This is a genomic window from Streptomyces nojiriensis, from assembly GCF_017639205.1.
GTDB lineage: Bacteria > Actinomycetota > Actinomycetes > Streptomycetales > Streptomycetaceae > Streptomyces > Streptomyces nojiriensis.
Genome location: NZ_CP071139.1, coordinates 1,456,872 through 2,371,283 on the forward strand (window position 1 = coordinate 1,456,872; position 914,412 = coordinate 2,371,283).

The 914,412-nt window shown below is 72.3% G+C and carries 803 protein-coding genes, 7 tRNA genes, 3 rRNA genes, 10 pseudogenes and 3 riboswitches (2 of these 826 running past the window's edge); of the genes and pseudogenes, 350 read left to right on the forward strand and 473 right to left on the reverse strand.

Annotated features, from left to right (window positions below):
- Together JYK04_RS07045 and JYK04_RS07050 are read left to right on the forward strand one after the other, a co-directional pair.
- On the forward strand, window positions 1-431 hold the 3' portion of the coding sequence (locus tag JYK04_RS07045; RefSeq protein WP_189734025.1) for a response regulator. Its footprint begins 259 nt before the window's first position; only the last 431 of its 690 coding nucleotides appear in the window; its start codon lies off the left edge, out of view; the stop codon is at window positions 429-431.
- Window positions 432-468: 37 nt separating this feature from the next.
- On the forward strand, window positions 469-3,015 hold the full coding sequence (locus JYK04_RS07050) for a sensor histidine kinase (RefSeq protein ID WP_189734027.1): 2,547 nt from the start codon (window positions 469-471) through the stop codon (window positions 3,013-3,015).
- Between the two features lie 546 nt (window positions 3,016-3,561).
- On the opposite strand, the gene JYK04_RS41060 is transcribed toward JYK04_RS07050, so the two are convergent.
- A complete protein-coding gene (locus JYK04_RS41060; RefSeq protein WP_229875063.1) occupies window positions 3,562-3,726 on the reverse strand; it encodes a hypothetical protein in 165 nt (54 codons plus the stop codon).
- Here JYK04_RS41060 and JYK04_RS41065 point away from each other — a divergent pair.
- Window positions 3,722-3,967: pseudogene (locus tag JYK04_RS41065) on the forward strand (SDR family NAD(P)-dependent oxidoreductase); the annotation flags it as partial. The gene JYK04_RS41060 and the pseudogene JYK04_RS41065 overlap by 5 nt on opposite strands.
- Window positions 3,968-4,257: 290 nt before the next feature.
- On the opposite strand, the gene JYK04_RS07060 reads toward JYK04_RS41065, so the two are convergent.
- Entirely contained in the window at window positions 4,258-4,566 is a 309-nt protein-coding gene (locus JYK04_RS07060; protein WP_189734029.1) for a hypothetical protein, read from the reverse strand.
- A gap of 54 nt (window positions 4,567-4,620) precedes the next feature.
- On the opposite strand from JYK04_RS07060, the gene JYK04_RS07065 reads away from it, so the two are divergent.
- Window positions 4,621-5,352, forward strand: a complete 732-nt coding sequence (locus tag JYK04_RS07065) for a MerR family transcriptional regulator (RefSeq protein WP_189734031.1) — start codon at window positions 4,621-4,623, stop codon at window positions 5,350-5,352.
- Between the two features lie 621 nt (window positions 5,353-5,973).
- On the opposite strand, the gene JYK04_RS07070 is transcribed toward JYK04_RS07065, so the two are convergent.
- On the reverse strand, window positions 5,974-6,660 hold the full coding sequence (locus JYK04_RS07070; RefSeq protein WP_189734032.1) for a response regulator: 687 nt from the start codon (window positions 6,658-6,660) through the stop codon (window positions 5,974-5,976).
- 558 nt (window positions 6,661-7,218) lie between these two features.
- On the opposite strand from JYK04_RS07070, the gene JYK04_RS07075 reads away from it, so the two are divergent.
- A complete protein-coding gene (locus tag JYK04_RS07075; protein ID WP_308430986.1) occupies window positions 7,219-7,632 on the forward strand; it encodes a GNAT family N-acetyltransferase in 414 nt (137 codons plus the stop codon).
- An 18-nt stretch (window positions 7,633-7,650) separates the two neighbouring features.
- Here the strand turns inward: JYK04_RS07075 and JYK04_RS07080 are convergent.
- Together JYK04_RS07080 and JYK04_RS41070 are read right to left on the reverse strand one after the other, a co-directional pair.
- Window positions 7,651-7,939: pseudogene (locus tag JYK04_RS07080) on the reverse strand (DUF1648 domain-containing protein); the annotation flags it as partial.
- A 197-nt stretch (window positions 7,940-8,136) separates the two neighbouring features.
- Window positions 8,137-8,292 (reverse strand): annotated as a pseudogene (locus tag JYK04_RS41070) (GntR family transcriptional regulator); the annotation flags it as partial.
- A gap of 22 nt (window positions 8,293-8,314) precedes the next feature.
- Here JYK04_RS41070 and JYK04_RS07085 point away from each other — a divergent pair.
- The gene (locus JYK04_RS07085) at window positions 8,315-8,848 is read left to right on the forward strand and encodes a hypothetical protein (RefSeq protein WP_189734033.1); all 534 of its coding nucleotides are present in this window, start codon (window positions 8,315-8,317) and stop codon (window positions 8,846-8,848) included.
- A gap of 190 nt (window positions 8,849-9,038) precedes the next feature.
- Here the strand turns inward: JYK04_RS07085 and JYK04_RS07090 are convergent, their stop codons facing one another.
- Window positions 9,039-9,221, reverse strand: coding sequence for a hypothetical protein (locus JYK04_RS07090; RefSeq protein WP_189734034.1), 183 nt, complete (start codon window positions 9,219-9,221; stop codon window positions 9,039-9,041).
- A gap of 215 nt (window positions 9,222-9,436) precedes the next feature.
- Between JYK04_RS07090 and JYK04_RS07095 the strand changes: the two genes are divergently transcribed.
- From JYK04_RS07095 to JYK04_RS07110, 4 genes are all read left to right on the forward strand, one after another.
- Window positions 9,437-11,986, forward strand: a complete 2,550-nt coding sequence (locus JYK04_RS07095) for a tetratricopeptide repeat protein (RefSeq protein WP_189734035.1) — start codon at window positions 9,437-9,439, stop codon at window positions 11,984-11,986.
- A 302-nt stretch (window positions 11,987-12,288) separates the two neighbouring features.
- On the forward strand, window positions 12,289-13,293 hold the full coding sequence (gene dhaK, locus JYK04_RS07100) for a dihydroxyacetone kinase subunit DhaK (RefSeq protein WP_229875032.1): 1,005 nt from the start codon (window positions 12,289-12,291) through the stop codon (window positions 13,291-13,293).
- A 52-nt stretch (window positions 13,294-13,345) separates the two neighbouring features.
- A complete protein-coding gene (gene dhaL / locus JYK04_RS07105) occupies window positions 13,346-13,960 on the forward strand; it encodes a dihydroxyacetone kinase subunit DhaL (protein WP_189734038.1) in 615 nt (204 codons plus the stop codon).
- Window positions 13,957-14,403 carry a PTS-dependent dihydroxyacetone kinase phosphotransferase subunit DhaM gene (locus JYK04_RS07110; protein ID WP_229875033.1) on the forward strand — a complete coding sequence of 149 codons (447 nt, stop codon included), beginning with the start codon at window positions 13,957-13,959 and terminating at the stop codon, window positions 14,401-14,403. Before dhaL ends, JYK04_RS07110 begins: the two co-directional genes overlap by 4 nt.
- A 58-nt stretch (window positions 14,404-14,461) precedes the next feature.
- Here the strand turns inward: JYK04_RS07110 and JYK04_RS07115 are convergent, their stop codons facing one another.
- Window positions 14,462-14,842 carry an RNA-binding S4 domain-containing protein gene (locus JYK04_RS07115; protein WP_189734040.1) on the reverse strand — a complete coding sequence of 127 codons (381 nt, stop codon included), beginning with the start codon at window positions 14,840-14,842 and terminating at the stop codon, window positions 14,462-14,464.
- Between the two features lie 197 nt (window positions 14,843-15,039).
- Here JYK04_RS07115 and JYK04_RS07120 point away from each other — a divergent pair, with 197 nt between their 5' ends.
- The 3 genes from JYK04_RS07120 to JYK04_RS07130 all read left to right on the forward strand — a co-directional run bounded on the left by JYK04_RS07120 (window position 15,040) and on the right by JYK04_RS07130 (window position 18,515).
- Window positions 15,040-15,435 carry a TOBE domain-containing protein gene (locus JYK04_RS07120; RefSeq protein WP_030730138.1) on the forward strand — a complete coding sequence of 132 codons (396 nt, stop codon included), beginning with the start codon at window positions 15,040-15,042 and terminating at the stop codon, window positions 15,433-15,435.
- 157 nt (window positions 15,436-15,592) lie between these two features.
- Window positions 15,593-16,387 carry a molybdate ABC transporter substrate-binding protein gene (gene modA / locus JYK04_RS07125; protein ID WP_189734042.1) on the forward strand — a complete coding sequence of 265 codons (795 nt, stop codon included), beginning with the start codon at window positions 15,593-15,595 and terminating at the stop codon, window positions 16,385-16,387.
- Between the two features lie 151 nt (window positions 16,388-16,538).
- Window positions 16,539-18,515 carry an ABC transporter permease gene (locus JYK04_RS07130; protein WP_189734047.1) on the forward strand — a complete coding sequence of 659 codons (1,977 nt, stop codon included), beginning with the start codon at window positions 16,539-16,541 and terminating at the stop codon, window positions 18,513-18,515.
- A 72-nt stretch (window positions 18,516-18,587) separates the two neighbouring features.
- Here JYK04_RS07130 and JYK04_RS07135 read toward each other — a convergent pair whose 3' ends face one another.
- From JYK04_RS07135 to JYK04_RS07145, 3 genes are all read right to left on the reverse strand, one after another.
- Window positions 18,588-20,657, reverse strand: coding sequence for a SpoIIE family protein phosphatase (locus tag JYK04_RS07135; RefSeq protein WP_189734049.1), 2,070 nt, complete (start codon window positions 20,655-20,657; stop codon window positions 18,588-18,590).
- Between the two features lie 151 nt (window positions 20,658-20,808).
- On the reverse strand, window positions 20,809-21,495 hold the full coding sequence (locus tag JYK04_RS07140; protein ID WP_189734051.1) for a response regulator transcription factor: 687 nt from the start codon (window positions 21,493-21,495) through the stop codon (window positions 20,809-20,811).
- 76 nt (window positions 21,496-21,571) lie between these two features.
- Window positions 21,572-22,759 (reverse strand): sensor histidine kinase, encoded by a 1,188-nt coding sequence (locus tag JYK04_RS07145; RefSeq protein ID WP_189734053.1) that lies wholly within the window; start codon window positions 22,757-22,759, stop codon window positions 21,572-21,574.
- Window positions 22,760-22,884: 125 nt separating this feature from the next.
- Here JYK04_RS07145 and JYK04_RS07150 point away from each other — a divergent pair, with 125 nt between their 5' ends.
- Window positions 22,885-23,133, forward strand: coding sequence for a hypothetical protein (locus JYK04_RS07150; RefSeq protein WP_189734055.1), 249 nt, complete (start codon window positions 22,885-22,887; stop codon window positions 23,131-23,133).
- A 514-nt stretch (window positions 23,134-23,647) separates the two neighbouring features.
- Here the strand turns inward: JYK04_RS07150 and JYK04_RS07155 are convergent.
- Window positions 23,648-24,913: pseudogene (locus tag JYK04_RS07155) on the reverse strand (DUF6777 domain-containing protein); the annotation flags it as partial.
- 93 nt (window positions 24,914-25,006) lie between these two features.
- Between JYK04_RS07155 and JYK04_RS07160 the strand changes: the two are divergent.
- The gene (locus tag JYK04_RS07160) at window positions 25,007-26,302 is read left to right on the forward strand and encodes a streptophobe family protein (protein ID WP_189734059.1); all 1,296 of its coding nucleotides are present in this window, start codon (window positions 25,007-25,009) and stop codon (window positions 26,300-26,302) included.
- Window positions 26,303-26,323: 21 nt separating this feature from the next.
- Here JYK04_RS07160 and JYK04_RS07165 read toward each other — a convergent pair whose 3' ends face one another.
- From JYK04_RS07165 to JYK04_RS07175, 3 genes are read right to left on the reverse strand one after another with little or no spacing between them, the layout of a single operon-like run.
- The gene (locus JYK04_RS07165) at window positions 26,324-27,337 is read right to left on the reverse strand and encodes a serine/threonine-protein kinase (RefSeq protein ID WP_189734732.1); all 1,014 of its coding nucleotides are present in this window, start codon (window positions 27,335-27,337) and stop codon (window positions 26,324-26,326) included.
- Complete coding sequence (locus JYK04_RS07170; RefSeq protein ID WP_189734061.1) at window positions 27,334-28,098, reverse strand: hypothetical protein; 765 nt, start codon at window positions 28,096-28,098, stop codon at window positions 27,334-27,336. Before JYK04_RS07170 ends, JYK04_RS07165 begins: the two co-directional genes overlap by 4 nt.
- A gap of 5 nt (window positions 28,099-28,103) precedes the next feature.
- Window positions 28,104-30,491, reverse strand: a complete 2,388-nt coding sequence (locus tag JYK04_RS07175; protein WP_189734063.1) for an ABC transporter ATP-binding protein/permease — start codon at window positions 30,489-30,491, stop codon at window positions 28,104-28,106.
- 179 nt (window positions 30,492-30,670) lie between these two features.
- Here JYK04_RS07175 and JYK04_RS07180 point away from each other — a divergent pair, with 179 nt between their 5' ends.
- From JYK04_RS07180 to JYK04_RS07200, 5 genes are all read left to right on the forward strand, one after another.
- A complete protein-coding gene (locus tag JYK04_RS07180) occupies window positions 30,671-31,684 on the forward strand; it encodes a cation diffusion facilitator family transporter (protein WP_189734065.1) in 1,014 nt (337 codons plus the stop codon).
- Window positions 31,685-31,741: 57 nt separating this feature from the next.
- Window positions 31,742-32,221, forward strand: coding sequence for an NUDIX hydrolase (locus JYK04_RS07185; protein WP_189734067.1), 480 nt, complete (start codon window positions 31,742-31,744; stop codon window positions 32,219-32,221).
- A gap of 48 nt (window positions 32,222-32,269) precedes the next feature.
- On the forward strand, window positions 32,270-33,523 hold the full coding sequence (locus tag JYK04_RS07190; protein ID WP_189734734.1) for a Tm-1-like ATP-binding domain-containing protein: 1,254 nt from the start codon (window positions 32,270-32,272) through the stop codon (window positions 33,521-33,523).
- Window positions 33,524-33,672: 149 nt separating this feature from the next.
- Window positions 33,673-35,295 carry a serine/threonine-protein kinase gene (locus JYK04_RS07195; protein ID WP_189734069.1) on the forward strand — a complete coding sequence of 541 codons (1,623 nt, stop codon included), beginning with the start codon at window positions 33,673-33,675 and terminating at the stop codon, window positions 35,293-35,295.
- On the forward strand, window positions 35,292-35,915 hold the full coding sequence (locus JYK04_RS07200) for a hypothetical protein (RefSeq protein WP_189734070.1): 624 nt from the start codon (window positions 35,292-35,294) through the stop codon (window positions 35,913-35,915). Before JYK04_RS07195 ends, JYK04_RS07200 begins: the two co-directional genes overlap by 4 nt.
- On the opposite strand, the gene JYK04_RS07205 is transcribed toward JYK04_RS07200, so the two are convergent.
- Window positions 35,893-36,237, reverse strand: coding sequence for a DUF6191 domain-containing protein (locus JYK04_RS07205; protein ID WP_189734072.1), 345 nt, complete (start codon window positions 36,235-36,237; stop codon window positions 35,893-35,895). The genes JYK04_RS07200 and JYK04_RS07205 overlap by 23 nt on opposite strands.
- 199 nt (window positions 36,238-36,436) lie before the next feature.
- Entirely contained in the window at window positions 36,437-37,726 is a 1,290-nt protein-coding gene (locus JYK04_RS07210) for an ATP-binding protein (RefSeq protein WP_189734074.1), read from the reverse strand.
- A 159-nt stretch (window positions 37,727-37,885) separates the two neighbouring features.
- Here JYK04_RS07210 and JYK04_RS07215 point away from each other — a divergent pair, with 159 nt between their 5' ends.
- Together JYK04_RS07215 and JYK04_RS07220 are read left to right on the forward strand one after the other, a co-directional pair.
- Window positions 37,886-39,370 (forward strand): glycosyltransferase family 39 protein, encoded by a 1,485-nt coding sequence (locus tag JYK04_RS07215; RefSeq protein WP_189734076.1) that lies wholly within the window; start codon window positions 37,886-37,888, stop codon window positions 39,368-39,370.
- 139 nt (window positions 39,371-39,509) lie between these two features.
- Complete coding sequence (locus tag JYK04_RS07220) at window positions 39,510-40,280, forward strand: trypsin-like serine peptidase (RefSeq protein ID WP_189734078.1); 771 nt, start codon at window positions 39,510-39,512, stop codon at window positions 40,278-40,280.
- Window positions 40,281-40,477: 197 nt separating this feature from the next.
- Here the strand turns inward: JYK04_RS07220 and JYK04_RS07225 are convergent, their stop codons facing one another.
- The 5 genes from JYK04_RS07225 to JYK04_RS07245 all read right to left on the reverse strand — a co-directional run bounded on the left by JYK04_RS07225 (window position 40,478) and on the right by JYK04_RS07245 (window position 45,640).
- Window positions 40,478-41,677, reverse strand: a complete 1,200-nt coding sequence (locus JYK04_RS07225) for an acyltransferase family protein (protein WP_189734080.1) — start codon at window positions 41,675-41,677, stop codon at window positions 40,478-40,480.
- 101 nt (window positions 41,678-41,778) lie between these two features.
- Window positions 41,779-42,261: an NUDIX hydrolase gene (locus JYK04_RS07230; protein WP_189734082.1), complete on the reverse strand. Its 483-nt coding sequence runs from the start codon at window positions 42,259-42,261 to the stop codon at window positions 41,779-41,781.
- Window positions 42,262-42,298: 37 nt separating this feature from the next.
- Entirely contained in the window at window positions 42,299-43,924 is a 1,626-nt protein-coding gene (gene lnt, locus JYK04_RS07235; RefSeq protein WP_189734084.1) for an apolipoprotein N-acyltransferase, read from the reverse strand.
- Window positions 43,925-43,991: 67 nt separating this feature from the next.
- The gene (locus tag JYK04_RS07240) at window positions 43,992-44,507 is read right to left on the reverse strand and encodes a hypothetical protein (RefSeq protein WP_189734086.1); all 516 of its coding nucleotides are present in this window, start codon (window positions 44,505-44,507) and stop codon (window positions 43,992-43,994) included.
- Between the two features lie 14 nt (window positions 44,508-44,521).
- Window positions 44,522-45,640 (reverse strand): FAD-dependent oxidoreductase, encoded by a 1,119-nt coding sequence (locus tag JYK04_RS07245; RefSeq protein WP_189734088.1) that lies wholly within the window; start codon window positions 45,638-45,640, stop codon window positions 44,522-44,524.
- Window positions 45,641-45,728: 88 nt separating this feature from the next.
- Here JYK04_RS07245 and JYK04_RS07250 point away from each other — a divergent pair, with 88 nt between their 5' ends.
- Window positions 45,729-46,319, forward strand: a complete 591-nt coding sequence (locus JYK04_RS07250; protein WP_189734090.1) for a TetR/AcrR family transcriptional regulator — start codon at window positions 45,729-45,731, stop codon at window positions 46,317-46,319.
- The gene (locus JYK04_RS07255; protein WP_189734736.1) at window positions 46,319-47,242 is read left to right on the forward strand and encodes an ADP-ribosylglycohydrolase family protein; all 924 of its coding nucleotides are present in this window, start codon (window positions 46,319-46,321) and stop codon (window positions 47,240-47,242) included. The genes JYK04_RS07250 and JYK04_RS07255 overlap by 1 nt, the downstream gene beginning before the upstream one ends.
- On the opposite strand, the gene JYK04_RS07260 is transcribed toward JYK04_RS07255, so the two are convergent.
- On the reverse strand, window positions 47,212-48,822 hold the full coding sequence (locus tag JYK04_RS07260) for an ATP-binding cassette domain-containing protein (protein WP_189734092.1): 1,611 nt from the start codon (window positions 48,820-48,822) through the stop codon (window positions 47,212-47,214). The genes JYK04_RS07255 and JYK04_RS07260 overlap by 31 nt on opposite strands.
- Window positions 48,823-49,117: 295 nt before the next feature.
- Complete coding sequence (locus JYK04_RS07265; protein ID WP_189734095.1) at window positions 49,118-49,909, reverse strand: glutamate racemase; 792 nt, start codon at window positions 49,907-49,909, stop codon at window positions 49,118-49,120.
- A gap of 794 nt (window positions 49,910-50,703) precedes the next feature.
- On the opposite strand from JYK04_RS07265, the gene JYK04_RS07270 reads away from it, so the two are divergent.
- The 5 genes from JYK04_RS07270 (at window position 50,704) to JYK04_RS07290 (ending at window position 56,965) form a co-directional block, all read left to right on the forward strand.
- Window positions 50,704-51,882, forward strand: coding sequence for a glycosyltransferase (locus tag JYK04_RS07270; protein WP_189734097.1), 1,179 nt, complete (start codon window positions 50,704-50,706; stop codon window positions 51,880-51,882).
- Window positions 51,883-52,129: 247 nt separating this feature from the next.
- Window positions 52,130-52,639 carry a DUF6643 family protein gene (locus JYK04_RS07275; protein WP_030713698.1) on the forward strand — a complete coding sequence of 170 codons (510 nt, stop codon included), beginning with the start codon at window positions 52,130-52,132 and terminating at the stop codon, window positions 52,637-52,639.
- A gap of 46 nt (window positions 52,640-52,685) precedes the next feature.
- On the forward strand, window positions 52,686-53,510 hold the full coding sequence (locus tag JYK04_RS07280; protein WP_189734099.1) for an MOSC domain-containing protein: 825 nt from the start codon (window positions 52,686-52,688) through the stop codon (window positions 53,508-53,510).
- Window positions 53,511-53,717: 207 nt separating this feature from the next.
- Window positions 53,718-54,347 (forward strand): Rv1733c family protein, encoded by a 630-nt coding sequence (locus JYK04_RS07285; RefSeq protein WP_189734100.1) that lies wholly within the window; start codon window positions 53,718-53,720, stop codon window positions 54,345-54,347.
- A gap of 146 nt (window positions 54,348-54,493) precedes the next feature.
- The gene (locus JYK04_RS07290; RefSeq protein ID WP_189734102.1) at window positions 54,494-56,965 is read left to right on the forward strand and encodes a right-handed parallel beta-helix repeat-containing protein; all 2,472 of its coding nucleotides are present in this window, start codon (window positions 54,494-54,496) and stop codon (window positions 56,963-56,965) included.
- Here the strand turns inward: JYK04_RS07290 and JYK04_RS07295 are convergent.
- The gene (locus JYK04_RS07295) at window positions 56,907-59,330 is read right to left on the reverse strand and encodes a hypothetical protein (protein WP_229875036.1); all 2,424 of its coding nucleotides are present in this window, start codon (window positions 59,328-59,330) and stop codon (window positions 56,907-56,909) included. The genes JYK04_RS07290 and JYK04_RS07295 overlap by 59 nt on opposite strands.
- Window positions 59,331-59,561: 231 nt before the next feature.
- On the opposite strand from JYK04_RS07295, the gene JYK04_RS07300 reads away from it, so the two are divergent.
- A complete protein-coding gene (locus tag JYK04_RS07300; protein ID WP_189734104.1) occupies window positions 59,562-60,050 on the forward strand; it encodes an SRPBCC family protein in 489 nt (162 codons plus the stop codon).
- A 103-nt stretch (window positions 60,051-60,153) separates the two neighbouring features.
- Here JYK04_RS07300 and JYK04_RS07305 read toward each other — a convergent pair whose 3' ends face one another.
- Window positions 60,154-61,299, reverse strand: a complete 1,146-nt coding sequence (locus JYK04_RS07305) for a PLP-dependent cysteine synthase family protein (protein WP_189734106.1) — start codon at window positions 61,297-61,299, stop codon at window positions 60,154-60,156.
- Window positions 61,300-61,497: 198 nt separating this feature from the next.
- On the opposite strand from JYK04_RS07305, the gene JYK04_RS07310 reads away from it, so the two are divergent.
- A complete protein-coding gene (locus JYK04_RS07310; RefSeq protein ID WP_189734108.1) occupies window positions 61,498-62,046 on the forward strand; it encodes an ATP-binding protein in 549 nt (182 codons plus the stop codon).
- A gap of 186 nt (window positions 62,047-62,232) precedes the next feature.
- On the opposite strand, the gene JYK04_RS07315 is transcribed toward JYK04_RS07310, so the two are convergent.
- Window positions 62,233-63,501, reverse strand: a complete 1,269-nt coding sequence (locus JYK04_RS07315) for an ROK family protein (protein ID WP_229875037.1) — start codon at window positions 63,499-63,501, stop codon at window positions 62,233-62,235.
- Window positions 63,502-63,544: 43 nt separating this feature from the next.
- Window positions 63,545-64,204, reverse strand: a complete 660-nt coding sequence (locus JYK04_RS07320; protein ID WP_189734110.1) for an alpha-ketoglutarate-dependent dioxygenase AlkB family protein — start codon at window positions 64,202-64,204, stop codon at window positions 63,545-63,547.
- Between the two features lie 39 nt (window positions 64,205-64,243).
- Between JYK04_RS07320 and JYK04_RS07325 the strand changes: the two genes are divergently transcribed.
- Together JYK04_RS07325 and JYK04_RS07330 are read left to right on the forward strand one after the other, a co-directional pair.
- Window positions 64,244-64,987, forward strand: a complete 744-nt coding sequence (locus JYK04_RS07325; protein WP_189734112.1) for a maleylpyruvate isomerase family mycothiol-dependent enzyme — start codon at window positions 64,244-64,246, stop codon at window positions 64,985-64,987.
- Between the two features lie 67 nt (window positions 64,988-65,054).
- Window positions 65,055-65,309: a DUF6332 family protein gene (locus JYK04_RS07330; RefSeq protein ID WP_189734114.1), complete on the forward strand. Its 255-nt coding sequence runs from the start codon at window positions 65,055-65,057 to the stop codon at window positions 65,307-65,309.
- Window positions 65,310-65,612: 303 nt separating this feature from the next.
- Here the strand turns inward: JYK04_RS07330 and JYK04_RS07335 are convergent, their stop codons facing one another.
- From JYK04_RS07335 to JYK04_RS07345, 3 genes are all read right to left on the reverse strand, one after another.
- The gene (locus tag JYK04_RS07335) at window positions 65,613-66,014 is read right to left on the reverse strand and encodes a hypothetical protein (RefSeq protein WP_189734740.1); all 402 of its coding nucleotides are present in this window, start codon (window positions 66,012-66,014) and stop codon (window positions 65,613-65,615) included.
- 121 nt (window positions 66,015-66,135) lie between these two features.
- Entirely contained in the window at window positions 66,136-67,080 is a 945-nt protein-coding gene (locus tag JYK04_RS07340) for a spherulation-specific family 4 protein (protein ID WP_189734116.1), read from the reverse strand.
- A gap of 169 nt (window positions 67,081-67,249) precedes the next feature.
- Entirely contained in the window at window positions 67,250-67,948 is a 699-nt protein-coding gene (locus tag JYK04_RS07345) for a TetR/AcrR family transcriptional regulator (protein WP_189734118.1), read from the reverse strand.
- Between the two features lie 156 nt (window positions 67,949-68,104).
- Between JYK04_RS07345 and JYK04_RS07350 the strand changes: the two genes are divergently transcribed.
- Window positions 68,105-68,563, forward strand: coding sequence for a nitroreductase/quinone reductase family protein (locus tag JYK04_RS07350; protein WP_189734119.1), 459 nt, complete (start codon window positions 68,105-68,107; stop codon window positions 68,561-68,563).
- Between the two features lie 73 nt (window positions 68,564-68,636).
- Here JYK04_RS07350 and JYK04_RS07355 read toward each other — a convergent pair whose 3' ends face one another.
- Both JYK04_RS07355 and JYK04_RS07360 read right to left on the reverse strand, forming a co-directional pair.
- Window positions 68,637-69,044, reverse strand: a complete 408-nt coding sequence (locus JYK04_RS07355) for a hypothetical protein (RefSeq protein ID WP_189734121.1) — start codon at window positions 69,042-69,044, stop codon at window positions 68,637-68,639.
- An 8-nt stretch (window positions 69,045-69,052) separates the two neighbouring features.
- Window positions 69,053-70,258, reverse strand: coding sequence for a geranylgeranyl reductase family protein (locus JYK04_RS07360; protein ID WP_189734742.1), 1,206 nt, complete (start codon window positions 70,256-70,258; stop codon window positions 69,053-69,055).
- Window positions 70,259-70,603: 345 nt separating this feature from the next.
- Here JYK04_RS07360 and JYK04_RS07365 point away from each other — a divergent pair, with 345 nt between their 5' ends.
- Window positions 70,604-71,968 (forward strand): dipeptidase, encoded by a 1,365-nt coding sequence (locus JYK04_RS07365; protein WP_189734123.1) that lies wholly within the window; start codon window positions 70,604-70,606, stop codon window positions 71,966-71,968.
- A 222-nt stretch (window positions 71,969-72,190) separates the two neighbouring features.
- Here JYK04_RS07365 and JYK04_RS07370 read toward each other — a convergent pair whose 3' ends face one another.
- Window positions 72,191-73,381: a cytochrome P450 family protein gene (locus tag JYK04_RS07370; protein ID WP_189734125.1), complete on the reverse strand. Its 1,191-nt coding sequence runs from the start codon at window positions 73,379-73,381 to the stop codon at window positions 72,191-72,193.
- A gap of 55 nt (window positions 73,382-73,436) precedes the next feature.
- On the opposite strand from JYK04_RS07370, the gene JYK04_RS41850 reads away from it, so the two are divergent.
- The 3 genes from JYK04_RS41850 (at window position 73,437) to JYK04_RS07380 (ending at window position 75,005) form a co-directional block, all read left to right on the forward strand.
- On the forward strand, window positions 73,437-73,565 hold the full coding sequence (locus JYK04_RS41850) for a hypothetical protein (protein WP_268254136.1): 129 nt from the start codon (window positions 73,437-73,439) through the stop codon (window positions 73,563-73,565).
- Window positions 73,566-73,769: 204 nt separating this feature from the next.
- Entirely contained in the window at window positions 73,770-74,189 is a 420-nt protein-coding gene (locus tag JYK04_RS07375) for a hypothetical protein (RefSeq protein ID WP_189734128.1), read from the forward strand.
- 114 nt (window positions 74,190-74,303) lie between these two features.
- Window positions 74,304-75,005, forward strand: a complete 702-nt coding sequence (locus JYK04_RS07380) for an MBL fold metallo-hydrolase (protein WP_189734130.1) — start codon at window positions 74,304-74,306, stop codon at window positions 75,003-75,005.
- A 48-nt stretch (window positions 75,006-75,053) separates the two neighbouring features.
- Here JYK04_RS07380 and JYK04_RS07385 read toward each other — a convergent pair whose 3' ends face one another.
- Together JYK04_RS07385 and JYK04_RS07390 are read right to left on the reverse strand one after the other, a co-directional pair.
- A complete protein-coding gene (locus tag JYK04_RS07385) occupies window positions 75,054-75,182 on the reverse strand; it encodes a hypothetical protein (protein WP_373297370.1) in 129 nt (42 codons plus the stop codon).
- Window positions 75,183-75,518: 336 nt separating this feature from the next.
- Window positions 75,519-76,556 (reverse strand): NUDIX hydrolase, encoded by a 1,038-nt coding sequence (locus tag JYK04_RS07390; RefSeq protein WP_189734132.1) that lies wholly within the window; start codon window positions 76,554-76,556, stop codon window positions 75,519-75,521.
- A 189-nt stretch (window positions 76,557-76,745) separates the two neighbouring features.
- On the opposite strand from JYK04_RS07390, the gene JYK04_RS07395 reads away from it, so the two are divergent.
- Both JYK04_RS07395 and JYK04_RS07400 read left to right on the forward strand, forming a co-directional pair.
- Window positions 76,746-77,732, forward strand: a complete 987-nt coding sequence (locus JYK04_RS07395; RefSeq protein WP_189734744.1) for a LacI family DNA-binding transcriptional regulator — start codon at window positions 76,746-76,748, stop codon at window positions 77,730-77,732.
- A gap of 215 nt (window positions 77,733-77,947) precedes the next feature.
- Window positions 77,948-80,224: a P-loop NTPase family protein gene (locus JYK04_RS07400; RefSeq protein WP_189734134.1), complete on the forward strand. Its 2,277-nt coding sequence runs from the start codon at window positions 77,948-77,950 to the stop codon at window positions 80,222-80,224.
- Between the two features lie 59 nt (window positions 80,225-80,283).
- Here the strand turns inward: JYK04_RS07400 and JYK04_RS07405 are convergent, their stop codons facing one another.
- The 6 genes from JYK04_RS07405 to JYK04_RS07430 all read right to left on the reverse strand — a co-directional run bounded on the left by JYK04_RS07405 (window position 80,284) and on the right by JYK04_RS07430 (window position 86,730).
- The gene (locus JYK04_RS07405) at window positions 80,284-81,579 is read right to left on the reverse strand and encodes a DUF6986 family protein (protein WP_189734136.1); all 1,296 of its coding nucleotides are present in this window, start codon (window positions 81,577-81,579) and stop codon (window positions 80,284-80,286) included.
- A gap of 183 nt (window positions 81,580-81,762) precedes the next feature.
- Window positions 81,763-83,286: a serine/threonine-protein kinase gene (locus JYK04_RS07410; RefSeq protein ID WP_189734138.1), complete on the reverse strand. Its 1,524-nt coding sequence runs from the start codon at window positions 83,284-83,286 to the stop codon at window positions 81,763-81,765.
- A gap of 239 nt (window positions 83,287-83,525) precedes the next feature.
- On the reverse strand, window positions 83,526-84,488 hold the full coding sequence (locus tag JYK04_RS07415) for an electron transfer flavoprotein subunit alpha/FixB family protein (protein WP_189734140.1): 963 nt from the start codon (window positions 84,486-84,488) through the stop codon (window positions 83,526-83,528).
- A 58-nt stretch (window positions 84,489-84,546) separates the two neighbouring features.
- On the reverse strand, window positions 84,547-85,332 hold the full coding sequence (locus JYK04_RS07420) for an electron transfer flavoprotein subunit beta/FixA family protein (protein WP_030012969.1): 786 nt from the start codon (window positions 85,330-85,332) through the stop codon (window positions 84,547-84,549).
- Window positions 85,333-85,532: 200 nt separating this feature from the next.
- On the reverse strand, window positions 85,533-86,120 hold the full coding sequence (locus JYK04_RS07425; protein ID WP_189734142.1) for a flavin reductase family protein: 588 nt from the start codon (window positions 86,118-86,120) through the stop codon (window positions 85,533-85,535).
- Window positions 86,121-86,400: 280 nt separating this feature from the next.
- Entirely contained in the window at window positions 86,401-86,730 is a 330-nt protein-coding gene (locus JYK04_RS07430; protein ID WP_189734144.1) for a TlpA family protein disulfide reductase, read from the reverse strand.
- Between the two features lie 235 nt (window positions 86,731-86,965).
- On the opposite strand from JYK04_RS07430, the gene JYK04_RS07435 reads away from it, so the two are divergent.
- A complete protein-coding gene (locus tag JYK04_RS07435) occupies window positions 86,966-87,688 on the forward strand; it encodes a lysophospholipid acyltransferase family protein (protein WP_189734146.1) in 723 nt (240 codons plus the stop codon).
- Between the two features lie 180 nt (window positions 87,689-87,868).
- Here the strand turns inward: JYK04_RS07435 and JYK04_RS07440 are convergent, their stop codons facing one another.
- Window positions 87,869-88,462 (reverse strand): CGNR zinc finger domain-containing protein, encoded by a 594-nt coding sequence (locus tag JYK04_RS07440; RefSeq protein WP_189734149.1) that lies wholly within the window; start codon window positions 88,460-88,462, stop codon window positions 87,869-87,871.
- Between the two features lie 81 nt (window positions 88,463-88,543).
- Between JYK04_RS07440 and JYK04_RS07445 the strand changes: the two genes are divergently transcribed.
- Complete coding sequence (locus JYK04_RS07445) at window positions 88,544-89,797, forward strand: MFS transporter (protein ID WP_189734151.1); 1,254 nt, start codon at window positions 88,544-88,546, stop codon at window positions 89,795-89,797.
- On the opposite strand, the gene JYK04_RS07450 is transcribed toward JYK04_RS07445, so the two are convergent.
- The 5 genes from JYK04_RS07450 to JYK04_RS07470 form a co-directional block, all read right to left on the reverse strand.
- Window positions 89,733-90,332 carry a transglutaminase-like domain-containing protein gene (locus JYK04_RS07450; protein WP_189734153.1) on the reverse strand — a complete coding sequence of 200 codons (600 nt, stop codon included), beginning with the start codon at window positions 90,330-90,332 and terminating at the stop codon, window positions 89,733-89,735. The two genes, JYK04_RS07445 and JYK04_RS07450, sit on opposite strands and share 65 nt — an antisense overlap.
- An 85-nt stretch (window positions 90,333-90,417) precedes the next feature.
- Window positions 90,418-91,512 carry a threonine aldolase family protein gene (locus JYK04_RS07455; RefSeq protein ID WP_373297371.1) on the reverse strand — a complete coding sequence of 365 codons (1,095 nt, stop codon included), beginning with the start codon at window positions 91,510-91,512 and terminating at the stop codon, window positions 90,418-90,420.
- A complete protein-coding gene (locus JYK04_RS07460) occupies window positions 91,491-92,252 on the reverse strand; it encodes an SDR family NAD(P)-dependent oxidoreductase (protein ID WP_189734157.1) in 762 nt (253 codons plus the stop codon). The genes JYK04_RS07455 and JYK04_RS07460 overlap by 22 nt, the downstream gene beginning before the upstream one ends.
- 26 nt (window positions 92,253-92,278) lie before the next feature.
- Window positions 92,279-93,685 carry a DUF6421 family protein gene (locus JYK04_RS07465; protein ID WP_189734159.1) on the reverse strand — a complete coding sequence of 469 codons (1,407 nt, stop codon included), beginning with the start codon at window positions 93,683-93,685 and terminating at the stop codon, window positions 92,279-92,281.
- Between the two features lie 235 nt (window positions 93,686-93,920).
- The gene (locus tag JYK04_RS07470; RefSeq protein WP_189734161.1) at window positions 93,921-95,042 is read right to left on the reverse strand and encodes an LLM class flavin-dependent oxidoreductase; all 1,122 of its coding nucleotides are present in this window, start codon (window positions 95,040-95,042) and stop codon (window positions 93,921-93,923) included.
- Between the two features lie 49 nt (window positions 95,043-95,091).
- Here JYK04_RS07470 and JYK04_RS07475 point away from each other — a divergent pair, with 49 nt between their 5' ends.
- The 3 genes from JYK04_RS07475 (at window position 95,092) to JYK04_RS07485 (ending at window position 97,192) form a co-directional block, all read left to right on the forward strand.
- A complete protein-coding gene (locus JYK04_RS07475; protein WP_189734163.1) occupies window positions 95,092-95,718 on the forward strand; it encodes a PadR family transcriptional regulator in 627 nt (208 codons plus the stop codon).
- A gap of 190 nt (window positions 95,719-95,908) precedes the next feature.
- The gene (locus JYK04_RS07480) at window positions 95,909-96,601 is read left to right on the forward strand and encodes a glycerophosphodiester phosphodiesterase (RefSeq protein WP_189734165.1); all 693 of its coding nucleotides are present in this window, start codon (window positions 95,909-95,911) and stop codon (window positions 96,599-96,601) included.
- Window positions 96,602-97,009: 408 nt separating this feature from the next.
- Window positions 97,010-97,192 carry a hypothetical protein gene (locus tag JYK04_RS07485; RefSeq protein ID WP_189734167.1) on the forward strand — a complete coding sequence of 61 codons (183 nt, stop codon included), beginning with the start codon at window positions 97,010-97,012 and terminating at the stop codon, window positions 97,190-97,192.
- Between the two features lie 133 nt (window positions 97,193-97,325).
- Here JYK04_RS07485 and JYK04_RS07490 read toward each other — a convergent pair whose 3' ends face one another.
- On the reverse strand, window positions 97,326-97,865 hold the full coding sequence (locus tag JYK04_RS07490) for a GNAT family N-acetyltransferase (protein ID WP_189734169.1): 540 nt from the start codon (window positions 97,863-97,865) through the stop codon (window positions 97,326-97,328).
- Window positions 97,866-97,995: 130 nt separating this feature from the next.
- Between JYK04_RS07490 and JYK04_RS07495 the strand changes: the two genes are divergently transcribed.
- From JYK04_RS07495 to JYK04_RS07510, 4 genes are all read left to right on the forward strand, one after another.
- Window positions 97,996-98,547 (forward strand): DUF5134 domain-containing protein, encoded by a 552-nt coding sequence (locus JYK04_RS07495; RefSeq protein WP_189734171.1) that lies wholly within the window; start codon window positions 97,996-97,998, stop codon window positions 98,545-98,547.
- An 81-nt stretch (window positions 98,548-98,628) separates the two neighbouring features.
- Entirely contained in the window at window positions 98,629-99,567 is a 939-nt protein-coding gene (locus JYK04_RS07500) for a M56 family metallopeptidase (RefSeq protein WP_189734173.1), read from the forward strand.
- A 58-nt stretch (window positions 99,568-99,625) separates the two neighbouring features.
- On the forward strand, window positions 99,626-100,279 hold the full coding sequence (locus JYK04_RS07505) for a phosphatase PAP2 family protein (RefSeq protein WP_189734174.1): 654 nt from the start codon (window positions 99,626-99,628) through the stop codon (window positions 100,277-100,279).
- 102 nt (window positions 100,280-100,381) lie between these two features.
- On the forward strand, window positions 100,382-101,020 hold the full coding sequence (locus JYK04_RS07510) for a TetR/AcrR family transcriptional regulator (RefSeq protein WP_189734176.1): 639 nt from the start codon (window positions 100,382-100,384) through the stop codon (window positions 101,018-101,020).
- A 20-nt stretch (window positions 101,021-101,040) separates the two neighbouring features.
- On the opposite strand, the gene JYK04_RS07515 is transcribed toward JYK04_RS07510, so the two are convergent.
- Window positions 101,041-102,525, reverse strand: a complete 1,485-nt coding sequence (locus tag JYK04_RS07515) for an LVIVD repeat-containing protein (protein ID WP_189734178.1) — start codon at window positions 102,523-102,525, stop codon at window positions 101,041-101,043.
- A gap of 76 nt (window positions 102,526-102,601) precedes the next feature.
- Between JYK04_RS07515 and JYK04_RS07520 the strand changes: the two genes are divergently transcribed.
- The 3 genes from JYK04_RS07520 (at window position 102,602) to JYK04_RS07530 (ending at window position 105,444) form a co-directional block, all read left to right on the forward strand.
- A complete protein-coding gene (locus JYK04_RS07520) occupies window positions 102,602-103,318 on the forward strand; it encodes a DUF305 domain-containing protein (RefSeq protein ID WP_373297372.1) in 717 nt (238 codons plus the stop codon).
- 52 nt (window positions 103,319-103,370) lie between these two features.
- Window positions 103,371-104,735, forward strand: coding sequence for an FAD-dependent oxidoreductase (locus JYK04_RS07525; protein ID WP_189734181.1), 1,365 nt, complete (start codon window positions 103,371-103,373; stop codon window positions 104,733-104,735).
- A gap of 139 nt (window positions 104,736-104,874) precedes the next feature.
- Window positions 104,875-105,444 (forward strand): prealbumin-like fold domain-containing protein, encoded by a 570-nt coding sequence (locus JYK04_RS07530; protein ID WP_208809267.1) that lies wholly within the window; start codon window positions 104,875-104,877, stop codon window positions 105,442-105,444.
- Here the strand turns inward: JYK04_RS07530 and JYK04_RS07535 are convergent.
- The 3 genes from JYK04_RS07535 to JYK04_RS07545 all read right to left on the reverse strand — a co-directional run bounded on the left by JYK04_RS07535 (window position 105,434) and on the right by JYK04_RS07545 (window position 108,395).
- Window positions 105,434-105,781: an ArsR/SmtB family transcription factor gene (locus JYK04_RS07535; protein WP_189734185.1), complete on the reverse strand. Its 348-nt coding sequence runs from the start codon at window positions 105,779-105,781 to the stop codon at window positions 105,434-105,436. The genes JYK04_RS07530 and JYK04_RS07535 overlap by 11 nt on opposite strands.
- Window positions 105,782-105,895: 114 nt before the next feature.
- On the reverse strand, window positions 105,896-106,996 hold the full coding sequence (locus JYK04_RS07540) for an NADH:flavin oxidoreductase/NADH oxidase (protein WP_189734187.1): 1,101 nt from the start codon (window positions 106,994-106,996) through the stop codon (window positions 105,896-105,898).
- A 76-nt stretch (window positions 106,997-107,072) separates the two neighbouring features.
- Window positions 107,073-108,395, reverse strand: a complete 1,323-nt coding sequence (locus tag JYK04_RS07545) for a wax ester/triacylglycerol synthase family O-acyltransferase (RefSeq protein WP_189734189.1) — start codon at window positions 108,393-108,395, stop codon at window positions 107,073-107,075.
- A gap of 224 nt (window positions 108,396-108,619) precedes the next feature.
- Between JYK04_RS07545 and JYK04_RS07550 the strand changes: the two genes are divergently transcribed.
- The 3 genes from JYK04_RS07550 (at window position 108,620) to JYK04_RS07560 (ending at window position 111,420) form a co-directional block, all read left to right on the forward strand.
- The gene (locus JYK04_RS07550; RefSeq protein ID WP_189734191.1) at window positions 108,620-109,711 is read left to right on the forward strand and encodes a WD40/YVTN/BNR-like repeat-containing protein; all 1,092 of its coding nucleotides are present in this window, start codon (window positions 108,620-108,622) and stop codon (window positions 109,709-109,711) included.
- Between the two features lie 11 nt (window positions 109,712-109,722).
- Complete coding sequence (locus JYK04_RS07555) at window positions 109,723-110,409, forward strand: uracil-DNA glycosylase (protein ID WP_030012774.1); 687 nt, start codon at window positions 109,723-109,725, stop codon at window positions 110,407-110,409.
- Between the two features lie 96 nt (window positions 110,410-110,505).
- A complete protein-coding gene (locus tag JYK04_RS07560) occupies window positions 110,506-111,420 on the forward strand; it encodes a sirohydrochlorin chelatase (protein ID WP_189734194.1) in 915 nt (304 codons plus the stop codon).
- A gap of 86 nt (window positions 111,421-111,506) precedes the next feature.
- On the opposite strand, the gene JYK04_RS07565 is transcribed toward JYK04_RS07560, so the two are convergent.
- From JYK04_RS07565 to JYK04_RS07575, 3 genes are all read right to left on the reverse strand, one after another.
- Window positions 111,507-112,571 (reverse strand): lactonase family protein, encoded by a 1,065-nt coding sequence (locus JYK04_RS07565; protein WP_189734196.1) that lies wholly within the window; start codon window positions 112,569-112,571, stop codon window positions 111,507-111,509.
- A 54-nt stretch (window positions 112,572-112,625) separates the two neighbouring features.
- Window positions 112,626-113,762 (reverse strand): nitric oxide synthase oxygenase, encoded by a 1,137-nt coding sequence (locus JYK04_RS07570; RefSeq protein ID WP_189734199.1) that lies wholly within the window; start codon window positions 113,760-113,762, stop codon window positions 112,626-112,628.
- Window positions 113,763-113,974: 212 nt separating this feature from the next.
- Window positions 113,975-114,568 carry a GNAT family N-acetyltransferase gene (locus JYK04_RS07575; RefSeq protein ID WP_202186045.1) on the reverse strand — a complete coding sequence of 198 codons (594 nt, stop codon included), beginning with the start codon at window positions 114,566-114,568 and terminating at the stop codon, window positions 113,975-113,977.
- A gap of 141 nt (window positions 114,569-114,709) precedes the next feature.
- Here JYK04_RS07575 and JYK04_RS07580 point away from each other — a divergent pair, with 141 nt between their 5' ends.
- The gene (locus JYK04_RS07580; RefSeq protein ID WP_189734201.1) at window positions 114,710-117,007 is read left to right on the forward strand and encodes a HelD family protein; all 2,298 of its coding nucleotides are present in this window, start codon (window positions 114,710-114,712) and stop codon (window positions 117,005-117,007) included.
- Here the strand turns inward: JYK04_RS07580 and JYK04_RS07585 are convergent.
- On the reverse strand, window positions 116,997-118,493 hold the full coding sequence (locus tag JYK04_RS07585) for an FUSC family protein (protein WP_189734748.1): 1,497 nt from the start codon (window positions 118,491-118,493) through the stop codon (window positions 116,997-116,999). The genes JYK04_RS07580 and JYK04_RS07585 overlap by 11 nt on opposite strands.
- Before the next feature lie 416 nt (window positions 118,494-118,909).
- Between JYK04_RS07585 and JYK04_RS07590 the strand changes: the two genes are divergently transcribed.
- Together JYK04_RS07590 and JYK04_RS07595 are read left to right on the forward strand one after the other, a co-directional pair.
- Window positions 118,910-119,380, forward strand: a complete 471-nt coding sequence (locus JYK04_RS07590) for a MarR family winged helix-turn-helix transcriptional regulator (RefSeq protein ID WP_189734203.1) — start codon at window positions 118,910-118,912, stop codon at window positions 119,378-119,380.
- Between the two features lie 161 nt (window positions 119,381-119,541).
- Complete coding sequence (locus tag JYK04_RS07595; protein WP_229875038.1) at window positions 119,542-122,565, forward strand: AfsR/SARP family transcriptional regulator; 3,024 nt, start codon at window positions 119,542-119,544, stop codon at window positions 122,563-122,565.
- A gap of 78 nt (window positions 122,566-122,643) precedes the next feature.
- On the opposite strand, the gene JYK04_RS07600 is transcribed toward JYK04_RS07595, so the two are convergent.
- The gene (locus JYK04_RS07600; RefSeq protein ID WP_189734207.1) at window positions 122,644-122,865 is read right to left on the reverse strand and encodes a hypothetical protein; all 222 of its coding nucleotides are present in this window, start codon (window positions 122,863-122,865) and stop codon (window positions 122,644-122,646) included.
- 212 nt (window positions 122,866-123,077) lie between these two features.
- On the opposite strand from JYK04_RS07600, the gene JYK04_RS07605 reads away from it, so the two are divergent.
- The 6 genes from JYK04_RS07605 to JYK04_RS07630 all read left to right on the forward strand — a co-directional run bounded on the left by JYK04_RS07605 (window position 123,078) and on the right by JYK04_RS07630 (window position 132,135).
- Window positions 123,078-124,937 carry an AfsR/SARP family transcriptional regulator gene (locus JYK04_RS07605; RefSeq protein ID WP_229875039.1) on the forward strand — a complete coding sequence of 620 codons (1,860 nt, stop codon included), beginning with the start codon at window positions 123,078-123,080 and terminating at the stop codon, window positions 124,935-124,937.
- Between the two features lie 91 nt (window positions 124,938-125,028).
- Window positions 125,029-128,304 (forward strand): non-ribosomal peptide synthetase, encoded by a 3,276-nt coding sequence (locus JYK04_RS07610; protein WP_189734211.1) that lies wholly within the window; start codon window positions 125,029-125,031, stop codon window positions 128,302-128,304.
- 54 nt (window positions 128,305-128,358) lie between these two features.
- On the forward strand, window positions 128,359-129,759 hold the full coding sequence (locus JYK04_RS07615; RefSeq protein WP_189734214.1) for a serine hydroxymethyltransferase: 1,401 nt from the start codon (window positions 128,359-128,361) through the stop codon (window positions 129,757-129,759).
- Complete coding sequence (locus JYK04_RS07620; RefSeq protein ID WP_189734216.1) at window positions 129,756-130,460, forward strand: DUF2461 domain-containing protein; 705 nt, start codon at window positions 129,756-129,758, stop codon at window positions 130,458-130,460. The genes JYK04_RS07615 and JYK04_RS07620 overlap by 4 nt, the downstream gene beginning before the upstream one ends.
- A complete protein-coding gene (locus JYK04_RS07625) occupies window positions 130,457-131,527 on the forward strand; it encodes a threonine aldolase family protein (protein ID WP_189734218.1) in 1,071 nt (356 codons plus the stop codon). The genes JYK04_RS07620 and JYK04_RS07625 overlap by 4 nt, the downstream gene beginning before the upstream one ends.
- 26 nt (window positions 131,528-131,553) lie before the next feature.
- Window positions 131,554-132,135 carry a GNAT family N-acetyltransferase gene (locus JYK04_RS07630; protein ID WP_189734220.1) on the forward strand — a complete coding sequence of 194 codons (582 nt, stop codon included), beginning with the start codon at window positions 131,554-131,556 and terminating at the stop codon, window positions 132,133-132,135.
- Window positions 132,136-132,198: 63 nt separating this feature from the next.
- Here the strand turns inward: JYK04_RS07630 and JYK04_RS07635 are convergent, their stop codons facing one another.
- From JYK04_RS07635 to JYK04_RS07700, 14 genes and pseudogenes are all read right to left on the reverse strand, one after another.
- On the reverse strand, window positions 132,199-133,347 hold the full coding sequence (locus JYK04_RS07635; RefSeq protein ID WP_189734222.1) for an acyl-CoA dehydrogenase family protein: 1,149 nt from the start codon (window positions 133,345-133,347) through the stop codon (window positions 132,199-132,201).
- The gene (locus JYK04_RS07640) at window positions 133,344-134,534 is read right to left on the reverse strand and encodes an acyl-CoA dehydrogenase family protein (RefSeq protein ID WP_189734224.1); all 1,191 of its coding nucleotides are present in this window, start codon (window positions 134,532-134,534) and stop codon (window positions 133,344-133,346) included. The genes JYK04_RS07635 and JYK04_RS07640 overlap by 4 nt, the downstream gene beginning before the upstream one ends.
- 10 nt (window positions 134,535-134,544) lie before the next feature.
- Window positions 134,545-135,948 carry a condensation domain-containing protein gene (locus tag JYK04_RS07645; protein WP_189734226.1) on the reverse strand — a complete coding sequence of 468 codons (1,404 nt, stop codon included), beginning with the start codon at window positions 135,946-135,948 and terminating at the stop codon, window positions 134,545-134,547.
- Entirely contained in the window at window positions 135,948-139,304 is a 3,357-nt protein-coding gene (locus JYK04_RS07650; protein WP_189734228.1) for a non-ribosomal peptide synthetase, read from the reverse strand. The genes JYK04_RS07645 and JYK04_RS07650 overlap by 1 nt, the downstream gene beginning before the upstream one ends.
- The gene (locus JYK04_RS07655) at window positions 139,297-143,391 is read right to left on the reverse strand and encodes a non-ribosomal peptide synthetase (RefSeq protein WP_189734230.1); all 4,095 of its coding nucleotides are present in this window, start codon (window positions 143,389-143,391) and stop codon (window positions 139,297-139,299) included. Before JYK04_RS07655 ends, JYK04_RS07650 begins: the two co-directional genes overlap by 8 nt.
- A gap of 195 nt (window positions 143,392-143,586) precedes the next feature.
- Window positions 143,587-144,864 carry an MFS transporter gene (locus tag JYK04_RS07660; RefSeq protein WP_189734232.1) on the reverse strand — a complete coding sequence of 426 codons (1,278 nt, stop codon included), beginning with the start codon at window positions 144,862-144,864 and terminating at the stop codon, window positions 143,587-143,589.
- 119 nt (window positions 144,865-144,983) lie between these two features.
- On the reverse strand, window positions 144,984-146,015 hold the full coding sequence (locus tag JYK04_RS07665) for a winged helix DNA-binding domain-containing protein (RefSeq protein WP_189734234.1): 1,032 nt from the start codon (window positions 146,013-146,015) through the stop codon (window positions 144,984-144,986).
- Window positions 146,016-146,157: 142 nt separating this feature from the next.
- A complete protein-coding gene (locus tag JYK04_RS07670; RefSeq protein ID WP_189734236.1) occupies window positions 146,158-150,096 on the reverse strand; it encodes a non-ribosomal peptide synthetase in 3,939 nt (1,312 codons plus the stop codon).
- A 15-nt stretch (window positions 150,097-150,111) separates the two neighbouring features.
- Window positions 150,112-151,326, reverse strand: a complete 1,215-nt coding sequence (locus JYK04_RS07675; protein WP_189734239.1) for a cytochrome P450 — start codon at window positions 151,324-151,326, stop codon at window positions 150,112-150,114.
- A 1-nt stretch (window position 151,327) separates the two neighbouring features.
- Window positions 151,328-151,510: pseudogene (locus JYK04_RS07680) on the reverse strand (MbtH family protein); the annotation flags it as partial.
- 37 nt (window positions 151,511-151,547) lie between these two features.
- Window positions 151,548-152,315, reverse strand: coding sequence for a thioesterase II family protein (locus tag JYK04_RS07685; RefSeq protein WP_189734241.1), 768 nt, complete (start codon window positions 152,313-152,315; stop codon window positions 151,548-151,550).
- Between the two features lie 3 nt (window positions 152,316-152,318).
- The gene (locus JYK04_RS07690; protein ID WP_189734243.1) at window positions 152,319-154,223 is read right to left on the reverse strand and encodes a non-ribosomal peptide synthetase; all 1,905 of its coding nucleotides are present in this window, start codon (window positions 154,221-154,223) and stop codon (window positions 152,319-152,321) included.
- The gene (locus tag JYK04_RS07695; protein ID WP_189734750.1) at window positions 154,220-155,731 is read right to left on the reverse strand and encodes an aldehyde dehydrogenase family protein; all 1,512 of its coding nucleotides are present in this window, start codon (window positions 155,729-155,731) and stop codon (window positions 154,220-154,222) included. The genes JYK04_RS07690 and JYK04_RS07695 overlap by 4 nt, the downstream gene beginning before the upstream one ends.
- 128 nt (window positions 155,732-155,859) lie before the next feature.
- Entirely contained in the window at window positions 155,860-156,861 is a 1,002-nt protein-coding gene (locus JYK04_RS07700) for an AfsR/SARP family transcriptional regulator (RefSeq protein WP_189734245.1), read from the reverse strand.
- A gap of 174 nt (window positions 156,862-157,035) precedes the next feature.
- Here JYK04_RS07700 and JYK04_RS07705 point away from each other — a divergent pair, with 174 nt between their 5' ends.
- The 3 genes from JYK04_RS07705 to JYK04_RS07715 all read left to right on the forward strand — a co-directional run bounded on the left by JYK04_RS07705 (window position 157,036) and on the right by JYK04_RS07715 (window position 160,621).
- Entirely contained in the window at window positions 157,036-158,637 is a 1,602-nt protein-coding gene (locus tag JYK04_RS07705) for a tryptophan halogenase family protein (RefSeq protein ID WP_189734247.1), read from the forward strand.
- Between the two features lie 84 nt (window positions 158,638-158,721).
- Window positions 158,722-159,354 carry a flavin reductase family protein gene (locus JYK04_RS07710; protein ID WP_189734249.1) on the forward strand — a complete coding sequence of 211 codons (633 nt, stop codon included), beginning with the start codon at window positions 158,722-158,724 and terminating at the stop codon, window positions 159,352-159,354.
- Window positions 159,341-160,621 (forward strand): cation:proton antiporter domain-containing protein, encoded by a 1,281-nt coding sequence (locus JYK04_RS07715; protein WP_189734251.1) that lies wholly within the window; start codon window positions 159,341-159,343, stop codon window positions 160,619-160,621. The genes JYK04_RS07710 and JYK04_RS07715 overlap by 14 nt, the downstream gene beginning before the upstream one ends.
- 50 nt (window positions 160,622-160,671) lie before the next feature.
- Here the strand turns inward: JYK04_RS07715 and JYK04_RS07720 are convergent, their stop codons facing one another.
- The 3 genes from JYK04_RS07720 to JYK04_RS07730 all read right to left on the reverse strand — a co-directional run bounded on the left by JYK04_RS07720 (window position 160,672) and on the right by JYK04_RS07730 (window position 163,302).
- Window positions 160,672-161,097 carry a universal stress protein gene (locus tag JYK04_RS07720; RefSeq protein ID WP_189734253.1) on the reverse strand — a complete coding sequence of 142 codons (426 nt, stop codon included), beginning with the start codon at window positions 161,095-161,097 and terminating at the stop codon, window positions 160,672-160,674.
- 27 nt (window positions 161,098-161,124) lie between these two features.
- Window positions 161,125-162,645: an APC family permease gene (locus JYK04_RS07725; RefSeq protein ID WP_189734255.1), complete on the reverse strand. Its 1,521-nt coding sequence runs from the start codon at window positions 162,643-162,645 to the stop codon at window positions 161,125-161,127.
- A 63-nt stretch (window positions 162,646-162,708) separates the two neighbouring features.
- Window positions 162,709-163,302: a histidine phosphatase family protein gene (locus tag JYK04_RS07730; RefSeq protein ID WP_189734257.1), complete on the reverse strand. Its 594-nt coding sequence runs from the start codon at window positions 163,300-163,302 to the stop codon at window positions 162,709-162,711.
- A gap of 24 nt (window positions 163,303-163,326) precedes the next feature.
- Here JYK04_RS07730 and JYK04_RS07735 point away from each other — a divergent pair, with 24 nt between their 5' ends.
- The 3 genes from JYK04_RS07735 to JYK04_RS07745 are packed head-to-tail and all read left to right on the forward strand — an operon-like array spanning window position 163,327 to window position 165,373.
- Window positions 163,327-164,133, forward strand: coding sequence for a YoaK family protein (locus JYK04_RS07735; RefSeq protein ID WP_189734259.1), 807 nt, complete (start codon window positions 163,327-163,329; stop codon window positions 164,131-164,133).
- 25 nt (window positions 164,134-164,158) lie between these two features.
- A complete protein-coding gene (locus tag JYK04_RS07740; RefSeq protein WP_189734261.1) occupies window positions 164,159-164,638 on the forward strand; it encodes an Lrp/AsnC family transcriptional regulator in 480 nt (159 codons plus the stop codon).
- A 57-nt stretch (window positions 164,639-164,695) separates the two neighbouring features.
- Complete coding sequence (locus tag JYK04_RS07745; protein WP_189734263.1) at window positions 164,696-165,373, forward strand: HAD family hydrolase; 678 nt, start codon at window positions 164,696-164,698, stop codon at window positions 165,371-165,373.
- 27 nt (window positions 165,374-165,400) lie between these two features.
- On the opposite strand, the gene JYK04_RS07750 is transcribed toward JYK04_RS07745, so the two are convergent.
- Window positions 165,401-165,853 carry a MarR family winged helix-turn-helix transcriptional regulator gene (locus tag JYK04_RS07750; protein ID WP_189734265.1) on the reverse strand — a complete coding sequence of 151 codons (453 nt, stop codon included), beginning with the start codon at window positions 165,851-165,853 and terminating at the stop codon, window positions 165,401-165,403.
- Complete coding sequence (locus JYK04_RS07755; RefSeq protein ID WP_189734267.1) at window positions 165,853-166,269, reverse strand: SRPBCC family protein; 417 nt, start codon at window positions 166,267-166,269, stop codon at window positions 165,853-165,855. Before JYK04_RS07755 ends, JYK04_RS07750 begins: the two co-directional genes overlap by 1 nt.
- Window positions 166,270-166,409: 140 nt before the next feature.
- On the opposite strand from JYK04_RS07755, the gene JYK04_RS07760 reads away from it, so the two are divergent.
- A complete protein-coding gene (locus JYK04_RS07760) occupies window positions 166,410-167,789 on the forward strand; it encodes a cytochrome P450 (protein WP_189734268.1) in 1,380 nt (459 codons plus the stop codon).
- Window positions 167,790-167,932: 143 nt separating this feature from the next.
- Window positions 167,933-169,048 (forward strand): FAD-dependent oxidoreductase, encoded by a 1,116-nt coding sequence (locus JYK04_RS07765; RefSeq protein ID WP_189734752.1) that lies wholly within the window; start codon window positions 167,933-167,935, stop codon window positions 169,046-169,048.
- 15 nt (window positions 169,049-169,063) lie between these two features.
- Here JYK04_RS07765 and JYK04_RS07770 read toward each other — a convergent pair whose 3' ends face one another.
- The 3 genes from JYK04_RS07770 to JYK04_RS07780 all read right to left on the reverse strand — a co-directional run bounded on the left by JYK04_RS07770 (window position 169,064) and on the right by JYK04_RS07780 (window position 172,872).
- Entirely contained in the window at window positions 169,064-170,008 is a 945-nt protein-coding gene (locus tag JYK04_RS07770) for a hypothetical protein (RefSeq protein WP_189734270.1), read from the reverse strand.
- Between the two features lie 74 nt (window positions 170,009-170,082).
- Window positions 170,083-170,946, reverse strand: a complete 864-nt coding sequence (gene mltG / locus JYK04_RS07775; protein WP_189734272.1) for an endolytic transglycosylase MltG — start codon at window positions 170,944-170,946, stop codon at window positions 170,083-170,085.
- 63 nt (window positions 170,947-171,009) lie between these two features.
- On the reverse strand, window positions 171,010-172,872 hold the full coding sequence (locus JYK04_RS07780; RefSeq protein ID WP_189734274.1) for an ABC transporter ATP-binding protein: 1,863 nt from the start codon (window positions 172,870-172,872) through the stop codon (window positions 171,010-171,012).
- A 132-nt stretch (window positions 172,873-173,004) separates the two neighbouring features.
- On the opposite strand from JYK04_RS07780, the gene JYK04_RS07785 reads away from it, so the two are divergent.
- From JYK04_RS07785 to JYK04_RS07800, 4 genes are all read left to right on the forward strand, one after another.
- Entirely contained in the window at window positions 173,005-173,457 is a 453-nt protein-coding gene (locus tag JYK04_RS07785) for a MarR family winged helix-turn-helix transcriptional regulator (RefSeq protein ID WP_030009485.1), read from the forward strand.
- A 40-nt stretch (window positions 173,458-173,497) separates the two neighbouring features.
- Window positions 173,498-176,434 carry an FAD-binding and (Fe-S)-binding domain-containing protein gene (locus JYK04_RS07790; RefSeq protein WP_189734276.1) on the forward strand — a complete coding sequence of 979 codons (2,937 nt, stop codon included), beginning with the start codon at window positions 173,498-173,500 and terminating at the stop codon, window positions 176,432-176,434.
- Between the two features lie 160 nt (window positions 176,435-176,594).
- Window positions 176,595-178,505, forward strand: coding sequence for an ABC transporter ATP-binding protein (locus JYK04_RS07795; RefSeq protein WP_189734278.1), 1,911 nt, complete (start codon window positions 176,595-176,597; stop codon window positions 178,503-178,505).
- Window positions 178,502-180,283 carry an ABC transporter ATP-binding protein gene (locus JYK04_RS07800; protein ID WP_189734280.1) on the forward strand — a complete coding sequence of 594 codons (1,782 nt, stop codon included), beginning with the start codon at window positions 178,502-178,504 and terminating at the stop codon, window positions 180,281-180,283. The genes JYK04_RS07795 and JYK04_RS07800 overlap by 4 nt, the downstream gene beginning before the upstream one ends.
- Before the next feature lie 100 nt (window positions 180,284-180,383).
- Here JYK04_RS07800 and JYK04_RS07805 read toward each other — a convergent pair whose 3' ends face one another.
- Window positions 180,384-181,175 (reverse strand): metal-dependent hydrolase, encoded by a 792-nt coding sequence (locus JYK04_RS07805; RefSeq protein ID WP_189734282.1) that lies wholly within the window; start codon window positions 181,173-181,175, stop codon window positions 180,384-180,386.
- A gap of 144 nt (window positions 181,176-181,319) precedes the next feature.
- Here JYK04_RS07805 and JYK04_RS07810 point away from each other — a divergent pair, with 144 nt between their 5' ends.
- From JYK04_RS07810 to JYK04_RS07820, 3 genes are all read left to right on the forward strand, one after another.
- Entirely contained in the window at window positions 181,320-183,842 is a 2,523-nt protein-coding gene (locus JYK04_RS07810; RefSeq protein ID WP_189734284.1) for a DEAD/DEAH box helicase, read from the forward strand.
- 70 nt (window positions 183,843-183,912) lie between these two features.
- Window positions 183,913-184,809, forward strand: coding sequence for an acyl-CoA thioesterase (locus JYK04_RS07815; protein WP_150256098.1), 897 nt, complete (start codon window positions 183,913-183,915; stop codon window positions 184,807-184,809).
- An 8-nt stretch (window positions 184,810-184,817) separates the two neighbouring features.
- Window positions 184,818-185,219, forward strand: coding sequence for a YchJ family protein (locus JYK04_RS07820; RefSeq protein WP_189734286.1), 402 nt, complete (start codon window positions 184,818-184,820; stop codon window positions 185,217-185,219).
- On the opposite strand, the gene JYK04_RS07825 is transcribed toward JYK04_RS07820, so the two are convergent.
- Together JYK04_RS07825 and JYK04_RS07830 are read right to left on the reverse strand one after the other, a co-directional pair.
- On the reverse strand, window positions 185,183-186,046 hold the full coding sequence (locus tag JYK04_RS07825; protein ID WP_189734288.1) for a DUF6397 family protein: 864 nt from the start codon (window positions 186,044-186,046) through the stop codon (window positions 185,183-185,185). The genes JYK04_RS07820 and JYK04_RS07825 overlap by 37 nt on opposite strands.
- Window positions 186,047-186,159: 113 nt before the next feature.
- Complete coding sequence (locus JYK04_RS07830) at window positions 186,160-186,558, reverse strand: roadblock/LC7 domain-containing protein (protein WP_189734290.1); 399 nt, start codon at window positions 186,556-186,558, stop codon at window positions 186,160-186,162.
- A gap of 106 nt (window positions 186,559-186,664) precedes the next feature.
- On the opposite strand from JYK04_RS07830, the gene JYK04_RS07835 reads away from it, so the two are divergent.
- Complete coding sequence (locus tag JYK04_RS07835; protein ID WP_189734292.1) at window positions 186,665-187,102, forward strand: PPOX class F420-dependent oxidoreductase; 438 nt, start codon at window positions 186,665-186,667, stop codon at window positions 187,100-187,102.
- Between the two features lie 65 nt (window positions 187,103-187,167).
- Here JYK04_RS07835 and JYK04_RS07840 read toward each other — a convergent pair whose 3' ends face one another.
- The 5 genes from JYK04_RS07840 to JYK04_RS07860 form a co-directional block, all read right to left on the reverse strand.
- The gene (locus tag JYK04_RS07840) at window positions 187,168-187,857 is read right to left on the reverse strand and encodes a GTP-binding protein (RefSeq protein WP_229875040.1); all 690 of its coding nucleotides are present in this window, start codon (window positions 187,855-187,857) and stop codon (window positions 187,168-187,170) included.
- On the reverse strand, window positions 187,857-188,237 hold the full coding sequence (locus JYK04_RS07845; RefSeq protein WP_189734294.1) for a DUF742 domain-containing protein: 381 nt from the start codon (window positions 188,235-188,237) through the stop codon (window positions 187,857-187,859). Before JYK04_RS07845 ends, JYK04_RS07840 begins: the two co-directional genes overlap by 1 nt.
- A gap of 17 nt (window positions 188,238-188,254) precedes the next feature.
- Window positions 188,255-188,698, reverse strand: a complete 444-nt coding sequence (locus JYK04_RS07850; protein WP_189734296.1) for a roadblock/LC7 domain-containing protein — start codon at window positions 188,696-188,698, stop codon at window positions 188,255-188,257.
- Window positions 188,698-191,310, reverse strand: coding sequence for a sensor histidine kinase (locus JYK04_RS07855; protein ID WP_189734298.1), 2,613 nt, complete (start codon window positions 191,308-191,310; stop codon window positions 188,698-188,700). The genes JYK04_RS07850 and JYK04_RS07855 overlap by 1 nt, the downstream gene beginning before the upstream one ends.
- Before the next feature lie 179 nt (window positions 191,311-191,489).
- Window positions 191,490-192,269, reverse strand: coding sequence for an MHYT domain-containing protein (locus JYK04_RS07860; protein WP_189734756.1), 780 nt, complete (start codon window positions 192,267-192,269; stop codon window positions 191,490-191,492).
- A 173-nt stretch (window positions 192,270-192,442) separates the two neighbouring features.
- On the opposite strand from JYK04_RS07860, the gene JYK04_RS07865 reads away from it, so the two are divergent.
- Complete coding sequence (locus JYK04_RS07865) at window positions 192,443-193,042, forward strand: class I SAM-dependent methyltransferase (RefSeq protein ID WP_189734300.1); 600 nt, start codon at window positions 192,443-192,445, stop codon at window positions 193,040-193,042.
- Between the two features lie 50 nt (window positions 193,043-193,092).
- On the opposite strand, the gene JYK04_RS07870 is transcribed toward JYK04_RS07865, so the two are convergent.
- Window positions 193,093-194,010: an oxygenase MpaB family protein gene (locus JYK04_RS07870; RefSeq protein ID WP_189734758.1), complete on the reverse strand. Its 918-nt coding sequence runs from the start codon at window positions 194,008-194,010 to the stop codon at window positions 193,093-193,095.
- 132 nt (window positions 194,011-194,142) lie between these two features.
- Here JYK04_RS07870 and JYK04_RS07875 point away from each other — a divergent pair, with 132 nt between their 5' ends.
- Together JYK04_RS07875 and JYK04_RS07880 are read left to right on the forward strand one after the other, a co-directional pair.
- The gene (locus tag JYK04_RS07875; RefSeq protein WP_189734301.1) at window positions 194,143-194,931 is read left to right on the forward strand and encodes a hypothetical protein; all 789 of its coding nucleotides are present in this window, start codon (window positions 194,143-194,145) and stop codon (window positions 194,929-194,931) included.
- A 257-nt stretch (window positions 194,932-195,188) separates the two neighbouring features.
- The gene (locus JYK04_RS07880) at window positions 195,189-196,187 is read left to right on the forward strand and encodes a polyprenyl synthetase family protein (RefSeq protein ID WP_189734760.1); all 999 of its coding nucleotides are present in this window, start codon (window positions 195,189-195,191) and stop codon (window positions 196,185-196,187) included.
- A gap of 175 nt (window positions 196,188-196,362) precedes the next feature.
- Here the strand turns inward: JYK04_RS07880 and JYK04_RS07885 are convergent, their stop codons facing one another.
- Entirely contained in the window at window positions 196,363-196,545 is a 183-nt protein-coding gene (locus JYK04_RS07885; RefSeq protein ID WP_030014871.1) for a hypothetical protein, read from the reverse strand.
- A 184-nt stretch (window positions 196,546-196,729) separates the two neighbouring features.
- Between JYK04_RS07885 and JYK04_RS07890 the strand changes: the two genes are divergently transcribed.
- The 4 genes from JYK04_RS07890 to exaC all read left to right on the forward strand — a co-directional run bounded on the left by JYK04_RS07890 (window position 196,730) and on the right by exaC (window position 204,056).
- Window positions 196,730-199,729 carry a DEAD/DEAH box helicase gene (locus tag JYK04_RS07890; protein WP_229875041.1) on the forward strand — a complete coding sequence of 1,000 codons (3,000 nt, stop codon included), beginning with the start codon at window positions 196,730-196,732 and terminating at the stop codon, window positions 199,727-199,729.
- A gap of 3 nt (window positions 199,730-199,732) precedes the next feature.
- Complete coding sequence (locus JYK04_RS07895) at window positions 199,733-201,019, forward strand: SWIM zinc finger family protein (protein WP_189734305.1); 1,287 nt, start codon at window positions 199,733-199,735, stop codon at window positions 201,017-201,019.
- A 151-nt stretch (window positions 201,020-201,170) separates the two neighbouring features.
- Window positions 201,171-202,478 (forward strand): GAF domain-containing protein, encoded by a 1,308-nt coding sequence (locus JYK04_RS07900; RefSeq protein WP_189734312.1) that lies wholly within the window; start codon window positions 201,171-201,173, stop codon window positions 202,476-202,478.
- Between the two features lie 54 nt (window positions 202,479-202,532).
- Entirely contained in the window at window positions 202,533-204,056 is a 1,524-nt protein-coding gene (gene exaC, locus JYK04_RS07905; RefSeq protein ID WP_189734314.1) for an acetaldehyde dehydrogenase ExaC, read from the forward strand.
- A 131-nt stretch (window positions 204,057-204,187) separates the two neighbouring features.
- Here exaC and JYK04_RS07910 read toward each other — a convergent pair whose 3' ends face one another.
- Complete coding sequence (locus tag JYK04_RS07910; RefSeq protein WP_189734316.1) at window positions 204,188-205,327, reverse strand: PucR-like N-terminal domain-containing protein; 1,140 nt, start codon at window positions 205,325-205,327, stop codon at window positions 204,188-204,190.
- A gap of 86 nt (window positions 205,328-205,413) precedes the next feature.
- Here JYK04_RS07910 and JYK04_RS07915 point away from each other — a divergent pair, with 86 nt between their 5' ends.
- Complete coding sequence (locus tag JYK04_RS07915) at window positions 205,414-206,469, forward strand: ferredoxin reductase (protein WP_189734318.1); 1,056 nt, start codon at window positions 205,414-205,416, stop codon at window positions 206,467-206,469.
- A 7-nt stretch (window positions 206,470-206,476) separates the two neighbouring features.
- Window positions 206,477-207,595 carry a fatty acid desaturase family protein gene (locus tag JYK04_RS07920; protein ID WP_189734320.1) on the forward strand — a complete coding sequence of 373 codons (1,119 nt, stop codon included), beginning with the start codon at window positions 206,477-206,479 and terminating at the stop codon, window positions 207,593-207,595.
- A gap of 725 nt (window positions 207,596-208,320) precedes the next feature.
- Here the strand turns inward: JYK04_RS07920 and JYK04_RS07925 are convergent.
- Window positions 208,321-208,791 (reverse strand): GPI anchored serine-threonine rich family protein, encoded by a 471-nt coding sequence (locus JYK04_RS07925; RefSeq protein ID WP_189734322.1) that lies wholly within the window; start codon window positions 208,789-208,791, stop codon window positions 208,321-208,323.
- A 435-nt stretch (window positions 208,792-209,226) separates the two neighbouring features.
- Here JYK04_RS07925 and JYK04_RS07930 point away from each other — a divergent pair, with 435 nt between their 5' ends.
- Entirely contained in the window at window positions 209,227-210,480 is a 1,254-nt protein-coding gene (locus tag JYK04_RS07930) for a molybdopterin-dependent oxidoreductase (protein ID WP_189734763.1), read from the forward strand.
- On the forward strand, window positions 210,477-210,974 hold the full coding sequence (locus tag JYK04_RS07935; RefSeq protein ID WP_229875042.1) for a hypothetical protein: 498 nt from the start codon (window positions 210,477-210,479) through the stop codon (window positions 210,972-210,974). Before JYK04_RS07930 ends, JYK04_RS07935 begins: the two co-directional genes overlap by 4 nt.
- Here JYK04_RS07935 and JYK04_RS07940 read toward each other — a convergent pair.
- Window positions 210,944-211,606, reverse strand: coding sequence for a class I SAM-dependent methyltransferase (locus JYK04_RS07940; protein WP_229875043.1), 663 nt, complete (start codon window positions 211,604-211,606; stop codon window positions 210,944-210,946). The genes JYK04_RS07935 and JYK04_RS07940 overlap by 31 nt on opposite strands.
- A gap of 184 nt (window positions 211,607-211,790) precedes the next feature.
- Here JYK04_RS07940 and JYK04_RS07945 point away from each other — a divergent pair, with 184 nt between their 5' ends.
- The 4 genes from JYK04_RS07945 to JYK04_RS07960 all read left to right on the forward strand — a co-directional run bounded on the left by JYK04_RS07945 (window position 211,791) and on the right by JYK04_RS07960 (window position 213,884).
- Window positions 211,791-212,153, forward strand: coding sequence for a hypothetical protein (locus JYK04_RS07945; RefSeq protein ID WP_189734329.1), 363 nt, complete (start codon window positions 211,791-211,793; stop codon window positions 212,151-212,153).
- 11 nt (window positions 212,154-212,164) lie between these two features.
- Window positions 212,165-212,317, forward strand: a complete 153-nt coding sequence (locus JYK04_RS07950; RefSeq protein WP_189734804.1) for a hypothetical protein — start codon at window positions 212,165-212,167, stop codon at window positions 212,315-212,317.
- Window positions 212,318-212,406: 89 nt separating this feature from the next.
- Entirely contained in the window at window positions 212,407-212,583 is a 177-nt protein-coding gene (locus tag JYK04_RS07955) for a hypothetical protein (RefSeq protein WP_189734331.1), read from the forward strand.
- A gap of 242 nt (window positions 212,584-212,825) precedes the next feature.
- A complete protein-coding gene (locus JYK04_RS07960; RefSeq protein WP_189734333.1) occupies window positions 212,826-213,884 on the forward strand; it encodes a PucR family transcriptional regulator in 1,059 nt (352 codons plus the stop codon).
- Between the two features lie 208 nt (window positions 213,885-214,092).
- Here the strand turns inward: JYK04_RS07960 and JYK04_RS42115 are convergent.
- From JYK04_RS42115 to JYK04_RS07970, 3 genes and pseudogenes are all read right to left on the reverse strand, one after another.
- A pseudogene (locus JYK04_RS42115) lies at window positions 214,093-214,140 on the reverse strand (hypothetical protein); the annotation flags it as partial.
- Window positions 214,140-214,481: a CBS domain-containing protein gene (locus tag JYK04_RS07965; protein WP_229875044.1), complete on the reverse strand. Its 342-nt coding sequence runs from the start codon at window positions 214,479-214,481 to the stop codon at window positions 214,140-214,142. The pseudogene JYK04_RS42115 and the gene JYK04_RS07965, both read right to left, overlap by 1 nt.
- Window positions 214,468-215,733: a cation:proton antiporter gene (locus tag JYK04_RS07970; protein WP_189734335.1), complete on the reverse strand. Its 1,266-nt coding sequence runs from the start codon at window positions 215,731-215,733 to the stop codon at window positions 214,468-214,470. Before JYK04_RS07970 ends, JYK04_RS07965 begins: the two co-directional genes overlap by 14 nt.
- Before the next feature lie 558 nt (window positions 215,734-216,291).
- On the opposite strand from JYK04_RS07970, the gene JYK04_RS07975 reads away from it, so the two are divergent.
- The 3 genes from JYK04_RS07975 to JYK04_RS07985 all read left to right on the forward strand — a co-directional run bounded on the left by JYK04_RS07975 (window position 216,292) and on the right by JYK04_RS07985 (window position 224,047).
- Window positions 216,292-216,900: a hypothetical protein gene (locus JYK04_RS07975; protein ID WP_189734337.1), complete on the forward strand. Its 609-nt coding sequence runs from the start codon at window positions 216,292-216,294 to the stop codon at window positions 216,898-216,900.
- A 73-nt stretch (window positions 216,901-216,973) separates the two neighbouring features.
- On the forward strand, window positions 216,974-219,037 hold the full coding sequence (locus JYK04_RS07980) for a flotillin family protein (RefSeq protein ID WP_189734339.1): 2,064 nt from the start codon (window positions 216,974-216,976) through the stop codon (window positions 219,035-219,037).
- 123 nt (window positions 219,038-219,160) lie between these two features.
- On the forward strand, window positions 219,161-224,047 hold the full coding sequence (locus JYK04_RS07985) for a DNA repair ATPase (protein WP_189734340.1): 4,887 nt from the start codon (window positions 219,161-219,163) through the stop codon (window positions 224,045-224,047).
- Here JYK04_RS07985 and JYK04_RS42365 read toward each other — a convergent pair.
- Window positions 224,048-224,526 (reverse strand): annotated as a pseudogene (locus JYK04_RS42365) (molybdopterin-dependent oxidoreductase); the annotation flags it as partial. It lies immediately after the preceding gene.
- 86 nt (window positions 224,527-224,612) lie between these two features.
- On the opposite strand from JYK04_RS42365, the gene JYK04_RS07995 reads away from it, so the two are divergent.
- Complete coding sequence (locus tag JYK04_RS07995; protein ID WP_189734343.1) at window positions 224,613-224,942, forward strand: TfoX/Sxy family protein; 330 nt, start codon at window positions 224,613-224,615, stop codon at window positions 224,940-224,942.
- 9 nt (window positions 224,943-224,951) lie between these two features.
- On the opposite strand, the gene JYK04_RS08000 is transcribed toward JYK04_RS07995, so the two are convergent.
- Both JYK04_RS08000 and JYK04_RS08005 read right to left on the reverse strand, forming a co-directional pair.
- The gene (locus JYK04_RS08000) at window positions 224,952-225,395 is read right to left on the reverse strand and encodes an SRPBCC family protein (protein ID WP_189734345.1); all 444 of its coding nucleotides are present in this window, start codon (window positions 225,393-225,395) and stop codon (window positions 224,952-224,954) included.
- Between the two features lie 14 nt (window positions 225,396-225,409).
- Window positions 225,410-226,066 (reverse strand): CGNR zinc finger domain-containing protein, encoded by a 657-nt coding sequence (locus JYK04_RS08005; RefSeq protein ID WP_229875045.1) that lies wholly within the window; start codon window positions 226,064-226,066, stop codon window positions 225,410-225,412.
- Window positions 226,067-226,221: 155 nt separating this feature from the next.
- Here JYK04_RS08005 and JYK04_RS08010 point away from each other — a divergent pair, with 155 nt between their 5' ends.
- From JYK04_RS08010 to JYK04_RS08025, 4 genes are all read left to right on the forward strand, one after another.
- Window positions 226,222-226,773 carry a carboxymuconolactone decarboxylase family protein gene (locus JYK04_RS08010; RefSeq protein ID WP_189734767.1) on the forward strand — a complete coding sequence of 184 codons (552 nt, stop codon included), beginning with the start codon at window positions 226,222-226,224 and terminating at the stop codon, window positions 226,771-226,773.
- 665 nt (window positions 226,774-227,438) lie between these two features.
- A complete protein-coding gene (locus JYK04_RS08015; RefSeq protein WP_229875060.1) occupies window positions 227,439-227,801 on the forward strand; it encodes a pyridoxamine 5'-phosphate oxidase family protein in 363 nt (120 codons plus the stop codon).
- Window positions 227,802-227,806: 5 nt separating this feature from the next.
- On the forward strand, window positions 227,807-228,217 hold the full coding sequence (locus tag JYK04_RS08020) for a nuclear transport factor 2 family protein (protein ID WP_189734347.1): 411 nt from the start codon (window positions 227,807-227,809) through the stop codon (window positions 228,215-228,217).
- Between the two features lie 84 nt (window positions 228,218-228,301).
- Window positions 228,302-229,366, forward strand: a complete 1,065-nt coding sequence (locus JYK04_RS08025; protein ID WP_189734349.1) for an NAD-dependent epimerase/dehydratase family protein — start codon at window positions 228,302-228,304, stop codon at window positions 229,364-229,366.
- A 61-nt stretch (window positions 229,367-229,427) separates the two neighbouring features.
- Here the strand turns inward: JYK04_RS08025 and JYK04_RS08030 are convergent, their stop codons facing one another.
- Window positions 229,428-230,000, reverse strand: a complete 573-nt coding sequence (locus JYK04_RS08030) for a dihydrofolate reductase family protein (RefSeq protein ID WP_189734351.1) — start codon at window positions 229,998-230,000, stop codon at window positions 229,428-229,430.
- 301 nt (window positions 230,001-230,301) lie between these two features.
- Here JYK04_RS08030 and JYK04_RS08035 point away from each other — a divergent pair, with 301 nt between their 5' ends.
- From JYK04_RS08035 to JYK04_RS08045, 3 genes are read left to right on the forward strand one after another with little or no spacing between them, the layout of a single operon-like run.
- Entirely contained in the window at window positions 230,302-231,018 is a 717-nt protein-coding gene (locus JYK04_RS08035) for a glycosyltransferase family 2 protein (RefSeq protein ID WP_189734353.1), read from the forward strand.
- Window positions 231,015-231,635 (forward strand): TIGR04282 family arsenosugar biosynthesis glycosyltransferase, encoded by a 621-nt coding sequence (locus JYK04_RS08040; protein ID WP_189734355.1) that lies wholly within the window; start codon window positions 231,015-231,017, stop codon window positions 231,633-231,635. The genes JYK04_RS08035 and JYK04_RS08040 overlap by 4 nt, the downstream gene beginning before the upstream one ends.
- A complete protein-coding gene (locus JYK04_RS08045) occupies window positions 231,632-232,291 on the forward strand; it encodes a class I SAM-dependent methyltransferase (RefSeq protein ID WP_189734357.1) in 660 nt (219 codons plus the stop codon). Before JYK04_RS08040 ends, JYK04_RS08045 begins: the two co-directional genes overlap by 4 nt.
- 99 nt (window positions 232,292-232,390) lie before the next feature.
- Here JYK04_RS08045 and JYK04_RS08050 read toward each other — a convergent pair whose 3' ends face one another.
- From JYK04_RS08050 to JYK04_RS08065, 4 genes are all read right to left on the reverse strand, one after another.
- Window positions 232,391-233,371 (reverse strand): zinc-binding dehydrogenase, encoded by a 981-nt coding sequence (locus tag JYK04_RS08050; protein ID WP_189734359.1) that lies wholly within the window; start codon window positions 233,369-233,371, stop codon window positions 232,391-232,393.
- Window positions 233,372-233,455: 84 nt separating this feature from the next.
- Window positions 233,456-234,040, reverse strand: a complete 585-nt coding sequence (locus JYK04_RS08055; protein WP_189734361.1) for a TetR/AcrR family transcriptional regulator — start codon at window positions 234,038-234,040, stop codon at window positions 233,456-233,458.
- A 73-nt stretch (window positions 234,041-234,113) separates the two neighbouring features.
- On the reverse strand, window positions 234,114-234,536 hold the full coding sequence (locus JYK04_RS08060; RefSeq protein WP_189734363.1) for a hypothetical protein: 423 nt from the start codon (window positions 234,534-234,536) through the stop codon (window positions 234,114-234,116).
- Complete coding sequence (locus tag JYK04_RS08065) at window positions 234,536-235,678, reverse strand: molybdopterin-dependent oxidoreductase (RefSeq protein ID WP_189734365.1); 1,143 nt, start codon at window positions 235,676-235,678, stop codon at window positions 234,536-234,538. The genes JYK04_RS08060 and JYK04_RS08065 overlap by 1 nt, the downstream gene beginning before the upstream one ends.
- Before the next feature lie 93 nt (window positions 235,679-235,771).
- On the opposite strand from JYK04_RS08065, the gene JYK04_RS08070 reads away from it, so the two are divergent.
- Window positions 235,772-237,232 (forward strand): glycosyltransferase family 87 protein, encoded by a 1,461-nt coding sequence (locus JYK04_RS08070; protein WP_189734366.1) that lies wholly within the window; start codon window positions 235,772-235,774, stop codon window positions 237,230-237,232.
- An 11-nt stretch (window positions 237,233-237,243) separates the two neighbouring features.
- Here the strand turns inward: JYK04_RS08070 and JYK04_RS08075 are convergent, their stop codons facing one another.
- Both JYK04_RS08075 and JYK04_RS08080 read right to left on the reverse strand, forming a co-directional pair.
- Window positions 237,244-238,197: a sigma-70 family RNA polymerase sigma factor gene (locus JYK04_RS08075; RefSeq protein WP_189734367.1), complete on the reverse strand. Its 954-nt coding sequence runs from the start codon at window positions 238,195-238,197 to the stop codon at window positions 237,244-237,246.
- 19 nt (window positions 238,198-238,216) lie between these two features.
- A complete protein-coding gene (locus JYK04_RS08080; RefSeq protein ID WP_189734368.1) occupies window positions 238,217-239,416 on the reverse strand; it encodes an NAD(P)/FAD-dependent oxidoreductase in 1,200 nt (399 codons plus the stop codon).
- Between the two features lie 321 nt (window positions 239,417-239,737).
- Between JYK04_RS08080 and JYK04_RS08085 the strand changes: the two genes are divergently transcribed.
- Complete coding sequence (locus JYK04_RS08085; RefSeq protein WP_189734369.1) at window positions 239,738-240,034, forward strand: hypothetical protein; 297 nt, start codon at window positions 239,738-239,740, stop codon at window positions 240,032-240,034.
- 812 nt (window positions 240,035-240,846) lie between these two features.
- Here JYK04_RS08085 and JYK04_RS08090 read toward each other — a convergent pair.
- From JYK04_RS08090 to JYK04_RS08145, 12 genes are all read right to left on the reverse strand, one after another.
- Window positions 240,847-241,821 (reverse strand): NADase-type glycan-binding domain-containing protein, encoded by a 975-nt coding sequence (locus tag JYK04_RS08090; protein ID WP_308430992.1) that lies wholly within the window; start codon window positions 241,819-241,821, stop codon window positions 240,847-240,849.
- A gap of 386 nt (window positions 241,822-242,207) precedes the next feature.
- Complete coding sequence (locus tag JYK04_RS08095; protein WP_189734769.1) at window positions 242,208-242,852, reverse strand: phage tail protein; 645 nt, start codon at window positions 242,850-242,852, stop codon at window positions 242,208-242,210.
- A gap of 14 nt (window positions 242,853-242,866) precedes the next feature.
- Complete coding sequence (locus JYK04_RS08100; protein ID WP_189734373.1) at window positions 242,867-244,825, reverse strand: putative baseplate assembly protein; 1,959 nt, start codon at window positions 244,823-244,825, stop codon at window positions 242,867-242,869.
- Window positions 244,825-245,268 carry a GPW/gp25 family protein gene (locus JYK04_RS08105; protein ID WP_189734375.1) on the reverse strand — a complete coding sequence of 148 codons (444 nt, stop codon included), beginning with the start codon at window positions 245,266-245,268 and terminating at the stop codon, window positions 244,825-244,827. Before JYK04_RS08105 ends, JYK04_RS08100 begins: the two co-directional genes overlap by 1 nt.
- Window positions 245,268-247,166, reverse strand: a complete 1,899-nt coding sequence (locus JYK04_RS08110; protein WP_189734377.1) for a VgrG-related protein — start codon at window positions 247,164-247,166, stop codon at window positions 245,268-245,270. Before JYK04_RS08110 ends, JYK04_RS08105 begins: the two co-directional genes overlap by 1 nt.
- Entirely contained in the window at window positions 247,166-247,888 is a 723-nt protein-coding gene (locus JYK04_RS08115; protein WP_189734380.1) for a LysM peptidoglycan-binding domain-containing protein, read from the reverse strand. Before JYK04_RS08115 ends, JYK04_RS08110 begins: the two co-directional genes overlap by 1 nt.
- 3 nt (window positions 247,889-247,891) lie before the next feature.
- Window positions 247,892-248,329: a phage tail protein gene (locus JYK04_RS08120; RefSeq protein WP_189734381.1), complete on the reverse strand. Its 438-nt coding sequence runs from the start codon at window positions 248,327-248,329 to the stop codon at window positions 247,892-247,894.
- Window positions 248,330-248,467: 138 nt separating this feature from the next.
- Window positions 248,468-248,845 carry a hypothetical protein gene (locus JYK04_RS08125; protein WP_189734383.1) on the reverse strand — a complete coding sequence of 126 codons (378 nt, stop codon included), beginning with the start codon at window positions 248,843-248,845 and terminating at the stop codon, window positions 248,468-248,470.
- 3,077 nt (window positions 248,846-251,922) lie between these two features.
- Window positions 251,923-252,081 carry a DUF6760 family protein gene (locus JYK04_RS08130; protein WP_189734385.1) on the reverse strand — a complete coding sequence of 53 codons (159 nt, stop codon included), beginning with the start codon at window positions 252,079-252,081 and terminating at the stop codon, window positions 251,923-251,925.
- The gene (locus JYK04_RS08135; protein ID WP_189734387.1) at window positions 252,078-252,560 is read right to left on the reverse strand and encodes a hypothetical protein; all 483 of its coding nucleotides are present in this window, start codon (window positions 252,558-252,560) and stop codon (window positions 252,078-252,080) included. Before JYK04_RS08135 ends, JYK04_RS08130 begins: the two co-directional genes overlap by 4 nt.
- Entirely contained in the window at window positions 252,560-253,000 is a 441-nt protein-coding gene (locus tag JYK04_RS08140) for a phage tail protein (protein ID WP_030012666.1), read from the reverse strand. Before JYK04_RS08140 ends, JYK04_RS08135 begins: the two co-directional genes overlap by 1 nt.
- A gap of 78 nt (window positions 253,001-253,078) precedes the next feature.
- Window positions 253,079-254,707, reverse strand: a complete 1,629-nt coding sequence (locus tag JYK04_RS08145) for a phage tail sheath family protein (RefSeq protein ID WP_189734388.1) — start codon at window positions 254,705-254,707, stop codon at window positions 253,079-253,081.
- Between the two features lie 345 nt (window positions 254,708-255,052).
- Here JYK04_RS08145 and JYK04_RS08150 point away from each other — a divergent pair, with 345 nt between their 5' ends.
- Entirely contained in the window at window positions 255,053-256,576 is a 1,524-nt protein-coding gene (locus JYK04_RS08150) for a COG1470 family protein (RefSeq protein WP_189734390.1), read from the forward strand.
- Between the two features lie 121 nt (window positions 256,577-256,697).
- Here the strand turns inward: JYK04_RS08150 and JYK04_RS08155 are convergent, their stop codons facing one another.
- The 3 genes from JYK04_RS08155 to JYK04_RS08165 all read right to left on the reverse strand — a co-directional run bounded on the left by JYK04_RS08155 (window position 256,698) and on the right by JYK04_RS08165 (window position 260,338).
- Entirely contained in the window at window positions 256,698-258,857 is a 2,160-nt protein-coding gene (locus JYK04_RS08155; RefSeq protein ID WP_189734771.1) for an ATP-binding protein, read from the reverse strand.
- Window positions 258,833-259,522, reverse strand: coding sequence for a Pvc16 family protein (locus tag JYK04_RS08160; RefSeq protein WP_189734392.1), 690 nt, complete (start codon window positions 259,520-259,522; stop codon window positions 258,833-258,835). Before JYK04_RS08160 ends, JYK04_RS08155 begins: the two co-directional genes overlap by 25 nt.
- Before the next feature lie 177 nt (window positions 259,523-259,699).
- Window positions 259,700-260,338: a helix-turn-helix transcriptional regulator gene (locus tag JYK04_RS08165; RefSeq protein ID WP_189734394.1), complete on the reverse strand. Its 639-nt coding sequence runs from the start codon at window positions 260,336-260,338 to the stop codon at window positions 259,700-259,702.
- A gap of 80 nt (window positions 260,339-260,418) precedes the next feature.
- Between JYK04_RS08165 and JYK04_RS08170 the strand changes: the two genes are divergently transcribed.
- Complete coding sequence (locus JYK04_RS08170) at window positions 260,419-263,475, forward strand: LuxR C-terminal-related transcriptional regulator (RefSeq protein ID WP_229875047.1); 3,057 nt, start codon at window positions 260,419-260,421, stop codon at window positions 263,473-263,475.
- 176 nt (window positions 263,476-263,651) lie between these two features.
- Window positions 263,652-265,835: an eCIS core domain-containing protein gene (locus JYK04_RS08175; protein ID WP_189734395.1), complete on the forward strand. Its 2,184-nt coding sequence runs from the start codon at window positions 263,652-263,654 to the stop codon at window positions 265,833-265,835.
- On the opposite strand, the gene JYK04_RS08180 is transcribed toward JYK04_RS08175, so the two are convergent.
- The 10 genes and pseudogenes from JYK04_RS08180 to JYK04_RS08220 all read right to left on the reverse strand — a co-directional run bounded on the left by JYK04_RS08180 (window position 265,784) and on the right by JYK04_RS08220 (window position 275,693).
- Window positions 265,784-266,209, reverse strand: a complete 426-nt coding sequence (locus JYK04_RS08180; protein ID WP_189734397.1) for an NAD(P)-dependent oxidoreductase — start codon at window positions 266,207-266,209, stop codon at window positions 265,784-265,786. The two genes, JYK04_RS08175 and JYK04_RS08180, sit on opposite strands and share 52 nt — an antisense overlap.
- Window positions 266,210-266,430: 221 nt before the next feature.
- A complete protein-coding gene (locus JYK04_RS41085) occupies window positions 266,431-267,465 on the reverse strand; it encodes a helix-turn-helix domain-containing protein (protein ID WP_189734399.1) in 1,035 nt (344 codons plus the stop codon).
- A 235-nt stretch (window positions 267,466-267,700) separates the two neighbouring features.
- Window positions 267,701-267,862: a hypothetical protein gene (locus JYK04_RS08190; protein ID WP_189734806.1), complete on the reverse strand. Its 162-nt coding sequence runs from the start codon at window positions 267,860-267,862 to the stop codon at window positions 267,701-267,703.
- Window positions 267,863-267,951: 89 nt separating this feature from the next.
- Window positions 267,952-268,548, reverse strand: coding sequence for an NADPH-dependent F420 reductase (locus tag JYK04_RS08195; RefSeq protein WP_189734400.1), 597 nt, complete (start codon window positions 268,546-268,548; stop codon window positions 267,952-267,954).
- A gap of 42 nt (window positions 268,549-268,590) precedes the next feature.
- Complete coding sequence (locus JYK04_RS08200; RefSeq protein ID WP_189734402.1) at window positions 268,591-269,409, reverse strand: inositol monophosphatase family protein; 819 nt, start codon at window positions 269,407-269,409, stop codon at window positions 268,591-268,593.
- 213 nt (window positions 269,410-269,622) lie between these two features.
- The gene (locus tag JYK04_RS08205) at window positions 269,623-271,128 is read right to left on the reverse strand and encodes a GMC family oxidoreductase (protein ID WP_189734775.1); all 1,506 of its coding nucleotides are present in this window, start codon (window positions 271,126-271,128) and stop codon (window positions 269,623-269,625) included.
- 614 nt (window positions 271,129-271,742) lie between these two features.
- On the reverse strand, window positions 271,743-273,554 hold the full coding sequence (locus JYK04_RS08210) for a WD40 repeat domain-containing protein (protein ID WP_202186046.1): 1,812 nt from the start codon (window positions 273,552-273,554) through the stop codon (window positions 271,743-271,745).
- Between the two features lie 138 nt (window positions 273,555-273,692).
- A pseudogene (locus JYK04_RS42370) lies at window positions 273,693-273,782 on the reverse strand (hypothetical protein); the annotation flags it as partial.
- A gap of 17 nt (window positions 273,783-273,799) precedes the next feature.
- Window positions 273,800-274,099, reverse strand: a complete 300-nt coding sequence (locus JYK04_RS08215) for a hypothetical protein (RefSeq protein ID WP_189734406.1) — start codon at window positions 274,097-274,099, stop codon at window positions 273,800-273,802.
- Window positions 274,100-274,214: 115 nt separating this feature from the next.
- On the reverse strand, window positions 274,215-275,693 hold the full coding sequence (locus JYK04_RS08220) for a CehA/McbA family metallohydrolase (protein ID WP_189734408.1): 1,479 nt from the start codon (window positions 275,691-275,693) through the stop codon (window positions 274,215-274,217).
- Window positions 275,694-276,118: 425 nt separating this feature from the next.
- On the opposite strand from JYK04_RS08220, the gene JYK04_RS08225 reads away from it, so the two are divergent.
- A complete protein-coding gene (locus JYK04_RS08225) occupies window positions 276,119-278,152 on the forward strand; it encodes a S8 family serine peptidase (protein WP_189734410.1) in 2,034 nt (677 codons plus the stop codon).
- A gap of 88 nt (window positions 278,153-278,240) precedes the next feature.
- On the opposite strand, the gene JYK04_RS08230 is transcribed toward JYK04_RS08225, so the two are convergent.
- The 22 genes from JYK04_RS08230 to JYK04_RS08335 form a co-directional block, all read right to left on the reverse strand.
- On the reverse strand, window positions 278,241-279,659 hold the full coding sequence (locus JYK04_RS08230; protein ID WP_189734412.1) for an amidase: 1,419 nt from the start codon (window positions 279,657-279,659) through the stop codon (window positions 278,241-278,243).
- Window positions 279,660-279,762: 103 nt separating this feature from the next.
- Window positions 279,763-280,419, reverse strand: coding sequence for an AfsR/SARP family transcriptional regulator (locus tag JYK04_RS08235; RefSeq protein WP_189734414.1), 657 nt, complete (start codon window positions 280,417-280,419; stop codon window positions 279,763-279,765).
- Between the two features lie 249 nt (window positions 280,420-280,668).
- Entirely contained in the window at window positions 280,669-282,159 is a 1,491-nt protein-coding gene (locus JYK04_RS08240; RefSeq protein ID WP_189734416.1) for a hypothetical protein, read from the reverse strand.
- A gap of 2 nt (window positions 282,160-282,161) precedes the next feature.
- Window positions 282,162-283,616, reverse strand: a complete 1,455-nt coding sequence (locus JYK04_RS08245) for a hypothetical protein (RefSeq protein ID WP_189734418.1) — start codon at window positions 283,614-283,616, stop codon at window positions 282,162-282,164.
- Window positions 283,613-285,733, reverse strand: coding sequence for an ATP-binding protein (locus tag JYK04_RS08250; RefSeq protein ID WP_189734420.1), 2,121 nt, complete (start codon window positions 285,731-285,733; stop codon window positions 283,613-283,615). Before JYK04_RS08250 ends, JYK04_RS08245 begins: the two co-directional genes overlap by 4 nt.
- On the reverse strand, window positions 285,726-287,429 hold the full coding sequence (locus JYK04_RS08255; RefSeq protein ID WP_189734437.1) for a hypothetical protein: 1,704 nt from the start codon (window positions 287,427-287,429) through the stop codon (window positions 285,726-285,728). Before JYK04_RS08255 ends, JYK04_RS08250 begins: the two co-directional genes overlap by 8 nt.
- Window positions 287,426-289,573, reverse strand: a complete 2,148-nt coding sequence (locus JYK04_RS08260; RefSeq protein ID WP_189734439.1) for a phage tail protein — start codon at window positions 289,571-289,573, stop codon at window positions 287,426-287,428. Before JYK04_RS08260 ends, JYK04_RS08255 begins: the two co-directional genes overlap by 4 nt.
- The gene (locus JYK04_RS08265) at window positions 289,573-291,789 is read right to left on the reverse strand and encodes a putative baseplate assembly protein (protein WP_189734441.1); all 2,217 of its coding nucleotides are present in this window, start codon (window positions 291,787-291,789) and stop codon (window positions 289,573-289,575) included. Before JYK04_RS08265 ends, JYK04_RS08260 begins: the two co-directional genes overlap by 1 nt.
- Window positions 291,790-291,807: 18 nt before the next feature.
- Window positions 291,808-292,266, reverse strand: a complete 459-nt coding sequence (locus JYK04_RS08270; protein WP_202186047.1) for a GPW/gp25 family protein — start codon at window positions 292,264-292,266, stop codon at window positions 291,808-291,810.
- Window positions 292,267-292,330: 64 nt separating this feature from the next.
- Window positions 292,331-293,452: a tetratricopeptide repeat protein gene (locus JYK04_RS08275; protein WP_189734443.1), complete on the reverse strand. Its 1,122-nt coding sequence runs from the start codon at window positions 293,450-293,452 to the stop codon at window positions 292,331-292,333.
- Entirely contained in the window at window positions 293,452-296,376 is a 2,925-nt protein-coding gene (locus JYK04_RS08280) for a hypothetical protein (protein ID WP_189734445.1), read from the reverse strand. Before JYK04_RS08280 ends, JYK04_RS08275 begins: the two co-directional genes overlap by 1 nt.
- Before the next feature lie 221 nt (window positions 296,377-296,597).
- Window positions 296,598-298,148 carry a hypothetical protein gene (locus JYK04_RS08285; RefSeq protein WP_189734447.1) on the reverse strand — a complete coding sequence of 517 codons (1,551 nt, stop codon included), beginning with the start codon at window positions 298,146-298,148 and terminating at the stop codon, window positions 296,598-296,600.
- The gene (locus JYK04_RS08290) at window positions 298,145-298,810 is read right to left on the reverse strand and encodes a phage baseplate assembly protein V (protein WP_189734449.1); all 666 of its coding nucleotides are present in this window, start codon (window positions 298,808-298,810) and stop codon (window positions 298,145-298,147) included. Before JYK04_RS08290 ends, JYK04_RS08285 begins: the two co-directional genes overlap by 4 nt.
- The gene (locus JYK04_RS08295; protein WP_189734451.1) at window positions 298,810-299,895 is read right to left on the reverse strand and encodes a phage late control D family protein; all 1,086 of its coding nucleotides are present in this window, start codon (window positions 299,893-299,895) and stop codon (window positions 298,810-298,812) included. The genes JYK04_RS08290 and JYK04_RS08295 overlap by 1 nt, the downstream gene beginning before the upstream one ends.
- Window positions 299,888-300,067, reverse strand: a complete 180-nt coding sequence (locus JYK04_RS08300; protein WP_189734453.1) for a hypothetical protein — start codon at window positions 300,065-300,067, stop codon at window positions 299,888-299,890. Before JYK04_RS08300 ends, JYK04_RS08295 begins: the two co-directional genes overlap by 8 nt.
- The gene (locus JYK04_RS08305; protein ID WP_189734455.1) at window positions 300,064-301,569 is read right to left on the reverse strand and encodes a CIS tube protein; all 1,506 of its coding nucleotides are present in this window, start codon (window positions 301,567-301,569) and stop codon (window positions 300,064-300,066) included. Before JYK04_RS08305 ends, JYK04_RS08300 begins: the two co-directional genes overlap by 4 nt.
- The gene (locus JYK04_RS08310; protein WP_189734457.1) at window positions 301,566-302,156 is read right to left on the reverse strand and encodes a phage tail protein; all 591 of its coding nucleotides are present in this window, start codon (window positions 302,154-302,156) and stop codon (window positions 301,566-301,568) included. Before JYK04_RS08310 ends, JYK04_RS08305 begins: the two co-directional genes overlap by 4 nt.
- A 3-nt stretch (window positions 302,157-302,159) precedes the next feature.
- Window positions 302,160-304,157 (reverse strand): phage tail sheath family protein, encoded by a 1,998-nt coding sequence (locus tag JYK04_RS08315; protein WP_189734459.1) that lies wholly within the window; start codon window positions 304,155-304,157, stop codon window positions 302,160-302,162.
- Window positions 304,154-304,609: a phage tail protein gene (locus JYK04_RS08320; RefSeq protein ID WP_030010531.1), complete on the reverse strand. Its 456-nt coding sequence runs from the start codon at window positions 304,607-304,609 to the stop codon at window positions 304,154-304,156. Before JYK04_RS08320 ends, JYK04_RS08315 begins: the two co-directional genes overlap by 4 nt.
- 44 nt (window positions 304,610-304,653) lie before the next feature.
- Window positions 304,654-306,540 carry a phage tail sheath family protein gene (locus JYK04_RS41090; RefSeq protein WP_189734461.1) on the reverse strand — a complete coding sequence of 629 codons (1,887 nt, stop codon included), beginning with the start codon at window positions 306,538-306,540 and terminating at the stop codon, window positions 304,654-304,656.
- Between the two features lie 23 nt (window positions 306,541-306,563).
- Window positions 306,564-307,427 (reverse strand): hypothetical protein, encoded by an 864-nt coding sequence (locus tag JYK04_RS08330; RefSeq protein ID WP_189734463.1) that lies wholly within the window; start codon window positions 307,425-307,427, stop codon window positions 306,564-306,566.
- Window positions 307,424-308,017: a Pvc16 family protein gene (locus JYK04_RS08335; protein ID WP_189734465.1), complete on the reverse strand. Its 594-nt coding sequence runs from the start codon at window positions 308,015-308,017 to the stop codon at window positions 307,424-307,426. Before JYK04_RS08335 ends, JYK04_RS08330 begins: the two co-directional genes overlap by 4 nt.
- Window positions 308,018-308,164: 147 nt before the next feature.
- On the opposite strand from JYK04_RS08335, the gene JYK04_RS08340 reads away from it, so the two are divergent.
- The 3 genes from JYK04_RS08340 (at window position 308,165) to JYK04_RS08350 (ending at window position 313,570) form a co-directional block, all read left to right on the forward strand.
- Entirely contained in the window at window positions 308,165-309,088 is a 924-nt protein-coding gene (locus JYK04_RS08340) for a hypothetical protein (RefSeq protein ID WP_189734467.1), read from the forward strand.
- Between the two features lie 230 nt (window positions 309,089-309,318).
- Window positions 309,319-312,180, forward strand: a complete 2,862-nt coding sequence (locus JYK04_RS08345) for a peroxidase family protein (protein WP_189734469.1) — start codon at window positions 309,319-309,321, stop codon at window positions 312,178-312,180.
- Window positions 312,181-312,193: 13 nt separating this feature from the next.
- Window positions 312,194-313,570: a hypothetical protein gene (locus JYK04_RS08350; RefSeq protein WP_189734471.1), complete on the forward strand. Its 1,377-nt coding sequence runs from the start codon at window positions 312,194-312,196 to the stop codon at window positions 313,568-313,570.
- A gap of 52 nt (window positions 313,571-313,622) precedes the next feature.
- Here JYK04_RS08350 and JYK04_RS08355 read toward each other — a convergent pair whose 3' ends face one another.
- Window positions 313,623-316,556, reverse strand: a complete 2,934-nt coding sequence (locus JYK04_RS08355; protein ID WP_189734473.1) for an AfsR/SARP family transcriptional regulator — start codon at window positions 316,554-316,556, stop codon at window positions 313,623-313,625.
- Window positions 316,557-316,636: 80 nt separating this feature from the next.
- Here JYK04_RS08355 and JYK04_RS08360 point away from each other — a divergent pair, with 80 nt between their 5' ends.
- The 6 genes from JYK04_RS08360 (at window position 316,637) to JYK04_RS08385 (ending at window position 319,506) form a co-directional block, all read left to right on the forward strand.
- Entirely contained in the window at window positions 316,637-317,182 is a 546-nt protein-coding gene (locus JYK04_RS08360) for a carboxymuconolactone decarboxylase family protein (protein WP_189734475.1), read from the forward strand.
- Between the two features lie 76 nt (window positions 317,183-317,258).
- Window positions 317,259-317,525 carry a hypothetical protein gene (locus JYK04_RS08365; RefSeq protein ID WP_189734477.1) on the forward strand — a complete coding sequence of 89 codons (267 nt, stop codon included), beginning with the start codon at window positions 317,259-317,261 and terminating at the stop codon, window positions 317,523-317,525.
- Window positions 317,522-317,947: a VOC family protein gene (locus JYK04_RS08370; protein ID WP_189734479.1), complete on the forward strand. Its 426-nt coding sequence runs from the start codon at window positions 317,522-317,524 to the stop codon at window positions 317,945-317,947. Before JYK04_RS08365 ends, JYK04_RS08370 begins: the two co-directional genes overlap by 4 nt.
- Window positions 317,938-318,147: a hypothetical protein gene (locus tag JYK04_RS08375; protein ID WP_189734481.1), complete on the forward strand. Its 210-nt coding sequence runs from the start codon at window positions 317,938-317,940 to the stop codon at window positions 318,145-318,147. The genes JYK04_RS08370 and JYK04_RS08375 overlap by 10 nt, the downstream gene beginning before the upstream one ends.
- 84 nt (window positions 318,148-318,231) lie before the next feature.
- Window positions 318,232-318,609 (forward strand): FKBP-type peptidyl-prolyl cis-trans isomerase, encoded by a 378-nt coding sequence (locus tag JYK04_RS08380; protein WP_189734483.1) that lies wholly within the window; start codon window positions 318,232-318,234, stop codon window positions 318,607-318,609.
- Between the two features lie 303 nt (window positions 318,610-318,912).
- Entirely contained in the window at window positions 318,913-319,506 is a 594-nt protein-coding gene (locus JYK04_RS08385) for a hypothetical protein (protein ID WP_202186048.1), read from the forward strand.
- Window positions 319,507-319,532: 26 nt separating this feature from the next.
- On the opposite strand, the gene JYK04_RS08390 is transcribed toward JYK04_RS08385, so the two are convergent.
- On the reverse strand, window positions 319,533-320,267 hold the full coding sequence (locus JYK04_RS08390; protein ID WP_189734485.1) for a DUF899 domain-containing protein: 735 nt from the start codon (window positions 320,265-320,267) through the stop codon (window positions 319,533-319,535).
- A gap of 280 nt (window positions 320,268-320,547) precedes the next feature.
- Between JYK04_RS08390 and JYK04_RS08395 the strand changes: the two genes are divergently transcribed.
- The 7 genes from JYK04_RS08395 to JYK04_RS08425 all read left to right on the forward strand — a co-directional run bounded on the left by JYK04_RS08395 (window position 320,548) and on the right by JYK04_RS08425 (window position 328,319).
- Window positions 320,548-321,372 (forward strand): DUF2182 domain-containing protein, encoded by an 825-nt coding sequence (locus JYK04_RS08395; RefSeq protein WP_189734487.1) that lies wholly within the window; start codon window positions 320,548-320,550, stop codon window positions 321,370-321,372.
- A 213-nt stretch (window positions 321,373-321,585) separates the two neighbouring features.
- The gene (locus JYK04_RS08400) at window positions 321,586-322,254 is read left to right on the forward strand and encodes a DUF1326 domain-containing protein (protein WP_189734489.1); all 669 of its coding nucleotides are present in this window, start codon (window positions 321,586-321,588) and stop codon (window positions 322,252-322,254) included.
- A gap of 110 nt (window positions 322,255-322,364) precedes the next feature.
- Window positions 322,365-323,369 carry a COX15/CtaA family protein gene (locus tag JYK04_RS08405; protein WP_189734491.1) on the forward strand — a complete coding sequence of 335 codons (1,005 nt, stop codon included), beginning with the start codon at window positions 322,365-322,367 and terminating at the stop codon, window positions 323,367-323,369.
- Between the two features lie 1,208 nt (window positions 323,370-324,577).
- Window positions 324,578-325,693: a PLP-dependent cysteine synthase family protein gene (locus tag JYK04_RS08410; protein WP_189734493.1), complete on the forward strand. Its 1,116-nt coding sequence runs from the start codon at window positions 324,578-324,580 to the stop codon at window positions 325,691-325,693.
- Window positions 325,690-327,003 (forward strand): MFS transporter, encoded by a 1,314-nt coding sequence (locus JYK04_RS08415; protein WP_189734495.1) that lies wholly within the window; start codon window positions 325,690-325,692, stop codon window positions 327,001-327,003. Before JYK04_RS08410 ends, JYK04_RS08415 begins: the two co-directional genes overlap by 4 nt.
- A gap of 144 nt (window positions 327,004-327,147) precedes the next feature.
- Complete coding sequence (locus tag JYK04_RS08420) at window positions 327,148-327,594, forward strand: DUF6153 family protein (protein ID WP_229875048.1); 447 nt, start codon at window positions 327,148-327,150, stop codon at window positions 327,592-327,594.
- Window positions 327,595-327,671: 77 nt separating this feature from the next.
- Window positions 327,672-328,319: a DUF305 domain-containing protein gene (locus JYK04_RS08425; RefSeq protein WP_189734497.1), complete on the forward strand. Its 648-nt coding sequence runs from the start codon at window positions 327,672-327,674 to the stop codon at window positions 328,317-328,319.
- 74 nt (window positions 328,320-328,393) lie between these two features.
- On the opposite strand, the gene JYK04_RS08430 is transcribed toward JYK04_RS08425, so the two are convergent.
- The 10 genes from JYK04_RS08430 to JYK04_RS08475 form a co-directional block, all read right to left on the reverse strand.
- Window positions 328,394-329,272, reverse strand: a complete 879-nt coding sequence (locus tag JYK04_RS08430) for an MASE1 domain-containing protein (protein ID WP_373297376.1) — start codon at window positions 329,270-329,272, stop codon at window positions 328,394-328,396.
- A 176-nt stretch (window positions 329,273-329,448) separates the two neighbouring features.
- Window positions 329,449-330,279: a PP2C family protein-serine/threonine phosphatase gene (locus JYK04_RS08435; RefSeq protein ID WP_189734499.1), complete on the reverse strand. Its 831-nt coding sequence runs from the start codon at window positions 330,277-330,279 to the stop codon at window positions 329,449-329,451.
- Between the two features lie 71 nt (window positions 330,280-330,350).
- Window positions 330,351-331,967, reverse strand: coding sequence for an alpha/beta fold hydrolase (locus tag JYK04_RS08440; protein ID WP_189734501.1), 1,617 nt, complete (start codon window positions 331,965-331,967; stop codon window positions 330,351-330,353).
- A gap of 12 nt (window positions 331,968-331,979) precedes the next feature.
- The gene (locus tag JYK04_RS08445; RefSeq protein WP_189734503.1) at window positions 331,980-333,548 is read right to left on the reverse strand and encodes an alpha/beta fold hydrolase; all 1,569 of its coding nucleotides are present in this window, start codon (window positions 333,546-333,548) and stop codon (window positions 331,980-331,982) included.
- A gap of 125 nt (window positions 333,549-333,673) precedes the next feature.
- On the reverse strand, window positions 333,674-335,773 hold the full coding sequence (locus JYK04_RS08450) for an ATP-binding SpoIIE family protein phosphatase (protein WP_189734505.1): 2,100 nt from the start codon (window positions 335,771-335,773) through the stop codon (window positions 333,674-333,676).
- Window positions 335,774-335,833: 60 nt separating this feature from the next.
- Window positions 335,834-336,820 (reverse strand): ABC transporter substrate-binding protein, encoded by a 987-nt coding sequence (locus JYK04_RS08455; protein ID WP_189734507.1) that lies wholly within the window; start codon window positions 336,818-336,820, stop codon window positions 335,834-335,836.
- A gap of 1 nt (window position 336,821) precedes the next feature.
- Window positions 336,822-338,819 carry an ABC transporter permease subunit gene (locus JYK04_RS08460; protein WP_189734509.1) on the reverse strand — a complete coding sequence of 666 codons (1,998 nt, stop codon included), beginning with the start codon at window positions 338,817-338,819 and terminating at the stop codon, window positions 336,822-336,824.
- Window positions 338,820-338,880: 61 nt separating this feature from the next.
- Window positions 338,881-340,005, reverse strand: coding sequence for a quaternary amine ABC transporter ATP-binding protein (locus tag JYK04_RS08465; RefSeq protein WP_229875049.1), 1,125 nt, complete (start codon window positions 340,003-340,005; stop codon window positions 338,881-338,883).
- On the reverse strand, window positions 340,002-341,528 hold the full coding sequence (locus JYK04_RS08470) for a GMC family oxidoreductase (RefSeq protein WP_189734511.1): 1,527 nt from the start codon (window positions 341,526-341,528) through the stop codon (window positions 340,002-340,004). The genes JYK04_RS08465 and JYK04_RS08470 overlap by 4 nt, the downstream gene beginning before the upstream one ends.
- 2 nt (window positions 341,529-341,530) lie before the next feature.
- Window positions 341,531-343,036: an aldehyde dehydrogenase family protein gene (locus tag JYK04_RS08475; RefSeq protein WP_189734513.1), complete on the reverse strand. Its 1,506-nt coding sequence runs from the start codon at window positions 343,034-343,036 to the stop codon at window positions 341,531-341,533.
- A 492-nt stretch (window positions 343,037-343,528) separates the two neighbouring features.
- Between JYK04_RS08475 and JYK04_RS08480 the strand changes: the two genes are divergently transcribed.
- Window positions 343,529-345,007, forward strand: coding sequence for a class III lanthionine synthetase LanKC N-terminal domain-containing protein (locus JYK04_RS08480; RefSeq protein ID WP_444545757.1), 1,479 nt, complete (start codon window positions 343,529-343,531; stop codon window positions 345,005-345,007).
- A 4-nt stretch (window positions 345,008-345,011) separates the two neighbouring features.
- Window positions 345,012-346,193 carry a lanthionine synthetase C family protein gene (locus JYK04_RS08485; RefSeq protein WP_189734517.1) on the forward strand — a complete coding sequence of 394 codons (1,182 nt, stop codon included), beginning with the start codon at window positions 345,012-345,014 and terminating at the stop codon, window positions 346,191-346,193.
- Window positions 346,194-346,245: 52 nt separating this feature from the next.
- On the opposite strand, the gene JYK04_RS08490 is transcribed toward JYK04_RS08485, so the two are convergent.
- The 5 genes from JYK04_RS08490 to JYK04_RS08510 all read right to left on the reverse strand — a co-directional run bounded on the left by JYK04_RS08490 (window position 346,246) and on the right by JYK04_RS08510 (window position 349,979).
- A complete protein-coding gene (locus JYK04_RS08490; protein ID WP_229875050.1) occupies window positions 346,246-346,710 on the reverse strand; it encodes a hypothetical protein in 465 nt (154 codons plus the stop codon).
- Window positions 346,711-346,714: 4 nt separating this feature from the next.
- A complete protein-coding gene (locus tag JYK04_RS08495; protein ID WP_189734519.1) occupies window positions 346,715-348,076 on the reverse strand; it encodes a hypothetical protein in 1,362 nt (453 codons plus the stop codon).
- Entirely contained in the window at window positions 348,076-348,507 is a 432-nt protein-coding gene (locus JYK04_RS08500) for a hypothetical protein (protein ID WP_189734521.1), read from the reverse strand. Before JYK04_RS08500 ends, JYK04_RS08495 begins: the two co-directional genes overlap by 1 nt.
- Before the next feature lie 76 nt (window positions 348,508-348,583).
- Window positions 348,584-349,618: a DUF6745 domain-containing protein gene (locus JYK04_RS08505; RefSeq protein ID WP_189734786.1), complete on the reverse strand. Its 1,035-nt coding sequence runs from the start codon at window positions 349,616-349,618 to the stop codon at window positions 348,584-348,586.
- Between the two features lie 34 nt (window positions 349,619-349,652).
- Complete coding sequence (locus JYK04_RS08510; RefSeq protein WP_189734523.1) at window positions 349,653-349,979, reverse strand: hypothetical protein; 327 nt, start codon at window positions 349,977-349,979, stop codon at window positions 349,653-349,655.
- Between the two features lie 189 nt (window positions 349,980-350,168).
- Between JYK04_RS08510 and JYK04_RS08515 the strand changes: the two genes are divergently transcribed.
- Genes JYK04_RS08515 through JYK04_RS08535 form a run of 5 tightly spaced genes read left to right on the forward strand, consistent with a single transcriptional unit; the run spans window position 350,169 to window position 355,364 of the window.
- Complete coding sequence (locus JYK04_RS08515; protein WP_189734525.1) at window positions 350,169-351,128, forward strand: STM4015 family protein; 960 nt, start codon at window positions 350,169-350,171, stop codon at window positions 351,126-351,128.
- A 10-nt stretch (window positions 351,129-351,138) separates the two neighbouring features.
- The gene (locus tag JYK04_RS08520; RefSeq protein ID WP_189734527.1) at window positions 351,139-352,263 is read left to right on the forward strand and encodes an STM4014 family protein; all 1,125 of its coding nucleotides are present in this window, start codon (window positions 351,139-351,141) and stop codon (window positions 352,261-352,263) included.
- Between the two features lie 31 nt (window positions 352,264-352,294).
- Entirely contained in the window at window positions 352,295-353,101 is an 807-nt protein-coding gene (locus tag JYK04_RS08525; protein WP_189734788.1) for an STM4013/SEN3800 family hydrolase, read from the forward strand.
- Window positions 353,098-354,459, forward strand: coding sequence for an STM4012 family radical SAM protein (locus JYK04_RS08530; protein ID WP_189734529.1), 1,362 nt, complete (start codon window positions 353,098-353,100; stop codon window positions 354,457-354,459). The genes JYK04_RS08525 and JYK04_RS08530 overlap by 4 nt, the downstream gene beginning before the upstream one ends.
- Before the next feature lie 5 nt (window positions 354,460-354,464).
- A complete protein-coding gene (locus tag JYK04_RS08535; RefSeq protein WP_189734531.1) occupies window positions 354,465-355,364 on the forward strand; it encodes an STM4011 family radical SAM protein in 900 nt (299 codons plus the stop codon).
- Here the strand turns inward: JYK04_RS08535 and JYK04_RS42125 are convergent.
- A complete protein-coding gene (locus JYK04_RS42125; RefSeq protein ID WP_308430997.1) occupies window positions 355,339-355,890 on the reverse strand; it encodes an amidohydrolase family protein in 552 nt (183 codons plus the stop codon). The two genes, JYK04_RS08535 and JYK04_RS42125, sit on opposite strands and share 26 nt — an antisense overlap.
- Window positions 355,891-355,922: 32 nt before the next feature.
- On the reverse strand, window positions 355,923-356,261 hold the full coding sequence (locus JYK04_RS42130; RefSeq protein ID WP_308444766.1) for an imidazolonepropionase-like domain-containing protein: 339 nt from the start codon (window positions 356,259-356,261) through the stop codon (window positions 355,923-355,925).
- A 70-nt stretch (window positions 356,262-356,331) separates the two neighbouring features.
- Between JYK04_RS42130 and JYK04_RS08545 the strand changes: the two genes are divergently transcribed.
- Entirely contained in the window at window positions 356,332-357,423 is a 1,092-nt protein-coding gene (locus JYK04_RS08545; RefSeq protein WP_189734533.1) for an alpha/beta hydrolase-fold protein, read from the forward strand.
- A gap of 214 nt (window positions 357,424-357,637) precedes the next feature.
- On the opposite strand, the gene JYK04_RS08550 is transcribed toward JYK04_RS08545, so the two are convergent.
- The 8 genes from JYK04_RS08550 to JYK04_RS08585 all read right to left on the reverse strand — a co-directional run bounded on the left by JYK04_RS08550 (window position 357,638) and on the right by JYK04_RS08585 (window position 376,948).
- Window positions 357,638-359,338, reverse strand: coding sequence for an ABC transporter transmembrane domain-containing protein (locus JYK04_RS08550; protein WP_189734535.1), 1,701 nt, complete (start codon window positions 359,336-359,338; stop codon window positions 357,638-357,640).
- Window positions 359,325-370,334, reverse strand: coding sequence for a non-ribosomal peptide synthetase (locus JYK04_RS08555; RefSeq protein WP_189734537.1), 11,010 nt, complete (start codon window positions 370,332-370,334; stop codon window positions 359,325-359,327). Before JYK04_RS08555 ends, JYK04_RS08550 begins: the two co-directional genes overlap by 14 nt.
- 60 nt (window positions 370,335-370,394) lie before the next feature.
- The gene (locus JYK04_RS08560; protein WP_189734539.1) at window positions 370,395-372,188 is read right to left on the reverse strand and encodes an ABC transporter ATP-binding protein; all 1,794 of its coding nucleotides are present in this window, start codon (window positions 372,186-372,188) and stop codon (window positions 370,395-370,397) included.
- A complete protein-coding gene (locus tag JYK04_RS08565) occupies window positions 372,185-373,246 on the reverse strand; it encodes an iron-siderophore ABC transporter substrate-binding protein (protein WP_189734541.1) in 1,062 nt (353 codons plus the stop codon). Before JYK04_RS08565 ends, JYK04_RS08560 begins: the two co-directional genes overlap by 4 nt.
- A gap of 113 nt (window positions 373,247-373,359) precedes the next feature.
- Entirely contained in the window at window positions 373,360-374,199 is an 840-nt protein-coding gene (locus JYK04_RS08570; protein ID WP_189734543.1) for an ABC transporter ATP-binding protein, read from the reverse strand.
- Between the two features lie 79 nt (window positions 374,200-374,278).
- The gene (locus JYK04_RS08575; RefSeq protein ID WP_189734545.1) at window positions 374,279-375,346 is read right to left on the reverse strand and encodes a FecCD family ABC transporter permease; all 1,068 of its coding nucleotides are present in this window, start codon (window positions 375,344-375,346) and stop codon (window positions 374,279-374,281) included.
- Window positions 375,343-376,401: a FecCD family ABC transporter permease gene (locus JYK04_RS08580; protein ID WP_189734547.1), complete on the reverse strand. Its 1,059-nt coding sequence runs from the start codon at window positions 376,399-376,401 to the stop codon at window positions 375,343-375,345. The genes JYK04_RS08575 and JYK04_RS08580 overlap by 4 nt, the downstream gene beginning before the upstream one ends.
- A gap of 271 nt (window positions 376,402-376,672) precedes the next feature.
- Complete coding sequence (locus tag JYK04_RS08585; protein WP_030009921.1) at window positions 376,673-376,948, reverse strand: isoamylase early set domain-containing protein; 276 nt, start codon at window positions 376,946-376,948, stop codon at window positions 376,673-376,675.
- 311 nt (window positions 376,949-377,259) lie between these two features.
- Here JYK04_RS08585 and JYK04_RS08590 point away from each other — a divergent pair, with 311 nt between their 5' ends.
- The 5 genes from JYK04_RS08590 (at window position 377,260) to JYK04_RS08610 (ending at window position 387,930) form a co-directional block, all read left to right on the forward strand.
- Window positions 377,260-379,485 (forward strand): MMPL family transporter, encoded by a 2,226-nt coding sequence (locus JYK04_RS08590; RefSeq protein WP_202186049.1) that lies wholly within the window; start codon window positions 377,260-377,262, stop codon window positions 379,483-379,485.
- A gap of 55 nt (window positions 379,486-379,540) precedes the next feature.
- On the forward strand, window positions 379,541-384,280 hold the full coding sequence (locus tag JYK04_RS08595) for a type I polyketide synthase (protein ID WP_189734551.1): 4,740 nt from the start codon (window positions 379,541-379,543) through the stop codon (window positions 384,278-384,280).
- Window positions 384,277-384,942, forward strand: coding sequence for a 4'-phosphopantetheinyl transferase family protein (locus JYK04_RS08600; RefSeq protein ID WP_189734553.1), 666 nt, complete (start codon window positions 384,277-384,279; stop codon window positions 384,940-384,942). The genes JYK04_RS08595 and JYK04_RS08600 overlap by 4 nt, the downstream gene beginning before the upstream one ends.
- 129 nt (window positions 384,943-385,071) lie before the next feature.
- The gene (locus tag JYK04_RS08605; protein WP_189734555.1) at window positions 385,072-387,510 is read left to right on the forward strand and encodes a SpoIIE family protein phosphatase; all 2,439 of its coding nucleotides are present in this window, start codon (window positions 385,072-385,074) and stop codon (window positions 387,508-387,510) included.
- 189 nt (window positions 387,511-387,699) lie between these two features.
- Complete coding sequence (locus JYK04_RS08610) at window positions 387,700-387,930, forward strand: response regulator transcription factor (RefSeq protein ID WP_189734557.1); 231 nt, start codon at window positions 387,700-387,702, stop codon at window positions 387,928-387,930.
- 83 nt (window positions 387,931-388,013) lie between these two features.
- Here the strand turns inward: JYK04_RS08610 and JYK04_RS08615 are convergent, their stop codons facing one another.
- The 7 genes from JYK04_RS08615 to JYK04_RS08645 form a co-directional block, all read right to left on the reverse strand.
- Complete coding sequence (locus JYK04_RS08615; protein WP_189734559.1) at window positions 388,014-389,030, reverse strand: serine/threonine-protein kinase; 1,017 nt, start codon at window positions 389,028-389,030, stop codon at window positions 388,014-388,016.
- A gap of 202 nt (window positions 389,031-389,232) precedes the next feature.
- Window positions 389,233-389,796, reverse strand: a complete 564-nt coding sequence (locus tag JYK04_RS08620) for a hypothetical protein (RefSeq protein WP_189734561.1) — start codon at window positions 389,794-389,796, stop codon at window positions 389,233-389,235.
- Between the two features lie 175 nt (window positions 389,797-389,971).
- A complete protein-coding gene (locus tag JYK04_RS08625; protein ID WP_189734563.1) occupies window positions 389,972-390,445 on the reverse strand; it encodes a hypothetical protein in 474 nt (157 codons plus the stop codon).
- 122 nt (window positions 390,446-390,567) lie between these two features.
- Entirely contained in the window at window positions 390,568-391,170 is a 603-nt protein-coding gene (locus JYK04_RS08630; protein WP_189734565.1) for a hypothetical protein, read from the reverse strand.
- A 262-nt stretch (window positions 391,171-391,432) separates the two neighbouring features.
- Entirely contained in the window at window positions 391,433-392,644 is a 1,212-nt protein-coding gene (locus JYK04_RS08635; RefSeq protein WP_189734567.1) for a tetratricopeptide repeat protein, read from the reverse strand.
- A gap of 189 nt (window positions 392,645-392,833) precedes the next feature.
- Window positions 392,834-393,508: a hypothetical protein gene (locus JYK04_RS08640; protein WP_189734569.1), complete on the reverse strand. Its 675-nt coding sequence runs from the start codon at window positions 393,506-393,508 to the stop codon at window positions 392,834-392,836.
- A gap of 143 nt (window positions 393,509-393,651) precedes the next feature.
- Entirely contained in the window at window positions 393,652-395,931 is a 2,280-nt protein-coding gene (locus JYK04_RS08645; protein ID WP_189734571.1) for a WD40 repeat domain-containing protein, read from the reverse strand.
- 256 nt (window positions 395,932-396,187) lie between these two features.
- Here JYK04_RS08645 and JYK04_RS08650 point away from each other — a divergent pair, with 256 nt between their 5' ends.
- The 4 genes from JYK04_RS08650 (at window position 396,188) to JYK04_RS08660 (ending at window position 400,669) form a co-directional block, all read left to right on the forward strand.
- Window positions 396,188-396,313, forward strand: a complete 126-nt coding sequence (locus JYK04_RS08650; RefSeq protein WP_189734573.1) for a class III lanthipeptide — start codon at window positions 396,188-396,190, stop codon at window positions 396,311-396,313.
- Between the two features lie 113 nt (window positions 396,314-396,426).
- The gene (lanKC, locus tag JYK04_RS08655) at window positions 396,427-399,114 is read left to right on the forward strand and encodes a class III lanthionine synthetase LanKC (protein ID WP_189734575.1); all 2,688 of its coding nucleotides are present in this window, start codon (window positions 396,427-396,429) and stop codon (window positions 399,112-399,114) included.
- Window positions 399,111-400,286, forward strand: coding sequence for an ABC transporter transmembrane domain-containing protein (locus JYK04_RS41095; protein ID WP_244372108.1), 1,176 nt, complete (start codon window positions 399,111-399,113; stop codon window positions 400,284-400,286). The genes lanKC and JYK04_RS41095 overlap by 4 nt, the downstream gene beginning before the upstream one ends.
- Window positions 400,199-400,669, forward strand: a complete 471-nt coding sequence (locus JYK04_RS08660; protein ID WP_244372136.1) for an ATP-binding cassette domain-containing protein — start codon at window positions 400,199-400,201, stop codon at window positions 400,667-400,669. Before JYK04_RS41095 ends, JYK04_RS08660 begins: the two co-directional genes overlap by 88 nt.
- A gap of 174 nt (window positions 400,670-400,843) precedes the next feature.
- On the opposite strand, the gene JYK04_RS08665 is transcribed toward JYK04_RS08660, so the two are convergent.
- The 3 genes from JYK04_RS08665 to JYK04_RS08675 all read right to left on the reverse strand — a co-directional run bounded on the left by JYK04_RS08665 (window position 400,844) and on the right by JYK04_RS08675 (window position 405,701).
- Window positions 400,844-403,804, reverse strand: a complete 2,961-nt coding sequence (locus tag JYK04_RS08665) for a helix-turn-helix transcriptional regulator (RefSeq protein ID WP_189734577.1) — start codon at window positions 403,802-403,804, stop codon at window positions 400,844-400,846.
- A gap of 107 nt (window positions 403,805-403,911) precedes the next feature.
- Window positions 403,912-404,586 (reverse strand): response regulator, encoded by a 675-nt coding sequence (locus JYK04_RS08670; protein ID WP_189734579.1) that lies wholly within the window; start codon window positions 404,584-404,586, stop codon window positions 403,912-403,914.
- A complete protein-coding gene (locus JYK04_RS08675) occupies window positions 404,574-405,701 on the reverse strand; it encodes a sensor histidine kinase (protein ID WP_189734581.1) in 1,128 nt (375 codons plus the stop codon). The genes JYK04_RS08670 and JYK04_RS08675 overlap by 13 nt, the downstream gene beginning before the upstream one ends.
- A gap of 303 nt (window positions 405,702-406,004) precedes the next feature.
- Between JYK04_RS08675 and JYK04_RS08680 the strand changes: the two genes are divergently transcribed.
- Window positions 406,005-406,856, forward strand: a complete 852-nt coding sequence (locus JYK04_RS08680; RefSeq protein ID WP_189734583.1) for a GNAT family N-acetyltransferase — start codon at window positions 406,005-406,007, stop codon at window positions 406,854-406,856.
- Between the two features lie 170 nt (window positions 406,857-407,026).
- On the opposite strand, the gene JYK04_RS08685 is transcribed toward JYK04_RS08680, so the two are convergent.
- The 6 genes and pseudogenes from JYK04_RS08685 to JYK04_RS08710 form a co-directional block, all read right to left on the reverse strand.
- On the reverse strand, window positions 407,027-407,686 hold the full coding sequence (locus JYK04_RS08685; RefSeq protein ID WP_189734585.1) for an alpha/beta fold hydrolase: 660 nt from the start codon (window positions 407,684-407,686) through the stop codon (window positions 407,027-407,029).
- A complete protein-coding gene (locus JYK04_RS08690) occupies window positions 407,683-408,537 on the reverse strand; it encodes a DUF1295 domain-containing protein (protein WP_189734587.1) in 855 nt (284 codons plus the stop codon). The genes JYK04_RS08685 and JYK04_RS08690 overlap by 4 nt, the downstream gene beginning before the upstream one ends.
- Window positions 408,534-409,832 (reverse strand): SAM-dependent methyltransferase, encoded by a 1,299-nt coding sequence (locus tag JYK04_RS08695; RefSeq protein ID WP_189734589.1) that lies wholly within the window; start codon window positions 409,830-409,832, stop codon window positions 408,534-408,536. Before JYK04_RS08695 ends, JYK04_RS08690 begins: the two co-directional genes overlap by 4 nt.
- Window positions 409,829-410,593, reverse strand: coding sequence for a DUF1365 domain-containing protein (locus JYK04_RS08700; protein WP_202186051.1), 765 nt, complete (start codon window positions 410,591-410,593; stop codon window positions 409,829-409,831). The genes JYK04_RS08695 and JYK04_RS08700 overlap by 4 nt, the downstream gene beginning before the upstream one ends.
- On the reverse strand, window positions 410,590-411,846 hold the full coding sequence (locus tag JYK04_RS08705) for an NAD(P)/FAD-dependent oxidoreductase (RefSeq protein WP_189734591.1): 1,257 nt from the start codon (window positions 411,844-411,846) through the stop codon (window positions 410,590-410,592). The genes JYK04_RS08700 and JYK04_RS08705 overlap by 4 nt, the downstream gene beginning before the upstream one ends.
- Window positions 411,847-412,010: 164 nt before the next feature.
- Window positions 412,011-412,592 (reverse strand): annotated as a pseudogene (locus JYK04_RS08710) (sigma-70 family RNA polymerase sigma factor); the annotation flags it as partial.
- Window positions 412,593-412,852: 260 nt separating this feature from the next.
- On the opposite strand from JYK04_RS08710, the gene JYK04_RS08715 reads away from it, so the two are divergent.
- On the forward strand, window positions 412,853-413,914 hold the full coding sequence (locus tag JYK04_RS08715) for a MerR family transcriptional regulator (RefSeq protein ID WP_189734595.1): 1,062 nt from the start codon (window positions 412,853-412,855) through the stop codon (window positions 413,912-413,914).
- Here the strand turns inward: JYK04_RS08715 and JYK04_RS08720 are convergent.
- From JYK04_RS08720 to JYK04_RS08735, 4 genes are all read right to left on the reverse strand, one after another.
- A complete protein-coding gene (locus JYK04_RS08720) occupies window positions 413,902-414,834 on the reverse strand; it encodes an alpha/beta fold hydrolase (protein ID WP_189734597.1) in 933 nt (310 codons plus the stop codon). The genes JYK04_RS08715 and JYK04_RS08720 overlap by 13 nt on opposite strands.
- Before the next feature lie 45 nt (window positions 414,835-414,879).
- Window positions 414,880-416,259, reverse strand: coding sequence for a cryptochrome/photolyase family protein (locus JYK04_RS08725; protein ID WP_189734599.1), 1,380 nt, complete (start codon window positions 416,257-416,259; stop codon window positions 414,880-414,882).
- Between the two features lie 76 nt (window positions 416,260-416,335).
- Entirely contained in the window at window positions 416,336-417,916 is a 1,581-nt protein-coding gene (locus JYK04_RS08730) for an SDR family oxidoreductase (RefSeq protein ID WP_189734601.1), read from the reverse strand.
- Window positions 417,917-418,024: 108 nt separating this feature from the next.
- A complete protein-coding gene (locus JYK04_RS08735; RefSeq protein WP_189734603.1) occupies window positions 418,025-418,663 on the reverse strand; it encodes a fasciclin domain-containing protein in 639 nt (212 codons plus the stop codon).
- A gap of 221 nt (window positions 418,664-418,884) precedes the next feature.
- On the opposite strand from JYK04_RS08735, the gene JYK04_RS08740 reads away from it, so the two are divergent.
- Together JYK04_RS08740 and JYK04_RS08745 are read left to right on the forward strand one after the other, a co-directional pair.
- A complete protein-coding gene (locus JYK04_RS08740; protein ID WP_268254137.1) occupies window positions 418,885-419,469 on the forward strand; it encodes a sigma-70 family RNA polymerase sigma factor in 585 nt (194 codons plus the stop codon).
- The gene (locus JYK04_RS08745) at window positions 419,466-420,224 is read left to right on the forward strand and encodes an anti-sigma factor (protein ID WP_189734607.1); all 759 of its coding nucleotides are present in this window, start codon (window positions 419,466-419,468) and stop codon (window positions 420,222-420,224) included. The genes JYK04_RS08740 and JYK04_RS08745 overlap by 4 nt, the downstream gene beginning before the upstream one ends.
- Before the next feature lie 12 nt (window positions 420,225-420,236).
- On the opposite strand, the gene JYK04_RS08750 is transcribed toward JYK04_RS08745, so the two are convergent.
- On the reverse strand, window positions 420,237-421,232 hold the full coding sequence (locus JYK04_RS08750) for a GlxA family transcriptional regulator (RefSeq protein ID WP_189734609.1): 996 nt from the start codon (window positions 421,230-421,232) through the stop codon (window positions 420,237-420,239).
- 163 nt (window positions 421,233-421,395) lie between these two features.
- Between JYK04_RS08750 and JYK04_RS08755 the strand changes: the two genes are divergently transcribed.
- Window positions 421,396-421,986: an isochorismatase family protein gene (locus JYK04_RS08755; RefSeq protein WP_189734611.1), complete on the forward strand. Its 591-nt coding sequence runs from the start codon at window positions 421,396-421,398 to the stop codon at window positions 421,984-421,986.
- Between the two features lie 20 nt (window positions 421,987-422,006).
- Here JYK04_RS08755 and JYK04_RS08760 read toward each other — a convergent pair whose 3' ends face one another.
- Together JYK04_RS08760 and JYK04_RS08765 are read right to left on the reverse strand one after the other, a co-directional pair.
- Window positions 422,007-422,924 (reverse strand): aminoglycoside phosphotransferase family protein, encoded by a 918-nt coding sequence (locus tag JYK04_RS08760; protein ID WP_189734613.1) that lies wholly within the window; start codon window positions 422,922-422,924, stop codon window positions 422,007-422,009.
- Window positions 422,925-422,991: 67 nt separating this feature from the next.
- Window positions 422,992-428,853 (reverse strand): WD40 domain-containing protein, encoded by a 5,862-nt coding sequence (locus JYK04_RS08765; RefSeq protein ID WP_189734615.1) that lies wholly within the window; start codon window positions 428,851-428,853, stop codon window positions 422,992-422,994.
- A 156-nt stretch (window positions 428,854-429,009) separates the two neighbouring features.
- On the opposite strand from JYK04_RS08765, the gene JYK04_RS08770 reads away from it, so the two are divergent.
- A complete protein-coding gene (locus tag JYK04_RS08770) occupies window positions 429,010-430,200 on the forward strand; it encodes an SLC13 family permease (RefSeq protein ID WP_229875051.1) in 1,191 nt (396 codons plus the stop codon).
- On the opposite strand, the gene JYK04_RS08775 is transcribed toward JYK04_RS08770, so the two are convergent.
- The 11 genes from JYK04_RS08775 to JYK04_RS08825 all read right to left on the reverse strand — a co-directional run bounded on the left by JYK04_RS08775 (window position 430,197) and on the right by JYK04_RS08825 (window position 439,653).
- Complete coding sequence (locus JYK04_RS08775) at window positions 430,197-431,024, reverse strand: inositol monophosphatase family protein (RefSeq protein ID WP_189734617.1); 828 nt, start codon at window positions 431,022-431,024, stop codon at window positions 430,197-430,199. The two genes, JYK04_RS08770 and JYK04_RS08775, sit on opposite strands and share 4 nt — an antisense overlap.
- Entirely contained in the window at window positions 431,005-431,493 is a 489-nt protein-coding gene (locus JYK04_RS08780) for a hypothetical protein (RefSeq protein WP_189734619.1), read from the reverse strand. The genes JYK04_RS08775 and JYK04_RS08780 overlap by 20 nt, the downstream gene beginning before the upstream one ends.
- Window positions 431,494-431,645: 152 nt before the next feature.
- Window positions 431,646-432,590 carry a hypothetical protein gene (locus JYK04_RS08785; protein ID WP_189734621.1) on the reverse strand — a complete coding sequence of 315 codons (945 nt, stop codon included), beginning with the start codon at window positions 432,588-432,590 and terminating at the stop codon, window positions 431,646-431,648.
- A gap of 69 nt (window positions 432,591-432,659) precedes the next feature.
- A complete protein-coding gene (locus tag JYK04_RS08790) occupies window positions 432,660-433,406 on the reverse strand; it encodes a tyrosine-protein phosphatase (protein WP_189734623.1) in 747 nt (248 codons plus the stop codon).
- 102 nt (window positions 433,407-433,508) lie between these two features.
- The gene (locus JYK04_RS08795) at window positions 433,509-435,002 is read right to left on the reverse strand and encodes an IMP dehydrogenase (protein WP_189734625.1); all 1,494 of its coding nucleotides are present in this window, start codon (window positions 435,000-435,002) and stop codon (window positions 433,509-433,511) included.
- A gap of 518 nt (window positions 435,003-435,520) precedes the next feature.
- The gene (locus JYK04_RS08800; RefSeq protein ID WP_189734627.1) at window positions 435,521-435,925 is read right to left on the reverse strand and encodes a peptidoglycan-binding domain-containing protein; all 405 of its coding nucleotides are present in this window, start codon (window positions 435,923-435,925) and stop codon (window positions 435,521-435,523) included.
- 47 nt (window positions 435,926-435,972) lie between these two features.
- Window positions 435,973-436,380 (reverse strand): peptidoglycan-binding domain-containing protein, encoded by a 408-nt coding sequence (locus JYK04_RS41100; protein WP_229875052.1) that lies wholly within the window; start codon window positions 436,378-436,380, stop codon window positions 435,973-435,975.
- Between the two features lie 90 nt (window positions 436,381-436,470).
- Entirely contained in the window at window positions 436,471-436,866 is a 396-nt protein-coding gene (locus JYK04_RS08810; protein WP_229875053.1) for a peptidoglycan-binding domain-containing protein, read from the reverse strand.
- Between the two features lie 229 nt (window positions 436,867-437,095).
- Entirely contained in the window at window positions 437,096-438,481 is a 1,386-nt protein-coding gene (locus JYK04_RS08815) for a sensor histidine kinase (RefSeq protein ID WP_189734631.1), read from the reverse strand.
- A complete protein-coding gene (locus JYK04_RS08820) occupies window positions 438,478-439,233 on the reverse strand; it encodes a response regulator transcription factor (RefSeq protein ID WP_229875054.1) in 756 nt (251 codons plus the stop codon). Before JYK04_RS08820 ends, JYK04_RS08815 begins: the two co-directional genes overlap by 4 nt.
- A 192-nt stretch (window positions 439,234-439,425) precedes the next feature.
- Entirely contained in the window at window positions 439,426-439,653 is a 228-nt protein-coding gene (locus JYK04_RS08825) for a hypothetical protein (RefSeq protein ID WP_189734633.1), read from the reverse strand.
- Between the two features lie 419 nt (window positions 439,654-440,072).
- On the opposite strand from JYK04_RS08825, the gene JYK04_RS08830 reads away from it, so the two are divergent.
- The 3 genes from JYK04_RS08830 to JYK04_RS08840 all read left to right on the forward strand — a co-directional run bounded on the left by JYK04_RS08830 (window position 440,073) and on the right by JYK04_RS08840 (window position 444,006).
- Window positions 440,073-440,906, forward strand: a complete 834-nt coding sequence (locus tag JYK04_RS08830; RefSeq protein WP_189734635.1) for a DUF3800 domain-containing protein — start codon at window positions 440,073-440,075, stop codon at window positions 440,904-440,906.
- Between the two features lie 737 nt (window positions 440,907-441,643).
- Window positions 441,644-443,050 (forward strand): helix-turn-helix transcriptional regulator, encoded by a 1,407-nt coding sequence (locus tag JYK04_RS08835; protein WP_202186052.1) that lies wholly within the window; start codon window positions 441,644-441,646, stop codon window positions 443,048-443,050.
- An 11-nt stretch (window positions 443,051-443,061) separates the two neighbouring features.
- On the forward strand, window positions 443,062-444,006 hold the full coding sequence (locus tag JYK04_RS08840; RefSeq protein WP_189734639.1) for an NAD-dependent epimerase/dehydratase family protein: 945 nt from the start codon (window positions 443,062-443,064) through the stop codon (window positions 444,004-444,006).
- On the opposite strand, the gene JYK04_RS08845 is transcribed toward JYK04_RS08840, so the two are convergent.
- The gene (locus tag JYK04_RS08845) at window positions 444,003-444,431 is read right to left on the reverse strand and encodes a GntR family transcriptional regulator (protein WP_189734641.1); all 429 of its coding nucleotides are present in this window, start codon (window positions 444,429-444,431) and stop codon (window positions 444,003-444,005) included. The two genes, JYK04_RS08840 and JYK04_RS08845, sit on opposite strands and share 4 nt — an antisense overlap.
- A gap of 687 nt (window positions 444,432-445,118) precedes the next feature.
- Here JYK04_RS08845 and JYK04_RS08850 point away from each other — a divergent pair.
- The 7 genes from JYK04_RS08850 (at window position 445,119) to JYK04_RS08880 (ending at window position 448,623) form a co-directional block, all read left to right on the forward strand.
- Complete coding sequence (locus JYK04_RS08850; protein WP_189734642.1) at window positions 445,119-445,388, forward strand: DUF6284 family protein; 270 nt, start codon at window positions 445,119-445,121, stop codon at window positions 445,386-445,388.
- On the forward strand, window positions 445,385-445,663 hold the full coding sequence (locus tag JYK04_RS08855; protein WP_189734644.1) for a hypothetical protein: 279 nt from the start codon (window positions 445,385-445,387) through the stop codon (window positions 445,661-445,663). The genes JYK04_RS08850 and JYK04_RS08855 overlap by 4 nt, the downstream gene beginning before the upstream one ends.
- Window positions 445,660-446,724: a hypothetical protein gene (locus tag JYK04_RS08860; RefSeq protein ID WP_189734646.1), complete on the forward strand. Its 1,065-nt coding sequence runs from the start codon at window positions 445,660-445,662 to the stop codon at window positions 446,722-446,724. Before JYK04_RS08855 ends, JYK04_RS08860 begins: the two co-directional genes overlap by 4 nt.
- On the forward strand, window positions 446,721-447,059 hold the full coding sequence (locus JYK04_RS08865) for an RRQRL motif-containing zinc-binding protein (protein WP_189734648.1): 339 nt from the start codon (window positions 446,721-446,723) through the stop codon (window positions 447,057-447,059). Before JYK04_RS08860 ends, JYK04_RS08865 begins: the two co-directional genes overlap by 4 nt.
- 20 nt (window positions 447,060-447,079) lie before the next feature.
- On the forward strand, window positions 447,080-447,682 hold the full coding sequence (locus JYK04_RS42375) for a DUF6197 family protein (protein WP_208809269.1): 603 nt from the start codon (window positions 447,080-447,082) through the stop codon (window positions 447,680-447,682).
- Between the two features lie 17 nt (window positions 447,683-447,699).
- The gene (locus tag JYK04_RS08875) at window positions 447,700-447,861 is read left to right on the forward strand and encodes a hypothetical protein (protein WP_189734663.1); all 162 of its coding nucleotides are present in this window, start codon (window positions 447,700-447,702) and stop codon (window positions 447,859-447,861) included.
- A gap of 114 nt (window positions 447,862-447,975) precedes the next feature.
- The gene (locus tag JYK04_RS08880) at window positions 447,976-448,623 is read left to right on the forward strand and encodes a hypothetical protein (protein ID WP_189734665.1); all 648 of its coding nucleotides are present in this window, start codon (window positions 447,976-447,978) and stop codon (window positions 448,621-448,623) included.
- Between the two features lie 10 nt (window positions 448,624-448,633).
- Here JYK04_RS08880 and JYK04_RS08885 read toward each other — a convergent pair whose 3' ends face one another.
- Window positions 448,634-449,587 carry an HNH endonuclease signature motif containing protein gene (locus tag JYK04_RS08885; RefSeq protein ID WP_189734667.1) on the reverse strand — a complete coding sequence of 318 codons (954 nt, stop codon included), beginning with the start codon at window positions 449,585-449,587 and terminating at the stop codon, window positions 448,634-448,636.
- A gap of 103 nt (window positions 449,588-449,690) precedes the next feature.
- Between JYK04_RS08885 and JYK04_RS08890 the strand changes: the two genes are divergently transcribed.
- The 6 genes from JYK04_RS08890 to JYK04_RS08915 all read left to right on the forward strand — a co-directional run bounded on the left by JYK04_RS08890 (window position 449,691) and on the right by JYK04_RS08915 (window position 455,623).
- Window positions 449,691-450,380 (forward strand): class I SAM-dependent methyltransferase, encoded by a 690-nt coding sequence (locus JYK04_RS08890; protein ID WP_189734669.1) that lies wholly within the window; start codon window positions 449,691-449,693, stop codon window positions 450,378-450,380.
- Window positions 450,377-451,009: a DNA cytosine methyltransferase gene (locus JYK04_RS08895; protein ID WP_189734671.1), complete on the forward strand. Its 633-nt coding sequence runs from the start codon at window positions 450,377-450,379 to the stop codon at window positions 451,007-451,009. The genes JYK04_RS08890 and JYK04_RS08895 overlap by 4 nt, the downstream gene beginning before the upstream one ends.
- Entirely contained in the window at window positions 451,006-451,932 is a 927-nt protein-coding gene (locus tag JYK04_RS08900) for a bifunctional DNA primase/polymerase (RefSeq protein ID WP_189734672.1), read from the forward strand. The genes JYK04_RS08895 and JYK04_RS08900 overlap by 4 nt, the downstream gene beginning before the upstream one ends.
- 346 nt (window positions 451,933-452,278) lie before the next feature.
- Window positions 452,279-453,820 (forward strand): YfjI family protein, encoded by a 1,542-nt coding sequence (locus JYK04_RS08905; protein ID WP_189734674.1) that lies wholly within the window; start codon window positions 452,279-452,281, stop codon window positions 453,818-453,820.
- Window positions 453,821-454,165: 345 nt separating this feature from the next.
- Window positions 454,166-454,363 (forward strand): excisionase family DNA-binding protein, encoded by a 198-nt coding sequence (locus JYK04_RS08910; RefSeq protein ID WP_189734800.1) that lies wholly within the window; start codon window positions 454,166-454,168, stop codon window positions 454,361-454,363.
- Between the two features lie 69 nt (window positions 454,364-454,432).
- Window positions 454,433-455,623: a tyrosine-type recombinase/integrase gene (locus JYK04_RS08915; RefSeq protein ID WP_189734676.1), complete on the forward strand. Its 1,191-nt coding sequence runs from the start codon at window positions 454,433-454,435 to the stop codon at window positions 455,621-455,623.
- Window positions 455,624-455,890: 267 nt separating this feature from the next.
- Here the strand turns inward: JYK04_RS08915 and JYK04_RS08920 are convergent, their stop codons facing one another.
- Window positions 455,891-456,118, reverse strand: a complete 228-nt coding sequence (locus tag JYK04_RS08920; RefSeq protein ID WP_189734633.1) for a hypothetical protein — start codon at window positions 456,116-456,118, stop codon at window positions 455,891-455,893.
- 419 nt (window positions 456,119-456,537) lie between these two features.
- Between JYK04_RS08920 and JYK04_RS08925 the strand changes: the two genes are divergently transcribed.
- The 3 genes from JYK04_RS08925 (at window position 456,538) to JYK04_RS08935 (ending at window position 460,471) form a co-directional block, all read left to right on the forward strand.
- Window positions 456,538-457,371: a DUF3800 domain-containing protein gene (locus tag JYK04_RS08925; RefSeq protein WP_189734635.1), complete on the forward strand. Its 834-nt coding sequence runs from the start codon at window positions 456,538-456,540 to the stop codon at window positions 457,369-457,371.
- A gap of 737 nt (window positions 457,372-458,108) precedes the next feature.
- Entirely contained in the window at window positions 458,109-459,515 is a 1,407-nt protein-coding gene (locus tag JYK04_RS08930) for a helix-turn-helix transcriptional regulator (RefSeq protein ID WP_202186052.1), read from the forward strand.
- An 11-nt stretch (window positions 459,516-459,526) separates the two neighbouring features.
- A complete protein-coding gene (locus JYK04_RS08935) occupies window positions 459,527-460,471 on the forward strand; it encodes an NAD-dependent epimerase/dehydratase family protein (RefSeq protein WP_189734639.1) in 945 nt (314 codons plus the stop codon).
- On the opposite strand, the gene JYK04_RS08940 is transcribed toward JYK04_RS08935, so the two are convergent.
- Window positions 460,468-460,896: a GntR family transcriptional regulator gene (locus JYK04_RS08940; RefSeq protein WP_189734641.1), complete on the reverse strand. Its 429-nt coding sequence runs from the start codon at window positions 460,894-460,896 to the stop codon at window positions 460,468-460,470. The genes JYK04_RS08935 and JYK04_RS08940 overlap by 4 nt on opposite strands.
- 687 nt (window positions 460,897-461,583) lie before the next feature.
- On the opposite strand from JYK04_RS08940, the gene JYK04_RS08945 reads away from it, so the two are divergent.
- The 13 genes from JYK04_RS08945 to JYK04_RS09005 all read left to right on the forward strand — a co-directional run bounded on the left by JYK04_RS08945 (window position 461,584) and on the right by JYK04_RS09005 (window position 469,981).
- The gene (locus JYK04_RS08945; RefSeq protein WP_189734642.1) at window positions 461,584-461,853 is read left to right on the forward strand and encodes a DUF6284 family protein; all 270 of its coding nucleotides are present in this window, start codon (window positions 461,584-461,586) and stop codon (window positions 461,851-461,853) included.
- Entirely contained in the window at window positions 461,850-462,128 is a 279-nt protein-coding gene (locus JYK04_RS08950) for a hypothetical protein (protein ID WP_189734644.1), read from the forward strand. Before JYK04_RS08945 ends, JYK04_RS08950 begins: the two co-directional genes overlap by 4 nt.
- Entirely contained in the window at window positions 462,125-463,189 is a 1,065-nt protein-coding gene (locus tag JYK04_RS08955; RefSeq protein ID WP_189734646.1) for a hypothetical protein, read from the forward strand. Before JYK04_RS08950 ends, JYK04_RS08955 begins: the two co-directional genes overlap by 4 nt.
- The gene (locus JYK04_RS08960) at window positions 463,186-463,524 is read left to right on the forward strand and encodes an RRQRL motif-containing zinc-binding protein (protein WP_189734648.1); all 339 of its coding nucleotides are present in this window, start codon (window positions 463,186-463,188) and stop codon (window positions 463,522-463,524) included. The genes JYK04_RS08955 and JYK04_RS08960 overlap by 4 nt, the downstream gene beginning before the upstream one ends.
- Window positions 463,525-463,544: 20 nt before the next feature.
- Entirely contained in the window at window positions 463,545-463,985 is a 441-nt protein-coding gene (locus JYK04_RS08965) for an NUDIX domain-containing protein (protein ID WP_189734650.1), read from the forward strand.
- Window positions 463,986-464,002: 17 nt separating this feature from the next.
- Window positions 464,003-464,638 (forward strand): hypothetical protein, encoded by a 636-nt coding sequence (locus tag JYK04_RS08970; RefSeq protein ID WP_189734652.1) that lies wholly within the window; start codon window positions 464,003-464,005, stop codon window positions 464,636-464,638.
- The gene (locus JYK04_RS08975; RefSeq protein WP_189734654.1) at window positions 464,635-464,856 is read left to right on the forward strand and encodes a hypothetical protein; all 222 of its coding nucleotides are present in this window, start codon (window positions 464,635-464,637) and stop codon (window positions 464,854-464,856) included. The genes JYK04_RS08970 and JYK04_RS08975 overlap by 4 nt, the downstream gene beginning before the upstream one ends.
- A 685-nt stretch (window positions 464,857-465,541) precedes the next feature.
- Window positions 465,542-466,012 (forward strand): hypothetical protein, encoded by a 471-nt coding sequence (locus JYK04_RS08980; protein ID WP_189734655.1) that lies wholly within the window; start codon window positions 465,542-465,544, stop codon window positions 466,010-466,012.
- A 12-nt stretch (window positions 466,013-466,024) separates the two neighbouring features.
- Entirely contained in the window at window positions 466,025-466,417 is a 393-nt protein-coding gene (locus JYK04_RS08985) for a hypothetical protein (RefSeq protein WP_189734657.1), read from the forward strand.
- 14 nt (window positions 466,418-466,431) lie between these two features.
- Window positions 466,432-468,591 (forward strand): ATP-binding protein, encoded by a 2,160-nt coding sequence (locus JYK04_RS08990; RefSeq protein ID WP_189734659.1) that lies wholly within the window; start codon window positions 466,432-466,434, stop codon window positions 468,589-468,591.
- Window positions 468,588-469,040, forward strand: a complete 453-nt coding sequence (locus JYK04_RS08995; RefSeq protein ID WP_229875055.1) for a DUF6197 family protein — start codon at window positions 468,588-468,590, stop codon at window positions 469,038-469,040. Before JYK04_RS08990 ends, JYK04_RS08995 begins: the two co-directional genes overlap by 4 nt.
- A gap of 17 nt (window positions 469,041-469,057) precedes the next feature.
- Entirely contained in the window at window positions 469,058-469,219 is a 162-nt protein-coding gene (locus JYK04_RS09000; protein ID WP_189734663.1) for a hypothetical protein, read from the forward strand.
- A 114-nt stretch (window positions 469,220-469,333) separates the two neighbouring features.
- Complete coding sequence (locus JYK04_RS09005) at window positions 469,334-469,981, forward strand: hypothetical protein (protein ID WP_189734665.1); 648 nt, start codon at window positions 469,334-469,336, stop codon at window positions 469,979-469,981.
- 10 nt (window positions 469,982-469,991) lie between these two features.
- Here the strand turns inward: JYK04_RS09005 and JYK04_RS09010 are convergent, their stop codons facing one another.
- Window positions 469,992-470,945, reverse strand: a complete 954-nt coding sequence (locus tag JYK04_RS09010; RefSeq protein ID WP_189734667.1) for an HNH endonuclease signature motif containing protein — start codon at window positions 470,943-470,945, stop codon at window positions 469,992-469,994.
- 103 nt (window positions 470,946-471,048) lie between these two features.
- Between JYK04_RS09010 and JYK04_RS41110 the strand changes: the two are divergent.
- From JYK04_RS41110 to JYK04_RS09055, 9 genes and pseudogenes are all read left to right on the forward strand, one after another.
- Window positions 471,049-471,291, forward strand: a pseudogene (locus JYK04_RS41110) (class I SAM-dependent methyltransferase); the annotation flags it as partial.
- A gap of 13 nt (window positions 471,292-471,304) precedes the next feature.
- Window positions 471,305-471,502 (forward strand): hypothetical protein, encoded by a 198-nt coding sequence (locus JYK04_RS09020; protein WP_208809271.1) that lies wholly within the window; start codon window positions 471,305-471,307, stop codon window positions 471,500-471,502.
- On the forward strand, window positions 471,499-471,720 hold the full coding sequence (locus JYK04_RS09025) for a hypothetical protein (RefSeq protein ID WP_189734654.1): 222 nt from the start codon (window positions 471,499-471,501) through the stop codon (window positions 471,718-471,720). The genes JYK04_RS09020 and JYK04_RS09025 overlap by 4 nt, the downstream gene beginning before the upstream one ends.
- Window positions 471,721-472,405: 685 nt before the next feature.
- The gene (locus JYK04_RS09030; RefSeq protein ID WP_189734655.1) at window positions 472,406-472,876 is read left to right on the forward strand and encodes a hypothetical protein; all 471 of its coding nucleotides are present in this window, start codon (window positions 472,406-472,408) and stop codon (window positions 472,874-472,876) included.
- A gap of 12 nt (window positions 472,877-472,888) precedes the next feature.
- Window positions 472,889-473,281: a hypothetical protein gene (locus JYK04_RS09035; protein WP_189734657.1), complete on the forward strand. Its 393-nt coding sequence runs from the start codon at window positions 472,889-472,891 to the stop codon at window positions 473,279-473,281.
- 14 nt (window positions 473,282-473,295) lie between these two features.
- Window positions 473,296-475,455, forward strand: coding sequence for an ATP-binding protein (locus JYK04_RS09040; protein ID WP_189734659.1), 2,160 nt, complete (start codon window positions 473,296-473,298; stop codon window positions 475,453-475,455).
- On the forward strand, window positions 475,452-475,904 hold the full coding sequence (locus JYK04_RS09045) for a DUF6197 family protein (RefSeq protein ID WP_229875055.1): 453 nt from the start codon (window positions 475,452-475,454) through the stop codon (window positions 475,902-475,904). Before JYK04_RS09040 ends, JYK04_RS09045 begins: the two co-directional genes overlap by 4 nt.
- Window positions 475,905-475,921: 17 nt before the next feature.
- Entirely contained in the window at window positions 475,922-476,083 is a 162-nt protein-coding gene (locus JYK04_RS09050) for a hypothetical protein (protein WP_189734663.1), read from the forward strand.
- Window positions 476,084-476,197: 114 nt separating this feature from the next.
- A complete protein-coding gene (locus tag JYK04_RS09055; protein ID WP_189734665.1) occupies window positions 476,198-476,845 on the forward strand; it encodes a hypothetical protein in 648 nt (215 codons plus the stop codon).
- Window positions 476,846-476,855: 10 nt separating this feature from the next.
- Here the strand turns inward: JYK04_RS09055 and JYK04_RS09060 are convergent, their stop codons facing one another.
- Complete coding sequence (locus tag JYK04_RS09060) at window positions 476,856-477,809, reverse strand: HNH endonuclease signature motif containing protein (RefSeq protein ID WP_189734667.1); 954 nt, start codon at window positions 477,807-477,809, stop codon at window positions 476,856-476,858.
- A gap of 103 nt (window positions 477,810-477,912) precedes the next feature.
- Here JYK04_RS09060 and JYK04_RS09065 point away from each other — a divergent pair, with 103 nt between their 5' ends.
- The 9 genes from JYK04_RS09065 to JYK04_RS09105 all read left to right on the forward strand — a co-directional run bounded on the left by JYK04_RS09065 (window position 477,913) and on the right by JYK04_RS09105 (window position 486,841).
- The gene (locus JYK04_RS09065) at window positions 477,913-478,602 is read left to right on the forward strand and encodes a class I SAM-dependent methyltransferase (RefSeq protein ID WP_189734669.1); all 690 of its coding nucleotides are present in this window, start codon (window positions 477,913-477,915) and stop codon (window positions 478,600-478,602) included.
- A complete protein-coding gene (locus JYK04_RS09070; protein ID WP_189734671.1) occupies window positions 478,599-479,231 on the forward strand; it encodes a DNA cytosine methyltransferase in 633 nt (210 codons plus the stop codon). The genes JYK04_RS09065 and JYK04_RS09070 overlap by 4 nt, the downstream gene beginning before the upstream one ends.
- Complete coding sequence (locus JYK04_RS09075) at window positions 479,228-480,154, forward strand: bifunctional DNA primase/polymerase (RefSeq protein ID WP_189734672.1); 927 nt, start codon at window positions 479,228-479,230, stop codon at window positions 480,152-480,154. Before JYK04_RS09070 ends, JYK04_RS09075 begins: the two co-directional genes overlap by 4 nt.
- Before the next feature lie 346 nt (window positions 480,155-480,500).
- The gene (locus JYK04_RS09080) at window positions 480,501-482,042 is read left to right on the forward strand and encodes a YfjI family protein (RefSeq protein ID WP_189734674.1); all 1,542 of its coding nucleotides are present in this window, start codon (window positions 480,501-480,503) and stop codon (window positions 482,040-482,042) included.
- Window positions 482,043-482,387: 345 nt separating this feature from the next.
- On the forward strand, window positions 482,388-482,585 hold the full coding sequence (locus JYK04_RS09085) for an excisionase family DNA-binding protein (protein WP_189734800.1): 198 nt from the start codon (window positions 482,388-482,390) through the stop codon (window positions 482,583-482,585).
- Window positions 482,586-482,654: 69 nt separating this feature from the next.
- The gene (locus JYK04_RS09090; protein WP_189734676.1) at window positions 482,655-483,845 is read left to right on the forward strand and encodes a tyrosine-type recombinase/integrase; all 1,191 of its coding nucleotides are present in this window, start codon (window positions 482,655-482,657) and stop codon (window positions 483,843-483,845) included.
- 148 nt (window positions 483,846-483,993) lie between these two features.
- Window positions 483,994-485,184 (forward strand): UDP-N-acetylglucosamine--N-acetylmuramyl-(pentapeptide) pyrophosphoryl-undecaprenol N-acetylglucosamine transferase, encoded by a 1,191-nt coding sequence (locus tag JYK04_RS09095; protein WP_189734678.1) that lies wholly within the window; start codon window positions 483,994-483,996, stop codon window positions 485,182-485,184.
- A complete protein-coding gene (locus JYK04_RS09100; RefSeq protein ID WP_189734680.1) occupies window positions 485,181-486,176 on the forward strand; it encodes an SDR family NAD(P)-dependent oxidoreductase in 996 nt (331 codons plus the stop codon). The genes JYK04_RS09095 and JYK04_RS09100 overlap by 4 nt, the downstream gene beginning before the upstream one ends.
- A gap of 122 nt (window positions 486,177-486,298) precedes the next feature.
- Window positions 486,299-486,841, forward strand: coding sequence for a GNAT family N-acetyltransferase (locus tag JYK04_RS09105; protein WP_189734682.1), 543 nt, complete (start codon window positions 486,299-486,301; stop codon window positions 486,839-486,841).
- Here JYK04_RS09105 and JYK04_RS09110 read toward each other — a convergent pair.
- The 4 genes from JYK04_RS09110 to JYK04_RS09125 all read right to left on the reverse strand — a co-directional run bounded on the left by JYK04_RS09110 (window position 486,805) and on the right by JYK04_RS09125 (window position 490,779).
- The gene (locus JYK04_RS09110) at window positions 486,805-487,824 is read right to left on the reverse strand and encodes an LLM class flavin-dependent oxidoreductase (protein WP_189734684.1); all 1,020 of its coding nucleotides are present in this window, start codon (window positions 487,822-487,824) and stop codon (window positions 486,805-486,807) included. The two genes, JYK04_RS09105 and JYK04_RS09110, sit on opposite strands and share 37 nt — an antisense overlap.
- Window positions 487,825-487,837: 13 nt before the next feature.
- Entirely contained in the window at window positions 487,838-488,359 is a 522-nt protein-coding gene (locus JYK04_RS09115) for a hypothetical protein (RefSeq protein ID WP_037714926.1), read from the reverse strand.
- Window position 488,360: 1 nt separating this feature from the next.
- Entirely contained in the window at window positions 488,361-489,242 is an 882-nt protein-coding gene (locus JYK04_RS09120) for an alpha/beta hydrolase (RefSeq protein ID WP_189734686.1), read from the reverse strand.
- A 112-nt stretch (window positions 489,243-489,354) separates the two neighbouring features.
- Window positions 489,355-490,779 carry an MFS transporter gene (locus JYK04_RS09125; RefSeq protein ID WP_189734802.1) on the reverse strand — a complete coding sequence of 475 codons (1,425 nt, stop codon included), beginning with the start codon at window positions 490,777-490,779 and terminating at the stop codon, window positions 489,355-489,357.
- 156 nt (window positions 490,780-490,935) lie between these two features.
- Between JYK04_RS09125 and JYK04_RS09130 the strand changes: the two genes are divergently transcribed.
- Entirely contained in the window at window positions 490,936-491,850 is a 915-nt protein-coding gene (locus tag JYK04_RS09130; protein ID WP_189734688.1) for a helix-turn-helix domain-containing protein, read from the forward strand.
- A 9-nt stretch (window positions 491,851-491,859) separates the two neighbouring features.
- Here the strand turns inward: JYK04_RS09130 and JYK04_RS09135 are convergent, their stop codons facing one another.
- The 11 genes from JYK04_RS09135 to JYK04_RS09185 all read right to left on the reverse strand — a co-directional run bounded on the left by JYK04_RS09135 (window position 491,860) and on the right by JYK04_RS09185 (window position 504,902).
- Window positions 491,860-493,083 carry an acyltransferase family protein gene (locus JYK04_RS09135; RefSeq protein WP_189734690.1) on the reverse strand — a complete coding sequence of 408 codons (1,224 nt, stop codon included), beginning with the start codon at window positions 493,081-493,083 and terminating at the stop codon, window positions 491,860-491,862.
- A 125-nt stretch (window positions 493,084-493,208) separates the two neighbouring features.
- Window positions 493,209-494,462 carry an FG-GAP repeat domain-containing protein gene (locus JYK04_RS09140; protein WP_189734692.1) on the reverse strand — a complete coding sequence of 418 codons (1,254 nt, stop codon included), beginning with the start codon at window positions 494,460-494,462 and terminating at the stop codon, window positions 493,209-493,211.
- Complete coding sequence (locus JYK04_RS09145) at window positions 494,459-495,241, reverse strand: hypothetical protein (protein WP_189734694.1); 783 nt, start codon at window positions 495,239-495,241, stop codon at window positions 494,459-494,461. The genes JYK04_RS09140 and JYK04_RS09145 overlap by 4 nt, the downstream gene beginning before the upstream one ends.
- Window positions 495,242-495,262: 21 nt before the next feature.
- On the reverse strand, window positions 495,263-496,459 hold the full coding sequence (gene wecB / locus JYK04_RS09150; protein ID WP_189734696.1) for a non-hydrolyzing UDP-N-acetylglucosamine 2-epimerase: 1,197 nt from the start codon (window positions 496,457-496,459) through the stop codon (window positions 495,263-495,265).
- 290 nt (window positions 496,460-496,749) lie between these two features.
- Entirely contained in the window at window positions 496,750-498,438 is a 1,689-nt protein-coding gene (locus JYK04_RS09155; RefSeq protein WP_189734698.1) for an FAD-binding oxidoreductase, read from the reverse strand.
- A 6-nt stretch (window positions 498,439-498,444) separates the two neighbouring features.
- Window positions 498,445-499,731 (reverse strand): MFS transporter, encoded by a 1,287-nt coding sequence (locus JYK04_RS09160; protein WP_189734700.1) that lies wholly within the window; start codon window positions 499,729-499,731, stop codon window positions 498,445-498,447.
- Window positions 499,732-499,739: 8 nt separating this feature from the next.
- Window positions 499,740-500,525 (reverse strand): SDR family NAD(P)-dependent oxidoreductase, encoded by a 786-nt coding sequence (locus tag JYK04_RS09165; protein ID WP_189734702.1) that lies wholly within the window; start codon window positions 500,523-500,525, stop codon window positions 499,740-499,742.
- 121 nt (window positions 500,526-500,646) lie between these two features.
- Complete coding sequence (locus JYK04_RS09170; protein ID WP_189734705.1) at window positions 500,647-502,092, reverse strand: MFS transporter; 1,446 nt, start codon at window positions 502,090-502,092, stop codon at window positions 500,647-500,649.
- Between the two features lie 69 nt (window positions 502,093-502,161).
- Complete coding sequence (locus tag JYK04_RS09175; RefSeq protein ID WP_189734707.1) at window positions 502,162-503,133, reverse strand: ParB/RepB/Spo0J family partition protein; 972 nt, start codon at window positions 503,131-503,133, stop codon at window positions 502,162-502,164.
- A gap of 200 nt (window positions 503,134-503,333) precedes the next feature.
- Entirely contained in the window at window positions 503,334-504,239 is a 906-nt protein-coding gene (galU, locus tag JYK04_RS09180; RefSeq protein ID WP_189734709.1) for a UTP--glucose-1-phosphate uridylyltransferase GalU, read from the reverse strand.
- Between the two features lie 57 nt (window positions 504,240-504,296).
- On the reverse strand, window positions 504,297-504,902 hold the full coding sequence (locus tag JYK04_RS09185) for a TetR/AcrR family transcriptional regulator (protein ID WP_189734711.1): 606 nt from the start codon (window positions 504,900-504,902) through the stop codon (window positions 504,297-504,299).
- Between the two features lie 304 nt (window positions 504,903-505,206).
- Here JYK04_RS09185 and JYK04_RS09190 point away from each other — a divergent pair, with 304 nt between their 5' ends.
- Entirely contained in the window at window positions 505,207-506,415 is a 1,209-nt protein-coding gene (locus JYK04_RS09190; RefSeq protein WP_189734713.1) for an IS701 family transposase, read from the forward strand.
- 116 nt (window positions 506,416-506,531) lie between these two features.
- Here the strand turns inward: JYK04_RS09190 and JYK04_RS09195 are convergent, their stop codons facing one another.
- The 3 genes from JYK04_RS09195 to JYK04_RS09205 all read right to left on the reverse strand — a co-directional run bounded on the left by JYK04_RS09195 (window position 506,532) and on the right by JYK04_RS09205 (window position 509,647).
- Window positions 506,532-507,899: a phosphomannomutase/phosphoglucomutase gene (locus JYK04_RS09195; RefSeq protein WP_202186053.1), complete on the reverse strand. Its 1,368-nt coding sequence runs from the start codon at window positions 507,897-507,899 to the stop codon at window positions 506,532-506,534.
- 105 nt (window positions 507,900-508,004) lie between these two features.
- Window positions 508,005-508,955, reverse strand: a complete 951-nt coding sequence (locus JYK04_RS09200; protein WP_189748501.1) for an NAD-dependent epimerase/dehydratase family protein — start codon at window positions 508,953-508,955, stop codon at window positions 508,005-508,007.
- Window positions 508,952-509,647 carry a ScbR family autoregulator-binding transcription factor gene (locus tag JYK04_RS09205; RefSeq protein ID WP_189748503.1) on the reverse strand — a complete coding sequence of 232 codons (696 nt, stop codon included), beginning with the start codon at window positions 509,645-509,647 and terminating at the stop codon, window positions 508,952-508,954. Before JYK04_RS09205 ends, JYK04_RS09200 begins: the two co-directional genes overlap by 4 nt.
- 102 nt (window positions 509,648-509,749) lie before the next feature.
- Here JYK04_RS09205 and JYK04_RS09210 point away from each other — a divergent pair, with 102 nt between their 5' ends.
- On the forward strand, window positions 509,750-510,721 hold the full coding sequence (locus JYK04_RS09210; RefSeq protein WP_189748506.1) for a ScbA/BarX family gamma-butyrolactone biosynthesis protein: 972 nt from the start codon (window positions 509,750-509,752) through the stop codon (window positions 510,719-510,721).
- 208 nt (window positions 510,722-510,929) lie between these two features.
- Here JYK04_RS09210 and JYK04_RS09215 read toward each other — a convergent pair whose 3' ends face one another.
- Complete coding sequence (locus tag JYK04_RS09215) at window positions 510,930-511,286, reverse strand: zinc ribbon domain-containing protein YjdM (protein ID WP_229876976.1); 357 nt, start codon at window positions 511,284-511,286, stop codon at window positions 510,930-510,932.
- Window positions 511,287-511,507: 221 nt separating this feature from the next.
- Between JYK04_RS09215 and JYK04_RS09220 the strand changes: the two genes are divergently transcribed.
- Window positions 511,508-512,920 carry an amidohydrolase family protein gene (locus JYK04_RS09220; protein ID WP_189748521.1) on the forward strand — a complete coding sequence of 471 codons (1,413 nt, stop codon included), beginning with the start codon at window positions 511,508-511,510 and terminating at the stop codon, window positions 512,918-512,920.
- A gap of 10 nt (window positions 512,921-512,930) precedes the next feature.
- Here the strand turns inward: JYK04_RS09220 and JYK04_RS09225 are convergent, their stop codons facing one another.
- Window positions 512,931-513,758, reverse strand: a complete 828-nt coding sequence (locus JYK04_RS09225; protein ID WP_189748524.1) for a helix-turn-helix transcriptional regulator — start codon at window positions 513,756-513,758, stop codon at window positions 512,931-512,933.
- 244 nt (window positions 513,759-514,002) lie between these two features.
- On the opposite strand from JYK04_RS09225, the gene JYK04_RS09230 reads away from it, so the two are divergent.
- From JYK04_RS09230 to JYK04_RS09240, 3 genes are all read left to right on the forward strand, one after another.
- Entirely contained in the window at window positions 514,003-515,199 is a 1,197-nt protein-coding gene (locus JYK04_RS09230) for a serine hydrolase domain-containing protein (RefSeq protein WP_189748527.1), read from the forward strand.
- A 298-nt stretch (window positions 515,200-515,497) separates the two neighbouring features.
- The gene (locus JYK04_RS09235) at window positions 515,498-517,567 is read left to right on the forward strand and encodes a galactose-binding domain-containing protein (protein ID WP_189748530.1); all 2,070 of its coding nucleotides are present in this window, start codon (window positions 515,498-515,500) and stop codon (window positions 517,565-517,567) included.
- A 121-nt stretch (window positions 517,568-517,688) separates the two neighbouring features.
- Window positions 517,689-518,303: a TetR/AcrR family transcriptional regulator gene (locus JYK04_RS09240; RefSeq protein WP_189748533.1), complete on the forward strand. Its 615-nt coding sequence runs from the start codon at window positions 517,689-517,691 to the stop codon at window positions 518,301-518,303.
- Between the two features lie 213 nt (window positions 518,304-518,516).
- On the opposite strand, the gene metE is transcribed toward JYK04_RS09240, so the two are convergent.
- Complete coding sequence (gene metE, locus JYK04_RS09245; RefSeq protein WP_229876789.1) at window positions 518,517-520,832, reverse strand: 5-methyltetrahydropteroyltriglutamate--homocysteine S-methyltransferase; 2,316 nt, start codon at window positions 520,830-520,832, stop codon at window positions 518,517-518,519.
- Between the two features lie 180 nt (window positions 520,833-521,012).
- Window positions 521,013-521,241, reverse strand: a riboswitch (cobalamin riboswitch).
- A 215-nt stretch (window positions 521,242-521,456) separates the two neighbouring features.
- Between metE and JYK04_RS09250 the strand changes: the two genes are divergently transcribed.
- Complete coding sequence (locus tag JYK04_RS09250) at window positions 521,457-522,002, forward strand: hypothetical protein (protein WP_189746016.1); 546 nt, start codon at window positions 521,457-521,459, stop codon at window positions 522,000-522,002.
- A 101-nt stretch (window positions 522,003-522,103) separates the two neighbouring features.
- Here the strand turns inward: JYK04_RS09250 and JYK04_RS09255 are convergent, their stop codons facing one another.
- Window positions 522,104-523,861, reverse strand: coding sequence for an FAD-dependent oxidoreductase (locus JYK04_RS09255; protein WP_373297514.1), 1,758 nt, complete (start codon window positions 523,859-523,861; stop codon window positions 522,104-522,106).
- Window positions 523,862-523,962: 101 nt separating this feature from the next.
- Between JYK04_RS09255 and JYK04_RS09260 the strand changes: the two genes are divergently transcribed.
- Together JYK04_RS09260 and JYK04_RS09265 are read left to right on the forward strand one after the other, a co-directional pair.
- Window positions 523,963-525,135, forward strand: a complete 1,173-nt coding sequence (locus tag JYK04_RS09260; protein ID WP_189746020.1) for a SchA/CurD-like domain-containing protein — start codon at window positions 523,963-523,965, stop codon at window positions 525,133-525,135.
- Between the two features lie 13 nt (window positions 525,136-525,148).
- Entirely contained in the window at window positions 525,149-525,400 is a 252-nt protein-coding gene (locus JYK04_RS09265; protein WP_030011473.1) for an acyl carrier protein, read from the forward strand.
- Window positions 525,401-525,483: 83 nt separating this feature from the next.
- Here the strand turns inward: JYK04_RS09265 and JYK04_RS09270 are convergent, their stop codons facing one another.
- The 3 genes from JYK04_RS09270 to JYK04_RS09280 form a co-directional block, all read right to left on the reverse strand.
- Window positions 525,484-526,542: a methyltransferase gene (locus tag JYK04_RS09270; RefSeq protein WP_189746022.1), complete on the reverse strand. Its 1,059-nt coding sequence runs from the start codon at window positions 526,540-526,542 to the stop codon at window positions 525,484-525,486.
- Between the two features lie 35 nt (window positions 526,543-526,577).
- Window positions 526,578-527,705, reverse strand: coding sequence for a right-handed parallel beta-helix repeat-containing protein (locus tag JYK04_RS09275; protein WP_189746242.1), 1,128 nt, complete (start codon window positions 527,703-527,705; stop codon window positions 526,578-526,580).
- Window positions 527,706-527,943: 238 nt separating this feature from the next.
- Window positions 527,944-528,492 (reverse strand): DM13 domain-containing protein, encoded by a 549-nt coding sequence (locus JYK04_RS09280; protein ID WP_373297515.1) that lies wholly within the window; start codon window positions 528,490-528,492, stop codon window positions 527,944-527,946.
- Window positions 528,493-528,774: 282 nt separating this feature from the next.
- Here JYK04_RS09280 and JYK04_RS09285 point away from each other — a divergent pair, with 282 nt between their 5' ends.
- Window positions 528,775-529,137 (forward strand): hypothetical protein, encoded by a 363-nt coding sequence (locus tag JYK04_RS09285; protein WP_189746026.1) that lies wholly within the window; start codon window positions 528,775-528,777, stop codon window positions 529,135-529,137.
- 150 nt (window positions 529,138-529,287) lie between these two features.
- On the forward strand, window positions 529,288-533,190 hold the full coding sequence (locus tag JYK04_RS09290; protein ID WP_189746028.1) for an nSTAND1 domain-containing NTPase: 3,903 nt from the start codon (window positions 529,288-529,290) through the stop codon (window positions 533,188-533,190).
- Here JYK04_RS09290 and JYK04_RS09295 read toward each other — a convergent pair.
- The gene (locus JYK04_RS09295; RefSeq protein WP_189746030.1) at window positions 533,174-533,743 is read right to left on the reverse strand and encodes a helix-turn-helix domain-containing protein; all 570 of its coding nucleotides are present in this window, start codon (window positions 533,741-533,743) and stop codon (window positions 533,174-533,176) included. The two genes, JYK04_RS09290 and JYK04_RS09295, sit on opposite strands and share 17 nt — an antisense overlap.
- 166 nt (window positions 533,744-533,909) lie before the next feature.
- Between JYK04_RS09295 and JYK04_RS09300 the strand changes: the two genes are divergently transcribed.
- The 9 genes from JYK04_RS09300 to JYK04_RS09340 all read left to right on the forward strand — a co-directional run bounded on the left by JYK04_RS09300 (window position 533,910) and on the right by JYK04_RS09340 (window position 544,192).
- On the forward strand, window positions 533,910-534,689 hold the full coding sequence (locus JYK04_RS09300; RefSeq protein ID WP_189746032.1) for an ABC transporter permease: 780 nt from the start codon (window positions 533,910-533,912) through the stop codon (window positions 534,687-534,689).
- Window positions 534,686-535,405, forward strand: coding sequence for an ABC transporter ATP-binding protein (locus tag JYK04_RS09305; protein ID WP_189746034.1), 720 nt, complete (start codon window positions 534,686-534,688; stop codon window positions 535,403-535,405). The genes JYK04_RS09300 and JYK04_RS09305 overlap by 4 nt, the downstream gene beginning before the upstream one ends.
- 32 nt (window positions 535,406-535,437) lie before the next feature.
- A complete protein-coding gene (locus JYK04_RS09310; RefSeq protein ID WP_189746036.1) occupies window positions 535,438-536,436 on the forward strand; it encodes an ABC transporter substrate-binding protein in 999 nt (332 codons plus the stop codon).
- 49 nt (window positions 536,437-536,485) lie between these two features.
- Complete coding sequence (locus JYK04_RS09315) at window positions 536,486-537,595, forward strand: aryl-sulfate sulfotransferase (protein ID WP_189746038.1); 1,110 nt, start codon at window positions 536,486-536,488, stop codon at window positions 537,593-537,595.
- Between the two features lie 327 nt (window positions 537,596-537,922).
- Window positions 537,923-539,104: an LLM class flavin-dependent oxidoreductase gene (locus JYK04_RS09320; RefSeq protein ID WP_189746040.1), complete on the forward strand. Its 1,182-nt coding sequence runs from the start codon at window positions 537,923-537,925 to the stop codon at window positions 539,102-539,104.
- A gap of 48 nt (window positions 539,105-539,152) precedes the next feature.
- Window positions 539,153-540,541: an NtaA/DmoA family FMN-dependent monooxygenase gene (locus JYK04_RS09325; protein ID WP_189746042.1), complete on the forward strand. Its 1,389-nt coding sequence runs from the start codon at window positions 539,153-539,155 to the stop codon at window positions 540,539-540,541.
- On the forward strand, window positions 540,538-541,599 hold the full coding sequence (locus tag JYK04_RS09330) for an LLM class flavin-dependent oxidoreductase (protein ID WP_189746044.1): 1,062 nt from the start codon (window positions 540,538-540,540) through the stop codon (window positions 541,597-541,599). The genes JYK04_RS09325 and JYK04_RS09330 overlap by 4 nt, the downstream gene beginning before the upstream one ends.
- An 11-nt stretch (window positions 541,600-541,610) precedes the next feature.
- Complete coding sequence (locus JYK04_RS09335; RefSeq protein ID WP_189746046.1) at window positions 541,611-542,747, forward strand: LLM class flavin-dependent oxidoreductase; 1,137 nt, start codon at window positions 541,611-541,613, stop codon at window positions 542,745-542,747.
- Window positions 542,748-542,869: 122 nt separating this feature from the next.
- On the forward strand, window positions 542,870-544,192 hold the full coding sequence (locus JYK04_RS09340; protein WP_202186054.1) for a TolB-like translocation protein: 1,323 nt from the start codon (window positions 542,870-542,872) through the stop codon (window positions 544,190-544,192).
- Between the two features lie 22 nt (window positions 544,193-544,214).
- On the opposite strand, the gene JYK04_RS09345 is transcribed toward JYK04_RS09340, so the two are convergent.
- The 3 genes from JYK04_RS09345 to JYK04_RS09355 form a co-directional block, all read right to left on the reverse strand.
- Window positions 544,215-547,085 (reverse strand): helix-turn-helix transcriptional regulator, encoded by a 2,871-nt coding sequence (locus JYK04_RS09345; protein WP_189746048.1) that lies wholly within the window; start codon window positions 547,083-547,085, stop codon window positions 544,215-544,217.
- Window positions 547,086-547,182: 97 nt separating this feature from the next.
- Window positions 547,183-548,748, reverse strand: coding sequence for a hypothetical protein (locus JYK04_RS09350; RefSeq protein WP_189746050.1), 1,566 nt, complete (start codon window positions 548,746-548,748; stop codon window positions 547,183-547,185).
- A 129-nt stretch (window positions 548,749-548,877) separates the two neighbouring features.
- On the reverse strand, window positions 548,878-549,072 hold the full coding sequence (locus tag JYK04_RS09355) for a hypothetical protein (protein WP_189746052.1): 195 nt from the start codon (window positions 549,070-549,072) through the stop codon (window positions 548,878-548,880).
- Between the two features lie 229 nt (window positions 549,073-549,301).
- Here JYK04_RS09355 and JYK04_RS09360 point away from each other — a divergent pair, with 229 nt between their 5' ends.
- Both JYK04_RS09360 and JYK04_RS09365 read left to right on the forward strand, forming a co-directional pair.
- Window positions 549,302-550,276, forward strand: coding sequence for a fibronectin type III domain-containing protein (locus tag JYK04_RS09360; RefSeq protein WP_229876791.1), 975 nt, complete (start codon window positions 549,302-549,304; stop codon window positions 550,274-550,276).
- 62 nt (window positions 550,277-550,338) lie between these two features.
- On the forward strand, window positions 550,339-552,435 hold the full coding sequence (locus JYK04_RS09365; RefSeq protein WP_189746053.1) for an ATP-binding protein: 2,097 nt from the start codon (window positions 550,339-550,341) through the stop codon (window positions 552,433-552,435).
- Between the two features lie 152 nt (window positions 552,436-552,587).
- Here JYK04_RS09365 and JYK04_RS09370 read toward each other — a convergent pair whose 3' ends face one another.
- The gene (locus JYK04_RS09370) at window positions 552,588-552,773 is read right to left on the reverse strand and encodes a DUF5999 family protein (RefSeq protein ID WP_030011808.1); all 186 of its coding nucleotides are present in this window, start codon (window positions 552,771-552,773) and stop codon (window positions 552,588-552,590) included.
- Between the two features lie 155 nt (window positions 552,774-552,928).
- Here JYK04_RS09370 and JYK04_RS09375 point away from each other — a divergent pair, with 155 nt between their 5' ends.
- A complete protein-coding gene (locus JYK04_RS09375) occupies window positions 552,929-553,366 on the forward strand; it encodes an SRPBCC family protein (protein WP_189746055.1) in 438 nt (145 codons plus the stop codon).
- Window positions 553,367-553,416: 50 nt separating this feature from the next.
- Window positions 553,417-554,190: an LppU/SCO3897 family protein gene (locus tag JYK04_RS09380; protein WP_189746057.1), complete on the forward strand. Its 774-nt coding sequence runs from the start codon at window positions 553,417-553,419 to the stop codon at window positions 554,188-554,190.
- Window positions 554,191-554,246: 56 nt separating this feature from the next.
- Here JYK04_RS09380 and JYK04_RS09385 read toward each other — a convergent pair whose 3' ends face one another.
- A complete protein-coding gene (locus JYK04_RS09385; protein WP_150256329.1) occupies window positions 554,247-555,476 on the reverse strand; it encodes an acyl-CoA dehydrogenase family protein in 1,230 nt (409 codons plus the stop codon).
- Between the two features lie 216 nt (window positions 555,477-555,692).
- Here JYK04_RS09385 and JYK04_RS09390 point away from each other — a divergent pair, with 216 nt between their 5' ends.
- Complete coding sequence (locus tag JYK04_RS09390) at window positions 555,693-556,337, forward strand: TetR/AcrR family transcriptional regulator (protein ID WP_030011804.1); 645 nt, start codon at window positions 555,693-555,695, stop codon at window positions 556,335-556,337.
- A 199-nt stretch (window positions 556,338-556,536) separates the two neighbouring features.
- Here the strand turns inward: JYK04_RS09390 and def are convergent, their stop codons facing one another.
- Entirely contained in the window at window positions 556,537-557,091 is a 555-nt protein-coding gene (gene def, locus JYK04_RS09395; protein ID WP_189746064.1) for a peptide deformylase, read from the reverse strand.
- A 124-nt stretch (window positions 557,092-557,215) separates the two neighbouring features.
- Here def and JYK04_RS09400 point away from each other — a divergent pair, with 124 nt between their 5' ends.
- The 6 genes from JYK04_RS09400 to JYK04_RS09425 all read left to right on the forward strand — a co-directional run bounded on the left by JYK04_RS09400 (window position 557,216) and on the right by JYK04_RS09425 (window position 562,503).
- A complete protein-coding gene (locus tag JYK04_RS09400; RefSeq protein WP_030010289.1) occupies window positions 557,216-558,454 on the forward strand; it encodes a MurT ligase domain-containing protein in 1,239 nt (412 codons plus the stop codon).
- Window positions 558,455-558,481: 27 nt separating this feature from the next.
- Complete coding sequence (locus tag JYK04_RS09405; protein ID WP_189746066.1) at window positions 558,482-559,210, forward strand: type 1 glutamine amidotransferase; 729 nt, start codon at window positions 558,482-558,484, stop codon at window positions 559,208-559,210.
- Between the two features lie 215 nt (window positions 559,211-559,425).
- A complete protein-coding gene (locus JYK04_RS09410; RefSeq protein ID WP_189746068.1) occupies window positions 559,426-560,451 on the forward strand; it encodes a 6-phosphofructokinase in 1,026 nt (341 codons plus the stop codon).
- A gap of 103 nt (window positions 560,452-560,554) precedes the next feature.
- On the forward strand, window positions 560,555-561,517 hold the full coding sequence (locus JYK04_RS09415; protein ID WP_189746070.1) for a cytochrome c oxidase assembly protein: 963 nt from the start codon (window positions 560,555-560,557) through the stop codon (window positions 561,515-561,517).
- Window positions 561,518-561,549: 32 nt separating this feature from the next.
- Complete coding sequence (locus tag JYK04_RS09420; RefSeq protein WP_030010293.1) at window positions 561,550-561,708, forward strand: hypothetical protein; 159 nt, start codon at window positions 561,550-561,552, stop codon at window positions 561,706-561,708.
- Window positions 561,709-561,792: 84 nt separating this feature from the next.
- A complete protein-coding gene (locus JYK04_RS09425) occupies window positions 561,793-562,503 on the forward strand; it encodes a lysophospholipid acyltransferase family protein (RefSeq protein ID WP_189746072.1) in 711 nt (236 codons plus the stop codon).
- A 28-nt stretch (window positions 562,504-562,531) separates the two neighbouring features.
- Here the strand turns inward: JYK04_RS09425 and JYK04_RS09430 are convergent, their stop codons facing one another.
- From JYK04_RS09430 to JYK04_RS09460, 7 genes are all read right to left on the reverse strand, one after another.
- On the reverse strand, window positions 562,532-564,205 hold the full coding sequence (locus tag JYK04_RS09430; RefSeq protein ID WP_189746074.1) for an alpha/beta hydrolase: 1,674 nt from the start codon (window positions 564,203-564,205) through the stop codon (window positions 562,532-562,534).
- 182 nt (window positions 564,206-564,387) lie between these two features.
- The gene (locus JYK04_RS09435; protein ID WP_189746247.1) at window positions 564,388-565,152 is read right to left on the reverse strand and encodes an urease accessory protein UreD; all 765 of its coding nucleotides are present in this window, start codon (window positions 565,150-565,152) and stop codon (window positions 564,388-564,390) included.
- Window positions 565,153-565,226: 74 nt separating this feature from the next.
- On the reverse strand, window positions 565,227-565,922 hold the full coding sequence (ureG, locus tag JYK04_RS09440) for an urease accessory protein UreG (RefSeq protein ID WP_189746076.1): 696 nt from the start codon (window positions 565,920-565,922) through the stop codon (window positions 565,227-565,229).
- Window positions 565,923-565,943: 21 nt separating this feature from the next.
- Window positions 565,944-566,618 (reverse strand): urease accessory protein UreF, encoded by a 675-nt coding sequence (locus tag JYK04_RS09445; RefSeq protein ID WP_189746078.1) that lies wholly within the window; start codon window positions 566,616-566,618, stop codon window positions 565,944-565,946.
- Window positions 566,619-566,634: 16 nt separating this feature from the next.
- Window positions 566,635-568,356, reverse strand: coding sequence for an urease subunit alpha (locus JYK04_RS09450; protein ID WP_189746081.1), 1,722 nt, complete (start codon window positions 568,354-568,356; stop codon window positions 566,635-566,637).
- Window positions 568,349-568,660 carry an urease subunit beta gene (locus tag JYK04_RS09455; RefSeq protein ID WP_189746087.1) on the reverse strand — a complete coding sequence of 104 codons (312 nt, stop codon included), beginning with the start codon at window positions 568,658-568,660 and terminating at the stop codon, window positions 568,349-568,351. Before JYK04_RS09455 ends, JYK04_RS09450 begins: the two co-directional genes overlap by 8 nt.
- Before the next feature lie 16 nt (window positions 568,661-568,676).
- Complete coding sequence (locus JYK04_RS09460) at window positions 568,677-568,979, reverse strand: urease subunit gamma (protein WP_030011137.1); 303 nt, start codon at window positions 568,977-568,979, stop codon at window positions 568,677-568,679.
- 313 nt (window positions 568,980-569,292) lie between these two features.
- Between JYK04_RS09460 and JYK04_RS09465 the strand changes: the two genes are divergently transcribed.
- Complete coding sequence (locus JYK04_RS09465) at window positions 569,293-569,685, forward strand: VOC family protein (protein ID WP_189746089.1); 393 nt, start codon at window positions 569,293-569,295, stop codon at window positions 569,683-569,685.
- 105 nt (window positions 569,686-569,790) lie between these two features.
- Here the strand turns inward: JYK04_RS09465 and JYK04_RS09470 are convergent, their stop codons facing one another.
- Window positions 569,791-570,240 carry an ATP-binding protein gene (locus JYK04_RS09470; RefSeq protein ID WP_189746091.1) on the reverse strand — a complete coding sequence of 150 codons (450 nt, stop codon included), beginning with the start codon at window positions 570,238-570,240 and terminating at the stop codon, window positions 569,791-569,793.
- A 196-nt stretch (window positions 570,241-570,436) separates the two neighbouring features.
- Here JYK04_RS09470 and JYK04_RS09475 point away from each other — a divergent pair, with 196 nt between their 5' ends.
- Both JYK04_RS09475 and JYK04_RS09480 read left to right on the forward strand, forming a co-directional pair.
- Complete coding sequence (locus JYK04_RS09475) at window positions 570,437-571,321, forward strand: helix-turn-helix domain-containing protein (RefSeq protein WP_189746093.1); 885 nt, start codon at window positions 570,437-570,439, stop codon at window positions 571,319-571,321.
- A 12-nt stretch (window positions 571,322-571,333) separates the two neighbouring features.
- Complete coding sequence (locus JYK04_RS09480) at window positions 571,334-571,555, forward strand: DUF397 domain-containing protein (RefSeq protein WP_189746094.1); 222 nt, start codon at window positions 571,334-571,336, stop codon at window positions 571,553-571,555.
- Window positions 571,556-571,593: 38 nt separating this feature from the next.
- Here JYK04_RS09480 and JYK04_RS09485 read toward each other — a convergent pair whose 3' ends face one another.
- Window positions 571,594-572,775, reverse strand: a complete 1,182-nt coding sequence (locus tag JYK04_RS09485) for an 8-amino-7-oxononanoate synthase (RefSeq protein ID WP_189746096.1) — start codon at window positions 572,773-572,775, stop codon at window positions 571,594-571,596.
- A gap of 157 nt (window positions 572,776-572,932) precedes the next feature.
- Here JYK04_RS09485 and bioB point away from each other — a divergent pair, with 157 nt between their 5' ends.
- From bioB to bioD, 3 genes are read left to right on the forward strand one after another with little or no spacing between them, the layout of a single operon-like run.
- Window positions 572,933-574,183: a biotin synthase BioB gene (bioB, locus tag JYK04_RS09490; protein WP_189746098.1), complete on the forward strand. Its 1,251-nt coding sequence runs from the start codon at window positions 572,933-572,935 to the stop codon at window positions 574,181-574,183.
- Window positions 574,176-575,498, forward strand: a complete 1,323-nt coding sequence (locus tag JYK04_RS09495) for an adenosylmethionine--8-amino-7-oxononanoate transaminase (protein WP_189746100.1) — start codon at window positions 574,176-574,178, stop codon at window positions 575,496-575,498. The genes bioB and JYK04_RS09495 overlap by 8 nt, the downstream gene beginning before the upstream one ends.
- A gap of 1 nt (window position 575,499) precedes the next feature.
- On the forward strand, window positions 575,500-576,279 hold the full coding sequence (bioD, locus tag JYK04_RS09500; RefSeq protein ID WP_189746102.1) for a dethiobiotin synthase: 780 nt from the start codon (window positions 575,500-575,502) through the stop codon (window positions 576,277-576,279).
- A gap of 238 nt (window positions 576,280-576,517) precedes the next feature.
- On the opposite strand, the gene JYK04_RS09505 is transcribed toward bioD, so the two are convergent.
- Complete coding sequence (locus JYK04_RS09505) at window positions 576,518-576,940, reverse strand: GNAT family N-acetyltransferase (RefSeq protein ID WP_189746104.1); 423 nt, start codon at window positions 576,938-576,940, stop codon at window positions 576,518-576,520.
- A gap of 206 nt (window positions 576,941-577,146) precedes the next feature.
- Between JYK04_RS09505 and JYK04_RS09510 the strand changes: the two genes are divergently transcribed.
- The 5 genes from JYK04_RS09510 to mug all read left to right on the forward strand — a co-directional run bounded on the left by JYK04_RS09510 (window position 577,147) and on the right by mug (window position 582,461).
- Window positions 577,147-578,481, forward strand: a complete 1,335-nt coding sequence (locus tag JYK04_RS09510) for a hemolysin family protein (protein ID WP_189746106.1) — start codon at window positions 577,147-577,149, stop codon at window positions 578,479-578,481.
- Window positions 578,478-579,503 (forward strand): hemolysin family protein, encoded by a 1,026-nt coding sequence (locus tag JYK04_RS09515; protein WP_189746108.1) that lies wholly within the window; start codon window positions 578,478-578,480, stop codon window positions 579,501-579,503. Before JYK04_RS09510 ends, JYK04_RS09515 begins: the two co-directional genes overlap by 4 nt.
- 65 nt (window positions 579,504-579,568) lie before the next feature.
- Entirely contained in the window at window positions 579,569-580,351 is a 783-nt protein-coding gene (locus tag JYK04_RS09520; protein ID WP_189746109.1) for an SGNH/GDSL hydrolase family protein, read from the forward strand.
- Between the two features lie 71 nt (window positions 580,352-580,422).
- The gene (purB, locus tag JYK04_RS09525) at window positions 580,423-581,856 is read left to right on the forward strand and encodes an adenylosuccinate lyase (RefSeq protein ID WP_030008636.1); all 1,434 of its coding nucleotides are present in this window, start codon (window positions 580,423-580,425) and stop codon (window positions 581,854-581,856) included.
- Window positions 581,853-582,461: a G/U mismatch-specific DNA glycosylase gene (mug, locus tag JYK04_RS09530; RefSeq protein WP_229876797.1), complete on the forward strand. Its 609-nt coding sequence runs from the start codon at window positions 581,853-581,855 to the stop codon at window positions 582,459-582,461. The genes purB and mug overlap by 4 nt, the downstream gene beginning before the upstream one ends.
- A gap of 25 nt (window positions 582,462-582,486) precedes the next feature.
- On the opposite strand, the gene JYK04_RS09535 is transcribed toward mug, so the two are convergent.
- Window positions 582,487-582,741, reverse strand: coding sequence for a hypothetical protein (locus tag JYK04_RS09535; RefSeq protein WP_189746111.1), 255 nt, complete (start codon window positions 582,739-582,741; stop codon window positions 582,487-582,489).
- 98 nt (window positions 582,742-582,839) lie between these two features.
- Between JYK04_RS09535 and JYK04_RS09540 the strand changes: the two genes are divergently transcribed.
- Entirely contained in the window at window positions 582,840-585,854 is a 3,015-nt protein-coding gene (locus JYK04_RS09540; RefSeq protein WP_189746113.1) for an NACHT domain-containing protein, read from the forward strand.
- A gap of 218 nt (window positions 585,855-586,072) precedes the next feature.
- Here JYK04_RS09540 and JYK04_RS09545 read toward each other — a convergent pair whose 3' ends face one another.
- The 4 genes from JYK04_RS09545 to JYK04_RS09560 form a co-directional block, all read right to left on the reverse strand.
- Window positions 586,073-586,492 (reverse strand): hypothetical protein, encoded by a 420-nt coding sequence (locus JYK04_RS09545; protein ID WP_189746115.1) that lies wholly within the window; start codon window positions 586,490-586,492, stop codon window positions 586,073-586,075.
- 68 nt (window positions 586,493-586,560) lie between these two features.
- On the reverse strand, window positions 586,561-586,998 hold the full coding sequence (locus JYK04_RS09550; RefSeq protein WP_189746117.1) for a hypothetical protein: 438 nt from the start codon (window positions 586,996-586,998) through the stop codon (window positions 586,561-586,563).
- Window positions 586,999-587,038: 40 nt separating this feature from the next.
- Window positions 587,039-587,788: an ABC transporter permease gene (locus tag JYK04_RS09555; RefSeq protein ID WP_189746119.1), complete on the reverse strand. Its 750-nt coding sequence runs from the start codon at window positions 587,786-587,788 to the stop codon at window positions 587,039-587,041.
- Between the two features lie 37 nt (window positions 587,789-587,825).
- The gene (locus tag JYK04_RS09560) at window positions 587,826-588,737 is read right to left on the reverse strand and encodes an ABC transporter ATP-binding protein (protein WP_189746122.1); all 912 of its coding nucleotides are present in this window, start codon (window positions 588,735-588,737) and stop codon (window positions 587,826-587,828) included.
- Between the two features lie 108 nt (window positions 588,738-588,845).
- On the opposite strand from JYK04_RS09560, the gene JYK04_RS09565 reads away from it, so the two are divergent.
- From JYK04_RS09565 to JYK04_RS09575, 3 genes are all read left to right on the forward strand, one after another.
- Window positions 588,846-590,021: a sensor histidine kinase gene (locus JYK04_RS09565; RefSeq protein WP_189746124.1), complete on the forward strand. Its 1,176-nt coding sequence runs from the start codon at window positions 588,846-588,848 to the stop codon at window positions 590,019-590,021.
- A 4-nt stretch (window positions 590,022-590,025) separates the two neighbouring features.
- Window positions 590,026-590,676 carry a response regulator transcription factor gene (locus JYK04_RS09570; RefSeq protein WP_189746126.1) on the forward strand — a complete coding sequence of 217 codons (651 nt, stop codon included), beginning with the start codon at window positions 590,026-590,028 and terminating at the stop codon, window positions 590,674-590,676.
- Between the two features lie 100 nt (window positions 590,677-590,776).
- Window positions 590,777-591,931, forward strand: a complete 1,155-nt coding sequence (locus JYK04_RS09575) for an ROK family transcriptional regulator (RefSeq protein ID WP_189746128.1) — start codon at window positions 590,777-590,779, stop codon at window positions 591,929-591,931.
- 124 nt (window positions 591,932-592,055) lie between these two features.
- On the opposite strand, the gene JYK04_RS09580 is transcribed toward JYK04_RS09575, so the two are convergent.
- On the reverse strand, window positions 592,056-592,826 hold the full coding sequence (locus JYK04_RS09580) for a GntR family transcriptional regulator (protein WP_189746130.1): 771 nt from the start codon (window positions 592,824-592,826) through the stop codon (window positions 592,056-592,058).
- 288 nt (window positions 592,827-593,114) lie between these two features.
- On the opposite strand from JYK04_RS09580, the gene JYK04_RS09585 reads away from it, so the two are divergent.
- The 4 genes from JYK04_RS09585 to JYK04_RS09600 all read left to right on the forward strand — a co-directional run bounded on the left by JYK04_RS09585 (window position 593,115) and on the right by JYK04_RS09600 (window position 599,292).
- Window positions 593,115-593,966 carry an alpha/beta fold hydrolase gene (locus tag JYK04_RS09585; protein ID WP_189746132.1) on the forward strand — a complete coding sequence of 284 codons (852 nt, stop codon included), beginning with the start codon at window positions 593,115-593,117 and terminating at the stop codon, window positions 593,964-593,966.
- 186 nt (window positions 593,967-594,152) lie between these two features.
- Complete coding sequence (locus JYK04_RS09590; protein WP_189746134.1) at window positions 594,153-595,721, forward strand: alkaline phosphatase D family protein; 1,569 nt, start codon at window positions 594,153-594,155, stop codon at window positions 595,719-595,721.
- 145 nt (window positions 595,722-595,866) lie between these two features.
- Window positions 595,867-597,351 (forward strand): GNAT family N-acetyltransferase, encoded by a 1,485-nt coding sequence (locus JYK04_RS09595; protein WP_189746136.1) that lies wholly within the window; start codon window positions 595,867-595,869, stop codon window positions 597,349-597,351.
- A gap of 237 nt (window positions 597,352-597,588) precedes the next feature.
- A complete protein-coding gene (locus JYK04_RS09600) occupies window positions 597,589-599,292 on the forward strand; it encodes a DUF885 domain-containing protein (protein ID WP_189746138.1) in 1,704 nt (567 codons plus the stop codon).
- 153 nt (window positions 599,293-599,445) lie between these two features.
- Here the strand turns inward: JYK04_RS09600 and JYK04_RS09605 are convergent, their stop codons facing one another.
- Window positions 599,446-599,976, reverse strand: a complete 531-nt coding sequence (locus JYK04_RS09605) for a rhodanese-like domain-containing protein (protein WP_189746140.1) — start codon at window positions 599,974-599,976, stop codon at window positions 599,446-599,448.
- A 94-nt stretch (window positions 599,977-600,070) separates the two neighbouring features.
- Here JYK04_RS09605 and JYK04_RS09610 point away from each other — a divergent pair, with 94 nt between their 5' ends.
- Complete coding sequence (locus tag JYK04_RS09610; RefSeq protein WP_030008650.1) at window positions 600,071-600,517, forward strand: Lrp/AsnC family transcriptional regulator; 447 nt, start codon at window positions 600,071-600,073, stop codon at window positions 600,515-600,517.
- Here the strand turns inward: JYK04_RS09610 and JYK04_RS09615 are convergent.
- The 3 genes from JYK04_RS09615 to JYK04_RS09625 form a co-directional block, all read right to left on the reverse strand.
- On the reverse strand, window positions 600,507-603,518 hold the full coding sequence (locus tag JYK04_RS09615) for an AAA family ATPase (RefSeq protein WP_189746142.1): 3,012 nt from the start codon (window positions 603,516-603,518) through the stop codon (window positions 600,507-600,509). The two genes, JYK04_RS09610 and JYK04_RS09615, sit on opposite strands and share 11 nt — an antisense overlap.
- On the reverse strand, window positions 603,515-604,684 hold the full coding sequence (locus tag JYK04_RS09620; RefSeq protein WP_189746144.1) for an exonuclease SbcCD subunit D: 1,170 nt from the start codon (window positions 604,682-604,684) through the stop codon (window positions 603,515-603,517). The genes JYK04_RS09615 and JYK04_RS09620 overlap by 4 nt, the downstream gene beginning before the upstream one ends.
- A gap of 85 nt (window positions 604,685-604,769) precedes the next feature.
- The gene (locus JYK04_RS09625; protein ID WP_189746145.1) at window positions 604,770-605,396 is read right to left on the reverse strand and encodes a YigZ family protein; all 627 of its coding nucleotides are present in this window, start codon (window positions 605,394-605,396) and stop codon (window positions 604,770-604,772) included.
- 79 nt (window positions 605,397-605,475) lie between these two features.
- Between JYK04_RS09625 and JYK04_RS09630 the strand changes: the two genes are divergently transcribed.
- A complete protein-coding gene (locus JYK04_RS09630; protein ID WP_189746147.1) occupies window positions 605,476-606,000 on the forward strand; it encodes a hypothetical protein in 525 nt (174 codons plus the stop codon).
- Window positions 606,001-606,360: 360 nt separating this feature from the next.
- Window positions 606,361-606,765 carry a CoA-binding protein gene (locus JYK04_RS09635; RefSeq protein ID WP_189746148.1) on the forward strand — a complete coding sequence of 135 codons (405 nt, stop codon included), beginning with the start codon at window positions 606,361-606,363 and terminating at the stop codon, window positions 606,763-606,765.
- On the opposite strand, the gene JYK04_RS09640 is transcribed toward JYK04_RS09635, so the two are convergent.
- Window positions 606,762-607,412: a helix-turn-helix domain-containing protein gene (locus JYK04_RS09640; protein ID WP_189746150.1), complete on the reverse strand. Its 651-nt coding sequence runs from the start codon at window positions 607,410-607,412 to the stop codon at window positions 606,762-606,764. The genes JYK04_RS09635 and JYK04_RS09640 overlap by 4 nt on opposite strands.
- 105 nt (window positions 607,413-607,517) lie before the next feature.
- On the opposite strand from JYK04_RS09640, the gene JYK04_RS09645 reads away from it, so the two are divergent.
- Window positions 607,518-608,384: a DMT family transporter gene (locus tag JYK04_RS09645; protein ID WP_189746152.1), complete on the forward strand. Its 867-nt coding sequence runs from the start codon at window positions 607,518-607,520 to the stop codon at window positions 608,382-608,384.
- A gap of 13 nt (window positions 608,385-608,397) precedes the next feature.
- Here JYK04_RS09645 and JYK04_RS09650 read toward each other — a convergent pair whose 3' ends face one another.
- On the reverse strand, window positions 608,398-609,144 hold the full coding sequence (locus JYK04_RS09650; RefSeq protein WP_189746154.1) for an acyltransferase: 747 nt from the start codon (window positions 609,142-609,144) through the stop codon (window positions 608,398-608,400).
- A gap of 139 nt (window positions 609,145-609,283) precedes the next feature.
- Between JYK04_RS09650 and JYK04_RS09655 the strand changes: the two genes are divergently transcribed.
- Window positions 609,284-609,829, forward strand: a complete 546-nt coding sequence (locus JYK04_RS09655) for a gamma carbonic anhydrase family protein (protein ID WP_189746156.1) — start codon at window positions 609,284-609,286, stop codon at window positions 609,827-609,829.
- Between the two features lie 115 nt (window positions 609,830-609,944).
- Here JYK04_RS09655 and JYK04_RS09660 read toward each other — a convergent pair whose 3' ends face one another.
- The 3 genes from JYK04_RS09660 to JYK04_RS09670 form a co-directional block, all read right to left on the reverse strand.
- Window positions 609,945-610,616 (reverse strand): DedA family protein, encoded by a 672-nt coding sequence (locus tag JYK04_RS09660; protein ID WP_189746158.1) that lies wholly within the window; start codon window positions 610,614-610,616, stop codon window positions 609,945-609,947.
- A 58-nt stretch (window positions 610,617-610,674) separates the two neighbouring features.
- The gene (locus tag JYK04_RS09665) at window positions 610,675-613,185 is read right to left on the reverse strand and encodes a glycoside hydrolase family 3 protein (RefSeq protein ID WP_189746160.1); all 2,511 of its coding nucleotides are present in this window, start codon (window positions 613,183-613,185) and stop codon (window positions 610,675-610,677) included.
- A gap of 222 nt (window positions 613,186-613,407) precedes the next feature.
- Entirely contained in the window at window positions 613,408-613,860 is a 453-nt protein-coding gene (locus JYK04_RS09670; RefSeq protein ID WP_181382609.1) for a DUF4442 domain-containing protein, read from the reverse strand.
- Between the two features lie 96 nt (window positions 613,861-613,956).
- Between JYK04_RS09670 and JYK04_RS09675 the strand changes: the two genes are divergently transcribed.
- Both JYK04_RS09675 and JYK04_RS09680 read left to right on the forward strand, forming a co-directional pair.
- Window positions 613,957-614,985, forward strand: coding sequence for a DUF8017 domain-containing protein (locus JYK04_RS09675; protein ID WP_189746161.1), 1,029 nt, complete (start codon window positions 613,957-613,959; stop codon window positions 614,983-614,985).
- A gap of 69 nt (window positions 614,986-615,054) precedes the next feature.
- Complete coding sequence (locus JYK04_RS09680) at window positions 615,055-616,380, forward strand: MFS transporter (RefSeq protein ID WP_189746163.1); 1,326 nt, start codon at window positions 615,055-615,057, stop codon at window positions 616,378-616,380.
- A gap of 57 nt (window positions 616,381-616,437) precedes the next feature.
- Here the strand turns inward: JYK04_RS09680 and JYK04_RS09685 are convergent, their stop codons facing one another.
- The 4 genes from JYK04_RS09685 to JYK04_RS09700 all read right to left on the reverse strand — a co-directional run bounded on the left by JYK04_RS09685 (window position 616,438) and on the right by JYK04_RS09700 (window position 620,442).
- On the reverse strand, window positions 616,438-617,229 hold the full coding sequence (locus tag JYK04_RS09685; RefSeq protein ID WP_189746249.1) for a spermidine synthase: 792 nt from the start codon (window positions 617,227-617,229) through the stop codon (window positions 616,438-616,440).
- 101 nt (window positions 617,230-617,330) lie between these two features.
- Window positions 617,331-618,188 carry a patatin-like phospholipase family protein gene (locus JYK04_RS09690; RefSeq protein WP_189746165.1) on the reverse strand — a complete coding sequence of 286 codons (858 nt, stop codon included), beginning with the start codon at window positions 618,186-618,188 and terminating at the stop codon, window positions 617,331-617,333.
- A 91-nt stretch (window positions 618,189-618,279) separates the two neighbouring features.
- Window positions 618,280-619,461, reverse strand: a complete 1,182-nt coding sequence (tuf, locus tag JYK04_RS09695; RefSeq protein WP_189746167.1) for an elongation factor Tu — start codon at window positions 619,459-619,461, stop codon at window positions 618,280-618,282.
- A 264-nt stretch (window positions 619,462-619,725) separates the two neighbouring features.
- Window positions 619,726-620,442 (reverse strand): DNA alkylation repair protein, encoded by a 717-nt coding sequence (locus tag JYK04_RS09700; RefSeq protein ID WP_189746169.1) that lies wholly within the window; start codon window positions 620,440-620,442, stop codon window positions 619,726-619,728.
- Window positions 620,443-620,491: 49 nt separating this feature from the next.
- On the opposite strand from JYK04_RS09700, the gene JYK04_RS09705 reads away from it, so the two are divergent.
- From JYK04_RS09705 to lnt (JYK04_RS09725), 5 genes are all read left to right on the forward strand, one after another.
- The gene (locus JYK04_RS09705) at window positions 620,492-621,220 is read left to right on the forward strand and encodes a TVP38/TMEM64 family protein (protein WP_189746171.1); all 729 of its coding nucleotides are present in this window, start codon (window positions 620,492-620,494) and stop codon (window positions 621,218-621,220) included.
- A gap of 48 nt (window positions 621,221-621,268) precedes the next feature.
- A complete protein-coding gene (locus JYK04_RS09710) occupies window positions 621,269-622,147 on the forward strand; it encodes an undecaprenyl-diphosphate phosphatase (RefSeq protein WP_189746172.1) in 879 nt (292 codons plus the stop codon).
- Between the two features lie 114 nt (window positions 622,148-622,261).
- The gene (locus JYK04_RS09715) at window positions 622,262-622,438 is read left to right on the forward strand and encodes a hypothetical protein (protein ID WP_181382610.1); all 177 of its coding nucleotides are present in this window, start codon (window positions 622,262-622,264) and stop codon (window positions 622,436-622,438) included.
- Window positions 622,439-622,507: 69 nt separating this feature from the next.
- A complete protein-coding gene (locus JYK04_RS09720; RefSeq protein ID WP_189746174.1) occupies window positions 622,508-622,975 on the forward strand; it encodes a nuclear transport factor 2 family protein in 468 nt (155 codons plus the stop codon).
- Window positions 622,976-623,041: 66 nt separating this feature from the next.
- Window positions 623,042-624,631 (forward strand): apolipoprotein N-acyltransferase, encoded by a 1,590-nt coding sequence (lnt, locus tag JYK04_RS09725; protein WP_229876792.1) that lies wholly within the window; start codon window positions 623,042-623,044, stop codon window positions 624,629-624,631.
- Here the strand turns inward: lnt (JYK04_RS09725) and JYK04_RS09730 are convergent.
- Entirely contained in the window at window positions 624,555-625,460 is a 906-nt protein-coding gene (locus tag JYK04_RS09730) for a Gfo/Idh/MocA family protein (RefSeq protein ID WP_189746253.1), read from the reverse strand. The two genes, lnt (JYK04_RS09725) and JYK04_RS09730, sit on opposite strands and share 77 nt — an antisense overlap.
- An 83-nt stretch (window positions 625,461-625,543) precedes the next feature.
- On the opposite strand from JYK04_RS09730, the gene JYK04_RS09735 reads away from it, so the two are divergent.
- Both JYK04_RS09735 and JYK04_RS09740 read left to right on the forward strand, forming a co-directional pair.
- A complete protein-coding gene (locus JYK04_RS09735; RefSeq protein ID WP_189746176.1) occupies window positions 625,544-626,068 on the forward strand; it encodes a DinB family protein in 525 nt (174 codons plus the stop codon).
- 126 nt (window positions 626,069-626,194) lie between these two features.
- Window positions 626,195-626,734 carry a hypothetical protein gene (locus tag JYK04_RS09740; RefSeq protein WP_229876793.1) on the forward strand — a complete coding sequence of 180 codons (540 nt, stop codon included), beginning with the start codon at window positions 626,195-626,197 and terminating at the stop codon, window positions 626,732-626,734.
- A 16-nt stretch (window positions 626,735-626,750) separates the two neighbouring features.
- Here JYK04_RS09740 and JYK04_RS09745 read toward each other — a convergent pair whose 3' ends face one another.
- The 8 genes from JYK04_RS09745 to JYK04_RS09780 all read right to left on the reverse strand — a co-directional run bounded on the left by JYK04_RS09745 (window position 626,751) and on the right by JYK04_RS09780 (window position 633,484).
- The gene (locus JYK04_RS09745; protein ID WP_189746256.1) at window positions 626,751-627,323 is read right to left on the reverse strand and encodes a hypothetical protein; all 573 of its coding nucleotides are present in this window, start codon (window positions 627,321-627,323) and stop codon (window positions 626,751-626,753) included.
- Window positions 627,324-627,418: 95 nt separating this feature from the next.
- A complete protein-coding gene (locus JYK04_RS09750) occupies window positions 627,419-628,087 on the reverse strand; it encodes a uracil-DNA glycosylase (RefSeq protein ID WP_189746257.1) in 669 nt (222 codons plus the stop codon).
- Window positions 628,088-628,211: 124 nt separating this feature from the next.
- The gene (locus JYK04_RS09755; RefSeq protein ID WP_189746178.1) at window positions 628,212-629,795 is read right to left on the reverse strand and encodes an ABC transporter substrate-binding protein; all 1,584 of its coding nucleotides are present in this window, start codon (window positions 629,793-629,795) and stop codon (window positions 628,212-628,214) included.
- Window positions 629,796-629,947: 152 nt separating this feature from the next.
- On the reverse strand, window positions 629,948-630,709 hold the full coding sequence (locus JYK04_RS09760) for an SDR family oxidoreductase (RefSeq protein ID WP_189746180.1): 762 nt from the start codon (window positions 630,707-630,709) through the stop codon (window positions 629,948-629,950).
- Between the two features lie 28 nt (window positions 630,710-630,737).
- Window positions 630,738-631,499 (reverse strand): 3-oxoacyl-ACP reductase FabG, encoded by a 762-nt coding sequence (gene fabG / locus JYK04_RS09765; protein ID WP_189746182.1) that lies wholly within the window; start codon window positions 631,497-631,499, stop codon window positions 630,738-630,740.
- A gap of 123 nt (window positions 631,500-631,622) precedes the next feature.
- On the reverse strand, window positions 631,623-632,006 hold the full coding sequence (locus JYK04_RS09770; protein ID WP_030009794.1) for a DUF3037 domain-containing protein: 384 nt from the start codon (window positions 632,004-632,006) through the stop codon (window positions 631,623-631,625).
- On the reverse strand, window positions 632,003-632,851 hold the full coding sequence (locus JYK04_RS09775) for a HipA family kinase (protein ID WP_189746183.1): 849 nt from the start codon (window positions 632,849-632,851) through the stop codon (window positions 632,003-632,005). The genes JYK04_RS09770 and JYK04_RS09775 overlap by 4 nt, the downstream gene beginning before the upstream one ends.
- 9 nt (window positions 632,852-632,860) lie before the next feature.
- Window positions 632,861-633,484, reverse strand: a complete 624-nt coding sequence (locus JYK04_RS09780; RefSeq protein ID WP_189746184.1) for a cysteine hydrolase family protein — start codon at window positions 633,482-633,484, stop codon at window positions 632,861-632,863.
- A 76-nt stretch (window positions 633,485-633,560) separates the two neighbouring features.
- Between JYK04_RS09780 and JYK04_RS09785 the strand changes: the two genes are divergently transcribed.
- Entirely contained in the window at window positions 633,561-634,040 is a 480-nt protein-coding gene (locus tag JYK04_RS09785; RefSeq protein ID WP_189746185.1) for a pyridoxamine 5'-phosphate oxidase family protein, read from the forward strand.
- Window positions 634,041-634,069: 29 nt separating this feature from the next.
- Here JYK04_RS09785 and JYK04_RS09790 read toward each other — a convergent pair whose 3' ends face one another.
- On the reverse strand, window positions 634,070-634,999 hold the full coding sequence (locus tag JYK04_RS09790; protein WP_189746186.1) for a LysR family transcriptional regulator: 930 nt from the start codon (window positions 634,997-634,999) through the stop codon (window positions 634,070-634,072).
- A 38-nt stretch (window positions 635,000-635,037) separates the two neighbouring features.
- Between JYK04_RS09790 and JYK04_RS09795 the strand changes: the two genes are divergently transcribed.
- Complete coding sequence (locus tag JYK04_RS09795; protein ID WP_229876794.1) at window positions 635,038-636,054, forward strand: DMT family transporter; 1,017 nt, start codon at window positions 635,038-635,040, stop codon at window positions 636,052-636,054.
- Window positions 636,055-636,132: 78 nt separating this feature from the next.
- Here JYK04_RS09795 and JYK04_RS09800 read toward each other — a convergent pair whose 3' ends face one another.
- A complete protein-coding gene (locus JYK04_RS09800) occupies window positions 636,133-637,467 on the reverse strand; it encodes an aminotransferase class I/II-fold pyridoxal phosphate-dependent enzyme (protein ID WP_189746190.1) in 1,335 nt (444 codons plus the stop codon).
- A 37-nt stretch (window positions 637,468-637,504) separates the two neighbouring features.
- Between JYK04_RS09800 and JYK04_RS09805 the strand changes: the two genes are divergently transcribed.
- A complete protein-coding gene (locus JYK04_RS09805; protein ID WP_189746192.1) occupies window positions 637,505-638,239 on the forward strand; it encodes a pyridoxamine 5'-phosphate oxidase family protein in 735 nt (244 codons plus the stop codon).
- On the opposite strand, the gene JYK04_RS09810 is transcribed toward JYK04_RS09805, so the two are convergent.
- Both JYK04_RS09810 and JYK04_RS09815 read right to left on the reverse strand, forming a co-directional pair.
- Entirely contained in the window at window positions 638,221-639,180 is a 960-nt protein-coding gene (locus tag JYK04_RS09810) for a DMT family transporter (protein ID WP_229876795.1), read from the reverse strand. The genes JYK04_RS09805 and JYK04_RS09810 overlap by 19 nt on opposite strands.
- Window positions 639,181-639,342: 162 nt before the next feature.
- On the reverse strand, window positions 639,343-640,314 hold the full coding sequence (locus tag JYK04_RS09815; protein ID WP_189746194.1) for an EamA family transporter: 972 nt from the start codon (window positions 640,312-640,314) through the stop codon (window positions 639,343-639,345).
- A 171-nt stretch (window positions 640,315-640,485) separates the two neighbouring features.
- Here JYK04_RS09815 and JYK04_RS09820 point away from each other — a divergent pair, with 171 nt between their 5' ends.
- Window positions 640,486-640,914: a type II toxin-antitoxin system Rv0910 family toxin gene (locus tag JYK04_RS09820; RefSeq protein ID WP_189746196.1), complete on the forward strand. Its 429-nt coding sequence runs from the start codon at window positions 640,486-640,488 to the stop codon at window positions 640,912-640,914.
- Window positions 640,915-641,001: 87 nt separating this feature from the next.
- Here JYK04_RS09820 and JYK04_RS09825 read toward each other — a convergent pair whose 3' ends face one another.
- Entirely contained in the window at window positions 641,002-641,622 is a 621-nt protein-coding gene (locus JYK04_RS09825; protein ID WP_189746199.1) for a PadR family transcriptional regulator, read from the reverse strand.
- A gap of 347 nt (window positions 641,623-641,969) precedes the next feature.
- Here JYK04_RS09825 and JYK04_RS09830 point away from each other — a divergent pair, with 347 nt between their 5' ends.
- Window positions 641,970-642,473 carry an SgcJ/EcaC family oxidoreductase gene (locus JYK04_RS09830; protein ID WP_189746204.1) on the forward strand — a complete coding sequence of 168 codons (504 nt, stop codon included), beginning with the start codon at window positions 641,970-641,972 and terminating at the stop codon, window positions 642,471-642,473.
- Here the strand turns inward: JYK04_RS09830 and JYK04_RS09835 are convergent.
- Together JYK04_RS09835 and JYK04_RS09840 are read right to left on the reverse strand one after the other, a co-directional pair.
- A complete protein-coding gene (locus JYK04_RS09835; protein ID WP_189746207.1) occupies window positions 642,439-643,803 on the reverse strand; it encodes an ATP-binding protein in 1,365 nt (454 codons plus the stop codon). The genes JYK04_RS09830 and JYK04_RS09835 overlap by 35 nt on opposite strands.
- Window positions 643,800-644,495 (reverse strand): response regulator transcription factor, encoded by a 696-nt coding sequence (locus JYK04_RS09840; RefSeq protein ID WP_189746209.1) that lies wholly within the window; start codon window positions 644,493-644,495, stop codon window positions 643,800-643,802. The genes JYK04_RS09835 and JYK04_RS09840 overlap by 4 nt, the downstream gene beginning before the upstream one ends.
- 513 nt (window positions 644,496-645,008) lie before the next feature.
- On the opposite strand from JYK04_RS09840, the gene JYK04_RS09845 reads away from it, so the two are divergent.
- Window positions 645,009-645,851 (forward strand): PhzF family phenazine biosynthesis protein, encoded by an 843-nt coding sequence (locus JYK04_RS09845; protein ID WP_189746211.1) that lies wholly within the window; start codon window positions 645,009-645,011, stop codon window positions 645,849-645,851.
- 52 nt (window positions 645,852-645,903) lie between these two features.
- Here JYK04_RS09845 and JYK04_RS09850 read toward each other — a convergent pair whose 3' ends face one another.
- From JYK04_RS09850 to JYK04_RS09860, 3 genes are all read right to left on the reverse strand, one after another.
- Entirely contained in the window at window positions 645,904-646,650 is a 747-nt protein-coding gene (locus JYK04_RS09850; RefSeq protein WP_189746213.1) for a hypothetical protein, read from the reverse strand.
- A gap of 93 nt (window positions 646,651-646,743) precedes the next feature.
- Window positions 646,744-647,583 carry a CPBP family intramembrane glutamic endopeptidase gene (locus tag JYK04_RS09855; RefSeq protein ID WP_373297516.1) on the reverse strand — a complete coding sequence of 280 codons (840 nt, stop codon included), beginning with the start codon at window positions 647,581-647,583 and terminating at the stop codon, window positions 646,744-646,746.
- A gap of 97 nt (window positions 647,584-647,680) precedes the next feature.
- Window positions 647,681-649,213: a glutamate-cysteine ligase family protein gene (locus JYK04_RS09860; protein WP_189746217.1), complete on the reverse strand. Its 1,533-nt coding sequence runs from the start codon at window positions 649,211-649,213 to the stop codon at window positions 647,681-647,683.
- 487 nt (window positions 649,214-649,700) lie between these two features.
- Between JYK04_RS09860 and JYK04_RS09865 the strand changes: the two genes are divergently transcribed.
- Complete coding sequence (locus tag JYK04_RS09865) at window positions 649,701-650,321, forward strand: hypothetical protein (protein ID WP_189746219.1); 621 nt, start codon at window positions 649,701-649,703, stop codon at window positions 650,319-650,321.
- Between the two features lie 261 nt (window positions 650,322-650,582).
- Window positions 650,583-650,771, forward strand: coding sequence for a DUF5999 family protein (locus tag JYK04_RS09870; RefSeq protein ID WP_030009772.1), 189 nt, complete (start codon window positions 650,583-650,585; stop codon window positions 650,769-650,771).
- A 136-nt stretch (window positions 650,772-650,907) separates the two neighbouring features.
- Here the strand turns inward: JYK04_RS09870 and gcvP are convergent, their stop codons facing one another.
- A complete protein-coding gene (gene gcvP / locus JYK04_RS09875; RefSeq protein ID WP_189746221.1) occupies window positions 650,908-653,793 on the reverse strand; it encodes an aminomethyl-transferring glycine dehydrogenase in 2,886 nt (961 codons plus the stop codon).
- Between the two features lie 195 nt (window positions 653,794-653,988).
- A riboswitch (glycine riboswitch) is annotated at window positions 653,989-654,087 on the reverse strand.
- A 112-nt stretch (window positions 654,088-654,199) separates the two neighbouring features.
- Between gcvP and JYK04_RS09880 the strand changes: the two genes are divergently transcribed.
- Complete coding sequence (locus JYK04_RS09880; protein WP_189746224.1) at window positions 654,200-654,565, forward strand: PRC-barrel domain-containing protein; 366 nt, start codon at window positions 654,200-654,202, stop codon at window positions 654,563-654,565.
- Between the two features lie 4 nt (window positions 654,566-654,569).
- Here JYK04_RS09880 and JYK04_RS09885 read toward each other — a convergent pair whose 3' ends face one another.
- The 13 genes from JYK04_RS09885 to JYK04_RS09945 all read right to left on the reverse strand — a co-directional run bounded on the left by JYK04_RS09885 (window position 654,570) and on the right by JYK04_RS09945 (window position 670,032).
- On the reverse strand, window positions 654,570-656,021 hold the full coding sequence (locus JYK04_RS09885) for a DNA polymerase IV (RefSeq protein WP_189746226.1): 1,452 nt from the start codon (window positions 656,019-656,021) through the stop codon (window positions 654,570-654,572).
- 43 nt (window positions 656,022-656,064) lie between these two features.
- Window positions 656,065-656,703, reverse strand: a complete 639-nt coding sequence (locus JYK04_RS09890) for a MerR family transcriptional regulator (RefSeq protein ID WP_189746228.1) — start codon at window positions 656,701-656,703, stop codon at window positions 656,065-656,067.
- Between the two features lie 180 nt (window positions 656,704-656,883).
- A complete protein-coding gene (locus tag JYK04_RS09895) occupies window positions 656,884-657,357 on the reverse strand; it encodes a bifunctional nuclease family protein (protein WP_030009777.1) in 474 nt (157 codons plus the stop codon).
- A 51-nt stretch (window positions 657,358-657,408) separates the two neighbouring features.
- A complete protein-coding gene (ftsR, locus tag JYK04_RS09900; protein ID WP_189746230.1) occupies window positions 657,409-658,182 on the reverse strand; it encodes a transcriptional regulator FtsR in 774 nt (257 codons plus the stop codon).
- Between the two features lie 19 nt (window positions 658,183-658,201).
- Window positions 658,202-659,149 (reverse strand): FHA domain-containing protein, encoded by a 948-nt coding sequence (locus JYK04_RS41115; protein ID WP_229876799.1) that lies wholly within the window; start codon window positions 659,147-659,149, stop codon window positions 658,202-658,204.
- Window positions 659,150-659,234: 85 nt separating this feature from the next.
- Window positions 659,235-660,224, reverse strand: coding sequence for a DUF881 domain-containing protein (locus JYK04_RS09910; protein ID WP_189746232.1), 990 nt, complete (start codon window positions 660,222-660,224; stop codon window positions 659,235-659,237).
- A 5-nt stretch (window positions 660,225-660,229) separates the two neighbouring features.
- Complete coding sequence (locus JYK04_RS09915) at window positions 660,230-660,562, reverse strand: small basic family protein (RefSeq protein WP_030010496.1); 333 nt, start codon at window positions 660,560-660,562, stop codon at window positions 660,230-660,232.
- Entirely contained in the window at window positions 660,559-661,467 is a 909-nt protein-coding gene (locus tag JYK04_RS09920) for a DUF881 domain-containing protein (RefSeq protein ID WP_189746234.1), read from the reverse strand. Before JYK04_RS09920 ends, JYK04_RS09915 begins: the two co-directional genes overlap by 4 nt.
- 110 nt (window positions 661,468-661,577) lie before the next feature.
- On the reverse strand, window positions 661,578-664,073 hold the full coding sequence (locus tag JYK04_RS09925; protein WP_189746236.1) for a mannose-1-phosphate guanyltransferase: 2,496 nt from the start codon (window positions 664,071-664,073) through the stop codon (window positions 661,578-661,580).
- Window positions 664,074-664,173: 100 nt separating this feature from the next.
- Window positions 664,174-664,764 carry a cardiolipin synthase ClsA gene (clsA, locus tag JYK04_RS09930; RefSeq protein ID WP_189746238.1) on the reverse strand — a complete coding sequence of 197 codons (591 nt, stop codon included), beginning with the start codon at window positions 664,762-664,764 and terminating at the stop codon, window positions 664,174-664,176.
- A gap of 142 nt (window positions 664,765-664,906) precedes the next feature.
- Window positions 664,907-665,023, reverse strand: a 5S ribosomal RNA gene (gene rrf / locus JYK04_RS09935).
- 78 nt (window positions 665,024-665,101) lie between these two features.
- Window positions 665,102-668,224, reverse strand: a 23S ribosomal RNA gene (locus JYK04_RS09940).
- Window positions 668,225-668,507: 283 nt separating this feature from the next.
- A 16S ribosomal RNA gene (locus JYK04_RS09945) occupies window positions 668,508-670,032 on the reverse strand.
- The 16S, 23S and 5S rRNA genes sit together here, the layout of an rRNA operon.
- A 741-nt stretch (window positions 670,033-670,773) precedes the next feature.
- On the opposite strand from JYK04_RS09945, the gene JYK04_RS09950 reads away from it, so the two are divergent.
- Together JYK04_RS09950 and ptsP are read left to right on the forward strand one after the other, a co-directional pair.
- A complete protein-coding gene (locus tag JYK04_RS09950; RefSeq protein WP_033226218.1) occupies window positions 670,774-671,223 on the forward strand; it encodes a PTS sugar transporter subunit IIA in 450 nt (149 codons plus the stop codon).
- 74 nt (window positions 671,224-671,297) lie between these two features.
- Window positions 671,298-672,968, forward strand: coding sequence for a phosphoenolpyruvate--protein phosphotransferase (gene ptsP, locus JYK04_RS09955; RefSeq protein WP_189748016.1), 1,671 nt, complete (start codon window positions 671,298-671,300; stop codon window positions 672,966-672,968).
- A 75-nt stretch (window positions 672,969-673,043) separates the two neighbouring features.
- Here ptsP and JYK04_RS09960 read toward each other — a convergent pair whose 3' ends face one another.
- Window positions 673,044-673,967: a hypothetical protein gene (locus JYK04_RS09960; RefSeq protein ID WP_229876940.1), complete on the reverse strand. Its 924-nt coding sequence runs from the start codon at window positions 673,965-673,967 to the stop codon at window positions 673,044-673,046.
- A gap of 63 nt (window positions 673,968-674,030) precedes the next feature.
- Window positions 674,031-676,007 (reverse strand): acetoacetate--CoA ligase, encoded by a 1,977-nt coding sequence (locus JYK04_RS09965; protein WP_189748014.1) that lies wholly within the window; start codon window positions 676,005-676,007, stop codon window positions 674,031-674,033.
- Between the two features lie 221 nt (window positions 676,008-676,228).
- On the opposite strand from JYK04_RS09965, the gene JYK04_RS09970 reads away from it, so the two are divergent.
- The 4 genes from JYK04_RS09970 to JYK04_RS09985 all read left to right on the forward strand — a co-directional run bounded on the left by JYK04_RS09970 (window position 676,229) and on the right by JYK04_RS09985 (window position 680,011).
- Window positions 676,229-678,577 (forward strand): glycoside hydrolase family 31 protein, encoded by a 2,349-nt coding sequence (locus JYK04_RS09970; protein WP_189748013.1) that lies wholly within the window; start codon window positions 676,229-676,231, stop codon window positions 678,575-678,577.
- A gap of 132 nt (window positions 678,578-678,709) precedes the next feature.
- Entirely contained in the window at window positions 678,710-679,195 is a 486-nt protein-coding gene (locus JYK04_RS09975; RefSeq protein WP_229876939.1) for an SRPBCC domain-containing protein, read from the forward strand.
- Window positions 679,192-679,563 (forward strand): ArsR/SmtB family transcription factor, encoded by a 372-nt coding sequence (locus JYK04_RS09980; RefSeq protein ID WP_189748011.1) that lies wholly within the window; start codon window positions 679,192-679,194, stop codon window positions 679,561-679,563. The genes JYK04_RS09975 and JYK04_RS09980 overlap by 4 nt, the downstream gene beginning before the upstream one ends.
- 10 nt (window positions 679,564-679,573) lie before the next feature.
- Window positions 679,574-680,011: an SRPBCC family protein gene (locus JYK04_RS09985; RefSeq protein ID WP_189748009.1), complete on the forward strand. Its 438-nt coding sequence runs from the start codon at window positions 679,574-679,576 to the stop codon at window positions 680,009-680,011.
- A gap of 169 nt (window positions 680,012-680,180) precedes the next feature.
- On the opposite strand, the gene JYK04_RS09990 is transcribed toward JYK04_RS09985, so the two are convergent.
- The gene (locus JYK04_RS09990; RefSeq protein WP_189748007.1) at window positions 680,181-680,690 is read right to left on the reverse strand and encodes an NUDIX domain-containing protein; all 510 of its coding nucleotides are present in this window, start codon (window positions 680,688-680,690) and stop codon (window positions 680,181-680,183) included.
- Window positions 680,691-680,887: 197 nt separating this feature from the next.
- Between JYK04_RS09990 and JYK04_RS09995 the strand changes: the two genes are divergently transcribed.
- From JYK04_RS09995 to JYK04_RS10005, 3 genes are read left to right on the forward strand one after another with little or no spacing between them, the layout of a single operon-like run.
- Window positions 680,888-681,256, forward strand: coding sequence for an Mpo1-like protein (locus tag JYK04_RS09995; protein ID WP_189748005.1), 369 nt, complete (start codon window positions 680,888-680,890; stop codon window positions 681,254-681,256).
- Window positions 681,257-681,290: 34 nt separating this feature from the next.
- Complete coding sequence (locus JYK04_RS10000; protein ID WP_189748004.1) at window positions 681,291-681,767, forward strand: Zn-ribbon domain-containing OB-fold protein; 477 nt, start codon at window positions 681,291-681,293, stop codon at window positions 681,765-681,767.
- Window positions 681,764-682,954 carry a lipid-transfer protein gene (locus JYK04_RS10005; protein WP_189748001.1) on the forward strand — a complete coding sequence of 397 codons (1,191 nt, stop codon included), beginning with the start codon at window positions 681,764-681,766 and terminating at the stop codon, window positions 682,952-682,954. Before JYK04_RS10000 ends, JYK04_RS10005 begins: the two co-directional genes overlap by 4 nt.
- A gap of 145 nt (window positions 682,955-683,099) precedes the next feature.
- On the opposite strand, the gene JYK04_RS10010 is transcribed toward JYK04_RS10005, so the two are convergent.
- Genes JYK04_RS10010 through JYK04_RS10025 form a run of 4 tightly spaced genes read right to left on the reverse strand, consistent with a single transcriptional unit; the run spans window position 683,100 to window position 687,447 of the window.
- Complete coding sequence (locus JYK04_RS10010; RefSeq protein ID WP_030016310.1) at window positions 683,100-683,726, reverse strand: GTP-binding protein; 627 nt, start codon at window positions 683,724-683,726, stop codon at window positions 683,100-683,102.
- Entirely contained in the window at window positions 683,707-684,174 is a 468-nt protein-coding gene (locus tag JYK04_RS10015) for a DUF742 domain-containing protein (protein WP_189748000.1), read from the reverse strand. Before JYK04_RS10015 ends, JYK04_RS10010 begins: the two co-directional genes overlap by 20 nt.
- A 10-nt stretch (window positions 684,175-684,184) precedes the next feature.
- The gene (locus JYK04_RS10020) at window positions 684,185-684,622 is read right to left on the reverse strand and encodes a roadblock/LC7 domain-containing protein (RefSeq protein WP_030016314.1); all 438 of its coding nucleotides are present in this window, start codon (window positions 684,620-684,622) and stop codon (window positions 684,185-684,187) included.
- On the reverse strand, window positions 684,619-687,447 hold the full coding sequence (locus JYK04_RS10025) for a nitrate- and nitrite sensing domain-containing protein (RefSeq protein WP_189747997.1): 2,829 nt from the start codon (window positions 687,445-687,447) through the stop codon (window positions 684,619-684,621). The genes JYK04_RS10020 and JYK04_RS10025 overlap by 4 nt, the downstream gene beginning before the upstream one ends.
- 424 nt (window positions 687,448-687,871) lie before the next feature.
- On the opposite strand from JYK04_RS10025, the gene JYK04_RS10030 reads away from it, so the two are divergent.
- Complete coding sequence (locus JYK04_RS10030) at window positions 687,872-688,330, forward strand: hypothetical protein (RefSeq protein ID WP_189747995.1); 459 nt, start codon at window positions 687,872-687,874, stop codon at window positions 688,328-688,330.
- Window positions 688,331-688,378: 48 nt separating this feature from the next.
- On the opposite strand, the gene JYK04_RS10035 is transcribed toward JYK04_RS10030, so the two are convergent.
- From JYK04_RS10035 to JYK04_RS10045, 3 genes are all read right to left on the reverse strand, one after another.
- On the reverse strand, window positions 688,379-693,061 hold the full coding sequence (locus JYK04_RS10035) for a hypothetical protein (protein ID WP_189747994.1): 4,683 nt from the start codon (window positions 693,059-693,061) through the stop codon (window positions 688,379-688,381).
- Between the two features lie 75 nt (window positions 693,062-693,136).
- Complete coding sequence (locus JYK04_RS10040; RefSeq protein WP_189747992.1) at window positions 693,137-694,039, reverse strand: hypothetical protein; 903 nt, start codon at window positions 694,037-694,039, stop codon at window positions 693,137-693,139.
- A gap of 283 nt (window positions 694,040-694,322) precedes the next feature.
- Window positions 694,323-695,828, reverse strand: coding sequence for a hypothetical protein (locus JYK04_RS10045; RefSeq protein WP_229876938.1), 1,506 nt, complete (start codon window positions 695,826-695,828; stop codon window positions 694,323-694,325).
- Between the two features lie 99 nt (window positions 695,829-695,927).
- Between JYK04_RS10045 and JYK04_RS10050 the strand changes: the two genes are divergently transcribed.
- The 5 genes from JYK04_RS10050 (at window position 695,928) to JYK04_RS10070 (ending at window position 699,518) form a co-directional block, all read left to right on the forward strand.
- Window positions 695,928-696,722, forward strand: coding sequence for a LamB/YcsF family protein (locus JYK04_RS10050; RefSeq protein WP_189747988.1), 795 nt, complete (start codon window positions 695,928-695,930; stop codon window positions 696,720-696,722).
- Entirely contained in the window at window positions 696,719-697,342 is a 624-nt protein-coding gene (locus tag JYK04_RS10055) for a 5-oxoprolinase subunit B family protein (RefSeq protein WP_189747986.1), read from the forward strand. The genes JYK04_RS10050 and JYK04_RS10055 overlap by 4 nt, the downstream gene beginning before the upstream one ends.
- Entirely contained in the window at window positions 697,335-698,204 is an 870-nt protein-coding gene (locus JYK04_RS10060) for a 5-oxoprolinase subunit C family protein (protein ID WP_189747984.1), read from the forward strand. Before JYK04_RS10055 ends, JYK04_RS10060 begins: the two co-directional genes overlap by 8 nt.
- Before the next feature lie 73 nt (window positions 698,205-698,277).
- Entirely contained in the window at window positions 698,278-698,850 is a 573-nt protein-coding gene (locus JYK04_RS10065; protein ID WP_189747982.1) for an RNA polymerase sigma factor, read from the forward strand.
- Entirely contained in the window at window positions 698,847-699,518 is a 672-nt protein-coding gene (locus tag JYK04_RS10070) for a hypothetical protein (RefSeq protein WP_189747981.1), read from the forward strand. Before JYK04_RS10065 ends, JYK04_RS10070 begins: the two co-directional genes overlap by 4 nt.
- Before the next feature lie 95 nt (window positions 699,519-699,613).
- Here JYK04_RS10070 and JYK04_RS10075 read toward each other — a convergent pair whose 3' ends face one another.
- Together JYK04_RS10075 and JYK04_RS10080 are read right to left on the reverse strand one after the other, a co-directional pair.
- A complete protein-coding gene (locus JYK04_RS10075) occupies window positions 699,614-701,011 on the reverse strand; it encodes a HEAT repeat domain-containing protein (protein ID WP_189747979.1) in 1,398 nt (465 codons plus the stop codon).
- Window positions 701,012-701,347: 336 nt separating this feature from the next.
- Window positions 701,348-701,770, reverse strand: coding sequence for an ankyrin repeat domain-containing protein (locus JYK04_RS10080; RefSeq protein WP_189747977.1), 423 nt, complete (start codon window positions 701,768-701,770; stop codon window positions 701,348-701,350).
- A 329-nt stretch (window positions 701,771-702,099) separates the two neighbouring features.
- On the opposite strand from JYK04_RS10080, the gene JYK04_RS10085 reads away from it, so the two are divergent.
- Both JYK04_RS10085 and JYK04_RS10090 read left to right on the forward strand, forming a co-directional pair.
- The gene (locus JYK04_RS10085) at window positions 702,100-702,294 is read left to right on the forward strand and encodes a hypothetical protein (protein ID WP_007262923.1); all 195 of its coding nucleotides are present in this window, start codon (window positions 702,100-702,102) and stop codon (window positions 702,292-702,294) included.
- 69 nt (window positions 702,295-702,363) lie between these two features.
- The gene (locus JYK04_RS10090; protein WP_189747975.1) at window positions 702,364-703,995 is read left to right on the forward strand and encodes a hypothetical protein; all 1,632 of its coding nucleotides are present in this window, start codon (window positions 702,364-702,366) and stop codon (window positions 703,993-703,995) included.
- A gap of 29 nt (window positions 703,996-704,024) precedes the next feature.
- Here JYK04_RS10090 and JYK04_RS10095 read toward each other — a convergent pair whose 3' ends face one another.
- A complete protein-coding gene (locus tag JYK04_RS10095; protein ID WP_189747973.1) occupies window positions 704,025-705,527 on the reverse strand; it encodes an SCO1417 family PLP biosynthesis transcription factor in 1,503 nt (500 codons plus the stop codon).
- Window positions 705,528-705,755: 228 nt separating this feature from the next.
- On the opposite strand from JYK04_RS10095, the gene JYK04_RS10100 reads away from it, so the two are divergent.
- The 3 genes from JYK04_RS10100 to JYK04_RS10110 all read left to right on the forward strand — a co-directional run bounded on the left by JYK04_RS10100 (window position 705,756) and on the right by JYK04_RS10110 (window position 708,690).
- Entirely contained in the window at window positions 705,756-706,526 is a 771-nt protein-coding gene (locus JYK04_RS10100; RefSeq protein ID WP_189747971.1) for a glycerophosphodiester phosphodiesterase family protein, read from the forward strand.
- A 67-nt stretch (window positions 706,527-706,593) separates the two neighbouring features.
- Window positions 706,594-708,003 (forward strand): MFS transporter, encoded by a 1,410-nt coding sequence (locus JYK04_RS10105; protein WP_189747969.1) that lies wholly within the window; start codon window positions 706,594-706,596, stop codon window positions 708,001-708,003.
- A 312-nt stretch (window positions 708,004-708,315) separates the two neighbouring features.
- Window positions 708,316-708,690 (forward strand): RNA polymerase-binding protein RbpA, encoded by a 375-nt coding sequence (locus JYK04_RS10110; protein ID WP_007262928.1) that lies wholly within the window; start codon window positions 708,316-708,318, stop codon window positions 708,688-708,690.
- 103 nt (window positions 708,691-708,793) lie between these two features.
- On the opposite strand, the gene fxsA is transcribed toward JYK04_RS10110, so the two are convergent.
- The 4 genes from fxsA to JYK04_RS10130 all read right to left on the reverse strand — a co-directional run bounded on the left by fxsA (window position 708,794) and on the right by JYK04_RS10130 (window position 712,701).
- Window positions 708,794-709,366, reverse strand: a complete 573-nt coding sequence (gene fxsA / locus JYK04_RS10115) for an FxsA family membrane protein (protein WP_189747967.1) — start codon at window positions 709,364-709,366, stop codon at window positions 708,794-708,796.
- Between the two features lie 106 nt (window positions 709,367-709,472).
- Window positions 709,473-710,264 carry a polyprenol monophosphomannose synthase gene (locus JYK04_RS10120; protein ID WP_189747965.1) on the reverse strand — a complete coding sequence of 264 codons (792 nt, stop codon included), beginning with the start codon at window positions 710,262-710,264 and terminating at the stop codon, window positions 709,473-709,475.
- Window positions 710,265-710,569: 305 nt separating this feature from the next.
- Window positions 710,570-712,198: an amidohydrolase gene (locus tag JYK04_RS10125; RefSeq protein WP_189747963.1), complete on the reverse strand. Its 1,629-nt coding sequence runs from the start codon at window positions 712,196-712,198 to the stop codon at window positions 710,570-710,572.
- Between the two features lie 62 nt (window positions 712,199-712,260).
- Entirely contained in the window at window positions 712,261-712,701 is a 441-nt protein-coding gene (locus tag JYK04_RS10130; RefSeq protein WP_030011705.1) for an Lrp/AsnC family transcriptional regulator, read from the reverse strand.
- 217 nt (window positions 712,702-712,918) lie between these two features.
- Between JYK04_RS10130 and JYK04_RS10135 the strand changes: the two genes are divergently transcribed.
- On the forward strand, window positions 712,919-713,398 hold the full coding sequence (locus tag JYK04_RS10135) for a hypothetical protein (protein WP_189747961.1): 480 nt from the start codon (window positions 712,919-712,921) through the stop codon (window positions 713,396-713,398).
- A 15-nt stretch (window positions 713,399-713,413) separates the two neighbouring features.
- Here the strand turns inward: JYK04_RS10135 and JYK04_RS10140 are convergent, their stop codons facing one another.
- Both JYK04_RS10140 and JYK04_RS10145 read right to left on the reverse strand, forming a co-directional pair.
- A complete protein-coding gene (locus JYK04_RS10140; protein ID WP_189747959.1) occupies window positions 713,414-714,505 on the reverse strand; it encodes a phosphotransferase family protein in 1,092 nt (363 codons plus the stop codon).
- 46 nt (window positions 714,506-714,551) lie between these two features.
- The gene (locus JYK04_RS10145) at window positions 714,552-715,685 is read right to left on the reverse strand and encodes an Rv3169 family protein (RefSeq protein WP_189747957.1); all 1,134 of its coding nucleotides are present in this window, start codon (window positions 715,683-715,685) and stop codon (window positions 714,552-714,554) included.
- 1,597 nt (window positions 715,686-717,282) lie between these two features.
- Between JYK04_RS10145 and JYK04_RS10150 the strand changes: the two genes are divergently transcribed.
- Entirely contained in the window at window positions 717,283-717,477 is a 195-nt protein-coding gene (locus tag JYK04_RS10150) for a hypothetical protein (RefSeq protein WP_229876961.1), read from the forward strand.
- A 6-nt stretch (window positions 717,478-717,483) separates the two neighbouring features.
- Here the strand turns inward: JYK04_RS10150 and JYK04_RS10155 are convergent, their stop codons facing one another.
- The 5 genes from JYK04_RS10155 to JYK04_RS10175 all read right to left on the reverse strand — a co-directional run bounded on the left by JYK04_RS10155 (window position 717,484) and on the right by JYK04_RS10175 (window position 721,896).
- Window positions 717,484-718,656, reverse strand: a complete 1,173-nt coding sequence (locus JYK04_RS10155; protein ID WP_189748331.1) for an acyl-CoA dehydrogenase — start codon at window positions 718,654-718,656, stop codon at window positions 717,484-717,486.
- A gap of 147 nt (window positions 718,657-718,803) precedes the next feature.
- Window positions 718,804-719,493 carry a TetR/AcrR family transcriptional regulator gene (locus JYK04_RS10160; protein WP_229876960.1) on the reverse strand — a complete coding sequence of 230 codons (690 nt, stop codon included), beginning with the start codon at window positions 719,491-719,493 and terminating at the stop codon, window positions 718,804-718,806.
- 132 nt (window positions 719,494-719,625) lie between these two features.
- Window positions 719,626-719,778, reverse strand: coding sequence for an SCO1431 family membrane protein (locus tag JYK04_RS10165; RefSeq protein ID WP_189748327.1), 153 nt, complete (start codon window positions 719,776-719,778; stop codon window positions 719,626-719,628).
- Window positions 719,779-719,983: 205 nt separating this feature from the next.
- Window positions 719,984-720,415 carry an SPW repeat protein gene (locus JYK04_RS10170; protein ID WP_189748324.1) on the reverse strand — a complete coding sequence of 144 codons (432 nt, stop codon included), beginning with the start codon at window positions 720,413-720,415 and terminating at the stop codon, window positions 719,984-719,986.
- Between the two features lie 98 nt (window positions 720,416-720,513).
- Window positions 720,514-721,896, reverse strand: coding sequence for a peptidase C39 family protein (locus JYK04_RS10175; RefSeq protein WP_189748322.1), 1,383 nt, complete (start codon window positions 721,894-721,896; stop codon window positions 720,514-720,516).
- Window positions 721,897-722,022: 126 nt separating this feature from the next.
- Here JYK04_RS10175 and JYK04_RS10180 point away from each other — a divergent pair, with 126 nt between their 5' ends.
- Together JYK04_RS10180 and JYK04_RS10185 are read left to right on the forward strand one after the other, a co-directional pair.
- Window positions 722,023-722,655 carry a uridine kinase family protein gene (locus JYK04_RS10180; RefSeq protein WP_189748320.1) on the forward strand — a complete coding sequence of 211 codons (633 nt, stop codon included), beginning with the start codon at window positions 722,023-722,025 and terminating at the stop codon, window positions 722,653-722,655.
- Window positions 722,656-723,034: 379 nt separating this feature from the next.
- Window positions 723,035-724,954 carry an AAA family ATPase gene (locus JYK04_RS10185; RefSeq protein WP_189748318.1) on the forward strand — a complete coding sequence of 640 codons (1,920 nt, stop codon included), beginning with the start codon at window positions 723,035-723,037 and terminating at the stop codon, window positions 724,952-724,954.
- A 67-nt stretch (window positions 724,955-725,021) separates the two neighbouring features.
- Here the strand turns inward: JYK04_RS10185 and JYK04_RS10190 are convergent, their stop codons facing one another.
- From JYK04_RS10190 to ribD, 11 genes are all read right to left on the reverse strand, one after another.
- The gene (locus JYK04_RS10190) at window positions 725,022-726,836 is read right to left on the reverse strand and encodes a hypothetical protein (RefSeq protein WP_189748316.1); all 1,815 of its coding nucleotides are present in this window, start codon (window positions 726,834-726,836) and stop codon (window positions 725,022-725,024) included.
- A 469-nt stretch (window positions 726,837-727,305) separates the two neighbouring features.
- A complete protein-coding gene (locus JYK04_RS10195; RefSeq protein ID WP_189748314.1) occupies window positions 727,306-728,349 on the reverse strand; it encodes a hemolysin family protein in 1,044 nt (347 codons plus the stop codon).
- Window positions 728,346-729,752, reverse strand: a complete 1,407-nt coding sequence (locus JYK04_RS10200; protein ID WP_189748312.1) for a hemolysin family protein — start codon at window positions 729,750-729,752, stop codon at window positions 728,346-728,348. Before JYK04_RS10200 ends, JYK04_RS10195 begins: the two co-directional genes overlap by 4 nt.
- 199 nt (window positions 729,753-729,951) lie before the next feature.
- Complete coding sequence (locus JYK04_RS10205; RefSeq protein WP_189748310.1) at window positions 729,952-730,416, reverse strand: PH domain-containing protein; 465 nt, start codon at window positions 730,414-730,416, stop codon at window positions 729,952-729,954.
- Between the two features lie 77 nt (window positions 730,417-730,493).
- Window positions 730,494-731,342: an ATP phosphoribosyltransferase gene (gene hisG / locus JYK04_RS10210; RefSeq protein ID WP_189748308.1), complete on the reverse strand. Its 849-nt coding sequence runs from the start codon at window positions 731,340-731,342 to the stop codon at window positions 730,494-730,496.
- A gap of 56 nt (window positions 731,343-731,398) precedes the next feature.
- Entirely contained in the window at window positions 731,399-731,680 is a 282-nt protein-coding gene (locus tag JYK04_RS10215) for a phosphoribosyl-ATP diphosphatase (protein ID WP_030774590.1), read from the reverse strand.
- A 35-nt stretch (window positions 731,681-731,715) separates the two neighbouring features.
- Window positions 731,716-732,201, reverse strand: coding sequence for a 6,7-dimethyl-8-ribityllumazine synthase (ribH, locus tag JYK04_RS10220; RefSeq protein ID WP_007262951.1), 486 nt, complete (start codon window positions 732,199-732,201; stop codon window positions 731,716-731,718).
- A 67-nt stretch (window positions 732,202-732,268) separates the two neighbouring features.
- Window positions 732,269-733,558 carry a bifunctional 3,4-dihydroxy-2-butanone-4-phosphate synthase/GTP cyclohydrolase II gene (locus JYK04_RS10225; protein ID WP_189748305.1) on the reverse strand — a complete coding sequence of 430 codons (1,290 nt, stop codon included), beginning with the start codon at window positions 733,556-733,558 and terminating at the stop codon, window positions 732,269-732,271.
- Entirely contained in the window at window positions 733,555-734,208 is a 654-nt protein-coding gene (locus tag JYK04_RS10230) for a nicotinamide mononucleotide transporter family protein (RefSeq protein WP_189748303.1), read from the reverse strand. The genes JYK04_RS10225 and JYK04_RS10230 overlap by 4 nt, the downstream gene beginning before the upstream one ends.
- Complete coding sequence (locus tag JYK04_RS10235; RefSeq protein WP_189748301.1) at window positions 734,205-734,828, reverse strand: riboflavin synthase; 624 nt, start codon at window positions 734,826-734,828, stop codon at window positions 734,205-734,207. The genes JYK04_RS10230 and JYK04_RS10235 overlap by 4 nt, the downstream gene beginning before the upstream one ends.
- Window positions 734,829-735,974 carry a bifunctional diaminohydroxyphosphoribosylaminopyrimidine deaminase/5-amino-6-(5-phosphoribosylamino)uracil reductase RibD gene (gene ribD / locus JYK04_RS10240; protein ID WP_189748299.1) on the reverse strand — a complete coding sequence of 382 codons (1,146 nt, stop codon included), beginning with the start codon at window positions 735,972-735,974 and terminating at the stop codon, window positions 734,829-734,831.
- A 149-nt stretch (window positions 735,975-736,123) separates the two neighbouring features.
- Window positions 736,124-736,254, reverse strand: a riboswitch (FMN riboswitch).
- Between the two features lie 286 nt (window positions 736,255-736,540).
- Between ribD and JYK04_RS10245 the strand changes: the two genes are divergently transcribed.
- The 3 genes from JYK04_RS10245 (at window position 736,541) to JYK04_RS10255 (ending at window position 740,735) form a co-directional block, all read left to right on the forward strand.
- Complete coding sequence (locus tag JYK04_RS10245) at window positions 736,541-738,916, forward strand: chitinase C-terminal domain-containing protein (RefSeq protein WP_189748297.1); 2,376 nt, start codon at window positions 736,541-736,543, stop codon at window positions 738,914-738,916.
- A 101-nt stretch (window positions 738,917-739,017) separates the two neighbouring features.
- Window positions 739,018-739,917: an RNA polymerase sigma-70 factor gene (locus JYK04_RS10250; RefSeq protein WP_229876959.1), complete on the forward strand. Its 900-nt coding sequence runs from the start codon at window positions 739,018-739,020 to the stop codon at window positions 739,915-739,917.
- Window positions 739,918-739,970: 53 nt separating this feature from the next.
- Window positions 739,971-740,735, forward strand: a complete 765-nt coding sequence (locus JYK04_RS10255; RefSeq protein ID WP_189748293.1) for an SDR family oxidoreductase — start codon at window positions 739,971-739,973, stop codon at window positions 740,733-740,735.
- Window positions 740,736-742,096: 1,361 nt separating this feature from the next.
- Here JYK04_RS10255 and JYK04_RS10260 read toward each other — a convergent pair.
- The gene (locus JYK04_RS10260) at window positions 742,097-743,254 is read right to left on the reverse strand and encodes an ROK family transcriptional regulator (protein WP_189740445.1); all 1,158 of its coding nucleotides are present in this window, start codon (window positions 743,252-743,254) and stop codon (window positions 742,097-742,099) included.
- A gap of 55 nt (window positions 743,255-743,309) precedes the next feature.
- On the opposite strand from JYK04_RS10260, the gene JYK04_RS10265 reads away from it, so the two are divergent.
- From JYK04_RS10265 to JYK04_RS10280, 4 genes are all read left to right on the forward strand, one after another.
- Window positions 743,310-744,557: an MFS transporter gene (locus tag JYK04_RS10265; protein ID WP_189740442.1), complete on the forward strand. Its 1,248-nt coding sequence runs from the start codon at window positions 743,310-743,312 to the stop codon at window positions 744,555-744,557.
- Between the two features lie 89 nt (window positions 744,558-744,646).
- On the forward strand, window positions 744,647-746,044 hold the full coding sequence (locus JYK04_RS10270) for a uracil-xanthine permease family protein (RefSeq protein ID WP_189740439.1): 1,398 nt from the start codon (window positions 744,647-744,649) through the stop codon (window positions 746,042-746,044).
- 75 nt (window positions 746,045-746,119) lie between these two features.
- Window positions 746,120-746,761 (forward strand): DUF5995 family protein, encoded by a 642-nt coding sequence (locus JYK04_RS10275; protein ID WP_189740437.1) that lies wholly within the window; start codon window positions 746,120-746,122, stop codon window positions 746,759-746,761.
- Between the two features lie 49 nt (window positions 746,762-746,810).
- Window positions 746,811-747,404: a DUF1963 domain-containing protein gene (locus JYK04_RS10280; RefSeq protein ID WP_229875763.1), complete on the forward strand. Its 594-nt coding sequence runs from the start codon at window positions 746,811-746,813 to the stop codon at window positions 747,402-747,404.
- 241 nt (window positions 747,405-747,645) lie between these two features.
- On the opposite strand, the gene JYK04_RS10285 is transcribed toward JYK04_RS10280, so the two are convergent.
- The 4 genes from JYK04_RS10285 to JYK04_RS41855 all read right to left on the reverse strand — a co-directional run bounded on the left by JYK04_RS10285 (window position 747,646) and on the right by JYK04_RS41855 (window position 751,004).
- The gene (locus JYK04_RS10285; RefSeq protein WP_189740434.1) at window positions 747,646-749,343 is read right to left on the reverse strand and encodes a flavin monoamine oxidase family protein; all 1,698 of its coding nucleotides are present in this window, start codon (window positions 749,341-749,343) and stop codon (window positions 747,646-747,648) included.
- A gap of 51 nt (window positions 749,344-749,394) precedes the next feature.
- Window positions 749,395-750,195: a carbon-nitrogen hydrolase family protein gene (locus JYK04_RS10290; RefSeq protein ID WP_189740431.1), complete on the reverse strand. Its 801-nt coding sequence runs from the start codon at window positions 750,193-750,195 to the stop codon at window positions 749,395-749,397.
- A gap of 200 nt (window positions 750,196-750,395) precedes the next feature.
- Window positions 750,396-750,794, reverse strand: a complete 399-nt coding sequence (locus JYK04_RS10295) for a hypothetical protein (protein ID WP_189740428.1) — start codon at window positions 750,792-750,794, stop codon at window positions 750,396-750,398.
- An 87-nt stretch (window positions 750,795-750,881) separates the two neighbouring features.
- Window positions 750,882-751,004, reverse strand: a complete 123-nt coding sequence (locus JYK04_RS41855) for a hypothetical protein (RefSeq protein ID WP_268254151.1) — start codon at window positions 751,002-751,004, stop codon at window positions 750,882-750,884.
- 173 nt (window positions 751,005-751,177) lie between these two features.
- Here JYK04_RS41855 and JYK04_RS10300 point away from each other — a divergent pair, with 173 nt between their 5' ends.
- A complete protein-coding gene (locus JYK04_RS10300) occupies window positions 751,178-751,900 on the forward strand; it encodes a GNAT family N-acetyltransferase (RefSeq protein ID WP_189740425.1) in 723 nt (240 codons plus the stop codon).
- Here the strand turns inward: JYK04_RS10300 and JYK04_RS10305 are convergent.
- Together JYK04_RS10305 and JYK04_RS10310 are read right to left on the reverse strand one after the other, a co-directional pair.
- A complete protein-coding gene (locus JYK04_RS10305) occupies window positions 751,897-752,352 on the reverse strand; it encodes an Lrp/AsnC family transcriptional regulator (protein ID WP_007262967.1) in 456 nt (151 codons plus the stop codon). The two genes, JYK04_RS10300 and JYK04_RS10305, sit on opposite strands and share 4 nt — an antisense overlap.
- A gap of 10 nt (window positions 752,353-752,362) precedes the next feature.
- The gene (locus JYK04_RS10310; RefSeq protein WP_189740423.1) at window positions 752,363-753,853 is read right to left on the reverse strand and encodes an amino acid permease; all 1,491 of its coding nucleotides are present in this window, start codon (window positions 753,851-753,853) and stop codon (window positions 752,363-752,365) included.
- Between the two features lie 251 nt (window positions 753,854-754,104).
- Here JYK04_RS10310 and JYK04_RS41120 point away from each other — a divergent pair, with 251 nt between their 5' ends.
- The 8 genes from JYK04_RS41120 to JYK04_RS41860 all read left to right on the forward strand — a co-directional run bounded on the left by JYK04_RS41120 (window position 754,105) and on the right by JYK04_RS41860 (window position 764,047).
- Complete coding sequence (locus JYK04_RS41120) at window positions 754,105-754,395, forward strand: SDR family oxidoreductase (protein WP_268254150.1); 291 nt, start codon at window positions 754,105-754,107, stop codon at window positions 754,393-754,395.
- Window positions 754,396-754,504: 109 nt separating this feature from the next.
- A complete protein-coding gene (locus tag JYK04_RS10320; protein WP_189740551.1) occupies window positions 754,505-755,521 on the forward strand; it encodes a GDSL-type esterase/lipase family protein in 1,017 nt (338 codons plus the stop codon).
- A gap of 118 nt (window positions 755,522-755,639) precedes the next feature.
- On the forward strand, window positions 755,640-756,629 hold the full coding sequence (locus JYK04_RS10325) for an SCO0930 family lipoprotein (RefSeq protein ID WP_189740548.1): 990 nt from the start codon (window positions 755,640-755,642) through the stop codon (window positions 756,627-756,629).
- 130 nt (window positions 756,630-756,759) lie between these two features.
- Window positions 756,760-757,605 carry a LytR/AlgR family response regulator transcription factor gene (locus tag JYK04_RS10330; RefSeq protein ID WP_189740418.1) on the forward strand — a complete coding sequence of 282 codons (846 nt, stop codon included), beginning with the start codon at window positions 756,760-756,762 and terminating at the stop codon, window positions 757,603-757,605.
- A gap of 221 nt (window positions 757,606-757,826) precedes the next feature.
- Window positions 757,827-758,102 carry a hypothetical protein gene (locus JYK04_RS10335; protein ID WP_189740415.1) on the forward strand — a complete coding sequence of 92 codons (276 nt, stop codon included), beginning with the start codon at window positions 757,827-757,829 and terminating at the stop codon, window positions 758,100-758,102.
- A gap of 116 nt (window positions 758,103-758,218) precedes the next feature.
- Window positions 758,219-759,949, forward strand: a complete 1,731-nt coding sequence (locus JYK04_RS10340) for a sodium/solute symporter (protein ID WP_189740412.1) — start codon at window positions 758,219-758,221, stop codon at window positions 759,947-759,949.
- Entirely contained in the window at window positions 759,946-761,187 is a 1,242-nt protein-coding gene (locus JYK04_RS10345; protein ID WP_189740409.1) for a sensor histidine kinase, read from the forward strand. The genes JYK04_RS10340 and JYK04_RS10345 overlap by 4 nt, the downstream gene beginning before the upstream one ends.
- Before the next feature lie 58 nt (window positions 761,188-761,245).
- Window positions 761,246-764,047 carry a helix-turn-helix transcriptional regulator gene (locus JYK04_RS41860; RefSeq protein ID WP_189740406.1) on the forward strand — a complete coding sequence of 934 codons (2,802 nt, stop codon included), beginning with the start codon at window positions 761,246-761,248 and terminating at the stop codon, window positions 764,045-764,047.
- Here the strand turns inward: JYK04_RS41860 and JYK04_RS10355 are convergent.
- The 29 genes from JYK04_RS10355 to JYK04_RS10495 form a co-directional block, all read right to left on the reverse strand.
- A complete protein-coding gene (locus tag JYK04_RS10355; protein WP_189740403.1) occupies window positions 764,008-764,544 on the reverse strand; it encodes a sigma-70 family RNA polymerase sigma factor in 537 nt (178 codons plus the stop codon). The genes JYK04_RS41860 and JYK04_RS10355 overlap by 40 nt on opposite strands.
- Before the next feature lie 266 nt (window positions 764,545-764,810).
- Window positions 764,811-766,274: a GuaB1 family IMP dehydrogenase-related protein gene (locus JYK04_RS10360; protein WP_189740545.1), complete on the reverse strand. Its 1,464-nt coding sequence runs from the start codon at window positions 766,272-766,274 to the stop codon at window positions 764,811-764,813.
- A 124-nt stretch (window positions 766,275-766,398) separates the two neighbouring features.
- A complete protein-coding gene (locus tag JYK04_RS10365; protein ID WP_189740400.1) occupies window positions 766,399-767,550 on the reverse strand; it encodes an XdhC family protein in 1,152 nt (383 codons plus the stop codon).
- Window positions 767,550-768,866 (reverse strand): IS701 family transposase, encoded by a 1,317-nt coding sequence (locus JYK04_RS10370; RefSeq protein WP_189740397.1) that lies wholly within the window; start codon window positions 768,864-768,866, stop codon window positions 767,550-767,552. The genes JYK04_RS10365 and JYK04_RS10370 overlap by 1 nt, the downstream gene beginning before the upstream one ends.
- A 72-nt stretch (window positions 768,867-768,938) precedes the next feature.
- On the reverse strand, window positions 768,939-769,586 hold the full coding sequence (locus tag JYK04_RS10375) for a TMEM175 family protein (protein ID WP_229875760.1): 648 nt from the start codon (window positions 769,584-769,586) through the stop codon (window positions 768,939-768,941).
- A 110-nt stretch (window positions 769,587-769,696) separates the two neighbouring features.
- Window positions 769,697-770,038 carry a nuclear transport factor 2 family protein gene (locus tag JYK04_RS10380; RefSeq protein WP_189740394.1) on the reverse strand — a complete coding sequence of 114 codons (342 nt, stop codon included), beginning with the start codon at window positions 770,036-770,038 and terminating at the stop codon, window positions 769,697-769,699.
- Window positions 770,039-770,050: 12 nt separating this feature from the next.
- The gene (locus JYK04_RS41865; protein ID WP_189740391.1) at window positions 770,051-771,577 is read right to left on the reverse strand and encodes an ATP-binding protein; all 1,527 of its coding nucleotides are present in this window, start codon (window positions 771,575-771,577) and stop codon (window positions 770,051-770,053) included.
- Window positions 771,574-772,794 carry an MFS transporter gene (locus JYK04_RS10390; RefSeq protein ID WP_189740387.1) on the reverse strand — a complete coding sequence of 407 codons (1,221 nt, stop codon included), beginning with the start codon at window positions 772,792-772,794 and terminating at the stop codon, window positions 771,574-771,576. The genes JYK04_RS41865 and JYK04_RS10390 overlap by 4 nt, the downstream gene beginning before the upstream one ends.
- 97 nt (window positions 772,795-772,891) lie before the next feature.
- Window positions 772,892-773,725 carry an FAD binding domain-containing protein gene (locus tag JYK04_RS10395; protein WP_189740384.1) on the reverse strand — a complete coding sequence of 278 codons (834 nt, stop codon included), beginning with the start codon at window positions 773,723-773,725 and terminating at the stop codon, window positions 772,892-772,894.
- Window positions 773,722-776,127 carry a xanthine dehydrogenase family protein molybdopterin-binding subunit gene (locus JYK04_RS10400; protein ID WP_189740381.1) on the reverse strand — a complete coding sequence of 802 codons (2,406 nt, stop codon included), beginning with the start codon at window positions 776,125-776,127 and terminating at the stop codon, window positions 773,722-773,724. Before JYK04_RS10400 ends, JYK04_RS10395 begins: the two co-directional genes overlap by 4 nt.
- A 5-nt stretch (window positions 776,128-776,132) precedes the next feature.
- Window positions 776,133-776,657, reverse strand: coding sequence for a (2Fe-2S)-binding protein (locus tag JYK04_RS10405; protein WP_229875758.1), 525 nt, complete (start codon window positions 776,655-776,657; stop codon window positions 776,133-776,135).
- Window positions 776,658-776,659: 2 nt separating this feature from the next.
- Window positions 776,660-777,274, reverse strand: coding sequence for an NADPH-dependent F420 reductase (locus JYK04_RS10410; protein ID WP_229875747.1), 615 nt, complete (start codon window positions 777,272-777,274; stop codon window positions 776,660-776,662).
- A gap of 35 nt (window positions 777,275-777,309) precedes the next feature.
- The gene (locus JYK04_RS10415) at window positions 777,310-778,794 is read right to left on the reverse strand and encodes an aldehyde dehydrogenase family protein (RefSeq protein WP_189740373.1); all 1,485 of its coding nucleotides are present in this window, start codon (window positions 778,792-778,794) and stop codon (window positions 777,310-777,312) included.
- 34 nt (window positions 778,795-778,828) lie between these two features.
- Window positions 778,829-779,569 (reverse strand): type 1 glutamine amidotransferase domain-containing protein, encoded by a 741-nt coding sequence (locus tag JYK04_RS10420; RefSeq protein ID WP_189740370.1) that lies wholly within the window; start codon window positions 779,567-779,569, stop codon window positions 778,829-778,831.
- A 70-nt stretch (window positions 779,570-779,639) separates the two neighbouring features.
- Window positions 779,640-780,395, reverse strand: a complete 756-nt coding sequence (locus tag JYK04_RS10425) for a MinD/ParA family ATP-binding protein (protein WP_189740367.1) — start codon at window positions 780,393-780,395, stop codon at window positions 779,640-779,642.
- Window positions 780,396-781,652 (reverse strand): PP2C family protein-serine/threonine phosphatase, encoded by a 1,257-nt coding sequence (locus tag JYK04_RS10430; RefSeq protein WP_189740364.1) that lies wholly within the window; start codon window positions 781,650-781,652, stop codon window positions 780,396-780,398.
- On the reverse strand, window positions 781,634-782,107 hold the full coding sequence (locus JYK04_RS10435; protein ID WP_229875736.1) for an ATP-binding protein: 474 nt from the start codon (window positions 782,105-782,107) through the stop codon (window positions 781,634-781,636). Before JYK04_RS10435 ends, JYK04_RS10430 begins: the two co-directional genes overlap by 19 nt.
- Entirely contained in the window at window positions 782,104-782,415 is a 312-nt protein-coding gene (locus JYK04_RS10440; protein WP_030008825.1) for an STAS domain-containing protein, read from the reverse strand. The genes JYK04_RS10435 and JYK04_RS10440 overlap by 4 nt, the downstream gene beginning before the upstream one ends.
- A 16-nt stretch (window positions 782,416-782,431) precedes the next feature.
- Entirely contained in the window at window positions 782,432-784,579 is a 2,148-nt protein-coding gene (glgX, locus tag JYK04_RS10445) for a glycogen debranching protein GlgX (RefSeq protein ID WP_229875734.1), read from the reverse strand.
- Window positions 784,576-784,926, reverse strand: a complete 351-nt coding sequence (locus JYK04_RS10450; RefSeq protein ID WP_189740362.1) for an STAS domain-containing protein — start codon at window positions 784,924-784,926, stop codon at window positions 784,576-784,578. Before JYK04_RS10450 ends, glgX begins: the two co-directional genes overlap by 4 nt.
- 37 nt (window positions 784,927-784,963) lie before the next feature.
- On the reverse strand, window positions 784,964-786,787 hold the full coding sequence (locus JYK04_RS10455) for an AGE family epimerase/isomerase (RefSeq protein WP_189740359.1): 1,824 nt from the start codon (window positions 786,785-786,787) through the stop codon (window positions 784,964-784,966).
- A 3-nt stretch (window positions 786,788-786,790) separates the two neighbouring features.
- Window positions 786,791-787,228 carry a VOC family protein gene (locus JYK04_RS10460; RefSeq protein WP_189740357.1) on the reverse strand — a complete coding sequence of 146 codons (438 nt, stop codon included), beginning with the start codon at window positions 787,226-787,228 and terminating at the stop codon, window positions 786,791-786,793.
- Window positions 787,228-787,839: a DJ-1/PfpI family protein gene (locus tag JYK04_RS10465; protein ID WP_189740353.1), complete on the reverse strand. Its 612-nt coding sequence runs from the start codon at window positions 787,837-787,839 to the stop codon at window positions 787,228-787,230. The genes JYK04_RS10460 and JYK04_RS10465 overlap by 1 nt, the downstream gene beginning before the upstream one ends.
- A complete protein-coding gene (locus tag JYK04_RS10470) occupies window positions 787,832-789,451 on the reverse strand; it encodes a GMC family oxidoreductase (RefSeq protein WP_189740350.1) in 1,620 nt (539 codons plus the stop codon). Before JYK04_RS10470 ends, JYK04_RS10465 begins: the two co-directional genes overlap by 8 nt.
- Before the next feature lie 9 nt (window positions 789,452-789,460).
- Complete coding sequence (locus tag JYK04_RS10475; RefSeq protein WP_189740347.1) at window positions 789,461-789,844, reverse strand: nuclear transport factor 2 family protein; 384 nt, start codon at window positions 789,842-789,844, stop codon at window positions 789,461-789,463.
- Window positions 789,845-789,857: 13 nt separating this feature from the next.
- Window positions 789,858-790,313, reverse strand: a complete 456-nt coding sequence (locus JYK04_RS10480; RefSeq protein WP_030008817.1) for a nuclear transport factor 2 family protein — start codon at window positions 790,311-790,313, stop codon at window positions 789,858-789,860.
- A 23-nt stretch (window positions 790,314-790,336) separates the two neighbouring features.
- Window positions 790,337-790,771, reverse strand: a complete 435-nt coding sequence (locus JYK04_RS10485; RefSeq protein ID WP_030008816.1) for a nuclear transport factor 2 family protein — start codon at window positions 790,769-790,771, stop codon at window positions 790,337-790,339.
- A 37-nt stretch (window positions 790,772-790,808) separates the two neighbouring features.
- Window positions 790,809-792,455, reverse strand: coding sequence for a thiamine pyrophosphate-binding protein (locus tag JYK04_RS10490; RefSeq protein WP_189740344.1), 1,647 nt, complete (start codon window positions 792,453-792,455; stop codon window positions 790,809-790,811).
- Window positions 792,456-792,497: 42 nt separating this feature from the next.
- The gene (locus JYK04_RS10495) at window positions 792,498-793,322 is read right to left on the reverse strand and encodes a type 1 glutamine amidotransferase domain-containing protein (RefSeq protein WP_189740342.1); all 825 of its coding nucleotides are present in this window, start codon (window positions 793,320-793,322) and stop codon (window positions 792,498-792,500) included.
- 318 nt (window positions 793,323-793,640) lie between these two features.
- Between JYK04_RS10495 and JYK04_RS10500 the strand changes: the two genes are divergently transcribed.
- The 5 genes from JYK04_RS10500 to JYK04_RS42140 all read left to right on the forward strand — a co-directional run bounded on the left by JYK04_RS10500 (window position 793,641) and on the right by JYK04_RS42140 (window position 797,069).
- Complete coding sequence (locus JYK04_RS10500) at window positions 793,641-793,907, forward strand: UBP-type zinc finger domain-containing protein (protein ID WP_033226151.1); 267 nt, start codon at window positions 793,641-793,643, stop codon at window positions 793,905-793,907.
- The gene (locus JYK04_RS10505; protein ID WP_189740339.1) at window positions 793,904-795,628 is read left to right on the forward strand and encodes an FAD-dependent oxidoreductase; all 1,725 of its coding nucleotides are present in this window, start codon (window positions 793,904-793,906) and stop codon (window positions 795,626-795,628) included. Before JYK04_RS10500 ends, JYK04_RS10505 begins: the two co-directional genes overlap by 4 nt.
- Before the next feature lie 55 nt (window positions 795,629-795,683).
- On the forward strand, window positions 795,684-796,193 hold the full coding sequence (locus JYK04_RS10510; protein WP_030011037.1) for a hypothetical protein: 510 nt from the start codon (window positions 795,684-795,686) through the stop codon (window positions 796,191-796,193).
- 73 nt (window positions 796,194-796,266) lie between these two features.
- Window positions 796,267-796,590 carry a putative quinol monooxygenase gene (locus JYK04_RS42135; RefSeq protein WP_189740336.1) on the forward strand — a complete coding sequence of 108 codons (324 nt, stop codon included), beginning with the start codon at window positions 796,267-796,269 and terminating at the stop codon, window positions 796,588-796,590.
- A gap of 2 nt (window positions 796,591-796,592) precedes the next feature.
- Entirely contained in the window at window positions 796,593-797,069 is a 477-nt protein-coding gene (locus JYK04_RS42140) for a group II truncated hemoglobin (protein WP_189740333.1), read from the forward strand.
- A 173-nt stretch (window positions 797,070-797,242) separates the two neighbouring features.
- Here the strand turns inward: JYK04_RS42140 and JYK04_RS10525 are convergent, their stop codons facing one another.
- The 7 genes from JYK04_RS10525 to fmt form a co-directional block, all read right to left on the reverse strand.
- On the reverse strand, window positions 797,243-797,701 hold the full coding sequence (locus tag JYK04_RS10525) for a barstar family protein (protein ID WP_189740330.1): 459 nt from the start codon (window positions 797,699-797,701) through the stop codon (window positions 797,243-797,245).
- Entirely contained in the window at window positions 797,698-798,132 is a 435-nt protein-coding gene (locus JYK04_RS10530) for a guanyl-specific ribonuclease (RefSeq protein WP_189740327.1), read from the reverse strand. Before JYK04_RS10530 ends, JYK04_RS10525 begins: the two co-directional genes overlap by 4 nt.
- Before the next feature lie 49 nt (window positions 798,133-798,181).
- Window positions 798,182-798,403 carry a CarD family transcriptional regulator gene (locus tag JYK04_RS10535; RefSeq protein WP_189740325.1) on the reverse strand — a complete coding sequence of 74 codons (222 nt, stop codon included), beginning with the start codon at window positions 798,401-798,403 and terminating at the stop codon, window positions 798,182-798,184.
- A gap of 123 nt (window positions 798,404-798,526) precedes the next feature.
- A complete protein-coding gene (locus JYK04_RS10540; protein WP_189740535.1) occupies window positions 798,527-799,540 on the reverse strand; it encodes a sugar-binding transcriptional regulator in 1,014 nt (337 codons plus the stop codon).
- Between the two features lie 124 nt (window positions 799,541-799,664).
- A complete protein-coding gene (gene rpe / locus JYK04_RS10545; RefSeq protein WP_189740322.1) occupies window positions 799,665-800,351 on the reverse strand; it encodes a ribulose-phosphate 3-epimerase in 687 nt (228 codons plus the stop codon).
- Between the two features lie 280 nt (window positions 800,352-800,631).
- Complete coding sequence (locus tag JYK04_RS10550; RefSeq protein WP_189740319.1) at window positions 800,632-802,107, reverse strand: RsmB/NOP family class I SAM-dependent RNA methyltransferase; 1,476 nt, start codon at window positions 802,105-802,107, stop codon at window positions 800,632-800,634.
- Between the two features lie 120 nt (window positions 802,108-802,227).
- The gene (gene fmt, locus JYK04_RS10555) at window positions 802,228-803,172 is read right to left on the reverse strand and encodes a methionyl-tRNA formyltransferase (RefSeq protein WP_189740316.1); all 945 of its coding nucleotides are present in this window, start codon (window positions 803,170-803,172) and stop codon (window positions 802,228-802,230) included.
- Window positions 803,173-803,420: 248 nt separating this feature from the next.
- Between fmt and JYK04_RS10560 the strand changes: the two genes are divergently transcribed.
- Window positions 803,421-803,972 carry a hypothetical protein gene (locus JYK04_RS10560; RefSeq protein ID WP_189740313.1) on the forward strand — a complete coding sequence of 184 codons (552 nt, stop codon included), beginning with the start codon at window positions 803,421-803,423 and terminating at the stop codon, window positions 803,970-803,972.
- A 123-nt stretch (window positions 803,973-804,095) separates the two neighbouring features.
- On the opposite strand, the gene JYK04_RS10565 is transcribed toward JYK04_RS10560, so the two are convergent.
- The 14 genes from JYK04_RS10565 to pyrR form a co-directional block, all read right to left on the reverse strand.
- Window positions 804,096-806,234: a primosomal protein N' gene (locus JYK04_RS10565; RefSeq protein ID WP_189740310.1), complete on the reverse strand. Its 2,139-nt coding sequence runs from the start codon at window positions 806,232-806,234 to the stop codon at window positions 804,096-804,098.
- Window positions 806,235-806,295: 61 nt separating this feature from the next.
- A complete protein-coding gene (metK, locus tag JYK04_RS10570) occupies window positions 806,296-807,504 on the reverse strand; it encodes a methionine adenosyltransferase (protein ID WP_189740308.1) in 1,209 nt (402 codons plus the stop codon).
- 212 nt (window positions 807,505-807,716) lie between these two features.
- Complete coding sequence (coaBC, locus tag JYK04_RS10575; RefSeq protein WP_189740532.1) at window positions 807,717-808,931, reverse strand: bifunctional phosphopantothenoylcysteine decarboxylase/phosphopantothenate--cysteine ligase CoaBC; 1,215 nt, start codon at window positions 808,929-808,931, stop codon at window positions 807,717-807,719.
- A 121-nt stretch (window positions 808,932-809,052) separates the two neighbouring features.
- On the reverse strand, window positions 809,053-809,325 hold the full coding sequence (gene rpoZ / locus JYK04_RS10580) for a DNA-directed RNA polymerase subunit omega (RefSeq protein WP_004948662.1): 273 nt from the start codon (window positions 809,323-809,325) through the stop codon (window positions 809,053-809,055).
- 73 nt (window positions 809,326-809,398) lie between these two features.
- On the reverse strand, window positions 809,399-809,962 hold the full coding sequence (gene gmk, locus JYK04_RS10585) for a guanylate kinase (RefSeq protein ID WP_030008745.1): 564 nt from the start codon (window positions 809,960-809,962) through the stop codon (window positions 809,399-809,401).
- 61 nt (window positions 809,963-810,023) lie between these two features.
- Window positions 810,024-810,347, reverse strand: coding sequence for an integration host factor (locus JYK04_RS10590; protein WP_030008746.1), 324 nt, complete (start codon window positions 810,345-810,347; stop codon window positions 810,024-810,026).
- Window positions 810,348-810,649: 302 nt separating this feature from the next.
- Complete coding sequence (gene pyrF / locus JYK04_RS10595) at window positions 810,650-811,483, reverse strand: orotidine-5'-phosphate decarboxylase (RefSeq protein WP_189740529.1); 834 nt, start codon at window positions 811,481-811,483, stop codon at window positions 810,650-810,652.
- Window positions 811,484-811,485: 2 nt separating this feature from the next.
- Window positions 811,486-812,595 (reverse strand): quinone-dependent dihydroorotate dehydrogenase, encoded by a 1,110-nt coding sequence (locus JYK04_RS10600; protein WP_189740305.1) that lies wholly within the window; start codon window positions 812,593-812,595, stop codon window positions 811,486-811,488.
- Window positions 812,596-812,686: 91 nt separating this feature from the next.
- On the reverse strand, window positions 812,687-815,995 hold the full coding sequence (carB, locus tag JYK04_RS10605; protein WP_189740302.1) for a carbamoyl-phosphate synthase large subunit: 3,309 nt from the start codon (window positions 815,993-815,995) through the stop codon (window positions 812,687-812,689).
- Window positions 815,988-817,136 carry a glutamine-hydrolyzing carbamoyl-phosphate synthase small subunit gene (gene carA / locus JYK04_RS10610; protein ID WP_189740299.1) on the reverse strand — a complete coding sequence of 383 codons (1,149 nt, stop codon included), beginning with the start codon at window positions 817,134-817,136 and terminating at the stop codon, window positions 815,988-815,990. Before carA ends, carB begins: the two co-directional genes overlap by 8 nt.
- Window positions 817,133-817,714 carry a PH-like domain-containing protein gene (locus JYK04_RS10615; protein WP_189740296.1) on the reverse strand — a complete coding sequence of 194 codons (582 nt, stop codon included), beginning with the start codon at window positions 817,712-817,714 and terminating at the stop codon, window positions 817,133-817,135. The genes carA and JYK04_RS10615 overlap by 4 nt, the downstream gene beginning before the upstream one ends.
- Complete coding sequence (locus JYK04_RS10620; RefSeq protein WP_079404393.1) at window positions 817,711-818,997, reverse strand: dihydroorotase; 1,287 nt, start codon at window positions 818,995-818,997, stop codon at window positions 817,711-817,713. Before JYK04_RS10620 ends, JYK04_RS10615 begins: the two co-directional genes overlap by 4 nt.
- Window positions 818,998-818,999: 2 nt before the next feature.
- A complete protein-coding gene (locus JYK04_RS10625; protein ID WP_189740293.1) occupies window positions 819,000-819,992 on the reverse strand; it encodes an aspartate carbamoyltransferase catalytic subunit in 993 nt (330 codons plus the stop codon).
- Between the two features lie 117 nt (window positions 819,993-820,109).
- On the reverse strand, window positions 820,110-820,685 hold the full coding sequence (gene pyrR / locus JYK04_RS10630) for a bifunctional pyr operon transcriptional regulator/uracil phosphoribosyltransferase PyrR (protein WP_030732111.1): 576 nt from the start codon (window positions 820,683-820,685) through the stop codon (window positions 820,110-820,112).
- A gap of 295 nt (window positions 820,686-820,980) precedes the next feature.
- Between pyrR and bldD the strand changes: the two genes are divergently transcribed.
- Entirely contained in the window at window positions 820,981-821,481 is a 501-nt protein-coding gene (bldD, locus tag JYK04_RS10635) for a transcriptional regulator BldD (protein ID WP_030008755.1), read from the forward strand.
- Window positions 821,482-821,650: 169 nt separating this feature from the next.
- On the opposite strand, the gene nusB is transcribed toward bldD, so the two are convergent.
- From nusB to JYK04_RS10710, 15 genes are all read right to left on the reverse strand, one after another.
- On the reverse strand, window positions 821,651-822,085 hold the full coding sequence (gene nusB, locus JYK04_RS10640; protein WP_189740290.1) for a transcription antitermination factor NusB: 435 nt from the start codon (window positions 822,083-822,085) through the stop codon (window positions 821,651-821,653).
- Between the two features lie 3 nt (window positions 822,086-822,088).
- Window positions 822,089-822,655: an elongation factor P gene (gene efp, locus JYK04_RS10645; RefSeq protein WP_030008757.1), complete on the reverse strand. Its 567-nt coding sequence runs from the start codon at window positions 822,653-822,655 to the stop codon at window positions 822,089-822,091.
- Between the two features lie 59 nt (window positions 822,656-822,714).
- Complete coding sequence (locus JYK04_RS10650) at window positions 822,715-823,821, reverse strand: aminopeptidase P family protein (protein WP_189740287.1); 1,107 nt, start codon at window positions 823,819-823,821, stop codon at window positions 822,715-822,717.
- Between the two features lie 67 nt (window positions 823,822-823,888).
- Window positions 823,889-824,668, reverse strand: coding sequence for an AAA family ATPase (locus JYK04_RS10655; protein ID WP_189740285.1), 780 nt, complete (start codon window positions 824,666-824,668; stop codon window positions 823,889-823,891).
- 92 nt (window positions 824,669-824,760) lie between these two features.
- Window positions 824,761-825,201: a type II 3-dehydroquinate dehydratase gene (gene aroQ / locus JYK04_RS10660; RefSeq protein WP_189740282.1), complete on the reverse strand. Its 441-nt coding sequence runs from the start codon at window positions 825,199-825,201 to the stop codon at window positions 824,761-824,763.
- Entirely contained in the window at window positions 825,198-826,289 is a 1,092-nt protein-coding gene (gene aroB, locus JYK04_RS10665; protein WP_189740279.1) for a 3-dehydroquinate synthase, read from the reverse strand. Before aroB ends, aroQ begins: the two co-directional genes overlap by 4 nt.
- Complete coding sequence (locus JYK04_RS10670; RefSeq protein WP_189740275.1) at window positions 826,286-826,804, reverse strand: shikimate kinase; 519 nt, start codon at window positions 826,802-826,804, stop codon at window positions 826,286-826,288. The genes aroB and JYK04_RS10670 overlap by 4 nt, the downstream gene beginning before the upstream one ends.
- On the reverse strand, window positions 826,801-827,985 hold the full coding sequence (gene aroC, locus JYK04_RS10675; RefSeq protein WP_189740272.1) for a chorismate synthase: 1,185 nt from the start codon (window positions 827,983-827,985) through the stop codon (window positions 826,801-826,803). Before aroC ends, JYK04_RS10670 begins: the two co-directional genes overlap by 4 nt.
- 132 nt (window positions 827,986-828,117) lie before the next feature.
- On the reverse strand, window positions 828,118-828,309 hold the full coding sequence (locus JYK04_RS10680) for a hypothetical protein (protein WP_189740269.1): 192 nt from the start codon (window positions 828,307-828,309) through the stop codon (window positions 828,118-828,120).
- A gap of 31 nt (window positions 828,310-828,340) precedes the next feature.
- Window positions 828,341-829,165 carry a shikimate dehydrogenase gene (locus JYK04_RS10685; RefSeq protein ID WP_189740266.1) on the reverse strand — a complete coding sequence of 275 codons (825 nt, stop codon included), beginning with the start codon at window positions 829,163-829,165 and terminating at the stop codon, window positions 828,341-828,343.
- A 6-nt stretch (window positions 829,166-829,171) separates the two neighbouring features.
- Window positions 829,172-830,986: an endolytic transglycosylase MltG gene (gene mltG, locus JYK04_RS10690; RefSeq protein WP_189740264.1), complete on the reverse strand. Its 1,815-nt coding sequence runs from the start codon at window positions 830,984-830,986 to the stop codon at window positions 829,172-829,174.
- 128 nt (window positions 830,987-831,114) lie between these two features.
- Window positions 831,115-831,585 carry a Holliday junction resolvase RuvX gene (ruvX, locus tag JYK04_RS10695; RefSeq protein ID WP_189740261.1) on the reverse strand — a complete coding sequence of 157 codons (471 nt, stop codon included), beginning with the start codon at window positions 831,583-831,585 and terminating at the stop codon, window positions 831,115-831,117.
- A 2-nt stretch (window positions 831,586-831,587) separates the two neighbouring features.
- Window positions 831,588-834,257, reverse strand: a complete 2,670-nt coding sequence (gene alaS, locus JYK04_RS10700; RefSeq protein WP_189740258.1) for an alanine--tRNA ligase — start codon at window positions 834,255-834,257, stop codon at window positions 831,588-831,590.
- The gene (locus tag JYK04_RS10705) at window positions 834,257-834,601 is read right to left on the reverse strand and encodes a DUF6167 family protein (RefSeq protein WP_030009550.1); all 345 of its coding nucleotides are present in this window, start codon (window positions 834,599-834,601) and stop codon (window positions 834,257-834,259) included. Before JYK04_RS10705 ends, alaS begins: the two co-directional genes overlap by 1 nt.
- An 8-nt stretch (window positions 834,602-834,609) precedes the next feature.
- Entirely contained in the window at window positions 834,610-835,053 is a 444-nt protein-coding gene (locus JYK04_RS10710; protein ID WP_189740255.1) for a DUF948 domain-containing protein, read from the reverse strand.
- Between the two features lie 147 nt (window positions 835,054-835,200).
- Here JYK04_RS10710 and JYK04_RS10715 point away from each other — a divergent pair, with 147 nt between their 5' ends.
- Entirely contained in the window at window positions 835,201-837,375 is a 2,175-nt protein-coding gene (locus JYK04_RS10715; RefSeq protein ID WP_189740252.1) for an ATP-binding protein, read from the forward strand.
- Window positions 837,376-837,453: 78 nt separating this feature from the next.
- Here JYK04_RS10715 and rpsD read toward each other — a convergent pair whose 3' ends face one another.
- Window positions 837,454-838,065 (reverse strand): 30S ribosomal protein S4, encoded by a 612-nt coding sequence (gene rpsD, locus JYK04_RS10720; protein ID WP_008740451.1) that lies wholly within the window; start codon window positions 838,063-838,065, stop codon window positions 837,454-837,456.
- 322 nt (window positions 838,066-838,387) lie between these two features.
- On the opposite strand from rpsD, the gene JYK04_RS10725 reads away from it, so the two are divergent.
- Window positions 838,388-839,029 (forward strand): DUF2470 domain-containing protein, encoded by a 642-nt coding sequence (locus tag JYK04_RS10725; RefSeq protein ID WP_425282268.1) that lies wholly within the window; start codon window positions 838,388-838,390, stop codon window positions 839,027-839,029.
- A gap of 46 nt (window positions 839,030-839,075) precedes the next feature.
- On the opposite strand, the gene JYK04_RS10730 is transcribed toward JYK04_RS10725, so the two are convergent.
- The 4 genes from JYK04_RS10730 to JYK04_RS10745 form a co-directional block, all read right to left on the reverse strand.
- The gene (locus JYK04_RS10730) at window positions 839,076-840,431 is read right to left on the reverse strand and encodes a replication-associated recombination protein A (protein WP_189740249.1); all 1,356 of its coding nucleotides are present in this window, start codon (window positions 840,429-840,431) and stop codon (window positions 839,076-839,078) included.
- 40 nt (window positions 840,432-840,471) lie between these two features.
- On the reverse strand, window positions 840,472-841,089 hold the full coding sequence (locus JYK04_RS10735) for a vitamin K epoxide reductase family protein (RefSeq protein ID WP_189740246.1): 618 nt from the start codon (window positions 841,087-841,089) through the stop codon (window positions 840,472-840,474).
- 123 nt (window positions 841,090-841,212) lie between these two features.
- Window positions 841,213-842,472 carry a histidine--tRNA ligase gene (gene hisS / locus JYK04_RS10740; RefSeq protein ID WP_189740243.1) on the reverse strand — a complete coding sequence of 420 codons (1,260 nt, stop codon included), beginning with the start codon at window positions 842,470-842,472 and terminating at the stop codon, window positions 841,213-841,215.
- Between the two features lie 10 nt (window positions 842,473-842,482).
- Window positions 842,483-843,193 carry an MBL fold metallo-hydrolase gene (locus JYK04_RS10745; RefSeq protein WP_189740240.1) on the reverse strand — a complete coding sequence of 237 codons (711 nt, stop codon included), beginning with the start codon at window positions 843,191-843,193 and terminating at the stop codon, window positions 842,483-842,485.
- 153 nt (window positions 843,194-843,346) lie between these two features.
- Between JYK04_RS10745 and JYK04_RS10750 the strand changes: the two genes are divergently transcribed.
- Complete coding sequence (locus tag JYK04_RS10750; protein WP_189740237.1) at window positions 843,347-844,138, forward strand: peptidylprolyl isomerase; 792 nt, start codon at window positions 843,347-843,349, stop codon at window positions 844,136-844,138.
- A gap of 192 nt (window positions 844,139-844,330) precedes the next feature.
- Window positions 844,331-845,560, forward strand: a complete 1,230-nt coding sequence (locus JYK04_RS10755) for a DUF349 domain-containing protein (protein ID WP_189740234.1) — start codon at window positions 844,331-844,333, stop codon at window positions 845,558-845,560.
- Between the two features lie 95 nt (window positions 845,561-845,655).
- On the opposite strand, the gene JYK04_RS10760 is transcribed toward JYK04_RS10755, so the two are convergent.
- From JYK04_RS10760 to JYK04_RS10815, 12 genes are all read right to left on the reverse strand, one after another.
- Window positions 845,656-848,085 carry a RelA/SpoT family protein gene (locus JYK04_RS10760; protein ID WP_189740231.1) on the reverse strand — a complete coding sequence of 810 codons (2,430 nt, stop codon included), beginning with the start codon at window positions 848,083-848,085 and terminating at the stop codon, window positions 845,656-845,658.
- Window positions 848,086-848,277: 192 nt separating this feature from the next.
- Window positions 848,278-848,832 carry an adenine phosphoribosyltransferase gene (locus JYK04_RS10765; RefSeq protein ID WP_189740228.1) on the reverse strand — a complete coding sequence of 185 codons (555 nt, stop codon included), beginning with the start codon at window positions 848,830-848,832 and terminating at the stop codon, window positions 848,278-848,280.
- Window positions 848,829-849,884, reverse strand: coding sequence for a protein translocase subunit SecF (gene secF / locus JYK04_RS10770; protein WP_189740225.1), 1,056 nt, complete (start codon window positions 849,882-849,884; stop codon window positions 848,829-848,831). The genes JYK04_RS10765 and secF overlap by 4 nt, the downstream gene beginning before the upstream one ends.
- 3 nt (window positions 849,885-849,887) lie before the next feature.
- Window positions 849,888-851,678: a protein translocase subunit SecD gene (secD, locus tag JYK04_RS10775; protein WP_189740222.1), complete on the reverse strand. Its 1,791-nt coding sequence runs from the start codon at window positions 851,676-851,678 to the stop codon at window positions 849,888-849,890.
- Between the two features lie 153 nt (window positions 851,679-851,831).
- Complete coding sequence (yajC, locus tag JYK04_RS10780; RefSeq protein ID WP_189740219.1) at window positions 851,832-852,308, reverse strand: preprotein translocase subunit YajC; 477 nt, start codon at window positions 852,306-852,308, stop codon at window positions 851,832-851,834.
- A 165-nt stretch (window positions 852,309-852,473) separates the two neighbouring features.
- Window positions 852,474-853,535 (reverse strand): Holliday junction branch migration DNA helicase RuvB, encoded by a 1,062-nt coding sequence (gene ruvB / locus JYK04_RS10785; protein WP_030723602.1) that lies wholly within the window; start codon window positions 853,533-853,535, stop codon window positions 852,474-852,476.
- 62 nt (window positions 853,536-853,597) lie between these two features.
- On the reverse strand, window positions 853,598-854,230 hold the full coding sequence (ruvA, locus tag JYK04_RS10790) for a Holliday junction branch migration protein RuvA (RefSeq protein WP_189740215.1): 633 nt from the start codon (window positions 854,228-854,230) through the stop codon (window positions 853,598-853,600).
- Window positions 854,227-854,757 (reverse strand): crossover junction endodeoxyribonuclease RuvC, encoded by a 531-nt coding sequence (ruvC, locus tag JYK04_RS10795; RefSeq protein ID WP_189740524.1) that lies wholly within the window; start codon window positions 854,755-854,757, stop codon window positions 854,227-854,229. Before ruvC ends, ruvA begins: the two co-directional genes overlap by 4 nt.
- A 165-nt stretch (window positions 854,758-854,922) precedes the next feature.
- A complete protein-coding gene (locus JYK04_RS10800; protein WP_189740212.1) occupies window positions 854,923-855,675 on the reverse strand; it encodes a YebC/PmpR family DNA-binding transcriptional regulator in 753 nt (250 codons plus the stop codon).
- A 57-nt stretch (window positions 855,676-855,732) separates the two neighbouring features.
- Window positions 855,733-856,326, reverse strand: a complete 594-nt coding sequence (gene pdxT, locus JYK04_RS10805) for a pyridoxal 5'-phosphate synthase glutaminase subunit PdxT (protein WP_189740209.1) — start codon at window positions 856,324-856,326, stop codon at window positions 855,733-855,735.
- 6 nt (window positions 856,327-856,332) lie between these two features.
- Window positions 856,333-857,250, reverse strand: a complete 918-nt coding sequence (gene pdxS, locus JYK04_RS10810) for a pyridoxal 5'-phosphate synthase lyase subunit PdxS (RefSeq protein ID WP_030010552.1) — start codon at window positions 857,248-857,250, stop codon at window positions 856,333-856,335.
- A 148-nt stretch (window positions 857,251-857,398) separates the two neighbouring features.
- Complete coding sequence (locus JYK04_RS10815) at window positions 857,399-857,941, reverse strand: LemA family protein (RefSeq protein WP_189740206.1); 543 nt, start codon at window positions 857,939-857,941, stop codon at window positions 857,399-857,401.
- A gap of 151 nt (window positions 857,942-858,092) precedes the next feature.
- On the opposite strand from JYK04_RS10815, the gene JYK04_RS10820 reads away from it, so the two are divergent.
- Complete coding sequence (locus tag JYK04_RS10820) at window positions 858,093-858,656, forward strand: hypothetical protein (RefSeq protein ID WP_189740203.1); 564 nt, start codon at window positions 858,093-858,095, stop codon at window positions 858,654-858,656.
- A gap of 4 nt (window positions 858,657-858,660) precedes the next feature.
- On the opposite strand, the gene JYK04_RS10825 is transcribed toward JYK04_RS10820, so the two are convergent.
- The 3 genes from JYK04_RS10825 to pgsA are packed head-to-tail and all read right to left on the reverse strand — an operon-like array spanning window position 858,661 to window position 861,400.
- Window positions 858,661-859,833: a glycosyltransferase family 4 protein gene (locus tag JYK04_RS10825; RefSeq protein WP_189740200.1), complete on the reverse strand. Its 1,173-nt coding sequence runs from the start codon at window positions 859,831-859,833 to the stop codon at window positions 858,661-858,663.
- The gene (locus JYK04_RS10830) at window positions 859,833-860,735 is read right to left on the reverse strand and encodes a phosphatidylinositol mannoside acyltransferase (protein ID WP_189740197.1); all 903 of its coding nucleotides are present in this window, start codon (window positions 860,733-860,735) and stop codon (window positions 859,833-859,835) included. Before JYK04_RS10830 ends, JYK04_RS10825 begins: the two co-directional genes overlap by 1 nt.
- Window positions 860,735-861,400 (reverse strand): phosphatidylinositol phosphate synthase, encoded by a 666-nt coding sequence (gene pgsA / locus JYK04_RS10835; protein WP_150256610.1) that lies wholly within the window; start codon window positions 861,398-861,400, stop codon window positions 860,735-860,737. The genes JYK04_RS10830 and pgsA overlap by 1 nt, the downstream gene beginning before the upstream one ends.
- A gap of 324 nt (window positions 861,401-861,724) precedes the next feature.
- On the opposite strand from pgsA, the gene JYK04_RS10840 reads away from it, so the two are divergent.
- From JYK04_RS10840 to JYK04_RS10850, 3 genes are all read left to right on the forward strand, one after another.
- Window positions 861,725-863,920: an elongation factor G-like protein EF-G2 gene (locus JYK04_RS10840; protein ID WP_189740194.1), complete on the forward strand. Its 2,196-nt coding sequence runs from the start codon at window positions 861,725-861,727 to the stop codon at window positions 863,918-863,920.
- A 141-nt stretch (window positions 863,921-864,061) separates the two neighbouring features.
- On the forward strand, window positions 864,062-865,729 hold the full coding sequence (locus tag JYK04_RS10845; protein WP_189740522.1) for a hypothetical protein: 1,668 nt from the start codon (window positions 864,062-864,064) through the stop codon (window positions 865,727-865,729).
- A gap of 29 nt (window positions 865,730-865,758) precedes the next feature.
- Complete coding sequence (locus tag JYK04_RS10850) at window positions 865,759-866,166, forward strand: DnaJ family domain-containing protein (protein WP_189740191.1); 408 nt, start codon at window positions 865,759-865,761, stop codon at window positions 866,164-866,166.
- Window positions 866,167-866,346: 180 nt separating this feature from the next.
- Here JYK04_RS10850 and JYK04_RS10855 read toward each other — a convergent pair whose 3' ends face one another.
- Window positions 866,347-866,907 (reverse strand): HIT family protein, encoded by a 561-nt coding sequence (locus JYK04_RS10855; RefSeq protein WP_030010101.1) that lies wholly within the window; start codon window positions 866,905-866,907, stop codon window positions 866,347-866,349.
- Window positions 866,908-867,027: 120 nt separating this feature from the next.
- Window positions 867,028-869,004 (reverse strand): threonine--tRNA ligase, encoded by a 1,977-nt coding sequence (gene thrS / locus JYK04_RS10860; protein ID WP_189740188.1) that lies wholly within the window; start codon window positions 869,002-869,004, stop codon window positions 867,028-867,030.
- Window positions 869,005-869,203: 199 nt separating this feature from the next.
- Between thrS and JYK04_RS10865 the strand changes: the two genes are divergently transcribed.
- Window positions 869,204-869,713: a GNAT family N-acetyltransferase gene (locus JYK04_RS10865; RefSeq protein ID WP_189740185.1), complete on the forward strand. Its 510-nt coding sequence runs from the start codon at window positions 869,204-869,206 to the stop codon at window positions 869,711-869,713.
- A 10-nt stretch (window positions 869,714-869,723) separates the two neighbouring features.
- Window positions 869,724-870,230, forward strand: coding sequence for a DUF4232 domain-containing protein (locus JYK04_RS10870; RefSeq protein WP_189740182.1), 507 nt, complete (start codon window positions 869,724-869,726; stop codon window positions 870,228-870,230).
- A gap of 49 nt (window positions 870,231-870,279) precedes the next feature.
- Here the strand turns inward: JYK04_RS10870 and JYK04_RS10875 are convergent, their stop codons facing one another.
- Together JYK04_RS10875 and JYK04_RS10880 are read right to left on the reverse strand one after the other, a co-directional pair.
- On the reverse strand, window positions 870,280-871,485 hold the full coding sequence (locus JYK04_RS10875) for a hypothetical protein (protein WP_229875729.1): 1,206 nt from the start codon (window positions 871,483-871,485) through the stop codon (window positions 870,280-870,282).
- The gene (locus JYK04_RS10880) at window positions 871,485-872,063 is read right to left on the reverse strand and encodes a DUF4365 domain-containing protein (protein WP_189740180.1); all 579 of its coding nucleotides are present in this window, start codon (window positions 872,061-872,063) and stop codon (window positions 871,485-871,487) included. Before JYK04_RS10880 ends, JYK04_RS10875 begins: the two co-directional genes overlap by 1 nt.
- Window positions 872,064-872,267: 204 nt before the next feature.
- On the opposite strand from JYK04_RS10880, the gene JYK04_RS10885 reads away from it, so the two are divergent.
- Window positions 872,268-872,993 carry a 3'-5' exonuclease gene (locus tag JYK04_RS10885; protein WP_189740520.1) on the forward strand — a complete coding sequence of 242 codons (726 nt, stop codon included), beginning with the start codon at window positions 872,268-872,270 and terminating at the stop codon, window positions 872,991-872,993.
- A 55-nt stretch (window positions 872,994-873,048) separates the two neighbouring features.
- Here the strand turns inward: JYK04_RS10885 and JYK04_RS10890 are convergent.
- Window positions 873,049-873,120: transfer RNA gene (locus tag JYK04_RS10890), tRNA-Val, on the reverse strand.
- A gap of 151 nt (window positions 873,121-873,271) precedes the next feature.
- On the opposite strand from JYK04_RS10890, the gene JYK04_RS10895 reads away from it, so the two are divergent.
- Window positions 873,272-875,611, forward strand: coding sequence for an SCO7613 C-terminal domain-containing membrane protein (locus JYK04_RS10895; protein ID WP_189740177.1), 2,340 nt, complete (start codon window positions 873,272-873,274; stop codon window positions 875,609-875,611).
- Window positions 875,612-875,661: 50 nt separating this feature from the next.
- Here JYK04_RS10895 and JYK04_RS10900 read toward each other — a convergent pair.
- Window positions 875,662-875,733 (reverse strand) — tRNA-Val (locus tag JYK04_RS10900).
- Between the two features lie 46 nt (window positions 875,734-875,779).
- Complete coding sequence (locus JYK04_RS10905) at window positions 875,780-876,262, reverse strand: TIGR02611 family protein (protein ID WP_189740174.1); 483 nt, start codon at window positions 876,260-876,262, stop codon at window positions 875,780-875,782.
- Window positions 876,263-876,439: 177 nt separating this feature from the next.
- Between JYK04_RS10905 and JYK04_RS10910 the strand changes: the two genes are divergently transcribed.
- Both JYK04_RS10910 and JYK04_RS10915 read left to right on the forward strand, forming a co-directional pair.
- Window positions 876,440-876,853: an SsgA family sporulation/cell division regulator gene (locus tag JYK04_RS10910; protein ID WP_030011909.1), complete on the forward strand. Its 414-nt coding sequence runs from the start codon at window positions 876,440-876,442 to the stop codon at window positions 876,851-876,853.
- Between the two features lie 201 nt (window positions 876,854-877,054).
- Window positions 877,055-877,675, forward strand: a complete 621-nt coding sequence (locus tag JYK04_RS10915; protein ID WP_189740171.1) for a CGNR zinc finger domain-containing protein — start codon at window positions 877,055-877,057, stop codon at window positions 877,673-877,675.
- 214 nt (window positions 877,676-877,889) lie between these two features.
- On the opposite strand, the gene JYK04_RS10920 is transcribed toward JYK04_RS10915, so the two are convergent.
- A complete protein-coding gene (locus tag JYK04_RS10920) occupies window positions 877,890-878,342 on the reverse strand; it encodes a hypothetical protein (protein WP_189740168.1) in 453 nt (150 codons plus the stop codon).
- 182 nt (window positions 878,343-878,524) lie between these two features.
- Between JYK04_RS10920 and JYK04_RS10925 the strand changes: the two genes are divergently transcribed.
- A complete protein-coding gene (locus JYK04_RS10925; protein WP_189740165.1) occupies window positions 878,525-879,019 on the forward strand; it encodes a DsbA family protein in 495 nt (164 codons plus the stop codon).
- Here the strand turns inward: JYK04_RS10925 and JYK04_RS10930 are convergent.
- The 3 genes from JYK04_RS10930 to JYK04_RS10940 are packed head-to-tail and all read right to left on the reverse strand — an operon-like array spanning window position 879,016 to window position 881,804.
- Window positions 879,016-879,840, reverse strand: a complete 825-nt coding sequence (locus tag JYK04_RS10930) for a GNAT family N-acetyltransferase (protein WP_189740161.1) — start codon at window positions 879,838-879,840, stop codon at window positions 879,016-879,018. The genes JYK04_RS10925 and JYK04_RS10930 overlap by 4 nt on opposite strands.
- Window positions 879,841-879,900: 60 nt before the next feature.
- A complete protein-coding gene (locus JYK04_RS10935; RefSeq protein WP_189740158.1) occupies window positions 879,901-880,722 on the reverse strand; it encodes an aminotransferase class IV in 822 nt (273 codons plus the stop codon).
- On the reverse strand, window positions 880,719-881,804 hold the full coding sequence (locus tag JYK04_RS10940) for a chorismate-binding protein (protein WP_189740155.1): 1,086 nt from the start codon (window positions 881,802-881,804) through the stop codon (window positions 880,719-880,721). Before JYK04_RS10940 ends, JYK04_RS10935 begins: the two co-directional genes overlap by 4 nt.
- Before the next feature lie 180 nt (window positions 881,805-881,984).
- On the opposite strand from JYK04_RS10940, the gene JYK04_RS10945 reads away from it, so the two are divergent.
- The 5 genes from JYK04_RS10945 (at window position 881,985) to JYK04_RS10965 (ending at window position 882,461) form a co-directional block, all read left to right on the forward strand.
- Window positions 881,985-882,057, forward strand: a tRNA-Gly gene (locus JYK04_RS10945).
- A 39-nt stretch (window positions 882,058-882,096) separates the two neighbouring features.
- Window positions 882,097-882,170: transfer RNA gene (locus tag JYK04_RS10950), tRNA-Cys, on the forward strand.
- 1 nt (window position 882,171) lies between these two features.
- Window positions 882,172-882,243 (forward strand) — tRNA-Val (locus JYK04_RS10955).
- 19 nt (window positions 882,244-882,262) lie between these two features.
- A tRNA-Val gene (locus tag JYK04_RS10960) sits at window positions 882,263-882,334 on the forward strand.
- Between the two features lie 52 nt (window positions 882,335-882,386).
- Window positions 882,387-882,461, forward strand: a tRNA-Val gene (locus JYK04_RS10965).
- Between the two features lie 241 nt (window positions 882,462-882,702).
- Here JYK04_RS10965 and JYK04_RS10970 read toward each other — a convergent pair.
- A complete protein-coding gene (locus JYK04_RS10970) occupies window positions 882,703-882,912 on the reverse strand; it encodes a hypothetical protein (protein ID WP_373297460.1) in 210 nt (69 codons plus the stop codon).
- 527 nt (window positions 882,913-883,439) lie between these two features.
- Between JYK04_RS10970 and JYK04_RS10975 the strand changes: the two genes are divergently transcribed.
- Window positions 883,440-884,654, forward strand: a complete 1,215-nt coding sequence (locus JYK04_RS10975; protein ID WP_189740149.1) for a serine/threonine-protein kinase — start codon at window positions 883,440-883,442, stop codon at window positions 884,652-884,654.
- Window positions 884,655-884,740: 86 nt separating this feature from the next.
- On the opposite strand, the gene JYK04_RS10980 is transcribed toward JYK04_RS10975, so the two are convergent.
- From JYK04_RS10980 to JYK04_RS11015, 8 genes are all read right to left on the reverse strand, one after another.
- On the reverse strand, window positions 884,741-885,541 hold the full coding sequence (locus JYK04_RS10980) for a TrmH family RNA methyltransferase (protein WP_189740146.1): 801 nt from the start codon (window positions 885,539-885,541) through the stop codon (window positions 884,741-884,743).
- A gap of 42 nt (window positions 885,542-885,583) precedes the next feature.
- Complete coding sequence (gene cobA / locus JYK04_RS10985; RefSeq protein ID WP_189740142.1) at window positions 885,584-886,828, reverse strand: uroporphyrinogen-III C-methyltransferase; 1,245 nt, start codon at window positions 886,826-886,828, stop codon at window positions 885,584-885,586.
- 400 nt (window positions 886,829-887,228) lie between these two features.
- Complete coding sequence (gene cobT / locus JYK04_RS10990; protein WP_189740139.1) at window positions 887,229-890,411, reverse strand: nicotinate-nucleotide--dimethylbenzimidazole phosphoribosyltransferase; 3,183 nt, start codon at window positions 890,409-890,411, stop codon at window positions 887,229-887,231.
- A 274-nt stretch (window positions 890,412-890,685) separates the two neighbouring features.
- On the reverse strand, window positions 890,686-891,885 hold the full coding sequence (gene cbiE, locus JYK04_RS10995; RefSeq protein WP_189740136.1) for a precorrin-6y C5,15-methyltransferase (decarboxylating) subunit CbiE: 1,200 nt from the start codon (window positions 891,883-891,885) through the stop codon (window positions 890,686-890,688).
- A 103-nt stretch (window positions 891,886-891,988) separates the two neighbouring features.
- Window positions 891,989-892,687: a GNAT family N-acetyltransferase gene (locus tag JYK04_RS11000; RefSeq protein WP_189740133.1), complete on the reverse strand. Its 699-nt coding sequence runs from the start codon at window positions 892,685-892,687 to the stop codon at window positions 891,989-891,991.
- Window positions 892,688-892,923: 236 nt separating this feature from the next.
- Window positions 892,924-893,790 carry a MetQ/NlpA family ABC transporter substrate-binding protein gene (locus tag JYK04_RS11005; protein WP_189740130.1) on the reverse strand — a complete coding sequence of 289 codons (867 nt, stop codon included), beginning with the start codon at window positions 893,788-893,790 and terminating at the stop codon, window positions 892,924-892,926.
- Window positions 893,791-893,882: 92 nt separating this feature from the next.
- Window positions 893,883-894,551 carry a methionine ABC transporter permease gene (locus JYK04_RS11010; RefSeq protein ID WP_189740128.1) on the reverse strand — a complete coding sequence of 223 codons (669 nt, stop codon included), beginning with the start codon at window positions 894,549-894,551 and terminating at the stop codon, window positions 893,883-893,885.
- Window positions 894,548-895,594, reverse strand: a complete 1,047-nt coding sequence (locus tag JYK04_RS11015) for a methionine ABC transporter ATP-binding protein (protein ID WP_189740125.1) — start codon at window positions 895,592-895,594, stop codon at window positions 894,548-894,550. The genes JYK04_RS11010 and JYK04_RS11015 overlap by 4 nt, the downstream gene beginning before the upstream one ends.
- A 594-nt stretch (window positions 895,595-896,188) precedes the next feature.
- On the opposite strand from JYK04_RS11015, the gene JYK04_RS11020 reads away from it, so the two are divergent.
- Entirely contained in the window at window positions 896,189-896,557 is a 369-nt protein-coding gene (locus tag JYK04_RS11020; protein WP_189740120.1) for a hypothetical protein, read from the forward strand.
- Window positions 896,550-897,002, forward strand: coding sequence for a hypothetical protein (locus tag JYK04_RS11025; RefSeq protein WP_189740117.1), 453 nt, complete (start codon window positions 896,550-896,552; stop codon window positions 897,000-897,002). The genes JYK04_RS11020 and JYK04_RS11025 overlap by 8 nt, the downstream gene beginning before the upstream one ends.
- Here JYK04_RS11025 and JYK04_RS11030 read toward each other — a convergent pair.
- The 3 genes from JYK04_RS11030 to JYK04_RS11040 form a co-directional block, all read right to left on the reverse strand.
- A complete protein-coding gene (locus JYK04_RS11030; RefSeq protein WP_189740114.1) occupies window positions 896,992-897,498 on the reverse strand; it encodes a GNAT family N-acetyltransferase in 507 nt (168 codons plus the stop codon). The genes JYK04_RS11025 and JYK04_RS11030 overlap by 11 nt on opposite strands.
- A 37-nt stretch (window positions 897,499-897,535) precedes the next feature.
- Entirely contained in the window at window positions 897,536-898,096 is a 561-nt protein-coding gene (locus JYK04_RS11035; RefSeq protein ID WP_189740110.1) for a sigma-70 family RNA polymerase sigma factor, read from the reverse strand.
- Window positions 898,097-898,169: 73 nt separating this feature from the next.
- Window positions 898,170-899,372 carry a glycerophosphodiester phosphodiesterase gene (locus tag JYK04_RS11040; protein ID WP_189740108.1) on the reverse strand — a complete coding sequence of 401 codons (1,203 nt, stop codon included), beginning with the start codon at window positions 899,370-899,372 and terminating at the stop codon, window positions 898,170-898,172.
- A gap of 156 nt (window positions 899,373-899,528) precedes the next feature.
- Between JYK04_RS11040 and JYK04_RS11045 the strand changes: the two genes are divergently transcribed.
- A complete protein-coding gene (locus tag JYK04_RS11045; RefSeq protein ID WP_189740105.1) occupies window positions 899,529-900,296 on the forward strand; it encodes a lysophospholipid acyltransferase family protein in 768 nt (255 codons plus the stop codon).
- A 9-nt stretch (window positions 900,297-900,305) separates the two neighbouring features.
- Here the strand turns inward: JYK04_RS11045 and JYK04_RS11050 are convergent, their stop codons facing one another.
- The 3 genes from JYK04_RS11050 to JYK04_RS11060 all read right to left on the reverse strand — a co-directional run bounded on the left by JYK04_RS11050 (window position 900,306) and on the right by JYK04_RS11060 (window position 903,944).
- Window positions 900,306-901,781: a membrane-associated oxidoreductase gene (locus JYK04_RS11050; protein WP_189740518.1), complete on the reverse strand. Its 1,476-nt coding sequence runs from the start codon at window positions 901,779-901,781 to the stop codon at window positions 900,306-900,308.
- A gap of 70 nt (window positions 901,782-901,851) precedes the next feature.
- Complete coding sequence (locus JYK04_RS11055; RefSeq protein ID WP_189740102.1) at window positions 901,852-903,396, reverse strand: MFS transporter; 1,545 nt, start codon at window positions 903,394-903,396, stop codon at window positions 901,852-901,854.
- On the reverse strand, window positions 903,393-903,944 hold the full coding sequence (locus JYK04_RS11060; protein ID WP_189740099.1) for a TetR/AcrR family transcriptional regulator: 552 nt from the start codon (window positions 903,942-903,944) through the stop codon (window positions 903,393-903,395). Before JYK04_RS11060 ends, JYK04_RS11055 begins: the two co-directional genes overlap by 4 nt.
- 90 nt (window positions 903,945-904,034) lie before the next feature.
- On the opposite strand from JYK04_RS11060, the gene JYK04_RS11065 reads away from it, so the two are divergent.
- Window positions 904,035-904,547: an HAD domain-containing protein gene (locus JYK04_RS11065; protein WP_189740096.1), complete on the forward strand. Its 513-nt coding sequence runs from the start codon at window positions 904,035-904,037 to the stop codon at window positions 904,545-904,547.
- Window positions 904,548-904,640: 93 nt separating this feature from the next.
- Here JYK04_RS11065 and argH read toward each other — a convergent pair whose 3' ends face one another.
- Together argH and JYK04_RS11075 are read right to left on the reverse strand one after the other, a co-directional pair.
- Window positions 904,641-906,068 carry an argininosuccinate lyase gene (gene argH, locus JYK04_RS11070; RefSeq protein WP_189740093.1) on the reverse strand — a complete coding sequence of 476 codons (1,428 nt, stop codon included), beginning with the start codon at window positions 906,066-906,068 and terminating at the stop codon, window positions 904,641-904,643.
- A 127-nt stretch (window positions 906,069-906,195) separates the two neighbouring features.
- Complete coding sequence (locus JYK04_RS11075) at window positions 906,196-907,389, reverse strand: argininosuccinate synthase (protein WP_030009472.1); 1,194 nt, start codon at window positions 907,387-907,389, stop codon at window positions 906,196-906,198.
- Between the two features lie 164 nt (window positions 907,390-907,553).
- On the opposite strand from JYK04_RS11075, the gene JYK04_RS11080 reads away from it, so the two are divergent.
- From JYK04_RS11080 to JYK04_RS11090, 3 genes are read left to right on the forward strand one after another with little or no spacing between them, the layout of a single operon-like run.
- Window positions 907,554-908,981, forward strand: coding sequence for a HEAT repeat domain-containing protein (locus JYK04_RS11080; RefSeq protein WP_189740091.1), 1,428 nt, complete (start codon window positions 907,554-907,556; stop codon window positions 908,979-908,981).
- A gap of 7 nt (window positions 908,982-908,988) precedes the next feature.
- The gene (locus JYK04_RS11085; RefSeq protein ID WP_189740088.1) at window positions 908,989-909,570 is read left to right on the forward strand and encodes a pyridoxamine 5'-phosphate oxidase family protein; all 582 of its coding nucleotides are present in this window, start codon (window positions 908,989-908,991) and stop codon (window positions 909,568-909,570) included.
- Between the two features lie 6 nt (window positions 909,571-909,576).
- Window positions 909,577-910,263, forward strand: coding sequence for a L,D-transpeptidase family protein (locus JYK04_RS11090; RefSeq protein WP_189740516.1), 687 nt, complete (start codon window positions 909,577-909,579; stop codon window positions 910,261-910,263).
- A gap of 119 nt (window positions 910,264-910,382) precedes the next feature.
- Here the strand turns inward: JYK04_RS11090 and JYK04_RS11095 are convergent, their stop codons facing one another.
- The 5 genes in view from JYK04_RS11095 to argC are tightly spaced (at most 7 nt apart) and all read right to left on the reverse strand, a layout consistent with a single transcriptional unit that may run on beyond the window.
- Window positions 910,383-910,919 (reverse strand): arginine repressor, encoded by a 537-nt coding sequence (locus JYK04_RS11095; protein WP_030765547.1) that lies wholly within the window; start codon window positions 910,917-910,919, stop codon window positions 910,383-910,385.
- Between the two features lie 7 nt (window positions 910,920-910,926).
- On the reverse strand, window positions 910,927-912,132 hold the full coding sequence (locus JYK04_RS11100) for an acetylornithine transaminase (RefSeq protein WP_189740085.1): 1,206 nt from the start codon (window positions 912,130-912,132) through the stop codon (window positions 910,927-910,929).
- The gene (gene argB, locus JYK04_RS11105; RefSeq protein ID WP_037712717.1) at window positions 912,129-913,073 is read right to left on the reverse strand and encodes an acetylglutamate kinase; all 945 of its coding nucleotides are present in this window, start codon (window positions 913,071-913,073) and stop codon (window positions 912,129-912,131) included. Before argB ends, JYK04_RS11100 begins: the two co-directional genes overlap by 4 nt.
- Window positions 913,070-914,227 carry a bifunctional glutamate N-acetyltransferase/amino-acid acetyltransferase ArgJ gene (gene argJ, locus JYK04_RS11110; RefSeq protein ID WP_189740082.1) on the reverse strand — a complete coding sequence of 386 codons (1,158 nt, stop codon included), beginning with the start codon at window positions 914,225-914,227 and terminating at the stop codon, window positions 913,070-913,072. Before argJ ends, argB begins: the two co-directional genes overlap by 4 nt.
- On the reverse strand, window positions 914,224-914,412 hold the 3' end of the coding sequence (gene argC, locus JYK04_RS11115; RefSeq protein ID WP_189740080.1) for an N-acetyl-gamma-glutamyl-phosphate reductase. It continues 840 nt past the right edge of the window; 189 of the gene's 1,029 nt are visible here — the last part of the coding sequence; its start codon lies off the right edge, out of view — the gene reads right to left on this strand; the stop codon is at window positions 914,224-914,226. Before argC ends, argJ begins: the two co-directional genes overlap by 4 nt.

Here is a 914,412-nt window from a genome sequence, read left to right on the forward strand (position 1 = left end):
AGATCCGAGCGCTGGATGCCGGCGCGGACGACTACGTGACGAAACCGTTCAGCATGGACGAGCTCCTGGCCCGGCTGCGGGCGGCCGCCCGCAGGCAGGAACCGACTGCCGACTCCCAGGCCGACAAGGTCACCCTGGTCACGACCGACGAGTTCACCGTCGACCTCGTCGCGAAGAAGGTCCACCGGGGCGGACGCACGGTACGGCTGACCCCGACCGAGTGGCACCTGCTGGAAATCCTCATCACCCACCCGGGCCGGCTGATCACCCAAAGCCGGCTGCTGCTGGAGGTCTGGGGGCCGACCTACGGGGAGAACACCAACTACCTGCGCGTCTACATGGCCCAGCTACGGCGCAAACTGGAAGCGGACCCCTCCCACCCCCGGTACCTGATCACCGAACCAGGCATGGGTTACCGCTTCGAACCCTGATCACCCGCCCGATCGTCAACAGAAGAAGAGTCTGAACATGGGACGCGGCAAGCTCCGCATCTACCTCGGTGCGGCACCGGGCGTCGGCAAGACGTACGCGATGCTGTCCGAGGCGCACCGCCGGGTCGAGCGGGGCACCGACTGCGTCGTCGGCTTCGTCGAGCACCACAGCCGTCCGCGCACCGAGGTGATGCTGCACGGCCTCGAACTCATCGAGCGACGCGAGCTGGACTACCGCGGCTCCACGTTCACCGAGATGGACGTGGACGCGATCCTCGCGCGGCGCCCCGCCGTCGCGCTGGTGGACGAGCTCGCGCACACCAACGTCCCCGGCTCGCGCAACGCCAAGCGCTGGCAGGACGTCGAGGAGCTCCTCCAGGCCGGCATCGACGTCGTCTCCACCGTGAACATCCAGCATCTCGAATCACTGGGTGACGTGGTCGAGACGATCACCGGCGTCCGCCAGCGGGAGACGGTCCCCGACGAGGTCGCGCGCCGCGCCGACCAGATCGAGCTCGTCGACATGTCCCCGCAGGCCCTGCGCCGCCGCATGGCGCACGGCAACGTCTACAAGCCCGACAAGGTCGACGCGGCCCTGTCGAACTACTTCCGGCCCGGGAACCTGACCGCGCTGCGCGAGCTGGCCCTGCTGTGGGTCGCCGACCGGGTGGACGAGTACCTCCAGGAATACCGCGGCGAGCACAACATCCGGTCCACCTGGCAGGCGCGCGAGCGGATCGTCGTCGGGCTGACCGGCGGACCGGAGGGACGTACGCTCATCCGCCGCGCGGCCCGGCTCGCCGAGAAGGGCGCGGGCGGCGAAGTCCTCGCCGTCTACATCGCCGCCAGCGACGGGCTCACCTCCGCCTCGCCCAAGGAGCTCGCGGTCCAGCGGACCCTGGTCGAGGACCTCGGCGGCACCTTCCACCACGTCATAGGCGACGACATCCCCGACGCCCTGCTGGAGTTCGCCCGCGGGTGCAACGCCACGCAGATCGTGCTGGGCGTCAGCCGCCGGCGCTCCTGGCAGTCCGTCTTCAGCCCCGGCGTCAGCGCCACCGTCGCCCGCGAGTCCGGACCCGACCTCGACGTCCACATCGTCACCCACGACGAGGCCGCCAAGGGCCGCCGCAGCCTGCCCGTCGCCCGCGGCGCGCGCCTCGGCAGACCCCGCATCATCTGGGGCTGGCTCACCGGCCTCGCCGGCCCCGCCCTGCTCACCGTGCTGCTGAGCCAGCTCGTGCCCGAGCTCGGTCTCGCCAACGACATGCTGCTCTTCCTCACCTTCACGGTGGCGGCGGCACTCCTCGGCGGGCTGCTCCCCGCGCTCGCCTCGGCGGCGTTCGGGTCCCTGCTCCTGAACTACTACTTCACCCCGCCGGTCCACAAGCTCACCATCTCCGACCCCAAGAACATCGTCGCCATCGCGATCTTCGTCGGCGTGGCCGTGTCGGTGGCCTCCGTGGTCGACCTGGCCGCCCGGCGCACCCACCAAGCCGCCCGGCTGCGCGCCGAGTCCGAGATCCTCTCCTTCCTCGCCGGCAGTGTCCTGCGCGGCGAGAACTCCCTCGACGCGCTCCTCGAGCGGCTTCGCGAGACCTTCGCCATGCAGTCGGTCGTGCTCCTGGAGCGCACGAGCGAAGTCGATCCCTGGACGACGGCGGCATCCGTCGGCACCGGCACGGTCGTCCGCCCCGAGGACGCGGACGTGGACCTGCCCATCGGCGACACCATGGCCCTCGCCCTGACCGGCCGGGTCCTGCCCGCCGAGGACCGGCGCGTGCTCGGCGCCTTCGCCGCCCAGGCAGCCGTCGTACTCGACCGCCAGCGGCTCGTCGACGAGGCAGAGAAGTCCCGTGAACTCGCCGAGGCCAATCGCATCCGTACGGCGCTGCTCGCCGCGGTCAGCCACGACCTGCGGACCCCGCTCGCCGGCATCAAGGCCTCCGTCACCTCGCTGCGCTCCGACGACGTCGAGTGGTCCGAGGCGGACAAGGCCGACCTCCTCGAGGGCATCGAGGACGGCGCCGACCGCCTCGCCGCACTGATCGGGAACCTCCTGGACATGTCCCGCCTCAACACCGGCACCGTCGTCCCCCTGATCCGGGTGACCGACCTCGACGAGGTCGTCCCGATGGCCCTGGGTGGCGTACCGGAGGACAGCGTGGACCTCGACATCCCCGAGACCCTGCCCATGGTCGCCGTCGACCGCGGTCTGCTGGAGCGGGCCGTGGCCAACATCGTCGAGAACGCCGTCAAGTACAGCCCCGCCGGCCAGCCCGTCCACGTCTCCGCCAGCGCCTTGGCCAGCCGCGTCGAGCTGCGCGTCGTCGACCGCGGGCCCGGGGTCCCGGACGAAGCCAAGAACCGCATCTTCGAACCCTTCCAGCGCCACGGCGACGCTCCACGCGGGGCCGGCGTCGGCCTCGGCCTCGCCGTCGCCCGCGGCTTCACCGAGGCCATCGGAGGCACCCTCACCGCCGAGGACACCCCCGGCGGCGGCCTCACCATGGTCATCACCCTCCCCATAGCGGGGGACGGCCCTGCGGTATCGCCGGAGCTCCCGGCGTCCGCGGTCACCTGACGCCGAAGCGACCGGCGCGGCCACGCCGCAGCGCTCCCTGAGTGCGGGATGACGACAGGAACACGCGAGCCGTCCGGCCCCGGTGTCCCCACACCGGCGAGCCGGACGGCTCATGTGTTGTGCGACGGGTGACCGACACGCGGTCGCACAGGCCCGTACCCCCACGGTGGGACCTTGTGCCGCTCCGGACGGTGTTCAGGTCACCGCCCATCAGCCGCGTGCCGCCGGTCCGTCGTCCGGCTCCGTCGCCCCACCAGTCTGTGCCTGGCGGACGGTCCTGGCAGCACCCCTTGACGGGTTCCTTCCGCACAGAAGTCGATCTTTGACGCGGTCCTGATGGGCGGGCATCAGAAGGCCGTCAAGGAGCCGGTCGGCGCTTGCCTCCGCGTCCCCGATGCGATGGGATTGCGCCATGAACAGCGGTCCGCGCTACGCCGATCGGCCACCGAATCAGGTGGAGCCGACGGCGCCTGCTGTCCGCCCGGCCCTCTGACCTCGGCCGCGCGTCTTCCGCGTACCTGCCACCAGTCCCCTGACGGCCGCTGATCAAGGCTTCGCACGCTTCCTCACCGCCGACTCGCCGAGCGCGGCGCCACCGTCCTCCTCCACGGCCGCACGCCCGAGGAGGCCCAGGCCGCCGCCGGGCTCGTTGCCACCGCCGGTGTGGACGACGCCCGTCTCCGGCCGCCCGCCGCCGACTTCGTGCGTCACCGCCGTCTCCGTCAACCCCGGCGTGTGCGAGACCGGTCTCCTGCCGATGTACGGCCACGAGGGCGCCCCCGCCGCCGAGGGTGCCCAGCACGTCGCACGGCTCTGCGACCCGGGCACGGAGATCGTCAACCGCGCCTACTACGACCGCTCCGAGCGCGTCGCCCCGGCCCCCGCCGCCACCGAGGACCGCACCGTCAAGCGCCTCAACAAGCTCGCAGGCCTCCTCGTCGGCAACACCGCCCGAAGGGGATCCGCGGACGTGTCCAAGCACGCCCGCAAGAAGAGGGCCCGCCGCAAGAAGGGCTCCAGCCACGGCAGCAAACCCTGCTGCTGATCACCAACCCACCCCGTGGGGCGGCCCTCCGACAGGTTCGCCCCACTTCCATGCCGCAGCAGGGAAGGCCCGTGATCAACCTGCCGTCCCACCGACTGCCGGCCCGCGATGAGCCGGATCCACCGCACCTGGGACGGCCCCGCGGCAACCGGAAGAGCAGCCACGGGATGACCCGGTGGCCACTGTCCGAAGCGCGACTACAGCGGCCGGTCGGATCCTCCGTCCCCGTGCCCCTCGGCCGGCGCCCTCAGCAGCCGATCCAGCTCGTTCCCCGCCTCGTCGTACCCGGCATCGGAGATCCGTTGCAGCTCCCGCAGGTCGCCGGTCGCCACTGCGCGCCGAGTGAGCAGGAGTCCTGCGTGCACGCATCCCTCATCCAACAGCTCGCCGAGCTCCACGAAGTCGCCGACTGCGTCGGCCAGGTCGGCCAGCCGGTCCAGAGCGGTCTCGCTCCCCTCATCGGCCAGCTCGCGCAGGGTCTCCCGATCGATGTTCATGTTCGTCATGACGCCATGCTGCAACCCTGCCCCTGGGGAAAGGTCAAGTGGGACGATGACCAGGTGATCACCATCGGGCAGCTGGCCAAGTACGTCGGAGTGTCGACCAAGACCATCCGCGTCTATCACGACAAGGGCCTGCTCCCCGAACCCGACCGCGACGCGTCCGGCTACCGCCGGTACGGCGCGAACGACGCCATCGAACTGATCAAGATCCGGACGCTCGCCGAAGCCGGCGTCCCGCTGGCCCGTATCCGGGACCTGAGATCAGCGACCCACGAGGGCTTCCAGCAGGCGCTGCGCGAGATCGACGACGACGTCACCGCCCGCATCCATGGTCTGCGGGCCACGCAAGAGCGCCTGCGCCGGCTCGCCGCCGGACAGTTGGCACCGCTGCCCGCCGAGGTCGGCGCCCATCTGGAGCACCTGGCCCGCTGGGGATTCACGCCTCGATGGGTGGATCTGCAACGCGATCTGTGGATCCTCGTGTTCGCCACCCAACCGGACCGCGCGATCGCCCTGTTCCACGACCAGGCCGAGACCACGGCCGACCCGGTACTACGGCAGCTCTACCTCGACTACGACCACGCGTACGACCTCGAAGCCGACGACCCCCGGATCGACGACCTCGCCCGCCGGATCGCCGCGGCGACACGGGAACGCTACGGCCCCGACGCCCTACCCGGGCTGGACGCGGCCTCCGAGATCCCCGCCCTCATCCAGGGCACGGTCAACGCCGCGTCCCCGGCTTGGCAGCGGCTCGACGCGCTCATCCGCGCGCAACTGGGCGTATGACCGGCGCGCGCCGCGGGCTGCGGGGCACATGTGGGCGGAGCCCTCTTACCGGAACTCGGCCGGTCGGAGCCCGGGTGGTCAGTGCCCTGCGGCCCTCGCGGACGGCGAGGTCGAAGTGGCTCTGGTTGATGGCGGTGACATGGTCCAGCGCCTTCGTCCACTCCCCGAAGCGGGCGTTGGGGGTGTCCGATGCCCAGCCGATACAGAAGACCGTCGCCTCCTGCTGCTTACCTTCGGCCACCGGCTGTCGGAAGGTCCGGTCGTCGCGCTGGTGGACGGCATACGCCTCGACCGTCTTCTCGGCGGCTTCCCGCTCCCGCGCGAAGGTGATGTCGTCCAGTTCGCCGCGGTACTCGCCGGTGAACCGCTTGTCCTCGTGGTTGCTTCGGTAGGTGGCCCACGTGTCGGCGGGCTTGCGGGCCTCCGGGAGCCGGTACTCGGATCAGCAGCCCGGTAGCGAGCAGCACGCACACGGCACGGGCGACGGCGTGGTGAGTGGGCCGAGGCTGCCGTCGTGGCGGTTCCTCTCCACCCGGGCCGTACGCAGGCCCTGCGTGCACGCCGGCATCCGGCTCAACCGTGCGCCTCACCAGGTACGTTGACGGCATCCACAGGCCTCGGTCACGCCTCGAAGCGGTACCCCATGCCCGGGGCGGTGATCAGATGACGCGGGCGCGACGGGTCCGCTTCCAGCTTCCGCCGCAGGTGGGCCATGTACACGCGCAGGTAGTTGGTCTGCGTTCCGCAAGAGGAACCCCACACCTCCTGGAGCAGACGCCGCTGGCTGACGAGCCGGCCCCGGTTGCGGATCAGGACCTCCAGCAGACGCCATTCCGTCGGGGTGAGCCTGATGCTCTCCCCTCCGCGCCTGGCCTTCTTCGCGAGCAGGTCGACGGTGAACTCCTCGGTCTCGACGACCGCGGCGTCCGCGGCAGCCGAGCCCTGTGTGAGAGTGCGGCGGGCGACGGCTTTCAGTCTGGCCAGCAGTTCGTCCATGCTGAAGGGCTTGGTGATGTAGTCGTCGGCACCCGCGTCCAAGGCCTGGATCTTCTCCTCGGAGCCGTGGCGGGCGGAGACCACCAGCACGGGCACCTGCGACCACACGCGCAGCCGCTTGATCACCTCGATCCCGTCCATGTCGGGGAGCCCGAGGTCGAGCAGGACCGCGTCCGGGCATCGAGCCGCAACGGCATCCAGCGCCGTGCCCCCGTCGTGCGCGCAGTCCACGTCGTACTTCCGCGCCTTCAGATTGATGACCAGCAACCGCGCAAGCTGCGGTTCGTCATCCACCACCAGCACCCGGGTCATCGGCGCCCCGCCTTCCTGTCATGCGTACGGTGGAGATCCGGGCCGGCCCATCGGCCCTGCGCCGGAGGTGACGGCCGGACCGTGATGCGTCCCCGCTCCAGTCCGACCCCCCACGATCCGGACTGGGCGTGATCTCGGCGACGATCACTCGCCGCCCTCCAACCTCAGTCTGCGATCACCACCGGGAGCCGATACGCCACGTTGACAACCCTCTTACGGCGATCCCGTGCTTCTTGACGCGCCGCTGATGCCAGTCCCGGGAGGCCTCGGGTCATGCCGGTATCAGAGCTGTGTCAAGGACTGGCCGACCGTCTTGAGCCCTGCCTCGCACGGCAGTTGGATGAGTGATGTGAACAGCGTTCTGCGCCACGACGACCGGCCACCGCATACGGTGCGCCCGGCCCCGCGCGCTGCTCACCTGCCGGTGCGCTGACGCACCGTTCCCGATCCGCGGCCGCCCGCCCCCACCCGCATAGCGGGCGGCCGCTCCCGCCCGGCGCCGGCACGGGAGCGCACCGCTCCCCGGCACAACAACCCACGCACCACCGGGGAGAGTTGATGACCGAGGACGTTCCGGCGCTGGCCGATCTGCACTCCGAGAACGCCTGGATTCACGCCAGTTGGGGTGGACCCGCCGGGCTCGCCGCCTCAGGCCATGCCTGGGCCGCCTTCGCCAAGGGCCGGATCCGCTCCGTCGCCTGCGCCTACTTCCTCGGCAGCGCCTACGAGGACATCGCGGTCGTCACCGCGCCCGATCGCCGCCCCGAACGTCTCGCACTGGCCTGCGTCGCCGGACTGACGGCCGACATCCGGGCACGGGGACACACGGCAAGCTGGTGCTGCTCGCGCGACAACCGGCCCAGCAGGCTTCTCGCCTGGACGGCCGGCTTCCGGCTGACCCGCGAATACCTCCACCACGCCACCGGCCGCGCCCTGGTGCGCAGGACCCGGCCGGCCCCGGTCCACGTGTGAGCCGGGGCCGCAGGCGGCTCAGCGGGTGCGCTGCGCACTCAGGGCGCTCAGCAGGGCGGCCCCGCGTTCGGCGTCGTCCATGCTCACCGCGAACTCGCGCCCCCGCCGGGGGTGGATCACCAGGCACTCGCCGCTGCGGAGCATGACCGTCGTGCCCAGCCCACTCAGCCGGTACCACCTGGCCGGGGGTACGGCTTTCGGCACGCGCCGATTCGATGTCCTGGGCGGACCAGCGCCGCACCGGCCAGCCGACCCGATCGAAGGCCACGCGCAGGCCCTTCTCGGTGACACGCGCCTGCAGGGTGGCGCACGAACCTCTCGCCGGCCGGAGTCTCCATGCTCGGACCGCTCACGACCACGCGCGACGCCGCAGACCGACCCCGCCGGACAACAGCCCGGCGGTCGCTCCCCCACCCCACCGACCGAGCACGACGACCAACGGCCCTGATCGCCGCGGCCCAGACTCCAACTCCCCACCGCACCCCGGCGCTTCCGCTCCGTCCCCTCGGTCACGCCGTACCCCAGATGCGCTGCATCACCGACCAGTTCGCGCAGGCGGTCGAGCAGCACCGACCGCTGGTCCGCCCCCTCGGCCACGGTCACACCGCGCCCGCGCCGGAACTCCAGCAGCCCCTCGTCACGCAGCGCGCGAAGACCACGGCATCTGTGTCAGGCTGCGGGCGTGAATTGGACATTCAAATGCCATGGCGGTGTCGCGGCTGCGCTGGGCGCCGCGCTGTTGGTGCTGGCCGCGCTCACCTGGCTGCCCGGGACCTTGCCGCTGCCGGTGTCCGGGTGGCCGATGGCGGCGATTGCCGTGCTGCTCTTCCCGATCTTCGTATCCGCCCTGGTGCGTATGTTCCTGACGCGCGCGGACCGGCACACGGTATGGCTGGCGTTCAGGTGCCTTCCCCGCAAGGCGCAGATGGGGCTTGCGGCGTTGGCCATGTCGGGTGTGGGGATCACGGTCATCAGCGCGGCCGGGGAGGGGAACCTGCAGGCTGCCGAGGTGAAGGACGGCCGGTACCTCGCCTTCGACGCCACGCCGCTCGCACGCGGCACGGTCGAGATCTCCCAGGGTCAATACCAGGCTGTCCTGGAGAGCGATCAGCGCAGCATGCTCGCCATCCCCGGCGTGCTCTTGATCAGTGCTGCATATGTCGTCCTGGCAGCAGGAGAGTTGCGCCGGGCAGACCGATACTCCACGCCCTCGTGACTCGCACGGAACGGTCCCGGATCCCTGTCGTCGCCGGACGGCGGTGGGTGGTGTCGCTGATGCGGTGTTCGTCGTAGAACCGCTGGAGTCGGGCCGCCTCGACCCGGATGAGGTCGCGGCGAAGCAGCCGGTCCTCCGGCCGGCCCGTGGCGCGGACGTGGTGGGCGCCGAGGCGTACGCCATCGGTCCGTCAGCGGTAGGCGCTCACCGCGGCGATGTAGAGGGCACAGGCACTGCCGGTGGCTCCACCGCCGAGGAGGAGGGCGAGCGCGGGAGGAGTGCCGGCACGCCAGGCGGTGAAGGCCGCAGCGCTGCCGACGTGGAGCGCCGCGGACAGGGCCAGGAGAAGCGACAGGAGCTGAGTGGCAGCCATCAGGTGTCCCATTCGGTCGGTACCCCCTGCTTGGTGAGGGCTCGGTCGGGAGGCACGTTGCCCGTCGGGAGGGGTGTCCGGCTGCCTCCCGCAGGGAATCGGACGGCTCGGGTGCGTTCTCGCCGACAGGGGTCCTAGGCTTCGGATGTCCGGTGGCGGCTGTTCGCGACGGTCCGTCCGGTCGGCGATGGCAACGGGAGACGGGGGCGGGCCGGATGGAGGATCTGTCCTCGCAGTTGCGGCGGGTCGGCGCGCTCAAGCGCCATCGGCTGGGCGGCGAGCCCTCGGACCGCCGTCTCGCGCGGACCGCAGGGGTGTCCCACGGGACGCCGGGTGCGTGGCTGGACGGCCGGCAGCTTCCGCAGCGCATCGATACGCTGCTGGCCGTCCTCGGTGGGATCCGGGCCGAAGCGGCCCGCAGGGGACTCCTGGCAACCCGGGTCGACGCCTCGGGTGAGGACACCGTCGCCGAGCTGCTCGACGAGAGGCGTTGGCGTGCGGCCTTCGAAACGGAGCGTGCGCACCGGAGTGAGCGTTCCCGACGGGACGCGGAAGGCCGGCAAGCCCAGGCCGCGTCAGAGCGCGACGCGCTTCGGGCCCGCCAGGCAGCGCTGACGGATCGGCCCCGCCCGGTCAGGTCCTGGTCTGCGGGCCGGTTGGGTGTCCATCCGGCGATCCCCGGTCGCGGGCACGCAGGGGCGCACGGCGCCGCGTTCGTCCTGCCCCGCTACGTGCCGCGGCGTCACGACGTGCGATTGCACCGCCTCCTTGCCGCGGCCGTCACCGACGGGGCGGACCCGGTCCTGGTGGTCGTGCAGGGATCGTCCTGCACGGGAAAGTCCCGCACCGCCTACGAGGCCCTCCAGGAGGCCGTCCCGGACAGCTTCGACCTGGCTTTTCCGGGCGACGCCGACAGCCTGCTCGCGGTACTGGCGGCCGATGCCCTTCCCCCGCGGAGCGTGCTCTGGCTCAACGAGGCCCAGCACCACCTCGCCGGTCCCCAAGGTGAGGCGGTGGCGGCCGCATTACAGCGGCGGCTGGACGGCGACGGACCGCTCCTCGTGATCGCCACGCTGTGGCCCGAGTACGCGGAAGCGCTCACCCGCCCGGCGCCGCACTTCGAAGACGTCCACCGCCATGCTCGGGCCCTGCTCGCCCAAGCCCAATGGGTCGACCTGCCACGGACGTTCGCCGAGGATCTCGACGCGGCGCGGGCCGGCGCCGCCTGGGACCCTTCGCTGGCCGAGGCCGTGGCGGCCGGTTCCTGCGAGCTCACCCAGGTGCTCGCTGCCGCACCGGACCTCGTACGACACTTCGAGCAGCCCGCCGGACCTCACGGCCCCTACGGCAATGCGCTGATCAGCGCCGCGATGGATGCCCATCGACTCGGTGTGCTCGGCCCTCTCCCCCTGGCCTTCCTCGAAGCGGCCGCCGCCGGCTACCTGACCGACGGCGAACGTGCCGCTGCGGGTCCCGACTGGTGCGGCCACGCCCTGGCCCGCGCCCGAACCCTGATCAAGCACACCACCAGCCCCCTGCAGGACGTCCCCCACCCCACCGGCATGGGAAAGCTGCCCGGCACGGCACGCCTCGCGGACTACCTCCAGCACTACGGACGCCGCGCCCGCCGGTTCCTCTGCCCGCCCGATTCGTTCTGGAACGCGGCACGCGAGCACCTCACCGCCCCCGAAGGGCTGCTCCGTCTCGGTGATGCGGCGCAAAAGCGGGCCAGGTACTTCCACGCCGCGCAGCTGTACGGCGCCGCCGCCGACGCCGGAGAGCCCTACGCCCTGATCCGCCTGGGCCACATGCGGGAGGAGGCCTTGGACATCGAGGAGGCCGAAAGGCTCTACCGGCTGGCTGCCGGCGCAGGGAACACCGACGCACTCCTCCACTTGGCATCGATGTGGGAGGACGCATGGATGTGGGAAGAGACCGAACAGCTCTACCTGCAGGTTGCCGCGGCAGGCGATCCGGACGCACTCGCCTACGCGGGACTCATGTGGGAAAGCGCCGGGGAGCCCGACAGGGCCTGGGCAGCGTACGAGCGTGCCCTCCGGTCGGGAGACACCGACGTGCTGATCCCCATGGCCCGCATGCGGTGGAACGAGGGCCGTGTGCAGGAGGCCGCCGACCTCTATCGGCAGGCATACGACGCCGGCAACGCGGACGCGCTCAACCAGCTGGTCTGCCTGTGGGAGGAAACCGGGCAGCAGGAAGAGGCGGACCGGCAGCTCCGCCTGTTCGCCGATGCCGGAAACACCGGGGCTTTGCTCGGCGTGGCCTTCATGCTGGGCCGAGCAGGCAATCGCGAGCGGGCGGAACAGCTCTACGCGCAAGCTGCCTCGGCCGGCGACGACCGTGCCTGGTTCCTGCTCGCGGCCATGTGGAAGAGGGCCGGCGATCTGAAGAAGGCCGAGTCCTGCTTCCGCAGGGCCGCGGCTGCGGGGGACGTCACCGCGCTCCGCCTGCTGGCCGGCCTGCGGGAGGCGGCTCTGGACCCTACGGAAGCGGAGCGCCTCTACTGGCAGGCTGCCAATGCCGGAGACGAGAAGGCCCTCGCATGCATGGCCCGGCTACAGGAGGCGGCCGGCAACCGCGAACGCGCCGAACAGCTGTACCGGATGGCCGCCGACACCGGAGCGGAGGCAGCAGTGATGTCGCTGGCGCGTCTGCGGAACGGATCCGAGGAGGCGTACATGCAATATGGCCTGACCTCGGACGGGACGGTGAGCGAACCGTGGGAATGGCCCCTTGTGCCATGAGCGTGTCCGAGCAGGACGGCCACGACGAACTCGCCTGGAGGGCGGCCTGGGCCCGGTGCCACGCCCGAGACCCCCGTCTGCCTGTCGCTGCGGGGCGGGCTCCCCTACCGTCGACGTGAGCGGTGTGCAGTCGGCATGTCGCCTGACGGGTCGCCGCAGAAGTCGGCAAGAGGTCGCACCAGTACCGCCGGAACCCGCTTCCAGACGCCGGGGACCACCGAGACCAACATCCGGGTCTACCCACTCTGAGCTGCGAAGACACTGCTCAGAGAGTCACCTGTCAACCTCGCCGGGAGATATCCGTGAGAATGCTGATCAACAGCCCGCAGACCGTGGTCGCCGACGCCCTGCGCGGGATGGCGGCCGCCCATCCCGAGCTGGACGTCGACGTGGAGCGGCGGGTGGTCGTACGGCGGGACGCGCGGTCGGGCGGGCGGGTCGGAGTGGTGTCCGGGGGCGGGTCCGGGCACGAGCCGCTGCACGCCGGGTTCGTGGGGTACGGGATGCTGTCGGCCGCATGTCCCGGGGAGGTGTTCACCTCGCCGGTGCCCGACCAGATGGTGCGGGCGGCCGCGGCGGTGGACTCCGGCCAGGGGGTGCTGTTCGTCGTCAAGAACTACACCGGGGACGTGCTGAACTTCGAGATGGCGGCCGAGCTCGCCGAGGAGGACGGCCTGCGGATCGAGCGCGTCCTGGTCGACGACGACGTCGCGGTGACCGACAGCCTGTTCACCGCGGGTCGACGCGGTACCGGGGCCACCCTGTTCGTCGAGAAGATCGCCGGGGCGGCCGCCGAGGAGGGGGCGCCGCTGGAGCGGGTCGCCGCGCTCGCCCGGCGGGTCGACGCGTGCTCGCGGAGTTTCGGGGTGGCGCTGAGCGCGTGCACCACTCCCGCGAAGGGCAGCCCGACCTTCGACCTGCCGGACGGGGAGCTGGAGTTGGGCATCGGCATCCACGGCGAACCGGGCCGGGAGCGGCGCCCGATGATGTCGGCGCGGGAGATCGCGGAGGTCGCGGTGGGCGCCGTACTGGAGGAGCTGGCGCAGATCGGTCCGGCCGACGGGCCGGTGCTGGCCCTGGTCAACGGGATGGGGGCGACACCGCTGCTGGAGCTGTACGGGTTCCACGCGGAGGTGGCGCGGGTGCTGGCCGAGCGCGGGGTGCCGGTGGCGCGGGCGCTCGTCGGGAACTACGTCACGTCGCTGGACATGGCCGGGTGTTCGGTGACGCTGTGCCGGGCCGACGAGGAGCTGCTGCGGCTGTGGGACGCGCCCGTCCGGACCGCGGCGCTGCGCTGGGGTCTGTGAAACGTATGGTGTCGGTGGGACTGGCCAGACGGGTGCGAGGCGAGGAGATCCGGTGCGTGACGCAGAGTTCTTCCGGCGCTGGATGGCGGCCGCCGCGGCCGCGGTGGAGCGGGAGGCGGACCGGCTGACGGAGCTCGACTCCCCCATCGGCGACGCCGACCACGGGAGCAATCTGCTGCGGGGGTTCACGGCCGTGCTCGCCGCCCTGGAGGCGGAGCCGTCGGCGGCGGCGCCGGGCGCGGTGCTCCAGCTGGCCGGGAGGACGCTGATCTCGACGGTCGGCGGGGCGTCGGGACCGCTGTACGGGACGCTGCTGCGGCGCACGGGCAAGGCGCTCGGGGAGTCGGCCGAGGTGTCGGACGCGGAGTTGCGCGAGGCCCTGTCGGAGGGGGTCGGGGCGGTGGCGCAGCTGGGCGGGGCGGCGCCGGGGGACAAGACGATGCTGGACGCCCTGGTGCCGGGGGTGGCCGCGCTGGGTACGTCGTACCGGGCGGCCGGGAGCGCGGCGGAGAACGGGGCGCTGGCGACGGTGCCGATGCAGGCGCGCAAGGGGCGGGCCAGCTATCTGGGCGAGCGGAGCATCGGGTACCAGGATCCGGGGGCGACCTCGTCGGCGCTGCTGCTGGGGGCGCTGGCGGACGTGGCGGAATCGGCGGGTGCGCGGTGACGGGCGAGCAGGTGGTGGCGCCCGGCCCCGGATCCGCCGCCGGCCCGGCCCTGGTCGGCATCGTGCTGGTGTCGCACAGCGCTCGGGTCGCGGAGGCGGTGGCGGATCTGGCGCGCGAGCTGGCGGCCGGCGGGACCGTGGCCCCGGTGGCCGCGGCGGGCGGCACCGCCGTCGGCGGGCTCGGCACGAGCGCGGAGCGGATCGTCGCGGCCGCCCGGGCGGTGGACCGGGGCGCCGGAGTGGCCCTGCTGGCCGACCTGGGGAGCTCGGTGCTGACGGTGAAGGCCCTGTTGATGGAGGACGAACTCCCTCCGGGGTCCTGGCTGTTGGACGCGCCGTTCGTCGAGGGCGCGGTGGCTGCGGTGGTGACCGCGTCCACCGGGGCACCCCCGGCGGAGGTCGCGGCATCCGCCGCCGACGCGTACACGTACCGCAAGACCTGACCGCGGACGGCATGACCGGACGGCCCGGCCGACAGGACACCCCCTGGCCGGGACGGCTCTACGGACGTCCGCGGAGGGTTTCGATCTCGCGGCGCTCGCGCTTCGTCGGGCGGCCCGCTCCCCGGTCGCGGATGCCGACCACGGCGGCCTCCACGGGCGTCGGCGGCGGCGGGCTGTTGTCGATCAGGCATTCGGCGGCGACCGGGGCGCCGACCCGCTTGGACACGGGCCGCTTGACGACGACGATCCGCTCGCGCCCCGCGTGGAAGAGCCGCACCTCGTCCCCCGCGCGCACGGGCTGCGCCGGCTTGGCGCGCTCCCCGTTGACCTTCACGTGGCCCGCCCGGCAGGCGGTCGCCGCGATCGAGCGGGTCTTGGTCAGGCGCACGGACCAGATCCACGCGTCGACCCGTACCGTGCCCGTTACCTCATCAGCCATGCCCCGACTCTAGTGCCGGCGCCCGAAAGGTTCACCGGATTGCGAAGCCCGGCACGGCACCTCGCCGCGGCACTGGCGATCCCGCTGCGGCGGAACGGAACGAGTTTTGGCGGATGCGCCAAGAAGTATGGCATCTGCCATGGAGATCAGGCCAAGAGAATTGCAAATGCGCCACACGTACGCCTACGTTGTCGCCCATGCAGTCCTACACCATCGGACAGGCGGCGCGTCTGCTGGGCGTCAGCCCGGACACCGCCCGCCGCTGGGCCGACGCCGGCCGGGTCGTGACCCATCGCGACGAAGGCGGCCGACGCCTGATCGACGGACGCGACCTGGCCGCCTTCTCCGTCGAGGTGGGCCAGGGCGCCCACCTCGAGGACGGGGAACCGTACACCTCGGCGCGCAATGCCTTTCCCGGCATCGTCACGGCCGTCAAACTCGGCGACGTGGCCGCCCAGGTGGAGATCCAAGCAGGTCCCCACCGCCTGGTCTCGCTGCTCACCCGTGAGGCCGTCGAGGAGCTCGGGCTGGAGGTCGGAATGCAGGCCACCGCCCGCGTGAAGTCCACCAGCGTGCACATCGACCGCACCTGATCCGGACGGCGCCGCCCACCGCCCGCCCGCGGTCCCCCGCACCACCCGCTCGGCATCACCGAACGTCCCCACCCGCTCCGCCCGTCACCGGCGCGGGTCACCACCGCGCGGCTCCGGCAGAAAGCCGGCCGCCGACCCGACCGAGGAGCATCTGCTCATGTCCCCGATCACGATCCGCCGTCGTACCGCCGCCGCCGCGCTGACCGCCGCCCTGCTCGTGCCGCTGGCCGCCTGCGGCGGCAAGAGCGACGACAAGGCCGCCCCCGAGACCACCCCCGAGCCGAAGGCCGTGAACCTGACGGTGCTGGCGGCCTCCTCCCTCACCGACGTCTTCAAGACCGCGGGTGAGGAGTACCAGAAGACCCACCCCGGCACGAAGATCACTTTCTCCTTCGCCGGCTCGCAGGAGCTCGCGGCCCAGGTCAAGCAGGGTGCCCCGGCCGACGCGCTGGTCACCGCCGACACCAAGACCATGGACGGGCTGAAGGCCGAGACCGGTGACGCCACCGTCATCGCCAAGAACCGTCTGGTCATCGCGGCCGCCAAGGCCAACCCGTTCAAGATCGACGAGCTCAAGGACCTCGCCGACACCAAGATCAAGGTCGTGCTCGCCGCGCCCGAGGTCCCGGTCGGCCGCTACAGCAAGCAGATCCTCGACGCCCAGAAGATCGAGGTGAAGCCGGTCTCCCAGGAGCCCAACGTCCGTGCCGTGCTGAGCAAGGTCGAGCTCGGTGAGGCCGACGCCGGTCTCGTCTACAAGACCGACTCCGCCAAGTCCGGCGACAAGGTCGTCACCGTCGAAATCCCGGACGACCAGAACGCCGTGGCCTCCTACCCGGCCGCCACGCTGAAGCAGTCCAAGAACGCCACGGACGCGGCCGCCTTCGTGGCCTGGCTGAGCTCCCCCGAGGCGCAGAAGATCCTCCAGGACGCCGGCTTCCAGAAGGCGTAACCGCCGGACGACCCACACCCCCTGAGGGGCTGCCTGAACCGGGGGGACAGGCAGCCCCTCCCGGCGTTCTCGCGGACGGGCCCCCGGACCCGCCGCCGACCGCCGGCCGCCTACGCCTCCCCCGCAGCCGACACCCCAGCCAGGAACCCTCATGAGCAGACTCAGCAGCCGAGCCGACCGGCGCGGCGGCATACGCGTCCGTACCCGTGCCCGCACGCGGCCCCCGCTGGCCCTGGCGCTCCCCGCACTGCTCGCCGTCGCGTTCCTGCTGCTGCCGCTCATCGGCATCCTCGTCCGCACGCAGTGGGGCGAGCTCGGCGCCCACCTCACCAGCCCCGGCGTGGTCGAGGCCCTGAAGCTCTCGCTCCTGGTGTCCCTGTGGGCCCTGGCCTTCTCGCTGCTCCTCGGTGTACCGCTCGCCTGGCTGCTGGCCCGCGTGGAGTTCAAGGGCAAGGCCCTGGTCCGTTCCCTCGTCCTGCTCCCGATGGTGCTGCCGCCGACCGTCGGCGGTGTCGCCCTGCTCCTCGGTTTCGGCCGGCGCGGGCTGCTCGGGCCCTGGCTGGAGGGCACCTTCGGCATCACCCTGCCGTTCCACACGTCGGGCGCCGTCGTCGCGGCCACCTTCGTCGCCATGCCGTTCCTGGTGATCAGCCTCGAAGGCGCCCTCGGCGGTCTCAAGCAGAGCTACGAGGAGACCGCCGCCTCGCTCGGCGCCTCGCCGGTCCGGGTGTTCTTCACCGTGACCCTGCCCATGGTCACCCCCGGCCTGATCGCCGGGGCGGCGCTGACCTGGGCCCGCGCGCTGGGCGAGTTCGGGGCGACCATCACCTTCGCCGGCAACCTGCCCGGCACCACCCAGACCCTGCCGCTCCAGGTGTACCTGCTGCTGCAGGACAAGCCCGAGGCCGCCACCTCCGTCTCGCTGCTGCTCCTCGCGATCGCGATGGGCGTACTGATCGCCCTGCGCGGACGCTGGACGGGCACCCCGGTGGCCCGCGAGGCCGCCTCGGCTCCGGTCCCCGAGGAACCGCCCGCCTCCGACGGCGACACCATCACCGACGGCGGCGACACCACGCTGCCCCACGACAGCGGCCGCTGGTCCCTGCACGCCGAGGTCACGGGCTTCAACGAGCTCACCCTCGACGCTGAACCCGGCACCACCATCGCCGTGGTCGGCGAGAACGGCGCCGGCAAGACCACCCTGCTGCGCGCCCTGCTCGGCCTCACCCCGCGCGCCCACGCCGCACTGCGGCTCGGCGACGACGACGTGACCACCCTGCCCCCGCACAAGCGCCAGGTGGCCTGGGTGCCGCAGGACGGGGCGCTGTTCCCGCACCTGACCGCCGTGGCCAACACCGCGTACGGGCTGCGCGCCCGCGGGGTGCCGCGCGCGCAGGCCCGCCGCGAGGCCCAGGCCTGGCTGGACCGGCTGGGCGTCCTGCACCTCGCCGACCGCAGGCCCGCGCAGCTGTCCGGCGGCCAGGCCCAACGGGTGGCGCTGGCCCGGGCGCTGGCCGCCCGCCCCCGCCTGCTGCTCCTGGACGAACCGCTGGCCGCACTCGACCAGACCACCCGGGCCCGGGTACGGCACACCCTGCGCACCCACCTCGCCGGCTTCGGCGGGGTCTGCCTCATCGTCACCCACGACCCCGTCGAAGCCGTCTCCCTGGCCGACCGGGTCCTCGTACTGGCCCACGGCCGGGCCCTCCAGGACGCACCGCCCGCCGAGGTGACCCGGCACCCGCGTTCCCCGTGGGTGGCCCGGATGCTGGGGCGCAACGCCTGGCCTGGCACCGCGTCGGCCGACGGGCTCGCTCTCGCGGCGGGCGGTCGGCTGGTGGTCGCCGAGACGCTGCCCGAGGGGGCGAAGGCGCTGGCGATCATCGCTCCGGAGGCGGTCTCGGTGCACCGGGACCGCCCGGGCGGCAGCCCCCGCAACGTCTGGCCGGGCACCGTACGGGAGATCACCGCGGTCGGCAGCCGGCTGCGCGTGCTGATCGCCTCGGCGCAGGCGCCCGACCTGGTCGCCGAGATCACCCCCGACGCGGCGGCCGAACTGGGCATCGTGGACGGCGCCGCGGTGTGGACGAGCGTGAAGGCCACCGAGGTCACACTGGTACGCCTCTGACGGCGCGGGCCGGCAGCGGGCTCCGGGCGCCCGGCCCGCGACCCGCGACCCGCGACCCGCGACCGACGGTCCTCAGCCGGCATCCTCCGGGGCGGCCAGGGCGAACTCGCACCACACGCACTTCCCGCCGCCCCGGGGCTCCACGCCCCACTCGTCGGCGAGCCTGTCCACCAGCATCAGCCCGCGCCCCGAGACCGCCCAGTCGCCCGCCTCGCGGCGCCTCGGCAGGGCGCTGCTGCCGTCCTCGACCTCGATCCGGATCCGGCCCTGCGCCGTGAGCCGCATGCTGACGTGGCCGCCGCCGTCCGTGTGGACCAGGGCATTGGTCATCAGCTCGTCCGCCGCCAGTTCGATCTCGTCGGCCCGGTGCCGCGCTCCCCAGGCGGCCACCGCCGCCCGGATCAGGTGCCGGGCCAGCGCCGGGGCCTTCGTGTCACCCGGTTCCAGGCGCTGCTGCAGCGGACCGCCGCCGCGCGCGGTGGGGGTGCCGCGGCGGCGCAGCACGAGCATGGCCATGTCGTCCCCGCCGCCCGAGTCGCCGACCAGGTCGCACAGCACGTCGGCGAGTTCCTCCACGTCGATCGGGCCGCTGTGGACCGCCGCCATGAGCTCCCGCATGCCGGCGTCCTGCTCGGCGCCGGGCCGTTCGATCAGGCCGTCGGTGCACAGCAGCAGGGTGTCCCCCGGGTGCAGTTCGAGGCTGGTGACGGGGTAGCCGGAGCCGGTGCCCGGCTCCTCGCGCGGCGGCAGGCCGAGCGGCAGCCCGCCGGCCACCTGGACCCGGTGGACGCTGCCGTCGCCGCGCCGCACGACGGGGTCGATGTGCCCGGCGCGGACCATCCGGGCCATCCCGGTGGTGAGGTCCACCTCGGCGTAGGTGCAGGTCGCGAACCGTTCCGTCTCCAGTTCGCGCAGGAAGGCCGAGGCACGGGCCATCGCCGCGCCCGGCGTGTGCCCCTCGACGACGTAGGCGCGCAGCACGATGCGCAGCTGCCCCATGACGGCGGCCGCGTCCGTGTCGTGCCCCTCGACGTCGCCGATCATCACTCCGACGCGGCCTTCGCCGAGCGGGACCACGTCGTACCAGTCGCCGCCGATGTCCCGGCCCATCCGCGCGGACCGGTACCGTACGGCGATCCGCGCGCCCGGCACGTCCGGGATCCGGCGGGGCAGCATGGCCCGCTGGAGCCCCTCGGCCAGGTCGTGCTCCTGTTCGAAGAGGATGGCCCGCTGGAGGCTCTGCGCGACCCCGCTGCCGAGCGCCATCAGCAGGTTCCGCTCCTCGGCGGTGAAATCGCCGTCCCGTGTGTAGAGCAGCCCGAGCGCCCCGACGGGCCGTCCCTGGGCGATCAGCGGGAGGTAGACGCCGCTGCGGACGGACAGCGGCTCGATGTACGGCCACAGGTCCGGGTAGCGCTGCTGGAACTCCTCCCGGGAGACGAGGAAGACCGACTGCATGGTGCGTACGGCCTCGCTCATCGGGAGCCGCGCATCGATCCGCGTGTACTCGATCTCGGGCACGTACGAGCCGAGCTCCCCCTCCGCGACCAGGTGGATGCGGCCGCCGTCGACGACGCCCAGCATCACGCTGACGGCGCCGAGGTGGCCCAGGGCCTGCGGGTCCTTGAGGATGTCGGTCACGTCGTTGACGGTGCGGGCGTGGGCGAGGATGGCGGTGGTCCGCTCCACGACGCCGGTCATCCGGCGCCGCCCCTCGATCTCCTCGCCGGCGGCACCGGGCTCGCCGGGGTCGTGGGCGGCGTCGCGCAGGATCCCGATCACGCGGTACGGGCGACCGGACGGGTCCCGCAGGATGTGCCCCTGGATGTGGGTCCAGGACGGCTCGCCGTCGCGCCGGCGGCTGCGCACGTAGGCCCCGTAGTGGCTTCGGCGGTCCTTGATCGCCTGCGCGACCCGGGTGTCGAGCCGGGCCTCCTCACCGGGCGCCAAGCGGCTCCGGAGCCCGCCGGGGGTCCCGTCGTACTCGTCCGGGCGCAGGTCCATCACCTCGAGGGCGGTGGGATCGAGGTACATCCGGCCGCTGTCGAGGTCCCAGTCGAAGGTGCCCATGCGATTGAGCGCCAGGCTCGTGTCCGGCCGTGCGGGCCAGCCGACGTCGGAGTTCTCTGCCCTACGGGCCATGCAGCCAGGGTCTCACTCCGGCCCGCCGGTGTCCCTGCGGGCGGCCCGGACACCTTCCGTGCCCGGCCCGACACGCCGGCGCGGGCGCCCGTCGGCAGTGCGGCCGGCGGCGGACCGGCCGCGGCCCCGGAGGCACCGACGGCCGGGCGGTTCAGCGCCGTCCGCTGTCGGGCAGGGCCGCGTCATGGACCAACAGGGCGATCTGGACCCGGTTGTTGAGGTCGAGCCGGGTCAGGACCCGGGACACGTGGGTCTTCACCGTGGGCAGTGCCAGGTGGAGCTCCCGTCCGATCTCGGCGTTGGACAGGCCCCGCCCGACCGCCAGGGCCACGTCCCGCTCGCGCTCGGCCAGCAGCGCCAGCCGGGCGCGGGCGGCGGTCGCCCGGGTGTCCCGGCCGGAGTCGCCCGCCACCTGGTCGATGAGCCGGCGGGTGACGGCCGGGGAGAGCACCGGGTCCCCGGCGGCCACCGTCCGGATGGCCGTCACGATCTCCTGCGGCGGGGTGTCCTTGAGGAGGAACCCGGCCGCTCCGGCCCGCAGAGCCCGCAGGACGTGCGCATCGGTGTGGAAGGTGGTCAGTACCAGCACGTCCGGGGCTCCCGGCCGCGCCCGGAGCGTCTCGGTGGCGGCCAGCCCGTCGACGCCCGGCATCCGGATGTCCATGAGCACCAGGTGGGGTTCGTGCGCGGCGACCAGGGCGGGCACCTCCGCGCCGTCCGCGGCCTCCGCGACGAGCTCGATGTCCGGGGCTCCGCCCAGCATCAGGCGCAGTCCGGCCCGGACGATCGCGTCGTCGTCGACCAGCAGTACGCGAATCACCGGCGCCTCGTCTTCCATGTCCCGTGGCCTCGTGGCCCTGTGCCTTCGTGGCCTGATGGCCTGGTGTCTCGTGGTCTCGTGCCGGTCCCCGGGATCAGCCCTGCCAGGGTAGCCAGGCCCGCACCCGGAACCCGCCGCCGGCCGGGAGGGCCGTCAGTTCCCCACCGGCCAGCCGGGCGCGTTCGGCCAGCCCGATCAGCCCCTGCCCGCCGCCTTCGGTCGGTCCGGGGACCGTGCCCCGGACCGGATCCGGTCCGGGCGGCGGGGTGTTGTCGACCTCCACCGTCAGCCCGTCGCCCGGGCCCCCCGTGACCCGCACGTCGGCGGTCGCGCCGGGCGCGTGCTTGCGCACGTTGGTCAGAGCCTCCTGCACGATCCGGTACGCCGTACGCCCCACCAGGGGCGGCGGCACGGCCCCGTCGGGCGGTCCGGCCAGCTCGATCCGTCCGCCCGCGGCCCTCGCCTCCGCCACCAGCCGGGGAAGGTCCGCCAGCTCCGGCTGCGGGCGCTCGCCGCCCTCGGCGGGCCCCGCGCCCGTACGCGTACCCGGCCCCGCACGGAGTACGCCGATCACCTCGCGCAGGTCGTGCAGCGCCAGGTGGGCGCTCTCGCGCATCACCCCGGCGGCCCGCTCGATCTCCGCCCGCGGAGCGCCGGGATTGAACTCCAGGGCGCCCGCGTGCAGGCTGAGCAGCGACAGCCGGTGGCCGAGTACGTCGTGCATCTCGCGGGCGATCTCCTCCCTGGCCTCCATCCGGGCCCGCTCGGCCCGCGACTCCGCGTCCGCCTCGGCCAGTTCGGCGCGCTCGCGGAGCGAGGCGATGAGCTGCTGCCGGGACCGCCGGAACAGCCCCCAGCCGATGGCTCCGGCGATCAGCGCGAAGTACGTCACGGCCGAACCGGCCCGCTCCTCGGACATGTCCGGCAGCTGCCACAGGAAGAGGGGCAGCGGGCCGAAGACCAGGGCCGCCACCCATGCCGTGGCCTTCCACGGCCGGGTCGCGGCCACCGTGAACACCGCCACCATCGCCGGGCCGGTCAGGTAGTGCGCCACGCTGCCGGCCAGGAGCAGCACCACGGCCAGCCGGACCGGCGCGCGCCGCCGCAGCAGGACCGCCGCGCACCCGAGCCCGCCGGCCACCTGGTCGGCGGCCCGCCAGCCCGGGCCGAGGCTCTCCGCGACCGGGATGGACTGCGAGCTGACGGCGGCGAAACAGGCCGCGAAGAGGAACAGGGCCAGGTCGGCGGCCCAGTCCCGGCGAGTGCGGTGGATACGGCGCATGCCCCGGAAATCTACGCGGGCGGGCGCGGGAACGGGCCTGCGCGGCCCGTTCCGGATACTTAAGTACGAGCGGGGGAGCCCCAAGGCCGATGTCCGACCCGGCGCCCGGCTCCTAACGTCGCAGCATGACCTCCACCTCACCGAAGTCCCCGAAGTCCCCGCTGGCCACCGTCACGGGTGCGCTGTGCTTCATCCTCACTGTCGGTGGCGCGAGCGGCCTGCTGTACGAGTGGCTCGGCTGGATCCGCTTCATGGGCTTCCTCCGTTTCCTCGCCCCCGACGGCTATGAGATCTACAGCTACATCGTCATGATCGCCCTCGGCCTCGCGGTGGGCGTCGCGGGTGACACCCTCACCCGCCGCGACCGGGCCTGATCCCCGGTCCGCCGCGGCGACGCCCCGTGACAGCGCCTCCTCCCCCGTTCGGGGAGGAGGCGCTGTCACGGACGGGGAGCGGTCAGCTTTCCTGAGCCGGGCCCTCGGGCTCGGGCTGGGGTGCCGTCCGGGCCGGTTCCGGCTGCGGAGCGGGCGGCTGCGCCGCGGACGGCGGCGGGGGCGCGGACGGCTTCTGCGCGGAAGGCGGCGGCGGAGCGGACGGACGCTCGGGTGCGGACGGCTTCTGCGCGGAAGGCTTCGGTGCGGACGGCGGCGGCGGAGCGGACGGACGCTCGGGTGCGGCCGAGGTCGGCGGACGCGGCGCGGGAGAGCCCGGAGTCGCCGGAGACGCGGGAGTCGCCGGAGCCGGGGGCGACGCGGGAGTCGCAGGCGCCGAGTTCGGCGTCGGTGACTGCGCGGGCGGCTTCGAAGGCGGCTCGGAGGCGGGCTTCGAAGGCGGCTCCGAGGCCGGCTTCGAAGGCGGCTCCGAGGTCGGCTTCTCGGGCGGCTTCGACTCGTCGGACGACTTCGAGGGTGCTGTCGAAGGTGGCTCGGACTTGGCCGGGGTCTTCTTCGGTGACTCCGAGGGCGGCTTCGACGGCGGCTTCGAGGGCGGCTTCGACGGGGACTCCGAAGGAGACTTCGACGGCGACTCGGACGTGGACTTCGACGGTGTCGGCTTCGTCACGGACGTGCTCGGGGTCGGGGACGTCCCGGACCGGGTCGGCCTCGGCGAGGTCACGGACGGGTTCGGGGTCGTCACCGACGGGGGCGGCGTGAGCGGCGGCGTCGGGACCGGCGGCGGCGGGATCGGCCTGTCGGGCTTGGGCTTGCCGCCCTGGTGGTCGCCCTTGGGGCGCTCGTACCACCGGTGGTCACGGTGGTCGTAGATCACGATCTTGTTGATGACGGTCGGCGCCGGTGCGATGGCCACCACCTTCGCCGGCTGGTACGAGGGCCACGTCTGCCCGAAGCGCTTCGGGGCGGCCTTGAGCGGCACCGGCGGACCGAGCGGGTTCCCGCATGCGCAGCGCACCCGCGGCACGCCGCGGTCGTCCACCAGCACGGCCGTCCCGGCCTGGAGCACGGCCTGGTAGGGGACGAGCTTGCCGTCCCGGTAGCTGTGGTTCGTCACCCGGGTGTCCATGCGCAGCTGCACCGAGGTGAGGGAGCGGAGGTAACCGGGAACCGCGGCCGGCTGGATGCCCTGTGCCTGGGCGAAGGCCGCGTTCTTGGCGGGATCGGCGCCCAGCGATCCGATCAGCTGCTCGACGTCACAGCTGGCGACGTTCCTGGTGCCGCCGTACACACCCGGCGCGGAGCCGCTGACGCTCCTGGTGCCCACCGGCCCGGTCGGGCTCGCGCTCGGACCGACCGTGCCCTGGGGAGAGGGCGGCGGGCTCTCAGGCGGGGGCGGGGCGCCCTTCACCACCGTGGACTCCGTGAAGGGGTCGGGGCCGGAGGAGGCGACGGGCTGGAGGAACACCTCGCCACCGGCGTTGTCGGCCTTCCCGCCCGGCCGGGTGAGGACCACGGCCAGGGCCACGACCGCCGCCACCGCGACCAGCGCGGTGACGAGGCGTGGCACGGAGCGCCACCAGGGCCCTCCGGCCGGTCCCTGACCCGGGCCTCCGGACCCGCCCGGCCCGCCCGGCCCGCCCGGCGGCGCCGACGGCGGTGGTGGCGGCGGAGTCCCCTGCTGCCCGCCCGAGAGCGGGCCGGAGGGGGGCCCGGTGGGGCGTCCTGAAGACGGCCGTCGGCCGGAGGGTTGTGTGGTCACGGGCTCTTCTTCCCAGGAGGAGTGAGTTCCCCGGGGACCATTGTGTGCGCCGTCCGGGTGGTGCCCGCAAGCCGGGGATGTCACGGTGGCAGGGTGACTCGGACGCCGGAATCGTCATCCTCGGGGGGCTCCGCGAGGGCATGGCGGGACGCCCTCGTCGCGGTCGTCGCGGGATTCGCGGTGATGACCGCGGTCGCCGTCGCCGGGCTGATGTGCGCGGGCGCGGGCGACCTCCCGGGTGGCGCGTTCCCGCATGTGGCCGCCGCGGTCGTGGTGATGGCGGCGGGCGGTTCGCTGGAGGTGTCGGGCGGTGCCGGTTCGCTGGCGGGGGCGGACGTGACCCTGTCGGTGGTCCCCCTCTCGGTGAGCCTGGCGGGCGCCCTCGTGACGGGCTGCCTCTTCCTGCGCCCCCTGCACAACCGGGCCGTCGCCCGGCCGCGCGAACTCATCGGCCGCGCGGTTCCGTTGGTCGTGCTGTGGCTGCTCGCCCTGACCGGCGCCGCCTTCCTCGCCCGCGAGACCTTCGGCATCTCCACCGGCGACTCCCCCATCGGGACCATCACCGAACTCCTGGACTCCGCACCCACGGTGGGCTTCCAGGCCGACCTGCCGGCCACCCTCCTGTACGGACTGCTGTGGATCCTCGGTCTGTTGGTGATCGCCCTGTTGGTCTCACGGCGCGCCCCGCTCCCGGCCCGGCTGGTCCGCTTCCACTCGGCGCTGCGCCCGGCCGCCTTCGCCACGATGCTGCTGCTCCTCGCCTACGTCGTCCTCGGCATCGGGGTCGGCGTGGTCGTGGCCGCCACGCAGGGCCATGCCGACCGGACCCTGGCCGTGATCCTGCTCGGGCTGCCGAACCTCGTCTGGCTCGCGCTCACCCTGGGCTTCGGCGGCGCCTGGCAGGGCAACGTCGAGGGGCCCTTCGGGCTGCCGATGCCGCAGCTGCTGGACCAGGTCCTGCGCGGCTCCGACCCGTCCCGGATCGACGTGGCCTCGCTCGCGGAGCAGGACTCCCGGGCCTGGTGGCTGGTGGTCGTGGCCGCCGTCCTGCTGCTCGGCACGGGCGTCCTGGCGGCCGTACGCTCCCCCGCCCACGTCCGCCCCTGGCAGCACGCTCTCCACCTGGGCGTGGCCCTGGCCCTGGCGACCTTGACGGTCTGCCTGCTGGGCCGGATCCAGGCGCAGTTCGGGCTCTCCCTGCTGGGCATCGGCGAGGTCGACGGCCTCAGCGGCCAGGTCCAACTGCAGCCCGTGCTGTGGCGCAACGTCGGTCTCGGGCTCCTGTGGGGAGCCGTGGCGGGATTCCTGGGCGCGCTGCTGGCCCGTCCGCTGCACCGCGGCGGCCGTGTCGACGAACCGGCCGCCGCGACCCGCGCGACACCCGAGTAGGCCGAGCGTGCCGGGAGCGGCTCAGGCCGTCCCCCCGGAGGCCGGCCGGCCGAACACCGGGAGCGCCCAGGCCGGCACCGGTGGCGGGGCGGGCAGGTCGGGGCGGGCGCCCGCCTCATCGCCCGCCACCCCTGTCGTCGTCGGCCCGCCGGCCTCCCCCGCCCGCCGCAGGGCCCCGGTGAACTCCAGACAGCTGCTCCACCGGTCGTCCGGCGACTTGGCCAGCGCCTTCGCCAGGACCGCGTCCACCTCTTCCGGCAGCCCGGGCCGCCGCGAGCTCAGCGGGGGCGGGGCGTCGTACTGGTGGGCCCACAGCAGGGCGATGTCGTCGTCGCGCTGGAAGGGCGGTTCCCCGGCGAGGGCCTCGTAGACGACGCATCCCAGGCTGTAGACGTCGCAGCGGCCGTCCACCGGCTTGCCCGAGATCTGTTCCGGCGCCACGTAGGTCATGGTGCCGACGAACTGACCGTCGGTCGTGAACCCGGTCAGGGACAGCGATTTCTTCGTCAGCCCGAAGTCCGTGAGGTAGGCGTGTTCCGGGTGGTCCCGGTCCGTGCCCGGGGCGATCAGGATGTTGCCCGGTTTCACGTCCCGGTGGACCAGGTCGTGGGCATGGGCGGCGTCCAGCGCGGAGGCCACCTGGCCGGCGATGCGCGCGGCCGTCTCCACCGGCAGCGGGCCCGTCCGGTCCAGCATCACCCGCAGGTCCGGTCCCTCGACGAGGCGCATGGCGATGTAGAGCAGTCCGTCCGCCTCCCCCGCCTCGAACACGGGCACGATGTTGGGGTGCTCGATGGCCGCCGCCACCTTCGACTCGTGGGCGAACCGCTGCCTGAAGGTGTCGTTCCGGGCCAGCTCGGGGGCCAGCAGTTTCAGTGCCACCCGCCGGTCGAGGCGCAGGTCGAGCGCCTCGTAGACGACGGCCATGCCGCCGCGCCCGATCTCGCTCTCCACCAGGTACCCGGCGATCTGCTTCCCGCGCAGGTCGGCCGGGGACCCGTCCGCGGGCTCCGCCCGTTCCTCGGCCACCGTCAGCCGTCCCCGGGATCGCGGGTGTCCACGATCCGCGTCGGGTCATGGGCCTCCGCCCGTTCGGACCGGTCCCCGGGCCCTTCGCGCGGGATGGCGACCGCGTCGGTCGGTGGCGGTTCCTTCCGTACGCCGGCCCCGCCGCCCGGACGCGTCTGCGCGGGCGGCGGCTGCGGCCCGGGTTCGGGTGCGGGTGCGGGCGCGGGTGCGGGTTCGGGTTCGGGTGCGGGTTCGGGTTCGGGTGCGGACGCGCCGCCCGGGCCGGCGACGACCGCGTAGGTCGTCATGCGGTCGCCGTCGTCGTACAGCCACCGGCCGGACCTCTCGTCGTAGAGCCACACCGATTCCCCGTCGATGACCACCCCGGCCCGCAGTCCGCGCACCGAGCGGCGGAAGGCGTCGGCGTCGATGCGTCCCGAGGCGAGCTCGTCCACGGCCCGCCGGTAGCGTTCCAGGGCCTCGGAGCCTCGGGTCAGCAGCGGCCGCGGGTCCTCGGAGCGGACCGGGGGCCGTCCCCCGGCCGTCGGCGGCGGGTGCGGCACGGCGACCAGCAGCCGCCCGTCCACCCAGGCGGACCACCCGTTGGCGCACAGGACCTCCCCCCACTCTCCGCGCCGGGACAGCAGTTGCACGGGCAGGAACGGGTCCAGGGGCACGGTCGGCCGGGTGACGTCCGGGCCCTCCCAGGCGGCCAGTCCCTCCTGCGGCACCACATGCGTGGGCCGGAAGTCCGCCACCTCGCCTCCGGGTCCCAGCGGGCTGCTCATGGGGCCTACTTCCGCATGATGGTCGGCTCGTGGCGGCGCAGCAGCCGAGAGACCAGCACGCCGAACAGCACGGACAGGACGACGAGCATGCCCATTTCGAGGAGCCAGAGGTGGGCCTCGTGGTCGAACAGCGGGTCCTGGGTGATCTTGCCGGGCACGATCGCCCCGAGGTCGATGGTGCCGGCCATCGCCCCCATGGCCCAGCGTGCCGGTACGAACCAGGCCAGCTGTTCGATGACGGGGACGCCGGTGAGTTTCAGCAGGGAGCCGCAGAAGACGACCTGCACGATCGTGAGGAGGACCAGCAGCGGCATGGTGACCTCCTCCTTGGTCACCAGGGCGGAGATCAGCAGGCCGAGCAGCATCGCGGTGAGGGACAGCAGGGCGACGGCAAGGGTGATCTCGAGAAGTGGTGGCATGAAGTTGCCGCGGCCACCGGGGGCGTTGATGGTGACGCCCGCGAGGCCTACGAGGGTCAGGACCACGGCTTGGGCGACGGTGATCGCGCCGAGGACGACGACCTTGGACATCAGGTAGGCGGAGCGGGACAGGCCGACGGAGCGCTCGCGCTGGTAGATGACGCGTTCCTTGACGAGTTCGCGCACCGCGTTGGCGGCGCCGATCAGGACTCCGCCCACACAGAGGATGAACAGGGCGTTCAGCGCGGTTTCGGCGTTGAGGGTGTTGCCGGCCAGTGCGCGGGTCATGGCGCCCATGACGAAGGGCAGCGCGACCATGATGATCAGGAAGGTGCGGTCGGACCTGAGCACGGAAGCGTACCGGCGGATCAGGGTGGAGAGCTGGGAGCCCCAGCTCTGGGCCTTGGGCGGCGGCTTCGGCGGCGGGCCGGCGGCGGACCGTTCGGCCTGCTCCGTGAGCGGGAGCCGGCCGGCGGTGAAGTCGACGTTGCGCCGGTGCATCGGCGAGGCCCGGTACTCCCCGGCCCAGTCGCGGTCGCGCTGGTTCTCGAAGGCTTCGAAGGCCTCGGGCCACTGGTCGAAGCCGAAGAAGTCGAGGGCCTCCCCGGGAGGACCGTAGTAGGCGATGCGCCCGCCGGGTGCCAGGACCAGGAGGCGGTCGCAGCCTTCGAGGTTGAGCACGCTGTGGGTGACGACGATGACCGTGCGGCCGTCGTCCGCGAGCTCGCGCAGCATGTTCATCACCGAGCGGTCCATGCCGGGGTCGAGTCCGGAGGTGGGCTCGTCCAGGAAGAGCAGGGAGGGCTTGGTGAGCAGTTCCAGGGCGACGGAGACGCGTTTGCGCTGGCCGCCGGAGAGGCTGTGGATGGGCTGGTCGGCACGCTGTTCGAGGCCGAGTTCGCCGATCACCTCGTCGACCCGGGCCTGGCGTTCGGCCTTGGCCGTGTCCTGCGGGAAGCGCAGTTCGGCGGCGTAGGTGAGGGCGCGCCGGACGGTGAGCTGGAGGTGCAGGATGTCGTCCTGCGGGACGAGGCCGATGCGGCTGCGCAGCTCGGCGTAGTCGCGGTAGAGGTCGCGCCCGTCGTACAGGACGGTGCCCTGGTCGGCGGGGCGCAGGCCGGTCAGCGCGCCGAGCAGGGTGGACTTGCCGGCTCCGCTGGGGCCCACGACGGCCAGCAGGCATTTGGCGCCGACGGGGAAGGAGACCTGGTCGAGGAGGGTCTTGCGGCCCCGGTCGACGGCGACGGTGAGGCCCTGGACGTCGAGGGAGACCTCGCCGGTGTCCACGAACTCCTGGAGCTGGTCGCCGACGAGGCAGAAGACCGAGTGGCCGATGCCGACGATGTCGCCCTCGGTGACGGGGGTGGGCCGGGTCACGGCGGCGCCGTTGAGGTAGGTGCCGTTGTGGCTGCCGAGGTCGACGATCTCGTAGCTGCCGTCGGCGAGGGCGTGCAGCTCGGCGTGGCGGCGGGACACGGTGAGGTCGTCGACGACGAGGTCGCTCTCGGGGGCGCGGCCGATGCGGACGGTGGTGCGGACGGGCAGCGGACGTACCGTCGTCGGCTGCCGGAAGGTGCCGGTCATGGCCGGGTTCGTGACGTGGGAGGGGCGGCCGGTGCCGGGCCCGGGGGGTGGTGCGGGCGGGGGCGGCGGCGCGGGGCCGATGACGGCGGCGCGGGGCCCGTCCTCGACGCTGCCGAAGCGCAGTTCCGTGCCGACGCCGACGCTCCACTCACGGACGCGGTGACCATCGGCGAAGGTGCCGTTGGTGCTGCCCTCGTCCTCGAGCGTCCAGTGGTCGCCGTCCGGGCGCAGGATCGCGTGGTGCCAGGAGACGCGGGCGTCGTCGAGGCAGATCTCGCAAAGGGGGTCCCGACCGACGTGGTAGATCCGGTCGGGATCCATCTCGGTGGCGCCCCAGTCGGTCACCAGGACGAGCTGGGGCGCGGTCGGCACACTTGGGCGCTGGACCATGACCAGATTTTCCCACGATCGGGAAGGTCCGGCACCGGTCGGACATCACCGCAGGTCAGAGGCCTCTTATGGGTAATGACAACGGTCCCCGTTGCAGCCTTTGCCGATCCCGCCGGGGTGCGCTTCACTTCACGCGACGGGACCGGACGCACCGGTGCCGCGACGAGACGGGGGACGCCATGAGTGGGCACGACCACGCGCACGACGGCCACGACCACGGCCACGACCACGGAGGGCACAGCCACGGCGTGGCGGCCGATGCCGACCGGCGCTGGCTGGCGATCGCGCTCGCCCTGATCGGCGGGTTCATGGCCGTCGAGGTGGTCATCGGCCTCATGGCCAACTCGCTGGCCCTGATCTCCGACGCGGCCCACATGCTGACCGACGCGGTCTCGATCGTCCTGGCGCTGATCGCCATGCGGCTGGCCGCCCGCCCCGCCCGCGGCGGCTTCACGTACGGCCTCAAGCGGGCCGAGATACTCTCCGCCCAGGCGAACGGACTGACGCTGATCCTGCTGGCGGCCTGGCTGGCGTACGAGGCGGTGCGGCGGCTGATGGACCCGCCGCCGGTGGAGGGCGGGCTGGTCGTGGTGACCGCGCTCGCGGGCATCGTCGTCAACGTGGCCGCGGCCTGGTGCATCTCCCGGGCGAACCGTTCCGCGCTCGTCGTCGAGGGCGCCTACCAGCACATCCTGAACGACCTCTTCGCCTTCATCGGCACCGCGGTCGCCGGTCTGATCGTGCTGACCACCGGCTTCCGGCAGGCGGACGCGATCGCCACGCTGGTCGTGGTGGTGCTGATGGTCAAGGCGGGCTACGGGCTGGTCCGCGAGTCCGGCCGGATCCTCCTGGAGGCCGCCCCGGCCCATGTGGACCCGGACGCGGTCGGCGACCGCCTCGTCGGGCACCCGCCCGTCACCGAGGTGCACGACCTGCACATCTGGACGATCACCTCGGGCCAGGCGGCCCTGTCCGCGCACGTGCTGGTGGAGCCGGCGGGCGACTGCCACGCCGTACGCCGCGACCTGGAGCGGCTGCTCGACAAGGAGTACGGGATCACGCACACCACCCTCCAGGTGGACCACGCCCAGGACTCCCTGCTCACGGTCGGCCGCGCGGGCGGGGGCGCCTCCGACGCGCACTGCGCGGACGCGCACGGTCCGGTGCACCGGCAGGGCCCGCACGACCACTGACGGCGGAACGCGCAACCGCGTCACTGACCGGGGTCCGTACGGGGCATGGATGTACCCATGACACACAAACGCAGTGCCGGACTGCTCCTCTTCCGGCGGACCGGTCCGGAGCCGGAGCCCGGTGTCGAGGTACTCCTCGGACATATGGGCGGTCCGCTCTGGGCCGGGCGGAAGGCCGGTGACTGGGCCATCCCCAAGGGTGAATACGGGCCCGAGGAGACTCCGCGGGACGCGGCCCGCCGCGAGTTCACCGAGGAGATCGGGCTGCCTCCGCCGGAGGGCGACTACCTGCCGCTGGGCGAGGTCCTCCTGACCAGCGGAAAGCTGGTGACGATCTGGGCGGTGGAGGCGGATCTCGACCCCGCGCTGATGGTGCCCGGGACGTTCACGATGGAGTGGCCTCCGCACTCCGGGAACGTCCAGGAGTTCCCGGAGCTGGACCGGGTGGCCTGGTTTGCTCCGTCCCTGGCGCAAAACATGCTGATTCCTTCCCAACTCCCGTTTCTGGAACGCCTGTTGGAGCTGCTGAAGGTTTGACCCACACTTGCACTTGCCAACACCCTTACCTGCATGGACATTGCACACATGACCAACGTCGTGCTGGTGGGGACCTTGGACACCAAGGGTGTGGAGTACGGCTGGCTGCGCGAGAGGCTGCTGCGCGCCGGCGTCGAAGTGGTACTGGTCGACACGGGAATCATGGGCGAACCCAGGGTGCCCGCCGACGTACCGCGTGAGGCGGTGGCCCGGGCGGCCGGAGCGGAACTGCCGGAACTGCGCACGGCCGCCGACCGGGGTGCGGCCGTGGCCACCATGGCGAGGGGTGCGGAGGCGACCCTCTTACGCCTGCACGCCGAGGGCAGGCTGCACGGGGTACTCGCCATCGGCGGGAGCGGCGGCACTTCCATCGCCACCCGGGCGATGCGCGCCCTGCCACTGGGCGTACCGAAACTGATGGTCTCGTCCATGGCGTCCGGGGACGTCCGCCCCTACGTGGGCTCCTCGGACATCACGATGATGTACAGCGTGGTGGACATCGCGGGGATCAACAGCATCTCCGCACCGGTCCTGGCGAACGCGGTCGCGGCTATCACCGGGATGGCCCGGGCCTACGCCCGTACCTCCGCGGAGGGCCGCCCGCCCCGGCTGGGCGCGGGCGGCCGCCCCCTGGTCGCGGCGAGCATGGCGGGCGTGACCACGGCCGGAGTGGACGCGGCGCGCGAGCGGCTGACGGAACTCGGCTACGAGGTGCTGGTCTTCCACGTCAGCGGCACCGGCGGCCGCACCCTGGAGACCCTGGCCGGCCAGGGGATCTTCGCGGGCGTCCTCGACCTCACCCTCAGCGAGCTCGCCGACGACCTGTGCGGGGGTCTCCTCACCGCGGGCCCGGACCGGCTCAGCGCGGCCGGGCGGGCGGGAATCCCGCAGGTGGTGAGCCTGGGGGCGCTGGACATGGTGAAGTTCGGCCCGCTGGAGAGCCTGCCCCGGCAGGTCCGCGACCGGGGCGTCCACGTCCACAATCCGTCCATCACGGTGACCCGTACGACCGCGGCCGAATGCGCGGAGCTCGGCCGCCGGGTCGCGGCGAAACTGTGCGCGGCGAGCGGCCCCACGGCGGTCTGCGTCCCGCTCCGTGGACTGTCCACGCTCGGCGCGCCGGGCGGGCCTTACCATGACCCCGGCGCGGACCGGGCCCTGTTCTCCGCGCTGCGCGAGGGCCTGCGGGGCAGTGCCACGAGGCTCTACGACTACGACACACACATCAACGATCCGGCCTTCGGGCGGGCGGCGGCCGACCGGCTGCACACCATGATCGGCGCCATGTCGGCCGCGGCCTGAGCCGTCCGCCGTGGTTGGGAACCGGCCACGGCGGAAACCACGTCCCTTGGGGCGTCCGGTCCGGGGAGGGCCGGTGGACGCCGGTCCGGGACCGGTCGGAGCGTCCGAGCGATGCGGCGGCGCCACACGGCAGGCAGGGGGCAGGAACGATGGACGACACGCGGGCGGCATGGTCGGTCCCCGGTTACACCGAGGTCCGTGAGCTGGGTTCGGGCGGCAGCGGCCGCGTGGTGCTCGCCGTCCACGACGGCACGGGCACCCCGGTCGCGGTGAAGTACCTCAGCGACCGGCTGCGCCGGGATCCGGCGTTCGTCGGGGAGTTCCGGGCCGAGGCCCGCCTCTTGGGCGGGCTGCAGACCCCGTACGTGGTCAGGCTGTACGAGTACGTGGAGGCGTCCGGCGGCGCGGCCATCGTCATGGAGCTGGTGGACGGCATCTCCCTGCGCGCGCTGCTGAAGCAGTCCGGGCGGGCCGACGCCGAGGCCGCGCTGGTGGTGCTCAAGGGGTCCCTGCTGGGGCTGGCCGCGGCGCACCGGGCGGGCGTCGTCCACCGGGACTACAAGCCGGAGAACGTGCTGGTCGCGCCGGACGGCTCGTCGAAGCTGGTGGACTTCGGGATCGCGGCGAACCGGGGCAGCACGCCCGGCGTGGCCGGAACCCCCGCCTACATGGCTCCCGAGCAGTGGCAGGGCCGGCCGGCCTCGCCCGCGGCCGACGTGTACGCGGCGACGGCGACCTTCTTCGAGTGCCTCACCGGCCGCAAGCCCTACGACGGGGAGAACTTCGCCGAACTCGCCGTCCAGCACATCGAGGCGCCGGTGCCGGAGACGGAAGCGCCCGAGCCCGTACGTCCGCTGATCCGGCGCGGCCTCGCGAAGGCGCCCGAGCAGCGGCCGGAGAACGCCGAGGCGTTCGTGGCCGAGCTGGAGGGCGTGGCGCTGGCGGCGTACGGGCCCGAGTGGGAGGAGCGCGGGCAGCGCAAGCTGGCGGCGCTGGCCGCCCTGCTGCCGCTGCTGTTCCCCTCGGCGGGCGGCGCCGCGGCCGGTACCACGGCGTTCGCCACGACCACGGTGCCCAGCGGTTCCGGCTGGGCTCCGGGGCGCCGCGGCTGGCTCGCGGCGGGCCTGGCGCTGGTACTGGGAACCGTACTGGTCCTGACGACGGACGCGATCGGCGCGGCCCCGGACGCGGCTTCGGCGGTGAGCGCCTTCGCCACGACGAGCGCGGCCCCGCCCGGGTCGGCCTCGCCGAGCGCGAGCGCGAGCCCGAGCGCGACGGACTCCGCCTCCCCTTCGCCCAGTCCGAGCCCCACGGCGTCCCCGAGCCCCTCGCCGTCGGCGTCCGGGTCGCCGTCGCCTTCTCCCTCGTGGTCGGCGAGCCCCACCCCGAAGCCGACGGTGAGCTGGTCGCCCACGCCGACCCCGACCCCGACGCCCACTCCGACGCTGAAGGTCACGGACGTCTCCGTCACGCTCAAGACCGGCGTCTACCGCGGAGACGCGGCCGTCTCGGTCACCTCCCAGGGCACCGGCTCGGTCACCGTGACGGTGGAGTGGTTCCTGGGCGGCGCGCAGGGCTCCTACTCCGTCGCCGACGGATCGGAACAGTTCGTGGTCCCGGCCGGCTCGACGGTCACCCAGGTCAGGTCCCACGCCTTCGCACGCGACCGCGGCTGCTACGGCGGGGTACGGGTCACCACCAAGCCCACCGCCGGGAACAAGTCCGCGTCGGCCTCGCAGTACCTGCTGCGCTGCCAGGAGGTGCCCCGATGAGCGGTTCCGGCGCCCCCGAGGGCGACGACTACAGCGCCACCGTCCTCGGCAGCCACTGGTTCAGCGGCCCCCCGGACACCACCAAGAGGATGGCTCCCGAGGAGGTGGCCCCCGACCGGGTCGAGGGCTCCGTGCTCCGGTTCGGGCCCGGGGTGACCGCGGCCATGCCCGCGCCGTTCCCCGTCGACGTCGGGGCGGCCGTCGCGCCGCCGCCCCGGCGGCGCCCGGCCGGGCTGCGGCGGTACGCCCTCGCGGCGCTCGTCCTGGCCGCGGTCCTCGCGTACCTGGGGTGGCAGCGGCTGGGGCCCGGCATCGAGGTCCGGGGCGTGGCCGTGAGCACCGATCCCAAGGGCCCGGCCTGTGACGCTGCGGCCGATGTGGTGGCCGTCGTGGCGACCAACGGGCGCCCGGGCACCCTCACCTACCGGTGGGTGCGCAGCGACGGCACCCGGTCCGAGCAGCTGACCGAGCGGGTACCGCGCGGGCAGCGGGAGGCCCGGCTGCACCTGCTGTGGACCTTCCGGGGCACGGGTAGCTACCCGGCGAGGGCGGAACTGCAGCTGGTGTCGCCCGGTCGGGGCACGGCCGCGGTGGACTTCACGTACCGCTGTTCCCCGTAGCGGACGCGGCCGCGGTGCAGGGCAGCCGGATGACGGCGAGCCCGCCGTCGAGGTCGACCCTGGTGCGCGGCGGGGCGCCGTCCTCCTCGTCGTCACGCATGACGAGGGCGCTCTGCCGCTCCTTGAGCTCGTTCTGCTTGCCCGGCGAGAAGCTGGCGTGCAGCTGCTCGAAGCCGGTGGCGGACACCTGCCCCTGACGGCCGTTCCACCGCCAGGGCAGCAGCCCGGCGCGGCCCGCGCGGAGCAGTGCCAGGTCGAGGAAGGCCACGGCGGTGAGCACCAGCGCCAGACCGGGAAGGGTCATGAAGATGACGAAGCCCATGCGGCGACGGTAGCCCAAGCCGGGCCGCGGCCGTTCGGCCGTTCGACCGAGGGGCCGGCCGAGGCAGGTCCGGCCGTTCGGGTCCGGCGGTCCGGCCGAAGCGCGGGAGGCCCGCGGCCACTTCGGGAGTGGCCGCGGGCCGTTTCGCATTCCGCCCCCGCCGCAACCGGGGGACGGACGTCAGGGGCTCCGACCGGGGTCAGAACCGGGCGTGCGCGGTGATGTCCGCCTCGAACTCGCCCGTCATCGCCGGGGTCACCGTCGGCCGGCACTGCCGGACCGCCGCCAGGTAGTCCCGCGTGGTCGCGCCCAGCTGCGCGGCCGCCGCGCCCCGTGCGCCCACCGCCTCCAGGTCCCGTTCGAAGGACACCTGCGCCGCGATCCGCGCCGCGTGCTCGATGTCGGCGGGCGTGAACAGCTCGGTGGCCGCCACCAGGGCGTCCACGTCGACGTCCGCGCGGCCCGCCGTGTAGCGGGACCAGATGGCGGCGCGCGCCCCGGCGTCCGGGGTGCCGATCGGGATCAGGTAGTCGAAGCGCCCGGGCCGCAGGAAGGCCGGGTCGAGGGACCGGATGGAGTTGGTGGCGCACACCAGCAGCCGCTCGTCGCCCTCCCGGAAGCCCGGTATCAGCTTCAGCAGCTCGTTCGTCACCCCGTGGATCCCGCCGGGCTGCGCGGGCTCGGTGCGCACCGGTGCGATCTCCTCGACCTCGTCGATGAAGACGAGTACGCGCTCGAGCTCGGCGATCCGGGCGAACGCGTCGCGCAGCGCGGCCGCCAGGTTGCCCTCGTCGGCGAGGCGGGAGGGCAGCAGTTCCACGAAGGGCCAGCCGAGCCGGGAGGCGATGGCCCGGGCGAAGGTGGTCTTGCCGGTGCCGGGCGGGCCGAAGAGGGTGATGGCGCGCGGCGGCCGCACCCCGTGCGAGGCGGCCCGCTCGGGCTCGGCGAGCGGCAGCACCACGCGCCGCTCGATGAGGTCCTTCTCCTTCTCCATGCCGGCGACCTTGGCCCACAGGTCGTTCGGCAGGAAGCGGCCGCCGAGGTCGTCGAGGAGGCCCGCGGCCGGTCCGTGCAGCGGCTCCGTCTTCTCGAAGTAGGCGACGGCCGGCTGCCGGGTGTACCCGGCGTTGAGGAGGCCCTCGCCGAGCATGTCCTCCTCGGGCAGGACGTAGGCGATGCGGCCGACGCGCGCGGCGATGAGCCGTCGCTCCAGTTCGACGAGCAGGGCGCTGGCCAGGCCCCGGCCCCGCCAGCCGGCGGCGATCGCGATGCGCATGACCCAGGCCCGTTCGCCGGTGACGCAGGCGAGCGCCGCGCCGATGGGGACGCCCTGGTGGACGGCGACCACACAGGGCTGGCGGTCGGTCAGCGCGCCGATGCACTCGGCGAGCGAGAAGACGGACTCCTGGCCGAGTTCGGCCGTGGTGTCGATCAGATGGACCACCGCTGCGAGATCGCTCTCGCGGTAGTCGTGGATGAGCCAGTTCACCGGGTACCGCCCCTCGTTCGTGCTCCTGCGGCGAGGCTAGGGCGGGCGGGCCGGACGATCACGCTCCGTGGTGCACAACACCCGGTCCGGAAACCGTCCGTGGCGTCCATAGACTGGTGCTTTCCGCCGACGCCCCGCACCGAGGATCAGCGCACCTTCATGCCTTCCGACATATCCGCCATATCTGAGTCCCGGAGTCGGCGCCTTCTGGTGTGGCTGGTCCCCCTGCTGTGGACCCTGGGGCTCGGTCTGTGGGGGCTCTCCCGGCAGGACAGCGTGTGGCGGGACGAGGCCGCGACCTGGCAGGTGGCCGGGCGGTCGCCGGGCGAGATATGGGCGATGCTCGGACACGTGGACGCCGTGCACGGTCTCTACTACCTGCTGATGCACTGCCTCTTCGAGGTGTTCGGGGCGAGTACGGCGACGCTGCGGCTGCCGTCGGTGCTGGCCGTCTCGGCCGCCGCGGCGTGCGTGGCGCTGATCGGGCGGCGCCTGGCCGGGTTCTGGGCGGGGCTCGGCGGCGGGCTGGCCCTCGGGCTGTTGCCGGCGGTCCAGTTCTACCTCCAGGAGGGCCGTCCGTACGCGCTGGTCGCGGCGGGGGCCGGGCTCGCGACGCTGCTGCTGGTCTCGCTCCTGGAGCGCCGGCCCGGGCGGCGGACCTGGCCGCGCTGGGCGGCGTACGGGATCACGGTGCTGGTGTGCGCCCTGCTGAACTGGCTGTCCCTGCTGGTCCTGCCCGCGCACGCGGCGACCCTGGGGTGGGTGCGGGCCGGGCGGGGGGCGTGGCTGCGCTGGGCGGTGTACGCCTCGGGCGCGGTGGCGGGGGCGCTGCCGCTGATCCTGTTCAGCCGCGACCAGTCCGACCAGGTGTCCTGGATACCGCCGCTGACCTGGCACATGCTGATCGGGCCGGGGATCCTCCTGGCGATCGGCGGGCTGGGCGCGTGGGCGGACCGGTCGGGCCGGTCGGGCCGTCCGGACTGCAAGGCGCTCTCGGTGGCGGCGGTCGGCCTGCCGCTGCTGGCGGTGCCGCAGCTCGGGCTGATCGGGCTGTCCCTGGTGCAGCCGCTGTTCCAGGACCGGTACGTGCTGTTCAGCATGGTGGGGCTGGCGCTGCTGATCGGCGCCGCCCTGGGCACCGCCGTAGGGGCTTGCGCGCCCCGCTTCCCGAGGGCGGCGGATCTGCTGGTGCCGGGCGTGGCCGGGCTGTCGGTGCTGGCCCTGCTGCCGGTGGAACTGGACAAGCGGGCCCCGGCCAGCCGGATCGACGACGTGCTCGCCGTGGCCGCCGAGGTGGCCGGGCTGAAGCGGGACGGGGACGCGGTGCTGTTCGTCCCGGCCGCGCGACGGGACACGGCGCTGGTCTCCCCCGGCGCCTTCGGGGGCCTGGCCGATGTGGCGCTGGCCGCGTCGCCGGCCGCGTCGGCCACCCTGAAGGGCGAGGAGGCGGACCCCGCGCGGATCCGGGCGGCGCTGCTCGGGCAGCGGCGGGTGCTGCTGGTGACGGACGCGGAGAAGGTGGCGAAGCCGCCGTCGGCGGAGCGGGACCAGGCCAAGGCGGCGGTCCTGCGGGAGCACTTCGCGGTGGTGGCGGACCGGCAGGTGCGGGGGCGCCGGGTGACGGTGTACGAGCGGCGCGGATAGCCGCCGATCGCCTGCCGAGATCCGACATAGCGGGTCCTGTCAGGCATGCCCCGAGCTTCACACGGCCTTCACGGAATTCACAGGAGATTCATACGGAACACCGTCCTCCGGACATAGGTTCGGCGGGCAGGGTGGAAAAATGATCCACTCCACGCTCCCTCGACCGGCCCGGCGCACCCGTGCGCGGCGGGCGTCCCGGATCCTGCTCGCGCTGTCCGCGATGGCCGCGCTGATCGGTGTGGACCTGCCCGACGCCGCCGCCGGACCGCCGCTCGGCGTGACCGCGTGGGCGCTGCCCGGCGCCACCGCCGACCGGGTGGGCGCGCTCTTCGGGGGCGGCCAGGACCGCGGGCACCACTGCACCGCCGCCGTGGTGCACAGCGAGGAGGGCGACGTGATCGCCACCGCCGCGCACTGCCTGGAGACCCCCTCCACCACCGTCTTCGCGCCGGGCTACCGCGACGGCAAGGCCCCGTACGGATTCTGGAAGATCACCGCCGCGTACATCGCACCGGGCTGGACGGACGGCCAGGACCCGGACGACGACGTGGCCTTCGCGACGGTGGCGCCGGTGGACGGCGGTCGGACCGGAGCGGTGGAGGACCTCGTGGGCGGTTTCCCGGTGGCCGCCGAGCAGCCGGACGACGCCAGGGTGACGATCATCGGCTACCCGCGGACCCTGGAGGCGCCGGTGCGCTGCGCGAACACCACCGACCTGCTGTCCGCGACCCAGCGCCGGATCGGCTGCCCGGACCTCACCGGCGGCACCAGCGGCAGCCCCTGGCTGGTGAAGGGGGCACTGGCCGGGGTGCTCGGCGGCTACGAGGGCGGCGGGAGCGTCCCGGAGATCTCGTACAGCGCGGTCCTGGGCGACCATGCGCTGGCGCTGTACCGGGAGGCCCGGGCCTGAGGCCCCTCAGGCCCTGAGGCCGACCCGGACACGGTCTAGGGGGTGTCTTGCCGATCAGGCCGGGCTCGCGGCGCCCGGCACCGCGCCTCGCCGCGTTGTCCTCGGTCGGCGACGCTCCGCGTCGCCTCCCTCGTCCGCCTTGCGATCCACGGCACCGACCACCGCTCCCTGATCCGCCCTGATCGACAAGACACCCCCTAGCGGCCGGCCGGGATGCGTTCGGCGTCGGGTGCCGAGGGCTGGGCGGGCAGCCGGCCGACCGACGGGCCGCGCGGGGTGGCCGACCGGATGTCCTGCACCCCGCGGCGCAGGCGGTCGCGCAGCAGCCGGCCGAGCGGGCGTTCCACGAGCCGGTGGATGAGCCAGGCGAGCAGCAGCATCGCGGAGGTCACGCCGATGACCAGGGGGACGGGTGCCACGTCGCGGCGGAAGTGATGGATGAAGGTCAGCCCGGCCATCATGTGGATCAGGTAGAGCGGGTACGTGAGCGCTCCGGCGTGCGGGAGCCAGCGCCACCGGACGCCGTCGAGGGCGCCGAGCGCTATGGCCGCCATGAGGGCGAAGCCCAGCACGATGACCAGATGGGCGGGCCAGGCGGGCGTCCGCTCGGTGGCGGCCCGGCCCAGATTGGTGATCATGCGGGTGTGCACGTAGTGCTGCGCGAGCAGGAACTGGACGCCGACGATCGCCCACACGATGGCGTTCGGCCCGAACCGGCGCATCAGGTAGAAGCCGATGCCGGCGATGAAGTACGGGGACGAGGACGAGACCGCGAAGAAGGAGAGCACACCGTTGTCGGCGGTGGGTGCCACGACGCCGGCCAGGGTCCAGGCCGCACAGAACAGGACGCAGTTGCGGTAGGTCAGGCCGCGCATGACCACGATCGCGAACAGGACGTAGAACTTGAGCTCGACGAAGAGGGTCCAGTAGGCGTCGTCGATGTTCGGGACGCCGAGGCCGGTCTGGAGCATCGACAGGTTCACCAGGACGTCGCTGAACGCCTTGACCTGCCTGACCTCGGACCAGGAGTACAGCACGAGGGCGGTGAAGGCGACGGCCGCCCAGTAGGCGGGGAAGAGCCGGGAGACCCGGGACACCGCGAAGTCGCCCACCGTGCGGCCCCAGGCGCTCATGCAGATGACGAACCCGCTGACGAGGAAGAAGATCTCGACGCCGAGCCAGCCGTAGACCGCGAACGGGTGGGCGGTCGGGAAGATGTCCGCGGGTGCTTTCCCCCAGGCGCTCTCGAGGGCGAAGTAGTGGTAGAAGAGCACACCGAGCGCGGCGAGGACCCGCACCCCGTCGAGGACCGCCAGGCGCCCGCCGGGGACCGCTCCGGCCGACGCGCGGCCATGGCCGCCCGCCTCCGATTCTCCGGCTGAACCGCGCGAGATCATCCCTCGACCGCCTCCTCGAATGTACGACTGTCCGATAACCGCCTTGGATCAGCGGAACCCTACAGCGCACGTCCGCGCAGCTCACATCGCCGGTCCGGGAGCTACGTGAGAGCCGCCGGGGCCTCGAACCAGGTCGGCTCGTCGCGCAGGGCCCGGTGGATCCGGTCCAGGCCGAAGGGGTCCAGCGGCGGCAGCGCGTCCACCGCGAACCAGGCCACTTCGAGGGACTCGTGGTCGTTGGCCCGCGCCTCGCCGCCCGTCGCGCGGCAGCGGAAGGTGATGTCCTGGAACTGGCAGATGTCGCCGTTGGGGTAGGTCATCGGCTCCGTCATCTGGACGAGGACCACGCGCTCGACGACGCAGCGCACCGCCGTCTCCTCGTACACCTCGCGCACGGCGGTCTCGGCGGGCTGCTCCCCCGGCTCGGCGATCCCGCCGACCACCGCCCACTGCCCGGTGTCGGAGCGCCGGCCGAGCAGCACCCGGCCCAGGTCGTCGAAGACGATGGCCGTGACTCCGGGCAGCAGGAGCAGCTGGTGCCCGGCGGCGGCGCGGATCCGGCGGATGAAATCGGGTGTGGTCATGCCCCGACCCTACGAGGCCGCCGGACCGGATCCGGCCTCAGGCGGCGCGGCGCGAGCGGATCCGGCGGTTCAGGAGCCACCCGAAGCCGCCCGCGGCCAGCAGGAGCAGGGCGTACTCCGGCAGCGGACCGACGACCGTGGCCGGGGTGCGGCCGGAGCGCAGCGGGACCTCGGCGACCAGCGCGTCCGCGGTGAACATCTCGGTCTGCGAGACGATCTTCCCGTCGGGGCGGATGACGGCGCTGACCCCGCTGGTGACGGGGACGAGGACCGTGCGGCTGTGCTCGACGGCGCGGATCCGGTCCATGGCCAGCTGCTGGTAGGTCATCTGGGTCCGGCCGAAGGTGGCGTTGTTGCTCGGTACGGCGATCACCTGGGCGCCGGCCCGGACGGTGGAGCGCACGGCGTCGTCGAAGGCGGCCTCGAAGCAGGTGACCATGCCGACGCGGCTGCCGGCCATGTCGAAGACGCCGGGGTCCTTGCCGGGACCGAAGTCGCGGCGCACCCGGTCCACGTCGGAGCTGAAGAGGCGGACGACGGAGCGCATCGGGATGCGCTCGCCGAAGGGCTGGATCTTGCGCTTGTCGTAGGTCGCGGTGGGGCCCTTGACCGGGTCCCAAAGGATCATCGTGTTGCGCAGCGGGCCCGTCTCCGGGGCCACCACGGCGCCGATGGCGACGGGTACGCCGATGGCCTTGACGGCCTGGTCGATGACGGCGTGGGCGTCGGGCTCGGCGTACGGGTCGAGGTCGGAGGAGTTCTCCGGCCAGACGACGAGGTCGGGCTTCGGTGCGCGGCCGGCCCTGACGTCCTCGGCGAGCTGCACGGTGCGCTTGACGTGGTTGTCGAGGACGGCCCGGCGCTGGGAGTTGAAGTCGAGGCCGAGGCGGGGCACGTTGCCCTGGACGACGGCGACCACGGCGGTGCCGTCCTCGGCCGCGTCGGAGACCAGCGGGCGGGCGGCGAGGCCCGCGCCGATCGGGGCGGCGACGGTCAGCGCGGTCAGCGCGGCGGCGGTGCGGCCGGGGTGGCGGCGGGCGGTCCGCAGGACCTCGTAGAGGCCGAATCCGCAGAGGGCGACGCCGAAGGAGAGCAGTGGCGTGCCGCCGAGGGCGGCGAGCGGGGTGAAGACGCCGTCGGCCTGTCCGAAGGCGAGCTTGCCCCAGGGGAAGCCGCCGAAGGGGGCCCGGGCCCGCAGGGCCTCGCCCGCGACCCAGACGGCGGCGGCGAACAGCGGCCAGGCCGGGAGCCGGCTGACCAGGGCGATGCCGAGGCCGGTGAGGCCGATGAAGAGGGCTTCGAGGGTGGTCAGTGCCAGCCAGGGCACCGGGCCGACCTCCTCACCGGTCCAGACGAGGAGCGGCAGCAGGTAGCCGAGCCCGGCGAGGAGTCCGAGGCCGAAGCCGGCCCGGGCGCGGCGGCCGTGGAGGCAGCCGGCGAGCAGGGCGAGGGCGAAGGGGGCCAGCCACCACAGCGGGCGGGGCGGGAAGCTGAGGTAGAGCAGCACGCCCGAGAGGGCTGCGAGCAGGGCACGCAGCAGCCAAAGCCCCTTCCGGTTCGCGGCGGACCGGTCGGTCGCGGGGGACGCGGCCACGTCGGCCCGCGGCCCGTCGGCGGACTGCGAGGGCTCGTTCCCGGTCGTGCGGGTGACACTGCTGCTCATCTGGCGGAGTGTACGTCCCCGCACCTCGCGGACGGGTGAGCGCCCGTCCGCGCTCCGCAGGACACCCCTACCGGGCGAGGGCGCGCAGGTGGGTGCGGATGACGCGGACGGCGTTCTCGGCGTCGTCGACGGTGACGGTGAACCGCTTGCCGTCGCCGAGGACGAGCGCCAGGCCCTCGCCGCGCCGGACGATGATCGCGGTGCCCTTCTCCGGGCGCCAGCGGTGACCCCAGCCTCCCCATTGCTGCGGGGTGATGCTGGGGACGAACTCGGCGGAGGCGATCTCCGCGAGCCGGATCCTGCGGCGGGGCACCCCTATGTGGCCGCAGCGCACCTCCAGGGCCTCGGCGTCGACGGTGACGGCGACGTGTACGAAGGCCAGGGTGCCGTAGAGGATGAGCAGCCCGACGGCGAGGCAGCCGATCACGGACATGAGCAGCGGGATGATGCCGGCGGTCCAGGCGTAGTCGACGGCGAGCTCGACACCGAGCGCCAGACAGGCCGCACCGACGGCGGCGAGCAGCCACTGCACACGGTTGGAGGCGCGGCCCGCCCAGAGCGGACCCGGAGGGTGACCCGTCATGAGTAGCAGCGTACTCACGTTCCGCTTGCCCGCCACCGTCTCTCGCCCACTCGGTGCAGCGCGGCTCCCGCACGGCGGACGAGCGCGTCGCGCAGGGCGCGGTGGGGGCCGGTGATGAAGCGGTGCAGGTTCCGGGAGGCGAAGGCGACGCGCTGGGCGCTGCGGCGGCGCTCGGCGTCGTACGCGCGCAGGGCGCGGGTCAGCCCGGCCGGTCCGGCCGGTCCGGCCGCGGCGACGGCGCGGGTCAGGGCCTCTGCGTCGAGGAGGGCGGTGCAGGCGCCCTGGCCGAGGTTGGGCGTCATGGCGTGGGCGGCGTCGCCGACGAGGGCGATCCGGCCGTCGGCGACGAAGCTGGGGAGCGCGGGATACAGGTGCCGCATCTCGTACCGGATCCAGGTCGCGGGATCGGTCTCGGCCAGTACGCGCGGGACGGGGTCGTGCCAGCCGGCGAACGCCTCCCGTACCTCCTGGGCGGTGGTGGCCCCGGGGACGGCGGCGTACCAGTTGGTGCGGCCGGCCTCGACGGGGGTCATGCCGAAGAAGCGGCCCGCGCCCCAGGTCTCGCCGTACACGCCGGTCTCGAATCCGGCGATGCCGATCCAGGCGGCCGTGCCGGCCGGGCGCGGACCGGCGGTCCGGCCGAAGTGCGCCGTACGCACCGCGCTGTTGATGCCGTCGGCGCCGACGACCAGGTCGGCGGCGAGTGCGGCCGGATCGGTGAGGTGCCGGCCGTACGCGATCGGCTCGCCGCCGAGCCGGTCGAGCGCGGCGAGCAGCGCGTCGATGAGGTGGGGCCGGGATACGAGCAGTTCGGGGCGGCCCGCACGGCGCTCGATCCGTTCGAGCGGGAGGGCGGCCAGCACCTGCCCGTCAGGGCGCCGGATCCGGGCTCCCTGGTACGGGACCGCCCGGGCCCGCACCGCGTCGCCGAGGCCGAGCCGGTCGAGCGCGGCCTGGGCGGTGGGGTGGATGCCGAAGGCGGTTCCGTAGCGTTCGAGCGCGGTGCGCCGTTCCAGGACGGTCACCTCCCAGCCCGCACGGTGCAGGCCGACGGCGGTGGCGAGTCCGCCGACCCCCGCGCCGACGACCACGGCCGTGCCCGCTCCCTGCCCCTGCCCGCTGGTTTCACCCATGGCCTGCCCCTTCGCCGCACGGTCGACAGCAACCACCACAGCCGTGGTACTACATCTGTGGTACCACGGCTGTGGTTAAGGTGGCAACGTGAATCAGGACCGGAGGGACCGGCTGCGGGACGCGGCCATCGCCGTACTGGCGCAGGAGGGCGGGCGCGGGCTGACGCACCGGGCCGTCGACGCGGCCGCCGCCGTGCCGACGGGCACCGCCAAGAACTACTTCCCGACCCGGGACGCGCTGCTGCGGGCCGCGGCCGAACGCTGCGCGGAGCGGTACCGGGTGCTGGCGCAGGCCTTGGCGGGGGCCGGACCGGGGCCCGCCGACGCGGCGCAGCTCGCGGCCCTGCTCGCGGGGCTGCTGCGCGACGTGGCCGGGCCCGGCCGTACCCGCGTGCTGGCGTACCTGGAGCTCCAGGCCGAGGCGGCGCGCCGGCCCTGGCTGGCGGCCCTGCTGGACCCGGTCGCGGCGGCGGACTTCACGACGCACGCGTACCTGCTGCGCGCGGCCGGGCTGCCGGCCGAGCCGGCGCGGGCCCGCGCGCTGACCCTCGCCCTGCACGGCGCGATCCCCCACCTGCTGACCGGCGCCCCGGCCACCCTGGCGGCGGCCGGCCTGGACGACCTGGACCGCTTCACGCGCGAACTGCTGGCATCCGTATGCGAGGAGGAGGACCGGTGATCACCCGACTGGACCGGGCCGTGGGAGCCGTCATCGGCTCGGCGGCGGGAGATGCCCTGGGCGCGCCGTACGAGTTCGGGGCGGCGGGGGAATTGACGGCGCGCGGCGCGGAGATGGCCGGGGGCGGCGGCTGGGACCCCGGCGAGGCCACGGACGACACGCAGATGGCCGTCCTGGTCGCGGAATCGCTGATGGAGTGCGGAGGTCTCGAACTCCCGGACATCTTCAGACGGTTCCAGCGCTGGGCGGCCGGGGAGCCCAAGGACATCGGGCTGCAGACCGAGGACGTGCTGACCAACGGCGAGTCCTGGGAGCTCGCCGCGGCCCTGCACTTCCAGATCAACGCACGGGCGGCGGGCAACGGTTCCCTGATGCGGGCCGCCACCTCTGCTGTCTACTTCGCCCCCGCCGGGCGGGAGGGGACCATGGAGGCGGCCCGGCGGATCGCGGCCCTGACGCACGGCGACCGGGCCGCCTGGGAGGGGACCGCGATCCTGCACGAGCTCGTCCGCGTCGCCCTCGAAGGGGCCGATCCGCTGGCCGCCCTCCCCGCGACGCTCGCCGCGGTGCATCCGGCCCACCGCGACCGGTACGGTCGCGTGCTCGCCCCCGACTGGCATCCGGCGCTGGCCACCGAGTTCAACGGGGCGGTGTGGCCCTGTCTGGGTTCGGCCGTGTGGGCGCTGCGGACCACCACCGGCTTCGCCGAGGCGGTACGGGCCGCCGTGGACCTGGGCGGGGACACCGACACGGTGGCCGCGGTGACGGGGGCCCTGGCCGGGGCCCGGTACGGCCAGGGGGCGGTACCGGAGCACTGGACGGCGGCGCTGCACGTGCCGCTGCCCGGGTTCGGGGACCGGGTCCTGGACGCGGACGACCTGCGCACGCTGGCTCAGCGGCTCGCGGCGGCCGGCTCCCGCTGAAGCTCCAGGCGCCGCCCCCGGAAGGCCGCGCGCAGCCGCCGGTCGTGTGTGACCAGGACCAGGGTGCCGCCGAAGTGGGCGAGGGCCGCCTCCAGTTCCTCCACCACGGCCGGGGCCAGGTGGTTCGTGGGCTCGTCCAGCAGCAGCAGGTCCAGGGGGCGCTCCACCAGCCGGGCCAGCTCCAGCTTGCGGCGCTGACCGGCCGAGAGGGCGCGCACGGGCCGTGTGAGGTCGTCCGGGGCGAGCAGTCCGTGAACCGCCACGCGGTCGGCGCACTCCTGGCCGAACACCTCGACTACGGAACGCGGTTCACGCTGCCAGGGGTCGTCCTGCCGGAGCAGTCCGACCCGCGGAGGCCTCCGCACGGTGCCCCGCGCGGGCTCCAGTCGACCCGCGAGCAGGTGCAACAGGGTCGATTTCCCGGCACCGTTGGGCCCGGTCACCAGGAGCCGCTCCCCCGGCGGCAGTGTGAGCGAGACGGGCGCGAGCCGACCCGGCAGGGTCGCTCCGGAGATCTCCACCACTCCCGCCGAGCCCTCGGTGAACCGGCCGGTGAAGACCAGCGGGCGCGGGGGCGGCGCGACCGGGCGCTCGGTCAGCCGGTGCAGCCGTTCGCGGGCGGCCCGGATGCGGCTCGCGGCGCCGTGGGTCCGGGACCGGGCACGGAAGGCACCGGCTCCGCTGAAGCCGCGCGGCAGCTTCCGCGGGATCGCGGCGAACCGCCCGATGTTGGTGTCGGCGAGCCGCTCGGCGTCCCGCACCTCCTCGCGCCACTGCTCGTACTCCCGCTCCCGGCGGGCCCGTTCGGCGGCGCGGGACGTGAGGTAGCCCGCGTAGCCGTTGCCGTAGCGGCGTACCGTCCGGCCGTCCTGGTCCACTTCGAGGACGGTGGTCGTGACGCGGTCGAGGAAGAGCCGGTCGTGGGTGACGGCGACGACGGTGCCGCGGTGGGCGAGCAGATGGTCCTCCAGCCAGGCGACCGCCTCGTCGTCGAGGTCGTTGGTGGGTTCGTCGAGCAGCAGCAGTTCCGGCTCGGCGGCGAGGGTCGCCGCGAGCGCGAGCCGGGAGCGCTGGCCGCCGGACAGGGTGCCGAGCGGGCGGTCCGGGTCCAGCTCGGCGCGTTCGCCGAGGCGGTGCAGGGTGGCGGCGACGCGCCGTTCGGCATCGCGGCCGCCGCGCGCCTCGTAGGCGGCCAGGAGGTCTCCGTACGCGACGAGTTCCTCGGGGCCGGCCCGGTGGAGCAGGGATTCCGCGGCGCGGATCCGGCGCTCCAGGGCACGCAGGTCCGCGAGGGCGAGGTCGACGGCATCGCCGACGCGGGCGGTCGGCGGGAGGTCGAGGGTCTGCGCGAGGTGCCCGAGTCCGCCGGGGGCGGTGACGGCGACCTCTCCGTGGTCGGGGCGCTCCCGTCCGGCGAGGAGTCGGAGCAGGGTGGACTTGCCGGAGCCGTTGCCGCCGACGACGCCGACCCGCTCGCCGGGCCGGACCGTACAGCTGACGCGGTCCAGGACGACGCGGGTGTCGTAGCTCTTGGTGACCTCGGACAGGACGATCTGGGTGGTGGCGAGTGGAGCACGCAAGGGCGATCCCCCTTCGGAGCGATGAGAGACGAACCGTTCCGTCTCGTTACGCGGGCAACCGTAGAGCAGGTCCGGATCACATGCAAGACGATTCGTCTCGCGGGGGGGGGATCGGGCGCTAGGGGATGTCTTGCCGATCAGGCCGGATCAGGGAGCGGCGGCCGGTGCGGTGCCGGGATCGCAAGGCGGTCGGGGGAGGCGACGCGGAGCGTCCGCCGACCGAGGACAACGCGGCGAGGCGCGACGCCAGGGCCCGCGAGCCCGACCTGATCGGCAAGGCACCCTTAGGGCTCCGTCAGCCGACGGGTGCGCCCTGGCCCGCGAGCAGCCTGCCTTCGGCGTACGTGAGCGCGGCGGCGGGCAGGCTCCCCTCGCGCCCGCTGCGCAGCACGACCAGTCCGCCCGTGCGCGGCAGGTCGGGCGCGGGCCGCAGGCCCAGGCGGCGCAGCGCCTGGATCGCGACGGGCTCGGCGGAACCGTGGTAGACCAGCTCCGCCCCCTGGGTCCGCGCGGCGAGCGCGGCCCGGATGGGGCTCTCGACCAGCTCGTAGTGCGTGCAGCCGAGCACCACGTCGGTGACGTCGGCCGGGGTCAGCGCGGCGGCCGCGGCGACGGCGGCGGTCACGGCGGCGTCGTCGGCCGCCTCCACCGCGTCGGCGAGCCCGGGGCAGGGCACCTCGGTGACCCGGGCCCCGGTGGCGAAGTCACGGATCAGCCCACGCTGATAGGCGCTGCCGGTGGTGGCGGGAGTGGCCCAGATCGCCACCCGGCCGCCGGCGGCCGCGGCGGGCTTGATCGCCGGCACGGTCCCGATGACCGGGATGGCCGGCTCCAGCTCCGCCCGCACGGCGTCCAGGGCGTGCACGGTCGCGGTGTTGCAGGCGACGATCAGCGCGTCCGGGCGGTGCGCGGCGGCGGCCCGGGCGACGGCGAGTGCCCGCTCGGCGAGGTCGGCGGGGGTCCGCGGACCCCAGGGCATCCCGTCGGGGTCGGAGGACACGACCAGGTCCGCGTCCGGCCGCAGCCGGCACACCGCCGCGGCCGCCGCGAGGAGGCCGATTCCGGAGTCCATGAGCGCGATCTTCACCCGGCCACCTTAGTCGACCCCCGCCCCGGCGCAGCCCCCAACCCGGACACGACCGACCCCCACCCGGACGGCTGCCGCCCCGGGCCGGGACACCGTCGGCCGGGAGCCGCAAGGCCACCGCACCCGGGACGGGGAAGCCGCCGCACCCGAGGCATCGCGACGCACGCCACCCCGGCCGGGGCCCGACGCGCGAGCACGGCCCGGCCCTCACACCCCGGCGGCGGGCCGGCCCGCCGAGGCCCGACAGGCCGCCGCACCCGGGGTGCGGGGATGCACACCACCCCGGCCGGGACCCCGCCGCACACAATGCCGCGAGGCGACCGCCCGGCCTGGGCCGTCTCTTCCGGATCTTGCCGGGCCCGCGACGCCCGGCACCGCACCTGGCCGCGTTGTCGGGGCGCCCGAGTACGTCCAGTACACGGCGGGCCCCTCCGCCTTGCCAGGCTTCCCCTCGGCCCTGACGGGCCTGGGGAGGCCCCATGGCACCGGACGCCGCGGGCTCGGCCGACAAGATCCGAAAGAGACGGCCCAGCGGACGAGGGGCGCGGCGCGGAGCGTCGCCCACCGAGGACAACCCGGGGTCCCCGGACGGAGCCTGGGGGATGAGGCGCGGTGCCAGGGCCCGCGAGACCGGCATGATCGGCAAGACGCCCCCTCAGGGGGCGCCACCCCGGGACGGCGGGTGCGTGACGCGGCGGCCGGGGGCGAGCGACCGCCACCCCCCGGCGGGAGGCCGCCGCACCCGGGGGCGCGGGGTGCGGGACACGGTCGCCGGGGCCCGGCACACTGCCGACATGGGCCTCCTCACCGCCGCCTGCGCGGCCTACGCCTCCCTCGCCGCCTGGCTCTGGCTCACCCTCGCCCAGGGCATGTTCTGGCGGACCGACGTCCGCCTCCCGCCGCGCACGGCCCCCTCCCACTGGCCGTCCGTCGCGATCGTCGTCCCGGCCCGGGACGAGGCCGAGGTGCTGCCGCGGAGCCTGCCCTCGCTGATCGCCCAGGACTATCCCGGCGAAGCCGAGGTGATCCTCGTCGACGACGGCAGCACCGACGGCACCGGCGAGCTCGCGCACCGGCTCGCCCGCGAGCACCCCGGGCTCCCCCTCACCGTCACCTCCCCCGGCGACCCCGCACCCGGCTGGACCGGCAAGCTCTGGGCCCTGCGGCACGGCATCGGGACCGCCCGCACCGCGCACGCCACCGAGCCCGATTTCCTCCTCCTCACCGACGCCGACATCGCACACGAACCCGACAGTCTGCGCGAATTGGTCGCCGCCGCCACCTCCGCGGACCTCGACCTCGTCTCCCAGATGGCCCGCCTGCGGGTGGTCGGCCTGTGGGAACGTCTCGTCGTACCGGCCTTCGTGTACTTCTTCGCCCAGCTCTATCCCTTCCGGCGGATCAACCGGCCCTCCGCCCGGACTGCGGCGGCCGCCGGCGGCTGCGTACTGCTGCGCACCACGGCCGCCGTGCGGGCCGGGATCCCCGACTCCATCCGCCAGGCGGTCATCGACGACGTGTCCCTCGCCCGCGCGGTGCACCGCTCCGGCGGCCGGATCTGGCTGGGACTCGCGGAGCGGGTGGACAGCGTGCGCCCGTACCCCGCGCTCGCGGACCTGTGGCGGATGGTCTCGCGCAGCGCCTACGCCCAACTGCGCCACCAGCCCCTCCTGCTGGCCGGGACGGTGGCCGGGCTGGTGCTCGTCTACCTCGTGCCCCCGGCCGCCCTGCTGACGGGCCTCGCAGCCGGGCGGCCGGCCATCGCCTGGGCGGGCGGTCTGGCGTGGCTGCTGATGGCGGGCACCTACCTGCCGATGCTCCGGTACTACCGCCAGCCGGCCGCGCTCGCCGCGCTGCTTCCGTTCACCGCGCTGCTGTACCTCCTGATGACCGTCGACTCGGCCGTGCAGCACTACCGGGGCCGCGGGGCAGCCTGGAAGGGCCGTACCTATCCCCGTCCCAGTGACGCCTGAAACGGCGAACTGCCCCCCGAAAGCTGCGTCATCCGAGGTCACTGCGTTGTGACGCTGCGTCAGCACGAAGTCGGTGCAACACCCGACCGGTGAGTACGAGTACCAACAAGATGGGACGCAAGTGGCGAATCGTGCACGTGAACGTCAAGTGAAAGGTGAGGCCCTGACCTGCGAATATGCAGGTCAGCGCGGGGTTGACGCCACCTCGCTATGGACCCGGTGAAGTCGTGGGCTTAACTTAGGTCCCATGACCTCCCCCCGCTCCACTTATGGCGGCGGTTACTACTCCGCGCCCTCCTTCCCGGACACCCCCATCTACGACTCCCTCGTCGCCGAACGCGGCACTCCGCAGATCGCCCCGATCCGCGTCCCGGCCGCTTACGAGTCCCCGAGCGCCGGATACTCGAGCGGCGGGTACCTGCCGGCCCTCGCGTCGTCGATGCCCGCACTGCCGCCGGCCCAGCCCCAGCAGCAACAGACCTCGGGGTACGGATACCCGTACCAGCAGCAGTCGGCCCCGCAGCCGATGCCGCTGCAGCAGGCGCCGGCCCCGTACATCCCGCAGCAGCAGCCGATGGCGGCCCGCGGCGGATACATGCCGCAGCCCCAGCCGCAGCAGCCCCGCCCGGTCGCCATGGCCACCGGGTACGAGGCGATGCGCCCGGCCGCGCCGCGTCCGATGCAGGTGCCCGCACCGGTGCCGGCCGCCTCGTACGAGGATCCGTACGGCCGCCCCTACCAGGGGCGCGGCTACTGACGGGGCGCTGAGACGCGGGCGGCGCAGGGGCTGGCAGGATGCCCCCATGTCGAACATGCACGTACAGGCGCTCCACATCCATCCCGTCAAATCGGTAGCGGGGACCGCTCCCGACGAGGTGGCCGTGGAGCCCTGGGGTCTGTCCGGGGACCGACGCTGGGCGCTGATCGATCCCGAGGGCGCGGTCATCACCCAGCGCCGCCATCCACGCCTCGCCCTCGCCGCGGCCCGTCCCGCGGGCGGCGGCCGGATCGCCGTGACGGCGCCGGGCATGGCGGAGCTGTTCGTGGAGGTGCCCGAGCCGGGTCCGCTGGAGCCCGCGGTGCTGTTCGGGAAGAAGGTCGAGACCGTGGTCGCGGCGACCACCGCGGCCGACTGGTTCAGCGCGTACCTCGGGGAGTCGGTACGGCTGGTGCACATGGATGATCCGGCGGTACGCCGCCCCGTGGATCCGGACTACGCCCTGCCGGGCGAGATGGTCAGCCTCGCCGACGGCTATCCGCTGCTGATCACCACGCTCGCCTCGCTGGACGCGCTCAACTCGCTGATCGCCCAGGGGGACCATCCTGAGGAGGGCCCCCTGCCGATGAACCGTTTCCGCCCCAATGTGGTGGTTTCCGGGGCCGAGGCGTGGGCGGAGGACGGCTGGCTCCGCATCGCGATCGGTGATGCCGTCTTCCGCGGTGTGCGCGAATGCGGCCGGTGCGTCGTCACCACCACCGACCAGCGGACGGCGGAGCGGGGCAAGGAGCCGCTGAAGACCCTGGGCAGGCACCGGCGGATCGGCCGGTCGCTCGCGTTCGGACGGCAATTGGTGCCGGTGCGGCTCGGTACGGTGCGCGTGGGCGACGAGGTCCGAGTCCTCGCATGACGCGCCCGATGCCCTGCCGGGACAGGTGGGGCAGGTGGGACAGAAGGGGCGGGTGGGTGGTCGCGGACCGGCGACCGGCCGTCCGGATTGACACCTTCGAGGGGCATGGCGCCCGGGCTGGAACCAACTGGCACGACCAAGCCGTTGGAGCAGTCAGGACAGAGGCGCAGGCAGGCGGAGACTGGCACAGGTTGGGGGAGCCGGACCGTGCGGACAGCATTGGGTGTGTGGCGCTGGCGGCGCAATCCGCTGCGGCGGCCGACGGACCTCTTCGAGGCGTGGGTGGCCTTCGCCGCGCTGGTGTGCGTCCTGGTGGTGGCTCCGGCCGTCGGCTGGGTCGCGGGCCTGCGGGTGGACGGTACCCTTCAGCAGGCCGCGCACCAGCAGCGGCAGGAGCGTCATCTCGTCCCGGCGGTGGTCCTGCGGCCCGCCCCGGAGTCGGCGGCGGCCGCGGGCGCCTCCGCGAGCGCCTCCGCCGACGCGTCGGCGCAGCGCACGGCCCCGCACCGTACGCAGATCGTGGCCACGTGGACCGCGCCGGACGGCAGCAGCCATCAGGGCACGGTGCCGGCCGCGGAGGAACCGCCGCATCCCGGCGAGCGGTTCCGGATCTGGACGGACGCGCGCGGCCGGCTGGTCGGGCAGCCGCTCGACCCGTCCGCGGCCGTGTTCCACGCGGGGATGGCGGGCCTGGCGGCCGCGATCTGCGTGGCCACGCTGGTGGAGACGGTCCGGCGGCTGGTCGTACGGCGGCTCATGCATCGGCGGTACATACGTCTGGACCGGGCCTGGGCGGCGGCAGGACCGGACTGGGGTCGGGCGGGCGCGGGCAGTTGACCTGGCCGCTCATCGGCTCCGCGCGCGCTACGGTGGAGCGGCCGGATCGGTCGCTCCAGTGACTTCGGTGGCTGCGGTGACTTCAGACTTCCGTGGCATCGGCGGTATCGGCAGCGCGAGTACGAGGGTGGGGGCACGACAGCACCATGGTTCAGGGCACGGTCCAGGTGACACACGGCGGGACTTCGCGGTGGCGGCGCCGCTCCGGTGACTATCCGACGCTGACCGCCGCGCTCGCCGCCGCGGGCGACGGGGACGTGCTGACGATCGCCCCCGGCACCTACCGCGAGAACCTGGTGCTGGACCATGCCGTCACCCTGCGCGGGCCCGAGGGCGCCGCGGGGTCGGTGCGGATCGCCCCGCTCGACGGGGTCGCGCTGACCGTGCGCGCCTCGGCCGTGGTCCAGGACCTGTATCTGGAGGGCCAGGACCGGGCGGCGCCCGCCCTGCTGGTGGAGGACGGCTGCCCCGAGCTCACCGATCTGCGGGTGAGCACCCACTCCGCCGCCGGCATCGAGGTACGCGGCTCGGGAGCCCGGCCCCTGGTGCGGCGGTGCACCGTGGAGAATCCGGCCGGCGTCGGCATCGCCGTACTGGACGGCGGCGGCGGGGTGTTCGAGGAGTGCGAGGTCGTGGCCGCCGGGCAGAACGGCGTCTCGGTGCGCGGCGGCGGACGGCCCCGGCTGGAGCGCTGCCGGATCCACCACGCCACGGGCGCGGGCATCGGGATCACCGGCGAGGGCTCGGGGCTGGAGGCGCTGGGCTGCGAGGTGTACGAGGTCAAGGGCGCCGGGGTGCAGATCGCCGCACGCGCCACGGCCCGGCTCACCGACTGCTCGGTGCACCGCACCTCGGCCGACGGGGTCACGCTGGACACCGACGCGGTGCTCACCCTGGCCGACTGCGACATCCACGACATCCCGGAGAACGCGGTCGACCTGCGGTCCCGTTCGGTGCTCACCCTCAGCCGCACCACCGTGCGCCGGTTCGGCCGCAACGGCCTGTCCGTGTGGGATCCGGGCACCCGGGTGGACGCCGAGTCCTGCGAGATCCACGACAGTACGGGTGACTATCCGGCGGTGTGGATCAGTGACGGGGCCACCGTCTCCCTCGACTCCTGCCGGGTGCACGACGTACCGGACGCACTGTTCGTGCTGGACCGCGGATCGCGCGTCGACGTGGTCGACAGCGATCTGTCCCAGGTGCGCAACACCGCCGTCTCCGTGAGCGACGGGGCCACCGCGCAGCTCGACGACTGCCGGATCCGCGAGGCGGCGACCGGGGCCTGGTTCCGCGACCACGGCAGCGGCGGCACGCTCGCCGGCTGCACCATCGACGCCGTGCAGACCGGTGTGATCGTCACCAAGGGCGCCGACCCCACACTGGAGCGGTGCACGGTCACCTCCCCCGCCGAGGCCGGTTTCTACGTGTCGGCGGGCGGCCGGGGCACCTTCACGGCCTGCCGGGTGACGGGCAGTTCCGGCTTCGGCTTCCACGTCATGGACGGCTGCCGCACCACGCTGACGCGCTGCCACACCGAGCGCTGTGCCCGCGGGGGCTACGAGTTCGCCGAGGACGGGCCGACCGCCGAGGGATGCACCGGCGACGAGTCCGGCGCCCGTCTCGCGGACCGGTCCGCCCCCGGCGGCGCGCCCCCCGGAGCACGGGCGGGCATCCGTACGGCCACCGGGACGCAGAGCCCCGCGGCGCTGCCCGCGCAGACGCCCGCACCCCCGGCTTCGGTACCGCGGCCCGCGGACGGGGCGCAGGGCGGTCCGGCCGCCGCCGCGCAGGATTCCGGCGAGATGCTGGGCAGGCTCGACGCGCTGGTGGGCCTGGACAGCGTCAAGCGCGAGGTGCGGGCGCTCACCGACATGATCGAGGTGGGCCGGCGGCGGCAGCAGGCGGGGCTGAAGGCCGCCTCGGTGCGCCGGCACCTGGTCTTCACCGGCTCCCCCGGTACCGGCAAGACCACGGTCGCCCGGCTGTACGGGGAGATCCTGGCCTCGCTCGGGGTGCTCGAGCGCGGACACCTGGTCGAGGTGTCCCGGGTGGACCTGGTCGGCGAGCACATCGGCTCCACCGCGATCCGTACGCAGGAGGCCTTCGAGCGGGCGCGCGGCGGGGTGCTGTTCATCGACGAGGCGTACGCGCTGGCGCCGGAGGACTCGGGCCGGGACTTCGGGCGCGAGGCGATCGACACGCTGGTGAAGCTGATGGAGGACCACCGGGACGCGGTGGTCGTGATCGTCGCCGGGTACACGGCGGAGATGGAGCGCTTCCTGACGGTGAATCCGGGGGTCGCCTCGCGGTTCTCCCGGACCATCACCTTCGGCGACTACGGGCCCGGGGAGCTGCTGCGGATCGTGGAGCAGCAGGCGGAGGAGCACGAGTACCGGCTCGGGGAGGGTACGTCGCAGGCGTTGCTGACGTACTTCACGGAGCTGCCCAAGGGCCCGGCCTTCGGCAACGGCCGCACGGCCCGGCAGACCTTCGAGTCGATGGTGGAGCGGCACGCGGGCCGGGTCGCCCAGCTCGCGGAGCCCAGTACGGACGACCTCACCCTGCTGTTCCCGGCGGATCTTCCGGCGCTGCCGGTGCAGCCCGCTCCTTGCTGACCGCGTCCCGCGGACCCGGTACGCCCCCCGCCACCGCCGGGCAGGGCTCCGAGGCCCGTGCGGCCGTGTCCAACCGGGCGAGCAGGGCGTCGCGTTCGGCGGCGAAGGCCGGGTCGGCCTGGTAGTCGGAGTGGCCCAGGATCGGGGCGGGCAGCGGATGGCGGGCGCTGCGCCCGTAGGCGAGCGGGTCGGCGAGCGGGCCGCGGTCCACGTCCGGCCGCGCGCCGGGCAGCGCCGGCCCGCCGATGGGGTCGGTGGCCCGCCACAGGTTGCGCCAGCAGTCGACCTCGCCGTGCAGGGCGGTGAGCGGCCCCGGGCCGAAGTAGGCGGGGAACCAGCGGCCGTAGAGGCGGCCGAGCGGGGACCCGTAGGTGAGCAGGGCGACTCGGCGGCGGGCGGGCGGCGGCAGCTGCCAGACGGCCGCGGCGGCGAGCACGCTGCCCTGGGAGTGGCCCGAGATGACCAGGCGGCCGCCGGTGCGGCCGGTCCAGCCGGCCATCCGCCAGGTCAGGTCGGGTACGGCCCGCTCGGCGTAGCAGGGCGGTGCGAAGGGGTGGGCGGCGCGCGGCCAGAAGGTGCCGACGTCCCACAGGATCCCTATGGTCCGGCGGGCGGCGGGGTCCCGGTAGGCGCGGCGGCCCCAGGCGATGAAGGCGGCGATGCCCAGGCCGATGAGCCAGGACCCGGCGTCCTGGGCGGCGCGGGCCGCGGTTTCCAGCAGCGGCACGGTCCCCCGGGCCGCCTCGCCCGGGACCTTTCCGCTGAACCAGGCCCCGGCCAGCGCGCCCGCGCCGAGCACGAGGGTGATCCCGGAGACGGCCGCCACGAACCAGGGCGCGGAGTCGGTGAGCGCGGCCGCGGTCCGCGCCCCGGCAATCCTGCGGCTGCGGGCGAGGTCCGGTGTCTCCCCCGGGTACTCGGCGGCCACGGCGGCGGCGAGCCGGCCCCGCGCCCGCGCTCCGGTCACCGCGAACCAGCCCGCGATCAGCGCCAGTACGAGGAGCAGCGGGGGCAGTACGGCGGCCTGCCAGGACAGCAGCACGGGCGGCCCGGGCAGCGGGGCGCCGGGCGTCCCGGGCGTGGCTCCCCCGTCCATCCAGTCGGCGACGCGCTGGGCCACCCCGCCGGACATCACCCCGCCGAGCGCGCAGCCGAGCATGGCGACGGCGGGCCCGCCGAGGCCGTACAGGGCCGTCGCCGGGTCGGGGGCCCTGCGGTACAGGTGGCGGGCGACGGCGGCGAGGGCGAGCACGCAGAGCCCCTGGCCCAGCATGAGCCCGCCGAAGGCCAGGTCCCCGGGGAGCCGTCCGGTGGCGGTCCAGCCGGGGCGCGACCAGCAGGCGTGCACGAGGACGGCGGCGAGCAGGGCGAGGGCGGCGCCGGGCAGCAGGGTGACGGCGGCCCGGTCGAGCCGGTGGTCGGGCCGGGCCTCGGTACGGCCGCGCCGGCACACGACCGAGGCCACGGCGACGGCCCCGGCGGCGAGCAGGACCTGCGTGAGCGTGCCGAGGGCCGCGAGGACGGGGGCGCCGCCCCGGCGGTCGTGGCGGGCGGTCGGCACGGAGACGGCCACCGCCACGGTGAGCAGCCCGGCGGCGGTGTGCGCGGCGCGCAGCCGGGCCACGAGGCGGCGGCCGTACCAGAATCCGGGGCGCCCGAGCGCGGGCACGGGGTCCGACGCGGTGTCCGGGTCGGCGGAGCCGGCGGGCGGGGGCTGGGACTCGTAGGCGCTCCAGGTGCGGTTCGACAGGTACCAGAGGAGCCCGGTCAGCGCGGTGGGGACCAGCGCCCCGAGGGCGAGGCGCCGCCCGGGCTGCGCCCACCAGCCGCCTCCGGGGGCGAGGAAGCCCAGCGAGGAGCGGAATCGGGCGCCGGCGCAGGTCCCGGAGCCGGCGCACTGCCAGGCGAGGAGGTCGAGCGCGACCTCGCAGGCGGCGGCGATGAGCAGCACGGTCAGGCTGAGGGCGAGGATCCGTACGAGGACCCCGTACGTGCGCACGGCGCGCGGCGCGGGGTCGGCGGCGGGCGTGGCCGGCCGGGCCCAGTGGGCGAGGTTGGCCACCATGAAGGGCAGGAGCAGCAGCCACAGGGCGCGGGCGCCGTTGCCGGAGGTGAGCCGGGACCAGCAGTAGGCCTCGGGGACGGGCCGCCCGGCGTACCGCTCGGGGTGGGCCTCGGCGTCGGCGTCCTCGGTGCGGCGGAAGACGGCGGCGGTGGAGTCGCCGGTGACCCGGACGGTGCGCGGGTCGCCGAGCAGCTCGCCGGGGGCGGCGCCGGCGACTCCGTGGACCAGGAGTTCGAGGGCGAGGGGGGTGTCGGGCGGGGTGTGGGGCGGGGAGGTGTCGGGCTGGGGGCGGTCGGGCACAGCGGCCTCCGCTCGCGGGGCGGGATCGGCGCGGCTCCAGCATCCCGCGCGACGGAGCCGCTGCCCAGGTCCCGCGCCGGGATCGGCAGAGATCGGACAGGGTCGGACGGGGGCGGACGAGGTCGGACGCGATCGCTCAGGATCGGTCGGGATCGCTACGGACTTCTCACGGGCCGGGGGCTATGGTGGCGCGCACGCCCGTCCAGAACCTCACCCCAGGGGGTACCGCCCATGGCTCGCCGACTCCGACCGGTGGGGCTCGACTTCATCGACGACGCGCCGGTCCGGCTGGTCTTCGCCGCCGACACCGTGGCACCGCCCGAGGCCGTGTACCAGGCGCTCGCCGAGGAAGTGGAGGGCTGGGCCGACTGGTTCGGGGCGGTCACCCTGGCCCGCCCCACGCACGGGGGCGCGGGCCGCGAGATCAAGCTGATGGGCGGGGTGCGCTTCCAGGAGACCATCATGGCCGCGGATCCCGAGCGACGTTACGCGTACCGGGTCGACACCACCAACGCCCCCGGGGTGCGGGCCCTGTTGGAGGAGTGGCGGCTGACCCCGGCCGGTGCCGGCACGCACGTCCGCTGGACCTTCGCGGCGGACGGGCCGGCCCCGTTCCGCCTCGGCCTGGCCGCCGCCCGCCCGGGCCTGGGGCACTCCTTCCGCACGGCGGTCCGCGCCCTGGACGGACGGCTGGGCGCCCGGCGCGGGGCGGGGCAGTAGCCGGGTCCGCCGACGTGGTCCGGCCGCGCGGGACACCCCGGCCGCTTCTCCGCGGCCGCTCGCGCCGCCCCGGGCCCCGCGCTGCGGACGGCCCGACGGGGCGTCAGGCGGCCGGTTCGCGCCAGACCCCGGTCGTCAGCAGCGTGTCGATGGTCTCCGCGTACGGGGCGATGTCGAGCCCCTGCGCCGCCAGCCACTCGTCGGAGTAGTACTTGTCCAGGTAGCGGTCGCCCGGGTCGCACAGCAGGGTGACGACGCTGCCCGTGCGGCCCTCCGCCACCATCTCCGAGATGATCTTCAGGGCGCTCCACACGCCGGTGCCGGTCGAGCCGCCCGCCTTGCGGCCTATGGCCGTCTCCAGCGCGCGGCAGGCGGCGACGCTCGCCGCGTCCGGGACCTTCATCATCCGGTCGATGGCCCCGGGAACGAAGCTCGGCTCCATCCGCGGCCGGCCGATGCCCTCGATGCGCGAACCGCAATCGCTGCTCGCTTCCGGGTCGTTGTTGGTCCAGCCGTCGAAGAAACAGGAGTTCTCGGGGTCCGGCACGCAGACGCGGGTGTCGTGCTGCATGTAGTGCACGTAGCGCGCGATGGTCGCCGAGGTGCCGCCGGTGCCGGCGGTCGCCACGATCCAGGCGGGCTCGGGGTACCGCTCCAAACGCAGCTGCTGGTACATCGATTCGGCGATGTTGTTGTTGCCGCGCCAGTCGGTGGCCCGCTCCGCGTACGTGAACTGGTCCATGTAGTGCCCGCCCGTTCGGGCGGCGAGCTCGGCCGACTCCTCGTACATCTTCATCGGGTCGTCCACGAAGTGGCACACGCCGCCGTGGAATTCGATGAGGCGGCACTTCTCCGGGCTGGTCGTGCGCGGCATGACGGCGATGAAGGGGACACCGATCAGCTTGGCGAAGTACGCCTCGGAGACGGCGGTGGAGCCGGAGGAGGCCTCGATGACCGGGCGGCCGGGGCGGATCCAGCCGTTGCAGAGGGCGTAGAGGAACAGCGAGCGCGCGAGGCGGTGCTTGAGGGAGCCCGTCGGGTGGGTGGACTCGTCCTTGAGGTAGAGGTCGATGCCCCACGCCTCGGGGAGCGGGAAGCGCAGCAGGTGGGTGTCGGCGGAGCGGTTGGCGTCGGCCTGGACCTTGCGGACGGCTTCCTTCAGCCAGGCCCGGTAGTCGGCGTCGCTGCGATCGACGTCGACGGTCGTGGCAGTCGTACCGGTGGTTCTGGTGGTGCCGGTGGTGCTCATGTGCCGCGCTCCTTCGTGGGTGAACTTCGCCCCCTTCTTCGCAATGTACCCCTCCCACCTGCACAAACGTTCGCTTTGGGGATCCATGCGAATCCCTTTCGATCGCGTTCGGTTGCACTGCGCGGCACGGTGGGTGACCCTGGTGGAGCATCACCGAGGGTGCAGCACCCGTAACACTCATGTCGGGGAGTCGCAGCCGTGATCACTCATTCCCGCAGGCACTGCGTCGTCGAACTGCAGGCCTTGCCGTCGCGGATCGGCCAAATCCGCAGAATCGTTTCTGCACAACTGCGCCACTGGGAGCTCGACCCGCTCATAGACCGGGCTGCGCTCGGCGTGACGGAACTGCTCAGCAACGTCCACCGCCACGCGCAGCCGGACAAGACCTGCATCGTGGAGATCGAACTCCGGCTCGGACGGCTCACGGTCTCGGTCATCGACAGCGATCCGCGGCTGCCGGTCGTCCAGACGACGCGGGCGGAGGCGCTGGAGACCTGCGGCCGCGGGCTCGCCCTGGTGGAGGCGCTCAGCGAGGCCTGGGGGGCGCGCGAGCGGCCCGACGGCCCCGGAAAGGCGGTGTGGTTCTCGCTCACGGCGGCCCCGGCCCGGGCGGCGCCGGTACGGCCGGTCACGATCAGGACCACGCCCGTACGGGAACCGGCGCGTGCGGTGCTCCTGGCCGTCGATCCGGGGGCCGTCGCGACGGCCCTGCCGGTGGCATCGCCGGTCGGCGCCCGGCCCGGGTGACCGCCCGCCGGCCCCGGGCCCGGCCCGACCTGCGGGGACGGCCCTGTGCGCGGGTGCGACGCGATGCGCGGGGCCGGCCCGGAGATGACGGTGGCCGGAGATGCCGGCGGCCGGAGATGCCGGCGGCCGGAGATGCGGACGGCCCGGACATCCCGGACGGGCCGGCCGGGACCTCTCGGTCAGCCCTCAGGCCAGGGCTCCCAGCGGGTCGTCGAGGACCGGCTGCCACGCCAGCTCCGCCGCGCCGACCAGGCTGTTGTGGTCCAGGGTGCACGGCAGGATCGGCACCCCGCCGCTGCGTCCCCACAGGCTGCGGTCCGCGACCACCGCGCGCAGCCGCTCCGGGTCGGCGTACAGCAGCTCCCGGTGCAGCCCGCCCAGGATGATCCGGTCCGGGTTGAGGATGTTCACCAGGCCCGCGAGGCCGAGCCCGAGCCGGTCGATCAGCTCCTCCGTGGCCGCCCGTACCGCCGGTTCCGCGGGCTCGTCGCGCAGCAGGTCGCGGGCCTGCTGGAGCAGCGACACCTCGGGGCCGGGGCTGCGGCCCGCCGCGGTGAGGAAGGCCAGCGGGTCCGCCTCCACGTCCAGGCAGCCGCGGCTGCCGCAGTGGCAGGCCCGTCCCTCGGGGTTCACGGTGAGGTGGCCGACCTCCAGGGCCAGGCCCGAACTCCCGCTGTGCAGACGGCCGTCCAGCACCAGCGCCCCGCCGACCCCGCGGTGCCCGGTGGCCACGCACAGCAGGTGCTGGGCGCTGCGCCCCGCGCCGTGCCGGTGCTCGGCCAGGGCCGCGAGGTTGACGTCGTTGCCCGTCAGGGCCGGACCGTCGATCCCGGCCGCCTTCACGCACTCCGCGAAGATGGCCCGTACGGGAGAGCCGGCCGGCCAGGCCAGGTGCAGCGGGTTCAGCGCCGTACCGTCCGGCTCCGCGACCGCCGAGGGGACCGCGAGACCCGCGCCGACGCAGCGGCGGCCGCTCTCTTCGAGCAGCTCCGCGCCCGCCTCCACGACCGCGCCGAGCACCTGCGCCGGATCGGCGGAGACGGTGACCTTGCCCGGCGCGGTGGCCACGATGCGGCCGCCGAGACCGACCAGGGCGGCGCGGAAGCCGTCCGAGTGCACCTGGGCGGCCAACGCCACCGGGCCGTCCTCGGCCACCGAGAGCCGGTGCGAGGGGCGGCCCTGGGCTCCGCCGGTCCCGCCGGCTCCGCCCGGGCGGGAATCGACGCGGATCAGCCCGAGGGCCTCCAACTCGGCGGCGACCGCTCCGGCGGTGGCACGGGTGACCCCGAGCTCGGCCGTCAGCACGGCGCGGGTCGGTGCACGGCCGGTATGGACGAGCTCCAGCGCCGGCCCGAGCGCGCCGCGACCCCGCTCCAGCCTGGTCCGCGCAGCCGCCCCGGACGCGGATGGCGCGGTCACATCCCCCACCCGCGGCGGGGCCCCGTTGCCGTTCATGGCATCGATCCTCGCATGATCGGAGGGTGCCGGGTGCCGCCGCTCAGCCCAGCCCGCCGACCCGGAGTGTGATGTTCAGCCGACCGGTCAGCCCGAGCTCCCGCGGGCCCGTGCCCGGCAGGACCTTCGGCACCCCGTGGTAGGCCAGCCGGCTCTCCTCGCCGAAGACGAAGAGATCCCCGCTGCGCAGCTCGACGTCCCGGTACGGGCGCCCGCGCGAGGCGGTGTTCCCGAAGCGGAAGACGCAGGTGTCGCCGAGGCTGAGCGAGACCACCGGCGCGGTGGACCGCTCCTCGGCGTCGCGGTGCATGCCCATGCGGGAGTCGCCGGCGTAGAAGTTGATCAGCGCGATGTCGTAGGCCGCCCCGGGCCCGGACTCCGGTGGGTCCCCGTAGGCGGCGGTCACCGCCTCCCGCCCCAGCTCGGCGAGCCACGGCGGCATCGGTTTGACCGGTGCCCCGTCACCGTCGACGGCGGTGGGCGCGTACCCGTACGGGTACCAGTGCAGGCCGAGGCACACCTGGCGGGCGGTCATCACCCCACCGCCCGGGGTGCGTACGGTGCGCAGGCCGGCGGGTGGCCGGGCCCACGCCCGGCAGGCCGCCAGCAACTCGCCCTGGCGCCGCGCCCCGAGCCAGTCCGGCACGTGCACGGCGCCGGGGGCGATCGCGGTCCGCTCGCGCGGAAAGAGTTCCCCGTCCATGCTCTCCATTGTCGCGGGCGGGCTGATAAGACTCGCGGTATGGAGATCACCGAACATGTGAAGACCCTCGCGCGCGAAGGCGAGCTGCTCGCCGAAGTGGCCGAACGCGCCGGTACGGACTCCGCGGTCCCCACCTGCCCGGGGTGGCGCGTCACCGACCTGCTGCGGCACACCGGCTCGGTGCACCGCTGGGCCACCGCGTACGTCGCCGAGCGGCGGCTGGAGCCGCTGGGCTTCCCGGACGCGCCGGAGCTGGTCGGCGGCGAGCTGCTGGCCTGGTTCCGGGAGGGCCACGCGGACCTGGTGCGGACCTTGAACGAGGCGCCGGCCGATGTGCAGTGCTGGACCTTCCTGCCGACGGCCCCGCCCTCGCCGGTGGCGTTCTGGGCCCGGCGGCAGGCGCACGAGACCACCGTGCACCGGATGGACGCGGAAGCCGCGCTCGGCGTGCTGTTCTCCGCGGTGGAGCCGGAGTTCGCGGAGGACGGGGTGGACGAGCTGCTGACCGGCTTCCACGCCCGGCCGCGCAGCCGGGTGCGGACCTCCGAGCCCAAGGTGGTGCGGGTGCGGGCCGCCGACACGAGCGGGGTGTGGACCGTACACCTGTCGGCGGCGCCGGCCCGTACCGTGAGGGGCGACACGGGCGAGGCTGCCGACTGCGAACTGACCGGCGAGGCGGCCTGGCTGTACGCGGCCCTGTGGAACCGCCTCCCGCTGGCGGGTCCGGGGGTGACGGGCGACGTGGCACTGGCCCGGCTGTGGACGGACACGGCCGGAATCTGATCCGGCCGACGGCCGGGCGCGGCGCGGGGGGCTTGTGACGGGCAGTGCGCGCTGTGACACTCCACGCATGGGGCGACGACGTACGCAGGCGGACCGGGACGCGATCACCATCGAGATCGGCTACGCCTTCGTCAGCGCCTGCTTCGCGGCCGCCCTCGCCTTCGGCGCGGTGTACGGGCCCGCGCTCGCGTTCTCCCTCCCCCCGTCGACGCGCGGCACCCTGGCCGTGGCGGGCGGGATCCTGGCGGCGGCGGTGTTCCTGCTCCGGATCACCCACGTGCTGCTCGGGTTCGCCCGCCGTCCGGAGAACGACGGGCGCTGACCACGGGCACCGCGAGGCGGCCTCGGTAGGGTCAGGGCCTAGACGATCACGGGGGTATGCGATGCGGTTCGGTTCGACGGCGGTCGGTGCGGCGCTTCTCGCGGTGGCGCTGGCGGGGTTCACGGTCTCCTGCGACCTGGAGCCGGCCGCGCCGCCCATCGTGTCCGCACCCCCGGACGGGGGCGCGCTGGGCCCGTCGGATCCGAGCCCGTCGGCGCCCTCGCCGACCGGGGAGCCGATACCCCCCGTCAACCAGCCCGAGATCGTGGATCTCGATGGACCGCTCCTCCGAGCCCCGGCCGCTTACGCCGGATCGGCCGCGCCCCGCCGGTCCTCGACGTGGACGACGTGGAGTTCGGTGCCGTCCCGGTGACGCTTGGAACGTCCGAAGAGCCCGACGGTGATCTCCGACTGATCCACGGCCTCATCAGGGCCGACATAGGTGAGGACGTCGTTGTGGTGGCCGGTGACGACCCACCCTTCGGCGTCCTCGAGGTCGATCACCCCGAAGTCTCCTGCTGAAGATCCGGCATGCACCGGGCCGAACTCCCGCAGGATCGCGGTGGCTTGTTCAGCGAGCTCGCCGTCCGGAGCCATCAGCACGACACACGTCCCGTGCTCGAACAGCACCCAGGACTTGTGGGGGTCGGCGAGAAGCCGCTGCCAGACGTCCATCAGTATCTCGGTGTTCACGGCGGACATCATGCCGCAGAGCACTGACACAGGATGCCGATCGACCGACGTCATGGCGGACGAAGGACTCGTGGACGTGTGGACGTGCCGGTACGACCCCCACGGAGCCGGCGGGTTCGCCGCCCTTCCGCCCTCAGCCGAGGGTGGCCGCGTACGTGGTCTGGGTGCGGTACTTCCATGTCGGGCCCGCGTTCCAGGGGTTGGGCATGACCGTGCTGGTCGCGTACGCGTAGCCCGCGCCGCGGTCGAAGGCCGTGCGCAGGGTGGCGCGCATCGCCCCGGGGTCGGGGACGTCGTGGACCAGGTGCCAGAACGCCGTTCCGCTCGGGTCGAGTTCGGCGCCGGAGCGGTAGCCGGAGGGGTGGTCGAAGACGTTGCCGCCGAGCCAGCCGGCGCCGGTGTACGCGGCGTAGGTGTCCTCGAACGTGACGAAGATGTCCGCGGTGCGGTGGCCCGGCTCCAGGTAGCAGTCGGCTATGGCGGTGCCGGGGTTGTTGACGACGAGGTCGGGGGCGGCCGGGTCGGCGGCGTCCATCGTGTCCTGGACGTAGCGGCGCAGCTCGGCGTAGTAGTCGCGGGTGGCGTTGGCGGGGCCGCAGTCGCGGCTGACGACGTCGAAGAAGATGCCGTCGACGTGGAGGCGGCCGTCGGGGGTCTTGAGGTAGTTGTCGACGGAGGCCTTGGCCGCGGCGATGTCGCGGTTGCCGTGGTCGGTGTGGACGTAGCCGAGCACCCGGGTCTTCTCGCCGGTGGAGGTGGTGCGGGCGCGCAGCGCGTCGGCGCGGGCCCGCCAGGGGCCGTCGAACGGGGAGTCGCCGTTCCCCGGGTTCAGTACGACCACCGAGGGGGCCGGGGCGGTGGCGGTGAGGTCGGTCAGCATGGGGTCGTTCGCCCAGACGTACGCGGGGACGGCGATCTCCAGACCCCGCACGCCCGGCGTCCGGGGGGTGGGGGGCGGGGCGGGCGCCGGGGCGGCCGACCGGGGCGCGTCCCGTGCCGCGGCGATGATGGCGGGCGCCGACGCGGCCAGTAAGGCTGTGACCAGGGCGGCGTACAAGGCCTTCACGGCGCGAGGCATGAACGTTTCCTCCGGCGGCGGCAGGGGGGCGACCCGAGGAACACTAGACGGGCGGCCCATCGTCCAAGGCTGAACCGCCCGCATTCGCATGAGGAACAGAAGAGCGAGCCATCCCCTCATCACGTGAATCTCCGGGATCTCCACAGCGGTCCGCGTCACCGCCCTCCCGTCATACGGCCGGCAGTCCGACCCCGTGCGCCAGCTGGTCGGCGGCGTGCGCGAAGAAGGCGGTGCGGTCCTCGACGACCCGGTTGAACTGGCCGAACAGTTCGAAGGACACCAGCCCGACCAGCTGGGCCCAGGCAGCGACCAGAGCGGCGGTGACCGCCGGGGGCAGGCCCTCGGCGAAGTCGGCGGTCATCCGGTCGGCCTCGGGGCGCAGTGCGGGCGGCAGCGGCGGGAGGGCGAGGCCGGGGCCCTCGTAGGCGGCACGGAGGATGCCGATGAAGGCATTGCCGACGCGGGAGGCCGGGCCGACGGTGTCGATGGGGGCGCTGTATCCGGGGACCGGAGAGCCGTAGATGAGGGCGTACTCGTGCGGGTGCTCCAGCGCCCAGGAGCGGACGGCCTCGCAGACCGCGATCCAGCGGGCGCGGGGCGTGGCCCCGGCGGCGCGGGCGCGGGCGTCGGCCACCTCGGCGGCCGCGCCGACGCTGTCGTACGCGTCGATGATGAGGGCGGTGAGCAGTTCGTCCCGGCTGGGGAAGTATCGGTAGAGGGCGGAGGAGACCATGCCCAGCTCGCGGGCGACGGCGCGCAGGGAGAGTTTGGCGGCGCCATCGGCCGCGAGCATGCGGCGCGCCTCGTCCTTGATGGCGGCGGTGACCTCGATACGGGCCCGCTCCCTGGCCCCTCGCACGGTGTTCATGCGGGTCAGTGTGCCATGCGAACGGAGCACTGCCCAGGAAACGGATTGCCGCTCTATTTCGAGAGCACTGCTCTTGTTTCGGCGCATCGATCCGTGCACACTGTTCTCAAGCGAGAGCAGCGCTCTCTCATTGAAGAAGCGGCCCCGGAGGTCACGATGAACGCGCCCACTCCGTACTACGCCCAGGCCACCCCGTTCGAGACCCGCTTCAACTCGCTCTTCGGCAAGCTGGCCCGCTTCGGCCTCAGCCTGGCGGGCAGCGCCGAGCTGTCGGTACGCGGCCGCAAGTCCGGCGAGATGCAGCGGATCCCGGTCAACCCGCACACCTACGAGGGCGCCCAGTACCTGGTCTCGGCCCGCGGCCACTCCCAGTGGGTCCGCAACATGCGGGTGGCGGGCGGCGGCGAGCTGCGCGTGGGGCGCAAGGTGCGCGCGTTCACCGTCGCCGAGATCACCGACCCGGTGCTGAAGGCCGACATCCTGCGCGCCTACCTGGAGAAGTGGGGCTGGGAGGTCAACCGGTTCTTCCAGGGGGTCACCGCCAAGTCCTCCGATGCCGAACTGCGGGCGGCCGCGGGCGACCACCCGGTTTTCCGGATCACCGTCTCCGGCTGACCTCGTGGACGGCCGGTCCTGTCGGCGGCGGACCCCGTGGACGGCGGCCGCGCCCGCCCGTAGCCGGTCGCGCTCAGCCGAACGGCCGGCGCAGCCGCTCCCCCAGCCGCTCCCCCAGGTGGTGACGCCACAGCCAGAGCGGCAGCTCCCGGTGCGGCACGAAGGACCACAGGTCGTCGTCGGCCTCGTTGCCGCGGGGGCAGCCCCGCAGCAGTTCCAGACAGCGGCGGTCCACCGTGCGGTGGAGCCGCGCGACGTGCGCCAGGGCGATGACCCCCTGCCGGCGGACCTCCCGGTCCGCCGACTCCAACGCCCTCGCGACCACGGGGAGCACGGCCTCGGGGTCGGCGTGGTCGAGGGCGAGCCCGATCACCGCCACCCCGGCCTCCGGCTCGCCGCGCCGGAGGGCCGCGAGGACGAGCTCCGGCCGGTCCGTACCCGTACCCGTACCGTCGTCCGTGCCTTCGCCGCCCCCGTGCACGACGCCCTCTAACCCTTGCTGCCGCTGCCGCTGCGGGCCGCCGCCTGCCGGGCGTCCATCATGTGCAGCGCCTTGCGGGCCAGCGGGTACGTACGCACCAGCTCGGCCAGCGTCGTCGAGCCCCGCGTGATCCGGGCGAACGCCCGCCACGCCGGACCGAAGCCGGTGATCGCCGCGTGCAGCATCCGCGGCCGGACCTCGAAGAGGTTCAGCATCCGCTTGCCGACCCCCATCTCCACGCCCAGTCCGGCCTTCACCGCGAAGGCGTAGTTGAGGGCCTGGCGGCGCGCGTCCACGGCGTCCTGCGCCTCGGAGATCTTCACCGCCCACTCCCCCGCCAGCCGCCCGGAGCGCAGCGCGAAGGAGATGCCCTCCCTGGTCCACGGCTCCAGCAGTCCGGCCGCGTCGCCCGCCACCAGCACCCGGCCGCGCGAGAGCGGCGAATCGGGCTTGCGGCAGCGGGTCAGGTGCCCGGAGGAGACGGCCGGTTCGAAGCCGGCGAGTCCGAGCCGGGCGATGAAATCGTCCAGGTAGCGCTTGGTCGCGGCGCCCTCGCCCTTGGCCGAGATGACCCCGACGGTCAGGGTGTCGCCCTTGGGGAAGACCCAGCCGTAACTGCCGGGCAGCGGGCCCCAGTCGATCAGCACCCGCCCCTTCCAGTCCTCGGCCACCGTCTCGGGGACGGGGATCTCCGCCTCCAGGCCCAGGTCCACCTGGTCCATCTCCACCCCGACGTGCGCGCCGATCCGGCTCGCGCTGCCGTCCGCGCCGACCACCGCGCGGGCCAGCACGGTCTCCCCGTCGGCGAGCACCACGGCGACGGTGCGCCGGTCGGGAACGGCCGCCCCGTGCTGTTCGACGCGGGCCACGGCCGTACCCGTACGGACGGTGGCGCCGGCCTTCTCCGCCTCGGCGACCAGGCCGGCGTCGAACTCCGGGCGGTTGATGAGCCCGAACAGCATGTGCTTCGAGCGCCGGGTGCGGGTCAGCTTCCCGTCCATCGAGAAGGTGACCGCGTGGATGCGGTCCTTGAGGGGCAGCACGAAGCCCGGGGGCAGGGCGTCGCGCGAGGGGCCGATGATGCCGCCGCCGCAGGTCTTGTAGCGGGGCAGCTCGGCCTTCTCCAGCAGCAGGACGCGCCGCCCGGCCGTCGCCGCCGCGTACGCGGCGGAGGACCCGGCAGGTCCCGCCCCGACCACGACCACGTCCCACACCTCACCGGTCTCCCCGGCCGCCCCGTCGCCCGCCCGCTGGGCGTCCTGCCCCGTGCCCGTGCCCACGCCTGCGTCTGCACCCGCGTCCGCGTCCATGCCCGCTCCTGCGTCCGTGCCCGCGCCTGCGCCTGCGTCTGCGTCGCGTACGTCGTCGTCGCTGCTCACGATGTGTTGCTGCTCCTGATCACCCGGTTGCTCCGATGCCGGGGAAATCCTACGGCGAGACACCGCCCGGTCCCGCTGTGCGAGGATCAAGACTGTCTTTCGCCGTACCCGGCATACGCACACCCGCGGATGCGGGTGGCGTACACGGAGAACAACGTCGCACCCAAAAGGAGCGTGCCCATGTCCCAGAATCCGATCGCCGAGACCATCGCCTCGCTGATGCCCCGCGCCAAGCAGGAGCTGACCGAGCTGGTGGCCTTCCAGTCGGTGGCGGACTGGGCGCAGTTCCCCAAGAGCGAGAGCGAGGCCGCCGCGAACTGGGTGGCCGACGCCCTGCGCGTCGAGGGCTTCCAGGACGTGGCGCTGCTCGACACCCCCGACGGCACCCAGTCGGTCTACGGCTTCCTGCCCGGCCCCGAGGGCGCGCCGACCGTGCTGCTCTACGCGCACTACGACGTCCAGCCGCCGCTCGACGACGCGGCCTGGACCTCCCCGGCCTTCGAGCTGACCGAGCGCGACGGCCGCTGGTACGGGCGCGGCTCGGCCGACTGCAAGGGCGGGTTCATCATGCACCTGCTGGCGCTGCGCGCGCTGAAGGCCAACGGCGGTGTGCCCGTGAGCGTGAAGGTGATCGTCGAGGGCTCGGAGGAGCAGGGCACCGGCGGCCTCCAGCAGTACGCCGAGGCGCACCCGGAGCTGCTGGCCGCCGACACCATCGTCATCGGCGACGCGGGCAACTTCCGCCTCGGCCTGCCGACGGTGACGGCCACCCTGCGCGGCATGTGCCTGGTCAAGGTGAAGATCGACACGCTGGGCGGCAACCTGCACTCGGGCATGTTCGGCGGCGCCGCCCCCGACGCGCTTGCCGCGCTGATCCGCGTACTCGACTCGCTGCGCGCGGCGGACGGTTCGACGACCGTGGACGGGCTGGCCTCGGACGAGGTGTGGGACGGTCTGCAGTACCCGGAGGCGGACTTCCGCGCCGACGCGAAGGTCCTGGACGGGGTCGAGCTCATCGGCGAGGGCACGATCGCGGACCGGCTGTGGGCCCGCCCGGCCGTCACGGTCCTCGGCATCGACTGCCCGCCGGTGGTCGGCGCGACGCCGTCCGTGCACGCGAGCGCCGGCGCTCTTATCAGCCTGCGGGTGCCGCCGGGCGTGGACACCGCGGCGGCCGTCAAGCTGCTGCAGGCCCACCTGGAGGCGCACACCCCGTGGAAGGCGCGCCTCGAGCTCGAGGTCGTCGGCCAGGGCCAGCCGTTCCAGGCGGACACCGACAGTCCGGCGTACGCGTCGATGCGCACGGCCCTGGAGGCCGCCTACCCCGGCCAGGAGATGCAGATCAGCGGCATGGGCGGGTCGATCCCGCTGTGCAACACGCTGACGTCCCTGTACCCGGAGGCGGAGATGCTGCTGATCGGGCTGAGCGAGCCGGAGGCGCAGATCCACGCGGTCAACGAGAGCGTGTCGCCGCAGGAGCTGGAGCGCCTGTCGGTGGCGGAGGCCCTCTTCCTCGTCAACTACGCGGAGTCCAAGCGCGCCTGACCTCCGGGGTGCGTCCTTCCGATCTTCGGATCGTCGGTCGGGACGTGCGGGAAGCCGAGTTCGGGGACGAGCCGGCCTCCGGCCCGGGCCCTGTGTGCCGCGGCCTGCTCCGGGCGCCGGTGCTGAAGGTGGCGCGCCAGGTGCGCAGGCCGGTCGGCATCGTGTCGCTCCGGGTGATGGACGGCCGCCGCTCACTTCGGGAGTGGCGGCGGCCTGCCGTGCCTACGCGCGCGGCCGCGCGGTCTTGTACTCCACCGGCAGCTCGAGCAGGCCTCGGGCACGCAGGGATGGTCGCCACCGGGGTTCGGGCTCGGCCAGGGTCAGGCTGCTGAACCGCTCGAGGAGTGCGGCCAGCGCGATCTCGACCTCGGCCCGGGCCAGTGGTGCGCCCAGGCAGTAGTGGATGCCGTGGCCCAGTGCCAGGTGCCCGGAGGCGTCGCGGTCGACGTCGAGCTGCTCGGGGTGGGAGAAGCGGGCGGGATCGCGGTTGGCCGCGGACAGCGACAGCAGGACGGTTTCCCCGGCAGGGACGGACACGTCCCCGATCGTCACGTCCTCGGTGGGGAAGCGGCGGATCGCCAGAAGCGCCGGCCCCTCGTAGCGCGCCAGTTCCTCGACTGCCTCGGGGAGCTTCGACGGGTCCGTACGGAGGCGTGCCAGCTGTTCGGGATGGCTCAGGAGCGCGTGTACGGCGTTTCCGATGAGCTGGACGGTGTTCTCGTATCCGGCGCCGAGGATGAGGAAGGCGAGCGACGTCAGTTCGTCCTCGCTGAGCCGGTCGCCATCGCTGTCCCGGACCGTGATCAGGTCGGAGAGCAGGTCGTCGGCGGGGTGCCGGCGCTTGTGCGCGATGAGCTCGGTGAAGAAGGCGAGCATGGCGCCGACGGCCTGCTTGGCGGCCTGCGGCCGGCTGGGGTCCGGTGCTATCAGCTCGTCGGTCCAGGCGCGGAAGTCCTTGCGGTGGTCGTCCGGGATCCCGAGGAGGTCGCAGATGACGGTGATCGGCAGCGGGGCGGCGTATGCGGCGATGAGGTCGGTTCGGCCCTCCGCGCCGAGCACGTCCAGCAGTCCGTCCGCGGTCCGCCGGATCGGGGCGCGCAGCGCGTCCACGCGGCGGGGTGTGAAGGCGCGGCTGACGAGCTTGCGAATGCGGGTGTGGTCGGGGGGATCCATGTTCAGGAGGTTGGCGTCAAGGGCCGGCGGCAGGGACAAGCCGCGGTACGAGCCTTCTGCGGCGTTGGTCTTGTCGAGGGAGAGCCGTGGATCCGCAAGGGCTGAGCGTACGTCGTCGTACCGGGTGACAAGCCATGCCGGTTCGCCTGTGGGCCCTGCGATGCGCTGTACCGGCGCAGTGTCACGCAGGTGCCGGTACGCATCGTGCGGGTGCTTCATGAGGTCGCCCTGTAGATCCATGGGATCACCCTAGTTTGTCGCCTCGGCCGGGCAACGCCCCTGCCGGAGCCAGAACATGAGCCCGGAAGGGGTGGCCTCGACGACGCATCGCGTTGATCGACGATGGGTCCCGCAGCCGGCGTTCTTCCTCGCCCGGCAGCTGGCTGAGCGGCTCGACACGCGGCTGACCGCGGCCGACCCGTGACAGAGCACGGCGGGCCGTGCCGAAGCAGACGGAGGCCGCGCGATCTCGGGCCGACTTGGTGCTCCGGTCGCCGTGTACGCCAGTCTCGACCCCGCCCCGCCGCCGCGTCTGGGCGGGGTGTACCGTGGCGAATGCTTGAACGTGTTCAATTTCAAGATCGCCCGGCACCCGAGCGAGCAGGGAGAATGCGCAGTGGTTCGGAAGATGACGGGCAGGCGGACCCTGCGCGTCGCGGGGTACGCGACAACAGCCCAGTACGCGGCCATCGGCATCGTCCTGATCGCACTGTCCCTGGTCACCGAGGGGCTGCCCATCGAGCGCAGCGACTGGCTGTACTCGCTGGTGTGGCTCGCCTTCCTCAGCGCCCTCCTGGGGCTGGTCCAGGCCGTACTGTTCGCCGCTCCGACGGCCTTGATCGGCGAAGCCCTGGCCCGGCGGCTGCCGGGCGGCCGGATTCTGTGGCACCTGGCACCCGTCCCCGTCCTGCCGCTCATCCCGGCGGCCGTCGCCCACTCCTTCGACGGCGCGGCCTGGCAGTGGTGGGCCTACCTGACCCTGCTGGGTTGCGTCCCCGCTCTGGCAGCGGGGCGGGTTCGGGTCCCGGCCGCCCTGTTCGCCTCCTAGGAGGCGAACAGGGCGGCCGCATCGTGTACGCCCAGGGCGCAGTACGCCCAGGGCGCAGTACGCTCCGGGTGAATTCGTCTGCCCGCGGCGGGCGGGCGGCCGTACGTTCGCCGTATGGATCTTGTCGAAGTACTGCCGAACCGGCTCCACATGCTCCGCTTCCCCATCGGCCAGGCCTATCTCTGGCAGGACGGCGAAGCCCTCACCCTGATCGACGCGGGCCATGCCGGATCCGCCGACCGCATCGAGCAGGCGATCCGTTCCCTCGGGCTGGCGCCCGAGCGGCTGGAGCGGATCGTCCTCACGCACTGCCACCGCGACCACGTCGGGGCGGCGGGTGAGCTCGCCGCCCGCTGGGGTGCGCGGGTGCTGGCGCACCGCCTGGACGCGCCGGTGATCCGGGGCGAGCGGCCGATGCCCGAACCGGTGCTGCTGGACTGGGAGATCCCGCTGTACGCGCACGGCCTGACCGTCCCCGAGGCCCCGCCCACCCGGGTCGACCACGAGGTGGGGGACGGGGAGGCGCTGGGCTTCGGGGACGGGGCGTACGTCGTCCACGCCCCCGGCCACACGGACGGCAGCATAGGGATCCACCTTCCGCGCCACGGCGTGCTGTTCACGGGTGACTGCGTCGCCGCCGTCGGCCCGCTGATGCTGGGCGTCTTCAACGTGGACCGCGCCCGGGCGATCGCCACCTTCCGGCGCCTGGCCGCGCTCGAGCCGTCGATCGCCTGCTTCGGCCACGGCGATCCGCTGACGGAGGACACGGCGCAGGCCCTCGCGAAGGCGGCGCACGAGGCGGCCGCTTCCGGCTGAGGCCCGCTTCCTCGGGCCCGCCCGCACGCTCCCGGCGGGCCTGACGGGTCAGCCCAGCCCCGGTGGTTCCCAGGCGTGGTGGCGGAGGATCATGCGCACGGCGGTGCGGGAGGGAGTCAGCCGCACCGCCGCGTTGCGCAGGGTGACGCCCAGTGGATGGGCGAGCTGATGGCCCATCCGTCCGGCCCGTCGTGCCGCCTTGGCAACCGCCCGGCTGCGCGGCCGGCGGGCCGGCGCCGCTCGCTCGCCCGGTGCGCCTACACCGTGGAGAGCGTGCGCGACCCTGAGCTGCGCGAGATCCTCGCCGGCCACGGCGTGCGCGTGACGGACGTCGAGAACCGAGCCGGTCGAAGACCAGCCCGTCGATGCAGGTCGGCAGGGTATGGGTGTGGTCAACGGTGGCGACGTGCCGCGCGAAGCCCTCGAAGGCCTCGTCGCCGCCGCCCTGCGTCCGGCGGAACAGTCGGAGCAGTCAGAGCAGGCAGGGCAGGCAGGGCAGGCGGCTCGGCCGGATCAGCCGGTGGGGACGCCCGCCTCCAGGTAGAGGGGGCGGCCGCGTTCGCGGGCGCGCAGGGCCCAGCGCAGGCGTTCGTAGCGGTGCTGCGGGAGCAGACCGGCGGCCTCGGCCTCCGTGACGAAGCGCCAGGCCCGCAGTTCCGGGCCGGGCAGCCGGAGCCGGGCCGTCGCCTCGTCCGAGAGCCGGCCGCCGTCGAAGAGCAGGCGCAGCCCGCCGTAGCCGGGCGGCTGGGGCGGCTCCCAGTCGACCACCAGCAGCCCGGGCGTCCGGTCCAGTACGACGCCCAGTTCCTCCGCGACCTCCCGTACGCCCGCGGCCGCGGGTGCCTCGCCCGCTTCGACGACTCCGCCCGGGAACTCCCAGCCCGCCTTGTACGTCGGATCCACCAGCAGCACCCGGTCCTGCTCGTCGAAGAGCAGCACCCCGGCCGCCACCGTCTCCCGGGTGGGCTCGGGGGTCTGCACGATGTCGCAGACCTTCGCCGTCTCCGAGCGGACGGCCTCGGCGATGCGCTCCGCCGTCTCCCGCGGGGTCAGCACGCCGTTGTCGATGACGTGCGCGTCGCCGGTCAGCCAGCCGAGGGCCTGCTGGTAGACCGGGATGTGGTCGTACGCCCACCGGCGGACCCGGAGGTCGACCTCCGCGGGCTCCCCGGGTTCCTCCCGTGTCGCGATCCGCTCCCGAAGGATCGTTTCCTCAGGGGCCAGCAACACATGGCGCACCGAGATCCGCCGAGCCGCCAACCCGCCGAAGATCTCGTCCCGATAGTCCTGGCGCAGCAGCGTCATCGGCACGACGAGCACCCCGCCCAGTTCGGCGAGCATCGCCGCGGCCGTGTCCACCACCAACCGCCGCCAGCTCGGGAGGTCCTGGTAGTCGGTGACCTCCGCCAGCCGTTTGGGCGGCAGCAGCACGCGCAGCGCGTCGCCGATGAACTCCGGGTCGAACAGGGTGCTGTCCGGCAGGATTCCGGTCAGTTCGCGGGCCGTGCTGGTCTTTCCGGCGCTGAAGGTGCCGTTGATCCAGACAATCACGTCTACCCCTCTCCCCATGGCTCGTCCGGAGCCCCCAGTGGCTTGCCCGCCCCAGCCTGCCACGAAAACCTCACGATCGGCCCAGTGCTTATCCTCAAGGTCACAGCCCTGCACGTGAGCCCCGGAGGATTCGCCACCGTGCCCCACAACCGCCGCCCGTCCGAGCCCCGCTACGGCAACCGGCCGACCATGAAGGACGTGGCGTCCCAGGCGGGCGTCGGCCTGAAGACGGTGTCGCGCGTGGTCAACGGTGAGCCGGGGGTGACCCCCGAGACCGAACGCCGGGTCCAGCAGGCCATCGAGGCCCTCGGCTTCCGCCGCAACGACAGTGCCCGTGTGCTGCGCAAGGGCCGTACCGCCACCGTGGGCCTGGTCCTGGAGGATCTCGCCGATCCCTTCTACGGCCCGCTGAACCGGGCGGTGGAGGAGGTGGCCCGCGCGCACGGGGCGCTGCTCATCAACGGCTCCAGCGCCGAGGATCCGGACCGGGAGCGGGAGTTGGCGCTCGCGCTGTGCGCCCGGCGGGTGGACGGGCTGATCGTGATCCCGGCCGGGGACGACCACAGGTACCTGGAGCCGGAGATGCGGGCCGGTGTGTCCACGGTGTTCGTGGACCGCCCGGCCGGGCGGATCGACGCGGACGTGGTGCTGTCGGACAGCTTCGGCGGCGCCCGGGGCGGGGTGGCCCACCTGATCGCGGGCGGCCACCGCCGGATCGGTTTCATCGGCGACCAGCCCCGCATCCACACGGTGGCGGAGCGCCTGCGCGGCTACCGCGCGGCGATGACGGACGCGGGCCTGCCGGTGGCACCGTCCTGGATCTCGCTCGGGTCCACGGCCCCGGAGCGGGTCGCCGCGGCGGCCGGGGCGATGCTCACGGGCCCGGACCCGGTGACCGCCGTCTTCGCCGGAAACAACCGGGTGACGGTGACCCTGGTACGGGTCCTCGCGGCGCACGGCCGGCCCGTGGCGCTGGTCGGCTTCGACGACTTCGAGCTGGCCGATCTGCTGCGCCCGGGCGTGACGGTGGTCGCCCAGGACCCGGCGGCCCTGGGCCGGGTGGCCACGGACCGCCTCTTCCAGCGCCTCGCGGGCGCGGACCTGACCCCGTGCCGCATCGAACTGTCGACCCGGCTGATCGCCCGGGGCTCGGGCGAGATCGCCCCTGCGAACTGACATTCGACCACGGCGCGGGCGTCGCCCGGCGCGCGAAGGCGCCCCTCACCCCACGCACGCAGCGCGTTCGTCCGCGCAGGCACCCATCGAGCCGGGGACGGCCGGAAGACCCGAATCGCCCACCCGTTCGCCTTGCCGTGCAAGGAATTTGACGCTCCGCCAGGGCTCTGCCAGCGTCACGACCCCCGGAACAACGGGGAACAACCGGAGGCGCCATGAGCCCGCAGTACACCGCGCAGAAGAGCCGAAACCAGGGGCGCGAGGGGTGGTCCGTCATCTTCCGCCACCCGGTGCGCCTGGACCCTTCCACGGGCCGCCCGGGCAGAAGGGTGCGCCGCGGACTGGGCACGTCGGTGGACACCGAGGCGGACGCACTGGTCGACCAGCTCAACGAGATCCTGCGCACGCAGTCCCTCTGGGACCCACACTGCCGTCAGCAGGCCGCGGGGCTCTTCGACAGCCGTGTCGTGGAGGTGTTCTACGAGGACCTGGAGACCACCAGGACCGACTTCCGGAAGATCCGGGACGACCTCCTTGCGCTGCCCACCACCTCCGACGGCTACAAGCACGTTCTGCTCGTCGGCACGACCGGGGCGGGCAAGACCACCGTCGTACGCCAGCTCCTCGGGACGGACCCGGAGACCGAGCGGTTCCCCTCCACGTCGACCGCCAAGACCACCGTGGCCGACACCGAGATCGTGCTGACCGAGGCCGGGCCGTACCGGGCTGCCATCACCTTCGCCGGCCGTGACGAAGTCATCGACCACCTCACGGAGAACGTCTCGGCCGCTGCACTCGCCCTCTTCCAGGGCAAGTCCGAAGAAGACGCCCTCCGGCGTCTCGTGGACCACGTGAACCAGCGTTTCCGCTTCAGCTACGTCCTGGGGCGGCCCGAGGTCCCGGGCGATGACGATCACCTCGACGATGACGACGAGGACGAGATCGACGACGAAGAGGGCGAGGCCGAGGACGTCCTCGGCCTCGCCGACCTGGAGGTCATCGACCCGGCCGCCACGGTGGCCTTGCTCGTCCAGACCGTGCCCCGACTGCGCTCCATGGTCGAGAAGTGCGCCGCCAACGCCCACGAGGAGCTGCGGGCCACCGACGAAGATGCCAGGGTCGTCGAGGAGATCGTGGAGGAGACGCTCGACACCGACCTTCGCGCGCTGGAGGAGTTCCACGCCGTCGTCGACGGCCTGCTGCACGAGATCGAGCTCAGGTTCTCCCTGCTGACGGAGGGCGAGCTGCGCCGCACCCGTCAGGGATGGCCGCTCAGCTGGACGCTGGAGACCGACGACCGCGCCGCCTTCCTGAAGACCGTGATGCGGTTCTCCAGCAACTACGCACCTCTCTTCGGCCGGTTGCTGACACCGCTGGTGAACGGGATCCGGGTGGCCGGACCGTTCGTCCCGACCTGGGCGGAGGCAAGCGATCGCCTCGTCCTGATCGACGTCGAAGGGCTGGGTCACACTCCGAAGTCGGCGGCCTCCGTCTCCACGGACCTGGCGAAGCGCATCGACGAGGTGGACGCGATCCTCGTCGTCGACAACGCGGCCGCGCCCATGCAGGCGGCTCCGGTCGCCGCCCTCAAGGCCGTTGCGGTGTCGGGCAATTCCGGGAAGCTGCACTTCCTCTTCACGCACTTCGACCACATGCGGGCCGACAACCTTCCCCGCTTCGCGGACCGCAAGCGCCATGTCCTCGCCTCGGTCGAGAACGTCCTGAACGCCATGGGGAAGGAACTCGGCCCCGTCGGCGAGCGTGCTGTCCGTACCCAGCTCGAGCGGCACTGCTACTTCGTCGGCGGCATGCACAGGCCGCTGGACTCCGGCGGGAAGGAAGGCAAACGGACGGCCGGTCAGATGCGCTCCCTCAGTGCGGACCTCTCTGCCGACGAGGCGGCACCGGACACCGGGCCGGCCCGGCCGGCCTTCGACCGCATGAACCTGTCCATCGCGGTCAGTGAGGCCTCCCGCAACTTCCACACCAGGTGGCGCGGGCTGCTCGGCCTGACGCACAACCCGGACGCCCCCAAGCAGCACTGGACGAGGGTGAAGGCCCTCTCACGGAGGCTGGGCGAGGGCTGGGGCGACGAGTACGACTCCCTGCGGCCGGTCGCCGACCTGCGCACGGAACTCCAGGTGCAGATCTTCCTCCTGCTTCAGCGTCCGGCCCGCTGGGAGGGCGGCGAGCCGACCGAGCAGGAACGGGAGGCGGTGATCAACGAGATTTCCAGCGCCGTGACCGGGAAGCTGTACGCGCTGACGGAGCAGCGCCTCAAGGCCGACGTCCAGAACGCATGGCTCGAGGCCTACCGGCAGCACGGGGCCAGATCGACCTTCGCCCGGGCGCGCATCATCGACGCCGATGTCTTCGGCCGCGGGGCGCCCATCCCGACCGCCGCGGCCTCCCCCGACCGGAACGGCTTCCTGAAGGCCGTGGCGGACATCGTGACCGAGGTCGCGGACGAGAACAAGTTCGTCCTCGACTGAGGACGACACGCTGCGAGGCTCGCCCGGGGCGTTCCCGGACGGGCCTCGGTGCGCCAGGATCAGTTGGCCGTCAGGGTGGCCGAGCGGCGCGGGATGGCGAAGGCGTCCAGTTCCGCGCGGGTCAGGCCGGTGAGGGCGGTGACCTCGTCGGTGCCCACCGCGCCGCAGTCGAGCCCGCGGACCAGGTAGCCGGCCAGGGCCTTGGCGGTGGCCGGCTCGTCCATCACGTCGCCCTCGATCTTGGCGACGTACGCCTTCAGGCGCGCGGCGGCGGCCTCCAGGCCCTCGCGGTAGAAGGTGAAGACGGCCGCGTAGCGGGTCGGCAGGTGTGCCGGGTGCATGTCCCAGCCCTGGTAGTAGGCGCGGGCCAGGGCGCGGCGGGTCAGGCCGTAGTGCAGCTTCCAGGCCTCGTGGACGTGCTCGGTGGTGCCGATCGGCAGGACGTTGGTCGAGCCGTCGGAGACGCGTACGCCGGTGCCGGCGGCCGCGACCTGCATGATCGCCTTCGCGTGGTCGGCGGCGGGGTGGTCGCTCGACTGGTACGCGGCGGAGACGCCGACGCAGGCGCTGTAGTCGAAGGTGCCGTAGTGCAGGCCGGTGGCGCGGCCCCTGGAGGCCTCGATCATCCGGGCGACCGTGGCGGTGCCGTCGGAGGCGACGATGGACTGGCTGGTCTCGATCTGGATCTCGAAGCCGATCCGGCCCGGGCGCAGGCCGCGGGTGGTCTCGAAGGCCTCCAGCAGCTTGACGAAGGCGCTGACCTGCTCGGCGTAGGTGACCTTCGGCAGGGTCAGGACGAGGCCCTCGGGCAGGCCGCCGTGCTCCAGCAGGCCGGAGAGGAAGATGTCCGTGGTGCGGATGCCGCGGTCCCGGACGTTGGACTCCATGCACTTCATGCGGATGCCCATGTACGGGGCGTTGGTGCCGTTGGAGAAGGCCTCCGAGACGAGGCGGGCGGCGCGGGCCGCGGCCTGGTCCTCCTCCTCGCCGGAGCGGACGCCGAAGCCGTCCTCGAAGTCGACGCGGAGGTCCTCGATGGGCTCGCTGAGCAGCTTGGCGCGGACGCGGTCGTACACGGGTGCGGCCAGTTCGTCGGAGATGCCGAGCACCTTGGCGAAGGTGGCGGCGTCCGGGGCGTGCTCGTCGAGGGCGGCGAGGGCCTGGTCGCCCCAGGAGCGGATGGTGTCCGCGGCGAAGACGTCGCCGGGGACGTAGACCGTGTGGATGGGCTGCCGGGTGCCGGGGTCGCCCGGGTAGTGGCGCGCGAGTTCCGCGTCCACCGGCGCGAGGGAGGCACTGATGCCCTCGCTGACCGCGCCTGCGAGGCTCGTCGCCACCTTCTCCTGCTGACCCATCGTGCACTCTCCTCTTTTCCGCTTCACGGAAGCTTAGATCCGCATAGCAGAATTTAGCCACGGGGTTCCGCTCAGTCAATGGTCCCCCTGCCGTCCTGGACAAACGACTCGGGGCCACGCGGTGACAAACACCACACAGCCCCGGAGTCGGAGAGTACGCAGGTCAGCAGCTACGGAGCCGGATCAGGCCGGGGCCTGTGCCTCCCGCAGGCGGGGAACGAAGACGGCCGTGACGAGGGCGGCGGCCGGCCACGCCGCCAGCCCCCAGCCCACCGCCGCGTAGACGGCTCGGCCGTCGGCCGCCAGGATGCCGGCGAACACCACCGCGTTGAACAGCCCGGACTCCGTGCCGAGCCAGGCCACCCAGGGGTCCCGCCGGGCCAGCGCGCCGACCAGCCCCCGGACGAAGTGGGACAGGAACAGCAGCACGAACCCCGACAGGAGCAGGACCAGCACCCCCACCCACCACGGGGCCGGCGGCCAGAACAGCAGCAGCACACCGATGAGGACACCGGCCGTCAGCGCCGCCGCGACTCCCCGGCTCTCCTCGTCGGGCACATCGGCGGAACTCCTGGAGACGAGGAAGGCCAGCAGGCAGGCGAGCAGTGCGGCACCGAGCGTCCGGAGGGTCAGCGAGCCCCATTCGCCGAGGAAGACGAGCTGGGTGTACACCCCGGCGGCGGCGAGCAGGGAGCCCCACAGGAGCCGCGGCCGGGTTCCGGGTACCGACGAGGCCGGAATCGGGTGGCGGGTCCCGGCGCGCGCGGCGGACACCGGCGGAGGCGGATCGGTTCCCAGGGCGGTCTCGGTGTCGCGCCCGGGCGCCGGATCGGCCACCGTCCGGGAGCGGGACCTGGAGCGGGCACCGGTCGCCGCCTTGCGCAACCGGTCGATCACCTGCTGCGCGTCGTCCGGTCGTGCCGCGGGCTCCTTGGCCAGCAGCTCCAGCACCAGCCGTTCCAGCTCCTCGGGCACCGCGGGCCGGAGGTCCCTGATCGGGGCGGGCTCACCGGTGAGGTGCTGCGAGAGCACCGACAGCCCGGAGCCGGTGAACGGCGGCCGGCCGGCGAGCAGTTCGTACAGCATGCAGCCGAGGGAGTACAGGTCGCTGCGGCCGTCGATGCGACGGTCGCCGCGCGCCTGTTCCGGGGACATGTAGGCCGGCGTGCCGATGGCCGCGCCGGTGGCCGTCAGACCGGTCCCGGTCTCCTCCGCGAGGCGGGCGATGCCGAAGTCGCAGATGGTGACGTCGGCCTCGGCGGGCCCGTGGACCATGATGTTGGCCGGTTTGATGTCCCGGTGGACCACGCCGGCCCGGTGTGCCGCGGCCAGGCCCTCGCAGATCTGGACCGCCCACCGGATCACGGCGGCGGGGTCCATGCCCGAGCGGTGGTCGCGCAGCACGGCGGTCAGGGGCCGCCCCCGCACCAGCTCCATCACGAGGTAGAGCACCGGGCTGCCGTCGACCTCGACCTCGCCGTGGTCGTGGACGGTCACGATCCGGGGATGGGCCAGACCCGCGGCCGTGCGGGCCTCTTTGCGGAACCGCTCCTCCAGGAGGTGGTCACCGGCCACGCCGCGGGAGATCACCTTGACCGCGACCTCCCGGTCGAGCCGCAGGTCCCGGGCCTGCCACACCTCGCCCATCCCACCGGCCCCGAGCCTGCGCTCCAGCCGGTAACGCCCCTCCAGTAACGCGCCCCGCATCGGAAGAACTCCCTCCCCGCTCCCGAGCCCTCCCCGGGCTGATCGCAGCCTACGCCCCTCCCACGACCGCACGAGAGGGGTTGGCGGAGCGGTCCCCCGCTCAGGGGAAAGGCAGTTCCGAGGACGACGAGGGCCTCCCCGGTCCGGTGGGGACGTCACCGTCCGCACCGGCCCTGGAAGGCCCTCACTCGTTCGTGCACCCGGTACGGCGTCGCGTCGTCGTCCCGGGGCCGGGGCGACTAGCCCTTGCGCGCCTTGATCTCGTCGGTCAGCTGCGGGACGACGGCGAAGAGGTCGCCGACGACGCCGTAGTCGACGAGGTCGAAGATCGGGGCCTCGGCGTCCTTGTTGATGGCCACGATGGTCTTCGAGGTCTGCATGCCGGCCCGGTGCTGGATCGCGCCCGAGATACCGGAGGCGATGTACAGCTGCGGGGAGACCGACTTGCCGGTCTGGCCGACCTGGTTGGAGTGCGGGTACCAGCCGGCGTCCACGGCGGCGCGCGAGGCACCGACGGCCGCACCGAGGGAGTCCGCGAGGTCCTCGATGACGTGGAAGTTCTCGGCACCGTTGACGCCACGGCCGCCGGAGACGACGATCGCGGCCTCGGTCAGCTCGGGGCGGCCGGTCGACTCGCGCGGGGTGCGACCGGTGACCTTGGTGCCGGTGGCCAGGGCGCCGAAGGTGACGGCGAGCGCCTCGACGGCGCCGGCGGCCGGGGCGGCCTCGACCGGAGCCGAGTTCGGCTTCACGGTGATGACCGGAGTGCCCTTGGAGACGCGGGACTTGGTGGTGAACGACGCGGCGAAGGCGGACTGCGTCGCGACCGGACCCTCGTCACCCGCCTCCAGGTCGATGGCGTCGGTGATGATGCCGGAGCCGATGCGGACGGCCAGGCGCGCGGCGATCTCCTTGCCCTCGGCGGAGGACGGGACGAGCACCGCGGCCGGGGACACCGCGTCGTACGCGGCCTGGAGCGCGTCCACCTTCGGTACCACGAGGTACTCGGTGAACTCGGGGGCGTCGGCGGTGAGGACCTTGACCGCGCCGTGCTCGGCGAGCACGGCGGCGGTGGCGTCGGCACCGGCGCCCAGGGCGACGGCGACGGGCTCGCCGATGCGGCGGGCCAGCGTCAGCAGCTCGAGGGTGGGCTTGCGGACGGCGCCGTCCACGTGGTCGACGTAGACGAGAACTTCAGCCATGGGACTGCTCTCCTGCGATTGCGAAGTGTCTGGGGGCTAAGAGGGGTGGCCGAGGTTCTTAGATGAACTTCTGGCCGGCCAGGAACTCGGCCAGCTGCTTGCCGCCCTCGCCCTCGTCCTTGACGATCGTGCCGGCGGTACGGGCCGGGCGCTGCGCCGCGGAGTCGACCGCGGTCCAGGAGCCCTCGAGGCCGACCTCGTCGGACTCCAGGTCCAGGTCGGACAGGTCCCAGGACTCGACCGGCTTCTTCTTGGCGGCCATGATGCCCTTGAAGGACGGGTAGCGGGCCTCGCCCGACTGGTCCGTCACCGAGACGAGCGCGGGGAGGGAGGCCTCCAGCTGCTCGCTGGCGGTGTCGCCGTCACGGCGGCCGGTCACGGTGCCGTCCTCGACCTTGACCTCGGAGAGCAGGGTGACCTGCGGGACGCCCAGGCGCTCGGCCAGGATCGCCGGCAGCACACCCATGGTGCCGTCGGTCGACGCCATGCCGGTGATGACCAGGTCGTAGCCGGCCTTCTCGATCGCCTTGGCGAGCACCAGCGAGGTGCCCATGACGTCACTGCCGTGCAGGTCGTCGTCCTCGACGTGGATGGCCTTGTCGGCGCCCATCGAGAGCGCCTTGCGCAGCGCGTCCTTGGCGTCCTCGGGGCCCACCGTCAGAACGGTGATCTCGGCATCGTCGGCCTCGTCGGCGATCTGCAGCGCCTGCTCGACGGCGTACTCGTCGAGCTCCGACAGCAGGCCGTCGACGTCGTCACGGTTGACGGTCAAGTCCTCGGTGAACTGCCGGTCGCCCGTGGCGTCGGGCACGTACTTCACACAGACAACGATCCTCAGGCTCACGCCGGCTCTCCTACCGCATCGTCTTTTCTGGTACCGCCTTATGCAGGCAGCATAGGCGCCTTGTCGGGCGGATCCCGGTCGGGGCGGCCCGCGCTCCGAAGGGAATGTTACTCGCCAGTACACCGTGGGTCCCGCCAAGTCGCAAGGCTGGTGAGCTGTGATCTGCCCAACGCCGCCCGACCCTCCCAAGCAGGGACGATTCAGTCGCGCAACGCGTTGAAGCGCCCCTGGTGGTACAGCAGGGGGCGGCCTTCCCCGGCCGGGTCCCCGACGACCGCCTCAGCGATGATCACACGATGTTCGCCGGCGGGCACACGTGCGACCACCCGGCAGACCAGCCACGCCAGTACGCCGTCCAGCACCGGCACCCCGTGCGGGCCGGCGGCCCAGCCGGTCGGCGGCCCGAAACGGTCGGCTCCGCTGCGGGCGAACAGGCCTGCCAGCTCCCGTTGGTGCTCGCCGAGTATGTGGACGCCGAGGTACTCGCTGTCGCGCACCGCGGGCCAGCTGGAGGCCCCGGTGGAGATCGTGAAGGACAGCAGCGGCGGATCGGCCGAGACGGAGTTGAGCGAGGTGGCGGTGAACCCGACCGGGCGGCCGCCGTCCTGGGCGGTGATCACCGCGACCCCCGCGGCGTGCTGCCGGAACACCGAACGCAGCAGGTCGGGCGAGCCGGTGCGGGCCGTGGCGGTGACCGCGTCGGTGGCCGTACCGGCGCCGGAACGGGGGGAGAGAGGGGAGCGGGGGGACGGAGCCGTGGACACCGTCGGGACTGTCGGAGCAGTCATCAGGGTTCTGCCTTCTGCCGCGGGACGCGCGGGCACTGTCGTGGGATCGGGGGCCGGGCTGTTCAGTGGCCCCGACAGCGCGCGCTCGCGTGGCGGACGAGGTCCACATGGACCCGTCCGTAGAGCAGGAGTTCATACCGCATGCCGCCAGCCTGGCGATCTCCCGTGGACACAGTCAAGCGGGATCGGGCAGATGTCAGGCGCGTCACGCTGTGTGCGGGCGCGCGCACCGGCGCCCCCGGCCCCGCCGCGTCGGGCCGCCCGGCCGCCGGGCCGCGCGTCACACGGCGGCCCCGAGGGCGGCGATCACGTCCACCTTGCGCGGCATTCCGGCCGCCCGCCGCACGATCCGGCCCGTCCGGTCCAGTACCAGCACGGTCGGGGTCTTCTCGATCCCGAGGGCCCGTACCAGTTCGAGCCGCTCCTCCGCGTCGATCTCGATGTGCGCCACCCCGTCCACCATCGCCGCGACCTCGGCGAGGATCCGCCGCGTGGCCCGGCAGGGCTGGCAGAAGGCGCTGGAGAACTGCACCAGGCTGGCCCGCTCCCCCGGTTCCGCACCCAGTTCGGCCGCGCCCAGCCGGGTCGGCGCGTCTTCCTGCCCGAGCACCCGCGCTCCCCTCGCCGTATTTCGTCCGCGTACATCATCCTCGTACGCTCGTCCGTGGATCGGAGCACCCCACGGGCCCGCGACATTCCCGGCGTGATGAGAATCTCCCCTGGCAGGGGCTTCTGGACTGGCCAGCGGGCCGCGTATGGGGCACGATCCCCATGGTCGCGTACCTACGCTTCCGTAACTTCCGGCCGGGAGCACCTCCCCAGGCAGAAAGCGGGGTCTCCCCACCATGGCTGAGCTCGTCTACCCTCCCGTGATCGGCGCCGCGCACGGACTCTTCCGCGCGCTGGACATCCGCATCGACATGAAGGGCACCGAGAACATCCCCCGCAAGGGCGGTGCGGTCCTGGTGTCGAACCACATCGGATACCTCGACTTCATCTTCGCCGGCCTGACGGCGCGGCCGCAGAAGCGCCTGGTCCGTTTCATGGCCAAGGAGTCGGTGTTCCGGCACAAGGTGTCCGGTCCGCTGATGCGCGCGATGAAGCACATCCCCGTCGACCGCACGCAGGGTGAGGCCGCCTACCAGCACGCCCTGGACTCGCTGCGGGCCGGCGAGATCATCGGCGTCTTCCCCGAGGCGACGATCTCCCAGTCCTTCACTCTCAAGAGCTTCAAGTCGGGCGCCGCGCGCATGGCGCAGGAGGCCGGGGTCCCGCTGATCCCGGTGGCGCTGTGGGGCACCCAGCGGCTGTGGACCAAGGGCCGCCCGAAGAACCTCAAGCGCAGCCACATCCCGGTGACGATGCGCGTGGGCGAGCCCGTGGAGGCCCCGGCCGACCAGTACGCCGGCGCCATCACCCGCCGGCTGCGCGAGCGCGTGCAGGAGCTGCTGGACGCCGCGCAGCGCGCCTACCCGGAGAAGCCGAAGGGCGCCGACGACTCGTGGTGGCTCCCGGCCCACCTGGGCGGAACCGCGCCGACGGCGGCCGAGGTCCGCGACGCCGGCTGATCCCTCCCGCCCATGAGGCAGGCCTCCCGGACCACCGGCACTCAGTGCCGGACGCCGCTGGGGGGGGCTCGCACGGGGCGGCGAAGCACTGCCACTGCGGCTGCCCCTCCAGTACGTCTCACCCGGCGCGTCCCGTCATGCCGCTGGATCTCGTGGCTTGACGGGTCGAAGCGCGCCCGGTCAGGTCGCCGCCGGGAGCTCGCGGGGGCCTCGGCCCTCCCTCTCCCCCTCCCGCCTCCGCCGGCGGTGGGCCGCGACCCGCTCCCGCGTGGCGCAGCTGCCGGAGCAGTAGCGGCGCGTGCTCCCCGGCCCGGTGGCGAGGAAGAACCGCCCGCAGCCCGCCGCCGCGCAGGCGCCCCAGGCGATCCGCCCGTACTCCGTGAGCAGCTGGGCCAGCGCGAGGGCGCCCGAGGCCAGGAACCAGTCGCCCCAGCCGCCTTCGTCGCCCCGGTCGACGTGCAGGTGCCAGGGGTGGCCGTCGTGCCGGGTCAGGCGGGGGCGGGTGCCGTACTCCGCGAACAGTGCGTTGAGGGCCTCGGCGGCGCGGTCCTCGTCGCTCTCCCCGAGCACCGCCCCCATCCGCCGGGCCGCGGCGCGCAGTGCGTCCGCGGCCGCCTCGGTGAACGCCTCCGGCGTGAGGTCGGCGGGCCGCTCCCCGTGCCCGGCCAGCAGCTCCGCGAGCGCGGCGCGCGGCAGTTCGGGGTCCGCCCGGACCGCTTCGGCGAGGTCGATCAGCCTCCGGGCCGCCGAGAACCCGTCCCGCGAGTCGCTCATCCGCGCATCCTTTCGCCCTCCACGCGCATGACGTAACGTCTTGTGCGGCTATCGCGTTACAGCATACCGGGGAGGGGTCCCATGAGCGGGTTCGGGCGGTACCTGGCGGCGGCGCTGGCCGCGCGCATCGCCTCGGAGGGCATGGGCATGGCCGTGGTGCTGCTGGCCCTGGAGCGCACCGGGAGCGCGGCGCACGGGGCGTTCGTCCTGACGGCCTGGCTGGCCCCGCACGTCCTGGCGGCCCCGCTCGCGGGCGCCGCGGCGGCCCGGACCCGTCGGCCGCGCCTGTTCCACGCGGGCGCCCTGGCCGGTTTCGCGACGGCCGTCGCAGCACTGACCGTCCTGCTCGGCCGGGCCCCCGTACCGCTGGTGCTGGCCGTGGCGGTGCTCGGCGGCTCCTGCGGGCCGATGGTCACGGGCGGGCTGTCCAGCCTGATCACCGGCCTGGTTCCGGCAGGACCCGGGCGGGACCGGGCGTACGGCTGGGACGCGGCGACCTACAACGCCGCGGCCGTCACCGCGCCGGCGGCGGTCGGCCTGCTCGCTGCGCTGGGCTCGGCCGGGCCGGCCATGGCCGTCCTGGCGGCGTCCGGAGCCCTGGCAGCCGTACTGGCGGCCACCCTCCCGTACGAGGGCCAGGGAGCGGGCCCGGTCCCGGGCGCGCCCCGGGCCGGGCTGGGCGCGGGGCTGGCGGCCCTGTGGCGGGTCCGCGAGCTGCGCGCGGTCACCTCGGCCACGACCCTGGGCTTCGTGGGCATCGGCTCGCTCACCACCGTCTCGGTGCTGCTGGCCGCCGAGCTCGGCAGCCCGGGCGGCGGGGGCGTGCTGATGACGGCCTTCGCGATGGGCGCGCTGGGCGGCTCGCTCACGGTGGGCCGGATGACGTCCGTGGAGCCCGGCCGGCTGGTGCGGTGGGCGCTGGCCGGGACCGGTACGGCCCTCGCGGCGGCCGCGTTCGCCCCGTCGGTGGCCGTGACGGCGGCGCTGTTCGCGCTCGCCGGGGTGTGCGACGGGCCGCTGCTCACGGCCACGCTGCGGATCCGCGCGCGGTACGCCCCGGACGGGGTGCGGACCCAGGTGTTCACCCTGGGTGCGGGGCTGAAGGTGACGGCGGCGTCGACCGGGGCGGCCCTGGTGGGGATCGTGGCCGACGCGCCCGCGGCGGCACTGCTGACCGGGATCGCCGGACTGCTGCTCGCGTCGGCGCTGCTGCACGCCCTGACGGTGGTGCGGGAGCCGGGACGGCCCGGACGGCCCGCCCGCACCGCTGCTACAGGGCCGTCGGCAGGTTCCGCCACAGCTGCGCCCGGTCCGCGGACTCCTGAAGGGCCTTGAGCGCGGCCGGGTGCGGGGCGGCGTAGAGCTCGGGGTAGTCGGTCTCGCCGAGTTCCGGGCGTACGGGGAACGCCAGTCGTTCCCGGTCGAGGTCGAACCGGGCGTCCACGCCGGGCTTGTTCCCGCGCGGGTCGAGACGGGACCAGCGCACGGCGCCGGGCGGCCGCAGGGCGACCAGGCCGTGCACGACGGGGTTCGTGCCGTCGTCGTCGGCGAGGCGTTGGTAGCACAGGGCCCCCGGGATGCCCTGGGCGCGCAGCAGGGCGACGAGGGCGTGGGATTTGGCGTAGCAGATGCCGTTGCGCGTGGTGAGGACGTCGGAGGCGCGCCAGGCGACGCGCGGGTCGCCGGAATCACCCGAGTGCGGGATGGTGTCGCGGACGAACTCGAAGGCGGCTTTGGCGTATGAATATACGTCGCCGCTGGCGGCCCAGAGGGTGTCGGCGGTTTCCTGTACGACCGGATTCCAGTGGTCGATCGCCTCGTCGGACGCCAAGTAGGCGTGAATATCGGGGCTCTGTTGGATCAGCTGCATGGCCGGAGCATAGGCAAACCCCCGACCGCAGATCAATAGATTTACGGTCGAGGGTATAGCTATGCAGATTTCCGGAATGCGTCGACTAGCGCGCCAGCTCTTCCTTCAGTGCCTGGAGGAAGGCGTCCACGTCCTCTTCCTGGGTGTCGAAACCGCACATCCAGCGGACGTCGCCCGCGACCTCGTCCCAGAAGTAGAAGCGGAAACGCTTCTGCAGTCGCCGCGAGACCTCGTGGGGCAGCCGCGCGAACACCGCGTTCGCCTGCACCGGGTAGAGGATCTCCACGCCGTCCGTCTCGCGCACGCCGGCGGCGAGCCGCTGCGCCATCGCGTTGGCCTGCCGGGCGTTGCGCAGCCACAGGTCCTTGGCGAGCAGGGCCTCCAGCTGCACCGACACGAAGCGCATCTTGGACGCGAGCTGCATCGACATCTTGCGGATGTGCTTCATCTGCCGGACCGCGTCCGGGTTCAGCACCACCACGGCCTCGCCGAACATCATGCCGTTCTTGGTACCGCCGTACGACAGCACGTCCACGCCGACCGCGTTGGTGAAGGCGCGCATCGGCACGTCGAGGGAGGCTGCGGCGTTGGCTATCCGGGCACCGTCGAGGTGGACCTTCATACCGAGCCCGTGGGCGTGCTCGCAGATCGCCCGGATCTCGTCCGGGGTGTAGACCGTGCCCAGCTCGGTGTTCTGGGTGATCGACACGACCTGCGGCATCGCCCGGTGCTCGTCCTCGAAGCCCCAGGCCTCCTGGTCGATCAGCTCGGGGGTGAGCTTGCCGTCCGGGGTCGGTACGGCGAGCAGCTTGAGGCCCGCCATCCGCTCCGGCGCGCCGCCCTCGTCCACGTTGATGTGGGCGCTCTTGGCGCAGATCACGGCACCCCAGCGGTCCGTCATCGCCTGGAGGGCGGTGACGTTCGCGCCGGTGCCGTTGAAGACCGGGAAGGCCTCCGCGTACGGCCCGAAGTGGCTGCGTATGACCTTCTGCAGGTGCTCGGTGTAGTCGTCCTCGCCGTAGGCGACCTGGTGGCCGCCGTTGGCGAGCGCGACGGCGGCCAGGACCTCCGGATGCACTCCCGCGTAGTTGTCGCTCGCGAACCCGCGCACCGCCGGGTCGTGGTGGCGCCGGGCGTCGGTCTTCCCTGCCTCGGTTCTCACGGTTGCGGAGTGAGCCACAGACGCTGTCCGTTCACATCGATGGCGGGCCGCTCCCAGACGCCGGCGATGGCCTCGGCCAGCTCCGTCACGTCGGTGAAGCCCGCGAACTTCGCATTGGGACGCTCGGCGCGCATCGCCTCGTGCACCAGTGCCTTGATGACCAGGATCGCAGCTGCCGCGCCGGGGCCCTCGTCACCCCCCGCCTTGCGGAAGGAGTCCGCCATGGCCAGGGTCCATGCCTCGGCCGCCGCCTTGCCCGCGTTGTACGCGGCGTTGTTGGCGACCGGCTTGTGCGCCCCGGACTGGCTGATCAGCACGTAGCGCCCGCGGTCGCTGCGCAGCAGCCCGTCGTGGAAGGCCAGCGAGGTGTGCTGGACCGTGCGGACGAGGAGCTTCTCCAGGAAGGTCCAGTCCGCGAGGTCCGTATCGGTGAAGGTCTTGCTGCCGCGCCAGCCGCCGACGAGGTGCACCAGGCCGTCGACCCTGCCGAACTCCTTCTCGGTCTGCTCGGCCCAGGCCTTGGTGGCGTCCAGGTCGAGCAGGTCCACGGTGTCACCGGTGATGGTGGCGCCGCCGTGGGCGTAGCGCGCCGCGTCCACGGCCTCCGCGAGCCGCGCCGGATCGGCGTCGGACGCGATGACCACCGCACCCGCCTCGGCGAGGCGGAGCAGGGTGGCGCGGCCGGCGGGCCCGCCGGCCCCGGCCACCGCCACCACCGCTCCGTGCAGCTTTCCGTTGCCGTTCCCGGAGCCGTTCATCTCTGCAGCCTCCTGTGGGCGAGTGCTCACGCGGCGACTCGCTCGGCCTGCTCCGCGTTCAGGGCGGTGATGCCCTTCGTCGCTGCGATGGTGCCCTTGAGCTTCTTGGCGAGCGCCTCAAAGAACATGCTGAGCGGAAACTCGTCCGGAAGCACGTCGTCCACGAGCTTGCGCGGCGGCTGCGTCAGGTCCAGGGCGTCGGCGCCCTTGGCCCACTTGGAACCCGGGTGCGGGGCGAGGTAGGTGGAGACCAGCTCGTACGCCTTGAACCAGTGCACCAGCTTCGGGCGGTCGATGCCGGCCCGGTACAGGTCCTCGATCTCGGCGCACAGCTGGTTGGTGACCTGCGGGGCGCGCATCCAGTCGATCTTCAGCTTGTTGTCCGTCCAGCGCACGACGTCGTGCTTGTGGAGGTAGGCGAAGAGCAGCTGACCACCGAGGCCGTCGTAGTTGCGGTTGCGGTCGCCGGAGACCGGGAAGCGGAACATCCGGTCGAAGAGGACGGCGTACTGCACGTCACGGCCGTGCTCGTTGCCCTCGGACTCCAGCTTCACGGCCTCCTTGAAGGCGGTGAGGTCGCAGCGCAGCTCCTCCAGGCCGTACATCCAGAACGGCTGGCGCTGCTTGATCATGAAGGGGTCGAACGGCAGGTCGCCGTGGCTGTGGGTGCGGTCGTGGACCATGTCCCACAGGACGAAGGCCTTCTCGCAGCGCTCCTGGTCCTCGACCATGCGGGCGATGTCCTCGGGCAGGTCGATGCCCAGGATGTCGACGGCGGCCTCGGTCACCTTGCGGTAGCGGGCGGCCTCGCGGTCGCAGAAGATGCCGCCCCAGGTGAAGCGCTCGGGGGCCTCGCGCACGGCGATGGTCTCCGGGAAGAGCACCGCGGAGTGGGTGTCGTAGCCCGGGGTGAAGTCCTCGAAGGTGATGCCGAGGAAGAGCGGGTTGTCGTACCGGGTGCGCTCCAGCTCGGCGAGCCACTCGGGCCACACCATCTTGAGCACGACGGCTTCCAGGTTGCGGTCCAGGTTGCCGTTCTGGGTGTACATGGGGAAGACGACGAGGTGCTGGAGCCCGTCGGCGCGCTCGGCGGCCGGGTGGAAGGCCAGCAGGGAGTCGAGGAAGTCCGGCACCTTGAAGTCGTCCGCGGCCCACTTGCGCAGGTCGGCGACGAGGGCCCGGTGGTACGCGGCCCCGTGCGGGAGCAGCGGCGACAGCGTCTCCACCGCCGCGATGACGCGGTCCACCGCGGCCAGGACGGTGGCACGCCCGTGCGCGCCCTCGACCTCGAAGTCGATGGAGCCGTCCTTGGCCTGCCAGGGCCGGATCTCCTCCACGGCGGCCTTGAGCTCGGGCCACGCGGGGTGGTCGACCACCCGCGCTCCGGCGGTTATCACGGCGCCGCCGGTACCGGGCACAAGAGTTTCCGTCATGTCACTTCCTCCACAGGAGAACCTCACGTATGGGCAGAGTATGCGCGCGAGGCTCTCCCCCTCAAGAGGGAACTCGGGAAATTATCCTGCCTCACCCCCCATTTCACCGGAAGTCTTCCCGTTCGTTAGCGCGGAACCGACCACTCCGCCCAATTGCGCCAAGGATTCCTCGGCCTGAAGCCGCCCATCGGCCGCACCGGAGCGGGCGGGGCCCGGCGGGCGGCAGAGGCGCACATCACACACCCCGGAAGTGCGGAATGACCCTTTCGCCCCATTGCCTCAGCGTCTCCAGGCAGGCCTCCTGCTCCACGGTGCCCATCTGGATCAGGCACATGATCTCGTCGGCGCCCGCCTCCCTCAGGCGCTCCACGTACGCGATGGCGTCGTCGGCGGTCCCGTAGGCGTGGTCTGCGTTGAAGGTGGCCGCCCCGGCCGGCCGGACCGGGATGTCCAGCTCGTGCAGCCGGGCCACCACCTGCTCGGCGGCCCTGCGCATCTCCGCGGCCTCGTCGGCGCCCGCCACCACGGCCTCGTCCGGGACACCGGCCCCGCCGTACCAGTGGCCGATGGACTGGGCGAAGAACCGCTGCCCGCGCGTGCCGATCCGGCGGGCCTCCTCCCGGTCGTCGAGCACGATGGTCGGGCACAGTACGGAGAAGTGGTCGTTGACCACGGTGGACACGAAGCGGCCCCCGTCCCGCCCGGCGATCGCCGCGTCGTAGACGGACCGCATCCGCGCGATGGACTCGGGGCCGGCGAAACCCATCACCAGCGCCCCGATCCCCAGCTCGGCGGCCTGGACCAGGGTCTCGCCCCGGCTGCAGGCCAGGAACAGCGGCGGGTGCGGGGTCTGGCGCGGCCTCGGCAGGATCGGGTGCGGGTCGATGTCGATCAGCTCGCCGCGGTACTCCAGCTCCTCCTCCTGCCAGGCGCTGCCGATGATCCGCAGGGCTTCCTCGACCTCGGCCGCGGTGCGGTCCCGGTCCACGCCGCACAGGGAGGTCTCCTGCTCGGTGCCGCCGCGCCCGGCCCCGAGGTCCAGGCGCCCTCCCGAGAGCAGGTCGAGCATGGCGGCCCGCTCCGCGACCCGCACCGGATGGTTGAAGTTGAAGGGCATGCACACGACGCCGTGGCCGATGCGTATGGTGCTGGTCTTGGCGGCGACCCAGCTGAGGAAGATCTCTGGGGCGCTCATGTGCGCGTACCACTTCAGCGAGTGGTGCTCGACCGCCCAGATCCGGTCGAATCCCATACGTTCGGCCAGCACGGCCTGCTCGACGCAGTCGCGGATGACCTGGTGCTCCCGCTCCACCGTCGGGTCGGCGAGCTGGGCCTCGAAGATGACGGAGAATTTCACGGTGCCTCCAGGGTTGGATCGCGTACCCGGTCTCACTTCGATTCGAAATATGACTAGTAGTCAGGAGTCGAAGAAGCAAGAGCTGCCGCCGACCGCGTGGGCCGTTCTGGGTCTGCTCTCCTTCCCCGGCGAGCGGACCGGCTACGAACTGAAGAAGTGGGCGGACTCCTCCCTGCGCTTCTTCTACTGGTCACCTGCGATCAGCCAGATCTACGCGGAGCTGCGCCGTCTGGAGGAACTGGGCTACGCGGCCTCCGTGCGCTCGGGACCCGAGGAGGCGCGGGCCAAGCGGCGCTACGCCATCACGGGGGCGGGACGCGAGGCGCTGGCCGGCTGGGCCGCCGACACCGGCGAGGCCGGGCCCCCCGTGCTCAAGCACGGCCTGCTGCTGCGGATCTGGCTGGGCCACCTGGCCGAGCCGGAGCGGCTGCGGGCGATGGTCGGCGAGCACCTGGAGCGCACCCGGGGCGAGCTGGCCGCCGTACGGGAGGCCATGGAGCACGCGAGCGGCGTACCGGAATGGACCTTCCCGACCCTCGCGCTGCGCTGGAGCGAGCGGCAGCACCTGGCCGAACTGGAGCTCGCCGAGGCCCTGCTCACCGACCTGGACGGGCTTGCCGGGGCCCCTGCGCACCCGGGCCGTCAAGCGGACGGGGACGCGCCCACGCCCGGGTGACACGACAGGCGCGGCACCGGTCCCGGTGGGGCGCACAACCCTGGCGGGAAGCGGCCGGGGCGCTCCTCCGGGGCCCTGCACGCCCGGTCCCTTCGCACCCGCGGCGCACTAGCATGCGACCTCATCACGCGCGGCCGGTCGGGACACCGAAGCCGTGCGGGGAGCCGCCGTCGACGGAAGCGAGAGAACCTTGACTTTCCTCACCATCGGTCACCGCGGGGTCATGGGTGTCGAACCGGAGAACACCCTGCGGTCGTACCTCCGAGCGGAACGCTGCGGCATGGACGTCATCGCTCTGGACCTGCGCCTGAGCAAGGACGGAGCCCTCGTCGCCGTGCACGACCCCGAGGTGGACCGGACGACCGACGGCTCGGGGGCCGTCGCCGATCTGACCCTGGCCGAACTGCGCGAGCTGGACGCCGGTCAGGGCGAGCACGTGCCGGTCCTGGAGGAGGTCCTGGACGCGGTCCGGGTGCCGCTCCAGGCCTTCGTCGCCGACGTGGCCACCGCCGCGGTGCTCGCGGGACTGATCCTGCGCCACGATCTGACCTCCCGGGTGGAGGTGGCCTCCACCGGGGAGGCGGTGCTCGCCGAGACGGCCCGGCTGGTGCCGGGCGTACGCACCGTCCTGCACGCGGCCTCCCCCGTCGGCGAGGCCGGGTCCGTCGTGGACCGGGCACTGGCCGTGGGCGCCGCCACGATCGCCGTGGACATCCACCGGCTCAGCCTGGAGACCGTGGACTCGGCGCACGCCGCGGGTCTGCGCGTGACGGGCCGGGCGGTCGACACCCTGGACCTGTTGCGGCTCGCGCGGGCGCTCGGACTGGACGGCGCGGCCACGGACTTCCCGGAGATCCGCAGCACCGGCCGGTTCACGGCCTAGGCCGTGTCCGCAAAGTCCCGCCTGCCCCGCGACGCCTGGCACCGCACCTCGCCGCGTTGTCCGGCCGCCCGAGTACGTCCAGTACACGGGCGGCCCTCCGCCTTGCGATGCACGGCACCAGACGCCGTGGGGCCCGCCCTCCGGGCGGCCGGCGCTACTTTGCGGACACGGCCTAGGAGTTGTCCCTCCGATCTTGAAATCGAGCCTTCCTGCCCTCTTCGACTATGATCGCCGCGATGAGCGGAGAGGGCATGAAGGACGTTTTCGATCTGACGGGAACACCACCGCAGGGCTGGATGCACGCCCTCTTCTTCATCGGGCCGTACGCCGATGACGTCGGCCGGTGTGTGCCCGGCCCGCCTGCACCGGCGGCCATTGCGGTCCCGCTTCCGGAGGGGGGGCGAGTTCGTGTACCGGTTGGTGACGGTCGGCTCGTGGTCCGCGCCGGACGACCCGATCGCCCTTTACGACGACACCGGCCCAGTGCCCCCGCCGCCCCTGTCAGAGCTGGAGAAGTCCTGGCTCGGTCGCCGTGCCGAGCGGCAGGCCGAGCTTGCCGAGGTGGCCCGCCCGCAGCCGGACGACCGGTGACGCACCTGAGCGAGCTTCACCCGCTGCGCGCTTCAGAGCCCGCCACCCGCACCGGCTGATGCACCGCTAACGGCGGGGCGGAGCCCGGGGACGCCCCGGAGCGGTCCCGTCCCGGTGTTCACCTCTCGATCGCTCAGAGCGACTTGACCAGCAGCTCGAAGGAGAGGTCGTCGCGGAGCGGGACGCCGAAGCGCTCGTCACCGTAGGGGAAGGGGCTCATCTCGCCGGTGCGCCGGTAGCCGCGGCGCACGTAGTAGGCGATGAGCTCCTCCCGTACGTGCACCACCGTCATCCGCATCTCCTTGGCGCCCCACGTCTCGCGGGCGCGGCGCTCGGCCTCGGCCAGGATCTCCTTGCCGAGGCCCGCGCCCTGGAGGCCGGGGCGGACGGCGAACATCCCGAAGTAGACGTGGTCGTCCCGGTGTTCCAGCTGGCAGCAGGCGACGAGCTCGCCCGCGCGCTCGACGACGAGCAGGACCCCGTCCGGGGCGGCGATGACGGCGCGGACCCCGTCCGGGTCGGTGCGCTGCCCGTCCAGGTAGTCGGCCTCGGTGGTCCAGCCGGCCCGGCTCGCGTCCCCGCGGTAGGCGGACTCGACGAGTTCCACCAGTTCCGGCACGTCCGTCTCGACGGCGCTTCGGAAACTCAGGGCGGCGTGCTGGGCGGTCGACATCGGGCGCTCCGTTCAGTGCGGCGGCATATGACATGCCTGGAAGGCAGGGAGAGCGTATCCCGGAGCCGCGTGAGGGTGCTGTGAGAGGGGCATCTCTCCCCGTGACGCCGACGAACCGGGAGGTTCCGCCGTGCACGGTTCCGCCGCTTCCCTCGCCACCTCCGTCTCCTCCTGGCTGCTCGTGCTGCTGTGCGCGGTGAGCGGCGCGTACTGCCTGCGGCGGGCACGGGGGTCGGGCGGCGGCGCCGCGGAGGCGGTGATGGGATTCGGGATGGCCCTGATGGCCGTGCCCCTCGGCGGGCACGGTGACGGGTGGCGGGCCCCCGTACTGGGGGTGGTCTTCTGCGGCGCGGCCCTGCATTCCCTGTGGCTGCTGCGGGGCGGACCGCACCACGCGCACCACCTGGTGGGCTCGTTGACGATGGTCTACATGGTCCTGATGGCCGGACCCGGGTCGGAGCACGGGCAGGGACACTCCCAGGCGGCCGGGCCGCCCCTGCTGACGGGCGCGCTGCTCCTCTACTACGCCGGGTACGTAATGCTCGGCGGAACCCGGCTGATCACCGCGGGCGACGCCGTCTCCCCGCGGTCGGCCGCCGGCCCGGGTGGTCCCGCCGTACTCGTCCGCGCCTGCCGACTCGCCATGGGAATGGGGATGTTGGCCATGCTGCTGACGATGTGACGGCGCCGGCGGACGTGTCCTGCGTCACCAATGGCCCGCGGACGTACCCGCAGGTAGTCCCTCGCTCATAGGCTGGCGGCCATGATGGTCCCCGCCGTTCTCCTGTTGCTCGGCGCCCTGACCGCGGTGCTCGCCCCCCGTCTGCTGGCCCGGGCCCGATGGCCCGAGCGTGAGCCGGTCGTCGCCCTGTGGGTGTGGCAGTGCGTGGTCGGTGCCGTGCTCCTGTGCTTCGGGCTGTCGATGCTGCTGAGCTCGGCGGCCGCCTGGCAGGAGGTCCGGGGCCGGCTGTTCGCCTCCGCCCCGCACGGGGTGGCCGACGCCTACGCCCTGGGGGCGGCCGGCGGGACCTGGGCCGCCGTCACCGCGCTCGCGCTGGCGGGCGGCGGGCTGTGGACCGGGGCGATGCTGACCGGCGAGGTGCTGCGCGCGCGGGCCCGACGACGTGCGCAGGGCAGCGAACTGCTGGTACGGGCCCCGCTGCTGCCCGGGGAGGACCCGGCGGGCGCACGGCTCGTCGTCCTGGAGGCTCCCCGGCCGGACGCCTGGTGGCTCCCGGGAGCCGCCCCGCAGCTGGTGATCACGACGGCGGCGCTGGCCCGGCTGAAGGGCAGCCAGCTGGACGCGGTGCTGGCGCACGAGCAGGGGCACGCGGCGGCCCGGCACGACTGGCTGCTGCACTGTTCGCGGGCGCTGGCCCGGGGCTTCCCGCAGGTTCCGGTCTTCGCGGCGTTCGAGGCGGAGATGCACCGGCTGGTGGAGATGGCCGCCGACGATGTGGCCTCGCGGCGGTACGGGCGGCTGACGATCGCGCTGGCCCTGGTAGGACTCAACGAGGACCGGGGGGTGTTCGCGGCCTCCTCGCCCGAGCACGCGCACGTTCCGCAGCGGGTGCGCAGGCTGCTGTCGGCGGCGCCCCGGCTCTCCCCCGGCCGCCGGCTGCGGCTGACGGCGCTGGCCACGCTGGTCCCGGCGATACCCCTGCTGGTGGCCTTCGTACCGGGGCTGAGCGCCCTGGCGTAGGCCGTCCGCCCGGCGCTGCCGGGCGCCGGGCCGCAGGCGGCGGTGCGAGGATCCCGTTATGCGGAACGATCACTTGCGGTGGACGGGCATCGGCTGCGCCCTGCTCGGAGCGGTCCTGACGGCGCTGGTGGTCGCGCAGTGGCGGCCGCTGCTCGCCTACGACGAGCGGGTCGCACAGGATCTCCACGCCCACGCCGTCACCCACCCCGGGGTCACGCACCTGATGCGGGTGCTCAGCGACCGGGTGTGGGACCCCTGGACCATGCGGGCGCTGGCCGCGGTCGCCTGCGTGCTGTTGTGGTGGCGGGGCGACCGGGGGCGGGCCCTGCGCGTGGCCCTGGTGACGCTGGTGGCATCGGCGCTGCAGCAGGGGCTGAAGGCGCTGGTGGGGCGGGAGCGTCCGGTGTGGCCGGATCCGGTGGACTCGGCGCAGTACGCGTCCTACCCGTCCGGCCACGCCATGACGGCGACGGTGGTGTGCGGACTGCTCCTGTGGCTGCTCCCCCGCCCGGGCCGGGTGCCGGTCCCCTGGCGGGTGGCCGCCTGGGCGGTGGCCGTCGTCTCGGTGCTCGGGGTCGGCTTCACCCGCGTGTACCTCGGGGTGCACTGGCCGTCGGACGTGCTGGCGGGCTGGCTCCTGGGCGTGGCCCTGGTGGCTCTCGCGACGTCCGTGCCCGTCCGCGAACGCGGCGGCGACCCGGTGGAACGGTGAGGGTACGGCGTGCCTGCCCTGGATGATCCCCCGTGTCACCCAGAGCAGGCGACCCCGTGCGCTGAGTATATTGGCCAGGAGCCAGTCAACGCAGGAGTAAGCATGTCCCCGCGCAGCGCATCGGTCAATGAAGAATTGCGCAGGCGTTCCCGGGAGCGCCTGCTGCAGTCCACGGTCGAACTCGTGGCCGAGCGCGGCTACGAGGCCACGACGCTCGGCGACATCGCCGACCGGGCGGGCGCGGCACGCGGCCTGGTCTCGTACTACTTCCCGGGCAAAAGGCAGTTGCTGCAGTCCGCGGTGCACCGGCTGATGCACCTCACCCTGTACGCCGCGCTGGAGCGGGAGCCCCACAGCGAGTGCGGGCGCGAGCGGCTCGCGCGTGCCGTCGACGCGGTCCTGGGGCTCGCCCGGGACGAACCCCTGCTGATGCGCACGCACATGGCGGGCATCCTCACGGCCGAGGGTTTCGTGCAGTGCCCCGAGCAGCAACGGCTGGCGGAGCTGCTGCGGGACACCGTCGTCCGGTACGGGTCGGCGGACCCGGACGCGGACTACCCGCTGCTGCGGGCCCAGCTGATGGGCGCGGTCGTGGCGATCCTGCTGCCCGGCGCCCCGATGCCGGCACAGCGGCTGCGGGCGGAGCTGTTCCAGCGCTACGGGCTGGACTGGGAGCTCGGCGTTCCGCCGGACGGCGGGCCGCCCGGCGGAACGCTTCCCTCACATCCGTCGCACCCGTAGCACCCTTCGTACCCCTGAGGTCAGTGGTACTCGGGCTGGGTCTGCACGTTGAGCCGGTCCATCCGCACCCACCTGGCGCTCTCGGTGCGCCAGTCGTCGAGCCGCAGCACGTCGAGGCCCTTGACGATGTCGTTCGAGTAGATGTGCCCGTTGTAGTAGTACGCCGACCAGGACCCGCCGAGTCCGAGCTGGTCCGTCGTCAGCGGTCCGCGCTCGAAGTAGGCGATCTCCCTGGGCCGGTCGGAGTCGGTGAACTCCCATACGGAGACGCCGCCCTGGTACCAGGCCTGCACCATGATGTCGCGGCCGCCGCCGACCGGGACCAGCGAGCCGTTGTGGGCCACGCAGTTCTCGGTGTCGGCCTGGTGGCGCGGGATCTTGAAGTAGCCGCGGAAGGCGAGTTTGCGCTGGTCCCCGCGGCCGGTGATGTCGTAGATCCCGTCGGCGCCGCGGTTCGGACCGGTGGCCTCGTTGCAGGTGGCGCCGCCACCGCCGCCGAGTTCGTCGGTGAACACCACCTTGTTCGCACGCTCGTTGAAGGTGGCCGAGTGCCAGAACGCGAAGTTCACGTTGTCCTGGACCCGGTCGATGACCCGCGGCTGCTCGGGCTTGCTGATGTCGAAGAGGATGCCGTCACCCATGCAGGCGCCGGCGGCCAGGTTCTTCGACGGCAGCACGGTGATGTCGTGGCAGCCGGTGGTCTTGGAGACGCCGGGGTTGGTGGGCGCGCCCGGGTTGCCGCCGTCGGGGAAGAGGATCGGGAAGGCGACGACCGCGGCCTGCGTCGGCGCCTTCTTCGGGACCTTCACGACCGAGATGCCGTCGTGCGGCGGCTTGCAGTCGGGGAAGGCCTCGTTCGGGGAGTAGGAGGCGACGTAGAGGTAGATGTCGCGGTCGCCCGGCACCAGGGTGTGGGTGTGTGAACCGCAGGCGGTCTCGACGGACTTGACGTACTTGGGGTTCTTCTTGTCCTTGATGTCGAAGATCTTGATGCCCTCCCACGAGGACTTCTCCGTGGCGGGCTGCGAGACGCTGTTGCAGGAGTCGTCGCTGCGCGAGGAGTCGGTGGAGAGGAAGAGCAGGTCGCCGTGGACAGAGACGTCGTTCTGGCCGCCGGGGCAGAGCACCTGGGTGACGGTCTTCGGGGCCTTCGGGTTCGCGATGTCGTAGATGGTGAAGCCGCTGTAGCTGCCCGCGTAGGCGTACCTGCCCTGGAAGGCCAGGTCGGTGTTGATCCCCGCGGGGTCGCTGCTGGGGATGTTGGCGAGGGGCTTGACGTTGGCGCTGTGCACGATCTCGTCCTGGCCGGGGATGTCGCCCGGGGCGAGCTCCCGGCCCTCGTCGAGGCCGGCGCCGTGCCGGTGCGCACTGCCGGGTGCTAAGTCGCCCGGGTCGGGGGTGGCGGCCGCCGGTCCGGCCGCCAGGAGCGTGGCGAGGAGCCCGGCCGCGGCGACGGCCACCCCCACCCTCCGGTTCCGTACCCGCCTGTTGTGTAGCGAGGTCACTGTGCCCTCCCTTGAGAGCCCGATCGGTTCCGCCCGCAGGGGAGCGGAACCAGGACCCCGGAAGTATCTTCCCTTCATGGACATGGCAAAAGACCTCAGGGGTCGCCGCCGGGCCTTACCGGCGCCGCCCGTCCGCTTCGCCGCGGTGGCGGCGGCGGCAGCCGCAGGCCTCCTGCTGACGCTCTCCGGCTGCCAGGGGGACGGCGGATCGGACCGGGCGGAGGACGGCCGGGCCGCGATCGTCGCCCCGGGCAGGCCCGGCGAGAAGGCCCGCCACCTCACCCCCGAGGAGGCCGCGAGGGCGAAACCCGACGACAGTCCGAACGCCGCCGACCACACCTACGTCTCACACATGATCGAACATCACCGGCAGGCGCTGACGATGAGCGCGCTGGCACCGGAGCGGGCCTCGGCGGACGGGGTCAAACGGCTGGCGGAGCGGATCACGGCGGCCCAGGCACCCGAAATCGGCGCGATGGAGAAGTGGTTGGCCCGCCACCCCGCCACGGCGGCGCCCGCGGCACCGGTCACGCCCGGGGCGCCGGCGGTGGGCCACGACCACGGCGCGATGCCGGGCATGGCCACCGGGCAGCAGCTGGCGGAGCTGACCGCGGCCAGGGGGCCCGACTTCGACCGGCTGTTCCTGAAACTGATGACCGCCCACCACGAGGGCGCCGTGAAGATGGCCGGCGAGGCGCTGGCGGGCGGGAACAACGTGGCGGTGGAGGAGATGGCCACCGAGGTGGTGGCCACGCAGAGCGCCGAGATCCACCGGATGCGCGCGATGGGCTGACTCCGCGGGGGGCCGGTGTCATGCTGGGACCACCTGCGGGAGGAGCTCCGCCGTGCTTCGTGTCGCCGTCGTCGGTTCGGGCCCCAGCGGGGTCTACGCGGCCCAGACGCTGGTGCAGCAGCGCGAGGTGCCCGGGGTGCGGGTGGACGTGCTGGACCGGCTCCCCGCCCCCTACGGGCTCGTCCGGTACGGGGTCGCCCCGGACCACGAGAAGATCAAGTCGCTCCAGGGCAGCCTGCGCACCGTGCTGGAGGACGAGCGGATCCGCTTCCTCGGCAACGTCGAGGTCGGCGGGACGCCGCTGCCCACGGGCCGGCTGCTGGAGCTGTACCACGCGGTGGTGTACTGCGTGGGCGCGGCCCGTGACCGGATGCTGGGGATCCCCGGCGAGGAGCTGACCGGGGTGCACTCCGCCACGGCCTTCGTGTCCTGGTACAGCGGGCACCCGGACGCCGCCGCCGAGGCCTTCGGCCTGCCCGGCGTGGATGCGGCGGTGGTGGTCGGGGCCGGCAACGTCGCCGTGGACGTGACGCGGATCCTGGCCCGGGGCCGGGCCGAACTGGAGCCCACGGACATGCCGCAGCCGGCGCTCGGCGCGCTGGCGGAGAGCGGGGTGCGCGGGGTGGCGATGGTGGCCCGGCGCGGTCCCTCGCAGGGCCGGTTCACCACCAAGGAGCTGCGTGAACTGGGCACGCTGCCGGGTGTGGACGCCTGGGCGGACCCGGCCGAACTGGCCCTCGACCCCGTGTACGACGACCCGGCGGCGGCCGCCGCCCTGCCGGCGGTGGCCCGGCGGAACCTGGAGGTGCTGCGCGGCTGGGCCGGGGAGGCCCCGGGCGGGGGGCCGCGCCGGATCGCGCTGCGGTTCTACCTGCGGCCGGTGGAGATCCTGGGCGGGCCGGACGGCCGGGTCACCGGGATGCGCTTCGAGCGCACCGCCCCGGACGGCCGGGGCGGGGTGACCGGGACCGGCGTGCACGAGGACATCGAGGCGCAGTTGGTGCTGCGCTCGGTGGGGTACAAGGGCGTTCCGCTCGCCGGGCTGCCCTTCGACGCCGCGAGGGGCACGGTCCCGCACGCGGCGGGCCGGGTGCTGCGCGCGGGCCGGGCCTCGGTCGGCGAGTACGTGGCGGGCTGGATCAAGCGCGGCCCGACCGGGGTGATCGGCACCAACCGGCCCTGCGCCAAGGAGACCGTGTCCTCCCTGCTCCAGGACGCGGGGGCACTGGCCCGGCGCGACCTCCCCGGGGACCCGCTGGACGCCCTGCGGACGGCGGGCCTGCGCCCGGTGGAGTGGCCGGGCTGGCTGGCCATCGAGGCGGCCGAGGCCGATCTGGGCCGCTCCCTGGGCCGTCGCTCGGTGAAGATCCCCGACTGGACCGGCCTGCTGGCCGCGGCGGGCTCGGACCGGGCGTAGGCCGTCTCCCGCGGAAGTGCTTCCGGGTGGTCATCCGGCCGGAATGCCCTCGTGCGGGGAGTGTCGCCGGGCCGGCCCGCCCGCGCGGGCCGATCATGTGGCGGGAGCGAAGCCCGGAGCAGCATGCGGAGGGAGTGTCATGACACCGAACGGTTTCCGCCGGTCGTGGAACGGGTGGCGGCCCTGGGTCCTGGCAGTGGCGACGACGGCGCTGCTGGTCCCGGCACCCTCGTACGCCGCGGCGGCGGCCCGGGCGGGCGCCGCCGTCCGGTGCCCGGACCACACCGCGGCCGACGGCCCCGGCGGCCAGGGGTGGTGCCCCCCGCCCCGCTGCGACGCGGGACCTCCCGGCTGCGAGGGCCCCGGTGCGCCTCTCGGCGACGTCACGGTGATCAAGGAGGACGAGACGACCGGCACCCCCCTGGCCGGCGCCGTCTTCCAGCTCTGGGAGGAGACCAACGGCATCCCGGGACTCCAGCCCACCGGCAGCGACCCGGACACCTCCATCGGCGGCAGCTGCACCACCGCGGCCGACGGCACGTGCACCCGCACGCTGCCGACCGGCGCCTACTACTGGCAGGAGACCCAGGCCCCGCCCGGCTACGACCTGCCCCTCAACCCGGTGTTCGGCCCACTGGTACTGACGGAGGAGAACATCGCGGAAGGCGTGACGACGACCGCCGAGAACACACCCACGGTCAGGCCGTGAGCCGGGCCGCCTCCGCCGCGGCTGCCGCGAGGACGCTGTCGAGGAGGCCGGGGAAGAGCGCCTCCAGTTCCTCCCGGCGCAGGGCGTTGAGCTTGGTGGTGCCGCGGTAGGCCTGGCGTACGACGCCGCTCTCGCGCAGGACGCGGAAGTGGTGGGTGGTCGTGGACTTGGTGACCGGCAGGTCGAAGGACGAGCAGGCCAGGTCCTCGGCGGAGGCGGCCAGGTCCAGGACGATGGACAGCCGGACCGGGTCCGAGAGCGCGTGCAGCACGCCTTCCAGGCGGATCTCGTCCGCCTCGGGGTGGGCGAGGGTGCGGGAGGTGTCCCGTTCCGTCATGTCCCTGCTCCACTCACTCGATCGGTCCGTTCCGGATGCCGCGCGCCCCCATCGTACGAGAACCGGTGGTACGGCTCCGGGCCCGGCGGCGCGGGAGCCGGAGCCGTACCCGCGTCACCAGGAGCGGTGGTACTGCTCGGGCGTACGGATCTCCCCGCCCAGCTCCTGGGCCGCGCGGCGGGCCCAGTACGGGTCGCGGAGCAGTTCCCGGCCCAGCAGGACGGCGTCGGCCTCCCCGTTGGCGAGGATCTTCTCGGCCTGCTCCGGTTCCGTGATCAGGCCGACGGCGGCCACCGGGAGGGCGGTCCCGGCCTTGACCCGGGCCGCGAAGGGGACCTGGTAGCCGGGGCCGACGGGGATCTGCGCGTGCGGTGCGAGGCCGCCGGTGGAGACGTCGAGCAGGTCCACTCCGTGCTCCCGCAGCAGGTCCGCCAGCAGGACCGTCTCGTCGGCGGTCCAGCCGTCCTCCTCCAGCCAGTCGGTGGCGGAGATCCGGAAGAACAGCGGGAGCTCCTCGGGCCACACCGCCCGTACGGCGTCCACGACTTCGAGGGCGAAGCGGGTGCGGTTCGCGAAGGAGCCGCCGTACTCGTCGGTGCGCCTGTTGCTGTACGGGGAGAGGAACTCGCCGATGAGGTAGCCGTGGGCGCCGTGGATCTCGACGACCTCGTAGCCCGCGGCCAGCGAGCGTTCGGCGGCGGCCGCGAACTGGCCGGTGATCTCACGGATCTCCTCGACCGTCAGCTCGTGGGGTACCTGATAACCCTCGGAGAACGGCACGGAGCTCGGGGCGACCGGCTGCCAGCCGTGCTCCTCGGGCCCGACCGGCCGTCCGCCCTTCCAGGTGCGGTCGGTGGAGGCCTTGCGGCCGGCGTGCGCGATCTGGATGCCGGGGACGGCGCCCTGGGCCTTGACGAAGGAGGTGATCCGGCGGAGCGCCTCGACCTGGGTGTCGTTCCAGATGCCGAGGTCGTAGGGGGAGATCCGGCCTTCCGGGGAGACCGCGGTGGCCTCCTGGATGATCAGCCCGGTACCGCCGGTGGCGCGTGCGGCGTAGTGCGCGAAGTGCCAGTCGCCGGCCACGCCCGCGTTCGGGCCGAACGCCTCGGCGCTGTACTGGCACATCGGGGCCATCCACACCCGGTTCGGGATGGTGACGGAGCGGAGCGTGTAGGGCGCGAACAGGGCGGCGAAGGCGGCGGGTGCAGCACTCATCGGGCTCTCCAGATACGACCGGGCGTGCCGGGGATCAACTAAGTACGAGAGACACCGTACTACGAATTTCCTCGTACTACGAGACCTCTCGTACAAGCTCGTCGAGTTCCGCGCGAAGCGCCCCCGCCAGGGCCGCCAGATCCGGCACGGCCGCCGCGTCGGCGACCAGTCCGTAGTGGACCGTCCCCTTGTACGTGGAGACCGCGACGGCCAGCGACTGCCCCCGGGCGAGCGGGGCGAGCGGGTACACCTCGCGGACCGGACTGCCGCCGAGGGTGAAGGTGAAGCTCGGCAGCGGCACGCTGGTGACCAGGATGTCGAAGAGCAGCCGGGCGGCCTGGGCCACGAGCGGGCCGCCGAGCCGGTGGCCGAGCGGGTGGACGTGATCGGCGAGCAGGGCGACGGCCCCGGCGCCGCGGGCGGGTCCGGCGTCCTTGTTGCGGTCCATGGCGGCGCGCACGCTGCCCAGGCGGCGCAGCGGATCGGATTCGGCGAGCGGCAGCCGGAGCAGATACCCGGAGAGTCGGTTCCCGGCGCCGCCCGAACCTCCGGGCCCGCGGCGGCGGGACACCGGGATCAGCGCGCGCGGGCCCGCGCCCCAGGGCTCCGGATCGCCCCGCTCCGCCAGCCAGCGCCGCAGCGCGCCCGCGACCAGGGCGATCAGCACGTCGTTGACGGTGCCGCCGGCGCCCTTGCGGACGAGGTTGACCTCGTCCAGGTCGAGCGCGAGGCCGGCGACCGCACGGGCGCCCGAGCCGGTGGAGCCCGCGGTGAGGGCCGCCGGAACCCCGAGCGGCAGTCCGGCGCGGGCCACGGCGGCGCCGATCTCCAGGGCCTGCCCGACGTCCTGGACCCGCGCCGCCAGCACTCCGGGGAGCCGGCGCAGGACGGAGCCGGCGCGCTGCTCGGGGACGGGCCGCGCGGGCGGCCGCGGGGCCGTCGCCTCGTCGAACAGGGTGGCCGCGAGGGCCAGCGCACCCATGCCGTCGGCGAGGGCGTGGTGGAACTTGAAGAGCACGGCGAAGGAGTCCGGATCGGGTCCGGCCAGCACGTGCGCCTCCCACGGCGGCAGCGCCCGGTCCAGCGGCCGCGCCATCAGCGGTCCGGCGGCGGCGTGCGGGACGGCTTCGCCGGTACGCACGAGGAACACGTGCCGGGCCGGGTCGAAGCCGGGGTCCGGCGACCAGGCGGCCGCGCCGACCGGCAGCAGCACGTCGCGGATCCGGCGGCGCAGGCGCGGCACGGCCGCGCAGCGGGCGGTGAGCAGGTGGGCGGCCCGCTCCGCGCCGCCGGGCCCGGCGGCGCGGAACACGGCGAGGGCACCCAGGTGCATGGGGTGGTCGGCGGATTCGATCCGCCAGAAGGCGAGGTCGAGCGGGGACAGGTGCTCGGTGGCCACATACGTCCTCTCGCGTGCGGCGGCAGTGACCTGAAGTCAATCCATTACGGACACCTGCATGCAAGCAACAAACATTTCGGGGCGGTAAATGATCGGTATTGATCTGCTCATCAGCAGCCCCGCACCGTCCACCGGGTGACTGTCAGCGGGCAGGTGCAGACTGGCCGAAAAGATACCCCGCACGACGCGCCCGCCGAGGGCGACGAGGCCCGGAGGTGCCGGCCATGACCGATGCAGTACTGCTCGTGGGAACCCGCAAAGGACTCTTCATCGGCCGCCGCCGCGGCGGGGCGCCCTGGGAGTTCGACGGGCCCCATTTCAACGCCCAGGCCGTCTACGCGGTCGCCGTCGACCGGCGGGGTCCGGCGCCCCGGCTGCTGGTCGGCGGGGACAGCTCCCACTGGGGGCCGTCCGTCTTCAGCTCCGACGACCTCGGAGCGACCTGGCGGGAACCCGCCGCACCCGCCGTACGGTTCCCCCAGGACACCGGGGCCTCCCTGGAGCGGGTCTGGCAGCTGCACCCGGCCGGCCCCGAGGCCCCGGGCGTGGTGTACGCGGGGACGGAACCGGCCGCGCTGTTCCGCTCGACCGACCGGGGCGACTCCTTCGAGCTGGTCCGCCCGCTGTGGGAGCACCCGAGCCGCGGGAAGTGGGTACCGGGCGGCGGCGGCGAGGGCCTGCACACGGTGATCACCGACCCGCGCGACCCGGACGCCGTGACCGTCGCCGTCTCCACCGCCGGGGTGTTCCGGACCCGGGACGGCGGGGCCAGCTGGGCGCCGTCCAACGAGGGGGTCTCGGCGGTGTTCCTGCCGGACCCGCACCCCGAGTTCGGCCAGTGCGTGCACAAGATCGCCCAGGACGCCGCGGACACGGACCGGCTGTACCTGCAGAACCACTGGGGCGTCTACCGCAGCGACGACGCGGGCGGCCGGTGGACCGACATCGGCGGCGGGCTGCCCTCCGACTTCGGGTTCGCGGTGGCGGCCCATCCGCACCGGCCGGACACCGCCTACGTCTTCCCGCTCAACGCCGACTCCGACCGGGTCCCGGCCGAGCACCGGTGCCGGGTCTTCCGCACCCGGGACGCGGGCGCCACCTGGGAGCCGCTGGCGCGCGGGCTCCCGGCCGGGGACCACTACGGCACGGTGCTCCGGGACGCCCTGTGCACGGACGACGCGGACCCGGCGGGCATCTACTTCGGCAACCGCAACGGCGAGCTGTACGCCAGCCACGACGACGGCGACAGCTGGCAACTGCTCGCCGAGCACCTGCCCGACGTCCTGTGCGTGCGGGCGGCCACGTTCGGCCAGTAGAGTGATCCACCGTGGCAGCACGACCGTTGAACGAAATCGTAGAGCCGGGCTGGGCCCGGGCTCTGGAGCCGGTGGCGGGGCAGATCGCCGCCATGGGCGACTTCCTGCGCGCCGAGATCGCGGCGGGGAGGACGTACGTACCGGCCGGGGCCAATGTGCTGCGTGCCTTCCAACAGCCCTTCGACGAGGTCAAGGTGCTGATCGTGGGGCAGGATCCCTATCCCACGCCGGGACACGCGGTGGGCCTGTCCTTCTCGGTCGCCCCGGACGTGCGGCCGGTACCGCCGAGCCTCGACAACATCTTCCTGGAGATGCACCGGGACATCGGCACCGGCCGCCCGGCGAACGGCGACCTCACCCCGTGGACCCGGCAGGGCGTCCTGCTGCTCAACAGGTCGCTCACGACCGCGCCCCGGCGCTCCAACGCGCACCAGGGCAAGGGCTGGGAAGCCGTCACCGACCAGGCCATCCGGGCCCTGGCCGCGCGCGGCAAGCCGCTGGTCTCCATCCTCTGGGGACGGGCGGCCCGCAACCTGCGGCCGCTGCTCGGCGAACTGCCCGTCGTGGAGTCCTCGCACCCCTCCCCCAAGTCGGCCGACTACGGGTTCTTCGGCTCCCGTCCGTTCAGCCGGACGAACGAGCTGCTGGTGGGCCAGGGTTCACAGCCTGTGGACTGGCGCTTGCCGTCCGTCAGTTGAACGTATCTGATATTCACCGGATAAATACGGACAGATGCCCCACTGGAAGGCCCTGCCCGAACACCTTGTTCCGATAAGCCAGTAGCATGCGGCGCCATGAGCTCCCCCACTGGGCCCGCAAATGGCCTGCCCGTACGAATGCCGCGACCCCGCCAGACCGGACGGCACCGCCGGCCCGAGCCCGCGGTGGCGCCCGAGGGCGCGCCCGCGCTGGTGCTCGCCGTGCCCGGTGCCCCCTCGGCCCCCTCGCGAGGGCTCGCGGAAGAGATCATCAGCATCGGCCGCTCCGAGCTGCCGGGCCTCGACGCCCGGATCGGCTTCCTCGAAGGTGACGACGACACCGAGTTCCCGTCCCTGTCCGGCGTGCTGAGCGCCGTCGCGTCCGAGCGCATCGCGCGCGCGGAGTTCGCCCGCGCGGCCGGCCACGAGGTGCCCGCGCCGACCGGCCCGGACGCCGTGGTCGTGCCGCTGCTGGCCGGCCCCGACAGCGATCTGCTCCGCCGGATCCGCCAGGCGCTGATGGACTCCTCGGCCGCCGCCGAGCTGGCCGACGTGCTCGGCCCGCACCCGCTGCTCGCCGAGGGCCTGCACGTGCGGCTGTCCGAGGCCGGCCTGGCCCGCGCCGACCGCGCCCGGCTCTTCACCGTGACCACCGCCGCCGACGGCATCGTCCTGGCCACCACCGGTGGCGAGGAGGCCGTACAGGCCGCCGGGATCACGGGCATGCTGCTCGCCGCCCGGCTCGCCGTGCCCGTCAAGGCCGCCGCGCTCGACCAGGAGGGCTCGGTGGCCGCGGTCGCCGAGCAGCTGCGCCGCGAGGGCTCCACGCTGCTCGCGCTCGCCCCGTACCTGATCGGCCCGGAGGCCGCCGACGGACTCCTCGACACCGCCTGCAAGGAGGCCGACTGCGCCACCGCCGAGGTGCTCGGCGCCTACGGCGCGCTCGGCAAGCTGGCCGTCGCGCAGTACACCGCGGCTCTCGGGATCACCCAGGACGCCGCCGCACACTGACCCGCCCGTACGACGCGAAGGGCCCCCGACGGCCACGGTCACCCGTGGCCGTCGGGGGCCCTTTCCCATGGCCCCGCGCGCCCGCCTCAGCCGAGGACCACGCAGGTGGCCGCGGGCACGGGCAGCGAGCCGGCCCGGTGCGGCCGGCCGGTCAGCGGGTCCACGTCGAACCAGGTGACGTCCCCCGAGCGCTCGTTGGCCGCGTAGAGCCGCGTGCCCGAGGGGTCGACGGCGAGGTCGCGGGGCCACGCTCCGCCGCAGCCCACGGCACCGGTGAGCCGCGGCGTCCCGGGCCCGTCGGCGAGGGCGAGGGTGACGATCGTGTCGGCCCCGCGGACGGCCGCCCAGACGAACCTGCCGTCGGGCGAGGCGACGATCGCCGAGGGGTAGGCCCGCACGGCCCCTGAGGCCCCCGCGGAGGCCACCGGGACCTCGCCGACCGGTTCCAGTCGCCCGGAGGCCCCGTTCCAGCGGCAGACGGTCACCTGCGGCTCCAGCTCGTGCAGTACGTACGCCACCGCGCCCTCCGGATGGAAGGCGAGGTGGCGGGGGCCGGTCCCGGCGCGCAGCGCGGTCTCGGCGTGCGGCCGCAGCGCCCCGGTGGCCGGGTCCGGCGCGCAGACCCGTACCGAGTCGGTGCCGAGGTCCACGCTGAGCACCCAGCGGCCGGTCGGGTCGGGCAGCACCTGATGGGCGTGCGGGCCCTCCTGCCGGCCGCCGTCCGGGCCGGAGCCCCGGTGCGGCAGGACGTGGGCGGGCCCGCCCGGGCGGCCGTCGGCGGCCAGCGGGAGACTGCTGACGCTGCCGGAGGTGTAGTTGGCGGTGAACAGCCTGCGCCCGGCCACGCTGAGGTGGGTGGGCCCGGAACCCCCGACGCGGACGGCCGCACCGAGGGGGGCGAGGCCCGTCGCGGTGGGCCGGAAGGCGGCGACCGCACCGCGCTCGGTCTCGTTCACCGCGTAGAGCACGCCGGTGGCGCGGGAGAGCGCGAGGTACGAGGGGTCCTCGGCGGCGGTGACCGCGAGCGGGGTCAGCGCCCCGGTCTTCGGGTCCACGGCCGCGGTGGTGACGCCGCGGCCGCCCGCCGAGGTGAACGAGCCGATGTAGGCCCGCCGTTCACCGTTCCGGTCCCTATTGTCCGCGCCGCCCACGTCGAGCCCCTCTCACCGCTGCCGGATCCGTCCGAGCCGACGGTAACAGAAGGTCTAGACCAAATCTCGCCCTTGGGCCCGCTCCTGCGCGCCGCGGTGGTGGACGTAGGCCGTGCTGCTGCTGCGGTCCTCGTAGGTGCGGTGGAAGACCGGGGTGGCGGAGCCGGAGATCGGCGGCACGATCCAGGACCAGTCCGCGCCCACCTCGCGCCCCCTGCGCTCCTCCCGTTCCATGTGCGCCAGGAAGCGCCGGGACTCGGTGTGGTGGTCGGCGATCGTGACCCCGGCGCGGTCGAAGGAGTGCAGGACGGCCCGGTTCAGTTCGACGAGCGCGCGGTCCTTCCAGAGGGACCGGTCGCTGGAGGTGTCCAGGCCCAGGCGGCGGGCGACGGCGGGCAGCAGGTTGTACCGGTCGGTGTCGGCGAGGTTGCGCGCGCCGATCTCGGTGCCCATGTACCAGCCGTTGAACGGCGCGGCCGGGTAGTGGATTCCGCCGATCTCCAGGCACATGTTGGAGATGGCGGGTACGGCGTGCCAGCGCAGCCCCCAGTCCGCCCAGCCGTCGCCGTCGGGGTGGCCGATCGGCACTTCCAGGACGGCGTCCGCGGGGGTGTCGAACCAGCGGGGTTTGTCGTCGACGCCCTGGACCACCAGCGGCAGGAGGTCGAAGGGGGTGCCGGGGCCGCCGGGCCAGCCGAGCCGGAGGAGGGCCTCGGTGAGCGGGGCGTTGCGGGCGTCGCCGACGGTTATGGAGGGGTGGTCTCCGTAGCCCGCGTATCTGACCAGCTGCTCGCTCCAGATGAGCGGGCCGGGCCGCTCCGGGGCGTCCGGGGCGAAGACCGTGATCGTGGGCCTGACCCGGCCCCGGTTGGTCGCCTCGTGCAGGTGCTCGAAGCACTCGGCGGCGATGTCGTCGGCCTCGGTGAGCCCGCGGCGGTCGCGGACCCGCAGCGAGTTCCAGTAGAGCCGCCCTATGCAGCGGTTGCTGTTGCGCCAGGCCACCCGGGCCCCGTGGACCAGTTCCTCGGGGGTGTGCACATAGCTGCCGGTCTCGGCGAGTTCGGCTCTCACGGCGGCGAGCCGGGCGCGCGGATCCCCGGCGTCCGCGTTCTCCCGGTGGAAGAGTCGGATGAACTCCTCGGCCGCTTCCCACACCTGGGCGGTGGTGGAGCGCTGTTGAAGAATTTCCATTCCGGGCGGTTACCCCCTGTCCGACCAGATCCACCCTGTACGTGCCGGATGAATGTGCAGTAAACAATTACCCGTTGTACATGTCGCAGGTCAGCGTGGGGCGGTCGGCCGCGAGGGAGCACCCCTCCGGGTGATCCCTCACGGATCGGGCTGCGGCAGGGCGAGCGGGGGCGTACGATCCGGCGCGTTGCGGGAGTCGGCCGTGCGCCGCTTCAGCGGCAGGGGCGGCTCATGTAGAGCGCCTGCTCGCCGGCCGCCGGCGTGCCGCCGTACAGCGTGGTGTCGAGGCCGCAGAACGTGAACCCCATGCGCCGGTAGGCGTGCACCGCCGGGGCGTTGACCGAGCTGACCTCCAACCACAGGTGCTCCGCGCCCCGTTCGCGGGCGAACCGCTCGGCGCACTCCATCAGCGCCCGGCCGATGCCGCGGCCCCGGTGGCCCGGCGAGACCTCGATGTCCTCGATGGTCAGCCGCCGGTTCCAGGGGGCGTAGCCGACGGCGGCGAACCCGCAGACCAGGTCGCCGTCGAGGGCCACGAAGGTCCGCGCGTCGGCGTCCGAGTCCTTCCCGCCGCCGAAGACCTGCTCGTCGTGCTCCTCCGGCGGGAACACCTTGTGCACGGGCGGATCCACCGGGACCTCGCGGAGCAGGAAGCCGAAGCCGGCGCCGTCTCCCGAGCCGGGGTCGCTCACCTCGAAGACCGTGGTGGTGGTGAAGGAGCTGTCCAGGGCCTCGATGGCACCCGCGTCCTCGGGACGGGCGAGGCGGTAGACGATTCCGTCGGCTGAGCCGCGTGCGGTGGTCATGAGATCCACCGTACGCAAAAAATCCCCCGGCCGAATTCGCTGCCGAGGGAGAAGAGAGCGTATATTAAATGGTTCACGACTTCGCCTGAATCGAAGTCGTGGTGAAGCTCATGAGGACACCGTATCGCGGCAGGAGTGCAATTGTCAACCGAGGAATTCCGGAAAGAGCAGCAATTCGTCACCGACCTCTATCGGCGCCTCGACGGTCTGCGTGACCAGGCCGAACGGGCGGTCGAAGGGGCGCTGCGCGATGTCGGTACCGGGTTTCAGGCGCGCCTGGAGCGGGACACCCTGGTGGCCGAGCAGTCCGGTCTGCTTTCCGCCCTGAATGCGGGCGAGAACGGCCTCTGTTTCGGCCGTCTGGAGTTCTCCGACGGCCGGGACCACCACATCGGCCGGCTCGGAATCCGGGCCGACGACGCGGAACGCACTCCGCTGGTCCTGGACTGGCGGGCGGACGTGGCCCGCCCCTTCTACCTCGCCACCGGGCACACCCCCATGGGGCTGCGCCGCCGCCGGCACATCAGCAGCCGGGGGCGCGTGGTCACCGCCCTGCACGACGAGATCCTCGACCTGACCGACGCGGAGCGCACCGGCCACGAGGGAGCCGACGCGGACGCCGTGCTGCTCGCCGCGCTCGACGCCGCCCGGACCGGCCGGATGCACGACATCGTCCGCACCATCCAGGCCGAGCAGGACCGGATCATCCGCTCCACGCACCGCGGGGTGCTGGTCGTCGAGGGCGGTCCCGGTACCGGCAAGACCGCGGTCGCGCTGCACCGCGCCGCGTACCTGCTGTACGCGCACCGGGAGCTGCTCGCCAAGCGCGGTGTGCTGATCGTCGGACCGGGTCCTGCCTTCCTCGGCTACATCGGCGGGGTGCTCCCGGCGCTCGGCGAGACGGGCGTACTGCTGGCAACCCCGGGCGAGCTCTTCCCCGGCGTCCACGCCACCGCCGCCGACCGCCCCGGGGCCGCCGCGGTGAAGGGGCGGGCCGCGATGGCGGAGGTCCTGGCCGAGGTGGTGGCCGACCGGCAGTGCCTGCCGGAGACCGTGCCGGCGGACACCGGGGAGGAGTACGACACCGTCCCCGAGCCGGCGCTGGAGATCGACCACGAGGAGTACGGGACCCTGCTGCTGGACCGCACCATGGCGTACGAGGCACGGGACCGGGCCCGGGCCACCGGGCTGCCGCACAACCAGGCGCGTCCCTTCTTCGCCTTCCCGGTCATCGACGCGCTCACCGCGCAGCTCGCCGACCGGCTGGGCGCCGATCCGTACGGCGGTCCGAACCTGCTGGGCTCGGACGACATCGCCCAGCTCGGCAAGGAGATCGCGACGAGCGCCGCCGTACAGGCGGCCATCGATTCGCTGTGGCCGTCCCTCACCCCCCAGCAGCTGATCTCCGACTTCCTGGCGGAGCCCACGCACCTGCCCGCGCACGAGGCCGACCTGATCCGGCGCGCGCCCTCGGCCCGGCCGGAGTGGACCCCGGCCGACGTCCCGCTCCTGGACGAGGCCGCCGAGCTGCTCGGCGAGGACGACACCGCCCGGCGGGCCGCCGAGGAACGGGAGCGGCAGCGGCGCATCGCCTACGCGCAGGGGGTGCTGGACCTGTCCGAGGGCTCTCAGTCGTACGAGTTCGAGGACGAGGAGAACGAGTTCCTCGCGGCCCACGACATCATCGACGCGGAGCGGATGGCCGAGCGCCACGAGGAGGCAGACCACCGCAGCACCGCCGAGCGGGCCGCGGCCGACCGCACCTGGGCCTTCGGGCACGTGATCGTGGACGAGGCGCAGGAGCTGTCGGCGATGGCGTGGCGGCTGCTGATGCGGCGCTGCCCGACCCGGTCGATGACCCTGGTCGGCGATCCGGCGCAGACGGCCGACGAGGCGGGGTGCGGCTCGTGGGAGGGCGTCCTGTCGCCGTACGTGGGCGAGCGCTGGGAGCTGGTCCGGCTGGGGGTCAACTACCGCACGCCGGCCGAGATCATGGAGGTGGCGGCGGCCGTGCTGCGCACGCGCGATCCCGGCTTCGAACCGCCGCGTTCGGTACGGGCCACCGGGGTGCGGCCGTGGGCGCACGCGACCGGCGACCTGGCGGCGGCGACCCGGGAGGCCGTGGCGCGGGAGCTGCCGGCCGAGGGCCGGCTCGCGGTGATCGCGCCGCGGGCGCGGCACGCGGTGCTGGCCGCCGCACTGCCGGGGGTACGGGCGGGTGCGGAGCCGGACCTGACCCGGCAGGTGGTCCTGCTGGACCCGCGCCAGGCCAAGGGGCTGGAGTTCGACACGGTGATCGTGGTGGAACCGGCCGAGCTCCGGCCGAGCGACCTGTACGTGGCGCTGACCCGGGCCACCCAGTCCCTCGGGGTGGTGCACACCGCCGGCAGGCTGCCGGCGGGGTTGGCGGACACCCCGGAGGGGCTGCTCAGGCGCTGATGACCAGTGGCGCCCGGGGGTCGGTGCGCAGCGGGGTCGCCAGCGCCACGAGGGTGTGCTCCAGGCCGTGGAGGTGGGCGAGGGCCGGTTCCGCGGCGGCGGGCCGGGGGTGCGGCACGGTGGCGGGCCCGGGAGCGCCACCGTGCGGGGCGGTCAGGGCCTCCACCGCGGCCTCCACGCGCCAGCAGGCGGCAGCCAGCCGGGCGTCGTGCGAAGCCTGCGGGTCGGCGGCGACGGCGACCAGCCCGCGCACGTCCCGGGCGCAGTCGTCGAGCAGCGCGAGCACCTGCCGGGCCCGGGCCTTGCGGGCGCGCAGCGGGCTCAGCGGGTGGACGAGCGGCGCGAGCGCCATCCGTACCCGGCCCAGCAGGAGCTCCAGCTCGGCGGCGTGCGGGGCGGGGTCGGCGTCCGGGTCGCCCGCGAGGCGTTCCAGGGCGGCCGCGGTGGAGGCGCGTACGCAGTGCAGGGCGCGCTGGATCCACGCGTCGTTGGCGGCGTGGGTGGTGACCGGAAGGATGAGCACGACGGCGAGGGCGGCGCCGAGCGCGCCGATGGCGGTCTCCTGGAAGCGCAGGAGCAGCAGTCCGGGGTGCAGGACTCCGAGGAGGCCGTAGAGCAGCCCGGCCATGACGGTGACGAAGAACATCATCCAGGAGTACGACGGCGCGGCCGTGTAGAAGATCCCGAAGACGCATACGGCCACCAGTGCCGCGGTGGGTACCGGCGCGCCGTGCAGGGGTACGGCGATCAGCAGTCCGGCGGCGATGCCGACAACGGTGCCGAGGACGCGGCGGAAGCCCCGTACGAGGGTCTCGCCCCGGGAGGCGGTGTTCACGAAGATCCACCAGGCGGTGCCGACGGCCCAGTACCAGCGGTCGTCGGAGAGCGCCTGGCCGATGCCGAGCGCGAAGGCGCAAGCGGCGGTGGCCTGGAAGGCCTGCCGGGTCGTGGGCCGCGCGAGCCCGGTTCCCGGCAGGCCGGGCGGGGCCGCGGGGGGCGGGGTGCGCCGCTCGATGGGCCACAGCCCGAAGCGCACGGCCCCGGCGGCCAGGAGCGCCAGGCCGACGGCGGCGTACAGCTCGGGCAGCTGCCCGGGCCGGGCGTGCAGGAACTGGGTGACGAAGAACATCATGAACGCGAAGATCCCGAGGGCGTGTCCGCGCGGGCCGAAGCGGCGGGCGTACACCCCGGCGAACACGACGGCGAGGAAGGCGGCGTCCCGGGCGAGGGGCACCCCGTGCAGGGTGGTGGCGAGGGTCAGGACGGGGAATCCGGCGACGGGCAGCAGGGCGGTGGTGCGGCGCTGGGCGCGGACGTCCGCGTCGAGGACGGTGAAGAGGGCGAGCAGGGCCGCCAGTCCCCCGGTGATGGAGGCGGTCAGGGAGAGACCGCACACTTCGGCGAGGGCGACGGCGGCGGCGACGCCGATCACCGCGCGGGCCGAGTTCCGCAGTCTCATACGCCCCGGATCCGGAGCCACGAACATCCTCTTCACGGCGGTGTGCCGCCCCCCTTGCAGTGCTGCGCGCCGGCCCGGCGCCGCCCGGGGGTGGTGGGCGGCGGACGGGCACGGCGAAGGCGCCGCGCTCCGGAACCGGCTTCGTTGCCGTCCGGCGCTGCGCGGCGCCGTAAGTACATGGATAGGACACAGATAAGCATCCGGGGGCCCACTGGCTCAACCGAGCCTGCCTGGACTGGGCCATTGGCACAGTGCTTGGGCGGATTGCTCGGCCAGGAGTCTGCCAACGGACCAGTCCGGCGGGCCCCCTGCGCCGACCCGGGTCACCGCCCCGAGGGGCCCGGCGCGCCGGCCGGGTCGTGCCGTGCTGGCCGACTCTCCTCCACGTGACCACGCGCTGTTATCGTGCAGCGACCCGCGGGGCGTACGGAAGGGGACCGACGTTGGCGCGTACGGGGGAGTCCGGGGAGGCCGAGGCGTTCAGCCGGGCAGCTGTGGCGGTCTTCCGGCTGAACGGACGGTTCACCGCGGCCCTCGACCGGCTCGCGCTCGCCTCGGGGCTCAGCGCCGCCCGCTGGCAGGTACTCAGCACGGTGTCGGGAGAATCACTGTCCGTGTCCGCGGTGGCCCGGCGGGTGGGGACCACCCGGCAGAGCGTGCAGCGCATAGCGGACCTGTTGGTACGGCAGGGGCTCGCGGTCTATCTGGACAATCCGGCGCACCGGCGGGCCAAGCTGCTGACCGCCACCGAGCAGGGCGCGGCCGCGAAACGGGAGATCGACTCCTGTCTCGCCGAGCTGGCGCGGCAGCTGTGCGAGGGCCTCGGCGGCGAGGAAGAGGTATACCGCACGGCCGAGGCGCTGCGGGGCCTGTCCGGCGCATTGTCGTCGATCGGATCCGACGACTCTCAGTGAGGCCCCGTGCACGTGTCCGCCGCTATACGGACAAGCTGGCCTGAAACTGCCCATGTTTTTCCCAAGAGTTGACTGCACCGAGGAACGCTCTTTGCGGTACCGTTCGCGCCTGACGCGGGGTTTCAAGGCCGGGGGACCTTTTGAATCGGTTTGTCTTCAGAGTGCTGGGGCCGCTGCTCGTCCAGACCGATGACGGCCCGCTGCGCATCAACGGCCGGCGGCAGGCCACGGTCCTGTCGATGCTGCTGCTCTACGCCGACCGGATCGTTTCGGTGGACACCCTGGTGGACGCCGTCTGGCCGGATTCTCCCCCGGCGACGGCCCGCAACCAGATCGCCATCTGTGTGGCCACCCTCCGCAAGACCTTCAAGCAGGCCGGGGTGACCGATCTGCTGATCACCTCTCCCCCGGGCTACCTGCTGGCCAAGGGGGAGCACCGGATCGACGTCCAGGAGTTCATGGAGCGCGCCGAGCAGGGGCGGGACGCGGCCCGGCACGGCCGGACCGAAGAGGCCTGCACGCACTTCGAGGAGGCGCTCAGCATCTGGCGGGGCTCCGCGCTGGACGAGCCGTCCGGCTCCCGGCTGGAGGCGGAGACCACCAGGCTGGAGCAGATGCGGCTCGCGCTGATGGAGGAACGTGCCGGGCTGATGCTCCAGCTGGGCCGGCACCGCGCGCTCACCGGTGAGCTCACCGAACTGGTGGCCAGCCACCCCCTGCGCGAGCAGTGCCGCGAACACCTCATGCTGGCCCTGTACCGGTCGGGGCAGCGGGCCGAGGCCCTCGAGGTGTTCCTGCACGGCCGCCGGTTACTCACCGACCAGCTCGGGATCGAACCCGGTCCCGGGCTGCGTCAGCTGCACGAGCTGATCCTGCGCGACTCCCCCGAACTGACCCGGCCGCCCGCCACCGCGGCGCCCGCGCCGGCGGCCCTGAGCACCATCCCGGCACAACTGCCCGCGGACGTCATGGCGTTCACCGGCCGGCAGCCGGAGATGACCTCCCTGGACCGGCTCCTGAAGGAGCCCTACAACCCGCACACCCCGGCGCTGGCGACCATCGTCGGCGTGGGCGGGGTGGGCAAGACCGCACTCGCGGTGCACTGGGCGAGCCAGGTCGCCGACCAGTTCCCGGACGGCCAGCTCTTCGCCGATCTGCGCGGGTACGACGAGGAGCACGCGCCGGTGTCCCCCGCCGCCGTGCTCGACCGCTTCCTGCGCGCCCTCGGGGTCGGCGCGCCCCAGATACCGGCGGACCCCGACGAGCGGGCCTCGCTCTTCCGGAGCCTGCTCAGCACCCGCAAGACACTGATCGTCCTGGACAACGTACGTTCCTTCCACCAGCTCAGACCCCTGCTCCCGGGCGGCGGACGCAGCGTGGTGCTGGCCACCAGCCGGGAGAGCCTGGGTGATCTGACCGGGGACTACACGGCACTGACCCTGCGGCTGCGGATGCTGGAGCCGACCGAGGCGACGGCGCTGCTGATCAAACTGGCCGGGGCCGACCGGTTCGGCAGCGACCCGGTGGCGGTGGAACAGCTCGGCGCCCTGTGCGACTGCCTTCCGCTCGCGCTGCGGATCGCCGGGGCGCGGCTGGCGGCGAAACCCAATCTGAGCGTACGGAGCCTGGTGGCGCGGCTGCGCGACCACCGCTCCCGCCTCGACGTGCTGAGCCCGGGCGAGGGCGGGGTGCGCGCCGGCTTCCGGCTCACCTACCGGGACCTGCCGCCGGAGACGGCCCGGATGTACCGCAGGCTCGGCCTGCTGCGCACGGCGGACTTCGCCGCCTGGGCGGGGGCGGCCGTACTGGACACCGATGTGTGGCACGCGGAGGAGCTGATCGACCAGCTGGTCGACGCGCAGCTGCTGGAGGTGGCCGACGCCGAGCCCGGGCGGGCCGCCCGCTACCGGTTCCAGGACCTGCTGCGGCTGTTCGCCCGCGAGCGGGCGGAGTCGGACGAGCCGGAGGGGGAGACCGACGCCGCGCTGGAGCGGGCCTTCGCGTCCTGGCTCTGGCTGGCCGAGGAGGCGCACCGGCGGATCGACGGGCGCCGGTTCCCGGTGGGCCGGACGCCGGCGCCGGCCCCGCGCTTCCTGCCGGAGCTGGCCGACGAGCTGCTGGCCGCGCCGATGGACTGGTTCGAGTCGGAGCGCACGGCCGTGACGGACCTGGTGGCGCACGCGGCGGAGACGGGCCGGGCCCGGTACGCGTGGACGCTGACCGAGAGCGCGGTTCCGCACTTCGAGACGAAGAACTACCTGGAGGACTGGCAGCGCTGCGCCGAGCAGGCGCTGGCCTCGGCCCGGCGCACCGGCGACGAACCGGGCGAGGCGACGATGCTGCGGCTGCTGGGGTCGCTGGCGATCTACCAGCGGCGGTACGAGCAGGCCGAGGGCTGGAACATGGCCGCGCTGCGGCTGCTGCGCAACACCGGTGACGTGGGCGGGGCGGCGCTCGCCCAGCGGAACCTCGCCATGTGCGCGCGGTTCCAGGGGGACTGGGAGCGGGCCCTGGAGTACTGCGAGGCGGCCCTCGGCGGTTTCCACTCGTCGGGTGACATCGGGAACGAGGCCCATCTGCTCGGCTTCCAGGCGCAGATCGAGCTGGACCGGGGCAACGTGGGCGGCGCGCTGCCGCTCGCGGAGCGGGCGGTGGCGCTGAGCGCCCGTACCGGATCGGTACGGGCGGAGGCGCAGAACGTGTACCGGCTGGCCGAGGTCCGGCTGCGCGCGGGAGATCTGGGCGAGGCCGCGGAGGCCTTCGGCGCGGTACTGCGGCTGACCCGGGGCGAGGGCGACCGGGTCGGGGAGGCGCACGCGCTGCGGGGGCTGGGACAGACGCAGTGGAGCCAGGGCCTGCTGTCGGCGGCGGGAGGGACGCTGCAGCAGGCCCTGGAGATCACGGATGAGCTGGCGGACCGGTTCCTGTACGCCCGGGTGGAGACCGATCTGGGATGTGTGGCGGCGATCGGCGGCCGCCCGGCGGAGGCGGCGGAGCGGTTCCGGCGGGCGCGGGCCGCCTTCGGCGAGGTCGGCGCGCAGCCCTGGCGGGCTCAGGCGGGCCGGCTGCTGGCGGCGGTCCAGGACGCGGCGGGCGAACCGGGCGGTGGGGACGCCGGTGAGTTGCCGCATCGTTCCTTCACCGCGGCGGAATTGACCTCGCTGCTGACGTGCCCGGAGGACTAGACGCTCTGACGGCCGGCGGCGCGGCGCAGGGGCGGGGCAGGGGCAGGGGCGGGGGTGGGGGCTGGGCAGGAGCGCGGGTCAGCCCCAGGGCATGTCGCCGTGCTTGCCGGCGGAGCCGGGGTGCGGGGGGACCAGCGGCTTGACGACGCCCCAGGGCATGTCGTCGTCGGCCTGCGCGGTGGTGTGCGTGTCCGCCAGGACGGCCGACGCTCCCCCCGTGCCGACGAACACCCCCGCAAGAACGAGCAGGCAGGCCGCCGCCGTCGTGTTCGCCGTCTTCACCGTCAGCGTGCTGCGCATCTGGGAATCCCCTCTCGGTGGAGCATCACTGCCGCTCGCTGCGGCATGAATGGAACAGTAGGGACGCCTCCTTTTCCTTCCGTGTTCCATCGATTTCGTGACCCGGTCCGCCCTCGAAATCGCCACGATATCGAGGAGACAACGCACTCCACTAGCTTCGTTCAGAGATTCTTCTCCATGAATCACGGATGGGGCGGTACATGGAATTCCGAGTGCTCGGGCCAGTCGAGGTACGGCGGGACGGCCGCCGGGTCGCGTTCTCCGGGGCGAAGCTGCACACCGTGCTCGCGGCGCTCCTGGTGGCCCGTGAAGAGGTGATCTCCGACGAACGGCTGTGCCGGCTGCTGTGGGGCTGGGCTCCACCGGCCACCGTCAGCGCACAGCTCTACACCTACGTTTCCCGTTTGCGCAAGATTCTCGGCGACGATGTTCTGATCGATCGTCGGCCGCCCGGATATGCCATGAGCATCGGTAATGCGACGCTTGACCTGAGCGAATTCGAGAAGCTGGCGCTCAGCGGCCGCGAGGCACTGGTCGCCGAGGACTTCGAAAAGGCCGGTGAGCTGCTGCGCGGCGCCCTGGCCCGGTGGAACGGCCTGCCCTTCGCCAACGCCACGGAATACCTCGCCGACGCCGAGGCGCCGCGGCTGACCGAGGCCCGGGCGGTCACCCTGGAGCACCGCATCGCGGCCGATCTCGCGCTGGGCCGGCACGAGCAGATCACCGGCGAGCTCACCGGCCTGGTCGCCGAGTTCCCGCTGCGCGAGCGCATCCGGTGCCAGCTGATGACCGCCCTGTGCCGGTCGGGGCGGCAGGCGGACGCCATCCACCTCTTCCACCACGGCCGTGCGGTGCTCGCCGACGAGCTGGGCGTGAACCCGGGCGAGGAGCTCCAGGCCACCTACCGGGCGCTGCTGGAGGGCACCTTGGACCGGCAGCCGCGCTCCGCGCCCGCCGTACTGGCCGGCCCCCGGCGGGACGCGGCCGGCCGCCGGGACGGCGCCCCGGCCATGCTGCCCCCCGACACCGTCGACTTCACCGGCCGGGAGCCCGAACTGGATCTGCTGTGCCGTGCGCTGGCCCCCGATGCGCAGGGCTCCGGGCGGCCCCGCCGGGTCCTGGTCACCGGTATGGCAGGACTCGGCAAGACCGCCCTCGCCGTCCACGCGGCGCACCGCTGCCAGCGGCACTTCCCCGACGGGCAGTTGTACGCCGACCTGCGCGCGCCCGACGGCACCCCCCGGCACCCCACCCGGGTGCTGCGCGGGCTGCTGCGCGCGCTGGGGCCGATGGAGGACGTACCGGACGGCGACGACCAGGACCAGCTGGTCCGGCTCTACCGGGAGCGGACCCGGGGCAGGCAGCTGCTGATCGTGCTGGACAACGCCTCCGGGGCCGCCCAGCTGGGGCCGCTGCTGCCCAACACGCCGGAGCCGGCGGTCCTGGTCACCGGGCGGACCGCCCTGCCCACCGTGGCCGGGGCGCACACCGTGGCCCTCGCCCCCCTGGCGCGCCGGGACTCGCTGGAGCTGCTCTCGGCCGCGGCCGGTCCGGCCCGGGTGGCCTCGGCGCCCGGGGCGGCGTCCGCGATCGTCGAGCACTGCGCCGGTCTGCCGCTGGCCCTGCGGATCGTCGGGACCCGGATCGCGGCCCGGCCGCACTCCACTCCGGACCGGCTGGCCCGCCGGCTGGCGGATCCCGTCACCCGGCTGCGGGAGCTGCACTCGGGCGATCTGGACGTGCACAGCTCGCTGCTGCCGTCCTGGCGGGCGCTGGACCCCGAGGTACGGGCGGTGTTCCCGGCACTGGCCGCGCTCGGCCCGCAGCCGTTCCCGGCGGCGGAGGCGGCCCTCTCGCTGAGCCTGCCGGAGGCCGAGGCCGAGCGGCTGCTGGAGGCGCTGGCCGACGCGGCCCTGCTGGAGGTCAGCGGCGCGGACGAGTGGGGCCAGCCCTGCTACCTGTTCCATCCGCTCGTACGGCTCTTCGCGCTCTCCCTGGGCGAGGGGGCCGCAGCCGACCGCGGGGCCGCCGCCCGGACGGAACATAACCGGCGGCTAACTCACCGCCCCTAGCCTCGCCCTGCCCCGCAGCAGGGCGCTCCGGCCCGTACCCACCCCAGGCAAGAACCAGCCAACGGCCCGTAACACCGAATGGAGTTGGACCATGACCGAGCTCCTGCCCGCTCGCGCGGACAGTGCCGCGTCCTTCCCGATGACCGAGACGCAGCAGGCACTGATGATCGGGCGAGGTGAAGCAGTCGAGCTGGGCGGTATCGGCTGCTACGGATACTTCGAATGGGAGCGTGCGGACCTCGATCCCGAGCGTTTCGCCGCCGCCTGGCGCAAGGTGGTCGCCCGGCACGACATGCTCCGCGCGATCGGCCGCACGGACGGCACGCAGTGGGTGCCCGCCGACCCGCTGCCCTTCGAGATACCGGTCGTGGACCTGAGCGGACTGTCCGCCGACGCCTCGCGGGAGCGGCTCGCGGCGCTGCGGGACGAGATGAGCCACGTGGTCTTCCCGGTGGGCAGCTGGCCGTTGTTCGACCTGCGGATCATCCGGCTGGGCGGGCCGGGGAACCTGAGCCGGGTCCACCTCGGAATCGACCTGCAGGTGCTGGACGCCTCCAGTGCCTTCCAGGTGCTCTTCCCCGAGCTGGTCGACCTCTACGAGGACCCGGACGCCGAACTCCCGGAGCCCGGCATCGGCTTCGCCGAGTACGCCCGCTGGCGCGCCGACGCGCTGCCGCACACCGAGGCCTTCCGCACCGCCCGCGACTACTGGGTGGAGCGCGTCCCCACCCTGCCGCCGGCCCCCTCGCTGCCCACGGGCGGCTCCGCCGGCGGCGGGCGCGAGGTGCGCTTCGACCGCCGCGAGCACCGCCTCTCCCCCGCGGACTGGCAGCGCTTCTCCGCCCGGGCGCGGGAGGCGGGTCTGACGCCGTCGGTCCTGCTCACCGCCGCCTTCGCCGAGGTGGTCCGGTGCTGGGCGGAGGAGTCCGACTTCACCATCAACTACCCGGTCTTCCAGCGCCCGGCGGTGCATCCGGGCATCACCGGGGTCCTCGGTGACTTCACCAACGCCGTGATGCTCGCCGCCGACGGCTCGGGCGCGACCTTCCTGGACCGGGCGCACGCCCTGCGCGACCAGCTCGCCCGCGACGCGGAGCACGGTGCCTTCAACGGCGTCCGCGTGTTGCGCGAGCTGACCCGGCTGCACGGGGTGGGCGCGCAGGCCGGCATGCCGGTGGTCGTGACCAGCCTGCTCGACTACCCGGTGCGCCGGCCCGTCACGGACCTGGGCCGGGAGGTGTACTCGATCTCGCAGACCCCGCAGGTCTCGCTCGACGTACAGCTGCGCGAACTGGCCGGTGAGCTGCGCGTCATCTGGGACTTCGTCGACGGGGCGTTCGCACCCGGCTTCGTCGACGCCGCTTTCGGCGTGTACGTGGACCTGCTGGAGCGGCTCACGCGGGACCCGGAGTCCCTGCACACCCGGCGCTTCGACCTGATCCCGGCGGCCGAGCGGACCCTGCGCCGGCAGGTCAACGACACCGCCGGGCAGATCCCGTACACCACCTTGCACGAGCTGTTCGCGCAGCAGGTGGGGCGCACGCCCGACGCCGAGGCCGTGGTGGACGCCTCCGGGCGGCGGCTGAGCTACGGCGAGCTGGCCTCGTACGCCTGGCGGATCGGGCACACGCTGCGGGACCACGGGGCGGCCCCGGGCGAGCTGGTCGCCGTGGTGATGGAGAAGGGCTGGGAGCAGTACGCCGCGGTGTACGGGATCCTCGCCTCCGGCGCCGCGTACCTGCCGCTGGACCCGTCCGTGCCGCCGGAGCGGCTGCGCCGGCTGCTCACCGAGGCCAAGGTCGACCGGATCCTCACCCAGTCCTGGCTGGACTCCCGGATCAGCTGGCCCCCCGCGGCCCGCCGCTACCGGGTCGACCAGGACTTCGAGTCCGGGACCGCCACCCGGCCGGACACCGCGCAGACCCCGGCGGACCTCGCGTACACGATCTTCACCTCGGGCTCGACCGGTGAGCCCAAGGGGGTGATGGTCGACCACATCGGCGTGGTCAACCTGGTCCGCGATGTCGCGACACGCTTCGAGGTCGGTGCGCGGGACCGGCTGCTGGCCATCTCCGGGCTGCACTTCGACGCCTCGATCTACGACGTGTTCGGGGTGCTGACGCAGGGCGGGACCGTGGTGCTGCCGCCGCCGTTCGAGCACGCCGAGCCCGACGTGTGGGCGGATCTGGTCCAGGCCGAGCAGGTCACCCTGTGGAATTCCGTACCCGTCCTGATGGAGCTGCTGGTCGGCGAGGCCGAGGTGCGCGAGCGGCGCGGCGTCGGCCGGCCGCTGGAGTCCCTGCGACTGTCGGTGCTCTCCGGCGACTGGATCCCGCTGACGCTGCCGGACCGGCTGCGGGCGCAGAGCCCCCGGATCCAGGTGGTGGGTTCGGGCGGTCCGACCGAGACGATCTGCTGGTCGCTGTTCCAGCCGATCGGCGAGGTCGACCCCTCCTGGACGAGCATCCCGTACGGCAAGCCGATCACCAACCAGCGCTACTACATCGTCGATGCGGCCGGCTACGAGCGCCCGCTCGGGGTGGTCGGCGAGATGGCCGTGGCCAGCGACGTCGGGCTCGCGCTCGGCTACTGGAACGACGCGGAGCGCACCGCGAGCCGGTTCGTGCACCTCCCGGAGAGCGGCGAACGCGCCTATCTGACCGGTGACCTGGGCCGGTACCTACCGGACGGCAGCATCGAGATCCTGGGCCGGGACGACTTCCAGGTGAAGATCCAGGGCCACCGGATCGAGCTCGGCGAGATCGAGGCCGTGCTGCGCCAGGACGCCGAGGTCGAGGCGGCCGTGGTGGTGGCCCCGGCCAGCGCGCACGGGGTGCGGCGGCTGCACGCCTTCGTCGTGGCCGGGGCCGAGGCGGCGGGGCCGGTGCTGGAGCGGCTCGCCGCGCAGCTCCCCGGCTACATGGTGCCGGCCGCGCTCACGGTGCTGCCGGAACTGCCGCTGACCCGCAACGGCAAGGTCGACCGGCTGCTGCTGGCCTCCTCCGCCGGGCGCCAGCAGTCCGCCGACGAGGCGGCGGTACGCGACGCCGGGGACGGGCCGGGCAGCGCGCTGGAGCTCGTGCTGTGCGCGGCCGTCGCCGACATCCTGGGCCTCGACGGGGTGGCGCCCGGTGACAACTTCTTCAGCCTGGGCGGCGATTCGCTCAGCGGTACTCGGCTGGCCGGTCTGCTCAAGGAGCTGCTGGGGGTGCCGGTGCCGGTGAAGACCGTGTTCCAGAACCCGCTGATCTCCGAGCTGGCCGGGAAGATCGCCGCCGACGAGCAGCACGGCGCGGAGGCGGTCGCGGCCGCCGAGGCCTTCGGCGAACTGGACGACGAGACGGACACCGCCGATGCGGACGGCTGAGGACCCGAGCCGGTTCAGCACGGCCATCACGGACGATTCCGAGAGGGGACAGTCATGAGCCTCACCCTGCCCGCGCCCGTCACCGATCCGCTGGACGAGGACGGGCTCCGGGGCGGCGCGCCGCGGGTGCCCGCGCCCGACCTGGTCGAGTTCGCCGCGCACGCCAACACCCGCCTGAGAGAGCGCGATTCCGTCCTGTACGACCTGCTGGCCCGGGAGTCGGCGCGCCAGCGCGACACCCTGATGATGGTCGCGGCGTCCAGCGTCGCCGATCCCTCCGTCCTGGCCTGCGAGGGCAGCGCGCTCGGCAATCTGACCGCCGAGGGCTTCCCCGGGAACCGCTACCACGCCGGCTGCGGGGTCGCCGACGAGATCGAGCGCCTCGCGATCGACCGGGCCCGCGCCGCCTTCGGGGCCGAGGACGCGATCGTGCAGCCGCACTCGGGGTCCTCCGCCAACCTCGCCGTGATCACGGCGCTGCTGAGCCCCGGTGACTCCCTGCTCGGGCTGGACCTGGACTGCGGGGGCCACCTCACCCACGGCTCCCCCGCCTCGGTGACCGGCCGCTACTACCGCGCCCACGGCTACCGGGTGACACCGGAGGGGCTGCTCGACTACGACCAGATCCGCGAACTGGCCCTGGAGCACCGCCCGAAGCTGATCGTCTGCGGGGCGAGCGCGTACCCGCGCAGCATCGACTTCGCCCGTTTCCGGGAGATCGCGGACGAGGCCAACGCCTATCTCCTGGCCGACATCTCGCACATCGCGGGACTGGTCGCGGCCGGCCTCCACCAGAGCCCCGTCGACCACGCCCACGTGACCACCACCAGCACCTACAAGCAGCTGTACGGTCCGCGCGGCGGTCTGATCCTGCTCGGCCGGGAGGCCCGCAAGGCCGGACCGGAGCGCGGCACCCTGGCCGCGACCCTGCGCCGTGCCGTGTTCCCCTTCACCCAGGGCACCCCCGACCTGGCGTCGGTGGCAGCCAAGGCGCGCGCCCTGGACTTCGTGGCGAGCCCCGACTTCGCCGAGGTCGCCAAGCGGCTCGCCGACGGCGCGCAGGCGATCGCCGAACGGCTCCTGGACCGGGGGTTCCGGCTGGTCACCGGCGGCACCGACACCCACATGGTGCTGCTCGACCTGCGCGGCACCGGCGTCACCGGGGACATCGCCGAGCAGGCCCTGGAGTCCTGCGGGATCGTCGTCAACCGCAACCGGGTTCCCGGCGACACCACACCGGTCCGGGTGACCGGCGGCCTGCGGCTCGGCACCAACACGCTGGCCGCGCGCGGGATGGACCACGCGGTGGCCGCCGAGTGCGCCGACCTGGTCGCCGACGTCCTCACGGCGCTGCGCGCGCAGGGCGGCGTACTGCCGGACGTGCTGCGCGACCGGGTGCGCACCCGGGTGTCCGAGCTGTGCGCCGCCCACCCCCTGCCGGGGTATCTGCCGTGACCTTCAGCGGCTTCCCGCCCTCGGCACTGCGCCTGTACGAGGACCTCGCGGCCGACAACAGCAAGGAGGCGTGGCGGCTGCGCCACCGCGAGCGGTACGAGCGTGACGTACGTGCGCCGATGGACGAGCTGGCCGCCGAACTGAGCATGCATTTCAAGGAGTCGGCCTTCGCGGAGTCCACCGGGTCGGGCGGGGTGCGGGTGCTCGGCCCGGTCCGGGACACGCGGATGTCCCACGACAAGTCCCCGTACAAGACCTACCAGGGCGCCTATCTGGATCTGCTGCCCTGCCTGGGCCTCTGGGTGCACCTGGACCGGCACGGCCTCTACGCCTCGGGCCGCTGGTACCCCTACGCCGGGGCCGAGGTCGCCCGGTACCGCGCCGCCGTCGAGCAGGAGGACGGCGGCGCGGAGCTGGCCGCGATCGTGGGCCGGCTGGAGGAGCAGGGGTTCACCCTGGGCGGCGACCGGCTCAAGTCCCGGCCGCGGGGGGTCCCGGCGGACCACCCGCGGCTGGGGCTGCTGCGCCACCGCAAGATCGACGCGGGGCGCCGCCACGGTCCGGACGCCGGGCTGCACACGGCGCGCGCCGGGGAGCTGGTACGGGAGACCTGGCAGCTGGTGCGCCCGCTGCTGGACTGGGTGGCGGCCCGCGAACTCACCCCACAGCCCCGCGAGCGAGGAGTTGACGTACCGTCATGACCATCGGGAGTTTCGAGACCGTCGACCTGCGCAGCGACACGGTGACCCGGCCGGGTCCCGGGATGCGGGCCGCGATGGCCGCGGCCGAGGTCGGCGACGACCTGTTCGGCGAGGACCCGACCGTCCGCGCGCTGGAGGACCGGCTCGCCGGGCTCTTCGGCTTCTCCGGGGCCCTGTTCACCCCGTCCGGGGTGATGGCCAACCAGATCGCCCTCCAGCTCCTCGTCGGTCCCGGCGAGGAGCTGGTGTGCGACGCCGAGGCGCACGTCCTGGCGCACGAGGAGGCCTCACCGGCCCGCTACGGCGGGATCCAGACGCGCACGGTGACGGCCGAGCGCGGGGTGGTCACCGCGGAGCTGCTGGCCGGGGTGGTCCGGCGGGGGAACCCGTACACGCTCGGCACCCGTGCGGTGGAGGTGGAGCAGACCCACACCCGGGCCGGCGGTACGGTCCACCCGCTGGACACGCTGCGCGCCGTACGGGAACTGACGTCCGGCGCGGGCCTGGCGGTCCACATGGACGGGGCCCGGATCTGGAACGCGATGGCCGCGACCGGCACTTCGGCACGCCAGTACGGGCGCACGGCCGACTCGCTGTCCGTGTGCCTGTCGAAGGGGCTGGGCGCGCCGGTCGGGTCGGTGCTCCTGCTGTCGGCCGAAAGGCTGCCGCGGGCCCGGAAGCTGCGGCACGGTCTGGGCGGCGGCATGCGCCAGTCGGGCATCCTGGCGGCTGCGGGACTGTACGCCCTGGACCACCACGTGGAGCGGATCGCCGAGGACCACGCCAACGCCGCGCTGCTGGCGGCGGGGCTGCGGGACGCGGGGTTCACCGTGCGCCCGCCGGAGACCAACATCGTCCTCATCGAGGTTCCCGGCGCCGACGAGGTCGTCGCACGGGCGGCGCAGGAAGGAGTACTGGTGACCGCGCCCGGTCCGGAGACGGTCCGGCTGGTCACCCATCTGGACGCAGGACGAGAGGCGTGCCGGCGGGCCCTCGGGGTGCTGGCCGCCGTGATGACCGATGCCGTCACCGGGTCGCGGGACACCGCGGCCGCGGGACGCTCGTAAGCAGCGGAAGAGAGCGAAGTAGCAGCATGAGTTTAGAAGTACGGCCCGCCACGGCGGATCTGTGGGACGACATCCGCCGGGTGCTCCAGCCGAAGAAGAGCGCGCACACGTGCTGGTGCATGGCGTGGCGGCTGTCCACCGGCGAGTACGGGCGGCTCACGGCGGACGAGCGGGGCGAGCACCTGCGCGGCCTGATGGAGAAGGCCGATCCGCCGCCCGGGGTCCTCGGGTTCCTGGACGGCGAGGTGGCGGGCTGGTGCAACGTGGCCCCGCGCCGCCAGCTCGACCGGCTGACCTCCTCGAAGACGATCACACCGGTGGACGATCTGCCCGTGTGGTCGGTGACCTGCTTCGTCGTGCGCAAGGACTTCCGCGGCAAGGGGGTCGCCTCGGGCCTGCTGGAGGGGGCCGTCGAGCACGCGCGTGCCCACGGTGCGCCCGCCGTCGAGGGGTATCCGGTGGACCCGGAGGGCGGCCGGGTGAATCCCACCCTCGCCTATGTCGGGACGATGGACATGTTCGAGCGGGCGGGCTTCCGGCGGGTCCGCCGCACCGAGGCCAAGAGCGACAAGCGGCACCGCTGGGTCATGCGCCGCGACCTGGTCTGACATCCCTCGTGGTACACGGAAGGGGCTCCCGCGGTGCGGGGGCCCCTTCCTCGTGTGCGCCGGTCAGGGCGTGTGCGCCGCGATGTCCCAGAGGTGGGCGGGACGCCCGCAGCGCAGGGCCTCCCAGGCCGCGCGCCGGTAGCAGCCCGCCACCAGGCCGTCCCGGACCAGGCCCGAGGCGCCGTGCAGATGGACCGCGTCACGGGTCACGTCGAGGGTGGTCTCCGCCGTGAGGGCGATCAGGCCGGCGGCCTCCCCCGCGGTGAGCCGGTCCTCGTCGAGGTCCCGGGCCGCGTCCCCCACGGCCCAGCGCACGGCGTCGAGCCGGGCCAGCAGCCCCGCCACGCGCAGCCGGGGGCCCTGGTGTTTGACCAGGGCCTGGCCGAACTGCTGCCGGCCGCGGATCCGGGAGACGACCGCGGTCAGGGCGGCCGCCGTGATCCCGGCCAGCAGCGAGGCCTGGTGGACGGCCGCGCGCAGCCCCACGCGGGCGAGGGCCTGTTCGGCGGCGAGGCCGCTGAGCAGCACCGCCTCGGCGGGCAGCCGTACCTCGTCGAAGACGGCACTGGCGACGGCTCCCCCGCCGTGGTCGCGCAGCGGACGGACCCGGACGCCCTCGGTGGGCAGGGGTACGAGCGCCACGCACGGGCCGTCGGGCCCGCCGGCCAGGACCAGCAGGGCGCCAGGGCCGACTCCGGCGGCGAAGGGGCCACCGGTTCCGGTGAGGACGACGGCGCCGGTGTCCGGATCCGGCTTCCAGGTGATGCCCGGCGGTACGGTGCCGCGCGGATCGGGCAGCCGGCCCGGCACGGCGATCTCCAGTTCCCCGGTGCGTACCCGGTCCAGGAGGCTCTCGGCGGCTTCGGGGGCCAGCGGGCCGAGGCCGGAGACCAGGTCCACGGCGAGGAGGGTGTCGGTCAGCGGGACGGGCTGCATGGCGTTGCCCGCCTCCTCGCACACCATGGCGATGACCGCCTGGCCGAGGTCGAGCCCGTCGTGCCCGATGGGCAGGGCGAACTCCCACGCGCCGACCTGGCTCAGCGCCTCCCAGGCGCCGCCGGGGGTGTCCCCGTCGACCTCCAGGCCCTGGCGCACGGTGAGCCGGAGCTGCCGGAAGAGCGAGTCCTCGTCCTCCCGCTCCCGCCAGCGCTCGGACGCCGCCGCCGGACCCTGGCCGCCCGTACCGTTCCCGCCTACCGCCTGTGATGTCACGGCCGTACCTCCGCCCCTGAGTCGAGACGCAGCCGGGCCAGCGTCTCCAGCATCATTTCGGCGGTGCCGCCCGATATCCGCATCCCCGGGGCTTCGCGCAACGCCGCATCGAGTGGGTGTGCCACCCCGTCGACCTCGGGGTCGTCGAGGGTCATGCTGCGGTCGCCGTCGAGTTCAGCGGCCCACCAGGCCACCTCGGCGGCGAGCTCGGTGGTGTACCACTTGGCGGCGGCGGCCTCGTCCTCGTTGAGTTCGCCCCGGTCGAGGCGGGTGAGGACGCGGCGGACCAGCGTGCCCGCCGCGAGCAGCCGGGCGTTGAGTTTGGCCAGACCGATCTGGTCGTGCTGGCCGGCCTCCAGCCGGTCGGTGTGGACCTCCAGCCGTTCCACGGCGGCCCGGTACCAGCGCAGCGCCTTGACGTAGTAGTCGAGGCCGGTGCGCTCGAAGGCGAGGGTCTTGACGACGATCGCCCAGCCCTGGCCGGTCTCGCCGACCACGTCTTCGGCCGTCACGGCCACGCCGTCTAGGGTGACCTCGTGGAAGGCGTCGTCTCCCATGCCCGGGATCTGCCGGATGGTGACCCCGGGCTGGGCGAGGGGGACGAGGAACAGGCTGAAGGCGTCGTCCTCGCCGCGGGCCAGGCACAGGCCGTAGTCGGCGAGCCGGGCGAACAGCGAGTGGACCTTGGTGCCGTACAGCTTGTAGCCGCCCTTGCCGTCGGAGACGGCGCGGGTGGAGAGGATGTTGAGGTCGGAGCCGGCCTGGGGTTCGCTGAACAGCACGCAGCCGAAGGCGGTGCCGGCCGCGAACTCCGGCAGGTGCCGGGCCTTCATCGCCGGGCTCGCGACGCCCAGCAGGGTGGATCCGACGATCTGTACGGTGAGCGTGTGCAGCAGGTCGGGGACGTCGTGCATGGCCAGTTCCTCGACCAGCACGGCGGCCGCGACCTGGCTGATGCCGCGGCCGCCGTACTCCTCGGGCCACTGGGGCGCGAGGAGGCCCTGCTCGCCCAGGGCCCGGTGGATGGGCCGGGGGTCGCGGGTGCGCCGGGCCTCGGCCACCGGGGCCGAGACCAGGATGTCGTGGATGTCCTCGCGCAGGGCCCGCATGGGGGTGCGGGGCACGTCGGCTCCGCTCCGTACGAGCCCGCAGTCCGCGGGCGCACGGTAGAACTCGGTGGTGAGCACGGGCAACTCCCTAGGTGGTGAGCGGGGATGCGGGCGCGGCGGCGGCCCGGTCCAGCACGTCCTCGATTCCGGTGAGCAGCCCTCGCACGTCCTCGGGCGTGGCCGCGTGGCGGTTGTACTCGGCGGTGCCGCCGATCTCGCCGTCCCGTTCCACGAGGCCGATGCAGGCGAGTGCCGCGGCCGGGTCGGGGCTGTAGAGCTCCAGGTGCCGGGCGGGGGGCCCGGGCAGCTGGCCGACCTCGATGCCCGGCAGGTCCAGGGGGACCGACGGGTAGTTGTGGAGGGCGAACAGGACGTTGTACGGCGGGGGTGTTCCGTCGCCGAACAGGACGTCCACGGGCAGGCGTTGGTGGGCGAGCGCCTCGGCCACCGCGGCCCGGGTGCGGTGCAGCAGCTCACGGAAGGCGGGGCCGCCCGCGAGGTCGAGCCGGATCGGTACGACGGTGGTGAACTGCCCGACGGCGCCTTCGAGCGGTCCGGCGAACCGGCCGGCCGCCGGGGTGCCGATCACCACGGAGGTACGGCCCTCCCTGCGGGCCAGTACGACGGCCAGCGCGGCGAGCAGGGTCATGAACGGGGTGGCTCCCTCGGCCGCGCCCAGCTCGAGCCCGGCGTCGACCGGCCCGCGGGCGAGCCGTACGGGCAGGTGGCCCCGTTCGAATCCGCCGGGCGCCCGGGGTGCGGGCGGGTCGGCGGCGAACACCGCGCGGCGGCGGGCGAGTTCGGCGGATCCGTCGGGTCCGGCGAGCCACCGGTGCTGCCAGTCGGCGTAGTCGGGGAACTGGAGCTCGGGCGGGGCCGCCCCGGCCGCACCCTCTCCCTCGCGGTAGCCGGCGGCCAGGTCCGCGAGGAAGACCCCGGAGGACCAGCCGTCGAAGACCGCGAGGTGGGAGGCGAGGATCAGGACGTGCTCGTCGGGGGCGAGCCGCAGCAGCCGGAACGCGCTGGTGCGGCCGCTCTCCAGGTCGAGGACGGTGGAGGCGCTCTCGGTGATCTGCAGGGCCACGCGTTCGGCGGCGGCCTGCGGGGTGAAGCCCGAGAGGTCGGCCCGGGTGAGCCGCAGCACCGGTTCCCCGTCCACGTGCAGCCTCGGCTGGCCGGTGGTGGAGACGGTGAGCCGGGTGCGCAGCGCCTCGTGGCGGCGCAGCACCCCGGTGAGGGCCCCGGTGAGGCGCCGGGGGTCGAGCGGGCCGGTCAGCCGCAGCGCGTGCGAGCCGGTGGCGACGGCCGGATGGGTGCGCTCGCGGCGCCAGAGCCGGGACTGGAGCGCGGTGGGGGGCACCGGCCCCGCGCCGGAGCGCGGGGCCGGGTGGGCGGGCACGGGCTGCCGGGCGGCCAGCATCAGCCGGGCGAGTTCGCGCTTCGCCTCGGGGAGCGCGGCGAGCGCTCCTTCGAGCCCGGCCGGGTCGGCCATCAGGAACCGTCCGGCTGCTGGAGGGAGCCGAGGAGGGCGGCGGCCTCTTCGTCGCTCATGTTCTCGATCTGCTCGAAGACCGCGAGCAGCCGGTCCTGTTCGCCGGCGGCTTCGGCCTTGGCGGCGCGGACCAGTTCGGCCAGTCCGGAGACGGTCGGGCGGCCGAAGAAGTCGGCGAGGGCGATGTCGATGCCGAAGAGGGCGCGGACCCGGGAGACCACGATGGTGGCCTGCAGTGAGCTGCCGCCCAGGGCGAAGAAATCGCCCTCCACGTCCGGGTTCTGCCATTCGAGCAGCGGGGTGAGGATGTCCCGGCAGATCTGCTCCTCGATGGCGTCGCGCGGCGCGGTGCCGCCCTCGGCGGACTGCTCGGTGGGCAGGGGCAGGGCGGCGGTGTCGACCTTGCCGTGCGGGGTGAGCGGCAGTTCGTCGAGGACGACGACGACCGGCACCATGTAGCCGGGCAGCCGGCCGGCCGCGTAGGCGCGCAGGCCTTCGGCGTCGGCGACCTCGGAGGCGTACGAGCCCACCTGTTCGACGGTGACGTAGGCGGCCAGCATGCGCTCGCCGCCCGCCGCGGGCTGGGCCACCACGACGGCCTGCTGCACGGAGGGGTGTCCGGTGAGCACGGACTCGACCTCGCCGGGCTCGATGCGGTGGCCGCGCACCTTGAGCTGGCGGTCGGTGCGGCCGAGGAAGTCCAGGTTGCCGCCGGGCAGCCAGCGGACCAGGTCGCCGGTGCGGTAGAGGCGGGCCGTCTCGGGGCCGTCCGCGTAGGGGTTGTCGGCGAAGCGGTCGGCGGTGAGGTCGGGGCGGCCGAGGTAGCCGCGGGCGACGCCGGGGCCGGCAACGCACAGTTCGCCGGGTACGCCGGGCGGGACCGGGCGCAGCCGCTCGTCGAGGACGAAGGCCTGGTGGCCAGGCATGGGGCGGCCGATCGGCGGGTTGCGGTCGTAGCTGCCGGTGCAGTCCATGAGCGTGACGGCGACGGTCGCCTCGGTGGGGCCGTATCCGTTGACGAACCGGCGCTCCCCCGCGGTCCATTCGGCGACGAGCCGGCCGGGGAATGCCTCGCCGCCCACCGAGACCAGTCGCAGGTCGGGCAGGGCGGCCTGGTCGAGCAACGGCAGCAGGGCGGGCGGGAGTTCCGCGACGGTGACCGCGTCCTCGCGCATCCGGGTCTGGAGCAGGGCCGGGTCGCGGCGCTCGTCGTCGGTGGCGATGACGAGCGAGCCGCCCGCCAGCAGGGTGGTGAAGACCTCGAAGACGGAGACGTCGAAGGTGAGCGGGGCGAACTGCAGGACCCGGTCCTCGGCCCGGATCTCGTAGGCCCGGGCGATGGTGCGGGAGAAGTGGGTGACCGAACGGTGCTCGATCATGACCCCCTTGGGCGTTCCGCTGCTGCCCGAGGTGTAGAGCACGTAGGCCAGGTCGCCGGGGGTGGCGGTGGGCGCGAGGGAGGGGACCTCCCGGACGGGGGCCGCCGTTCCGGTGGTCACCAGCTCCAGCGGTACGGGCAGCTGCGCGGCTTCGTCGACGAGGGCGTGCCGGACCTTGGCGTCGGCGAGGACCGTACGGGTCCGCTCGGCCGGGGCGGCGGGGTCGACCGGGATGTAGTGGGCGCCCGCCTTGAGTACGCCGAGGACTCCGGCGACGGCGGCCGGGCCGCGGGACACGCACACGGCGACCGGGTCGCCGTGGCGGACGCCGCGGTCGCGCAGCCGGTGGGCGATGGCCTCGGACCAGCGGTCGAGGGCCGCGTAGTCGAGCCGGGTGGAGCCGTGGCGGACGGCGACGGCGTCGGGGTGGATGGTGGCCCGCTCACGGAACGCGCGGTCCAGGGTGGTGGTCCAGGCGGCTTCGTCGACGGGGCCGCCGCGGGACAGCTCGCGGGCGTGCCGGGAGGCGGCCGGCTCCTCGACCAGGCTGATGTCGCCCACCTGGAGGTCGGGGTTCTCGGCGACCTGCTCCAGGACCTGCCGGAAGGCGGCGAGCAGGGCGCTCGCCGTGCCGTGCCGGTACAGGGAGGTGTTGTACTCGAGGGAGAGTTCCAGGCCGTCGTTCTCGCCGACCAGGAAGCTCATGTCGAACTTGGCCGCGCCGTCGTGGAGTTGGTCCATGGTGAACTCGACGTCGGCGGCCTGCGCCCGGTGGGTGCCCCAGCGGCCCAGCGAGGTGAACTCGATCTGGAAGAGCGGGTGGCGCAGCGGGTCGCGCACCGGGCGGACGGCCTCGACCACCTGCTCGAAGGGCAGCTCGCTGTTGGTGAAGGAGTCCATGACGGAGGACGCGGTGCGGGTGACCAGCTCGCGGAAGGTGAGCTGGTCGGTGACCTCGGTCCGCAGGGTGATCATCTGGACGAAGCAGCCGATGACCTGCTCCAGGTCGGGGTGCGGCCGGGAGGCGCTGGCCGTGCCGACGACGACGTCCTCGGTGCGGGTCCAGTGCCGCAGCAGCGCGTTGAAGGCGGCGAGCAGGGTGGTGAAGACGGTGGTGCTGTTGGCGTCGGCGAGCTCGGTGAGGCGGTCCAGCAGCTTCTGGTCCAGGGTCAGCTTCAGACCGCGGCCGTCGCCGCGGGTCTCGGGGCCGCGCGGGTGGTCGGGCAGGACCTCGGTGGCGACGGCGCCGGCCAGGAGCTGGCGCCATTTGCCCGCGAGCGCCCGGCCGTGCTCGTCGTTCTCCAGCTTGGCGCGCTGCCAGGCCGCGAAGTCGGCGTACTCGACGGCGAGCCGGGAGGCCTCGGGGCGCTTGCCCGCGGCGGCGGCCGCGTAGCTGGAGGTCAGTTCCTCGGTGAAGATCCGGGTCGATCCCGGGTCCCAGGCGATGTGGTGGACGACCCAGAGCAGGACGTGGTGCTCGGCGGCGAGCCGCACGAGGTGGGCGCGGACGGGCGGGCCGGCGGCCAGGTCGAAGGGGGCGGCGGCGCAGCTCGCGGTGAGCTCGGCGAGTGCGCGGTCCGCGTCGTCGCTGCCGGACAGGTCGGTGCTCTGGACGCCGAGCACGAAGGAGGGGACGGGCTCCTGCCAGGGGACTCCGTCGATCTCGACGAGTTTGCTGTGCAGCACCTGGTGGCGGGCGACGACGGCGTTGAGCGCCTCGTGCAGGGCGGCCCGGTCGAGGGGGCCGCCCAGGCCTATGGCCAGGGCTATGTTGTTGCGGGCCTTGCCGGCGCCGAGCTTGTCGACGAACCACATCTGCTCCTGCTGGAAGGAGGAGCGGGAGCGCGGTCCGTGGTCGGCACGCTTGAGCTCGATGCGGCGGCCCACGCCGGCCGTCATCTGGTTGCGCATCCGTCCCAGCAGCCGGGAGCGCTGTCCCTGGGGCAGACGGCCGAGCCGTTCGGCGAGATCAGACATGGGTTCCTCCGTTGCGGTGCAGGTCGGCGAGGAGAGCGGCGAGCCGGTCGGGCAGGTGCTTGGCGAAGTAGTGGCGGCCTCCGGGGAGCACGGCGAGGCGTACGTCGGCCGCGTACCGGCCCCAGGCGCGGTAGCCGTTCTCGTAGCCCTCGGTCGCGTCGTCGGCGTCGCCGATGATGCAGGTGAGCGGGGTAGCCAGGGGGCGGTCGTAGCCGCCCGGGGTGCGGGCGAAGAAGCGGGCGGCCTCGGTCATGTCGTGGCGGACCATCCGCAGGACCGCGGTGAGGTCGCTGTCGTCGAGGACGCCGTCGAAGCCGTCCATGGTGGTCAGGTAGGCGACGAGGTCGTCGTCGCCGGAGACGCGTTCCATCTCCAGGGCGTACTCGGGGTCCTCCTCGGGGAGGGCCGCGGCGAGGTCCAGGGCGATCGGGCGCTGTCCCAGCCGTTCCAGTACGTGGGTGGTCTCCAGCGCGGTGACGACTCCGGCGCAGTGGCCGTAGACCGCGTACGGTCCCCGCACGGTGCGGGCGATCTCCCGGGCGGCGATCTCCGCGAACTCGGGGACCGGCAGCATGGGGCCGGGGCGCAGCGGGTCGTGTCCGGGCGGGGAGACGGCCAGGAGCTCGATGTGCGGCGGGAGCTGGGCCGCGAGGGGCTGGTAGGCGATGGCGTCGCCGCCGCCGTGCGGGAAGCAGACGAGGGTCAGCGCGGTGGTGCCGGCGGGGCGTTCGGGGGTGAGCCGGTGCAGCAGCCGGTGCTGCTGCGGGCCCGTTCCCGGTCCGGTTCCGGCGAGTTCGGCGGCTTTGGCGGCGAGCCCGGCCGGCGTCGGGTTGCTGAAGAGGTCGACGACGCGCAGGGCGGCGGCTCCGCCGTCCGGCAGGGCGGTGGCGACGGCGCGGACCACGCGGACGGCGGCGAAGGAGTCCCCGCCGAGGGCGAAGAAGTCGTCGCCGGGCGCGACTTCGGCCACGCCGAGCACCTCGGCCCAGACGGCGGCGATCCGCAGGACGACCGGGTCCGCGTCCGCGGGCGCGGTGGTGGGCCGGTCCGGTGCGGGGGCGGCGGGGCGCGGGTCGGGCAGGGCGCCCCGGTCCACCTTGCCGTTGGGGCTCAGCGGCAGCCGCTCCAGCAGGACCAGTTCGGCGGGGACGCAGTGCGGGGGCAGGACGGCGGCGAGGGCGGTGCGCAGGGCGGCGGGGTCGAGGTCCGCGCCCTCCTCGGGCACCACGTAGCCGACGAGGCGGTCGGAGCCGGCGGTGCGGCGGGCGGCCACGACGGCCTCGCGGACGCCGGGGCGCTCGCGCAGCGCGCTCTCGACCTCGCCGGGCTCGATGCGCAGTCCGTTGAGCTTGATCCGGAAGTCGGTGCGGCCGAGGAGTTCGATGGTGCCGTCGGCGCCGTAGCGGGCCAGGTCGCCGGTGCGGTAGAGGCGTTCGGTGCGCCCCGGCTCCAGCTCGACGTGGACGAACTTCTCCTCGGTGAGCTCGGGCCGGTTCAGGTAACCGCGGGCCAGTCCGACGCCGCCCAGGTGGAGTTCGCCGGGGACGCCGACGGGGACGAGGCGGTCCTTCGGGTCGAGGATGTAGGTCAGCTGGTTGGCCATGGGCCGCCCGTACGGGAGCTTCGTCCACTCGGGATCGACCCGGCCGACGGGGAACTCCACCGAGTGGATGGAGGCTTCGGTCGCCCCGCCGAGCGCGACGAAGGACAGGCCGGGCGCGAAGGCGCGGATCCGGTCGGGCTGGGTGACGGGGATCCAGTCGCCGCCGAGGAACGCGGTGCGCAGCTTCGGCAGCCGGGGCCCGCCGGCGTGTTCGAGCTGGTCGGCCAGGAGGCCGAGGAGGGCGGGTGCCGAGTTCCACACGGTGACGCCGTGCCGCTCGACGAGGTCGGCCCAGTGGGCCGGATCCTTGGCGGCGGCCGGGTCGGGCAGGACGAGCGTGCCGCCCGCGGCGAGGATGCCGAGGGTCTCGTAGACGCTCATGTCGAAGCTGGGCGAGGACAGGGCGAGGACCGAGTCGCCGGGCGCGATGCCGTACGAGCGGTTGAGGTCGAGGATGTTGTTGACGACGCCCCGGTGTTCCAGGGCGATGCCCTTGGGGGTGCCGGTGGAGCCCGAGGTGAAGATGACGTAGGCCAGGTCCCGGGAGGTGACGGGGACGGCCGGGCGGGTCGCGGGCAGCTCGGCGAGCGCGGCCCGGTCGGTGTCGAGGAGCACCCGCGCGGTGCCGGCGGGGACGGGCAGTCGGCCGATCAGCTCCGCGTCGGAGACGACGATGGGCGGTGCGGAGTCCCGCAGCAGCAGCGCCAGGCGCTCGGCCGGGTAGTCCGGGTCGAGGGGGACGTAGGCCCCGCCGGCCTTGAGGACGGCGAGGATCGCGGTGACCAGTCCGGGGCCCCGGCGCAGGCACAGCGCCACGGTCCGGTCGGGTCCGGCGCCGGCTTCGACGAGCCGGTGCGCGAGCCGGTTGGCGCGCTCCTCCAGCTCCCGGTAGGTGATGTTCCAGCCGCCGAGTCCGCCGAGGATCACTGCGGGCGCGTCGGGCCGCCGGTCGGCGTGCTGCTCGAACAACTCGTGCAGGCAGGCGTCCTGGGGGAAGGGGGCGCGGGTGGCGTTCCAGTCGTCCAGGGCGGCCCGGCGCTCGGCGTCGGTGAGCAGCGGCAGGGCGGACAGCGGGGCGTCGGGGCGGTCGACGGCCCCTTCCAGAGTGGTGAGGAAGTGGCCGAGGAGGCGGTCCACGGTCCCGGCGTCGAACAGGGCGGTGGGGTACTCCACGAGGGCGCGGACGGCGGTGCCGGTGTCGTGGACGCTGATCATGAGGTCGTACTTGGTGGCGTGCGAGGAGAAGTCGATGGGCTCGGTGGCGACGCCCGCGAGGCCCGGGGCGGTGTCCGGGGTCTCGTCGAGGAGGAACATCACCGAGGTGAGCGGCGGCCGGCTGGGGTCGCGGGGCAGCCCGAGGGCGTCGACGATCAGGTCGAAGGGCAGTTCCTGGTGCGCGTACGCCTGGAGGGTGGTGTGGCGGGTGGCGCGGACCAGTTCGGCGAAGCCGGGGTCGCCGCCGGTTCTGATGCGCAGCGGCAGGGTGTTGACGAAGAAGCCGATGAGCTCGCTGAAGGCCGGGTGGTCGCGGCCGGAGACCGAGGTGCCGACGACGATGTCCTCCTGGCCGGTCCAGCGGCGCAGGGTGGCGGCGAAGCCGGCCAGCATCGTCATGTAGAGGGTGGCGCCCTCGGACTTGCCGAACTCCCGCAGCCGGGCGATGAGCCGGGGCGGGAGGTCGATGTAGCGGGAGGCGCCGGCGTGGCCGAAGACGGGCGGTCTGGGCCGGTCGGTGGGCAGGTCCACGGGGGTGGCGCCGCCCAGCTCCTCCCGCCAGAAGGACGTGAGGCCCTCCAGCCGGTCCCCGCTGACGCGGCGGCGCTGCCAGGTGGCGAAGTCTGCGTACTGGAGGGCGAGCGGGGCCGCCGCCTCGGCGGACGCGCCGGTGCGGGCGGCGTAGGCGCGCTCCAGTTCGGTGTAGAGGACGCGCATGGACCAGCCGTCGGTGACGATGTGGTGCAGGTTGAGGACGAGGACGTGGTCCTCGGGGCCGATCCGGCCGAGCCGGGCCCGCAGCGGGACGGCGCCGGCCAGGTCGAAGGGGGCGCCCGCGTCGGCGTCGTAGAACGGCCGGGCCGCCTCCTCGTCGGGGAGTTCGGTCAGCGGCAGGGGCAGCCGGTAGCCGTCCACCACCCGGGGTACGGCCTCGGTGGCGCCCTCCTGGTAGGTGTAGACGGTCCGCAGCACCTCGTGGCGGTCCACGATGTCCTGGAGCGCCGCGTGCAGGGCGGGGACGTCGAGCGGGCCGCGGATGCGCGTGGCGACGGGCACGTTGTAGGCGGGGCTGCCGGGCTGCAGCTGGTCGATGAACCAGAGGCGGCGCTGCGCGAAGGAGAGCACGGGCGCTTCGGCGGGGTCGCGGGGTGCCGGCTCAGGGTCCTCCCGTACGGCGGCGCGCCCGCCTCCTCGGCCGGTCAGGGCCTGGAACAGTGCCCGGCGGGACTTCGGCAGTGCGGCTATGCGTTCGGCGAGGGACTCGCTCACCTTGAGCCTCCGTGCGTCTTCGGGAGTCGGGAGAGGGATACGGCGAGGGGGGCGCCGCGGGTCGCGGCGCCGGGTGCGGACGTGCGGGGAGTACGGGCGTGCGGCGGTGTGCGGGAGGTGTACGGGGTGCGGGGCGCAGTGTGGAGTGGGTGCCGTTCGGCCGGCACCCACTCCCACACCCCTGGCAGGTGCCGATCAGGCGGTGATCCTGGCCTCGTCCGCGGCCGGAGATCCCTCCTCGGCGGTGTCGTCGCCGCCGGGCATTTCCTTGATCTTGGCGACCGGCCCGCCGAGCAGGGTCAGGCCGCCGATGATGGTGACGCTGCCGGCCACCGCGAGGCCGCCGGTCAGGCCGATCGCCTCGCCGAGCGCGCCGCCGGCGAAGTAGCCCAGCGACAGGGCGCCGTACACCGCGGAGAGCGCGGTGCCGCTGACGCGGCCCATCTGCTCGTTCGGGGTGACACCCTGCACGAGGCTGAGGACGTGGATGTCGAACATCGGGGAGACGAAGCCGATGACGGCCTGGACCACGATCAGTCCGACGAAGCCGCCGATCGCGCCGCCGGTCGGGACCAGGATGTAGCCGGCGCCGAGCACGACCGCGGTGATGACCAGCAGGCGGCCCACCGAGAGGCTCTTGGACACGACCTCGGAGAGCACCGCGCCGACGATGACGAAGACCGACATGACGGCGAAGGCGACACCGACCTGGCCGGGGCTGAGGTCCAGCACCTTGTACGCGTAGACGATCAGGATGGCGTCACCCATCGCGGCACCGAGGTTGACCACGACGTTCGCGGTGAACAGGCCGCGCAGGACGGGGTTGCCGAAGAGGGTCCGCATGCCCTCCTTCATTTCCGCCTTCGCGGAGGCCTTGCGCTCCTCGGTCCGCTCGCGCACGTCCCGGTGGCGGATGACCAGCAGGGCGATGAGCGAGATGAGGAAGGTGAACGCGTCGGCGGTGACGGCGCGTGCGGCGCCGAGCAGCTGGATGAGTGCGCCACCGGCGCCCGCGCCCACCGCCTCGGCGACGCTGCGGCTGATCTGGAGTTTGGTATTGCCTTCGATGAGGTTCTCGGTGCCGATGAGCTGCGGCAGCCAGGACTGGTAGGAGACCTCGAAGAAGGTGGTGAGGCAGCCGGTGACGCCGGCCACGATGAAGAGGTGGGTCATGCTGACGGAGTCGAGCGCGAACGCCAACGGAATCGTGGCCAGGGCCAGGAAGCGGCCCAGGTCGGCGACGATCATGACGGTACGCCTCGACACCCGGTCGGCCACCAGCCCGGCGATCGGGGCGAGCAGCAGGAAGGGGAGGAAGCGCAGCGCGCCGAGCACGCCGACCTCCAAGGCTCCGCCGCCCAGCACCACGACCGCGAGGGTCGGTAGTGCCAGGAGGGAGATCTTGTCGCCGAAGTTGCTGACGGTCTGCCCGAACCACAGGCGATTGAAATCGGAATGCCGACCGAGTGCCATGTCGACGCCCTTTTCTGATTGGGTACGGAATTGTCGGACGGCACTGACGCTATGGACCCCGAGTTAGACCCCGGTTATGAATTCCGGGACTATAGACCGCTTGTAGACATGCGATGGGTTCAGCTGGAGAACCGTGCGATGTCGGCGCTCTCGCGGGCGATTCCGGCGGCCACGGCGGGGGTGTGGGGCTCGGTCCCGGGGAAGGGTTCGACCGTCACCGGTGCCCCGCGGCGGCCGCCCGACCAGGTGCCGACGGCCAGGCCGTCGACCAGCACGGTGGCGCGGATCTGCCCGCCGCCGGGCCACACCCGGCGTTCGTGCGCGGCGGGCACGGACAGGTCCCGGCTGCGGTAGCCGACGAGGTAGTTGTCGTAGGCCGGCAGCAGGCGTACGTCGGGCCCGCCCTGGGTGGGCGCCGGCTCGGGCCCGGTCTCGCGTACGGCGGCCCACGCGTTCTTGCCCGTGGTGGCCTTGAGCCCCGACCAGTGGACGAAGTCCAGGGCGTCGGAGGGTCCGTACGCCGCGCGGTAGCGGCGCGCGAGTTCGCGTTCGGCGGCGGCTCCGGTGAAGGGCAGGGGGCCGGTGGCGGGCAGCCAGTCGTCGAGGAGGACGAAGGTGGCCTCGCCGCCGCGCTGCGGTCCGTGGCAGATACGGCCGTTCAGGGCCGCCCGGCGGATCAGGTGGAAGGCGGACTGCCCCTTCGGCTCCACTCCGAGGGTGGTGAGCCGGTCGGTGAGCTGGGCGCGGGTCAACGGCCCCTCGCCGTCGATCGCTTCGGTGATGAGGCGTTCCGAGCGCGTGCACAGGGACTCGTCGAGGCCCAGTTCGCGCAGCCGCCGGGCGGCGAGCGCGAGGTAGACCGGGCCGAAGAGGGCCAGCAGCCACCGGGCGTCGGCGGCCGGCACCAGCTGGAGGGTGCCGCGCATGAACCAGCCGCGGACGGCGCTGCGTTCGGTGTCGGTGGCCCGGCGCACCGCCTCCTGGGTCAGCCCGCGGGCCCGCACCCGGAGCCCGAGCTCCGCTGCGGGCAGGTCCTGCGCCTGCACGGCCAGCACCCGGTCGAGGACGGCGGCGACCGATTCTTCCCGGACCTCGCCCCCGATCGCCTGTGCGCGAGCCCTGAGCAGCCGGTCGGTCGTACGTCGTTCCACGTTGTCCAGTCTTTCAGCCGAGCGGCCGTGGCCGCATCTTCTCGTTGCGGGTACGGCCGCGTCGGCCCCGAACGACGCCGAGGCCCTGCGCCGGGCGGCCGGGGAGCCGCCCGGCGCAGAGCCGGGCCGGGGCGTGCGGCCGTCAGCGCCTGCGGCGCAGCACCGCGTAGTAGCCGGGCAGCCGCAGGGCGTCGGAGTCCGACCTGGGGTCGATCGCGTGCAGTTCTATCGCCTCGTCGTCGACGACCTCCCACGCGTCCGCGCCGAACGCCTCGGCCAGTTCGGGCCGGGTGAAGCGGTGCGAGTGCCGGACACCGGCCGCCTCCAGCGGGCCGACCAGGTCCTCGGCGCGGCCCCGCTTGCCGCCGACGAAGCCGAGGTAGCCGAAGGAGTTGCTGGAGTAGTCGGGCTCGTGCACGATCAGCGTGCCCTCGTCGCCCAGCAGGCGGTCGGCGACCGCGGCGAGCCGGGCCCGGGCCTCGGTGTCCAGGACGTGGAAGACGCCGCGGACGAAGATGTTGTAGGGCCCCTCTCCCAGGACCGCGGCCTGTTCGGCGTCGGTCATGTCGATCGCCAGGTAGTCGACGTTCGGCACGCCCTCGGCCTCGCGCTTGGCGTGGTCGATGGCGCTGACGGAGACGTCGACGCCGATGACCGAAGGGTAGTACGGGGCGAGTTCGCGGCTGTAGCGGCCGTTGCCGCAGCCCAGGTCGATGAGCGGCAGCTCGCCGCGGAAGTGGCGCCGCGCCTGGTCCAGCAGCCAGTGGAACTCCTCACCGCTGTCGGCGTCCCAGATGACGTCGCCGCCTCGTCCGGTGCGCCGGATCCCGGCCCAGTACCGCTCCCAGGCGTCGCCGGTGTCGCGCTCCTCGGTCTTGCCGGGGGCGGCGCTCTCCTCGCCGGGCGGCGGGGAGTGGCGTTCCCAGACCTCGTCCTCGGCGAGGGCGTCGAGCAGGGAGGTGAACTCCTCGAACATCGAGTCGATCAGCCCGTCCGGGTAGACGGCGGGCAGGAAGTCCCAGTTGAAGGTGAGGCCGTCGGGCTTCTCGAAGACCTGGAAGTCGAGGGAGACCTGCGGGGTCTGGGAGATGCCGTAGACCGGGGCGCCCAGCTCGGTCTCCTCGTACTGCGGCGGGTGGCCGGCCAGGCTGGTCATCACCACGGGCATGGCCGGGGCGAGGGAGCCGCGCAGCCTGGTCAGCTCGCGCAGCACCTGCACCCCGCTGAAGTAGCGGTGCTCCAGGTCGGCCCAGAGCCGGCGCTGGACGGCCTGGGCCCGTCCGGCGAAGGTGGACTCCGTCTGCTCGACGGCCAGCAGCAGGGTGGTCGTGGTGTCCGCGAGCAGCGCGTTGACCTGGGGGTGCAGCGGGAGGCGGTTGAACAGCGGGAAGTTGATGGTGAACCGGGCCTGTCCGGCGGCCCTGCCGAGGATCTCGGCGTAGGCGGCGGCCAGTACCCCGGAGGGGGTCACCTCGCGGGCGTGCGCGCGCTCCTGGATCCTGCTCCACCGCTCCGGGGCGACGACGTGGCTGCGGCGCTCGAAGCGGACCGGCAGCTCGGGGGCGTCGGCCGGGCGCTCGGGCAGTTCGGGGGCGGGCGGGAGGGTGGCGAGGCGGTCGCGCCAGTACCACTCGGAGCGGCGGTAGAGCTCGCTGTCGCGCAGCGAGTTCCCGACGGCGAGGACGTAGTCGCGGAAGGTCAGCTCGAGCGGGGCGAGTTCCGCGCCGGGTTCCACGTAGTAGGTGACCAGGTCGGGGATGAGGACCTGGAAGTAGCTCCAGGCGTCGGCGACGAGGAAGTCCAGGCAGAGGTGGATCCGGGCCCGGCCGCCGCCGAGCAGGCTGATCCGTACGTCGAACAGCGGCCAGGCGTCGGCGTCGAGGACCTGGTGGGAGAGCCGCTCGCGCAGGGCGGCCAGCTCGGCCTCGCGGGATTCCCCGTCGAGTCCGCCGAGGTCGGTGACGGGGATCTCGTACGCCGGGATCTCCTCGAAGACCTGCTGGGTGCCGTCGGGCAGCACGCGGGTGCGCAAGGCGTCGTGGCGTTCGACGAGGCGGCGCCAGGCGCCCTCGAAGCGGGCCACGTCGAGCTGCTCGCTCTCCCACTCGAAGTAGCCGTGGCAGCCGACGTTGCCCAGTTCGACGAGTCCGCCGCGGCCGATCCACAGGGCCTGCTGGCTCTCGGTGAGCGGGAAGGGCTCGAAGCGGGCGGCGGGGTCGGGGACGATCGCGGGGAGTCCGCCGAAGGAGCCGCGGCCGCCGGTGCGTTCGGTGGTGACGAGGGTCGCGAGCTCGGCGACCGTGGGGCAGGTGGAGAGGTCGGAGAGGCTGAGCTCGACGCTGTAGCGGCGGCGGATCTCGTCGATCAGCTGGAAGGCCAGCAGCGAATGTCCGCCCAGCTCGAAGAAGTTGTCGTGGATGCCGACGCCGTCGGTGCGGAACGCCTCGGCCCACAGCCGGCTGAGCCCGTCCTCGACCTCGTTGCGGGGGGCCTCGTAGCCGGCGCCGACCGCGTCTCGGCCCTCCGGGGGCTCGGGCAGGCTGCGCCGGTCGACCTTGCCGTTGGGCAGGCGCGGGAGGGCGGGCAGCACGACGACGGTGGCGGGGACCATGTAGTAGGGCAGGGTGCGGGCCACGTCGGCGCGCACCGCCGCCGGGTCCGGGGCGTCCGCGCCGGCCGGGGACACGTAGGCCATGAGCCGCTTGTCGCCGGGGCCGCGCTCCTGGGTGACGACGACGGCCTCGGCGATGTCGTCGAGACGGGCGATGTGCGTCTCGACCTCCCCGAGCTCCACGCGGAAGCCGCGGATCTTCACCTGGGAGTCGGACCGGCCGAGGAGTTCGACGGCGCCGTCCTCGCGGCGGCGGGCGAGGTCGCCGGTGTCGTAGAGCACCGGGTGCGGGTCGTCGGCGACGAAGTTGGGGTGGAACTTCGCGGCGGTGAGCTCGGGGCGGCCGTGGTAGCCGGCCGCGACCCCGGCGCCGGAGACGTGCAGGCGGCCGACCTCGCCCTCGGGCACCGGGCTGCCGTCCTCGCCCAGGAGGTGGACGCGGAGGTTGGCGATGGGCACGCCGACCGGGACCTGCCGGGTGGCGCGGACCTCGTCGGAGGTGGCCTGGCTGGTGAAGTCGACGCCGGCCCCGAGGTCGAGGCAGGACAGGACGTTGGTGGTCTCGGTGGTGCCGTAGGTCATCACGACCCGGAACGGGGTGTCGACGGGCGGCCAGCTGTGGACGCGCTCGGCGGTGGTCACCAGGATCCGCAGCGCGGTGTCCGCGGGCCAGTCCAGGCCCCAGGCGGGCTCGGCCAGGGCGGCCACCAGCATGGTGTGGGTGATGCCCGCACCGACGAGCCAGTCGCGGATCTGCTCGGGGGTCTGTGCCTGCCCGGCCTCGGGGATGTGGATCGCCGCGCCGGCGGGCAGGTAGGCGAGCCACTCCATGATCTGGACGGCGAAGCCGGGGGTGGACATCCACGAGGCGCGGTCGCCGGGCCGGACCCCGTAGGCGCGGGTGGTCCAGTGCACGAGGTTGGTGAGTGCGCCGTGCCGTTCCAGGACGGCCTTGGGGGTTCCGGTGGAGCCGGAGGTGTAGATGAGGTGGCTGACGGTGTCGGGTCCGGTCACGACGGCGGGCGCGGTGTCCGGCAGGTCCTGCCCGGGCGTGCCGACCTCGGCGCGGGGGACGTCCTCGGGTATCCGGCGGCCGAGGTCGGCCGGGGTGAGGACGAGCAGCGGGGCGGCGTCGGCGATCATCGCCGCGAGCCGGTCGTCGGGGTTGACCGGGTCGAGGGCGACGATCGCGGCGCCCGTCTTGAGGATGGCGAGGGAGCCGATGACGTACTCGGCGCTTCGGGGGTAGCAGAGGCCGATCCGGGTGCCTTCGACGGCTCCGCGGGCGATCAGGGCGTGCGCCAGCCGGTTGGTGGCGGACTCCAGTTCGGCGTAGGTCCAGCTGCGGTCGCCCTGCGCGAGGGCGGTGGCCCGAGGGGTGCGGGCGGCCTGTTCGGCGAGGAGCTGCGGATACCCGGCGGCGGGGAAGGCGGCGTCCGAACGGTTGAAGTCGACGAGTGCGGTGGTCACAGTGCGGGCCCTTTCTTACTTCGCGAAGGCTCGGCTGCGCAGCAGCCGCACGGGGAGACTGTTGATCCCCCAGGTGAAGTTGGAGGAGTTGAAGGTGACGGGTCCGGCCAGTTCGAAGCCGTCCAGCACGCCGAGCATCTCGGTGAGCAGCGCGCCGAGTTCGAAGCGGGCGAGCCGGGCGCCCAGGCACAGGTGGCGGCCGTGCCCGAAGGCGACGTGCCGGTTGGGGCGGCGGTCGACCCGGAAGGCGTGCGGGTCGGCGAAGACGTCCTCGTCGCGGTTGGCCGAGACGTTCCACAGCGTCACCCGGGCGCCCTCGGCGACCGGGATCCCGTTGATCTCGGTGTCGCGGACGGCGGTGCGCAGGGCGTGCACCCCGGGGGTGGTCCAGCGCAGGATCTCCTCGACGGCCGGGGCGATGCCGCCGGGGCCGAGGCCGCGCAGCAGCCGCCACTGGTCGGGGTGTTCGGCGAACATGTGGACCGCGCCGGCCGCCGAGTAGCGGGTGGTCTCGTTGGCCCCGGAGAGGACCCCGTTGAGGTTGAAGACGATCTCGTGATCGCTGAGGGGGCGTTCGGTGCCGTCGCCCTCGTCCACGAGGGTGTCGTGGGCGATCTGGCTGACCAGGTCGTCGCCGGGGCGGACCCGGCGCTCGGCGAGCAGCTCGATGAAGTAGAGGAAGATCTCCGAGTGCGCGTTGGTGCGTACCTCGTCGTCCGGGGAGTCGAAGGCGTCGGTGGTCAGGGCCCCGATCCAGGCCCAGTCGGCGCGCGGGATGCCCATCATGGCGCAGACGACCCGGTTGGGCAGCTGCTTGGCGAGGTCGATGAAGTCCAGTTCGTCGCGTTCGGCGGCCTCGGTCACCAGCTCGCCGACCACCTTCTCGACCATCGCCTCCAGACGCGGCATCTGCTGCGGTCCGAAGGCCTGGTGGAGGGCCCGCTTGAGCCGGGTGTGGTGGGGGACGTCGGAGACGATGAGCATGCGCTGGGCGACGGCGGCGACGGCCGCCGGGTCGCTGCCCAGCCGCATGCCGCGCGCCGAGCTGAAGGTGTCGCTGTCGGCGTAGACCTTCATGATGTCGCGGTGGCGGGTCAGCGCCCAGAAGCCCCCGTCCCCGCTGCCGGGCTCGGGGTGCCAGTGGACGGGCGAGTGGGCGCGCAGCCAGGTGAAGGTGGGCCAGAAGTCGTTGCGGCCGAAGGGGCCCGGGTCGAGCAGGTCGATCTCCATCTCAGGCTCCTCGCAGGCTGAGCGGGCGGGTGTCGGGCCATTGGGCGTCCACGAAACCGGCGCATTCGTCCTCGGTGCCGTCGAACCCGGCCGGCGTCCAGCCGTCGGGGGTCTCGCGGGTTGCGGGGTACAGCGCGTACTGCCCCTCGTGGTTCACGAGGACCTGGTGGGTGGTGGGCACGGTGTCCTCCGGACTCGGGCGGGTGTGGACGGGCGGGCGCTCAGGCGCCGGTCGTGGTGGGGGCGGGGGCCGGCCGGTCGGCGGCCGCGGCCCGCAGCAGGGCGGTCAGGTGGTCCAGTACGGGCCGCGGGCGGCGCAGTACGGCGTGGTGGCCGCCGGTGGTGGTGTGCCGGGTGAAGGCGGCGGTGGTGACCGCGGCCCAGCCGTCCAGGTCGGCGGAGCTGACGGTCTCGTCGCCGTCGGCCCCCCAGGCGTGGACGGGCATGCCGAGGCGGACGCCCGGCTCGTGGACGTAGCTCAGGGACAGCTGGGCGTCCTTGCGGAGCATGGCGACCATCAGGGCGCGGGTGTCCTCGTCGAGCAGTTCGGGGTCGAGGCCGGCCGTGTCGAAGAGCTTGTCCAGCTCCTCGCCGTCGTCGACGATGCCGCGGCCGGCGCCGTCCCAGTGGCCGGGGGCCCGGCAGCCGCTGACCACCAGGGCGCGGGGGGCGACCCGGCGGGAGACCTCGTAGCCGAGGAGGCCGCCGAAGCTGTGGCCGAAGACGATCAGCGGCCGGCCGTCGGCGACGAGGTCCCGCAGTTCCGCGGCGATGGCCAGGACGGCCTCGTCGAAGGTGTCCGGCATCGGCTCCCGCCAGCGGTTCTCCCGGCCCGGCAGCTGTACTCCGTACACCTGGGCGGTGCCCGCCAGCTCGGGCTGCCAGGAGCGGAACTGCTGGCAGCCGGCTCCGGCGGGGGGCAGGCACAGCAGCACGGGCAGGGACCGGTCGGCGGGGTCGGTCGTCCAGGTGGAGATCCAGGCGCCCATGGTTCAGGCCCCTTCGGCGGTGTCGTCGGCCGGGTCGGCGGCGGACGCCTCCCGTTCGGCGGAGAGCCGGTCGAGTTCGGCGGCGAAGTGCCGGGCGGTCGGTTCGGCCAGCAGCGCGCCGAGACCGACGCGCAGTCCGGTGACGCGGCGCAGTTCCGACACCGCGCGGGCGGCGGCCAGGGAGTGGCCGCCCAGCTCGAAGAAGTCCGCGTCGGGGCCGGGGACCTCGGTGGCGAGCACGTCGGCCCAGACGGCCATCACGATGCGCTCGCTCGTGGTCGGGCCGGCGCCCGGGGCCGCCACCGGTGCGCCGGGCGTGGCCTCCGGGGCGGCGAGGACCTTGGCCAGCGCCTCGCGGTCGGCCTTTCCGGTGCTGAGGGTCGGGATCCGGTCGAGCACCCGTACGGTGCTGGGCACGGCGGCCGCCGGCAGCTGCTTGCGGCAGCGTTCCACGACCAGGTCGGCGAGGCCCGCCGGGTCGGTGCCGGGGGCCGCGACCACGGCGAGGCCGAGGGCCTGCCCCGAGGCGAGCGGGCAGCAGGCGGCGGCGACGACCTCGGGGAGTTCGGCGGCGATCCGCTCCACCTCGCCCAGTTCGATGCGGTGGCCGCGGATCTTCACCTGGTCGTCGCGGCGGCCGCGGTACTCCAGTTCGCCGCCGGGCCGCCGGATCACCAGGTCGCCGGTGCGGTACATGCGGGTGCCGCCGCCCTGGAAGGGATCGGGCAGGAAGCGGCTCGCGGTGAGTCCGGGACGGCCCCGGTAGCCGCGCGCGACGGCGGGGCCGCCGAGGTAGAGCTCGCCCTCGGTGCCGGCGGGCACCGGGCGGAGCTCCTCGTCCAGGACGTACGCGCGGTAGCCGGGCAGCGGTCGTCCGATGGTGGTCACGTCGTCCCCTCGTCGGCTGTCGGCCCAGGTCGCGGCGATGGTCACCTCCGTCGGTCCGTACACGTTGAGCAGCCGCCGGCCGCGGGCGAACCGCTCGGCCAGGGCGGCCGGGCACGCCTCCCCGGCGACGACGACCACCTCGGCGGTGTCGATCCCGGCGCCGTGGGCGGCGAGCAGCGACGGGGTGAGGGAGACGGTGCGCAGGCCGGCGGGCAGGGGCTCGCGGCCCTCGGCGGCGGCCTGGCGCAGCCCGTCCAGGGAGAGGTCGGTGAGGGCGACCCCCTGGCCGTGCGTCAGGTAGAGCAGGGTGCACCAGAGCCAGCCGTCGAAGGCGGGCGAGACGGCGTTGAGGCCGAGCCCGCCGGGGGGCAGGCCGAGGCTCCCGAGGGCCTCCACGAAGGTGTCCAGGCCCCGGTAGGTGACCTCGACCCCCTTGGGGCGGCCGGTGGTTCCGGAGGTGTAGATGAGGTACGAGCAGCTGTCGGGGGCGGGTACGGACACCGCGAGCGCGCCGGGGGCGCTGCGGCGGATGTCCGCGGGGGCCAGCAGGGCGGTCCCGCCGGCCTCCAGCCCCGTGGGGACCTCGGGGGCGACCAGGACGGCGGCTCCGGCGTCGCGCAGGACGCGGCCGAGGCGCTCGACGGGATGCGCGGGGTCCAGGGGGACGGCCGTCCCGCCGAGGCTCCAGACGGCGAGCAGGGCGGGCACGCTCTCCCGGGACCGGCCGAGCAGCAGGCCGACGGAGGTCTCCGGGCGGACGCCGGCCCCGGCGAGGGCGGTGGCGTACCGGGCGGTGCGGGCGGTGAGCGCCGCGTAGGTGAGGGTGCCGTCGAAGGCCTTGACAGCGGTCTCGTTCGGCTGTTCGCGGGTCCACCGCTCCAGGCGGGCGAAGAGCGGCGGGAGTGCGCCGTCGGCCGGTCCGGCGGGGCCCGGTTCGGCCCGTGCCGCGCGGGGCGGTGTGTCGTCGGCCGGTACGCCGGGGGCGGTGGCCCCGGCGGACTCGGCGTGCCGGTCGGTCATCCGTCGTTCCTCTCGGTGTCCGCCGGGCGGGCGGCCGCGGTGGCCCGCAGGCGCGGGCCTACCACCTGGCCTCCCGTGCCCTGCGGTAGCTGCATCGACTTGGTCTCCAGGAAGGCCTCCAGTCCGGCGGCGCCGCATTCGCGCCCGATCCCGGACTGCTTGAACCCGCCGAACGGGGCGGCCGGGTTGAACTGGCCGCCGTTCACGTCGACCAGGCCGGAGCGGAAGCGCCGGGCCACCCGTTCGGCGCGGGCGCCGTCGCCGGACCAGACCGCGCCGTGCAGCCCGTAGCGGGTCCCGTTGACGACCCGGACCGCCTGGTCCTCGTCGTCGTAGGGGATGACCGAGAGCACCGGCCCGAAGATCTCCTCCTGGCCGATCGTGCTCAGCGGGTCCACGTCGGCGAAGATCGTCGGCTGGACGTAGTAGCCGGTGTCCAGGCCGGCGGGCCGGTCGGGGCCGCCGCGGACCAGCCGGCCGGCGCCCTCGTCGACGCCACGGCGGATGTGGTCGGTGACGCGGGCGTGCGCGGCGGCGGAGACCAGGGGGCCGAGGTCGGTCGCCGGGTCGCGCGGGTCTCCGGTCACGTACCCGGCCATGGCCTCGCCGGCGAGCTGTACGGCCTCGTCCTGGCGGTCCCTCGGAACCAGCAGTCGGCTCCACTGCAGGCAGGTCTGGCCGGTGTTGAAGAGCATCTGGTCGACGGTGGCGGCCACGGACGCGGCCAGGTCGGCGTCGTCGAGGACGAGGCTCGCGTTCTTCCCGCCGAGTTCGAGGTGGACGCGCTTGACGGTGTCGGCGCCGAGCCCGGAGACCTCGCGGCCGGCCCGGGTGGAGCCGGTCAGGGAGACCACGTCGATCAGCGGGTGCGTGACGAGGGCGGTGCCGACGGCGGCACCGGTGCCGACGACCATGTTGAAGACGCCGGGCGGCAGGTCGGCCTCGGCGATCGCCTCGGCGAGCAGCCGGGCGTGCAGCGGGGTGATCTCGCTCGGCTTGTGCACCACCGTGCAGCCGGCCGCGAGCGCGGGGAGGATCTTCTGCACGGTGAGCAGCAGCGGGGTGTTCCACGGGGTGATGCAGGCGGCCACTCCGGCGGCCTCGCGCACGACGAGCGAATGGCCGACGCGCTCCTCGAAGGTGTAGGAGGCGGCGGTCTCGACGCAGTGCGCCGCCATGCCGAGGGAGAGCCCGACATGGGTCTGGCGGGCCATCCGGGCGGGCGCCCCGACCTCGGCGGTGATGGTCTCGGCGAAGCGGTCGGCCCGGACCTCCATGGCTTCGACGACCCGGCGCAGCAGCGCCGTGCGTTCGCGCACCGGGGTGGCGGCCCAGCGCGGGAAGGCGGCCGCGGCGGCGCGCGCGGCGAGGTCGGCGTCCCGGGCGGTGCCCGCGGGCACGGTGGCCAGGGCGCGCTCGGTGGCGGGGTCGGTGACGACCAGGCGGCCGTCGGCGTCGGAGGCGGTCCAGGCGCCGCCGATCCACTGGTCGGTGTAACGGGGCGGCAGGAGGGCCGTGTCGGGCTCGGCCCCGGCGGGTCTGGAGTCCTGTGGCTCGGTCGGCACGGTCAGCACGGTCACGGTGGGGTCCTCACTCGGTCACGGGATCACGGGCTCGCTGAACAGCTGGGTCGGTGTCACGCGGTCGCCTGGTCGGCCGCGCGGGCCAGGGCGGCCGCGGCCCGGTTGTCGGGCCTGGCCCGCCGCACGGGGCGGGCCGCGGCGGTCGTACGGGCGTCAGGGCTCCAGGCGGGGGTCCCGGCCCGGCGGGCCGCCGGCCGCAGCGCGCGGACCGTGGCGGGCGGGGCGCCGGTCACGGCGGACACGGCGGCGGAGGGGGCGAAGGCCCGCGCGGCGGCCGGGATCAGGGTGCCCAGCAGCCGCTGGGTCTCGTGGCCGGGCGCCACGGCCAGCTCGTCGCGCATCCGGCGGGCGCACAGCTCGTACCAGCGCCGGACGCAGGCGAGTTCACCGCGCCGGCCGTGGGCGGCCATCAGCGCGCGGTAGGTCTCCTCGTGGTGGCGGTCGATCTCCAGCGTGCGCTTGCAGATCTCGATCAGCTCCACGAAGTCCTCGCGGGCCTCGGCGTCGGCGCGCAGCACCCCCAGGGCCCGCAGCGCGAGCGCCCTGAGGTACTCGCGCTGCTCGACGACCCAGTCGGCGCTCTCGCCGCGCAGGAACTCGCCGCCGTAGAGGCCGATCGCCGCCCGCAGCCGGGTGCGGGCGAGCGGGGTGTCGCCGGCCGCGGCGGCGCGCAGGCCGGTGTGCACCAGTTCCTGGAAGCGGTCGAGGTCGGACCACAGACCGGTGATGTGCAGGACGTAGCCGAAGTCCCGGTAGACCAGCCGGATCCCGGAGTCGCCGGGGCGGTCGGGGTGGGCGTCGAGCACTCGGCGCAGTGCGTGGGCGGCGACCTTGAGGGAGCTGCCCGCGGCGGCGTCGGCGCCGGGCCACAGGGATGCGTAGAGCCGGTCGCGGGTGAGCATCTGGCCGCGGTGGACCACGAGGTACTGGAACAGGCCACGGGCCTTGCCGGCCCGCCAGCGCTGGACGGGGGCGCCGTTGACGGTCAGCTCGAAGTCGCCCAGGAAACGGACCCGTACCGCCGGTCCCGCCGTCCCGTCCGCTGCGGTGGTCATCGCGTCCTCCCGGTGGTTTTCAGCCTGCCGCTCTGCCTGCGAGGAGTGTGTCCGGGGGGTCTACAACGGCCCTACAACGGCCGGATCCGAACGGTGTAGGGCGGTGATAGGGCGTTTTTCGACACTGATGAGCACGACCACCCGAACCGCCGAATCCGAAATGAGGGCTGTTTCATGACCAGCAGCGACACCCGGCTTCAGAAGGTCGTCATCCTGGGCGGCGGCACGGCCGGCTGGATGACCGCCGCATACCTCGGAAAGGCGCTGCAGGGAACGGTCGACATCACCGTGCTCGAAGCGCCGACGATCCCGCGCATCGGTGTCGGCGAGGCCACCGTGCCCAACCTCCAGCGTTCCTTCTTCGACTACCTGGGCATCGCCGAGGACGAGTGGATGCGGGAGTGCAACGCGAGCTTCAAGATGGCCGTGCGCTTCGTCAACTGGCGGACCGACGGGCAGGGCGAGTCGACGGCCCGCGAGCTGCCGGGCGGCGGTCCGGACCACTTCTACCACCCGTTCGGGCTGCTCCCCGACTACGACCAGACCCCGCTGTCGCACTACTGGTTCAAGCGCAAGTACGAGGGCCGCACCGCCGAGCCGTTCGACTACGCCTGCTTCCGCGAGCCCCCGGTGATGGACGCGATGAAGGCCCCGCGCTGGCTCGACGGCCGGCCGGCCACCCGGTACGCCTGGCACTTCGACGCCCAGCTGGTGGCCGACTTCCTGCGCCGGTTCAGCACGGAGAAGCAGGGCGTGAACCACGTACAGGACGAGATGGTGCGGGTCGAGCAGGACGAGCGCGGCTACGTGACCACGCTGCACACCAAGGGCGGACTGGCCCTGGACGCGGACCTGTTCGTGGACTGCTCGGGCTTCCGCGGCCTGCTGATCAACCAGGCGATGGAAGAGCCCTTCATCGACATGAGCGACCACCTGCTGTGCGACAGCGCGGTGGCGACGGCCGTCCCGCACGACGACGAGACGAACGGTGTGGAGCCGTACACCTCGGCCATCGCCATGTCGTCCGGCTGGGCCTGGAAGATCCCCATGCTGGGACGCTTCGGCACCGGCTACGTGTACTCCAGCAAGTTCACCGACCAGGACACCGCCACCCGCGAGTTCGCGGACATGTGGGGCCTGGACGTGGAGGAGACGAAGTTCAACCACATCCGCTTCCGCGTCGGCCGCAACCGCCGCGCGTGGGTGAAGAACGTCGTCAGCATCGGCCTGTCCTCCTGCTTCCTGGAGCCGCTGGAGTCGACCGGCATCTACTTCATCACCGCCGCGATCTACCAGCTGGCCAAGCACTTCCCGGACAAGACGTTCAACGACGGCCTGATCGACAGCTTCAACCACGAGATCGAGGTGATGTTCGACGACACCCGCGACTTCATCCAGGCGCACTTCTTCTACGCGCCGCGCAACGACACGCCGTTCTGGCAGGCCAACAAGAAGCTGACCCTCCCCGACAACATCCAGCAGAAGATCTCCGCCTACAAGGCCGGCCTGCCCATCAACTCGCCGATCACCGACGAGTCGACGTACTACGGAAACTTCGAGGCCGAGTTCCGCAACTTCTGGACCAACGGCAGCTACTACTGCATCTTCGCGGGCCTCGGCCTGGAGCCGGACGCCCCGCTGCCCTCCCTGGCGCACCGCCCGGACTCGGTGGCCGGTGCCGAACCCCTCTTCGACACGGTCAAGCGCCAGCAGCAGAACCTGCTGGAGACGCTGCCCAGCGCCTACGACTACCTGCGCCGGCTGCACGGCGCGTAAGGCCCACCGCTCCCACGGCCCGGCAGTACGGCTCTCCCGCCGGCTGCCGGGCCGCAGTTGCTTCAGCCACCTCAGGAGTCAGACATGCCCCACCGCTCCGTGCCCCATCCCACCGCACCGGACGAGTCGGCCGGGAGCCGGCCGGCGGACCTCCGTCCCTTCATGGCCGCCTTCCCCACCGGGGTCTCCGTCGTCACCACCCTGGACTCCGATTCCGTGCCGCACGGCCTGACCTGCACCTCCCTCGCGAGCGTCGCCCTCGAACCGGCGACGCTCGTGGTGTGCATACGGGCGGCGAGCCCGACCCTCGCGGTCCTGCTCGCCGAGGGCCACTTCGCCCTCAACCTGCTGCACGAGCGGGCCCGCGGCACCTCGGACCTGTTCGCCTCCGGCGCGCCCGACCGCTTCGACCGCGTCGAGTGGCGGCTGCCACTGGGCGCGGGCGGACCCCACCTGACGGCAGACGCGCACGCGGTCGCGGACTGCGCCGTGGTCAGAACCGTCGGCTTCGGGGACCACACGGCCGTCTTCGCCGAGGTCCGGCGCGTGACCGTACGGGAGGACCGGGACCCCCTGCTCTACGGGCTGCGCCGGTACGCCCCGTGGTCCGCGGCGGCCGCGGCCCCGCAACCGGCCGCACCGGCCGCCCCGCACCGCGACCTGCCCGCCGCCCTGCGACCCGCCGCGCCCGAAGGAGGCACCCGTGTCGTCCGCTGACCCCCTGCCCGCCCTCCTGGTCGCCGTGCCCGTGGTGATCCTCGCCTGCCAGGCGGGGGCTGCCGTCTGCCGCCGGTTCGGCCAGCCCCCGGTGGTGGGCGAGATCGCCACCGGCATCCTGCTGGGCCCCTCGCTGCTGGGCTGGCTCTGGCCGCAGGCGCAGCACGCGCTCTTCCCGCCGACCGTGCTGCCGTACACCTCGGTGCTCGGTCAGCTCGGGCTGCTCGCCTTCATGTTCCTGGTCGGCCTGGAGCTGGACCTGAAGAGCCTGCGCGGTCACACCCGCGTCGCGGTGGCGGTGAGCCAGGCGGGCATGCTGCTGCCGCTGGCCCTGGGCGCACTGCTCGCCCTCGCGATGTACGGCGGGTTCGCCCCCGACGGGGTCGGCCGGATGCCGTTCACCCTGTTCATGGCCGTGGCGATGAGCATCACCGCGTTCCCGGTCCTCGCCCGGATCCTCATCGACCGGGGCCTGTACGGGACTCCGCTCGGGGCGCTCGCCATGGCCTGCGCGGCCGTGGACGACGTCGTCGCGTGGTGCCTGCTGGCCCTGGTGGTGGCCCTCTCCACGGCCGGGTCCCCGATGGAGGCGGCCACCACGGCCGGCCTCGCCGTGGCGTTCACGCTGGTGATGCTGTACGCGGTGAGACCGCTGCTGGCCCGCTGGTCGGCCCGCGCCGACCGGTCCGGCGACGCGGCGGTGCTGGTGGCGCTCTTCAGCGGGCTGAGCCTGTCCGCGCTGGCCACGGACCTGATCGGCGTGCACGCGCTGTTCGGGGCGTTCCTGTTCGGGGTGGTCACCCCGCGCACCGGGCAGCGCATCGAGGCCTCGGCGGCCCGGCTGCGCGCGTTCACGGTTCCCGTGCTGCTGCCGCTGTTCTTCGTGCACACGGGGCTGCGTACGGACGTCGGGGGCCTGACGGGCGCGCCCGAGCTGTGGCTGTGGACGGCCGCGATCCTTTTCGTCGCCTTCCTCGGCAAGTGGGGCGGCGCGGCGGGTGCGGCGCGCGCGTGCGGAAGACCGTGGCGGGAGGCCCTGTCGATCGGCGCCCTGATGAACTGCCGGGGGCTGACCGAGCTGGTGGTGCTCAACGTCGGTCTGGAACTCGGCGTCATCGGGCCGCAGCTGTTCACCATGCTGGTGCTGATGGCCCTGGTGACGACGGCGATCACCAGCCCGGCCCTGACCCGGCTGCGCGCCGGGAAGGGGGTGAGCCGCAGGGCCCCGGTGCAGGCCGAGCCAGAGAACGCCCTCTCCGGACCCTGACGGGCGGACCGGTCCCGGAGGGTGCCCGCCCACAGCCGCACCGCGGCTGTTCAGGCGCCCTCCGGCCCGGTCGGTACGCACAGCACCGGGATCGGCGACAGGTGCAGGAGCTTGTGCGGGGTGGAGCCGAGCAGCGCTCCGCGCATCGGGCTGTCGCCCCAGCTCCCGACGATGATGACGCGGGCCCGGTGGCGCTCGGCGGCCTCCAGCAGGGCCTGCGCGGGTTTCTCGTCGGCCACCTCGACCGTGGAGGGGACCCCGGCCGCGTCGGCCGCCTCGACGGCGTGCGCCAGCGCGTTGCGGCCCGCCTGGCGGACGGCTTCGCGGTGGGCACGGGACTCCTCGCCGGTGGGGCCCGGGGCGGCCGCGCCGTAGACGAGGACGAGGGGCTCACCGAAGGCGGTGGCCACCTCCAGCGCCACCTGCAGGGCCCGTTCCGCGCCGGGAGATTCGTCGTATCCGAGGACCACGGACATCGGGGGCTCCCTAGGGGGGTCTTGTCGCTAGTTCTTCCCGGCGTGGACGAGTTCCGGGTCGACGACGCCGGGGCGCTCCTGCCAGAACCTGCCGTCCCGTACCCGCCAGAAGCACATGACGGCCACGCCGACGAGCGCGATGCCGATCCCGATGATCAGCGGTGGGCCGAGCCCGAACCAGGAGACTCCGCTGGCGGAGTTCTCCGGGTTGGACATGTCGCCGATCGACTCCACCAGCAGCCAGGCCAGCAGGCCGGCGCCGACCACCGGGCCGAGGCCGATCAGGAAGAAGTTGTGCGGGTTCTCGAACAGGTGGCGGCGGTAGTAGATGGCGCAGGCCAGGCCGGTGAGCGCGTAGTAGAAGGCGATGAGCAGGGAGAGCGCGGTGAGCGAGTCCAGGAGGGCGTTCTCGCTGATCTGGTTGACGATCAGGTACCAGCCGATGGCGATGCCGGCCACCCACCACGTGCTCACGTCCGGGGTGCGGAACCTCGGGTGGATGTGTGAGAGCCCGTGCGGCAGCGCGTGCCGGCGGGCCATGGACAGGGCGGTGCGGGAGGCGGGGATGATCGTGGTCTGGGTGGAGGCGAGCGCCGAGGTGCAGACGGCGAGGAGCACCACCCAGTCCCAGCCGCCCATGACCTCGTGGGCGAGGACCGCGAAGATGGCCTCCTCCTCGCCCGCGTTCTCGGCGAGGTAGACGGTGCCCGCGTAGGCGACGACCGCGAAGCCCACGGACAGGTAGGTGACCAGGAGGATCACGGTCGACCAGAGGCCCGCCTTGCCGGGCGCGGTGGCGGAGTTCTCCACTTCCTCGGTGAGGTTGACCGCGGACTCCCAGCCCCAGTACATGAACACGCCGAGCAGCAGCCCGCCGGTGAGCGCGGCGCCGCCGGCACCGAAGGGGTTGAGCCAGGTGAGGGAGGGTTCGATCGATTCCAGGGTGCTGGTGTCGGCGTAGACCCGGTAGATGGCGACCACGGCGAAGGCCAGCAGGAAGAAGACCTGGGCGAGGATGAGGATGTCCTGGAGGTGGGCCGAGAGCTCGGTGCCGATGACGCAGATGCCGGTCATGGCGAGGATCACCGCGACGGTGAGGCCCTGCCGGATCCAGGCGTTGGCGGCCCAGCTGTCGAGTCCGAAGGCGAGCAGGCCGAAGTTCACGGCGACGTCCGCGAGTGAGCCGATGACGAGGACGCCGGTCATGGCGATGGCCCAGCCACCGAGCCAGCCGGCCCACGGGCCCATGGCCCGCGTGACCCACGAGAAGGTCGTCCCGCAGTCCTGGTCCACCTTGTTGAGGTAGTAGAAGGCGGCGGCGATCAGCAGCATCGGGACGAAGGAGGCCAGCATCACGCCCGGCGCGTAGATCCCGACCAGCGCGACGATCGGCCCGAGGACGGCGGCCAGGGAGTAGGCGGGCGAGGTGGAGTTCAGACCGATGACGAGCGCGTCGAGGAAGCCGATCGCGTTGGCCTTGAGCCTCGCGTCCTTGCCCTCCGGTCCGGCGCCCGCATCGCCGTCGTCCATGTACGAGTCGTGACCCATGTACGAATGGTCACGCAGACGGCACCGCCGCGCGAGGCGGGGCGGTGCCGGTCGGAGCGCCGGTCAGGGGCGGGTGTTCCAGCCCGCGATCACCGGGAGGCCGTGCTCCGTGGAGAGCACGCTGACGGTGCCGGTGCGCAGCAGGAACAGGCGGCCGTGCTCGGGCTCCAGCCGCAGGTAGCGGGCGGTGAGGACGCGCAGGAAGTGGCCGTGGGCGACGAATACCACGTCGCCGCCGTCCGCGCGGAGCACGGGGGCGACGCGGGCCAGGGCCCGGTCGGCGCGGGCACCCACCTGGGCGGCGCTCTCGCCCGGATGGTCGGTGTCGCCGGGCGGCACACCGTGGGTCCACAGGGACCAGTCCGGCGTGGTCGTGCGGATCTCCGCGGTGGTGATTCCCTCGTAGCCGCCGTAGTCCCATTCGTACAGGTCGGGGTCGGGTTCGCCGCCGGTGAGCCCGGCGAGCTCGGCGGTGGCGACGGCCCGGCGCAGCGGGCTGGTCAGCACCAGGGCCGGCGGCCGGTCCCGGAAGAAGGGGGCCAGCGAGATGGCCTCCTCGACGCCGCGCGCGGTCAGCGGGAGGTCGGTGCGTCCCGTGTGGCGCCCGTTCGCGCTCCAGGCGGTCTCGCCGTGCCTCACCAGCAACAGGTCACTCATCCTTGGGACCTTATGCCTTCCGGCATGTCGGCGCCGGAGCACCCCGGGGGCGTGTCACTGTCGGGCGTGATGGACGAGAACCGGGAGGCCGGGCGGGCGGCCGGTTCGCCGCTGCTCCCGCCGCGCATGCCGGCACTGATGATCGTACTGACCTGGGTGACCGGGATGGTGGAGGCGGCGAGCCTGCTGGCGCTCGGTCCGGCCTTCACGGCGATGCAGACGGGCAACGTGCTGTTCCTGGCCTTCGGTGCGGCCGGGGCGGGGAGACTGGAGACGCTCGCTCCGGGGGTCTCGCTGGCCGCGTTCGTCGTCGGGGTGGTCTGCGGGTCGCATCTGGAGTCCGTGACCGAGATCCGCGGCAGGCGCTGGTTCGTCATCGGCCTCATCGCCGAGGCGGGGCTGATCCTGACCGCCGCGGTCATCGGCTGGGGGCTGGCTCCGCAGTACGGTTCCCCGGCCCCGCGGCATCTGGCGGCGACGGCGGTCCTGGCGTTGGCCATGGGCCTGCGCAACACCACGATCATGCGGGCGAACGTGCCGGGCGTACCGACGACGCTGGTCACCCGGTCCATGACCGCCTTCCTGGGTGCTTCGGCGATGGGGCGGGAGAACACGTACGGATTCGGGACGGCCGGCTGGAAGCTGCGCGGCCTCTCCGTCCTCGCCATGTTCGCCGGGGGGTTCCTCGGGGCGCTGCTGCTGCGGGCCGGCTGGACCGTGGGCTGGCTGCTGCTGCCGGCCGCCGCGACGGTACTGGTCGTGGGCCTGCTCTACCTGAACCAGCCCGGGTTGCACACGGACCAGGCCCCTGGCCGGGAACGGCCGGGGTGAACGGGGCCATTGGTACAGTCGGGACGTGGCGGTGGACGAGCTCGACACCAGAATCCTGCGCCTGCTGATCGAGCAGCCGCGCACCAGTGTCCGCGAGTACGCCCGGATCCTGGGCGTGGCGCGCGGCACCCTGCAGGCACGGCTGGACCGGCTGGAGCGCACGGGCGTGATCACCGGTACCGGGCCGGTGCTCTCCCCCGCCGCGCTGGGCCATCCGGTGCTGGCCTTCGTGCACATCGAGGTCACCCAGGGGCATCTGGACGACGTGGGTGACGCGCTGGCCGCCGTACCCGAGATCATCGAGGCCTTCTCGATCACCGGCGGCGGGGATTTGCTGACCCGCGTGGCGGCCCGGGACAACGGGCACCTGGAAGACGTGATCCAGCGGCTGATCCAGCTCCCGGGCGTGGTCCGGACCCGTACGGAGGTGGCGCTGCGCGAGCGGGTGCCGCACCGGCTGCTGCCGCTGGTCGAGTCCGTGGGCAGAAATGCCCACAAAACCTGACAGGGCGCCTGGCAGGATGAGGGGGACAGGACACGAGCGGCAGGACGGGCCCCACGGATGATCTCCGTCATCTTCGATCTCGACGGCACCCTCGTGGACAGCGAGCCGAACTACTACGAGTCCGGGCGCCGCACCCTGGAGCGGCACGGGGTCCCCGATTTCACGTGGGAGCAGCACTCCCGCTTCATCGGCATCGGCACGCGGGAGACCCTGGAGATCCTGCGGGAGCGGTACGGGATCCGGGCACCGGTCGAACAGCTGCTCGCCGAGCAGAACGCCGCCTACCTGGAGCTGGCGCGGACCCGGACCGATGTCTTCCCGCAGATGCGGGAGCTCGTCGAGCGGCTGCACGCCGAGGGCGCGGCGATGGCGGTGGCCTCCGGCTCCTCGCTCGCGGCGATCGACGCGGTGCTGTCGGGCACCGGGCTGGACGCGCTGCTGACGACGGTGGTCTCCGCCGAGGAGGTGGCGCACGGCAAGCCCGCTCCGGACGTGTTCCTGGAGGCGGCCCGCCGGCTGGGCGCCGAGCCCGCCGACTGCGTGGTCGTCGAGGACGCGGCGCCCGGGGCGCGGGCCGCGCACGCCGCGGGCATGGCCTGCATGGCGGTCCCGTACACCCCGGACATCGCGGGGGACCCGGCCTTCGCCTCCGCCGGGCTCCTCTTCCCGGGCGGCCAGCCGGAGTTCAGCGCGGACGCGGCGTACGACTGGCTGGCCGCACTCCGCACCGCGTAGCAGCTCCGGGTCCGTTCGCCGGCGGTGTCACTCGGGCCCGGCGGGCGGATTCCCGGTTTCGGGACGGGCCAGGCGGCCGAGCAGGGCCACCGCGTCGCCGACGGCCACCGGCCGGAAGAACTGCGCGTCGGCCTGCTCGACGACGGCGATCGCCCGGGGAGCCAGCTCGGCGCCCGCGTCGGTGACGCGCAGCCGTTTGGCACGGGTGTCGGCCGGGTCGACCTCACGCTCGACGAGTCCTTTGCGTTCCAGTGCGCGCAGGACCTGGGAGGTCATCTTGACGTCGGTACCGGCCTGGCGGGCGACGGCCAGCTGATTGGGTTGCTCGCCCTGGGTGTTGAGCCACCAGGTGCAGGCGAGCAGCACGAACTGCACGTGCGTGAGGTCGAGCGGAGCCAGGGCCGTGGCGATGTCGCGCTGCCAGCGCAAGGTGGCGTGCCACAGCAGGAACCCGGGACTCTCGCCGGGGCCGAGGGGCATCAGCGCAGCGCCAGCTCGGCGAGCGAAGCCATCGTGTCGGGCCAGTCGGCGGTGATGCCCGGGCCGATCTGCGGGCCGACCTCGTCGGCGCCGTTGCCGGTGATCTCCATCCGGTACACCACCCGGATCCGGTCCTGGCCGACCGGGTCGATCCGGTGGGTGGTCCGCAGCACGAGGTCACCGAAGCGCGCCTCGTCGACGAACAGTTCGCCCTCGACCGCCTCGACGACGTGCAGTACGACGGGGTCGTCCCCCGGCGGCGTCATCGTGATCCGGGTACCGGCCGAGAACGGGCCGCTGATGTCGATCTTCTCGATCTCGGCGTTCCAGGCACCCCAGTTCGCCACGTCCGCCCAGAGGCGCCAGACCGCCTCGGGGGTGGCGCCGGTCTCGATGCTGTGCTCGTACTCCCACATGGGCGCTCCCCTTGATCCGATTATCTGTCCGTAGATTATCTGCGCGGAGATCAATAGTCAACGAGCCCCGGGCCCGGCCCCGCCGAGGAGACCCGGTCCGCTCTCTGGCGACCTGCGGGGGCGGCTGTCACCATGCCTGCGTGACCGCGACCCTGACCCCGGGCCCCCGGAGCGCCGGACCGCGCCGATGGCCGCTGCTCGGCAACCTGCCCGCCTTCGCCCGCGATCCCCTGGCCTTCTTCGAATCCCTGCGCGACGGCTACGGGGACTGGGTGCCCTGGGCGCTCGGCCCGCAGCGCAACATCCTGGTCTCCCGGCCCGAACACGCCGGCGAACTGCTCGGGGCCGTCGAGTCCACCTTCCGGCCGACGGAACTGGGCTGGGCCTTCCGCCAGTTGCTGGGCAACGGGGTGGTCGTCGCCACCGGGGGCGACTGGCGCCGCAAACGGGCGCTGGTCCAGCCCGCGGTCCGGCCGCGCCAGGTGCGTTCGTACGCCGCCACGATGGTGGAGTGCGCGGACGCCCTGGCGGGCGGCTGGCACACGGGCCAACGGATCGACGTGCACCGGGAGATGGCCGGGCTCACCCAGCGGATCGCGGTGCGCACGCTGTTCGGGAGCGACGCCGCCGGCCGGGAGGCGCCCATCAGCGCGGCCATGGCCACGGCCCAGCGGGAACTGGGGGCGGAGTTCCGCGGGCTGACGCTGTTCCTGCCGCCCTGGGTCCGCACGCCCGGGCGGCGCCGGATGCGGGAGGCCGTGGCGGTGCTCGACCGGGAGATCGAGCACGTCATACGGGAGCACGAGGCCGCATCGGGCGCCGGCGCGGAACGGGACGACCTGCTGAGCCGACTGCTCGCGGCCCGCGACGACACCGGGGGGCCGCTCTCCCGCAAGGAGCTGCGGGACGAGTCGATCACCCTCTACATCGGCGGACACGAGACCACCTCGACCACCCTGACCTGGGCCTGGCAGCTGCTCTCGGGGGCGCCGCGGGCGCGGGCCCGGCTGACGGACGAGCTGGACCGGGTGCTCGGCGGACGGCTGCCGACCTACGACGACTACGCGCGGCTGCCGTGGACCCGGCAGGTGGTCAAGGAGGCCCTGCGCATCTATCCGCCGATCTGGCTGATCTCGGCGGTGGCCACGGAGGGGGCGACGCTCGGCGGGTGCGCCATACCGGCCGGGACCTCGGTATGGACCAGCCCCTGGTCGATGCACCGCGACGCCCGGTGGTTCCCGGACCCGGAGGACTTCCGCCCCGAGCGATGGGACGCGGACGCCCCGCACCCGGTGCCCGACCACGCCTGGTTCCCCTTCGGCGGCGGCCCGCGGGCCTGCCTCGGAGCGCGGTTCGCCCTGGTGGAGGCCGCGCTCGTACTCGCCGTGCTGGCCCAGCGGTTCCACCTGGACAGCGGGAGCGAACGCGTCGGGGTCTTCCCGGGGCTCACCCTGCAGCCGACCGGTCCGGTCCTGGCGACGCTGCGTACCACCGGCCCGCACGGCGGGGTCGCACGCTGAGACCCTTGCGTCCGGTGTTCCGCTTTCGGCTTCCGGGGCGAGCGCCACCGGATCGAGGAGTACCGCGCGCCTCGCGCGGGCCGCTGGCGCCGCAGCCCGGGAAGATCCGCGGCCCCGCGCGAGTTGGTAGAACCGTGAACGACATGACGCGGGGCGTGGACGAGGCGGTGGATGTGCCGGTGGACGTGGACGTGGTGGTCGTCGGCGCCGGGCAGGCCGGCCTGTCCAGCGCCTACCACCTGACGCGGGCGGGGATCGGCCACGTGGTCCTGGACCACGCGCCCCGCCCGGGCGGAGCCTGGCAGTTCCGCTGGCCCTCGCTCACCTACGGCAAGGTCCACGGGATGCACGCCCTGCCCGGCATGGAGCTGGTGGACGCCGACCCGCTGCGGCCGTCGTCGCAGGTCATCGGGGAGTACTTCGCCGCCTACGAGGACCGCTTCGACCTGCGCGTACGCCGGCCCGTGGACGTGTCCGCCGTACGCGAAGGGGACGCGGGGCGGCTGCGCGTGGAGACCTCGGCCGGCATCTGGTCGGCCCGGGCCCTGGTCAACGCCACCGGGACCTGGGACCGGCCGTTCTGGCCGCGCTACCCGGGCCAGGAGACCTTCCGCGGCCGCCAGCTGCACACCGCGAACTATCCCGGGCCGCAGGAGTTCGCGGGGGCCCGGGTGATCGTCGTCGGCGGTGGCACCTCGGCGGTGCAGCACCTGCTGGAGATCGCCGAGGTGGCGGCGGGGACGACCTGGGTGACCCGGCGGCCCCCGGTCTTCCGCGAAGGGAGCTTCGGCGAGGCCGAGGGCCGGGCCGCGGTGGCCCTGGTGGACGAGCGCGTGCGCCGGGGACTGCCGCCGCAGAGCGTGGTCAGCGTGACGGGACTCCCGCTGAACGACGCCGTCCGGGCCGGTCTGGCCTCGGGCGTGCTGGCCCGGCGGCCCGTCTTCGACCGGATCACCGCCACGGGCGCCGCCTGGGCCGACGGGAGCCGGGTGGACGCCGACGTGATCCTGTGGGCCACCGGATTCCGGGCGGCCGTCGACCACCTCGCCCCGCTGCGCCTGCGCGAGCCGGGCGGAGGCATCCGGGTCGAGGGGACCCGGGCCGTGCGCGACGAGCGGATCCACCTGGTGGGCTACGGCCCGTCGGCGTCGACCATCGGCGCCAACCGCGCGGGCGGTGCCGCGGTCCGCGAGATCCGCCGGCTCCTGGCCCTCGAGCGGGCCGGCGCCCCGGTCCCCGTCCCCGTCCCCGCGGCCTGAGCCCGTCGGCGGCCCTCAGCCGGCCGGGGCCCCCGGTTCGTCGAGGGGGATGATCCGGTCCGGGGTGCCGCCGGCCGTGCGGGCCTCCCGGGTCGGGTACACCCGGCCCGACCCGTCCCGCACCTCCAGAACGGGATCGGTCCAGCTCTCGGTGGCCTCCGGGACCAGGACGCGCGTGGCGCCCCGCTCCGCGTCGTGGATCAGGAGCGACACGATGTTGTAGAGCCGGCGGCCCATCTCGCCGGGCCCCTGCTCCGGGTGGTCCTCCGGGCCCTCGATCTGGATGGTGAAGTAGCGCTCGCCCTCCCAGAAGCCGCCCTTGTCCAGCCATGCGCCCTCCCCCACGCGCACGCCGTCCACCCAGAGCCGGGCCTTGCCCGGATGGTCGCGGAACAGGAGCACCGACCGGTGGGCGTCGCCGTCGGCGAAGGTCACGTCGATCTCGTGCTTGGACCAGCAGTCGATGAAGCCGCTGCACGCCCCGGGTACCTCCCCGTGCCGATAGCTCGCGAGTTTCCCGCCCGGCGGTACGACGGGATCCTGACTGCAGACCTCGGCGAAGCGGCAGGCCCGGTCGACGCGCCGGTTGCAGCCGATACCCATCGCCGCGATGTCGCGCGCCGATGCCTGCGAGAGCAGCTCTCCCAGGCGTTCCACGTACCGTTCCGCACCGACCAGGGCGGTCAGTGCGGCCTCGTCGTACCACCAGTGGAGCAGGTCCACGCCGACGGGGGAACGGGCCAGCCAATCGCGCCAGTCGACCACTCTGCTGCCCCAGCGTTCGACCATCCGCTCGTACCCGGCCCGCTCGGCGGCTGCGGCGGCCTTCGCGTCCGCGTCCAAGCGCGCCTGGATGCACGCGCCGATCGACTCCGCGTCGAAGGCCGGCCCGTCGATCGCCTCCGCGCTCTCATCGGCCTTCGCCTCAGCGTTCGTCTTCGCTCTCCACGGCCATTTCACGGTTCGCCCCGCCCCCTCGGTCCACACACTCGGCAGGCCGCCGATCGTAGAACCGCCGCCGGGACCGGCGCCCGTCATTTCCCGGCGGGACCGGCCTGACCTGTGCGGGAGCCACCGCCCGCGCGGATCCGGTTGAACTCCGCGACGTGCTTGCGGTGTTCCTCGTACGTCGCCGAGAAGCGGGTGTCCCCCGGCTTGACGGTGACGAAGAACAACCAGTCGCCGGGCGTCGGGGCGACCGCGGCCGCCATCGCCTCCAGCCCCGGGCTGTCGATGGGCGTGGGCGGCAGTCCCTGGCGTGCGTAGGTGTTGAAGGGGCTGTCGATCCGGGTGTCGCTCAGCTTGGTGTCCACGGTGCTGCGGTTCAGCGCGTAGTTGATGGTGGAGTCCATCTGGAGCGGCATCGACTTCGCCAGCCGGTTGTGCACCACCCGTGCGACCTTGCCCATGTCGGCGCGGCCCTCGGCCTCCGCCTCGATGATGCTGGCCAGGGTGGCCGTCTGGTACGGGGTCATCCCGTGGGCCTTGCCGCCGTCGGCGACGGCCCGGGTGGCGAGCTTCCGGTTAGCCGTCCGCACCATGTCCGTGAGGAGGGTGGCCGGGGTGGACTTCGAGGTCACCGGGTACGTCGCCGGGAAGAGGTAGCCCTCCGGGTTGCCCTTGGCCTCCGCGGGCAGCGCCAGCCCGGCCGTGGCCACCGCCGCCTTCGTGGATCCCGGTGGGAGCTTCAGCTCGCGGTCGATCGCGGCGTACACCTGCGGGGCCCGCTGGCCCTCGGGGATCAGCAGCCGGCGTGGCGTCTCCGGCACTTCGCCACCGTGCAGTATCGGGATCAGGACCGCCGCACCGAGGGCGAACAGCGTGCCGAGGAAGAGCGCCAGCCGGCCCCGGCGGGTCAGCCGGGAACGGCGTTGCGGCGGCCGGTACTCATGACGCATGCGGGAACGCTAACCCGCGATTCATCATATTTCCGGCACCCGACCTGTGTGCCGGTCGTACGGTCACACATTTACCGGAGCCAGCTGGACGCCCTCGGGCGGTTCGGGCGCGAGCGCGGCGTCCCGGTCCCGGCGGACCAGGGCCGCGTACCGGCCGTCCACCTTCAGCAGCTCCTCATGGGTGCCGCGCTCGGCGATGCGCCCGGCGTCCAGGACCACGATCTGGTCGGCGTCGCGGACGGTGGAGAGGCGGTGCGCGATGGTGATGGTCGTACGGCCGGCTGAGAGGTTGTCGATGGCCCGCTGGACGGCGTGCTCGGTACGGGTGTCCAGGGCGCTGGTGGCCTCGTCGAGGATCAGCACCGGCGGGTCCCGCAGGATGGTGCGGGCGATGGCCAGGCGCTGCTTCTCACCTCCGGAGAACCGGTAGCCGCGCTCGCCGACCAGGGTGTCGTACCCGTCGGGCAGGGAGGCGATGTGGTCGTGGATCTGGGCCGCGCGGGCCGCCTCGGCGATCTCCTCGTCGGTGGCGTCGGGCTTGGCGAAGCGCAGGTTGTCGGCGACCGAGGCGTGAAAGAGATAGGTCTCCTGGGAGACCACGCCGATCGAGCGGGCCAGCGAGTCGAAGTCGAGGTCGCGCACGTCCACCCCGTCGAGGGCGACCCGCCCGCCGGTGACGTCGTAGAGCCGGGGCACCAGGTAGCTGAGGGTGCTCTTGCCGGAGCCGGTCGGGCCGACGACGGCGAGGGACCCGCCGGCCGGAACGGTGATGTCGATCCCCGAAAGGGTCGGGCCGCTCTTGGCGTCGTACGCGAAGTGCACGTCCTCCAGGGTGACCTCGCCCTTGGCCCGGTCCAGCCGCACCGCGTCCGCGCGCTCGGTGATGTCCACCGGCAGGTCGAGGTACTCGAAGATGCGGGCGAACAGCGCGAGTGAGGTCTGTATCTGCACGCCGGTCGACAGCAGGCTCACGGCGGGCCGGAACAGGCCCTGCTGGAGCGTGACGAAGGCGACGAGGGTGCCGACGGAGAGCGAGGGGGCGCCCGTCTGGAGGGCGATGCCGGCCGCCCAGTAGATGAGGGCGGGCATCGCGGCCATGACGATGCCGATGGTGGACATCCGCCAGCGCCCGGCCATGCTGGAGCGCACCTCGAGGCCGACGAGCTTCTCGGACTCGGCGGAGAACGCGGAGGTGAGGGACTCGGAGCGGCCCATGGTGCGGCCGAGCAGGATGCCGCTCACCGAGAGCGACTCGGTGACCGTCGCGGCCATGGCGGCCATCTGCTTCTGCCGCTTCGTGGTGATCTTCTTGCGCTCCCGGCCGACCCGCCGACTGATCCACACGAAGACGGGGAGCAGGAGGAGCGAGACGAGGGTGAGCCGCCAGTCGAGCGCGAGCATGGCGACCACGGAGGCGACGACGGCCGTCAGGTTCGAGACGAGCGAGGTCGCGGTGGAGGTGACGGTGGCCTGCATGCCGCCGATGTCGTTGGCGATGCGGGACTGCACCTCTCCGGTGCGGGTCCGGGTGAAGAAGGCCAGCGGCATCCGCTGGAGCTGCGCGTAGACGGCGGTGCGCAGGTCGTGCATGACGCGCTGGCCGACGGTGGTGGAGATCAGGGTCTGGAGCACGCCGAAGACGCTGGTGACGACGGCGGTGAGGATCATGCCGAGCGCGAGCAGGCTGAGCAGCCCGGTGCGGCCCTGCGGGATCGCGACGTCGAGGATCTCCCGGAGCATGAACGGCGAGGCGACGCCGACCAGTGAGGAGGCGCCGACCAGCAGGCCGACGACGGCGAGCCGGCCGCGGTAGGGCCGGAACAGGCCCACGATGCGGCGCAGCTCACGCGGCTGCTCCGCCGGGGCGGGACGGGCGGGGTCGATGGGGTCTTTCGATGGGATCCACTTCGGTTCGTCGTGCGGCATGGGCACCCTCTCGGGGGTCAGGAGTCGGGGTCGAGGTCTTCGCGATGTCCCCTTCGGCGAAGTCGGGGCCATTGGAGCATAGGTCATTGTTACCTATGCTCACAATGAACGCCATCCTGATATTGTTCCCGCATGAGCTCCGCCTCCGACACCGATCGCCTCCTCGCCGAACAGCTCCTGCGGCTGACGCGCAGGCTGCACCGGATCCAGAAGCGCCACATGGTGCCGCTCGGGATCACTCCCGCCCAGAGTCGTTTGCTGCGCCTCGTCTCGCACTACGAGGGCGAGCAGGCACCCCGTATGGCGGATCTCGCCGCCCGCCTGGAAGTCGTGCCGCGCGCGGTGACCACCCTCGTGGACGGCCTGGAGGCGGCCGACTGCGTACGGCGCGCACCCGACCCCGCGAACCGCCGCGTCATCCGGATCGAGCTCACCGACACCGGCCGCGCCACGCTGCGCCGTCTGCGCAACGCGCGAACCGACGCGGCGGAGGAGATCCTGGCTCCGTTGACCGCCGACCAGCGCGAAGTGCTCGGCGGTCTGCTGAACGCCCTGTCGGACGCCCCGGCGGAGCGCACCTGCTGAGTAGGCCACCCGTGGGCCTCGACGACGCGAGGGGTCGCAGATGCCGCTGCTGGAACCGAAGCCGGGGTCCCTGCGCCCCCGCAGCATCAGCGGCCCCGCCCCCGACCGGCTCCCCGGGCACCGGGCCGGCGGCACGCCCGAGCCGCTGCGCACCGAGCTGACCGGGCTGCTCGGCCCCGAGAAGGTGCTGTGGAAGGTCTCCGACCTGGTCCGCTACGCCTCCGACGCCTCCCCCTACCGCTTCGTACCCCAGGTCGTGGTGGTCGCCGAGGACATCGACGACGTCTCCGCGGTGCTCTCGTACGCCCACGGACGGCAGCGCGAGGTCGTCTTCCGCGCCGCCGGGACCTCGCTGAACGGCCAGGCCCAGGGGGAGGACATCCTGGTCGACGTACGCCGCCACTGGGCCGGGATCGAGGTGTTGGAGGAGGGCCGGCGGGCCCGGATCCGGCCCGGCACCACCGTGGCCCGGGCGAACGCGGCCCTCGCGCGGCACGGCCGGATCCTCGGCCCCGACCCGGCCAGCGCCGTCGCCTGCACCCTCGGCGGGGTCGTCGCCAACAACGCCTCCGGCATGACGGCGGGCACCACCCGCAACTCCTACCGCACGCTCTCCTCCCTCACCTTCGTCCTGCCGGGCGGCACCGTCGTGGACACCGCCGACCCGCTGGCCGACGAGGAGCTGTCACGCGCCGAACCGGCCCTGTGCCACGGGCTGATGGAGATCAAGCGGGAGATCGAGGCCGACCCCGCGCTCGTCGCCCGGATCCGGGCCAAGTACGAGATCAAGAACACCACCGGCTACCGCCTCGACGCCTACCTGGACGGCACCACCCCCGTCGAGATCCTGCGCGGGCTCATGGTCGGCTCGGAGGGCACCCTCGGCTTCATCTCCGAGGTCGTCTTCGACACCCTCCCGCTGGACCGCGAGGTCTGCTCCGCCCTGCTGTTCTTCCCCTCACTGCCCGCGGCGGCCGCGGCCGTACCCCTCTTCAACGAGGCGGGCGCCGTCGCTGTCGAGCTGATGGACGGCAACACCCTGCGCGCCTCGGTCAGCGTCGCGGGGGTGCCCGCCGACTGGGCGGACCTGCCCCGGGAGACCACGGCCCTGCTCGTGGAGTTCCGGGCGCCGGACGAAGCCGGCCGGGACGCCCGCGCGGAACGGGCCGCCCGGCTCCTCGACGGGCTCGACCTGGTCGCCCCGGCGGCTTCGGTCACCAACTCCTTCACCTGCGACCCGAAGACCGTGGGCGGCTACTGGCAGGCCCGCAAGGCCTTCGTCACCGCCGTCGGCGGAGCCCGCGCCCGGGGCACCACTCTGATCACCGAGGACTTCGCGGTGCCGCCGTCCCGGCTGGCCGAAGCCTGCGAGGCGCTCCTCTCGCTCCAGGCGGAGCACGGTTTCGACGCGGCCGTCGCCGGTCACGCGGCCCACGGCAACCTGCACTTCATGCTCGCCTTCGACGCGGCCGACCCCGCCGACGTCGAGCGGTACGGGGCCTTCATGGAGGCCTTCTGCCGGCTCACCGTGGAGCGGTTCGACGGTTCCCTGAAGGCCGAGCACTCCACGGGCCGCAACATGGCCCCCTTCCTGGAACTGGAATGGGGCCCCGCGGCCGCGGCCCTGATGTGGCGCACCAAGCGGCTCGTGGACCCGGAGGGGGTGCTCGCCCCGCGCATCCTCCTCGACCGCGACCCACGGGCCCACCTGCGCGGCCTGAAGACCATCCCGCAGGTGGAGGCGGTGGTCGACGCCTGCATCGAGTGCGGCTTCTGCGAACCGACGTGCCCCAGCGGGGACCTGACGACCACTCCGCGCCAGCGCATCGTGCTGCGCCGCGAGATGCTGCGCCAGCAGCCCGGCTCCCCCGTGCTGGACGGACTGCTCGCCTCCTACGGCTACGACGCGGTGGACACCTGCGCGGCCGACTCCACCTGCAAGCTCGCCTGCCCGGTCGGCATCGACACCGGCGCGCTGATGAAGGACTTCCGCCACCGCCGCCACGGCCCGCGCGAGGAGGCCGCCGCCGCGCTGGCCGCCCGGCGGTTCGGGGCCGCCGAGTCCGCCGCCCGGCTCGCGGTGGCCGCCGCCGACCGGATCCCCTCCGGGGCCGGCGACCGGCTGCTGGCAGCGGTCACCGGGGCCGCGCGCAAGGCCGTACGTCCGGACCTGGTTCCGCAGTGGCCGGCGCGGATCCCCGGCGCCGCCGCCCGTCACCTGCCGCCGACCCGGCGGGTGGGCGCCGCGGCCGTGTACTACCCGGCCTGCGTCAACCGGATCTTCGGCGGCCCGGAGGGCCGGCCCGGCCCCTCCCTGCCCGAGGCCGTGGTGGCCGTGTCGGAACGGGCCGGGCGGCCCGTCTGGATCCCCGGCGACGTCGGCGGCACCTGCTGCGCGACGATCTGGAACTCCAAGGGCTACGAGGCCGGCACCCGGGTGATGGCCAACCGGATCGTCGAGGCGGCCTGGGGGTGGACGGCCGGCGGACTGCTGCCGCTGGTCGTGGACGCCTCCTCCTGCACGCTGGGCATCGCGCGCGAGGTGGTCCCGTACCTGACGCCGGAGAACCGGGCCCTCCACGCGGAGCTGCGGATCCTCGACTCGACCGTGTGGGCCGCCGAGGAGCTGCTGCCGCGGCTGGAGGTCCGGCGCAGGGTCGGCTCGGCCGTGCTCCACCCGACCTGCTCGATGCGCCACTTGGGCGACGAGGACCGGCTGCGGGCGGTGGCCGAGGCGTGCGCCGAGGAGGTGGTGGTCCCCGACGACGCGGGCTGCTGCGCCTTCGCGGGCGACCGGGGAATGCTGCACCCGGAACTGACGGCCTCGGCGACGGCGCGCGAGGCGGCGGAGGTGACCGCTCGGTCCTTCGACGCGCACCTGTCGGCGAACCGGATGTGCGAGGTGGGCATGGACCGGGCGACGGGACGGACCTACTATTCGGCCCTGCTCGAACTGGAGCGCGCCACCCGCCCGTGAGCGCCGGGGCGCGCAACCCCCTTGACCAGGCGCCACGTTCTCCCCCGCCGCCGTAAACCTGCTGGCCGCAGCGCGCGTCCGACGGAAAACCGATTGCCGGGCGCCGGTCCTGAAGGCGAACCTTGCACGGTTTGGACCACTCGACCAGTCATGGGGCGTCATGCAGATCAGCGATCTTCCGTATCCGGATCCAGGGGTACCCGACGCTCGTTCCGGCCCCCGGTTCCTGCTGTGGCTGGGGCGCGGTCAACTCGGCGGACAGCTCAAGAGCCTGTGCTGGGGGGTGCTGCACTTCACCGGCGTCGCCGCACTGCCGTACGCGGTGGGTCTCGGCGTCGACGCGGTCGTCGACCGCGAGCCGAACGGGCTGCTGCTCGTCGGCGTGCTGCTCCTGGTCACCGGCGTCGCGATCTCGGTCGGCGACGCCATGCTCCACCGCACGGCCGTCACCAACTGGATCACCGCCGCGGCCCGGGTGCAGCAGCTCCTGGCGCGCAAGACGGCCGAGCTGGGCTCCGCCCTCACCCGGCGGGTCGCCGCGGGTGAGGTGGTCGCGGTGTCCACCGGCGACGTGGAGAAGATCGGATGGTTCGTCGAGGCGGTCTCGCGCTTCCTCGCGGCCGTCTTCTCCGTCGTCCTCGTCTGCGTCGGGCTGCTGTTCTACGCCCCCGAACTCGGCGTGGTCGTGGCCATCGGCGTGCCGGTGATCGCACTGGCCTCGCTGCCGCTGCTGCCGCGCGCCACCCGGCGCGCCGACGTCCAGCGGGAGAAGGCGGGCAAGGCCACCGAGCTGGCCTCCGACACCGTCGCGGGCCTGCGCGTGCTGCGCGGCATCGGCGGTGAGGAGCTGTTCCTCGGCCGCTACCGCGAGGCCTCGCAGGAGGTCCGCAAGGCAGCCGTGCGCAGCGCCCGGATGTGGGCGCTGATCTCCGCGATCCAGGTGGTGCTCCCGGGCGCGCTGATGATCACGGTGGTCTGGTACGGCGCCACGCTCGTCTCGGAGGGGCGCATCGCGGTGGGCGAGCTGGTCGCCGCGTTCAGCGCGGTGGCGACCCTGCTCTACCAGTTGCGGCACTTCCAGGAGATCGCCATGGCGTACTCCTTCTCGCGTCCCTCCGCCCAGCGGGCGGCCCGGGTGCTGTCACTGAGCCGGACGGACGCCGCCGCCGAGCGTCCCGCGCGCACGGATCCGGTGACGGCACCGGCCGCGGGCGGGGACCTGTACGACCCGCGGACCGGGCTGCTGGCGCCCACCGGGCGGTTCACCGCCGTCGTGTGCGGGGACCCGGACCTGGCCGGACGACTCGCCGAACGCCTGGGCGGCCACCCGATGGACGGGGATCCGGCGTCGGACGCCGGATCCGGATCCGGGGCAGGGGCCGAAGCGGGGACCGGTTCGGGGGTCGATGCGGCCGACCCGGCCGGGGCGCCGTCCGTGCTCCTCGGCGGGGTCGCGCTGGACGAGCTGGAACTGGACACCGCGCGCTCCCTGGTCCTCGTCCAGGACAAGGATCCGGTGCTGCTGTCCGGGACCCTGCGGGAGCTGTTCGACGTACCGGCCTCCGGAGCGGTCGAGTCCGCTGCGGCTCTGGACGCTGCCCATTGCGCGGACGTGCTGGACGCGCTGCTGCAGTCGGCGCCGGACGGGGTCGAGGACCCGATGGACGCCCGGATCACCGAGCGCGGCCGGTCCCTGTCGGGCGGCCAGCGCCAGCGGCTCGCCCTGGCCCGGTCCCTGGTCACCGACCCGGAGGTGCTCGTGCTCGACGAGCCGACCTCCGCGGTCGACTCGCACACCGAGGCTCGGATCGCGGACGGGATCGCGGCCCTGCGGGCGGGGCGGACCACGGTGGTACTGGCGTCCTCGCCGCTGCTGCTGGACCGCGCGGACCGGGTCGTGCTCATCGACGGGGGCACGGTGGCGGCCGTCGGTACCCACCGCGAGCTGCTGCGGCGCGAGCCGCGCTACCGGGCGGTCGTCACCCGCGAGACCGACGAGGAGCAGCGGCTCGGCGGGCTGGAACTGACAGAGCTGACAGAAGCACTCACAGAGATCGAGGAATCCGCATGATCGGCGTGGCGCCGCCAGAGTACGATCCCGCGGCCCCCGACTCGGCCGCGACCCTGCCCGTGGGCACGTCGGCGACCGTACGGGACTATGTGCGCGGCCTGTTCCGGCGCCACCGGCGGGCCTTCGTGGCGCTGGTGGGCGTCAACGCGGCCGCGGTGATCGCCTCCATGGTCGGCCCGTACCTGCTGGGCCGCATCGTGGACGACCTCTCGGAGGGGGCGCGCGAGCTGCATCTGGGGCGGGTGGCGCTGCTGTTCGCGCTGGCGCTGGCGGTCCAGACGTTCTTCACCCGGCTGGTGCGGCTGCGCGGGGCGATGCTCGGCGAGGAGATGCTGGCCGATCTGCGCGAGGACTTCCTGGTGCGGTCGGTGGGTCTGCCGCCGGGCGTGCTGGAGCGGGCCGGTACCGGTGATCTGCTGTCGCGGATCACCACCGACATCGACCGGCTGGCGAACGCGATGCGCGAGGCCGTGCCCCAGCTGGCCATCGGTGTGGTGTGGGCGGGGCTGCTGTTCGGGGCGCTCGCGGTGACCGCGCCGCCGCTGGCGCTGGCCGCGCTGGTGGCGCTGCCGGTGCTGGTGATCGGCTGCCGCTGGTACTTCCGGCGGGCGCCGTCCGCGTACCGCTCGGAGGCGGCGGGCTACGCGGCGGTCTCGGCCGTGCTCACCGAGACGGTGGACGCGGGCCGCACGATCGAGGCGCACCGCCTCGGGCCGGAGCGGATCGCACTGTCGGAGCGGCGGATCTCCCAGTGGGTGGCGTGGGAGCGGTACACCCTCTTCTTGCGGACGGTGCTCTTCCCCGTCATCAACGTCACCTTCGTGACGATCCTCGGCTCGGTGTTGCTGATCGGCGGCTTCTGCGTGCTGCGGGGCTGGATGTCGGTCGGGCAGCTGACCACGGGCGCGCTGCTGGCGCAGATGCTGGTCGACCCGATCGGTCTGATCCTGCGCTGGTACGACGAGCTGCAGGTCGCCCAGGTCTCGCTCGGCCGCCTGGTGGGCGTGCGGGAGATCGAACCGGACGCGGGGGACGCGAAGGTGGCGCCCGAGGGCCGGGACGTGCGGGCCCAGGAGGTCCACTTCGGCTACCGGGAGGGCGTGGACGTCCTGCACCAGGTGTCGATGTCCGTGCCGCCGGGCACCAGGATGGCGCTGGTCGGCCCCTCGGGGGCGGGCAAGTCGACCCTGGGACGGCTGCTCGCGGGCATCTACGCGCCCCGGACCGGCGAGGTCACCCTCGGCGGGGCGCGGCTGTCGCGGATGCCCGCGGAGCGGGTGCGCGAGCACGTGGCCCTGGTCAACCAGGAGCACCACGTGTTCGTGGGCACACTGCGGGACAATCTCCTCCTCGCTCGGACGGGGGCCGGTGACACCGAGCTGTGGGCGGCGCTGGCGGCGGTGGACGCCGACGGCTGGGCGCGGGCCATGGAGGCCGGCCTGGACACCGAGGTCGGTTCCGGCGGCACGGCGCTGACCCCGGCGCAGGCGCAGCAGATCGCGCTCGCCCGGCTGGTGCTGGCCGACCCGCACACGCTGGTGCTGGACGAGGCCACGTCGCTGCTGGACCCGCGCGCGGCCCGGCACTTGGAGCGCTCACTGGCCCGGGTGCTGGACGGCCGTACGGTCATCGCCATCGCCCACCGGCTGCACACCGCGCACGACGCGGACGTGATCGCGGTGGTCGAGGGCGGCCGGATCAGCGAACTCGGCTCGCACGACGAGCTGGTCGCGGCCGACGGGGCGTACGCGGCCCTGTGGCGGTCCTGGCACGGCTGATCCGGGAGCGCGTGCCCGGGAGGGCGTGTCCGGGAGGGCCGGAAGCAGGGCGGCGGGCGGGACCTGGTCCCGCCCGCCGCCCTTCGCCGTCCGGTCTCCCTCAGATGAAACCGAGGGCCGAGGCGCCGCCGAAGCCGCCCAGCAGGATGAAGACCGGCATGAGGACCTTCAGCTCCACCCAGCTGCCGGCCCGGAACCGCATCGCCTTGGGCGGGCCGATGGGGTACCAGCGCTTGCCGGCGATCGGCAGCGGCCACAGGACCGGGCAGCCGGAGACGGTGAGCGCGTCGCCGATGTCGTGGACCAGGGCCCCGAGCACGATCGGCAGGCCGAGCCAGAGGTACTCCTGGCCCGCTCCGTCGAACAGCCAGTTCGCGCCGTTGCCGGGCTGGTCGAGCACCCCCGCCAGGATCCACGCGCTGGTCGCGCCGAGCAGCCAGACCAGGACGTCGCTGGACATCCGCGCGGCCCGCCACAGCAGGCCTTCGACCGCCAGCACCAGGTGCACGAAGAGCAGGGCGAGCACGCCCCAGCGGTCGGCGGTGACGGCGAGCAGGGAGGCCCCGCCGCCGATCAGGACGGCCCAGAGCCAGGTGTGCGTCAGGGTGCGGTGGCCCCCGGTGCGGCGGGCGTCCTTCTTGGAGCGGGTGCCCTTGTAGACGGCGTAGGAGATCTTGTCGACCACCTCGCACACGCCCTTGGAGAGCGGCCCGAAGGCGCGCGAGATCGTCGCCGACTTGTGATCGAGGTCGGGGGCGAGGGCCGCCCCGGCGCAGATCAGCGCGCCGACGACGAGGACGGGCCAGGGCATGGGGTGTCCGGCGGCCGCGGTGGCCGCACCCACCCCCAGCCAGGCCGCTGCCCCGGACAGTGAGTGCGCCGGACCCATCATGGTCGTTTCCCGCCCCGCTGGTGTGTGTTCGGGCCCGGTCGACTGTTTCGTTCGGGCCGCATCGACGGCACAGCGTACCGTCGGTGATCTTCATTCCGTCCGCCGGTTCCCTGATCCGGGGGGAAGCCAGGCAAGATGGGGGGTGTGACCCTCATTGATCAGCTCCCGCCGAACGCCGACCCCGACGCCCTCTTCGAGGCTTTCTCCTCGTGGGCGGAGGACCAGGGCATCACCCTGTACCCGGCTCAGGAGGAGGCGCTGATCGAGGTCGTCTCCGGGGCGAACGTGATCCTGTCCACCCCGACCGGCTCCGGCAAGAGCCTGGTCGCCGCCGGCGCGCACTTCACCGCTCTGGCGCAGGACAAGGTCACCTTCTACACCGCCCCGATCAAGGCGCTGGTGTCGGAGAAGTTCTTCGACCTGTGCAAGCTCTTCGGCACGGAGAACGTCGGCATGCTGACCGGCGACGCCTCCGTGAACGCGGACGCCCCGGTGATCTGCTGCACCGCCGAGGTGCTGGCCTCCATCGCCCTGCGCGACGGCAAGCACGCCGACATCGGCCAGGTCGTGATGGACGAGTTCCACTTCTATGCCGAGCCGGACCGCGGATGGGCCTGGCAGATCCCGCTGCTGGAGCTGCCGCAGGCGCAGTTCATCCTGATGTCGGCGACCCTCGGCGACATGAAGCGGTTCGAGGAGGACCTGACCCGTCGCACCGGCCGGCCCACCTCGGTGGTCCGTTCCGCGACCCGGCCCGTCCCGCTCTCGTACGAGTACGTCACCACCCCGATCACCGACACGATCACCGAGCTGCTGGAGACCCGGCAGGCCCCCGTCTACATCGTGCACTTCACCCAGGCCCAGGCGGTCGAGCGGGCGCAGTCGCTCATGAGCATCAACATGTGCACGCGCGAGGAGAAGGACAAGATCGCCGATCTCATCGGCAACTTCCGCTTCACCACCAAGTTCGGCCAGAACCTCTCCCGCTACGTCCGGCACGGCATCGGCGTGCACCACGCCGGCATGCTGCCCAAGTACCGGCGCCTCGTCGAGAAGCTCGCCCAGGCCGGTCTGCTGAAGGTCATCTGCGGTACGGACACCCTCGGGGTCGGCGTCAACGTCCCTATCCGCACGGTGCTGTTCACCGCGCTCACCAAGTACGACGGCAACCGGGTCCGCACCCTGCGCGCCCGGGAGTTCCACCAGATCGCGGGGCGTGCCGGCCGGGCCGGCTTCGACACCGCGGGCTATGTGGTCGCGCAGGCCCCCGAGCACGTCATCGAGAACGAGAAGGCGCTCGCGAAGGCGGGCGACGATCCGAAGAAGCGCCGCAAGGTGGTGCGCAAGAAGGCTCCCGAGGGCTTCGTCGCGTGGTCGGACACCACGTTCGAGAAGCTCATCGCCGCCGACCCGGAGGCGCTCACCTCGCGCTTCAAGGTCACCAACATCATGCTGCTGTCAGTCATCGCCCGGCCGGGCGACGCCTTCCAGGCGATGCGCCACCTGCTGGAGGACAACCACGAGCCCCGCAAGGCCCAGCTGCGGCACATCCGCCGGGCCATCGCGATCTACCGCTCGCTGCTGGACGGCGGTGTGGTCGAGAAGCTCGACACCCCGGACGCGGAAGGCCGCACCATCCGGCTCACCGTCGACCTCCAGCAGGACTTCGCGCTCAACCAGCCCCTGTCCACCTTCGCCCTGGCCTCCTTCGACCTGCTGGACCCGGAGTCCCCCTCCTACGCGCTGGACATGGTCTCCGTCGTGGAGTCCACGCTGGACGACCCGCGCCAGATCCTGGCCGCCCAGCAGAACAAGGAACGCGGTATCCAGGTCGGCCAGATGAAGGCCGACGGGATCGAGTACGAGGAGCGGATGGAGCGGCTCCAGGACGTCACCTATCCCAAGCCGCTCGAAGAGCTGCTCTCCCATGCCTACGACGTGTACGCCAAGAGCCACCCGTGGGTGCGCGACCACCCGGTCTCCCCGAAGTCGATCATCCGCGACATGTACGAGCGCGCGATGACCTTCACCGAGTTCACCTCCTTCTACGAGCTGGCCCGCACCGAGGGCATCGTGCTGCGCTACCTGGCGAGCGCGTTCAAGGCGCTGGACCACACCATCCCCGACGACCTCAAGTCGGAGGACCTCCAGGACCTGATCGAATGGCTCGGCGAACTGGTCCGCCAGGTCGACTCCAGCCTGCTGGACGAGTGGGAGCAGCTGGCGAACCCGGAGGTGGAGACGGCGGAGCAGGCTCAGGAGAAGGCCGACCAGGTCAAGCCGGTCACCGCGAACGCGCGCGCCTTCCGCGTCCTGGTCCGCAACGCCATGTTCCGCCGGGTGGAGCTGGCCGCCCTCGACCACGTCAACGTGCTGGGCGAGCTGGACTCCGAGTCCGGCTGGGACGCAGATGCCTGGGGCGAGGCCCTGGACGGGTACTGGGACGAGTACGACGACCTGGGCACCGGACCCGACGCGCGCGGCCCGAAGCTCCTGCAGATCGAGGAGGACCCGGCGCACGGCCTGTGGCGCGTCCGCCAGACCTTCGCGGACCCCAACGGGGACCATGGCTGGGGCATCAGCGCCGAGGTCGACCTGGCCGCCTCCGACGAGGAGGGCCGGGCCGTCATCCGGGTCACCTCGGTCGGCGAGCTCGGAGCGCTCTGACCGTCCGCCGCATCCCGCCGTACCCGCCCGACCCACCGGACCCGCCGGACCCGACAGTGGAGATCCTCTGATGACGAACCCCGCCGAGAGACTGGTCGATCTGCTCGATCTGGAGCAGATCGAGGTCAACATCTTCCGCGGCGCCAGCCCGCAGGAGTCCCTCCAGCGGGTCTTCGGCGGGCAGGTCGCCGGCCAGGCGCTGGTGGCCGCGGGGCGCACCGTCGAGAGCGACCGCCCGGTCCACTCGCTGCACGCGTACTTCCTGCGCCCCGGCATCCCCGGAGTGCCGATCGTGTACCAGGTGGAGCGGGTGCGCGACGGGCGGTCCTTCACCACGCGCCGGGTCACCGCGGTCCAGCAGGGCAAGACGATCTTCAATCTCACCGCCTCCTTCCATCATCCGGAGGAGGGCGGCATCGAGCACCAGCTGCCTCCTCACCACGTCCCTCACCCGGACACGCTCCCCAAGGTCGCGGACGAGATCCGCGAACACCTCGGGGCGCTGCCGGAAGCACTGGAGCGGATGGCCCGCCGCCAGCCCTTCGACATCCGCTACGTCAACCGGCTCCGCTGGACTCCCGAGGAGCTCAAGGGATCCGATCCCCGCAGCGCGGTGTGGATGCGCGCGGTCGGCCCGCTGGGCGACGACCCCCTCATCCACACCTGCGCCCTCACCTACGCAAGTGACATGACCCTCCTCGACGCCGTGCGCATCCCGGTGGAACCCCTGTGGGGCATGCGCGGTTTCGACATGGCCTCGCTGGACCACGCCATGTGGTTCCACCGGCCCTTCCGGGCGGACGAGTGGTTCCTGTACGACCAGGAGTCGCCCATCGCGCACGGCGGCCGGGGCCTGGCCCGGGGCCGCATCTACGACGTGGAGGGCAGGCTGCTGGTGTCCGTGGTCCAGGAGGGCCTCTTCCGTCCGTACCCCGCCAAGCCGTCCGAGCCCGCCCCGGAGAACTGAGCACACCCATGCCCACCCCTGCCGTCCCCTGCCCCTGCGGGCTGCCCGCCACCTACCCGGAGTGCTGCGGCCCCTTCCACTCCGGTGCCCGGTCGGCCCCCACCGCCGAGCGGCTGATGCGCTCCCGGTTCAGCGCCTTCGCCGTCGGCGACACCGCCTACCTGCTGCGCTCCTGGCACCCCGCCACCCGTCCGGACCGCCTCGACCTGGATCCCGAACAGCGCTGGGAGCGGCTGGAGATCCTCGCCACCGAGCGCGGCGGGATGTTCGAGACGGAGGGCTCGGTGGAGTTCCGCGCCCACTACCGCGAGGGCCGGCACACCGGCTCGCTGCACGAGCACAGCAGCTTCTCGCGCGAGGGCGGGGCCTGGGTCTATGTCGGCCCCCTCTCCCCCGTCGACTTCGACTGACCCCGCGCCTTCGACTGGCCCCGCGCCCCCGCCAGGGCGAAGTCCAGGCTGGTGCGGTACCAGTGGATCTCGTCCGGCGGGCCGGCTTTCAGCAGCTCCGTCGCCACCGCGGCCGCCGCCGGAGCCTGCGGGTGCCCGTACGGGGGTGGCGGGCCGAGGGCGGCCAGGACGATCCGCTCCGCCGGGTCGGGCACGGCCTCCAGCAGTTCGTCCTCGGGCAGCACGGAGGCCAGTACGGCGGCGCGCTCCCAGGGGTCGGCGGTCCGCCTCAGCAGCAGCCCGACATGCCGCCCGCGCCACTTGCGCGGGCGCAGATCCGCCTTGGCCGCCATCAGTTCCCGGTCCGCCGGGGGCGCGGTCCCGCGCAGCATTCCCGGATCCCGCGCGGCGAAGCTCCGTAGCTCCGCGGTCAGATAGAGCCACACGACGGCCCGGTACCGGTTGATCCGGTAGCCGACCGGGGTCACGTGCCCGCAGCGCGCGAGCCGCGTGAAGCGGCTCGGGCCGACCCCCACCACCTCGGCCGCGGCCTCCGCCCCGGCCACCGTCCCGACCCGCTCGCGCAGCGCGCCCGGCGGGCCGGACTCCGATCTGACCCGGTCCAGCTCGGCCCGTGCGTAACGCGCGGCCCCGGCGAGCGTGCGCGGCCCGGCCCGGACGATCCCCAGCTGGACGGCCCTGGCGAACTCGCTACGGCTCAGCCCCAGTTCACCTGCGGCCTGCACGCCGCCCATCAGCAGGTCCGCGGCCCCGTCGGCCGCAGCGCCGCCGTCCACGTAGCCCACGTCGCCCACGTCGTCCCGAAGTGCGGTCCCCATCTGCTTCATCACGGTCCTCCCCCACGAGCAGTGATTACTCTGTGTGAAGACCGTAACTCGGCGCGATGACACCCCGCGAGGCCTGTGGAAAACTTCCCGAGCGGCGCGGAAAGAGGCCCGGCTCAGCCGCCGGTGATACGCCGCTCCGCAACGCCCAGGTGCTCGCCCACCCGGTTGACCAGCAGCGTCATCTCGTACGCGACCTGACCGATGTCCGACTCGGCGGCGCTCAGCACGCACAGGCTGCTGCCCGCCCCCGCCGCCATGACGAAGAGCGCTCCCTCGTCGTACTCGACCATCGTCTGGCGCACCTCACCGGCCCGGAAGTGGCGGCCGGACCCCTTGGCAAGGCTCTGCAGACCGGCCGCGACAGCCGCCAGGTGTTCCGCGTCCTCCCGCGCCAATCCCGCGCTCGCCCCCGTGACCAGGCCGTCGTTGGACAGCACCACCGCGTGCCGCACCTGCTGGACCCTGCGTGTCAGGTCGTCCAGCAGCCAATCCAGTTGCTTGTCCAGTGCCATTCCCAGCCCCTCCCCGTCGACGTCGGCCACCTGGCCGCGCCCCACCCCGCGTACGTGTGCCGCAAGCCTTCCCCACCAGCGCCTTTCGGGCAAGGAGGATGTCCCCATGGCGAAGAAGATGACTCAAGAGGAATGGCGGGCGTTCGTCTCGCACTCCACCCGCACCGGAAAGCTCTCCACCGTGCGCGAGGACGGAAGTCCGCACATCGCTCCCATCTGGTTCGTGCTCGACGGCGATTCCTTCGTCTTCAACACCGGAAAGGACACCGTCAAGGGACGCAACCTCGCCCGCGACGGCCGGGTCGCGCTCTGCGTGGACGACGACCGGCCGCCCTTCTCCTTCGTCGTCCTCGAGGGCCGCGCCGAGATCAGCGGGTACGCCGACGGCGCCGACGAACTGCTCACCTGGGCGACCCGGATCGGCGCCCGCTACATGGGCGAGGAACAGGCCGAATCCTTCGGGCGCCGCAATGCCGTCCCGACCGAACTCCTCGTCAGGGTTCCGATCGACAAGGTGATCGCCCGCGCCGGTATCGCCGAATGACCCGTCCCTGACCTCCGATCCCCGATTCCCGATCCCTGTTTGCCGATCCCGCCGACCGGGCCGGTTCACACGGGATCGGCCTGCGATCCCACCGAGTCCAGCAGCCGGGCGGTGTGCACCCGCCCGGCGTACTCGACCAGCCTGATCAGCACTTCCTTCCCCGAGTCCCGGTCCCGCGCGTCACACAGCACCACCGGCGTCCCCTGCTCCAGGTCCAGGGCCCGCGCGACGTCGTGCGCCCCGTACCGCCGTGCGTCCGTGAAGCAGTTGACGGCCACCACGAACGGGATGCGCCGGTGCTCGAAGTAGTCCACCGCCGGAAAGCAGTCCTCCAGCCGCCGCGTGTCGGCCAGTACGACGGCGCCCAGCGCGCCCTGCGACAGCTCGTCCCACAGGAACCAGAACCGGTCCTGCCCCGGCGTGCCGAACAGGTACAGGGACAGCCCGGACCGGATGGTGATCCGCCCGAAGTCCATGGCCACCGTCGTGGTCGTCTTCTGGTCCACGCCGCCCGTGTCGTCGACCAGTTCACCCGCCTCGCTCAGCGCTTCCTCCGTCCGCAGGGGCCGGATCTCGCTGACCGCGCCCACCAGCGTGGTCTTGCCCACCCCGAACCCGCCCGCCACCAGGATCTTCAGGGCGAGTGCGGCCAGTTCGGGGTCCTCCCCGGGGCCGTGATCCGCGCCCGCGTCCTGGGCCGGGGAAGGTGCGGCAGGTCCGGCCGGTCCGGCAGATCGGTCGTCGTACTGTCCCATCAAAGCGCTCTCAATCCCTCGATGACTTCACGCAGAATCCGCACGTCCGGCAGTTGTGCGGGCGGTACGGGCCGGCTGACCTTGACGTGCCCGCCCTCCAGCAGGTCCCCGAGGAGCACCCGCACCACCCCCACGGGCAGGTCCGCGTCGGCGGCGAGTTCGGCCACCGACTGGGTCTCGGACCGGCAGAATCCGAGCAGTGCCCGGTGTTCGGGGCCCAGCAGCGACTCGGCCGCCTCGTCCGTGCCCGTCGGGTCGACCGCGACCAGCGCGATCAGGTCGAAGCGGACCCCGTGGGGTCCCGGCTTCGTACGCCCGCCGGTCACGGCGTAGGGCCGGACGAGCGGGCCCGCGTCGGCGTCGTACCACTGGCCGTTCATGTGCCGGACCGCCGCCCTCAGCCCGCGGCCGGCGGGCGCGCCGCGAACCGGGGCGGGGTGTAGAGGTGCTCGCCGACCCGCTTCACCAGCCGCGCCATCTCGTAGGCGATCAGGCCGATATCGGCACTGGCGGCGCTGATGACGGCCAGACAGGAGCCGTCGCCGGCGGCCGCGACGAAGAGGAAGCCCTCGTCCATCTCGACCAACGTCTGGCGCACGCCCCCGGCGTGGAAGTGCCGGCCCGCGCCCTTGGCCAGGCTGTGGAAGCCCGAGGCCACCGCGGCCAGGTGCTCGGCGTCCTCCCGGCCGAGCGCGCTGGAGGCGCCGACCGCCAGGCCGTCGTTGGAGAGGACCACGGCGTGCCGGACCTCGCGGACCCGGAGCACCAGGTCGTCGAGCAGCCAGTCCAGTTCGCCGGACCTGCGGCCGCCGTCGAGGTCGATCCTTTGGTGTTCGATCATCAAACTTCTCCTTCGCTGCCTGCGTGAGGGGAGTTCTCCTGGGCACCGCGGACCCAGCCGGCCCGGTAGGCCGCCATCCGGTCCCGGGCCTGCTCGGGGCTGCGGCCCGACGGCTCCTCGGGGAGGCGTGATGCGGCCGGGGCCTTCGGGGCGGGGGCTTCCCGAAGCTGCGGGACGAGACTGGCCTGGCGCACCCGGCGCGGTAGTTCCGTGACCGTGGCCGGGGGCGCCGCGGCCGTCTGGGTACGGGCGCCCGCGCCGCCGGGGGCGCGCGGCCGGAGCGAAGCCACCGGGGCCGGGCGCGGCTCCTCGCGTACGGGGTCCGGGGCCGCGGCCGGGGACGGCGTGTCCTCCCGTACGACGGTCATGGCGGGTGGCCGTTCGGCCCCGGCGACCGCCTTCGGTGCCGGAGCGGCAGCCGGCGGCTCCGGGCGGGGCGCCGGGCGGGGCGCCGGGCCGGATTCCGGCGCCGTGCCGCGATCGGATGCGGAGGCGGGGGCAGAGGCGGAGGCAGAGGCAGCGGCGGTAGCGGCTCCGGCTGGGGCTCCGGTCGTGATCGCGCCCTGGAGAATGGAGTTGGGCAGGAGCACCACTGCGGTGGTGCCGCCGTAGGGCGACGTGCGCAGGTGCACCTTGACTCCGTGGCGGGCCGAGAGGCGGCTGACCACGAAGAGCCCGAGCCGGTCGCTGTCGAAGAGGTCGAGGGACTCGGACTGCTCGATGCGGCGGTTGGCGTCGCCCAGGGACTCGGTGCCCATGCCGAGTCCGCGGTCCTCGACCTCCAGGACGTAGCCGGTGCCGACGGGCTCACCGCTCACCCGGACCTTGGTGTGCGGCGGGGAGAACTGAGCCGCGTTCTCGATGAGTTCCGCGAGCAGGTGGGTGAGGTCGGCGACGGCGCCCCCGACCACGGCGGCTTCCGCGAGCTGCCGGACCTCGATCCGCGGGTAGTCCTCGATCTCGGAGACGGCGGCCCGCACGACGTTCGTGAGGGGGACCGGCATCCGCCAGGCCCGGCCGGGGGTGGCACCCGACAGGATGATCAGGCTTTCCGCGTGCCGGCGCATCCGGGTGGTCAGGTGGTCGAGGCGGAAGAGGTCACCGAGCTCGTTCGGGTCGTCGGCGCGCCGCTCCATCGAGTCGAGCAGGGTGAGCTGCTTGTGTACGAGGACCTGGCTGCGGCGGGCGAGGTTGACGAAGACACCGGAGATCCCGTCGGCGAGTTCCGCCCGTTCGACGGCGGCGCTGAGCGCGGCCCGGTGGACGGTGCCGAGCGCCTCGCCGACCTGGGTGATCTCGTCCTCGGCGGGCGGCCCGGGCGGGGTCTCGGCGGCGACGTCGATCTCCTGGCCGGCGCGCAGCCGTTCCATCGCCTGCGGGAGTTTGCGGTGGGCGATCTCCAGGGCGGTGTTGCGCAGCGAGACGAGTTCGACGACGAGCACCCGGCCGATCCGGACCGAGATGACGAGGGAGGCGGCGACGGCCGCCAGGCCCAGCAGCACGGCGGCCCCGGCCGGGGTGAGCGCCCCTTCGGTGAACGGGTCGGCCCGGTCGGCGGCCGCGGCGTGTGCGGACGCCTCGACCTCCCGCATCGAGGAGGCGATGCCGTTGTGGGCGGCCTCCCATCCGGCGGGCAATCCGCGGCTCTCCTTGGAGGTGCCCGCGGCCAGCGCCCGGTCCTCGGCGCCGGTGAGATCGGCGTAGTCGGCGCTCTTGGCGGCGGACTGCCAGACGGCCTCCTGTTCGGCGGGGAGGTCACGGGCGGCGGATTCGGTGAGCGCGCGGCGGGACTCGACGGCGCCGGTCAGCTGCCGAAGCGTTTCGGCCGTGCGCGGGCCGGGGGCGGCGAGCAGCGCGTCCTCCCGGGAGAGCAGTTCCGCGGCGCGGGAGAATTCGAGCAGGACCCGGGCGTCGGCGCCGAGTTCGGCCTTCCCCCCGCCGGTCAGGGCGCCGCCGACGGCGAAGGCGGAGTCGACCACGCGGGTGTAGATGGTGTACGCCGCCTCGGGGGTGGCGCGGCGGTCGGCGATGTCCTTGCGCGACGCGCCCAGGCCTTCGACAGCGGCCACGAACGACTCCAGCCGGACCACGATGTCGGAGCGGTAGTCGCCGGAATCGGCCACGGTGTGCTGGTCACCGAGCCGCAACCGCTGCACGGCAGCGTCGGTCCGGCGGGCCTGCTGGTCCAGGGCGCCCGGGTCGGAGGCGGGGTCGGCGAGCAGACGGACGGCGGCGCGCCGTTCCGCCTGGAGCTCGGTGACGGCGGCGGCGACGGGTGTGCGTATCTCGGTGTCGACCTGGTGGACGCGGCTGAGCCGGGCCATGTCCTGGGCGGTGTTGACGGTGGCGAAGGCCCAGAGGGCGAGGAGCGAGACGACCGGGACCATCAGCAGCGAGACGATCTTCGCGCGGACGGTGGCGGGACGCAGCCGCAACCGCGGCCGCGGCCGGGGCCGGGGTCCGCTGGCGCGCGCGGCAGGCGGATCGGGCCGGTGGCCCGGGAACTCCGCCGGTTCCTCGGCCGGCGGCCCGGCGTGGGCCCGGCGGCCGCGTGCCGGGGGCGCGGGCAGCCTCGGCGCCGCTGCTTCCGGTCTTCTGCGGGGTGTTCGCATGGGCTCCTCGTTCCGGGCGGTGCCTACGGGTGCGGTGTGGCAAGTGGGACGGTGTGGCAGGTGGGACTGGTGGGGTGACGCAGCAGTGGGGTGACGGCCGGTGCGCGGCGGTGCGGTGCCGCGGGATCAGCCCGGGCCACGGGCCGCCGGTGCACGGTCAGCGCGTCGTCAGTGGGCGGTCAGTGGGCGGGCACGGTGTGCTCCCCCGGGTGCCGGGCCGAAGCGGAGGCGGCGCGTTCGTCGATCGTCGGGGAGAGCGCGACGAAGGCGGCGGTGATGAACAGGTAGGAGCCCAGCCCGACGGCGAGCGGGAAGATGAACTGCATGGCGGTGGCGCCGGGCAGGGCCGCGTCCGAGGGGCTGACGCTGACGGCGACGGCCATCATCCCCGTGTAGTGCATGCTGCTGACGGCGGCGCCCATGACGAGCGAGGCGACGGCGACCGCCACCGGTGACTTGATGTTGAGCGCGGCCCACAGGGCGGCGGTCGCCGCGATCACGGCGATGGCGACGGAGAGTCCGACGGTGAGCGGATCGTAGGAGACCTCGCCGTGCAGACGCAGGGCCGCCATGCCCAGGTAGTGCATGCTGGCGACGCCGAGTCCGGTGGTCAGGCCGCCCAGTACGAGGGACCGGCCGCGCTCCTTGCCGTAGCCGACGGCGAAGACTCCGGCGCCGACCACCAGCACGGCGACGAGCAGGCTGAGGATCGTGAGCGGCACGTCGTAGTGGATCTCGGTGCCCGTGACCTCGAAGCCGAGCATCGCGACGAAGTGCATGGTCCAGATGCCGGTGCCGATGGCGGAGGCCGCGGTGAGGAGCCAGTTGCGGCGGGAGGCTCCGGTCGTGGCGAGAGCCCGGACGGTGCAGCGCAGCCCGAGGGCGGCACCGATCGATGCCATCACATATGACAGCGCGGGTGTCAGCCACCCGTAGGCGGCGTGGTCCAGATGTCCCAGGTGTCCCATGGCCACGGGACGCTAGTCCGGGTGAGGGTGCGAACAGGGGGCGCATTTCGAAAGCAGCTGGAACTGCTGGAATATGACAGAGCTACGTTCATCTTCGATCACACCACGTGCCAGCTTGCACACGGTCCGCAGGCGGGCGGGTACGGGTGGGGGATCATGGGCGCATGAGCGAAGACCACACACACGTGCAGGAGTTCTTCGGGGCGCGCGCAGCCGACTGGGACCGCAGGTTTCCCGGCGACGAGCCCGCGTTCACCACCGCCGTGACCGAGTTCGGGCTGCGGCCCGGGGACCGCGTGCTCGACGCGGGCTGCGGCACCGGGCGGGCCATGACCGCGCTGCGGGCCGCCGTCGGACCCGCCGGGACCGTGCTCGGCGTGGACCTCACTCCGCAGATGCTGGCCGCCGCGCGGCGGGCGGGGCGGGACGCCGAGGGCGCCCTGCTCCTCGCCGACGTGGCCCGGCTGCCGCTGCGCGACGAGGTGCTCGACGCGGTGTTCGCCGCCGGGCTCATCGCCCACCTGCCCGACCCGGGGGCGAACCTGCGCGAGCTCGCCAGGGTGGTCCGCCCCGGTGGCGGGCTCGCGCTCTTTCACCCGATCGGGCGGGCGGCCCTCGCCGCGCGGCACGGCCGCGAGCTGACCCCGGACGACATGCGGGCCGAGCACAACCTCGGCCCGCTGCTGACCGGTTCGGGCTGGGACATGGCCTCGTACGCCGATGACGACGACCGTTTCCTGGCGCTGGCCGTACGTCGCCCCTGAACACACCCGTACGTCGGCCCCATGCCCGGGGTCCGCGGAGGTGCCCGGGATCAGGCCGGAGGCTGGGCCTCGGCTCCGGCGGGCCGGCGGGGATGCGGAACGGGGCAGCCGCCCGAGCCGGGCACGGGGAACGTGCCGAGCTCACCCACGTCGTAGCCGTCCGGATAGCCCTTGATCTCCGGGTTCTGGCGGGCGTAGTGCGGGGCGCGGCGCGGGGGCAGGAGCCGGACCGCACGGCCGCGCAGCCACAGGGCGCCCTGGACGAGGCGCCGGACCGGGGCGCGCGGGGTCTCGTAGCGGAAGGCGCCCAGCAGCGACTCGTCGAGGAGGGCGAGGCTCGCGCGCCGCACGGCGGGGGCGACCGGCGCCGGGTACCAGGAGGCCATGAGGTCGAGGGTGGAGTCGGCGACCCTGCGGGCGCCTTCGTCCCAGCCGAAGTGGGCCTCCTCGTAGGCGTCGAGGGTGGATTCGAACTCCTCGTAGGAGCCCGGGATGTCCGTGATGCCCAGGTGTCTGCCGAGGGTGGCGTAGTAGTTCGCGCAGGCCCGGCGCTCGTGGTGGGTCAGCGGACGCCAGCCGTAGGCGTCCAGCCAGCGCGCGGGAATCACCACGAAGGTGCTCAGGACGTACCGCATGTCGTCGTTCGAGATGTCGTAGCTGCGGTGCATCTGGTTGACGCGGCGGATGGCGGTGCGTGCGGTGTCGCTCTCGAAGCCGTGCTCGACGACCGCGTCCAGGAGCAGCGCGGTGTCGTCGTAGCGCTTCTGGGTCCGGTCGGTGAACTCGGCCGTCTCGGCCAGCAGGCCACCGATGCTCGGGACGGCATATGTCCGGAACAGGGCGAGTTCCAGGGCGCGGGTGAAGTCCCAGGGGAACTCGTAGGTGGCGGTGAGCCGGTAGATGGCGAGGAAATCCTTGTCGGGATCGAGACGGAGGATCTCCCTCAGCCGATCGTAACGCTGCACCAGGTGTCCCTTTCTGTGGCGGGCCCCCAACTCTACGTGCAGGTAGCAGCCTTGGAAATCGTGTCCCGCAAGCTCTCGACGGGCGGGTTACCCGCTGGTTAAGGTGCGCCGACGAGAGAGCTACCAGGAGGCCAGGTGTCCGACGACGAGGGTGGCGGCTCGCTGTACGTGCTGACCGCGGTGCTGCTGACCCCGGCACAGTTCCCCAGCATCCTGGGCGACGACTTCCCCGAGGCCTGCTCCCTGCTGGGCGTGGCGCCGGGCGGGGAGGGGTACGGGCTGGTGCTCGGCCAGGACGAGGAAGGCGCGCGCTGGACGGTCGTCGTGGACGACGTCTCGCTCGTCGCGACGGCCATCGCCTCCTGGGACTGCGGGATGGAGTACGACCTGTCCCCCGACGAGCGGACGATCGTGGTCTCGCTGGCGGGCTGGCCACTGGACCTGTCGGTGGCCGCGTCGGGAATCCCCGAGCCGCACGATCCCGAGCAAGGAGCGGACGGTACGGGGCGGGTCCCGCTCGCCCCGCCCTCGGCCGACGCGTGGGGTCCGGTGCAGCGGCGGATGGGCGCGGACCAGATCGCGCGGGAGTGGGCGGACTGGCGCGAGCGCGTGGCCACGGACGGCGGGGCGGCCGCCGCCGCACACCCCGGGCTCGCGCGGGCGCTGGAGGAGGCCGTGGCGTACACGAAGACCCCGCCACCGCCCGGCCGGGTACGGTCCTCGTTCGCCGGCGAGGGGGCCCGGACGCTGCGGGTGGACGGGCCCGGCTGGTCGCTCGTGGCGCGTACCGGAGAGGCGGCCTTCGTCCTGCTGGACGAGGAACCGAGCGAGGTGCTCACGGTCCCCCACGAGGGGGCCTCCGACCTGCCGGACCTGCCGGACCTGCTGGAGGCGCTCGACCGCATCGCGGTCCGCCCGTCGTGAACACGCGCCGGGGCGGGCGGCGGCGGTGACGGCTCCGACGGCTCCGACGGACGACCCGTACCGGGCGGTCGGTCCGCGCCCGGCCTCCGCGCGCGGGCCGTCTCGCCCCCTCACAATCGAAAAGAACCGGCCACAAAGGCCGGAAATCGCTCTGGATCCCCCTCCTCCAGAATGATCGAATCGGCCAGTCAAGCGGCTCAAAGATGCGCACCCCGCATCTTCGGCCCATTCCACGACGGAGGCCATTCTTGAATTCCATGTCCTACCTGGACCTGCACCGGGAAGTCTCGCAGGACATCGACGCGGAGATCGACACCGCGCTGGAGCGGCTCGGCCCACTGGCGAGCACGACCAGGAACTCAGTGGCCAAGCTCTTGGAGCACCGCAAACTGAGACATCCCCTCTCGGTACTGCCGCTCCTCACGCACGCCATAGAGACCGGAAATCCGAGGCCGGCCATACCGTTGTCCGCCGTCCACCTGCTGTGGTGGACCTCGGCCTGCTACCTCGACGACCTGGCGGATGCCAACGGTGCCTCCATCTCCGGTGAGCTCACCGAGAACGAAGCGCTGCTCGCGTCCGTCATCACGGGGAACTCACTCCCCATCCAGATCCTCCTCTCACAGGATCTCCCGGAGTCGGCGCGCAGCGCGCTGATAACCGAGATCCTGAACGGCTGGATCATCGGCGTCGACGGCCAGATCGACGACATGCGCGGGGACATCTGCAGCGCGTCGCGGAAATCGGTCGTCGAGACGTACCGCGGCAAGTCCGGCGCTCCGTTCGGAATGATCACGGCAATGGCCGCCATATTCTCGGGAACAACGGCCGAGAAGGTGGAGCTGTGGCGTGAATTCGGCTACGTCTTCGGGATCCTTTGGCAAATATTCAACGACCAGGAAGACATCCTGTCCGGCCGCAACGAGGACCTGGTCAACGGCACGGTCACCTATCTCCTCGCCTCCGTCCTCGAGGACGCCTCGCCCGATTCCCGGGAGCGGATCCTGGACCTGTGCGCCACCGCCGGGCGCTCGCACCAGGCCAGAGTGGAACTCGAGGGACTGCTGCGGACCCCCACCACCCTCGACCGGTACCGGGCGGAGATCGACGCCTTCCGCGGCGAGGGGCACCGAATCCTGGACGAACTGGGCGGCGACGAGACCTACTTGCCGGTGCTCCGGCACCTCGTGGACCACGCGTCGCAGATGCTGCTCGAAGCGGACCTCGACCCGGTCGCCGTGAGCGGCGCCGCCTGACCCGGGCCCTCTTCCGGATCTTGCCGGGCCCGCGACGCCCGGCGGGCCACACCATCCGGGCGTCACCGCCACCCGGCGGGTACGCGTCCGAGCCCGCCCCGCGGCCCTGACTGCCGGGCTCCGCGCCGAAGCCGGAGCCCGGCCACCCCGCCGGGCGAGCGCGCGGCCGCCGCGGTCAGCGGCCGATCTGCTTCCTGGACATGCCCCGCAGACGGCGCCGCTGGGAGGAGTCCAGCAGGAGGTAGGCGGCGACCGGCACGCCGATCAGGACCAGCAGCCCGGCCCAGAACCCCACGGTCCAGAACAGCACGATGGCTGCCACGACTCCGGCAACCGCGATCTTTCCGCTCGTGGACATCTGCGGACACCTCCTCCTGCCGTCGACCACTCCTACCCGCTCAACGCGCCGTCGCGACCGCGCGTTCCCCGACACCCGAACGGTCTTCGAAGTGACCCGGGTCACGGCCGCGCCCCCGTCGTCGGGCGCCCCCGGTGGGGTACCGTCGGCCACTCCGTATCCGGTAGTCAAGTTTGAGGAATGCGTGCTCTCCGAGATCTCCGACCTCATCCACCACCACTGCGCCGTGTTCCTTCCCGCCGACCCGCCGCGCTGCGGGCGGATCGCCTTCTGGCAGACCGACGGCACGTCGCCCGGCGTCCCTGCCGGTGCCGGTACCCCCTCCGGTGCCAGTACCCCTGCCGGTGCCGGTACCCCTGCCGGTGCCGGCGGCCCGGAGGAGCTCACGGTCGTCACCCCCGACCTGCGTCGAGCCACCGTGGTCACGCGCGTCCTGTCCGTGGACGAAGCCCTGCCCCTGCTCACCCGCGCCCGGTCCGCGACAGCCCAGGCCGGTGCCGGTGCCGGTGCGTTCTGGGGCGCCGCCGCGCTGCTCGCCCTGCGCTTCGCCGCACGCGGGCAGCTCCTGCCCGGGTTGAGCCCCGCCGGCCACGACGCCTGGCGGATCGGGCCGCTGGAGCCCGCCGACCTCGACGAGGTCCGGGAACTGGCCGCCGCGATGCCGCCCGCCGCCCACTGCCTTCCGCTGAACGCCGACGGGCCGCCCCGGCTGCCCGCGCCGGAGCCGCTGCTGCGGGCCTTCCTCGACGCCGTCGCCGACACGCTGCCCCGCTCCCCCGCCGCCCCCGCGGCAGCCGGTGGCCCCGCCTACGCCGACCGCCCGCCGCGGCTCCACCCCGAGCTGCGCGGATGGGCCGCCGAGGTGGCCGCCGGCCATGACGCCGGAGTCCGGATCTCCCTGCGCATCGAGCTCGACCGGGTCCTCGACCCGGCCGCGGCTCAGCCCGCCAAAGCCGCCGCCGCCTTCCGGGCGGTCCTGCAGATGCACAGCCTGGCCGACGCCGCCCTCGTCGTCGATGCCGCCGACGTCTGGGCCGGATCCGGTGCCGCCGCGGCCGCCTTCCCGCCCGGCGCGCGGATGGACGCTCTCCGCGCCCTGCGCCGCGCCTCGCGGCTGTGGCCCCCGCTCGCCCCGCTGCTGGGCGCGGCCGTCCCGGACGCGGTCGAACTCGCCGACGACGAGGTCACGGAGCTGCTCGGCGAAGCCTCCGCCGCCCTGGCCGCCGACGGGGTCCAGGTGCACTGGCCGCGCGGGCTCCTGCGCGACCTGAGCGCCCGGGCCGTCCTCGGCTCCCCCGACGACACCCCTGCCACCGCCCGCCCCTCGGGTCTGCTCTCCCCCGGCGCCCTGCTCTCCTTCAGCTGGCACCACGCCCTCGGCGACCAGGGCGATCTCACCCGCGCCGAACTCGACCGCCTCGCCGAGGCGAAGCGCCCCCTGGTCCGGCTGCGCGACCAGTGGGTCCTGGTCGATCCCGCCGAGGCCCGCCGGGCCCGCGCCCGCCAGGACCGGAAGATCGCGGCTGCGGACGCGCTGGCCGCCGTACTCACCGGGTCGGCGGAGATCGACGGCGAGCGGGTCGACGTGGAGGCCACCGGTCCGCTGGAGGGGCTGCGCGCGCGCCTCGCCGCCGACCCGCAGGAGGCCCCCGAGGCTCCCGACACCCCCGAGGCCTCCGGCGCGCCGCCGGAGTTGCGGGCCACCCTGCGCGACTACCAGCTGCGCGGTCTGCACTGGCTGGTCCGGATGACGTCGCTGGGCCTCGGTGCCTGCCTCGCCGACGACATGGGCCTCGGCAAGACCGTCACCCTCATCGCGCTCCACCTGCACCGCAACCGGCCCCAGGCCCCCGGCACCGACCCCGCCACCGCCGGGCCCACCCTGGTGGTGTGCCCCGCCTCACTGCTGGGCAACTGGCAGCGGGAGATCGAGAAGTTCGCCCCCGGCACCCCCGTACGCCGCTTCCACGGCCCGGGCCGCAGCCTCACCGGGCTCACCGAGCCCACCGGGCCCACCGGGCCCACCGGCGGGTTCGTCCTCACCACCTACGGCACCATGCGTGTGCACGCGCCCGAACTCGCCGCCATCCGCTGGGGCATGGTCGTGGCCGACGAGGCCCAGCACGTCAAGAACCCGCGTTCCGCCACCGCCAAGGCCCTGCGCACCATCCCCGCCCCGGCCCGCGTGGCTCTGACCGGCACCCCCGTCGAGAACGACCTGGCCGAGCTGTGGGCCATCCTCGACTGGACCACCCCCGGGGTCCTCGGCCGCCTCGGCGCCTTCCGCTCCCGCTACGCCGACCCCGTCGAGAGCGGCCGCGACCCGCAGGCCGCCGCCCGGCTGTCCGCGCTGGTGCGGCCGTTCCTGCTGCGCCGCAAGAAGTCCGACCCCGGTATCGCGCCCGAGCTGCCGCCCAAGACCGAGACCGACCACGCCGTCGCCCTCAGCCGCGAACAGACCTCGCTCTACGAGGCGGTCGTACGCGAGACCCTCGCCGCGATCTCGGAGGCCGACGGGATGGAGCGGCGCGGTCTGGTGGTCAAGCTGCTGACCTCGCTCAAACAGATCTGCAACCACCCGGCCCACTACCTGCGGGAGCACGGCCCGTCGGAACGCGGCGCCAAGGAGGCCGGTGGCGGCGCCGACCGCTCCGGAAAGCTGGAGCTGCTCGACGAACTCCTCGACACGATCCTGGCCGAGGGCGGCTCCGTCCTCGTCTTCACCCAGTACGTGGCGATGGCCAGGATCCTGGAGAAGCACCTGGCCGGCCGCGGGATCGCCTCGCAGTTCCTGCACGGCGGGACGCCGGTGCCGCGCCGTGAGGAGCTGGTCGACCGCTTCCAGGCGGGCGAGGTACCCGTCTTCCTGCTGTCCCTGAAGGCGGCCGGCACCGGGCTGAACCTCACCCGGGCCGGGCACGTCATCCACTTCGACCGCTGGTGGAACCCGGCCGTCGAGGAACAGGCCACCGACCGCGCCTACCGCATCGGCCAGACCCAGCCCGTACAGGTCCACCGGATCATCGCCGAAGGCACCGTCGAGGACCGGATCGCACAGCTCCTGGCACGCAAACGCGCCCTCGCCGACGCCGTCCTCGCGGGCGGCGAGGGCGCGCTGACCGAACTGACCGATGCCGAACTGGCCGAGCTCGTGGCGCTGCGCCCGGCCGCGCGCGGGGAGTGAGCGATGAACACCCGAGACCCCTACGAGAAGACCTTCCCCGCCGTGCCGGCCGCCACCCGCGGCCGCGGCTTCGCCCACACCTGGTGGGGCCATGCCTGGCTGCGCGCGCTGGAGGACAGCGCGCTCGACGGGACGCAGGTCAAGCAGGGGCGCCGGTACGCGCGCTCGGGCGCGGTCGGCGCGGTGTCGGTGCGCCCCGGCGGGCTCACCGCGGTGGTGCGCGATCCGGACGGAACGGCGCACCGGACGGACGTGCTGATACAGGAGTTCACGGAAGCGGAATGGGACCGCCTGCTGGATCTGGCCGCCGCGGAGGCCGGGCACATCGCGGCGCTGCTCGACCGGGAGGTGCCGCCGGAGCTCGCCGAGGACGCGGCCGCGGCCGGGGTGGAGCTGCTGCCCGGCATCGGGGACCTCGATCCGCGCTGCGACTGCGGCGAGTGGGACCACTGCCCGCACACGGCGGCGCTCTGCTACCAGGTGGCCCGGCTGCTGGACCAGGACCCCTTCGTGCTGCTGCTCCTGCGGGGCCGCGGCGAGCGCGAGGTGGTGGACGAACTGGCGGAGCGGAGCGCGGCGGAGGCGGACGCGGCATCAGAGGCCGGCGCGGACGCGGGCGCTCGGCAGACGCCCGCCGACGAGGGGATCCCGGCGGCGGAGGTCTTCGCGGCCGGCGCTCTCCTTCCCGCCCTGCCCCCGCTGCCGGAACTGCCGCCGGTGCCGGGCCAGCCGCCGACGCTGGACACGGAGACCGGAGCGGAACCGGAACTCGATGTGGACGCCGTGGAGTTCCTGGCGCAGGCGGCCGCGGCCGAAGCCCGTCGGCGGCTCGCGGAAGCGCTGGCTCCGGGCCACGCCGATCGCGCCCCGGCGGCCCCGCTCACGCTCTCCGAGGACGCCGTACGACTCACGGCCGAGGCCGGTGACTTCCGGGTCCGCTCCCGCCTGGCGGCGGCTACCAGGCGCAGCCGGGCCGAACTGGAACTGGCCGTACGGGCCTGGGGCTTCGGCGCGGCCCCGGGCCTGGCGGCGCTGGAGGACGACCGGACGCCGAGCCGGAGCGAACTGGCCCGTGCCCGCGCGGCCCTGGCCGCGGCCTGGGCGGACGAGGAGGCGCCGGTGCTCCGCCGGGTCCGCGCCCGCTGGACGCAGGAGGGCACCGGCCGCCAGCTCCGGCTGGGCCGGGACGGGCGCTGGTGGCCGTTCCGCCGCGAGGGCGGGCAGTGGGTTCCGTCGGGGCCCTCCGCCCCGGACCCGGGCTCGGCGCTGGAGGCCGATCCCGCCCCATGAGGTTTCGGCCCGCCGCGGGCCGCGTACCGCCGGCTTCCTGGCCGACGTACGGCTTGCCGGGACCCGGTACCGGGACGACGATGGTGGCGCTCCGCAGCTCCGCAGCTCCACAGCTCCGTAGCTCCGTACCGCGGTACCACGGGAGGGTGACATGGGCGATCCGTCGGTGGCGCTGCCGGGCGGGGCCGATCCGGCCGCGCGCACGCGCGAACTACGGCGGGCCCATGCCGCGTTCACCCGGGACGGGCGGGTCGAGGGGCCGGTCCGGGCGGTCATCGCGCGCTCCTGGCGGCGGAGCGCGCGGGCCCGGCTCAGCCCGGAGTGCGCGCCCCGGGTGGAGCTCCCGGAGGCGGAGCTGCGCCCGTACCGCGAGGGGCATCCGCTGGCCCGGGTGATGCCTCTGTTCCGGGATCTCGTCGGAGCGTTCGCCGCGCACGGGGCGCATCTGCTGGCGGTGTGCGACGCGCGGGGCAGCCTGCTGTGGGTGGAGGGCGAACCGGGCACGCTGCGCAGGGCCGAGGGCCTCGGCTTCGTCCCGGGTGCGCGCTGGGCGGAGTCGGCGATGGGGACCAACGCGCCCGGGACGGCGGTCGCGACGGGAGAGCCCGTGCAGGTCTTCGGGGCCGAGCACTTCAGCCGCCGGGTGCACCCGTGGACCTGCGCGGCGGCTCCGGTGAGGGATCCCCGGACGGGCAGGCTGCTGGGCGCGGTGGACATCACCGGGGGCGACGGCCTGGCCCATCCGCACTCCCTGGGCTTCGTGCGGGCGGTGGCCCGGGCGGCGGAAGCCCAGTTGACCCTGCTCGAACCGGATCCGCCGGCCGCCGGGGACACCCTCGCCGCCCTCGGCCAGGACGAGGCGCTGCTGGTCACCGCCGGTCGCAAGCTCCGGCTGGGGCGGCGGCACAGCGAGATCATGGCGCTGCTCGCACACCATCCCGAGGGCTTGTCGGGCGAGGAGCTGACGATCGCCCTGTACGAGGACGAGTCGGTGTCACCGGTGACGTTGCGCGCCGAGATCTCCCGGCTGCGCGCCCTGCTGGGCCCGTCGGCGCCGCTTTCGCGCCCTTATCGCACGGCCGGTCCGCTGGACGCGGATTTCACCGCCCTGACGCGGCAGTTGGCTACCGGGGCGGTGTCCGCGGCCCTCCACCACTACCCCGGCCCCCTGCTGCCGGCCTCCACCGCGCCCGGCATCGTCCGGCTGCGGCGCCGGATCGAGGACCAGGCGCGGGCGGCCGTGATCGCGCGGGCGGATGCCGGGCTGCTGACCGACTGGGTGTGCAGCCCGTGGGGCGCGGACGACCCGCAGGCGTGGCGGGCGCTGGCGGCGGCGCTGCCGCCGGAGCGCCGGCCGGCCGCGCTGGCCCGCGTACACGCCCTGGACCGGGAGCTCGGCGCGCGTCCCGACGCCGGTGGACGGCGGCGTGCAACGTATCCGCAACCTGCGCGCTCCTAGCCTCCACCGAAGCGCTGTCCGACGGCGGCCGGCGCCCGGCAAGGGGAGGACACCATGGCCCGCTACGCTGCGCCCGGTACCGAGGGGGCGCTCATGACGTACGCGTCCCGCTACGACCACTTCATCGGCGGCGAGTACGTTCCGCCCGCGCGCGGCCGGTACTTCGAGAACCCCTCCCCGGTCAACGGCCGGGTCTTCGCGGAGGTCGCCCGGGGCACGGCCGAGGACGTGGAGCGGGCGCTGGACGCGGCCCACGCGGCGGCGCCCGCGTGGGGTCGTACCTCGGTCGCCGAGCGGTCGTCGATCCTGCTGCGCATCGCGGACCGGACGGAGCAGCACCTGGAGGCCCTCGCGGTCGCGGAGACCTGGGAGAACGGCAAGCCGGTGCGGGAGACCCTGGCGGCCGACCTGCCCCTGGCCGTCGACCAGTTCCGGTACTTCGCGGGAGCCCTGCGCGCGCAGGAGGGCGCGCTGAGCCAGCTCGACGACGACACCGTCGCCTACCACTTCCACGAACCGCTGGGCGTGGTCGGGCAGATCATCCCGTGGAACTTCCCGATCTTGATGGCCGTGTGGAAGCTGGCCCCGGCGCTGGCGGCCGGGAACACGGTGGTGCTGAAGCCGGCCGAGCAGACCCCGGTGTCGGTGCACTACTGGCTGAGCCTGGTGGCGGACCTGCTGCCGCCGGGCGTCGTCAACATCGTCAACGGCTTCGGGGAGGAGGCGGGCAAGCCGCTCGCCTCCAGTCCTCGGGTGGCGAAGATCGCCTTCACCGGGGAGACCGCCACCGGCCGGCTGATCATGCAGTACGCGGCCGAGCATCTGAAGCCGGTCACCCTGGAACTCGGTGGCAAGAGCCCGAACCTCTTCTTCGACGACATCTGGTCGACGGACGACGACCTGCGCGACAAGGCGCTGGAGGGCTTCACGATGTTCGCCCTCAACCAGGGCGAGGTGTGCACGAGCCCGTCGCGCGCGCTGATCGAGCGGGGCCGGTACGGGGACTTCCTCGATGCGGCCGTGGCCCGCACCGAACTGATCGTGCCGGGGCACCCGCTGGACACGGACACGATGATCGGGGCGCAGGCCTCGGAGGAGCAGCTGAAGAAGGTCCTGTCGTACGTGGAGATCGGCCAGCGGGAGGGCGCGAAGATCCTCACGGGCGGCGAGCGCCGGGAACTGGAGGGAGATCTCGCGGGCGGCTTCTACGTCCAGCCGACCGTCTTCGAGGGCGACAACCGGATGCGGATCTTCCAGGAGGAGATCTTCGGGCCGGTGGTGTCGGTGACCTCCTTCCAGGACTTCGACGACGCCGTACGGATCGCGAACGACACGGCGTACGGCCTGGGCGCGGGCGTCTGGACCCGGGACATCAACACCGCGTACCGCGCGGGCCGCGCGATCCAGGCGGGCCGCGTCTGGACGAACTGCTACCACGCCTACCCGGCACACGCCGCTTTCGGCGGATACAAGCAGTCGGGCATCGGCCGCGAGACCCACAAGATGATGCTGGAGCACTACCAGCAGACCAAAAACATGCTGGTCTCCTACTCCCCCAAGAAGCTCGGCTTCTTTTAGAGCCTGAAAGACGGCGCCTGACCTGGGCTTTCGCCCGCCAGGCGCCGTCGGCTCGACCCGCTCGACACGAGTATCAACTCTTTCTGTTACCCCCGGTTCACCCAGCCCCTCTCCCACGGTCGAGGTACGCGTCAGCTGACCCGAAGACCGACCGCCAGCGTCAGCTCGAGGACCCGGTGTGGCGATGCGAGATCCGGAAACAGCTCCCGCAGCTGCGACATCCGGTACCGGACGGTCTGAGGATGGACGAACAACGCCGCCGCAACCTCGTCCCGCCTGCCGTGGTGAAGCAGCCAAGCCCGCAACGTCTCCTCCAGCCTCCGCGCGGTCGCGACAGGCAAGGTCCGCAACGGTGCGAGGGCTCGGGCCCGCAGGTCCGCGAACGCGTCCACGTCGGCGCTCAGCACCAGCTCGGGCAGGTGGTCCTCGGTGTCGCGAATATCGGAGGAGAGGGAACGCGCGCGTGCGGCTCGTGCGTACGAGGCGGACGCACGAGTCCACGGCCGGGCCGGGCCGACCACGGCGGTGCGGTCGGTCAGCTGCCGCAAGAGGTGCGACCGGTCGGCATCGGGGACGAGCAGCACACCGAAGGCGTCCGGCAGATCGTCGAGGACGAGGGTGCTCGGGTCGAGCGCGCGGTAGGCAGGCCGGGCCTGGGCGGCGGGCAGCAAGACGGCGGTCAGCGAAACCGGAGGCTGCCACCCTGCCCGTTGAACAGAGGCCAGCAGCACGTCCGGGCTCGCGCCGGCGAGGAGGTCGCGGGCCAGGTGTTCCAGGTGGCGCTCGTGGTCCCGGCCCCGGGCAGCCAGTTCGTCGGCGTGGCCCGCGGCGCTCGCGGCGGAGAGCTCGTCGATGTAGGCGAAGGTCAGCTCGGCGAACTTGGCGACCTCGGCGGCAGGCAGACCTGCGGGTACCGCACCCGCCGCCAGGCATCGCCAGGCCACGCGGGCGCCGACGCGGTAGGCACTGAGCAGGGCGTCCATCGAACGCCCGTCGCGCACCTCGCCGCGGCCCAGCTCGTAGGCCGCGTCACCGGCGTCGCCGCCTGTGGCGGTCCCGCTCGCGAGGTCCAGATAGTGCCCCAGGGCGGTGCGGACCGCTCGGCGGATGGTGACGCCCATGCGGCCCGAAAGGGCGTTGGCGTAGGGAGGGACCTCGTCGATGATCGCCTGGACGACCTCGTCGGCGGTGGTCTTCAGCCCGGCCCGAATGGCGGTGACCGTCGCCTGCTCCAGGACCAGTTCGGTGACTCTCCGGATTGGATGGCTCATAATTTATTCCCTGCGAACAATCCAGCCGACCAAATTTACGTCTTGCGGTCAGGACTTTACGCCTTGAGGCGCATCAAGCTGGGGTCATGACGAGTGCAACCCTCCGCAGTGGGGCGTGGAAACTGCTGGAGATGATCACGACGCCGCTGCTGCCGTCGGACTACCTCGACCTGGTCAGCCCGCTGCGTGCGGGCGCTGACCTGCGTGGGCGCATCGAGGCCGTGCACCCCGAGACGGCTGACGCCGCGACCATCGTGATCAGGCCGGGAAGGGGCTGGCGCGGTCACACGGCCGGTCAGTACGTTCGGATCGGGGTCGACGTCGACGGGAGGCGCCTGTGGCGCGCCTACTCCATCACCTCGCCGACGAACCGCCAGGACGGCCGCGTCACGATCACCGTGAAGGCGATCCCGGACGGCAAGGTCAGCAACCACCTGGTCCGCAGGGCGAAGCCCGGCACGCTGGTCCAGCTCGACCAGCCGACCGGTGACTTCGTACTGCCGCAGGCCAAGCCCGCCAAGGTGCTCTACCTGACGGCCGGCAGCGGCATCACGCCCGTGATGGGCATGCTGCGCGACATCGACTTCGACGACGTCGTCATGGTCCACTGCGCGCCACAGCCGCAAGACGTGATCTTCCGCAACGAACTGCACGACCTGGTCACGGCCAAGAAGCTGCGGCTCACCGAGGTGCACACCGACACGGACGGCATGCTCGACATCGCCCGACTCGGCGAACTGGTACCCGACTGGGCCGAGCGCGAGACCTGGGCCTGCGGGCCCGCGGGCCTGCTCGACGCCGCCGAGGAGTTCTGGAGCGGCCACGGCGTCGGAGAGCGCCTGCACACCGAACGCTTCCGCCCCGGCATCGTCGTCGCTGGCGACGGCGGCGAGGTCACGTTCAGCGCCACCGGCAAGACCGTCGACGCGGACGGCGCCACGCCGTTGTTGGACGCCGGCGAGGAGGCCGGCGTGCTCATGCCGTCCGGGTGCCGCATGGGCATCTGCTTCGGCTGCGTCACGCCGCTCAAGGCGGGCGCCGTCCGCGATCTGCGCACCGGCGAGATCACCGAGGCCGAGCCGGGCGTCCTCATCCAGACCTGCGTGTCCGCCGCGGCGGGCCCCTGCGACATCGAACGGTAGGAACACCTTGACCGCCATCGACCCCACCGCCCACCTGACCGCGGAGCAGATCGAGGAGCTCGGCCGCGAGCTGGACGCGATCCGCGATGAGGTGATCGCTGGCCGCGGCGAGAAGGACGCCGCCTACATCCGGAAGGTCATCTCGGCGCAGCGCACGCTCGAGCTGGTCAGCAGGGGCGTGCTGCTGTTCTCGTTCTTCCCGCCCGCATGGCTGATCGGCACCGCCGGTCTGTCCGTGGCGAAGATCATGGACAACATGGAGATCGGCCACAACATCCTGCACGGCCAGTGGGACTGGATGCGAGACCCGAAGATCCACTCCACCACCTGGGAATGGGATCACGTCTCGCCGGCCGACCAGTGGAAGCACTCGCACAACGAGCTGCACCACACGTACACCAACGTGATCGGCAAGGACAACGACCTCGGCTACGGCATCATGCGCGTCGACGAGGACCAGAAGTGGCACCCGTTCCACCTCGGCCAGCCGCTGTGGAACTTCATCAACGCCTGCTTCTTCGAGTACGGCATCGCAGCGTACGACCTGGAGCTCGGCAAGAACCTGCACAAGCGCCGCCGCAAGAACCCGGAGTTCCGCGCCCGGGCCAAGGCCGTGGGCCGCAAGATCCGCAAGCAGGTGCTCAAGGACTACGTGATCCACCCCCTGCTGTCGGGCCCGTCGTTCCTCACCACGCTCGCCGCCACGTTCACCGCGAACCTGGTCCGCAACATCTGGTCCCACTCGGTGATCATGTGCGGGCACTTCCCCGAGGGCGTGCAGGTCTTCGAGCGCCGGTCGATCAAGGGCGAGACGCGCGGCCAGTGGTACCTGCGCCAGATGATGGGCTCGGCGAATATCAGCGGCAGCAGGGCCATGCACTTCATGACCGGCAACCTGTCGCACCAGATCGAGCACCACCTGTTCCCGGACCTACCGAGCAACCGGTACGCCGAGGTCGCGGTGAAGGTGCGCGCGCTGTTCGAGAAGTACGAGCTGGAGTACGTCACCGGGCCGCTGCCCAAGCAGGTGTTCTCCGCGTGGCACAAGGTCTTCCGGCTCTCGCTGCCGAACAAGAAGCCCAAGGTCAAAACGCCGGACCGCGAGCAGGAGCTCGTCGCTGCCTGATTCCCGGTAGCCCTCGATCGCCTTCTTCAGCTCTCGGTTCCCGCCCTGGCGGGGGTAGCCGTGGGCGGTGGCGCCTGCTGCTGCGGACGCGGGATGGATCCCTGACATCCCGAAGGGACGCGCAGGCGCGAAGGGGTACCGGAGAAGGACGGCTGCGACCCCTGCGGTCGGCCGTTCTCGCTCTGCACGCCGACCCGCCCACCGGACCTCGGAAGGACCGCGCAGTCCGCAACGACGTCCTGATCCGTGGTGCTGACGGGCTACTCCTCGGGCTCGAGTCACGACTCTCCCCGCGCGACCCGCGTGAGATTCAGGCACGGGATGTGGCGGCCCGACAGGCGGGCGTGCTGGACTGCCGGATCCCTGCCGCCCGGGCCGGGGCGTACCAAGATCCGGACCATTTCCGGACCAGCCCCTGTCAGAAGGCCTCACCGGCTACCGTTTCAGCAGGTCAGGATGACTACAGCTGCTGTACCACCAGCAGACCAAGAACTTGCTGGTCAGCTACTCCCCGAAGGCGGTTGGGCTCTTCCAGAGCGCCAAGTCCAGCTCCCGGAAGGGAATTGCCCTCCCGAAGCCAGTTCCGGTCAGTCACCCTTCGATACGGGTCCGTCACACCAGGTGCGGAATGGAGCCACTCGGCCGTTCCTCCCGGACCAGTCACGGACCAGATTCGATATCGAAGGCAGCGGCCACCAGGAAGGACCAGATCCGAAAGAGACGGCCTAAGGCCTGGTGGGGACAGGAGCTGGCATCGGGGCCGGGGGCCGTTCCCCGACCGGGGACGGGGCGCCGTTACCGTCGCGGGTGATGGTGAACTGGCCGCTGTAGCCGATGTCCGGTGGGGTCCCGAGGGCGATCGCGTACGTGTCGTCGGTGGGCAGGTCGGCTGGGACGGTCCATTCGTACGTGCCAGAGGCTCCGTCCACCGTGGCGATCCGCGCCACCTGCTGGAGAGCTGTGGCCTGTCCCTTCATCAACCTGAGCGACCGGCTTCCGGGGGTCCCGTCGGTCCACATGATGGAGTAGGTCATGCCCGCCTCCCAGACGGCATTGGAGATGGGCTGTGCGAACTTAGCGGCCGCGGCGGCGGGCTGGGGCTGGGTCACGCCGGTGACGGCGCTGTACGCGAGGGCCAGGACGGCGGCCGCGAGCACCAGGTGAGGCCGCCGCCGGGCGGTAGCGAGGGTTTCCATGACCTGCCTAACGGGGTCCGGCCCCGCCGGGCACGTCACGCTTCAGGAGAGGCGCCACCTCATGCCCGGCTCCATCGGCGAAGCCGCCAAGATCCTCGACGTCTGCCTCGCGGCGTGAGAGCTCGGCGGGGATTACACCCACTTGGCGTGCTGCCGGAGCAGGTGCGGCATCGGTGCGGCGTGTTCTCCTAGCTGGCGAAATAGGAAGAAAGAGAAGAAATCGGCAGCCGATGGAGGTGCACGGTGGGCGCGAGCGGCATCGGGCAGGGCCAACCGGACGACGTGCCACCGCCCACGCGCAAGGAGCCTGAGAAGGCGGACGCCCCTCCTCCAGCCGGGCCTCCCCCTGGTCGGGATGCCGGCGCCCGGCAGCCGGCCCCACCGAAGGTCCGGTCCGGTCCACTGACGCAGCTGCGTGAGGCGGGGAGCACAGCCCTGGGGGCGGGCCCGCCTCCGGGTCCCGCTCGTCCGGAGTTCTGGCGGAGTCCGCTGCGCGGTCCCTGGCTGACCGCGGTGTTCGGGTTGGTCCTGCTGTTCGGGATCACGGTGCTCTTCGTGACGGGCCTGCTGTCGTACGCGGCGTACAACCCCGATCTCGCGGCGGTCAACGACCAGACACCGGGCAAGGGGTGGCTCGGCTTCTACCTGTTCTCGTGGCCGACGTCCCCGTACTGGCTCTACCGGCTCACCCAGGGCGTCCACGTGACCTTGGGGATCGTCCTGGTGCCCGTCCTGCTGGCGAAGCTGTGGTCGGTCATCCCGAAGCTGTTCGAGTGGCCACCGGTCCGCTCGATCAGCCACGCTCTGGAGCGGCTGTCCCTGCTCCTGCTGGTCGGCGGCGCCGGCTTCGAGTTCGTCACCGGCATCCTCAACGTCCAGCTCCATTACATCTTCCCCGGCTCCTTCTACACCCTGCACTTCTACGGAGCCTGGGTGTTCATCGGCGCCTTCGTCGTCCACGTGACCTTTCGACTCCCGAGGGCCTTGAGAGCCGTACGGCCACGGCACGGGGAGCCGGCTTCAGGTACCGAGGAAGCCGTCGGTCTGGTCTCGCCACGCCCCGCCACGCCGACCATCTCCCGCCGGGGTGCCCTGGCCATGGTGGGGCTCGGGTCGGTCGTGCTGCTGGTCGTCACGGCGGGGCAGAGCATCGGCGGATGGTGGCGACGGACCGCCCTGCTGGCCCCGCACGGCCAGGACCCGGGTTCGGGCCCGAACGGGTTCCAGATCAACAAGACCGCCGCCTCGGTCGGCATCCGGCCCAGCGACGTCGGTCCCGCGTGGCGGCTGACCGTACGCGGCCCGGGGCATCAGGTCGACCTGACGTACGACCAGCTCCTGGCCATGACCCAGCACGAGTCGGCCTTGCCCATCGCCTGCGTGGAAGGCTGGTCGACCCCCGACCAGCGGTGGGGCGGGGTCCGGCTCACCGATCTGGCCGCACTCGTCGGACTCGGTGTGAACACCCCGGAGGTCCTCGTCGAGTCGGTGCAGCGCGGCGGCTCGTTCAGCTCGGCCGTCCTCAGCGACCACCAGGTCCGTGACAGCCGCTCGCTCCTGGCCGTCCGCGTCAACGGGGCGACCCTCTCCGCCGACCACGGCTACCCGGCCCGAGCCATCGTCGCCGGGGCTCCCGGGGTCCACAACACCAAATGGGTCACCCGCCTCACGTTCGGCGAGCCCGCATGAGCGCCCCGACCGCCTTCCGGCGCCGCTACGGCGCCTCCCCTCTGCACCTGCTCCTCGTACTGGCCTCCTTCACCCTCGCCCTCTACGCCGGCCTGCGCCTGTTCCAGGGGGACACGCTCGGAGTGGCCGTGTGGTTCGTCGGAGCGGCCCTCCTCCACGACCTGGTCCTGCTGCCGCTGTACTCGCTGACCGACCGCGCGGTACAGGCGCTGTTCACACGGGGACCTGGCCCCACACTGCCCGTGCCACGGGTGAGCGTGAACTACGTCCGCGTACCCGCCTTCGTCTCCGGAGTTCTGCTACTCGTCTGGTGGCCGCTGGTCCTTCGCCGGGTCGAGCACTACACGGCCGCGACCGCCCTGCCGGCGGACGGGTTCCTCGGCCGCTGGCTCCTCATCACCGCGGCACTGTTCGCAGCCTCGGCCGCCGTCCTGATCGTACGGACCTGGCGCCGGAGCCGGGCTCAGCGGCAGGCGCGCAGCGCGACGAAGTGACGTCCTCGCCCGCTGGTCCACCGTTCGGCCTCGGTCCACCCGGACTCCATGGCGTGACGGCGGAGAGCAGTGGCCCCGACCACGGCCCACGGGAAGACTGCGCTGACCGGATGGCGGCCGGAGTGGATGCGCACGCGACGGCGCTCGTCGACCTCCCCGGCTGCGGTCTCCACCAGGAGGAGACCCTCCGGAGCCACGACCTCCCGGATACGCTGCAGCAGCCGTCGTGGCTCGCCACCGATCCCGATGTTGCCGTCGATCAGCAGCGCCGTCCCCCACCGACCCTCGTCGGGAAGCGGGTCGAAGACCGATCTGCTCACCGCAGAACCGCCCCGGCAGGCGGTCGTGATCACTGCGACAGGACAGACGTCGATCCCGAGGACGTGGTGGCCACGCCCCGCGAGCGCCTCGACCATACGGCCGGCGCCGCACCCGATGTCCAACACCCGGCCGGTGCACCGCCGCAGCACGGTACGGTCGGCCGCGTCCGCCCGGGCGCACCACCTTTCCAGGTCCAGCGGGAAGGACCAGCCCTCCGCATCACCCAGGTACAGGGGCAGGGCACGCTGCGGGGCGTGGATCGCCCGCGCGTAGCAGCCGTCGCTCCAGGCCCGGTATTCATGAGCGGTCACCCCCCATTTCTCGCCACGACCTGTGACCATGGTGCGTTCCGGACCGCTGATTCCCCCGGACGGCCTCCTTTCCGTGATCACCGCGACACGTGGTCGGCCGGCGCCGGAGCGACCGCTGTCGAGGGCATCCTGGGGCGTGTCTTCGATATCAGGGCAGCCTCAACCGCCTTACGCCGATGGGCGGATGGTCGTGGGCGGTGACGACGGGCCGGCCCGTCGTCTGGCCTCCGAGCTGCAGGAGGTCTACAAGGAACGGGGGACGCTCGTTGCGCCTGCCGGTGATGCCCAGCCGAGCGTGGGCCGTGCACCCGGCTGCCCTGCCGGGGAGCGGCCGCCGGCGCGGGAGCCGTGGGTCCTGGAGATGGCGGAACCCGACGAGGAGGTGCTGGCCGCAGCGGGGGTGGCCGGGGCCGCCGCGTTGGCCCTGGTGTACGAGGACGACGAAACCAACGTCCGGGCGGCCCTGGTCGCGCGGCGGCTGCCGCCGTTTGTCACAAGCGCCCCGCATCCCGGTCAGGCCGTGATCTCGCCGCCGCAGCCGTGGTGATCAACAGGTCCGTGACCAGGGGAGCCACCCATGCCCGCCACGATCCACAACCGAGTCCGCACCGCCGTCCGGCGCCCCACTTCCCGTGGGACGCCACCAACGGCCTCGCCCTCGGCGACAAGGTGGCCAACCAGGTCTTCACGACCAAGCTGCGCGCCCTGTGACGTGAACGGCGGGGCGGGGTCCTGTACCCCTGCCCCGCCGTATGGGAGCCTGGGGCCACCTTCGCCCCCGCCCAGCCAGGAGACGTCCCGTGCCCCGACCCTCTTCGACCGGGCGGGTGTCTCCCCTGTTCGTTTTCGGGGCCGTCCTCACCGCCGCAGGTACGGCCCTGTACCTGCACCCGGGCCCCGGGCTTCCGCTGCTCGCTCTCGGCGCTTTCGGGCTGGCGGCCACGGTCGCCGTCTGGCTCTCGGCCCGGCAGCGCTGAGCGCGGCAGCCGTACGACCCAGCACGGCCCGGATGCCGCCCCCGTTGCTGTGCTCCGGCATCCGGGCCGTGCTTGGTTTCCCCCTGCCCTGATCCTGCCGTTCCCGCCACCCGGCGCACACTGCCGGTGACCGGCAGTCTTTACGCCGCTCTGATGCCGACGAAGGCTTCGTTCCGGACACGTGGCACCCTGGTGGCCGCGTCAAGGGATCATCAGGGACGCGTCATGACGGGGGGAAATGAGTGACGGACCGTACGGCAGCAGCGGATCACCTGGCCGGCTATGCCGACATCGTCGGCGCGGCCTGCGCCACGGGCCGCCGCCTGAGCCGCGACGAGCTCGAGTCCCGCCGGACGGAGGGCGAGCGGGCAGCGGAGGCCGGCCTCCCGTTGCGCGGCCTGATACGGGACCACCTGGCGGCGGCGCAGACCGTGCGGCCGGCCGCCCCTTCATCGTCCGACGCGCTGCTGTCCGTGGTGGAGCAGGCCGTGGACGCCTTCCTCGAAGGCTACGAGCGTGCGCAGCAGCAGGCGGTCCGTCAGGAGGAGGCCGCCCGGCGCGAGTTCATCGACGACCTCCTCTACGGTGGCAGCGATCTGGGACGCCTCGCGGAGCGGGCCGAGCGGTTCGGGCTGCGCCTGTCCCAGGCCCACGCCGTGGCGGTCGCGGCCGGGCCCGAGCCGTACGGCGACGGCTTCCGCGTGGCCCGGGGCATCGAGACGGCCGTGCTCACCCGCTTCCCGGGCCGACAGATCCTGCTGACCACCAAGGACGGCCGGCTCATCTGCGTCGCTCCCGGGGACCAGCCTGACGTCCTGGCCTTCTTCGCCAAGCAGGCGTACGCCGCCACCGACGGCGGCCGGGTCGCCATCGGGCGCTCCCACCCGGGGGCCGGCGGGGTGGTCCACTCCTACGAGGAAGCCCTGAGCGCCCTCGACATCGCCTCGCGCATGGGGCTCGACGGGCCCGTACTGCACGCCGTCGACCTCCTCGTCTACCCGGTCCTGACCCGGGACCGGCAGGCAATGGAAGACCTCGTGGAGAGTACGCTCGGTCCCCTGCGCACGGCGCGGGGCGGTGCCCAGCCCCTGATCGACACGCTCACCGCCTACTTCGACAGCGGATGCGTCGCCACCGAGGCCGCCCGCCGCCTGTCGCTGAGCGTGCGAGCGCTCACCTACCGCCTGGAACGCATCCACTCCCTCACCGCCGCCGACCCGGCCGACCCCGTGAACCGCTACACCCTCCAGACGGCCGTGATCGGCGCCCGGCTGCTCGGCTGGCCCGGCGACGAGAGCTGAGCTAGGCGAGGGCGAAGTAGCGCAACCACAGGTAGAGGGCGGAGAGGGCGACGGTCGCCGCGGTGACCACGAGGCCGTACTTGGTGAATTCCCAGAAGCTGATGGGGTGGCGGTTGCGTTCGGCGATGCCGAGCACCACGACGTTGAGGAAGTGCCGCATCAGGGCCGCGGCCGTCACGACCCCGACCAGACGCCCGCGCTCCCCTCCGCTGTCGCGCTCGACGACTGCGACGAGCGGAACGTGCGCGCGGGCCATCACGGCGGCGATCTGGAGTACGCCCGCGTCCGGGCCGACGTACAGGGGGTTGAACGTCCGGCGCGGCAGCCACTCCGCGACCGTCCGGCCCGCCAGTGCCTCGGCGAGGCGTCCGCGTGCCGCTCGTCGATCACGGCGGCGAGCAGCGGGTCCTCCATCACGTACTCGGGCACCAACTGCCCCACTACCTGGGAACCGGGTACGACGGCATACGGGATGCCGTCGGTGTCGAGCACCAGGAGGGCGGGCAGGTTCTGCTCCGCCAGCAGCCGGGCCGCGTCGACGGCGGGGTCGTCGGTGGTCACGTGGGGGTAGGGCTCTGCGAGATCACGGGCTGGCATGGTGCTTCTCCTGATCGGGCGTGTCGCACGGGTGAGGGAGGCGGGTCTGGTTGCCGTGGTCGGCGTCGGTCGGGATGCCCGCGAGGTCGTCGACGTGGAAGAGGCGGGCGATGGGCACGTCGGTGCTGCTGTGGGCGATGATCGAGAAGGCGATGCAGACGGCGATCAGTGTGTACGCCTCCTGGCCCTGGGGAATCCCGGCCTGGAGTACGAGGAGGCCGTAGACCACCGAGGCGAAGCCCTTGGGGCCGAACCAGGCGGCGATCAGCTTCTCGCGCCTCTCGATCCGCGCGCCCAGCAGCGACACGAGCAGCGACGCCGGCCGGATCAGCGCGATGGCCAGGACGACGGTCGCGTAGCCGCCCGCTGAAAGGTCCCCGAACAGGGCCGGGGTCAGCAGGGCGCCGAAGACGAGCAGGGCCGCGAACTTCGCGAGTTCGGCCAGCGCCTCTCCGAGGGGCTCGAAGGCGGTCTTCGCCTCCGGCGAGACCGAGGCGAGCACGGCGCCGGCGGAGAACGCCGCCAGGTAGGGGTTGGCGTGGGTCAGGTGGCACGCGGCATAGAGGATGACCCCGGTCGCCAGCGGCAGCAGCTGCTGCAGCTTCGGTTCCGCACCGAGGAGGCGCAGACGCACCAGCCAGGCCACGCCGAGCGGCAGGACGACCCCGAAGGCCAGGCCCATGGCGAGCTCCAGGGCGATCTCCCCGACGGATGCCTGCGCCGTCCCGGAGGTGGGGCCTGCGGCGGCGATCAGGATGAGGACGACCGGCAGGGCGAGGCCGTCGTTGATGCCGCTCTCCACGTTGAGAAGCTGGCGCAGCTTCGCCGGGACCTCCTTGCGCCCGACGATCGCCGAGGCGAACACCGGATCGGTGGGGGCGAGCACGGCCCCGACCAGGAACGAGGTCGTCCAGTCCAGTCCGGCGAGGTAGTGCGTGATCAGCGCCGTGCCGGCCATCGCCAGCGGCATTCCGAGGCCCAGCGCTCTCGCGGGGTTCTTCCAGTTCCGGCGCAATGCGGGAAGGGAGACGTGCATGCCGTCCGTGAACAGCACGGCGAACAGGGCCAGATCCGCTGTCACGCCCACGATCTCGCTGTCGGAGGTGATGTGGATGAGCCCGAGGAAACCGTCGTTGACCAGGGCGCCGCCCAACAGGAAGAGCAGCGAGGTCGACAGCACCGTACGGGCGGCCAGCCCGGACAGCAGCACCGCGACGAGCAGAGCGATACCGAACACAACGACGAGCACCATGGCGTCGAGCCCCGATCCACGAAGAGAGTCATCCCCTGTTCGCCGACCAGGCTTCCCGGCACACCAGCGGCTACTTTATACGTTCCTTACGGTTCTTTGACGGGTCCCTGGCGGAAGCAGAGCCGTCGGTTTCCTGCCGGACTGCGGCATTCAGATCGAACGCGCCACGCTCTGGTCTCTGCAGGTCCCCAGAGAGGCACGAACGAATGGAAACCCGGCGTTCCGCGCCCTCACCGAGTTCCGCCTGGCAGTCGCCGCCGTTCTCGCGGGATCCGCGTTCAGCACGGCGGGCGGCGCCATGTACACCCTGCACCACGACGGCTTCCCGGAGTTGGTGGTCGGCCTGGCTTTCGATCATCCCGCCCTGCGAGGAGTTCAGCTCGGCATCAGGAACGCGTAAAGACTGCCGAAGTACGGCAGTGCGGGCAGACCGCCGGGCCGGTCAGGATGGGGATCGGGGAGTCCGGGGACGGGGCGCGATGCCGAGTTCCGGAAACGGAACGGTGTCCACCACCGTGTGGGAACTCCGTGACACGAGGACTGACGATCGGGGGGATCATGGGCGAATTCGTCGCCGCCGCGCTCGGCTTCCCCGCCGCGCTGTTCAGTGCCGCTCTGATCGTGGTCGTCGGCTTCTGGCTCCTCGTCCTGCTCGGCGGAGCCGAGCACGACAGCTTCGACGGGCACTCGCACAGCGACGCAGCGGGCGCCGGCGGCGTACCAGTCACGGTAGTCGCTTCCCTGGCGATCGCGATCGCCTGGTTCACGAGCCTCACCGGTTCGGTGCTCGTACGTCGTCTGGACGTGCCCGCCACGGTCCGGAGCGGCCTCGCCGTCGCCGTGCTCGCCGCCGCACTGCTCTTCTCCTGGAGTGTCACCCGGATCCTGGTGCGGCGTCTTCGGAGCCTCTTTCCCGACCCGCCGCCGTCCCGGCTCGACTTCGTGGGCCTGACCTGCACCATCCGCACCGGTTCGGTCTCCACGACCTTCGGCCAGGCCGAGGTCGCCGCGGCGGACGGCTCGACCGCGGTGGTCCAGGTCCGGCAGCACGGGCACGACGACCTGCGGTCCGGGAGCACGGCCCTGCTGTACGCGTTCGACGAGGACGGCGAGTTCTTCTGGGTCGCGCCTTTCGATCCGGCGCTCGACCCACGCGCCACGGCCTGAACCGCGCTGCTCGCCCCTCTTCTCAGTCCCTCTACTCCTGCTTTCGCCACACCTTCATCGCAAGGACCTCACCATGGATGCCATCTCCCTCGGCTTCGGCATACTCGTCGCCGTCGTCCTGCTCGTCGTCATCACGTTGCTTCTGGTGGTCAGCAGGCTGTTCCGCAAGGTGGAGCAGGGCCGGGCCCTGATCATCTCCAAGACGAAGAAGGTGGACGTCACCTTCACGGGCGCCGTCGTACTCCCGGTGCTGCACAAGGCCGAGTACATGGACATCTCGGTGAAGACGATCGAGATCCGCCGGACCGGACGGGAGGGGCTGATCTGCAAGGACAACATCCGCGCCGACATCCACATCAGCTTCTTCGTCCGGGTGAACAAGACCGTCGAGGACGTCATCAAGGTCGCCCAGGCCATCGGCACGGCGACCGCCAGCGACAAGACGGCCATCCAGAACTTCTTCGCCGCCAAGTTCTCCGAAGCCCTCAAGACCGTGGGCAAGCAGCTCGACTTCGTCGACCTGTACACCAAGCGCGAGGAGTTCCGGGACCGGATCATCCAGGTGATCGGCACGGACCTGAACGGCTATCACCTCGACGACGCCGCCATCGACTTCCTCGAACAGACCCCGATGACACAGCTGGACGCCGCCAACATCCTGGACGCCCAGGGCATCCGGAAGATCACCGAGCTGACGACCGTCGAGCACGTGCGCACGAACGAGTTCCAGCGCACGGAGGAGAAGGAGATCACCCGGCAGAACGTCGACGCCCGCGAGGCCATCCTGGAGCTGGAACGCCGCCAGGCCGAAGCCGAGATCAAGCAGCGCCGTGACGTCGAGACCGTCCGGGCCCGCGAGGAGGCCGAGACCGCCCGCGTGCAGGAGGAGGAGCGACTGCGCGCCCAGGGAGCCTTCCTGCGCACCGAGGAGCAGCTCGGCATCCAGCGGGAGAACCAGGCCCGTGAGGTGGCGGTCGCCGCGAAGAACCGCGAGCGGGTCATCGCGGTGGAGAACGAGCGCATCGAGAAGGACCGGATGCTGGAGGTCATCGCGAGGGAGCGCGAGACCCAGCTGACCCGGATCGCCGCCGACAAGGAGGTCGAGACCGAGAAGCGGGACATCGCCGAGGTCGTGCGCGAGCGGATCGCGGTGGACCGCACGGTCGCCGAGCAGGAGGAGTCCATCAAGAAGCTCCGCATCGTCGAGGAGGCCGAGCGGTCCCGGCAGGCCGTGGTCATCGCCGCCGAGGCCGAGGCCCAGGAGCGCCTGGTGAAGGACATCAAGGCGGCGGAGGCGGGCGAGGCGGCGGCCGTGCACCGGGCCGCCGAGCAGCTCACGCTGGCGGAGGCCCGCGTCAAGGCCGCCGAGCTCGACGCCCGCGCCAAGCTCAGGCTCGCGGAAGGCATCCAGGCCGAGACGGCAGCGCCCGGGCTGGCCGCCGTACAGGTCCGTGAGAAGGAGGCCGACGCGATCGAGAAGACCGGCCTGGCGGAGGCGCAGGCCACCGAGGCCCGGCTGAAGGCGCAGGCCGAGGGGACGAGGGCGCAGGCGGGCGCGGACGCGGCGATGATCGGCGAGAAGCTGAAGGCGGAGGCCGCCGGTCTGACCGAGAAGGCCGCCGCGATGGCCGCCCTGGACGAGGCCTCGCGCGGGCACGAAGAGTACCGGCTGCGGCTGGCGGCGGAGAAGGAGATCCGGCTGGCCGGTCTCGACGTCCAGCGGCAGGTCGCCGAAGCACAGGCCATGGTGGTCGCGGCCGGGCTGGAGAAGGCCGACATCAACATCGTCGGCGGCGACTCGGTGTTCTTCGACCGGCTCGTCTCCTCGATCTCGCTCGGCAAGGGCATCGACGCGTTCGTCCGGCACTCCGACACCGCGCAGGCGCTCGCCAAACCGTGGCTGGACGGCACGTCCGACTTCACGGAGGACATCACCCGGGTCCTCGGTTCGGTCTCGACCTCGGACGTGCAGAACCTGACCGTGTCCGCACTGCTGATGAAGCTGATGCAGGGCGGGAGCGCCCAGGCCGGGCCCCTGGGCGAGCTGCTGGAGAAGGCCGGCCAGCTGGGACTCGCCGACATGCCCCTGACCAAGCTGGGCGCCGGCCTCAACGGGTCGGCCAAGACCAAGGCCTGATCCGGATCTTCCGGCAGCCGGATCTCCCGACAGCCGGGGCCGCCGCACACCACACGGCGGCTCCGGCCCGGTCCACGCCCGATCACCGCACGCCCCCCGTACGCACCCGCAGGGAGCCACACCATGACCACCACGTCCCCCATGGACGCGGGCACCTACGAGGTGCTGCGCGACCGGCTCGCCGCGCAGTCCGGCGAGCTGGCCCGGCGGGCCGAGGCGCTCAACACCCTCCGCGTCGAGGAGTTCGGTTCCACCGGACTGGCCCTCGACGCGACCGAGCACATCCGCACCGAGCACCCCTGCGCTCCCCGCGACATCGTGGCCGTCGGCGACACCCTGCTCTTCGGCTACAACGACGCCTCCACCGGTCTGAAGCCCGAGACCGCCGTGGCTGACGTCCTCGCCTTGTACGGCCGCGACCTGGAGCGGCTTCCCGAGACGGCCGTCCCCGGCCTCCTCGACGACCCCGCGTTCCTCCGCGAGTTCGGGGCCCTCCACCGCTACTACCGCGAAGCCCGCCTCCTCCAGCTCCGCCATGTGGAAGGGAAACTGCTCGCCGTCTTCCGGACGGGCGAGACGAGCGAGGACATCCGCGTCCTGCGCTGGGCCCTGGCCCCGGACGGGACCGCCACCTTCCTGGACGGCCGGGGCGAGCGCGACCACGTCCTGCCGCCCTCCCACGACTTCGAGTGGACCACCGCCACCCGCCAGGACCACGTCCTCGGCCGTCACCCGCACGTTTCCATCGGCGGCGCGGTCTTCGTCTCCACCGTCGGCGGCGCCCTCACCCTGAAGACCGACGACGACACCGAGACGGACGAGGGCATCTTCTCCGAGCCGGTCACCGAACCGCTCCAGTCCCTCGCCGACGCGGACATCGAGTACGCGCACGTCGGACCGCTGATCCTGCTGCGGGTACGCCCGTACAAGGAAGAGGTCCAGCGCCATCTGGTGTTCAACATCCTCGCCAAGACCGTCGTCCGCCTCGACGGCATCGGCCAGGCCGCCCGTACGCTGCCCGACGGCCAGGGGATCGTCTTCCCGGGCGGGTACTGCCTCGCCACCGGTACGTCCAAGACCTTCGACACCGCCACCGACGGCCTGGAGTACGAGCGGACGGTGCGCTCCCCCAACGGCGAGGACGTGCTGTACGTCTTCCATGCGCGGGCGGAAGGCCGCAGCCTGCTCCTCCCCTACAACGTCATCCGCAAGGAGATCGCCACGCCGATCTCCTGCCACGGCCACGCCCTCTTCGATGACGGCGCACTGCTGGTGCTGCGCGCGGACTCCGACGAGCCGGCCCGGGTGCATCCGCTCCAGCGCTGGAGCTCCCCGTACGTCTCCGATACCCACGCGGCCGCCCTGCCCGTCGGCGGCGGGGCACTGGCCCGCGTCGGCAACGCCGACCTCGTCCGCGGCATTTCGGACTGCCTCTCCCTCGCCGGTGCGGCGTCCTCGACCACGCCCACCGGTGCCGGGTACACGGCCCTCGTCGAAGCCAGCGTCCGGGCCGCCGACCGTTACCACTGGCTCGGCGACCACGAACTCGGCGACCTGCGCGCCCCTCTGAGTGAGCTCCGTGCCACCGCCGAACAGGTGTTGGCCGAGTTTGAGACCGTACGGGCCCTGACCCGGCAAGCTGCCGAGGTGCTGGCCGGGGCCGCGGCGCGAACCACCGCGCTCGTACGCCGTCTGCGCGGGGAGGCGCCCCGCAGCGCCGGTGAGTGGGTGGACGGTCTGACCGAACTGCGACGCGCCCAGGGCCGTCTCTTCGGCGTCAAGGAGCTGCGGTACGCGGACACGGACCGCGTCGACGAGCTGGCCGCCGAGGTCGAGGCCGACATCGTCGCCTTCGCCGGCCGGGCCGTGACCTTCCTGGCGCGCGAGGACGCCTTCGCCGCCCACCACGAGGACGTGGACCGCCTCGCCGAGGACGCGGCTGCGATCGCCACCGTCGCCGAGGCCGGACCCCTCTCCGCCCGTCTCGACGAGCAGACCGAGGGCCTGGAGACGGTCACCGAGGTCGTTGCCGGGCTCGACATCGGCGACGCCACCGTCCGTACGTCCATCCTGGAACGGATCGCCGAGGTGCTCGGCGGCGTGAACCGGGCCCGTGCCACCCTTGATGCCCGCCGCCGCGAACTCCTGGCGCGCGAGGGGCAGGCCGAGTTCGCCGCCGAGTCCGCCCTGCTGGCCCAGGCGGTCACCGGAGCGCTGGCCGCCGCGCACACCCCGGACGCCTGCGACGAGCAGCTCTCGCGGCTCCTGCTGCGGCTGGAGAACCTGGAGTCCCGCTTCGCGGAGTCCGACGTGTTCCTCTCCGACCTGGCAGCCAAGCGCACCGAGGTGTACGAGGCGTTCTCGTCCCGCAAGCAGACCTTGCAGGACGCCCGTGCCCGCCGGGCGGAACGGCTGGCGGATTCGGCCGCGCGCGTGCTGGAGACCGTCACCCGCCGCGCCGCCGCCCTCGACGACGCCGATGCGGTCAGCACCTTCTTCGCTTCCGACCCCATGGTCGCCAAGGTCCGCCGCACGGCCGCCGAACTGCGGGAACTGGGCGAGGACACCCGGGCCGAGGAGCTCGACGGCCGGCTGAAGGCCGCCCGTCAGGAAGCCGGGCGCGCCCTGCGCGACCGCGCCGAGCTCTACGCGGACGGCGGCCGGACCGTCCGACTCGGCCGCCACCGGTTCGCCGTGAACACCCAGCCCCTCGACCTCACCCTGGTCCCGCAGGGCGACCGCCTCGCCTTCGCCCTCACCGGAACCGACTACCACTCCCCCGTCACCGACCCCGGTTTCGAGGCCACCCGCCCCTACTGGGGCCAGTCGCTGCCCTCGGAGAACGCGGACGTCTACCGCGCCGAGTACCTCGCCGCCCGCCTGCTCGCCGAGCACGGCCCGGCCGCCCTCGCGGAGGCTGACCTCCCGGCCCTCGTACGTCACGCTGCCGAAGCCTCGTACGACGAGGGCTACGAGCGCGGGGTCCACGACCACGACGCCACGGCCATCCTGACGGTACTGCTGCGCCTGCACGAGTCGGCCGGCCTGCTGCGCTATCCGCCCGAGGCCCGTGCCGAGGCCCAAGTGTTCTGGGCGCACCGCACGACCGCCGGGGAGCGGACGGCCTGGGCCCGCCGGGCGACCTCGCTCGCCCGGGTCCGGGACGCGTTCGGGGCGCCGCCCGCGATCGCCGCGTTCCAGGACGAACTGGCCACGGCCATCGCAGGGGCCGACAGCTCGGCGGCCGCCGAGTACCTCTTCGAGGAACTTGCCTGCGGCCAGGGCGGATTCGTCACGAGCGCCGCGGCCCGGACTCTGCTGGAGAAGTTCCGCCGCGCGGTCGGCACCTCCGCCTTCGAGGAGGACCTCGCCGCGCTGCCCGCCCTGGCGGACCGGCGCCAGCTCGCCGAGGCGTGGCTCACCTCGTACGCCGCCGCGGCCGGTGAGCCCATGGCCCCGGGGGACCTCGCCGAGGCGGTGGCCGTGGAGCTCTGCCCTGACCTCGACCGCTACGAGTCGGAGGCGCCCGTGGCCGGGGTGGTCGAGGGCCTCCTCGGCCGGCACCCCCGCATCAGCGGGCGGTCCCTCACGGTGAGGATCGACGAACTACTGGCCCGCACACGAGGCTTCGCGGCGACCACCGTGCCCGGTTTCCGTGACTACCAACGGCGGCGCGCGGCCCTGGTCGCTGCCGAACGCGCCCGCCTGCGGCTGGACGAGTACCGGCCCAGGGCCCTGTCCTCCTTCGTCCGGGGCCGTCTGCTCGACGAGGTGTTCCTGCCCCTCGTCGGAGACAACCTCGCCAAGCAGCTGGGCACCACCGGCGAAACCAAACGAACGGACAGCAACGGCCTGTTGCTACTCGTCTCCCCGCCCGGCTACGGCAAGACGACCCTCATGGAGTACGTGGCCGACCGGCTGGGCCTCGTCCTGGTCAAGGTCGACGGCCCGGCGCTCGGCCACGGGGTCACCTCGCTGGACCCGGCCGAGGCGCCGAACGCCACGGCACGCCGCGAAGTCGAAAAGATCAACTTCGCCCTGGAGGCGGGCAACAACATCCTGCTCTACCTGGACGACATCCAGCACACCTCGTCGGAGCTGCTGCAGAAGTTCATCCCGCTGTGCGACGCCACCCGCCGCATGGAAGGCGTGTGGGACGGCGAGGCCCGCACCTACGACCTGCGCGGCAAGCGGTTCGCGGTCTGCATGGCCGGCAACCCTTACACCGGGTCCGGGCAGCGCTTCCGCATCCCGGACATGCTCGCCAACCGCGCCGACGTCTGGAACCTCGGCGACGTCCTGACCGGCAAAGAGACGGCGTTCGCCCTCAGTTTCGTCGAGAACGCCCTCACCTCGAACCCGGTCCTGGCCCCGCTCGCCGGCCGCGACCGCGCGGACCTCGACCAGCTGATCCGTTTGGCCTCCGACGACCCGGCGGCCCGCGCCGACCGGCTCGTCCACCCGTACGCTCCGGCGGATCTGGAGCAGGTCCTCGCGGTACTGCGGCACCTGCTGACCGCCCGGGAAACGGTCCTGGCCGTGAACGCCGCCTACATCGCCTCCGCCTCCCAGAGCGAGGAAGCCCGCACCGAGCCGCCGTTCCTGCTCCAGGGTTCGTACCGCAACATGAACAAGATCGCCGCCCGGATCGACCCCGTCATGAACGATGCCGAGCTGGCGGCGGTCATCGACGACCACTACACGGGTGAGGCCCAGACCCTCGCCACCGGCGCCGAGGCCGGCCTCCTCAAGCTCGCAGAGCTCCGCTCCACCCTCACCTGGGAGCAGGCCGAGCGGTGGACGGCGATCAAGAGCTCGTACGTACGGGCCCGGGCCCTCGGCGGCCCCGAAGCCGACCCGCTCACGCGCGCGGTCGCCGCCCTCGGGCTCCTGGCGGACCGCGTGGCTTCCGTCGAGTCCGCCATCACCCGGGCTGCCGGCCCCCGCCGTACGCCGGACCATCCGGCGGCCCGGCACGCCCTGCGGTCGGCGGACGCGGAGCGGCCGTGATCAGCAGCACAGGACCTGAACGTGCTGGACGGGGTTGTTGGCGAAACCATCGCGGTTCCACGGCTGTTCGAGGGTTGGGCGCGTCCTTCGGCATCCTTGGCACGCACGATGCGGGCCTGGACCTGCGCGACCGGCCCGTACCCCGACCAGGCTCGCCCCTCCAGCACCACGGGTCCCGGGCGCACGATACGGGTGCGCGACATGAAGTCGGGGAAGCCCGGCGGGACCATCAGGGCGCGCGGCGCGATCCTGGTGACCGGTTCGCCGGGCTCGTCGGGCGTCTGCCGCAAGCGCCTGCTGGAGGCCGGTGAACGGGGCGTCGGTCAGGGTGATGTCCCGGAGCCATTTCACGTGTGCCATTCCGTATCAACCGGGCACGACCAGTCGCAGTGGGTAACCGTGCTGCGGGGCAGGGGAAGGCCGTTCATCGTGTAGGCGATCAGCACCTCCGGGTCCGCGCCCGTGGCGATCGGCAGGGGCGTCGAAGCCGCCTTCACGGGTACCGACCAGCATCGGCAGCGGGCCCCGGCGGGCGGGCGCCCGTACCGCGCAGGACAGTGGGTGCATGACGTACGACGAAGGGCTGGCCCAGCGGATCCGGGAGCGGCTCGGCGAGCGGTCCGCCGTCACCGAGAAACGGATGTTCGGCGGTCTCGCGTTCCTGCTGCACGGCAACATGACCATGGGCGTGTCCGGTGAAGAGGTCGTTGTCCGTGTGGGTCCGGACCGGACCGAACAGGCTCTCGCCCGCCCGGAGGCCCGGCCCATGGACTTCACCGGCCGCCCGATGCGCGGCTGGGTGACGGTGAGCGGCCCGGCCTTGGCGGAGGATGCCGTGCTGGATCACTGGATCACGACGGCAGTGGCGTTCGCGGACACGCTGCCGCCCAAGTGAGATCCGTGCTCACCGCTCCAGCAGAGCCTTGAGTGCCGCCAGGTCCTTGTGCTGGGCGCGGCGCATGGCCGCCGCCATCACGGTGGCGGCGAGGGAGGCGAATCCGCTGGGCTCGCCGCGGTTGCGGAGGGTCATGCGGGTGTGGTCCAAGCCCTCCCCGTACGGCTCCCAGGTGTAGGTGGTCTCCATGGGAAAGGGGCCTTCGTCCGTACGCATCACCACTCGGCGCCCGGGCTCGTACGTGGTGATCTCGTACGTGTAGGCCAGCCGCCTGCCGAGGAAGCGGGCGACGAAGGCGACCTTGGAGCCGACCGCCACCGGGGGCGGGGTCCGCCAGTCGGCGGAGGTGATGTTGGCGTACCACTCGGGTGCGTGGGTGGGGTCGGCCGCGTAGGCGGCAACCCGGTCGCACGGGGCGGCGATCACGGCCTCCGTCAGCACGTCGACCTTCATCGCAGAGCCTCCACTCAGGACTCGGGGTCGGTCTTGGTGACCCGGTGGCGCTGGTAGTGGCGGGCGACACGGGCGCGGTTGCCGCAGCCGGCCGAGCACCATTCGCGGCGGGGGTGCTGTTTCACGAAGTAGAGCACGCAGCCCGGCGCCAGGCAGGCACGCAGCTGCGGCCGCGTGCCGCCGGTGAACAGGTCCACGGCTTGTCCGGCGAGCATGGCGACCACCGCCTGTCCCGCGAGGTCGCCGGTGCGCACGATGCGGGTCGGGTCCGCGCCGGAAGGCCAGTGGAGCGTCGCCCACACCGGCGTCGCGCCGCACGCCTCGTTCAGTGCCGTGAGTGCTGCGTCCCGGGTGGCGATGGCCGACTGCGCGTCCGGCCGAGCGTCCTCGGTCGCTTCGGCGGCGAGCCTGCGCAGTGCGTCCCTCAAGCCGCGCAGCCGAGCGGCGGTCTCTTCCGCTCCGGCGGGCCGTTCGGCGTCGAGCCAGGCACCGACCGCGGGAGCGGAGGGTGTCAGTCGGGGGCCGACGGCCCGCAGCCATGCGACGGCTCCGTCGGGGCCGTCGATCGCGTCGTGCACGCCGTCCCGATCGGCCCAGATCGTGTTCATCAGCTCGATCGGGAGCGGTTCGCCGAGCAGCGGTGCGCTCGTACCGGGGTCTGTGCTGTCCACGCGCCCCAGCCTACCAGGGGCCTAATGGTTAAAGCACCTCTCCACCATTTGACTTCTCCGAAGACAGATACCTATCGTTCTAACGACAAGAGCGCATCCCAACCATTAGAACGATGGTGTCGGTGTCGCCCTCTCCCCTCAGAAAGGCCATGAACATGTCGAGGCTCACCCCGATCGACCCCGCCACCGCTACCGGCCCGGCGGCCCCGCTGCTCGCCCAGGTGCAGAAGTCCCTGGGCCTCACGCCGAACATGACCAAGGTGATGGCCAACAGCCCGGCCCTGCTCAAGGGCTACCTGGCACTCTCCGGCGCCCTGGCCGGCGGCGCCCTGGCCGCAGGCGTGCGGGAGCAGCTCGCGATCACAACCGCCGAGTACAACGGGTGCGAGTACTGCCTGTCCGCCCACACCTACATCGGTGAGCACATCGCCAAGGTCGACCCCGGTGAACTCGAGCGGGCCCGCCACGCCGAGGCGTCCGATGCCCACACTGCCGCCCTGCTGGCCCTGTCGGACGCCATCGTGCGCGGCAGGGGCGCGGTGGACGACGGCGCCGTGCAGGCGGCGCGGGACGCGGGCGTCACCGAGGCGGAGATCGGTGAGGTGGTCGGCCATATCGCGCTGAACGTGCTGACGAACTACTTCAACGTGCTCGCCCAGGTGGAGAACGACTGGCCTGTCGTCACTCCGCACGTGCACGTCGCCTGAGTGGAGTCCGGCCCGCCCACTTCTCGGGCGGGCCGGGACACCCGCCACGCCCCGCCCGCCACCGGCAATCCGTCCCGCCACGATCAGGAGACGGCCATGAGCAGATCGAACGAAACGCCTGCCGTCGGCTTCCACCCCGGGGAGCTCGCCGTACAGCAGCAGGCCGGCGTACGCGCACGGGCTGACCGGCTCTCCGGCATGCTCGGCCCACCCGACCTGCGGGGCGGGGCAGCCAAGTTCCTCGCCGAACGCACACTCGCCGCGCTCACGGCGCGCGACGACTCCGGCAGGCTGTGGATCTCACCGCTGACCGGACCCCCCGGCGTCCTCGACGTCATCGCGGCATCCACCCTGCATGTACGCACCGCACCCGCCGCGGACGACCCGCTCCACGGCCTCCCGCCCGGTCAACCGGTCGCTCTGCTGGCCATCGACTTCGCCACCCGCCGTCGCTTCCGGGTCAACGGGACGCTGGCCACCGCGGATGAGGACGGCCTGATGCTCCAAGTCGATCAGGCGTACGGCAACTGTCCCCAGTACATCCAGCGGCGTCACCTCCAACCCGGACCCCCTGCCACCGAGGGCAGACACGGCTCCCCCTGCGGTACGCCACCTCCCTGGCGTTCGATCAGGCCCGCCTCATCCGTGCGGCCGACACCTTCTTCCTGGGCACCACCCACCCGGAGCGCGGCAACGACGCCTCGCACCGCGGTGGGCTGCCCGGATTCGTCCGCGTCGAGGGCGACGGCCTCTGGTGGCCCGACTATCCCGGCAACAACATGTTCAACAGCCTCGGCAATCTGGCCGTCGACAACGCCGCGGCCCTGCTGTTCGCCGATTTCGCCACGGGGCACACCGTGCACCTGTCCGGCACCGCGGTCCTGGAGTGGTCTCCTGATGGCTCCGACGACGATGAGAGCAGTACCGGCCGCCGGGTCCGCTTCCACATCGGCAGCGTGGTCGACGGCTGCGGCGCACCACGACACACGTCGCATCCGGTCCGCCGCCCACCACACAGGAAGGACTGACGGCCATGAACGAGCCGACCCCCGAATCGAACGGTCGCACCCGCCTCGCCTACATCCTCGGGGTGCCGCTCGCCCCGGAGGTCGAGCGGCAGTGGCCCCAGATGGGCGAGGTCGTCCGCAGCAGCAAGCTCATCGGTGAGGTCGAGGGGAACTTCCCCGAGCTCACGCTCGAAGTGGGACGGCGGCTGCGCCTCGACGACGACGTCATCGTCGTGGAATGGACCTGTGACTACGGCGACGGCCGCCTCTACCGCAACGTCACCATCGCCGAGCTCCGCGACGGCCGGGCCGTACGGGTCACCGACTACTGGGGCGAACCAACCTCCACTCCCCCGTGGCGCCGACCACTCACCGCCCGCCTCGACATGCCGGGCGACGGCATCTGGAAGGACCACGACCACCTCGGTCACCACTGACTCGCAGCGCTCCCGCATGACGGAAGTCTTACGTGCACGCGTGGGAGACCCCCCGGGGGCCGCGCACTGCGTAGCGTCCTCGGCATGCGCGTACTCGTCACCGGAGGGGCCGGGTTCATCGGCTCCCACATCATCTCCGCCCTCACGGCCCGCGGGCACGAGCCCGTCGTCCTCGACGCCCTGCTGCCCGCCGCCCACCCCGGCACGCCGCCCCTGCCCGACACCGAGTTCGTGCGCGCCGACGTACGTGACGCCGACGCTGTCAGAGCCGCGCTCCGCGGAATCGACGCGGTGTGCCACCAGGCGGCCATGGTCGGCCTCGGCAAGGACTTCGCGGACGCCCCGGACTACGTCGGCTGCAACGATCTCGGGACGGCGGTGCTGCTGGCCGAGATGGCGACGGCCGGGGTGCGGGAGCTCGTGCTCGCCGGATCGATGGTGGTCTACGGGGAAGGCCGGTACACGTGCGAACGGCACGGAGCGGTACGCCCCGGGCCGCGTCGGACCGAGGACCTGACTGCGGGCCGGTTCGAACCCCGTTGCCCCGACTGCGGAGCCGAACTCGCGCCGGGCCTGGTCGGCGAGGACGCCCCGACGGATCCCCGGAACGTGTACGCGACGACGAAGCTGGCCCAGGAGCACCTCACGGCGAGCTGGGCCCGGTGCGTGGAGGGCCGGGCGGTGTCGCTGCGCTACCACAACGTGTACGGGCCCGGCATGCCGCGCGACACCCCGTACGCCGGGGTGGCCTCCTTCTTCCGCTCCTCGCTCGCCCGCGGCGAGGCGCCCCGGGTCTTCGAGGACGGCGCGCAGCGAAGGGACTTCGTCCACGTCGCGGACGTGGCCGCGGCCAATGCGGTGGCGCTGGAGGCGGTCGGTACCCGGCAGGCGGGCGCGCTCGCCGTGTACAACACCGGCAGCGGGGAACCGCACACGGTCGGCGAGATGGCGGTCGCGCTGGCCACGGCGCACGGCGGACCCGCCCCGGTGGTGACGGGCGAGTTCCGCCTCGGCGACGTACGGCACATCACCGCCGACTCGGCCCGGCTGCGCACTGAGCTGGGCTGGCGTCCGGCGGTCGGCTTCGCCGACGGCATGGCCGGGTTCGCGCGGGCCGGCCAGCGCGAGTCGGCGGGTGTGACCGGCTGAGCCTGGGAACCGGCCGACTTGGTCGGCCGGTTCCGCAGCGGGTTGAGCGCAAGGGACCTTCTCAGCGGACGACGTCGAGGACGTTCTTCTGCAGGCCGTTGGCGTATGCCTCGTGCTCGACGAGCTTCAGCTTCTGGGTGTCCTTGTCCGTGCCGCTGAACAGACGCTTGCCGGCTCCGAGCAGGAGCGGGAAGACGAGCAGGTGGTATCGGTCGATCAGGCCTGCGTCGGAGAGGGCCTGGTTCAGGGAGGCACTGCCGTGGACGATGATCGGACCGCCCTCGGTCTCCTTCAGTGCGGCGACCTCGTCGAGCGAGCGCAGGATCGTCGTCTCGCCCCAGTTCGACACCAGGTCGTCCTCGGCGAGGGTGGTGGAGACGACGTACTTCGGCATCACCTTGTAGTCGGCGAAGTCCTCCATGTCCGGCCACACCGGGCTGAACGCCTCGTAGCTGGTCCGGCCCAGCAGCATCGCGGAGGCTTCCTTCTGTTCCCGCCCCTTGATCTCGAATGCCTCGGGGAGGAACTCGACGTCCTTGAAGGTCCATCCGGAGTTGCGGTAGCCGGGCTCCCCGCCCGGACCCTCCACGACGCCGTCGAGGGAGATGAAGGCGGTGCTGATCAAGGTACGCATCTGGGGTTCCTCGGTATCTGGTGTCCGGTTCTCGGCAGATTCGGTCGATGCGCGCCGGGCACATACCCACCTGCGCACACCCACCATGATCTCTGACTGTGGATCACGAACGAACTCATCGGTCGTCGGCATTTTCGATTCGGCGACCCGACCAGAACGGCCTACGCAGGTGCGGGGAGGGTCAGTTCGAAGCGGCAGCCGGTGCCGAAGACCCTGGCCCTGCCGCCGTGCGACGCAGTGTCCGCGTTTCGTAAGGTCTTCCGGCGCCTTACTTCGCCTTTCGGTTCCTACGGTGTGGAGGGTGACTCCTTCTGCTTGTCGTCCGCCTCTCGCGGACCTCGTACTGCCGTGCCTCGACGAGGCTGAAGCCCTTCCCTGGGTGCTGGCGCGGGTGCCGGCCGGGTGGCGGGCCATCGTCGTCGACAACGGCTCCACCGACGGCTCGGCCGACATCGCCCGCAGCCTCGGCGCCACCGTCGTGCACGAGCCCCGGCGCGGCTTCGGGGCCGCCTGCCATGCCGGGCTGCTCGCCGCGCGCGCCGAGTTGGTCTGCTTCTGTGACTGCGACGCCTCCATGGACCCCGGCTTGCTCGCGCCCATGGCCGAACGGGTCGCGGCCGGCGAGGCGGATCTCCTGCTCGGCCGGCGCCGCCCGCAGGGCCGCGGCGCCTGGCCCGCGCACGCCCGGGCGGGGAACTTCGCCCTGGCCCGGATGCTGCGCCGCCGCACCGGACTGCGGCTCCACGACCTCGGACCGATGCGGGTCGCCCGCCGCGAGGCACTGATCGGCCTGGACCTGAGCGACCGGCGCAGCGGCTACCCGCTCCAGATGGTCGTACGGGCCGCCGACGCGGGCTGGAAGGTGGCCGAGACGGACATCCCGTACCTCCCCCGATCCGGGAAATCCAAGGTCACCGGGACCTGGCGGGGTACCTGGCACGCGGTACGGGACATGCGCAAGGTGCTCGCCGAGCCCCCGGGCACCCGCCCCGCACCGACCGAGGGGGTCTCCGCATGAGCACCCTCCTCGTCATCGCCAAGGCTCCCGTCGCCGGGCGCGTGAAGACCCGACTGACCCCGCAGTTCACCCCGCAACAGGCCGCCGACCTGGCCCTCGCCTCGCTCCAGGACACCCTCGCGACGGTCCTGGCGACCCCGGCCGAGCGGCGTGTCCTGGTCCTCGACGGGCAGCCAGGGCCTTGGGTCCCGGAGGGGATCGAGGTCGTCCCGCAGTGCACGGGCGGCCTGGACGTCCGACTGGCCGCCGCCTTCGCCCTGGCCGAAGGGCCGGCCCTGCTCATCGGCATGGACACCCCGCAGATCACTCCCGGCCTGCTCACTCTCGGGCTCGACTTCACCGAGGCGGGCGCCTGGTTCGGGCCCGCCGACGACGGAGGGTTCTGGGCACTGGGCCTGGCCGACCCCGACCCGGCCCTGCTGCTCGGCGTCCCCATGTCCGTGACCCACACCGGCGAGGTCCAGCGGCGGCGCCTGACCGATGCGGGGCTTTGTGTACGGGACCTGCCCGAGCTGTGCGACGTGTACACCCCCGCCGACGCAGAACGGGTCGCGGCCGCAGCCCCGCGGACGCGCTTCGCCGCCCTGCACCACGGCCTGTGCGCGGTGACCCGATGACCGCCCAGCTCGCCGAGCCCGCCACCCGTGCCTGGCAGGCGGATCCGTACGCGGTCGCCCTCCGCACCGGGCAGGGGCCGCTGTTCCTCCGTCGGCGCGACGGGTGGCTGCTGCCGCTCGAAGTCGAGCGGTGGTGCGCCGAGCCCGACGCGGCCGACGACACCGTCCTGGCACGGTGTGCCGGGCCCGTCCTCGACGTCGGCTGCGGACCGGGCCGCCTGGTAACCGCCCTCGCCCGGCTCGGACACACCGCACTCGGTGTGGACGTCACCCCCGAGGCGGTGGCCCGCACCGTGCGGGCGGGCGGCAGCGCCCTCTGCCGGTCGGTGTTCGACCCGCTTCCCCGCCAAGGCCGCTGGGGCACGGTCCTCCTCATAGACGGCAACATCGGCATCGGCGGAGACCCCGCAGCCCTGCTGCGCCGCACCGCCGAACTGACCGCACCCGGCGGCTCCCTGCTGGTCGAGGTCGCCACAGCCGACGTCGACGAACGCGTTGAGGTCCACGTCGAGGACGGCGATGGCGACCGCGGAGCCTCATTCTGGTGGGCCCGGCTCGGCGCCCGCGCCCTGTGCGCCGAGGCGAGGGGCGCGGGCTGGACCCCGTACGACACCTGGCGGACGGCGGGCCGACACTTCGTACACCTCACGCGCTGACCGGTGCCGAGCGGCGAACCGCCGGGTGGGATCCGCAGCAGTGCGGGTCCCACCCTGAGTCGCTGCCCGCGCCGGTGGGCTGACGAAAGGTCTGGCGTCTCAGTCGACGGTGACGACCATCTTCCCGAGGGCTTCTCCGGACTCCATGGCCCGATGGGCTTCGACGATCTCGTCGAACCGGAAGACCCGGCTGGGACGGGCCCGCAGGACGCCGGCCTCGACCTTGCCGTACATCTCGTCCAACGGCACGTCGCCGAGCGGGAATGCGGGGGTGCCCAGGACGAAGGCGCTGCCGAAGAAGCTGAGCCGGACCCCGCTGGGGAGGTCGGCGATCGGGTCGAAGTCGCGTACGGGCTCGAATCCGCCCAGGAAGCCGAGCTGGCAGACCCGCCCGTGCGGCCGGACCAGGGCCAGCGAGTCGCGCAGCACGCTGTTGCCGACGACATCGAACACCGCGTCGACGCCGATCCCCCGATCGGCGACCTGGGTGGCGAGCGCGCCGTCGTCGATGAGGACGTCGGCGGCCCCGAGCTCCTTCAGCAGGGGCGCCCGCAGCGGGTCCCGGGTCGTGGCGAGGACGGTGGCGCCGTGGTCGACCGCCAGGTTGACGGCGGCCTGGCCGAGCGAGGAGGTCGCTCCGCGCACCAGGACGGTCTCGCCGGGCCGCAGGTCCAGATTGCCGAACAGGCCGCTCCACGCCGTCGCGTACACCTCGGGAACCGCCGCGAGATCGGCCCAGTCCAGCGAAGAGCGGACGGCCACCACGTTGGTGGCCGGTACGGTCACCAGCTCCGCGTAACTTCCGTTGCGGGTCCGCCCCATGCCGCCGAGGATCGCCACGACCCGTGTTCCGATGGGGAGTTCACCGGACGGGTCGGCCTCGACCACCCCGGCGCACTCGATGCCGGGGACGGCTGCGACCTTCCCCCAGGCGCCGCTGCGCATGTAGGCCTCGGCGTGGTTGAGGCCGAACGCCTTGACCCGGATCAGCACTTCGCCGGCGGCGGGCACGGGGTCGGGCAGTTCGGTGATTGTGAGCACCTCGGGTCCGCCGTGGGCGGAGATGACGATGGCCTTCATGTACCGACTCCATTCTTGAGCAGTCATTCAACTATCGGTGCGGAGAAAAGGGCCACCGCGTACGGTGGCCCGTGCGCCTCGCCGTCAGGCGAGAGCAGCGAAAGCGTTGTCGACGATCGCGCGCAGGAGCGTCTCGTCCGGGTTGGCCTTGCCGACGACCATGAGCCCCTGGCAGGTGGCGACCAGGAGCTTGGCGCTCCCGGAACAGTCCAGTGAGGCGCGCACTTGCCCCCTGCGGGCCGCGTTCTCCAGTGCGTGGGTCATGCACCGCTCCAGCCGGGCCAGGTGACCGCGGACGACAGCCGCCGCCTCGTCGTCCTCGGCGGCGTTCTCGATCGCCGTGTTGACGAGCAGGCAACCCTGCCGGCCTTCAGGACTGAGCAGATCGCGCACCAGCCCGTCGAAGTAGCCGCGGACCTCACCCAACGAGGCTCCCGGAGCCTCCAGCTCGCCCAGCTTCTGGGGGACGACCAGCTTCGAGTACCGCTCCAGCGACTTCAGGAACAGCGCGCGCTTGCCGCCGGGGAACGCGCTGTAGAGACTGCCGGGCTTGACCCCGGTCGCCTTGACCAGATCCTCGACGGAGACGGCCCGGTACCCGCGCTCCCAGAACCGCAGCATGGCCACGTTCAGGACGGCATCGGGCTCGAACTCTCGCGGTCTGGGCATGAGAAGAAAATACATGAACGACCATTCAAGAACAATGCGCTTACCCGGCGGCTTCTCCGCGGCACCGCTTCGATCAGGCCCGACGGCTCTCCCGGCCCATCCGGCGCGCCCGGCGCGCCACGGCAGGCACACCGACGTACGCGAGGGTGAACAGCGCGATGGCGGCCATGGCGAGCAGCCAGTTGCGCAGGTAGTCGAGCGGCAGGACGGTCGGGTTGGCCACGCCTCCCGGACGCAGGAGCGGGGGAAGCGCGATCGCGGTGAGGGAGCCCGCGACGATCAGAGCCGCACGCGGAACCCCGTGCAGGCGCAGGCCGACCACCGCAACGAGGGCGGCGATCGCCATCACGACGGGAGCGACCAACCCGTCGTGCACCACGACGGCTCCCCCGAGCCAGACGGCGATCCGCCACGGCTCGGGCTGCTGGAGGAGCAGCCACCCGCCCCAGGCCGCGCACACCAGCCCGAATCCGCCCGTCACGTATCGGAAGTTCATCACGCCACCTCCAGTCGGCCGACCCACTTGGTCTGCAGGACACCGGGCCGGTTCGGGGCGATGATCCGCGCCGGGTAGCCGTGGTCCAGGGACAGCACTTCGCCGTTCAGCCGGAGCGCGAGCAGCGTGAGCGGGTCCTGCGCGTACAGGCGTCCCATCTCCATCACCCGGTAGGCGCCCGCCGCTTCCAGGGAGACCACCCGAGCCCGCGCACCCGGGCCGCCTCCCGCACGCTCCAGTAGGTCCCGTACCCGGACCCCGGTCCAGTGGGCGGACTTGCTCCAGCCCTCGACGCAGGCGATGGGCAGGGTGACGTCATGCTGGGGCATGGCGCGCAGCTCCTCCAACGTGAGGCTGTAGGGACGCGGCCCGTCCACGGTCAGCCGCCAGTCGGCCAAGGAGGCCTCGGAGACGCGCGCGGCGGCGGCCGTCCGGTTCACGGGGAGTCCTTGGGGCCCGTGGGCGGGGCTGCGCGGGCCGAACAGTTCCAGCGAGCCGAGTGCGGTGACGGACTGCCCGACCGTGGTGAGCGTGACCGCTCCGACCGCGGCCGTGACGCCGAGGAGGAGCTGCCGGCGGTCGGGCCCGTCGGCCTCGGGCAGGGCCAGGGTTCCGGGGGAACGGAGCGTGAAGTGGTCGCGGATCTTCGGCCATTGCACGGCGACGTGCAGCAGGAGCGATCCCAGCAGGAGCCAGGCGACCGCGTAGTGGACGGGAACGAAGTTGAAGGGCCAGGGGTACCACTGGAAGGTGTTCAGCAGCCCGGTGAACAGCTCGAACAGTCCGGCCGCGACCAGGACCGCCACCGAGATCCGCTCCAGCGCATGGGGGACCGATCGCACCGGAGGCCAGGCGAACAGGCGCGGGTAGACCGCCCACAGCTTCGCCAGCAGGAGCGGGATCGCGGCGATCCCGGAGGCCACGTGCAGCCCCTGGGTGAGCCGGTATCCCCAATACGGGCGGCTCGGCAGCGAGTCGGCCAGCCATCCGGGCGGGTGCTGGAAGTAGTGGCTCAGCACACCGGTCGCGAAGCAGACGGCCATGGCCAGGCCGAGCCAGCGGCCGATGGCGGTCGTGGTACGGGCATCGTGCAGGCGCGCCTTGAAGGTGACGGGCGGCCCCGAGGGCAGGGTGAAACGCATGCCCCCATCACACCCCCGGCAAGGCCCGCGCAGGCTGCCGGAACACCTTACGAATCACGGACATCCGCGACGGCGCGGCCCACGGGAGAGCCGATGCCTGGAACGATTCCGCAGGTGAAAGCCCTTACCGCCCGCACTCCTCGCACCGCGCTGGTGACCACCGCCCTCGCCCTCGCCGCACTCACGACGCTCCTCGCCCGCACCATCATGTACGGGGACTACTTCAGCGACCCGGTCGGCCTGTTCTGCTGGTACGCGGCCTGCTGGGTGCTCTTCACCCTCGCGCTGCTGGCTCTGCGCCGCGTCCCGGCGCGCAGCGTCGCGTGGCTGATCGCCGCAGGGGCCGTCGCCGTCACGCTGACCGGGCTGACGGGGCCGCCGCGGACCAGCACCGACTCCTACCGGTACGCCTGGGACGGCCGCGTCCAGTCCGCCGGCATCTCCCCGTACGACCAGACCCCCCAGGACCCGGCGCTCGCCCGGCTGCGCGACCCCTGGCTGTTCCCCACCGGCGCCGCCTGCACGGGCTCCGGCCTCGCCCCGATCCCCCACACCGACGGCACGCGTCACTGCACCCGTATCAACAGGCCTGCCGTCCACACCATCTATCCGCCCGTCGCCGAGGCGTACTTCCTGGCCGTGGACCAGCTCTCCCCCGACGGTGCCCGGCACAAGCCGCTCCAGATCGGGGCCGCCCTGCTATCCCTCGGAGTCACGGGCACGCTCCTCCTGATCCTGCGACGGCGCGGCGACGACCTGCGCAAGGCCGCGTACTGGGCCTGGTGCCCGGCCGTCCCTCTGGAGGCGGTCAACAACGCACACGTCGACGTCCTGGGCGTGCTCCTCGCGATCGCGGGACTCGGCCTCGTCGCCTCCCGGGCACTGACCCGGCGGGCAGCGGGCGGAGTACTGATCGGCGCCGCCATCGCCACGAAGCTGATGCCGGCCGTCGTCCTGCCCGGAGCCCTGTCCGGGGTCCGGCGCTTCCGCGACGCGGCCGCCGTGCTCCTGCCCGCCGCTGCCTTCGCCGTACTCTCCTACCTCCCGTACGTCCTCCTCTCGCACGGCTCGGTCTTCGGCTACCTCGGCGGCTACGTCGAGGAGGAGGGCTACGACGACGCCTCGTCCGGGTCCCGCTACTCGCTCCTGCGCCTGGTCCTGCCCGACACCTGGGCCTTCCCCGTACTGCTCGTCATCGTCGCGGCGGTGTCGGTGTACGTGATGTGGCGCGGGGACCCGCGGCGCCCCTGGAGCGGCGCCCTCCTGGTCACCGGGTGGTCCTTCGTCCTCCTCACACCCGGCTACTCCTGGTACGCACTCCTCCTGATCGCCCTCGTCGCCCTGGACGGACGCTGGGAATGGCTCGGCATCCCGCTCGCGGGCGCCGCCGTCTACGTCCTCGCCCCGACGCTCCACTTCCAGCCGTCGCTGAGCAACATCGCGTACGGCGCCGCGGCTGCCCTCGTCCTCGTGATGACCTGGGTCCGGCGGCGAGCCAGGGTGAGGGAGGCCGAGGCCGCAACCACAGCGTCAGGACATCCGCACCCGGCTTGAACCCCCGCCCGTCACCACACGGTGATGAGCGGCGCGTCCGGTTCGTGTTGCCGCCAGACGTCGGTGAGGCGGACGAGGCGGGCAGGGGCGGCGATGCCGCGCACGGTTGCGATCTTGCCGTCCGCGATGTCGAACGTCACCGCGCCGACGACCTTGCCGCCGGGCACGAAGAGGAGGGCGGGGGCGCCGTTGACGAGCGCGAAGTGGACCTCGGAGACCCCTCCGGCGAGTCGCTGCTTCGCGGGCGTGGACCTGAAGCCGGCCCGTGCGATGACGGCGATGCGCTCCGGAGCGTCGTACCGCAGCAGCTTCTTGGTGAGGCCGGCGCCGTCGGAGATCGCGGTGGCGTCGTCGGTGAGCAGTGCCACCAGCCGTTCGGTGCGGCCCGACGAGGCGGCGGCGAGGAATTCCTCGACAATCCTGCGGGCGGATGTCGGGTCGAGTTCGCCGCTGCCACGGCGGGCCGTGGTGATGTGGCGCCGGGCACGGTGAAGGTGCTGCTGGCTTGCGGACTCGGTGATGCCGAGGATCTCGGCGATCTCGGCGTGGCCGTAGGAGAACGCTTCGCGCAATATGTAGACGGCCCGCTCGACGGGCGACAGGCGCTCCATGAGAGTGAGCACGGCCAGGGACACCGTTTCGCGCTGCTCGAACGTGTCGGCCGGACCGAGCATCGGGTCGCCGTCGAGGAGGGGTTCGGGCAGCCAGGCGCCGACGGTGCGTTCGCGGCGGGCCTGTGCCGAGCGGAGCCTGTCGAGGCACAGATTGGTGACGACCTTGGTCAGCCATGCCTCCGGCACCTTGATCCGCTGCCGGTCGGCGGCCTGCCAGTGCAGGAACGCGTCCTGCACGGCGTCTTCGGCGTCGGCGGCGGAACCCAGCAGCCGGTACGCCAGCGAGGCCAGCCGGTTGCGGCTGGCCTCGAACCGACTGGTGTCGAAGAGGTCAATGGCGTTGCTGTCCACGGCAATTACCCTAAGTGGGCTACACGGCCACCATTACGGCGGCCCCGTCCTGCGCGGCGGCCAAGTGACGCTTGCGCTTGGTCAGGCCGAAGGTCGGGTGCGAGGTGGTCCACAGCGACATCCTGACGATGCCCGCCTTGATCCGCGCGGCCTTCCGGCCGCCCACGTACGTCGGCTTCGCCTGCGCCTCGCCGTCGACCATCTGCAGGATCCCGTCTCGCCGCCCGAGGCTGATGTGGTTGCCCGGGTAGCCAAGCTTGACCTTCGCGATCTTGCTGCCGGTCAGGCTTCCCACGATGGCCTTCACGACCTGCATGCCGGTGAAGCCGGCCGAAGCGCAGGACATCGGCAGCGGCCGGCCGTTGTCGCCGATGGCGTAGACGCTGTCGCCGGCAGCGTAGACGTTCGGGTGCGAGAGCGACCGCATGGTGCGATCGACGACGATCCGGCCATCGTCGGTGACCTCCAGCCCGGCTGCGGCGGCGATGGGGTTGACCGCGAACCCGGCCGTCCACACGGTCGCGTCGGATGCCAGGTCGGTCCCGTCAGCGCACAGGACCCGCGTCGCCTCGACGGCTTCGACGCTGGTGTGCTCCAGGACGGTGATGCCCAGCCGGTCACAGGCCTGACGCAGGTGGTCGCGGGCCCCGGCGGAGAGCGGGGCGCCCAGCTCCCCGCGGGCGACCAGCACCACCGACAGGCCGGGCCGCGACTCGGCGATCTCGGTAGCGGTCTCGATGCCGGTCAGCCCGTCGCCGACGACCAGCACACGACCCCCTTCGCCCCGCCCACTCAGGCTGTCCAGGCGCTCGCGCAGGCGCAGCGCCGCCGGACGACTGGTGACGTGGAAGGCGTGCTCGGCCACGCCACGGACGCCGTGGTCGGCGACGTGGCTGCCGAGCGCGTAGAGCAGCGTGTCGTAGCCGAGTTCGCCGCCGCCGTCAGCGTCGGCCACGGCGACGACTTGGCGCTCGGGGTCGACGGCGGTGACGCGGGCCAGGCGCAGCCGTATCCCCGTGCCCGCGAAGACGTCGGCGAGCTTCGGGACCTCGATCTCCTGGCCGGCCGCGATCTGGTGCAGCCGCAGCCGCTGGACGAAGTCCGGCTCGGCGTTGACCACGGTGATCTCGGTGTCCGCGGGGGACAGCCGGCGGGCCAGGGTGCCGGCCACGTAGGCCCCGGCATAGCCGGCGCCGAGGACGACGATGCGGTGCTTCATGTGATGCTCCCGTCGGTTCGCTTGCTCTCGGTGACTTGAGCGGGACGGCGCCCCGATTCCTGACAGGAACCTCGCGTGACTTGGACCACAGGGCGCAAGGGCGTCACCCGACGAAACGCGCGACGCCGAGGAGGCACGGACGCAGGCCGCCATCACATCGCCCGCCAGTTCGAGTGGATATCCGAGTCTGCAAACTCGATGCGTTCCTGGCCCGATATCGCGGACCGCAAGCCACACGTTCGACTCGCACATAACGACCAGAATTTCTGGCCGCGCGTACTAGAATCCGCCGCTAGCATCACTCTCTCGACAGGAGGCCCGATGATCGGCATGCTCGTGACCTTCACGCAGACCGAAAAGTTCGATCGTGCAACTCTCGCAAAGGTTGCCGGCGAACTCCGAGGACCGTTCGAAGGCATGGCCGGCCTTCGGTTCAAGAGCTTCATGCTCGACGAAGACGGCGTTCGGGCAAGGAATTTCTACGTGTGGGATGACGAGGAGAAGGCCCGCGCCTTCTTCACGGAGGAGATCGTCGAGAAGGTGACGGGTATTTATGGCGTCCCACCCGAAGTCGAATACCTCGATATCGTGGGGTTCGTCGACAACTCTGGCACCTGATTCTCAAGGAGCCCGTCGCACAATCCTTTTCCGTCCAGGCCTTTTGGAACACCGGGGCATGCCGCAGAACATCCCCGCATGAAAATCGAGACCAATCGCTACTGCACCCCCACGGCCCCCGGACCTGCGCGACTGGCTGCCCGAGGACCACCTCGCCTGGTTCGTGATCGAGGCGATCGGGCAGCTCCAACTCGCGCTCTTCCACGGCGCCTACCGCTCAGCCGGACACGGCCGGACTGCCCACGAGGTGCCACCGAAGCGGCGCCCGTCGCCGTATACCTCGCGGTTGAAGCCACGAGGGCGGCAGCGGCGGCTGCCTGTGCGATTGCGGTTGCGGTGGGCGATCCGGTCGGCGGGTCGTGGGATCACAGCCCTGACCCCGCGGGCTCGATCATCGGCGCGGTACTGGGCGGACTGCTGCTGGGAATGTTCCCAGACGGCCGCGATCCTCCTCGTCTCCGCCGTTGAGGCCAGTGCCCCGAACGCCTCCCCCTCGGGCGGAGACGGTCTCGCGCCGGCCGTCTGCGGCGCGGTGGCACCGCCCGCGGGCCCCCACACCGAACCCCACCCCAGAGGCCCGCGAACCAAGATCCGGACCATTGCCGGACCAGCCTCCTGAAAGAGTTCCTCCCAACTGTCTTTTTCCCAGGTCAGCACGTGTGCATCTGCTGTACCACCAGCAGACGAAGAACCTTTACTGCAGCTACTCCCCGAAGGCAGTGGGGTTCTTCTAAAGGTTGTTGCAGAAGGTTGGGTGCGGGCAGGTCCACTCACACGCAGACCTGCCCGCACCCAACCTTCTGCAACAACCTTTAGGTACCGCTGGTCGTGGCTCGGGTGAAGAACTCGATCTCGGCTATCGAAACCTGCTTGTCGGCGCCCGCGTTGAACGCCGAGCGGATGACGAACCTGACGCTGACGACGTTCTGCGCCCGGAACTTGCGCTGTTGCGGCCCGCTCACCTGGTCGAGTGTGATCTGGCGCGTGGTCTGCTTCCCGTCGGCCGTGATGACGATCGCGTCCATGCGGTGCGGCAGCGCGGCCTCGGAGAGGTCCGAGGCCTTGGCGGAGATGCCGGACGTGATCAGGATGTCCAGCAGGCGGGTGGGTTCGTTGAAGCGCGCCTCTATCCACTCCCCGTCGGCGGACTGCGAGACGCCGGGGCCCCACCAGCTGTTGTTGATCTTGTCGAAGAGCGCCTTCGGCGGGTGGCCGTCGAAGGAACGGGACGCCTCGGCGGAATCCGGGGTGACCTGGGCCCGCTTCGCGAAGTGGTCGCGCGCCGCGCTCCATGCCGTATTCACGTTGAACGCCACGTAGATCACCAGCGTGAGCGCGAGGCCGTACGCGATCCAGGTGAAGCCGCGGCCGATGCCGCGACGCAGCCGCGGGCGCTCGCCCGCCCACGGGTCCGGGCGGTTGCCGACGTTCCGGATCCGGCGCCACCAGGGGTGCCGAGTCTCCGGAGCACTGGGTCGCTCCGCCAGTGACATGCCACAGCGCCGGCAGAAGTGTCGGTCCGGACGATTGCCGACCTCGCACCAGGGGCACGGCGGACCGGCCTCGTCGGCTGGTTCCGCGCTGGGAGCCTGGACGCGGGGGCGGGCCGCGGCGGGCACGCCGGGGAGTACCGGCGCGACGTCCGGTGCCGGTGCGGCGGCGCGCTGGTCGGCGACCGGAACGAGCAGCGCCCTGGCGCGCGCGCTCGCGTCCGGGGTCGCGCCCGCCGGGACGGTGGGGTGGGGCTCCTCCTCCGCGCGCGCCGCCGTCGGCGATGCGGCGCTCACGGGTCCGTGGACGGTTTCCCGCACCGGGCCCGCGCTCCCGGCCTGGGGGGCCGGATCACCGGCATCAGGACCGGGGCCGGGACCGGGACCCGGACTGCCCTCAGGATCGGACTCGGCATCGCCGTCGGCCGACGTGCCCCCGCCCGAGCCCGAAGAAACCGACGCACCCGACGCACCCGCGCCGCCTTGCCGACCTGCCGTCCCCGTACCCCGTTCCTCCTGCCCCGGGGTCCAGCTCAGTACCGCGCCGCAGCCGTCGCAGAACGACTGCCCCGGAGTCGAGCGCGTACCGCATTCAGCACAGTGATGTGACGTGTTCCCCGCGTTCCCCGCGTCGGCGCCGACAGCTGCGGACGACGGGGTGGACGGGGAACCCTGCTGATTGGTCACCTGTCGGGAGTCCTTTCGGGGGCGGTCACCTGGACCGTGTAAGGCATGTGGGCGGGGCGAGATGCCGCTACGAGCCGCTCCAGCCGGTGTTCGGCGGCCGGGTCGGGCTCCGGCAGCCGTACGGTGACGTGCAGATGCGGCCGCCGCTCGCCGGGGACCGGGCCCAGGGGCCGCGCGTCCCAGGCGGCCGCGCCGCTCTCGGTGATCTCCGGCTCCACTCCGAAGGCGAGCCGTATCGTCTCGGACAGTCCGCGCCGGGTCCCACGGATGCGGTGCAGCCGTACCGCGGCGGTCACCGCGGCGCGCAGGACCGTCGCTTCCGTGTCCTGCGGACGGCCGGTGGCCGGTGGGGCCGGCGCGGCTTCCGCCGGTTCGGCGTCCGCGGGGCCGTCTGCGCCCCCGGCAGCGTCCGGCCCGTCGCTTTCCGCACCCACCCAGCTGCCGAGCCAGCGGGTGAAGTCCGCGGGCGCGAGCGACGGCGTGAAATAGGCGTCCAGGCAGTCGAGCACGTTGTGCAGCGGTGCGAGGGCCTCGTCGATGCCCGCGACGAAGTGCTGCGCGAGATCGTCGTCGGCGAACACCGCCGGCAGCATCACGCCCAGCGGCGCGGAGGAGCCGAGTCCGTCGACGGAGCCGCGCATGCTCCCGCCGGCGTTCACGACGCGTCTCCTATCACCCGGACGCGGTGGTCGAACGAGAAGGCGAGCGCGGAGGGTTCGAGGTCGATCCGCTCCGTGGGGTCGCCGCGCCGGCCGCTGAGCGGGTCGGCGGGATGCAGCAGCACCTCGTCCACCAGCTCGACGCCGGGCACCCGCTGCAGCACCGCGAACACCTCGCCCGCCTGCACCGGGCGGCCGAAGGGCCAGCCCGTGCCGTGCGCTCCCCCGGTCAGCGGGTCGAGATGGCGGTACAGGGCGTCGTGCGCCTGCCGCCTGACCCGGTCGGTGTCGGTGCCGCGGAAGGCGTGCACCGTTGCGACGACCGTCACCCCCTGGTAGAACGGCGGACCGACCGCCAGCCGGGTCCCGATCAGGCGCCGCTCGTCCAGGTAGGCGGTGATGCGCCCCAACAGGGCGTCTCCGGGGACGAGTTGTTCGAAGCGCAGCCGGCCGCCCGGGTCGGACACGGCCTGCGGGACGACCAGTACCCGTACGGCGTGTGCGCCGTGCTCGTCCGGCTCGGCCGCGAGACAGGTGATGCGTGCGGTCTCGGGTGCCGCGCGGCGCGCGAGTTCCTCGTAGTCCCGCAGGGTCACGGCGCGGTCCTGCGCCCTGAGCGCGATGGGCGCCCTGACCTTCGCCTCCTCGACGGTCTCACCGTCGACCCCGCCCCGCGCGGCCTCCCGGTTGACGACGTCGGAGACGTACGGGATGGAGTCGCGCAGCACCTGGATCGCGCCCCTGGCGACATTGCCCGCCCTTCCGCCGCCCGTGCGGTAGCGGCGGGCCCGGACAGGCGCGCCCTTGGGCGGTACGGCCCCGTACTGGCGCAGGGTGCCGTCCGGTTCGCGTACGGACGGGCCGAAGGCGATCTCACCGGTGGTCGCGTCCAGGGTGACGTGCCGGTCGTCGGCCCCCGAGGCGGCGAAATCGCCGACGGTTTCCCACCTGACCCAGCCGTCGCGCTCGGCGACCTCGAGGAGCAGCGGCTGCGCGTCACCGACGACGGGGCTGTTGGCCAGCCGCAGCCGCTGGCCCGGCAGGCCGGTGGCCTCCCCCAGTGCCTCGTCGCGGACCGTCTCGGCGTGCACGACGCCGGTGCTGCCGCCGATGCTGAACGCCTCGGCGGAGCGGATGGTGGGCGAGGTGGTGTAGAACGGCTGGCCCTGCTCCGGATCGGTGACCCGGCAGCGCAACCAGCCCGCCTCGCGCCGCCCGGTGCGGGAGAGCGCGTGGCCGCCTGGGACGTGCAGCACCACCTCGCCGGGGCGGTTGAGCCCGCCGGTGGTGTCCCGGTCGACGTCGCAGCCGGCCCAGCCGTCGGGGGTCCACGCCTCCCAGACCAGCGGCGGCTGCCTGGGGTCGACACCGACACCGTCGACCTGGCTGTCGAGTTCCAGGACGACCACGCACCGGGGAACGGCGGCGCTGAGCCCGAACAGCATGCGGTCACCGGGGAGCGGAGCCTCCGAGAAGCAGTGCACGTCCTTCGCCCCCGCGAGGTCCGAGGTGCGGTCGACCGCCTCCTGACCGGCCCGCTGGACCACGAGGTACGACAGCTCGCAGGGCACCACGGTGAGTTCGCGCTCGGTGGCGAACACCACCGCGTCCTCGGTCTGGGCGCGGACCGTGGCGACCTCGGTACCCGTGGCCACCACGACGGGCTGCTTCTGCGGCGCCGACAGCCAGAACGTGACGCCGGCGCGCGCGGCGGACGGGGGGAAGAGCGTGATCCCGATGAGGTCCAGGAACGCGAGGTGGTTCTTCTCCGGAACCCGGTTGAGCCGGTACACGATCTGGTCCGCCATGTGGGCGACCGTCTCGACGAGGGTCACGCCCGGGTCGGAGACGTTGTGGTCGGTCCACTCGGGAGCGCGCTGCTGGATGTAGCGCTTGGCGTCGTCGACGAACTGCTGGAAGCGCCGGTCGTCGAGGTTCGGGGAGGGCAGGGCCATCAGCGGTCGCTTCCAAGGGGCTCGTCGGGCGCGGCGGACCCGTCGGGTCCGTCGTGGGAGGGGATCACGTAGAACGGGAAGACCAGGCTGCGCGGGTTGTTGGTGCCGGTGATCGAGTAGCGGACGTCGATGAAGAGCACGCCTTCGTCCGCGCCGGCCGTCACCGCGACGTCGTCCACCTCGATGCGCGGTTCCCAGCGGTCCAGGCAGCTGTGCACCTCGTGCTGGATGCGGCCCGCGGTGGCCTCGTTGACCGGGGCGAAGACCATGTCGTGGATGGCGCAGCCGAACTCGGGGCGCATCGGCCGTTCTCCGGGCGCGGTGGACAGGACCAGCCTGATGGCCTCCTCGACCTCGCGTTCCCCACTGACCAGCGCGATGCCGCCGGTGGGGCCGATGCGCAGTGGGAACGCCCATCCGGAGCCGACGAACTGCTCTGCCATCAGCCTGCCCCCACGGTCAGCACCTTGTTGCTGTTGGAGGTGAGGAGGCCGCTGGACTTGATCGTGGCGGCTTGCAGGCCGATGTTGATGGCGGCGGTCATCTGCAGGGAGACCCCGGCGGACAAGGTCATGGCCGCCGTGCTCGTCATGGTGAGCGCCCCGCCGGCGGTCACGGACGCGACGCCGCCCGCCTGCACGGACAGGACGGACGCCGCGTTGATGTTCATCGGCCCGCCGCTGCGGATCGTCAGGGAGCCCACCGCGTTCAGCGAGAGGTTGCCTCCCGCATTGACGGCCACCCCGGCGGATCCCCTGATGGAGACGGCGCCCTTGCTGTCCACGACGATCTCGGTCTTCGTGCGGTCCAGGTTGATGGTGAGCCGGTCGTCGCCGGTGGACAGCCGCACCCCGCGCTTGAGACCGACACTCTGGTCGAGCAGGTCGATGCGGTTGTTGCTGCGGTCGGACAGGGTGCGCCGGGTGACCTTGCCGCGCGTCGGGTCGTAGACCGGCACGTCGACGGGGTCCGGCTTGTCGACGCCGTTGTAGAGGCCGCCGATGACGTACGGGTGGTCCAGAGCGCCGCGGTCGAAGGCCACCAGCACCTCGTCGTCGACATCCGGGGAGATCATGCTGCCGCCCTTGGCCCCGCCGAGCTGGACGGTCCGGGTCCAGTCGCTGACGTACATGTCGTCCAGCCAGGGGAACGTCAGCTTGACCCTGCCCTGCCGCAGCGGGTCCTTGATATCGGTGACCAGGGCATTGGCAACGCTGGGCAGCCTGGTCGGGCCCGTCCCTCCGCCTCCGGAGGTGAGCCCGTACAGCGAACGCCACTGGCGGCCGCTGACGTTCAGGAACGTCTGGTAGTGCTCCTGGTCACCGAAGGTGTGCCGGGCGGCCGTGATCGTGTACTTGCCCTGGAACGGCTTGCCGACGCCCTTGAGGGTGACGGCGACGCCCGGCCGCAGTTCCGTGTTGCCGCGCGCCGTGACCTCCACCTCGGCGAAGGACGAGGTCACGTCCTCCGCCAGGGAGTCGGCGGCTTGCTTGACCTCGTCCAGCTTGTCGTAGGGCGTTGCGGTCTCGACGAGTTCGGCCTTGCCGAACCTCCTGGACGCCTCGGACGGCTTCGTACCGATGACGAAGCCCGGGTTGTCCAGGGCGGGCGTCTTGTGGACGAGGGACTGCTTGGTGGTGACGTTCCAGCCACGCGCCTCGACAGCGGTCACCTGGTCGGCGGAGGTGACCGCCGCGCGGCAGCGCAGGATCTCCTCACCGCCCTTCAGGAGGAGCGCGCTCCGCGAGCTCGGCATGCTCTCCGGTGGAGCCGTCATCGCCCGCTGCCGCTTGACGAACTGGAACCTCCCCTTCGAGTTGATGGACATCACCATCTCGTTCTCGTCCGCGAGTCGTTGGACGAAGTCCCAGTCGGTGACATTGGCCTGGCTGATGAACCCGTACTGGCCCTTGGTCCGTTGGGTCCTTCCCAGCGGAATGCCGCTCTCCCGCGCCAGTTCGACGGCGATCTCGGTGGCGGTCTTGTTCTTGTACGCCGCGACCCTGCGCTGCCGCAGCATGCGGTGACCCTTGTCGTAGCCCCGGATGACGGTGAAGGTGCCGAGGCGGTCATATTCGGTCTCCAGCGCGGTGACCTCTCCCGTGATCAGCGGTGTGCCCTTGCCGTCGGAGAACGGCGCGATGACCACGGGAACACCGATCTCGACGTTCAGCTTGGCGAGGATGTCCTTCGCGTCGTCACGGAAGGTGAGCTGGAAGGCGCCGGGGACGCCCGCGCCGAAGTCGACCCGGCCGGCCACCAGGTCCTTGTTCTGCGGGGACTTGAGCTTGGTTCCGGCGATCTGCACCGTGAGGATGTTGGAGAAGCCGATGTCGGACATCAGGCGCCGACCTCTTCCGCGGCGGGCAGCATCAGTTCGACGCCGGGCGTCAGCGTCTTCGGGTCGTCGATGTCGTTGGCCTCGGCGATCGTGCGCCACACGGTGGGGTCCCCGTACTCGCGCCACGCGAGGAGCGGCAGCGAGTCGCCGACCACGACCCGGTGCACGCGGCGGGTGGTGAGCGCGCCGGAGGTGGGGTTCTGGCCGAGCGTGCTGCTCGGGATCTCGTGCAGGCTCATCTGGCAGACGGCCCGGATCGGCATCCCGTTGGTGTTGAAGAGGGTGTACTGGGCCTCCACGGAGCTGACGTACGCGTTGAAGCGGGCGGTGGAGAAGGCGCCCCACTCGAAGACCACCCACGGGGTCGACGGCTGGTTCGCCGCGATGCTGGCGGTGGTCGTCTCGCAGCAGGAGAACAGGGCTTCGACCTTCTTGCGCACGTCGTTGCTGTCCGGGTCGTCCGAGCGGTCGAGGAAGATCTCCACCGCCATCTCCCGGGGCTCGGGCCCCATGAACTCAGGGACCGCGCCGTCCCGCACGGCGGCGGTGGGCGTGGTCTTCCACTGGGCCCTGCGGGTGAGTGACAGCTGGGACGGGTTGAAGTCGAAGTGGAATGTCTTCATGAGCGCGCCGGGGCTGGTGCTGCTGCCGATCGGCGGCTGATGGATGGCGAGCGTCGCCCGCACCAGGCTGTCGCCTATGCCGAAGCTGGAGAGGTCCATCGGCTACGCCTCCCCCGCGTCCGTGAATCCGTGGTGGGCGATCTCCAGGATCTCGGTGGCCACGGCGGGGTTCGCCGGATCGAAGGAAGGACCGCGCCAGCTCACCGGGAGTACGTCGATCAACCCCCACTGGGCGACCGTCGAGCCGTCGGCGCGCAGCGCGGCGATCTGTCCGGTGGGGCGGGTCACGCCCGTGGTCACCGAGGAGATCCACTCCGCCACCCTCGCGGTCTCCTCGGTGAGAGGCCGGGTCAGCGTGATGTTGGAGAAGGTGACACGGGAAGGCAGTTGCCAGACGAATCCGTTGTTGCCGCCCTCCTGCCGCTGCTCGATCTCGACCTGGGAGGCGAGCCCTTCGCAACCGTTGAAGTAGCCCAGGCTCTCACCGTCGATGGTGAGGTTGAAGAAGATGGTGGAGCCTGCGTCGAGTTCCTGGGGCATCGGGTGGGGCCTTCCTGCGGTTCCACGTGGGGCTGGGGCGTTGGGGCATGGGGCATGGGGCATGGGGCATGGGTGTCGGGGCTCACGGCCTTCGGGGCTCACACGGCAGCTCGTGCGGCTCGGGCTCGCGCGCGGGGGTCAGTGGCGTGGATCGCGCAGCTTGCCGATCCGCTCGCGGTCGAGCCGTAGCTCGGTACGCAGCAGCCGGGTCATCGGCTCGATCAGCCGGTGGGCCAGCTCGGCCACCTGGTCCTCCTTCAGATCACGCGGTGTGAATTGGCTCGTCGCGGAGGGCGCGGGCCGGACCGAGGAGCCCCCGCCGTCGCTGCTCCGCCGCCGCTCGACGGACGGGGCGCGGTGCGGGGCGGACACCCGCGCGGGGGCGGACGCCGGTGCGCGGACCGACGCCGGTATCGCGACCGGGGGAAGGGTGGGCAGCGCGGCCGGGGTGGCGGGCGCGGCCCGCTGCACCGGGAGCGCGGCTGCCGGAGCGGACCGGACCGGCGCGAGGGACACGACAGGGCTCCGGACCGGCCGGGCCACGGAGGCGGTCGGAACAGCGGGAGCGTCCCGCACCGGCATGCGGGCGGTCCCGCCAGGGACGGGCGCCGCCGATGCCGATACGTCCGCGGCCGCGGACGCGGCGCGCTGGACGACCGGGAAACCTGCGGGTGCGCCGTAGGGACGGGATCCCTCGTGCTCGGCAAGTCGCACGGGCGCGGGCGCCGTGGCGGGAGCGGCCAGGGTACGAGCGGCTGTCCGCGGCAGCGAACGGGCGGCGGCAGGCCGGGCGGCGGACGGCGGCACCACGGCAGGCAGAACGGCACGCTGTACGGCAGGCCGACGAGGAGCGCCGGCAGCAGCGGCAGGTGCGGTCCGAACGCGGTGCAGACGCACGGCGGCCGGAGTGCCCTTCGCGATGGGTGCGGGAGCCGGCGACGGCGAGGACGGTGGTACGGCACTGCGGACGGCCGGGAGCGCGGCCGTCCCGGGAGCGGCGGGCCGCCGCGCGACGGCTGCCGGAGCAGGAGTCGCGGAGCGCCGCCCCACCGGCGGCGGCGTGAACCCGGCGGCCGTGACCGGCCGTGAGGAACCCAGCAGCGGAGCGACCGGTGTCAGCCCCCGCCCCTCGGCAGACGCCAGGGGTGTGGCAGATGCGACGGACACGGCGGACGACCGCGTCACGGATGGCCCGGCACTCGCCGCCGGGGCCGCGAAGGTGCGGGGGGCCGGCGCGGAGGCAGGGGTCCGGGCGGGGGAAGGGGTCCGGACCGGGGCCGGGTGCTGGACCGGGGCCGGGGCTGGGGCGGGGGACGACCGCTGCACGGGCGGCGCGCCACCCGAACGACGCGATCCGGACACGTTGTTCACCGCGGGGTGCACGGGCGCTCCCCCCGCGGAACCGGATGGCGAACCGGGAGCGGGACGGACGCCGGGACCGGGCGCCGGCCGTGGGCCGCCCGTCGGCGGTACGGTCGAGGCAGGCCGTCGCACCGGTACGGAGGGCGCCGCCGTTTGCCGCTGCACCGGAAGCGCAGTGGCGGACCGAGCGACTCCGGATCCGCCCGCCAGGGGCGGCGACGGGCGCGTCGACGGGGTTGCCTTGTCGGCAGGGTTCCCGCCGGAGACGCCGGACGGCCGAACGGGAGCGCCGGGCACCGGCGCGCCACTGCGAACCACCGGACCGCTGGACGCCGGACCGGAAGTGCCCACCGCGGGCGGACGCGTAGGTACGGCAGGGTCGTTCGCACGGGAGCCGGTGGACGCTGTGCCCACAGGACCGGCCCCGCCACTGGGACGGCTCGGCGTCGGAGTACCAGTGCTGCCGGATGTCCCCGGGGCAGCGAGCCGCTGCACCGGCGCCGGCCGGCCGGCCCGCTCCGCGGGCGCACGCGTCGGAGCGACGGGTGGTCCGGCGACCGTGCCGGATCCCGATCCCCGGCCGCTCGCACCCACACCGGAGCCGGAAGGTCCGGAGGGTCCTGAGGACTTGGGGAAGGTGGCCGACTCGGAGGAACCGTCGCGCCCAGCGGAATCGCGCCGCTGCACGGGCGACGCCGGTGCGGTGGCGGGCGTCACGGGGCCCGCCACCGGACGGACGGTCGGCGGCGCCGGGGAACGTTGCACGAAAGGTGTGCGGCCGGGAGCCGGGGCGCTCGTATGCCGACGCGCCGCCGGTGCAGCCGGTGCAGCCGACGGAGCCGACGGAGCCGACGGAGCCGACGGAGCCGACGGAGGAATCGTCGTATCACCGCCGACGGGTCCGCTCGACGGAGCGCCCAGCCTCGGCCGTGCGGCCGGGCGGGATACGGGCGCAGGCATCGCGGGTGTACTGGTTCCGGACGACACGCCTGACCCGGACGTTCCTGCCGCCGAACGCACCGCAGCTTCCGGCCCGGCCGCTGGTGTCCTCCGTACGGGCCGCGTTCCGCTGTTCGCGGCGCTGCCGGACGCAGGCACCCGGTCCGCCGGAGCCACGGGCGAGGCCGGTCCTGGCGGGGACGGCGCCACGACGGGGCCGGCGATGCCACGACGCCGTTGCACCGGTGCAGCGGGCGTCGGCGGAGCGGCCGGCGGATCCACAGGTCCTGACAGCGGGGACCCGAGCATCGGGCGCCGAGGTGGCGTGACGGTAGCCCGCCCGGTCGCCGGCCCGGGAACACTCGCCGCACTTCGCTGTACGGGGAGCGAGGAGGTGCGAGCCGGCGGGGTCCGGTCGGCCGGGGGCGCTGCCGCGGGCGGGCCCGCCGGACCCGACCGCCGGGGGCCGTCCTGGCTCCCCTCGGAGCGCTGGACGCGTACCGGGGCAGCCGCGGATACGGAGGAAGGAGGGAGGGGACGGAGGGGAGAGCCGGGAGCGGGCCCCGGCGAGTTGGCACCGGAAGGCGAGGACGAGGACGCCGGCGCCGGCGCCGGAAGGGGCGCGAGCGCAGCCGTCCGCGCCGCTCCCCCGGCGCCTGGCGGGGCGGCCGTCACGCTGCCCGGTGCCACTGCGGGAAGCACCCGGCGGTGTCCCGTGCGCGGGGCGGAGGCCCGCGTCAGCGCCGAGGGCGCAGGTCGCGGCGGCCGGGGCCCGACGGGAGCGATCCGCGAACCCTGGGCGCGCTGCACGAAAGGCACCGGCCCGGGCGCGTCACCGCCGCCTCCGCCACTTCCCCCTCGGTCACTTCTCACTCCGTCACCGGCGTCGACGACAGCGGGCGCCGGGAAGAGCGTTGCCTTGGCGGGGCCGCCCGCCCCGGATCCTCGGGCGAACGACAGCGTGTCCTTGATGAGACCGGTCGGGGCGCCGTCCAGCACGGCGTGCGAGAGCGTGCCGGAGAAGGAGTGGTTCTGCCAGGTGGTCAGGGAGCCGCCGAAATCCGCGGACGCGACCGTCTGCCGCGCCGACGCCGGTATGACGCGCTGGATCGGTGGCAGAGCGGCCCAGTCACGTCCCCCTCCGGAAGCACCGGCACCGGTGCCCGCAGCAGCACCGTTGCCGGCAATGGCCCCGCTGCCTGCGGACGCCTCGGGGGTGGGGCCCGGCACCGTGCCGTTCCCGCCCGCGCCGCGCTCCCGGCCCCGGCCCTTGAGTCGGTCGAAGATACCCATCACCGCTCCGTTGCGGCGCGCGTCACCAACGTAGCGATCTGCTCGGCATATCGCCGCCGCTCACGGTGTTCGAGGTCCAGGATGTCGTCCAGACTCCAGTGGAAGTGGTAGGCGATGTACGCGATCTCGTCATGGATCCGGTCGGTCGCGTACGTCACGATTCCCCCAGGCGGCTCCCGCCGAGTTCGACCTCGAACGGCTGCTCGCAGTGCGGGCAGGAGACACCGGCCCTGGTATGGCCCTCGGCGTTGACCTGCCGGTAGAAGTCCTGCAGAAAGGCGAGGTCGGAGGCGAACATGTTCTCCACCACGCCGTCGTGCATGTGTGCCACGGTGCCCAACTGGGTGATGACCCGGCCGAGCAGCACCACGGAGAGATACGCGGGGTTCTGCTGCACCCGCACGTCCTGCAGCGGAAGCAACTCGTCCCGGGCGGTCGCCAGTCGCATCACGCCCTCGCGATGCACGGTGCCCATGTCGTCCACGTACCCGCGTGGCAGCTCGAACGCGAACTCGGTCCGCAACTGCTGTCGTGCGGGCTGCACTTCCGCCGGCCCGACGGGCGGGACCGCCACGTCCGCGAAGGCGGAGGTGGCGGCAGCGGCGTCGGTGGCGGGCCTGACAGGTCCGCGGCGCATTACTCGGTGACCAGCTCTTCGTAGACGATCGTGACGGTCTCGGTCATCACGGCGGCCTCGCCCGCCGTCGCCGCCGCACCCATCACCTTGCTGCACCAGGCGTTGCGCAGATGCTGACGCCTGACCGGGTTGAACTGGGAGTCCATGTAGATGATGCTCGCGTTCTTGCGCGCCGACCCCATGTCGCCGCGCAGCGAGGCGTTGATCCACTCGGTGAAGGCGGTGGACTGCTCCATACCGCGCGTGACGGTGGTCTCACCGGCCTTCTTCACGCCGGGCATCTTCTTGGTGATGGGCTGCCCGTTCGCCGAGACCTGCTGGTACTCGATGACGTCCTGCTCCATCCCGATCTCGCCCACGCCGTGCAGGTACTCGACCATGACGCCGTCGATCTGGAGGCCGAAGTTGTTGGTGGTGAGGGAATCACCCTGAGCGGCCATGAAAGAAGCCTTTCCATCTGCTGATGCCGGGACCTGTGGATGTGCGCTGTCGAGCGAGGGTCGGAGGCGGCCGGACCGCTACTCCTCCAACTCCCCGCTGCCGCCGGAGAACTGCGCCAGCCGGAAGATCACGAACTCGGCGGGTTTGACCGGCGAGACACCGATCTGGCAGATGACCCGCCCGAGGTCCACCGACTCCGTCGGGTTGGTCTCGGCGTCGCACTTCACGTAGTAGGCGTCCTCCGGCGTGGCGCCGAACAGCGCACCGCTGCGCCACTCCGTGACCAGGAACGCGGAGATGTTCCGCCTGATCCGGGCCCACAGCGCCTGGTCGTTGGGCTCGAACACCACCCACTGGGTGCCGTTGAGGATCGACTCCTCCAGGTAGTTGAAGTACCTGCGGACGTTGAGGTAGCGCCAGGCCGGGTCGGAGGAGAGGGTGCGCGCGCCCCAGACGCGGATGCCGCGGCCGGGGAAGGTGCGGATGCAGTTGATGCCGATCGGGTTGAGCAGGTCCTGCTCGCCCCGGGTGATCTGCAACTCCAGGTCGACCGCGCCGCGCACGACCTCGTTGGCGGGGGCCTTGTGGACGCCGCGCTCGAAGTCGTTGCGGGCCCAGATGCCGGCGACGTGGCCGCTCGGCGGGATCAACCGGGTCTGACCGCCGGCCGGGTCGAAGACCTTGATCCACGGGTAGTAGAGCGCGGCGTACTTGGAGTCGTAGTTGGACGTCTCCTGGCGCCACACCCGGATCTGCCGGGCGTTGAGGCCGGGCGGCGGGTCGATGATCGCGAGCCGGTCACCCATCAGTTCGCAGTGGGCGATCAGACCGAGCTGGACGGCCTTCACGGCCTCCAGGTCGATCGCGCCGCGCTGGTAGGCGGCCATCAGGTCGGGGACGGCGACCATGGAGATCTCGTCCACGGCTTCGAGGCCGCCGAAGCCGGTGCGGTCCGCGGAGTCGCCCAGGTACTCGGCGATGCCGACCGGCTCGCCCTGCGCCGCGTCCGGGACCGCGGGGGTCCGCCCGGCGGCGACGGGCGCTTCGAGCGCGACGGTCTGGTTGTCGGGGCGGGCGAGCTGCGCGGCCGCGGCCCCCTCCTGCACGGAGATCAGCTTGGAGTGTTCCTTGACCTGGGTGACCACGTAGTTGCGGGCACTCTTCTTCGCCGAGACGTCGAAGGTTTCGACGGCCTTCGAGTCGTCCTTGACGACCAGCCGGAACCGCTCGGTGGGGCCCTCGCCCTCCGCGTCCGTGACCTCGACGCTGAGCGTGCCGTTCTCGCCGGGCGCGACGGCCGACACCGTGAACGTCCCCAGTGCCTGCGCCGGCCCGGGCGTGAGCGCGGCGGGCGCCGACGCACCGCCTGCGGCGACCGCGCGGCCGCGCCGGCCGCCGATCGATTCGGCGCCTTCGCCGGGTGCGCCCGCCACTCCGTCGCGTTCCCCGCCCACCCGTACCACGTAGGCCGCGGAGCCACCGTTGTTGAAGAAGCCGTACACCGCGTGCGCCAGGAAGTATCCGTCGGTGAACTCGCCGAAGGAGGCGACGTACTGGGTCCAGTTGGTGACCAGCGTCGGCTCGTTCAGCGGACCGTCCGGCGCCAGCCCGACGAACGCGGCCACCGAGGTGCCGACCCCTTCGATCGGACGGGAGCCGCTGGCCACCTCTTCCACGTATACGCCCGGCGACAGGTAAGACGGCATGCTCTGCTCTCCTCGGGGTACCAGGACAAGACCAGACTCACCCTCGCGCCCCGCACACGACCGGGGATACGTCCTCCGGTGCCTTGTCGGGGGCAGTGACCATGCCCCCAGGGGCAACGGGAGGATGACCGCGAGGCCGGGCCGCCGCCAGGCGCCCGCGGCGGGGACGTACCGGGGCGGCGCCGGGCGGAGCGGCGTGGAACGCGGCCGCGGGCTCGGTCCCGCGTCCCTCGACGGCAGGCGCACGCAGGGGTGTTCGAGGGCAGCGGGCGTTACCTTTCGGGCAGCGGGCGCTACCCGGCGGCCCCTGATGCCGGCCCTCCCGTGGGCAGTAGCGTCCATCGGGTGACGACCTGGACATCCCTGGAGCCCGCCTCGACCACGGTCGACCCGGGCAGCAGCACCACCGTACGACTGCGTCTGCGCAACACCGGCGACGTCGTCGACGAGTACCGCTTCGAGGCGGTCGGCGACATCGCCCCGTACGTCTCGGTGGAACCGCCGACGATCAGGCTCTTTCCGGGCACCACCGGCACCGTGGAGCTGACGGTCGCCCCGCCCCGTAGCCCGGACGCGACCGCGGGCCCGCACCCGTACGGTGTGCGCATCCTGCCCACCGAACACCCCGGGTCGGCCACGGTCGCCGAGGGGAACGTCACCTTCACCACGTTCATGGAGGTGCGGGCCGAGCTGGTCCCGCAGACCGTCAAGGGACGCTTCAGGGGCCGGCCCAAGCTGGCCGTCGACAACCTCGGCAACACCGTGCTCACGGCGTCGATCGGTGGCGGCGAGAAGACCAGCGACGACCTCTCGTACGAGATCGTCCCGTCCAACGTCCAGATCGAACCCGGTCGTGCCGCCTTCGTCGACGCGACGCTCAAGCCCCGGCAGATCACCTGGGTGGGGCAGAAGCAGCAGCGGCCGTACGAGCTGTCGGTGCGGCGCTCGGGCTTCGACCCCCTGGTGGTGAACGGCACATACGTGCAGCGCACACTGCTGCCGGTCTGGATGATGACCTCGCTGAGCCTGCTGCTCGCTCTCACCGTCACCGCAGTCGTACTCTGGCTCACCTACAAGGCGCCGGTCCGCACTCTCGCGCAGGAGAAGCTGCAGCAGGCGGCGGCCACCACGCTGCCGGAGCAGCCGACCGGCAAGCCGACGCCGGCGGCCTCGCCCACGGCGCAGCCCGAGGGACCGGACGCCGGCGGTGGAGGGGGCGAGAAGAAGCCCCCGGAGGCGGCCAAGCCCGCGCGGGCTCCGCTGCCCATCACGTCGCAGGACAAGCCGAACCTCTTCGTGCAGTTCGCACAGGTACGACTGGTCGAGGGGGCGGCCGACTGCAAGCTGACCGCCCCTTACACCGTGGGCAAGCTGGACGCGGCGACCCAGCAGGCGCTGACGTGCTTCCAGCAGTCCAACGACTCGAAGTACGGCCAGTTCAGCCAGATGGCGAAGACCGACGGGCCCGGGAACCTGGGCCGCACCACGATGACCGCGCTCCTGGCAGCGCACTTCGTCGCCAGCAAGGACGTGCCGCTGAACCAGAACCAGGCCAGCCCGGAGGTGCCCTGGATACGGAACATCCTGCTCTGGGGCACGCAGGGCGAGTTCGACGACGGCGACCTGGCCACGACGGTCACGTATACGAAGGCCAACATCGACTACCTGCGCAAGCACGTACAGCTCCAGGAGAAGCCGACTCGGGCCGACACGGACCGGATCAAGGAGTACCAGGCCCAGTTCGGGGCCGAGCAGACCGGGGTCCTCGACGAGCCGACTCTCACGAAGACGAAACTGGGCTGGGTCCACGAGCAGGCCACGCCGGGCACGGTGACGGCCAAGGACTGGCTCCCGGGACCGATGAAGTAGCCGCGGCCCGGGGTCGCCGCCCGCGGCGGCCGGACCCTCGCGGTCCGGCCGCAGCGGACCCGCGGCACGTGACCGTTCGGCCAGGACGCGGCCTGGCCGGGACACGCCGTCCGAAGACGGTCTACCAGGAGGCGTCGTCCAGGACGAGCCGGCCCGCCTTGCGGTACTCGCGCCGGGCGCCGGCCAGGAGATCCGCCGTCGATACACCGTCGCCCCGGCCCGCCGCCGCGTACGCGGCCGTGACGACCGCGCTGCGGATCGAGCCGCCCGCCAGCTCGAAGTCCCTTGCGCAGAAGGCCGGATCGATGTCCTCGGCGCAGGGGACGTGGGCGAGGCTGTGCCGCCACAGCGCCAGGCGCTGCTCCTCGTCCGGGAAGGGGAAGTCGACCACCAGGTCCAGCCGGCGGGTGAAGGCGTCGTCGATGTTGGAGCGCAGGTTGGTGGTCAGCAGGGCGATTCCGTCGAACGACTCCAGCCGCTGCAGGAGGTAGGCGCTCTCCATGTTCGCGTGGCGGTCGTTGGAGCTGCTGACCTCGGAGCGCTTGCCGAAGACCGCGTCCGCCTCGTCGAAGAGCAGCACCGTGTCCGTACGGTCGGCCTCGGTGAAGATCCGCTCCAGGTTCTTCTCCGTCTCGCCGACGTACTTGTCCACGATGGACGGCAGCTGTACGACGTAGAGGTCCAGGCCCAGTTCCCCCGCGACCACTTCGGCGGAGAGCGTCTTCCCGGTCCCGGAGTCGCCCGCGAACAGCGCCACCACGCCCCGCCCGCGCCCGCCGCCCGTGCTCAGCCGCCAGTCGCCGAGCACCCGGTCGCGGTGTCGGGCGCGAAGGACCAGCTCCCGCAGCTGCGCCAGCGGGCCCACGGGCAGGACCAGGTCGTTCCAGTCGACGTCGGGCCGGATGCGGCGGGCGTGCCGCTCGAGGCCCGACGCGGACTGCTGCCGGGCCGCGAACCGCAGGTGCGCGGCGGACAGTTCCGTACCGTCGAACGCGGCGAGGTCGCGCGCCGCGCGGGACGCGCGGTCGATCCCGCCGGGCCCGAGCCGGTACGCGGCGACGACCGGCGCCAGGTCGAACGCCGGCTCCCGGGGGCCGAGCGCCGCCCGCCAGGCGTCGAGATCGCCGGCCCGCTGCCGGGGCGCGTCCAGCACGATCGGGTCACGTCCGCTGTCGCACCACTGCGGGTCGTACGGGCGCGGGTCCGCGAACAGGACCGGGACGTCCGTCACGGTGAGCGCCCGGATCAGTTCCCCGGGCTTCACGGGCAGCGGGGTCACCACGATCGCGCGTCCCGTCAGCCGCGCCTCGCGCAGCAGTTCCCGGTACGGGAGGCGCTCCCCCGCCGGACGGTGCTCCGGCGCGTGCTCCTCGGGGCGGTGCTCCTCGGGGCGTCCTGCCGGCGCGAAGTGCAGGGCCGGGATGCCCGCCGCGCCCAGGGCGGCGGTGGCGCAGGCGAGGCCGTCGCCGTCGCGGTGCTCGCGCAGGTAGGCGGTGAGCGGGCGCGCCGCGAGGTGCCCGGCCAGTCTCCGGGTCAGCGGGTCGCCGCCGTCCGGCGTGCCGGTGGCCGCCGCGTTCTCCTCGTCCGCTGCGCCGGGCCGGTACGGAAGCGGACGTACGCTGCCCTGCAGCGCCGGGTCCGGGGTGTCGTCACCGAGCAGATGCGCCACGACCCGGTCGGGAACGCGCAAGGAGCGGCTGAGGAAGGGACGTTCGGGGTCGTCCACCTCGATCAGCCCGCGCGCGAGCAGCCGTGCGGCCGGATGGAACCGGGAGCGTCCGGCGGCGGAGTGCGTGGGCACCCCGCACAGGTCGAGCGCGAGCGCCACGGTCGCCCGGCGACGGGTCACGTCGTCATTGAGGTAGCCGTACAGCGCCTCGAAGGAGCGGTCCAGGTCGGGCGCCAGCGCGATCAGCAGGATCTGGGTGTCGAGGGGGCTGAGGCGCAGCCAGTGGGCGAGCCAGTGGAGGCGGTCGTCCTCGGACGGCCAGGTCTCGTCCGACTCCGCCGCGTCCTCGGTTTCCGGCTGCTCTGCCGCGCCGGGTTCGCCGGACCCCAGCCGTTCGTCCGGGCCGGACGGAATCAGGCCTTTCGTTTCCGTACGCCCGAACAGCAGGTGCTGTACCGCCTCCCCCGTCAGGTACATCCCGCGCATCGGGTCGGTGGCCGTCGGGTCCGTGGCGCTGCGGCGATCGACGAGGAGGGCCACCCGCGCGCGCAGTTCCGCGAGCCGTTCGAGGAGGGGGGAGGAGTCGTTCACTTCTGCTGCTCCTGAACCGATCCCGTCCTGCTGTTCCTCCGCACGAAGTCCTCCTTGGCGGCGGCCACGCTCTTCGCGCTGTGGTGGCGCGTGGGACCGTCGTCGGACCCGCCGTCCGTGCCCCGGACCCGGACGCCAAGCCCCTCCGTGACCGGCGGACCGACGCGGTAGTCGGGGGATGCCAGGAAGGGTGCGGTGATCACCACGTCGAGCGAGGGCTTGAGTTCACCGCCCAGCGCGGACCAGATGTCCGCGAGCGAGCGAGCCTCGGTGTGCAGCCCCGCGACGGTCAACGGGACGGAGAGGCCGAGTCCGGCGAGGGTGCCCGTCAGGTCCTCCGGCGGCAGGATCTCCTTGGGCAGCAGCGTGTGCAGTACCGCGGAGAGCATCCGGTGCTCGTCCTGCGGACGCTTGGTCCAGGCCGTGACGAGGTACGAGAGCCGGAACCAGCGCGGTGGCTGGTGCTCCTTGACGGTGATCCCCTGCTCGTCGCGGAGCCCGATCCTGCCGCGCTGGCGCCGCTTGGTGTCCTCGCGGATGTCGTAGAGATACGCGTCGATGGTCGGCGCGTTGCGCCGGGCCGCCCAGTCGCGCGTCGGGGCGTCGAAGGTGACTTCGACTTCGGACCCCGCGAAGGAGCCGCGGATGAGCAGCCCTCTCAGGATGTCGTCCACCTCGTGAATCACGGTCGCACTGCCCTTCGCGTCGACGCCCGGGCATGGAGGAGCCCGGTCCATCGTGGCCGCCGGGGCGGCGGCCCGCGAGGCACCCGGGGGACGATCCGGGGGCAACTCCGCTGCCCCCGCGTCGCCCTGCTCCTGTCCTCGGGGACCTTGTACGGCGCGGTACCGGCGCGCGAGACGTCAGATGTAGCCTTCGCGCAAGGCGTAGGCCACGGCATGCGCCCGGTTGCGGAGCTGCAGGCGGATCGTCAGGCCGTGCATGACGTTCTTGACCGTGCGTTCGGAGTACGAGAGTTTGCCGGCGATCTCCGCGGTATCCAGCCCCTCGGCCACCAGTCGGAGCACATCGATCTCACGCGGCGCCAGGCCGGACACCGTGGCTCCCGAGACGCTGGTCGTGCCGCGCTGCAGCGTGCCGACCTGGGCCATCAGCCGTCCCAGCAGGTCCGATGGCAGGTCCCCGTCGCCCCGGGAGGCCGCGAGGACCGCTTGGAGAAGGCGGTGTCCGGTGGCCTCGCGCCGCCAGACGATCGCGCCGACCCCGTACTCGATCACCTGGAGCAGCTCCGCCTCGCGGATGAGGCTCGTGACGAGGACCGCCCTGATGCCGTCCGCGCGCGTCAGCCGCCTCAGCCGCGACATCGTGGGTTCGTCCAGTACCTCCGCGAGCAGGACCGCGACCGTGCCCGGCCGGCTCGCGCCCTCCTCGAAGAGCTCCACCTCGGAGTGGCGGCGCAGTTGGCTGACTGCTCCGTCCAGGGACAGCGGGTCCGACGCGTGGACCTCTACCGGAATTCTGTTCGGACTTCGAAGAACCATCCCATACGTCCTCACGTCTCACTCATCAGACCAAAGCGTGCCTGCTACATCCTTCCTTCGCCGAGGGGACGACCACCACCGTGGCTTACCACGAGACCGACCACGAGATCGGCGTGACAGTGGGATCGATCCGGCCACGGCATCACCCACTTGATTCGGCCACACCGTCGATCCCCGGTCCCGGCTCCGCCGGGCTCCTGGAACGCGACGACGCGCTGGAGCTGCTGGCGGCGGAGACCGATCGGGCCCTGAACGGATCGGGTCGACTGGTCCTGTTCCGCGCGCCCACCGGCACGGGCCGCAGCGCGCTGCTGGAGGTCGCCGCCGAACAGGGCGCGAAGCTCGGCATGCAGGTCCTGCGGGCCCACGCCTCGGCCGACTGCCCCGGCGCCCCCCTCGCCCTGGTCCAGCGGCTCCTCGACGCGGAGTCCGATCCCGGCGACCTCCACAGTGACCCGCAGACTCCGAAGCTCTCGAGCCACTCGTCCCGCCTGTGGCGATTACTGTGCGAGCACGCGGCCGCGTCCCCCCTCCTGATCACCGTGGAGGACGTGCACCTCGCCGACCAGGCCTCCCGGAACTGGCTGACCGAGGCCGCCCGGCGGCTGACCGGAATGCCGGTCCTCATGGTGGTCACCGAACGAGGGCAGTACGACATCGCCCCGCCCCGAGCGGGCCTCGCGTACTCCTTGCCCCCCGACACCGTGCGGATGCACGCGCTCGCGCCGCTGAGCCGCTCCGCCGCCGCGGAACTGGTCCGCAGAGCCCTGGGCCCGGACACCAGCGACGCCTGGCTGGACGGCTGCATACGGGCCGGCGCCGGCAATCCGCTGCTGCTGCGCTCGCTGTTCGACGACCTGCGGGCGGTCTTCCCGTACGGCGCGTCGGACAGCAGCGGCCCGGAGCCGCGGCTTCCCGAAAGGTGCGCCGAGCTGTACCCGGGGGCGTTCGTCGCGGCTGTCTCGTGGTGGCTGAAGAGCGCGGGGCACGAAAGCACCCTGGTGGCCCGCGCGCTGGCAGAACTGGAGGGTTCAACTCCGGAACAGGGCGACGAGGGAAGGCAGGAGGACGGCGAACAGGGAGTCGGGGGAAGCGGGTTCCCCGACGGGGCCGGAACGTCCGACCTCCGCCGGGGGGCCGCCGGCCCCGGCGAGCCCGACCCGGGCCTCGACTTCGTCGGCTTCCTCGCCGAGCTCACCGGAGCCGATCCTGACCGCGTCGCGGGCTGGGTCGCCGCGATGATCCGGCTCGGGCTGCTGCGCCGCGCCCCCGGCACCGGCGTCCCGCGCTTCGCGCATCCGCTGCTGCGCGGAGCGGTCCTCGACGGCTGGCCCCGCTCGCACCGGCAGTCTCTGCACCACCGCGCGGCCGAACTGCGCCGACGCCGGGGCGACGGGGCCGAAGCAGTGGCCGGGCATCTGCTGCGCACCTCCCCCGCCGGCGCGGCCGGAGGGACGGAGCCGCCCGGTGCGGCCGGAGGCGGGGCGCCCGTCGACAGAGCCCTCCTGGACGCGGCGGCCGAAGCGTCCAGGGCCGGCAGGACCGACGCCGCCGCGCTCTATCTGCGCCGCGCGCTGGACGAACCGCTGCCGCGCGAGCGACGGTCCGCGGTACTCACCGAACTCGGCGAACTGGAGTTCACCACCCAGCGGACGGGCGGGATACCCCGGCTCGCCGAAGCGCTGCGACTGCAGGAGCAGACCAGGGGGCGGGTGCTGGCCGCCGTCAACCTGGGCAACGCCCTGGCCAACCAGGGCAGGCCGCACGCCGCGCTCGACGTCCTGCGCGATCTCGGTCCGCTGGACGCGGAACCCGTCCTCGCCCGTGCCGTCCAGACGGCATCGGCGTTCTTCTCCGACCACGATCCGGAAATCCGCAGGGCCGTCCACACCCGGCTGCGCGAACGCGCCGAGCAATCCCCCGACTGGATCAGCCCGGCCCTGCACGCCCTGCTGATCCGCTACAGGGCGGCGGCCGGAGCGCTGTCCGCGGCGTCGGCCGTGGAACGGATCCGGCAACTGCTGGCCGCCCCGGAGGATCCCCTGCTGGTGCCTTACTTACTGGCCACGGCCGCCGCCGTGGCCCAGTGGGCCGACGCCTCGGACGATGCCGAACGGCTCGTCAGGGCCGGGCTGACCGAGCACTGGCTGACGCCGCTGCACCCCGTCCACCGCTCCCTGCTCGACTCGCGGGCGGACACCGCCGCCGCACGCGGCCAGTACCAGTGGCTGCTGGAGGAGACCGCCGACAAGCTGCGGACACCGGCCGACGCGGCTCGTACCGGTGTGAGCAACCTCCTGGCCCATCGCGTCATCGCACTCGCCGAGCGCGGCCGCGCCGCCGAGGCCGAGCGACTCATCGCCGACATCGATGTCGAGGAAGCGAACGACAGTGGGGAGCTGAACCGGTTCCTCTACGCGCGCGGCGTTCTGCGTCTTTCCGTGGGCGATCCGGCGGGCGCCCTCGCCGACTTCCGCGAATGCGGCAGGCGCCAACTCGGCCGCGAAGTGGAGAGCCTCGTCAACACACCGTGGCGCTCGGCCGCCGCCGAATGCCTTCTCCTTCTTGGGGAAACCCCCCAGGCGCTCGCGCTCGCCGAGGAAGACAGCCGGTACGCCGCCGCGTGGGGCACTCCCCGGGTCCGGGGCCGCGCGATGCGCGTCCTGGGCGCGGCCACCGGCGGCCGACGCGGTCTCGAACTCACCGCCGAGGCCGTCGGCATCCTGCGCGGCACCTCGCTGGACATCGAGTTGATCCCCGCGCTCGTCACCCACGGCCTCCAGCTCACGGCCGCCGGGCAGCCCCGCCGGGCCCGCCCGTTGCTCAGGGAGGCCGCGACGGCGGCCGAACGGCTCGGCGCGATCCGGCTGTCGGGCAGCGCGGAACGGGCCCTGCGCGCCAGCGGCTCCCGCCGCCGGAACACCTCGCTCACCGGCCCGGGTTCGCTGACCGCCGGTGAACGCCGGATCGCGGCACTGGCCGCCGACGGCCGTACGAACGCCGAGATCTCCGAGCTTCTGCACCTGGCGCTGCGTACCGTGGAAACCCATCTGACCAGCACGTACCGCAAGCTCGGCATCCGGCGGCGGGTGGACCTGCGCGCCGTGCTGAGCAGCCATGCGGAAGACCCCGTCTGAGCCGGGGGCGGAGGGTCCGGAGGCCGAGGGGTCCGAGCGGCGCATCGAGCGCGGACGTTGCCCTTACGGCCCTCCCGTCCACCCGGACCCCCCGCGACTCTGCCCTCACGGACCTTTCGCTCCCGCCGCGGTGCGGGTGACCATTCCTGATCGGGCGTCGAGTGGCGAGGAGCACCGTGCGCGCATACAAGACACAGGCCGAGCAGTCCGCTGGCCGCAAGAGCGGCGGACGCACGGAGAGACCGCGTACGCTCGCGCAGCGCGTCCTGACGCTCCAGCGTTCGGTGGGAAACGCGAACGTGAGCCGCGCCATCGAGGAAGAACAGCACGAGCACGGCACCGGCTGCGGTCACGACCGGCCGTCCGCCGAGCAGCCGCTCGCCGACCAGGCGCCCGTCCATCAGGCCTCCGCCGACCAGTCGTCCGTGGCCGACGCCGTTCGCTCCCCGGGGCGCCCGCTGGACCCGCGTCTCCTGGCGAGGGCGGAGCAGGGCTACGGCATGTCCTTCCGACACGTGCGCGTCCACAGCGACCCGGTCGCACAGCGCTCCGCGATGGCGCTCGGCGCCCGCGCCTACACCACCGGCAGCGACATCGTCGTCGGCCCGCAGGGCACGGACGACGAGACGATGTTCCACGAACTCGACCACGTCCGACAGCAGTCCCTGGGCTCCGTCCCCGGGACCGACAACGGGGCGGGAGTGAAGCTCTCCCACCAGGACGACCCGTTCGAGCGCCACGCCACGGCGAACGGCAGACGCATGGCCCAGGGCGCCATGCCCGACCTGTCGGGCCCGGGATCCGGTGTCTCCGCACCGGCCTCCGCGCCCGTGCGGACCGGTGGTGGGATCTCGGTGGCCCGCGCGCGGTCCACCGATGGCAGGAAGATGTATCCGAGCGACCAGAACCAGATGTTCGAGATCGCGACCGCACGCGGTTCGGTCATGGGCCGGTACGTCAGGGCCTCGTCGGACGGCGTGATGCACATCTTCGATACCACCGAACAGGGGCGCATATCGGTGTACCCCGACCAGATCATCGGCGTCCGGCCCACGGTGGGCAACCTGCACCCGCCGGGCCAGGTCCGCCCGCCCGAGGAAAACCTGCACGACCGCAGCCAGCTCCTCATGTCCGAGGCCGACCTGTCGGGGGTGCGGGCGCGGCTGCGCAAGAACCCGCGCGAGGCGGCCAGGACCGCCGTCACCACGTTCGAGGAGCAGCCCGACTACCAGCAGTACGCGGCCAACCGCGAGGATCTGCGGCGCCTGAACGTCCCCGTCATCAACGGTGTCGACATGAGAGCGCCCAAGGCCGCCGATCTCGTCCGCAAGCTCGCCCCCAACGCCAACGTGCACGTCCAGATGCCGCGCACGGGACGAGAGGCGGGCTACTCCACCCAAAAGCTCGTCAGAGACACCATCAAGCTTCCCAAGACCGCCGACCGGCCCGATGTGACGGTGAGCCAGACCCTGCCCCATCCGTCCATGTACGGGAAGGAGTCGACGCACAACAGCTTCTACGGGGTGTTGAACCGAAAGGCCGTGCCGGAGGGCATGACGTACGCGGGAGGCGTCTCCGACGAGGACGCGGACCTGGAGGAACACGGCTACGGTCACCGGCAGACCACGAAGGACAAGGGGGCCGACGTGGCCGCCCGCCGGAAGACGTACCGGTTCAAGGCGGCCTCGCGCAGCGAGAGCCCCGAGGAGGAGGACGGCCCCCCTTCGTACCGCAGCAGGAGCAAGAGCAGGAGCCGCGTCAGCGAGACTCCCGCCCCCGCTCCCGCCCCTCGGCGCAGGTCGAGCCGCCCACCGCTGAGCAGGTCGGGCCGCCCTCCCGCCGCCGCCCCCGTCAACTACGCCGCGCCGGAGTACGAGGACGACCATCCCGTCAGCAGTCAGATCCCCAGCCGCAGCCAGTCGCGCCATCGCGGCGGCGGCCACCACTACGCCGTCGACTCCGGGGACGAGGGGGCGCGCTCCGGCAGGAGGAGTCGCCGCGGCTCGGTCAGCATCGAAGGCGCCTACGCGTACGGAGGCGGCCCCACCGAACCCGCACCGCCGCCCGAGCGGGAACGGGAGCGCGGGCGCCACCGGACGTCGAGCCGGGCACCGGACAGCCGCAGGTCGAGCAGTCGCGCCGTGGACACGAGGAACGCCTTCTTCGGCGCCCCCGCCGAACCCGCGCCGCAGCGGGAGCGCGACCGCAGCCGCCGCCCCTCGTCCAGCCAGATGGCCTTCTTCACGGACAGCGGTCGCCCCACCGTCGTTCCCACCAGCTACGCGGAATCCGACGTCGAGGAAGACCTCTACGCCCCTGCGCCGAAGCGCAGCCGCAGCCGCAGCCGCCGGCCCAGATGAGGGAGGAACCACGACCGGTCGGGAAAGGCAAACCCCGCCTCACTGGGCACCGTCCGCGCGAAGTCCGCGTCGGTGATCCGGTCGGTGGCGTCCGCGGGAGCGAAGGCGTAGCCGCCCGTCGGCTCCCCGTCGGCGAATTCGCCCGACGGGCTCGGCACCGCCCAGCGGAGGCCCTCGGGCGCGGACGCCCTCAAGGCCTCGGTTCCGGCGCCGTGGCCGACGTAGAACGCCCGCCACTCCTGCGGATGGTCCGGTGTGTCCATCAGCGGCGCCCCGGCCGCTGTGGGCAGTACGGAGGCCAGCCCGACGGATACCAGGCGCCGCACCCCGGATCCCTCAGCCAGGCGGTGTTCGTCGTCGATCTCCGCGGTCAATGGACCGTACTGACACGTTCACGGCACGAATGGCGTATGGCCAGTGAGTCGACTCTTCAGTCAATCCCGCGTGAATCGCGTCGTGGACAGCCTCTCGCCAGGCTTCCGTGGTGATGCAGGTCGTCGAGCCGCCGGTCGGTGCCCAGGCCGCCCACAGCGCCGGGGTGCCTTGCTTGGGACACGAGTCGGCGGCATCCGCGGGACTGCGGCCATGCCTCTGGTCACGCGCTTTCGGCCGGCCCGCGGCCCGGCGGGTGCCGGTTCGGCGAGGGCGGGGCTGCTCCGGTCGAGCGGGCGTATTCGGTGGGAGTCTGACCGTAGTGCTTCTTGAACGCTCGGGTGAAGTGACTGCCGTCCGCGAACTGCCAGTGTGCGGCGAGTTCCGAAATACTCAGGCGCCCTGACGGCGCGACAAGGGCGAGCCGGGCCTCGTGCAGTCGCCGGTGGCGGATGTATGCGGTCACCTGCTCACCCACCGCGGCGAACGCCCGGTGCAGCGTACGGACGGAGACGTTGAGTTCGCGGGCGAGCATCGCCGGAGAAAGGTCGGGGTCGGCGAGACGACGGTCCGCGAGGTCCTTGGCCGCCTGGGTGAGCGCGGGAGCCAACCGGGGTTCTACGTCGTCGAACCGGCCCTTCGCCACCGCCTTGGTCAGCTCGATCAGGGTGCCTTGGGCAGCTGCCACACCGGCCGGGCCGAGGTCGGCCACGGTTGTGTGAATCATGTCGGTAAGGGCCGTCAGCAAGCGCATCTCGGCCGAGTCCGCCGGCCCGGTGATGACCCGGGTCCCGAGCAGGGGTTTGAGCTCGCCGGGGGGCAGGACGAGGAACTTCGCCGTGAGGTGCGCCGTCGTCTCGAAGGCCGTCAGGCGTCCGAGGTGCCGGACGAGGAACTGCCCGGCCGACACGGTCTGGTCGCCGTACGCGGGCGGGCCGCCCAGAGTCCATGCACCGCGCCGCACGACGTACATGGCCACCAGATCCTGATCGCCGCCCGGGACGTCCGCGGTCCGGGTTGCCGACGCGGCGTGAAGATCGGCGATCGCCGCGCCGTGCACCTTGGCCACGTTGCCCTTGACCCGGAAGTCGCCGATCGTGTCCGGGCTGAAGGCCGGCAGTTGGAAGACATCGTCGCCGACCTGCGTCTCCCACCCGCGCCGGAAGACGTCGAGTCCCCGCGGTGCGAAGCCCGGGGCGGTCGAGTCCACTGCGAACACCCCGCGCGCGCCGTCGACCTCCGCACCAGTACCGTGCATCCCTCTCCGATCCTCGTATTCATTGCTTCAACGCCATCCTGTGGTGATCGTGTTCCGCAGGACGCCGCCATGACTCATGTGGACACCGTGCCAATCTTCCTATAGACGGCTCGCATTGCTGCGGTCGAGAGGCAGAGCCGATGTTTCTGGACCGGCGAGATGAGCTGATCGCCTGAGTACGCGCCGCGGTGGGCCGTTGTGGCAGGTACGGCATCAAGCCGGGCTCGCCTCGCGGTCACGGAAGCCGGCCGCCGGCGCCGGTGCGAAGCACCGACTGTCGTTCGCGACCGGCTCCGGCGCGGGCCGCCCCCTCACCGATGAGCCGTTCGAAGGGGTTCAGCCGCAGCCGAATGCGGGCGTCTTCCAGCGAGCGGGCCATGCCGATCGTGCTTGCCAAGCCGTCTCGGCCAAGATCAGCCTGTCGCACGGGGAACCCGTTCGTGCCGGTGCCGGCTCCGGTGACCTGCAGCGTGCGCGGCTCGACGGTCAGCGGGCGATCGAGATCGCGAAGGGGGTGAATCCGATGGACCGGATGACGTGCGGGACGAACAGGATCGCGGCCTCCGTGGCGCGGGCCGTCTGGATCCCGCCGAGATCGGTGATCCATTCCTTGTGCCAGCCGAGGTCGACGAGCAGTTCACGGACGGTCTGCTTGGCCAGCGGGTCCTCGCCTGAGAGGAAGGCGGTTGGCGTCTGGGTGAGCGTGGCCGGCGCGGTCATCACCGGGAAGAGCATGGTGTTGAGCGTCTTGACGACATGCGTTTCGGGCAGTGCTTCCTGGAGCTGTTCGGCGAGGCTCGAGCCGGGGTAGATGAGGTCGGCGGGGAGTCCGTCCGGTCCGTCGGTGGTGGCGTTGGAGACGTCCACGAGGATCTTGTCGTGCAGCTCTTCGCGCAGGGCGGCGAGACGTTCGAGGGAGCCGGCGCCCGGGGTGGCGTTGATGACGATCCGGGCCGTCCGGGCGGCATTGGCGGCGGCGCCCGGCGCGCGGTCCGCCACCGTCACCTCGTGTCCGGCCCGGGTGAGGGCTGCGGCCAGATTGCCGCCGACGCGGCCGTTTCCGAGAACTGCGATCGTGGTCATGATGATGTGGTCCTTGCGTGGGTGCGGTTGTGGTGTGCGGGGTCAGCGGGAGAGCGTGGCGACGGCCGCGGCGTGGACGCCGGGCGCGGCGGCCAGGAAGCTGTCGCTCTGCGGGGTCCAGGGGCGGCCCTCGGCGTCGGAGATCCGTCCGCCGGCCTCGGTGACGAGCAGCGCGCCGGGCAGCAGGTCCGCTCGGGCGCCGGCGAACTGCCAGAAGGCATCCATCCGGCCTGCGGCCACGTTCGTCAGGTGCAGGGTCGCGGGCACGGCGGTGCGGACGACGAGCGCGTCGAAGAGCATCGCGGTGATCGAGGAGCCGACGCGCCGTACGACCTTCTCGTCCTCGTCCGGCCGGGCCTGGCTGGTGGCCACGATGCTCAGGCCGAGGTCCTCGGTCCCGGAGACGTGCAGCGGCCGGCCGTCGAGGTGGGCGCCCGCACCGGTGAGCGCGGTGTAGGTCTCGCCGGTCAGCGGCAGGTGGACCACGGTGAGCACCGGCTGGTTCTCCCGTACGAGGGTGGCGGTCACCGCCCACTCCGGCAGCGCGTGCAGGTGGTTGACATTGCCTTCGGCCGGGTCCACGACCCACCACTCGCCGGGCGGCAGCGCCCCTCCGTCCAGCTCGTCCTCCACCCAACTGGCCTCCGGGCGCAGGCTCGTGAGACGGGGGCGCAGGATGTCGAGGGCCGTGCTGTCGTTGACGGCGAGCGCCTGCATCAGCTCTTCGCGGGTCTCGTAGCGGACCACATCGCCGAAGCGCTCGCGCAGCGCCGCACCGGCGGCGCGCACGGCGGTCGCTGTGCGGTCGAGCAGGTCGGCGTCGGAGGTGACGACGTCGGTGGTCTCAAGCGTTTCGGACATGGTGGTGCTCCTGTCTGAGGAGGGGGGGATGAGGCCGGTCGGGGCCGAACTGCGCGTTGCTTCCCGCGCTTTCGTCTCGAAGGTATATAGCCCCACCATTAACTTCAAATGCATGTGAGGAACGGCAAGGATTACTCACATGCAATTGGATTTGAACCTGCCCGCCGGGCTCGACGCGCTGCTGATGGAAGCGCCGTGGGCGCGGAAGAAGGCTCAGCCGAGCAGTTCGGCAGCCCGTTCGGCGATGGCGTAGACGGTCGCGTTGGTGTTGGCCGAGGGGATGGACGGCATCACCGAGGCATCGGCGACCCGCAGCCCGGCGATCCCATGTACGCGAAGGTTCGCAGGGTCGACGACGGCATCGGCGTCGGTTCCCATGCGGCAGGTGCCGGTGAAGTGGAAGTAGGGGCCGGTGGCCTTGCGGATGAACTCTTCCACGGATTCGCCGCTCGTCCCGGGGCCCGGCACCGCTTCCTGCTTGCGCCAGTCGGCGAACGCGTCGGCCTCCCCGATACGGCGTGCCACTGCCAGGCCCTTGCGCATGACCTCCAGGTCACGGTCGTCGCTCAGATAGCCGGGGTCGACGACGGGAGCGCCGGCGGGATCGGCGTCCGCCAGGCGCACGGTGCCGCTGCTGTGCGGAGCCATCGCGGAGAAGGCGATGGAGTAGCCGCCCGCCGGCGGCCGGCCCCATGCCGACGGGAGCGGTGCGGCGACGATGTAGACCTGAAGGTCCGGCCGGGCCGCGGCGGGGTCGCTGTACAGCAGGCCCATCATTTCGGCCGGCGGGTTGGCAGGAACGAAAGGTACGGGCCGGCTGGCCTCGTACACCACTGCCGCCATCGGATGGTCCTGCAGATGGGATCCCACTCCCGGCAGGTCGGCGACGACGACGATGCCGTGTTCGCCAAGGTGTCGTGCCGGGCCGATCCCTGACAGCATCAGGAGGTGCGCGGAACCGATGGCCCCCGCGGTCAATATGACCTCGGCGCTCTCGACGGACAGGTGCTCGCCACCCACGGTGTACTCGACGCCGGTGCAGCGGCCCGCGGTGATGCGCAGCCGATGCGCGGTCGCGTCCGTGACGACGTCCAGGTTCGGCCGGTCGAGGAACGGACGGATGTAGGCGTCGGCCGCGCTCTGGCGGGCGCCGCCGGGCAGATTCATGTCACTCCACCCGAACCCGGTCTCCAGCCCGCCGCCGATGTCGTCGGCGCGTGTGAATCCGGCCTGCACCGCGGCGTCGACGCCCGCCGTGGCCAGGGGATGGGGTTCCGGAACGGGGGCGACCACGACCGGCCCGTCCGTGCCCCGCACGGAGGCATCACGACTGCGAGTGCTCTCGCTGCGGCGGAAATAGGGCAGCAGATCGTCGAAGCCCCATCCCGGAGCACCGAGTCCGGGCCATTCGTCGTAACCGGAGCGGTGCCCCCGCAGGTGGTAGAGGCCGTTGATGCTCGACGATCCGCCGAGCGCCTTACCGCGCAGCACGTCAGCGGCCCTGCCTGTACCGGCCTGCACGGTCGAGGCGCCCGGCCAGAGGGATGACGGGTCGAACCCCAGGAACCCCCAAGGAGACGCCATCGCCTCGGTCGCGTCCCGGGCTCCCGCCTCCAGCAACAGCACCCGCACACCGGGGCGTTCCGAAAGCCGGGAGGCGATCACGCACCCCGCTGTCCCCGCTCCCACAACGACATAGTCATAAGGACTCTGGCCCATCATGTCTCCGCTTCCCACGGCAGCACGGTCCGACCGCCGGGCTTCAGAAAATAGAGCTCCTCGACGATCAAAGAGCTGATTGCTTGCATGTACCAAAGGGGCCGAAAAGTCGGGATGGTTCTCTTCAAGCCGGCCCGGTGCCTCGCTCGGCCGCCTCCGAGCTCGGCGCGCAGAAGGCGTGGAACCGGCTGATCAGCAGCGAGCGGGCTCCAGCGGAACAGGGCTGTCCGCAGGCAGGCTGCGCGCGCTGCCGGTGCTGACGGACGGCCATTGCCGATCACCCCGTCGGGGGATGTCCGTGCCGGCGCCGGTACCTGCGATGACGGCCATCCGGCTGGACTTCTCTTGTTTCACGAGTTTCTTGTCCTTGGGTCTGCACCCGTCCAGGAACAGCCCGGGTTTCCCTTCTGCCGTCGAATCTTAGGAATACCTACACGGCACGTACTTGAACTTCCGCGACGTTCGTTCGGAACCTCAGCGCCATACGCTCGTCACCCGGGTTGCGGCCATGACCCGGGTGAATTCCGGTGCGTCCCCCGCCTGGCCGGTGGTGAGGAGGTGCGGACGAGAAGCCGGATGTACTTCCTCAAGCAGGCGCTCATGGCGGGGCCGGATCAGCCGCACGAGCGCTGGTGTGGGACGTGCGGGAAGAGCGCCTCCCACTGGTCCTTCTCGACACTGAGCGGGTACCTGGTGCAGAGGTGCTCGTGGATCGCGTCGGTGTCTCGGTCAAGGAGGAAGGTGTACTTGGGCCTCGTGGTCCCGCCGTCCATCGCCCCGCCCCCCTGTACCAGCATGTACCCGGGCAACGAGGCGGGCATGACGACATCGCTCCTGGCGTCGAGCGTGGCTGCCGCCGGGGTACGCCATTCGCCGTCCGGCTCCAGGTCCCATATGCGGTACGGCGGATCGCCGCCGCTTATCGTCACGACCTGCTTGCCATCGGGACTGAACTGCACTTGCTCTATCTCCAGGTCGAAGCGCAGCGCCTTGGGTTTCTTCGGGTGCTGAGCGTCGCTCACGTCCCAGAACTGCAGCGATCCGTCCTGCAGAGCTGTGATCAGCCGGTCCCTCCCGGCCGACCAGTACCCATGGGGCGCGGCAGGCAGCCGCTCCCCCTCCCGGGGGTGGGCAGGGTCGCTGACGTCCCAGAGCTTCGCGTTTTCGGTCGGCTCCTGGACAACGATCAGCTCGCTCTCCGGCAGGTACTCGACGCCAACGGGGCCGTGGCCGAGCGTGATCCGCCCTTCCGACTCGTGGGGGCGGCGTGGGTCACTGAGGTCCCACACCTGCGCCGTGGCGTGGTCGGGCGAGCTGAGCACGAGCAGCTTGCCGTCGGACGACACAGCAGGCGTCACGCCGTGTACGGCGGCGTAGGTGATCTCGCCGGCTTCCGCGGGCAGCTCGTTTTCGTCGTCGAAGGTCCAGAAGCGGAAGATGCTTTCCCCTCCCTCGCCGAGGCGGTGCGCCAGCACGATCGGGCGGTCCCTGCCCGGCAGGAACGCCCTGGAGGACCAGGGGTGGGGAAGCGTGAACCGGCGACGCGGTTCGGCGTCCTTCGTGGTGCGCGCCGGCAGCAGGTCCCATACGACCGAGCTCTCGGGGTTCGGGACCTGCGTGAGCACGAAGCGGCCGTCGGGGCTGACGGGATCCGTGTCGGATTCAAAGTCCTGCACCTCTCCCTCGATCGCTCCGTACGGTTTGGTTGCCGGCCAGATCCGAACGCGTCCCCCGACGTCGCCCACGGCGAGGTGGCGGCCGTCCGGGCTGTAGGCCACGCTCTGGACGGGTTCGGTCCCGGGCAGGGTTCCGGCGCCGGCCTTCTCGTCGTAGAGGTTCCCGTTTCCGGGCACAGTACGGAGGCGGACGCCTGCAGTCTTGTAGGAGTCGGCGGCCGCGGCCGTCCCGCCGTCGGGGTGGAAGCTGATCGACCGGATGTTCTCGAATCCGAACGGCCACCTGGTCAACTCCTCTTCCGGGGGCACAGCTGCGAGATGGCCGCCCGCTTCCACCGTCCACCAGGCCGTCTCCGCCGCTGCGCCCGCCGACAGCAGAAGGTTGCGGCGGGGATGGAAGGCGATGGCCATGACGGTCTTCGGGTTGGCCGTGTCCAGAAGGCGCGGACCGGCCGGATCTGCGACATCCCACAACTGGACCGTCGCCCTGCCGTTCTCCGCACCGGCATCGCTGCCCGTTGCCAGCAGCCCCTCACTGTTGAACGACAGGGCGACGAGGTCCTCGCGCGCCGTCGTGCGTTCCGCCCGCAGCCGTGGCTCCGAGGGTTCGGACACGTCCCACAGCCGCAGCTTCCCCGCCGCGCTCCCGGCGGCGAGCGTGCGGCCGTCCGGGCTGAACGCTGCCGTGAAGGTCTCGCCTCCGGTGATCGCGTTGCGGGCCAGGCGTTTCGGCTCCGCCGGGTCGGCCACGTCCCACAGGACGAGGTCCGTCGCGGTCTGCGCCGCCAGCAACCGCCGTTGCGGATGGAAGGCGATGGCCGCGCTGCTCGTGAGGTCCAGCGTCGTTGCCTTGCGGGGGGTGTTCGTCCTGGAGACGTCCCACAGCGCGACCCGTCCACCCCGCTGGCTGGTGGCCAGCAGCTTCCCGTCGCTGCTGAAGGCGACGGAGAGCACCGGCTCACGCTCGTGTGCGGGCAACTCGAAGGGTGTCAGAGTCAGGTAGGCCGAGTAGAGGCTTGAACGGGTCCCGGGCGTGTTCGCAACCGGTACGCGGCCAGGCTCAGCCGGAGCGCCGTCTGGGGGTCGCGCTCGCGCATCGTGTCGGCCTGCGAGGCCAGCTGGTCGACCATGAGCACGGCCGCCCGGTTCTCAGCTTCCTGCTGCGCCCCCCGCGCCACCACCGCCAGCACGCTCGCCAGCACCGCCAGCACCGTGACCATCGCGACCGCCGTACGACGCACAGCCCGGCGGAGGCGCTGGGCCCGGTCGGACACCTGGAGGAAGTCCTGCTCCACCGGCCGGATCGGCAGCGTGCCGCCGCCCTGCCCGAGCCGGGCCCGAGCCGCCGCAAGCTGGTCGCCGCGGTACAGGCCGCTGTCCGGACGGGCCGGAGGCGGGCTCCCGCCATCGTCAGGGGCGCAACCAGATCGGGTTGGTGAGGGCGGCCGGCGGCCCGGGGAGGGGCGGCGCCTGGGGTGGATGCCGGACTTCCGCGCGGACGTAGGCGGTGCGGGCGGGCGTCGTGCGCCATTCGAGGGCCGTCGCCGCGGGCACGGTGAGGGCCAAGCCCTGGTCCGTCACCAGCCGCAGCTCGCAGCCCTCCGCACCGGTCACCGACAGCCGTACGAGGACCTCCGTGCCCGGACCGGCCACGGCCAGCGCCTCCCCGATGCCCGCGTGGGCACCCCGCGGGGTGACCGCGGTGAAGTCCACGGAGACGGACGAGGATTCGGCGGCGTAGGCCCGTCCGGCGCGCAGCCCCGCCAGTATCGACTCGCGGGACAGGTCGTCGGCCAGGACGACGGTCTGGGGTCCGCCGATGCGGTCCGGGTCGCGGTGGTAGTCGCTGTGCGCCAGAGCGGGCAGCCAGCGGTCACCGTACGCCCCGCACAAGGTGGCGTCCCAGGAGGCCAGGGACACCTCGTCGTCAGCCGTCCAGGGGCCGTTCCACACTTCCACGGCGTCGGCCTCCCCGAGGCCGAACTTCCAGGCGCAGCCGAGGCAGGTGGCGTGCGGATGGGCGGGCACGACCAGGCCGCCCGCCTGGCGGACGGCGCGGGCGAATCGCGCGAAGCGGCCGTCGCGGGCCCGGTAGCGCCAGTCGATGAAGGTGCCGGGGTCCGTGCCCACGGCGAGGACGTGGCCGGTCCGTGTGGTGATCTCCTCGCCGGTGAGGACGAGGAGCCCGCTGTCGGCGGCGCCCGCCCAGGCTGTGTGGGAACTGTGGGTGTTGTGCTCGGAGGTGTTGACGAAGTCCAGGCCGGCGGCGCGGGCGAGAGCGATGATCTCGGTCGGGGTGCGGCGGCCGTCGGAGTGCACGGAGTGGACGTGGCAGTCCCCGCGGTACCACGCCCGGCCGCGGCCCGGGATGCGCTGGGGCGGGTAGGCCACGGGGACGGCGGGTGCCGGTGCACCCTGGACGAACGTGACGGTGATCTCGTAGGGCAGGCCCTGCGGGGCCACGGTGTAGGGGCCGAGGGCTATCTGCCAGCGGCCGCGCTCCAGCGGTCCCGGCAGGTAGCCGGGGGTGGCTTCGTCCGCACGGAGGAAGAACTCGCTGCGGGCACCGCCCGACCAGCCGCGGAAGCCGCGGCCGCCGAGCGCGGTGCCCCGCTGGTCGAACAGGCCGATGTCGAGTGCGTTGCCCGGCGTGCCCGCCGGGGTGGGCGGCTTGTCGTAACGGTAGGAGACGCGCAGCTCGCGTACGCCGGGAGGGACGTCCAGCGGGACGTACACGAAGTCCGGTGCGCCGGGCGGGATCGTGCCGCGCAGGGTCGTGGTCGTGGTCGGTGCGGCTTCCCCGCCCGCGCCGGCGGTGGGCGAGGGGGTGGCGACGGCGGTGGCCGAAGCTGCTGCCTGTGCCAGTAGTGCTCGTCTACTGAGGGCCATGGAGCCCAGGCTCCCGGGCGCAGGTGAATCCGACGTGAACACGTGGGCATCCCGGGCCGGAGCGGCTGCGACCCGCGTGGGCGCCCGCCGGACCAGGATCCGGACCGGCCCCCGCCCCGGACGCGCGTCAACCGTCTCATCCGCTGGGTCGGCGCGGGTACAGCTGCCACAGCCGGCCCGGCGCCCCGGCTCGTCATCCTCATGACCTATGACCTCGGATGGGGGCCTGCGGCCGGGCTCGGCGTGCAGGTGGGCAGTGGCCCGCCTAGCGTGTTGAGCGAGCGGAAGAACCGCGCAGCCCGGCGTGCCACCGATCGAGACGGGCTTCGGCCATGTGGGTGTCGGCGCGGGCAGTGCCGGGGCGTGCCACGGCTGCCCGGTGCGCCCCCTTCAGCATCACTCACCACACTCTCCGGGAGTTCGGCATGGCCCGTATCACCATCAACGGCGTGACAGTGGACCCGCTGGTCCAGTCCGAGGAAATGGCCACCGCATCGCTGTTGTCCGAGGACGCCTCCGCGTCCAACTATCTGCTCGTGCAGACCACGCACCCGCCCACGGCCGAGGAGAAGGAACAACTCTCGGCCCTCGGGGTGGTGATCCACGAGTACGTTCCGGACGACACCTATCTGTGCGGCTACCGGCCGAGCGATCTGGACGCCGTACGCGCACTGCCCTTCGTGGCCTGGGCGGACGTGTATCTCAACGGCTTCAAGATCGGCCAGTCGCTCCGGTCGACCCGGCTGCGCACGGGCGTCGCCGAACTGGCCGGGTCCCTGAACGGTGCGGGTCCCCGACCCCGCACCGTCGACGTCGTCCTGCACGAGGACGTCGACGTGAGCGGGGACGGAATGCGGGACCGGATCGCGGCGGCGGCCGGAGTCAGCCCCGGCGACGTACAGCCCGACCGCGACAAGGTCCGCCTCACCATCCGTGAGGGCGACCTGCCCGCCCTGGCCTCGCTCGACGAGGTGAAGGAGATCGAGGAGGTCCCCGAGCGCGTCCTGTACAACACCCAGGCGGGCAAGGTGATGAACGCCCACGTGTCCCTGAACGGCACGAAGTTCCGGGGCGAGGGCCAGATCGTGTGCGTCGCCGACACCGGCCTCGACAGGGGCTCGACCACCAATGTGCACCCCGCCTTCACCGGCCGGGTCAAGCGGCTGGTCGCCCTCGGCCGTACCAGCCCCCCGCGGACGGACGACCCCGACGGGCACGGCACCCATGTGGCGGGCTCGGTCCTCGGCGACGGGACGTCGGTGTTGATGGACGAGCCCGTCACCGGCACGGCTCCCGAGGCGCGACTGGTCCTGCAGTCCGTGCTGGACGAGGACGGCCGCCTCGGCGGCATCCCGCGCCACCTCCGCGACCTGTTCGAACCGCCCTTCCTGGAGGACGGGGCCCGGATCCACACCAATTCGTGGGGCCCGGTCGACCCCGGGCTGCCCTACAACCAGGCCGCGAAAGAAGCCGATCAGATGGTCTGGGACAACAAGGACTTCGTCATCCTCTTCGCCGCGGGCAACGACGGTACGGACCGGGACGGGGACGGACGCATCAACATGAGGGCCGTCAGCGGGGAGACCGCGGCCAAGAACGTCATCACCGTGGGAGCCAGCGAGGGCGACCGGCCCGGTATCTCCAAGACGTACGGTCAGTTGACGGGCGGAATCTTCCGGTGGCCGGCCCCGCCGATCCGCGATGACAAGATGGCGGACAACCCCGCCGGGATGGCGGCCTTCAGCAGTCGCGGCCCGTCCCAGGAGGGACGCTTCAAGCCCGATGTCGTCGCCCCCGGTACGGCGATCCTGTCCACCCGCTCGCGGCTGGCGGACGCGGTCGAGGACTTCGGTGTCTCCGCGGACCCCGCGTTCATGTTCGACAGCGGTACCAGCATGGCCACCCCGCTGGTGGCCGGCTGCGTGGCGGTGCTGCGCGAGACGCTCGTGAAGAACGGCACTCCGAAGCCCAGCGCCGCGCTCATCAAGGCGATGCTGATCAACGGCGCCGACGAACTGGCCGGCCAGTACGTCCCCAGCGAGGCGGGCCCCTCGCCGAACAACAGCTCCGGCTTCGGCCGCGTCAACCTCCAGCGTGCCGTCGTCCTGCCGACCGACGCCGGCCGGGCGGGCTTCACGGACGCCAAGGAACTGGAGCAGGGGGAGGAGCGCGCCTTCCTGATCACCGTTCCGGAGGGAGCGGCCCGCACGCTGAAGGTGACCCTCGTCTGGACGGACCCCCCGGGGGCGGCCCTGCAGAACGACCTCGATCTGATCGTCCGCGCGGGCGGTCTGGAACGCCACGGCAACATGGGCACGGGTGCCGGTTTCGACCGCGTCAACAACGTCGAGCAGGTCCACTGGCGAGACGTCCCCGCCGGGGAGGCCGAGGTCGTCGTCAGCGCTCACCGGATCGCCCGGTTCGCCCAGCCCTACGCCGTCGCCTGGCGCATTCTCTGACGCGGCGGTGGGGTGTCCGCACAGTCCCGGCCCGTTCGGTCGGGCCGGGACTGCGGTCACGGGTTGGGGGCGCGGCGAGCGGTCGTCGTCACAGGTCCTTGATACGCCGGAAGGGGCGGTCCGCCTCCAGCGCGAACGCGACCTCCAGCAGTTTCCGTTCACTGCCGGGGCGGCCGGAGACAATGACGCCGATGGGCAACCCCTCGTCCGTCGCGCTCGCGGCGGGCACCGAGATCGACGGTGTGCCCACGACGTTGTCGACCGGTGTGAACGCCACGTACGTGAGGATCCGTTCGATCAGCGTCGGGTAGGGAACGGCCGGGCTGAGGTGCCCGATCGGCGGCGTGGTGCGCGCGAGCACGGGCGAGAGCACGAGGTCGAGCCCGCGGAACGCCGCCGCGTACGCCTCCTTCGTACGCTGCAGCCTCCGCAGCACGCCCGGAGTGCGCTGCCAGTTCTTCAGGTACGTCTCGCGCAGCCCGCGGCTGAGGCCGTCGGTGCGGCGCCGGTCGAAGTCCGCGCCGAGGGTCCGGCCCGTGACGCCGAGGAGGAACGACAGCATCCCCCAGTACGTGAGGAAGTCGTCGGTGAAGCCGGCGTCGATGGCCGGCGCCACGGGCTCCACCGTGTGGCCCAGCCGCTCCAGCGTGGCCACTGTCTCCGTGACGGCCGCCCGGGTGGCGGGGTCGGAGTGGACGCCGTTCGGCGAATCCAGCAGGAACCCGATGCGCAACCGCCGCCCCGAGGGTCCTTCGACCAGGCCCAGGGGCGGCAGCTTCGGGTTGCGCCAGTACGTCTCGGCGGCGGCGAGGAACGCGGCGGTGTCCCGCACGGAACGGCTCACGATTCCGTCGGAGACGAGGTCAAGCGGCAGTTGACGGCTCTGGGCGTTCGCCACGACCCTGCCCCGGGTGGGCTTGAGACCGACGAGTCCGCAGCAGGCGGCGGGAATCCGGATCGAGCCACCGCCGTCGTTGGCGTGCGCGATCGGCACCGCCCCGGCGGCGACGAGCGCCGCGCTGCCGCCCGACGAACCGCCGGCCGAGTGGCCCGTGTGCCACGGGTTGCGCACGGGCTCGGCATCCTCGTACTCCGTGGTCGGGCTGAACCCGAACTCGGGCAGCCGTGTCTTGCCCAGCACCGTGACGCCGCTGCTCAGGAACTGCCGCGCGAACGGCGCGTGCCGGCGTGCGGCCCTCGGAGTGAAGGCCGCGCTGCCGTGGCCGGTGGGCAGTCCCAGGTAGTCGGTGTTGTCCTTGACGAAAGTCGGCACCCCTGCGAAGGCACCGCCCATCCGGGGGGTGGGGTGCGCGGGGACCTCGCCGTGCACCTGGACCGCGTTGAGCCGCGCCTCGACCGCCCGCACCCGTTCCGCCGCGTCCCGGGCGACCTCGGCGGCGCCGACCTCGCCCCGCCGGATCGCCGCGGCCAGACCGACGGCGTCATGCTCCCCCAGTGCGTCGTCCCGGAAAGCGTGCACCGTGGCCGGTTCCTCGAAAGCCGTCACCGCTACCTCATCACCCGGTCGTGTGGATGGTCGTCCGCCATCATCCCTTACTGCCGAGTAACACGTGAGGGGTCGGCCGACCCGTCTGCGCGGCCGCCGAGCCTCAGACCCCTCCGACCACCCGTTCTCGTGCGGGGCGGCGGTCGGACTCGCTGAACCGCTTCATCAATGCCCTCAGCTCGTGGCTCGGTCCCACCCCGAGTTCGCGCCGGGTCAAGCCGCGGTAGGCGTCGTAGCTGCGCAAGGCCTCCACCAGGTTCCCCTCCGCCAAGTGGGCTTCGATCAGGGCACGTTGGGCGCTCTCCCGCAGCGGTTCGGCACCGACCGCCACCAGGGCGGATTCGACGGCCTCGGCATGGCGGCCCACACGGGACAGCTGGCGACTCAGCGCCTCCAGGGCATGCAGCAGCCGCTGCCGGACGCGTTCGCGCTCCAGCAGCACCCAGTCGTCGTACCAGCCGGGCAGCAGGTCCAGCGCGTCGGTCCGCCACTTCAGGGCGCACAGGTCCTCGCTCCCGGCGGTACCGCTGATCAGCCGCCCCGCCCAGCCGTACAACACGTACAGATCGACCACCGTGTGCTCGCGCACCGAGAGCGAGCACTTGTCGGAGTCGAGCAGGTCGATTCCGGCCGCCTTGAGCCGCCACAGCGCCGACCGCAGGTTGCCGGCCGCCCGCAGATCGTCGCCGGACGGCCACAGCGTGCCCGCCGCCTGGCGGCGTTCGACGCGCCCGCCGTTGAGTGCGACGAAGGCGAGCAACCGTTTGCTGCCCTCCGGTACATCTAGCCCCCTCCCCCGGTGAACGACACGCGGCCCGCCGAGGAGGTGGAGGGTCGGCGCGTCCCCCTGCCCGGGAATCCGGACCGGCGACTCGAAGAACTGCGGATTCGGATGCACAGGCGGTCCTCCCGCTAGAAGCCCGGGGGGCCGATGCTATGCGCACAACGTCACCCGGTCATCACCGAGAGCGACCGACGGCAACCGAGGGGTCAGGCCTCCGGGATCTGCCTAGGGCCCGGATTCCGGCTCCGTCCGGAGCTCTCCGTCCTCCGCGCCCGCCCCGGCCTCTCCCTCCTGAGAGTGACGTGCGTCAAACCATGAGTCTTCTTCCTGTGGTTCACGACAACGCCGTTGTTCCCGCCGGACGAACGCGACCCAGTTGGTGGCGGGTTCCCCCCGCCCGTCGACGGGGACCAGCACGTCCACCGCCGCGCTCCCGTCCAGCCGGATGCGGTCACGGTGCTGGGCCTCCTGGACCGCTTGTGCGACATCGGCAAGCCCCACCGCGCAAAATCGCAGGTCCCGGCACGCCTCCAGCCAGATCCGTACCTGTTCGATCTGACCGCGGTCCGGTCCGCCGGTCGTGAGGGGCAGGTAGCCGGCGGGCGGCAGCTCCGCGATACCCATGCGGTCCAGGGGATACGGAATCGTCCGGGAGGCAGCGGGCTTGACCAGCTCGCCGGTGTCGATGTCCTGGGCGAGCTGGAACAGTTCGCGGCTGATCTCGTCCTTCGTGCGGCGGTGCAGGTACTTCGAGCCGCCGAGCCGGACCAACTGCTCCAGCAGCGGTGCCAGATCCGGTTCCGGCCGCTCGGGCGCCCCCACCAGTTCCGCCAACTGGGCCTGGAACTGGAGGATCTGGGCGACGAAGACGTCCCAGGGGCGCATGCCGAGGCGGGACTGCCACTGCCGGTACGGCGGAGCCTCGCCACGGTCCCGGCGGGCGGCCCAGACGTCCACCTCCCAGGTGTCGATCCCGTAGGGCTGCGGGATGAGCACGGCGAGCCGCACGGCCTGCGGCTTCCCCGAGATCCCGGGCGGAGCCCAGGACGAGGGCAGATCGGCGCTGCCGGTTCCGTACGGCCATGGGGAGTGCTCGGTGCGCTCGGCCGCGAAGAGGCGGGACGCGATCCAGTTGCGGCGGGACTCCGGGTCGCGCTTGCCGATGCCCCGCTCGGTGGCTTCCGTGAGCCTGATCCGCACGCCTTCCGCGGTGTAGGGGCGCCGGGTGGTGCCCGCGCCCGAGCAGGGATCGTCGCAGTAGGACCCCTGCACGGGCGCCTGGCCGTACTGCCAGGATTCGGGTACCGCTTCGACCCACCAGAAGGAGTCGGCGTCGTGTCGGAGACCGGACAGGGGCAGCGTCACCAGCCGCTCCGAACGCAGCGGACGGCCGTCCGTCGTGATGGCGAGGCCGGCGCCGACTCGCAGGACGCCGTCCTTCAGGGTGACCTCGTAGCCCTCGACCACCCCGGGGCCGCCCGCCGCCGCGACGGCCAGGGCGAGTTCGCGCGCGTAGTCCTGGATCCGGTTCAGATGTTCGGCGCGCAGGAACAGCCCGTCGAAGGCGTTGAGCCGGTCGATGCCGCCGCCCGCAGTCGCGGGTGTTCCGTCGGAGCCCGGCCCGGGCGGTCCCGGCGCAGGACCGGAGGGGGGCGGCGCAGGCGGCGTCACCGGTCCCGCGCCGTGGCCCGCGGCCTCGGCGGTTCCTTCGGTCATCGTCATTCCTCGGTCCTCCCAGCGGCCGTTTCGCGCGGCATGTCAGTGGTGACGACGGCGTCGTGGCCTTCGTGGCGCGTGCCGGGCGGACCGCCGACGACGCCTGCGAACGGCACGTGGTGGGGGGCCGCTCCGTAGAGCGGCTTGGGGCCGGTGCCGCGGATACGGATCCGTACCGTCTCGTACGCGGGCCGCTGGTCCAGGTCCACCCACACCTGGCGCCGGTCCGGGGACAGCCCGATCGCGGCGACCTCGTCGGTCGCCCAGCCCCGCCCGTGCCGGGACAGCGAAGTGATCTCCACGCCCTCGGGCTCCGCGGAGCCCTCGGCGAGGGGCACGGTGACGTCGAATGTCAGGCGGGTGTTCTCACGTCCCCATTTCAGCGTCCCGGGGATCAGGCGCGGGCCGCCCGCGTCCTCCACGGTCTCGGAGCCGAGCACTCCGGGCGCGAGCCCGCACACCATCTCCTGGATGGTGGTGGTCGGCAGGATCACGTCGCGGACGGCCGGCTCCACCTTCACCTCGCCGATCCGCACGCACTCGTCGTACTCCGCGAGTTCGACGGTCAACCGCGCCAGCACGACCGCGGCATGATCCTCCGTCACCGGCGCCCAGGGCGGGCACACATCACCTTCTGCATGCTCCGGGGCCTGCTCGGTGGCGTCCTCCGCGGCCAGCCGCCGGAAGGCCTTGAGCAGTTCACGTGCCCGCAGGTGCGCCGGGGCGTGAGCCACTTCGTGCGCCGCGCGCAGCGCCTCCTGGCCGGCGGGGTCCGAGGGTGCGGCCTCGTCGAGGCCCAACAGCACCCGTACCCGGTGGTAGGGACGCCAGTGGCCGGGCTCGGAGGCCCGGATCGTGATCCGCGCCGTTTCGACGATCCGGGAGAAGTCATCGTGCCGGCGGGTGACGTCGCAGGGGTCGGCCAGTGCGGGCACCGGCCGGTCGGGGCAGGAGGCGAATTCGGCGTAGACCCAGGCCGTCACCGTCCGGTGCCCGGGCGGGCAGGGCCCGTGGTCGCCGTCCTGTCCCGCTTCCTCCTCCTCGCCCTCCGAAGGGTGCCGTTCGAGCCAGGAGGCCGCCCATTCCGTCAGGGACACGCACCACGACGATTCCAGACTGAGCTCCCGGCCGAGTCCGTCCACGGCGAGGCCGGGCACCACCGTCAGTTCGTCTCCGTCCCGCCGGACACCGAGCCCCCACACCACACCCGGGCCGTGCAGCCACGCGTTGTGCAGCATGAGCTTGCCGCGCGGGTTGCCCATCAGTACGCGGAAGTCGTCCTCGCCGAGGAGCATCCCGAAGGCCACGCGCAGCGCGAGGAACGGGTTGACCGGCAACTCGCCGCCGGCGCACGGCCCGGGGGCGCAGGGTCCCGGGCCGTGTGAGGTGTCGGGCAGGTCCGGGGCGGACGCGCCGCCGCAGCCGCACGGGGTGCTGCCGGTGCCGAGCGCCGTCATGATCTCTCCTTCTGAGTGGGCCTGTCGGTCGCCATGTCTGGAGCGGGCGCGCTGATCTGCGCCACGGCGAGCGCCCGCGCGGCCCGCCGGTCGCCCGTCGCGCTCTGCCCGGGCGGGCTGCCGGGGAACGGCCGGCCCGCCTTCCCGTACTCGCGCCGCATCGCGTCGACGAGATGGTTCTGGCGGACCTGGCGGACCGTCGCCCCGTCGTCGGCCGCGCGGAAGGCGGCCCCGATCGCGGCGTTGCGGATCCATCCACCGGGCACCGGATAGCACTGTGCCAGCGCTTCGAGGTCGACGTCCGAGTGCAACAGGGCTGCCGGGAGGTGGAGTTGCCACATCCGGTGGCGTCCGATGTCGTCGGGGAGCGGGAACTCGACCACGAAGTCCATCCGGCGGATGAAGGCCTCGTCGATGTTCTGGCGGAGGTTGGTCGTGAGTACGGCCAGCCCGTCGAACCGGTCCAGCCGCTGCAGGAGATAGGCGGTCTCCATGTTCGCGAAGCGGTCGTTGGCCTCGGAGATCTCGGTTCTGGTGCCGAACAGCGCGTCGGCCTCGTCGAGCAGGAACACCGCCTGGGTGCGCTCGGCCACTTCGAAGCACGCCGCCAGGTTCTTCTCCGTCTCTCCGATGTACTTGGAGACCAGTTCGGAAGCGTCGACGATCAGCAGGTCCCGCTCTGCCGCGGTCGCCAGCACCTCGGCGGCCAGCGACTTCCCGGTACCGGGCGGCCCCGTGAGCAGGAGGCGTACGCCGCGGTTGGCGCGGGCCGCCTCCCTCAGCTGCCAGCGGTCCAGCACGAGGGCCTGGTGTTTCAGCCTCGCGACGGCATCACGCAGTTGTCCGTCCGCCTCCTCGGCCAGGACGAGCCGGGGCCACTCGGCGCATGGACTGACCAGTTCCACCCCCGGGGGCAGCAGCGTGCCCGCGCGGGCCCGGATGGCGGCGGAGACGTCCACGACCTGCGTCGTGTCCTCGCCCCCGGCGTCGGGGGCGAGTCCGGCGCGGCCCCGCATGTCGAGGGCCACCTGCGCGGTGAGTGCCGGGTCGAGCGGATGGCGGGCGGCCAGTTCGGGTGCGTGCTCCCAGGCGTCGGGGAGCGCCGCACGCCAGGCCGCACGGCGGTCCGCGGACTCGATCGGCCCCAGGGGCACGGCCAGTACGGGCCGCTGCGGCCCGGGGCGTACGGCACCGGGAGCGGCGCACACCAGCAGCGGGCCCCGCACCCTGGTCACGGCCGGGGTGAGCGGTCCGGAGCCGCCAGGCTGCGGTACGGCGACCAGCAGCGGCACGGCGTCGCGGACGGCGGCGTGCAGTCCCAGCAGTCTCATGGCCTCGGGGTCGTCGGGCCGGGCACGGGCCGCGACGAGGTCGAGTCCGGCGGCACCGGCGAGCGCCGCGCACCGGCTCAGCGCGACGGTCTCGTCCCGTGCCGTGACCAGGAGGACGCGGGGTTCGCTCGAACGGAGAGCGGCGACGGCTCGTACCACCTCGGGGAGTCCGAGCCATCCGTCGAGCCCGGCGACCTGCGGTCCGGGGTCCACCTCTTGGAGTGAGGACGGCCAGGCGCGATGGCCGTGCAGGGCCTCCCAGAGCTGGTCGGCGAGGATGAGGGAGCGTTCGTGGAAGGGGCCGTCCCCCTCCAGGGTGAGCACTCCCCCGCGTACGACCGCGCCCTCGTGGAGCAGTCGGCGCAGGGCCACCCGGTCCGCAGGGCGGCCGTGTACCCCCGCGTGCTGCGCGGCCCTGCGGGCGGCGCGGTCGACGAGGAGGGAGGCCAAGCCCACGCTGGGGTGCGGCTCGCCGCCCGGGTGCATGGTGCGGAAGGTCCCGGCCAGGCCCTCGTGTTCCTCGGGCAGTCCGGCGAGGAGGACGAGTTCGGCCTCCAGCGGGCCGATCCCCAGCCGGTGCACGAGCCGGTCGAAGGGCGTGCCGGTCAAGGGCCCGGCGCCACGGATCTGTTCGGCGCGGCCCATCGCGCCATCGGCCCAGTCACGGAGGAAGGCCGAGGATTCGCCGCCGGCTTCCTCGCTGCAGGTGGTTTCCAGGAGTTCGGCCACGCGGAGGGCGACGACAGCGGCCCGCGCGGACAGATCATGGCTGATGCGGTCAGGCATAGACGTACCTCACGACCGCGCCGAGCCAGGGCACCCAGCCCGGGTCGAGGTCCAGCCCGGCGCGGCGGACGGCGAGATCGGTGTCGGCGACGGCCAGGTGCGCCTCGATCCAGCCGGGTTCCGCGGTGATGCGTCCGGACCGGCGGGCGACCGCGGCCACGGCCCCCTCGGGATCGTCCGGCCCGCCGTCGTGCAGTCGTACCGCGGTCGCCCGCGCCCAGTCGGCGGCGAGTGCGTGGACACAGGCGTGTTCCTCCGGTGTCGGTTCCGGTGCCCCGAGTACGAGGGCTGCCCGGGCCGGGCCGAGGCCGGCCAGGGCGAGGAGCGCCGCGTCGTCGACCGCGATGCCGGGTACGAGGGCTCGTCCGGCCGCGTGCAGCACCCAGGGCAGTGGCCTCGCGGCCAGGGCGGGTTCGTCCAGGGCCCGTTCGGGGAGTCCGGCCTCGGCGGCCGTCGCGATGAGGAACAGCAGACCGGCCCAGCCGGTGGCGGTCCCGCCGAGCGGATCGGGGCCGGGTGCCCGCTCCGGGGGCTGACCCCCGGCGGCCGCCCGTACGGTCGAACGCGCGCCGGAGGCGTCGGCCGCCCGGCCCGGGTGCCCACGGCGCGGCCCTTCGGCGGGCCCGGTACGACCCTCGCCGGCGCGGGGCTTCGGGAGCGCCTGCGCCCCGTCCCGGGGGGCCGCGGGCGGGAGTGGCGGCGCAGGCCGGTCCGTCAGGTCGGCGCCGGCCCCGGCGGGCGGGGCCGAGAGCCGGGCCCGGTCCTGCTTCCGGGCCCGGGTATCGCCTTCTGCAGGGACCGGCGGCGGCAGCGGCAGCTGTCGCGGTACGGGCCTCGCGGTCCCGTCCTGCCTCTCGGGGGCACTCGTCAGCGCTCGCAGAGCGTCGGCGAGCAGCAGGGGCAGCCCGGGGCGCGGGGGCCGGTACAGGGCGGCGGGGTCGGTTTCCGCCACGAGCAGGACCGCCCAGGCGGCAAGGGTGTCCTCGGCCGGCCGCAGCCTGGTCTCGCGGACCAGGGAGGCGAGGCGCGATCCGGCCGGCAGGGCGGCGGCGAGGGTGCGGGTGCTCCGGTGCACCACCGGTTCGGGAGCCGGTCCCGGTCGCGGCTCGGACCACTGCGGCACGGCGAGGGCTGCGGCCAGCCGCTGCCAGCCCGCCCGGCCCAGTGCCCGGTCCAGCGGGGCCAGTCCGCACGCGTCGGCGGCGCGCAGCAGCGCCGCGGCGGCCTGCTCGGGGTGCCGGCCGAGCGCCGTGAGGATCGCCGCGCCGGGCGACGCGTCGGGCGACGGGTCACCGGGGCGCAGGATCCCCGTCTGCCGCCAGGCCCACAGCCGTTCGGTCCGCCCGTTCGCGAGGCCGGTGACCGCGTCGGCGAGCAGTTCCACGTCGTGGCGGTAGTGCACGACGGCGCCGGTCCCCTCCCGTACGGCCCGTTCGATCGCGGCGGCCACGGCTTGGGACCAGTCCTGCGCGAGCGCGAGGTCGGGGCGGGTGAGATCGAGGGGCAGGGTCAGGTCGAGGCGGGACAGGCACCAGCGTCCGGGCGGCAGCCGAAGTCCGCGCAGGGCCGCTTCGAGCCGTCCTCCGACCACGTGACGGAGCGGTCCGCGCAGCCGGTCCTCGGCGGGCGGCGCTTCCTCGGCGGGGTGGCGCAGGGTGGCCGAGAGCCGGTCGATGACGAGGGCGGGGCCGCTCATCCGACCCTCACCGCCCCGGCGATGGAGGTCTCGCCGACGCGGGCTCCGGCGGCGGGTACGCCCACGATGCCGTCCGTGCCCACCCGGGCGCTGCCGACCACTGCGGGCGCCCATCCGGCACCGGGGCCGACCACGGAGGTGAGGCCGAGGTGCAGGGTGCGGCCGATCCTCATCCCCGCGCCCAGGGGGCAGATGCCCACGAGGGTGTGCGCGGGCTTGTGGCTCTCGACGATGGCGCGGACGACGTCGAGCTGCTCGGTGCTCGGATCGGCTGGGATCAGCACGGTGAACCGGTGGGCGGTCGCGGTGTAGCCGTCCTCCCCGGGCCGGGTGCCGCCGACGGTGAAGCGGCCGAGCGCCCCGGCCGTGCCCGCCCCGCCGCCCACTGCGGGTGCGGGAGGCCCGCCCGGCTCCGTGCCGAGTACCGCGCCGCCCAGCCCGCGCAGCCGCCAGTTCTCCACCACGCTGACCGGCAGCGGGAGATAGAGCCTGAGGATGCGTTCCAGGCAGGCCACGGTGCCGCGGATGCGGAACAGGTCGTACGCCTGGGCGATCAGGGCTCGCCGGGCCGGCACCGGCCAGCGCCGGTCGACGGCCAGCCCGACCAGGCCCGCCAGCCAGCCGAGGGCCTCCTGCGGGGTTGCCGTCGGATCCAGGAGCAGGGTGCGCAGGGCGGCGCGCCCGTCCAGCTCGTGCAGGAGGCCTTCGGCGGGGGCCAGGAAGCGCTGCAGGAACGCCGCGTCGCTCTCGTCCCGGCTCCAGGACCTGGGTAGTTGGGCGGGCAGCCGGTGTCCGGAGCGTTCCACGCGCAGGGCCCGGACGCGGGGGGTGAGCCGCCGGGTGCCGGTGAGGCGGAGCACGATCCACAGATACCGGCCGGGTGGCGCCTGTACGGGAGCCTCGTACGTCTCGAAGCTGTCGTCGGGGGCGATCTGGGCCCAAGGCCATTCCCGACCGGTGGGGCGCCTGAAGAGCGGGGCGGAGGGCTGGAGCCGGGCGGCGAGCTGGGCACGGGAGGGGAGCGGCGGGGTGCGGTCCGGATGCCGGACGGCGCGTCCGCCCTGGGTGGGGGGCGACCAGGGCAGCGGGTCGGGGACCGTGTCCTCGTCGCTGGACAGGCAGCTGACGCGCACCTCGGTGCCGGGCGGGATGCAGGCGTCGAGGAACATGCGTCCCCAGCGGGTGCGGTACACCTCCGCGTCCAGCCGGTAGCAGATGACGCTGCCGGCCTGCGTGTAGCGGGCGGCCGGCCCGGCGGTGTGGCCGATCCCCGCGGGGGTGGTGAACGCGATCCGCCCGTCGGGCCCGATGGTCATGGCGCCGCCGTCGAAGCCGGGTGCCCGCAGCGGTTCGATCTCGGACCAGGAGGTCCCGTCCGGCCTGAACCGGCGGAAGGGGTGCCCCGGGGCGCGGGCCACGACCAGGGTGCCGTCGTCCGCCAGATCCAGGTCCACCGCGCCGGGCGCCACCAGCGCTCGGGTGCCGTCGGTACGGGCGATGACCGCCCCGGTGCCCGGTGGTCCCGTCCAGAGCACGTGGAGATGCCCGGCGTGACCCGCGATCCGGGTGGGGCGCAGCCCTTCGGCACCCGGCGGACGGCGCAGCGCCGGCCCGCGCCGCGGGCTGCGGCGGCCTTGGAGGACGACGATTCCGGCGGGCCGGGTGAGCAGGGCGGCCACGCCGCCGCAGTGGGCGGTGAGGTCGAGGGGCCGCCGGTGCGGGTGGGTGGTGTCGCGGACGGGGACGCGGCGCAGCAGCCGCTCGCCCCACAGGTCCACGACGTGTACGGCGCCGGCGCCGGATTCGGCGATGTAGAGGCGCTGCGCGCTGTCCACGGCGAGGCCGCGCGGTACGCACAGGGCGCCGGGCCGGTGCGGGGCGCCGGGGGTGGATGCCGGTGCGGCGCCCGAGGTGACCTCGACGCGTCCGGCGCGCGGGTGGGAGCGGTAGGCGCGGCCCCAGCGGTCGAAGGCGAGCCCTGCGGGCCCGTGGCCGGCGGGCCCGCCCGGGCCCGGTTCCGGATCGGGCTCCGGTTCCCAGGCGAGTCCGATCCCGCCCTCGTCGAGCAGGGCGGTGGAATCGTGGCGGCAGCGGGCCCACTGGTCTGGATGTGCCAGCACGCTGAGGGTGCGGTCCCCGTACATCAGCACACCTCCGGAGGCAGCGGTACGACGACGGGGTCGCCGGGAGGTGGGGTCGGCGTCCCGTATCCGGCCCCGACGGGCAGCGGGCTACCGGTGACGACGGTGATCTCGGCGAGCCGGGGCACTTCCCACGGCCGCAGCGGTACGAGGGGCAACGGCGTCCACACCCCGCCGCCGGAAGCGCCGCCGGTGGCGCCGTCGCTGCGCCGGGCCAGCAGCAACTCGTCCTCGATGTACTCCAGTCCCTCCACCTGCACGGCGACGGCCTCCAGTTCGGCGCGGCGCACCGCCTTGCCGAGCGGCCAGCCCCCGCCCTCGGGCCCGTACGGCGGCAGCGGCGCGAGGTACTGGCGCAGAATCAGCTCGACCCAGCGGCGAACCGCGTCGGGTTGGTTGCCCTCCCGGGTCCGGACGCCCACCGACACGGCGATGTCCACGTAGGTGGGCGGGATGACGTACAGCTCGGTGGTGACCAGGCGCCGCGGGTTGAGGTGCGCGGCCACTTGGCGCAGCAGGGCGAGGTCGGGCAGTGGGGCGCCCGGGTCACGGAGGTCCTCGGTGGGGAAGACGAGCACGCTGACGACTCCGGCCGCGGGCTGGGTGGGCGTGTCGGGATGCAGCAGGGGAAGGGTCTCGGCGCGCCGTACACCGGGGACTTCGAGGGTGAGTGCCCGGAAGTCGTCGGCGGTGACGGCCCGGTCGCGCCGGTGCACCTCGGCGGGCAGCGTGTCCAGTGCGTCGGCCAGGGAGGCGGCGTCCGCGCCGCCGGTCGCGGGGAGCGGATTCCTGACCTTGGCGGCTGCGACGCCGGTCAGTGAGCCGATCGCGCCGGCCGCTACGTTCCCGGCCGAGCCGCCGCCGTACCGGTACGACAGGACCCGGATGCGCTCGCCGATCTGGGGCAGCCGACAGCGCGTACCGAAGCGCACCAGTCCGGCTTCGGCGTCCAGGACGTAGTGGCGGTCGAAGGGGCCGCTGGAGGCGAAGTCCTCGGCCTCGGTCCAGGGGCGCCAGCCGTCGGCCTCCTCCACTTCGAGCCGTACGCTGCCCGCGATGACGGGGCGCTGGGTGAGGCGGAAGGCCTGTCCGGCGTCGGCCGTGCCGATACCGAGGAGTTCGGCTGTGGCGGTGCGGGACTGCACCGCGCCGACGGCGTTGACGCCGACCCAGCGGATGCGGTGGATGGCGTCGTTCTCGCCGGCGGGGCGGCGTACGCGCAGCCAGCCCAGGACTCGGGCGGCGAGCTTCTCGTCGTCCAGCGGGGGCGGGCTGTCCAGCCCGCCGGGGCCGCTCTGCCCTCGGGGGTGGGTGGGGAAGTCGCCGGGCAGGCCGACGCTGACCACACCGGTCGTGGTCAGTCCGCGGGTGGTGTCGCCGAGGACGGCGAGAGGGGTGAACGCGGCGGCGTCGCCGGGTCCGTTCCACAGCTCCCACAGGGTGGCGGGCGGGGCGGTCGCCAGGTCGTCCGCGCGCAGCCGGGTGGGGTCGTGGGGATCCCTGGCCACGAGGTCGAAGGGGCGGCGCAGTTCCTCGTCGAGCACCACTCCGACGAACAGCGTCTGATCGCGCAGCTGTTGCGGGTCGGTGCTGTTCTTGCCGAGGAGGGCGATCCACAGGCACCGGTCGATGGTCGTGCCGACGTCGAGGGGCGGATCGTCCGTGAGCGGATCGGCGGGGACGCCCGTGGTGACGTAGAAGGAGACGGGCGCCCCGGCCCGGGCGCGGCCGAGCTCGGCGGCCGGGAGCGCCTCGACGGCGTTCTGCCGCCGCCGGTTCTCCGCGGCGGCGCGCGCGGGGTCGCCGGTGGACGGTACGGGAGCGGCGGTCTTTCCGACGGCGAGGGATTCCAGGGGCCAGGCGGCCACCTCGTTGTCGGTCTCGAAGACGACGGCGCCGGCCCGGGCCTCGGCGCCCCGCAGTACCTGGACGCCTTCGGGGCGCTCGGTCTCCAGGGCGAGCAGGGTACGGGCGGTCGTCGCCGGGCGCGGACGCACGCCCAGCAGCCGCAGAAAGGCCACCTTGGTGGTGTCGGGGATCTGGTTGAAGCGGAAGAGCAGCGACTCGCCCAGGTGCGCGAACAGTTCGAGCAGGGCGATGCCCGGGTCGCTCGCGTTGTGGTCCGTCCACTCGGGGGCGTAGACCGGGATCCGCTTGACCAGCTCGTCCCTGAGCTGTTCGAAGGTGCGGTCGTCGAGGATGGGGCCGATCAGGGGCATACCGTCATCACCCGGCCGCTACCGCAGGTAGAAGGGGTAGACGAGGTTGTCCGGCCGCAGGTCGACCAGCCGTGCGTACGCGATGTCGATCCATACCATGGTCGGCTCCTCCCCCGGTGTCACGGCGACCTCGGTGACCCTGATCCGCGGCTCCCAGCGGGTGAGCGCCTCGCTGATCTCCTCGCTGAGCGCGGTGCGGGTGGCGGTGGTGTTGGGCGCCATGAGGTAGCGGCGCAGCCCGCAGCCGAAGGTGGGCCGCATCACGCGCTCCCCGGGCTCGGTGTCGAGGATCGTCTCGATCGACTGCCGGATCAGGGCCTCGCCGCTCGCCCAGCCCAGCCCGCCCGCGTACCCGCCACCGGCCCCCTGCGGCCGGATCGGAAACCGGACCCCGGTCCCGAGCCAGGCCTCCGCCGCTGTCGGGGCTCTTCCGCCCGCGCCGCCGGCGGCTGATGTCAGAGCGTCAAATGCTGCCATGCCGCTCATGGTCCGGGCCGACCGTCACCGCAACGTTTCCGGTGCCCCGTGCTCGCGCGGGAGCTCACGGCCGGATCAGGGTCACACGCTCGGAGCCGACCGAGCCCGTGCATGCGTCAAGGCCCCGTGCGCGCAGGCTCGTCGCGTTGCGATACACGACGCCGAGCCGGTAGCGGCCGGGCAGATGCAGGCTTTCGTAGGTCAGCAGGGGGTAGTCGGCGGAGATCGAACCGGCCGGCTCCAGCACCACGAAGGACTGCGGAGGCGGGTCGCTCGCCCGTACGAAGAACCGGCTCCTGTTGTGGTAGCCGGGCGGACCGTCCACGCTCAGCCAGAGCTCCCCGAATCCGGGCGGTGCGTCGGGGGTGTTCAGCAGCATCCGGCCGTTGACCAGCACGGGCTCCGAGCCGGTGTTGGTCACCGTGATCCGCAGCACCGTGTCCTGGTCCGGCAGCACGCTGCTCGTGGCCGCAGTCACGACGAGGGGGCACGCCATACGGGTGCCGGGCTCGGGCGGAGGGCTCGGCGGCCGTGCTTGCGGCGAGTCCTCGGACGGTGCGCCGGACGTGGTGCGCCGCGGGCCCGGCTCCGGCCGGCCTTCGCCTTGGCCCTGGCCTTGGCCTTGGCCCTGGTCCCGGTTCCGGTTCTGGTTCCGGTTCCGGTCGGGAAGCATGGCCGCCAGATAGGAGAGCTCCCGGATCGCGGCCTCCCGTCCCGCTTCGAGGTCCCGCGTCGACTCCCCCGTACTGCCGGTGGCCCGCGAGGAGGCGTACGCGGCCACCCCGGGCATCCGGCGGGAGCGTGCGGCGCGGGCAAGGGCGCCCCATCCCTCGGCGGGCAGCCGGACCTCTTGCAACAGGTCGGCGTCCAGCGGCTCCGAAGGTTCGGCGAGCGGAGCGCGCGGATTGCGGAGCTGCGCGACGAATTCGTCCAGCATCGACCTCCCCAGCTCGGACAGCCGGTTCCGCCCGGCCTCGACGACATCCAGTTCCGCTTCGGCCTCGCCGCCGCGGCCCACGGCCCACAGGGCCCGGGCCAGCTGGAACCGGACCACGAGTTCCCGGGGCGCCTGCCGGGCCGCGCTGCGGTAGAGGTCCACCGCCCGCGCCGAGCGGCCCTCCACGAACCAGAGCGTGTTCGCCCGTTCGAAGGTCTCCCGCCATCCTCTTCTGATGCCGAATTTCATCACTTGGGCACGTACCTCGCGAACAGGGCTTCCACCGTCTCCTGCAATCCGGCGTTCATGACGTCCTTGGCCGAGTCGAATGCGATTCCCAGCCGCCTCTCCAGTCCCACGTCGGGGAGGAGCAGCCCGTCCTTGCCACCCCGCAGGCTGTCGGCCACGGCACGGATCTCGGCGGCGATCTGCCGCGGGGACAGGCGCGGTGGCAGGGAACCCGGCAGGTCCTCCTCGATCCGCCGCGCCGCGGCCCTCAGCTGTGCCCGCGCCTGGTCGACATGCACGATACGAGTGCGGTAGCTGTTCTCCCCGCGGCCGCCGCCCGGCGCGTCGCTCATCAGTGCCCGGTGCACGGCTTCCACCACGACCAGTTGACGGTTCACATCGGCCTGCTTGGTGGTGAACACGGGCACGGCCGCGGACATGGCCTCCATGTCCCCGATGGCCACGAAGTAGTTGTAGATCCGCTTGGCCGCCTTCAGGTAATCGCCCTCGCCGCGCAGCCTCTTGCCGTCCGACAGCATGGCCGACGCGTACCCCGCGAGGTTGGCGGCGGGCACGCTGTGCGGGTCCTGGAAGAAGACCACCTGGATTTCGGAGTAGCTGAGGGTGGCGAAGAAGTCGGCGCCCGTGCCGGCGTTCACTGCGTGGATGTTGAGCAGTTTCGTCATGTCGACGAGGCGGCGCGTCCCGTCCCGGTCCGTGATCCAGGCCCGCCAGAAGGAGTTGACGTTGCCTCCGCCGGACTGCCCGAGCGAGCGTGCGAGCCTCCCGTGCAGGGTCCGGTCCGTCGCGGCCGCCCGGATCTCGCGCTCGCTCCACACGGCCTGGGCCGCCTTGCGGCCTCCGCCGGCGAAGACGACGAGGCGGAGGAACTCACGGTCGCGGGCGTGGGCGTTCGCCACGACGAAGCGGATCACGGCGTCGGCGGCGGAATCCTCCGCCGCGCGCTGGGAGGGCGCCGAGACGCTGATCTCCTCGACGAAATCGAGGTCGCCCGGGAACGGCTGGGCGCGGCCTTGGATACCCGTACCACCCAGTCCGATACGAGGATCCACCCCGGGTCCCGCAGGGGTGGCGATGCCCTCCTGGAGGGGGAACGACGACGGCGGGATCCCGGAGAGGTTCCACATCGGCATGATGGCGCCGAACACCCAGGCCACATCGCCCTTCGGCCCGGTCACGGGGTACTTGTAGAGCCCGCGGGCGCGGTCCACGATCTGCACGTTGGGGTTCTCCGTGAGGACCACCTCCACCAGCGCCCCGTCGCGCAGCGCCCTGATCGCCTCCACTTCACGGTCGATGCGCGCCATCTCGCGCTGTTCGTCCGGGGTCGGGACCCGCCGTCCCACGTCCGGCCGCTGACGGATCAGCTCGCCGAGCCGCCTGCTCAAGGCCTGTACCCGGTTGCGTGCCTCCGCGACCGTGGCCGCGATGTTGACCGGGAGGACACCCGCCTTCGCGGAATTCACCAGCGCCGTGGCGGCCTCGTACCGCTGCCGGTAGGCGGCCTGGCCCTTCTTGCCGAGCGATTCGTACTCGCTGGTGAGCCGGTTTCCCAGGGAGGTCATCTGGTCCTTGCTCGCCAGCACGCCGGTGCCGCGGGCGTGCTCGATCTCCCAGAGGTACGCCTCGACTTCCAGGCGGGCGCGCAGGTCCGGGTCCGCGTACTCCCGGCGGGCGATCGGTGTGTGGACCTGGAGCACGTGGACGTACTCGTGCATGACGGTGCTGTAGAGCCAGGGCACCGATACGAACGCCGGGTCGAAGACGGACACGGTGGCGCTCCCCGCGGGCACGAGCAGGGCGCTGCCCGGCTGGACCACCGGTGCGGGGAAGGCCGTCAACGCGTCGGAGCCGGCTTTCGTACCGCGGACGTAGCGGATGGCGGCGAGGGCGGGGTCGACCGTGCCGGCCGCGTGCAGTTCCTTGAGCAGGACGCCGAGCGCGTCGGCGTAGCGGCCGATCCTGCTGTGACGGGCGGCCAGGAAGACCGTCCCCTCGGCCAGACCGGGCACCGTCTCAGACCTGTCGCCGCGCAGGATGCGCACGGCCACGGGCCAGAGGGCGTCGCCGAGTACGGCGCGTACGGCGGCCAGGGTCGCCGGGTCGGCGAGGAGCGCCTTCCTCTCCTCCGGCGCGGCGTCCGCCAGTGCGGCGAGAACGAGCGCGGGATCGGTGCCCCGGCCGCCCAGGAGCTCCCTGAGCCGGTCGGCCACCGGCTTCGGCCCCGGCGGGGTGACCACGATGCCGCCGCCCGGTGCCGGAGAGCGCATGCCGGCGATGAGGTCTTCGACCGGGATGCGCTCGGCAAAGGGCTCCTCCCGCAAGGACGGGGGGCTTCCTTTGTTGGTGTCCAGCGAGAGTTTGACACCCATGCGGACCGCTTGGCCCGCCTGCCAGTGGGAGAGGTGCCACGACCGCCGCCACACCTCGGCCCCCAGCAGTCTGGCGTACGCCGCCGCGTCCAGATCGGCGACGAGCGCGGCGGCCGCCTCGATCTGCGGGGTCGCGCTGAGGCCCCACTCACCGTGGTCGTAGGTGACCGTGACCGGCAGCACGGCAGCGGCCGTGAACGGCGCCCGGACGACGCCCTTCAGCTCGCCGCCGAACGAGAGGGCCTCGATCAGGCCCGCGATGTGCGTGCTCGACACCAGTGATCCGGTGAGCCGGAATTCCGGGCCCGCCGCAGCCGGAACGTACAACTGTGCCGTTCCGGAGTGCCGCGAGGTGGCGGGGTCCAGGCTGACCCGGGCGTCCCGCAGGACGATCGGTCCGATCCGGGCGAAAAGGGATGCCTTGACCGTGATCCGCGCGGTGAGTCCGATCGTCGCGAAGAACAGCGGCGGCGGGAGCTCGATGACCTCCAGCCAGGTGTGGGACAGCAGGGGACCGTCCACCAGGGGCAGCACCCCCTCGCGCGGTTCCATGAGAACCGCCGTGGGGAACGAGATCTCCGTGGCGGTGGGACTCGGCACGGGCGGCGTGGGCGCGGCGCCGACCGGCGGCAGCACCCGCGAGAGCTCGTTCGCGAGTGGGCCGGTCCCGGCCGCCGGGGCGGGGGGCCTGGACGGCGCGGGTCCTGGAGCCCGTACCGGCGGGGCCGGCGCGGGGGCCGGTTCGCGGGCGGCCGGGGTGGGGCCCGCCATGGTCAGCCGCCCCCGCACAGCGGATCGGTCACGGGCGGTTCCGGCTGGGGCGTGGACATCGGGACCGAGGGCGGTGGAACGAGGGCGTTCAGCAGGTCCGCACTGTGTTCGTCCTTGATGGCACCGGATGCCTTGAGCTGGGCCGCCGCCCCCTTGGAGCCCAGCAGCTCGTCGAGCTCGACCAGCTCCGCGGCGCCCATGGTGGACAGCTTTCCGCCGCCGTCGAAGAAGGTCTTCAACGCGGCGAGCGCGGAAAGCGAAGGCGGCAGGCAGAAGCGCAGGGCGAGCAGCCACCACAGCTGGAAGAGGAACACCACGATCGGCAGGAACATGCTGAACAGGAAGAACGCCACGATCATGAAGATCTCGAGGGCGAACGTGCAGGTGCGCGGGAGCGTACCGCCCACCGAACCGCCACTCGGGGTGCCACCGCCGGGGTCGAAGGACATCTGCGAGCCGGGCGGGCTGGTGATGGCGACACCGCCCGGCCCGGGGGACGTGCCGGCCCGGGCGGCGACCGCCCGCAGATCGGGCAGGGTCAGCGAGATCCTGCGGTTCTTGGTGCCCTCCGGGTCGAAGAAGGGAGCCAGCCGGAAGGGCTCGGTCGGTTCGCTCCACGAAGTCTGCCGGGGGCAGTGCTCGTGGCCCGGTCGAGGGGCGCGGCGGACGAAGCAGAGCGCTTCGTAGATGTGGTGCTCGTCCAGCTTCGGGACTCCGAAGTCGTCGTGCTCGCCCGACGAGGTGGGTACCACCCCGAACCACAGCGACCGCTCGGGCGGCGCTCCCTCCGGGCAGCCGCCGGATCGGGACGGCAGACGCCACATCGGCAGCTCCTGCTCCTGGTCCTCGGGGCGGTCCTTCGGCGGGCGTGTGCCGAGCGCGCGCCACTGTCCGCCGGCCGCTCCGGCCATCCATGCCTGGGTCTCCGTCTCCAGGCCCACCTGGTCGAGCAGTTCGCGGTGGGCCGTCTCGAAGCGCAGCCGGTGCGCGATGTCGGCCCACAGGACGTCCTCGACCTCCGACCCGTGGACGCGCCGGTCCCGGCCACCGTCGCGCTGGGCGGCGAGCAGGTCCGAGGTCAGCTGGTGGGCGAGCTTGCGCAGGACGCCCGGTTGCGCGGTCATCTCCACCCGGCGGCGGCGCATCACGAAGCCCACCTCCAGCCCGTCGGCGGACTGCGGCCGCGGCAGGCCGGGCCGGTCGCAGAACAGCTCGACGACGAGCCCGTAGAAGCGCTCGTGGCTGGGCTGGTAGAGCTTGCGCAGCCGGGTGCGGACCAGCTGGTGGGTGGCGAAGCGGGCACGGCCCGAGCCGCGGTCCGCGAGGGGCACGGGCACCGCGTACGACCAGACGTCCTCGGTGCCGTCGAACCGCAGCGACTGACGCGGATCCGACACCAGCCCGCGAACGAACTCGGCGGAGTCGTACTTCTGGAGCGCCGGTGTCCGCGCCCGGGGGTCGAACCGGTCGAACCCCCCGCGCTCGCAGACGTACCAGGGGGCGAGCACCTTGAAGCCGTGCCCGGGGACCGGGGCGTCGCCCGCGGGGCTCACCAGATGTTCCCGGCGCCGGGGGTGTAGGCGGGCGAGATCACCATTTGCTCCGTGACCAGGGTTCCGCACTTCACCAGGCCGCTGAAGGTGGACAGCGGTGCGTTCACGGTCACCATGGGTGCCTTCACGTCGACGGACACGTTCGCCTGGATCTCGATCGAGGTCGGCGTCAACCGGACGACACAACCACCGCCGTGATGCACCGTCACCTGCTGGGTGGCGTTGTCCAGGGTCACCTCGTGGCCGGATGCCGTGGTGATCCGGACCTTCTCCGCGCCCGGGGTATCGTCGAACTGGAGCCGGCTGTCGGCCCGTGACCGCAGCTGCCGCAGGTTGTTGGCGCGCTCGGGCTGGTGGGGCAGTGCGGCCCGGCCGTTCCAGGCCGCGCCGAGGATGTACGGGCGGCGCGGGTTGCCCGCCTCGAAGGCCACCACGACCTGGCTGTCCACTTCGGGCAGGACGAGCAGGCCTTGGGCGTCGTCGGCGTACGGGGAACACAGCGTCGCCCAGGCGCGTACGTCGCGGTCGCCCTCCGTGCCCAGCCACGGGAAGCGCACCTCGACCCGGCCGAGCCGCTCGTCGTCGACGATGTCGGTGACGATCGCCGGATAGACCCCGAAGTAGCCGGGGGCGGAGCCGTCGACCGGAGTCGGCAGGGACATCACACCGCCTCGTTCAGACAGGAGCGTTCGGCGTCGAACCGGGTACGGAAGCCGCGCTCCGGGTCGAACGAGTGCCTGATCCGGGTCACGTGGTAGCCCTCCCCCTCGAAGGGTGCGCCGACCGAGCGCAGGGTCAGCCGGCTGCCGACGACGAGATCGGGGCTGCCGTTGGTGGTGCCCGCCACGGTGACGAACCGGCGCCCGCGGCGCAGCATTTCGGCGCGCGCCCACGCCTGCGCCTCCTCCGCGGTGAGCGCGGCCTCCCGGACCCGCAGGCTGGTGCCGGGCCCGAGCGCCCGGGCCAGGAGTCTCGCGCCGACCCGGCCGCCCGCCGTCTCGGCCTCGACGACCTCGGGGCCGGCCCGCTCGTCGATGCCCTCGCGCCGGTCGGCGTCGTAGCCGGTGACCGCCACCTCACTGCGCTGGTGGGCGAGGTCGGCGGCGAACCGTACGGACAGCAGCCGCTCTCCGTACACGAGGGTCTGCGCGTCCGCGCCGCGGCTGCCGCGGGCGCGGAAGTGCAGGGTGCGGCCGGTGGCCCACAGCTCGGCCTGGACCAGCCGGGCCCGTTCGCGCAGAAAGGCGAGGTCGCTCTGGTTGAGCTGCTGGACGACGTCGTAGCGGGGGCCGGGTGCGTCCGCGTCCGCGCCGAGCCCGTGCTCGCGGGCCACCTCCTCGGCGATCCCTGCGTCGGTGACCTTGGTGTACGTACGCTGCCTGCGGGTCATCCGCAGCCGCATGAGCGCGTCCTCCGCGTGCACGAGGACGAGCGGTGGTTCTCCGTCGCCGAGGACGAGCTCCAGTGCGGAGACGACGCCCTCGAAGACGTAGCGCTGCGCGGACGGCGGGCCGAGTGCGGCCTTGAGGGTGCTGCCCAGGGCGACGGTGGTCCCGTCGAGGTGCAGCAGCCGGTCCTGCGGGCCCTTCGCCCCGGAGCCGACGGCGAGGAGGTGGGCGCGCAGTGTCCGCAGTCCCTCGACGCCCTCCGCGATCTCAAGGCGTACGCAGTCGCGGGCGAGGTCCTTGACGAGCATCCCGTCGACCTCGAAGGCCGGCGAGACGGTCGCGGTCGCCGGCTCAGTCATCGAAGCCCTCCGCCGCCACGCGGGCGGCGAGCCACGCGGCGTGCTCGCACGCCTCCTGGTGGCGCTCGGCGGCGGCGTGGACGCCGCCCGTCCCGCCCGGGCCGCCGCCCGGCGGGCTCGCGCTGCCCGCGGGTACGACCTCGGTGTGCAGCTCTCCGATGTACACGCTCATGTCGGGCCTCCTCGCGGTGTCCGTCCCAGAGTGTTCAGGCCTGCGTCACGGCGGCGTTGCTCGCAGTCGGCGGCGTACCGGCCGGGAGGGTCCGGGGGCAGTCGTTCCCAGGGCGCGGCGCCGGGGTCGGGGGCCGGGGTCTCCTCGTGCCGGGCCCGGTCGGCGAGGCTGCGTCCGCCGCCGGCCTCGGCTTCGCCGAGTGTCGCGGCATCGGCGCGGGCCCGCAGGGGTACGCCCTGGCCGTAGCCGACGGAGCGGCGGTCGGGGCGGCGGAGCGCACCGGGTGGTGCGGCAGGACGTGCGGCCGCCGTCCGGCCAGGGCCGGGCACGGCCGGATAGGGCCCCCGGCCGGGAGCCGCGGTGGCGGAGTAGGGCCCCGGAGCCGCCGAGGCCGGCATCTCGAACGACTGCCGCGCCCGTGCGGTGGCGAGCTCCACCGCGGCGCCCAGAACCGCGTCCGCCGAGGCCGCGATCCCCCCTCCGGCGGAGAGCGCGAAACCCGCGAGGGCCGCGTCCGCCCCGGCGCCGTATCCGGAATCCGCCCCCTCCCCCGCCCCGGTGACGGACGCGGCCGCAGCCGCGACCGCTCCGCCGCCCGCCGTGACGGCCGGGCCCCGCCCGGGCCGCCCCGACCGGGGATTCACCGGACCGCCGCCCATCCCCAGGGCGGCGGACAGTCCGCCCACCGAGGTCGCCGCGATGCCGCCCGCGAACCCGGCCGACAGCCGGATCCCGGCCGCGGCCGAGAACCCGGCGGACACTTCCGCGCCGAGCTGTACGGAGGCCCCCGCGGCCAGGGTCAGCGGGCTGTCGAGCCCGCTCATCGCACCGCGCCACGCCGCCGGGTCGAGGCCCAGCCGGGACAGCAACTGCTGGGCGGACTCGCCCTCCTGGGCCTGGACGACCTGCTGCGGCCGCGCCGTTCCCGAGGTGCCCGGCGCCGCCCCCGTCCTCGGGGCGCCCGGTTCGGTGGCGGACTTGGTGTCCCGGGTGCCGGGGCCCTCGTCATGGGCCTCGTAGGCGAAGTTCTGCTCGACGATGGTCACCCCGACCTTGGCCCGTAGCGGGGTGCCGTCCGGGGCGAAGTAGTCCAGTTCCTCGTTGACCTGGGTGACGATGCCGTTGTAGCGAAGCGTCCCCCAGACGAACCGGACGACCGGCGGCGGATCCGCGGCCTTCCCCTTGGGCGGTTCGACGAACTGCCGTACCAGCGCGGTCCAGAGCCGGACGTCGACGTACTGACCGCCGCTGCGCTGCTCCGCGGTGTCGAATTCCAGGTCGAAGGTGAGGGTCGAGCCCTCTTGGGCGGGATGCTGGCGCTTCTGGGTGCGGGTGGTCGTGCCGCCGCGGTCGGTGTTGTTGTTCCGGCTGATGCGCAGCGAGACGGGGTTGAACTGCACGGATACGGCAGGGCCGTCGTCGAGCACCCGGGCGGGCTTGTCCTTGCCCTCGGACGGTCCTCGCCTGAGACGTTGCAGGGTGGCGTGGGCCAGGGCGGTCATGGCGTCCGCTCCAGACGCAGACCCTCGTGTGCGATGTGCAGTTCCTCCACGGCGATCTCCCCGGTCTTGGCGTTGAGGGTGGGTCCGGTGATCTTCAGGGGCAGGCCGCGACTGAACTTCCAGTGGGCGACGACCCGCCGGCCGACCGGGTCGAGGACCTCCACATCGCCGTCGTACCGGGGTGCCGGGGTCCCGCCGCTGACCATGCCGTGCAGCCAGTCCCACAGGCTCGTGTCGGTGCCGGCGCCCGCGGTGGCGATGAGCATGCCGCGTTTGAGCACCAGGGGCTGGAGTTTGACCCGTCCGACCCTGCGCACCACCTCGCCGTTGGCCCCGCCCTCCGGGTATTCGCGGAGATCGGCCTCCAGCCCCAGTCCGGAGCACTCCTGGAAGCCGCCGTCGCCGATCCGTTCGGGGCCGCTGCTCCCGGCCGCGCTTCCCCGGCCGGCGGCGCTCGCCTCCCGGCGGGCGCCGCCCTCCTGTCCGCTGGTCAGCGGGAGAACGGGCGGGGGCTCGGCCGTACGGCTCGGAAAGCCGCTGCGTCCGATCCGGACCCGGAAGTTGAAGGCCTGTACGAGCTCGGTCATGGATCACACCACCGTGACGGCGCCGTCGGCGTCCTGCGCGATCCGCAGGACGAGGTACTCCAGGGGTCGCGCGGGTGCCACGCCGACCTCGGCGACGAGTCGGCCCAGGCCCAGCGACCGGCCGGGGTTGAGGCGTTCGTCGCAGGTCACGAAGAAGGCCTCGTCCTCGCTCTCGCCGGCGAGCGCGCCGGCGCGGTACAGGCCGCGCAGCAACTCCACGATGGAGCCGCTCAGTTCGGAGCGCAGCCGCGCCGAGTGGGGCTCGAAGGCCAGTGGCTGGGCCTGCCGGTCCAGGACCAGCCTCAGCATGGTCATCAGCCGGCGGACGCCGAGCTGGCGGTAGTCGGGGTCGTGGGAGAGGGTACGGGCCGACGCGAGCCGGAATCCGTCCCGTTCGCCGCGGAAGACGTCGATGTCGAGCAGGTGGAGCTCGTCGTGGTCGGCTTCGCCGATGCGTTCCGCGGAGGTCACGGCTTCGGCGGCGAGGGCATTGGCGGGGCCCCAGTGCAGACCGAGCCGCCGCTCCCGTTCGGCGATGATTCCCGCCGCGAATGCCGAGGGCGGGACGGACACGGCGCGGCGCTGCGGTGCGTCGGGCGCGACCACGCCGAGCCATGGGTGGTAGGCGGCGGTGTACGAGCTGTCGAACCCGGCCCGCCAGCGGGCGACCGCCCGCACGGGCAGCCCCGGCGGTACGTCGAGCAGGGCCACGAAGCGCCGCTGCCGCTCGGCGAGCGCCGCGAGCCGCTGCTGGCGCCGGACGATCTCGGGCAGTTGGGTGCCGCTGTCCAGGAGCAGGGCCTGCTGCCGCGGCACGGTGACGGTCATGGGTTCCGGCCGGGGCGGGCACGGTACGAAGACGGGGCTGCCGGGCCGCGACGGTGTCTCGGTGGTGGTCTCCGGGGCCTCGCTGTGGAACCACAGCAGATCGGGTACGGAGAGCAGCGCGACTTCGGGCACGAGCGCCAGCCGGTCCATGCCGACCTCCTCCCGGCCCGGATCCTCGGTGCTCTCGCCGCCGCCGATGGGCAGCAGTTCGACCGGGGTCGTCCCGTGGAAGCTGTCGGCGTCGATCCCCGCGTAGCGGTCCTCGCCCCCGCGGCCCCGTACGACGGCCGACTCGACGGAGGCGAGGAAGGCGTCGGGCGGCAGCAGGGCCTCGGGCCACTCGCCGTCCGGGGTGGTGAACAGGGATTCGGCGGCCAGTACGTCGGCGGCGAACCGCGGGTGGGCGCGGTTCAGCCCCAGCCCCGCGAACCGCTCCTGCCGGGGGTACGCCGGATCCGTGTCGGTGATGGTGACGGTCGCGGTGACGAGTTCGGCGTCCACGTCCACGGACCGGGTTCCCGGTCCGGGCTGCCGGTCGAGCACGGCGATGCGGCGCCGCAGGCCCGGTGTGTCCTGGCGCACGGCCTGTTCGAGGAGGGAGAAGAAGCCGCCGGCGGGCCCCAGCCCAGGTGCCTGGAGGCGCAGCAGTGACCCGTCCGGTGGGGTCAGTCCCTCGGGCAGGGTCAGCTCCCGCCCGTGGGCCGTGGCGGTGAAGTGCCCCGCTCCGGTGAAGTCCCAGCGCACCGAGAGCCGCCCGCCCCAGCTCCCTTCGTCGCGTGCGCGCAGGTGGACGTCGTACGGACGGCCGCTCCCGGAGGCGGCGGCCGGAACGTCCGCCCGGGCCAGCCGGATCCGGTGCAGCGCGCAGGCCGCCAGGGCGGCGGCGTGCGGGGCGCGCGGGAGCGGTGCCACGCGCAGCACGTGGGCGCGGGCGCCGCCCTGCGCGAAGAACGCCCGTACCGCGTAGGGCAGCAGCCCGGGCCCCTCGAAACCGCCGAACCTCAGCACGTAGTCGGACCAGCGGTCGACGGCGACCGGCGTGTCGACGGGTCCGCGCGGCGCCACGCCGGCGAACCCGGCGATGTCGAGTCGTAGCGGCTGGAAGGCGGGCGGCGGGCGGCGCCCGACCCGGTACACGCCCGGCGCTCCCAGACGCAGTCCGGCGGGGGTCACAGCGACAGGAAGTCGATGCGCTCGGCGACGAGGTGGAGTTCCTCCATCGCGACCTCCCCGCCGCCCTTGCCGGTGAGGGTGGGACCGACCCACTTCTTGGGCTGGGCGGCGCGCAGCACCCAGGAGCAGACCGGCTGGCGGCCCTCGTCGTGCAAGGTCACGGTGACCGTGCGCGGGTCGAACTCGCCTTCCCGGGTGGCCTTGATCCAGGCGAACAGGCGCAGATCCCCGATGATGCCCCGCTTGAGGGTGACGTCGTTCGTCGAGTTGGTGTTGGCGATCTTCCGCACGTGGTTCTCCGGGTCGTTGCCGTTGCGGTACTCGGAGAACTTCACCTCGTTGCCGGCTCCGCTGAAGTCCGAGAAACCGCCCGCGATCTGGTCCTCGCCCCCGGTGTCGCCGAGCTTGACGAGGAAGTTGAAGGCCCCGTAGGGGTTGTTGCGCGTTGCCATGGTCCGTCTCCTGATCTCCTGGGCGGGTGCGCTGCGGGTCCGCGTCAGCTGCGCTGCGCGTCGGCCGTGAACTGTCCGATGCGGAACACGACGAACTCCGCGGGGTAGGTGGGCGCCACGCCGATGAGGCAGATCAGCCGGCCGTTGTCGAGGTCGTTCTGGGTCATGGTGGTGCGGTCGCACCGGACGAAGAACGCCTCCTCGGGCTTGGTGCCCGTGAGGGCTCCGGTGCGCCAGGTGGCGATCAGGAAGTCCTCGACGGTCTGGCGGACCGAGGCCCACAGCCGCTCGTTGTTCGGCTCGAACACCGCCCACTGGGTCGACTTGTCGATGGAGTGCTCGAGGTAGATGAACAGCCGCCGGACGTTGACGTACTTCCACTCGGGGTCCGAGCTCATCGTCCGGGCGCCCCACACGCGCCGGGCCCGGCCCTCGAAGAAGCGCAGGGCGTTGATCCCCTCGGGGTTGAGCACGGACTGCCGGTCGTAGGTGACGTTGGTGGTGAAGTCGTTGATGCCGAGGACGACTTCGTTGGCAGGGGCCTTGTGCACTCCCCGCTCGATGTCGCTGCGGGCGTAGATTCCGGCGACGTAGCCGGAGGGCGGCACGTCGAGGAGTGGTGCCGGAGCACCCGGGTCCGGGCGCAGGCCGGGATTGGTGATCCTCACCCAGGGGTAGTAGAGCGCGGCGTACTTGGTGTCGAACTGGGCCCGGAACTTGCGCACTTCGGAGATGGAGCAGTCCTTGGGCGGGTCGACGATCGCCATCCGGTAGCGCAGCCGCTCGCAGTGCTCGATGAGATCGTCCACGGCGGTCTTCTGCTGGTCGGCCGGCAGGGTCACGGTGTCCGGGACGGCGACGATGGCGATGTCGTCGATCTCCGCGAGCGCGCCGAGCCCGCGGGCGGGATCGATGAGGCTGTCCGGGTTGGCGAGCCGGCCGCGCAGGTCCGCCGCGACGAGCGTGCCCCCGTCGCCTCCCCCGGTGAGGAACGCGGCGGCGCCGGCGCCCCCGTTGAGCAGGGCGGCCAGCACGGCCCCCGCCGCCGGCGCGGGCTGCCCCGCAGCGGGGGTTACGGCCTGCAACCAGACCAGCGAGAACTCGTCGGCGGGGTCCACCGCGGCCAGTACCCGGCCGACGGCGCGCGGGTGCGCCTCGTCGAGTTCGAGCTCGTTGTAGACGTCCACGCGCTCGCCGAACCGTACGGTGACGGCGAGGGTGAGGTGGAAGGCGGCCGTCCCGGCGGCCACGGCGTCGAACGTACCGTCCGGCTTCCGGTAGCCCAGCACCCCGTCGGCGCGCGGGATGACGACCCGGACGTTCCCCGGCTGCGGTGCCGTGTCGTCGGGGATGCCCGGCACCACCCCGCCCGTGAGCGGGACGACCTCCACGGCCGCACCCGGCTGCACTCCGGTGAGGCGCGGCTGGGCGCCGGCTCCGCCGCCCTGGACGATGATGTTCTTGCCGCGGCGGAAGGTCACCGCGACGCTGATCTTCGATCCTGCCGATCCCGGCCAGCGGGCGCGCCAGCGCAGCAGCGCGCTGCCGGTGGGGGGAAGGGCGAGCGAGGCGAAGTTCTTCGGGGTGTCGATGACCGGGGTGGCGCCGGTGGTGTTGGCGAAGGTGAAGACCCGCGAGACGTAAAGCCGCCGCCCGCCATTGGCGAAGAACGCCCTTGCTGCCAGGGCCAGTTGACAATCGTCATTGCCGATCCTGAGCCCACCGAAGGCCCGTTCGTACTCCGTGAAGCTCGTGACCAGGGTCGCGCCGGGCAGCACCGTGGGGTCGCCCGGGGCGGGCAGGCTGTACGGAACGGGTCCGTACTCGGTCCGTCCGGCCATGCCGAAGGTGCTGGTCGGCACGCCTTCGACGGACCGCGAGCGGAAACTCGTCTCCTCGACGTAGACGCCGGGTGTCAGGTACTCGGGCATGTACGGATCTCCTCGGTCGCGGGTCAGGCGGTGGTGTGGGGCAGGTCGTCGGCGTGAACCACCTGACCGACGGCGAGTGTGCGGACGGTGTACGCGGAGGCGGTGTGGTAGCCGGCCGGCACGTCGGTGCCGCGCAGGAGCCCGTTGTCGAGGTCCTGCGGCCGGGGCGGGGAGGCACTGCGGGTGACCGCCTCGGCCACCAGGTCCGCCAACGGGTCCAGCGGATCGGGTGGCGGGGCGGTCGCCGGATCCGGGGCGTGGGTGCGCAGTGCGACGGGGAACCGGGACTCCACCGGGTACGGGAGGCGGTCGATCAGGAGCAGCACCTGCCCGTGTTCGTCACCGTGGGCCCAGCCGATCGGGACGCCGCCCCGGCCGTACGCGTCCACGCGTGGCCAGCGCACCGGTTCGCCCGCGCGGATGACCCGCAGACGCATGCCCGTCAGGCCCTGCGGCACGGGATAGGACGGGCCGGGCAGCAGCCACGGGAGCAGCAGTCGGGCGTCGGCCCGGACATGGGCGGCGGTCGGCGGCCGGGCATCGGCGCCGGCGAGTTCGGCGCGGGTCCACAGCGGCAGGGAGAAGCGCCGCGGGACCCAGCGGCGGGCGGGGTCGTCGACGCGCACGGTCACGGTCTTGCCGAGGGCGCCGGCCGTGCCGTACCGCAGGACGAATCCGGTGGCGCCGTGGCTCTCCAGCGGCCGGATCGGATCGTCGGGGCGCGGCCGGCGGCCGGGGGCGCGCCCGGTCTCCCGGCCGACGCGCAGACCCGGGCCGGCCGGGGCACGGGTTCTGGCGTCGAGCGGGCGGACGGCCAGGGCGAGCCGGTGCAGTACGTCCACCACGCCTGCCTCGACGGTGATCCGGTGGTCGGAGCCGTCCGTCATCGGGCCTTCTCCGACACCCCGGTGGCGACGACGGTGACCTCGCCGGATGCCCGTCCGGGCCGTCCGTCGATCCGGATGACCCGGGCGAGGTAGGGCATGCAGAGCCGGTAGTCGGTGGTCATCGCCTGGAACGCCTCGCTCATCGAGTCCATCGCCAGGTCGTCGGGGATGATCTGCACCGAATCCCCCGCTTCCCAGTCCCCGCTGGCGTGGAGGAGGGGGCCGGTGAGCGGGCCCGCGCTCTCCAGTGCGCGGGTGGCGAGGCCGAGCCATTCCAGTTCCGATTCGACGAACCTGTCCCATGCGGCGATGAGCAGATGCATCCTCAGCGGTAGCCGGGACATCCCGTCCTGGGCCGCGACGGCCGCCCAGGAGGGCCGGGTCTCGCGGTCGATGCTCAGCCGGTAGCAGTACACGGTGACCGCGGGCCGGCGGATGACGGCTCCGGCGGTGTCCACCTTGTCGAAATCCACCGGCCCGGCGAGGACTGCCTCCGGGCGCGGGCCCACGGGGATCTCCTCGATGAACTGCCGGTTGAGCAGGTCGACGACGCTGCGCCCCACGGCGGCGAGTGCCCGGTATCCAGCCATGGGCCGATGCTGGGGCCCCTGCCGTCACGCCTGCGTTGCGGGGTAGGGGCCGGTGTACGGACAGCGCGGCGATGGCCGCGCGACGGGCCGGTGACACCGTCCGGACCAGACTCGGTGGGCCTGCCCCCTCGACCAGGAGAGCCCATCATGAGCAGCACCCCCCAGACCCGATCGGACAGCACCGACAAGGGCGGCGACTGCAACCCCGGCGCCATCGACGATCTCACCTGTAGCGCCAGGGGCATCCACCGCCAGGCCGAGGTCACCGAGGAGCACCTCCCCCAGCTGAAGGACTTCAAGGAGAAGTTCGACAGCGCGCGGGTGGAGTACACCAAGGCCCGGGACGCCGCCGAGAAGGATCTCGTCGCCGCGCGCACGACCCTCCACACGGTCCGCGAGCAGATCCGCTGCCGGGTCCACAAGGACCAGAAGCAGTGCCTGGCGCGCGCCGTCGACGAGGTGTTCGACGACATCAGGGACTGTGCCGGTGACTGGGGCTGCTGCGTCGACGCATGCGCGTGCGAGTTCGACGACGGGGTCGGGGAGCACGACACCGTCGCCACCCTCTCCGCCCGTATCGCGCGCTACACCACGGAGGTCGGGAAGGCCGCGGACTGCTTCACCCGGCTGCACCAGGAGCTGGAGGATCTGCCCGAGCGCGCCACGAAGATCAAGACGGAAGCGGCGCAGCTGCTGGCGGACGCCTCCGATCCCGAGGCGGGCAAGGACGTCGTACGCCTCTACGCCCGCCTGCTGGTCCTGGAGCGCCGTATCGAGGAGGTCTGGCGCGGCTTCACGACCGTCGAGGCCTATGTCGGATGCCTGTGCAAGGCGCTGCTGTGCGTGCTGCGGGGCCGGCAGGCCATCGCCGCACTGGAAGGCGCCAAGGCCGTGCTCGTGTGCAAGGAGGAGGCGAAGAAGGCAGCCTGCGAGCGCAAGCAGACCCAGACGCTGGAGGAGGTCATGGCGGTCTACGACCGGCTCTGCCCACCCTGCCCGCCGAGGGGCGCCGCCGAGGCGGAGGAGGACGACGCCGTCGAGGTCGAGGCCGTCAGCGGAGCACTCACCTGAGGCGGACCCGGATTCCGACGCCGGTCACGGCGATCGCGGCCGTACCGGCGCCGGAGCACGTGGTGCCCTCGTGCCGACTGCGCCGGCGGCCCCGGCGTACAGGGCGTCGGTGGCGACCGCTCCCCCCTACCCGAGGCAGTCGCCCGTCTGCCCCGCTCCGCACGACAGCGGCTCCGGGCTGGGGCAGCGTCGTGAGGAGTGCACGGAATTTCCTCCGGGAAGAGGCTCGCATGGACGAGGTCGAACCGTACGAACGCTACTCCGGCGGCAGCCCGGAGGCCGAGCGGCTGGTCTTCGAGCGGCTGGCGCGTGAGCTCCTGCGGGTGCAGCTCAAGGTGAGGAGGCGCAGCGGCGCCGCCGCTGTCGACCGGACCTTCCACGCCAAGGCGGCCCTCGGTGTGGAGAACGCCCGGCTGAGGTTCCGCGAGGACCTTCCGGAGGCCCTGCGGGCGGGTTTCGCCAGGCCCGGAGCCGAGTACCCGGTCACGGTCCGGCTGTCCAACGCGAGCGGAGCCCGCCGGCCCGACTTCGCGCCCGATCTGCGCGGGGCGGCGCTGCGCGTCGAGGTGGGCCCCGGTGAGTCCCACGATCTGCTGATGACGAGCTTCCCGGTCTCCCACGCCCGCGACGCGCGTGAGTTCGTCGCCTTCGCCAAGGCCATGGCAGGTGCCGACTCGCGGCTGCGCAAGGGGTACGCCCTGTTCCTCAAGCTGCCCCTCGCGGTCGGCTGGCCCACGGCCGCCCGGATGCGGCGCAACGTCGTCGCGGGAACCCGGCGCACGGTGCGCAGCCTGGCTCTGGAGACGTACTGGAGCCGCGGCGCGATCCTGTGGGGCGACCGCGGACCGGTGCGCTACCAGCTGCGGCCCGCCGCGGATGCCCCGCCGGCCCCGGAGGCGTCGCGCACGGATCCCGACTACCTGCGGCGCGAGCTCTCCCAGCGGCTGCGCCAGGCGGACGTCGTCTTCGAGCTGTGCGTGCAGCGCTACGTGGACGCCCGGCGCACGCCCGTCGAGGACGGCGCGGCCGAGTGGCACGAGGGTGTCGCGCCCGTCCTGCCGGTGGCGACGCTGACCATTGCGCGCCAGGACATCCACACCGCCGAGGCCCGCGCCTGTGCGGCGCGGGTCGACCTGCTGGCGTTCAACCCGTGGCACACCTCGAAGGGCTTCCGCCCCCTGGGCAACCTCAACCGTGCCCGCAAGGTCGCCTACGAGGCGAGCAGCGCCCACCGCCTGGGCCGGCGCTTCGTGACGGTCGAGCCGCGCCGCAACGCCCTGCTCGGGGCACCGCTGCGGGCCGGCTTCCGCACGGTCAACCGCTTCGTCCCGTGGCACCGGCTGCCCACCCCGCTGGGCCTGCTCAACCTCATGGCCTTCCGGCAGACGCTGCGGCGGCACAACCTCATCGACACCGAAGCCCACGAGGCTCCGCCCGAAGCCGGTCCGGTGGAGGCCCCGCCCGATGAGGAGCTGCTGGTCAGGCGCAGCTACGACGGCTCGTACAACGATCTGTCGGCGCCGCGGATGGGCGCTGTCGGGGCGACGTTCGGCCGCACCATGCCGCCCGTCTACCGCCCGGACCTCTTCGACTCGCCCAATCCGGTCACCGTGAGCCGGGAGCTCCTGCGGCGTGAGGCGTTCATCCCCGCGACCTCGCTGAACATCATCGCCGCCGCGTGGATCCAGTTCCAGGTGCACGACTGGGTCAAGCACAAGAGGTTTCCCGTCGCCACCCGGAGCGTCGAGGTGCCGCTGCCCCCCGGCGGCACCTGGCAGAACACCCCGGGAGGCCCGCACGAGGCGGTGATGCGCTTCGGCGAGGACGAGGCGGTTCCCGCGCCCGGCGGCGGCCGGCCGCCGATCGTGTTCGCAAGCGACGTGTCGCACTGGTGGGACGGCTCGGAGGTCTACGGCGGTGACCGGTCCACTGCGAAGTCGCTGCGCGAGCCCGACGGCGGCGCCGGCCTCCGGCTGGAGGAGGGGCACCTGCCGGGCGGCTCGAACGGCGTCCCCCTCACCGGGTTCACCGACAACTGGTGGCTCGGCCTCAGCGCCATGCACACCCTGTTCGCCCGTGAGCACAACGCGGTGTGCGAGGCCCTGCGGCACGAGTATCCGCGCATGGACGAGGACCGGGTCTACCACACGGCCAGGCTGGTCGTGTCCGCCCTGATCGCGAAGATCCACACGGTCGAGTGGACCCCCGCGATCCTCGCGACCGAGACGCTCGACATCGGCATGAAGACCAACTGGCAGGGACCGCCGAAGAACTGGCTCGACCAGCTCGGTGTCTGGCTGCTGGAGGCGAACGGGCGCCAGGGCATCCCGAAGACCCTGCCCGACCACCACGGTGCCCCGTACTCCCTCACGGAGGATTTCGTCACCGTCTACCGGATGCACCCGCTGATGCCCGACGACTACGAGCTCGTCGACCACCGGTTCGGCCGCAGGCTCGACACCCTGGACTTCGCCGCCCTCCAGGGCGCCGCGACGGAGCCGCTCATCCGCAAGACCGGGCTGGTGAACACCCTGTACTCACTGGGCATCGCCCACCCGGGCGCGATCACCCTGCACAACTTCCCGCGCGCCCTGCAGGCGTTCCGGCGGGACGGGGAGGTGATCGACCTCTCCGTGGTCGACCTGGTGCGCACCCGGCGCCGCGGCGTCCCCCGCTACAACGACTTCCGGGCCGGCCTGCACAAGCCGCGGATCCGGCGTTTCGAGGACCTGTCCTCCGATCCGGAGACGGTCGCACGGCTGCGTGACGTCTACCGTTCGGTGGACGACATCGACACGATGGTGGGGCTCTTCGCGGAGAATCCGCCCACGGGGTTCGGCTTCAGCGACACCGCCTTCCGCGTGTTCATCCTGATGGCCAGCCGACGGTTGCAGAGCGACCGTTTCCTCACGGTCGACTTCCGGCCGGAGGTCTACACGCCCCTGGGCATGGACTGGATCGAACGGGGCGGCATGACGAGCGTCATCCTGCGGCACTGCCCCGAGCTGGCGGGCATCCTGCCGCGCGGGGCCAGTGCCTTCGCGCCCTGGCGCCCGGTCCAGCCGGTCCGGAACGGCAACGGCCGCGGCTGAGCGGGAGGAGACCATGTCCGCATCCGAGAACGCGGGCCACCCCGGCCTGGCGGACCTGCTGTCCCGTCCCCTGTGGCAGACGCTCTTCGAACGGCGCACCCACCGGGTCAGCAGGGGCGCGTCCGTACCGGCCGGGTCGATGAGCTACGACTCCCCGCACCGGCCGGAGCCGCTGGGCGAGCTCGAGGAGGCGGTGCTCATCGCCCTCACCGGATCCTCGGGACTCACCATGCCCGACCGGCCCTTCGAGGACCCCCGGGACCACCAACCGATCATGGCCAAGCCCAACCTGAACATGACGGGCCGGACCGCGGGCAGCCCCGACAACGCGCAGGCCACCCACTTCTTCATGATCAACGACACGGGCACCTACTACCTGAGGAAGCTGCCACCCCCTCCGGCGGACCACGCCTTCGACCCCGACACGCTGATCGAACGCGCACGCCTCTCGAAGGTGCGCGTGCTGGACCACCGCCTGGACGTCGCCGGGGGGATGCGCGACTTCCCGGCGTACCTGGACTCCAACCGTTTCCTGTCCAACCTCCCGGGCACCACGCTCTTCCTGCCGGTGGTCGATCTCTCGCACCAGTACGTCAACGCGCTGATGTACCTGCTCACCCAGCCCGAGGGGGCCCGGCCCACACTCGTCGACGACCGCAACTTCTACCGCCCGGCCGGGGTGCGGAAGTGGGTGCGCAGCGGCTTCCTCAACCCCGACGTCAAGCTGCCGCTCGGCTCCCTGGGGCCGATGCGCACCCAGATCGAGGCCGACCTGCTGCTGCAGAACATGATGCTGGTCGCGGACGCCATGGGACTCGGCGCCTGGATCCACGCGTCGCTCAGCCCCCAGATCATGCTGGGCGACCCGAAGTTCTCGCGGGCCTACGGCCGCATGCTGGGCTTCGACTTCGCCACGCCCGCGTTCCGCCCCGCCGACATCCTGCGCTGGCAGGTGCCGCTGCCGAAGTACGCCGGGCTGCGCTCCCACCCGGTGGGGCTGCGGGCCGGCGGCGAACACCTCATCAAGAGCGCCTGCCCGCCCAACTACCCGTCGATGCACGAGGCCGTGGACGCCGTCGTCGGCTCCAAGTTCGGGGAGCGGGGCATCTATACCGACAAGGACCTCTTCGCCCGTATCTACAAGGACGACTACGCGCAGCGGTACCTCACCGAGGCCGGCGCGTACGACCGCCAGGTGATCGAATGCGCGCGGGACGTGTGCGTGTACATCCACGAGACCCACGGGCGGTTCCCGGCACACACCGACGCCATCCACGTGCCCGGCATCTGGCTGCAGGCCCACCACGTCGAATCCGAGTACTACGAGCGCTTCTTCCGGAACGGCCTGACCGACGCCCACCGTCGGCACGCCGCGCGCTGGGACGGATGAGCCTTGTGGAGCGGTTTCCGGTCACCGGCCGACCGGATTCCCGATCGGCGCGTCACGACGGCCGGCCGGCGGTGGATGCCACCGGCGGTTCGGGTTCGTCCGCGGTCGGCGGCAGGCCGGTGAGGAAGGTGCGGATCTCGTCCGCCTCGGGGACGGCGAGGGCGGTGTAGAGGTCAAGGGCCGCCCGGGCGTGTTCGTGGGCGAGGTCGATGCGGCCGAGGTCGCGGTGGACGTGCGCCAGACCGTCGTGGGCGCGGGCCTGCTCGGGGCGGTAGCTGAACTCGCGGGCGAGGGCGAGCGCGGTGTCGTGTTCGGCTGCGGCCCGGGCGAGGTCGCCCATGGACCGGGCCGCTTCCGCCAGGGCGTTGAGCGATTCGGCCTCGTCTCCGGGGAAGTCGAACCTGCGGCTCAGTTCCAGGGCCTGGTGGTGCCGGCGCCGGGCCTCGTCGTAGCGGCCCTGGCGTTGGCACAGCAGCCCGATGTTGTTCAGCACGATGGTCTCGCCGATGCGGGATCCCGTCTCGCGGTACACGTGCAGGGCTTGCCGGTGGTGCTCGTGGGCGTCCTCGTACCGTCCTCGGCGTTCGTGGACGGTACCGAGGTCGGTCAGGCATCTGGCTTCGCCACCGCGGTCGCCGAGCTCGCGGAAGAGCACCAGCGACTGCGCGCAATGGTCGTGGGCCCGGTCGTATTCCCGCCGCCGTGTGGCGACGGCGGCGAGGGCCTGCAGTGCGCCGGCCGCGGCGCCCTGGTCGCCGATCTCGCGCGCGAGGTCCAGGGCGTTCCGGTAGTGCTCGGCCGCTTGCTCGTAGGCGCCGTGCCACCAGAAGTGCACCTGGCCGAGATCGATGAGCGTGCGTGCTTCGGCGGCCTTGTCGCCGCTCCGGCGGGCGGCTCGCAGTGCCAGGCCGCCGAGGACCAGCGCGTCGGCCTGGTGGGCGTGGCCCAGCAGGTAGCGGTGCAGGGTGGCGGCCAGTTGGCCGGTGTGGGAGAGCCAGTCGTGCTCGGCCGCGTACTGGCCGGACGCGATGAGGTTCGCGCGTTCGCCGTCCAGCCAGGTGATCGCCTCGGCCTCGTCCTGTGGGAGCGGGGCCGGGGTGTCCGGCGCGGGGATGCGGGGCCTGCGGTTCCTGCCCTCCGGGTAGAGGTGGTCGATGGCCGTGCTCGCGGTGTGGAGGTAGTGGTGGAACAGTCGGCCCAGGGCTGCGCGCTGGGCGTCGGGGGCTTCCTGGGCGGCCGCGGTGGCCAGGGCGTGTTCGCGCAGCAGGTCGTGGAAGGTGTAGCGGCCGAGCTGGTGCTGGGACAGGACGTGGGCGTCCAGAAGGTCTTCCAGGAGCGTCTCGGCCCGCTCGAGCGGGAGGTCGGCCAGCGCGGCGGCCGCCTCGGGGCTGATGTCACGGCCCGGCTGGAGCCCCAGGAGCCGGAACATGCGCTGCTGATCCACGGTCAGCTGCTCGTACGACAGCGTGAACGCCGCTGCCACTCCCCGCTCCGCGGTGGCCAGTTCGGAGAGTCTGCGGCGCTGGTCGCGGAGCCGGTCGGCCAGGTAGGCGACGGTCCAGCGGGGGCGATGGTGCAGGCGGGCGGCAGCGATGCGGACGGCCAGCGGAAGGAATCCGCACAACTGCAGGACGTCGAGGACGGCCAGGGGTTCGGCGGCCGCCCGATCGCCGACGATCGCCGTGAACAACTCCACGGCGTCCGCGGCGGGCAGCACGTTCAGGGACAGGGCGTGCGCCCCGTCCAGGTCGGTCAGCCGCCGTCGGCTGGTGATCAGGATGAGTGCGCGGGAGGATCCGGGCAGCAACTGCCGTACCTGGTCGGCGCCGAGGGCGTTGTCCAGCACGGCCAGCACGCGGCGGCCGGAGAGTTCGGACCGCCAGAGCGCGGCGCGATCGGCCGACGAGGCGGGTATGTGTGCTGCGGGCACGCCGAGTTGCCCCAGGAGCACCTCGAGCGCGGCACCGGCGTCGAGCGGCGCCTGGCCGGCGGTGTGCGCCTGCAGGTCGATGAAGAGCTGTCCGTCAGGGAACCGGTCGGCGAGGCGGTGCCCCGCGTGGACCGCGAGCGCCGTCTTGCCGACCCCGGCCATCCCGTCGATCGCCGAAATCGTCACGACGCCACCGTCGTTGCCCGACCAGAGCCGGATCAGCCCGTCGAGCTCGCCTTCGCGTCCGGTGAAGTCCGGGACGTCGTACGGCAGGAAGTTGATCCCCTGCGGCCTCGCCGGCGCGGTGACCGGCGGCCGCAGATCGGGGGCGTCCCGCAGGATGTCCTGTTCGAGCTTGCCGAAGGCGTGGCCGGGGTCCAGTCCCTGTTCGTCGGCCAGGGTCGTCCGGAAGGTTCTGGCCACGTGCAACGCGTCGGTCTGGCGTCCGGCGCGGTGGAGGGCGAGCATCAGCTGGCAGCAGAGCCGTTCCCGCAAGGGGTTGGCGGCCGCGTGGACGGACAGTTCGTCGATGAGGGCGTCATGCCTCCCCCGGGCCAGTTCCAGCTCGGCCAGGCGCTCGACGGCGGTCAGGAGCTGCCCGTTCAGACGCGCTCTGGCGCTCTGGAGGTAGTGGGCCGTGATGTCGGCCAGCGGCTCTCCCCGCCACAGTGCCAGCGCGGCGCGTATCCGGTCCACGGTGTCCCCCGGATCGCCGGAGGGGGCCGGCGCCTCGGCGATCAGGCCGGTGAACGCGTCCAGATCGAGCTGTCCCGGCTCGGGGGTGATCACGTACCCGGCCGGCCGCGTGGCCAGCATCCGGTCGGCTCCCGAAGCGCGCAGCATCCGCCGGATCGCTGCGATCGTGGTCTGGATCTGCGCGCGGGCGGAATCCGGCGGCAGCGGCCCCCACATCGCGTCGATCAGGCGATCCGTGCTGATCGCGACCCCGGAGTGCAGCAACAGGTAGGCGAGGAGCGCACGATGACGGGGTGCCAGGCCGGGCGCATCCGAACCGGGAGCCACGACCTCCACCGGGCCGAGGACCGTGAACCGCATGCCGTCTCTCCCGGGGTCGCCAGCGCGTGCATCGAAGAAGCATCGCGAATGTATCAAGATCAACCGGCAGGGTTACCGGCATGCCAAGACTCCACACCGCCGAACCGGAGATCGCGACCGGTCAAGCCGCAGCTCTGTTCACCGCCACGCACCGGGCCCTGGGGGTCGTCCCCAACCTGGCCAGGGTGATGGCCAACAGCCCGTCCGTACTGAAGGGGTACCTGGGCGCCGTCACCGTCCTGAGCACGGAGGGAACCCTGTCGGCGGACGTGGGCGAGCGCATCGCGTTGCTGGTGGCGCAGGAGAACGGGTCCGACTACTGCCTGTCGGTGCACGCGTTCCGCGGGACCAGGACGGCCGGGCTGAGTGCGGCCGAGGCCACCCGCGCCCGCCGGGGCGAGGCCGACGACCCCTGGGCCGCCGCCGTCTTGGATCTGGCCGCCGCGATGGTCCGTGACCGCGGAGCCGTTGCCGACGAGCAGCTGGCCGCGGCCCGGCGCGCCGGCCTGTCCGACGGGCAGATCGTCGAGGTCGTCGCCCATGTCGCTCTGAACGTGTTCACCAACTACCTCGCCACGGCTGCCCGTATCGACGTCGACTGGCCGCTCCTGCGCCACACCGACTGAACGAGCAGGCCCCCGCGACCCCGAAGTACGCCCGAGAAATCCGCACATCCGTACGCATCGAAGAAGCGAGAACCGCTTGCGCAAGCTGACCTGCTACATCACCGCCACCCTCGACCGGGCCGCCCAGCGGTTCGACACCCTGGCCACCGGCCGCGCGCCCCACGACCCGCACACCCGTCCGCATGGAACCGGCGAGCCGGTCACCAGGCGCCGCCCCGCCGTCATCGGGTCCGGCATCCCCCTCTTCGACCGCCGCGTCACACCCACGAACCCCGCTCGGGCCGCCGCCCGGACCATCGACTCCGGCCTCACCGTCACCCACTTCTCGAGGGGTCTCTCATGAACGTCTCCTCCTCCACCCTCTCCCTGACCGTCGCCGACGTGGACGCCTCCCGCGACTTCCTGTGCACCCACCTCGGATACCGAGTGGTCATGGCCGACGACGGCTTCGCCTCCCTGACACGCGGCGACGCCGCGATCGACGTCGTCCTGCTCCGCAGCGGCACGGAGGTCCTCCCACCCGAGCAGCGCGACCGGCAGGCGTCCGGTCTGATCCTTGCGCTCACCGTCACCGACCTCGCGGCGCAGGAGGCCCGTCTGCGCGCGGCGGGCGCCCCCATCACCATGCCCCTGCGCGAAGAGCCGTGGGGTGAGCGGCTGTTCCAGATGACCGACCCCAACGGGGTCGTCGTCCAGCTCGTCGAATGGGCGGCCGCCGCCGACGCCGATCCGGCCGGCAACGACGAGACCGCGCCGTGGTCGTGATCACGCCCTCCACCGACCACGTCACCGTCTCCCCGAACGCCACCATGACCGGCCTGGCGGCCCCCAGCCGCGGCAGCACCCGACTCAGCACCTGGACGGTCAGGATGGACGCCGGCACCACCGGGCCCGAGGACTCCATCAGTCGTGAGCAGGTCTGGACGGTCACCGAGGGCACCCGTGAACTGCCCTGGGCCCGGTAACCCCGGAGACACGCCTGATCGCTCCCACTTCTCGGTAGCGTGATCATCCACTGCGTGATTCCGACGGAGAGCAATGAGGCGGCGATGAGTGAACTGACGAAGCCCGAGATCGAACTTCCGGAGGGTGATGCTCCGCAGGAGCTGACCATCCGGGACCTCGTCGTCGGGGACGGGCCCGAGGCGAAGCCGGGCAGGGTCGTCCGGGTTCACTACGTCGGGGTCACGTTCGAGACCGGAACGGAGTTCGACGCCTCATGGGACCGGGGGCAGCCGTTCAAGTTCGCCGTGGGCGGCGGCAGGGTCATCAAGGGCTGGGACCGGGGACTCAGGGGGATGAAGGTCGGCGGTCGGCGCGAGATCATCATTCCCCCGCGGCTCGGCTACGGCAACCAGTCCCCCTCGCCGCTGATCCCGGCAAATTCCACGCTCGTCTTCGTCGTGGACCTGCTCTCGGTGGTCTGAGAGCGGGCGATTCGGCTCAGCACGTTCCTCGGGCCCGGCCACCGGCACGTCCTGCGTGAGGACGCCCACGCGAACCAGAACCGGAACGATCGGCACAAGCGTCGCGACCTGCGCACCGTGCCGATCACGGCCAGAACCGGAACGGAAGTGTCCACCCCATGCGTGTGCACGGGCCAGGGCCGTGCAGGGTCGTGCCCACTGTGTGGACGATCACCTTGACGGCGATCAATGCTTAGGCCAGCCTTACCTTCGCTCACTCCTTGCATGTGTGGGCACACCCTGCAGAACATCCCTGGAGCACCCATGTCCGCCGCCGCCGACGCCACCGCGACCGCGACCGCGACCGTACGAAGATCCGGACGGGATGCAGAGCTCCTCCAGCTCCCCTCGTGGTGCGGGACCGCCGCGGCATCGCTGGCGGTGTGCGTCGGCTGGGCGGCGACCACGTGGATCGCCCTGCACCTGCGCGCCGACGTCACCCTCCACACCGTGGCGCTCTTCGTCCACCTCGCCTCCCTGGTGCTGGGCTTCGGCGCGGTGCTCGCCATCGACTACTACGGCGCGCTGTGGCTCACGGGCCGCAAGACCCTCCGTGAGGTGCTCGACTTCACGGCCCCGCTGCACATCCCCGTGTGGGCCGGCCTCGGCGGTCTGCTCTTCAGCGGTGCCTTCCTCCACCCCGATCTCAGCTCACCGCTGACGTGCGTCAAGCTCGGCCTCGTCCTGGTGCTCTCCCTCAACGGCGTCCAGGCGTCCGTCCTGCACCAACGGCTGGCCGCCGTCGACGGCGGCCCGGTCGGCCGCCGGCTGATGATCCGCGGTGGCGTGACCGCCTCTGTTTCACAAGCCGCCTGGTGGGGTGCGGTCGCGATCGGCTTCCTGAACAGCCGGCACTGATCGCCCGCATCGTCCTTCCTGGTGGTTCAGGTCCTTTCGTACTCGTCGTGGCGGCGCAGCCAGTGGGCCTCCTCGCCCTCCTCGTGGCGGCCCAGCGGCGTGCGGTCGAGGAGGCCGTAGTAGGCCATGGCCGGCTCCAGGCCGCGGGCGGTGGTGACGTACGTCCGGTAGACGGTGCCGTCCGACAGGGCGTAGCAGCTCAGCCCGGGGCCTTCGGTGACGTAGCCGAGCACGTCCGTGCCGCACGCCTGCGCCATCTGGCTCACGGTCGCCGGAACCCCGCCCTGGAGGAACGGCCGCAGCTCCTCCTCCGTGTACTGGAAGCCGAGGTCGCGGTGGAAGTCGCTGCCGCCCGCGCCGACCCAGTCGAAGCTCCAGCCCATCCGCTCCCGGTAGGCGAGGAGCTTGTCGACCGGTGCCCGCGAGGAGCAGATCAGCGTCACGTCGCGGGCCTCGAGGTGGACCGTGTTGGGATCGAGGGTGTCCGCGATGGAGGAGCACACCGGGCACCCGGCCTCGTACGGAGGGCCGAACATGAAGTGGTAGACGAGCAGCTGCGAGCGCCCCGCGAAGAGGTCCGCGAGCGTCCCGGTCCCGCCCTCGGTCTCGAAGCGGTAGTCCTTCTCGACCCGCACCCAGGGAAGGTCGCGGCGCTTGCGCGCGAGCTGGTCGCCGCGCCGCGTGAGTTCTTTCTCCTGCACGAGCAGCTCCTCCCGGGCTGCCTCGAACTCCTCCTGCGTGCCGATCCTGTGCTCGTGCATCGCCTTTCCCTCCTGTCCGGGAGGAGACCGCCCCAGCGCCTGCACCGGCGTACCGGTCCGGCCCTATGTCCACCGTACGCGCGGCGGCTGCGGACCTTCGAGACCGGCTCGTCGTCTCCAACGGCCTGCGGCTGCGGCATTTCCCAGCCCGTGCACCGGTTGATCCGGGGCAGGTCGCCGGGAACCGGCCGGCCGCGCCGTCCGCCGGCCTCCCGGGTTTTGGGCCCTTCCGTTCTGTGATCTGCTGGAGAGGGCAGCTCGCGTCCTTGGGAGGCGTTCCATGCCGCACCTTCGCCTGGCCCCGCCGGCACCTACGCGGCCCGGAGTGCTGCTGCCCGCGCGTGACCTGGCGGTCGCGTGGGTGCTGATGGTGCTGCTGGCCGCCCTGGCGTGGGTGCTCACCATCGGCCAGGCCCGTCACATGGGGATGGAGCCCGGCACCATGGGCTTGGCGCTGCCCCTCTTCCTGCTGCTGTGGGTCGTCATGATGGCGGCGATGATGCTGCCGTCCGTCGCACCCGTCGCCATCACCTGGGTCCGCGGCATCAACCGCAGCTCGGCCGGCCCCGGCCGCACCCTGCGGATCACCGGCTTCGTCTGCGGCTACCTCCTCGCCTGGACGGCCTTCGGCCTGCTCGCGTACGGCGCACTGGCCGCGACCGGGCACCTCGTGGACCGCGTCGCCGGGGCGGGCCGCTGGATCGGCGCCGCTGCCTTCCTCCTCGCGGCGGCGCAGCAGTTCGGGCCGCTGAAGCGCGTCTGCCTGCGGCACTGCCGCAACCCGATGTTCCAGCTGCTCCAGTACTCGCGTTTCCGGCCCTGGGCCAAGGACCTGCGGGTGGGCGCGCACCACGGGCTCTACTGCGTCGGATGCTGCTGGGGCCTGATGATCGTCCTGATCCCGCTCGGCGTCATGAACGTGGCCGCGATGGCCGTGCTCGCAGCGGTGATCTTCCTGGAGAAACTCTGGCGGCAAGGGCCCTGGCTGGCCTGGGCCGTCGGCTTCGCCTTCCTGGCCCTGGCCGTGCTCTCCCTCTCCCAGGACTGGCTGCTGCCCGGCCTGGAGACGTCCGGTCCGCCCATGGACCCGATGGGCATCGGATGACCGGCTGACGACCGGCTGGTCAGCATGTGCCGTCGCCCTGCGTCGTCGAGCGTCCACCCCCGGCAATGGCGGCGCGAAACGCCCGGGCTTTTGCCCGCGCGGCACCGGGAGGAGAATTGGAGGTGACGTTCCACCGAGCTCCGGTGTCTACGTCCGGCGTGGCCTTGCCGACCAGGCGGTTCCTGCCCGTGCGGGCCATCAGGAGGCGATGAGATGTCCGAGACGACGGCGACTGTTCCACGATGGCACGCGGCCGGTGACTGGTTCGACACCTGCCGGTGCAATGTTCCCTGCCCCTGTTCGTTCGCCCAGCCACCCACCTACGGCGAATGCGACGGTGTCCTGGCCTGGCACGTACGCGAGGGCAACTACGGCGAGGTGCGCCTGGACGGCCTCAACGTGCTGATGCTCGGCTCCTTCGTCGGCAACATATGGGCCGATCACACCGACTCGTACGCGGCCGTCTTCCTCGACGAGCGCGCCGACGACGCGCAGCGCGGGGCACTTCAGATGATCTTCGGTGGCCAGGCCGGAAGCTGGCCCGCCGAGATGGTGAGCATGATGGACGCCGAGATGCGGGGCATGGACTTCGCCCCGATCCGGATCGAGGTCGACGAGGACCTCGGCGGCTGGCGGGCCACGATCCCCGGCCGGGTCGAGGCCAGTGCCGTTGCGCTCACCGGGCCGACGACACCGGACGGCGCCCGGGTCCAGTCGACCAACCTGCCGGGCTCGGAGACCGGGCCGGGGCAGGTCGCGACCTGGGGTCGCTCGACGGCGGACCGCGCCGATGCCTTCGGCTTCCACTGGAGCAGGGAGGGACAGTCCAGCAAGCACATCACCTTCGACTGGACGGGCCCCGACCAGGGCGACGGGCACTGACCCCAGCCCTCCTTCCGTTCTGCGACACCCCGTCAGGGCGGGGTGAACGCCCGGCGTACGCTGGGCTTTCCGCTCCGCCACCGGGAAAGCAGAACAATGGAAGGCTGATCGTGCGCACTCCCCTCTCATGGCTCGCCGACAGGTACTCGCTCGGGGCGAGAAGCGTCAGGCTGGCCGCGCTCGGTTCCGTCACGGCAAGCATCGCGATCATCGTGACCGGTGGAATCGTCCGCGTCACGGGCTCCGGTCTCGGCTGCACCGATTGGCCCATGTGCACGGGAGAGACGCTGGCCCCCACCGCGGAAATGGGGGTGCACGGTGCCATCGAATTCGGGAACCGGCTGCTGACCGGGGTGCTGTGCGCGGTGGTGGGCTGGGTCATCATCACCGCGCGCCTCCAGGAAAAGCCGATGCCCGCGGTGCTGCGCGGAGGGTGGGCGCAGTTCTGGATCGTCGTACTGAACGCGATCGTCGGCGGAGTGACCGTATGGATGCGGCTGAGCCCGTACATCGTCGCCGCGCACTTCCTCGCCGCCACGCTGCTGCTCACCGCCGCGGTGTACACCTGGCACGCTGCGTACGCCGACCCCGCTGCCGGTGCCGGTGCCGGTGCCGACGGCGCGGGGCCCGGCGCGCCGGGGTCCGGCGCGCGGATCCGGGCGCTGTCCGGGGCCCTGGTCGCGGCGACGGCCCTCCTGGTCGTCGTGGGCACGCTCGCCACCGGTTCCGGACCGCACGCGGGTGACTCCTCCGACGTGGCGCGGATGCCCTTCGACTGGACGGCCGTGACCGTCGTGCACGGTGTGCTGGCCGGGGCGGTTCTGGTCCTGGCCGGAGCTCTGCTGTCGGTGCTGCCCGGGGACGGCTTCGGCGCCGCCCGCCGCAAGGCGGTCGTCTTCGTGGCCGTGCTCCTCGGTCAGGGCCTCGTGGGGCTGGTGCAGTCGCTGACGGCCCTGCCCTCGCTCCTCGTGATGCTCCATCTGCTGGGCTCGGCGCTCGTCTGGACCGGAGTGCTTCAGGTGCACTTCACGGTGAGGAGGGCCTGTTCCGGCGATTCGGGTCCGCTGGGCGATGCGCCGCTGCCGCGTGCGCGGGGTGCGTCGACGTACGTCTGAGGGATTCCTACGGTCCTTGCGGGCAAGGGCAGTTGGATCGCACGTTCTTCCGGATCGGGCGTATGGGCCGGGGGGAACGCTGGCTATGATCACGGTGTGATGACAGCTTGGTCGCGTTCGGGCGGCCGGTCGGCCCTTTCGAAGGTGCGTCGGCTGGTCCCTGCCGGGCTGGCTGCCCTGCTTCTGCTCGGCCTGTTCGGGGTGTGCTGCTCTTCCTCGTCGGCGCACGGCGACGAAACGGATGCCGTGCGGGTCGCCTCCGTCTCCTCGATGGACGCGGGAGGCCCGGCGGCCGCATCCGGCGTGGGCTGTTCCGCGGGGGACGACCACGCGGAGGTCGAGGGTGCGCGCCGGTCGGGCGCACCGTCGCGTGCGGCGGCCGAGCCCGATCCCGCCGATGCGCTGTGCGAGGTGCGAACGTCTTCGAGCGGGACGGGGCAATCCGCCGGCGCTTCCTCCGAGGGCTTCAGATCACAGGTCGTCCTTCGGGTGTAGGCGTGTCGGAGTTCCCGCCGACGTCCCGTGCGCCGCATACTGCGCAGATTGATCCACAAAACGGCGATATGTCGATTTCGCCGTGGCTTGTGGCACTGAAGTCCTGCTGCCTGCGCGCGCACCCGCCCGTGTCGCCTCCCATCCCCACGACTGGGGCGTGACTGCCGCTCGGAGGATCTGTGCTCCGCCCGCACTCGCCGCGCCGGACCCGCCGGGTCCGGCTCTGGCCGGGAGTCCTGCTCGCCTGTCTGCTGAGCGTGCTGCTCCTGGCCGCCGTCCACTGCTCCTCGTACCTCGCCACCGACGACCATCGGCACCTGTCCCTGTCCGCGCCTGCGACGCCGGACGGTCCGCAGCACGAACACGGGTCCGCCTGTGTTTCGCCCTGCCTGACCACGTGGACGTCGACGAGCGAGTCGCAGGGCCCGGCCTTCCCGCCCGGTGCACCTCCTTCAGCGGAGGCCGACGCACTGCCGGTGGCGCAGGCGGCCCCTGCCGCTTTCCGTTCCGGTAGACCGCCCATAGCCCGCACCGGCCGCTCCACGCTCGCCGACGTTTGCCGGTGGCGGATCTAGGCCGCTCGTTCCGTAGCCGCCCGCGGCTGCCGCATGCCGCCCGCCGGGCCGGGGCTCAGCCCCGCTCATGCCCGCCGGTGACGGCGTGCCACGCGAACGAGTAGCCGACGCCACCACCGAACGAACGAAGGCAACGTCATGCATTCCACGACCACCGACACCCCGCCCACCGGCCGCTCGGCCCTGTCCGAGCTGGTGGGCAACACCCCGCTCCTGCGCATCTCCGAACCGCTCGCGCCGGCGGGCCGGGGCTTCTGGGCGAAGCTGGAGGGCTTCAACCCCGGCGGTATCAAGGACCGTCCCGGTCTGCACATGGTCGAACGGGCCCGCGCCCGCGGCGACCTGAAGCCGGGCGCCCGAATCATCGAGTCCACGAGCGGAACCCTGGGCCTCGGTCTCGCTCTGGCGGGCATGGTCCACGGCCACCCGGTCTCCCTGGTCACCGACCCGGGCCTGGAGCCGTCCATGGTCCGACTGCTCGCCGCGTACGGCGCCCGGGTCGACGCGGTCGCCGAGCCGCACCCGACGGGCGGCTGGCAGCAGGCCCGCCGCGACCGCGTACAGCAGCTCATGGCGCAGCACCCCGGCTCCTGGTGCCCGGACCAGTACAACAACCCGGACAACACCAGCGCCTACACCCCGCTCGCCCTCGAACTGGCCACGGAACTGGGCCACATCGACGTACTGGTGTGCAGCGTCGGCACGGGCGGCCACTCCGCGGGGATCTCCCGCGTACTGCGGCAGCTCTATCCGGACCTGACGCTCGTGGGAGTCGACACCATCGGCTCGACGATCTTCGGGCAGCCCGCCCGCCCCCGGCTGATGCGTGGCCTGGGGTCGAGCATCTACCCCCGCAACGTCGCCTACGACCACTTCGGCGAGGTGCACTGGGTCTCCCCCGCGGAAGCCGTGTGGACCTGCCGCCAACTGGCCGGCTCCTACTACGCCACCGGCGGATGGAGCGTCGGCGCGGTGGCACTGGTGGCCGGCTGGCTCGCCCGCGCCCTCCCGAAGGACGCACGCATCGCGGCGATCTTCCCCGACGGCCCCCAGCGGTACCTCGGGAGCGTCTACGACGACGGCTACTGCGCCGCCCACGGCCTGCTCGACTCGCCGCCGGCGCCGGAACCGGACCTCATCGGCCGAATGGACGAGAAGGAGGTGACCCGCTGGACCCGGTGCACCGCCGTCGTCGATCCGCTCGCCTTCGGGCAAGGCCGGACGAACGGGAACCCGCAGGAGCGGACCCGGTGAAGGACACGATCGCCCAGGTCCGCTCGTACGACTCCAGCGTCCGGCTGCTGATGGTCAACCAGTTCACCATCAACCTCGGCTTCTACATGCTGATGCCCTACCTGGCCACCCACCTGGCCGGGCCGCTCGGCCTGGCCGGCTGGCTGGTCGGGCTGATCCTCGGCGTACGCAACTTCAGCCAGCAGGGCATGTTCCTCATCGGCGGGACACTGGCCGACCGCCTCGGCTACAAGCCCATGATCATCTCCGGGCTGGTGCTGCGCACCGCCGGCTTCGCGACCCTGGGGCTGGTGGAGTCCGTCCCCGCTCTCCTGGCCGCGTCCGCCGCGACCGGCCTGGCCGGCGCCCTCTTCAATCCCGCCTCCCGCGCCTACCTCGCGGCCGACGCCGGCGAACGGCGCGTCGAGGCGTTCGCCCTGTTCAACGTGTTCTACCAAGCGGGCATCCTGCTCGGTCCGCTGGTCGGCATGGGCCTCACCGGCATCGATTTCAGCGTCACCTGCCTGGCGGCCGCGGGGATCTTCGCGATCCTGAGCCTCATCCAGATCCGGGCCCTCCCCGCCCGCCGCGCCGCCCGTACCGACACCGCGGACGGGGTCCGCGAGGGAGTCCTGCGGCAGTGGCGCGGGATCTTCGCCAACCGTCCTTTCCTGCTGTTCTCACTGGCCATGGTCGGCTCGTACGTCATGTCCTTCCAGGTCTACCTGTCCCTGCCGCTGGAGGTCAGGCGCCTGGGCGGCGAAGGGCGGTCCGGTACGGCCGCGGTGGCGGTCCTGTTCGCCGTGTCCGGGCTGAGCACGATCGTCTTCCAGACCAAGGTCACCGCCTGGTGCAAGGCCCGGATGGCACCGGGCCGGGCACTCACCTGGGGACTGGTGGCGATGGGGGCGGCGTTCGTCCCCCTCCTCCTGGCCTCCGTACTGGCCTCCGCCGTGCCGGTGCCGGAGGGCGGGCCGGGCCTGTGGCTGTCGGCGGCCCTGCCACCGGCGATGTCCGCGCTGCTGCTGGCGCTCGGCACGATGATCGCCTACCCCTTCGAGATGGACACCATCGTCCGCCTCGCGGGCAACCGTCTCGTGGCCACGCACTACGGCCTGTACAACACCATCTGCGGCATCGGCATCACGGTCGGCAACCTGCTGACCGGCGTGGCACTGGACGCCGCGCGCGGCGCCGGAGTGCCCGCCCTGCCGTGGGTGGCGCTGGGGGCGCTCGGCCTGGTCTGCGCGGCCGCGCTGCACGTGCTGCACCGTAGCGGCCGGCTGGCGCCCGCACAGGCCGAGGAAGGACGTCGGACCGCCGCCGCCTGACCGGTACCGGGACGGACGGATGGACGGACGGGGTGCCGGCGGCCACGGTCGCCGGCACCCCGTACCGCGTCCCCGCGCACCTCAGGGGCAGGGTTTTCCCGGCCCGGCTTCGCCCAGCGCGGAGGGGGCGCCTACGATGCCGCTATGGATCACCAGGCGACGCGCGCGATGAAGCCGCCCGTGCTGCGTTCCCACCTCCTGCTGATCCTGGCCGTGCTGGTGGGCCTCGTGGCCATGCACGGCCTGGGGCCGGGCGCCGTTCCGGCTTCCGCCGCCGCGCCCGGGTGCGCGGCCGCCGGCGGGGCGGCCCTCGCGCACGGCACAGCGGCCGCCGACGAGCACGCGATGCAGCACGACCGCGCCGTGCGGGCCGATGGGCCGGCCGGCGACGGAAGCGGCGGGCACACCCAGCACGCGGACGCGACCTGCGCCGCCGCGGGCACGGCGGGCGCCCCCGTCCTGCCCTCCCCGGCCGCCGCCCCGAGCGGTGTCGCGGCCGTGCCGGTCCTCGGTCCCGGGATCGGCACGAGCGGTGCGGTGGGCGGACGCGCGCCACCGTCACTGAGTGAACTGCAGTTCCTGCGCATATAGGGCGGCCCGAGCACTCGGACCGTTCCCTACCCCGGCACGCCCCGACGCGCGCGTGCCCTCACCGCAGGAGCAGCACCATGACCAGCAAACGTTCCCTGATCCGCCGTGCCACGGCCGTGGCCGCGGCCGCCACCGCCGCAGTCGTCCTCGCCGCCTGCGGCGGCAACGGCGACGGCAACGGCTCCGGCTCGGCCCACGACGGGCACGGGTCCTCCGCCTCGCCGTCCGGCTCACCGTCCGCCTCCGCCCCGGCACGGCAGGGCGACCACAACGCCGCCGACGCGGCCTTCGCCCAGGGGATGATCCCCCACCACCGGCAGGCCGTCGAGATGGCCGGCCTCGCCGCGGCCCGCGCGGACTCGGCGGAGGTGAAGAAGCTCGCGGAGGAGGTCGAGAAGGCCCAGGATCCGGAGATCAAGACCCTCTCCGGCTGGCTGACCTCCTGGGGCGAGCAGGTCCCGGCCACGGGCGAGGGCCACGGCGGTCACACCATGTCCGGCATGATGACCGCCGAGGAGATGACGCAGCTCGCGGCCTCCTCCGGCAAGGCGTTCGACACCGCCTTCCTCCAGCTGATGGTCAAGCACCACGAGGGGGCCGTCGCCATGGCCCGGACCGAGCAGGCCGACGGCACGTACCGGCCCGCCAAGGACATGGCCGCGGCGATCATCACCTCCCAGAGCGCGGAGATCGCCCGGATGAACGCCCTCCTCGGCAGGAGCTGACGGCATCGGCCGCTCCGGTGCGGGCAGTCGTCCTCGGCTGCCCGCACCGGACCGCGGTGAGCTCCGCGCGCCGGTCAGGGCGGCGGGTGGTCATCGGGCGGGGCGCGGTACGACTCGGGGCGCGGCTCCATCCGGGCCACCACGTCCGCGAGCCGCCCGCAGAGCTGCTTGATCTCCTCGTACGTCCGGTCGCGTTCGGTGATGACGGCCGCGAGGAGGAGGGCCGTCAGCGCGGTCGTGCCGTTGAAGGCCTGGAGCGTCACCATGGTGGCGAAGACGTCGTCGCCGGCGAACGGGCCCCTTTCGCCGGCGGCCGCCAGGACCGCCAGCGTCACCACGGCGAGCGCACACGGCGCCGCGCCGGCCAGCCGGAAGCGGAAGGCCGCCCACATCAGGAACGGCGAGACGAGGAAGAGCAGGCTCCACTCGCGCGTGTGCGTCGCCAGGAGCGTGACGAAGAGCGTACCGAGCGCCAGCGCCACCGCCTCGAACCATCGGCCGGGTCCGGCCCCCGATGGCCAATGGGCCTTGCGCAGCACGAGCAGGAAGGGGGTGACGACGAGGACTCCCATCGCGTCACCGGTCCACCACACGGACCAGGTCGGCCAGAAGTCGCCGGCGTCCAGTGCTCCGGAGAGGACCAGCACCCCGGTGCCGATGGTCGAACTGATCGACATCCCGGCGAGCGCGCCGAGGAAGACCAGTGCCAGTACGTCCCGCAGGCGGTCCAGCTCGTTCCTGAACGCGGCCCTGCGCAGCATCAGACAGGCGCAGACCGGCGCGAGGGTGTTGCCCGCGGTGATGACCAGTACGGAGATCAGCGACGGCCCGAGGAACACATTGGCCAGGAACGCGCCCAGCGCGATGCCCGGCCAGACGCGCAGCCCCATCACGAGCAGCGCGGCCAGCGCGACGCCGGTCGGCGGCCACAGCGGGGTGACCTGGTCACGCACCAGCTGCTGGAGGAGGCCGACCCGTGCGGCCCCGTACTAGACGACGGCGACGGCGAGGATGCGCAGCGCGGTGGACCCGAGACGACCGATCTCCGCGCTGCTCACGACAGCAGTCTGCGCTCAGATCCCGCCACCGGCGACCCCAGCTGTCCGAGCTTTCCCGGCGGCCCCATCGGTCAGTCCGACGCCTGGGGGCCGTCGTACCGGACGACGAGCACGGCGGCGTCGTCGCGGTGTCCCGTCAGGTCGGCCACCTTGACGACGGCGGAGGCCAGCACGTCGGGATCGGCGTCGAACCCCGCGCGCACCAGCCTGACCACCTCGGCCAGACCGGACTCCATCGGGTAGTGCGGGCCCTCCACCACTCCGTCGGTGAGCAGGACGAGCACCCCTGCCTCCGTCAGGCGCCGGTGGGTCACCGGGTACCGCTCGCCCGACACGATGCCGAGCGGCGGCCCGCCGCGGTCGAGCGCGATGCCGTGACGGCCGCTCGCCGTGGCCCAGACCATCGGGACGTGGCCGGCCCTGGAGACCGTCAGATCGCGGCTGACCGGGTCGAAGCGGAGGAAACAGCAGGTCGCGAAGAGGCCGCACCCCATGGCGATCAGCAGATCGTTGGCGCGGCCCAGTACCTCCCGGGTGTCGCTCGTCGTCCGCGCGAGGGCGCGCAGGCTGGTGCGCACCTGTCCCATGAAGGCGATGGCCTCCACGTCGTGACCCTGCACGTCGCCGATCGTGAGCCCCAGGGACCCGTCGTGCATGACGAAGGCGTCGTACCAGTCGCCGCCCACCTCCAGACCGCCTCGTGAGGGCGCGTACCTGGCGGCCAGCCGCAGCCCGGGCAGCTGCGGCAGCCCGGGTGGGAGCATGTGGCGCTGCAGGGCCACGGCCAGCTCGACCCTGGCCCGCTGGTACTCGATCCGGTCCAGGGCCTGATCGACGAGCTGCCCGAGAGCGACCAGGAGTTCCTGCACGTTGTCGGACGGCTCGGGACGGTGTCCGCGCATCACGGCTCCTGGCTCTCCCACAGCCTTCTCACCTCACCCTACCCGGGCGCACGCGAGGTGATCTCGCGGTCTCAGGGCCCGATCTCGAACTCGGGAGCCTTGAGGCTCTTCAGGCATGCGGTCTTCGGCGCGGCCGGGTCGTCGAAGAACGAGACGGTGATCTCCTGCGCGCACTTCGAGGTCGCGAACACCACGTGCGGCTCGTACGGGACCGTGACGACCTTGGCCTTGCTCAGCGTGCCGGCGACGTACGGACCGTTGTCCGCCCCGGTCTGGGAGTCGAACCCGCCCGACAGGGCGAGGGTCGGGATGTCGCCGCGCGTGACGTCCCGGATCGAAGGCGACGCCGGGGGGACGTTCCAGACGTCGCAGTCCGGGTGGAGGAAGGTGAGCTGCGGGGCCTGGGCCTTTACCGAGCGCGGGAAGGACGGGAACGTCGCCTGTCCGCCCCGCAGCGCCGCCTGCTCGGTCTCGTACGGTGTCCACTCGCTGCAGAAGACGCCGTAGGCGAGACCGTGCGCGACCCTGCCCATGGCCTGGGGGCTGAGCTTGCCGCCCGCCCACTGCCGGGCGATCCGCTGCGGCCTGCCGTGCGCCAGCTCGTCGAGCGCGGCGGGCACCTGGGGCGCCACGTGGGTGGCGGAGGTCATCCAGTTCACCAGGGCTCCGCCGTCCAGGACGACCTTCACCGGCTTGTCGCTGCCGGGGAGGGTGACGGTCGTGGTGACCGGCTTGGCTTCGAGTTCGCGGACGAGCCGGTCGAAGGTGGCCGACAGGTTCGGATAGCGCTTGTTGCACGCCGGCTGGTCCGCGCAGGCCTTGAACAGGCCGTCGAAGCCCTGCCGGGCGCTGCTCCAGGTCGCTGCCGACCCGGACGTGGACGGCGGCAGTATGCCGTCGATGCCCACGGAGCGCAGCCCCTCGGGGTGCAGGCGCATGTAGACCAGCGCCAGGTGGGTGCCGTAGGAGATCCCGAACAGGTTCCACTGCTTGATGCCCAGCGCCTTGCGCAGGCTCTCGTAGTCGGCGGCGCTCTCGGTGTCGTTGTAGGCGCCGAGGTCGATCCCGCGGCCCGCCAGTCGGTCGCGGCAGGCCTTCGTCGCCTCGACGTGCAGGCGTTCGGTGGACGGGGCGTCGTAGACGAGGCCGACGGAGCGTGCGTTGAATTCGTCGATGTTGGGGCACAGGAGGTTCGGGTCGGCCGAGTACGTGCCGCGCTGGGACATGAAGATCACGTCGCGGTCGCGGTTCAGGCCGCCGTCGACGGCCATCTTCGCCTCCCCCACGGCGTCGTCGCCGGGTCCGCCCGCGAGCCACACGATGGGGTCGGATTTGGGCTTGTCGGTCGCGGCGGGGACGATCGCGACACCGAGCTCGATCGTCTTGCCGGTCGGGTCGGCGCGGTTCTCGGGGACGGTGAGCGTTCCGCAGCGGGCCTCGTCGAGCGCCTCGATCGGTTCCGGCGTCTTCGGGCAGGGGCCCGGTGCGAAGCGGGCGTCGCCCACGGTCCGGGCGACCGTGCCGATCGGCGCTTCGGGGCTGGGGCTGGGGCTGGTGTCGGTACGGGAGTCCGCGCCGGCGGGCGCGGCGAGCAGTCCGGTGACGAGGAGGCCGGTCGCCAGGCCGGCCGACGTGGCCCGCAGGCGCCGTACGGTGCGGTGGCGACGGGTCGGTTGACGGCGTGTCATCTGGCCTCCCGGTCACTTCGGGACGATCGTGAACGGTTCGGGTTCGAGGCCGTCCACGCAGGCGGTGTCGGGCGCGGTCGGGCGAGCGAGGAACGATGCCAGGACGCGTTGCGCGCACGGCGACTGCGGGACCACCCAGTGGCCGATGCCGGGGATCTGCACGGCGGTCGAGCGGGACAGGTCACGGGCCACGCCCTTCGCCCAACTCGCCCCGGTCTTCGCGTCGAACGTGCCGGAGATGAGGAGCGCCGGCACCGAGCTGACCGTGGCCACCCGCTGGATCGACGCGCGGTCCGGAACGTTCCAGACCCGGCACACCGGGTACTGGAAGGGAAGTTGCGGCACCTGGGCCAGGACCGTGTCCGGCCACCCGGGGAAGGCCTTGCGCCCCGCCTTCAGCACGTCGGGTTCCGAGTACCCGGGCGCCCACTCGCTGCACGCCACGGACTCGGTCAGGCCGTGTGCGAACGCACCGGTGTTCTGGACCGAGCCGGCCGCGCGGGCCCGTGCGAAGCGCTCGGGGTTTCCGCGGCTGAGTTCGTCGAGCGCTGCGGGGAGGTCCTTGGGCCGGGGCGTGAAGGCGACGATCAGGTTCAGCAGCGCGCCCCCGTCGAGGACGACCTTGACGGGCTTTCCTCCGCCCGGCGGCGGGACGTCCAGCGTCAGGGGGTGTGCCTCCAGCTTGCGCACCTGCTCCGTCAGCATGCGGGGGAGGTCCGGGTACCGGCTCTTGCAGGCGGGCTGCGCCGCGCACGCCGCGAAGATGTGGTCGATCCCCTCGGCGGCGCTGCTCCATCCCCACGGCAGGGTCGCGGTCCGGGGAGGGGTGACCGAGTCGATCGCCACGGCGCGGATGCCCTCGGGGTGCAGGCGCAGGTAGGTGAGGGCCAGGTCGCTGCCGTAGGAGTACCCGTAGACGTTCCACCGGGGGATGTTCAGCGCCTTGCGCAGGTCGGCGAAGTCGGCGGCGTTCTCGGTGGTGTTGTAGGCGCTCAGGTCGACGCCGTCGGCCGTCAGGCGGTCGCGGCAGTCCTTCGCCGCCTTCAGCATGAGCTGTTCCGCCCGCTTCGCGTCGTAGCCCAGGCCCACGGCCTGCTCGTTGAACCGGTCGATCTCCGGGCAGGCGAGGTTCGGCCGGTCGTAGAGGTTGCCGCGCTGGGCCATGACGATCAGTTCGCGGTCCTTGTTGAGGCCGGACCCGACGAGGAAGGGGATGTCGTCGAACGTGTCGCCGCCGGGGCCGCCGGCCATGAACACCACGGGGTCCTGGGCCGGCGTCGCGGGTGCGGCGGCCGGAATGACCGCCGCGGCGAGCTTCACGGTCCTCCCGCCCGGGCGGGAGCGGTTCTCCGGAACTTCGAGGTACCCGCACCGTGCGTGGTCGAGCGCTTCGATCGGCTCGGGCGGCTTCGGACAAGGGCCGGGCACGAACCGGGCCGGGGCGGGCGAACCGGTCGGGGCGGCCGAGGGGCCGGCGGACCGGTCGGGTGGCGGGGCGGCGCTGCTCGGTGCGGGGCCGAACGCTGCCAGGGAGACCAGAGCGGCCGCGGCGGCCACCGCGTGGAGGGCGTGCTTTGGCATGGGTTCTCGTTCCTCTGCCGATGTCGCCGGCGGCCCCGCCGGGCTTCGGGCGCGGCAGCGGTGTGGACGGAACGCTCGCTCTCGACGCTACCGGGTGGACCGTAGGCGCGCACGCGGGCCGCCGATCACCCGGGGGGTGTCCTGTCGATGGGCTGCTCCGTCCAGATGGTCTTGCCGGTGCCGGTGAACCGGCAGCCCCAGCGGTCGGTGAGCTGGGCCACGAGGAACAGGCCCCGCCCGCCCTCGTCCGTCTCCCGTGCACGACGCAGGCGTGGCTGGGTGCTGCTGGGGTCGGACACCTCGCAGACGAGCACCCGGTCGCGGATCAGCCGGAGCCCGACCGGTCCCGCCGCGTAGCGGATGGCGTTCGTGACGAGCTCGCTGGCGACGAGTTCGGTCACGAAGCCCAGTTCGTCCAGCTGCCACTCGGAAAGCTTGCCCACCACCAGCTCACGGGCGCGCGCGACGAGCGAGAGGTCGGCGTCGAGTTGCCACTCGGCGACCTGGTCGGGCGCAAGCGTGTGGAGGCGGGCGAGCAGCAAGGCGGCGTCGTCGACGGACTCCTGAGGGCGTACTCCGTCGAAAACGGCCCGGCTGAGCTCGTCGAGCGGCAGCTTCGGGTCGGCTCCGGCGAACGAGCCCCTCAGTCTCTCCATCCCCTCCTCGATGTCGCCGCCCCGGCTCTCCACGAGTCCGTCCGTGAAGAACGCGAGCATGCTGCCGGGCCGCACGCCGAACTCCGTCACCTCGAACGGCACTCCGCCCACGCCCAGCGGCGGCCCCGGCGTCACGCGGAGGAAGACCGGCTCCCCGTCCGGCGGCAGGAGGACGGGCGGCGGATGTCCCGCGGCGGCTGCGGCGCACTGTCCCGTCACCGGGTCGTAGACGGCGTACAGGCAGGTCGCTCCCAGCACCGCCGGCTCCGAGCGCTCCGAGCGCCCCGCGTGCTCCGCGTGGGATTCGCCGGACATCTGCTCCTCGGAGAACCCGAGCACCAGGTCGTCGAGATGGGTGAGGAGCTCGCCCGGATCCAGATCGAGGTCGGCGAGGGTCTGCACCGCGGTCCGCAGGCGCGCCATGGCCGCGGTGGCTTCGAGGCCGTGGCCCACGACGTCCCCGACGACGAACGCGACGCGCAACGACGGCAGGGGGATCACGTCGAACCAGTCGCCGCCCACTCCCGAGCCGCCGCCCGCCGGCTGGTAGACGCCCACCGTTTCGGCGGCGGCGGAGTCCAGGGCCGAGCGCGGCAGCAGGCTCCGCTGCAGGGTCACCACCGACCGGTGTTCCTTGGTGTAGCGGCGCGCGTTGTCCACGCCGAGTGCGGCCCTGGAGACGACGTCCTTCAGCAGTGCGGCGTCCTCCTCGCCGAACGCGGAAGGCAACTGACTGCGCCAGACCGTGACGCAGCCGAGGATCAGGCCTCGCGCGTAGAGCGGCATGGCCACGGAGGAGTGAGCTCCGCTCGGGACGAACAAGGGCACGGCCTTCGGATCCACGCCGAGCGCGGCCTGCAGGACGGCGACGTCCGGCACCAGCACGGGCAGCCCCTCCATGAGGGGGCGCATCAGCGTACTGTCCGTCACCGGAGGAAGCGCCTCTCCCACCGCCAGCAGCTCCTCGGCGGATATCTCCGGGCTCTGCGCGGCGGCGGTCCGGCGCAGGCGGACGTCGCCGCTGGTGCGGAAGTGCGGGGGCTCGTCGCCCACCAGCACGTTCTCGGCGATGTCCACGGTCGCCAGGTCGGCGAAATCGGGGACGAGCAGATCCACCAGGGTCTCGGCCAGCTCGATCACGTCCAGGGAGGTGCCGATGCCCGCCGCGGCGGCCTGGGAGAGCCCCGTCCGGCGTCTTCGCGCATCGCGCTCGGCGGCCTCCTCCGCCGTCTCCGCCGGAGCGATCAGGACGAGCCACTGCGTGACACCGCCCGCACCGCCCTGCGCGTGCGCCGCGAGCCGGACGACCGTGCAGACCAGCGGGCCCTTGTGACCCGCGTGATCGTCACCCGCAACGGTCATCGGGTACCCGACCGGTCCGGCATCCGTCCCGGCGCGCGGCAGTATCCCCAGCAAGGGCACACAGGTCTCGCCCGGCGGGCATTCCAGCAGCGTCGCGGCCCGCTCCGAACGGGCGATGACCAGGCCGTCGCAGTCCAGGACGACCGCTGCCGTGCCGCTGACGGAGGCCGAGGCCGGCCCCGGGCCGCGATGCTCCGGTTCACGCATGTCGCCTCCACGCACCGTGACCTTCAGTATCGTCCCCGAGCGGGGCGCGGGCGACCCGCGTCAGGACGGGAGCCAGGCGCGCCAGGTGGCTTCGTTCTGTTTCGCCCAGCGGGCCGCCGCTTCCCGGGGTGTCAGCTTCTCCTCGGCGATCATCAGGGCGACGTCGTTCTGCATCTCGGTCGTCCACCGGAACTTCTTCAGGAAGGCGGCGGCGTCGCCTCCGCCGGACGCGAAGCGGGCGTTGAGGAACTTCTGCAGCGGCGTGTGCGGGTAGGCGCAGGCCACCTTCCGCGGGTCGGCGTCGCAGCCCTCCTCGTAGGCGGGCAGCTCCACCTCCGTCATCGGGACCTTCTCGAACAGCCACTGGGGCTTGTACCAGTAGCTGAGGAACGGCTTCTTCTCCTTGGCGAACTGCCTGATCTGCGTGATCTGGGCCGCCTCCGATCCGGCGAAAACGACCTGGTAGTCGAGGTCCAGGTTCTTCACGAGTGCCTTGTCGTTCGTCACGTAGGACGGGGAGCCGTCCAGCAGCTGGCCCTTGCCGCCGCTCTCCGCGGTGCGGAACTCGGCGGCGTACTTGTCGAGGTTCTTCCAGTCGGTGACGTCCGGGTGTTCCTCGGCGAAGTACGTCGGGACGAACCAGCCGATGTGGCCGGTCACTCCGAGGTCGCCGCCCCGTTCGATCGTCGCCTTGTCGTCGATGTACCGCTTCTCCTGCTCGGGGTGGCCCCAGTCCTCCAGGATGGCGTCCACCCGGCCCTGGCTGAGCGCGTCCCAGGCGGGTACCTCGTCGATCTGGACGGTGTCCACCCGGTAGCCGAGCTCGTGCTCCAGCAGGTACTGGGCGACGGCGACGTTGGCCTGCGCGCCCACCCACGACTGCACGGACAGCGTCACCGTGCGGGAGCCCTTCGCGTCGGCGTACGGGGAGGCCTGGCGGGTCATGTCGGCGGCGCCGCAGCCCGTGAGGGCCGTCAGGGCGAGGGCGGCGGCCGCCGCGAGCGCGGCGGAGCCAGTGTTGCGTGCGGTGCGTGTGGTGCGAGCCATCTCAGGCCCCCTTTCCGGTGGGGTCGCGGCGGCCGGTCGGCTGGGTGACGCGGTCGAGCATCAGGCCGAGGCAGACGATCGCCGCGCCGGCGACCAGACCGGTCGCGAGGTCGCCCTGGGCGAGACCGAAGACCGCGTCGTAGCCGAGCGCCCCGCCGCCCACGAGGCCGCCGATGACGACCACGGCGAGGACCAGCACCACGCCCTGGTTGACGGCCAGCAGCAACGCGGGCCGCGCCAGCGGCAGTTGGACCTGGAGCAGTTGCTGCCACCCGGTCGCGCCCATCGAGCGCGCGGACTCCAGCGCGGCCGGGTCCACCGCGCGCACGCCCTGGGCCGTGATCCGCACCACCGCGGGCAGCGCGTAGACCACGGCGGCCGCGGCGGCCGGGGCGCGGCCGACACCGAAGAGGGCGACGACGGGGATCAGGTACACGAACTGCGGCATCGTCTGGAAGACGTCGAGCACCGGACGCAGGGCCCGCCCCAGGCGGGTGCTGCGGGCCGCGGCGACACCGAGGGCGAAGCCGGTCAGCAGGGTCACGGTGACGGCGGCCAGGACCTGGGACAGCGTGTCGAGCGCCGGGTCCCAGACGCCGAGGACGCCGATCGCGGCCATCGCCAGGACGGCGGTCGCGGCGGTGCGCCAGGTGCCGATGAGCAGGGCGAGCACGCCGACGGTCAGCAGCACCGTCCACCAGGGCAGCCACTGCAGTCCGTCGCGCAGGGGGCCCAGGACCCATGTGGTGAAGTGCCCCGCCCAGTCCGCGGTGCCGCCGACGAGGGGCACGCCGGAGTAGAGGTGGGCGGTCATCCAGTCGACCGTTCCGTTGACGGGCCCGGCGATGTCCACGGTCCACGCGTCGGGCCAGGAGAGCAGGTCGAGCAGGCGGGCTCCGACGGCGACGGCGGCGGTGACCAGGGCCGCAAGGGCCCAGCGGAGCCCGGACCGGTCGGCCGGGGCCTCGCCGATCCGCTCGCCCGCCGCGGCGGTGACCCGGTCCAGGGTGATGGCGAGCAGCACGATCGGCACACCGGCGGCGAGCGCGGCGCCGACGTCGACGGAGGCCAGTGCCTGGTAGACGCGGTCACCGAGACCGCCCGCGCCGATGACGGACGCGATCACGGCCATCCCCAGCGCCATCATGATCGACTGGTTGACACCGAGCAGCAGCTCCTTGCGGGCCAGCGGCAGCCGGGCCGTCAGCAGCAGCTGCCTGCCGGTGGCGCCGAGGGAGGTGGCGGCCTCCACGACCCCGGCGTCCGCGTCGCGCAGCCCGAGCGCGGTGAGGCGGGCCATGGGCGGGGCCGCGTAGACGACGGTCGCGAGGACGGCGGCGGGCACGCCGATGCCGAAGACGAGGACGACGGGCAGGAGGTACGCGAAGGCCGGCAGCACCTGCATGGTGTCCAGCACGGGCCGCAGGATCCGGTGCATGCGGTCCGACAGGCCGGCGGCCAGCCCGAGGAGGCCGCCGAGCAGCACGGACGCGGCGACGGCGACCACCATCAGGGCGAGCGTCTGCATGGCGGGCACCCACATGCCGAGCAGTCCGCACACGGAGAAGGCGGCGAGGGAGGTCAGCGCGAGCCGGACTCCCGCCGCCCGCCAGGCGAGCAGAGCGGCGGCGGCGGTGACGCCGGCCCAGCCGAGCGCGAGCAGCACCAGGTACACGGCACGGACGGACAGCACCACGATGTTGCTGACGTGCCCGAAGAAGTAGAGGAAGAGCGGGTGGCCGTCGCGGTTGTCGATGATCCAGTCACTGGTGCGCTCGAGCGGTCCCGACAGGTCGACGGAGAGCGGCGCCGGCCAGTTCCCGGCGCCCAGGAGTACCCAGCCGGCGACGAGCGCGAGCACCGCGCAGACGCCGATGAGCCGACCGCGGTGGCGCGCGAGCGAGCGCAGCGCACCGGGTCCGTCGTCGGTGGGGGGCGTGGTCGTGGTCGGAGCCGTGGTCTTGGAGCCCGGCGGGGCGGGGGTGGCCGTGGCGGTCATCGGTCCCACCGCCCGGCACCGGTCGTGCCGCACGGCGGCGGCCAGGTCGTATGGCCGTACATCAGGCCACCGCCTTTCCCGTCCCGGCCGGTATCCCGGCGACGACACCGAGGAGTCCCGCGCGGTCGACGACGCCGAGGCACCTGCCGTCCTCGACGACCCGCGCGTTCTCGCCGGTACGGGCGACGGCCTCGATGGCCTCGTGGACGGTGGCGCTCGGGACGAGTGCCGGACCGGCCTGGGACTCGCCGATGAGTGCGGGGCGCATCGCCGAGCGGACGGTCAGCACCTGCTCGCGCGGCACGTCGCGGACGAAGTCCCTGACGTAGTCGTCGGCGGGGGCGCCGACGATCTCCTCCGGCGTGCCGAGCTGCACGATCCGGCCGTCGCGCATCAGCGCGATGCGGTCGCCCAGCTTCAGTGCCTCGTTCAGGTCGTGCGTGATGAAGACCATCGTGCGTCCCTCCTCCTGGTGCAGGCGTACGACCTCCTCCTGCATGTCCCGGCGGATGAGCGGGTCCAGCGCGCTGAACGGCTCGTCGAACAGCAGGACCTCGGGATCCACGGCGAGTGCGCGGGCCAGGCCCACGCGCTGCTGCTGGCCGCCGGACAACTGGCCCGGCCTGCGGTGCTCCAGGCCGTCCAGGCCGACCTTGGTGACGAACTCGGCCGCCCGGTCGCGCCGTTCGCCGCGCCCCACGCCCTGGATCTCCAGCCCGTAGGCGATGTTGTCGAGCACCGTCCGGTGCGGGAGCAGCCCGAAGTGCTGGAAGACCATGGCCGCCCGGTGCCGGCGCAGCTCGCGCAGCCGGCCGGTGTCCATGGACAGCACGTCCTCGCCGTCGATGGAGATCGTGCCCGAGGTCGGTTCGACGAGCCGGGTGAGGCAGCGTACGAGCGTGGACTTGCCCGAGCCCGACAGGCCCATGACGACGAAGACCTCGCCCTTGCGGACGTCGAAGGAGACGTCGCGGACGGCGGCGGTGCAGCCGGTGCGCTCGCGCAGCTCGGCGGCGCCGAGGGCCCCGAGCTCCTTGTCGGCGGGCACGCGGTCCGCTTTCGGACCGAAGACCTTCCACAGGCCGCGTACGGAGAAGACGGGTTCCGGTTCCGCGGAGGGCTGCGGCCCGGTCGCGGTGTCCGGCGTCGTGGTGTGCGGCGGGGTGGTGTGCGGCGGGGTGTTCATCGGGTGGTACCTCCCAGCAGGTCGGCGCATTTCTCGCCGACCATGAGCACGCCGATCATGGGGTTGACGGCGGTCATGGTGGGGAAGACGGACGCGTCGGCTATCCGGATGCCGTCGAGGCCCCGGATCCTCAGATCGGGTGCGACGACGGCGAGTTCGTCGTCGGCGGCCCCCATCCGGCAGGTGCCGGCGGGATGGTAGACGGTGTGGGCGACCTGGCGTGCGTACGCGCCGAGTTCCTCGTCGGAGGTCACCTCGGGGCCCGGGCACACCTCGCGCTTGAGCCAGCCGGCCAGCGGTTCGCTCGCCGCGATCCGCCGGGCGATGCGGATCCCGTCGACGAGGGTCCAGCCGTCGTAGTCGTCCTCGTCGGTGAAGTACCGGAAGTCGAGGGCGGGCTTGGCCTCGGGGTCGGCGCTCGTCAGGTAGAGCCGGCCGCGGCTGCGCGGCTTGGGGATGTTCGGGGTCATCGACACGCCGTGCGCGGGCCGTTCGTACCCCAGGCGCTCCGGATGGTCGGTGAAGGGGATCTGGTAGAAGTGGAACATCAGGTCCGGGCCCTCGGCCTCGGGGTCCCGGCGGACGAACAGTCCGGCGTCGGAGTCCATCGCGGAGTTCTCCGGGATCGGCCCGTGCGTCTCCCACACGATGACCGACTCGGGGTGGTCGAGCAGGTTCTCCCCGACTCCCGGCAGGTCGTGCACGACGGGGATGCCGAGCTTCTCCAGGTCGGCGCGCGGCCCGATTCCGGAGTGCAGCAGCAGGCGCGGGGTGTCCACGGCCCCGGCGCACACCAGGACCTCGCGCCGGGCGCGTACGACGTGCTCCGTGCCCTCCTTGGTGCGGATGTGCACGCCGGTGGCGCGGGTGCCCTCCAGCTCCAGCCGGAACGCCCAGGTCTCCAGGGCGATGTGCAGGTTCGGCCGGTCCAGGAACGGGTGCAGGTACGCGACGGAGGCGGAGGAGCGCTTGTTGGTCTCCGGGTGGTAGGCGAGGTCGAAGAAGCCGGCGCCCTCGTGGAAGGGGGCCTTGTTGAAGCCCTCGACGCGCGGCACGCCGAGCGCGGTCTGCGCCGCGTCGACGAAGTCCCGGGCGATGGCGTTCCGGTCGGCCTCGCCGACGGGGACGACGTTGTTGCGCAGCCGGGCGAAGTAGGGGTCCATGGCCTTCGCGTCCCAGCCGTCGGCGCCGGCCTCGGCCCACTCGTCCCAGTCGGAGGGAAGGGGCTTGAAGGCGATGAGGGTGTTGTGGGAGGAACAGCCGCCCAGCACCCGCGCACGGCTGTGGCGGATGTGCGAGTTGCCCCGGGGCTGCACGGTGGTGGGGTAGTCGTAGTCGAGCTCACCGCCGAGCAGGCCCATCCAGCGGCGCAGGGTGAGCACGTCGTCGCGGCCGACGTCGCTGGGGCCGCCCTCGATGACGGCGACGCTGACGTCGGGGTCCTCGGTCAGCCGGGACGCGATGACGGATCCGGCGGTGCCGCCGCCGACGACGACGTAGTCGTACATGTGCTGGTCGTTCATGTTCAGCCCTTCGCCGTCGCACCCGCGAACCAGCGCACGGGGCGCGGGGCGAGGTTCTGGTAGATGTGCTTGGCCTCGCGGTATTCGGCGAGACCGCCGGGGCCCAGTTCGCGGCCGATGCCGGACTTCCCGAAGCCGCCCCATTCCGCCTGCGGCAGGTAGGGGTGGAAGTCGTTGATCCAGACGGTGCCGTGCCGCAGCAGGCCGGCGACGCGCCGGGCCCGGCTTTCGTCGGAGGTCCACACCGCTCCGGCGAGGCCGTACTCGGTGTCGTTGGCGAGGGCGACGGCCTCTTCCTCCGTGCGGAAGGTCTCCACGGTGAGGACGGGGCCGAAGACCTCTTCGCGGACGACGCGCATGCCGCGGTGGCACCGGTCGAGGACCGTGGGCCGGAAGAAGTAGCCGGGGCCGGCCGGCCTCCCGCCGCCCGCGCGCAGGACCGCGCCCTCGGCGAGGGCGGAGGCCACGTACGCCTCGGTCCGTGCCAGCTGGGCCGCGGAGACGAGTGGGCCGCACTCGACACCCGCGTCGGTGCCCCGTCCCAGCCGGATCAGTTCGGCGCGGCGGGAGAGCTCGGCGACGAAACGGTCGCGCAGCGGCTCCTCGATGATGAGGCGGGAGCCGGCGGAGCAGACCTGACCGCTGTGGATGAAGGCGGCGTTGAGCGCCTGGTCGACGGCGGTGTCGAAGTCTTCGGGCGTGGAACAGGCGTCGGCGAAGACGACGTTGGGGTTCTTTCCGCCCAGTTCGAGTGCGACCTTCTTGACGCTGTCGGCTGCCGACCGGGCGACCTTGGTGCCGCTGACGAGACCGCCCGTGAACGAGACGAGGTCGACATCGGGGTGCTCGGCGAGCCGGGCGCCGACGGTGTCGCCGGGACCGGTGACGACGTTGGCCGCACCGAGCGGAAGGCCGGCCTCCAGGAGCAGTTCAATCAGCACGACGGTGGTCAGGGGGGTGATCTCGCTGGGCTTGATCACGAAGGTGTTGCCAGCGGCGAGCGCGGGCGCGATCTTCCAGCTGGCCTGGAGCAGCGGGTAGTTCCACGGCGTGATCAGTGCGCACACGCCGACCGGCTCGTGCACGACGACGCTGCGGATCTCGTCCGAGCCGGCGTCGACGGCCCGTCCACCGCCGTTCTCGTTCTCCACGAGGTCGGCGAAGTAGCGGAAGGCGTCGCGGACGCAGTCGACGTCGACGCGGCCTTCCTCCAGCGTCTTGCCCGCGTCCCGGCTCTCCAGGGCGCCGATCCGCTCGCGGTCGCGCTCCAGCAGTGCGGCGACCCGGCGCAGCAGGGCGGCCCGCTCGGCGGCGGGCGTGCGCGGCCAGGCGCCGAAGTCGAACGCAGCTCGCGCCGCGGCCACGGCGTCCTCGGTGTCCAGGACACCGCCCTCCGCCACGACCTCGAAGGGGGTGGCGTCGACGGGGTCGATGATCTCGCGCGTGGCCCCGGACAGGGCTGCGCGCCACTCTCCGCCCACGTGGATGGTCTGCTGTGCTGCCGTCACGGTACGTATTGCCTTTCGTTCCTGTGAGTCCCCCTGTCGGTGAGACCGACGTGGTCCGCCCGCCTGCCCCGACTCCCGAAACCCATGCGCAATGCATTGCGGAGAGTGTTCTGCTTCACTCACGAAAGAGCCACAAATCTGGACATACAACACGACTCTCGGGTCTGAGGCAGAAGCACCGCAGTGGCTCAGGTCGGTGGACGTTGCGGACTCACCCGATCGGAGTACGTCACCCGTGGGGCGGCGGGGCGGGAGTTTGCGCAGGTCGGGTTCGTCAGGAGCGGCGCGCGGAGGGGGTCGGGCGGATCCACCCGCAGGCAGCGCACCGGGGACGCCGTTTATCTGGCAGCACGCCTTCCGTCGAACTGGAGGAGGAACCCATGGCCAGGCAAGGCAGGACGAAAGCCGCCTCGCCCGGAGCGGTGAGGGCGAGGGCGAACCTGGAACTCCCGCCGGGCCATCACCCCGCAGTACCGCGACGCCCTGCAGCGGCTGCTGCCGGACACCTGGGCCCTGGAACGCGGTGACGTGTGGCTGCACGCCCGGATCGTGGCGGGTGCGGCGGGCGGCTCCCGGCGGACGGCCCTGCCGCCCACCCAGGGCTTCAAGATCCACGTCTCCTCCGCCCCCGCGCACGCCGAGCGGCTGTTCGACCTCGTCGTCCCCGTGTGCGTGGAGAGCGGCGTCGAATTCAAGGCCGCCGCCGACCCGGTGATGTTGGGCGTGATCAACTCGAAGACCCAGGAGCGCGGCTTCTCCGGCAAGTTCATGACGGTCTATCCGCCCGACGAGGACGTCTTCGTCACGCTGATCGAGACCCTGCACCGGCGAACGGCCGGCGAGGCGGTCGAGGGCCCGTACGTCCTGTCGGACCGCCGCTACCGGGACAGCAAGGTCCTCTTCTACCGGTACGGGGGCTTCCGGCCACCGCGGCGGCTCAACATCGACGGCACCCAGAGCACCTTCCTGGTCTCCCCCGACGGCACCTACGTGGCCGACGAGCGGCTGCCGTACTTCCGGCTGCCCCCTTGGGTCCGCGACCCCTTCGCCGAGGAACCGGCGGAGGCCGCACCGCAGGACACGACGGAGGAACCGGCCGAGGATCCCGCGGCACGCCCCGCCGGGGAACCTGCCGCCACCCTCCTCAACGGCCGCTACCGCATCGAGGGCGCCCTGGCGTTCTCCAACGCCGGCGGTGTCTACCACGGCACGGACGACGCCACCCGGGGGCCCGTCGTCGTGAAGGAGGCCCGGCGCCTCACCAACTGCTGGACGTCCGGAGACCGCACGGTCGACTCGGTCGACATGCTGCGCCACGAGTACGACGTACTGCGCCGGCTGGAAGGCCTCGAATTCGTTCCGCGGCCCGTCGACCTGTTCCGGGAGTGGGAGCACACCTTCCTGGTCGAGGAGCGCGTGGACGGCATCGCGTTCCACGACTTCTGGGCACAGGACGACGTGATCCTCGCGCCGTACATCCGCCGGGAGGGGCGGGTGGAACGGTTCGTCCCCCGCTTCCGCGAGGTCGCCGGCCGCGTGATCCGCATGATCGAGCAGGTGCACGCGCGCGGGGTGGTCCTCGGCGACCTGTCGCCGAACAACATCCTGATCGACAGCGAGACGCTCCGGATGTGGTTCATCGACTTCGAGAGCGCGGTCCACGGGGACGACGAGGCGGCGCTGCTGGCCTACGGGACGCGCTGGGGCACCCCCGGGTTCCTCCACCCGGACCGCGCCTCCCGGGACAGGCTGCTTCCCTGTGACGACTGGTACGCCGCCGCCATGCTCCTCTACAGCAGCGTCGTGCCCGCCACCGCGTTCTTCGCCCTCAACCCCCTCGCGCAGGACCTCTTCCTCGACGAGCTCGTCGCCCTGGGCATGCCCGCCCGGGTGAGGTCCGTCGTGTCGTGCCTGACCGCAGGCCGGGTGGAAGAGGCGAAATCCGTGCTCGCCGGCTGGGAGGACGCGTGACGCCATGCGGCCCTTGACGAGCGACACCCTCGCGTCCGAAGGGGGCGCCCCGGCCCACCCGGACGCGGAGGTGCGGCGCACCCTCGGCGGTATCGCCGACACCCTGCTCCGCACCTACGACGTGCGGCGCACCGACCGCCTCTGGCCGGCCGACTACATGGTGTTCACGACGAACCCGCTCAGCGTGGCCTACGGCGCCTGCGGGCCGGCCCTGTTGCTCCGTTCCCGGGCGAGCGCCCACGAGCCCGCCGCCGCCCTGCCCGCCGAGGTGGCCTCCTGGATGCTGGGACAGCGCCTCGGCACGGACACCTATCCGCCCGGGCTGTACGTCGGGCTGGCCGGCATCGCCTGGGCCTTCCACGATCTCGGCTGGGAGGACCGGGGCGAGGAGGTGATGGCGATGCTCCAGGCGTCGCCGCTGCTGTACGACGAACCGGGCATGTTCCTCGGAGTCGCCGGGTGGGGACTGGCCTCCCTGCGCTTCCACACGAGGACCGGGAAGCAGGTCCACCTCGACCGCGCCGTGCAGGCGGGGGAACACCTGCTCAGGACCGCCCGTCAGGAGGGCGGCACCTGCTCCTGGCGGTCCTCCCACGACGACAGCCTCCACTACGGGTACGGCCACGGGGCGAGCGGTATCGCCCTCTTCCTCCTCCACCTGCACCTGCTGACCGGCGACGCCCGCTTCCGGTCGTACGCCGTGCGCGCCCTGGAGTTCGATCTGGCCCGTGCGACCGAGAGCGGTCTCGGCCTGCAGTGGCAGCGGGTCCAGGACGACCCCGTCGTGTACCCGTACTGGATCCACGGCGGCGCCGGCGTCGGCAGCGTGCTGATCCGGTTCCACGCCCTGCTCGGCATCGAGCGGTACGGCGAACTCGCCCGCCGGGTGGCGGACGACACCTTCGTCAAGTACTCCTACGCCCCCGGCCTCTTCGAGGGCCTGGCCGGAATCGGCGAGTTCATGCTGGACATGTACTCCTTCACCGGCGAGCGGGAGTACCGGGACAGGGCCCGCGACATCGCCGGAACCCTCCTGTGGTTCAGGGTCGAGGACGAGGACGGCATCGCCTTCCCCGGCCGCTGGCTCAACCGGGTCGCCCACGACTACGCGACCGGCTCGGCGGGCATCGGCCTGTTCCTCTCCCGGCTCCTGTCCCCGGGCGAGCGCCCCTTCGTCGACCTCTGACGGCCTTCCGTCCGGGGTCGCTCACCCGCCCGCCGCACCGTCAGGCCTCCCGCTACTTCTCCACGATCGGATCCAGCACCACGGAACCGGGCAGCGCCGCGGCCATGTCATGGGCGTAGACCCCGGGCTGCACCCAGAAGAACCAGTTCCCGGCGGCGACAAAAGTGTGCCGGTAGGCCCGGCGCCCTGTCGCGATCGAATCGCCGACCTCGTCCCGGCTGTACCGGGCCGTGCTCAGCACCTGGATGTAGTTGGAGACGGTCGTTCCGCGGTGCTGCACCTCACAAGTGGCGTCCGAGCCGAACTTGTTCTCGTTGCGCAAGGTCACCTTGCAGTCGAACCCGCCCTTCGCCAGCGCGGCAACCACGTCGTCGACCGACGCGTACTCGGGTCCGGTCGGCACCTCGCCCGGCATCGGTGTCAACGGCTTGGGCCCCCGGTCGCCCCCGACGAGACCGCATCCGGTCAGCGTCAGCAGCAGCCCCAGCAGGAGCGGCATGGACTTCCCTGTGCGCATGTGTTCAGTTGCTCCTCGGCGGCCTGGGTGCCGGTCCCGGGCTCGGGGAGGGGGTGCCCGGCTCCGCGGGACCGGTTCCCGTCCCGGTGTGCGGCCCTCCGCCCTCATGGTAGATCGGGTCGATGGAGACGTGGTGGCCGGCCGGGGTCTGCGATTCGAGCTGTCGCACGGCGGTGGCCCGCTGCTCGTCCGTCAGCGCGTACCAGGCCATCGCGTCGTCCAGGTGCGGCTCCACCTTGTCCCAGTTCCCTCCCCGGGTCTTGATGTCGCCGCCCCGGCTGCCCGACTCGTCGCCGTACTGCTCGTTCAGCTCCCGGACCTCCGGGGTGTCCGCCGCGTACAGGGTGAAGAGCTGCTTGTCGGTCCTCGCGCCGTACGGATTGTCCTGCAGGCCCTGGAGGTGGTAGGCGCTCATGCGGATGTTCTCGTCGGGATTCTCCTCTATGTACTTGGTGAGTTCCGCGTCACCGAGATCCCCGAGGAACGTCCCGTCGGAAAGGGTGAACGCCCGCTGGTTCTGCCTCATCACCTCGCGCGCGGTGTCCGGCTTCATGTGCGTGATGCCGAGGGACTTGTCGGGCTTGACGGACTGCTGCAACGTCCAGTCGAAGATCCGTCCCACCTGGGCCAGCGGGCCGGTCAGGCCGGGGCTGAAGTTCTGGTACCACTGCTGCTCCTGCCACAGGATGGCCAGCAGCAGCTTCCGGCTGATGCCCGTCTCGGCAGCCGCCCGGTTCACCGCGGCGAACTGCGCCGGGGAGACGTTGATCGGGTGCAGGCCGTCGGTACCGCCCGACAGGGCCAGGGCCACGGCGAGCGGGGAGCCGGGGGTCAGGGCCTCCTTGGCCAGCGCCGGGTCGGAGACGGCGGTCAGGCCCTCGATCGTGCGCAGGGCGCGCGCCGCGTCCACGTCGGCCTGGGTGGCCTTCCGCAGGGCGTCGCCGATGATCCCCTGTGCGTGGTTGACCGGTTCGAGGTGCTCGGTGCTGCCCGCGGGCACCATGACGGGGTGGGACAACTGGACCCGGCCGCTGTCGTCGACCTTCAGGTCGCGGGTACGGGCGTAGTCCAGGGCGCTGTTCAGGTCCCGCTGCGCGCCTGTGATCGCCTCGGCCAGGTCGTCGTAGACCTTGGCCATCGCGCGCAGGGCCAGCCCGGACGTCTCGTAGTCGTCGGCGTGCTTCACGAACCGCTCCGTGGCGGCGCGCCCGGCCTCGCCGGTCCAGCACCGGTCGACCGTCCGGGCGACGTCTTCACGCGCGTACGAGGCGAGGCCGTCGCACTGCTTCGCCACGGCCACCGCGTCGTCGGCCGCGGTACGCCACTTCTGCGGGTCGGCCTGCTTCAGTTCGGGTACGGAGACCATCAGGCGTCCTCCAATACGCCGCCGGCCGCGCGCAGCCGGTCGGCTATCGCCTGGTCCTCGGCGGTGATGCCGTTCGCTCCCGTGGTCAGGGCGTCGGCCGCGTCGTCGACGAGGTCCGCGAGCTCCCGCAGCCGGCGCTGCCAGCCGGCCACGCAGTCGTTGCTGGCCGGACCGGCCACCCATCCGGAGTGGCTCTTGCCGACGGCTTCGGCGTCGTCGAGCGTGGACTTGCCCCGGGCCTCGGCGTTCGCCGTACGGATGCCGGACGCCTTGGAGTGCACGGGACCCGCGGCGAGGCCGAGGTCCGGCTTGCCCGCGGACGGGGACGGACCGGGTTGGGGAGTCGGTGCGGACGACGGTCCGGCGGAGGCGAGGCGCATCGCCACCTCCCCCTTCTCCCGCGTCCACTCCTCTTCGAATTCGAACGTCATTTCCCTAGCCTCGCACACCCGGATTTCCGGCGACGAAAGCCTTTTTGACTGCACGTCACGTTCGGTGAGGTGCCGGTCACGTCTCCCGGAGCGGTGCGTACGCCTCGGGTCCGAGGCCGAACGTCCAGGCCACGCCCTGACGGGCCGTCCGCGTCGTCGGCGGTACCCGCAGCCAGTAGGTGCGGCTGGTGCCGTCGGGCTCCGGCGTCGAGTTGACGACCTCCACCATCACGACGGCCTCGTCGTCCGGCATGGGTATGCGCCACAGGATCCCCGTCTCGTCCCGGTGCACGGGGTCGGCCCCCGACTCCCGCAGATAGCGGTCGTACCCGTAGAACTCCAGCATCACCCGCCGGAGTTCGGCGTTCTCCTCTTCCCGGATCCGCTCCGGCGTCAGGGTGGCCAGTCCCGCCAGGAACTCGGCCGGGACGGGCATGCCCCGCCACGCGTGGAGCGCGAACCCGTCGGGGAACGCCAGCGCCGGACCGTCCCCGCGGTCCAGCCTGCCCGCCTCGTCGCGGTGCAGCTCCACCGGGCGCTCGCACAGCACGGCCAGCCGTTCGTAGGGCCACCACCAGCCGGCCGAGCGGGCCAGGACACCCAGTCCGTGCAGGGGCGCGCCCTCCCCCGTGTCGAAGGCACACAGCCAGGCCGCGTCGTGCTGCCCGAGCACCGCGTCCAGGAGCAGCAGGCGCAGCGACCGCTCCTCGGCCGCAGGGGCGGCGGCCCCGGCCGTCAACTCGTCGACGAGACCGATGCGGATCCGCTCCGCCAGGCGTTCCGTGTTCTCCCACAGGCGGCCGCCCGTCGCGCTCCAGTGCCGTCCCCAGCCCTGCGGGCCGAGCCGTCGCTGCACCCGGTCCCGCTCGGCCGCCCACGGCGCGCTGCGCACCGTCTCCCGTACGCCGCGCCCGCGCGCGGCCGGCCCGTACGGCCCGTCGTCCCCGCCGAGCAGGCGCACCGCCTCCCGGGGCGAGTCCGCCCAGACGATCCGCTCCGGCTCCACCAGGCCCGCGGCCCGGTACGCGAGCCGCACACCGGCCTCCGCGGCCGCCCGATCGGCCGGCCCGGTGGCCGCCGCGGCCCCCCGCCACACGTCGATGTCCCTCACCACGATCCCCGTTCCCCCACTGTCCGACACGCTGTCAGTCCGCCACGATCCGTACGGATCCGGGTATGTACTCCCGCTGCCGCACGACCCGGTACCAGCCCTTGGGCAGCGGTATCGCGGCGTGCTCCTCGTGCACCACCCGCCCGCCGTCCGGGAGGTGCAGCAGCAGCGGGCCGAAGGCTCCCGGTTCGCGGACGAGCCGCCCGGGCCCGAGCACGGCGTGGGCGTGCCCGGTGACCTCGCCCAGGGCGAGGACCATCCGGCCCCGCCCGTCCCGCGGCTCCTGGTCCGCGTCGGCCGCGTGCGGCGGCACCGCCGACTCGTCGAGCGGCACGATGAGCACGTCCCCCTGCCGGTACATGGGTGTCCCCTTCCCCCCGCGCCGCCCGGTGCGCCGCGTTCTCCTCCGAAGGTAGGGGGCAGGTCTGACAACGGCCTTCCCCCCGGCCCTCGCCCACCCCACACCCCGCCCTGCCGCTGCCCCTGTCGGTGCCCCTTGGTACAACTTGCAGCACATCGGACGCGACAGGCGAGGAACGGCGGGCACCCCATGAGTTACCCCAGACACCTGAAGGAATCGTGCGGGCTGCCCGTCTTCGATTTCCCGAGCCCGGGGGACACGGACACGACCCCCCTGCCCGCGGCGGACGCCGTCGCGTGGCGGATCTCCTGCGACAGCTACGACAGCGAGGAGAGCTGGACCGAGGCGTTCGCCCGGTTCGCCGCCGCGGTCGACACCACGCTGGTCCGCGCGATCGTGGTCGGCTCCTGGGAGGAGGCCTACGAGAGCGGGCCCGAGGAGATCATCGGCGCCCTCCTCGACGCACGCCCCCGCCTGCCCGCCCTGCGGGGCCTGTTCCTCGGGGACATGGAGTCCGAGCAGTGCGAGATCTCCTGGATCAACCAGAGCGACGTCGGCCCGCTCCTCGACGGCTTCCCGGAGCTGGAGGAGTTCGGCGTGCGCGGCGGCTCCGGGCTGGTCTTCCCCGCCGTCACGCACCACACGTTGCGCTCCCTGACCGTCGAGACCGGCGGCATGCCCGCCGAGGCCGTCCGCGGCGTCGCCGCCAGTGACCTGCCCGCCCTGGTCCACCTCGACCTGTGGCTCGGCACGAGCGAGTACGGCGGGGATGCGGCGATCACCGACCTGGCGCCGATCCTCGACGGCGACCGGCTGCCGCGCCTGCGTCACCTGGGCCTGCGCAACAGCGACATCCAGGACGAGATCGCCACCGCCGTCGCGTCCGCTCCCGTCGTCGCCCGCCTGGAGACCTTCGACCTGTCGATGGGCGTCCTCACCGACCAGGGCGGCGCCGCGCTGCTCTCCGGCCAGCCCCTGACGCACCTCAAGAAGCTGGACCTGCACCACAACTACCTCGGCGGGCCGCTGCGCGAGCGCCTGCAGGAGGTCCTGGGCGGCGCCGGCGTCACCCTGGACCTGGACCGCGGCCATGCCGAGGAGGACGAGGACGACGGCCGGGTCTGGCGCTACGTCGCCGTCGGCGAGTAGCGCACGGGCCATGACGGACCACGCACCACCGCCGCGCTGGGCGGTCGTCGGCAACCCGGAGAACCGGCGCGTCGCCCTGTTCTCCGGGGCGGTGCGCGATGCCGGGCTGCCCGCTCCGCGCATCGTGCCCTGGACGGACGTCCTGCGCGGGGGCGGCGCCGCCTTCGCCGCCGACGAGATCGTACGGATCGAGTCGCCCGGGGAGAACGCCGAGGTCGACCGGCTCCTGCGCGGCGCCGGTGACCCCACCCGGGTGGAGGGCGGGGCCCGCTGGTACGCCGCCTTCACGGCGGCCGTCCGGACGCTGACCGGCGGCCGGCGCCTCGACGACCCGGACGAGCTGGCCGTCCTCTTCGACAAGCGGCTCTGCCACGAGGCCCTCGCCCACGCCGGGGTCCCCGTTCCGCGGTCGCCGACCTCCGGCGGCAAGGCTCCGGTGCGCGGCTGGGACGACGTACGGGCCCTCATGGCCGCGCACGGCATGCCGCGGGTGTTCCTGAAGCCGGCCCACGGCTCCTCGGCTTCCGGTGTCGTCGCCGTCGAGACGGCCGGCGGGGGCCGGATCCGGGCGACCACCTCCGTGGAGAGCGCGCAGGGCGGCCGGCTGCACAACTCGCTGCGGGTACGGCGCCTCACGCGCGAGCCGGAGGTCGCCGCGCTGGTCGACGCCCTCGCCCCCGACGGACTCCACCTCGAACGGTGGTGGCCCAAGGCCTCCCTCGGGGACGGGTCGGCCGACCTGCGCGTGGTCGTGGTGGCCGGCCGGGCCACCCACGCCGTGGTCCGCACCAGCCGGACCCCCATGACCAACCTCCATCTCGGCGGGCGGCGCGGCGACCTCGCCGCCGCCGTCCGGGCCGCGGGCCCCGCCTGGGCCGAGGCCCTGCGGACCTGCGAGCGGGCCGCGGCCTGCTTCCCGGGCACCCTGTGCGTCGGTGTCGACCTGCTGCCCGCCGTCGGCTGGCGCCGGTTCGCCGTCGCCGAGGTCAACGCCTTCGGCGACCTCCTGCCGGGCCTGACCGGACTGCCCGGCAGCGGCGCCGAGGGCCAGGACACCTATGCCGCGCAAGTGGCCGCCGCCATCCGAAGACACGTACAGCACCACCCCACGAGGAACCACCGTGCACCCGCCTGAGACCCCCGCGCCCCCGCCCCCGCTCCCCGACATGAACGAGGTCGTCGGCCGCGACGACCTGCTCCTGCTCACCCTGGACACCCTGCGCCACGACGTCGCCGTCGAACTGGCCGCCGCCGGACGCATTCCGAACCTGGCCCGGCACCTGCCCGGGGGCGTCTGGGAGGAGCGGCACGCCCCCGGCAGCTTCACCTACGCCTCCCATCAGGCGATGTTCGCCGGCTTCCTGCCCACCCCCGCCCGGCCCGGCCCGCACCCCCGGCTGTTCGCCGCCCGCTTCGCGGGCAGCGAGAGCACCGCCGGCCGCACGTACGTCTTCGACACTCCCGACCTGGTGTCGGGCCTCGCCGCGGCCGGATACCGCACGGTGTGCGTCGGTGGCGTCGGCTTCTTCAACAAGCAGGGCGCGCTGGGCGACGTGCTCCCCGGCATGTTCCAGGAGAGCCACTGGGAACCGGCCTTCGGGGTCGCGTCACCGACCTCCTTCGAGGCACAGGTCGAGCGGGCCGAACAGGTCGTGGCCGCGCTCCCCGCCGACCAGAGGCTGTTCCTCTTCGTCAACGCCTCCGCGCTGCACCAGCCCAACTGGTTCCACCTCGCCGGCGCCACCGCCGAAGCGGGCGACACGCGCGCCACCCACGCCGCCGCCCTCGAATACATCGACCGGCACATCGGCCGGCTCCTGACCGCCATGAGCTCCCGCCGCCGCTGCTTCGCGATCGTCTGCTCCGACCACGGCACCACCTACGGCGACGGCGGCTACACCGGCCACCGCCTCGCCCACGAGGCCGTCTGGACCGTGCCGTACGCCCACTTCTTCCTGGAGCCGTCCGCATGAGCGCCCCCGCACCCGCCCCGCTCGCGCCCACCCCGCCGCCGGGCCGCCCGTACAGCGCCTACGTGTACGCCTACCCCCACAAGACCGCCTACCGGCCGCTGCCCGAGCCGCCCGCCCTGCGGGACCTGTGGCACGGCGAACGCAAGGACGCCCTCTCCCTCTACCTCCACATACCCTTCTGCGAGGTCCGCTGCGGCTTCTGCAACCTGTTCACCCGCATCGGCGCCCCCGACGGGCTCACCGGCCGCTACCTCGACGCCCTGGAGCGCCAGGCCACCGCCGTCCGCGACGCCCTCGGCGACGACGGCCCGGTCTCCTTCGCCAACGCCGCCTTCGGCGGCGGGACGCCCACCTTCCTGACGGCCCCCGAACTGGAACGGCTCTGCGACATCGCCGAGCAGCGGATGGGAGCCGACCTGCGCGCCGTCCCGCTGTCCGTGGAGACGTCCCCCGCCACCGCCACCGCCGACCGGCTCGCCGTCCTCGCCGAGCGCGGCGCCACCCGCGTCAGCATCGGCGTCCAGAGCTTCGTCGCCGAGGAGGCCCGGGCGGCCGTGCGCCCCCAGCGCCGCGCCGATGTCGAGGCGGCGCTCGGCCGCATCCGCGACGCCCGCGTCCCCGTCCTCAACATCGACCTCATCTACGGCATCGACGGCCAGACCCCCGCCACCTGGCGCACCTCCCTGGACGCCGCCCTGGCCTGGCGCCCCGAGGAGCTCTACCTGTACCCCCTGTACGTCCGCCCCCTCACCGGACTCGCCCGGCGCACCGCGCTGACCGACCGGGCCTGGGACGAGCAGCGTCTGAGCCTCTACCGGCAGGGCCGCGACCACCTCCTCGCGCACGGCTACGAGCAGGTGTCGATGCGCATGTTCCGGCTGGCCGGTACGGCGCCCCAGGGCCCGGACGACCACGCCTGCCAGACGGACGGCATGATCGGCCTCGGCTGCGGCGCCCGTTCCTACACCTCCGCGCTGCACTATTCGTTCGACTACGCCGTCGACATGGGCGAGATCCGCGGGATCATCGACGACTACACCGCCACCGACGACTTCACCCGCGCCGTCCACGGCCGGCCCACCAACGGCGACGAGGCGCGCCGCCGCCACCTCCTCCAGTCGCTGCTCCAGGCGCAGGGCATGCCGGTCGCCGACTACCGGGAGCGGTTCGGCGCCGATCCGCACGAGGACTTCCCCGCCGAACTGGCCGCGTTCGCCGCCCGCGGCTGGCTCGACCAGGACGGCACGGGCCCGCTCCTGCGCCTCACCCCCGAGGGCCTGGCCCACTCCGACGCGCTCGGCCCCGAGCTGTTCTCACCGGCCGTACGGGCCGCCATGGCCGCCTACGAGGCCAAGTAGCCGCCGTGGACCTCACCCTGCTCTACCGCGGCCCGCTCGCCTCCTGCGACTACGACTGCCCGTACTGCCCCTTCGCCAAGCGGCGCGACACCACGGCCCAGCTGCGCGCCGACCGGGCCGCCCTCGAGCGGTTCACCGGCTGGGCGCGCTCCCGGGCCGGGGAGGACCGGCTCTCCCTGCTGTTCACCCCGTGGGGCGAGGGGCTCGTCCGCTCCTGGTACCGCCGCGCCCTCGTCGACCTCTCGCACCAGCCGCACGTCGACCGCGTCGCCATCCAGACCAACCTCAGCTGCCGCACGGACTGGCTCGCCGAGGCCGACCCCGCCACGCTCGCCCTGTGGTGCACCTACCACCCCGGGCAGACCCCGTTCGACCGCTTCCTGGGCAAGCTGCGCGACCTCGCCGGCCGGGGCATCCGCCACAGCGTCGGCATCGTCGGGCTCCCCGAGAACCTGGAGCACGCCCGCAGGCTGCGCGCCGCGCTGCCCGCCCACGTGTACCTGTGGGTGAACGCGGCCGACGGCCACACCTACACCGACGCCGAGGCCGACACGTGGACCGCCCTCGACCCGCTGTTCCCGTACAGCCGGCACCCGCACCGTTCCGCCGGACTGCCGTGCCGCACCGGCGAGTCGGTGGTCTCGGTGGACGGCGACGGCACGGTCCGCCGCTGCCACTTCGTCCGCGCCGAGCTCGGCAACCTCTACGACGACTCCTACCGGACCGCGCTCGGCCCGCGTCCGTGCCCGCTGGCCACCTGCGACTGCCACATCGGCTACGTCCACCTGGAGACGCTGCCGCTCTACGACGTCTTCGCGGGCGGTGTCCTGGAACGCGTCCCGGCGACCGGTACGCCCCCGCTCCCCCTGGTCCCCCTGCTCAGGAGGCCCCCGGCAGCCGGCTGACCACCCGCCCGCCGGCCACGACCAGCCGGACCGAACGCAGCGCGGCGAGGTCGGCGAGCGGATCCCCGTCCACCACCAGCAGATCGGCCCGGAGCCCGGCCGCCGGCCGGCCGGTGTCGCCGCCGATCCCCAGGGCCCGTGCCGCGCCCGTCGTGGCCAGGTCGACGACCTCGGCCGGATCCAGCCCGATGTGCTCGAAGAACTCCAGACTGGAGACGAAGGCGTCGAAGACGGCGTGCGGGACGCCCGCGTCCGTCCCGGGCAGCAGCCGTACGCCGCGCTCCGCCATCCAGCGGAGCCGTCCGAACATCTCCTCGGCCCGCTCACGGCCGAACCGCTCGGCGAATCCCCGCCAATCGGGGCTCGCCGCAGGGCAGACGGCGATGCCGCGCGCCGCGATGGCGTCGACCACGTCCTCCCGTACGTCGAACCCCGTCCGCCCCATCCACGTGCAGTGCTCGATGCCGTCGACCCCGGCGGCCACGGCGGCGGCGATGCCCTCGGTCCCGTGCGCGTGGACGGCCACCGGCAGCCCGAGGCTCCGCGCCTCCGCGACGATCAGGCGAGCAACCTGCCGGCCCGGTCGGCCATCGCGGCGTGGAGCTCGGCGTCCGAGGCGGCCTGGAGGCCGGCCACGGGGTCGGGGCCGGCGTCGAGCGCGAGATGGACGTGGGAGTCGATCAGGCCCGGGAGCAAGGTGCCCTCGGGGAAGGCCAGTCGGGGAACCCCGGGCCCGGCCTGCGCCTCGACCTCCGCGCGCGGCCCGACCGCCACGATCAGGCCCCCGTCGCACAGGACGGCCCCGTCCGGGACCACCCGGCCTCCCGGACCCGCCACCATCCGACCCGCCGACAACACCGTCCGCACGATGCCCCTTCCCGTGGTCGAGGTCGTCATCCTCTCCCGGACCCCACCGGTACGCTATAAAATTAGGTTTACCTAACTTCCGCTGCCGCCAGGAGACTTGATGCTTTCGGACACCGTCTTCGCCGCATACGGGCTGCCCGGTGAGCCGGGGTCCGAGGAGTTCTGGGCGGCGGCCGCGGGGCCCAGATCGGTGCCCGCCGACGGCGGCGGCTGGACGACCCTGTTCCTGTGGCGGGGCGCCGCGGCCCGGATCGGCTTCGAGAGCTGGTCGCCGGAGCTCGCCCTGCGCCGCTGGGGTGGTACGGACTGCTGGTACGCCGAGGTCCGGATGCCCGCGCGGCTGCGGGTGACGTACCGGTTCCTCGTGGGCGAGACCGCGTACGCCGACCCGTTCAACCCGGAGGGGGCAGGCGGTGACCGGTCCGTCGCCGCCACCCCGGACGCTCCGGCCCAGCCGCACTGGCCCGCGTTCCGGGCCGACGCCGACGATGTACTGCCCCTCCCCCGGACCCGGGTCCGCTGGGCCAGCGAGCGGCTCGGCGGGCGGCGGACCGTACGGGTCCACCCGGCGGGCGGCGGCGGGCCCGTGGTGCTGCTGCTGGACGGGGACGACTGGCTGTACCTGCACCCGGCCATGACCGCATTCGACTCCGCCGTCGCCGGCGGCGAGATGCCCCCCGTCACCCTCGTCTTCCTGCCGACGAGGGACCGGGAGGCCGAGTTCGGGTGCCGGCCGGAGCTGTGGGAGGCGGTCCGGGACGAACTGCTGCCGCTGGTCGGGGAGTCCGGCGTACCCGTGGACGGGGACCGCCTGGTGGTCGCCGGACAGAGCCTGGGCGGGCTGAGCGCGGTGTACGCGGCCCTGGAGTTCCCGGACCTGGTGTCCCGGGTCGCCTGCCAGTCGGCCTCGCTGTGGTGGACACCCGGCGCCGTGCGGTCGGCGGACCCCCTCGGCGGCCCGGTCGGCGGCTCCGTCGCCGCACGCCTGCGCGAGCGCCCCGACCTGTCCGGCCTGCGGATCGCCTTCGACGTGGGGGAACACGAGACGCGGATGCTGCCCCACTGCGAGCTGGTCGAGACCCTGGCCGAGCGGGCCGGCGCGACCGTGCGGACCTCCCGGTCGGCGTCGGGCCACGACCGTGCGGGCTGGCGCCAGGCCCTGCTCCGGGACGTGGCCTGGGCGCTCGGCTAGGCCGTCTCTTCCGGATCTTGTCGGCCGAGCCCGGGTCGTCCGGTGCCATGGGGCCTCCCCAGGCCCGCCAGGGCCGAGGGGAAGCATGGCAAGGCGGAGGGACGCCCGTGTACTGGACGTACTCGGGCGCCCCGACAACGCGGCCAGGTGCGGTGCCGGGCGGGCCGGGCCCGGCAAGATCCGGAAGAGACGGCCTAGGCACGGTCGCGTCAGGTCAGCGGGCCACCGCCAGGCCGTACTCCTCGTCCCCGGCGAGGAGGTTGCGGTGGGTGCCCTCGGCCGTGATGACCCCCTCGTCCAGGACGAGCACACGGTCGGCGGCGTCCAGGAGGGCCGGGCTGCTGGTGATCACGACGGTGGTGCGGCCCCGGCGCAGCTTCGCGATGTTGCGTGCGATGAGCTGCTCGGTGACCGCGTCCACGGCCGTGGTCGGATCGTGCAGGACGAGGATGTCGGCGTCGGCCGCCAGGGCGCGGGCCAGGGACAGCCGTTGGCGCTGTCCGCCGGAGAGGTTCGCGCCGCGGTCGCGGACGCCGTGGTCGAGTCCTTCGCGGTGGAGGGCGACGACGTCGGTCAGCATGGACGCCTCGACGGCCTCGGCGACGGTGCGGCTGGTGCCCGACGGGTCGATGTTCGTACGGAGGGTGCCCGCGAAGATCTCTCCGTCGTACGGGTTCACCAGCATGTGCTCGCGGACCGCCTCGATCGACAGGGCGGCGAGCTCCTCCCCGCTGACCCGCACCACTCCTTCGTACGCGTGCGGCAGCACCTTCACCGCCAGGACCGCGGCCAGGTCGGCCGCCGCGCGTGGCTGGTAGGCGGCGATCGCCACGAACTCGCCCGCCGGCACCTGGAACTTCAGGGCGCGCAGGGCCCCGTACCGGACGCAGTCGAGCTCCAGGCCGCCGCCGGCGGCCGGGCGCTCCGGCCCGTGCGCGGCCGTCGGGGGCGCGGCCAGCACCAGCGCCATGCGCTCGGCCGAAGCGCGGGCCATCATCACGTACTTGGGCATGTCCGAGAACAGCTTCAGCGGTTCCATGATGAACTGGGCGAGCCCCACGGCCATGACGAGTTCCCCGACGGTGATGCGGCCGTCGAAGGCCAGCCAGCCGGCCGTCAGGGTCACACCGGCGGCGAGCGCCGCGTTGAGGGCCGTCGCGGTGCCCGCGTAGGCGCCGTTCACCCCGGCCACGGTGATCGCCTGGTGCTTGGCCTCGGTACTGACCTTCCGGTACGACCGGAAGGCCGCGTGGTTGCCGCCGAAGCCGTGCAGCGGGCGCAGGCCGGTGATCAGGTCGGCCACCTTCGCGCCCGCCCGGGCCACCCGGGCCTGCTGTTCGCGGGTGCTGGAGCCGATCCGCCGGGACATCACGCTCAGGACGGAGAGGATCAGGGCGGTGCCCACGATCACCAGCAGGCCGAGCCGGATGTCGGCCAGTCCCAGCGCGACCGCCGCGACCAGCACGGCGACCAGTGAGCTGATCAGCAGCGGCACCACCTCGATGATGTCGGCCGTCTGGTCGGCGTCCTCGGTGGCGATGGTCAGCACCTCGCCGGACTTGAGGCCGGCGTCCCTGGCCACCGGCTCCAGCCCGCAGTCCGCGACCTGCACCCGCCAGCGGTGCGCCTCGGTCGTGTTGGCCTGCTGCAGGATGCGCATGCCGAACCGCCACGACAGCGACACGGTCGTGATGATCACGGCCAGCGCGCCGATCGACAGGGCGAGCGCACCGGGGCTGCGGTCCTGCATCGTGTGCTCGACGATCAGGCCGAGCGCGATGGGGAAGGCGGTCTCACCGGCCTGGTACAGGCCCATGAGGACGGTGCCCCAGGTCATGGCGCCGATGTTGCGGCGAAGGGCGGTCTTGAGGATGTCGGACCCCGGTCGGGGCCGCCGCGTGTCAGGAGTTTTCATCGAGGTGACGGGCAATCATTTCCGGGGTTCGCAGCGTGAACAGATCACGGACCGTGATCACAGGACCGTACTCCCGGCGGAGCAGGCCGATCAGCCGCACCGCCAGCATGGAGTGCCCTCCCAGGGACACGAAATCGCTCAACGCGCTCACCTCGTCGTCGTCCAGGTCGAGTGCTTCGGCGAAGAACTCGCACACGACGGTCTCGGTCCCGGTCTCCGGTCCGCGCTCGCCCGCCGTGGTCAGCGTGCCGAGCGGCTTGGCCTCCGGCAACGCCTTGGTGTCGGCCTTCCCGTTCACGGTCAGCGGGATGCGGTCGACCCGGGCGTAGTGCGTCGGGCGCAGGAAGTCCGGCAGCCCGGCGCCCACCTCGGCGGCGACCGCCGCCAGGTCGGAGCCGTCGAGCACGAGGTAGGCGGCCAGCCGGTACGCGCCGTCGACCTGCGGGTCGGGCTGGGCGACCGCGGCGGTGAACCGCACCGCCGGGTGCGCGGCGAACGCGGCCTCCACCTCGCCCGGTTCGACGCGGTGTCCGCGGATCTTGACCTGCTGGTCGGTGCGGCCCAGGTACACCAGGTTCCCGTCGGGCCGTCGCGCCACCAGGTCTCCGGTGCGGTACATGCGTTCGCCGGGCGCGCCGAAGGGGCAGGCGACGAACCGGTCCGCGGTCTGGGCGGGCTGCCCGAGGTAGCCGCGCGCGATGCCGATGCCCGCCACGTACAGCTCGCCGGGGACTCCGTCCGGCAGCGGCCGCAGCCACGGGTCCAGGACGTACACGTCCGTGTTGTCGATGGCCACGCCCACCACCGGGTCCTGGCATTCGAAGGTGCCGACGCCCAGGGTGTTGATGGTGTACTCGGTGGGTCCGTAGAGGTTGTAACCGGCCGTGCCCTCGGTCTCTGCGAGCCGCTGCCACAGGGTCGGGGTGACGGCCTCGCCGCCCAGCAGCACCAGGGCCGGCCGCCGCTGGGGGTGGTCGAGCAGGCCTTCGGCCACCAGCTGCTGCGCGTAGGTCGGGGTCACGTTGATGACGTCGATCCCGTGCTCCAGGCAGTACTCGACCAGACGGGGGGCGTCGCGGCGCAGTTCCTCGTCGCAGATGTGCACCTCGTGGCCGTCGGCGAGCCAGAGCAGTTCCTCCCACGACATGTCGAAGGCGAAGGACACGGTGTGGGCGATGCGGAAGACCCGGTGGCCGTGGTCCGCCAGTACCGGCTCGAAGATCCGGCGCTGGTGGTTGATCAGCATGTTGGTGAGTCCGGCGTACTCGGTGACCACGCCCTTCGGCCTGCCGGTGGATCCGGAGGTGTAGATCGTGTACGCGGGGTGGCGCAGGCGGTCCGGGTCGTCGGGGGCGAAGGTCACGACCGGCTCGGCCTCGGGCAGGGGCCGGTCCAGTTCGATCAGGGCGCCGGTCAGCCGGGGCGAGACGGCGCTGACGGTGAGGGTCACGTCCGGGCGGGCGTCCGCGACGATGGCGGCGATCCGCTCGTCGGGGTGGTCGAGCTCCAGCGGGACGTAGGCGGCGCCCGCGCGCAGTACGGCGAACAGGGCGACGATCGAGTCGAGGGAGCGCGGGACGGCGAGGGCCACCGTCGTCCCGGGTCCGATGCCGCGTGCGGCGAGCACGCCCGCCAGCTCCCGGCTGCGGTCGCGGAGCCGCTCGAAGGTCATGGTCCGGCCGCGGGCGACGAGCGCGACCCGCCGGGGATCGCGGTCGGCCGCCAGGTCGAACCGGTCGACGACGGTGTCCGTACCGACCGCCGTGCGCGCGGCGGGCACCGGCCGGGGCCCCGCGCCGGGCAGCGCGCCCAGCGGCCCGGTGGCGCGGGCCAGGTTCCCGAGCAGGTCCACGTAGTCGTCGAGGAGCCCTCGCGCGGCCCCGGTGTCGTGGTCGCGGTACTCCAGTTTGACGGTGAGCCGGTCGCCGGGGGTGACGACCCAGGTGAACGGGTAGTGCGTGGAGTCGTCGGCCCGGACCGCGGTGATGCCGTGCCGGGTGTTCATCTCGGCGAACGCGTCCATGTCCAGGAAGTTCTGGAGGACGAACAGGTTGTCGAACAGGGTGTCGTGGCCGCCGGCCCGCTGGATCTCGCCGAGCCCGAGGTGCTCGTGCTCCATCGCCTCGACCCGGGCCGCCTGTACGGCCGTCAGGTAGTCCCCGACGGTGTCGTCCGGCCGGGCCCTGGTCCACATGGGGACGGTGTTGAGCAGGACGCCGACGACCTCGGAGAGGTCCTCGCCCTCGCGGCCGGAGACGGTCACGCCGAACACGGCGTCGGCGCGGCCGGTGCGGGCGCCCAGCAGGAGCCCGAACGCTCCGGTCAGCACCGAGTTGAGGGTGACGCCGTACGTCCGGGCGACGTCCCGCAGCAGCTGCGACTCTTCGGCGGAGAGGGTGTGCACGAGGGTGCGCGGCAGGCCGTCGACCAGGGCCGGCGCCGGTCCGGCCAGCAGCGTCGGGCCGGGGAGACCGGCCAGGTGCCGCGCCCAGAAGCGTTCCGAGACGGCCGGGTCCTTGGCGTCGAGCGCCCGGGCGTGGTCCTCGAAGGCGGGCGTGGCCGGGGCCGGGGGCGTCAGCTCGCCCGCGACGGCGGCCTCGTAGGCGTCGAACAGGTCCCGCAGCACGATCTCGCGGGACCAGCCGTCCCACAGCAGCAGGTGGTAGCTGAGCAGCAGGCCGTCGCGGTCGCCGGGCAGCCGCACCACGGTCAGGCGGATCAGCGGCGGCTCACCCGGGTCGAATCCCGTGTCGCGGTCACGGGCGAGCAGGGCGTCGACCTCCGCGTCCGTCGCGAGGTCGACCGTACGGACGCCGACCCGCCGGCCCGCGCCCAGGACCTGGACGGCCCTGCCGTCGTCGTCGGTGGTGAAGCCGGCACCGACGACCGGGTGCCGGGCGATCACCCAGGCCATGGCGTCGGCCAGCGCGCCGGTGTCCAGGCGCCTGTCGAAGGTGAACCAGCTCTGCGCGACGTAGTGGCCGGCCGGCCCCGCCAGCTGCGCCTGGAAGAACAGGCCGCGCTGGAGCGGGGTGACCGGGGCCGTGCGCTCGGCGGTCGTGGCGGCGGCCGCGATGTGTTCCAGGGCGGCGCGCCAGTGCCCGGTGATCTCGTCGGGTATGCCCTCGGCGAGGGTGAAGACCGCGTGCAGGCTTCCGGTGGCCGCGTCGGTCCAGGCGTTGACCTCGACGGCGTACGGGCTGCCCTCGTCGGCGCCGGTGACGTGGAGGGCCTGCGACTCGGCGCCCCGGCCGAGGTAGTTGAACAGGACCTGCGGGCGGGCGGTGAGCAGCGGGGCCGTCTGCGGGTTGAGGTACCGGAGCCCGCCGTACGCGGCGTGCGCGCGCTCGTCCGGCTGGCGTTCGGCGACCTCGCGGGCCGCGGCGACGGGGTCGGTGTGCGCCGTGAGGCGCACCGGGGCGATGGCGGTGAACCAGCCGACCGTACGGGTGTAGTCGTGGTGTGCCGCGGCCGGGACCCGGCCGTGCCGCTCGAGCTCGATCGCCAGATCGGTGGGCGAGGACTGGATGCGGGTCAGCGCGGTGCGCAGCGCGCCGCACAGCAGCTCGGTGAGGCCGACGCCGAGTGCGGCGGGCGCGGTGCGCGTCACGAGGTCGCCGGCCTCGGGCGGGAGGACCACCGTGGTCTCGCGCGGCCGCTCGGCCACGGGCAGCAGCGGGGGTGCCTGGAGGGTGGTGATCCAGTGCCCGAGGCCGTCGGTCTCCTGGGCCGACCGGTCGGCCAGTGCCTGCGCGTACTCGGCGTAGGGGGTGGTCGGCGGCGCGAGCGGGTTCCCGCGCAGGGCGGTGGCGATGTCGTCGAGCAGGATCAGCCAGGAGACGGCGTCGACGGCGAGGTGGTGCACGGTGACCACGAGGGTCCGGGTGGCGTCCAGCCAGGTGAACGCGATGACGTCCCCGGCCTCGGGGTCGAGCCGTCCGGCGGCTTCGTCCGCCGCGGCCGTGGCGTCGGGCGCGTCGCTGCGTACGACGGTGACCGCGCGGGCGGGTTCGGTACGCAGGGCCCACACCCCGTGCTCGGTGCGCAGCCGCAGCCGCAGGGCCGGGTGGGCGGCGACGACGGCATTCGCGGCGCGCTCGGCGTCGGCGTGGCCGGTGCCCTCGGCCGTGACCAGGGCCCGGGCCTGGGCGAACCGGGCGAGGGATCCGCCGAGTTCGCGCCGGCGCAGGATGATCGGGGTCGGTGTCAGCGGGCCGTCCTCACGGAGGGCGGGTGCGGGTGCGGCGGGCGCCGCGGGGTGCGGACCGCTCGTCGCCAGGTGCTCGGCGAGCGCGCGCGGGGTCCTGAGCAGGAACACGTCCCGGGGGGAGATCGCGAGTCCCAGGGCCCTGGCCCGGTTGACGACGGTGATGGCGAGGATGCTGTCGCCGCCGGCCCGGAAGAAGTCGCTGTCGCCGTCGGCGGCGGTGCCGGGGAGGGTCTCGGTGAAGATGTCGACCAGTGCGGTGAGCGCGTAGCCGGCCGTGGAGCCGGCCGCGGCGGCCGGTACGTCGTGGGGTACGTCGTGCGACGCGGCGCGTGCGGTCAGGGCCTTGCGGTCCAGTTTGCCGTTGACCGTCAGCGGCAGGGCGTCGACGGGCAGGACCAGGCCGGGGATCATGTGGGCGGGCAGCTTCGGGGCCAGCAGGCCGGCGAGGGCGGCAGTGTCAAGGGGGACCCCGCCCACGACGTGCGCGACCAGGTGGTCCGCGCTGTCGGCCACGGTGACGGCCGCGTCGACCACGCCGTCGAGTTCCCGGATCGCGGACTCCACCTCACCGAGTTCGATGCGGAAGCCCTTGAGCTGGACCTGGTCGTCGGCGCGGCCGGTGAACTCGAGCTCGCCGTCGAGGGTACGGCGGGCGAGGTCGCCCGTGTGGTACATCCGGGAGCCGTCGCCCGCGAACGGGTCCGCGACGAACCGGCCCGCGGTGAGGGACGGGCGGCCCAGGTAGCCGAGGGAGACCTGGTCGCCGGCGACGTAGATGGCGCCCACCCGGCCCGGCGGGACCGGCCGGAGCCGGTCGTCGAGCAGATGGGTGACCAGGCCGGGGATCGGGCCTCCGATCGGGCTGACGTCGGCGCCGGGGCGGAAGTCCCCGTCGGTCAGGACCCGGTGCGTGACGTGCACGGTGGTCTCGGTGATGCCGTACATGTTGACCAGCTCGGGCGAGGCCGTACCGTACCGCTCGACCCAGCCGCGCAGCCGCCCGGGGTCCAGTGCCTCGCCCCCGAAGATGATCCGGCGCAGGGTGGTGACGGGCTCGTCGGCGTGCCGGTCGGCCTCGATGAACTGGTAGAAGGCCGACGGGGTCTGGTTGAGGACGGTCACCCGGCGCTCGCGCACCAGGCGGTGGAAGTCGACGGGTGAGCGGGTCAGCGCGTACTCCGGCACGAGCAGCTCGGCGCCGTGCGCCAGCGCGCCCCACAGCTCCCAGACCGCGAAGTCGAAGGAGTACGAGTGGAACTGGACCCACACGTCGTGCGGGCCGAAGTCCATGTCGGGCCGGGTGTTCGCGAGCAGGGTCACCACGCTGGAGTGCGGGACGACGACGCCCTTGGGCCGGCCGGTCGACCCGGACGTGTAGATCACGTAGGCGGGATCGTGCCAGTCGGGCCCCCGCCCGGCAGCGTCCCCGGTGACCCGGGCGTCCTGCTCCGGCAGCTCCCCCTGGACGAGCACACGGGCCGGTACGCCCGCCCGGGCCAGCAGCCGCGTGAAGCGCTCCCGGTGCTCCCGGTCCACGAGCACGACCTGCGGAGCCGCGTCGGCGAGGATGTACTCCAGGCGTCCGTCCGGGTACGCGAGGTCGAGCGGTACGTACGCACCGCCCGCGGTGACGACGGCGACGAGGGCGACGACCTGTTCCGAGGAGCGCGGTACGGCGACGGCGACCCGTTCGCCCGGCCGGACACCGGCGGCGCGCAGGGCCGAGGCCAGCTCGTCCTTCGCGTCGGCCAGTTCACCGTAGGTCAGTGACCGGCTCCCGCCGTCGAGGGCGCAGCGGGTGACGGCGGTGGCGGCCGGATCGCGCCGCGCGGCGGCGTCGAACAGCGCGCCCAGCGTCGTCGGGGTGATCGGCGCCGGGGTCCGGGGGCCCGTGGGGGCCAGTTCGTCGACGAGGTCGTCCGGCCGGGTGAGCAGGCCGGTGAGGGTGCGGGTGAAGGTGTGCAGGACCGTCCGGGCGGTCGACTCCCGCACGAGCGCGCCGTCGTAGATCAGGTTGAACCGGGGGCGGCCGTCGAGCGCGCGCTCCACCACGAGGGTCAACGGGTAGTGCGGGGCGCCCTCGTTCACGATGTCGCTGATGACGAGCGTGTCCCCGGGTCCGCGCAGGTCGGCCACATCGGTCGCCACGTCGAACACCACCAGGGTGTCGAAGAGCGGGCCGGCCCCGGTCAGGCGGCTGATGCGCGCCAGTGAGACGTGCTGGTGCGCCAGCACCGCGCTCTGGTGGTCCCGTACCGAGGCGAGGAGGTCGCGCGCCGGGGTGGCGGCGGCCCACCGGGCGCGCACGGGGATCGTGTTGATGAACAGACCGACCATGTCCGCGATGCCGGGCACGTCCGCGTCGCGCCCGGACACCGTGGAGCCGAAGACGACGTCCCTGGAGTGCAGGAGGCCGCCGAGCGTGGCCGCCCAGGCGCTGTGCACGGCCGCGCTGAGCGGTACCCCGGCGGACCGGGCGGCCTCGTCCAGGTCCCCCTCCGGCGCGGTGGCGGTGTCGGCGAACCGGTCGGACGGCGTGCGCCCCTCGGCGACCAGCGAGGGGCCGGGGAGCCCGGCGAGCTGTTCGCGCCACACCCGGTCGCTCTCGTCCTCGTCGCGTTCGGCGAGCCAGCGCACGTAGTCGGTGAAGCCGCCGAGCGGGTGCACGGTCCCCGGTGCGTGGTACTCGGCCAGCAGCGCGCGGAGCATCGGCGGCACCGACCAGCCGTCGGCGATGATGTGGTGCACGGTCTGCACCAGGACGCTGCGGGCGGGGCCCGTGCGGATCAGCGTGTACCGCATCAGCGGGCCGCTCGCCAGGTCGAATCCGGCGCGGCGGTCGCGCTCGGCGTGCTCGCGGATCTCCTCGTCGGTGGTGCCGGGGCGGTCCAGGGTGGTGAACGGGGCCTGGACCCCGCCCTCCAGTACGGAGACCACGCGGCCGTCGGCGAGGGCCGTGAACCGTGCGGCCAGGTTGGGGAAGAGCGTGAGCAGGCGGGTGGCCGCCGCCGCGAGCCGGTCGGCGTCCACCTCTCCGTCCAGGGTCAGGAGCTGCTGTTCGACGTAGCTGCCCGCGGAGTCGTCGTCGAACACCGAGTGGAAGTAGAGGCCCTCCTGGAGCGGGGTCAGCGCCAGGACGTCCCGCAGTGCCGGGCCGTCCAGCTCGTCGACGTCGGCCTGGGTGAGCGCGGGCATGCCGAAGTCGCTCGGCGAATGGCCGCCCAGACCGAGTGCGGCCAGGTCGAGTGCGGCCAGTGCGGCCAGTCCGGCCAGGGCCTCGCGGAAGTACCCGCCGATGGTCTCGATGTCCCGGTCGGTGAGCAGCCCGTCGGGCCAGGAGAGGGTGGTGACCAGTTCGTACGCGCCGCCGGCCGCGGCGGGTTCGGCGATCGCGTTGAACTCCAGGGCGCGCGGCAGCCGCATCCCGGGGTCGCGCTTCTCGCCCAACTGGCCGGTGGTGTGCGCGAGTTCCCAGTCCCCGGAGGAACCCGCGTCGAACCGGCCCAGGTAGTTGAACAGCACCTGGGGTGCGGGCGCGTCGAACGCGGTGCCGGCCAGGTAGCGCAGGGCGCCGTAGGAGATGCCGTTGCCCGGCACGCGGGCGAGGTCCTCCTTGACCGCCTTGAGCGCGGCGACCAGGTAGGCGGGAGCCGTGAGGTCGGCGGCCGGGCCGGGGTCGACGGTCACCGGGAACAGGGTGGTGAACCAGCCGACGGTCCGCGACAGTTCCGGCTCGAAGCCGGCGGAGTCCGCCACGTGGCGTCCTTCGCGTCCGTGGCCCTCCAGTTCGATGTGCGCGAACGTCTGGTCCTGGCCGAGGTCGCGGCGCCACCGGGCAAGGGTGACGGCGAGCGCGGTCAGCAGCACGTCGTTGACGCCCGCGTGGAACCGGGCGGGGACCTCGCCCAGCAGCGCGGCCGTGACGTCGGGGCCGACCGGGAAGGTCGCCGTGCGTTCCCGGGCGACGGTGTCGGCCGGGGACAGCGCGCGCCGGCCCAGCGGCAGGTCCGCCCCCGGCAGGGCGCGCAGGTAGTGGGCGCGGTCGGCTTCGAACCCCGCGCGCCCCAGCAGCTGCGTCCAGCGCCGGAACGACGTGCCCACCGGGGGCAGGTCGATGGGCGCGCCCGAGACGTACCGGCGCCAGGCCGTGGAGAGGTCCTCCATCAGGATCCGCCAGGACACGCCGTCGATCACCACGTGGTGGGCGACGAGGACCAGCTGGCGCGCCCCGCGGCGCCAGACGGCGCGCAGCATCACGCCGCCGGCCGGGTCCAGCCCGTCGGTGGCGAGCGCGACGCACTCGTCGAGGGGCCGGTCGCTCTCCTGCCAGCGCGCCGCGGCGCGGTCCGCCGACGGGATCTCGAAGCTCCAGCGCTCGCCCCGCACCAACTTGGCGCGCAGCATGTCGTGCCGTGCGACCACGGCGGTGAGGACGGCGTCGAGCGCGTCGGCCGTCAGGTTCGCCGGGGTGTTGAGCACCACCGACTGCACGAAGCCGTCGATGGCGTCCGTGGTCGCGCCGAGCCACTGCACGATCGGCGATCCCACGACCGTACCGGTGGCGACGTCGCCGTGGTCCACGGCGGCGGCCTCGCGGTCCGCGACCGCCGCCAGCGCGCCCACGACGCTGTGGGTGAAGATCTGGCGGGCCGTGACGTGCAGGCCCGCTTCGCGCAGGGCGCTCAGCAGGGAGATCGCCAGGATGCTGTCCCCGCCGAGCCGGAAGAAGTCCTGGTCGACGCCGACCGCGTCACGCCGCAGCACCGCCGCGACCGCCGCGCACACCAGGCGCTCGTTCTCGGTGACGGGCGGGGCGAACGCACCCGCGCCGGCCTGGGGCTCCGGCAGCGCACCCCGGTCGAGCTTGCCGTTCGCCGTGAGCGGGAACTCCTTCATCACGACGATGTGGGCGGGCACCATGTACTCCACCATGTGCCCGGTGGCCCACTCCTTGACCTCGTCGGCGCTCAGGCCCTCGCTCCCGGTGGCGGGGATCACGTAGCCCACGAGGTAGGTGCCGCCGGCCGTGTTCTTCTTCGCGACGACGCAGGTGTGGCGTACCGCGGGGTGCTCGGCGAGGCCGGCCTCGACGTCCTCGATCTCCAGCCGCATGCCGCGGATCTTGATCTGGTTGTCGGCGCGGCCGAGGAAGTCCAGGGATCCGTCGGGGGCGAAGCGGGCGAGGTCACCGGTGCGGTACAGCCGGGACCCGTCCGTGGCGAAGGGGTTCGCGACGAACCGGGAGGCGGTCAGGCCGGGCGCGCCGACGTATCCGCGCCCGAGCAGGAACCCTCCGACGTACAGCTCGCCGCCGACCCCGACCGGGACCGGGCGCAGTTCTTCGTCCAGCACGTACAGCTGGGTGTTGGGGTTGGCCTTGCCGATCGATGTCGACAGACGTTCCGCAGCGCCCCGGTAGATCACGTGCGAGACGCCGATGGTCGTCTCGGCCGGGCCGTAGCCGTGGTACATGGGTATGTCGAGCCGGGTGCGGAAGCGCTCGTACAGCTCCGGGGTCAGCACCTCGCCGCCGCACCACACGTGCCGCAGGCTGTCGAGGCCCCCGGAGTCGCCCGCGATCTCCAGCAGTACGTCCAGCATGGACGACACGAGGTAGGTGAAGGTGACGCGGTGCTCGGCGATCACGCTCAGCAGGTGGTGCGGGTCGCGTTCGCCGCCGGGGCGCAGGACCACCAGCCGGCCGCCGCACACCAGCGGCAGGAAGATCTCGTTGATGGAGATGTCGAAGGACAGCGGCGCCTTGAACAGGGACGCGTCGTCGTGGCCGAAGCCCAGGATCTCGTCGACCTGCCACAGCAGGCGCTCGCTGATGGCCTCGTGGCGGATCATCGCGCCCTTGGGCCGGCCGGTCGAACCGGACGTGAAGATCACATAGGCGAGGGCGTCGCCGGGGACGGTGACGCCGGTCCCCTCGCCGGGGTAGCAGCCGAACCGCCAGTCGCCGAGGTCGACGGGGACGGCCGGCGGTTCGTCCGGGGCGTGTTCGCCCGAGTCGTTGAGCTGCAGTACGACGCGGGCGTCGGCGATCACGACGGAGCGGCGCGCGGCGGGCCACTGCGGGTCGAGCGGTACGAACGCGGCTCCCGCCTGGAGCACGCCGAGCAGGCCGATCACCATGGCGGCGGAGCGGTCCAGGGAGATGGCGACGACCTGTTCGGCGGTGACGCCGCGTTCGATCAGGTGGTGGGCCAGCTGGGCGGAGAGCTCGGCCGCCTGCCCGTAGGTCAGCGAGCGGTGCTCGTCGACGACGGCGACGGCGTCCGGCCGCAGGCGGGCCTGCTCGCGGAACATCTCGACGATGGTCGGGCGGATCCGGTCCGCCCCGGTGTCGTTCCATTCGGCCAGGGTCGCGAGCCGCTGCGCGATGCCGGACGGCCCGACGGTGGAGAGGGGCCGGTCCGGGAAGTCGGCCAGGTCGTCCAGGGCGAGCTGCGCGTCGGCCCGTACGACGCCTTCCGGGAGGGTGATGCTCCGGCCCTGCCGGCCCTCCTGGCTGTCCTGACTGTCCTGGCCGACCGCGCCGTCCGTCCCGACCTGCCAGCCGGGCGGTGCGCCGCCGCCGTTGTCCGCCCAGCCGAGGACGTCGGCGAAGAGGGTGCCGGGGGTGAGTTCCAGGCCGTCGGGGCTCTGTCCCGTGGCCCAGTAGGCCAGCGCGATGGCGCACGCCCGGGCGATGGTCGTGTCGCAGTAGTCGCCGGATCGCCGGCGCACGTCGGCCAGGCGGGTGGGAGAAAGCAGCACGGGACGAGCGGTCGATTCCGTCATCGGAGGCTCAACGCCCTTTCCAGATCGATATGTTGGCCCAACCGAAAAAAGGGGGGCGTCCTAGCTGCCTTCGCGCCAGGCCCGCCACAGTCGTGCGTAGCGGCCGCCCAGGGCCACCAGTTCCTCGTGCGTCCCCTGCTCCACGACGCGTCCGGAGTCCAGTACGGCGATCCGGTCCGCCGCCATCGCCTGGGTGAGCCGGTGGGCCACGAAGAGCGTGGTGCGGCCCGCGCACGCGGCGAGCACGGCCCGTTCCAGCTCGGCCGCGCCCTCGCTGCCCGCCTCCGCCGTGGACTCGTCGAGCACGACGACGGGGGTACGGCCCAGTACCAGCCGGGCCAGGGCGATATGGGCGACCTTGGTGACGTCGAGGCGTTCGCCGCCCTCGCCCACCAGGGTGCTCGGACCGTCGGGCAGCGCGTCGACCCATCCGTCGGCGCCGACCGTGCGCAGGGCGTCCATCAGCTCGGCGTCGGTCGCCTCCGGTGCGGCCAGTCGCAGGTCCTCGGCGAGCGGACCGGAGAAGACGTGCGTCTCCTGCGTCAGGATGCTGACCAGGGCCCGCGCCCCGGCCTCGTCGAGGCCGGCGAGGCCGGTGGAGCCGATGCGCACCGATCCGGCCTGCGGGGTGCCGATGCCCGCGATCAGCGCGGCCAGGGTGGACTTGCCCGCGCCCGTCGCCCCGACCAGCGCGAGCGAGGTTCCGGCCGGGATCGTGAGGTCGACGTCCCGGACGACGGGATCCTCGGAGTCGGGATAGCGGAACGTCAGCCCGCGCACGGTCACGGGCACCGGGTCCGGCGGCTCCGCCGCCCGTGCCGCGGCCAGGGCGCCGACCAGCCGGTCCTCGGCGTCCTCCTCCAGTACGCCGACCAGGCGGGTCAGGCTCGCGCCCGACTTCTGCGCCTCGTCGAAGGTGAACATGATGGAGCCGAGCGGGGTGAAGAGGCGGTGGAACAGCAGCGGGGCCGCGGAGACCTCGCCGAGGCTGGCGGCGTCGGCCTCCAGCAGGGCGTACCCCACCACGATGATCAGGACCAGTCCGATGAACTCGGCGCGGTTCTCCCGGCCGACGAAGCGGCCGAAGAGCCGGAACACCTCGATGCCGAGTTCGCGGACCCGCCACGACTCGTGGGTGACCTTCTCGCGGACGGCCCCTTCGAGGCGGTACGCCCGGACCGTGTCTATCCCGTTCAGGCCGCTGATCAGGGCCTGGGCGCGGTCGGCCTGGGCCGCCCGCTGCCTCTGGTAGAGCGGGGCGGAGCGGGGCAGGTACCAGCGCAGGGCCAGCCCGTACGCGGGCAGCGCGCAGGCGCCGGCCAGTCCGAGCCGCCAGTCCAGGCCGAACATGCCGAGCGTGGCGATGACGACCAGCACCCCCGCCGAGAACACGGTGGGGACGGCCGTCCTGATGCCCTTGGACAGCACGGCCACGTCGTCGCCGACCCGGGAGAGCACGTCGCCCCGGCCGACCTGCTCGATCCGGGCGCTCGGCATCCCGAGCACCGCCCGGACGGCGCCTTCGCGCAGCCGGGCGAGCAGGTCCGCGCCGAGGCGCCCGATGAGGTAGGTCGACAGGGCGGTGGCCGCCGCCCCGAGCAGCGCGGCGGCCACCATCAGCACCCCGGTCGTGACCAGGATCGAGCGCGGCCCTCCCGCGACCACCCCGTCGACGACCCGGCCGAGCAGGAGCAGCGGGAGTACCTGCAGGGCCGCCCCGGCCACCGTGGTGAACACGGTGGCGAAGGTCAGCCACGGCACCTCGCGGCAGTGCGCCGCGACCCAGCGGGTGGCCTCGCGTCCGGTCGTGGTGCGCAGGGTCGACGGGGCGACGCGCGTGGCGGTGGTGCTCACACCTGGCCGGCCGACTTGACGAGTTCGTCGATCGCGTACGGCAGGGAGAGCAGGGTGCCCTGGGACATGGCCGCGCCGACGGCCGGGCCCTCGCTGTCGAGGAGGTAGGAGACCTTGCCGTTCTTGACCGCGTTCAGGTTGGTGAACAGCTGGAACTTCTTCAGTGCTTCCTGGTCCGCCTTGTCGGCGATGACGAAGATGCGGTCGACGTCGACGAGGTCCATGCGCTCCGGGGAGAGCGTGGTGTAGAACTTGCCGTCCGCGATCTTGTCGATCTCGGTCTGGCCCTTGTAGCCGATGCCCGTCACCAGCCGGCCGCGCACGTCGGTGGTGGTGAACGGGGCCACCGAGTCCTTGTACCAGGACACCGGGACGGCGGTCTGGTTCGCGAACTCGGGGTGCGCCTTCTTGGCCGTGTCGAGCTTGTCCTGGATGCCCTTGACCAGCTCGGTGCCCTTGGCCTCCTGGCCGAGCGCCTTGGCGATGTGGACGGCGTTGTCCTGCCAGGGGGCGCTGAACGGCTCCTTCTCTGCCTTGGTGCGGCCCACCGTCGGGGCGATCTTGGAGAGCTTCTCGAAGCCGGCCCGGTCGATCTCGGAGTACACGGCGATGATCAGGTCCGGCCGCAGGGCCGCGATCTTCTCGTAGTTCGGGCCGGCGTCACCGTTGTTCATGACGACCTCGGGGCGGGCGTCCCCCCACTTCTCCTTCACCCACGGCCACTGGGTGTTGATGTCGGGGGAGGTGCCCGGCGGGTTCGGATACTGGTCGACCATGCCGACCGGCTTGATGCCGAGCGCCAGGATGGCCTGGTCGTCGGTGTATCCGACCGAGACGACCCGCCGGGGAGCCCTGTCGACCTTGGTCGTTCCGAAGGCGTGCTCCACGGTGACCGGGAAGGTGCCCCCGGCGGCCGCGGCGTTGTCGCTCTTCTTGTCGGCCTGGTCCGCCGAATCGGAACCGCATCCGGCCAGGAGGCCGACACCGAGGGTCGCGGCGGACACCCCCGCCGCCAGCCGCTGCCAGGGCGTCATACGTGTCGTTCGATGGAAAAGCATCCGAAATCCCTTGCTTTCGTGCCGTCCACTGAGGTTCCGCCCGAGGGCAGGCAAACCCTACCGCGCTCAAGTGAGGCTAGCCTAGCCTTACTTGCAACGTAACTTTGTTTGATCTATGAGGGGTGCACGTGGGCGCGCCCGATGGGCACGATGAGCGGCCGGTCCCCCACCGGGTCGTCGATCACCTTGGCGCGCAGCCCGAACGCCTCGTACAACAACTCGGCGGTGATCACGTCACGGGGGTGCCCCTGCGCGAGGATCGAACCGGCCTTCATCACGATGAGGTTGTCGCTGTAGCGCGTGGCCAGATTGAGGTCGTGCAGCACCAGGACCACGGTGCATCCCGACTCGTGCAGGTCGTCCACGAGGTCGAGCACGTCGATCGCGTGCGCCAGGTCCAGATAGGTGGTCGGCTCGTCCAGGAGCAGCAGGTCGGTGCCCTGAGCCAGCGTCATCGAGATCCAGACCCGCTGCCGTTGCCCGCCGGACAGCGCGTCGACCGGGCGGTCGGCCAGGTCGGCCACCCCGGTCATGGCCAGGGCCCGCGCCACGACGTCGGCGTCGTCGGAGGACCACTGCCGCAGCCAGCTCTGGTGTGGATGGCGGCCCCTGGCGACGAGGTCGGCCACCGTGAGCCCGTCCGGCGCCACCGGAGCCTGCGGCAGCAGGCCGAGCTTCTTGGCCACGTCCCTGGTCCTGAGCCGGCCGATGTCCTCGCCGTCCAGGACGACCGATCCGCTGGTCGGTTTGAGCAGCCGGGACAGGGTCCGCAACAGGGTCGACTTCCCGCACCCGTTGGAGCCGATGATCGTGGTGATCACCCGCGGCGGGATCGACACGTGGAGGTCGTCGATGACGACCCTACCGCCGTACCCGACGGTGACCCCTCTGGCCGCCAGCCGTACGGCCCCGTCCTCGTCGGACTCGGTCCCGGTGATCTGCGATACGGCCACAACTCCCCCTGAAGTAGGCATGTCCGAAGGGTCTGAGGGTCTGAGGGTCTGGTGTCTGAAGGGTCTGCGGAGGGGCCGGCTAGCGGAGGTTGGCCCGCACCAGCAGGTGGATGAGGAAGGGGCCGCCGATCACGGCGGTCACCACCCCGACCGGGAGGGTGATCGGCAGGGCCGTACGGGCGACCAGGTCCGCACCGATCAGCAGCAGGGCTCCGACCATCCCGGAGGCCGCCATCGGCGGTGTCGGGCACTTCGCCAGCCGCATCGCCACCTGGGGCGCCACCAGCGCGACGAACGGGACCGGGCCGGCCGCGCTCACCGCCACGCCGGCCAGCAGCACCGCGCACAGCAGCAGCACCGCGCGCACCCTCGTGTACCGGACGCCCAGGCCCGCGGCCACGTCGTCGCCGAGGTGCAGCGGTTTGAACTGGAACGCGACCACCGTCACGACGGCCATCAGGGCGGCGGTGCACCACAGCGCCACCCCCACGTCGTCCCACGACCGGTTGTCCAGCGAGCCGACCAGCCAGGCCTGGGCCCGGGCCACGTCCCTGATGTCGGCCGTGACCAGCAGCCAGGTCGTGACCGCCTCCGTCACGGCGCTCACGGAGATGCCGATGAGGATGAGCCGGAAGCCGTCGATCCCGCGCCGCCACGCCAGGAAGTACACGAGGAGGCCCGTGCCGAGGCCGCCCGCGAGCGCCGCCCCGGACAGCCCCACGGAGTCGACGACCGCCGCGGCGGTCCCGCCCGACACCGTCACCAGGAACACCGCGACCGCACCGGCGCCCCCGGTGATCCCCAGGATGTCCGGGCTGGCCAGCGGATTGCGCGCGATCGACTGGGTGATCGCCCCGGACACCCCGAGCGCGACGCCCACGACGAGCCCGGCCAGGGCGCGCGGCATCCGCAGGTCCATGATCACGAACTTGTCGACCTGCTCGCCGCCGCCCACCACCGTGGCCATCACCCGCGACAGGCCGATGGGGAAGTCCCCCACGCCGATGGACACGCAGAACACGAGGAAGGTCGCCGCCGCCAGCAGCAGCGTGACGCACACGACCCACGGCCGCCATACGAACGAGACGGGGCCGAGCCGTACGCCCGGCGTCACGGATGCCAATGCCTTCACCTCGGTCCCGGTCATGCGCTCTTGAACTTTCCGCGCCAGACCAGGGCGGCGAAGAACGGGGCTCCGAGGAGGGCCACGACGACCCCGGCGTCCAGCTCCCCCGGCCGCACCAGCAGCCGCCCGGCCATGTCGCAGACCAGCAGGACGATGGCGCCGAGCAGGCCCGCGTACGGCACCAGCCAGCGGTAGTCCGGCCCGGTCAGGTACCGGGCCATGTGGGCCACCATCAGGCCGAGGAAGGCGATGGGGCCGCACGCCGCCGTGGCGGCTCCCGCCAGCAGGGTGACGGCGGCGATGCCGAGGGTCCGGCTGAGCACGATGTTCACCCCGAGCCCCCGCGCGACGTCGTCGCCGAGGTTGAGCAGGTTGAGGGCGGGCAGCGTGATCAGCGCGAGCACCAGCCCGACGGCGATGAACGCGATCACCGGCCAGATGACGTCGAAGCCGACACCGGCCACGGAGCCCGCGTTCCAGAACCGCAGGGCGTTCAGCGAGGCCTTGTCGGACAGCGCGACCGCCGTGGTCATCGCGGCGAGGAACACCGTGACCCCTTGTCCGGCCAGCGCGAGGGTCAGCGGGTTTCCGGCCCCCCGGCCGATGCTCGCCAGTCCGAAGACGACGACGCCGGCGACGGCGGCGCCCAGGAAGGCGAACCAGACGTACTGGAACGGGTTGGCGAACCCGAACAGGGCGATCACCAGCACCACGGCGAAGGAGGCACCGGAGTTCACGCCCAGCAGGCCGGTGTCGGCGATCGGATTGCGCGTGTACCCCTGGATCAGCGCGCCGCCGACCCCCAGGGCCACGCCCGCCACGACCGCGAGCACCGTGCGCGGCACCCGTACGGTCCGCACGATGAGCCGTATCTCGGTGAGCCGCTGGTCGGGGTCCGGCGCCGCCGATAACCCGCGCCACACCTCGGCGGGGGTCAGCGCCCGCGCGCCGACGGCCAGCGACACCACCACGGCGGCCAGGAGGACCAGCACCAGGACGACCGAGCCCACGACCCGCCGCCGACGGGCCTCCGTCACGCCCCTGGGCACGGGGCGTTCCACTGCAATCGTGCCCATGTCGCTCTACGTCATCCCTTCGATCCACCGCCCGGACGGGTCGGCACGCCGACGCAGCCGCGACCGAAACTTAGGCAAAGCTAAGCTGATTCCCCGGCGCGCTGTCGATAGACAAAACGGGCACGCGGGAGTGAGAGGCCACCAACTCGCCCTGAAATATGTACTGTTGATCGATTAGATTAGCCTAACCTTACTTCATTTGATCGACGCCGAACAAACGCGCCCCGGCCCATGGCCGGGGCGCGCTGCGGTCTGCGAGGAGGCCGGGCCGTCAGGTGTGCAGGCGGCTGTTGGGGCCGTCCTGGTCCCCGGCGCTCTCGTCGTTGAACCAGTAGTCCCCGGCCGCCAGGTACCGGAAGGAGTGCGTGCTCTTGCTGGGCAGCTCGACGGTCACGGCGCGCTTGCCGTCCTTGCGGCGGGCCAGGGTGTGGACACCGGGCTGCCAGTCGTTGAAGTCGCCCACCACGCTGACCGGTCCCGGCGGGGTGTCGACGGGCAGGATGAATGTGACCTCGGTGTGGTCCTTGCGCAGTTTGCGCTCCAGCATGGTGAGCTCCTGACAACGGCAGTGGGGGTGGTACGCCGCCCATAGTCGGCGGCGGACGCACCGGACGCACCCCGGCGCCGCCACTCCCACCACGGACCCACCACATCGAGTGACCCGCGGGCACTCAATGTCACCCTGCGTGTCGCTGCCTCCGGGATACCGCCCCCTCCGCTCCTGTCAAGGTACGAATGGCCGGGACTACGGCCTCGTCCCGCCCCCGGGCACGGTGGATACCGACCTTCCTGCGCGAGAGCAGGAGCGAATCGCCGTCCGTACCGGAGGCATCCATGTTCCGCCGCGCAGGGGCCTTCGTGACCCGTCACCCCCGACTCGTCCTCGTCGGCGCGCTCGTCTTCCTCGTCCTGTCCGTCCTGTTCGGTACGGATGCGACCGGCCGGCTGAAGACGCAGGGATACGACGATCCGCGGTCCGAGTCGAGCCGCGCCGCGCACCTGGCCGCCGAGCGCCTGGGCGCTTCCCCGAACCTGGTCCTCGTGGCGCAGAGCGCCGGCGGTTCCGTGGACGGTCCGGACGCCCGCGGTGCGGGCCGGGAACTGACCGGCAGGCTCGCCGCGCAGCCCCACGTGAGCGCCGTGGCCTCGTACTGGACCGGCGGCGCGGCGGAGCTGCGCAGCCGCGACGGCCACGCGGCGATGCTGGTCGCGCATGTGGACGGCGAGGGGGAGGAACTCGCTGCGCGGGCCGAGCGGCTGCGCGCGGAGCTGGCGGGCCCGACCGGTGCCGGCAAGGCCCTGACGGTGCACGTCGGAGGGAGCGCCCTCGTCGACGCCGAGCTCCAGGACATCTCCGAGTCCGACCTGAAGCGGGCCGAGTCCGTCGTCCTGCCGGGCACCCTGATCCTGCTGGTCCTGGTCTTCGGCAGTGTGGTCGCCGCGGCCCTGCCCCTGCTCATCGGGGTCCTCGCCGTCGCCGGGACGCTGCTGGTCCTGAGCGTCCTCGGCCGGATCACCGACGTGTCCGTGTTCGCGCTGAACCTCACCACTGCGCTCGGCCTCGGGCTGGGCATCGACTACGGACTGCTGATCGTCTCGCGGTTCCGGGAGGAGCTGGCCGCCGGATTCCTCCCGAGCACCGCCGCCGTACGGACCGTGCGCACGGCGGGCCACACGATCGCCTTCAGCGCCGCGACGGTCTCCGCCGCGCTCGCCACGCTGCTGGTGTTCCCGCCGTATTTCCTGCGCTCCTTCGCCTACGCGGGCATCGCCGTCGTGGCGATCGCCGCGGTGAGCGCCGTGACCGTACTGCCCGCCCTGCTCGCACTGCTCGGCAAGCGGGTGAACGCCTGGGCCGTGCCGTGGCGCCGCAAGGTCCGGTCCGGCTCCCGGTCCGGCTTCTGGGAGGGGCTGGCGCGGATCGTCGTACGCCGCCCGCTGATCGCGGCGCTGCCGGTGATCGGCCTGCTGGTGCTGCTCGCCGCGCCCTTCGCGCACGCCGATTTCGCCACCCCCGACGACCGGGCGCTGCCGTCGAACGCGTCCGGCCGGCAGACCGGTGACCTGGTGCGCGAGCGGTTCGACATGAAGGGCTCCGGCGCGCTGACGGTCGTCACCACCGGCGACGTCCCCCCGCCGGAGCGGGTGGAGTACGCCCGCCGCCTGTCCGCGTTCGCGCAGGTCGCCCAGGTCGTGGGACCCGACGGCGGCTTCCGGTACGGGGAGCGGGCAGCGGTCTCCGCCCCGGCCGCGGCCACCGCCCGGCCCGCCGCCCGCGGCCCGGTCCGGCTCTCCGTGGTGCCGCTGGTCGACCCCCAGTCGCACGCCGCCCAGCAGCTCGTCCACGACATCCGCGCGATCCCCGCCCCCGCGGGCACCGAGGTCCTCGTCGGCGGACCGAGCGCGGTCCTGGTCGACGCCAAAGCCACCGTGGGCGACCGGATCCCGCTGGCGCTCGCGCTGATCTCGCTCACCACCTTCGCGCTGCTGCTGGGCTTCACGCGCAGTCTGCTGCTGCCGCTGAAGGCCATCGCGCTGAACGCGCTGAGTCTCGCGGCCGTCCTCGGCGCCATGGTGTGGGTCTTCCAGTCGGGTCATCTGCACCAGCTGCTCGGCTTCACGCCGGGGCCCCTCAGTACGACCATGCCGGTCCTGCTGTTCTGCATCGTCTTCGGGCTCTCGGTGGACTACGAGGTGTTCGTCCTCGCGCGCATCAAGGAGGCGCACGAGGCCGGGCAGGACAACGCCCGCTCGATCGTCACGGGCATGGCCCGCACGGGCGGCATCGTCACCACCGCCGGCGCGCTGCTCGCCTTCACCCTCCTGGGCTTCGGCACCTCGCAGGTGTCCCTCCTGCAGTTCTTCGGGATCGGCGCCGGCCTCGGCGTCCTCCTCGACGCCACGCTCGTACGGGGCGTCCTCGTACCGGCGCTCATGCGCCTGGCGGGCGGCCTGAACTGGTGGGCGCCGCGTCCCATCCGGCCCAAGGAGCCGCTCCCGGCGTCCCGTCCGCCCCCGGCCCCCGTCCGCAGGTGTCCCGCGGCCCGGCCCGCCCCGCGCACCCCGGCCCGCGCGCGGCACTGACCGCCCTCGCGTCTTCGTCCCTCCCGTACCCCCCTCATGACAAGGAAGAACTCCCATGACCGACATCGCCATCACCGGACTCGGCTGCCGCTTCCCCGGCGCTCCCGACATCAGCGCCTACTGGAAGCTCCTGCTGAGCGGGGAACGGCAGTTCTCCGCCGTGCCGAAGGAGCGCTGGAACCATGAGACCTTCCACGAACCCGGCAATCCGTCCGCACCCCACGCCGCGTACACCGACCAGGTCGCCTTCCTGGAGGACGTGGACCGCTTCGACGCCCTGCACTACGGCGTACCGCCCGCTCGCGCCCGGGCCATGGACCCGCAGCACCGGCTGCTGCTGGACGTCACCCGCGAAGCCCTCGACGACGCGGGGCTGGGCCGGGGCGACTTCGACCGGGAGAACACCGGGGTCTTCTGCGGCATGTCGGTGTCCGACTACAAGGACCTCATGTCGGCCCCCATCCGGGCCATCGCCCTGGCCGAGGACGCGCGGCAGGCCGCGGCGGACCCCGGCGGCCTCCTCGACGCCGTCAAGGACCACGCGGGATCGCTCGGCACCGTACAGGCCTTCAGCCTGCCGGGGAGCCTGCTCAACATGGCCCCCGGCACCGTCAGCCGGCACTTCGACCTCGGCGGGCCCAGCTTCGCCGTCGACGCCGCCTGCTCCGGCTCGCTCGTCGCCCTGGACCAGGCCGTGGCCCAACTGCGCCAGGGCGGCTGCCGGATCGCCGTCGTCGGCGGCGTATACCTCAACCTCACCCCCGACAGCCTGATCGGCTTCTCCACGCTCCGGGCGCTGTCCGCCACCGGGGTGTGCCGCCCCTTCGACGAGGGGGCCGACGGTTTCGTCCTCGGCGAGGGTGCCGGCGCCGTCGTCGTCCGGCCGCTCGCCGACGCGCTCGCCGCGGGCGACCGGGTCTACGCGGTGATCAGGGGCATCGGCTCCGCCAACGACGGCTCGTCCCCCGGGCCGCTGGCGCCCGCGCCCGAAGGCCAGCTGCGCGCCATGCGCCGGGCCTACGACGACGCGGGGGTCGCCCCGTCCTCGGTCGGCTTCCTGGAGGCCCACGGGACCGGTACCGCCACCGGCGACCGGGCCGAGGTGGAGGCGCTGCGCCGGCTGCGTACCGAGTACCCCGACGACGACCCCTCGCTGTGCTACGTCGGCGCGGGCAAGGCCCTCATCGGACACTCGCTGTCCGCGGCGGGCATCGCCGGACTGATCAAGACGGCCCTGGTCGTCCACCACCGGACGATCGTTCCGCAGCCGCGGACCGCCCCGCACCCGGGCCTGGGCATCGGCGCCGCGGGGCTGCGCATCGCCGACGCCTCGCTGCCCTTTCCGGAGTCGGGCACCCCGCGCCGGGCCGCCGTCAGCTCGTTCGGCTTCGGCGGGACGAACGTCCACGTGGTGCTGGAGGAGCGGCCCGCCCCCTCACCCGCTGCGGGCCGCCTCCCGGAGCGCACCGGGGCCTCCGGGGCCTCCCCGGACACCGGCCCTCGGCTCGTCCTGCTCTCGGCCGGCAGCCCCGAACTCCTGGACCAGCACATCGGCGAGGTTCTCGACGCACTCGACACGGCGGACCCCGCCCCGCTGGCAGCCGTGGCCCACACCCTCGGCTCCCGCCGGCCGCTGACGGCCCGGCTCGCGATCGTGGCCGCCGACACGGAGGCCTTCGTACGGCGGCTGCGCCACGCCCGCGAGCAGCTCCTCGAGGGCGAGCGGGGCGACCTCGGGGACGACGGCTTCGCCGCCGACGCCCCGCTGCCGGCCGAGCGGCGCCGCCTCGCCTTCCTCTTCCCCGGTCAGGGCAGCCAGCGGCCCGGCATGATGCGGGACCTCCACGAGCGGTTCCCAAGCTTCCGGGCGACCGTCGACGCTCTGGCCGCCGCGGCCCGCGAGGCCGCCGGCCTCGACATCGGCGACCTGCTGTACGGCGGGGCGGCGACCGCCGAGGGCGAGGACGAGGAGACCGCGCGCCGGCTCGCCTCCACCGAGGTGTGCCAGCCGCTGCTCGGGACCGTCCAGATCGCCGCCACCCGGCTCCTCGCCGGCTTCGGCATCGCTCCCGACCTGGTCCTCGGCCACAGCGTCGGGGAGTTCGCCGCGGCCGCGGCGGCCGGCGCCCTCACCGACGAGGAGACCGTGCGGCTGCTGGTGCACCGGGGCACGGCCCTCCGGGAGGCCGAGAGCGGCCTGCGCGGCGGGATGCTCGCCGTGCAGACCGACAAGGAGACCTGCCGCCGGCTGGTGAACGGCATCGACGACGTGTGGCTCGCCTGCTTCAACCAGCCGCGGCAGGTCGTGGTCAGCGGTACGCCGCACGGGCTCGACGCCATGCGCCGGGCCTGCGCCGACGCGGGGGTCGTCACGGTGGCGCTCGACGTGTCGAACGCCTTCCACTCGCCGCGGCTCGCCGCCGCCGACGAGAGGATGCGCGCGGACCTCGCCGACCGCCCCGTCAGCAGCCCCGTCCTGCCTTTCGTGTCGTCCGTGGACGCGGAGGTCTGTGCCGACTCCGAGCGGCTGCGCGAGCTGTGGGCCCGGCACGCGTCCGCGCCGGTCCGGTTCGGCGATGCCGTGCGCACCGCCTACGACCAGGGGGCCCGCATCTTCCTCCAGGTGACCGGCGGGAACTCGCTCCTGACCTCGGTCCGCCGCAACCTCACCGACCACGGCGACGTCCACGTCGTCCACGTCGCCGGGGCGGCGCCGGACGGCGGCCGGAGCTTCGTCCGGGCCCTCGCCCGGCTCGCGGTCCTGGGCGCACCGGTCGACCCGCGCGCCCTGGTTCCGCGGGAGGAGCGCCGACTGCTCGACCTGCCGGTGGCCAAGCTCGCCACCCAGTCCTACTGGGTGCCCCGCCGGCGCCCGGGGACGACGGGCACCTCCGCTCCGTCCCACCGGTCCCAGGCCCGGCCCCGGCCCGTATCCCCCGAGGAGATCACGATGCACGACGCGCCGCTCCACCCGATGGACGAACTGCTCCGGCTGGTCCAGCAGCAGACCGCGCTGCTCGCCCGCCTCGCGGAGACCCTCCCCGGGCCGAACCCGGCCACGGAGGCGGCGCTGCTGGCCCGCCTCGCCGAGACCCTTCCCGAGCGGAACCGGGCCGCGGGCTCCGTCGCCCCCGCGACGGCCGACACCACGCCGGTGCCCCCCGCCGCTCCCGCCGCGCCCGCCGACGCACCCGCCGACGCACCCGCCGAGGAACCGCCGCCGACCGGGGCCGGGGACATCACCACGGTCACGGAGTCCGTGCTCGCGCACGTGGCGCGGGTCAGCGCGTTCCCGGTGGCCCGGCTGCGTGACGACCAGTTGCTGATCGACGACCTCGGTTTCGACTCGCTGATGCTGACCGACCTGTTCTCCTCCCTCGAGCGGGAGTGGCCGAGGTGGACCCGTGACGAAACGGCCACCGACCGGCCGACCGTCGCAGGGCTCGCCGCGATGATCGCGCGCAGCTGCGGCGACACCGTGCCGGCCCCCGTCCCCGAGCAGCGCTCCGGAGCCGGGGAAGCCCCGGCACCGCCGCCCGCCGACCCGGCCGCGGCCCCGCCACCGCCGCCGCCCGAGCAGCACACACGGATCGAGTGCTTCCCGGAGGTCACCGCCCACACCGAGCGCATCGCCACGCTCTCCGGGCTGGGGCTGGCCAATCCGTACTTCCTCGTCCACGAGGGCGCGCTGACGGACACCACCGTCATCGACGGCCGGGAACTCCTCTCCTTCTCCAGCTACAACTACCTGGGCATGGCGACCCACCCGCAGGTGAACGAGGCGGCCCACGAGGCGATAGAGCGCTGCGGCACCTCGGTATCCGCCAGCCGGCTGCTCTCCGGCAGCCGACCGCTCCACGTGGAACTCGAGAGCGAGATCGCCGACCTGCTCGGATGCGAGGCGGCGGTCACGCTGGCCAACGGCCATGCCACCAACGTCACCGTGATCGGCCACCTCGTCGGCCCCGGGGACCTCATCGTCCACGACTCCCTCGCGCACGACAGCATCCTGCAGGGGTGCAAGCTGTCCGGCGCGACCCGGCGGCCCTTCCCCCACAACGACGCCACCGCCCTCGACACCCTGCTGACGCAGGTCCGCGACCAGTACCGGCGGGTGCTCGTCGTCGTCGAAGGCGTCTACAGCATGGACGGGGACATCGCCGACCTGCCCGCCCTCGTCGACGTCAAGCGCCGGCACGGCGCGCTGCTGATGATCGACGAGGCGCACAGCATCGGGACGATCGGCCGGACGGGCCGCGGCATCGGCGAGTACTACGGCATCGACCGCTGGTCGGTCGACCTGTGGTCGGGCACGCTGTCGAAGGCGCTGGCGAGCTGCGGCGGCTACGTCGCGGGGAGCCGCCCGGTCGTGGAGTACCTGCGCTACACCGTGCCGGGCTTCGTCTACAGCGCCGGGATGACCCCGGCCGACACCGCGGCCTCGCTGACCGCCCTGCGCATGCTGCGCGCCGAGCCGCAGCGGGTGGCACGGCTGTCGGAGAACGCGGCGCTCTTCGTCCACCTCGCGCGCGAAGCGGGCATCAACACCGGGGACAGCCATGACACGCCGGTCGTGCCGTGCATCGTCGGGGACTCGCTGAAGACCCTGCGGCTCGCGGAGGCCCTGTTCCAGCAGGGCATCAGCGTCAACCCCATCCTCCATCCGGCCGTACCGGAGGAGCTGGCCCGGCTGCGGTTCTTCATCACGTACGACCACACCCCCGGCCAGATCCGCCAGGCCGTGGCCGCGCTGGCGCGCGAGCTGCTGCTCCTCGACTCGGCCCCGGTGTCATGACCGCCGCCGTGGACGCCGTCTTCCGGCCGGTCGCTCCGGGTCGGGTCCACCGGTGGGGCGGGGCCCGCCTGATCGTGGCCCGGGCCCGCGAGCTGCGGCGGGTGCCGCCGCTCTCGCCGGCCGAGCGGCGCGTGCTCGGCGCGCTGCCGGCGTGGCGGCAGGCCGAGTGGACGGCCGGCCGGCTGCTCGCCAAGCGGCTGGTGGGTGAGGTGGTCTCGGCGCCGGCGGACGGTGTGGAGATCCTCCCCCGGGACGACGGCAGCCCCCGTGTCGTCGTCGGCGGCAGCAGCCCGGCGCCCGCCCTGCACGTCTCCATCAGCCACACCGCCGGGTACGTCGCCGCGGCGCTCGCGCCGGAGCCGGTCGGGGTGGACCTGTGCGAGTTCGCCTCGGCCGACGCCGTACGCCGGGTCGCGGACCATTTCCTGTCGCCCGAGGAGCTCTCCCTGATCGGCAGGGAGCGGCCCGACGCCATGACCGGGGCCTGGGCGCTGAAGGAGGCCGCCGTCAAGGCCGACCGCAGCGGGGTCTTCGGCGCCGCTCCGCGCGGCATCCCGATCCTCGGCCTCCGGCCGCCCGTCCTCGGCGGACGGCGCCGCGCGATGGTGTGGCGGGCGGACGACGCGGCGCTCGCCCTGGTCCTCGCGCACCCGGGTGGCTGAGTGCCCCGCCTGACCGTACTGCGTTGGTGCTCCTTGCCCGGCTGGATGATCCTGGTCAGAGGAGCGCCTGGCCGTGCACGTCCCCGTGGGACGGCGGCAGCGGAACGAGCGAGGGCGAGATGAGTGGCGATGGAGCAAGTTCCCACCTCTCCTGGTGAGCGGCCCGCGGAGACGGGCGCCTCCCTCGAGTCGGCCTACACGGCCTCGGCGACGATCAACGAGCAGGGCATCGTCACCGAGTGGAGCGAGGGCGCGACCCGGCTGCTCGGCTACGTCCCGTCCGAGGTCGTGGGACTGCCCGCCGCCCACCGGCTCGCCGATGTCCTCGGTGACGCGGCGCGGCGGGTGCCGTCCGAGCAGGAGCGGTGGAGCGGCACGGTGGCGCTGCGCCACCGGGACGGTCACCGCATGGAGGTGGCACTGCTCGCGCACCGCTGGACGTCCAGCGGCGGCACCGTCAAGTGGTTCGTGGTGTCCGCCGTCGGGGGCGCGCACCGCTCTCCCTGGGACGAACCGCTGAAGGAATGGGCGTTCACCCAGTCCCCCTGCTTCCTGGCGATCTTCGACACGGACCTGCGACTGGTACGGGCGAACACCGGCATGGAGCGCACGCTCTCCCTGACGGAGGCCGAGATGCGGGGACTACGGCTGCCGGAGATCGCGCCGGATCCCGTGAGCGACGAGACCGAGCGCCGGATGCGCCTGGCGCTGGACTCCGGTGAGCCGCAGTACATGGAAGCCTTCGTCCACCCGACGGGCGCCAGCGCGGAGCACGGCTGGGCCACCTCGCTGGCGCCGTTGCGGGACCCGGACGGCCGGGTGCACGCCGTATGCCTGGCCGCGCACGACCGGAACGGGGTGGAGGGCGTCCAGCACCAGATGCTCCTGACGGAGGAAGTCGGCGCCGCGCCCATCGGGACCACGCTGGACAGTGTCCGCACCGCGCACGAGCTGGCCGACGCCGCCGTCCCCCGGTTCGCCGATTTCGCCGTCGTCGACCTGCTGGAACCGCTCCCGCGGGGCGAGGAGCCGTCCTCGGTTCCGGCTGACGGGCCGGTCACCGTGTGCCGCGCCGCGGCGCGGTCGGTCCTCGACGGGACGCCCGAGTCCACGGTCGCCGTCGGGGACACGACCAGCTATCCGCCGCTGTCGCCGCCCGTCGAAGCCCTGGTCGCGGGGCACGGCGCCGTGTACGGGGACGCGGACCCGGCCCTCGCCCGGTGGGCGGCCCAGGACCCCGGAGCCGCCTGGATCGGGGAGTACGGGGCCCACTCGGTCATGGTGGTGCCGATGCGGGCCGGCGGGGGCACGCTCGGTGTGGCCGTATTCAGCCGCCACCGGCGCCGGGAGCCCTTCCAGCCGGAGGACCTCCGGGTGGCCGGGGAGCTCACGGCCCGCGCGGCGGCCGGGATCCGCAACGCGTACCGGTCCGGCCGGGAGCACACGACCACCATGACGCTGCAGCGCAGCCTGCTCCCGCACACGCTGCCCGACCAGGCCGCGCTGGAGATCGCCTCCCGATACCTGCCCGCGGCCGGCGAGGCCGGTGTGGGCGGCGACTGGTTCGACGTGATCCCGCTGTCGGGCGCCCGGGTGGCGCTGGTCGTGGGGGATGTCGTCGGCCACGGCATCCGGGCCACGGCGACCATGGGGCGGCTGCGCACCGCCGTACGCACCCTGGCCGATGTCGACCTGGGACCCGACGAGCTGCTCACCCACCTCGACGACCTCGTCATCCACCTGTCCGCCGACGAGGGCGACCAGGAGTCCGGCGGGGAGACGGCCGGCGGCATCGGCACCACCTGCCTCTACGTGGTCTACGACCCGGTCATCCGGCGCTGCACGGTCGCCCGCGCCGGCCACCCGCCGCCCGCCGTGGTCTCCCCGGAGGGATCCGTGTACCTCCTGGACGTCCCGGCCGGTCCCCCGCTGGGCCTGGGCGGCCTGCCCTTCGAGACGCTCGAGGTCGAACTGCCCGAGGGCAGCATCCTCGCCCTGTACACCGACGGTCTGCTGCAGGCCCGCGACCACGACATCGACGAGGCGCTGGACAGCATGTTCGCGGCCCTGGTCCGGCCCGCGGACACGCTGGACACGGTGTGCGACCGCGTACTGACGGCCATGCTGACGCACCGGCCGGACGACGACGTGGCCCTGCTCGTCGCCCGGACCCGGAGCCTGCACGCCGACCAGGTCGTCGTGTGGGACCTGCCCTCCGACCCCTCCGTGGTCGCCACGGCCCGGCGCCAGACGACCGACCAGCTGACGGCCTGGGGGCTGGAGGAGGCCGCCTTCGTCACCGAGCTGCTGGTCAGTGAGCTGGTCACCAACGCGATCAGGTACGGCCAGCCGCCCATCCAGCTGCGGCTGATCCACGAGAAGAACAGCACCCTGATCTGCGAGGTCTCCGACGCGAGCAGCACCGCCCCGCACATGCGGCGGGCCCGGACCTTCGACGAGGGCGGGCGGGGGCTGCTGCTGGTGGCGCAGCTCGCCGAGCGCTGGGGCACCCGGCACGCGGCCATCGGCAAGACCATCTGGGCCGAGCAGTCCCTCACCGAGTACTGAGGACGCGTACAGGGCTGGGCGATATGCACGGAAATGTTCCCTGTGACGCGCCTGTGACAGTCGACGGACAGCTCCATGAAGTCCCGCCGACAAGCTCTTTATCAGGGACAAACACCGACATTCCGGTATACGTCCCCTGCTTCCGAGGACGTGAGCAGTGATGACCAGGCCGATCCGTCGGAGGAAATCATGAGCCTCACCCTCGTCGCCCCGCAGACCGAAGCCACCACCCCCACCCTCGCCCCGCGCGAGCAGGAGGCACTGCGACACATCGCCGCAGGCTGCACCTACCTGCAGACGGCTCGCCAGATGGGGCTCTCCAAGCACACGGTCGACGCCTACCTGCGCCGCATCCGCGCCAAGCTGAACATCAGCACCACGGCCGAGATGACCCGCCTGGCCATCTCGATGGGGCTGTGACAGCCGCGCAGGAACGACGTTCACAGGACAGGACACCACCTCGCCCGCCCCGCCCGTGAAGGGCGGGGCGGGCGAGGCGCGGTCTACGGGCCGCCGGGCAGGCCGTAGAAGACCGGCCGGGCCCAGACCGGGGGCTCCCGCGGGGGCGCGGAGTCCCCCGGGACACCGGGGGGACGGGAGTCCTCCCGCGACGGCGGATCGGCGTAACGGCCGGTGCCGCCTCCCGTGGCGTCGCGGAGGGCCGCCACGAATTCGAGGCAGGACCCGTAGCGGTCCTCGGGGACCTTCGACAGGGCCTTGGTCAGTACATCGGCGGCGGCGGGAGCGATTCCCGGCCGCCGTTCCGTCAGTGGGGGCGGGGGGTCGTACTGGTGCGCCCACAGCAGCGCCGCGTCCTCCTCGCGCTGGAAGGGCGGCCCGCCGGCGAGGGTTTCGTAGACGACGCACGCCAGGCTGTAGAGATCGCACCTGCCGTCCACCGGCCTGCCGGAGATCTGTTCCGGCGCCATGTAGTCGAGCGTGCCGACGAACTCTCCGTCCGTGGTGAACCCGGTCAGCGCCAGCGACTTCTTCGTCAGCCCGAAGTCCGTGAGGTAGATGTGCTCGGGGTGCTCGCTGTCGGTGCCCGCGGCGACCAGGATGTTGCCGGGCTTGACGTCCCGGTGCACCAGGTCGTGGTCATGGGCCGCGTCGAGCGCCGATGCCACCTGGGCGGCGATGCGCAGGGCGGTCGCCACGGGCAGCTGGCCCTCGCGGTCCAGCAGCGCGCGCAGGTCCAGGCCGGAGACGTAGCGCATGGCGATGTAGAGGACGCCGTCGGTCTCGCCGGCTTCGAAGATGGGCACGATGTGCGGGTGGTCGATGGACGCCGCCACCCGCGATTCGTGCGTGAAGCGGCGCCGGAAGGTCTCGTCGCGGGCGCGCTCGGGGGCGATCAGTTTGAGCGCGACCGTACGGTCCAGGCGCAGGTCCTTCGCGCAGTAGACGACGGCCATGCCACCGCGGCCGATCATGCGCTCCACCCGGTAGCCCGCGATCTGCTTGCCGATGAGGCCCGAGGCACGGCCCGCGTACACGCTGAGGTTGGATGCCTCGCTCATCGGACGCCCCCCTCACCCGGCCGGGTGGCGCCGCCGGACGCGGCAGGCCGCTCTTCCATATCTGGAAGTCTATCGAGCGCCCCACCCGCGCGCCGCCCCGTCGCGGCGCGGTGACGGGAGGGACACGCACACGGACACGCACACGCACCGGGACCGGTCCCCGAAGGGAACCGGTCCCGGTGCGCGCCGCGGTCCATGGCGGTCAGTCGTCGTCGCTGCCGCCGGCGCCGCCGTTACCGCCGAAGCCGCCGGTGGTCCCGCAGCCGAAGCCGAAGCAGATGCCGCCGTCTCCGCCGGTGCCGCCCTTGCCGCCGTCACCGCCGGGCAGTGCGACCCCGCCGGTGCCGCCGGTGCCGCCGTTGGCGCTGCCGTTGCACGTCCCGGCGCAGATGCCGCCCTTGCCGCCGGTGCCGCCGGTGCCGCCCGGCACGCCCGTGACGCCGGTGCCGCCGTTGGCGCTCCCGTTGCACAGACCGGCGCAGATACCGCCCTTGCCGCCCTTGGTGCCGTTCACCGATCCCTCGCAGCTGCCCGCACAGACCCGGTCCCCGACGCGGACACTGCCCTTGTCCACCTTGACTCCGTCGAGCACCGCCCGGCCGTCGAACCGGCTCCCGCCCGGATGCGCGTCGCCTTGAACAAAGGCGGAGACCGTCCGGGCGGACGGCGCCGGGGCTGCCGTGGCGACCGGTGCCATCGCACCCGCGCCGATGAGAGTCGCCGAAATGATGAGACCGAGCCGAAATTTCGTGGATCGCGTACGCATGAGATTCTCCCTTGCCTGGAAATTGCTTTACGTGACGCGGCGGCGGTGTTCCGATTTCCCGCTTTCCCGCTTTCCGCGTTCCTGTCGAATGGGCCCGATCGGTGACCGGACGTGCCGTTCTTTTCCCGAGGTTCCACCGGCGCCCCGGCCCGTTGCGGACCGGGGCGCCGAGGCCTTACGAGCGGACGTCGTCCGCCATCAGGGCGAACCAGTCGCCGTCGACGTAGTACTGCTTCCAGGTGTCGATCTGCTTGTCCGTGATCTTGTACTTCTCGGAGATCTTCTTCGTGGTCTCGTCCGGGTCGTCGGCCGCCAGCACGATGAGCACGATGCGCACCTTGTCGACCACCGTCAGATCCGCCTTCGGCTTGTCGGGCAGGTCCTCGAACTTGAAGCAGCCGACCCCGCCGGGCTGGCCGGGCTCACCCGGCTGACCGGGCTCGCCGCCCCGGCCGCCCTTGCCGCCCTCTCCGCCCTTGCCGCCGGCGCCGAATCCGATGCAGTGTTCGGGCTGGTCGGCCGGGGCCGAGGCGCTGATGTTCGTGGGGGTGTGGGACTGCGACGCCTGCGCGGCGCACGCCGTACCGGTGACGAGGGCCAGAGAGGCCGTGACCAGGATGATCGGACGCTGCCAGGACTTCGTGAACATGAGGGGTTTCTCCGTTTCGGCACATACCGACGAGGGGGGGAACTTGGGGGGTGGAACTTGGGGGGTGGGGGGTGGAGGCCCGAAGGCCCCCACCCCGTTGATCCGGTTACTGCGGTGAGCGGTCAGAAGAGGCTGCCGCCACCGGCGCCGCCGTCGCCACCGGCGCCACCGATCAGGCCGCCGAGGCCGCCGTCTCCGGCCCTGCCGCCAGCGCCTCCGTTGAAGATGCTGAAGCCGCCGTTGCCGCCGTTGCCGCCCTTGCCGCCCTTGACGAAGCCGTCGCCGCCCCCGCCGCCGCCACCGGCGTTGCCGCCCTGAAGGACGCCGAAGCCGCCGTCGCCACCGTTACCACCGGCGCCACCGATGCGGCCTTCGCCGCCACCGCCGCCACCGCCACCGGCGCCACCGAGCAGGAAGCCGTCCCCACCGGTACCACCGTTACCGCCCTTGCCACCGGTACCCAGGACACTGCCGCCACCGGAGCCTCCGGCGCCACCGGCGCCACCGACGAGACCGCCGGTACCGCCCTTGCCACCGTCACCTCCGGCGCCCCCGGCGTTCGGGAGGGCCGTAGCGACGTGGGTGGCCACCGGAGCGGCCGAGGCCATGGACGCCGGAAGCACAACTCCTCCTGTGACCACAGCGGCCGCGGCGACCAGAGTGGCGACGCGGAAACCGCGACGGCTGGGACGGACAACGTTGTTGGTGTGCATCTTGCGGTTCATGACTTTCTCCTACAGTTTCAAGAGGGGTGTATGACGTGCCCGGATTTCCGGGACGCTGCGGTGATGTGGACGAGAGAAGAGATCCTCGGAGAGGTATTCCGTTTCTTTCGTCTGCCTCGTTTTGTTTCCGGTGAGGCCCGCACCACAAGTAAGCCCCGGGGGCCACATCCGGGTCATGTTCCGGAAACTCGGGACTTGACACCCTCATGAACGTCGACTAAAAGCCCCCTCGGGCCGGCAGCCCGGCCGGGCTGCGGCCCCGCTACTCGGCGCCGGGCGGCGGGGTCAGCGCCCGCAGCCGGTCCTCCAGGGCCCGGACCTCCGCGAGGGAGGAGGCGTACATCTGCGGCACCTCCGCCGCGAGCTCGCGCATGAGGCCGACCGCCTCCGTGGCGGCCGCCAGGCCCTCTGCGAGGTCGGTGCCCGCCTCGGCGCGCACCCGGGCGTGGAACGCCAGTGCCAGGGCGAGGTCGCCCCGCCGGGCCACGGGGTTGATCGCGGCCTGCTCCCGCATCATCGCCAGGGCCCGGGTGGTGACCTCGGCCGCTTCCCGGAGCCGTCCCAGGTCGGCCAGTGCCGCCGCGAGCACGGAGAGCGCGTCGGCGAGGAGCGCGCCGTGGACGCGGGGATCGCCCTGGTCCAGATCCTCCAGGAGGGCGACCGACTCCTCTGCGGCGGCCAGTGACGCCTCCCGGCCGAAGTGCGTACGGGCGAGGTTGCCGAGCGCCATCGCGAGGTCCCGCCGGTGGACCGCGGGGTTGGCCCGTGCCAGCTGCCGGTAGAGCGTCACCGCCTCCTGGGCGCTCCGCAGTGCCCGGCGCCCCTGGCCGCGCGCCGACCTGCGACGGGCCAGGTTGTTCACCGCTTGGGCGAGCCCGAGGGCGTGGGCGGCCGGGTCCGCCGAGGTCAGCCGCCGGTACAGCGCGACGGACTCCTTGGTGACCTTCAGCGCCTCGGCGTGCAGCCCCAGGCGGGACAGCACCACACCGAGCAGGCTGAGCGCGTGGGCGAGCTGCGGGCGGTACGCGGCGTCCGCGCGGGCGAGCCTGCGGTTCAGGCCGACGGACTCGCGGGCCATCGCGAGGGCCTCCTGCGGGCGGCCGAGTCCCCACAGGGCGGTGGCGAGGCCCATCAGGGTGGCGCCCAGCGGCGCGGCGAAGGGCGCGTCGGCCTGCTGCGAGCGGCTCAGTGCCACGGCTTCGGAGGCGGTGCGCAGGCACTCCTCCCACCGCCCCAGCTTCGACAGCGCCTCGCAGCGGAACACCAGGACGTAGGCGAGCGAGGCGGCCGCGCCCAGGGCTTCGAGCCGGCCGGTCCGGGCGTCGGCGATCCGCGCCCGGTAGAGCCCTGCAGCCCCGTCGGTCGCCGTCAGGGCCTCCTCGTACCGGCCGGCGAGCACCAGCCTGCCGCTCAGCTCGAAGGCCACCCGGGCCGGGTCGGGTACCTCGTCGGCCTCCGTCGTCCCGTCGGGCATGGGGCCCCTCGCTCTCGCGGACGGCCGGGGGCTGCGCGGCCCGCCGGTCGAAGCCGGAAGCTGTGGTGTCGCCGGACCGGCCCCCCGCGCCGGACGACCCCGTCAGCATGCCCCCGGGGGCCGCCCCCGAACCGGCTGCGGCCGTCGCCGTCCGGCCCCGCCCCGGGAGCGGGGCGGGGCCGGGGAGGGTCAGCGGGACGCGACGAACGCGCGGCCCTGGTGGCCCTCGGCGGCGCAGGAGCGCTTCTCCGCGGCCGTCATCTTGCGGCTCTTGACCACCACCGCGTTGCTCTTGCCGTCCGTGCCGTTCTTGGCCGGGCTGGTGATCGTGTCCTGGAAGAACCAGTAGTAGTGGCCCCACTTGGGGCTGTCGTAGTGGGTCTGCCAGGTACCGGAGACCTTCTGCATCACCTGGGCGCGCGAGATCCATCCGACCTCGCCGGGCTTCACCGTCATGTTGAGCGAGCTGCTCTCCGAGTGACTGCTCGACCAACTATGGCTGTAACTCGCGGTTACGCTCAGGTCAACGATGCCCGCTATCTTGCCTCCGGCCGTGACGGAGACGCCCAGCGAGTCGGTGGCGCCCACCGTGTCGTCCCAGGTCATCGACTGCGTGGAGTCGGACGTGCTGCAGTTGAACAGCGAGTTCGACACCTGGCGGAGCTCACCCAGGAACGCCTCCCCGAGCTGGGGCGAGTTGAAGGTGCACTTGCCTTCGCCCGAGGCGCAGTCCGCCATCAGCTGCTGCCGGGTGGGCTGGTCGGCGGCGGATGCCGGAAGGGTGGTCGCCGCAGCGACGGCGCAGGCCGCGACCGCCATGGTCAACGTGCGTGCCGCGTAACGCCTGACGCGGTGTGTGGTCATCGTGGTGCCTCTCACGGTACTGGGGGGATCGGTGAACCGCCGTACGCCGGAGGCCCGTTCACCCGCCCCCACCCGTGCGGCCGATCACCGCCTCTTGCTCCTGAGATCATCCCGACCGACCGGAGGGGTACGGTCCATTTGAGTCAGCCCGCCGCCGGGCACAGCACCGTGACCTCCGGGCCGAAGGCGACCACGAGCCGCCCGTCCGGCGCGGCCCCGAGCGCGGCCGCCGGGAGCGGCAGCGCGTACTCGTTCCCCGCCTCCCGCCCCGTGGCGAGGTCCCAGAACCGCACGGCCTGGCCCTGGCCGATGGCCAACACCGGCCGGGCGCCCGCGACGGTGACGACCATGGGCCCGTTCGGATCCGTGTGGCCGGTCAGCGGTTCGCCGGTCTCCCGCATCGTGGCCAGGTCCCACAGGCGCACCGTCTTGTCACGGCTTCGGCTGACCGCGACGGGCCTGCCGTCGACCAGGGCGGTGGCCACCGATGTCACCCAGTCGGTGTGGCCGGTCAGGGGTCCGCCGATCTGCCGGCCGGTGGTGAGGTCCCACAGCCGTACGGTCTTGTCCCAGCTTCCGGTGACCGCGACGGGCCGCCCCGCCAGTTCCGCCGTCGCGACGGCGGTCACCCTGCTGGTGTGGCCGGTGAGCGGTTCACCGACCGGGCGGCCGGTGGCGAGGTCCCAGATCGCCGCGGTCCGGTCGGCGCCGGCCGTGACCACGACCGGCCGGCCGTCCAGGGTCGCGCCGGCCAGGGCCAGTACCCGGCCCTGGTGGCTGGTGACGGGCTCGCCGAGGTGTTCCCCGCCGACCGGGTCCAGCAGGTGCAGGGTGTCACCGGAGCCCGCGGTCACAACCACCGGCCGCCCGTCCACCACCGATGCGACCATGGCGGTCACCTCGCCCTCCAGGCCGGTCACGGGGTCCGCGACCGGCTGACCGGTGGTCAGGTCCCGGACGCGCAGGCTGCGGTCGGCGGCTGCCGTGACGACCACCGGGCTCCCGTCGAGAACGGCCGTCGTGATCGCCGAAACCGTTCCGGTGTGGCCGGTGCGGGCAGGACCGTCCTCGTGGGTGTGGGTGAGGTCCCAGGTCCGGAGCGTGTGGTCGGCGCCCGCCGTGACGGCCACGGGCCGCCCGTCCACGACGGTGGTGGCCACGTCCCAGACCTTGCCGGTGTGGCCGGTCAGCGGCGGGCCCACGGGCTTTCCGGTGGCCCGGTCCCGTACCACCACCGTGTCGTCCTGCTCCACGGTGAGCAGGACCGGACCGCCGCCGTCGGAGGGGCCGTCCCCGCGGCCGGAGATCCGGTGCCAGAGGTCCCCGTCCTGCTCCGGGCCGGACCGGAGGGCCGGCGCCTCGCCGCTCGCGCCGACGGCGACGGCGACGATCACCCGCATGCCGTTCACGCGCTGCCGGTCGTCCGTCACGTCCCAGATGCGCAGGGTCCCGTCCGCCTCGGCGGTGAGGGCGACGGTACGCCCGTCCAGCACCGCGGTCTCCCGCGCCCGGGTCCGTACCAGCGCGCCGTTCTGGCGGGCGAGGGCCAGGGGGCCGATGAAGCGGGGCTCCTCACCGTCGAGGCCGACGGCGACCGCACGTCCGGTCACCACCGTCACGGTCGTCACGCCGGGCCGGTCCACGCCGCCCGACAGGGCCGCGGCGGCCGAGGAGGTCTCCACCGGCTCGCCGGTGGCCAGGTCCCACACCTCCGGGTCCGGCTCCCCGGCGGTGACGGCGAGCACGCGTCCGTCGATTTCGACGGTCCGCACCACCTCCAGTGACCGGGCCAGTTGCTCACCGGTGCCCAGGTCCCGCACGCGCACCGTCCGCTCCACGTCGACGTCGTCGACGGTGAGGACGACACGGCGGCCGTCCAGCACCGCGAGGCCCGCCGCCGACGGGAAGGCGGCGACCCGGCGGCCGGTGAGCAGGTCCCCCACGTGCAGGGTCCCGTCGGCCCCGAGGGCGAGGAGGACCCGGCGTCCGTCCAGGACGTCGCTCTCCACCAGCCTGACGAACTCCCCGGCCGCGCGGCCGGTGGCCAGGTCCCACACCAGGACCGCGTCGTCGCCGTGCAGGCTGAAGGCCACGGGCCTGCCGTCGGCGACCGCCGTGGCCACGGACAGCACCTCGGCCGTCATCGAGGACACCGGGTCGGTGCGGCCGGTGACCGGGTCGTGGAGCTGCCCGCCCGTCGCGAGGTCCCAGACGCGCACGGTGTTGTCGCGGCTGCCCGAGACCGCGACCGGTCTGCCGTCGACGATCGCCGTGGCCACCGCCCGCACCGGGCCGCCGTGGCCGATGAGGGGACGCAGCCGCCGCTGGTCCGGTACGGGGCCGTCGGCCCACTGCACGGTCCACCGCGGATCGTCGAGCGGGGCATTCACGTCGTCGGGCGCACCCGTGGAGGTCTCAGACATACCCCCGAGGCTAGACACCGCCTCTGACATCGCCCTTCCCTACCACACCGGGTGCCGCCGTCCGGAGCGTGCGGACCACCACCATTCCGCCCCCCGCCGGGCGGCACTTCGGTGGGGGGCGCGGGCGGAGATTATGCGGGGCCACCGCCCATGTGCGGGTGGAGCGGATGGCGTTGAGTCGGACCTGCCGATCGGCCGGCCAGGAACGCACATCAGCGCGCGTCCCGCGCACCCGACCTTCGAGGAGGTGATCCGGATGAGCATCCTCAAGCTTCAGAACATGGAGGCCCGCGTCACGCCCAGTGCTGCCGCCACCGTCAGCCTGACGAGCAGCAGCAGCGACTGCTGCAAGTCTCCGCGCGAGCCGCAGAACCCGAACTGACCCGCCGGGTCCGTGCGTGGGCTCGGCGCGCCCCCGCACGGACCCAGCGTTCCCTACGGCCGCTGCCTCAGCCGCTGCTGTCGGCGGCCCCTCGGACGATCACAGAGGCTGACATGCACAACGAACGCTGGGTCTACCGCTTCCTCTTCGCGTGGAACGACACACTGTTCTTTGACCCGCTCGACGTCTTCTACGAGCCGAACGCGGACCACTTCCTCGCCGCGTTCGACGAGCGGGTGCGGGCCCGGTTCGTCCGCAGCGGCATCTGGTGGAGCTTCCGGCACAACCAGAACCTGCCGGCACAGGGCTGGAAGATCCACGTCTCGTCGAGCCACCGCCACGTGCGCGAGGTCGCCGCCTCGGTGATCGGCCACCTCACGGAACGCGAGATCGACTTCAAGATCGCCCTCGATCCCAACATCTTCGAGATGCTCAACTCCAAGGCCATCTCCCGGGGCAGCGGCGGCAAGCTCGTCACCGTCTACCCGCGCGACGACGACGAGTTCCGGACGTGCCTGGCCGACCTGGCCCGCCTCCTGAAGGGCGTCGAGGGCGCCTACGTCCTGTCGGACCTGCGCTACCGGGACAGCAAGGCCCTCTACTTCCGCTACGGCCAGTTCCTCGACACCCGCACCGTCGACGTCCTCGGCCGCGGCCGGCCGCGGATCCTCGGACCGGACGGACCCGTCCCCGACGACCGGCGCCCCGGCCATGTGCATCCCTCCTGGGTGCCCTGGCCGTTCGACGACTGGCGGCCCGCCGACGAGGACGAGGACGACGACGGCCTGGTCGGGGGCCGCTTCCGGGTGACCGGAGCGATCCAGTTCTCCAACAGCGGCGGCGTGTACACCGCCGAGGACACCGCGGACGGCGACCGCCAGGTGCTGCTCAAGGAGGCCCGCCCGCACACCAACATCAACCCGCGCCAGGACCACGACGCCGTGGACATCCTCGGCCGCGAGTGGATGTTCCTGAACCGGCTGGCCGACGCGGGCTCCTACCCGGCGCCGATCGCGAAGTTCCGGCACTGGGAACACCACTACATCGCCGAGGAGTTCGTCGACGCCTCCGACATCCGCTCGGTGCTGCTGGAGCGCAACCCACTGGCGCGCCCGGGGTTCGACATCGAGCGGTCACGGGACTACCTGCGGATATTCCTCGCCGTCTTCCGCGGGCTGGCCCGCGCGATCCAGGCCGCCCACGACCGCGGGGTGATCCTCGCCGACTTCACCGCCGCCAACCTGCTCATCGACCCGGACACCTACGAGGTGACCATCGTCGACCTGGAGGCCTGCCGGCTGGCCGAGAGCGGTGACACCGCCCTGGCGAAGCCGGTCGAGCTCTACACCCCGGGGTTCAGCCTCTCCCGCAACCGCTTCAAGGCGTACGGTCCGGAGGGCGACCGCTACGCCCTCGCGTCCACCATGGCGTACTTCGTCTTCCCGATCGCCGCCATGTCGTACCTGCGCGAGGACGTCCTCGACCTGTACCGGATCTTCATCACCGAGGGCCTGGGCTGGCCGGAGCGGGTGCACCGGCTGATCACCGACCTGGCCCGGGACCGGATCGACCTCACCGGCCTGCTGGAGGCCCTGGAGGACGAGGCCGGCCTGCTCGACGCGGTCGAGGCCCTGCCGACGCGCCCGGTCGTCGAGGAACGGCTCGCCCTGGCGGAGGCGGAGGCCGGGGTGGCCGCGTTCGTCGAGGCCACCGCCGACACCGACCGCGACACGCTCTTCCCCGTGGACCCGTTCGCGCACGTCACCAACCCGCTGAGCCTGGGCTTCGGGGCGAGCGGCGTCCTGTGGGCGCTGCACTCCAGCGGTGTCCCGATCCGGCCGGAGTGGCGTGCCTGGCTGAGCCGCAGGCTGGCGGACATCGATCCGGCCCGCTACCCGGACGGTCTCATGAACGGCCTGTCCGGCATCGCCTGGGCGGCCGACTCCCTCGGGCTCGGCACCCCGGCCAGGGAGCTGCTGACCCGGGCCAACGAGCGCGCGGTGGAGCAGGGCGACCACACCTTCTACTACGGCCTCTCCGGGGTCGGCATGACGAACCTGCGCTTCTTCCTGCGCGGCCACGACCCCCGCGACCTCGCCGCGGCGCAGGCGTGCGCGCAGGCGCTGTGCGAGACGGCGCTGCGCGACGGCGGGCAGGCCCACTGGCTGAACGAGTTCAGCGCGAAGGAGCCGCTGACCGGCCTGGGCTTCGGGCAGGCCGGTGTCGCGATGTTCCTGCTGCGCATGCACCAGGTCACGGGAGAGGCGCGCTACCTGCGGCTCGGACGGGAGGCGCTCGCCTGGGAGATGGCCCACGCCAAGCCCATCGACGACGAGGGCGGCCCGGTCATGTTCGAGCACGAGGGGACGATGGAGCCGTACGTCGAGGTCGGTTCGGCGGGCGTGCTGAAGGTGCTGCTGCGCTACGGGGACACGGACGCGGCCCGGACCGTCCTGCGCGGGCTGGACGTCCGGTACTCGGTGATGCCGGGCTACGCCTTCGGCATGACCGGGGTCGCCGACGCGCTGCTGGACGCGGCCGAGTTCACCGGCGACCGGTCGTACCGCGACACGGCGCTGCGCCAGCTCGACTTCGTCCGGAAGGTCTTCCTCTTCGAGCCCGCGGAACGCTTCGGGCTGCCCCGCACCGAGGGCCGGCCGCCCCTGCTGGGACTGCCCGGTGACGGACTGCTGCGCTGTTCCACCGACTACCTGACCGGCTCGGCGGGCGTGCTGCGGGTGCTCCACCGGGTGAACCGGGGAGGCCCGGCCGACTTCCTGCTGGACGAGGTCGGGCGGTGAGGCAGCTGTGGCGCACGCTGCGGGGGCACCGGGCCCCCTTCGTGGTGATCCTCGTCGCCGAGGCCACCATGAGCGGGCTGGAGGCGCTGCTGCACCCACTGCTGCTGAAGGCCCTGTTCGACGAGGCGATCCTGACCGCCGACCTGCGGCGCTTCCTGGTCCTCGGCCTCGCGTACCTCGTGCTCGGGCTGACCCTCAACCTCACGGGGTACTGGATCGCCTGCCGGCGCAAGCGCTTCGAGAACGCGTTCACGCTGGTGCTGGAGACGGAGCTGCTGGGCCGCGCCCTCGGCCTGGACGGCCGGAAGCTGTCGCGGGCCGGCAACGCCTCGTACGTCAGCCGCATCCACAACGACGTGTCCCAGGGGGTGCTGCCCGCCGTCGACGTGTCCCTGCGCATCGCGCGCCAAGCGGTCGCCTCGGCCGTCTTCCTGGGGGTGCTGCTGTACCTGTCCTGGCAGGCCAGCCTCGTCCTGCTGGTGATCGTGCCGCCGCTGGTGTTCGTGAGCAACCGGCTCGGCAGGCGGATCGAGGAGAACACCGGTCCCGAACGCGAGGCGGAGGCCCGGTACATCAACACGCTGACCCGGACCCTGGAGGCCTTCCCCGCCCTGCGCGGTCTGCCGTCGCTGCTGCCGGGGACGCGCCGCGCGAACCAGGACGCGCTGCGCGGCTTCCTCGGCATCACCTTCGTCAACTTCCGGCTGGGGCAGCGCCAGCGGACCCTCAGCGATCTGGTGATGAACCTGTCGGACACCGCGTCGATGGTCGTCGGGGCCTTCTTCGTCTTCTCCGGCCGGATGTCCTTCGGCAGCTTCCTCGCCTTCGTCAACTCGCTGTGGCGGGCGGTGACCGGGATGTTCGAGCTCATCAACATGATTCCGCAGGCCCGCCGGAACACCGCCGTCCTCGAACGGATCGAGTCCCTGCGGCAGGCCCGGGAGAACCCGTACCACGACGAGGGGGCGCTGGTCCGGATCGCCGGAGCCCGTGTCGTGTACGGCGGCGCCGACGGGGCCGGGGCCGGGGGAGCGAGGTGGCCGGGGTCTCGTTCGACACCTTCGAGCTGCGCGCCGGCGAGCACGTGCTGCTGCGCGGCCCCAACGGCTGCGGGAAGACCACGCTGCTGCACATCATCGCCGGGACGCTCGCCCCGGACGCCGGGTCGGTGACGCTGCCGCCCCGGGTGGCGAGTCTGACCGCTCCGGTGAACCTGCCCCCGCTGCCGGTGCGCGACCTCGTCCCCGACGAGCGGCTGCGCGCCGCGCTGGACCTGGACGGACCGGCCGACCAGCTGCCCTCGGAGCTGTCCTCCGGCCAGCGCCAGCGCGTCGGGGTCGCCGCGCTCCTGTGCGAGGACGCGGACGCCTACCTCGCGGACGAGCCGTTCGCGAACCTCGACGACCGCGGCCGGGAGCTGGTGTTCCGGCTGCTGCGCGAGCGGACCGCCGGGCGCGCGCTGCTGGTCGTGCACCACGGGGACGAGGACCTCGACGGCCGCTTCGACCGCGTGGTGACCCTGACCGCCGGACACCCGCTGGCCCGCCTGTCCTGATCCCGGGAGGCCCTAGGCGGTGTCTTGTCGATCGGGCCGGATCAGGGAGCGGGGTCTGGTGCCGTGTATCGCAAGGCGGACGAGGGAGGCGACGCGGAGCGTCGTCGACCGAGGACAACGCGGCGAGGCGCGGTGCCAGGGCCCGCGAGCCCGGCCTGATCGGCAAGACACCCCCTAGGCCACCAGGTCGCGGGTGGCGGTGGCGAAGGCCGTCCGGTTCGGGTGGCCGGTCTTCTGCAGGAGGCTCGCCACGTGCTTCTCGACGGTGCGCAGCGAGATGTGCAGCCGGCCGGCGATGTCCTTGTTGCTGATGCGTTCGGCGACCAGCCGGGCCACCTCGTACTCGCGGACGGTGATCCCGCAGCGGCGCAGGTCCGCCGGCACCCGCTCGGTGCCCGTGCGCCGTTGCCGGACCGGGGCGCCCATCCCGCGCAGCAGGGCCCGGCTGGCTCCGGCGACCGCCTGGAGACCGGCCCCGTGGAAGTACTCCTCCGCCTCGCGCAGCCACTCGACCGGCGCGCCCCAGCCGTCGTCGTACGCCGACTGCGCGACGAGGCGCAGACACAGCCTGCGTGCCACGGGGAAGGGTTCGGCCGCCTCCAGTGCCTTGCCCGCGGCGGCCGTCGCCTCGTCGGGGCGGCCCTCGCGGCCGAGCAGCACGGCGTGCGCCAGGCCGGTGAACTGGTGGTTCCAGCGGGTGGCGCCGGCGCTCGCCAGCGTGACCTCGGCGTGGTGGCGCCGGCCCATGCGGCCGTCCAGTACGCCGAGCAGCAGGATGATGCCGTGCTTGCCGAACTCGCCCATCGCGGGGTTCTCCGCGTCGTAGGCGAGGGCCTGCGCGAACTCCTGCCCGGCGGCCTCGTGCCGTTCCTCCAGCAGCGAGCAGAACGCCCGTGCCAGCCCGTACGACATCGCGCGTACGCCGGGCGCCGCGTCCAGCAGCGGGGCCAGTCGCTCCAGTGCTCCGCGCATCTCGGCGCGGCGGCCCTGGTGGGCGTACCGTACGGCCTCGGCCAGCCGCAGCATGGCCAGCGGGCGGCCCAGGCCGAGGCGTGAGGCATCGGCGGCGGCCTCCCGGATCCGGTCCCGGGCCTCGTCGAAGCGGCCGTGCTGGATCCGGTCCAGCGCGAGGACGAAACCGGTTTCGTGGACCAGGGGCAGCAGCCCCATGCCCAGGGCCTCCCGCCGGGCCTGTTCGATCCGGTCGGGCCGGCCGTCGTGGCTCGCGGCGACGATGGCCAGGTGCACGTCGGCGGCCGTGCGCGGGACGGGGAGCCGGCGGGCGAGGGCGATGGCGCGCGCCCGCCGGAAGTGGGCCATGGCCGTCGGCTCGTCCTGTTCCCGGGCCAGCTGCCCGAGCAGCAGCAGGGCCCTGCAGGTCACGTCGGGCAGGTCGACGCGCTGAGCGGCGTGCAGGGCCCGGAGGGCGTACCGGGTGGCGGTGCGCAGCCGGTCGGGGGCGAGCCGGCTCAGTTCCACGTGCACGGCGGAGAGGTCCACGAGGGCGGTGTACTGGTCGGCCGGGTGGCTCCCGAGCAGCGCGCGGGCGATGTCGAGGTGCCACAGGGCTTCCGCGGGGCGGCCCGTCAGGGTGGCGATGTCGCTCAGCCGGGCGTGGAGTCCGGCGCGCCGCTGGGCGGGTATGCCGTGCTCGCCGCCGTCGCCGCCGAGGGTGTCCAGGACGGCGGCGGGCGCGGGCAGGCGGTCGAACCGCGCCGAGCGGGCGACGGCGTCGAGCAGCCGCTCCAGCACCGTGGCGTGCAGTTCGGGAGCGGTATCCGGTTCGACGAGCCGGTGGGCCCGGGTGAGCAGCTCGACCGCCCGGTCCACCGCGCCCTCGCCCGTCGCCCGCCCGGCCGCCTCGGCGTACAGGCGGATGGCCTCGGGGGTGTCGCCGGCGTGCTCGTGCAGCTGGGCGGCGTGCTCGCACCACGTCCCCGGCAGCCCGGGGTGGAGCTCGGTGAGGGCGCGCGCGGCCCGCCGTACGTACCTGGTCCGCTCCCCCGGGCCGAGGTCGTCCAGCAGGGCCTCGGCCGCCAGCGGGTAGCGGAAGGTGTACCACTGGGCGCCCGGGCCGTCCGGCGTGATCAGGTACGAGGCGACCGCGGCGCGCAGGACGGCGGACAGTTCGGCGTGGTCGCGGCCGATGGCGCGTTCCAGTACGGGCAGTGCGAAGCGCCGGCCGAACAGGGCCGCCATGCCGAGGAGTTCGGCGCCGAGCGGGCCGAGCCGCCCGGCCTGGCGCCTGACGTTGTCCGCGACGGTGGCCGGGACGGACGGCGTCCGCCGGTCGGGGCGGTCGGGGTGGTCGGGGCGGCCGGCGAGGTCGTGGACGAGCTCCTTGACGACGAAGGGGATTCCGGCGCTGCCGTCGACGGCGCGGTGGACGAGGTCGGGGCAGACCTCGGCCGGGGGGACGCGCAGCTCGGCCGCGATGAGCAGGTGCACGTCGGGGCGGCTGAGGGGGGCCAGGTCGAGGACCGCGGCGGCCCCGCGCTGGCGGGCCCGCGTGGCGAGTTCGGCCGCCGCGCCGGGTGCGCACCCGGTGACGAGGAGGAGTACGGCCGGCTGGTGCCCGATGTTGTCGAGGAGGTATTCGACGACCTCCAGCGTTCCGGCGTCGGCGTCGTGCAGGTCGTCGAGGACGAGCAGACAGCCCTTGCGTTCCCCCACGACGGTGAGCAGGCGCAGCATCGTTTCGGCGACCACGAGGTGCGGGGCGGCGTCGGCGCCCGTGTCCCGGGCGCCGGTCAGCAGCCGGGACATGACCGGGCCGTAGCGGCCGAGTTCCTCCGGGTCGGGCAGCAGGCCGGCCCGGGACAGCAGGAGCAGCGCCTCGACCAGCGGACGGTACGGGACGGGTGAGCCGACCGCGCTGGCCCGCCCCCGTACGGTGACCATGTTGGTCTCGGCGGCCATGGCGAGGGCCTCGGTGGCGAGCCGGGTCTTGCCGACACCGGGCTCGCCGGTGACGAAGAGTGCCGTGCCGCGCCCGGACCGGGCGGCCGCCAGCGCGAGCATGAGCTGCCCCATCTCGGGGCCCCGGCCGATGAGTTCCCCTCGCCTCGGGTGCGGGCCGCCGCCCGGGCCCGCGACGGTACAGTCCTCCGGCAGCGCCGGCCAGAAGATGGACACCGGCTCGTCCCCTTTCCGGCGGGCCGTCCGAGGCGCCGCCGGGGATGACGATATGGACGGTGCGCGTGCCCCCTGTAGCCGTCCGTTTGGGGGGCTTGTGCGGGCGGTCAGCCCGCGTCGAGACTGTCCTCCCGTACCCGTTGGGCCAGGTCGAGCTTGGTGTAGGTGGGGCGGCCCGCCTGCTGGTACTTGGCCTTGACCCGGTCCAGGTAGTCCTTGGCGGTGTGGACGGTGATGCCGGCGCGCCGGGCGGCGGATTTCAGGGTCAGTCCGGAGGCGTAGTCGAGGAGGATCTGTCGTTCCCGGGGCGAGAGGCGGGGGCGTGCGGGGCTGTCGTCGTAGGCGCAGGCGAAGGCGAGTTCCGCGGAGAGGGCGCCCTGGCCCGAGGCAAGGTCCTTGATGGCGGCGACCAGGGTGGGCAGGTCGTGGTCCTTGGTCAGGTAGCCGTCGGCGCCGGCCCGGATGGCTTCGATGATCCGGGAGCGGTCGGGCACCGTGCTGATCATCAGGACCCGGCTGCCGGTCCGCAGCAGCCGCCGGATGTTGTCGGCCGGGGCGGAGCCGTCACGCAGGACGAGATCGAGGAGGACGATGTCGGGCGGGGAGTGGCCGGTCGCCCCGAAGCCGTACGGAGGGTGTGCGTCCGGTGCGCCGAGGAGCTCCCCGACGGTGGCGGCGGTCGCCACGAGCCGCAGCTCCGGCACGCCGCCGAGCCAGGCCCGCAGGCCGTCGAGGAGCATCCGGTCGTCGTCGACCACCGAAACGGTGATCACCCGGGCCATCTCAGCTCCACCCGTACGCCCTCGCCGGGGGCGGTGTCCACGGTCGCCCGGCCCCCGACCTCCGCCATCCGGCCGTGGACCGAGCCGCGCAGGCCGAGGCCGGGCTCGCACCGCTCGGGGTCGAATCCCGGCCCCCGGTCGACCACGGTGACGACGGCTCCCCCGCGTGCGTCCGGGTCCCTGGTGGCGGTGAGGTAGGCGTGTCCGGTGCCCGCGTGGCGCCGTACGTTGTTCAGGGCCTCGCGGACGGCGTCCCCCAGCGCGGCGGCGACCGCGGGGGGCACCTGCGGCAGGTCGTGGTACTGGGCGGTGACCCGCAGCTGGAGGCTCTCGACGGATCCGACCGCCTCTTCCAGGGCCGTGCCGATCTCCCGGTGGTGGACCTCTTCGGCGGTCTGCTGGATCAGCCGGCGCAGGTACGCGGCCTCGCGCGCGCAGCGCTGGCGCACCTCGGGGGCGTTGGCGTCGACCGAGCCGGAGGCCAGGGTGGTCAGGGTCGCGAGGACGGTGTCGTGCAGCGCCCGGTGGTGTTCCAGCCGCTCGGCGTAGCGCGCCTTGTGGGCCTCGGCGGCCACCGCGCGGGCGTTGGCCTCGTCGAGGAGGCGGCCCTGCCGGAGCAGGTACCACCGGAAGAGCCAGGTCATCACGGCCGAGGACACCAGCGAGTTGGTATGGCCGAGAATCACGGCGGGGCTCGCGCCCACCGCGTGGTAGCCGATGAGGTGGGCGCCGATGAGGAGGCCGATCACGACGAGGGCGTGCAGCCGTCGGAGGGAGATGGCGGCGACGGCGCTCGCCGAGCCGCCGAGCAGCATGGCCCAGGCGATCGCGGGCGGTTCGCGCACGCCGCCCCAGGCCCAGAGGGCCAGGGGCAGGGCGCAGCCGGTGACCAGGACGTCCGCCCAGATGTGCCGCCGGTCGAACCAGCCGCGCCGCAGCGCGGCGCCGTAGGTCAGCACGCTCAGTCCCAGGGCGGCGGCGAATCCCGCGTACTGCAGCGGGAGTTCCGACCGGCGCTGGGCGACGGCGAGGGCACCCACCGTCAGATGGCTCGCCCGGTACAGCAGGGTGGCCACGATCAGGAAGGACTGGGCACGCTGCAGGCCCGATGCCACCCCGCTCGTCCCCCGCAGTGCCCGTATGCGCCGTACCGGTAAGGACAGCAACGCCAAGACCACACCCTCCCGTACCGATTTGCCGGTGACATCTGCCATTTTGCCCTAGCAGGTGCACGTCAAATAGGCGCGTACCGGCCTGCTCACGGGCTTGGCCGAGGTGTCACCACACGTCGGCCGGAAAGGTGTTCCCGACGCCGGTCCGACGCGTGTCCGGCCACGACGACGACGCGAAGCCGGCCACTGCGCCGGGTGTCGCGGGTGTCCCCGGTGGCGGGATCGCGCCCTGCCTAGGCTGGGCGGATGAACGGGATACGGATCGTGGCGGACCAGGGTGAGTGGCGGGGCGGGTTCGAGGAGCGGGTGCTGGCCGGATACCGGGCAGCGGGCTGTTCCGGGCCGCTGGCCCGCGCCCTGCTGGAGCGGGCGGTGGAGGGCATCGACGGCTGGACCGTCGCCACGGACGGCACCGGGTGGATAGCGGTCGGGGTGACGGAGCACGACGGCGCGACCGTGGGCCGGATCCACGACATGACGGTGCCGCGGGGGCGCGCCTGGGCCGAGCGGTGGTGCGCCGGGCAGGGGGCGCAACGGGTGGAGGTCCGGCTCAGCGGCGGAGCGGGGGAGTTCGCCGACTACCCCGTGCGGCAGCAGATCCGGATGAGCGCCACGGCCGAACGGGCCGAGATGCCGCCGGGCCTGACGGTCCGCCGGCTCACCGAGGAGGAGTATCCGGCCTGGTACGCCGCCGAGGAGGCCTCCTACATCGCGGACATCGTCCGGTCCGGATCCCTGACCCCGGAGCAGGCCAAGGCGAAGTCCGACCGGGACTTCGCCGGCTACCTCCCCCAGGGGTACCTCACCCCGGGCCACGCCTTCTACGTGATGGAGGCCGACGGCCGGGCGGTCGGCACCGGCTGGGTGAACCACGGCTACCTTCCGGGCGTCACCTTCGGCTTCTCGCTGGAGGTGTACGAGGAGCAACGCGGCAAGGGCTACGGCCGGGCCGCGATGGCCGTCGGCCAGTGGGCCACCCGGCAGGGCGGCGACCAGGCGATGATGTTCAACGTCTTCGGCGGCAACGACGTCGCGATGAGCCTCTACGACAGCACCGGCTTCGCCGTGCTGGACGAGTACCGCTCGATGCCGCTTTAGGTCGTCTCTTTCGGATCTTGTCGGCCGAGCCCGCGGCGTCCGGTGCCGTGGGGCCTCCCCAGGCCCGCCAGGGCCGAGGGGAAGCCTGGCAAGGCGGAGGCGTGCCGTGCACTGGACGTACTCGGGTGCCCCGACAACGCGGCCAGGTGCGGTGCCGGGCGTCGCGGGCCTCAGTCGCGGGTGACCAGGCTGGTGACGAGCGCTGCGGTGCGCCGGTGCCAGGCGCCCGCGCCGCGGAGCATCGCGTGGCCGCCCGTGGACATCGGGATGGCGGTGGCGTCGGCGCCCGCGAGCCGGGACCGGCGGACGAACTCCCAGGACCCGGCGGCCGAGGTGACCCGGTCCGCCTCGTCGTGCAGCAGGTAGAGCCGGCGGCCCGCGAGGTGGTCCACCGGTTCGCCCGGCGGACACCAGGGGGCGAGGGCGACCACGCCGTGGACCAGGGGTGCGCCGGCCGCCCGCAGCGCCGCCCGGCCACCCATCGAATGGCCGACCAGGACCACGGGTACGTCCCCGGTGAGCCCCCGCAGCCGGGCGAGGGCCGCCTCCGCGTCCCGGGCGGCGTCGCAGCGGGAGCCGTTCCAGCCGCGGTGGCGGTAGCGCACCTCCGCCACCAGGACGTCGCGTCCGCGCGTCGCGCGGGCGACGGCGGCCGCGAAGGGCCGCATCCGCAGCGCGGGCAGGTTGACCAGGGGTGGCGGTTCCGGCCCCTCCTCGCGCCCTCCGTGCAGCAGCAGGACCGCGGCGGCCGGTGTCGCGGGGGACGTACGGAGCACGAGGGCGCGGCCCTCGCCGGTGGACTCCGTGTCCCGCTCGGTCCCGGCGCTCACCCCGCCTCCCGGCGTATGCGGCGCGGCGGGCGGGGGAAGAACCCGCTGGTGCGGGCGGCATAGGCCGCGTAACCGGGCCGGTCCGCCATGTGCGCCTCCAACAGTCTCTTGCCGCTGCCCCAGATCAGCAGCGCGCTCATCACCAGCGGTGAGACCAGTGTGAGTGCCGCAGTCTGCCAGGTCGCGCAGGCCAGCAGATAAAGACCCCACCAGACGAGGAAATCACCGAAGTAGTTGGGGTGCCGCGTCCAGCTCCAAAGACCGCGGTCCATGATCGTTCCGCGGTGCTCGGGGCGTTCCCTGAAGCGGGCCAGCTGGAGGTCGCCGACCGCCTCGAAGAGCAGTCCGGTCGCCCAGAGCAGCAGGCCGGCGGCGGCGAGCGGCCCGAGGGGAACGGGCACGTACGACGCGGCCTGCACGGGCAGCGAGACGAGCCAGACCAGCGCGCCCTGGAGGAGGTAGACCTTGCGCAGGGCGTAGAGCCGGGTGCTGCCCGGCGCCCGGGCGAGCATGCGGGCGTAGCGCGGGTCCTCGCCGTGCCCCCGGCCGCGCCCGGCGATGTGCAGGGCCAGGCGCAGCCCCCATACGACGGTCGCCGCGGCGACCGCGAGGCGCCGGCCGTCGTCGCCGTACCCGGCCGACAGCAGCCAGCTGGTGAGCGCCACCGCGGCGAAGGCGACTCCCCAGGCGATGTCGACGATCCGGTGCAGGCCCTTGACGGCGGCCACGGCGAAGGTGGCCAGCATGACGGCGAACGCGGCGCCGGCCGCGACGCCCAGGTTCAGGGACAGCGCGCCCCAGTCGACGCCGGCGGACAGGGCCTGCGCCTGGACCTGGGCTCCGGCGGTCATCGGGGCTCCCGCGGCCCGTGGTCCTCGGCGGTGAGCAGGAGTTGGCGTACGTCGAGGTAGCGCGAGCGGAATCCGGCCTCGGAGTAGGCGAGGTAGAGGTCCCACATGCGGTGGAAGGTGCGGTCGAAGCCGAGGGCGGCGACGGAGTCGGCCCGGCGGTCGAACTCCTCGCGCCACAACCGCAGCGTCTCCGCGTAGTGGTCGCCGAAGCCGTCGTCCGCCACGGTGTCCAGCCCGGCCGTCGCGCTCGCGCGGGTGATCGCCTCACGGGAGGGGATGACCCCGCCGGGGAAGATGTACTTGCTGATCCAGGTGTGCGTGCGGGCGGTGAGGAGCATGCGCTCGTGGGGCATGGTGATGGCCTGGAGGGCGACGCGGCCGCCGGGGGCGAGGAGCCGGCGCAGGGCGGCGAAGTAGGTGTCCCAGTACTCGGCGCCGACCGCTTCGATCATCTCGACGCTGACGACGGCGTCGAAGGAGCCTTCGACGTGCCGGTAGTCGCGCAGTTCGACGGCGACCCGGTCGGTGAGGCCGGCCGCGGCGATGCGCTCCCTGGCCAGGTCGCGCTGCTCGGCGGAGAGCGTCACGGTCAGCACGTCGGCGCCCCGGGAGGCGGCCCGGATCGCCAGCTCGCCCCATCCGGTGCCGATCTCCAGCAGCCGGGTGCCCGGCCCGACGTCCGCGAGGTCGAGGAGCCGGTCGATCTTGCGGTGCTGGGCGGCGGCGAAGGTGGTGGGTGAGGCGGGGAAGGCGGCGAAGACCGCCGAGGAGTAGCTCATGCTCCGGTCGAGGAACAGGGTGAACAGTTCGTTGGACAGGTCGTAGTGGCGGTGGATGTTCTCCCGTGCCCCCTCGGGGGTGTTGCGCTGCTGCTCCGGACGCCGGCGTACCCAGGCTTCGCGCAGTCGGCGCAGCGGCGCCGGCACCAGGTCGTCGACGTGGGTGGCGAGCACGGTCAGTACGCCGACCAGGTCGTCGCTGTCCCATTCCCCGGCCATGTACGACTCGCCGAAGCCGATCAGGCCGTCCGCGCCGATCCGGCGGTGGAAGGCCTCGGGGTCGTGGAGGACGAGGGTGGGCAGCGATCCCGCCTGCCGGGGAACGCGGTAGGCGGACGGCTCCCCGTCCCCGTGCCGGACCCGCAGCGGGAGCCGGGCGAGGGCCCGGCCGATGATCCGCTCGGCGACGGCGGTACGCAGGGCCGAGGCGCGGGGCGGCCGGGCCACGTCGGGCCAGCGCGCCGGGTCGACGGGTGCGAGCGCGCTCTCGTGGGCCGTGATGTACGAGACGGTCACAGGGTGCCTTCCTGCGGGGGACGGACGGGGCGGGGGCGGACCGGGAGGCCGCGGAGGAACAGCCGGATGCCGTGGAAGCGGATGCCGGCGGAGACCCGGGCCGTGGACCACGGGTGGCGCAGGGCGGCGCCGAACAGGGCGCGGGCACCGGCCGGCCGGTGCGTTCCCCGGACGGTCGCGGTGAAGGGGCAGGTCCCGTCGTCCTGGCGCAGTTGCACGGTCAGGTCGAGGCGGTCGCCGGGGACGGGCAGCCGCATCCGGTAGAAGCCCTCGACCGCGAAGAACGGCGAGACGTAGAAGTCCTTGGGGACGTCCGCCAGTCCGTCGCTGCCGGGACGCAGCAGGTAGCAGTGGCGCTCGCCGTAGGTGTTGTGGACCTCGGCGACGACGCAGACCGGGGTGCCGGCGCGGTCGTGGCACCAGTAGAGGGTCAGGGGGTTGAAGACGTGGCCGAGGACCCGGGCGTGGGCGAGCATCAGGACGCGCCCGTCGGCGTTCTCCACCCCGTGGGCGGCCAGCTGGGCCTGCAGGCCCGCGCGCAGGGTGGGCGCCCGGCCGCCGAAGTGGTCGCGGGCGTCGAACCGGGCGAGCGCCCGCAGCGCCCGGGGTATGCGGGGCGGATCGTCGATGTCGATGAGCCACAGGTAGGTGCGCTGGAGGAAGGCGTGGCGGACCGGCGAGGTGCGGGCGTGGGCCACGGTGCACTCGTACAGGGCCGGTACGCGGGGCGGGGCGGTCCGCTGCGCGGGGGTGCCGTTCACCACCGCACCCCCAGCGCTTCGGCCGCGGCGACGCCGGAGCGGCAGCCGTCCTCGTGGAAGCCCCAGCCGTGGTAGGCCCCGGCGAAGGCGGTCACGGAGGTGTTCAGCCGGGGCAGTTCCTGCTGCGCCGCGACGGATCCGGGTGTGTAGACGGGGTGTTCGTACACCATGCGGGCGATCACGTCGAAGGGGTCGACCCGGCCGCGGGCGTTGAGGGTGACGATGTGCGGCTCGGCGGTCGGCAGCTGCTGGAGCCGGTTCATGTCATAGCTGACCTGGACGGATTCGGGCCGTGCGGCGCAGGAGGGGAGCCAGTAGTTCCAGGAGGCCCGCGCGTGCGCGGACCGGGGCAGCAGCGAGGTGTCGCGGTGCAGCACGGTGGGGTTGCGGGAGTACGTGAACGCGCCGAGGATCCGGATCTCGTCCTCGGTCGGATCGGCGAGCAGGCGCAGCGCCTGGTCGGGGTGGACGGCGATGACCACGGCCGCGTACGGGGTCGAGTCGCCGTCCGGGGTGAGCACGCGCGCGTGGTCGGCGGCGCGCGTGACGGCCCGGACCGGGGTCGAGGTGCGGACGGAGGTCAGGTGCTTGGCGGCCTTGGCCACGTAGCTCGCCGAACCGCCCGTGACCGTACGCCACTGCGGGGATCCCTTGACGGACAGCAGTCCGTGGTGGTCCAGGAAGCGGAAGAGGTACCGGGCGGGGTACTGGAGGGCGGTGTCCGGTGCGCACGACCAGACGGCCGCGACGAGCGGGATGGCGAAGTGGCCGACGAAGTAGCGGGAGAAGCCGTGCCCGTCGAGGAACTCCCCCAGCGTCTGCCCGCTGTCGGGCGAGGCGAGCGTCCGCCGGGCGGCGCGGTGGAAGCGCGGGACCTCGGCGAGCATGCGCAGGTGGCGGCCGCGCAGCACGTTGCCTCCGCCGAGCAGGCCGGCCGCACCCCGGGCGCCCGCGTACTCCAGGCCGCAGCCGTCGCACCGTACGGACATGCTCATCTCGGATTCCTGGGTGGTGACGCCGAGTTCACCGAACAGCCGCAGCAGGTGCGGGTAGGTGCGCTCGTTGTGCACGATGAATCCGCTGTCCACGTGGACCGTTCCCGCGTCCTGGGTGGGCAGTTCATGGGTGTGGGCGTGGCCGCCGAGGCGGTCGTCCGCCTCGTACAGCACCACGTCGTACGTGCGTTGCAGGATGTGGGCGGCCGTCAGCCCGGCCACGCCCCCGCCCACCACAGCGACTCTCCGACGGTCCATGTCACTCAACCCCTCGCGCTCGCCTGCCCCGCACGGCCGGTGCCGGCCGTTTCACGGGTACTTCGGTGCCGGACGGCCGGCGGATGGGATCTTGTTTCGACGGCTGCCGGGGACGGGCCGGCTCCCCCGCTCCCACCACGGCCGCTGCCCCCGCGCGCCTCGCCGCCGAGGCAGTGGCGCATCCGGTGCAGCCCCCGCCGGGCGTGGCTCTTGACGGTGCCCAGCGGCAGTCCGGTGCGCTCGGCGATCTGGGCCTGGGTGAGGTCCGCGTAGAAGGCCATGGCGAGTACCTCCCGCTGTGCGCGGGGCAGCTTCGCCAGTTCGCCGGTGACGAGCAGCCGGTCCAGGACGGTCTCCGGACCCGCCGCCGGCTCGCCCGTGGGCGGCAGGGCGGCGCCGGCCGCGGCGACCAGGTCGAGCCTGCGGGTACGGGCCGTGAGCGCGTCGGCGATCTTCCGGCGGGTGATGCCGACCAGCCAGCCGGGGAACGGGCCGCGCTCCGGCCGGTAGTTGGCGCGACCCTGCCAGGCAGCCAGGAAGACCTGCTGGCTGACGTCCTCGGCCTCCCTGGAATCGCCGAGGGTGCGGGTCGCCAGGGCGAGGACGAGCCCGCCCCAGCGCCGGTACGCGGCGCTCAGGCACCGCTCGTCGCCGCGTACGAAACCCTCGGCGACCTCGTGGTCGAGAAGCTGCTCCCGGGGCGCGGACACGGGGGACGGCCGGGCGGTGACGCTCTGTGCGGTCATGGCGACTGCTCCTAGGGGGTGTCTTGTCGATCAGGGCGGATCAGGGAGCGGTGGTCGGTGCCGTGGATCGCAAGGCGGACGAGGGAGGCGACGCGGAGCGTCGCCGACCGAGGACAACGCGGCGAGGCGCGGTGCCGGGCGCCGCGAGCCCGGCCTGATCGGCAAGACACCTCCTAAGGCCGGGACCGGTTCCCGTCCAGATTCCGGCCCGTCCGTGCATCGATTCCACTCGCATCGGTTGTGCGTCGCATGATGGAGACATGAACGAGCCCGCACAGCCCGGCGAGCGCGCAGAGGCCGCAGAGGCCGCAGAGCCCGCGCACGGCGTGACCACCGGAGCCGTGGCACGCCGGCTGGGGGTCGCCCCCACGACCCTGCGCTCGTGGGACCGCCGGTACGGCATCGGGCCGGCCGCCCGCGAGGACGGCAGGCACCGGCGGTGGACCTCCGGGGACATCGCCGTCCTGCAGGAGATGTGCCGCCTGACCGCGTCGGGGGTGCCGCCCGCGGAGGCCGCGCGCGCCGCCCGGGCGGGGACGGTGCCCACCGCGCCCACCGCGCCCGCGGCCGCCACCGCCACCGCCGCACCGGCCCGTCAGCCGGGATCCGGCAACGGCCTGCCGCTCGGCGACGTGCGCCAGGAGTGCCGGGGGCTGGGCCGGGCCGCCGTCCGCCTCGACTCACCGACCATGGACGAGCTGCTCGGCTCCCTGATCGGCGCGTACGGCCTGGTCACCACCTGGGAGGAGGTGATGGTGCCGACCCTGCACGCCGTGGGGCGCAAGTGGGAGACCTCGGGCGACCAGTACGTCGAGGTCGAGCACCTGCTCTCCTGGCACGTCTCGACCGCGCTGCGCCGCGTGGGCATCGGGGCGCTGTCCGGGCCCCGGGCGAGCGCTCCCCCGATCCTGCTGGCGTGCGTACCGGGCGAGCAGCACACGCTCCCGCTGGAGGCGCTCGCCGCCGGTCTCGCCGAACTTGGCCTGCCCGCCCGGATGTTCGGGGCGGCCGTGCCGCCCGAGGCGCTCGACCAGGCCGTGCGCCGGACGGGACCCGTCGCGGTGGTGCTGTGGGCCCAGGCCCGCTCCACCGCGCACCATGCCCTGGCCCGGCACGTCGCCGACACCGCTTGGGGCGTCAAGGGCGCCCGGGCCCGGACCACGGTCCTCCTGGCGGGCCCCGGCTGGGCGGGGCCCGTACCCGCCCCGGGCATGCTGCGCCCCGGCGGACTGCGGGAGGCTTTGGGCCTGCTGCGCGGGCTGTGCGAGGCGGCGTCGTCCCCGGCGGGCGGAGGCGGCGGAGCGGCTCCTCAACGCTCCTGACCGGCACGGGCCTGCTCGACCACGTCGCGGATCGCCCGCGCGACGATCCGCGGCTGCTCGACGGCGATGCCGTGGCCGCTGTCGGTGTCGGTGACGTGCCGGGCCCGCAGGTCCTCGGCCAGGCGCCGCTGGGCGGCCAGCCAGGCCGGCCAGGTCGATCCGCCGCCGACCGAGAGGTCCCACGGGTGGTCGGAGGTGAGCACGACGGCGGGCAGGCCGCGCGGCAGGGCCGGCGCCCCGCGCAGCTCCCGCACGGCGGCCGGGTAGTCGGGTGTTTCGAGGCCCTTCCCGGTGTCCATGGCCCGGATCTTGTCCATCCATCCCGACCACTGGGCCGGTGTCAGGGTGTCCTCGAGGAACGGCGAGGCACCGTCGACGGTCACCAGCCCGGCGGTCCGCGCCGGTTCGGTACGCGCGAACAGCGAGGCGGTCATCGCTCCCCACGAGGCACCGACCAGTACGTACGGCGGGTGCTCACCGGCCGCGGCGAGCACCGCCCGCAGGTCCCTGACGCCCGCTGCCGCCGTGGTGGGCTGGGTGACCGGCGTCGAGCGGCCCGGGGTACCGTCCAGCCGGGTCGTGCCGGGACGGTCGTAGGCGCACACCCGCGTGAACCGGGCGGTCTGCGGGAGCACCGCCGACGGATCGGGCCTCGGAGCGACCTCCGGACGCGCGGCGTCCGCGATGTGCGTCCACTCGTCCGACGCACCCCTGGCACCGGACACGAGCACGACCGTGGGGGACCCGGAGCCGCGGCAGTCCAGCAGCACGCGGCGGCCGCCACCGATGTCCACCGGGCGGGCCGGACCGTCCCCGTCGTCCCGGGCCGCCGCGGGCACCGCCCCCGTGCACAGCGCGAGGGCGACGGCGAGGGTGACGGCGGACATGTGACGGGCCCGGACCGGGCGTCTTCCGAACACCAGTCCAGTCTGGCACCCGGCGGTGGCCTCCGACAGCCGGTGGTGTCAGGGGCCGTCCTTGCCGCGGGCCCGCCGGAAGCGGGCGAGCCCCTCCGGGAGCCCGACCAGGGGGTCCGGGTAGTCGTACCGGGCCCGTTCCGGGCCGGCCAGCCGCCAGGGCTCGTGGACCGAGGGGCCCGGCAGTCCGGCGAGTTCCGGGACCCAGCGCCGCACGTACGCGCCGTCGGGGTCGTACCGCTTGCCCTGGATCACCGGGTTGAGCACCCGGTTGGGGCGGCTGTCGGTACCGGTACCGGCCACCCACTGCCAGTTGAGCTGGTTGTTGGCCACGTCGCCGTCGACCAGCAGGTCGAGGAAGTGGCGGGCTCCGGCGCGCCAGTCGATGTAGAGCGTCTTGGTCAGGAAGGACGCGGCGAGCAGCCGGCCCCGGCCCGGCATCCAGCCCTCGTGGGCGAGTTGGCGCATGGCCGCGTCCACCACGGGGTAGCCGGTGCGGCCCTGCTTCCAGGCCAGCAGGTCGGCCTCGGCCGCCTTGCCCCGCCGCCAGCGGTCGGCCCGGGTGCGGTAGTCCCGGGCGGCGGCCCCGGGGCGGGCGGCGAGGAGCTGGTACTGGAAGTCGCGCCAGCAGAGCTGCCGTACGAAGGCCTCGGCGCCCGCCCCGCCCCGGGACCGCGCCCGGTGCACGGCCTCGGCCGCCGAGACCGCGCCGAAGTGGATGTACGGGGAGAGCCGGGAGGTGGCGTCGCCGGGAAGGTCGTCGTGGCCTTCCTCGTACCCGTCGGCGTACTCCCCCAGCCAGTCCGCGAGCCGCTGCCTGCCCTCCCGCTCGCCCCCGGTGGCCAGGCCCTCGGAGACCGACGCGACCGCGGCGCGGGCCGGGAGCGCCTCGGAGCGGATCCCGCCGGGCACCCGGACCTCCTGCGGCGGCGCGAGCGGCTCGCGCAGCCGCTCGCCCGACCAGCGCCTGAAGTACGGGGTGAAGACGGCGAAGTGGTCGGATCCGCTCGGTGTCACGGCTCCGGCGGGCAGGGCGGTGACCACGCCGTCATGGACGTACAGGCGCCGCCCGTCGGCCTCCAGGGCGCTGCGCAGCCGCTGCTCGCGGTGCAGGGCGAAGGCGCTGCACCCGGCCGCCATGTGCACCTCGTCGGCGTCGGTCTGCCGTACGACGGCGCACACCTCGGCGACGGGGTCCCCCGAGCGCACCACGAGCCGGCCGCCGCGCTCGCGCAGCCCGGAGTCGAGTCCGGCCAGGCAGTCCGCGAGGAAGGCGAGCCGGTTGGGCGCCGCGAAGCCGGCGCGGTCCACCGCCGGGTCCCGGACGAAGAGCGGAACGGTCTCGTTCCCCGGTCCCAGCGCGGCGCGCAGCGGCGGATGGTCGTGGACGCGCAGGTCCGAGGTGAACAGGACGACCGAGACGTTCATGGTGCTGCTCCTGGCATCGGGCCACCGGGCGGACGCGGGAGGGGTCGCACGGTGGTCACTGGGCTGGCCTTGCCCGTCATTCGGCGCGGGCGGCCGCCGCGGATGCAGCGTTCGCGGGGGATGCGGCGGATCCCGGGGCCGCGGCCGGGCCGCGGTCGTCACCCGCCTCCGCCGTGCGCGCGATGTTGCGGGCCATGCCCCCGAAGACCACGGCGTGGAACGGCGAGACGGTCCACCAGTACAGGTGGCCGGCCAGGCCGCGCGGGTGGAAGAGCGCCCGCTGCCGGTACCGGGCGCGGCCGTCCCCGTCGTCCTCGGCGTACATCTCCAGCCAGGCGAGGCCGGGCAGCCGCATCTCGGCGCGGAGCCTGAGCAGCCGGCCGCGCTCGATCTCCTCGACCCGCCAGAAGTCCAGGGAGTCGCCGACCCGCAGGTGTGCGGCGTCCCGGCGGCCGCGGCGCAGTCCGACGCCCCCGACGAGCCGGTCGAACCAGCCGCGGACGGCCCAGGCGAGCGGGAAGGAGTACCAGCCGTTCTCCCCGCCGATCCCCTCCACGACCCGCCACAGGGCCTGCGGCGAGGCTTCGACGGTGCGTTCGCGGACATCGGAGTAGAGGCTGCCGCCGGCCCAGTCGGGGTCGGTGGGCAGCGGGTCGCTCGGCGCGCCGGGCACGGAGGCGGAGGACCAGCGGGTGAGGACCTGGGCGTCGCGGACCTTCTGGAGGGCGTAGGTGAGGGCCGTGTCGAAGTCGAGGGGGGCGCCGGGCGGGTCGGGCACCCAGGTGGCGATGTCGTGCTCGTCGCAGACGACCTCGTACTTGAGGGACTCCGCGAGGGGGCGGGCGATGGCGCGGGGCACCGGGGTGACCAGGCCGACCCAGTGGCTGGAGAGCCGCGGGGTGAGGACCGGTACGGGCAGGATGAGCCGCTGGGGCAGCCCGTCGACGCGGGCGTAGCGGCGCATCATGTCGAGGTAGGTGAGGACGTCGGGGCCGCCGATGTCGAAGGCGCGGCTGACGTCGGCGGGCATGCGGGCGCTGCCGACCAGGTAGCGCAGGACGTCGCGGACGGCGATGGGCTGGATACGGGTGCGCACCCAGCTGGGGGTGACCATCACGGGCAGCCGCTCGGTCAGGTAGCGGAGCATCTCGAAGGAGGCCGAACCGGAGCCGATGATGACGGCGGCGCGGAGCACCGTGGTGGGGACGCCGGAGTCGAGGAGGATGCGCCCGACCTCGGCGCGGGAGCGCAGATGGGGCGAGAGGTCCCGGTCGGGAACCCCGCTCGGGGTGAGTCCGCCCAGGTAGACGATGCGGCGGACGCCGGCGGCGCGGGCCTGCTCGGCGAAGGTCCGTGCGACCAGGCGGTCGGTGTGCTCGAAGTCGCGCCCGGTGCCGAGGGCGTGCACGAGGTAGTAGGCGACGTCCACGTCCCGCAGGGCGGGGGCGAGCGACGCGGCGTCGGTGACGTCGCCGCGGACGATCTCCGCCTGCCCGGCCCAGGGATGGTCGCGCAGTTTCTCCGGGGTGCGGGCGAGGCAGCGCACCCGGTGGCCCGCGGTGATGAGCTCGGGGACGAGCCGGCCGCCGATGTAGCCGGTGGCTCCGGTGACCAGGCACCGTGTGCCCGGGGCCGAGGGTCCTTGTGCGTCCGTCATGGAGTTGCTCCGATCGGGTGTCGCGGGTACTCCCCCGGAGTTCTTCCGGGGGCACGGTCCGGCTGGATGCACGGACCGCCGCCCACGAGCTGATCGTCCGGAGCGCGCCTACTTGGGCATGAGGACCGTGTCGACGATGTAGACGGTGGCGTTGGCGGTGGGGACGTTGCCGCAGACCACCTTGGAGGAATTGTTCACCTGGTAGGCGGTGCCCGAGCCCTTGGTGGTGATCATGCCCTTCTGGAGGGTCTGGAAGGATCCGCCGCCCAGTTGCTGCGGGGTGAGCTTCTCGCCGACGACGTGGTACGTGAGGATCTTGGTCAGGGTCGCCTTGTCGGCCAGGACCTTGTCCAGGTCCGCCTTCGGGATCTTCGCGAACGCGTCGTTCGTCGGGGCGAACACCGTGATGTCCTGGGCGTTGTTCAAGGTGTCCACCAGGCCTGCCTTCTTCACGGCCGTGACCAGGGTCGACAGCGCCGGGTTGTTCGAGGCGGCGGTGGCGACCGGGGCCTGCGCCATGCCGTCGAAGGAGCCCGCGCCGCTCTTGGGCACCGAGGCGCACGCCGGGCCGAACGGACCGCCCGCGCCGGTGCCGGTTTGGCCGACCGGCTGGGGTGAGGAGAGGGCGTCGGGCGCGGCCGCACCCTGATTACTCGTACTCTCCTCCGAACAGGCGGACAGTGCCAGCGGAAGCAGCACTGCGGCCGTCACGGCGAGGGTGGCACGGCGGAAGGTGTGAATGCTCATGGTCTCTCCTGCGTCTGGGACTCACCCATCGGTGAATCACGCCGCCTATTCGGCACCGGCCCCCATCCGGATGGCCCCATCACCCGAACGAGTGGCGACCCGCACAAGCCGCCGAACAGCGTTTCGGGGGCTGCCGAAGACACATGTCCGCCGCGACCTATCCGCCAGCCCCGCGGCTCCGAATGAGCTGTGCAACCGAGTACTCCTGGAGGACCTCCCCGGTGAGAGAGAACGTGCGCATAGGCCGGCATCCGTCGGCCGCTCCCGACCTGCCGGAACTGATGGGCCGGGTGGCCCGCGGTGATCAGCAGGCGTTCACGGCCGTCTTCGAGGCCGTGTCGGGCCCCGTGCTGGGCCTCGTACGGACCGTGCTGCGGGACCCGGCCCAGTCCGAGGAGGTCGCCCAGGAGGTACTGGTCGAGCTCTGGCGGACCGCCGCCCGCTACCAGCCCGCGCGGGGTTCGGTGATGAACTGGGTGCTGACCCTGGCCCACCGCCGGGCCGTCGACCGGGTGCGTTCCGCGCAGGCGTCGACCAACCGCGAGAAGCGGGCGGCCCTGCTGGACCACACCACGGCCTACGACGAGGTGGTGGAGCAGGTGGAGTCCCGGCTGGAGCGCGAGCAGGTACGGCGCTGCATGCACGGACTCAGCGAACTGCAGCGCCAGTCGGTCACCCTGGCGTACTACCGCGGCCTGACCCACCGGGAGGTCGCGGAATTGCTGGCCCTGCCGTTGGGTACCGTGAAGACACGGCTGCGCGACGGGCTCATCCGGCTCCGAGACTGCCTGGGGGTGGGCGTGTGAACACCACGGATCCGCACACATTGACGGGTGCGTACGCGCTCGACGCCCTGGAACCGGACGAACGGGCCGCCGTCGAGCGGCACCTCGCCGACTGCGTGTCCTGCACGCAGGAGGTCCGGGAGTTCTCCGAGACCGCCGCGCGCCTCGGGCTCGCCGTCGCGGCGCAGCCGAGTCCCGCGCTGCGGGACGAGGTGATGCGCCGGATCGCGACGGTGCGCCAGGAAGGGCCCTCGACGGTCAGGGCCACGCGCGGCGGCCACGTACGGCCCCGCTGGCGGCCGGTGTCGAACTGGGCCCTGGCGGCCTGCATCGCGGGGGCCGTGGCGCTCGGCGGTGTCGCGGTGGCGCAGTACCAGCAGGCCGAGGACGCCCGGCAGCAGGCGCAGCAGGCCCGTCTCGCGAACGATGCCGTCGGCTCGGTCCTCGCGGCCGCCGACGCCCGGGTGGCCACGGCGCCGCTGCGGGGCGGCGCGGTGGGCACGGTGGTCGTCTCGGCCTCCCGCAACCAGGCGGTCTTCGCGGCCTCCGGCCTGCCGGCGCCGCCCGGCGGGAAGGTGTACCAGCTCTGGTACAACGACGGCGGCGGGAAGATGCGTTCGGCGGGGCTGATGGGCACCGGTACCCCGGCGACGGCCACCCTGCTCGACGGCCCGGTCAACGCGGCGTCGGGGATGGGCGTCACCGTCGAACCGGCCGGCGGCTCGCCGCATCCGACCTCGGCCCCGGTGGCCCTGCTGGCCTTCCCGGCGGCCTGAGCCGGGTGCCGGTCAGCCTGCCGAGGCAGCCCGGAAGCGGTTGCGGTACTCCGTCGGCGTCGTGTCGAGTTTGCGGCGGAAGGCGCGGACGAGGGTGTCGGTCGTGCGGAAGCCGCAGACGGTCGCGACTCGTTCGAGCGTGTCGTCCGTGGACTCCAGCCGGTTCCGGGCCACTTCGACGCGGGCCGATTCGATGTAGGCGGCCGGGGTCGTCCCCAGTTCCGTCTTGAAGATCCGGGTGAGCTGCCGTTCGCCGACGTGCGCCTGTTCGGCGAGGTCGGCGACGGTGAGCTCCTCGGCGATGTTCCGCATGACGTGGTGGCGGAGGTCCTCGATGCGGCGGGTCGTCGACACCGGTTCGAGCGGGACGCTGAACTGGCTCTGTCCGCCGGGCCGTTTCAGGTACATCACCAGCTGGCGGGCGACGCGCAGGGCGACGGCCTCGCCGAAGTCGTCGGCGACGAGGGCGAGCGAGAGGTCGAGGCAGGCGCTGATTCCGGCGCCGGTCCACACGTCCTGGTCCCGGATGAAGATCGGATCGGCGTCGACCTCGACCGAGGGGTGCTCGTCGGCGAGTTGGCGGGCGGTGGACCAGTGGGTGGTGGCCCGCCGGCCGTCCAGCAGCCCGGCGTCCGCGAGGATGTGCGCGCCCACGCAGACGGATGCGACGCGCCGGGCCGTGGCGGCGAGGGTCCGTACCCGGTCGACCACGGCGGGGTCGGCGAGGGCCCGTACCCGGCCGCGGCCGTCGACCTCGACCGACCCGGGCACCAGCAGGGTGTCGATGCTCCGCCCCGCCACTTCCCGGAAGGTGGTGTCCGGGAGGATCCGGACCCCGGCGGAGGTGGTGACGGGGTCCATGGTCTCGGCGGCCAGGGCGACGCGGTATCCCGACGCCTCGCCCAGCTCCCGCTGCAGCAGGGCGAACACCTCCGGCGGTCCGGTGACGTCCAGCAGGTCGACGCCGTCGAAGAGGACGACGACGATGAACCGTCCGACGGTGCTCAAGGGGTCTCCGTTCGGTGCGACGACGGCCGTGTCAGGACCCACCGTATGTCGGTTTCTGCGGGTTGGATGACATTGCCGACATCCGAGGCGGCTCATAGCGTGGAGAGCACGGCCGCCGCTCCGCGGCCGGCACCTCGACGTGACACCCCAGGAGGGTATTTCCATGTCCAAGACGACCCTGCGCGATCTGAGCGGCCTCGACCAGGGCCCGGCGTCTGCGGCGGAAGCGACGCTGATCCTGATCGACTGCCAGAACACCTACACCCGGGGCGTGATGGAGCTGACGGGCTGGGAGGCCGCCCTCGACGCCGCCGCCGCGCTGCTCGCCCGGGCCCGTGCGGCCGGGGCGAAGGTCATCCATGTGGTCAACGACGGCGGCGAGGGGAGCCCGTACGACATCCGGGCCGAGATCGGCCGGATCCACCCCCGGGTGGCTCCCGTCGACGGCGAACCCGTGGTCGTCAAGACGGTCCCCAACGGGTTCGTCGAGACGGACCTCGGCGACCACGTCGACGCCGCCGGCCACAAGGACGTCATCCTCGCCGGGTTCATGACCCACATGTGCGTGGCCTTCACCGCGGAAGGCGCGTTCCTGCGGGGAAACCGGCCGACGGTCGTCGCGGACGCCTGCGCGACCCGGCCGCTGCGCACGCCGGTCGCCGAGGTGTCCGCCGAGCAGCTCCACCACGCCGCGCTCGCGACGATCGCCGATCTCTACGGGGTCGTCGTCCCGTCCGTCTCCTCCCTCGGCTGAGCCGGCGGCGGCCGGGCCGGTCAGCCCGCCGTCGCCACGAGCCGTCGCAGCGCGGCCCGGGCGGGTGGGCCCCAGGTGGGCTTGCCGCCCGGGCGGCCCCGGACGCCGGCCTCGCCGATGAGGATGCCGCCGAGGGCGCGCTGGACGGCCCAGCCGCGGGCGCGGCGCAGGGTCGCGTCGTCCGCGGTCGGCCGGTAGGCGGCATGGAAGCGGTCGGCGGCGCCGTCCGGCAGCAGGATCCAGGGGGCGGCGAGGTCGCAGGCCGGATCACCCGCGCAGAGGTCACCGAAGTCGATCACGCCGCAGAAGGTGCCGTCGGCGGTGAGGACGTTGGCCGGATGGAGGTCGCTGTGGAGCCACAGCGCCGGGCCCGCCCAGACGGGCGCGGCGACGGCGTCCTCCCAGACCGCGCGGACGGCGTCCGGGTCGGGGATCAGCCCCTGCTCGGTGGCCGAGGCCAGCCCCTCGGCGAACCCGTCGGCGACGGCCGCCAACGGCCCCCCGCGGCCGTAGTTGCCCACAGGTGCCCCGTCGGGGGCCGGTCGGTGAAGAGCCGTCAGGAAGGCGGCCAGCCCTTCGGCCGCGTCGGCGGCGTTCGTGGCCGGGGCCCGGTCGGCGGGCTCGCCGGGGACCCAGGTGGTGACGATCCAGGGACGCGGGAACCTCTCGGAGGGCTCGCCGATGCGCTGTGGGACGGGAACGGGCAGCGGCAGGGCCGGGGCGAGGGCGGGCAGCCAGGCGTGCTCCTTGCGCAGCAGCGCGTCCGCGGACGGCGTCGCCCAGGGCAGCCGGACGGCGAGGTCCTCCCCGAGCCGCCACAGCTGGTTGTCCCAGCCGCGGGCGCCGAACCGCACGGGGCGGTCCGCCAGGTCGGGGTGCTGGTCGCGTAACAGGTCCCGGACGAGCTCCGCGGTGACCTCGGTTTCGGTGTGCGTCATGCGGACCAACCGTAGCCGGGGCCGGCGTCCCGGCGGGGCCGTCGGGGCCGGCGGGCCCGTCATGGCCTCAGAGCTCCTCGCCGAGCGGCAGCCGGTGGATGCCCGGCAGGTACTCGTCGAGCTCCCCCGGGGTGAACCGGGACATGCCCACGACGTGCCAGAACTCACCGGCCACGTCGCCCTCGTACTTGTACCCGCCGGCCGGGGTCAGCGCCGCCCAGCCGCCCGCCATGCCCATCAGCGTCGCGCGCAGGGACGGCGGTTCGCCGTCCGCCGGGACGTTCCACAGCCGTACGGTGCCGTCCTCGGCGCCGCTCGCCAGGGTCGTCCCGTCCGGGGAGAAGGCGAGCGAGAGCACCCGGCCGGTGTGGCCGACGAGGTCGGTGAGGTGCTCGCCCGTCACGGCGTCCCACAGGCCGACGGCCCGGTCGTCGCCGCCGGTGGCCAGCAGCGGGCGGCCCGGGTGGGCGGCCACCGCCCACAGCCTGCCCCCGCGTCCGCGCAGCCGCTGATCCGCCTGCCCGTCCCGGCGGACGATGGCCGTACCGTCCCAGCTCGCGCTGGCGAGCCAGGCGCCGCCCGGGCCGTACGCGACGCCGTACACCCGGTCGGCATGTCCGCCGAGCTGCTCCAGGAGCTCTCCGCTCCTGGCGTCCCACACCCGTACGAAGCTGTCGTCGCAGCCGGTGGCCAGTACATCGGCGTCCTGGCGGAAGGCGATGGAGCGGACCCGGCCCCGGTGCTCGGTCAGTGTCGACACGGGGGAACCGGTGGGGCGGAACCAGACGCGTACGGAGTCGTCGTCGTTGGCGGTGGCGAGCAGGGTCCCGTCGGCGTTGAAGGCCTCCGCCCAGACGTGCTCGGTCTCGGCGTCGAGCTCCCTCAGGTACTCGCCGCCCAGCGGGTCCCAGAGGTACATGTCGCCGTCGTTGCTGGCCGTGGCGAGGATGGCTTCGAGGGGGCTGAAGGCCGCCGAGACCAGCCGGTCGCCGCGCCCGGTGAGCTCTTGCGTACGCCGGCCCGTGCGCGTCTCCCACAGCCGTACGACCCCGTCGTTCCCGGCCGTGGCCAGCTGTGCGCCGTCCGCACTGAAGGCGACACCGCTGATCCGGCGGCCGTGGCCGCGCAGGATGCGCTTGCCCTGGCCGGTGGCCGCGTCCCAGATCTGCGCGCCGCCGTCGTTTCCGACGGTGAGCAGTTGGCTGTCGCCGGGCCGGAAGGCGCATGCCCAGGCGGTGCCGCGGTGCTCGGTCGGCTGCTGGGGGTGGAGCACGATCGTGTACCCGTGGGGGCGCTCGGTGACCGTCCACAGCCGGACCGCGCCGTTGCTGTCGCAGGCCGCGAGGAGTTTCCCGTCGTCGCCGAAGAGCACCTGGTAGACGGCACCGGTGCCCCGTTCGAGGATTCCGGCGGGCGTGCCGACCACCGGGTCCCAGAGCCGCACCTGGCCGTCGGTGTCACCGCTGGCGAGGAGGTTGCCCCCGGGGTGGAAGTCGAGGACGTACACCCGGCCGGTGTGGCCGGTGAACTCGTGCAGCAGCCGCGCGTCGGCCGTCCGCCAGATCCGCACCGTGCCGCCCTGCCCGGGCGCGCCCCGGTCGGCGGTGGCGAAGAGGGTCCCGTCGGGGCTGAACCGGGCACGGTAGACGGCTCCCTGGTGCCCGTCGATCTCCCGGACGCAGTGCCCGGTGTTCAGGTCCCAGAGCCGTGCCTTCGCGCCCGCGTCCCCGGTGAGCAGCAGGCCGTCCGGTCCGTGGACCGCGGTGTAGACGGGTGCGGCGTGACCCGGCATCCGGTGCACGGGTTCGCCGGTGGCCGTGTCCCAGACCGTGACCAGGCCCTCGCGGTCGCCGGTGGCGAGCAGGGTGCCGTCCGCGTCGAAGGAGACCGGCCACACGCCGTCGGGGTGGACCCGCAGGTGGTGGCGGCAGGCGCCGGTCACCGGGTCCCAGAGCCGGACCGCGCCGTCGGAGCCGCCGGTGGCGATGACGCCCGGCCGGAACTTCACGGCGTACACGCGGCCTTCGTGCCCCTGGAGGGTGCGCACGGCCCGGCCGTCGTCGGCGCCGCAGACCAGGACGGAGCCGTCCTCGCTGCCGACCGCGAGGAGTTCGCCGTCGCTGCTGTACGCGATGGGTTCGGGGAGGCGGCTGGTGCGCATGCCGAAGCCGTACGGGACCCCGACGGCGGAGGGCCGGAACCCGGCGTCCACGGGCATCCCGGGGGCGATCGCGGCGGTCCCGAGCTCGGGGGCCGAGCGCACCGCGTCGTCCATCGTCGTGTCGATGAGCGCGGCCCGGTGCCAGCGGCTGCCGGTCAGCAGCGCGCCCCGCAGATCGGTCCGGGTCAGCCGGGCCCGGCTGAGGTTCGCGCCGGTCAGGTCGGCCCGGCTCAGGTCGGCCCGGTCGAGGCGGGCGCCGGTCAGCCGGGTGCCCCGCAGCAGCGCGCCGGAGAGGTTGGCGCCGATCAGCCGGGCGTCCGTCAGATCGGCGTCGGTGAGGTCGACCCCGGAGAAGTCGCGGTGCGAGAGGTCCTCGCCGGCCAGCCGGGCGCCGCGCAGGTCGGCGTTGGCCGGTACCCGGAGCCGGTCGGAGATCCGGACGGCGTTGGCGCGGGCGGCCTCGCTGACGGCGCGCCCCGGGGAGTCGAGGACCTCGCGCACCCAGCGGGCGCACTGCTCGTGGTCGGCGAGGTCGCAGAAGAACTCGACGGCGAGCTGGCTCAGCGGGCGCGCGAGGAGCAGGGTGTGCTGTCCGCGGGCGAGCTGGCGGGCGGCCTCCCGCGCCACCAGCCATTCGATGACGGAGCCGTGGATGAACTGGAAGACCCCGTCGTCGCTGCGGACCAGCAGGCTGCCCGCGCCGACCGCCTGGGCGCGCTCGGAAGGGGTGAGCGGGGACTCGGTGAGTTCGCTGAGGGTGTCGGCCACGGTCTCGGTGAGCTCGTCGAGCCGCAGGGCGCTGCGGCCGCTCTCCCACAGCCGCCAGGCCAGCGCGGTGACCGCGGCCCACAGCTGGTCGACGGTGAGTCCGGGCGGCGCGCCGGGCCCGCCCTGGCCGCGCCGTTCCTCGTGGTCGAGCCAGGAGGTGAACACGTCCTCGTACAGCCGGGCGGGGCTGAGCGCCCGGCCCGCTCCGGCGACCGCGCGCAGCTGGTCCTGGCTCAGATCGGCGACGAAGGAGAGCAGCCGGGGATTGCGGCAGAGCATCAGGAGGTCGGGGATGTTGCGCAGGAGCTGGTAGCGGCGGTCGGCGGCGCGCTCGTCGCCGTAGCTGCGTACGAGGTAGGAGCGGATCTGGGCGGGGGTGAAGCCCTCGACGGCCAGGATCCTGCGCTGCGGGAGCAGGCCGACGCGCTCGCCGAGCGCGGTGAGGACCTGGGCGTGCGACTTGAAGTGCTGGGTGCGGCTGCTGACGACGATCTTGGCGTGGTCCACGGCCGCGTCGAGGAGGACCTGGAGGTGGTCGGCGGCCCGGTCGTAGCTGACCCGGTTGACCAGTTCGTCGAAGCCGTCGAAGAGCAGGACGACGCGGCCCTGGGCGAGCATGTAGCGCAGGGCCCGCAGGTCGATGGTGTCGACGTCGTGGCCGGCCAGATGCGCGGCGACCAGGCCTTCGAGGCTGTGCGCCCGGTCGAGGGAGTTGAGCGGGATCAGCAGCGGGGTCAGGTGCGGGAGCTGTTCGGAGATGCGCCGGGCGAGCTCGCGCAGCGCGAAGGTCTTGCCGTGTCCGAAGTCGCCGAGGAGCAGGACGAACCGGCCGTGGTCGGACTCCAGGAGTTCCAGCAGCTCCTCGACGAGTCCGTCGCGCTCCTGGCCGTCGGGGCGATCGGCGTCGCGGTAGCGCTGGGGGAGGTAGAGGCCGGGGGCGTACTGCTCGCTGCTGCTGAGCCGGGCCGTCTGCGCGGCGACGTAGCCGCGGAGGTCGAGCAGGCCCTGGAACTCGATGAAGCTCCGGACCCGGACCCGGACGCCGTGGGCGGCGGCCCGCCGGCGCAGCCCGCCGGCCGGGGCGTCGCCCGCGTACACCAGGACGGCCTCGGAGCCGGTGTCGGTCGCGTGCACCTGGGCGATGAAGCGGTCGAGTTCGTCCTCGGTGGGGCTCCCGGGGTGGACTGCTATGCGCTGCTGCTGGACGACGCCGTCCTCCTGCTCCTGCCAGGTGGCCATGATCTGCACCATGTCGCCCGGTTCACGGCGCGGGACGTCGCGCAGCCGTACGCCCTCCCGGCGCACGCGGCAGATCTCCTTCACCCGCTCGGCGAGCGCGGCCGCCGGGTCGTCCAGGGGAGCCCGGCCGCCGGCCCGCTCGACGTTGATGACGGCGGGCAGTTCCGGTACGGGGAAGACCCGGCGGGTCTGCCGCCATGCGGCGGGGAAGGTCTCGGACGCGGAGGTGATCCGGTCGTCCCAGCGGGTCACTCCCTCCGCGCCGACCTGGAGCAGCTGGAACCTGGCGGGGGCCGCGGAGCCGAACAGGGGCAGCTCACCGGCGCCCCCGGACGCCGCGGAGGCCCCTGAAGCCCCTGAAGCCCCGGCGAGCTGGGTGCGGCTGGGAGCCGAGGTGGTGGTGCGCGGGCCGCCGGTCGGCCCGTGCAGCAGCAGGTGCAGCCGCGGGGCGGCCAGCCGGGCGAAGGCGTCGGCGTCCCGCAGCCCGCCGGGGCCGCCGACCGCGTCGCCGGGGCGGCGGCCGTCGGTGAGCGGGTGGCGGAGCGCGCCGATGCGCAGCCAGCCCTCCTCCTCGTACCGGCGCATGGCCTCGGCGAACCAGGCCGCCTGGTCGCGGCCGATGAAGCCGTACTGCTCCTCGGGGCGGTGGCTGTAGGCCATGGAGGAGTTGAATCCGGCGACGACCGTGCTCAGTTCGGGCACCGGGAAGAGGGTCCAGGGCTGGTCGCTGTCGAAGACGGTGTCCAGGCCCTGGTAGAGGCCGCGGAACAGCCGGGTGTAGTGGCGCCATTTGGGCCAGTACGGCGGCTGCGGTGCCACCTCGTCGGCCTCGCAGGTGTGGAAGTAGGCCTGGGACGCGGCCTGGTTCACGTCCTGCGCGCCCGGTACCACCATCACCCGCTGGGGGGACAGGTCGAGCTGGGAGCGCAGGGCGGTGAGGAAGCTGAGGGCCTGGTCGCATTCGCGCGGGCTGCCGGACGCGGTGAGGTCGCCGGTGACCACCATCAGATCGGGGGCGGGTGCCCCCGCGTCCCTGAGCATGATGAGGTCGCCGCGGATCTGCCGGCTGAGCGAGTCTGGTTCGCGGCCGCGCCCGAAGTCGGGCCCGGCCAGGTGCAGGACGGTCACGGTGTCCTGGGCTCCGTGGCCGGCCGCGGCAGCCTGCGGGTAGAGCGGCGCCCTGACCGGCCGCCGGCGCCCCGACCAGCCGGGGCCGGCGAGCGCGCTCGGCTGCGGGTGGCCCGGGTTGGGCTGCTCCGGGTGGCGGACGGGTCCCGGACCGCTCCCCGGGAAACCGGGACGGCGGCCCGGCCGGGCATGGCCGTCGACGGCCTGCCCGACCCGGTTCAGGAGCAGGGAACGGGCCACGTCGATGTCCGCCACCCCGACGAGGTCGACGTAGGTGATCGTGGCGAGGAGTCCCTCGATCGGGATCTCGTCCACCCGGACGGTCAGCAGCCTCCGTTCGGGCGACTCGGGCGAGGCCCGGAGCGCGGCCTGCCATTCCATGCGACCGTAGGTGGAACGCTCGTAGTGGCGGGACAGGACGGCGATGACCGCCACGGACTCGCTGACCCCCCGGTCCATGAAGTCTATGAAGTTGGTCCCCGGCACGAAGTCCCAGGCCTGCACCACCGTGCGGTAACCGGCTTCCTCCAGGGTCCAGGCGATCCATGCGGCCCATTGTTCGTCTGCCGGGGAGTAACTGATGAAGAAGTCGAACTCTCTTGCGGGAGCGCCGAATTGCCCGTCCGTCATCATGAGTCCATCGTAGGGCCGTGCCCCCGGCCGAGGGATTGTCCCGTCAAGGACGGGGTCGTCTCCCGCGGAGCGCCGGACACCCGGCGCGGGCGGGCCTGTCCGGTTCCTTCCGCCCCGTCTGATGCCGGGGCGTGTGTATGTGCGAACCTGTTCGCCGTGTCTTTCCTCAGGCGTCTGCATCCACTGGACTGGCTGGCCGGCGGCCTGCTCGCACTCGGTGCGCTGTGCGTCGCCACGGGCCTGCTGCCCACCGGACCCGCCTCGGACGTGCTGGAGCGCATCGGTCCGCTGGTGGTGTTCCTGGCCACCGTCATCGTCCTCGCCGAGCTGACCGGCAAGGCGGAGGTGTTCGACGTCGTCGCCACCTGGGTGGCCCGGGCGGGGCGCGGCAGGTACCCGCTCCTCTTCTGTCTCTGCGTGCTGTTCGCGTCCGTCACCACCATCACCCTCAACCTGGACACGACGGCGGTCCTGCTGACCCCGGTGATGCTGGCGCTGGCGACCCGGGTCGGTATCGCGCCCGTACCGCTGGCGATGACCACGGTGTGGCTGGCGAACACGGCCAGCCTGCTGCTCCCCGTGTCGAACCTGACGAACCTGCTGGCCGCGGACCGCATCGCGCTGACCCCGTCGGAGATGGCCGCCACCATGTGGGCGCCGCAGCTGGCCGCCATCGCGGTCACGATGGCCTGCCTGTGGGGCTTCTACTGGCGCCCGGGGCGCCGCGGCGAGACCCGCTACACTCCGCCGCCCCTGCCGCGTCCCGCGGACCCGGTCCTGTTCCGGGTGAGCGCGGTGGCGTGCGCCGGATTCCTGCTGGCGATCCTGCTCGCCGATGTGCCGCTGTGGTCGGCGTCGATGGGGGCCGCATTGATCGTGGTCGTGGCCTTCTGGGTGCGCGGCCGGGAAGCGCTGCGCCTGTCCCTGATCCCCTGGCGGCTCCTCGTCCTGGTTCCGGGGATGTTCCTGGTCGTGGAGACGGTCAACGCCCACGGGCTGCACGACATCCTCGCGGCGGCGATGGGCTCCGACAACGACCTCGTCGGAATGCTGAGGTCGGCGGCGGTCGGCGCGGGCTTCTCCAACGTACTGAACAACCTCCCGGCCTACCTGGCGGGCGAGGCGGCGATCCCGGTGGCCAACCACGAACAGCTGCTCGCCCAGCTGATCGGCGTCAACGTGGGGCCGGTCATCACGCCGTGGGCCTCGCTGGCCACCCTCCTGTGGTTCGAGCGGTGCCGCTGGCACGGCACCCGGATCGGCCTGGGCCGCTTCTTCGGCACGGGCGCCGTACTGGCGGTGGCGGGCACCGTGGCGGCGACGCTCGCGCTGGCGGCCACCACCTAGGTGGTGGTGACGGACCCCACCTCGCCCAGCAGGTACGCGAGCGTCTCGCCGCGGGCCGCCACGAAGCTGCGTCCGGTGTCGGCCCCGGCGAAGCCGGGTCTGAAGGCCGCCCCGGACAGCGTGCGCAGCTCCACGCCCGCTTCGGCCGCGAGCAGCGCCCCGGTCGGCAGGTCGACGCCCTCGGCGCGGTAGCCGACGAAGGCGTCGATGGTGCCGCGCGCCAGCAGGCTCCAGCCGAGCAGCGGCGCCCACAGCTGCAGGACGCGCCTGCAGCGCAGCTCCAGCACCGTGCGCAGGCCCACCGCGGTCACGTCGCCCCGTTCCACGGCGTACCCCTGGGTCCATGCGACGACGGGGCCGGGGCGCGGCAGGGTCGGGCCGGGGCCGGGCAGCGCGCCGGACGGCCCGTGGGCTCCGTACCCCCGGACCGCGTGCCAGGTCTCCCCGGTCACCGGTTCGTGCACCACGCCCATCACAGGGGTGCCGCCCAGGCACAGCCCGATCCCGACCGCGTAGGTGGGCAGCCCGATCACGACGTTGTTGCTGCCGTCCAACGGGTCGACCAGCCAAGTCCGTTCGCCGGCCGCGTCGAGGAGCCCGGCCTCCTCGGACAGGATCCGGTCGTGCGGGAAGTGGCGCTGTATCCGGCTGAGCACGAGCTTCTCGGCGGCGAGGTCGAGGTCCATCTGCACGTCCCCGGTCCCGCCCTTGGTCCGTACGCACCGCGCCGTGCCGAAACGCCTGCGCAGCAGGCTGCCCGCCTCCTCCGCCGCGGCGACGGCGACCTGCCTCTCGTGGTCGAAATCAGGCCCACTGCTCGGCATCGATCCTCCTGAGGACGGTGTGGACGCTGCGCACGGTCTGCGCGGTGTCGCACAGCCGGCGGGTCGTGCGGCGCGGTCGCCCGTCGAGCGGGCCGAGGGAGAGGTCGAGCTGCCCGGGGATCGACATGCCGTGCACCAGGGTGGCCGCGGGTTCCACCCCTTCCAGTGCGGTGGCGTGGAACTCCCCGGCCGCCAGGGTGTACGTCTCCCCGCCCGCGCTGATGTGGGCGGGGCCGGGCTCGCTCCGTACCAGGAGGGAGGTCGGCCGGATCTCGTCCACGCCGTCGCTCCCGCTGAACACCTCGAAGACCCGGTGGGTGGCACCCTCCTCGCCGTCCCGCACCGGGCTCGTGCGTACGGGCAGGTTGGCCACGCGTCCGTACAGCACGCGGCTGCGCAGTTCCCAGCTGTGGGCGTGCATCGGTGACGCGTCCGGATCGGCGCGGTTGCCGATCTCGAAGAGATGCACGCAGATTCCGCGCGGACCCTCTCTCAGCAGTGGCAGGCAGAGGAATCCGAGGGGATGACGGACAGCATGTAACTCCCGGGTCCCGGAGGCGATTTCCTCCAGGGTGACGAGAGTGCTTTCGAGCTCTCGGTCCATGGGCGCGCCGGAGCGCATCACCTCCTGTAGGGGTCCTCCGCGTGCAGGGCCTTTTCGATGATCTTGCCGATGTCGCTGTCGGTGAAGACGCGCGGCAAGGGCAGCCGCAGGTCGTCGAAGAGCGTCCGCACCTCGTCGACCGTGGGCTCCTGGCCGAGCGGGGAGGCGACGCGCAGATCGAGCACGGTCGCCTGCTCGCGGCTCTGGTGCAGCTCGGTCACGTAGTAGTCGTAGAGCGGCTGCCCGCGTTCCACCAGCAGGTTCACCCGGGACTGGTCGTCCTGGGTGATGACGAGGCAGGTCTCGGACAGGTCGAAGCGCAGGGTCGGCACGGCCGCCGACAGGTGCACGCTGATCTCCAGCGTGGTCAGCTGCCGCTGGTACCAGCAGGCGGCGAGGACGGTCGCGTACGACTCGCGGCGGACCCGGTCGGTGGTCCACACGTCGTCGCCGCGCCGCTGCCCGCCGAACATCTGCCGGAACCGGGCGTACGCGGCGCAGGCCCGCTCGTCGGCCGGATTGACGATGTCGATCTTCACATTGAGCTGCGAGCGCTGTTCCTTCGCGGCGGCCACGCACAGGGGCAGGGTGACCGCCCGCAGGTAGGTGCCCGTACCCCCCTTGAAGTACCAGAGGTTGGTGTGCTGCCGGGCCTTGCGCAGTGCCTCGCCGACCTCGTTGCCGGAGAGCGAGCGCACCATCGCGAGGTCTTCCAGGGCCTGCCGGGTCCCGCTCATCGCCTCCTGGATGGTCGCGGGCCGGCGCACCCGCTCCACGATCGACCCGGTCGCGAGGAGGCCGAGCACGACGAGGGTGGCGCCGGAGGAGACGTCGTCACTGATGACGTCTCCGAAGATGTCGAGGAGTCCGACCGCCATCGCGATGCCCAGGGCGACCACGACGTCGGCGTTCCGCAGGACCCAGGCAACGAAGCGTTCCAGCCGCCCTACGTGCGCTGCCATGAACGCACCCCCCTCCCCCGCCCGTGTTCCGATGGTAGGAGACGTGCCGGTGGCGCCACCAGAGCGACTTCACGTCGCGCGGGCGCCTTCGCCGGTCAGCAGGCGGGAGCGCAGAAGCCCGGCGGTGCGCTCCGACAGGCCGACCCGGTCCGTGAGGTAGCCGTGCACGGATCCGTACCGGGCTTCCAGGTCCGCGAACACCAACTCCATGATCACGGCAGGGGCGCGGCCGTAACTCGGCCACTTCATGACCCGGCCCGGGTTCGCGGCCCGCCAGTCGGCGGCGAGCCGCTCGGTGGCCAGCTCGGTGAGTGCGAAGTCGGCGAGGACGTCTGCCCGTTCCACCCCGAGCAGGGTGAGCAGGAAGGCCCCGATGAGCCCGGTCCGGTCCTTGCCCGAGGTGCAGTGGAAGACGAGGGGGCCGGGCGCCTGCGCCAGCTCCTCCAGGACCTGCCGGATCTCCTCGGCCCCGTCCTCGGTGACCTCGGCGAACCGGTCCGCGAGGTACCGCCAGGGGTCGGTGTCCGGGTCGATCTCGGCCTGGTCGTAGGGGCGGTGCTCGATGCTCAGGTTGACGTAGCGGAACCGCTCCGCCTCGGGCACCTGCCCCTTGGCCTCGATCTCCCACGGATACCGCAGGTCGATCACGGTCCCGATCCCGAGCCCCAGGAACCGCTCCCAGTCGGCGCCCGCCAGCTTGCCGAGCGAGTCGGCCCGGTACACCGTCCCCCACCGGACGGTCCGCCCGTCGGCGGACCGGTATCCGCCCAGGTCCCGGAAGTTGTGCAGACGCTCGAACTCGACGTGCCGCTTCATCGGATCTCTCCCCCGTCTTCGGACTCCTTGCCGAACAGCATGCCGCAGGGCTGCTGTTCGTTCGTGATCACGTCGGCACGACGAGGCCCGGGGCCGGTCGGATCAGTCGGCGGAGTCGATGGCGGGCTGGCGCAGCTGCACCTCGGCACCCGTCTGCTTGAACGACTCCGCGGACACCGGAACCAGCACCGCATCGCGGTGGAAGTCCCGCAGGCTGGTCGACCCGCAGCTGATCATCGTCGAGGTGAGCTTCGCCCGGGTCCGCTCCACGTTGTCGTACAGGCTGCCGGCGTAGGGCACGTAGCCGTCGACGCCCTCTTCGAAGACCATCTGGCCGCGCTGGCCGTACCGGGCCGCGTTCTGCGCGCGCCGCGAGCCCTCACCCCAGTACTCCTTGTACCACTGGCTGCCGATCTGCAGCTTCCGCGACGGGCTCTCGTCGAGCCGGGCGAAGTAGCGGCCGAGCATGATGAAGTCCGCCCCCATCGCCAGCGCCATCGCCATGTGCGAGTCGTTGAGCAAGCCGCCGTCGCAGCACAGCGGCACGTACACACCGGTCTCCTGGGCGTAGGCGTCGCGCGCCTGGACCACATCGAGCAGCGCGGAGGCCTGTCCGCGGCCGATGCCCTTCTGCGCCCGGGTGGTGCAGATGGCCCCGCCGCCGATCCCGACCTTCACGAACGCCGCGCCCGCATCGGCCAGGTAGCGAAAGGCCCTGCCGTCGACGACGTTCCCCGCGCCGACGAAGACGTCGTCCCCGTACTCCTCGCGGGCGAATTCGAGGGTCCTCGCCTGGTACACGGAATAGCCGTCGGAGGAGTCCAGGCACAGCACGTCCGCGCCGGCCTCGGTCAGGGCGGGAATGCGGTCCTTGAAGTCACGGGAGTTGATACCGGCACCCACACGCAGACGCTTTGCGCCGTCCACCGTCGCCCGGTGATACGTCTTGTGTGCCTGATAGTCCTTCTTGAGGACCAAGGAGACGACGCGGCCGTCCTCGAGCACCGGCAGAACGTCCAGATGGTGCTGCCAGATCAGCTCGTTCGCCTCGGACAGGGAGACCGAGGCGGACGCGGTGACCAGGCCGGCGCGGCCCCGCATCCGGTTGCCGGCGGTTTCGCAGGCCCCGTGACGCTCCAGGTGGAAGTCGTCGAGGCTGATGACCCCCAGGAACTCGCCGTCCGCGTCCCCGCTCCGCGTGACCACCGCCACGCCCTGCTCGGCCTCGGACAGCAGCCGGGCGACCTCACCGAGAGGCGTCTGCGGCGCCACGGTGATCTCGCTGCTCCGGAAGCCGGCCTTGTGCCGCTTCACCGCCAGCACGTCCGCGGCCTGGTCCTCGATCTCCTGATTCTGGTGGATGAACGACAACCCGCCGACCTGCGCCAGTGCCACCGCCAGCGTCGGTGACGACACCGCCTGCATGATGGCGCTCACCATGGGCGTGGCAACCCGGATCCTCGGCTCCTCACCGACCCGGTGACGCACCAGCGGCGCCCCGAGATCCACTTGGTCCGGCGTGCAGTCTTCTGTGGTCAGGCCCGGGATGAGGAGGTATTCGCTCAGCGTACGAGAAATCTCGGGGAGGATTTTCACATTGTCTCCAGCAAGGAGCCTGCGGCCGATCAACGGCGGATCGGCGAGGCTCGTACGGGCAGTGCGGTTCGATGCCGACCGGTGGCGCACCATCGGAAGAGTGCGCTCTGGAGATCCTCAGAGCGGGCGCACCCGGCAGGGCAGTGCTCGCATGCGCGGCCGAATCGGCGGCGAAGGCATGGCAGACCCGGATCCTCCGCGCGGTGCTGCACAGGCGCTGACTTCCATTGCGCCATACGTGATCTTACCGCACCGCCCGTGTACGGCTCGTCGCCACGCGAACCTCGAAGTCGGCTTCGCCTCCCCGTACTTGGCCGCTACGACCCGACCGTACGCAGCCCCGCCGAACGGCCCTGGGCCGTCTCTTACGGATCTTGTCGGCCGAGCCCGCGGCGTCCGGTGCCGTGGATGGCAAGGCGGAGGAGCGCACCGTGTACTGGACGTACTCGGGCGCTCCGACAACGCGGCCAGGTGCGGTGCCGGGCGTCGCGGGCCCGGCAAGATCCGGAAGAGACGGCCTAACCCTCCGCGGCGGGGATGAGGTATCCCCAGGTCTTGATGCCGACGATGCCGTCCGGGCCGCCGGTCTCCCGCGGGTACTTCGACTGGAACCGCAGCACGGCCGCCTCGGTCTTGGGGCCGAAGGAGCCGTCGATGAAGGTCGGGGCATCGGCGGAGTCGACGAACGCCGTGCGGACCAGAGCCCACTGGAGCGCCCGCACGCAGTCGCCCGTGGAACCCCTGGCGAGGTCCACCGCCGGGACGGGCCAGCCGTTGGACGCCCAGCGCGTGCCGACCTGGTTCGTGCACGCCTCCAGGTAGCCGGACCGGGCCGAGGCCTGCGGGGCGGCGAATCCGGCGGCCATGAGCAGCGTCGCGCCCAGGACTCCGACGCGGGTGGCCGTACGCCTGATGGTGTTCATGCCAGGGGTTCCTTTCGTTGAGACGGAGGGTGTGCCGGGCGCCCGGACTAATCGAAGTAGACGGTGGCGATCAGGTGGTGCCAGGTGTAGCGCCCGACCACGCCGTCCGCACCGCCCATGGTCGAGGCGCTGCGCTGGAAGTTCACCACCGCGTTGTACGTCTTGGGACCGAAGCTTCCGTCGACGAAGCCGGGCTGGTCCTCGCTGCGGACCGCGCCGGCCTCGAGCAGCTCCTCCTGGAGTTCCCGTACGCACACCCCGGACGAGCCCTTGGCGAGCACCACCGTGGGGATCTCCCAGGCCATGTAGTACTCGGAGCCGTAGGCGTTCTTGCACGCCTGCAGCTCGTTGCCCCAACTGGCCTGGGCGGTGGGGGCGGTGACCAGCAGCGTGCCGACGGCGGACGCGGCGAGCGCGAGGGCCGCCAGAGGGCGGATGCGGCGCGACGAGGACATGGGAAAGCGTCTCCTGGCGAGGGGGAAGAGAAACGGAAGGGAAGGGAAGGGAAGGGAGTGCGGAAGACAGTCGCGGGCAGCAGGAGGGGCTCAGCCCGTCAGGAGCTTCTCCCAGGTCCGCGGGCCGACGATGCCATCGGCTTCGAGGTTGTGGGTGCTCTGGAACCTGCGGATGGCCGAGTTGGTACGAGCGCCGAAGACGCCGTCGACGAAGTTGCCGCCGCTCTGCTCCCACGAGGTCAGGCCGTAGTCCGCGACGAGCTCCTGGAGTCCGGCGACGCAGACGTCGGAGTCGCCCTGGGAGTAGTTGTACCGCGGGATGTTGTAGCGCCCGCTCGGGGAGAGGCGCGTGCCGTACGTGTCCTTGCAGATCTTGTACGAGGAGTCGTCCGCGTGGGCGACCGGCGCGGAGACGAGCAGGGCGCCGGTGGAGACCGCGGCGAGGAGGAGCGAGGTGACGCCCTTCCCGGGGCGGGAGATGCGCATGTCGAAAGAACCTTTCGCTGGTGACCTGGTGGCATCGAAAAGCTGCCACACGGAGCGCTGCGGCCTCCCGCGTCCCATCCACCCGGGACGCGAGGGACGAGCGTCCGCCCAGCTCAGACGCACTTTCCTGGGGGCGTCCCAGGGACGTCCCGTGGCTCGGGGAACTGCCGAAGCGACAGGCCGAGCCGCCTCCGGCGGAGACGGCACGCTCCGGTCCCCGCCGGGCCGTTCAGAACGCCAGCCGGAACAGCGCGCCGCCGCCCGGGGCGGCCTCCGCCGTCAGCTCGGCTGAGTGCGCCCGCGCGATCTGCCGGGCCATGGCCAGTCCGAGCCCCGACCCCGGCAGGGCGCGGGCCGCCCCGGCCCGGTAGAACCGGTCGAAGACGTGCGGCAGGTCTTCCGGCGAGATCCCCGGGCCGTGGTCACGGACCGTCAGCTCCGGTCCCCGGCCCGGGACGCCCGCCACCAGCTCCACCTCGACGGGCAGCCCGCCCCGGCCGAACTTGGCCGCGTTGTCGAGCAGGTTCCCCAGCAGCCGGCTGAGTCGCGCCGGTACCCCCGGCACCACGACGGGCTGGGCCGGGACCCGTACGTGGAAGGGCACGGCCGGCCAGTGCGTCCGCGCCGCCTGCGCGCAGTGCTCCACCAGCGCACCCAGCCGGACCTGTTCCACCAGTGGCTGCGGCTCTTCGTCGCGGGCCAGCTCGATCAGGTCGTTGACCAGACCCGTCACCTCGCGCAGCTGCCGCCCGAGCGCGGCCGAGGCGCGCTCGCGCTGGTCGGGGGTGAGCCGATCGGCCCGGGCCAGCAGTTCGGCGTTGGTCCGCAGGGCCGTCAGCGGGGTGCGCAGTTCGTGGGAGGCGTCCGCGACCAGTTGGCGCTGCGCGGCGATCGACTGTTCGAGCTCCCCCAGCATGGTGTTGAAGCTCGTGGCGAGCCGGGTGATCTCGTCCTCCCGCCCCGGTGGCGGCAGTTCGATCCGGTGCCGTGCGTCGCGGGTGGCGGCGATCCGCTCGGCCGTCGCGGTGAGCCGGGCGACCGGGGCCAGGCCGGTCCGCGAGACCCAGTACCCCAGCACGGCGGCCAGCAGCACGCCGATCACCGCCGTCAGCACCAGCCACTGGGCTGCTTCGGTGATGCCGTCCTCGACGGTGTCGGCCCGCAGGGCCACCTGGAGGGCACGCCCCTTGGCGTAGTCGGTGGTGAGCATCCGGGCGGGATACCCGGCCACCGTGATGTTCGTGTAGTAGGGGGCCTGCCGGCCCGCGGCGACCTCCCGCGCGGCCGGATCCACGGGCAGCAGTCCCGGGGTTCCGGGGTCCTTGGCCGGGTCGGCGGCCACCACTTCCGCGCAGGCGGGAGCCGCCAGGAACCGGCATTCCCCGGCCAGTGTGCCCGGCGCGTCCCCCGGATTGCGCTGGGCGGCCAGCCGCGCGGACTGGGTGAGGCTGAGGTCGAGCTGCTCGTAGAGTGCGGACCGGACCACCAGGAACGCCGCCGCGCACACCCCGACGGCCACGAGGGCCACGGCGGCGGTGACCGACAGCGCCAGCCGGGTGCGCAGGGGGCCGCGCCTGCGCCAGACCCGGCCGAGCCGCCGGCGGCCGCCGCTCACGCCGCGTCCAGCCGGTAGCCGACCCCGTGGACGGTGTGCACCAGCCGGGGCTCGCCCGCGGCCTCCAGTTTCCGGCGCAGGTAGCCGACGTAGACGGCGAGGGAGTTGGAGTCCGGACCGAAGTCCCGTCCCCACACCAGTTCGAGGATCAGCTCCCGCGGGAGGACTTGGCCGGGGTGGCGCAGGAGCAGTTCGAGCAGGGCCGCTTCGGTACGGCTGAATTCCAGCGGCCTGCTCCCCCGGCGCCCGGTGCGGGTCGCGGGGTCGAGGACGAGGTCGGCGAAGCCGAGCGGGGCGGCCGCGGGGCCGGCGGGTCCGGGCGCGGCCCGCCGCAGGAGCGCGCGGACCCGGGCGACCAGCTCGTCCAGGGCGAAGGGTTTGACGAGGTAGTCGTCGGCGCCCGCCTCCAGCCCGTCGACGCGCTCGCTGACGGAGTCGAGGGCGGTCAGGACGAGGACGGGGGTACGGTCGCCCAGCGCCCGCAGCTGCCGGCAGACTGCGAGGCCGTCGAGTACGGGCATCATCACGTCGAGGACGACCGCGTCGGGCTCCCAGGCCGCGACCTGGGAGAGGGCCGCGAGCCCGTCCGGGGCCCCCCGTACCTCGTACCCCTCGATCGCCAGTCCGTCCTCGACGGCTGCCCGCACCTCGGGCTCGTCGTCGACGACGAGGATGCGCTGCCTACCCGCGCCGCCCGTGCCGCCTGTACTGCGCGTACTGCGCGTACTGCCTGTGCTGTCCGTGGAGCTCATGCGGCAAAGCCTGCCAAAGGCTTCTGAGAGAACCTCTTAGAACGTTCTTAAGTCGGGGGAAAGAAGGGGCTGAGGAAGCGGCCTCGCGGAGCCCTTCCACCCCAAGGGTTCCGGCTCCCCACTGTCCACGACAGTCCAGGCAGATCCGCCTTGCGCTGCCTCCGGTGGCTCCCCGATTGGCTCCCCTGGCCCTCACGCATCGGGCCGCTTCCACACCTCGGGACCGCCTCCCTCCCAGGTGATCGGCCCGTCCTCGCTCAGGTCCACGTCCTCCAGGCCGGCGCGACGCAGGAACTCGGCAACGTCCCTCGGCGTGTGCGCACGCCCCAGGTCCACGTCCACGCCGAGCGCATGAACGGTGACCTTCCGACCGCCCTTCGGCGACACTGGATGCACGATGATCTCCGTCTGATCCGACACGCCCCCAGCCTGCCGCGCCAGCGCCGGTCCAGCACCCCGAGCACGCCGTCCGGCCGACGGCGTGTGCGAGGTTCCACACCAATACCCGGCCAGGCGCTCCCCAGGTTCAGTCGGCTCTCAGAGGGCTCTCGTGTGTGAGGCAGAACCTCGCCTGACCTGCGTGAATTGCTCGACACGCGGAAGCAAGAGAGGCGGCACGCAAGAGCGTAAAGTTGACAGCGCCTCGGAGTCGGCTAGGCTAGGCATCAGCTGGTAGGACTGCCAACGCGGTTCCGAGCAGCAGGATGGGACTGCCAACGCGGTGCCCGATTAGCTGCACTGGCTAGTGAATGTAACGAAAAGCGGGTCCTACGGGGCCCGCTTTTTCGTTATCATGAGCTGAATTTTCGTTGGCTGGGGATGGGGGCAAATTGTATCTCTTGTTCGTCGATGAATCCGGCACTCACGGCGGAAGCCACGCTTTTGTTCTAGGCGGCATAGCAATTCATGAGCGCGACGCGAGGAAACTGCACAAGCTACTCGACAACGTCGTCCAAAAGGCCGTAAGAGGTCCCAACCTCAACGCCGAAGAATTTGAGCTGCACGTCTCAGAAATGAAGAATGCTAAGAAGCCTAAGCAGAAGACTTCGAAGCCGCAGAAGGTGAGTAACTGGGCTCTGATTCCACGCCCCGACCGCCTCGCTTTGCTAGAACAGGCGTATGGGATCATCAAGGATTTCCGCCCCACGCAGCCAACCCTCCCGATGGCACTCTTCGGCGTAGCGGTTGATGCAAACTTTCGCAGCGGATGGCGTGCCGCGGAACGTGAGGCGTTTGCCTACGAAGTCCTTCTAAATAAATTCGACGTGATGCTGAAGCGAAATCGCTCAGAGAACGGTGGCGATGATCTCGGGTTGGTCATCCATGACCGCCGCCTTGTGGCTGAACGGGACATTCAGGCATGGACGCGCGAGTGGCGGAGAGCAGCCGGCACTATTGGTCAACTCAGAAATCTTGCAGACGTGCCACTCTTCGCTGATTCGAAGGCAACGCGCCTGATCCAGGTGGCGGACCTCGTCTCTTACGCGATCTGGAGGCACTACTCTCCAGACCCCCCTAAGGAAGACTATATTGAGCATCTCTGGGAGGTTTTCGATAAGAAGGCGGAACAGATGTGCGGTATGGTCCATTACACGCCCTCCTACGGGAGCGGTACCTGTACATGCCGCTCGTGTGGCGGCCGCCTCACGGCAGAAGCAATGAAATTCGCCTAGGTGGTCGGTCGGCTACTCCGCGGCGAACACAGCCTGCCCTGCTGCCATCCCCTCTGCCGTCGACCCACACGGAGTGATAGCAGCCCAGGCTTCTGGGGCCCAGGTGGAGATCTCTGCTGGGCGAACTGAAGCGTCGTCTGCTATGGCTTGCCTGGGGCGACGGCAGGCGGGATAACGCCACCCCACAACGAACCGGTTGGCAGACGCAGGACGGACACCTTGTATCACGGAGTCTGAGCGCCCCCACCAGAGGCATCGATCTGACCGGCAGCCAGCACATCAGAGGAGACTCACCCCATCAGGCCCTTAGCCATGTTGGCGAGCGGGGCGGAGACAGGAGCGTATGCCCGGGGCGATGGGCGCGCGACGCCGTGCCGTGCACGGCGGAAGCGCCCCTTGATGACTTGGAGAAACTCCTGCCAGCGTGGCAGGTAAGGGTCCGGTCTGGCAGCAGGCCGTACAACCGAGTTGCTCAGCAGTGCCGTTAGAGTCGCTGCCTCCCTTGAAGGGATCAGAAGCTGATGACCGTTGCACCGTCCACGCCGTCCCTGTGCACCAGGTGCGGTACAAAGTTGAGCCGCGGAAACACCGACACCGTGTGCAGCCCCTGCCGCCGTGCTGTCGGTCCGAAAACATCGAGCAGGCCCTCGCGCACCGTATCGACCGACGCCGAGCCGCACTGGCTCGCTAGTGACACCGAGCGGAGCGCCCCTCCGGACGGCTCGAACCTGGCCGACGTGCTCAAGGCGTATCGAGCGCTCCACAAGCTCAAGCAGCAAGATCTCGCCGACTTGCTCGGCTACGACCAGTCGTACGTCTCCTTACTCGAACGCGGCAAGCGCAACATTCGGGACATGGTCGAACTTCGCAGGCTTGCCCACGCCTTGGCCTTGCCTGAAGAAGAGCTTGGCCTGCTACCGCCGGCCGAGGCCGTCGTGACGGTCGGGGCGTCTGCTGGCGAAATGGGCGAGCGCAGTCCGCTCGCAGCCGTGGATGACCAGCGGCGATGGCGCATGACACGCCGCGAGCTCAACCGGCACCGGGCCGACCTCACGAAGGCCGCCGCCCGGCTGTACCCGGATGTCTCCCGAGCGGGCAGCAGTCCGGTGCTCACCCGTGAGTCATGGATGTGGCCCGAGCCGGTCGACTTCGCGGACATCGAGCTGGCTTGGCTGACGCAGACCAACCCGCCGGAAGTCAGCGGCCGGGAGAAGGAGTCGGAAGGGGTTCGGCCGCTCGCGCCGCACGGTGCCAAGTTCGATCGCTATACGCAGGCCATCCGGATGATCGACCGACCGTCCCTCTTCGTGAACCGGCCGAGCTTTCGGCTGCTCGATGTGGCCCAGACGGAAGGCCGCCCCAAGCTGTCGTTCGGGTACACGACGTACTTCGACATGGCCGATGTCTGTGAGGGGGTGGCTCACGAGCTGGCGAGTGCGTGGTTGAAGACTGGCAGCGATCCCGCATGGATCGGTGACCCGAGTTGGGCGGAACTCCCGTTCCGATCGCTGGTCGGGGACCCGTTCGATCTCACGCACCGGCCGTTGCTGCCATCCATCGACACCCTGACCATTCGTCTCGGTCCCGATGGCGCGTCGTTCCCACTTCATCACCGGTCCGCAAGCAACGTCGCTCTTGCCGGTGGGACGTACCACGTCATGCCGGCCGGGGTGTTCCAGCCGTCCTCAGTCATGCCCTGGGACCAGTCGAACGACTTCAACCTCTGGCGCAACGTACTGCGCGAGTACGCCGAGGAGTTCCTCGGGGACCCCGAGGCAGACGGGAGCAGCGGCGAGCCGATTGACTACGAGGCCACTGAGCCCTTCCGGACGCTGAATCAAGCCCGCCGCGAGGGCAAGGTGCGTCCCTACTGCTTCGGGATCGGCCTGGACCCGCTCACTCTGGCGGGCGAGATCCTCAGCGTGGTGGTCATCGACGCCGACGTCTACGACTCCGTCTTCGCCGGCATGGTGTCCAGGAACTCAGAAGGCGCCGTCGTGGCTGGTAGCCCTGGCAGCAGTAGCGCCGGAATTGAGTTCACCGAGTCCAACGTCCGGCGCTTGCTGGACAATGAACCTTTGGCGTCCGCTGCCGCGGCGTGCATCGATCTGGCGTGGCGGAACCGCGGACTCATCCTGGGCTGAGAGGCAGATCAGTGCGCGTACTTGTGACCGGAGCCTACGGATTCGTAGGCAACGCGGTTGTACGACGGCTTGTCGAAGCAGGCCACGACACCGTAGTCCTCACGCATCGGCCGGCCGATGCCCCCCTGCCAGAACTGCCGATATCCGAGGTCTTCCGCGGTGACATCCGCGATCCGAACGCTCTGGCCGCAGCTCTCGATGGCGTCCAGGGCGTGTGCCACCTCGCGGCCCTCACCCGCGTTCGCGAGTCTTTCGAGCGTTCGGAGGAGTACCAGGCGGTCAACGCCGGTGGCACGGTGACGCTGCTCGACGCGCTTGCCTCTGCCCGCGCTGGCTCGAAGGTCCCGACGGTCGTCCTCGGCTCCACAGCAGCGATCTACGGGGCACCCGAGCGGCAGCCCATCGGTGAGGACACTGTGCCCGCTCCGAGCAACCCCTACGGCACGTCGAAGCTGGCCGCCGACAGGGCGCTTCAGGCGCGGGCAGAGAAGGGCGAAATCGAGGCTGTGAGTCTGCGGTGCTTCAACATCTCGGGCTCGGTCAACGGAGTGGGAGACGCGGATGAGAGCCGGATCATCCCGAAGGCCGTGGCGGTGGCAGCCGGCCGCTATCCGCACCTCGAAATGAACGGCGACGGTGCGGCGGTCCGGGACTTCGTACATGTCGATGACCTGGCGCGCGCATACGTGTTGGCCTTGGAGGCTCCCGCCTCTGCCTCCTTCCGGGCCTACAACGTCGGCGCGACCCCGGCGAGCATGCGCGAGATCGTGGCTACGGTCGAACGGGTATCGGGTCGGGAAGTGCCCGTTGTGCACCGTCCGCCGCAGCCCGAGCCGCCGCGGCTGGTGGCGGACATCTCCAGGATTACGACTGATCTGGGTTGGAAGCCGGAGTGCTCCAGCTTGGAGCGGCAGGTCACCGACGCCTGGTCGGCTGTCTCCGACAGCAGTCGCTAAGACTTGGCCAAGCGGTCCTTGATGCTTTCCGGCAGGTCGGCGAACGCCTCCCGCCAGCGCTCAAGGGCCGCTTCGCTGTTCGCCGAAGGGGGCTCGGTCTCGCTCATGGCATCGCGTAGGGCTGCTTCGAGTACCGTGCCTGCCTGCAGCAGCGGCAGAGCCCAGTCCGCCACCCCGCGCGAGTGGTCTGAGAGGCGGGGCGGGAACTGCGCGAAGACTCCCTTGCCTTGGTGGCCGACCACGTACCCCTCCGCGCGCAGCAGCGACACCGCGTTCTTCACCACGGTGCTTGAGGCTCCGGAACTTTCGATCAGCTCCTGTGCCGACGGCAGCGCAACGCCGTCAGGGATCTTGCCGCTGCGAATGCGTTCCCGCAGGTCATCAGCCAGCTGAAGGTATGCCGGCTGCCCTCGGAACTCGGTCATCGGGGTCTTCCTTCAGTCGGGGGTGTTGTACCTAGTACACCAGTCTCTTCGCATCCATTCCCTGTGGGGAGGGGCGAGCCACTTGCCAACATGGTGCACTAGGTGCACCATGTTGTTCGTAGGGCAGCGAGCAGTCGGCAGCCCCCATATGACAAGCCGTCATTCGATTCCGGAACACCGTACGGACAGGCTTGTCGCAAGACAGGGCGCCCCGGCAACGGTGGCGCAGTCACCAACGAACCACTCATGAGGGGCCTTCTTTGGGCTGCTCTGAGCTGCGCAAATGCACCGCACACAACTCCACAGCGTGATCCACCGCAGCAACACGGCCGTGACCGCACCGGCCGATGCGAGTGGAGACCAGCCGACTGAGAACGGGCCCGCGTCACAACCGGTCCCCACGCCCCGAAGGGGTGGCACGCCATCGGCTCTAAAGATCCGCACGGCCAGACATTTGGCTGCCATGACCCCCGGGGACTCGGACCGCCCCCGGATCGAGCGGCGCCGTGCGAAGCCCAGTCCGACTACTCACCAACGACCACGGTCGCCGGCGCCCGGCCATGCACCCCAGGCGTCGGCGGCCGTGGCTGTTCGTGGATCTGCGCAGCCACTTCAAAGGCGTGCGGCCCCGGTGCTGGAACACCGGGGCCGCTTCGAGCCGTCCACCTGCTAGGGAGAACACGACTCATGAAACACATCGTCGCACGTCACGACGCTGTTACCCCGTGGTCCGACGACCTGGAGCCGTCGGACGCTGAGCTGAACGTGATCGAGTGGGAGATGCCGCTGATCCTGGCGGAGGTCGACCTGCTCGACGCGCAGATCATGGTCTTGGACCGGCCGGTCACGGTGCTGGATGAGCGTCGGATCCGCCGGGCCCGCCGCAGGGTGCTGGCCGTCCGGCGGTCGCTGACCAACCAGGCCGCCGCGGCGAGCGTGCCGGGCGGTGCCGCATGAACGAGCGCACCGAGAGGGCCGCCGTCGCGGATCTGCTGTCCGCGATCGTCGCGGCGCTGGACGTGCCGCTGCCGGCGCTCGCCGAGGCCGATGAGCGCGCCTACCACCGGATTCTGCAGCGCCGCGCGAGTGACGTGCGGATCGTGCTTCGCGTGATGCTCCGCCATCGGGGCGACGGCGACCTGTGGGAGAGCGCGAGCGAGATCCGGCACCGGACCGCCGAGGAGCCCGTCTCGTACACCCCGTTCGTCTTCAAGGACGGGAGCACCTCATGACCGGCCACGACGCACCCGCTTCCCGCAGGCCTTTGTCGAGGGCCCAGAAGGTGGTTCTGGCCTCGGCATTCGTGCCGATGCTGGCTACCGGTGTCGCGGGCGGTGCGGGCACGTTCAGCAACATCAGCCACGCCTACGGGGCCGGTACGGCTCTGGGTGCGGTGGCGGCCGGTGAGGGCGCCACCGCCGTTCTGGCGCTGGTTCTGCTCGGCCTCACGATGCTGGGGCAGTCCGCTCCGGGGGTGGTCCGGCTGGGCCTGTGGGTCCTGCCGGCCGCGGCCGCGGTCATGGCCGCGACCGCCGCCCCGGACCCGGGGCGGACCGTCATCTACGCCGTGACCCCGATGGGCATGTGCGTCTCCGCCGAGGGCATGGCCTTCCTGGCCCGCCGGATCGTCGTCCACACCGACGGCCGCGACGCCGAGGCCGAAGCCAGGGCCGCCGCCGTGGTGCAGCAGCTGGCATATCACCGGGCGGTCGCGGCGAACCACCCCGACGCCAAGGTGCAGGCCCGGTCGGAGCGCACGTCGTGGAAGCTCGCCCGGAAGGTCGGGACCGGTGACCTGTCGCTGGGGTCCCGGCTCCTGGACGTGCAGCGCGAGCGGATCACCGACGGCGCGGACGCAGCCCTGGCCGGCATGTTCTCCCTCCCCGTCACACCCGCCGTCACACCGGATGCCACCGCCATCCCGATCGAGGGGGTGGAGCAGGTGGAGCTGGAGCGCGTCACACCGGGCCGTGACGCCGAAGACACGCAGGTCACCGGCCGTGTTGCGGAGCTGGTTCCGGGGAGCGTCACGGACGAGTCGCACCCGGGCGTCACGCCCGTGACGCTGGACGAGGTCGCGGCCGTCGCGGGGGTCCCGGTCCCGCACCCCACCGAGACGCTCACCGACGAGCAGCTCCTGGTGGTGCTGCGGCACCTCCGGTACTCCACCGACCCGCCGATGTCCTACCGGCAGGCCGCCACCGCATTCCGCGACGCCGGATTCGTCGGCGGCGAGAAGCGCGTACGCACCGCCTGGGGCGCCCTGATGTCCCAGGAAGAGAACGCCACATGAGCACCCTGCCCGTCTACCGGTGGCGTCTGGCCCCCGACGGGCTGGCCACCCGCCGGCAGCTCCGCTCCCTGGGGCTGCGGCCGGGCGGCCAGGACGTCGTCGCACAGCTGGAGCGGCCCCGCCGACGGCGCGGGCCGCTGGTCGCCTACCTGTACCGGATCGACCGGGCCCGGCCCGTCCGGCCGATGACCGCCCGGCGGGCCGCGGCCCTGGCGAAGGCGAACGCGGCCCGCCGCTGGTGCCCGGCCTGCTGCCGCGATGCCGGGTACGTGATCCCGGCCTCGCTCGGCATGTGCACCCCGTGCGCCTACCCCGAAGCACAGCACCCCGCCTGACCTCCCGAGGAGACATCCCCATGACCGAGACCATGCCGGAGACGATCCGGTACACCGCCGATGTGGTGTGCATCCGTGGCGGCGACGTGCTTGTGATCGAGCGCGGCTGGCCGCCGCACCAGGGCCGCCTGGCCCTGCCGGGCGGGCACGTAGACGCGGGCGAGACGTCCCGCGAGGCCGCCGCCCGGGAACTGCTGGAGGAGACCTGCGTCCACGTCCCCGCTGACTCGCTGGTGCTGGTCGGTGTGTACGACGCTCCGGAGCGCGATCCGCGCGGCCGGTACGTCACCGTTACCCGCGCCGCGGCGCCGCTGGTGCACCGGCCCGGACCGGTCGAGAAGACCCTTACCGACGCGCTCGCCTTCCTCGACACCCACGGCTGGGCCAAGCACCGGCTCATCCACCCCGAGGGCGCCCGCTGCTCCATCGGCGCCCTGCGGGCCGCTGCCGGAACCCGCAACGCAGCCTATCGGGACGCCGGGAACCTGCTTCTCGCGGAGGCCTGCCGGCAGCACGGCAAGCAGTGGGAGGCCATCCCGGCCTGGAACGACAACCACGCCGGCGCCCAGGTTCGCGGTGTGTGGGAGGCCGCCATCCAGCGCGCACACCACATGAACATCTGACCCGGCTGGAGCCACCCGTGTCGTTCTCGTTCACCGACCCCAAACCGAACAACGAACCCTCGTTCTCCTTCACCGGGCCGAACCCGGAAGAGGTCGAAGAACAACTGCAGGCGATCGCCGACATGGCACACGAAATCCTCCGCCTCATCGCCAAGGTCCGCAGCCAGATCAACAGCTGAACGCCCGTCCAGCAGACACGACGAGGGCGGCCCGTCTCACCAGAGCCCGGGCCGTCCTCACCCATGTCCGGGGCACCACCGGCACTCTCAACACCCGCCACTGAGGAGAGACCCATGAAGTCCACCACGATTCCGTGGTTCGAGACCCTGACCGACAGCGTGTCCGCGCTCGGGGCCGCCGCCCGCGAAGCCCGCACCGCCCACCGCGCCGCACAGGCCGCCGGCGCCCAGTACAACCTCGACCGGCTCCAGTACGCGGACGGCGCCGTCACCGCCCCCGGCCAGTCGTCCACGGTCCCCGACCGCCCGCACGACCGGACCGTGTTCGAGATCCGTGCCTCCCACCTGGCGCACGAGTTCCGCATGGCCGCGCTGTACGACGACGCGGCCGCCGCCTACGCCTACGGCGCCGCCTGGGCCATCCAGCGCGTGCTGGACGGCAGGCAGCCGCCCCTTGTCGCACTCGGCCGCCAGGCCGACGGCCGCATCGCCATCCCCGACGGGCTGTTCCCCGTCCCGCCCGCCTTCCGGGGCCTCGACGGCTGGGACGGACACGCACGGTTCGAGCGGGCCCGAGCAGAACTGGACCGGGTCGGTGACCTGTGGGCCTACGTCCGCGGCCTCGACGAGCCGGACGACATCCCCGACGCCTTCGACCTGCTCGACGTCAACGAGAAGCTCGCAGCCGCCCCCGACGCCGCATTCGCCTTCGGCCAGATCGCGGAGACCGCCCTGCGCCACGCGCTCCTCCTCAAACGCTGAGGGCGGACGGCTACGGGGTGTTGCGGTGGCTGCGCCAGTGGGCGGCAAGCCATACCTCGTGCTCGGGCCGCAACCTGGCCCTGGGGATCTTGCCGTGGAGGTCGGCGTAGGCGGGGTAGGTCAGGAGTTCTTCGTCGACGTCGATCAGGCCGGTGTCGGGATTGACGGCGATCTGGCCGCGGTCGAAGAGGCTGTGGACGTCGTTGCGCAGGAGCAGACCGCCCCAGTCGTGATGCTCGCTCTCCTCGGCAAAGCTGTAGAGGTGGGCCGCCTGGAGGGCGGCGGTGGGGGCGGGGCCGGTGAACGCGCAGACCTGGCCGTGGTCCTTGAGGAGCTGCTTGCGGAAGGCGGGCTGCCCCTGCCGGGTCTTCACGTTCGCCATCCGGTGCCCGCCCGCGATCGGCTTGCGCACCGTGTCCTCATCGGCCTGTGCGTCGTCCATGTCGAGGTCTTCGGCGTCGATGCCTTCGAGGGCCAGGAGGGCGTCGCGGAGCTTCTCCCACCTGGCCGGGCGCATGCTCAGCTGTGAGCGGGGTGAGTCGCACAGGGCCCGCAGCTCCGCGCCGGTCAGCAGGCCGCGGCCGTCCATCCACGTCTCGCCGTGGCGGGAGCGGTAGGTGACGACCGTCTTCGTCTTGCTGCCCGGCTCCTCGAACTGTGCGCCGCACTTGTTGCACAGGCAGGTCGGCTTGAGCTTCTTGCGGCGCTTGAAGTCGGCCTTCTTGCACACCGGACAGAAGTAGAGCGTCTTGACCTCGCTGCCGGTCTCGATCTGGGAGATCACGCCAAGGCCGAGGAGCTGCTTCTTGTCCCACAGGGCGATGACGTCGCCCACCTTCAGATTCGCGTGGTTGGGGACGGTGTCGTCCCAGCTGTAGTGCTGCGACGGGTCGTCGTCGTACCCGTCGTTCCCTCCGTGCTGCCGCTCTTCGCCCACTGCCAGCACCAGCCACGCCGTCGTCAAAGCCCGCCCCCTTCGATCACCGAAAGACCGGGGCAGCCGCCCTCTCGCCAAAGACCGCGGCTGCCCCGCAACCAGCCCAAATGAGAGAACTGGAGATACCAGCATGACCTACCGCACCGACAGCCCGCGAGGATCCGGGCACCGGCCGCTGTTACTGGACGCGTTCTGCTGTCAGGGCGGCGCCGGCACCGGCTACCAGCAGGCCGGATTCGACGTCACCGGCATCGACAAAGACCCCCAGCCCCGCTACCCCCTCACCTTCCGCCAGGCCGAGGCCGTCGCCTTCATCCGCGAGCACGGCGCGGGCTTCGGCTTCATCCACGCCTCCCCGCCCTGCCAGCACGACACCGACTGCCAGCGCATCCAGAACAACGACCACCCCGACCTGATCGCCCCCACCCGCGCCGCCCTGAACGCGACGGGCCGCCCGTGGGTCATGGAGAACGTCCGCGGCGCCGCCCACAAGCTCCGCCAGCCCGTCATGCTGTGCGGGGCGATGTTCGGCCTGCGCACCTACCGCCACCGCTACTTCGAGACCGGCGGCGGCTTCGTCCTCCCTCAGCCCCCGCACCCTGCCCACCTGGTGCCGCAGGCCAAGATGGGCCGCCCTATCCCCGAGGGCTGGTACGGGCAGTTCGTCGGGAACTTCTCCGGCGTCGCCCTGGCCCGCGAGGTCATGGGCGTCCCGTGGATGAACCGCGACGGCATCCGCGAATGCATCCCCCCGGCCTACACCCATCACATCGGCCGCGCCGCCCTCGCCTTCCTCAGCACGCAGGCGGTGGCCGCATGAGCGCCCACGTCCTGCCGCTGCGGCGGCCGAACGGCCTGCGGGTCCTGGACCTGTGCTGCGGAGCAGGCGGCCTGTCCATGGGCTACCACCTCGCCGGATTCGACGTCACCGGCGTCGACAACCGGCCCCAGCCGAACTACCCCTTCACCTTCCACCAGGCCGACGCCCTCACCTTCCCCCTCGACGGCTTCGACCTCATCCACGCCTCCTGGCCCTGCCAGCACTTCGCCCGCGTCACCGCCTGGCGCGGCAACCGCACCCAGCACCCCGACCTCCTGACCCCCGGCCGCGAACGGCTCCAGGCGTCCGGGACCCCATGGGTCATCGAGAACGTCCCCGAAGCACCCCTGCGGCCGGACTACCTGCTGTGCGGGTCGCAGTTCGGCCTCAACGTCCGCCGCCACCGCACCTTCGAAACCTCCTGGGGCGGCGGCGGAGACCTCCTGCCGCCCTGCTGGCACCACAAGAACCTGCTCGCCTTCGAGCACAAGGGCGAACGCGCCTACGCCGACGCCATGGGCTGCACCTGGATGAACAAGACCGAAGCCCGCCAGGCCGTACCCCCCGCCTACACCCACTGGATCGCAACCCAGCACCTCACCCACACCCGGCAGGAGGCAGCCGCATGACCAGCATGCCCGGCATCGGCCTGCCCGGCCTCGAACTCCTCGCCCACGCCATCGACGCCGCCCAGCACGGCTGGCACGTCTTCCCCCTGCGCCCACAGGACAAGCGGCCCGCCGGCCACCCCGAACGCTCCTGCCCCCGCACCGGCCGCTGCGCCGACGGGCACCGCACCCCCGAGATGCGGGCAACAACGGATCACGACCTGATCTCCGCCGCTTGGACCCACGCCCCGTACAACATCGGGATCGCGACCGGCCCGTCCGGGCTGCTCGTCGTCGACCTCGACATGCTCAAGCCGACAGACGAAGAAGGAATGCCTGACGGCGTGACCACCTTTGAGGCGCTCTGCGAGCGCGCCGGACAGGCCGTCCCCACCACCTACCGGGTCCGGACCGCCCGCGGCGGGATGCACCTGTACTTCACCCAGCCCGCCGGGACCCGGCTCGGCAACACCGCCGGACGACTCGGGAAACACATCGACACCCGAGGCTGGGGCGGCTACGTCGTCGCCCCCGGCAGCAGCACCCCCGACGGCGCCTACACCGTGCTGGACAGCATCAGCCCCACCCCACTGCCCGGATGGCTCACCAACGCGCTCACAGCCAGGCCCAAGCCCGTCAGGGACGTCCCCGCACCGCTGACGGTGAAGGGGTCCCGGTATGCGAAAGCAGCCCTGGACAACGAAGTACACAACGTCGCCCATGCCGGAGACGGCACGCGGAACGACACCCTGCTCAGGGCCGCAAGGGCTCTGGGACGGTTCATCGCGTCCGGCGACCTCACCCGCGCGGAGGTAGAGCAGGCTCTTAGAAGCGCAGCGGCGGGCAACGCCACCGAGTCGGAGCGCTACTACAACGACGTCATCGGACGGGGCCTGGACTGGTCCATCGCCAACAACCCCGCCGGCAGCCGGAGCGCGGCATGAACACCCACCTCCCCATCCCCTCTAAGAGCCCTCTCCACCACCGTCCCGCAGAGGACGCCGAACAACCGCCACCACAGCAGGTGGTGGGCGCCCCGAACGGCGTCGCCGAAGGCGTCCCCTCATCTGTTCGCCCTGACCCACACGCCGACGACGGGCGCCGGCCGGTGGCCTGGCTCCACATCGTCGCTCCGCCTTCCTACGGGGCGGCCCCCAGCGTCCGCTCCCGGTGTTCCTGCGGCCGCGATCTCTTCGCGGCAGGGAGGGCACGCGCCTTGGCGCTGATCGCCGACCATGCGCAGCACCGCACAGTTTGCTCCCGCCTCACCCCGCGAAGGGAAGAAGCCGCATGAGTCAGCATGACCCCGAGCTGTGGGCCGGGTTCAATGAGATGACCGCCGAGGACGTCGCCGGTCCGGTGTGGGACGAGCCGGTACCGCTCAACCCGCGCGGACAGCTCCCCACGTTCCCTGTGGACGCCCTGCCCGGCTGGCTCGCTGCCATGACGGCCGGTGTCGCGGAGGAGACGCAGACGCCAGTCGACCTCGCCGGGTGTCTCGCTCTCGCTGTCGTCGGCGCTGCTGCCGGCGGGCGCCTGACCGTGACGGTGCGCGGGCAGTGGAGCGAGCCGGTCAACCTCTACACCGCCGTCGCTCTGCCTCCCGGCAACCGCAAGAGCGCCGTGTTCGGACTCATGACCAAGCCCCTCCTCGCCGCCGAGAAGGCTCTGATCGAGCTCACGGCGCCCCAGCGGGCCGAGGCCGCGGCCTCGGCGCGGATCGCGAAGGCCGCTGCCGAGAAGGCCGAGAAGATCGCGGCGAACGCGGAGGCCGACAAGCTGGCCGATCTGACGGCCCAGGCCGTCTCTTTGTCTGAGGCCGCCGAGCGGGCCGTCGTGCCGGCGGAGCCGCAGCTCGTCGCGGACGACGTCACCGCCGAGAGCCTGACCAGCCTCCTCGCCCAGCAGGACGGACGGATCGCGATCCTGTCCCCCGAGGGCGAGATCTTCGAGATCATCGCCGGACGCTACTCCGGCGTCCCGAACATGGGGATCTTCCTCAAGGGCCACGCCGGCGACATGGCCCGCGTCAACCGCCAGGCCCGCGACGCCCAGTACATCGAGAACCCCGCCATCACCATGGGCCTGGCCGTCCAGCCGGACGTCCTCGATGCCATCGGCCAGATCAAGGGCGCCGACGGGCGCGGCCTGCTCGCCCGGTTCCTGTACTCCAAGCCCGAATCCCTCGTCGGCTACCGCAACCTCACCCCCGAACTCCTCAGCCCCGACACCGCCGACACCTACGCCCAGAACCTCGGGCGTCTCGCCCTGACCCTCGCGGGCTGGACCGAGACCGCCGAGCTCACCCTCACACCCGAGGCCGACGCGGTTCTGCTCGCCTACCAGCGCGTCACGGAATCGCGCCTGCGCAAGGACGGGAGTCTCGCGCCGATCGTGAACTGGGCCAGCAAGCGCGACGGCGCCGTCGCCCGGATCGCCGGGCTCCTCCACCTCGCCGCCCACCCCGAGGACGCCTGGACCCGGCCGATCGCCACCGAGACCATGGCCGCCGCCACCCGCCTCGGGGACTACTTCACCGCCCACGCCCTCGACGTCTTCAACGCCATGAAGGCCGACCCCGCCCAGGGCGCCGCCCACACGGTCCTCACCCACCTGACCGAGACCCGCACCACCGCCTTCACCAAACGCGACCTCTTCCGCGCGATGCCCCGCAGCGAGTTCCCCGCCATGGGCGACCTCGACCCCGCCCTGGAGCTCCTGGAGGAGCACGGCTGGGTCCGCCAGCAGCCCCCGCCGCCCCGCACCACGCGCGGCGGCCGGCCGCCCTCCCCCCGCTACGAGACCCACCCCCGCATCACCCCCGCCGCCTGAAAACCCCCCAACCCACTGACAGAACTGACAGAACCCCCAGACCAGCCCTCTGACCTGCGGAAACGAGCACTTTCGGAGCTCTGACAAAACCTCCGAAAACTCTGACAGAACTCCAGAAACCTCGCCCGCGGGCAAGCCGCCCGCTCTGACAGAACCTAGGTTTTCGAGGTTCTGTCAGAGTTTTTTGAGGTTTTGTCACGCGGCCAGAACCGGCCGAAACCGCAGGTCAGGGGCCGTATGGCGAGGTTCTGTCAGTTCTGTCAGCGATTCCGGCCCTCTGGCAGGGGGCCAGGGTCGCACAGCTGGCAACTCACGGACCGGAAGGAACGTCCTCACGTGGCATTGATGGTCGTACCCGCGAGGCGGATGCACAGCGTGGAGGAAGCAGCGGAACTACTCAACGTAGGCCGCTCCACAGCCTTCGAGGAGATCAGGCTCGGTCGCCTGCGAACCGTCCGCGTCGGCCGACGACGGCTCGTACCCACCGAATACGTCGACGAGTACGTCGAACTCCTCAAACGCGAGGCACAGGCCGCCGCATAGCAGCAACCAACCCATCACGGGGCCGCACCGATGCCGGTGCGGCCCCGTCCACATATCTGAAAGGTCCAGATGGACAACGAGAGCGCGCCCGGCCGGAAGGCCGCCAACGGCGAGGACTCGATCTACTGGGACAAGTCCAAAGAGCGCTACATCGGGGCGGTTTCGCTCGGCTACACCCCCGCGGGCAAGCGCCACCGACCCAAGGTGTCCGGCAAGACGAAGACCGAGGTGCGGCGAAAGCTCCGGGAGCTCCGCAAGGAGCTGGAGCAGGGAGCCAAGGCGCCGGCCCACTACACCGTGAAGCAGGCCGTGGAGACCTGGCTGGCGCAGGGGCTCAAGGGCAGGGCGCCAGCGAGCCTGGAGACCTACCGGTACCTGGCCGAGACACACATCTACCCGTCGCTCGGCGCGGCCAAGGTGCGCGTGCTGGAGGCAGACACGCTGGACGAGTGGCTCGACGAGAAGGCCGAGGTGTTGGCCACCAGTTCGCTGCGGCTGCTGCTCTCGGTCCTGCGGCGGTCCATCACGCATGCGCAGAGGCGCGGCCGGGCAACGCGCAACGTGGCCGAGTTGGTCGTGGTGCCGGAGGGGAGGCCGGGTAGGCCCAGCAAGTCCCTGACCCTGGAGCAGGCAACCGCGTTGCTCAGCGCCATGGAAGGGAAGTGGATCCACGTGTACGTGGTCTTGTCGCTCCTGGTGGGGACGCGGCCGGAGGAGACGCGTCCTCTGACCTGGGCCCACGTCCACACCGTGCCGGACGACGGCAGCAAGCCGCACATCGACGTGTGGCGATCCGTGCGCAGGACCGGGGACACCAAGACGCGGAAGAGCCGTCGGTCCCTGGCCATGCCGAAGCAGGCGGTGGAGGTGCTCGAAGGACATCGGGAGCAGCAACAGGCCAAGTTCAAGGCCGCCGGCAAGCCCTGGACTGAGCAGGGCCTGGTCTTTCCGTCGAGGGAGGGCCAAGGCCGTGTGATGGCCGCCAGCAGCGTGCGCATCAGCCTGCGCTCGCTGCTGAAGGAAGCTGGGTTCAGCAATCCGGGAGAGTGGACGACCCGGGAACTGAGGACGAGTTTCGTGTCCCTGCTCTCCGACCACGGGGTGCCCATCGAAGCGATCGCCCGGCTGGTCGGGCACAGCGGGAGCAACACGACGGAACGCGTGTACCGCAAGCAGATCCGGCCCGTCATCACCGAGGGCGCCGAGGCAATGGACGAGATCTTCGATCGTGTTCACGACGTCGACTCTGAAGCGCCGTAAGACGTGCCAAATACAGCTCGTGGCTCCCGGATTGGCTCCCTCAGGGCGGAAGCGGGTGCGGTGGGCAGCCTCTGAGCTGCGGCTGCCCACCTCGGGCTACCGGTTCAGCTCTTAGAACGTTCTTAAGTCGGGGGAAAGAAGGGGCTGAGGAAGCGGCCTCGCGGAGCCCTTCCACCCCAAGGGTTCCGGCTCCCCACTGTCCACGACAGTCCAGGCAGATCCGCCTTGCGCTGCCTCCGGTGGCTCCCCGATTGGCTCCCCTGGCCCTCACGCATCGGGCCGCTTCCACACCTCGGGACCGCCTCCCTCCCAGGTGATCGGCCCGTCCTCGCTCAGGTCCACGTCCTCCAGGCCGGCGCGACGCAGGAACTCGGCAACGTCCCTCGGCGTGTGCGCACGCCCCAGGTCCACGTCCACGCCGAGCGCATGAACGGTGACCTTCCGACCGCCCTTCGGCGACACTGGATGCACGATGATCTCCGTCTGATCCGACACGCCCCCAGCCTGCCGCGCCAGCGCCGGTCCAGCACCCCGAGCACGCCGTCCGGCCGACGGCGTGTGCGAGGTTCCACACCAATACCCGGCCAGGCGCTCCCCAGGTTCAGTCGGCTCTCAGAGGGCTCTCGTGTGTGAGGCAGAACCTCGCCTGACCTGCGTGAATTGCTCGACACGCGGAAGCAAGAGAGGCGGCACGCAAGAGCGTAAAGTTGACAGCGCCTCGGAGTCGGCTAGGCTAGGCATCAGCTGGTAGGACTGCCAACGCGGTTCCGAGCAGCAGGATGGGACTGCCAACGCGGTGCCCGATTAGCTGCACTGGCTAGTGAATGTAACGAAAAGCGGGTCCTACGGGGCCCGCTTTTTCGTTATCATGAGCTGAATTTTCGTTGGCTGGGGATGGGGGCAAATTGTATCTCTTGTTCGTCGATGAATCCGGCACTCACGGCGGAAGCCACGCTTTTGTTCTAGGCGGCATAGCAATTCATGAGCGCGACGCGAGGAAACTGCACAAGCTACTCGACAACGTCGTCCAAAAGGCCGTAAGAGGTCCCAACCTCAACGCCGAAGAATTTGAGCTGCACGTCTCAGAAATGAAGAATGCTAAGAAGCCTAAGCAGAAGACTTCGAAGCCGCAGAAGGTGAGTAACTGGGCTCTGATTCCACGCCCCGACCGCCTCGCTTTGCTAGAACAGGCGTATGGGATCATCAAGGATTTCCGCCCCACGCAGCCAACCCTCCCGATGGCACTCTTCGGCGTAGCGGTTGATGCAAACTTTCGCAGCGGATGGCGTGCCGCGGAACGTGAGGCGTTTGCCTACGAAGTCCTTCTAAATAAATTCGACGTGATGCTGAAGCGAAATCGCTCAGAGAACGGTGGCGATGATCTCGGGTTGGTCATCCATGACCGCCGCCTTGTGGCTGAACGGGACATTCAGGCATGGACGCGCGAGTGGCGGAGAGCAGCCGGCACTATTGGTCAACTCAGAAATCTTGCAGACGTGCCACTCTTCGCTGATTCGAAGGCAACGCGCCTGATCCAGGTGGCGGACCTCGTCTCTTACGCGATCTGGAGGCACTACTCTCCAGACCCCCCTAAGGAAGACTATATTGAGCATCTCTGGGAGGTTTTCGATAAGAAGGCGGAACAGATGTGCGGTATGGTCCATTACACGCCCTCCTACGGGAGCGGTACCTGTACATGCCGCTCGTGTGGCGGCCGCCTCACGGCAGAAGCAATGAAATTCGCCTAGGTGGTCGGTCGGCTACTCCGCGGCGAACACAGCCTGCCCTGCTGCCATCCCCTCTGCCGTCGACCCACACGGAGTGATAGCAGCCCAGGCTTCTGGGGCCCAGGTGGAGATCTCTGCTGGGCGAACTGAAGCGTCGTCTGCTATGGCTTGCCTGGGGCGACGGCAGGCGGGATAACGCCACCCCACAACGAACCGGTTGGCAGACGCAGGACGGACACCTTGTATCACGGAGTCTGAGCGCCCCCACCAGAGGCATCGATCTGACCGGCAGCCAGCACATCAGAGGAGACTCACCCCATCAGGCCCTTAGCCATGTTGGCGAGCGGGGCGGAGACAGGAGCGTATGCCCGGGGCGATGGGCGCGCGACGCCGTGCCGTGCACGGCGGAAGCGCCCCTTGATGACTTGGAGAAACTCCTGCCAGCGTGGCAGGTAAGGGTCCGGTCTGGCAGCAGGCCGTACAACCGAGTTGCTCAGCAGTGCCGTTAGAGTCGCTGCCTCCCTTGAAGGGATCAGAAGCTGATGACCGTTGCACCGTCCACGCCGTCCCTGTGCACCAGGTGCGGTACAAAGTTGAGCCGCGGAAACACCGACACCGTGTGCAGCCCCTGCCGCCGTGCTGTCGGTCCGAAAACATCGAGCAGGCCCTCGCGCACCGTATCGACCGACGCCGAGCCGCACTGGCTCGCTAGTGACACCGAGCGGAGCGCCCCTCCGGACGGCTCGAACCTGGCCGACGTGCTCAAGGCGTATCGAGCGCTCCACAAGCTCAAGCAGCAAGATCTCGCCGACTTGCTCGGCTACGACCAGTCGTACGTCTCCTTACTCGAACGCGGCAAGCGCAACATTCGGGACATGGTCGAACTTCGCAGGCTTGCCCACGCCTTGGCCTTGCCTGAAGAAGAGCTTGGCCTGCTACCGCCGGCCGAGGCCGTCGTGACGGTCGGGGCGTCTGCTGGCGAAATGGGCGAGCGCAGTCCGCTCGCAGCCGTGGATGACCAGCGGCGATGGCGCATGACACGCCGCGAGCTCAACCGGCACCGGGCCGACCTCACGAAGGCCGCCGCCCGGCTGTACCCGGATGTCTCCCGAGCGGGCAGCAGTCCGGTGCTCACCCGTGAGTCATGGATGTGGCCCGAGCCGGTCGACTTCGCGGACATCGAGCTGGCTTGGCTGACGCAGACCAACCCGCCGGAAGTCAGCGGCCGGGAGAAGGAGTCGGAAGGGGTTCGGCCGCTCGCGCCGCACGGTGCCAAGTTCGATCGCTATACGCAGGCCATCCGGATGATCGACCGACCGTCCCTCTTCGTGAACCGGCCGAGCTTTCGGCTGCTCGATGTGGCCCAGACGGAAGGCCGCCCCAAGCTGTCGTTCGGGTACACGACGTACTTCGACATGGCCGATGTCTGTGAGGGGGTGGCTCACGAGCTGGCGAGTGCGTGGTTGAAGACTGGCAGCGATCCCGCATGGATCGGTGACCCGAGTTGGGCGGAACTCCCGTTCCGATCGCTGGTCGGGGACCCGTTCGATCTCACGCACCGGCCGTTGCTGCCATCCATCGACACCCTGACCATTCGTCTCGGTCCCGATGGCGCGTCGTTCCCACTTCATCACCGGTCCGCAAGCAACGTCGCTCTTGCCGGTGGGACGTACCACGTCATGCCGGCCGGGGTGTTCCAGCCGTCCTCAGTCATGCCCTGGGACCAGTCGAACGACTTCAACCTCTGGCGCAACGTACTGCGCGAGTACGCCGAGGAGTTCCTCGGGGACCCCGAGGCAGACGGGAGCAGCGGCGAGCCGATTGACTACGAGGCCACTGAGCCCTTCCGGACGCTGAATCAAGCCCGCCGCGAGGGCAAGGTGCGTCCCTACTGCTTCGGGATCGGCCTGGACCCGCTCACTCTGGCGGGCGAGATCCTCAGCGTGGTGGTCATCGACGCCGACGTCTACGACTCCGTCTTCGCCGGCATGGTGTCCAGGAACTCAGAAGGCGCCGTCGTGGCTGGTAGCCCTGGCAGCAGTAGCGCCGGAATTGAGTTCACCGAGTCCAACGTCCGGCGCTTGCTGGACAATGAACCTTTGGCGTCCGCTGCCGCGGCGTGCATCGATCTGGCGTGGCGGAACCGCGGACTCATCCTGGGCTGAGAGGCAGATCAGTGCGCGTACTTGTGACCGGAGCCTACGGATTCGTAGGCAACGCGGTTGTACGACGGCTTGTCGAAGCAGGCCACGACACCGTAGTCCTCACGCATCGGCCGGCCGATGCCCCCCTGCCAGAACTGCCGATATCCGAGGTCTTCCGCGGTGACATCCGCGATCCGAACGCTCTGGCCGCAGCTCTCGATGGCGTCCAGGGCGTGTGCCACCTCGCGGCCCTCACCCGCGTTCGCGAGTCTTTCGAGCGTTCGGAGGAGTACCAGGCGGTCAACGCCGGTGGCACGGTGACGCTGCTCGACGCGCTTGCCTCTGCCCGCGCTGGCTCGAAGGTCCCGACGGTCGTCCTCGGCTCCACAGCAGCGATCTACGGGGCACCCGAGCGGCAGCCCATCGGTGAGGACACTGTGCCCGCTCCGAGCAACCCCTACGGCACGTCGAAGCTGGCCGCCGACAGGGCGCTTCAGGCGCGGGCAGAGAAGGGCGAAATCGAGGCTGTGAGTCTGCGGTGCTTCAACATCTCGGGCTCGGTCAACGGAGTGGGAGACGCGGATGAGAGCCGGATCATCCCGAAGGCCGTGGCGGTGGCAGCCGGCCGCTATCCGCACCTCGAAATGAACGGCGACGGTGCGGCGGTCCGGGACTTCGTACATGTCGATGACCTGGCGCGCGCATACGTGTTGGCCTTGGAGGCTCCCGCCTCTGCCTCCTTCCGGGCCTACAACGTCGGCGCGACCCCGGCGAGCATGCGCGAGATCGTGGCTACGGTCGAACGGGTATCGGGTCGGGAAGTGCCCGTTGTGCACCGTCCGCCGCAGCCCGAGCCGCCGCGGCTGGTGGCGGACATCTCCAGGATTACGACTGATCTGGGTTGGAAGCCGGAGTGCTCCAGCTTGGAGCGGCAGGTCACCGACGCCTGGTCGGCTGTCTCCGACAGCAGTCGCTAAGACTTGGCCAAGCGGTCCTTGATGCTTTCCGGCAGGTCGGCGAACGCCTCCCGCCAGCGCTCAAGGGCCGCTTCGCTGTTCGCCGAAGGGGGCTCGGTCTCGCTCATGGCATCGCGTAGGGCTGCTTCGAGTACCGTGCCTGCCTGCAGCAGCGGCAGAGCCCAGTCCGCCACCCCGCGCGAGTGGTCTGAGAGGCGGGGCGGGAACTGCGCGAAGACTCCCTTGCCTTGGTGGCCGACCACGTACCCCTCCGCGCGCAGCAGCGACACCGCGTTCTTCACCACGGTGCTTGAGGCTCCGGAACTTTCGATCAGCTCCTGTGCCGACGGCAGCGCAACGCCGTCAGGGATCTTGCCGCTGCGAATGCGTTCCCGCAGGTCATCAGCCAGCTGAAGGTATGCCGGCTGCCCTCGGAACTCGGTCATCGGGGTCTTCCTTCAGTCGGGGGTGTTGTACCTAGTACACCAGTCTCTTCGCATCCATTCCCTGTGGGGAGGGGCGAGCCACTTGCCAACATGGTGCACTAGGTGCACCATGTTGTTCGTAGGGCAGCGAGCAGTCGGCAGCCCCCATATGACAAGCCGTCATTCGATTCCGGAACACCGTACGGACAGGCTTGTCGCAAGACAGGGCGCCCCGGCAACGGTGGCGCAGTCACCAACGAACCACTCATGAGGGGCCTTCTTTGGGCTGCTCTGAGCTGCGCAAATGCACCGCACACAACTCCACAGCGTGATCCACCGCAGCAACACGGCCGTGACCGCACCGGCCGATGCGAGTGGAGACCAGCCGACTGAGAACGGGCCCGCGTCACAACCGGTCCCCACGCCCCGAAGGGGTGGCACGCCATCGGCTCTAAAGATCCGCACGGCCAGACATTTGGCTGCCATGACCCCCGGGGACTCGGACCGCCCCCGGATCGAGCGGCGCCGTGCGAAGCCCAGTCCGACTACTCACCAACGACCACGGTCGCCGGCGCCCGGCCATGCACCCCAGGCGTCGGCGGCCGTGGCTGTTCGTGGATCTGCGCAGCCACTTCAAAGGCGTGCGGCCCCGGTGCTGGAACACCGGGGCCGCTTCGAGCCGTCCACCTGCTAGGGAGAACACGACTCATGAAACACATCGTCGCACGTCACGACGCTGTTACCCCGTGGTCCGACGACCTGGAGCCGTCGGACGCTGAGCTGAACGTGATCGAGTGGGAGATGCCGCTGATCCTGGCGGAGGTCGACCTGCTCGACGCGCAGATCATGGTCTTGGACCGGCCGGTCACGGTGCTGGATGAGCGTCGGATCCGCCGGGCCCGCCGCAGGGTGCTGGCCGTCCGGCGGTCGCTGACCAACCAGGCCGCCGCGGCGAGCGTGCCGGGCGGTGCCGCATGAACGAGCGCACCGAGAGGGCCGCCGTCGCGGATCTGCTGTCCGCGATCGTCGCGGCGCTGGACGTGCCGCTGCCGGCGCTCGCCGAGGCCGATGAGCGCGCCTACCACCGGATTCTGCAGCGCCGCGCGAGTGACGTGCGGATCGTGCTTCGCGTGATGCTCCGCCATCGGGGCGACGGCGACCTGTGGGAGAGCGCGAGCGAGATCCGGCACCGGACCGCCGAGGAGCCCGTCTCGTACACCCCGTTCGTCTTCAAGGACGGGAGCACCTCATGACCGGCCACGACGCACCCGCTTCCCGCAGGCCTTTGTCGAGGGCCCAGAAGGTGGTTCTGGCCTCGGCATTCGTGCCGATGCTGGCTACCGGTGTCGCGGGCGGTGCGGGCACGTTCAGCAACATCAGCCACGCCTACGGGGCCGGTACGGCTCTGGGTGCGGTGGCGGCCGGTGAGGGCGCCACCGCCGTTCTGGCGCTGGTTCTGCTCGGCCTCACGATGCTGGGGCAGTCCGCTCCGGGGGTGGTCCGGCTGGGCCTGTGGGTCCTGCCGGCCGCGGCCGCGGTCATGGCCGCGACCGCCGCCCCGGACCCGGGGCGGACCGTCATCTACGCCGTGACCCCGATGGGCATGTGCGTCTCCGCCGAGGGCATGGCCTTCCTGGCCCGCCGGATCGTCGTCCACACCGACGGCCGCGACGCCGAGGCCGAAGCCAGGGCCGCCGCCGTGGTGCAGCAGCTGGCATATCACCGGGCGGTCGCGGCGAACCACCCCGACGCCAAGGTGCAGGCCCGGTCGGAGCGCACGTCGTGGAAGCTCGCCCGGAAGGTCGGGACCGGTGACCTGTCGCTGGGGTCCCGGCTCCTGGACGTGCAGCGCGAGCGGATCACCGACGGCGCGGACGCAGCCCTGGCCGGCATGTTCTCCCTCCCCGTCACACCCGCCGTCACACCGGATGCCACCGCCATCCCGATCGAGGGGGTGGAGCAGGTGGAGCTGGAGCGCGTCACACCGGGCCGTGACGCCGAAGACACGCAGGTCACCGGCCGTGTTGCGGAGCTGGTTCCGGGGAGCGTCACGGACGAGTCGCACCCGGGCGTCACGCCCGTGACGCTGGACGAGGTCGCGGCCGTCGCGGGGGTCCCGGTCCCGCACCCCACCGAGACGCTCACCGACGAGCAGCTCCTGGTGGTGCTGCGGCACCTCCGGTACTCCACCGACCCGCCGATGTCCTACCGGCAGGCCGCCACCGCATTCCGCGACGCCGGATTCGTCGGCGGCGAGAAGCGCGTACGCACCGCCTGGGGCGCCCTGATGTCCCAGGAAGAGAACGCCACATGAGCACCCTGCCCGTCTACCGGTGGCGTCTGGCCCCCGACGGGCTGGCCACCCGCCGGCAGCTCCGCTCCCTGGGGCTGCGGCCGGGCGGCCAGGACGTCGTCGCACAGCTGGAGCGGCCCCGCCGACGGCGCGGGCCGCTGGTCGCCTACCTGTACCGGATCGACCGGGCCCGGCCCGTCCGGCCGATGACCGCCCGGCGGGCCGCGGCCCTGGCGAAGGCGAACGCGGCCCGCCGCTGGTGCCCGGCCTGCTGCCGCGATGCCGGGTACGTGATCCCGGCCTCGCTCGGCATGTGCACCCCGTGCGCCTACCCCGAAGCACAGCACCCCGCCTGACCTCCCGAGGAGACATCCCCATGACCGAGACCATGCCGGAGACGATCCGGTACACCGCCGATGTGGTGTGCATCCGTGGCGGCGACGTGCTTGTGATCGAGCGCGGCTGGCCGCCGCACCAGGGCCGCCTGGCCCTGCCGGGCGGGCACGTAGACGCGGGCGAGACGTCCCGCGAGGCCGCCGCCCGGGAACTGCTGGAGGAGACCTGCGTCCACGTCCCCGCTGACTCGCTGGTGCTGGTCGGTGTGTACGACGCTCCGGAGCGCGATCCGCGCGGCCGGTACGTCACCGCCGCCTACGCCGCCACCGTCCCCGACGACACCACCGCCACCGCGGGCGATGACGCTGCCGCGGTGCGGTGGGTGCCGCTGGACGCACCGGGCTCCCTCGCCTTCGACCACGGCGAGATCGTCCGCGCCGCGTGGCGCCGGCACCTCGCGGCCAACCACCCCACCTGCTGACCGTGAAGAGGCCCCTCATGTCAGGAATCGACTGGGACGAGGAGTTCACCCGCCTGAACCCCGCGCCCCCGGAGAAGCCCAGTACCTCGTCCAAGTTCTCCGCCACGATCGGCAAGGTCGGCGGGGTCCGCCGTAACACGGCTGCTCTCGCCGTGTGCGGCACGATCGCTGTCCTCGCGGTGTGCGGAACGGTCGTTGCCGTCACCGGCATGCAGGGCGAGCAGGCCGCCCAGGACCGTGCCAGGGCCAGGGAGCAGGCCGCGAACGCCCTGGTCGAGGTGGAGGCCGACAAGCAGCGGGCGCAGACCGAGGAAGCCGCGGCCAAGGCCCTCTACGAGCGGGAGATGGCCGTCTACCTGGAGTGCATGAAGATCCGGGCGGCCGCCGTCGCCAAGGCCGCCTCCTACGAGGTCTCGAAGATCCCGCCCTGCGCCGCCCCGACCCTCGGCGGAGGTGTGGCCGCCAAGAAGCAGGACGAGGCCACCGGGGCAGACAGCGCCCTCACCTCCAGCCCCTGGCTGTGGGTCGCCCTCGTCGGCGGCGCTGGTCTCGTCGCCTACAAGAAGCTCTCGGCATCCACCGCTGCCGGTTCCGGTTCCGGTGCGGTCGCCGCCGCGAACGACAAGGGATTCACCTTCGAGAAGGGTGCATGAGAATGACGCTCCAGTTCTTCGCCCTGGCCCTGTTCTGCTGGGCCCTGTTCTTCACCTTCAAGAAGACGAAGGGAAAGCAGATGGCGATCTGCATCATGCTGATCGTCTCTGGGATCTTCCTCCCCTACACGCCGTTCAGTGACGAGATCCGCAGCACCCTCGCCTCGGTCTTCAACACGGCGAACGACACCGTCGGCACCATCGGCTCGTCACGCTAGGCCACCACCCGCCCTGGTTACCGGTTACCGGTTACAACCTGCAGGAGCCGGTTCGGCCCGCCCTGAGGGGTCCGAACCGGCGTCCACAGGGCCTGTAACCGGTAACCCGTAACTCCTCTCAACTACGTAGTGTCATGGAAGGGGGCTCGTGGAGCTGCTCATCCTCCTCGCCGTCAGCTACCTGATTGGCGTCGACAATACGCACGGCAAATACGAGCAGGCGGGAATCAAGAAACCCCCGCCGAAACCGAAAGAGAAGTGGTCTCCGACTCGGGCGCCGGACACCTTCCGGAACGCCTCCTACAACGCGGCCGCGAAAACACATTACGGGCTTCTCGCGGGTGCCCACTGGGCCGGGGGCCTGCGTGACGGGTGGCGTTCCGCCTACCTGAAGAAGCCGGGCACGGTGCGTTCCGGTTCACCCTCCGGGACACCTCCGCCGAAGCCCAGCTCGACCTCAGGGGACAGCGTCCCGCCGAAGCCCACCAGGCCTCCGAGCGCCCCGCCGCCCGAGGCAGCCGCACCCCCCGAGAGCCCGCCTCCGAAACCCCCCACACCCCCCATGCCGCCGACTGCTCCACCGGATCCGCCCGCACCGGTGCCGGCCCCGACGGTCCCGCCGCCCGGCACCGTCCCTCCGCCCCCGAAGGTCACGCTTCCCGAACAGATCAGGAAGGACCCTGCGATGCAGCCCGATCCGCCCGTTCCGCACACCGCGACCGTCGACGACAAGGGCGTCCACGTCACCACGACCGCCGGGAAGAACCGCACCTACAGCGGCGGTGAGGTCATCACCCTCACCCAGGTCATCGACCTCGCCGAGGGCGCCGCCGCCCTGTGCCAGTCCAGCTCCGAGGCCTGCCTGGAGCTGGTGGACGAGTCCGCGCAGCTCGCCGCGGACTGTGAGGCGCTGATCGCCGAGATCACCGAGAAGGGCGTCGGCTCGAACCTCATCGGCGCGTGCGAGCACCTGCAGGAGCAGCTCGGCCTGCAGGCCGCTGCCGCCAGGAAGCTCCACGACCAGATCCAGGGCGGCGAGGAAGCCTGCCGGACCGCGTCCGTGAACGCGGAGGTCCGGCACGGCCAGATCTTCCGGGCGGTGGCGGACTCCCCCCTGACCCGGCCCGCCGAACGCGACTTCTACAACCACCGATAGGAGAGGCCCGCCATGTCTGTCCTCGAATCCCTCATTGACGCCGTGACCTACGCGGCCCTGCGCACCAAGCTCGCCTGGCTCACGCACAAGGTCCACGCCCACGCCGAGACCGTCAACCGGCTCGCCGCCGAGGTCGACGACACGGCCGAACAGATGCAGGACGCCTCCGAAACGATGAAGGCGCTCGCCGTCGACACGGCCACCGTCGCCGAGTTCGCGGACGCGGCCCTGACCATGACGGGCGCCAGGGAAGCCGCGGGCGCCTACACCGCCGCCGCGGACAGCGCGTCCGCAGCGGCCGACGCCGCGAAGTCGACCACCGAGAACGACCACGGGGGCATCGCCGACGCGGTGGACACCTCCCCGGTCGAGATGGCCGAAGCCGCCTTCTACACCCAGCAGTAGGAAGGACAGGACCCGTGGGGCCGACCCGAGCACAGTTCATCCAGTACGCGCCCGCCGCTCTCGCGCTGGCATCTGCCACGGTCGGCCCCTGGTCCGCCATCGCCGCCGCAGCGGCCGGAGCGGGGGCGTGGGCCGTGGGCGCCTCCGCCCCCGTCCTGCGCTCCCTGATCGCGTGCGGGAGCACGGCCACCGGCTGCGGCATCGCCGCCCACCAGCTCCTCGCCTCCGGCATGGACCCGCTGTTCGCCCTCGGCCTCGCCGTCCCGGCCGGCGCGGCCGTCCTGGCCCACCGCCGCAACACCGCCGGCGAACTCCCCGCCCTGCCCGCTACTACCACCTCGGGGGAGTCCTCGCAGGCGCAGGTGATCACGGCGTGGTGGACGGAGTTCATCTGCGGCCCGACCCAGACCGAGGGCCGCAAGCTCATCCAGCCCGGCGCCACGCTCGCGCACCTCACCCTCGACACCGGCGACGACCACGTGTCCTTCACCGGGATCATCACCCTGCCCCAGGGACAGCAGGTCCGCGTGAAGGCCGCCGACATCGCCGCCGTCTACCAGATCCCCGTCTCCCAGGTGGAGATGGGCGACCCCAAGCACTACGCCCCCAACGCCCTGCCGGTCACCGTGCACCTGAAGAAGCCGTCGGTGGCGCCCGCGATCGCGGCCGGTGTCCCGTCGACGCCTGAGGAGCTGTGGGCCGCGCACGTGGCCGTGCCAGATGGCGCGATCCCCGGCACCACCCTGACCCTCACCCGCTACACGGGGCCGCTGGACTGGGAGGGCATCGCCACCCGCGACCGCAAGGCGATCGGAACGGTCAACCTGGACGACCTCGCCGCGAACCTTGCACTCTCCAGCATCCAGATCGCCCTGGCCCGCACGGACAAGCCCTCGCAGGTGGGGGTGCGCGTGATGAAGGAGCACGCGCTGATGCACGGCACCATGCTCTCCACGGTCGTGGACGAACTGGCCATGGACTCCCGCGGCTACGTCCGCCTCGGCACCTACATCGACAGCCAGGCCGCCCTCGTCCCGCTCGCCCAGCCCGGATCCGGCGCCCGCCACCTCTACCTCGTCGGCGGCTCCCGCTCCGGAAAGTCCGGGGTCCTGGAACAGATCCTGCTCTCCGCCCACCGCTCGCGCATCGCGGTGATCCTGGCCTCCCCACAGGCCGGCACCATCGCAGGAGCACGCCTGGCCGCCCACTGCGGCGACGGGCTGGACGAGGCGATGGGCGCCCTCCGGCTCGCCTACGCACTGATGCTGGACCGCGAAGCCCGCTACCGCACCCCGTCCTTCCCCTTCACCGACCCGCTCGTCCTGACCGTCATCGACGAAGCCCACATGCTGCTGTCGGTCGCCTCCCCGTACCACGCCGAGGCCAAAGCGATCGTCGAGCAGCTCACCCGCCGGTCCCTCAAGCGTGGGATCGGCGTCGTCCTGGCCACCCAGACCCCCCTGGCCGAAGACCTCGGCAACTCCACGGTCATCCGCTCCCAGCTCCTGATCGGCGGCGGCGCGGTGTTCCTGCGCTGCGCCAAAGGGCAGGGCTCCCTCGTCGGGGCGAACGCGGTCCAGGGCGCGGAGGGCATCGACCTGTCGATGATCCCCGACTCCTGGCCCGGCCAGGCCCAAAGGGTCGCCGACCGGGACATGAGCGGCCTGGACACCACGGCCGCCGCCAACCCCGAGGACGGCACCTTCGGCCTCGGCTACCTCCTCACCCCCGGCTCCCAGGCCGTCCAGTTCCGCTCCCTGCACCTGGACATCCCGCCCACCGTCCTCACCGGAGGCCTGCCTCCGGTCACCGTGGAGGACTGCGAGGCCGGGCGCCTGCGGGAGGCAATCACGAGCACGCCGATGGTCGACCAGCGCGGCAAGAACCTCGTCGGCAGCCTCACCGACCTCCTCGCCAAAGCCCGACAGGGCGCTGCCGCAGTGCCGCAGCAGCAGGCCCAGAGCAACCCCGCCGCCCCTGCGGCTACTCCGGACGGACAGGAGCTGATCAAGCCGCGAATCCTCGAACTCCTACGACAGGAATCCATCCCCATGACCGCCGAGACCATCGCCCGAAAGCTCGGCACCACCGCAAAGAACATCAAGCCCCGCCTCTCGGAGCTGAAGAAGCGGGACGAGATCACCAACGAGAACGGACTGTGGAGGGCAGCATGACCACCCGCACCCAACCCGGCTTCACCCCCGTCGACGAGGACCTGTACACGCAGGCGTTCCAGCTCCTCGACCCCACCCCGGAACCCACCATCCCGGCCGTACCCGCACCGGTATCCGTTACCCGCGCCGCGGCGCCGCTGGTGCACCGGCCCGGACCGGTCGAGAAGACCCTTACCGACGCGCTCGCCTTCCTCGACACCCACGGCTGGGCCAAGCACCGGCTCATCCACCCCGAGGGCGCCCGCTGCTCCATCGGCGCCCTGCGGGCCGCTGCCGGAACCCGCAACGCAGCCTATCGGGACGCCGGGAACCTGCTTCTCGCGGAGGCCTGCCGGCAGCACGGCAAGCAGTGGGAGGCCATCCCGGCCTGGAACGACAACCACGCCGGCGCCCAGGTTCGCGGTGTGTGGGAGGCCGCCATCCAGCGCGCACACCACATGAACATCTGACCCGGCTGGAGCCACCCGTGTCGTTCTCGTTCACCGACCCCAAACCGAACAACGAACCCTCGTTCTCCTTCACCGGGCCGAACCCGGAAGAGGTCGAAGAACAACTGCAGGCGATCGCCGACATGGCACACGAAATCCTCCGCCTCATCGCCAAGGTCCGCAGCCAGATCAACAGCTGAACGCCCGTCCAGCAGACACGACGAGGGCGGCCCGTCTCACCAGAGCCCGGGCCGTCCTCACCCATGTCCGGGGCACCACCGGCACTCTCAACACCCGCCACTGAGGAGAGACCCATGAAGTCCACCACGATTCCGTGGTTCGAGACCCTGACCGACAGCGTGTCCGCGCTCGGGGCCGCCGCCCGCGAAGCCCGCACCGCCCACCGCGCCGCACAGGCCGCCGGCGCCCAGTACAACCTCGACCGGCTCCAGTACGCGGACGGCGCCGTCACCGCCCCCGGCCAGTCGTCCACGGTCCCCGACCGCCCGCACGACCGGACCGTGTTCGAGATCCGTGCCTCCCACCTGGCGCACGAGTTCCGCATGGCCGCGCTGTACGACGACGCGGCCGCCGCCTACGCCTACGGCGCCGCCTGGGCCATCCAGCGCGTGCTGGACGGCAGGCAGCCGCCCCTTGTCGCACTCGGCCGCCAGGCCGACGGCCGCATCGCCATCCCCGACGGGCTGTTCCCCGTCCCGCCCGCCTTCCGGGGCCTCGACGGCTGGGACGGACACGCACGGTTCGAGCGGGCCCGAGCAGAACTGGACCGGGTCGGTGACCTGTGGGCCTACGTCCGCGGCCTCGACGAGCCGGACGACATCCCCGACGCCTTCGACCTGCTCGACGTCAACGAGAAGCTCGCAGCCGCCCCCGACGCCGCATTCGCCTTCGGCCAGATCGCGGAGACCGCCCTGCGCCACGCGCTCCTCCTCAAACGCTGAGGGCGGACGGCTACGGGGTGTTGCGGTGGCTGCGCCAGTGGGCGGCAAGCCATACCTCGTGCTCGGGCCGCAACCTGGCCCTGGGGATCTTGCCGTGGAGGTCGGCGTAGGCGGGGTAGGTCAGGAGTTCTTCGTCGACGTCGATCAGGCCGGTGTCGGGATTGACGGCGATCTGGCCGCGGTCGAAGAGGCTGTGGACGTCGTTGCGCAGGAGCAGACCGCCCCAGTCGTGATGCTCGCTCTCCTCGGCAAAGCTGTAGAGGTGGGCCGCCTGGAGGGCGGCGGTGGGGGCGGGGCCGGTGAACGCGCAGACCTGGCCGTGGTCCTTGAGGAGCTGCTTGCGGAAGGCGGGCTGCCCCTGCCGGGTCTTCACGTTCGCCATCCGGTGCCCGCCCGCGATCGGCTTGCGCACCGTGTCCTCATCGGCCTGTGCGTCGTCCATGTCGAGGTCTTCGGCGTCGATGCCTTCGAGGGCCAGGAGGGCGTCGCGGAGCTTCTCCCACCTGGCCGGGCGCATGCTCAGCTGTGAGCGGGGTGAGTCGCACAGGGCCCGCAGCTCCGCGCCGGTCAGCAGGCCGCGGCCGTCCATCCACGTCTCGCCGTGGCGGGAGCGGTAGGTGACGACCGTCTTCGTCTTGCTGCCCGGCTCCTCGAACTGTGCGCCGCACTTGTTGCACAGGCAGGTCGGCTTGAGCTTCTTGCGGCGCTTGAAGTCGGCCTTCTTGCACACCGGACAGAAGTAGAGCGTCTTGACCTCGCTGCCGGTCTCGATCTGGGAGATCACGCCAAGGCCGAGGAGCTGCTTCTTGTCCCACAGGGCGATGACGTCGCCCACCTTCAGATTCGCGTGGTTGGGGACGGTGTCGTCCCAGCTGTAGTGCTGCGACGGGTCGTCGTCGTACCCGTCGTTCCCTCCGTGCTGCCGCTCTTCGCCCACTGCCAGCACCAGCCACGCCGTCGTCAAAGCCCGCCCCCTTCGATCACCGAAAGACCGGGGCAGCCGCCCTCTCGCCAAAGACCGCGGCTGCCCCGCAACCAGCCCAAATGAGAGAACTGGAGATACCAGCATGACCTACCGCACCGACAGCCCGCGAGGATCCGGGCACCGGCCGCTGTTACTGGACGCGTTCTGCTGTCAGGGCGGCGCCGGCACCGGCTACCAGCAGGCCGGATTCGACGTCACCGGCATCGACAAAGACCCCCAGCCCCGCTACCCCCTCACCTTCCGCCAGGCCGAGGCCGTCGCCTTCATCCGCGAGCACGGCGCGGGCTTCGGCTTCATCCACGCCTCCCCGCCCTGCCAGCACGACCCTCGGCGGAGGTGTGGCCGCCAAGAAGCAGGACGAGGCCACCGGGGCAGACAGCGCCCTCACCTCCAGCCCCTGGCTGTGGGTCGCCCTCGTCGGCGGCGCTGGTCTCGTCGCCTACAAGAAGCTCTCGGCATCCACCGCTGCCGGTTCCGGTTCCGGTGCGGTCGCCGCCGCGAACGACAAGGGATTCACCTTCGAGAAGGGTGCATGAGAATGACGCTCCAGTTCTTCGCCCTGGCCCTGTTCTGCTGGGCCCTGTTCTTCACCTTCAAGAAGACGAAGGGAAAGCAGATGGCGATCTGCATCATGCTGATCGTCTCTGGGATCTTCCTCCCCTACACGCCGTTCAGTGACGAGATCCGCAGCACCCTCGCCTCGGTCTTCAACACGGCGAACGACACCGTCGGCACCATCGGCTCGTCACGCTAGGCCACCACCCGCCCTGGTTACCGGTTACCGGTTACAACCTGCAGGAGCCGGTTCGGCCCGCCCTGAGGGGTCCGAACCGGCGTCCACAGGGCCTGTAACCGGTAACCCGTAACTCCTCTCAACTACGTAGTGTCATGGAAGGGGGCTCGTGGAGCTGCTCATCCTCCTCGCCGTCAGCTACCTGATTGGCGTCGACAATACGCACGGCAAATACGAGCAGGCGGGAATCAAGAAACCCCCGCCGAAACCGAAAGAGAAGTGGTCTCCGACTCGGGCGCCGGACACCTTCCGGAACGCCTCCTACAACGCGGCCGCGAAAACACATTACGGGCTTCTCGCGGGTGCCCACTGGGCCGGGGGCCTGCGTGACGGGTGGCGTTCCGCCTACCTGAAGAAGCCGGGCACGGTGCGTTCCGGTTCACCCTCCGGGACACCTCCGCCGAAGCCCAGCTCGACCTCAGGGGACAGCGTCCCGCCGAAGCCCACCAGGCCTCCGAGCGCCCCGCCGCCCGAGGCAGCCGCACCCCCCGAGAGCCCGCCTCCGAAACCCCCCACACCCCCCATGCCGCCGACTGCTCCACCGGATCCGCCCGCACCGGTGCCGGCCCCGACGGTCCCGCCGCCCGGCACCGTCCCTCCGCCCCCGAAGGTCACGCTTCCCGAACAGATCAGGAAGGACCCTGCGATGCAGCCCGATCCGCCCGTTCCGCACACCGCGACCGTCGACGACAAGGGCGTCCACGTCACCACGACCGCCGGGAAGAACCGCACCTACAGCGGCGGTGAGGTCATCACCCTCACCCAGGTCATCGACCTCGCCGAGGGCGCCGCCGCCCTGTGCCAGTCCAGCTCCGAGGCCTGCCTGGAGCTGGTGGACGAGTCCGCGCAGCTCGCCGCGGACTGTGAGGCGCTGATCGCCGAGATCACCGAGAAGGGCGTCGGCTCGAACCTCATCGGCGCGTGCGAGCACCTGCAGGAGCAGCTCGGCCTGCAGGCCGCTGCCGCCAGGAAGCTCCACGACCAGATCCAGGGCGGCGAGGAAGCCTGCCGGACCGCGTCCGTGAACGCGGAGGTCCGGCACGGCCAGATCTTCCGGGCGGTGGCGGACTCCCCCCTGACCCGGCCCGCCGAACGCGACTTCTACAACCACCGATAGGAGAGGCCCGCCATGTCTGTCCTCGAATCCCTCATTGACGCCGTGACCTACGCGGCCCTGCGCACCAAGCTCGCCTGGCTCACGCACAAGGTCCACGCCCACGCCGAGACCGTCAACCGGCTCGCCGCCGAGGTCGACGACACGGCCGAACAGATGCAGGACGCCTCCGAAACGATGAAGGCGCTCGCCGTCGACACGGCCACCGTCGCCGAGTTCGCGGACGCGGCCCTGACCATGACGGGCGCCAGGGAAGCCGCGGGCGCCTACACCGCCGCCGCGGACAGCGCGTCCGCAGCGGCCGACGCCGCGAAGTCGACCACCGAGAACGACCACGGGGGCATCGCCGACGCGGTGGACACCTCCCCGGTCGAGATGGCCGAAGCCGCCTTCTACACCCAGCAGTAGGAAGGACAGGACCCGTGGGGCCGACCCGAGCACAGTTCATCCAGTACGCGCCCGCCGCTCTCGCGCTGGCATCTGCCACGGTCGGCCCCTGGTCCGCCATCGCCGCCGCAGCGGCCGGAGCGGGGGCGTGGGCCGTGGGCGCCTCCGCCCCCGTCCTGCGCTCCCTGATCGCGTGCGGGAGCACGGCCACCGGCTGCGGCATCGCCGCCCACCAGCTCCTCGCCTCCGGCATGGACCCGCTGTTCGCCCTCGGCCTCGCCGTCCCGGCCGGCGCGGCCGTCCTGGCCCACCGCCGCAACACCGCCGGCGAACTCCCCGCCCTGCCCGCTACTACCACCTCGGGGGAGTCCTCGCAGGCGCAGGTGATCACGGCGTGGTGGACGGAGTTCATCTGCGGCCCGACCCAGACCGAGGGCCGCAAGCTCATCCAGCCCGGCGCCACGCTCGCGCACCTCACCCTCGACACCGGCGACGACCACGTGTCCTTCACCGGGATCATCACCCTGCCCCAGGGACAGCAGGTCCGCGTGAAGGCCGCCGACATCGCCGCCGTCTACCAGATCCCCGTCTCCCAGGTGGAGATGGGCGACCCCAAGCACTACGCCCCCAACGCCCTGCCGGTCACCGTGCACCTGAAGAAGCCGTCGGTGGCGCCCGCGATCGCGGCCGGTGTCCCGTCGACGCCTGAGGAGCTGTGGGCCGCGCACGTGGCCGTGCCAGATGGCGCGATCCCCGGCACCACCCTGACCCTCACCCGCTACACGGGGCCGCTGGACTGGGAGGGCATCGCCACCCGCGACCGCAAGGCGATCGGAACGGTCAACCTGGACGACCTCGCCGCGAACCTTGCACTCTCCAGCATCCAGATCGCCCTGGCCCGCACGGACAAGCCCTCGCAGGTGGGGGTGCGCGTGATGAAGGAGCACGCGCTGATGCACGGCACCATGCTCTCCACGGTCGTGGACGAACTGGCCATGGACTCCCGCGGCTACGTCCGCCTCGGCACCTACATCGACAGCCAGGCCGCCCTCGTCCCGCTCGCCCAGCCCGGATCCGGCGCCCGCCACCTCTACCTCGTCGGCGGCTCCCGCTCCGGAAAGTCCGGGGTCCTGGAACAGATCCTGCTCTCCGCCCACCGCTCGCGCATCGCGGTGATCCTGGCCTCCCCACAGGCCGGCACCATCGCAGGAGCACGCCTGGCCGCCCACTGCGGCGACGGGCTGGACGAGGCGATGGGCGCCCTCCGGCTCGCCTACGCACTGATGCTGGACCGCGAAGCCCGCTACCGCACCCCGTCCTTCCCCTTCACCGACCCGCTCGTCCTGACCGTCATCGACGAAGCCCACATGCTGCTGTCGGTCGCCTCCCCGTACCACGCCGAGGCCAAAGCGATCGTCGAGCAGCTCACCCGCCGGTCCCTCAAGCGTGGGATCGGCGTCGTCCTGGCCACCCAGACCCCCCTGGCCGAAGACCTCGGCAACTCCACGGTCATCCGCTCCCAGCTCCTGATCGGCGGCGGCGCGGTGTTCCTGCGCTGCGCCAAAGGGCAGGGCTCCCTCGTCGGGGCGAACGCGGTCCAGGGCGCGGAGGGCATCGACCTGTCGATGATCCCCGACTCCTGGCCCGGCCAGGCCCAAAGGGTCGCCGACCGGGACATGAGCGGCCTGGACACCACGGCCGCCGCCAACCCCGAGGACGGCACCTTCGGCCTCGGCTACCTCCTCACCCCCGGCTCCCAGGCCGTCCAGTTCCGCTCCCTGCACCTGGACATCCCGCCCACCGTCCTCACCGGAGGCCTGCCTCCGGTCACCGTGGAGGACTGCGAGGCCGGGCGCCTGCGGGAGGCAATCACGAGCACGCCGATGGTCGACCAGCGCGGCAAGAACCTCGTCGGCAGCCTCACCGACCTCCTCGCCAAAGCCCGACAGGGCGCTGCCGCAGTGCCGCAGCAGCAGGCCCAGAGCAACCCCGCCGCCCCTGCGGCTACTCCGGACGGACAGGAGCTGATCAAGCCGCGAATCCTCGAACTCCTACGACAGGAATCCATCCCCATGACCGCCGAGACCATCGCCCGAAAGCTCGGCACCACCGCAAAGAACATCAAGCCCCGCCTCTCGGAGCTGAAGAAGCGGGACGAGATCACCAACGAGAACGGACTGTGGAGGGCAGCATGACCACCCGCACCCAACCCGGCTTCACCCCCGTCGACGAGGACCTGTACACGCAGGCGTTCCAGCTCCTCGACCCCACCCCGGAACCCACCATCCCGGCCGTACCCGCACCGGTATCCGTTACCCGCGCCGCGGCGCCGCTGGTGCACCGGCCCGGACCGGTCGAGAAGACCCTTACCGACGCGCTCGCCTTCCTCGACACCCACGGCTGGGCCAAGCACCGGCTCATCCACCCCGAGGGCGCCCGCTGCTCCATCGGCGCCCTGCGGGCCGCTGCCGGAACCCGCAACGCAGCCTATCGGGACGCCGGGAACCTGCTTCTCGCGGAGGCCTGCCGGCAGCACGGCAAGCAGTGGGAGGCCATCCCGGCCTGGAACGACAACCACGCCGGCGCCCAGGTTCGCGGTGTGTGGGAGGCCGCCATCCAGCGCGCACACCACATGAACATCTGACCCGGCTGGAGCCACCCGTGTCGTTCTCGTTCACCGACCCCAAACCGAACAACGAACCCTCGTTCTCCTTCACCGGGCCGAACCCGGAAGAGGTCGAAGAACAACTGCAGGCGATCGCCGACATGGCACACGAAATCCTCCGCCTCATCGCCAAGGTCCGCAGCCAGATCAACAGCTGAACGCCCGTCCAGCAGACACGACGAGGGCGGCCCGTCTCACCAGAGCCCGGGCCGTCCTCACCCATGTCCGGGGCACCACCGGCACTCTCAACACCCGCCACTGAGGAGAGACCCATGAAGTCCACCACGATTCCGTGGTTCGAGACCCTGACCGACAGCGTGTCCGCGCTCGGGGCCGCCGCCCGCGAAGCCCGCACCGCCCACCGCGCCGCACAGGCCGCCGGCGCCCAGTACAACCTCGACCGGCTCCAGTACGCGGACGGCGCCGTCACCGCCCCCGGCCAGTCGTCCACGGTCCCCGACCGCCCGCACGACCGGACCGTGTTCGAGATCCGTGCCTCCCACCTGGCGCACGAGTTCCGCATGGCCGCGCTGTACGACGACGCGGCCGCCGCCTACGCCTACGGCGCCGCCTGGGCCATCCAGCGCGTGCTGGACGGCAGGCAGCCGCCCCTTGTCGCACTCGGCCGCCAGGCCGACGGCCGCATCGCCATCCCCGACGGGCTGTTCCCCGTCCCGCCCGCCTTCCGGGGCCTCGACGGCTGGGACGGACACGCACGGTTCGAGCGGGCCCGAGCAGAACTGGACCGGGTCGGTGACCTGTGGGCCTACGTCCGCGGCCTCGACGAGCCGGACGACATCCCCGACGCCTTCGACCTGCTCGACGTCAACGAGAAGCTCGCAGCCGCCCCCGACGCCGCATTCGCCTTCGGCCAGATCGCGGAGACCGCCCTGCGCCACGCGCTCCTCCTCAAACGCTGAGGGCGGACGGCTACGGGGTGTTGCGGTGGCTGCGCCAGTGGGCGGCAAGCCATACCTCGTGCTCGGGCCGCAACCTGGCCCTGGGGATCTTGCCGTGGAGGTCGGCGTAGGCGGGGTAGGTCAGGAGTTCTTCGTCGACGTCGATCAGGCCGGTGTCGGGATTGACGGCGATCTGGCCGCGGTCGAAGAGGCTGTGGACGTCGTTGCGCAGGAGCAGACCGCCCCAGTCGTGATGCTCGCTCTCCTCGGCAAAGCTGTAGAGGTGGGCCGCCTGGAGGGCGGCGGTGGGGGCGGGGCCGGTGAACGCGCAGACCTGGCCGTGGTCCTTGAGGAGCTGCTTGCGGAAGGCGGGCTGCCCCTGCCGGGTCTTCACGTTCGCCATCCGGTGCCCGCCCGCGATCGGCTTGCGCACCGTGTCCTCATCGGCCTGTGCGTCGTCCATGTCGAGGTCTTCGGCGTCGATGCCTTCGAGGGCCAGGAGGGCGTCGCGGAGCTTCTCCCACCTGGCCGGGCGCATGCTCAGCTGTGAGCGGGGTGAGTCGCACAGGGCCCGCAGCTCCGCGCCGGTCAGCAGGCCGCGGCCGTCCATCCACGTCTCGCCGTGGCGGGAGCGGTAGGTGACGACCGTCTTCGTCTTGCTGCCCGGCTCCTCGAACTGTGCGCCGCACTTGTTGCACAGGCAGGTCGGCTTGAGCTTCTTGCGGCGCTTGAAGTCGGCCTTCTTGCACACCGGACAGAAGTAGAGCGTCTTGACCTCGCTGCCGGTCTCGATCTGGGAGATCACGCCAAGGCCGAGGAGCTGCTTCTTGTCCCACAGGGCGATGACGTCGCCCACCTTCAGATTCGCGTGGTTGGGGACGGTGTCGTCCCAGCTGTAGTGCTGCGACGGGTCGTCGTCGTACCCGTCGTTCCCTCCGTGCTGCCGCTCTTCGCCCACTGCCAGCACCAGCCACGCCGTCGTCAAAGCCCGCCCCCTTCGATCACCGAAAGACCGGGGCAGCCGCCCTCTCGCCAAAGACCGCGGCTGCCCCGCAACCAGCCCAAATGAGAGAACTGGAGATACCAGCATGACCTACCGCACCGACAGCCCGCGAGGATCCGGGCACCGGCCGCTGTTACTGGACGCGTTCTGCTGTCAGGGCGGCGCCGGCACCGGCTACCAGCAGGCCGGATTCGACGTCACCGGCATCGACAAAGACCCCCAGCCCCGCTACCCCCTCACCTTCCGCCAGGCCGAGGCCGTCGCCTTCATCCGCGAGCACGGCGCGGGCTTCGGCTTCATCCACGCCTCCCCGCCCTGCCAGCACGACACCGACTGCCAGCGCATCCAGAACAACGACCACCCCGACCTGATCGCCCCCACCCGCGCCGCCCTGAACGCGACGGGCCGCCCGTGGGTCATGGAGAACGTCCGCGGCGCCGCCCACAAGCTCCGCCAGCCCGTCATGCTGTGCGGGGCGATGTTCGGCCTGCGCACCTACCGCCACCGCTACTTCGAGACCGGCGGCGGCTTCGTCCTCCCTCAGCCCCCGCACCCTGCCCACCTGGTGCCGCAGGCCAAGATGGGCCGCCCTATCCCCGAGGGCTGGTACGGGCAGTTCGTCGGGAACTTCTCCGGCGTCGCCCTGGCCCGCGAGGTCATGGGCGTCCCGTGGATGAACCGCGACGGCATCCGCGAATGCATCCCCCCGGCCTACACCCATCACATCGGCCGCGCCGCCCTCGCCTTCCTCAGCACGCAGGCGGTGGCCGCATGAGCGCCCACGTCCTGCCGCTGCGGCGGCCGAACGGCCTGCGGGTCCTGGACCTGTGCTGCGGAGCAGGCGGCCTGTCCATGGGCTACCACCTCGCCGGATTCGACGTCACCGGCGTCGACAACCGGCCCCAGCCGAACTACCCCTTCACCTTCCACCAGGCCGACGCCCTCACCTTCCCCCTCGACGGCTTCGACCTCATCCACGCCTCCTGGCCCTGCCAGCACTTCGCCCGCGTCACCGCCTGGCGCGGCAACCGCACCCAGCACCCCGACCTCCTGACCCCCGGCCGCGAACGGCTCCAGGCGTCCGGGACCCCATGGGTCATCGAGAACGTCCCCGAAGCACCCCTGCGGCCGGACTACCTGCTGTGCGGGTCGCAGTTCGGCCTCAACGTCCGCCGCCACCGCACCTTCGAAACCTCCTGGGGCGGCGGCGGAGACCTCCTGCCGCCCTGCTGGCACCACAAGAACCTGCTCGCCTTCGAGCACAAGGGCGAACGCGCCTACGCCGACGCCATGGGCTGCACCTGGATGAACAAGACCGAAGCCCGCCAGGCCGTACCCCCCGCCTACACCCACTGGATCGCAACCCAGCACCTCACCCACACCCGGCAGGAGGCAGCCGCATGACCAGCATGCCCGGCATCGGCCTGCCCGGCCTCGAACTCCTCGCCCACGCCATCGACGCCGCCCAGCACGGCTGGCACGTCTTCCCCCTGCGCCCACAGGACAAGCGGCCCGCCGGCCACCCCGAACGCTCCTGCCCCCGCACCGGCCGCTGCGCCGACGGGCACCGCACCCCCGAGATGCGGGCAACAACGGATCACGACCTGATCTCCGCCGCTTGGACCCACGCCCCGTACAACATCGGGATCGCGACCGGCCCGTCCGGGCTGCTCGTCGTCGACCTCGACATGCTCAAGCCGACAGACGAAGAAGGAATGCCTGACGGCGTGACCACCTTTGAGGCGCTCTGCGAGCGCGCCGGACAGGCCGTCCCCACCACCTACCGGGTCCGGACCGCCCGCGGCGGGATGCACCTGTACTTCACCCAGCCCGCCGGGACCCGGCTCGGCAACACCGCCGGACGACTCGGGAAACACATCGACACCCGAGGCTGGGGCGGCTACGTCGTCGCCCCCGGCAGCAGCACCCCCGACGGCGCCTACACCGTGCTGGACAGCATCAGCCCCACCCCACTGCCCGGATGGCTCACCAACGCGCTCACAGCCAGGCCCAAGCCCGTCAGGGACGTCCCCGCACCGCTGACGGTGAAGGGGTCCCGGTATGCGAAAGCAGCCCTGGACAACGAAGTACACAACGTCGCCCATGCCGGAGACGGCACGCGGAACGACACCCTGCTCAGGGCCGCAAGGGCTCTGGGACGGTTCATCGCGTCCGGCGACCTCACCCGCGCGGAGGTAGAGCAGGCTCTTAGAAGCGCAGCGGCGGGCAACGCCACCGAGTCGGAGCGCTACTACAACGACGTCATCGGACGGGGCCTGGACTGGTCCATCGCCAACAACCCCGCCGGCAGCCGGAGCGCGGCATGAACACCCACCTCCCCATCCCCTCTAAGAGCCCTCTCCACCACCGTCCCGCAGAGGACGCCGAACAACCGCCACCACAGCAGGTGGTGGGCGCCCCGAACGGCGTCGCCGAAGGCGTCCCCTCATCTGTTCGCCCTGACCCACACGCCGACGACGGGCGCCGGCCGGTGGCCTGGCTCCACATCGTCGCTCCGCCTTCCTACGGGGCGGCCCCCAGCGTCCGCTCCCGGTGTTCCTGCGGCCGCGATCTCTTCGCGGCAGGGAGGGCACGCGCCTTGGCGCTGATCGCCGACCATGCGCAGCACCGCACAGTTTGCTCCCGCCTCACCCCGCGAAGGGAAGAAGCCGCATGAGTCAGCATGACCCCGAGCTGTGGGCCGGGTTCAATGAGATGACCGCCGAGGACGTCGCCGGTCCGGTGTGGGACGAGCCGGTACCGCTCAACCCGCGCGGACAGCTCCCCACGTTCCCTGTGGACGCCCTGCCCGGCTGGCTCGCTGCCATGACGGCCGGTGTCGCGGAGGAGACGCAGACGCCAGTCGACCTCGCCGGGTGTCTCGCTCTCGCTGTCGTCGGCGCTGCTGCCGGCGGGCGCCTGACCGTGACGGTGCGCGGGCAGTGGAGCGAGCCGGTCAACCTCTACACCGCCGTCGCTCTGCCTCCCGGCAACCGCAAGAGCGCCGTGTTCGGACTCATGACCAAGCCCCTCCTCGCCGCCGAGAAGGCTCTGATCGAGCTCACGGCGCCCCAGCGGGCCGAGGCCGCGGCCTCGGCGCGGATCGCGAAGGCCGCTGCCGAGAAGGCCGAGAAGATCGCGGCGAACGCGGAGGCCGACAAGCTGGCCGATCTGACGGCCCAGGCCGTCTCTTTGTCTGAGGCCGCCGAGCGGGCCGTCGTGCCGGCGGAGCCGCAGCTCGTCGCGGACGACGTCACCGCCGAGAGCCTGACCAGCCTCCTCGCCCAGCAGGACGGACGGATCGCGATCCTGTCCCCCGAGGGCGAGATCTTCGAGATCATCGCCGGACGCTACTCCGGCGTCCCGAACATGGGGATCTTCCTCAAGGGCCACGCCGGCGACATGGCCCGCGTCAACCGCCAGGCCCGCGACGCCCAGTACATCGAGAACCCCGCCATCACCATGGGCCTGGCCGTCCAGCCGGACGTCCTCGATGCCATCGGCCAGATCAAGGGCGCCGACGGGCGCGGCCTGCTCGCCCGGTTCCTGTACTCCAAGCCCGAATCCCTCGTCGGCTACCGCAACCTCACCCCCGAACTCCTCAGCCCCGACACCGCCGACACCTACGCCCAGAACCTCGGGCGTCTCGCCCTGACCCTCGCGGGCTGGACCGAGACCGCCGAGCTCACCCTCACACCCGAGGCCGACGCGGTTCTGCTCGCCTACCAGCGCGTCACGGAATCGCGCCTGCGCAAGGACGGGAGTCTCGCGCCGATCGTGAACTGGGCCAGCAAGCGCGACGGCGCCGTCGCCCGGATCGCCGGGCTCCTCCACCTCGCCGCCCACCCCGAGGACGCCTGGACCCGGCCGATCGCCACCGAGACCATGGCCGCCGCCACCCGCCTCGGGGACTACTTCACCGCCCACGCCCTCGACGTCTTCAACGCCATGAAGGCCGACCCCGCCCAGGGCGCCGCCCACACGGTCCTCACCCACCTGACCGAGACCCGCACCACCGCCTTCACCAAACGCGACCTCTTCCGCGCGATGCCCCGCAGCGAGTTCCCCGCCATGGGCGACCTCGACCCCGCCCTGGAGCTCCTGGAGGAGCACGGCTGGGTCCGCCAGCAGCCCCCGCCGCCCCGCACCACGCGCGGCGGCCGGCCGCCCTCCCCCCGCTACGAGACCCACCCCCGCATCACCCCCGCCGCCTGAAAACCCCCCAACCCACTGACAGAACTGACAGAACCCCCAGACCAGCCCTCTGACCTGCGGAAACGAGCACTTTCGGAGCTCTGACAAAACCTCCGAAAACTCTGACAGAACTCCAGAAACCTCGCCCGCGGGCAAGCCGCCCGCTCTGACAGAACCTAGGTTTTCGAGGTTCTGTCAGAGTTTTTTGAGGTTTTGTCACGCGGCCAGAACCGGCCGAAACCGCAGGTCAGGGGCCGTATGGCGAGGTTCTGTCAGTTCTGTCAGCGATTCCGGCCCTCTGGCAGGGGGCCAGGGTCGCACAGCTGGCAACTCACGGACCGGAAGGAACGTCCTCACGTGGCATTGATGGTCGTACCCGCGAGGCGGATGCACAGCGTGGAGGAAGCAGCGGAACTACTCAACGTAGGCCGCTCCACAGCCTTCGAGGAGATCAGGCTCGGTCGCCTGCGAACCGTCCGCGTCGGCCGACGACGGCTCGTACCCACCGAATACGTCGACGAGTACGTCGAACTCCTCAAACGCGAGGCACAGGCCGCCGCATAGCAGCAACCAACCCATCACGGGGCCGCACCGATGCCGGTGCGGCCCCGTCCACATATCTGAAAGGTCCAGATGGACAACGAGAGCGCGCCCGGCCGGAAGGCCGCCAACGGCGAGGACTCGATCTACTGGGACAAGTCCAAAGAGCGCTACATCGGGGCGGTTTCGCTCGGCTACACCCCCGCGGGCAAGCGCCACCGACCCAAGGTGTCCGGCAAGACGAAGACCGAGGTGCGGCGAAAGCTCCGGGAGCTCCGCAAGGAGCTGGAGCAGGGAGCCAAGGCGCCGGCCCACTACACCGTGAAGCAGGCCGTGGAGACCTGGCTGGCGCAGGGGCTCAAGGGCAGGGCGCCAGCGAGCCTGGAGACCTACCGGTACCTGGCCGAGACACACATCTACCCGTCGCTCGGCGCGGCCAAGGTGCGCGTGCTGGAGGCAGACACGCTGGACGAGTGGCTCGACGAGAAGGCCGAGGTGTTGGCCACCAGTTCGCTGCGGCTGCTGCTCTCGGTCCTGCGGCGGTCCATCACGCATGCGCAGAGGCGCGGCCGGGCAACGCGCAACGTGGCCGAGTTGGTCGTGGTGCCGGAGGGGAGGCCGGGTAGGCCCAGCAAGTCCCTGACCCTGGAGCAGGCAACCGCGTTGCTCAGCGCCATGGAAGGGAAGTGGATCCACGTGTACGTGGTCTTGTCGCTCCTGGTGGGGACGCGGCCGGAGGAGACGCGTCCTCTGACCTGGGCCCACGTCCACACCGTGCCGGACGACGGCAGCAAGCCGCACATCGACGTGTGGCGATCCGTGCGCAGGACCGGGGACACCAAGACGCGGAAGAGCCGTCGGTCCCTGGCCATGCCGAAGCAGGCGGTGGAGGTGCTCGAAGGACATCGGGAGCAGCAACAGGCCAAGTTCAAGGCCGCCGGCAAGCCCTGGACTGAGCAGGGCCTGGTCTTTCCGTCGAGGGAGGGCCAAGGCCGTGTGATGGCCGCCAGCAGCGTGCGCATCAGCCTGCGCTCGCTGCTGAAGGAAGCTGGGTTCAGCAATCCGGGAGAGTGGACGACCCGGGAACTGAGGACGAGTTTCGTGTCCCTGCTCTCCGACCACGGGGTGCCCATCGAAGCGATCGCCCGGCTGGTCGGGCACAGCGGGAGCAACACGACGGAACGCGTGTACCGCAAGCAGATCCGGCCCGTCATCACCGAGGGCGCCGAGGCAATGGACGAGATCTTCGATCGTGTTCACGACGTCGACTCTGAAGCGCCGTAAGACGTGCCAAATACAGCTCGTGGCTCCCGGATTGGCTCCCTCAGGGCGGAAGCGGGTGCGGTGGGCAGCCTCTGAGCTGCGGCTGCCCACCTCGGGCTACCGGTTCAGCTCTTAGAACGTTCTTAGGGCGCACCGGGAGTGTGCGCACATGACCACCACCACACCCCACACGTCCGCGGCACTCTCCGTCGTGATCGGTGCGGGCGGCACCGGCGGGCACATCTATCCCGGTCTCGCCCTCGCGGAAGCGTTGCGTGCCGCCGTGCCCGGAGCCGCGGTCTCGTTCATCGGGACCGAGCGGGGCCTGGAGACCGAGCTGATCCCCGGCGCCGGCTACCGCCTGCACACCGTCGACATGATCCCCTTCGATCCCGCGCTGGGCGCGAAGCGGTACCTGCTCCCCGCGGCGCTGGTGCGCTCGGCGCACCAGGCGCGTTCGGTGCTCCGGGCCCAGGGTGCCCACGTCGTCGTGGGCATGGGCGGATATCCCAGCGCCCCCGCCGTGCTCGGTGCCCGGCTGGCGGGGCTGCCGGCCGTGATCCACGAGTCGAACGCGGTGCCCGGCCGGGCCAACCAGTTCGCGGCCCGGCTCACCCCGCACGTCGCGGTGGCCTTCGACCGCAGCCGGGGCCACCTCTCGGGCGGCGACCGGGCGCTGACCACCGGGATGCCGATCGCGGCGGCCCTGTCCGGCCTCGCGGAGCTGCCCGGACCGGACCGGGCGGCGCTGCGCGCCGAGGCCCGGCGCGCGCTCGGGGTGCCCCCGGGGCGCCGGCTGGTCGTCTTCAACGGCGGCAGCCTGGGCGCGGTCCGCCTCACCCGGGCGGCAGCCGCGCTGGCCGGCCTCTGGCAGTACCGGGACGACGTACAGCTGCTGGTCAAGACCGGTCCGGCCGCGCTGGCGGACGCCGTGGCCGAGCTGGCGGCGTCGGGCGGGCAGCGGATCGCCCGGGCCGTGCCGTACCTGGACCGGATGGACCTCGTCTACGCGGCCGCCGACCTGGTGGTGTGCCGTGCGGGCTCCGCGACCGTCGCCGAGCTCGCGGCGACCGGGGTCCCGTCGGTCCTGGTGCCCTACCCGCACGCGCCCGGCGACCACCAGACCCACAACGCGCGGGTGCTGTCGGACGCGGGCGCGGGACTCCTCCTGCCCGATGCCGAGACCACCGCCGAACGTCTCGCCGGCCTCATCGGGCCGCTGCTGGCCGACCCGGCGCGGCTGTCGGCGATGGCCGGCGCCGCCGACCCCGGCCCGCACGCGCGGGCCGCCGAACTGCTGGCCGCCGAAGTGATCCGCGTCGCCGGCCTCGTCCCCACCCCTCACCTGGAGCGCATATGAACAGCTGGACCGACCGCACCGTCCTCGTCACCGGCGCGGAGGGCTTCATCGGCTCGACGCTGGTGGACCTGCTGGTGTCACGGGGTGCGCGGGTGCGCGCCTTCGTCCACTACAAGCCGTACGCCGAGAAGGGCCACCTGGCGCGCTACCTCGCCGACCCGGGCGGCCCGGTGGAGATGTGGGCGGGCGATGTCCGTGACGCGGGCCGGGTCAGCGACGCGGTGGCCGGCTGCGACACCGTCTTCCACCTGGCGGCGCTGATCGGGATCCCGTACAGCTACGCCTCGCCGGGCGCGTACGTGCAGACGAACGTCACGGGCACGCAGAACGTGGCGGAGGCCTGCCGGCGGCACGGCGTACGGCGCCTCGTGCACACGTCGACGAGTGAGGTCTACGGGACGGCGCTGACCGCCCCGATCTCCGAGAGCCACCCGCTGCAGCCGCAGTCCCCGTACTCCGCGTCGAAGATCGGCGCGGACATGATGGCGCTCTCCTTCCATCACGCCTTCGGGCTCCCGGTGACGGTGGTGCGCCCGTTCAACACGTTCGGGCCGCGCCAGTCGGCGCGCGCGGTCATCCCGACGATCCTGGCGCAACTGCACGCGGGGGCCCGGGAGATCCGCCTCGGCTCGCTCACTCCGACGCGCGACTTCACGTACGTGACGGACACGGCGGAGGGCTTCCTGGCGGTCGCGGAGTGCGACCGGGCGCTGGGTGAGGTCGTCAACCTCGGCACCGGTGAGGAGATCTCGGTGGGCGCCCTGGCCGAGGCCCTGATCGCGGCTTCCGGCCGGGCCGCGGAGGTGGTGGTGGACCCGACCCGGCTGCGCCCGTCGGGCAGCGAGGTCCAGCGCCTGCTGTCGGACAACTCCCGGGCCCGCGACTGGGCCGGCTGGCGGCCCCGGGTCGGCCTGGAGGAGGGCCTGCGCCGCACGTCGGACTGGATCGCGGCGAACCCCTCCCTCTTCGCCCCGGACCGCTACGCGGTCTAGACGGTCCGCCCGGCGGGGGCGCCGGCAGGCCCGGGGCACCGTCCGGCGGATAATCCGGTCAGCCGATGAACGCCTGCCGGATATCTTGGGTGGTCCCGCACCGGCCATGGAGGTCCCCCAGCATGAGCAGCACGACGCCGTCCTTTCCCGACCGGGTGGAGCTGACGGGCGAGGGCCTGGTCCTGCGCGACTGGACCGCGGCGGACCTGGCGTCGATGCCCGAGCTCTTCGACCATCCCGACATCGCGTACTGGACGCCGATCGTCTCCCCCTTCGACGACGAGGCGGCCCGCAACCGCCTGGACCGGGCGCGGCAGCTGCGCAAGGAGGGTACGGCCCTCCTGCTGGCCATCACCGTCGACGGCGGGGCCCCGCTCGGCGAGGTGATGCTCAAGCGCGCGCCCGAGGGCACGGAGCTCGGATACGCGCTCGGTCCGGCGCACCGGGGCCGGGGGCTGGCCGCCCGGGCGGTGCGCGTGATGGCCGCGTACGCCTTCGAGCAACTGGGGGCGGCCCGGGTGATCCTGGAGCTGGAGGCGGAGAACGCCTCCAGCGTCGGCGTGGCCACCCGGGCCGGATTCCGCCTCCTCGACGTGCCGCTGATCACGGGCGAGGAGAAGGGCCGGCCCTACGCGCTCCAGACCTGGGGCCTCGACCGCTCCTGACCCCGCAGGGCCGGGCCGGAGGCTCCCACCGGGTCCCCCGATCGCACATCGGGGTCCTGGAGGCCGAAGGCCTCGGACAGCAGCTCGTACGAGCGTCGGCGGTCCGCCGGGTCGCAGGTCAGGGTGTTGACGATCAGCTCGTCCACGCCGTGGCTCCCGGCGAGGGCCGTCAGTACCGCGGACACCTGCTCCGGCGCACCGGAGACCAGGGCCGTGCGGTGCACCTTGGCGCGTTCCAGTTCCGCGCCCGTCCAGCGGTGGCGGCGCGTGGTCTCGTGCGACGGCAGCGGGCCGTCCTGGCCGAGGTCCTTGCGGGCACGCCACAGCAGCAGGCTCTGGGCCAGTTCCTCGGCGCGGCCGGCGCTGTCCGCCGTCACCACGCGGACCGCGAGCGCGCCGCCCGGCCGGTCGCCCGTGGAGGTGCGGAACTCGGCGCGGTAGTCCTCGAAGGCCTCCTGGCCGCCCGCCGGGGAGAAGAAGTGCCCGAACGCGAACTCGGTGCCCAGCAGCCCGGCCAGCCGTGCCGACTCGCGTCCCGCGCCCAGGAGCCACATCCGCGGCGGAACCGGTGCGTGCGGGACGACTCCGCCCTCGCCGAGCAGTGCGCGCAGCCGGGCCAGCCGCTGCGGGAAGTCGCGGGCGGGGCCGCCGGCCCGGCCGATGCCGAGGTCGACCCGTCCCGGGTGGAGGGAGGCCAGTACGCCGAACACCTCGGCCACCTTCGCCGGGTCGTAGCGGGGCAGCAGCACTCCGCCGGTCCCGATCCGCATCCGTGAGGTGTGGGCGAGCAGGGTGCCCGCGAGGATCTCGGGCGCGCTGCTCGCGAAGCCGGGCGAGTCGTGGTGTTCGGCGACCCAGTAGCGGGTGTAGCCGAGGCCCTCGGCGGCGCGGGCGAGGTCCACGGAGGCGCGCAGCGCCTGGTCCGGGGTGTGGTCCTCGCCGACCGGGGTCTGGTCGAGTACGGACAGTCGCAGCTTCGTCATGACGGGCCGCCTTTCAGTGCTGGTGGGCGGGGAGACCGGTGGCGCCCGCCATGGTCGCGGGCACGATCCGGAAGTCCCGTTCGAAGACCAGGTTGTGGAGGTCCGCGGCGGCGATGGCGCGCAGGGTGGGCAGTTCGGCGGCGGCCTGTGCGTCGTCGAAGACGTTCAGCGGCCATTCGGAGACCGTCGCGCCGCGCAGGTGCGGGTGGTGGAAGGAGGCTCCGTAGTGCGCGTACAGCGTCACGGGCGGGATGTCGGCGGCCGACTGCTCGTCCCACCACAGGGTCCAGGCGTGGAAGAGGCTGCGGTCGTCGGCTCGTTGGACGCCGCTCGCGTCGATGACGCCCTGCCCCAGGAGCAGTTCGTCATTGAGCTCGCCGAGCGCCTGGCGGGCGTACGGGTCCAACAGGCGCGCGGCGGTACGGAAGTGCTCCTCCTTGTCGGGACGGGAGACGGAGCCGCCGTGGATGCCGTCGCGCAGATCGGCGAAGTGGCGCAGCAGGGCGTCGAGGTTCGGGACGTCGGAGGTGGTCATGTCAGCTCCAGGGAGGGGAGGAGGGGAGGTTTTCGGGGTCGTTCGGCGAGGTGAGCCGGCGCAGGGCCAGCCCGAGCCAGCCGCGCATCGACGCCGTCGGGTGCCCACCGGGGCCGTGGCCGGGCTGCAGGAACGCCCCGTGACCCGTCTGCCGGAACTCCCGCAGCGTGACCTCCACCCCGGCCGCCCGCAGCAGGCGACCGTAGTGGTGCACGTCGTCGCCGACGGGGTCGAGGTCGCCGGTGGCCATCACGGCCGGTGCGAGTCCGCGCAGGTCGGCTGCTTCGAAGGGGGTGCTGTGGAGCCGTGTGCCGTCCGCGGCGACCGGCCGGCCCGGATGCCGGTAGTCCTGCCAGGCCGCCCGCAGGTAGGAGGCCGTGGGGAACATGTCCGGGAAGCGGTGGTACGAGGCCGCCGCGCAGCCGGGGTCCAGCGGCGGGTACGCCAGTACCTGCGCGGCCAGCGGCACCCCGCGGTCGCGGCAGACGAGGGCGGCCGAGGCGGCGAGGGTGCCGCCGGCGCTGTCCCCGCCGACGGCCAGGACGGGCGCCTTGGACGGGACGGCCAGGGCTCCGGCGGGCCCGTCCTGCTGTTCCGCGGCCCAGGTCAGGGCGGACAGGATGTCCTCGACCATGGCCGGGTGGCGTACCTCGGGGGCCAGCCGGTAGTCCACGCTCACCACGCCGAAGCCGGAGTGGCGGGCGAGTTCGGCGGTGGCGCCGTGCCAGTCCCGGGCGGATCCGGCACGCCAGCTGCCCCCGTGGGCCCACACCAGCCAGCCCTGCGGTGAGGCGGTGCCGGGCCGGTACACCCGGGCGGGAAGGGGCCCGGACGGGGTGGGCACGGACACCTGCTCCCAGCTGACGACGGTGGGTGTGGCCATCGGGGTTCCTTTCCATCGGTAGCCGGCGCTCGCGCCGGGCCCGGGGCCAACGTTCGCGGCCGGGGCAGGGCTGTCACAAGGCGGAGTTGCCTTAGTGGAGGCGCGCACTTCGTCAGCTGGGCTGCTTGGTGCGGAGGAAGAGGGCGGTGGTGAGGGTGCCGAGGACGACGATGGCGGTGTTGACGATGACCGCGGTGGTGATGCCGGCGTGGATGTCGGTGTTGGCCGCGGCGATCGCCGACATGATCGGCGTACCCATCGTGATACCGACCTGCTGCGTCATGGTCGCCAGACCCGTCGCCATGCCCTGCTCGTGATCCGGCAGACCCGTCGTCGCCGTCACCATGAACCCGACGATCACCAGCATGTTGCCCACACCACCCGCGAACGTCGCGACCAGCAGCAACCACATGCTCGACGAGGTCTCACCCAGCGCGATCAGACTCAACGTCGCAACCGCCTGCAACACACCACCGATGATCAGTGTGCTGCGGGTGCTCGTCGCCCCGATCACCCGCGGGGCGATCGAACCGCCGATCACCGTGCCGATACCCAGCACACCGAACGACAGACCCGCCGTCAGCGGCGAGAAGTCCAACACTTCCTGCAGGTACAGCGTCATCAGGAAGACCAGACTCGTCTCCGTCAGGAACGCGATCAGACCCGCGATATTGCCCCACGCCACCGTCTTCTTCTTCAGCACCGACACCGGCACGAGAGGAGCGGCACTCTTCGACTCGATCGCATAGAACACCACCAGCAGCACCACACCCGCCGCCAGCCACGCCAGCGCACTCCCCGAGCCCCAGCCGTGCTCACCGGCCTGCGTCAGGCCGTAGATCAGCGCAAGCAGACCCAGCGTCACCGCCGTGGCACCGGGCAGGTCCAGCTTCGGACGCACCGACGGACGCGACTCCTTGATCACCGCAGGAGCGATGAACAACACCGCCAGCGCCACCGGCACATTGATGAAGAACGCCCACCGCCACGACAGCAGATCCGTCAGGACACCGCCCAGGATCGCGCCCGTCGTGAACCCCGCCGACATCAACGCACCGTTCAGACCCAGCGCCTTCTGACGCAACGGCCCCTCCGGGAACGACGTCGTCAGCAGCGACAGACCCGCCGGCGTCACCGCCGCCGTCGCAAGACCCTGGAACACACGCGCCACCAGCAGCATCTCCGGACTGGTCGCCAGACCACCCGCCAGCGACGACAGACCCAGCACCGCCAGACCCACCAGGAACAACCGGCGCCGACCGAACAGGTCCGCCACCCGACCGAACAACAGCGTGAAACCAGCAGCACACAACGCGAACGACGTCGCGATCCACTGCAGATTCGACAACGAGAAACCAAGCCCGTCACCGATCACCGGCAACGCCACATTCAAAATCGAGAAATCAACCGCCAGCATGAACTGCGCCACCAGCAGCACCACCAGCACCAACCTGAGACGCCCATCCAGACGAACGGGCCCCTCCGTTCCCGTATCGACGACCCTCGCACCCTCGACGACCGACACCGCGAACCACATCCTCTCGATCACGCAACGAGCTGTTGCGTCATCGACTCTGGACCGGTCGGCGAGGGTTACCCAGCCCCCTGGTGTTGCTGGCGCCGCGCAAGCTAGCACTCCCAGGGCCACCTTCACGGGCAGCGTTCGGCGCCCTCCCCCGGCACACTGGAACGCATGGACACACCGACTGCACTGGGCGAGTTCCTCCGCACTCGTCGCGCCCAGCTCCAGCCCGAGGACGTCGGGCTCCCCTCCCACGGCACCCGTCGGCGCGTGCCCGGGCTGCGGCGTGAGGAGCTCGCCCTCCTGGCCGGAGTGAGCATCACCTACTACACGCACCTGGAGCAGGGGCAGAGCACGAACGCCTCGGACAGCGTCCTCGACGCCCTGGCCCGGGCCCTGCGCCTGACCCCGGACGAGCACGCGCACCTGCTGAACCTCGCCCGGCCGCCGCGCGCCAAGCGGGCCCCGTCGCCGCGGCCCGAGTACGCCCGCGCCACCACGCGCCGGCTGATCGCCTCGATGCCGCAGGTCCCGGCGGTCGTCCTGGACGGCCGCAACAACGTGCTCGCCTGGAATCCGCTGGGGCACGCCCTGCTCGCGGGGCACGTCGACTTCGCGGGCCCCGACGATCCGGCCGTTCGCCCGAACCTCACGCGGATGCTGTTCCTGGATCCGCACACCCGGGAGCTCTACACGGACTGGAAGGGCGAGGCCCGGGTCGCCCTGGCGGCCCTGCGCCTGGTCGCCGGGCGCAATCCGGAGGACCGGGCGCTCGCCGAGCTCATCGGGTCGCTCATGCTGCAGAGCCCCGACTTCGCCTCGCTGTGGTCGAAGCACCCCGTACGGGACTGCACGGTCGGCACCAAGACCCTGCACCACCCGGTCGTGGGCCCGCTGACCCTCGATTTCGAGAACCTGCACCTCACCGACGGCACCAACCACCGGATGCTGCTCTACAGCGCCCCCGAGTCCTCCCCCTCCGACGCCGCGCTGCGCATGCTGTCGAGCCTGACCGCCGGTCCTGCGGTGGGGCACGACAACCCGAAGCCCGCGTCGGCGGATGCCGACGCGGGCGGGGAGCGGTAGGGCGGCGGGTCAGTCCCGGGCGGCCGCGGTGACCGGGGTCCGGTCACCGGAGGGCTCGTGGGCCGGGGCGGGTGCCGGAGCGGACGGTGTCCGGGGCCTGGCGCGGCCGAAGCGGCGCATGGCGGGCATCTCGACGAAGCGGAACAGGAGCCAGCCCCCCAGCAGGGACGCCGCGAAGAAGCCGGCGATCACCAGCAGGGCGACCGGGACGCTGTAGGTGTTCTCACCGAGCAGCGAGCGCAGGTAGAAGATCGTGACGCCCTGGACGAGGTAGAAGCCGAAGGACACCTCGCCCAGCCACACCATGGGCCTGCTGCGCAGGAAGGTGGCCCGGCCGTCCACGTCGGCCTGTGCGGTGGCCCCGATGAGCGCGGCGACCGGGATGATCGTGGCGACGACGAATCCGTACTGGAACGGGGCGACGAGCGCGGCGGCGTAGCCGAGGACCGTGAGCACGAGGGAGACGCCGAAGCCGACACGGCGCGGCCACAGTCCCGCGAGGACGATCCGGGCGAGCAGGATGCCGAGGACGAACTCGAAGAGGCGGCCGGCCGGGAGCAGGTAGCCGAACCAGAACTGCATCCCGGAGATCGGCGTGATGGTGGACTTCGGGGTGTCGGGGACGAAGTAGGTGGCGACCAGCTGGAGGGCGACCATCCCGGCGATCATCGCGGCGCTCCAGCCCCACAGGGCGGTCCGGCCGCGGAGCTTGCGTATCGGCACGATGAGGGCCGGGAAGAGCATGTAGAAGAGCAGCTCGCTGCCGAGGGACCAGCTGGGCGGGTTGACGCTGAGGTTGACGGTGGGCTGCGGCCACCAGGTGTGGATGAGGAAGAGGTTCGGGAGCCAGTCGGCGACGCCGGTGACGGCCGAGCCGGCGAAGAGGATCATCGCGGCGGCGAAGACGACGAGGTGGTTGGGGAAGATCTTCAGGAGCCGGCGGCGCAGGAAGGCGGTGACGCGCTCGCCGGGCTTGGCGGCCCAGGCGAGGACGAAGCCCGAGAGGACGAAGAAGAAGGAGACTCCCAGGTAGCCGGCCTTGCCGAAGGCGGTGGAGAACCCGTCCGCGATGCCGGCGTCGGCGAAGGGGTTGATGGGCGCGTTCGGCGGGATCGGGGAGTCGGTCAGGGACGAGTGGAAGAAGAAGACGGAGAGTGCGGCGAAGAACCGCAGGCCGGTCAGTGAGGGCAGCTTCGCCCGCTTCGCGGCGTCGGGGGACGTCGTGGAGGCCACAGGGAATCGCTCTTTCGGAAGTGGGGTTCGTCGGGGGACGGCCCGGGACCGTGCTCCGCCGTGCGGTGCGCGGTCCCGGTGGCGCGAAGGGGCGTACGGGACTGCCCGGTGGGGCCGGGTGCCGGCTACTGGTCGATCTCGTTGCGGTAGACCATGAGCTTGGCGTCCTTGGCCACGTAGTAGTTCTGGACGGAGTACGCGATGGTGGCGAAGTCGAGGCGGCCGTCCCCGTTGAAGTCGGCCGTGGCGATGCGGGCGACGGACTCCTCGGAGACCCGCCACTTGGCCCAGACACCGTTGGCCGCGTCGATCGCCTTGTAGTACATGACGCCCTGCCAGGGCCACGGTCCGCGCAGGGCCACGAGGAACTCCTCGTCGCCGTCGCCGTCGAAGTCGGCGCAGACGATCTGGTGGCCGGGGCCTTCGCCGTTCTCGTTGGGGTCGCCGTACACGTCGAGCAGGACGCGGTTCCAGCCGTCGCCCTCGGTGTCCTTCGTGTAGACGGCCACGGTGTTGCCGTGGAAGGGCTCGATGGCGGCGACGTAGGCCATCGGGTCGTCGCCGAGCCGGCCCGCGTTGAGGTCGCCGCTGCCGCGGAAGCCGGTCTGCTCGAACTGGGTGAGCTCGCCCGTGCCGATCAGCTCGCGGACCCACTCCTGGCGGGCTTCGTCGAACCAGAGCCAGGTGACGCCCTCGTCGGACGCCAGCAGCAGGGATTCGAGGTCGGAACCGGGGACCAGGCCCTGCTTCTTCTCGGCGCCGTGGATCATCCGGAAGTGGCTGTCGTCGATGACGGTCATCGGCCACTCCTCCGCAGTGTGCACGTCGTCGGGCTGGGTGAACAGCACGACGGGCAGTACGGCGTGGACGTCCTCCTTGGCGACGATCGGCAGGCCGATGATCTGGAGCCGGTCGGTGCGGGTGAAGTGGCCGGCGCGCAGCCGGTGCATACCGGTGGCGCGGCCGACGTAGTGCCGCTTCCAGCGCGACTCGTCCTTGTCGGGGGTGCCCGGGTTCTCCAGCCAGTCGATCTTTCCGCCTTCGGTGTTGGCGTCGTGGATCGTGCCGATCGGGCCGTAGAGGTCGTAGCAGACGATGACGTCGGGGTGGCCGTTGCCGCTGACGTCGGCGAAGTCGGCGCCGACGGGCATCTTGATGCGGTCGGCTATCAGCCGGCGGGTCCAGTCGCCGTCGTTGGCGTACCAGTAGATCTCGCCGAGCCGCAGCCCGTAGCCGAACAGGTCGGGCTTGCCGTCACCGTCGATGTCGGGCGCCTCCAGCCAGTAGCCGTCGCGGAGCTGGTCGGCGACGACCTCGGCGGTGAACTTCGGGGCGCGCAGGGCGGGCTCGGGGTGCTTGCCGGTGCCGGTGGTGGTCATGAGTGGCTCTCCAGGGAGGTGAGGGCGTTCGCGGGGTGGAGGGTGCGCAGCGCGCGGGGTACGGGGTGGTACTCGATGGCGAGCCAGATGCAGTCGGTGTCGGCCCGGTACTGGTGCCAGGGGTAGTGGTAGGTGCACTGGGGGCCGGTGGCGCAGAAGGGGTCCGGGGTGGTGTAGCCGGGGCTCATCAGGACGTCCTGGTAGAGCGAGGCGTGGTCGCGGTCCCGGAAGCGCTGCATCCGGCCCAGGCCGTGGACCTGGGTGTGGACCTCGATGAAGTCGTGCTGGTTGTGGACGGCGCAGTCGGTGCCGGCGGGTGAGAACCAGAGGTTGGCGCGGACGTTGAACTCGCGCAGGTCCATGGCGCTCTCGCGCTCGCCGAGTACGTGTGCCGGGTCGAACAGGACGGTGTTGATGTCGTCCTGGGGGCTGCGGTACAGGGCGGTCTCGCGGGGGAATGCGCCGGGGCCGAGGAGGTCGGCGAGGTGGGACCAGCCGGGTTCCGCGGTGATGCCGGTGATGTCGGTGCCGTCGGGGGCGGTGCGCAGGAGGAGGAGCGCGTCGGCCTTCTCGATGCGGGTGTCGGCGAGGACGGTCGAGGAGAGCGGGGGGATGGTCTTGCGCGGTGTCTCCGCGATGGTCACGGGCGTCACGCCGGGGTTGACGACGATGGTGCGGCCTTCGACGGTGTAGTCCACGGCGTCACGGACGAGCGCGGCCCTCAGGTAGGGGGTGCTGAAGTTCAGCGGGCGTTCGGCGGCGGACGGGGTGGCGCTCATGCGGCGGTTCCTCTCCGGGGTTCAGGTGCGGGCGAAGTCGGCCGTGCGGGCGAGCTCGACGCTGAGCTCGTCGACGGCGCTGTCGGGGACGAAGGGCTCGGGCGCGGGGCCCAGGCCGAAGAAGTGGGCGAGGGCGGCGACCGTGCGGGTGGTGGCCCGTCCGTCGCCGTACGGGTTGGCGGCGTTGGCCATCCGGTCGTACTCGGCCCGGTCGCGCAGCAGGGCCAGGGTGCGGGTGACGATGCCCTCGGTGGCCGTTCCGACCAGGCAGGCGGTGCCGGCGACGATGGCTTCGGACCGCTCGGTGACGTCGCCGAGGACGAGCGTGGGCTTGCCGAGCGCGGGCCCTTCCTCCTGGCTGCCGCTGCTGTCCGAGACGATGACGTCGGCGCGGCCCATGAGCTTGCAGAAGCTGAGGTAGGGCAGCGGGTCGACGACGGTGATGCTCGGGTGGCTGCCGATGTACGGGAGGAGCGCCTCGCGGACGACGGGGTTGCGGTGCAGCGGGACGACGACGCGCACTCCGGGCTCGTCGGCGATGCGGGCCAGGGCCTGGCCGATCTGCGGCAGGTGCGGCCAGGCCTCGCGGCGGTGGGCGGAGGCCAGGACGACCCGGCGCGGGTCGCGGTCGAGGTCGGCCAGGGCCGGGTCGCCGTAGCTCTCGGCGCGGCCGCTGGCCCAGCGCAGGGCGTCGATGACGGTGTTGCCGGTGACGGTGATCGTGTCGGCGGCGATGCCCTCGCGGAGCAGGTTCGCCAGGTTGCCGGGGGTGGGGGCCAGGTGGAGGGCGGCGACCTGCGCGACGAGTCGTCTGTTGCCCTCCTCGGGGAAGGGCGAGCCGAGCCGGCCGCTGCGCAGTCCGGCCTCGACGTGGACGACGGGGATCCGCTGGTGGAATCCGGCCAGGGCCCCGGTGAGGGTGGTGGCGGTGTCGCCGTGGACCAGGACCGCGTCTGCGGGCGCGGTGGCGAAGTAGTCCTCCAGGCCGCGCAGCGAGCGGTAGGTGACCTGGGAGAGGGTCTGCTTGGGGGCCATCACTTTCAGGTCGACGTCGGCGGTGAGGCCGAAGGCGTCGAGGGTCTCGTCGAGCATCTGGCGGTGCTGCCCGGTGGAGATCACGACGGGCTCGAAGCGCGGGTCGTCCTGGAGGGCGCGGATGACGGGCGCGAACTTGATGGCTTCCGGCCGGGTGCCGAGGACTACGGCGACGGAACGCATGGCTTCCTCTACTTTCTGACGCGTGGGAAATCGAGCCGTGGCGGGGCGTGCGGGGGCGCGGCACGGCGCTGTGCCGCGGGCCTTTCGGAGGTGGTGGCCAGGGGATCGGATCTCACTGCGAGGGGCTTTTCGGCTGCCCTCTTCCGGCCAAGACACAGCTTTCCCGGAGCCGGCCGGACAGTCAACGAACGCCCCCGGCCACTCGAACGGTTGGCCGGGAACGACAGAAGCCCCGCACTCCGGAGACCGGAGTACGGGGCTTCTGACCAGGGGTTACGGGTGGGCCGGGGTCAGCCTCGGGCAGGCTTGATCGACATCGAGTGACGGAAGAAGTCGGACGGGTCGTACTTCTTCTTCACCTGCTGCAGGCGCGGGTAGTTGTCCTTGTAGTAGAGCGTCTGCCAGGGCACGCCGGACCTGTTGCGACGGGGGTCGGTGATGTCACGGTCGGGGTAGTTGATGTAGCAGCCGTCGGTGCTGTCGTCGATCAGCGGTACGCCACCGGTCGCCGAGAAGAAGTCCTCGTACAGGTCGCGCAGCCAGCCCAGGTAGTACGCGTCCTCGCCCTCGTCCTGCCAGAACGTCTGGAAGCACATCTTGAAGATGGACGAGCGCTGCGCGTTCGCCGTCGCGTCGGGTGCCATGGCGTTGACCTGCCCGCCGAAGGAGAAGAGCACCAGCATGGTGTCCGGGTTCTTGAAGTCCGGCCGGCTCATGTACTGGTAGAGCGCGGAGATCTGATGGTCGGTGAAGTTCTTGCGCATGTACGCGGACTTGTGCGCGCCGCGTGAGGTGGGGTTGGTGATGACCGGGTTGTTGGTGCCGACCAGTCTGGTCGCCTGGAGCCAGGGCAGGGTCCTGGGCTCCGCGAACTGTGGCATGGCGGGCAGCTCTCCGGTGGGGCGGGTGAGTGCCTTCGGGGTGACTCCCGTGCCGGCCGTGATGGCCGCCAGGTAGTCGTCGAGCAGTTTTCTGGCGTTCGGCACCGTCGCGTCGACCTGGGTGAACATGCCCAGGCTGCCGTGCGCCTTGGAGCTGACGTTGAACAGGCTGGAGAGGTTGCGGTAGGGGGAGTCGGGCGCGCTGTTGGCGGCGTGCCAGGCACCGAAGTTCTTCAGCAGCCGGGTGAACTTCGCCTCCGTCAACTGCTCCCAGGGGAAGTCGACGGCGCTCACCAGGACCTTCGACGGCGGGGAGATCAGCTGTTCGGAGGGCTCGGAGCCCTTGGCGTCCGGGGAGCGGAACCAGTAGCGGGTGACCAGGCCGAAGTTGCCGCCGCCCCCGCCGGTGTGCGCCCACCACAGCTCCCGGTTCGGGTCGTTCTTCTCCCGGGTGGCCACGACGGTGCGTACGCCGCCCTTCCCGTCCGTCACCACGACCTCCACGGCGTAGAGGTGGTCGACGACCAGGCCGTGGGCCCGGGAGAGCAGTCCGTAGCCGCCGCCGGCTATGTGTCCGCCGGCTCCGACGCTGTAGCAGATGCCGCCGGGGATGGTGACGCCCCAGCCCTTGTAGAGGGCCTCGTACACGTTGATCAGGCGGGCGCCCGCCTCGACGACGAACGCGCGGAACTTCGGGTCGTAGCCGACGTGCGTCATCTCCGAGAAGTCGATGATGACCTGGGTGCCGGAGTGGGCCGCGAAGTCGGCGAAGCAGTGGCCGCCGCTGCGCACCGAGACCCGCTTGCCCGCCCGGACCGCGTCTCTGAGCGCGCGTTCGGCGTCTGCGGTCGAGCGGACCATCTTGATGTAGTCCGGGCGGGCCACGAACCGCTGGTTGTTGCCGGTGGTGAGCATCTCGTAGCGCGGGTCCCCCGGCCTGACGACGGACCCGGTCCCGGCGGCGGCGGCGCGGGCCGCGTCGCCGGAGGCGCTCGGGGCGGCTGCCGCCACGGGGCCGGACAGGGCGCCGGCCACCGCAGCGCCTCCGACGACGGCCGCGCTGCGCGTGAGCATGGTCCGGCGATCGACACCGTTCATGTGCGTCTACCTCGACTTCTGTTCGACGATGGAGTGGGTGCCGGTACCGGCACCCGGTGCGTGCGTGAGTGGTGCGGTGGGGAGCTCTGCGCCGGGCCGCGAGTGCGGCCCGCCGCTCGCGCCGCTCCCGCGGCTGCCATGGCCGCCGTGGCCGCGGCGGTCGAGCCGGCCGGAGAGCGCCGCGGTGCCCAGACCGGCCGCGGCCAGTCCGGCACCGATCCAGGTCGGCGAGGTCCACCCGAGGCCGTGGGCGACGGCGAGGCCGCCGAGCCAGGCCCCGAGGGCGTTGCCGAGGTTGAAGGCCGCGATGTTCGCCGCGGAGGCGAGGGCCGGGGCCCCGGCGGCCTGCTGCATCACACGTGCCTGCAGCGGGGGCACCGTCGCGAATCCGATCGCCCCGAAGGCGGCCAGGGTGATCGCGGCGGGCACGGCGGCGTGCGAGGTGAAGGTGAAGATCACCAGGACCAGGCAGAGGCCGCCGAGGATCAGGTACAGGCTGGGCATCAGGGCCCGGTCGGCGGCCCGGCCGCCGAGTACGTTGCCCACGCACAGCCCGGTGCCGAAGAGGACGAGGAGCCAGGCGACCGCGCCGTCGGAGAAGCCGGCCAGTTCCGTCATCATCGGCGCGAGGTAGGTGAAGGAGGCGAAGACCCCGCCGAAACCGAGGACCGTGGTCGTCAGCGCCAGCCACACCTGGGGCTTGCGGAAGACGGCGAGTTCGCCGCGCAGGGCTCCGCGTTCCGGCGCGGGCTGTGCCGGCACCAGGGCGATCAGACCGAGCAGTCCGACGATCCCGATGCCGGTGACCGCCCAGAAGGTCGAGCGCCAGCCGAACTCCTGGCCCAGGAAGGTGCCCAGCGGTACGCCGAGCACATTGGCCAGGGTGAGGCCGGTGAACATCAGGGCGATGGCGCTGGCCCGCCGGTCGGGGGCCACCAGGTCGGCGGCCACGACGGAGCCGATCCCGAAGAACGCGCCGTGTGTGAGGGCGGCGATCAGCCGCCCGCCCATGAGGGCGGTGTAGTCGCCGGCCAGGGCGCAGAGCAGGTTGCCCGCGATGAAGATGGCCATGAGGACGACGAGCATGGTCTTGCGCGGCAGCCGGGCACCGGCCGCGGTCATGAGCGGTGCACCGACGACCACGCCGAGGGCGTAGCCGGTGACCAGCATGCCGGCGGAGGGGATGGAGACGGACAGGTCGTCGGCGACTTCCGGGAGCAGACCGACGATGACGAACTCGGTCGTCCCGATGCCGAAGGCACCTATGGCGAGGGCGAGGAGGGAAGCGCGCATCGGCCCGGTCAGACCTGTCGCAGGGCGCCGCCGTCGACGCTCCACTCGGCACCGGTGACCTGTCCCGCGAGGGGCGAGAGCAGGTACGCGATGACGCCGGCGACGTCGTCGGGGCTGCCGATGCGGCCGCTGGGGAGTCGGCGTACCTCGCGGATGAAGTGGTCGACGGCCTCGTCGGCCGGGAGGCCGAACCGTTCGCCGAGCTGCTCGGCGAACCCACCGGGGGCGTCGAAGAGCGCGGTCCGGGTGGGCCCGGGCGAGACCACGTTGGAGCGCACGCCGCGTACGCCGAACTCCGCGGCGAGGGACTTGGAGAGGGAGAGCAGCGCCGTCTTGGTGGCGGCGTAGTCGACGATGCCCGGGTCGGGGAAGCGGGCGGCCTCGCTCGCGATGTGTACGAGGGCACCCGCCCCGGTGTCGAGGAGCGCGGGGAGGGCCGCGCGGGTCATGCGGACCGCGGAGTGGAAGTTGACCTCGAAGGTGCTCTTCCACTGCTCGTCGGTCACGTCGAGGAAGCCGGTACGGGACTCCAGTGCGCCGACGTTGTTGACGAGGCCGTCGAGCCGGCCGTGGCGTTCGATGACCGTGTCGGCCACGTGGCGGGCGGCGTCCGGGTCGGTGAGGTCGGCGGCCACGGTGCTGACCCGGTCGCCGAGGGCTTCGGTGCTCCAGGGCTTGCGGGCGACGCCGACGACGGTGGCGCCCTCGGTGGCCAGGAGGCGGACGGTTGCCTCGCCGATTCCGGACGACGCGCCGGTCACGAGGTACACGCGGTCTTCGATACGGAGGTCCATCACGTTCCTTGAGAAGAGGAGACCTTGGGGAGGGAGACCTTGGGGAGGGGGCGCCCCGGCACGGTCGGGGGGAAGAGGCCGTGCCGGGACGCCTCTGGGGGGGGAGGGTCGGTCAGGGGGCTCAGCCGGCGGCGGCGAGGTCCTTCGCGGCCTTGTTCCGGAGGAAGAGGGCGGTGGTGAGGGTGCCGAGGACGACGATGGCGGTGTTGACGATGACCGCGGTGGTGATGCCGGCGTGGATGTCGGTGTTGGCCGCGGCGATCGCCGACATGATCGGCGTACCCATCGTGATACCGACCTGCTGCGTCATGGTCGCCAGACCCGTCGCCATGCCCTGCTCGTGGTCCGGCAGACCGGTGGTGGCCGTCACCATGAACCCGACGATCACCAGCATGTTGCCCACACCACCCGCGAACGTCGCGACCAGCAGCAACCACATGCTCGACGAGGTCTCACCCAGCGCGATCAGACTCAACGTCGCGACCGCCTGCAACACACCACCGATGATCAGTGTGCTGCGGGTGCTCGTCGCCCCGATCACCCGCGGGGCGATCGAACCGCCGATCACCGTGCCGATACCCAGCACACCGAACGACAGACCCGCCGTCAGCGGCGAGAAGTCCAAGACTTCCTGCAGGTACAGCGTCATCAGGAAGACCAGACTCGTCTCCGTCAGGAACGCGATCAGACCCGCGATATTGCCCCACGCCACCGTCTTCTTCTTCAGCACCGACACCGGCACGAGAGGAGCGGCACTCTTCGACTCGATCGCATAGAACACCACCAGCAGCACCACACCCGCCGCCAGCCACGCCAGCGCACTCCCCGAGCCCCAGCCGTGCTCACCGGCCTGGGTCAGGCCGTAGATCAGCGCAAGCAGACCCAGCGTCACCGCCGTGGCACCGGGCAGGTCCAGCTTCGGACGCACCGACGGACGCGACTCCTTGATCACCGCAGGAGCGATGAACAACACCGCCAGCGCCACCGGCACATTGATGAAGAACGCCCACCGCCACGACAGCAGATCCGTCAGGACACCGCCCAGGATCGCGCCCGTCGTGAACCCCGCCGACATCAACGCACCGTTCAGACCCAGCGCCTTCTGACGCAACGGCCCCTCCGGGAACGACGTCGTCAGCAGCGACAGACCCGCCGGCGTCACCGCCGCCGTCGCAAGACCCTGGAACACACGCGCCACCAGCAGCATCTCCGGGCTGGTCGCCAGACCACCCGCCAGCGACGACAGACCCAGCACCGCCAGACCCACCAGGAACAGCCGGCGCCGACCGAACAGGTCCGCCACCCGACCGAACAACAGCGTGAAACCAGCAGCACACAACGCGAACGACGTCGCGATCCACTGCAGATTCGACAACGAGAAACCAAGCCCGTCACCGATCACCGGCAACGCCACATTCAAAATCGAGAAATCAACCGCCAGCATGAACTGCGCCACCAGCAGCACCACCAGCACCAACCTGAGACGCCCATCCAGACGAACGGGCCCCTCGGCTCCTCCCCCCTCCCCTGAACCCGCGTCAACACGCGCTCCCTCGACAACCGACATCGCCATACATCCTTTCGATCACAACTGAGGCCTTCGACTCGAAGGCCGGTACTCGCCGGGGAAGCCGGCTCAGGCAGGGGTTTGCGCCGAGGCGCGGCGCCGGAGTTCTTCGGACAGTTCCTGCCAGTCCCGTGCGCACTGGGCGGCCGCGGCGGCCGCCGTCTCCACGCGGTACGGGGGTATCGCGGCGACGATCCGCTCCCACTGGCGCAGTCCGCTCACCTGGAGGTCGAGCATCCGGAGCAGGAGCCTGCCCGCATCGCTCAGCCTGAGCAGGGGGTCCTTGCACAGGCTGGTGACCAGTACGGGCAGTGGTTGCCCCCGGACCCGGGCGGGGACCGGAGGCGGTGCGGGGGCGGGGGTGTTGCCGGAGCGCCGCTGGGCGGCCGGTACGGGGTCCGCGCCCGCTCCGATCCGGCGCCGTACGTCCCGCACGGTCGAGGGCGCGATGCCCGCCTCCCGCGCGATCTGCCGAAGCGACGCGGTGGGACGGCCGGCCAGCAGCCGGGCCGCGGCCTCCCGGCCGCGGACCGGGTCGGCCGGCCGGACGCGGCCGTCCTGGCCGACACGGCCCGGTGGGGCGGGCCCCGGAGTCTCGCGGCGTCGTAGTGCCCCGACGGTCTTGCCCGCCAGCCCCGTCCGCCGCGCGATGCCGCGGTCGGACCAGTCGGGGTGGGACCGCAGGATCCGCAACGCCGCGGCGGTCCGTTCCGCGTGGGTCAGCGGGAGCCCGTGACTGGTGTTGGCCTCGACCGAGAGCACGAACGCGTCCTCGGCGCTGCCGTCGAAGTACGTCACTCCCACCGTGTCCTGCCCGCGCAGTACGGCGGCCCGCAACCGGTGCGTGCCGTCGATGATCCGCATGGTGGGGCGGTGCACGAGCAGCGGCGGCAGCGTCCGGCCGGACTGCGCGAGGGCCTGTGCATGGCTCTCGTCCACCTGGACGGTGCGGGGGGAATCCGCGGCGCGCAGTGCGCCGACCGGCACCTCGACCGCGACGCCGGGGGTCCGCGTCGCGTGCCGCGGGTTCGGCTGGTCCATGAAGTTCACCTCCTTCTGTGCACTCGGTGCTTCGGGCGCCGCTCCGTTCGGTGGGGCGGCCCCGGGGAAGAAATTACGTAATTACCGTTCGGTAACCAATCGGGAAGCCGAACCCCGTTGAGATCTGGGCAAGTTGGCGAGGGAGTGCCTGGTGGGGTGGGCGACCGCGGAAGTTCCCCGGTCGCCCACCGAGCGGCCGCTCAGACCCCCACGAGCTCTTCCGCCCGTACGAACTCCCTCAGCCAGGCCAGGAATTCGGGGCCCAGGTCCGCGCGCTCGCAAGCGAGCCGGACCGTCGCACGCAGGTACTCGGCGCGGTCCCCGGTGTCGTAGCGCCGGCCGGAGAAGACGACGCCGTGCACGGGGCGGCCGGCCCGGACCAGCGTGCGCAGCGCGTCCGTGAGCTGGATCTCTCCGCCGCGCCCCGGGGCGGTGTTCCGCAGGACCTCGAAGATCTCCGGGTCGAGGAGGTAGCGGCCGATGACGGCCAGGTTGCTGGGCGCGGTACCGGGCTCCGGCTTCTCCACCAGCTCGGTGATGCGTACGCCGTCACCGCCGCCCGACCGCTCCACCGCGGCGCATCCGTACAGGTGGATCGCCTGCGGATCCACTTCCATGAGGGCCACGACACTGCCGCCGAGCCGCTCCCGCACCTCGGCCATACGGGCGAGCAGGGGGTCGCGGGGGTCGATCAGGTCGTCGGCCAGGAGGACGGCGAAGGGCTCCCGCCCGACGTGGGGCGCGGCGCACAGGACGGCGTGCCCGAGGCCCTTGGGGTCCCGCTGGCGCACGTAGTGGATGTCGGCGAGTTCGGTGGAGGCGCAGACGCTCCTGAGTTTGTCCTGATCACCCCGGCGCTGGAGGGCCTCCTCCAGCTCGTAGTTGCGGTCGAAGTGGTCCTCCAGCGGCCGCTTGTTGCGTCCGGTGACCATGAGGATGTCGGACATCCCCGCCGCGACGGCCTCTTCCACCACGTACTGGATGGCCGGCTTGTCGACCACCGGAAGCATTTCCTTCGGGGTGGCCTTGGTCAGCGGGAGGAATCGGGTTCCGAGCCCCGCGGCGGGGATCACTGCTTTGGTTATCCGGTGAGGTGTGGAATTCATGCCACCGACGCTAGGGCGAACCGCGCTCCGCTGGCTTGAATTACCCTGCTTTTCTTCCTACTTGGGCATTTCCGGGTCCGTCGGGGCCGCGATGCCACGCCGGATGAGCCGCCACAGTTCCCCGAGCTCGCCGGTCACCGCGCCATGGCGCTCACCCCGGCCCCGGCGCACCCGGGTGACGACACCGCCCACCAGGTGCGCCGTCAGCAGGGCGACCGGGCACGGGTCGACCTCGGGGTCCAGCTGACCCTGCTCGGCGGCCTGTTCGAGCAGGTCCTTGACGTCAGGGAGCCAGCATCCGCACCAGTCGGGTCCGGCACCCACCCGCTCCTGGGTCAGCCGCGCCGCGGCGCGCACGGCCGCATCCGTCTCGATCAGCCGGCCGAGAGCGAGCACGAGCGCGGAAACGGTGTCCAGCGCCGGGCCGCCGCGGGACGTCACCCCCTCGACCACCCTGCGGGTGGCCGCGCGCCCCGAATCCTCGACGGCGGAAGCCAACTCCCCCTTCGCCGCGAAGTGAAAGGTGAGCGCTCCGATCGAAATTCCGGCGGAGCGGCTCAGCCGGGAAAGCGAGGTCCCGTCGTACCCATTGCTGTCGAATTCAGCGGCGGCCACCGAGATCAGATGATTACGGGTGCGTACGCCGCGCTCTTGCTTCACCACTGCGCTATCACTGCCATCCAGGTCGTTCCTCACTCGCCATTGCACCCCGCGGGGAGACGGCGGCCTCCAGCGTCGCCCCGGCGCCGGCCGCCGACAACGCCGACTTGACGAAGAAGCGCCCATGCCCCGGCCCCCCGGGGACGGCCCGCCCGCGGCTGCGGCACGGGCGCCGCAGGCCGCCGGATCCAACGTGCCGAAGTCGTGGGCGGGGCGCCACGGGTTCGCTAGAAAAAAAACGAACGTTCTGTATTCTATGAGTACTACCGACGGCGCACGCCGACGTCCGCAGTGGAGGGGGAGACAGATGACGACACGGACGAGGACCAGAGCCCTGACTGCCGGTGACACCGCCCTGGCCGACTTCACGGAACGCCTCTTCGGTCACTTACCGAGAGCCGACCAGCGGCGCTGGGCCCGGGTCTACCTGCAGGGACTGCTCACCACCCCGGGAAAGAAGTCCGTACGCAGGCTCGCGGCCTCCGTCACCGAGTCGCCCACGGCGTCCCAGTCGCTGCAGCAGTTCATCAACGCGAGTCCCTGGGACTGGAATCCGGCTCGCACGGAACTGCTCCGGTGGGTGGAGGAACGACACCCCGTGCGGTCCTGGACGATCGGGCAGGTGTGCTTCCCCAAACGCGGTGAGCACTCGGTCGGCGTGCACCGCCGCTTCGATCCGGTCGCCGGACGCATCGTCAACTGCCAGTTGGGGTTCTGCCTCTTCCTGTCCCTGGACGGCATGAGCGTCCCCGTCGACTGGCGGCTGGCGCTTCCCGAGGCCTGGGTGACCGATCCCGTGCTGCGCCGCCGCGCGCGCATCTCCCCCGAGGCCGTCCACCAGGCCCCGGAGGCCCTCGTACTGGAGCTCGTCGACTCGATCGCCGCCCGTACCTCGTCGGCGCATCCGCCGGTGGTCGCCGACCTGAGCCGCCTCGGCAATGCCGCCGCGCTGATCGGCGTGCTCGGCCGCCGCGGGCACGACTTCCTGGTGTCCGTACCGCCTGCTCTCCCGGTCCGCGCCGCCGCCCTGGCGCCCGGCGGGGATCCCGCACGCACGCCCGGGCGCGGTGGGACCACCGCGGGCGACTTCGCCCGGCTGGGCAACACCAGCCACCCGTACACCATGCCGCTCGCCGGCCCCGGTGCCCGTTCGCAACGGCAACAGCAGCAGCGCATCCACTCGGCGCTGGTCCGGGTGCCGGAGGGGGATTCGGCCGGGCGGGGGGCGCAGCAGATCTACCGGCTGTTCGGCGAACGGCGGCCGGACGGACGGAGCGGTGGGCCCGTCTGGCTCACCAATATGAACCGCCACCGGATGGACGACCTGCTGCACCTGGTGCGGGGGTCGGCCCGGTCCGGAGCGGTACTCGGTTCGCTGGCCGACGAGTTCGGGCTCCTCGACTTCGAGGGGCGGTCCTTCCCGGGCTGGCACCATCACATGACGCTGATGTCGGCGGCGTACGCGTATGCGGTGGCGGTACGGGAGCGTGCGGAGCCCGGGCGGCGGTCCGCCTGAGCGGGCGCGGCTCCGGGGAACCCGGCTCCGCCGGGCACCGGGCTCCGCCCGGCCCTGCGCCTCGAACGCCGGCGGGGCTGGATCGGCGGAGCCCGGTTCTTGAGTGCCGCAGTGCCTCAGGCGCGGATGAGGGCCAGGGCCTCGTCGCGGATCCTGGCCAGGGTGGCCTCGTCACGGGCCTCCACGTTCAACCGCAGCAACGGTTCGGTGTTCGAGGCCCGGACGTTGAACCACCAGTCCTCACCCGTCACCGTCAGACCGTCCAGCTCGTCCAGCGTGACCCCCTCACGGCCGCCGAAGGACTCCTTCACCGCCGCCAGGCGGGCCGCCTGGTCACCGACCGTCGAGTTGATCTCCCCCGAACCCGCATAACGGTCGTACGAAGCCACCAGCCCCGACAACGGCCCGTCCTGACCACCCAGCGCCGCCAGCACGTGCAACGCCGCCAGCATGCCCGTGTCCGCGTTCCAGAAATCCTTGAAGTAGTAGTGCGCCGAGTGCTCACCACCGAAGATCGCACCCGTCTTCGCCATCTCCTCCTTGATGAAGGAATGACCCACCCGGGTCCGGACCGGCGTGCCACCGTTCTCCCGCACGACCTCCGGAACCGACCACGAGGTGATCAGATTGTGGATCACCGTGCCGGCGCCGCCATTGCGCGCCAGCTCACGCGCCGCGACCAGCGCCGTCACCGCCGACGGGGACACACCCATACCGCGCTCGTCCACGATGAAACAGCGGTCCGCGTCACCGTCGAACGCGATCCCCAGATCCGCACCCTCCGCCAGCACCCGCGCCTGCAGATCCACGATGTTCTTCGGATCCAGCGGATTCGCCTCGTGGTTCGGGAACGTCCCGTCCAGCTCGAAATACATCGGAACCAGGTCCAGCGGCAGGCCCTCGAACACCGTCGGGACCGTGTGACCGCCCATCCCGTTGCCCGCGTCCACCACCACCTTCAGCGGACGGATCGACGCCAGGTCCACCAGACCCAACAGATGCGCCGCATAACCGGGAAGACTGTCCAGCTCCGTGACCGTCCCGGGAACCGTGCCCTCCGCGACCGGCGGCGCACCCTCGTCCGACCACTTCTCCACCAGAGCCCGGATCTGCGACAGACCCGTGTCCTGACCCACCGGAGCCGCACCCGCACGACACAGCTTGATCCCGTTGTACCGCGCCGGATTGTGCGACGCCGTGAACATCGCACCCGGCAGACCCAGCGAACCCGACGCGTAATACAGCTGATCCGTCGAACACAGACCGATCAACGTCACATCCACACCCCGCGCCGCCGCACCCCGCGCGAACGCCCCCGACAGACCCGGCGACGACGGACGCATGTCATGACCGATCACGATCGCCGCAGCGCCCACGACCTCCACGAACGCGGCACCGAACAGCCCGGCCAAGGACTCGTCCCACTCGTCCGGCACGACACCACGCACGTCATACGCCTTGACGATGTTCGAAAGGTCGGGCATTTCCACTCCTTCAGGGGTGACCGGCTGTGCTTGGGACGCTACCCGCCTCCCAGCTCGACACAGCCCGCCCACGCCCCATCCCGCTGAGGCTTTGGCAGATCGCCGTCACCCCGGGGCCGCCCCGCCTCTCTCCCGGTACCACTGAGCCGCCGGGCCGATCCCGCTCAGCGGGCCGGGGCCCGGCTCGATCCCGGCGAGCTCCCACGCCTCGTCGGCGCGGTACCAGTGGTCACCGGCCAGCAGCGTGAACTGACGCTCGCTCACCCATCCCGGAGTCGCCGCCAAGGTGTCCAGGCACCTGCGCCACGACCAGTCGACGTCCGGCCGCGCCGGCAGCACGCGGTGCTCGGCGAGGGCGTCCATGAGGTCCCGGTTGCGCACCGGCTCGGGGTGGTGGGCGTGCAGGACACCCGTGGCGCCGGCCGCGGCTCCACCACCGAGCGCGAGCGCCACGATGAGCCGTGCCAGGTCGTCGACGTCGACGAAGGAGGCGAGCCCGGCTCCTCCTCCCCACCGCGCCGGTACCCGCCGGAAGGCGTCGACGAGGGCCGGCACGGCCCACCGGTCGCCCCTCCCCAGCACGAGCCCCGCGCGCAGGACCAGTCCCCCCGCGTCGAGCACCGGCCCCTCCCCCGCCAGTCGGCCGGCGCTGGCCGCCGACACCGGGGCGGGAGTCAACTCGTACACGTCCTTACCCCGATGTGGCCCCGGACCGTAGACCGCGCAGGTGGACAGGTGGATGATCCGACCCACTCCGGCCCGCCGGGCCTCGGCCACCAGGGCCGCGGTTCCGGCGGAGTTGACCGCGGTGCACCGGTCGGCGTCCGGTCCGACGTAGGAGGCCAGGGACACCAGAACGTCCGCGCCGTCGCACACCCCGCGCAGGGACGGTTCGTCCGCCAGGTCCGCGCCCACCCACTGCGCTCCGGGCAAGGCCGCGGGGGCCTGCGTACGGGACACCGCGCGCACCTCGGCCTGCCGCCCGGCCAGCCGGCGCAGCACCGCCGACCCCACGAAGCCCGTCGCGCCGGTGACGACGACATGAGGACTGCTCACGCCCGCTTCCCCGATGCCGGCTTCGACCTCGCCTCGGGCTCCGGCTCCGGCGCCGGCTCGGTCTCGCTCGGCGGCAGCGTCAGGCGCAGCCCGCCTCGGATGTCGTCGGCGGCCACCGCGGGCAGCAGGTAGCGCCACAGGGAGGCGATCCGCTGCGGCAGGTCGGCCCGGCCGGTGGACGCCTGGGAGAAGAGCTGCGCCCCGGTGAAGGAGCTGACCAGCACCCAGGCCAGTTCGTGGTCGTCGACGTCCGGCTGGAGTTCGCCCTTGGCCCGGGCGAAGCGCAGCTGCTGGCGGAACTCCAGCACCCAGGCCTGGTAGGCGACATCGTCGCGCAGTCCGAACTCGCCCTGCTCGACGGCCAGTCGGACGCCGGCCCGGAGCACCGGATTGTGCCGGAGCTGCTCGGCGAGGTAGAGCGTGATGTCCACCAGGTGCTGCAGGCCGTCCTCCCCGGCGGGGAACTCCAGGCCGTCGCCCTGGCCGACCATGACGGCGTAGGCGAGCTCCTCCTTGGAGCTGAAGTGGAAGTACATCCCGCCCTGCGTGACGTCCGCCCGCTTCATGATCTTGCTGATGCTGGCTCCGCTGAAGCCGAACTCGTCGAAGACCTCGGCCGCGGCACGCAGGATGGCCGCTTTGGTCTGAACTGCCCTGAGTTGAGGGGCGCGTTGCTGCTTTCGTTCTGACATGGGCACCTAACTAATCTCGACAAAAAAAACGAACATCCTTTATTTTAGGACCTGCGCCGAACAAGCACCAGCTCATGTCCGACGTTCCAGGGGGGCTCAACCATGACTGTGTCCACTGATCACTCCGCCTCACCCGTCGCCGCGCTCAGCAGCGCCTTACCGCGGGAGTACGTACACAAGAGCGCACACTCGGAAGTCCTGCTCACCGGCTGGCGCTCCGTCGCGCCGGACGAGTACGTCGTCACCGCCCAGTGGCCCCGCGCCCACAGCTTCTACACACCGGACGGGGGCCACCACGACCCCCTCCTCCTTGCCGAATCGGTCCGCCAGGCCATCCCGCTCCTCAGCCACGTCGCGTACGACGTCCCCTTCGGTCACCGCCAGATCTGGGACACGTTCAGCTACTCGACGAACCCCGACGCCCTCGCCGTCGGTTCGACCCCGGCCGATATCTCACTGCACATCCGCTGCTCCGGCATCTCGCGCCGCGGTCGCAGACTCGCGGGTCTCACCATGCACGTGACCGCGACCCGCGACGGAGTGTTCCTCGGTACCGCCGAGGCCGGATTCACCAACCAGCCCGAGGCCGTCTACCAGCGCCTGCGCGGCCGGAACGCGGACCTCGACGAGGTGGCCGCCCGCACGATCCCGCTTCCGCCACCGCTGACCCCCCGCCGCGTGGGCCGCGACCGCTTCCACGACGTGGTCCTCTCCCCCACCAGCTCCACGCGGCGCGCCCAGCTCCGGGCCGATGTCAACCACCCGATCCTCTTCGACCACCCCGTCGACCACGCCCCGGGCATGCTGCTCCTGGAGGCCGTACGCCAGGCCGCGTACCGTTCCGCCTTCCCCCGGCGGGGAGTCCTGACCGATATGGAGATTCGTTTCTTCCGCTATGCGGAGCTGACCTCGGCCTGCTGGATCGAGACGCTCCCGAACGACGCCGAGGCGACCGCGCCGGACCGTCATCCCGTCCGCGTCGTCGCCCGCCAGAACGGCGAGGTGATCTTCGACGCCACCGCGGCCATCGCCACCGCGACGGCCGTCCCCCTCCGTATGTACGCCACGCACTGACCGGCCCGCCCCCGCCGGGGAAACCTTCGGCGATCCCGTCGGCTCATGAGCGCGCCGGCTCATGAGCCGGCCCCGCCGGATCGGCTCCACCTGCGGAAGAACGACGAAGGCGCCTGATCGGGACCGTGCCCGGCAGGCGCCTTCGTGCTCCGCCGACAGGCGGCCGCGTCACGCTGCGTCACGCCGCGTTGCGTTGCGCCAGGTCGATTCAGACCTTCCTGACCACGCTGGACTTCAGCTGCATCGGGCCGAACCCCTCGATCCTGCAGTCGATGTCATGGCCGTCGACGCCGTCCACCAGGCGGATGTTGCGCACCTTCGTGCCCGCCTTGATGCCGGACGGGCTGCCCTTGACCTTCAGGCCCTTGACCACCGTCACGGTGTCGCCGTCGGCCAGTACGTTGCCGACCGCGTCCTTGATCACCCGCTCCTCGGAGTCACCGCCGGACTCGCCGGGCGCGAGCGGCCATTCGTGCCCGCACTCGGGGCAGACCAGGAGCGCCCCCATCTCGTAGGCGTACGCGCCCGCGCATGCGGGGCAGGGAGGCAGCTGGTTCTCAGTCACCCCGACAGTATATTTCAGGGCCATCGCCGCAGGTCGGCGCCCGATCCAGGGCGGCGGGCCGCGTATCACCGGGCGCGAGGGCGCACTCGCCGCGTGGACGGCGCGGGCCGCCGCCGCCCCGTGAGCCTGGGTGCGGCGCACCCGGGCAGCGCGCGGCCTGGTCGCCATCTCGCCGCGGGCCGAGGCTGAGGGTCCACACCCCTTCACGGCAGGACCTCCGCATGCCCCGCAACGACACCACCAGCACCGCCGTCCTCGACCGGATCCGGCTCCGGTCCGCCGATCCGGCACGGCGCGTCCTGTTCGCCGGCGCCACGATCGTCACGATGGACCCGGACCTCAAGATCCTCGACCACGCGGACCTGCTGGTCGTGGGCGATACGATCGCGGCGGTCGGGCCCGGTCTGAACCGGGACGGCGCGGTGGTCGTCGACGCCACCGACACGATCCTGACGCCCGGCTTCGTCGACACGCACCGGCACGCCTGGCAGACCCAACTGCGCAGGATCATGCCGGACGTGGACAATCTCGGCGGCTACGTCTCGTCCACGCTGGCCGGCTACGCGCCGGTCTACCGGCCGCAGGACATGTACGTCGGGACCCGCCTGGCCGCCCTGTCCGCCCTCGACAGCGGCATCACCTGCATGCTGGACTTCTCCCACAACGCGCGCACTCCCGAGCATTCGGACGCCGCCGTGCAGGCGCTGCTGGACACCGGCATCCGCGGCGTCCACGCCTCCATGGGGCCGCACTTCGGGGAGTGGGACCGGCAGTGGCCCGGCGATCTGGCCCGGCTCAGGCAGCGCTGGTTCGGCAGTGACGACCAGCTGCTTACCCTGCGCGTGGCCGCACTGGCCACCGAGGAGCTCGCAGGTCCCGCTCTCGCGTACGGCCCTGGACTCGCACGGGCGGCCCGTGATCTGGACGTCGGGGTGAGCGTGGACGCGGTCTTCGGCGCCCCGTCCTCCCGCGCGGTGCTGCAGTGGGCGGCGGACGGCCTGCTCGGCCCCGGCCTGACCCTCATCCACGCCACCGGCCTGACGCCGCGGGCCTGGAGGGCGATCGGCGAGAGCGGCACCACCATCGCCCTGGCCCCCACCTCGGACGCGCAGATCGGACTGGAGACCGCGGTACCGGCGGTCGACGAGGCCTTGGCGGCCGGCATCCGGCCGGGACTGAGCATCGACGTCGAAGTCGCCCTGGCCGGCGACATGTTCACGCAGATGCGGGCCCTGCACACGGTCCAGCGGATGCGGGCGGTGAACGCCGCCTACGGCACCGGCGGGCAGCCGGTGCGCATCACCACCCACGACGTCCTGGACTTCGCCACCCTCCAGGGCGCCCGGACCAACGGCCTGGACGCGGTGACCGGCTCCCTCACCCCGGGGAAGAAGGCCGACCTGCTGGTCATCCGCGCCGAGGACCTCAACAACATGCCCCTCAACGATCCGATCGGGACCGTCGTCCTCGGCTCGGACGCCCGCAACATCAGCGCCGTCCTCGTGGCCGGCACGCCCCGCAAATGGAACGGGCAGGTCCTGGACGTGGACCTGCCCGCCCTGCGCGAGGAGGTCCGGGCCTCCCGTACGTACGTGCTCGGCGCCGCGGGCGGCCCGGCCGCCGGGCGGTCATGAGGTCCGGCGGTCAAGACGTCCGGCGGGTGGCGTGCGGGCTGCCGAGCAGGGTGAGGCCCCGGGCGCTCGGGCTGCCCGGTTCGGCGTGGTAGACGACCAGTTGCTGCCCCGGCGCTCCGAGCACGGCGAAGGACTGGAAGCCGAGCGTGAGCGGTCCGATGTCGGGGTGGTCGAGCTCCTTGGTGTCGTGGGTCTTGCCGCGGACGGTGTGAGCGGCCCAGAGTTCCGTGAACTCCGCACTGGCCTGTCCGAGTTCACGGATCAGCGCCCTCAGCCGCGGGTAGTGCGGATCGATTCCGGCCGCATGGCGCAGGCCGGCCACCACCGCCTCGGCCGCGCGGTCCCAGCGGACGAAGAAGGACCGGGCCACGGGGTCGAGGAACGTCATGCGCGCGAGGTTGTCCCGCTGCGCGAACGGGGAGAACAGCGCGTCGGCCATCGCGTTGGCCGCCAGCACGTCGTTGGCGGGATTCAGGACGAACGCCGGGGTGCCGGCGTACCCGTCCAGCAGGTGGCGCAGGGGGGCGCCGACCGACTCCCGCGGCTGCGGCCGGTCGCCGTCCGGGGCGGCGCCCGCCAGCCGGAAGAGGTGTTCCCGGGCCGCTTCGTCCAGGCGCAGGGCGCCGCTGATCGCGTCGAGGATCTGCGGGGAAGGGCCGCGTTCGCGCCCCTGTTCCAGCCGGGCGTAGTAGTCGCTGTTCATGCCGGCCAGGACGGCGACCTCCTCGCGGCGCAGCCCTGCCACGCGGCGCCGTCCGTAGGAGGCGAGTCCCATGTCGTCCGGCCGCAGGCGTGCGCGCCGGGCACGCAGGAAGTCTCCGAGATCGCTGCTGGTCACGGCTTCAGGTTAGAGGGTGCCCGCGAGCGGGTGCCTGGGTGCGGCGCACCCGGGCAGCCGTCGCGCCGAGCCGCCGACGGGATCGGGAGGTGCGAGGGGGCGGGCTCGTCCGGGTGGCTGAACTCCCGTTCGTAATTGGCGCGTTCCCGCTCATTCCGACGGCCGATCGACCTGATGATCTTGCGTAGGCTCGTGTCGTCCGACCTGCACCACCCCCCACCGGAGGAGCATCGTGCCCCTGCCCATGAACCGTCGTCTTGCCCTGAGTGCGGCCCTGCTGGCGGTGATGGCCGCCGTGGCTCCGGCGACCACCGCGCACGCCGCCGCGACCACCCCCGACCTCGAAGCGCTGACCCAGGCGTTGCGGAACACGACCGCCGCCGGTGCGCCGGGCGCCCTGGCCCGTTTCAGCGGACCCGACGGGGTCAGCGTCCGGACCGAGGGGGTGCGCGACAGGACCACGGGCTCGGCGATGGACCCGCAGGCCCGCTTCCGGATCGGGAGCGTCAGCAAGAGCTTCTCCTCCGTCGTCCTGCTGCAGCTGGTGGACGAGGGCCGGATCGGTCTGGACAGTCCCGTCAACCAGTACCTGCCCGGACTGCTGCCCGACGACCGGATCACGGTGCGTCATCTGCTGAGCCACCGCAGCGGCCTGGCGGACTACACGAACGCCATGTTCGAGCACACCGTGCCCGGCTTCGAGGCCGTGCGCAACAAGGTGTTCAGCTACCAGGAGCTGGTGGACCTCTCGCTCCGCGAGCCCCGGACGACCGAGCCCGGCGTCGCGTACAAGTACTCGAACACCAACTTCGTCGTCGTCGGCATGCTCATCGAGAAGGCCACCGGCAACGGTGTGGCCAAGGAGTACGAGCGGCGCATCATCAAGCCGCTGAAGCTGCGCAACACCTCCTACGTGCACCCCAGTACGCAGATCAAGGGGCTGCACACACGCGGTTACCTCCACCCCGACGAGGCCGGCGCGCCGCTGGTCGACTCCACGGAGCAGACGGTGTCGTGGGCCCAGTCCGCGGGAGCGGTGATCTCGAATCCCGCCGATCTGAACACCTTCACGTCCGCGCTGCTCGGCGGGCGGCTGCTGCCCGCACGCACGCTGGACGCCATGCTCACCATGACGCCGACCGACACCACGAACACCCGGTTCTACGGGCTCGGCCTGCGCCGGTACGACCTGTCGTGCGGCACCTCGGTCTACGGGCACACGGGCACCGTGCAGGGCTTCTACACCTACGCCTTCTCCACCCGCGACGGGAGCCGCTCCCTCTCGGCGATGGCGAACACCTCGAACAAGGGCGAGGCGAACACGGCCCTCGGCGGAACCCTCGAAGCGGCGTTCTGCGGCAAGCCGGCCCCGAAGGCCGCGGCACGCGGATTCGGGATCGCCCCGGCCGAGATGGACCTGCTGGAGCACAGCGCGCGCTGACGCCCCGGCGCCGTCGCCCCGGGCGGGGCGGGGCGGACCCGGCTCGCGCGCTCCTGCGCATACCGCGCCGAGCCGGGCCGGGCCGCCCGGGTGCGTGGACCTTGTGAAGGAACGGTCCATCTGATGAATCATCAGGTCAGCTGTCCCGGACTATTGACTCTGTCGATGGCAGTCGCGATTCTCGTCCCATTGTTTGTGGGGTCCATGACAAGTCACGCCTGTGGCCGTGGCACGTCGTGCCCCCCGAACGGATCCGGCTCCCCGACCGCGCCATCCGGCTGACCTTAAGACGTGAGTGATGACCCTTTCTCGACACACGCACCACAGGCGTAGGCCCCTGGCGGTCCTGTCATTGCTCCTCGCCGTGGTGGCCATGGTGCTGGGCCCCGTACCCGCTTCCGCCGCCGACCCCGGCTGGTGGAACCCGGTCGCGCGGCCCGCACCCGACTCCGACATCAACGTCACGGGCGAACCCTTCAAGGGGACCGACTCCCAGGGACGGGTCCGGGGCTTCGTCGACACGCACGACCACCTGATGTCCAACGAGGGCTTCGGCGGCCGCCTCATCTGCGGCAAGCCGTTCTCCGAGGCGGGGGTGGCCGACGCGCTCAAGGACTGCCCCGAGCACTACCCCGACGGCACCCTCGCGATCTTCGACTTCATCACCAAGGGCGGTGACGGCAAGCACGACCCGAACGGCTGGCCGACCTTCAAGGACTGGCCCGCCCACGACTCGCTGACCCACCAGCAGAACTACTACGCCTGGGTCGAGCGGGCCTGGCGCGGCGGTCAGCGCGTGCTCGTGAACGACCTCGTCACCAACGGCGTCATCTGCTCGGTCTACTTCTTCAAGGACCGCGGCTGCGACGAGATGACGGCCATCAGGCTCGAAGCGCAGAAGACCTACGACATGCAGGCCTACATCGACAAGATGTACGGCGGTCCGGGCAAGGGCTGGTTCCGGATCGTCACCGACTCCGCGCAGGCCCGCGACGTCGTCCAGCAGGGCAAGCTGGCCGTGGTCCTCGGGGTCGAGACCTCCGAGCCCTTCGGCTGCAAGCAGATCCTGGACATCGCGCAGTGCAGCAAGGCGGACATCGACCGCGGCCTGGACGAGCTGTACCGCCTCGGGGTGCGCAGCATGTTCCTGTGCCACAAGTTCGACAACGCCCTGTGCGGGGTGCGCTTCGACGAGGGCGCCCTGGGTACGGCCATCAACGCGGGCCAGTTCCTGTCGACCGGGACCTTCTGGAAGACGGAGAAGTGCACCGGTCCCCAGCACGACAACCCCATCGGGCTGGCGGCGGCCACGCCCGCGGTGCAGAGCAAACTCCCGGCGGGGGTGGCGATCCCGTCCTACGCCGCCGACGCCCAGTGCAATACGCGCGGACTCACGGAACTCGGCGAGTACGCGGTGCGCGGCATGATGAAGCGCAAGATGATGCTCGAGGTCGACCACATGAGCGTGAAGGCCGCGGGCCGGTCCTTCGACATCATGGAGTCCGAGTCGTACCCGGGTGTGATCTCCTCGCACAGCTGGATGGACATGGACTGGACCGAGCGGGTCTACAAGCTCGGCGGCTTCATCGCCTCGTACATGAGCGGCGCCGAGGGGTTCAGCGCCGAGGCGAAGCGGACGGACGCGCTGCGCGACAAGTACAACGTCGGCTACGGGTACGGCACCGACATGAACGGCGTCGGCGGCTGGCCCGGACCGCGCGGGGCCGACACCCCGAACCCGGTGCGCTACCCGTTCCGCAGCACCGACGGCGGCTCCGTCATCGACCGGCAGACCACCGGCTCGCGTACGTGGGACCTCAACACCGACGGCGCCGCGCACTACGGTCTGGTCCCCGACTGGATCGAGGACATCCGCCTCGTCGGCGGCCAGGGCGTCGTGGACGACCTGTTCAAGGGCGCCGAGTCCTACCTGACCACCTGGGGGAACTCCGAGAAGCACAAGTCCGGGGTGAACCTCGCCACGGGCTCCCCGGCCTCGGCGTCGAGCGCGGAGTGGTGGAACCCCTTCGTGAACTTCTCCCCGGGCCGGGCCGTGGACGGGGACTCGGGCACCCGCTGGGCCAGCGAGTGGAACGACAACCAGTGGCTGCGCATCGACCTCGGGTCCGCGAACCGGGTGGGACGCATCACCCTCGACTGGGAGGCCGCGTACGGCAAGGCGTACCGCATCGAGGTCTCCACGGACGACACGAACTGGCAGACCGTCTGGTCCACGACCGCCAGTGACGGCGGCCTGGACACGGCACGGTTCTCCGGGGTGCCGGCCCGCTACGTCCGCATCCAGGGACTCCAACGCGGCACCAAATGGGGGTACTCGCTCCACGAGGTCGGCGTCTTCAGCAGCTGATCCCGCCGAGCGGAAGACCAGGGGCCGGGGCCGGCCGGATCTGCTGATCCGGCCGGCCCCGGCCGCAGTGGCACCACGCACCACGCACCACGCACCGCAGCACGAACCGAAAGGAACGCCCATGGCACGGATGCCCTCGGCCGAGCGGCGCCGCCAGCTGACCGAGGCCGCCATCCGCGCGATGACCCGTGACGGCGTCGCCGCGACGACGACCCGGTCGATCGCCGCCGAGGCGGGCGTGTCCCTGAGCATCTTCCACTACTGCTTCGACTCCAAGCAGGCCCTGCTCGAATCCGTCATCGCGGCGATCACCGACCACAGCGTCGCCCTGGTGAGGGAGGCGATCCAGCCGAAGGCCACCCTCCGGGAGACCGTCCGGGCGGGCTTCCAGGCGTACTGGGACCATGTGTCCGCCCATCCGGGCGAACACATGCTCACCTACGAACTCACCCAGTACGCCCTGCGCCGCCCGGACTTCGAGCACCTGGCGCGGCGCCAGTACGAGCGGTACTGCGACACCTACACCGAACTGATCGAGCAGCTCCGGCACCACATGGCCTTCGAACTCCGCGTACCCGTGGGCGTGCTGGCCCGCTATCTGGCCGCCATGACCGACGGGCTGACGCTGAACCACCTCGTTCTCGGCGACGACAGGATCTCGGCGGACATCCTCGACGTGATCACCGACCACGTCGCGGGCCTCGTCGGCGACGACGGTCCGGAGGAGACGGCCTAGGCCGTCTCTTTCGGATCTTGTCGGATGAGCCCGGGTCGTCCGGTGCGGTGCATCTCCCCCAGCTACCGCTGGGAGGTGCCCCCGGGCGGAGGGGCGCTCGTGTACTGGACGTACTCGAGTGCCCCGACAACCTGGGGGTCCCCCCGGACGGAGTCTGGGGGATGAGGTGCCGTGCCGGGCGGGCCGGGCCCGGCAAGATCCGGAAGAGACGGCCTAGACCTCGGCGCGTACCTGCCGGGCCGCCTCGACCAGGTTCTCCAGGGAGGCCCTGGTCTCCGGCCAGCCCCGGGTCTTCAGGCCGCAGTCGGGATTGACCCACAGCCGCTCCGCCGGGATGGCTCCCAGCCCCTTGCGCAGCAGGGCCGTCGCCTCGGACACGGAGGGAATCCGCGGCGAGTGGATGTCCCAGACGCCGGGGCCGACCTCGCGCGGGTAGCCGGCGCCCGCGAGCTCACCGGCGACCTGCATGTGGGAACGGGCGGCCTCCAGGCTGATGACATCGGCGTCGAGGTCCTCGATGGCCTCCACGATGTCGCCGAACTCGGCGTAGCACATGTGCGTGTGGATCTGGGTGTCCGGGCGCACTCCGGCGGTGGTCAGCCGGAAGGACTCGGTGGCCCAGGCGAGGTAGGCGGCGCGGTCCGCGGCCCGCAGCGGGAGCGTCTCGCGCAGGGCGGGTTCGTCGACCTGGATGACCGCGGTGCCGGCCGCCTCCAGGTCGCCCACCTCGTCGCGCAGGGCGAGCGCCACCTGGCGGGCGGTGTCGCCGAGGGGCTGGTCGTCGCGTACGAAGGACCAGGCGAGCATGGTCACGGGGCCGGTCAGCATGCCCTTGACCGGCTTGGACGTCTGCGACTGCGCGTACGTGGTCCAGCCCACGGTCATCGGGTCGGGGCGGGAGATGTCGCCGGCCAGGACGGGCGGGCGGACGTAGCGGGTGCCGTAGGACTGGACCCAGCCGTGCCGGGTGGCCAGGTAGCCGGTGAGCTGCTCGGCGAAGTACTGGACCATGTCGTTGCGTTCGGGCTCGCCGTGCACCAGGACGTCGATGCCGGCCTGCTCCTGGAAGGCCAGGACCTCCCGGATCTCGGCCCGGATGCGGTCCTCGTAGCCGGCGGTGTCGATGCGCCCGGCCCGCAGGTCGGCACGGGCCGTGCGCAGTTCGGTGGTCTGCGGGAACGATCCGATCGTGGTCGTCGGAAGCGGCGGGAGCCCCAGGTGCGCCCGCTGGGCGGCGGTCCGCTCCGCGTACGGCTGCGCGCGCCGCCCGTCCGCCTCGGTGACGGCGGCGGTGCGGGCCCGGACCGCCGGATCGCGGGTGAGGGCGGAGCCGGCGCGGGAGGCCAGGTCGGCCCGGTTGGCGGCGAGTTCGGCGGCGATGGCGTCCGTCCCGAGGGCCAGGCCCCGGGCGAGCGTGGCGACCTCCGCGGTCTTCTGGCGGGCGAAGGCGAGCCAGCGCCGGACCTGCGGGTCGATGTCCCGTTCGGCGGTGGCGTCCAGCGGCACGTGGAGCAGGGAGCAGGAGGCGGCCACGTCCACCCGGCCGGCGAGCCCCAGGAGGGTGGCGAGGGTGCTGAGGGACTTCTCGTAGTCGTTGATCCAGATGTTGCGGCCGCCCACGACACCGGCGACGAGGCGCTTGCCGGGCAGGCCCCCGACGGCGGCGAGGTCGTCGAGGTTGGCGGCCGCGGCCCCGGTGAAGTCCAGGGCGAGTCCTTCGACGGGTGCCTTGGCCAGCACGGGCAGGGCCTCGCCGAGCCGGTCGAAGTAGGAGGCGACGAGCAGCTTGGGCCGGTCGGTCAGGCCGCCGAGCTCCCGGTACGCACGGGCGGTGGCGGTCAGCTCGGCCGGGGTGCGGTCCTGCACCAGGGCGGGCTCGTCCAGTTGCACCCATTCGGCTCCGGCGGCCCGCAGGTCGGCCAGGACCTGGGCGTAGACGGGCAGCAGCCGGTCGAGCAGGGCCAGCGGTTCGAAGTCGGCGCCGACGCCGGGGGCCGGCTTGGCCAGCAGCAGGTAGGTGACGGGTCCGACCAGGACGGGGCGGGCGGTGTGGCCCAGCCCGAGCGCTTCCGTCAGCTGGGCGACCTGCTGGGTGGAGTCGGCGGTGAAGACGGTGTCGGGGCCGAGTTCGGGCACCAGGTAGTGGTAGTTGGTGTCGAACCACTTGGTCATCTCCAGCGGGGCCACGTCCTGGGTACCGCGCGCCATCGCGAAGTACCCGTCGAGCGGGTCGGCCGCGACGGCCGCCCGGTGCCGCTCGGGTACGGCGCCGACCATCACGCTGGTGTCCAGCACGTGGTCGTAGTACGAGAAGTCGCCGGTCGGCACCTCGGTGATGCCGGCGTCGGCGAGCTGCTGCCAGTTGCTGCGGCGCAGGTCGCGGGCGGTTGCCCGGAGGGCGTCGGCGGTGGTGCGGCCCTTCCAGTAGCCCTCGACGGACTTCTTCAGTTCGCGGTTCTGGCCCTGGCGGGGGTAGCCGTACACGGTGGCCACGGTGGGCCGTGCGGCGGCGGGGGTCGTGCGGGTCACGGAACTCTCCTTCGCGAGCGTTCTCCTGTGGACCCGGTGCGGGGCCGAGGGCGCGAAGGGATGACGGACCGGGCGGATCCCGACCGGGTACGGGTGCGTGCGGCTGCACGTGCCCGCGGTCGTCCGCCTGATGTGTCGCCGACCCGCCCACGAGGTCACCGGGGTTTCCGTGCGCGATCGGTCGCGTACGGGCAACGGGCAGGTCTTCGGACTCGCGGGCGCGTCCCGTCGTACGGATGCCGTACGAGACTCCTACTGGCCGTCGCTTCCCAGGCCCGTCCGGGCCCAGTGCGTATGACGGCGGTCGTTCCCGCTCACCGCTGCGGGGCAGTCCCGGATTCCCACCGGGTTCCCTCTTACGACGCATCCCGCCTGGCGGACGGGGCGAACCAGCTGCCCGGCCAGAGTAGACGGCGTTCCCCGCCGGCGCGCGGAGTTGTCCGGCATCCGGATGCCGAGGTGAGACATCGGGGGGGCGAAATTCGGCCATGGAGTGAATTGCGTCACTGAGGCGGGAGTTGTGTCCCCCTTGTCCGTTTACCGGATCGAACTACCCGGTCAGGGCAGTACGTTGCAGCTCTCAGCATCGAGACCGCTCGATGACCACCGGAAGACCGAGGAAGTATGGCTGGACCGGTCCCGCGCTCCGCACTCGCCCTGCGCGCCGCCCTGGTGTCCGCGGTGGCATGGGGCGGCCTCACCGCGTGTGCCGCCGACGAGGAGAAGCTGCAGTACGCGACCGACTACGCGGGGCACGAACCGCTGGGCGTGGTCGGGTACCCCACCTCCGAGTCGCTGCACATCACCCAGAAGCTGATCTGGCGGCTCGCCGACGGCAAGGCCGAGCAGGTGGAGTCGCTCGCCGCCGACCCCGACGACGCGAAGGGGGACGTCGAGCGGACCGCGCGGAACTGGATCCGGTCCTTCCACGAGGGGGCCAAGGGGAAGGTGACCGCGGAGTTCTACGACGAGGGCTCCGTGCGGCAGGTCGTCGTCGTGTACTTCCACGACACGGGCCAGACCAAGTCGTTCGTGGTGCGCCTCACCGGAAGCACCGGAGAGGACGGCTGGCGCGTGACCATGCGGGAGCCGGACCCGAAGCAGGCCTCGGCATCCCCCGACTGGGTTCCGAGGACACCCGGGGCCCTCGGCTCGAAGACGGCGCGATGACCCGGCGCCGGTCCGGCACCGCCACGAGGTGAAGGGCGCCGTCCCGCGGATCACTCCGCCGGACGGCGCCCTCGGTGTCCGCGGGCACGGGAGCGCTCGGATCAGGACCGGTCCAGCAGCGTGGTCAGGACCTCGTGGAGGACCGCCGCCGGATCCGCCACCGCCTGCGCCGAGCGCCAGGCCACGAAACCGTCCGGGCGGACGAGGATCGCACCCTCCGCGGTCGTGCCGTGCACCTCGGTCCAGTCGCCGCCGTTCGCCGGGATCAGGTCGGCCTCCGGGCCCGTGCCGATCGCGTACACGTCCAGGGGCAGGCCCAGCTGTTCGGCGACGGACCGCCCCGCGGCACGCCACGGCGTGCCCTCGGAGCACAGCAGGACGAAGGAGCGCTCGTAGAGGTCCACGGTGGACTTCGGGTCCGGATCCCCCGGACCGCAGAGCCACATGTGCGGTGCGCGGCTGCCCGGATCGCCGCAGAGCCGCATCCGTTCGGGCACCACGGGCTGGTCCGGGTCGGCTCCCAGCACCACGCCGTGGTTGTAGCGGTAGCCCATGGCCACGGAGAGGACCCCGCCCTGCCGGCCGCCGCCTCCCGGCACGGGGTCCTGCCCGGCCGCGGGCGTGGGGGCGGGCGTGGACGCCGACCCCGGGGCGGGCGTGGACATGGGCTCGGGGTCGGGCTCGTACCCCGGGTGGCTGTGCTCCGCCGACCGCGCCGAGGCGCGCTCGCTCGTCGCCCGGGCCACCGGCAGCCGCTCGGCCTCGTAGGTCTGCAGCAGCCCCGGCCCGGCCGAACCGTCCAGCACCATGGCGAGCTTCCAGGCGATGTTGTGGGCGTCCTGGATGCCGGTGTTCGAGCCGAACGCCCCGGTGGGGGACATCTCGTGGGCGGAGTCACCGGCCAGGAAGACCCGGCCGACCGCGTACCGCTCGGCGACCCGCTCGGCGGCGTGCCACGGGGCCTTCCCGGTGACCTCGACGTCCAGATCGGGGGCGCCGACGGCCCGGCGGATGTGCTCCACGCAGCGCTCGTCGGTGAAGTCCTCCAGCGTCTCGCCCCGGTCCGGGTGCCAGGGCGCGTGGAAGACCCACCGCTCGCCGTTGTCGACCGGCAGCAGGGCCCCGTCGGCATCGGGCTTGGTCAAATAGCACACGATGAAACGCCGGTCGCCGACCACGTGGGCCAGCATCCGGGAACGGAAGGTGATGCTCACGTTGTGGAACAGGTCCCCGGAGCCGCTCTGGCCGATCCGGAGCGCCTCCCGCACGGGGCTGCGCGGCCCGTCGGCGGCGACGAGGTAGTCCGCGCGCACCGTGCTGTGCTCCCCGGTCTCCCGGTTCTTCACGATCGCGGTGACCCCGCCCGGGTCCTGGTCGAAGGAGAGGAGTTCGGTGGAGAACCGCAGGTCGGCCCCGAGTGTGGGGGTCACGGACATCAGGACCGGCTCGATGTCGTTCTGGCTGCACAGACACCATGCCGCCGGACTGAAGCGCGCGAGCGCGCCACCCGGGTCGATTTCCTCGAAGAGCCACTCCTGGTCGTCACCGGTCAGCGAGCCGCCCTGCATGATGCCGTGGTTGTCCGCCAGGACCGAGGCGGCCTCACGGATCCGGTCCTCGACACGGGCGACCCGGAACAGTTCCATCGTCCGTACGTTGATACCGCGTCCGCGTGGGTGCATCGAGGTACCCGCGTGCTTCTCGACCACCATGTGCGGGATGCCATGCCGGCCGAGGAAGAGCGAGGTGCACAGACCCACCAGCGAGCCGCCCACGATGAGGACCGGGACGTGGTGGTCGACGTTTTCCTTCATGGGTCTTCCATGCCCTGTACGAGGCCGGTTCCCTCGCTCGTTCACCCGCTTGGTTCTCTCCTCTCGCGCCGCAGGGATTACGGGACAACGATCGGTTCGGGTGGCGCCGCCCGTGGCGACCGTGTGGTCTCGAAGGAGTGTGAACGATGACAACCTTGTCGGAACGGATATCCCAGTCCGCCTTCGACGGCTCGAGACTTCGGGTCGTTCTGCTGCTGGATCTGTACGACGGTGCGCAGAATCAGTTCCTGGAGGTGTACGAACATCTCCAGAAGCAGGTGTCCTCCGTCCCCGGACACATCAGCGACGAGTTGTGCCAGTCGATCGAGAACCCGTCCCAGTGGCTCATCACCAGCGAATGGGAGAGCGCACCGCGGTTCCTGGCCTGGATCAACAGCGAGGAACACGTCGCGTCGGTGCAGCCGCTGCACGGCTGCGTGCGGGACACCCGCTCGCTGCGTTTCAGCGTGCTGCGGGAGATCGGCAAGGGGCCGGGCCCCGGCTCCCACTCCCCCACCGGCCCGCCGTCCGCCGCCGCCTCTTCACCGGCCGCCGCGGACCGGGCCCGGGGCGGCCTCCAGGTCGCGCCGCGGCGCGGTGACGGCGTGGTCCGCCACGCGCTCACCTTCACCGTGAAACCCGGCAGCGAGCCGGTCGTGGCGGAGCTCCTGGCCGGGTACACGTCCCCGCAGGCCCAGGTCGACGAGAGCACCCGGCTGCGCCGCACCTCGCTGTTCATGCACGGCAACCGTGTCGTGCGGGCGGTCGAGGTCGAGGGCGACCTCCTCGCGGCCCTGCGCCATGTGGCCCAGCAGCCCGAGGTACGGGCGCTGGAGGAGGCCATCAACCCGTACCTGGAGCAGGACCGGGATCTCAGCGACCCCGGATCGGCCCGGATGTTCTTCACCCGTGCGGCGCTCCCCGCGGTGCACCATGTCGCGGCCGGCGGCCGCGAGCCCGCGGACGTCAGGCGGCACGCCCTCTTCTACCCCGCGAAGGACGGGTGCGGCATGGCGCTCGCCCGGCTGCTCGCCGGGCAGGACGAGGCGGCCGTGGACGATCCGACGAGCCCCATCGAGGGCAGCACCGTCTTCCAGCGCGACGACATCGTCGTGCGCCTCCTCGACCTGCGGGGCCCGCTCGACGCGCGGCCCGCGCTGGCCCTCGGCGTCGAGGGCGGCCACAAGGCGGCCGTGCTCGCCCGGCTGCTCGACAGCGCCAAGGACGGCGTCCCCACCACCGACCAGGAGATCTCACGCTTCCTCGCGCGCTCTGAAATGCGCCTGATCACCGACCGGCGTGCGCCGGCCCAAGACTGAGGAGTTGTCCGTCATGACCGCTCGACTGACCATGGAAGAACTGGCCGCCCTGATGAAGAAGGGTGCCGGCGTCACCGTCGACCCCGCGGACATGGCGAGCCGCCCCGACTCGGGCTTCGACGAGTGGGGGCTCGACTCCCTGGGACTCCTCGGCATCGTCGGTGAGCTGGAGAACCGGCACAGCCGGCCGCTGCCCGCCGACGCGGACCGCTGCAAGTCGCCGCGCGAGTTCCTCGACCTCGTCAACAGCGCCCTGGCGGCCTGACACCGACGCCCGGGAACACCGCGGACACCCTCGAGACCGGCTTCGTGCCGGTCTCGAGGCGTTGGGTCCTATGCCGGCCGGCATCACCCGGGCACGGTGCACTCGAACGCGTGCAGGTACGCGTTGACCGGACGGATCTCGCCGATCACCAGCCCGGCGTCCTGCATGCGGGCGGTGAGGCTGGCCTTGGTGTGCTTCGCGCCACCGACGTTGAGCAGCAGGAGCAGGTCCATCGCCGTGGTGAACTTCATCGACGGGGTGTCGTCGACCAGGTTCTCGATGATGACGACCCGGGATCCGGGGCGGGCCGCGTCGACGACGTTGCGCAGGGTCCTGCGGGTGCTGTCGTCGTCCCACTCCAGGATGTTCTTGATGATGTACATGTCGGCGTCGACCGGGATGGCCTCGCGGCAGTCCCCGGGGACGATGTCGGCCCGTGCGGCGAGCGGACCGTCCTCCCGCAGCCGCGGATCCGCCTTCGCCGCCACGCCCGGCAGGTCGAGCAGGACGCCCCGTACCGTCGGGTGCTTCTCCAGCAGGCTCGCCAGCACGTGACCCTGGCCGCCGCCGATGTCCGCGACGACCGAGATCCCGGTGAGGTCGAGGAGCTCCGCGACGTCCAGCGCCGACTGCATGCTGGAGGTGGTCATGGCCCGGTTGAACACGTGGGCCGAATCGTGCGCGTCCTGGTGCAGGTAGTCGAAGAACCCCTTGCCGTACAGCTCCTGGAAGACGCTGCTGCCGGACCGGACGGCGTCGTCCAGCCGCGGCCAGGCCTGCCACGTCCAGGGCTCCGTGCACCACAGGGCGATGTAGCGCAGGCTGTGCGGGTCGTCCTCGCGCAGCAGCCGCGACATCTCCGTGTGGACGAACTGGCCGTCCTCCGTCTCCGCGAAGATCCCGTAGCAGGACAGGGCGCGGAGCAGCCGCTGCAGGGGCAGCGGCTCGGCGCCGACCGCGGTGGCGAGTTCGGCGGCGGAGGCGGGCGACTCCCCGAGGGCGTCGGCCACCGCGAGGCGGGCCGCGGCCCGTACGGCGGCGGCGCAGGCCGCTCCGAAGACGAGCTCGCGCAGGCGCATGGCCGGCTGGGGGGTGTGCTGGGGGGACGGGATCGGGGTCGGGGTGGGACTTACCGTGGTCATGAGGTCTCGATTCTGCTGATCAGGGGGGTCACGCGTCAGCACATCCCGGCCGGTACGGAGGATGCGCACCGGTTGTTGACGAACTGGTTGCCGGTTCCGGTCCCCTGGTTGGCCAGGTCCGCCGGCTTGTTGTCGCGGACCACGTTGTCCCGGATGACGTTGTCGGTGTTCGTCGCGCCCACGAAGCTCTTGAACAGCAGGATTCCGCCCGACAGCGGGGAGGCTCCGACGTTCCCGCGGATGTCGTTCGAACGCACGACCGTCTGCTCGGCCCCGGTGAGGACGATGCCGACGCCCTGGATGTCGGGCAGGCGGCTGTTGCCCTTGCAGAACTTGTTGTTCTCGTGGATCCGGTTGTTGCGGATGGTCATGTCCCCGGCGCCGGGCTCACCCTCGTCGCCGACGACGAAGACGCCGCCGCAGTTGCCGGTGAGGGTGTTGCCGTAGACGGTGAGGTTCCGCACGCGCCGGACGGTGACGCCGATCCGGTTGCCGGTCAGCGTGTTCCTGCGGACCACGGCGCCCAGGGTGTCGGTGGCGCCGCCCTCCCGGTCGACGGTGTTGGCGATGAAGAGGCCCGACTCGGCGTTGTCGCGGGCGGTGTTGTCGCGGAAGAGCCCGCGGGTGGACCGCTCCTGGGCGATGCCCCAGGTGCCGTTCTTCTCGGAGATCACCCGCTGGACGCTCAGCCGGTCGGTGTAGGAGGCCCAGATGCCGTTGCGCTTGAAGCCGGAGACGGTCAGCGACCGGATGTCCACGCCGACGACGGGCTGCTCCGCCGTCCCCATGACGCAGATTCCGGAATCGGCCTGCGAGCAGGCGAGCGCCCGGCCGGACGGGGCCGTCGCCGCGGCCGGCGCCTTGGCCGCTCCGGGTGCCACCGGCGCCGCCGCCGCGCCGGAGGCCGGCGGCGCCACGGGCGCGACCGGCGTGACCGGCGTGACCGGCGTGACCGGCGGCTTGATCACCGTCCGGGCACCGAACCCGCGCAGGGTCAGCCGCTTGGTGATCAGCACGTTCTCGTAGTAGGTGCCGGGCATCACGGTGATGATGTCGCCCGGCCTGGCGTAGTTCACCGCGTCCTGGATCGAGTCGCCCGGGTGCACTCTGCGTCCTGCCTCGGCGGCGGCGGTCGGCGCGAGCACGCCGAGACCCGCGGCCATGACGACTGCGATGCACGTGAGGGACTTGATTTGTCGGTTCGTCACGATGCCGAAGTTATGGGCGATTACGACCTATTTCCACACCGCATGGGCGGATGGGTACATCCCGTGGGCAAACGGCCGCATTTTGCCGTCCGGAGGAGTGGATAGTCGTACTCCGGGAGACGGCCGAACGGGGTGACGCCGGGTCAGTCCCGGGCCCACGGCGTGTCGCCCGGCCCGGACGGCCCCCGGCGGGTCACACGGCGGTGAGGCTCGCCGCTCCGAAGGAGACGTCGAAGCGGTCGCACCAGATGGTGACGCTGGTGAACTCGGCGACGTTCACGTCGGCGGGAACCGGGTAGTTCTGGTCGCCCTTGTTGCCCTTGAGCTTGCCGAGGCTCACGTGCTTGCCGTCGTCGAAGACGCGCCAGCCCGCGACGCCCTCCTTCACCGGGGCATCGGCCAGCCACACCCGCAGGTCCGGGCCGTTGCTGGTGTCGAGGTTCGCAAGCCGCAGGGTGTGGGACCCGTCGGGGAGGCGGATGAGCTCCACCGCTCCGGTGGTGGCGTGCTCGTGGCTGATGAGCGTCCCGCGGGCGACGGTCACCGGGGCGGCCTGGGCACCCGGTACGGCCGCGGGCGCGCCCGGGCCCGACGGCGCGGCGGCGGCCGGGAGCGCCTCGCGGACGGTCTCGTCCTGCCACAGCTTCCACGGCTGCAGCCAGTACAGCGCCACTGCCACCACCACCGCGGCCGCGATCGCCGCTCCACCCCACAGCCGTCCGCGCCGCCCTGTCCGTGTCACTGCCGTTCCCTCTTCCTCGCCTCGTCCGTCTCCGGGAGGTGCCCGGCCGGCCGGACACCCCCTGTGATTCAACGCGGCCGGGCCACCGCGCGCCATGCCCGAACCGATGACGAAAGTCTTACGCCGCCCCACCCGGGCGTTGCCCGCCGCTCCGCGTTAGGGCTGGTGGCAGGGGGTTTCCCGGGCGCTGCCGCGATGGGCGACGGGCAACCCGTCGACCCCGGTCGGGGCCAGGGGCAGGCTGGAGCCGTCAGTACGAGGCACGCACCACAAGGGGAAGTCATGCGCAAGATGTTCCGCGGCGCCGCCGCGCTCGCCACCTCCGTCGTCGCCGTGATCGCGCTCAGCGGTTCGGTCGAGGCCAAGCCGGCCGACGCGTGGGCCGGCTGCCCGGACGGGGCGGTCTGCATCTACCCTCAGAACCAGAACCCCGCCGTCAAGCCAACGCACGTCTTCTACACCTACGGGGCGCACAACCTGAGCAATCAGGTCGGGAACCACTGGGTGCTCAACAACCAGTACGGCGGTGCGACCGCAAATCTGTGCACGGGTTCCGGAGGCTCGGGCTGCGGCAGCCCCATCGCCGCCAAGACCGGTGTCTACGCCGACCTCACACCCGTCAACTCGGTCCGGCTGAACCCGTAGCGACGCCCCCTCAGGGGCGGCGTGCGGAGCCGCCCGCCAGGCGGCTCCGCGTACTCGTGTGCTGGTCATACCGGTTCGAAGAGGCGGTCGTCCGCCCCACCCCCGCTGTAGCCTGGGCGCTCCCGTACCGCTGCCTGGGCGCGCACTGCCATGGGGGATGTCTTGGGGGATCCGGACCACCGGCGGAAGACCGACGGCCACCACGAGTCCGACGACGCCGCGATGCCCTTTCCCGCACAGCTGAGACGTCTGCGGGTGCAACGTGGTCTGTCCCTCGCGGACCTCGCCCGGCAGACGCACTACAGCAAGGGCTATCTGAGCAAGATCGAGACAGGCTCGAAGCGCGTCACCGTCGACGTCGCGCGACGCTGCGACGAGGTACTGCGGGCCGGGGGTGAACTGGTGCGGATGGTCCGGGAGACGGGTCCGCGCGGCGCCGACGGCCGCGGCGACGGCGGCAGCTCCGGCCTGGGCGACGCCGGCGCGCAGGCCGGCGCCCGGGCCGACGGCGAATGCCCCTACCGGGGCCTGCCCGCCTTCACCGCACGGGAGGCCCGGTGGTTCTTCGGGCGGGACCGGGCGACGGCCGAGCTGATCGAGCGGGTCTTCGAACGGGTCGGCGACGGGCCGCTGATGCTGCTCGCCCCGTCGGGCGCGGGCAAGTCCTCCCTGCTGAACGCCGGTCTCGTGCCGGCGCTGCGCGGAGGCGGTTTCCCGATGCCGGGTTCGGACACCTGGCCCGTGCTGCGGTTCACGCCCACCGCGCACCCGCTGGAGGAACTGCTGGACTGCGCCGCGAAGGCCCTGGGCGGCGATCCGGGCGTCACCGTGGACGAGCTCCGGGACCGGCCGCACGCGCTGCTCGAAGCCGTCCGGCGGCACTCGGGCGGCCCCGCGGCGGACGGCCCGGACCGGACGCCGCCGCCCCCGCGTCCGGTGCTGCTCGTCGACCAGTTCGAGGAGCTGTTCACGCTGTGCTCCGACGAGGACGAGCGGCGCGCGTTCGTCCGGGTGCTGTGCGCGCTGGCGGCCGCGCGCCGCGAACCGGACGGCCCGGAACCGGGCGGTCTCGACCCCGCCGTCGTGGTGCTCGGCGTACGGGCCGACTTCTCCGGGGACTGCCTGGACCTGCCGGAGCTGGCCCAGGTCTTCACCCGGGGTCTGTTCGTCCTGCCCCCGATGTCCCTCGCCGAGCTGCGGGAATCGATCACCCGCCCGGCGGAGCTCGCCGGACTCACCCTCGAACCCGGCTTGTTCCCGCTGCTGATGCGCGACGCCGGACTGCGCGACGACCAGCCCGACCGGACCCCCTCCGGGGTGCTCCCCCTGGTCTCGCACGCCCTGCTGGCCACCTGGCGCCGGCGCGAGGGCGCCACCTTGACCGTCGACGGGTACGAGCGCACCGGCGGCATCCAGGGGGCGATCGCCCGCACCGCGGAAGAGGTGTTCACCGGCCTGTACCCGGCCGAGCAGAACACGCTCCGCCGCGTCCTGGTGCGGCTGGTGCACGTCGCCGACGGTACGGGGGCCACGCGCCGCCGGATGAGCCGGACCGCCCTGATGGAACAGCTGGCCGACGCGGGCCCCGCCGCGGCCGCGCTCGACACCTTCGTCCGGGCGCGCCTGATCACCATGGACAGCGACACCGTCGAGATCACCCACGAGGCCCTGCTGCACGCCTGGCCGCGGCTGCGCGGCTGGATCCGCGCCGACCGGGCCGGGCTCCTGGTCCACCAGCAACTGGCCCACGCCGCCGCCGAATGGGAGCGCGAGGGTCGCGATCCGTCGGCGCTGCACCGCGGGACCCGCCTGGAGACCGCCCGGACCTGGGCCGACGAGCACGACGGCAGGAGCCGGCTCGGCCCGCTGGAGGCCGCCTTCCTGCGGGCGAGCCAGGAGGCGCAGGACGGCCGTGAGCGGCAGGCCGGACGTCAGGTGCGGCTGCGGCAGTGGACGCTGGCCACGCTCGTGGTCCTGCTGGTCCTCGCGGTGGGCGCGGGCGGGCTCGCGTACCAGCAGCGCGCGGGCGCGCTCGGCCAGGAGCGCGTCGCCCGTTCACGTGCGCTCGCCCTGCAGTCCGCGGCGCTGGCCGCGGGCCGCCCCGAGGCCTCGATGCTGCTCGCCGGGGAGGCGTACCGGACCTCGGCGACGAGCGAGGCCCGCGGGGCGCTGCTGAGCACCCAGTCCCAGCCGTTCGTCGCCCGTCTGGGCGGGCACGGCGGGCCGGTCAACGCGGTGGCCTTCGGCCCGGGCGGCGACACGCTGGCGACGGCCGGATCCGACGGGACGGTGACGCTGCGGCGGGTGGCCGACCGCCGGACGATCGCGACCTTCACCCTGCCCGGGCGGGTGCGCGCGGTGGCCTTCAGCCCCGACGGCTCGACGCTCGCGGCCACGTCGACGGACGGGCCGGCGCGGCTCTGGGACACGACGGACCGGGGCGCGGGGGCGCAGCTCCCGGCGAGTACGGCGGGCGCCCGGGCCGTGGCCTTCGCGCCCGACGGGCGGAGCCTGGCCGTCGCCGGTGCCGACGGGACGATCGGGCTGTGGGACGCCGCCGGGGACCACCGCGCCCTCGGATCCCTCACCGGGCACACCGGGCGGGTGAACGCCCTGGCGTACGCCGCCGACGGCCGGACGCTGGTGTCGGCCGGCGCCGACCGGACCGTACGGCTGTGGGATCCGGTGGCGGCCGGTGCGCAGGCCGTCCTCACCGGGCACACCGACGAGGTGCTGGGCGTGGCCTTCGCCCCGGACGGCCGTACGGTCGCCACGGGGGGCGTGGACCGCACGGTACGGCTGTGGGACGTGGCCGGGCGCCGGACGACCGCCACGCTGACCGGGCACAGCGACGACGTCAACGGTGTCGCCTACACCCCGGACGGGACGACGGTAGTCAGCGCGGGCGGCGACGGTACGACCCGGCTGTGGGACGTGGCCGGGGGCCGGGCCACGGCCACGCTCGCCGGGCACACCGACTACGTCCTCGGGGTGGCCGTGGACAGCGGTGGCGCGATGCTGGCCACGGCCGGTTTCGACCAGTCGGTGGTGCTGTGGGACCTGCGGGGCGCGGTACTGACCTCGCGGCCGTTCACGGAGATCTGGCACGCCGCGTACAGCCCGGACGGGAAGTGGCTGGCGACCGCGGAGTCCGATCACGCGGTGCGGCTGTGGGACGTGGCGGGGCGCCGGGTCCTGGCCACGTTCGCGGGGCACAGCGAGTCGGTGTTCTCGGTGGCCTTCGCGCCCGACGGGCGGACGCTGGCCTCGGCCGGCTCCGACGGCACGATCCGGCTCTGGGACACCGCGGCGCGAGGCCGGTCCGCCGTGCTCGACGGCCACGCCGGGACGGTGTTCGCGGTGGCCTTCTCCCCGGACGGGCGGAGCCTGGCCTCCGCCGGTTCCGACGGCACCGTACGGCTGTGGGACGTGGCGGGGCGCCGCCCGCTCGCCGTCCTGACCGGTCACACGGACTTCGCCAACGACGTGGTGTTCAGCCCCGACGGGCGCACCCTGGCCAGCGCCGGGGACGATCTGACGGTCCGTCTGTGGGACGTGGCGGGGCGCCGCCCGCTCGCCGTCCTCACCGGCCACCGGGGTGCGGTGCGCGGGGTGACCTTCAGCCCGGACGGCCGGACCCTGGCGAGCAGCGGCAACGACGGGACCGTACGGCTGTGGGACGCGCGGCGCCACCGCTTCGAGGCCGCGCTGGCCGGGCACACCGGATCCGCCCGGGGCATCGCCTTCTCCCCCGACGGCCGCACGCTCGCGAGCAGCGGCAACGACCGGACGGTCCGGCTGTGGGACGTGGCCGGGCGCCGGACGGTGGCCGCGCTGTCCGGCCATGCGAACGCGGTGTGGGGCGTCGTGTTCGCTCCCGACGGGCGGACGGTGGCCAGCAGCAGTACGGACGGCACCGTACGGCTGTGGGACCTGGACGTCGGGGCGCGGCTGGCGGCGGTCGACGGCCTGCGGACGTCCGGATCCGCGGGGTGGGACGGGGGTCCGGCCCGAGAGGGTGCCCTGCCGGTCTGGCTCAGGCGTTCGCGATGACGAGCAGGGTGCGTGCCGCGGCCGGGCCCGACAGGCGGCAGCGGTGCGGGACTTCGCCCCGGTGGTGGGCGCTCTGGCCCGCGCGCAGGGTCAGCGCGTCCTCGCCCTCGACCTCCAGGACGATCTCGCCCTCCAGGACGTAGAGGAAGTCCTCGCCGGGGTGTTCGAACCAGCCGCGCTCGCCGCGGCCGGGCTCGAAGTGGTGCTCGTAGGCCTCCATCAGGGTGCTGCGCCCGCCGGGGATGAGCACCTGGGCGATCTGTCCCGCGGCCTCGCTCACGCGGATCACCTGGGGGTCGCTCTCGTGGCTGACGGCGCCGGGCCGGTCGGGCGGCCGCAGGAAGGTGCCGGGGGTGACGTCGAGGGCCTCGGCGATCCGGTAGATCGAGCTGAGGCTGGGCGTGGCCAGCCCGCGTTCCAACTGGCTGAGGAAGGGCTGGGAGAGGCCCGAGCGGGTGGCGAGTACGGCCATGGAGACGCCGCGCTGTTTGCGGCAGCCGCGGATCACCCGTCCGACCTCGATCGCTTCGGGCGTGGGTTCTGGGCGAGACACGCAGGTGAACGTACCCCATCGGGTCCGCCGGGCCGGAGGGCCGCGGGAGGTTTCGCACTGCCGCAACACTCCCGTCATAAGCGTGGTCAATTATTGACCTCACTTATCAGCGCGTTCGGACGAGCGCGCCGCAACGATCGCACCGCTACGAACGAGGAGCCGCCCCGTGCACGCCACCCCCTCACCCCCCGGCCGGGGCCTCGCCGGGCTCGGCCCGGCGCTGGGCGCGGCCGGCGTCGTACTCGCGCTCTGGTACCTCCTCGCCCGCTCCGGCGCGGTCGCGCCGGGGCTGCTGCCCACGCCGGGCGAGACCGCGGCCGCCCTGGCGGACAGCGCCCGCAGCGGCACCCTGGCCGCCGACCTCGGCGCCAGCCTCGCCCGGGCCGGACAGGGCTTCGCCCTGGGCGCCGTCGTCGGCGGCGCCCTCGGCTTCACCACCGGCTACCTGCCGAAGGCCTCCGCCGCCGTCACCCCGGTGATCTCCTTCCTCCGGCCGATCCCGGCCATCGCGCTGGTACCGCTCGCGACCGCCTGGTTCGGCATCGGCGAGAGCGCCAAGCGCCTGCTCATCGCGTACGCCGTCCTGCTCGCCGTCTGGCTGTACGTCCACGACGGGGTGTCCCGGGTACCGGTCTCCCATCTGCGGGCGGCCCGGTCGCTGGGGGCCCCGCTGCACCGGCGGTTCACCGAGGTGCTGCTGCCCGCCGCCGCTCCCGCCCTCCTCGCGGCCCTGCGCTACGGGGCCTCGGTGGCCCTGCTCGCGCTGGTGGCTGCCGAACTGGGCGGCGCGGACAGCGGACTGGCGTACCGGCTCCAGGTGGACGGCCAGTTCCTGCGGGTGGACCGGATGTTCGCGGGGCTGCTCGTACTCGGACTGCTCGGGGTGGCCGTCGACCTCGTACTGGCCGCCGTGGGCCGCCGGTTCGTGCACTGGAGCGCGTCATGAGCCTCGCGGTACGGCTGGAGGGGCTCTCGGCGGGCTACGGGGCCGGCGTGCCGGTGCTGGAGCAGACCGACCTGGAGTTCGCGGCGGGCTCGTTCACGGCGCTGCTCGGGTCCAGCGGATGCGGCAAGTCCACGGTCCTCAACACGGTGGCCGGGTTCGTACGGCCCACCGCCGGGCAGGTCACCGCGGGGGCGGAGCCGGTGCGCGGGCCGGGCCCGGAACGGGGCGTGGTGTTCCAGCACTACGCGCTGTTCCCCTGGCGCACGGCCCGCGGCAACGTCGAGTTCGCCCTGCGGCGCCTCGGACTGCCCCGTGCGGAGCGCCGCCGGCGCGCCCTCGCGGCGCTGGCCGAGGTGGGGCTCGCGGACGGCGCGGAGAAGTACCCGGCCCAGCTTTCGGGCGGGATGCAGCAGCGGGTGGCGCTGGCCCGGGCGCTGGCCGCCGAACCCGAAGTGCTGTTGATGGACGAGCCGTTCGGAGCGCTGGACGCGCTGACCCGGACCCGGATGCAGACCCTGCTGCGGGAGCTGTGGCAACGCCGCGGCACCACCGTCCTGTTCGTCACGCACGACATCGACGAGGCGCTGGCGCTCGCCGGGCGCGTGATCGTCCTCGGCGGGAGTCCCGGGCGGGTGCTCGCCGACCACCCCGTGCCGCCCGGGCCGCCCGATCCCGACCTGCGCTCCCTGATCGCCCGCCGTCTCGGCTCCGAATGATCCCGCTCACGTCCCCGGAAGGACCGCTCACCATGCTCAGACCCCGCGCGGTGGCCGCCGTACTGCTGGCCGCCCTGCTCTCCCCGTTCGCCACGGCCTGCGGCTCTTCCCCGTCGGGCCCGGCGGACGGCGGCCGCCCGGCCGTCACCCTCGCCGCGAGCGACCATCTCGGCGGCGCCCCCGTCCACGTGGCCGAGGAGGGCGACCTCTGGTCGGCCGAGGGCATCACGGCCAGCGTCACCACCCAGCCCACCGGCCGGGACGCGTTGAACGCCGTACTCGGCGGCCAGGCCCAGCTCGGCGTCGTCGGCGACCTGCCCGCCGTGACGGCCACGCTGGGCGGCCGCGAACTGCGGGTCGTCGCCGACCTGTCCCGGTTCTCCGACTGGCGCCTGCTCACCCGGACCGACCGGCAGATCACCGGCTTCGCCGCACTGAAGGGCCGCAAGGTCGGAGTCCCGCAGGGCACGAACGTCGAGTACGCGCTGTCGCGCATGCTCGCCTCGGCGCAATTGACCGCGGCGGACGTCACGGTGGTCAACCTCGCCCCGAACCAGGTCACTTCGGCCCTGGCCCGGGGCGACATCGACGCCGGGGTCACCTTCCCCAGCTTCTACGACGCCGCACGCACCGCCCTGGGCGGCACCTACGCCGAGCTCCCCTTCACCGGGTACACGGCCAGGACCCTCCTCGTCGCAGGCCCGTCGGCGAGCCAGGAGAGCACCACCGCCGTCCTGCGCAGCCTGCTGCGCGCCCAGCGGGAGCTCGGAGCCGACCCGGCCGGGGCCCGCAAGGCCGTGCTCGCCCAGTCCAAGGGCGCCCTCCAGGCCGCCTACGTCGACACCTTCCAGCCGCGCTACACGTACGGCGCCACCCTCTCCCCCGAGCTGCTGGCGCAGCTGGAGGAGGAGGCCGCCTGGGCCAAGGCCGCCCAGAACCTGCCCGGCTCCGCCGACCGCGCCGCACTGCTGAAGTACCTGGACGCCGGCCCCCTGACGGCCGTCGACCCGGCCGCCGTCACCGTCCGCTGAACCACCCGCACACGCACACGCACCCGCACACGTATCCAGGGGAGATCCCATGACCGTCGACCAGAACACCCTGCGCCGCCGCGGCGTCGGCCTGATCGCCCACGACCCCGAGCGCAGCTACGGCGGCTTCACCCTCTACACACCGATCACCAGCGCCGGCGAGATCCACCTCGTCGACATCGAGGGCCGGCCGGTCCACACCTGGAACTCCCCGCACCCGCCCGGCCGTCAGGCGCAGATCCTGCCGAACGGAAACCTCTTCTACGCGGCCAAGGACACGAGCGGCCCGACCCTCTTCCCCATCTGGGACGTCTACCACGGCGGCATCTTCCAGGAGCTGGCCCCGGACTCGACGGTGCTCCGCGAGGTCCGGCACCCCTTCCACCACCACGACGCCTCGACCCTGCGCAACGGCAACCTGCTCATCGGGGCCGTCGAGCCGCTGGACCCGGCCGACGCGGCCCGGATCCGGGGCGGCATCCCCGGATCCGAGGCGCCCGGCGGGGTGATCTACGGGGACGTGGTGTACGAACTGACCTGGGACGGGGCGATCGTGTGGCGCTGGGCCGCCATCGAGCACCTGGACCCGCAGGAAGTGCCGCTGAACCCGCACTTCGCCCGCAACCACTGGCCGATGGCCAACACCGTCAACGAGAGCGCGGACGGCTCGATCGTGGTGGGCTTCCGCAGCGCGTCCACCACCGTGTCGGTGGACCGTGCCGACGGGTCCGTGCGGTGGCGCATCGGCCCGGACGTACTGGCCCAGCAGCACCATCCGCACGAACTGCCCGGCGGCACCCTCCTGGTCTTCGACAACGGCACCTACCGCGACACCACCTCGGTGCCGTACTCGCGCGTGCTGGAGCTCGACCCGTCCACCGGCAAGGAGGTGTGGGCGTACGAGGACAACCCGCCGCAGAACTTCTTCAGCCCGTACATGTCCAGCGCCCAGCGCCTGCCGAACGGCAACACCTTCATCGCCGAAGGCTCCTTCGGACGGCTCTTCGAGGTGACCCCCGGCGGCGAGGTCGTGTGGGAGTTCGTGGTCCCGCAGTTCCGGTCCTTCGGGGAAGGCGTGGGCCTGGAGTCCTCGGCCGGCGCCCAGAACTCGGTCTTCCGCGCCTACCGGTACGCCGCGGAGCAGATCCCGTGGCTGTGAGGCACACCTGCCCCACACACCCCGAATCATTTCACCGGAAGGCGTGTACGGCCGATTGAATTGCCGCACGCTCAATCGCGGCGACGGCCAAGAAGGACCGCGGGCCGGCCGAGCCGGTCTGGGCCTGGCGGCCAAGCCGGTGTGGGCCGTCGCCGCGGGCATCCGGGCCCCGGGCAACACCGCTGCCAACTTCTCTTAATATTGCGGTCATTGTATGGCACCGCTATCGGGCGTAGCGTTTTCGAAAGAAATTGATGACGGGCCGAATTACCTGATCCCGCATCGGCTTCCCTTTTCCGTACGCCGAGCAGGAAGGCGCAATTCTCCGTGTCCGTTTCCTCATCGTCACCGGCGCCCCTGCACCTCGCCGTCGCCCTCGACGGCGCGGGCCGGCACCCGGCCGCCTGGCGCGAGCCGGGTGCCCGGCCCGCCGAGCTCTTCACCGCCCGCTACTGGGCCGGTCTCGCCGGCGAGGCCGAGGCCGGGCTGCTCGACTTCATCACCTTCGAGGACGGCCTCGCCCTCCAGTCCTCCTCGCCCACCGGACCCGACGGGCGCACGGACCGGGTCCGCGGCCGGCTGGACGCGGTGCTCACCGCCGCCCGGGTCGCACCTCTGACGCGGCACATCGGGCTGGTCCCGGCCGTGACGGCGACCCACACCGAGCCCTTCCACATCTCCAAGGCGATCGCCACGCTCGACCACGTGAGCCGGGGACGGGCCGGCCTGCGGATCCAGGTGTCCGGGCTCGCCCACGAGGCACGGCACTTCGGGCGGCGGACCGCTCCGTTCGCGGACGGGGAGCTGTACGCGGAGGCCGCCGACCACGTCGAGGTGATCCGGCGGCTGTGGGACAGCTGGGAGGACGACGCGGAGATCCGGGACGTGGCCACGGGCCGGTTCGTCGACCGCGGGAAGCTCCACCACATCGACTTCGAGGGGCGGCACTTCAACGTCAGGGGGCCTTCGATCACCCCGCGCCCGCCGCAGGGACAGCCCGTCGTCAGCGCGTCCGGCGACGGCGAGGCCTCGTACGCGCTCATCGCCCGGTCCGCCGAGATCGGGTACGTGGCCGCGCACGACGGCGCCGGTACGCGCGCGGCCGTGGCGGCGATCCGGCGGGCCCGGGAGGCGACCGGGCCCGCCGCGGACCCGCTGCACCTCTTCGGGGACCTCACGGTGTTCCTCGACGCGGACGCTCCGGCGGCCGCCGCGCGCCTGGAGCGCCTCGACGCGCTCGCGGGTGTCCCGTACGCCGGTGACGGCGCCGTCTTCACCGGGAGCCCCGGGCAGTTGGCGGACCTGCTCCTGGAGCGGCGTTCGGCAGGCCTGTCCGGTTTCCTGCTGCGGCCGGGCGTGATCGCCCACGACCTGCCCGCCATCACCCGGGGGCTGGTGCCGGAGCTGCAGCGGCGCGGGGCCTTCCGCCGGGAGTACGGGGCGGACACCCTGCGCGGCCTGCTCGGGCTGGAGCGCCCGGCCAACCGTTACGCGCGGCCCGCAGCCTGATCACGGCCCGACCCGCCGCCCGACCCGGACCCTCCGGAAGGACGAACCATGAGCAGCAAGCCGCTCAAGCAGATCCATCTCGCGGCCCACTTCCCGGGCGTCAACAACACCACCGTGTGGAGCGACCCGGCCGCCGGCAGCCACATCGACTTCGACTCGTTCATCCACTTCGCGCAGACGGCCGAGCGCGCCAAGTTCGACTTCCTGTTCCTCGCGGAGGGGCTGCGGCTGCGCGAACAGGGCGGTGAGATATACGACTTGGACGTGGTCGGCCGGCCCGACACCTTCACGGTGCTCGCCGCCCTGGCCGCGGTGACCGAGCGCCTGGGCCTGACCGGGACCATCAACTCCACCTTCAACGAGCCCTACGAGGTGGCCCGCCAGTTCGCCACGCTCGACCACCTCTCGGAAGGCCGGGCCGCCTGGAACGTGGTCACCTCCTGGGACGCCTTCACCGGCGAGAACTTCCGGCGCGGCGGATTCCTGCCGCGTGAGGACCGCTACTCCCGCGCCCAGGAGTTCCTGGCGACCGCCACCGAGCTGTTCGACTCCTGGGACGGCTCCGAGATCTCCGCCGACGCGGCGACCGGCACGTTCCTGCGCGACGCACGGGCCGGGGCCTTCGCCCACCGGGGCCGGCACTTCGACATCGAGGGCCGCTTCAACGTGCCGCGCAGCCCGCAGGGCCGGCCGGTGGTCTTCCAGGCGGGCGACTCCGAGGAGGGCCGGGAGTTCGCCGCCGCCGGCGCCGACGCGATCTTCGGACGGTACGGAACCCTCGACGCGGGGCGGGAGTTCTACGCGGACGTCAAGGGCCGGCTCGCGGGGCACGGCCGTACGCACGACCAGTTGAAGATCCTGCCCGCGGCCACCTTCGTCCTCGGGGACACCGACGCGCAGGCCCGGGAAATCGCGCACGAGGTGCGCCGCCTCCAGGTCAGCGGGCAGACCGCGATCAAGTACCTGGAGCACGTCTGGAACCGGGACCTGTCCGCCTACGACCCGGACGGTCCGCTGCCCGAGATCGACCCCCGGGTCGGGGAGAACACCATCGCCCTCGGGCGGGCGAGCGTAAGGCAGTTCCGCGATCCGCTCGCCACCGCGCGGCAGTGGCGCGAGCTGGCCCGGGCCAAGAACCTGTCGATCCGCGAACTGGTGATCGCGACCACCGCCGACCAGACGTTCGTCGGCTCGGCCGCCACGATCGCCGAGTCGATCAACACCTTGGTGCAGGCGGACGCCGCCGACGGTTTCATCCTCGTCCCCCACATCACCCCGGGCGGTCTGGACGGCTTCGCGGACTCCGTCGTACCGCTGCTCCAGGAGCGCGGGGTCTTCCGCACCGAGTACGAGGGCACCACCCTGCGCGACCACCTCGGTCTCGCGACCCCGGCGCCTGCCCCGGCCGCGGCCGCGGCCCCGGCCCCGGCCCCGTGAAGTTCCTCGCCATCACCCTGATCACGGACTCCCCCGACCCGGCGACGGGTGGTCTGAAGCCCACGCGGGAGCGGTTCCGTGAGGTGGTCGCCGCCGCCCTGCTGGCGGAGGAGCTCGGCTTCGACGGCTTCGGCGTGGGCGAGCGCCACGAGCGGCCCTTCCTGTCCTCCTCGCCGCCCGTGGTGCTCGGCCACATCGCCGCGCTGACCCGCCGGATCCGGCTGTTCACCGCCGTCACCACGCTGAGCCTGCTCGACCCGGTGCGGGCGTACGAGGACTACGCGACGCTCGACCACCTCAGCGACGGGCGCCTGGAGCTGATGATCGGCAAGGGCAACGGCGCGGCGCAGCGCGAGCTGTTCCAGGTGTCCCCCGAGGACCAGTGGGAACGCAACGCCGAGGGCTACGAGCTGTTCCGCCGGATCTGGCGGGAGGACAAGGTGAGCGCGCAGCCGCGCTTCCGGCCCGCGCTGAGCGGTGCGGAGGTGCTGCCGAGACCGTTCCAGCGGGCCCTGCGGGTCTGGCACGGCAGTGCCACGAGCCGGGAGTCGGTCGATCTCGCGGCGCGCTGCGGCGACCCGCTCTTCTCGGCGAACGTCACGCACCCGATCGGGCCGTACGCGGAGCTGATCCGCCACTACCGGGAGCGCTGGGAGCACTACGGGCACGATCCGGCCCGGGCCGTGGTGGGTGCGGGCACGGCCGGCTACCACGCGGCCCGCACCTCGCAGCAGGCGGTGGCGGCGTACCGGCCGGCGTTCGCGCGCTACCTCGCCTTCCACGAGCAGCTGGGCGCGGCCCCCGTCTTCCCGACCCTGGAGGACTTCGTCGAGCGGAGCTCGGCGCTGATCGGCAGCCCCCAGCAGGTGATCGAGAAGGTGCACCGCTACCACGAGGCCTTCGGCCACACGGCCCTGCACCTGCAGGCCGAGGCGGGCGGGCTCGCCGAGGCGGACCACCGCGCCTCGCTCGAACTCTTCCAGTCGGACATCGCGCCGGTCCTGCGCCGCGCGATACCCGACCCCCGCTTCCCCGACCCTGCCTTCCCCGACCTTTAAGGAGTCCGGCCATGCCCGGCATCCCCCTCGGGGTCCTCGACCTCGTCCCCGTCTCGTCCGGTTCCACCGCCGCCGAAGCCCTGCACCGGAGTATCGATCTCGCCCGGCGGGCCGAGGAGTTCGGCTACGCCCGCTACTGGTTCGCGGAGCACCACCTCAATCCCGGGGTCGCCGGGACCTCTCCGGCGGTCGTGCTCGCGCTGACCGCCTCCGCGACCTCGGCCATCCGGCTGGGCTCGGGCGCGGTGCAGCTCGGGCACCGCACCGCGCTGTCGACCGTCGAGGAGTTCGGCCTGATCGACGCACTGCATCCCGGACGCATCGACCTGGGGCTGGGCCGCTCGGCGGGCCGGCCCCGGCCGTCCGACGGTCCGGGCGCGCGGCCGCCGGTCACGCCGGTCGTGGACGGGTACGCCCCGAACGGGCTGCGGATCCCCGAACCGTTCTCCTTCGCCCCTCTGCTGGGCCATCCGCGGGTGGCCCTCCAGCAGAAGCTGCTGAACCTGCCGGGAGCCCAGCCGCAGGAGTACGGCGAGCAGGTCGACGACGTGCTCGCGCTGCTGCGGGGCGAGTACCGCTCGCCGGAGGGCGTCGAGGCGCATGCCGTCCCCGGCGAGGGGGCCGACGTACAGGTGTGGATCCTGGGCAGCAGCGGCGGGGTGAGTGCGGAGACGGCGGGGCGCAACGGGCTCCGGTTCGCGGCCAACTACCACGTCAGTCCTGCGGCGGTGCTGGAGGCGGCCGCGGGGTACCGGGCCGCTTTCAAGCCTTCGGCCGAGCTGGACCGGCCGTATCTGACGGTGTCCGCCGATGTGGTGGTGGCCGAGGGCGAGGAGGCGGCGCACGAGCTGGCCACCGGGTACGGGGCCTGGGTCCGCAGCATCCGGACGGCCGAGGGGGCCATCCCCTACCCCACCCCGGCCGAGGCGCGGGCCCTGCCGTGGACCGATGCGGACCGGCGGCTGGTGGCCGACCGGCTGGAGACCCGGTTCGTCGGCTCCGCGCGCACCGTCGCCGATCACCTGGAGCGGCTCCAGGCGGCGACGGGCGCCGACGAACTGCTGATCACCACGATCACGCACGGGCACGCGGAGCGGGTGAACTCCTACCGGCTGCTCGCCGAGGAATGGCACCGCCGGGCGCACTGACGAGACGCGTAGAACGCGACGCCGAAGGTGTAGGGGGTTCCCTCATGCTTCGGCCGGTCCGGCACGGAAGGCTGATCAGGGCAATTGGCCGCCGTGGCGGCGAACCGAACAGAAGGACACCCATGAGACGCATCTCCGTAATCCGCAACGCAGGGCGCGCCGTGCTCGCGCCGGGAATCGTCGCGGCCCTGCTGACGGGCGGCGTCGCGCATGCCACGGATGCCGAACCGAAGCCGGCGGGCACGACACCGATCGGCAGCTCCGCCGGCAGTCCGTCGATCTCAGCCGACGGCCGTTACGTGGCCTTCGCCTCGCCGGCAAGGGATCTGGTGGCCGGCGACACCAACCGGGCGGACGACGTGTTCGTGCGCGACCGGCAGACCGGCGCCATCACCAGGGTCAGCGTCGACTCCGCGGGCAACCAGGCCAACAACGTGAGCCGGAATCCGTCGATCTCGGCCGACGGCCGCTACGTCGCGTTCGAGTCCTTCGCGACGAACCTGGTGGCCGGTGACACCAACCGCTACCGCGATGTTTTCGTGCACGACCTGCAGACCGGCGAGACGACCAGGGTCAGCGTCGGAAGCCACGGCGAACAGAGCGACAGTGAGAGCTCCCATCCGTCGATCTCCGCCGACGGCCACTACGTCGCGTTCGACTCCCCCGCGTCGAACCTCGTGTCCGGCGACACCAACGACAGCCACGACGTCTTCGTGCGCGACCGGCAGACCGGTGGGACCACCAGGGTCAGCGTCGATTCGAACGCTCGCCAGGGCGACGGCATCAGCCAACTGCCGTCGATTTCGGCGGACGGGCGCTACGTCGCCTTCTCTTCCGGGGCGAGGACGCTGTCCCTGTTCCCCGACAACAACCACGCTGACGACGTGTTCGTGCACGATCGGCTGACCGGGTACACCGACCGGATCAGCGTCGGTCCCGGCGGCGAAGAAGGAAATTCCGCCAGTCGCACGGCGACCGTCTCGGGCGACGGCCGTTTCGTCGCCTTCGAATCCACGGCGTCGAATCTGGTGGCGGGTGACACCGGCGGGCCGTTCGACACCGACATCTTCCTGTACGACCGGGTTACGCGGACGACGACGCAGGTGAACCTCGGCCCCGATGGCCTGAGCGACGGCAGGACCCCCGGCCAGGAGCGGACCACGCTCTCGGCCGACGGCCGCTACATCGCGTTCGTGTCCGGCGAGGACAAGCTGGTGACCGGCGACACCAACTCGAGCTGGGACGTGTACGTGCGAGACCGGGTGAGCGCCACGACGACCAGGGTCAGCGTCGCCGACGACGGCTCGCAGAGCGATGGGCACAGCTACAGCCCCGCGATTTCGGCCGACGGCCACCACGTCGCATTCACGACCGGCGCGACGAACCTGGGCGGTGACGGCACCGGCCGGAAGTTCAACCTGTACGTGCGCGGACTCGGCAACTGACGTGCCGGCTGCCGCGGCGTCCTCAATCGCGCGCCGCGGCGGCCCACACACCGGCCAGAGCAGCCCGACCGGAGACGCCGACCTTCGCGTAGGCCCGGCCCAGGTGGACTTCGATGGTCTTGGGACTCAGATGCAGCCGGAGGCCGATGTCCCGGTTGGTCAGGCCGTCCGAGACCAGGTTGACGATCTCGACCTCGCGGGCGGTCAGGTCGAACCGCTCGGCACCGCTTTCGGGCCGGGGACCGCGCGCGTTCAGGCGCCGCTCCTCGCGCGCGACCTGGGGCAGGAACAGTTGCGCGTCACACCGGGTGAACAGCGCGCGGGCGGACACGAGGTGCGCACGGGCCTGGTCGATCGCCCCGCTGCCGCCGAGCGCCGTCGCGGCGAGCAGGTGCGCCCGCCCGGCCTCCACGGCCACCCCGATCCGGCCGAACGTGCCGGCAGCGGCGACGGCGAGCGGTGCGGCTGCCGCCGGATCCGTCGGCAGCGTGGCGATCGCGCGGGCCTGCTGTGCCATGGCGGTGCGCAGCGGAAGTTCGAGCCGGCGCGCCGCGTCCTCCGCCCTGTCGGCCCATGCCGCGGCCGCAGCGACCCGGCCCGCCGCAACCTCCGCCTCCGTGAGCATCAGGTACACCAATGGCCTGGTGCGGAGTCCCACCGCCGGCAGCTCGGTCCCACCGCCACTGGTGAGCAGCAGTTCTATGCACGCGTGCGGGTCACCCGAGTGCAACAGCGCCTGCGCCAGCATCGCCTCGGCCTGACCGCTACGCCAGGAACTCATGGCCGTCGTCTGGTCGTCGACGACGATGGCCTCCTTGCCCAGGCGGATCGCCTCGGCCAGGTCACCGCGCCAGGTGGTGATCCAGCACCCGAAGGTCAACGCCATGACGCGCAGCTCCTCGCTGCCGGTCAGTTGCGCCGACTCCAGGCTGTCGTCGAAGCAGGTCGCCGCCTCCGCGAGTTCGCCGAGGTAGGCATGCACCATGCCGCGGATCGCGGTCAGCAACGCGATCTTGTGGGACTGCCCGCTCGCGCGGGCCAGTTGCAGGCCGCGGCTCATGTGCCGGCTCGCCGCCGTGAGCCGATCGGCGGAGATCTCCGACCAGCTCAGCCAGAACGCCGCATCGATGTCCCGGACCAGGTCTCTGTCGGGAAGCGCGTCCAGTAGTGCGGCCGCCTCGTCCAGCCGGTCCGCCCGCCGGTCGATGAGCGTTGCGGCGGACAGCGCCGTCGCGAGCAGCATCGGATCCCCGACTTCCCGCGCGGCCGCGATCGCCTCGGCCACCCGGTCCTGTCCGTGCTCGCGCTCGACGCTTTCACCGGCGACGAGCGCGACGAGCAGGACGGCCGCCGAGTGGGCGTCGACCCCTTCGACGCGTTTCCACTCGCTGTGCAGCATCGCCCTGGCCTCGGTGTAGCGCCCGAGGATCTGCTCCACCGTCGCACAGGCCCGCACTGTCTGTGCCCGGATCCGGGTGAGTTCGGCGGGCAGGAGCCGCAGCACCTCGTGCATGGTCTCCCTGGCCTGCCGCAGGTCGCCCGTGGCGCCGAGTACGTGTGCCAGCCGGCCGAGCAGGATGAGGCGCTGCGGAGTGGCCGACTCCGGGTCGGGGAGCAACCGGATGGCCGCCCGCAGGAAGTGCCCGGAGGTCGCAGGCGTGGTGTGCATCGTCGCCTCGGCCGCCTCGGTGAGCGCCGCGACCGCGTCGAGGTCGCCTCGGACGGCGGATCGCTCCACGTGCCGGGCGAACTCGGCCGGCGGCGCGCCCCGGCTCCGGAGTGCCGAAGCGGCCCGGCCGTGTGCCTGAAGCCGCCAGCCAGGACCCGCGTCCTGGTAGGCGACGCTGCGCACGAGCGGATGCCGGTACCGGAACCGGCCGGTCGCGCCGTCCAGCCGCACCAGGTCACGCTCGGCGAGCCGATCGAGCGCGGCGAGCACGGACCCGGCGTCCATGGCCGCCGTCCGGGCGAGCGAATCGGCCTCGAAGTCGTCGCCCACGACCGCGGCGGCATGCGCGACGACCCGCTCTTGGGGGGTCAGCGCGGCCAACTCGGCGGCGAGCACCGCGTGGACCGCCACCGGGATCGCCCCGTCGGGGTGGAGCGCCGCATCGCCGACGGCGACACCCCGTTCACCGGCCCGCACCAAGGCTTCCAGGTAGAACGGGTTTCCGCCACTGGCCCGGTAGAGCTCTTCCCGCCGGGAACGGCCCAGACCTTCCGGCATGACGTGGCCGGCATCGGCGCGGCTCAGCGGCGCGAGTTCCAGCAGCTCGGCGCCTCCGTCGGTCGCGGCGCGGGACAGCGCGTGCCACAGCCGCAGCGACGTCTGCCGGGGCCTGCCCGCCAGTGCCAGGACCAGCCGCGCGCGGGGCGGGTGGCGCAGAAGGTGGTCGAGCAGCTCGACCGAACCCTCGTCCGCCCAGTGCAGATCGTCGAAGACGAGCACCAGCCCGGACGGCTCGGCGGCCAGCTCCAGCAACGCCCGAACCGCCCGGTGCAGCCGGTACCGCTCCGCGTCGACCAGGTCGGCGGGGCCGGTGGCGGGAATCGCCGGGAACACGGTCGCGAGAAGTGCGAGCTGCTGTTTCCCGAGAAGGGCGAGACGCTCCGGGCCCAGCTCGGCGAGCCGGTCGTCGAGCGCGTTGACGAACACACCGAACGGGATGTGGGATTCGAACTCCGCCGCGCGTGCGCTGCGGACCGCCCATCCTGCTGTGTCCGCGAGCTTCCCCAGCTCCGTCAGCAGCCGGCTCTTGCCGATCCCGGGTTCGCCGGTGACCGCCACGCACCAGGTGCCACGTTCGCCCGCCAGCACCGCGCGCAGGATCGCGACTTCTCGCGCCCGGCCGGGAAATCCGCGGACGGACTCCCCCATCACTTCGACAGTCATGCTGGCGTCGACTCACTTTCCGTCCGCGACCAGGCGATGGTACCGACGCGGCCGGGCGCCCGCCGCCGGAGGTGTCCGGCGGCGGGCGGCTCGTCCGTCAGGTGTCGCGGACCGCGACGATGCCGTTGAAGACGCCGACGTACGCGGTGCCGTCGGGGCCGAGTGTGATCGGGGCCCAGTTGTTGTCGTAGAGCGGGCCGGTGCCGGTCAGCTGCCGCCAGCGGCGCTCACCCGTACGGAAGTCCACGGCCGTGAGGTACCAGGCGTCGATGCCCCAGACGTTCGGCTCCTTCTCGTAGAAGTAGAGCAGCCCGTTCGCGGTGGAGAGCTTCGGGACCACGGAGGGAGCGCGGATCGCGCTCTCCCAGACCGTGTCGCAGCCGCTGCCGTCGGCGCGGACGTCGATGCGGGCCACTCCGCCCACGACGGACTTGCCCAGCAGCAGGGTGGTGGGGTTCTCGTAGCCGTAGTTGTTCTCGACGACGATGCTGTTGCCCCAGGTGATGAGGGAGTTGTCGGTGGTCGAGGCGCCGGAGCCGAACACCGGCACCTTGCAGACCAGCCGCCGGTCGGCCGGGACGTCCGCGCCCCGCTTGTAGACCAGGACGTTCATCCGGTCGTCGGCGTTGTCGGTGATGGCGACGTAGCCCTGGCCGAAGAGGTCGGGGGTGGTGCCCGAACCCTGGTTGACCGAGCCGGGCTTGGCCGCCGTGCCCCGGTCGTACGTCTGGCGCCACTGGATCTCGGGGGTGCCGTCGGCACCTGCACGGAAGCTGTAGAGCGCGTGGTCGGAAACGATGGAGACACCGTCCTCGGCGACCGAGAAGGAGTTCTGGATCTCCTCTCCCCGCAGCTGGACGGAGCGGATCCGGCCGGTCGCCGGATCCACCGTGCCGACCCGGCCCTGGCGGGTGACCCACCAGATGCGGCCGTTCCAGTCGGGCATCACGGAGGTGACCGGGTCGCAGGTACCGCTGGGCCACAGGTTGGTCCAGGTCACGCAGTCGTGCGGGACCTGCCCGGTGAGGTCCCAGTCGTCGTCGACCGTGAACTTCCAGCTTCCGTCGGGGTTCTGGGAGTGGGCCAGGCGCAGGATGTGCTGGCGGGAGTCGGCCAGCACGGCCCGGTCCTGGTCGTCCAGGTAGAAGTAGGCGCCGCCCGAGGTGTCCTTGAAGATCTTCGCGAAGTCGAGCGAGGTGATCGCCTCGACCGTCGAGGAGCGCTGCGGGAGCTGGTGTTCCGCGAGCGTGGCGAGCGTACGGGGCTCCAGGAGCTTGACCTTGAAGCCGGAGAAGGTGCCGCACACCGTGACGAGCCGGCCGGCCGAGTCGAAGGTCGCGGTGGCGCACTCGCCGCCGAGTGCGGCGATCTTCTCGCTGGTCACCTTCGGGTTCTTGCCGAGCGGCCCCGACCAGGGGGAGGTGGCACTGCCCGCCGCGTCGGAGTGCATGCCGCTGCGGCCGTTGGGCGCGAGGAAGGGGTGCTGCGGGGGTGCCTCGCCGGGCAGCGGGGCGGCGGCCGCGGGGGCGCCGTCGTAGTGCGTGACGAGGCGGTGGCCGGGGGCCTTGGGTATCTCCTCGGCCTGGGCCGGCGAGCCGCCGTACATCACCGTGAGTGCGGCGACGACGGGCAGCACGGCGCAGTTCAGCGATCTTCGGAACATCCGGACTTCCTCCATGTCTCTCAGCGTTGTTGACATTGCGTCTGATGTCGCGCCGCCGCCAGACGCTAGATCGCACCACTCGAGGAGTCCATGGATGGGCCGGATGATTCACGAAGGCGCAACAGTCGATCAAGGATTCAGGCTGGACACGACGTTCGCGGTGGCCGTCAGGCCGTTGTGGATGGTCGCGGCCATGCTGCTGCTCGCCAGGTAGAAGCCGAGCAGCGCACAGATGACGGCGTGCGAGAACTTGAGACCGCCGCTGCGCAGGAAGATCCAGGCCAGGATGAGGAGCAGGACGACCACCGAGAGGGAAATCACCATCGAAACCTCCTTACTCGCCGCCATGGTGGCGCAGCAGGGGGTGCCTTCGGGCGAAAGGCGTGTCCGCCGTACGGGTGTTGACCGTCCGTGACGGCCGGTCGGTCCTTGACGATCTCGTCCCGGCGGGTCGTACGGTCACACCGTCCACCGGGTGCAGGGGGCTTGTCGGGGTCCTGCCCGCCGTGCCATATATGTCTAGACCATTAAGGAAGCCGAGGAAGGCAACCCCGTGCGACGCAGCGCCCCCACGCTCGCCCTCCGCCTGGCCGTCGCAGGCATCACCGGCATCGCCGCCGTCACCGGCCTCACGGCCTGCTCCGCGCCCGACACCGAGGCCCCGCCCGCCCCCGCCGGGCTGACCGCCCAGGCCGGCAGCGCCACGAGCGTGCACGTCATGTGGGACGCGGCGGCCGAACGGGACGGGGTGACCGGCTACCAGGTCTTCGAAGCCGACCGCCTGGTCCGCGAACTCCCCGCCGAGAAGACCATGGTGGACATCACCGGCCTCGCCCCGCAGACCGGTTACGCCTTCACGGTCCGGGCCCGGGACGCCGCCGGGAACCTCTCCGGTCCCGGCCCGGCCGCCCGGGTGACCACCCCGGCCGCCAAGGCCGAGGACCGCACGGCCCCCACCTCGCCGGCCACCACCACCGCCCGGGCGACCGGGCCCCGGTCCGCCCAGGTGTCCTGGACGGCTGCGACCGACGACACGGGCGTCACGGCCTACGACGTCTACCAGGGCGGCGTCCGGATCCACACCGCCGGCCCGGGCGAGAGCACCACGGCCCTGGACAACCTCCGGCCGGACACCGTCTACACCTTCACCGTCCGGGCCCGCGACGGAGCGGACAACTCCTCCGCCGACGGCCCGGCGGTGGACGTGACGACCCCGCCCGCCTCCGGCGACGGCCCCGGCACGGCCCCCGCCGAATTCGCCGCGACCGCCTCCCCGGGCACCGTCACGCTGACCTGGACCGCCCCGGACACCGGCGACCCCACCACCGAGTACGAGCTGTACGTCAACGGACTGCCCACGACCGTCATCCAGTTCGGCGCGGGTGCCGTGCCCAGCGGCCGGGCGGAGCACCGGCTCACGGTGGCCGAACCCGCCGGCACGGTCTGGGCCGTGAAACTGCGGGCCAGGCTCCCCGACGGCAACTGGGGATCCTTCTCCGCGGAGCGGCGGATCACACTCGTCGCATGAAAGAAGACACCGATCCGGCCTGAACGGCACGGCCGCACGGGAAGATCGCGCACAATACATCCGTGTTCGGTGAGTACTCGTTCAATGACAATCAGGCAGGATCCGCGGCCGGCGATCCCGGACCGGCCCCCTGCCCGGCCCCCGGCAACCTGCCTCCGGAACCTGCGAGCTTCGTCGGCCGGGAGCGCGAACTGGAGCTGCTCGACGGCCTGTTGCACGAACGAAGACTGGTCACCCTCACGGGGGTGGGCGGCGTCGGCAAGTCACGGCTCGCCCTTCGGGCCGTCGCCGCCGCCCGCCAGGTTCGCCCCGACGGAGTCTGGTGGGTGGAGCTGTCGCCCCTGCGCGACCCGAGCCTGCTCACGGCCACCGTCGCCCACACCGTCGGCCTCGCCGACCACTCCCCGCGCCCTCCCGACGAGGAGCTGTGCGCATGGATGGCCGACAAGGAGCTGCTCCTGGTGCTGGACACCTGCGAGCACCTGGTGGCCGACTGCCGCCATCTGGTCGGCGAACTCCTGCAGTCCGCGCCCGGCTTGACGGTCCTGGTCACCTCCCGCGAGCCGCTCGGCATGCCGACCGAGGAGGTCGTCACGGTCCGGCCGCTGCCCTGCGAGGGGCCCGACAGCGATGCCCTCACGCTCTTCCGGGCGCGCGCCCTGGCCGCCACCCCGCGGGCGGCGGCCGTCTTCGCCGACCCCGCGCGGACCGCCGTCGCCGCCGAGGTGTGCCGGCGCCTGGACGGCATCCCGCTCGCGCTGGAACTCGCGGGCGCGCGGCTGCGGTTGTGGACGCTGGAGCACATGGCCGAGCGGATCGGCGCACGCCTCGATGTGCTGTCCGACGCCCGGGCCGCGCTGCCGCGCCGGCACCAGACGATGCGGACCACGATCGGCTGGTCCCACGAACTGTGCGAGCCGCTGGAACGGCTGCTGTGGGCCCGGCTCTCGGTCTTCACCGGCGACTTCGACACCGCCGCGGCGCGCGCCGTCTGCTCGGGCGGGCCGCTGCACGCCGCCCGGGTGGAGCGCGTACTGGCGGGCCTCGCCGCCAAGTCCGTGGTCCTGCGCATCGAGGAGCGCGGTACCGGGGCCCGCTACCGGATGCTGGACACGATCCGCGAGTACGGACAGGACTGGCTGGACGAGCTCGGCGAGGTCGAGATCGTCACCGACCGGCACGCCCACTGGTACGCGGCGCTCTCCCAGGCCGCCGAACGGGGCTGGATGGGCCCGGGGCAGGTGGACTGGTACCGCAGGATCACCGCCGAACACGCCCAGCTGCGTACCGCCTTGGAGCACCTGATCGCCGCCGACCCGACCGCGGCGCTGGAGATGGCCGGGGTCCTGTGGTTCTACTGGTTCGCGTGCGGGCACGTGCACGAGGGCCGCGGCTTCCTGGAACGGGCCCTGCGGGCCGCTCCGCGCACGGGGGCCGCGTACAACCAGGCCGTGTGGGCCCTCGGACTCACCATGCTGCTCCAGGGCGACATGGACGCGGCGCGGCAGCTCGGCGACGAATGCACGCGGGACGCGGCCCGGCTCGCGGACCCCGAGCGGGAGCTGCGCGCGGCCTATCTGGCGGCCGCGTCCGTCCTCATGCCCGGCGACCCCGTACGGGCCCTGCGGCTGGCCGGTCCCCGGGCCCGGGCGGGCCACGGCGGGCGGACCAGCGGCACGGGCTGGCTCCTGTGCAAGCTGGCCACCAGCTACTCGCTGTGCGACCTGCGGCGCTTCGACGAGGCGACCGAGGAGGCACAGTCCCTGCGGGAGGCCTGCGCGGAGCTGGGCGAGCGCTGGCTGCGGGCGTACGCGGACTACATCCTGGCGGTGGCGGCACTGGGCCTGGGGGACCACGGCGAGGCCGCCCGGCACGTCCGGGCCATGCTCTCGGGGAAACGACTGCTCGGCGACCGCTTCGGCATCGCGCTCGGCCTGGACCTGCTGGCCGCGGCGGTGGCCGGGCTGGGCGACGGGGAACTCGCGGCGCGGCTCCTCGGCACCGCGCACGCCTGGTGGCGCACGGTGGGCCGGCCGCAGATGGGCTCGCCCTCACTGACGGCCCTGCGGGACCAGGGCGAGCGGCAGGCCCGCGCGGCGATCGGAGACGCCGCCTACGAGGCGGCGTTCCTGGGCGGCGCGGCTGCGCCCACCGGCTGAGTCTCGGCCGGTGGGTCTGGAGTACGGCCTAAATCCTGGGCTCCCGTCAGTACGGGAGGGGTCTGCCCGACGGTGTGCGCAGGTCCAGGTCTCGGGGGGCGGGCTTCGGGACGGGCTTACGGATCAGCTGCTGGCGCATGCTGCCTCCTCGCTCAGACCAGGGCCGGGCGGCGGGGTTCCACCGTGCGGCTGTCGGGGAGCAGTTCACCGGTGTCGTCGAACACGACGACCCCGTTGCACAGCAGGCTCCAGCCCTGTTCAGGGTGAGAGGCCACAATGCGGGCGGCGTCGTGATCGGCGCTGTCGGCGGTAGGGCAGGGTGGCTGGTGGGAGCACATGGCGCACCTCCTCGCGAAGTGGGGCGGGAGCGCCGGTGGTCACCCGGTCGATTCCGCGATCCACGGTGGCGGTGAGTATTACTGATCGCCGCCCCCGGACGGAACCCATATCGGCCGTCCAGTTCAGGGTGTGTATGCCCGCTTACCATGCGCTCATGCCCGCTATTCGGATCGTTCACCGCACGTCTTTGGCACCGGTCGAGGCGTGGCCGAAGCTCACGGACTGGGAGCGCCACGGTGCGCAGGTCCCGCTCACCCGGACGATCATGGAGACGGCACCCCCGACCCGCGTCGGAACGATCTTCACGGCGCGGACGGGCGTGAGCAGGATCACATTCGACGATCGCATGGAGGTCGTCGAATGGCGACCCCCTGCGGAGGATCTGCCGGGACTGGTCCGGCTGGAGAAGCGCGGCCGGTCGGTGACGGGCTGGGCGGAGATCGAGATCCGCCCCCTCGCCGCGGGCGGCGCGGAGATCCACTGGCGGGAGGAGCTGCGCCTGCGCGGCCTCCCCCGCGCCCTGGATCCCGTGGTCGCGGCGGCGGGCCGGCTCCTCTTCGGCCGGGCCCTCGCACGCCTGCTGCGGCCTTAGGGTTTCGTGATCACCGTGCCGGTGATCACGAAGCGACCGAGGAGATCTCCGTGGCCACTCCGCCACAGCCGCAGCAGCAGGGCGCCGGCCCGTACAACCCCTACGCCGCGCCCGTCCCGCAGCAGGGCGGCCCGGCCGGCCCCGGGCATGCCGGACCGCAGCCCTACGGCGCGTACGGCGCGTACGGCGCGCACCCCGAGCCGGGCCGGTACGGCTGCCGCCTGTGCGGGGCCTGGCCCGCCGCGCACGCGACCGTACGCGGCCACCAGGGCCTGATCCTGCTGATGCGGTTCCTGAGCCTGCGCGGACCGTTCTGCCGCGACTGCGGCCTCGCCACCTACCGCCGCATGTCCTCGGACACCCTGTGGCAAGGCTGGTGGGGGCCGCTGTCCGTCTTCATCACGCCCGTGACCCTGCTGATGAACCTCGGCCCGCGGGCGTCCTTCCGCAAGCTCGCTCCCCCGGCGGGCGGCTTCCGGCCCGCCCTCGACCCGGGCAAGCCGATGTGGCGCCGGGCCCCGGTCCTGCTGTTCCTCGCACCGGTGCTGCTCGTCCTGCTGGGGATCCCCGCACTGATCGGGGTCGCCCTGCTCGTCGGTGACGGCACGCCGACCCTGTCGGTGGGCCAGTGCGTCGGCAACGAGTGGGACGGGGACCGGCTGCGGCTGCACGTGCGGGACTGCGGTTCGCCGCGCGCCGAGTACCGCGTCAGCAAGCGCCTCGAGTCGTCCGGCGACCGGTGCGCCCCGCTCGACCGGGTCGCCGGCGCCGAGTACGGCCCGGACGGCTCCACGCTCACCTGCCTCACTCCCCTGCCCCGGTGACGCGAGAGCTCCCGGACACCGTGGGGCGTCCGGGAGCTCTCGTCCGCGGGCCCGCGTCAGCGGATCGGCATGCCGGAGATCGTGCGGGCGATCACCAGGCGCTGGATCTCGCTGGTGCCCTCGAAGATCGTGTAGATGGCGCTGTCCCGGTGCATGCGCTCCACCGGGTACTCACGGGTGAAGCCGTTGCCGCCGAGGATCTGGACCGCCTGGGCGGTGACCTTCTTGGCGACCTCGCTCGCGAAGAGCTTCGACATCGAGCCCTCCGCCGACTCGAACGGCCGGCCCGCCACCGCCATCCAGGACGCCCGCCACACCAGCAGCCGGGCCGCGTCGATCTGCGTCCGCATGTCGGCGAGCTGGAAGGCCACGCCCTGGTTGTCGATGATCGGGCGGCCGAACTGGGTACGGGTCTTCGCGTAGTCGAGGGCCACCTCGTACGCCGCGCGCGCGGTACCGACGGCCATCGCGCCGACCGCCGGCCGGGAGGCCTCGAAGGTGGCCATGGCCGCGTTCTTCACGCGCTCGCCGCCGCCGCTGCGGGCGCGCTCGTGGGCCCGCGCGAGGCGCTCGTCCAGCTTCTCCTTGCCGCCGAGCAGGCAGGAGCCGGGGATCCGCACGTCTTCCAGCACCACCTCGGCCGTGTGCGAGGCGCGGATGCCGTGCTTCTTGAACTTCTGGCCCTGGGACAGGCCGGGGGTGTTCGGCGGGACGATGAAGGAGGCGTGCCCCTTGGTCCCCAGCGCGGGATCGACGACCGCGACCACGATGTGGACGTTGGCGATGCCGCCGTTCGTCGCCCAGGTCTTGGTGCCGTTGAGCACCCATTCGTCCTTGGCCTGGTCGTAGACCGCCCGGGTGCGCATCGAGCCGACGTCCGAGCCGGCGTCCGGCTCGGAGGAGCAGAAGGCGGCCACCTTCACGTCGTCGGGGGTCCCGTACATCTGCGGGATCCAGGTGCCGATCTGCTCCTCGGTGCCGTTGGCGACGACGCCGATGGCCGCGAGTCCGGTGCCGACGATGGACAGCGCGATGCCCGCATCACCCCAGAAGAGCTCCTCCATCGCCATCGGGATGCCGAGCCCGGTCGGGTCGAAGAACTGCTGGGCGTAGAAGTCCAGCGAGTAGATGCCGACCTTGGCGGCCTCCTGGATGACGGGCCAGGGAGTCTCTTCGCGCTCGTCCCATTCCGCGGCCGCGGGACGCATCACATCGGCGGCGAAGCCGTGGATCCAGTCCCGTACCTGCTTCTGGTCGTCGTTGAGCTCCATGGTGAACTCCGCCATGTCCCCTCCACCTGTCTGTACTCGGCCCTGCGGAAGTTACTAGCGGTAACCTACGCGAAGACCACAGTGTGTTACCGGTGAGTAAGCACTGTCAAGCACCGTCCGCACCGGCCACGACGGCGGACGGGGTGACCTCCGATTCGATCGACAGGGTGTGCGGGGTGTTACGTTGCGTGGGCGTCACGCACATCGCAAGGGCGGGGAGAGAAACACGTCATGGAGACCACTCAGCAGGCCGGCGAGCCGGGAGCGGCCGAACGCCGCCGGCGGGAGCTGCTCGAAGCCGCCGACCGGGTCGTGCTCAGGGACGGCCCCAAAGCCTCCATGAACGCGATCGCGGCAGAGGCCGGCATCACCAAGCCCATCCTCTACCGGCACTTCGGGGACAAGGCGGGCCTCTACCAGGCCCTCGCCGTCCGCCACACCGACGCCCTGCTCGACTCGCTGCGGGCCGCACTCGACGCCCCTGCCGAGCGGCGCCGCCGGGTGGAGGCGACCCTCGACACCTATCTTGCCGCCATCGAGGCCCGCCCGCAGGTCTACCGCTTCCTCATGCACCCGGCCGAGGACTCCCACAGCGCCGAACGCGGCTTCGACGTCGGCCTGCACTCGGCCCCGCTGCTGCGCCGGCTCGGCGAGGAGCTGGCCGAGGTGATCGGCGAACGGGTGGACCTCGGCCCGGGGGGCGAGCGCCTCGCCCGGATCTGGGGCCACGGCATCGTCGGCATGATGCACGCGGCCGGCGACTGGTGGCTGGGCGAACGCCCCTGCGAGCGCGCGGACCTGGTCGCGGGCCTCACGGACCTGCTCTGGGGCCGCCTGGCCACCGCCGGCAACCGCAAGGACGGCCCGGGCTTCTAGCCGCACATCCAGCCTCGCCGGCCACCTCCAGCCCCGCCGGCGTTTGAGGCGCGGGGTCTGGGGCGGAGCCCCAGGAAACCCGGCTCCGCCGGGCACCGGGCTCCGCCCGGACCGGCGCCTCAAACTCCCCCAGCTACCGCTGGGAGGTACCCCCTGGCGAGGCTGGGATGCGCCCGGCGAAACCGGAGGCAACGGTGGGCTAGCCGCGCAGCGCCTCCGCTCCCCAGGTGGTCTTCCGGATGGCGCGCCGCAGGCGACTGGCGCGCAGGCCCGTCACGCGGTCCGCGTACACCGTCCCGTCGAGGTGGTCGCACTCGTGCTGCAGGCACCGCGCGAAGAACCCCGTCCCGTCGATCTTGACGGCGGCCCCGTCCGACGTGACGCCTTCCACCACCGCGTGGTCGTAGCGGACCGTCCCCGCCTCCAGCCCCGGCAGGGACAGGCACCCCTCCGGCCCCAGGAACTCGTCCCCGTCGGCCGTCACCAGCCGCGGGTTGACGATGTGCCCGACGTGGCGGACGTCCTCGTCGTCGGGGCAGTCGTAGACGAACACCCGCTGTCCGACGCCGATCTGGTTCGCGGCGAGCCCGACACCCTCGGCGGCGTACATCGTGGCGAACATGTCCTCGATGAGCCGGTCGAGTTCCGGGCCGAATTCGGTGACTTCCGCGCACGCGGAGTGGAGCACCGGATCGCCGAGCAGGCTCATGGTGCGGACGAGGCCGGCGGTACCGGGAATGGGGCGCTGTCGCATGGCCTCAACCCTACGACGGGCGACTATATGAGGAGATCCGCGGCGGGGCGGGGGGCGCCGCGGTCAAGGCTCCGGCCGGTACTGGATAGGCTGGGGCCGACCGACGCAAGGAGGACAAGGGACGATGGCAGGCAACACGGAGCCGCTTTCGCCGCGGGCCAAGCTGGCCGTGACGGCGGGCAAGGCCGCGGCGGCGGTGTCGCGGGCCGCGGGACGCGGAAGCGGATCGGTGATCGGTGGCAAGGTCGCACTCAGGCTCGACCCCGATCTTCTCGGCGCGCTGGCGCAACATCTCGATGTCGTCCTCGTCTCCGCGACGAACGGCAAGACCACGACGACCCGACTGATCGCGGAGGCCCTGCGGGCCAGCGGTCCGGTCGTCTCCAACGCCCTCGGCGCCAACATGCCGGCCGGCATCACGTCCGCGCTGGCCGGCGGCTCGGACGCCAAGTACGGCGTCATCGAGGTCGACGAGAAGTACCTGGCCGGAGTGGCCCGGGACGTCACCCCCAAGGTGATCGCCCTGCTCAACCTCTCCCGCGACCAGCTGGACCGCGCCGCCGAGACCCGCATGCTCGCGGAGAAGTGGCGCGAGGGGCTCCAGGGCTCCAAGGCGGTCATCGTCGCCAACTGCGACGACCCGCTGATCGTGTGGTCCGCCTCCTCCTCCCAGAACGTGGTGTGGGTCGCGGCCGGCCAGGAGTGGAAGGACGACGCCTGGTCGTGCCCCTCCTGCGGCGGTGTCATGCAGCGCCCGGGCGACGACTGGTTCTGCGGCGAGTGCGGATTCCGGCGCCCGACCCCGACCTGGGTGCTCTCCGGCGACCACGTCCTGGACCCGCACGGTTCGGCCTGGCCGATCCACCTCCAGCTGCCCGGCCGCGCCAACAAGGCCAACGCCGCCACCTCGGCCGCCGTGGCCGCCGTCTTCGGCGTCCCGCCGCAGGTGGCGCTGGAGCGGATGTACCAGGTGCAGGCCGTCGCCGGCCGCTACGACGTGGTGAGCTTCCAGGGCCGCGAGCTGCGGCTGCTGCTCGCGAAGAACCCGGCGGGCTGGCTCGAAACGTTTTCGCTGATCGATCCCCCGCCGACCCCGGTGATCCTCTCGGTGAACGCGCGCGGCGCCGACGGCACCGACACCTCCTGGCTGTGGGACGTGGACTACCCGCGGCTGGCCGGTCACCCGATCTTCGTGATCGGTGACCGCAAGCTGGACCTCGCGGTCCGCCTGGAGGTCGCGGGCCTGGACTTCCGCGTGTGCGACACCCTCGACGAGGCCGTGCAGCTCGCGCCGCCCGGACAGATCGAGCTGATCGCCAACTACACCGCCTTCCAGGACGTGCGCCGCCGCGTCGGCAACTAGTACTCATACCTCAGAGGACACAAGAGCATGAGCGACAACAGCCTGCGTCTGGTGTGGGTCTACCCGGACCTGCTGAGCACGTACGGAGACCAGGGCAACGCCCTCGTGGTGGAACGCCGGGCGCGCCAGCGCGGCCTGGACGTGCAGCGCGTGGACGTGCGCAGCGACCAGCCGATCCCCACCTCGGGCGACATCTATCTGATCGGCGGTGGCGAGGACCGGCCGCAGCGCCTGGCCGCGGAGCGCCTGCTGCGCGACGGCGGCCTGGAGCGGGCCGTCTCGAACGGGGCGATCGTCTTCTCCGTCTGCGCCGGGTACCAGATCCTCGGCAAGGAATTCGTCAACGACCAGGGCCAGCGCCAGGAGGGCCTCGGCCTGCTGGACGTCGTCACCGTGCGCGGTGAGGGCGAGCGGTGCGTCGGCGACGTCCTCGGGGACATCGACCCGCGCCTGGGCCTGCCGCAGCTGACGGGCTTCGAGAACCACCAGGGCGTGACCCACCTCGGCCCGACGGCCAAGGCGTTCGCCCGGGTGAGCATGGGCCGTGGCAACGGCACCGGTGACGGCACCGAAGGCGCGTACAACGACACGGTGTTCGGCACGTACATGCACGGTCCCGTGATGGCCCGCAACCCGCACATCGCGGACCTGCTGCTGAAGCTGGCCCTCGACGTGAACGCGCTGCCGGCCATAGACGACCGGTGGTACGAGGCGCTGCGCGCGGAGCGCATCGCCGCCGCGACGCAGCCCGCGTAGCGCCCCGCGGACCGCTCATCGGGGCGGCCCCCGCATCATGTGTTCGGCCCGGTTTTCCCTAGGGGGAACCGGGCCGACGTGGTTTCGCACGACGAGTACGACCAGCATGTGGAGGATGGTTCAGCCCACCTCTCCGACGCTTGTAGGGTGGCCGTAGTTCCAACCGGACGACGTGGTCCGGTCGTCGGCCCACGTTGCAAAGGTCCGTTCCTGCCATGCGCATAGGTGTGCTCACTTCCGGTGGCGACTGCCCCGGTCTCAACGCCGTCATCCGCTCCGTCGTGCACCGTGCCGTGGTCGACCACGGCGACGAGGTGATCGGCTTCCTCGACGGCTGGAAGGGCCTGCTGGAGGCGGACTACCGCAAGCTCGACCTCGACGCCGTCGGCGGCATCCTCGCCCGCGGCGGCACCATCCTCGGCTCCTCCCGGGTCCAGCCCGCGCACCTGCGCGACGGCGTGGAGCGCGCCCGCGGCCACGTCGCGGACCTCGGCCTCGACGCGATCATCCCGATCGGCGGCGAGGGCACCCTGAAGGCGGCGAACCTGCTCTCGCAGGCCGGTCTGCCCATCGTCGGCGTCCCGAAGACCATCGACAACGACATCGCCTCGACGGACGTCACCTTCGGCTTCGACACCGCCGTCGGGGTGGCCACGGAGGCGCTGGACCGGCTGAAGACCACCGCCGAGTCCCACCAGCGCGTGATGGTCGTCGAGGTCATGGGCCGCCACACGGGCTGGATCGCCCTGCACTCGGGCATGGCGGCCGGCGCGCACGCGATCGTCGTGCCGGAGCGCCCCTTCGACATCGAGCAGCTGACGGAGATCGTCGGCGAGCGCTTCTCCGCGGGCAAGCGGTTCGCGATCGTCGTGGTCGCCGAGGGCGCCAAGCCGCGCCCCGGGTCGATGGACCTGGAGGAGGGCGGCGTCGACATGTACGGGCACGAGCGGTTCGCCGGCATCGGCAACCGCCTCGCCGTGGAGCTGGAGCACCGTCTGGGCAAGGAGGCCCGGCCGGTGATCCTGGGCCACGTCCAGCGCGGCGGCACGCCCACCGCGTACGACCGGGTCCTCGCCACCCGCTTCGGCTGGCACGCGGTGGAGGCGGCGCACCGGGGCGAGTTCGGCATGCTGACCGCGCTGCGCGGGACGGACATCGTGATGGTGCCGCTCGCCGAGGCGACCTCGACCCTCAAGACCGTTCCGGCCGACCGCTACGACGAGGCGCAGACGGTTCTCTGACGTCCCTTTTGTACGCCCCTTCTATCCTGGGCCGCCCCCGCGCGCAAGAGCGTACGGGGGCGGCATTACTGTGGTGGGGCATCACGGTCAAGGGAGTGAACAGATGGATCACAGCGGGCACGGCATGGACATGCACATGGACATGGACCTGCCGCCGTTCACTCTCGGGCGCGGGCTGGAGTTCTCCTTCGACTCCTTCTTCCTGATCGCCTCACTGGTCGGGCTCGCCCTGTACGGGTGGGGCGTGCTGCGGCTGCGCCGGCGCGGGGACTCCTGGCCGCTGGGCCGGACCATCGCCTTCACCGTGGGCGTGCTCACCGTGATCCTCGTGATGTGCACCAAGCTGAACGACTACGGCATGGTCATGTTCAGCGTGCACATGGTCCAGCACATGGTGATCAGCATGGTCACCCCGATCCTGGTGCTGCTGGGAGCCCCGGTGACGCTGGCGCTGCGTGCGCTGCCGCCCGCCGCCCGCGGTAGCAAGGGGCCGCGCGAGCTGCTGCTGATGCTGCTGCACAGCCGGTACATGAAGGTGATCACCCACCCGGCCTTCACGATCCCGATGTTCATCGCGAGCCTCTACGCCCTGTACTTCACCCCGCTCTTCGACTTCCTGATGGAGAGCCGGACCGGGCACATCGCGATGATGGTCCACTTCCTCGCGGTGGGTCTCATCTTCTTCTGGCCGATCATGGGCATCGACCCGGGTCCGCACCGGCCGGGCTACGTGATGCGGATGCTGGAACTCTTCGCGGGCATGCCCTTCCACGCCTTCTTCGGCATCGCCCTGATGATGGCGAGCCAGCCGATGATCAAGACGTACGCGAACCCGCCGGCGTCCCTCGGCATCGACCCCCTGCTCGACCAGCAGTGGGGCGGCGGCATCGCCTGGGCCTTCAGCGAGATCCCCTCGGTGCTGGTCCTGATCGCCCTCGTCTACCAGTGGTACCACTCCGAGCAGCGGGCCGCGCGGCGGTCCGACCGGGCCGAGGACCGCAACGGCGACAAGGAGCTGGCGGCCTACAACGCGTATCTCGCCTCGCTCCGCGCGCGTGGCCAGTAGCGCGACACCACCTTCCGGCGCCACCATGGGGCATGACCGGATCCGTTAAGGCGATGGCCGTCATGACCTTCGCCGCTCTGGTGGCCGTCGCCACGTATTCCGTGGCCCTCGGCAGCAACGGCTGGCTGTGGTTCGGCTGGGTGGTGCTGGGGCTGTTGACCGCCGGCATGGCCGCCACGCGCAATGTCTGAGCAAGGTCCCGTCCGCCCCCTGCACCCCGTGGCTCACCGTCCGTAAAATGGCTGTGACAACGGGATATCGACAGGAGCGGCCTGGTGTTCTACCACTTGCTCAAGCACGTGTTGCTCGGCCCCCTGCTGCGGCTGCTGTTCAGACCCCGGATCGAGGGTCTGGAGAACATCCCGGCCGAGGGTGCGGCCATCGTCGCGGGCAATCACCTGTCCTTCTCCGACCACTTCCTGATGCCCGCCATCCTCAAGCGGCGGATCACCTTCCTGGCGAAGGCCGAGTACTTCACCGGCCCCGGGGTCAAGGGCCGGCTCACCGCCGCCTTCTTCCGCAGCGCCGGGCAGATCCCCGTGGACCGCTCGGGCAAGGACGCCGGGCAGGCCGCCTTGCGCGAGGGGCTGGCCGTCCTGGCCAAGGACGAGCTGCTGGGCATCTACCCGGAGGGGACGCGCTCGCACGACGGCCGGCTCTACAAGGGCAAGGTGGGTGTCGCGGCGATGGCGCTGGGTGCCCGGGTGCCCGTGGTGCCCTGCGCGATGGTCGGCACCTTCGAGATCCAGCCGCCCGGGAAGAAGATCCCGAAGATCCGGCGGGTGACGATCCGCTTCGGCGAGCCGATGGACTTCTCCCGCTACGCAGGCATGGAGGGCGAGCGGGCGGTCCTGCGGGCGGTCACCGACGAGATCATGTACGCGATCCTCGGACTGTCCGGCCAGGAGTACGTCGACCGGTACGCGGCCGAGGTCAAGGCCGAGGAGGAGGAAGCGCGGAAGAAGGCCCGGCGCACCGCGCGCTGAGCCTTCTCCCGCTCGCTCCCGCCGTCCCTTAACGGACGGCCGGGAGCTCCTCCGGCGCCGGAAGGACCGAGGACTCGGCCGGCGCGTCGGAGGACAGGGACTTCGCCGCGGCCGGAGCCGGGGCCACCGGGGTGGCGTGCGGCGCGCACGTCACGTCCTTGGCGTCGACCTTGCCGGTGAGCAGGTAGGCGTCCACCCGGGTGTTGATGCAGGGGTTCAGCAGGCTGGTGACACCGTGCGAGCCCGCGCTCTTCTCGGTGATCAGCCGCGAGCCCGCGAGGCGGCGGTGCAGCTCGACCGCGCCCTTGTACGGCGTGGCCGCGTCCCGCTCGGACTGGACGATCAGTACGGGCGGCAGCCCGTGCTTGGCGCCGACCGCGATCGGGGTGCTCTGCTTGGCCTTCCAGGTCGCGCAGGGAAGGTTCATCCACGCGTTGGACCAGGTCAGGAACGGGTACTTCTGGTGCAGCTTGCTGTTGTCCCGGTCCCACTTGGACCAGCTGGTGGGCCACTTCGCGTCGGCGCACTCGACGGCGGTGTAGACGGCGTTGCCGTTCTCCGACGCCGCGTTGCCCTTGATGTCCGTCATGTCCGGGGCGATGGCGTCGATCAGCGCCTGCTCGTCACCGGCCGCCCAGGCCGCGAAGGTCTGGGCGACGGGCACCCAGGAGGAGTCGTAGTACGGGGCGCCCTGGAAGAAGCCGATGAGCTCGGCCGGTCCGACGATCCCGCCGAGCGGCTTGGCCTTGGCCTTGGCGCGCAGCTCCTGCCACTTGGCCTCGACCTTGGCGCGGGTGTCGCCGAGGTGGAAGACGGCGTCGTTCTTGGCGACCCAGTCCTGCCAGTCGTTCCAGCGCATCTGGAAGGAGACGTCCTGGCCGAGGTTGGCCTCGTACCAGATGTTGTCCTGCGACGGGTCCACCACGCTGTCGACGATCATGCGGCGCACGTGGGCCGGGAAGAGGGTCGCGTAGACCCCGCCCAGGTAGGTGCCGTAGGAGACGCCGAGGTAGTTCAGCTTCTTCTCGCCGAGGCCGGCCCGGATCACGTCGAGGTCGCGCGCGGTGTTCGGCGTGGTCATGTGCGGCAGCATCTCGCCGCTGCGCTCCTTGCAGCCGTCCGCGTACTCGGCGGCGAGCTTGCGCTGGGCGCGCTTGTCGGCCTCGGAGTCCGGGACCGGGTCGGCCTTGGGGGCCTTGACGAACTCCTGCGGGTCGATGCAGGAGATCGGCGCGGAGTGGCCGACGCCGCGGGGGTCGAAGCCCACGAAGTCGTAGGCCTTGGAGGTGTTGACCCACAGCGGGCTCTTGGTGGTGACCCGGCGCGGGAAGCGCATGCCGGAACCACCGGGGCCGCCGGGGTTGTAGACGAGCGCGCCCTGGCGCTCCTCCTTGGTCCCCGTGCTGCCGATGCGGTCGACGGCGATGTCGATGGTCTTGCCGTACGGCTTCGCGTAGTCGAGCGGGACCTTCACCCATCCGCACTGGATGGGCTTCTCGAAGCCCCAGTCCGCCGGGCAGTCCTTCCAGTCGATGCCGGTACGGGCGGCGCGGGCGGCGGCGATCTGGACGCCCAGTGCCTCCGGGAGCCTGCCGTCGCTGCCGGCGGAGGCCGCCGCGGCCGGCGGGGCCAGCAGCAGGCTCGCCGCGAGTGTGCCGGTGATCAGTGTGGCGGCGCTCCCCAGCGCCGCGTTGCGTATCACGTGGTTGTTCCCCCTGCGTCAGGTACCGCCGTGGGCGGCCGGGTTGGTCGGGTTCGGTCGTCGGCGTGCAGGGGGATCCTGTCGTCTGACCGGGACCCGGCGACAGGTCCCGATCGACTTCTTTGCCAACCCGATAACCGGAAAGGCGTGTACCGCTGAGCGGTGCCTGATGCGTCCCGCTTTCACCACCCGTAGCTGTGGCAGGCCTCGTCGAGCAGCTCGCGCACGAGCAGGGCGTCCGCGGCCAGGACCGTCACCAGGACGGCCGGGCCGGCCAGCGGCGTCACCGCGGCGAACTCCCCCAGGACCGCCGCGGCGGGTGGATCCTCGGCGAAGGCGGGGTCCACGACGAGGAGTTGGCCGAGCGCCCGGTGCCCGGCCAGGCCCGCCGGGCCGTCCCAGCCACCGGGCGCGCCGGGGCCGCAGGCGAGCTCCTGGTCCAGCAGCGGGCGGCCCCCGCGGTCGACGGTCAGGCGGCTGCGCAGCAGGCCCGGAACCTCCCCGGTGCGGCCCAGTACCTGCTCCTCGCGCAGCACCAGCCGTGCCGTGGGGGCGAGTCGGACCCGGGTGCGCACCCGCAGGTCGCTGCCGCGCACCGAGACCAGCGGCTCGGGCAGCCACCGCACGGACGCCCCGTCCTCCAGGACGAGGTGTACGTCGTAGCGCGCGGGCTCGCCGGTCCGGCCGGGCAGGGCCAGGGTGGCCGCGGCCGAGGCGAGGGTGAGCCGCGCCCCGGGCCCGGCGGTGGCCTCGACGGTGAGGTGGTCCCCGCCGAGCGGGGCGCTCATCGCGCCGACCAGCATGACCCCGGCGTCGGCGCCCGACGCCGAGCGGGTGCGGCGCAGTGCGAGCGGTCCCTCCCCGGCGAGCAGCGGCAGGGCGGTGCCGCCCCGTCCGTCGGCGACGGCGTGGATGCGGGCGGTGGCGCGCAGGCCCGCCGGGGGCATCGCGGGCGTGACCGGCACGGAGGATGCCGGGACCGGCGTGGGCGCCGGCGCCGTGTCGGTGGCGCTCGCGCCGCTCATCGCGAGGACCAGGCGGCGATCCGCTCGCGCACCCAGGCGGCCACCGGGGCGACCCCCTCCGGGCCGCGCAGCGACTGGAAGGCGACGGGGAGTTCGCCGCGCTGGGCGGCGGCGTCGCGGGCCATCCGGTCGAGGTCGGAGCCGACGTGGGGGGCGAGGTCGGTCTTGTTGACGACGAGGAGGTCCGCGGTGGTGACGCCGGGGCCGCCCTTGCGCGGGATGTCGTCCCCGCCGGCCACGTCGATGACGAAGATCTGGGCGTCGACGAGTCCGCGGGAGAAGGTCGCGGTGAGGTTGTCCCCGCCGGACTCGACGAGGATCAGGTCCAGTCGGCCGTTCTCCCGGAAGGCGTCCTCCAGTTCCTCCACGGCCTCCAGGTTGGCGGAGATGTCGTCGCGGATGGCGGTGTGCGGGCAGGCCCCGGTCTCGACGGCGGTGATCCGCTCGGGCGGCAGGACTGCCTCGCGGAGCAGGAACTCGGCGTCCTCGCGGGTGTAGATGTCGTTGGTGACGACGGCCATGGACAGTTCGGTGCGCAGCGCGCGGCACAGGGCGGCGACGGTGGCGGTCTTGCCGGAGCCGACGGGTCCGCCGAGTCCGATGCGCAGGGCCCGCCGGGTGCCGTCGGGCCGCAGGGGGGCGGCGCTGTGGGTGTGCCGGTGGGGATAGGCGACGGCGTGGTCGAGGTGCATGGGGGGTGTCTCCTTCAGGGATCAGGAAGCGAAGAGCCGGACCGGCCAGTCGGCATGGACCTCCGCCGAGATGTCCAGCAGCGGCGAGGAGGCCGCCGGCAGCGCGTCGGGGCCCTGGGAGCGGGCCCGCAGCGCGGCCCGCTCCGCCCGGGCCGCGACGGCGTCCAGCTCGGGGGCGAGCCGGGCCAGTACCCCGCTCGCCTCGAAGGGGTCCAGGCCCAGCAGCCGTACGGTCGCGGTGGCGGGTCCGCCGACGCTCTCGTACGCCGCCACGTGCGCGGCGTCCCCGGGCCCGAGCCCGGCCGCCCGGGCGGTGACGCCGAGCACCACGGGCTGGTGGGCCCCGCGGGGGAACGCCGCGGCCAGGGCTTCCAGTTCGGCGGCGGGCCAGGTGGCCCGGGCGGCGCGCAGCAGCTGCCGCCCGAGCCGCCGGGCCGCGGTGCGCAGCGCCGGCGAGGGGGTGCGGGCGTCGGCGGCGGCGTCGAGCACGGCCGGGTCGAGCCCGAGGGCGGCGGCCGCGGCGAGCGCGGCGGCGGTGAGGCCGGCGGTGTGCAGCCGGCCCCGGCAGAAGTCCTCCAGGGTGGCGGCGTCATGGATCCGGCCCGCCTTGCAGGCGGCCTCGGCCCCGCCGGAGTGGGCGTGCCCTCCGGCGGGGAAGCGGCCGTCGGCGAGGACGAGCAGCGCGGCGCGGCTCATCGGCAAGGACCTCGTCTCAGAACAGGAAGTAGCGCTGGGCCATGGGCAGTTCCACCGCGGGCGCCGGTTCCACGGCCTCCCCGTCGATGGTGACCGTGAAGGTGTCGGCGTCGACCTCGACCCTGGGCATGGCGTCGTTGTTGCGCATGTCGGCCTTGCTCAGCTTGCGGGTGCCCTCGATGGCCACGAACTGCTTGCCGAGTCCCAGCCGTTCGGGCAGTCCGTCGTCGAGCGCGGCCTGCGCGGTGAAGTTCAGGGAGTTGAGGCCGGGCGCGCGGCCGTGGCTGCCGAACATGGGCCGGGGCAGGACGGGCTGCGGGGTGGGGATGGAGGCGTTGGCGTCGCCCATCTGCGCGTAGGCGATCTGGCCGCCCTTGATGACGAGTTCGGGCTTGACCCCGAAGAAGGCCGGGTTCCACAGCACCAGGTCCGCGAGTTTGCCGGTCTCGACCGAGCCGATCTCGCGGGCGAGCCCCTGGGCCACCGCGGGGTTGATCGTGTACTTGGCGACGTAGCGGCGGGCCCGGTGGTTGTCGGCGGGCCCGTCGCCGGGGAGGAAGCCGCGCCGCTTCTTCATCACGTGGGCGGTCTGCCAGGTGCGCAGCACGACCTCGCCGACCCGGCCCATGGCCTGGGAGTCGGAGGAGATGATGGAGATGGCTCCGAGGTCGTGGAGTACGTCCTCGGCCGCTATGGTCGAGGGCCGGATCCGCGATTCGGCGAAGGCGAGGTCCTCGGGGACGGCCGGGTTGAGGTGGTGGCAGACCATCAGCATGTCGAGGTGCTCCTCGACGGTGTTGACGGTGTGCGGCCGGGTGGGGTTCGTGGAGCTGGGCAGGACGTTCGGCTCGGAGACCACGGTGATGATGTCGGGTGCGTGCCCGCCGCCCGCGCCCTCGGTGTGGTACGAGTGGATGGTCCGCCCGGCGATGGCGGCGAGGGTGTCGGCGACGAACCCGGCCTCGTTGAGCGTGTCGGTGTGGATGGCGACCTGGGCGCCGGTCTCCTCGCACACCGAGAGGCAGGCGTCGATGACGGCGGGGGTGGCCCCCCAGTCCTCGTGGATCTTGAATCCGAGGGCGCCGCCGCGCAGTTGGGAGTGCATCCCCTCGCGGGACATGGTGTTGCCCTTGCCGAGCAGGCCGATGTTGACCGGGTAGGCCTCCAGGGCCGCGAACATCCGGGCCAGGTGCCAGGGCCCGGGGGTGACGGTGGTGGCCTTGCTGCCTTCGGCCGGTCCGGTCCCGCCGCCGACGAGGGTGGTGATCCCGGAGGCGAGCGCCTCCTCGATGACCGTCGGGGAGATGAAGTGCACGTGGGCGTCGATGGCACCGGCGGTGACGATCTTCCCGTTACCGGCGATGATCTCGGTCTCGGGACCGATGACCAGTGCGGGGTCGACCCCGTCCATGGTGTCGGGGTTGCCGGCCTTGCCGATGCCGCAGATCCGGCCGTCGCGGATGCCGAGGTCGGCCTTGACGATGCCCCAGTGGTCGAGGACGACGACCCCGGTGATCACGGTGTCGGGGGCGCCCTCGGCCCGGGTGGTGCGGGCCTGCCCCATGGATTCGCGGATCACCTTGCCACCGCCGAAGACGGCCTCGTCGCCGGCGCGCCCGGGGCCGCCGCTGAGGTCCTGCTCGATCTCGACGAAGAGGTCGGTGTCGGCGAGCCGGATCCGGTCGCCGGCGGTCGGCCCGAAGAGGTCGGCGTACACCTGGCGGGAGAGCTCAGCCATCGAGCGGCCCTCCGGTCTCGCCGCGCAGCCCGGGTACGGTGCGCAGGCCCGCCAGCGGTACGAGTTCCACCGCGACCGGGATGCCCGGTTCGAAGCGGACGGCCGTCCCGGCGGCGACGTTGAGCCGGAGCCCGCGGGCGGCGGAGCGGTCGAAGTCGAGGCCGGGGTTGGCTTCGGCGAAGTGGTAGTGGGAGCCGACCTGGACGGGCCGGTCGGCCGCGTTGAGCACGGTGAGACGGGTGACGGGACGGCCCTCGTTGAGGGGTACCGGGCCGTCCCCGTAGGCGATTTCGCCGGGGATCATGCGGGGGTACTCCGTTTCAGACGATCGGGTCGTGGACCGTGACGAGTTTGGTGCCGTCCGGGAAGGTCGCTTCGACCTGGACGTCGTGGATCATCTCGGGGATCCCCTCCATGACCTCCTCGCGGGTCAGGACGGTGCGGCCCGAGGCCATCAGCTCCGCCACGGTCCGGCCGTCGCGGGCCCCTTCCAGGAGGTGCGACGTGATCAGCGCGATCGCCTCCGGATGGTTGAGGCGGACTCCGCGCGCCCTCCGCTTCTCGGCCACGTCGGCGGCCACGTGGATGAGCAGTCTCTCCTGCTCGTGCGGTGTCAGTTGCACTCGTATCACCAAGCTTCCGGGACAAGATCAACAAGGAGCGGGGCGACCCTACCGGCCTTCAACACTTTGTTGACCTGCGCATATCCGAACCAAGCATCTCTTGCCCAACACTGGGAAAGGCTTTCCGCCCCGACCACCGCCGCTTTACCGGATCATGGATGATCGTTGGCGGTCGAACCTGGCCGCCACGCTAAGCGCTGCGCTTTTCCGCCGAGTTAACCCACGTTTCGGGCAGGTACCCGGTTCAACTCCGGTGCCCGACGGGCCCGACTCCGTATACGGCTCCGCGCACGCATCCCCATCGAGGAGACAGATGTTCATCAATCCCGTCCGGCACATCACCTTCGACGCCCTCGACCCCTACCGGGTCGCCGAGTTCTGGGCCGCGGTGACCGGTTTCACGATGCATCCCGACGACGTGGAAGGGGACGACGAGGTCCTGCTGGAACCCGGGCAGCCCGGTGTGCCGGGGCTGCTGTTCATCCGGGTCCCGGACGGCAAGTCGGGCAAGAACCGGGTCCACTTGGACATCCAGCCGCCGACCGGCACCCGGGACGAGACCGTCGAGCGCCTGATCGGGCTCGGCGCGAAGCTCGTGGACGACCGCCGCGCCGCGGACGGTGTCGCGGGCTGGGTCGTGCTCGCCGACCCCGAGGGCAACGAGCTGTGCATCGAGCGCAGCGCGGGCGAACGCGGCCTCGCCTGAGTCGAGTCCGAGTCCGGGTCGGGGTCCGGGTCTGCGGCCGGGCCCGAGCCGGGCTCGAGTCCAGGTCCCGGGCCCGGGCCCGGGTGCCGCGCTTGCTCCGGCAGGTCAGCGGCCGGTGGCGCTCCGCGCCGGGGCCCCGACGCTCCAGGGCAGTGCGATCCACACCGTCTTGCCGCCGTCCTCGGTCGGGGTGACCGAGAGCCTGCCGCCCGCCTCCGCCGCCAGCCAGCGGATGATGACCATGCCCCGGCCGTTGTCCTGCTGGACGGCGGCCGGGAGCCTCCTGGGCCAGCGCGGGTGGCTGTCCGTCACCCCGACGCGCAACCACTCCTGGCGCTCCAGCCGGACGTCGACGGTGAAGGTGGGCGACTGGCCGAAAGTGTGCTGTACGGCGTTGGTGGCGAGCTCGGAGACGATCAGGCGGACGCTGTCGGCGGTGTCGGCGTCATCGGGGAGTCCCCACTCGCCCAGCACCTCCGCGACATAGCGTCGGGCAGTGGCGACCGAGGCGGGATCGCTCGGCAGAGTAACGGATGCTTCCTGGTGATCTGCCATGGCGACGGTCCCTTTCCCACCGGGGCGAAAAGCCCCGGATCTGTGCTGGACGCCAGAGTGCCACTCATCGTGCCGTCACATCCGGCTTTCCCCCAAGAGATGCATATATCTGTCGCCCAATGCGGTGAACTCTGCTACGGAAGAGCTTATTTGAACGGCAAACTGGTGCGAGGTGTGCCGGTGGAAGGAGGCGGGTGTGCAGCACGGTCCCGCGGTGCGCCGACGCAAGCTCGGCGAGGAACTGCGTGCCCTGCGTGACCGGTCCGGTCTCACCAGTGGTGAGGCGGCCCGGATCATGGGATGGCACCAGTCGAAAATCAGCCGCATCGAGACAGGCCGCAGCGGCGTGAAGCCGGAGGACATCCGGCTCCTCCTCGACGCCTACGGGGAGATCGTGAGCCCGGAGCAACGGGCGCTGCTGGAGGCGCTGTCGGTCTCGGCCGCCGGCCCCGGCCCGGCGGGCGACACCGGGCGCGGCCGCCAGTGGTGGCACGACTACCGGGGGCTGCTGCCGCAGGAGTACCGGGACTTCATCAGCCTGGAGGCGGGGGCCAGGTCGGCCCGTACCGTGGAGCTGTCCGTGGTGCCGGGGCTGCTGCAGACCCCCGGGTACGCGAGGGCGGTGACCCGGGCCGCGCTGGGCGGGCTGCCGGAGCCGAAGGTGGACGCGCTGGTCGACGTACGGCTGGCCCGGCAGTCGGTGCTGCGGGCCGATCCCCCGCTGGAGCTGAGCGCCGTACTGGACGAGGCGGTGCTGCGCCGGCAGATCGGCGGGCCCGGGGTGATGGCCGAGCAATTGCGGCACCTGGCGGTGGTGTCGAAGCTGCCTCAAGTACGCCTTCAGGTACTGCCGTTCAGCGTCGGAGGGCATCTCGGCCTGACCGGACCGTTCGTGATTTTTTCATTTCCGGACATCGCCGATCTGGATGTGGTGGTACTCGACCATTTGACGAGTAGCCTCTATCTGGAGCGGAAGGAAGACCTTGAGGCGTACGGCGCCGCGTTCCGCACCATCCAGGCGCACGCCCTCCCGCCCCAGGACTCGTCGGATCTCATCAGCTCACTCGCTGACGACGCGTAAGGAGGCACCCCCGTGTCCGCAACCCCCTTATCCAACAGCGGACTTCTGAGCAGCGCGCGGTGGCGGCGGAGCAGCCGCAGCACCGGAATGAACAACTGCGTGGAAGCGGCCGTCCTGGACGGCGGTCTGCTGGCCGTCCGTGACTCCAAGCGGACGGACGGCCCGGCCGTGCTCTTCACCGGGCCCGCCTGGACCGGCTTCCTCGCCTCGGTAGGGGCTGACGCGCCCGCGTAGCCCCACCCGGAAACACCCGGGGCCCCGGCCGCTACGGCCTACCGGCCCCGGCCGTCCGCGGCTCCCGCGGGTGCGGTCGCCAGGATCGTCGCCACCGCCCGATCGATCTCGTCCCCCGTGAGATCGGCCCGGGCGGTCAGCCGCAGCCGGGAGATGCCGTCCGGCACCGACGGCGGACGGAAGCACCCCACGGACAGACCTGCCTCGCGGCAGTCGGCGGCCCAGCGCAGTGCCGCCGATGCCGACGGGGCCCGTACCGACACCACGGCCGCGTCCGGCCGGGCCGCGGTCAGGCCGGACGCGGTGAGTCGCCCGTACAGCTGGGCGGCCACCTCGCGGGCGCGGTCCGCGCGCTCCGGTTCCCGCCCGAGCAGGCGCAGGCTCGCCAGCGCCGCCCCGGCGGCCGCCGGGGCCAGTCCGGTGTCGAAGATGAAGGTGCGCGCGGTGTTGACCAGGTGCCTGATCACCCTGGCCGGGCCGAGCACGGCTCCGCCCTGGCTGCCCAGGGACTTCGAGAGCGTCAGGGTGGCGACCACGTACGGCGCGCCCGCGAGCCCGGCCGCCTGCAGCGCGCCCCGGCCACCCTCGCCCAGCACGCCCAGCCCGTGGGCGTCGTCGACGACCAGGGCGGCGCCCTCGTCCCGGCAGGCGGCGGCGTACTCGGCCAGCGGGGCGGCGTCCCCGTCCACGGAGAACACGGAGTCGCTGACCAGCAGCGCGCGGCCCTCGTACGCGGCGAGCGTCTTGCGTGCGGTGTCCGGGTCGGCGTGCGGGACCACGGCCGTCTCGGCGCGCGAGAGCCGGCAGCCGTCGACGATCGAGGCGTGGTTCCCGGCGTCGGACACGACCAGCGTGCCGCGGCCGCTGAGCGCGGTGACGGCGGCGAGGTTGGCCGCGTAGCCGGAGGACAGAACGAGCGCGGCCTCGAAACCGCAGAAGGCGGCGAGCTCCCGCTCCAGCTCGGCGTGGAGCTCGGTCGTACCCGTCACCAGCCGCGAACCGGTGGCTCCGGCGCCCCAGCGCTCGGCCGCCTCCTGCGCTCCCCGGACGGTCTCGGGGTGCCGGGACAGACCGAGGTAGTCGTTGCTCGCCAGGTCCAACAGCGGCGACACCGGCGGCCGGGGACGCAGGGTGCGCACGAGGCCGGCCTCCTCCCGCGCGCGCTCCGCGTCGTCGATCCACCCGAAGACGTCCACCGGGTCGGGAGTGAGCTCGGGCATCGGCACGTCCTCGTGTTTTGTCGGCAGTCCACAGACCTGCCCCGACCCTAGCTCGCGTGACCGCTGCGCCAGGTGTGGTGATACACACACACCCATCCGGCCATGTTGTGCGATCTCTCCTTGGCCGGGAGCGGGGGTGTGGTCCAGGATCGGGTTCATGGACCTGCTGAACACCCTGGTGGACAAGGGGCTGCGGCGAGAGCTGCCGACCCGCGAAGAAGCACTCGCCGTACTGGCGACTTCTGACGACGAACTGCTCGACGTGGTGGCCGCGGCCGGCAAGGTGCGCCGCCAGTGGTTCGGCCGTCGGGTGAAGCTGAACTACCTGGTCAACCTGAAGTCGGGCCTGTGCCCGGAGGACTGCTCCTACTGTTCCCAGCGCCTGGGGTCGACGGCCGGCATCCTCAAGTACACGTGGCTCAAGCCCGAAGAGGCCTCCCAGGCGGCCGCCGCCGGTGTCGCGGGCGGCGCGAAGCGGGTCTGCCTGGTCGCGAGCGGCCGCGGGCCGACGGACCGGGACGTGGACCGCGTCGGCAAGACGATCGCGGCGATCAAGGAGCAGAACGAGGGCGTCGAGGTCTGCGCGTGCCTCGGCCTGCTCTCGGACGGCCAGGCGGAGCGGCTGCGGGACGCGGGCGCGGACGCCTACAACCACAACCTCAACACCTCCGAGGCGACGTACGGGCAGATCACCAAGACCCACACCTACGCGGACCGCGTCGACACCGTGCAGAAGGCGCACGGCGCCGGTCTGTCCGCGTGCTCCGGTCTGATCGCGGGTATGGGCGAGAGCGACGAGGACCTGGTCGACGTCGTCTTCTCGCTGCGCGAGCTGGACGCCGACTCGGTGCCGGTCAACTTCCTGATCCCGTTCGAGGGCACGCCGCTGGCCAAGGAGTGGAACCTCACCCCGCAGCGCTGCCTTCGCATCCTGGCGATGGCGCGGTTCGTCTGCCCCGACGTCGAGGTCCGCCTCGCCGGCGGGCGCGAGGTGCACCTGCGCTCGATGCAGCCGCTGGCCCTGCACATCGTCAACTCGATCTTCCTCGGCGACTACCTGACCAGTGAGGGCCAGGCCGGTCAGGCCGACCTCGACATGATCGCGGACGCCGGTTTCGAGGTGGAGGGCGCCGGTACGTCGACCCTTCCCGCGCACCGCTCCGACGTCGCGGCCGCCGCCACCGGCGGGGGCTGCGGTTCGAACGGCGGCGCCTCGCTCTGCGGTTCGGGCGCGCCGGCCGCCGAGGGCGAAGCCGCGGGCTGCGGCTCCGCGTGCGGCGGCTGCTCCGGCCACGCGCCGGCGGACCAGACGCCCGTACCGGTCCAGGCCGAGGCCGGCGAGGTCCGCCCGGAGCTGGTGGCGGTCCGCCGACGCGGCGCGGGGACGGACATCGCCCCCAATGCCTGATCAGCTCGGCCCCCTGTCGGCCGGCGCGGAACTGCTCGCGCTGGACCGGCAGCACGTCTGGCACCCGTACGGCCCGATGCCCGGGCGGCAGGAGCCACTGATCATCGCCTCCGCCTCGGGGGTGCGGCTGCGGCTCGCCGACCCGTCCCAGGGACACGGTCACGAAGAGCTGGTCGACGGCATGTCCTCCTGGTGGTCGGCCATCCACGGCTACAACCACCCGGTGCTCAACGAGGCCGCCACCGCGCAGCTGGGCCGGATGTCACACGTGATGTTCGGCGGGCTCACCCATGAGCCCGCCGTCCGGCTCGCCGCCAAGCTCGTCGAGATCACCCCGCCGGGGCTGGAGCACGTCTTCCTCTCCGACTCGGGCTCGGTGTCCGTCGAGGTCGCGGTCAAGATGTGCCTGCAGTACTGGCGTTCGCTGGGTCACACGGGCAAGACCCGGCTGCTGACCTGGCGCGGCGGCTACCACGGGGACACCTGGCAGCCGATGGCGGTCTGCGACCCCGACGGCGGGATGCACGAGCTGTGGCAGGGCCACCTGCCGCGGCAGGTCTTCGCGGACGCGCCGCCCGCCGGTTTCGACACGCCCGTGGACCCGGCGTACGCCGACCACCTGCGCGCCACGGTCTCCGCGCACGCGCACGAGCTGGCCGCGGTCATCGTGGAGCCGGTGGTGCAGGGGGCGGGCGGCATGCGCTTCCACCACCCCGGCTACCTGCGGGTGCTGCGCGAGCTGTGCGACGAGTACGGGGTCCTGCTGATCCTGGACGAGATCGCCACGGGCTTCGGCCGTACGGGCGCGCTCTTCGCGGCCGACCACGCGGGGATCACCCCGGATGTGATGTGCCTGGGCAAGTCGCTGACCGGTGGCTACCTCACGCTGGCGGCGACCCTGTGCACGGAGCGGGTGGCGAGCGGCATCTCCCGGGGCGAGGTCCCGGTGCTGGCGCACGGGCCGACCTTCATGGGCAACCCGCTGGCCACGGCCGTGGCCCTGGCCTCCGTCGAGCTGCTGCTCGGCCAGGACTGGGCGACCGACGTCAAGCGGATCGAGGCGGGGCTGCGCGAGGGCCTGTCGGCCGCGGCCGACATCCCCGGGGTGAAGGACGTACGCGTCCTGGGCGCCATCGGCGTGGTCCAACTCGACCACGAGATCGACGTGGCGGCGGCCACCCGGGCGGCGGTGCGCGAGGGCGTGTGGGTGCGTCCGTTCCGGGACCTCGTCTATGTGATGCCGCCGTTCGTGACCGGCGACGAGGACGTGGACCGGATCTGCCGTGCGGTGTGCGCGGCGGCGCGGGAAGGCTGAGATGTCCGTACTGATGGTGTCCGGGACGGGCACCGAGATCGGCAAGACGGTGGTCACGTCGGCGATCGCGGCCGCCGCGGTGGCCGCCGGCCGCTCGGTGGCGGTGCTCAAGCCCGCGCAGACGGGTGTGGGCCCGCAGGAGCCGGGGGACGCGGCGGAGGCGGTCCGGCTGGCCGGTCCTTCCGTCACGGCGGTGGAACTGGCCCGCTATCCGGAGCCCTTGGCCCCGGACAGGGCGGCCCGCCGCTCGGGGCTGGCGACGCTGGCCCCGGCGCAGATCGCGGAGGCCGCGCAGCAGCTGTCGCTGGACCACGACCTGGTCCTGGTGGAGGGTGCGGGCGGACTGCTCGTCCGCTTCGACGAGGCGGGGAACACCCTGGCCGACGCGGCCCGCCTGCTCGGCGCGCCGACGCTGGTCGTCGCCCAGGCGGGGCTCGGCACGCTCAACTCCACCACCCTCACGGCGGAGGCCCTGCGGGCCCGGGAGCTGACCGCGCTGGGTGTGGTGGTCGGCAGCTGGCCGCAAAGCCCGGACCTCGCGGCGCGCTGCAACCTGGCGGACCTCACGAAGTCCTCGGGCCTGCCGTTGCTGGGCGCGGTCCCGGAGGGCTCGGGGACCCTCGCGCCTGACCGCTTCCGCGCGTCGGCCCCGTCCTGGCTGGCCCCGTCCCTGTCGGGCACGTGGTCGGCGGAGTCCTTCCTGTCCACCTGGACCCCGCCCCCCTTCACCCCGGCCAACCCCAGCCCCGCCCGGGCAAACCCCAGCCCCGCCGGCGATTGAGGCGCGGGGCCCGGGGCGGAGCCCCGAATCCTCGAAGTGCGGCCGCCCGACCACGGGCGGCCGCACCCACCGGCCGAGGCCCGGGCCCGGGCACGGGCACGGGCACGGGCCCGGGCACGGGCACGGGCCCGGGCACGGGCACGGGCACGGGCACGGGCACGGGCCCGGGCACGGGCACGGGCCCGGGCACGGGCACGGGCACGGGCACGGGCCCGGGCACGGGCACGGGCACCGGCGGCTAGCCGAGCGGCTTGACCCAGCGCGTCCACTGCTCCTGCGGCCGGTATCCCACCGCGTCCCACACCCGGTGCGCCCGCTCGTTGCGATCGAGCACCATCGCGTCCCCGCGCCGCCCGCCGAGCGCCACGAACCGCTCCTCGGCGGCGGCCAGCAGCGCGGCCCCGATCCCCTGCCTCCGGTACCCGGGGTGCACGGCGAGCCGGTAGAGGTGACAGCGCCATCCGTCGAACCCGGCGATCACCGTGCCGACGAGCTCCCCGTCACACCGGGCGAGCAGCAGCGCCTCGGGGTCGCGGTCGTGCAGCCTCTCGACCCCCGCGAGATCGTCGCTGATACTCGTTCCCTCCGCGGCGGTCTTCCAGAAGGCCAGGACCTCGCCCAGGTCGGCAGCCACCGCGGAGCCGATATGAAGATCAGTCATGGCCGAACCCCATCATCCGGCCGCGCTCCGCCAAAAGAATGATCCCTTCCCTTTGCTCATCCTTTACCATGTGGTGAAAGGTCCCTCTTGAGTGAAAGGTGTGAGCGTCCGCCCATGGGCGAGCCTCCCAGTCCACGACATACGCGTTCACGACACCGCGCGGTAGCCCTCCTCCTGGCCGATCATGGGACGGAGGTGATCGACCGATGACCGAGGTGCTCCTGCTCGTCGTGGCACTGCTGCTCTGCCTTGCCTGCGGAGTCTTCGTCGCGGCCGAGTTCTCGCTCACGACCGTCGAGCGCAGCGAACTCGAACGAGCCGTCGAACGCGGCGATCGCGGGGCCGACAGCGCCCTGGCCGCCGTCCGCACCCTGACGTTCCAGCTCTCCGGCGCCCAGCTCGGCATCACCGTCACCGGCCTGGTCATCGGCATGATCTCCAAGCCGTCGATCTCCGCCCTGCTCCAGGGCCCCTTCGAGGCCATGGGCCTGTCGGCCGGCACGGCCTCCTCCGCCGCCCTGATCCTCGGCACCGCGATCTCGACCGTCGTCCTGATGGTCGTCGGCGAGCTGGTCCCCAAGAACTGGGCGATCTCCTCCCCGCTGGCGATCGCCAAGCGGGTGGCGACCACTCAGCGGGTCTTCAGCCGGGCCTTCCGGCCCCTGATCAGCCACCTCAACACCACCGCGAACCATCTGGTGCGCCGCTTCGGCATGGAGCCGGCCGAGGAGCTGGCCTCCGCCCGCACCCCGCAGGAGCTGGTCGCCCTCGCACGTCACTCCGCGAAGGCGGGCGCCCTGGAGAAGGACACGGCCGAGCTGTTCGTCCGGACCCTGAACCTCGCCGACCTGACCGCGGAGAACGTGATGACCCCGCGCGTGCAGGTGACCGCCCTCGACGTGCAGACCACCGCGGAGGACGTGGCCAACGCGACGCTGGCCACCGGACTGTCCCGCTTCCCGGTCTACCGGGGCAGCCTGGACACGGTCGTCGGCATCGTCCACATCAAGGACGTCCTGGCCCTGCCGGCCGCGGAGCGCCGCCGCCGTCCCGTGTCGCAGCTGCTGCGCGAGCCGCTGCTCGTACCGGAGTCGCTGACCGTGGACCGGCTGCTGGACCGGCTGTCCGGCAAGCAGACGATGGCCGTGGTGATAGACGAGTACGGCGGCACGGCCGGGGTGGCCACGCTGGAGGACATCGTCGAGGAGGTCGTCGGCGAGGTCCGCGACGAGCACGACCCGCACGAGACCCCCGACCTGGCCCCGGCCGGTACGGACGACTCCGGGCGCCTGCTCTACTCCGCCGACGGCGCGGCGCGCACCGACCAGCTCCGACGGATCGGCCTGCGCGTGCCGGACGGTCCGTACGAGACCCTGGCCGGCCTGATAGCGACCGAGCTCGGCAGGATCCCGGCGGTCGGCGACCGCATGGAACTGAACGGCTGGCTGCTGGACGTGACGGACGCCGGCGGGCGCCGGGCCGCACGGGTGCTGCTGCACGCTCCGGCCGGGCCCGCCGCGGGAACGGAGGAGGCCCGATGACCGTCATCCAGCTGCTGATCGGCCTGGCGACCCTGGTCGTCAACGCCTTCTTCGTCGGCGCGGAGTTCGCGCTGATCTCGGTCCGGCGCAGCCAGATCGAACCGTACGCCGAGCAGGGCGACCGGCGGGCCCGCGCCGTCCTGTGGGGGCTGGAGCACGTCTCGGCGCTGATGGCGGCGGCCCAGCTGGGCATCACGCTGTGCACCCTGGTGCTGGGCGTGGTGGCCGAGCCGGCCATCGCCCATCTGCTGACCCCGCTGTTCGACCTCGTCGGGGTACCGGCGGGCGTGACCCACGCGATCTCCTTCGTGGTGGCGCTGACCCTGGCGACGTACCTGCACATGCTCTTCGGCGAGATGCTGCCGAAGAACGTGGCGCTGTCCGAGCCCGTGCGCACCGCCCTGCTGCTGGGGCCGCCGCTGGTGACCCTCACGCAGGTACTGCGGCCGGTGATCTTCGCGATCAACGCCTTCGCCAACGCCCTGCTGCGGCTGCTGCGCGTGGAGGTCAAGGACGAGGTCGCGGCGACCTTCTCCGACGACGAGCTGGCGCGGATGGTCAAGGACTCCAGTGACGCGGGGCTCCTCGACGACCGGGCGAGCGAGCGCCTGCACGACGCGCTGGAACTGGGCCGGCGGCCCGTGACCGACGTGGTGCTGCCCGCGGACCAGGTGGTCCCGGCCCGGGAGGGCATCACTCCGGCCGGACTGGAGCGGCTGTCGGCCGAGTCCGGGTACTCCCGGTTCCCGGTGATCGACGAGCAGCGCAGGATCCTGGGCTACCTGCACGTGAAGGACGCCCTGGACGCGGACGACGAGGAGCGGGACGAGCCGTTCCCGGTGACGGCGCTGCGGCCGATCGCCCAGGTGCGGGCGGAGACCCCGCTGGACGACGTGCTGACGGCCATGCGGCGCAGCCGTACGCACCTGGCGGCGGTCCTCGGGGCGGACGGCGCCATGACGGGCCTGGTGACGATGGAGGACGTGCTGCGGGAGCTGTTCGGCAGGCCCGCGTCCGCGTGATCGTCCGAGGTGTGCGGTCCCCGGCCCTGCGGGGCCGGGGTACCGCGCGGTAACATCACTCCGCCATGGAGATGAATGCCTCTTACACCAGTTTTGTCGCGATCGGTGACTCCTTCACCGAGGGCATGTCCGACCTGCTTCCGGACGGCTCCTACCGCGGCTGGGCCGACCTGCTGGCCGCCCGCCTCGCCGCACGGGAGCCGGGCTTCCGCTACGCGAACCTCGCGGTCCGCGGCAAGCTGATCGGGCAGATCGCCGAGGACCAGGTCCCGGTGGCGGCGGCGATGGGCGCCGACGTGGTGACCCTGGTGGGCGGGCTCAACGACGCCCTGCGCCCCAAGGTGGACATGGGCCGGGTCCGCGACCACCTGGAGTCGGCGGTGGAACTCCTCGCCCCCTCCTGCAAGCGCCTCGTCCTGATGCGGTCCCCGGGACGCAACGGGCCGGTGATGGAGCGCTTCCGGCCGCGCATGGAGGAGCTCTTCGCCACCATCGAGGAGCTCGCCGCCCGGCACGGTGCCGTGGTGGTCGACCTGTACGGGGCGCCCGTGCTCGCGGACCCCCGGATGTGGGACGTCGACCGGCTGCACCTGACCGCCGAGGGCCACCGCCGGGTGGCGGAGGCCGTCTGGCAGGCGCTGGGCCTGCCCGCCGAAGTGGACTGGCGCACCGAACTGCCCGCCGCCGCTCCCCCGGGCTGGACCGTACGCCGGGCCCAGGACCTGAGCTTCGCCCGGCAGCACCTGCTCCCGTGGATCGGCCGCCGCCTGACGGGCCGCTCCTCCGGGGACGGCCGCCCGGCCAAGCGCCCCGAGCTGCTGCCGTACGGGGACTCACCGCTCTCGTAGCAAGGCACAATCCCGAGCGGTGGCCCTACCTGCGTAAACACACAGCGGTGGCCCAAGTAGAATCCCTCCACGTGACTGCCAAGCCCCGCATCCCCAATGTCCTGGCCGGCCGCTACGCCTCCGCGGAGCTCGCCGTCCTGTGGTCCCCCGAGTACAAGGTGACGCTGGAGCGGCGGCTGTGGCTCGCCGTGCTGCGCGCCCAGAAGGACCTCGGTATCGAGGTCCCGGACGAGGCCCTCGCCGACTACGAGCGCGTCCTGGAGACCGTCGACCTCGCCTCCATCGCCGAGCGCGAGAAGGTCACCCGGCACGACGTGAAGGCCCGCATCGAGGAGTTCAACGCCCTCGCCGGTCACGAGCACGTCCACAAGGGCATGACCTCCCGCGACCTGACCGAGAACGTCGAGCAGCTGCAGATCCGGCTCTCGCTGGAGCTCGCCCGGGACCGCACGGTCGCCGTCCTCGCCCGCCTCGGCAAGCTGGCCGGTGAGCACGCCGAGCTGGTCATGGCCGGTCGCTCCCACAACGTGGCCGCGCAGGCCACCACCCTCGGCAAGCGCTTCGCGACCGCGGCCGACGAACTGCTGGTGGCCTACGACCGCCTCGAGGACCTGCTGGGCCGCTACCCGCTGCGCGGGATCAAGGGCCCGGTCGGCACCGCCCAGGACATGCTCGACCTGCTCGGCGGCGACGCCGCCAAGCTGGCCGACCTGGAGCAGCGGATCGCCGCCCACCTCGGCTTCGCCCAGGCCTTCACCTCGGTCGGCCAGGTCTACCCGCGCTCCCTCGACTACGACGTGGTCACCGCACTGGTGCAGCTGGCCGCCGCCCCGTCGTCGATCGCCAAGACCATCCGCCTGATGGCGGGCCACGAGCTGGTGACCGAGGGCTTCAAGCCCGGCCAGGTCGGTTCCTCCGCGATGCCGCACAAGATGAACACCCGCTCCTGCGAGCGCGTGAACGGCCTGATGGTCATCCTGCGCGGCTACGCCTCGATGACCGGCGAGCTGGCCGGCGACCAGTGGAACGAGGGCGACGTCTCCTGCTCCGTGGTCCGCCGCGTGGCCCTGCCGGACGCCTTCTTCGCCTTCGACGGCCTGCTGGAGACCTTCCTGACGGTCCTCGACGAGTTCGGCGCCTTCCCGGCGGTCGTCGCCCGCGAGCTGGACCGCTACCTGCCCTTCCTCGCGACCACCAAGGTCCTGATGGGCGCGGTGCGGGCCGGCGTGGGCCGCGAGGCCGCCCACGAGGTCATCAAGGAGCACGCGGTGGCCTCCGCGCTCGCCATGCGCGAGCAGGGCGCCGAGCGCAACGAGCTGCTGGACAAGCTGGCCGCCGACGAGCGGATGCCGCTGGACCGGGCCCAGCTGGACGCCCTGATGGCCGACAAGCTGTCGTTCACGGGCGCCGCCGGCGACCAGGTCGCGGTGGTGGTCTCCCGTATCGAGGCGATCGCCAAGCAGCACCCGGAGGCCGCCGGGTACGCGCCGGGGTCGATCCTCTGACCCCCGACGAGCTGAACGCCGCCCGCGACCGCGTCCTGCCGGACGTGGTCGCGGGCGGTCTGCGTGTGCTCTTCTGCGGGATCAACCCCGGACTCCTCTCCGCCGCGACGGGCCACCACTTCGCCCGCCCCGGCAACCGCTTCTGGCCCGTCCTGCACCTCTCCGGCTTCACCCCGCGCCGCCTCGCCCCCGCGGAGCAGGAAGAGCTGCTGACCTACCGGCTCGGCATCACCAACGTCGTGGCCCGCGCCACGGCCCGCGCCGACGAGCTGAGCGCCGAGGAGTTCCGCGAGGGGGGCCGCATCCTGACGGCCAAGGTGGAACTGCTGCGCCCCCAGTGGCTGGCGGTGGTGGGAGTGACCGCCTACCGCACGGCCTTCGGCGAGAAGAAGGCACAGATCGGCCCCCAGGAGCGCACCATCGGCTCCACCCGCATCTGGGCCCTCCCCAACCCCAGCGGTCTCAACGCCCACTGGACCGCCGAGTCCATGGCCCAGGAGTACGCGCGGCTCCGCACGGCCGCCGAGGCGGGCGAGGCAGCCGTGGACCGGCGGGACGAGTCCGGTGGCCGCCCTGCCACCGGACCGGGCGGCCCCCGAAGCTGACCGGATGCCGGATCCGCTCGCCGGCTCAGCCGCGGCGGCCCCCGCCCCCGCGCTGCCGCTTCGCGGCCCGGACCGGCGCGGGATCGTCGCGCCAGGCGCGGTGCGCGGCCAGCAGTTCGCCGCGCTGCTCCGGGTCGGTGTCGCGCAGGACCATCCGCAGGGTGACCAGGTCCCGCAGCCCCCGCAACAGAGCGGCGGGCGAGCGGTGCGGCCCGCGCAGCAGGCGCACGAGCAGGCCGAGCACGAAGGGTGCGGCGATCCACGCCAGTTGGTGATTCATGGTGGGTACTCCTCGTACTCCGAAGGGGTGAGTTCGGGCAGGGGCCGCCCGGCCTCGAAGCAACAGGGATAGCCTCGGCACCCGTTCACAGGGGTGATGTGAACCAGAACGCACGACCTGGTCGGGAGGTGGGTGTGGAGGCGGTGGGCGGCACGGGCCCCGCAGGCGCACACCGGGAGCTGATCGCACGGATCCGTTCCGCACTGGCCGGCCGCAGACAGAGCGAAGTCGCCCGGGACGCCGGCATCCAGCCCTCGACGCTGAGCAACGTCCTGAACGCGAAGGCGGTGCCCACGCTCACGACGCTCGACCTCCTCGCCCGCGCCCTGGACGTCACCGGACCGGACCTGGTCGAGCTCCACCGGCTCCGAGCACGGGCGGACGCGCGCACGCGCCGCATCGGCGACTACCTCACCGCTGCCCGTGACGCCGCTCGTGAGCACCCGTACGCCGGTGTGCTGCCGGGCATCGCACCACCGCTCGCGGCGGTCTACCTGAACCAGCGGGTGCACCCGTGGGAACGCGCGTCCGGGGCGGGCTCCCTGCCCGCCGACGACCTCCTGGCCGGCGGACGGACGTGCGTGGTGCTGGCGGGGCCGGGCGGCGGCAAGTCGAGTCTCCTGCGTACCTGGCTCCACCGGGGGACCGAGCCGTGGCTGGAGGGGCGCGGCGGCGTCCAGGTGCCCGTGCTGGTCCCTGCCGCCGCCCTGGTCGACGCTCCGCTGGCGGACGCCGTCGCCGCCGCTGTGAACCGGGACCTCGACGGCCTGGTGGAGAGGTTGCCGCCGGCCTTCTTCGCCACCGAGCCGCAGCGGGGGGCGGGCTGGCTGGTCCTGGTCGACGGGCTCGACGAGGTCACCGACGGGGCCGCCCGGCGCAAGGTGCTGCGCCGCCTGGCCGATACCTCCCGCGGGACACATACCGGTCTGTACCGGTTCATCGTGGCCACCCGGCCGCTGCCCGGCCCGGAACTCGACCTGTTGGGCGCCGACGTCCCCCGCTACGAACTCCAGCCGTTCGGCCGTGACGACCTGCCGCTGGTCGCCGCGAGCTGGTTCCGGTGCCTGGAGGTACCGGATCCCGAGGACACGACGCGGCGGTTCCTGCGCGCGCTGGACCGGACCCGATTGGCGGCGCTCGCCCACGTACCGCTGATGACGGCGATGCTCTGCCAACTCCACGCCGCCGCCCCCGAACAGCCCCTGCCGGCCGGACGCGGCCAGGTCTACCGCGACTTCATCGAACTGCTCCACCGGCACCAGCGCCGGGCCGGTTCCCCGCACACCCTGCCGCTCGCCGCAGCCGAGGACGCCCTCGACCGCCTTCCCGGGCTGATCGCCCACCTCGCGGCCGAACGCCTCGCCGGCAGCACCACGCCCGCGCTCGACTTCCTCTGCTCCGGACTCGAGGCCCTGCGGCCGCCCCGGGTCCCCGAACACGACTGGCGGGCGTTCCTGGAGACCGCGGCCCGGCGCAGCGGCCTGCTGGTCCCGCGCGGCGGCGATCTCGTCTTCCTCCACCAGACGCTGCTGGAGCACCTGGCGGCCCGGCACCTCGTGCGCGACCCGAAGGAGGGCGCACGGGCGATCCGGCGCGCCTTCCACCGCCGCCGCAGACACGCCCCGGGCATCCCGCTCTCGCCCTACGCCACCGGAACACCGCCGGGCATCAGACCGCGCGTGTGGTTCCTCTTCCGCTACTGGCAGCCGCCTTCCGACCTCTCCTCCACCGGATTCCTCCTCGATGCCGCGCACGAGGCCGGTCTCACCCTGCGCCGGTCACCACTCAGGCGGCTGGCGCGCCGCGGCGGACTGCCGGGCTGGGAGTTCATCGCCTCCCTCGCCGCCATGGGCACGTGGCTGCCCGACGACGTGGTCGCCACGGTCGCCGAATCCCTCCATGCGTACGGGCTCCGCAAAGCCCACACCAGGTCTCGCGAGGAAGCCGCCGAAGCGCTGACCCGACTCGGTGATCCCCGGGGACCGGACCAACTCCATGCCCTCACCGCACGGTCCGACTCCTCGGATTCCGCTCGGTTACGCGCGGGCGCGGCCCTGGTCGAGCACGGCGACCCCCGGGGTCCCGCCGCGCTGCTCGCCTTCTCCCGCGACGCGGACGCGTCCGGCCACGTGCGCATCGCGGCGGCGGCGCTTACTTCCCGGACCGGCGACCCCCGCGGGGCGGACGTGCTCCGTGCGCTGGCCCTCGACCCTGAGATCGCCGACCATGAGCGGGTCGAGGCTGCCGCTCAGTCTGCCGGAGTCGGCGACCCCAGGGCTGCCGACCTGCTCCACACCCTCTCCGCGGACACGACGGTCGGCGTCCTTTTCCGTGTGAAGGCCGCCGACCTGCTCGCCTCCTCGGGCGATCCCCGCGGGGCGGAGCGGCTCCGCGTCCTCGGCCACTCCCGGAATGTCGCCGTGTCGGCCCGGTCGGCGGCCGGTGAGGCGCTGGTGCGACTGGCCGAACCCGAGGCCGCCGAAGTGTTCCACCGGCTCGCGACGGAACGGGGCGAGTTGCCGAACGACGTCCTCCACCATGCCCAGTCTTCTCGCATCGAGGCCGCGAGAAGACTGGTGACACTCGGGGATCCACGCGGCCCCGGCCTGCTCCTCGCCTTCTCCCGCGCCCCGGAGGTCGGCTGCTTCCCCCGCGTGCGCGCAGCGATCTCACTGGCCGCGGTGGACAAGCCGGCCGCCGCCGAGCAACTGCACGCCCTCACCCGGTCCGTCGATCTCCCCGACGAGGCCCGGCTGGACGCTGCCGTGCATCTCGCCGGGCTCGGTGATCGCCGCGCCTCCCCCGTACTCCACCGCCTGGCCCTGCGCCCCGGGACAGCGGACCACTCCAGGATGCAGGCGGCCCGGGCTCTCGTCGCCCTCGGCGATCCCGGCGCCGCGGGGCTCCTCCGGGCGCTGCCCCCGCTGTTCCGCCCGAGCGTCCACAGCGACCTCCTGCTGGACGTTCCGCGGCTGCTCGCCGAACTCGGGGATTCCCATGCCGCCGAGCTCCTCACCAAGCTGGCGCCGGACCAGCGGCCCGGCGCGTACGACAGGGCCGAGGCGAGGCGGATCCTGACACTGCTCCAGGAGCCCCGGCCGGGCACCGGCTAGTTCGACGGATCCGACGTCTCCTGCGGCCGTGCGCGATCTCCGTGCCGGACCCGTCCTGGGCCGGGCCTTGGCGTGATCTGCCGGAGCGGTTCGGTCCTTGGAAGACGGTCTATGAGGCGACCCGCTGTGACAAGCGCGGCTACGTCTGTCTCGGCACGGTCACCGCTGCCGCACTCCTCATCTGGATCCGGTCGTGACCACAGCGCCTGCCCGAACGGTCAATGCGGCCGACGCCCGCGCTCTTCTTCCTCAGCCTGGATGGCCGCTCTTGCCTGCTCGCGCACCGTTTGGATCCAGCCCTGCGGATCCTCATCGTAGAGAGCGCATTTCGCCTGCCACCGGGTGAGCCCGCCGGCGATGTCATCGGGCGAGTGATACCACTCGCCCTCACCCGCAGTGCCGTGCCAGACGACCCCGGGACGATCTGGATCCTGGCAAAGGTCGAACCCGTGCAGGTACTGCAAGGCCGTTACGACCAAGGGGTCTTCGAAGTCAACGAGTGCCCCCTCGCCCTCCACCCATGGAACCGCCCACGCATGCACGGTTTCACGGGTCACCTTGCCCTGGGCCAGTGCGTGCCATTGAGCAGCCACTTCCACACGCCCTGGCGGCAGCAGCGTCGCGTCCAGATCGCTCATGAGCCCACCCTCTCAGCCGAGCAACCCCAGGGCCAGGCACATCTGCCTCGTGATCGGCGGGACGGCTCCTAGGGCGGGTCGGTGATCGTGACCCCTGCCATCAGCTGGTACGGGTCTTCGCCGGCCCATTGGGCCACGTAGACCACCAGCCAGTGGGCGCCGACCCGCCACAGGTGTACGTGGTCGGTGGTGCTGCTCAGCTCGTCCCACGGCTGCGGTATCTCCTCCCCGGCGAATCCGCGGTCCCTCAGCGTTCCCAGACCGAAGACCTGCGGCTCCCCCCACCGGTCGGTCGCGGCCTGGGCGAGCGCCCCGTACTCGGCACCGATCTGGTCGGCTGCCTCGATCCGGCCCGAGCCGTCGTCCTCCCAGAAGCTCCGCGTCCGGGCGAGCTGGACCAGGTGGAATCCCGGGCCGCTGCTGTTTCCTCCGGTCCGGACCGGCTCGGGCGGGAACTCCTGCGCCCGGAGCCGTTCGATCGTGTCGAGGTGCTCTGCCGTGGTCATGCCGTCAGTATCCCGAGGGCCACTGACAACTGGCCCGGCGTCACGCGTCCCGGCGGCGCACCGCCAGCCAGCCCCCCAGCACCGCGGTCAGCGCCCACAGCGCCAGCACTCCCAGCCCGGCCCACGGGCCGAGGTCGCCGTACTGCTGGCTGCGCATCATCGCCTGCCCGGCCCGGTCCGGCATGAACTGCCCCACGCCGTCCGCTGCCGCGCCCACGATGAAGGACACCATGACGACGAAGGGTATGAGGATGCCGAGGACGGCCACCCCGCTGCGCAGCACGGCCGTGAGCCCGGCCGCGAACAGCGTCATGAGCGTCAGGTAGAGACCGCAGCCGACAACGGCCCGCACGGTGCCGGGGTCACCCAGCTCAAGGGCGTCGCGACCTGTGAACGACTGTCCGGCCACGAAGGTCAGCAGTCCCGCGAGCTGGCCGGCCACGAGGGCGAGCGCGCCCAGCATCGAGATCTTCGACCAGTAGAACCGCGTGCGGTCGGGCACGGCGGTGAGGCTGGTGCGCAGGGCTCCGTTGTGGAACTCGGCGGAGAAGGCGGCGGCCCCGAAGGCGATGGCCGCTATCTGGCCGAAGTTGACTCCGTAAAAGGCCGCGAGGAGCGGGTCGTCCCCCATGCCGCCCTCGTCGGCCCCGCCCAGGGCCGCGGCGGCCAGCACCTGGACGCCCACCGTGAGGACGAGGACGGATATCAGCGACCAGAACGTGCCCCGGAGAGACCTGATCTTGATCCATTCCGAGTGCAGTACGGGGGTTGTGGGCAGGGCGGCGCTCATGGCGAAGCCTCCTGAGGGTACGGGAGCGGGTGGAAGGTCAGTGGGCCGCGCTGAACTGCGCGTGGTCGGCGGTGAGGTCGAGGTAGGCCTGCTCCAGCGAGGCGCGCTCGTCGGACAGTTCCAGCAGGGGAACCCCCTCGCGGGCGGCCAGGCTGCCGAGCTGCTCGGCCCGTATGCCCTCCACGGTCCATCGCCCGTCGTCCGCGGCCACCAGCTCGAGGTCGTCCCGGGCCAGCGCGTCCCGCAGCCGGACCGGGTCGGAGGTCCGCAGGCGCGCTCTCGGGGTGCTGCGGGCGTCGATGAACGCCTCCATCGAGGTGTCGGCCAGCAGCTTGCCCCTGCCGAGTACGACCAGGTGGTCGGCCAGCGCCGAGGTTTCCGACATCAGATGGCTGGAGACCAGGACGGCGCGTCCTTCGGCGGCGAGGGAGCGCATCAGCTCGCGGATCCAGATGATGCCCTCGGGGTCGAGGCCGTTGGTGGGCTCGTCCAGCAGGAGCACTCCGGGGTCGCCGATGAGTGCGGCGGCGATACCCAGGCGCTGGCGCATGCCGAGCGAGAAGGACTTGATCCGCCGCTTCGCGACGGAGGCCATGCCCGTCTGCTCCAGGACCTCGTCCACCCGGCGCATCGGGATGCGGCCGGCCGCGGCGAGCAGGCGGAGGTGGTCGCGGGCCGTGCGCCCGCCGTGTGCCGCCTGGGCGTCCAGGAGGACGCCGACCCGGTGCAGGGGGTCCGTCAGGTCCGGGTAACGCCGGCCACCGATCGTGGCCGTGCCGGACGTGGGCCGGTCCAGGCCCAGGAGCAGGCGCATCGTGGTGGACTTCCCCGCGCCGTTGGGGCCGAGGAATCCCGTCACCCTCCCGGGCAGGACATCGAAGGTGAGGCCGTCCACCGCACGGTGGGTGCCGTATCGCTTGGTGAGTTCTCGGATCTCGATGCTGTTCATGGCTCAAGACTCGCCGTCGGCCCCACCCCCTCCCCTCCCCCACGCGAGGGTGGCGTCTCCCCCACGTGGGGGAGACGGCCGTGAACAGGACGCTGCCACCATGGAGGCATGGACCGACTGCTGCGCGCCCCGTTCCAACCAGTGACCTATTCACGCTGGTTGCACCTCTGCGTGCCGCTGCTGCTGCTGGCGGTATGGATGTTCATCATGCCCTGGTGGCCCTGGGTGCCGCTGCTGCTCGTCCTGCCGTTCGGGCTGCTGCCCTGGGTGCGACTGGCGGAAGGTCTTCAGGCGCAGTTCCTGCTCACGCCGTACGACCGCGACCCCTCCGACAGCGCCATAAGCCTCGCTCCGTCGGCCCACTGGGGGGACCGCTGGCGAACCGTGCTGTGGCTGGAGACGCGGATGGTCGTCGCGGTCGGCGCGTTCGGCGCCACGGTCTGGCTGTCGGCGATGGCCGTGGAGCTCGCCGCGATGGCGATCGGGCATCCTCTGGGTGCGGACCACTTGCTGCCGTTCGTACCCGGGCGCTGGGCCGCCGCGCTGCTCGTGCCCGTGCCGTTGGCCGTACTCATCACCATCGTGGTCCTGCTCGGCGAGTTGATCACCACGGCCGCCACCCGCCTGCTCGGCCCGTCCGCCGCCGAACGGCTGACCGCGCTGGAGGCACGCACGGAGCAGCTGCTGGAGCGCACCCGCATCGCGCGGGAACTGCACGACTCCATCGGGCACGCGCTCACCGTGGCCGTCGTGCAGGCGGGGGCGGCGCGCGCGGCGGGTGATCCCGCCTTCACCGATCGGGCGCTGTGCGCGATCGAGGAGACGGGCCGGGCCGCGCTGGAGGATCTGGAGCGGGTGCTGGGGGTGCTGCGGGAGTCGGGGCAGCCGCCGTCGCAGTGGCCGACGCTGGCGGAGGCCGACCGGCTCCTGGAGTCGGCCCGGGCCTCCGGTTCCGTCGTGGACGCGCAACTGACGGGGCCGCTGGAGAAGTTGCCGGAGCGGGTCACCCGGGAGGGTTACCGGATCCTGCAGGAGGCGCTGACCAACGTACTGCGGCATTGCGGCCCGGTGCCGGTGCGCGTTCGGGTGGAGATGACCGCGGGCCGGCTGGACCTGGAGGTGACCAACCCGCTGCCGGAACGCCCCGTGGTCACGCTCGGCGGCGGCAGCGGCCTGCGCGGGATCCGGGAGCGGGCCGCACTCCTCGGCGGAGAAGCCGAATCCGGGCTGTACGAGGGCGGTTGGAGAGTGCGCGCCCGGCTGCCGCTGGAGCGAATACGCTGACCGGATGCCGGTTACCGTACTGCTCGTCGACGACGAACCCCTGGTGCGTGCGGGTCTGCGCGCCGTCCTGGATGCCCAGCCCGACATCGAGGTGGTGGGTGAGGCGGCCGACGGGGCCTCCGTGATCCCGCTGGTCCGGCAGTTGCGGCCGGATGTGGTGGCGATGGACGTGCGGATGCCGCTCCTCGACGGGATCGAGGCGACCCGTGCGGTGCTGCGCACGGTGGACTCCCCTCCGAAGGTCCTCGTGGTGACCACGTTCGAGAACGACGAGTACGTCTACCAGGCGCTGCGGGCGGGAGCGGACGGGTTCCTGCTGAAGCGGGCCCGGCCTTCGGAGATCGTGCACGCGGTACGGCTGGTGGCGGAGGGCGAGACGCTGCTCTTCCCGGCGGCCGTGCGGGCCCTGGCCGCGGAGTACGGGAACCGGCAGGCCCGGGCGGCGCTGCAGCGAGCCGCCCTGACCGAGCGGGAGGAGGCGGTCCTGCGGCTGATGGCGCGGGGGCTCACCAACGTGGAGATCGCCGCCGAGCTGATCATCGGCACGGAGACGGTCAAGTCCCACGTCAGCGCGATCCTGGCGAAGCTGGGGGCGCGGGACCGGACGCAGGCGGTGATCACGGCGTACGAGTCGGGGTTCGTCTCCCCCGCATGAGGGAAGGTCTGCTTCCGGCCGATGGGGGGCTGCTTCTCGCCGACGCACCGGGTGGGCAGTACGATCCGGCTGACAAGCTCGCTACCTGGGAGGACACACGTTGGGGCAGCTGACCGGCGGGGACCCCTCTCTGCTCCGGCGGATCAATTCCGCCGTGGTGCTGCGCGCGCTGCGGACGGCCGGATCGCCTACCCTCACCGACCTCACACGGCTGACCGGGCTCTCCCGGCCGACCGTCGAGGGTGTCGTGGAGGGGCTGATCGCGACCGGTCTCGTCGTCGAGGCGGACGCGGAGGAGGGCGCGCGACGGCAGGGCCGCCCGGCCAGGCGGTTCCGCTTCCGGACCGAGGCGGGGCACCTGCTGGGCATCGAGATCGGCTCGCACCGGATCGCGGTGCTGCTGTCCGGGCTGGACGGCCGTGTCATCGGTGCCGGTACCAAGGACGTCGCGGAGACGGCGTCCGCCGATGAGCGGCTGGAGCGGGTACGGGCGGCCGTCGCCGATCTGCTGCGCCGCGCCGGGGTGCCACGGGACTCGCTGCGGGCGGTCGGCGTCGGCAGCCCCGGGATCGTGGAGGCGGACGGCACGGTCCGCCTGGGCACCGCACTGCCCGGCTGGACCGGGCTGCCGCTCGGGGAACGGCTGCGGCGCTCGTTCCGCTGCCCGGTCCAGGTGGAGAACGACGCCAATGCGGCAGCGGTCGCCGAGCACTGGAAGGGCGCCGCGCGGGACACCGGCGACATGGTGTTCGTGATGGCCGGGCTCAGCCCCGGCGCCGGCTCGCTGATCGGCGGCAGGCTGCACCGGGGCTTCGGCGGGGCGGCCGGCGAGATCGGCGCCCTGCACCTGCTGGGCCGCGAGGTCACGCCCGAGCGGTTGCTGTCGACCACCGGTGAGCCGCTGCATCCGCTGGACGAAGCCGCGGTCGCCGAGGTCTTCGCGAAGGCCAAGCGGGGCGACGAGCGTGCGGTCGCCGCCGTGGAGCGGTTCCTGCAGCGGCTGGTGCACGACGTGGCGGCCCTGGTCCTGGCGATGGATCCGGAGCTGGTGGTCGTCGGCGGCTGGGCGGCCGGTCTGGACGGGGTCCTGGAGCCCCTCCGCCAGGAGCTGGAGCGCTACTGCCTGCGCCCGCCGAGGGTGGCCCAGTCCATGCTCGGCGAGGCCGCGGTGGCGACCGGCGCCCTCCGGCTCGCGCTGGACCACGTCGAGGAGGAGCTCTTCGCGGTGGAGAAGACGGTCACGGCCCGCCGCTGACCACGCCCTGCACCCTCCCCCGTACACACGGCTACGGCCCGGCCCCCAGCCACCGCTGAGGACCGGGCCGTAGCCGTGTGTACACGCTCAGGAGGATCGGGAACCGGAGCCGGCCCCTGACGGGTCAGGAGGCGACGCGCGGCTCGTGGGTGATCTCGACGTTGCCCGAGTCACCGAAGGTGAGGCGGCAGGTGTCCGCGCGGTAGGTGGCCACCGAGACCGCCGCCGTGCCCGCGGCGGTGAAGTAGCGCGTGGTGACCACGAGCACGGGGGCGCCCGGCAGGCGGTCCAGTTCCTTGGCGTCGTCGGCGCGGGCGGAGCCGAGCTCCACCGAGCGGTCCTGGCCGTCGAGCACCAGCCGCTGCAGTTCGCGCAGCACGGCGCGGGCGCGGGCCGGTCCGGCCGGGGCCTCGATGGCGGGGAGTCCGGGCACCGACGCGGCGGGGACGTAGAGCAGTTCGGCGGCGACGGCCTGGCCGTGGGTGACCCGGGTCCGGCGCACCGTGTGCACCGGCTGGTCGGCGGCGAAGGCGCCACCGGTACCGAGGAGTTTCAGCACCGCGGCCGTCGGCAGGGTCTCGGCCGCGTCGAGCGGCTCCCAGCCGTCGACGCTCTCACCGGGCCAACTGTGCTGAGCGCTGCCCACGGCGACACCGACGCGCGGCGGGGCGACGGTGGTACCCACGCCGCGGCGACGCTGCAGCCGGCCTTCCAGCTCCAGTTGCTCCAGCGCCTGACGCAGGGTCGCACGGGCGACACCGAAACGGGCCGCGAGCTCACGCTCGTTGGGCAGCACCTCACCCACGGCGAAGTCCTGGTCGAGCGCCTCGCTGAGGACGGTCTTGAGGTGCCAGTACTTCGGCTCCGGTGCCGTTTCGAGCTGCGTGGTCCCCACCCTGACTCCTCCTGCCATCGCTGCACTCGCCGTGTGTTTCAGCGGCAGTTCCGCGCCTTTGTTTATTAAAGGTTCCTGCACTATCCCTGCGACGATAGGACGGCGCACCCCCTTGGTCAAGACCAATGCTCATACCTTTGCCGGGCAGAACGGGCATACGTATCAAGCCGTTCATGGGATGTTCTCGTACGCACGGAAGGCTTGTAGTCAAGGGCTACCGGACGGTAATCATGGCGGTAGGCACTACTGACATCCTGTCTCGCACGCGTCCAACCGACGAGGAGCAGCATGACCGCCACGGTCTCCTTCACGATCGATTCGCCGCTCGGCCCCCGCCCCACCACCGTCGCCTACGAGCGCAAAGGCGCCGGTGAACCGCTTCTCCTGCTGCACGGCATAGGCCATCACCTCCAGGCCTGGCACCCGGTGATCGACATCCTGGCCGCCGAGCACGACGTGATCGCCGTCGACCTGCCCGGCTTCGGCGCCTCGGAGCCCCTGCCCAAGGGCGTTCCGTACTCCCTGGGCACCGTGGCTCCGGCCCTCGGGGCGCTCTGCGCGGCCCTCGGCGTCGAGCGCCCGCACGTCGCGGGCAATTCGCTCGGCGGTCTGCTCGCCCTCGAGATGGGCCGGAGCGACCTCGTCCGTTCCGTCACCGCCCTCTCCCCCGCAGGGTTCTGGACCGAGGCCGAACGCCGGTACGCCTTCGCCACCCTCCTCGCGATGCGTGCCGGCGCCAAGGCGCTGCCCCTGCCCGCCGTACGACGGCTCTCGCGCACCGCCGCCGGCCGCGCCGCGCTCACCGGCACCATCTACGCCCGCCCGTCCCGCCGCCCGGCCGAGGCGGTCGTCGCCGAGACCCTCGCCCTGCGCGATGCCACCGGCTTCGAGGACACCCTGGCCGCGGGCGGCTCCGTACGGTTCACCGACGACGTGCCCGGCCTGCCGGTCACCATCGCCTGGGGCACCCGCGACCGGCTGCTGCTGCGCCGCCAGGGCATCCGCGCCAAGCACACCGTCCCCGGCGCCCGACTGGTCCGGCTCCCGGGCTGCGGCCACGTCCCGATGAACGACGATCCGGCCCTCGTGTCCCGGGTGGTGCTCGACACGGCCCGCAGCGTGCGTCCCGTGGCGGCCTGATAGGCCGTCCGGACCGGACGGGATCCCGGATCGGCCGAGGCGACGGAATCGGCCAAACACCTGAACAGATGAACGAATGAGCGGCTGACGGCTGTTCATCCGCGGTTCGCGTGGGCGACGCGGCCGGGCCGGTGTGCAGCGGCACGCTGGTCCGACCCGTCCTCGCCGGCCCCAGGAGACGTACCGATGGCATCGATCCCGCACACCCGACGGTCCCTCATCGGCGGTTCCCTCGCCCTGTCCTCAGCGCTGATCGCCGCCCCGGCGCTCGCCGCCCCCGCCTTCGCCCGCTCCGGCCGGCCCGGCGCGCTCTGGGGCGTCCAGTCCGGCGAGATCACCGCCCACTCGGCCACCGTGTGGACCCGTTCCGACCGCCTGGCGCGGATGTACGTCGAGACCTCCCCGAGCGAGGCGTTCCGCTACGCCGTACGACGCCACCGCGGTCCGCTGCTCGGCCCGTCGAGCGATTTCACCGGAACCACCGTGCTGCGCGATCTGCCGCCCGGCCAGCAGATCCACTACCGGGTCGTCCTGACCGACCCCGACGACCCCCGCCGCAGCTCCCCGCCGGTCCACGGCACCTTCCGCACCACCCCCGTCTCCCGCCGCCACGACGTGCGCTTCCTGTGGTCCGGCGACCTGGCGGGCCAGGGCTGGGGCATCAACCCCGACCTCGGCGGCTACCGCGTCTTCGAGGAGATGCGACTGCGCAACCCCGACTTCTTCCTCTTCAGCGGGGACACGATCTACGCCGACGGTCCGATCAAGCCCACCGCCCCGCTGCGCGACGGCAGCCTCTGGCGCAACGTCACCACCGAGGAGAAGGCGAAGGTCGCCGAGACGCTCGACGAGTTCCGCGGGAACTTCCGCTACAACCTGCTCGACCACAATCTGCTCGGCTTCAACGCCCAAGTGCCGGTCCTCGCCCAGTGGGACGACCACGAGGTGCGCAACAACTGGTACCCCGGCCAGCTCATCGACGACCCCCGCTACACCGTCAAGGAGGCCGACACCCTCGCCGCCCGCGCCCGCCAGGCCTTCGGCGAGTACTTCCCCGTCACCGACCTGCGCGGAGGCCGCGCCGAGGGCCGGATGTACCGGGTGATGCGGTACGGCCCGCTGCTCGACGTCTTCGTGCTCGACATGCGCACCTACCGCAACGCCAACTCCCCGGGCACCCAGGCCGAGGACCCCATCGGCATCCTCGGCCCCGAGCAGCTGGCCTGGATCAAGCGCGAGCTGTCCCGCTCCCGCGCCACCTGGAAGGTCATCGCCGCCGACATGCCCCTGGGCATCGTCGTCCCCGACGGGGCCGCGAACTTCGAAGCCGTCGCCCAGGGCGACCCGGGCGCTCCGCTGGGCCGCGAGCTCCAGATCGCCGAGCTCCTGCGGCACATCAAGCTCCAGCGCATCACGGGCACCGTCTGGGTCACGGCCGACGTCCACTACACCGCCGCGAACCACTACGCGCCCGAGCGGGCGGCCTTCACCGACTTCGCTCCGTTCTGGGAGTTCGTGTCCGGCCCGATCGGCGCCGGCGGCTTCCCGGCCGGGCGGCTCGATGCCACCTTCGGCCCGGAGACGGCGTACGTACAGTCGGCTCCCTTCGCCAACATGTCACCGTCCGAGAACCCTCCGTACTACGGCGAGGTCGACATCGACGGCGGCAGCGGGGAACTCACCGTCCGCCTGCGCCGCCAGGGAGGGGTCGTACTCTTCACCCGGACGCTCCAGCCCGGGCGCGTGGGCCAGTGACGCCCGGAAGCCCCGGAGACGGACTCTCCGGCCTGCGATCCGGAAATGGCCCCGAAAACTGGGTGAAATCGGCCAGATGGACACTTAACCAGTCGGTCACAGATCGTTCGTGATCACGCAACACCCCTGCGCCACAGTGGTGTGCATGACTGACCGTAACCCCGCCTCCGCCCACCGTCCCCACCGTCACCACTGGCGCCGCGACGTCGTCGAACTCGCCGCAATGTTCTGCGCCGTCGCGGTCGCCGACGCCCTCGCCAATCTCGTCGTGCACGGCCCGAGGGGCCCGGTCCTGCTCGTGGCCTCGGCCGTCGTACTCCTGGTGACGGCGGCCTTCCACACCTGGTGGGCGCGGCGGCACAGCCATGCGCCCCCGCCGGGGAGCACAGCCCCCGGCGCTCCGGAGCCGCTCCCGTCGACGGGCTCCGGCGCGACCTCGACGGCGAGCGCGACAGCGAGCGCAACCGCGACCGCGACCGCGAGCAGCACCGCCCTCTGGCGGATGCGCACGACCGTACGGGACGAGCCGGGCTCCCTGGCCGCCCTCTGCACCGCCCTCGCCCGCAACAGCGTCGACATCCTGACCCTCCAGACGCACCCGCTCCCCGAGGGCGGCACGGTCGACGAGTTCCTGCTGCGCGCCCCGCAGGAACTGCCCTCCGCCGACCTCGCCCGGGCGATCTCCCGGGCCGGCGGCCACAGCACCTGGATCGAGCGCGCCGACGCCCACGACCTGGTCGACACCCCCACGCGGGTCCTCGGCCTCGCCACCCGCACCGCCCTGGACGCCGCCGAGCTGCCCCTCGCCCTGCGCCAGCTGCTCGGCCGCTGCACGATCCACTCGATCCCGGCGACCACCCTCTCCGGCCGCCCCAACGCCGGCGCGGACGCCCCGGTCGAGGGGGTCCTGGAGGCCACGGTCATGCGGCTGCGCGACCCCTCCGGCGGTGCGATCACCGTGGAGCGGCCCTACCTTCCCTTCACCCCGACCGAGTTCGCCCGGGCCCGCGCCCTCGTCGAGCTCGACGCCCGCCTCGGCCCCCGCGTCCCGCGCAGCCAGGACGTACTGACCCTCCCCGAGGGCAACGAGATCACCGTGCGCCGCGCCGACGGCTCCGACCGGGCGGCGGCCCGCGCCATGCACGACCGCTGCTCCGAGCGCACGCTGTCGCTGCGCTACCACGGCCCCGTGCACGACGCCGACCGCTACCTCGGCCACCTGCTGAGCCCCCGCTTCGGCCGCACCCTCGCCGCGACCACCGCCTCCGGGAAGCTCGTCGCCCTCGGCCACCTGCTGTGGGACGGCGACGAGACCGAGGTCGCGCTGCTCATCGAGGACGACTGGCAGCGCCGCGGCATCGGTTCCGAGCTGCTGCGCCGACTCCTCGCCATGGCCGTCGAGGCCGGGTGCGACAGCGTGTACGCCGTCACCCAGGCCTCCAACACCGGCATGGTCGCCGCCATGCGCGGCCTCGGCCTCCCCCTCGACTACCAGATCGAGGAGGGCACCCTGGTGATCACGGCCCGGCTCGACGCCACCCCGGTCAGCTCCCGGCTGCCCTACGAACTCCCCCGCGAACTCCCGCAGGAGCTCCCGCACGAGCAGCCGGCTCCGCGGCGCCGCCCTTGACGATCCGTCCGGACCGGGACCCCGACAGGGTCCCGGCTCCGGCGCGATCCGGCGGAATCCGGCCAAGCTGCGAGCGCCCCGTCCCCGGCGACCTTCGCCCCGGGTGCGTGAAGTCGCTTGTCCAGCACGGTGGTTGAAGATTCTTCGCACGCATGGCCGACCCCGCTCCGGCCCACGTCAGCAGTCCGACGGCAATGGGTGATGACGGGAACCCGTCCCGCATACGAAGATGTCCGCATGTCAGAGACCCTCCACAACGGCAGTGCACACCGGCTGCCCCGCCAGGTGGCCGACGCGTACGTCGACGACCTCATCGCCCTCGACCCGATCACGGGCACCTACCTCGGTGTCGCCGCGAGTTCGAGCAAGCTCCCGGACTTCTCCCCGGCGGGCCGTGCCGCCGTGGCCGAGCTCATCCGGGAGACCCTCACGCGCCTCGACGCGGCCGAGCAGGCGCCCGGCGCCGACAGCGACGCCGAACGCCGCTGCGCCCGGCTGCTGCGCGAGCGCCTCACCGCCGAGCTCGCCGTGCTGGAGGCCGACGAGGACCTGTGCGCGGTCAGCAACATCCACAGCCCCGCGCACTCCGTCCGTGAGATCTTCTCCCTGACCCCCGCCGACACCGACGAGGACTGGGCGGCGATCGCCGAGCGCCTGCGCGCCGTACCGGCCGCCTTCGACGGCTACCGCGAGAGCCTCGGGCTCGGCCTGGAGCGCGGCCTGTACGGTGGCCCCCGCGCCACCACCACCATGATCGGCCAGCTCACGACCTGGGTCGGCCAGGACGGCTCCGAGGCTCCCTTCTTCGAGGGCTTCGTCGCCGCCGGTCCGGACTCCCTGCGCGCCGAACTGGACGCCGCGGCCGCCGGAGCGACCGCTGCCGTCGTCGAACTGCGCGACTGGATGAGCTCGGTGTACGCCCCGGCCGTCGAGGGCAAGCCCGACACCGTGGGCCGCGAGCGCTACGCCCGCTGGGCCCGCTTCTTCAACGGCACCGACCTGGACCTGGAAGAGGCGTACGCCTACGGCTGGTCGGAGTACCACCGGCTGCTCGCCGAGATGAAGTCCGAGGCAGCCAAGATCCTCCCGGGCGCCGGCCCCTGGGAGGCGCTGAAGCACCTGGACCGGCACGGCACCCACATCGAGGGCGTGGACGAGGTCCAGGCCTGGCTGCAGGGCCTGATGGACGAGGCCATCGAGAACCTCGACGGCACGCACTTCGAACTCGCCGAACGCGTCCGCAAGGTGGAGTCCCGCATCGCCCCGCCGGGCGGTCCCGCGGCCCCGTACTACACGTCCCCCTCCGAGGACTTCTCCCGCCCGGGCCGCACCTGGCTGCCCACCATGGGCCTGACCCGCTTCCCCGTGTACGACCTGGTGTCCACCTGGTACCACGAGGGCGTGCCGGGCCACCACCTGCAGCTCGCGCAGTGGACCCACGTGGCGGACCAGCTCTCCCGCTACCAGGCCACCGTCGGCATGGTCAGCGCGAACGCCGAGGGCTGGGCGCTGTACGCGGAACGTCTGATGGACGAGCTGGGCTACCTCAAGGACGCCGAGCAGCGCCTGGGTTACCTGGACTGCCAGATGATGCGTGCGGCGCGGGTCATCGTGGACATCGGCATGCACGTGGGCCTGGAGATCCCGGCGGACTCGCCGTTCCACCCGGGCGAGAAGTGGACGGTCGACCTGGCGCAGGAGTTCTTCGGCCTGCACAGCGGCCGGCCGGCGGACTTCGTCGAGAGCGAGCTGACCCGCTACCTGTCGATGCCGGGACAGGCGATCGGCTACAAGCTGGGTGAGCGCGCCTGGCTCCTGGGCCGGGACAACGCGCGTGCCGCGCACGGCGATTCCTTCGACCTGAAGGCCTGGCACATGGCGGCGCTGTCGCAGGGTTCGCTGGGGCTGGACGATCTGGTGGACGAGCTCTCGAAGCTCTGACGGCTGACCGGCGGCCCGGCGGCCCGGCTGCCCGGCCGCCCGGCGGTGAAGGACGGACGGGCCGCTCATTCCCGGGGGGATGAGCGGCCCGTCCTCGTGAGCCCGTACGGGCCCGCGGCGCCGTACAGGCGCACAGCCCGTACGGCGCGCACCTCAGCAGCCGCAGTCGTCCGAGTCGGTCGGCGCGGTCAGCGGGTCGGCCTCGGCGCGCTGCTGGCTGCCCTGCCAGGTCTCGACCTCGAAGCCCTCGCGGATCCAGTACTCGATGCCGCCGAGCATCTCCTTGACCTGGAAGCCGAGTTCGGCGAGGGCGAGGGCGGAGCGGGTGCCTCCGTTGCAGCCGGGGCCCCAGCAGTACGTCACCACGGGGACGTTCTTGTCCAGGAGCCGCTCGGCCTGCTCGGGGATGAGGGCGGTGGGCAGGTGGACGGCGCCGGGCACGTGGGCCTGGTCCCAGGACGGGGTGGAGCGGGAATCGACGAGCTGGAAGCCGAGCTCCGCGCCCTGCTCGCGGTGGGCCTTGAAGGCGGCGGCGACATCCGACACGTCCGCGTGGAAGGCCAGGCTCGCGGCGAAGTACGCGGCGGCCGCGGCCGGGGAGGCCGGGGGCACCCGGAGCACGGGGTTGGTGGTGGCGGGGGCGGCGGGGCCCGGCTGATTCGCGTGCGTCTGCGTCGTCGTCATGGCAAGAAATCTACGATCTGTTGATCACTGTCGGAAGTGGGTTTCCCCGGCCTTTTCCTTGTCCGACCGGGGAATCCCCTGCTAGACCTGCACCATGACCGACTATTCCCCTGACGCAACCGACTGGCGGATCCTCGAAGCCCTCCAGCGGGACGGCCGCGCCAGTTTCACCGAGCTCGCACGCTCGGTGTCCATGTCCGCGAGCGCCGTCACCGAGCGGGTCCGCCGACTGGAGGAGACCGGCATCATCACCGGCTACACGGCGGTCGTGGACCCGGAACGGCTCGGCAAGTCGATCCTCGCCCTGGTGCGCCTGCGCTACCCGCACGGCAACTACAAGCCCTTCCACGACTTCCTGGAGGCAACCCCGGAGATCCTGGAGGCCCACCACGTCACGGGTGACGACTGCTTCGTCCTCAAGGTCGCGACCCGCTCGATGTCGCACCTGGAGGAGGTCACGGGCCGGATCGCGGGGCTCGGTTCGGTGACGACGAGCATCGTCTACTCCTCTCCGCTGCCCCGCAGGCCGCTCAGTCCGTGAGCGCCGCCGTCCGGTGGCGCACCACGGAGCCGCCGCGCTGCTTGACGATCTCCAGCTGGGCCTGGACCCGGGTCCGCAGGTCGGCGACGTGGCTGACGATGCCGACGCTCCGGTCCCGCTCGCGCAGCGAGTCCAGTACGTCGAGCACCTCGTCCAGCGCCTGGTCGTCGAGGCTGCCGAAGCCCTCGTCGATGAAGAGGGTGTCCAGGCGCATCCCGCCCGCCTCGTCCGTGACCACGTCCGCGAGGCCGAGGGCCAGGGCGAGCGAGGCGAAGAAGGTCTCGCCGCCCGACAGGGTGGCGGTGTCCCGCTCGCTGCCGGTCCACGCGTCGACCACGTGCAGTCCGAGGCCGGAGCGCCCCCGTCCGCTCGCCCGCGCGTCGGAGTGGACCAGGGTGTAGCGGCCGCCGGACATGCGCAGCAGCCGTACCGTCGCGGCGGCGGCCACCTGCTCCAGGCGGGCGGCCAGTACGTAGGCCTCCAGGCGCATCTTGCGTTCGTTGTCGGCGGAGGTGCCGGCGGTGAGTCCGGCCAGCCGGGCGACCCGGTCGTAGGCCTCCCGCAGCGGGCCGAGCGCGCGCAGTTCCTGTTCGGCCTGCCGGGAGAGCCGGTCGAGCTCCGTACAGCGCACCCGGGCCGCGTCGGCCGCCGACCCCGCCGTACGAAGCTTCGCCGCGGCGGTGGCGGCGTACGCGTCGGCTGCATCCGGTGCGGCCGGAGGCAGGGCTGCCGCCTCGGCGGCGCCGGTCTCGCCGCGGCGGTCCGCCAGCAGGGCCTCCTCCGTCTGCCAGGCGTCCAGCCGGTGTTGGAGCGCGGTGCGTTCGTACTCGGGGAGTACCGCGTCGGCGGCGGCCTCGATGGTGTCGAAGCCGGCCTTGAACGCGGCGTCGGCGAGCTGGTCGTCGGCCTCCTTCAGCCGGGCCGCGGTGGTCTCGGCCCGGCGCAGCGAGGTGGCCGCGCCGGAGACCATCCGGACCCGGTCCTCCAGGGTGCGGGCGCGGGCCGCGACGGTGGGGGCGCCGTCCCGTACGAGGGCGAGCTCGGTCTCCAGCCCGGCCTGTTCGCGGTCCAGGGCCTCGCGCCGGGAGGCCCTGGCGGCGGCCCGGGTCTCGGCGCCCTGCCGGTCGGCGCTGCGCGCGGCGTGCTCCCGCTCGGCCCGGGCGAGCTGCTCCCGGGCGGCGTGCAGGCCGGCGGCCGCGGCGTGGGCGGCGGCATGACGGTCGCTCAGGTCGGCGGTCAGGTCCAGGAGTTCGGCGGTGGCGGCCTCCCCGGCGGCGGCCGCGGCCTCGGCGCGGGCCTCCCGAGCGGCGGCGAGCCGGCGCTCCACTGCGGCCCGGGCCTGCTCGGCCCGTTCGAAGTGGGCGTGGGCCGCGTCCTCGGCGGCGCGGTCCACGTGGCCGGGGGCCGGACGGGCCGGAGCGGGGTGTTCCGCGGACCCGCACACGGTGCAGGCCTCCCCGGCCACCAGTGCCTCGGCGAGCTCGGCGGCGATCCCGCGCAGGCGGGCCTCCTTGAGCTCCAGCCAGCGCTCCCGGGCGGCGGCCGACTCCTCGCGCAGGGTGAGCAGTTCGCCCGCGGCACGCGCCGCGTCGGCGTCGAGCTCGTCCCGTCGGCGGGCGGCGTTCAGCTGCATGCGGGCGGGCTCCAGCCGGCCCGCGAGCTGCTCGGCCAGGGTCGCGGCCTGCTGGGCGGCGTCCACGCGCTCCTGCAGCGCCGTCCGGGTCGCTTCCCAGCGCTCCAGCCACTCGGCGGACTCCTGGTGCTGCTCCTCGGCGGCCCTGGACTCCCGTTCCAGGTCGGCGCGTTCCCGGCCGATCTCGGCGCTGCGCTGCTCGGACCGCTGCGCCGCGCCCAGCGCGCCGAGGGCCTCGCGCAGCCGCTGCTCGACGTCCGCCAGCTGCTCGGCTCCCGCCTCCTTCAGCGTGGGCGGTAGCTGCGCCCGGGCCGAGGTCTCGGCGTGCGCGGCGGCGAGGTGCGCGGCGGAGGCGGCGCCGCGCAGTTCCAGGGCGGGGGCCACCAGGGCGCCGCGCCGGGCCCGGTCAAGCAGGCCGCGCACCCGGTCCCGTTCGGGCTCGGCCTCGGCGAGCAGGGCGGCCCGGCGGAGGGTCTCGGCGTGCCGGCGCTGGAGCCGGTCGAGCTCCCTCGCGTCCTCGGCGGCCCGCCGGGCGGCGGCGTGCCGGCTCTCGACGGCGGCCAGGGCGTACTCGGCGACGTCGAGGCGCTCGCGGGCCGCGCACCGGGCGACGGCCGCCCAGGCCCGGACGGCCTCGGCGAGCCCGGGGTCGCCCGGCTGGTGTCCGGGCATCGGCCAGGCCCGCAGGTCGGCGCTGTCGCCGGCGGCCTGGGCGAGCCGCTGAGCGGTGTGGAGGACGTTTTCGTCGCCGGCCCGGACCTTGGCCTCGGCGGCCCGGCGGCGCTCGCCGAGCAGGGCCTCGACGGCGGCGAACCGGCGGGTGTCGAAGAGCCGGCCGAGCAGCCGGCCGCGGGCCGCCTCGTCGGCGCGCAGGAAGCGGGCGAACTCCCCCTGCGGCAGCAGCACGACCTGGCAGAACTGCTCGCGGCTCATGCCGAGCAGCTGCTCGATCTCCTCGCCGATCTCCTGGTGGGAGCGGCTGAGCGGCTCCCAGCCCGTGCCGGTCTGCTCGCGCAGCCGGCTCTGGGCCTTGTCCTTGGTGGTGCCCGTGCCGCGCTTCTTCGGGCGCTCCTGCTCGGGCCGCCGGGTGATCTCCAGACGGCGGCCGCCCGCGGTGAGTTCGAGGGTGACCTCGGTCGGGGTGTGGGCGGCTGCGTGGTCGCTGCGCAGGCTGGTGCCGGGGGCCTGGCGGGGGCCGGGCACGGAACCGTAGAGCGCGTAGCAGACGGCGTCGAGCACGGAGGTCTTCCCGGCGCCGGTGGGTCCGTGCAGCAGGAAGATGCCGGCGCCGGACAGGGCGTCGAAGTCGATCTCCTGGGGCTCGGCGAACGGTCCGAAGGCGGTCACGGCCAGCCGGTGCAGCCTCATCGGTGGGTCTCCCGGTGGCTGTCGTCGGCCCGTACGTCGTCGAAGGCGCCCTGGAGGACGGCCCGTTCGGCCTCGTCCGCGTGACCGCCGCCGCGCACGTGGGCGACGAAGTCCTCGGCGATCTCCTGGTCGCTGCGGCCCTTGAGCCGCTGGGCATAGGAGGCGCCGGTCTCCTCCCGGCGGCCTTCGGGGTCGAAGGCGAGGGTGAGGGTGTGCGGGAAGCGGGCCGCGAGGCGGGCCATGGGGTCGTCGGGGCGGACCGGGTCGGTGAGGGTGGCCTCGACCCAGGCGTCCTCGTGGACCTGGTGCGCCGGATCCTGGAGCAGGTCCTCCAGCCGTCCGCGGAGCCGGGCGAGGGTGCGCGGGACGGGGGTGTCGATCCTCTCGGCGCCGGCGATCTCGCCCTGCGCGCCGAGTTCGACCAGCCACATGGTCTTGCGGTGGTCGGCCTCGGAGAAGGAGTAGGCGAGCGGGGAACCGGAGTAGCGGACCCGTTCGCCGATCGTCTGGCTGCCGTGGAGGTGGCCCAGGGCGGCGTAGTCCACGCCGTCGAAGACGGAGGCGGGCACGGCCTCGACCCCTCCGACGGTGATGTCGCGCTCGCTGTCGCTGGCCTGTCCGCCGGTGACGAAGGCGTGCGCGAGGACGATCGAACGGGTGCCGGGCGCGCGGGTGGCCAGGTCGGCCCGGATCCGGTCCATGGCGGCACCGAGGACCGCCTCGTGGCTGACCTTCTCCGCGCCGAACTGGTCCTTGACCAGGGCGGGCTCCAGGTACGGCAGGCCGTACAGCGCCACGTCACCGTGTACGTCGGCCAGGACGACGGGGTCGGCGCAGCTGGCCGGGTCGGTCCGCAGGTGGATCCCGGCCCGGCCGATCAGCCCGGCGCCGACGCCGAGGCGGCGCGCGGAGTCGTGGTTGCCGGAGATCATCACGGTGGGCACGCCGAGGTCGGCGAGGCGGTGCAGGGCCCGGTCGTACAGTTCCACGGCGGGCAGCGGGGGCACGGCCCGGTCGTAGATGTCGCCGGCGACGAGGACGGCGTCGACCTCGCGCTCGCGCACGGTCTCGACGAGGTGGTCGATGAAGACCGCCTGGGCGCCGAGCAGGTTGACCCGGTGGAAGGCCCGGCCGAGGTGCCAGTCGGAGGTGTGCAGGAACTTCACTCGCCGGCCCCGTCGCGCATGCCGTCTCCCCCTGGTCGTCTCCCGCTCGCTGAACCCCTCTACGCTAACCCGTCCCCGGGGGCGCTCAGGGCGCGTACGTCTCTCCGCCGAGGGTGAGACCGGCGCTGCCTGCGGTGGTGTCGGCGAGCCATGCCTCGAAGGCGGGCAGGTCCGCCTCCGGGAGGGCCACTTCGATCTCCACCTCGGCCCCGTAGCGCAGGTCCACCACGGTCCGGCCGGTGGAGCGCAGATCGTTCTGGGTCTTGCCGGCCCGCTGGTGGTCGATGGTGACGGTGGCCAGCCGGTAGCGGCGCCGGGTGACGGTGCCGAGCTCGTCGAGGGCCTCGCCGACGACCCCGCCGTAGGCCCTGATCAGGCCGCCCGCGCCGAGCTTCACACCGCCGTAGTAGCGGGTGACGACGGCGACCGCGTAGCGGATGTCGCGGCGCATGAGCATCTGCAGCATGGGCACCCCGGCGGTGCCGCCGGGCTCGCCGTCGTCGCTGGCCTTCTGGACGGACGCGTCGGCACCGACGACGTAGGCGAAGCAGTTGTGCGAGGCGGTGGGGTGCTCCTTGCGGATGCGCGCGACGAAGTCCTGGGCCTCCTGCTCGGTCGCGGCGGGCGCGAGCGAGCACAGGAAGCGCGAGCGGTTGATCTCGGACTCGTGCATGCCCTCACGGGCCACCGTCACGTACTGGTCTGCCTTCACCTCACCACCCTAAGCGGTGCAGAACGGGCCCCCGCCCGTCCGGAGCGGGGCCGGGGCCCCACCCCCTAAGTTGGCGGGCATGGAGCTGCGGGGGTGGAACTACCGGTACGTGGGACCGGCGGAGCTGAGGGCGCTCGTCCGGCCGGGGGGTGAGGGCCGGAGCATCCGCTCGGCCGCGGAGTTCGAGGACTGGGCCTCGGGCCCGGCGGCGGCCGAGCTGTCCGAGCCCGTCACGTTCGTCGTGGACCGCGCCGGTGTGCTGCGGCTCGCGCCGCGGCGCAGCGAGCACGTGGTCTGCGCCGGCGGTGGCGCGGTGCTGAGCGCCGGGGAGATCGCCTTCGGGCGGGAGTCCGGGCGGTGGGTGGTCCGTGCGGTGAGCAACCAGTCGACCGGCTACTGCCCGGACGCCGGCTCGTGGCCGGCCGTCGCGCAGGCGCTGGACGCGGCGGGGATCGGACACCCGTCCGGCTTCACCCACGAGGTGGTCTTCCGCCGCTGCCCGGCCTGCGCGCAGCTGAACATCGTCCGGGACGAGTACTTCGTCTGCGTCTTCTGCGACGCGTCCCTGCCGCCGGCCTGGAACGTGGACCCGTCAGCGGGGTAGGCGGCCCAGCACGGCCCGGAGCCTCCCGCGCCCCGACGCCACGCCCGCTTCCCGCAGGCCCGCGGCATCACCGCTCGGCGGCAGGACAGCGTGTGGTCGGCGTCCGCCGAGGCGTTGGCCGGCAGTGCGTGAGAAGCCATATGTCCCCGCGACGTCGATGATGCCCTCTTCGCACGGCCGCAGTTCGGGGAAGCCGTCCGGCGCGCGTACCCGCTCGGCGGCGTCGGGCAGCCGATGAACAGGGGCGCCGGGGAATCGCGCCCGGGAGTTTTCGGTTGATGCGGCTGAGCGCCGGTCCGACGCGGTGGAGAAAGCTGCGGACAGGGTCGGCGGGGACAAGCCCATCAGGAGGCGGCACACGTGTACGGCGATCCGGCAACCATCCGCAAGATCCTCACCGAGCTCGGCGACACCTGGGCCGTGGTGGGGCTCTCGAACAACCAGGACCGCGCGGCCTACGGGGTGGCCCGGGTGCTCCAGCGGTTCGGCAAGCGCGTGATCCCCGTGCACCCCAAGGCCGAGACCGTGCACGGGGAGCCCGGGTACGCCTCGCTTGCGGACATCCCGTTCAAGGTGGACGTGGTGGACGTCTTCGTGAACAGCGAACTGGCCGGGCCGGTGGCCGACCAGGCCGTCGCCGTCGGCGCCGAGGCCGTCTGGTTCCAGCTCGGCGTGATCGACGAGGCCGCGTACGCCCGAACCCGCGAGACGGGCCTGTCGATGGTCATGGACCGCTGCCCCGCGATCGAGATCCCGGCGCTCTAGCTCGGAAGAGGAGAGCCCTGGGCCTGGCCCGCGGACGCGGCCGGGCCACCGCCGTGGGCGTGCGCGGGCAGCGGCGCCGAGACCGGCGGGACCGACACCGCGAGGGTCATCTCCATCGGTACGGAGCCGTCGTTGCGGTAGGAGTGGGTGAGGTTCGCCTCGAAGGCGGCCGCGGCCCCGGCCGGGACGCGGAACTCCTCCTCGCCGACCACCAGCGTCAGCTCCCCGGCCGTGACGTGCAGCATCTCGATGGTGCCGGACGGGTGCGCGACGGAGTCCGTCCCCTCGCCCGGCACCAGGTGCCACGTCCACAGCTCCATCGGCCCGCGCTCGTCGGTGCCGATCAGCATCGTCGTCGAGCTGCCCGCCTCGCTGGACCAGATCCGCACCACCTGGTCCGGCTGGACGATGCGGACCTGCGGGCCGCGGTCGTGGTCGAGGAGCGCGGAGATGCTGACGCCCAGCGCGTCGGCCAGCCTGACCGTGGTGCCCACGCTGGGGTTCGTACGGGCCTGCTCGATCTGGATGATCATCCCGCGGCTCACTCCCGCGCGGGCCGCCAGGGAGTCCAGGGTGAAGCCGCGCTCGCCGCGCCACCGCTTGAGGTTCCGGGCGAGCGCCTGGGTGAGCTGTTCGAGGTCCGACACCGTTCCGTCCAATATCCTGGATGACACAGTCCAACAGAGTGCACTAACGTGTTCTGTATTCGATGCTGCACTCCAGCGTTCACCGCACTGTACTGCGAGGCCCGCATGACCGCCTTCTTCGCCCTGGCCACAGCCGTGCTGTGGGGGCTCGCCGACTTCGGCGGCGGGCTGCTGACCCGCCGGATCCCGGCGCTCACGGTGGTCGTCGTCTCGCAGGTCGTCGCCGTGGTCGTGCTCGGCGCGGTGGTCCTCGGCACCGGCGCCTGGCGGGAGGCCGGTCCGCAGCTGTGGTTCGCGGTCGGCGCGGGCCTCGTCGGGCCGGTCGCCATGCTGAGCTTCTACAAGGCGCTGGCGCTCGGCCCGATGGGCGTGGTCTCGCCGCTGGGCTCCCTCGGCGTGGTCGTGCCCGTCACCGCGGGGCTGATATTGGGCGAGCGGCCCGGCCTCGGCCAGTTCGCGGGGATCGCGGTGGCCGTCGTCGGCATCGTCCTCGCGGGCGGCCCGGAGCTGCGCGGCGCGCCCGTCCAGCGGCAGGCCGTCGTCCTCACCCTGGTCGCGGCCTTCGGCTTCGGCGCGGTGATGGCCCTGATCGCGGAGGCGTCCGGCACCGTCACCGGGCTGTTCCTCGCCCTGTTCGTGCAGCGGGTCACCAATGTCGCCGTGGGTGGCGCCGCCCTGTGGACGCAGACCCGGCGCGGCATACCCGCCCTCCCGGCCGGCGCCGGCCCGAAGCTCCTGTGGGGACTGCTGCCCGCCCTGGCCTTCGTCGGCCTCGCGGACGTCGCGGCGAACGGCACGTACTCCATAGCCGCCCAGAACGGCCCGGTCACCATGGCCGCCGTCCTGTCCTCGCTCTACCCGGTGATCACCGCGCTCGCCGCCTTCGCCGTACTCAAGGAACGGCTGCGCACGGTCCAGGCCGCGGGCGCCGGCCTGGCCCTCGCCGGAACGGTCCTCCTCGCCGCGGGCTGAGCGACTCCCGCGTCTAGGCCTGCTCGGCCTCCGCGAGCTCGGCCAGACCGCGCAGCTGCTCCGGGGTCATCCCGTCCGGGATCGGCACCGGCGTGGGCGTGCGCAGGGGCGGCTGCCAGCCCGTCTCCGGCTCCCAGCGCCGTACGATGCGCGCCGGCGCCCCGGCCACCACGGCGTGGTCCGGGACCTCTCCCCGTACGACGGCGCCCGCGGCCACCACCACGTTGCGGCCGAGGCGCGCGCCCGGCAGGATCACCGCGCCGGTGCCGAGCCAGCACCCGGGGCCGATCTCCACGGGTGCGCTGCGCGGCCACTGCCGGCCGATGGGCTCGTGCGGGTCGTCGTAGCTGTGGTTGGTGGACGTGATGTAGACCCCGGGTCCGCAGAAGGTGTTCGAGCCGATGGTGATCCGGGCGTCGGCGATGACATGGCTGTTCCGGCCTATGACCACTCCGTCGCCGAGCACCAGCATCGGCTCGGAGCCCAGGTCGAGGTCCGGCATCATCCCGGCGGTGAGGGTGACCTGCTCGCCGATGATGCAGTGCCCGCCGAGCCGGATCCACCGCTCGCCGAAGACGGTCCCCTGGGGGAAGGCGAGCCGGGTGCCGTCCCCGATCGCGCCGAACCTGAGCCGCCCCGGGGTCTGCGCGGTGACCGCACCGGCCTGCTGCATCCAGCGCCAGCCGGTGTGGACCACACGGCTCGCCAGACGGCGGCGCGCGGCCGTCAGAGATGAGAACGTGTTCTGTTTCTTCGGCACCCGGCCACGGTAGTGCGCCGGGCCCCGCTCGCCCCGGCCACACTCCTGTGATCTTCACCCCATCGCCGGTGCGGCGGCACACGTGGCCTACGGTGCCGTTAGCGCGGCAACCGGACGACAGACGGCAGAGGAAGAGAACATGACGTACCAGGCGGCCCAGGCACTCGTGGCGGGTGTCGGCGGCAAGAACCCGGACATCGACCCGACGGCGTTCACGGCTCCGACCTCGGTCGTGGTCGGCGACGTCACCCTCGCAGCGGGCGCGAGCGTCTGGTACTCGGCGGTGCTGCGCGCCGACTGCGGCCCGATCACGCTCGGCGCCGACAGCAATCTGCAGGACAACTGCACGGTCCACGTGGACCCCGGCTTCCCGGTCTCGATCGGGGAGCGCGTTTCCATCGGCCACAACGCGGTCGTGCACGGCTGCACCGTCGAGGACGACTGCCTGATCGGCATGGGTGCGACCGTGCTGAACGGCGCCGTGATCGGTGCCGGTTCGCTGGTGGCCGCGCAGGCCCTGGTCCCGCAGGGCATGGTCGTGCCGCCAGGCTCACTGGTGGCGGGCGTGCCCGCCAAGGTGCGCCGTGAGCTGACCGACGAGGAGCGCGAGGGCATCAAGGTCAACGCCCTGATGTACGTGGAGCTGGCCAAGCAGCACCGCGCCTCGGTGACCCCCGGCTCTTAGGGGGTGTCTTGCGGGCGCCGGGAACCCCGGCGCCCGCCCCTGCGCCCGCCCCGGTTCCGCCGGCCGGCCGCCCGGTCCTCGTCCGGCCGGTGCGGCTGCGGTCGTCCCGCTGCCGTCATTCGCCGACTGCGGCCCGGGTCGCCTGCTGCGAGGGGATCTCGGCTTCGGCGGCGCCGGCGGCCGCGGCCGCCTTCTTCATCCGGCTGCGCATCACGAGCGTGACCGCGAGCCCGAACAGCACGGCGAGCGCCAGGGCCAGCCAGGAGAACCGCTTCAGCCACGGCTCGGCGACGATTCCGACCGAGTAGATGACGGCCGTGGTGCCGCCGGCCCAGAGGATGCCACCGAGGACGTTGGCGACCAGGAAGCGCCAGTAGGGCATGCGCAGCACGCCCGCCAGCGGACCGGCGAAGATCCGCAGCAGGGCCACGAACCGTCCGAAGAAGACGGCCCACATGCCCCACTTCTCGAAGGAGCGTTCCGCCAGCGCCACCTGCTGGGGTCCGAAGTGCTTGGGGAAGCGCCGGCCCAGCCGCTCCAGCAGCGGCTTGCCGCCCCGGCGGCCGATCGCGTAGCCGATCGAGTCGCCCACGATCGCCCCGGCGATCGCGCAGAGCCCCAGGACCACGGGGTCGATCTCCCCGTGCTGCGAGGCCAGCAGCGCCGAGCTGACCAGGATGATCTCTCCCGGCAGCGGGATGCCGAGGCTCTCCAGCCCGATGACCAGACCCACCAGGAGATAGATGCTGACCGCCGGAATCGTCTCCAGCCATTCCTGGATGTGCACCGGTACGTCCTCCCGTGTCGTCCCCGGCGCGCCCCCTGTGACACACCGAACGGGCAGCCTATCGGCTCGTCACGACCGCCTTGGACCTCAGTGGCAGTTCGCGCGACGAACGGCCCACGAACACCTGCCGTCGGCCGGAACCCAGCACCCAGGCGTGCCGCTCCGGGTCCCATGACGACAGCGCCCGCTCGCCGATGTCGATCCTGACGCGCTCCGCCTCGCCCGGCGCAAGGACCAGTCGCCGGTAGCCGGCCAGCGCCCGCACCGGCTGGTCCAGCTCCAGATCCGCGGACGGCCCGACGTACACCTGGGCCACCTCGGTGCCCTTGCGGCGACCGGTGTTGCGGACGGTGAACTCCACGCACAGCCCGGCCCGCTCCGGCCGGACGGTGAGCTTCTCGTACTGCCAGGTGGTGTACGAGAGCCCGTGCCCGAAGGGGAACAGCGGGGTCACCCGCTCGGCGTCGTACCAGCGGTGGCCGACGTGGATGCCCTCGGAGTACTCCTGCCGGCCGCCCACGCCCGGGTAGCGCAGCGGGTCGCCGCCGACCGGGGTGGCCTGCTCGTCGGCCGGGAAGGTCTGGGTGAGGCGGCCGCCGGGGTCCGCGTCCCCGAAGAGGAGGTCGGCGGTGGCTCCCGCGCCCTCCTGGCCCGGGTAGTACATCTGGAGGACCGCTCCGGTACGGGAGAGCCACGGCATCGTCGTACTGGAGGAGGTGTTGAGCACGACGGTCGTACGGGGGTTCGCGGCGGCCACCGCCTCGATCAGCTGCTCCTGCCCGCCCGGGAGTGCCAGGGAGGTGCGGTCCCGGCCCTCGGTGGCGTCCTCGTAGGCGAACAGCACCACGCTGCGGGCCGACTTCGCGGTTCTCACGGCCTCGGCGAGGTCCGCGGCGCGGATCGCCCCGTTGGTGTGCCGGAGCCGGAAGCGCTGGCCCTTGTCCCCGCCCTCGGCGGTGACGGCGAGCCGGTGGGTGCCGGCCTCGAGGGCGAGGGTGGTGCGGCGCACGCTCATGCCGTCGGGTGCGGAGCCGAGCAGTCCGCCGGCGAAGTACTCGGCCACGCCCTGCCGGACGGGGAACAGCTCCTCGCCGTCCAGGCGTACGACGGGCCGCTTCCCGGTGTAGTGGACGAGCAGGGTCCACTCGTCGTCGGCCGCGAGGCGGAACTCCCCCTCGTGGCTCCATACGCGCCCGGGGTCCACGGCCCGCCCGTCCAGGTCGACGGACGGGGTCAGCAGCTTCGCCGGGAGCGGCCGCCCGTACAGGTCCTCACCGAGGGCGTAGTGGACCGTCGAACCGTTCCCGGCCCGTCGCCGGATGGCGGTGAGCGGTGCGGCCGCCCCGTCGGGGACCACGTGCGCGCTGCCGCCACCGCTGACGAAGGGCACCTGGCCGGTCGGTCCGATCACCGCGATCGAGCGGGCGGCGGCGCCGGTCAGGGGCAGGGTGCCGTGTTCGTTGCGCAGCAGCACCGCTCCTGCGGTGGCCACCTTGCGGGCGGTCCGCGCCCCGGCCGCGGCGTCGCGCGGGGGCCGTGCGGCGGGCGGGGCCGCGAGCAGTCCGAAGCGGTCCATGGTGGTCAGGATCCGGTGGACGGCCAGGTCGACGGCGCCTTCCGGTACGGAGCCGCCGCGCACGGCCTCGCGCAGAGGTCCGCCGAAGTGGGTGCCGCCGGGCATCTCCATGTCGAGGCCGGCGCCGATGGCGGCGACGGTGCTGTGGGTGGCGTCCCAGTCGGACATCACCCAGCCGTCGAACCCCCAGCTGCCGCGCAGCAGTTCGTCGAGCAGCGCCTTGCTCTCGCAGGCGTGGACGCCGTTGACCTTGTTGTAGGCGCCCATGACGGCGCCCACGCCGGCCGCCACGGCGGCCTCGAAGCCCCGCAGCTCGGTCTCGTGGAGGGTCTGCTCGGCGGCGATCACGTCGACGGTGTCGCGGCCGTGCTCCTGGTTGTTGAGGGCGAAGTGCTTGACGGTGGCGATGAGGCCCTCGTCCTGGATGCCCCGGATCATCTCGGCCACCAGGTCGGCGGTCAGGCGCGGGTCCTCGGCGAAGGTCTCGAAGTTCCGGCCCGCGTAGGGGGTGCGGATGAGGTTGACCATGGGTGACAGCAGGACGTCCTGGCCGAGCGCCCGGCCCTCGCGGCCGATCACGCGGCCGTACTCTCGGGCGAGCCCCGGGTCGAAGGCGGAGGCGAGCAGGACCGGCGCGGGCAGCGCGGTGGCGGGTCGGGTGACCCGCACCCCGGCGGGCCCGTCGGCGAGGCGCAGCGCCGGGATGCCCAGGCGCGGTACGCCGGGCACGTAGCCCGCCTGGCCGAGGCCGGTGGGATCGGGGGCTCCGTGCAGCAGGGCGGTCTTCTCGTCGAGGGTGAGCCGCTCCAGCAGGGCTTCGATGCGCGCGGCGCCCTTGGCCTCGGCGGCGGCCGGCGCGACGGGCGGCGCCTTCCGGGCCCCCGCGCCCGGCGGCACCCCGGGCGCGCAGGCGCCCGCTCCGAGAGCCGTGCCCGCCGTGCCCGCCGCCGCGAGCAGTCGCATCGCGGAACGTCTGGACACGGCCTCGCTCATGGGCGCTCCCTGCGGCGTGCGTCGGCGGCGGGAGCGGCCCGCGCCGGACCGCTCCCGCGCCCACTGTGCGTCGCTCGCCCGCCGGGCCCGCCGAGACGCGCCACCGCGGCGCCGAGGTTCAGCCCTCCGGCAGCGGCGGCGCGCCGCCGCCCCGCCCGATGGGCGAGGCACCCCCCTACGGGGTGCCGGCCCGTGGCCGCAGCGGTCGGCGGGCGCCGTTCGTCACGCGTTGGGGCGCAGGGTCCAGACGACCGTCATCTCGCCGGTCACGGCCTCGTCCTCGCGCTGGATGGCGATGGTGACCGGGAACTCGGGGCGGCCGCCGGCGTCGAGTTCGGCGATGACCTCCGCGGCCGGGCGGCCGAGGGTGGCGGTGGCGGTCACGACGCCCTTGGCGAGCTTCTTGTAGCCGATCTCGGCCTTCACGGCGAGCGGGACGGCGCGCGAGAGCTGGTCGCCGAAGGCGGCCAGGACGATCGCGCCGCTCGCGGACTCGGCGAGGGTGAACATCGCGCCGGCGTGCGGGCCGCCGACGTGGTTGTGGTAGTCGGGCTGGTCCGGAAGCCGCACGACCGCGCGCTCGGGCGTGGTCTCCAGGAACTGGAGGTTCAGGGTCCGGGCCATCGGTACGGTCGCGGCGAGCAGTTCGCCCACGTTCATCTGATCTGCGCTCATGGAACTCGATGTTACCCGCGAGTAGTCCTCGTTGACCAGGGCTCCCAAGGGGGCGGCCGTGGCTCCCCGCGGCCACGGCCACTATCGTTACCGGCCATGTGGCCAGGACAGCAGCAGCCGCCCGGGGGCGAACAGAACCCTCAGGACGCGCAACAGAACCCGTACCAGCAGCAGCCGGGGCAGCCGGGGCAGCCGAACCCGTACCAGCAGCAGCCCGGTTACGGCTACCCGCAGCAGCCGGGGTACCAGCCGCCCCAGGGCGCTCCCGGCCAGCAGTGGGGACAGCCCCAGCTGCCTCAGCAGCCCCAGCCCGCCACCGGCGGCGGGAGCCCGTACTCGACCAAGACCGTGGCGATCGTCGCCGTGGCCGCCGTCGTCGTGGTGGCCGCCGCGACCGGCGCGTTCGTCCTGACCCGGGACGACAAGAAGACCGAGGCCGACGACAAGCCGGCGGCCAGCCCCTCGGCGCCGGCCTCCGAGGCACCCGCCCCGGCCGGCAGCAGCCCGAACCCGCGGGCCGGCGGCAGCGCCCAGCCCGTCATCCCGGGCTGGAAGGTCGTCGTCAACACGAAGTACGGCGTCAGCTACGACGTGCCCCCCGAGTGGAACGTCAACGAATCCGGCGCGATCCTCTCCATCTCCGACGAGGTCAAGAAGGACGGCTCGCCGCTCATCACGATGACCGGCACCGCCACCCTCAAGGAGGAGTGGTGCACGGTCGACAAGGACGCGGACGGCAGGGTCGAGAAGTTCTCGGTCGCGGACACCGGCATCAAGGGCGCCCAGGGCGCCAAGGACACCGCGCAGGTGGCGACCGACAACACCGGCGCCTGGGTCTGGGCGGCATTCGCCCAGAAGGAGCCCAAGGGAACGGTCAAGGTGGGCGCCGCCAAGGAGTACACGACCTCCTCCGGGATCAAGGGCCACATGGTGACGGCGACCGCTCCGAACCTGAAGAAGGAGCACAAGTGCTCCACCGACGGCAAGGCCGTCGGCTTCGGCTTCAAGAACGCCGTCGGTGACTTCGCCAGCTTCGTGCTCGTCAGCGCGGCCGGCGTGAAGGACGAGGTGCCGACCGAGGTCTCCGACAAGGTCATCAGTTCCATCCGGCTCACCACCCCGTGATCCCCTCGTCCCGTGTCCCGGGCCGGCAATCCGTTTGGATTCTCGGCCCGGGGCGGGGATAGTCCGGGGGTGAGTTCTCCCCGCACCGCACCATCCCGTACACCCGCGAAGGGCCGCCGACCCGACTGGGCCGGCCGCAACTACAGCCTGCTCACGGGTGCGGCGGTCATCACGAACCTGGGGAGCCAGGGAGCTCACATCGCGGCCGCCTTCGCGGTCCTGGAGGCCGGCGGGTCCGTCGGCGACGTGGGCCTGATCGCGGCGGCCCGCACGCTGCCGCTCGTCCTCTTCCTGCTCATCGGCGGCGCCATCGCCGACCGGCTGCCCCGCCACCGCGTGATGGTCGCGGCCAACGCCCTGAACTGCCTCTCGCAGGCAGCCTTCGCCGCCCTCGTCCTCGCCGGCGAACCCCAGCTGTGGCAGATGATGCTGCTGACCGCCCTGTGCGGCACCGGTACGGCCTTCTTCAACCCCGCGGCCGAGGGCATGCTGCTCTCCACCGTCTCCGGCGAACACTCCAACCGGGCCTTCGCGCTCTTCCGCATGGCGATCAACGGCGCCGGCATCGGCGGCGCGGCCCTCGGCGGAGCGATGATCGCGGCGGTCGGCCCGGGCTGGGTCCTGGCCGCCGACGCGGCGGCCTTCGCCGTCGCCGGCGCCCTGCGGGCCTTCCTCGACGTCAGCCACGTGCCCGACCGGGCGCCCGGCGGCGGTCTGCTGTCCGATCTGCGCGAGGGCTGGGTGGAGGTCCGGACCCGGCCCTGGCTGTGGAGCATCGTGCTCCAGTTCTCCGTCGTGGTGGCCGTGGTCGGCGCCGCCGACGCGGTCTACGGACCACTGGTCGCCCGGGACCAGCTGGGCGGGCCCGCGCCCTGGGGCGTGGCCCTGGCCTTCTTCGGCATCGGCACCATCGCCGGGGCCGTCCTGATGATGGCCTGGAAACCGCGCCGCCTGCTGCTCGTCGGCACCCTGTGCGTGTTTCCGCTGGCGCTGCCCTCGGCGGGACTTGCCGTGCCGCTGCCCGTATGGGGGCTGTGCGTGGTGATGTTCGTCAGCGGTGCCGCGATCGAGGTCTTCGGAGTGAACTGGATGACCGCGATGCACCAGGAGATCCCGGAGGAGAAGTTCTCCCGGGTCACCGCGTACGACTGGTTCGGCTCGGTGTCGATGCTTCCGGTGGCCACCGCCCTGGCCGGGCCCGCCGAAGCGGCCTTCGGGCGCACCCAGGCCCTGTGGGGCTGCGCGGTCCTGGTCGTCGTGCCCACCGCCCTCGTCCTGCTGGTCCCGGACGTCCGCCGCATGACCCGCGGGGCGCACGGCAAAACCGTCGCCGGGGCGGTCGCGGCCGCCGCGGCGACGGCCGAGCAGACCCCCGCCGACGCCGTCCGCCACTGACGCGCCGTCCACCGCTGACGCGCCATCGGCCACCGACGCAGCGTCGGCCCCGGCCGCTCACCCCAGGCTGAACGCGCCCTCCGGCGGCGCCGGGGAAGGGGCCGCGTCCGCGTCGGCCACCGGCGCCGCGCCCTTCCTGAACCGGGCCAGCCCGTCCCCGTACTCCACCCTGGCGGGAAACGCGTCGGCCGCGCACTTGCGGGCCAGCGCCCCCACCTCCAGCGGGGCGTCGGAGGCCAGCAGCACGGCGTTCCCGAACCGCCTCCCCCGCAGCACCGCCGGCTCGGCGATCAGCGCCAGCTCCGCGAACGCCACCGCGAAGTTCGCCACTTGCGCCCGCAGGAAGTCGAAGGGCGCCCCGTCGGCCAGGTTCGCCGCGTACAGCCCGCCGGGCCGCAGCACCCGCGCGGCCGCCCGGGCGTACTCCACGGACGTCAGCTGCGCCGGCACCCGGGAGCCGCCGAACACATCGGCCACCACCACGTCCGCACTCGCCGCGGGCGCGGCCTCCAGCCAGGCGCGGGCGTCGGCGGTGTGCACGGTGACCCCGGAGCCCGCCGCGAGCGGCAGGTGCTCGGCCACCAGGCCGACCAGGCCCGCGTCGAACTCGACGACCGTCTGCCGGGAGCCGGCCCGGGTGGCCGCGGCGTAGCGCGGCAGGGTGAGCGCCCCGCCGCCGAGGTGCAGGAGGTCCAGCGCGAGCCCCGGCTCGGCGGCGCAGTCCAGGACGTGCGCGAGGCGGCGTACGTACTCGAATTCCAGGTGCTGCGGATCGTCCAGGTCCACGTACGACTGCGGGGCCCCGTCGACGGTCAGCAGCCAGGCCCGGTCCCGGTCCACGTCCGGCATCAGTTTGGCGGTGCCCTGGCCCACGTCCCGGACGACCGGGATCTGTTCGTCGCTCACCGCTCCATTGTCCGGCAGCGGCCGGGCGGGATTCGAACAGGCCCTCAGGCGGCCCCGCCCGACCAGAGCGCCGCCGCCTGCGCCGCGTGCTCCTCGGCCTGTGCCAGGCCCGCCCGCGCCGCCGGGGCCCGCCGCGCCGGATCCAGCACGTTGCGCCCGATGGCCTTGCGGGCGGCCGGCGACGGGGTGATCAGCAGGACCCGCGCCCCCGCCTCCCGCAGCCGGTCGGCCTGCACCGACGGCGAGGGCACCAGTGCGGAACCGAGCGAGATCGGGGCGAGGATCACCACACGGCCGTAACCGGCGGCCAGGTCGGCATTGGTGGCGGAGCGGATCCCGCCGTCGATGAAGCGGCGGCCCGCGACCGTCACCGGCGGCCACACCCCCGGTACCGCGCAGCTCGCCGCGACCGCGTCGAGCAGCCCGCTGCCGCTCCCCCGCTCGAACGCCTCGAGTTCACCGGTGAGCGCGTCCACCGCGGTGACCACCAGCCGCCGCTCGGGCCACTCGTGGGAGACCAGCCGGGCGGCCAGGACCTTGCGGCGGTCCGCCTCCGATCCGGTGTCCGCGGCCAGGGCCATGGCTCCCACCCGCCTGCGGTAGGCGGCGGCGTCGCTGCGCGAGCGCGCCATCGCCATCGCGTACCGGGCGATGACGGCCGCCCCCAGCTTCGCCACGGGTTCGGCCGAGGCGTCGCCGAGCTGGCGCTCGTACAGCTCCTGCACGCTGAGCAGTCCGGAGGTGAGCTGGGCGCCGACCACCGAGCCGGCGGATGTGCCGACGACCAGGTCCGCGGTGCTGAGGTCCACCCCGGCGCGGGCGAGCCCGTGGAGCATTCCGCACTCCCAGCCGATGCCGGTCAGTCCGCCGCCGCCGAGCACCAGTGCCGTGTCGCCGCCCATCTCCGCCCGCCCCTTCGCGCATGCCTGTGGTGACGGCAGTCTGGCGCAGCCGGGCCACCGCCACCACAGAGGGGTCCGGATCAGGCCCGGGTCACCCCAGCACGGCCGTCACCGTCCCCGCGCCGACGGTGCGCCCGCCCTCGCGGATCGCGAAGCCGAGCCCCGACTCCAGCGGGACGTCCCGGCCGAGCTCGACGGTCATCGTGACCGTCTCCCCGGGCCGGGCCACGGCGGCCTCGCCCAGGTCCACGTCCCCCACCACGTCGGCGGTGCGGATGTAGAACTGCGGCCGGTAGCCGCTGGCGACCGGTGTCGTACGGCCGCCCTCGCGGCCGGAGAGCACGTACACCTGGGCGGTGAAACGGCGCTGCGGCGTCACGCTGCCGGGCGCGGCCACCACGTGCCCGCGGCGCACCCCGTCGCGCGGCACCCCGCGCAGCAGCAGCGCGACGTTGTCCCCGGCCTCGGCGGACTCCATCGGCTTCCCGAAGGTCTCCAGCCCGGTGACGACCGTTTCGACCGGCTCGCCGTCGCCGCCGAGGACCGCCACGCGGTCCCCGAGGCGTACGGTGCCGCGCTCGACGGCGCCGGTCACGACGGTGCCGCGGCCGGTGATGGTCAGCACGTTCTCCACCGGCAGCAGGAACGGCGCGTCCGTGTAGCGCACCGGGGTCGGTACGTACGTGTCCACCGCGTCCAGCAGCGCCTGGATCGCCTCCGTCCACCGCGGGTCGCCCTCCAGCGCCCCGAGTCCGGAGACCCGTACGACCGGCGCGCCGTCACCGCCGTACCCGTGCGCGGTGAGCAGCTCGCGGACCTCCAGCTCGACCAGGTCGGTCAGCTCGGGGTCCCCGGCGTCGGCCTTGTTGAGCGCCACGACGATGTGGTCGACGCCGACCTGCCGGGCGAGGAGCACGTGCTCGGCGGTCTGTGGCATGACCCCGTCGAGCGCGGAGACGACGAGGATCGCGCCGTCGAGTTGGGCGGCGCCGGTGACCATGTTCTTGATGTAGTCCGCGTGACCGGGCATGTCCACGTGGGCGTAGTGCCGGGTCTCCGTCTCGTACTCGACGTGCGTGAGGTTGATGGTGATGCCGCGCCGGGACTCCTCGGGGGCCCGGTCGATGCGGTCGAAGGGCACGAAGGAGGCACCGCCGTGCTCGGCGAGGACCTTGGTGATGGCGGCGGTGAGGGTGGTCTTGCCGTGGTCGACGTGACCCATGGTGCCGATGTTGAGGTGCGGCTTGGTGCGCACGAAGGCCGTCTTGGCCATGATTCATTCCCGTGTCTGGAAGCCGGAACGGGACCCCGAGGGCGAGCCGACCCTCCCCCTGCGGGGTCCGCCGGACGATCCGGGAAGGGTCAGCTTCGTGCGCCGTCGAATGCGGCGAGGACGGGTGCGCCTGCCGGTGCGCCCGTGAGGACGGCAGCCTTCGGCGCGTCCGCGACTGCGGACCGCGCTGCGAGGAAGGCATACCGGTTCATGCCCCTGATCCTGCCGGACGGTCCGGGGCGCGTCGAACGAATTACGGCGTGGTCAGAGGTTCTTGAGCGCCTCACGCACGGACAGCGGGGCCAGGGAGCCGCGTTCGGCCTCGACGAACGCGCGGACCGCGTCCGGGTCCGTCTTCGCGTACTCGCGCAGGGCCCAGCCGATGGCCTTGCGCACGAAGAAGTCCGGGTGGCCGGCCCGGCGGCGGCAGTAGGCGAAGAGCCGTCCGGCGTCGGTGGCGGACTTGAAGCGGAGCTGGTGGAGCAGCGCGGTGCGGGCGAGCCAGAGGTTCTCGTCCTCGATCCACTCGTCCATCACGGCCGCGAGTCCGGGGTCGGCGGCCACCAGCGGTCCGACCGTGTGCGCGGCCAGCAGGTCCACGGTGTCCCACCAGGGGACGGTGACGATCAGGTGCCGGACCACGGGCAGGAAGCCGGAGGAGCAGCGGGCCGCGTGGCGGCGCAGGTAGTCCACCGCGAAGTACTGGTACTCGCGCTCGGGGAGCAGCCAGCAGCGCAGCGCGAGCGCCGCGCAGTCCGCCTCGGACGGTTTCGGGGTGTTCTTGGTCACGGTCTTCGACAGGTCCCGGCGCAGCGGGGTGGGGATGCCGAGGAAGGGTGCGACGTCCTTCATGTACGCGGCCATGTCCCGGGCCCGTACGGGATCGGCGGCCGCCGCGTACGCCCCGGTCAGCCGCTCCAGCAGGGTGTCCGCGAGGGCGCTGCGGGGAACTGGCGGGGGGCGCCGGTCGTTCGACAGCATGAGGCCCAGATTACGGCGCACCGCCGTACAGGTGGGCTAGTCTCCCGGGATGTCCCTCCTCCTCGCGCCGTGGACCCGGCTGTCGGTGCTCGTCGTGCTGCTCGTCGCGGCCGGCGTGTGCGTGCTGCTGTACGAGCCCCAGCGCATCCTCTCGGAGGGCTGGCCCCCGGGGCTCCCGGTGGGCACGGCGGTCCTGCTGTTCGCAGCCGCGTACGGCGTGTGCACGGCCGCCTTCGTGCCGCGCCCCTTGCTCAATCTGGCCGCGGGAGCCGTCTTCGGCACCCAGTTCGGCCTCGTCGCGGCGGTCGGCGGCACGGTGCTCGGTGGCGCGATCTCCTTCGGTCTGGGCCGGATCATGGGCCAGGAGGCTTTGCGGCCGTTCCTGCGCGGGCGCTGGCTCCAGGCGGCCGACGGTCAGCTCAGCCGGCACGGTTTCCGCTCGATGCTCGCGGTCCGGCTCTTCCCCGGGCTGCCCTTCGTGGTGGCCAACTACTGCGCCGCGGTGTCGCGGTGCGGCTGGGGACCCTTCCTCCTCGCCACGGCGATCGGGGTCGTCCCGAACACCGCCGCGTACGTGATCGCGGGCGACAGCGCCTCCTCTCCCGGATCGCCCGCCTTCCTCGTCTCGTTCGGCTTCATCGTCGTCTCCGTGGTGGGCGGCGCGGTCGTCGCATGGCGCAAACGACACCGGCTGGCACCCCCTCGAACCGAGGACCGGGTGCCCGAACTGATGCCCCAGCACCCCCCTGTGGTCAGCGCCGCTTCGCACGGGCCCTAGCATCGGACGCGAACTGCCCGACGATCACAAGGACGAGCGCACCCCGACATGAGCTGGTTCGAATCCCTAATCCTCGGTCTCGTCCAGGGGCTTACGGAGTTCCTCCCGATCTCCTCCAGCGCCCACCTGCGGCTGACCGCGGCGTTCGCCGGCTGGCACGACCCAGGAGCGGCCTTCACCGCGATCACCCAGATCGGCACCGAGGCCGCCGTGCTGATCTACTTCCGCAAGGACATCGCGCGGATCGTCTCCACCTGGTTCCGCTCCCTGTACACGAAGGCCCTGCGCTCCGAACAGGACGCCAAGATGGGCTGGCTGGTGATCGTCGGCTCGCTCCCGATCGGCATCCTCGGCCTCGTCTTCAAGGACGCGATCGTGGGCCCCGCCCGTGACCTGCGGCTGACGGCCACCACTCTGATCCTCATGGGCGTCGTGCTCGGCGTCGCCGACCGGCTGGCCGCCCGCGACGAGGAGGGCGGCCGGCACCGCGCGATCCGCGAGCGCAAGACGCTGCAGCAGCTGGGCGTCAAGGACGGTCTGATCTTCGGTGTCTGCCAGGCGATGGCCCTGATCCCCGGCGTCTCCCGGTCCGGCGCGACCATCTCCGGCGGTCTGCTGCTCGGCTTCACCCGCGAGGCCGCGGCCCGCTACTCCTTCCTCCTCGCGATCCCGGCCGTGCTCGCCTCGGGGGCGTTCGAGATCAAGGACGTGGCGGAGAACCCGGGTCACATCTCCTGGGGTCCGACGATCTTCGCGACGGTCATCGCCTTCTTCGTGGGCTACGCCGTGATCGCGTGGTTCATGAAGTTCATCTCGACCAAGAGCTTCATGCCCTTCGTGATCTACCGGATCCTCCTGGGCATCGTGCTGTTCGTGCTGATCGGCACGGACGTGCTGAGCCCGCACGCGGGAGAGTCCGGTTCCTAGCGGGACCCCGTTCCACCTCTTCGCGTGAACCGCAGGCCGTTCGGGAACGTTCCCGGGCGGCCTGCGCGTCGTTGTGCCTGAAGAGAACGGAAGGCGAACAGCAGGGGGTGTGCCATGGGTCGAGTGGTGCTGGAGCGATTTCCCGCCGGAAGTCCGCGGGGAAGCTGGCCCGCCGAGGAGTACGCGGCGCAGCGGATGCGCGAGGGAGTGCCGGCGGAGGTGGTCATGGATCTGGACAGCGACGCGTTCCTCGTCGTGGTCCGGCAGCGCGAGTCCCGTTCCGGTCACTGACCTCCCTCGGGAAGATCCGGTGGGCGCACGCCCCTTGGCCTCGCGCCCGCGCAGCCCCACACTGACCCGATGACTCAGCGTGTGGATCTCGCGACGGTGATGGACCGGCTGGCGATCGACGAGGTGGTCACGGGGTACGCGGTGGCCGTCGACGACGGTGACTGGGACGCGTACCGGGCTCTGTTCACCGCCTCCGGACGGGTCGACTACAGCTCGGCCGGCGGGATCGAGGGCCCGGTGGCGGAGGTCGCGGACTGGCTGGCGGAGACGATGACGCTCTTCCCGGTCCGCCAGCACCTGATCGTGAACCGGCTGATCCGCCTGGAGGACCTGGGCGGCTCCCCCGGGGACAGCGCCGAGGTCCGGGCGGACTTCCTCAATCCGATGCGGCTGGCGGGGCCGGATTCCGACGCCGCGGTCACCTCGCCCAACTTCGTCGCCGCCGGGCGCTACGGGTTCGCGCTGGCCCGCACCCGTGACGGCTGGCGGCTCACCCGCGTCACCGTGCACGAGAAGTGGCGGCACATGACCGCCTGAGCCGGACCGGACCGCTCGACTCGGCCGGTGCGCCGGGCACTGCCACACTGGAAGCGGAGGCACGCCATGATCACGATGCGCATGCGGTGGTGGTCCCCCCGATGGCGTGCGCCCGCCGCCGTGGCCGCCGGGGCGCTGCCCGCCCTCGCGTTCCCGGCCCCCGCGCTCTGGTGGTTCGCCTACGCCGCCCTCGTGCCCTGGATGCTGCTGCTGCGGTCGGCCCCCACGGGGCGGCGGGCCGCCCTGGAGGGCTGGCTCGGCGGCGCGGGGTTCATCCTGGCCGTCCACCACTGGCTGCTGCCCAGTCTCCACGTGTTCCTGATCCCGGTGGCCGCGCTGCTCGGGCTGCTCTGGATCCCCTGGGCGCTCCTGGTGCGGGAGCTCCTGGGCGGGACCCCGGCGGCGGGCCGGGCCTGCTGTGCGCTCGTCCTGGTCCCGGCGGGGTGGCTGCTGTCGGAGCTGGTCCGGTCCTGGCAGGGGCTGGGCGGGCCGTGGGGGCTGCTGGGCGCGAGCCAGTGGCAGGTGGCGCCGGCGCTGCGGCTGGCCTCGGTGGGCGGGGTGTGGCTGGTCAGCCTGCTGGTGGTGGCGGTGAACTGTGCGCTGGTGCTGCTGATCGCGGTACCGGGGGCGCGGATCCCCGCGGTGGCGGGGATGACCGGGTGCGCGGTGCTGACGGGAGCGGTGTGGGTGTGGGCGGCGCGGCCCGAGGAGCCGGGCCGGCTGCGCGTGGCCGTCGTACAGCCCGGCACGGTGGCGGACGGCCCGGACAGTGCGGAGCGGCGGTTCGACGTCGGTGAGCGGCTGACGCGGCCGCTGGCGGGGCAGCGGGTCGATCTGGTGGTGTGGGGCGAGAGCAGCGTCGGCGCGGACCTGAGCGCCCGCCCGGACCTGGCCCGGCGGCTGGCCGCGCTGTCGGCGGAGGTCGGGGCTCCGCTGCTGGTGAACGTGGACGCGCGGCGCGCGGACCGCCCCGGGATCTACAAGAGCGCGGTCCTCGTGGGCCCCCAGGGCCCCACCGGCGACCGGTACGACAAGATGCGGCTCGTCCCGTTCGGGGAGTACGTACCGGCCCGTGCGCTGTTCGGCTGGGCCACCTCGGTCGGCAAGGCGGCGGGCGAGGACCGGGTGCGCGGCGACCGACCGGTGGTCATGGACCTGCCCGGACGGCCGGACGGGCCCGGAGTCGTCCGGGTCGGCCCGCTGGTCTGCTTCGAGTCCGCCTTCCCCGACATGAGCCGGCGCCTCACCCTGGACGGGGCCTCCCTGCTCGTCGCCCAGTCCGCGACCTCCTCGTTCCAGGAGAGCTGGGCCCCGGCCCAGCACGCCTCGCTGGCCGCGCTGCGGGCGGCCGAGAACGGCCGTCCGATGGTCCACGCCACCCTCACGGGCATCAGCGTGGTGAACGGCCCGTCCGGCGCGCGGGTCGGCGCCGCCCTGCCCACCTCCGCGAGCACGGCAGCCGTGTACGAGGTCCCGCTCGCCCGTGGCACGACCCTCTACGTCCGCTTCGGGGACTGGCCGGTGGCCGCCGCCCTCGCCGCCCTGGCGGTGTACTGCGCGGTGGCGGGCAGCCGTTCGCTCAGGAGGCCTGCTCCAGAGCCGAGCTCACCACCCGCTCGCACAGCTCGTGGGTTCGCAGGGCGTCGCGGGCGCTGAGCGTGGTGCCCGCCGCGACCGCCTCCAGGAAGTGGTCGACGACCTGCTCGATGCCGCGCTGGCGGGCGACGGGGACCCAGTCCCCGCGGCGCCGCACGGTCGGCTGGCCCTTGTGGTCGATGACCTCCGCGAGGTTGACGACCTGCCGCTTGGTGTCGCGGCCGGACACCTCCAGGATCTCCTCCGTGGAGCCGGACAGCCGGTTCATGATGCCGAGGGCGGTGAAGCCGGCGCCGGACAGCTGGAGCACCACCTGGTGCATCAGCCCCTCGCGCACCACCGCCCGGACGTCGAGGTGGTCGGCCTCGCCGGGCAGCAGGAACCGCAGGGTGTCGACGACGTGGATGAAGTCGTCCAGCACCAGCGTGCGCGGGTCCTCGGGCAGCCCGACCCGGTTCTTCTGCATGATGATCAGCTCGCGGGCGTGGTCGGCGCACTGCGCGTAGGCGGGCGCGAAGCGGCGGTTGAAGCCGACGGCGAGGGAGACCCCGAGCCGCTCGGCCCGTTCCACGAGCTGCCGCGAATGCGCGAGTTCGTAGGCCAGCGGCTTGTCCACGTACGTGGGCACGCCGGCCTCCAGCAGCCGTGTGACGATCTCGGGGTGGGCCACGGTGGCGGCGTGCACGAAGGCCGCGTCGAGCCCCTCGGCGAGCAGCGCGTCGAGATCGGCGTGCCGGCGCGCGGCCGGGACGTGGTGGATGTCGCCGACCCGCTCCAGGGCGTCGGGGTTGCGCGTCTGCACGTGCAGCTCGATGCCCGGGCGGGTGGTGAGGACGGGCAGGTACGCCTTCTGCGCGATGTCGCCGAGTCCGATGCAGCCGACCTTCACCGGGGCCTCCAAGTTCGGTCCGTGTGGGATCCCGGCAGCTTAATCCCTGGTGACGGGGGCCCGGTTCGCCGAGGATGAGCCCCATGACCACCAGTTCAGGATCACATCGCAACGAACCCGCCACCACCGCCGACGAGCGGGAGATGCTGGACGGATGGCTCGACTACCACCGCGCCACCCTCGTCTGGAAGTGCGAGGGGCTCCAGGACGAACAGCTGCGCCGCACCCCGCTCGCGCCCTCCGAGCTGAGCCTCCTGGGCCTCGTACGGCATATGGCGGAGGTGGAGCAGTACTGGTTCCGAAGGATCATGCTGGGTGCGGACATCCCCGATCTGTACTGCACGAGCGAGGACCCGGACGGCGACTTCCACTTCACCGAGGCGGCCACCTGGGCCGAGGCCGAGCAGGTCTGGCGGACCGAGGTCGAGCTGGCCCGCCAGGCCGCCGCGGGCCGTTCGCTGGACGCGGTCTCGCAGGCCGGGAGCCACCACCGCGGCGAGGTGTTCAGCCTGCGCTGGGTATACACCCACATGATCGAGGAGTACGCGCGCCACAACGGCCACGCGGACCTGCTGCGCGAGCAGATAGACGGCGCCACCGGCGACTGAGGCCGTCCCGGGACGTTCCCCGGACGGCCCGGGGGCCCTGTCCGGCGGGTGTTTCCGTCACCCGTGCGGGGTGAATATCGGCTCCGGGTTTTCGCAACGGGGTCCTCGCACAGCAGAGTTGCGTGAGTGCATCCCACCCGAACCACGACAACGCTGCTGCTCGGAGTCGCCTGCGCCGTCTCGGCGGTATCCGGCTGTGTGCAGGTGAGCCCCGGACCCGTGCAGCCCGCGGCGGCCCCCGCCGCCGGGGTACCGCCGCGCCATCAGCCGCGCGGCGGGCCCGGGACCGCCCCCGTGACCGTCCGGGCGCCCGCCCTGGAGGCGCTGGAGGCCGTGGAGACCGCCCCGGAGCGGCCCGCGGCCCCGGAGGGCCCCGCGCCCGCCCAGCGGTCCGCACAGCGCCCCGTACCGGGCGGCTCCGGCGGGCCCGTACGGGAGGCCCCGCCGGTCCCGGACATCCCGGAGCCCCGGCGGCCCGCCGAGCCGGCCTCCGGGCACCCGGGCGGCCGTCCGCACCGTCCCCGGCCCGACGCGGAGGCGGAGCGTGAGCTGATCCGGAAGCTGCCGGTGCGGCCGGCCGATGTGTGCGCGCTGGGCCGCAGGCACGGCCACTGGCATCCCGACAGCCCGGAGGCGCGTATCTGCTCGGGCGTCCACGGGAACTGACCGCCCGCCCCTGGGCCTACGGGGACTGCTCGGGGAACGGCCGGGGTCCGGGTCCGGGTCCCGGTTCCGCGGCCAGGCGCCGTTCCAGCCGGGCGATGGCGGCCCGTACGCCGTTCCCGTACCCGTCGTCGGACAGCGCCCCGGTGGCCGCGCGGGCCCGGGCCAGGTGGACCCGGGCCGCCTCCGGCCGCTGCAGCTTCACGTAGTCGGCGGCCAGGTTCAGGTGCAGGGACGGGTAGAACACGCGCAGCTCCGGATGCGGCTCCCGGCGCGCGGGCGGCCCGTCCCGGGGCGGCCCGGTCCCGGGACGCTCGCCCGCCATGTCGTCCGGCACGTCGTCCGGCACCTCGGCTGCGGCGGTCAGGGCCCGCAGGTCCCAGGCCAGCTCGTCGGCCGGGTCGTCCTGGGCGTCGGCCATGTAGTGGGCCAGGGTGCACCGGTGGAGGGAGTCCCCCTCCTCGCCGATCTCGGACCAGATCTCCCCGAGCCGGTTGCGGGCCTCCTCGCGGTCCCCGGCGTGCAGCAGGATGACCGCCTGGCCGATCCTGGTCATGACGGCGTCCGGCGACGCCTCCTGCTGCTCCGCCACGGCGGCCTCCGGCTCGCTCTGCCAGACCTGCACCGGCCTGATCATCTAGAAGCTAACCGGAGGTACCGGCAATGACGCCGAGGCGCGGGGGGACGTCAGCCGAGGTCCGGGATCCGCCAGTCGATCGGCTCATGCCCCTGGGCGGCGATGGCCTCGTTGATCTGCGTGAAGGGCCGCGATCCGAAGAACTTCTTGGCGGACAGCGGGGAGGGGTGGGCGCCCTTGACGACCACGTGCCGCTCCTCGTCGATCAGCGGGAGCTTCTTCTGGGCGTAGGCGCCCCACAGGACGAAGACGGCCGGGTCGGGCCGCTCGGACACCGCGCGGATCACGGCGTCGGTGAACTTCTCCCAGCCCTTGCCCTTGTGCGAATTGGGCTCGGCCTCCCGGACCGTGAGCACCGCGTTGAGCAGCAGGACGCCCTGCTCGGCCCACGGCATCAGGTACCCGTTGTCCGGGATCGGCAGGTCGAGCTCCTCCTTCATCTCCTTGTAGATGTTGCGCAGCGAGGGCGGGGTCTTGACCCCGGGCTGCACGGAGAAGCAGAGGCCGTGGCCCTGGCCGGCGCCGTGGTACGGGTCCTGGCCGAGGACGAGGACCTTCACCCGGTCGAAGGGAGTGGCCTCCAGGGCCGCGAAGACCTGCTCGCGGGGCGGGTAGACCGGCCCGTTCGCCCGTTCCTTCTCGACGAACTCGGTGAGCTCTTTGAAGTAGGGCTGGTCCAGCTCCCCGCCGAGGACGGGGAGCCAGGACTCGGGCAGCATCTGGGTCACGGCGACAACCTCCGGTACAAGTTCGTGCAACTGCTCGTGCAACTGCTCCAGAACCTACCGGGGCCCACTGACAATGCGTCGGCCGCCCATGGCGGCCGACGCACCGGAGCCGGTACTACCAGCTGGTCTTGCGGTAGAACTCCCACATCTGCATGACGGTCTGCGGGTCCAGCGCCCGCTCGGCGCCCGCGATGTCCTCGCGCGCCGCGACGTACAGCTTGCCCTGCCACAGGGGCAGCAGCCGGACGTCGTCGGCGAAGATCTTCTGGGCCTGCTCGAACTCCTGGACGCCGGCCGAGCGGTCGCCCTCGCGGCGCGACTTGGGCAGCAGGTCGTTCACGATCTCGGCGGGCTCGTACGGGGTACCGACCGCGTTCTCCTTGCCGACGAACGGCGCGATGAAGTTGTCCGGGTCCGGGAAGTCGGGGAACCAGCCGCGGCCGAAGACCGGGTACTCACCGCTCTTGTAGCCGGTCTGGAAGGTCTTCCAGGGCTGGCTGCGCAGGGTGATCCGGAACAGCTGGCTCTCGTCCAGCTGCCGCTTGAGCTCGGTGAACTCGTCGGCGGTCGAGGAACCGTAGCGGTCGGTGGTGTACCAGAAGGTCAGCTCGACCGGCTGGGTGATCCCGGCGTCCCTGAGGATCTTCTTGGCCTTGGCGACGTCCGCGCCGCCGTACTTGTCGTAGAAGGGCGTCTTGTGACCGACGACACCCTTCGGGACCATCGAGTACAGCGGCTCGGCGGTGCCCTGGTAGACCTTGGAGACGAGCGCACCGCGGTCGACGATCTGGGCGATGGCCTGGCGGACCGGGAGCTTGGCGACCTGGGGGTCCTTGGGGTTGAAGACCAGGTAGCGGATCTCGGCGCCGACGTTCTCGACGACCTGGACGCCCAGTGCGTGCGACGCGGGGGTCTGGAGGTCAGTGATCTCCGGGGCCGACAGGCCTCGGTAGGTGGCGTCGATCTCCTTCGCCTTCAGCGCCGCGATCATCTTCGGCGAGTCCGCGAAGTAGCGGATGGTCACCGCCTTGTTCTTGCGGTTGGCGAAGCCGGTGTAAGTCGTGTTGCCGGTGAGCACCGCCTCGGCGCCGTCCTTGTACGAGTCGAGCACGTACGGGCCGGAGCCGGTGATCTTGTCGCCCTCGCGGACCTTGTCGGCCGGGTAGTCCTTGGGCGCGACGAGCGAGGCGGCGGGCGAGCCGAGGACGTACGGGAAGGTGGCGTCCGAGGTGTTCAGGTGGAAGACGACCGTCAGCGGGTCCGGCGTCTCGATCTTGTCGAGGGTGCCGAAGAGGCCCTTGGGACCGACGTTGGAGCCGATGGTCTTGATCCGGTCGAGGGAGTACTTGACCGCGTTGGCGTCGAGCGGCTCGCCGTTGGAGAACTTCAGGCCCTTGCGCAGGGTGCACCGGTAGGCCTGGCTCGCCGCGTCCGTGAATTCGCAGCTCTGGGCCGCGTCGGGCTGGGGCTTGCTGGAGCCCGTCGGGAAGGCCAGCAGGGTCTGGTAGACGTTCCGGTACAGCTCCCAGGAGCCGTCCCAAGCGGCCGCGGGATCGAGGGTGCTCGGGGTGCTCGTGGTACCGACGACGATCCTCTTCATCTCGTCGCCGTCGTCCTCCGACAGCAGGCCGCATCCGGCGAGCAGGGATATGGACGCAAGGGCCGCAGTGATCTGCAGGCATCTGGTCCGGTTGAACACGTGCACGCTCCTCGATCAGCCAGGGGTGCGGCAGACCCTACCGCAGTGCCTCACGAATCCAATGGGTTGGTTTCGTGAGGCACTTGACCGGTTCCGTGCATATTCGATACGCATTTACCTCTCTTTCGGAGGCAAATACGTCCGATTATCGGTCAGTGGACCCCGGCATTGAGGAACATCCCACCGTCGACGACGAGAGTTTGCCCAGTGATCCATTCCGCTTGTGCAGATGTGAGGAACGCCGCCGCCCCGCCGATGTCCTCCGGCATCCCGAGCCGGCCGAGCGGATAGGCCGCCGCGGCCTCCTGTTCCCGGCCCTCGTAGAGCGCCTGCGCGAACTTCGTCTTGACCACCGCGGGGGCGATCGCGTTGACCCGGACACCGGGCGCCATCTCGTGCGCGAGCTGGAGCGTGAGGTTGATCATCGCCGCCTTGCTCATCCCGTACGAGCCGATGAAGGGCGAGGCGGAGACCCCGGCGATGGACGCGATGTTCACGATCGCGCCGCCGTTGTCCTTCTGCCAGGCGTGCCAGGTCCGCTGGGCGAAGCCGAGCGCCGAGATCACATTCGTCTCGAAGACCTTCCGCGCGACCCCGAGATCGAGATCCGCGATCGGCCCGAAGACGGGATTGGTGCCCGCGTTGTTCACCAGGAAGTCGACCCGGCCGAAGGCCTCCATCGTGCGCTCGACGGCGACGGCCTGGTGGGCCTCGTCGTGCGCCTTGCCCGCGACACCGATCACCCGGTCCGCACCGAGCCGCTCGACGGCCTCCTTGAGGGCCTCCTCGTTGCGCCCGGTGATGCAGAGCCGGTCGCCGCGGGCGACCAGCGCCTCGGCGACGCCGTAGCCGATGCCCCGGCTCGCCCCGGTGATCAGCGCGACCTTGCCGCTGTCGATACCGCTGTACGTCATGTCGTACGCCCTGTCTCTCGTGGACTCGTCAGTTCAGCGGGCCGCCGGCCACGTACATGACCTGGCCGGAGACGAAGCCCGCGGCCTCCCCCGTGAAGAAGGCGATGGCATTGGCGACGTCGTCCGGACGGCCGACGCGCTGGACCGGGATCTGGGTGGCGGCGGCCGCCTGGAAGTCCTCGAAGCCCATGCCGACGCGGGCGGCCGTCTGGGCGGTCATCTCGGTGGCGATGAAGCCGGGGGCGACGGCGTTGGCGGTGACGCCGAACTTGCCGAGCTCGATGGCCAGGGTCTTGGTGAAGCCCTGCAGGCCGGCCTTGGCGGCGGAGTAGTTGACCTGGCCGCGGTTGCCGAGCGCCGAGCTGCTGGAGAGGTTCACGATGCGGCCGAACTTGGCCTCCACCATGTACTTCTGACAGGCCTTGGACATCAGGAAGGCGCCGCGCAGGTGCACGTTCATGACGGTGTCCCAGTCGGTCTCGGTCATCTTGAACAGCAGGTTGTCGCGCAGCACACCCGCGTTGTTGACCAGGATGGTCGGGGCGCCGAGCTCGCTCGCGACGCGCGCGACGGCCGCCTCCGCCTGCGCGCCGTCGGAGACGTCGCAGCCGACCGCCAGCGCCCTGCCGCCGGCCGCCGTGATGGCCTCCACGGTGTCCTTGCAGGCCGCCTCGTCGAGGTCGAGTACGGCGACGGCGCGGCCCTCGGCGGCCAGGCGTACGGCGGTGGCCGCGCCGATGCCCCGGGCCGCCCCGGTCACGATCGCGACGCGCTGCTCGGTGGTGGACATGCTGGATCTCCTCGCCCTTGAGAGGCGGCCGCCAGGTGAGCAACCGCTTAGTAGCTTCAGCTGAGGAGACGCTAGGAGCCCTGGCACCCGGTGTCAACGCCACCCGATCCGGCGCCGCGCCCGTCAGCGGACCAGCAGGTCCAGCAGCCGCTCCACCTCCGCCGCCGGATCGGCCGTCAGGCCGGTGTGCACCGGGCCCGGCTGCACCACGGTGCTGCGCGGGGCGATGAGCCAGCGGAAGCGCCGACCCGCGTCGTCGCCCGCCGCCTGCCCCGCCTCGGCCCCGCCGCTGCACACGCCCTCGACCCCGCGCAGGGCGGCCCGTACCCCGGCCACATCGGCCCCGGGGTCCAGTGCGAGGAGCTTCGCCTCGTCGAGGTGGGTGCGCGCGGCGACGTACGTGTGCGCCCGGCAGTAGACGATGACGCCGGCGTTGAAGCACTCGCCCCGTTCCATCCGGGGCACCACACGCACCAGCGCGTACTCGAACACGTCCCGCTTGGTCACTCGCTGTCGCTCTTCTTCTTGTGGGTCTTGTGGGGCCATTCCGGCAGGTGGTCGGTGAGCCAGCCGGGAGGTCCGGCAGGCGCCTTCACCTCGGCCTCCAGCGAGATCCTCTCGTGGATCGTGGCCGCGCGCGGCAGCAACGCCTCCACATAGGCGCGGCGCAGCGCGTCGGTGGAGTCGAAGCCCGGCTCGTCGACCAGCCACTCGTCGGGGACGTCGGCCGCGACCTCCGTGAGCAGCTCCTCGGTGACCAGCGGCGCGAGCGCCGCGGCCGCGGCGGCGATGTCCGGGCCCACGGGGGCCAGTACGTGGTCGGAGGCGTTGTAGGGCTTGGCGGCCGCGGCCGCCGCGGTGGGCCAGTTGTGGTGCCAGATCATGGTGGCGCCGTGGTCGATGAGCCAGAGGTCCCCGTGCCAGACCAGCATGTTCGGGTTGCGCCAGGAGCGGTCGACGTTGTTGATGAGGGCGTCGAACCAGACCACGCGCCCCGCCTCGACCGGGTCCACCTGGTAGGCGAGCGGGTCGAAGCCGATCGAGCCGGGCAGGTAGTCCATGCCGAGGTTGAGCCCGCCGCTGGCCTTGAGCAGCTCCTGGACCTCCTGGTCGGGCTCGCCGAGCCCGATCACGGGGTCGAGCTGCATCTGCACCAGCCGTGGGACCCTCAGCCCCAGCCGCTGGGCCAGGCGGCCGCAGATGACCTCGGCGACCAGGGTCTTGCGGCCCTGGCCGGCTCCGGTGAATTTCATGACGTAGGTACCGAGATCGTCGGCCTCGACGATCCCCGGGAGCGAGCCGCCCTCACGCAGGGGCGTGACGTAACGGGTCGCGATCACTTCGGACAGCATCCGCCCAGGTTACGGGGGGCAGGTCGCGGGAGCCCACTGCATGAGCAGCTCTTCGGCGGTGGTGATGGCCGCAACCAGGGCGAGGGAGTTGCGGATCACCTCGGCGGTGCAGGAGGCGGGCACCCCTGCGATGGCGTCCGCCGGGACCACCACCCGGTAGCCGAGGTTCACGGCGTCGAAGACGGTGTTCGGGATGGCGATGTTGGCGGAGACTCCGGTGACGACGAGGGTGCGGATGCCGAGATTGCGCAGCAGGGGGTCGAGATCGGTACCGGCCATCGGGGAGAGCCCGTGCAGCCGGCGGACCACCAGGTCCCGGTCGGCGACGACGATGGGCGCGGCGACCTCGACCGCCCGGCTCCCGGTCAGCTGGCGCACGGGCAGCCGCTCCGCGGCCCGGAACAGCCGGGCGTTGGTGTTCGCGCCGAGCCCGTCGGGCCGCCGCTCGGCGACCGCGTGCAGCACCTGTACGCCGGCCCCGCGCGCGGCGTCGACCAGCGCCGCCACCCGTTCCAGCATCCCCGAGTCCCGGGCCTCCTTGGCCAGTTCGGGCAGCGCGCTCTCCTCACCGACGACACCGTTCTGGCACTCGACGGTGAGCAGCGCGGTGGTGGCGGGATCGAGTTCCGGCATGACTCCCCCTGGCGTGGCGACGGAAGAGCCCTCATGATTCCTGACACACAGTCAGATGTGAAGGGGTGCAGGACGGATGGACGTGGACGGGGCACGGACCGGAACCTCACAGCGGCGGGGCCGGCGCATCATGATGAGCGACGCGGAAGTGGAGTCCTTCCTGCGCGAGCAGAAGACCTGCCGGGTCGCGACGGTCTCGCCCGACGGACGCCCGCACGTGGGCGCCCTGTGGTTCGCGTGGGACGGCAGCTCGCTGTGGCTGTACTCGATCACGCGCAGCCGCCGCTGGTCCGATCTGCGCAAGGATCCGCGGATCTCGGTGGTCGTGGACTCCGGCGAGTCGTACGAGGAACTGCGCGGGGTGGAGCTGTCCGGCAGCGCCGTCTTCGTGGGCGAGGCCCCGCGCACCGGCGAGCCCTGCCCCGAGCTCGCGGAGGCCGAGCGGATCTTCCCGGTCAAGAACTTCGGCATCGAGGAGATGCCGCACGACGGGCGGCACGCCTGGATCCGGCTGACCCCCGACTCGATCGTCTCCTGGGACTTCCGCAAGCTGTAGGAAGTGTCCTCGGCCGCGGACCGGCGGGCCTACCGGAGTCCGGCGGCCGCCTGCCGCAGCGCGTCGACCGCGGCCCGGATGGAGGGCCGGCGGTCGGCGTCGGCACGCCAGACGGCGTACACGTGGCGGCGTACGCTGTCGCAGACCGGCAGCAGCCGCACGCCCGGCGGCACCGGGCCGCGGCCCAGCTTCGGCGCCACGCACACCCCGAGTCCGGCCTCCACGAAGGCCAGCTGGGTGTGGTGCTCCTCGGCGATGTGGGCGATGCGCGGCTCGATGCCCGTACCGCGCAGGGTGAAGACCAGCCACTCGTGGCAGAACTGCCCCTCGTTCCAGGAGATCCAGTCGTCGTCGCCGCATTCGGCGAGGGAGATCCCCGCCTTCCCGGACCCCCCCGGGCTCGCGGTCCGGTCGGCCAGCCGGTGGCCGGCGGGGACCGCGATGTCGACGGTGTCGTCCAGCAGGTGGGTCCGGGTGAGCTCGGCGGGCACCGGCATCCGCTTGTTGTGCCAGTCGATCGCCAGGGCCAGGTCGAGGTCCCCGCGCACGACGGCCGCCATGCTCTCCTCGGGTTCCTGCTCGCGCACCCGGACCCGCAGCTCCGGATGCCCGGCCCGCAGCGCGGCCAGGGCCTGGGGCAGCAGCCCGCGCATGGCGGTCGGGAAGGCCCCGATCCGCAACTCGCCCACGGCGCAGCCCCGCTGGGCCTCGACGTCGGCCTGGGCGAGCTCCACCTGGGAGATGATCCGGGCGGCGTGATCGGCGAGCAGCCGCCCGGCATCGGTGAGCCGGACCCCGCGCCCGTTCCTGGCCAGCAGCGGCTGTCCGACCTCGCGCTCCAGCTTGGCCAGCTGCTGGGACACGGCGGAGGTGGTGACGTGGAGGCCGTCGGCCGCGCCGCTGACCGAGCCGTGGCGGGCGAGGGCGTCCAGGGTGCGCAGGCGCTCCAGGTTCAACATGTAAGCAATGCTACGGCGTCACCCCGAGAAACTCTCGCTTGTCCTACGAAGTTGATACGAGCACAGTAGGGGGCATGAGCGCACCGACCACCCCCGGGCCGACCCTCCCGGCCGCCTCCCCGTCCCAGGCCTCCCCCACCTCGACCACCGCCGGCCGGCGCCGGGGCGGCCTCCTGGACTGGCGGGTCCGGTTCGCGATCCTCTCGGTCGTGTGGGGCTTCAGCTTCCTCCTGATCAAGGTCGGCACCGAGGCCTACGCGCCGTTCCAGGTGGCGCTGGGCCGGGTCCTGTTCGGCGCGCTCGCCCTCCTCACCGTGCTGCTGGTCCGCCGCGAGCCGCTCCCCCGGGGCCTGCGCACCTGGGGCCACCTGACCGTGGCGGCGCTGCTGCTCAACACCGCCCCGTTCTCGCTCTTCGCGTTCGCTGAGCTGAGCATCCCCTCCAGCCTGGCCGGCATCTGCAACGCCACCTCGCCGCTGTGGGGCATGGCGCTGTCGCTGGTCGCCCTCTCCGAGGACCGCCCGACGCGCCGCCGCTTCGCCGGGCTGGGCCTGGGCTTCCTCGGCGTGCTGACCGTGCTCGGCGCCTGGCAGGGCTTCTCCGGTGTCGACGCCAAGGGCACCGCGTTCGCCCTGCTCGCATCCCTCTGCTACCCCATCGGCTGGATCTACGTCCGGCGCACGCTGGCCGGGACCCCCGGCTCCCCGGTGGCCCTGACCGGCGGCCAGCTCATGATCTCCACGCTCCAGCTCGCGCTCGTGAGTGCCGTGTTCACCTCGGCCCCGGGCTCGTTCCCGCTCTGGCCGACCCTGTCGGTGATCGCGCTGGGCGCCCTCGGCACGGGCATGGCCCTGCAGATGCAGTACGGACTGGTGACGGAGGTCGGCCCGACCACCGCCCAGATGGTCACCTACTTCATCCCGGTCATCGCCACCACGGCGGGCGTCCTGGTCCTCGGCGAGCAGCTCCACTGGAACACCCCGGTCGGCGCCGCGATCGTCCTGGCCGGCGCGGCCCTCACCCAGACCCGCCCCGGGGCCCGCAGGCCCGCCTGACCGGCGCCGGCGCCCGGCCCGCGGCCTGCGGCCCGGCTTCGACCGCCGGGGCCGGCCGCCGCCGGGTGCGGTCCGCCGTCAGTCGTACCGCACGCCCGCCGCACCCACACTGGCCGCCGCGGCCACCGCGTCCGCCAGGCGGGGCACCTCGGCGACCGCCAGCTGCGAGACCGTCAGCCGGATCCCCGGCCCCGCCTCGACCCGGAAGACGGCTCCGGGGGACACCGCCCATCCGGCGGCGAGCAGCCGTGTCACCACCACCGTCTCGTCGACCACCGGCACCCAGACGTTCAGGCCGCTGCGCCCGTGTGCCCGGATCCCCCGCTGCCGCAGCGCCTCGACCAGCGCGTCCCGCCGCCCCGCGTACGAGCGGGACACCGCCACCGGATCGACCGCGCCCGAGGTCCACAGCTCCACCACCGCGTACTGCAGCAGCCGGCTCACCCAGCCCGGCCCCAGCCGCTGCCGCCCGCGCAGCCGGTCCAGCGTGACCGCGTCGCCGGTCAGCACCGCGAGCCGCAGGTCCGGCCCGTACGCCTTCGCGGTGGACCGCACCAGCACCCAGTGCCGGGTCACCCCGCCCAGCGGATGCAACGGCAGGTCGACGATCCCGTTCCCGTGGTCGTCCTCGATCAGCAGCACCTCGGGATGGTCCGCCAGGAGCGCCCGCAGCTCCCGCGCCCGCTCCGCGCCCACCGCGGCCCCGGTCGGGTTCTGCGCCCGCGAGGTCACCACCAGCGCCCGCGCCCCGGCCGCCAGCGCGCGGGCCACCGCCTCGGGCCGGGGCCCGTCGTCGTCCACGGCCACGGGCAGCACGCGCAGCCCGAGCGCCGGGACCAGGTCCAGCGCCCCGCCCCACCCCGGGTCCTCCACAGCCACCGCGTCGCCCGCCCGCAGATGGGCGGTGAGCACCCGTTCGATCCCGTCGAGCGCACCCGAGGTCACCGCCACCGGCCCCGGCGGCACCCCGTCCGCGTCGAAGCCGGCCCGGGCCAGTTCCGCGAGCTCCGGGGCGACCGGGCCCGCCCCGTAGAGGGTCGGCGCCTGCGCGTACCGCCGGGCGGCCGCCGCCAGCGGCCCCTCCAGCGCGGGCAGCAGGGACACGTCCGGACTGCCCTCCGCGAGGTCCCGTACCCCCTCCGGCACGACCATGCGCAGCGCGTCCCGCGGCGTGCTCGACGGGCGGGCCCGCACCCGGCTGCCGCGTCGTCCGTCGGTCTCGATGACCCCGCGCTCGCGCAGCGTCCGGTAGGCGGCGGCCACGGTGTTGGGGTTCACCCCGAGCTCGCCCGCCAGCTCCCGCATCGGCGGCAGCAGTGAACCCGGCGGGAGCGCGCCCGAAGCCACGCCCGCCTCCACGCCGGCGGCGATATCCGCTGCGCGACGCCCTGTGATCCGATAGTCTCCTAGCACAAACCCCAGTATGCACTAGTGCAATGGAGTCGGCACCATGACCGCCACGCCCGCCACGCAGACGACCGCGACGACCGAGGGGAACGAGAGGACCGAAGCGACCGCGGTGTACGGATCGACCGGAGGCTACGAGCCCACCGACCGCACCGTCCCCAGCCGCTCCCGCGACCGGGCGCGCTACGACCGCGCGACGGTGCACTCGATACTCGACGGCGCCTACATCTGCCACCTCGGCTTCGTCCGCGACGGCGCGCCCGTGGTCCTGCCCACGCTGTACGCCCGGGTCGGCGAATCGCTCTACATGCACGGCTCGACCGGCTCCCGCCCGCTGCTCGCGGCCCGCCGCACCGACCCGGGCCTGCCCGTCTGCGTGACCGTGACCCACGTCGACGGACTGGTCCTGGCCCGCTCGGCCTTCCACCACTCGCTCAACTACCGCTCGGTGGTCGTGCACGGGACCGCCCGCCAGGTCACCGACGAGGCGGAGTGCCGGACGGCCCTGGACGCCATGGTCGACGCCGTCGCCCCGGGCCGCTCCGCCGACACGCGGCCGGCCAACGCCAGGGAACTCGCCGCCACCTCGGTGATCCGCGTGGACCTCGCCGAGGTGTCCGCGAAGATCCGCAGCGGCCCGGTGAACGACGAGGCCGAGGACCTGGACCTGCCGTACTGGGCGGGCGTGGTTCCGGTGGCCCCGGCGTACGGAACCCCGGTGCCCGCCGCGGACCTCACCCCCGGCATCGCCGTCCCGGACTACCTCAGCGCGCTCTGAGGGCTGCGCCGCACGGGGGTGGGCGCGGCCGCCGGCCGACGGGCCTCGGCCACGATCAGCGCGCCCACCGCCGTCAGCAGCAGTACGGTGCCCAGCACCACGGCGCCGGTCAGCCGCTCCCCGAGCAGCAGGACCGCGATCACCGCCGCGCTCACCGGCTCGATCAGCATGATCACCGACACGGTGGCGGCCCGTACCGCGGCGGCCCCGGTGAAGTAGAGCGCGTACGCCAGCGCGGTCGGCACGGTGGCGACGTACACCAGCAGCCAGAGCACCCGTCCGAGATCGGCGGTGTGCGGCAGCAGCCCCTCCGCCGCGGCGAGCGGCAGCAGGCACACCGTGCCCACCGCGACCGACCAGGCGGTGGTCACCAGCGGGTCCCCGCCCGCCCCGCGCTGCCCGAGCCACCGCGCCCGCAGGGTCATCCCCGCGTACCCGGCGGCCGAGAGCAGCGCCCAGCCGACGCCGAGCGGGCGGACCTCGCCGCCGCCGCTGCCCAGCACCAGTACGGCCAGCCCGGCCAGCGCCCCCACCACGGCGACCACGCCACCGCGGCCGAGCCGCTCGCCCATCCAGTACCGGGCGCCCAGCGCGATGATCACCGGCCCGGCGCCGAGGGTGACCACGGTGCCCACCGCGAGGCCGGTCTCGCGCACGGCGGCGAAGTACGCGGCCTGGAAGAGGGTGAACAGGAGCCCGGTCCCGATCAGCGAGGCCGCGGAGGGCCGCACCCGCCCGGGGGCGGGCCGGGGCCCGCGCACGGCGAGCACCCCGAGCAGCACCACGAGCCCGCCCGCGCACCGCCAGAAGGACAGGGCGAGCGGGCCTAGGTCACTGGCCAGGAAGAGGAGGGAGGCGGCCGCCCCGGCGGTGCCCCAGGCGGCTCCGGCGACGACGAGGTACAGCAGACTGCGCCCGGCGGCGGGCGAATGGTTCGACACGAGATGTCTCCGCGCATGCGTGAAGGATGAAAGAAGCAGGTCATCGCTTCGCGGGCAGCACGGGCCCGCCCGGGGGCTCCCCGGGCCGGGTACCTGTCGTGGTGGCGCCGCCCGCGCTAGGCGGCGGGAGGCGGAAGCACGGTCGAATGCATGACCGCCACCCTAGCCCTTGCCGACCGTGGCCGTCTCACGGCCCGGTACGGACCGCTCGGCGACGGCCGGCGCCGGCGGGGCCGGCCGGGAGGACTGCGCGATGAAGGCGCCGCCCAGTACCAGGCCGCCGCCGACGATCTGCCAGGTGGAAAGGTGCTCGCCGAGCAGGATCCAGGCGAACACGGTGGCGACGACCGCCTCCAGGAAGGCCACGACACCGGCGACCTGGGGCGAGAGCCGGCGCACCGAGACCACACCGGTCAGGTAGGCGAAGACGGTCGCGACCAGCACCACCCAGGCGAGCAGCACCGGCGCGGGCACCATCGTGCCGCCCACGGAGGCATCGCCGCCCAGCACCTGCCAGTCGATCTCCCAGGGCCGGGCGATCACGGTCATCACCAGGGCGCCGACGAGCATGCCGTACGCGATCACCCCGAGCGGGTCGGGGGCGTCGTCCCCGTCGGCGCCCTGGTCGGCGAAGACGAAGTAGAAGGCCTGGCAGCAGGCGGCGGCGAGGCCGAAGAGCACGCCGAGCAGGTCCAGGCTCAGGCCGGCCCAGATCTCGACCACGCAGGCCAGTCCGACGACGGCCACGGCCGCGCCCGCGGCGGCGCCGCGCGTCACGGGCTTGCGCTGCACGAAGCGGATGTAGCCGAGCAGCAGCGCCGGGCCCAGGTACTCCAGCAGCAGGGCCACGCCGACGGGGATGCGGGACAGGGAGGCGAAGTAGAAGGCCTGCACACCCGCGACGGCGACCAGCCCGAAGCCGGCGAGCAGCGCGGGCCTGCGCAGCACGAGGTCACGGTGGCGCCAGGCCAGCGGGGACAGCACGAGAGCTGCCCCGGCCACCCTGAGCCAGACCATGTGGAGGGGGTCCAGACCCGCCTCGATCAGCGGCTTCGCCGCCACTCCGGAACCACCGAACGCGAACGCCGAGACGAGGGCGAGGCCCAGTCCGGCATTTCTCCCTGACGCTTGCATCCCGCCATCATGACAGGGCGGGTCAGGACCGTCACGGGGATGACACCTGTTGAGACGGAGTCGAGATCACGCCCCGCCGACCCCCGCCATATCTGACAGGTCGTCAGTATTGAATGTTCCGCCCGCCGGGGCTACCTTCCGCCGCACGTACCGACGAGAAGGGGTGGTCGCATGGCTGAAGTCACCGCGGAATCACGCATCGAGGCGTCCGCCGCGCTGCTCTGGTCCCAGCTGACGGACTGGGACGCGTACGGGCAGTGGAGCATGACCCACACGAACTTCCCCCAGGGCGGACCCGAGACCCTCGCGGTCGGCGCCACCTTCGCGGAGAACATGAAGATGATGGGCTTCCCGGCCGAGGTCGTCTGGACCGTCTCGGAGCTGGAGGCCGAGCGCCGCTTCGCCATCACCGGCAAGGGCCCGATGGGCGTGGCGGTCCTCACCCGGTACACCCTGACCCCGGACGGCGAGGCCACCACGGTCCGCATCGACGGCGAGTTCACCGGGGCCGCCGTGTCCCTCATGGCGGGCAAGCTCAAGGACTCGGCCACCGCCGCGCTGAACGAGTCGCTGCGCAAGCTGGCCGGCCTGGTCGTCTGACCTGCGGGCCGCCCGTCCCGTACGCGAAGGCGCGCCCCGCGAGACGAACTCGCGGGGCGCGCCTCCGCATGCCGGGGCCGGTCGGGCTCAGTGCTCGTCGGCCAGGATCAGGTAGAGCTTCTTGCGGGCGTCGTTGATGACCCCGAGAGCCTTCTCCCGCTGCTGGGGCGTGCCGGTCTTGAAGACCTGCCCGAAGGCTTCCATCAGGCCGATGCCGGCCGTCCGGACCTCCTGCATCGCCTCGAAGTCGAAGCCGCGCCCGGCGTCCGCCCAGGGGGCGTCCGGGCCCGACTCGGCTTCGGAGCGGCCGGCGTCGGTGAGCGTGAACAGCTTCTTGCCGCCCTCGCTCGCACTCGTGATGAGCCCCTCGTCCTCGAGCAGCTGCAGGGTCGGGTAGACCGAGCCCGGGCTGGGCTTCCAGGCCCCGCCGCTGCGCTCGCCGATCTCCTGGATCATCTCGTAGCCGTGCATCGGCCGGTCGGCGAGCAGTGCCAGGATCGAGGCGCGCACATCGCCGCGCCGGGCCCGGCCCCGCGGTCCGCCGCGTCCGCCGCGGCCACCGAAGGGGCCCGCGCCGAAGGGCGGCCCGAACGGGCCGAAGGCGGCGCGCCGCCCCTTGAAACCCTCCCGACGATCGGGCCCGCAGTGGTCGTGGCCCCGTCCGTGGTCATGTCCGTGGTCGTGTCCGTGCTGTCCGTGTGAACGCATGGCTGCGCTCCTTTCGTCACGTTGTCGTTGCTTCATCGGTTGTCCGATGTCTCCACTATCGGCGACGGCTCGCGACGTGTCAACGATATATCGGAACCTGTCGCCGATAGTGCTCCTTCGGTCGTGGCAGCCGGAGGGGCGGGTGGCGGGAAGGCAGCGGGCCGGCAGAGGGACAGCAGGGGGACAGCAGAGGGTTGGCCGTCTCCTGGCCGTGCGCTGTAGATCGCCTGCACGGCTCCTGGCCCGTGGACGGCGAGTCTGGAGCCGCTTCCCCCCGAGGGCTTCCCGGCAGGGACCTCCCGGCGGGAAGCGGACCCCGCTCCGATTCACCTCACACTGGAGATGCGTTGACCCGTCGTTCCCTCAGCAAGCGCGCAGCCGTCGTCGCCGGCACCGCGGCCTTGACCCTCGCCACCGTCGGCACCGTCGCCGCGACGGCCGGGCCCCAGCACCGGGACCCCCAGCCCGGAAAGGACCGGATCGCAGGCCTCTTCGACACCTGGAACAAGGCCCTGCAGACCGGCGACCCGAAGAAGGTGGCCGACCTCTACGCGAGCGACGCGGTGCTCCTGCCCACGGTCTCCGACAAGATCCGCACCGACCGCGCGGGGATCGTCGACTACTTCGAGCACTTCCTGCAGAACAAGCCCGTCGGCGTGAAGGTCGAGACCATGGTCAACGTCCTCGACAAGAACTCCGCCATCGACACCGGCGTCTACGCGTTCACGCTCACCGACCCGAAGACCGGCGCCAAAAGCACGGTGAAGGCCCGCTACACGTACGAGTACGAGAAGCGGAACGGCAAGTGGCTGATCGTCAACCACCACTCCTCGAAGATGCCCGAAGGGTGATGACCACCCACAGACCGGATCCGGGAGCGTCCTGCAGGGTCACCGTGCCGCCGTCGTCCGTCACCAGCTGCTTGACGACGGCGAGGCCGAGGCCCGAACCGGAGCGCCCGGTCAGGCCCTGACCGCGCCAGAACCGGTCGAAGGCGCGGGACTTCTCCGCGTCCGACATGCCGGGTCCCTCGTCGAGGACGGAGAGCACGGCCTCGGCACCCCGGAGGTCGATCCGGACGGTGATCGTGCCGCCGTCCGGTGAGACCTCCAGCGCGTTGGAGAGCACGTTGTCCAGCACCTGGTCCAGATGACCGGGGCTGGCCAGCACGGCCGGCCGGCCGTCGGCGCCCTCCCCGAACGCGATGGTGACGCCGCGCTCGTCGGCGGCCGGCCTCCACACCGACAGCCGTTCCTCCACGATGTCCCTGAGCGGCAGCGGCTCCGCCGCGGACACCTTGGCCTCCGCCCGGGCCAGTACCAGCAGGCCGTTGACCAGGCGGCTCATCCGGACGACCTCGGCGGTCGCCAGCTCCACGTCCTCGTGCACGAACTCGTCGTCGACGCCGTCCGCGATGTTGTCCAGCGACAGGCGCAACGCCGTCAGCGGCGTGCGCAGTTGGTGGGAGGCGTCGGCGACGAAGATGCGCTGCGAGGCGATCAGCGTGTCCAGCCGCTCACCCGCCTGGTTGAGGGTGCGGGCCAGGGTCCGGGTCTCCTGCGGGCCCTCCTCCGGGGAGCGCGCGGACAGGTCTCCGTCACTGAACCTGCTGGCCACGTCGTTGAGTTGGCGCAGCGGACGCGTCAGCCGACGGGCCACCACCGCGCCGATCAGCGCCGCCACGCCGAGCACCGCCACCGCGAGGCCGGCCCGGAAGCCCCAGATCGTCCAGAGCCGGTGGGTGAGGTTGCCGGTCGAATAGACGATGCGGACGGCGCCGACGATCCGGCCCCGGTCCTTCGCCGGGACGGTGATCACCAGGTCGCGGCCCCAGATGAGGTCCGAACCCCAGTCGGTCGTCGCCTCCCCGTCCTTCAGCGCCCGGGTCAGCACCGCGTCGGAGGCCGGCGCGGGAATGTCCGGTGCGCAGCTGTCGGTGACGGTGACCTCCACCCGGTCGTGGGTCTCCTGCTCGTACGCCCGCACCACCTCCTCCAGCGCCTGGCAGGAGCTGGCGTTGCCGTTGCCCAGCAGCAGCGCCATGGTGGTCGCCTCGCGCTTGACGAACGCCTCGGTGTCGTCGCGCAGCTGCGCGGTGAGCGTGAAGGCCACCGGCACGGTGAACAGCAGGATCGCCACGGCGACGAGCAGGATGTAGCTGCGGATCAGCTGGCGGATCATGAAGCGGCGTCGTCCGCGCCCTTGCCGGCCTCGAGCCGGAAGCCGACCCCCCGTACCGCCTCGATGGTGATCGCCCCGGCGAGTTTGCGCCGCAGCGCCGCCACGTGCACGTCCAGCGTCTTGGTCGGCCCGAACCAGTTCGCGTCCCAGACGGCTTCCATGATCTGCTCACGGGACATCAGCGCGCCGGGCTCCTCGGTGAGGAAGGCGAGCAGGTCGTACTCCTTGGGGGCGAGCGCCACCTCCTGGCCGTCCAGCCGGACGCGGGCGGCCCTGCGGTCGATGGTGAGCCGGGCGCCGTACCGGTCGGGGGTGCTCTCCGGCGACGACGGGGTGCGGGGCCGTACGCGCCGCATCACCGCGCGTATGCGGGCGATGACCTCCCGGACCCCGAACGGCTTGGACACGTAGTCGTCGGCGCCCAGCTCCAGGCCGACCACCCGGTCCGTCTCGTCGCTGCGGGCACTGATCACGATGATGGGCACGGCACTGCGCCCTCGCAGCGCCCTGCACACGTCGAGGCCGTCGGTGTCGGGCAACCCGAGATCGAGGAGGACGACGTCGTACGGACCCTCGTGGCCCAGCGCCGCGCCGCCCGTGGTGACCCACTCGACGTCGAAGCCGTAGCGGCTCAGCCCGCGGAGCAGGGACTCTGCGACCGGCTCATCGTCTTCCACCAGAAGTACGCGCACACTGCGCACACTAGTGCGTACCGGCAAGCCGGTTCACCGCGCCGGCGATGCACCGGGCCCCGCTACGGCTCCAGTCGGGAGAGGTCCGGAGCGCGCGCCCGCCGCCCCGCCGACGGCCTCACCGATGATCCGGTGCTGCTCGGGTGTCAGACGGACGGTCAGGGCGGCGAGGGTGACGCCCGGCCGGTGGGCGGTGGGCAGGACGGTGCGTTCGAGGCCGCGGGCCCACGGGAGAACTCGCTCTGCAGCGCGGCCACGGGGGCGGTGGCGCAGGCTTCCGGTCGGCTGCGCCACACCGTCGCGCACGGTCCCGGGTTCGCCGCGGTGACGGGCACACCCGTCGGACCGCCTACGAAGACCACCCCGATCCCGGCACACTCCGCTGCCTCATCCGCCTCGTGCTCCGCCCGCACCCCGCCTGACCGGCCCGCGCACCCGGCAGCACGGTGGACAGGGCCAGTCACCCCCGATTGGCCTTTGTCGCCGATCAAGAAACCGCCCTACCGTCGGGGCATGCGCATCCGAATCGTCGACGCCTTCACCGACCGCCCCTTCCACGGGAACCCGGCGGCAGTCCTGCTCCTCGACGCCGCGTTCCCCCCGGACGCCTGGCTCCAGCAGGTCGCCTGCGAGATGAACCTCTCCGAGACCGCGTTCGCCCACCCCCTGCCGCCCGGCGGGGACGCCGACTGGGCGCTTCGCTGGTTCACCCCGGCCGCCGAAGTGGACATGTGCGGCCACGCCACCCTGGCCACCGCGCACGTACTGGCCACCAGCGGGCTCGCCACGGGACTGATCCGCTTCTCCGCGCGCTGCGGCGTCCTCACGGCCGAGACGGCCGAGGACGGCACGGTCACCATGGACTTCCCGACGTCCTCACTGACCCCGGTGGCGCCGCCGGCCGCCGTGGACCACGCGCTCGGCGGTCCCCCGATCCTCTCCGTGCACGACACCGCCGACCACATCGGTGACCTCCTCGTCGAGCTCGCCGACGAGAAGACCGTGCGCGAGCTGGAGCCGGACCACGCCGCCCTGCGCGCCTTCGCCCGGCGTGGGGTGATCGTCACCGCGCCCGCCGAGGATCCCTCCCTTGGGTACGACTTCGTCTCCCGCGGCTTCTTCCCCGCCTTCGGCATCGACGAGGACCCGGTCACCGGCAGCGCCCACACCGCGCTCGCCCCGTTCTGGGCGGAACGCCTGGGCCGCACCGAACTGACCGGCCTCCAGGGCGGTGCGCGCCGCGGGCTCGTACGGGTGACCCTGGAGGGCGATCGCACCCTGCTGACCGGCCGGGCCGTCACGGTCGTCGACGGCGAGCTCATCGCGTCCCCGCCCGGGGCCGGACAGGAGGGGTAAGGACCGGGGGCCCGGACGCGGGCGCCGACCCGGGCCGGGCCGATCAGCCGGGTCAGCCCGCGGACCGGCCCCCGTCCCCCCTCGCGTCCCCCTTGGACCGCCCCTTCGCCTCTGCCTTCGCGCGTGCGGCACTGCGCCGCTTCCTCTCGTGCTCCTCCCAGGCGGCCGAGTCGATCCGCTTGCGGTACACCTGCTTCGGCTCCGCGGCGCCCAGGTGCACCGTCCACACCCACAGGACGGCCGACACGACGAACATGACGCCCGCCACGCCCAGGTAGGAGGCGATTTCCTCGGACTCGGAGACGCCTTCCTCGTGCATGAACCCGGGTACGCCGGCGACGAGCGCGTTCACCCACCAGGCGAGCGCCACGTTGAACAGGACGAGGGAGATCCAGTAGGCGACCCGCATGCTCTTCGCCGGGCCGCTCACCTCCCCCAGCAGCAGGAGGCGGCGCAGGGAGACCGGCCCCGTCCGGTGGCGGCCGCCCGTGTCCGCCTTGGCCCGGCGCACCGACGCGTAGCACTCGTCCAGCCAGCGCCCCGGCTCCGGGGTCGGGGCCGGAACCGGAGCCTGAGCCGGGTCCGGGGAGTCGGTCGTCGGCGCCAGCTGCTTGGCCTGCAGCCAGCCGGTGAGGAACTGGATCTCCAGCAGGGCCTTCTCCAGGCGCCTGCGGTAGTGGTGGTCGCTGCTGCGCGCCTCGCGGCGGTCCCGGATGAGGAGGCTGATCCCGCCCACCATGCCGGTGACCACGGGCACCAGGAACGGCGCGAACGGCACCAGGGAGTCCATGACAGCCACCGGGCGCGCCTCCTCACTGGTGCTGAGGCCAGCGTCGCACCGCTCCGGCGTCCGGCACCGCCCGGAAGGGCCGATCGGGTGGGCCGCCACCGGTCACGGGGTCGGCAGCCAGCCCACCTTGCCCGCGAGCAGGGCGTACCCGCCGAAGGCGACGATGTCGAGGAGCGCGTGCGCGACGACGAGCGGTCCCACCCGGCCCCAGCGCCGGTAGGCGAGGACGAAGACGACGCCCATCACCATGTTGCCGATGAAGCCGCCGATGCCCTGGTAGAGGTGGTATGAGCCGCGCAGCGCCGAGCTGGCCAGCAGCGCGGCCACGGGCGACCAGCCCAGCTGGCCGAGCCGGCGCAGCAGGTAGGCCAGCACGATGATTTCCTCCACCACGGCGTTCTGCAGCGCGGAGAGGATCAGTACGGGGAACTTCCACCACACGTCGGGCAGCGCCTCCGGCACCACCGTGAGGTTGAATCCGGTGGCCCGGGCGCCCAGGTAGAAGGCCAGCCCGGCGCTGCCGATCCCGGCCGCGACGAGGGCGCCCCGGCCCAGGTCCCACCAGGGCCGGGTGCGGTCGAAGCCCAGCACCCGCAGCCCGGGGGCGCCCTCGCGGGTCAGCAGGTGCGCGACCAGCAGTACGGGTACCAGGGCGCTGGCGATGCCGAAGAGCTGCCAGGCGAGGTCCAGCCAGGGCCGGCCCGGGGCGTAGGAGCCGTTGAGGGTGGCCGCCTGGTCCTTGAGCCCGCCGGGCTTGGTGAGCGAGCCGATGAAGCTGATCAGCGCCGAGACCCCGCTCGCGCCCAGCGACAGCGCGAGGACGAGCAGCGTCTCGGTGCGCAGCAGGCTCCGCCGTCCGTCCTCGTCCAGTTCCACGAACACCGGCTCCGGCTCCGTCCGCACGCCCGACTCCGTCCTGCCATCCCGTTGCGACCACCCCATACTGCCTCCTCGGCGGACCGGGAGGATCACTGCGGGGCCATCAACAAGATCACCGGACGGCGTCGGGCGCACGGGCCGGGCCCGCGGCCGGGGCCGGTCAGCGCACGACGGGCAGCGAGGCGGTCACCTCCTCCGGCAGCCCCACCGGCCAGGTGTGGACCGGATCGCCCTTGTGCATCAGCTCGCTGTACCTGCGGGTCGTCGCGGCCAGCGCCTCGTCCCGCTCCAGTCCGGCGGCGAGCGCCCGGTGGTAGGTGTCCACCTGCCAGGTCGCCCCGTTCACCCGGCGCCGGCAGCGCTCCTCGATGATGCCGAGGTAGTTGTCCCGGTCGGCGGGCTCGATCCCCCAGGCGTCCAGCCCCGCCGCCGCCATCGGCAGCAGCTCGTCCAGGACCAGCCGTACGGCGGGCACGCTCGCCAGCCCCCCGGCCCGGCCGCGGCGCGGCCACCGCAGCCGCGCGTCGATCCCGTACCGGCAGGCCGCGTCGAAGTTCGCCTCCGCCTCGGCGAAGGGCAGCCGGGTCCACACCGGACGCGGCTCGTCCGCGAGGGTGCGTACGAGCCCGTAGTAGAAGGCGGCGTTGGCGACGACATCGGCGACCGTCGGCCCGGCCGGCAGCACCCGGTTCTCCACCCGCAGGTGCGGCACCCCGTCGGCGACCCCGTACACGGGCCGGTTCCACCGGTAGACGGTGCCGTTGTGCAGGACCAGCTCCTGCAGCCCCGGTACCCCGCCCTCGGTGAGCACCCGCAGGGGCTCCTCCTCGTCGCATATCGGCAGCAGGGAGGGGAAGTAGCGGACGTTCTCGGCGAAGAGCTCGTACGCCGAGTCCACCCACCGCTCCCCGAACCAGGTGCGCGGCCGCACGCCCTGCGCCTGGAGCTCCGGCGGCCGGGTGTCGGTGGCCTGCGTGAACAGCGGCGGCCGCGACTCCCGCCACAGCTCGCGCCCGAACAGGAAGGGCGAGTTGGCGCCGACGGCTATCTGCGCCGCGGCCACCGCCTGCGCCGCGTTCCACACCGCCGAGAACCGGGCCGGGGTCACCTGCAGGTGCAGTTGCACGGAGGTGCAGGCGGCCTCCGGCACGATCGACCCGGAGGTCCAGATCAGCCGTTCGACCCCGTCGATGTCGAGTGTGAAGTCCTCCCCGCGCATCATCAGGATCTGCTCGTTGAGCAGCGAGTAGCGGTCCACCGCCGACAGGTTCGCGGCGACCAGGTCCGCGCGGGAGATCGTCGGCAGAATACCGATCATCACCACGCCGGCGTCGATCTCCGCGGCCTGCCGGTGGGCATAGCCCAGCCCCGCGCTGAGTTCCTCGGCGAGCCGGTCGAATACCCGGCCGCCGAGTCGGTGCGGAAGGACGTTCACCTCCAGATTGAACATTCCCAGTTCGGTCTGGAAATCGGGGCTCGCAATCCGCTCCAGCACCTGTGCATTCACCATTCTCGGCAACCCGTCGGCGCCCGCGAGATTCAGCTCGATCTCCAGTCCCATCATGTTCTTCGGGCGATCGAACCTCTTCTCCGCCAGGAGCCGCTCCAGTCCCTCCAGACACTCGTGGAGCTTCCTTCGATACCGCTGCCGATCGGACAGGTCGAATCCGCCCGCCACGACCTTCTCCCCCATCGAAGCGTCCCTCCTCGAGTGGGCCTGGCCCGGTACACCCAGGCGCGCGTTACGGTCGATGATGCCCCGGCAGCGTGATCCATAACGCGCGGGGGGCGTGCGTGACGAGGAGCGCGCGCCGGTTTGGCCGAAGGGCGCTTCGGCACATTCACCTGGCAAGTCGCGGTATGCAAATTCCGCTTCGACTTTGCCTGGTTGGGATAACCGAAGCTTTCCAGCCGAGCCCCCGTCCGGTAACCTCCGAGGTCAGCGCGACATGTTCGCGTGCATCGGGCATGAATGCCACGTCAGCGGGTCCGGTAAGCGCCTTGCCGGCAATAGCCGGGACAGCTAGCCGAAACACTGCGTGAACACATGTCGTATAAACTCCGCAAACGAGGCAGAGAGTTGGCGCGCGGCCATTGCCCCTCGGCCCCCCTCTGGCCCCAGAATGCGAGTCCGCACCTGCCCCCGTTCCACCGGTCTCCCAAGTGAGAGGCGACCCACCATGCCGCTGCATGTCCCTCCGGCCCCCGCGCCCGCCCTGCGCAGCGTCCTCGCGGCACTCGGTTCCCCCACCGCCGTCCACGAGGCGCACACCCCGGCCCTGCGCGCGATCCAGGGGCCGCTGACCGCCGAACTCCCGCTTCCGGTCCACGTTCTCGACCGGCTGGGCCTGTCCAACCTCGCGGCCGGCGGCAGGCCGCCGCGTACCCGGCTCACGGGCTGGCGGTTCCTGATCCGCAGCGGGGACCGCTACGTCGCGGCGGCCGACACCCGGCTGACTCCCGACGGCTGGGTCTTCTCCCATTTCTTCGAGGGCCCCTATGTCGCGGCCACCGAACGCGCCCTGCGCCAGGCGGAATCCCTCACCACCGGCTACCAGCCGCGGCTGCTTTCCGTTCCGGAGCTCTACATGCTGACCCTGTGGCTGCACGGGGCGGTGGGCGCGGACGCCGCCGCCGGGCTGCCGGCCGGCGAGGACCTGCTGGTGCCCCTCGCCCCGGCCCCGCCCGGCATCGCCCCGTACCGGCCGCATCCGGTCTCCGAGCTGCTGCCCGTACTGACCCGTCGACTGACCCCGTTGCCGGCGGCGGCGCCCCCCACGCTGGCCGCGCCCGCCGCCTGACCCGAATCACCCATCCGGCCTAGTCCGCCCGGGCCACTTGTGAACCATCCGAAATGACAGGGGAGTTGGCCTGAACCGCCCGCACGAGTGATGCGTCATCAATCTGTGAGGACGGCTGCCGGGAAATACCTGCGAAGCGGCTGTCATGGAGGAAGACTGATGACACGCTCCCCGCGGGTGCGGGGATGACCCAGGGGGACGGCCATGAATCACGCATCGAGCCGTAGCACGCAGACCACACCGCAGCGAAAGAACGCATCCATGTGCCAGCACCAGCCAGCCTGCCCGTCAGCCGAATCCGCCGACCGGGAGGCCGCGCGCCCGGTGGCCAACCACCCGGAGCAGGGCTGGAGCCTGCTGTGCAATGGCGTCCTGCTCTTCGAGGACACCGGTGAACTGCTGCCGGACGGCCAGATCATCGCCCCGCACCGCCCGCTCGCGGCGGCCTGACCGGCCCGGGCGATCGAGCTGTCCGGCCGGCCGTAGCGAACGGCGAAGGGGCCGGTCCGGGAGAGAGACTCTCCCGGACCGGCCCCTTGTTCATGTCGTACGACCGTCATACGGCGGTCGTACGACCCCGTTCACCTCAGGCGTCGTACTCGTCCAGCGGCGGGCAGGAGCACACCAGGTTGCGGTCACCGAACGCACCGTCGATGCGGCGCACCGGCGGCCAGTACTTCTCGGCGGCCGTGACCCCGCCCGGGAAGACGGCCTCGTCCCGGGTGTACGGGTGGTTCCACTCGCCGCCCAGCGCCGCCGCGGTGTGCGGGGAGTTCGCCAGCGGGTTGTCGTCCGCCGGCCACTCGCCGCCCGCGACCCGCTCGATCTCGCCGCGGATGGCGATCATCGCGTCGCAGAAGCGGTCGATCTCGGCGAGGTCCTCGGACTCCGTCGGCTCGATCATCAGCGTGCCGGCGACCGGGAAGGACATGGTCGGCGCGTGGAAGCCGTAGTCGATCAGGCGCTTGGCGATGTCGTCGACGCTCACGCCCGTGGCCTTCGACAGCGGCCGCAGGTCGATGATGCACTCGTGCGCGACCAGGTTGCCCGGGCCGGTGTAGAGCACCGGGTAGTGCGGCTCCAGGCGCTTGGCGATGTAGTTGGCGCCGAGCACCGCCACCTGGGTGGCGCGCTTGAGGCCCTCGCCGCCCATCAGGCGCACGTACGACCACGAGATCGGCAGGATGCCCGCCGAGCCCCACGGAGCGGCCGAGATCGGGCCGACGCCCGTCTGCGGACCCGCGGCCGGCTGGAGCGGGTGGTTCGGCAGGTACGGGGCCAGGTGCGCCCGGACACCGACCGGGCCGACGCCCGGACCGCCGCCGCCGTGCGGGATGCAGAAGGTCTTGTGCAGGTTCAGGTGCGAGACGTCGCCGCCGAAGTGACCCGGCTTCGCCAGGCCCACCAGGGCGTTCAGGTTGGCGCCGTCGACGTAGACCTGGCCGCCGGCCTCGTGCACCTGGGCGCAGATGTCGGCGACGTGCTCCTCGAACACACCGTGCGTCGAGGGGTAGGTGATCATCAGCACGGCGAGCTCGTCGCGGTGCTGCTCGATCTTGGCGCGCAGGTCGGCCGTGTCCACCTCGCCGTCGTCGGCGGTCTTGACGACGACGACCTTCATGCCGGCCATCACGGCGCTGGCGGCGTTGGTGCCGTGCGCGGAGGACGGGATCAGGCAGACGGTGCGCTGCTCGTCGCCGTTCGCCCGGTGGTAGGCCCGGACGGCCAGCAGGCCCGCGAGCTCACCCTGGGAGCCCGCGTTCGGCTGGATGGAGACCTTGTCGTAGCCGGTCACCTCGCAGAGACGTTCCTCCAGCTCGTTGATGAGCGTGAGGTAGCCCTCGGCCTGCTCCACCGGCGCGAAGGGGTGCAGCTGACCGAACTCGGGCCAGGTCACCGGCTCCATCTCGGTGGTCGCGTTGAGCTTCATGGTGCAGGAGCCCAGCGGGATCATGCCGCGGTCCAGCGCGTAGTCCTTGTCCGAGAGCTTGCGCAGGTAGCGCAGCATCGCGGTCTCGGAGCGGTGCTGGTGGAAGACCGGGTGGGTCAGGTACGCGTCCGAGCGCAGCAGACCCTCGGGCAGCGTGTCGACCGTGGTCGTGTCCAGCGCCTCGATGTCGGCCGTGACGCCGAAGGCGGCCCAGACGGCCTCGACGTCGGCGCGCAGGGTGGTCTCGTCGCAGGCGACGGAGACGAGGTCGGCGTCCACCTGGAACAGGTTGACCCCGCCCTCGCGGGCGGCGGCGACGACCTCGGCGGCACGGCCGGGCACGCGGGCGGTGATCGTGTCGAAGTACGAGCCGTGCACGATCTCGACCCCGCCTGCGGTCAGACCGGCGGCGAGCAGGGTGGCGTAGCGGTGGGTACGGCTCGCGATCGTCCGCAGGCCGTCCGGGCCGTGGTAGACGGCATACATGCCGGCCATGACGGCGAGCAGCACCTGCGCGGTACAGATGTTGCTGGTGGCCTTCTCACGGCGGATGTGCTGCTCACGGGTCTGCAGCGCCAGGCGGTAGGCCTTGTTGCCGTCCGCGTCCACGGAGACGCCGACGAGCCGGCCGGGCAGGGAGCGGGCGTGCTTGTCCTGGACGGCCATGTAACCGGCGTGCGGTCCGCCGAAGCCCATCGGGACGCCGAAGCGCTGGGTGGTGCCGACGGCGATGTCCGCGCCGAGCGCGCCCGGGGAGGTCAGCAGGGTGAGCGCGAGCAGGTCCGCGGCGACGGCGACGATGGCGCCGAGCTCGTGCGCCTGGTCGATGACCGGCTTGATGTCCCGCACGGCACCGGAGGCGCCGGGGTACTGGACCAGGACACCGTAGACGCCGCGCTCGGCGATCTCGGCCGGGATGCCGGCGGACAGGTCGGCGACGACGACCTCGATGCCGATCGGCTCGGCGCGGGTCTCGATGACGGCGATGGTCTGCGGCAGCGCGTCGGCGTCCACCAGGAAGACGTTGCCCTTGGACCTGCCCACGCGGCGGGCCAGGGTCATGGCCTCGGCGGCCGCGGTGCCCTCGTCGAGCAGCGAGGCGCCCGAGGTCGGCAGCCCGGTCAGCTCGGCGACGACCGTCTGGAAGTTCAGGAGCGCTTCGAGGCGGCCCTGGGAGATCTCCGGCTGGTAGGGCGTGTACGCCGTGTACCAGGCCGGGTTCTCCATGACGTTGCGGAGGATCACCGGCGGCGTGAAGGTCCCGTAGTAGCCGAGACCGATCATCGGCGAGAGGACCTGGTTGCGGTCGGCGAGCGAGCGCAGCTCGGCCAGCACCTCGGCCTCGGTGCGCGCCTCGGGCAGATCGAGCGCCTCGGCGGTCTTGATCACATCCGGGACCGCGGCAGCGGTCAGTTCGTCCAGGGAGCCGTAGCCCACCTGGGCGAGCATCTTCGCCTGCGCCTCGGCATCCGGGCCGATGTGGCGCTGTTCGAAGGGGATGCCTCGCTCCAGCTGGGAGAGCGGAATGCGGTTGGCGGTCATGTACGGAGGCCTCCTGGTCGTATGACCTGCGAGGGGCACCACGGCGCTGGCACCCGGACGGCCTCCCCCTCTGTCATCTGCACCTGAGAGTTTCACCGGAGTCACGGGGGTCTCCCGAGAGTTCCGGCTTTCACCGTCGGTGAGGAGGGGGACCGGCACTGCGCGCCCGGTACCCGCCCTGCTTTCCAGAGTGGCCTCGTCCGTGCGGTACGTATGCCTGAGAGATTCCGGGGAGGATTTGCTCCTTCGGCGCCTCCGTCTTGTTCACTCGGAGGACTCTCCCGCACAGGGTCGACAGCCGTTCACCAGCGTACCAGCGAGGATCTGAACCCTCCCCGAGTGGCCTCCGCTGCGGATATGCACTTCTGTAGTCATTACGGAGCAGTTGCGACCTTTTGGAGGGACCGTGCAGACCGACATCGATCCGCGCAGCCTGATCGGCCGCAAGGCGTTCGACCGCAATGGCACCAAGATCGGCACGATCGACGAGGTCTACCTCGACGATGCCACGGGCGTCCCGGAGTGGGCCGCGGTCCGGACGGGGCTCTTCAGCCGGGACGCCTTCGTCCCGCTGGAGCCGAGCGAGCTGGTGGGCGACACCCTGCGGGTGCCCTTCGAACGCGCCCTGATCAGGGACGCCCCGGACTTCGGTGTCGGGCGCCACCTCTCCCCCGAACAGGAGCTGCAGCTCTACCACCACTACGGACTGGACACGACCCTTCCGTCGGACTTCAACCGCGACTTCGGCCGCCTGGCGGGCGACGAAAGCTAGGGGGTCACGGGCTGTCCCCCACGAGCGGCAGCGGATCGGACGGCTCCAGCTCGGGGTCGTCCACCCGGAAGGTCCGCACCCGGCCGGGCTCCCATCCGGGCTGCTCGAACCGCACGGTCACCCGCCCGACCCCGCTGCCCTGCACCCATCCGGGCCCGTACACGGCATGGTGTACGTCGCTCCCAGCCGTCCAGCGCCGTTCGGGGGCAGGCTCCGGCCCCCCGGGCGGCTCGGGGGCCTCCGGGGCGCCCCCGGCCGCCACCGCCTCCCCTCCGGCCCCGTCCGTCCTGTCCGTCCTGTCCGCGCCGTCATTCCCCTCCGCCCCAGCCGCCCCGGCCGCCCTGGCCGCCCCTTCCGGCCCGGCCGCCTCGTCCGGCTCAGCGGCGAGCGACTGCGCGAACAGGTCCTCCTGCGTGTAGTCCGCCAGCCCGCTCACCCCCACTCCGAGCAGCCGCACCCCACCCGTGGTGTCCACGCCCTCCAGCAGCCGCGCCGCCGCCTCCCGCACCACCGCCGGATCGTCCGTGGGCCCCCGCAGGGTCTCGGACCGGGTCAGCGTGGAGAAGTCGTACCGCCTCACCTTGAGCACGATCGTGCGCCCCGAATGCCCAGAGCCCCGCAGCCGCTGCACGCACCGGTCGGCGAGCCGCTGGACCTCGCCGCGGATCCGTACCCGATCGTGCAGGTCCACGTCGAAGGTGTCCTCGACCGACACCGACTTCGCGTCCCGCTCCGCGACCACCGGCCGGTCGTCCAGCCCGAGCGCCATCCGGTACAGCCCGGCACCGGCCGCGCGGCCGACCATCCGGACCAGCTCGTCCTCCCCGGCCTCCGCCAGCTCCCCCACCGTGGTGATCCCGGCCCGGCGCAGGTGCTCGCCCGTGGCCGGACCCACCCCGGGCAGGGTCCGTACCGACATCGGCGCGAGCAGCTCGCGGTCCGTCCCCGGCTCGATCAGCAGCAGTCCGGCCGGCTTGGCCTCTTCGGAGGCCACCTTGGCCAGCATCTTCGACCCGGCGAGCCCCACCGACCCGCTGAGCCCCGTGGCGGCCCGGATGTCGGCCCGCAGCCGCTCCCCCGCCTGCCGCGCGCTGCGCGAGTCGAAGGCCACCCCGCCCGCCTCCAGGTCCACGAAGGCCTCGTCCAGGCTCAGGGGCTCCACCAGGGGCGACAGCTCCCGCAGCATGGCCATCACCACGTCGCTGACCTGCCGGTAGAGGCTGAAGCGGGGGATCAGGTACGCACCGTTCGGGCAGAGCCGCCGCGCCTGCCCCATCGGCATCGCGGAGTGCACCCCGAAGCGCCTGGCCTCGTACGATGCCGTGGCGACGACCCCGCGCGGCCCGAGGCCGCCCACGATGACGGCCTTGCCCCGCAGGCTCGGCTTCGACGCCTGCTCCACGGAGGCGTAGAAGGCGTCCATGTCCAGATGCAGGATGGTCGGCGCGGCTCTCACAGCCCGATGCTGCCCTACGCCACTGACAATGCCCCGGCTCGGGTCAGACGGCCCGGTTGCGGCGGGCGGCCAGCTCGTCCGTCGGGTTGTGCCGCACCAGCGTCTCGCCGGTGTCCACGCGCTCCCCGTGCAGCTGCGACAGCGCGCTCTCGACGTCGCGCCACACCACGCCCACCGCGATGCCGAAGACGCCCTGCCCGCCCTGCAACAGGCTCACGACCTGGTCCGGCGAGGTGCACTCGTACACGGTGGCGCCGTCGCTCATCAGCGTCATCCGTTCGAGGTCCGAGAGCTCCCGGTCGTGCAGGTGCTGGACCGCCGTGCGGATGTTCTGCAGCGCCACCCCGGTGTCCAGGAAGCGCTTGACGATCTTGAGGACCACGACGTCGCGGAAGCTGTAGAGCCGCTGCGTCCCCGCCCCGTAGGCGGCCCGCACGCTGGGCTCCACCAGCCCGGTCCGGGACCAGTAGTCGAGCTGCCGGTACGTGATGCCGGCCGCGGCGCACGCCGTCGGCCCGCGGTAGCCGATCCGGCCGGGCTCCGGGTCCGCGCCCACCGGTCCGACCGGCGTCGACTCCGGCTGACGGCGCGCGGAACCGACCGCACCGCCGTGCAGCGGGTACGGCCCAGCCTCACTCCGTGCGGGGGTGCCCCCGGTCGTACCGTCGCCCGTGATCCTCACGCCGACCCTCCGTCCTTGACCTGCCCACCTTGAAGGTAGGCAGTCACCAGGGGTGCGTCAACGATCGCCACACTCGGCACGCCGAGTGATAATCACCCTGAGAGTGGTTTCCCGTATCCCTTTACGGGGAAAGGCTAATCGAATGGGCTGAGGATGCCCGAGGACGACGCGGCCGACACCTCACTGCGGGCCGGTGCCGAAGTCCTCCGGCGAGATCTGGTCGAGGAACTCGCGGAACTTCTCCACCTCGTCCTCCTGCTCGTCCGGAATGGCGATTCCGGCGTCGTCCAGCACGCCGTCGCTCCCGTAGATCGGCGTCCCCGTCCGCAGGGCGAGGGCTATGGCGTCGGAAGGACGCGCACTCACCTCGACCCCGCTGGCGAAGACGAGCTCCGCGTAGAAGACGCCCTCCCGCAGATCCGTGATCCGGACCTCGGTGAGCTCCTCGCCGATCGCCTCCAGCACGTCCTTGAACAGGTCGTGCGTCAGCGGTCGGGCAGGGGCCATCCCCTGCTGCGCGAAGGCAATGGCGGTCGCCTCCCCTGGACCGATCCAGATGGGGAGGTACCGGTCGCCTCCCACTTCACGCAGGAGCACGATCGGTTGGTTGGAGGGCATTTCCACCCGGACACCCACAACGTCGAGCTCGTTCACACAGTAACCCTAGGACCTGCTCGACAGGTTTGGGTAGTCGGGCCCCCCACCTCAGGGCAGCCGGACCCCGAGAGCGGTCTGTACGAGCGCCTCGTGAAGCCGTACGGAGAGCCCCGCGAGCTCTTTCAGCGTGGCCTCCGCATGAGCCCTCGTCTGCGGATTGCGATGCCTGCGCAGCGGTGCCACCACCTGCTCCACCAGCCCCGCCTCCCGGTCCGCCGCAGCCTTCATCGCGCGCAGGTGCCGCGGCTCCAGCCCGAACCGGCCCAGGTCGGCCACCAGCCGGGCCACCGTGACCGCCCCGGCGTCGAATCCGCCGTCCGCGCCCTCGGTCAGCAGCCCGTACGACTCCCACTCGACCAGCTGTACCTCGTCCACCCCGGCGGCCTCGAGCAGCTCGGCCCGGCCCACCCGGGCCACGGTGGGCCGCTCCCGCCCCACTTCGCCGTAGACGGCCGCCGGTCCGGCGGGGTCGGCGGAGTCCCCGTGCGCGGTGGGCGCCGGAATGTGGATCTGCTCCCCGCGGGCGAGCGCGTCGAGCTGCTCGCGGATGACCTTCAGCGGCAGGTAGTGGTCGCGCTGCAGCCGCAGGATCCGAGCGAGCCGCTCCACGTCGTCGGTGCTGAACTTGCGATATCCCGAAGGGGTGCGCCGGGGCTCGACGAGCCCCTCCGCCTCCAGAAAACGGATCTTCGAGATGGTGACTTCGGGGAACTCGTCACGCAGCGTGGCGAGCACCGTGCCGATGCTCACCAGCCGCCCGGCCGGGCCGGCGGTGCCGGCGGTGCCACTTCGCGGGGCACCGCCGGTCGGGGTACGCAGCATGGAACCTTCCCTAAAAGGGTCAGATGCCCCGCAGGCTCGCGTAGAAGACCAGCCGGTACTTGCCGATCTGCACCTCGTCGCCGTTCTGCAGGGCGACGGAGTCGATCGGTTCACGGTTCACGTACGTGCCGTTGAGGCTGCCGACATCGGCGACGGTGAAGCCGCCCTCCTGGCTCCTGCGGAATTCGACATGGCGCCGGGAGACGGTGACGTCGTCCAGGAAGATGTCGCTCTGCGGGTGGCGGCCGGCCGTGGTCAGCTCGCCGTCCAGCAGGAAACGGCTCCCGGAGTTGGGACCGCGCCGCACGATGAGCAGAGCGGAACCGGGGGGCAGCGCTTCCACCGCGGCCTGCGCCTCGGGGGACAGCGAGGAGGACGACACGTGCGGTTGTCCGGACACCTCGGCCTCGTAGGCCTCGAGGCCCGAGATCGAGATCGTGGACGTGGTCTCCGAGGCACGCTCCGGCGTCAGACCCGCCCGCAGCGGCGCACCGCAGTTCGAGCAGAACCGACTGGCCGCATCGCTGCGGTGTCCGCACCTGCTGCAAATCTGCTCGGCCGACATGGACGGCTCCTCGCGCCGCGGATGCCCCGCGGATGCATTGGTGGCATACGGGTCGGGGGCAAACCCTCCACCCGCACTTGAGGTTGATGGTTCACCGAAACCTATGCGTCCGGTACCAGCAGGGTCAACAGCCGACGCGCCGGGGGCACCGGGAACATCACCCGCGCCGGCGACCTCGTCACGGAAGAGCGGCCGGTCGCCCTGCCCTTCCACGTCCCCGTGCGCGGCGCGATGCCGTGCCGCGCCGCCTTCCTCACGGTTCTTCTTGCCGAACAACTTCTCAAACAACTTCACGGGCGATTCCCCTTGACTGAAACAGACCCGCCCGTGGGGCAGGACGAACTCCGAATGCAGACACCTGCCGACCCGGACATTCTGACAACGTCCGTAACCACCAGACAGTTTCCACCACGCACCGCGACTTCGGTGCGCCGACCCCCCGCAGGCATCAGCCCGCGTGGACCGCTCCACCCTTCACTCCGATTCATCACGATGACGACCGAGCGTAGTCAGGCTGCTTCGCAGCCCGCAAGGCATCCACAACGATCTTCGCCGACCGTGTGACGGCGACGGTGGCCTGCTCCTTCTCCAGCGTCTGGACGACACCGCCGGGGATGTTCAGCGCGGGCTCCAGATCCTGGGGCTTGCCGATCACCTTGAACTCATAGGGTTGTGTGATCTTCTTGCCGTCGATGGCGACCCCGCCGTTCTCGTCCGAGAAGTACGAGCCCGCCACGATGCGCACCCCGTTGATCTGGATCGCCTCGGCCCCGGCCGCCCGCAGCTCCTGAAGCGTGTCCAGCAGCTGGTCGGACTGCACCTGACCCGTGGGATCCGTGATCTTCAGCGTGATGCCCGGCCCCTGGGCTGCCACCGTACCGGCCAGGATGCCGAGTTGGCGTTCCTTCTCGACGGTCTGCCTACGGGCCTCCTCGGCCTGGTTGGAGCTGCTCTCCAGCTCCTTGCGCTGGTCCTCCAGCCGCTGCTTCTCGTCCTCCAGTCGCTTGGTCCGCCCGTCGAGCTCGTCGAGGATCCGCACGAGGTCCTCCTGGCGGGCCCCGCGCAGCGCGCTGGAGTCGCTGTTGGACCGGACCTGGATCGCCAGACCCAGCCCCAGGACGAACAGCAGCAGCGCGACGATCAGTTGGGCCCGGCTCACCCGCGGCGGCCACAGCCCGGCCGCGAGCCGCTGCCGGCCGGTCTCCTCCGGCTGCCCCGGTACTTCCTTGGACGGCTCCGACGGCTCCGGTGGTTCCGGCGACTGCGGAGGTTGTGGCGACTGCGGGGACTCCGAGGACCGCGGCGGTCGCAGGGACTCCGGAGACTGCGGGGTCTCCGGCTCCGTGGGGGGCTCCGGGGTCTGCGGCGCCTTGGGAGGCTCCGGGGCCTCCGGGGCCTCCGGGGTCTTCGGCGCCTTGGGGGGCTCCGGCGGCCGGCCCGCGCCCCCCTGCTCCTCGGGGCTGTCGTTCGTACTCATCGGCCTCACGCCCGGAACACGTGCCGGCGGATGGCCGCGGCGTTGGAGAAGATGCGGATGCCGAGGACCACGACCACACCCGTGGACAGCTGCGAGCCGACCCCGAGCTTGTCGCCGAGGAAGACGATCAGCGCGGCGACGACGACGTTCGACAGGAACGACACCACGAAGACCTTGTCCACGAAGATGCCGTCCAGCATCGCGCGGAGGCCGCCGAACACCGCGTCCAGCGCCGCCACCACGGCGATCGGCAGATATGGCTCCACCACGGCCGGCACTTCGGGCCGGACCAGAAGTCCGGCCACCACTCCGGCCAAGAGGCCCAGTACCGCGATCACGATGCACCCTTCTGCTGCTCTGCCGGTGTAGCTGTACGTACGGTCAGGCTCGACGCGGCCGGCAACCGCAGGTCGTCCGCCGGAGACAGGGCGTAACGGATCCCGTAGCTCTCCTGCAGCACGTGCAGGTACTGTCCGTCCGCCGAGTCCTGGAAGGCCGTGCCGAGCCGTTTCTTGTCCCCCACCGTCAGCACTTCGTACGGCGGCACCAGCGGCCTGTTGTCGACCAGTATCGCGTCACCCGCGGCCCTGATCGCCGACAGTTCCGTCAGCCGCTGTCCGTTGATGGAGATGGCCTCCGCCCCGGACTGCCAGAGCCCGTTGACGATCTTCTGCAGGTCACGGTCGCGGAGCCGCCCGGTGTCCGAGAAACCGGAGCTCTCGCGCGGTTTGCCACCGCCGCCCGACGAGGCGCCCTTCGCGTCGTCCACCACCAGCTTGACCCCCGGCCCGTGGACCTCCGTGGCGCCCGCCAGGAGGGCCACGAGCTCGCCCTGGCCCCCGCCGGGCTGCTTCAGCGCCGCACGCTGGCGGGCCGCCACATCGGTCCTGAGGCGGTCGATGTCACGCTCCAGGCCGTGCGCGCGGTCGTCCGCCCGCTCCACCCGGTCGATCAGTTCCTGACGCTCCTTGGCCAGCACCGGCGCGGCTATCCGCGCCTCGGCCGCACCGAGCGTGACGACCATGGCGGTGACGACGAGCCCCGCGGCGAGCCCCAATTTGGCCTTGAGGGTCCGCGGCATACCCGCCGTACCCTCCGCCTCGCGCCGGGCCGAGGCCTCCGCGTAGCCCTCGTCGAGGCTGTGGTCCATCACGTGCGTCAGCAGCGACATGGAAGCGTCCGGGCGCGCGGGCACAGGAGACGCCGGAGTCCGGTTGTGGGGCGGCTGCGACATGCCGCACATCGTCGCATGTCGGCAGCGCAGTCACCCAATGCGTCCATCCGGTGGGCCGGGCAGGGACTCCCCGCACCCGGCCCACCGGACTTCCGCCTATGTCATCGCGCGCCCGGCGCCTACTGCCCGGCGCCCTCCACGACGCCCGCCCACTCGTCGAGCAGGGCCTGCGCGGTGCCGTCGTCGGGGCCCTCGGCCCACAGGTGGGTGACCGCTTCCGCCGGATCCGGCAGGACCAGCGCCCACCGTCCGTCGGCCTCGACCACCCGCACCCCGTCGGTGGTGTCCACCTGCCGGTCGCCGGCCGCCTCCACGACCCGCCGCATGACGAGCCCCTTCACCGCCCACGGCGTCGAAACGTCCCGCCTGAGCACATGGGCCCGCGGGATCCGGGCGTCGATCTGGCTCAGGGTGAGCTGCGTACGCGCCACCAGCCCGAGCAGCTGCACGAAGGCGGCTGAACCGTCGAAGACGCTGCTGAATTCCGGAACGATGAAGCCGCCCCGGCCGTCTCCTCCGAAGATGGTGTTCTCCGCCCGCCCGACCCGGGTGAGGTCGTCGGGCGAGGTCGTCGTCCACTCGACCTGCGTGCCGTGGTAGGCGGCCACCTGCTCGGCCACCCTGGTCGTGGTCACCGGCAGCGCGACCTTGCCGCTGCGCTTCTCCGCGGCCACCAGGTCGAGCATCACGAGCAGCGCCCGGTCGTCCTCGATGATCCGCCCGCGCTCGTCCACGAGGGAGATCCGCTCGCCCACCGGGTCGAACCGGACGCCGAAGGCCGCCCGCGCCGAAGCCACGATCTCCCCCAGCCGCACCAGCCCGGCCCGCCGGGACTCCCTGGTCTCCGTCGGCCTGGACTCGTCGAGCCCTGGATTGATCGTCAGCGCGTCCACACCGAGCCGGCCCAGCAGGCTGGGCAGAACGAGCCCGGCGCTTCCGTTCGAGGCGTCCACGACCACCTTGAGCCCGGCGTCGCCGATGCCGGTGGTGTCCACCCGCCGCAGCAGCGAGCCGGTGTAGGCGTCGAAGACACTGCCCGGGAACTGCAGGTCTCCGATCTCTCCGGGGAACGCCCGACGGTACTCCTGGCGTGCGTAGACCCGGTCCAGCTTGCGCTGCCCCTGGAGCGAGAGGTCCGCTCCCCGCTCGTCCAGGAACATGATGTCCACGGAGTCCGGCACACCCGGCGAGGTCCGCAGTACGATCCCGCCGGCGCTGCCGCGCGCGGTCTGCTGCCGTGCCACCGGCAGCGGTACGTTCTCCAGGTCCCGTACGTTGATGGCGCTGGCCTGGAGCGCGGAGATCACGGCTCGCTTGAGCGCCCTGGCGCCTCGCGAGTGGTCACGGGCCGTGGTGACGGTCGCCCCCTTCTTCAGGGTCGTGGCGTACGCGCCGGCGAGCCGGACCACCACCTCGGGAGTGATCTCCACGTTCAGGATTCCGGAGACCCCACGCGCGCCGAACAGGTGCGCCTGGCCGCGGGACTCCCAGATCACCGACTCGTTGACGACGGCGCCGGCCTCGATGGTCTTGAAGGGGTAGACCCGTACGTTCCCCTGGACGATCGATTCCTCACCGATGAGGCACTCGTCGCCGATGACGGCCCCGTCCTCGATCCGCGCGGCCCGCATGATGTCGGTGTTCTTGCCGATGACACAGCCGCGGAGATTGCTGTGGGGTCCGATGTACACGTTGTCGTGGACGACGGCCCGGTGCAGGAAGGCCCCGCCCTTGACGACGACGTTCGACCCGATGACGGTGTGCTCGCGGATCTCCGCGCCCGCTTCGACCTTGGCGTAGTCCCCGATGTAGAGCGGCCCGCGCAGCACCGCGTCGGGGCTCACCTCGGCCCCTTCGGCGATCCACACCCCGGGGGAGATCTCGAAGCCGTCCATCTCGATCTGGACCTTGCCCTCGAGCACGTCGGCCTGCGCCTTCACGTAGCTCTCGTGCGTGCCGACGTCCTCCCAGTAGCCCTCGGCGACGTAGCCGAAGATGGGCCGGCCTTCCTTCATCAGCTGTGGGAAGACATCACCGGACCAGTCGACGGAGACATCGGGATCCACGTAGTTGAAGACCTCGGGCTCCATGACGTAAATGCCGGTGTTGACGGTGTCCGAGAACACCTGCCCCCAGGTCGGCTTCTCCAGGAACCGCTCGACCTTGCCTTCCTCGTCCACGATCGTGATGCCGAATTCCAGCGGGTTCGGCACCCGGGTCAGGCACACCGTGACGAGGGCGCCCTTCTCCTTGTGGAAGCGGATCAGGTCGGTGAGGTCGAAGTCGGTGAGCGCGTCGCCGGAAATGACGACGAAGGCATCGTCCTTCAGAGCCTCCTCGGCATTCTTCACACTGCCGGCGGTCCCGAGTGGCTTCTCCTCGTGGGCGTAGGTGAGCTCCATTCCGAGCTCTTCGCCATCCCCGAAATAGTTCTTGACGAGTGACGCCAGGAACTGCACGGTGACCACGGTCTCGCTGAGCCCATGACGCTTGAGCAGCCTGAGCACATGCTCCATGATCGGCCGGTTGGCCACCGGCAGGAGCGGCTTGGGCATGCTCGATGTCATGGGGCGAAGACGCGTGCCCTCGCCACCGGCCATCACGACGGCCTTCATGTCGGAAGAGTCCTCCTTGGGAGACGACAGTCGTGCCGACCCTCACCCGTCTCGGTCGGTGACTCCGCAACTCCTCCGCGTCATCCGGCGCCGGGCGGGCTCAATCGGCCGTGGTGTCAGCCTTCACCAGACGGCGGACTTGAACCACGTAAAGGATTCCTGCCCACCAGTAGAGGGTTGTACCCCATACAGCGAACGCCCATCCGAAAACTGAGGCCAACCAGGCCAACCAGCCGCTTCCGTCACTGAGCAGCAGCAAGGGAAACGCGTACATCAGGTTGAAGGTGGCGGCCTTGCCGAGGAAGTTGACCTGCGGCGGCGGATATCCGTGACGGCGCAGGATCCACACCATGACCAGCAACATCAGCTCGCGCGCGAGCAACGCTCCGGTGAGCCACAGCGGCAGAATCTCGCGATAAGTCAGACCGAAGAGCGTCGACAGGACGTACAGCCGGTCCGCGGCAGGATCGAGCAGCCGGCCGAGCTTGCTGATCTGATTCCAGCGCCGTGCGAGCTTCCCGTCGAGGTAGTCGCTGATCCCGCTGAGCATGAGGACGGCCAGGGCCCACCCGTCGTACTCCGCGAGGATCAGCCACAAGAACAGGGGCACGCCGGCCAGGCGAGCCATGCTCAGGATGTTCGGAATGGTGAAAATTCGGTCAGTCTGAACCCGAGTCTCCTGGACCTCCACCCGGGGGCCTCCACTGTGACTGTAGAAATGGTGGTCGTTCGATGCCCCCTGACCCTACAGGAGACCGCACACGTGTCCTGAACGCAGAAAAGCCCCGCACCGAACCCTGAACGGGTTGGTGCGGGGCTTTCCCACAATGATTGTTCGGCGGCGTCCTACTCTCCCACAGGGTCCCCCCTGCAGTACCATCGGCGCTGAAAGGCTTAGCTTCCGGGTTCGGAATGTAACCGGGCGTTTCCCTAACGCTATGACCACCGAAACACTATGAAATTTGAACACGCTGGTGTTGACACAGCTGTTCGTTATTTCAGAACTAACACAGTGGACGCGAGCAACTGAGGACAAGCCCTCGGCCTATTAGTACCAGTCAGCTTCACCCGTTACCGGGCTTCCACATCTGGCCTATCAACCCAGTCGTCTACTGGGAGCCTTACCCTCTCAAGGAGGTGGGAATACTCATCTTGAAGCAGGCTTCCCGCTTAGATGCTTTCAGCGGTTATCCCTCCCGAACGTAGCCAACCAGCCATGCCCTTGGCAGGACAACTGGCACACCAGAGGTTCGTCCGTCCCGGTCCTCTCGTACTAGGGACAGCCCTTCTCAATATTCCTACGCGCACAGCGGATAGGGACCGAACTGTCTCACGACGTTCTAAACCCAGCTCGCGTACCGCTTTAATGGGCGAACAGCCCAACCCTTGGGACCGACTCCAGCCCCAGGATGCGACGAGCCGACATCGAGGTGCCAAACCATCCCGTCGATATGGACTCTTGGGGAAGATCAGCCTGTTATCCCCGGGGTACCTTTTATCCGTTGAGCGACGGCGCTTCCACAAGCCACCGCCGGATCACTAGTCCCGACTTTCGTCCCTGCTCGACCCGTCGGTCTCACAGTCAAGCTCCCTTGTGCACTTACACTCAACACCTGATTGCCAACCAGGCTGAGGGAACCTTTGGGCGCCTCCGTTACCCTTTGGGAGGCAACCGCCCCAGTTAAACTACCCATCAGACACTGTCCCTGATCCGGATCACGGACCGAGGTTAGACATCCAGCACGACCAGAGTGGTATTTCAACGGCGACTCCACAACCACTGGCGTGGCTGCTTCAAAGTCTCCCACCTATCCTACACAAGCCGAACCGAACACCAATATCAAACTGTAGTAAAGGTCCCGGGGTCTTTCCGTCCTGCTGCGCGAAACGAGCATCTTTACTCGTAGTGCAATTTCACCGGGCCTATGGTTGAGACAGTCGAGAAGTCGTTACGCCATTCGTGCAGGTCGGAACTTACCCGACAAGGAATTTCGCTACCTTAGGATGGTTATAGTTACCACCGCCGTTTACTGGCGCTTAAGTTCTCAGCTTCGCAACCCCGAAAGGTCACTAACCGGTCCCCTTAACGTTCCAGCACCGGGCAGGCGTCAGTCCGTATACATCGCCTTACGGCTTCGCACGGACCTGTGTTTTTAGTAAACAGTCGCTTCTCGCTGGTCTCTGCGGCCACCCCCAGCTCACGGAGCAAGTCCGATCACCAGTGATGGCCCCCCTTCTCCCGAAGTTACGGGGGCATTTTGCCGAGTTCCTTAACCATAGTTCACCCGAACGCCTCGGTATTCTCTACCTGACCACCTGAGTCGGTTTAGGGTACGGGCCGCCATGAAACTCGCTAGAGGCTTTTCTCGACAGCATAGGATCATCCACTTCACCACAATCGGCTCGGCATCAGGTCTCAGCCTTAATGAGGGACGGATTTGCCTACCCCTCGGCCTACACCCTTACCCCGGGACTACCACCGCCCGGGCTGGACTACCTTCCTGCGTCACCCCATCGCTTACCTACTACAAGTCTGGTTCGTCGGCTCCACCACTTTCCTTTCCCCGAAGGGTCCGGAACGGCTTCACGGACTTAGCATCGCCTGATTCGATATTGGGCGTTTCAAAGCGGGTACCGGAATATCAACCGGTTGTCCATCGACTACGCCTGTCGGCCTCGCCTTAGGTCCCGACTTACCCTGGGCAGATCAGCTTGACCCAGGAACCCTTAGTCAATCGGCGCACACGTTTCTCACGTGTGTATCGCTACTCATGCCTGCATTCTCACTCGTGAACCGTCCACAACTAGCTTCCGCTGCTGCTTCACCCGGCACACGACGCTCCCCTACCCATCACAGCAGGCGTTGGCCCTATTGCTGCAATGACACGACTTCGGCGGTACGCTTGAGCCCCGCTACATTGTCGGCGCGGAATCACTTGACCAGTGAGCTATTACGCACTCTTTCAAGGGTGGCTGCTTCTAAGCCAACCTCCTGGTTGTCTCTGCGACTCCACATCCTTTCCCACTTAGCGTACGCTTAGGGGCCTTAGTCGATGCTCTGGGCTGTTTCCCTCTCGACCATGGAGCTTATCCCCCACAGTCTCACTGCCGTGCTCTCACTTACCGGCATTCGGAGTTTGGCTAAGGTCAGTAACCCGGTAGGGCCCATCGCCTATCCAGTGCTCTACCTCCGGCAAGAAACACACGACGCTGCACCTAAATGCATTTCGGGGAGAACCAGCTATCACGGAGTTTGATTGGCCTTTCACCCCTAACCACAGGTCATCCCCCAGGTTTTCAACCCTGGTGGGTTCGGTCCTCCACGAAGTCTTACCTCCGCTTCAACCTGCCCATGGCTAGATCACTCCGCTTCGGGTCTAGAGCGTGCAACTCAATCGCCCTATTCGGACTCGCTTTCGCTACGGCTTCCCCACACGGGTTAACCTCGCTACACACCGCTAACTCGCAGGCTCATTCTTCAAAAGGCACGCAGTCACGACCGTCATTCCGAAGAATAACGGCGACGCTCCCACGGCTTGTAGGCACACGGTTTCAGGTACTATTTCACTCCGCTCCCGCGGTACTTTTCACCATTCCCTCACGGTACTATCCGCTATCGGTCACCAGGGAATATTTAGGCTTAGCGGGTGGTCCCGCCAGATTCACACGGGATTTCTCGGGCCCCGTGCTACTTGGGAGATGAGCAAGCAAGCCGCTGATGTTTCGTCTACGGGGGTCTTACCCTCTACGCCGGACCTTTCGCATGTCCTTCGACTACATCAACGGTTTCTGACTCGCCGACCGGCCGGCAGACCGATCAAGCTCATTCCCACAACCCCGCATGCGCAACCCCTGCCGGGTATCACACGCATACGGTTTGGCCTCATCCGGTTTCGCTCGCCACTACTCCCGGAATCACGGTTGTTTTCTCTTCCTGAGGGTACTGAGATGTTTCACTTCCCCTCGTTCCCTCCACACTGCCTATGTGTTCAGCAGTGGGTGACAGCCCATGACGACTGCCGGGTTTCCCCATTCGGACACCCCCGGATCAAAGCTCAGTTGGCAGCTCCCCGGGGCCTATCGCGGCCTCTCACGTCCTTCATCGGTTCCTGGTGCCAAGGCATCCACCGTGCGCCCTTAAAAACTTGGCCACAGATGCTCGCGTCCACTGTGTAGTTCTCAAACAACGACCAGCCACCCATCACCCCACCAGACAAGCTGGCGAGTTCACTGGGGCCGGCACTGAAGATCTCAACCTTACGGCCGTACCTTCAGGACCCAACAACGTGCCAAGCATCTCCGTTCGTCCGTCTCCTCTTTCCACGCCGAAGCAGTACTCGAGAACCATCAGACCGAAGATGCCAACTAATCAACGTTCCACCCATGAGCTGACCGTGCAGAACGTTTGTCTGCAATCGGTACTGTGCTCCTTAGAAAGGAGGTGATCCAGCCGCACCTTCCGGTACGGCTACCTTGTTACGACTTCGTCCCAATCGCCAGTCCCACCTTCGACAGCTCCCTCCCTTACGGGTTGGGCCACCGGCTTCGGGTGTTACCGACTTTCGTGACGTGACGGGCGGTGTGTACAAGGCCCGGGAACGTATTCACCGCAGCAATGCTGATCTGCGATTACTAGCGACTCCGACTTCATGGGGTCGAGTTGCAGACCCCAATCCGAACTGAGACCGGCTTTTTGAGATTCGCTCCACCTCACGGTATCGCAGCTCATTGTACCGGCCATTGTAGCACGTGTGCAGCCCAAGACATAAGGGGCATGATGACTTGACGTCGTCCCCACCTTCCTCCGAGTTGACCCCGGCGGTCTCCTGTGAGTCCCCATCACCCCGAAGGGCATGCTGGCAACACAGGACAAGGGTTGCGCTCGTTGCGGGACTTAACCCAACATCTCACGACACGAGCTGACGACAGCCATGCACCACCTGTATACCGACCACAAGGGGGGCACTATCTCTAATGCTTTCCGGTATATGTCAAGCCTTGGTAAGGTTCTTCGCGTTGCGTCGAATTAAGCCACATGCTCCGCCGCTTGTGCGGGCCCCCGTCAATTCCTTTGAGTTTTAGCCTTGCGGCCGTACTCCCCAGGCGGGGAACTTAATGCGTTAGCTGCGGCACCGACGACGTGGAATGTCGCCAACACCTAGTTCCCAACGTTTACGGCGTGGACTACCAGGGTATCTAATCCTGTTCGCTCCCCACGCTTTCGCTCCTCAGCGTCAGTAATGGCCCAGAGATCCGCCTTCGCCACCGGTGTTCCTCCTGATATCTGCGCATTTCACCGCTACACCAGGAATTCCGATCTCCCCTACCACACTCTAGCTAGCCCGTATCGAATGCAGACCCGAGGTTAAGCCTCGGGCTTTCACATCCGACGTGACAAGCCGCCTACGAGCTCTTTACGCCCAATAATTCCGGACAACGCTTGCGCCCTACGTATTACCGCGGCTGCTGGCACGTAGTTAGCCGGCGCTTCTTCTGCAGGTACCGTCACTTTCGCTTCTTCCCTGCTGAAAGAGGTTTACAACCCGAAGGCCGTCATCCCTCACGCGGCGTCGCTGCATCAGGCTTTCGCCCATTGTGCAATATTCCCCACTGCTGCCTCCCGTAGGAGTCTGGGCCGTGTCTCAGTCCCAGTGTGGCCGGTCGCCCTCTCAGGCCGGCTACCCGTCGTCGCCTTGGTGGGCCATTACCCCACCAACAAGCTGATAGGCCGCGGGCTCATCCTTCACCGCCGGAGCTTTCAACCCCCGCCCATGCAGGCAGGAGTGGTATCCGGTATTAGACCCCGTTTCCAGGGCTTGTCCCAGAGTGAAGGGCAGATTGCCCACGTGTTACTCACCCGTTCGCCACTAATCCACCCCGAAGGGCTTCATCGTTCGACTTGCATGTGTTAAGCACGCCGCCAGCGTTCGTCCTGAGCCAGGATCAAACTCTCCATGAATGTTTACCCGTAATCGGGTGCACACGCACGAAAGAGCGGGCCAGTCTTGGTCGGAATAAGACCGACTGACCACAACGTCCTCGCTGTGTTGTTGCCTGCCAGTGCCCGAAGGCCCGACAGGTCTTTTTCAAAGGAACCTCATCCACCGAAGTGGACGGGGTATCAACTTCTGGCGTTGATTTTTGGCACGCTGTTGAGTTCTCAAGGAACGGACGCTTCCTTTGTAATCACCCCCGCGACATCCGCTGGGGCTTTCCTCCGGGCTTTCGTTCTGTTCTTGCGTTTCCGACTCTATCAGACTCTTTCGTGTCCGACTTCCTCGGCGCTTTCCGGGTATTCGCTTTCGCGCTTTCCCTTTCCGTCGGTTCCGACTCTATCAGCGGTTTTCCTTCTCCCTGACCACTCTCCGCATTACCGAAAAGGCATACGAAAAGGAGGATGGGATCAAGATCGATGCTGAAGAGGAGGAGTCCCGTCCATCGGCCGTTCGCGAGAAGTTCACACGAGGCGTCCTGGCGGGAGTCACGACAGTACAGCTCTGGGGGTGCCCAAGCAAATCGATTCAGGCGTATGGTCTAGTCCACCGGTCTAGTCCACTAGTCTTCCGGCCAACGGAGACGCCCGGATCAGGAGCTACATCGGGCGAACCCGAACATCTAGTGCCATATCCTTCTGAAGAGTACGCCGTTCGCGACAGGTAGTGACGGCGACACGAAGAGCCCCACCCCCTGGGAGGCCCCCATGACCAGCGTGACGTCCCCACTTGCCGGGCGCGCCATCGGACTCGCGGCAGTGCCCGATCCGGTGTTCTCCGGCGCGATGGTGGGACCGGGCACCGCTATTGATCCCGTGCGCGAGCCGTCGGAGGCGGTGTCCCCCGTCGATGGTGTGGTCGTCTCCCTGCACCCGCACGCGTACGTGGTCGTCGACGGCGAGGGCCACGGTGTACTCACGCACCTCGGCATCGACACGGTTCAGCTCAACGGCGAGGGCTTCGAGCTCCTCGTGAACAAGGGCGACACCGTGACCCGCGGCCAGGCCGTCATCCGCTGGAACCCCGCCGCCGTCGAGGCGGCCGGCAAGTCGCCGATCTGCCCCGTCGTGGCGCTCGAAGCGACGGCCGAATCCCTCTCCGACGTCGTCGAATCCGGCGACGTGAAGGCTGACGACGCTCTCTTCAGCTGGCAGTGACACGTCCGCCCGTACGGGCGAGTCGTACATCCACCGCGGCGGCTCGGCCCGCCGCTCAATCGGAGACGGGTGAAATGGAGACAACGCTGCGAGGCGTCGGCGTGAGCCACGGGGTGGCGATCGGCGAGGTGCGGCACATGGGCACGGCGGTGCTGGAGCCGCCGGCCAGGCAGATCACCGCGGATGAGGCGGCGCGCGAACAGGGGCGCGCCCGTCAGGCCGTGAGTGCCGTGGCGGCCGATCTGATCGCGCGTGGCCAGCTGGCCGGTGGCGAGGCCCAGCACGTGCTCGAAGCCCAGGCGATGATCGCCGAGGACCCCGAGCTGATGGCGGACGTCGACCGGCGGATCGCCGTCGGCAGCACCGCGGAGCGCGGTGTCTACGACGCGTTCGCCTCGTACCGCGACCTGCTCGCGGGGGCCGGCGAGTACATGGCCGGCCGGGTGGCCGACCTGGACGACGTACGCAACCGCATCGTGGCGCGGCTGCTGGGCGTGCCGATGCCGGGCGTGCCCGACAGCGACGAGCCGTACGTGCTGATCGCGCGGGACCTGGCTCCCGCCGACACGGCGCTGCTCGACCCGGCGCTGGTCCTCGGTTTCGTGACCGAGGAGGGCGGGCCGACCAGCCACAGCGCGATCCTCGCGCGGGCGCTGGGCGTGCCGGCGATCGTGGCGCTGCCGGGTGCCGGTGAGATCGCCGAGGGCACCGTGATCGCGGTGGACGGCAGCACGGGTGACCTGTTCGTGGAGCCGTCGCCGCAGAAGCGGGCCGAGCTGGAGGCCGCGGCCGCCGAGCGGAAGGCTGCCCTGGCCGCTTCGTCCGGTCCGGGTGCGACCTCCGACGGTCACAAGGTGCCGCTGCTGGCCAATGTCGGCGGTCCTGCGGACGTGCCGGCCGCCGTCGAGGCGGGGGCGGAGGGTGTGGGTCTGTTCCGCACCGAGTTCCTGTTCCTGGACGACAGCAAGAAGGCGCCGTCCGAGGAGAAGCAGATCGAGTCCTACCGCAAGGTGCTCGAAGCCTTCCCCGAGGGCCGGGTCGTCGTGCGGGTGCTCGATGCGGGCGCGGACAAGCCGCTGGACTTCCTGACGCCGGGCGACGAGCCCAACCCGGCGCTGGGTGTGCGGGGGCTGCGCTCGCTGCTGGACCACCCGGACGTGCTGCGTACGCAGCTCACCGCGCTGGCCAAGGCGGCCGAGGGGCTGCCGGTCTACCTCGAGGTCATGGCGCCGATGGTCGCCGACCGGATCGACGCCAAGGCTTTCGCGGACGCCTGCCGGGAGGCAGGTCTGAAGGCGAAGTTCGGCGCGATGGTGGAGATCCCCTCCGCCGCGCTGCGGGCGCGCTCCATCCTTCAGGAAGTCGAGTTCCTGTCGCTGGGCACGAACGACCTGGCCCAGTACGCCTTCGCCGCCGACCGTCAGGTCGGCGCCGTCTCGCGGCTCCAGGACCCGTGGCAGCCGGCGCTGCTCGACCTGATCGCCATGTCGGCGGATGCCGCCAAGGCGGAGGGCAAGAGCTGCGGTGTCTGTGGCGAGGCCGCTTCCGATCCGCTGCTGGCCTGTGTGCTGACCGGTCTGGGTGTCACCTCTCTTTCGATGGGTGCCGCTTCGATCCCTTATGTGCGGGCGACGCTCGCCAAGTACACGCTGGCCCAGTGCGAGCGTGCCGCGGCGGCGGCCCGTGCGGCGGACAGTGCCGAGGAGGCCCGTGTGGCCGCGCAGGCGGTGCTGTCCGGCGAGTAGCCGAGCCGGATGGTGTGGTGCGGTTTCGAGGGGCCTTCGCCGGTGGCGAGGGCCCCTCGGTCCGTCCCGGACCGGTCAGTGGTGCGGTCCGGGTGCGTCGACCTCGTACCCCGGGCAGTATTCGACGCCCGATTCGGGGGCGACCGGGTCTCCGGTGTCGGCGTCGGTGCAGTAGGCGTTGAAGACGGCCGCGGCCGAGAGGGCGGTGAGCCGGCCGCGGTCCAGGCGCCAGCCGTGGACCCGGTCCCGGCGGCCCTCATCGGTGGTGCGGACCACCAGTCCCCCGGGGCCGCCGAGGGCGAGTCCTGCGGCGAGGACCGTCACGAAGTCGAGGCCTTCCCGGCTTTCGATGCGGGGCGGGGCGGCCGGGTCGTCGGTGGTGTCGGCGTGCAGGACGGCGACGAGTTGCTGTGCTTCGGTCGGGATGCTGCAGACGAAGTGGTGGTGGCCGGGTCCGGCGCCGGCCACGAGGCGTTTGAGCGCGTCGGCGGCGCGGTCGAAGGAGGAGTGGCCGATGTCCTCGCCGCAGTCCGCGCAGTGGCCGACCTCGGCGAGGAGGCCGGTGGCGTACTCCCAGGTGGCCTGGCGGACGGCTTCGTCGACGAGGAGCGGGACGAGCTCGTCGATGGGCTGGCCGCTGTAGGGCAGGAGGGCGCCGGTGCCGGCCAGCTCGGCGGTGAAGCGGGCGCGGGTTTCGGCGGTGTCCGGGTCGAGGCCGGTCTCGCCGCAGAATTCGGCGTACTCCTCGGGATCGAAGAGGGCGACGGTGGTGTGGATGCCCTGGGCCGCGAGGGACCTGAGCAGGCCGTCCACGTGGTGGAGGTAGTCCTGGTGGTCGTCGAAGGTGAAGCTGCGGTAGCCGCGCATGGCCGCGAAGTCCCCGGGATCGGCCAGGAGGCCGATGGTGCCGGGGACCTCGCGGCGCAGCAGGCGGCGCCGGTCGGCGGTGCGGGTCCGGTGCGCGCCCGTGCGCGCACCGGTGTCGTTCTTGCGTGGCATGGCTCCCCCTGAGTATCGCGATCATTTGCTCACTCAGAGTAATCATCGCCACTGACAGTGACCTCAGCCGCGGGTGCGGGCCAGCTCCTCGTAGAAGTGGAGGAGGTCGAGGTTGTCGACGGAGCCCGGGTTGACCGCCTTGGCCAGGGGTGCGCCCTGCAGGAGGCGCTTGACCGGGACCTCGATGCGCTTGCCGGTGAGGGTGTGCGGGATGCCCGGGACCTCGATGATCTCGTCGGGGACGTGGCGCGGGGAGAGTTCCTCGCGGATCGTCGCCTTGATCCGGGCGCGGAGGCCGTCGTCGAGGGTCGCGCCGGGGACGAGGTGGACGAAGAGCGGCATCCAGTAGCCGCCGTTCGGCTCCTCCAGGCCGATGACCAGGGATTCCTTGATCTCGGGGAGGCGTTCGACGGCCTCGTAGATGTCGGCGGAGCCCATCCGGACGCCCTGGCGGTTGAGCGTGGAGTCGGAGCGGCCGTGGATGATCACCGAGCCGTGGTCGGTGATGGTGATCCAGTCGCCGTGGCGCCAGACGCCCGGGAACATCTCGAAGTAGCTGTCGCGGTAGCGGCTGCCGTCGGGGTCGTTCCAGAAGTGGATCGGCATGGACGGCATGGGGTTGGTGACCACGAGCTCGCCGACCTCGCCGGTGACGGGCTTGCCGGAGGGGTCCCAGGCCTGGAGGTCCGTGCCGAGGCAGGCGGCCTGGAGTTCGCCGATGTGCACCGGGAGGGTGGGAACGGCGCCGGCGAAGCAGCTGCACATGTCGGTGCCGCCGCTGACGGAGGCGATCCAGAGGTCTTCGGCGACCTCGTCGTGGAGCCAGCGGAAGCCGTCGGGCGGGAGCGGGGAGCCGGTGGTGGCCACGCACTTCACGGCGGAGAGGTCGAAGTCGCGGGCCGGGTGGACCTCGGCCTTGCGGCAGGCCATGACGTAGGCGGCGGACGTGCCGTAGAGGGTGGCCTTCGTCCGCTCGGCGATGCGCCACTGGGCGCCCGTGTCGGGGTAGCCGGGGCTGCCGTCGTAGAGCACGACGGTGGTGCCCGTGAGCAGGCCGGAGATGAGGAAGTTCCACATCATCCAGCCGGTGGAGGTGTACCAGAAGAACCGGTCCTCGGGGCCGAGGTCGCAGTGCAGGCCGAGCTGCTTGAGGTGTTCGAGGAGGATGCCGCCCTGGGACTGGACGATGGCTTTGGGGAGGCCGGTCGTACCGGAGGAGTACAGCACCCAGAGGGGGTGGTCGAAGGGGACCGGCTCGAAGACGGGCTCGGTGTCGCCCGAGGTCAGGGCGGACCATTCGAGGGCGCCTTCGGGAGCGGGCGTGCCGAGGAGCGGGATGTGGACGACGGCGCGCAGGGACGGGAGGTCCGCGCGGAGCTCGGCGACGGTGTCCCGGCGGTCGTGCTCCTTGCCGCCGTAGCGGTAGCCGTCCACGGTGAACAGGACGACGGGCTCGACCTGCTGGAAGCGGTCGAGGACGCTGCGGGCTCCGAAGTCGGGGGCGCAGGAGGTCCAGACCCCGCCGACGGCGGCGGTGGCGAGGAGGGCGACGGCGGCCTCGGGGATGTTGGGGAGGTAGCCGCTGATCCGGTCGCCGGGGCGTACGCCGAGGGCGCGCAGTTCGGCCGCGAGCGAGCCGACCTGGCGGCGGAGCTCGGCCCAGGTGACGGGGACGGGCTCGTGGGTCTCGTCGACGTACAGCAGGGCGGGGTCGGCGGCGCGGGCCGGGTCCTCTGCGGCGCGCAGGGCGTGCTCGGCGTAGTTGAGGGTGGCTCCGGTGAACCACTGCGCGCCGGGCATGGAGCGGTCGGCGAGGACCGATGCGTACGGGGTGGTGAAGCGGACGTCGAACCACTCGGCGACGGCCTGCCAGAAGGTGTCGAGCTCGTCGACGGACCAGCGGTGCAGGGCGGGGTAGCCGCCGTCGGAGGGGGCTCCGTGGCGCTCGGCGGCCCAGGCCTGGAAGGCGGTGATCCGGGCCGCGGCGATCCGGTCGGGGCCCGGCGCCCAGAGGGGTTCCGGCTGCGTGGCTGAGGTCATGGGTCGGCTCCCGGTCAAGTCTGCGGCTCGCGCTTCGTGTGCGTACGGTGCCGTCGCGCGGGGGTGTGGGCGCGGCGGCTCACAGGGACCATGCCATGTGATCGTCCGCTGCACCAGGGCTGTCCTGGCGGGTCGGTTGATCGACTCGGGGGTGGCGCTGCCGGGTGAACGGCAGTTGAACGCCGTCCCCTCGGTCGGAGGCCGGTGGCAGGGTGAGCGGCATGAACGGTCGTGATCTGGTACGTGCGGTGAAAGACATCGGTACGGAGCGCGGTCGGCGCGCCTGGCGCTCGGCCTGGCGCCACCGGCGCTCGGACGCGGTGGGGCTTCCGCGCCGGGGCGCGGAGCGGGCGCGCGTTCCAGGGCTGCTGACCGGTACGGAGGCCCGGCCGGGTGGGGGCGTGCTGCGGTTCGCGCGCTCCGAGCTGCTGGTACGGGTGATGGTGGGCGGCGCGGTGTTCTGGAGCTGGGACGGGGCCGGGCCGACGCCGTCGTACGCGGTGGTGGGCACCGGCCCCGAGCCGGATCCGCGGGCCGTGCTGGAGCCGGACACCGGGGGTGGCTGGCGGGTGGTGTCGGAGCGGGTGACGGTGGCGGTGTCCCGGCACGGGGCGCTGGAGGTGCGTACGCCGGGCGGGACGGTGCTGCGGCGGGAGGCGCCGCCGCGGTGGTGGGAGCCGGTGGATCCGCGGATGGGTGCGGCGCGGTGGCTGCAGCGGAGCGAGGTGCCGGCGGACGCGCGGTTCTTCGGGCTGGGCGGGCGGGCCGCGGGGCCGCGGCTGCGGGACGGGGCGTACCGGCTGTGGAACACGGATCCGAAAGGGGGCTTCGGGCCGGGGGCCGATCCGCTGTACCTGACGATGCCGGTGCAGCTGGTGGTGGCGGACGCGGGGACGCATCTGGTGTTCCACGACAACTCGTGGGACGGGCGGGTGGTGCTGCGCGAGGGCGAGGAGGGCGCCGGGTCGGGGGCGGACCGGCCCGGGGCGAGCGAGCTGCGGATGGAGGGCGGGCCGCTGCGGTGCTGGGTACTGGTGGGGACGCCGGCGCGGGTGTTGCAGGGGTGGTCGGGGCTGACGGGCGCGGCCGCGGTGCCGCCGGAGTGGGCGCTGGGGTACCAGCACGCGCGGTGGGGGTTCGGGAGCGCGGAAGAGGTGCGTCGGGTGGTTGCGGGGTACGCGTCGCGCGGGCTCGCCCTGTCGGCCGTACACCTGGACATCGACCACTACGACGGGCACCGGGTGTTCACGGTGGACGAGGAGCGGTTCCCCGATCTGCCCGGTCTGTCGCGCGAGTTGGGAGAGCTGGGGGTGCGGCTCGTGTCGATCGTGGACCCGGCGGTGAAGGCGGGCGACGGGGTGCACGCGTCGGGGCTGACGGTGGGGGCGGGCGGGGCCTTCGTGCGGGACGCGCGGGGCGGGGAGGTGCGCGGGGAGGTCTGGCCGGGCGAGTGCGCGTACCCGGATTTCACGGATCCGGCGGTGCGGGAGTGGTGGGGCGGGCTGTACGAGGAGCGGCTCGCGCAGGGCTTCGCCGGTTTCTGGCACGACATGAACGAGCCGGTGTCCTTCGCTCCGTTCGGGGACACGACGCTGCCGAGGTCGGCGCGGCACGCGCTGGACGGGGCGGGCGGCGACCACCGCGAGGGGCACAACGTGTACGCGCTGGGGATGGCGCGGGCGGGGTGGGAGGGGCTGGTGCGGCTGCGGCCCGCCGAGCGGCCGTTCCTGTTCTCGCGGTCGGGGTGGGCGGGGATGCAGCGGTACGGGGGCACGTGGTCGGGGGACGTGGAGTCCAGCTGGGAGGGGCTGCGGGCGTCGCTGGCGCTGGTGCTGGGGCTCGGGCTGTGCGGGGTGCCGTATTCGGGCCCGGACGTCGGCGGGTTCGGGGGGTCGCCGTCGCCGGAGTTGTACGTGCGGTGGCTGCAGCTGGGTTCCTATCTGCCGCTGTTCCGGACGCACTCGGCGATCTGGGCGGGGCGGCGGGAGCCGTGGGAGTTCGGTCCGGAGGTGGCGGAGCAGGCCCGGGCCGTGATGGCGGAGCGGGAGCGGCTGCGGCCGTACTTCGTGACGCTGGCCCATCTGGCGCGGCGGACGGGAGCCCCGTACGTGCGGCCGGTGTGGTGGGGGACGCCGGAGGAGCGGCGGCTGCGGGACTGCGAGGACGCGTTCCTGCTGGGTGACGCGCTGCTGGTGGCTCCGGTGCTGGAGTGCGGGGCGGACCGGCGGGCGGTGCGGCTGCCGCGGGGGCGCTGGTACGACACGGCGACGGGGGCGGCGTACGAGGGCCCGGGCCAGATCCTGCTGGACGCGCCGCAGGGCCGGATCCCGGTGCTGGCGCGGGCGGGGGCCGTGCTGCCGGTGCGGGCCGCCTCTGGCGACGGGGTGGAGCTGGAGGTCTGGGCTCCGGCGCGGGGGCGCACCGGGGGCGGGGTGGTGATCCGGGACCCTGGGCCGGGCTTCGGGGCGGGCGAGGTCGAGCGGTACACGGTGCGGTGGCTGGGGGACGCGGTCGTGGTGGAGGACGAGGCGGGGAATCCGGTGGAGGGGGTCACCGTACGGGGCCTGTAGGCGCCCGGGCCGGTGGCCATGCGGGCCCGTGGTGCCGCCATTGCCTGCCATTGCCTCCGCCCGATACGCAACCATCGGTTGCGTATCGGGCGGGGACGGGTTAGCTTTATATGCAACCGAAGGTTGCGAAAGATGGAGACGGCCATGGAGTACGGGAGCATCGAGCGCGAGCTGCACATCGACGCCTCGCCCGAGGTGGTGTTCGAAGTGCTCAGCAGCCCCGAGCACATCCGGGAGTGGTGGAGCGCCGAGACCACCGCGTTCGAGCCGGCCGCGGGCGCGACGGCCCGTCTCACGTGGACGGATCAGGACACCGGTCGGGAGCAGTCCGCGCCGTTCACGGTCGTCGAGGCCGACCCGCCGCGGACGTTCTCGTTCCGGTGGACCTACGACGAGACGGAGACGGAGGCGGCCGGTCCGGGCAACTCGCTGCTGGTGACCTTCGAACTCGTCCCCGCCGGGACGGGAACCACGGTCCGCTTCCGCGAGAGCGGCTTCCGCGAGCGGGGCTGGGAGGCCGCCGTGCTCGAAGCCCACTACGACGACCACCGGCAGGGCTGGGACTTCTACCTGCCGCGCCTGGTCGCGACGGCCGACCGGCTGGCGGCCGCGCGATGAGCACCGCCGTCGACGACGACCTCTGGTCCGCGATAGGCGACCCGACCCGGCGCCGGATGATCGACCTCCTGCTGGCCGACGGCCAGGGGACCGCGACCACCCTCAGCGCGCACCTGCCGGTGACCAGGCAGGCCGTGACCAAGCACCTGGCCGTGCTGGACCGGGTCGGGCTGGTCCGGTCGACGCCCGCGGGACGGGAGAAGCGCTACCGGGTGGACGAGGCCCAGCTGGCCCGGGCCGTGGCCCAGCTGAACTCGGTCGGCGAGATGTGGGACGCCCGCCTGCGGCGCGTCAAGAGCCTCGCCGAAGCGATCCAACGGGCCAAGAACGCGAAAGCAGTGACACCGAGAAGCGACACGGAGAAGTGAGGAGAGCGAGATGGTGGACATCCTGCACCGGGTAGGCATCACGGCGACCCCGGAGAAGGTGTACGAAGCGCTCACCACGGTCGAGGGCCTGGCCGCGTGGTGGACGACCGACACGAGCGGGAGCGCCGACGGAGTCCTGGAGTTCCGGTTCGGCGAGGTCGGCGGCTTCGACATGAAGGTGCTCGAACTGCGGCCGAACGCACGGGTGCTGTGGGAGGTCGTCGACGGTCCGGCCGAGTGGGTCGGGACCACGGTGAGCTTCGACCTGACCCAGGAGGGCGAGTGGACGATCCTCATGTTCGCCCACGCGGGCTGGCGCGAACCGGTCGATTTCATGAACCACTGCAGCACCAAGTGGGCGATCTTCCTGATGAGCCTGAAGTCCCTGGTGGAGACGGGCTCGGGCGCGCCGCACCCGCGCGACGTGCAGATCAGCAACTGGCACTGACGTCGACCGCGCAGGGCCCGGCGCCGGACTCACGGCGTCGGGCTCGCGGCGTCGGGCTCGCGGCGTCGGGCTCGCGGCGTCGGGCTCGCGGCGTCGGGCTCGCGGCGTCGGGCTCGCGGCGTCGGGCTCGCGGCGCGGGGCTCGCGGCGCGGGGCTCGCGGCGTGGGGCTCAGGCGTACTTGCCCGCGAACCAGGAGGCCGCCGCCTGGGTGTGCAGGGGGAAGGCCAGCGCCGAGGGGGTGCGCAGGATGTGCCAGCCCGTGGTCTCGTCCGTCGGCTTCGAGTCGGGGAGGTCCGCGGCCGGGCGGACCGGGAGGAGCCCGAAGAGCAGGAGGTGGCCCGCCGGGGAGCTCAGGGCGTCGGCCAGGACGACCTCCGAGGCCGGGGCCGTGATGCCGGTCTCCTCGAAGAGTTCGCGGACGACCGCGTCGCGCCAGTCCTCGCCGAAGTCGATGAAGCCGCCGGGCAGGGCGACGCCGCCGAGGGCGGGTTCGATGGTGCGGGTGATGACCACGAGGCCGGTGCCGTCCGCGTCCTCGACGGGGAGGAGGGTGACGGCCACGGGGAGCGGATTGCGGTAGGCGGTCGCCCCGCATGCCGCGCAGGTGCGGGGCCACGCGGGGCTGGAGTACGGGGCTCCGCAGGTGGAGCAGTGCGAGTCCTTCAGGTGTGCCGGCATCCGGCGATGGTATGCCAAGGGGGGTGCGGGCGGCGGCTGTTGCGGGTCCGCTGCCGGCCGCGGCGGGTTCGTACGCGCTGCGTGCGCCTTCCCGGGGAGCGGTGGCGTTTCACGTACGGGCCCTAGGCGTGTCCCGGCGCGCATTTGGGCTCTCCGCGGTGCTGTCGCCGCCGTCCGGCCGTGAGTACCGTGCCCGCATGACTTTCACCTCGTACGAGGAATTCTGGCCGTACTACGTCGCGATGCACTCGCGCGCCGCCACCCGCTGGATCCATCTCACCGGCACGCTCACCGGCCTGGCCGTGACCGCCTACGGGCTGGCGCGCGGCCGCAGGCGTTACCTCGCCGCCCTCCCCCTGATCGGGTACGGGACCGCCTGGCCCGCGCACTTCCTGATCGAGGGGAACAACCCGGCCACCTTCGGCCATCCCGGATGGTCGCTGCGCGGGGACGCGCAGATGATCCGGATGATGCTGGCCGGGCGCGACGCTGAGCTGGGCGAGATCGCGCAGAAGTGGCTTGCCGAGAACCCGTGTCAGGGCCGTCCGCCCGTGGCAGACTCCTGACGATCCGTCAGATAGCTGACCAGGGAGGGGCATCGTGGCACGCACACGCACACCCGTCGTGAGCGGGTGGTTCACCGAGGACGCACCGGACGGCGGCGGCTTCCGGCTGCTCGGTACCCGGTGCTCGGCCTGTACCGCGGTGTTCTTCCCGCGCGAGGACGCGTACTGCCGCAATCCGCACTGCCCCGGCGGCGGCGAACTCGCCGAGGTGCCGCTGTCCCCGCGGGGCCGGGTCTGGTCCTACACCGACGGGCGCTACCGGCCGCCCGCGCCGTACGTGTCCGACCCGGACGCGCCCTGGGAGCCGTACACGCTGGTCGCGGTGGAGCTGGAGGCCGAGGCGATGGTGGTCCTGGGGCAGGCCGCGCCCGGGGTCGGGGTCGCCGATCTGGCCGTCGGCATGGAGGTCGAGGTGGTCGGGGGCGTGCTGAACGAGGACGCCGGGACCGCCGGGACCCCCGGAACCGTCTGGACCACCTGGCAGTTCCGGCCGGTGGGGGGCGCCGAGTGAGCGCCGACATCGCCGTCCTCGGGGCCGGTATGCACCCCTGGGGCAAATGGGGCCGCAGTTTCGTCGAGTACGGGCGGGCCGCCGCGCGGGCGGCGCTGGCCGACGCCGGACTGGACTGGACGCAGGTGCAGTCGATCGTCGGCGCCGACACCGTGCGCTCCGGCTACCCGGGCTACGTGGCGGGCGCCACCTTCGCCCGGGCGCTCGGCTGGCAGGGCGCACGGGTGACCAGCGTGTACGCGGCCTGCGCGTCCGGCGCCCAGGCGATCGGAGCCGCCCGCGCGCAGATCCTGGCCGGTCTGGCCGACGTGGTGCTCGTGGTCGGCGCGGACGCCGCGCCCAAGGGGTTCTTCGCACCGGCGGGCGGTGAGCGGCCCGACGATCCGGACTGGCTGCGGTTCCGCGTGCTCGGCGCCACCAACCCGGCCTACTTCGCGCTCTACGCCCGGCGCCGGATGGCCCTCCACGGGGACACGCTGGAGGACTTCGCCCAGGTCAAGGTGAAGAACGCGGCGGCCGGGCTGCTCAATCCGCACGCCCGCTACCGCAGGAAGGTCACCGCCGACGACGTCGCGGCCTCGGCGGTGGTCGCCGATCCGCTCCGGCTGCTCGACATCTGCGCCACCTCCGACGGGGGCGCGGCCCTGGTGCTCACCAGCATGGACTTCGCCCGTGCGCACGGGGTGGCCGATCCGGTACGGATCCGGGCCGTCTCGACGGTGACGCCCACCTATCCGCGGACGGTGCCGGACCTGCCGGACATCGCCACCGACTCGGCGGTGGCCGTGGCGCCGGCGGCCGGTTCCTTCAGGTCCTCGATCGCGCGCGCCGCCTACGAGGAGGCGGGGCTCGGTCCGGACGACCTCTCGCTCGCCGAGGTGTACGACCTGTCCACCGCCCTGGAGCTGGAGTGGTACGAGGACATCGGGCTGTGCGGGGAGGGTGAGGGGGCCAAGCTCGTGCGGGAGGGGGCGACGGCGCTGGGCGGTCGGATCCCGGTCAACACCAGTGGCGGGCTGGCCTCCTTCGGGGAGGCGGTGCCGGCGCAGGCGATCGCCCAGGTGTGCGAGCTGACCTGGCAGTTGCGCGGTACGGCCGGGGAGCGGCAGGTGCCCGGTGCGCGCGCCGGGATCACGGCGAACCAGGGGCTGTTCGGGCACGGGTCGGCCGTCGTCGCCGTGCGTTGAACTGCCGGTGTTGTCCGGACGCTTGACGGCTCCCGGCGGCAGGTTCACACTCGCTCCACAGTCCCGCGCCGCGACCGGGACCCCGGTCCCCCCGTGAGAGCTGCGGCCCGTACCCCAGTCGGCGGGGGTACGGGCCGCCTCCGTGTCAGGCGCCCGCCGAGAGGCTCCGGCGCCGCTCGCGCGCCAGGGACATCGCGTGTTCCACGACCCCCACCAGCACGTCCTTCACGGATTCCCGGTCCCGTGCGTCGCACAGCAGCACCGGTACCCCGGGGTCGAGGTCCAGTGCCGTCCGTACGGTCACCACGGGGTGCCGGTCGGCTCCGTCGAAGCAGTTGACCGCGACGACGAACGGGATCGCGCGCCGCTCGAAGTAGTCGATGGCGGCAAAGCAGTCGGCGAGGCGGCGGGTGTCCGCGAGGACGACGGCGCCGAGCGAACCCTGGGCGAGCTCGTCCCACAGGAACCAGAAGCGGTCCTGCCCGGGCGTGCCGAACAGGTACAGCACCAGGTCCTCGCGGAGCGTGATGCGCCCGAAGTCCATGGCCACGGTGGTGGTGCTCTTGCCCTCCACTCCCCCGGTGTCGTCGACACCGACGCCCGGCTCGGAGAGCCGTTCCTCGGTGCGCAGCGGTCTGATTTCGCTCACCGCGCTGACCAGGGTGGTCTTGCCCACCCCGAAGCCGCCCGCGACCAGGATCTTCAAGGTCAGCGGCTCGACCGGCGACACCGCGTGCATGGCACCGGTGCGGCTAAAGCGCCCGAAGGCCATCGATCACCTCACGCAGAATGGATTCATCGGGCAGTTCGGCCGGCGGTACCGGCCTGGTCACGTGGACCAGTTCCTCGTCGACCAGGTCGCCGATCAGGACGCGGACGACCCCGACGGCGAGGTCGAGATCGGCCGCGAGTTCGGCGACCGACTGCGGTCGGCCCCGGCACAGCCCGAGGATGTGGGCGTGTTCCGGGGAGAGGGTCATGTCCCAGACCGGATCGTCGGCCGCCGGTTCGGCGACGACGAGCGCGATCAGGTCGAGTCGGTGCTGGCCCGCGTGGCTGGTCCGGCCGCGGGTCATGGCGTACGGGCGGACGACGGGCCCCGCGTCGTCGTCGAACCAGTGCGCGTGGTCGGGGTCCAGGTGGTCGGGGTCGGAGTAGGACGGGTCGACGGTGAAGCCGCCGGGAATGCCGGTGGGGTGGTCCTGGCCTGAATCGCTCATGCCTTACGACTCACCCTCCGGCTGGCAGTCCGGTGCGCGGGGCGGTCGCCAGGTGGTCGCCGACACGCTTGACCATCAGCGTCATCTCGTACGCCACCTGGCCGACGTCGGAGTCGGCGTCGGCCAGGACGGCCAGGCAGCTGCCGTCGCCCGCGGCCATGACGAAGAGGAAGGCCTCGTCGAGCTCGACCACCGTCTGGCGGACCCGGCCGGAGTCGAAGTGCCGGCCGACGCCCTTGGCCAGGCTGTGGAAGCCGGAGGCGACCGCCGCCAGGTGCTCGCTGTCCTCGCGGGTCAGGTCCTTGGAGCTGCCGGTGGGCAGGCCGTCGCCGGAGAGGACCACCGCCTTGCGGATGGATCCGACCCTGTCGACGAGCTCGTCGAGGAGCCAGTTGAGCGGGCCGGAGCCGCGGCCCCTGGTGTCGTTGCCGGTCTGCGGTGCGGTCATCGACCGTCCCCTTCGTTCTCGTTCGCGGGACCGCCGGCGGCGGAGGTGCCCGCCTCGGTCTCGGACTTCTGCTGTGCGTGCTGGTTGCGGCCCGCCGTCCAGCCGCGCTGGAGTGCGGACATGCGCGTACGTACGTCTTCCGCGTCGCGGTCGGCCGCCTGGTCGGGGGCGGCTTCGGCGGGGGCGGCGGACGGGGACTTCTTGAGCTGGGGCGCCAGGCTGGCCTGGCGGACCCGGCGGGGCAGCCCGCCGATGCCGGGGCCGGGCGCGGCGGCCCCGGGATCGGATCCGGCCGTGGAGGCCGGGGAGGGCTGCGGGACCACGGACACCGGGCGGGGCTCCACCCGGCGGCCGTGCTCGGCTACGAGGGTCGGGGTCGGGCGGCGGCGCGGCAGCGGTACGGCGCCCTGGGAGCGGGAGCCGTCCGGACGCGGGGTCTCCACGCGCTGGGTGTCCAGCCGCACCGGGCCGGTGGGCGCGTGCGGCTCGCGGTCGCGGTCGCCCTTGCGGGAGCCGCCGCGGTCCGCGTGCCGGTCGGTGTGCGGCCGGTCCGCCGGGCGCAGGCCCAGGAGGGCGCTGCGAGGGATGCCGTTCGGCGGGGTCTCGTCGTCGAGCGTGGCCATGACGGGGCGGCCGGCGGCTCCGGTGCGGCTCGTGATCGCCGTGGGGGCGCCGTCGAGCGCGGCGGGGTCGTCGAGGCCGTCCAGCCGGTCCAGGCCCTCCAGCCCGCCGACGGGGAGCGGGGCCTCCAGCTCGACCGGGCCGCGCAGTTCGGCGACGGGCAGCGGGCGGCCGGACGGGGCACGCTCCATGGCGGCCGGTGCGGTCCGCTCGGATCCGGCGCGGCCGAGGTGGCCGGCCTTGTCGGACCTGAGGGGCTTGGCGGCGGCGCGGGCGCCGTCGAACCGGGTGCCCGCGCCGTTGGTCTCGGGGGCCTCGGTCAGCAGGGCCGCGGGCAGGAACAGCACCGCGGTGGTGCCCCCGTACGGGCTGGGCTGGAGGACGACCTTGACGCTGTGGCGCTGTGCGAGGCGGCTGACGACGAACAGGCCGAGGCGGTCGGTGTCGGAGAGCTCGAACTCGGGGGTCTCGGCGAGCCGGAGGTTCGCGTCGAGCAGCGCTTCCGGGGTCATGCCGAGGCCGCGGTCGTGGATCTCCAGGGTGAAGCCGTTGGCGACGCGCTCGCCGTGCACCTGGACCGCGGTGTGCGGCGGCGAGAACACGGTGGCGTTCTCCAGGAGTTCGGCGATGAGGTGGGTGATGTCGGCGACGGCCGGGCCGACGATGCCCAGGCGGGTGAGCCGGCGCACCTCGATGCGCTCGTAGTCCTCGACCTCGGCGACGGCGGCGCGTACGACGTCCATCAGCTGGACGGGCTTGCGCCACTGGCGGGAGGGCGCGGCGCCGGAGAGGATCACGAGGCCCTCGGCGTGCCGGCGCATGCGGGTGGTCATGTGGTCGAGGCGGAAGAGGTCGGCCAGTTCCTCGGTGTCCTCGGTCCGGCGTTCCATGGTGTCGAGGAGGGTCAGCTGGCGGTGCAGCAGCACCTGGTTGCGGCGGGCCAGGTTGACGAACACCTCGGAGACGCCGCGGCGCAGGTCGGCCTGCTTGACGGCGGCCTCGACGGCGGCGCGCTGGAGGGTGTTGAGGGCCTGGCCGACCTGGCCGACCTCGTCCTTCTCGTATTCGAGGTGGGGTGACTCGGTCTCCACGTCCACGTGCTCGCCGGCGGCGAGGCGGCGCATCACACTGGGCAGCCGGACGCCGGAGGCCTCGTGGGCCTCCTTGCGCAGCCGGGACAGGTCGCGGACGAGGTCGCGGCCGATGCGTACGGATAGCACCAGGGACACGGTCAGGGCGAGGAAGCCGAGGACGCCGGCGGCGGCGGCCTGGACCATGACGTCCGTGGCGACGGGCTCGATGCGCTCCTGGTAGCGGTTGCCGGCGTCGGTGTTCATGGCGGCCAGGTCCTCGAGGACCTTGGTGGAGGCCTCGTCCCACTGGGCGGCGGTGACGTTGCGCGGCTTGTTGACGGCGCCGCCGGCTATGAAGCGTTCCTCGGCGTCGCGCAGGGGCTGGGTCTCGGGGTCCTTCCAGTACTTCTCGAAGCGCTCCCGGTCGTCGGCGGGGAGGGTCACGAGGTTGAACTCGTAGAGCAGGCCGCGGTTGGCGACGAAGTCGGAGACGTGCCGGACGTCGAGAGCGGTGACGTTGCGCGCGGCGAGGGCGGAGGCGATGACGGCGTCCTCGCGGGAGAGCAGTTCGCGGGCGCGGCTGATGCCGACGAGGGCGCGGCCTTCCTTGTCCACCTCCACGTTGTCCAGGCCGTGGAGGTTCATGAGGAAGTCGTAGCAGGGGTCGACCAGCCGGTTGTAGAGGTCCAGGGCCTGCGTGGGGTCCAGGGCGTTCTGGTCGACGGAGCGGCGCATGGCGCCGATGCCCTGGAAGGCGGCGACGATCGAGTGCAGCCGCCGGGCGCTCTGCGAACTCAGTTCGTCGATGACCTTGGGGTCGCGGGCGCTGACGCTGATCTGTTCGACGGCCAGGTCGGTTTCGGCGCGGCGCTTGGTGAGTTCGGCCGTGGCGGTGGCGGCCCGGGGGTCGCCGAGGACGACCAGGGTCTGGCGCCGTTCCTTCTGGATGACGCGGACGACGTCCTCGACGGGGTAGCCGACCTTGTCGATGATGTAGGCCACGTCGAAGAGTTGGACGGCCTCACGGCCGGTGATGACTGTCGCGAAGCCCCAGAGGGCGGTCAGGGAGACGAGCGGCACAAGGAGCAACGCCACGATCTTCCGGCGGATGGACTTCCCGCGAAAGCGCATGGCCTCCCCAGCCTCCCCCAGGTCAACCCCGTTGCCGGGGGTCGGTGTTCCGTCATTTAAACGGCGTGAGCCTACTACTGCTGGGGGGCTGCTTCGAAGGCGTGTCCGGACGTTTTCGGCCTGACCCCGGGAGGAAGATCACCTGTTGTCCGACACTTCCGGTCAACAGCGGCCCGATATGTGGCAGATGACACTTGGTGGGGCGTCAGTTCCCGCAACCCGATGGATGGCTGGAATTATTCGTTCCGCGATCATTTCGGCCGGTGAAGGTACCCGCGATCCGGGAATCTCTCGGCACCGCCGAACGTCTGTCTGTTCAAGGGGGCGCGTCGGAACGGACGTGGGAGGCGGACGTGGTGGGCAGACGTGCAAGTGGGCAGGAAACGCAGGCATGACGGACCGCGCGGTGGGGAGTGAGCGGACCATGAGCAGTGACGAGGGCGGCGGCGCGCGTGCGGGCCTGGGTACCGGCGGGGCCGGGCGGGGACTGTGGGTCGAGGAGCCGGCCCGGCGGCGCCGGATGCCGGATTCGGTACGGACCTCCGCGGTGCGGGCGGTGCTGATCGTGGCCGTGACCCTGACGCAGGCGACGATCACGTTCTTCCTGACCCTGACCGGGTCCTGGCTGGCCCTCCCCATGGGGCTCGGCGCGATCGCGGGGACGATCGTGGCCACCTGGGGCGTGCTGGACGTGTGGATCACCCGGCAGACCTGGAACCAGCGGTACGGGGTCCTGTCGGAGCCCAGCAGCACGGCACGCAGGCGCCGCCGGGAGGCCCGGCGGGCCTCCCGGACGGCCCGGGCGGCCCGGGAGACCGCCACGGGCCGAATACCCCGCGAGGACGGCCCTCTGGCGGCCTCCGGCCGCTATTCCACGCGCTGACTGACGCCGTCGCGCGCGCCGGCGCCCTCGCGCCGGACTCGCAGCGCGTCAGGAAACGCCGCTGCGGCGGAACATGCGGGTCGCCGTGATCTCGCCGTGGATGGTCTCCGCCTCCGTGGACTGCTGCGGCAGACCCGGGCGCAGGTGCTCCTCGACGCTGATGTACTTCAGGCCCGCCCGCAGGTCCGCGTCGTTGCGCAGGCGGATCACCAGCGGGAACTCGGCGAGGGCCGTGGTGTCGAACAGGCCGGTCGTGTAGAGCAGCTGGACGCCCAGCGCGTCGGAGACGGCCCGCTGGAGCTCCAGCAGGTACGTGGCGTTGGCGCGGCCGATCGGGTTGTCGAGGAACAGCGTGCCCGCGTGCCGGTGCTTGTCGCGGCCGCGGTCGTTGCTGCGCAGTGCCGCCATCGTGCAGTACAGCGCGATCGCGGCGGTCAGCAGCTGCCCGCCGGAGAACACGTCGCCCATCTGCCCCACCGGCACCCGCTCGGCGCGCAGCACCGCGTCCGGCTTGAGGATCTCCACGGAGATGCCCTTGGGCTCCAGGGCCGCCTGGACGCCCCTCAGCAGCAGGGACATGCCGTCGCGGCGGCCCTCGCCGAAGGAGGCGCTGCTGTTCTTCTTCACGGCCGCGCGGGTCGCCTCGTCGATGACCTCGCCGAGCCGCTCCGTGAGCGTGGCCTGGTCCGGTTCCTCGAAGCGGATCCGCAGGAACTCCTGGCCCGACCACTCACCGAGCCCTTCCGGGAGCTGCGAGAGCCGCTGCGCGGAGCGGAGCGTGGCCAGGGCCGATTCGACGAGGCCGCGCAGGCGGTCGACGATGCTGTCGCGGTTGCGCTCCAGCTGGGCCAGTTCGTCGGTGAGGACGCGCAGCCGGGGCGCGAAGGCCGCGGCCCAGGCCGCCGCGTGCTCGGGCAGGGCGGAGGCGGGCAGTTCGCGGATCTGCTGGCGCGCGGGGGTGCGTACCTGCTCGTAGCGGGTGGCGTTGGCGTGCCGGACCAGGATGTCGCTCGCCTCGCGCACCGCGGACTCGGCGGCCGAGAGGTCGCCCGCGCAGCCGCGCAGGGAGCGGCGGGCCTCGGTGGCGGACTGGCGGGCCTCCTCCAGGGTGCCCGCGTGGGGCACCGGCTCCTGCTCGTCGTCCTGGTGGGTGTGGTCGCGCAGCAGGTCCCGGAGCATCGACGCGGTCTCGTCGAAGCCGCCGGCGCCGTCCTCGGCGGTGCGGTGGGCCCGCAGCAGGTCCGCGTGGGCGGCCCGGGCGCTCTCCACGGCCGCGGAGTGCGCGGCGAGCTGGGCGGTGGCCGTGCGCAGCAGGGCCTGGGCCTGTTCGACGTCCTCGGGGACGAGCTCCTCGGGGAGCTCGGTGTGCGCCTCCCCCTCGGTGGGCGCGTGCCGTTCGGCCTCGCCGCGCAGTCGGCCGAGCTGCTCGCTGGCGGTGGACGCGCGGGTCTCCAGCATCTGTACGAGGGACTCGGCGCGGGCGGCCGCGGCCTGCCGGGAGGGGCCGTCGGCGCCGTCGGTGCCTTCGAGGAGCTGGGCGGCCCGGGTACGGACCTTGTTGGTGAGGCGGTCGAGCTCGGCCAGGGCGGCGCTCTCGTCGCTCTCGGCGCGGGCCTGCTCGGCGCGCAGGTCGGCGCCGACGCCGACCTTCTCGTAGAGCTGGGAGGCCGCGCGGTAGGCCTCGCGCAGGTCGGGCAGCGGCGCCCGGGGGCCGTCACCGTCGCTGTCGGGCAGCTGGTCGGGGGCGCCGGCGATCTCGGCGCGCTCGGCGCGCAGGGCGCGGGCGGTGCGGCGGGCGTCGTCGGCGGCGCGCTGGGCGGCCCGGCGGTCCTCGTCGGCGGCGCGGGCCCGGTCCAGGCACACCTCGGCGCGGGCCTCGGACTCGGCGGCGTCGTCGGCGAGTTCGCGGAGCCTGGCCTGCCAGCCGGCGCGCTCGCGCAGCCGGAAGGCGAGCCCGGCGAGGGCGTCGGCGGCGCGGCGGGCGCGCTGGGCGGTGTCCTGGCGCTCCTCGCGGACGCGGGCCGCGTCCGCGGCGGCCTCGTCGGCCTCGGCGCGTACGGTACGGGCCTCCGTCAGCTCGGCGTCGGCCTCCTCGGCGAACATCCGGGCGGCGGCGGCCGCCTCCGCGAGCTCGGTGAGGCGGCCGGGCGGGCAGCCGGTGCGCCAGGAGCCGAGGCGGGCGGCGAGCTCGCGGTCACCGCCGAGGCGGGCGGCGAGGTCGCGGATCTCGGTGTCGCGGGCGGCGGCGCGGGCGCGCAGCGCCTGGCGCTCCTCGTCGGCGGCGTGCTCGTCGTGCATGGCCGGGTTCGGCGAAACGATGAAGACACTGCCCACCGCGGAATCGGCTTCGGCGGGCGTTGCCGGGGCCAGCAGGGCGGCGGCCGTGCCGACGGCGACGGTGGAGCGGGGCAGCAGGGCGGCGCCGGAGAGCACCTCGCGGGCCCGGCCGTGGGTGTCGGGGTCGGTGATGACGACGCCGTCGACGAGTTCGGGGCGGGCGGCGAGGACGGCGGCGTGGTCGGCGGGGTCCACGGACTGGGCGAGGTAGCGCCAGCCGGGGAGGGCGGGAATGCCGTGCTCGCCGAGGTACTCCACGGTGGCCAGGACGTCCGGGCCGGGCGGCAGCAGGCCGCCGTCGCCGAGGGCGCCGAGGATGCGGGCGTCGTCGGCGGCCGCGGTGCGCAGCTCGAAGAGCTGGCGCTCGGCGGCCGCGACTCCGTCGGTCAGCAGTCGGCGGAGGTCGTCGGCGTTCCGGTCGAGGTCGGCGACCGTGAGCCCGCCGGAGCCGTGCGCGGATCCCGCCGACGCGGCCTGGGCGCCTGATCCCGCGAAGGTGGCGGAGGCGCCGCTCTGCGTGCGCGGGTGGGGCAGGAAGGAGGCGGGCACCGACGGGAGCCCCAGGAGCTCCGCCAGGCGCGGGGCCGTGGCGAGGGAGGCCGCGGCCCGGTGTTCCGCGTCGTGGGCGGCCTCGGCGGCGTCGGCGGCGTCCGCCGCGCGGGCGGCGGTGAGCTCGGCGCGGGATTCCGCGGCGGCGGCCTCGCGGGCGGCCTCGGCGGCGGCGCGGGCGGCTTCCCGGGACTCGTCCCAGGCGGCCACGGCGGTCTTCTCGGCGTCGGTGGCGGCGAGGGCCGCGCGGGCCGGGTCGGCGTCGGGGGCGGTGTCGTCGAGCCAGCCGGCGCGGACGGCCTCGGCGGTCTCCTGCTGGACCTCGGCCAGCCGCGAGCGCAGGTGCTCGGCCTCGCTGCGGGCCCGCTGGGCTGCCGTGGCGGCGGCGGTGGCGTCGCGGTGGGCGGCCTCGCCGGTGGCCTGGAGGGCGGCGGAACGCTCCTCCTCCTCGTTGGCGAGCCGCTCGCCGTGCTCGGCGGCGGTGTGCAGGGCCCGGACGAGCTCGCCGGCGGCCGTGGCGCGGGCGGCCAGCGCCGGGGCGGCGTCCCGCTCGGCCTCCAGGATCGCGGCGGCGACGCGGGCGGAGCGGTCGGCGGCGGCCCGGTGGCGCAGCACGTTCTCGGCGGCCTGCCACGCGGAGTGCAGCGTCCGCGCTTCGAGGAGTTCGCGGCGCTGGGCCGCGGCCGCCTTGTCGGCGACGGTCAGGGCCAGCGAGGCGTGCCGGTAGGCGAGTTCGGCGGAGACGGCGGCGCTGCGGGTGCGCGCGGACTCGGCGGCGGTGACCTGGTGGGCGGCGCCGGTGACCTGCTGGGCGAGGTCGGCGGCCCGGCCGCGCTCCTCGGCGGCGCGGGCGGACAGCCGCCGGGCGAGGGTGCGCGTACGGCGTTCCGCGCCCGCGTGCACGTCGCGCAGCCGGGAACGGGCCGCGGCGGCCTCGACGATGCGGGTGAGCAGGTCCACCGAGCCTGCGGTGAAGTCCCGTTCGGCCATGAGCTCGGCGCGGCGGCCGAGCTTGTTGCCGAAGCCGTGGACGAGGTCGGCGAGGCCTTCCGTGTCGCGGGTGTCGGTGACGGCGCGCAGCAGGAGGTCGGTGAAGTCGGAGTCCTTCTTGACCGCGAAGAGGCCGGCCGCCTCGCCCTCGTCGGCGTTCATCTCGCGCTGGTAGCGGAAGAGTTCGGGGTCGAGGCCGAGTTCGGTGAGGTGCTCGTTCCAGCGGTCGTGGATCTCCTCGAAGTACACCTCCAGGTGCGGGTACGCCTTGCCCGCCTCGGTGAGGGAGTCGCGGAAGCCCTTCATCGTGCGGCGGCGGCCCTGGGCCCCGGAGGCGCCTTCGACGGGCGGGCGCACGGAGGTCGCCTCGGCGACGGGCAGGCTGTCGAGGCTCAGGCCGGGGCCGGGGCGGAAGGAGTACCAGGCCTCGGCGAACTTGCGCGGGTCGTTGGAGACCTGGCGGCCGCGCCATTCGCTGACCTTGCCGACGACCACGCACTCGCCGGTCTGGGTGTGCTGCCACTCCAAGGCGACGTGCCCGCAGTCGTCGGCGAGCAGGAACTTGCGCAGGACGCCGGAGCTGGCGCCGCCGAGGGTGTTGCGGTGGCCGGGGAGCATCACCGAGAAGATCAGCTTGAGGAGGACGGACTTGCCGCCGCCGTTCTCCAGGAAGAGCACACCGGCGGGCGCGGGCCGGCGCGGCGGGCCGGTGGGCTCGTCCTCGAAGAACTCCGCCTGGGTCGGCGCCGGGTGGGGCACCGGTTCGCCGACTCCGCGCAGGTCGAGCACGGTGTCGGCGTAGCGCGCACCGGCGGGCCCGATGGAGTAGAGGCGGATCCGGGACAGCTCGTACATGGCGGCGGACTCTCGTGGTGTCTTGGTGAGGCAGGACGTACGGGGAACGGGGCGCGGGCCGTGGGGCCCGGGGGCTCAGGCGTGGAACGGGAGTCCGGCGTCGGCGGCCAGTTCCAGGTCGTCGCCCTCGGGCGGCGGCAGCAGGGTGGCGGAGCCGTCGCTGACGGGGACCACGCCGAGCTCCAGGAGCTCGGCCATCGCCGCGCTGCCCGCCATGTCACGGACCTGGAGCTGGTAGCGGGGGGTGGTGCGGTAGGTGCCGCCGGCCTCGTCCCCGGTGCGCTGGAGGAAACCGGAGTCGGTGAGGAAGGCGGCCGCCTTGCCGACGATGCCGGTGGTGGAACCGGCGAGACGGCGGGCGTCCTTGGTGGCGCCGGTCGCGCTGCGGCGGGCGTAGACGCGCCAGGCGGCCTCCAGGCCGGGCGCGTCGGAGGCCGGGTCGGTGTTCTCGCCGAGCTCCTCGGCCCGCTCCTCCAGGCGGCGGCAGGTCTGCCGGACGAAGGCGTCGACGCCGTTGACGGTGACGCGGCCGATGTAGCCGTCGTCGGCGAGGTCCTCGGGGCGCGGGAAGGCCAGGGCGGCCACGGCGAGGTGCGCGAGGCCGTGCAGGAAGCGGTCGGCGGAGTCGGCGGCGGTGCGGCGGGCGTAGTCGCCCATCCGGACGGCGAAGACGGAGTCCTCACCGGCGGCCACGGCCATGCCGGCGCGCGGGGACACCTCCAGGACGACGAGGCCGAGGCCGGTGGCGACGGCGTCGGCGAGCCGGCCGAAGGCGGGGTCCTCGCGGTAGCGGCGCAGCAGCTCCGCGTACTCGGCGTCCCGGGCGGGGAGCAGCTTGGGCTGCAGCCCGAAGGCGACGAGCCGGGCCGCGTCGGCGGCGTCGGCGGGGGTCACCGCGGCGGTGCCGGCGGGCACGGCGGGAGCCGCCGGCGCGTCGGGCTCGCTCCACGCGGGGTGCTCGGCGTGGTGGTCGCTCACGGGTGGGTCTCCTCGGCGGTGCGGGTCGTACGGGTCGTACGGGTGACACGGACGGTACGTGTGGTGCGGCGTGGCGGGGCGGCGGGCGGCCTGTTCAGCCTCGCCGGCGTTTGAGGCGCGGGGTCCGGGGCGGAGCCCCGGGAAACCCGGCTCCGCCGGGCACCGGGCTCCGCCCGGACCCTCCCCCAGCTACCGCTGGGAGGTGCCCCCTCCTCAAACGCCGGCGAGGCTGAATGCGGAGCCGACAGGGCTGGATTTGGCCGAGCCGAGGCCGAATCGGTGGTCACACCGCCTCCGCGCGGTCGGCGGCCATGCCGGCGGCGTCCAGGAGGGCGGTGCCGACGATGAGGTCGGCGCCGCCGAATTCGTGGTCGTCGAGCTGGGTGCCGTCGTCCACCGCGAAGAGGAGCCGCTCCTCCCCCTGCCGGTAGGCCGTGCCGACGGCCGGGCTCGCCGCGTGGACGGCCAGCAGGGCCACCAGGTACGGCAGTTCCGGATCGCTGCGGCGGGCCTCCGCGAGGAGCCCGGACAGCCGCCGCGGGGCGTCGTGCGGGAGGTCGAGGAGCTCCATCGCCGCGGCGAGCTGCTCCTCGCTGAAGCGGCTGTCGTCCGGGGTGGCGATGAGGTCCGGCTCGGGCATCTCCGCGCCGAGGTGCTCGCGCTCCACCGGCGGGGTCAGCAGGATCTCGACCAGGTCGGCCACCCGCACCGAGACGGGCGTGCGCAGCCCGGCGCCGGCGGCGAAGAAGGCGGTCGTCACGCGGCTCGCCTGCGCCACGGGCAGCGGCAGCAGCGGGGCGACGAGCTGCCCGTACAGGTCGATGCCGGAGCGCGGGGTCGGGGCGGCGAAGGCCTGGCGGTCCTGTTCGGCGCGGAACAGCGGGCCGGCGTCCAGCAGCCGGGACTGGAGCTGGGTGTGCCGGCGGATGCAGTCCTTGACGATGTCGACGAGCTCGGCCGCGCGCCGCTTGTTCTCCGGATCCTCCGCCTCGTCGCGCGCCTTGCGGATGTTGGTCAGGATCGCGTTCTCGTGGCGGTAGCGGTCGGCGACGTGGTCCAGGGCCTCGGCGATCATGTCGGGCACGGCCTGGAGCCAGTCCACGGCCCGGACGTTGCGGCGCGTCGCGTCCAGCGTGCGGCGCAGGGTCTCGGCGTACTGCACGGTCCGGTAGCGGGCCTGCTCGGCGGCGAGCTGGGCGTCGGCCAGCCGGCCGCGGCTGATCAGCACCTCCAGCTTGACCTCGGCGGCGATCTGGGCGCTGGTGACGTCCGTGTCGAGGGCGCCGACGAGGACGTTGACGGCCTCGTCGGTGGTGCGCAGGTAGACCACGCCGCCGTAGCCGGGGACCTCTTCGATCAGCTTGAAGTCGTAGTCCCGGCGGACGTAGACGCCGTCGGGACCGAAGGTGCCGTAGATCGCGCGGAAGCCGCGGTCCACGCTGCCGACGTTGATCAGGTTCTCCAGCACCCAGCGGGCCACCCGCTCGTGCTCGGCCGCCGGGCGGGCGGGGGCCTGGGCCGCGACGCGCGGCAGCAGCCTGGCCACTATCTGCTCGTGGTCGGCGCCCGTGTCGAAGTCCATGTTGAGCGTGACCAGGTCGATCGCGGCCAGCGCGACCTCCGCCATCGCGTAGACCCCGTACTCGCCGGCCAGATTGGCCTTGCGGACGTCGAGGTCGTGCAGCGGGGCGGTGCAGGCGAGGGCGCGCAGCCGCCGGGCCAGGCCCTCGTCGGCGGCCGGGCCCGGCGCCGGGGACGGAAGGGTCTTCGCCGGGGCAGGGAGAGTCACGGACAAAGACTAGGTCCTGTTGCTGACAACATCCCAAACGGCATGGTTCGGCCGGATCGTCCCGGCCTCCGCCGCGGCCGCCTGCTCTACGCTCGGCGCATGGATTCCATGATCGCATCCGCTCGCGTGATCGACCTCAACGCCGACCTCGGCGAGGGCTTCGGGCGCTGGACGCTCACCGACGACGAGGCCCTGCTCTCCGTCGTCACGAGCGCCAATGTGGCCTGCGGCTTCCACGCCGGGGACCCGTCCATCATGCGCCGGGTCTGCGAGCGGGCCGCGGAGCGGGGCGTGCGGATCGGCGCGCAGGTCTCCTACCGCGATCTGGCCGGCTTCGGGCGGCGCTCCATGGACGTGCCGCCCGGCGAGCTCGCCGACGAGGTGGCCTACCAGATCGGGGCGCTGGAGGTGTTCGCGCGCGCGGCCGGCTCCCGGGTGTCGTACGTGAAACCGCACGGCGCGCTCTACAACCGCACCGTGCACGACGCCGGCCAGGCCGCCGCCGTGGTCGCGGGCGTCCGGCTCGCGGCCGGCTCCGGTGCCACCGGGGGCCTGCCGGTGCTGGGGCTGCCCGGGTCGCTGCTGCTGGCCGCCGCCGAGGAGGCCGGGCTGGCACCCGTACCGGAGGCCTTCGCCGACCGCGCCTACACGCCGGCCGGGACGCTGGTCCCGCGCGGCGAGCCGGGTGCCGTGCTGCACGACCCGGACGCGGTCGTGGCGCGGGCCGTCCGGATGGCGGCCGAGGGGGCGGTGACCGCGGCCGACGGGTCGCCGGTCCCGGTGGCCGCGCGCTCGCTGTGCCTGCACGGGGACACCCCGGGGGCGGCCGGGCTCGCCCGCCGGGTCCGGGAGGCGCTGGGCGCGGCCGGGGTCCGGGTGGAGGCCTTCGCGTGAGGACCCTCGTGGTGGGTGGTGGGGCGCTGCTGATCGAACTGGACTCGGCGGACGAGGTCGCCGCGCTCCACGCCGAGCTGCTGCGCCGCCGGGACGCGGGCGAGCTGGGGCCCGTACGGGACCTCGTGCCGGCCGCGCGGACCGTGCTGCTGGACGGCGTACGGGATCCGGCGGCGCTCGGTGCCCGGATCGCGCGGTGGGAGGTGCCGCCGCTCGCGCCGACGCAGGGGCCGCAGGTCACCGTCCCGGTGCGGTACGACGGCCCGGACCTGGTGGAGGTGGCCCGGCTGTGGGGGGTCGCCCCGCGGGAGGTCCCGGGGATCGTCGGCGCGACCGTGTTCCGGGTGGCCTTCTGCGGTTTCGCGCCGGGCTTCGGCTACCTGACGGGGCTGCCGGAGCGGTTCCACGTCCCCCGCCGCGGGACGCCCCGTACGGCCGTCCCGGCGGGCTCGCTGGCGCTGGCCGGGGAGTACGCGGGGGTGTACCCGCGCTCCTCCCCCGGCGGCTGGCAGCTGATCGGCTCGACGGACGCGGTGCTCTGGGACCCGGATCGGGAGCCGGCGGCGCTCTTCGCGCCCGGGGTCCGGGTGCGGTTCACGCAGGAGGACGGCCGTGGCTGACGGGCTGCTGGTGGTGCGGCCGGGGGCGCTGACGACGGTCCAGGACCGGGGCCGCCCGGGGTACGCGCACCTGGGGGTCCCGCGCTCGGGAGCCCTCGACACGGCGGCGTACGCGCTGGCCAACCGGCTCGTCGGCAACGCGCCGGACGCGGCGGCGCTGGAGACGACCCTGGACGGCGTCGGGCTGCGGGCCCTGGCTGCGACCACCGTGGCGGTCACGGGCGCACCCTGTCCGGTACGGATCTCCGGTCGCCCGGTGGCCTGGGGGGCGCCGGTCCGGCTCCCGGCCGGGGCGGAGCTGGAGGTGGGCCGGGCGGAGTCGGGAGTGCGCGGCTACGTCGCCGTGCGGGGAGGCCTGGCCGCCCCGCCGGTCCTGGGCAGTCGCTCCACGGACCTGCTGTCCGGGCTGGGGCCTCCGGTCCTGTCGGCCGGGATGCTGCTGCCGGCGGGCCCGCCGGGCCCGGATCCGGTCCCCGGGGCGGATGCCTGCGGCCTGCCCGGTCCGCCATCGCGGCTGGTGCTCCCGCTGCGGCTGGGGCCCCGGGCGGACTGGTTCACCGAGGCCTCCCTCACCGGGCTGTGGCGCTCGGAGTTCTGCGTGTCGGCGATGTCCAACCGGATCGGGCTGCGCACGGAGGCGGGCACCCCGCTGGTCCGCGCCCGGGCCGGCGAGCTGCCGAGCGAGGGCATGGTGCTGGGCGCGGTCCAGGTGCCGCCGGACGGGCTGCCGGTGGTGTTCCTGGCCGATCACCCGGTGACGGGCGGCTACCCGGTGGTGGGCGTGGTCCCGCCGGGCCCGGCCCTGGACGCGGCGGCGCAGGCCCGGCCGGGGATCCCGGTCAGGTTCGCGAGGTCCCGATGAAACGTTCGAGGGGGCTTCGGCCAAGTACGGGGTGAGGGGGCCGACCGGGTCCCCCGCGCAGGGGAGGAACCGGGTGCTCAGCCCACGACACGAGACCGGACCGCCGGACCTCACCACGCCCGAGGGGTTCGGGGCGTTCTACGAGGAACACATCGACGCCGTTCTCGGCTTCGTCACGCGGCGGGTCGCCGACCCGCACCTGGCGGCGGACCTGACGGCCGACATCTTCCTCGCCGCGATGGGATCGGCCCGCGGCTACCGGCCCGACAGGGGAGCGCCGGTCGCCTGGCTGTTCGGGATAGCCCGCAACGTCCTGTCGGGCCACGCCCGCGGGCTGGCCCGCGAGAGCGGGGCGCTGGCGCGGCTGAGCGGGCGGCGCCTGCTCGATGACGAGGACGTGGCGGCGCTGGAGGAGCGGATCGACGCCCAGCGCGCGTTCAGGGAGCTCGCGGAGCGCCACGCCGCCCTGTCCGAGCCGCTGCGCGCCGCCCTCGACCTGGTCGTGCTCGACCAGCTCACACCGGCCGAAGTCGCCCAGGCCCTCGGGGTCACCCAGGCGACGGTCCGGGTCCGCCTGCACCGGGCCCGGCGCGCCCTGGGCGCCCCGGGCTCCACGACCGCACGCCAGATGGAGGCAGCCCGATGAACAGCAGGCCCAGTGGCTTCGAGGACCGGCTGAAGGCCGCGCTCCTGGCCCGCCTCCCGGAGGCCGTGCCCGCGCCCCCCGCCCGGTCCTTCGCCCGGCGGTACGGCATTCCGCTCGCGGTGGGTGTCGCCACGGCCACCGTGGTCGCCGTCATGACCCTCACGGGCAGCAGCCGCACCGGCTCCCTGCCGGCCGGCACGCCGAGCCGTTCGGCCTCGGCCGCGCCCGAGATCACGAAGGAGCCGGACGGGTCGCTGCGGTTCGATCCGCCCGAGCAGGCGCAGGTCCCGGCGCTGGCCGACCGGCTGAAGGAACTGGGGGTCCGGGCCGTCGCGGTCCCGATGCTGCCGGCGTCCCAGTGCAAGACGCTTCGGGGCTGGGAGCGCGGCCCGCAGGCCGATCCCGCGGCCGGTGTGTCGCGCAGCGATGACGGACGCACCCTCAAGGTCAACCCGAAGGCGGTCCCCCCGGGACACACGCTCCTGGTCACGTGGGCGTACTTCCAGCCGCTGTGGGAGGCGAAGCAAGGACTCGCCTTCGGAATCGTGGAGGACGAAGACGTCCCGTACTGCTCGGTCGACTACACGGATGCCGTCCGGGAGGCGCAGCGGTTGGGGCCTCCCACCCGAACCCCCGGCCCACCGGCCACCATTACGCCTTCGCCCTGATCGCGCTGCGCGGCCGCCCACAGTCACACCACTCGGCCCGGCCCCCTCTTGTCAGGGGGCCGGGCCGAGTGCTGTCGGTGGGGCTGCCGGCGGGGCTACACGGCGGACTCCGGTGCGATGCGGCTGCGGACGGCCGACTGGACGTCCTCCTCCTCCGCGGGATCGGCGGCCAGGCGGCGCAGCCGGGGCGCCACGCGGGCGTCGGCCGTCTCGGCGTGGCGGGCCGCCACCTCGCGGGTGGTCTCCTCGCAGTCCCAGAGGCATTCGACGGCGAAGCCGGCCGCGAAGGTGGGGTCGGTGCTGGCCAGGGCCCGGGCGGCCCGGCCGCGCAGGTGGGACGAGGCGGTCTCGCGGTAGACGTGGCGCAGCACGGGGGCCGCGCAGCCGACGGCGAGCCGGCCGGCCCCGTCCACCAGGGCGAACAGGCGCCGGGTGTCCGGGCCCGCACCGCGCACGGTGGAGCGCAGGGCGCCCAGCACCAGGCCCGCGTCCTCGGGGCCGCCACGGGCGGCCAGGATGGCCGCGGCGGCCTCGCCGAGCGCGTCGGGGCGGTGGACCCAGCGCCGGGCCCGCTCGACGGCCCCGGGGCCGCACATGCGCTCGTAGGCGGCCACGGCGGGCTCGTCGGCGGCGGCTTCGATGAGGTCCAGCACGGCCGGGTTCTCCGGCTCGGCGAGGACCAGGTGGTGCAGGGCGGTGGCCCGGGCGGCCTCGCCGTCGGCGCCGGCGGCGGCCGCGAGGATGGCGGAGCGGTCCTCGGGCTGGGCCACGGCGGCGAGGCAGCGGGCCGCGGGGACGTGCAGCGGGGTACCGCGGCGCAGCCCGTCGGCGGCCCAGTCGAAGACGGCCTGGACGCCCCAGCCGGGCCGGGGCCCGCTCGGGGTCATCTGGCGCTGCCAGCGGTCGAAGGAGCCCTGCTGACGGGCGGCGCGCAGGCGCTCCCCGTACTGGGGGGTCTCCTCCCACAGACACCACGGGCGGGGCTCGTAGGCGTCGCGGACGGCGGCGGCCAGCCGCGCCTCGCCCTCCGCCGTGGCGGGGAAGCGGGCGAGGACGGCCGGGGCCAGGGACCGCAGGCCTTCGTCGTCGTCGCGCAGGGCCAGCTCGTCGAGCGCCCAGGCCCAGTTCGCCCCGGAGGCGGCGTAGCGGCGCAGCAGCATGAGCGCGTCGTCGCGGCCGTAGGAGGCCAGGTGGCCCAGGACGGACAGGGCGAGGCCCGTGCGGTGGTCCTCCTCGTCGACGAGGTCGTCGGCGCTGAAGAGGTGGGCCTCGATCTCGCCCAGGGGACCGGCGAGGTCCAGGTACAGCCGGGCGTAGTACAAGGAGCGGTTCTCGACCTGCCAGTCCTGGCGCGGGTCGCGGAGCACGCACTGGTTGAGGGCCTCGAGGGCCTCCGCCCTGGGTGCCGCGAGTGCGTGCAGCGTGCCGTCGCCACGGCCTCGCTGAAGGAGCCCGAGCAGGGTACCGCTCGGTGCTATGACTGGTTCGAACATGGGAATGGCCTCAAATCAAGCTGGGGACGCAACCGGGAATCGGGATTCACAGGGCCGCGTAACAGCATGTGAGGACGTCCGCCGTCATGTTCCGCTCGATGTAGACCATTGCCTTCTCACTCTCGTCGGTGCTTCGTGATCATGGAGGCCGGGCCGGCCTCGCACACCCTTCGTTTCTCGCTCGCCCGCTTCTGCCCGTCCCCCGTGCTCGCGAATCGAATCCGACGCCATGATGACCCAGGCGGTTTGTGCGCCGCGACCACATTTATGGCCGCCGTGACCAACCTGTGAGGTCGGGATGTGCCCGGGCCCGGCCAGATCCCAGGCAAAACCGGACTACTCGGCTCCGAAAAGTTCCAGCAGGTCGGCCTTGGCGAACATGCGCGCCGTGTCCACCGCGGAGGGGGTTCCGGCCTTCGGGTCGGCCCCGCCGGCGAGCAGCGCGCGGATGACGGCCTCCTCGCCCTTGAAGACCGCGCCGGCGAGCGGGGTCTGGCCGCGGTCGTTGGCGCGGTCGGCCTCGGCGCCGCGGGCCAGCAGGGCCGACACGGCGTCGGCGTGGCCGTGGTAGGCGGCGAGCATGACCAGGGTGTCGCCGCGGTCGTTGGTGAGGTTCGCCGGGACTCCGGCGTCCAGGTAGGCGGTGAGCGCCTCGGTCTCACCCTGACGGGCGAGGTCGAAGATCTTGGTGGCCAGCTCGATGACGTCCTCGTCGGGGACGCCGTGGGAACCGGTGCCCTCGGCTGCGTGCTCGCTCATGGTCGGTACCGCCTTTCACTCGTTTGCTGACATGGTCCGCCCGCCCGTCACGACGTCGAAGACCCGGTCGGGGGCCGGCGGGCAGGGGGGTGCACGGCGCTGCGTCCGTACGGGTGAATCGTCAGGGTAGCGCCCTGGCCTGCACATGTCCGGGTCGGACCGAGGCAATGATCACGTTCGGCCCTCTGCGCGCCCGGCCCACCGGCCGGGCTGGGCCGGTCAAGTGAAAAACCCTTGAATTCACCCGTATGCACCTTTTGTCGCATTGATACTTCCTGTGAGCCTGGCAGAACTGATGGTGACTGTCCCCACCAAACAGGAGAAACCTCATGGTCCTGTCCATCTCAGGCGTGGTCCTGCTCGGCATCATCTGCTTCCTCTTCTTCAAGAAGGACGGGATGAAGCTGACGCACGCGTTCGTCTGCGCGCTCTTCGGCTTCTTCCTCGCCGGCTCCGCCATCGCCCCGAGCATCACGGCGAGCACGGCGAGCCTCGCGAGCCTGCTCGGCGGGATCAAGCTCTAGCCCGGCCATCACGCAGCGACCCCAGCAGCACCCGGAACACCGTCACACCCACAACTCCAGGAGACGCCCGTGGCCCGGCGCCCACTTCCCCGCATCCTCAGCAGCGGCACCACGTCGCTGACCCGGGGCCGCGACCTCGCTCGCACGGCCGCCGACAGTGCCACGGACGTCCTCCATCCGCTCCTCGTGATCGGACGCGGCCTGCGCATCCTGGCCGCGGCCGGGCGGCGCCGGTGGTCACAGACCCCCAAGGACAAGCGTGGTCCCGCGCTGTTCCTGGGAGCCGCCTGCGTCCTCGTGGTCGCACTCGTCCCCTACGGTCCCCTCCTCGCCCTGATCACCCTCATGGCGGCGGCGGCCTGGCACGGACGCGACCGCACCCCGGCGAAGACCGGACCCAGCGACGCCGAGACCGACCGGCTCGGCACCCTCTACGAAGCCCTCGTGCCGTACTTCTCCATCCCGGAGGACCCGAGTCCGCTCTTCGCCCACGGCGGGGACTGGGACAAGGCCTTCAGCGGCTACGAGTTCGACGAGGCCGGCCGCATCACCCGGCTCCGCATCCGCTACCCGGCCTACTTCACCGACGGCGAAACCACCTCACGGGCCCGCATCGAGGCACTGCTGCACGCCAAGTCCGGGCGCGGACGGGAGTATCGCTTCGACTGGGACGAGGAGGGCAACCAGCTCGACCTGATGGTGCTGGCGGCATTGCCGACGGGCATCTCCGCCCAGCCGTTCGTCACCTCCCCCGGCGAGACCGTGCTCGGCTTCACCGACGCCGGCGGCGTGCGGCGCACCCTGCCCGTCCTGGAGGGCGACGAGCCCCGGGACGTGCCGCCGGTGATCTGGCGCACCGGGCCCCGCTCCACCGAACCCCACCTGCTGGCTGCCGGCCAGCCCGGCAGCGGCACCTCCACCCTGCTGCGGTCCGTCGCCCTGCAGGCCCTCCGGCACGGGGGCGACGTACTGATCGTCGACGGCGGCGGCAGCGGCGAGTACTCCTGCCTGTCCGGCCGGGACGGCGTCCTAGCCGTGGAATGCGGGCCCACCGGGGCGCAGGCCACGCTGGAATGGGCCGCGCAGGAGACCGAACGGAGGCTCATCGCCACCCACCGGGCCCGGGAAGTCGGGCGGCCCGCGCCCGAGGACGCCCGAAGGCCCCTGTGGATCCTGCTGGACCAGCCGAGCGTGCTGGCCCACCTCGCCGTCTCCGGGGGCGGCCCCGACCCGCTCGCCCAGCTGCAGGTGCCGTTGCGGCACGGGCGGCCCGCCCACGTCACCGTGGTGGTGGCCGAGCACTTCGGGCACCTGGAACTGCTGAACGACGCCGTCTGGCAGCACACCCGCGCCCGCGTCGTCCTCGGGCCCGCCACGGTCCAGCAGGTCGCCGACGTACTGGGGCTGCCGCCGCACACCACCCCGACGGCCCAGGTGCCGCCGGGCCGCGGGTACGCCCGGCTCGGCACGGGGCCCGTGCACCGGCTCCAGGTGCCCGCCACCCCGGACCCGTACGACGAGGCCGCGCACCCCGCGTACCGCCAGGCCGTGCTGGAGCTGCTGCCGGGGCGGCTCGCGCCGGGCGGGGGCGGTGGGAGGGAGCGGAGCATGCTGAGCAAGCCGTTCCAGGGGCAGCCGCCGGTGCAGGGCTCGGCCCTGGAGGCCCCGGAGATTCCGGAGGTGCCGGCCGAGGCCTCGTAGGCCGGTCGGGCGGGCAGCGGGCCGGCGGGTTACGCCACGAACGTGCGCGGCGGCTCCGCCCCGCTGCCGCCGGCTCCCGTGCCGACCAGCCGGGCCGCCGCCGCCAGCCGGGAGGCGGCCTCCTCGGCCACCGGCCCGCCCACGGTGAACGGCAGCCGGACGTAGCCCTCGAAGGCCCCGTCCACACCGAACCGCGGCCCCGAGGGGACCCGTACCCCGACCCGCTCCCCCACCTCGGCCAGGCGCGAGCCGGAGAGCCCGCCCGCGCGGGCCCACAGGGTCAGCCCGCCCTGCGGGACCTCGAACTCCCAGTCCGGCAGCTCCCGGCGGACCGCCGCGACCAGCGCGTCGCGGTTCTCCCGGGCCTGCTCGCGGCGGATCCCGACGGCCTCCTGCCAGCCCCCGGTCCGCATCAGCCAGTTCACCGCGAGCTGTTCCAGCACCGGGGTGCCCAGGTCGGCGTAGGCGCGGGCGGCGACCAGGCTGCGGATCACGTCGGGGGCGGCCCGGACCCAGCCGATCCGCATGCCCGCCCAGAACGCCTTGCTGGCCGAACCGACCGTGATGACCGTGCTGCCGGCCGGGTCGAAGGAGCACACCGGGCGGGGCATCTCCAGGTCCGGGTCCAGCCGGAGCTCCACCATGGTCTCGTCGGCCACCAGGACGGTGCCGGCCGAGCGGGCGGCCTCCACCATCGCGCGGCGCTGCTCCTCGGAGGCCAGGGCCCCGGTCGGGTTGTGGAAGTCGGCGACCACATAGGCGAGGCGGGGGGCCGAATCGCGCAGCACCTGCCGCCAGACGTCCATGTCCCAGCCGCTGAGGCCGTCGGCCATGGCGACGGGCACCAGGCGGACCCCGGCGGCGCGCATCAGCTGGAGGATGTTGGCGTAGGAGGGGGACTCGACGGCGATCCGCTCCCCGCGCCCGGCGAAGAGACTGCAGATGGCGTCGATGGCGCCCATCGCGCCGGTGGTGACCATGATCTGCTCGGGCATGGTGGGAATGCCCTGCTCGGTGTAGCGGTCGGCGAGCATCCGGCGCAGCGCCGGCAGGCCCGCCGGGTAGTCCCCGTGGGTGTGCGCGTACGGCGGCAGCTCCTCCAGGGCGCCCTGGACTGCCTTGGTGAGCCAGGGCTCGGGGGCCGGGAGCGCGGCGCAGCCGAGGTCGATCATCGAACCGAGGGACTCGGGCGGCAGCGGTTCGAGGCCCCGGGCGGGCAGCGGGTTCCCGGCCGGGACGGAGGTCCAGCTGCCGGCGCCGCGGCGGGACTCCAGGAACCCCTCGCCCCGCAGGGCCTCGTAGGCGGCGGCGACGGTGGTGCGGCTGAGGGAGAGGGCGACGGCCAGTTCCCGCTCGGCGGGCAGCCGGGCGGCGACGGGGACGCGGCCTTCGAGGACGAGCAGGCGGATGCCGTCGGCGAGGGTCCGGTAGGCGGGCAGCTTGCGCGCCCCGGGGACGCTGGGCCGCTCCTGCTGGGAGGTGATGAGGCGGGCTAGCTGTGCGGCACCGACCGCTGAGGTCCATTCGGCCATGCTGTCCGGTCCACCTTCGTCGAATTGGCCTCGCCCGACCCAGGGCGCGGCCGGTATTGGATTGCTTCCGCCCCCACACCCTGTCACGTCGGGGTCCACCCGGGCCAGGGGCGGGGGGGGACCCCGGACGCGCGGCGGCGGGGACCGCACCGCTGCGGCGGCGCGCCGTTCACCAGGCAGCCACCGGGCCGCACCGTCCCCACGGGTAACAAGAGGCATACTGCCGCCGTGACGCACGTACGCCTTCGCCATCCGTATCTGGACCACCCGGCTCCGATCCCCTTCGCGCACCGGGGCGGTGCCGCGGACGGGCTGGAGAACACCGCCACCGCCTTCCGACGGGCCGCCGAAGCGGGCTACCGGTACTTCGAGACCGATGTGCACGCCACGGTGGACGGGAAACTCGTCGCCTTCCACGACTCCACGCTGGACCGGGTCACCGACGGCCGGGTCCGGATCGCCGAACTGCCCTGGAAGAAGATCCGTGAGGCCAGGGTGGGGGGCACCGAGCCGCTGCCGCTCTTCGAGGAGCTGCTGGAGGAGTTCCCGGACGCCCGCTGGAACATCGACATCAAGGCCGAGTCGGCCCTGCACCCGCTGGTCAACCTGATCGCCCGGGCCGGGATCTGGGACCGGGTCTGCGTGAGCTCCTTCTCCGAGAGCCGGGTGGCCCGCGCCCAGAAGATCGCCGGGCCCCGGCTGGCGACCTCCTACGGCGTACGCGGGGTGCTCGGCCTGCGGCTGCGCTCGTACGCCATTCCCGCGGCGCTGCGCGTGGGCGCGGTGGCGGCGCAGGTTCCGGAGACCCAGGCCGGCATCCGCGTGGTCGACCGCCGGTTCGTACGGACCGCACACGAGCGGGGACTCCAGGTACACGTCTGGACCGTGAACGAACCGGAACGTATGGAGGCTCTCCTCGACCTGGGTGTCGATGGCATCATGACCGACCGGATCGACATCTTGCGCACGGTGCTGGACCGGCGTGGGGCCTGGGCCTGACGCGCCCTTCACCCCGCGCCCGGACCGGGATGCCGCTGCGGAACGGGACCAGCGAGGGGGACACCGCATGAGTGCGGAAGAGCGCAGCAGGACCGAGGAAGCGGAACCCGGGGCGGAGGACGGCAGAGCCGGGGCCGCCCCGACGGACACGACCGCCGCGGCCGCCGAGCGCAAGCGCGAGCAGCGGGGCTGGTACTTCTACGACTTCGCCGTCTCGGTCTACTCGGCGAGCGTGCTGACCGTGTTCCTCGGGCCCTACCTGACCGCGGTGGCCAAGGCCGCCGCGGACGCCGAGGGCTTCGTGCGCCCGCTGGGCATCCCGGTGCGCGCCGGTTCCTTCTTCGCCTACGCGGTCTCGGCCTCGGTGATCCTCGCCGTCCTGCTGATGCCGCTGGTGGGCGCGGTGGCCGACCGGACCGGGCGCAAGAAGCCGCTGCTGGCGGCGGCCGCGTACGTGGGCGCCGCCGCGACCGCCGGGATGTTCTTCCTGGGCGGTGAGCGCTACCTGCTGGGCGGCCTGCTGCTCGTCGTGGCGAACGCGGCCCTGTCCGTGTCGATGGTGCTCTACAACGCCTATCTGCCGCAGATCTCCACCCCCGACGAACGGGACACCGTCTCCTCGCGGGGCTGGGCCTTCGGCTACACCGCCGGGTCCGTGATGCTGGTGGTGAACCTGGTGCTCTACATGGGGCACGACTCCTTCGGCCTCTCCGAGGGCATGGCGATCCGGATCTGCCTGGCCTCCGCGGGCCTGTGGTGGGGGGCCTTCGCCCTGATCCCGCTGCGTCGGCTGCGGGACCGGGCCGTGGTCCGGGAGCCGGGGGCGGCTCCGGCCGTCAGCGGCTGGAAGCAGTTGGTCGCCACCCTGAAGGACATGCGGCGCTACCCGCTGACCCTGTCCTTCCTCCTGGCGTACCTGATCTACAACGACGGCGTGCAGACCGTGATCTCCCAGGCCTCCATCTACGGCTCGGAGGAGCTGAAGCTGGAGCAGTCCACCCTGATCGGGGCGGTGCTGCTGGTGCAGATCCTGGCGGTGGCGGGCGCCCTGGGCATGGGCCGGCTCGCCCGGATCCACGGAGCCAAGCGGACGATCCTGGGCTCGCTGGCCGCGTGGGCCGTGACGCTGGCGGCCGGATACTTCCTGCCGGCCCGGACCCCGGTGTGGTTCTTCGCACTCGCCGCGATGATCGGGCTGGTGCTGGGAGGCAGCCAGGCGCTGTCGCGCTCGCTGTTCTCGCACCTGGTGCCGGCGGGCAAGGAGGCCGAGTACTTCTCGGCTTACGAGATGAGCGACCGGGGCCTGAGCTGGGTGGGGCCGCTGGTGTTCGGCCTGACGTACCAGCTCACGGGCAGCTACCGGGACGCAATCATCTCGCTGGTGGTCTTCTTCGCACTGGGATTCGTGCTCCTGGCGCGAGTGCCGGTGCGGCGCGCGGTGGAGGCGGCAGGCAATCCTGTACCGGAGCGGATCTGAGCGCGGTCCGCGAGTCCGCCCCGCCCGGATCCACGAACGAATTCCGAACGAATTTAGACGTTGAAGCAAAGGGCCGGTAGTGTACGCCTTTGGCCTGCCAGGCGGACCGTTACTGCGCGCTCAAGAAGCGTGGACGTTGGGTGACATCTGCTGCCAGATGTGACAAAACGGGCACTGGTGGGTACAACAAGGGGCGGCACGACGGGCGACGCACGACCCGGAGCGGGAATCTATACCGCCGACCGGACGTTGACCGGATGACGACGACAGCGACACCTGTCCTGTGGGCGACAAGCCCGGGAGGCACGATTCATGAGTGAGCGAGCTCTCCGCGGTACGCGCCTCGTGGTTACCAGCTACGAGACGGACCGCGGCATCGATCTGGCCCCGCGCCAGGCGGTGGAGTACGCATGCCAGAACGGACATCGATTTGAGATGCCGTTCTCGGTTGAGGCAGAAATTCCGCCGGAGTGGGAGTGCAAGGCGTGCGGCGCCATGGCACTCCTGGTGGACGGGGATGGGCCCGAAGAGAAGAAGGGCAAGCCTGCGCGAACGCACTGGGACATGCTCATGGAGCGACGCACCCGCGAGGAGCTGGAGGAAGTGCTGGCCGAAAGGCTTGCAGTCCTGCGTTCCGGCGCCATGAACATTGCCGTGCATCCGCGGGACAGCCGCAAGTCCGCCTGACAGCCGGACGGATACACAAGCCGAGGGGCCCCGCCACACAGTGTGTGGCGGGGCCCCTCGGCTTGTCCGTCTGCCGGATTGTCCGGCTACTCGGCTCGCGCCGTCACGGGGCCAGCGGCGGGCGGTACGCCGCGTCCGGGCCGTCCTGCCCGCCCGGCCGGTCCTCGCGGATGACCTCGCCCTGGACGACCTTGCCGTCGGGGTAGTGGATACGGGCCTGCTGGAAGGCGCCGCCGAAGCTGCCGGCGGGGGCCGAGGCCATCTTCCGCTCCAGCGACCGGGCCGCCCTGCGGCCGATCCAGGCCCGGACGGGCGGCAGCAGCAGGACCAGACCCGCCACATCGGAGATCAGGCCGGGCAGCATCAGGAGCAGGCCCGCCAGCATCATGAGGCCATTGCCCTGGCCGGACTGCTGCGGAGTGGGCGGCTGCCCCTGCTGGGCCTGCTGGAAGGTGCTCGCCAGGTTCTTGAAGGCACGCCGCCCGGCCCGCTTGATGACCACCGCGCCCAGGACGATGCCGCCCGCGAGCAGCGCGGCCACGGCGAGCCCGCCGGCCACGTCCGCGACCACGGTGAGCAGCCAGATCTCCAGGATCAGCCAGGCGGCGATCGCCAGGGGGAGGAACGTACGGGCGGGCGAGCGCCGCCGGGGGGCCGTGGAAATGCCGGTCGTCATACCATCCAGTGTGCCTGGGACCGCATAAAAGCGGCCTCAGCCGGAGGTACCGGACATCCCCTAGGGGGTGTCCTGCCGATCAGGCCGGTCAGGCCGGTCAGGCCGGTCAGGCTCCACCCTTGCCGTCGTCCTTGCCGCCGTCCTTGCCCAGCAGCTTGGAGGCCTGGGCCTTGATGCCCCACTGGGTGACCCGCCACAGCGCCTCGACCAGGATGTCCTTGCTCATCTTGCTGTCGCCGAACTCACGCTCGACGAACGTGATCGGGACCTCCACCACGCGGAAGCCCTTCTGCACGGCCCTGCGCGCCAGGTCGACCTGGAAGCAGTAGCCCGCCGAGGCCACCTCGTCCAGCCCCAGCCCCTCCAGGGTTTCCCGGCGGAAGGCCCGGTAGCCGCCGGTCACGTCCCGCATCGGGAGGTTCAGCATCAGCCGGGAGTACGTCGAACCGCCGCGCGAGATGAACTCCCGGCTCTTCGGCCAGTTCACCACCCGCCCGCCCGGCACCCAGCGGGAACCCAGGACCAGGTCCGCACCGGCCAGCGCGGTCAGCAGGCGGGGCAGCTCCTCGGGCTGGTGGGAGCCGTCGGCGTCCATTTCGACGATCACCCCGTAGCCCTGCTCCAGGGCCCAGACGAAGCCCGCCAGGTAGGCGGCGCCCAGCCCCTCCTTGCCCTTGCGGTGCAGCACGTGGACGTGGTCGTCGCCGGCCGCCAGCTCGTCCGCGAGCTTGCCGGTGCCGTCCGGGCTGTTGTCGTCCGCGACGAGAATGTGGGCCTCGGGCACGGCCGCGCGCACACGCCCGACGATCAGCCCGATGTTCTCCGCCTCGTTGTAGGTCGGAATGATCACCAAGGCCGTACCGAGCGGTCCGTAGGTCCGCTGTCCGCCGTCGCTCACTGAGTCCCCTTTTGTGCTCGTGCACGTCCTGTACGTCTGGTCGCAGAGGATGACTTTAGAACAGTGGCCGGGGCCCGCGGTCCTTCGGGCCGGTCGGACGCCCGCTGGCTGCGGGCCGCCGTGACCGTTGTCTACTGGACCGCGGACCCCGACCCGGGGCCACCCGCCGCCCGGCGAAACCTTCCCTCGCCCCCGAGGCGCGGGCGCGCTGAGCAGACGGAGTCGTCCGGCACGGTCTACCTGGTGGTGGACCCGGCCGAACCTATCCGTGTCCGACCGCCCGTACCGAACCGAGGCCCACCGGATCACCCCTGTGGGCGTACGAATACCTCCCGCCCGCCGACGACGGTGGCGAGGCACACCGGCAGCGCGGATCCGGGGGTCAGATCGGGCAGCCCGGGGGTGCCCGAGCGGGGGTCGGTGGACCAGCGGGCGACCCGGTCGTCGGGGGCCTGGACGACCAGGTCACCCGTCTGCCAGACCGCGTAGTCGGCCGGTGCGCCGGGGACCAGCACGCCCGCGTCGTCGCGGCCCAGCGCCCGCCAGCCGCCCCGCGTGTGGGCGGTGAAGGCGGCCCGCACGGAGATCCGGTGCTCGGGGGTGCGGTGGAAGGCGGCCGCGCGCACGGTGCCCCACGGGTCGAGCGGGGTGACGGGCGCGTCCGAGCCGAAGGCCAGCGGGACACCGGCCTTGAGCATGGCCGCGTACGGGTTGAGGGTGCGGGCCCGCCCGGCGCCGAGCCGGTCCGCGTACATCCCGTCCTCGCCGCCCCAGGCCGCGTCGAACGCGGGCTGCACGGAGGCGGTCAGCCCCAGCTCCGCGAAGGCGGCGATGGTGGCGGGAGTCATCATCTCCGCGTGCTCCACCCGGTGCCGGGCGGCGCGGACCCGGGCCAGGCCGACCTTCTCGGCGGCCGCCCGGACGCCCTCGACGACGGCGGTGATCGCGGCGTCCCCGATGGCGTGGAAACCGGCCTGGAGGCCCTCCTCGGTGCAGGCGGCCACGTGCTCGGTGACGGCGCGCACGTCGAGGTACTCGGTGCCGGTGTGCGCGGCGTCCGCGTACGGGGCGTGCAGGCAGGCCGTGTGGGAGCCGAGGGCGCCGTCGACGAACAGGTCTCCGGCGGCCCCGACGGCCCCGAGCTCCCTGGCCAGTCCGAGGTCCCGGTCGGCCCAGTACCCGAAGACGCGCGGCCCCGGCCGCTCGGCGGCGAGCGCGAGCAGACCGGTGAAGTCCTCGGCGGAGGAGATCTCGGGCCCGCCGCACTCGTGGACGGAACCGATGCCGAGGGAGGCCGCCCGGTCGAGGGCGGCCCGCTGGGCCTCGGCGCGCTGGGCGGGGGTGACGGCGGCCAGCGCGGCCCGCCGTACGGCGTGGTGGTCGTCACCGGTCAGCGGCCGGTCGCCGTCGGGCCGTACCCCCGGGACGAGGGCGAGCAGGGCGGTGGTGACCACGGCCGAGTGCACGTCGACGCGGCTGAGGTAGAGCGGGCGGCCGCCGGTGGCCTCGTCGAGCTCGGCGCGGTGCGGGGCCCGGCGCTCGGGCCAGCGGGCGGCGTCCCAGCCGTGCCCGAGGAGCACCCGGTCGGCCGGACGGCTCGCGGCGTAGGCGCGTACCAGGTCCAGCGCGGCGGAGAGGGTGCGCGCCCCGGTGAGGTCCAGCCCGGTGAGGGCCAGTCCCGCAGAGGTGGTGTGGACATGGGCGTCGGTGAACGCCGGCGTGACGAGCGCGCCGCCGAGGTCGACGACCTCGTCCACGCCCTGCGCGAAGGCGTCGGCGGCGCCCTCCGAGCCGACCCAGGCGATGCGGCCGCGCTCGACGACCATCGCGGTGGCGAAGGGGTCGGCGGGGCTGTGCACCTCGCCCCCGCGGAGGAGGACGGTCCTGGTCGGTGCTCCGGCGGCGTCGGCGGAGTGGGCGGTGCGGTCAGTCATGCCGACCAGTGTCCCGCGTCGCCCACCCCGGCCCGACCACCGGGTCCCCGCTCGGGCACGGGTCAGACGCGGGGCGGGCGCGCCTCGTAGGGGGTGGACAGGACGACCGTCGTGCGCGTCGAGACGTGGGCGAGGGCGCGCAGGCGGCCGAGCAGGTCCTCCAGCTCCAGCGGCGTCGCGACGCGCACCTTGAGGATGTAGTTCTCGTCGCCCGCGACACTGTGGCAGGCCTCGATCTCGGGGACGCCGGCCAGCCGGTCGGCGATGTCGTCCGGGGCACTCGGGTCGAAGGGCTTGACCGAGATGAACGCGGTCAGCGGCAGGCCGACGGCCTCCGGATCGACCACGGCCGCATAGCCGCGGATGACCCCGCGCTGCTCCAGACGTCGTACTCGCTGATGGACTGCCGACGTGGACAGTCCCGTGGCCTTGCCCAGATCCGTGTAGCTCATCCGCCCGTCCCGCACGAGCAGATCAACGATCTGGCGGTCCAGCTCCTCCATTGCGCTCATAGCCGCTCAACTTACGGCCCAAGGGCGCTCCAGGCCCAGCGCTGTCCGCCCACTGGAGGCATCTGCGGCAGGCATGTGACCAAGGCCACAGGGGTATGCAGGTGGAGGCCTGTCTGTTGTGGTTACTCGTGACGCTCGACGGGAATTGGTTGCTGTGGCCGAGGCCGAAGAACCTGCCCGCCCGGCCCACCCAAGGGGGAGTACATCCATGCTGAACACCAAGCGCGCCGGTCGCACCGAACCGGAGCCCCCGGAACCGCTCGATTCCGGGGACGGCACGTACCCGGACGACGGCGGGGACGGCGACTACCTCGACGAGATCGAGGGATTCGAGATCCACCACGCGATCTGCCCCGACTGCGGCCAGTCGATCGCCCTCGTCGCGGACGAGGAGTACCTGCCGCAGCACGCCCTCTGCCTGACCCCGTGGAACCCCTTCGGCCTGACCGTGTGCGCGGGCACCGGCCGGCCCGCGAGCGACGCCCTGCCCACCGTCGGCATGATCCAGCCGGTGGAGGCGCAGGAGCTCGAACCCGTCGTCCTGTCGGCCCTGCCCCAGGGCCTGGACTGGCGGACGCAGCCCTTCTCGCACGTCGGTGGTCCGGGCTCGCGCCCGGTCCGTGTGGTGAGCCCCGTGCTGCCGCGGCCGCAGGCGCAGACGCGGCAGCAGCACGCGCAGGCGGCCTGACGGCCGCTCCGCTCCCTACCAGTACGTTCCCTGCACCATGGCGGCCAGGCCGACATGGTGCAGGATCAGGCTGTCCGGGTCCGCCGGGACCGCGACCTCGCCGAAGTGGGCCTGCCGGTAGGCGATGCGCAGCATCACGATCCCGTGCCGCAGGGCCGCGTAGAGGGTGTGGAACTCCATGTCCCGCGGGGTGTGGCCGGTGAGCTCGGCGTAGCGGCGCTCCAGGTCCTCACGGCGCAGGAAGTCCGGCAGGCCGGGCTGGCCGAAGCCGACCGTGAGGTCCTGGAAGAACCGGTGCAGGTAGACGGTCCAGCCGAGGTCCACCTCGCGCGGGGCGTACGCCGCCATCTCCCAGTCCAGTACGGCCACCGGCGTGAAGCCGTCGTAGACGACGTTGCCGATGCGGGCGTCGCCCCAGTTGAGGACGGCGGGGCCCTCGTCCTGCGGCCACAGCTCCTCCAGGCGGGCGAACGCCCGCTCGATGAGCGGGGACGGTGCGAGCCCGCCCACCACCCAGTCGTAGTAGGCCCGTTGGGCGTCCACGTGCCGGCGCAGCGGTGTGCCCTCACCCTCGGGGAGGAGGAACTCGGCCTCCTTGGAAGGGAACTGGTCGTGCAGCCGGGCCAGCAGCGAGATGCTCGCCTCCTGGAGGGCGGCGCGCTCGGCGTCGGTGGCGGCGTGCAGCCAGTTGCCCTCGTAGGTGTAGGGCATGACGTCGGGCGGGACCCGGCCCTCCGCACGGGCCATCACGAAGAACGGCGCCCCGAGCGGCCCCGGGTCCTCCTCCAGCCACTGCACGCGCGGAACGGGCAGGTCCGTGTGCTGGGCGACCAGGCTCATCACGCGGTGCTGGCGCGGCATGTCGTACGTGGGGAAGACGGTGTAGGCGGCCGGGTCGGCGGCGAGCCGCAGCGCGCAGGCCCGCAGCGGGGTGGCGGTGTGCTCTATGTCGAAGAGCAGGGTCTCGCTGGACATCCCGTTGGATCCGGGGACGGAGACGTTGGTGACCCGCGCGCCGGGAAGCCTCGCGTCCAGCCAGGCGGCGAGGCGGCGGCCGAGCTCCTCGGGCTCCCGGGTGGAGGTACGCGGTCGTGGTGCGGTGGCCATGGTCGATCCCCTTTCCTTGGTCGTGGTGCTGGTGCGGGTCCTGGTGCTACTGGGCGACGGAGGAGTAGTCGGCGAAACCGCTCGGGTCGTGGCGCCCGAAGCTGCCGTGTTCGAAGATGCCGTGGCCGATCCGCCCGTCGAGGATGAAGCGGGCCGAGTGGTCGGTCACCCCGAAGGCGGCCATCGGATGGGCCGCGGGGTCGGAGAGGTCGTACACGCGGCGGTCGCTCCAGCCGCGGCCCTGCCAGGTGCCGTGCTGCCAGTCACCGGCGGGCGGGTAGCCGGCGCCGACGGCGAGCGGGGAGGAGTTGAGGATCTCCACGCCCAGTTCGAGGGGCTTGCGGGAGGGGTCGGTGAGGTGGACGACGGCCCGCTCGGGGTGCCGGCTGCCGGGCCGGTAGCGGATCTCGGTGTGCGGCCAGCCGAGTTGGACGTCGTGGCGCCCACTGCCCTCGGGGAAGACCTGCACGGCCTCGTTCAGGGTGCGGTGGCCGTCGGCGTCCTCCTGGGCGATGACCATGACGAAGCGGTCCTCGAAACGGACCGGGATCCACAACCAGTGGAAGCCCTCGGGGCGGTACTCCTCGGCCGCGCGGCCCCCTTCCTCCCCGGGAATCGGCCGCACGCCCCAACTCCGGTCGCGGGTGCCGGTCCACTCCCCCGGCGTGAGGGTGAACTCCTCCCCCTTGGCGCGGATGGTTCCGGTGACCTGGCCGGCCTGCACGAAGCGGCGGCCTTCCAGCATCAGGCGGTCGCCGCGCCGCTGGACGTGGTGCGGCTCCCAGACGGCAGGGAACTCGGCGGTCCAGGTGATGTCGCACGAAAGCCCGTGCGGGTCTGCCGGATCGGCGGCGCAGCGCAGCGTGAGCTGCTTGAGCGGTACGTCGACGGTGATGGACAGGGGCCCCACCGAGAGGTTCATCCGGTCGTCGCCGAGGGCGTCGGAGGCCCGGACGGCGAGCAGCTCGTCGCCGATGCGGAGGGTGGCGTAGGCATCGATGACCCCGGCGTTGGGGTAGACGCCGAGGCCGAGGATCAGGACGGCGCGGCCGGCGTGGTCGAAGACGTGGAAGATGCACCGGTCGTAGGCGTTGCGGTCACCGCTGACGACGTGCTTCATCGACAGGGGCGCCTGGTGGATGGGGTATTCGTCGAGCGCGACGGGCCGGTCGGCGGGCATGGCGAACCTCCAGGACGGACGGCTTCGGGGCGGCTTTCAGGGCGGCTTCGGAACAGCATCGGGGGGCGGCTCAGGCGGATATGACGGTACGTCAGAAACTGGCCCCGGGGCCACCCTTCTGGCACGCTCTGACAGACCGGCGCGATATGCCGGCGCTTCCCGGTGGGGGCTTCGGTGGTCGGGAGCCTCTCGGTCGGTATCAGGGTTGCGTGTGGGGGTTTCCCGTCAGTCCGATCGTCTCCGGGTCGGGCCGGGCGTTCAAGGATCAGGACGGGCCCATCAGAGATGCCCAGCCCCCGTTCCGGTGGGGCATCTCCGTCAGGCGGGGCCATCGCGAGACCAGGGCCCGGGTCGGGGCAAGCGCATCAAATCGCTACGCGCTCCTCATCTCTCAGCGTCCGACGACCGTCCTGGGCTGGACATAAGCCGCCCAAGACCCTTGAACGCTCCTCTCGGGAGGCGTCCGACGACCGGCCGTGGCCGGACATAGGCCGCCCACGAGCTCGGTCCGGCGCTCGATCTGCGTCCGGCGACCGGCTGTGGCTGGACATAGGCCGCCTCCGATCGCTACGCGCTTCTCCATGACCGCGACCGACGGCCGACAGTGGTCGAGGAGAACAGATGGGAGGGGCTGACCGCCGGTACTTCACCTATTCCGTAGTGGGACCGGGTCAGTGCGAGCAGGACACCACAAAGTCGCCGCCAAACAGGGGTAATTGGGGCAAACGGATGGCCTTTTGGGTCGCCCATGTGCGCTGACCCGCATCCACTGCGGAATAGCCGCTGTCTCACGCTTTTCCGCCACGGACAGCCGTCAGACGCGACTCGCGGGGAGTCTCTGCGGGTCGTGGGCGGCTTGGGACCGGCCACGAACGGTCGTCGGACGCAGGTCGAGCGGCGGACCGGGCCCGTGGGCGGCTTATCTCCAGCCCAGGCCGGCCGTCGGACGCCTCCCGAGAGGAGCGTCCAAGGGTCGTGGGCGGCTTATGACCAGCCACCGACGGTCGCCGGACGCAGGTCGAGCGGCGGACCGAGGCCGTGGGCGGCCTATGTCCAGCCCCAGACGGCCGTCGGACGCTGAGAGATGAGGAGCGCGTAGCGATTGGACGCGCTCCCCCCCGACACAGGCCCTGGTCTGGATGGGTCCCGTCTCAGGAACATGCTCGCCGGGATCGGCATGGGCATCTCTGACGGGCCCGTCCCTGGAAAGGAACGCCCGGCCCGTTCCTTTGGGGGTTTCCCGGCAGTCTTCGTTCCTCCGGGGCGGGACGGTCGGTCAAGGGTGGCCGAAGGCCATCGCGAAGCGACGCGACGACGAAGGAGGAGCGCCCTTGAGGGACCGGCCCGACCCGGAGACGATCGGACTGACGGGAAACCCCCACACGCAACCCTGATACCGATCGGGCGGCTCCCGCCCGCCGAAGCCACCCCTGCCAACCGACACCGGCCCAGCCCGGCCAGGCCCGCCCAGCCCCGCCGTCCCCGGCGACACCTCGAACGGATAGGCGCACCCCGGGGGCGATTACCCGGCCCTTCGGTTCCGCGTTGGCGGGGTATGACCATGCTTCAGTCTTCAACGGGCCGAAGGCGTCGACTGGTGGCGCCGGGTTTCGAAGAATCGGTTCAGCGTCCGCGTGAGCAGGCGCCGCAGGTGCCCGATCCGCCGATCTACCGGGACCTGCTGGCGCGGTGGGCCGATGCCGGCCGGACGCTGCCCGGCCTGCGTGACCCGGAGTGGTCGCGGCTCACGTCCTCCCCGGTTTGGCCCACCACCAGCAGTGGGCTGTACTGACCGAGGTCAGCGCGTCTCCGGGCCCGCCAGGTGGCGGGCGATGACCATGCGCTGGATCTGGTTGGTGCCCTCCACGATCTGGAGCACCTTCGCCTCGCGCATCAGCCGCTCGACGGGGAAGTCCGCCGTGTAGCCGTAGCCGCCGAGGACCTGCACCGCGTCCGTGGTGACGGCCATCGCCGCGTCCGTGCAGAACAGCTTGGCCATGGCCGCCTGGCGGGAGAACGGCTTGCCCGCGTCCCGCAGCCGCGCCGCCGCGAGGTAGAGCGCCCGGCCCGCCTCGATCTTGGTGGCCATGTCGGCCAGCATGAAGCGCAGCCCCTGGAAGTCCGCGATCGGGTGCCCGAACTGCTTGCGGTCCAGCGCGTACGTCAGGGCCTCGTCCAGCGCGGCCTGGGCGACGCCGATGGCGCAGGCGGCGATGCCCAGGCGCCCGGCGTCCAGCGCGGCCAGGGCGATGCTGAAGCCCTGCCCCTCCTCGCCGATGCGGCGGGCGTCCGGGACCCGTACGCCGTCGAAGTGCAGCTGGGCGGTGGGCGAGCCCTTCATGCCCATCTTCTTCTCGGGCACGGCCGCGGTCAGGCCCTCCGCGTCCCCGGGGACCAGGAAGGCCGTGATGCCCTTGGGGCCGTCGACGCCGGTGCGCGCGAGGACGGTGTAGAAGTCGGCGACCCCGCCGTGGGTGATCCAGGCCTTGGTGCCGGTGATGATCCAGTCGTCGCCGTCGCGCACCGCCTTGGTGGTGAGCGAGGCGGCATCGGAGCCGGCGGCTGGCTCGGAGAGGCAGTAGGCGCCCAGCAGGCCGCCGCCGAGCATCGCGGGCAGGTGGGCGCTCTGCTGCTCCTTGGTGCCGTAGCCGCCGAGGCCGTGGCAGGCCAGGGAGTGCACGCTGACGCCGAGGCCGACGGTCAGGCGGGCCGCGGCCAGCTCCTCCAGGACCTGGAGGTAGACCTCGTACGGCTGCTCGCCGCCGCCGAATTCCCCGGGGTACGGGAGGCCGAGCAGGCCGGCCTCGGAAAGCAGGGTGAAGACCTCCCGCGGGAAGCGGCCGGAGTCCTCCTCCTCGGCTGCCTTGGGGCGGATCTCCCGCTGTGCGATCTCGCGTACGAGGGCGAGGAGGTCCCGGGACTCCTCGGTGGGCAGCTGTCGGTCCACCGGCTGCGGGGCGCGGTCAGTCATGGCGGCGCTCTCCTCCCTGGTCGGGCACGGCGGCGACGCGTGAGGTGTGGGACGCGCCGCCGGGTCTCGGTAATCTCACAGCCGATGCTGCCCTCCCGGGTCACGGAAGGGGCTGTTCAGCGGCTGCGGCGGCTTGAGTATGCCCGATCAGGGGCTTCCCGTCACCGGGGCAAGATCACCGAGCGGATCGAGCGGCTCCTCGGGGCCGGGAGGTGCCGGACACTCCGGGACGAACTCCTCGATCACCTCCAGTGTCGCGCGCAGCTGGCGCACCAGCAGGGCCCCGAGCCCGGCGCGATCGGGCTGGTCCGGGGCGTCGGGCGCGCCGATCCAGTCCAGGGTGGTTCCTTCGACCCCGGAGAGCCAGCCGACGAGGGCGAGGCGGGCGATCGGCGGGAGGGTGCGGCGTCCGTACGCGCCTTCGGCGATGGTGGCGACCAGCTCCTCGCGGACGGCGTCGCGGATGGCGAGGACCTCGGCGTCGGAGCCGACGCCGCCGGTGACGATGGTGCGGTAGGCGGCGTGGTGGTGCTCGGCGTAGTGCAGGTAGCTGTCGATGGTGCGGCGGACGCGTTCGGCGCCGGGGAGGTCGGTGTCACCGCCGGCCCGGGCGACGAGCTCGGCCACGGAGTCCTCGACGATGGCGAGGTAGTAGCCGCGCTTGCTGTCGAAGTAGTAGTAGATCAGCCCCTTGGCGACGCCCGCCTGTTTGGCGATGTCGTCCATGGAGAGCGCGTCGTACGAGGTGTCGGCGAACAACTTGCGCCCGGTGGCTATGAGTTCGGCCCTGCGCGCCTGCGATCGGCCGGTGGTTCCGCGCTGTTGACTATTATTCAAATTCAGCCCTAGCCTCGAACTGCCACAGGACGCCCACCTTAGGGCAGACCTGTGTGTCGGGCTCATTTCACACGTGCCCGCGCGTCGGACGGGCTACGGCCGGAGGCCTCGCGATCCCGGACGGGGAGGGGCTCAGAGCCAGCCGACCTGGGTGACGAACATGGCGACGACGACCACGAGGGTCCAGCCGAGCACGTGCTCCAGCCAGGTGGAATCGTCCTTGGGTCCTCCGGTCCGGACGAGGTCCCGGGGAGCGGCGATGGGGGCGGCGCTGTCGGCAGTCATGGCGTCCAATGTGCCAGCGTTCGCGGCTTTCGCGGTAGGGACGCCAGGGGTGGGATGCATCACGCGAAATCCGACATATCGAAATCCGACATAAAGGGGCAGAGACAGGGGCCGACCCGAGCCCGGGCGGCGGACGGCCGGGCCCCGACCTCTTCGGTCGGGACCCGGCGCGCTCATTCACCGGGCGCTTCCTCAGGCGCCCCCGTCAGGCGCGGGACCCGCGGTCGCGGCTCGCCATGCCGGCCATCGCGAGGCCGAGGCACAGGGCGACACCTCCGGCGATCACGTTGCTGACCACCGTTCGCGTCGTGTCCATCTCGCCGGCGATGGCCCACGGGGCGATGATCGTCCACGCGCCGAGGGCGACCGCCGTCCACGCCATGGCGTGGGTGCGCTCGTAGGCGGAACCCAGACCGCTCATGCACAGGCAGAAGGCCAGGCCGGCGATCAGGTTGTTGATGGCCAGCGGGGTGAGGCCGCTGAACCCTGCGATCCACGGTGAGGCGGCCAGGTACAGGCCCGTGATCAGGGCCAGCGCTTCGACGGCCTGCGCCCGGGGAGTGGTGGTCACCCGCTCGAACCGAGTGCGCATCTCGGCGAGATCGGGGTGTTGCTCGATGCTGGGATGGGTGGTCATGGCCGGCCGCCTCCTACTGAGAAGCCTTTATCTGCCATTTACCCCACTATGTTCCGCTTATCCGTACCGCTTGGTCAACGGGAAAATTCGCGGCTTTCTCACAGCACCCCCACCGCCCGCAGCGCCCGGAACTGCGCCCGGCTCAGGCGGGCCGGCGCGTAGAGGTAGCAGATGCCGCCGGAGCCCGAGGCGACCTTGCCGGAGGCCCCCACGCGCTTGGTGCGCAGCCAGATCGTCTCCCACTCCGCGCGCTTGTAGACGCGGCGCACGGCGGGGTTGTCCCGCGAGTTGGGGTCGTTCGCGATCACGTCCCCGGCGGCGGTGAAGCCGATGACGGTCATCAGGTGGCCGGCGGTGCCGTAGCCCGCGCCCGTGAGCTCGTCGGGGCGGAAGGACTGGGAGGTGATGGCGGGGATGCCGGACCGGACCAGGGCCTCTAGGTCGGTCAGGGAGGTGAGGCGGGTGACGACTCCGGCCAGCCCGCGGTAGGTGGCGGCGTACGCGGCGTTGAAGGGCCAGTTGCCGCAGCCCTTGTAGGCGGCGTCGTAGGTGGAGCGGGCGGCGTGGCAGATCTGCGGGTCGGAGTACTTCGGGTCGACCCAGGTCAGGGCGGAGGGGGCGGGCTTGCCGCCCCAGTACTCGATGATCATCTGCGAGGAGGTGGGGCTGCACCAGGCCTCGCCGCCGTTGTCGTACTCGGGGTACCGGCCGGCGTGGACCTCCTGCGAGTAGCGCGGGACCTTCAGCTCGTGGGCCGTACGGGAGGGGGTCGAGGCCGGGATGGTGAAGCGGTCCGGGACGTCGGAGACCATGGCGCCCGCGAGCCGTACGGTGGGCCCGTGCTCGGCGCCGGGCCTGCGGTGGAGGGTGAGGCGCAGCTGCCAGGCCGTGATCCGCAGTCCGGCGGTGGCGGCCGGGGGGTCGAGGGCCAGGGTGTCGGTCCAGACGGTGGACCTGCCGTCGCTCTGGCCGTCCACCGAGGTGCGGCGGATGTCTCCGTCGCCGGAGGCCCAGCGGCCCATCACGTACCAGGGGGTGGCGGTGCCGTCGGTGTAGGTGCCGCGCAGTTCGATCTGGATCCAGGTCCCGGCCGGGGTGCGGGCGTTCCAGGAGGCGATGGCCTCGGTGGCGGGCACGGTGGAGCGGTGCACGGGGGAGGTCCAGGTGGCGTACTCCCAGGTGCTCTTGCGGCCGGTGTGCGGGTCGGCGTACTCGGTGCGGCCGACGGCCGTCGCGATCTCCAGGCCCGGGCGGGCGCCGCCGACGGCGGTGGTGCCCTGGTGGGTGCCCGCGAGCCAGTGGCCGTAGGAGTACCAGAAGCGGTTGTCGACGGTGCGGCCCGGGGTCCGCGGGGCGGGAGGCACGGGAGGGGTGGGAGGGGCCGCCGCGGCGCTGCCGCCGGAGACGGTCGCGGCGGTGGCCGCGGTGGCGACCGCGAGCGCGGCGACGAGTACGGCCCTGCGCGGCGTGGGTTCGGTCATCGCGTGTTCCCCCAGGGTGGGTCGGTACGTCGGTGGCTCTCCGGTGGCATCCGGCATCACCCTTGCAGTTCCCGGCGGCGGCGGCCCGAAGCCACGGGTCGTGTCGGGCCTGTCTACGCTGGTCGGGTGGAGCCACACCAGTCACTCGAGTCACTCGCCCGGGAGCTCGCCGCCCTGCCGCCCTCCCTCGGCCCGGTGCGCCTGATCGGGATCGACGGGCACGCCGGATCCGGGAAGAGCACCTTCGCGGGGCGGCTCGCCGAGGCGCTGGGGGCGCCCGTGCTGCACCTGGACGACGTGGCGACGCACGAGGAGCTGTTCGGCTGGGAGGAGCGGCTGCGCGCGCAGGTGCTGGAGCCGCTCGCCGCCGGACGGCCCGCGCACTGGGCCCCGTACGACTGGGTGGAGCGCCGGTTCGGGCCGGAGCGGGTGCTGGAGCCGGCGCCGGTGGTCCTGGTCGAGGGGGTCGGCGCGGGGCGGGCGGCGCTGCGTCCGCGGCTGGCACGGCTGCTGTGGATGGAGACGCCGCGCGAGCAGTCCTGGCAACGGGGGCGAAACCGGGATGGGCATGATCTTTCCGACTTCTGGGACGGATGGGAGCGCGCGGAGCGCGCGCACTTCTCCAACGACCCTTCGCGCCCCTTCGCCGACACCCTGGTACGCCAGAGCGGTACGGGATACGAGTGGTCTTCCGGGGCCCGTGCGACCGTAGGAACCTCCGCTTCCGTCACCGGGAGTAACGGACTCCCCCGGGCCTGAACGCCCCCGGAAATCCGCCGCTCCGGGCCCTCGCCGACCCGCTTGACCCGGGGCCCGCGGCGGCCTTACGTTCTCAATGCACGGCCTCTACAGGCCGCCGCGGACACGAAGCCCCCGGTTGTTCCCCCGTGACCGGGGGCTTCGTTCTGCCCGCGAACCCCCTCCCGGGCGGTGCCACGCGAGGCCGGTCCACCCCGATTCTTCACCCTGAGTCACCGGCAGCCCCGGGGGCGCACGCCGGAACCGGCCTTGTCGCGCCCTACGTAAGGTGCGTGACCGCAGGTACGATGCAGCCCTGATTTCATCGGCGCAGTGGGCAACTCATGTGCTCGTCACGGAGGTTGCCGCGCACCACGGGGGCAGGCTTGTGGGGGACGTGATGGATTTCGGCACGCCGGGCAACATGCACGCCCCGGCCGAACTGGCCTGGTTGCGCGGGGTCGACGCCTGCACCATGGGCGCCTATCCGCAGGCCGAGGAGGAGTTCCGGGCGGCCGTGCGACTCGACCCCTCCATGGCGGACGCATGGCTGGGCCTGCACGCGCTCCGGGTCGACACCGGCAACGCGTTACTTCGCATGTACGCCCACCGGGACCGGTTCGGCGAGCAGCGCGCCCGGCACCGTCGGACGCTGAACTCCTGGTACTGGCTGGGCTGGTGGGTGCAGCCGGTGCTGGAGAGCCGGCGCGACCTGCTCCTCGCCCATGCCTCGCACTGGCTGGACGGCCGCCACGTGCCCGAGCTGGACCAGGCGCTGGCCGCGCTGCCGCCGGTGGACACCGACGCGCAGGTCCGGTTCCTGCACGCCTGCCGGGCCTATCTGGTCAAGGACTGGGAGCAGCTGGTCCGGCACACCGAGCCGCTGGTCGACGATCCGCTGCTGGGCATCGAGGCGGGCCTGTTCGGCGGGATGGCGCGGGTCCGGCTGGAGATGTACGGGCAGGCGGAGCCGATGCTGGCGGCGGCGCTGATGCGGTGTCGCAGCGAACAGCCCCAGCGCAAGGAGCTGCGGTACTGGCTGGCGCGGGCGCGGGAGGGCACCGGGCGCAGTGCGGCGGCGCTGCCGCTGTACCGGGCGGTGCACCGGGTGGATCCCTCGTTCATGGACACCGCGGCCCGGCTGACGGCCATCGAGGACAGCGACGACACCGACGGCGTGGCCGATCTGGCGGGCCTGGCGGGGTACGCCGCGTACGGGGGCTACAGCGGCCACGGCCCGTCCCCGGCTGGCGGGGACCTCGCGGCGGTCGCGCTCGGCGGCGGGCCCGTCCAGGACATCGCGGCGGACGGCCAGGTGGAAGCCGATCCGCTGGCTCCGCCCCCTCCCCCGGTGGGACGTGTGGAGGGGGCACGGCGCAAGGCGCCGGTCCCGCCGCAGGGGATGCCCGAGGGCCTGCCGGCCGGACCCGCGGACCCGGCGGCGCTCGCCGAGGCGCTGGCGGAGCTGGAGCGGATGGTGGGCCTGGAGCCGGTCAAGCGGCAGGTGAAGGCGCTCTCGGCGCAGCTGCACATGGCACGGCTGCGGGCGGGTCAGGGCCTGCCGGTGCAGCCGCCGAAGCGGCACTTCGTGTTCTCCGGTCCCTCCGGTACGGGCAAGACGACCGTGGCCCGGATCCTGGGCCGGGTGTTCTACGCGCTGGGGCTGCTCGGCGGCGACCACCTGGTGGAGGCCCAGCGGGCCGATCTGGTGGGCGAGTTCCTGGGGCAGACGGCGGTGAAGGCGAACGAGCTGATCGATTCGGCGATCGGCGGGGTGCTGTTCGTGGACGAGGCCTATTCGCTGTCCAACTCGGGCTACAGCAAGGGCGACGCGTACGGCGACGAGGCCCTGCAGGTACTGCTGAAGCGGGCCGAGGACAACCGGGACCACCTGGTGGTGATCCTGGCGGGCTACCCGGCCGGGATGGACCGGCTGCTGGCCGCCAATCCGGGGCTGTCCTCGCGCTTCACCACCCGGGTGGACTTCCCCAGCTACCGGCCGCCGGAACTGACCGCGATCGGCGGGGTGCTGGCGGACGCGAACGGGGACCACTGGGACGAGGAGGCGCTGGAGGAGCTGCGCAGCATCAGCGCGCACGTGGTGGAGCAGGGCTGGATCGACGAGCTGGGCAACGGCCGCTTCCTGCGGACCCTGTACGAGAAGAGCTGCGCGTACCGGGACCTGCGGCTGGCGGGCTTCGCGGGTGAGCCGTCGCGGGACGACCTGGCGACGCTCCGGCTGCCGGACCTCATGCAGGCGTACGGGGAGGTCCTGTCGGGCCGCGGCCCCCAGGAGCGGCCGGAGCCCCCGGCCCTGTGAGGGTGTGAGGCGGATACGCCTCCGGGGCCCGTCGTGACGGGCCCCGGAGGCGTGCGGACCTGAGCGGTCAGTTCTTCGGCTGGCGGCCGCAGACGAACTCGAGGTTCTGGGGGGTCGTGTTGGCGCACCAGAGGCTGGGCCGCGCCGGCGGCACGAAGACGTACTCGGACAGCTTCATGTTGACCGGAGCGCAGTCCTGCCTGCCCTTGTACGGCGAGTACTTGGGGCACTTCCCGTTCGGCAGCTGCTGCAGGTGGGCGCGGAGCGCGTCCAGGCCGAGGTCCTCGATGCCCGGGTTGGTGGACGGCATGAAGCGGTTGGCCGACCAGGAGCCGCCCATGGTGGCGAACAGGGCGGTCACGCAGATCAGGCCGGCGGCCAGCTGGGACAGCAGGCGCGGGGAGATCCGGGCGGCCCGGGCCGGGGCGACCTCCTGGAGCGTGCCGCGGATCCAGCCGAAGCCCCGCTCGTAGGTGAGCATCAGGCCGAGGACGGCCAGGATGATCAGGCAGTAGAAGATGATCCAGGTGGTGCGCGGGTACAGCTGGACGGCCTGGTTGTGCGCCATGTGGGAGGCGAACCAGAAGCGCAGCAGCCAGGCGCCGACGAGGACGAAGCCGGCGGTGCGCACCACGATGTTGCGCAGGCCGAGGCCCACACCGATGCCCACGCCCAGGAGCAGGAGGATGCCGAAGCCGGTCTGGCCGGCCAGCTCGCCGGACACCGGGAAGTTGTGGTAGGTCTGCTCGCCGGCGCGGTCGGACGCCCAGCCCATCACGTAGGCCGGGTCCAGGTAGGTGTTGATGTAGGCGTAGCGGTCCACCGTCGAGGCGCCCAGGCGGGCCAGCTGGTACAGCAGCGGCGCGCCGATCACGGCGGCGGTGACCAGCATGGCGCCGAGGAAGGTCAGCGCACGCGTGACGGCGACCCGGCCGCGGCGCCACGGGAACAGCAGCAGGCCGAGGACGAACCCGCCCGGCGCGGCCCACAGGTACCAGCCGGAGTACCAGAGGAACATGACGCCGAACACGATGCCGAAGCCGAGGCCGCGCAGCACCGCTGAGCGCGTGGTGAGCTGGTCGGCCCGGCGGATCTCGCGGAAGGCGGCGGCCAGCAGCGGCAGCAGGACGAGCATGGAGCCGTGGCTGTAGGGGCGGATCGGGTCGAGGAAGACGATCGAGGCCGGTACGGCGATGGCCATCGCCCAGAACGGACGCAGCATCAGCCGCCACGCGACGTAGGCCATCGGTCCGACCAGTGCGCTGAGGATCAGCTGCAGGTCCTTCAGGGCGTGGCCCACGTCGGCGATGCCGTTGTGGAAGGCCTTGGCCCAGAGCGCGAGGAGGGCGGGGAACAGGGGCGGGTACACCCCCGGCAGGCCCTTGTGGCGCATCATGTCGTTGGCCATGCCCATGAGGTTGCCGGGGTCGCCCTCCTGGCCGCCCAGGCCCCACGGCGTGCCGTGCAGGGCGACCGCGATGCCACCCGCGACGATGCCGGTGGCCAGGCCCGCGAGGGCCGCGCACACCAGCCGCTGCGCGACCTGGTAGTAGCGCAGCGTGCCCCGGTAGGCGAGGAACAGCAGCACCGCGAGGACGGGTATGCCGATCAGCGCCGCGTACTGCTGGACCTTGGCGAGGCCGCTGACCTGACCGATCCGGGTGACGGGGTTGACGCTGATGTGCGTGCAGAGCAGCATGAACCCGAGAGCGACGACGACACTGACCACGACCTCCCCCAGCGGGAGGAACCAGCGCTTCTGCGTCCAGCGGTCGAAGCGGCCGCCCGACCGGGCCGTCGACTTCCCGTCGGACGGGACGCCTTCGGCGCCGTCCGGCCTGCTGGAGGGGGCGCCGATGATGTTCGGTGCCAAATCCGTCATGTCACATCGCTTCCGTGAAGCGGCACTCTGCCGCAGGTCGGGCCGGCTCGACGGGGCGAGCGAGGTCAGCGGGCGGCGGCCGGGACACCCGGCCGACACGCGTCCCCGGCACGCCGACGGGACTCCACGCCGGACACGCTAGCAAACCGGCATCATGCCCCCACCGGCCTACTGGCCGGACAGGAGCTCGATCGATCGCGAGGCGGCCGACGTACGGTGACCGGGCCCCTCGGCAACCCGGGGGTACCACAGCCGGAGCCGGACCGGGAAACCAGAAGATCCCCAGGGCCGTAGTGTTCCGTGTCGCGACCCGCGAAGTCCAACTCAAGTCCCCGAACCGACGATCCGGCCATCAAGACGGCCGGGACCCGATCGAGGTTCACCGGGACGCGCACGAACCGGCTCCGAGTGACCGACTTCACACCCGGCTCCGCCCCCGGACCCTCACGGGCCCGGGGGCGGACACGGCCTAGCGGCGGGCGAACGCCACGCGGTGGGCCGGGTCGCGGACCTCGCCGACCAGCATTTCGAGGACGTCCTCCAGGGCGACCAGGCCGAGGACCCGGCCGCTCTGGTCCGCCACCTGCGCGAGGTGCGTGGCGTCCCGGCGCATGACGCCGAGGGCGTCGTCCAGCGGGACGGTGGCGCACAGCGTGGTCATCCGGCGCCAGACCCGCTGCGGGACGGCCCGTTCCCGGTCCTCCAGGTCCAGTACGTCCTTGACGTGCAGGTAGCCCATGAAGGCGCCGCTGTCGGCACGGACGGGGAAGCGGGAGTAGCCGGTGCGCACGGTCAGCTGCTCGATCTGCCGCGGGGTCACCGCCGGGCCGACCGTGACCAGCCGGTCCGGACCGAGGAGGACGTCGGTGACGGGGCGGCTGCCCAGTTCCAGTGCGTCCTCCAGCCGCTCCTGCTCGACCGGCTCCAGGAGCCCGGCCTGCCGGGAGTCCTTGAGGAGCCGGCCCAGCTGGGCGGAGGTGTAGACGGCCTCGACCTCGTCCTTGGGCTCCACCTTGAAGAGCTTCAGGACGAGCGCGGCGCAGGCACCGAGCGCGGTGGTGACCGGCCCGCACAGGCGGGCGAAGGCGACCAGGCCGGGGCTGAACCACAGTGCGGTCTTCTCCGGGGCGGCCATCGCCAGGTTCTTCGGCACCATCTCGCCGATCACCAGGTGCAGGAAGACCACGGCGCTGAGCGCGAACGCGTAGCCGAGGGGGTGGATCAGGCCCTGCGGTACGCGGACGGCGTGGAAGACGGGTTCCAGCAGCCGGGCCACGGTGGGCTCGGCGACCGCGCCGAGGGTGAGCGAGCAGATGGTGATGCCGAACTGCGCCGCGGCCATCATGCGGGGCAGGTTCTCCAGGCCGTGGAGCACCTGGCGGGCCCGCTTGGAGCCGGCCGCGAGGGGCTCGATCTGGCTGCGCCGTACGGAGACGAGCGCGAACTCGGCGCCGACGAAGAAGCCGTTGGCCAGGACCAGCAGCAGGGCGAACAGGAGCTGGAGCGCGTTCATCGGGCGGCGCCTTCCAGCTCGGCCCGCTGCGGTTCGGGCACGGCCGCGCCGTCCGCCGCGGACGCGGGCCGGTACGCGCCGGCCGCGGGCACCGCCGCCAGCCGGACCAGCCGGACCCGCTCGGCACGGTTGCGGCCGACCCGGCGGACGGACAGCTTCCAGCCGGGGAGTTCCGCGCGGTCCCCGGGGGCGGGGATCCGGCCGAGCAGGTCGGCGACGAGGCCGGCGACGGTCTCGTACGGGCCTTCGGGCACTTCCAGGCCTATGCGGCGCAGGGTCTGCACCCGGCAGCTGCCGTCGGCCTCCCAGGAGGGGCGGCCGTCCTCGGCCGCCACGGCGGCGAGTTCGGGGGTCTCGTCCTCGGCGAGGTCGTGCTCGTCGCGGACCTCGCCGACGAGCTCTTCCACGATGTCCTCCAGCGTGACCACGCCGGCGGTGCCGCCGTACTCGTCGACGACCACGGCCATCGGCTGCTCGCTGCGCAGCCGTTCCAGCAGCGGCTGCACCGGCAGGGAGCCGGGCACCAGCAGCGGGGCGACGCAGATCCGGCTCACGCTCGTGCGGTCGCGTTCGGACTCGCGCACGGCGAGGGCGTCCTTGAGGTGGACGACGCCGGTGATCTCGTCGATGCGGTCGCGGTAGACCGGGAAGCGGGACAGGCCCGTGGCGCGGGTCAGGTTGAGCACGTCGGCCGCGGTGGCCGTGTGCATCAGGGCGCTGACCTTCACCCGGGGGGTCATGACGTGCTGGGCCGTGAGCTCGCCCAGCGACAGGGTCCGGACGAAGAGGTCGGCGGTGTCCTGTTCGAGGGCGCCGGCCTGGGCCGAATGGCGGACCAGGGAGAGCAGCTCGCCGGGGGTCCGGGCGGAGGCCATCTCCTCGGTCGGTTCCACGCCGAGCGCCCGCACGAGGCGGTTGGCCACGGCGTTGAGCCCGGCGATGACCGGGCGGAAGGCGCGGGAGAAGGCGTGCTGGGGGCCGGCGACGAAGCGGGCCACCTGGAGCGGCCGGGAGACCGCCCAGTTCTTCGGGACGAGCTCGCCGACGACCATCTGGACGGCGGAGGCGAGCAGCATGCCGATGACGACGGCGACGCCGGAGACGGCTCCCTTCGGCAGGCCGGTCGCCGCGAGCGGCCCGGCCAGCAGTGCGGCGAGGGCGGGCTCGGCGAGCATGCCGACCACGAGGGAGGTGATGGTGATGCCGAGCTGGGTGCCGGAGAGCTGGAAGGACAGCTCCCGTAGGGCCTTGACCACCGTGCGGGCACGGCGGTCACCGTCGGCTGCGGCGCGTTCGGCCTCGGGTCGCTCCACGGTGACGAGGCCGAACTCGGCGGCCACGAAGAAACCGTTGGCGAGGATGAGGGCGAAGGCCGCCGCGAGCAGAAGTAGCGGGGTGGTCATGCCGCCGCCTCCGAGGGGAGGGCGGCGCGGGTACTACCGGACGATCCGTCCATTGCTGGAGGGAGTCACTCCTCAAGTCGCAGGTGCCCACGGGCCACGAGGTCCCGGGGCCGATGGGAGGGCGCACAGCTGCGCCCCGCCACCAGGGTAGTCATTGAGATCCCGGCCGCAACGGTACGCAGCCGTGGGATCGGCCGACTCAGTGGTCGCCGGTGCCCGTTCCGTGGGTTTCGGCCAGGGCGCGCAGGGCGCGGGCGTCGCCGATCGCCTGCTGCTTGGCGATGCCCGGCTGGATGCCGAGGGCGGGCAGGCTGGTGCCGTCGCTGAGGTCGAGGAACACCCACGGGTCGCCCGGGCGGAGGTTGACGCGCAGGATCTGGGCCCACTCCAGGCGGCGGGTGTTGGTCAGGTTGACGACCGTGACGCCGGTCTCGTCCGCGACCACCTTGGGGCGGCTGAGCAGGACGAGTACGGAGCTCAGCAGGACGGCGGTGAAGACGAAGCTGATCCGCTCGCCCGGGCTGAGGTTCTCCAGCAGCAGGGCGATCGCCGTGATGGTGGCGAACATGGCGAGGCCGACGCCCAGGAGTACGACCCGGGTGCGGGTCGGCCGGAAAGTGACCGGCAGGGCGGGTGTGGCGGGCTGGGCGGCGGACTCGGCCATGGTGCGGTGCCTTCTGGAGGTGGCGTGCGGGTCGGTGGGCGGCGTGCCGGTGCGGCACGCCGGGTCCAGGAGACGGTCTAGAGGCGGCAGGCGTGGATCGAGGTGGTGAGGATCGCGCGCGCGCCGAGCTCGTACAGGTCGTCCATGATCCGCTGCGCTTCCTTGGCGGGGACCATCGCGCGGACGGCGACCCAGCCCTCGTTGTGCAGCGGGGAGACGGTGGGCGACTCCAGGCCGGGGGTGAGGGCGACCGCGCGCTCCAGGTGCTCGGCGCGGCAGTCGTAGTCCATCATCACGTAGCTGCGGGCCACCAGGACGCCCTGCAGGCGGCGCAGGAACTGCTGGACCTGCGGGTCGTCGGCGCCGGCGCCGTTGCCGCGGATGACGACGGCCTCGGAGGTGAGGATCGGCTCGCCGATGACCTCCAGGCCTGCGTTGCGCAGGCTGGTGCCGGTCTCGACGACGTCCGCGATGATCTGGGCGACGCCGAGCTGGATGGCGGTCTCGACCGCGCCGTCGAGGTGCACGACGGAGGCGTCGATGCCCTTCTCGGCGAGGTGCTTGGCGACGATTCCCTCGTACGAGGTCGCGATCGTCATCCCGCTGAAGTCCTCGGGACCCTTCGCCGTGCCGGGGGTGGTGGCGTAGCGGAAGGTGGAGCGGCCGAAGTTCAGCGGCAGGATCTCCTCGGCGCTGGCACCGGAGTCGAGCAGCAGGTCGCGGCCGGTGATGCCGATGTCGAGCTTGCCCGAGGAGACGTAGATCGCGATGTCCTTGGGGCGGAGGTAGAAGAACTCCACCTCGTTCTCGGGGTCGACGACCACGAGCTCCTTGGACTCCTTGCGCATCCGGTAGCCCGCCTCATGGAGCATCGCCGACGCCGGTCCGGAGAGTGAACCCTTGTTGGGGACGGCGATGCGCAGCATGGGGCTTCCTTTGGTGCGTGGTTACGGGATGTACGGGCGGGTGTGCGAGCCGGAACTCAGAGGTGCGCGTAGACGTCGTCGAGGGAGATCCCGCGCGCCACCATCATCACCTGGACGTGGTAGAGCAGCTGGGAGATCTCCTCGGCGGCGGCTTCCTTGCCCTCGTACTCGGCGGCCATCCAGACCTCGGCGGCCTCCTCGACGACCTTCTTGCCGATGGCGTGCACGCCCTTGTGGACGAGCTCGGCGGTGCGGGAGGTGCTGGGGTCGCCTTCGGCGGCCTTGCGCTGGAGCTCGGTGAAGAGCTCCTCGAAGGTCTTGGGGGTCTTGTCAGCCATGATGGTCCTCAGAATACGGGGTTCCCCGTCGCCACTCAGCGCCAGGGTTCGCTGACGGTGCGCAGGGTCATGGCGGTGGAGACGGCGGCGGTGACCGCTTCGTGCCCCTTGTCCTCGTTCGACCCCTCGAGGCCGGCGCGGTCCAGCGCCTGCTCGTCGTTGTCGCAGGTCAGTACTCCGAAGCCGACGGGGACTCCGGTGTCGATCGACACCTGTACCAGGCCCTGGGTGACGCCCTGGCAGACGTAGTCGAAGTGCGGGGTGCCGCCGCGGATGACCACTCCGAGGGCGACGATGGCATCGTAACCGCGACCGGCCAGTACCTTCGCCACGACCGGGAGCTCGAAGCTGCCGGGGACCCGGAGCAGGGTGGGCTCGTCGATGCCCAGCTCGTGCAGGGCCCGCAGGGCTCCGTCGACCAGTCCGTCCATGACCTTCTCGTGCCACTGGGCCGCGATCACGGCGACTCGGAGGTCTCCGCAGTTCTTCACGCTCAGTTCGGGTGCGCCCTTGCCGCTCACAGCTCTGCTCCTCGGTGGTTCGTGATGGGTGGGGTGGGTGGATGTGTGTACGGGTGGTGGTGCGTGCCTACTGGTTGCCGCAGGCGGAGGTGGTCACGGGCCCGTCCAGCCAGGGCAGGTCGTGACCCATACGGTCCCGCTTCGTGCGCAGGTACCGCAGATTGTGCTCGCCGGCCTCCAGCGGCATCGACTCCCGGCTGGTGACCGCGATGCCGTGCCGGACGAGGGCGTCGGACTTCTCGGGGTTGTTGGTCATCAGCCGGACGCCGTGCACGCCGAGGTCGGTGAGGATCTGGGCGCCGGCGCCGTAGTCGCGGGCGTCGGCGGGCAGGCCGAGTTCCAGGTTGGCGTCGAGGGTGTCGCGGCCGCGCTCCTGGAGCTCGTACGCGCGCAGCTTGGACAGGAGTCCGATGCCGCGGCCCTCGTGGCCGCGCAGGTAGACGACGATGCCGCGGCCCTCGGTCTTGATGCGTTCCATGGAGGCGTGCAGCTGGGGGCCGCAGTCGCAGCGCTGGGAGGCGAAGATGTCGCCGGTCAGGCACTCGGAGTGCATCCGGACGAGGATGTCGGAGCCGTCGCCGATCTCGCCGTGGACGAGGGCGACGTGCTCGACGCCGTCGACGGTGGAGCGGTAGCCGTACGCCGTGAAATCGCCGAAGGCGGTCGGCAGGCTGACCTCGGCCTCGCGGCGCACGGTGGGCTCGGCGGAGCGGCGGTAGGCGATCAGGTCCTCGATGGAGATGATCGTCAGGCCGTGCTTGCGGGCGAAGGGGATCAGCTCGGGCAGGCGCAGCATGACGCCGTCCTCGCCTGCGATCTCCACGATGGCACCGGCCGGGCGCAGGCCCGCGAGGCGGGCGAGGTCGACGGCGGCCTCGGTGTGGCCGTTGCGGACCAGGACACCGCCGGGCTTGGCGCGCAGCGGGAAGACGTGGCCGGGGCGGACGAAGTCACCGGGCTCGGAGACCCCGTCGGCCAGGAGGCGCAGGGTGGTGGCGCGGTCGGCGGCCGAGATGCCGGTGGAGACGCCGTGGGCGGCGCTCGCGTCGACGGAGACGGTGAAGGCGGTCTTCATCGACTCGGTGTTGTTCTGGACCATCTGGGGGAGTTCGAGCCGGTCCAGCTCGGCGCCCTCCATGGGGGCGCAGATCAGGCCGCGGCACTCGCTCATCATGAACGCGATGATCTCGGGGGTGGCCTTCTCGGCGGCGATGACGAGGTCGCCCTCGTTCTCGCGGTCCTCGTCGTCGACGACGACGATGGGACGGCCCGCCGCGATGTCGCGGATGGCCTGCTCGACGGGGTCGAGGCGGAAGGTCTCTTCGGGGATGTCGGGCACGGGCTTGAGGCTGGTCATGCCGTTGCTCCTTCCAGGGCCGGGGCGGGGTTGGTGCGGGAACGCTGGTACCAGTCGTAGGCGCCCCACAGCACGAGGGCGAAGTACACGACGTAGACGAGGCCGGAGAAGGCCAGTCCGTTGCTGAAGGCGAGGGGGACGCCGACCAGGTCGACGAGGAGCCAGGCGAACCAGAACTCGACGAGGCCGCGGGCCTGGGCGACCATCGCGACGATGGTGCCGACGAAGATGTACGCGTCGGCCCACGGGCTCCACGAGAGGTTCGGGAAGAGCGTGAAGAGGCCGCCGACGGCGAGGGTGCCGAGGGCCGCGCCGGCCAGGAGGAGCCCGCGCTCCTTCCAGGTGGCGGTGCGCACGGCGATGGAGCCGTCCTGGGCCTGCTGCCGACCGCGCCGCCAGGCGCGCCAGCCGAAGACGGCCACGCCGATGACGAGGAGCTGCTTGCCGACGCCGCCCGCGAGGTGGGCCGAGGCGTAGGCGGCGATGAGGATCACGCCGGAGAGGAGCTGGGCGGGCCAGGTCCAGATGGAGCGGCGCCAGCCGAGCGCGAGCGCGGCCAGGCCCATCAGGTTGCCGATCATGTCGGACCAGATGACCTTCTGGCCGAAGACGGTGAAGGCCTCCGCGTTGAGCCAGGTCAGGGCGCTCACCGGTGGTCCCCCGTCGCGTGCAGCGGGTTCACGCCGGCGGCCAGGAGGCGCTCGACGTACTTCGCGAGGACGTCGACCTCCAGGTTGACCGGGTCGCCGCTCTGCTTGATGCCGAGGGTGGTCAGCGCGAGGGTGGTGGGGATGAGGCTGATGGTGAACCAGTCGGCGGCGGCCTCGACCACGGTGAGGCTGACGCCGTCGACCGTGATGGAGCCCTTCTCGACGACGTAGCGGGAGAGGTTCTCCGGGAGGGCGACCTTGACGATCTCCCAGTGCTCGGAGGGGGTCCGGGAGATGATCTCACCGGTGCCGTCCACGTGCCCTTGGACCAGGTGTCCGCCGAGGCGTCCGCCGAGGGCCATCGGGCGCTCCAGGTTGACCCGGGAGCCCTGGGTCAGGGCGCCGAGGCTGGAGCGGTTCAGGGTCTCCTGCATGACGTCGGCGGTGAACTCGCCGTCCGCGGTCTCCACGACGGTGAGGCAGACGCCGTTGACCGCAATGGAGTCACCGTGCTTGGCGCCTTCGGTGACGAGGGGGCCGCGCAGCCGGAAGCGGGAGGCTTCCTCGAGCTGCTCGACAGCGGTGACCTCGCCCAGTTCTTCGACGATTCCGGTGAACACTCAGTGCTCCTTGGTGGCGGTGGCGGTGGGTGCGGTGACGGGGACTGCGGTGATGCGGAGATCGGGGCCGATGCGCACGGCCTCGGTGATGTCGAGGCGCTGCGCACCGGAGATGTTCTTGATCCCGGCGTCGGCGAGGGCCGCGGGTCCGGCGCCGAGCAGGGCCGGGGCGATGTAGCCGATGACGCGGTCGACGGCGCCGCCTTCGAGGAAGGCACCGGCCAGCGTGGGCCCGCCTTCCAGCAGGAGGGAGCGCACGCCGCGCCGGAACAGGCGGGTGAGGAGGTCGTGGACGCCGATGCGGCCGTCGTGCAGGGGCAGCCGGAGCAGTTCGACGCCGGTCAGGTGCCGGGTGTCGGCGTCCTCGCCGACGACGAGCAGGGTGGGCCCGGCGTCGTCGAGGATGCGGGCGGCCGGCTGGAGCTCGGCGCGGGCGTCGAGGGCGATCCGCAGCGGCTGCGTGGCGCCTTCCACTCCGCGGACGGCGAGGTGCGGGTCGTCGGCGCGCAGGGTGCCGCCGCCGACGAGGACAGCGTCGCTCTCGGCGCGGAGCCGGTGGACGTCGGCCCGGGACTCGGCGGAGCTGATCCAGCGGCTGCTGCCGTCCGCGGCGGCGCTGCGGCCGTCGAGGGTGGCGGCGTACTTCCAGGTGACGTGCGGCCGGCCCAGGCGTACGGAGGTCAGCCAGGCGGCGTTGCCCGCCTCGGCCTCGTCCGCGAGGAGCCCTGCCGCGGTGTCGATCCCGGCCGCGCGCAGGGTGGCGGCACCGCCGCTGGCCTGCGGGTTCGGGTCGGAGACGGCGTAGACCACGCGGGTGATCCCGGCGCCTGCGAGGGCCTGGGCGCAGGGCCCCGTACGGCCGGTGTGGTTGCAGGGTTCGAGGGTGACGTAGGCGGTGCCGCCGCGGGCGGCCTCGCCTGCCGCGCGCAGGGCGTGGACCTCGGCGTGCGGGCCGCCGGCCCGCTCGTGCCAGCCCTCGCCGACGATCACGCCGGAGGCGTCGGTGATGACGCAGCCGACGACCGGGTTGGGGCTGGTGGAGCCGAGTCCGCGGGCCGCGAGCTCGATGGCTCGGCGCATGGCACGGGTGTCCGCGTCGGGTGCTGCGTGCGCGGCGTGTGTCGCCACCGGGTCCTCCTGCCTCATCGGGCACGGACTCCGGGGCCTGTCGGGATACGACAGATGAAGCGGTACAGCGCACGGGGGACGCCGAGGCCGGAAAAACGGTTCGACCGGGCACATCCGCAGGGATGTGCCGACGAACCGCCGACGGCGGCGTACCTGTGACTGGCCCGCCGCGCACTGCCTCCCATCCGGACTTTAACCGTCGGTCCAGGAATCTCACCTGGTCAACCGGCCGCTGGCTGCGGACGGGTCGCGGACTATAACCGCCGGTTCGGAATTACACCGACCCCGGAGTGCGCTGCTACTGGTACTCCAGCCAGTCTGCCACGGCTGATCGGGCGCCATGCGAGTGATGTGGTGTGGCCTGGCTCACAGGAAGTCGGTACCGACGGGGACTTTGTCAAGTCGGGCGGGATTGGTCCAGACCTATTGACGGGGTGGTCTAGTCCTCTTAACGTTCCCTTCATCTTCTCGGGAACGGTCCGTCAGATGTGCGCACGTCACGGGCCAACACGCTTCCGCACCACCCCTGTTGCTTCATGTTGTGTCCAGTTGTGTCCTGCATCCTCCCCTCCCCAGGAGGCACAATGCCATCCCCCACACGTACGAGAGCGATGCTCCTGGCATCCGGCGCAGCGATCGCCGGACTCCTGGTGGGCGGGCTCTCGGCGGGCGTCTCGCACGCGGCCGACAACGAGGGCTGTCGCCCCGACGGGCTATACAAGACCACTGGCGTCGACGTCCCGTACTGCTCGGTCTACGACTCCGAAGGCCGCGAGAAGATGGGCGCCGACCACCAGCGCCGCGTCATCGGATATTTCACCGGCTGGCGCACCGGCAAGGACGGCGCACCCGCCTACCTCGCCAACAACATCCCGTGGTCCAAGGTCACCCACCTGAACTACGCCTTCGCCCACGTGGGCGCCGACAACAAGATCTCCGTCGGCTCGGACGGCGTGAACAACGCCGCCACCGGGATGACCTGGCCCGGCGTCGCCGGCGCCGAGATGGACCCGGCCCTCCCCTACAAGGGCCACTTCAACCAGCTGACGAAGTTCAAGAAGCAGTACCCGAACGTCAAGACGCTGATCTCGGTCGGCGGCTGGGCGGAGACCGGCGGCTACTTCGGTGACGACGGCAACCGGGTCGCCTCCGGCGGCTTCTACTCGATGGCCACGAACGCCGACGGCTCGGTCAACCAGGCCGGCATCGACACCTTCGCCGACTCCTCGGTCGAGTTCATCCGCAAGTACGGCTTCAACGGCGTCGACATCGACTACGAGTACCCGACCACCATGAAGGACGCCGGCAACCCGCTGGACTGGCAGCTGGCCAACGCCCGCCGCGCCGGCCTCGTCCAGGGCTACGCGGCCCTGATGAAGTCCCTGCGCGAGAAGCTCGACCGCGCGGGCGCCGCCGACGGCAAGCACTACCTGCTCTCCGTCGCCGCCCCCTCCTCCGGCTACCTGCTGCGCGGCATGGAGACGTTCCAGGTCCAGAAGTACCTGGACTACGTCAACATCATGTCCTACGACCTGCACGGCGCCTGGAACGAGTACGTCGGCCCCAACGCCTCGCTCTTCGACGACGGCAAGGACGGCGAACTCGCCGCCGCCGGCGTCTACTCCACCTCCCAGTACGGCGGCATCGGCTACCTCAACACCGACTGGGCGTACCACTACTTCCGCGGCTCCATGCCGGGCGGCCGGATCAACATCGGCCTGCCCTACTACACCCGCGGCTTCAAGAACGTGCAGGGCGGCACCGACGGCCTGTGGGGCAAGGCCCCCGCGACCACCTGCCCGGCCGGCGCGGGCCTGACCAAGTGCGGCGACGGCGCGGTCGGCATCGACAACCTGTGGCACGACAAGGACACCAACGGGGCCGAGTCCCCTGCGGGCTCCAACCCGATGTGGCACGCCAAGAACCTGGAGAAGGGCGTCGTAGGCGACTACGTCACCAAGTACGGCTTCCCGGCGAACACCGCGCTGACCGGCACCTACGCCCGCAAGTACGACTCCACCCTGGCGGCGCCGTGGCTGTGGAACGCGCAGAAGAAGGTCTTCCTCTCGACGGAGGACGAGCAGTCGGTGGCCGCCAAGGCCGACTACGTGATCGACAAGGGCATCGGCGGCACGATGGTCTGGGAGCTCGCGGGCGACTACGCGTACAACGCGGCCAAGGGCCAGTACGAGATGGGCGACACGCTCACCGACACGATGTACCAGAAGTTCAAGTCGGCCTCCCCCTACGGCGCGAAGAAGGCGGGCGCCACCGCCCCGCCCACCCAGGCCGTGGACATCAGGACCGAGTTCACCGAGTTCAAGCTGGGCGACTCCAACTACCCGCTCACCCCGAAGCTGAAGATCACCAACAACACCAGCGCCACGCTGCCCGGCGGCACCGAGTTCCAGTTCGACTACGGCACCTCGGCCCCGAACAACGCCTCCGACCAGTCCGGCTTCGGCACGACCGTGATCAGCAGCGGCCACACCGGCACCAACGTCGGCGGCCTGAAGGGCGACTTCCAGCGGGTCTCCCTGAAGCTCCCGGCCTGGCAGACCCTGGCCCCCGGCGCCTCCGTCGACCTGGCGTTCAACTACTACCTGCCGGTGTCCACGCCCTCCAACTGGACGGTGAAGATCTCCGGCACCACGTACGCCCTCGCCGGCGACCTGGCCCGCGGTACGACGACGGTCCAGCCCGGCGGCGGCACCCAGCCCCCGACCACTCCCCCGACCACCCCTCCCACCACCCCGCCGACCACTCCCCCCACGACCCCGCCGACCACGCCTCCGGGCGGGACCTGCACCAACCCGGCGTACGTGGCGGGCACGGTCTACAACAGCGGCAACCTCGTCTCCCACAAGGGCCGCAACTGGAAGGCCCAGTGGTGGACGCAGAACGAAGAGCCCGGCACCACCGGCGAATGGGGTGTCTGGAAGGATCAGGGCGCCTGCTGACCACTGCGCCCTGATCCATGAACGAAGGTGAGGACCCGGTGGCCCGGCGGCCACCGGGTCCTCGCTCGTTCCGCGCGAACCCGGCCTCGTACGCTGCACCGGTGATCACACACATCACCGCGTCCGACGCGGACTTCGAGGAAAACCGTCCCCGGATGTTCGGCATCGCCTACCGCATGCTCGGCTCCGCCGCGGAGGCCGAGGACACCGTGCAGGAGGCGTACCTGCGCTGGGCGGCCGCGGACCGCGAGGAGATCGAGCACCCCGGCGCCTGGCTCGCCAAGGTCGTCACGAACCTGTGCCTCAACACCCTCACCTCGGCGCGGGTCCGGCGCGAGGCGTACGTCGGCCCCTGGCTCCCGGAGCCCGTCCTCACCGCGGACGGCACGCTCGGCCCGCTGGAGTCCGCGGAGCAGCGGGACAGCGTGTCCATGGCCCTGCTGGTGCTGCTGGAACAGCTCACGCCGGTGGAACGGGCCGTCTACGTACTGCGCGAGGCCTTCGCCTACAGCCACCGGGAGATCGCCGGACTCCTCGACCTCACCGAGGCCAACTGCCGCCAGCTCTACCGGCGGGCGGCCGGCCGGGTGACCGCGGACCGGCCGGCCGCGCCGGAGCCGCGCTTCGCGCCGGACCCCGAACGGTGGCAGAGCCTCGTGGAAACCTTCATGACGGCAGCGCGCGGCGGGGACCTGACCCGGCTGGAGGGGCTGCTGACGGCCGACGTCCGGTTCGTCTCGGACGGCGGCGGTGTGGTCAACGCGGCGCTGCGGCCGATCCTGGGGCGGGAGAAGGTGGCCCGGTTCGCGATCGGGGTGCTCAAGAAGTTCGCCGGGGACCTGCCGGTCAGCGTCGCGGAGATCAACGGGGTACCCGCGCTGCTCTTCGGCGAGACGGGTGTTCTTCTGGTGGAATTCGAGAACGGGCTGGTCAGCGGGCTCAGCACGGTACTCAACCCGGAGAAGCTGGAATTCCTCCAGCGGCAGCTGTCACATTCCTGAGGGCCGTCCGGTCTCCGCTGCTGAAGGAACCACATCGGCGAAAGGCGGACCCCGTGAGCACCATCCTCGTCACCGGCGGCACCGGCACCCTCGGCGTGCTGGTCGTGGACCGGCTCCGGAAGGCGGGCCACGAGGTCCGCGTACTGAGCCGGCACGCCCCGGACCACCCCGTCGACCTGTCGGACGGCAGCGGGCTGGACGCGGCGACGGCGGGCGCGGAGGTGATCGTGCACTGCGCGAGCAACACGCGCGGCGGGGGCAAGGGCGACGAAACCGCCGCCCGCCACCTCGTCGACGCGGCCCGGCGGGCGGGGACCGTCACCAACATCGTCTACATCTCGATCGTCGGGGTGGACGTGGTGCCGCTCGGCTACTACCGGACGAAGCTGAAGGTCGAGCGGCTGCTGGAGGCGTCCGGGCTGGGCCTGACCATCCTGCGCACGACCCAGTTCCACGACCTGGTGGCGCAGCTGGTGGACACGGCGGCGAAGCTGCCGCTGGTGCCGGTACCGATGCCGAGCGGGGTACGGGTCCAGCCGATCGCCGTCGGGGAGGTCGCGGACCGCCTGGCGGAACTGGCCGTCCCGACCCCGTCGGGCCGGGTCCCGGACATGGGCGGTCCGGAGATCCACACCCTGCCGGACCTGGCCCGCACCTACCTGACCGCGACGGGCCGCCACCGCCGGGTGTTCTCCTTCCCCCTGGCGGGCAAGGCCTACGCGGGCTTCAAGCGCGGCGGCAACCTGACCCCGTCCCACGCGGTGGGCCGCCTCACGTTCGCACAGTTCGCGCAGTCAGCGGCGAAACGGGGGCGGTAGAGGGCGGTAGAGGGCGGTAGAGGGCGGTAGAGGGCGGTAGAGGGCGGGGCTTCGGGAGCCGGTCGACCGGGGTCGGCGAGGTGCGGCGGGGGCTGCGGTGGTCGGGAGCCTCTCGGCCGGTATCAGGGATGCGTGTGGGGGTTTCCCGTCAGTCCGATCGTCTCCGGGTCGGGCCGACCCCTCAAGGGCGCTCCTTCGTCGCGTCGCTTCGCGATGTCGCTGCGCTCCACCCTTGACCGGCCGACCCGCCCCGGAGGAACGAAGACTGCCGGGAAACCCCCAAAAGAACGGGCCGGGCGTTCAAGGATCAGGACGGGGCAATCAGAGATGCCCATGCCGATGCAGGGTGAGGGACGAGCAGGAGACGGGGCCGATCCAGACCAGGGCCCGTGTCGGTGGGGCGCGCCAAATCGCTACGCGCTCCTCACCTCTCAGCGTCCGACGGCCGTCTGTGGCTGGACATAGGCCGCCCACAGCCTCAGGTGCTTCCCGCTGACGGCGTCCGATGACCGTCTGCGACCCCTCACAAGCCGCCCACGACCCGCAGACGCTCCTGTCGGGAGGCGTCTGACGGCTGTCCGGGGCGGAAAAGCGTGAAACAGCGGCTATTCCGCAGTGGATGCGGGTCAGCGCACATGGGCGACCCAAAAGGCCATCCGTTTGCCCCAATTACCCCTGTTTGGCGGCGACTTTGTGGTGTCCTGCTCGCACTGACCCGGTCCCACTACGGAATAGGTGAAGTACCGGCGGTCAGCCCCTCCCATCTGTTCTCCTCGACCACTGTCGGCCGTCGGTCGCGGTCATGGAGAAGCGCGTAGCGATCGGAGGCGGCCTATGTCCAGCCACAGCCGGTCGCCGGACGCAGATCGAGCGCCGGACCGAGCTCGTGGGCGGCCTATGTCCGGCCACGGCCGGTCGTCGGACGCCTCCCGAGAGGAGCGTCCAAGGGTCTTGGGCGGCTTATGTCCAGCCCAGGACGGTCGTCGGACGCTGAGGGATGAGGAGCGCGTAGCGATCTGGCGCGCCCCACCGACCCGGGCCCTGGTCTCGCGATGGCCCCGCCTGCCGGACATGCCCCACCGGAACGGGGCTGGGCATCTCTGACGGGCCCGTCCCTGGAAAGGAACGCCCGGCCCGTTCTTTTGGGGGTTTCCCGGCAGTCTTCGTTCCTCCGGGGCGGGACGGTCGGTCAAGGGTGGCCGAAGGCCATCGCGAAGCGACGCGACGACGAAGGAGGAGCGCCCTTGAGGGACCGGCCCGACCCGGAGACGATCGGACTGACGGGAAACCCCCACACGCATCCCCGATACCGACCGAGAGGCTCCCGACCACCGAAGCCCCCGCCCCGCCCCGCCCCACCCCTACCCCCCGAACAGCACCGCCTGCGCGGACTCCCGCGCTGCCAGTTCGGCTCCCGCGAGGACCGCCGGGTCGCCCAGGGTCGTGGCGCGGATCTCCGTCGGGACCGGGGTCAGTTTCGCCACGCGGTGGGCGACCCGGGCGGCCAGGGCGGGGCCGCCTGCGCGGCCCAGTTCGCCGCCCAGGACCACGCAGCCCGGGTCCAGGATCGCCGCGGCCGCCGCCGCGCCGAGCGCGAGCCGTTCGGCCAGGGCTTCGAGGAAGGCCTCCCCCGCGGCTCCGGCCACGGCCTCCTCCGCCGGGCCCGCGAAGCCGTGTGCGCGCGCCAGCGCGGTCACGGCTTCGCGGCCCACCAGGGCGTGGAATCCGCCCGCGCAGTCTTCGGCCGACGGCAGGCCGGCGGTGCCCGGTACCGGGAGGAAGCCGATCTCGCCCGCCCCGCCGGAGGCGCCCCGGCGCAGCCGGCCGTCCAGGACCACGGCCGCGCCCACGCCCGCGCCGAGCCACAGCAGGACGAAGGAGTCCAGGTCACGGGCCACGCCCAGGCGCTGCTCGGCGAGGGCGGCCAGGTTGGTCTCGTTCTCGACGACGACCACGGCGGGCAGGCTCCGCTGCAGGGCGGTGACCAGGTCGCGGTGCCAGGCCGGGAGGCCGCTGGTGTCGCGGAGTTCGCCGGTGGCCGGGGCGACCAGGCCCGGGGCGCCTATGACGACGGTGTGCAGCTCGGCGGCGCCGGCTTCGCGTGCGGTGCGCAGCAGGGCGGCCACCGCGTCCTCGGGGGCGCCGACGGGCAGGGCGGCTTCGGCGAGGGGGCGGCCGAGGAGGTCGGTGACGACGGCGGTGACCCGGTCGGTGCGCACGTCGAGGGCGGCCAGGTGGGCGCGGTCGGCGACGATCCCGTACAGCTTGGCGTTGGGGCCGCGGCGCTGTTCGCCGGACTCGCCGGCGACCTCGATGAGTCCGGCTTCGGTGAGCCGGTCGACGAGGTCGGCGACGGAGGGGCGGGAGAGGCCCGTCATGGTTTTGAGCTGGGTGGCCGTCAGCGGCCCGGATTCCTGGAGGAGTTGCAGGGCGAGGCGGTCGTTGATGGCCCGGGCCGTGCTGGGCGAGGCGGGGGACGGTGCCGGAGTGGTGGCGGGGGCAGGAGTCACGGAGCCCATCCTAGGGAGTCGGGCCCATTATCTATCAGGCAGGGTCCCTGATAGTTTAATCGTCATGACCGGGGACACCGACCTCAGCCCGGCGCGCCTGCGCCATGCCCGCTACGCCATCGCCGCCGTCTTCTGCACCCACGGTGCCGTCACCGGCTCCTTCGCCACCCGTATCCCCTGGATCCAGGAGCACGCCCAGCTCAGCCCGGGCACCCTGGGCCTGGCCCTCGCCGCCCCCGCCGTGGGCGCGGCCCTGGCCATGCCGCTGGCGGGCCGGATCAACCACTGGCTCGGCGCACGCGCGGCGCTGCGGGCCCTGCTCTCGCTGTGGACGCTCTCGCTGATCCTGCCGAGCCTCGCCCCGAACCTGCCCGCCCTCTGCTTCGTGCTCTTCGTCTACGGAGCCACCGCCGGCATGTCGGACGTGGCGATGAACGCGTTGGGCGTGGAGACGGAGAACCGGCTGGGCCGCTCGATCATGTCCTCGCTGCACGGCATGTGGAGCGTGGGCGCGCTCCTCGGCTCGGCCGCGGGTACCGTCGCGGCCCACGCCGGGGCCGACGCCCGGCTGCACCACCTGGTCGCCGCGCTGATCCTGACGGCGGGCGGGCTGTTCGCGGTACAGGGCGTGCTGGACCTGCGGGCCGACCAGGGGGCGCAGGCGCCGCCGCACTTCGCGCTGCCGCCGAAGTCGGCGCTGCTGATCGGGGCCGTCGGGTTCTGCGCGGTCTTCGCCGAGGGCGCGAGCCTGGACTGGTCCGCGGTCTACCTGCGGGACGTCCTGCACACGGACGCGGGTCTGGCGGCGGCCTCCACCACCGCCTTCGCGCTCACCATGGCCGTGGCCCGGCTGGTCGGGGACCGGGTGGTGGACCGGTTCGGGGCGGTGCGCACGGTCCGGGCGGGCGGGGTGGTGGCCACCGTGGGCGGGCTGCTCGTCGTCGGGGTCCGGCATCCGGCGGGCGCGCTGGCCGGGTTCGGGTTGATCGGGCTCGGGATCGCGGTGGTGGTCCCGCTGGCCTTCGCGGCGGCGGGGCGCAGCGGCCCGGCCCCGGCGCAGGCCATCGCCGGTGTCGCGACGATCACGTACACCTCGGGGCTGATCGCCCCGTCGGCGATCGGTGCGGTGGCGGACGCGACCTCGCTGGTGGTGTCCTTCGGACTGGTCACCCTGCTGGCGTTCGCGCTGATCGCCGGTGCCGCGGTACTGCGTCAGGGGCCGCCGGTGGGGCAGGCTGGGGGCGATCGCGGCGGGGCGGCGGCCAAGTCCGGCCCTGTCGGCCTCGACGAACCTGCCCAAACCCGGCCGTAACATGTCCACTGGCCGCAGCGGCACGTACCCCGTGCGCTGCGGCCTCGATGTGTGAGCAGTGAGCAGCAGCCGGAGAAACGGAGTGGAACATGGGCCTCGGCGTGGGCTGGACCCTGCACGGAGACGGGCGGACTCCCGCCCCCGGGGCGGTGGTCCGGCCGGAGGAGCGGCTGTCGTGGCCGCGGACCGCCGGGCTGGGCGCGCAACACGTCGTGGCGATGTTCGGGGCGAGTTTCGTCGCTCCGGTCCTGATGGGCCTGGACCCGAACCTGGCCATCATGATGTCGGGCGTCGCGACGGTGATCTTCCTCCTCGCGACGCGCGGCCGGGTGCCGTCGTACCTGGGCTGCTCACTGTCCTTCGTCGGTGTCGCGGCGGCCATCCGGGCCGCGGGCGGGGACAGTGCGGTGGTCACGGGCGCCGTCTTCGTCGTCGGCGTGGCGCTGTTCCTGGCGGGCCTGGTGGTCCAGCGGTTCGGCGCCCGCGTCATCCACACGGCGATGCCGCCGATCGTGACGGGCGCGGTGGTGATGCTGATCGGCTTCAACCTGGCGCCGGTGACCGCGAGCACGTACTGGCCGCAGGACCAGTGGACGGCGCTGCTGACGATGCTGTTCACGGGGGCGGCCGTGGTCTGCCTGCGCGGATTCTGGTCGCGCATCGCGATCTTCCTCGGCCTGCTCTTCGGGTACGGGATCTCCTGGCTCTCCGACCTGCTCTTCGGGAAGATCCACTCGACGCTGGGCGGGGAGGCGGCCGTCGACCACTGGCGGCTCGACCTCTCCGCGGTCGCCAAGGCGGACTGGATCGGGCTGCCGTCCTTCCACGCTCCCGCCTTCGAGTGGCCGGCGATCCTGATCGCCCTGCCGGTGGTGATCGCGCTGATCGCCGAGAACGCCGGCCACATCAAGGCCGTGGGTGAGATGACCGGCGATCCGCTCGACGACAAGCTGGGCACGGCGATCGCGGCGGACGGCGCCGCGTCCATACTGTCCACGGCGGTGGGCGGCCCGCCGAACACCACCTACTCCGAGAACATCGGTGTCATGGCCGCCACCCGGGTCTACTCCACCGCGGCCTACTGGGCGGCCGCGGGCTTCGCGCTGCTCTTCGGGCTGTGTCCCAAGTTCGGTGCGATCGTCGCCGCGATCCCGGGCGGGGTGCTCGGCGGCATCACGGTCATCCTCTACGGCATGATCGGCCTGCTCGGTGCGCAGATCTGGATCAACGGCGGGGTGGACCTGCGCAATCCGCTGAACCTGGTGCCGGCCGCGGCGGGCATCATCATCGGCATCGGCGGCGTGAAGCTGCAGATCACCGAGACCTTCGAGCTGGGCGGCATCGCGCTGGGCACGATCGTGGTGATCACCGGCTACCACGCGCTGCGCTACCTCGCGCCCGCGCACCTCAAGCAGGAGCCCCTGCTCGACGCGGGCACCTCCACCTACGACGAGGGCTCCGGGGACGGCCAGGACAAGCACCGTTGACGGTGTTTCGCCCGAACCGGGGAAGCGTACGGCCAAGTTCCCCGGATCCGCGCCGGCGCCTGCGACTCTGCCCCCATGGAAGCGGTGCTGGCGCGGATGCGCGCCCTGCAGGAGCGGCTCCCGCCGCAGGACGGTGTCGCCGTCTTCAACCGGGTCTACCTGACGGTGACGGAGACCCTGCACCGGCGGATCGAGCACGGCGGGTTCCCGGCGCCCCGGCAGGCGGAGACGCTCAGCGTGCGGTTCGCGGAGCGGTACCTGACGGCGGTCGAGGCGGACCGGGCCCCGGCCTGCTGGCGCCCGCTGCTGCAGTACCGCCGCCACCCCGGGATCCGCCCGCTCCAGCACGCGCTGGCCGGGATCAACGCGCACATCGGCCATGACCTGGCGCTCGCGGTGGTGACCACCTGCGGTGAGCTGGGCTGTGAACCCCGGGCCCTGGAGGCGGACTTCGACCGGGTCGGCGACACGCTGGTCTCCCTGGAGGAGCACATCCGGGAGGACCTGATGCCGGGCCCGGACCTGTTGGAGATCGCCGATCCGCTGACCCACCTGGTCGGCTCGTGGAGCCTGGAGCGTGCCCGCGCCGGGGCCTGGTCGGCGGCCCGCCTGCTGTGGACCCTGCGCCGGGTGCCGGAATTGGCCGAGGAGTTCACGGACTCCCTCGACGCGGGCGTGGGCCTGGTCGGCCGCTGCCTGCTGACCCCGCGGGGCTGAAGCCCCCGCCGCCCCGGAGCCGTCACCGGCCGCCGGATAGGTTCGCCGCATGACGATGCTCCTCCTCGACGACGGACCGGTCGCCCCGGACGCCGCGGTCAGCCGGACCGGCGGGGTGCCGACGGCTCCCGCCGGGACCGTGTGGCCGGTGTGCCGCCTGTGCGCGGGCCCGCTCCAGTTCCTCGCCCAGATCGTGCTCGGCGACACCGCCCCTGCGGGGCCCGGCGTGCTGGCCCTGTTCATGTGCGCCCACCGGCCCGGGCGGTGCGAGCAGTGGAGCCCGACCGCGGGCGGCAACCTGGCCCTGCTGCTGCCCGCCGGGGACCTGGTGTCCGTACCGGCGCCCGACGCGGACGCGGACGTCCTCGGGCTGGGCGCCGTCCGCGCGGCCGTACCCGTCCCGGCGGCGCCGGACGGCACCGCCCCGGACGGGCGGCCGGTCCTCGGCTCGCTCGGCGGCGAACCCGACTGGCTCCAGGACGACGAGACGCCCGACTGCCCCGGCTGCGCGCGGCCGATGGCCTACGCGGCGGGGCTGCGGGAGGGACCGGAGCCCACCACCGCCATGAACTTCGGCTCGGGACGGGCCTACGCCCACGCGTGCGCCCCCTGCGGGCGGGCCGCGCTGCTCTGGCAGTGCTGACCGGGCCGTCTCTTTCGGATCTTGTCGGCCGAGTCCGCGGCGTCCGGTGCCGTGCTTGGCAAGGCGGAGGGGCGCCCGTGTACTGGACGTACTCGGGTGCCCCGACAACGCGGCCAGGTGCGGTGCCGGGCGTCGCGGGCCCGGCAAGATCCGAAAGAGGCGGCCTGGATCCCGCACATGAGAACGGGCCGTCCCCGCGCTGCTCACGCGGGGACGGCCCGTGGCCTTGGGACCCGGAGGATCAGTCCTCGGGGAGTTCGACCGGGGCGATGTCGTCGTAGACGTCGCCCGGGCCCGGGTTGGTGGCGTCCGTGGAGCCGCCCAGGTGGTGCATGACGCCCCAGACGGCGTTGAGGGCGGTCTGGACCGCGCCCTCGGCCCAGCCGGCCGTCCAGGAGATGTCGTCGCCCGCGAGGAAGATGCCTCGCTTGTCCTCGGGGAGGCGGTCCTGCATGAAGTGGGTGAACAGGCGGCGCTGGTAGCGGTAGTGGCCCGGGAGGTTGGCCTTGAACGCGCCCATGAAGTAGGGCTCGTCCTCCCAGGAGACGGTGACCGGGTTGCCGATGATGTGACGGCGGATGTCGACCTTGGGGTAGATCTCGCCGAGGGACTTCAGCATGACCTCCATCCGCTCGTTCGCGGACAGCGGCAGCCACTTGAGGCTGTCGTCGCACCAGGTGTACGAGAGGCAGATGACGGCGGGCTTGTCCGGGCCGTTGTCCAGGAGGTAGGTGCCGCGGGTCATGCGGTCGGTCAGCGTCATCGACATGACGTCGCGGCCGGTCTCTTCGTCCTTGTCCAGCCAGAACGGCCGGTCGACGGGGACGAACAGCTTGGACGACTCCATGTAGTGGGTGCGCTCGATCGCCGTCCAGTGGTCGATCGGGAACAGCGTGTCGTCGCACTCGATCTTCGACAGGAGCATCCAGGACTGGGCCGTGAAGATCGCGGCGCGGTACGTGCGGATGTCGCCGGAGGCGTCGGTGACCGTGATGCGGTTGCCGGCCGTGCGGTGCAGACGCGTGACCGCCGGACGCGGGGTGCCGTCGTGCAGGGTGGACAGGGAGGTGCCCTGGGCCCAGTGGACGATCTTCTCCGGCTCGCGCTCCCACAGGCGCAGCGGCAGCTGCTGCGAGCCGCCCACGATGCCGCGGTGGTGGTCGTCGGCCTCGGTGTAGACGACGCGCAGGATCTCCAGGATGGAGTTCGGGAAGTCGGTGTCCCAGCCGCCGGTGCCGAAGCCGACCTGGCCGAAGATCTCGCGCTTGCGGAAGGACTTGAAGGCCTCCGACTTGCACAGGAAGCCGTAGAAGGTCTCGTCGTCGAGCTTCTCGACGAGCTTGGCCCAGATCTCGCGGATGCGCGGGACGTCCCGCTCGCGCATCGCGGTGTTCATGTCGGAGAAGTCGGCGCCCTCGTCGAGGCAGGCGTTCCACGCGGCGGACACGTCGCGGTAGATCTGCGGGAGGTCCGCGATCGTCTCGGCGTAGTGCGTCTCGCCCTTGAGGTCGACGACCGTCGAGGGGGTGGACTCGGCGAGCGGGTTCGGGAAGGGTTCCGTGACCAGGCCGACGAGGTCGATGTAGTGCTGCAGGGCCGTGGAGGAGGGCGGGAAGCGCATGGCGCCCATCTCGGCGGTGAGGCCCTCGGTCTCGGCACCCTCGAAGCCGACGGTGCGCAGGCGGCCACCGATCTGGTCGGCCTCGTAGACGACGGGCTTGAGGCCCATCTTCATCAGCTCGTAGGCCGAGATGATGCCGGACAGCCCGCCGCCGATGACGGCGACCTCGGTGCCGAGTTCGGTCGCCGGTATCTGGCCGAGGCCGGCCGGGTGGGCGAGGAAGTCGTCGTACGCGTACGGGAAGTCCGGGCCGAACATGGTGATCGGCGGCTGTCCGTCGCTGTGCGGGACGGCGGTGGTGGGCACCGTGGACGTCATGGGGGTACGTCTCCTTGCGGCAGGGCGGCAGGGCTGGGGGAAGAAGGGGACTCAGACGAGGGAGGCGTAGAGCCCGGGGCGGCGGTCGCGCAGGTAGGGGTTGTTCTCGCGCGAGGCCGACAGCAGCTCGGGGTCGGCCTCGCCGAACACCAGCTCCTCGCCGCGGCCGGCCCGGGTCCGGGTGACCCCGTCGGGGCTCGCCAGGCAGCTGAGTCCGACGAACTCGAACTCGCCTTCCGGGCCGGTGCGGTTGACGTACGCGATGTACATCTGGTTCTCGAAGGCCCGTACGGGCACGAGCTGTTCGGCGACGAACTGGAACGGGTGCATCTGTGCGGTCGGCACCAGGAGGAGGTCGGTGCCGGCGAGCGCGTGCGCCCGGACGTTCTCGGGGAACTCCACGTCGTAGCAGATCATGATGCCGATGCGGAGGCCGTTCAGGTCCGCCTGGACGACGGGGGTGTCGCCGGGGGTGAAGGCGTCCTGTTCGAAGCAGCCGAAGAGGTGGGTCTTGCGGTAGTTCGCCAGCGCCGCGCCGTCGGGGCCGATGAGCTGGGCGGCGTTGTAGACGACGCCGTCCGCGCCCTCCGGGTAGCCGTACAGGACGGCGATCCCGTGGCGGCGGGCGATCTCGCCGATGGCCTGGGCGGAGGCGCCGTCGGCGGCCTCGGCGAGGCCGGGGATGTCCTGGAGGTCCAGCGCGTAGCCGGTCAGGAACATCTCCGAGGTCACGAGGAGCCCGGCCCCGCTCTGTGCGGCGCGCGCCGCTGCCTCGTCGAGCGCCTTGAGGTTCTCGGCGGTGTCGCCGAGAACGCCGGAGCTCTGGAGGAGGGCGGTGCGCAGCGGGGGCATGGGCTACCTCTGTGACAGGCGGGGAGGGGGTCATAAAACGGTACGTTCGCGCGTTCGATCCGGGCAAGCCGTGAGCGTTGCGCTCCGCGCATCGATTCGTTGCGTGTTAGGCGACCGACGCGGCGATTCGTTGCGCGGGTGCCCCGGGCCCCCTTCGTGGGCCCCGTACGACTCCTGCTGTGACCCGTGCCGCGCCCCTGCTACGAGCTCGCGCGGAAGGCCGGGTGGGCGGCCAGGAAGCGCAGGTCGTCGAGGATGTCGGGGGTGTGGTCGGAGACGACGCGGCCGCTCCAGGTGTCGACGAGCGCCGGGACGGTGAGGGCGCCGTCGAAGTGGTGGCCGGTGGCCTCGTAGGCCAGCCGCAGCGCGGTGTACTCGGCCGCCCGGGGCTCCGTACCGAGGACGGTGGCGGTGATCGAGCGGTCCAGGCCCAGCGCGGCGAGGGCGGCGGTGACCTGCTGCGAGAGGAGACAGCCGGCGCGGAGGTAGAGGTGGTAGCGGTGCGGTACGGGTGAGAAGCCGGCTCCGATGCGGCCGCGCGGGGCGGGCGCCGGGACGGTGCGGGGCAGCGGGGTGCGGGGCAGGACGGTGTGCGACATGACTCTCCTGGGGTGGAGGACAACACGGCTGGGCTCCGGGCGGCGCGGTGCGCGCGCCCGGTCCGGGTCACTCGTCTCTGAGAGGGGTCAGCCGCGCGGGCCGAACGCGCTGCACACCCGCAGGAGGTCGATGTGCAGGCGCCGGGTGAGCCACCAGCGCCGGAGGGTCCGGGTCCGCGTGTCCGTGTCCGTCGTCCGGTCCGTGTCCACCGCCGCCCACCCCCGTCCTGTCCTCGGCCGCCCCCGTCCGGTGCTGGTTAGGCTTCCGGTGGCGGGCGTTGTCCGTCATGGCCGTCCCCCGCAGTCTCGTGGCGGCGCCCGGGGCCGTCAAGAAGGCGGTCACCACCCGGACGCCGTCGCCCCACGGAAGGAGTTGCGCACCCATGTCCCCCGAGAGCGGCACGCTGTGCGGCAGTGAAGTGCTCGACGAAGTGCTCGACAATCCGGTCTGGGCCGCGCTGACCGGGCCGCACCGTGAGTTCGCCGAGTTCGGGCCCGCGGGTCTGGCGGCCCGCTACACGCTGGACACGTCCCCGTTCTCGGCGCTCGCCGATCCGCAGGACCCGCGGGCGTGGGCGGACCTGGCCGCGCTGGCCGGTCCCGGGCAGGAGGTCTGGGTGACCGGGCTGCTGACCCCGCCGCCGGGGTGGCAGACGCTGGTGACGGTTCCGGGCGTGCAGCTGGACGGGCGGGCGGTACGGGCCGGGGCCGCGCCGGAGGCGGTGCCGCTGGGGCTCGCGGACGTACCGGAGATGCTGGAGCTGGTGGGGCTGACCAAGCCCGGCCCGTTCCTGGACCGGACGGTCGAGCTGGGCACGTACCTCGGGATCCGGCACGAGGGCCGGCTGGTCGCGATGGCCGGGGAGCGGATGCGGCCGGCGGGCTGGTCGGAGATCAGCGCGGTGTGCACCCACCCGGACCACCGGGGCCGGGGCCTGGCGGCCCGGCTGATACGCGCGGTGGCGGCGGAGGTCCGTGAGCGCGGGGAGCGCCCGTTCCTGCACGCGGCGGCGGCCAATACGGGGGCCGTGCGGCTCTACGAGTCGATGGGCTTCACGCTGCGCCGCAGCCCGCTCTTCCTGGGCGTCCGCACCCCTGCGGCCTAGGCCGGCGCGCCGGAGGTGAAGCGGCGCAGGAGCGGGGAGAGGACGAGTACCGACTTGGTGCGTTCCACGAACGGCTCGCCCGCGATGCGTTCCAGGACCCGCTCGAAGTGGCGCATGTCGGAGGCGAAGACCTGGACGAGGGCGTCCGCGTCGCCGGTGACGGTCGACGCGGACACCACCTCGGGGTACCTCTCCAGTCCTCGCCGGATGTCGTCCGGCGAGGTGTTGTGCCGACAGTAGATCTCGATGAAGCCCTCGGTCTCCCAGCCCATGGCGGCCGGGTCCACGCGGACGGTGAAGCCGGTGATGGCGCCTTCGGCGCGCAGCCGGTCCACGCGCCGCTTGACGGCGGGCGCGGAGAGCCCGACCTCGGAGCCGATGTCCGCGTAGGAGCGGCGGGCGTCCTCGGCGAGGGCGTGCACGATGCGTTCGTCGAGATCGTTCAGTCGCACGGGGGGTGAATCACTTCTGTTCAGCGGCCTCCGCGGCCGGGACGGCCGGGGCGGCCACAGTGGCCAGGCTGGAGCGGCGCATGCCGTAGAAGAAGTAGATCACGAGCCCGACGGCCATCCAGCCACCGAAGACCAGCCAGGTGATTCCGGGCAGCTCCGTCATCAGGTAGGCGCAGAGGAGGAAGCCGATGATCGGGGTGACCGGGAAGAGCGCGACCTTGAAGGTGCGGTTCATCTCCGGGCGGGTCTTGCGCAGGATGATGACGGCCACGTTGACCAGGGCGAACGCGAAGAGCGTGCCGATGCTGGTGGCGTTCGCCAGCTCACCCAGCGGGATGAAGGCGGCGAGCAGCCCGCAGAAGAGGCAGACGATGATCGTGTTGACGCGGGGGGTGCCGGACTTCGGGTCGACCTTGGCGAAGGCCTTGGGCATCAGGCCGTCGCGGGACATGGCGAAGAGGATGCGGGTCTGGCCGTAGAGGACGGCGAAGACGACGCTGGCGATGGCGACGACGGCGCCCGCGGCGAGGATGACGCTCCAGAAGGAGTGTCCGGTGACGTTCTCCATGATCTGGGCCAGGGCGGCCTCGCTGCCCTCGAACTCCTGCCACGGCATGGCGCCGACGGCGACCAGGGCGACGAGGCAGTAGATCGCGGTGACGATGGCGAGCGAGAGCATGATCGCGCGCGGCAGGTCCTTCTTCGGGTTCTTGGCTTCCTCACCGGCGGTGGAGGCGGCGTCGAAGCCGATGTACGAGAAGAACAGCATGGAGGCGGCGGTGCTGATGGCGGTGACGCCGAGCGGGGCGAGCGGGGTGTAGTTGCCGGCCTTGATGCCCATGAAGCCGATGACGCAGAAGAGCACCAGCGTGACGATCTTGACGCCGACCATGATCGAGTTGATCCGGGCGCTCTCCTTGGCCCCGCGGAGCAGGAAGACCATGCAGAGCAGGACGACGACCAGGGCGGGCATGTTGATGTAGCCGCCCTCGCCCAGCGGGGCGGAGAAGCCCTCGGGGATGGTGAAGCCGAGGGTGCCGTCGAGCAGCTCGTTGAGGTACTGGCCCCAGCCGACGGCGACGGCCGCGACGGAGACGCCGTACTCCAGGACGAGGCACCAGCCGCAGACCCAGGCTATGAGCTCGCCCATGGTGGCGTAGGCGTAGGAGTACGAGGAGCCGGAGACGGGGATCGAGCCCGCGAGCTCGGCGTAGGAGAGCGCCGAGAAGAGCGCGGTCAGGCCCGCGACGATGAAGGCGATGAAGACCGCGGGGCCGGCGATCGGGGTGGCCTCGCCGAGGACGACGAAGATGCCGGTGCCCAGGGTCGCGCCGATGCTGATCATGGTCAGCTGCCACATGGTGAGCGACCGCTTGAGCGCGCCGCCCTCACCCTGGCCGCCCTCGGAGACCAACTGCTCCACCGGCTTGCGGCGGAGCAGCGGGTTGACGGGCCTGCGGGCCTCGGAAGCGAGCGGTGGCGCCTGGCCGTGGTCGAGCACGAGGGGACTCCTTGTCACTGCGGATCGGGGAGGTCAGGGGGAGGCGTCGACCGCGACGATCCGGAGCAGGGCAGGGCCCGTCGAAAGAAGGGTCTGCTCATGGGGGGACCGCCGAGCAGGCGATCCGCGCCACTCCACGTACAGCGAGTGAGCCTACGAGCTGAGTGATACCGCCCGTAATGGACCATCCTTGCACATTGACGCACGATCGTTGCGCGGATCGGTCACTGACAGTCGTTTGTTGCGTAGGGATGATCGATCGCTGCGCAGGCCACCTCGACCCCCGCTTATTGACACTTCGTCAGATCTGCCGCAGCGTGCCGCCATGGATCCGGACGTGCGCCCCGCGGACCGGCCCGGCCGGGACCCCGGCCGGGCCGCCGGGGGCCGGCAGCGTGGCATTGGTCCGCTCCGCGGCGGTGGAACCGGGCCCGAGCGGGGTACGGGTGAACGCGGTGGCACCGGGGGCGGTGCGGCCCCCGCCGGCCGCCGCCCCGCCGGGCCGGGGCGGACACCCGGGGTGGGCGGCGGGGTCGGCGTGAGGTTCCCGTACCCGACGATCGGAGGCGACCAGTGATACCAGCGGGTCCAGTGGGACCAGTGGGACCAGCGGGGCTGGAAGGACCAGGGCTGCCGACGTGGTCGACGGGGCTGCAGCGCCACCCGGACGAGCCGACACCCTGGCAGGACGCGCTGCCCTTCCTTCGCGGAGTCGCCTGGCTGGACCGGGGGCGGCCGGTCCGCGCCGATCCGGCCGACACCATGCGGCTGCCCTGGGACACCGGCGAGCGCTCCACCCTGCCCATCGGCGTCCGGCTGGAGTTCACCACCGAGACCGCGCGGGCGGTCGAGGTCCGCTACCGGGCGACCGTGCCCGGCCCCACCGACGCCCTGCGCGACCTCGCGCACGGCTTCGCGCTGTGGGACCGGCACGGGGTGGTCGCCGAGGTGTTCACCGACCCGGCCGCGGAGGCCGTCGTACGGATCGACCTGGGCGGCGGGACCGGCCCCTTCACCATCCACCCGCCCGAGACCCAGTCTCCGCTGATCCTCGGACTGCGCGGGATCGGCGGCACGCTCGCCCCCGCGCCGCCCGCCCCGCGCTGGGTGGTGCACGGCGACTCCATCACCGAGGGCTGGTGGTCCACCCGCCCCGCGCACGGCTGGCCCGCCGTCACCGGCCGGGCGCTCGGCTGGGACACCGTCAACCTCGGCTACGCGGGCGCCGCGCGCGGTGAGCTGACCACCGCCGAGCAGCTCGCGGGCCTGCCCGCCGATGTCCTCACGCTCGCCTTCGGCACCAACTGCTGGTCCCGGGTGCCCTTTTCGGCTCCCCTGCTGTACGAGACCACGCGCGCGTTCCTCGAACTGGTCCGCCAGGGGCACCCGCGGACGCCGATCCTGCTGGTCTCCCCCGTCCTGCGGCCCGACGCCGAGCGCACCCCGAACAAGCTCGGCGCCACCCTCGGCGCCCTGCGGGACGCGATGGAGCGCGCCGCCCGGGACCGGATGGCCGCGGGGGACGACCGGCTCGCCGTGCTCCCGGGCCGTGACCTGCTCGGTCCCGAACACCTGGCGGACGGGCTGCATCCCAACGACAGCGGACACCAGGTGCTCGGCCTCGCTGTGGCCACGGCTCTGCGGCGCAGCGGGTTCGGCATCGGGTGAGTGAAACAGCCCACACCGGACAAGGTGAACAGATCTCCCCCACCGCGGCGTGTCCTGGGCAGAGTTGACGCCATCACGGTGGCGGACGCGAAGGACACCACGAGTGGGAGAGATCAAGATGGGCATCAAGCGCGGAACCACCCTGGCCGCGGCCGCGATCACCGTCGTCCTGGCGGCCACGGCCTGCGGCCCCGGCAACGACAAGGCAGCCGACACGACCAAGCCGGTCGGAGCCGCCGCCGCTGCCGCCGCTCAGGACTACGGCAAGGGCGCCGACAACGCCGATGGCGCCTCGGGCGCCAAGCCGGCCGGGCAGCTGGCGATCGCGTCCAACGACAAGGTCGGGCCGGTCCTCACCGACAGCGCCGGAATGACCCTCTACCGCTTCGACAAGGACACCGCCAAGCCGCCGAAGTCGAACTGCGACGGCGACTGCGAGAAGACCTGGCCGGTGGTCGCCGCGGGCGATGCCACCGCCGCCGCGGGCATGGACCCGGCGCTGCTGGGCGAGGTCGTGCGCACCGACGGCAGCAAGCAGCTGACGGTGGGCGGCTGGCCCGCCTACCGCTACAGCAAGGACGCCAAGGCGGGCGACGTCAACGGGCAGGGCGTCGGCGGCGTCTGGTTCGCCCTCGCGGCGGACGGCAAGAAGGCCGCGAAGGGGGCGCCGGCCGAGGGGGCGCCGCCCGCCGAGTCCGCGCCGCCCGCCCAGATGGCGCCCCCGGCCGCGGGCGGCGCCGCCGAGGCCGACGGGAAGCTGTCGGTGGCCAAGGACCCCAAGCTGGGCGACCACATCGTCGACGGCAAGGGCATGACCGTCTACCGGTTCAAGCCGGACACCCAGTGGCCGATGACCTCCAAGTGCGTGGGCGACTGCGTGGCCAAGTGGCCGGTCGTCGCGCCGGTGGAGAAGGCCAAGGACAAGGGGATCGTCGAGAAGAACTACACGGTGCTCAACCGCCCGGACGGCCAGAAGCAGCAGAGCGTCGACTGCTGGCCCGTCTACACCTTCACCGGTGACAAGAAGCCCGGCGACGTCAACGGCCAGGGCGTGGGCGGCACCTGGTACGCCGTGTCCCCCGACGGCAAGCTCATCACCGTCCAGTAGCCCCTGCCCCTCCCTCCCGTCCCCTCCCTCCCCCCACCCCGTTCGCGCGGCCCTCGCCCACCTCCCCCCTGGGCGGGGGCCGCGCCCGTGCCCGTTCCGCCCCGGCCGAGTCCTCTCTAGACTCGGCCGCATGCTGCGCGTACTGGCCGTCGACGACGAGAAGCCGCTCCTGGAGGAACTCCTCTACCTGCTGCGCTCGGACCCCCGGGTGCGCAGTGCTGAGGGTGCCTCGGACGCCACCGAGGCCCTGCGCCGGGTCACCCGGGCGCTGGAGTCCGGCCCGGACGGGGCCGACGGCATCGACGTGGTGTTCCTGGACATCCACATGGCCGGGCTGACCGGGCTGGACATCGCGCGGCTGCTGGCCGGGTTCGCGCGGCCGCCGCTGCTCGTGTTCGTCACCGCCCACGAGGGCTTCGCCGTACAGGCCTTCGACCTGAAGGCCGTGGACTACGTGCTCAAGCCGGTGCGCCCGGAGCGGCTGGCCGAGGCCGTCCGGCGGGCCTGCGAGCAGCTGGGCCGGTCGGAAGAGGGCCCGGCGGCCGCGGTGGCGGCCGCCGACGCCCCGCCGGCGGGCACTCCGGCCGGGCCGGCGCCGCGCCGCCCGGCCGCCGAGGTCACCGTCACCGTCGCCGACCGCACGCCGGACCAGATCGCCGTCGAACTGGGCGGGGTCACCCGCTTCGTGGCGATCGCGGACATCTCCTACGTCGAGGCGCAGGGCGACTACGCCCGCCTGCACACCGACGAGGGCAGCCACCTGGTCCGGATCCCCGTGTCCACGCTGGAGGAGCGCTGGGCGGCGCGCGGTTTCGTACGGATCCACCGCCGTCATCTGGTGGCGCTGGCCCGGATCGACGAGCTCCGGCTGGAGGCCGGGACCACCAGTGTCCGGGTGGGGGCGGCTGAGCTCCAGGTGAGCCGCAGGCACGCGCGGGAGCTGCGGGACCTGCTGATGCGGCAGGCGACCGGCTGAATCCGGCCGCTCCCGGGCCGCTCCCCTGCCTCCGTCCGGCCGCTCCACGGCCGCCGCCCCGCCGTTGGCTCCCGACCGTCCGGCGCTCGGGAGCGCCGTTCGTCGCGCCGGGAGGGGCTTACGGCGACCCGCCGGAGCCGTCGGCCGCACCGCCGCCCCGATGGGCCCTCGGGGCCGCCGCCCCTCTCGTATCGTGGATCTTCCGGCGCGGGAGGAGCGAGATGTCCGAGATCCAGGCGCTGGTCGACGCCCTGAGCGGGCTGCCCCGGGCCCGGCCGGCCGGGCCCGCCGAGGCCGAGGTGCTGCTGGCCCGGCTGCGCAGTGCGGCCGCCCGCTGGGCCGACGTCCTCTACGAGGCCCGCGAGGGGGTCCGCGAGCAGGTGCCGCCGCGTGCCGAGGCGGCCCTGACGCTGGCGTTCCGGCGCGCGGAGGAGTCGTACGTGGAGCTGGAGATCGCCCTGCGCGACTGCGCGGAGCACCGCGACCCGGCGCTCTGACGGGGTGGTCCGGCCGGGCGGATCCGAGGGGTCCGGTGGGTCCGAATCGAGCCTGTCGCCCGGTCAGGGGGCGTGCATAGACTCCGGGCACCCCTCCCCAGCCGAAGGACCGCCCGGTGAACCAGACGTACGCGCTGACCGCGGTCGCCGTCGTCGTCCTGGTCACGGTCCTGGTCGGCGCGCTGGGCCTGCGGATGTCCCGGACCACGTCCGACTTCTACGTCGCCTCGCGCACGGTGGGGCCCCGGCTGAACGCGGCGGCCATCAGCGGCGAGTACCTGTCCGCCGCGTCCTTCCTCGGGGTGGCGGGGCTGGTGCTGCTCCAGGGGCCCGAGATGCTCTGGTACCCGGTGGGCTACACCGCCGGGTACGTGGTGCTGCTCGTGCTGGTGGCGGCCCCGCTGCGCCGCTCGGGCGCGTACACGCTGCCCGACTTCGCGGAGGCGCGGCTGGAGTCGCTGGTGGTGCGCCGGATCGCGGTGCTGTTCGTGGTCGGCGTCGGCTGGCTGTACCTGCTGCCGCAGTTGCAGGGGGCCGGGCTGACGCTGGAGATCCTGACCGGGGCCCCGCACTGGGTCGGCGGGCTGGTCGTCGCATGCGTGGTGACGGTGGCGGTGGCGTGCGGCGGGATGCGTTCGGTCACCTTCGTCCAGGCCTTCCAGTACTGGCTGAAGCTCACGGCCCTGCTGGTGCCGGCCTTCTTCCTGATCGCGGCGTGGGCCGGGGACGGGGCACCGCGGGCCACCTTCGACGCACCGGCCGTCTTCCGGGAGCACACCGCGGTGACGGTCGCGCAGGACGTGCGGCTGTCCGTGGCGAATCCGCTGACGGTGACGGTGACCGGGCAGGTCGACGGGCGCGGCTACGTGTCGGTGCCGGTGACCCTGGCCGCCGGTGAGCATGCCGTACGGGCCCGCGCGCGGCTGGAGTTCGCCGCCGGCGCGCCGGTTCCGGACACCCGGGCCGAGGCGCGGCCCGGTGTGTCCACCTGGACGGCGGCGACCTCCGGCGGGCTGCGCGAGTACCGGCTGTACGCCACGTACGGGCTGATCCTGGCGACCTTCCTCGGCACGATGGGCCTGCCGCACGTCGCGGTGCGGTTCTACACCAGCCCCGACGGGCGGACCGCGCGCCGCACCACCCTGGTCGTGCTCGCGCTGGTCGGCGTCTTCTACCTGCTGCCGCCGGTGTACGGGGCTCTGGGCCGGATCTACACCCCCGAGCTCGCCCTGACCGGTGACGCGGACGCGGCCGTGCTGGTGCTGCCCGGGCGGATGGTCGGCGGGGTGCTCGGCGATCTGCTGGGCGCGCTGCTCGCCGGGGGCGCCTTCGCGGCGTTCCTGTCGACGGCGTCGGGGCTGACCATGGCGGTGGCGGGGGTGCTGCACCAGGACGTGCTGCCGGCCCGCGGGGTGCGCAGCTTCCGGTCGGCGGCGGTCGTGGCGATCCTGGTGCCGCTGGCCGGGAGCGCGGCGGCGACGCAGGTGCCGGTGGCGGACGCGGTGGGTCTGGCGTTCGCCGTGTCGGCGTCCTCGTTCTGTCCGCTGCTGGTGCTGGGCATCTGGTGGCGCGGGCTGACCCCGCCGGGCGCGGTGGCCGGGCTGGTCACGGGCGGCGGGGCGGCGCTCGGCGCGGTGCTGGCGACCCGGGCCGATCTGGCGCCGCCGGGCTGGACGCACACGCTGCTGGCGTGGCCGGCGGCGTGGTCGGTGCCGCTCGGGTTCGCGACGATGGCGGCGGTGTCGCTGGCCACCCGGTCGCGGATCCCGGCGGGGACGGCGGCCACCCTGGCCCGGCTGCACCTGCCGGAGGTCGTGGCCGGCGGGCGGGCGGGTGGTCCGCGGTGACCGGGGTGGCACCGGCGGTCCTGGCGTTGCCGGCGGTGGCGGGCGCGGTGCTGCTGCTGGGTGCGGGCTGGGCGGCGGGCCGGTGGCACGCCCGCCGCGGGGAGCGGGCGGCCGGGATGGATCTGGGGACCCCGGTGGAGCGGGCCACCTTCCACACCCTGCACACGGCTTCGCTGGCCGCTCCCCCGCTGCGCGCCGGGCTGACCGAGGACGCCGCCCGCAAGGCGGCCCGGCGGCTGCGGTCGCTGCTGGGGACGGAGGCGCTGTGCCTCACCGACCGGGAGTCGGTGCTGGCCTGGGACGGTCCCGGCGCCGACCACCACCAGCGCCGGGCGATGGCCCGGGTGGCGGTGATGCTGGCGTCGGGGCGCAGCCAGAGCGTACGGACCGAGTGCCAGCGGCCCGACTGTCCGCTGAAGTGGGCGGTGGTGGCTCCGCTCACCGGTGAGGACGGGGTGCTGGGAGCGCTGGTGGCGTACGGCTCGCGCGAGTCGGCGGTGCTGGTGCGGGCCGCGACGGAGGTCGCGCGGTGGGTGTCCGTGCAGCTGGAGCTGTCCGAGCTGGACCGGTCGCGGACCCGGCTGATGGAGGCGGAGATCAAGGCGCTGCGGGCGCAGATCTCCCCTCATTTCATCTTCAACTCCCTGGCTGCGATCGCCTCGTTCGTCCGGACCGATCCGGAGCGGGCCCGGGAGCTGCTGCTGGAGTTCGCGGACTTCACCCGGTACTCCTTCCGGCGGCACGGTGATTTCACCACGCTGGCCGACGAGTTGCGCTCGGTGCAGCAGTATCTGGCGCTGGCCGGGGCCCGGTTCGGCGACCGGCTGAAGGTGACCCTGCAGGTGGCACCGGAGGTGCTGCCGGTGGCGCTGCCGTTCCTGTGCCTGCAGCCGCTGGTGGAGAACGCCGTGAAGCACGGGCTGGAGGACTCCACCGAGGAGTGCCGGATCACCATCACGGCGCGGGACGCGGGCGCGGAGGCGGTGATCACGGTGGAGGACAACGGGGTCGGGATGGATCCGGCACTGCTGCGCCGGATCCTGGCCGGGGAGCACGGCGGTTCCTCCGGGATCGGGCTGCCCAATGTCGACGAGCGGATCCGGCAGGTGTACGGGGACGCGTACGGTCCGGTGATGGAGACGGGGGTCGGGGCCGGCATGAAGGTCACCCTGCGCATTCCCAAGTACCGTGCGGGCGTGCACAGTTCACCGCCCGGCCACCAGCCTCCGCGGCTCTGAGGGCCCGTGGGCGTGGCATCCTGTGACCGGCGCGACGTGACCGGAGGGAATCGCCGACGTGCGGGCCGGGCGAGAGCAGCAGCGTGACGAGTTACGGCAATGGGTGCGCGGGGGTGCGGAGGGCCGCGGAGCCCTGCTGATCGTGGAGGGCGAGCCCGGGGCGGGCCGCACCGAGTTCGTGCGCGGCGCCCTGGGCGCGGCGGCGGCGCTCGGCTGCCGGGTGCGGTACGCGGCGGCCGACGCCCTCGGGGCGGAGCTGCCGCTGCGCGCCGCGCTGGACTGCCTGCATCCCGGGGGCCCGGACCGGGCTGCCGTGGTCGCACTGCTGCGGGAGGCCGAGGACGCGGCGCGGCCGGGCGGTGCGCTGCTGGCCGCGATGGACGTGCTGACGGCCCGGGTCGAGGAGTGGTGCGCGCGGCGGCCGCTGCTGCTGGTGCTGGACGACGCGCACTGGGCGGACCCGGCCAGCCTGCTGCTGTGGCAGCGCCTGGCGGGCCGGGCGGTGGCGGGCCGGCTGCCGCTGCTGCTGGTGGTGACCCGCCGGCCGCTGCCGGGCCGGCCCGAGCTGGAGCCGCTGTGCGCGACGCCGGGCGGGCGCACGCTCCGGCTGGAGCCGCTGTCCGCGGCGGAGACGGACGGGCTGGTCCGGGACCTGGTGGGGGCGGAGCCGGGGCCCCGGCTGCGGGAGGCGGCGCGGCAGGCGGGCGGCAACCCCCGGCTGCTGCGGGAGCTGCTCGCGCAGTGGTCCGGGCTCCTGCGGGTCGAGGGCGGCCGGGCGGAACTGCTGCTCCCGGAGGCGGAGTTGCCGCCGCCGCCCGCCTCGGTGGCGCGCGGCCTGGACTGGCTGTCCGGGCCCGCGCGCACCGCCCTTCGGCACGCGGCGCTGCTGGGTCCGGCCTTCACCGTCCGGGAGCTGGCCCTCGTACGGGGCAGGCCCGCCCGGGAGTTGCTCACGGAACTGGCGGAGCCCCTGTCGGCCGGGCTGCTGGCGGACGCCGGCGGCGGCCGGCTGCGCTTTCGGTACCCGGGCCTCCGGCCGGTGCTGTACGCCGAGATCCCCGCGGCCCTGCGTGCGGCCCTGCACCAGGACGCCGCCGAGGCCTTCGCCGAGGCGGGACTGCCCGCGGCCCGGACCGCCGAACAGCTGCTCGACGGCGGCCCGCTGACGCCCTGGGCGGTGCGCTGGCTGGCGGACACGGCCCCGGTGCTGATCGCGGGCGCCCCGGGCGCGGCGGCCGAGCTGCTGGAGCGGGCCATCGCGCAGGTCGGCCCGCGGGAGCGGGAGACCCGGGACGCGCTGGAGGAGCGGCTCGCGGACGCCGCGCTGATGCTGCGCCGCCCCGAGTCGGTGGAGCTGCTGGCCGCCCTGCGGGCCCGGACCACCGACCCCGCCCGGCGGGCCTCGGTCGACTTCAGGCTGGTCTCCGCCCTGATGATCCAGGGGGACATGGCCCGCTCCCTGGCGGTGACCGAGCGGGCACTGGCCGAGGACTTCCCGTCCGTCGCCCTGCGGCTGCGCCTCGAGGCCTGCCGGGTACTGGCCCTGGCCGATCTGCACCGGGCGGCCGAGGCCCATGCACTGGCCGGGCCGGTGGTGGCGGCCGCGGGGCGGCTGCGCGATCCGCTGTGCGCGGCGGAGGCCCACCACGCGGCCTCGTACGCGCTGTTCCACCTGGGGCGCGGCCGGGCGTCGCTGCGGCACGTCGCGGAAGGCATCGGATGGGCGCGGCGAAGCCCGGAGGCCAACGACATGCGGTTGCTGCTGCTGGCGAACCAGGCGGAGGGGCACATGCGCTTCGACGAGCCGGTGGTCGTGGCCGCCGCGCTGGAGGAGGCGCGCGAGCTGGCCACGGCGACCCGGTCGACCGGGCGGCTGGTGGTGACGGAGGCCCGGCTCGCCGAGTTCCACTACCGGCGCGGTGACTGGGACGGGGCCCTGGCCGGGGTGGCGCGGGCGGACCGGCTGCCGGTCTCGGACGCCTGGCTGCCGGTGGTGGTGCACGGGCTGCGGACGCTGGTGCTGGGCCACCGGGACGAGCGGGAGGCGGCGCGGGCCGAGCTCGCGGACCTGCCCGCGGACGCCTTCGCCACGCCCCCGGCCCGCCGCTACGCCTCCCACGTCCTGCTCGCGCGGGCGCTGCTGGCGGAGCGGGACGGCCGGCCGGCCGACGCGCTGGCCGCCCTGGTGCCCGCACTGGCGGAGGGTGCGGAGGAGGAGTCGGTGTACGAGCGCCCCTGGGTGCTGTCGGAGATCGTCCGGCTGGCGCTGGAGTGCGGGGAGAGCGCCACGGCCCGGGCCGCGGTGGAGTCCTGCGCGCGCTCGGCGCGGGCGCTGGCCGAGTATCCGGGGCCGGCGCTGGCCCTGCTGCGCTGCCGGGGCCTGTTCGCGCAGGATCCGGAACTGCTGGCGCAGGCGGTGGTGCGCGGTGAGCGCGGCGGGTGGCCGCTGGTGCTGGGCCAGACCCTGGAGGACCTCGCGGTGGCGCGGGCCTGGCACGGGGATCTGGCGGGGGCGCGGTCGGCGCTGACGCGTGCGGTGGCGGTGTACGAGGGTCCGGGCGCCCGGTGGGACATCGCCCGGGCCGATGCCCGGCTGCGGAGCCTGGGGGTGCGCCGGGGCAGCCGGTCGGCGCGGCGCAGACCGGCGAGCGGCTGGGAGGCGCTGACCCCGGCCGAGCTGAAGGTGGCGCTGCTGGTGGCGCAGGGCCGGTCGAATCCGGAGATCGCGAGCGCGCTGTTCCTCTCGCCGAGGACGGTGCAGACGCACGTGTCGCACATCCTGGCCAAGCTGCAGGTCCGTTCGCGGGCGGCGGTGGCGGCTCAGGCGGCGGCGCGGCCGCCGGGTACGGCGGGTCCGTAGCCGGGCATGGCGGCGCGCAGCGCCCGTAAGGCGTAGTGGGTACGGGACTTCACGGTGCCGGCGGGCACTCCGAGCTCCTCGGCGGCCTCGCAGACGGAGGCGCCGTGGTAATAGATCTGCACGAGCACGGCGCGGTGCTCGGGGCTCAGCAGTCGCAGGGCCCGGCGGACGTCGAGGGTGGCGACGGCCTGCTCGGTGTGGTCGTCGGCGGCCGGGGAGTGTTCGAGGGCGTCGGGCCCGACCTCGGCGGGCCGCACCAGGCGGGCCCGCCGGGCGTCGATGGCGAGGCGCCGGCCGACGGTGTAGAGCCAGGGCCGCATGGAGGTGTGGCCGCTCTCCAGGGCCTCGGGGTGGGTCCAGGCCCGGAAGAGGGTCTCCTGCAGGAGGTCCTCGGCGCGCTGGCGGTCGCCGAAGGTGAGGCCGAGGAGGAATCCGTAGAGGGCCTTGGCGTGCTCGCCGTGCAGCCGGGCGAGGGCGTGCGGGTCGGTTCTGGTCACGGGGTTCCCCTTCCAGGTCGGGTCACCTCAGCGTGACGGCCCGATGCCCCGGAGTTATCCGCCGCTTGGCGTATCCGGACCCGTCCTGCGCCGAACGGTCGTCCGGTGCGCCGAACGGTCGTGCGGGCTGCCGCTGCGCGGGGCCTTCCCCACTCCGCCCTTCCACCGTTCCCCGGGGCGGAGCCCCAGCAGCGGTGCCGCACGCGGGAACGCCCGTGGCCCTGGCCGTCCGCGGAGGGACGGCCAGGGCCACGGGAAGAGACGGTCTAGCTCCAGCTGGCGTGCAGCGGCTTGCCCTCGGCGTAACCGGCGGCGGACTGGATGCCGACCACGGCCTTCTCCTCGAACTCCGCGAGGGAGCCGGCACCGGCGTAGGTGCAGGAGGAGCGGACGCCCGCGATGATCGAGTCGATCAGGTCCTCGACGCCCGGGCGGGCCGGGTCGAGGAACATGCGCGAGGTGGAGATGCCCTCTTCGAAGAGGCCCTTGCGGGCACGGTCGTAGGCCGACTCCTCGCTCGTGCGGTTCTGCACCGCGCGGGCGGAGGCCATGCCGAAGGACTCCTTGTAGAGGCGGCCGTCGGCGGACTGCTGCAGGTCGCCCGGGGACTCGTACGTACCGGCGAACCAGGAGCCGATCATCACGTTGGACGCGCCGGCGGCCAGCGCCATCGCCACGTCACGCGGGTGACGGACGCCGCCGTCGGCCCACACGTGCTTGCCGTACTTCTTCGCCTCGGCCGCGCACTCCAGCACCGCGGAGAACTGCGGGCGGCCCACGCCGGTCATCATGCGGGTGGTGCACATGGCGCCGGGGCCCACACCGACCTTGATGATGTCCGCGCCGGCGTCGATGAGGTCCTTGACGCCCTCGGCGGCGACGATGTTGCCCGCCACGATCGGGACCTGCGGGTCCAGGGCGCGGATCGCCTTGATCGCGCTGATCATCGACTCCTGGTGGCCGTGCGCCGTGTCGATGACGAGCGTGTCCACGCCCGCGTCGAGCAGCTGCTTGGCCTTGGCCACGAAGTCGCCGTTGATGCCGACGGCGGCCGCGATGCGCAGCTTGCCGTTCGCGTCGGTGGCCGGGGTGTAGAGCGTCGCGCGCAGGGCGCCCTTGCGGGTGAGGATGCCGACGAGCTTGCCGTCCTTGTCGACGGCCGGGGCCAGCTTGCGGTGGCCGGCGTCGAGCTGGTTGAAGGCCTCGCGCGGGTCGATGTCGGCGTCGATGAGCAGCAGCTCCTTCGACATGACCTCGGAGAGCTGGGTGAAGCGGTCGACACCGGTCAGGTCGTGATCGGTGACGACGCCGACCGGGCGGCCCTCGTCGTCGACGACGACTCCGGCGCCGTGGGCGCGCTTGGGCAGCAGGGACAGCGCGTCGGCGACCGTCTGGGTGGGCGCCAGCGTGATCGGGGTGTCGAGCACGTGGTGGCGGGTCTTGACCCAGGAGATGACGTCGGTGACGACATCGATCGGGATGTCCTGCGGGATGACGACGATTCCGCCGCGGCGGGCGACCGTCTCGGCCATCCGGCGGCCCGCGATGGCGGTCATGTTGGCCACGACGAGGGGAATGGTGGTGCCGGTTCCGTCGGGCGAGGACAGGTCGACACCCTGACGGGAACCGACCGCGGAGCGGCTCGGCACCATGAACACATCGTCGTACGTCAGGTCGTACGGCGGCTTCAGGTCATTGAGGAAACGCACGTGCTGAACATCCCAGTCGATCGAAGGATCCGTCTACGCCCCGGCAGGACAGCCGAGGAAACGCACGTACTTCATTCTCCCACGACCTGGCGTTCACACCGCCCGGGCTGATCGTCCAGGACATACCGGGCCGGGTGGTCGTTTCCTACGGGACCTTGGTCCCGGCGGGCCGGGTCCGGCGGTGGACGGGGCCGCGCCGCCCGGCCAGGGGGAGCACCGATCCGCCGTGCCGGACGGCGGTGAACTCGGCTGCTATGGCCAGCGCGGTCTCCTCCGGGGTGGCGCCGCCGAGGTCGAGTCCGATGGGTGAGCGCAGGCGGGCCAGGGCGGCGTCGGTGACGCCCTGGGCCCGCAACCGTCTCTCGCGTTCGGTGTGGGTGCGCCGCGATCCCATGGCCCCCACGTAGCCCAGGGGCAGCCGCAGGGCCAGTTCCAGCAGCGGTAGGTCGAATTTGGCGTCGTGGGTGAGGACGCAGACCGCGGTACGGGAGTCCAGGCGGCCCGCGGCCCATTCGGCGGCCAGGTGCCGGTGCGGCCAGTCGACGACCACCTCGTCGGCGCCGGGGAAGCGGGCCGGGGTCGCGAAGACGGGCCGGGCGTCGCACACGGTGACCCGGTGGCCGAGGAAGGCGCCGATCCGGGCGAGGGCCGCGGCGAAGTCGATGGCCCCGTAGACGAGCAGCCGGGGCGGCTCGGCGGCCGATTCCACGAGGAGGGTCAGGGGCTGCCCGCAGAGCCCGCCGGCCGTGCCGAGCTCGGCGGTGCCGGTGCGCCCGGCCAGCAGCAGCGCCCGTACCTGCCGGGCGGCGGCCCGGTCCAGGTCGGGGCCGCCGCCGAGCCCGCCCTCGTGGGTGCCGTCGGCGTGGACGGCGAGCGCCCGGCCCAGCTGGGCCGGCGGTCCGGAGACCACCCGGGCGAGGGCGGCCCGGGTGCCCCCGGCGGCGGCGTCGAGCACCGAGCCGAGCACGGGCCGGACCGGGTCGCGCCCGCGCACCGGGGTGACCAGGACGTCGAGGACTCCACCGCAGGTCAGCCCGACGGCGAAGGCGTCGTCGTCGCTGTAGCCGAAGCGGTGCAGGCCGCCTTCGCCGGAGGCGATGGCGTCGAGGCACAGCTCGTGCACGGCGGATTCCACGCAGCCCCCGGAGATGGAGCCGAGCGCGGTGCCCTTGTCGTCGACGGCGAGGGAGGCGCCGGGGCCGCGGGGAGCGCTCCCACTGACGGCGACGACGGTGGCGAGGGCGAACTCCCGCTGCGCGGCGCACCACGCGCGTAGCTCGTCGGCTATGTCGAGCATCAGCGGATGTACTCGCGGCGCGGGGTCTGGCCGGGCAGGTGCGGGCGGGGCGGCAGGACGGCCGGGGTCGCCGGCCGGGCCGCGGGTGGTCGGGCCGCGGGTGGTCGGGCCGTCGCGGCCGCCGACCGGGTGGGTCCGGGGAATCCGTCGGGTATCGGCGGGCGCGCGCCGAGCAGTTTCGCGGCGTGCGCCACGCTGGCGAGGGTGGCGTGGTGGTGCCAGCCGCGGAAGGAGCGGCCCTCGAAGTCCCGGATGCCCACGGGTTCGCAGGTCTCGGCGAAGTCGAGGGAGACGCGGTCGGTGAGCTTGGCGAGCAGGAACAGCTGGGCGAGCGGCCGGTCTCCGATGTTGGTGATCCAGAACTCGGAGGGCAGCAGGGCGGTTTCGGTCCAGGCTCCGACCAGCAGCAGCGGGGTGGGCGGCGCGGGCACGGGGCGGTCCTCACAGGGGGTGGCGAAGATCGAGGCCGAGGTCAGCAGGGTGACCGCACCCTCGGCGCGGCCGTGCCGGGTCCATTCGACGACGCGGCGCTGGGAGCGCAGGGAGTCGATCAGTTCGCGGGCGGGGGCGGTGTGCGGCCCGGGTTTGTACCGGCCGGCGCCGCCGAAGGAGACGGGCAGCGAACCGTCGACCTTGAAGACGAAGGGGATGTCCTGGAGGGTGAAGGACTCGATGCTCTGGGGGAGGTCGCAGTTGGCGACCTCCATCACCACGGGCCGGCGCTGGAGTTGCCAGCTGGCCGCCATCCGCTGGACGGCGTGTACGGCGTCCTGGGCAGGGGTGAGGGAGCGGGCCGTGTCGGGGATGCCGGCCCGGCGGCGGCGCAGGAGTTCGCTGGTCCAGGGCCCGGGGAGGGTGAGGGTCCATTCGACCGGGAAGCTGGCTTCGCTGGAGGCGAGCCAGATCCCGCTCGCCTGCTGACAGTTGGCGGTGCGGCCGAGCTGGGGGACGAACTGCCGGCCGACGCCGACGGAGCGGTCCCCCGCCTTCTCGATGACCATGGGCTGGAGCACCCAGGCCAGGGGGCGCTGTGCCGTGCGTTCGAGGTGCTGGGCGAGGGAGCGGCGGACCGGGGTCCAGTCCCAGGGGGACTTGCTGATGAACTGCTGGAGGCTCTGCTCGACGGAACTGGCCCCTGTTCCGGCGATGTTACGAATTGTTTTCTTCCCGGTGGTCCGCACCAGGCCGTTCAGATAAACGCGGGCCCAGTTTCGCTGGTCCCGCCGGGGTAATGATTCGAAGAGAAGAGAGATCAGGACGTCGATCAATTCGGAGACTTCCGTCGTGGATTCCTCCGGCAGGACTACGCGAGCCATCTGGGCCTCCCCCGCGACCAGCTAGATCCAATACCCTACTTGACCGCGTAGAACGGCCGTAGGCCCCGGCGGCTACTTCCTGAGGTCGCTGGCAGTTTCGAGCCGCTCTTCCTCTACCACGAGGGGGATGGGGATCTGGTTCGCCGCATAGTAGATCGCGATCAGGAAGTGGGCGACAAGTGTGAGTGGTGCGGAGTAGAAGGCCAGCAGGACGGTCAGGGGGTAGGCGATGGCCCCGAGGCCGAAGCGCACCCGAGTGGCGCGTGCGCCCTCCTTGTCCACCTGCTCGTGGAAGAGGTGGCCGACCCGGGTGACGTACCACCAGAAGGCCAGGAACGCCAGGGCGTAGGCCACGGTGACGGCGCTGTAGAGGACGGCGGCCGCGTTGGCGGAGCCGCCTTCCTCCATGAGGTGCTCGGCGAGGACGTTGGTGGTGTACGGGACCACCGATACCACCATCAGCACCAGGAGATTCAGGAACAACAGGGGGCGGTCCACCCTCCTGAGGTGACTGAAGATGGTGTGGTGGTTCACCCACATCACACCGATGATGAGGAAACTCACGACATAGGCGGCGTAATGGGGCCACTGTTCCCGGACTCCGTGCCAGAAGTCCGAGCCGGTTTCTTCCGGAACCTTCAATTCCAGAACGAGGATCGTGATGATGACGGCGAATACGCCGTCGCTGAATGCCTCGATCCGCCCGGTTTCGTTTTCCATTGCCTCCCCTTTGCCACTTCGTGCATATAAGCAGCCCGTGCGCGCAATGCCACACATACGGGGAGGGCGCTGCGGCGCCCTCCCCGCACACGCTACCCAGATTCCGGCCGTCAGCTGCCGAATCCGGCTGTCTGGCGCCAGATTCGGCCATCGCGGACGACGAGTGTCCCGAACGCGTGCTCCGGTTCACCGTTCAGGTTCATGATCGCCCGGTAGAAGATGGTGTCCTCGGTCTCGATGTACTCCTGGAGTTCCACGAGCGCGGGCTTCACGGTGAGATAGCCGGTGAACGTCTCGCGAACCGCTTCGATCCCCACCGACGCCCCCTCGAAGCGCAGCAGCACGGCGTCGTCGGTGTAGTTCTTCATCACCGCCTCGATGTCCAGGGCGGCCAGCGCCTCCATCTGGCGGACGAACACCGGGTGCAGTGTGGAGATGTCGTACTTGACCATGTCGACTCCGTTTCAACTGGGAGAGGTGCCCACGATGGGTGCCGTTTCGGGTGTTGTCGCAGGTGAGACGCAGGATTGGGCGCTGCCGGCGAAGGGCAGCCGGACGACCATCCGGGTCTCACCGGGGCGCGAGCGGGCGGTGATCGACCCGTGGTGGCGCTGGGTCACGATGCGGTAGCTGAGGTGCAGCCCCAGGCCCGTGCCCTTGCCCACGTCCTTGGTGGTGTAGAACGGTTCGAAGATCCGCGGCAGGGATTCCGCCGGGATGCCGCGGCCGGTGTCGGCGATCTCGACGACCATGCAGACGCCCTCGGCGCGGGCGCGCAGGGTCAGTACCCCCGAGCCCTCCATGGCCTCGGCCGCGTTGTCGACCAGGTTGGTCCACACTTGGTTCAACTCGCTGGGATAGCCCGTCAGTTCGGACAGGTCGGGCTCGTACTCACGCACGATGGTGATGCCGGCGAGCTTGGCACGCAGGACGACCAGCGTGTTCTCCAGTCCGTCGGTCACCGCGAAGCGCTGTTCGGGCGCCCGGTCGAGGTTGGCGTAATCCCGGGTGGCGGAGACGAGCTGGGAGATCCTGGGACCCGCGGCCCGGAGTTCCGCCGCGAGCGAGCGGATCTCCAGCAGCGCCGCCAGGTGGTCCAGGGCCGGGGCGAGCGCCGCCTCTCCCACGCCCTCCAGCCGTTCCAGCAGCCAGCCCAGCTCCAGTCCGAGGTCCGCGACCCCGGATCCGAGCAGGCCGGGCCGTTCGGTGCCCGCCTCCTCGGCCCAGTCGGCGATCTCCTCCTCCGCGTCGGCCTGGGCGAACGGGTCGGTGGTCGCCGGCGGCGGCAGCTTGTCCAGTTCCTCGGCGAGCCGCTCCAGGAGCGAGCGCTCCGCGCCCGAGGCGGCCGCGCCCCAGGCCTGGGCGGTACGGGTGAGCCGCTCCAGGGCGGGGGCCAGTTCCTGCGCGGCCCGGGCCACGGCCGCCGCCGGGTTGTTCAGCTCGTGGGCGAGCCCGGCGGCCAGGGTGCCGAGCGCCTCCACGGTGGCCCGTTTGCGGGCCTGCACCTCGGAGGACTTGATGCGCCAGGCCAGTACGGGGATCAGTACGGCGGCCACCCCGTGGCAGCGGGTCAGCATCTCGAAGAAGACCGGCTTCGGGTAGGCCACCACCGTGGTCGACGGGCCGCTGGCGGCCGCGGTCGCCACGTAGGATCCGTCGGTCAGCAGGGGCAGTTCGCCGGTGAACCGGTGGGCGGCGGACGGCTTGCCGTCGTGGTCCTCGGCGGCGGCGCTCTCCTCCTCGGTGGAGTGCCGGGTGAGCACCTCCTCCCGGCCGTCGACGACCTTGGTGACGACCAGCCCGCCGGAGAGCAGGACGTGGAAGCCGGTGGCCTCCTCGCCGTCCCGGAAGAGGACGTCGCCGTCGGCGAGGATCCGGGGCTCGGACACCGAGACCAGCCAGTCCAGCTGCTCCTCGGTGATCCCGGCGAAGATCTCCAGCTCGCGCAGGGCCGACCGCAGCTCCGCGTCCTTCATGTCCGCCGCGTTCACGCCGCACTCCCCTCGGCCCGGGTCCGGGCGGCCAGTCGCAGGGTGGCCAGCAGGGCCAGTGCGCACACGCCGGCCACGGCGGCCATGAAGCCGACCGAGGTGCGGTGCAGCCCGTGGATGTTGGTGAGCATCCCGGCGAGGACCGCCGGCACGCTCATCGCGAGGTACGCGAACACATATACGGCGGCGGTCAGTTCGCCGCGGTGCGCCGGCTGCGCGAGCGTGCTCAGCGCGCGGAAGGAACCGAGGAACGCGGCGCCCCAGCCGCTGCCGAGGACGGCCGTGGCCACGAGGAACACGGCGGCCGAGCGGATCCCCAGCGCGAGCAGCACCAGGCCGAGTCCGGCGAGGAGCCCGAGCAGGCCGAGCACGGCGGTGCGCAGCGCCTCGGTGCGGCCGAGCATCAGCTGGGCGGCGGTGGCGGCGCCCGCGAGCAGGGCCACCGTGGCCCCGCCGACGAGGTAGTTGGTGGACTCCAGCAGCGACAGCGCCAGGTGCGGGCCGAGGGAGAGGTAGAAGCCGCCCACCGACCAGACCGCGACGATGGTCAGGACGAGGACGGCGAAGCGGCCCCGGGCGTCCGCCGGTACGCGGATCCGGTGCGGGACCACCCGGAAGCGGCCGCCGGCGCCCGGCGCGCTCTCCCGCATCCGGACCACCCCCACCAGGGTCACGGCGAAGGCCCCGACCAGCAGCAGGTAGCTCAGCACCGTCGGCGCGGGTGCGAACTGGACGAGGAGCCCGGCCCCGATCCCGCCGAGCCCGATGCCCACGGTGGGGCCGGCGCTGTTGACCTGGGCGCCGAGTGCGGGCCTGGACGCGGGGCTGAGTTCCAGCAGGGCCGCGCCCATCGCCCCGGTGGCCAGGCCCACGGCGAGGCCCTGGACGGCGCGGGCGGCCAGCAGCAGTCCCAGACCCTGGGCCCCGGCGAACAGGACCATCGAGACCATGGCCAGGACCAGCGCACCGCCCAGGACGGGGCGGCGGCCGAGGGTGTCGGAGAGGGAACCGAACAGCAGGAGCCCGGCCAGCACGGTGACCGCGTAGAGGGCGAAGACCACCGTGATCGTGCCGGAGGAGAGCCCCCACTCCTGCTGGTAGAGCACGTAGAGGGCGGAGGGCACGGAGGAGGAGAGCATCAGCAGGACGAGGACCGCTCCCACCACCCAGAAGCCGGAGCCTCTGGGCGCACTGGCCGCGTGGGCGGCTGGGCGCACGGTTACCCCCGTGGTCGTCTCGGATGTGTCGGCCACTGCGTCACTCAACTCCCCCGTGATGGGACCCGTGGCGGGCCCCGTGGTGTGCCCTCTCGGGCTATCGGTCGAGAGCCCGCTCGGCCCTCTGCAGGGCTCGGGCCGTGAGGACCCCCACGAGATGGCCGAGGTACTCGGCCGAGGTGCCGCGCCCGGGGACGAAGAGCTCCCTGGGTTCGGCGCGGAAGGCCGCGAGCACGGCGTCCGTGCCGTACGGGCCCCCGCGCAGCCGGTCCTCGACCCCGCGCAGCCGCAAGGGCCGGGAGGTGGCCCCGGTGACGGCGATGCGCGGCCCGCCGGGGGTGATCCGTACGGCGGTGGCGCACACCGGGTAGCGGGTGGCGCGGTCGGCGGTCTTCTCGAAGGCGGCGGCCGGTCCGGCGGCCGGTACGAGCAGCGCGGTGAGGACCGTGGCGGCGGGCGCGCTGCCGGCCGCGAGCTCCTCGGCCGCCAGGGTGGACCGCCCGCCGGGGCCGGCCAGTTCGACCTCGGCGTCGGCGGCCATGGCGGCGACCGGCAGGTCGGTGGCCCGCCCGGCGGCGGCGAGGTTGCCGCCGACGGTGCCGAGGTTGCGGACCTGGGGGTCGCCGTTGGCGCGGGCCGCGGCGGCCAGTTCCGGGGCCTCCGCGAGCACCAGCGGGTCGGCGGCCAGCTCGGCCAGCGTGGTGAGGGACCCGATCCGCAGCCCGGTGCCGTCGGGGGTGCGCGTGACGCCGCGCAGCTCCTCCAGCCGCCGGATGTCGACCAGCAGCGCGGCCCGGTCGGCTCCCGCGCGCAGGTCGGGCAGCAGGCTCTGGCCGCCGGCCAGGATCCGGGCGCCGCGGGTCCCGGACAGCAGGGTGAGCGCCTCGTCGAGGCCGGCGGGCCGGACGTAGTCGAACTCGGTGAGGATCACTGGGCTTCCCCTCTCAGGCGGCGCCAGACCTTCTCGGGGGTGAGGGGCATGTCGATGTGCTGGACGCCCAGGTCGGACAGGGCGTCGACGACGGCGTTGACGACGGCCGCGGCGGGCGGGACGGTGGCGATCTCGCCGGCGCCCTTGGCGCCGAGCGGGTTGTGCGGGCTGGGCGTGACGGTCTTGTCGAGCGTGAAGAACGGCACGTCGGCGGCGCGCGGCAGGGCGTACGTGGTCAGGTCGGCGCTGACGAGGAGGCCCTGTTCGTCGTAGACGGCGGCCTCCATCAGGGCCTGGCCGAGGCCGTGCGTGATGCTGCCCTCGATCTGGCCGAGGACGATCTTGGGGTTGCCGATGTGGCCGGCGTCGTCGACGGCGGTGTAGGACACCACCTCGGTCTCGCCGGTCAGTTCGTCGATCTCGACGACCGCCACGTGCGTGCCGAAGGGGTAGTTGAAGTCCGGCGGGTCGAAGTGGGTGGTCTCGTCGAGGGCGGGTTCGATCTCCGCGGGCAGCCCCCAGCCGTACCACATGGACATCGCCAGCTCGGCGAAGGTCTTGGTGTTCTGCTCGTTGCCCTCTTCGTAGACGCGGCCGCCCTCGTAGACGACCTTGTCCTCGGGGACCCCCAGGAAGACGGCGCCGGCCCGGATCAGCTTGCTCTTGATCTTGCGGGCGGTGAGGGCGACGGCGGGTGCGGCCATGCTGTAGGAGCGGGAGCCGTAGGTGCCCTGCCCGTACGGGGCCTTCTGCGTGTCGCCCTCCAGGACCTGGACGGTGTCCGGGTCGATGCCGAGCTCGTCGGCGGCGACCTGGGCGAAGACCGTGCCGTGGCTCTGGCCGGTGGAGGCGGACCCCACGATGACGGTGACCTCGCCGGTCGGGTGGACGCGGATGTTCGCGCTCTCCCAGGTGCCGCCGAGCATGCCCTCCTGGGACATCCGGGTGGAGGGGCCGACCCCGCAGATCGCGACGTAGGTGGCGAGGCCGACGCCGAGGCGCTTGCCGCGGGTGCGGGCCTCGGCCTTGCGGGCCGGCATGTCGGCGTAGCCCGACAGCTCGATGGCCTTGTCGAAGTTCAGCTGGTAGTTCCCGGAGTCGTAGGTCCAGCCGAGGCCGTTGTCGTACGGGAACTTCTCCTTCGGCACCAGGTTCTTGCGGCGGACGGCCGCCGGGTCCATGCCGATCTCGGAGGCGTACCGGTCGACGAGGCGTTCCATGAGGAAGGCGGCCTCGGCGCGTCCGCTGCCGCGCTGGGCGCCGAGCGAGACCGTGTTGGTGAAGGCGGCGTAGACCTCGCAGAAGGCGGCGTCGATGTCGTACATGCCGCTGATGGATCGGCCCATCAGGGCGGTGGCGACACCGGGGCCGATCGTGGAGGGGTACGCGCCGAGGTTGGCGTAGCTGGTGCAGCGCACGGCGGTGATCCGGCCGTCGCGGGTGCCGGCGAGTGTCACGTGCTGGCGGTGGTCGCGGCCCTGGACGGTGGAGTTCATCAGCCCGGTACGGGTGTCCACCCACTTCACGGGCCGGCCGAGCGCCTTGGACAGCAGCAGCACCAGCGCCATGTCGGGATACAGGTACCCCTTGGTGCCGAAGCTGCCGCCGACGGTCGGGGCGATGACCCGGAGCTTGTTGAAGGGGATGCCGAGGACCAGCGCCGAGAGCAGGAAGCGGTGGTTGTGCGGGCCCTGGGTGGAGGCGTAGAGCGTGTACTCGCCGGTGGCCGCGTTGTAGTCGCCGACGGCGCCGCGCGGCTCGATGGGGCTGTTGATGGTGCGCTGGTTGACCAGGTCGAGCTCGACGGTGACCTCGGCCTCGGCGATGGCCGCGTCGGTGCGGTCCTTGTCGCCGCAGGTCCAGTACGCGTTCAGGTTGCCCGGGACGGCTTCGTGGAGCTGGGGCGCGCCCTCGGCGAGCGCCTCGTCGGCGCGGGTGACCACGGGCAGCGGCTCGTACTCGACGGCGATGGCGGCGAGCGCCGCGGTGGCCTGGCGCGGGGTCTCGGCGACGACCACGGCGATGGGGTCGCCGACGTGCCGGACGGTGTCGCCGGTGAGGACCGGGCGGGCGCCGGGAAGTCCGTAGGGGTGGGGCGGGAAGTGGCTCTCGACTCCGCCGGGGATCCAGATGCAGGGCAGCGGCATGACGTCGGTGAAGTCGGCGGCGGTGGCCACCTTGAGCACGCCGGGCAGCTGCTCGGCGGCCTTGGTCTCGATGGAGAGGATCTTCGCGTGCGCCACCGGGCTGCCCAGGATGGCCATGTGGGCGGTGCCCGGCAGGTCGATGTCCGCCACGTACGTGGCCTCGCCGCGCAGCAGCTGCGGATCCTCGCGGCTGTCCAGCGGCTGTCCGAGGACGCCGTTCCCCGTGGCCGGGGCCTCCCCCGTCACTGTGGTCATGTCCCTCACACCTCCTGTCCGGCTGCGGTGGACGCGGTGACGGCGGCGGGCTCGCCGACGCCGGAGGGCGCCTCGGCGCGGGCGGCCGCGCAGGCGCGCTGCACGCCCCGTACGACGCTGTGGTAGCCGGTGCAGCGGCACAGGTTGCCGGTGAGCCACTCGCGGATCTCGGGTTCGGTGGGGGCCTCGCCGCCGGCGGTGGAGTCGACGAGTTCGCCGAGGGCCATGACCATGCCGGGGGTGCAGAAGCCGCACTGGGTGCCGTGCTCCTGGCGCAGGGCCTCCTGGAGGCCGGACAGTTCACCGCCGCGGGTGGTCTCGCCCTCGATGGTGGCCACCTCGCTGCCGGCGGCGGAGGCGGTCAGGACCAGGCAGCTCTTGACGGACCTGCCGTCGAGGCGGACGACGCAGGTGCCGCACTGGCCGGTGTCGCAGCCGACCTTGGTGCCGGTCAGCCCGAGGCCGTCGCGGAGCCGTTCCACGAGCAGTTCGTTCGGCCGTACCGAGAACTGCTCGGGTCTTCCGTTCACGTTCAGTGTGATATCCATGCCAGCGCCTGCGCTTCCGTGAGCGGCCGGTTGAAAAGGGGCCCGCCGGGCTGTTGGAGAATTCCCCCGGAGTGCAACGGGCCGGTGTCCACGGGTGCGAATCCCAGATCCGTGATGATTCCCGCGACGATTTCCTTCGATTTCACGTCGTCGCCCGCGGTGAAATGTGCCAGGCGCTCTCCGGGGGCGGTGCCGGCGACGGCGAGGGTTTCGAAATGCATGGTGTTCAGGGATTTGACGACCTGGGCGTCGGGGTACCACTCGGCGACCAGGTCGCTGGAGCCGCGCCCGCCGAGGTCGGCGGGGGTGCCGGGGCCGGCGAAGGCGTTCGTGGCGTCCACCAGCACCTTGTCCTGCACTGCGTACGGCGGGAGCAGTCCGCGGACGCGTTCGAAGGGCACCATCAGTACCAGGAGTTCGGCCCGGTCGGCGGCCTCGGCGGGGTGCGCCGCCGAGGCCGCCCGTCCCAGCTCGGCCACGAGCGGGCCGAGGGTCTGCGGGCCCCGGGCGCCCGCGAGGACGACCTGATGGCCTGCCGCCACGAGGATCCTGGCCAGGGTCGAGCCGATCCGCCCGGTGCCGATGATGCCTGTCCGCATTGCCGCTCCTCGGGAAAGGGGTCTCGGTAGCGCTCTCAGTCCATGCCGATCCAGACCGACTTGGTCTGGGTGTAGCTCTCCAGGGACTCGGGGCCGCACTCGCGGCCGTAGCCGGAGGCCTTGTAGCCGCCGTAGGGCACGGCGGGGTCGTACTGGTTGTAGCAATTGACCCAGACGGTGCCGGCCTTGATCTGCGAGGCGACCCGGTGGGCCCGCCGCAGGTCCTTGGTGTGGACGCCGGCGGCGAGGCCGTACGCGCTGTCGTTGGCGATGCGCACGGCGTCCTCCTCGGTGTCGAAGGGGATGATCGACAGGACCGGCCCGAAGATCTCCTCCTGGGCGATCCGCATGCCGTTGTCGACGCCGGTGAAGATGGTCGGCAGGAAGTACAGGCCCTGACTGGAGGCGCCCTCGGGGGTCCAGCCGCTGCCGCCGGTGCGCAGGACCGCGCCTTCCTTCTCGCCGACCTCGATGTACGAGCTGACCTTGTCGAACTGTCCGCGGTGGGCCAGCGGCCCGAAGAGGGTGGCCGGGTCGCGGGGGTCGCCGGGCTTGAGGTCGGCGGCCCGGCGGACCAGGCGTTCGACCATCTCGTCGTGGATGGGGCGCTGCAGCAGCAGCCGGGAGCCGGCGGTGCAGATCTCGCCCTTGTTGTAGTAGATGCCGAAGAAGGCGAGTTCCTCGGCGGCGTCGAGATCGGCGTCGGCGAAGACGATGTTGGCGGACTTGCCGCCGAGCTCCATCGTCACCTTCTTCAGGGTGCCGGCCGCCTTGCGGATGATCGTCTGGCCGACCGAGGTGGAACCGGTGAAGGCGATCTTGTCGATGTCGGGGTGGCCGGTGAGGGTCTCCCCCAGTTCCACGCCCGGACCGGTGATGACGTTCAGCACCCCGTCGGGGATCTCCGCCTCCTGGAAGAGCTCGGCGATCTTCAGGGCGGTCAGCGGGGTCGCCGGGGAGGGCTTGTGGACCACCGTGTTGCCCGCGGCGAGCGCCGGTGCGATCTTCGTCATCGACAGCAGCAGCGGGAAGTTGAACGGGGTGATGGCGCAGACCACGCCCAGCGGTTCGCGCAGGGTGTAGGCGAGCTGGCCGCCGGCCGGGGCGCGCGAGGAGCCGTCGACGCGGGTCACGGCCCCGGCGTAGTAGTGCATGAGCTGGGCGGCCATGGGGGCGTCGACCGTGCTGGAGAACGCGAACGGCTTGCCCATGTCCACGGTCTCCAGCAGGGCGATCTCCTCCAGGTCGCGCTCGATGAGCTCACCGACCCGGTTCAGCCGCAGCGCGCGCTCCTGGGCGGAGAGTCTGCTCCAGGGGCCTTCCTCGTACGCCGTGCGGGCGGCGGCGACGGCCGCGTCCGCGTCGGCGGCGGCGGCCTGGGCCACCGGTACGATCTCCTGCCCGTCCACGGGGCTGATGTCCGGTTCGGTACGGCCGTCCTGGGCCGGGACCCAGGCGCCGCCGATGAACAGTTTCCCGGGGTTGGCGAGGGGCTGGCCGCTCAGCTCACGCTTGGTCATGGCTGCCTTCCGGTTTCGGGTGCGGGGGGCGGTACTAGCCCTTCGCGAGCTGCCGTAAGAACGTCTCGGCGAGGGCCTTGGAGGAGTAGGGGTTCTGGCCGGTCGTCAGCTTGCGGTCGACGACCACGTGCGAGTCCCAGATGGCCTCGGCCTTCTCGTAGCGGGCGCCGAGCCGGGTGAGTTCCACCTCCAGGATCAGCGGGAGCCGGCCGGCCATGTTGGTGACCAGTTCCTCGCTGTGCGAGAAGGCGGTCATCCGGTAGCCCTCGAAGGGCCAGCGGCCTTCGCCGTCACGCAGGGCGAGCAGTGAGGTGTGGCCGTGGCACACGGTGGCGAGCGGCTTGTCCTGCGCGATGACCCAGCGCAGGATCTGGGCGAGCTCGTCGGACTTGGGCAGGTCGCCGATGGCGCCGTGACCGCCGCTCACGTACACCCCGTCGTAGTCCGTGATGTCCTTCTCGGTGAGGGTCTCCAGTGCGATGGGGGCTCTCAGCTGGGGGGTGTTCTCGATGACCCGGACGTATTCGGCGGCGTTGGCCGCGTCCTCGTCCGGCGAGCCCTGGGGGCGGACCCACTGGAGGAACTGGGGGTCGATGCTCGTCTGGTCGACCGTCGGCGCCCGGCCTCCGATCGTCGCCACGTCCACGTCGTGGCCGGCCGCCTTGAAGAGCGAGAAGGGCACGACGAATTCCTCGGCCCAGAATCCCGAGGGGTGCTGTTCACCGTCGAGCAGATGCAGTGTGGCTTTGGCCGTCATGACGACGAGAATCTTCATGATTCTCTCCTTGTTCTGGATTCGCTGCCGATTCAACACGCCACCCGCGGGGGGCGTAAGGGGGACGGCGTCAGGCCCGCGATACTTCGTCACGTGCGTCCAACGCCGAGATGATGGTGCGGAATTCACCGACCAGGGGGTGGTCGGGATGGGCTTCGGCAAATATGCGTTCGCCGTACAGAGCCGCCATTTCCGGCGAGTAGGGAAGGATTCCGGCCAGTGGCGCCCCGTAGACCGCCTCGGAGCGCCGGCGGGCCGCTTCCCGGTCGATGCCCTCGGGGGCCATGCTCAGGACCAGGTTCCGCCGGCAGGTCAGGCGCCCGGCGAGGGCGATGGTCTCCTCGACCCCGGAGAGGTCGATCCGGTCGGCCCGCGCCATGATCATCAGTACGTCGGCGCTCGCCATGGCGGTCACCGACTCGTTGTTGAGCCCGGCGTGGGTGTCGAGCAGCAGCACGTCGAGGGCGTAGTGCGCGGCCAGCCGGTCGAAGCCCTCCGGCAGCAGCCCCACGTCGTAGCCCCCGGCCATGATCTCGCGCAGGGCGGCCGTCCCGGTCCGGGCCGGCACGACGTACAGGCCCCCCTGACCGGAAACGGCGCCGATCTGTTGGGCGGTGGTCTCGATCTCGCAGCGGCCGAGCAGGTAGTCGGTCAGGGAGGCGCCGGGCCCCAGGCGGAACAGCAGGTCCAGGGTGGGTGACTGGATATCGGTGTCGACCACCCCCACCCGGCGTCCCTCGGCGGCCAGGAGCAGCGCGAGGTTCGCCAGTACCGAGGACTTGCCCGTCCCACCGCGGTGCGAGTGCACGACGATGGTGCGGGTCATCTAGGCCACCACCCGGGTGCCCGCGCCGTCCGCGCGCGGCCCCCGCGCCGCGCGTGGCCGGTGCAGGGCCAGCATGGTGACGTCGTCGTGCTGTTCGGCGGTGCCGGTGTGCTCGCGCACCGCCAGGTCCATCCGGTCGACCACGTCCTTGCCGCTGACCGGTGGCCCGGCGAGCAGTTCCAGCATCCGGTCGTCGCCGAGGAAGCTGCCGTTCGGGCAGCGGGCCTCGGGCACCCCGTCGGTGAAGGCGAACAGGGTGTCGCCCGGGTCGAGCTGGGCGTAGCCGAGGGTGTAGACGCAGTCGGGCTGGATCCCGACGGCCGGTCCGGTGATGTGGAGGGCGACGGGCGGGCTGCCGTCGGCGGGCAGCAGCAGGGGCGGGTTGTGGCCGCCGTTGATGTAGACGAGGCTGCCGGTGAGCGGGTCGAGCACCCCGAAGAAGAGGGTGGCGAAGTAGCCCTGCCGCAGGTGGTTGCGGGTGAGGTAGCCGTTGGTGGCGGTGACCGCGTTGAGCAGGGGGGTGGCGCCGACGACCGGGATCCGCCGGCTGCCGCCGGCGCGTCCGGCGACCAGGTGCTGCAGGCCGCTGTTCTGCGCGGTGTGCCGCAGCAGGGAGCGGATGAGCGCCATGAACAGCGCGGCTCCGACCCCCTTGTCGCAGACGTCGGCGACGACGAAGGCGAGCCGGCGGCCGCGGGAGATCTCGAAGACGTCGTAGAAGTCTCCGGCGACCTGCCGGGCGGGACGGAACCGCACGTCGATCTCCCAGCCGTCGGGGACGGGCATCGATTCGGGCAGGAAGCCCGCCTGGATCTCCCGACCGATCTCCAGTTCCTTCTCGTAGCCCATGAGTTCGGCGCGGGCGTCGGCCTCCCGCAGGGTGCGGCCGAGTCCGGCGCGCTCCGAGCAGCTGTGCAGCCGGGCCCCGACGAGGGCGGGCAGGAAGGGCGGTACGAGGTAGTCGTGCCCGATCCGGACGTGTTCCTCCAGGGCGGCGAACTCCGTCACGGTCCAGACGACCACGATGGGGGCGCCCGCCCAGCGGCGCAGTCGGCGTACGGCCATCCGTACCGCCTCCCCGTCGGACTCGGCCGGGGCGAGCAGCACGTCCGCGACGGGCAGCAGTTCCAGCGCGCCTTCGCGCAGCTCCGTGAGGGAGCGGGTGACGAGTGCCGCGTCCATCGTCCGCAGAGCGTCGAGCAGCTCGGGCGGCGGTGGCGGGTACGCGTCGAGGATGATCACGGTCGTGGAGGGCATCGGTCGGTCCCCTCAGCCTTCACAGTCAGGGTGCTGATGTTGCGGCCGTCCCTGTGCGCGTAGCCGAACTCGTCCACGCTGGTCAGCGCCAGGTGGATGCCGAGACCGCCGATCCGCCGTTCCTCAGGGGGGACCCCGGGGGCGGGCGGCAGGCGGCCTTCGACGGGGTCGAAGGGGGGTGCGGTGTCCTCGATGACGATCTGCACCCCGCCCGGGCCGGAGCGGCCGCGGACGGTGATCCGTCCGCCGCCACCCCGGTACCCGTGCATCACGACGTTGGTGGCCAGTTCGTCCACGGCCAGCCGGAGCCGGTAGGCGGCGCCCTTGTCCAGGCCCGCCGCCCCGGCCAGCCGCAGGACGAACGTGGCGATTTCGCCCAGTGCCCCCACCGTTGCGGGCACTTCCAGTACGCAGGACGACCTCGCCAGTTCGACCATGTCAGTCACGGTGGTCACTCATCGGAGAGAACGATGCTCCGGTCGAGCCCGGCCGTCCGGATGGTCCGGGACACGGGCTCGATGGCACCGACCACCTTGATGGTGACGTCGTTCGCGACCTTCTGCTGGGCGAAGACCAGGGAGCGCAGTCCGGCGCTGGCCATGTAGCCGACGCCGGCCATCCTGATCTCGACGGTCTGGGTGCCGTGGCCGGCGGCCTTCTCGATGGTCCGGTGGAAGTCCGGCGCGGTCTTGGCGTCCAGCTCGCCCGTCAGTTCGATCACGGTGGTGTCGCCCTCGATGCTCAGGGACACGGAAAGCGGCATGTCAGGTCTCCTTCGGTCAGGGCGTGTCGAGGTCGTCGGAAGCGTTCGCGCGGCCCACCAGGATCACCACCGAGCGCGGGCCGATCAGGTACTTCCCGGCGTTGTCCAGCTCCTGCTCGGCTCCCGGGGTGCGGATGTCGTACGGCGCCTCGGCCCCGGTGTCGGCGAACAGGTGCCAGCTCCGGCCTCCCGGCAGGGCGGGCAGCTCCAGGTCGTGCGACTCCCAGTGCGCGTTCATGGCCACGTACACCACGTCGTCGTCGCCGGTGCCGCAGCGGGCCACCGCCAGCAGCCGGCTCTCGGCCGACCAGTCGGGCTGCCAGGCCCGCTCCCCGTGCCAGCTGATGTCCGGCAGGCCCAGGTGCTCGCGGACCTGGCCCGTGGGGTGGGCGGTGGAGCGCAGCTCGCGGTGGTGCTTGCGGAACTCGATCATCCCCCGCGTGAACCGGAGCAGTTCGGCGTTGTCGTCGACCTGGTCCCAGTCGAACCAGGAGAGCTCGTTGTCCTGGCAGTAGGTGTTGTTGTTGCCCTGCTGGGTGCGCGCGACCTCGTCCCCGGCCAGCAGCATCGGGATGCCCTGGCTGGTGAAGAGGATCGCGAGGGCGTTCTTCATCTGCCGGGTGCGCAGCGCGTTGATCTCCGGATCGTCGGTCGGTCCCTCGGCGCCGCAGTTCCAGCTGTTGTTGTCGTTGGCACCGTCGTTGTTGTTCTCGCCGTTGGCCTCGTTGTGCTTGTCGTTGTAGGAGACCAGGTCGGCGAGGGTGAAACCGTCGTGCGCGGTCAGGAAGTTGACCGAGGCCGCGGTGCCGCGGGTGGCGTACAGGTCGGGCGAGCCGGCGATCCGGGTGGCCAGTTCGCCCGTGACACCGGGGTCGCCCTTGAGGAAGCTGCGCACGGTGTCGCGGTACTTGCCGTTCCACTCGGCCCAGCGGCCGTACGCCGGGAAGTTGCCGACCTCGTAGAGGCCGCCGGCGTCCCAGGCCTCGGCGATCAGCTTGGTGTGCCGCAGGACCGGGTCGTAGGCGAGCAGTTCCAGCAGCGGCGGGTTGGGCAGCGGGGTGCCGTCCAGGGCCCGGCCGAGGATGGCCGCCAGGTCGAAGCGGAAGCCGTCGATGTGGTAGTCGGCGACCCAGTGGCGCAGGCAGTCGAGCACGTAGTTGCGCACGACGGGGTGGTTGCAGTTGACGGTGTTGCCGGTGCCGCTGAAGTTGAAGTAGTACCCCTCGGGCGTGAGCATGTAGTACGTGGCGTTGTCGAGCCCCTTGAAGGAGATCGTCGGGCCCTGCTCGTTGCCCTCGGCGGTGTGGTTGAAGACGACGTCGAGGATGACCTCGATGCCGGCCGCGTGCAGGTCCTTGATCAGGGTGCGGAACTCGTCGCCCTGCATGCCGTAGCGTCCGGTGGCCGCGTAGCCGGCCTTGGGCGCGAAGAACGAGACGGTGTTGTAGCCCCAGTAGTCGAAGAGCTGCTCGCCCGTCTCCGGGTTGGTGCGCGGATTGTCGCTCTCGTCGAACTCGAACACCGGGAGCAGTTCGATGCAGTTGATCCCGAGTTCCTTCAGGTACGGGATCTTCTCGCGCAGCCCCGCGAAGGTGCCGGGTGCGGTGACCTGCGAGGAGGGGTGCCGGGTGAAGCCGCGCACGTGGGTCTCGTACACGACGAGGTCCTCGGCGGGGATGCCCAGCGGGGTGTCGTCGCCCCAGTCGAAGTCCTGGAGGCAGACGCGGGAGCGGTACTGGTAGCCGCGGCTGCGGTCCGGCTCCACGCCCCACACGTCCCGGCCGGCGATCAGCCGGGCGTACGGGTCGGAGAGCACCTGCCGGGCGTCGAAGCGGTGGCCGGTGACCGGGTCGTAGGGGCCGTCGGCCCGGTACCCGTACTCGATGTTCTCGTGGTCGAGGCCGAAGACGGTCATGGCGAAGACGCTGCCGGTGCGGAATTCCTCGGGGAACTCCAGTTCGGCCATCGGCTCGGGTTCTCCGCGCTTGAAGATGACCAGGGTCATGGAGGTGGCCTGGTCGGAGAAGACGGAGAAGCTGACCCCGCCGGGGACCACGTTGGCCCCGAAGGGGAACGGTTTGCCCGCGCGGACGCGGTACCCGCCCACCTCGTGGGTCGGGTACGCGTCGACGCGCAGCACCTGCTCGGACCGGGTCTCGGTCATCGCGCGGCCTTGACCTTGGCCTTGGCCGCCGCGGCGACGGCCTCGCCGGTCTCGAAGAAGTCGAGGAACCCGGTGGCCGACATGACGAACCGGACTTCCTCGCTCACCCCGTAGAGGGTGACCGCGACGCCGGCGTGCTGCGCCTCGCGGTAGACCACGAGCAGGGTGCGCAGGCCCGCGCTGGAGACGTAGGTGACCGCCGTGAGGTCGATCTTCAGCGGCTTGCCCTCGCGGACCAGCGGCAGCAGTGCCTGGAGCAGCGAGCCGGATGTCTCGCTGTTGATCTCACCGGTGGCGACGAGCACGGTGCCCGTCTTGTTCCGGCGTTCCTTGACGTTGAGAGTCATTGCATTCCCCTCTGGTTGGGGCGCCCCCCGTTGAGCGCTACTTCTTGGCCACTGGACGCAGCCGGACCTTGACCTTCACTCGGCTCTGCACGTCGGGCAGCCGGACGGTGAGGGCATCGGCGTCGAAGTCGGTGTACGGCTTCTCGTCGATCTCCACGGACGCGATCCGCACCGAACCGGCGGGAAGCAGGTCGGGCGAGACGCGCAGGACGCGGTCGGGCAGGTTCGTCGGGTCGGGCTGGAAGTGGAAGTCCATCTCCCGGCCGTTGATGAGCAGGTTGTTGTAGACGGCGGAGAGGTAGCAGAGCTCCGCCGAGTGGTACATGGACATCGAGTGGCTGCCCTTGAGCCGCTCGGTGCCGAGCAGGTACGGCGTACCGCTCGCGAGCACGTTGAAGTAGACGGCTCCCTCGTCGTGGTCGAGGAAGAAGGTGTTGTAGAAGGCCTGGGCCTGCCGGGCCTCGCGCAGGTTCGCGTCGCCGCCGACCGTGCCGTTCAGGATGAGGTAGGCGAGGATCGCCTGCTCCTGCTGCCACCAGGCCTTGCGGTCGTGCCAGGCGAACCGGTAGGCCTCCTGGTCGCCCTCCTTCACGCGCTCCACGACGTCGTACCAGCCGCCGCGCTGCACGTCGCTGCCGACCGCCGGCATGATCTCGCCGATCTTCTTGGCGAGCTGCTCGTACTCCGGCTTGGCCTTCAGCGAGTTCATCCGCATCAGGTTCCAGGCGATCTTCAGGTTGTGGCCGACCACCGCGCGGTTCTGCTGCCAGCTGTGCGCGGTGTCGTGCGACCAGTCGCGGAAGAAGCGCTCCTGGACGAAGGGGCTGTTCTTGTAGTCCGGGAACTTGTCCGCGATGGTGTCGAAGGTGTACTCGAGGAAGTCGGCGTACTTCTGGTCGCCGGTCGCCAGGTACAGGTTGATCAGGTAGGCGGGCGCGTGGTCGCCGACCGAGTTCCAGTTCTTGCGCTCGGCGTTCTCGCCGAGGGACTCGTGGTCGGCGCTGAAGAGGATCGGGTCGATGTGCGAGTAGTAGCCGCCCTGCTCCGGGTCGAAGAAGAACTTGTCGAACAGCCTGATGGTGGCGTCCGCGTCGTTCTTGATCCGGACGTCACCGGTGACCCGGTACGTCTGGATGGGGCCGGCCAGCGCGTAGATCTGCTCGTACATCGGGATCGCGTCGTAGTCGTCGGAGAACTCCGAGGTGAAGAGCTTGCGCTCGCTGTCCCCGTCGACGCTGATGCCGTGGTACCAGAAGACCACGTCCTCCTCGCTGTCCACGACCCGCATGTGCTTGCGCAGGTACTCGGTGCCGCGCTCGGCGACCTCCAGGTACTCGTCCTTGCCGGTCAGCAGGTAGGCCGAGGCCATGCCGTAGACCAGGCGGGAGATCGTGTCGGTCTCCTGCACGTGGCTGGCGGTCTTGTCACCGCCGAGCCGGATCTCGGTGCGGTACTCGGTGAAGTCCACCGGCCCGTCGCCGAACTGCGCCCGCTTGTAGAAGTCGGCCAGGGATTCGATCTGCTTGATCCACCAGCTGGGCTCCTCGAAGCGGTAGTCCTCGGAGCCGCGGCCCAGGAAGACCAGGCGCTTGGCGTCGAAGCTCCCGCCGCGCTCCGGGTAGTGGACCCCGTAGACGAAGAGGAACCGGCCGGGCGAGAGCATCTCGTCGATGTGCCCGGAGGCGTCGATGTAGGGCTCGTCCAGGTTGCGGACCAGCTCGGCACTGGGGTCACCGGCGAGGGAGACGTCGAACTCGCGCCCGTCTGAGGTCTTCAGCCTCAGCAGCCGGGCCCCGGAGTCGAAGCGGGTGACGTATCCCGCGATCGTGTCGGAGAAGGAGAAGGTCACGGCGTCAGCCATGGGTCACGCACCGTCCTTGTCGTGAGTGCCGTCGTCCTCGTATCCCTGGCTGACCTCGACGATGACCCCGTCGGGATCGCGGACCCACACGGTCCGCCAGCCGCAGATGAAGTCGTCGAAGTCCAGCGGTCCCAGGGTCACTTCCGCCGCGTCGCCCAGCTCGGCCAGGAACGCGTCCACGCTGTCGGTCTGGAAGGCCAGGTGGCGCATCCGGCCGGGGGCCTGCGGACCGTCGTCGTCCGCCGGGCGGGCCGGTTCGGTCTCGCCGGCCGCGAAGAGCTCCAGGTACGCGTCCCCCTTGCGCAGGAACACGATCTGCGTCGGCCCGAGGTCGACCACCCGGGCCCGGGTGAAGCCGAAGTACCGGGTGTAGAACTCCTCGGTGGTCTTCTGGTCCGTGCAGTTCAGGCCCACGTGGGACCACCGCAGCCCGGCGGCCATCAGCCGGCTCCCCGGCCCCGGCCGGCCGCGATCAGTTCGATGATCCGGCGGGCGAACAGGTGGTGGTGGGCTCCGGTGCGGCCGGTGACCAGGTCCCCGTCGACCACCACGTCCTCGTCGACGTACTCCCCGCCCATGTTCCGGACGTCACCGATGAGGTTGTTGTGGCAGACCACCTTGCGGCCGCGGATCTTGTCCGGGATCGAGGAGGCCAGCCACATGCCGTGGCAGATGATCCCCTTGAGGACCGTCGGCTCCTCGAAGGCCCGGCGCAGCAGCTCGGTCGCCGGGGCGAGGACGTCCACGTCCTCGGTGTAGCGCAGCCGGTCGGCCACCATGCCGGAGGGCACGATGACCGCCGCGTACCGGCGCAGCTCCGCGTCGCTCAGCCCCTCCAGGGACTGCGTGGCGGTGAAGGGCGCCCGGTACTCGTGTCCGGTGAAGGTGATGGAGTCGTTGCCCCACAGCCGGGTCAGGAAGTCGACCTCGGCGCCCTCCTCGGCGAACCGGTGCTGGTAGTAGAAGATCTCCGGCTCGTAGTAGTCGCTCTCGACCAGGACCGCGATCCGGGTCCCGGACAGCGCGCCCTCGCGCAGCACCGCGTCAGACACGGGAGGCTCCCTTCAGGAAGTCCGCCGCGCGCTCGGCGATCATCGCGATGGCGGTGTGGCAGTTGCCGGACGGGACCGCGGGCATCACGCTCGCGTCGACCACGCGCAGGTTCCGTACGCCGTGCACCCGCAGTTCGGGGTCGACGACGGAGAGGTCGTCGATGCCCATGCGGCAGGAGCCGGCCTGGTGGTGGTAGCTCTCCGACTTCTGCTTCGCGAAGGTCCGCAGATCGTCGTCGCTCGCGTAGCCGGGGCCGGGCTGGAGCTCCTGCTTGTACCAGGGCGAGAAGGCGGAGGTCGCGAAGATCTCCCGGGCGATCTTGATGCCCTGCACCATCCGTTCCAGGTCCCACCGGTCGCCCAGGTAGTTCGGGTTGATCAGCGGGTGGGCCAGCGGGTCGGCGCTCGCCAGCTTGATCCAGCCGCGCGAGACGGGCCGTACGACGCCCGGCAGGATGGACACCGTGTTGGGGTGGTCCTGGCCGACGATCACGTCGAACGGCACGTGGACGAAGGCGATCTGCAGGTCGGGGGCGGGCAGCCCGGGCTGCGAGGACAGGAATAGAGCGCTCTCCGACAGGTTCTGCGCCGGTGGCGGGAGCTCCTGGGTGACCTCGGCCATCAGCCCGGTCAGGACGTGGTTGTGGAAGTTCTCGCCGACCCCGGGCAGGGCCGCGGTGACCTCGATGCCGTGTTCGCGCAGCTGCTCCGGGTGGCCGATGCCGGAGAGCAGCAGCAGCTTCGGGGACTCGATCGCCCCGGCCGCGACGATCACCTCGCGGCGGGCCCGTACGGTGTGGGGCCCGGGCGCCGCGGCGGTGCTGTGGCCGTCCCGGACGGTCCGGCCCGGGACCTCGCTGCCCGAAAGCGTGGCCGGAGCCTTCAGCTGGACGTACTCGACGCCCGTGCAAGTGTCCCCGTCGAACAGCAGCCGGGTGCTCTGCGCGTTGGTGCGCAGGGTCAGGTTGGCGCGGCGCAGCGCCGGCTCCAGGTAGGCGGCGAGGACGCCCTGGCGGCGGCCGTCGGCCACGTCGATGTGGTGCCAGCCGGTGCCGAAGAGGCCGCGCCGGGGGCCGTCGGTGTTGAAGTCGGCGATCTCCTGGTGGCCCAGCTCGACGGCGGCGTCGATGAAGGCGCGGGAGACCGGGTTGGGGCCGTGCCGCCCGGCGTTGGTGATCCGCTGCGGGCCCCGGGTGCCCGTGGTGGCGGCGGTGACGTCCTCCTGGCCCTCCAGCAGGGCGAAGTAGGGCAGCACGTCCTCGTGGGACCAGCCGGCGGCGCCCTGGTAGGCCCAGTTGTCGAAGTCCGAGGCGTGGCCCCGGATGTGCATCATGATGTAGAGGTTGCTGCTGCCGCCGGGGGCCTTGCCGCGCGGTTCGTACGTACGGCGGCCGTCGAGTCCGGGCTGCGGGGTGCTCGTGTAGCCCCAGTCCACCGGCCCGCCGAGGAGCTTGTACCAGGAGGACGGGTCGTCCACCTCGGGCGGGATGCGGGAGCCGCCCGCCTCCAGGACCAGGACGGAGACGTCCGGGTCCTCGGACAGCCGGTCGGCCAGCACGCTGCCGGCGGTGCCGGATCCCACGACGATGTAGTCGTACTCTTCGACGCTCACGGATCCCCCTCAGCCCTGGCCCAGCACCTGGAAGGGAACCGTGTCGTGGTAGTTCGCCATGTAGGCGATCTTTCCGTCCACGATCCGGAAGAAGTTCATGACCTCGGCCTCGATGGCCTCGCCGGAGGCGCTGACCGCGGTCAGGTGCGAGACGGCCGCGGCCTTCTCGCCGTCGACGATGAAGTGCACGGGCTCGTTCCGGAAGACCCGGTACATCGTGCCCATGCCCTTCATCATCGAGCGCAGCACCTCCAGGCCCTCGATGTGGCCGGCGAGCTGCTCGTCCATCACCTGGTCGTCGGCGAACAGGTCGCACCAGCGGTCCCAGTCCCCGGCGTTGGCGTACTCGTAGTACTTCCGAAGGATTTCGGTGTGGCTCTCGTGTCGGTCCATCGCGCTCAACCCCCTATCGGTCCCTGCGGGTTCCGTCCGGTGCGAACGGCGCCCAGAACTGGCTGAAGGCGGTCGCCGAGTCCCCGAAGAGCCCGTCCCGGCCCTCGACGATCCGGCCGCCGCGCCACCGCATGAAGTGGAAGACCGGGTAGTCCATCCGCTCGTACGGGGACGTGCTCGTCTCGTCCGCGCCGTCCCGCAGGGCCACGTTGCGGCACACGTCGGCGCTGCAGTCCTCGCCGACGAGGACCGCCTGGATGTCCATCCGGAAGGTGCCGCCCGTGAGCTTGTGGGTCTGCCCCATCAGCTCCAGGAAGGCGTCCAGGCTCTCGTACCAGCCGGCCAGCGGGTGGCTGCCCGGCACCAGCCAGCGCAGGTCCTCGGAGTAGTACTCCAGGATGCGCGCCCGGTCGCCGGAGCCGAGGGCGGCGTAGGCCGCCTCGACCCGCTCCCGTGTCACTTCGGTCATCGTCGCTTCTCCTTCGCCGGCGCTCAGAGCGAGCCGGAACCGGGCATCGGCGCCAGGTCGTTGACGGTGTACTGCTTGATCAGCGGTCCGTCCGGACCGGCCACGACCGTCCAGGTCTGGTCGGCGTCGAAGCCGAGCCACTGGCTGCGGGCGGCCGGCGGGTCCCAGATCTTGGCCTGCCAGTTGACGAGGACCCGGACGACCGCCCGGTCGCCCTCGATGACGGGCTCCACCTTCGTGACGGTGTGGACCTCGTCGAAGAAGCGGTGGGTGACGGCCGCGTACCAGCGGCCGAACCCCTCGTGTCCGAGGAAGGTGTCCTCGGGGACCTTGAACTCCAGGTCCTCGGTGATCAGGGCGAGCACGTCGTCCAGACCCACGTGCTGGTCCAGCGCCACGTACCAGTTCTCGGCGAAACTGCGGATCGCGTCCTCGGTCAGCTGCCGCTCGGCGGGCATGCGGTCTCCTCCTGTCCGTGCTGCGTGAGTGCTCTGGTCAGATCTGGACGTCCACGAGGAACGGTCCGGGGTGGGACAGCATCCGGCCCACGGCGGCGACCGCCTCGTCCGGCTTCTCCACGCGCATCCCGCCGGCGCCGAGCGACCGGGCCAGTCCGGCGAAGTCGATCTCGGGGTGGGAGAGGTCGAAGGAGCCCGGGAAGCCGTGCTCCGGGATGTCCCGCTCCCGCCAGTACTGGGCGATGTTGTCGTCCAGCAGCCGGTACTTGCGGTTGTTGCACACCACGAACTTGGCGTCGATGCCGTGCCGGGCCGCCGTCCACAGCGCCTGGTACGTGTACATGGACCCGCCGTCGCCCGCGAAGCCGACCACCAGCCGCTCCGGCCGGGCCAGCTTGGCCCCGACCGCGCCCGGGAAGCCCACGCCGAGCGAACCGCCCCGGGTGAGGTGGTAGTCGCCGGGGCGCTCCGCCGGCAGGTACCGGGTGACCAGCGGCGAGGTGGTCAGCGCCTCGTCGAAGACGATCAGGTCCCCGCCGGTGCGCTCGGCCAGGGTCTTCAGGAAGACGGCCATCGGCGTGCCGTCGTCCGCGGCCGACCGCGCCTCCCGCACCTCGCGGACCCGCTCCCGGGTCCGTGCGTCGAGGCGCGCGGCCGCCGCGGCCCGCCGCTGCGGGCCGAGGCTCCGCTCCAGTACGCCGGCCAGCGCGCGCAGCGCCTGCTTGGGATCCGCGGCCAGGCCCAGGTCCACCGGGTGGTTCTTGGCGATCTCGTAGGCGTTGAGGTCGATGTGGACGACCTTGGCGCCCGCCCGGAAGGGGCTCTCCAGCTCGGGGAAGACCTCCGGGAAGACATAGGTGCCGACGATCAGCACGCCGTCGGCGTCCCCGACGAGCTCCTTGCTGTGCGGGCCGAACATGTGCCCGGTCTGGCCCCGCCGCAGCGGGTGCGAGGCCGCGATGTTCACCTCGGACGAGTCGACCTCGTACACGTCGGCGCCCAGCAGCTCGGCGACGGCGACGAGCTCGGCCTGCGCCCCGGAGAGCGCGACCCCGTCCCCGACCAGGACGATCGGCCGCTCGGCGGAGGCGAGCAGCTCGGCCGCCCGCCCCACCGAGGCCGGTGAGGGCGACACGTCGGTGAGCACCTGCGTCGACGGCAGGACGGGCTCGGAGTTGAGCTCGTCCAGCACATCCATCGGCAGCGCCACGAACACGGGCCCGCGGGGCGGGGTGAGCGCGATCTTCACGGCCCGCCGGACGGTGCGCAGGACCGAGTGCCGGTCGGTGACCCGGGTCGCGTACTTGGTCACCGGCTTGGCCATCGCCACCAGATCGGATGCCATCTGCGCGTCCATGGCGTCGTAGCGGACCCCGGCGTCACCGGCGACCACGACGAGCGGGGTGTGGCCGCGCAGCGACTGGTAGAGCATGCCGATGCCGTTGCCCAGGCCGACACCGGAGTGCAGCTGGAGCAGGGCCGCGCCGCCGGTCGCCCGGGCGTACCCGTCGGCGATGCCGGCGGCCACGGTCTCCTGGAGGGCGAGGACGTAGTGGAAGTCCTCCGCCGCGTCCACCGCGTCGAGGAATCCCTGTTCCACCGTCCCCGGATTTCCGAACATCACATTCAGACCGTCGGCCTTGAACTGCTCGATCAGCCTTTCCCGTCCGGGAGTGGCTTCCATGAATTCCCCCTCAACTCTCCGATTTCCCTGCGACTTCCGGGATCACCAGCCGTATCGGGTGAGACCGTCCTCCAGGACTTCCACGATCTTCTGCCCCGTGAGATACGAGTCGGGGGTGGAACGTCCGGTGACGAAGGGGAAATCGACGATGACCGACACCGGCTTGCCGAAATTCCCGTGGTACGCGCCGCGCGGGCCCGTCGCATCGCGCAGGATGTACTCCAGCGGATACGGCGGCGGCCCCATGTTGAAGTCGGTACCGAGGAATCCGGTGCCGTCCTTGTAGTCGTACTCCTTGCAGTGGCCGGTGACGTGCTTGCCCCAGATGATGCTCCGGCGGTCGCCCCAGTCCCGGGCGAAGGCCAGGCAGGCGACGCCGTAGCACTCGGCGGCGACGACCTTGCCGGCCTTCCGGAAGGCCAGGATCAGGGCGTGCACGCGCTCGTTGTTGGCGAGGTCCGCGATCGGGCCGCTGCCGCCGACGATGAGGATCGCGTCGTACCCGGCGATGTCGGCGTCGATTTTGTCGAGATCGCGGTGGTACTGCTCCAGCTTGGGCAGATAGCCCTCGTCGCTCGTGTACGGACGCTCGGGGACCCACGCCTCGATGTCGAGCGGCGAGTCCAGCCGGCTCGACCGCTCGAACTCCCGCCCGAGCCGGGCGTTCTCCTCGGTGGTGACCGAGCGTCCCAGCGGGGGATCGATGTAGTTCGCGTCGAGGCTCGGCGGAAGAGCGTGTGCACGCTTTCCGGTCGGCGTGGCGAATATGACCTCGTAGCCCCGCTCGTCGAACTTCGACACGGGGCCTATCAGTTCCTCGGCCCAGTAACCGTGTTCGGAGACAATGACCAGAATCTTTCTGCTCACGTATTCCTCCAGGCGCCGCCTGTTGTCGTTGGCGTCCCCCACACTGGCCGCGCCCAGGGGCTTCGTCAAAGCGCTGGTATGCGACTTCGTGAGGTAGCGGGCCAGGTCGTGGCGGCACCTCAGGAAGTCGTGCGCAGACGTCAGGAAGTAGCTTCAGGACTACCTGACTTCGGCCGAATCGATGAACCATTCCGCCGGCTCCGACCTATGGTCTGGACGCGCCGTGAATCACAGGCGCCCGAGCCGACTTGATGCACGAGCGACAGCGCGAGCGACAGCACGGGCAAGAGCACGAGGAGAGGGACGGGGACGATGACGATGGACCTGTTGTGCACACACATCGATCAGATACGTCCGGTGAAACCCACGGCCGTGGGCTGCGAGGAGTGCCTCATCGCCGGGGACACCTGGGTGCACCTGCGGATGTGCCTCAGCTGCGGGCACGTCGGATGCTGCGACTCGTCGAGGAACCGTCACGCCACCCGGCACTACCGGACCACCGAGCACGCCATCGCGGCCTCCCACGAGCCCGGCGAGGACTGGGCCTGGTGCTACGCCGACCAGCTGATGCTGGACCCGGCATGAGCGCGGCCCCCGAGAGTTCCGCCGCCACCACCTCGGCGGCCGCGGCCGCCGAACGCGCGGAGCACAAGAAGCCGGTCATCCTCGCCGTGGACGACGACCCGCAGGTGCTGCGCGCCGTCCGCCGCGACCTGCGCAGCGCCTACGGCGACCGCTACCGGGTGCTCGGCGCCTCCTCGGCGGCCGACGCGCTGAAGATCCTGGACTCCCTCGACGAACGCGGACACGACCCGGCGCTGTTCCTCGTGGACCAGCGCATGCCGGACGTGACCGGAGTCGAGTTCCTGCTGGAGGCGGTCAGCCGCTTCCCGGACGCCCGCCGCGTCCTGCTGACGGCCTACGCGGAGACCGATGCCGCGATCACCGCCATCAACCGGGTCCGCCTCGACTACTACCTGCTCAAGCCCTGGGACCCGCCGCACGAGCGGCTCTTCCCGGTCCTGGACGACCTGCTGTCGGACTGGCTGGCCACCTACCGGCCGGCGTACGACGGGATCATCGTCGCCGGCCACCTCGTCTCCCCCGGCACCCACGCCGTACGGGACTTCTTCACCCGCAACGGCCAGCCGTTCCGCTTCCTCAACGTCGAGCGGGACCCCGAGGCGCTGACCCTGATCGCCGCCCAGCCCGACGGGGCACTCCCCCTCGTCCGCTTCCCGGACGGGTCGGTCCTCTCGGCCCCGACCGACACCCAGCTCGCCCAGCGCCTGGGCCTGGCCACCACCGCCTCCCGCCCGCACTACGAGTGCGTCATCGTCGGCGCGGGCCCGGCGGGCCTGGCGGCGGGCGTCTACTCGGCCTCGGAGGGCCTCTCGACCCTCATGCTGGACTCCCGCGCGCCGGGCGGCCAGGCGGGCACGTCCAGCCTGATCGAGAACTACCTCGGCTTCCCCTCGGGCCTCTCCGGCGGCGACCTGACCCGCCGGGCCACCATCCAGGCCTCCCGGTTCGGCGCCGAGATCCTGCACCCCGTGGAAGTGGTCTCGCTGACCCGGGACGACCCGGCCAAGATCCTGACCCTGGCGGACGGCACGGAGATCTCCGCCGAGACGGTGCTGCTGGCCACCGGGGTCTCGTACAACCGCCTCGACGCCCCCGGCGCGGACCGCTTCGAGGGGGCCGGCCTCTACTACGGCGCGGCCACCACGGAGAGCTCGGCCTGCATCTCCCAGCACGTGTTCATCGTCGGCGGGGCCAATTCCGCGGGCCAGGCGGCGGTGCACTTCGCCAAGTACGCCGCCCGCGTCACGATCCTGGTCCGCGCGGCCTCCCTGGACGCGAGCATGTCCCGCTACCTGATCGACGAGATCGACCGCACCCCGAACATCGAGGTGAAGGTGCGCACGACGGTGGTCCGGCTGGACGGCGAGGAGCACCTGGAGCGCCTCACCCTCCACGACGCGGACACGGGCGAGGACACCGAGATCCCGGCCCGCTTCATGTTCACCTTCATCGGCGCCCGCCCGCACACCGACTGGCTCGCGGGCGTCGTCGAGCGCGACGAGTACGGCTTCGTCCTCACCGGCTCGGACCTGATCTCGAACGGCGGCGAGCTCCCGGCCGAGTGGAGCCTGGAGCGCGCCCCGTACCCCCTGGAGACGAGCGTCCCCGGAGTCTTCGCGGCGGGCGACGTCCGTGCCCACTCGGTGAAACGCGTCGCCTCTGGGGTGGGTGAGGGGGCGATGGCCGTCTCGCTGATCCACCGCTACCGCTCGATGGGCTGAGAGCGAACGCCGCGCGCCTTGCGATCAAGGCCGCAGCGGATGCAACGTTGATTACATGATTACAGCCGAACAGAGCGAACAGCTCCGCGCGTGGTTCGCCGAGCGCCTGCCGGTCGACGTCTACGAGTCCCTGGACTCGGTCACCCTCGACCGCGAGGAGATCACGGTCGTCGGCGTCATACCGGCGGCCGAATCGGTCAAGGAGTTCCGCGAACGCACCCGCGAACAGCGCATCGAAGTGGCCCGCGAGGCCGAAGAGCTCTACCGCCGGAAGGTCGCCTGGGGCGTACGGGTGGGTGAGGAGACGACCCTGTTCACCCACCTCGCCGTCCCGGTGATGACCCGGCTGCGCCAGTCCGAGCGCCAGGTCCTCGACACCCTGGTCGCCGGCGGAGTGGCCCGCAGCCGGGCCGACGCCCTCGCCTGGTGCGTCCGGCTCGTCGGCCGCAACACGGACGAGTGGCTGACCGAGCTGCGCGACTCCCTGGACAAGGTCCAGCGGGTCCGCGCCCAGGGCCCTGACGTCTCAGAACCGACCGACTCCATGAAGTCCGGGTCCGAATGACGAATCCGCCCCACGGCGGCGCGTGATCGCGTAAGGCTGGCGACGACCTACACCCAGGGAGAGGCACGCACCCATGACCACCACCGTCGAATACATCCGCTACCGGATCGCATTGGACGACCAGTCGGCCTTCGAGGACGCGTACGCCCGGGCCGCCGAGTCCCTGGCCGCGTCCCCCGAGTGCATCGACTACGAGCTGGCCCGCTGCGAGGAGGAGAAGGAGCGCTACATCCTCCGGATCCGCTGGACCTCGATCGAGGACCACCTGGGCGGGTTCCGCAAGGGCGAGCACTTCCCGGCCTTCTTCAACGCGATCCGTCCGTACGTGACGGCCATCGAGGAGATGCAGCACTACCTCGTGACGGGCGTCGTGGGCACGGGAAAGGCCGCCGGATAACGATGAGCACCACACCCACCATCTACGAGTGGATGGGCGGAGCGGAGGCGATGAACCGCCTCACGGACGCCTTCTACACCCACGCACTGCAGGACGAGATCCTGGCCCCGGTCTTCGCCGGCATGGACTCGGAACACCCGCAGCACGTCGCGGTCTGGCTGTCGGAGGTCTTCGGCGGCCCCGCGGACTACACCGCCCACCACGGCGGCCACCAGCACATGGCCACCAAGCACCTCGGGCGGGCGATCACCGAGCGGCAGCGCCGCCGCTGGGTGGACCTGCTGATGGACACGGCCGACGAGGTCGGCCTCCCGACGGACCCGGAATTCCGGGGGGTGTTCGCCTACTACATCGAGTGGGGCACCCGCATGGCCCTGATCTACTCGGGCCCCAACCCGCCCCCGGTCGACGCGGCCAAGATCCCGGTCTGGTCCTGGGGCCAAACCCCACCCTGGATCCCGAACAACCCGCAGGACTGACACAGGTGGGGGGCATGCCTTGCGCTTGCCCCCCACCCCAGCCCAGCCGGCGTTCGAGGCGCTCTTTCAGCCCCGCCCGGCCCAACCCAGCCCCGCCGGCGCTTGAGGCGCTCTTTCAGCCCCGCCGGCGCTTGAGGCGCTCTTTCAGCCCCGCCGGCGCTTGAGGCGCTCTTTCAGCCCCGCCGGCGCTTGAGGCGCGGGGTCCGGGGCGGAGCCCCGGCAGCCGGCCCGTGCCCGGCTTCGGCCGCGGCCTCGGCCAGCACCACCACCAGCTCCGGCCCAGCGCCGCCAGGCTCCCGCCCCCGCTCCCGCCAGAAGCCAACGGCTTCCTCCAGCACCTCGCCCAGCGTCTCCCACTCGCCCGGCCGGGCATCCGCATACCCGCGCCACGACGTCACCGCCACCAGCCACCCCCCGCCGGACGGCGTCGGCAACCACGACAGGTCCCGCAGCGCATCGGCCAGCGCGTCCCAGTTCCCGCCGACCCACTCCGGCAGCCGCAAGGCATCCCCGCACCGCCGCATCAGCTCGGCCTTGCCCCGTACCCCGCTCAGGTCCAGCCGTACGGTCGTCCGGCCCGCGGCTTCGGCGGCTTCGAGCGCCGGGGCGAGCGGCTGCGGGTCCAGGCTCATCGGAGAACCGCCTTGAAGGTGTCGTAGTGGTCGTCCGTGTAGAAGAACTCCCCACCCTCACCCGTCACGATCCGCCGGGCTCCGCGATCACGCTCTCCCGGCGTCCGCACGGTGTACTCGTGGTAGTAACCACGTTTCTGCTCGGGCAGGGCCTTCTCGAAGTTCCCGAAGACCGTGCCGTCCTGCCGGTAGGGGTACGGCCCGCCCTTGTCGATGAGCGCGAGCACGTCACGGGCCTGCTGCGGCAGCCCGTCGGCCCGTACGGTGGCCATCCCCTTCGCCCACCCGGGGACCGCCGAGGCACTCGCACTGGCGGCGGCGGCAGGTGCGGGTTTCTGCCCACCACAACCCACCGCACCGACCAGCGCGGCACAGAGGAACAGGGCCCCCAGCAAACGCAGCAACGATCGGGGCACGTTCCGAAAGATCATGCACCGATCGTGCCAAATATCCGATTCGCTAGCGAATCGCCCGGTGGCCTCAGAGTGCGGCCATCTTGGTGTAGGGACTCAGGATTCGCTTCTGAACCGAACCGAAGTCGACGAGAACAGCGATCCCCTCCTCGATTCCGACGACACGGCCGAGGCCGTGCTCATCGTGGGTAACCCGGTCGCCGACGCTGAACTGCCGGATGGGCTGCTCCACGGGGGCCTTGAACGGGCTGGACGGCAAATGGCGGCGAGGTACTGCTGACTTTGTCATTGGAACCAGTATGCGCCCCGCAGGCCGCCGCGCGGTCCGCCGTTCGGATCTCAATTCCAGCACCATCCGCACCGGCGGCGGCCGCAGCGGCCGCCGCGGCCCGTCATGCCCGGTCAGACCTCATCAGTCGTCCGGGTCGGCCCGGTCCAACGCCGGACGCAGCCCGGGGGCCGACTCGGTGAGGAGGTAGTCGGCGACCGCCGTGTCCGTGACGAGACTGGTCACCAGCCCCGACCTCAGCACGGCCCCGATCGCGGAGGCCTTGCGCAGCCCGCCCGCGATCGCCACGACCTCGGGGATCCGCCGCAGCCGGTCCGCCTCGACGGTGATGCACCGCTCGCCGAGGTCCCGGCCGACGCGACGCCCCTCGGCGTCGAACAGGTGCGCGGACATCTCCGCCGCCACGCCCAGCGAGGCGTAGTGCTCCCGCTCCTCGTCGGTCAGCATGTCGTGCACGGTCGAGATGCCCGGCTCCCACGAGCCGATCGACACGGCCGCGACCGTCACCTTGTCGAAGTACTCGAAGGCGCGCGCGATCCCCGTCTGGCTGCGCAGCGCGGCCGCGGTCGCCGGATCGGGCAGCAGCATCGGCGCGTAGATCGGGTGCGCGTCACCGCCGGAGACCTGGGCGGCCCGGCGTACGGCCTCGACCGAACCGCGCTCGGCCGTCCCCGCGTCGTACACGCCGGTCAGCTGCACCACGGTGCACTGCGGCAGCCTGTGCAGGGAGGCGGCCATGTGGATGGTCGACCGCCCCCACGCGAGGCCGAGTACGTCGCCTTCGTTGACCAGCTCGCCCAGCAGGTCGGCCGCGACCGCGCCCAGGTTCTCCGGGTCGGGAGCATCCTCGGTGGTGTCGGCGGGCGACTCCACGACGACGGCGTGCCGGAGCCCGTACCGGGCCCGGAGCGCGTCCGACCGCTCGGCATCGAGCTCGGCCGGTACCCGGATCTCGATCCGTACGAGGTCACGTTCGAGGGCGGTCTCCAGGACCCGGGCCACCTTGAAGCGGCTCACGCCGAACTCCTCGGCAATCTGGATCTTGGACTTGCCCTCCAGGTAGAAGCGGCGGGCCATGGCCGCCGCCTGCACCAGCTCCGCGGGTCCCATCCGCAGGGCTGACCGTCCCGCCGACATTGCAGACACCGCGCTCTCCTCACTGCTGTTCACACTCTCGACTCGCCGTTCATCCTGTCAGATCCGACGGCCGTTGATCAGCCTGGACAGCTCCCGTTCACCGAGCTGTTCATCAACCCTTGGTTCAGTGGTCGCAAGCCCACGGCGCGGCTGCGATGGCCGCACCCGCCTGGTCACGCAGCGTGCGCACGGCGGTGGCCGGATCGACCGCTCCGTAGACCGCGCTGCCCGCCACGAACACGTCCGCGCCGGCCTCGGCACAGCGTTCGATGGTCGAGGCGGAGACCCCGCCGTCCACCTGGAGCCACAGCTCCAGACCGTGCTTGGCGATCAGCTCCCGGGTACGGCGGATCTTCGGGAGCATGATGTCCAGAAAGGGCTGGCCGCCGAAGCCGGGCTCGACCGTCATGATCAGCAGCATGTCGAGCTCGGGGAGGATGTCCTCGTACTGTTCGATCGGCGTCGCGGGCTTGAGGGCCATCGAGGCGCGCGCCCCCTTGGCCCGGATCTCCCGCGCGAGCCGCACGGGCGCGGCGGCGGCCTCGGCGTGGAAGGTGACCGAACCCGCGCCGGCCTCCACGTACTGGGGGGCCCAGCGGTCCGGGTCCTCGATCATCAGGTGAAGGTCCAGCGGGATGTCCGTGGCCCTGCTCAGGGATTCCACGATCGGCATACCGAGGGTCAGGTTCGGGACGAAATGGTTGTCCATGACGTCGACATGCAGCCAGTCGGCCCCCTCGACGGCCTTCGCCTCCTCGGCGAGTCTGGCGAAGTCGGCGGACAGGATGCTGGGATAAATCTGAGCGGCCATGCCCCAAGCCTGCCATGCCCCCACCGGGTTCCGGCCACGACCCCGCAAGTCGCCCCGCGCACGACGGGACGGGACGACCGGGCACGGTACAGCCGGGACCAGGCGATGCGGGAGCGACCCCGGGGGGACGGGATCCGGCCGGGCGGGGTCGGGGCCGCGAAGGCACCGAAGAAGCGGGAGCCGGCCGGGGCGGGGTCCGGACGGCACTGCGGTCAGTTCCGTCCGGGCCGCGTATCGACCGGGTATCGGCCGGGTTCCGCTCCGCGGGGGCCCGGCCCGGCTACGCCGTGCGCCTCAGCAGCGCCAGGTACATCGCGTCCGTGCCGTGCAGGTGGGGCCAGAGCTGGACGTCCGGGCCGTCGCCCAGGGCCGGGACGCCCGACATGAAGGGCCTCGCGTCGATCAGTTCCGCGGATACCGGGGACTGGCCCGCGCCGCGGCCCTTCAGGACGTCGTCCACGACGACCCGGGTCTCCGCCAGGTGCGGCGAGCAGGTCGCGTAGCCGACGATGCCGCCCACCCGCACGGCCGACAGCGCCTCGCGCAGCAGCCCGCGCTGGAGCGGCGCGAAGGCTTCCAGGTCCTCCGGGCGGCGGCGCCAGCGGGCCTCCGGGCGGCGGCGCAGCGCGCCGAGGCCCGAGCACGGGACGTCCATCAGGACGCGGTCGAAGGAGCCCGGCAGCCATGCCGGGCGGGTGCCGTCGGCGGCGATGACCTGGTACGGGCCCGGGTTGCCCGCGAGCGAGCGCTCCACGAGCCGGGCCCGGTGCGGCTGCTTCTCCGAGGCCAGCAGGAACGCTCCGCGCTGCGCCGCGAGCGCCGCGAGCAGCGCCGCCTTGCCGCCCGGGCCGGCGCATCCGTCGAGCCACCGCTCGTCGCGGCCCTCGACCGGTGCGGCCGCCAGGGCCATGGCCACCAGCTGGCTGCCCTCGTCCTGCACGCCCGCGCGGCCCTCGCGGACCGCCTCCAGCGCGCCCGGCTCGCCGCCCTCGGCCATCCGGACGGCGTACGGCGACCAGCGGCCCGGCAGTGCCGAGTCCTCGCCGACCGCCTCCAGCAGTTCCTCCGGCGTGGACCGGCCCGGGCGGGCCACCAGGGTCACCTCGGGCCGTTCGTTGTCGGCCTCCAGCAGGTCCTCGATGCCCGCGCGTCCGCCGCCCAGCGAGTCCCACAGGGCGCTGACGACCCACCTGGGGTGCGAGTGGTACACCGCGAGGTGTTCCTCGGCGTCGTCCTCGTAGGGCGGGGCTACGCGCTCCAGCCAGGCGTCCAGGTCGTGCGCGGCGATCTTCCGCAGGACGGCGTTCACGAACTTGGCGCGCCCGTCCCCGAGCACCACCCGGGCCAGTTCCACGCTCGCCGAGACCGCCGCGTGCGTGGGGATGCGGGTGCCGAGGAGCTGGTGGGCGCCGAGCGAGAGCACGTCCAGCACCGGCGGGTCGACCTCCCGCAGCGGGCGGTCGATGCAGGCCTTGATGACGGCGTCGTAGGTGCCCTGGCGGCGCAGTGTCCCGTAGACCAGCTCGGTGGCCAGCGCCGCGTCGCGCGCCTGGAAGTTCTCGTCCTGGCGGGCCTTCCTGAGCAGGGGCGGCAGCACGAGGTTGGCGTAGGCGTCGCGCTCGTCCACCGCCCGCAGCACCTCGAAGGCCAGCATCCGGACGGGGTCCTTCTGGGGCCGGCGGTAGGGCTTGGCCTGCTTGCCGCCCGCGCCTGCGGGGGCAGGCTTGCGTCGGGGCTGACGGGGCTGTTCGCTCACGTGAAAGGTGCTCCGGGGTTATGAGTGCTACGAGTGCTACGGGTGGTGCCGGTCCTGCGGGTCCTGCAAGGTGCGTGGTGCGTGGGGACGTCCGCACTCGGGCGGCGTCGTCCCCACCGATCAGCCTACGTCGGCTCCGCCGAGCCGCTCGCCGGGAGCGATCCGCACCCCGCGCGCCCAGTCGGCGGCCCGCATCGGCTTCTTGCCCTGCGGCTGCACCCACAGCAGCTCCACGGCGTGCGAGCCGGTGCCGGCGTACACGTTGTTCTTGGCGGGGGCCAGCTCGCCCGGTTCCAGCTCCGTGCGGTCGGGGACCAGGCCCAGCGAGATCAGCTTGAGGCGTTCCCCGCGGAAGACGGTCCACGCGCCCGGGGCCGGCGTGCAGCCGCGGACGACGCGGTCGGCGCGCATCGCGGGAGCGGTCCAGTCGATCCGGGCGTCCTCCACGGTGATCTTGGGCGCGTGGGAGATCCCGTCGTGGGGCTGCTCGACGGCGCGCAGGGTGCCGTCCTCGATGCCGTCCATGGTGGCGGCCAGCAGTCCGGACCCGGCGAAGGCGAGCCGGGTGAGCAGGTCGCCGCTGGTGTCGGTGGGCCGGATCTCCTCGGTGAGGATGCCGTAGACCGGGCCGGTGTCCAGGCCCTCCTCGATGCGGAAGGTGGAGGCGCCGGTGACCTGGTCCCCCGCGATGATCGACTGCTGGACGGGCGCGGCTCCGCGCCATGCGGGCAGCAGTGAGAAGTGCAGGTTGACCCAGCCGTGCCGGGGGATGTCGAGGGCGCTCTTGGGGATCAGGGCGCCGTAGGCGACGACCGGGCAGCAGTCCGGGTCGATCTCGCGCAGCCGGGCCTGGAAGTCGGGGTCGCGGGGGCGGGCGGGCTTGAGCACCTCGATGCCCGCTTCCTCCGCGCGTTCGGCGACCGGGCTGGCGACGAGGCGGCGGCCGCGGCCGGCCGGTGCGTCGGGCCGGGTGATGACGGCGGCGACCTCGTGCCGCCCGGAGGCGATCAGGGCGTCCAGGGCGGGTACGGCGACCTCGGGGGTGCCTGCGAAGACGAGCTTCACTGGGGACTACCTCGCTATCTCGGCTGTCAGCAGCGCACCAGTCTATGGGGCGCGGGTCGGGCCGCCCACCTGTGGGTTTGAGGGGGCGTACACACATGCGCGCGCCCCTCGCATATGCCGACACGCCCCCATTGCGTGACCTGGGCGACGGGTGGCGCGTTGTCAAGAGAGATTGACCGAAACGGGCCGCGTGTGAACGGTGTCTGCGGCCCGATCCGCCCTTCAGCACCGGTTCGAGAGGCTTCTTCATGGCCGACCACGCCACCCACGACGCTCAAGCCCGGGCCAGCCTGCACCTCCTGGTACGGGACATCGAGCGGGTTCGCCGGCAGGTGGATGCCCTGCGTACGCTCACCGCCCAGCTCGGCAACGTGTACCGCCCGCGCCGATCGGGTCCCTCCACCGGCTTCGTCGTCTACGGCCGGGCGCCCGCGCCGACCGTCCGCCTCGCTCAGGAGCTGCGGGACAGCGTCGAGACGCTGGTCACCGCGGCGGTGGACTTCGACCGCTCGCTCGGTTTCTCGTGGGACGCGGTCGGTTCGGCGCTCGGAGTCACCAAGCAGGCCGTGCACCGCCGCTACGGGGCCCGGCGGGCGCAGTCCGCCGAGTCCGCGGAGCCGGTGGCCGAGGGGACGGCCACCCGGACCCTGGGACCGCTGCCGACCGTCCCGGCGGCCCGCTCGATGCCGCCGCAGCCGGTGCGCGAGGAGGCCCAGGCGGCCGCGGCCGGGGGTGCTCCCGGGCGGGGTCTCGCAGAGGCTCCCCGCTCCCCCGCCTTCCCCGGTCCGCGCACCGGCTGAGGGCTGTCCTGCCGCCGGGACGCCGACACCCGACGGCCGGCCGCGCCCGCGCGGCGCGCCCGAGTCCGCCCCCGGTGGGACGACCGTACGGGTCGTCCCACCGGGGGTTTCGGTGTTCGGCGGTCAGCCGATGTCGGGCGGGTCGATCCGGACCCGGACGGCCTCCGCCGCCGGAACCCCCTTCGCCAGCCGGGCCGCCTGCGCCGACTTCAGGGCAGCCGCCAGGGCGGCTCCGCTGCCCGGTGGGACCCGGACCAGCGCCCGCTCCCCCGGGGACGGCTCCCCGCGCCGCCCGGGGAGTGGCACCGGTCCCAGGATCTCCGCGTCGGGCGGCAGTCCGGCTCCGGCCAGAAAGGCCTCCACGGCCTCCCCCCGGCCGGCCACCGCAGCCATCCGGGACACCGGCGGGAAGCCGAGCTGCGACCGCTCCGCGAGCTCGCGGACGGCATGGCCCACCGGGTCCCACCGGACCAGCGCCTGGACGGGCCGCAGCGTGGGTTCGGCGACCACCACGACCTGGCCGTCGCCCCGGACCAGGGAGGCGGCGCCGATCCACCGCCGCAGCGCGTCCTCGCCGGCCCGCAGATCGGGCCGGGTGAGCATGGCCCAGCCGTCGAGCAGCAGCGCGGCCGCGTACCCGGCGCCCGCCGCCACCGGCTCGGCGCCCGGGGTGCACACCACCAGCGCGGGCCGGTCCGGCACCTCGTCGAGGACGTGGTCGCGCCCGGAGGTCCGTACGGCCACGGCCGGGAAGGCGCGTCCCAGTTCCTCGGCGGTGCGCCGCGCGCCGACCACCTGGGCCCGCAGCCGGAACGATCCGCATTCCTCGCAGTGCCAGGACGGCTCGCCCCGTCCGCACCATCCGCACCTCAGGTCCCGCTCGTCGGGGGCCTCCAGAGGTCCCGCGCAGACCGTGCAGCGGGCGGGGGTGCGGCAGCGCTCGCACGCCAGCCGGGGCACGTAGCCCCGCCGCGGTACCTGTACCAGTACGGGCCCGGTCTTCAGCCCTTCCCGTACGGTCTCCCAGGCCAGGCTCGGCAGGCGCGCGGCGCGGGCGGCCTCGTCGCGGGCGAGCAGCTCGTCCCCGACGGTCCGGATCCGGGGCGCGCAGGCCCGTACGGTCTCGCGGTCGGCGATCAGGGGCCTGGCCCAGCCGGACTCGACCAGCTGGGCGGCCTCGACGGTGCAGCTGGTGCTGCCCGCGAGGAATCCGCAGCCGTCGTTGACGGCGCGCAGTTCGAGTACCTCCCGGACGTGCGGGAAGGGAGCGTTGTCGTCGCTGTGGCTGGAGTCGCCGTCGTCCCAGACGGCGACCAGTCCGAGGTCCCGCACGGGGGCGAACATCGCGGCCCGGGTGCCGATGACGGCCCGCACGGAGCCCCGGTGCACCGCCAGCCATTGGCGGTAGCGCTTCTCGGGCCCCGACTCGGCGGTCAGCAGCGCGTGCCTGCCTTCGCCGAGGAGGGCGGTCAGGGCCGCGTCGACGCGGGCGGCGGTCCGCCCGTCGGGGAGCACGGCGAGGGCGCCGCGCCCGGAGGCCAGGGTGGCGGCCATGGCGCGGGCGAGTTCGTCGGCCCAGCCGGGGCCGGGCAGTGCGGTCCACACGGCGCGCGGGGTGCCGCCGGTGGCGAGGGCGCGCAGGAAGCCGGGCCCGGCGCCGTACCGCGCCCAGCCGGCGGGCTCGGGGGCGGGGGGCGGCGGCAGGGGTTCCGGTGAGGGCTTGGCCTCGGCGCGGGCGCTCCGTGCGGGCAGGGCGAGCTGGAGCACGTCGGCGAGGCTGCCCGCGTACCGGTCGGCGACGGCCCGGGCGAGGGCGAGCATGCGGGGGCTGAGGACCACCTCGGGCGAGACCACGTGGGCGAGGGCGGCCAGTGCGCCGTCGTAGTCGGACTCGGCACGGCGCTCGACGATGAAGCCGTCGATGAGGCCGCCGCCCTCGCGGCGGCCGCCGTGCACGTGGTGGGAGCCGGCGCCGAACCGGACGCGGACGCGGACGCCGGGCTGGGCGGCCTCGGAGAGCTCTTCGGGGACGGCGTAGTCCCAGAGCTGGTCGAGGTGGAGCACGCCCTTGTTCACGAGGATCCGGGCGACGGGCAGCTCGGCGGCGAGGGCGGCGCCGCGCCAGGTGCGCGGCTTCGCCTTGGGCGCCTTGGCCTTCGCCTCGGCGACCATTTCCCGGATCAGGGCGAGCTGCTCCGGCGGGGACTCATTCGCGCTGCTCACATCAGCATTCTTACCAAAGTCCACTGACAGGCACGGCATGCGAACGGCCCCGGACCAGCTGGTCCGGGGCCGTTCGGCGATCGTCCGTGGACGAGGGGTGTTACAGGCCGGCGGCCGTGCGCAGCGCGTCCACGCGGTCGGTGCGCTCCCAGGTGAAGTCCGGCAGCTCACGGCCGAAGTGGCCGTAGGCGGCGGTCTGGGCGTAGATCGGGCGCAGCAGGTCCAGGTCGCGGATGATCGCGGCCGGGCGCAGGTCGAAGACCTCGCCGATCGCGTCCTCGATCTTCTGGACCTCCACCTTGGCGGTGCCGAAGGTCTCGACGAAGAGACCGACGGGCTCGGCCTTGCCGATGGCGTACGCGACCTGCACCTCGCAGCGCGCGGCGAGACCGGCGGCGACCACGTTCTTGGCGACCCAGCGCATGGCGTAGGCGGCGGAGCGGTCGACCTTCGACGGGTCCTTGCCGGAGAAGGCGCCGCCACCGTGGCGGGCCATGCCGCCGTAGGTGTCGATGATGATCTTGCGGCCGGTGAGGCCGGCGTCGCCCATCGGGCCGCCGATCTCGAAGCGGCCGGTGGGGTTCACCAGGAGGCGGTAGCCCTCGGTGTCGAGCTTGATGCCGTCCTCGACGAGCTGGGCCAGGACGTGCTCGACGACGAACTCGCGGATGTCGGGAGCGAGCAGCGAGTCGAGGTCGATGTCCGAGGCGTGCTGCGAGGAGACCACGACGGTGTCCAGGCGCACGGCCTTGTCACCGTCGTACTCGATGGTGACCTGGGTCTTGCCGTCGGGGCGCAGGTACGGGATGGTCCCGTTCTTGCGGACCTCGGACAGCCGGCGGGACAGCCGGTGCGCGATGTGGATCGGCAGCGGCATGAGCTCGGGGGTCTCGTCGCAGGCGTAGCCGAACATCAGGCCCTGGTCGCCCGCGCCCTGCTTGTCCAGCTCGTCCTCGTCGCCCTCGACGCGCTTCTCGTAGGCGGTGTCGACGCCCTGCGCGATGTCCGGGGACTGGGCGCCGATGGACACCGACACGCCGCAGGAGGCGCCGTCGAAGCCCTTCTTGGAGGAGTCGTAGCCGATCTCGAGGATCTTGTCCCGGACGAGCTGCGCGATCGGCGCGTAGGCCTTCGTCGTCACCTCTCCCGCGATGTGCACGAGACCCGTGGTGATCAACGTCTCCACGGCGACGCGCGAAGTGGGGTCCTCGGTGAGGAGCGCGTCGAGGATCGTGTCGCTGATCTGGTCAGCGATCTTGTCGGGGTGGCCCTCGGTGACGGACTCCGAGGTGAACAGACGACGGGACACAACGCTCCCTGGGGTTGCAGCGGCTGCTGGCTGATCATTTGGCGGAACCACATCGGGGGCTGCGCCCGATCACGTTCCGGATGCAGTTTATCGGTCGCCACTGTTTCCTGGACCACCCGTCTCGCCTTATGGGAGCCGTGTGACCTGCGGCACTCCCATTCTTACGCACAGAGGTGACCTGGAGAAGGGGAATCGGCCCAGGCGCGTCGCGGCTACAGCCGGGCGGCCACCTGGTCCCAAATCACCTCGGCCAGAGCCTCCTTCGGACCATAGGGCACTTGAGTCTCAGAGCCATCAGAGGCCAGGATGACCGCTTCGTTCTCCTCAGAACCAAAGGTCCGAGCCTCCCCGACCTCGTTCACGACGAGTAGGTCACAGCCCTTGCGGGCGAGCTTGGCGCGGCCGTTCGCGAGGACGTCGTCGGTCTCGGCGGCGAATCCCACGACCACCTGACCGGCCCTGGCGCGATCGGCCGAGATCTCCGCGAGAACGTCCGGATTGCGTACGAGCGCCACCGGTGCCGGGTCCTGCCCGTCCTTCTTCTTGATCTTTCCACCCGCGTATTCGGCGGGCCGGAAGTCGGCCACGGCCGCGGCCATCACCACGGCGTCGGCGTCCGAGGCGGCCTTGAGCACGGCCTCGCGCAGCTGCACGGCCGTCCCCACGCGCACGACGTCCACCCCGGCCGGGTCGGCCAGCGCGGTGTTGGCCGAGACCAGGGTGACCCGGGCCCCGCGGGCGACGGCGGTACGCGCGAGGGCGTAGCCCTGCTTGCCGGAGGAGCGGTTGCCGAGGAAGCGGACCGGGTCCAGCGGCTCCCGCGTGCCGCCCGCGCTGATCACCACGTGCCGTCCGGCGAGGTCCTGCCAGGCCGCCCCGCGGGCCGGACCCTGCCTCCTCAGGACGTGGCGGCAGACCTCGAAGATCTCCTCGGGGTCGGGCAGCCGCCCCTTGCCGGTGTCCTTGCCGGTGAGCCGGCCGACGGCGGGCTCGATGACGAGGGCGCCGCGCCGGCGCAGCGTGGCCACGTTCTCCTGGGTGGCGGGGTGCTCCCACATCTCGGTGTGCATGGCCGGGGCGAAGACCACCGGGCAGCGGGCGGTGAGCAGGGTGTTCGTGAGCAGGTCGTCGGCGAGTCCGTGGGCGGCCTTGGCCAGCATGTCGGCCGTGGCGGGGGCGACGACCACGAGGTCGGCGTTCTGCCCGATGCGCACGTGCGGCACCTCGTGGACGGATTCCCAGACCTCGGTGGAGGCCGGGTTGCCGGAGAGGGCGGACCAGGTGGCCTCCCCCACGAAGTTCAGGGAGGCCTCGGTGGGCACCACCCGCACGTCGTGGCCGGACTCGGTCAGCCGGCGCAGCAGCTCGCACGCCTTGTAGGCGGCGATCCCGCCACTGACCCCCAGGACGACCTTCGGCTTGTCCACCACGTACTTCCCTTCGACGGCTGCGACGCGTTCGGCTCTGATCGTCGTCGTACCCACCCATGACACACCACAGGCCCGGCAGATGTGCTGCCGGGCCTGTGGTGAAAGGACTTCTGGTGCCTTACTGGGCCGGGGCCTCGATGGCCTCGGAGGTCAGCAGACCCGCGTTGATCTCGCGCAGCGCGATCGAAAGCGGCTTCTCGTGGACGTGGGTGTCCACCAGCGGGCCGACGTACTCGAGCAGGCCCTCACCGAGCTGCGAGTAGTACGCGTTGATCTGACGCGCACGCTTGGCCGCGTAGATCACGAGGCTGTACTTCGAGTCCGTGGCCTCGAGCAGCTCGTCGATCGGCGGGTTGATGATGCCCTCGGGCGCAGTGATGGAAGAGGACACGCTCTACCTTCCGAAGATGGGTGAAAGATGGGGCCGCCCTGGAATCGACCGAATCAAAAAATTCGATCAACGATCAGACAACTGCCATCAAGGCTAGCAGCTCACGCGCTACGTCCTCGACGGAGGTGTTGACCAGGGTGGTGTCGAACTCGGACTCGGCAGCGAGCTCGATCTTGGCGGCGGCGAGCCGGCGCTCGATGACCTCCGCCGATTCGGTGCCCCGGCCGGTGAGCCGGCGGACCAGTTCGTCCCAGCTCGGCGGTGCCAGGAAGACCAGCTGGGCGTCGGGCTTGGACTCGCGGACGAGTCGTGCGCCCTGGAGATCGATCTCCAGCAGTACCGGCTCGCCGTTGTCCAGGCGTTCCAGTACCGCGCCGCGGGGAGTGCCGTAGCGGTTGCCCGCGAACTCGGCCCACTCCAGCAGCTCGCCGTTGGCGATCAGCTTGTCGAACTCGTCGTCATTGACGAAGAAGTAGTGGACTCCGTGTCGCTCACCGGGCCGCGGCTTGCGGGTGGTGGCCGACACCGAGAGCCATACCTCGGGGTGAACCTTGCGCATATGCGCGACGACCGTGCTCTTGCCGACCCCTGAAGGGCCGGAGAGCACGGTCAGCCGCGGACGAACCTCTGCTGCCATAGAGCGATTATCCAGGTTCTCGGGACTGCCTGAGAACGCCGGGAGAACTTCAGGCGACGCCTCAGGCGCCGGTGCTGCCGAACTCGCGCTCCAGAGAGGCGATCTGGTTGGAACCGAGACCTCGGACACGCCGGGACTCGGAGATGCCGAGACGCTCCATGATCTGCTTGGCGCGCACCTTGCCCACGCCAGGCAGAGACTCCAGCAGGGCGGAGACCTTCATCTTGCCGATGACGTCGTTCTCCTGGCCCGTCTTGATGACCTCTTGGAGCGAGGCGCCGGAGTGCTTGAGTCGATTCTTCACCTCGGCCCGCTCCCGGCGAGCCGCGGCGGCCTTTTCGAGCGCGGCTGCGCGCTGTTCAGGGGTAAGGGGCGGAAGAGCCACGCCTACGTCACCTCGGATGTCGAACTGTCGGATACGGACCGGTGGGCACCCCGAAGGCACCACACCAGGCGAGCTCCCGAACAGCGATGGAACTCGTTCGCTGCACGTTCACTCTGGTCGGAGACTAGCGGCCAACACCGCTCCAGTCAGCGAGAACGGACGAAAAGTCCTGGTCAGCCTCCACTGAACCGTACATCACGGACAAAATACCCCGGTTTTGTCCGATGAAGAGCGTTCGAGTTTCGCCAAGAAGTGCGAGAGGCCGAGCCGCGGAGGTGCGGCCGGCCTCCCCGGGTGAGCGATTACGCGGTGACGGCCTCGTGGATCTCGTCGGCGAAGCGCCGTGCAGAGTCGCGCAGAGCGCTCACGTCCGGACCGTGCTTCAGGACGCCCCGCGAGACGTTCGGGACGACGTTGCGCACGGCCTTGCCGAAGACGCCCGGCAGGTCCGCCGCCGTCGCGCCCTGCGCGCCGATGCCGGGGGCCAGCAGCGGACCGTTGATGTCCAGGTCGAAGGAGGACAGATCGCCCAGCGTGGCGCCGACGACCGCGCCGAAGGAGCCCATGGGGGCGGCGTCCGCGTTCTCCGCCGCCAGGTGGGCCAGCATCGTCGCGCCGATCGTCCGGCCGTCCTCGCGGACCGCCCGCTGGACCTCGGCGCCCTCCGGGTTCGAGGTCAGCGCCAGGACGAACAGGCCCGCGCCCGACTCCCGGGCCAGGTCGACGGCCGGCTTCAGCGAGCCGTAGCCCAGGTACGGGGAGACGGTCAGCGCGTCCGAGAACAGCGGCGAGGACGGGTCCAGGAAGGCCGAGGCGTACGCCGCCATGGTCGAGCCGATGTCGCCGCGCTTGGCGTCCATGACCACCAGGGTCCCGGCCGCCCGGGCGTCCGCGACGGCCCGCTCCAGGACGGCCACGCCCTTGGAGCCGAACCGCTCGAAGAAGGCCGCCTGCGGCTTGAGGACCGCCACCGACTCGGCGAGCGCCTCGACGACCGTGCGGGAGAACCGCTCCAGGCCCGCGATGTCGTCCTGCAGGCCCCACTGGGCCAGCAGGGCGGCGTGCGGGTCGATCCCGACGCACAGCGGGCCCCGGGAGTCCATCGCCGCGCGCAGGCGGGTGCCGAACGGGGTCACAGTCACTTGGTGGCCTTTCGGGTCTCGGCGCCCACCGCTTCGGCGAGCGTCGCGTACGGGCTGTTGGCCAGGCGCGCGGCAAGGCCCTTGTGGATGGCGCGGGCGTAGAACGGGCCCTCGTAGATGAAGGCGCTGTAGCCCTGGATCAGCGTGGCGCCGGCCAGGATCCGCTGCCAGGCGTCCTCGGCGTCCTCGATGCCGCCGACCCCGACCAGGACCAGGCGGTCCCCCACCCGGGCGTACAGGCGGCGCAGGACCTCCAGCGAGCGCTCCTTGACCGGGGCGCCGGAGAGCCCGCCGGTCTCCTTCACCAGGGACGGGGCGGACTTCAGGCCCAGCCCCTCGCGGGCGATGGTGGTGTTCGTCGCGATGATGCCGTCGAGGCCCAGCTCCAGGGCCAGGTCGGCGACCGCGTCGACGTCCTCGTCCGCCAGGTCGGGGGCGATCTTGACGAGCAGCGGCACCCGGCGGTCGGTCACCGTGCGGTCGGCGGCCTCGCGTACGGCCGTCAGCAGCGGGCGCAGCGACTCGGTGGCCTGGAGGTTGCGCAGGCCCGGGGTGTTCGGCGAGGAGACGTTCACGACGAGGTAGTCGGCGTGCCGGGCGAGGCGCTCGGTGGAGGCGACGTAGTCCCCCACGGCCTCCTCCTCGGGCACGACCTTGGTCTTGCCGATGTTGACGCCGACGATCGTCCTGAAGACCGCCTCGCGGGCCGCCAGGCGGGCCGCGACGGCCGCCGAGCCCTCGTTGTTGAAGCCCATGCGGTTGATCAGCGCGCGGTCCGCCACGAGGCGGAAGAGGCGCTTCTTCGGGTTGCCGGGCTGCGGCTCGGCCGTGACCGTGCCGATCTCGATGTGGTCGAAGCCGAGCATCGACATGCCGTCGATGGCGACGGCGTTCTTGTCGAAGCCGGCGGCGAGGCCGAAGGGGCCGTGCATGCGCAGGCCGAGGGCCTCGGTGCGGAGCTCCTCGTAGCGCGGGGCCAGGGCGGCCGCCACGAAGGTGCGCAGCACGGGTGTGCGGGCGGCGAGGCGGATCCAGCGGAAGGCCAGGTAGTGGGCCTGCTCCGGGTCCATCCGCTTGAAGACCAGGTTGAAGAACGTTTTGTACATCGTCGGAAAATCCCTCTGCGCTCGTGAAGAGGGGGACACCCGTCGTGAAACCGGTGTCCCCCTCCCCGTGTCCGGGCTGTACGGGCCTGCGTCAGTCGCGGGCCGCGGTCAGGTGCTCCGCGTGCTCCTGGAGGGAGCGCACGCCCACGTCGCCGCGGTTGAGCGCGTCGATGCCCTGGACGGCGGCGGCGAGCGCCTGGACCGTGGTCAGGCAGGGGACGCTGCGGGCCACGGCCGCCGTACGGATCTCGTAGCCGTCGAGGCGGCCGCCGGTGCCGTACGGGGTGTTGACGATCAGGTCGACCTGGCCGTCGTGGATCAGCTGGACGATGGTCTTCTCGCCGTTCGGGCCCTCGCCCTCGCTGAGCTTGCGCACCACGGTGGCGTTGATGCCGTTGCGGCGCAGCACCTCGGCGGTGCCGGAGGTGGCCATCAGCTCGAAGCCGTGGGCGACGAGCTCGCGCGCCGGGAAGATCATCGAGCGCTTGTCGCGGTTGGCCACGGAGATGAAGGCGCGGCCCTTGGTGGGCAGCGGGCCGTAGGCGCCGGCCTGCGACTTGGCGTAGGCGGTGCCGAAGACGGCGTCGATGCCCATGACCTCGCCGGTGGAGCGCATCTCGGGGCCGAGGACGGTGTCCACGCCGCGGCCGTGGATGTCGCGGAAGCGCGACCACGGCATGACGGCCTCCTTGACGGAGATCGGCGCGTCGATCGGCAGGGTGCCGCCGTCGCCGGTCTTCGGCAGCAGGCCCTCGGCGCGCAGCTCGGCGATGGTGGTGCCGAGCGAGATGCGGGCGGCGGCCTTCGCGAGCGGGACCGCGGTGGCCTTCGAGGTGAAGGGGACGGTCCGGGAGGCGCGCGGGTTGGCCTCGAGGACGTAGAGGATGTCCCCGGCCATGGCGAACTGGATGTTGATCAGGCCGCGGACGCCGACGCCCTTGGCGATCGCCTCGGTGGAGGCGCGCAGGCGCTTGATGTCGTAGCCGCCGAGGGTGATCGGGGGCAGGGCGCAGGCCGAGTCGCCGGAGTGGATGCCGGCTTCCTCGATGTGCTCCATGACGCCGCCGAGGTAGAGCTCGTGGCCGTCGTAGAGGGCGTCGACGTCGATCTCGATCGCGTCGTCGAGGAACCGGTCGACCAGCACGGGGCGGGTCGGGGAGATCTCGGTGGACTCGGCGATGTACGACTCGAGGCGGGCCTCGTCGTAGACGATCTCCATGCCGCGGCCGCCGAGCACGTAGGACGGGCGGACCAGGACCGGGTAGCCGATCTCGTCGGCGATCGCCTTCGCACCCGCGAAGGTGGTGGCGGTGCCGTGCTTGGGGGCCGGCAGGCCGGCGTCGGCGAGGACCTGGCCGAAGGCGCCGCGGTCCTCGGCGGCGTGGATGGCCTCCGGCGGGGTGCCGACGACCGGGACGCCGTTGTCCTTGAGGGCCTGGGCGAGACCGAGGGGGGTCTGGCCGCCGAGCTGGACGACGACACCGGCGATGGGGCCGGCCAGCGACTCGGCGTGGACGATCTCCAGCACGTCCTCGAGCGTCAGCGGCTCGAAGTACAGGCGGTCGGAGGTGTCGTAGTCGGTGGAGACGGTCTCCGGGTTGCAGTTGACCATCACGGTCTCGTAGCCGGCGTCGCTGAGGGCGAAGGAGGCGTGGACGCAGGAGTAGTCGAACTCGATGCCCTGGCCGATGCGGTTCGGGCCGGAGCCCAGGATGATCACCGCGGGCTTGGTGCGGGTCGCGACCTCGGACTCCTCGTCGTACGAGGAGTAGAAGTACGGGGTCTTCGCGGCGAACTCGGCGGCGCAGGTGTCGACCGTCTTGTAGACCGGGCGGACGCCGAGGGCGTGGCGGACCTCGCGGACGACGTCCTCGCGCAGACCGCGGATCTCGGCGATCTGGGCGTCGGAGAAGCCGTGGCGCTTGGCCTCGGCGAGCAGCTCGGGGCCGAGCTTCTCGGCGGCGGTCAGCTCGTCCGCGATCTCCTTGATGAGGAAGAGCTGGTCGACGAACCAGGGGTCGATCTTCGTGAACTCGAAGACCTCCTCCTGGGTGGCGCCGGCGCGGATGGCCTGCATGACGGTGTTGATGCGGCCGTCGGTCGGGCGGACCGCGGTGCGCAGCAGCTCTTCCTTGTCGCCGGTGGGGCCGACGAAGGTGAACTGCGAGCCCTTCTTCTCCAGGGAGCGCAGGGCCTTCTGGAGGGCCTCCGTGAAGTTGCGGCCGATGGCCATGGCCTCGCCGACCGACTTCATGGTGGTGGTGAGGGTGGCGTCGGCCAGCGGGAACTTCTCGAAGGCGAAGCGCGGGGCCTTGACGACGACGTAGTCGAGGGACGGCTCGAAGGAGGCCGGGGTCTTCTCGGTGATGTCGTTGGGGACCTCGTCGAGCGTGTAGCCGATGGCCAGCTTGGCGGCGATCTTGGCGATCGGGAAGCCGGTGGCCTTCGACGCGAGCGCCGAGGAGCGGGAGACGCGCGGGTTCATCTCGATGACGATGACGCGGCCGTCGGTCGGGTCGATCGCGAACTGGATGTTGCAGCCGCCGGTGTCGACGCCGACCTCGCGGATGATCGCGATGCCGATGTCGCGCAGCCGCTGGTACTCGCGGTCGGTCAGGGTCATGGCCGGGGCGACGGTGATCGAGTCACCGGTGTGGACGCCCATCGGGTCGAAGTTCTCGATGGAGCAGACGACGACCACGTTGTCCTTGGTGTCGCGCATCAGCTCCAGCTCGTACTCCTTCCAGCCGAGGATGGACTCCTCCAGGAGCACCTCGGTGGTCGGGGAGAGCGTGAGGCCCTGGCCGGCGATGCGGCGCAGCTCGTCCTCGTCGTGGGCGAAGCCGGAGCCGGCGCCGCCCATGGTGAAGGAGGGGCGGACGACGACGGGGTAGCCGCCGAGGGTGTCGACGCCCTTGATGACGTCGTCCATCGAGTGGCAGATGACCGAGCGGGCGGACTCGCCGTATCCGATCTTGGCCTTGACGGCCTCGACGACGCCCTTGAAGAGGTCGCGGTCCTCGCCCTTGTTGATGGCTTCGACGTTGGCGCCGATGAGCTCGACGCCGTACTTCTCCAGCACACCCTGCTCGTGCATGGAGATCGCGGTGTTGAGCGCGGTCTGGCCGCCGAGGGTCGGCAGGAGAGCGTCGGGACGCTCCTTGGCGATGATCTTCTCGACGAACTCGGGGGTGATCGGCTCGACGTACGTGGCGTCGGCGATCTCCGGGTCGGTCATGATCGTCGCGGGGTTGGAGTTCACCAGGATGACCCGCAGGCCCTCGGCCTTGAGGATGCGGCAGGCCTGGGTGCCGGAGTAGTCGAACTCGGCGGCCTGTCCGATGACGATCGGGCCGGAGCCGATGACCAGGACGGACTGGATATCGGTGCGCTTAGGCACGCTCGGCCTCCATCAGGGATACGAAGCGGTCGAAGAGGTACGCGGCGTCGTGCGGGCCGGCGGCCGCCTCGGGGTGGTACTGGACGCTGAAGGCCGGCTGGTCGAGCAGCTGGAGGCCTTCGACGACGTTGTCGTTCAGGCAGACGTGGGAGACCTCGGCGCGGCCGTAGGCGGTCTCGGTGACCTTGTCGAGGGGCGCGTCGACGGCGAAGCCGTGGTTGTGCGCGGTGATCTCGACCTTGCCGGTGGTGCGGTCCTGCACCGGCTGGTTGATGCCGCGGTGGCCGTACTTCAGCTTGTAGGTGCCGAAGCCGAGCGCGCGGCCCAGGATCTGGTTGCCGAAGCAGATGCCGAAGAGCGGGGTCTTGCGCTCCAGCACGCCCTGCATGACGGCGACGGGTCCGTCGGCGGTGGCCGGGTCGCCCGGGCCGTTGGAGAAGAACACGCCGTCCGGCTGGACCGCGTACACGTCCTCGACGGTGGCGGTGGCGGGCAGGACGTGCACCTCGATGCCGCGCTCGGCCATGCGGTGCGGGGTCATGCCCTTGATGCCGAGGTCGACGGCGGCGACGGTGAAGCGCTTCTCGCCGATCGCGGGGACGACGTACGTCTCCTTGGTGGCGACCTCGGCGGAGAGGTTCGCGCCCTTCATCTGCGGCTGCGCCTGGACCTTGGCCAGCAGGGCCTCGTCGCGGATGCCGACCCAGGCCTCGCCCGAGAAGATGCCGACGCGCATGGCGCCGCGCTCGCGCAGGTGGCGGGTGAGGGCGCGGGTGTCGATGCCGGAGATCCCGACGACGCCCTGCTTCGCGAGCTCCTCGTCCAGCGAGCGCCGGGAGCGCCAGTTGGAGGGGACGCGGGCGGGGTCGCGTACGACGTAGCCGGCCACCCAGATGCGGGAGGACTCGGGGTCTTCGTCGTTGACGCCCGTGTTGCCCACGTGGGGGGCGGTCATCACGACGACCTGCCGGTGGTACGACGGGTCGGTGAGGGTCTCCTGGTAGCCGGTCATGCCGGTGGAGAACACGGCCTCGCCGAAGGTCTCCCCCACAGCGCCGTAGGCACGGCCGCGGAAGATCCGACCGTCCTCCAGGACGAGTACGGCGGGAGCTTTGGCTGCTCCCCTGGTGGAGGTCGTCATCGTTCGGCGCCTTCCGTCGTGATGGATGAGTTCATGAGATTGATGGCTTCGACCCAGGCGGCGTGTTCGGCCGCGCGGTCGGAGCGGAATCCGGAGTCGATGAGCTTGTCGCCGTGCGCCCAGGTGACGACGAGCAGACCGCCCTCGGTGAGTACCTTGCCCGCGATTCCCTTGTCGAGGCGGGCGCCGCGCAGCTGCGCGGCCGGTACGAAGAAGTCGCCTGCACCCGGTCGGACCACGTCGAGGCCCGCGTCGGTGAGCGTGAGCTCGACCCGGCTGCGCAGGCCCAGGCCGTGGGCGACGATCCGGTCGAGCCACTGCCCGGCGGTGGTGGACCCGTGGTACCGGCCGGTCAGGGCCAGCCGGTGCTCGGGAAGACCGTCGGGTGCGGCGGGCAGCTCCGGCAGATCGTTCTGCAGAGCGCCGCGCCATTTCCAGCCCTGCCGCATCAGCCAGTAGACGAACGCGACGAAGACGGCCAGGCCGATCACCCACGCGATGCGGGCACCGAAGCTGGTCACCTCCGCCGACTGTCGTTCGGCGGCCTCGGCGGCCAGTTGGATTACTGCAGGTGTCACGCCAGTTTCCCGTCCACGACCGTTGCCCGGCCCCGCAGGAAGGTGTGAGTGACGCGCCCCGGCAGCTCACGGCCCTCGTAAGGCGTGTTGCGGCTGCGGGAGGCGAAGTGTGCGGGGTCCACGACACCACGGTACGAGGTATCGACCAAGGTCAGGTTCGCGGGTTCACCTGCCGAGACGGGACGGCCGTGGTTCTCCAGGCTGCCGATGCGCGCCGGGGCGAAGGACATCCGCTCGGCGACGCCCGCCCAGTCGAGCAGTCCGGTCTCGACCATCGTCTGCTGGACGACGGAGAGCGCGGTCTCCAGGCCGACCATGCCCATGGCGGCGGCGGCCCACTCGCAGTCCTTGTCCTCGTGGGGGTGCGGGGCGTGGTCGGTGGCGACGATGTCGATCGTGCCGTCGGCGAGCGCCTCGCGCAGGGCCAGCACGTCGCGCTCGGTGCGCAGCGGCGGGTTGACCTTGTAGACCGCGTTGTACGAGCGCACGAGCTCCTCGGTGAGGAGGAGGTGGTGCGGGGTGACCTCGGCGGTGACGTCGATGCCGCGGGACTTGGCCCAGCGGACGATCTCGACGGAGCCGGCGGTGGAGAGGTGGCAGATGTGGACGCGGGAGCCGACGTGCTCGGCGAGCAGGACGTCGCGGGCGATGATCGACTCCTCGGCGACGGCCGGCCAGCCGCCGAGACCGAGTTCCGCGGAGACGACGCCCTCGTTCATCTGGGCGCCCTCGGTGAGGCGGGGCTCCTGGGCGTGCTGGGCGACGACGCCGCCGAAGGCCTTCACGTACTCCAGGGCACGGCGCATGATCACGGCGTCGTCCACGCACTTGCCGTCGTCGGAGAAGACGGTGACGCGGGCGGCGGACTCGTGCATGGCGCCCAGCTCGGAGAGCTGCTTGCCCTCCAGGCCGACGGTGACGGCGCCGATGGGCTGCACGTCGCAGTAGCCGGACTCCTTGCCCAGGCGCCAGACCTGCTCGACGACGCCGGCGGTGTCGGCGACCGGGAAGGTGTTCGCCATGGCGAACACCGCGGTGTAGCCGCCGGAGGCGGCGGCGCGGGTGCCGGTCAGGACGGTCTCGGAGTCCTCGCGGCCGGGCTCGCGCAGGTGGGTGTGCAGGTCGACGAGGCCGGGGAGGAGGATCTGGCCCTCGGCCTCGATGACGGTCGCGCCTTCGGCGGACAGGCCGGTACCGACCTCGGCAATGGTCTCGCCGTCGATCAGGACGTCCTGCGCCTCGCCGCCGAGTACCTTCGCGCCACGGATAAGGATCTTGCTCATGGTTACTTGCTCTCCTCGGTACGGGCGGCGGCGGGGGTGGTGGTGACGGCGGGCTCGGAGCCTCCGAGCAGCAGGTACAGGACGGCCATCCGGGTGGAGACGCCGTTGGCGACCTGCTCGACGGCCGTGCAGCGGTCGGAGTCGGCGACCTCGGCGGTGATCTCCATGCCGCGGTTCATCGGGCCGGGGTGCATCACGATGGCGTGCGCGGGCATCTTGGCCATGCGGTCGCCGTCGAGCCCGTACCGGCGGGAGTACTCGCGCTCGGTCGGGAAGAAGGCGGCGTTCATGCGTTCGCGCTGCACACGCAGCATCATCACCGCATCGGACTTCGGCAGCACGTCGTCGAGGTTGTACGAGACCTCGCACGGCCAGGTCTCGACGCCGATCGGGACGAGGGTGGGCGGGGCCACCAGGGTGACCTCGGCGCCGAGGGTGTGCAGCAGGTGGACGTTGGAGCGGGCCACGCGGCTGTGCAGCACGTCGCCGACGATGGTGATCCGGCGGCCGTTCAGGTCCTTGCCGAGGCCCGCGTCGCGGCCGACCAGGCGGCGGCGCATGGTGAAGGCGTCCAGCAGGGCCTGGGTGGGGTGCTCGTGGGTGCCGTCGCCGGCGTTGACGACGGCGGAGTCGATCCAGCCGGAGGTCGCGAGCCGGTAGGGGGCGCCGGAGGCGTGGTGGCGGATGACGACCGCGTCGGCGCCCATGGCCTCCAGGGTCAGCGCGGTGTCCTTCAGGGATTCGCCCTTGGAAACGGACGAACCCTTCGCGGAGAAGTTGATGACGTCGGCCGAGAGCCGCTTGGCGGCCGCCTCGAAGGAGATCCGGGTGCGGGTCGAGTCCTCGAAGAAGAGGTTGACGACGGTGAGGCCGCGCAGGGTGGGCAGCTTCTTGATCGGCCGGTCCGCGACACGGGCCATCTCCTCGGCGGTGTCGAGGATCAGGACGGCGTCGTCGCGCGTGAGGTCGGCGGCCGAGATGAGGTGGCGCTTCATCTGGATGGCTCCGTAGGTCGGGAGGGCAGGCGGACTGACGGGCGGAGGTGCGAGCGGTCAGGGCGGGGCAGGGCAGGCCTCGGCGCGGGCCCGGTCGGGGCCCGTCACCCGGACGGTCTACTGGCCTGCGGCCTGGGCGGTCCGCTGGCCGAGCAGCACGGCGTCACGGCCGTCCTCCTCCTGGAGCTGGACCTTGACGGTCTCCCGCAGCGACGTGGGGAGGTTCTTGCCGACGTAGTCGGCGCGGATCGGCAGTTCGCGGTGGCCCCGGTCGACGAGGACCGCGAGCTGCACGGCGCGGGGGCGGCCGAGGTCGCCGAGGGCGTCGAGAGCGGCGCGGATGGTGCGGCCGGAGAAGAGCACGTCGTCGACGAGGACGACGAGGCGGCCGTCGAGGTCGTCGCCGGGGATCTCGGTGCGACCGATCGCGCGGGCGGGCTTCATCCGCAGGTCGTCTCGGTACATGGTGATGTCGAGGGAGCCGACCGGGATCTTCGTACCGGTGATCTCTTCGAGCTTGGCGGCCAGCCGGCGGGCGAGGTAGACACCGCGGGTGGGAATGCCGAGGAGCACCACGTCGTCGGCGCCCTTGGCGCGTTCGACGATCTCGTGGGCGATGCGGGTCAGGACCCGCGCGATGTCCTGCGCTTCGAGTACGGGGCGCATGGAATCGGTGTTCTGCTGGGTGTCCATGAAAAGGACCTCCTTCTCCGCCTCACGGGACGGACCTTAAAGGACGTCTGATGTACGCCTCACACGGTACCAGGGAGAGGCCGGTGACTGGGACCGGGCCGGTACGGAATGGCTCTCAGAGGGCTGCTGTGACGAGCACCCAGGGGGGCGACCAAGACCATTCGGCTTGACGCATCCAAGTAACGCTGCGTAACCTCACAGTGAGTTACCAGCCGCGCGGCTGAGCCGCACGTAGTTACGTAGTTACGTAGTCGCAGTGTCCACCAGTCACAGCGTCACAGCGTCCGGGAGCGTTATGTCCAGCGAATACGCCAAACAGCTCGGGGCCAAGCTCCGCGCCATCCGCACCCAGCAGGGCCTTTCCCTCCACGGTGTCGAGGAGAAGTCCCAGGGTCGGTGGAAGGCCGTGGTGGTCGGTTCCTACGAGCGCGGGGACCGCGCCGTGACCGTCCAGCGTCTTGCCGAGCTGGCGGACTTCTACGGGGTTCCGGTGCAGGAACTGCTGCCGGGTACGACTCCCGGCGGGGCTGCCGAGCCGCCGCCGAAGCTGCGTCTCGACCTGGAGCGCCTCGCGGGCGTCCCCGCCGAGAAGGCCGGTCCGCTGCAGCGTTACGCGGCGACGATCCAGAGCCAGCGTGGCGACTACAACGGCAAGGTGCTGTCGATCCGCCAGGACGACCTGCGCACCCTGGCCGTCATCTACGACCAGTCCCCCTCGGTCCTGACCGAGCAGCTGATCAGCTGGGGCGTGCTGGACGCGGACGCGCGTCGCGCGGTGGCGCACGAGGAGCTCTGAGTTCCGGGCTCCGGACCAGCAGAAACGTTTACCGGTGGGCGCCGGACCCTTGCGGGGGTCCGGCGCCCACCGGTTTTTGCGTTCCCGCGCCCCGCGGCGCATACGGAAGGGCCCGCAACGCGTGCGTTGCGGGCCCTTCCGTATGGCGGTGCCGGCGCCGTCCGTGCGGTCAGCTCTCGCTGCGCCGCAGGCTCGGCTTCAGGTCCTTGAAGCGGGCCAGCAGCCCGTTCACGAACGAGGGGGACTCGTCCGTCGAGAACTCCTTGGCCAGCTGGACGGCCTCGTCGATGGCCACGGCGTCCGGGGTGTCGTCCACCCAGATCAGCTCGTAGGCACCGAGCCGCAGGATGTTCCGGTCGGCGACCGGCATGCGGTCGAGTTCCCAGTCCACGGCGTAGGTGATGATCAGATCGTCGATGCGGTTCACCTTGTCGGCGTAACCCTCGACGAGATCCATCGTGAAGGCGCTGACCGGCGGCTGCCGGTCGTCCGACCGCGCGTGGCGGATCCAGTCCGCGAGGACCTCGCGGACGGGTACGTCGCGCTGGTCCGCCTCGAAGAGGATCTGGAAGGCGCGCTTGCGCGCATTGCTCCGAGCAGCCACGGGTTAGTTGCTCTTCCGGCCGAGGTAGTCGCTGGTGCGGGTGTCGACCTTGACCGTCTCGCCGGTGGTGACGAAGAGCGGGACCTGGATCTCGTAGCCGGTCTCCAGGGTGGCGGGCTTGGTGCCGCCGGTGGAGCGGTCGCCCTGGACGCCCGGGTCGGTGTGCTCGATCTTGAGCTCGACCGCGGCCGGGAGCTCGACGTAGAGCACCTCGCCCTCGTGCTGGGCGACGGAGGCGGTGAAGCCCTCGATCAGGAAGTTGGCGGCGTCGCCGACAGCCTTCTTGTCCACCATCAGCTGGTCGAAGGTGGTCATGTCCATGAAGACGAAGTACTCGCCGTCCATGTAAGAGAACTGCATGTCACGGCGGTCGATGGTGGCCGTCTCGACCTTCGTGCCGGCGTTGAACGTCTTGTCGACGACCTTGCCGGAGAGCACGTGCTTGAGCTTGGTGCGCACGAAGGCCGGGCCCTTGCCGGGCTTGACGTGCTGGAACTCGACGACGGACCAGAGCTGGTCACCGTCGAGCTTGAGCACCATGCCGTTCTTGAGGTCGTTCGTGGAAGCCACGGTTGCGGAATCTCCTGCACTGGAAGACCACGGGTGCGCGCACAGCCCGGCAGAGCCGGCTAGAGCGCGAGCAGCTCCTTGGTCGTAATGGTGAGTAGCTCGGGACCGCCGTCCGCCTCGGGGCGTACGACGAGCGTGTCATCGATCCGGACACCTCCCCGGCCCGGGAGGTGAACCCCCGGTTCGACGGTGACCGGCACGCAAGCGTCCAGTTTACCCATTGCCGTAGGTGCAAGCTGCGGGTCCTCGTCGATTTCGAGGCCCACGCCGTGTCCGGTCCACGGAGCGAGGGCTTCCGCATGGCCCGCGGAGTCCAGGACGGAGCGTGCGGCATGGTCCACGTCCCGGTACGCGGCCCCGGGCAGCAGGGCCTCGCGCCCGGCCCGCTGGGCGGTGAAGACGAGGTCGTACAGCTCGATCTGCCAGTCGGCCGGACTGGTGCCGATCACGAAGGTCCGGCCGATCTCGCACCGGTAGCCGCGGTAGTTGGCGCCCAGGCAGACGGTGAGGAAGTCGCCCTCCTCCACCCTGCGGTCGGACGGCCGGTGCCGGGAGCGGCCGGAGTGCGGGCCGGTGCCGACGGAGGTCGGGAAGGCGGGGCCGTCCGCCCCGTGGTCGACGAGCCGCCGCTCCAGCTCCAGGGCGAGGTGGCGCTCGGTACGTCCGACGAGGATGGACTCCAGCAGCTCCCCGAGGGCCTGGTCGGCGATCTCGGCGGCGATCCGCAGGCAGGCGATCTCCTCCTCGTCCTTGACGAGGCGCTGCTGCTCCACGGCGGTGCCGAGATCGGCGAGGCGCAGCTTGGGGGCCACGGAGCGCAGGGCGCGGTGGCGGGCGACGGTGAGGTGGTGTTCCTCCACCGCGAGCGAGTCGGCCCGGAGGGAGGCGGCCAGATCGGCGGCCGCGACGGCCGGGTCACCGCCGGGGCTGCCCAGGACGGTCGCGCCCAGGTGCTCGTCGAGGCGGCCCTCGTCGGCCTCGCCGGTGGGTGCGCCGGCGCAGAACAGCATGTCCTCCGTGGTGCCGACGAGCAGCACCGCGCCGAGCGGGGACGCCCCGGAGAGGTAGCGGACGTTCGCCGGACGCGTGATCAGTGCGGCGGCGCTCCCCGCGGCGGCACATCGGTCGCGAAGCAGGTCCCGGCGGGCGGCGTACACGTCTGACATGTCTTCGAGCGTACGAGCGCCCCGCCGATCCGGCCCGGCGAGCGCGTCCGGACGGGCCCGGGGGGTCTTACTGGCCGGGGCGGCCGCCGGGGGCCGACAGGGCGCGGGCCAGGGCCTCGTCGAGAGCGCGGGCGGTGCCCTCGACGTCGAGATGGGAGTTGTCGATGATCGGCAGTCCGGAGCCGTACCAGCCGGCCATCCGGCCGTGGATCCGCGCGACTTCCTCGTCGGAGAGCCGGCGGTTGCCGGACCGGGCCGCGTTGCGCTCCAGGACGATCTCCAGGCCGGGCAGCAGCACCACCGGCAGCAGGGTGGGGCCCACGTGCCGCTTCCAGCCGCCCAGCCCGACCACGGGCCGGTCCGGGAAGACGGCGTCGTCCAGGATGCAGGAGATGCCGTTCGCCAGGTAGTTGCGGGCGGCGAAGCCGCAGGTGCGGCGGGCGAGCCGGTACTGGGCCTCGGAGTGCTCGTTCCAGCCCGCCTGGGGGTCCGCGAAGCCGGAGCAGACCCACTCGCGGACGTCGTCCAGGCTGACGTGGGCGGTCGGCACGGGACGGGTGCCGGCCCAGTGCCGGGCGACGGTGGTCTTACCGGCGCCGGCCGGACCGATCAGCAGGACGGCGAGGACGGCCCCGCCGGTGCCCGGCACCGCGGGAGGCAGCGGGATGTGCCCGGTGGCCTCCGGCACGGCGGGCACCGGCTGCGACTGATGATGCTGGTGGGGCGGCTGGGGCGGAGGCGAACCCGGCCAGCCCTGCGCCGGGGGTATCGGCGGCTGCGGGGGCGCCGACGGGCGCGGTCCCGGCTGTCCCCAGCCCGCGCCCCCGCCCCCCACTCCGTGCTGCATCCGCTGCCACTCCGTCTCGTTCCGGCCACTGATGCGAGAACGTTATATGACTGCCGGGGTCCGGCCGTCCACCAGCACCGTCAGGCAGGGTGTCAGGCGGAGATCTCGTCCGCCAGTGCGCGTAGCGCCAGCCGGTACGAACCGATGCCGAAGCCCGCCACCGTTCCGGTCGCCACGGCCGCGATCACCGAGGTGTGCCGGAACTCCTCGCGGGCGTACGGGTTCGAGATGTGCACCTCGATCAGCGGCGCCGTGCGCTGCGCGGCCGCGTCCCGCATGCCGTACGAGTAGTGGGTGAAGGCCCCCGGGTTGATGACCACGGGGATCTTCCCGTCCGCCGCCTCGTGCAGCCAGCGGATCAGCTCGCCCTCGTCGTTGGTCTCACGGACCTCGACGTCGAAGCCGAGCTCCTCGCCCAGCGAGCGGCAGCTCTCCACCAGCCCCGCGTACGAGGTGGCCCCGTACACGTCGGGCTCGCGCGAGCCGAGCCGGCCCAGGTTCGGGCCGTTCAGCACGAGGACGCGGCGGCTCACGCCGACACCTCGCCGTAGGCGGCGACCAGGTGCGCCGGGTCGGGACCCTCCAGGACGGTCGGCTTGGCCAGCCCGTCCAGGACGATGAAGCGCAGCAGGTTGCCGCGGGACTTCTTGTCGACCTGCATGGTCTGGAGCAGCTTGGACCACTGGTCGCCGCGGTAGGTCAGCGGCAGCCCGACCGAGGCCAGGACCGCCTTGTGCCGGTCGGCCGTCGCGTCGTCCAGCCGGCCGGCGAGCCGGCCGAGCTCGGCGGCGAAGACCATGCCGACGGACACGGCCGCGCCGTGCCGCCACTTGTAGCGCTCGTTCTTCTCGATGGCGTGCGCGAGGGTGTGGCCGTAGTTGAGGATCTCGCGGAGCCCCGACTCCTTGAGGTCGCTGGAGACCACGTCGGCCTTGACCTGGATGGAGCGCACGATGAGCTCGGCGGTGTGCGGGCCCTCGGGCGTGCGCGCCGCCGCCGGGTCCTCCTCGATCAGGTCGAGGATCACCGGGTCGGAGATGAACCCGGCCTTGATGATCTCGGCGAGGCCGCTGACGTAGTCGTTGACCGGCAGCGAGTCCAGCGCCGCCAGGTCGCAGAGCACACCGGCCGGCGGGTGGAAGGCGCCCACCAGGTTCTTGCCCTCGGCGGTGTTGATGCCGGTCTTGCCGCCGACCGCCGCGTCCACCATCGCGAGGACGGTGGTCGGTACGGCGACCCAGCGCACCCCGCGCAGCCAGCTGGCCGCGACGAAGCCCGCGAGGTCGGTGGTGGCTCCCCCGCCGACGCCGACGATCACGTCGGTGCGGGTGAAACCGGACTGGCCCAGCGCCTTCCAGCAGTACGCGGCGACCTCGACCGTCTTGGCCTCCTCGGCGTTCGGCACCTGGATGGCGACCGCCTCGTAGCCCTGCTCGGCCAGGTCGTCGCGCAGCGCCTCACCGGTCGAGGCCAGCGCCTCGGGGTGGATCACGGCGACCCGCTGGGCCTTCGTACCGATCAGGGAGCCGAGCTCGCCGAGCAGCTGCCGCCCGACCAGCACGTCGTACGCGTCGTGTCCGGCGCTCTCGCCGACGTGGATCCGCGTCACCTGGTCTGTCATACGTCCTTCAACTCCAGAGCGTCGAGGACCGCCTGGGCGACCTCTTCGGGGGTGCGGTCGTCGGTGGCCACCACGACGCGCGCGACTTCGGTGTACAGGGGGCGCCGGGCGTCCATCAGCTCGCGCCACTGGCGGCGCGGGTTGACGGCGAGCAGCGGGCGGGCGGCGCCGAGGCCCACGCGCCGGACGGCTTCCTCGACGTCCATCGACAGATAGGCGACGGGCAGGCCGGCCAGCAGCTCGCGGGTGCCCTCGTCGAGGACGGCGCCGCCGCCGAGGGCGAGGACTCCGGTGTGCCCGGAGACGGCGGCGGCTACCGCCTGCCGCTCCAGCTCACGGAAGTACGGCTCGCCCTCGTCGACGAAGATGTCGGAGATCTCGCGGCCCTGGGCCGCGACGATGTCGGCGTCGGTGTCCCGGTAGGGGACGCCGAGCCGCTCGGCGAGCAGCGCCCCCACCGTGGACTTGCCGGACCCCATGGGGCCGACGAGGACGACCAGTGGTCCGGCCGTCACCGGATCTGCAGGTTGTCGAGGTACGCCCGGACGTTGCGGCGGGTCTCCGGGACGGAGTCCCCGCCGAACTTCTCGACGACCGCGTCGGCCAGTACGAGGGCGACCATGGCCTCGGCGACGATGCCGGCGGCCGGCACGGCGCACACGTCGGAGCGCTGGTGGTGGGCCACCGTCGCCTCTCCGGTGGCCACGTCGACGGTCGCCAGCGCGCGCGGGACGGTCGCGATGGGCTTCATCGCGGCGCGTACGCGCAGCAGTTCGCCGGTGGTCAGTCCGCCCTCGGTGCCGCCGGAGCGGCCGGAGGTGCGCCTCAGGCCCTCGGGGGTGGAGACGATCTCGTCGTGCGCCTGGGAGCCGGGCACGCGGGCGAGCTCGAAGCCGTCGCCGACCTCGACGCCCTTGATGGCCTGGATGCCCATGAGGGCAGCGGCGAGGCGGGCGTCGAGACGGCGGTCCCAGTGGACGTGCGAGCCGAGGCCGACCGGGACCCCGTACGCCAGCACCTCGACGACGCCGCCGAGGGTGTCGCCGTCCTTGTGGGCCTGGTCGATCTCGGCGACCATCGCCTTGCTGGCGTCCGCGTCGAGGCAGCGCACCGGGTCGGCGTCGAGCTTGTCGACGTCGGCGGGGGTCGGGTAGACGCCGTACGGGGCCTTGGCCGCGGCCAGTTCCACCACGTGAGAGACGATCTCGATGCCCGCGACCTCCTTGATGAAGGAACGGGCGACGGCGCCGAGGGCGACGCGGGCGGCGGTCTCACGGGCGCTGGCGCGCTCCAGGATCGGCCGGGCCTCGTCGAAGCCGTACTTCTGCATGCCCGCGAGGTCGGCGTGGCCGGGGCGCGGACGGGTCAGCGGCGCGTTGCGGCCGGTGTCCTTGAGCAGCGAGGGGTCGACCGGGTCGGCCGACATGACGGTCTCCCACTTGGGCCACTCGGTGTTGCCGATCATGACCGCGATCGGGGAGCCCTGGGACAGGCCGTGACGGACGCCGCCGAGGAAGGTGATCTCGTCCTGCTCGAACTTCATCCGGGCACCGCGGCCATAGCCGAGCCGGCGCCGGGCCAGGTGATCGGCCACCAGCTCGGTGGTGACCGGGACGCCGGCGGGAAGACCCTCCAGCGTCGCGACCAGTGCCGGTCCGTGCGACTCTCCTGCGGTCAGCCAACGCAACCTGCTCAACGATGCTCCTCATGCTCGCGCCTGGTACAGCGACGGCGCGATCGGGTGCGCGGCCCGGACCCGCCTCACCCGATCCTCCCACGTCCGGAGGGGTTTATCGGGCCCCGGTCCAGCTATCGGACGCCTGAGGCGTCAGCGGGCCCGCCGGCCGCGCTCGCGCTGCCAGGTGATCCCGTACCAGAGGACGACGGAACCGAAGAGTCCGAGGATGAGCGCCTTGGCCCACAGGGGCAGGGTGCCGAACGCCACCCTGACCATGCTGATGACGACGAAGGGGAGATCCCACTTCGACGCGAGTACCAGGTCCGTGCTGTTCCCGTCCATGCCGCCCCCTGTGAATACGCAGGTGGAAAGCCTAACGGGCGGCGAGCGCCCGCTCTCCGGCGGCCCTCATGGCGGCGAGCGGACCCGGGGTCCGGCCCGTCATCAGCTCGACCTGGAGCACGGCCTGGTGGACGAGGAGGTCGAGTCCGCCGACGACCTGGCCGCCCTGCCGTGACCAGGCCGCGGCCAGCGCGGTCGGCCACGGGTCGTAGAGGACGTCGAAGAGGGTGCCCGCCCCTTCGGGTACGGACGCCGCCAGGGCGTCGGTCGTACCGGCCGGGGTGGTGGCGATCACCAGGGGCGCGGACAGCGCCGCGGCCGCCTCGGACCAGTCGGCCGTGCGGACGGGCACGCCGAGCCGCTCGCCCCACTGCCGCATCTCGGCCGCGCGGGCCGCCGAGCGGACGTACGCGGTGACCTCGCCGGAACATATCCGCGAGAGCGCGGCGAGCGCCGAGGAGGCCGTGGCGCCGGCGCCGAGGACGGCCGCGGAGGACACCTTCTCGACGCCGCGCTCGTGGAGCGCGGCGACGATGCCGGGGATGTCGGTGTTGTCGCCGAGGCGACGGCCGTCCTCGGTGAGGACGACCGTGTTGACCGTCTCGACGGCGGCGGCCGTGTCGCTGATGCCGTCCAGCAGCGGCATGATCGCCCGCTTGAGCGGCATGGTCAGGGACAGCCCGGCCCACTCGGGGCCGAGTCCTGCCACGAACTCCGGGAGCGCGGCCTCGTCGATCTCGAAGCGGTCGTACGACCAGTCGTCGAGGCCGAGCTCCTGATAAGCGGCGCGGTGCAGCACCGGTGAGAGTGAGTGCTCGATGGGCGAACCCAACACCGCGGCCCTTATGCGTGACATGTCCTGCTATCCGCCGTTCTTCTGCTTCTGCCGTTCCTGGAACTCGTTGGCCAGCTTGGTGTGCTCTTCGTAGGTCTTGGTGAAGGTCGTGGTCTTGCCGTCGACCGACACGAAGAACATCCAGCCGCCGTGGTCCGGGTTGAGCGTAGCGGTCAGCGCGTCCAGGCCCGGGTTGTTGATCGGCCCGGTGGGCAGTCCCCTGACGAAGTGCGTGTTGTAGGGGTGGTCGAAGGCCTGGGCTTCCTTCAGGTTGAAGTTGATCTCGCTCTGGTTCTTGACGTAGTTGTACGTCGAGTCGAACTGGAGCTTCTGGTTCGTGACGTCGTTGGTCTTCTTGAGGCGGTTGTAGACCACCTCCGCCATCTTCCGGAAGTCGTCGTGGTTCTTGCCCTCGGCGTTGACGAGGCTGGCGACCGTGACCACCTGGAGCGGATTCTCCAGGCCCAGCTCCTTGGCCTTGCCCTCGAGGCCCAGCTCCGTGTACTTGTCGGTCGCGTTCTTGACCATCTGCTTGAGCAGGGAGTCGGGGGTGCTGTCCTTGCTGAGGTCGTAGCGCGCCGGATACAGGAAGCCCTCGAGCGGGTCGATCAGCTTCGGGTTGTTGTTCGCCCAGGCCGGCAGGCCGAGGTTCTTGATCTCGCGCTTGGCGATCTCGGCGGTGGTGCCCTCCTGCTGGCCCAGCTTCTTGTCGATCGCCGCGTACACCGCGGTGTTGCGCATGCCTTCGGTGACCGTGATGACGTTCAGCTTCGAGGGGTCGCTCATCACCTCGACCGCGGACGCGGCCGACATCTTCTTCCGGAGCGGGTAGACACCGGCCTGGATGGCCTTGCCCGGAGGGAGCTTGGACGCGGCGTCGACGAACGCCTGCCCGCTCGCGACGACGCCCGCCTTCTTGAGGATCAGGCCCATCTGCATGAGGCCCGAGCCCTTGGGGATCTCGACCTCGACGATGTCGCCGCCGCCCTCGCCCGCGAAGTCCTCGGCCGAGCTGAACCTGGCCTTGATGTAGTTGTAGCCGTAGTAGCCGCCACCGCCGGCCACGCCGAGGATGACGACCGCGGCGACCAGGCAGGTCATGCCTCTGCGCTTCTTGGGCTTGCCGCCCTTGGAGCGCCCGCCCCGGCGGCCGTCGCCGTCGTCGTCCGCGTCGCCGTCCTCACCGTCACGGCCGCCGCCTTCGGCGAGCAGGCCGTTCTCGGGCTCCTCCGCGGGCTCCGGCTCCTCGACGGGTTCCGGCTCCAGGTGCCGCCGGCCCGGGGGCTGCGGCGGCGCGTAGGCGTCCTCCGTGCCGTAGAGGTCGGGGGCCTCACCCGGGTAGCCCGCCACGGGCTGCTGGGTGTAGGGGTCCACGCCCGTGTACGGGTCGGTGTGCACGGCCGCCGCGTACTGGCCCTGGCCGGTGTCCCAGCCCTGGCTGTCGTACACCGGCTGCTGCGGCTGGGGCTGCTGCGCCTGCTGCTGCGGGGCATAGGCCTGCTGCTGCCCGGTGTACTGCGGCTGCTGCGGGTACTGGCCCTGCATGTACTGCTGGGGCTGCTGCGGCTGCTGCTGCGCCTGCTGTTCCTGCTGCGGGTACTGCCCCTGCGGGTACTGCTGCTGCGGATGCTGCTGCTGGTACTCCGGGTACTGCTGGTACTGCGGATGCTGGGGGTACTGCTGCTGGTACTGCGGCTCCTGTGGGTACTCCTGCTGCTGCGGGGCACCGCCGTGAGGCACCTGGCCCTGCTGGGTCTGGTGCCCGGTCCACCCCTGGTCCCCGTAAAGGGGGTCCTCAGGGTGCCAGGGTTCGGGGCCACGGCCCCGGCCATACTCAGTCATCGGTCCCCTAGAGCCGCGAGACGGAGGCCACGGACTCCGTCGTCCGTGGCACCCGGTTCCGCCTCTTTGACGGTGGGCGACGGCTGTTCGAATGCCGTCTCATCGCGCGGAACGTTACCGTATCGCGATCAGACAACCACTTCGACGCACTCACCAGGCGGATTACCCGATACCCGTTCGGTCTCAAGAGCGTTCTGAAGGATCACCACAGCGGCTGCCTGATCGATGACCGACCGGCCCTTCTTGGCGTTCTTCCCGGAGGCCCGAAGACCCTGGGCGGCGGTGACCGTGGTCATCCGCTCGTCCACCAGACGGACCGTCACCGGCTTGATGCCCTTGGCGAGTTCGTTCGCGAAGGCGCGCACCTTGACCGCGGCCGGCCCCTCCCGCCCGCTGAGCGAGCGGGGGAGGCCGACCACGACTTCGAGGGGCTCGTACTCATCGACGAGCTGCCGCAGCCGCCGGTGGGCGAAGGGGATGTCCCGGCCCGGAACGGTTTCCACCGGTGTGGCGAGCACCCCGTCGGGGTCGCACGAGGCGACCCCGATCCGGGCGTCACCGACATCGATGGCGAGCCGGCGGCCGCGGCGCAGAGTCATCGTCAGACCGTCTCTACGACGAGGCGCTCGACGGCGCTGATGGCCTCCGGCACGGCGGCCGGGTTCTGGCCGCCGCCCTGCGCGACGTCCGGCTTGCCGCCACCGCCGCCACCGAGGGTCTTGGCGGCCGTACGGACCAGGTCGCCCGCCTTGAGGCCGCGCTCGCGGGCGGCCTCGTTGGTGGCGATGACGGTCAGCGGGCGGTCGTTCGCCACGGTGAACAGGGCCACGACGGCCGGGCGGTCGCCCTGGATGCGGCCCCGGACGTCGAGGACCAGCTTGCGCAGGTCGTCGGCGCCGACGCCGTCCGCCACCTGGCCGACGACGAGGGCGACGCCCTTGATGTCCTGGGCGTTCTGGGCGAGCCCGGCGGCGGCCTGGAGGACCTTCTCCGCGCGGAACTTCTCGATCTCCTTCTCGGCGTCCTTCAGCTTGCCGAGCATGGAGGCGATCTTCTCCGGCAGTTCCTCCGGACGGCCCTTGACCAGCTCCTGGAGCTGGGCGACGACCGTGTGCTCCTTGGCGAGGAAGTTGTACGCGTCCACACCGACGAGGGCCTCGACGCGGCGTACGCCGGAGCCGATGGAGGACTCGCCGAGCAGCTTCACCAGACCCAGCTGGGCGGTGTTGCCGACGTGCGTGCCGCCGCACAGCTCCTTGGAGAAGTCGCCGATGGTCACGACGCGCACGCGCTCGCCGTACTTCTCGCCGAACTCGGCGATGGCGCCCTGCTTCTTCGCCTCGTCGATGCTCATGATCTCGGCGGTGACGTCGAGCTCGCGGGAGAGCACGTCGTTGATCTTCTGCTCGACGTCGGTGAGGACCGAGCCGGGGACGGCGTTCGGGGAGCCGAAGTCGAAGCGGAAGCGGCCGGGGCTGTTCTCGGAACCGGCCTGGGCGGCCGTGGGGCCGAGGGCGTCGCGCAGCGCCTGGTGGGTCAGGTGCGTGGCCGAGTGGGCGCGGGCGATGGCCCGGCGGCGCCTGACGTCGATGGCGGCGTACGCGGAGGCGCCCACGGTCACCTCGCCGACCTGGACGGAGCCCTTGTGCACGGAGACGCCCGGGACCGGCTGCTGGACGTCCCGGACCTCGATGACGGCGCCCGTGTCGAGCTTGATCCGGCCCTGGTCGGCGAGCTGGCCGCCGCCCTCGGCGTAGAAGGGGGTGCGGTCGAGGACGACCTCGACCTCGTCGCCCTCGGAGGCGGCGGGCGCGGAGACGCCGTTGACCAGCAGGCCGACGATGGTGGACTCGCCCTGGTTGGTGGCGTAGCCGGTGAACTCGGTGGCGCCGGCGCCGTCCGCGATCTCCCGGTAGGCGGACATGTCCGCGTGGCCGGTCTTCTTGGCCTTGGCGTCGGCCTTGGCCCGGTCGCGCTGCTCCTGCATGAGGCGGCGGAAGCCGGGCTCGTCCACGGTCAGGCCCTGCTCGGCGGCCATCTCGAGGGTGAGGTCGATCGGGAAGCCCCAGGTGTCGTGGAGCAGGAACGCCTTGTCGCCGGAGAGGACCGTGCCACCGGTGGCCTTGGTCTCGGTCACGGCGGTGTCGAGGATGTTGGTGCCGCCCTTGATGGCCTTGAGGAAGGCGGCCTCTTCGGCGAGCGCGACCGTCTCGATGCGCTTGCGGTCGGTGACGAGCTCCGGGTACTGCTGGCCCATCGTGTCGATCACGACGCCGACCAGGTCCTGGACGACGGGACCGGTGGCACCCATGAGGCGCATGTTGCGGATGGCGCGGCGCATGATGCGGCGCAGCACGTAGCCGCGACCCTCGTTGCCGGGGGTGACGCCGTCGCCGATGAGCATGGTCGAGGTGCGGATGTGGTCGGCGACCACGCGCAGCGAGACGTCCGTGCCCTGGGCGGCGCCGTAGCGCACACCGGTCAGCTCGGTGGCCTTGTCCATGACCACGCGCAGGGTGTCGGTCTCGTACATGTTCTGCACGCCCTGCAGGATCATCGCGAGGCGCTCGAGGCCGAGACCCGTGTCGATGTTCTTCGACGGCAGGTCGCCGAGGATCGGGAAGTCTTCCTTCCCGTCGCCGGCGCCGCGCTCGTACTGCATGAAGACCAGGTTCCAGATCTCCACGTAGCGCTCGTCGTTGACGGCCGGGCCGCCCTCGACGCCGAACTCGGGGCCGCGGTCGTAGTTGATCTCCGAGCACGGGCCGCAGGGACCCGGGACGCCCATGGACCAGAAGTTGTCCTTCTTGCCCAGGCGCTGGATGCGCTCGGCGGGGACGCCGATCTTCTCGCGCCAGATCTGCTCGGCCTCGTCGTCGTCGAGGTAGACGGTGATCCAGAGCTTCTCCGGCTCCAGGCCGTAGCCGCCGTCCGCCACGGAGCTGGTGAGCAGCTCCCAGGCGTACTTGATGGCGCCTTCCTTGAAGTAGTCCCCGAAGGAGAAGTTGCCGCACATCTGGAAGAACGTGCCGTGGCGGGTGGTCTTGCCGACCTCTTCGATGTCCGGCGTGCGGACGCACTTCTGGACGCTGGTGAGCGTCGGGGCCGGCGGCTTGGTCTCGCCCAGGAAGTAGGGCTTGAACGGCACCATGCCCGCGGGCACCAGCAGCAGAGTCGGGTCGTCCGCGATGAGCGACGCCGAAGGGACAACGGCGTGACCGCGCTCCTCGAAGAAGCTCAGCCAGCGGCGGCGAATCTCAGCCGACTCCATCAGTGGTCCTCATTCCGGTCGTACGAAAACTTAGGTCGGTAGGTGGTCTTGCTGTTCTCGATGGCCCGCAGCCGCCGCGGCCCGGGAAGGGCCGTGACGTTGTCGAGCCGGTCGGGATCCTGGTGGAGCCCCAGTGCGTCGTTCAGCTCGTCCTCGCGCTGCGTCATTCCCGCTTTGACGTCGAGGGCGAAGTCCTTGAGGCGGTGTCCCGCCTCCACGGCCTTGTCGGCCGCCTGGGCGGCGAGACTCTCCGGCGTCAGCTTCTTCAGCTGGCGGTTGACCTTGGTGGTGGCCCACACGCCGGCGGCTGCGCCTGCGGTGAACCAGAAGGCTCGGCGGAACATCGGCGGTCTCAGCCCTTCTGCTTCCGGCGCCGGGCGGCCGGCACCGTACGTCCAACGATCACGGTTCGTCGGGATGCCTTCGGCGGCGTGCCGCCCGACGTCGCGGCATCCCCCTTGCCCAGCGCCTTGCGGACGCCGTAGCCGAAGGCCGCGACCTTCACCAGCGGCCCGCCGAAGGCGGTGGCCACGGTGGAGGACAGCGCGGAGGCGTTGGAGGTGACCTCCTGCACGTCGCTCGCGATGGCGTCGACCCGGTCGAGCTGGGTGCGCGCGGAGCGGACGGTGGTGGAGGCGTCGGCGAGCAGCGGGACGGCCTGGTCGGTCACGTCGGCCACCAGCTTGGTGGTCGCCCTGAGCACCTGGGCCAGCCGCACCAGGGCCACCGCGAGGAAGGAGATCAGGATCGCCCAGAAGACGGCCACGATGATCCCGGCCACCTCTACACCGGACACGTCACACCGCTCTCTGTCTGTACCTGAACCGCAGGACTATTCGCCCTCCGACCCTATCGCGCCGGAGATCCCCAGCCGTACCGGAAATCCGGGAGGACCGGACCCGTCTTGAACGCAGCGCATCCGGACCAGTACCCTCCGTGTCCTATGGGACAGAGACCCCTTCGAAGTACCGCCGGGGGCAATCTTCCCTCGGAGCTCGGCCGGTTCATCGGGCGGGGTGGCGAACTCGCCGAGCTGGGGCGGCTCCTGGAGTCCTCGCGGCTCGTGACGGTGACCGGCGTGGGCGGGGTGGGCAAGTCCCGGCTCGTGCTCGCGGCGGCCCGGGCCGCCGCCGAGGGACCGCAGGAACGCTACTGCGACGGGGTCTGGCTGGCCGAGCTGGCCACGGTCCGGGATCCCGCGCTGCTGGAGCTGGCTCTCGCCGAGGCGCTGGAACTGACCGATCACACCACCCGGCCGCCCCGGACGGTCCTGGCCGAGCACCTGGCCGGGCGCCGGCTGCTGCTGGTCCTGGACGGCTTCGAGCAGCTGGTCGACGAGTGCGCCGGCCTGGTGCGGGAGCTGCTGCGGCGCTGTCCCGGCCTGCGCGTCCTCGCGGCCGGCCGGCGCCCGCTGGCCCTGGACGGGGAGCTGGCGTTCCCGCTGGCCCCGCCGGCCCCCGAGGAGGCGCTGGCCCTGCTGGCGGCGCGGGCGTCCGCGGCCGACCCGGCCTTCGCGGTGACCGCGGAGAACCGGGCCGCTCTGGTCGAGCTGTGCGCCCGCCTCGACGGGATCCCGCTGGCGCTGGAGCTGGCGGCGGGCCGGCTGCGGACGCTGTCCCCCGCGCAGGTTCTGGCCCGGCTGGAGGACCGCTTCGCGCTGCTGACGGGCGGTGCGCGCGGCGGGCTCGCCCGGCACCGGGCGCTGCGGACGGCGATCGGCTGGAGCCATGAGCTGTGCACGCCCGCGGAGCGGCTGCTGTGGGCGCGGCTGTCGGTGTTCGCGGGGCAGTTCGACCTCGACGCCGTCGAATACGTGTGTGCGGGTCCGGATCTGCCGGTGGAGGACGTGCTGGACCTGGTCGGGGAGCTCCTCGCCCAGTCACTGCTGGTCCGGGAGGAGACGCCCGCCGGGGTGCGTTTCCGGATGCTGGAGACCGTACGGGTGTACGGGGCGGGGTGGCTGGAGTCGCTGGGCGACGCCGGACGCCTGCGGCGGCGCCACCGGGACTGGTACGTGGGGCTCGCGACGTGGTGCGAGCTGGACTGGTTCAGCCCGCGCCAGCAGGAGGTGGCCGCACTGGTGGAGGCGGAGCTGCCGAACATCCGGCTCGCCCTGGAGTGCTGCCTGGACGAGCCGGACGAGGCGCATCTGGGCCAGTACCTGGCGGGGACGCTGTGGTTCTACTGGGCGGGCTGCGGGCGCCTGACCGAGGGGCGGCACTGGCTGGACCGGACCCTGGAACCGGCGGACCGGGCGGTGGAGTACGAGACCTCGCGGCTGAAGGCCCTGTGGGTGCTGGGCTACGTCGCGGCGCTGCAGGGGGACGCGGCGGCCTCGATGAGCGCCCTGTACGAGTGCCGGGACGGGGCGGCGCAGAGCGGGAACCCGGTGGCGGCGGCCTACGCGGTGCACCGGATGGGCTGCCTGGCGCTGATCTCGGACGACATGGCGCGGGCCCGGGAGCTGCTGGGCGCGGCGCTGGAGCAGTACCGGGCGGCCGGCGAGCTGAACAGCAACGTGCTGATGTGCCAGGTGGAGCTGGGGATGGCGCTGGCCTTCCTCGGTGACCTGCCGGGCGCGCTCGCGCTGTGCGGGGAGGTCCGGGAGATCTGCGAGGAGCGCGGGGAGCGCTGGACGAAGGCGTACGCCCTCTACGTGCTCGCGTACGCGGCCCTCGACGCGGGGCGCACGCAGGAGGCCCGGCGGCTGCTGACCGAGTGCGTGGCCATCAACCACGTCTTCCACGATCTGGTCGGGCTGGTGCTCGCGCTGGAGCTGCTCGCGCTGGTCACGGTCGCGGAGGGGGACGCGGCCGAGGCCGCGGTGCTCCAGGGCGCGGCGGAGCCGATGTGGGGCGGGGTGGGGCTGCAGCTGTTCGGCTCGGGGTACTTCAACGCCCCGCGGCTGATGTGCCGGGAGCAGGCGGGCGAGCTCCTGGGCGCCGAGCGCTACGCGGCGTACGAGGCCGAGGGCCGGGAGCTGAACCGTGAGGCGCTGGTCGGGCGGGCGCTGCGCGACCCGGCGGAACGCGGCGCCGGCGGGGTGCCCCGGCAGGCGGGGCGGCCGCGCGGCTCCCGGGTGTCGAGGGGCGCGGCGGCGGAGCAGCCGCAGCCCTGAGGCCGGTCCGGGAAACGGAAAACCCGCCGCCCCATGGAGGGGACGGCGGGCTGACCAGTCGGTGAGACTAGGCCTGCATCAGCGGGCGTAGTACTCGACGACGAGCTGCTCGTCGCAGATGACCGGGATTTCCTTGCGGTTCGGGTCGCGGTCCAGGCGGAAGGCCAGGGCCTTCAGGTTGACCTGCAGGTAGCGCGGGGTCTCGCCCTCGCCTGCGTAGCCACCCTCACGGGCAACCTGGAACGGAACCTTCTCGCGGCTGCGCTCGCGCACGGTGATGACGTCGTCCGGACGGACGCGGAACGACGGCTTGTCGACCTTGTCGCCGTTGACCTCGATGTGGCCGTGAACGACCATCTGGCGGGCCTGGTAGATGGTGCGGGCGATGCCCGAACGCAGGACCAGGGCGTCGAGGCGACGCTCGAGCTCGACGACAAGCGCCTCGCCCGTCTTGCCTTCGGCCTTCTTGGCGCGGTCGTACGCGCGGGCCATCTGACGCTCAGAGATGTCGTACTGAGCGCGCAGACGCTGCTTCTCGAGCAGACGAACCTTGTAGTCCGAGTTCTGCTTGCGGCCACGGCCGTGCTCGCCCGGCGGGTAGGGGCGGGCCTCGAAGTACTTGACGGCCTTCGGGGTCAGCGCAATGCCGAGGGCACGCGACTTCTTGACCTTGGGTCGCTTCTGGTTCACGGGGAACCTACCTCCATGTAAGTTAGGTGAGGCTTACCTTAGCGAGGAGGACGTAATGTCTCGACCACATGGGATCCCCCTGCCCAGTGCGCAACGCAGTTCGGATTCAGACGAAACAGAATCCGCTTGCGCCGACGATAAGCAAGGTCAGCCGCGTCCCAGGGAAGGCGTTCGGCAGCTCACCGGAGCCGAACGCGTACGAACCCTCGTAGAGTCCAACGCCTCAGTATCCCTCACGCTGATCGGTGCTCGTGACAGTCACGATGCCGAGGAGTTCGGGACAGGGCTGCCGGTCGCACGGACCGTCACCCCGGACGGGGACGTGATTCTCCTTGTTTCCGGGGAATCCGCGGCTGCCAGGGCAGCCGCTCACGCCCAGGACGACGACCTCACCGCCGTGATCGAGATCACGGATGTGGCGCCGGTGTCCGTCCCACATCGTATCCGAGGCCGCGCCTGGCTGGGCGGGTGGCTGACGCCGGTGCGCGGGGACGACCGCGCGGCCTGCGCGGCGCTGCTCGCGGAGCGGCAGCCGGTGGGCGAGCTGCTGGGCATGAGGGAGTCCCTCGACGCCCCGCACGCCGGGCGCCCGGCCTGGATGATGCTGCGCCTGGAGGTCGGCGAGATCTCGGTGGACGACCTGTGGGGCGCCGAGCAGGTGGACCCGGACGACCTGGCCGCGGCGGAGCCGGACCCGATGGTCGCGCACGAGTCGGAGCTGCTGCAGCACCTGCACTCCGCCCACGGCGACCGGCTCGGCGGGCTGGGCGGCCTGCTCGGTGCCCGCGAGGCCCGCGGGATGGCCGCCGTCCCGCTCTCCCTGGACCGCCTGGGCCTGCGCGTCCGCTTCACGGGCGGCCCGGCCGGCTCCTTCGACGCCCGCTTCGACTTCCCGGAGCCCGTCGCGGACGTCTGCGGCCTGCGCCGGGCGATGCACTCCCTGTTCTCGGCCGCCTCCGGCTGAGGGCAGGCGGTGAGCATGTCCTGGAGGGCGCGCTCGGCGCCGCGGGTCAGGACCCGGCGCCCCGCAGGCGCTCGCGGACCTTCTCGACCACGTCCGCGTAGCGGGCCTCCGCGCCGTACCGCGTGGGCTCGTAGTACCGCTTGCCCTGGATCTCGTCCGGTGCGTACTGCTGCGCCGCGATCGCGCCCGGCACGTCGTGCGGGTAGACGTACCCCTGCGCGTGCCCCAGCTTCGCCGCGCCCTTGTAGTGCCCGTCCCTCAGGTGCGGCGGGACCGATCCCGCAAGACCCGCCCGTACGTCGGCCAGCGCAGCGCCGATCGCGGTCGTGGCGGTGTTCGACTTCGGGGCCAGCGCCAGCGCGATCGTGGCGTGCGAGAGCGTCAGCGCCGCCTCCGGGAAGCCGATCATCGCCACCGCCTGGGCCGCGGCCACCGCGATCGGCAGGGCCGTCGGGTCCGCCAGACCGATGTCCTCGCTCGCGGAGATCATCAGGCGGCGCGCGATGAACCGTGGGTCCTCGCCGGCCTCGATCATCCGGGCCAGGTAGTGCAGCGCGGCGTCCACGTCCGAGCCGCGGATCGACTTGATCAGCGCGCTGGCCACGTCGTAGTGCTGGTCGCCGTCCTTGTCGTACCGGACCGCCGCCCGGTCGACCGCCTCCTCCAGCGTCTGGAGGGTGATCTCGTCCTCGCCCTTGGCGATGGCCGATCCGGCGCCCGCCTCCAGCGCCGTCAGGGCCCGCCGGGCGTCGCCGCCGGCGATCCGCAGCAGGTGCGCCTGCGCGTCCGCCGGAAGGGTGACGGCCCCGCCCAGGCCCCGCTCCTCGGTGAGCGCTCGCCGCATCAGGGCGCTCAGGTCCTCGTCCGTCAGCGGTTCCAGGGTCAGCAGCAGCGAGCGCGACAGCAGCGGGGAGATGATCGAGAAGTACGGGTTCTCGGTGGTGGCCGCGATCAGCGTCACCCAGCGGTTCTCGACGGCGGGGAGCAGCGAGTCCTGCTGCGCCTTGCTGAAGCGGTGGATCTCGTCGAGGAAGAGGACGGTCTCCTTGCCGTAGCCGCCGGCCGCGCGCTTGGCGCCCTCGATGACGGCCCGTACCTCTTTGACGCCCGCCGTGATGGCGGAGAGCTCCACGAAACGCTTCTGCGTGGCCTGGCTGACCACGTACGCCAGCGTCGTCTTCCCGATGCCGGGCGGGCCCCAGAGGATCACCGACGAGGCACCGGCCGGGCCGCCGGCCCCTTCCCCGACCAGCCGCCGCAGCGGTGATCCGGGCTTCAGCAGGTGCTGCTGGCCGACGACCTCGTCCAGGGTGCGCGGGCGCATCCGGACGGCGAGCGGGGAGCTCGCGGGGTCCTTCTCCCGGCGGTCTTCGGCAGCGGCGGTGAACAGGTCTGGTTCCACACGGGAAGCCTATGCGAGCCCGCCGACAGGGCCGCCGCGCTCAGGAGGTCCAGAAGTCCCACCAGCGGGTCAGGATCAGCATTCCGATGATCCCGACGTGCAGGACGGGCAGCACCCAGGTGAACTCGTCGAGGAAGGACCTGACCCAGCCCGGGGCGGGCAGCAGCCCTTCGCGGACGTTGTGCGCGGTGACGTACCAGAACATGAAGATCGTGGCGACCCAGGCCAGGCAGCACCACAGGCAGAGGGAGTTGATGTTGTACAGCGACTGGTACATGAGCCAGGCGCAGAAGACGACGCCGAAGAGGGTGCCGGCGTTGAAGGTCAGCCAGTACCAGCGGCGGAACGAGGCCCCGGCCAGCATGCTCATGCCGACGCAGATCACGATCCCGTAGGCGACGAGTCCGAGCATCGGGTTCGGGAAGCCGAAGGCCGACGCCTGGTCGCTCGTCATGATGTTGCCGCAGGAGACGATCGGGTTGAGGCTGCAGGCGGGCTTGAAGGTCGGGTCCTCCAGCAGCTTGAACTTGTCGATCGTGATCACCCAGGCGGCGAACAGGCCCGCCGCTCCGGTGATCACCAGCAGCAGGGCCAGGGCCCGGCTTCCCCCGACGGTCCCGCCCCGGGCGGTGTCCGCGTCCGCGCTTCGTGTCGTCATACCGCCCGCTCCACATCTGCCAGGTGATCAAGCACGGGCCATTGTGCCGTACGAGCCTGTGAACGGACGGGGCCGGGGAAAGATCCCCGGCCCCGTCCCGTGCGCGCTCCCGTACCGCTGCCGTCAGGCGAGGCGGGCCCGGACCGTGTCCACCAGCTCGGCGACGGGCACGGAGGTCTGCTCGCCGGACTCCATGTCCTTCAGCTGGACGACGCCCTCGGCGAGGTCCCGCTCGCCGACCACGACCGCGAAGCGGGCACCGCTGCGGTTCGCGTCCTTCATGGCGCCCTTGAGGCCCTTGCCGCCGTAGGACATGTCGGCCGCGACGCCCGCCTTGCGCAGCTGCGTCACCAGCCCGAACACGGTCGGCTTGGCCTCGCCGAGCGCCACCGCGAAGACCGTCGTCGTCGCCGGGATGTCCAGCTCGATGCCCTCGGCCTCCAGGGCCAGGACCGTGCGGTCCACGCCGAGGGCCCAGCCCACCGACGGCAGGGCCGGTCCGCCGATCATCTCGGACAGTCCGTCGTAGCGGCCGCCGCCGCCCACCGCGGACTGGGCGCCCAGACCGTCGTGGACGAACTCGAAGGTCGTGCGGGTGTAGTAGTCCAGTCCGCGCACCAGCTTCTCGTCGTCCTCGAAGACGACGCCGGCAGCCGTGATCAGCTCCCGCACCTCCTCGTGGTACGCCTTGCACGCGTCGCACAGGTAGTCCCGCAGCACGGGGGCGCCGACGAGCTGCTTCTGCACCTCGGCCCGCTTGTCGTCGAGCACGCGCAGCGGGTTGATCTCGGCCCGGCGGACGGTCTCCTCGTCGAGGTCGAGACCGCGCAGGAAGGACTGCAGGGCCTCCCGGTAGACCGGACGGCACTGCTTGTCGCCGAGCGAGTTCAGCAGGATGCGGAAGTTCGACAGGCCGAGGGTGCGGTAGGCCTGGTCGGCCAGGATGATCAGCTCGGCGTCCAGGGCCGGGTCCTCGGCGCCGATCGCCTCGGCACCCACCTGTGAGAAGTGGCGGTAACGGCCCTTCTGCGGCCGCTCGTAGCGGTAGTACGAGCCCGAGTACCAGAGCTTGGCCGGGAGGTTGCCCTGCTTGTGCAGGCTGGCCTCCAGGGCCGCGCGCAGCACGGAGGCGGTGCCCTCCGGGCGCAGGGCGAGGTTGGTGCCACCCTTGGTGGTGAGGGTGAACATCTCCTTGGTGACGATGTCGGTGGACTCGCCGACACCGCGGGCGAAGAGGTTCACGTCTTCGAAGCCCGGGGTCTCGATGTAGCCGTACCCGGCCTTGCGCAGCGGGGCGGAGATGGCGTCGCGGACCGCCAGGTACTTGGCCGAGTACGGCGGGATCAGGTCGTACGTGCCCTTGGGGGCCTTGAAAGTGCTCACGAAACTCTCGTCACATTCCTCGTCGTGGAGCGGCGGTGCCGTCTCCGAGCCCGGCGGCGACTTCCCGGAGGTACGGGTTGGTCGCGCGCTCGCGGCCGATGGTGGTCTGGGGACCGTGGCCGGACAGCACCACGGTCGAATCGTCGAGCGGCAGGCACACGCGGCCCAGCGATTCGAGGATCTCGGCGTGGGAGCCGCCGGGCAGGTCGGTGCGTCCGATGGAGCCGGCGAAGAGCAGGTCACCCGAGAAGAAGACCGGCGGGATGTCGGCCAGCTCGGGCATCCGGAAGGTCACCGACCCCTTCGTATGCCCGGGTGCGTGCGCCACGGAGAAGTCCATTCCGGCCAATTTCAGGGAGGCGCCGTCGGCCAGCTCGCGGACGTCGTCCGGCTCCCCCACGGTCAGTTCGCCCATGAGCGGCATGCCGATGGAGCGCCCGAGGGCCTTCTCCGGGTCGCTCATCATGTAGCGGTCCTCGGGGTGGATCCAGGCCGGTACGTCGTGTGCTCCGCACACCGGGACCACCGAGGCCACATGATCGATGTGGCCATGGGTCAGCACGACCGCGACGGGCTTGAGCCGATGCTTCTTCAGCGTCTCCTCGACACCCTGGGCGGCCTGATGGCCCGGGTCGATGATGACGCACTCCTCGCCGGCGGCGGGGGCGACCACGTAGCAGTTGGTGCCCCAGGCGCCTGCGGGGAACCCGGCAATCAGCACGTTCGTCCTCAATCGTCGTCCGGCGGGAGGTTAGCGACAGGAATCCTGCTGCTCAGAGCCTACCGGCGCCGCTCATTACACAGCGAACCCATATACGGTACGGCCTAGCCCAGCCCGGACAGCAGTATCAGACACGTACAAGGAGACGACCCGGTGGTCACGAGCGATCAGCGGCGGCGACAGCTCGCCAGGGAGAAGTACGAGCGCCAGCAGAAGCGCCGCGCCGAGGCCCGGAAGAAGAGCCGCCAGCGTGCGGCGGTGATCGGCGCGGTGGTCGCCGTCGTGATCGCGACGCTGGTCGGCCTGATCGTGGGCGGTGTCTTCGACAAGGACAAGAAGGACCAGGCCGCGGACCCGTCCGCGAACCCGTCGGCATCGGCGAGCGAGCCCGCGCCCAAGCAGTCCCCCTCGCCGGAGATGGCGATCGACCAGAAGGCGAAGTACACCTTCGCACTGAAGACCAGCGCGGGTGACATCAACTTCACGATGGACGCGGCCAAGACCCCGCAGACCGTGAACTCCTTCAAGTCGCTCGCCGACAAGGGCTACTTCAACAACACCAAGTGCCACCGGCTGACGGCCGGCGGGATCTTCGTGCTCCAGTGCGGCGACCCCGAGGGCACCGGCCGCGGCGGCCCGGGCTACAACATCCCGGACGAGAACCTGGACTCGCTGGGCAAGGCCAACGAGCAGGGCCAGGTCGTCTACCCGGCCGGCACCGTGGCGATGGCCAACACGGGTCAGCCCGGCTCGGGCGGCAGCCAGTTCTTCCTGGTCTACAAGGACAGCCCGCTGGCGCCGTCGTACACGCCGTTCGGCAAGATCGACGCGGCCGGCCTGAAGGTCCTCGAGGAGATCGCGAAGGCCGGTACGGTCGACGGTGGCCAGGACGGCGCGCCCAAGACCGAGGTGAAGATCGAGAAGGGCACGGTCACGCAGAACTGACGTGAAGCGGCGACCCCGGGCCCGGCCGGCCCGCCGCCCCGTACGCCGATATTCCGTCGTGCGGGATGCGGACAGCCGGCCCGGCGGTCGCCTATGTTGGCGTTGTGCAGGGCGGGCGCTGCCCGCCCCAGGAAACTGTGGACGATGCCCAGGGGGTGAACCCCTCGCAAGGCATCAGGTGGAGGAGGCGCTGTGAGCAGCGACCCGTGGGGCCGAGTCGACGAGACGGGCACCGTGTACGTGCGTACTTCCGATGGCGAGCAGGTCGTCGGATCGTGGCAGGCCGGCACCCCTGAGGAGGCCCTGGCCTATTTCGAGCGCAAGTACGAGGGCCTGGTGGTCGAGATCGGCCTCCTCGAAAAGCGGGTGCGGACCACTGATCTGTCCGCCAAGGACGCCCAGACGGCGATCGACCACCTGCGTACGCAGGTCGACGAGCACCATGCCGTGGGTGACCTGGACGCCCTGCGCGTGCGGCTGGACAAGCTGGTCACGACCGTGGAGTCCCGGCGCGAGGAGCGCAAGGTAGCGAAGGCCAAGCAGACGGACGAGGCCCGTGCGGCCAAGGACGCGCTGGTCGTCGAGGCCGAGCAGCTGGCCCAGAGCGACCAGTGGCGCAGTGCCGGTGAGCGGCTGCGCGCCCTGGTGGACATCTGGAAGGGGCTGCCCCGTCTGGACCGCAAGTCGGACGACGAGCTGTGGCACCGGTTCTCCCACGCGCGTTCCGCCTTCTCCAAGCGCCGCAAGGCGCACTTCGCCTCGCTGGACGCGCAGCGCGAGGATGCCCGCAAGGTCAAGGAGAAGCTGGTCGCGGAGGCCGAGTCGCTGTCGAAGTCGACCGACTGGGGTCCGACGGCTGCCCGCTACCGCGAGCTGATGGCCGACTGGAAGGCGGCGGGCCGGGCTCAGCGCGAGTCCGAGGACGACCTGTGGAACCGGTTCCGCGGTGCGCAGGACGTGTTCTTCGCGGCCCGCAGCGAGGTCTTCGCGGAGCGTGACGCCGAGCAGATCGAGAACCTGAAGCTCAAGGAGGAGCTGGCCGACGAGGCCGAGAAGCTCGTCCCGATCACGGACCTGAAGGCGGCCCGTGCCGCGTTCCGCTCCCTCAACGAGCGCTGGGAGGGCATCGGCCACGTGCCGCGGGACGCCCGGCCGAAGGTCGAGGGCCGGATGCACACGGTCGAGCGGGCGATCCAGGAGGCCGAGGAGGGCGAGTGGCGCCGTACGAACCCGGAGGCGCGGGCGCGTGCGGCCGGTCTTACGGGTCAGCTCCAGGCGGCGGTGGACAAGCTGCGTGAGCAGATCGACGCGGCGCGCGCGGCGGGCAACAACGCCAAAGCCGACAAGCTGTCGCGCGAGCTGGAGGGCCGCCAGGCCCTGCTGGACCAGGCGCTGAAGGGCCTGGAGGAGTTCGGCGGCTGACAGGCCCGCCCCGTACGAGGGAGGCGGCCCCGGTACGTGCGTACCGGGGCCGCCTCTTCGTTTGCCGCGGGGTCCGGCCTAGGCCGGACACGGCCTTAAGGGCGCCGCGCCGAGGTCACGCGGTAGACGTCGTAGACGCCCTCGACGCCCCGGACGGCCTTCAGGACGTGCCCCAGGTGCTTGGGGTCGCCCATCTCGAAGGTGAACCGGGAGGTGGCCACCCGGTCGCGGGAGGTCTGGACGGCCGCCGAGAGGATGTTGACGTGCTGGTCCGACAGGACCCGGGTGACGTCGGACAGCAGCCGGGACCGGTCCAGCGCCTCGACCTGGATGGCGACCAGGAAGACCGAGGACTGGGTGGGCGCCCACTCGACCTCCAGCATCCGCTCGGGCTGCTGGGAGAGCGAGTCGACGTTGACGCAGTCCGCGCGGTGAACCGATACGCCGCTGCCGCGCGTGACGAATCCGATGATCGGGTCGCCCGGCACCGGGGTGCAGCAGCGGGCCAGCTTGACCCACACGTCGTCGACGCCCTTGACGACGACACCCGGGTCGGCGTTGGTGCGCCGCTTGCGGCCGCGCGCCGGCGGGATCGACTCCTCGATGTCCTCGTTGGCCGCCTCCTCGCCGCCGAGGGCCGCCACCAGCTTCTGTACGACGCCCTGCGCGGCCACGTGGCCCTCGCCGATCGCCGCGTACAGGGAGGAGATGTCGGGGTAGCGCATCTCGTGCGCGAGGGTGACGAGCGAGTCGCCGGTCAGGATGCGCTGGATCGGCAGGTTCTGCTTGCGCATGGCCCGGGCGATGGCGTCCTTGCCGTGCTCGATGGCCTCGTCGCGGCGCTCCTTGGAGAACCAGGCGCGGATCTTGTTGCGGGCCCGCGGGGACTTGACGAAGCCGAGCCAGTCGCGGGACGGGCCGGCGCCCTCGGCCTTGGACGTGAAGACCTCGACCAGGTCGCCGTTGTCGAGCGTCGACTCCAGCGGGACGAGCCGACCGTTGACCCGGGCCCCTATCGTCCGGTGGCCGACCTCGGTGTGGACGGCGTACGCGAAGTCCACGGGGGTGGCTCCGGCGGGCAGCGCGATCACGTCGCCCTTGGGGGTGAAGACGAAGACCTCGTTGCGGGAGAGGTCGAAGCGCAGCGAGTCGAGGAACTCGCCCGGGTCCTCGGTCTCCTTCTGCCAGTCCAGCAGCTGGCGCAGCCAGGCCATGTCGTTGACCGTGTCCTGGCCGGCGCTGCCCTTGGCGGCCTGCGGGACGTCGGTGCGGACCTTGGAGGTGCCGGCGACGGTCTGCTGCTTGTACTTCCAGTGCGCGGCGATGCCGTACTCGGCGCGGCGGTGCATGTCGAAGGTGCGGATCTGCAGCTCGACGGGCTTGCCGCTGGGTCCGATGACCGTCGTGTGGAGCGACTGGTACATGTTGAACTTGGGCATCGCGATGTAGTCCTTGAACCGGCCGGGGACCGGGTTCCATCGCGCGTGCACGGTGCCCAGGGCCGCGTAGCAGTCCCGGACGGTGTCGACGAGGACACGGATGCCCACCAGGTCGTAGATCTCCGCGAAGTCACGGCCGCGGACGATCATCTTCTGGTAGACGCTGTAGTAGTGCTTCGGGCGGCCCGTGACGGTCGCCTTGATGCGGGCGGCTCTCAGGTCGACCTGTACCTCGTCGGTGACGACGGCGAGGTACTCGTCGCGCTTGGGCGCGCGCTCGGCGACCAGGCGGACGATCTCGTCGTACATCTTCGGGTAGAGGATCGCGAAGGAGAGGTCTTCGAGCTCCCACTTGATCGTGTTCATGCCCAGCCGGTGAGCCAGCGGGGCGTAGATCTCGAGGGTCTCGCGGGCCTTCTTCTCCTGCTTCTCCCGCTTGAGGTAGCGCATGGTGCGCATGTTGTGCAGCCGGTCGGCGAGCTTGATGACCAGGACGCGCGGGTCCTTGGCCATCGCCACGACCATCTTGCGGACGGTCTCCGCCTGGGCGGCCTCGCCGAACTTCACCCGGTCCAGCTTGGTCACGCCGTCGACGAGCAGGGCCACGGCGTCGCCGAAGTCGCGGCGCAGGTCTTCGAGGCCGTACTCGGTGTCCTCGACGGTGTCGTGCAGCAGACCGGCCATCAGGGTGGCCGGGTCCATGCCGAGCTCGGCGAGGATGGTGGTCACCGCGAGCGGGTGGGTGATGTACGGGTCGCCGCTCTTGCGCTTCTGGCCGCGGTGCCAGCGCTCGGCCACCTGGTAGGCCTGCTCCAGCTGGCGCAGCGTCGACGTCTCGATCTTCGGGTCGTTGCTGCGGACTATGCGGAGCAGCGGCTCCAGAACCGGGTTGTACGGGTTCGAGCGCTGCACGCCGAGCCGGGCGAGACGGGCGCGCACCCGGTTGGAGGACCCGGCGGACTTCGTCGGCGCGGGCTTGACCGGGGGCGCCGGCGGGGCCGGCGGGGGCGTGCCGGGTGCCGCCGTGGTCTGCTCGGCCTGCGGGTCGGGCTGCGCGGCGGAGATTGGCTGGACCTCGTCTGGCAAGAGCGCTCCTCACGGGGGTCCCCCCGGACGGAGTCCGGGGGTGGATCCGGTGCCCGTGTCCGGTCCGGACAACCCATGGTAGCGAGGGTTCGGCCCCCTCGTTCCGCGAGCCCGTCCCATGTGCGGCGCCGCACACGAAAGCGGCGGGCACCCGGGATGTCCCAGGTACCCGCCGCTTCGGCGAAGCAGATGTCAGACCACGATCAGCGCGTCCAGCGGAGCATCGCCCAGGGCGGGCGCCAGCTTGGCCCGTCCCGGAAGGAACGAGAGTTCCATCAGGACCGCCACGCCCGCGACCTCCGCGCCGGCCCGCCGGATCAGCGAGAGCGAGGCCTCGGCGGTACCGCCGGTGGCCAGCACGTCGTCGATGACCATGACCCGGTCACCGGCCGACAGGTCCTCGGCGTGGACCTCGATCTCCGCGGTGCCGTACTCCAGCTCGTACGACTGCGCGAGCGTCGCGCCCGGCAGCTTTCCGGCCTTGCGCACCGGCACGAAGCCGATCCCGGCCTGCACGGCGACCGGAGCCGCGAGGATGAACCCGCGCGCCTCCAGGCCGACGATCTTCGTCGCGCCGTACCGCCCGGCCAGCTCCACCAGCGCGTCCGTCAGCGCCGAGAACGCCTCGGGGTCCGCCAGCAGCGGGGTGATGTCCTTGAACATCACGCCCGGCTTCGGGTAGTCCGCCACGTCCTTGATCCGGCTGAGGAGCAGCTCCCGCGCGTCCTCGGTCAGCGGCGCGGTCAACGCCGCCGCCCCGGCCGGCCCTGCGCCACGACCTGCGGCTCGTCCTCGGCCTCGTAGGCCTCGTCCGGGGACTCGCCCTTGGCCGCCGCGGCCGCCCGCTTGGCGAGCACCCGCTTCTTGAGCGCCTTCATCGCCGGCTCGCGCTCCTTGAGGTCCACGACCAGCGGGGTCGCGATGAAGATCGAGGAGTACGCACCGGCCGCGAGGCCGACGAACAGGGACAGCGAGATGTCGTTCAGCATGCCGGCGCCCAGGAAGCCACCGCCGATGAACAGCAGCGCGGCGACCGGGAGGAGCGCCACGACCGTGGTGTTGATCGAGCGGACCAGGGTGCCGTTGATGCTGCGGTTGGCGACCTCGCTGTACGTCCAGCGGGTCTGCTTGGTGATGTCCTTCGAGCCCTCCTTGAGACCGTCGAAGACGACGACGGTGTCGTAGAGGGAGTAACCGAGGATCGTCAGCAGACCGATGACCGTGCCCGGCGTGACCTCGAACCCGACGAGCGCGTACACGCCGACGGTGATGGTGAGGTCGTGGATCAGCGCGATCAGCGCCGCGACCGCCATCCGCCACTCGAAGGCGATGGCCAGGTAGATCACCACGAGGACCATGAAGACGCCGAGACCGGTCCACGCCTTGTTCGCGATCTGCTCGCCCCAGCTGGGGCCGACCAGGTCGGCGTTGATGTCGGCCTCGCTGACCTCGAGGTCGGCGGCGAGGACCTTCTTGACATCGGTCGCGGCGCCGGTGTCCAGACCGGAGATCTGGATCCGCAGCCCGCCGGTGCCGAGCTGCTGGACGATCGCGTCGTGGCCCGAGGCCTTCTCCGCGACCTCCGTCGCCTTGGCCACGGAGACGGAGGACTTCGAGGTGGTGAAGACGGCACCGCCCTTGAACTCGATGCCCATGTTGAGGCCCTGGACGGCCAGGGCGACGATCGCCGTGATGGTGATCAGGATGGAAACGCCGTACCAGAGAAAGCGCTTGCCGACGAAGTCGTAGCCGACCTCACCGCGGTACAGCCTGGCGCCGAGATCTCCCAGCTTCGACATCTCTCACGCCTCCTTTGCGTCGACGGGGGCGGGGGCGGAACCGGTACGGCGGGACCGGCGGAGCGGAGGCTTGGCGCCCAGCCGCTTCGGGTCCAGCCCGGACCACGGGTGACCGCTGGAGAAGAACTTCGTACGCGCCACCAGTGTCATGACGGGCTTGGTGAAGAGGAACACCACGACCACGTCGAGCAGGGTCGTAAGACCCAGTGTGAACGCGAAGCCCTGGACCTTGCCCACCGTGACGATGAACAGCACCGCGGCGGCCAGGAACGACACGAAGTCGGAGACCAGGATCGTGCGACGGGCGCGCGGCCAGGCGCGCTCGACGGCCGGACGCAGGGTGCGGCCCTCGCGGATCTCGTCCCGGATGCGCTCGAAGTACACGATGAACGAGTCCGCCGTGATACCGATCGCCACGATCGCGCCGCAGACGGCCGGCAGGTTCAGCGCGAAGCCGATGCCCTTTCCGAGCAGCGACATGATCGTGTAGGTCAGGATCGCGGAGACCAGGAGGCTGACGATGGCGATGAACGCCAGGCCCCGGTAGTACACCAGCAGGTAGATCACCACGAGGAGCAGGCCGATGGCGCCGGCGATCAGGCCGGCCTTCAGCTGCTCGCCGCCGAGCGCGGCGGTGACGGTGGTGACGCTGTCCTCGGTGAAGGAGAGCGGCAGGGCGCCGTACGAGAGCATGTTGCCCAGGTCCTGCGCGGACTGCTGGTTGAAGCCGCCGGAGATCTCGGCGTTGCCACCGGTCAGCGCCTGGCTCACGGACGGGTCGGAGATGACCTGCCCGTCGAGCACGATCGCGAACTGGTTCTGCGGCATCTGCTTGGTGGCCAGCTCACCCGTGATCTTGGCGAACTTGTCGGCGCCCTTGTCGGTGAACTGCATGGTGACGATCCACTGGCCGCGCTGGGGGTCGATCTGCCCCTTGGCGTCCTTCACGTCCTGGCCGTTGACCTGGGCCGGGCCGAGGATCCACTTGCCCCAGGCGGTACCGCGCTGGCCGCAGGCGACCATCGGCTCCTCGGGCTTGGCGCCCGCGCCGGCGGCGGCGCGCTGCGCCTCGTCGTTGCAGTCCAGCGCCGCGAACTTGGCCTGGAGGGCCGCCGCGGCGGCCTCGTCACCGGTCGCCGGCGCGGAGGCGGACGCGGAGGGCGACGGAGCCTTGGTGTCGTCTGCCTTCTTCGACTCGCTCGCCGAGGGCGAGGGAGTGGGCGCGGCAGGGGCCTTGAGGGCCTCACTGAGCGCGCGGCCCTGGGAAGTGGCGCTGGACGACGGGCTGGCGGAGGGGCTGGTCTTGCCGTCTCCGGCCTTGGGAGCCCCGGAGCCGCTCGCGGAGGGGCTCGGGCTCGCGGTGCCCTCGGGAGCGGCCGGGGAGCCGTCCGCGAAGGCGAGAACCGGGCGGAAGTACAGCTGGGCGGTGGTACCGACCTGCTCGCGCGCCTGCTGCTCGTTCGTCCCCTTGGGGATGTTCACGATGATGTGGTCGCGGCCCTGGGTCTGGACCTCGGCCTCGGACACGCCGAGACCGTTGACGCGGCGGTCGATGATGCCGACCGCCGTGTTCATGTTGGTCTCGTTGATGGCGCTCTCTTTGCCGGGCTCGCTCTTGGCCTTGAGCGTGATGCTCGTGCCGCCGGCGAGGTCGATGCCCAGCCTGGGAGTCGTCTGCTTGGAGAGGAACATCCCCGCGGTGAGCGCCACCATCGCGATCAGGATGATCGCCAGGGCGCGCCCCGGCCTCCCCTGAGCCCCCGTGGGCCGCCGGCCCTTCTTCGGTGCTGCCACCTTGTCGTTTCTCCCTGTCCAACCGTCCCGCGCCGGGTCAGCGCGGGGACGGCCACGAAATGTGTGGTGGGGACCCCTGCCCCCCGCAGAAGTGTCACAGACGGGGACCGTGCCGGTCGCCGGTCGGGCGCCTCCACGGTCCCCCGCCGCGCGTTACTTCGCGCCGGCCTCGCCGTGGGACTTGCCGTCCTCGGGCTCGTCGTCGCCCTTGGGCGCGTCCTCGTCCTTCTTGCCCAGGTCGAGCTTGGGAGCCTCGTCCTCGCCCTTGGTGAGGTCCGCCTTGGGCTCCTCGGTCAGCGAGGAGGCGTCGTCCGGGACGACCGGCGTGTCGGTCACCTCGTCGTCGTCGATGCCGTGGACGATGCGGTTGTACTCCGCGTCCTCCAGAACGGCGCCGATGGCGTTCTTCGCGAAGATCGCGTGGACGCCGGGGGCCAGCTCGAGGGTGACCGTGTCGTCACCGATCTCCTTCACCGTGGCGTACATGCCGCCGATGGTGCGGACCCCGGTGCCGGGCGTCATGTGGTCGCGCATCTGCGCGGCGGCCTGCTGCTTCTTCTTCGCGGAGCGGGTCATCAGGACCATCGCCCCGATGAGCACCACGAACGGGAGGAATGTCACGAGATTCACGGGACGGAGATCCTTCGCACGACCGCACGCGGACGGCGGCCTTTTCTACGGGGGTGGGCACACCGACCCGAAGGGTCGGCATCGGCGGAGTCTAGGCGAGTCCGCACCGATGGAACAACGCCCAGCATGGCACCGCAGTTCCTGAGGGGGCGAACCTCCGCGCCGTCAGGCCCCGAACAAGCCCTGTTGTCCGCTTGATCCACTCCCGCCGTGCTGCGGCGGTACGAGTCCCAGGTGAGCCCATGCGGCGGGGGTCGCCACCCGCCCCCTGGGGGTACGTGCGAGCAGCCCCTCGCGGACCAGGAACGGCTCCGCGACCTCCTCCACGGTCTCCCGCTCCTCGCCCACGGCCACGGCGAGGGTGGACAGGCCCACGGGTCCGCCGCCGAACAGCTTGAGCAGGGCTTCGAGAACGGCGCGATCCAGTCGGTCGAGGCCGCGCCCGTCCACCTCGTACACCTGGAGGGCGGTACCGGCCACCTCGCGGTTGATCACGCCGTCCGCCCGGACCTGGGCGTAGTCGCGGACGCGGCGCAGCAGACGGTTGGCGATGCGCGGGGTGCCGCGGGAGCGGCCGGCGATCTCGGCGGCGCCGGCGGTGTCGATCTCCACGTCGAGGAGGCGGGCGGAGCGGTGGATGACGCGTTCCAGCTCCTCGGGGGCGTAGAACTCCATGTGCCCGGTGAAGCCGAAGCGGTCGCGCAGCGGCGGGGGCAGCAGGCCGGCCCGGGTGGTGGCGCCGACCAGGGTGAAGGGCGGCAGCTCCAGCGGGATCGCGGTGGCCCCGGGTCCCTTGCCGACGATCACGTCGACGCGGAAGTCCTCCATGGCCATGTAGAGCATCTCCTCGGCGGGCCGGGACATGCGGTGGATCTCGTCGAGGAAGAGGACCTCGCCCTCCTGGAGGGAGGAGAGGATCGCCGCCAAGTCGCCCGCGTGCTGGATGGCGGGGCCGGAGGTGATGCGGATGGGCGCGCCCATCTCGGCCGCGATGATCATGGACAGGGTGGTCTTGCCGAGGCCTGGCGCGCCGGAGAGCAGGACGTGGTCTGCGGTGGCTCCGCGCTGGCGGGCCGCCTTGAGGACGAGGTCCAGCTGCTGGCGGACCTTCTCCTGGCCGACGAACTCGCCGAGGTCCTTCGGGCGCAGCGCCGCCTCGACGGCGGTGTCCTCGCCGTCGGCGGCGGCCGCCACGATCCGGTCGTCGCTCTCGTCTTCCCAGTTCACGGTGTCAGTCTGCCTTCTCGGTTCGTACGGTGGTCGGTCGCCCGCGGGCGGGCCGGCGGCGGCTAGCGGGCCCGGTTCAGGGACTGGAGGGCCGCCCGCAGGAGCTGCGGAACCGGGGCCGAACCGCCGGCGGCGATGGCGGCCTCGGCCTGCGGCGTGACCGCCGCGACCGCGTCCTCCGCCTCGCGCGAGGCATAGCCGAGGCCGATCAGGGCGGCGGAGAGCTGCTCGGTCCAGGGGGCGGGCCCGGAGGCCGCGGCGCGCTGCGCGCCCACGAGGCCGCTGCTGCCCAGCGGGGCCCCCAGCTTGCCCTTCAGTTCGAGGAGTAGCTTCTGCGCGCCCTTCTTGCCGATGCCCGGCACCGCCACCAGCGCCTTCTCGTCGCCGGTGGAGACGGCCAGGCGCAGCGCGTCGGGGCTGTGCACGCCGAGCATCGCCTGGGCGAGCCGCGGCCCGACCCCGCTGGCGGTCTGCAGGATCTCGAAGACCTGGCGCTCGTCGTCGTCCGCGAAGCCGTACAGGGTCAGCGAGTCCTCGCGTACGACGAGGGAGGTGGCCAGCCGGGCCTGCTCGCCCATCCGCAGGCCGGCGATGGTGGTGGGCGTGCAGTGCACGGCCATGCCCACTCCCCCGACCTCGATCACGGCAAGGGTGGGGGCGAGTGCGGCGACCGGGCCGCTGACGAAGGCGATCATCGGGTACGGCCTTTCGAGGCGTGCTGGGCGACCGCCTGCTGGAGGCGGTTCTGGGCGGGGGCCCGCCAGATGTGGCAGATGGCGAGGGCGAGGGCGTCGGCGGCGTCCGCCGGCTTGGGTGGCGCGTCCAGCCTCAGCAGCCGGGTGACCATCGCGCCGACCTGGGCCTTGTCGGCCCGGCCGCTGCCGGTGACGGCCGCCTTGACCTCGCTGGGGGTGTGCAGGGCGACCGGTATCCCGCGGCGGGCGGCGCACAGCATCGCGACGGCGCTCGCCTGGGCGGTGCCCATCACGGTGCTGACGTTGTGCTGGCTGAACACCCGCTCCACGGCGACGACTTCGGGCCGGTACGTGTCGAGCCATTCCTCGATGCCCTGTTCGACGGCGACGAGCCGGTGGCCCAACTCGGCGTCCGCGGGCGTCCGTACGACCCCCACGCCGAGCATGGTCAGCGGCCGTCCGGCCACGCCCTCGACGACGCCGACACCACACCGCGTCAGCCCCGGGTCGACGCCCAGCACTCGCACCACCGCCACCTCCTCATTCGCGCAGGTGTGCAGGCTACCGGCCGCCTGTGACAGCGGCACCGACCGCACGGACCGACCCGCCGGGCCGGGGGCGTCGGAAGTGCCGGGGACGGAAACGACGGTGGGCCGACGGGGCGTCCCCGTCGGCCCACCGTTGACGCCCGGTCAGGCGTCGACCTTCTCCATGACCTCGTCCGAGACGTCGAAGTTGGCGAAGACGTTCTGCACGTCGTCGCTGTCCTCCAGCGCGTCGATCAGCTTGAAGATCTTGCGCGCGCCCTCTTCGTCCAGCTCGACCTGCATGGTCGGCAGGAAGTTGGAGTCGGCCGAGTCGTAGTCGATGCCGGCCGCCTGGAGCGCGGTGCGGACCGCGACCATGTCGGTGGCCTCGCTGATGATCTCGAAGCTGTCGCCGAGGTCGTTGACCTCTTCGGCACCCGCGTCGAGCACCGTCTCCAGGACGTCGTCCTCGGAGAGCTCGCCCTTGGGCAGCAGGACGACACCCTTGCGGTTGAACAGGTACGAGACCGAGCCCGGGTCGGCCATCGAACCGCCGTTGCGGGTCATGGCGACACGCACGTCGGACGCGGCACGGTTGCGGTTGTCGGTGAGGCACTCGATGAGCACCGCGACACCGTTCGGACCGTAGCCTTCGTACATGATCGTCTCGTAGTCGGCGCCGCCGGCCTCAAGACCACCGCCGCGCTTGACCGCGGAGTCGATGTTCTTGTTCGGGACCGAGCTCTTCTTGGCCTTCTGGATGGCGTCGAAGAGCGTCGGGTTGCCGTCGATGTCGGCGCCGCCCATACGGGCCGCGACCTCGATGTTCTTGATCAGCTTCGCGAAGAGCTTGCCGCGCTTGGCGTCAACCACGGCCTTCTTGTGCTTCGTCGTAGCCCATTTAGAGTGGCCGGACATCTGCCTGTCTCCTTCGCGTCACCAACAATGTTCGCCTCAGATCCTACCGGGACGCCGTTACAGCCCCGCGCGCACCATGTCGACGAAGTACGCGTGAACGCGGTCGTCTCCGGTCAACTCGGGGTGGAACGAGGTCGCCAGGACGTTGCCCTGGCGCACGGCGACCGTGTGGCCGTCGTACGTGGCGAGCACCTCGGCGGCGGCGCCGACGGACTCGACCCAGGGCGCGCGGATGAAGACGCCCTCGACCGGACCGCCCGCTATGCCCGCGAAATCGATCTTCGCTTCGAAGGATTCGTTCTGGCGGCCGAACGCGTTGCGGCGGACGATCATGTCGATGCCGCCCAGGGTCTCCTGGTCCTCACGGCCGTCCAGGAGCTTGTCCGCCAGCATGATCATGCCGGCGCAGGTGCCGTACACGGGCATGCCGGCCGCCACGCGCTCGCGCAGCGGCTCCAGCATGCCGAACAGCACGGCGAGCTTCGACATGGTGGTGGACTCGCCGCCGGGGATCACCAGGGCGTCCACCTCGGCGAGCTCCTCGGGACGCCGGACCGGCCTGGCCACGGCGTCCGCCGCGGCCAGGGCGATCAGGTGTTCCCGTACGTCGCCCTGGAGAGCCAGGACACCGATCACGGGGGTGTTCGTCATGACCGATTACCAGCCGCGGTTGGCGTAGCGCTCGGACTCGGGGAGGGTGTCGCAGTTGATGCCGACCATGGCCTCGCCCAGGTTGCGGGAGGCGTCCGCGATGATCTTCGGGTCGTCGTAGAAGGTGGTGGCCTTCACGATGGCGGCGGCGCGCTTGGCCGGGTCGCCCGACTTGAAGATGCCGGAGCCGACGAAGACGCCCTCGGCGCCGAGCTGGCGCATGAGCGCGGCGTCGGCCGGGGTGGCGACGCCACCGGCGGAGAACAGCACGACCGGGAGCTTGCCGAGCTCGGCAACTTCCTTGACGAGCTCGTACGGGGCGCGCAGCTCCTTGGCGGCGGCGAACAGCTCGTTGTTGTCGTAGCCGCGCAGGCGGGCGATCTCGTTCTTGATCTGGCGCAGGTGGCGGACGGCCTCGACGACGTTGCCGGTGCCGGCCTCGCCCTTCGAGCGGATCATGGCCGCGCCCTCGGCGATGCGGCGCAGGGCCTCGCCCAGGTTGGTGGCGCCGCAGACGAAGGGGGTGGTGAACGCCCACTTGTCGGAGTGGTTGACCTCGTCGGCCGGGGTCAGGACCTCGGACTCGTCGATGTAGTCGACGCCGAGGGACTGCAGGACCTGGGCCTCGACGAAGTGGCCGATGCGGGACTTGGCCATGACCGGGATCGAGACGGCCTCGATGATCTCTTCGATCATGTTGGGGTCCGACATGCGCGCGACGCCGCCGTCCTTGCGGATGTCGGCGGGGACCCGCTCCAGGGCCATGACGGCCACGGCGCCGGCATCCTCGGCGATCTTCGCCTGCTCGGCGTTGACCACGTCCATGATCACGCCGCCCTTCAGCTGCTCGGCCATGCCGCGCTTGACGCGCGAGGTGCCGATCGCCGATTCGGCGGACTGGGGGGAGGTGGGAAGCGTGCTCACGGATTGACCTCACTCGAAAGGAAGACGGGGTTCTGCTCGTACTACTCGGCTGAGGAAACCCCAGGGGATCAGTCCACTACAAGGGCCAATGTGGAGCCTGTGGCTCCTTGATTTGTCCCTCGCGGCCCTTGGAAGCCCCCGGGGTGCCCTAAGTCGGCCGATCTGCAAGATCCACCGGAGGCTCGTCGTCCATTTCGAAGGCGAGCGGGAACGGCGCGTGCCCCGCCAGTCTGAACCAGCGGACCTTGCGATGCCTGCGCAGCGCGCGGGCGGCCCGTACCGAGTCGTTGAGGAAGCGCCGCGCCATCGGAACCCGGCGGACGGCCGCCGCCAGCTCCTCCGTGGCCTCGGCCCCACCGGGGGCCGCCTTGAGCACGTCGACCTGGTCGGCATCGGCGAAGACCGCCCGCAGCGCCTGGCTGAGCTCGCTCTCGGCCACCTCGCGGTGGTCCTCCTCGGCCTGCCGGGCGGCGTGCGCGGCCTCGTAGAGCACCAGGGAGGAGGCGGGGTCGAGCACCCCGGAGGTGGCCACCTCCAGCACGACGGAGGCCCGGCGCACCAGCTGCGCGTCGAGCGCGGCCCGGGCGGCGTCCATCCGCGAGTGCAGCCGGTCGAGCCGGCCGGCGGTCCAGCTGAGGTAGACCCCGACGACTCCGAGAGCCAGGGCGATCCAGACAAGGGTTTCGATCACGCTGCGCGACCCTACCGCTCCACGCGCCCCCGGCCCCCATTGCCCCTGTCCCGGGCCGCCCCCGGACCCGTAGGGTTCATGATCCAAAGCTATTGGGGGGATACGACCCATGAGATCGCGCCGCAGAACGCCGGCACTCACACTTCTGGCGATGGCCGCCGCCCTGGTGGCCGGCGCCTTGGTGGCCGGCACCCTGGCCGCTTGCCTCTGGGGCGGTTCGGACGGCGGTCTCGTCGTCCTGGGCAAGGTGCGCGGCCACTTCGTCACGATGGGCTGGGTGACGTTGGTCGCCCTGATCGGGGCGGTCCTGCTGGGAGCGCGGAAACCGGCGACGCGCCTCGCCGTCGGCCTTCCGCTGGCCGTGATCGGCGTCCCGGTCCTGAGCATCGCCACCTTGCTGGCCATGCTGACGGGCGGGGACGTACGGACGCGGGACCTGGCGTCCCCCGGCCGGGACGACCGACGACTGGTCATCGAGCAGGGGCTGGCCGGGATCGACCCGGTGTGGACGGTGTACGTCCACCAGGGCAGCGGGCTCCTGGAGCGCCGCTGGACCGTCGGCTCCTTCAACGGCGACGCGCCCCACTACGCACTGCGCGAGACCGTGTGGACGGCCCCCGACCGGATCCGCATGACCACCGGGGGCGGGGAGGTCCACGAAGTGACCGTCGCCCCCGGCGGGCGGCCCGACCGAACCGTCTCCGCCGGGTGGTGAACCCTCAGGACGAGGTGGTGTCCTTCGAGAAGCCCAGGCGGGTGCGGAGGGGGACCCGTTCGTCCGCGGCCACCGCCGCGGCGCCGTCCGTCACCGTTTCGTAGACGGCCAGGATGTCCGCCCCGACCGTGGACCAGTCGAAGCGGCGCACGTGCGCCGAGCCGCGGGCGCTGAGCCCGGCCCGGCGCTCCGGGTCCCGCAGCAGGGCGATCGCCGCCGTCGCCAGCGCGTCGGCGTTCTCGTTGGCGAAAAGGTCGCCCGCCCCGCCCTGGTCCAGGACCTGGGCGAAGGCGTCCAGGTCCGACGCGAGGACCGCCGCGCCCGCCGAGAGCGCCTCCACCAGGATGATGCCGAAGCTCTCGCCGCCGGTGTTGGGGGCGACGTACACGTCGACGCTGCGCAGCAGCCGTGCCTTGTCCTCGTCCGAGACCATGCCGAGGAACTCGACGCGTGCCCGGAGGTCCGCCGGGAGGGAGGCCACCGCCTCCTCCTCGTCGCCGCGGCCCGCCACCAGGAGGCGTACGTCCGGGCAGGCCTCCACGATCTTCGGGAAGGCCGCCATCAGCACCGGCAGGCCCTTGCGGGGCTCGTCGATCCGGCCGATGAAGCCCAGGGTCTGCCCGGACCAGTCGGGGTTGGGCTCGGCCTTGGCGAAGAAGTCCACGTCGACGCCGTTGGGGATGACGACCGCGTCGCCGCCGAGGTGCTCCACCAGGGTGCGCCGCGCGTACTCGCTCACCGCGATCCGCGCGTTGATCTTCTCCAGGGCCGGCTGCAGGATCGGGTACGCCGCGATCATCGCCCGGGACCGGGGGTTCGAGGTGTGGAAGGTCGCCACGATCGGCCCCTGCGCCGCCCAGCAGGACAGCAGCCCCAGCGAGGGCGAGGCCGGCTCGTGGATGTGGATCACGTCGAAGGTGCCGTCGTGGAGCCAGCGCCGCACCCGGGCCGCCGACAGGAATCCGAAGTTCAGCCGGGCCACCGAGCCGTTGTACGGAACCGGCACCGCCCGCCCGGCGGAGACCACGTACGGCGGCAGCGGGGTCTCGTCGTCCGCCGGGGCGAGCACCGACACCTCGTGGCCGAGGCGGATCAGGTGCTCCGCCAGGTCCCGGATGTGGAACTGGACGCCACCGGGCACGTCCCACGAGTACGGGCACACGATGCCGATCTTCACTACGGGCGCTCCTCCAGGTCGTCCAGCCACAGCCGCTGCAGCATGTGCCAGTCCTCCGGGTGCTCGGCGATGCCCCATGCGAAGGCGTCCGCCAGCGCCTGGGTCATGAGGTCGGTCTTCTCGGTCCGGGTCCCGGTCTTCGGCACCTCCACCTCGGGGTGGATCCGGCCGTACATCTTCGGCGTGTCGCCGTAGTGCAGGGTCGCCGGGAGCAGCACCGCGCCGGTCTGCTGGGCCAGCAGCGCCGGTCCGGCCGGCATGCGCGCCGTGGCACCGAAGAAGTCCACCTCGACCCCGGAGGCCGAAAGGTCCCGGTCCGCGACCAGGCAGACCAGGCCGCCGGAGCGCAGCCGGCGGGCGAGGGTGCCGAAGGCGGCGCCGCCGCTGTGCGGCAGGACCTCCATGCCCAGGCTCTCCCGGTAGGCCACGAAGCGGTCGTAGAGGGTCTCGGGCTTCAGCCGCTCGGCGACCGTGGTGAACGGCGCCCCCATGTGGCCGATGGCCCAGGCCCCGGCGAGGTCCCAGTTGGCGAGGTGCGGCAGGGCCACGACCACTCCGCGCCCGGAGTCGAGGGCCTCGCGCAGCAGGTGCTCGTCCTGGAACTCGACGTCGGTGCTGAAGCGCTTCGGATCCATGGTCGGCAGCCGGAAGGACTCCATCCAGTACCGCATGTACGAGCGCATGCCGGCCTGTGACAGCTCGCGCAGCCGCTCCGGACCGGCGTCGGGCACCACCCGGGCCAGGTTCGACTCCAGCCGCAGCACGCTCTTGCCGCGCCGCTTCCACGCGAAGTCGGCGATGCGCCGGCCCAGGGCCACGGCTGCCGGTTCGGGCAGCTTCTTGACCCCGGCCCAGCCGAGTCCGTACAGCGAGTCGACCAGCTTGTCCTGTATGGCGCCCATCAGGCCGCGCCACCCTCGGCGGCCGAGGCCGCCGCGTCGGCCTCGGCCGATTCGCGGCGCACGGTGACCACCCGCTGGATCAGGGTGACGAGCGAGCCCACCGCCACGATCCACAGCGCGATCGGCAGCAGTACACCGATCCAGGACGGCACGCCGAAGGTCTGCAGCCCGGACAGGCCGGCCGCGACCAGCGAGATCACCAGTCGCTCGGCCCGCTCGATGAGCCCGTTGACGGCCACCGGCAGCCCGATCGACTCGCCGCGGGCCTTGGTGTACGAGACCACCTGGCCGCTGGCCAGGCAGAAGATCGCCACCGCGCACAGCGCGTTGTCGTTCCCGTTGCCCGCGTACCAGAGTGCGAGGCCGCCGAAGATCGCCGCGTCCGCCACCCGGTCGAGGGTGGAGTCGAGGAAGGCGCCCCACCGGCTGGAGATGCCGGCCTGGCGGGCCATGTTCCCGTCCACCAGGTCGGAGAAGACGAAGAGGGTGATGGTGATCGTGCCCCAGAAGAACTCGCCGCGGGGGAAGAACCACAGCGCTCCGGCCACCACTCCGGCCGTGCCGATCAGGGTGACCGCGTCCGGGCTCACCCCCCGCCGGAGCAGAAATGCGGCGAATGGCGTGAGAACACGCGTGAAGAATGCACGCGCGTACTTGTTCAGCATGGCCTTCCCGGAGGGTCGCTGGGCCGCACGGCCACCACGGCCACCGGCTGGCCCATCGTAGCCAGCACGCCACCGCGCGAACGCCGCGCACCCACCGGTTCGTGTCACGTAAGACGTACTTCACGCCGTGGACCGCCTCCCGTGGGCCCCGGGTACGTCCCCGGTACGACGTATGGACGGGATGTGACACCAGTGCAAAGCTCGAAGAATCCCGCATTCCTCCTCCGCGGAGGCAGCCGGGACACCCGATCCGGACACCGATCACCCCACCAACCCGACACCACCCGACCCTCCTCACCGTCACCACCGGGAGGCACGAGCATCATGGGAGCCACATCACACCAAGCCGGAGCCGCCGGCAGGGCACTGACGGCCGACCGCCCCTCATCCATCCGGAATGTCGTGCTGGTCGGCCACAGCGGATCCGGCAAGACCACGCTGGTCGAAGCCCTCGCCCTGACCGCCGGAGCGGTCAACCGGGCCGGCCGGGTCGAGGACGGCGCCACCGTCTCCGACTACGACGAGATCGAGCACCGCCGGCAGCGCTCCGTCCAGCTCTCCCTCGTCCCCGTCGAATGGGGCGGAATCAAGATCAATATCCTGGACACCCCCGGATACGCCGACTTCGTCGGGGAACTCAGGGCCGGTCTGCGCGCCGCGGACGCGGCCCTTTTCGTCGTCTCGGCCTCGGACGGGATCGACGGCGCCACCCGCATGGTGTGGGACGAGTGCGAGGCCGTCGGCATGCCCCGTGCCATCGTCGTGACCCATCTGGAGGCCGCCCGCTCCGACTACACGCAGATGACCGCCGTCTGCGGCGAGATCTTCGGCGCCGACGACCCCGACGCGGTCATCCCCCTCTACCTCCCCCTGCACGGCCCGCCCGGCCCCGACGGGCACGCCCCCGTCACCGGCCTGCTCGGCCTGCTCTCCCGGCGCGTCTACGAGTACACCTCCGGCGAGCGCGTGGAGCGCGACCCGGACCCGGCCGAGCTCGCCCTCATCACCGACGCCCGCGCCCGGCTCATCGAAGGGATCATCGCCGAGAGCGAGGACGAGAGCCTCATGGACCGCTACCTGGGCGGCGAGGAGATCGACCTCAAGACCCTCGTCGACGACCTGGAGCGGGCGGTGGCGCGCGGCACCTTCCACCCCGTCCTGATGGCCGCCCCCGCCACCGACGGCGCCCGCCAGGGCCTGGGCACCGTGGAACTCCTCGAACTGGTCAGCGGCGGCTTCCCCACCCCCCTGGAGCGCGCCGCCGTCACCGTCACCCGCCCCGACGGCTCCGCCCGCCCGGACGTCACCTGCGATCCCGACGGCTCCCTCGTCGCCGAGGTCGTCAAGACCTCCTCCGACCCCTACGTCGGCCGGGTCTCCCTCGTACGCGTCTTCTCCGGCACCCTGAAGGCCGAGGAGACCGTCCACGTCAGCGGGCACGGCCTCGCCGACCGAGGGCACGAGGACCACGATGTCGACGAGCGGATCGGAACCCTCTCCTCCCCCTTCGGCAAACAGCAGCGCGTCCTCACCCGGTGCATCGCCGGCGACCTGGCCTGCGTCGCCAAACTGACCCGCGCGGAGACCGGCGACACCCTCTCGGCCAAGGACGACCCGCTCCTCATGGCGCCGTGGACCATGCCCGACCCCCTGCTCCCCCTCGCCATCGAGGCGCACAGCAAGGCCGACGAGGACAAGCTGTCCCAGGGCCTGGCCCGGCTCGTCGCCGAGGACCCGACCATGCGGCTGGAGCAGAACCCGCACACCCACCAGGTCGTCCTGTGGTGCCTCGGCGAGGCGCACCAGGACGTCGCCCTGGAGCGGCTGCGCACGCGCTACGGCGTCCAGGTCGACCCCGTCCCGCACAAGGTGAGCCTGCGCGAGACCTTCGGCGCCAAGGCCGCCGGGCGCGGCCGGCACGTCAAACAGTCCGGCGGCCACGGCCAGTTCGCCATCTGCGAGATCGAGGTGGAGCCGCTCCCGCCCGGCAGCGGCATCGAGTTCGTCGACAAGGTCGTCGGCGGCTCCGTGCCCCGCCAGTTCATCCCGTCCGTGGAGAAGGGCGTACGGACCCAGGCCGCCCGCGGGGTCGCGGCCGGCTACCCGCTGGTCGACGTGCGCATCACCCTCCTCGACGGCAAGGCGCACTCGGTGGACTCCTCCGACGCCGCCTTCCAGACGGCCGGCGCCCTCGCCCTGCGCGAGGCCGCCGCCGAGGCCCGGATCGACCTCCTCGAACCGGTCGCCGAGCTCGCCGTCGTCGTCCCCGACGAGTACGTCGGCCCGGTCATGAGCGACCTCGCCGGCCGCCGAGGCCGCGTCGTCGGCACCGACCAGGCCACGCCGGGGCGCACCCGGGTCCGCGCCGAGATCCCGGAGATCGAGATCGGCCGCTACGCCGTCGAACTGCGCTCCGTCTCGCACGGCACCGGCCGCTTCGCCCGGGCGTACGCACGCCACGAACCGATGCCGCCGCAGATCGCGGAAAAGGTGCGCGAACAGGCCGAGAAGGGAACCTGATTGATGTAGCACCAGGTTGGCCGCCCACCCAACCAGCTTGCGGTGGGCGGCATTTCCCTGTCCCATGACCATGGGGCGAGATCCGCCGATAGGCTCTTCGGCGCACCAAAAGAGCAGGAACGCACAGCGATGGGGGCAGCGGTGGCGGACGACGGATTCGACTTCAGGCCCGGAGCGCAGGTTCCGCTGCAGGGGGGCGGCGGCCAGACGGCGGCGACCAACGCCCTCGCCTCGGCCGCCTACCGGGACGGCGGCAAGGACAGCAAGCTCGACAAGATACTCACCGCCAACAGCGAGAACCACCCGGCGACGATCAAACCGCCGAAGATCTCCCTGTTCGAACCCAGCCTCGGCGAGGCCTTCTGCCGGGCCGTGGAGGCCCGCGCCCTCGGTGCGGGCCGCAAGCCCCTCATCCAGTCGTTCGGCGCCGATCCGCAGACGGTGGTGGAGCACTGCCTGGCCGCCTCGCACATCCGCAAGGAGCGCGACCGCAGGCTCCGGCTGATCATGCTGGTCTGCGGTGTGCTGTTCCTGCCCGGCCTGCTGCTGTGGCTGGGACTCTTCCAGCTCCGCAAGACCCTGGCCGCCAAGGAGGGCAAGCACAGCTCCTGGATCGGCACCGTGGTCCTGGTCGGCATCGGTGCCGTGGCGGCCGTCCTGATGTTCAGGCTGCCGCTGACCGGCTTCCTCGGCCTGTACGCCCGCGGCATGATCATCGCCCCGGCCCTGGGCTGGCTGCTCGCCCGCCGCACCTGCGAGGCCACCGCACGGGACCTGCGCGCCCGCTGGGACGGGCTCCTGTCGGGCGGCGGGGTCGGCGCCAAGATCCCCGAGGCCGTGCCCGGCAACCCGGACGAGAAGGCCCGCGAGGACCTGCGCCACCAGCTCGCCAAGCTCACCGCGGAGGACCGCAGCAACCAGGTCTTCTACGCGGGCCCCAAGGGGATCCTGGGCATGGGCACCCGCTGGGGCAGCTGGCAGATGGCCGAGGAGCTGGCCCCCAGGAGCGAGGGCATGGAGATCCACCCCTTCCGCAGCTGGGACGTCATACGCGGGATCGACGCCCAGCTCCGCAAGCTGGAGCGGGGCCCCCTGCACACCGGCGGTTTCCCGCCCGCCGCGATCCAGCACTGGATCGTCACCCCGATCGGTGAGGGCGCCGCCGAGGTGGCCCGCCCCACCGGCGAGAACGTGGACGCCTTCCTCATCAAGCCGCACGAGATCACCCGGATCTGCAACGAGCAGCAGTTCAGCGCCGGCAACCGGCACTACCTGGGCATCCAGTACCCGCTCTGGGACGGCCAGCTCGTCATCAACATGCTGGTCACGGTCACCGTGCTCTACAAGACGCTGCGCGTGGACGTCACCGCGCACGCCCTGGGCCCCGTGCACGGACTGTTCACCACCAAGTCCGCGGCGCCGACCGTGGAGGTGCCCAAGAGCATCCGCTTCTGGGAGACCGTGGAGCGCCCGCTGCCGCTGGTGGACGCGCAGGAGGTGGTACGCCTCGCCGTGCGGGCCCCGCTGACCTGGTACCCGCCGCTCCTGGATTTCTTCGGCGGCAAGCTGGTCCTGCCCGAGCCCTTCGGCCTGCGCCACGTCTGGGCGAGCTCGATGTGGCGGCACCGGTTCATGGCGGACGACGCCCTGCGTACGGTGGCGCCGGTCCTGCGGTCGATCCACGCGGCGACCTTCAAGGTGCTGGAGGAGAACGGCGTCGACACCGACCGCTTCACCAACCGCTCCTCGATCATGAGCGGACTCATCCAGGAGCCGTCCCCGCGCAAGGCGGACGTCTACGACGCGTAGGTAGGCTGGAGGACGGCCGAGGAGGGACCATGACCGAGCGCAAGCCACCGGGTGTCAGCTTCGAGTCCTTCGTGGACCGGCAGATCCGACAGGCCGCCGAACGGGGCGACTTCAAGAGCCTGCCCGGCTACGGCAAGCCGCTGGCCTCGCTGGACGCGCCCTACGACGAGCAGTGGTGGATCAAGGACAAGCTGCACCGCGAGGGCTTCGCCGTCCTGCCGCCGGCGCTCGCGCTGCGCAAGGAGGCCGAGGACGCCGTGGAGAAGGTCCGGGCGGCCCGCTCCGAACGCCAGGTGCGGGACGTCCTCAAGGAGATCAACGAGAAGATCGCCGCGGCCCTGCGCATGCCCCCGCCCGGCCCGCCCCTGGGCCTGACGGAGTTCGACGTCGAATCCGAGGTGGAGACCTGGCGCCGGGGCCGCCCTGACCGGGCCTGACCCGAACGGGGCGGCCTAGGCCGTCTCTTTCGGATCTTGTCGGCCGAGCCCGCGGCGTCCGGTGCCGTGCAGGGCAAGGCGGAGGGGCGCGCTGTGTACTGGACGTACTCGGGTGCCCCGACAACGCGGCCAGGTGCGGTGCCGGGCGTCGCGGGCCCGGCAAGATCCGGAAGAGACGGCCTAGTCGACGGGCCAGGCGTCGGCGAGCATCTGGCGGGTGTCCGCCAGGAGTTGGGGCAGCACCTTGGTGTGGCCCACGACCGGCATGAAGTTCGTGTCCCCGCCCCAGCGGGGCACGATGTGCTGGTGCAGGTGCGCGGCGATGCCGGCGCCGGCGGCCGCGCCCTGGTTCATGCCGATGTTGAATCCGTGCGCGCCCGAGGCCTTGCGCAGCGCGACCATCGCCCGCTTGGTGAGGTCGGCGAGCTCGGCCGTCTCCGGCCCGTCCAGCTCGGTGTAGTCGGCGACGTGCCGGTAGGGGACGACCATCAGGTGACCGCCGTTGTACGGGTAGAGGTTCAGCACCGCGTACACGTGCCGGCCCCGCGCGACGACCAGGCCGTCCTGGTCGGACATGTCCGGAATCCCGCAGAAGGGACAGCCGTCCCCGGCCTCCGGGCCGGTCGGCTTGTTCTCCCCCTGGATGTAGGCCATCCGGTGGGGCGTCCACAGTCGCTGGAACGCGTCCTGCGTGCCCACACCGATCTGCTGCTCCGGCTGAGTCGTCATGGCGGCAAGCATATGACCTTGGCCTGGCGGACGAGGAAGGCCCCCGGAAAGTGATCACTTTCCGGGGGCCTTCGGGTACTCCGGGTGCCTCGGGCGCCCCGCCTCGGGCGCCTCGGGAACCCGATCGGACGATCAGACCTGGACGCGGTCCGCGACGACCTTGGCCAGCTTGGCCAGGGCCTCGTCCTTGGCGATGCCGTTCTCCTGCGAACCGTCGCGGTAGCGGAAGGAGACGGTGCCCGCGGCCATGTCCTCGTCACCGACGATGATCATGAACGGGACCTTGAGCTTCTGGTGGTTGCGGATCTTCTTCTGCATCCGGTCGGAGGAGGCGTCCACCTCGACCCGCAGGCCCTGCTTCTTCGCCGCCGCGGCGAACTCCTGCAGGTACTCGACGTGCCCGTCGCCGATCGGGATGCCGACCGCCTGGACCGGGGCCAGCCACGGCGGCATGGCGCCCGCGTAGTGCTCCAGCAGCACGGCGAAGAACCGCTCGATCGAGCCGAACAGCGCGCGGTGGATCATGACCGGCCGCTGGCGGGAGCCGTCGGGCGCGGTGTACTCCAGGTTGAAGCGCTCCGGCAGGTTGAAGTCGAGCTGCACGGTCGACATCTGCCAGGTGCGGCCGATGGCGTCCTTGCACTGCACCGAGATCTTCGGACCGTAGAAGGCGGCGCCGCCCGGGTCCGGGACCAGCGGCAGACCCTGCTTCTCGGCGACCTGCGCGAGGACCGCGGTCGCCTCCTCCCAGGCCTCGTCCGAGCCGACGAACTTCTCCGGGTCCTTGGTGGACAGCTCCAGGTAGAAGTCGGTCAGACCGTAGTCGCGCAGCAGGTTGAGCACGAAGGTGAGGGTCGTGTCGAGCTCCTCCGCCATCTGCTCGCGGGTGCAGTAGATGTGCGCGTCGTCCTGGGTGAAGCCGCGGGCGCGGGTCAGGCCGTGCACGACGCCCGACTTCTCGTACCGGTACACGGTGCCGAACTCGAACAGGCGCAGCGGCAGTTCACGGTAGGAGCGGCCGCGCGCGTCGAAGATCAGGTTGTGCATCGGGCAGTTCATGGGCTTGAGGTAGTAGTCGGTACCACCGTCGAGCTGCATGGGGGGGTACATGCCCTCCGCGTACCAGTCCAGGTGGCCGCTCTTCTCGAAGAGGGCGCCCTTGGTGGCGTGCGGGGAGTAGACGAACTCGTAGCCCTCCTCCTCGTGCCGCTTGCGCGAGTAGTCCTCCATCACCCGGCGGATGATGCCGCCGCGCGGGTGGAAGACGGCCAGGCCGGAGCCGATCTCGTCCGGGATGGAGAAGAGGTCGAGCTCGTTGCCGAGCTTGCGGTGGTCGCGCTTCTCGGCCTCGGCGAGGAAGTCGAGGTGGGCCTTCAGCTCCTCCTTCGACGGCCACGCGGTGCCGTAGATGCGCTGCAGCATCGGGTTCTTCTCGCTGCCGCGCCAGTAGGCGGCCGCGTTGCGCATGAGCTTGAACGCCGGGATGTTCCGGGTGGTGGGCAGGTGGGGACCGCGGCAGAGGTCCTTCCAGCACAGGTCGCCGGTCTTCGCGTCCAGGTTGTCGTAGATGGTCAGCTCGCCGCCGCCCACCTCGACGTTCGCGCCGTCGTCGGTGGACGCGGCGCCCTTGATGCCGATGAGCTCCAGCTTGTACGGCTCGTCGGCGAGCTCCTCGCGGGCCGCCTCGTCGGTGACCACGCGGCGGGAGAACCTCTGGCCGCGCTTCTGGATCTCCTGCATCTTCTTCTCGATGGCCTTGAGGTCATCGGGGGTGAAGGGGCGGGCGACGTCGAAGTCGTAGTAGAAGCCGTTCTGGACCGGCGGGCCGATGCCCAGCTTGGCCTCGGGGAAGAGCTCCTGCACGGCCTGGGCCATGACGTGCGCGGTCGAGTGGCGGAGGATGTTGAGGCCGTCCTCGGAGGAGATCTCCACCGGCTCGACGGTCTCGCCGTCCTTCACCTCGTACGCGAGGTCCTTGAGCTCGCCCGCGATGCGCGCGGCGACGATGGTGCGCTCGCCGGCGAAGAGCTCCGCCGCCGTAGTGCCCGTGGCCACCACGCGCTCGTCCCGCTCGGAATCGCGTTGGATGATCACACGGACGTCTGACACCGGTCTCTCCTGACTCAGGGGGTGCGCGGGCGAACGCCGCGCGCCTGAATCGTACCGAGCGGAGTGGCCGCGCCGCTAAACGGTTACCACCCGGGGCCCGCCCAGCGGGTCCCCCGCGCCCCGGGGCGGCGCGGGCGGGCCCCCGCCCCACCCGAAAACTCCGGGCCTGTCGGCGCGGGCCATGGGTAGCGTGGCCCGCATGCCGCAGATACGTACGCTGGACCTGACCGACGATGCCACCGCGGCGGCCGTGCACCGGATCGCGCGGGCCGCCTACGCGGTGGAGGCGGAGCTGATCGGCTTCGACGGCATTCCGGCGCTCGGCGAAAGCCTCGCCGAGACGAGGGCCCGGCCTCTGAACTGGGTGGGCGCGGTCACCGAGGACGGTGTGCCCGCCGGATTCCTCGCCTGGGAGGAACGGTCCGACGGCGGCGTCAGCGTCGACCGGTTGTGCGTGGACCCGGCCTGGTTCCGCCGCGGCGTCGCCTCGCTGTTGCTGCGTCACGCCCTGACGGAGATGTTCCCGGATCGCCTGGTCGAGGTCACCACGGGCGCGGCCAACGCCCCCGCGGTGACCTTGTACGAACGCCTGGGCTTCACCCGCGGCCCCGACTTCTCCCCCGTCCCGGGGCTGACCATGGCCTCCTTCGGCCGGGCCGCCACCGGCACCTCGTGGGAAGGTGGAAGGGGATCTTCCGGCCAAGGGTGAGGAGACACCCATGCGAGGCACGAGGAAGGCGGCGGTCCTGACGGCCGCGACGGCTCTGCTGACCGGCGGCCTGCTGGCCGGCTCACCGACGGTGGCCACGGCGGCGCCCGCCGCCGCGTGCACCGGGGACCAGCTCTCGGACACCGGCGCGGAGCGGCCCGACACCACGCACGTGCGGTTCACGGTGGTCAACAACGGCCCGGCCTGCCAGCTGCGGGGCTTCCCGACGGTCGCTCTCGCCGGCCAGGGATCGCCCGATCAGAACAAGCCGCTGCGCGTCGTCCCCCGGGGCGAGGCCCGGCCGGTGCTGCTGTCCCCGGGCGGGAGCGCCTCGACGGTCCTGACCTTCACCCCGGTCCTCGGCGAGGCGGACGGCTACTGCGCCTCCGGCGCCGATCCGACCGTCGCCCCCACGCTGGTGATCGGCGTCGCGGGCACGGGCTTCCAGGTGGCCCCCAACGACGGCGGCCAGTTCGCCCTGTGCGGCGACACCGTCCGCGCCACCGCCTACCGCTAGGCCGTCTCTTTCGGATCTTGCCGGGCCCGCAAGATCCGAAAGAGACGGCCTAGTCGTCGGAGGGCAGTGCGTCCTCGGGGTCGAAGGCCGCGTCCAGGGACTTCATCAGGCGGTCCCGCTCGACCTCGTCCATCGGTACCGGCGTCACGTCCGCCGCGTCGGACAGCCGCCGGAAGCCGCCGCGGCGTTGCAGCCGGCCGGTGAGCCGGACCGGCAGGCCCACCAGGTGGGCGTGGCCCGCGATGCGGTAGGCCTCCTCGTCGAGGGCCGCCCGGACGTACGGGACCTCCGCCCCGGCCAGTACCCGTAGCCGGACCGTGCCCCCTCCCCCGGCGGCCTTGCGCCGCATCCGCACCACGGCTCCGGCGAGCCGGACCGGTACGGCGGGTTCCGCACGGGTGTAGCGCGCCGCGGCCTCCCGCAGCACGGGCAGGTCGCCCGGGGAGAACTCCACCGGCTCGGGGCGGGCCGCGCAGCCCGCCGGGACCCCGGCCGCCGGCGCCCAGGCCAGGGTGATCCGGGCGCCCTCCGAGCCCCGGACCAGGGCGATGAGCGCTTCGGCGAGTTCCCGGCTGACCCCGGCGGCCACCGCCGCGTCGAAGGCCTCCATGCCACCGGTGGCCCGCTGGTAGTCCACCGCCTCGCGGGCCGCGTGCAGGGCGTGGTGCAGCCGGGTCACCGGTCCCCGGCCGCCGTCCACGGGAACGTACGCGGTCAGCCGGCGCCCGCCCGGGGAGGGTCCCACCAGGACCCCGTCCAGGGTGCGCTCGGCCTGCGCCTGGTGCCGGGCCCCGTAGTACCCGGCCCGGGCCCGGTCGGCGAGGGCCCCCGCGAGCAGGAGCCGGCGGGCGGCCGAGCGCAGCTGTTCCTGCACGGGCCAGGAGGCCTCGCCCCGGTACCCGTAGGGCCCCTCCGGGATCTCCCGCTCCCAGCGGATCTCGTCGCTGGGCACGCTCAGCCCGAGGAGCACCTCGCGCGCCGAGGGCAGGCCGCCGTGCGCGAGGGCGGTGAGCGCCTCCTCCAGCAGGTCCGCGCAGTCGGGGAAGGCGCGGCTCTCCGGGACGAGCAGGCTGGTGCCCGAGCGGCCGGGCGGGGTCCAGCGGCCGTACCGGCCGGCCGCGCCGCCGCGCCGCAGCCATCCGTGCCGGTGCAGCAGCGCTCCCAGCACCTGCGGGTCGACCTGTGCGGGATCGGGACCGCCCGGGGCGTACCGCGGGGACGGGAGCGGTTCGAGGTGCGGTGAGTGCAGGTTCATCAGGGTGTCCCTCCCGACCCGACCCGGGTCATGATCTCGCACAGCGCACGGTCGTCGAAGATCCGCGTGGTCGGGATCCGTACGGTGGTGCGGCGCCGGCCGGTCACGGGGTGTCCGGCGAGGTTGGTCCAGTAGCAGCAGTGCCTCAGGTCGAGCCGGTCGTGTCCGGCGGCGAGCCACTGCTCGCGCTCCCTCGGTACGAGCATCACGACGAGGATCTTGTGGACGGCGACGGGCGTCCGGGCCAGCTTCACCAGGTGCTCGTTGTCGAGGGTGAACCCGAAGGTGGCCCCGGCCGGCCGCGGCGGTATCTGGTAGGTCGCCTTGAGCTGCACCTTGATGGTGACCTCGTCGTCGACGACGTGTTCGGGCGCTCCGTGGGAGACGTGCCAGTCGATGCCGTTGTCGGGGAAGGGCTGGGAGAGCGAGCACCCGGCGGCGGCCGCGACGGCGTGCAGGTATCCCACCTGGAGGGTCTCCATGCAGGCGGTGGTGGCGAGCGTGCCGCGCAGGGCTCCGGTCCGCGGACCTGTCCCCTCGTGCAGCACCCCGCCCGGTTCGGGCTGTGTGAGCGCCATGGCGCCGGCTCCCCATGCCTTGCGGGCTCTGCCGCGAGCGGTGCGGGGTGACGACCGGTCATACGTACGGTCCCCCAGGGAAGTTGTCTCCGCACCCGACTGCCCGCAAACGGCGTACGGGGCAAACAGCCCGGGTATCACCGATGCGGCGGGGGTCGTGTGTCCAGGAAGCTCCACCCGCCGCTCGGGGACGAGGAGTTCGCCATGACACGCTGGTACGAGGGCCCGCTGGCCGCATTCGACACGGAGACCACCGGGGTGGACGTCGAGCAGGACCGGATCGTGTCCGCCGCGCTCATCGTGCAGGAGTGTGCGGGCGGCCGGGTCCGCACCACGCGCTGGCTGGTCAATCCCGGTGTTCCGGTGCCCCCGGGCGCCACGGAAGTGCACGGGCTGACCGACGAGCACCTGCAGCGCCACGGGCGCTGGCCCGCGCCGGTGGTGGAGGAGATAGCCCGGGCGCTCGGGGAGCAGCAGGTGGCGGGCCGGCCGGTGGTGGTGATGAACGCGCCGTTCGATCTGACGCTGCTGGACCGGGAGTTGCGCCGGCACCGGGCGTCCTCCCTGTCGCGGTACCTGGACGACCGGCCGCTGACGGTGCTGGACCCGCGGGTGCTGGACAAGCACCTGGACCGGTACCGCAAGGGCCGCCGGACGCTGACGGATCTGTGCGCGCACTACGGGATCGAGCTGGAGGGCGCGCACGACGCGGCGGCGGACGCGATGGCCTCGCTGGAACTCGTCCGGGCGGTGGGGCGGCGGTTCGCGGCCCGGCTGGAGCGGCTGACGCCGGCCGAGCTGCACACGCTGCAGGCGGTGTGGCACGCGGCGCAGGCGCGGGGCCTGCAGGCGTGGTTCGCGCGTCAGGGGACGCCGGAGCCGGTGGATCCGCACTGGCCGCTGCGGCCGGACCTGTCGACGGCGGCGTAGGGGTGCCCGAACATGCGGAAGGCCGGTCCGTCAGTGACGGACCGGCCTGTCCCGGTGGGCGATACTGGGATCGAACCAGTGACCCCTTCGGTGTGAACGAAGTGCTCTCCCGCTGAGCTAATCGCCCGGGAACGGATTGAACAATACAGAAGGCTCGGGGCTGGTTCAAACCGCTTCTCCCGCGAGGGCCCCCGGGCCGTACGTCAGGTACCTACTCAGGGCACATCTGAGTACGCACGCCCATGTCCTGACTGCGTGACCGCCGCCACACTCCGGATATGAACACGCCTCTGCCGCCCGCCGAAGAGCTGGCGCTCATCGACCGCGAGCTGGCCCAACTCGATGCCCGGCGGCTGTATTTGCTGGGGCGCCGGGACTGGCTGCTGCGCCTGCTGCTCCAGCCCGGCGGCGCGCCCGCCCCGGTCCGCTGGGGCCAGGCCGCACCCGGCGGGCCGGCCGGGCCCTCGAAGGAGGCCTCCGCCCCGAGCGCGCAGAACGTGCTGCTCACCCTTGGCGCGGTGCTGCTGGCGGTCGCCGCGCTCGCGTTCACGCTGGTCAGCTGGGGGTCCATGGGGATCGCCGGGCGCTCGGCGGTGCTCGCCGCGGTGACGGCGGCGGCGTTGGGCACGCCCGTGCTCCTGCTGCGCCGCGGGCTGCGGTCCACGGCGGAGTCGGTCGCGGCGGTCGGCCTGCTGCTGACGGTGCTCGACGCGTACGCGCTGTACGCGGTCGGCGTGCCGGACGCGAACGGCACCGGTTACGCGGCGGGGGCGGCCGCCGTGCTGGCGGCCGCGTGGGCCGGCTACGGCTCGGGGCTGCGGAAGCTGCGGATCCCGCTGCCGGCCGCGGTGCTGGCGGCGCAGTTCGCGCTGCCGCTGGCGGCGCTGGCGGCACGGCCGGGCCCGCAGGCGCTGGGCTGGGCGCTGCTGGCGACGGCGGCGCTGGACGCGGCGCTCGCCCTGCGGGTCAGGGCGGCGGCGGTGCCGGCGGCCGTGACGGGCGCGGGCGCGCTGCTGATCGGGGTGGCCCAGTCGTGGTCGGCCGGGTCGGCGGCGCAGGCCCTGGCTCCGGCGGCGCTGCTCCTGGCGGGCGCGGTCCTCGGGGTGGCGGCGGCCTGGCGGGAGCCGCGCGCCTCGGCCGCGGCACTGACGGGCGCCCTGGCGGCGGTGGCCGGCCTGGGCGGGGTGGCCCGGCCGGCCTTGGAGCCGGCGTGGACGGTACTGGTGCACCTGCTGCTGGCGCTGCCGCTGCTGGCGGCGGTACGGGTCCCCGCGCTCCCGGCGGCGGTCCGGCGCGGGTCGGCCCGGGCCGGGGCCGCGGTGGCCTCCCTGGCGGCCCTGTGGGCGGGTGCCGCGGCGGCCGCGACCCTGGCGGCCCGGCTGCGGGTGCTGGGTGAGGTGTGGGCGGCGACGACCCTGGAGCCGGACCCGTACGCCCCGGGGGCCGCGGCCGCGCTGACCCTGCTGATCGCGGCCGGAGCGGCCTGGTGGCTCGCCCGGGCGCTGTCCCGGCCGGAGCCGATGGTCGTGGCGGTGGCCTCGGCCTGGGCGGGGCTGTTCACGGCCCCGGTGCTGCTCGGGTTCCCGGTGGCGGCGGTGTTCGCCGCGCAGCTCGCGGTGACGGGCGCGGCGGGCGTCCTCGCCCTGCGCACCCCGGCGCGCGGGACCCGGATCGCGGCCGCGGGGTGCGCGCTGGCGGGTGCCGGGAGCGCGTCCCTGGGCGCGCTGGACGGCCGGGCGGCGACCTTCGCGGTCTGGGGGCTGCTGGGCGCGGGCTGCACGGCGGCAGCGGCGTACGGGGCGGCTCCGCGCCCGGTCCGGTCCGGGGCGGCCGTGTGCGCGGTCGGGTACGCCACGGGTGTCCTGGTGGCGGCGGGAGCGGTGTCGGACCTGGCGGTGGCCTGGTGGGCGCTGCCGGTGCTCACGGTTCCGGCGCTGGCGGCGGCTCTCGGGCCGCGGCTGGGCGGGGTCCGGCTGCCCGTCGAGATCGCGGCGGCCGTGTCGGGGGTATTGGCGGTGGGCCTGTCGGCCGGGCGGGCCGGGACCCTGGCGCTGGCCCTGGCGCTGGCCGGGGTGGTCTGCGCGGGCGCTGCGGTGCGGCCGGACCGGCGGGTGCTGGGCTGGGCGGCGGGGGCGCTGTTCGCTGCGGCGACCTGGGTGCGGCTGGCCGAGGCCGGGGTGAGCGCTCCGGAGGCCTACACGCTGCCGGTGACGGTGCCCGCCCTCGTGGTGGGTCTGCTGCGGCGGCGCCGCGATCCGGGGGCCTCGTCCTGGACGGCGTACGGCCCGGGCCTGGCGGCGACGCTGGTGCCCAGCCTGCTGGCGGCCTGGGGGGACGCGGGCTGGCTGCGCCCGCTGCTGCTGGGGGCGGCCTCGCTGGTGGTGACCCTGCTGGGCGCCCGGCGGCGGCTCCAGGCTCCGCTCCTGCTCGGCGGGGGCGTGCTGGCGGCGGTTGCGGTGCACGAGCTGGCCCCGTACGTGGTGCAGGTCGCGGGTGCGCTCCCGCGCTGGGTGCCGCCGGCCCTGGCGGGCCTGCTGCTGCTGGCGGTGGGGGCGACGTACGAGCGGCGGCTGCGTGACGCCCGCCGGCTGCGGGCCGCGATCGGCCGGCTCCGGTGAAACGCCTGAGGCCCGGAGACTGTGAAAAGTCTCCGGGCCTCAGGTCCGGGTGGGCGATACTGGGTTCGAACCAGTGACCCCTTCGGTGTGAACGAAGTGCTCTCCCACTGAGCTAATCGCCCGGACGCACCGCAAACATTACCGCATGTCAGCGGTGCTCCTTGACCATCACTGGTCCTTGAGGTCCCAGGGCAGGACGAGCCCGTACTTCCACAGGTAGAAACCGATCAGCGCGCCCGCGATGACGAGGCCCACGCTGGTCAGGATGATGTTGCGGCGGCGGACCTTCGGGTCGAGCGCCTTCTGCGCCGCCTCGGTGACCTTCCGCTTGGTCCAGCGCAGCACGAGGTGGGCCCAGGCGAACTCGGTGGCCCAGATCGCCAGGCCCGCGAAGATCGCGACCCAACCGGGGCCGGGCAGCACGAGCATCGCGACACCGGCGGCGATCACCGCGAGGCCGACGATGAAGACGCCGACCTGCCAGCTCAGGTGCAGGCTCTTGTTCGACTTGATGAAGGCCGGGGCCTTCGACACGTGCGGCGCCTCCGCGGCGGCTTCCGCGGTGTCGTCCGCGGCCGGTCCGGTGGTGGCTTCCGTGGTGGCTTCGTCAGCGGCGGACCCGTGGGTTCCGCGGTCACTCCCCGTATTCATGGAGTCGAATCTACCGGAGCTCGATGCACACGGGAATGCGGGTTTGGATCCGCCGTCCGAGGGACCCAGAGGTCCGCAAAACGGTCAGAGGGGTTTACAACGGCACCGTAGGTGGCATGTCGATTTCGCCGACGTGCGAATCCCCGAGCGCACACTGAGCGAAAGGCCCTGGCGCTTATGAACACCACGGTCAGCTGCGAGCTGCACCTGCGCCTCGTTGTGTCGAGCGAGTCCTCACTGCCTGTTCCCGCGGGCCTGCGGTATGACACGGCCGACCCCTACGCCGTGCACGCCACCTTCCACACCGGCGCCGAGGAGACGGTCGAATGGGTGTTCGCCCGCGACCTCCTCGCGGAGGGCCTCCACCGGCCCACCGGTACCGGCGACGTCCGCGTCTGGCCGTCCCGCAGCCACGGTCAGGGCGTCGTCTGCATCGCCCTGAGCTCACCGGAGGGAGAAGCACTGCTCGAAGCACCCGCCCGAGCACTCGAGTCGTTCCTCAAGCGGACGGACGCCGCGGTTCCACCCGGGACCGAGCACCGGCACTTCGACCTCGACAAGGAGCTCTCCCACATCCTGGCCGAAAGCTGAGCCAGGCCTACAGCCGCTCGACACCGTCCGACTCGGGGCGACGGTGCGGGTCGGCCGACAACCACATACGCAGTGCCGGCGCTGTTCCCGCGGAAGCCACCCGCGAGGACGGCGCCGGTGTGCTTCGGCGGGACCCGCTATTGTCGGGCGGCAGCGGCGGCGCCTCCCGTCGTCGCAGGCCCGGCCTCTGAGGGAGACCCCGTGCAGATCCCCCACGACACCCGTCGCGCGCTCGACGTCGTCGTCGCGCTGGTGAACACCGCGGCCGAGACCGACCAGCCCGACGGCCTCTCGGACATCGGCGCGCTGCGCGGATTCGTCCAGGAGTACTCGATCAGCGACGTCGGCGAGCTCAGCGCCCGCGACCTGGCCGGCGTCCGGACGGTGCGCGGAAAGTTCGCCCAGGTCTTCGCCTCCCCGAACCCGCGTGCGGCTTCGATACTGATCAACGAGCTCGTGGCCACGGCCGGCACCACCCCGCAGCTGACCGACCACGACGGCTACGACTGGCACGTGCACTACTTCGCGCCGGGCGCGTCGGTGGGCGACCACCTGGCGGCCGACGGCGGCATGGCGCTGGCCTTCATCGTGGTCTCCGGCGAACAGGAGCGGCTGCGCCGCTGCGAGGCCCCGGACTGCCGGCGGGCCTTCGTCGACCTGTCCCGCAACCGCTCCCGGCGCTACTGCGACAGCCGGACCTGCGGGAACCGGCTGCACGTGGCGGCGTACCGGGCCCGGCGCAAGGAGGCCGACGCGGAGGCGTCAGAGCAGGAAGAGATCGTGCACGGCGGCGAGCAGCAGCAGGATGCCGATCACCGCTAGGAAGATCATCAGGGGTGGTTGGGAGAGCGCGAAGAGACAGCCTCGCGGCTCCTCCACTGCAGGGGCGGGTACCGGCGGGTCACCGTGCGATGTGTCGAACATGTCGGGGCGATGATGGCGCAGGGCACCACCGACCGGCCCTCAACACGCCAACATCCGCGCGGGAGTTCGCTCGATCTTGTGGACGAGGTCCGGTCCGGGCCCCGTCCCGTGCTCAGATCCCGTGCTTCTTGAGGATGGCCTCGATGTCGGAGAAGTCGTCGGCGGGGGCGTCGGAGCGGGGCTGCGAACCTGCGCGGGCGGTGCCGAGGGACGGTGCGGAGGCGGCCGGGGCGACGGCTTCGGCGGCCGGGCTCCCCTTGACCTTCTTCTTCGGCTTCCCGGCTTCTCCGGGCTCCCCGGAAGCGGCGAGGGCGCGGCGCTCGATGGCGCGGGTGGTCATGAAGAGCAGCCAGGACACCCCCAGCAGCCCGAAGCCGGCCCAGACGGTCGGGTTGAAGACCATCCCGGACACCCACTCCACGAACCCCGTCATCACCAGGGCGACCGGCACGAGCGCGTACGCGGTGATCCGCGCGGCGGCCAGGAAGCGCTTGCGGTAGGCGGTGACCGCGGCGATGCCCAGGCCCGCCACTGACACCGCGGAGCAAATGGTCTCGGCAAGCATGCGGTCCTCCGGACTCTCGGCGGCTCGGCGGTCTGTCCCTTTCCATCCTGCACCGGCCGCCGCCGCGGCGGCCAGGTCCCGGGCCCCGCCCGGACGGATCTCCGGGACATCTCCGGGTCGCGCCTCCTCCCTGGGTCCAGGTCCCGGTCGGTGGGGCGGACGGGGGCTGGGAGACTGTCCGTATGACCGATTCCGTGATCCTCGACGTCTGGTGCGAACTGCAGTGCCCGGACTGCCACCGCGCCCTGGACGACGTACGCGCCCTGCGGGCCCGCTACGGCGACCGGCTGGACATCCGGCTGCGCCACTTCCCCCTGGAGAAGCACAAGCACTCCTTCGCCGCGGCGCAGGCCGCCGAGGAGGCCGTCGAGCAGGGTCAGGGGTGGCCCTACGCGGAGGCCGTGCTGGCGCGGACCGCGGAGCTGGCCGAGCGCGGCGAGCCGGTCCTGCTGGACGTGGCGCGTGAACTGGGGCTCGACGTCGAGGAGTTCGACACCGCCCTGATCGACGGGCGGCACATCCTGATCGTCGACGCCGACCAGGCCGAGGGCAAGGCGATCGGCGTGACCGGCACCCCGACGTACGTGATCGACGGGCAGCGCCTCGACGGCGGCAAGAGCCAGGACGGCCTGCGCGCCCGCATCGAGGAGATCGCCGACCGCCTGCTGGCGGCCTAGATCAGGTCCTTGGCGTAGTTGAAGTCGGTGGGCCGGTAGCCGAGGGAGACGTAGAGCCTCAGGGCCGGGGTGTTGTCGGTGAAGACCTGGAGCGCCAGCAGGCGGTGGCCGGCGGCGAGGGCGGTGCGTTCGGCGAGCTGCATCAGGTGGCGGCCGTGCCCGCGTCCCCGGTGCTCGGCCCGGACCTCGATGTCGTAGACGTACGAGCCCGCCCCGCGCGGCGCGAGCCACACGTGTCCGACGGGCACCCCGGCGGCCTCCAGGACGACGAAGGCGGCTCCCGGGGTGGCCAGGCCCTGGGGCAGCTGGCTCTCGTGGTCGGCCACCGACTTGGCGCGGGCCGCCTCGGCGGACATGCCGCGGCTGCTCCAGTTCGCGGCGTAGGACTCGACGGCCCGGGCGTACCAGCCCTCGTACTCGGCGTCCGTCATGGGCCGGCCGCGCACCCCCTCGGGCAGGGCGGGCGGCTCGGCCGGCAGGTCCTTGGCCATGTTCCGGCTGTACTCCGCGTACCCGAGGGCCTCGGCCATGCACAGGCCCGCCTCCGAGTCCGCCGGGACCGAGACGCGGACCCGGCGGCAGCCCCAGCCGCGCAGCACTTCCTCGGCGGCGAGCGCGGCCACGGTGGCCCTCCCCCGCCGACGGTCGCCCTGCTCGACGTCCAGGTCGCGGATCTCGCCGACCGTCGGCCCGAACGGGGTGTCGGAGGCGATCACCAGGGCGCCGACCCGCCTGCTGTTGACCCGGATCTCGTACGGGCGCGAGCGCGCGCCGTCCGCCATGTGCTGGAGCGGCCCGGACGGCCGCAGGGTGGTGGTCATCCCTTGAGTTCTACCCGCCCCGCGGCCGCCGCGACAGTCCTCCCGGCGGCCGGACACCCGTTACGGGTCGATGTCCGCGGCCGCCTTGACCTCGAAGATCCGCATCACCTCGGCCGTGACCGGTCCGGGTGCGGTCCCCAGCTCGCGGTCGCCGATCCGCAGCACCGCCTGGGCATCGCGCAGCGAGGAGGTCACGAAGACCTCCTCGGCCCGCTCCAGCACCTCGAAGGGCAGGTCGGTCTCCTTGGCACCGGCCCAGTCGACGATCAGGGCCCGGGTGATGCCGGCCAGGCAGCCGGACTCGAGCGGCGGGGTGTGCAGCTCTCCGTCGAGTACGACGAAGACGTTCGAGCCGGTGCCCTCGCAGAGCCGGCCGAGGGTGTTGGCGAGGAGCGCCTCGGAGGCCCCGGCACGGTGCGCGGCGGCGAGGGCGACCACGTTCTCGGCGTACGAGGTGGTCTTCAGCCCGGCCACGGCGGAGCGCTCGTTGCGGACCCAGGGGACCGTGACGACGGCGGTGGTGTCCGGGCGGCGGGGGGAGTCCGCGACGGCGGCGATCAGGGTGGTCCCGGCGTCCCCGCGGTCGGAGCCGAGCGGGGACACTCCGCCGGTGTAGGTGATGCGCAGTCGGCCGTGCTCCAGCGGGTTGGCCTCCAGTACGGCTGCGCAGGCGCGGCGGACCTCGTCGAGGTCGGGGTCCGGCAGGCCCAGGCCGCGGGCCGAGCGGGTGAGCCGTTCCAGGTGCCGGGTGAGCGCGAAGGCGCGGCCGCGCTCGGCCTTCAGCGTCTCGAAGACGCCGTCGCCCACGGTCAGGCCGTGGTCGAAGACGGACACCTTCGCGCTGTCCGCCTCGGTCAGGGCTCCGTCGAGCCAGATCTTCATGGTGCGGTCCTTCCGATCGTGTCGTTCGTCCCCTGCGTACCACCGCTCACCTCGTGGCCCATGGCCACGCGCAGGAGCCGCGCTGCCTTGAGCTCGGTCTCCGCCCATTCGCGGTCGGGGTCGGAGCCCCAGGTGATGCCCGCTCCGGTGCCGAAGAGCAGCCGGGGGCCGCCGGCGGCCTCCCGGTCGATCCAGAAGGTGCGGATGCCGACGGCGAGCTCGGCGGTGCGCCGGTCCGCGTCGACCCAGCCGATGCCTCCGCAGTAGGGGCCGCGCGGGGCGGTTTCCAGGGCTTCGATGATCCGCAGGGCGGAGGACTTCGGGGCGCCCGTGACGGAGCCGGGCGGGAAGGTGGCGGCGAGCAGCTCGGGCCAGCCGGTGCCGTCGGCGAGTTCGCCGCTCACGACGGAGACGAGGTGGACCAGGCCGGGGTGCTCCTCGACGGCGCACAGTTCGGGGACGGCGACGGAGCCCGTGGCGCAGACCCGGCCGAGGTCGTTGCGCACGAGGTCCACGATCATCACGTTCTCGGCGTGGTCCTTGGGGAGCAGGTCGTCGACGGTGCGTCCGGTCCCCTTGATGGGGCCGGACTCGATGTGCCGGCCGGACCGGCGCAGGAACAGCTCGGGCGAGGCGGTGGCGATCTCGACGCCGTGGGCGGCCAGGCGAATCGTTCCTGCGAAGGGCGCGGGGTTGCCGCGCGCGAGGAGCGCGGTGAGCGCGTCGACATCGGCGCGGTCGGGGTGGGGCAGCGGCGCGGACATCACCCGGCAGAGGTTGGCCTGGTAGACCTCACCTGCGGCGATGTGTTCGCGGATGCGCCGTACGCCGGCCACGTACGCGGCGCGGTCGAGGGAGGAGGTCCACCGGTCGGCGTCGGGTCCGTGCCAGGCACCCGGAACGGGCGCGGGGACCGGCTCGCGGCGCACGTCGCCGAAGCGCGCGCAGACGAGCCGCCCTTCGAAGTCGGCGGACACCGCCCAGAAGCCGGTGGAGTCGAGGGCGGCGGGATCGCTGGTGACGTCTCGGAGGTCGGTCGCGAGAAGGCCGCCGAAGCGGGCCATGGGAGGCAGGTCGTGCACGGCTGCGAGTCTATGACCGGTGACGGCACGGCGCCGGTGCGGTGACGGCGGGGTGACCTGTGGTGATCGAGCGGCAGCACGCTGCGGAAACGCGTTTTTGAGCTGGCCCGGTAATCCGCTAGAGTTCAACACGTCGCCAGGGAGCGAAGGGGAAAAACCCCGGAGCGAGCACGGTGACCTGCGGACGTAGCTCAGTTGGTAGAGCACCACCTTGCCAAGGTGGATGTCGCGAGTTCGAGTCTCGTCGTCCGCTCGAAGTGGGGGATCTTCCCGAGAACCCCCGCAGCTCCATGGTGGAGTGGCCGAGAGGCGAGGCAACGGCCTGCAAAGCCGTCTACACGGGTTCAAATCCCGTCTCCACCTCCAAGGACGATTAGCTCAGCGGGAGAGCGCTTCCCTGACACGGAAGAGGTCACTGGTTCAATCCCAGTATCGTCCACTGATCCGCAAGGATCCCCGCGCGATTAGCTCAGCGGGAGAGCGCTTCCCTGACACGGAAGAGGTCACTGGTTCAATCCCAGTATCGCGCACGCAGCACCTGCACCACCTTGTTCCACCTGCGGCTTTCGAGCTGCGGAGCCCGCGCGATTAGCTCAGCGGGAGAGCGCTTCCCTGACACGGAAGAGGTCACTGGTTCAATCCCAGTATCGCGCACCACCTGAAAGCCCCGGCCGTTCTCACGGTCGGGGCTTTCGCGTTCCCCCGCCTGAGTGGGCCGCATGAAAGGGCCATGAAAAGGGCCGCGAAAAGGGTGATGAAAAAGGGTGCTGCCCGTCCGACTCCCCAGTCGTACGGGCAGCACCCTTCACCTGCCGTCCGTCCGCCGCTCCCCCGTCCCCACGGGGTTCGACAGGCCGATGTCCCGGTCCGGGCCGCTCTCCCGGACCTGGGGCGCCGCTCAGCGCCCCAGCATCAAACCCACGGACGACGCCTGTGCCGCCAGCTGCTCGAAGCCTCCGAAGAGGAAGAGCAGCAGGGCGGCCAGGGGGAGCACCATGGCCGCGGCCACCAAGGGGTGGCGGGTACCGGACTCGTGGCCGTTGAACGCGAATGCCTTGCGTCCCTGCCGTGCGATGTCCGCCATGGTCCTCTCCCTGTCGTCTGGCAGCGGCGGGCTCGTGACCTCGGGGGACGAGTGCGCCACCCGCCGCTTGTCTTCAACACTAGGCGGGCGGGCGGCTCCTGGCCTCATGCCCTCGTACCCTTTGCCGGGCCTCCAGGAGGATGACGGGGCCCGCCCCGCGTACTCCCCTGGGTGGAGACCGCTCCCCCGTTATGGGGGTCTTCCCGGAGGGGATGACCGGAGGGTAGTGACTTCGCTCACTTCCGTCACTCCCTGTCGCCGCGTGTCCGCCCACCGGCCGTCGGCAAGATCGACTCGGCCGGGAGCCGCGTACGGGCGCGCCGGAGTGGGCCCGGACCTGCTCCTGGGCGCCAATCTCCTTGGCACAAGGGCTGTTTGGCCGGGGGGACCACCCCCGGAGCGCTCCCGGACCGCAGCGCCGACGCCCCCTCAAGTGTGCTGTGGCGCACTGACAACCGAATCCCCCGGCGAGGGCGCGGCCTCTGAGCACGCATGCCGGATGGTCCGTAAGCTGTGCCACGTCAACAGGACGACCGGTCAGCGGGGTGGACATGGCGATGATGCGGCTCCGGCGCGAGGACCCGCGTGTCGTCGGCTCGTTCAGACTGCACCGGCGGCTCGGCGCCGGCGGCATGGGCGTGGTGTACCTGGGATCGGACCGGCGCGGGCAGCGTGTCGCGCTCAAGGTCATCCGGCCGGATCTGGCCGAGGACCAGGAGTTCCGATCCCGGTTCGCCCGTGAGGTGTCCGCCGCCCGGCGGATCCGGGGCGGGTGCACGGCACGCCTGGTGGCGGCGGACCTGGAGGCCGAGCGCCCCTGGTTCGCGACCCAGTACGTGCCCGGCCCCTCGCTGCACGACAAGGTGGCCGAGGAAGGCCCCCTGACGGCCGCACAGATCGCCGCCGTGGGCGCCGCGCTCTCCGAGGGCCTGGTCGCCGTCCACGAGGCGGGGGTCGTCCACCGGGACCTCAAGCCCTCGAACATCCTGCTGTCGCCCAAGGGCCCCCGGATCATCGACTTCGGCATCGCCTGGGCCACCGGGGCGAGCACCCTCACCCACGTGGGCACGGCCGTCGGCTCCCCCGGCTTCCTCGCGCCCGAGCAGGTGCGCGGTGCCGCCGTCACCCCGGCCACCGACGTCTTCGCGCTGGGCGCCACCCTGGCCTACGCGGCCACCGCCGACTCGCCCTTCGGGCACGGCAGTTCCGAGGTCATGCTGTACCGCGTGGTGCACGAGGAGCCGCACCTGCAGGGCGTGCCGGACGCGCTGGCGCCCCTGGTACGGGCCTGCCTGGCCAAGGACCCCGAGGAGCGGCCCAGCACGCTCCAGCTGTCGATGCGGCTCAAGGAGATCGCGGCCCGCGAGGCGCAGGGGCTCTCCGAAGGGCGCCCGCCGGCCCAGCGGGCCCGGGTCGAGCGGCCGACGGGCCGGCTCCCCGAGGCCGAGCGGATCGGCGGGGCCGAGGAGTACCCCGGCCGGCGTACGGAGCGCCGTACGGGCGGCTCCGCCGCGCCCCGGCCCCAGGGCGGGTCCCCGAGCGGTCCGCACTCGCGGCCCTCGTCCTCCCGCAACCCGCAGCACCCCGGCGGCCCGTCCTCCCGGCCGACCACGGGGCGTACGGGCGGCCGCCCGGCCCCCAGGACGACGGGGACGGGACGGCGGCCCTCACGGCCGGACCCGAAACTGATGCGGCAGCGCCTGATCGTGTTCGTCGTGGTGACGCTGATCGTCGCGCTGGGCATCTGGGCGGCCCAGAAGCTGTAGCCCTGCTACTACGCGGCGCGGCCCCAGGTCAGGCCGGGCTCGCGGTGCCAGGGCCTGCGAGCCCGCCCTGACCGGCAAGACACCCCCTAGGCCACCGCGTAGAAGGCGACCGCGGCCGCCGCGCCCACGTTCAGCGAGTCCACGCCGTGCGCCATGGGGATGCGGACCCACTCGTCGGCGGCGACCAGCGCGGGCGTGGACAGGCCGTCGCCTTCGGCGCCGAGCATCAGCGCGACCCGTTCCAGGGACTGCGGCGCGGCCACGTCGATCGGAGTGGCCTTCTCGTGCGGGGTGAGGGCCAGCAGCTTGAAGCCCGCCTCGCGCACCGAGTCCAGGCTCTTCGGCCAGGCCTCCAGACGGGCGTAGGGAACGGAGAACACCGCTCCCATGGAGACCTTCACCGAGCGGCGGTAGAGCGGGTCCGCGCAGTCGGGCGACAGCAGCACCGCGTCCATGCCGAGGGCGGCGGCGCTGCGGAAGATGGCCCCGATGTTGGTGTGGTCGTTGACCGCTTCCATGACGACGACGCGGCGGGTCGTGGAGAGCAGTTCCTCGGCCGTGGGCAGCGGCTTGCGCTGCATGGAGGCCAGGGCCCCGCGGTGCACGTGGTAGCCGGTGACGCGCTCGGCGAGCTCGGGACTCACGGCGTAGACCGGTGCCGGGAGTTCGTCGATGACGTCGCGCATGACGTCGACCCACTTGGCGGAGAGCAGCATCGAGCGCATCTCGTACCCGGCGTCCTTGGCGCGTCTGATGACCTTCTCGCCCTCGGCGATGAAAAGGCCTTCCGCGGGCTCGCGCCTGCGCCGCAGTTCGACGTCGGTCAGGCCCGTGTAGTCGCGCAGGCGCGGGTCGTCGGGGTCGTTGACGGTGATGAGATCAGCCACAGGGTGATACTGCCTTGTCCTGGGTGCGGTGCCAACGGCCTGTCAGGCGCCGGTGGCGGGGAGCGTGCGGTCGCCCGGGCCGTTCACGCGGACGACCTCGCCGATGACGATGACGGCCGGCGGGCGGACCTCTTCGGCGCGGACGGTCTCGCCGACCGTGGCCAGGGTGGCGTCCACCCGGCGCTGGGTGGCGGTGGTGCCCTCCTGGATCACCGCGACGGGGGTGTCCGCGGAACGGCCGTGGCGCACCAGCGCCTCGGCGATCAGGCCGATCTTGTCGACGCCCATCAGGATCACCAGGGTGCCGGTGAGCTTGGCGAGGGAGGCCCAGTCCACGAGCGAGCGCGCGTCGTCGGGGCCGACGTGGCCGCTGACCACGGTGAACTCGTGCGCCACACCGCGGTGGGTGACCGGGATGCCGACGGCGCCGGGCACCGAGATGGAGCTGGAGATGCCGGGGACGACGGTGCAGGGGATGCCGGCCTCGGCGAGGGCCTGGAGCTCCTCCATGCCGCGGCCGAAGACGTACGGGTCGCCGCCCTTGAGCCGGACCACGGCCTTGCCGGCCTTGGCGTGCTCGATCAGGGCGTTGTTGATGGCCTCCTGGGCCATGAACCGGCCGTACGGGATCTTCGCGGCGTCGATGACCTCGACGTGCGGCGGGAGCTCGTCGAGCAGGTCACGGGGGCCGAGCCGGTCGGCGATGACCACGTCGGCCTCGGCGAGGAGGCGGCGGCCGCGCACGGTGATCAGGTCCGGATCGCCCGGGCCGCCGCCGACGAGGGCCACGCCCGGGGTGGCCTTGTGCCGGTGGGCGGGAGCAGTGAGGGTGCCGTCGCGCAGGCCCTCCACGACGGCGTCACGGACGGCCGCGGAGCGGCGGGGGTCGTTGCCGGTCAGCACGGCGACGGTGACGCCCTCGATGCGGCCGGTCGCGGGGGTCCAGGCGGTGGCGGCGGAGGCGTCGTCGGCGCGGACGCACCAGACGCGCTCGCGCTCGGCCTCGGCGGAGGCCCGCTCGTTGTCCTCGCGGTTCTGGGTGGCGATCAGCGCGTACCAGGCGTCGGCGAGGTCACCGTCCTGGTAGCGGCGGCGCTCCCAGCGGATCTCACCGGTCTCGGCCATGGCGTCCACGGAGGGGGTGGCGGAGGGCGAGATGAGCAGGACGTCGGCGCCGGCCGCGATGAGCGCGGGAAGGCGACGCTGCGCGACCTGTCCGCCGCCGATGACGACGACGCGGCGGCCGGCGAGTCGCAGACCGACGGGGTAGGCGGGGGTTTCGGCCATGGCGGTGCGGCTCCTGGTGCGGCGGTCGTTCTGTCGTGCCGCTGCGGCTTTGGAGCGGCGGTGTACTGACGTGCGGGTTCTTGGTGCGGGTCCACCATACGGCGCGGGCCGTCCCGAGGCGCGGACGGGGGCTGCGCCCCCGGGGCTCCGCCCCGGACCCCGCGCCTCAAACGTCGGCGGGGCTGGGGATTGGCTTCGCGGTGGGGCGGTGCCCCTCCGGGACGTCTCCTCGGCTCGCGAACCCTGAGCCGGACCGGCCTGTCGGCCGGTGGTGGGTTCGCTCGACCTGCGGGGACATCCCGGAGCGTCCCCGCCCCACGGCGGACCCGGGCACGAGCCGGATCCCGGACGGGACCCCGCCACAGGTCCGGAAACGCACCCGCCTCCGGACCGGCACGGGTTACTTCTCCGTCACGCCCGCCGAGTCGAACGTGGCGACCTCGTGCATCGCGCGGGCCGCGCTCTGGACCAGGGGGAGGGCGAGGAGGGCGCCCGTGCCCTCGCCGAGGCGGAGGTCCAGGTCGACCAGCGGGCGCAGGCCCAGCTTGTTGAGCGCCGCGACATGGCCCGGCTCGGCGCTGCGGTGGCCCGCGATGCAGGCGGACAGGGACTCGGGGGCGATGGCGCGGGCCACCAGGGCGGCGGCTCCGGCGCTGACGCCGTCCAGGATCACCGGCGTGCGCAGCGACGCGCCGCCGAGGAGGAGGCCGACGATGGCCGCGTGCTCCAGGCCGCCGATGGCCGCCAGGACGCCGATCGGGTCCGCCGGGTCGGGCTGGTGGAGCTCCAGGGCGCGGCGGACGACCTCGACCTTGCGGGCGTGCGTCTCGTCGTTGATGCCCGTGCCGCGGCCGGTGACCTCGGCCGGGTCGACACCGGTGAAGACCGAGATCAGGGCCGCCGAGACCGTGGTGTTGGCGATGCCCATCTCGCCGGTGAGGAGGGCCTTGTTGCCCGCCGCGACGAGGTCGCGGGCCGTCTCGATGCCGACCTCGATGGCCGCGATGGCTTCCTCGCGGGTCATCGCCGGGCCGGTGGAGAGGTCGGCCGTGCCGGGGCGGACCTTGCGGGGCAGGAGGCCGGGGGTGGCGGGGAGGTCGCCGGCGACGCCGACGTCGATCACGCAGACCTCGGCGCCGACCTGGTTGGCGAAGGCGTTGCAGACCGCTCCGCCGCCCAGGAAGTTGGCCACCATCTGGGTGGTGACCTCCTGCGGCCACGGGGTGACGCCCTGGGCGTGCACGCCGTGGTCGCCGGCGAAGATCGCGACCGCGGCCGGCTCCGGGATCGGCGGCGGGCAGACCCGGGAGAGGCCGGACAGCTGGGCGGAGATGATCTCCAGCATGCCCAGGGCACCGGCGGGCTTGGTCATGCGCTTCTGGCGCTCCCAGGCCTCGCCGAGGGCCTTCGCGTCGAGCGGGCGGATGCTGGCGACCGTCTCCGAGAGCAGGTCGTGGGGCTCCTCGCCGGGCAGCGCGCGGCGGCCGTAGGTCTCCTCGTGGACCACCCAGGAGAGCGGGCGTCGCTGCGACCAGCCGGCCTGGGCCAGCTCGGGCTCCTCGGGGAACTCGTCGACGTAGCCGACGCAGAGGTAGGCGACGACTTCGAGGTGCTCGGGCAGGCCGAGCTCGCGGACCATCTCGCGCTCGTCGAAGAAGCTGACCCAGCCGACGCCGAGGCCCTCGGCGCGCGCGGCGAGCCAGAGGTTCTCGACGGCGAGGGCCGCGGAGTACGGGGCCATCTGCGGCTGGGTGTGCCGGCCGAGGGTGTGGCGGCCGCCGCGGGTGGGGTCGGCGGTGACGACGATGTTCACCGGGGTGTCGAGGATGGCCTCGATCTTGAGTGCCTTGAACTGCTTCGCCCGGCCCTTGGGCAGGGACTTCGCGTAGGCCTCGCGCTGGCGCTGGGCGAGCTCGTGCATGGCCCGGCGGGTCTCGGCCGACCGGATGACGACGAAGTCCCACGGCTGGGAGTGGCCCACGCTGGGCGCGTGGTGCGCGGCTTCCAGGACGCGGAGCAGCACCTCGTGCGGGATGGGGTCGGTGCGGAAGCCGTTGCGGATGTCGCGGCGCTCGCGCATGACGCGCAGGACGGCCTCGCGCTCGGCGTCGGCGTAGCCGGGGGCCGCCTCGCCTGCGGCGGGCTCGGCGGATTCCGCCGCGGCGGGCTCGGCCGGGACGGTCTCCTCGGGCAGGGGCTCCACGGCCACCGGCTCGGCCTGGGCCACCGGCTCGACCGCGACCGGCTCCGGCGCGGACTCGGGCTCGGGCACGGACTCGGGCTGCGGCTCCACGGCCGCCACCGGCTCGGGCGCGGTCTCGGGCTCGGGCGCGGACTCGGGCTGCGGCTCCACCGCCGCCACCGGCTCGGGCGCGGACTGGGGCTGGGGCTCCGGTGCCGGCTGCGCCTCGGCGACCGGCTCCGGCTGGACCGGCTCGGGCGCCACGGCGGCCACCGGCTCTACGGGGACGACCGGCTCGGGCTGCGGCTCCGCCGCCACCGGCTCGGCCGGGGCCACCGGCTCCGGCTCCGGCTCGGCCGAGGGCTGAACCTCGGCGACGGGCTCCGGCTGGACCGGCTCGGCCACGACGGCCACCACCGGCTCGGGCTGGGCCTGGGGCTCGGGCTGGGGCTCCACGACCACCGGCTCCACGACCACCGGCTGGACCGCGACCGGCTCGGGCTGCGGCTCGACCGCGAGGGGCTCCGGCTCCGGCTGCAGCGGCTCGGCCGCCACCGGCTCGGGCTGGACCGCCGCTTCCGCGGGGGCCGCGACCGGCTCCGGCTCCACGGGCTGCGCCGCGGCCTCGGCGGGGGCCGGGGCGGGCTCCGCCACCGGCTCCGGCGTCCACGGGGCACCGGCCTGCGGCGGGATCTCGCCCAGCTGGGCCACGGGGGCCGCGGCGGCCTCGGCGCGCGGGATGTCCAGGTACTCGGGTCCCGTGGTCGGGGGCCCCGCCTGGCGCATGGGGACGGGGGCCACCGGGGTGCTCACGGCGGCCGCCGGGGCGGCCTGGGCGGGCGCCGCGGCCGGGCCGCGGTCGGCGAGGGAGCGCACGACGCCGCCGTTGGCCTCGGGCATGGGCGGGCCCATGTGCAGGGGGCGCCGGACGGGGGCCGCGGGGGCCGCCGGGGCGACGGGGACCGCCGGGGGCGGCACGACGAGCCCGCCGAGGTCGAGCGCGCCGGAGTCACGGCCGCCCGTCTCGTGCGCACCCGCGCTGTAGCCGCCGTCGGGGAACACGGGCGGCGGGAACTCGGTGTACGCGGCCGGGGCCCCGGGGTAGGCGGGCTCGGCGGCGTAGGACGGATCCTGGTACATCTGCGGCTCGCCGAGCTGGGGCGCGGCGGGGAAGGCGGGAGCCTGCGGGACGACCTGCGGGTCGCTCCAGGCACCCTGGCCGCTCGGCATCAGCAGCAGTTCCTCGTCCTCCGGCTCGGCCGGGTTGTCCATGAGGTCCTGGAAGGCGTAGCCGACGGGAATCGGTGCCGGGATCTGGACCGGAGCGGGGACGCTCTGCTGATCCACCATGCCCGCGTTGTCCGGGAGACCCTCGCCCGGGACCTGGCCGGTGTCAGTCATGCTTACCCCTCGCCCATCGGTGTTGCCTCTTCGATCGCCCGGTCGCCCACGAGGCCGCCGAGCGGTTTTGCCTGCGGGGTTGCGGTGCGACGAGCTCGTCTCGCATGCGCCTGCACGACAACCAGTAAGCATTGTCGCGCCCGTCGGCCACCCTGACGGCCATAACCGTCACGGTCCTCTGTGGACTGCGCCACGTCGCGCGTCCCGGCGGTGTCGCGATGCCCGAATGGTCCGAAGCGGTACGACGATCGGCCAGCCTACCCCGGCCCTCGGCTCAGCGCGTGGCGGGGCGTTCCGCTGCCAGCAGGAACACCACGGAACGGTCCTGTTCGGCCCAGGTCCGGGTGTCCAGGCCTACGGACTGGAGGAGCGCGCACTCGACGGCGTAACCGTGTTCGGTGAGTACCCCGCCGATCGCCTCGGCCTCGTCGCGGGTGGAGGCGTGGCTGACGATCCGTTCGGGGCGGCGCTCGGCGACGGCCGCGACGACGGCGGCGCCGCCACCGCCGACGCGCACGACATCGGGCTCGGGCAGGTTCTCCAGTACCTGCGGTGCGCGCCCGGCGACGGCCTGGAGCTGCACTCCCCGCTCACGGGCGGCGGCAGTTGTGCGGTCGCAGGCGGCCGGGTCGGCGTCCACCGCGATGACGGCGGCGCCGAGGGCGGCCGCGTCCACGGCCACGCCGCCGGATCCGGCGCCGATGTCCCACAGGAGGTCGCCGGTGCGCGGGCCGAGCCGGGCGAGTTGGGCCGCGCGGAGCTGGGCGGACCCGCCTTCTCCCGCGTCGGCCTGCGGCCGGGCCCAGCCGCGGTCGGCGGACCGGGCGGCGCTCTGGCCGAGGAGCCAGCCCGCGTCGGCGGGGGCCGGTCCCCCGCCCCCGATGACGATGACGACGTTCGGGTCGCGCCAGCTGTGGTCGGCGGCCTTGTCGGAGGTCAGGACGCTCACCTGCTCCCGGTCCGTGCCGAGTTCCTCGCAGACGACGAAGGTGCGGTGAACTCCTTCGAGGAGCAGTGCGAGTTCCGCGGGGCCGGCGCCGGGCGAGGTGAGGACGGCGACCTTGGCGTGGGCGCGGCAGACGTTGACCGCGCGGCGCAGGGTGCGGGGGTGGGCGACGACGACCTGCGCGTCGTCCCAGGGCATGCCGGCGCGGGCGAAGGCGGCGGCCACGGAGGAGACGGCCGGGAACACCTCGACCTCCAGGCCGTGCTCCGGGGCGCGCAGGACGCGTACGGCGCCGAAGAAGCCGGGGTCCCCGTCGGCGAAGACCACCGCGGTGCCGCGATGGCCGGCGATGCGGCGTGCGGCGAGGCCGACACTGCCCAGGCGGATGCGCTCCGCGGTGGGCGGTACCTCGGGGAGGGCGAGGTGGTGCGCGGCGCCGGCCACGAGGGTGGCGGCGGAGAGCGCGGACCGGGCGCCCGCGGTCAGGGGCGAACCGTCCCAGCCGATCACCGTGACCCGGTCGGCCATCGTCGTCAGTCTCCTGGTCTGGCAGGGGGGCACCTCCCGGCGGCAGCCGGGGGAGGGCGGGGTTTCGTCGGGGCGGGCACGGTGAGACTACCCGGTCATCGGTTCAGTTCCAGTCGGCGCCGACGGGGTGGCCGTTCGCGTCGGCCCGCTGCGGGAACGCGGTGCTGCGGGCGTATCCGTCGTACCTGTCGTAGCTGTCGTACCCGTCGTAGCCGTCGCCCTCGTCGAGGTCTTCGGGGACCAGGCTCCAGACGATGAGGTCGGTGCGGGTGTCGGCCCAGCCGCCGTCGGCCGTCTGCGTCCGCACTATCCACGCGTTGCGCAGGACGCCCTCGCTGATGCAGCCGATCTTCTGGGCCACCTGCTGCGAGGCGGTGTTGTCGGCGGCGGTGCGCAGTTCGAGGCGCTCGAACCCCTGGGCGCGGAACAGCCATTGGGCGACGGCGAGGACGGATTCGCTGGCGTAGCCCTCGCCGCGGGCCCAGGGGGCGGTGACGTAGCCGACCTCGGTGGAGCGGGTGCGCCAGTTGGTGCTCTGCAGGTGCACGATGCCGACGAGGCGCTGGGTGAGGAACTCGGTGACGGCGAAGACGATGCCGCGGCCCTCGGTGCGTTCGGCGTGGGAGTGCCGGGTGGCCCAGGCGTGCGCTTCGGCGTCGGTGTAGGGGTGGGACACGCCGGTCCAGGCGGTGACGTGCTCGTCGTTCATCATCTCGGTCAGCGCGGTGACGTCCTCTTCCTCGAAGGGGCGCAGCACCAGCCGGTCCGTGCTGATGGTGACGTCCGGGAAGGTGGTAGTCATGCGCAGCTCCATGCCTGAGACCGTGGTGCGACCGTGTTGCGATGCGACCGCGGTGCGGGACCGTTCGTGCGGGACCGTGCGTGCGGGTCGTAGGCCACAGCATGCAGCATCGACCGGGTGATGTGCAGGGCCGGGTTGCCCGGAAGCGGGCAGAGTTCGGCCCCGCGCGCCGTCAGGTGCGTGCGGGGCCGAGATTCATGACCGGTCCGGGAGGAACCGGATCAGGAGATACCGGTTCAGGAGGCGGCCGGGGCACCGAAGGCCGGGATGACCGAGCCCTGGTACTTCTCCTCGATGAACTTCTTGACGTCGTCGGAGTTCAGCAGCTTGGCCAGCTTCTGGATCCGCGGGTCGTTCTGGTTGCCGTCCTTGACCGCGAGGAAGTTGGCGTAGGGGTTGCCCTCGGCCTTCTCCAGGATCAGCGCGTCCTTGGCGGGCGACAGCTTGGCTTCGAGGGCGTAGTTGCCGTTGATGATCGCGGCGTCCACGTCGTTCAGGGCGCGCGGGACCGTGGCGGCCTCCAGCTCCTTGAACTCCAGGCCCTTCTTGTCGGTGATGTCGGACAGCTTGGCGGTGGTGCCGACACCCTGCTTGAGGGTGATCAGGTTGTTCGCGGCGAGCAGCTGGAGCGCGCGGCCCTCGTTGGTGGTGTCGTTGGGGACGGCGATGGTCTGGCCGGCCTTGATGTCACCGATGGCCTTGATCTTCTTGGAGTAGAGGCCGAGGGGTTCCAGGTGCACGTTCACGACGGGCACGACGTGCGTGCTGTTCTTCTTGTTGAAGTCGTCGAGGTACGGCTTGTGCTGGAAGTAGTTGCCGTCGACCTGGCCCTGCTCGGTGGCGGTGTTCGGCAGGACGTAGTCCGTGAACTCCTTGACCTCCAGCTTGAGGCCTTCCTTGGCCGCGAGCTTGTCCTTGACGAAGTTCAGGACGTCGGCGTGCGGGCTCGGGGACGCCGCTATGACGAGGGGCTTGCTCTCGTCGGCCTTGCCGCCGTCGGCCTTCGCCGAGGACGGGTCCGAGGAGCTGCCGCAGGCGGTGAGGCCGAGGGCGAGCGCGGTGGCCGTGGCGGCGAGGGCGGTGAGCTTGACGTTCTTACGCACGAAGAGTGCCTTTCTTGCTGAACAAGTACCGATGACTTGCTGGTGGTGGCCCAAGCACGACAAGTGCGGGCTCTGTTGGGGGGAAAGTCTTCTCAGGCGGTCCGGCCGCGGCGGGCGAGGAGGCGGACCGCGCCGTCGCCGAGCAGCTGGATCACCGTGACGAGGGCGATCAGGACCACGACGGTGGCGATCATGAAGCCGGTCTCGAAGCGCTGGAAGCCGTAGGTGATGGCCTTGGAGCCCAGCCCTTCGCCGCCGACGGCGCCGGCCATGGCCGAGTAGCCGACGAGGGTGATGACGGTGGTGGTGACACCGGCGACCAGGGAGGGCAGCGCCTGCGGCAGGAGCACCTTGCCGACCAGGGTGGGGATGCCGCCGCCCATGGACTCGACGGCCTCGATCAGGCCGTGGTCCACCTCGCGGACGGCGGTCTCGACGAGCCGGGCGAAGAAGGGGACGGCGCCGATGGCGAGCGGGACGATCATGGCGGTGGGGCCGATGAAGGTGCCGACGACCGCGGTGGTGACCGGGATCAGGAAGATCAGCAGGATGATGAACGGCAGCGAGCGGCCTATGTTCACGACCACGCCGAGGACCTTGTTGAGCGGCTGGTTCTGCAGGAGGCCGCCCTTGTCGGTGAGGACCAGCAGGATGCCGATGGGCAGGCCGCCGAGCACGGTCACCAGGGTGGACCACAGCACCATGTAGAGGGTGTCGTAGGTGCCCTGGGTGAGCAGGGGCTGCATTTCGGACCAGGTCACTTGGCACCATCCTTGACCAGCTCGGCCAGCTCGTTGTCGATCTCGTCGACGATGTCGACCTGGAGGCCCTGCTCGCGGAGGAAGCCGACCGGCACGACGTTGTCCTCGTAGCCGCCGGGCAGTTCGATGCGCATGCGGCCGATCTGCCGGCCCGCGACGGTGTCCATCGCGGCGCCGAGGATCGAGATGTCGATGTTGTACGTGCGCGAGAGCTGCGAGATGACCGGCCGGACGGCGGCTTCGCCGTGGAAGGTGACGTCGACGACCGTGCGGTCGGGGCCGGTGGCGGTGCCGGTGACCGGGAAGAGTTCGGCGGCGAGCTCGGAGCCGGGCGTGGCGAGGAGTTCGGCGACGGTGCCGGACTCGACGATCCGGCCGTTGCGCATCAGGGCGGCCGAGTCGCAGACGGTCTTGACCACGTCCATCTCGTGCGTGATGAGCAGCACGGTGAGGCCGAGCTGCTGGTTGAGGTCGCGCAGCAGCCCCAGGACGGAGCGGGTGGTCTCGGGGTCCAGGGCGCTGGTGGCCTCGTCGGACAGCAGCACCTTGGGGTCGCCGGCCAGGGCGCGGGCGATGCCGACGCGCTGCTTCTGGCCGCCGGAGAGCTGGGTCGGGTAGGCCTTGGCCTTGTCGGCGAGGCCGACCAGGTCGAGGAGTTCGAGGGCCTTGCGGGAGCGCTCGCGGCCGGAGACGCCGAGGATCTCCAGGGGCAGCTCGACGTTGGCCTGGACGGTGCGCGAGGACAGCAGGTTGAAGTGCTGGAAGACCATGCCGATGCGGCTGCGGGCCTGGCGGAGCTCCTTGCCCGCGCGGCGGCCGCGGCCGGCGAGGGCGGTGAGGTCGACGCCGTCGACGGTCACGGTGCCGGTGGTGGGGCGCTCCAGCAGGTTGACGCAGCGGATCAGGGAGGATTTGCCTGCGCCGCTCTGGCCGATGACTCCGTAGACCTCGCCCTCGCGGACGTGGAGATCGACGCCGTCCAGGGCGGTGACCTCGCGGCCACGGGACTGGTAGACCTTCGTGAGGCCCGATGTGGTGATCACAGGATTTCCGTCGCTGTCGAGTGCGCGGCGCAGCGGGCTGCCGGGCACGGGGCAAACAATCTGGGGACGCGATACGGGACGAACCGTCAGAAAATGATGGTGTCGACACGTGCGCGGGGCATGAGTGAGCCGTGCTGTTCATCAGCTGGTGACGTGGTGGCGCGGCTGGTCTCGCTTCGGGGCGCGAGGCTCAGGAAGGGGCCCTCAGAAGGCGCACATTCGACACATACAACGAGCACCGGGCGTCATCGTCGCCTCGGTCGCAAGGGTGCGGCTGCTCGTCGTGGTCATGGGCCCAAGTAAAGCAGACGTCTCCCCTGACCGATCAATGACGTCCGAATAGCGGACGCATTCCGACCACATACCGGACGTCACCGGTCAAGGCAGACCCCCCGCCCCCAGGCTGGTTCCCCACCTCCGACCTGCGCCGACACGGCCGGCCGGGGCTGTCCGGCCCGCCCGGTCCGGAGTGCGGCGACCCGGTCCGCTGTGGTCAAGACCACGGTCACCGCGCCGGGTGCGCGGGCGGTGCGCGGGGCTCCGGCGGACAGGGGTGCGCGCATCGGGTCCCAGGGCCCGTAATACCCTCGCTGCATGCTCGACGCCCTGACGGTCGCCATCGGCGTGGCCGCACTCGCCCTCGCCGCCTGGTGCGGCCACGCCGCATGGCGGGACCAGCCCACCAAGGACTGGCACTTCATCGGTATGGCCGTGGTGACCGTGCTGGTCCTGGCGCAGCTGGTGATCGGCGTGGTCAAGCTGGCCCAGGGCGAGAAGCCCGACGAGGGCACGGTGATCTTCGTGGCCTACCTGGTGGGCGCGTTCGCCGCGGTACCGGCGGCCGGGATGCTCTCGCTGACCGAGCGGACCAAGTGGGGATCGATCACGGTGGCCGCCGGCGCCGTCGTGCTCGCCGTCCTCGAAGTACGGCTCTACGACATCTGGGGAACCACCGGTGCCTGACTCCGACACGACGGACGCCACCGGCGCCGCCACCACCGCCGCCGGACGCAAGCGGCTGGTCTCCGGGCCCGGTCTGCTGCTGGTGTGGCTGTACGGGGTGATGGTGGTGGGCGCGGTCTCCCGCTCGGCCTTCCAGATCTCCACCGAGTTCGACCGGGCGCCGCTGGCGTACTCGCTGTCCGCCGTGGCCGCGCTGGCCTACGCGTTCATCACGTACTCACTGGTGCGCGGCGGTGAGACGGCCCGCAAGGCGGCGCTGATCTGCTGCGCCGCCGAGCTGGCCGGTGTGCTGGCCGTGGGGACCTGGACCGTGGTGCGGCCCGAATCCTTCCCCGACACGACCGTGTGGTCCCAGTTCGGGATGGGCTACCTGTTCATCCCGGTGATCCTGCCGGTCACCGGGATGCTCTGGCTGCGCACGCGCCGGGGGATCCCTACGCGCTGACCGTGAAGTCGGTCGGGTCCTTGGCTTCCTTCTCCAGGATCACCAGCTGGACGCCGTCGGACGCGGTGCGGCCGCCCACCTTGACGTAGCCGGCCTTGCGGTAGAGGCGCAGGTTCGACTCGCTCTTGTGCCCGGTGTGCAGGCGGAAGCGGGTGGTGTGGCCGGGGCCCGCCAGGGCCTCCTCGACCGCGCGCAGCAGGCGCGCCCCGAGACCGTGACCCTGCAGGCGCGGGTGCACACAGAGCTTGGCGATCTTGCCGGTGCCGTCCTCGTCGACGTTGCCGCGCACGGTCCCGACGACCTCGTCGCCGAGCCGGGCCACCAGGACGGTGTCCGTCGCCAGCTCCCCCTTGAGGGAGTCCAGGGACTGGGTGAGCGGCTGGATGAGGTAGTTGCCGTACAGCTCGGCCTCCCGCTGGAAGGCCAGGTACTGCAGTTTGAAGATCTGCTCAGCGTCCTCGGCAGCCGCCGCCGAAATGGTCACGCTCATGCCCATGTGCGCATGCCTCCAGCTCACCTGGTAGCCCGTTGGTCTACCGCTCCTTTCCCCGCAGGCCAGGAGCCGCAACCTCTGCAGCCAGCATTCTGCGCAGACATCCCAGGCAACGGGAACGGACGGGCCCTAAACTTCCTTGTGAGATACCCAACTCTCCTGCGATTTCACGGTAAGTGAGGTCTCTGGGCGAAAGAATTGCCTTCATCAGCTCGGGACAGCGTCCGGGCAACCGGGCGACCGCCGATCGGAGTGCGCGGTTCTCCTCGCCGTGCAGGAGGGCGTCCTCCGGCTCGGCCGCGGGGGCCGCGCCGGCCGGTGCGCTCCCGTCGAGCGGGTGCTGGCGGTGGCCGTACGGGATCTCCCGCCTCGCCCGGCGCCGGGCGAGGCGGGCCTCCGCCCGGACCGCCCGGCGCAGCCACCGCGCCGGCTCCGCGGGTTCGGCCGGATCGGGTGCGTGGCGGCCGCTCTCCAGCAGCCTGACCCAGACGGCTTGTTCCAGGTCGGCCGCGTCCACTCCGGTGCCCGGTGCCTCCGCGGCCGCCTCGGCGGAGAGCAGCGGTCCGAGCTTGTCGACGTAATCAGCCTTCAGCAGGTCCATGCCGGGCGGGACGAGCGGGCCGGGCCGGACGGTTTCCCCGCCGGGCCCGGCCCACTCGTACGGGAAGCGGCGCTCAGCGGTTGACGGGGCGTCGGCCCGGGCGGAAGGCCTCCGCCGCGAGCAGTCCGGTGTCCGGGTTGTCGGTGAAGATCCCGTCGATGCCCTGTTCGAAGTAGGTCCGGAAGGCACCGAGGGCGTCCCCGTACGCGGTGGGGTCGGTCCCCTTGCGGTACTCGGCGGGCAGGAAGCTGTTCTCGTTGCGCGCGGTGTAGGGGTGCAGCAGCAGCCCGCGGGCGTGGGCGTCCTTCACCAGGGTCGTCGGCGCGCCGAGCTTGCCGGCCGCGTCGCGCGGGAGGATCAGGTCCATGGTCGGGCCGATGCCCTGGGCGAAGCCGGCGATCCACTTCAGGCCCTCGGGCTTGACGAGGTCGGCGACCGTGCGCGGGTCCTTGGCCACCTCGAAGTCCCAGGGGCGGGTACCGGCCGCGGAGAGCAGGACCACGCGGGGCGCGGAGACCAGTCGGGAGAGCCGCTGGATGCTGGAGGGCTCGAAGGACTGGAGGAAGAGGGCGGCGCCGCGCCCGTCGCGCCCGTAGCGCCGCAGGAGCTTGGAGAGGGGCTCCTCCAGACCGAGGCCCAGGCCCCGGAAGTAGGTGGGGTGCTTGGTCTCGACGTGCAGCCACACCCGCCTGCCGCGCCGCTTGCCCTCGCGGTCGGCCCAGCGGAGCACCTCTTCGAAGGTGGGTACGGCCCACTGGCCGTCGTAGAGCGTGTTGCGCTGGCGGACGGCGGGGATGCGTTCTTTCGCGCGCAGGGTCCTCAGCTCGGCCAGGGTGAAGTCCTCGGTGAACCAGCCGGTGACGGCGACCCCGTCGACGGACTTGGTGGTGCGCCGGGAGGCGAACTCGGGGTGATCGGCGACATCGGTGGTCCCGCCGATCTCGTTCTCGTGGCGGCACACCAGATGGCCGTCGCGGGTCGGGACCAGGTCCTGCTCGACCACGTCGGCGCCCAGGTCGAGGGCGAGCTGGTAGGAGCCGATCGTGTGCTCCGGCCGGTAGCCGCTGGCTCCGCGATGGCCGATGACCGTGGGGCAGGGCAGGTCCCGGTAGCCCCCGCCACCGTTCCCGCGGCCGTCGCCGGAGCCGGACCCGTTCCCGGACCCGGACCCGTCGTCCGCGGCGGCGGAACCCGCCGTGAGTCCCGTGATCCCGGTCCCCGCCGCCAGGACGGCCGCCCCCAGGACCGTGCGCCGCGCTGCCCCACCCTGTGTCATGAGTGCCCACTCCTCGTCGTGATCGCCGTGTCGCGGCCCGCGATCGGCGTGCCGATGGTAGGCAAACAGGGGTGACCGCGGGGCGTGCGCCGACGGCACATCCGGGGAACTTGGCGGAAACGTGCGTCAACACTGCGTATCCGACACGTGAACCCGATGTGCGCTCGGAGCCGACCCGCGAGTATCGTCCTCACCTGCGCTACCGCCGTGTGGTGGATGCGCGAACCGCTTTTCGATGCCGGAGGGCCCACGTTGTTCCGTACGAAGCTCATCAAAGCCACTGTCGGACCGGTCATGCGCATGATGTTCCGCACCCGCGTGGAGGGCATCGAGAACATCCCCGGCTCCGGGCCGGTGATCCTGGCGGGCAACCACCTCACCTTCATCGACTCCATGATCCTGCCGCTGGTGTGCGACCGTACGGTCCACTTCATCGGCAAGGACGAGTACGTGACCGGCAAGGGGATCAAGGGCCGGGCCATGGCCTGGTTCTTCACCGGCTCCGGCATGATCCCCGTCGACCGTGACGGGGCCAACGGCGGCGTGGCGGCCCTGATGACCGGTCGCCGGATCCTCGAAGAGGGCAAGATCTTCGGCATCTACCCCGAGGGCACCCGCTCCCCCGACGGCCGCCTCTACCGCGGCCGCACCGGCATCGCCCGCCTGACCCTGATGACCGGCGCCCCCGTGGTGCCGTTCGCGGTGATCGGCACCGACAAGCTCCAGCCGGGCGGCGCCGGCATGCCGCGCCCGGGCCGCGTCACGGTCCGCTTCGGCGAGGCGATGGAGTTCTCCCGCTACGAGGGCATGGACCGCGACCGCTACGTCCTGCGCGCCGTCACCGACTCGGTGATGGCCGAGGTCATGCGCCTCTCGGGCCAGGAGTACGTCGACATGTACGCCACCAAGGCGAAGGCCGCGTAGGCCCCGTCCTCACTGACGCTGGAGTGACCGGCTGACGCCCGCCGCCGTGGTGGTGGCGAGGATCCAGCCGGTCACGATCAGCAGGTACGACAGCCACTGGTGCCAGCCGCCCGGCGCGAAGGCCGCCTCCTGGCCGAAACTGACGATCGGCACCATCAGGTCGATCGTGTAGAAGACCGCGTTGAAGTCCGGCGCCTCCCCCGCCTTCAGGGCGCGCGGCGGGTCGATCCCGTACGCGATCGACCCGGTCATCAGCAGGGCCACCAGCCATCCCGCCGCACGCAGCGGCCGGAAGCCGTAGCCGACGGTGACGTCCTGGAGCAGCCCCCACGCCCGGGCGGCGCGGGGCAGGGTGTGGCGGTGCCTGCGCAGCTTCGCGAGCTGGACGGTCCGGGCGGCCGCCTCGTCGCCGGCCGTACGGTAGGCCGCGGCGAGCTGTTCGTAGGCGTACGGGAGGTAGCCGGACTCCTCCCGCTCCAGGGCGGGCAGCCGCCGCTCGGCGGGGAGGTGCGGGGCGAGGGTGCGGTAGGTCAGGCCGTCGATGGCGATCCGCTCGGGCCAGACCTCCGGGTCGACGTGGAGCAGGTCGACGGTGGACCGGCGCAGGTTCACGTCGCCCCGGACCGTTTCGCAGCGGCGCAGCCACAGCTCGCCTATGGCGCAGCTGGAGGCGCGCAGGGCGGTCCCGTCCGGGTTGGCGAGGTCGGCGCGGGTGAGGTTGGCCTGGCCGGGTATCCGGGAGCCGGTGAGGTTGACCATGCCGCGGGCCTGCATCCGGTGCGCGCGCAGATCGGTGCCGACGGTCAGGTTCTCGGCGTGCAGGGCGATCCGCCCGGGGGCGAGCAGCCGGGCGCGGTCGAGCTGGATCTGGCCGCCGACGGTGGCCCCGTTGAGGCGGAGCTGGCCGTGCACCGTCAGGTCGTTCGCGATGATGTCGGTGTCGACCTCGACGTGGTTGAGCTGGAGCGGGGGCTCGTCCGCCTCCTCGCCGACCGTGGGACCGATCACGGCGCCCTGGAGGAAGAGGCCCCCGGATATCTTCGAGCCCTGCAGCCGCACGGGGCCGGCGATCCGGCAGTGGGACAGTCGCAGGACCACGTCGACGCGCAGGGTGGAAGCGGTCAGGCCGGGCAGGGTGGAGTAGCCGAGGACCAGGGCGCGCAACTGGGCCCCGTACATCAGGGGCTTGCGCTCGAACCAGCAGTCGCGCAGCCGGATGGGGTGGTCGATGACGGCGTAGCGCATGTCGAGCTTGCCCACGATCTTCGCGCCCTTGACCTTGAGGCCGGGGATCCGGCCCTCCACGGCGGGGCAGGCGCCCAGCAGGATGGCCCGCAGCACCTCGGCGCGCAGGGTGCGCTCGATCCCCCAGTCGGCTCCGTCGACGGAGCTGTCCTCGGGGGCGGCGCGGAAGTCGACCCCGTCGCCGCGCGGGAAGGCTTCCCAGACGCGGCGTTCCGCCGGGGTCAGTTCGTTGATCTCCATCGCCGGGATGGTGTCCCGCAGTTCCACGAACTGTCAACTCCGGCCGGAACACCATCCCTTCGGCGGGACGTCAGTGCTCGACGCCGTCCTGGAGCCGCTGGCCCCGGAGCAGGAACCAGGCGGCCACGGCGGTGGCGAGCAGCACGGCCGCACCGACCCCGGAGGCGAGCCGCAGCCCGTCCACGAAGGCGTCCTGGGCGGCGCCCACCATCACCTGGGCGGTGTGCGGGTCCAGTGCCTTGGCGGCCTCGACGGCCCCGCCGAGGGATTCGTGCGCGGCGTCGGCGACCGGGCCCGCGACCGAGGCCGGGGCGGTGAAGCTCTGGTAGACGCCGGTGACGATGGAGCCGAGCAGCGCGATGCCGAGGGCGGCGCCGAGTTCGTACGCCGTCTCGGAGACGGCGGAGGCCGAGCCGGCCTGCTCCTTGGGGACGCTGGAGAGGATCACGTCGGCGGTGACGGTGAAGGAGAAACCGGCACCGAGGCCGACGACGAGCAGGGCCGCGCCGAGCAGCGGGTAGCCGCTCTCCTTGTGGATCAGGGTGAGCACGGCGAGGGCCAGGCCGATGGCGCCGAGGCCGCCGGCCACGATGGTCCGTACCGAGTACCGGCGGGCGTACCGGCCCGCGATCAGGCCGGTGACCACCGCGCCGATGGCGGCGGGCAGTTCGGCGAGGCCCGCCTCCAGCGGGTCGCGGCCCTGGACGAGCTGCAGGAACTGGGAGAGGAAGAAGACCAGTCCGGAGAGGCCGAACACGGTGAGCAGGTCGGCGAGGACCGCGCCGGAGAAGCCGCGGTGCTTGAAGAGCCGCATGTCGAGCAGCGGGGACGGCAGGCCGAACTGGCGGCGTACGAAGGCGTACAGGGCGCCCGCGCCGAGTGCCGCGGTGGCCGCGACCTGCCAGGTCACGCCGTGGGTGGCGACTTCCTTGACGGCGTAGACCACGCTGATCACACCGACCAGGGAGAGGCCGACGCTGACGAGGTCCCAGGGGCCGGCGACCGGGTTCCTGGATTCGGGAAGCAGCTTGATTCCGACGACGACCAGGGCGATCATCACGGGGAGGTTGATCAGGAAGACCGAGCCCCACCAGAAGTGCTGGAGCAGGGCTCCGCCGACGACCGGGCCGACGGCCGCGCCGGCCGAGGCGGTGGCGCCCCAGATGCCGATCGCGAGGCTGCGCTCCTTGGGGTCGTGGAAGATGTTGCGGATCAGCGCGAGGGTGGACGGCATCAGGGTCGCGCCGGCGACGCCCAGCAGGGCCCGGGCGACGATCATCATCTCGGGGCTGGTCGCGTAGGCGTTGAGCACGGACACGGCACCGAACGCGGCGGCGCCGGTGAGCAGCAGCTTCTTGCGTCCGATGCGGTCACCGAGGCTGCCCATGGAGACCAGGAGTCCGGCGATGACGAAGGAGTAGATGTCGCCTATCCACAGCAGCTGGGTGCCGGACGGCTTGAGGTCCTCGGAGAGTGCGGGGGTGGCGAGGCCGAGTACGGTCGCGTCGACGGCGACCAGCAGCACGGCGAGCACCAGCACGCCCAGGGCGAGCCAGCGGCCGCGGCTCCTGGCCTCCGTCCCGGTCGGGCTGTTCAGCTGCTGGGTGCTGCTCATTTCTCCACACTCCGTCTGGCGCCACCGAGCAACAGCTCGATGATCATGTATTGGAAGTCCTTGGCGGCGACCCGGCCGTCCATCACGGCCCAGGCGCAGGCGCCGACGAGGGCGTAGAGCGCCTCGGTGAGCCATGCGGGGGTCAGGTCGATCCGGATGTCGCCCTCTTCCTGGCCGCGCCGGAAGAGCGCGCTGACGCGGGCGTCGAGCCGGGCCCAGCCCTCGTTGACCTCGTCGCCCTCGAACAACTGGTTCTCGGTGACGAGGAAGGCCAGCAGCTGGGCATTGGGCTCGGATTCGGCGACGAGGCGGCCGATCGCCTCCACCGCCGTGCCCTCGTCGAGGCGGGCGTTGTCGAAGGCCACCTCGAACTCCCGGATGCCGAGTTCTTCGAGGGCCCGTACGAGGGCGTCGCGTCCGGCGAAGTGCCGGTGGAGGGTCGCGCGCCCGATGCCGGCGGCGCGGGCGACCTCGTCCATCGTGGCGGTCGACTTGCGGGAAAGCAGGGCGGCCGCAGCGCGGAGCACCTGGTCACGATCCATGGCCATGAGACAAGCATACCCCGAATGAGACGTCCACGTCTCATTCTGTCGAAAAATGAGCTGCCCGAGGGGCAGCCGGAACGGAATCCTGCCGAAATGAAGCCACTGCTGCTGATCGACGTCGACGGGCCGCTGAACCCGTACGCGGCCAAGGCCCAGCGCCGCCCCGAGGGCTACCGCACCCACCGGATGCGCCCGACCGGCTGGACGGGGGCCGAGCGGGCCAAGCCGCTGCGGGTCTGGCTCAATCCCGACCACGGGGCGGAGCTGCTCGCCCTCGCGGACGCCTACGAGCTGGTCTGGGCCACCACGTGGAAGGACGAGGCCAACGACTGGATAGGCCCGCACCTGGGACTGCCCCGGCTCCCCTTCATCGACTGGCCGGTGATGCACGGCCGGGCACCGCGCGGCACGTTCTGGAAGACCCGGTACATCCTCGAATACGCGGGCGAGCGGCCCTTCGCCTGGATCGACGACGACATCACGGCGATGGACCGCGAGTACGTCGACCAGCACCACCCGGCGCAGGCCCTGCTGATGCGCATCGACGAGCAGATCGGGCTGGTCCGCACGGACTTCGACACGCTGGCCGCGTGGGCCGCGCCCTGACCGGGCGGGTCGGCGGGGCCTCCGCCGGTACCCGGGCATGCCGCAGGGGCGGTGGGGGCCGACCGGCTCCCACCGCCCCTGCGGGCCTGCGGACTACTGCTTGTGGGCCGCCCAGGCGTGCTGGATGACCAGGTCGGCCTTCAGCTCGGTGAGCTGGGTGGCAACCGCCGACGGGGCGGTGCCGCCGCGGCCGCTGCGCGAGGCCAGGGCGCCCTTGACGTTCAGGACGGTCCGGACCTCGGGGGTCAGGTGCTCCGAGATCTTCACGAACTGCTCGTCCGTCAGCTGGTCGAGCTCGATGCCCTCGCCCTCGCAGACCTTCACGCACTCGCCGGCCACCTCGTGGGCCACCCGGAACGGCACGCCCTGCTTGACCAGCCACTCGGCGATGTCGGTGGCGAGCGAGAAGCCCGCCGGGGCCAGCTCCTCCATCCGCTCCCGGTTGACCGTGAGGGTCGCCATCATGCCGGTGAAGGCGGGCAGCAGGACCTCGAGGGTGTCACAGGAGTCGAAGACGGGCTCCTTGTCCTCCTGAAGGTCCCGGTTGTACGCCAGCGGCAGCGCCTTGAGCGTCGCGAGCAGGCCCGTCAGATTGCCGATGAGCCGGCCCGACTTGCCGCGCGCCAGCTCCGCGATGTCCGGGTTCTTCTTCTGCGGCATGATCGACGACCCGGTCGAGAAGGCGTCGTGCAGCGTCACGAAGGAGAACTCCTTCGTGTTCCAGATGATGATCTCCTCCGCGATCCGGGACAGGTTGATCCCGATCATCGCGGTGATGAAGGCGAACTCGGCGACGAAGTCGCGCGAGGCCGTGCCGTCGATCGAGTTGCCGACCGAGCCCCGCTCGAAGCCGAGGTCGGCGGCGACCTGCTCCGGGTCCAGCCCCAGCGAGGAGCCGGCCAGGGCACCCGAGCCGTAGGGCGAGACCGCGGTGCGGGTGTCCCACTGGCGCAGCCGCTCCGCGTCCCGGGACAGGGACTGCACGTGGGCCAGGACGTGGTGGGCGAAGAGCACCGGCTGCGCGTGCTGGAGGTGCGTCCGGCCCGGCATGGCCACGTCGTGATGCGTCTCGGCGAGGCCGACCAGCGCGTCCTGGAGGTCCGCGATCAGACCGCCGATGATCCGGCCGTGGTCGCGCAGGTACATCCGGAAGAGGGTGGCCACCTGGTCGTTGCGGGACCGGCCGGCGCGCAGCTTGCCGCCGAGCTCGGCGCCGAGCCGCTCCAGCAGGCCGCGCTCCAGGGCGGTGTGCACGTCCTCGTCGGCGATGGTGCCGGTGAAGGAGCCGTCGGCCACGTCGGCTTCGAGCTGGTCGAGTCCGGCGATCATGCGGTCGAGCTCGTCGGCCGTGAGGAGGCCGGCCTTGTGGAGCACGCGGGCGTGGGCGCGGGAGCCCGCGATGTCGTACGGCGCGAGGCGCCAGTCGAAGTGGACCGACGCCGACAGCAGGGCCAGCGCCTCCGAAGGACCGTCGGCGAACCGGCCGCCCCAGAGCCGGACGTCACCCTTGTTGCTGCTCACAGCTACTGCTCCTCAAGACTGCATGGCTTTGACTGCTGGTAAGGCTCCGGGGGCCCGTGGGGCTCCGGATGTGCAACCGCCTCCCCGCCGCGGAGGTAACGGGGAGGCGGTACGGACTGCCGACCGGTCAGGCGAGGTCGCGGCGGGCCGCGATCTTCGAGGAGAGACCGAAGATCTCGATGAAGCCCTGGGCCTTGGACTGGTCGAAGGTGTCGCCCGAGTCGTAGGTCGCGAGGTTGAAGTCGTACAGCGACTCGTCCGACTTCCGGCCGGTGACGACGGCGCGGCCGCCGTGCAGGGTCATCCGGATGTCACCGGTGACGTGCTGGTTGGCCTCGTTGATGAAGCCGTCCAGGGCGCGCTTGAGCGGGGAGAACCACAGGCCGTCGTAGACCATCTCGCCCCAGCGCTGCTCGACCTGCCGCTTGTAGCGGGCCAGCTCGCGCTCGACGGTGACGTTCTCCAGCTCTTGGTGGGCCGTGATCAGCGCGATCGCACCCGGGGCCTCGTACACCTCACGGGACTTGATGCCCACGAGGCGGTCCTCGACGATGTCGATCCGGCCGATGCCCTGGGCTCCGGCGCGGTCGTTGAGCTGCTGGATGGCCTGCAGCACGGTGACGGGCTTGCCGTCGATGGCGACCGGGACGCCCTCCTTGAAGGAGATGACGACCTCGTCGGCCTCGCGCGGCAGGGCCGGGTTCGAGGTGTACTCGTAGATGTCCTCGATCGGCGCGTTCCAGATGTCCTCCAGGAAGCCCGTCTCGACGGCGCGTCCGAAGACGTTCTGGTCGATGGAGTACGGGGACTTCTTGGTGGTCGCGATCGGGAGCTGCTTCTCCTCGCAGAAGGCGATCGCCTTGTCCCGGGTCATCGCGTAGTCACGGACCGGGGCGATGCACTTGAGGTCCGGGGCGAGGGCGACGATGCCCGCCTCGAAGCGGACCTGGTCGTTGCCCTTGCCGGTGCAGCCGTGGGCGACGGTCGTGGCGCCGTGCTTCTTGGCGGCGGCGACCAGGTGCTTGACGATGGCCGGCCGGGAGAGCGCCGAGACCAGCGGGTACCGGTCCATGTAGAGGGCGTTCGCCTTGATCGCCGGGAGGCAGTACTCATTGGCGAACTCGTCGGAGGCGTCGGCGACCTCGGCCTCGACCGCACCGCAGTCGAGCGCGCGCTTGCGGATGACGTCCAGGTCCTCGCCACCCTGGCCGACGTCCACGGCAACGGCGATGACCTCGGCGCCCGTCTCCTCGGCGATCCAGCCGATGGCGACGGAGGTGTCCAGGCCGCCCGAGTAGGCGAGTACGACGCGCTCGGTCACGGGTTTCTCCTTACGGTGCATTCAACGACAGGCATAACTATGCACTACTCCGTATGTTTCGTCAATCGAGCCTCGCCGAGCCACCTGACCAGCGGAAATATCGGAGGCGCAACGGCCATCCGATTGCCTACGCTCGCCGGTGAGGACAACAGAGGGGAGGCCGCATGAGCGCCAGGCGGGAACGGGCCGTACGGGCGGGGCACGCGAGCGCGGAGCGGCTGATGGACGGCGGGCATCCCGGTCACACGCCGGTGCCGCTCCCCGAGGGCGTGGCCGACACGTGGATCGCCTTCGACCAGGCAGTACGCGATATCCGTCGCTACCGGCCCGAGACCTCGTACATCGGCGACGACGTGGTGGCGCTGTGCCATCCCGACGGCTACGTCCGCCAAGGTGCGCTCCGGGCGCCGGATCCGGTGCTCGAACTCGTCGCCATCCGCTGCACCGACTGGGTTCCGGCCGTACGGGAACAGGCCCGGCTCGTACTGCGCGCGGTGCTGGACGCCGACCCCGCGGGCACGGTGCGCCGGCTGACCCCGCTCCTGCTGCGGCTGGGCCGCCGCGAGCACGGCGCCTGGGCCGCCGCACTGCTCCCAGCGGCACTGAGCGGCGAGTCGCTGCGGGCCGAACTGCGCGAGAGCACGGACCTGCCGACCCGGCGGTTCGCCGCGCGGCTCTCGCTGGAGAGCGGGGAGTTCGGCGTACGGGAGCTCGCCCGACTGGCCGCCGTGGAACTGGATCCGCCGACCGCCCGGATGTGGGCGGACGCCGCGCTCGCCGCGCTGGCCACCGACGGGCCGGACGACCGGGCCGTCGACCTCCTGCTCGGCGCCCACGTCCCGATGGTCCGCGCCTGCGGGGTCACCGCCCTGCGCGGCGCCGGGCGGGCCGCCGAGGCCGGGGGGTACCTGACCGACCGCTCCGGGCTGGTCCGGGCCTGCGCCCGCTGGCTGGTCCGCCAGGACGGCGGCGACTCGTACGCCCGCTACCGCGAGCTGATCACGGACCCGGCCCGGGTGACTCCGTACGCGGTGAGCGGCTTCGCCGAGTGCGCCCGCCGCGAGGACGGGCCGCTGCTCCGTGCCCTGCTCGGGCACCCCGGCGGCCCCGTGCGGGCCGCCGCCGTCGCCGGGCTGCGCCTGCTGGACGCGGACGACGAGCGGCTGCTGCGCTCGCTGCTCGACGACCCCTCGCCGGCGGTGGCCCGCGAGGTCTCCCGCGGCCTGCGCGCCACCGCGGGGCCGCTGCCCGCCGACTGGCTGACGGCGCGGGTCGCCCCCGAGCGTCCGACGCACACCCGCCGGGCCGCCTTCCACCTGCTGCGGGCCCAGGGCGGCATCGCCTCGCTGCGGGCCGCCGTCACCCTGCTGGACGTGCGGGATCCGGGTCTGCGCGAGCTGGCCGAGAGCACCGCACGGGATTGGAACTGGCAGGGCTCCCTCCAGGCGGGCTGGGCGGATCCTGCCGAGCTGGGCGCTCTGCTGGAGCGGTCCGCGCACCTCTTCGACATCCACCAACTGGCCCCGCTCTTCGACCGGCTGGCGCTCACGGAAGCAGCCCGGCCCGACCGCGCTGCCGGACCGACCCGATAATGGGCACATGGGAAAGCTCTACGAACGAATAGACGGCCGGCTCCGCAAGTTCATCGAGGAGCAGCCGGTCTTCTTCACCGCGACCGCCCCGCTCACGGGTGACGGCCACGTCAACCTCTCCCCCAAGGGCCGCGCCGGCACCCTCGTCGTCATCGACGAGCAGACCCTGGCCTACCTGGACTTCGGGGGCAGCGGCGCCGAGACCATCGCCCACGTCCGGGAGAACGGCCGGATCACCCTGATGTGGTGCGCGTTCTCCGGGCCGCCCAACATCGTGCGCATCCACGGCGAGGGCGAGGCCGTCTTCCGTGACGATCCCCGCTGGGGCGAACTGATCGCCCTGTTCGGCGAGGCCGACGGGCCGGCGGCGCGGGCGGTCATCCTGGTCCACGCCCGCCGGATCGCCGATGTCTGCGGGTACGCCGTCCCCCTGATGGAGTACCAGGGCGAGCGGACCCTGCACGCGGAGTACTTCGGCCGCAAGACGGACGAGGAGTTCGCCGCGTACTGCGAGAAGAAGGAGTTCATCGGATCGAGCGTCGACGGCCTGCCTGCGCTGCCGCTGCCCCTTCCGCCCCGTACCGTCTGACATGTGCTGCGTACCGCTGTAGTCACGGTCTCACTGGTCGTCACGACCCTGCTCCCGCAGGGCCCCGTGCCCCTGCCCGACCGTCTCGCCGACACCGGCGGCGGCAGTCAGCTGATCACCGCCGTCGCGCCCACGCCCGGATCGACCACCGGCCGGGTGATCTGGTGGGAGCGGTGGGCGGGGCGCTGGCACCGGTCCGGGAGCGCACCCGCCCGCTTCGGCGTGAACGGCCTCACCGAGGGTGCGACCCGGACCCAGGGCACGAACACCACCCCCACGGGCCTCTTCGAACTCCCCTACGCCTTCGGGATCCGGCGGGCACCGGTCGGCACGGACCACGTCTACCGGCGGGTGAGCCGCGACTCCTGGTGGTGCCAGGACAACGCCTCCGCCCACTACAACCGCTGGGTCGAGCCGCTGCCCGCGGACTGCGCGCCGGGCGAGGCCGAGCACCTGGTGACGTACGAGAAGCAGTACGCGCACGCGCTGGTGATCGCCTTCAACTACGACCGGCCCGTACGCGGCCGGGGCGCCGGGATCTTCCTGCACGTCAACGGCAAGGGCGCGACGGCCGGTTGCGTGTCCGTGCCGGAGCGGGCCATGCGGGCGATCCTGCGCTGGGCGGACCCGCGCCGTCGTCCGCACATCGCGATCGGCACGGAGTCCGGCGACCTGGCCGTGACCCGGTACTGAACCGGGCCCGGCCTCATCGGGAGGAGACGGGCTGGGCCGTCTCTTTCGGATCTTGTCGGCCGAGCCCGCGGCGTCCGGTGCCGGGCGTCGCGGGCCCGGCAAGATCCGGAAGAGACGGCCTAGCCCTCCTTCTGCGCCAGGCGCAGCAGGTGGTCGGCCAGGGCCTGGCCGCCCGCCGGGTCCCGGCTGATCAGCATCAGGGTGTCGTCGCCCGCGATCGTGCCGAGGATCGCGCGGAGTTCGGCCTGGTCGATCGCCGAGGCGAGGAACTGCGCCGCACCCGGCGGGGTGCGCAGGACCACGAGGTTCGCGGAGGCCTCCGCCGAGATCAGCAGCTCCCCGGAGAGGCGCCGCATGCGCTCCTCCTTCGCGGACTCGCCGAGCGGGGCCTGCGGGGTGCGGAAGCCGCCCTCGCTGGGGACCGCGTAGATCAGCTCGCCGCCGGTGTTGCGGATCTTCACCGCGCCCAGCTCGTCGAGGTCGCGCGAGAGCGTCGCCTGGGTGACGCTCAGCCCGTCGTCGGCGAGCAGCTTGGCCAGCTGGCTCTGGGAGCGGACCGGCTGCCGGTTGAGGATGTCCACGATCCGGCGGTGACGCGCGGTGCGGGTCTGCGGGACGGCCTGGCCGCCTTGCTCGTTGTCCTGCGCCTGACTCATCGTCGTCTCATTCTCCGGATCCGTCCCCGTAGGCTGCGTCGAGGATGCCGGGCAGGGCCCGGACGAACGCGTCCGCCTCGGCCTCCGTGAGTACGTACGGGGGCATGAGCCGTACGACGTCGGGGGCGGGCGCGTTGACCAGGAAGCCGGCATCCTGAGCCGCCTGCTGCACCCGGGCGGCGAGCGGCTCGGTCAGCACGATACCCAGCAGCAGACCCGCGCCCCGGACGTGGGACACCAGGGCGTGGCCCGGGGCCTCGATCCCGGAGCGCAGCTGCTCGCCGCGCGCCTTGACCTGGTCGAGCAGCCCGCCCGTGGCGATCGTGTCGATCACCGCGAGGCCGGCGGCGCAGGCGACCGGGTTCCCGCCGAAGGTGGTGCCGTGCTGGCCCGGCTGGAGCAGGTCGGCGACGGGGCCGAAGGCGGCCACCGCACCGATGGGCAGACCGCCGCCCAGCCCCTTGGCGAGGGTGACGATGTCGGGCTCGACGTCCTCGTGGGCCTGGTGCTCGAACCACTGGCCGCACCGGCCGATGCCGGTCTGGACCTCGTCGAGGACGAGCAGGGTACCGGTGGCGCGGGTGATTTCGCGGGCGGCCGTCAGGTATCCGGCGGGAGGTACGACGACGCCGTTCTCGCCCTGGATGGGCTCGATGACGACGAGCGCGGTCTCCTCGGTGACGGCGGCCCGCAGGGCCTCCGCGTCACCGAACGGGACGTGCGTGACATCGCCGGGCAGCGGCCGGAAGGGCTCCTGCTTCTTCGGCTGGCCGGTGAGCGCGAGGGCGCCCATGGTCCGGCCGTGGAAGCCGCCGTCGGTGGCGACCATGTGGGTCCGCCCGGTCAGCCGGCCGATCTTGAAGGCGGCCTCGATGGACTCGGCGCCCGAGTTGCAGAAGAAGACCTTGCCGGGGCGGCCGAAGAGCTGGAGCAGCCGCTCGCCGAGCGCGACGACCGGCTCGGAGATGAAGAGGTTGGAGACGTGGCCGAGCGTGGAGATCTGCTCGGTCACGGCCGCCACGATCGCCGGGTGGGCGTGCCCGAGGGCGTTGACCGCGATGCCGCCGACGAAGTCGGTGTACTGCTTCCCGTCGGCGTCCCAGACCTGGGCGCCCTCGCCGCGTACGAGCGCGACCGCAGGGGTGCCGTAGTTGTTGGCCAGCGCGCCCTGCCAGCGAGCGCCGTACTCCTGGTTGCCGGTGCCCTTCGTCATTCCGTTCCCCCTGACTGGTGGTCGGGCACGACCATCGTGCCGATGCCGGAGTCCGTGAAGATCTCCAGCAGGATCGAGTGCTGGACCCGTCCGTCGAGCACGCGGGCGGTGTTCACGCCGTTGCGCACGGCGTGCAGGCAGCCCTCCATCTTGGGCACCATGCCGCTGGACAGCTCGGGCAGCAGCTTCTCCAGCTCGCTGACGGTGAGCTTGCTGATGACCTCGTCGCTGTGCGGCCAGTCCGCGTACAGGCCCTCGACGTCGGTGAGGACCATCAGCGTCTCGGCGCCGAGCGCGGCGGCGAGCGCCGCGGCCGCCGTGTCGGCGTTGACGTTGTACACGTGGTGGTCGTCGGCGCTGCCCGCGATGGAGGAGATGACCGGGATCCGGCCGTCCGCCAGCAGGGCCTCGATGGCGCCGGTGTCGATGGAGGTGATCTCCCCGACCCGGCCGATGTCGATGGCCTCGCCGTCGATCTGCGGGCTGTGCTTGGTCGCGATGATGGTGCGGGCGTCCTCGCCGGTCATGCCGACGGCCAGCGGCCCGTGCTGGTTGAGCAGTCCGACCAGCTCGCGCTGGACATGGCCCGCCAGGACCATCCGTACGACGTCCATGGCTTCCGGGGTCGTGACGCGCAGCCCCGCCTTGAACTCGCTGACCAGGCCCTGCTTGTCGAGCTGGGCGTTGATCTGGGGGCCGCCGCCGTGCACGACGACCGGCTTCAGGCCGGCCTGCCGCAGGAAGACCACGTCCTGGGCGAAGGCGGCCTTGAGCTCCTCGTCGATCATGGCGTTGCCGCCGAACTTGATGACGACGACCTTGCCGTTGTGGCGGGTCAGCCACGGCAGGGCCTCGATGAGGATCTGCGCCTTGGGCAGGGCGGTGTGCTTGCGGGCGGTGCCGCCGGAGGTGCCGGGCTGGCCGGCCTTCTCGTCGCTCATGAGGAGTAGGCGCTGTTCTCGTGGACGTACTCGGCGGTCAGGTCGTTGCCCCAGATCACGGCGGATTCGCTGCCGTTCGACAGGTCGGCGGTGATACGGACCTCGCGGCCCTTCATGGAGACCAGGTCGCGGTCGTCGCCGACCGATCCGTTGCGGCAGACCCAGACGTCGTTGATGGCGACGTTGAGGCGGTCCGGGTCGAAGGCGGCCTGGGTGGTGCCGATCGCGGAGAGCACCCGGCCCCAGTTCGGGTCCTCGCCGTGGATGGCGCACTTGAGCAGGTTGTTCCGGGCGATGGACCGGCCGACCTCGACCGCGTCGTCCTCGGTGAGCGCACCGATGACCTCGATGCGGATGTCCTTGCTGGCGCCCTCGGCGTCGCCGATGAGCTGGCGGGCCAGGTCGTCGCAGACCTTGCGCACGGCCTCTGCGAACTCCTCGTAGGCCGGTACCTGGCCGGAGGCGCCGGAGGCGAGCAGCAGCACCGTGTCGTTGGTGGACATGCAGCCGTCGGAGTCGACCCGGTCGAAAGTGGTGCGGGTGGCGGCGCGCAGCGCCTTGTCGAGGGTGGCGCTGTCCAGGTCGGCGTCGGTGGTGATGACGACGAGCATGGTGGCCAGGCCCGGGGCGAGCATGCCCGCGCCCTTGGCCATGCCGCCGACGGTCCAGCCGCCCTGCGAGACGGTGGCCGTCTTGTGCACGGTGTCGGTGGTCTTGATGGCGATGGCGGCGGCCTCGCCGCCGTCCGCGGACAGGGCCGCGGCCGCCGTCTCGATGCCGGGGAGCAGCTTGTCCATGGGGAGCAGGACGCCGATCAGGCCGGTGGAGGCGACCGCGATCTCGCCGGCGTTGAAGTCCCCGCCGAGCACCTGCGCGACCTTCTCCGCGGTGGCGTGGGTGTCCTGGAAGCCCTTGGGGCCGGTGCAGGCGTTGGCGCCGCCGGAGTTCAGGACGACCGCGCTGACGGCGGCGCCCCGCAGGACCTGCTCGGACCAGTGCACGGGCGCGGCCTTGACGCGGTTGGAGGTGAACACGCCCGCGGCGGCCAGACTCGGCCCGTTGTTGACCACGAGGGCCAGGTCGGGGTTGCCGTTGGCCTTGATCCCGGCGGCGATGCCGGCTGCCGTGAATCCCTGTGCTGCCGTGACGCTCACGGTGCGACTCCGATCGTGGAAAGCCCGAGCTGCTCGGGGAGCCCGAGGGCGATGTTCATGCTCTGCACCGCGCCGCCGGCGGTGCCCTTGGTCAGGTTGTCGATGGCGCTGACGGCGATGATCCGGCGGGCGGACTCGTCGTAGGCGACCTGGACGTGGACGGCGTTGGAACCGTGGACGGATTT

Bases quoted from the DNA above. Each gene is read 5' to 3' on its own strand.
- JYK04_RS07050 (WP_189734027.1), top strand. From the start codon at position 469: ATGGGACGCGGCAAGCTCCGCATCTACCTCGGTGCGGCACCGGGCGTC.
- JYK04_RS07060 (WP_189734029.1), bottom strand. From the start codon at position 4,566: ATGACGAACATGAACATCGATCGGGAGACCCTGCGCGAGCTGGCCGAT.
- JYK04_RS07070 (WP_189734032.1), bottom strand. From the start codon at position 6,660: ATGACCCGGGTGCTGGTGGTGGATGACGAACCGCAGCTTGCGCGGTTG.
- JYK04_RS07075 (WP_308430986.1), top strand. From the start codon at position 7,219: ATGACCGAGGACGTTCCGGCGCTGGCCGATCTGCACTCCGAGAACGCC.
- JYK04_RS07090 (WP_189734034.1), bottom strand. From the start codon at position 9,221: ATGGCTGCCACTCAGCTCCTGTCGCTTCTCCTGGCCCTGTCCGCGGCG.
- JYK04_RS07095 (WP_189734035.1), top strand. From the start codon at position 9,437: ATGGAGGATCTGTCCTCGCAGTTGCGGCGGGTCGGCGCGCTCAAGCGC.
- JYK04_RS07115 (WP_189734040.1), bottom strand. From the start codon at position 14,842: ATGGCTGATGAGGTAACGGGCACGGTACGGGTCGACGCGTGGATCTGG.
- JYK04_RS07120 (WP_030730138.1), top strand. From the start codon at position 15,040: ATGCAGTCCTACACCATCGGACAGGCGGCGCGTCTGCTGGGCGTCAGC.
- modA (WP_189734042.1), top strand. From the start codon at position 15,593: ATGTCCCCGATCACGATCCGCCGTCGTACCGCCGCCGCCGCGCTGACC.
- JYK04_RS07130 (WP_189734047.1), top strand. From the start codon at position 16,539: ATGAGCAGACTCAGCAGCCGAGCCGACCGGCGCGGCGGCATACGCGTC.
- JYK04_RS07135 (WP_189734049.1), bottom strand. From the start codon at position 20,657: ATGGCCCGTAGGGCAGAGAACTCCGACGTCGGCTGGCCCGCACGGCCG.
- JYK04_RS07140 (WP_189734051.1), bottom strand. From the start codon at position 21,495: ATGGAAGACGAGGCGCCGGTGATTCGCGTACTGCTGGTCGACGACGAC.
- JYK04_RS07145 (WP_189734053.1), bottom strand. From the start codon at position 22,759: ATGCGCCGTATCCACCGCACTCGCCGGGACTGGGCCGCCGACCTGGCC.
- JYK04_RS07150 (WP_189734055.1), top strand. From the start codon at position 22,885: ATGACCTCCACCTCACCGAAGTCCCCGAAGTCCCCGCTGGCCACCGTC.
- JYK04_RS07170 (WP_189734061.1), bottom strand. From the start codon at position 28,098: ATGAGCAGCCCGCTGGGACCCGGAGGCGAGGTGGCGGACTTCCGGCCC.
- JYK04_RS07175 (WP_189734063.1), bottom strand. From the start codon at position 30,491: ATGGTCCAGCGCCCAAGTGTGCCGACCGCGCCCCAGCTCGTCCTGGTG.
- JYK04_RS07180 (WP_189734065.1), top strand. From the start codon at position 30,671: ATGAGTGGGCACGACCACGCGCACGACGGCCACGACCACGGCCACGAC.
- JYK04_RS07185 (WP_189734067.1), top strand. From the start codon at position 31,742: ATGACACACAAACGCAGTGCCGGACTGCTCCTCTTCCGGCGGACCGGT.
- JYK04_RS07190 (WP_189734734.1), top strand. From the start codon at position 32,270: ATGACCAACGTCGTGCTGGTGGGGACCTTGGACACCAAGGGTGTGGAG.
- JYK04_RS07195 (WP_189734069.1), top strand. From the start codon at position 33,673: ATGGACGACACGCGGGCGGCATGGTCGGTCCCCGGTTACACCGAGGTC.
- JYK04_RS07200 (WP_189734070.1), top strand. From the start codon at position 35,292: ATGAGCGGTTCCGGCGCCCCCGAGGGCGACGACTACAGCGCCACCGTC.
- JYK04_RS07205 (WP_189734072.1), bottom strand. From the start codon at position 36,237: ATGGGCTTCGTCATCTTCATGACCCTTCCCGGTCTGGCGCTGGTGCTC.
- JYK04_RS07215 (WP_189734076.1), top strand. From the start codon at position 37,886: ATGCCTTCCGACATATCCGCCATATCTGAGTCCCGGAGTCGGCGCCTT.
- JYK04_RS07220 (WP_189734078.1), top strand. From the start codon at position 39,510: ATGATCCACTCCACGCTCCCTCGACCGGCCCGGCGCACCCGTGCGCGG.
- JYK04_RS07225 (WP_189734080.1), bottom strand. From the start codon at position 41,677: ATGATCTCGCGCGGTTCAGCCGGAGAATCGGAGGCGGGCGGCCATGGC.
- JYK04_RS07230 (WP_189734082.1), bottom strand. From the start codon at position 42,261: ATGACCACACCCGATTTCATCCGCCGGATCCGCGCCGCCGCCGGGCAC.
- lnt (WP_189734084.1), bottom strand. From the start codon at position 43,924: ATGAGCAGCAGTGTCACCCGCACGACCGGGAACGAGCCCTCGCAGTCC.
- JYK04_RS07240 (WP_189734086.1), bottom strand. From the start codon at position 44,507: ATGACGGGTCACCCTCCGGGTCCGCTCTGGGCGGGCCGCGCCTCCAAC.
- JYK04_RS07245 (WP_189734088.1), bottom strand. From the start codon at position 45,640: ATGGGTGAAACCAGCGGGCAGGGGCAGGGAGCGGGCACGGCCGTGGTC.
- JYK04_RS07270 (WP_189734097.1), top strand. From the start codon at position 50,704: ATGGGCCTCCTCACCGCCGCCTGCGCGGCCTACGCCTCCCTCGCCGCC.
- JYK04_RS07275 (WP_030713698.1), top strand. From the start codon at position 52,130: ATGACCTCCCCCCGCTCCACTTATGGCGGCGGTTACTACTCCGCGCCC.
- JYK04_RS07280 (WP_189734099.1), top strand. From the start codon at position 52,686: ATGTCGAACATGCACGTACAGGCGCTCCACATCCATCCCGTCAAATCG.
- JYK04_RS07290 (WP_189734102.1), top strand. From the start codon at position 54,494: ATGGTTCAGGGCACGGTCCAGGTGACACACGGCGGGACTTCGCGGTGG.
- JYK04_RS07300 (WP_189734104.1), top strand. From the start codon at position 59,562: ATGGCTCGCCGACTCCGACCGGTGGGGCTCGACTTCATCGACGACGCG.
- JYK04_RS07305 (WP_189734106.1), bottom strand. From the start codon at position 61,299: ATGAGCACCACCGGCACCACCAGAACCACCGGTACGACTGCCACGACC.
- JYK04_RS07315 (WP_229875037.1), bottom strand. From the start codon at position 63,501: ATGAACGGCAACGGGGCCCCGCCGCGGGTGGGGGATGTGACCGCGCCA.
- JYK04_RS07320 (WP_189734110.1), bottom strand. From the start codon at position 64,204: ATGGACGGGGAACTCTTTCCGCGCGAGCGGACCGCGATCGCCCCCGGC.
- JYK04_RS07325 (WP_189734112.1), top strand. From the start codon at position 64,244: ATGGAGATCACCGAACATGTGAAGACCCTCGCGCGCGAAGGCGAGCTG.
- JYK04_RS07330 (WP_189734114.1), top strand. From the start codon at position 65,055: ATGGGGCGACGACGTACGCAGGCGGACCGGGACGCGATCACCATCGAG.
- JYK04_RS07335 (WP_189734740.1), bottom strand. From the start codon at position 66,014: ATGATGTCCGCCGTGAACACCGAGATACTGATGGACGTCTGGCAGCGG.
- JYK04_RS07340 (WP_189734116.1), bottom strand. From the start codon at position 67,080: ATGCCTCGCGCCGTGAAGGCCTTGTACGCCGCCCTGGTCACAGCCTTA.
- JYK04_RS07345 (WP_189734118.1), bottom strand. From the start codon at position 67,948: ATGAACACCGTGCGAGGGGCCAGGGAGCGGGCCCGTATCGAGGTCACC.
- JYK04_RS07350 (WP_189734119.1), top strand. From the start codon at position 68,105: ATGAACGCGCCCACTCCGTACTACGCCCAGGCCACCCCGTTCGAGACC.
- JYK04_RS07365 (WP_189734123.1), top strand. From the start codon at position 70,604: ATGTCCCAGAATCCGATCGCCGAGACCATCGCCTCGCTGATGCCCCGC.
- JYK04_RS07370 (WP_189734125.1), bottom strand. From the start codon at position 73,381: ATGGATCTACAGGGCGACCTCATGAAGCACCCGCACGATGCGTACCGG.
- JYK04_RS41850 (WP_268254136.1), top strand. From the start codon at position 73,437: ATGAGCCCGGAAGGGGTGGCCTCGACGACGCATCGCGTTGATCGACGA.
- JYK04_RS07375 (WP_189734128.1), top strand. From the start codon at position 73,770: ATGACGGGCAGGCGGACCCTGCGCGTCGCGGGGTACGCGACAACAGCC.
- JYK04_RS07380 (WP_189734130.1), top strand. From the start codon at position 74,304: ATGGATCTTGTCGAAGTACTGCCGAACCGGCTCCACATGCTCCGCTTC.
- JYK04_RS07385 (WP_373297370.1), bottom strand. From the start codon at position 75,182: ATGGGCCATCAGCTCGCCCATCCACTGGGCGTCACCCTGCGCAACGCG.
- JYK04_RS07395 (WP_189734744.1), top strand. From the start codon at position 76,746: ATGAAGGACGTGGCGTCCCAGGCGGGCGTCGGCCTGAAGACGGTGTCG.
- JYK04_RS07400 (WP_189734134.1), top strand. From the start codon at position 77,948: ATGAGCCCGCAGTACACCGCGCAGAAGAGCCGAAACCAGGGGCGCGAG.
- JYK04_RS07405 (WP_189734136.1), bottom strand. From the start codon at position 81,579: ATGGGTCAGCAGGAGAAGGTGGCGACGAGCCTCGCAGGCGCGGTCAGC.
- JYK04_RS07410 (WP_189734138.1), bottom strand. From the start codon at position 83,286: ATGCGGGGCGCGTTACTGGAGGGGCGTTACCGGCTGGAGCGCAGGCTC.
- JYK04_RS07415 (WP_189734140.1), bottom strand. From the start codon at position 84,488: ATGGCTGAAGTTCTCGTCTACGTCGACCACGTGGACGGCGCCGTCCGC.
- JYK04_RS07425 (WP_189734142.1), bottom strand. From the start codon at position 86,120: ATGACTGCTCCGACAGTCCCGACGGTGTCCACGGCTCCGTCCCCCCGC.
- JYK04_RS07435 (WP_189734146.1), top strand. From the start codon at position 86,966: ATGGCTGAGCTCGTCTACCCTCCCGTGATCGGCGCCGCGCACGGACTC.
- JYK04_RS07440 (WP_189734149.1), bottom strand. From the start codon at position 88,462: ATGAGCGACTCGCGGGACGGGTTCTCGGCGGCCCGGAGGCTGATCGAC.
- JYK04_RS07445 (WP_189734151.1), top strand. From the start codon at position 88,544: ATGAGCGGGTTCGGGCGGTACCTGGCGGCGGCGCTGGCCGCGCGCATC.
- JYK04_RS07450 (WP_189734153.1), bottom strand. From the start codon at position 90,332: ATGCAGCTGATCCAACAGAGCCCCGATATTCACGCCTACTTGGCGTCC.
- JYK04_RS07460 (WP_189734157.1), bottom strand. From the start codon at position 92,252: ATGAACGGCTCCGGGAACGGCAACGGAAAGCTGCACGGAGCGGTGGTG.
- JYK04_RS07465 (WP_189734159.1), bottom strand. From the start codon at position 93,685: ATGACGGAAACTCTTGTGCCCGGTACCGGCGGCGCCGTGATAACCGCC.
- JYK04_RS07475 (WP_189734163.1), top strand. From the start codon at position 95,092: ATGACTAGTAGTCAGGAGTCGAAGAAGCAAGAGCTGCCGCCGACCGCG.
- JYK04_RS07490 (WP_189734169.1), bottom strand. From the start codon at position 97,865: ATGTCGACCGCCCAGCACGCCGCCCTGAGTTTCCGAAGCGCCGTCGAG.
- JYK04_RS07500 (WP_189734173.1), top strand. From the start codon at position 98,629: ATGATGGTCCCCGCCGTTCTCCTGTTGCTCGGCGCCCTGACCGCGGTG.
- JYK04_RS07505 (WP_189734174.1), top strand. From the start codon at position 99,626: ATGCGGAACGATCACTTGCGGTGGACGGGCATCGGCTGCGCCCTGCTC.
- JYK04_RS07510 (WP_189734176.1), top strand. From the start codon at position 100,382: ATGTCCCCGCGCAGCGCATCGGTCAATGAAGAATTGCGCAGGCGTTCC.
- JYK04_RS07520 (WP_373297372.1), top strand. From the start codon at position 102,602: ATGGACATGGCAAAAGACCTCAGGGGTCGCCGCCGGGCCTTACCGGCG.
- JYK04_RS07530 (WP_208809267.1), top strand. From the start codon at position 104,875: ATGACACCGAACGGTTTCCGCCGGTCGTGGAACGGGTGGCGGCCCTGG.
- JYK04_RS07535 (WP_189734185.1), bottom strand. From the start codon at position 105,781: ATGACGGAACGGGACACCTCCCGCACCCTCGCCCACCCCGAGGCGGAC.
- JYK04_RS07540 (WP_189734187.1), bottom strand. From the start codon at position 106,996: ATGAGTGCTGCACCCGCCGCCTTCGCCGCCCTGTTCGCGCCCTACACG.
- JYK04_RS07550 (WP_189734191.1), top strand. From the start codon at position 108,620: ATGACCGATGCAGTACTGCTCGTGGGAACCCGCAAAGGACTCTTCATC.
- JYK04_RS07560 (WP_189734194.1), top strand. From the start codon at position 110,506: ATGAGCTCCCCCACTGGGCCCGCAAATGGCCTGCCCGTACGAATGCCG.
- JYK04_RS07570 (WP_189734199.1), bottom strand. From the start codon at position 113,762: ATGGAAATTCTTCAACAGCGCTCCACCACCGCCCAGGTGTGGGAAGCG.
- JYK04_RS07575 (WP_202186045.1), bottom strand. From the start codon at position 114,568: ATGACCACCGCACGCGGCTCAGCCGACGGAATCGTCTACCGCCTCGCC.
- JYK04_RS07585 (WP_189734748.1), bottom strand. From the start codon at position 118,493: ATGTTCGTGGCTCCGGATCCGGGGCGTATGAGACTGCGGAACTCGGCC.
- JYK04_RS07600 (WP_189734207.1), bottom strand. From the start codon at position 122,865: ATGCGCAGCACGCTGACGGTGAAGACGGCGAACACGACGGCGGCGGCC.
- JYK04_RS07610 (WP_189734211.1), top strand. From the start codon at position 125,029: ATGACCGAGCTCCTGCCCGCTCGCGCGGACAGTGCCGCGTCCTTCCCG.
- JYK04_RS07615 (WP_189734214.1), top strand. From the start codon at position 128,359: ATGAGCCTCACCCTGCCCGCGCCCGTCACCGATCCGCTGGACGAGGAC.
- JYK04_RS07625 (WP_189734218.1), top strand. From the start codon at position 130,457: ATGACCATCGGGAGTTTCGAGACCGTCGACCTGCGCAGCGACACGGTG.
- JYK04_RS07630 (WP_189734220.1), top strand. From the start codon at position 131,554: ATGAGTTTAGAAGTACGGCCCGCCACGGCGGATCTGTGGGACGACATC.
- JYK04_RS07645 (WP_189734226.1), bottom strand. From the start codon at position 135,948: ATGGCCGACCCGGCCGGGCTCGAAGGAGCGCTCGCCGCGCTCCCCGAG.
- JYK04_RS07650 (WP_189734228.1), bottom strand. From the start codon at position 139,304: ATGTCTGATCTCGCCGAACGGCTCGGCCGTCTGCCCCAGGGACAGCGC.
- JYK04_RS07660 (WP_189734232.1), bottom strand. From the start codon at position 144,864: ATGGCACTCGGTCGGCATTCCGATTTCAATCGCCTGTGGTTCGGGCAG.
- JYK04_RS07675 (WP_189734239.1), bottom strand. From the start codon at position 151,326: ATGGAGATCGACCTGCTCGACCCGGGCCCCTTCGGCCGCAACGACTTC.
- JYK04_RS07685 (WP_189734241.1), bottom strand. From the start codon at position 152,315: ATGGGCGCCTGGATCTCCACCTGGACGACCGACCCCGCCGACCGGTCC.
- JYK04_RS07690 (WP_189734243.1), bottom strand. From the start codon at position 154,223: ATGACCGACCGGCACGCCGAGTCCGCCGGGGCCACCGCCCCCGGCGTA.
- JYK04_RS07700 (WP_189734245.1), bottom strand. From the start codon at position 156,861: ATGACCACCGCAGCGGACGGGACGGCGGGACCGGCGGTACGGGTCCGT.
- JYK04_RS07705 (WP_189734247.1), top strand. From the start codon at position 157,036: ATGACCAGCAGCGACACCCGGCTTCAGAAGGTCGTCATCCTGGGCGGC.
- JYK04_RS07710 (WP_189734249.1), top strand. From the start codon at position 158,722: ATGCCCCACCGCTCCGTGCCCCATCCCACCGCACCGGACGAGTCGGCC.
- JYK04_RS07720 (WP_189734253.1), bottom strand. From the start codon at position 161,097: ATGTCCGTGGTCCTCGGATACGACGAATCTCCCGGCGCGGAACGGGCC.
- JYK04_RS07725 (WP_189734255.1), bottom strand. From the start codon at position 162,645: ATGGGTCACGACTCGTACATGGACGACGGCGATGCGGGCGCCGGACCG.
- JYK04_RS07730 (WP_189734257.1), bottom strand. From the start codon at position 163,302: ATGAGTGACCTGTTGCTGGTGAGGCACGGCGAGACCGCCTGGAGCGCG.
- JYK04_RS07735 (WP_189734259.1), top strand. From the start codon at position 163,327: ATGTCGGCGCCGGAGCACCCCGGGGGCGTGTCACTGTCGGGCGTGATG.
- JYK04_RS07745 (WP_189734263.1), top strand. From the start codon at position 164,696: ATGATCTCCGTCATCTTCGATCTCGACGGCACCCTCGTGGACAGCGAG.
- JYK04_RS07750 (WP_189734265.1), bottom strand. From the start codon at position 165,853: ATGCCCCTCGGCCCCGGCGAGAGTCCCGGGTTCCTGCTGTGGCACGCC.
- JYK04_RS07755 (WP_189734267.1), bottom strand. From the start codon at position 166,269: ATGTGGGAGTACGAGCACAGCATCGAGACCGGCGCCACCCCCGAGGCG.
- JYK04_RS07765 (WP_189734752.1), top strand. From the start codon at position 167,933: ATGACGCGGGGCGTGGACGAGGCGGTGGATGTGCCGGTGGACGTGGAC.
- mltG (WP_189734272.1), bottom strand. From the start codon at position 170,946: ATGCGTCATGAGTACCGGCCGCCGCAACGCCGTTCCCGGCTGACCCGC.
- JYK04_RS07780 (WP_189734274.1), bottom strand. From the start codon at position 172,872: ATGCCGCACGACGAACCGAAGTGGATCCCATCGAAAGACCCCATCGAC.
- JYK04_RS07785 (WP_030009485.1), top strand. From the start codon at position 173,005: ATGAGCTCCGCCTCCGACACCGATCGCCTCCTCGCCGAACAGCTCCTG.
- JYK04_RS07790 (WP_189734276.1), top strand. From the start codon at position 173,498: ATGCCGCTGCTGGAACCGAAGCCGGGGTCCCTGCGCCCCCGCAGCATC.
- JYK04_RS07795 (WP_189734278.1), top strand. From the start codon at position 176,595: ATGCAGATCAGCGATCTTCCGTATCCGGATCCAGGGGTACCCGACGCT.
- JYK04_RS07800 (WP_189734280.1), top strand. From the start codon at position 178,502: ATGATCGGCGTGGCGCCGCCAGAGTACGATCCCGCGGCCCCCGACTCG.
- JYK04_RS07805 (WP_189734282.1), bottom strand. From the start codon at position 181,175: ATGATGGGTCCGGCGCACTCACTGTCCGGGGCAGCGGCCTGGCTGGGG.
- JYK04_RS07815 (WP_150256098.1), top strand. From the start codon at position 183,913: ATGACGAACCCCGCCGAGAGACTGGTCGATCTGCTCGATCTGGAGCAG.
- JYK04_RS07820 (WP_189734286.1), top strand. From the start codon at position 184,818: ATGCCCACCCCTGCCGTCCCCTGCCCCTGCGGGCTGCCCGCCACCTAC.
- JYK04_RS07825 (WP_189734288.1), bottom strand. From the start codon at position 186,046: ATGAAGCAGATGGGGACCGCACTTCGGGACGACGTGGGCGACGTGGGC.
- JYK04_RS07830 (WP_189734290.1), bottom strand. From the start codon at position 186,558: ATGGCACTGGACAAGCAACTGGATTGGCTGCTGGACGACCTGACACGC.
- JYK04_RS07835 (WP_189734292.1), top strand. From the start codon at position 186,665: ATGGCGAAGAAGATGACTCAAGAGGAATGGCGGGCGTTCGTCTCGCAC.
- JYK04_RS07840 (WP_229875040.1), bottom strand. From the start codon at position 187,857: ATGGGACAGTACGACGACCGATCTGCCGGACCGGCCGGACCTGCCGCA.
- JYK04_RS07845 (WP_189734294.1), bottom strand. From the start codon at position 188,237: ATGAACGGCCAGTGGTACGACGCCGACGCGGGCCCGCTCGTCCGGCCC.
- JYK04_RS07850 (WP_189734296.1), bottom strand. From the start codon at position 188,698: ATGATCGAACACCAAAGGATCGACCTCGACGGCGGCCGCAGGTCCGGC.
- JYK04_RS07855 (WP_189734298.1), bottom strand. From the start codon at position 191,310: ATGCGAACACCCCGCAGAAGACCGGAAGCAGCGGCGCCGAGGCTGCCC.
- JYK04_RS07865 (WP_189734300.1), top strand. From the start codon at position 192,443: ATGAGCGAAGACCACACACACGTGCAGGAGTTCTTCGGGGCGCGCGCA.
- JYK04_RS07880 (WP_189734760.1), top strand. From the start codon at position 195,189: ATGTCCTACCTGGACCTGCACCGGGAAGTCTCGCAGGACATCGACGCG.
- JYK04_RS07885 (WP_030014871.1), bottom strand. From the start codon at position 196,545: ATGTCCACGAGCGGAAAGATCGCGGTTGCCGGAGTCGTGGCAGCCATC.
- JYK04_RS07895 (WP_189734305.1), top strand. From the start codon at position 199,733: ATGAACACCCGAGACCCCTACGAGAAGACCTTCCCCGCCGTGCCGGCC.
- JYK04_RS07900 (WP_189734312.1), top strand. From the start codon at position 201,171: ATGGGCGATCCGTCGGTGGCGCTGCCGGGCGGGGCCGATCCGGCCGCG.
- exaC (WP_189734314.1), top strand. From the start codon at position 202,533: ATGGCCCGCTACGCTGCGCCCGGTACCGAGGGGGCGCTCATGACGTAC.
- JYK04_RS07910 (WP_189734316.1), bottom strand. From the start codon at position 205,327: ATGAGCCATCCAATCCGGAGAGTCACCGAACTGGTCCTGGAGCAGGCG.
- JYK04_RS07915 (WP_189734318.1), top strand. From the start codon at position 205,414: ATGACGAGTGCAACCCTCCGCAGTGGGGCGTGGAAACTGCTGGAGATG.
- JYK04_RS07925 (WP_189734322.1), bottom strand. From the start codon at position 208,791: ATGGAAACCCTCGCTACCGCCCGGCGGCGGCCTCACCTGGTGCTCGCG.
- JYK04_RS07935 (WP_229875042.1), top strand. From the start codon at position 210,477: ATGAGCGCCCCGACCGCCTTCCGGCGCCGCTACGGCGCCTCCCCTCTG.
- JYK04_RS07945 (WP_189734329.1), top strand. From the start codon at position 211,791: ATGGTCGTGGGCGGTGACGACGGGCCGGCCCGTCGTCTGGCCTCCGAG.
- JYK04_RS07965 (WP_229875044.1), bottom strand. From the start codon at position 214,481: ATGCCAGCCCGTGATCTCGCAGAGCCCTACCCCCACGTGACCACCGAC.
- JYK04_RS07970 (WP_189734335.1), bottom strand. From the start codon at position 215,733: ATGGTGCTCGTCGTTGTGTTCGGTATCGCTCTGCTCGTCGCGGTGCTG.
- JYK04_RS07975 (WP_189734337.1), top strand. From the start codon at position 216,292: ATGGGCGAATTCGTCGCCGCCGCGCTCGGCTTCCCCGCCGCGCTGTTC.
- JYK04_RS07980 (WP_189734339.1), top strand. From the start codon at position 216,974: ATGGATGCCATCTCCCTCGGCTTCGGCATACTCGTCGCCGTCGTCCTG.
- JYK04_RS07985 (WP_189734340.1), top strand. From the start codon at position 219,161: ATGACCACCACGTCCCCCATGGACGCGGGCACCTACGAGGTGCTGCGC.
- JYK04_RS07995 (WP_189734343.1), top strand. From the start codon at position 224,613: ATGACGTACGACGAAGGGCTGGCCCAGCGGATCCGGGAGCGGCTCGGC.
- JYK04_RS08000 (WP_189734345.1), bottom strand. From the start codon at position 225,395: ATGAAGGTCGACGTGCTGACGGAGGCCGTGATCGCCGCCCCGTGCGAC.
- JYK04_RS08010 (WP_189734767.1), top strand. From the start codon at position 226,222: ATGTCGAGGCTCACCCCGATCGACCCCGCCACCGCTACCGGCCCGGCG.
- JYK04_RS08020 (WP_189734347.1), top strand. From the start codon at position 227,807: ATGAACGAGCCGACCCCCGAATCGAACGGTCGCACCCGCCTCGCCTAC.
- JYK04_RS08025 (WP_189734349.1), top strand. From the start codon at position 228,302: ATGCGCGTACTCGTCACCGGAGGGGCCGGGTTCATCGGCTCCCACATC.
- JYK04_RS08030 (WP_189734351.1), bottom strand. From the start codon at position 230,000: ATGCGTACCTTGATCAGCACCGCCTTCATCTCCCTCGACGGCGTCGTG.
- JYK04_RS08040 (WP_189734355.1), top strand. From the start codon at position 231,015: ATGAGCACCCTCCTCGTCATCGCCAAGGCTCCCGTCGCCGGGCGCGTG.
- JYK04_RS08045 (WP_189734357.1), top strand. From the start codon at position 231,632: ATGACCGCCCAGCTCGCCGAGCCCGCCACCCGTGCCTGGCAGGCGGAT.
- JYK04_RS08050 (WP_189734359.1), bottom strand. From the start codon at position 233,371: ATGAAGGCCATCGTCATCTCCGCCCACGGCGGACCCGAGGTGCTCACA.
- JYK04_RS08055 (WP_189734361.1), bottom strand. From the start codon at position 234,040: ATGCCCAGACCGCGAGAGTTCGAGCCCGATGCCGTCCTGAACGTGGCC.
- JYK04_RS08060 (WP_189734363.1), bottom strand. From the start codon at position 234,536: ATGAACTTCCGATACGTGACGGGCGGATTCGGGCTGGTGTGCGCGGCC.
- JYK04_RS08065 (WP_189734365.1), bottom strand. From the start codon at position 235,678: ATGCGTTTCACCCTGCCCTCGGGGCCGCCCGTCACCTTCAAGGCGCGC.
- JYK04_RS08070 (WP_189734366.1), top strand. From the start codon at position 235,772: ATGCCTGGAACGATTCCGCAGGTGAAAGCCCTTACCGCCCGCACTCCT.
- JYK04_RS08080 (WP_189734368.1), bottom strand. From the start codon at position 239,416: ATGAAGCACCGCATCGTCGTCCTCGGCGCCGGCTATGCCGGGGCCTAC.
- JYK04_RS08085 (WP_189734369.1), top strand. From the start codon at position 239,738: ATGATCGGCATGCTCGTGACCTTCACGCAGACCGAAAAGTTCGATCGT.
- JYK04_RS08095 (WP_189734769.1), bottom strand. From the start codon at position 242,852: ATGCGCGGCTCCGTCGACGGACTCGGCTCCTCCGCGCCGCTGGGCGTG.
- JYK04_RS08100 (WP_189734373.1), bottom strand. From the start codon at position 244,825: ATGGCCCTGCCCTCCCCGAACCTCGACGACCGGCGCTTCCAGCAGTTC.
- JYK04_RS08105 (WP_189734375.1), bottom strand. From the start codon at position 245,268: ATGGCAGAGCAGTTCGTCGGCTCCGGATGGGCGTTCCCACTGCGCATC.
- JYK04_RS08110 (WP_189734377.1), bottom strand. From the start codon at position 247,166: ATGTCCGACATCGGCTTCTCCAACATCCTCACGGTGCAGATCGCCGGA.
- JYK04_RS08115 (WP_189734380.1), bottom strand. From the start codon at position 247,888: ATGGACCTCTCCAGCTTCGGCATAGGCGACAGCCTGGTGCGGGCGACG.
- JYK04_RS08120 (WP_189734381.1), bottom strand. From the start codon at position 248,329: ATGCCCCAGGAACTCGACGCAGGCTCCACCATCTTCTTCAACCTCACC.
- JYK04_RS08135 (WP_189734387.1), bottom strand. From the start codon at position 252,560: ATGCGCCGCGGACCTGTCAGGCCCGCCACCGACGCCGCTGCCGCCACC.
- JYK04_RS08140 (WP_030012666.1), bottom strand. From the start codon at position 253,000: ATGGCCGCTCAGGGTGATTCCCTCACCACCAACAACTTCGGCCTCCAG.
- JYK04_RS08145 (WP_189734388.1), bottom strand. From the start codon at position 254,707: ATGCCGTCTTACCTGTCGCCGGGCGTATACGTGGAAGAGGTGGCCAGC.
- JYK04_RS08165 (WP_189734394.1), bottom strand. From the start codon at position 260,338: ATGGTTCTTCGAAGTCCGAACAGAATTCCGGTAGAGGTCCACGCGTCG.
- JYK04_RS41085 (WP_189734399.1), bottom strand. From the start codon at position 267,465: ATGCACGGTACTGGTGCGGAGGTCGACGGCGCGCGCGGGGTGTTCGCA.
- JYK04_RS08195 (WP_189734400.1), bottom strand. From the start codon at position 268,548: ATGACCACGATCGCAGTTCTCGGAAACGGCCGCGTCGGCGGCAATCTG.
- JYK04_RS08200 (WP_189734402.1), bottom strand. From the start codon at position 269,409: ATGTCCGAAACGCTTGAGACCACCGACGTCGTCACCTCCGACGCCGAC.
- JYK04_RS08205 (WP_189734775.1), bottom strand. From the start codon at position 271,128: ATGGGCCAGAGTCCTTATGACTATGTCGTTGTGGGAGCGGGGACAGCG.
- JYK04_RS08220 (WP_189734408.1), bottom strand. From the start codon at position 275,693: ATGGCCCTCAGTAGACGAGCACTACTGGCACAGGCAGCAGCTTCGGCC.
- JYK04_RS08225 (WP_189734410.1), top strand. From the start codon at position 276,119: ATGGCCCGTATCACCATCAACGGCGTGACAGTGGACCCGCTGGTCCAG.
- JYK04_RS08240 (WP_189734416.1), bottom strand. From the start codon at position 282,159: ATGACCGAAGGAACCGCCGAGGCCGCGGGCCACGGCGCGGGACCGGTG.
- JYK04_RS08245 (WP_189734418.1), bottom strand. From the start codon at position 283,616: ATGACGGCGCTCGGCACCGGCAGCACCCCGTGCGGCTGCGGCGGCGCG.
- JYK04_RS08250 (WP_189734420.1), bottom strand. From the start codon at position 285,733: ATGCCTGACCGCATCAGCCATGATCTGTCCGCGCGGGCCGCTGTCGTC.
- JYK04_RS08255 (WP_189734437.1), bottom strand. From the start codon at position 287,429: ATGAGCGGCCCCGCCCTCGTCATCGACCGGCTCTCGGCCACCCTGCGC.
- JYK04_RS08260 (WP_189734439.1), bottom strand. From the start codon at position 289,573: ATGTACGGGGACCGCACCCTCAGCGTGCTGGCACATCCAGACCAGTGG.
- JYK04_RS08265 (WP_189734441.1), bottom strand. From the start codon at position 291,789: ATGCCCCTGATCGGCCCCATCCTCGACGACCGCACCTTCGAACAGCTC.
- JYK04_RS08270 (WP_202186047.1), bottom strand. From the start codon at position 292,266: ATGGCAGCATTTGACGCTCTGACATCAGCCGCCGGCGGCGCGGGCGGA.
- JYK04_RS08275 (WP_189734443.1), bottom strand. From the start codon at position 293,452: ATGAAATTCGGCATCAGAAGAGGATGGCGGGAGACCTTCGAACGGGCG.
- JYK04_RS08280 (WP_189734445.1), bottom strand. From the start codon at position 296,376: ATGGAACCGCGCGAGGGGGTGCTGCCCCTGGTGGACGGTCCCCTGCTG.
- JYK04_RS08290 (WP_189734449.1), bottom strand. From the start codon at position 298,810: ATGTCCCTGCCGACTCCGGTCGACGGCTCCGCCCCCGGCTACTTCGGG.
- JYK04_RS08295 (WP_189734451.1), bottom strand. From the start codon at position 299,895: ATGACTGAGCCGGCGACCGCGACCGTCTCGCCGGCCTTCGAGGTCGAC.
- JYK04_RS08300 (WP_189734453.1), bottom strand. From the start codon at position 300,067: ATGAGCGTGTACATCGGAGAGCTGCACACCGAGGTCGTACCCGCGGGC.
- JYK04_RS08305 (WP_189734455.1), bottom strand. From the start codon at position 301,569: ATGACCGCCCTGGCCCACGCCACCCTGCAACGTCTCAGGCGAGGACCG.
- JYK04_RS08310 (WP_189734457.1), bottom strand. From the start codon at position 302,156: ATGACCGAGCTCGTACAGGCCTTCAACTTCCGGGTCCGGATCGGACGC.
- JYK04_RS08320 (WP_030010531.1), bottom strand. From the start codon at position 304,609: ATGGCAACGCGCAACAACCCCTACGGGGCCTTCAACTTCCTCGTCAAG.
- JYK04_RS41090 (WP_189734461.1), bottom strand. From the start codon at position 306,540: ATGCCCGAGTACCTGACACCCGGCGTCTACGTCGAGGAGACGAGTTTC.
- JYK04_RS08330 (WP_189734463.1), bottom strand. From the start codon at position 307,427: ATGACGGACGGCTCCGACCACCGGATCACCGTCGAGGCAGGCGTGGTG.
- JYK04_RS08335 (WP_189734465.1), bottom strand. From the start codon at position 308,017: ATGGCTGGATACCGGGCACTCGCCGCCGTGGGGCGCAGCGTCGTCGAC.
- JYK04_RS08340 (WP_189734467.1), top strand. From the start codon at position 308,165: ATGAGCAGCACCCCCCAGACCCGATCGGACAGCACCGACAAGGGCGGC.
- JYK04_RS08345 (WP_189734469.1), top strand. From the start codon at position 309,319: ATGGACGAGGTCGAACCGTACGAACGCTACTCCGGCGGCAGCCCGGAG.
- JYK04_RS08350 (WP_189734471.1), top strand. From the start codon at position 312,194: ATGTCCGCATCCGAGAACGCGGGCCACCCCGGCCTGGCGGACCTGCTG.
- JYK04_RS08355 (WP_189734473.1), bottom strand. From the start codon at position 316,556: ATGCGGTTCACGGTCCTCGGCCCGGTGGAGGTCGTGGCTCCCGGTTCG.
- JYK04_RS08360 (WP_189734475.1), top strand. From the start codon at position 316,637: ATGCCAAGACTCCACACCGCCGAACCGGAGATCGCGACCGGTCAAGCC.
- JYK04_RS08370 (WP_189734479.1), top strand. From the start codon at position 317,522: ATGAACGTCTCCTCCTCCACCCTCTCCCTGACCGTCGCCGACGTGGAC.
- JYK04_RS08380 (WP_189734483.1), top strand. From the start codon at position 318,232: ATGAGTGAACTGACGAAGCCCGAGATCGAACTTCCGGAGGGTGATGCT.
- JYK04_RS08385 (WP_202186048.1), top strand. From the start codon at position 318,913: ATGTCCGCCGCCGCCGACGCCACCGCGACCGCGACCGCGACCGTACGA.
- JYK04_RS08390 (WP_189734485.1), bottom strand. From the start codon at position 320,267: ATGCACGAGCACAGGATCGGCACGCAGGAGGAGTTCGAGGCAGCCCGG.
- JYK04_RS08395 (WP_189734487.1), top strand. From the start codon at position 320,548: ATGCCGCACCTTCGCCTGGCCCCGCCGGCACCTACGCGGCCCGGAGTG.
- JYK04_RS08400 (WP_189734489.1), top strand. From the start codon at position 321,586: ATGTCCGAGACGACGGCGACTGTTCCACGATGGCACGCGGCCGGTGAC.
- JYK04_RS08410 (WP_189734493.1), top strand. From the start codon at position 324,578: ATGCATTCCACGACCACCGACACCCCGCCCACCGGCCGCTCGGCCCTG.
- JYK04_RS08420 (WP_229875048.1), top strand. From the start codon at position 327,148: ATGGATCACCAGGCGACGCGCGCGATGAAGCCGCCCGTGCTGCGTTCC.
- JYK04_RS08425 (WP_189734497.1), top strand. From the start codon at position 327,672: ATGACCAGCAAACGTTCCCTGATCCGCCGTGCCACGGCCGTGGCCGCG.
- JYK04_RS08435 (WP_189734499.1), bottom strand. From the start codon at position 330,279: ATGCGCGGACACCGTCCCGAGCCGTCCGACAACGTGCAGGAACTCCTG.
- JYK04_RS08440 (WP_189734501.1), bottom strand. From the start codon at position 331,967: ATGACACGCCGTCAACCGACCCGTCGCCACCGCACCGTACGGCGCCTG.
- JYK04_RS08445 (WP_189734503.1), bottom strand. From the start codon at position 333,548: ATGCCAAAGCACGCCCTCCACGCGGTGGCCGCCGCGGCCGCTCTGGTC.
- JYK04_RS08450 (WP_189734505.1), bottom strand. From the start codon at position 335,773: ATGCGTGAACCGGAGCATCGCGGCCCGGGGCCGGCCTCGGCCTCCGTC.
- JYK04_RS08455 (WP_189734507.1), bottom strand. From the start codon at position 336,820: ATGGCTCGCACCACACGCACCGCACGCAACACTGGCTCCGCCGCGCTC.
- JYK04_RS08460 (WP_189734509.1), bottom strand. From the start codon at position 338,819: ATGACCGCCACGGCCACCCCCGCCCCGCCGGGCTCCAAGACCACGGCT.
- JYK04_RS08465 (WP_229875049.1), bottom strand. From the start codon at position 340,005: ATGAACACCCCGCCGCACACCACCCCGCCGCACACCACGACGCCGGAC.
- JYK04_RS08470 (WP_189734511.1), bottom strand. From the start codon at position 341,528: ATGAACGACCAGCACATGTACGACTACGTCGTCGTCGGCGGCGGCACC.
- JYK04_RS08485 (WP_189734517.1), top strand. From the start codon at position 345,012: ATGCGGCCCTTGACGAGCGACACCCTCGCGTCCGAAGGGGGCGCCCCG.
- JYK04_RS08490 (WP_229875050.1), bottom strand. From the start codon at position 346,710: ATGCGCACAGGGAAGTCCATGCCGCTCCTGCTGGGGCTGCTGCTGACG.
- JYK04_RS08495 (WP_189734519.1), bottom strand. From the start codon at position 348,076: ATGGTCTCCGTACCCGAACTGAAGCAGGCCGACCCGCAGAAGTGGCGT.
- JYK04_RS08500 (WP_189734521.1), bottom strand. From the start codon at position 348,507: ATGACGTTCGAATTCGAAGAGGAGTGGACGCGGGAGAAGGGGGAGGTG.
- JYK04_RS08510 (WP_189734523.1), bottom strand. From the start codon at position 349,979: ATGTACCGGCAGGGGGACGTGCTCATCGTGCCGCTCGACGAGTCGGCG.
- JYK04_RS08515 (WP_189734525.1), top strand. From the start codon at position 350,169: ATGAGTTACCCCAGACACCTGAAGGAATCGTGCGGGCTGCCCGTCTTC.
- JYK04_RS08520 (WP_189734527.1), top strand. From the start codon at position 351,139: ATGACGGACCACGCACCACCGCCGCGCTGGGCGGTCGTCGGCAACCCG.
- JYK04_RS08525 (WP_189734788.1), top strand. From the start codon at position 352,295: ATGAACGAGGTCGTCGGCCGCGACGACCTGCTCCTGCTCACCCTGGAC.
- JYK04_RS08530 (WP_189734529.1), top strand. From the start codon at position 353,098: ATGAGCGCCCCCGCACCCGCCCCGCTCGCGCCCACCCCGCCGCCGGGC.
- JYK04_RS42130 (WP_308444766.1), bottom strand. From the start codon at position 356,261: ATGACGACCTCGACCACGGGAAGGGGCATCGTGCGGACGGTGTTGTCG.
- JYK04_RS08545 (WP_189734533.1), top strand. From the start codon at position 356,332: ATGCTTTCGGACACCGTCTTCGCCGCATACGGGCTGCCCGGTGAGCCG.
- JYK04_RS08550 (WP_189734535.1), bottom strand. From the start codon at position 359,338: ATGAAAACTCCTGACACGCGGCGGCCCCGACCGGGGTCCGACATCCTC.
- JYK04_RS08555 (WP_189734537.1), bottom strand. From the start codon at position 370,334: ATGACGGAATCGACCGCTCGTCCCGTGCTGCTTTCTCCCACCCGCCTG.
- JYK04_RS08565 (WP_189734541.1), bottom strand. From the start codon at position 373,246: ATGCTTTTCCATCGAACGACACGTATGACGCCCTGGCAGCGGCTGGCG.
- JYK04_RS08575 (WP_189734545.1), bottom strand. From the start codon at position 375,346: ATGACCGGGACCGAGGTGAAGGCATTGGCATCCGTGACGCCGGGCGTA.
- JYK04_RS08580 (WP_189734547.1), bottom strand. From the start codon at position 376,401: ATGGGCACGATTGCAGTGGAACGCCCCGTGCCCAGGGGCGTGACGGAG.
- JYK04_RS08585 (WP_030009921.1), bottom strand. From the start codon at position 376,948: ATGCTGGAGCGCAAACTGCGCAAGGACCACACCGAGGTCACATTCATC.
- JYK04_RS08595 (WP_189734551.1), top strand. From the start codon at position 379,541: ATGACCGACATCGCCATCACCGGACTCGGCTGCCGCTTCCCCGGCGCT.
- JYK04_RS08600 (WP_189734553.1), top strand. From the start codon at position 384,277: ATGACCGCCGCCGTGGACGCCGTCTTCCGGCCGGTCGCTCCGGGTCGG.
- JYK04_RS08605 (WP_189734555.1), top strand. From the start codon at position 385,072: ATGGAGCAAGTTCCCACCTCTCCTGGTGAGCGGCCCGCGGAGACGGGC.
- JYK04_RS08610 (WP_189734557.1), top strand. From the start codon at position 387,700: ATGAGCCTCACCCTCGTCGCCCCGCAGACCGAAGCCACCACCCCCACC.
- JYK04_RS08615 (WP_189734559.1), bottom strand. From the start codon at position 389,030: ATGAGCGAGGCATCCAACCTCAGCGTGTACGCGGGCCGTGCCTCGGGC.
- JYK04_RS08620 (WP_189734561.1), bottom strand. From the start codon at position 389,796: ATGCGTACGCGATCCACGAAATTTCGGCTCGGTCTCATCATTTCGGCG.
- JYK04_RS08625 (WP_189734563.1), bottom strand. From the start codon at position 390,445: ATGTTCACGAAGTCCTGGCAGCGTCCGATCATCCTGGTCACGGCCTCT.
- JYK04_RS08630 (WP_189734565.1), bottom strand. From the start codon at position 391,170: ATGAACCGCAAGATGCACACCAACAACGTTGTCCGTCCCAGCCGTCGC.
- JYK04_RS08635 (WP_189734567.1), bottom strand. From the start codon at position 392,644: ATGCCCGACGGGACGACGGAGGCCGACGAGGTACCCGACCCGGCCCGG.
- JYK04_RS08640 (WP_189734569.1), bottom strand. From the start codon at position 393,508: ATGACCACACACCGCGTCAGGCGTTACGCGGCACGCACGTTGACCATG.
- JYK04_RS08645 (WP_189734571.1), bottom strand. From the start codon at position 395,931: ATGTCTGAGACCTCCACGGGTGCGCCCGACGACGTGAATGCCCCGCTC.
- JYK04_RS08650 (WP_189734573.1), top strand. From the start codon at position 396,188: ATGAGCATCCTCAAGCTTCAGAACATGGAGGCCCGCGTCACGCCCAGT.
- lanKC (WP_189734575.1), top strand. From the start codon at position 396,427: ATGCACAACGAACGCTGGGTCTACCGCTTCCTCTTCGCGTGGAACGAC.
- JYK04_RS08670 (WP_189734579.1), bottom strand. From the start codon at position 404,586: ATGGCCCGGGTGATCACCGTTTCGGTGGTCGACGACGACCGGATGCTC.
- JYK04_RS08680 (WP_189734583.1), top strand. From the start codon at position 406,005: ATGAACGGGATACGGATCGTGGCGGACCAGGGTGAGTGGCGGGGCGGG.
- JYK04_RS08690 (WP_189734587.1), bottom strand. From the start codon at position 408,537: ATGACCGCCGGAGCCCAGGTCCAGGCGCAGGCCCTGTCCGCCGGCGTC.
- JYK04_RS08705 (WP_189734591.1), bottom strand. From the start codon at position 411,846: ATGGACCGTCGGAGAGTCGCTGTGGTGGGCGGGGGCGTGGCCGGGCTG.
- JYK04_RS08715 (WP_189734595.1), top strand. From the start codon at position 412,853: ATGAACGAGCCCGCACAGCCCGGCGAGCGCGCAGAGGCCGCAGAGGCC.
- JYK04_RS08725 (WP_189734599.1), bottom strand. From the start codon at position 416,259: ATGAACGTCTCGGTCGTCCTGTTCACCTCGGACCTGCGCGTCCACGAC.
- JYK04_RS08730 (WP_189734601.1), bottom strand. From the start codon at position 417,916: ATGACGGACGCACAAGGACCCTCGGCCCCGGGCACACGGTGCCTGGTC.
- JYK04_RS08735 (WP_189734603.1), bottom strand. From the start codon at position 418,663: ATGAGCATTCACACCTTCCGCCGTGCCACCCTCGCCGTGACGGCCGCA.
- JYK04_RS08755 (WP_189734611.1), top strand. From the start codon at position 421,396: ATGTCCAAGACGACCCTGCGCGATCTGAGCGGCCTCGACCAGGGCCCG.
- JYK04_RS08760 (WP_189734613.1), bottom strand. From the start codon at position 422,924: ATGACGCACACCGAAACCGAGGTCACCGCGGAGCTCGTCCGGGACCTG.
- JYK04_RS08765 (WP_189734615.1), bottom strand. From the start codon at position 428,853: ATGATGACGGACGGGCAATTCGGCGCTCCCGCAAGAGAGTTCGACTTC.
- JYK04_RS08775 (WP_189734617.1), bottom strand. From the start codon at position 431,024: ATGCCGAGCAGTGGGCCTGATTTCGACCACGAGAGGCAGGTCGCCGTC.
- JYK04_RS08785 (WP_189734621.1), bottom strand. From the start codon at position 432,590: ATGGCAGCGCACGTAGGGCGGCTGGAACGCTTCGTTGCCTGGGTCCTG.
- JYK04_RS08790 (WP_189734623.1), bottom strand. From the start codon at position 433,406: ATGAAGCGGCACGTCGAGTTCGAGCGTCTGCACAACTTCCGGGACCTG.
- JYK04_RS08800 (WP_189734627.1), bottom strand. From the start codon at position 435,925: ATGAACACCATCAGGCGTACGGCCACCCGCGTCGGAGTCCTGGGCGCG.
- JYK04_RS41100 (WP_229875052.1), bottom strand. From the start codon at position 436,380: ATGTCCTCGTCGCGCCGCATCCGCCCTCTGGCGGCCCTCGCGCTCGCC.
- JYK04_RS08810 (WP_229875053.1), bottom strand. From the start codon at position 436,866: ATGCGCATCTCCCGCCCCGGGAAGGGCGTCACCTCGCTCCTCCTCGCC.
- JYK04_RS08820 (WP_229875054.1), bottom strand. From the start codon at position 439,233: ATGAGCTCCACGGACAGCACAGGCAGTACGCGCAGTACGCGCAGTACA.
- JYK04_RS08845 (WP_189734641.1), bottom strand. From the start codon at position 444,431: ATGACCGAGTTCCGAGGGCAGCCGGCATACCTTCAGCTGGCTGATGAC.
- JYK04_RS08850 (WP_189734642.1), top strand. From the start codon at position 445,119: ATGAAACACATCGTCGCACGTCACGACGCTGTTACCCCGTGGTCCGAC.
- JYK04_RS08855 (WP_189734644.1), top strand. From the start codon at position 445,385: ATGAACGAGCGCACCGAGAGGGCCGCCGTCGCGGATCTGCTGTCCGCG.
- JYK04_RS08860 (WP_189734646.1), top strand. From the start codon at position 445,660: ATGACCGGCCACGACGCACCCGCTTCCCGCAGGCCTTTGTCGAGGGCC.
- JYK04_RS08865 (WP_189734648.1), top strand. From the start codon at position 446,721: ATGAGCACCCTGCCCGTCTACCGGTGGCGTCTGGCCCCCGACGGGCTG.
- JYK04_RS42375 (WP_208809269.1), top strand. From the start codon at position 447,080: ATGACCGAGACCATGCCGGAGACGATCCGGTACACCGCCGATGTGGTG.
- JYK04_RS08880 (WP_189734665.1), top strand. From the start codon at position 447,976: ATGAAGTCCACCACGATTCCGTGGTTCGAGACCCTGACCGACAGCGTG.
- JYK04_RS08890 (WP_189734669.1), top strand. From the start codon at position 449,691: ATGACCTACCGCACCGACAGCCCGCGAGGATCCGGGCACCGGCCGCTG.
- JYK04_RS08895 (WP_189734671.1), top strand. From the start codon at position 450,377: ATGAGCGCCCACGTCCTGCCGCTGCGGCGGCCGAACGGCCTGCGGGTC.
- JYK04_RS08900 (WP_189734672.1), top strand. From the start codon at position 451,006: ATGACCAGCATGCCCGGCATCGGCCTGCCCGGCCTCGAACTCCTCGCC.
- JYK04_RS08905 (WP_189734674.1), top strand. From the start codon at position 452,279: ATGAGTCAGCATGACCCCGAGCTGTGGGCCGGGTTCAATGAGATGACC.
- JYK04_RS08910 (WP_189734800.1), top strand. From the start codon at position 454,166: ATGGTCGTACCCGCGAGGCGGATGCACAGCGTGGAGGAAGCAGCGGAA.
- JYK04_RS08915 (WP_189734676.1), top strand. From the start codon at position 454,433: ATGGACAACGAGAGCGCGCCCGGCCGGAAGGCCGCCAACGGCGAGGAC.
- JYK04_RS08940 (WP_189734641.1), bottom strand. From the start codon at position 460,896: ATGACCGAGTTCCGAGGGCAGCCGGCATACCTTCAGCTGGCTGATGAC.
- JYK04_RS08945 (WP_189734642.1), top strand. From the start codon at position 461,584: ATGAAACACATCGTCGCACGTCACGACGCTGTTACCCCGTGGTCCGAC.
- JYK04_RS08950 (WP_189734644.1), top strand. From the start codon at position 461,850: ATGAACGAGCGCACCGAGAGGGCCGCCGTCGCGGATCTGCTGTCCGCG.
- JYK04_RS08955 (WP_189734646.1), top strand. From the start codon at position 462,125: ATGACCGGCCACGACGCACCCGCTTCCCGCAGGCCTTTGTCGAGGGCC.
- JYK04_RS08960 (WP_189734648.1), top strand. From the start codon at position 463,186: ATGAGCACCCTGCCCGTCTACCGGTGGCGTCTGGCCCCCGACGGGCTG.
- JYK04_RS08965 (WP_189734650.1), top strand. From the start codon at position 463,545: ATGACCGAGACCATGCCGGAGACGATCCGGTACACCGCCGATGTGGTG.
- JYK04_RS08970 (WP_189734652.1), top strand. From the start codon at position 464,003: ATGTCAGGAATCGACTGGGACGAGGAGTTCACCCGCCTGAACCCCGCG.
- JYK04_RS08975 (WP_189734654.1), top strand. From the start codon at position 464,635: ATGAGAATGACGCTCCAGTTCTTCGCCCTGGCCCTGTTCTGCTGGGCC.
- JYK04_RS08980 (WP_189734655.1), top strand. From the start codon at position 465,542: ATGCAGCCCGATCCGCCCGTTCCGCACACCGCGACCGTCGACGACAAG.
- JYK04_RS08985 (WP_189734657.1), top strand. From the start codon at position 466,025: ATGTCTGTCCTCGAATCCCTCATTGACGCCGTGACCTACGCGGCCCTG.
- JYK04_RS08995 (WP_229875055.1), top strand. From the start codon at position 468,588: ATGACCACCCGCACCCAACCCGGCTTCACCCCCGTCGACGAGGACCTG.
- JYK04_RS09005 (WP_189734665.1), top strand. From the start codon at position 469,334: ATGAAGTCCACCACGATTCCGTGGTTCGAGACCCTGACCGACAGCGTG.
- JYK04_RS09025 (WP_189734654.1), top strand. From the start codon at position 471,499: ATGAGAATGACGCTCCAGTTCTTCGCCCTGGCCCTGTTCTGCTGGGCC.
- JYK04_RS09030 (WP_189734655.1), top strand. From the start codon at position 472,406: ATGCAGCCCGATCCGCCCGTTCCGCACACCGCGACCGTCGACGACAAG.
- JYK04_RS09035 (WP_189734657.1), top strand. From the start codon at position 472,889: ATGTCTGTCCTCGAATCCCTCATTGACGCCGTGACCTACGCGGCCCTG.
- JYK04_RS09045 (WP_229875055.1), top strand. From the start codon at position 475,452: ATGACCACCCGCACCCAACCCGGCTTCACCCCCGTCGACGAGGACCTG.
- JYK04_RS09055 (WP_189734665.1), top strand. From the start codon at position 476,198: ATGAAGTCCACCACGATTCCGTGGTTCGAGACCCTGACCGACAGCGTG.
- JYK04_RS09065 (WP_189734669.1), top strand. From the start codon at position 477,913: ATGACCTACCGCACCGACAGCCCGCGAGGATCCGGGCACCGGCCGCTG.
- JYK04_RS09070 (WP_189734671.1), top strand. From the start codon at position 478,599: ATGAGCGCCCACGTCCTGCCGCTGCGGCGGCCGAACGGCCTGCGGGTC.
- JYK04_RS09075 (WP_189734672.1), top strand. From the start codon at position 479,228: ATGACCAGCATGCCCGGCATCGGCCTGCCCGGCCTCGAACTCCTCGCC.
- JYK04_RS09080 (WP_189734674.1), top strand. From the start codon at position 480,501: ATGAGTCAGCATGACCCCGAGCTGTGGGCCGGGTTCAATGAGATGACC.
- JYK04_RS09085 (WP_189734800.1), top strand. From the start codon at position 482,388: ATGGTCGTACCCGCGAGGCGGATGCACAGCGTGGAGGAAGCAGCGGAA.
- JYK04_RS09090 (WP_189734676.1), top strand. From the start codon at position 482,655: ATGGACAACGAGAGCGCGCCCGGCCGGAAGGCCGCCAACGGCGAGGAC.
- JYK04_RS09095 (WP_189734678.1), top strand. From the start codon at position 483,994: ATGACCACCACCACACCCCACACGTCCGCGGCACTCTCCGTCGTGATC.
- JYK04_RS09100 (WP_189734680.1), top strand. From the start codon at position 485,181: ATGAACAGCTGGACCGACCGCACCGTCCTCGTCACCGGCGCGGAGGGC.
- JYK04_RS09105 (WP_189734682.1), top strand. From the start codon at position 486,299: ATGAGCAGCACGACGCCGTCCTTTCCCGACCGGGTGGAGCTGACGGGC.
- JYK04_RS09110 (WP_189734684.1), bottom strand. From the start codon at position 487,824: ATGACGAAGCTGCGACTGTCCGTACTCGACCAGACCCCGGTCGGCGAG.
- JYK04_RS09115 (WP_037714926.1), bottom strand. From the start codon at position 488,359: ATGACCACCTCCGACGTCCCGAACCTCGACGCCCTGCTGCGCCACTTC.
- JYK04_RS09120 (WP_189734686.1), bottom strand. From the start codon at position 489,242: ATGGCCACACCCACCGTCGTCAGCTGGGAGCAGGTGTCCGTGCCCACC.
- JYK04_RS09125 (WP_189734802.1), bottom strand. From the start codon at position 490,779: ATGTGGTTCGCGGTGTCGGTCGTCGAGGGTGCGAGGGTCGTCGATACG.
- JYK04_RS09130 (WP_189734688.1), top strand. From the start codon at position 490,936: ATGGACACACCGACTGCACTGGGCGAGTTCCTCCGCACTCGTCGCGCC.
- JYK04_RS09140 (WP_189734692.1), bottom strand. From the start codon at position 494,462: ATGACCACCACCGGCACCGGCAAGCACCCCGAGCCCGCCCTGCGCGCC.
- JYK04_RS09145 (WP_189734694.1), bottom strand. From the start codon at position 495,241: ATGAGCGCCACCCCGTCCGCCGCCGAACGCCCGCTGAACTTCAGCACC.
- wecB (WP_189734696.1), bottom strand. From the start codon at position 496,459: ATGCGTTCCGTCGCCGTAGTCCTCGGCACCCGGCCGGAAGCCATCAAG.
- JYK04_RS09155 (WP_189734698.1), bottom strand. From the start codon at position 498,438: ATGAACGGTGTCGATCGCCGGACCATGCTCACGCGCAGCGCGGCCGTC.
- JYK04_RS09160 (WP_189734700.1), bottom strand. From the start codon at position 499,731: ATGCGCGCTTCCCTCCTCGCCCTCGCCATAGGTGCCTTCGGCATCGGG.
- JYK04_RS09165 (WP_189734702.1), bottom strand. From the start codon at position 500,525: ATGGACCTCCGTATCGAAGACCGCGTGTACCTCGTGACCGGCGCGTCG.
- JYK04_RS09170 (WP_189734705.1), bottom strand. From the start codon at position 502,092: ATGTCGGTTGTCGAGGGAGCGCGTGTTGACGCGGGTTCAGGGGAGGGG.
- JYK04_RS09175 (WP_189734707.1), bottom strand. From the start codon at position 503,133: ATGGACCAGCCGAACCCGCGGCACGCGACGCGGACCCCCGGCGTCGCG.
- galU (WP_189734709.1), bottom strand. From the start codon at position 504,239: ATGAATTCCACACCTCACCGGATAACCAAAGCAGTGATCCCCGCCGCG.
- JYK04_RS09190 (WP_189734713.1), top strand. From the start codon at position 505,207: ATGACGACACGGACGAGGACCAGAGCCCTGACTGCCGGTGACACCGCC.
- JYK04_RS09195 (WP_202186053.1), bottom strand. From the start codon at position 507,899: ATGCCCGACCTTTCGAACATCGTCAAGGCGTATGACGTGCGTGGTGTC.
- JYK04_RS09205 (WP_189748503.1), bottom strand. From the start codon at position 509,647: ATGTCAGAACGAAAGCAGCAACGCGCCCCTCAACTCAGGGCAGTTCAG.
- JYK04_RS09210 (WP_189748506.1), top strand. From the start codon at position 509,750: ATGACTGTGTCCACTGATCACTCCGCCTCACCCGTCGCCGCGCTCAGC.
- JYK04_RS09220 (WP_189748521.1), top strand. From the start codon at position 511,508: ATGCCCCGCAACGACACCACCAGCACCGCCGTCCTCGACCGGATCCGG.
- JYK04_RS09230 (WP_189748527.1), top strand. From the start codon at position 514,003: ATGAACCGTCGTCTTGCCCTGAGTGCGGCCCTGCTGGCGGTGATGGCC.
- JYK04_RS09235 (WP_189748530.1), top strand. From the start codon at position 515,498: ATGACCCTTTCTCGACACACGCACCACAGGCGTAGGCCCCTGGCGGTC.
- JYK04_RS09240 (WP_189748533.1), top strand. From the start codon at position 517,689: ATGGCACGGATGCCCTCGGCCGAGCGGCGCCGCCAGCTGACCGAGGCC.
- JYK04_RS09250 (WP_189746016.1), top strand. From the start codon at position 521,457: ATGGCTGGACCGGTCCCGCGCTCCGCACTCGCCCTGCGCGCCGCCCTG.
- JYK04_RS09260 (WP_189746020.1), top strand. From the start codon at position 523,963: ATGACAACCTTGTCGGAACGGATATCCCAGTCCGCCTTCGACGGCTCG.
- JYK04_RS09265 (WP_030011473.1), top strand. From the start codon at position 525,149: ATGACCGCTCGACTGACCATGGAAGAACTGGCCGCCCTGATGAAGAAG.
- JYK04_RS09270 (WP_189746022.1), bottom strand. From the start codon at position 526,542: ATGACCACGGTAAGTCCCACCCCGACCCCGATCCCGTCCCCCCAGCAC.
- JYK04_RS09275 (WP_189746242.1), bottom strand. From the start codon at position 527,705: ATGGCCGCGGGTCTCGGCGTGCTCGCGCCGACCGCCGCCGCCGAGGCA.
- JYK04_RS09285 (WP_189746026.1), top strand. From the start codon at position 528,775: ATGCGCAAGATGTTCCGCGGCGCCGCCGCGCTCGCCACCTCCGTCGTC.
- JYK04_RS09290 (WP_189746028.1), top strand. From the start codon at position 529,288: ATGGGGGATGTCTTGGGGGATCCGGACCACCGGCGGAAGACCGACGGC.
- JYK04_RS09305 (WP_189746034.1), top strand. From the start codon at position 534,686: ATGAGCCTCGCGGTACGGCTGGAGGGGCTCTCGGCGGGCTACGGGGCC.
- JYK04_RS09310 (WP_189746036.1), top strand. From the start codon at position 535,438: ATGCTCAGACCCCGCGCGGTGGCCGCCGTACTGCTGGCCGCCCTGCTC.
- JYK04_RS09315 (WP_189746038.1), top strand. From the start codon at position 536,486: ATGACCGTCGACCAGAACACCCTGCGCCGCCGCGGCGTCGGCCTGATC.
- JYK04_RS09325 (WP_189746042.1), top strand. From the start codon at position 539,153: ATGAGCAGCAAGCCGCTCAAGCAGATCCATCTCGCGGCCCACTTCCCG.
- JYK04_RS09335 (WP_189746046.1), top strand. From the start codon at position 541,611: ATGCCCGGCATCCCCCTCGGGGTCCTCGACCTCGTCCCCGTCTCGTCC.
- JYK04_RS09340 (WP_202186054.1), top strand. From the start codon at position 542,870: ATGAGACGCATCTCCGTAATCCGCAACGCAGGGCGCGCCGTGCTCGCG.
- JYK04_RS09345 (WP_189746048.1), bottom strand. From the start codon at position 547,085: ATGACTGTCGAAGTGATGGGGGAGTCCGTCCGCGGATTTCCCGGCCGG.
- JYK04_RS09350 (WP_189746050.1), bottom strand. From the start codon at position 548,748: ATGTTCCGAAGATCGCTGAACTGCGCCGTGCTGCCCGTCGTCGCCGCA.
- JYK04_RS09355 (WP_189746052.1), bottom strand. From the start codon at position 549,072: ATGGTGATTTCCCTCTCGGTGGTCGTCCTGCTCCTCATCCTGGCCTGG.
- JYK04_RS09370 (WP_030011808.1), bottom strand. From the start codon at position 552,773: ATGTGCTCCCACCAGCCACCCTGCCCTACCGCCGACAGCGCCGATCAC.
- JYK04_RS09375 (WP_189746055.1), top strand. From the start codon at position 552,929: ATGCCCGCTATTCGGATCGTTCACCGCACGTCTTTGGCACCGGTCGAG.
- JYK04_RS09385 (WP_150256329.1), bottom strand. From the start codon at position 555,476: ATGGCGGAGTTCACCATGGAGCTCAACGACGACCAGAAGCAGGTACGG.
- JYK04_RS09390 (WP_030011804.1), top strand. From the start codon at position 555,693: ATGGAGACCACTCAGCAGGCCGGCGAGCCGGGAGCGGCCGAACGCCGC.
- def (WP_189746064.1), bottom strand. From the start codon at position 557,091: ATGCGACAGCGCCCCATTCCCGGTACCGCCGGCCTCGTCCGCACCATG.
- JYK04_RS09400 (WP_030010289.1), top strand. From the start codon at position 557,216: ATGGCAGGCAACACGGAGCCGCTTTCGCCGCGGGCCAAGCTGGCCGTG.
- JYK04_RS09405 (WP_189746066.1), top strand. From the start codon at position 558,482: ATGAGCGACAACAGCCTGCGTCTGGTGTGGGTCTACCCGGACCTGCTG.
- JYK04_RS09410 (WP_189746068.1), top strand. From the start codon at position 559,426: ATGCGCATAGGTGTGCTCACTTCCGGTGGCGACTGCCCCGGTCTCAAC.
- JYK04_RS09415 (WP_189746070.1), top strand. From the start codon at position 560,555: ATGGATCACAGCGGGCACGGCATGGACATGCACATGGACATGGACCTG.
- JYK04_RS09420 (WP_030010293.1), top strand. From the start codon at position 561,550: ATGACCGGATCCGTTAAGGCGATGGCCGTCATGACCTTCGCCGCTCTG.
- JYK04_RS09435 (WP_189746247.1), bottom strand. From the start codon at position 565,152: ATGCCCCCGGCGGGCCTGCGCGCCACCGCCCGCATCCACGCCGTCGCC.
- ureG (WP_189746076.1), bottom strand. From the start codon at position 565,922: ATGCACCTCGACCACGCCGTCGCCTATCCCCACCGGCACACCCACAGC.
- JYK04_RS09445 (WP_189746078.1), bottom strand. From the start codon at position 566,618: ATGAGCCGCGCCGCGCTGCTCGTCCTCGCCGACGGCCGCTTCCCCGCC.
- JYK04_RS09450 (WP_189746081.1), bottom strand. From the start codon at position 568,356: ATGGCTGAGCTCTCCCGCCAGGTGTACGCCGACCTCTTCGGGCCGACC.
- JYK04_RS09455 (WP_189746087.1), bottom strand. From the start codon at position 568,660: ATGATCCCCGGCGAAATCGCCTACGGGGACGGCCCGGTACCCCTCAAC.
- JYK04_RS09465 (WP_189746089.1), top strand. From the start codon at position 569,293: ATGTTCATCAATCCCGTCCGGCACATCACCTTCGACGCCCTCGACCCC.
- JYK04_RS09470 (WP_189746091.1), bottom strand. From the start codon at position 570,240: ATGGCAGATCACCAGGAAGCATCCGTTACTCTGCCGAGCGATCCCGCC.
- JYK04_RS09485 (WP_189746096.1), bottom strand. From the start codon at position 572,775: ATGCCCGAGCTCACTCCCGACCCGGTGGACGTCTTCGGGTGGATCGAC.
- bioB (WP_189746098.1), top strand. From the start codon at position 572,933: ATGGACCTGCTGAACACCCTGGTGGACAAGGGGCTGCGGCGAGAGCTG.
- JYK04_RS09495 (WP_189746100.1), top strand. From the start codon at position 574,176: ATGCCTGATCAGCTCGGCCCCCTGTCGGCCGGCGCGGAACTGCTCGCG.
- bioD (WP_189746102.1), top strand. From the start codon at position 575,500: ATGTCCGTACTGATGGTGTCCGGGACGGGCACCGAGATCGGCAAGACG.
- JYK04_RS09505 (WP_189746104.1), bottom strand. From the start codon at position 576,940: ATGACTGATCTTCATATCGGCTCCGCGGTGGCTGCCGACCTGGGCGAG.
- JYK04_RS09510 (WP_189746106.1), top strand. From the start codon at position 577,147: ATGACCGAGGTGCTCCTGCTCGTCGTGGCACTGCTGCTCTGCCTTGCC.
- JYK04_RS09515 (WP_189746108.1), top strand. From the start codon at position 578,478: ATGACCGTCATCCAGCTGCTGATCGGCCTGGCGACCCTGGTCGTCAAC.
- JYK04_RS09520 (WP_189746109.1), top strand. From the start codon at position 579,569: ATGGAGATGAATGCCTCTTACACCAGTTTTGTCGCGATCGGTGACTCC.
- JYK04_RS09535 (WP_189746111.1), bottom strand. From the start codon at position 582,741: ATGAATCACCAACTGGCGTGGATCGCCGCACCCTTCGTGCTCGGCCTG.
- JYK04_RS09545 (WP_189746115.1), bottom strand. From the start codon at position 586,492: ATGAGCGATCTGGACGCGACGCTGCTGCCGCCAGGGCGTGTGGAAGTG.
- JYK04_RS09550 (WP_189746117.1), bottom strand. From the start codon at position 586,998: ATGACCACGGCAGAGCACCTCGACACGATCGAACGGCTCCGGGCGCAG.
- JYK04_RS09555 (WP_189746119.1), bottom strand. From the start codon at position 587,788: ATGAGCGCCGCCCTGCCCACAACCCCCGTACTGCACTCGGAATGGATC.
- JYK04_RS09560 (WP_189746122.1), bottom strand. From the start codon at position 588,737: ATGAACAGCATCGAGATCCGAGAACTCACCAAGCGATACGGCACCCAC.
- JYK04_RS09565 (WP_189746124.1), top strand. From the start codon at position 588,846: ATGGACCGACTGCTGCGCGCCCCGTTCCAACCAGTGACCTATTCACGC.
- JYK04_RS09570 (WP_189746126.1), top strand. From the start codon at position 590,026: ATGCCGGTTACCGTACTGCTCGTCGACGACGAACCCCTGGTGCGTGCG.
- JYK04_RS09585 (WP_189746132.1), top strand. From the start codon at position 593,115: ATGACCGCCACGGTCTCCTTCACGATCGATTCGCCGCTCGGCCCCCGC.
- JYK04_RS09590 (WP_189746134.1), top strand. From the start codon at position 594,153: ATGGCATCGATCCCGCACACCCGACGGTCCCTCATCGGCGGTTCCCTC.
- JYK04_RS09595 (WP_189746136.1), top strand. From the start codon at position 595,867: ATGACTGACCGTAACCCCGCCTCCGCCCACCGTCCCCACCGTCACCAC.
- JYK04_RS09600 (WP_189746138.1), top strand. From the start codon at position 597,589: ATGTCAGAGACCCTCCACAACGGCAGTGCACACCGGCTGCCCCGCCAG.
- JYK04_RS09605 (WP_189746140.1), bottom strand. From the start codon at position 599,976: ATGACGACGACGCAGACGCACGCGAATCAGCCGGGCCCCGCCGCCCCC.
- JYK04_RS09610 (WP_030008650.1), top strand. From the start codon at position 600,071: ATGACCGACTATTCCCCTGACGCAACCGACTGGCGGATCCTCGAAGCC.
- JYK04_RS09615 (WP_189746142.1), bottom strand. From the start codon at position 603,518: ATGAGGCTGCACCGGCTGGCCGTGACCGCCTTCGGACCGTTCGCCGAG.
- JYK04_RS09630 (WP_189746147.1), top strand. From the start codon at position 605,476: ATGGAGCTGCGGGGGTGGAACTACCGGTACGTGGGACCGGCGGAGCTG.
- JYK04_RS09645 (WP_189746152.1), top strand. From the start codon at position 607,518: ATGACCGCCTTCTTCGCCCTGGCCACAGCCGTGCTGTGGGGGCTCGCC.
- JYK04_RS09655 (WP_189746156.1), top strand. From the start codon at position 609,284: ATGACGTACCAGGCGGCCCAGGCACTCGTGGCGGGTGTCGGCGGCAAG.
- JYK04_RS09665 (WP_189746160.1), bottom strand. From the start codon at position 613,185: ATGAGCGAGGCCGTGTCCAGACGTTCCGCGATGCGACTGCTCGCGGCG.
- JYK04_RS09670 (WP_181382609.1), bottom strand. From the start codon at position 613,860: ATGAGCGCAGATCAGATGAACGTGGGCGAACTGCTCGCCGCGACCGTA.
- JYK04_RS09675 (WP_189746161.1), top strand. From the start codon at position 613,957: ATGTGGCCAGGACAGCAGCAGCCGCCCGGGGGCGAACAGAACCCTCAG.
- JYK04_RS09685 (WP_189746249.1), bottom strand. From the start codon at position 617,229: ATGCCGGACGTGGACCGGGACCGGGCCTGGCTGCTGACCGTCGACGGG.
- JYK04_RS09690 (WP_189746165.1), bottom strand. From the start codon at position 618,188: ATGGGCGGCGACACGGCACTGGTGCTCGGCGGCGGCGGACTGACCGGC.
- tuf (WP_189746167.1), bottom strand. From the start codon at position 619,461: ATGGCCAAGACGGCCTTCGTGCGCACCAAGCCGCACCTCAACATCGGC.
- JYK04_RS09700 (WP_189746169.1), bottom strand. From the start codon at position 620,442: ATGCTGTCGAACGACCGGCGCCCCCCGCCAGTTCCCCGCAGCGCCCTC.
- JYK04_RS09705 (WP_189746171.1), top strand. From the start codon at position 620,492: ATGTCCCTCCTCCTCGCGCCGTGGACCCGGCTGTCGGTGCTCGTCGTG.
- JYK04_RS09710 (WP_189746172.1), top strand. From the start codon at position 621,269: ATGAGCTGGTTCGAATCCCTAATCCTCGGTCTCGTCCAGGGGCTTACG.
- JYK04_RS09715 (WP_181382610.1), top strand. From the start codon at position 622,262: ATGGGTCGAGTGGTGCTGGAGCGATTTCCCGCCGGAAGTCCGCGGGGA.
- JYK04_RS09720 (WP_189746174.1), top strand. From the start codon at position 622,508: ATGACTCAGCGTGTGGATCTCGCGACGGTGATGGACCGGCTGGCGATC.
- lnt (WP_229876792.1), top strand. From the start codon at position 623,042: ATGATCACGATGCGCATGCGGTGGTGGTCCCCCCGATGGCGTGCGCCC.
- JYK04_RS09735 (WP_189746176.1), top strand. From the start codon at position 625,544: ATGACCACCAGTTCAGGATCACATCGCAACGAACCCGCCACCACCGCC.
- JYK04_RS09750 (WP_189746257.1), bottom strand. From the start codon at position 628,087: ATGCTGCCCGAGTCCTGGCTCCCCGTCCTCGGCGGGGAGCTGGACCAG.
- JYK04_RS09760 (WP_189746180.1), bottom strand. From the start codon at position 630,709: ATGACGTACAGCGGTATCGACAGCGGCAAGGTCGCGCTGATCACCGGG.
- fabG (WP_189746182.1), bottom strand. From the start codon at position 631,499: ATGTCCACCACCGAGCAGCGCGTCGCGATCGTGACCGGGGCGGCCCGG.
- JYK04_RS09775 (WP_189746183.1), bottom strand. From the start codon at position 632,851: ATGCTGTCCGAAGTGATCGCGACCCGTTACGTCACGCCCCTGCGTGAG.
- JYK04_RS09780 (WP_189746184.1), bottom strand. From the start codon at position 633,484: ATGCCGGAACTCGATCCCGCCACCACCGCGCTGCTCACCGTCGAGTGC.
- JYK04_RS09785 (WP_189746185.1), top strand. From the start codon at position 633,561: ATGGACGTGGACGGGGCACGGACCGGAACCTCACAGCGGCGGGGCCGG.
- JYK04_RS09790 (WP_189746186.1), bottom strand. From the start codon at position 634,999: ATGTTGAACCTGGAGCGCCTGCGCACCCTGGACGCCCTCGCCCGCCAC.
- JYK04_RS09805 (WP_189746192.1), top strand. From the start codon at position 637,505: ATGACCGCCACGCCCGCCACGCAGACGACCGCGACGACCGAGGGGAAC.
- JYK04_RS09815 (WP_189746194.1), bottom strand. From the start codon at position 640,314: ATGCAAGCGTCAGGGAGAAATGCCGGACTGGGCCTCGCCCTCGTCTCG.
- JYK04_RS09820 (WP_189746196.1), top strand. From the start codon at position 640,486: ATGGCTGAAGTCACCGCGGAATCACGCATCGAGGCGTCCGCCGCGCTG.
- JYK04_RS09825 (WP_189746199.1), bottom strand. From the start codon at position 641,622: ATGCGTTCACACGGACAGCACGGACACGACCACGGACATGACCACGGA.
- JYK04_RS09835 (WP_189746207.1), bottom strand. From the start codon at position 643,803: ATGATCCGCCAGCTGATCCGCAGCTACATCCTGCTCGTCGCCGTGGCG.
- JYK04_RS09845 (WP_189746211.1), top strand. From the start codon at position 645,009: ATGCGCATCCGAATCGTCGACGCCTTCACCGACCGCCCCTTCCACGGG.
- JYK04_RS09855 (WP_373297516.1), bottom strand. From the start codon at position 647,583: ATGGGGTGGTCGCAACGGGATGGCAGGACGGAGTCGGGCGTGCGGACG.
- JYK04_RS09860 (WP_189746217.1), bottom strand. From the start codon at position 649,213: ATGGGGGAGAAGGTCGTGGCGGGCGGATTCGACCTGTCCGATCGGCAG.
- JYK04_RS09865 (WP_189746219.1), top strand. From the start codon at position 649,701: ATGCCGCTGCATGTCCCTCCGGCCCCCGCGCCCGCCCTGCGCAGCGTC.
- JYK04_RS09870 (WP_030009772.1), top strand. From the start codon at position 650,583: ATGTGCCAGCACCAGCCAGCCTGCCCGTCAGCCGAATCCGCCGACCGG.
- gcvP (WP_189746221.1), bottom strand. From the start codon at position 653,793: ATGACCGCCAACCGCATTCCGCTCTCCCAGCTGGAGCGAGGCATCCCC.
- ftsR (WP_189746230.1), bottom strand. From the start codon at position 658,182: ATGCTGCGTACCCCGACCGGCGGTGCCCCGCGAAGTGGCACCGCCGGC.
- JYK04_RS09910 (WP_189746232.1), bottom strand. From the start codon at position 660,224: ATGAGTACGAACGACAGCCCCGAGGAGCAGGGGGGCGCGGGCCGGCCG.
- JYK04_RS09920 (WP_189746234.1), bottom strand. From the start codon at position 661,467: ATGTGCGGCATGTCGCAGCCGCCCCACAACCGGACTCCGGCGTCTCCT.
- JYK04_RS09925 (WP_189746236.1), bottom strand. From the start codon at position 664,073: ATGAAGGCCGTCGTGATGGCCGGTGGCGAGGGCACGCGTCTTCGCCCC.
- JYK04_RS09950 (WP_033226218.1), top strand. From the start codon at position 670,774: ATGACCAGCGTGACGTCCCCACTTGCCGGGCGCGCCATCGGACTCGCG.
- ptsP (WP_189748016.1), top strand. From the start codon at position 671,298: ATGGAGACAACGCTGCGAGGCGTCGGCGTGAGCCACGGGGTGGCGATC.
- JYK04_RS09960 (WP_229876940.1), bottom strand. From the start codon at position 673,967: ATGCCACGCAAGAACGACACCGGTGCGCGCACGGGCGCGCACCGGACC.
- JYK04_RS09965 (WP_189748014.1), bottom strand. From the start codon at position 676,007: ATGACCTCAGCCACGCAGCCGGAACCCCTCTGGGCGCCGGGCCCCGAC.
- JYK04_RS09970 (WP_189748013.1), top strand. From the start codon at position 676,229: ATGAACGGTCGTGATCTGGTACGTGCGGTGAAAGACATCGGTACGGAG.
- JYK04_RS09975 (WP_229876939.1), top strand. From the start codon at position 678,710: ATGGAGACGGCCATGGAGTACGGGAGCATCGAGCGCGAGCTGCACATC.
- JYK04_RS09980 (WP_189748011.1), top strand. From the start codon at position 679,192: ATGAGCACCGCCGTCGACGACGACCTCTGGTCCGCGATAGGCGACCCG.
- JYK04_RS09985 (WP_189748009.1), top strand. From the start codon at position 679,574: ATGGTGGACATCCTGCACCGGGTAGGCATCACGGCGACCCCGGAGAAG.
- JYK04_RS09990 (WP_189748007.1), bottom strand. From the start codon at position 680,690: ATGCCGGCACACCTGAAGGACTCGCACTGCTCCACCTGCGGAGCCCCG.
- JYK04_RS09995 (WP_189748005.1), top strand. From the start codon at position 680,888: ATGACTTTCACCTCGTACGAGGAATTCTGGCCGTACTACGTCGCGATG.
- JYK04_RS10010 (WP_030016310.1), bottom strand. From the start codon at position 683,726: ATGGCCTTCGGGCGCTTTAGCCGCACCGGTGCCATGCACGCGGTGTCG.
- JYK04_RS10015 (WP_189748000.1), bottom strand. From the start codon at position 684,174: ATGAGCGATTCAGGCCAGGACCACCCCACCGGCATTCCCGGCGGCTTC.
- JYK04_RS10020 (WP_030016314.1), bottom strand. From the start codon at position 684,622: ATGACCGCACCGCAGACCGGCAACGACACCAGGGGCCGCGGCTCCGGC.
- JYK04_RS10025 (WP_189747997.1), bottom strand. From the start codon at position 687,447: ATGCGCTTTCGCGGGAAGTCCATCCGCCGGAAGATCGTGGCGTTGCTC.
- JYK04_RS10030 (WP_189747995.1), top strand. From the start codon at position 687,872: ATGAGCAGTGACGAGGGCGGCGGCGCGCGTGCGGGCCTGGGTACCGGC.
- JYK04_RS10035 (WP_189747994.1), bottom strand. From the start codon at position 693,061: ATGTACGAGCTGTCCCGGATCCGCCTCTACTCCATCGGGCCCGCCGGT.
- JYK04_RS10050 (WP_189747988.1), top strand. From the start codon at position 695,928: ATGGATTCCATGATCGCATCCGCTCGCGTGATCGACCTCAACGCCGAC.
- JYK04_RS10070 (WP_189747981.1), top strand. From the start codon at position 698,847: ATGAACAGCAGGCCCAGTGGCTTCGAGGACCGGCTGAAGGCCGCGCTC.
- JYK04_RS10075 (WP_189747979.1), bottom strand. From the start codon at position 701,011: ATGTTCGAACCAGTCATAGCACCGAGCGGTACCCTGCTCGGGCTCCTT.
- JYK04_RS10080 (WP_189747977.1), bottom strand. From the start codon at position 701,770: ATGAGCGAGCACGCAGCCGAGGGCACCGGTTCCCACGGCGTCCCCGAC.
- JYK04_RS10085 (WP_007262923.1), top strand. From the start codon at position 702,100: ATGGTCCTGTCCATCTCAGGCGTGGTCCTGCTCGGCATCATCTGCTTC.
- JYK04_RS10095 (WP_189747973.1), bottom strand. From the start codon at position 705,527: ATGGCCGAATGGACCTCAGCGGTCGGTGCCGCACAGCTAGCCCGCCTC.
- JYK04_RS10105 (WP_189747969.1), top strand. From the start codon at position 706,594: ATGAGTGCGGAAGAGCGCAGCAGGACCGAGGAAGCGGAACCCGGGGCG.
- JYK04_RS10110 (WP_007262928.1), top strand. From the start codon at position 708,316: ATGAGTGAGCGAGCTCTCCGCGGTACGCGCCTCGTGGTTACCAGCTAC.
- fxsA (WP_189747967.1), bottom strand. From the start codon at position 709,366: ATGACGACCGGCATTTCCACGGCCCCCCGGCGGCGCTCGCCCGCCCGT.
- JYK04_RS10125 (WP_189747963.1), bottom strand. From the start codon at position 712,198: ATGACTGACCGCACCGCCCACTCCGCCGACGCCGCCGGAGCACCGACC.
- JYK04_RS10130 (WP_030011705.1), bottom strand. From the start codon at position 712,701: ATGGAGGAGCTGGACCGCCAGATCGTTGATCTGCTCGTGCGGGACGGG.
- JYK04_RS10135 (WP_189747961.1), top strand. From the start codon at position 712,919: ATGCTGAACACCAAGCGCGCCGGTCGCACCGAACCGGAGCCCCCGGAA.
- JYK04_RS10140 (WP_189747959.1), bottom strand. From the start codon at position 714,505: ATGGCCACCGCACCACGACCGCGTACCTCCACCCGGGAGCCCGAGGAG.
- JYK04_RS10145 (WP_189747957.1), bottom strand. From the start codon at position 715,685: ATGCCCGCCGACCGGCCCGTCGCGCTCGACGAATACCCCATCCACCAG.
- JYK04_RS10155 (WP_189748331.1), bottom strand. From the start codon at position 718,656: ATGACTGACCGCGCCCCGCAGCCGGTGGACCGACAGCTGCCCACCGAG.
- JYK04_RS10165 (WP_189748327.1), bottom strand. From the start codon at position 719,778: ATGACTGCCGACAGCGCCGCCCCCATCGCCGCTCCCCGGGACCTCGTC.
- JYK04_RS10170 (WP_189748324.1), bottom strand. From the start codon at position 720,415: ATGACCACCCATCCCAGCATCGAGCAACACCCCGATCTCGCCGAGATG.
- JYK04_RS10175 (WP_189748322.1), bottom strand. From the start codon at position 721,896: ATGACCGAACCCACGCCGCGCAGGGCCGTACTCGTCGCCGCGCTCGCG.
- JYK04_RS10185 (WP_189748318.1), top strand. From the start codon at position 723,035: ATGGATTTCGGCACGCCGGGCAACATGCACGCCCCGGCCGAACTGGCC.
- JYK04_RS10190 (WP_189748316.1), bottom strand. From the start codon at position 726,836: ATGACGGATTTGGCACCGAACATCATCGGCGCCCCCTCCAGCAGGCCG.
- JYK04_RS10195 (WP_189748314.1), bottom strand. From the start codon at position 728,349: ATGAACGCGCTCCAGCTCCTGTTCGCCCTGCTGCTGGTCCTGGCCAAC.
- JYK04_RS10200 (WP_189748312.1), bottom strand. From the start codon at position 729,752: ATGACCACCCCGCTACTTCTGCTCGCGGCGGCCTTCGCCCTCATCCTC.
- JYK04_RS10205 (WP_189748310.1), bottom strand. From the start codon at position 730,416: ATGGCCGAGTCCGCCGCCCAGCCCGCCACACCCGCCCTGCCGGTCACT.
- hisG (WP_189748308.1), bottom strand. From the start codon at position 731,342: ATGCTGCGCATCGCCGTCCCCAACAAGGGTTCACTCTCCGGACCGGCG.
- JYK04_RS10215 (WP_030774590.1), bottom strand. From the start codon at position 731,680: ATGGCTGACAAGACCCCCAAGACCTTCGAGGAGCTCTTCACCGAGCTC.
- JYK04_RS10225 (WP_189748305.1), bottom strand. From the start codon at position 733,558: ATGACCAGCCTCAAGCCCGTGCCCGACATCCCCGAAGAGACCTTCCGC.
- ribD (WP_189748299.1), bottom strand. From the start codon at position 735,974: ATGAGGCAGGAGGACCCGGTGGCGACACACGCCGCGCACGCAGCACCC.
- JYK04_RS10245 (WP_189748297.1), top strand. From the start codon at position 736,541: ATGCCATCCCCCACACGTACGAGAGCGATGCTCCTGGCATCCGGCGCA.
- JYK04_RS10260 (WP_189740445.1), bottom strand. From the start codon at position 743,254: ATGGGCTCCGTGACTCCTGCCCCCGCCACCACTCCGGCACCGTCCCCC.
- JYK04_RS10265 (WP_189740442.1), top strand. From the start codon at position 743,310: ATGACCGGGGACACCGACCTCAGCCCGGCGCGCCTGCGCCATGCCCGC.
- JYK04_RS10270 (WP_189740439.1), top strand. From the start codon at position 744,647: ATGGGCCTCGGCGTGGGCTGGACCCTGCACGGAGACGGGCGGACTCCC.
- JYK04_RS10275 (WP_189740437.1), top strand. From the start codon at position 746,120: ATGGAAGCGGTGCTGGCGCGGATGCGCGCCCTGCAGGAGCGGCTCCCG.
- JYK04_RS10280 (WP_229875763.1), top strand. From the start codon at position 746,811: ATGACGATGCTCCTCCTCGACGACGGACCGGTCGCCCCGGACGCCGCG.
- JYK04_RS10285 (WP_189740434.1), bottom strand. From the start codon at position 749,343: ATGACGTCCACGGTGCCCACCACCGCCGTCCCGCACAGCGACGGACAG.
- JYK04_RS10290 (WP_189740431.1), bottom strand. From the start codon at position 750,195: ATGCCCCCGCTGCGCACCGCCCTCCTCCAGAGCTCCGGCGTTCTCGGC.
- JYK04_RS10295 (WP_189740428.1), bottom strand. From the start codon at position 750,794: ATGTCGCACACCGTCCTGCCCCGCACCCCGCTGCCCCGCACCGTCCCG.
- JYK04_RS10300 (WP_189740425.1), top strand. From the start codon at position 751,178: ATGTCCCCCGAGAGCGGCACGCTGTGCGGCAGTGAAGTGCTCGACGAA.
- JYK04_RS41120 (WP_268254150.1), top strand. From the start codon at position 754,105: ATGATCGATCGCTGCGCAGGCCACCTCGACCCCCGCTTATTGACACTT.
- JYK04_RS10325 (WP_189740548.1), top strand. From the start codon at position 755,640: ATGGGCATCAAGCGCGGAACCACCCTGGCCGCGGCCGCGATCACCGTC.
- JYK04_RS10330 (WP_189740418.1), top strand. From the start codon at position 756,760: ATGCTGCGCGTACTGGCCGTCGACGACGAGAAGCCGCTCCTGGAGGAA.
- JYK04_RS10335 (WP_189740415.1), top strand. From the start codon at position 757,827: ATGTCCGAGATCCAGGCGCTGGTCGACGCCCTGAGCGGGCTGCCCCGG.
- JYK04_RS10365 (WP_189740400.1), bottom strand. From the start codon at position 767,550: ATGCTCGACATAGCCGACGAGCTACGCGCGTGGTGCGCCGCGCAGCGG.
- JYK04_RS10370 (WP_189740397.1), bottom strand. From the start codon at position 768,866: ATGGCTCGCGTAGTCCTGCCGGAGGAATCCACGACGGAAGTCTCCGAA.
- JYK04_RS10375 (WP_229875760.1), bottom strand. From the start codon at position 769,586: ATGGAAAACGAAACCGGGCGGATCGAGGCATTCAGCGACGGCGTATTC.
- JYK04_RS10380 (WP_189740394.1), bottom strand. From the start codon at position 770,038: ATGGTCAAGTACGACATCTCCACACTGCACCCGGTGTTCGTCCGCCAG.
- JYK04_RS10400 (WP_189740381.1), bottom strand. From the start codon at position 776,127: ATGACCACAGTGACGGGGGAGGCCCCGGCCACGGGGAACGGCGTCCTC.
- JYK04_RS10410 (WP_229875747.1), bottom strand. From the start codon at position 777,274: ATGCGGACAGGCATCATCGGCACCGGGCGGATCGGCTCGACCCTGGCC.
- JYK04_RS10415 (WP_189740373.1), bottom strand. From the start codon at position 778,794: ATGACCAAGCGTGAGCTGAGCGGCCAGCCCCTCGCCAACCCCGGGAAA.
- JYK04_RS10420 (WP_189740370.1), bottom strand. From the start codon at position 779,569: ATGAAGATTCTCGTCGTCATGACGGCCAAAGCCACACTGCATCTGCTC.
- JYK04_RS10425 (WP_189740367.1), bottom strand. From the start codon at position 780,395: ATGACCCGCACCATCGTCGTGCACTCGCACCGCGGTGGGACGGGCAAG.
- JYK04_RS10430 (WP_189740364.1), bottom strand. From the start codon at position 781,652: ATGCCCTCCACGACCGTGATCATCCTCGACGCGTACCCGCCACCGCCG.
- JYK04_RS10440 (WP_030008825.1), bottom strand. From the start codon at position 782,415: ATGCCGCTTTCCGTGTCCCTGAGCATCGAGGGCGACACCACCGTGATC.
- glgX (WP_229875734.1), bottom strand. From the start codon at position 784,579: ATGACCGAGACCCGGTCCGAGCAGGTGCTGCGCGTCGACGCGTACCCG.
- JYK04_RS10450 (WP_189740362.1), bottom strand. From the start codon at position 784,926: ATGACTCTCAACGTCAAGGAACGCCGGAACAAGACGGGCACCGTGCTC.
- JYK04_RS10455 (WP_189740359.1), bottom strand. From the start codon at position 786,787: ATGGCTGACGCCGTGACCTTCTCCTTCTCCGACACGATCGCGGGATAC.
- JYK04_RS10460 (WP_189740357.1), bottom strand. From the start codon at position 787,228: ATGGCCGCCGGGCTGCGGTGGTCCCACGTGGGCCTGAACTGCACGGAC.
- JYK04_RS10475 (WP_189740347.1), bottom strand. From the start codon at position 789,844: ATGGACCGACACGAGAGCCACACCGAAATCCTTCGGAAGTACTACGAG.
- JYK04_RS10480 (WP_030008817.1), bottom strand. From the start codon at position 790,313: ATGACCGAAGTGACACGGGAGCGGGTCGAGGCGGCCTACGCCGCCCTC.
- JYK04_RS10485 (WP_030008816.1), bottom strand. From the start codon at position 790,771: ATGCCCGCCGAGCGGCAGCTGACCGAGGACGCGATCCGCAGTTTCGCC.
- JYK04_RS10490 (WP_189740344.1), bottom strand. From the start codon at position 792,455: ATGGAAGCCACTCCCGGACGGGAAAGGCTGATCGAGCAGTTCAAGGCC.
- JYK04_RS10500 (WP_033226151.1), top strand. From the start codon at position 793,641: ATGGACCTGTTGTGCACACACATCGATCAGATACGTCCGGTGAAACCC.
- JYK04_RS10505 (WP_189740339.1), top strand. From the start codon at position 793,904: ATGAGCGCGGCCCCCGAGAGTTCCGCCGCCACCACCTCGGCGGCCGCG.
- JYK04_RS10510 (WP_030011037.1), top strand. From the start codon at position 795,684: ATGATTACAGCCGAACAGAGCGAACAGCTCCGCGCGTGGTTCGCCGAG.
- JYK04_RS42135 (WP_189740336.1), top strand. From the start codon at position 796,267: ATGACCACCACCGTCGAATACATCCGCTACCGGATCGCATTGGACGAC.
- JYK04_RS42140 (WP_189740333.1), top strand. From the start codon at position 796,593: ATGAGCACCACACCCACCATCTACGAGTGGATGGGCGGAGCGGAGGCG.
- JYK04_RS10525 (WP_189740330.1), bottom strand. From the start codon at position 797,701: ATGAGCCTGGACCCGCAGCCGCTCGCCCCGGCGCTCGAAGCCGCCGAA.
- JYK04_RS10530 (WP_189740327.1), bottom strand. From the start codon at position 798,132: ATGATCTTTCGGAACGTGCCCCGATCGTTGCTGCGTTTGCTGGGGGCC.
- JYK04_RS10535 (WP_189740325.1), bottom strand. From the start codon at position 798,403: ATGACAAAGTCAGCAGTACCTCGCCGCCATTTGCCGTCCAGCCCGTTC.
- JYK04_RS10540 (WP_189740535.1), bottom strand. From the start codon at position 799,540: ATGTCGGCGGGACGGTCAGCCCTGCGGATGGGACCCGCGGAGCTGGTG.
- rpe (WP_189740322.1), bottom strand. From the start codon at position 800,351: ATGGCCGCTCAGATTTATCCCAGCATCCTGTCCGCCGACTTCGCCAGA.
- JYK04_RS10560 (WP_189740313.1), top strand. From the start codon at position 803,421: ATGGCCGACCACGCCACCCACGACGCTCAAGCCCGGGCCAGCCTGCAC.
- JYK04_RS10565 (WP_189740310.1), bottom strand. From the start codon at position 806,234: ATGCCGTGCCTGTCAGTGGACTTTGGTAAGAATGCTGATGTGAGCAGC.
- gmk (WP_030008745.1), bottom strand. From the start codon at position 809,962: ATGGCAGCAGAGGTTCGTCCGCGGCTGACCGTGCTCTCCGGCCCTTCA.
- JYK04_RS10600 (WP_189740305.1), bottom strand. From the start codon at position 812,595: ATGTACAAAACGTTCTTCAACCTGGTCTTCAAGCGGATGGACCCGGAG.
- carA (WP_189740299.1), bottom strand. From the start codon at position 817,136: ATGACGACCTCCACCAGGGGAGCAGCCAAAGCTCCCGCCGTACTCGTC.
- JYK04_RS10620 (WP_079404393.1), bottom strand. From the start codon at position 818,997: ATGAGCAAGATCCTTATCCGTGGCGCGAAGGTACTCGGCGGCGAGGCG.
- JYK04_RS10625 (WP_189740293.1), bottom strand. From the start codon at position 819,992: ATGAAGCGCCACCTCATCTCGGCCGCCGACCTCACGCGCGACGACGCC.
- pyrR (WP_030732111.1), bottom strand. From the start codon at position 820,685: ATGGACACCCAGCAGAACACCGATTCCATGCGCCCCGTACTCGAAGCG.
- bldD (WP_030008755.1), top strand. From the start codon at position 820,981: ATGTCCAGCGAATACGCCAAACAGCTCGGGGCCAAGCTCCGCGCCATC.
- JYK04_RS10650 (WP_189740287.1), bottom strand. From the start codon at position 823,821: ATGTCAGACGTGTACGCCGCCCGCCGGGACCTGCTTCGCGACCGATGT.
- JYK04_RS10655 (WP_189740285.1), bottom strand. From the start codon at position 824,668: ATGCAGCACGGAGTGGGGGGCGGGGGCGCGGGCTGGGGACAGCCGGGA.
- aroB (WP_189740279.1), bottom strand. From the start codon at position 826,289: ATGACAGACCAGGTGACGCGGATCCACGTCGGCGAGAGCGCCGGACAC.
- JYK04_RS10680 (WP_189740269.1), bottom strand. From the start codon at position 828,309: ATGGACGGGAACAGCACGGACCTGGTACTCGCGTCGAAGTGGGATCTC.
- JYK04_RS10685 (WP_189740266.1), bottom strand. From the start codon at position 829,165: ATGTCACGCATAAGGGCCGCGGTGTTGGGTTCGCCCATCGAGCACTCA.
- mltG (WP_189740264.1), bottom strand. From the start codon at position 830,986: ATGACTGAGTATGGCCGGGGCCGTGGCCCCGAACCCTGGCACCCTGAG.
- ruvX (WP_189740261.1), bottom strand. From the start codon at position 831,585: ATGACTCTGCGCCGCGGCCGCCGGCTCGCCATCGATGTCGGTGACGCC.
- alaS (WP_189740258.1), bottom strand. From the start codon at position 834,257: ATGGAGTCGGCTGAGATTCGCCGCCGCTGGCTGAGCTTCTTCGAGGAG.
- JYK04_RS10705 (WP_030009550.1), bottom strand. From the start codon at position 834,601: ATGTTCCGCCGAGCCTTCTGGTTCACCGCAGGCGCAGCCGCCGGCGTG.
- JYK04_RS10715 (WP_189740252.1), top strand. From the start codon at position 835,201: ATGGGACAGAGACCCCTTCGAAGTACCGCCGGGGGCAATCTTCCCTCG.
- JYK04_RS10735 (WP_189740246.1), bottom strand. From the start codon at position 841,089: ATGACGACACGAAGCGCGGACGCGGACACCGCCCGGGGCGGGACCGTC.
- secF (WP_189740225.1), bottom strand. From the start codon at position 849,884: ATGTCGAAGCTGGGAGATCTCGGCGCCAGGCTGTACCGCGGTGAGGTC.
- ruvA (WP_189740215.1), bottom strand. From the start codon at position 854,230: ATGATCGCCTTCGTCAGCGGCCCGGTCGCCGCACTCGCCCCCACCCTT.
- JYK04_RS10800 (WP_189740212.1), bottom strand. From the start codon at position 855,675: ATGTCCGGCCACTCTAAATGGGCTACGACGAAGCACAAGAAGGCCGTG.
- pdxT (WP_189740209.1), bottom strand. From the start codon at position 856,326: ATGACGAACACCCCCGTGATCGGTGTCCTGGCTCTCCAGGGCGACGTA.
- JYK04_RS10820 (WP_189740203.1), top strand. From the start codon at position 858,093: ATGGCCGCCGCCCTGGTGGCCGGCGCCTTGGTGGCCGGCACCCTGGCC.
- JYK04_RS10830 (WP_189740197.1), bottom strand. From the start codon at position 860,735: ATGGGCGCCATACAGGACAAGCTGGTCGACTCGCTGTACGGACTCGGC.
- pgsA (WP_150256610.1), bottom strand. From the start codon at position 861,400: ATGCTGAACAAGTACGCGCGTGCATTCTTCACGCGTGTTCTCACGCCA.
- JYK04_RS10840 (WP_189740194.1), top strand. From the start codon at position 861,725: ATGGGAGCCACATCACACCAAGCCGGAGCCGCCGGCAGGGCACTGACG.
- JYK04_RS10850 (WP_189740191.1), top strand. From the start codon at position 865,759: ATGACCGAGCGCAAGCCACCGGGTGTCAGCTTCGAGTCCTTCGTGGAC.
- JYK04_RS10855 (WP_030010101.1), bottom strand. From the start codon at position 866,907: ATGCTTGCCGCCATGACGACTCAGCCGGAGCAGCAGATCGGTGTGGGC.
- JYK04_RS10865 (WP_189740185.1), top strand. From the start codon at position 869,204: ATGCCGCAGATACGTACGCTGGACCTGACCGACGATGCCACCGCGGCG.
- JYK04_RS10870 (WP_189740182.1), top strand. From the start codon at position 869,724: ATGCGAGGCACGAGGAAGGCGGCGGTCCTGACGGCCGCGACGGCTCTG.
- JYK04_RS10875 (WP_229875729.1), bottom strand. From the start codon at position 871,485: ATGAACCTGCACTCACCGCACCTCGAACCGCTCCCGTCCCCGCGGTAC.
- JYK04_RS10880 (WP_189740180.1), bottom strand. From the start codon at position 872,063: ATGGCGCTCACACAGCCCGAACCGGGCGGGGTGCTGCACGAGGGGACA.
- JYK04_RS10885 (WP_189740520.1), top strand. From the start codon at position 872,268: ATGACACGCTGGTACGAGGGCCCGCTGGCCGCATTCGACACGGAGACC.
- JYK04_RS10895 (WP_189740177.1), top strand. From the start codon at position 873,272: ATGAACACGCCTCTGCCGCCCGCCGAAGAGCTGGCGCTCATCGACCGC.
- JYK04_RS10905 (WP_189740174.1), bottom strand. From the start codon at position 876,262: ATGAATACGGGGAGTGACCGCGGAACCCACGGGTCCGCCGCTGACGAA.
- JYK04_RS10910 (WP_030011909.1), top strand. From the start codon at position 876,440: ATGAACACCACGGTCAGCTGCGAGCTGCACCTGCGCCTCGTTGTGTCG.
- JYK04_RS10920 (WP_189740168.1), bottom strand. From the start codon at position 878,342: ATGCTTGCCGAGACCATTTGCTCCGCGGTGTCAGTGGCGGGCCTGGGC.
- JYK04_RS10925 (WP_189740165.1), top strand. From the start codon at position 878,525: ATGACCGATTCCGTGATCCTCGACGTCTGGTGCGAACTGCAGTGCCCG.
- JYK04_RS10930 (WP_189740161.1), bottom strand. From the start codon at position 879,840: ATGACCACCACCCTGCGGCCGTCCGGGCCGCTCCAGCACATGGCGGAC.
- JYK04_RS10935 (WP_189740158.1), bottom strand. From the start codon at position 880,722: ATGAAGATCTGGCTCGACGGAGCCCTGACCGAGGCGGACAGCGCGAAG.
- JYK04_RS10975 (WP_189740149.1), top strand. From the start codon at position 883,440: ATGGCGATGATGCGGCTCCGGCGCGAGGACCCGCGTGTCGTCGGCTCG.
- cobA (WP_189740142.1), bottom strand. From the start codon at position 886,828: ATGGCCGAAACCCCCGCCTACCCCGTCGGTCTGCGACTCGCCGGCCGC.
- cobT (WP_189740139.1), bottom strand. From the start codon at position 890,411: ATGACTGACACCGGCCAGGTCCCGGGCGAGGGTCTCCCGGACAACGCG.
- cbiE (WP_189740136.1), bottom strand. From the start codon at position 891,885: ATGGCCGACCGGGTCACGGTGATCGGCTGGGACGGTTCGCCCCTGACC.
- JYK04_RS11000 (WP_189740133.1), bottom strand. From the start codon at position 892,687: ATGACTACCACCTTCCCGGACGTCACCATCAGCACGGACCGGCTGGTG.
- JYK04_RS11020 (WP_189740120.1), top strand. From the start codon at position 896,189: ATGCTCGACGCCCTGACGGTCGCCATCGGCGTGGCCGCACTCGCCCTC.
- JYK04_RS11030 (WP_189740114.1), bottom strand. From the start codon at position 897,498: ATGGGCATGAGCGTGACCATTTCGGCGGCGGCTGCCGAGGACGCTGAG.
- JYK04_RS11035 (WP_189740110.1), bottom strand. From the start codon at position 898,096: ATGGACCTGCTGAAGGCTGATTACGTCGACAAGCTCGGACCGCTGCTC.
- JYK04_RS11040 (WP_189740108.1), bottom strand. From the start codon at position 899,372: ATGACACAGGGTGGGGCAGCGCGGCGCACGGTCCTGGGGGCGGCCGTC.
- JYK04_RS11045 (WP_189740105.1), top strand. From the start codon at position 899,529: ATGTGCGCTCGGAGCCGACCCGCGAGTATCGTCCTCACCTGCGCTACC.
- JYK04_RS11050 (WP_189740518.1), bottom strand. From the start codon at position 901,781: ATGGAGATCAACGAACTGACCCCGGCGGAACGCCGCGTCTGGGAAGCC.
- JYK04_RS11055 (WP_189740102.1), bottom strand. From the start codon at position 903,396: ATGAGCAGCACCCAGCAGCTGAACAGCCCGACCGGGACGGAGGCCAGG.
- JYK04_RS11060 (WP_189740099.1), bottom strand. From the start codon at position 903,944: ATGGCCATGGATCGTGACCAGGTGCTCCGCGCTGCGGCCGCCCTGCTT.
- JYK04_RS11065 (WP_189740096.1), top strand. From the start codon at position 904,035: ATGAAGCCACTGCTGCTGATCGACGTCGACGGGCCGCTGAACCCGTAC.
- JYK04_RS11080 (WP_189740091.1), top strand. From the start codon at position 907,554: ATGAGCGCCAGGCGGGAACGGGCCGTACGGGCGGGGCACGCGAGCGCG.
- JYK04_RS11085 (WP_189740088.1), top strand. From the start codon at position 908,989: ATGGGAAAGCTCTACGAACGAATAGACGGCCGGCTCCGCAAGTTCATC.
- JYK04_RS11095 (WP_030765547.1), bottom strand. From the start codon at position 910,919: ATGAGTCAGGCGCAGGACAACGAGCAAGGCGGCCAGGCCGTCCCGCAG.
- JYK04_RS11100 (WP_189740085.1), bottom strand. From the start codon at position 912,132: ATGACGAAGGGCACCGGCAACCAGGAGTACGGCGCTCGCTGGCAGGGC.
- argB (WP_037712717.1), bottom strand. From the start codon at position 913,073: ATGAGCGACGAGAAGGCCGGCCAGCCCGGCACCTCCGGCGGCACCGCC.